Genomic DNA, 906,874 nt, shown 5'->3' on the forward strand with positions numbered 1-906,874 from the left:
AACCGGCCTCTGGCGCATCACGCACAGCGTTCGGTTCAACCTGCTGATCAGACTAGTGCGCTTGGGGAGACGAGGAACCCCCAGCGTTGGGGGGGGCAGCGCCTTTCTCGGGTGGCAGAGGATTGCGCTCGACTGTGCCACTGCTGCCACGATGTACCGGGCAGGCTTACGGCGAACGCGCATGCCTGAGCTACCCGGGTGGGCATCCGGCGGGAGAGGGCTGGTGTGCTGTCTTGCCATAAGCCATTGCTCAAGCCGCTGCGGGCAGGCCTAGGGCTGCGCCGGTGTCATCGGAGCGGTAATTTTGCGACAGCACCCCTAGCGATTCGGGGCGAGTACCTCAGTGGCGGCGGGTGGCATGCTGTGGGGATCCAGTTCGCTGAGCGCCTGAAACTGGCTGAGAAAGATGCGACCGGCGAAGCTTTCCACGAAATGCGAGCGCTTCAGGCGATCCATCACCGGGCCTTTGACTTCGGACAGGTGCAGCTGGATCGCACACGAGCGCAGGCGTTCGGCGATTGCATCCAGGCTCTCCAGCGCACTGGCGTCAATCAGGTTTACCCCGGAGCACATCAGCACCAGGTGTTCGATGTCCGGGTGCTGGTTGGTCAGTTCGGCGATGCGCTCTTCGAGGTAGCGGGCATTGGGGAAATACAGGCTCTCGTCGATGCGCAGCGACAGAACGCGCCGGCTTTGCCGCACGCTAAAGCGCTCGACGTTACGGAAGTGTTCACTGCCGGGTAGCTGGCCGACAACAGCCATGTGCGGGCGGCTGGTGCGCCAGAGGAAGAGCAGCAACGACAAGCCAACGCCGAGCAGGATACCGCTCTCGACACTGAACAGCAGCACGCCTGCGAGGGTGGCGAGCTGTGCCGCCCCGTCCGCTCGCGAATAGCGCCAGGTGCGCACCAGGGAGTTCAGGTCAACCAGGCGTAGCACCGCGACAATGATGGTCGCGGCCAGCACGGCCTGGGGCAGGTTATGCAGGAAGGGGGTCAGCAGCAAGACGCCTATGGCGATGCCGGCTGCTGCGAATACGCCGGCCATGGGCGTCCGGGAGCCGGCCTCGAAGTTGACCACTGAGCGGGCGAAGCCGCCCGTCACCGGGAATCCCCCGCTGAACGCAGCCGCCAGATTGGAAGCGCCTAGCCCGAGCAATTCGTTGTCGGGTTCGATGCGCTGCTTGCGTTTGGCCGCCAGCGTCTGGCCCACCGAGACCGACTCGACGAAGCCCACCAGGCTTATCAGCAGGGCTGCCGGCAGCAGCTTGAGGATCAATGGATAATTCAGCGGCGGTAAGCTCAGCGCCGGCAGGCCCTGGGGGATGTTGCCGATCACCTTGAGGCCACCTTGCTCCAGTTGCAGGAGGGCAACCAGCAGGATGGACAGGATGATCACCGGCACCGGTGCCGTACGGGCCAGATTGCTGGCCAGGGCTGGGCGCAGGCCGAGGCGCATCAGCCAGGGCTTGAGCCGGCTACCTGATAGCCAGAGCAGCACCAGGCTGGACACCCCGATCAGCACGGTCGGCCCGTGCATACCACCCAGGTTGCTTGCCAGTGGCGGCAGCAGCTCCAGCAGGTTGTCGCCACTGGCCTGGATACCGAGGATGTGCTTGAACTGGCCCACGGCAATCAGAATGCCCGAGGCGCTGATGAAGCCGGAAATCACCGGATGGCTGAGAAAGTTGGCGATGAAACCGAGCCGCAGCAGGGCCATGCCGGCCAGGATGAGTCCCGAGAGGAGGGCGAGCAGCATTGCCGCCCCGACATATTCGGTGCTGCCGAAGGGGAACAGCGGTCCGAGCGTCGCTGCGGTCATCAGCGATAGCACCGCTACCGGTCCGACGGCGAGAGTCCGGCTGGAGCCGAACAGGGCGTATGCGATCAGCGGCAAGATACTGGCATACAAACCCGTTACCGGTGGCATCCCGGCGAGCATGGCATAGGCGAGGCTTTGCGGAATCAGCATCAGCGTAACGATGATCGCTCCCAGGCCATCTTGCAGCGCCAACCCGGCCGTATAGCGTCGTCCCCAGTCGAGGATGGGCAGCCAGTAAATTCTTTTCATGCGGATCTTTCCCAGGGCGCGGTCGGGCGAGAGGTCTGGAGGGCCACTACGCGATCAGCCGACCGGCAGTCGCCGGATGACAGCCCGGTGGTCATACCCGGGGGCGACCAGTGCCCGCCAGCATCGGCAGAACGGAGGCTGGTACACGCTCACTGGTCATGCAGCAATTGCAGCGTCCCCCGATCTCGGGTCGACCGGTGCAGCCTGAAATAGAACAGCAGCGCCAGCAGGGTGATGAAATCCGCCCCGAGAAGGGCCGTGGTCAATGGCGTGGCCACGCCTTGCGCCTCGAATACGTCGGCGAAGAAGCCGATGGCGTAGGTGCCGGTGCCGATGATCAGCACGTTGGCGATGAACATGGTGAAGCCCGCCGCTGTCGATTGAATGCCTGTTGGTGCATGGTCCAGCACCAGCGAGAACATTGCGCCATAGGGGAAGGCCAACATAAATACGGATGCCGCCATGCCGGTATAGAACAGAGGTGTTCCTGGCGTGGAGAGGCGGAACAGTATCAGCAAGGGCGCGCTGATCAGCACGACGATGACGATGAACAGGGCGCGCGTGCTGGCAAAGCGGCGGCAGAACCAGTCGGCCGCCATGCCGCCGAGCAGGGACGAGGGAATGGCGCAGGCCAGGAAGATACCGCCATACAGCGACGAGGCAGCGGACTGCTCCAGGCCTTTATCGGCCACCAGCCACAGCTGCATGAACTGGGTGCTTGCATACAGCATATGCATGACTGACATGCCGATCACGGCCCAGCGGAAATTCGCATTGCCCCTGAATGCCGTAGCCAATTGACTCAACATGGCGCGCACGGAGAGCCCTGGCAACCTGTGTTGTGCATGCCCTTCGGGCAACTCTTTGCTGGTGAGCCGGAAGAACGGCACCAGCAACAGGCTGATCACTACGCCAAGGCCGCCCAGCAGGTAGAACATGTTGCGCCAGCCGATGTCAGCGCCCACGTTACCGGCCAACCAATACGCCAGCCCCAGGCCGATCTGGCTGCCCATGAAGAACAGCCCGAAGACGGTAGCTCGCTGGCTGGATGAGAACAGGCGGCCGAGTATGCCTGCGGCAGCAGGGTGCAAGGTGGCTTCGCCTATGCCGATGGCCATGCGTGGGATAAGCAGGTGCAGGAAGTTCTTGGCCAGCCCGGTGAAAAAGGTCATCGCACTCCATAGCAGGATGCCGCAGGCGATGACCTTGCTCGGGTTGTAGCGGTCGGCTAGCACGCCCATCAGTGGGCCGCTGAGTGCATACACGGTGACAAAGGCGAAGCCGGTCAGCGCGCCGAACTGCTGGCGGGAGAGCTCGAGGTCAGCAGAAATCTGGCTGGCGAACGCCGGCAGCATGTGCCGATCGACGTAGCTCAATATGTTGATCAGTATGAGCAGCAACAGTAGGTAGTAACGGGACACGTTCATGACCTCTTGGGGCGCGGTGCCTGCAGTTTAGGCGTCGCGGGGGGGGGGCTGGCAGGTTGGCCCTGACTGCCCATCTCAGCGGTGCTCGGGCTCGGGCATCCGGTTTCCAACGCATTGATACCCGACTCGGGACCGAGTTGAAAGCGCTGGGCATCCTTGTGATAGTGCCGGTTGGCGGCAAGGAAGCACAGTGCGGCCAACAGGCTTGCGAGCGGCATCACGGCCATGGCGGTGGACAAGTCGGTGAAGTCGGCGATCAGACCGGTTACGAAGGGGCCGGGTGCCATGCCCAGCAAACTGATGGCCAGGGCGATCACGGCCAGCACTGTGGCATGCACCCGTGGGTCGTTGACCTGGGTGGCTACTGCGCTCGAGGGGCCGCTGTGGGCGCCGGAAAGGAGCATGCCGGCACCGACCAATAGCAGTTGCAGCATGCCGGGTTCAAGGCTGAACGCGGCGATGAACAGCAGCATGGTGGCGCCGGCATAGAGCACGGTGAGGCCCAGTTTGCGCTCCGGCGCATGGCGCGCGAGACGGTCTACCAGAGCTCCGCCGAGAGTCATGCCGACGGCTGATACCAGCACGAACAGACCCGCCTTGAGGCCCGCCTCGCTGGGTTCCATGGCGTAGTAGCGATTGAGGTAACTGGGTATCCAGGCAATGGTCGCCCCCACGGTAAACATCTGCAGGCCGCAACCGAGGTAGACGTAGTTGGCTGTCGGAGCGGAGAACACTGCGCGAAGTGCCTGGCGCATGGGCAGCTTGGCCGCTCCGGTCTCTGCCTGACCCTGTGCCGCTGCAGGTTCACGGGCAACCAGACGAAACAGTGCGGCTGTCACCAGGGCAATCACGCCGAAGACCACGAAAACCGTGCGCCAGCCATAGCGCTCGGCGAGGATGCCACCGAGGACGATGCTGAACACCGAGCCGAACAGGGCTGACGCGAGAAAAGCCCCCATGACCGTGGAGTGCTGGCGCGCCGGGAACAGCCCCAGCAAAATGGCGCCGCCGGCACTACCGAAGGCCGCCTGGGCAACGCCGACCAGCATGCGGGCTACCAGCAGCAGCATGAAGTTTCCGGCCATGGCGCAGAGGATGGTGGCAGCGCCCCACATGAGCGCCATCAGGGTCACACCGAGCACTCGCCCGTAGCGATCGACCAGCAGCGAAATGGGAAGAGAGAGCAGGCCGACGGTCAATGCGACGACACTGACCAGCGAACCCAGCTGAGCGTCCGACAGACTCCAGTCGTTCTTCAGAAAGGGGAAGAGTACGGTCACCACCTGACGCGACAGGTAGTTGGACATCATCAGGGCGATCAACAGGGCGAACACCAGCCATAGGTACAGGCGTGACCTGGATGGTTGATGGGCGGCTGCAGAAACTAGTTCTTGTTGGGTAGACACAATGCTCATCCTGGTTTTTCCAGTTTGGGAGCATTGTGAACTCACGGGGGAGTCATGGCCCCCCCCCGTGGCGTGGGGGGTCAGTTGGCGCCGAGTGGGGTTCCGCGCACAGCGCCGAAAGCGCGGTTCTGCTCGGCGGGGTTGCCCTGGGCCTGACGCATCGGCGGCGGTACCGGCGGGCCCAGCCTGACCTCGTCGGCGCAGTCGCGCATGCATGCCTCGACCTGCACATCCGGGGTGCCGCCGTTGCCCATGCCGCCCTGGCTGGCCGGGGCACCGGGCCACAGACCGTGGTCGTTGGTCATGCCGTGGCGATTGGGCAGCAGCGCCTGCACGTCGGCCATGTTGGCCTGGGTTAGGACGAAGTCCGCCGGCACTATCTGCGCGAGGTGGAGCAGGTAGGCCAGCACCCCGTAGACCTCGTCCGGTTGCAAAGACTTGGGCACGGTCCAGGGCATGGCACGCTGGATGTAGTCGAACACCGAGGACAGTGTGGCGGTCTTCATGAACAGGCTGCGCACGCGGGTGGGGCCGGCGCTGAGCGCCTGGACCCGTCCGGCCTTGACGTCCTGCGCGCTGGTACCACCGATCAGCGGGGTGAACATGGCGTCGGATTCGCCGGCGGCGCCATGGCAGGCCGCACACTTGGCCGCGAAGATCTGCTTGCCCTCGGCCACGCTAGCGGAACCGACCGGCAGGCCGAGGAAGTCCGCGCGCACGTCGATGTCCAAGGCACGCACCTCATCCGGCGTGGCCGTGCGGCCGATGCCCTGGAAGCGGTCCTCGGCCGCTGCTGCCGAGCCTGCCAGCAGCGCACACAGCAGTAGCGCTTCAGAGTACCTGGACATTGTTCACCTCACCGCTGGTCAGTACTTCCCAGGACTGGATGGCATTGTTGTGGTAGATCGATTGGCTGCCGCGCACGGCGCGCAGCTGCCGGTAGTTCGGCTGCACATAGCCAGTCTCGTCGATGGCGCGCGATTGCAGAATCGCCGGCCGGCCGTCCCATACCCAGTCGATGTTGAAGCGGGTCAGGGCCTTGGCCAGCACCGCGCCATCCAGGCGTGCGGGTTTCCAGTTGCGCCCGCCGTCGAAGGACACATCGACCCGCTTGATCGTGCCGCGCCCCGACCAGGCCAGACCGGTGACGTTGTAGAAGCCCTGGGTGAGCAGGGTCTGCCCGCCCGACGGGCTGGTGATGATCGACTTGCACTCCTGGATCGAGGTGTACTGGCGATGCATGCCGTCGGGCATCAGGTCGACATAGTGGATGGCCTCTTCACGGCTGGCGTAGGGCTGGTCACCGACCTCGATGCGGCGCAGCCACTTGACCCAGGACACCCCCTGCACCCCCGGCACGACCAGGCGTAGCGGGTAGCCGTTTTCCGGGCGAAGCATCTCGCCGTTCTGCCCGTAGGCGACTAATACCTCGCCCGACTCGACCAGCTCCATCGGAATGGTGCGGGTCAGGGACGCGCCGTCGGCGCCCTCGGCCAGCAGGTAGCGCGCCTTCTTGAAGTCGACTCCGCAATGCTCCAGCAGCAGGCGCAGCGGTACCCCGGTGAACTCCGAGCCGGACAGCAGACCATGGGTATACTGCACCGTCGGCACCAGCGGATTGCTCCACTCGGTGCCGGTATTGCCGCCGCATTCGAGGAAGAGGAGGCGCGATACCGACGGCAGGCGCATCAGCTCATCCATGCTGAACACCATGGGGGTGCGGATGAGGGACGGATCGGACGCGGTGATCATCAGCCGGTGCCGGGCCGGATCGACGTCGTGCCAGCCCTGGTGATGGCGCTCGTAGTGCAGGCCGGAGGGCGTGATGATGCCGAACAGCCCCTGCAGCGGGGTGAAGGAGGCGGAGTTGCCGCTGACCTTCGACAGGCCGCGCATCTCGCGGCGCTGCAGGTTGCCCTCATGCTCTGAGGGCAGGCCGTAGGGACGGGCGGCGACCGGCTGGCCGGCGCTCTTCGACCAGTTGGGCAGCTCGAGGATCGCCGGATCGCCGGCGCCCGCCCTAGCGGCCAGGGGGGCGCTTAGGGCTGCGGTAGCGGCCAGCAGGCTGCTGCGCAGTAAGTCGCGGCGCCCGGCTTTGACCTCGCCGATCTGCGCCTCCGTGAGAAAGCTCTCTGGTGCGGGGCGCAGGCGCCCCGGCCGGCTGAGTTGCTACGACATCTATTGACTCCTCGTTGTCTTCAGGCGTTGCCGGTAGCAACCACGCCACCGCGCTGGCACCAGTCGCTCCAGCTGCCGGGATAGAGCCGCGCCCCGCTCAGCCCGGCCAGCTCCAGGGCCAGCAGGTTGACGCAGGCGGTGACCCCGGAGCCGCAATAAAGAATCGGCGCGGGTTTGTCGGCAAACAGCGGCTGCCAGCGGGCGAGCTGGGCTTCGGCGTCGCGTAGCAGGCCGGTTTCACCCAGTGATTCGCGCCAGGGCATGTTGATGGCGCCGGGAATATGCCCGGCATGCAGGTCGATCGGTTCGACTTCGCCGCTGTAGCGGGGTGGGTCGCGGCTGTCGATCAGTACCGGGCGATACTCGCCATAGCACACCGCCTGGAAATCGACGCAGAGGGCCGGGTCGATGTTCGCCGCAAAGGTGCCGTTGCCAGCCGCCACCGCTCCGGGCTCGACTTGCTGGTCTGCCGCGACCCAGGCAGCGATACCGCCATCGAGCACCGCCACCTTGTCATGGCCAAAGTAGCGAGCCATCCACCAGAGCCGCGATGCGGCAGCCAGGTCCCCGGCATCGTAGGTCACCAGCAAGGTGTCGGCATCGACGCCGAAGCGCTGCAGTAGGGCCGTGAACTCGCCCTCCGTTGGGATCGGGTGGCGACCGCCAGCGGACTTGTCCGCGGCTGACAGGTCCAGTTCCAGATGAGCATAGTGCGCGCCCGGAATATGCCCGGCCAGATGGGCTTGTCTCCCTGCATCGGAGGCCATGGGATCGAAGCGACAATCGACGATCGCAAGCTTGGTGCCGTTGGCGAGCAATGCCGACAGCTGCGCAACCTCTATTACCGGGTGGGTCATGTTCGGTTCTCTCTGGTAACAAACAATAATGGCAGTAACTCGTTGATCGAGCGTTACAGCTGATCCCACATCGGTACGCCAACGTCGTTCTTTTCCCAGAACTCGCGGGCGTTCTTCAGCAGGGCGCCCATGGCGGCCGGACGCTTGCCCTCCCATACGTCGGTCTCCAGCCAGAGGCGCCGCAGATGACGGCGGTTTTCCCACTCGGCGGCATCCTTGTATTCGCTACGCGCATGCATCATGAAATGGTTGTTGAAGAACAGCATGTCGCCGGGCACCTGGCGCAGGCGCACCACCAGCGATTCGTCCCACTTGGCCTGCTTGAACGCCTCGAACGCCTCCAGGTCCTGCTCCGTCAGGCGCGGCACCTCGTCGAAGCGCTGGGCACTGCGCACGTAGTCGGTCAGGCAGAAGCAGGCGATGCCGCCGTCGTCCAGGCGGTTCAGCAGGCGCGATTTGTAGTAGGGCTTCTCGCCTGGCTGCTCTTCGCCGCGCCAGTCGATGCAGTACTCGGTCTCCAGCAGATGCTGGGCCGCTGCGGGGTTGTCCTCGATCACCTTGTTGAAGACGGCCACCGCGCTGCACAACTGGTTCTCGCCGCCCTCGGGGGCCTGCTTCAGGCACAGCAAGCCGGCGATGTCGGCACCGTCGGTGTGCAGGTCCAGGTCGGAGGTGGTCTGGTAGCCGCGCGCGGTGGGGTCATTGACGCTGCGCCCCTCATCGATCACGTCGCCGAGCACATGGCCGCGGGCATTCTGCTGCCAAGGCTTGCCAATATAGGAACCGATACCCCAGTAGATCGCGCTGGCCTGGTCCTTGGTATAGCGCTCGGCGGGAAAGCCCCTGAGGTAGAAAATGCCCAGGCCTGAGACGAGGCTGTCCAGGTAGCGTTGCAACTTCTTGGCCAGCTTCGGCATAGGGAAATCCTGCTTGCCGAACTTCGGCACGACCAGCCCCTTGGCCTTGACCTGCTGCAGCGCGGCGTCCAGTTCGGCAATGTCCTCTTCGCTCAGTTGGTAGATCCACTGGTCACTCTGCGCCATCAGGCTTTGGGCAGTCCAGGCGGCCGGGTGGTTGATCTTGGTCAGTTGCATAGCGCTCATGATTCATCCTCATGTGATTCGGCGGTTGCCCTGGCGGTACCGGAAGCTTCGGTCGGCGGCGCGGGCTGGAAGAGAATATACCACGCGGCTGAGTTGTTTTGTACCCCCGGTCGGATTTTTCCCGGCGATGTCGTATGTTGGAAACAACTCGCGTGTGGTGTTTGTTGGGTTGGTCATCCGTTCCCTGACAAATCAGGAGTGCAGGCAGCTTGCAGACGGCAACCAGGAACACGACCGCGAGAAGGCGCCAAGCAGCCTAACCGCACGCTGGGCCGGTGATGAGCACTGCAGTCGTTCCGACTTCTTCGACCGCCTGGGCGAAGCGAGAAGCGCTTGCACGCCCGGGTGGCCGCGAGTCGCATCACTGTGTTCGAGGGCATTCTGGACAGTTTCGAGAGCCTAGTTGGCCTGCTGCACAGCGACAAACGCGGCAAGCGGATGGTGAAGATCAGATGAAAGAAAAACCGCGCAGGGCCTGCCGGCACTGCGCGGTTTCTGCGGGAGCCCATGGCCCGACCAGGCCTGGTGCGCGCCTACATGTGATCCCACATCTGCACGCTGGATTCGGGGTGCTTCTAGGTGTTCGAGACCCGCAGCAGACTCTCCATGGCCGCCGGCCGCTTGCCTTGCCATGCCGGGCTTTCCAGCCAGAGGCGGCGCAGATGGCGCTTCTCGCTGGGCTCCTGGCGCACGCGCACCACCAGCTCTTCGGCCCAGATGGCCTTTTTGAATGCCGCGAAGGCTTCAAGGTCTTGCTCAGTAAGGCGCGGGACCCGCGGCAGGCGTTGGGCGCTGTGGATATAGCCGATCAGGTTCAGGCAGGCCACGGCACCCACGACGGGGGTAAGTACCCTGGCCCGGTGGAAGGGCTCTTCACCCGCCGGCTGTTCGCCTCGCCAGTAGATGCAATATTCGGTTTCCAGCAAATGTCGGAGTGCCTGCGGGTCGCTCTCCAGCAACCTGTTGTAGGCCGACACGGCGCTGCTGAGCTGGTTTTCCCCGCCCTCCGGCGCCTGCTTCAGGCACAGCAGCGCGACGATGTCGGCGCCGTCGGTGTGCATGTCCAGATCTGCCGTGGTCTGATAGCCGCGCGCCATTGGGTCGTCAAGGCTGCGGCCTTCGTCACGAATGTCGCCGAGCAGGTGGCCACGATTGTTCTGCACCCAGGACCTGCCGATATGGCAACCTATCCCCCAGAAGATCGCACTGGCCTGATCCTTGGTGTAACGGCTGACCGAAAAGCCCTTGATGTAAAGAATGCCGAGGCCGAAATCCAGGCTCGCTGTATAGGGTGCCAACTTGGCCGCCAGCTTCGGCATCGGAAAATCGTCCTTGCAGAAATTCGGTACCTGCAGCCCCTCGGCCCTGATCTGCCGCAGAGCGGCATCCAGTTCGGCGATATCGTCTGCGTTCAGCTGTTAGATCCACTGGTCGGTCTGCGCCATCAGACTCTGCGCAGTCCAGGCGGCAGGATGGTCGATTGTGCCAAGTACTGGCTGCTCGGGCTTGGTTAACGGCATAACGGTCATGATCAATCCTCGCACTGGTCTTGTTTTCTGATTGGCCTTGAGGTGGATGCCCCGCGGGTTGCTACGCAGTTTGCAAGCCAGTCCGAACAGAACAATGTAGATGCGCTTTTTGTTGGCATGCATCAATTTCCGCGCCGCATGCCATAGCCTGAGCGCCCACCTGGAACGCTGCCGGCATGCCGATACGCGGCGCTTGCGCCCGACCGGTAGGTGGCGTGGTAAAGCCGCCGTCCCGTGGGAGCGGCAAGTTCCGCTGAGGGGCGCGGGTGTAGATCTGCTCCAAAATCACAAGTTTTTTGGCGTCCGAGCGCCTAATAATCAGGCGCAACAGTGGCCTGCCCCCAATCACCTCAGAAGCAGTGAGCCCAGCATGACTGAGTACGCCCAAACCCTGACCCTCTGGGGTACGCCCCACTCGCTGTACACCGGCAAGGTGCGTTCCTACCTGATCAAGAAAGGCTTGCCGTTTCGTGAGATGCTGCTGTCGCATCCGCGCTTCCGGACCCAGATAGTGTCCGCCGTGCGCCTGATAGTAGCGCCGGTACTGGAACTGCCGGACGGCGAGCTGATTCAGGACAGTACCGACATCCTCGCGGCGCTCGAGCGGCGTTTTCCCGACAATCCCATGTTCCCGGCAACGCCGGTGCAGGCTTGCGTGGCGCACCTGCTCGACGGCTTTGGCAGCGAAGGCTTGCTGGCTGCGGCCATGCACTATCGCTGGAGCTACCGCGCCGAGCAGGAGCAGTTCCTGCGCGCCGAATTTGGTCGGGCGGTGCGCAGCGGGCCCGACCGTGAAGGGCGGCTTGCCGCCGGCGCCGCCCTGATGGATTACTTCAATGGCTTCTTGCCGCTTCTCGGGGTCACGCCCGAGACCATCCCGGCGGTGGAGGCGGCCTATCTGGACTTGCTCGATGCGCTGGATGTGCATTTCCAGCACTACCCGTACCTGCTCGGCGGCCGGCCGAGCATCGCCGACTTTGGCTTCATGGCGCCGCTGTTTGCCCACCTTGGCCGCGACCCGGTGCCGGCGATGCTGATGACGCAACGCGCGCCCAACGTCTACCGCTGGACCGAACGCATGAACCTGGTCAATATCGCCGACGGCGAGTTCCCCGATTGTGCGGAAAGCAGCTACCTGGCCGGCTACGCCATCCAGGCCATCCAGGCCACCCTGGAGCCGGTGCTGGCCCTGCTGTTCCGAGACTGGGGCCACCAACTGCTGGCCGATGCCGAGCATCACAACGCCTGGGTCGACAGCCATGCCGACCTGCCCGCAGGCCAGCTGGTGGGCCTCGACGGCGAGCGCAAGGTGCACCCGAGCCTCGGCCTGGTAGTGTCGGACTGGCGTGGCGCCCGCTGCAGCCGGGCCAGCGCGCCGCACGCGCTGTGGTTGCTGGACAAGGCGTTGGCGTGCGCCGCTGCACTTTCGGCGCCGGTCCGCGAGCGATTCGCCTGGCCCGGCCGCTGCAGCGTCGGGATCATGTGCTGGTGCTGGCCTGATCGGCCCGTGAGGCGGGTGCGCTGAGTCCTGGCTGCCGGATGTGCCGGAGGGGGGCTCGAGCCGTGGCGCCGCCTGCTAGTCGATCAGCCGCTCGATCCCGCGTAGCAGTATTGCAGTCAGCGATTCCTGGTCACGCTCTTGGTGCACAGGCCTCGAGCGTCCTGCCGTGATCCAGCCGCCGAGTATCAGGGTGAGGATTTGATAGCTGGTCTCAATACAGCGCATCTCGCTCCACTCCGGATGAATCTTCTGCACCAGCCCCTGGTAGTAGCGGCTCGCCTCCTGATACCAGCGGTCACGTACTTCACTGTAGTTTGGGTGGCGCCGCCAGAAGGCCGTGGCCTCGAAGAAGAACACGTCGTCGGTGTCGCGGATGCGCGAGAAGTGCAGGGCCGCGATATCGAGTAGTTGGGTGCGGGGGTCGAGCTCGACCTCGGCGATCTTCGCCTTGAGTAGGTGGCGCAGACGCTCGATACCGGTCGCAAAAAACGCAACCAGCAGGTCTTCCTTGGTCGGGAAATAGTGGCGCACTGCGCTCTGGGTCACCCTGGCCCGCTCGGCGATGGCCTTCTGCGAGGCGGCGGTCGGCCCTTCCTCGATGATCAGGTCATAGGTGGCATCGAGAATTGCCTGCAGAGTCTTCTTACCTTTGGCATAGCGGGCCCTGCTGAGGAACTCACTCTCGAGGTTGATCGGTTGGTCCGGCATAGGAAGCACTCGTGTGTGGTTGGCCGGCCTTATCTTAGCGTGAAAGTCGCGCAGCGACGCCTTCCTCATGCCCGTTAACCCGTGAGTAACCGGGGCTGGCGAGAAGGGGCCGCGCAGCTGTGGAGGCCGGCTCGCATTGCGCGCTTGTGAGCGGGCTACCGTGGCCAGATATCGACCAGCGCCGTCGAGAGCGCCTGGGGCTGCCTGGGGCTGGCGATCATCGTCGAGCGCTCTGTAGACCCGATGAGCGCGAGTGCAGCAATGCCCAGTGAGACGATAAACAGTGGTTTGCTGAACATGTTCAGGTTTACCTCGGTTTCTGCTGGTGTTCTGTCGCTGGCACTCAGCGCTGGCCTGGTGCACGCGCTGCACCGCCTGGGCAGGGTGCTCGACAGTGTCTGGCGCGGCACCATCCAGATTACCCACGAAGGCAGGAGCTGCCGCCGCCCCCTTGTGTGGGGGGCACAGGTCGGTTCGCGGTGTCCGCGCTCTTGGGGGGCGCTCGATGACAAGGCATCGTCCGAGCGAAAGTCATCGAAGCTGGAATGCACGGGCGAGCGGTGCGATCCGTTTCGCTACGGCTGCCTGGTCGGGGGCTACCTGTTGCCGAGCGGTGCTGGCAAACCAGTCAAGTCTCGGGTCCCAGGATACCGAGCAGATAGGCGCGATCCACCACATGTTTGCGGGTGCCTGCCTGGAACTTGCCGAACAGGTTCTTGATGTGCCATTTGACGGTTTCCTCGCCCGCATTCAGCGCCAGCGCTATCTGCTTGTTGGTCAGGTTGCGCGCCAACAGTTGCAGCACTTCCTGTTCCTTGGGTGTCAACAACTGGCTCGGCGACACGTTGACCGGCTTGCTGGTGCGTGGCGGGTGAGCCATCGTCTCGGTCGCCGTTTCTGTCTTTGACCGGGGTAAGGCGCCGCCCTGCTTGGCCACCCACTCAGCCAGGTCGGGGTGGGTATCGCTCAGTACACGGCGCAGGCCCAGCTCCTCGGCCAGGTCCAGCGCCTCGTGCAGCAACTGGCTGCCGTCCTGGCCCAGCTTCTGCCGGACCATGGCCTGCAGCAGCTTGACCTGTACGGACTCCCGTCCACGGCGCAAGCGTTCGGCCAGTTGGCCGGACTGTTCCAGTAACGGCAACAACTCGGCCCAGTCGGATTGCTGGGCGAGGGCGACCTGGATGCGCGCCATTGCCACCGGCAGGGCCAGCTCGGCGCCGAGTACCCCCGTCTGCGTGCGCAGCACGTCGGGTGTCAGGGCGTCGAGACGCCGCCACAGGCTCAGGCAGGTCTGCGCATGCCCGCGTAGCGCGTGCTGATGAATCTGTTCGGTCAGCGAGAGGATGCAGAAACGCGGCAGGTGGCGACTCTCGCCCAAGGCGAAGAGTTCCTCGAGCAAGTCCATTGCCCGGTGTGAATGGTCATGCAGGAAGGCCAGGCGCGCCGAGGTCAGGTAACCAAGTGTTACCGCTTCCGGCGCCGCCAGGCGGGCGAGGATATCCAGTCGGTTGGCCAGCACGGTCTCGGCTTCCTGGGGCTTGTCTTGCTCCAGTAGGGCGGCCGCCAGCGCGGTGGCCAGGGTCACGGCCATCGCGCTGCGGCGGCCGATGTCCTGGTCGGCTCGGCCCAGGCTTTGGCGCAGTGCCTGTTCGGCGGCGCTCATGCGGCCTTCCCACCAGTAGCTTAGGCCGAGCACCCATTCACGGAAACCACCAATGGCATCTAGGCCAGGCGCCCACTGGTAATGCGGTGCGTGCAGACAGCAGTGACGTGCGCGCTCCAGTTGCCCCTGCCACAGGGCCACGCGGGCCTCAAGATTGTTGACGATGGAGCGCAGTTTTAGCGACTCGGGCGGGTTTTCCAGCCAGGGTTTGATGATGGCGATCGACTGTTCCGGGCGATCGGCGAAATAGGCCGCCGACGCGGCGATGATGGCGGCCTCGCAGCGCTCTTCGCTGCCGGCCTGCGGATCGCTGGTTATGCCCTCGACCAGACCGAGGGCTTCGTCCTGGCGATCGGTTAGCGCCAGCGACCAGGCGGCTGCCAGGCGCAAACGTGGGCGGCGCAGGACTTCGGCTTCGGGAATACGCTCCAGCCATTCCAGGACGCGACCAAACCGTCCCCGCAGCATGATTTCGTAGAGACTGCCTTCGGCTTGGGCGTAGGCCTGCTCGAACATCCCGGCCGAAAGGGCATGGCGCGCGGCTTCTTCATGCTGGCCTTGGGCCGACAGCCAGGCCGCCGCCCGGCGATGCATGAGCAGACGCTCGGCCTCGGGCAGTTCGGCGAAGCGGGCGCGCAGCAGCTCGTGGGCCAGCGGGTGGATGCGCACCCACTCGCTGTCGACGCCCTCGATCATCAGCGGGGTCGTGGCGCACAGCTCTTCGAGCCAGATCGCGGCGCGCTGATCTTCCAGCACGGCAGTGCACAGGGCCGGACTGACCATCTCGAAGGGGGCGATACGGTAGAGGAACTCGGCCTGCTCCGGCGCCAGTCGGCTGAGCAGGGCGTCGACGAAGTAACGCTGGATATCGCCGCCGCAGACAGCAAGTTCGGCAATGGCCTGCTGCAGATCGGCGTGGCGCTCGAGCGAGGCAATCGACAACTGCAGGCCCAGCGGCCAGCCCTCGGTGATCTCGTAAAGCCGTAGGCAGCTGTCGGGATCGAGACGTTGACCGAAGCGGCTGGCGAGCAGCTCCAGGGTTTCCTCCACGGTGAAGCGCAGATCCTCGCCGGTAATCATGGCGAACTGTCCTTGCGCCAGCAGGTCGGCCATGGGCAGCGCCAGACGGCTGCGGGAGGCCATGACTACGCGCAGGTTGGCGGGGGCGTTGCGCAGCAGGTAGGTCAGGCAGTGGCGCACCGAAGCATCCGGCAGGGTATGCACCTCGTCGAGGACCAGCAGGGTTTCCCGGGCCATGTCGGCGACTTCGGCCAGCCAGCCGGTCAGCCCCTCGAGTTCACCGGGCTCCTGTCCGATCATGCTGACACTGGGCGGCGTAGCGCTGCGGCCGCTGCCCATGGCCAGCGCCGTGTACAGGCCCTGGGCCAGGCGGTAGCCATCGTCGCGCTCGTCGAGGGTGAGCCAGGCGACGATGGCGCCGCGCGCGAGGCTTTCGCGCCGCCACTGCGCGAGTAGCTGGGTCTTGCCGAAGCCCGGTGAGGCCTGCACCGAAATGGCTGCACTGTCGGCTAGTCTGGGGCTGTCCAGGCTCAAGCGAGAGCGCTGCAGGGCAGACTTCTGCACTCGCGGAGGCGTGGTTTTCAGGACCAGTTCAGGGTCGGTATGCACTAGGATATTTGCGCCTCACTGCCGTCGGATGGGCGCGCTCGGCGAGCGTTTCTTCCCCGGCGCCGCTCACCCCCCACTCGTTGTTCTTATAGCCGACAAAGCGGCTGCAAGCCCTGCGCAGGACAGTCGCGCTACGATCAGCCTGCGCCCTGAAGTGAACTGGGGCGCTGGATTCCTGCGGGCTACTCCGGCAGGCGGAAGTCGCGGAACATCTCGCGTAGCTTGAGCTTCTGCAGCTTGCCGGTGGCAGTATGCGGCAGATGATCGACGAAGACCACATCGTCGGGCAGCCACCACTTGGCTACCTTGTCGATCATGAAGCCGAGCACCTCCTCCTTGCTGAGCTGTTTACCGGGCTTGGTCACCACGATCAGCAGCGGACGCTCCTGCCACTTGGGGTGGGCGATGCCGATCACCGCGGCTTCGGCCACGGCCGGATGGCCGACGGCAGCGTTCTCCAGGTCGATCGAGGAGATCCACTCGCCGCCGGACTTGATCACATCCTTGGAGCGGTCGGTGATCTGCATGTAGCCATCCGGATCGATGGTGGCGATATCGCCGGTGTCGAACCAGCCCTCTGCGTCGAGGATTGACGCCTCTTCGCCACGGAAGTAACTGCTGACGATCCAGGGACCCTTGACCAGCAGGTGGCCGAAGGCCTTGCCGTCGTGCGGCAGTTCGTTGCCCTCGTCGTCGCTGATTTTCATCGATACCCCGCAGAGCGGGCGGCCCTGTTTGGCCTGCAGATCCAGGCGCTGCTCCAGGGACGAGCCAGCATGCTTGGGCAACGGACGGCAGACGGTGCCCAGCGGCGACATTTCGGTCATGCCCCAGGCGTGCAGCACACGGGCATCGAAGCGGGTTTCGAAGCACTCGACCAGGGCGCGCGGCGCGGCGGAGCCGCCGATCACCACGCGATTCAGGCACAGCTCGCGGGTGACATCCCGCAGTTCATTAAAATATGCTGGTCACAACATCGGGGGCTGCGCTTTTCCTGCTTCCTGCGCCCAGAAGGATGTAGACACTGTTATTAGTTTCAAAGATATAGTTATTCTTGAGTTCGACCAAAAGCGTACTCCTGACCCAGTCGCCTGGTAAGAATCGACGAGCACTATCTGTGACTACAGTGTGGGCATAGAGAAGAATTGGCTGAAATCCTTGCTCTGTAACCAACGCTTTCTTGTCATCTGAAATATCGAGGTCGACGAGAATCCATTGCCTTACTGAACAGTATGGTTTTCCTGGGCACAGTTCCTGAGCCATGGCGACTCCAGCGACCTCATCCTCACAAGCACTAGCTACTGGCTCTCCTGCTCGCGTTAGAAAATCACTTACGTCCTCAATGCTTATATTTTTCATGTGCTGACGCTCCAGCGTATTGCGAAGCGTATCCGTCCGGCCAACACACCTTCCTGGCCCCGACGCCAAAGGCGATGGTGTCCACCTGATTTAAGTGGACACCATTTCTAGCCTTTTAAGCGGGTCTTTCATGCAGCCACAACGCCGTTCCTACTCCAAATCCTTCAAGGCCCAGATCATTCAAGAGTGCGCCCAGCCCGGGGCCTCGATTGCCAGCGTTGCGCTGAGCCACAGCCTCAACGCAAACCTCGTCCATAAATGGATCCGAGTGCACACGCAGAAAGCCATGGCGCTGCAACCTGCTTTCATTCCTCTGTCCTTGCAGGCTATCGGGACAAAGTCGGATTCCGCGTCATCGACTATCTGTCTGGAAATCCCACACCCGCGCGGCACCATCAAAGTGAACTGGCCGACCGAAAGCGCCGCTGCCTGCGCGACCTTTCTGCGAGATCTGCTGCGATGATCCGCATCGACTCCATTTGGCTCGCCACCGAGCCTATGGACATGCGTGCTGGCACCGACACCGCAATGGCGCGGGTGGTGGCGGTGTTCGGTGCGGCTCAGCCGCACTGTGCTTATCTGTTTGCCAATCGCCGCGGCAATCGGATGAAAGTGCTGGTGCACGACGGGTTGGGTATTTGGTTGGCGGCGCGCCGCCTGCATCAAGGCAAGTTCTTCTGGCCGGGTTCTCGACACGGCTCTCAGATGGAATTGGGTGCCGAACAACTACACGCCCTAGTGCTGGGTTTACCCTGGCAACGACTTGGGCCGGGTGGCGCAATTTCTATTCTGTGATGCCTGCCATCGCCTGCCTGACCGTGCAATTGTCCGATGGGCCTCTCGTCGGGTTTAGCCTGCTCGGGCAAAATCGGCGGCATGACTTCGCTGCCCAATCTCGACCAACTGCCCCCTGAACAACTGCGCGCTCTGGCGGCGCAGTTGATGCAACGTGTCGAGAGTCTCGATCAGAAAGTCGAGACAATGGGCAAGAAGATCCACCGCGACCAAACGCTTATCGAAAAGCTGACCCATGAGATTGCGCAGCTCAAGCGCTTCAAGTTTGCCAAGCGCAGCGAGCAATTGAGCCCGGATCAAGTCAGTCTGCTTGATGACCTGATCGACACCGACATTGCGGCCATCGAAGCAGAACTTGAAGCGCTGAAACCTGCTCCCGCTTCGACTGAGGTTCGGCAAAAACCTAAACGCACCGCCTTGCCGCCACAGTTTCCATGCACTCTGATCCACCATGAACCCGATAACAGCCACTGCCAGTGCGGTTGCGCGCTCAAGCGTATCGGTGAGGATGTCAGCGAGAAACTCGACTACACACCGGGCGTGTTCACCGTTGAGCGGCACATCCGTGGCAAATGGGTCTGCGATCAGTGCGAAACCCTGATCCAGGCCCCCGTGCCGGCCCAGGTGATCGACAAGGGCATCCCAACCGCCGGCCTTCTGGCTCACGTGATGGTGGCCAAATTCGCCGACCACTTGCCACTATATCGGCAAGAGAAAATCTTTGGCCGTGCCGGCCTGGCCATCGCTCGCTCGACACTGGCGCAGTGGGTCGGACAAACCGGCGTGCAGCTCCAGCCGCTAGTCGATGCCCTGCGCGAAGCCGTGCTGGCCCAACGCGTGATCCACGCTGACGAAACCCCGGTGCAAATGCTCACCCCAGGCGAGAAGAAAACCCATCGGGCTTACGTCTGGGCCTATAGCACCACACCCTTCGCCGATCTGAAGGCCGTGGTGTACGACTTCAGTCCCAGCCGTGCCGGCGAGCATGCGCGCAATTTTCTTGGTCAGTGGAATGGCAAGCTGGTCTGCGATGATTTTGGTGGCTACAAGGCCAGCTTTGAACTCGGTGTCACCGAGATCGGCTGCATGGCCCATGCCCGGCGCAAATTCTTCGAGCTACACGCCACCAATAAAAGCCAGCTTGCCGAGCTGGCCTTGAGGTACATCCAGCTGCTGTACGAAATCGAGCATGAAGTCCGCGACCTAGAACCGGATTTACGCCGCCGAATACGACAAGAAAAAGCCGTACCGGTGATGGACGCTTTGCATGCCTGGATGATCACCCAGCGCCTACTTGTGCACGATGGCTCGGCCATCAGCAAAGCATTGGATTACAGCCTCAAACGCTGGACGGCGCTGTCGCGCTATCTCGATGACGGCGCTGTACCCATTGACAATAATTGGGCAGAGAACCAGATCCGGCCATGGGCGTTGGGGCGCAAGAACTGGCTCTTTGCAGGTTCACTGCGCAGCGGTAAACGGGCAGCGGCGATCATGAGTTTGATCCAGTCAGCTCGACTCAACGGGCATGACCCGTACGCCTATTTGAAGGACGTCCTCACACGTCTGCCGACGCAGCGGGCAAGTGAGATTGCGGAGCTGCTGCCGCATAGGTGGCGACTGGTTTAGTTGCGCAAGACGGGATGCCCAGACGCATACTGCGAAGCGCTTATCTGCGCGTATGCATATAAGCTCTGCAACATTGAAAGCCCGGATACCCGCTTCGATTCAGAGTCTAGGGTGCGTAATAACATTCGTTGAGTACAAATGCTTGAGTAATGAAATTAACTCACTGTTAAACAGCCTAGTACATGTCAGAGCTACATCATCGCTGGAACGCGTAATGGACAAGCAGATTGACGTCTCGTACTGTCGTGGAGTCGATCATCCAGGTATCCAGATCGATCAGCCCTTCCTGATTCAGTCGAATGTGCAACCGCTTAAGCAGTTAGTCGAACGTGCCGTCGTCTCTCCAATCACGAAAGCGTTGATACACAGTCGACCATGGGCCGAAGCGCTCCGGCAGATCGGGCCAGGCAGCACCTGAGCACAAGATCCAGAAAATGCCATTGAGCATCAGTTGGTCATCACTGCGAGGTCGCCCCATTTTCTGTTCGGGGGAAACCAAATCGGCGATCAGCTCCCAAGCTGCATCTGGGAGTTCGTAGCGCTTTGCCATGCGGGCCTCCAGCCTGTCATGGCGCCGATTTTAACCGTTAGGACTTTTCGTACAGAACCTAAGAAAGCGAAGTAGGTCTGTAGCGTGGCGTCAGCGGTAAGTCGCAATTCCGCTGACGCAAGTAGATTACGGACTAACGATGACCTTGATGTCCGATTCCGAGATGCTCTTGATGTATGAGTAGCTCGTTCCCAATACAGCAAGCTGCCCCTTCGACACCTTCTTCGCTGATATCGCGGGTTGCACGACCACAAAACTGAAGATCAACTCGTGATCATTGCATTTGTTGCGCAGTATCTCCAGTTGCTGAGGCGTCCCTTTCAGGATTCTGTCGAAGTCCTTGAGCAGTGATTGCTGGGAGCTATTCACGACAGGCTACTTTCTGCCTGTCTAGCGATACAGTCTAATGGTCAAGCCTTATGCAATCGGTGGTCAGCGCAAATGCAACTGACTGGTCAGATGGGCGCAATTGCGCATGTATTGCTGGGGTCTGGTTTCACGAGAATTGAAGGGCACCAACCAGGCGCTTTTTCTTGCTTGTGGCGAGATAGGATTACCGCCTCAGGATGACGGAATAGCCCAAGAGGGGTTATAGATGAATCTCCGTACGACGGATACCGAGTTTGCGTAGCTCGTTGACCAAGCTTTCGAGGTCGGAAAAAGAGTCGATCTCATCCTGATCATCTATCAAAAAGAAACTGCGGCCTGCATCCTTCTTGAACATCACGATCCATTCGCGGGTATTTGCCGGGTTGGCCATGATTTGAGTATCAAAAAACACACCTTCGTCAATTCTGACTTTCACTTTTTCGCGCTTCATTACTTCTCCTGTACTGGCAAAACGGCCCGATCAATATGGTGTACTGCGGGCTTGCTGGCACACACGCTTCACCTAAAGCCCTTGTACTATTATATCGCTCATGACAATGCTCACAGGCTCCAATGCTTGCAGACGGATGCAGACCCGAACTTCAACGTCGAGTACGCTTGGTCCCCGAGCATCGTGCTGAAAGCGCTAAGCGAGCATTCGGGCTCTCGGGAAGCAGCGCACTTTGACGGGAAGCAAGCAACAACGGAGTGATTGAGCCTACTCCAGAAGATCCACTGGTGCCCAGAGGGAGAGAACGTCGCCGGGGAGTTGCTTCCCTTCGCAACACTCACCCTTACCCGCAGAGATGGACTACCCCTCATCCAGCTGCTCAGGCAGATAGTCCGCAAACTCATTTCCGAATAAGCTGATTTGCTGCTTTCTCCCAAACTGTCTTGTTGCTCATTGCTATCCCAAGTCTTCGATTCCACCAGCATATCTGGATGGGGCAGGCCGAATAGCGGAGCTAGATTGCGCTAGCGAGTCCGTTTCGTTGCTCCTGAGAAACTTGAGCTGGCAAGTGTAGAGGGAGGCCAGAAATGACCTCCCTCTACAAGCCCCGTCATCACTGTGTTTCCGGCAAAAGGATGAAACTTTATTTTCATATTTTAGGTCATGGCGGACGGCCTTGCCGCAAATTGGATGATACTTTAAGGGCATCTACTGATTTCCACCCCGGCACAAATCCGGCCTAGGTCTTCGGCAGATTTCTGGCTATCTAATTGATTTATAAATATTTTATTTCATTTTTTAAGCTTGATAATGAAGCTTTAAATTGGATGAAACTTTATTTTCATCCCACAGTTGTTGGCAAATGCCGATCAATTTGGTGTTGTGAAGGCGCTCACCAGCAAAGACTTGAGGTTGCTGACGGGGTTTGATGCTGAGAGTTTAAAACGCCGGCTCCAGCGTCTGGTCGGGGTGGGGTTGATACGCAGTTGTGTGCCAGGTGTGACGAGTTCAATTTTCCGTGCCAGGAGGGTCAACAGTACGTATTTCCTCAACCTAAATCATCCGGGCTTTGGTGTGACGGGTGACTGTGCCGTTATGGTACACGTGGTGAGTGAAAGCAAAGCTGAAACCGACGCTGTAGATGTACTGTGGCGGGATATTTTGGCGGCTCGCACCGTTTCACCGGTGAGCCCGTCAGAGACCCCCATTGAAGTTATTCACTTGCTAGCCAATGAGCGGCGTTCAGTCATCGATGTATTGCGGCTCATCATCTATCAATGCGCCTCCGAGTTGCTCTCGCGTCACTGGGTTGATCTTGCGCGTGAGGGGCCAGTCCATTACGAATGGTTGTCCGAGCGGATTGAGGCTGTCTTGCAGTGTTCGAGTGACCCCAATCTCGGAGATGTCAGTGCTGATCTGGAGTGGAGAGCTGTTATCAGCCATTTTTGTAATTTGGTTGTAAGAGTCGCGTCGGTATACAGGGCAAGGTTTGAAGTGGCGAACGGGGTTGGTTTCAGCTCTGCTGGGTTTAGTATCTTGCCGGTGTCGTATGATGAGAGAGAAAGATGTATTGCGATGCTTTTGCATCCGCGGCCTAAAGAACTGTCCGCATGCACGGTTCTTCGGGACGGTGGGCGCGATGGCGTTGCCCCTAAAAGCTGGGGGTCAGAAGCCGAGATGCCGTTGAGCTACCGATTCCAGTTTGGATTGGTGACGCCACCTGCGAAGCGCTTGTTGAGAGGTTAGGTAATTTTAAATCGCCCCTGCACATCCTCTGAGCCATACAGAGGAGCCTGCTCATGCGAATCATCCGCCTGAAAGAAGTCATCGATTCGACTGGTCTTGCCCGGTCGACTATCTACAAATACATCTCGGAAGGCACCTTCCCGAAACCGGTGTCCCTTGGCGACCGCTGCGTCGGCTGGGTCGATAGCGAGGTGCACGATTGGATCCTGGCCAGGATTGAAGAACGCGACCAGACCGAGGGAACAGCGGTGCGCGCCACCGGCCACCTAAGCATGGCCAGCTAGAGCTGATCAAAGCGCCATGACCAGCTAAGGTTGGTCATGGCGTTTATGCCGCTGCCGAGGGCGCAGCACTCTCAGCTAACTCTCCCAGGATGCAATGCTGAAAAATTCTCGCCAGGCCAGGCAATGTTGTTCCCGATTGTCCTGTCTCGCCGGGATGGTCGGCAATGGGCGGCGCTGCATCTATTGATATAGCTATTACCTATCTGTTCTAGCCATTCAATAGTAGTCAGCACTATCCATACCCAGCATTGACTACCAGCAGAGGAAAAGGAGAACGGTCAAAAAATACACATCACGTACTTGGTATGAGTTCAACCAACCAGGTACCCACCATGAGCAATCGTAAGACCTACACCCACCTTTCACAATCCGACATAGCCCTGCAGATTGAGTCACTCGTCCAAGCCATCGAGAAGTCCGAGACACCAGCATTCCGAATCACGCAAAGCCGCTCAGGCTACGAGCGTATCGAAACGACCAGGCTCTCGTGCTACTTCACGCACATCAAGCAGATGGTCGACCTGTTCGATGATCGAGTGCAGTACAGCTACAGCGAGCACCTGCAAGCGTTCAGGGAGGCCTGTCATGACATCGGCCTTGAGCGTCACCCTGGTGGTCCGCTCTGTCTGAACGAAGGGGGCACTGCCTACCTGGATCATCATCGCAGCATGAACGTCTTGGTCGCCCGGATCCGTCAACTGACTCGTGAACGGTGTTACCGACGTAGGGCTGGGGATCGTCGTGATCTGGCTGAGCTGCAGGAGATCCGTGTCTGCGAGTATGCTCAAGCCTTATGCGAGCTTTACTCGCGCATTACCATCGTCAGGGTCGACTTCCATTACCGTTCTGAGGCGCAGGCCAGGTTACGTGTCGAGCATGTGTTCGATGATCTGAAACGGTTGATTGCCGAGCATGAGGACAACCCAACCTTCGAGCATCTCATCGGCCACATCTATGCGGTCGAACAGGGTGATCGGAATGATGGCGGTGGCTACCACGCCCATGCCGCCTACTTCTTCAATGGCAACGAGGTGCGTGGAGATGTCTACAAGGCCATCCAGCTAGGTGAGTTGTGGGAGGACATTACGCATGGCCAGGGCTACATGCACAGCTGCAATCACGATAAGGAGCAATACGGTGGCGGGTGTGGTGTTGGCCGTATCCTGCGAAGCGATCGAGCGATTCGGCGTCATGTCCACAAGGTAGTGAAGTATCTCGTCAAAGATGCTCAGCATCTACGCTTGAGGCCGGAGGGAGCCCGGTGCCTGCGAAAGGGGCACCTGAAGCCTCTCCGTCGAGGGTGGCGGCGTCCAGGCGCTTCTTAGCGACGCCTCATCCAGCGCATAGGCGATGCGTACATAGCCGAAAGCTCTGCCCGGTACCACCGCCACATTGGCTTCATCCAGCAGGGCGTGGGCGACATTTTCATCGGGAGATACCTTGCCCAGTAAACAAGTGCACCATCGTCAGTAGTAAGTCGTTCTACCTGCACTGCTGCCCCCCTCACTCCCCGTGAATGGCTATTAAGCAAACCTAGCAGGCAATCAGACACCCCTCGTATTGGGGGGTAAAAGGACAGGTGCAAGCTCCTATGCTGCCTGTTCGACATAAGTGGCTCGTTTCATCTGGGCGCACGCCAACAAAATCTGAATGGAGCACAAAGCCATGCTGGGCTTAATGCAAGATCAACCACTGCTTATCTCGTCCGTCCTCGAGCATGCACTCACAGCGCACCCAAAGAGTGAGATTGCCTCGCGCACGGTCGAGGGACCGATGCATCACTGTACATACGCCGATATAGGCCAGCGCGCGAAACAGTTAGCGAATGCCCTGACCGAGCTGGGAGTACAACCTGGCGAGCGGATCGGTACCCTGGCCTGGAATGGCTACCGCCATATGGAGATGTATTTCGGTGTGTCGGGAATGGGGGCAGTACTGCATACCATCAACCCGCGCCTTTTCCCCGAGCAGATCGAGTTCATCGCCAACCACGCCGAAGACCAGTACCTGTTCTTCGATCTGTCGTTCGCCTCTTTAGTTGAGCAGCTCGCGCCGCAGATGAAGACCGTTAAGGCGTTTATCGCCCTTACGGATCGTAGCCACATGCCAGCAATTAAGGTGCCTAACCTGCTCTGCTATGAGGACTTCATCGGGGGACAAAGTAACGAATTTGAGTGGCCGATCCTTGATGAACGAGCGGCTTCGTCGATGTGCTACACCTCAGGCACCACAGGTAACCCAAAGGGTGTGCTGTATTCACACCGATCGACGATCCTGCACTCTCTAGCGATGTGCTCGCGTGATGGCGTTGGACTGTCGGTGGCGGATTCGGCTTTGTTAGTGGTGCCTATGTTTCACGTCAACGCCTGGGGTATGCCCTATGCGGGAGCGATGTGCGGGGCCAAGTTGGTGCTGCCAGGACCCGCGCTGGATGGCGAGAGTCTCTACGAGCTGATGCGTACCGAAGAGGTAACCCTGGCCCTGGGCGTGCCTACGGTATGGATGATGTTGCAGCAGCATGTCGAAACCAGGGGGCTAAACCCTGCAAACGATCTATGCCTGAATCGGGTGGTGATCGGCGGCGCCGCAGCGCCACGGGCTCAGGTCGAAACATTTGAAACCCGTTTTGGTGCAAGTGTTCTTCACGCCTGGGGCATGACGGAGATGTCCCCGCTTGGCACAGTCTGCAACCTGCTGCCTAAACACAGTGATGCCACTTTGGACGAAGTGCTCAACTTGCAGGCCAAGCAGGGACGTGCGCTGTTTGGCGTATCAATGAAAATCGTCGATGAGGAGGGGGCAGAGCAGGTCCGCGACGGCAAGGCCTCCGGCCACTTACTGGTCAAGGGGCCCTGGATTGCCAGCCAGTACTACCGAGGTGAAGGTGGGTGCATCCTCGATGACGCCGGTTGGTTCGATACCGGTGACATCGCTACCATCGACCCTGACGGTTACATGCAGATCACCGACCGGGCCAAGGATGTTATCAAGTCAGGTGGTGAGTGGATTTCCTCGATCGATCTGGAAAACGCCGCAGCAGGTCATCCCTCAGTTGCGGAGGCGGCTGTAATTGGCATTCCACATGCGAAGTGGCAGGAGCGGCCACTGTTGGTTGTGGTGCTGAAACCCGGCAAGGCTGCTAATAAAGAAGAGTTGTTGGACTTCCTTGAAACCCGCGTGGCGAAGTGGTGGCTGCCGGATGATGTGGCCTATGTCGAGGAGTTGCCGCATACGGCGACGGGCAAACTGCAAAAAATGAAGTTGCGCGAGCAATTTAGGGACTATCGTTTAGCCGAGGAAAGATGAGCTAGGCTCGGGGTGGCTGACGGGTCTGCGGCGCGCCACTCCGAGTAGTGCTACAAAATGCCTGACACTGCCAATGCATAACACTCACTCTGTACATATCTAAGAACAATAAATGAGAAGGAATTGATGCCTGTACATCGGTACTCTGTCTCTTCCACGCAGTGCACTGGACTGTAGAGAGGCATGACCAACGTGGATCGCATAGAGCCTGAGCTGGTCCTTAAGACCACTCCACCCCGAAGCCAGAAAACGGCTCAATCGCGGGAACGATTCAGTATTGAGGCCCCCGAGCTTGCGGACAAGGTGGCGATCGCTGTCCATGCTCCGGCGGGGTTCGGCAAGACCTTCTTATTGGCCCAATGGCGCCGGGAGTTCCTTTCACGCGGGGCGGTGGTTGCCTGGCTAATGCTTGATGGTCATGACGATGGCATCCGCTTTGCTCAAGGCCTGGCCGCGGCCATGGCGATAGGCAGTGGCAGGCAGTCTTTCGCCGGTGCGTTTGAACGTATGCCTGGCCATGGCCGCGACGAGCTGGAGGGGCTTACCGATTGGCTGGCCGAAGTGGCCGATCTCGGCAGTGAAACTGTGCTGATTCTCGATGAGGTCGATGCATTGCCCGAGGCGACCATTCGTCATTCCCTGACCTATCTATTGCACAACGCCCCTGCCAACTTACGCATCATTATGGCTTCGCGTGGTCGTTTGAACCTACATGTAGCTGACTTAGTTGCACGCGGTCTCTACGTCACAATAATGGCCGATGCATTACGTTTTCGCATTGAGGAGGCTGTGGAGATTCTCAGCAGCCGCTTTGGCGCACGTATCGACCCGGACCTTTGCGTACGACTGCACGAACTCACCGAGGGTTGGCCTCTAGGATTGCAGCTGGCGATTGCCGCTATTGAGAAGAGCGCTAACCTGGTTAAGGCTATCGAAGATCTATCGGCCTGTTCGGGTGATATCCAGCGCTATTTCGTTGACAGCTTGGTTGCCCGTTTACCTGTTGAACAGGTCGACTTCCTCACATGCATTGCCTTGCTGGACATGGTTCATCCCTCGCTTTGTGTTGCACTGACCTGTAACGAACGGGCACACGAACTACTGCATGGGCTTTGCGTCTCGACGCCGATCTTCGTCGAGGGTATCGACAGCGACTGGGTGCGTATCCACCCCTTGGCGAGGGAGTTTCTTCTCGGGCGCTTTTCCAACTTACCCCTCGCGCAGCGGCAGACATTCCATGAACGGGCCGCGAGCTGGCTCGAAGAACACTCGTTCTTCGAGGAGGCTGCACGTCAGTACCTGCTGGCGGGGCATACCGCGCAGGCCTACGAGATGATCGAGCAATGCTTGTACGAGATCATGCTGCGCGGGCAGTTTGGCCGAGTGTTGGGGTGGGTCGAAGAACTTCCCCCCGAGGAAGTGGAGCCCCGTCCGCGAATGTGCCTGGCTGCCGCTTGGGCGCTGGCTATGAGCGAGCGGAATGTGGAAGCGGCCAAGTTGCTCGTCAGCATCCAGAACGACCCGACAGCGGATGAGGTCATTCGCTGCGAAGCGGCGACGATAGCCGCTGCTGCGGCCTACTTTGCCGATCGTCCAGACGAGTCGCTGGCGATCATCGCCCCCTGGGCTGATGCGCCGCCTTCCGGCTCGATCAAGCTGCAAGCGATTCTCGCCAATGCGGTCGCCCGGCTGACGTTGTTTCAGGGGCAACCAGAAAAGGCCCGACGTATTTTTCAGCGCGCACCGCACTATGTCTGGAGCCCAGGGCTTGATGCAATCCGTGGATTCGGTGAGTGGGTCGTCGGAATGACCTATCTGAACGAGGGTCGTATGCTGCCAGCCGAGGCCACTCTGCGAGACAGCTTGCTGCGTGCCGAGCAGGACATTGGTCGGCGCAGTTCGGTGGCGGTGGGACTGGCCTGTGGGCTGGCCACTGCGCTTCTTGAGCGTGGTGAGATTCAGGAGGCTTCGACAGTCCTCGCCAACCGCCTGGATATCGTCGAGCGGTTGGCCGCGCCGGATGCGATCGTGATGGGGTTCCTAACGGCGGTACGTCTGGCTGTGCTGCAGGGGCAAACCCATCGTGGCTACGACTTATTGGAGGCACTGCTCGCTTTGGGCGAAGAGCGCGGCATTGCACGCTTTAGCATGGTGTCCCTGGGTGAGCAGATTCGTATGCATGCCTTGCATGGGCGGGTTGACACCTGCTTGGCATTGTGGCGACGGCTGGATGAGCTGATGCCGGATTTCGCGCGCGAACAACGCGGTTTGTTGGGGCCAGAACTATTTATGGTGGCTGGATTGGCAAGTGCTTATATCGCCCTTGTGCAGCGTGACTGGCAGGCCTTGTTGAACGTACTGATCACCGTTAATGAGACGGCAGAGCGCCTACGCCGGGGGCGAGAGATTGTTCAGGTAAAATTGCTTAAGGCACTGGCGCTGAAGGAGTTGGGGAGCGACGGATTATCTTGCCTGCTCGAAGCAACCAGCCTCGCTGATGAATACGGCCTACAGCGGATTGTGGAGGACACCCATCCCGATTTGCTCAAGTGGCTGCAGAAGGTCCGCCGTGAAAACGTAGAGCTGGTTGCACCAGCTCCGGTTCAGTCTGCACCGATTTTACGTCCGGAACCCCTGATGTCGAGCGTTTCGCCCAGTCGGTTGTTGACGCCAAAGGAGCGTGAGGTGCTGCAGTTGCTTGCACGTAATCTGTCGAACAAGCAGATAGCGCTGGCACTAAATGTCGGCGAAGAAACCGTGAAGTGGCATCTGAAGAATTTGTTCGGAAAATTTCAGGCCGGTACTCGCAAGCATGTAGTGGATCGCGCCTACATGTTGGGCATCCTTGAGCCTGCCGGCTAAACCTCCCGTTGCTTAGGTACCACTCGGTCGCCTCGCGATACCTTTCAAGCCGTGTGTAGTCAAAATGCTTGCTGCGTGCAAAACCCATTGGGCAGCGCCTTCATAGTAAGCGTGCCTTCTGCTCTTCACGCGGCAGAACCAGCGCCGCCCCCATCCCGTCTCCTCAAATTGCCCCCCCCCATACGCTGGGGGGGTGTGCCTGTCGGCGAAGCCATAGTCTGAGTCCAAGGTAAGTTTCTGTCCCTGATCGGATTACCCGGTTGGTAGCGATGCTCTATGGACTGATCGGCCGAGTGCTGATTATCGAGGAATAGGCTAATGCCTGAAAGAGTGCTGATTGCGGGGGTGGGTATGGCCCCGTTCGTCCCGCTTAGCGCCCGTGTTAGCACGGCCGAGCTTGCCGGGCAGGCTATTCGCTTGGCGCTTGAAGACGCGCGTATTGACTATGACCTTATCGACCAGGTGTTCACTTCCTGTGTACACGGTGCAGCCGGTAGCGGCGAGCAGGTGCTGGCTCAAGTAGGTGTTGCCGGAATTCCCATATTCAATATCAGCGACGGCTGCGCGTCAGCCAGCATCGCGTTACAGCTGGCCCGCACCAGCGTGCTTGCGGGTGAGGCCGAGTGTGTGCTGGTTCTCGGCTATGAGTGTATGCCGGCGGGCATTTCCAATCGTGCGTTTTTCGGCCTCGACGAATACCCGAGCGAGGAGTGGGACAGCCTGGCGCAGCGCCGTGATCCCTTGACGGTGCTGTCCCGCCGCCAGCATCCGGCGGCGCTGTTCGCCGCGCAGACCAGTTGGCTACTGAGCCGCTTGGGTATTTCCGAAAGCAGCTTTGAACGAGTGCTCAGCCAGGCCCACTCGCAGGCCAAATTCAACCCTAACGCAGTATTGAATCGCTCTTCCGAGCGTGATGGCTGGTTAGCGCCATACCTGTGCCCGCCGGCCTGTGGTGCTGCAGCAGTACTGCTCTGCTCGCGTGAGTTTGTGAATCGCTATGGGGCTCGTGGTGGTGTATCGATTCTCGCCAGTGTGCGCAGCAGCGATAGCCTCTCGGAGCTGGAGTCGAACAATGTGCTGGATGTACTCGGGCGTGCCACCACTTGCAGGGTTGCTCGACAGGCTTATGAGCAGGCGGGAGTTGGTGCGGACGAGATTGAGGTGGCTGAGCTGCACGACCAGAGCGTGGGAGATCTCATGGTCTACAGCGCCGCTTTGGGTTTTTGTCGTGAAGATGCGATCGATGCGTTCGTACGTCAGGAACGCAGCCTACTTGGGCGTCCCCTGGCGGTCTGCCCTTCAGGTGGTTTGCTGGGTCGCGGGCATGCTCCTGGCGCGACAGCTCTGGCACAGATCGCCGAATTAGTTTGGCAACTGCGTGGCGAGGCAGCTGCGCGGCAAGTACCCGGGGCGCGAACGGCGCTTCAGCACAGCGCGGCACTTGGCCGCTCAGTATCGGTAACCATTCTGCAGCGCATCTGATGATGGGAGACGCAGGCGTAGCGATGAGTGAAATAAACATCCTTTGGTGTAACTACAGAGAAGGTGAGTAAGCGCAATGAATAACAACAATAAGATATGTCATCTCAGCCTCCGACGAGGAGTGTTAGCAACTGCGATACTGGCCGGCATGGGACTGCCTCCCGCACATGCCTTTGAGTTCGATACAGGTCATGAAGACCTGTCAATCCGTTTCGACAATACCCTCAAGTTGAACTATGCACAGCGGGTGGAAAGTGCCAACTCTAAGTTGGCCGAGTCTTGGAACAACAACGACGGAAATCGCAATTTTTCCTCGGGTAGCGCGGTTTCGCAGCGTGTCGATGTGTTGTCCGAGCTGGACGTGGTGTTCAAGCAGCAGATGGGTTTTCGGGTCAGTGCCAACACTTGGTATGACCATGCCTATGACAATGTCGGCAGTCATAACCCGGCAACCAATCAGATCAACGACGGCCAAGCGGACTCTCGTCATATCAGCGGTTACGCGGATCGCTACTACAACGGTCCGTCCTCCGAGATCCTTGATGCCTTTGTTTTTGGCAGCATGGAGATCGGCGAGGAGTCGCTGCTCGGTGCCAAACTCGGCAGTCACACTCAGTACTGGGGTGAGAGCATTCTGGCCTTCGCCCACGGCAACAGTTATGGCCAGTCGGGCCTGGATATCTCCAAGGCTCTTGCCATTCCGGGGACAGAAGCAAAAGAGTTGTTTATCCCGCGTAACCAACTGTCCACCAGCCTGACCGTCAACTCGGAACTGACCCTGGGGGCGCAGTACTTCTTCGACTGGGATGCCTCGCGCTTGCCGGAATCGGGAACCTATCTGGGGTTCAACGATGGCATCCAGAGCGGTGGACATAATCTGTCGCTGATAGGAGGGCTCAATCCATTCTTTGGCGCCCCTGGGCCACACGGTGTTCACCAATACCTGCGTCTGTCCAATGGCAGACCTTTACGCCGGACGACAGCGGTGACTTCGGGTTGATGGCCAAGTGGAGCCCTGCCTGGCTGGACGGTACCCTGGGTTTCTATTACCGCAATACCTCCGACATTCTGCCGAATCTGGCCTTGTCGCCAACTGCTGTCGGCATGCCCCAACTGATCTCCGGCAACATCGGCAGCTACAACCAATTCTACGTTGACGACATCGATATCTACGGCATTAGTCTGTCTAAGAGCATCGCGGGTGTCAGCGTTGGGTTTGACCTGAATTACCGTGAAAACATGCCTCTGGCCAGCGTGCCTGCCACCGTCAGCCCAGCTGCTGCCGCGGCAGGGTTACCCGGCTTTGTCGGCAGTTTCGATGGTGACGACGGTGTGGCTCGTGGCAACACCGTGCACGCGGTACTCAACGGTCTAGTCACCTTTGGCGATACGCCGATCTGGGATGCCTCTTCGCTGCTAGTCGAGTTGGGCTACAGCCGCTGGCTGGACGTCACCGAGAACGAACAGTTGTTCAAGGGCGAGAGCTGGTATCGCGGCGTCGACAAGGTCAGCAAAGACAACTTTATCCTCGGCGTAAATTTCAACCCGACTTGGTACCAGGTATTTCCCGGCGTCGATATGTACATGCCGGTCAGCTACAACGTCGGGCTGAATGGCCATTCGGCTGTGCAGTTGGGTGGCAATGAGGATTCGGGCAGCTACTCGGTGGGTGTCGGTGTTGATGTGCGTAGCCAATATCGCTTCGACCTGAAGTATGTCGACAACTTCGGTCCGTTTGATACCTGCGAGAACGCAGGCACGGTGCCTGCCGGCGGTATTCAGGGTGATGGCGCCGCTCCCGGTGCCAACGGCATGTACCAATGCACGCCCGGTCAGACGACAGCCTTTGCGGGTACACCGTCTCAACTAAAAGATCGTGGCATGGTCACCCTGACCTTCAAGACATCGTTCTGATCGCCGAATTGCCTGATTGCAGGAGAGAGCACATGAAACTAGTTAAATCCTTACTGGCCACTACCCTGGCAGTAGTCATAGGTGGTGCCGCCCAGGCCGCCGTATCCCCGCAAGAAGCCGCTAAGCTCGGCACCAGCCTGACTCTGATTGGTGCAGAAAAAAGCGGCAACGCCGATGGCAGTATCCCTGAGTACACCGGTGGCTTGACCACGCCTCCGGACACCTACGAGAAGGGCAGTTCATTCCGTCCTGACCCTTTTGCAGGCGAGACGCCACGTTTGGTGATCAGTGGCAAAAATGCCACAGAACACCAAGACAAACTGACTGTGGCAACCCAAGAGCTGCTCAAGCGTTTCCCCAGTTACCGGATCGATGTGTATCCGACGCATCGCACGGTGGCCCTGCCGCAGCGCATTCTCGATAACACGGTGAAAAACGCCGTGAATGCGATGTCGGTCGAAGGTGGAGTGGCCATGGAGAATGCCCTGGCTGGCGTACCGTTTCCCATTCCGCAAACCGGCAATGAAGTGATGTGGAACCACCTGTTGCGCTACCAGGGCCACGCTCTCAACTCCAAGTACGATTCATGGAACGTCGACTCATCTGGGCACGCCTCGCTGGCCACCACCGGCAATGCGTTCCTTGAGTACCCTCTATATGACCCTGCTCGCACCGAGCCGGCCAAAGCGAACGATGTCTACTTCAAAACCAAGCTCTACTATCAGGGACCGGCGCGGCGCGCCGGTGAGGCAATTCTGCTCGTCGATGCAGTCAATCCGCTGAAACAACCACGCCGTGGCTGGCAGTACTTGCCCGGGCAGCGTCGGGTCAAGCTGGCACCGGATATCGCCTACGACACGCCGAACCCTGGCTCGGCGGGTGCGTCCACTTACGACGATGCGTGGGTATTCAACGGGGCCCTGGACCGTTTCGACTTCAAGCTGGTCGGCAAGAAGGAAATGTACGTCCCGTACAACACCTACAAGCTGAATTACCACAAAAAAGCGGCCGACATCACCACGCCTAACCACGTCAACCCTGATTTGGTGCGCTGGGAGTTACACCGTGTGTGGGTGGTGGAAGCCACGCTGAAGCCTGGCAAGCGCCATATCTACGCTAAGCGCACATTCTATGTCGACGAGGACAGCTGGATCGCCCTGGCGGCCGAGTCCTATGACGCCCGTGGCCAGCTGTTCCGTGGCTCCTTCGCGCATATGGCCTACAGCTATGACGTGCAGGCACCGAACTCGGATAACCATATGTTCTATGACTTCGTTTCGGGTTCTTACAACATCACCGGCATGTACGGACCATACGGCGGGATCAAGTACATCGAACCGCTCTCGAAAGCCAAGTGGTCGGCCGAGTCGCTGGCTGGTACAGGTATCCGCTGAATCGAACCCCTACAGGTTTTTGCCGTCTGGTGGCGTGCTCGCACGCTGCCCGGCGGTTTTTTACCCCGAGAAACAGCCATGCATATATTCAAATGGGTACTGTTCGCGGCGCTAGTAGCTGCGCTGGCAATGCCATTTACACGGGCCGTGGTTGCTGCGGATTTTGCCGAAGTACTGGACACCCCAGCGATGCAGAGCCCGCTGGCCGTCCAGGGCATCCTCACTGGTTTGGCTCAGGCAGGTGAGCGTCTGGTCACTGTCGGTCAGCGCGGGCACATCCTCTATTCAGATGATGCTGGCAAACAGTGGCGGCAGGCTCAGGTACCGGTCAGTTCGGACCTGGTCGCCGTGCATTTCCCGACACCGAAGCTGGGCTGGGCGGTCGGCCATGATGGTGTAGTGCTCCACAGTCGCGACGCCGGCGAAACCTGGAACCGCCAGCTCGATGGCCGCCATGTAGGGGCAGTCATGTTGCAGCACTACCAAAAGCTGCTGGCCATCCGGCCGGATGACTCGACATTTGCCGCGCTGGTGGAGGAATCGCAGCGCATGAGCGAGCAGGGTGCCGATAAGCCGTTTCTGGATGTCTGGTTTGAGAGTGAGCGGGTTGGCTACATCGTCGGTGCATTCAACCTGATCTTTCGCACTGATGACGGTGGCCGTAACTGGACGCCTTTGCTCGAGCAGTTGGATAACCCAGGCATGTTGCATCTGTATGCGATCCGCCCTATCGGTGCGGAGCTGTATATCGTCGGTGAACAAGGGCTGGTACTTAAGTTGGACCAAATCAGCCAGCGCTTTACTGCTGTCCCTACGCCCTACAACGGCACCTATTTTGGCATTACCGGAAAAGACGGAGTGGTGCTGGTCTTTGGCCTACGCGGCAACGTTTATCGCAGTACCGATGCGGGGCAGAACTGGAGCAAGGTCGAGATTGCTGTGCCGCTGAGCGTCACAGCGGGCACCGTGACCCGCGACGGCTGGATCGTCCTGCTCTCACAAGCCGGCCATGTACTTGTGAGCCGGGATGATGGCGCCACCTTCCACCTGAGTCAGCGGCCCCAACTGTCACCCGTTTCCGCTGTGGTTATGACTGGACAAGGACATGAGTCGCTGGTCCTGGCCGGTGTGCGCGGCGTACGCGTGCTACCGGTTGAATAAGCATTAAAAAGAGAGACAACACCTCATGGCGAACTACAAGCTCGATTCGATGCCCGTGATACGCGAGCTGAAGGACTTCGATCCGCGCTCCGGCAATCTGCTGGAACGGCTGATTTTCAATAATCGACGGCTGGTGATCTTGGCCTGCCTGCTCGCCACTGTCGTGTTGGGCTATGTTGCCTCAGCCCGGCTGGAGCTGAATGCCAGTTTCGAAAAGATGATCCCGCACGAGCAACCCTTCATCAAAAATTACTTGGAGAACCGCCATTCGTTGCGCGGGCTGGGTAACTCGGTGCGGGTGGTGGTGGAAAATACTGAAGGCGATATCTTCGATCCGGAATATCTGGAGCTGCTCAAGCAAGTCAATGATGAGCTGTTCCTCACCCCCGGAGTGGATCGCGCCTGGATGAAGTCGCTGTGGATGCCGGCGGTACGTTGGACTGAAGTAACCGAGGAGGGCTTTCGCGGCGGTCCGGTGATGCCGGATTCCTATGACGGTTCAAGCAAAGGCGCGGAGCAGTTGCGACAAAATATTGCCCGCTCTGGCATCGTCGGCAGCCTGGTTGGTAATAACTTCAAATCGTCGATGATCTTCGTGCCACTGCTCGACAAAGACCCGGTCAGCGGTCAATCCATCGATTACCACGCGTTCTCGCGTCTGCTCGAAGAGAAGCTGCGCAACCGCTTCGAGTATGCCGGCGACGCGCGTATGCATTCGGCGGATCAAGAAGGCTCGGGCAAGATCAAGATCCGAGTGATCGGTTTCGCTAAGCTCGTGGGCGACCTGATCGATGGCCTAGTGCAGGTAATGATGTATTTCGGCGTGGCTGCGCTGATCGCTACCGCCATCATCTACGCCTATACCCGGTGCCTGCGCAGCACCTCGTTGGTGGTGGCCTGTTCGGTGGTTGCGGTGGTCTGGCAGCTCGGCCTGGTAGCCCTATTCGGGTACGCCCTCGATCCGTTTTCCATTCTCGTGCCCTTCTTGGTATTCGCCATCGGGGTTTCCCATGGCGCGCAGAAGATGAATGGCATCATGCAGGACGTGGGGCGTGGTACCCATAAGCTGGTGGCCGCGCGATATACCTTCCGTCGCTTGTTTCTCGCCGGTCTTACCGCGTTGGTGGCCGATGCCGTGGGCTTTGCGGTGTTGATGCTGATCGACATTCCGGTGATCCAGGACTTGGCGATCACCGCCAGCATAGGCGTGGCTGTGTTGATCTTCACCAACTTGGTGTTGCTGCCGGTCCTGCTGTCTTACACCAGTGTCAGCCAAGCAGCGGCGCAGCGCAGTCTGAACGAGGGTAATCAGGGGGGAAAAGGCCTGGGAGCGCTCTGGGATCTGCTGGATCGTTTTACCGAGCGGCGCTGGGCGACCATTGCCGTGGTGGTGGCGGGACTGATGGCCGGTGGGGGCCTGATGGTCAGCACCCAGTTGAAAATCGGTGACCTCGACCCAGGTGCCCCGGAACTGCGCTCCGACTCACGCTATAACCGCGATAATGCCTACATCACTGCCAACTACGCGCTCTCCAGCGACCTATTTGCGGTGATGGTGAAAACTCCAGTGGAAGGTTGCCTGACGTACGAGACTCTGATTGAGGCGGATCGGCTGGGTTGGTTATTGCAACAGCAGCCTGGCGTACAGACCACGGTATCGCTGGTCGATGCCGTGCGGCAGATCACTGCCGGCTCCTATGAGGGTAATCCGAAATGGATGACTGTCGCCCGTAACCAGGAAGTGCTGAACTACGGCGCTCAACAAGCCTCGGTGAACAATCCGGAATTATTCAACAACGAGTGCTCGATGATGCCGGTGGTGGCCTACTTAACGGACCACAAAGCCGAAACGCTCGAACGTGTGGTCGAGGTCGCCGAGCAGTTTGCCCATGAGCACAGCAACGAGGAACGCCAGTTCCTGCTCGCGGCCGGCAGTTCCGGCATAGAGGCGGCGACCAACATCGTCGTGCGTGAGGCCAACCGGACCATGCTGCTCTACGTCTATGGCGCAGTGATCCTGCTGTGCTTTATCACTTTCCGCAGCTGGCGTGCGGTGGTGGTTGCCGTGGTGCCGTTGATGCTCACCTCAATCCTCTGCGAGGCCCTGATGGTCTGGCTGGGTATGGGCGTGAAGGTCGCCACCTTGCCGGTGATCGCGCTCGGCGTGGGTATCGGGGTGGACTATGCGCTTTACCTGCTCAGCGTGCAGCTGGCACAGCAGCGTGCTGGCGTGCCGTTGAAGGACGCGTATAAGAATGCGGTGGCTTTCACCGGCAAGGTGGTGGCTCTGGTCGGCGTGACTCTGGCTGCCGGAGTGATCACCTGGGCCTGGTCGCCGATCAAGTTTCAGGCCGACATGGGTATCCTGCTGACGTTTATGTTCATCTGGAACATGGTCGGTGCGCTGGTGCTGATTCCCGCTCTCTCGCACTTTCTGCTGCAGAAAGTCCGCTGATAAAAATCTGCTGGAGCCTGGCACCGCGGTGCCAGGCTAGGCTTCGTTTATCGGTCCAGGAAAGTCGTTCATTAGTGTGCCGCGCCTGCGCTGCCTGGCCGGGATTGCCAGCCTGAGGCACGACATGATCATTCCTGAGCAGGATGCTTTGCCGGACCAGCAGCGCGCCCTCGGCACCGTGCGGGTGTTGGCTTACGTCCGCAAGGCGCGTTAGCCAGTTGGTATGGACAAGGCTTTCATGGTTTGTATAAAGCGCTCCTCTACGGAGCGGGGCATCGCTATCCAGGATCACCTCTCTGTACTCGATGTGTAGGGCGATACCAGTGCCAAGACCATGCCGCAAATCATCAACATGCTGCTCGGCCGTGAGCGAATTGCCTTAGGTACCGAATATGCGCTTTTAGAGGCGCTGGAGAGCGGGGGCTTCGAGGCGCGTCTCGACGTGCTGCCTGCGCCTTTATTGCCAAGCACCGGAAGACCGATCTCGACAGCAGATTCTGGTGCTGCGAGGGATCAGCGCAAAGAGGCGAAACCCACTGCAGGTCTGAAGCACGCGTAATGGTTCGCCTGACATTCGTTGGCCGCTAGACGCTGCGATTCCACCCGGGCGTCGTTGAGCAGCTTGACGGCTGTAATCATCAATACGGCTAGAGACAGCATTATTATTGTTTTCATCTGGCTACCTACTTTCGAGCAATTGTCATCGGCGCAAACCTTGGCTGAACGCTTACCCGTCTCAGGCGAGGGTGAGTCAGTATCTTTGAAACGCTCCACTGACAGCTGTCGCCTCGAGCTGTACTGCAACGCCTGCAAGGCTTCGATGTTCCGTTGCTTATGGACTAGCCGACAGTTGCCTAGCGTCTTCTCGGTCAGCTTACGTACTTTGCACTTTCTCTATCCCCCCATTGTCTGGGGGGGTACGGGAGCGCTGTCGGTCGTAGAGTCGAAACCTGGCGTAACGAGCTAGACCAACAGCCATCCGGGAGACCCTATTGAGCGAACTCACCCCCCACATGCAGGGCCTACACCTGATGGCCAAGCCGGTCGGTCCGATCTGCAACCTCGATTGCAGTTACTGCTTCTATCTGGAGAAGGAACAGCTGTATCCGCCGCGCGAGCGCTTTCGCATGCCTGACGAGGTGTTGCGAGCTTACGTGCAGCGTTATATCGCCACGCAGCCGACGCCTGAGGTAGTTTGTTTGGCAGGGCGGTGAGCCGATGCTGGTGGGCCTCGAATTCTTTCGTGAGGCTACTGCCTATCAACGCGAGTTCGCTAACGGTAAGAAAATCCGCAATACCCTGCAGACCAATGGCACATTGATCGATGAAGCCTGGGCAGCGTTTCTGCACGATGAGGACTTTACGGTTGGCCTCAGCCTAGATGGGCCGCGGCACGTCCACGACCTCTACCGGCTCGACAAGCGCGGGCGTTCGAGCTTTGACGACACGCTGCGCGGCCTGCGTTTGTTGCTCGAACAAGGTGTGAAGGTCAATGTGCTGGTCACCGTGGCTCATGATGTCGCCAGTCACGCACTGGAGATCTACCATTTTCTTAAGAGCGAGGGTGTGCGCTTTATTCAGTTCAATCCGGTGGTCGAGCGACTGCCTGAAGGGGCGGATGTGGACACCGGCCTGCATTTTTCCACACCACCGGAACTGGCCAGGAATAGCCTGATCACCAGCGTTGGCGGACCAAGGCTCAGTGGACAGAGCGTCGGGCAGGAGGCCTACGGGCGCTTCCTGACCGCGATCTTCGACGAGTGGGTGCGCGAGGATGTCGGCAGCGTCCATGTGATGAATTTCGAGTGGGCGCTAGCCGCCTGGTGCCAGCTGCCGGCGAGCGTCTGTCTGTTCGCGCCGCGCTGCGGCAAAGCGTTGATCGTCGAGCACAGTGGCGAGGTGTTCTCCTGCGACCACTTCATGTACCCGCAGTACCGGCTGGGCAACATTCTCCAAGACGATCCGTTGGCCCTGGTCGAGTCACCGGCCCAACAGGCATTTGGCGCCGCCAAGGAAGTAACTCTGCCGGATTACTGCAAAGCCTGTCCCTACCTGTTCGCCTGTCACGGCGAATGCCCGAAGAACCGCTTTACCGCCACGCCCGATGGCGAGCCGGGACTGAACTACCTATGTCCCAGCTACAAACATTACTTCGGCCATATCACTCAGTACATGAACGCCATGGCGCAACTGGTCAGCCGTGGGTTGCCGGCATCGCACATCATGCAGGCGTTCAAGGGGCCGCTGATCATCCGTGGTGATTGAGGTTCAGAGTGTCTCTTTGGGCAACGCGCTGAGTTGGCGCGTCCGATCAGCTGCGTCGCCCCCGCAGCGCACGGTATCAGTCGCTCCGGTGCGAAAGTGCTTCGCCATCCGCTCAATCCACTGGCTATTGCGCAAGTTCTCGGCTGACGGCCATGCCCTGCTGGCCGCCGCCGAAACCTCCTGGATGCTATCGTCGAGCCTGGTACGGCTCAACAGAAGCGCTCGCTAAAGGGGCACCGACAGTCGTAGATAGCGCAAAGAGCGTTGGCCAAAGTGCTGTCAAACTCAGCTATCCAGCTGTTGCAGAAAACGTGCAACCCTAGCCAAGGCCAGATCGGCCACATCGAGCATGCCGGCATGGATCTGGAATACATGCCAGCACCCCGGATAACGCTCCAGTACGACCGGCACTCCAGCAGCTGTGGCTTGCTTGGCGAAGCGCAGGCTGTCGTTCAACAGCAACTCATCCTCGCCCACCTGAATCAGCAATGGTGGGAGCCCTGTCAAGTCGGCATAAAGCGGCGATAGCCCGGGGTCGCGTCGATCCATGCCTTTCGGGAGAAACAACTCACCGGCTTGATGCATCCAGGCGGGATGAATCACGGGGTCACCGGCTGGTGGATTGTGCAGCTGAGTGCCGGTCGCATCCGTCCAGGGTGAGAAGCACACCAGTGCGGCTGGCATTGGTAGCCCCTGCTGTTTTATTTGCAGTGCGGTGAGCAGTGTCAGGTTGCCACCCGCCGAGTCGCCGCCGATCACGATCTGTTTAGCCGCGTAGCCTTGCGCGAGCAACGCACGATAAGCCGCCATTGCATCCTCCAGCGCCTCCGGATAAGGGTGCTCGGGTGCCAGCCGGTAGGCCAGCGCACACACCGGCATGGCGCAGTGCTTAGCCAGATGGCTGGTGATGCTGCGATGGGTCACCGGTGCGCCGATGAGGTAGGCACCGCCATGCAGGTAGAGCAGCACACGGCCATTATCCTGAGGCGGGCGGTGCCACTCGCAGGCTCTGCCCGCCAAGGTGCTGCTGCACCGCTTGATGCCACGTGGCGTTGCAGCCGTGGCGGTGAGGCAGCGGATAATCCCGCGCTGCCCGACAATCGGCATTGGCGGGCGCACCAAGCCGCGGAACAGCAGGCGCATGCTGTTGCGCAAGATGCCCGCCAGCAGGCGCTGGCTCAGACTTGGACGGTCTGGCAGTTCAACGAGTACAGTCATAGTGTTTCAGCTCCAACGTGCGTGCGTTGCCGATAATGCGAAAGCCGCCCCAGTCAGCCTGGGGCGGTCGTTGTCGTCTCAGGGCATATAGGCAACGTGCACATCACTGATCTTGCCGTTGAACGCGAAAGGCGCGCGGTCGAAGTAGTCGAGGGACACCGGCGAGCCGAGGTCTTCGCCTACGTCGAAGGTTTCGCTAGCGGTGAAGGCCAGCGGCGGTGTGAAGGGCGTAGTGCCACTGGCGACTTCCTGACCATTCAGCCGAAGATTGAGGCTGGCCGGTGAGCCGGGTTTGGCCGTCATCGTGGTGAGTACCTCGATGCTGACATTGCCGGCTGGAACTCTCTCAGCCGAGCGCAGTTCTACTCGGGCAACGGCCAGCGCGTTGTACTCGTAGACCAGATAACCGTCATCTAAATACAGGCTCACGCCGCCACCAATCCCGCCCATGGCATACAACACGCCGCTGGCATTTTTCGGCAGCACCGCTTCCACCACAACCTTGTTGTTTTTGCTGCCCAGGCTGGGCGCGGCGAACTCCGGCAGGCGCTTGATCCGGTCGCTGAAATGCCATTCACGTTGGTTGGTGCCAACCCGAGCGCTCGGATCAAGAAACGGATACAGGCCCGCGCCGAGTGGGTAGACATGGTTGGCTTTGGCCTGGGTATCGAACTCGGCCTTTAGCTCGGCAAGCTTTTCTGGGTTGCTGGCGGCCACGTCAGTGGCTTGCGAGTAATCGCTGTCCAGGTTGTAGAGTGCCCACTGATCGGTTTCCGGGTTCCAACCCATAAACTGGGAGAAGCCCTGGACCCAGGGTTTGCGTGGGCCGAACACCGAGGCCATCCAGCCGTCCTTGTAGATCCCACGGCTGCCGAGAACTTCGAAGTACTGCGCGGGCTTCTTCGACGCCGCTTCGGCGTCGGCAAAGGTGTAGCGCATGCTGATGCCGTCGATCGGGTCTTGGGCGACGCCGTTGACCTGCTTCGGTGCGGTGATGGCAAGGATGTCGTAGACCGTCGGGGCGATATCGTTGACATGGTGGAACTGCCCGCGAACCTCGGCGTCAGCCTTGATCTGCTTTGGCCAGGAAACCGCCATGGGGGTACGAGTACCGCCGAAGTAGCCGGCCACCAACTTGGTGCCGACGAACGGCCCTGAGCCGGCCCAGGCCCAGGCGGCGTTGTACATGCTTTCTAGCTTTGGACCACCAAGGGCCGATAACCCACCGTACATGTCGTTGAGTACCTTCAGTTGCTGCTCCTTGGGTACCGGAATACCGTTCTGGGCCAGCAGTTCGCTGATCGTCCCCTCCATGCCTTCGGCAGAGGCACCATTGTCGCCTAGGACATAGAAGATCAGGGTGTTGTCGCGTTCTCCCAGGCGCTCCAGCTCGTCGAGGATCTTCCCTGCCTGGGTGTCGGTGTGTTCCAAAAAGCCGGCGTAGACCTCCATCAGGCGTGCCTGGTACTGCTTCTGTTCGGCACTGAGGCTGTCCCAGGCAGGCAGTTCGGCCGGACGTGGCGTGAGCTTGGCGTTCTGGGGAATAAAGCCGAGTGCCTTCTGACGAGTGAAGGTTTGCTCGCGGTAGAGGTCCCAGCCACTGTCGAACTTGCCCTTGTATTTGTCCGCCCACTCGGCGTTTACATGGTGCGGGCCGTGCACTGCACCCGGGGTCCAGTAAAGAAAGAAAGGCTTGTTCGGGGCGTAGGACTGCTGGTCCTGGAGCCAACTCACCGCTTGATTCGCCAGGTCTTCACTGAGGTGGTACTGCGGATCGTGTGGCGGTTCAATCGGTGTGGTATTGCGGTACAAGCGCGGCTCGTACTGCGAGGTTTCGCCGGCCATGAATCCGTAGAAGTGTTCGAAGCCATAGCCGGTCGGCCAGGCATCGAACGGACCGGCAGCCGTGGTTTCGAGTGTCGGGGTGTTGTGCCATTTGCCGAAGGCGGCGGTGCTGTAGCCGTACTGCTTGAGCACCTCGGGCATGGTCGCCGAGCTTTTCGGGATCTTCCCGGTGTAGCCGTCCCAGTCGGTGGCCAGCTCGGCGATCACGCCATTGCCGACCCGGTGATGGTTGCGGCCGGTGAGCAGGGCGGCACGAGTCGCCGAACTGATCGCCGTAGTATGGAAGGCGTTGTAACGCACGCCACTATCGGCGATGCGGGTGAGGGTCGGCGTATGAATGGTGCCGCCGACGGTGTCTGCCTGCGCGAAGCCGGCATCGTCGAGCATGATCACCAGAATATTCGGCGCATCGGTCGGCAGGTGCGGTTGTTGCTGACGCTTCTGGTGTTTAGACGCTTGCAAGGTCGGCTTGGCTTCGCTGGCCGAAGGCGTAGGCGGAAAGGGCAGCGTGTCCTGTGCTGACGCGATTGAGCTGGCAAGTAGCAAGCTCAGCTTAAGCGGGAAATACTGGGGAATAGAGCGCTTCTGGCTCATGGGATCTCCATCCATTGTTGTTCTTGTGGTGATGTGCCGCCGGGCGCTGTGGCCAGGCTGCGGCGAGAGGGCGGCTCAGACCGAGAAGCTGGTTATGTCCTTGGCTTCGATGCCATTGGTAGCGCAGAAGGCCCGATAGCGCTCCACGCTGGACTTCCAGTTTTCGATGGCGCAAATGTTGTCGTTCTCGTCGTAATACAGCAGATCGCCCTGGGTGATGTTCAGGGTGATGATCTCGTCGCCATACTCGGCAAGGGCGATAGGGGTGTGGCTGGTTCCTGCGGTTTCGAACACTACTCCGCCCTGTTTGGATACCCAGTCATGCTCGAGGTACTTCCAGCCACCTTTGATGGTGTAAACGATCACGGTGCCGGTGTGGTAATGCTTGGGCAGGGTAGTGCCCGCAGGGGCTTTGAGCAGGGTGATAGTCTCGCCGCGAACCGGATCGCACTTGATGTATTTGATGAAAACCTCATTGCTGTAGGGCGTGAATGGCACCCATGGCATATCTTCGTCATTGATGGCGGCAGTATCGATGCTTTCGTACAACATATTGTTATTCCTCGAGGTGGACGGCGGGCGGTATCGTTGAATCTCTACCCGGTGATCCTGAGGAGGTTTGGCTTACTTGCCACCCCCCGACTTTGGGGGGCGGAAAAGCTAGAGAAAGACCGTTCCATACCACTCATCAACGAGTGGGCGGGGAGGGGGTATGCGAGCCGGTATTCTTCTGATGTTTTGGATGTTGTGCTCTGCAGATACTTGGGCGGATGACCAGAGGCTGCAGTTTCTCCACGAAATTCGCACACGTAGCTACCTGCTTTGTTCCAGCGCGATGCTTTACTTCAACCCCGCGATCAAGTCGCCCGATCCTCGCGCGTTGGCCTCTAATTACGACAGCCTGATGCGCTTACACACGCGAACGGTGCAGCTCGGCCAGCCATCTCATATGGTCGAGATTCAGCGCAGCATGCAAGGGCTGATGAAAAGCCTGGAGCGCATGCCACGGCAGGATGCCGGCCTGTATCCAGAAAAACTCATGCACCTGCTGGAATTACAACGTCAGGCAGAGTCCTGGGCCGATGAGCAATATCGCCAGCAGAGTGGGGCAAGATTTGAGAGGGCTCGTGAGCTGCATCAGCAGAGCCTGGCGATGTCTCACATGTTGCTGAACTACCAGATTCGCTCCTACCCTCTGGCAGCTGGTAGCTCCGTTGGCATGAGTGATACGCAACTTGAAGCGCAGGACTCAGCCATCAATGAACGTTTCGTACAGTTGATCAAACGTCATGAGGAGTTCGCCAAAAGTTTCGAGGCGATTCACAAAAACTACCGCTTCGTACGCGGCCAGTTACTGAGCAAGAGCGTCCACCAACCCTCTGGTGGCATCGAGTTCTATCTAACGCGCAGCATCATCGATATGGATGAGCTGGCGATCCAGATTCTCGAGAGTCAGAAACTTGATGGGAGCCAAGTGCTCTAGCGGGGCGTAACGGCGGTTTGCCAGGATTTGTTCGTGGCGGTCATCCTCGCGGACTTTCTCCCGCCTTCGGTTGGAGCCATCGTTGCGTTTCGGCTGGCCGAAGCGGTGTAAGGGGCGGGGGAGAGGCATTCACCCTTCCAGCTTCGCCGTCGCTAATGCAAAAGGTAGTTTCGCCACGCTTACCACTGGTGTTCTGTCGCGAGTTGATCAGGATGAGAGTGAGCCGCGAGCCGGTCGCACCAACCGGGTGGCTAGGGCACCGACCAAGGCGGTGGTGAACCTTGCGGCATCTAGTAGGTACAGGCTTTCGCTGGCGGTCTTGGCTGAGGTGTCAGCTAGTTAGCCCTCACCGCAATGTAGGCAAATGCAAACAGATAAAAAGCGCGGGCCCAAGTGCGGGTCCCGCGTAACGCTCAATCGTTAGAACTGTGCAGCGTCGAGCAGGTACAGGCTTTCGCTACCGGCCTTGACCGACGCAGTCAGCGAGTGGATACGCGGCAGCAGGCGGGCGAAGAAGAAGCGCGCGGTGCCCAGTTTGCTCACGTAGAACTCGTCCTGATCCTGCTTGGCCAGCGCGGTGCGTGCCATCAAAGCCCACATATAGGCATAGGCGGTGTAACCGAACACCTGCAGGTACTCGACCGAGGCAGCGCCGACTTCGTTCGGGTTGGCCTTGGCGCGTTCCAGCAGGTCAGCGGTCATCAGCTCCAGGTTGGCGATGGCGCCTTTCAGCGGCTCTATAAACTCGGCCAGGCTGCTGTCGGCGGAATCGGTGAAGGCTTTGATCTCTTCGGCGAAGTGCTTGTAGAACGCACCGCCGCTGCCGACCACTTTACGGCCGACCAAGTCGAGGGCCTGGATACCGTTGGTGCCTTCGTAGATCTGGGTGATGCGGCAGTCACGGATCAGCTGCTCCTGGCCCCACTCACGGATATAACCATGGCCGCCGAATATCTGCTGGCCATGGGTGGTGGTTTCCAGCGCCATATCGGTGAGGAAGGCCTTAGCCACCGGGGTCAGCAAAGCAACCAGCTCTTCCGCGCGTTTACGGGTGGCGGCATCTTCGCTGTACTTGGCGGTGTCGAGTTGCATGGCCACGTAGCTGGAGAAGGCACGGCCGCCTTCGTTCAGCGCTTTCATGGTCAGCAGCATGCGGCGCACGTCCGGGTGCACGATGATCGGGTCAGCGGCTTTGTCCTTGGCTACCGGGCCGGTCGGCGCGCGGCTCTGGAAACGGTCGCGGGCGTATTCCACGGCGTTCTGGTAGCTGCGCTCGCCCAGGGACAGACCCTGGATACCGACGCCCAGACGCTCATAGTTCATCATGGTGAACATGGCGGCGAGGCCCTTGTTCGGCGCATCGACGATCCAGCCGGTGGCACCGTCGAAGTTCATCACGCAGGTGGCCGAGGCCTTGATGCCCATCTTGTGTTCGATGGAACCGCAGGACAGGCTGTTCTGCTCGCCCAGGGAACCGTCGGCGTTGACCATAAACTTCGGTACCAGGAACAGCGAGATGCCTTTCGGACCGGCCGGGGCGTCCGGCAGCTTGGCCAGTACCAGGTGGATGATGTTATCGGTCAGGTCGTGCTCACCCCCGGTGATAAAGATCTTGGTGCCGGACACCTTGAAGCTGCCGTCAGCCTGCGGCTCGGCCTTGGTGCGGATAATGCCCAGGTCGGTACCGGCATGCGGCTCGGTCAGGCACATGGAGCCCGCCCAGACGCCGGAATACATGTTCGGCAGGTATTTTTCTTTCAGCTCTTCGCTGGCGTGTGCGTTGATCGACAGGCAGGCACCGGCCGTCAGCATCGGGTAGAGGCCGAAGGACAGGTTGGCCGAGTTGACCATTTCCTCGACCTGGGCCGAGATTGCCTTGGGCATGCCCATGCCGCCAAATACCGGATCACCACCAACGCCAACCCAGCCGCCTTCGGCGTAGGTTTTGTAGGCATCCGGGAAGCCGGCTGGGGTTTTCACCGCGCCGTTGGCCCAGGAACAACCTTCTTCGTCGCCACTACGGTTCAGCGGGGCGATTACGCCGCCGGTGACCTTGCCGGCTTCTTCGAGAATGGCCGCTGCAGTGTCTTCATCGACCACTTCAGCCAGGGCCGGCAACTGGGCCCACAGCTTGGAAACTTCAAACACTTCATTGAGCACGAAGCGCATATCGCGCAGGGGAGCTTTGTAGTCAGCCATGTATCTACCTCGGTAATTCTACGAGTGGCCCAGCGGCCGGTTTTCGCCAGACACTACCGCTATATGAGGAGTGCCCTGTGTGGGTTACCAGAAGTCAGCCGTGGCAGTCGGTCAACTGCGTTAGGTGCACTTTCTGTTGGTTCTTTGCCCGTACACCGTGGTTGGCCTTGCAAATCGCCCCAATGGCCAGGGGCTTTAGTTGCTCTTTAGCTCACCCGTTCGATCTCATCTGTCGCCAGCTCTAGTCGGATAAGGCAATGGCCCCTTTTCCTTGAGCGACGCCCTAGGCAAGGTGATCGGTGTTGGTCTTGAAGGTCTGCATGATTATCTGGTGCCGCTCAGGTAGCGCCAGAACAGGGCGGCATAGATCAGGTCTACCAGTGTCAGCAACGGCAGCGGCAAATTGAGCATGCCGGTCCAGTAATTGAAAAAGGCGAGGGTGACGGTGCCAAGCTTACCGATGATGCCGATCATGATATATGGCCGATATTTGACGGGGGCCTGGCCTACCAGCCAGTACATCCAGCCAAATAGAACAATGGCAAAACCGGTCGCTTGCTCGAAGAAACCCTGACCCGGTAGCGGCTCCATACCGATAAGGCGACCAAATAGCGGGCCGGCGAACAGGATCGACAAGCCGGCCATGAGGTTGAATAGCGCACCGGAACCAAACAGGATGCGTACATGCTTGTCGACCATGATGATTTCTCTCGATAAGAAGTAGGGGGAATAGTCAGACGGCAGTCGACGTGCTCGGCAAGATGCTTATCTGCATCTTTCCCGACCCAGGTAGGGTTTCGATCAGGCGCCAGCCGCAAAGCTTGGCCGGTGTGTAATGGCCGCCTTGCGCAGGAGCGCTACCGAGTAGATGCTGGGTCAATGCCAGCGCCCCGGTGATCGTCAATGCATAACCGTTGTCGGTCTCGATACGCGCGCTGCATATATCGCCGTGTTCGTTCCTGGCTTGACCCCAGACAGCGGTACGCAGCGTTGCGCGTTGTTCTGCATCGGGCCCCTTTACCCATTGTTCGATGCAGCGCTTGAGAAAGCGCTGCACTGCCGGACGCTTGAGCAAACCACGCGTCCAGTTTGAGTAGCGCATGAGATAGGCGACCGTTTTCGGTATAGCAATATAAGTTTCTATGTTCGGAATGCCGGTGGTGCGATAAGCGGTCGAGATGTCGCCCCAGGGGATGGTGACTGCGCTCTTCAGACCAAAGCCGAAATCCACTGTGCGAATCTTATAACCAAGCGGTACCCCGATGATGCGACCATCCTGGCGCACCATACCGCCCAGCGGCAGGGCTTCGATCATACTTTTCAAGGTGCCGGGACTGAGGCCGCTGGCGGTATCGAAACCGAGCATCAGTTCGCAGGCGTCGGGCAATGTTTCTTTCAAGGCTGCAGCCATGCAATCGGTTGGGATCACATCGAAGCCGACACCTGGGCAAAGTACGATACCTTGCTCGCGCGCTTCATCGTGCTGGCTGTGCGCGTATTCGAATACAGCGATCTCGCCTGTGATATCGAGGTAGTGAGCTTTACGTGCAAGGCAGGCTTTGATCATCGCCTGCGCGGTCGCGGAAAACGGGCCGGCACAATTGAGCACGAGGTCGATGCCTTGTAGCGCCGCAAGGGTCGCTTTGCGGTCCGCGAGATCGAACACTCGTGCCGACAAGCCGAGTGAAGTGGCCAGTTCGTATACGGCGGTGCTGCGGCCAGCCAGTATTGGCTGCAGCCCCTGGCGTATCGCCTGTTGCGCTATCAGTTTTCCGGAGTAACCAGTTGCGCCATACAGCAGCCACAGTTTCGAGATAGGTGTGTTCATATTGGTTCCTGGCTAGACATCGCGCGCCGCAGACGTTTAGAGGCTTTTTTGGGACAGGCTATGGCAGGCCACCCACAGAAAGAACAAGCCAAAGACCAAGTCTCCCGCGCCATAGATCGAATAGAAAATTGCGGTCAGCGGCGATTCAGCAAAGAGCGCCGGCAGGGTGTTGGCATTTTTACTAAGCCACATCAGCCAGGTCAGGACGTAGAGCATCTTTTCCACGAAAAACAGCAGCACGAGATAAGGCACAGCTCGATAGGCTTTGGCCACAGACGTATAGGCCACGCCCCAAAGCATGATGGAAACCAGACCCAGCCAGGAAAAGACAGCTGGGTCGGTGGCCGAGAGCAGGCTATTAGTGAAGAACTGTGAGAACGTCAGAACACCCACAATGTTGTAGCCACCTGCGAGCCAAAAGACCTTGGTGATCAGCGAGTTTGCGTGTTGGTTATTCGGCATTTTTGTTTTTCTCTGAGTAATGCTTGGTGTCTTGTGCAGTCCTTCGGTTTTCGCCAGCAAGCCCAGTCCCTGCGAAAACCCGTTTCCTAGCACAGTGCATATTTTCACGAGCGGGCGGCGCTTAGCGCGCGATAAAGCGAATGATCGCTGGGTAACTGTTAGGCAGTAACCGGGCGAGCCAGTGCATTGTGCTCGACTTGTTTCCAGTGAGAATTCGTCGTTGGCCGCTGAGCACACCTTTGAGAATATCGGCGGCGCACTCTTCCGGTGAGGTGAGCAGCATCTTGTCGGCCAAGGCAGAGAAAATTGATTCTTCCTTGCCTGCATTCATCACCAGACGTCCGGCCTTGCCGATATTGGTTTTAATCCCGCCAGGATGGACGCAAACTGCCCGTACACCGGTACCTTCCAATTCGTGCCAAAGGCATTCGGTAAAGCCACGCACGCCGAATTTTGAGATGTTGTAGGCACCTTGCAGGGGAAAGCCAATCAGGCCGAAGATGCTAGAGATGTTAACGATGCAGCCATCACGTTGTTCCAACATCATCGGCATAAATGCCTTGGTGCCGTAGATTACCCCCCACAGATTTATGCCTATCTGCCACTCGAACTCTTCGATGCTGGTGTGGGCGATAGTGCCAATCAGAGCGGCACCGGCATTGTTGATCAGCACGTGTGCGGTACCGAAGTCACGACGAACATCTTCGGCATGGGTATATACGGCCTCGCGTGAGGAGACGTCGACACTGTAGCCGCGAGCTTCACTGGAGGCGGGTAGCAATGCCAGTGTTTCGTCCAGGCCGGTGCGGTTGACATCGGACAACGCCTCGGGCCCCGGCTGCAGCAAACTGCAGTGACAGTGCTCGTCCGATACCAGAGCCTGCGCCAGTGATGACGACGACCTTATTGTGAAAATCATTACGGTTCATCACGGTGCTCCTGGTGAAAAATTGATGGGGCTTAGTCGGCTTCGACTAAGCCAGTGACTGCGAAATACTGGTGCGTGAATACGCGGCTGTGTAAGACGTGCGGATAAGATCCGCTGCCTTCTCGCCGATCATCATCGACGGTGCGTTGGTATTGCCGCCGATCAGGGTTGGCATGACCGAGGCATCGACCACACGCAAGCCTTGCAGGCCGTGCACGCGTAGCTCGGCATCGACCACTGCCAACGGGCCTTGGCCCATCATGCAAGTGCCGACAGGGTGGTAAACCGTATCGCTACGTTCGCGCAGAATCTGACGGATTTGCTCGTCGCTGTGCACATTCTCGGTATGCAGTTCGGCAACACGTCGTTCGGCCAGGGCCGGAGCATTCATGATCTGACGGGTCAATTTGAAACCTTTGACCATAGTTTCGAGGTCTTCCGACTCGCCGAAAAAATTCGGGTCAATGAGCGGCGTATCATCCGGGTTGGCGCTGCGCAATTTCACGCTACCGCGGCTTTTTGGTCGCAACAGACAGACGTGGCAAGAGTAGCCGTGGCCCAAACGAATGGTGCGGGCATGGTTTTCCACCAGTGCGGTGGCAAAGTGCAGTTGCACGTCGGGTGCGGGCAGTGCTGAGTCAGTTTTGAGAAAGGCACCCCCTTCGGCGACGTTGCTCGTCAGCATGCCGCGGCGGCCAGTCAGGTAGCGCCAGAACTCTTTGAGCATACGCAGGCTGCCGAGTAATGACAGGCCGAATAGGCTGTGGCTTTTAGCCTTATAAATAAAGACAAAATCCGGGTGATCCTGCAGGTTCTGCCCGACACCTGGAAGATGGTGCAATGGCTCGATACCTACTTGGCGCAACTGTGCGCTGTCGCCGACGCCAGAAAGCATCAGCAGCTGTGGAGATTGGAAAGCTCCCGCACTGAGCAGCACTTCACAACGGGCGTGTACCTGGCGTATCTGACCGCCTTTGCTGTACTCGACACCTATCGCGCGTTTTTCGGCGAACAGCACGCGGCGTGCCGAAGCAGCTGTGATCACACTGAGGTTTGCGCGATGAATTTGCGGGTGCAGGTAGGCGCGCGCGGCGCTGCAACGTTCACCGTTTTTCTGCGTGGCCTGATAGATGCCGACCCCTTCCTGTTGCTCGCCATTGAAATCGCGAGTTAGGGCGAAACCGGCTTGCTTGGCGGCATCCAGATAGTGTTGCTGAAAGGGGTTGTCGGTGCGTAGTTCAGCAACGTTGAGCGGGCCGCCCTGACCATGAAAATGATCCCGCAGGGTTTCATTGTTTTCCGAGCGAATGAAATACGGCAGCACCTCATCATAGGACCAGCCAAGGTTGCCGAGTTCGGCCCAGTGGTCGTAGTCCCAGCGGTGCCCACGGATGTAAACCATGGCGTTGAGGCCGCTAGAGCCACCCAGCATTTTGCCGCGTGGCTGATAACCGACCCGACCGTTCAGACCAGGTTGAGCAACGGTCTGCAAGGACCAGTTGTTCAGCCTGGTCGGCATCATCGCTACCATGCCCATGGGAACGTTGACGATTTGACTATTACCCGTACCGCCAGCTTCGAGCAGGCAAACGCTGATTGCCGGGTCCTCGCTCAAGCGCGCGGCTAGCACGCAACCAGCTGAACCACCACCCACAATCACGTAATCGAACTCATGCATGAGCAAGTTTTCCTCGATAAATCTGCTGCAGCACACCCAGACGAACCAATAAGTGGGCTGTGGGTAAGAACAATGGGCGGACAAGAATTGCAGTCACACAATCAGCGCTTGCTTGGTGTAGGTAACACGTCGACTTTTGGCTGGTCATGGCAAACATCTAAAAGGTTGTTTTCAGGCAGCACTCGAAGCTTCGCTCAGCGCCTCGACCTGTTTCGGCTGACTGGCACATGTGACGAATACATAATCCTCATCGCGCACGCGTCGAGTTTTCAGCCAGAAGCGCCAGGTGGACCCTGGCCAGAGCAGGATGTTTTTACCGTCGGCTTGCTGGTACCAGCTAGAGCAGCCGGATGACCACACGGTGCCGGCGAACTTGGTCTGCAGTTTCTCGTTGAACTCACGCTGTACTTGCGGCTTCACATCCAGATAATCGGCACCCTTTTCCTGTAGGCGTTTGATGCACTGCAGGACGTAATGCACCTGGGCTTCAATCATGAAAATGATCGAGTTGTGTCCGAGGCCGGTGTTTGGACCGACCAGTTGGTAGAAGTTTGGAAAACCGGTCACGGTGGTGCCGTAATAGGCTTCGGCATTGCTTTTCCAGTCCTGCATCAGGTCGTGGCCGGGCAAGCCTTTGCAGGGAAAGTTCTTCATGTAGATCCGGGGGTCAGTAACGAAACCGGTCCCGAGGATGATGCAATCAGCCTGCAGCTCACGCCCGTCGCGTAGCAGAACCGAGTGTTCGCGCAGTTCTTGGATACCCACGCTGACTAGCTCGACATTGTCGCGATTGAACATCGGCAACCATTTGTTGGAAATCAGCAGACGCTTGCAGCCAAAGGTGTAGTCCGGCGTCAGTTGGCGGGCTAGTTGCGGATCGCGCACCTTGGTCGTGATAAACAGTTTGGCCAGCTTCTGTACAACCGCAGCAACCCGGGGGGCGAACAGCGGCCAGACGCGCGCTTCATTGCTCCAGTACAACCGTGCACGGTGTAGCGATCGGGTGAAAGGCAGGCTTGCAAACAAGCGTTTTTCCCAACCGGCATAAGCCCGCTCATCACGTGGGATCAGCCAGGCAGGGGTGCGTTGCAGGATGTGTAATTTGGCCACTTTAGGCGCAATTTCCGGAGCGTACTGGATAGCGCTGCCGCCCGTGCCAATCGACAGCACATGCTTGCCTGCCAGGTCGTAATCATGGTCCCACTGCGCTGAGTGGAAGATCCTACCCTTGAAGTTTTCTTGTCCTGGCAGCGCAGGGATTGACGGGACATGAAGGGGGCCGGAAGCCATTACCACATGGCGGGCGACAAACTGCTCACCTGCCACGGTGTCGACTGCCCACAGCCCCTGGGTCTGATCGAAGTGCATACCGCAGACTTCACGGTTGAAGCGTACGAATGAACGGATGCCGAACTTTTCTGTTGTATCCAGGATGTACTGCTGGATTTCCTGCCAGCCGGCATAACGTTTGCTCCAGTCGTGCTTCGGTGCAAAGGAGAACGAATACAAATGCGATTGCACATCGCAGGCTGCACCTGGATAGCTGTTTTCCCGCCAGGTGCCACCTACTTCGTCGGCCTTTTCCAGCACGACAAAGTTTTCATTGCCTGTCTCGCGCAACTTGATGGCCATGCCCAGGCCACCAAAGCCTGAGCCAATGATGACAACATCGATAATTTTGCTGGCACCGGTACCGGCTTGCGCTGAGCTGTTCATAGGCATTCCTGGACGGGAGGAGAACTTAACGCGGCCAGTCTAGGAACCTGTATTTGCGGAGGATATGCTAGGGTTGAGAATAAATTGATAATTTCGGCAAGCTAATAAAACCAATATGGCCAGTCATCCCATCCTCGGACTTATCTACATCATCAAGAGCCTGCATAAGCAGGGCTTGGATGTCTCGCCCTTGCTGCAGCGCTATGGTCTGAACCTGGAGCACCTAGCCCCCGATGCCCGTATTGATCGCAATCTGGAACTGCGCCTACTCTGCGAGTTGGCCGAAGAACTGGAAGAACCAAGCATAGGCCTGAGCATGGGCAATGGCGTTGGCTTTGCCGGCTACGGCTCTCTGGGCTTGCTTATGTTGAGCTGCGATACCGTCTTTGAGGTTATGCACTGCGGGTTGCGTTATCAGCAACTGACCTATCTGTTCAGTGAGCTCGGTTTTCATCCCGGTGAAAAAACCAGTGCTCTGACCCTGACACCGCTCAAGCTGGCAGAGCCGGCACGGCGACTGATGATCGACCTCCAGATGGCCGGCACCTACAAGTTCATACGCGACATTCAGACCAGTCTGCACAAAGACCTGTATGTCATTCAGGTCGACATTCCTTACCCCAAACCCGCGCAAGCCCAGCTCTATGAACAGTTCTATGGCTGCCCAGTGAACTTTGCCGCGACCAAAGGGCGTTTCTGGATGCACAACGAACACTTGCAGTGGCACCTACCCAGTGGCGATCCGACTGCCAAAGCCCTTTACCGTCAGCAATGCGATCAATTGTTGCAACAGCAAAAACAGGAGCAGGCCAGCAGTAACCTGGCTGAACAGGTGTGCGCGCACCTAGCTCTGTTCACTGAAGGCTTTCCTACAGCTGCAGAGGTGGCCGCGATTCTGGGATTTCCCGAACGGACTTTGCGCCATGAGCTGCGCAGCCTGGGGACGTCGTTTCGACGCATTCTGGACGAGTTGCGTTTCAATCGCGCACGGCAGCTACTCGAGAACAGCCAACTATCGGTAGAAACTATTGCGGGGAAATTGGGCTATGCCGAATCAGCCGCATTTATCCATGCCTTTCAACGCTGGTCCGGCTGTAGTCCGGCGGTCTATCGCAGACAGCAACATAAGGCACCGGAAAATTAACGGGCTCCATGGGAATGGCCAAGCACAGCCCATAGGCTGTGCTTGGCTGTGCGACGAAGCACTCTTATCGTCTGGCCTAATCTGTGATCCGGGCCGACGAAAAGCCAGCCGCCTTCATTGGTGCTGTTCACTACCAGTCGATTGAAGTCAGCGCCATGCAGGTTCTTGGCCGCGTCGGCATTACCATTCGAGATGATGGTTGCCCCTTGACCTATTAAGCAGAAGGATTGCACCTGCAACCAAACATCGCCTGATCGTTGAGCGGAGCTAACTAAAGGATGTGTTTCTCCAGTGTTGCGGCGAACATCCGGTCCAGCTCTTAAACGCACGGGAAAATGCGTTCGGATCTTGATACTGCAACGAGTAGGCAATAGATGAAACGGACAGGTCTGTGTTCGTAAGTAGCTGCAGGGCAAGGCTCTTTCGGGACTCGCTAACCAGTCGTTGCAGATGAGTGCCTTCGGCATCGAGTCGACGGTGCAGGGTGCGTATGTGCAGCCCCATTCGGCTGGCAATCAGCTCGGCTTTGGCCTCGCCCGCAAGCAACATGGAGTGAAGCTGGTACTTGATTAGCTCCGAAGTAGTCAGGCTGGCTGTGGTCGTCGTGATGGCCTCATGGAGCAGTTGATGTAGGCGGGGGGTTGCTGTTCTCAATTTCTGGCCCAGTTTTTGGGTGCTGACTACCAGGCCGGAAATATTCGCATTGAACTGCACCGGGCAACGGAATATTCGGCTATAGGCCGCGGAGTTGGTGGGCTTGTGGTAGGCCAGTTGCACTCGGACGGGCGTCCAGTTGGGGCCCAGTAACTCCCGGAAAGTCTGGAAACCAATCATGACCAATGCATCGATGAGTGACCTCGGGTCGGCCTGATCGTGCTGGTGCATCACATAACCAAGCAGGCGGAGTTGGCCAGTCAAGGGGAGCAGCAATGGCGCGCCGCCGCGGTCATGCTACTTTGAGTGCGTGACCAGATCGTGCAAGGCCTCTTCCACCGTGCCGGCGGAAAGCATAAGCCGGCCGATCGGCCCCAGGTCTTTTAGGCTGAAGTGTCGTCCCAGCAGAATTCCGAGGCTGGAGCATTGCGTATGTCGAATGGCGGTGTTGAGCAGGCGGATGGTTTCGTCGTAGCCGAGGCGCTGGTCGTAGTCATTGACGAATGTATCCAAGTCTATGCCGGCAGCCCTGAATACGCGTTGCGGGTTGCCGCCCAGTGCGGTGATGACTCGCGGGAGGCTTTTTACCGGGCCGGTAGGCATCTCACCAGGGTTGCTGAGTATCAAAGGGGAATGCAGGGGACTTTGATCCGGCGGCTCAAGCGAGACGGCTGCCGTGTTCGTGTCTCTGACAGAGGTGGCGATCTCACACTGCGCCACTGAATGGGTAGCACTTTTAGATCGCATTGGGCTGCCTTACCTTCCTTGGCCTATTCTTGGATTGCTTCCATACCATAGTTTTTTGCCAGGCTGTCCGAAATTGCAAGCTGTATTTCAGGAGGATGCCGTAGAGTCGGAGTAACTTGCCCGCCAGCAAGTCTGTCATCCCGACTCGTTTGGGGGGCGACAGCTCCATGGCTCTGAAGTCGGGAGAGCGGTGCTGGTGCTCGAAAGCACCCACTTTAGTTAAGGATAACGCGAGATGAACTCACGTCTTTATACGGCCTTGTCGGCGTCTCTCCTGGTGCTGCCTGGCCAAGTATTAGCGGGCGGGCTGATGCTCTACGAAATCGGCACCGACAATACTGGTCTGGCCAATGCCGGTTCAGCCGCCCGAGCGCAAGGTCCGTCGACTATCGCCAGCAACCCTGCGGGTATGAGCTATCTGGCCGGCACTCAAATTAGCGCCGGTGCCCAGATTCTTTTCGGCGACCTGACGTTCAACCGGGACTCGGCAACCACCACATCGGGTTCCGGCAGCGGCAATGTGCTCGATCCCATACCCGGTGGCAGTTTCTTTATCAGTCGCCAGTTGGATGAGCGGTGGTCCGTTGGTTTCGGTTCCTATGGTGATTTCGGCCTCGCGGAAAACTACGACGACGATTGGTCCGGGCGTTATTTCGTGCAAAGCGCGAGCATTGCAGGCTTGTCATTGGTGCCCAGCGTGGCGTACCGCTTCAACGAGCAGTGGTCCGTGGGTGTCGGGTTGAAGGCCATGTACGGCATGCTGGAGTCCGAAGCTGCGATCGATCAGTCGCCTTTGGGTCTGACGGATCGCGCCGATGGTCAATACAAGTTCAAGGATGGCACCTGGGGGTACGGGGCCAATGTGGGGGTGATTTATGCGCCACAGGCAGGCACCCGTATCGGTCTGGCTTATACCAGTCAGGTCAGTCTGGACTTCGAAGACCGTTTGGATGTGAAGGCCAACAGCCCCTTGGTAAGTCGGCTCGATGGTTTCAAAACCAAGCTTGATCTGAATGTGCCGCAAACAGCTACGCTCAGCGTGTACCAGCAACTGGATCTGCAATGGGCGTTGCTGGCCTCGGTCAATTGGCAGGACTGGTCGCAATTCGGCGATATCGGCCTGGAGGTGGATACGTCCGCGGCGGGTTCCCGGTCAACCAGCATCGATGCGCATTACGACGACACCTATCAGTTGGCGTTAGGGGCGCAATACCAAATGAACCCTGATTTGCTTTGGAACTTCGGTGTTGCCTACGACACCTCGGCCGTATCCGATGGCAATCGGACCCTGACTGTTCCGATGGGGACCGCCTGGCGCTTTGCGACCGGTTTCACCTATTCACTCGACCAAGCGACAGACCTGAACTTCAGCTGGGTCGCAGTCTGGATGGGCGACATGCCTGTCGATCAGCAAAAGCCCTTGTCAGGCGAACGTGTGTCAGGCGAGTTCAGCAATGCCTGGATTCAAGCTCTGACCGGCAACATGACCTGGCGCTTCTGAACACAAGTCACTTAGTAGCACTTCAATGCAAGGAGTATCGTTACATGAACCAGTCTCATAAATGGATGGTAGGTGTTGCACTGAGCGGTTTGCTATTGACCGGGTGCGTTTCGAAGATTACCGAGAAAGAACAGTACTCCGGCTTCCTGCCCAACTATGGGGGCTTGCAGGAAACCACCTCGCCAAGCGGGGTGAAGGTGCTACGTTGGGAGGCTCCAGGATTCAAAGCGTCGAACTATTCGACTGTGGTCTTCGAGCGCCTCGAGCTGTATCCGCGGCCAAAGCCGAATGAACGCGTCGACCTGAAGATATTGCAGGAGCTGCAGGCCTATACGAGCAATAGCGCCAAAGAGGCGTTGTCGCAGAATTATCGGGTCGTGACGAGTACCCAGGACGTTCGCGACGGCGAGCGTGCGCTGGTTCTGCGTGCGGCGATTACCGGTGTGAGCGCCTCCAACGAAGGCATGAAATGGTACGAAGTGGTGCCGGTTGCTGCCGTGCTTGGTGCGACTCAGGCGGCCACAGGTCATCGTGACCAAAATACCGAGCTGTACATTGAGGCCGATCTTATCGACACCGGTACCGGGATGCCGGTCGCCAAAGCCGTGCGCAAGGTCTTTGGCGAGCACCTCAAAAACTCCAGCCAGCCGATCACTGCCAATGACTTCAAAGCTGCCATCAAGGGCATGACCAGCGACATGCAGGCGGTACTCCAGTAGCCGTCAATCCAGCGGTCACCCGAGCTTCTCGCGCAGTATTCAATACAACTCAGAAATGGAATTACATCATGATGACATGGCCCACAAGACTCAAATCGAGCATGTCGGCGCTTGCATTGCTCTTAATTCTGTCGCCAATGCAGCTTCACGCCCAGACTGCCGGTACGCTTTCCGTACAGGAAGCAAAACAGATCGCCGAGGAGGGCTACATATACGGCCTGCCCATCGTGATGAACTACGCAGTCATGTACGACTATGCCGTGGACAAGAACTCCGGTCAGTTCAAGGCGCCGTTCAACCAGATTCACAGCCTGCACCATGTCGCTACCTATAAGGACACCGCCGTCGTTACGCCGAACAGCGACACGCCGTATTCCATGCTGTTCATGGATCTGCGCGCTGAGCCGATCGTGCTATCGGTACCGGCGGTTAACAAAGAACGTTACTACTCGGTGCAACTCATCGACGGCAACACCTACAACTTCGGTTACATCGGCAGCCGCGCCACCGGCAATGAAGCCGGCGATTACCTGGTGGCCGGTCCCGATTGGCAGGGCGCGACCCCTCCGGGAGTCAAGAAGGTGTTTCGTTCCGGCACGCAACTCCCCTTCGCGATCTATCGCACCCAGCTCTTCAAACCGGCGGATATGCCAAACGTCGAGAAGATCCAGTCCGGCTACAAGGCGCAGCCGCTGTCAGCGTACCTCAAGCAACCTGCGCCGCCTGCCGCACCGGTGATCGACTTCCCGAAGATCGACAAGGACCTTGTGAAGACCGGCTTCTTCCAATACCTCCACTTTGCCATGCAGTTCGACCCGGCCACGCCGGATGAAGTGGCGATCCGCGCCAAGCTGGCCCGTATCGGCATCGGTGCCGACAAGAGCTTCAACTTCCAGGCTCTGTCGGCCGAGCAAAGGGCCGCGGTGGTTCAGGGCATGCAGGCTGGGCATGCGAAGGTCGCGGAAGGGGTCCAGAATCTCGGCACCAAGTTCAACGGCTGGAACGTTGTCGGTGCTGGCGGCGACAGCGCCTTTTACAAGGGCGACTGGCTGAAGCGTGCTGCCGTCGCGCAAGCGGGTATCTACGCCAACGATGCCGATGAAGCCACGTATCCGCTGGCCAAGACCCTGGTCGATGGAGAGCCGCTCGACGCCAGCAAGCACAACTACACGCTCACCTTCCCAGCCGGTCAGCTTCCTCCGGTCAATGCCTTCTGGTCGGTGACCATGTACGACGGCAAGACCCAATTGCTGATCAAGAATCCGATCGATCGCTACCTCATCAACTCGCCGATGCTCCCTGGGATGCAGAAAAACAGCGATGGTTCGCTGACCCTCTACATCCAGAAGGACTCGCCCGGTGCGGACAAGGAAAGCAACTGGCTGCCCGCACCGGATGATCTGATCTACCTCGTGATGCGCCTGTATTGGCCGAAGACGGAAGCGCCTTCCATCCTGCCGCCTGGCAAAGGCACATGGAGTCCGCCGGCGATCGTCAAGGTCATATGATCCGCAAACAATCTGTTGCAGAGAACGGCGCTGGTGCGCCGCCGCTGAGCCGGAGCGTTATGTATCACGGCGCATTGGTAGATTGTGTATGCCCAGCCACATTACATTTGTGGATAGATAGCGCACCGGCTTCATGTTGTCGTAATTCTGAGTTCAAGTAATGAGATCAAGACTGCTATCAGGGGATGACCGGCTTATACAGTCAATGCCACGGCAGGTATGACCAAAAGAAAAATGTGAGTAGCAAAGAGGGAGGCTTAAGCCTCCCTCTTTTTGTATAGCTGCTGTGCCAATATGTTTTAACGGCGAATACCGACCGGTTTATAGTCCGCGTCATAGCAAATCGGATATTCGCATGTGCCGCCACTGGCTTCGACCTCGCTGGGGTCTAACGCTGGCAGATACTTGCCCAGTTCAGCCACGGGCACCTTTTGGCCATTGATAGAGCAGTCATCATCCATTCGCGGGTTGCACCAAGCTTCTTTGATGTCTCCCGAGATGGAGGCTTTCTGAGCAGAGCTGCTTGTGGATTGAGTGTCGCTCAGGAACTGTTTCATACCTCCCTGGTAGCGGAAGTCCATTTCATAAGCGATGTCGGCGTCACTCATGCCCGCATTCAGCCAGAACTGATGCATTAGCTGACCAGCTTCGGAATACGACACCTTCTTGCCATCGAAGCCCGGTCCGGTGTTCGTCAGGTATGCGACCGTACGTCCATCAGAGCTTTCACCGACGTAGTACCAAACAGAGATCTCTAGTACCTCAACTTCGCTGGGATAACTGCCTACCTGATCCCCACCTGCACGGCAAACACCGCGAGTACAGTTGCCGGTTAGTTTGTTCCACGAGCGGACTTGCTGTTGAGTGGTTTGGTCGAACCAGTAGAGATAGCGGGGCATGGACAGCCAACGGCATTCAATACCACGTTTCCCGTTGTAGCCATCATTGACGATACAAGGGATGGCTGCGGGGAGCCCTTCAGGCGAAAGCTCATTAGGAAACGCATAGCCGGGCCGATCGTAACGCGCGGCTTTGAATGCGTCATAGGCCATGGCGTTGGCCGATATGCCGAACAGCAGCGCGGTGAACGCGATGAGGGTTTTCATGGGCTGAACTCTTCCTTTTCGTTGATTGCGGCCCAATCCCTAGGCGGATTGAAGGCAAGCACTGTGCTATTTCTTGTAAATGACACGGAGCCGCTGATTCACGTAATCCTTGAGGATTTCGTAGTCAGGGTTGTAGGTGGCCAGTGTATGGCCCAGTCCTGCGGCTATACCGAGTGTTGCCACGGCCAGAGTCGCAGGTGCTGACATGACGCTGAATGCGGCACCCAGCGCTCCTCCTTGCGCCACCGCACTTTTCACGTCGCTCTTGACCCGGCACTTCATGCCCAAGGCTTCGATCTTTGTTTCTACCAGCTTGACCCCCGCCATGAAATTGCCTCTGAGGCCGACGACCTCGAAGGAGGCTCTGTTCTTCAGCAACCGTTCAATCTGCGTTTCGTTTAATCCGGTGACGACACTCATGGCTTTCTAGGCTCCCCGCGTGGGTAGTGTATTTGCGATATTAAGTTGGATGGCAACCTTTAGGGGTGAGTCTCGGCCCGTGAAGTCCTTCATGTCAACAGGGTGGTGTTCGACCATTTAGGTTGACTTGGAGGGCGGAATGCCAAAAATCGATTCGAAGCAGTTAGCGACACTCGTTGGCCAGGCGATTGCTCGACAGCGTGTTCGCTGTGACCTGAGCCAGGAGCAGGTTGCCGAGAAGCTTGAGGTTGGCAGTGAAGCGGTGTCGCGCATTGAGCGTGGGATCGTGATGCCCAACGTCGAGCGTTTAGTGGAGCTGGCAGCGATCTTTAACTGCGACGCAGCCGACTTGTTGACCGAGGGGAGTTCACGCCCTGAGGATCAGGCGCGCAGGCTCTACGAATTGCTGTCCACGTTGAACGCGGATGACCGCGCACTCGTAATCGATGTAGTGGAGCGTCTTGTCGGTCGGCTTGCGCGCGATTGAGTCGTCATTTCATGGCTGCCGAGGTGCTTGCTCGGTCGCTTCCTCAGCATCCTCATTAAACAGAGCCCCGCATCGCAGGCAGATGCAGTCGAACCCGGCGAAGTGATACTTGGCCACATCTTCAGCAACACGCAGCGCTGTTGGGTAGGTTGGGCTGATGGCTGCCAGTCCGTTCAGTAGCGCGCTGTATCCAAGACGGTCTTGCCCATCCTGCTGCGCATTTTGAGCTCCGTGTAGCGCGCCATTTGCTAGACCGACCAACAGGGCAATGCCCATGGCTGCCTCCTGCGTCAGGACGGCTCTGGACTCGCAGATCAAACACTGTCTGAGCATGGTTCATTCTCCAGATGAGTGAATGCGGCCACGCCCTGGCAGGCCGCTTATGAAGGTTTATGAGTCACCGCTGCGACGCGGAATCTGACGTGGGGGGATTTGAGCGGAGCGTGTGTAGCAGCTTGAGCAGGCGGCTCAAGCTCCAACAGGCCAGGACTACGGCGATCAGCAGCGGTGGAAAACGCAGCATCAGCAGAATGCTCAGCACTAGAACTCCAGCCGCAGCCAGTGCGCCGATGAAGATGAACAGACACAGCAGAAATCGAAGCAGGGCCATGACGGCTCTCCGAAAGAGCCCGACTGGCCGATAGGCTCAATCGGGGGTAGTGGTCAGTTGGCTGATGAGGCGAGCACTTCCAGCTTGCCCGCAAGTGACTTGGTAGCTGGTTGCAGCACTTCACCCTGGACCTTGGCAGTAGTGGCTTCCGCGCTCGAATAAAACTCTTCGATCACGGCACCGGCATCCTCCTCGCTGTCCTCGAATGCGCCGTTGCCAAAGCCACGTCGCGCCGCCTCATCCAGTGCAGCCTGATCGAAGCCCGTCCCTTGCCGTTGAATGTCCAGTTCATTAGCAGCCTGCAGCGACTCGGCCATGTCCATGCCGGTACGCACGGTGAGATCGACGTAGAAGATTGGCGTGCCATGGCTTTGCCGGGTGGATTTACCACGCAGACGCAATTCCAACGGCAGGCAAGCCAGCCGATTGCCAGAAATAGCCTGGAAGTAATGCAGGCGTGCGGCCAGGGTGCGGATGCTGTTGAAACCGGTGGTACGGAACACAAAGCTACCCAGCGGATCGTCATCACCGATCAGCACATTCAGCCGGCCGTAAGGCTTACAGGCACCGCCTTTGGCCAGCGGGCAGGCATCCGGCGACGGACACGGCAGTGATTGCATGCCGTCTTGAGTGACGCGCTTGCAGGTCTCGCCATTGCCCACGCATAGCGGTCGTCCGGATTGGCGATCGAACAGCGTGTAGTCGGCGCGGAAATTCAGCTCCGGTTCGTTGAACAGCAGACGCACCGGGATGCTGCGCAGCTTGTCTTCCTGACTTTTACGCAGCTCATCATTAAGCGGATGCAACAGCCAGCCGTCCTTACCTTGCACCTGTGAAGTGATGGTGAATTGATCATCCTTTTTCGGCAGGCGTTTGCCGTTCTTCTCGACGACCTTACCGATAGAAATCCGCCCGAGTACCGGCGGGGTGATAGCCAGACCTTTGAGCATGGGTGTTCTCCTGCAAACGAAAAAAGGCCAGCCACGCAGCGTTAACTGCATGGACTGGCCAAGGGAGGGAATGGTTGAGATTGGGGGCGTCAGCCGATCAGGAAACGTCGGCTGCCTACCTGCAGCTTGGTGTAGCGAACCTGCAGGTAGGGCTTATCCTTCAGCATGGTTTCAACATCGAGCACGTTGCTGCCCTTGGCTTTCTTCCAGCTGATAAAGCCGTGACTGAACTCCGCGCGGGTGGCATCACCCATGGCCTGCTGCAGCATCTGCTTGAGCTGGGCTTCTCGCGTTTCCTTCTCGCTGATGGATTGGCGCACCGCCTTGAGCTCAAGGTAGGCCGCTGCCAAACCCGCACGGCCACTGAAGTCGACGGTCTGGCCGTTGTCCTCCGGATAGAGTGCACGCAGAGCCATATCAGCCGAGGCTGATCCATCAGCAGGTGGGGGCGTGTCGGTCTCCACGTAGTGCCAGAACTTACGCTCCAGCTCGATCAGGCGAGCAATCATCTGCTCGTCGCGTTCGATACGGTGAATCTCCAGCGTCTGACCGCCCAACAACACCGCCACATCTGCCGCCTGCTTGCCGGTGACGGCGAGCTGATGCATTACTTGCAGTTCCACATACTCAGGCACGCCTTCTTTCCAAAGGCGTGCGCCGTTTATGCCTGCGGTCTTGCATTCAAGAATCTGCACATCGTCAGCCCCGATCACCTCGCGGTCGATGTTGGCCAGCATCCAGGGCAGTTCAGGATCGGGGTGCTGCAGCACGGCGTTAATGCGCCGCACCTTGTTCTTCGTCCGTTTGCTGTAATGCCAGGCCACGACCGGTTCCAGCACATTGCCCCAGTACATCGGACTTTCTTCATCGTGCGGATCTGCCTTGGGCAATGTAGTGTCACGCCCGGTTTTCTCCATCCATAGTTCGAGCTGCGATTTATAGGGATTTAGTCCAACGGCCGCGCCAGCATCAGAACTGCCAATGCCTTGCTTGCGCACCGCCAACCAATCTTCACGCGGTAGTTCCTTGGTACTGATCAAGCGCAGCGCCGGGCGCGGCTTGCTGGTGCTGCTCAACGGAGTAGCTGTCATAGCGTTCACCTTGCGGAAATAGGACCGCCCGATCAGCAACTAGGCTGATCGGGCGTTATGGGGTGGGTAAGTAAGCGGTCAGGCGACCAGCTGTAGAGCGGTGTCCAGGGCACGTTGCTTGATCTGCGCGCCCTGGCCGAACCAGGCCGAGTCCATGCGGTACTCGTTGCTGCGTGCCCGGCGTTCGTGATCGACAAACTCGGTCACGGAGTTGAGCAATCCCCAGGCGGTGCCGCGTGCTGAGTCGAGTTGACTGCCACGACCACGACCCTCGTACAGTTCCTGGACTTTGCGCAGTGCGCGCTCGTTGGGAAGCACCTCCGGCAGTGCACCGGTCGGATTGGTCTCGCACAGCACGTTCATAAAGAAGCCCAGCGCCTCATGCCACTGCACCTTGCGCTCGGCCAGCGCACGCATGCGGTACATAAAGTCGTCCCATTGCGAAACGGCTATGCCGAGTTGTTTCTTTACAGCGTTCGGATCAAAGCGCGTGTTGTGCGGCACCTTGATAGCGCGGCTGGTGCCATCCAGGGCTATGGTCAGGGTGTTGTTGCATACCACGCGTACGGTGGTCGGCGTTGCTGTGGTGGCCAGGGTGCCGTCGCAGGATGTAGCTAGTAGCAGGTAGCCGTTCACCTGGTCGTTACCCTTAATCGCAGCACCTTGACCTGTACGAGCCAGCGCCCAGAACTTGCGTCCGCCTTTAAGCACGCCAGCGGTTTCCAGCTCGTAGCCAGAGACCTCAGTCAGATCGCGGTAGAACTCCAGCACCTCGCGTGGCTGCACGGTGTGATAGCGGTTGGAGACCACCGACAACGGTGCCTTGGTGTCCGAGCGAAACAGCACTTTCTGCTCAGGGAACGAGTGAATAGCGCCCAGGTGGCCGATGGCATCCGATTTGAAATGCACGGGGCTTTCCTGGATCTGCCAGTCCATACCGGCTTCGCGTTGCCAGACTTCGATAGGTTGTTTTTGCGTGAGTTGATTGCCCAGGCCGTGCCACGGTGTAGCGCCAGCGTAGGCCATAGTTTCGACGAGATGAGCCATGGTTGAGATTCCTTTGGGTGCAGGCCGGCATAAAGCGCCGCGCCCAGCGCAGCACCGTCCGGACGATATGGATAGAAAAAGGTGTGGTGCGGCCAGATCAGGTCGGCAGGTTGAAGCGATGACCGCAGAGCAAGCAGAGGTTGTGGGCCAATACGTGACGGTCGAGCGTATCGCCCAGCTGTGCGCCAAGCGCGCAACCACCAACCCCGCCGGCTAGGCCACCGAGGATGGCACCTGATACATAGCCGAGTGTGATGCCGAAAGGCCCTGCGATGGTGCCAATCAGCGCACCTGCTTGGCCGCCAGCCAGTGCAGCGCTGACGCCACGCGCAACACCGCCTACGGTGCCGATGGCTGCGCCGACTTTCATGGCTTGATGGAATGACGCAACTTTGGGGGAGTGACAACGAGGGCACTGCAATGACATAGGACGAACCTCTTTGGTGGTGATGTCATTGCAGTTATGTGTGGTTGAGATTTTTTCGAGTCGAATGGCCGCTTTGCAGCTGCGTAACCAACGGCGCAACGGGCTGGAGTCGGCCCAGAGTGTGTAAAAACATTTACGTACCCTGGGTTCCTCAGCGCAGCGCTCCTGAGCGAAGCGTTTTCCCGAGCATTTGCCACGATCAGCTTCGATAACGCATCAGAGCGTTTATGAAACGCTTTGGCACCTCTTGGAGCAGTAAAAGCAGTGGCTTTTACGCCACCATCGCCTTCAACAAGCCTTCGGTACCGATGATTTTTATCACCCGTTTCAAGTTGTAGGCGAGCACATTCAAGCTCATCTCCGCACTCACCCCGTTCAGCTTTCGGGTCAGGAAGTGCGTTGCGCCCATCCATTGTTTGAGCGTCCCGAAGGGATGCTCAACAGTCCGTTTTCGAACCCGCATCATCTCTGGCGCTTGGTTCAACCGACGCTGCATTTCCTCCAGCACAGCTTCATGCTCCCAGCGCCTTACTCGACGATTTGTGCTTGGTGTGCACTGGGTTTTCAGCGCGCAACTCTGGCACTTAGAACTCCAGTAACAGTGCATATTCATGCCTTTCTCAACGCTGGAAAATCGCCAGGTCAGTGCCTCTCCCGCCGGGCAGGTGTATTCATTTTTCGTCGCGTCATACACGAAGGCATCTTTGTTGAATCGACCTTCTGCCTTAGCACTGGAGGTCATCGGCTTCGGCACGTAGGCGGTGATGTTTGCGTCGTGACAGGCCAGGATTTCCTCGCCTTTGAAATAGCCTCGGTCAGCCACTACGGACAGCGTTTCTGAGCCGATGGCTTCCCGAGCTTGCTTCGCCATTGAGCTGAGTTGGTCACGGTCTGAACCGCTGTTGGTGACCTCGTGAGCAACGATCAAATGGTGCTGCGTATCGACCGCCGTCTGTACGTTGTAGCCGACGATCCCGCTGCCGCGCGTCATCATCGAACGGGCATCCGGGTCGGTCAGCGAAACCTGTTTATCTGGCGATTCGTTGAGCTGAACTTCTATCCCCTGAAACTCTTTCATCTGCGCTTTGAGCTTGGCGATTTTCTCTTCCAGGCTTGCGGTGTCTGGCTCCGAGGCGCTAGGAATATGCCGATCAGCTGCATCGAGCGCGGCCAAATAACGGCTTATGCTTGCCTCAATTTCTTCCATTCGCCGCTTCAGTTTGGCGCTGGTGAAGTTGCGGTCGCGGTTGTTCACCGCCTTGAATTTGCTGCCATCGATGGCGACCAGGTTTTCGCTAAACAACCCCAGCTGCTGGCAGAGCAAAACGAACTGTCGGCAGACGCCACGAATAGCTTTGCTGTTGTCTTTTCGGAAGTTGGCGATGGTCTTGAAATCGGGCATCAAGCGCCCGGTTAACCACATCAGCTCGACATTGCGCTGGGTTTCTCGCTCAAGACGTCGGCTGGATTGGATGCGGTTTAGGTAGCCGTAGATATAGATTTTCAGCAGGATCGCAGGGTGGTAGGCAGGCCTGCCGGTTTCGGCTGGAATGACACCATCAAAACCTAGCTTGGCCAAGTCGAGTTCATCGACGAAAACATCGACCACACGCACCGGATTGGTATCGCTGACGTAATCGTCGAGGCTTTCGGGAAGTAAGGTACTTTGACCCCGGTGTTCACCCTGGATAAACCGTTTCATGGGTTTCCCTTGCGACGAGATTCTCAGAAATCATAGCAAGGGTTTGTCCGGGCGTTTTTACACACTCTGGGCCAAAAGCGGACGCCCACTTTTTACTCGGCATCGCCCTCGCCCGCACCAAGCTCGCTGGCGGCTTGGCCATAATCTCAAGTGCAAGAGGAGGGGATATCGAGTTACTCCAATCGATCTGCAGCCGCAAGGCGCAGACCGCCCTAGAGTGGCGTTTCGCTTGATGGCAAACTGCTGCAGCACTCATGTAGGCAGCACTGCTGTACAGCAAGAATTGATGACCTCACAGCTGACGGACGCGCAAGCGTATAAAGTTTTGCAGCTTTTTTATTTAGTACGCGAGCCTCTAGGAGGCATGAAGCCCGTGAGAGAATTTACCAGCCCCGCATTAAGTATCGCCACGCACCTAGGCCCAGAAAGACACTTCTTAGAGGCCCTGACTCGCTGGAACTATTTCCCAAACCAGAAAGACTCCTCCACTGAACTGCCGCCCTGCTTTTCAACTAGCCGATTTACTCCTGAAGTCGCTGAAGAGCTATCCCAAATAAGGTTGAGTGACGAGCGAAAAGCACTCCAGTTTGATCTAGTTGAGTACAAGGCAACTCGATTTAACAACGTCCCCAGAATGCTAAGCCTCATCCACCCCCTTGCGTACTCGAAAATATTAACCACTCTGAATGCCTACAGAGAGGAAATACTTGAGCTCATGGAAGACGATAATAGCGCCATCACTGCCGAACAGCATAATGATGGACGAATATTCATCATGAATTATGAGGATCATGAGACCAAAACAAAGAACACCTTAGACATCAGTTTCGGTGCAGCCTTTAGAGCCCATGCTGACGTCGCCAACTGCTTCGGCTCCATTTACACGCACTCATTGGAGTGGGCAATTCAGGGATACGACGAAGCTAAGAAGAAACTTCAAGACAAAGCTGCTCCGAGGCATTGGAGTTCCAAGCTAGACACCGTGCTTCGAAATGCAAAGCGCAAAGAGACTACAGGCCTTCCTGTTGGCCCCGGTACGTCTAGCATCGCCGTGGAGATCATCCTTGCTGCGGTCGATAAGGAACTGGCCGCTAACTTTCGTTTTGTGCGCTACATCGACGACTACACAGCCTATTGCGCGACGCACATCGAAGCCCAGGAATTCATCCGAGCCCTTAACATCGCGCTGTCTCAGTACCGCTTAACGCTCAATCTCAGCAAAACCAAGATTACCGAGCTGCCAGAACCATTAGTAGACTCTTGGGTTACGAAGCTAAATAACGCCATACCGTGGAAGATGGAGCCCAACGGGACTCTATCTCTGTACACACACGACGCGATAAATTTCTTGGACTTTGCCGTCCATTTGAACAGGGCGGAGCCTGACGGCAGTGTCTTGAAGCTTGCAGCAGGTCTTATTTGCGGTAGGGCCCAAGGCGACACAGCCGCTACGATATTTCAGTATGTCCTGAACCTAAGCTGGCATTACCCAATTCTTTTGCCACTACTTGAGAAGATCGATGCCACCTCCGATTACTACGAGAAAGAATCCGTAGTCCAAAAGCTAAACAGCATTCTGGAAGTCAACGCGACACATCGACGTTCTGATGGTATGTGCTGGGCCCTTTATTACCTTAGGCAACTAAGTGCTCAGCCCACGGCAGAGAATGTTGGGCGAGTGATAGAGACGCTGGACACTTCCGCTATCGCGTTACTTAGTAGTTTTGAAGCTGGCGAGGAAGCGGCTGTTGCCTATGCACAGAAGGTGATTGCGAACGGAGGCCTTTACGAGCTCGATCAGTGCTGGTTCCTTCTATATCAACTCTTCTTCCACGGGAAGATCGGAAATCCTTACCCTGACGAGCCCACGTTCGAGATTCTTAAGAAACACGATGTCCAGTTCCTCTGGCGGCCCGAAAAGAGCTCCAAGGCGGAAGACTACTGTTGGTACTACTCCAATCCCTTTAGGGATGGTCTGAAGTAGCCATGTATTTCCCCGGCATACCACCTAGCGCAACTTTTAAACTCGCCAAATGATCAAAAAACAATCAATTCGACGAGTATTTCTTACGTTTTCGCCACCCGGACCCCACTCCGGTGGCCATTTCCCGCATTACAGGCGCACCTCTCCTGCATTCGTCAGTAAATGTCGGCGCGCCATCCACAGGTTCGACAGAGCGAACAGTGTCACCAGTTGCGCCGTGTTTTTGGCCAAGCCGCGAAAGCGCACCTTGGTGTAACCGAACTGGCGCTTGATTACCCGGAACGGATGCTCGACCTTGGCGCGCACCTGAGCCTTGGCCTTTTCAATCTTGCGCTTGGCTTTGTACAGCACGCTGCGCTTATCGAGTTTTTTGTAGGTGCTGCGGCGTGCCGCCACCTGCCAGATAACTTCACGTCCTTCATGCTCGGGCCGCTTTTCGACACCGGTGTAGCCTGCATCGGCGCAGACCACGTTTTCGTCGCCATGCAGCAATTTGTCCACCTGGGTGACATCCGCCACATTGGCCGCCGTGCCCACTACGCTGTGCACCAGACCCGATTCGTCATCGGCGCCGATGTGGGCCTTCATGCCGAAATAATACTGGTTTCCCTTCTTGGTCTGGTGCATTTCCGGGTCGCGCTTGCCGTCCTTGTTCTTGGTCGAACTGGGCGCATTGATCAGCGTTGCATCGACGATGGTGCCCTGGCGCAGCGACAGGCCGCGGTCGCCCAGATAGCCATTGATGACAGCGAGGATGCCGGCCGCCAGCTCGTGTTTCTCCAGCAAGCGGCGGAAGTTGAGAATGGTGGTTTCGTCGGGGATGCGCTCCAGGTTCAGCCCGGCAAACTGGCGCAGGATCGTGGTTTCGTACAGCGCTTCCTCCATCGCTGGATCGCTGTAGCCGAACCAGTTCTGCAGCAGATGCACACGCAGCATCGCCATCAACGGGTAGGCCGGACGGCCACCTTCACCCTTCGGATAATGTGGCTCGATCAAAGCAATCAAGCCCTTCCACGGCACCACCCGATCCATCTCGATCAGGAACAACTCCTTGCGGGTTTGCTTGCGCTTGCCAGCGTACTCGGCGTCGGCGAAGGTCATCTGCTTCATCGGGAAACTCGGTGGGTGGGGTCGCGGTATTTTGCCAAATCAGAAAGTCTTTTTCAGAGTTTCCTTAGAAATGCGGGAGAGAAACCAGTGAGCCTCCAAGACTACGTGGAAGGAAAACGCTAACGGCCTCCCCTGCTCATAAGGCTCTAGTCGCGTAGGCCAGAACTTCGGCCTACATCGACGTTGCGGTGCTCCCTTTTTCCCTCCTCGTGACGAAAGGATTTCTATGTACCTGAAGACGTTGGCCATCGATGGTTTCAAGTGCTTTGAGCGTGATTTTTCCGTTGAGCTGCATGACGGGCTGAATGTGCTGGTAGGTGAAAACGGAGCTGGAAAAACGGGTATCGTCAGCGCCATTCGTCAGCTCTTCAACGACTCTGAATCCGGTAAGCGATTAATCCATGAGCGTGATTTCTATCGTGGGTTTGAGCCTGGCGCGGTGCCGGCGGAGTCGATACGGATCGAGGCCACCTTCAGTGACCTTCAAGGAGATGAGCAGACGGCGTTTATCGATTGGTGTGGCCGGGAGCCAGAGGCGAAGCTAACGTTTGCTGCGACCAATCGGGAGTCACGGGGGCGGTTTCGGCACGAGATGTGGGGAGGGCCAGAACGCACCAAGAATCTAGAAGTGGAGACCCTTGACCTTATCCACTGCGTTTATCTTCCCCCCCTGCGGGACGCCGAGGTGAAACTGCGTGATGGAAGGCAGTCGCGCCTTGCTCGTCTGCTGAAGGCTCTTTGCCGCAAAGAACTTGAGCAAAGCCGAAAGGCCGGTGAGATGCATCCCCTGGAAAAACGCGTGGGCGACTTCAACCAGCAACTGGCTGAGAGCGAAGATTCTGCCATCAAACTTGCCAACGAACGGATCGTGGAAAGCCTGAAAAAAGCCTTAGGGCAACAGCTTTCACAAAGTACTGTGATTCAGTTTTCGGAGGTGAATTTTTCAAAGATTGTGGAAGGTTTACGGCTGCTGTTCTTTCCGGACCTGACCCAAGCCGAAGCGGCGCAGTTTCGATCTCTGGAGGAAAACAGCCTTGGCTACAACAATCTGCTCTACATCGCGTCGATCCTGGCGGAACTGACTCTGGAAGCCGATGACGATCGAGGCGAGAAGACCTACCTGCGGCTGCTTTTGATCGAGGAGCCTGAGGCTCACCTACATCCCCAACTGCAAATTCGGCTGCTACGGCATCTCGAAAGCGTTGCAGAGGCAAGGGGAATGCAGGTGATCGTGACTACGCACTCAACAGTCATTTCATCCGCTGTATCGATCAACAATGTTATCCATGTGTCGCGGGCAGAGAAGCCATTAGGGAAACTCTGAAAAAGACTTTCTGATTTGGCAAAATACCGCGACCCCACCCACCGAGTTTCCCGATGAAGCAGATGACCTTCGCCGACGCCGAGTACGCTGGCAAGCGCAAGCAAACCCGCAAGGAGTTGTTCCTGATCGAGATGGATCGGGTGGTGCCGTGGAAGGGCTTGATTGCTTTGATCGAGCCACATTATCCGAAGGGTGAAGGTGGCCGTCCGGCCTACCCGTTGATGGCGATGCTGCGTGTGCATCTGCTGCAGAACTGGTTCGGCTACAGCGATCCAGCGATGGAGGAAGCGCTGTACGAAACCACGATCCTGCGCCAGTTTGCCGGGCTGAACCTGGAGCGCATCCCCGACGAAACCACCATTCTCAACTTCCGCCGCTTGCTGGAGAAACACGAGCTGGCGGCCGGCATCCTCGCTGTCATCAATGGCTATCTGGGCGACCGCGGCCTGTCGCTGCGCCAGGGCACCATCGTCGATGCAACGCTGATCAATGCGCCCAGTTCGACCAAGAACAAGGACGGCAAGCGCGACCCGGAAATGCACCAGACCAAGAAGGGAAACCAGTATTATTTCGGCATGAAGGCCCACATCGGCGCCGATGACGAATCGGGTCTGGTGCACAGCGTAGTGGGCACGGCGGCCAATGTGGCGGATGTCACCCAGGTGGACAAATTGCTGCATGGCGACGAAAACGTGGTCTGCGCCGATGCAGGCTACACCGGTGTCGAAAAGCGGCCCGAGCATGAAGGACGTGAAGTTATCTGGCAGGTGGCGGCACGCCGCAGCACCTACAAAAAACTCGATAAGCGCAGCGTGCTGTACAAAGCCAAGCGCAAGATTGAAAAGGCCAAGGCTCAGGTGCGCGCCAAGGTCGAGCATCCGTTCCGGGTAATCAAGCGCCAGTTCGGTTACACCAAGGTGCGCTTTCGCGGCTTGGCCAAAAACACGGCGCAACTGGTGACACTGTTCGCTCTGTCGAACCTGTGGATGGCGCGCCGACATTTACTGACGAATGCAGGAGAGGTGCGCCTGTAATGCGGGAAATGGCCACCGGAGTGGGGTCCGGGTGGCGAAAACGTAAGAAATACTCGTCGAATTGATTGTTTTTTGATCATTTGGCGAGTTTAAAAGTTGCGCTAGGTGGTATGCCGGGGAAATACATGGCTACTTCAGACCATCCTTAGCGGTGCCGCTTAGGCTGTGCGGCCTGTCTGAACCCAGTCGCAAATTTGTCGACCGATGGCTCGACGTGACCAAGTCGAACCTGTTGTTCGCGAAGGGCGTGGTGCTTGTGGAGGGTATCGCCGAGGCGATCGTTGTGCCCGAACTTGCCAGGGTCATTCTGCAGCGATTTGGGGAGGGGAAAGACTCCCTGGATGACTACGGCGTATCAGTCATCAATCTGAACGGCATCTACTTCAACTATTTTATGCAACTGTTTTGCGACGTAGACGGGCAGGACATAAGCCTGAACGTACCTGTGCGTTGTGCAGGTCTTACCGACAACGACCCGCCAAAGTCTATCGAGAAGGTCATTGACGAGAATGGCAAAGAAAGGAAAGTTCCGTATTGGCCTCATGCTGAGTCGTGTATCCCCGGCGAGAACCACGCTCTCGCGCTGATTCCTGAGATCGCAAAGTCTAGCCATGCCCGCCTCTTTGGCAGCCCCTTCAAAACGCTTGAATATGACCTTGCGCTGGAGGGTTCAAACTTGGGGCGGATGCTTTCCGTGATTGCAACATTGTGGCCCGAGAGCGATAGAGGGACGGTCAAACCTGCGTTGGAGGAGGCTGCAAAACTCAACTTCGCTCAGATGGGAAACGCAGATAAGGCAGCGCATGCAGGAGAATTGCTGTACCGGATCGAATGTACGGAAATAGGCAAGGGATTGTACGCCCAGGTGCTGGCAGATGAGCTTGCTCGGGATGCGACAGGGATCAGCGTACCTCAGTACATTCAGGACGCCATCCTCTGGGCTTGTGGGCTCGACGAGCAGAAAGCGGCTAGAGACGCGTTATGACCTTTCCGACCGAAGAGCAGCAGGCCTACATGAACACCTCCCTGGAGGAGAACGTGTACCTGAAGGCCTGCCCGGGCAGCGGGAAAACCGAGGTCATTGCCGCAATGGTGTCTCAAACGATCCGATGTTGGGCTCGGTTCCCTGCAGGGATGGCGGTTCTGACATTTTCGAACAGTGCTACTGACGAGCTGAGCAGGCGCCTGTCCAGACACCTCGGTGAGTCGGTGGCGTATCCTCACTGCGTATCTACGTTCGACAGCTTCCTGCTGTCCCAGATCGTGGCTGGCGTCGCGAGTGTAGTCACCGAGTTCCCAGGTAGAGAAGGCGACTTTCGGATTCGCGTAGTGGACAACACGTCGAACTTGTTCCTGACTTCACGCAAAGTTTCAGGTCAGCGAATCTCGGCGTGCCGGTACGATTACGACCTTAAAAGCAAGAGCTTTGTGTTCGATACGGGTGAGCTAACGCTCGACAAAAAGCTCAATAACGTGGAAAAGACACCGGCGCTTGTTGAAGACCTGGTTAAGACAAAAAAACGACTGTGGAAGGCGGGATTTGCCACGCACAATGACGTAGGAATGATCGCGATCAAAGCGCTCGGCAACAAGGCTCTGTCGGATTATTTTGAGCGTTTGGCACGTCGCTACCCGGTGATCTTTGTCGATGAGTGCCAGGATTTGTCCTTTGCTCAACTGAGGATCATCAAGAGTCTTCATCAGCTTGGGATGCGGTTTCACTTCGTGGGCGACCTGAACCAGTCAATCTATGGCTTCCGCCGTTCAGAGCCGGCTCTAGTGAAACAATTCATCGAAGAGCTCGCCTTCAAATCATGCGATCTGACCGCCAATTGGCGAAGCGGACAGGGAATCGTGGATCTGTGCAGCAATTTATTGAAGCTGGATCGACTTTCGGGCAATTCAGCGATAGAGATCATCCGGCCGAAATTGATCCAGTACGCCAAATGCCCCTCGGAGATCGTAACGACAGTCCTAGAGCTGACCAGGCCCTATCAGCACGTCGTTGTCGTTGCGCGCGGGCATAGCACGCTACAGCGATTCAGTGTGGGGAGTGCCCTCAAACCTCTGGAGGAGTTGGCTCTGGCCTGTATACAGTTTCATAGCGATGACTTGAGCGAGGTGCGCCAGGCGATGGAAACTTTTGCCGCCTGGCTGGCTGCCAAGTTAGGAGCGCAGGTCAGGATGTCCGCAATGAGTTGCCCCCATGATGTCGAGTCCAGTCTGACCTGGAGGTTGTTTGTGTCCGACTGCCTAACCTACCTCGCGAGCTGCGGTTCGGCGAAGGTAGATCTGACTTGGAAGAGCTGGGCCTCCTTGACCAAGAAAGCGATACGGTCGTTACCAGACCAACCCTTTGTACCTGATGAGCTTGCAGGGAAACTGGAGGGCCTGCGAGAAGCGCATCTCTCGGCTCCCGCCGGCTTGGGAAAAGCCACGTTGCAGAGCCGTCTGGTTGATCGACATCAGGACACTGGTACGCGCCTTCAATTTGCGACCATTCATCAGGTCAAAGGGGAAACGCATGAGGCAACGGTTGTGGTCTCTTCGCTGCAGCCAGGTCCTAACCAGTCGAACTGGAAAGACTGGCTGGCAGACTCGGCTTCTGAAGCCGCACGTTTTGCATATGTTGCGAGCTCAAGGCCCAGCCACTTGCTGATCTGGGCTGTGAAGAAGCTCAAGGATGATGAATCAAAAACGTTATCGGGCTTGGGGTTCGAAATTCTATAGTGTGAATCGGCTCTGGTTTCGTAGGCTCATCTGACTGACTGCTAATGGCCGGTTGCGGCCTGTCGTGACGGCGTCCCCTACGTGCTCTGGCGAGCAAATGAGTGCAAATGGCTGGTCAGATGAGTGCAATTGCATATTGGCAAAAGCAACAGACAGCCCCATCCGCACGAAAGCTGTTTGCCCCAATGACATAGTCTAACTGCGACACCCTAGGCCTATCGCAAGCTCGCGCTGCGATACGAATCTTGTGCCGCATGCGCTAGCCGCGATACCCCCCGCATGTCGCAGACTCGGTTTGCGACACTCTGGGAGTGTCGCAGGGCACCGGTGCGGCACACCTAGTCTGTCGCCAACACGCGCTGCGATACGCTGACCATGTCGCATGCTGCTAGCTGCGATACACCCCGCATGTCGCAGCTGCGGTTTGCGACACACTTACTGTGCCGCATGCGGCATTAGCAGTGCCTGGTCAGGCACCGAAAGCAGCCGGAAGTGGCACCATCACCGCCACCTCTGGCGCAAAGAGTGCCAAAACTGGCACTGCTTTTATTGGTTATATTTCGGATAAAAAGCAATATAAATCAATTACTTAAATAACAAATACGTAACCAGAACCTCGACCAATGGCAAGCATTTTTGAAATGCATCGATTCTTGAGGCATCGCCTCTGGCGGGCATCGTGCTGCCGAGCTCGTCCCTTCAGCGCCACAGGCGCTGGCTGCTTTTTGATTTTGATGACAAAACGCTTGCGCGCGCTTTTGCTCACGGCGCACGCTGAATGAAGATGAAGTGGGCGCGCGAGTAAAAACGCGCCCCCATACTCGCGGCGCGAGTATGGGGGCGGTGGAGCAGTTCAGGCGTAACGGGAAAACATGGAGCGAAGGCGGAATAGTTTCAGTGAAGACTGAGCTGCTTCACCGCCCTTCGCGAAGCGGCTTAGCTTTGTCATCAAAAACAACTAAAAGAGATGACGACCATGCAATCACTCACACTGAAGAAGTACCAGACCAGAGCCCGCAATTTCTATCGAAAGCACTGCGAATCAGAGGCCCCAGATTCAGCGCAAATCTGCGCGGCTTTGCTAAAGAGTGCCAGCGAGTACAGGCCCAACAGCTTCGGTACACTAAAGAGCGCCCTGGCACATGACCAAAAAGCACGCGGCAACCACCAAGCAGCCAAAGCCATCAAGCAGCTCGTCAACCCAGTGACAGCGCAAGGCTCAACACTTCCCAAGAAACCCAAACTCAAGCAAATTCGCTCGATCTCCGAAGAAGACTACAGAGAGCTTCAGGAGCATCTACTAGCGCGTGAGTTCATGGATGAAGCCTGGTCGCTAGTACTGGCCTATTACCTGGGGGTACGCCCCTGCGAGATGCGCTCGATCACGGTGAAGGACAATCACGTCCATATCATCGGCGGAAAAAAAAGCGCTCCGCAGGATAGGGGCGCTGACAGAACACTGGTCATTGACGACCCTGCGGTACTCCAGGCTGTGGAAGGCGCAGCGAAATGTATGCGTATCTGCCCTCGTACCAATACAGCTATTCGGGATCGCCTACGCAAAGAGTGCCGAGCGCTGTGGCCAAGGCGCAAACAGCACCCAACCCTGAAAAGCTTCCGCCACCAACTGGGCTCAACCCTAAAAGCCTCCGGCGAGAGCGATGAGGCCATCGCTTACATGATGGGGCACCAATCCATAGAATCCATCAGCGTCTATGGGAACCGTCGATCTGGGGCTGGTCAAAAATTGCATATCAGACCTGCTCAGGACGCTGACTTGTCAAAAGTTCGCCAACCGAAGCAGCCTGCAGTTTTTGGCCGTGGGCGGGTGGTGGGACGAATCGAGGTGCCATCGCACCTCGCGAGGCGAATAACCACACTGCCTTTCCAAAGCGACCCACGAGGGACATAGCAGCCTTTGTCTGCTCCTATTTTGGAACACGGATAAGTTACCTGAGCAGTGCGCTACCGCGCACTGCTTTAGCGACTTGGGCGCTAGCTAGATCCTTGCCGAACGGATCAACTGGAAAGTTAATCGCCAACACCCAAAGCTATAGGCAATATCCCAAAGCTAGATTGGCTCAGGCGCTAAGCAGGCGTTCAAGGCCATCCCATTGCGACTGCACAGGAGGTCGTTCACGCGGATCAGCCAAACCCAGCTCTTCCAGCCGGTAAGACATCTTGCCGAAATTGCAGGCCGCGCAACTCACCACCAGGTTATCCAGATCATTGGTGCCGCCGTAGGCATGGGGCAGCACGTGGTCATACTGCGCCCAGAGGGTTTGGAAACCCGCGTGCTGTGAAACATTGGCGGAGCCCCAGGTAACCTGCTCGGGGTACAGCAGGCACGCCTTCTTGCGAACCTCGGGGCGGATCACGGGTATACCGCAATAGCGGCAGTGATAGCCATCGCGCGCATGCAGCTCAGCCATCTGCGTTTTGCTCGGCATGCGCGACTGCACTCGCAGGGCAGGATCAAGCGGCTGATCAAGCAGAGGCGTCAGCTTCACATAAGCGCTCTTGGCACCCCAGATGGACTCCAGCCAGGCTCTGTTCGTGTCGCAATCAGCCAGTTTGAACAGAGCCGACGCCAGCTCCCGATGGCCCGTGAGATGCGCAGAAACGGCTGCATCCAGATAGCGTGAGGTATCTCGGATTTCCGGAATCGACTCACGAAAGCAGTTTCTCATCCCTAGCACTCCACCTCAGCAGAGGGATGCACCAGCAACTCTGGACCCAGGCCATTTTTGAATAGCGCCACGATTGACACTGGAGTCAGCACGGTCACCACATCGCTAGTCATAGGCTGAGGAAGCGGGCTGTAGCCGTCGAAACCCCAGCACCACTGACGTCCGCGCCAGAGCAATACCGGCTGACCTTCATGCTCAACCATCGTGCCCTCCGGAAGGCCTGCCAGACTCGCTTGCCAGGTACGCTGGCTGTTATCGGCGTTCATGCGAGCGGCCTGCAGAACCTTGTCGATCCCGGCGGCAGACCGATCCTGATCCGGAAAGGTTTTGGCCCAGGCGGCCTTGAAGGCTTTGTAGCGATCCTTGCGACAGTCACCACAGGGGCGGTGCCCAGCGGCATAGCTGGTAGGCTCATCAAGAAAGAATAGTTCGGTGTAGCTGTTGGACGCCATCAACTCACGCTTGATGCCCTGATACTCCAAAGCGCAGGTGATCCAGCGGTTCAGTTTCCAGGGGCGCACGATCTCGCGTGCCGCATTGTGCAACTGACCACGATTCCCCATCAGCAGGCCTCTGGCCTTTACGCCATGCAACTGCCCCATCGGGTTCATTCGGTTTTGCAGAGGCATCGTGCGGACTCCATCGCATGAATCAGTTAAGGGGCTGTATGGTTCGGCATTTGGGGAAGGCGCTGCAGCCCCAGAACTGCTGGCCGGCCTTGGGGCCGCTTTTCACTGTGCGCACTAGCAACGCACTACCGCATTTGGGGCACTGGCGTTCACCCAATCGCCCAGCCGAGCCAGGATCGCGGCGGTGAACTGGATGACAGACAGATTTACGATCATGTGAAGCAGGTCGGTCAGTGTGTCTTGGTGGCCGGCAAGCCAGCTCTTCCGGAATGGCTGCAGGCACTCCAAGATGGCGACCGGAATAATTCCGACTACGGCAATGAGGGCTGTGCCGGGCCAATATGGCAAGCCTTTGTAAAGCATCCAGATCATCCAACCCGCCGTACCACCAAAAATAACTGGATAGCTGAACCAGCGAATCATGAACCTGAGGCAATTGGTCATCGTGCGCCCCCCTTGATGACCATAACGTTAAGCTGCTTCTGCGCTGCTGGCTTGAACGAAAAAGCTGATCTCAGCTGCTAAGACTTACCTGGCTCAAGGCCGAAGACGGATCGAGGCCAAATAAGCTGCGGAAGGTTCGAGAAAAGTGCGCCGCATCCGAGAATCCTGCTGTATGAGCAGCCACGGTCAAACTTCGGCCTTCCGTAATGTGTTGCAGCGCAGCGACCAGACGAAGCCACTTACGATAACTGCGCAATGGCAACCCGGTCTGTTCAACAAACCAATGAGAAAAGCGAGTCGGCGAAAGGTGGATCAGATCGGCCAACTCTTGCCTGCCATTAGCGGGTTTGCTCAAGGCTTTAAGGACAAGCTGCAGCCGTGGATCGATTATCGGCAGATCGGTGAGATTAAGAAATTGGCGAACCGCTCCTCGCATTTGTTGTGCTGAGATATCGGGAGTTGCCAACAGTCTTTGCAGAGTCGAAATGTTTTGTGCATCGATAGGCAAGATGTTCGTAGCGGCATTGAACACCTGTGTTTCCTCAGACAAGGCGTCAAGGTAAATCGAAATAACCTCCACCGCTTCGATTCGGTGAGTTACGCCTGCCTGGATACAGATAGCTCGGGCCGTGACACTGCTGTCGGGGGTGGTCACGGTCAAGTCATTGGTTATTCCGATGGTGATCTGGTGAGCCATGTGGCAGTGCCAATCATGATGACCGGCCTGCCCCGAAAATACTCCAAACCCTGGAGAGACCCAGGCCTTGCCATGCCAGCGGACACCCTGCGTTGCAATCACCTGACACTCCCTCGGCTTTTTTCGCGCCATGCTCTTCTGCCTGTCGCTCTGTCATTGAAACCACGACTATGCTTCGTAGCGAACAGGACTGCCTGTCCACAGAGGAAGCCTTGCAGATCCTCTAATTTGATCGAGATCAACGAAGTGCTGCAGTGGTCGAAAGAAGCACTCCTGCTTCGGAGCAATTTGCTATCGTCGCACTATCGCCTTGTTCGGTGAATCATCGTGCGTCGAATTGGATTGGTTCTGGTACTGATTGTTAGCCTCGTGCTGCCGACCTTCGGCGGTGTGGCTTTCAGCATGCCGGCACAACCTTGCCCGATGCAGAGCGCCGATCATCAGGGCCATGCAATGGTCGATGCTCCGTGCTGCGAGCAAATGGACACGTCTGATGGGGTGGCCAATAAGTCCCCCTGCAAATCCGGCCAGGAATGCAAGACCGGAGGACTTCTCCAGACCACCGTGATCAAGAGCATATCCCCTCTCCCCTCACGCCCCGAGATATTGCTGACCCAGTCGGTGATTAAGCGAGAGCCCGCAGGACTCTGGCGCCCTCCTCGTTTCGTCTAATGCCGTGATCATCCCGCGCCTTACAGTCAGGCGCATCGTCGCGACCACGTTTCGTAGCTGCGACCTCGATCAATCGCATTGGAGGCGAAAGCATGTCCGCTTTCCTTTTTCCACGCCGTGGCTATCTCGGCGTGTTGGCTGCCGCATTCTGGGCAGCTCCCTGGCTTGCCGCGCAGGCACAGCCCCTAACCTTCGAACGAGCCCAAGCTCTGGCCGAACAGAGTGCCCCTGAGAACCTCGCGCGCCAGGCACAGGTGGCATCGGCACAGCAGGCTGTAGGGCCCGCAGACGCCTTGCCCGATCCCAAGCTGATTATAGGCTTCGACAACCTGCCGATCGAAGGCCCTGACCGTTACACACTTAATCGTGACTCCATGACCATGCGCCGCATTGGACTCATGCAGGAGGTACCAAACGGCGACAAGCGTCTGGCCCGTCGCCAACTGGCCGAAGCCTCCATGACGCGGGCCGAGGCCGAGCAGCGTGCCATGCAGTTGGAAATCAAGCGCCAGACGGCAGTGAGCTGGCTGGACGTGTACTACGCCGAACGCAGTGTTGGCCTCTTCGATCAACTGGACCGTCAGATCGAGATGCTCCGCTCGACCGTGCAATCGCTGATTGCCGGCGGTAGTGCTCAGCCTGGCGAGCTGTTGCAGGCCGACCAGGAAGCTTTGGCGTTACAAGATCGGCGAGATGAACTGAATCGCGATGTGGCAGTAGCTCGTGCCAAGCTGCGCCGCTGGATAGGCAACGAGGCTGACCAGCCTTTGCAAGGAGATGTTCCCAATCTGAACCTGGTGGCACCGCACCTGCAGCAACGCATTGCCTCACACCCTGAGTTGCGCGCTGCCTCCGCCCGAGTCGGCGAGGCTAGCGCCGAGCTGAACGAGGCCATCGCCGAGAAGACCCCCGACTGGGGTGTTGAGTTTGCCTACAACAATCGCGACAACCAGTTCGGCGATATGGTGATGGTGCAATTCACGTTCGACCTGCCGTTGTTCGTAGGCACACGTCAGGGGCCCAAGATCAACGCCAGACAACAAAGCGTGTCGCAGATGGAAGCCGAGCAGGAAGCATTACTGCGCGCCCATCAGGCTGAGCTGGAAGGCGGTATTGCCGAGCTTGAGCAACTGCGCAGGACCTTGTCACGCACCGAAAAAACCTTGATCCCGCTTGCAAGCAAACGTGCCGATCTCGAACTTGCCGCTTACCAGGCCGGCAACAGCCAGCTGACATCCGTCCTCACCGCCCAGCGCGACCTGATCGAGGCTCAGCTACGGCAGATTGAACAGCAGCGCAAGCTGAGCCAGCTCTCCGCAAGCCTGTACTACGCCTATGTGGAGGGACTGAAATGAAGATATCGGCATTTGGTTTTGCGGTCGCCTTGCTGGCCGTGGGCATTGGCGCGGCGGGCGGTGGCTACTGGCTGGCCCAGCGGCAAGCCAAACACGAGATCCTGCCTAGCTCCGCACCGACGGACGAGCGCAAGGTGCTCTATTGGTACGACCCGATGCAGCCTGAGCAGCGCTTCGATAAGCCGGGCAAGTCACCTTTCATGGATATGGAACTTGTCCCTAAATACGCAGGATCCGAGCAGGATCCGTCTGTCCTGAGCATCCCCGCTCAAGCCGTGCAGAACCTCGGAATGCGAACCTCGATGGTGATCCGAGGTGTACTGCCCTCGGATATCGAGGCGGTGGGTTCCCTGGCCTATAACCAGCGAGAAGTGGCGAACCTCCAGGCCCGCGCCGGCGGATTCGTCGAGCGGGTTTACGGTCGCGCCCCGGGCGATGTGCTGCCTGCCGGAGCCCCCCTGGTCGACCTGCTGATTCCCGAATGGTCCGCCGCGCAGTTGGAGTTCCTGGCGGTACTGCGTACCGCTGACACTCGCTTGATAAGTGCGGCCCAAGAGCGCCTGCGCCTGCTTGGCATGCCTCAAACGTTGATCGAGCAGGTCCGCCACAGCGGCAAACCACGGGCGGTGCAAACCCTCACCACACCTATCAGCGGCGAGCTCCAAGCCTTGCAGGTACGCGCCGGGATGACCGTCGAAGCCGGGCAGGATCTGGCGTTGATTAACGGGCTATCCAGTGTCTGGCTCGATGCGGCGATACCCGAGGCCATGGCCGGAAGTATCCAGGTCGGGGACGAGATCCGCGCCAACCTGACGGCCTTTCCTGATCGACCGCTGCTGGGCCGCGTCATAGCCTTGCTGCCGAGTGCCGATCCGCAAACGCGCACGCTCACGGTACGCAGCGAGCTACCCAACCCTGCCGGTAAGTTGCGCCCCGGCATGTTCGCCGCCGTACGCCTGAACAGTGCCGTCGAACAATCCACGCTTCTTGTGCCGAGTGAAGCCGTGATTCGCACCGGCAAGCGTGCATTGGTGATGCTGGCCGAAGGCGACGGACGCTACCGCCCCCAGGAAATCACCTTGGGCCGCGAGGCCGATGGGCGTCTGGAGGTGTTTTCCGGTCTTGAGGAAGGTCAGGCGGTCGTTACCTCCGGCCAGTTCCTCATCGATTCGGAAGCCAGCCTGCAGGGCATCCTGGCCGGCAATGCAGAACAGGACAGCACGGAGGGGCTGCATGTGTCTCACGGCGTTATTCGCGCACTGGACGGGAAACAAGTCACCCTGGAGCATGGCCCCTTCGAGAGCCTGAATATGCCCGGTATGACCATGGCTTTTCCTCTGGTCAGCTCCGAAGTAGCTGTGGGACTTAAGCCAGGAGATCACGTACGCATCGCCGCACGTCAGACAAACTCCGGCCTGCTGATCGAGCAGCTCCGCAAGGAAGGAGACCAGCCATGATCGCGCGCCTGATCCATTGGTCGATCGGCAACCGCTTCCTGGTACTGCTGGCCACCCTGTTCATCACCGCCCTGGGCCTCTGGTCGCTGCGCAACACGCCGTTGGATGCACTGCCGGACCTATCTGACACCCAGGTCATCATCAGAACCAGCTTTCCCGGACAGGCACCGCAGATCGTCGAGAACCAGGTGACCTACCCACTGGCCACAACCATGCTCTCGGTACCGGGGGCGAAGACGGTGCGCGGCTACTCGTTCTTCGGCGACTCCTTCGTCTACGTGCTGTTCGAGGACGACACCGACCTCTACTGGGCGCGCTCGCGGGTGCTGGAGTACCTCAACCAGGCGCAGGAACGCCTGCCCGAGGGTGTTACCACCACCCTTGGGCCGGATGCCACCGGCGTGGGCTGGATCTACCAGTACGCCTTGGTCGACCGCAGCGGCCAGCATGATCTTGCCCAGCTGCGGGCACTGCAGGACTGGTTCCTCAAGTACGAACTCAAGAGCCTGCCCAACGTAGCCGAAGTGGCCACCCTCGGCGGCATGGTCAAGCAATACCAAGTGCTGCTCGATCCGCAGAAGCTGGTGGCTTATGGGGTAACTCAGCAGGAGGTCGAAGCGGCGCTGAAGAGCGCCAATCAGGAAACCGGCGGCGCCATCCTGGAGCTGGCAGAGCGCGAGTACATGGTGCGGGCTTCAGGCTATCTAGAGAGCCTGGCGGATTTCCGCAATGTGCCGCTGCGGGCTTCGGCCAGCGGAGTTCCGGTGCTGCTGGGTCAGGTGGCCACCATTCAGCTGGGGCCAGAGATGCGTCGTGGCATTGCCGAGCTGGATGGCCAGGGTGAAGTGGTAGGCGGCGTGGTCATCTTGCGCTCCGGAAAGAATGCCCGCGATGCCATCGCCGCGGTGAAGACCAAGCTGGACAGCCTGAAGGGCAGCTTGCCGGCCGGCGTCGAGGTGGTCACCACCTATGACCGTTCGCAATTGATCGACCGCGCCATCGATAACCTCAGCTACAAGCTGCTGGAAGAGTTCGCGGTGGTGGCCCTGGTTTGCCTGATCTTCCTCTGGCACCTGCGCTCGTCGCTGGTCGCGATCATCACCCTGCCCCTGGGCATCCTGATGGCCTTCATCGTCATGCGCTACCAGGGCGTCAATGCCAACATCATGTCGCTGGGCGGGATCGCAATCGCCATCGGCGCCATGGTCGATGCCGCCGTGGTGATGATCGAGAACGCGCACAAGCACATCGAGGCCTGGAAGGCTCGACACCCCGGTGAACCGCTTCAGGGCGAGGCGCACTGGCGGGTGATCGGCGAAGCCGCGGCCGAGGTCGGGCCGGCGCTATTCTTCAGCCTGTTGATCATCACCCTGTCTTTCCTCCCGGTCTTCACCCTGGAGGCCCAGGAAGGCCGCCTGTTTGGCCCGCTGGCTTTCACCAAGACCTATGCCATGGCTGCCGCTGCTGGTCTCTCGATCACCTTGGTGCCGGTGCTGATGGGCTACTGGATTCGTGGGCATATCCCCAGCGAACAACAGAACCCCTTGAATCGTTGGCTGATCGGTGCATACCGGCCGGTGCTGGAGTGGGTGCTGGCTTGGCCTAAGGTGACCCTAGCGCTGGCCTTGCTAGTGTTTTTGTCCAGTCTCTGGCCCCTCAGCAGACTCGGAGGAGAGTTTCTACCGCCGATGGACGAGGGCGACCTGTTGTACATGCCATCAGCCCTGCCCGGCTTGCCGGCCAGCAAGGCCACCCAGTTGCTGCAGCAAACCAACCGGATGATCCTCACGGTGCCCGAAGTGGCACGGGTGTTCGGCAAGGCCGGGCGAGCAGAGACCGCCACCGATCCAGCACCGCTGGAAATGTTCGAAACCACGGTGCAGTTCAAACCACGCGATCAATGGCGCGCGGGGATGACACCCGAAAAGCTGATCGAGGAACTGGATCGCGCGGTAAAAGTTCCGGGGCTGTCCAATATCTGGGTGCCGCCCATCCGCAACCGCATCGACATGCTGGCGACGGGGATCAAGAGCCCCATTGGGGTGAAAGTGTCCGGAACCTCCTTGGTCGACATCGAGCGCATAACGCGCGATATCGAGGCTGTGGCCAAAGAGGTGCCTGGGGTGAGTTCGGCGCTGGCGGAACGCCTCACCGGCGGGCGCTACGTGGACATCCAGATCGACCGCCTGGCCGCGGCGCGCTATGGCCTGAGCATCGCCGATGTGCAGGCGGTGGTATCGGGCGCCATCGGCGGCAGCAATATTGGCGAGACGGTTGAAGGACTGGCCCGCTTCCCGATCAGCCTGCGCTACCCCAGGGAGTGGCGCGACAGCCCGGAGGCACTGCGGCGTATGCCGATCCTCACCCCAGCCGGCCAGCAGATCACCTTGGGCACCGTCGCCCAGGTTAGTCTGACCGAAGGGCCGCCAATGCTGCGCAGCGAGAACGGGCGTCTGTCCGGTTGGGTCTATGTCGATGTCCGTGGGCGCGACCTGGCATCGACCGTGCGAGAGTTGCAGCAACGCGTAGCTGAGCAGGTACAACTCGATGCTGGCATGACCGTCTCCTACTCCGGTCAGTTCGAGTTCCTGGAGCGTGCCAATGCGCGGCTGGCCTGGGTGGTGCCGGCGACTTTGTTGATTATCTTCGTGCTGCTCTACCTGACCTTCAGCCGCTTCAGCGAGGCCCTGCTGATCATGGCCACCCTGCCCTTCGCCCTATCGGGCGGTATCTGGCTGCTCTACTGGTTCGGCTTCAACCTGTCGATCGCCACCGGCGTGGGCTTCATTGCCCTGGCCGGCGTCTCTGCCGAATTCGGGGTGATCATGCTGCTGTATCTGAAGAACGCCTGGCATGCGCGCGTGGATGCTGGGCGTAGCGACGATCCGACTCTGCTTGAGGCAATCCGCGAAGGTGCTGTCCTGCGCGTCAGACCCAAGGTGATGACGGTTGCCGTGATCATAGCCGGTCTGCTGCCTATTCTGTGGGGCGGTGGAGCGGGTTCAGAGGTCATGAAGCGCATCGCCGCGCCCATGGTTGGCGGCATGATCACAGCCCCGCTGCTGTCCATGCTGGTGTTGCCTGCTGCCTATTGGTTGATGCGTCGACAGGGCGCGCGAAAGAGTCACCAACCACAGGAGCTATAGCTCTGAGTGTTCAGGCGAGCCCCTGCGCCATTTGACGAAGGGGCTTATCTACCTTAAATCACGCGTTTGACGCTCAGGTACTCGCCCTTGGTCTTCAGCGTGATGGTCACGTCCTGGTTGCTGCGGTTGCGCCAGAACCAGCCGTGGGTGCCGTCGAAAATTGCAGTTAGTTCGCCTTTGTCGCCTTTGACCTGCTTGGCCTTGCTGTAGCTGTGGTAGTAGTCCTTGGGGCCGTTGTAGGGCTCACCGTGGGTGTCGTGGTTGACCGGAATGCCATTGGTCGTCCACTCGTAGCTGACCGTGGCCTTGTCCAGCATTTCCAGCTTGATTTCACTGGCTTCGCCCGGCTTCAGGGTGACGGTCACCTCATCAGACTTCAGGGCTGGCTGCGGCTCAGCTACTGGTTCGGCCACAGATGCTGCTGCAACAGGCTCTTGAACTACTGGCTGAACAGGTACAGGAGCTTGAGCTACGGGAGCCGCCGCTGGCTGAACCGTTGCATCCGCTGCCGCTTCTTCGGCCAGGGTTATCTTCATTTCGCCCATCTGGGTCAGGCCGAGTACGCGACCAACGCCCGTCGGGTCGATGGCGTACTCCGAAGGCATCACCACGGTGACCAGTAAGGCAGCGGCAACACCCACGGCGATCACAGTGGAGCGCAGCAGTTGGCGGCTGGTCGGCAATTCGCTTTGGGTCGGGAGTTTGGTATTGAACATGCTGAGAATTCCTTACTGAGAGACGATCAGGCCGGTGAGCTGGTAACCCATCAAGAGGAAACCGGCGCTCATCATGGCGACGTTGGCGGTGTATGCATGACGCCAGAAGCTGGCGGTACGTCGCCAGTAGCCCATGACAATCAAAATGGCGCTCAGGGCCAGGAGCTGACCGATTTCGACGCCAACGTTGAAGGCGATCAGGTTGGCAATCAGGCCGTCTGCCGAAATCTCGTACTCCTGAATCTTGGTCGCCAGACCGAAGCCATGTAGCAGGCCGAAGATCAGCGTGGCTGCCTTGGTATCCGGCTGATAACCGAACCAGCGCTGGAACGCGCCCAAGTTATCCAGCGCCTTGTACACCACCGAGAAACCGATGATGGCGTCAATCACATAGGAGCTGATGTGGATTTCCACCAGTACGCCCAACAGCAGCGTCACGGTGTGGCCCACGGCGAACAGGGTGACGTAGAGACCCACGTCTTTCAGGCGATAGAGAAAGAAGATCACCCCGAAGAGGAACAGCAGGTGGTCGTAGCCGGTGATCATGTGCTTGGCGCCCATGTAGATAAACGGCAGCACCATCACCCCGGAGCTTTCCTGGATAAAGCCCTTGTCGCCCTCGGCAACGGCGTGGGCCAGTGCGTCAGACATACCGAGAAAAAGCAAGGCCGTGAACAGCAGCAACAGTAGTAACGAGCGATTTGGGCGCACGGCAGATGCGTCCATTGCGCCCATAGATAGCGAATGCATAGTTGAGTCCTAAATTGCAGTGGTCTTGGGCCGCACAGCGGCCTGTGTCAGAGCACGAATGCGGCGCGTGGTGGCCGCTCGATCAGGAAGATCGGACTGGGGGGAATGGAGTAGCGCGGAGCCTCTATCGGCTGCGTACGCTCTGGTTGCGTGCTGATGCTCAGCAGCGTGGTCAGGTGCGGCGTTTCATGCAGATGGTCGGCAGTCAGCGGTGGGTGACAGTGATCCCCATACTCAGCACAGGCCAGAGCCTCGTCACCATGGGTATGCGAATGAGCGCCGTCGTAGCCACTGCCGGCTGGCTGACTTGAGCCCATAAACAGCGCAGAGGTGTGCCCGGCCCAAGCCATCAGGATGGCGAGAGCAAGGGCAAAAATCACCTTGGCGCTGAGGGGCTTGCTGAGCATATCGTGGTTCTTTCAATGCCTAAGCGGTTGGCTTTCTGGAGGGATGGTCGGTTTGACCGCATCCCCCCAGGGGGGATAGAGTGCGAGCGTAATTCATCGACGCACGAGACTCAAGGCATGAGCGATCACGAACACGGCCACCAGCACCAAAGTCATGGTGACATCATCAAAAGGTTGAAGCGTGCGGAGGGCCACCTGCGCAGCATCGTCACCATGATCGAAGACAGCCGTGCCTGCGTCGACATCGCTCAGCAGTTGCATGCCGTAGAAAAAGCCGTCTGCCAGGCCAAGCGTGTGCTGATCCAAGACCATATCGACCACTGCCTGGAACACACGGTCGAAGCACTTGCGATAGGCGAGCGCGCATCACTCGAAGACTTCAAGCAAATCACCAAGTACCTCTAGGCCTCTTCCCATGTCGAGCTTCGCCGAACTGCTGCAACAGGGGGCCTCGCAGGCCTGGCTGTATTTCCCCAGTGCCATCTTGCTCGGTGCCTTGCATGGCCTGGAGCCAGGGCATTCAAAAACCATGATGGCGGCATTTATCGTGGCCATTCGTGGCTCGGTGAAGCAGGCCATTCTGCTGGGTCTTGCTGCAACGCTTTCGCACACAGCCGTGGTCTGGCTGGTGGCCATGGCTGGCATGTACCTAGGACAAGGCCTGGATGCCGAAACCACCGAGCCTTATTTCCAGCTCGCATCTGCCGCCATCATTATCTCCATTGCCCTGTGGATGCTTTGGCGCACCTGGAGAGGTGAACAGATGTGGCGTTTCGAGGAGGGTGATGAGCATCAGCACGACCATCACCACCATGATGAAACCCATCGCATTGACACTGGTCACGGGCGTATCGAGCTGTCGATCTTCGAGGAAAGCGTTCCACCGCGCTGGCAACTGAAGGCCTTGAGTGGCCATGCCTGGCCGGCTGGTGAAGTAAGCCTGCTGACGACTCGCCCCGATGGCCTGGCCCAACAGTTTCGCTTCGTCGACCGGGGGGACTACCTGGAGTCACTGGACGAAATTCCCGAGCCTCATGAGTTCACTGCGCGTCTTAGCCTGGGCCATGCCGGCCACTCCCACGACTATGACCTGGAGTTCCGCGAGCACAGCCACGGGCATGAACATACCGAGTTGGATGGGCTGGAGCTGTCGCTGGATGGCTATCAGGATGCCCATGAACGGGCGCACGCCAATGACATCCGCAAGCGCTTCAGCAACCGTAATGTGACCACAGGCCAAATCATCATGTTCGGCCTAACGGGCGGGTTGATTCCCTGCCCAGCCGCAATCACCGTGCTGCTGCTCTGCCTGCAAGTGAAGGAAGTCGCGCTTGGAGCGGTGCTGGTGTTGTGCTTCAGCATTGGTCTGGCTATCACCCTGGTCACTGTTGGTGCCGCCGCCGCTATCGGCGCTCGCCAGGCATCCAATCGCTGGCCCTGGCTTGGCGCTGTAGCGCGTCGCGCACCGTACTTCTCCAGCCTACTGATCATCGGTGTGGGGATTTATGTAGGCGTCCACGGCTGGATCGGCCTGAACGCCTAGCCGATGTGGGAGTTATCCGGTTATTTCGGCCTGTTCCTCGCTGCCTTCGGTGCTGCCACGTTGCTACCCATGCAGTCGGAGGCGGTGCTGGTCGGGTTGCTGCTGACTGACCGCTATGCGGTCTGGGCGCTGCTGGCGGTGGCCACCACAGGTAATGTACTGGGCTCGGTGCTGAACTGGCTGCTGGGTCGCTCTATCGAGCGCTACAGACACAAGCGCTGGTTTCCCGTCAGCGAGGGCAAACTGGAAAAGGCTCAGCAGGCTTATCACCGCTTCGGTCGCTGGTCACTGCTGCTCAGTTGGGTGCCGATCATTGGTGATCCACTCACAGTCGTCGCGGGTGTCATGCGAGAACCCTTCTGGAGCTTTCTGTTGATCGTATTTCGGATCAAGCTACGCCAGTTCGCCCTATCTACCTGATTGAGCGCCCTCCACGATCCAGACGCGTGATCTAGACAAAGCCGCATTGCGGCCAAAGACCACTGCAATCCAGGATCAACTTATGCAATCGCTTTCTCCTCGCGGGTTCGTGGCTCTGTCCGCGCACCTACGCCGCCCGGCGCTCTTATCGCTGTTCGCCATCTCGTTGATGGTTATGGGCATGGCAGATGCACGGGCTCAAGACGTCACCACAAGCGGTATCGCGCCAAAGCTAGTTTCCGCGCCATCCACCTCAGTCGAGGGCAGGTATCAACCATGAAGGAAGCAGAGACAAACACTCGCGCTATCAACCCCTGGGGCCTGCTACTTATGGCCTGGGGTATTGCGCTTGTTTCAACTTTAGCCGCGCTGTTCATCGGCGAGGTCATGGGGAAAACACCCTGCGTTCTCTGCTGGTTCCAGCGCGCATTCATGTTCCCACTGGTCGTGATTCTGGCCGCTGGTTGCTACATCTCAGATTTCGGCGTCTGGCGCTATGCGTTGCCAGTTACCGTCGTGGGTTGGCTCATCGCGCTTTACCACAGCCTGCTCTACCTCGGGATCATCCCGGAGAGCATCAAGCCCTGTGGTGCAGGACCATCATGCTCCAGCGCTGACATGATGATTTTCGGCAGCATACCGCTGCCACTGCTTTCGCTGGGTGCATTCACCCTTATCGCTGTTCTTCTTGTTCTCATCCGCCGGAGGTCTTCCCTATGAGCAGACGTGCAATCGTCCTCGTCATCAGCATTCTTACTGCGCTCGGCTTCGCTGCTGCGGCATTCGTTTATGATCGATATTCGGCAAGCGAAGAAACTCCGCCAGCGGCCCCGGCAACCAGCTCCTTGGTGCGCTTCCATTCGCCAGTTATCGGTGCCGCTAATGCGCCAGTAACCATTGTTGAGTTCTTCGATCCGTCCTGCGAAGCCTGCCGTGCCTTCTTTCCACTGGTTAAGCAGATCCTGGCTGAGAACCCGAAAGATGTGCGCTTGGTGCTGCGTTACGTCCTCTTCCATGAAGGCTCTGAAACAGCGGCAAGAATCCTTGAAACTGCGCGTAAGCAGGGGGTCTATGAGCCGGTTCTGGAGGCAATCATCGCGGCTCAACCGCAATGGCACAGTGACCCTCAGGTGCTCAAAGCCTGGGAGGCTGCTGAAGCTGCAGGCTTAGATGTGGAAAAGGCCCGCGCAGAGATGATGGCTACCGATATCACCGAAACGCTTAAAACAGACGCCCAGGATGCCCAAGCTGCTGCCGTGCGCCAGACGCCCACGTTCTTTGTGAATGGCAAGCCGCTCCTGAGCTTTGGTGCACAGCCACTGATTGATCTGGTTAAAGCTGAAATCGAACAAAGCAAATAAGCGCTTGCAGTTTGTAAACAAACGAACCCGCACCACCGCCTGCAATGTCTCGTGCCGAGTACTGCAGGTGGTGGCGCATTGTTTAGTGGCGATGGCTTTTCCCAACGTGGGTATGGCCATCATCTGGAAGTGCACTGACTCCGCCAGTGGTGTTCAGCCGCTGAAGAATTCCACACTCGTCTACACCCCGCTCAGAGGCGCAACGGTGGCGTAACTCAACCAGCTGTTGTTGCAGTGCCAGCAGGCTGGTCACTCGCGCTTGCACATGCTCGATGTGCTCATCCACTAAGCTATTCACACCCTCACAGTTCCCCTCTGGCCGATCCATCAGCGCCAACAAGCTTCTGATCTCGTCCAGGGTCATGTCCAGTGTTCGGCAATTACGAATAAACGTAAGCCTCTCAAGATGCTCACTGCTGTAAAGACGATAATTGCCCTCGCTGCGAGCCGGTGTCGGCAACAGCCCTTCACGCTCGTAATAGCGAACCGTTTCAACCTGGCAATCGGCAAGCTTGGCCAGCTCTCCAATTTTCATGAAATACCCCTTCTACAAACTCTTGACCCTGTAGTGGCTTCAGGGTGTTCACTCTACAGCACTGACCAATAAGGATACCCCCATGGCTGGTTGCTGCAGTGATGAACAAAAACCTGAAGCGGTTTCAAAGGATGTCTGCTGTGACCCCAGCGGCGCGTTTAAGTGCTCGGCCACGGCAACTACAACGGTAAATGCCATGGTTGGCTCCAGGCTCAGCAGTTTCCGTATTGAACAAATGGACTGCCCTACCGAACAGTCGCTGATTCAGGACAAGCTGAGCAAGCTCGCAGGCGTAGATAAGCTCGACTTCAACCTGATCAAACGGATTCTTGGGGTATGGCACAACTTGCCGTCGACCGCCCCCATCGAGGAGGCGATCTTGTCCCTGGGAATGCAGGCAGAACCGCTCTCTGCTGAAGGGCAAGCCCGCATCAAAATTGAACAGATGGACTGCCCAACGGAAGAAAAGCTGATCCGCGACAAGCTCTCCTCAGTGCCCGGCATCAGCGCGCTGGAGTTCAACCTGCTGCAACGCGTACTGACGTTTAGCCACACAGCAGAAGCATTGCCAGCAGCACTGGCCGCGATTCGCGACCTTGGTTTCACGCCAGTGGTTGAGGATTCAGCAACAGCAAATGAAGAAGCGCAAGGAACCCCGCGCAAGAAAGCCTGGTGGCCCTTGGCGCTCTCGGGCGTGGCCGCCGTATCGGCGGAAGTGATCCACTTTGCCGAGCTTGCGCCAGATTGGGCTGTGGCTGGCGTGGCGCTGCTCGCCATTCTGCTGTGCGGCCTAACGACCTATAAAAAGGGCTGGATCGCGCTGAAGAACCGCAACCTGAACATCAATGCGCTGATGAGTATCGCGGTGACCGGTGCGGTGCTGATTGGGCAATGGCCAGAAGCGGCCATGGTCATGTTCCTCTTTTCTGTAGCAGAACTGATCGAAGCGAAGTCATTGGATCGGGCTCGCAATGCCATCCGCGGCCTGATGGATCTGACGCCGGAGCGCGCCACGGTGCAGCAGATCGATGGCACATGGCTTGAAGTTGACGTTAAAACTATCGCCGTAGGCGCATTGGTCAGGGTAAGACCGGGCGAACGAATCGGTCTCGACGGCGAGGTTACGTCCGGCAACTCCACCATCAACCAAGCGCCCATCACGGGGGAAAGCCTGCCCGTAGAGAAAACCATTGGCGACCCGGTTTTTGCAGGAACCATCAACGAAGCCGGCTCCCTGGAATACCGCGTCCTAGCCGCCGCTGCCAACACCACGCTGGCACGTATCATTCACGCGGTCGAAGAGGCGCAGGGTTCACGTGCGCCGACCCAGCGCTTTGTCGATCAATTCGCCAAGGTATACACCCCTGTCGTATTCCTATTCGCCCTAGCTATCGCCATTGTGCCGCCACTCTTCATGGCCGAGCCCTGGTACGACTGGATCTACCGTGCTTTGGTGCTGCTGGTGGTCGCCTGCCCTTGCGCCTTGGTCATATCGACGCCCGTCACCATTGTCAGTGGCCTGGCAGCGGCGGCGCGTAAAGGCATTCTGGTCAAAGGCGGCGTCTATCTGGAAATCGGTGGCAAGCTTGGCTTCCTGGCACTCGACAAAACCGGAACCATTACTCATGGCAAGCCGGTACAGACCGATTACATGCCGTTGGTTGAACAGGATTCAGAACTCTACCGTACTCATGCTGCCAGCCTCGCCAGTCGCTCTGACCACCCGGTTTCGCAGGCAATAGCCAAGCATGCCACTGAGAATGGCCTGACGTTTGCTGCCGTTGAGGGATTCGAAGCCCTGCCGGGTCGAGGTGTTCGAGGCACCATCGAAGGCATAGATTTCCACCTGGGTAACCACCGCCTGGTGGAAGAGCTTGGCCTCTGCTCACCCGAGCTGGAAGCGACGCTGGAGCGTCTCGAACGCCAAGGTAAAACAGTGGTGGTGCTGTGCAATCCGCAGCGTGCCATTGCCCTGTTCGCCGTTGCCGATACCGTCAAGGACTCCAGCCGCCAGGCAATTGAGGAGCTTCACGCGCTTGGCGTGAAGACCACAATGCTGACCGGCGATAACCCGCACACCGCAGATGCGATTGCACAGCAGGTAGGCATCGACGAGGCACGCGGCAACCTTCTGCCAGTCGACAAATTGCAGGCCATTGAAGCATTGCAGGCGCGCGGCTACGTTGTAGGGATGGTCGGCGATGGCATCAACGATGCGCCGGCGCTGGCGAAGTCTGAAATCGGTTTCGCCATGGCCGCCGCCGGCACGGACACGGCCATCGAAACTGCGGATGTGGCCTTGATGGATGACGACCTGCGCAAGATCCCGGCCTTCATCCGCCTGTCTCAACAGACCGCCGTCATCCTCAAGCAGAACATCGTGCTGGCGTTAGGGATCAAGGCCCTGTTTCTCGCCATTACCCTAACGGGGCAGGCGACGATGTGGATGGCCGTCTTTGCCGACATGGGCGTCAGCCTGCTGGTGGTGTTCAACGGCCTGCGCCTGCTTAAAAAGTAGGATCGGAGGATTGAAGATGAAAGCAGCATTGCAACTCGCAATTGAACAAGCCTTTCAGCAGGCCCGGCAGGCCATGCAGGAACAGCGCAGCGCAGATGCCTTTCAATGGTTAGAGCGCGCGCACATCCTGACCCAACGCCAACCCGTGCTGCATGCTGGGTCACACTGGCTGATGCTTGTGCTCGGCTGGCAGACCGGCGATTACCGCGAGGTCGCGGGGCAACTACCACGTATTTTCGCGGCCCTGCTGTTCTCCAAAATCTGGGTGCCTATCGGCAATACAGGCCGCTCCAGGGTCAGTGCTTTCAAGCCCATGCCGGTTCCCGAAGAACCACAGACCTTGCTTGCCGATGACAAGTAAACTCAATCCGGTCGGTGATTGCGCCCATGCAAATTGATATCTCTACCCAGCTGCCATGCTCACTGGCAGAGGTGATCGCCCAGGTGCGCACGCCACGTCTGCTGCATCAGGTTGCATCACCGTTGCTGAGTTTCAGCCCGCTGACTCCCGTTGAGTTTCCTGGCACCTGGAGCGAGGGCACTTACTGGGTCAAGCTGAAGTTATTCGGCGTACTTCCCATTGGCCGTCAGGCGATTGTGATTACATACCCGCAGACGGAAAATGCTCAGATTTTCATGCTAAGAGACAACGGCTACAGCCCGCTGATCAGCAAGTGGGATCACCTCATTACGGCACAAGAGGTCAACGGCGGAACGCTTTACCGAGATAGCGTGACCATCAAGGCGGGCGTCCTCACTCCGTTCGTCTGGCTATTTGCGCGCCTGTTCTACGCCCACCGTCAGCGCCGCTGGGCAACCTTGGCGGCAAATGGCTTTAACTACGGAAACTCTCAGCCGCTGTAGTAATCGCACCTTGCTAGGTTCTTGGTCGCATCAACCAACTCTTCGTCTGGTAAGCGCTGAGCCCATGGCTATTCACACCCATGCGGTCACAGTTTCATGCACCATTACTGCCATGAGCTGGAATATACGCAGTGCGCCTGCCAGCTCCAGCTCGTCAGCGAAATGCTGGCTTACACGGCGGGAGTGAGCAGCATGCCCGAATCACGCAAGGTGATTCGGGTGGACGCTTACGAGCATCCAAACAAGATCAACCGGCGTCACCCCCAGCCGGCTTGTCACATCAGCCCGGCGCTATCGATCTATCTGAGTGCACCGTCCTATGAGCTGGCAGTCATGAACATTCGGCCTGATCAAGGCTGGAGCTCTCTCGACCTACCCGTCGGATTCTATTGAAAATCTGAATTCAAATGTCGCTTTAAGACAACTTTCATTGCCGCCTTGTGAAGATTACAGAATTGTAATTTTCCAATCATCTTCAAGTTATCTTCAGCTTGCAAGGATAGGGCTCAGCTCCCCAAAGGCGCAGAGCGCTTGAGGGTGCAATACCTATAAGAACGCCATGGCGAAAACTAGACTAATAACTGCCAATTATAAAGGAGCAATAAATGCTTAATAAAACCAAACTATCCCTTGCAGTATTTTCGGCGATTGTCAGTGCAGCTCCGCTCATGGCGGCCGCAGAAGAGCAAGCCGAAGGTTTTGTAGAAGGTAGCAGTTTCAATATTCTCAACCGTAACTTCTACATGAATCGTGACTTTCGTAAAGGTCAGTCGAGCAACACTGACAATGGTTATACTGAAGCTTGGGCACACGGGATCATTGGCCAGTTCGAGTCGGGCTTTACCCAAGGCACCGTAGGCTTTGGTATTGATGCCTTCGCCATGCTCGGCCTTAAACTGGATACCGGGGATGGTCGATATGGCCCAGGTGGTACTGTTAATCTGCTGCCGGTAAATAGTGATGGTGAAGCCGAAGATAACTACTCCAAAGTGGGTGGTGCAGTAAAAGCCCGGCTATTCGACACCGTTGTCAAAGTGGGTGATGTGTTCCCCATGACGCCGGTGGTTCACTACGGTGACTCCCGCCTGCTACCGGAAAGCTTTCGCGGCGTTACGGTTGAGAACACAAGCTTTGATGGTTTGACCCTTCAGGGTGGCCGCCTGCATGCCATGAGCCAGCCGCAGGTCAGCACCATGCGTGATGAGTTCGCAACCTTCTATGCGGGCTCTGTCGCGTCTCCATGGGTTGCCTATTTCGGCGGTGACTATTCGCTAAATGACAACCTGAGCTTTAGTCTCTATAGCAGCCAACTCAAGGATGCTTGGAAGCAGCACTATGCCGGTACGTCCTTCACCTACCCGCTGACCGACAGTGTTTCCTTGTTCGGTGGCTTGAACTACTACAAAGCTGTTGATGACGGCCAGCAGCTGTTGGGTGAGTTCGATAACGACATTTACAGCGGCAAAGTGGGTGTGCAGTTCGGTGCACACAGCGTTGCCCTGTCGCACCAGCGCAACAACGGCGACGATGATTTCGACTACCTGCGCCAGTCTGATTCCATCTTCCTCGACAACTCTATTCAGTACAGCGACTTCAACTCGCCGAAAGAGAAGTCCTGGATGCTGCGCTACGACCTAGATATGGCCAGCTATGGCGTTCCTGGACTGACCTTCATGACGCGCTATGCGCTGGGTACAGATGCGGACTATTCCGACGCCAACAGTGTGTATATGCGTCGTGATGCCGATGGCAACCCGCTGACTGACCAGAAGCGCTGGGAACGCAACATCGAAGCCAAGTACGTCGTCCAAACGGGCTCACTGAAAGAGATGTCCTTCCGTGTTCGCCAGATGACTACCCGCGCAACGGATTACGAGTCGGATCTGGACGAGGTTCGTCTGATCGTCGAGTACCCACTGAGCGTGCTCTAAAAATGGATGGGCGGGCGGGCTCTAAAAGCACTGCCCGCTCATGCATAACAAGATAGGCAGTTATTAGATTTCAAGAATGTAATGTTGGGCTCACGCTGCTGTTAGCTTCACCTCCGTAAAATTCACTCGAACTTGCAGAACTTGTCCATGAACCTCGACAAGCTAATAATTGAATTTTACGAGGCCTGCCTTATGAAGATGTTGAAAGCCCTAGTTATTGGATCAGTACTTCTTGTCGGCTCCACACAGTCTTATGCAGAAGATGGCTATGATCGCTCAATGAAAGCTCAGGCAAAATTTCGAGCAGATCAAAAACGAATTCACGGAACTGAGCCTGCTGCCAAACCGGCGGACGAACTAAAGGTTAAGACCAGCAACCAAGATCGGACCAATACCGATCTTAAAAAAGAAACCAACGCTGACTAACCGCTCACTTCCGAACGATGTTCACCTCTAGAAGCTCCCGAGCTCCTTTGGAAAGAGGTGTACCCTAAGCGCCCTTCGGGGCGCTTTTTTTATTTAATCTTTAATAATAAGAAAGATTCACTGGGAGTTTAAACCTCCAAGCTAGACAACTAACTCTACTCTTCCGCAAGTCATTCATGTCTGCAACAAGCCATCGCTGTCAGCGTGTAGCAAGAAGGGCAAAATGATACCGGTGCAGGCCTTTAGATTGATCTGCCTGATATCTGCAAAGGCACTGGCTATCACCCCGATGCTAGAACACGGTGTCATTTGAATACCGCGCCCTTGCACCGTCAGCAGATACCTACTCAATAGCTAGACGCCGTGCCCATCTCAATTTTTCATGATTCAGGCCATCCAAGAGGATCGCCGCGCTCTCCGCTACCTCATGTAAGCTGAAGTTTTTACTCCTTGAGGATGCTATGAGTAGGGATGCGCTTGAACAAAACCAGATACCGATCTATTTCGTTGCGGTCATTGCAGCGGCAATCGGTGGGTTAATAGCTCCTGCAGCTACGCAGAGCCTGAACGCATTAGTGACCCCGACTATCGCCGTGCTGATGTACGCGATGTTCCTGCAAATCCCCTTTCTTGATTTCCGCGAGAGTCTTAGCAACAAACGCTTCATGTCTGCCTTGCTGATCGCCAATTTTGTACTGATTCCACTGTTGGTGTGGGCACTAACCAGAGGGCTCGCAGAACACCCGGCAGTACTAATCGGCGCTCTTCTGGTTTTGCTCACTCCCTGTATCGACTACGTGGTGGTATTTACGCACATAGGCAGAGGCGACTCGCGTGCGATTCTTGCAGCAACCCCCATCCTCTTGCTGTTGCAACTTGTGCTGTTGCCTGTGTATTTGGCTTTTATGCTAGGGGAGCAATCCCAAGTCGTTATCTCGATAGCGCCTTTCGCTGAAGCCTTTCTCGCACTGATTGTCGTGCCTTTATTGCTCGCGGTGGCTACAGCAGCCTTGGCTAAGCGCTCGCGGATCGTAGGTCGCTGGAACACCGTATGGGCATGGATGCCAGTCCCTGCGATGGCGGCAGTTCTCATTGCGGTGGTTGGGTCGCAAATCTCGCCAGTGGTACGTGATATCGACCAGCTTTTACCGGTGATCCCGGTGTATATCGGTTTCATGCTTTTGGCCCCCGTAGTGGGCGCACTCGCTTCAAAAGCTTATAAACTGCCCGCCTCGACGGCGAGAGCGGTTACTTTCAGTACCGCCACACGTAACTCGTTGGTGGTTCTTCCGCTGGCCCTGGCATTACCTGAAGAAATACGAGGGCTTGCAGCCGCAGCGGTCATCACCCAGACACTGGTTGAGTTGGTGGGTGAACTTGTCTACATCCGGGCAGTGCCGATTCTCATCTGGCGTAAAAAAAGCCGCTGAGGACGCCACGGCACAGTCACCGCCCACATTGAGCGGTATTTACGGTAAGCAAAAAGCCCCGCTCAAGAGCGGGGCTTTTCAGTTGCAAACGAATAGCGCTGTGAACTTAGCGCAGACGATGGGCCAAGCGGTAGAGCAATGGCAAAACCAGCAGCGTCAGCGCTGTTGAGGACAGAATTCCGCCAATCACTACCGTCGCCAGAGGGCGCTGAACTTCCGCGCCCGTACCGATGGCAGTGGCCATTGGAATAAAGCCCAGAGACGCCACCAAAGCAGTCATCAGCACTGGCCGTAGGCGCGTCAATGCGCCTTCGCGGATGGCCTCGTCCAGCCCCATGCCGTTCTCACGCAAACTGCGAATGAAGGAAATCATTACCAGGCCGTTGAGCACCGCCACGCCCGACAAAGCAATGAAACCCACGCCCGCGGAGATCGAGAGCGGAATATCTCGCAGCCACAAGGCCATGATCCCGCCTGTCAGCGCGAAGGGCACGCCGGTGAACACCAGCAGGCCATCTTTGACATTGCCGAACATCATAAAGAGCAGTGTGAACACCAGCAGCAATGAGACCGGTACGACAATCTGCAGGCGCTTGGCCGCCGACTGAAGCTGCTCGAAGGTGCCGCCCCAGGTCGTCCAGTAGCCTGTAGGGACGCTAACCGCCTGGGCGATCTTGCTCTCGGCCTCGGCGACAAATGAGCCGATATCGCGACCGCGAACGTTAGCGGTGACCACCACGCGGCGCTTGCCACTTTCACGGCTGATCTGGTTCGGCCCCGGTGCGGACACCACACTCGCCACATCAGCCAAGCGCACAAACCCTGGGCCATCCAACCCATCGCCATTGGCCAGACGAATAGGTAGCTGCTGGATCTTGTCGACATCATTGCGCCACTCGTCCGCCAGGCGAACTTGGATATCGAAACGCCGGTCACCTTCAAACAGTGCACCCGCCTCGCGCCCGCCGATGGCGGTGGAAATGGCGTCCTGAATCTCCGAGACATTCAAACCGAATCGTGCGGCTTTCTCACGGTCGATTTGTACGCTGAGCATCGGCAGACCGGTGGTCTGTTCGACCTTCACATCAGCTGCTCCTGGAATACCCTCCAGCACCTCAGCGATTTGCTCGGCGGTCTCGTTCATCACATCCATGTCATCGCCAAACACTTTCACTGCGACGTCACTGCGTACGCCGGAGATCAGCTCGTTGAAGCGCATCTGAATGGGCTGAGTGAACTCATAGTTGTTGCCGGAAACCTGTTCAACCGCCTCCTGCATCGCCGCAACCAAATCGGCTTTGCTGCGATCAGGATCGGGCCACTGGTCGCGCGGCTTTAGCATGACAAAGTTGTCCGCCACGTTCGGCGGCATTGGATCGGTTGCGACTTCAGCAGTTCCAAGCTTGGCGAACACCGTATCAACCTCGGCAAAGGATTTGATTCGTTGTTCGAGTTGCACCTGCATTTCAATTGCTTGCGAAAGGCTAGTGCCAGGAATACGCAGGGCATGCAAAGCGATATCGCCCTCATCCAGGCTCGGCACGAACTCACTGCCCATCCGCGAAGCAGCTAAACCAGAAAGCACCATGATGACTGTCGCAATGGTCAGCACTAACGGCTTGCTGACCATGACCCAATCTAGCAACGGCGCGTAGCCTTGCTTGACCCAGGCCATTAGCCGATTTTCTTTTTCACTGACGTTGCCATTGAGGAACAGTGCAACAGCTGCCGGGACGAATGTCACCGAGAGGATCATGGCTCCGAACAGGGCTGTCACCACGGTGAACGCCATTGGGTGGAACATCTTGCCTTCCACGCCGGTGAGCGCAAATATCGGCAGGTACACCACCATAATGATCAGTTGGCCGAACAGCAGTGGACGACGCGCCTCCTTCGACGCCGCGAACACCTCATGGAAGCGCTCATTACGGGTCAACGTTCGGCCTGCTGCGGCCTGGGCGTGAGCCAAACGACGCACGCAGTTCTCTACGATCACCACGGCACCATCGATGATGATGCCGAAATCGAGTGCGCCAAGGCTCATCAGGTTCGCGCTGACCTTGTTGCTGACCATGCCCGTAAAGGTGAACAGCATCGACAGCGGAATCACCATTGCGGTGATGAGGGCCGCCCGAATGTTACCCAGGAACAGGAACAGGATAGCGATAACCAGCAGAGCGCCTTCGATCAGATTCTTCTTCACCGTATTGATGGCCTTATCGACCAATACAGTGCGGTCATAGACCGTCTTCGCTATGACTCCTTTCGGCAGGTTGCGATTGATCTCCTTTATGCGCTGGTCGACAGCCTGCGATACATAGCGGCTGTTCTCACCAATCAACATAAAGGCAGTGCCGAGCACCACCTCCTGGCCGTTCTCAGTAGCGGCCCCGGTGCGCAGCTCCTTACCCAGGCCAACCTCGGCCACATCACCGATGCGCACAGGAACACCATCGGTGTTCTTGATGATGATGTTGGCGATGTCAGCGATATTGCCGACTTGTCCCGGAGCGCGGATCAGGTACTGCTCGCCGCTGCGTTCGATGTAGCCCGCACCAACGTTGGCATTATTGCTCTCCAACGCAACCACAATGTCCTGCAGGCTGAGGCCATGTGCGACCAGGCGCTCCGGCTTGGGTGAAACCTGGAACTCCTTGGCATAACCGCCAATGGTGTTGATCTCGGTAACACCTTTGACGGTTCGCAGTTGCGGCTTGACGATCCAGTCCTGAATCTCACGCAAATCCATCGGAGTATAGGCGCTGCCATCCGGCTTCTTCGCACCGTCTTGCGCCTCGATGGTCCACATGTAGATCTCGCCCAGACCAGAAGCGATTGGCCCCATGCTCGGCGACAGATCACTGGGTAGATTGCTACGCGCTTCCTGTATCCGCTCATTCACCAACTGACGAGCGAAGTAGATGTCTGTGCCGTCTTCGAAAATGACGGTGACCTGCGACAACCCGTAGCGTGAGATTGAACGCGTTTCCTGTAAGTTGGGCAGCCCAGCCATTACCGATTCAATCGGAAAGGTCACGCGTTGCTCAGTTTCCAGTGGCGAGTAGCCCTTTGCCTCGGTATTGATCTGCACCTGCACGTTGGTGATGTCGGGAACCGCATCAATCGGCAACTTCTGGTAGCTGTAAACACCCAACGCCGCCATGCCGAGCACAGCCAGCAAGACTAGCCAGCGCTGGTCGATGGCGAAGCGAATTAATCGTTCGTACATGTCAATTTCCCCTAAAGCGCAGCATCACCGCGCTCTCCAGTACGGATGCGCAATGCGTCGGTCAAAGGGGCCACGGCGACGATTCCATCACCGGGAACACCTGTGTGGGCGGCCTTCTCGATGGCATGGACGATCTCATCGGCAACCTCATCGGAGCAGAACGCCAGCAGCACGAGATGCTGATGGGCGTCTGGATTCCATTCGTCTGCGATATATCCATGATCCTTGCCGTGACCACGCGGATGACCATGGGCTGGCAGGATGGTGAATCCTGGTAGATGCGGCAGTGCGTGCAGCGCTTGCTCGACGGCTTCAAGCCGGATCGGACGAAAAATAGCTGTAACTTGTTTCATAGCTCGACTCCGAATTAGTGGTCATGGCTCGCGCCGGCTTTGCCAAGCTCAGCTTTGATCAGGAAGCTGTTCTTCAGCGCGTATCGATCGCCCGCCTTCAGACCCGAGATAACCTCGACGAAGTGGCCGTCGGATTTGCCCAGCTCAAGAGGCCGAGCTTCTAGCTGGTTATCGAAGCGGCCGAACACTACCTGCCAATCGCGAACGGTCTGGATCGCTTCGACCGCTACTGCAACGGGAACGTCGTTCTCCTCGGCAATCACCTCGACCGTCACTGGCAAACCAGGCCGCCATATCCGATCTGGGTTGGCTAGCACGATGCGAGCAGTCGCCGAGCGGGTTTGCGCCCCAACCAGAGCGCTGACATAGGAAATGGAGCCCTTAGCCGTGGCGGCGAATGCGCTGGAGCTCACGACAACGTTTTGCCCTTCGGCGATTACGCCCAAGTCTTTCGCCGCGACGGTTGAGTCCACCCATACGGTCGACAAATCCGAGACGGTAAAGACTGCGGAGTCCTCTTTGAGTACTTCACCAACAGAGATGCTTTTGCTGGTTATCACGCCATCGATAGGGGCACGAATCTCGAATTCGGTGAGATTCTGGCCTTTGGCCGGGGCACCGCCCAGCGAAGCGATTTGTTGCTGGACGCGCTGCACTGCGATAGCAGCTTCCTGCATGGCAACTTGCGCCTGCAGGAAGTCCTGCTCGGCGGAAATCTTCTCTTCCCACAATTGCTTTTCACGTGCATAGGTCGTGCGGGCAAGCGCAGAGCGTTGCTGGGCGGCCATTAGCTCGCCACGCAGTTCGGCCAGCGCCTGGCTGGAGATTTTGGCCAATACCTGACCCTTGCTGACCGTATCGCCAGCACTAACCGCCACCGAGTCGACGCGCCCGGCAAGTTGCGGGGTCACCTGAACCGTGCGGTCACCGTTGTAACGAACCTCGCCGAGCACTTGCAGCGTGGAGGCGATTTTCGCTGGACCAGCAGTGGCGAGCGTGACGCCACCCTGCTCAAGCTGCGCATCCGTCATCGTCACGCGGCCCTCAACCTGCTCGTAACCGAACGAATAGCTCTTGCCACTGTGCTTGGCGCTGATGGAAACCTGGAATGAATGCGGCTCTACAACCGCGGCATCGCCACGTAGGTAGTCATTCTCTTTGCTGAAATTGATGATTTGCGCAGGTTGGCCAAGACGCAACAAGGTCACCTGTACCGTGCTTTCAGTAGGATTTAAAAGCTTACCGTCCAGGTAGGTATAGAGCCTGAACTGAGGCTCTACGCCCTCCTCAAAAATCGTCACTTCAAGTGCATAATCACCCTCGGTGAAAAGCTTGCCGCCATGCTCGCCCTTGGTGGGTTCTACAGTTTCATGGTGCTCTTTATCTGCATGCTCATCGGCCTCTTCATGCTCGTCGGCCGAAGCCTCCCCGTGGTGCTCGGGATCTGCGTGAGCCGATACATCCTCATGACTCTCATCATGGCCATGGCCTTCCTCCCCGGACTTACCAGGGCTACCACTTAGAATCAGACCCGCCACGGCTAAACCGATGACGACAACAGCCACAATCATCAGCCACTGCTTTCTGGGAGTTGTTGATGCCATTGGTAACTCCAAATTATCAAAAGTATTGAATTTGACTCATGCCCAGGCGGCGACTAAACGCGCTCAATAAACATGCAGCCGCCAGGAAAGCAGGCGAGGCTTCATGTCGCATGACGCGACCATCTAAGGCGTTATGTAGGTGTGAGAGATGCTTATTTTTTGAATTCGATGTTGAGTTGGGAGCCGTAAATCTTCTCCAAGCTCACCCAGGCCGAAATAGCTTCATCCAGGGTATTCAGGTATTGGGAGCGCATGCTTACGAGGGTGCGCTGAGCATCGAGTACATCGATAAAGGCAAACTTGCCCATCTCGAATCCACGTACTGCGCCCTCTACTGCTTGCTGCGCGGTCGGCAGCAGTGTGCCGCTGATCGAGTCGACTTCACTTCTAGCGCTTTCCCACTGCTCAAATGCCTGCTGGGCTTCCGCGCGCAGGCGGAGCTCTGCGGCATTGCGCAAATCCCGCGCTTGGTCAGCTCCTTGAGCAGCGGCCAGCACATTGCCTTGGTTGCGGTTGAACAACGGAATAGGCATCGACAAGCCGAGCAAATTGACGCGCTCGCCAAGCCCTTCGTCGTACTGGCTGCCAACGCTGACGGTGAGGTCTGGAATGCGCTGCGACTTTTCGAGTTCCAAGGAAGACTCGGCACGCTGGATTTGCGTGTTGGCCAGCCGTAGGTCCGCTGTATCTGTTATGCGTGCAAGCATCTCAGCCTGCGACGGCAGGTACGGCAGGCGCTCAAGATCACCCTCGACATGCGCGAAGTTCGGTGTCTTGGCACCCGTTATGAGCGCCAGTTGCTTGTAGGCATTGCTTTGATTGAGGCGTGCGCGATTCAGCTCCAGTTGAATTTCCGAAAGCTGCACCTGAGCACGCGAAATTTCGATTGGCGAAGCCTTGCCGGCCTTTACGCGCCCTTCGACCACCTGAAGTCCGCGACGGGCAAGGTCTAACGACTGTGTGGAAAGCTGCAGTCCTTCCTGGGCACGCAGAGCTGAGTAAAAGGCCTGGATGACCTCAGCGCGCAAGATGTTTTTCTTACGCTCCAGATCAATCGCCACCGCGTCCTGATCACGCTCAGACACATCAATACGCGCGCTACGCTTGCCGCCCAGCTCAATTGGCTGAGATACCTGAATGCTGGTAACGCGCGACTCACTGCGCGTGTCCTCAACGCTCCAGGACAACTCAGGATTCGGGATCAGCCCAGCTTGAGTACGAGCACCTTCGGCAATACCTGTATTCCATTGTGCTGCAGCGAACTCCTGGTTCTCAGTGAGCGCTTGCGCAAACGCCTCATCAATCGTTATTGACTGCCTTGTTGATTCGGCAGCAGTTGTTGGAACTGGAGCAATTAACAATGCAGCCAGTAGCCCTGAAAATACACAGAATTTACCTATTCCAACTCCATGTCCGGCCATTGTTTTTACATGCACTTAAAGTCCTCCACAGAACTAGCTCTGCTGGAATATAATGAAGGCCTTTATATTTATTAATCCCGAGGGATATCGAGGATTATCGCTTGGGAAAATAAGTAGAAAGCCAATTCCCGGCAGAATGTAGTGCCCCATGCCTATCAGCAAGGTGACTGGAAAATTACAAATACGTTATCCAGCACTTTTCCAAGTAGGCCTGTATTAGTATTGGCAGCGCTCAAGAGAGCAGGCAATTTAGCGCCCAGCAACAACTAGAAACAAACACAGTTAAATAGCGGTTGCCTCGCGGGTAGCGCCCCCGGGCAGCCCTGCCAGTCAAAAGTTGGGTGTTTTGGATAAGGACAAGTACTGCGACATGTTGTCGCTTAACCCCTTTGAGCCATGCGAAATAGGCATTACAGCTTGACCCTAAAGCCGCTTCAGGCTTTAGCCTTGGAGCAACCTGAAAAGCCGTAGGTCATATCCGTGACCGCCGATGAAAGAATTAAAACCACTCCGCAGCCATAACAAAAAAATATCTAAAAATACTGGCCGCATATTTTAAGGTGAATTTTTATGCGAATCCTTATTGTCGAGGACGAGCCCAAGACTGCCGAATACTTACACCAAGGTTTAAGCGAAAGTGGCTATGTAGTTGATAAGGCCGCCACTGGCGTGGACGGTCTCCACCTTGTTAGGCAGCACACTTACGACTTGGTAGTGCTTGATGTAAACCTGCCTGGAATTGATGGTTGGGGCGTGCTTGAGCATATACGCAGTAACAGCAGTACTCGCGTGATAATGCTGACTGCACGCGGGCGCTTAGTGGATAAAATTAAAGGCCTGGATTTGGGGGCGGATGATTATTTAGTCAAACCGTTCGAGTTCCCTGAGTTACTTGCGCGAATTCGTACGTTGCTACGGCGAAGCGAGCAAATTCCAGTACCGGAAGTGCTGCGGGTAGCCGACCTTGAGCTTGATCCGGCGAGGCACCGCGCGTTCCGTGGTGAGCAGCGCATCGACCTGACCACTAAAGAGTTTGCGTTGCTGCACCTACTGATGCGCCGCTCTGGGGAAGTGCTATCGCGCACCCAGATCATTTCGCTGGTCTGGGATATGAATTTTGACTGCGACACCAACGTCGTCGAAGTCTCCATCCGCAGACTACGCGCCAAAATTGATGACCCGTTCGATAACAAGCTGATTCACACCCTCAGGGGTGTCGGGTACGTGCTTGAGGAACGTGCATGAAGCCGACCAGTCTATCCATGCGCCTTGGCCTGTCGGTCAGCGTGATGGGGGCGGCACTGGTTGTTCTGCTAGCAGCACTCGCCTACTTCGCGCTTACCCATGAGCTGGACTCGTTGGCCAAGCAGAGTCTTGACGGCAAACTTGAGCAGATTCAGCACAATCTCGCCGAAGACATGAGCGCACATGCAATTGCCCAGCAACCTCACGAGCTGCTGGATCTGGTCATGGGGCATGACAATCTGCACCTGACGATCTACGGGAAAAAGTCAGGCACCAAATTACTCCTGAATCTGGGTGAGAAATCCAGGGAGCCCATTCTTGCCAACATACCAGCAGGCGATACCCCTATTTACCAAAGCTGGTCGGATGCTGAGGGAAACAACTTCCTGACCGCATCCAAGGTGATGCTGCTCAACGACGGCGACCACGTCAGGGTCTTACTCTCAATTGATCGATCTGCCGACGAAGCACTGCTCAGTGCCTACCTCAAGTCAACGTTGATCGCGCTCCCTCTTCTTCTGGCGCTAATTGGCATGGGCGCATGGTGGATTGTACAACGGGGCCTTTCTCCGCTCCGGCAATTTCGCCAGGTTGCATCGCTGATATCCACGCAGGATCTGACCCATCGGATTTCCGTCGACAAACTTCCACAAGAACTCAGCGCGCTGGCCCACGGCATCAACTTCATGCTGCATCGTCTTGATGGTGGCGTTCAGCAGCTATCGCAGTTCTCTGATGACCTGGCCCATGAGTTGCGCTCACCTATCACCAACCTGATGGGTAAAGCGCAGGTAACGCTCTCAAGAGAGCGTCCACCTGAGGAGTACAAAGCCGTACTGGAATGCTGCACAGAAGAGCTGGAGCGCGTCACCCGAATCGTGTCCGACATGCTGTTTCTCGCTCAAGTCAGCCACCCCGCATCCCTGGTTCCCTTCGAGAAGATTGCACTGGAGGACGAGGCAAGACGCGTTGTGGATCTGTTCAGCATCTCCGCTGAAGAGAAACAGATCAGCCTGAGCATTTCCGGGGCCGGCCGAACCTTCGGTGATCGGCTGATGGTACAGCGCGCCATTTCAAACCTCTTGTCCAATGCGATTCGGCACAGCCCCATTGGCGCAAACATCTCGCTGCTGATCGAGAAGCACAGCGAAACCGTGTCGTTCTCGGTGGGAAACCCGGGGATTGGCATCCCCGCACAGCACATCCCTCATTTGTTCGAACGCTTCTACCGCGTCGATACCAGCCGCTCTCGTGCCGAAGGTGGGACAGGGCTGGGCCTGGCAATTGTTCGCTCGATCATGAGCCTGCATCAGGGCACGGTCGAGGTCAGTAGCCTGCCAGGCAGCTTCACCGTATTCCGTTTGATCTTCCCCAAAGTCCGCAATGGTTCCTCGACCTAGACCTGCAGGCGTACAGGCATAACGACCAGCCGAAGATTGGCCGCAGAGGAACCCGCCCCTATTCGGAGAGCACGGCATACAGCGACGGCTCCCCGATATGCCACCCCCCTGAACATGGATAAACAACAATGAAGAAGACCCTCTTGGCAGTCGCGGTGAGTACTGGGGTACTCAGTCTTAGCCAGCCAGCCGCAGCTGAGTTTTTCGCAGACAGCAAAGCCGGGCTGGAAGCGCGTAACTTCTATTTCAATCGCGACTTCCGCCAAGACTCAGCCAGCCAATCAAAGCAGGAAGAATGGGCCCAGGGCTTCCTGCTGCGCTACGAATCCGGGTTCACCGAAGGGACAGTCGGCGTGGGCATCGACGCCATTGGCATGCTTGGCCTCAAGCTGGACTCTAGCGCCGACCGCTCAGGCTCGGGCCTGCTCAAGCGCGATAAAGAAGCACCTCGTGCCGCGCAGGATGAATATGGTGAGATGGGCTTAACCGCGAAGCTGCGCGCCTCAAACAGCGTGCTGAAACTGGGCACGCTGCAACCTAGACTGCCAACCGTCCAAGCAAACGATTCGCGCCTGCTGCCACAGACCTTTCAAGGCGGGCACCTGAATTCGCTGGAGATTGACGGGCTTACCTTCGATGCAGGCCAGCTCAAGCAAGTAAGTCAGCGCGACTCATCCGATAGCGAAGACCTCAGCATTGCCAGCGGCGCAGCCCGCGCTATCAGCGGCGGCGGAACCCAGACGAGCGATGAATTCAACTTCGCCGGGGCGACCTACAAATGGAACAGCAACCTGGCCACCGGCTACAACTACGGCAATCTGGACGAGTTCTACAAGCAGCATATTTTCACGGTCCTGCACACCTTGCCGCTAGGTGACAAACAATCGCTGAAAACTGATCTGCGCTACGCCCGCTCTACCGACGAAGGTAACAGCAACGTCGACAACAAGGCATTCGGAGCAATGTTTACCTACGCCTTTGGTGGCCACGCCCTCGGCGTTGGCTACCAGAGCATGAGCGGAGACACCGGTTACGCCTACATCAACGGCACCGATCCGTTCCTGGTCAACTATGTACAGATCGGCGACTTCGCTAACAAAGACGAAACCTCATGGCAGGCCCGCTATGACTTCAACTTTGCCAGCGTTGGCATCCCTGGCTTGACGTTCATGACCCGTTACCTGACTGGTGACAATATTGATCTAGGCGCAGGCAAAGCCGATGGTAAGGAGTGGGAGCGCAACACTGACATCGCCTATGTCTTCCAGGACGGTGCGCTGAAAAACCTGGGTGTGAAATGGCGCAACGCCACACTACGTTCAACCAATTTCGGCAACGATGTTGACGAGAACCGCCTGATCGTCAGCTACACACTTCCGCTGTTGTAATCATCAAACCTCAGCGCGGAACTAGTAGTCGAGTGCCGCGCTTAGAACCGCCCGCGCTGATAAAGTGATACTGCCGGAAGTTCAATTCCAAACATAAAGCTCCTCCCTCCATCAGATTACAAATAAGTAATCCTGCTGCGATCCTGGCGTTAGGTTCGTCTCGTTAAGCTCAAAGTACATGCATTTTGCTTGGCACGAGCTTTGATCGCCCCCCATGTTCGACCCTCTCACCATCGACCACCAACTAGCACAGATTTTCTTGACCAGCGCGCGCTGCGCCTGCTTTAGGCAGGCTGCACGCAGCCTAAACTTACATATCGTGCCGATGCGCAAAAAACTCAGGAAGCTGGAGGCAACTGTAGGTACCCCGCTATTCCTTTATAAAGGACGCGAGCTCAGCCTGAGCGCAACAGGACGTGAATTACAACAACTACTGATCCAGAAATTCGGTGACCTGCATCCAGAGGACGTCAGTGTCCAGCGAGCTCTGGTACGTCTTGCGGTGCCGACGGCACTGCTCACCGACCTGCTGGCCCGTGATTTGATCTCCTGGCTGCGTAATGACGCGGCCGTGAGACTAGAAATCATCCCACAGGAGGGCGAGCCCGAGAGGCTGGCAGAGGTCATGATTTGGATCACCGATCCCGGCACGCCAAGACCGACTCCAAGCTTTGCAATGACAACACCATTGATGCTTGCACGAATTCCCTATCGTGCCCATATGGCCAAACGTTATGCGGGTAAACGCCTACCGAGTTCTGTAGCCGACCTCAAGGATTTCATGCTGGTTCAGCTCGCGGGAAACACAACGGTTGACAGTTTCGAACCATGGAATCAGCTGATCCGTCAGCGCCAAAGCGCGGTCATTCAAGTGCATTCACAAGAGTGGGTCGTTGACTTGCTGCGTAACTCCTCCTGCATTGGCCTGCTACCTGGCTACATCTCCCATGTAGACCGTAACCTGCTGCCCCTTGACGAGTTATTCGAGACTGCCTTGGAACGGGTGGTCTGGATTTCAACGTCCCCGCTGGCAGCAGAGCAATCAGAAGTGCAGACACTGGTATCGCTCATCTACAAAGCCTTTGAAGATCGCCACAACTGGTTCACTCAGTAGCCCTGAGTAGTCCACAAGCAGCTAATTCACCAAATAGTCATCTCGCTGAAACAAACAAAAGTTTCCACTCCTGCATTGAAACCCTCGCCCTGTAAGGCTTTCATTCGCCCTCTCGATCATTGAAATAAAAATGTCATCGAAAGTATGTGCAAGTGTAATACGCCTACCCGAGCCTGCCCCACGTCTACCACACATGTTTTCGACGAGGATAATTACATGCTCATTGCTACCCCCAACTCTCAATGGCTTAACCGAGTCACGTGCGGGCTCCTGCTGAGCGCTGGAGGACTCGGTCTCAGTCAACCAGCGGCAGCTGATTTTTTGGCAGATAGCAAAGCTGGTCTGGAAGCGCGCAACTTCTATTTCAATCGTGATTTCCGCCAAGACTCAGCTAGCCAGTCAAAGCAGGAGGAATGGGCCCAGGGCTTCCTGCTGCGCTACGAATCCGGCTTCACTGAAGGGACAGTCGGCGTGGGTATCGACGCCATCGGCATGCTGGGTCTCAAGCTGGACTCCAGCGCTGATCGTTCAGGCACGGGCCTTCTAAAACGCAACAAAGAAGCACCTCGTGCAGCGCAGGATGAATATGGTGAGATGGGCTTAACCGCGAAGCTGCGCGCTTCAAACAGCGTGCTGAAACTGGGCACGCTGCAACCTCGACTGCCAACCGTCCAAGCAAACGATTCGCGCCTGCTGCCACAGACCTTTCAAGGCGGGCACCTGAATTCGCTGGAGATTGCCGGCCTGACCTTCGATGCCGGCCAGCTCAAACAAGTAAGCCAGCGCGACTCATCCGATAGCGAAGACCTCAGCATTACCAGCGGCGCAGCCCGCGCTATCAGCGGCGGCGGAACCCAGAATAGCGATGAATTCAACTTCGCCGGAGCAACCTACAAGTGGAACAGCAACCTAGCCACCGGCTACAACTACGGCAATCTAGACGGTTTCTACAAGCAGCATATTTTCACGGTCCTGCACACCTTGCCGCTAGGTGACAAGCAATCGCTGAAAACTGATCTGCGCTACGCTCGCTCCACCGACGAGGGCAACAGCAACGTCGACAACAAGGCATTCGGGGCGATGTTCACCTATGCATTTAGCGGTCACGCACTCGGTGTTGGTTACCAGAGCATGAGCGGAGACACCGGCTACGCCTACATCAACGGCACCGATCCGTTCCTGGTCAACTATGTGCAAATCGGTGACTTCGCCAACAAAGACGAAACCTCATGGCAGGCCCGCTATGACTTCAACTTTGCCAGCGTTGGCATCCCTGGCTTGACGTTCATGACCCGTTACCTGACCGGCGACAATATTGATCTAGGCGCAGGCGGTGCCGATGGTAAGGAGTGGGAGCGCAATACTGACATCGCCTATGTCTTTCAGGACGGTGCGCTGAAAAACCTGGGCGTTAAATGGCGCAACGCCACACTACGTTCAACCAACTTCGGCAACGACGTTGATGAGAACCGCCTGATCGTGAGCTACACCCTTCCACTGCTGTAATTAGCAATAATCCGTGCGTTGCACTGTTTGTGCAGCGCACGCATTTAGCGAAATGCACAGACGGCGACTATGGGGAGCCGCCAAGAGTGCATTACTACCGCTAACGATCGCCTCACCAAAGCTGACTTTCCAATGACCCACTCACTGATACCTGGGTAGAAATTGTTATCTTCGGTAGCCGACGCCTGTAATTGCTCTGACGAGTGCCAAACATAACTGACGTATCAAAACCTTTACTCTCAAAGAGTTTAGATCCATTACAGGAATGTAATTCTCGCTTCACGTTTGTGACAGGGTCTTGCGTTTATATTTTAATCACCACCTTGAAGGAGTGATTAAACATGAAAAGCCTCAAAGTTATTGCAGCCCTTGCCGCTATGGTTGTTTCCTCTGCCACTCTGGCAGAAGGCGGCGCTGATCGTGTTTATGGTCGGATGATTCAGGCCAATGAGCAGGCCATGCAAGAGTATGCTGCCGCTAACGGAAAGAATCCGCCTGAAGTTATTCATTACCGCTACGGCATGAAACTCGATATCGCCAGGGTCGTGGCCACTACCCCGACGGACTCTAGCTGCGGTGTGATGCCGGCCCAGATGACCTACGAGGACTCCAATGGCGATCTGAATATTCTTGAATACCGGGCAGCCGGGACAGGTTGCCGTAATCAAAACTAGATAAATGACATCGCGCTGACTGAAATGTAATTTCCAAGTCACCCTGACGTTATTTGGCATGTGGAAATATGACCAAGGCGTGCCTGGCTATGCCCGGCGCGCTTGGCACATATATGCGACCACACAATGACAACTGCCAATAACATCAGGAGCATTTATGAATAACAGAACCCTGTTAGGACTTTCTCTGCTCACTCTGAGCGTCAGTACCGGGCAAGCTGCAATGGCCGCCGGCGAGAAAGGCGAGGGATTTATCGAAGGCAGCAGCCTGACCATTCTCAATCGAAATCTCTACTTCAACCGCGATTTCCGTAAAGGCCAGTCCAGCAGCTCGGGTAATGGCTATTCGGAAGAGTGGGCGCATGGCGTGATAGGCAGATTCGAGTCTGGTTTCACCGAGGGCACCATAGGCTTTGGTGTCGATGCCTTTGCCATGCTAGGGCTCAAGCTTGACACCGGCGACGGCCGTTCTGGAGCAGGCGGCTCAGTCGACGTGATGCCTTACAACAGCCTCGGGCAGGCTGAGGACAACTACTCCAAACTGGGGGGCGCGGTGAAAACTCGGTTCATGGATACCGAGATCAAGGTAGGCGACGTCTTTCCCGTCAGCCCGGTCGTCTAATACGGTGATGCACGGCTTTTACCGGAGAGTTTCCGAGGTGTCACCGTGGTCAACAGCAGCGTGGAAGGACTGTCGCTTCAAGGCGGTCGCCTCCACTCGATGAGCCAACCCAATACCAGCAGCATGCGCGACGGCTTCGCTACCTTCTACGCGGGCGAAGTGGACTCGCCATGGATCGCCTATTTCGGTGGTGATTACACGCTTAATGACAACGTCGGCTTTAGTCTCTACACCAGCCGCCTCAAGGATGCCTGGAATCAATATTACGCGGGCACCACGCTGAGCTACCCGCTTGCGGACGATGTCGCCTTGATCGGCGGGCTGAACTACTACAAGGCGGTCGATGAAGGGAGGCAGCTCCTCGGGAGCTTCGATAACAACATCTGGAGCGGCAAGGTCGGCATCCAATTCGGCGCTCATACAGTGCTGGTGGGTCTCCAGCGCAACAATGGCGATGATGACTTCGACTACTTGCGCCAATCGGACTCCATCTACCTCGACAACTCCATCCAGTACAGCGACTTCAACTCGCCGAAGGAGAAGTCATGGCAAGTGCGCTATGGCCTGGATATGGAGCCTTTCGGTGTGCCTGGATTGAGCTTCATGACTCGATATGCCCAGGGCTGGGATGCCGACTACAGCAACGCCAACGAAGTCTATATGCGCCGTGATGACAACGGCGATCCGTTGACCAACCAGAAGCGCTGGGAGCGGGACATCGAGGCCAAGTACGTTGTGCAGTCTGGGTCGTTGAAGGACATGTCCTTTCGCATTCGACAAGCCACGACTCGCGCCACCGACTTCGAGTCGGATTTGGATGAGTTCCGCCTGATTGTCGAGTACCCGCTGGAAGTTCTCTAACCCTGGCAAGCGAGCGGGTTGATTGCCCGCTCGCTCCTTGGTCCTGCTGTCCCCTCGTAGTGCTCCTTTGGTTTGGAGACAGCCCTTGGCGCCCTAGGGCGCCTTTTTTACTTAGGTTAAAGGACGTATGAAAATGAGTCGGCCACTACACACAAGCGGCCGTGCTGGCAGGCAGTACTACTGAGCGGGATATTCTGCAACGACCTGATCAGACCCCGTCTTGGTCAAGCCAATGACCTGGTAGGCATGCTGTACGCCATCGACTTCCATGCCGGGGGAGCCCGCCGGCATCCCGGGAACAGCGATGCCCAGCAGATCATCGCGCTTGGTGAGCTCGATGACCTGAGCCGCCGGCACATGACCTTCGACGAACTTGCCGTCAATCACTGCGGTGTGGCAAGACGCCAACCGCGGCGCAACGCCCAGACTTTGCTTCACTGCCGTCATGTTGCTTTCGACATGGTCGACGACTTTGAAGCCATTCGCTTCGAGGTGTGAAATCCACTTCTTGCAACATCCGCAATTGGCATCACGATGGACATCAATCGTCAGGGCATCAGCTGCTTGAACCGCAGACGTGACGGAGAGAGCGGCCAGTAAGGCCAGATATTTAGCTTTCATGTACGTGCTCTTTGCCATCAGCGTGGGTGTGGGTCTTGGGCGAGGCGTTCGGAGCCTGCTCGGCGTGATGATCACCTCCGTTGGACGACGCCTCATCCCCAGCATGGTGGTCATCGCCACTCATATCCGAATGGTGACCTGCCTTAGGTGCGGAGCCACCCTCGCTATCCGTAGCCGCGGCATCGTGATGACCAGGCTCTCCAGCATCACCTGATCCATGATGGTCATCGCCACCGCCACTATTGTCATGATGGCCAGGCTTGTTGTCGCCGTGCTGACCTTCATGATTGTGCATTTGCGTTTCCCCACCACCATGCTGATGGCCGCCACTGGATGCGACGAGTGCTTGGTATTGCTTGGCATCCATCGTCGGCAATTGGTCAAGGAAGGCAACCATGCCCCAGATGTACTCATCGCCCATGCTCTTGCCCCACGCAGGCATACCCGTTGCCTTGATGCCATGCTTGATCACCCAGAACGCTGCTGACGGATTGCCATCGACACCGATCTTGGCGAGGTTGGGAGGCGCAGGGTAAAGCGATTGGCTTAGCTCGGTCTCCGCCACACCTGGCGCCAAATGACAGCCGATACACATGGAGTTGTAGTTGCCCGCACCGGCGCGAATAAGAGCTTGATCATCCAGGTTGGGAACCTCGATGTCCTGCGAACGGACTTCGATAGAGCGGTCGCGGGCCATCGTGAGAAACGCATGCACTGCAGGAAAATGGGGATCATCGGCCCCCACGTTGACCACGCCAAAGTAGGCGCCGGCCAGGACAGCTGTGCTACCGACCACGCCGGCCGCCACCAAAGTTTTAATTGTTCTTTTCATGTCAGGTTCTCAAAACCACATCCGGATACCGGCGACAAAACGCGCCTCGTCTACATCACCGCCCTCGTCGCGCACCATGTCTGCCGTGTTGCCATAGGAGCGGCTCCAGGAAACCCCGACATAGGGAGCAAACTGTCTGACAATCTCGTAACGCAGACGCAAGCCGAGCTCGGTATTTGCCAACCCAGACCCCACACCTCGCTCAGGATCGTTCTTGCCGTAGAAGTTCATTTCGGCAGTTGGCTGGAGAATCAGCCGGTTGGTCAGCAGAATGTCGTACTCGCCCTCCAGTCGGGCAGCAGTTTGGCCATTCTCGCCGACGAAGGCCGTGGCTTCGGCCTCAAAGGCGTAAAGCGCCATGCCCTGGATACCGAAGGCAGCCCAAGTCTGCGGCGACTCCGGTTTAAAGTCCTGGCGAACGCCCGCGACGACATCCCACCAAGGGCCGATCGAGCGGCCGTACAGCAGCTGTAATTCAGCGTCCTCGGTAACGCCGTTGGTACGCTCGCCTTCGGAGCGGAACCAGACCCGGTTGATATCACCGCCTACCCAACCCGACGCATCCCAGGCCAGGGTGCTGCCCTCATCTGCGTCCTGGTATTCGAGCTGATCGAGCAGGAAAAAACTGTTGATGGCGCTGTCGTGAACCTTGTGGCCAGGTAATGGCGGGAAAGCCGCTTGGCGATCAGCATCCGTCAGAACGGGAATCGGCGTACGACTGGTAGTTCTCGGGGCTTCAGCGGAGCCATGGTTCATCTTCGAATGATCCATGCCCTCCATCTGTCCCTGCATGGTGCCGTGTCCCATCTTGCTGTGGTCCATGGCTGAGGCCTTCTCTTGGCTCTGGCTGTGGCCCATCTGGCTATGGTCCATGCTGCCCGATTCGCTCTGCATGGCACCATGATCCATCTTGCTGTGATCCATGCCCTCCATCGGCGCTTTGGCGGAACCGTGGCCCATCTGGCTGTGGTCCATCGACACGGAGCCGTGCCCCATTGCCGAATGATCCATTTCTTCCGCAGCCTGGGTAACGCCGCCGCTGAGTGCACTCAGCGACACGGCCAGCGCTATGAGGGACGGGCGTGAAAACCTAGTGGTCATGGTTCGAACCTGCTTCGGCTTCGGTGCCGCCATGCTTATCCATCATCTTCTCGTGCCCCATATCGTCATGGTTCATACCCTCATGATCCATGGCGCCATGATCCATCTGATGGCCAGCGGCCTTGCCTTTCGATTGATCTGCAGGCTTGTCACTGGCGTCGGGCGCAGCCGACTCGGCAGCATGTTGTTCGTGCTCGCTGTGCCCCTCACCTGCCAATGACGTCGGCGCGTGCAGAACAGCCAAAAGACTGAACATCGCTGCGCTGCCAAACAGGGCATTACGCTTCATAAAAGTACTCATCAGAAATCTCCTTTACTCATCCACACGGACTTCACGGAACATGCCCGTTTCCATGTGGAGCAACAGGTGGCAGTGATAGGCCCAACGCCCCAACGCATCGGCGGTCACCCGATAGCTGCGCTTGGAACCTGGCGGCATGTCGATGGTGTGTTTACGCACCAGGAAATTGCCGTTCGCATCCTCCAGATCACTCCACATGCCATGAAGATGGATCGGGTGAGTCATCATGGTGTCGTTGACCAGCGTGATGCGAACACGCTCGCCGTACTTGAGGCGCAGAGGCTCGGCGTCAGAGAACTTGATGCCATCGAAGGACCAGGAGAATTTCTCCATGTGCCCGGTGAGGTGCAGCTCGATGGTGCGACTTGGCTCACGCCCGTCCGGATCAGGGAAGGTGCTGCGCAGGTCAGAGTAAGTCAGGACGCGCCGGCCGTTATCACGCAGGCCGATACCTGGGTCGTCCAGCTTGTGCGTCGGCGTCATGGTCTGCATGTCGACCAAAGGATTGTTGGTCTCTGAGGCCGGGTGTGCCTGCATGTTGCCAGCCATGCCAGCCATGCCAGCCATGTTTGAATGATCCATTCCGGCCATCTGGCTGTGATCCATACCAGCCATGCCACCCTGCATGCTGCCATGATCCATGCCCGCCATACTGCCGTGGTCCATTCCGGCCATGCTCCCATGATCCATGCCGCCCATGCTGCCGTGGTCCATGCCCATGTCACCCATGGCAATCAGTGGGCGCGGGTCAGGGCTTGGTACCGGTGCACTCAACCCTTCCTGTACCGCAAGGGTGCCGCGCGCATAGCCAGTGCGGTCCATGGATTGGGCAAACACGGTATAGGCCTGTTCGCTGTCTGGTTCGATGATCACGTCGTAGGTCTCGGCCACGGCGATACGGAACTCGTCGACGCTGACCGGTTTGACGTGCAGACCATCGGCCGCAACCACAGTCATCTTCAGGCCTGGGATGCGCACATCGAAGTACGTCATGGCCGAGGCATTGATGAAACGCAGACGAATCTTCTCGCCCGGTTTGAATATGCCGGTCCAGTTGCCATCAGGTGCCTGGCCGTTCATCAGGTAGGTGTAGGTGTAGCCACTGACGTCGGCGAGATCAGTCGGGCTCATCTTCATTTCGGCCCACATCTTACGGTCGGCTACGGCGGCGGACCAACCCATCTCGCTTACGTCATCGATGAAGTCACCAACGGTGCGTTTGTGCTGGTTGTAGTAGTCCGACTGTTTCTTGAGCTTGGCCAGTACCCGCGTTGGATTTTCATCCGTCCAGTCGCTCAGCAACACGACGTAATCACGGTCGTAACTGAAGGGCTCGGGCTCCTTGGCATCGATGACCAGCGCACCGTATACGCCGACCTGCTCCTGGAGCCCAGAATGGCTGTGATACCAGTAGGTGCCGTTCTGGTTGACCTTGAACTTGTACTCATACATGCCATCAGGGGCGATGCCATGGAAGCTCAGGCCAGGAACGCCATCCATGTTCGCCGGCAGGATGATGCCGTGCCAATGGATGGAGGTGTCCTCCTTGAGGCGGTTGCGCACGCGCAATGTGACGGTATCGCCTTCGCGCCAACGAAGAATCGGCCCAGGGAGCGAGCCGTTGATGGTCATGGCCGTGCGCGCTGCGCCGGTGATGTTCACCGGGGTTTCACCGATGAATAGGTCGAATTCGTTACCAGTCAGTACGTTGGGCTGGCCGGGGCTGTTCACCGCCCAGACCGGCGTGCGCCACAGCCCCAACCCGCCCAGGATACCGGTGGCGGCCAGGCCTTTGACGAAGGTTCGCCTAGTGGTTTTGCTGTGCATGCCGTTGTGTCCAGTCAAATAAGCCGGAACTATCAGGACCGGCGTTGATGATATTGGCGACTTCAGTTTCAGTGGGCGCTGCCCTCTGCGGACAGCGCACCAGTCACTGCTGCCGCGAGCAGTATGAAACTGCCACATCTCCCCCCTCAGGGTGATTACATTTCTGTCAGCTTGGCTCAGCAGTTGGCGTGCTTGAGCTGCTTGCTCTGCTCGCCGGTGACCGGGGCCTCGCCTTTTTGTTGCTGAGCGAGCTGATTGGCTTCCATGGATGTCTGCCGGGCCTGCTCCATGCGAGCAAATGTACGCTCGGCGCCGCCTTCGGCCATGGCAAGGCTGGAAACACTGAGAGCGGCTACTACGAACAGCGCCTTGATCGATTTCATTTTGGATTCCTCGTGGGTTCGGGTAAGCCTCTGGATAACCGAGGCCGAGCATCAGGCTCGATGTCACCTTAGCCAGAGCGCCCTGTCAGAAGCCTGAACCGCACATTACAGTTCTGTCAGGTAGGCATTTCTTTCTTGTCGAGCCTCCCGCCTGCTCGGTAGTGTCTAACCAGTGTCCTTCCTCTGCCTTGCAAGCTTTGTGGAAAGGCATACCCGACCTGATCCGACACCACCAAGAGAGATAACCACCATGTCGACAAAATCCAACGCCGCCACCGGCGCCGCACTGGCCCTGGTTGCCGCCAGCCTCTTCACCACCCTGCCGGCACAGGCGGCGCAAGATGCCAAGGCGGCAGAAGTACAGTGCTTCGGCGTCAACGCCTGCAAGGGACAGAACGACTGCATGACCGCCAAGAACTCCTGCAAAGGCCAAGGCGAGTGCAAAGGCCAGGGCTTCAAGCTGATGACCCAGGCCAAATGTGATGAAGCCGGTGGCAAGACCAGCGAGTGATACCGCCCCGGGGAGTGCCTGCCACTCCCCTTACTGGAGCCGTGAATGAGCATGCGCAATACGCTGGGGTTTGGTCTTGGCCTACGCAGCGAGTATTACCAGCAGATCCTGGAGCAGCGACCCGCGGTCGACTGGTTCGAGATCATTTCCGAGAACTACATGGTAGAGGGCGGCAAGGCCCTCTACTTTCTCGACGCGATCAAAGAGCACTACCCCCTGGTGATGCATGGAGTTTCCCTGTCGATCGGCGGCTCTCACACCCTGGACATCGACTACTTGCGGCAGCTCAGGAAGCTGGCGGATCGGATCCAGCCCCATTGGATTTCCGATCACCTGTGCTGGAGCCGTGGCAATGCCCATCAGCTGCATGACCTGCTGCCCCTGCCGTTCACCGAGGAAAGCCTGCAGCATGTCGCCGCCAGGGTGCGCACGGTGCAGGACATCCTGGAGCGCCCCCTGGTGCTGGAAAACGTCTCCGCCTACCTGCAGTGGAAAACCTCCTGCATGAGCGAGTCACAGTTCCTTGCAGAGCTGTGCCAGCTGACCGGCTGCGAGCTGCTGCTCGATGTAAACAACGTCTATGTCAGCTCGCGCAATCAGGGATTCGATCCCTGGCAATTCATCATGGAGCTGCCGCATGAGCGGATCCGCCAGATTCACCTGGCCGGACACAGCGACTACGGACAGTACCTCATCGACACCCATGACGCGCCCATCGCTGATACGGTCTGGGCACTCTACGGCAAGACACTGGGCCAGCTCGGCGCGACCGCAACCCTAATCGAGCGGGACGACCACTTCCCGTCCCTCGACGAGCTTTTGGCCGAACTGAAGCAGGCGCGCGCGCTTGCCGATGACGCGCTGAACAGGGCTGAATCATGCAGCTGAACGCACTGCAGGATGCCCTGCAAGCCTACCTTGCAGGCGAATCCGATAGCCCTCCGGCCGAGCTGTTGGCGCAGCTTCAAGGCAGTACCGCGCTAGGCGCAGCCGACGGCCTGAGGATCTACCACAACGCCTACCGCGCGCGCCTGCTGGCGGTATTGCGCGAGGACTTCCCGGCGCTGCAGCAATGGCTGGGAGCGGAGTCGTTCGAGCAACTTGCGTTGGCCTATCTGGCCACCTGGCCGCCGCAGCACTACAGCCTTCGCTGGCTGGGCGAGAAGCTTCCCGAGTTCATCGCCGGCTACGTCGCGGAACCGCAGCTATCGCCACTGCGCGAGCTCGCCACGCTGGAATGGGCCTTTACCCTGGCATTCGATGCCGAGGACGCCGACGCGCTCTCGGCAGAAGGCATGAACCGCTTCTCGGCCGAAGACTGGGTCGCCCTTACGGCAACGCTGGTACCCTCTGCCAACTGGCTGGAGCTGCGCTACAACACGCTGGCGCTGTGGAAAGCAGCCAAGGACGGGGAGCCGCTCCCGGAGATCACCCGCCTGGCTATCGATTGCAGCTGCCTGATCTGGCGTCATGATCTGCTATCTAGGTACCGCAGTCTGGAACCTGATGAAGCGATGGCGCTGAGGCTGTTCGCAGGCGGTGAGCCCTTTGCCGGACTCTGTGAGTCGCTGCTCGCACGCCATGCCGAACAGGCACCAATGCAGGCTGCAATCTGGTTGCGACAGTGGGTGAGTGATGGGCTGTTGGTTCGATTTAAAGCCGAGGCATGAGGGCCACTGCAAAGCAGTGGCCCACTCCATTAAGCCAATTATGGGTACCGACAGCGCCCTAGGCGCCAATCGCAGCCCCAAAGCCGAGCTTCTGCACCAGATCGCGAATGACTGCCGCGCTTTCACCGGTGTCGACCGAAACTATACCACTGGCTCGGTCAATTTCGACTCGTGCATGCTGATCCAGGGACTGGATAGCTCTCGTGATCTTGCCCACACAGCTGCCACAGCCCATTCCCGTCACCTTCAAAACGACCATAGATCACCTCATCTCAGGAACGGCACCCGTTGCCGTACCCTCAGCATCAACCTTGCCACCTTGGCAAGGTCAAGCACCTGTGAACGAAGCATGAAAATCAGCGCCGGACAGGTCAGTGAAACGAACCCCATAAGGTTTCCAGCCAATAACAGGTGTGGCTAATCTATCCGTGTCTGCCGGAGGCGCAGCGCATTGAAGACTACCGACGCAGAGCTAACGCTCATCGCCAGGGCGGCAATCAACGGTGACAGCAAGTGCCCCGTCAGCGGGTACAGCAGCCCAGCCGCCAAAGGGATTCCCATCGCGTTGTAGAGGAACGCAAACGCCAGGTTCTGCCGCATGTTCTTCACCGTGGCCACCGACAGGGTGCGTGCTCGCAGGATGCCCATCAGGTCGCCCTTGACGAGGGTCACCTGAGCGCTGTTCATGGCCACGTCGGTGCCCGTCCCCATGGCAATACCCACGTCTGACCGGGCCAGGGCCGGCGCATCGTTGATCCCGTCACCGGCCATGGCAACACGTCGACCATAGCCCTGCAGATCGGCGACCAGCTTCTCCTTGTCCTGCGGTTTGACCTCCCCATGTACTTCTTCGATCCCCAGCTGCCTGGCGACGGCTTTTGCCGTCGTCAGGCCATCGCCGGTGGCCATGATGACTTTCACATCCTCGCTTTGCAGTCTGGAAACCGCCTGTTGGGAGGTTGGCTTGATTGGATCGGAAACGGCTAGAAGACCTGCCAGGCTGCTATCAATTGCCAGATAGATAATGCTGATGCCCTCTAGGCGCAGCTGCTCGGCACGATTGTGCAACGGGGTAATGTCGACGCCAGCATCAGCCATCAAGGCCGTGTTGCCTAGCTGCAATTGATGACCATCGACCAGCCCTCTCACACCAATACCAGAGCCAGACTCGAAGGTTTCCGGCTTCGCCAAGGCGAGCCCTACGCTGCGGGCATGATCGACGATGGCGTGAGCCAGCGGGTGCTCGCTGCCCTGGTCGAGGCTAGCGGCCAGGCGCAGCACCTCGCGGGGGTCATAGGCACCGGTGCCTTCCGCACTATGGAATACCGGGCGTCCTTCGGTCAGCGTTCCGGTTTTGTCGACAATGAGCGTGTCGATCTTGCAGAGGTTCTCGATAGCGCTGGCATCACGGAACAGCACACCGCTGCTGGCCGCCTTGCCCGTCGCGACCATGACCGACATCGGCGTCGCCAGCCCCAGGGCGCAGGGGCAGGCGATGATCAACACCGCCACGGCATTGATCAGGCCGAATACCCAGCCTGACTCCGGCCCGAATAGCCCCCAGCCGAAGAAGGTCAGGATCGCGATCAGGATCACCCCAATCACGAAATATCCCGCCACGGCATCGGCCATGCGCTGCATGGGCGCCTTGGAGCGCTGGGCTTTGGCCACCATCTGCACGATCTGCGACAGCATGGTTTCGGCGCCGACCTTCTGCGCCTCCATCACCAGGCTGCCATGGGTATTCAGGGTGGCGCCTATAAGGGAGTCGCCTGCCCGCTTGGTCACGGGTAGCGGCTCGCCGGTGAGCATCGACTCGTCGACCGCGCTCTCGCCCTCCAGCACCGTGCCATCCACAGGGACTTTCTCACCCGGACGTACACGCAGGTGGTCGCCCTGATGGACGTGGGTGAGAGGAATATCCTCCTCCTGGCCGTCGGGCAGGATGCGCCGCGCTGTCTTCGGGGCCAGCCCCAGCAGCGATTTGATAGCAGCAGAAGTCTGCGAGCGAGCCTTGAGTTCGAGCATCTGCCCCAAAAGCGTGAGCGAGATAATCACCGCAGCAGCCTCGAAATAGACGCCGATGCGGCCATCCTGGACGAAGGCTGCCGGAAACCATTGCGGTACCAAGGTAGCGAACACACTGTAGAGATAGGCAGCTGCCGTTCCCAAACCAATCAGGGTCCACATGTTGGGGCTACGGTGACGAATGGAGTCGATGCCGCGGGTAAAGAATACCCAGCCGCCCCATAGCGTCACCGGCGTCGCCAGAACCAGCTCAACCCAGTTCTGGGTCGTACCATGGAACAACTGCAAGGAGTGGCCAGCCATCGCCAGTACCGTGACGATGACGGTCAACGGCAGGGTCCACCAGAATCGCCGCGAGAAGTCTTTCAGCTCCGGATTTTCTTCCTCTTCCAGCTCTGGGATGACAGGTTCCAACGTCATCCCGCAGATCGGACAATTCCCTGGAGTCGGCTGGCGGATCTGCGGGTGCATCGGACAGGTGTATTCGGCGCCCTGACTCGCTGGAGCCGCTGGCTGCGGAGCAGCGGCAGGCTGGTTATGCCCTGCATGCGCCTGGTGGCTCATGTATTGATGGGGACTGGCCTGGAATTTCTCCAGGCACTTGTCACTGCAGAAACGATAGTTCTGCCCCTCAAAACTCAACCGATAAGGGCTGTCGGGCTTGACCTCCATCCCACATACCGGATCGTGATGACTGTCCGAGTGCCCGTGCGAGTGATTGGCATGATCCTGATCGTGCTGGCTGGAGGGGCTGTGCATACGGGCTATGTCCTATTGTCGTCCTTGGAAGCGGCAGAGCTGCCGGAATGGGAGTGGCCACCGTGATTGTGGCCAAACAGATGCATCAGCGGGCACAACAGCAGGATCAGGTATGGCAAGGCCTGCGAAAGATAGCCGTAATGCTCTCGCGCCACGTAGAAGACGCCGATGACAGCCAACATGATCAGCACGATACCGAACCGGCTCCTCCAGAAGGGTGGTTCAGTGGTACCAGGGTGATGAGAGTGGTCCATGACAATAGCCTCGATTCGACGGTATTGGGATCAGCATAGGTGGCTCAAGCCAGGCAGAGTTGACGCTCATCAATAGAGTCCGGCGCACGGTCACATTGACTGAGATAAAGCGCGACACCGACACGGCGCCGCCAGGCCAAAGGAGCAATCACGAAAGGCCTGAAAGTGGGGATAGTGCCTTGGCCACGAAATACCGCACACGCTAATACCTCAGCGGTTTCCATGGGAGCAGTCTCCTTCAGAAGGCAGTGGCGGGCAGCGCCAGTTCGGGGCGGAGCACGCAAGCCAGTATCCATGCCTGCACCCTAGACAAGTGAGCCTGTCGGCGACCTGAAGCCAGGATTACATTTTCGTAAGCTTCTGGTTGGTCACCCTGTTTGCCTGCACACTCGGGTCATGTCACATCAGGATCCGCGCGCATGAAACTACTGGTAGCCGAAGACGAGCCCAAAACTGGGGCCTACCTGCAGCAAGGGCTTACCGAGGCTGGGTTCACCGTCGACCGGGTCATGACCGGCACAGATGCACTCCAGCACGCATTGAGCGAGGCTTATGACCTGCTGATCCTGGACGTGATGATGCCGGGCCTGGACGGCTGGCAAGTACTGCGCATGGTGCGAGCAGCAGGCAAGGATGTTCCGGTGTTATTCCTGACCGCACGTGACGGTGTGGAGGATCGCGTCAAAGGCCTGGAGCTTGGCGCGGACGACTACCTGATCAAGCCCTTTGCTTTCTCGGAGCTACTGGCCCGGGTCAGAACGCTGCTGCGCAGAGGCAATGGCTCGCCCACCCCGACCACCATGAAAATCGCCGACCTGGAAGTCGACCTGATGAGGCGCCGCGCTATCCGTGGCGGGAAGCGCATCGATCTGACCGCGAAGGAGTTCTCATTGTTGGAGCTGCTGCTGCGGCGGCGTGGCGAGATCTTGCCCAAGTCGATGATTGCCTCTCAGGTATGGGACATGAACTTCGACAGCGACACCAATGTCATCGAGGTTGCCGTACGCCGGCTGCGCGCCAAGATTGACGACGACTTCGAGCTCAAGCTGATCCATACCGCTCGCGGCATGGGCTACATGATGGATGCGCCGGAGTGAGGATCACCCATCTTTCGCTGACCGCGCGCATGAGCCTGATGTTCATGTCCGTGGTGATTGCAGTCCTGGCCGCAGCGGGACTGGGTTTCAACATGCTCAGCCAACACCACTTCAAGATGCTCGATCAGCAGACGCTGGGCGAGAAACTCGAATCAACCCGGTACATCCTCAGCAATGCCGGCAATGGAGCAAGCCTTGCCGCCGAGTTGCCGCAACTGCGGGCCTTACTGGGAGCCCATCAGGATCTGACGGCAACCATTCTCGCCAGCGATGGTGCCGTGCTTTTTTCCGCTCCCGCGGCAGTCGAGATTCCCGACAGGTTCAGACGAGCCGCAAATGCCAGAATGTGGAACTGGCAAGACGGCGAGCACAAATACCAAGGTGTGACCGCCGAGATCCCGGTTCACGGGCAACCCCAACCACTCACCGCGATACTCGCTCTCGACGTCACCAGTCACGCACACTTTCTCGACACGCTGCAACGCTGGTTCTGGATTGGCCTGACGCTCAGCGCCCTGGTCAGTGCCGCGCTGGGCTGGGCAGTCGCGCGAAGCGGCCTCAGCCCGCTGCGCCAAGTCACGCAGGTCGCCACCTCGATCTCCGCCCGATCGCTACAGGAGCGCATCCCCCTGGGACAGGTGCCACAGGAGCTTCAGCAACTGGTTCTGTCCTTCAACGCGATGCTGGACCGGCTGGAAGACTCCTTCGTCCGGCTCTCCAATTTCTCGGCTGACATTGCCCACGAGCTACGAACCCCTCTCAGTAACCTGATGACTCACACCGAGGTCGTGCTGAGTCAGAAGCGAAATAATGAGGCCTACGAGGAAAACCTGTACGCCAATCTGGATGACTTGAAGCGCATGTCCCGAATGATCGACGACATGCTGTTTCTGGCCAAGGCCGATAACGGCCTGATCGTCCCGGAACAGAGCGACATCGAGCTGGCGGACGTTGCCGCCAAGCTGACCGAGTACTACCGCCTGCTGGCCGAAGAGCGTGACATCCGACTTTCTGTAACGGGTACAGGCCGAGTGCGTGGTGATCGGCTGATGCTTGATCGTGCGATCTCCAACCTGCTGTCCAATGCCCTGCGCTATACGCCTGAGGGGAAGACGATTTCGCTGCGGATCCGCCAGACAGCGGACACAACCAGTCTAAGCATCGAAAACCCAGGCGGCACAATCGCTCCAGAGCACTTGGAGAAGCTCTTCGACCGCTTTTACCGGGTCGATCCCGCCCGGCGCGAGGGAGGCCCGAGCAATGCAGGCCTCGGCCTTGCCATCACCCGCTCCATCATCGAGGCCCACAAAGGCCGCATCTGGTGCACTTCGGTAGAGGGCCTCACAGGCTTTCACATCGAACTTCCTCGGCTCTCTCCCTCCTAGCGGATGGCTGTGCAGCCAAGCGCACATGACCCCTAATGAAGTTAGCTCTGCACCGGTGTGTTGTGGCTTACGCCTATGTCTGGGCAGGAATGGCGTTTTCCGTAAGCACTCGCCGCACCGAAGACGACTGTCTCTATGGGGCCAAGCTGGCAGTCGCCGATTTCTTTTTCAGCCGCCTATTGCCACAAACTTAGGACTGGAAGCCTGCATTCGAGCGAGTAGCTCATCCCTCTATGGACTTTCCGCTGAACAGTTCTGACGATTAAGCGTGAGCGCGGTCTCGATACTGGAGACCGCGCTTTTTCAACCGTGGCACTGCAGAGGCGATCATAGGACTGAAAATCCTATAGTCCGCAGTTCCAACACACTCAGAGGTCCTTCACCTTCTTCAACGCATGCAACCCATGCAGCGCTTCATCCCAAAGGTAACCACCCAGCTTCGAGATACTCGTAAACCACTCACTGCGTGCGCCATCAATCAGCAGAATAACTCGACGATTACTGACGAAATCGCCATCAAAACTCATGGAGTAGTCGTCAATCTGAAGCCTGCCTCCTGGCTCGATCACCGAAGAAGCGGCAATACCATCGGCAAAGGCATTGCCAGCGGTTTGATATTCATCAATACCTTCGTCCGTGCTGGCGTATGCATACAACTGCCTACGCAAGTAAGTGACAGACTGAGCGGTGCGATTCAGCAACCAAACCGGCTGCTTATCCGAGCACCGTGAAAAGAACGGAATAGCCAAGTAAAGCCCTTCAGGCGCTTCCTGCTCATAGGCATGTAAATTCGCCTGGGCGATAAGGTCCGCCACCTGCGAGCGGCGCCTGGCAAGCACATCAAAAACATCGTCATCCATTCTGGGGCGGCACCCGCTAAAAGACTCCAGGGCGGTGCAGGCCGACGTCAGCCGCGCATACCGAGCCAGCTCTTCTGCATGCTGCTGCGCCACTTGCGGATGGCATTGCTGCGCAAGGCGCGAGGCCAGGCCCATAACCTCATCGTGAATGGGTCTACGAAACACTTGATACTCCTTGATACCCAGCGCTCAAATCAGGCAACGTCTGAATAGGCATAAGCTAGATCTATGCAGAACGATACTGGTAGTCCCCAGCCTTTGTTACTGATTCTGGCTCAAGCGGTCGACACAATATCTATCAGACCAGCACTGCAGAAACGATCATAGGATCAAAAGTCCTATGGTCATTTCAGGTAAAAAAACGCCGGTCAATCGACCGGCCTCTTTACTATCTCGCTGCAGCGGCGCTGGCTATCCAGTCGTCGACTTCGTGCTTAAGCCAGCGGCTGGCTCGACCGATCTTCAACTGTTTCGGGAAGTCACCCTCTCGGATACGGCAGTAGATGGTCTTGCGGCTCAGGCCAACCTTGCGACTGACGGCATTGAAATCTAGGAGAACCATCTCAGACATAGGCCACCTCCAAAATCGAGGTACCAGTAGGAAGATGTAGGTGCAGCTGTGGTGATGCTTTCCTCATGTTGATCTACTCAGACGGATCGTGCCTTCGAGGCATTAGCTCTACTTTTCCATTTCCGCAGCGCATCAAGTAGACAACGACGCTGCGGCAAACAATGGGGCTCCGCACAACCCCAACGCCTGTATATTTTCACAGCGCCTTGGATTGATCAATAAAATACTTGACTTTACAGAAACTTATCCAATCTCGAACAAATCCAGCTGCTCAGCCTGATGCTCATCCTCATCAGAACCGTCGAGCAGACGACTCAGCGCCGCATCAAAAGCCTCCATGGTCGGGCGCATCTGAGGCAGTTTAGCTTCAGGGTTATTGCGATAGTGCGTAACGACAACACCCGTTTGCCCGTGTGACTGCAACGCGTCACTCTCGAAATCCTTGATGCCGTTACGCTGCATGAACTGCGTGCATGTGCGGCGAATATCACGTGGGCTAAATTTTGGGATGGGCTGGCCGTTCATTTTGGCGTGGTCAGTCGCAAACCACTCGCTCACCGCATGAGACAAACTGGACGCGTGAATCGGCTTTTGTCCACCAACACTCCAGGGGTATAAGGCCCCTGGAGACTGCAGGGCACGAACCTGTTCAAGTATCTGCAAGGCCCTGCGGCTTAAGGGAACGAAGTGAGCACGTTTTTTACTGCCACGTCCTTTGCTGTCGATGATCTTCAAGTACTTCTTTTGAAGGTTGTAGCTGGTCCAGGGCTCACGGATAAACTGGAGGGGACGCTGCCCTGCAGTAGCAAAAGCAAAGTGAAAGACGCGCGCCATAATCGCACCGACCGAATCGACCTTGGTGATGGTGTACCAAAATTGCTTAAGTTCCTTATCAGTCAGAGCGCGCTCGCCAGGTTTTGACGTGTTCGGGACAGTCACTGGATCCGCAGGATTCATCTGAAGTCCGTAGCTTTTAGTACTGCTTCGGTCGATATGATGCTCAGCTTTCAGACCGAAATTGAAAGCAGCCACGAGAAACGAACGAACCTTGCCCGCCTGACGCCTAGCGCCCCTGTCCCATATTGGTTTCAGCAGAAGATTCACATGCTCCGGCCTGACATCCTTGGCCTTCATATTCATGATGTTGAGCCGTTCCTCTCGGCCTTCCTCGCTCACGGCTACAACTTTCTCGCCTTCCAGATCCTTAGACAGCACACGCTCAAACTCCTTGATCTGCGCAGCTGAAACACCATCACGGCGACGGTCTTCGATGTAATCCCGGAACAATTCAGACAAAGTGCCTTTTGAAGCCTCTATTGCAGCAAGTCGCTGCTGCTCATGCAGCTGGCGCTGGCGCTCGGCCTGCCGGGTCTCTTCCTCGGCGGCGCACTTGGCCAGATAGGCTTTGATATCGCCGTGCTCTGCGGCAATCCTTGAGTAACCAGCTGCTTGCTCGCGCAGTTCAGCTAGAGAGAGCCCCGGGCTCTTCGGCGTCTTTTTATAGACCCCGAGCTTGATCAGCTGATCCAGCCAATTGTCTCGACGCCTGTAATAGGCTTCGACTGCGCCAGATGCTCGACACTTGAAAAGCAATGCGCCACTGCTTCTACCTGGCAGGGGATCAGTAGCTGTCTCCCCTGGCTTCAAGGCTTTAAGAGCGATATCCGTGAGATGCTTTCTCGCCGCTGTCTTGCTTGTGGTCCCCGCCATACGCCGCATCCTTGGTCACCACTTTGGTCACCGTTTCGAAGGTCATGCACGGCCATGACCAGAACCAAGGGGAAACACCTAACCCCTTGAATTTAGGATAACGCGCTAAATCGGCTTTTTTCGGGAGACGCTGGGAAACGACCAGAAACGTGCTTTTTACTCTCTCATAATCCTTTGGTCCACGGTTCGAGTCCGTGTGGGCCCACCATATAAAAAGCCGCGCACTGCGCGGCTTTTGCGTTTCTGGTCGGAGGGTTTGCCTGGTCGTCAGCTATTGCACTTGTCCACAAACTCGGTGAAGGCTTGCAGCGGTAGCGGCTTGCTGAATAGGTAGCCCTGGAACTGCATGCAGCCGTTGCTGAGCAGGAACTGCTGCTGGGCTTCGGTTTCCACGCCTTCGGCGATCACGGTCATGCCCATGCTTTGCCCGAGGGCGATCACGGTGCGCACGATGGTCTCGCTGCTGCTGTCGGTGAGTACATCGCAGATAAACGAGCGGTCGATCTTCAAGGTGTTAAGCGGCAGGCGTTTAAGGTGGCTGAGGGAGGAGAAGCCGGTACCGAAGTCGTCCAGGGAGAAACGCACGCCGCGCTCGACCAGCGCCGTCATCTTGCGCAGCAGGTCGTCGATGTCCTGCACGATCAGGGTTTCGGTGAGTTCCAGGTCGAGACGGCGGGCGTCGATGGCGTGTTCGTCGATCAAGCGCAGCATGTCTGGAACGAAGCTGGCTTGGCGAAACTGTTTCTGGCTGATGTTTACCGCCAGGCCGATGCCGGCGTAGCGTGGATCGTCACGCCAGATACGCAGTTGGCGGACGGCCTGCGCCAGCACCCATTGGCCGATGGGGATGATCATGCCGGTCTTTTCTGCATGGCCGATAAATTCGGCGGGGGCGACCAGGCCGCGCTGTGGGTGCTGCCAGCGGATCAGTACTTCAGCGCCCATGACCTTGCCGGCACGGTTGAGCTGGGGTTGGTAGTGCAGCACGAACTGCTGCTCGCGCAATGCCACTTCCAGGTCACGATCAAGCATGGAGCGTTCGGCAGTGTCGCTTTGCAGGATGTGCAGCAGGGCGAACAGCATCAGCATGGCCGCCACGCTCTGCACCCAGGAGCCACTCACCCGCACATCATCCGGTAGGTGGTAGGCGCTGGTCGGGCTCCAGGATGAAGACGCCAGCACAACGAAAAGGCCAAGGCACAACAATGCAACGCCGTAGCGCAGCCACAGCCGCTCATCACGAAAGGCCATCAGGGCAGCGACGGCAATCGGCAGCAGGTAGAGGTGCGTGGCCCGTGGGGCTGCTGCGGTGTGGGGGTCCATCAGCAAGGTGGTGGCGACGATCACCAGGATGATCACCCCGAATAACAGCAGGTTGGCCAGGCGCACCTGATTGCGCAGGGTCAGGATAAATACGCCGATGCCACAGAGGATCATCAGCAGGTCCACCAAGACGATGCCCCAGTTGCCGCGCAGGCTGAAGAAGATGCCCCATAAACTGCCGACCAGTAACAGCACCAGGCTGGCAAGCATGCGCATGCGGCGCTCGCGGCGCTGACCGACAAGGGCCAGGTCAGGAGAGAGCCAGAGCTTGATGACCTGTTTGGTGAAAAGGGAAAGGGCGGCCATGAAAAATCCCTGAGTGACCTGTTGCGCCTGGCGAGTGCTTGTCCGATCCAGACTGATGCAGCTGCCCGCAACTACCCCAGGCCCTGTGCGATTCAGTGTAGACGGCGCAAGCGCACCGGCGTGTTCATGATTCGGTGTGGGGTGGCGCGTGGTTCGTGCTGCTGACCAGGCGGTTTCGCCCCTGTTCTTTGCCGCGATACAGGCGCTGGTCGGCGCAGCGGTAGAGTTGCTCAGCGCTCTCCGCATCGCTGGGCCACTCGGCCAGGCCCAGGGTCACGGTGAGAAAGATCTGCTGGTCGCCATACAGCAGCGGTTTGCTGGCGATCTGTTCGCGCAGCATCTCCACCAACGGCTCGGCGGCAGTGCGCTCGGTGTTGCGCAGCAGCAGGCCGAACTCCTCACCACCCAGTCGCCCCAAGGTGTCGGTGTTGCGCAGACGCTGGCTGAGGCTGTTGCAGATATGCCGCAGGGCCTGGTCGCCCGCATCGTGACCGTACTGATCGTTGACCGCCTTGAAGTGGTCGACATCAAGGATCACCAGCACCAGCTTCTCCTGGCTACGTCGCGCCTCACGCACGCTCTGATCCAGGCTCTGCTGAAAGCTGCCACGGCTGGCCACGCCGGTCAGGGCATCGGTGCGCACCATTTGCTGCAGTTGCTGATGGGCTGAAGCACGACGGGTTTCGTACAGGTGCACAAAAACGATGATCATCACCCCGCAAAACACCGCATTGCCCAGGTCGATCAGCCCGGCGGCGTCCAGATGAATCGGGTAGGTGTACAGGTAGAGCAGGCAGGCCGCGAGCACAAAGGGCAGCGCCAGCACACTGCCACGCTTGCGCCCGAGCAGCAGGTAGGACAGCACAGGGATGCTGTAGACCCAGACGAAGGCGGTCTTGGAGGCATTGGGAACCACGATGATGTACAGCAGAAAGCTGAAGGTCGGCAGCAGGTAGAGGTACACCCAGGGCAGTACGTTGCGTACCCGCACGATGCGCCAGGCGCCCCACAGCAGCACTACGCCAATCAACAGCTCAAAGCTGGCCAGCAGGTAGTTGTGTGCCATGAACTGCAGCGCGCAGAACACCCAGAGGGTCAGCCCGGTGGCGGCGAAGATCATGCGGATCAGCGAACGCTGGCCGATGTCCTGCAAATCGGCAAAGCCGGCATGGTGATCATTGCCTGATGTGGCACGCGGTCGGAAAAACATGGTTCTGCACTGCAAGGATGGCGGAGTGATGGCTCACTGTGCCTGAAAGCCTAGCCCATTTGCCAGGCTGACAGCGCCGGCCTTGCATCCGCGCGAGCCACAGCAGAGTTGACTTGTTGGCGACAGCCCGTAAAGTGCCGCCCATGCACACGCACATCTGCCCAATCTCTGCGTTCTATTACGCCCTGCCCCCTCTCACCAGGCGGTAGATGCGTTGTTGCATGTCCGATCCGCCTGAGGCGGCCCGGATAGCACACCCTCCCTCCAGTCTCCTCAGGCCTTTGCCTTAACCAGGAGACACTTATGTCCAGCAACACCCTTGATCTACTCGACCAGTTGGCTGCCCGCGGTTTTATCCACCAGAGCACCGACCTCGACGGCCTGCGCCTGGCGCTCAACCAGGGCCCGATCACCTTCTACCTCGGTTTCGATGCCACGGCGGACAGCCTGCATGTCGGTCATTTGCAGGCATTGATGCTGATGCGCCACCTGCAACGCGCCGGGCATAAACCGATCCTGCTGATCGGCGGTGCCACCACGCGCATTGGCGACCCCAGCTTTCGCGACAGCAGCCGGCCGCTGCTGACGGAAGCGCAGATCCAGCACAACATCGCTGGGATTACCGGCTGCTTTGCCCGCTACATCCAACTGGGCGACGGCCCCAGCGACGGCCTGGTGGTGGACAACGCCGACTGGCTGGATGGCATCGGCTACCTGCAGTTTCTCGATCAGGTCGGCCGGCACTTCTCCATCAACCGTTTGCTGACCTTCGATGCGGTGCGCAACCGCCTGGAGCGTGGACACTCGCTGAGCTTTCAGGAGTTCGGCTACACCCTGCTGCAAGCCCATGATTTCACCGAACTGGCGCGTCGGCACAACTGCACCCTGCAACTGGGCGGTGCCGACCAGTGGGCCAACATCATCAATGGTGTGGAGCTGGGCCGTCGTCAGGGCTGCGCGCCTTTGTTCGGCCTGACCATGCCGCTGCTGACCACCCGTGACGGCCGCAAGATGGGTAAATCGGCCAGCGGCGCGGTGTGGCTGAATGGCAACAAGCTCTCGCCTTACGACTTCTGGCAGTTCTGGCGCAATTGCGATGACGCCGATGTCGGGCGCTTTCTCGCCCTGTTCAGCGAACTGCCGCTGGATGAAGTGGCGCGCTTGAGCACCCTTGAAGGCGCCGAGCTAAATCAGGCGAAAATCATCCTGGCCAACGCGACCACCGCCCTGGCCCATGGTGAACAGGCCGCCCGAGATGCCGAAGCCACCGCGTTGGCATTGTTCAGTGCGCAGGAAATCGATGCCGAGTTGCCGCAGCTAAGCGTTAGCGAGGAGGATCTGGCCGGTGGCCTGAGCCTGACTGACCTGCTGCTACGCCATGACTTGCAGCCCTCCCGCAGCGCAGTACGCCGCTTGGCGAGCGGCGGCGGTCTGCTGCTGGATGGTGAACGCCAGAGCAACCCGGACCAACCGCTGCAAGCCTGGCAATTGGGGCGCCGGCTCAGCCTGGGCAAGAAGCGCCATTACCTGTTGCAGGCGCCGTAACGCGCGGGTGATGGTTTTATCGTGGGCATGGCCCACTCCTACAAAATAGCCACGTTCGTGGGAGGGGCTGTAGCCGCGACAGAAGCAGCTAAAAGCTCGCCGCTAAAGCGCCTCCCACACATCACACACAGTAGGCTTAGTCGTAGGGTGGCCCCCGCTTTATCGGTCCACCATAGGCAGTCGTGCGGACAGCCCATGGTGGAAATAAACCGCGATTTCCACCCTACAGTTTTTCGCCCAACTTATGCCGCGCGGCATACAAACACACCAATTCCATCGCCACCGTGGCGCCGGCCAGGGCGGTGACTTCGGCGTGGTCATAGGGTGGCGAGACTTCCACCACGTCCATGCCGACCAGATTGATCCCACGCAGCGCACGCAGGATCTCCAGGGCCTGGTGAGTACTCAGGCCGCCGCATACCGGGGTGCCGGTGCCGGGGGCGAAGGCTGGGTCGAGGCAGTCGATATCAAAGGTCAGGTACACCGGGTTGTCGCCGACCAGCGCGCGGATTTGCGCGGCGATCTGCTCCGGAGTGCTGCGGTGCACCTGGCGTGCATCCAGCACCTGAAAGCCCATCACGTCATCATTGGTAGTGCGCAGGCCAATCTGCACCGAGCGCGATGGATCGACCAGGCCCTCGCGGGCGGCGTGGTAGAACATGGTGCCGTGGCTGACGCCCTGCTCGCTGTCGTCGAGATCTGGCCAGGTGTCGCTGTGCGCGTCGAAATGCACCAATGACAGCGCGCCGTGTTTACGCGCATGAGCCTTGAGCAACGGGTAGCTGATGAAGTGATCGCCGCCCAGGGTGAGCATGGCGCAACCGGCCTGGACGATATGCTCGGCGTGCGCCTCGATGGCCGCTGGAATCCTGTGCGGCAGGGCGTGATCGAAATTGCAGTCGCCGTAGTCGATCACCGCCAGGTGGTCGAAGGGGTCGAACTCCCAGGGGTAATGGCGCTCCCAGGCGCTGGTGATCGACGCCGCGCGAATCGCTCGCGGGCCGAAGCGGGTGCCGGGGCGGTTGGTGGTAGCGGTGTCGAAGGGCACGCCGCTGACCACCAGGTCCACGCCTTGCAAATCGCGGCTGTAACGCCGACGCATAAAGCTGGTGACGCCCGCATAGGTCGGCTCGGAGAAAGTGCCGTAGAGGCTGTCGCGGGTGAAGGCCAGGTCGTTGCCGTTGAATGCTTCCATTGCCTTCTCCTCAATACTGACTGCGGAATGTGGTCCAGATGCGCGTGCGCTCACGCTGTTGGCGCAGTGGCATCAGCTGCTCGGCAAACAGCCGCGCACGCACCGCTTCACCGGGGTAGATATCGGCATCGCCACTGATCGCCGGGTCAACCAGCGCCGTGGCGGCCTGGTTGGCGTTGGCGAAAAACACGTTATTGGTCAGCTCGGCGATAGCCTCAGGGCGCAGCATGTAGTCGATAAACGCATGGGCAGCCTCGGGGTGTGGTGCGTCGGCCGGAATGGTCATGGTGTCAAACCACAGCAGCGTGCCTTCACGCGGGATGCGGTACTGCACCTCGAACGGCTGCTTGGCCTCAGCGGCGTTGGCCGCCGCCATATAGACGTCGCCGTTGTAAGTCAGCGCCAGGCAGATTTCGCCCTTGGCCAGGTCATTGATATGCCGGCCGGCACCGACGTAACGCAGGTTGGGTTGCAGCTGGGCAAGCAGCTGCGCCACCGCATCGAGGTCAGCGCGGTCGCTGCTGTAAGGGTCTTTGCCCAGGTAGTTGAGGACGATACTGATCACTTCCTGCGGCGAATCGATCACCGCGATGCCGCAGTCCTTGAGCTTGCTGGCGTACTCGGGCTTGAACAGCAGATCCAGGCTGTTAAGCGGCACGCCGGGCAAGCGCTGTTCGAGCGCCTGAAGATTGAAACCCACGCCGACCGTGCCCCAGGTGTACGGCAGGCCGTACTGATTACCGGGGTCGGCACTGGCGAGCTTGCTCAACAAAGCCGGGTCGAGGTTCGCCAGATGCGGCAGTTGCGTGCGGTCCAGCGGTTGCACGGCTTTGGCTTGAATCGCCCGGGCCAGGCCGCTGGAGGCCGGAAAAACCACGTCATAACCGCTGCCACCAGTGAGCAGCTTGCTGTCCAGGGCTTCGGCGCTGTCGAAGATGTCGTATTTGACCTGGATCCCGGTTTCATCCTTGAAGCGTTGCAGGGCTTGCTCCGGCAGGTAGGCGGACCAGCTGTAGAGGTTCAGGGCTTTTTCTTCGGCCTTAGCGGCGAAGGCGCAACACAACAGCAGCGGAACAAGGGCCTGACGCATAAACATGACCTCGGTGCGGAATGAACTGAGCACATCCTGCCTGCCGGTTTGCTTAGCTTAAATATGAAGTGTTCTACTCTGGCATCGATATTTATCAATGTTAGGCACTGTCATGCTCAGCCAGTTACGCGACCTCGACCTGCAGTTGCTGCGCCTGTTTGTCACCGTGGTGGAGTGCGGCGGTTTCAGCGCCGCCCAGGGCGAACTGGGGATTGGCCAGTCGACCATCAGCACGCAGATGGCCAAACTGGAAACCCGCCTGGGTTTTCGCCTGTGCGAGCGCGGCAAGGCGGGCTTTCGCCTGACACCCAAGGGTGAGCAGGTGCTGAACGCCACACGCCGGCTGTTCAGCGCCATCGACACCTTCAAGGGCGAAGCCCAGGGCATGGCCGACCAATTGCTCGGCGAGCTGCGCATCGGCCTGTCCGAAGGGCTCGCCGCGCAGGTGCTGGAACAGGTCGCCGAGGCCATCCAGCGCTTTCGCGGACGCAACCAGGCGGTGCAGATCGAATTGCTTACCGCCATGCCCGCCGAACTGGAACGCCGCCTGCTGCAAGACCAGCTGCACCTGGCCATCGGCTACTTCTCCGGTAACCAGAGTGCGCTGGACTATCACCCCCTGTTTCGCGAGCGCCAGGTGCTCTACTGCGCCGCTGGCCATCCGCTGTTCCGCCGTCGACAGATCAGCCGGATCGACTTGCAGCAGGCTGACAGCGTGCGCCACCCCTACCGCTTTGTGCAGGCGCGCGAGCCGCTACAAAGCAGTACCAGCTCAGCACAGACCGAACAGGTCGACGGTGCCCTGGCTTTTATCCTGTCCGGCCGACACATCGGCTACCTGCCCGAGCACATCGCCGCCCCCTGGCAAGCCACGGGTCGCCTGCGCGCGCTCGAAGCCGACAGCCTGGGCTTTGACGTGCAGTTCCACCTGGCCAGCCACCGCGGCCAACACCCCGGTGATGCGCAGCGGGCGTTTGTCGAGGATCTGTTAGGGGCATTCGGCGCGGGCCAATCGACCCGCGCTTAATGCCGGGGAGCCGCTTCTGGCTGCGTAGACGTCTGCCGCAACTGCGCACTCAGGCGATCAATCGCGGCAATCGTCTGTCTGATGTCGTGGTGGATGCTCGGCACGCCCAGGCACAGCCAGGGTGCTGCGCCCGCCGATAGCACCTCGGCCTCCAGTTGCAGCCGTGGGTCGAAGAGATCGTGGGCCAGGGGAAGCAGGTGCATGACAGGCTCCTTGCCGGACAATCCGGCGTGACGATTAAGGTCAGGAGGCAGTAAACAAGTGGCCAGTCGGCCAAGGGGCAGGTCTTGTGGCTATGGCTCCAGCATCGGTGCCCGAGGTGACAGGTTGATGACCGCGGCGGAACCTGAATGTCAGGTTCCGCCGCGAAGCCACCGACGTCACCCCACCTGCGCTGCGCTGGTCGTATTCAGCAGCGGCGGTAGCGGACAATCCAGCAGGTCAGCCACCGCACGCAGCAACTCGGCTTCGGCCACCTCGATACGTCCGTCATGCTCGATGCAACGTGCCATGGCCTTGAGCAGCCGTGGCTTCTGCAAGGGCTGTAACTGGTTGAGCCGTTTGAGCGCCGCCTCCAGGGCTTTCAGATCACACTGCGCTGCCGGCAGCAGGTTTAACCCGGTGTAGGGCAACTCAACCGCCGCCTGCGCCAGAGCGGCCTGTGCCTGCTCTGGCAGGATGCTGCCAGCCCGCGCCAGAAACGACAGCAGCACTTGCACTTCGTCCGCCAGTTCCAGCAGGTGAAAGTGGCCGCTGAGCCGGCGGCTGGGCGCCAGGTTGCGCTCGACAATACGCAGCAACGTCCACTCCAGCAGCTCAACCTTGCCATCGGCACGGATCAGTCGCGCCATCACCGCACACAACGTGGCCGCCTGCTCGGTGCCCAGTTGCTTGAGCGCCGGCATGGCCAGGTCCAGCAGGGTCAGCCGCTGGTTGCCTGGCAACTGCCGCAGCGGTTGCTCCAGCGCCTGCAAGTGGCTCATCAGGTCAGCATTAAGCAGGGGTTGCAGCAACTGCATCTGCTGTTCACGCAAGCCCGCCACCGGTGCCAGCAACAGCCCGTAGAGCAGGGCCTGAGCGCCGCTACCATGGTGGGCCGCCTGACGCAGCGCCGGATGCAGCTCATCCAGCAGTTGGTGCGCCTGCTGCAGGTGCGCCGCACTTGGCTCACCAATGCTGGCGATGGCTGCCGTGGCCGAGGCAGGACTGAACCCGGCGGCCAGGGCCTGATCCCAGCCCTGAGCCACGGCGCGTTGATCCGCGCTGGCATCGGCAGGCACCAGGCTGAGGCTGGCGACGTGCGGGTAGCGTCCATCCCACTCCGGGGTGACGCGACGAATCCGCTCATCCAGTGGCGGATGAGTCGCCAGCATGCCGTCCAGCGCTCGGCTGATGCCGGCGGCGAAATACATATGACTGAACTCGGCCGCATGCCCGGCGCGCAGCTGCGAGCCATACAGGTTGCCGCCGATTTTCTGCAGCGCTCCGGCAATGCCCTGCGGATTGCGGGTGAACTGCACCGCCGAGGCATCGGCAAGAAACTCGCGTTGCCGGCTCACGGCGGCCTTGATCAGGCTGCCGAAGAAGGTTCCGGCATAGCCCAGCAGCCACAAGGTGCCGCCCACCGCGATGATTGCCGCCGCCGAATTGTTGCGGCTGGAGCGCGAGCTGGCACGTGAGCTGCCGCGCAGCAGGAAGCCACCGATCAGCCCCAGCAGCAGAATACCGTGCAGCACCGCGACCAGGCGCGTATTGAGGCGCATATCGCCGTGGAAGATATGGCTGAATTCGTGGGCAATCACCCCTTGCAGCTCTTCACGCGAGAGCAGGCTGATCGCCCCACGGGTAATCCCGATCACCGCATCCTGCGGTGTCAGGCCGGCGGCAAAGGCATTGATCCCGGCGTCATCCAGCACATACACCGGCGGCACCGGGGTGCCCGAGGCCAGGGCCATCTCTTCCACCACATTAAGCAGGCGCTGTTCTTCCAGGCTCTGCGGCGCGAGGTTGATCAGCCGCCCACCTAGCCGTTCGGCCACTGCCTGACCGCCACGACTCAGTTGCAGGCTCTTGTAGACACTGCCCAGCAGCACCACGGCGATCACCGCCAGCGACACCACGCCCACCAGTCGCCAACTGGGCAATAACCCGATCGCGCCATCACTGGCCAGCCAGAGCGAACTGTGGCTCTGCCCAAACAACTGCCAGACCACTCCCAGCGCCAGACTGGTCAGGGTGATCAGGCTGAGCACCGCCAGCACCATCAGAATCAGCAAACGCCCGCTGTTACGCCGAGCGCGATCCTGTTGCTCGAAGAAATTCATCCCTGGGAATCCTTAGAACGACAGCTTCGGCGCTTCCTGAATCGCCGCGCTGTCGGCGAACTCCAGCAGGCTGGCGTCCTGAGCGTGACCAAAGCTGGCGGCCAGCAATACCGGCGGGAACGCCTGCTTGTAGGTGTTGTAGGCCATGACCGCATCGTTGAACGCCTGGCGGGCAAAGGCCACCTTGTTCTCGGTGCTGCTCAGCTCTTCACTGAGCTGCTGCATATTCGCCGACGCCTTGAGGTCCGGGTAAGCCTCCAGCGTTACGTTCAACCGCCCCAGCGCACTGTTGAGCAACCCTTCCGCGCCGCCCAACTGCGCCATGCTCTGCGCATTACCCGGCTGCGCGGACGCGGCCTTGAGCCCGGTCACGGCGTTGTTGCGCGCGGCAATCACCGCTTCCAGGGTCTCGCGCTCATGCGCCATATAACCCTTGGCGGTTTCCACCAGGTTGGGGATCAAGTCATAGCGGCGCTTGAGCTGCACCTCGATCTGCGCAAACGCATTCTGGAAACGGTTACGCAGGGTCACCAACTGGTTGTAGATGCCAATCACGTAAAAGATCAGCGCCGCGACAACAGCCAGAAAAATCAGCGTGGAAATGGACATGGGGAAATCCTTATCAGCATGCGGGAGAAAGCAGATGGTAGCGGAAAAGTGCCGCAGCGAATGCTCAGCAGCGCAAAACTGCAGCCTCTGAATCACCCCATAACCAACATGACATGTGGCTTATGCCACGTTATCCAGATAACGCATGGCAGGAAAAACTTCTTGGCAAAATAGACCGACCGGTCTATATATTAAATCAATGAAAAAGACCTCGACCCGCGACAAACTGATCTACGCCATGGCCGACGCTTTGCAGCGCAAAGGCCTGCACGGCGTTGGCCTGAATGAACTACTGGAAGTTGCCGGCGCGCCCAAGGGTAGCCTTTACCACCACTTTCCCGGCGGTAAGAGCGCGCTGGCAGTGGCTGCCATTGAGCACATCAGCCAGCACATCGACAGTCTGTTCGAACGGCTCTTCGCCCAGCAGGCCGACCCACTGCAGGCCATGCACCACTGGCTGCAAGGTGCGCTGCAACAATTGGAAAACAGCCAGTTCGAGCGCGGTTGTCCGCTGGCCACCATTGCCCTGGAAAGCGGCCCGGACGATGTCGAGATTCGTGCCGCCCTGCAGCGCAGCTTCAACGCCGTGCGTCAGGCCCTCAGTCGTCAACTACAGGCCCACGGCCATAGCGACGAACAGGCGGACAACCTCGCCGCCCTGTTTGTCGCACTGTATGAAGGTGGGCTGCTGCAAGCCCGCGTAGCCGGCAGCAGCGAACCGCTCAAACGCGCCGCCGCCGCCCTGTTCAACCTGACCCGTACGCCGCTCGCGCAAGGAGCCCGTTCATGAGCCTCGATTCGCCTACCATCCTCAGTGAAAGCATCGCCCTGCCAGCCCTCGATGGCTATCCGCTGACGACCACGCTCTATCACGCTCCCGAACCACGGGCACAGTTGCTGATTGCCGGCGCCACCGGCGTGCCGCAGGGTTTCTACCGGCGCTTTTCCGAATACGCGGCGCAGCGCGGCTACAGCACCCTGACCCTCGATTACCGTGGCATCGGCCAGTCGAAACCGGCCAGCCTGCGCGGCTTCGAGATGGACTACCTGGATTGGGCACACCTCGATCTGGCAGCGGCCGTCGATCAGCACCGTCATCCGCAGCGGCCGCTGTATATGGTCGGCCACTCCTTTGGCGGGCATGCCTTTGGCCTGCTGCCCAATCATGATCAGGTTCAGGGCTTCTACACCTTCGGCACCGGTGCCGGCTGGCACGGCTGGATGCCCAAGGCCGAACAACTGCGCGTACTGACCATGTGGCGCCTGATCGGCCCGCTGATGACCCGTTACAAGGGCTACCTGGCCTGGAGCAAGCTGGGTATGGGCGAGGATTTACCGCTGGGCGTGTACAAGCAGTGGAAGCGCTGGTGCGGCTATCCACGCTACTTCTTCGAAGATCCGCAGATGCCAGGCCTGGCCGAGCGCTTTGCCGAGGTTCGCACACCGATCATTGCCGCCAATGCACTGGACGACCTGTGGGCCCCACCCGCCTCGCGCGATGCGTTTATGGCGGCCTACAGCAAGGCGCCCTACCAGGCGCGCACCATCGACGCGGCCGAGCAGATCGGCGCGATTGGCCATATGGGCTACTTTCGCCCGGCCGCACAGTCGCTGTGGGATGAAGCGCTGAACTGGTTTGCTGAGTTGCAGGCGCAACGCAAGGCAGCCTGAACAACTCCAGGCCAGAGAAGTATGACTGATGAGCATGATCCCCGCAGGCTTTACCCCGCTGTTTCGCAGCAGCGCCTTTCTTGATCTGCTCGGACCGATCTACAACCAGCGCATCGACGCGGGCCTGGTCATCGGTTTGCGCGCCGAGGCCAAACACTGCAATGCCCGCGGCCTGGTACATGGCGGCGTACTCAGCAGCCTGGCCGATGTGGCCCTGGGCTATAACAGCGCCTTCGCCGAAGAACCGCCAACCCCGCTGGTCACCAGCAGCCTGACCATCGACTACGCCGGTACTGCCAAACTCGGCGACTGGATCAGCATCACCACCGATGTGCAGAAAGTCGGCAAAAGCCTGGCGTTTGCCAATTGTTATTTTGTCGTCGAGTCGGTGCGTATTGCTCGGGCGAGCGCGGTGTTCAGCGTACTTTCACGCTGAGTCCGTACACCGCAGAGACAGTGCAGGTTGATGACGGTCAGAAATGGCCTAAAGGGTGAAGCACAGCGATGGCCCGAAGAGTCGCTGCCATGGATGGCAAGCCACAAAAACGTCGGGAGCGTTTTTGCGCGCAAGCCCCGAAGGGGTGAAGCGAATGGATGCGCTGAGCACAAAAAAGAAAACCCCGCTATTGCGGGGCCTTTGCAGACTTTTTGCTGACATCCTTGATCTGCTTGCCATCCTGGCAGCTGTTCCGCGTATCCCTGTTGCTAAAGTGCGCTTCCTGCGCGACGTCCATGAGCAGCAGATTAGCCATCGCCCGGCATTCGGCATAGTGGCGATCTGCAGTACGCGATGTAAGCCATGGCTTACACCGCGAGAAACCGAGCAAACGCTTGGCTTTATTTTGTGACGCAGGTCTTGTTAGACTCGATCCCGTCCTACAAAAACAACAGACCCCGTCAACGGTGGTCACTGGGGCCATACATGCGCTCATTGCTTCTTGCCATCGGCTGTCTGACAGCCAGCATCAGCCCACTTGCATCCGCCAATGGGCAAAACCAGCTTTCCGATCCCAAAGCCGCCGTGCAACTGTTCTGGAGCCAGGTTTATGGCCAGGGCGGTTCAACGCTGTATTGCGGCAAGGCGTTCAACGAAGAGAACGGTCAGCTCAAAGCCAGCCCGATCTACAGCAGCAAGCAGCTGAAAAGCGCGCTGCGCTGTGTGACCGACCGCCAGTGCGGGATCATGAACCCGCGCTTCGTGTACATCGCCTCCGACCTGCACAACCTCTACCCCGCGATGACTCGCGTCGAACTGGTGCGCCGCAACGCGCAGTTCGGCGAGCTGGATGACAGCGTGCCAAGCAAGTTTGCCGACATCGGCTGTGACCTGAAAACCAGCTTCCAGCTGGTCGAGCCCCGCGACGAAGCCAAAGGCAATATCGCTCGGGCGATCTTCTATATGCACGTCGAATACGGCCTGCCCATCGTCGGCCAGGTGCAGATGTACAAGAAGTGGCACCAGATGGACCCGCCGGATGCCGAGGAAAAGGCGCGCAACGACAAAATTGCCAGCCTGCAAGGTACCCGTAACCGCTTTATCGACAACCCCGAACTGGCCGAGCAGCAGATCAAGAACTGATCGATTTCATGCAGAGCCTGTTTAAGGTCTAGCGAGCTAGAGACATGCAAGACAAAAACAGGCGAGAAACGCAGCGCAGCGGAGTAACAGCCACAGGCTGGCCCGCAGGGTGAGCGCAGCGAATCACGCGGAGTGTACGAGTTGTACATGAGCATTACTCGCTTCACTCGCCCTTCGGGTCGCGCTGAAGCGCGTTAGCCGCAAGCGGCTTGCCGAGCCTGTTTTTAACGCCGCAGGGCCGACGCGGCAGCAGGCCTTAACAGGCTATGAGCGGCGTGGCTTGTGCGATGAACGCAGCTTATAGCGATCGCCCGGATGGATCAGCCGGGCGTAGCTGACCAGGTGTTCATCCGACCAGGTTCGACGAATCACACTCAGGCACGGCGCAGTTGGCTCAATGGCCAGCCAACCGGCCACCTGCGCATCGACCTGCACGGCCTCGACCACATGCTCGACATCGGAAATCGGGCAGCTCTCGACCAGCACCTCGTTGGGCGTCTGCCGGGCAAAATCACTGTCCAGGTAATGCGGCACCCAGCGCGGGTTGACGAAGCGGTCTTCCAGCTGGATAGGTACGCCATCCTCGCGGTGCACCAGAATGCTGTGAAACACCTCAGCGCCCAGCCGCAGACCCAGCCGCAACGCCACCTCATCATCCGCTGCCAGCGCCTCACAACGAATGATGTCGTTGCTGTAGACATGCCCACGGCCGCGTACTTCATTGGCGATATTCAGCACTTCATGCAGCGAGGATTCGGCCTTGCGGTCGGTGACGAAGGTACCCAGCCCGGCCTGGCGCAGCAGGTAGCCCTTCTGTACCAGATCGCGAATGGCCTTATTGGCCGTCATCCGGCTGACCCCGAAATCCCGCGCCAGCTGCTCTTCCGGCGGAATCTGGTGATTAACCGGATAAGCGCCGCTGTGGATGCGCTCCAGCAGAAACGCTTCAATCGCCTTGTAGCGCGGGGTTGTACTGCTCACAACGGCTCCTTGGGGTAGTCCCGGTGCGCGGATAATAACGCGTCAACAAGCCGCAACGTAGGGTGGGCAGGCTTCGCGTTATCCGCCCTACCAACGGTTCGGCTACGCCAGCGACGGCAATACCCCTCTCGGCAGCAGCGGAGTCAGCACGCGCCCAACCAGCAGGTCATTGGCAGCCTCGATATCCGGGGCGAAGAAGCGGTCTTCCACGTAATACGGCACCTGCGCGCGCAGTGCCTGACGCGCCTGCTCAAGTAGCGGCGAGCTTTTCAGTCCTTCGCGGAAATCCAGGCCCTGGCAGGCGCCCAGCCATTCGATGGCCAGCACGCCGCGGGTGTTGGCGGCCATTTCCCACAGGCGCTTGCCGGCAGCCGGGGCCATGGATACGTGATCTTCCTGGTTGGCCGAGGTCGGCAGACTGTCGACGCTGTGCGGATGAGCCAGCGCCTTGTTCTCACTGGCCAGGGCGGCAGCCGTGACCTGGGCGATCATAAAACCGGAATTGACCCCGCCATTGGCCACCAGAAATGGCGGCAGCTGCGACATGTGCTTATCCATCATCAGCGAGATGCGCCGTTCGCTTAACGCTGCGATTTCGGCGATGGCCAGGGCGATGTTGTCGGCGGCCATGGCCACCGGCTCGGCGTGGAAGTTGCCGCCGGAAATCACCTCGCCCTCGGCGGCGAACACCAGCGGGTTATCCGACACCGCATTGGCTTCCACCGCCAGCACCTCGGCGGCCTGACGCAGTTGGGTCAGGCACGCGCCCATGACCTGTGGCTGGCAACGCAACGAGTACGGGTCCTGCACCTTGTCGCAGGCCTGATGGGAGCGTCCTACTTCGCTGCTATCACCGAGCAGATAACGATAGACCGCCGCCGCATCGATCTGCCCACGCTGACCACGTGCTGCATGAATACGTGCATCAAAGGGCGCGCGCGAGCCCAGCGCAGCCTCCACGGTCAGGCCACCGCAGACGGTCGCTGCGGCGAACAGGTCTTCGGCCTCGAACAGCCCACGCAAGGCATAGGCGGTGGACACCTGAGTACCGTTGAGCAGGGCCAGGCCCTCCTTGGCGGCCAAGGTCATGGGTTCGAGGCCGGCGATGGCCAATGCCTCGGCCGCAGGCAGCCATTGCCCGCGATAACGCGCCTGGCTTTCACCCAGCAGCACCAGCGACATATGCGCCAGCGGTGCCAGGTCGCCGGACGCGCCGACTGAACCCTTGAGCGGGATATGCGGATAGACCTCGGCATTGATCAGCGCAATCAGCGCCTCGATCACCTGCCGACGGATGCCGGAGAAACCGCGTGCCAGGCTGTTGACCTTGAGCAACATGATCAACCGCACCATGGCGTCATCCAGTGGCGCGCCGATGCCGGCGGCATGCGACAACACCAGCGAGCGCTGCAACTTCTCCAGATCCGCGGTGGCGATACGGGTCGAGGCCAGCAGGCCGAAACCGGTGTTGATGCCATAGGCGGTACGGCCCTCGGCGATGATGCCGTTGACGCAGGCGACACTCGCGTCGATGGCCGGATAGGCCATCGACGCGAGGGTCACGCGCACGGGGGCCTGGTAGGCGGCGCGCAGTTGGGCCAGGGTCAACTGGCCGGGGTGCAGGGAGAACGGGCTCATGCATGGGCTCCTTGGGTAGCAGCAATCATCGGCAGATCGAGGTTCTGCTCGCGGGCGCAATCGACAGCGATCGGATAACCGGCGTCGGCGTGACGCATCACCCCCGTGCCCGGGTCATTACGCAGCACTCGGTCCAAACGAGCGCGGGCATCCGGCGTACCGTCGGCCACTATGACCACCCCGGCGTGCTGCGAATAGCCCATGCCGACGCCGCCGCCATGGTGCAGCGACACCCAGGTCGCGCCGCCGGCAGTATTCAGCAGGGCGTTGAGCAACGGCCAGTCGGATACGGCATCGGAGCCGTCCTGCATGGCCTCGGTTTCCCGGTTGGGACTGGCCACCGAGCCGCTATCCAGGTGGTCGCGGCCGATCACGATCGGCGCTTTCAGCTCGCCACTGGCGACCATGTCGTTGAACGCCTGAGCCAGGCGCGCACGGTCCTTCAGGCCGACCCAGCAGATCCGCGCCGGCAAGCCCTGGAAGCTGATGCGCTCGCGAGCCATATCCAGCCAGTTGTGCAGGTGGGCGTCGTCCGGGATCAGCTCTTTAACCTTGGCGTCAGTCTTGTAGATGTCTTCCGGGTCACCGGACAGCGCCACCCAGCGGAACGGGCCGATGCCCCGGCAGAACAGCGGCCGGATATAGGCCGGAACGAAGCCCGGGAAGTCGAAGGCATTCTCAACGCCTTCTTGCAGGGCCATCTGGCGGATATTGTTGCCGTAATCGAACGTCGGCACGCCCATCTGCTGGAAGGCCAGCATGGCGCGCACGTGCACGGCCATGGACTGCTTGGCGGCCTTGACCACCACGGTCTCCTCGGTTTTTCCGCGAGCGACGTACTCGTCCCAGCTCCAGCCAATCGGCAGGTAGCCGTGGCGCGGGTCGTGGGCGCTGGTCTGGTCGGTGACCATATCCGGACGCACGCCACGGCGCACCAGCTCCGGCAGGATTTCGGCGGCATTGCCGCAGAGGGCAATGGACACCGCCTTGCCTTCGCCGGTGTATTTGTCGATGCGCGCCAGAGCATCGTCCAGGTCAGTGGCCTGCTCGTCGACATAACGGGTCTTCAAACGGAAATCGATACGCGACTGCTGACACTCGATATTCAGCGAACAGGCCCCGGCCAGAGTCGCCGCCAGTGGCTGCGCGCCGCCCATGCCACCAAGGCCGGCGGTCAGTACCCAGCGGCCTTTGAGGTTGCCGCCGTAGTGCTGGCGACCGGCCTCGACGAAGGTTTCATAAGTGCCCTGGACGATGCCCTGACTACCGATGTAGATCCAGCTGCCGGCGGTCATCTGGCCGTACATGGCCAGGCCCTTGGCATCCAGTTCGTTGAAGTGCTCCCAGGTGGCCCAGTGCGGCACCAGGTTGGAGTTGGCCAGCAGCACGCGCGGCGCGTCCTTGTGGGTCTCGAACACGCCGACCGGCTTGCCGGACTGAATCAGCAGGGTCTGGTTGTCTTCCAGGCGGGTCAGCACTTCGACGATCTTGTCGTAGCACTCCCAGTTGCGTGCAGCACGGCCGATGCCACCGTAAACCACCAGCTCCTTGGGATTCTCGGCCACGTCCGGGTCAAGGTTGTTCATCAGCATGCGCAGCGGCGCTTCGGTCAGCCAGCTCTTGGCGGTCAGTTGCGTACCACGGGCGGCGCGAACTTCGCTGTCACGGAAAAGGCTCATGTCGGGCTCCTGTTCTTGGGCTCAGTGCGTAAACGTCAGCAGATGAATCAAACGCGCGGCAACCTTGGCGGTGCGCGCGTCGATGTCGTAGTCGGGGTTGAGTTCGGCGAGGTCGGCCAGGCGCAATTTGCCGCTGTCGCGCACCGTCTCCAGCAATGGTTCAAGCAGCGCCAGCGGCACGCCACGCGCAGCCGGGGCGCTGACGCCGGGCGCTTCGCAAGCCGGCAGCACGTCGATATCGATGGTCAGGTAGATCGCATCGCAGCTGGCGATAAAGGCCTGCAACTCAGCGCTGATGGCTGCCAGGCTGCCTTCGCGGATCTCACGGTCTTCACGCACCAGCACGTTCAGTTCGGCGGCGCGCTGGAACAGAGCGCGGGTATTGCTGGCGCGGCTGACCCCGAGGCAGGCATAGGCGAACGGCCAGCCGCGGGCGGCGCATTGCTCGGCGATTTGCGCGAAGGGCGTACCCGAGGAGCGGGCATGGGCTGGGTCGCGCAGGTCGAAGTGCGCGTCGAAATTGATAATGCCTATACGAGGTATGTCGCCAGCCAAGTGCTCGGCAATACCCTGCCAACTGCCGAAGGCCACTTCATGACCACCACCTAGAACGACCGGCAGATGCCCGGCATCCAGCAGCGCGCAGACGTTGCGCCCGAGACGCGCTTGCGCGCCTTCCAGATCGCCATCGGCGCACAGCACATCACCGGCGTCATAGGCCGGATCAGAGCGGTGCCAAGCCAGATTGGCCAGCGCCTTGCGGATAGCCAGCGGACCATTAACCGCGCCGACGCGCCCCTGGTTGCGCCGCACGCCTTCATCGCTGGCAAAGCCGAGCAAGACGACGCCGGGCTGGCTGTCCATGCTCAGCGTCTGAATGCATTGGTGCCAGCGCGGACTGTCCGGCTCGGGGTCGATACGACCCTGCCATAGATCCATGGAGTTGCGATCAGCGTGCATGGCTGTTGGCCTCTTTGCTGTAGCTAATAACGCCGTTGAAGATGCGCTGACGCAGCCGCCCCGGCTGCACGGCATAAGCCAGCTCGGCGGGTTGTTGTACGCCCCACAGGCACAGATCGGCGGGCGCGCCAACGGCGATACGGCCCAGCTCGGACAAGCCCAGAGCGCGGGCGGCATGGGCGGTCATACCGGCCAGGGCTTCGCGCGGGGTCAGACGAAACAAAGTGCAAGCCAGGTTAAGGGTCAGGGTGGGGAAGCAGATCGGCGAGGTGCCGGGATTGGCATCGCTGGCCAGGGCCATCGGCACGTTGTACTGACGCAGCAACGCGATGGGCGGTAACTGGGTTTCACGCAGGGTATAAAAGGCCCCCGGCAACAGGGTGGCCACGGTGCCGGCAGCAGCCATGGCCTGCACACCGGCCTCGTCGAGAAACTCGATATGGTCGGCCGACAGGCCCTGATAGCGCGCGGCCAGCGCGCTAGCACCCTGATTGGATAGCTGCTCGGCATGCGCCTTGATCGGCAGGCCGTGACGCTGCGCGGCCTGGAACACCAATTCGCACTGCGCCGGGCTAAAGGCGATGTGCTCACAGAACACATCCACCGCATCGGCCAGGCCTTCGGCAACGGCGGCCGGGATCATCTCGTTGCACACCAGGGCCATATAGCCGTCGCTGTCGCCGGCAAACTCCGGAGGCAGGGCGTGAGCGCCTAGCAAGGTGGTGGTGATACGCACCGGCAACAACTCACTCAGGCGACGGGCCACGCGCAGCATCTTCAGTTCATCGTCGACAGTCAGACCGTAGCCGGATTTGATTTCCAGGGTGGTCACGCCGTCGTCCAGCAGAGCCTGCACACGCGGCAGGCTCTGCGCCAGCAGCGCGTCTTCGCTGGCCACACGGGTGGCGCGCACGGTGCTGAGAATACCGCCGCCAGCCTTAGCGATCTCGGCATAGCTGACACCCTCAAGGCGCTGCTCGAACTCACCGGCACGGTTGCCGGCATAGACCAGATGCGTGTGGCAATCCACCAGACCTGGCGTCATCACGCCGCCCCGCCCAACCTCAACCGCGTTAGCCAAGGTCACCGCGTTGAACTCGGCCTCCGCGCACAGGCCAGCGATGCGTCCATCCTGCACCCACAAGGCCATAGGCTGCGGGTATGTCTGCTCGCCATCAAACAGCACAAGATCACGCCACAACTGAATGGAAGATGTACAAGGCATGGGTAGGTTTCCGCTTTATTTGTATATACAAATAAACCTAAAAACCTACATAATCAACTTTTAATCGATAAATGACTATACAAATACAGACCAAACTCCCAGCACTGCAAACCGCCTGAAGCACCTGCTCAACAGGCCAAAACGCAAAACCCCGGCACAAGGCCGGGGTTTTGTTGTCGCGAGACAGCGTTTAGAACTGCGCGGCGTCCAGCAGGTACAGCGACTCGCTACCGGCCTTGACCGACGCAGTCAGCGAGTGGATACGCGGCAGCAGGCGGGCGAAGAAGAAGCGCGCGGTGCCCAGCTTGCTCACGTAGAACTCATCCTGATCCTGCTTGGCCAGTGCGGTACGCGCCATCAGTGCCCACATGTAGGCGTAGGCGGTGTAACCGAACACCTGCAGGTACTCGACCGAGGCGGCACCGACTTCGTTCGGATTGGCCTTGGCGCGTTCCAGCAGGTCGCTGGTCATCAGTTCCAGGTTGGCGATGGCATCTTTCAGCGGGTTGACGAACTCGGCCAGCGAGGCGTCAGCGCTGTCGGTGAAGGCTTTGATCTCTTCGGCGAAGTGCTTGTAGAACGCACCGCCGCTGCCGACCACTTTACGGCCGACCAGGTCGAGCGCCTGGATGCCGTTGGTGCCTTCGTAGATCTGGGTGATGCGACAGTCGCGGATCAGCTGCTCCTGACCCCACTCACGGATAAAGCCGTGGCCACCAAAGATCTGCTGGCCGTGCACGGTGGTTTCCAGCGCCATGTCGGTGAGGAAGGCTTTGGCAACCGGGGTCAGCAGGGCAACCAGCTCTTCGGCGCGCTTGCGGGTGGTAGCGTCCTCGCTGTACTTGGCGGTGTCCAGCTGCATGGCCACGTAGCTGGAGAAGGCACGGCCGCCTTCGTTCAGCGCTTTCATGGTCAGCAGCATGCGGCGTACGTCCGGGTGCACGATGATCGGGTCGGCGGCTTTGTCTTTCGCCACCGGGCCGGTCGGCGCACGGCTCTGGATACGGTCGCGGGCGTATTCCACGGCGTTCTGGTAGCTGCGCTCGCCCAGGGACAGGCCCTGGATACCGACGCCCAGACGCTCGTAGTTCATCATGGTGAACATGGCGGCGAGGCCCTTGTTCGGCGCATCGACGATCCAGCCGGTGGCGCCGTCGAAGTTCATCACGCAGGTGGCCGAAGCCTTGATGCCCATCTTGTGCTCGATGGAGCCGCAGGACAGCGAGTTCTTCTCACCCAGCGAACCGTCGGCATTGACCATGACTTTCGGCACCAGGAACAGCGAGATGCCTTTCGGGCCAGCCGGTGCGTCCGGCAGCTTGGCCAGCACCAGGTGGATGATGTTCTCGGTCAGGTCGTGCTCACCGCCGGTGATAAAGATCTTGGTGCCGCTGATCTTGAAGCTGCCATCGGCTTGCGGCTCGGCCTTGGTGCGAATGATGCCCAGGTCGGTGCCGGCATGCGGCTCGGTCAGGCACATGGAGCCGGCCCAGACACCGGAGTACATGTTCGGCAGGTATTTTTCTTTCAGCTCTTCGCTGGCGTGGGCGTTGATCGACAGGCAGGCACCGGCAGTCAGCATCGGGTACAGACCGAACGACAGGTTGGCCGAGTTGACCATTTCCTCGACCTGAGCCGAGATCACCTTGGGCATGCCCATGCCGCCGAACACCGGGTCACCACCCACGCCAACCCAGCCGCCTTCGGCGTAGGTTTTGTAGGCATCGGGGAAGCCGGCCGGGGTTTTCACCGCGCCGTCGGTCCAGGAGCAGCCCTCTTCGTCGCCGCTACGATTGAGTGGCGCGATGGTGCCTGCGGTGACCTTGCCGGCTTCTTCGAGAATCGCAGCGGCGGTGTCTTCGTCCACCACGTCTGCCAGGCCCGGCAACTGGGCCCACAGCTTGGATACTTCGAACACTTCATTGAGCACGAAGCGCATATCGCGCAGGGGAGCTTTGTAGTCAGCCATGGGGCAAATCCTCGAACAAACCAACAGGTATACGGAAGTGCCTGAAGTCTAACCGAACAACATTTCAGACACATAGGGTCGCGTCGTGACCAGCAAGACACAAACCGTTTGGCCGGCCCCAGCAGGCAAAAACCCGCCAGAAGGCGGGCTTTTGCGCGGTTTGGCCGTCCGTCAGAGGGCGAAGTTTTCCGCCGGCAACTCCATCATGCAGGCACTGCCTGCTTGTGCAGCCGCCAGGTGTGCAGCAGTACGCGGCAACAGGCGCTTGAAGTAGAACTCACAGGTGGCCAGCTTGGTCTGGTGGAACGCCGCATCCCCCTCACCTTCCGCCAGTTTGGCCTGCGCCACCAGCGCCATGCGCAACCAGAAATAGGCCAGGGTGACGTAGCCGGAATACATCAGGTAATCCATCGATGCGGCGCCTACTTCGTCAGGGTTTTTCATCGCTGCCATACCGATACTCTGAGTCAACTCACCCCATTGCTGGTTGAGTGCAGCCAGTTGCGCGACATAGCCCTTGAGCTGCGGATGTTCGGCCTGGGCCACACAGAAGGTGTGAACGATCTTGGTGAAGCCGCGCAGCAGTTTGCCCTGGCTGCCCAGCACCTTGCGCCCGAGCAGGTCGAGGGCCTGGATACCGTTGGTGCCTTCGTAGATCAGGGCAATCCGGCAGTCACGCACCAACTGCTCCATGCCCCACTCGCGGATAAAACCGTGGCCGCCGAACACCTGCATGCCATGGTTGGTCACTTCCAGGCCCGTCTCGGTCATAAAGGCCTTGCAGATCGGGGTAAGGAAGGCCAGCAGGTTCTCGGCCGCCTCACGTTGCTCGCTGCTGTCGGCGCGGTGAGCCTGATCGAGCAACTGCGCGGTGAAGTAAGCCAACGCACGGTTACCTTCGTTGAAGGCCTTCATGGTCAGCAGCATGCGCCGCACGTCGGGGTGCACGATGATCGGGTCGGCGGCCTTTTCCGGCGCCTTCGGCCCACTGAGGGCACGCATCTGCAGGCGCTCGTTAGCGTACTTGAGTGCGCCCTGGTAGCTGGTTTCACCCAAGCACAGGCCCTGCATGCCGGTGCCAAGGCGAGCATGGTTCATCATGGTGAACATGCAGTTGAGACCTTTGTTGGCCTCGCCGATCAGGTAACCGGTGGCGCTGTCGAAGTTCATCACACAGGTGGCCGAAGCTTTGATGCCCATCTTGTGTTCAATCGAACCGCAGCTCACGCCATTGCGTGCGCCCGCTTCACCGGCCGCATCCGGCAGGAATTTGGGCACGATAAACAGCGAGATACCCTTGGTGCCGGCCGGCGCGTCAGGCAACTTGGCCAGCACCAAGTGGACGATGTTTTCACTCATATCGTGCTCACCGGCGGAGATAAAGATCTTGCTGCCGGTCACGGCATAGCTGCCATCGGCCTGCGGCACGGCGCGGGTCTTGATCAGGCCGAGGTCGGTTCCGCAGTGGGCTTCGGTCAGGCACATGGTGCCGGTCCAGCGGCCTTCGGTGAGTTTGCTCAGGTAGGTCTGCTTCTGCGCCTCACTGCCGTGAGCGTGAATCGCCGACATGGCGCCGTGGGTCAGACCGGGGTACATGCCCCAGGAGGTGTTGCTGGCGCCGACCATCTCGCTGACCATCAGCCCCAGCGAGTGCGGCAGGCCCTGACCACCATAGGCCGGGTCAGCCGCCAGGCCATTCCAACCGCCTTCGACATACTGGGCGAAGGCTTCCTTGAAGCCTTTGGGCGTGGTCACGTGGCCATTGTTGAATTGGCACTCTTCTTCGTCACCGCTACGGTTCAGCGGCGCCAGCACCTGCTCACAGAACTTCGCGCCCTCTTCGAGAATCGCGCTGACCATGTCCGGGCTGGCATCAGTGGCCCCCAGGGCGGCGTAACTGCCATGGAAGTCGAAGACATCATCAATCAGAAAACGCATGTCGCGCAGCGGGGCTTTGTAGTCAGGCATGGTGAGGCTCCAGCAGATTCATGGGGTCGCTTCAGCCCACCACGCTACGGCGTAGCAGGCCGCGCCAACAACGACCGTCGAACTGCTGAATACAGCGCCATAAGCGCGCCGCCTCACTGACCGATGCTCGGCTCCAGCTTGACCGCACCGCGCCGCTGACCGTGGCTGCGAATGCAATTGCGCCCGGCACTTTTCGCGCTGTACAGCGCCTGATCAGCGGCCTTGATCACCTCATCCGGGCTGGCCTGCTCCACGCCACGCTCGGCCACATCCATGCTGATGGTCACCGCCACCTGCGACGCTGCCTTGCCCGCCCGCCGTTGACGCCCCTGCTTGTCGTTCTGAGGACGCTGCTGCTGATCACGCAACTGCAGGCGGTAGTGCTCGATGGCCTGGCGCACCTGCTCGAGATGCGGCAGGCACTCTTCCACCGTCTTGCCGGGAAACACCAGGGTGAACTCCTCGCCACCATAGCGGTAGGCCTTGCCGCCCCCGCCGATCTTGCGCAGTTGGCTGGCGACCAGACGCAGCACCTGATCGCCGACATCGTGACCGTGGGTGTCGTTGAATTTCTTGAAATGATCAACGTCGGCCATGGCGATCACATAACTGCGGCCCAGGCGCTGCAACCGCTCATTCAGCGCACGCCGGCCCGGCAGGCCGGTCAACTCATCGCGAAAGGCCATCTGATAGGCCTCATGCGCCAGAGCCGCCACCAGCATCAGCATGATCTGGCTGCTGATCACATTCAGCGCATTGGGCAGGATGAAGGTGTTGGGCAGCATCCACAGCAGCCCGCCCAGACCGAGTAACTGCGCCGCATGCAGCGGACGTGGCGCACGCAGGTACTGCACCAGCAGCACAATCAGCCCGAGGATAAACACCGGATAAGCCAGCTGTATCAGCGCCAACCCGTCGAACTGCAACGCCGGCCAACGCACCTGCGACAACCAGTGCAACAACGCCTCGGGAAAGCGCTGCGCCAGCCCCACGCTCACCGCCCCCACAACCAGCAGCACCGCCGCACGGGCGACTATGTCCTGCAACAGGTGGGTACGCTCCCGCCAGGCCGCATACAGGCTGTAAAGCAGAGGCAGCAGCAGGCTGCACAGGTGAAAGATCAGCGCCGTATCACTGCGTACCTGGCCAGTGGCACGGAAGTGATCGACCTGGGTATCGAGCAGAAAGTAGCCGAGGTACAGCGTCAATAGCAGAAACACCTCACGCTGACGGCCATAGACCAGACAGAACGCCCCGCCGAGTAACAGCAAAAGCGTCGGCAATACGTTGAACAGCGAGGTGAAAAACCCGTTCAGTACCGCCAGCCGCGCCAGCAACACCCCGCCAAGCAGAAGCAGCAGCGAAGGCAGAAAATGACTGAAGCGCTCAGCAGCAAAACGCGACAAGGCGAGCCCCACACGACGGCAAAAAGTGGACAACGCCGCGCAGTTTGCCTGTAACAGCAGAAATTCGCACGGAACCTGACCGGCAAATCGACACACTGCGGGCCTGTGCTGCGCGCTGCCTAGGTGACAGGCATAAAAAAACCGCCGCCCCAAGGGGCGGCGGTTTCTTTGACCTGAAGAGGACGGCGGCTTAGTAGCCCAGCGCGAAGTCTTCTTCGGCCATGTCCATCAGGTTGTTGGCGCCAGACAGCATGGCTTCAACGTGCGCACGGGTACGCGGCAGGATACGTGCGAAGTAGAAGTTGGCGGTCTGCAGCTTGGCCTTGTAGAAGGCTGCGTCGTCAGTACCAGCAGCGATCTTCTCGGCAGCCAGGCGCGCCATGTCAGCCCAGAAGTAGGCCAGGCAGACGTAACCGGAGTACATCAGGTAATCCACCGAGGCGGCACCGACTTCTTCGCGGTCCTTCATCGCGGCCATGCCCACTTTCATGGTCAGGTCGCCCCACTCTTTGTTCAGTTTGGCCAGCGGTGCAACCAGCGCTTTGACAGCGTCGTTGCCTTCGTTGGCCTGGCAGAACTTGTGCACGATCTTGGTGAAGCCTTTCAGCGCTTCGCCTTGAGTCTGCAGCACTTTACGGCCCAGCAGGTCGAGTGCCTGGATGCCGGTGGTGCCTTCGTACAGCATGGAGATACGGCTGTCGCGAACGTTCTGCTCCATGCCCCACTCGGCGATAAAGCCGTGGCCGCCATAGATCTGTACGCCGTGGTTGGCTGCTTCGAAGCCCACTTCGGTCATGAACGCTTTGGCAATCGGCGTCAGGAAGGCCAGCAGGGAGTCTGCGGCTTTCTTCTCGGCTTCATCCTGGCTGTACTTGACGATGTCGACCTGCTTGGCAGTGAAGTACACCATCGCACGGTTACCCTCGGCGAAAGCCTTCTGGGTCAGCAGCATGCGGCGCACGTCCGGGTGAACGATGATTGGGTCAGCGGCTTTTTCCGGTGCTTTCGGGCCAGTCAGGGAACGCATCTGCAGACGCTCACGAGCGTACTTCAGGCCGCCCTGGAAACCGGCTTCGGCGTGGGCCAGACCCTGCAGAGCAGTGCCCAGACGCGCCGTGTTCATGAAGGTGAACATGCAGTTCAGACCTTTGTTGGCTGGGCCGATCAGATAACCGGTTGCGCCGTCAAAGTTCATCACGCAGGTAGCGTTGCCGTGGATGCCCATCTTGTGCTCGATCGAGCCACAGGAAACGGCGTTGCGCGCGCCCACAGTGCCGTCAGCATTGACGTTGAATTTCGGCACGATGAACAGCGAGATACCTTTGGTGCCTTGCGGCGCGTCAGGCAGGCGAGCCAGCACGATGTGGACGATGTTATCGACCATGTCGTGTTCGCCAGCGGAGATGAAGATCTTGGTGCCGGACACTTTGTAAGAACCGTCAGCCTGCGGCTCGGCCTTGGTGCGCAGCATGCCCAGGTCGGTACCACAATGCGGCTCGGTCAGGCACATGGTGCCAGTCCACTCGCCGGATACCAGCTTGGTCAGGTAGGTGTGCTTCTGCTCGTCGGTGCCGTGCTCGGAGATGGTGTTCATCGCGCCGTGCGACAAGCCTGGGTACATGCCCCACGACCAGTTCGAGGTGCCAACCATTTCGCTGATCGCCAGACCCAGAGACTCCGGCAGGCCTTGGCCACCGTGATCAACGTCATGGGCCAGGCTCGGCCAGCCGCCTTCAACGAACTGCTTGTAGGCTTCTTTGAAGCCGGTAGGGGTTTTCACGCCTTCCGGGGACCAGGTACAGCCTTCGAGGTCACCTACACGGTTCAGTGGCGACAGCACTTGCTCACAGAACTTGGCACCTTCTTCAAGAATGGCGCTGACCATGTCCGGAGTAGCGTCCTGGCAGCCAGGCAGGCTCTGATAATGCGCTTCGTAGCCGAGCAGTTCGTCGCGTACGAAACGGATATCACGCAAGGGGGCCTTGTAATCAGGCATAGCGGTTAACCTCTGCGGTGGATTCTTAGTGTGTAGGTGACCGGATATTCGGTCGTTTTCGGGAGCAATCCCGGCGCTCGACAACCCCTTGGCAGGCGAGCTAATCAAACAAGCGTTTGAAACATACGTTTATGCCTATTTAATGTCAAGCACCCCAAGCGCCGTTCACGCCACCAGGTCGACAACCGGAGCGGGCTCCTGCAAACCACTGAGCTGCTTGTACAGATCAAGACTAGGTGGTGGCGGCCGATCCTGCTGCACTGGCGCGGCGGATTTGTCTTCTTCGGCAGTCGCCTCCTCATCTGCCTGGCGTTGTTCGCTGCGTGCCTCACTGGCCGCCTGCGCTTCGCTGCGTTGCTGTTGCGCCAGCTCGATACGGGCCTCGGCCATCTGCAATTGTGCTTGTGCGGCGACCTGCCGATCCTGAGCAGAGGGCTCAGCAGGCGCAAGTGCGGCACGGATGACAACTTCCATCTTGCGCAGGGTGGCTTCCGGGTCATTCGGAATCGGACTGGTGTCGATGCCCACCTCACCGCCCACGGCATAGCGCTTGCCGTCTGGGCCGCGTTCGTAGGTGTAACTCGGTGCACCGGCATAGCGGCCACCGACCGCGGCATGCGCCTGCTCGTGGGTGCGCACTTCCTGATCACGGCTGACAAGCTGGGCGATTTCCAGCTGCTCAAGGCGCTGCTGTTGCGGACTGGGTTCGCCTTCGCGGCTTTTCGCATTTTCAGAAGTGGTCGAGGCGTCGGAAGGTTTATCCGCTTCTTCACGCGCCGAAGCTGATTGCTCATCAGCCAGAGGTTGGGCGGCGGTTACCGGCGACTGAGCCGCGCGGGTAATGTCCGGGGATACATCAGGGGAAATATTGGACGCAAGAGTGCGAGCCGGCAGTAACGTGGCTGCAGGCGCAGGATAAGACGTTGCGCCGCCAATCTGCATGCAATGACTCCTCGCCCCTGGATGGCCGCCTCATGGCCAGGCATGAGTACGCTCGGGGCGGGCGACTCAGGCCGTTGTATCGATCAGGGTACCGAGCACTTCATCGGCGGTTTTCACCACCTTGGCACCTGCTTCCGCTTCATTCTGCCCCTGGCGCAGGGCAACCAGGCTTTCCGCCAGATCCGGGCGGCTCTGCTCGGCCGCGCTCACGGCGGGGTTGACCTGGTTGGCCGGCGGCGTGGAAGTCGGCTGTTGCGGCGGGGCCACCGCATTGCTGGCGATGTCCGCTGCGGCCTGATCGACCCGACGCTGGCCGGACTGGATGGTGCTGATGCCCGAGTTGAAGGCGCTTCCTGAAATTTCCATGCCCAAGCTCCCACTATGGCAAACCACTAACAACTTCAATTGAAGCAGAAGTTGCTCGAAAAACGTACAAGCAAAAGGCTATGGCACTTGGCCTGCTTATAGCGCGCGGTGTAATAGATCGCGATTGAGATAGCCGGAAACCGCAGACGGTGTGGCTTCGGCCAGGCGCGGGACATAGCCCAGACAGGGCGCAGGCAGCCGTTCTGCCAGGGTCGCCAGGTTGTCTTCAAGGCGCGAAGTGTGCGGGTCAACCAGATTAGCCACCCAGCCCGCCAGCGTCAGGCCATCACGCTGGATCGCCTCAGCGGTGAGCAGCGCCTGATTGATGCAGCCTAGACGCACGCCGACCACCAGAATCACCGGCAACTGCAAGGCAATCGCCAGGTCCGACAGGGCCTCCTGACCAGCCAGCGGCACCCGCCAACCGCCCGCCCCTTCGACCAGGGTAAAGTCCGCCTGCCTGTCCAGAATCGCCTGTACCGACCCCTGCAACGCGGCAACATCCAGCAACACACCCGCCTCGCGCGCCGCCAGATGCGGGGCAATTGCCGGTTCGAAGGCCAGCGGATTGACCTCGTCATAGCGCAGCGCCAGGGTGCATTCGCCGAGCAATGCCAGGGCATCATCATTGCGCAGGCCATCCGCTGTGCGCACACAACCGGATGCCACCGGTTTAGCCGCAGCAGTCGACAGCCCGGCCATTCGTGCGGCGTGCAGCAGCCCCGCTGCGATGGTGGTTTTGCCGATTTCGGTGTCGGTGCCGGTCACGAAAAATGCTTGGCTCATAACGATCTCTGGTGAGGAGTATTGACGACGCTCTACGGTCACTCAGGGCAGGCCGCGCTTATCTCAACCCTTGCGCAATACGCCGTAGACCACCTGATAAGTCGCGGGCAGGCCTTGCGGCTGACGGAACTGCTCATAGGCATTGAGCAGCGCCAGCATGCGCGCCCGTCCAGTCAAACCGCCGGGCCGGCCAGGATTGAGGTTGTGCGCGCCGAGGGCTTTCAGCTCATGGGTCAGGCTGCGTACATCGGGGTAATAAAGTGTCTCAGGGGTGGTTTGCAGGCTGAGCAGCGCCAGCCCGCTGCCAGCGCACAGGCGCTGGTAATCTTCGAAACGGCGGAAACGGTTGACGTGAATAAAGCCATCCACCGCCTGCCAGCTGTCGCGCAGCTCCTGCAGGGTGCCGACACACAAGCTGCTAAACGCCAGCACACCACCAGGGCGCAGCACCCGTGCGGCCTCACTGAGCACTGCGGAAAAATCCGCGCACCATTGCAGCGCCAGGCTGGAAAACAGCAGGTCGCAAGCCGCATCACGCAACGGCAGGCGCTCGGCATCGCCGGCAATAAACTGCTGCGCGCCACCCAGCGGCCGAGCGTGCTGCAGCATGCCTTCGGCGATATCCACAGCCACGCCCTGGCTGGTGGGAAAACGCTCGCCCAGCGCACGACTGAAATAGCCGGTGCCACAGCCCAGATCAAGCCAACGCGCCGGGCGAATCGCTGCCGGCAACTGCGCCAGCAACTGCTGACCCACGTTGCGCTGCAAAGCCGCCACGCTGTCGTAGCTCTGCGCCGCGCGGGAGAACGACGCCGCCACCTGACGTTTATCCGGCAGGCCGCCAAATGGGTCATGGGCCAGATCAGTCATCACCGGCCTCATGCAGAAAGGCCTGAATCGCCGCCGCGATTTCATGCGGGCGCTCCAGGGCAAAGGCGTGGCTGGCGTTATCAATCAGGCCGATCTCGACATCTGGCAACAACGCCAGCAAGGCCTGCGCAGCGCTCGCCGGAACCAGGGCATCCTGACCGGCGAACAGGTGCAACTGCGGCCCGACAAACGCCTGTAACGCCGCACGCGTATCGAGGTTCGCCAGCACATCCAGCCCCGCTAATAGCGCTGCAGGTTGTGTCGACGGCGCTGCACCAAGCAACTGCCGTGACAAGCCCCGAACATCCGACGCGCCCTGGGCACAGAGCAAGGAGAAACGCTTCAGGGTGGCAGCCGTATCGGTGACGCAGCCCTGACGGAAAGCTCTAAAGGTTTCAGGCGACATAGCAGCAGACCAGTCTGGCTGCGCCACAAAACGCAAGTTACTGGCCAGGGTCAGCAGACCACTGCAGCGCTCGCCCCGACGCGCCGCCAGCTCAGCAGCGAGCATACCGCCGAGCGACCAGCCGCCAAGCCAGGCATCCGGTGGCAAGTTCGCGTCGAGTTCATCCAGCCACTCGGCCGGGTCACTGGATTCCAGCAACGGCAGTGGCTCGATCTCGACATGCAGACGCGGATCAAGGCCGCGCAAGGCCTCGGCCAGCGGCTGCAACGGCGCAGTGCCCAGCCCCCAGCCGGGCAGCAGAATCAGTCGATCACGCATGCACGGCCGCCTCGCCCGTTAGCAGCGGCCAGCATTCAGCCAGCGCCTCCAGCAGCAGCTCCAACTGCTCCAGGCTGTGCGCGGCGGACAAGGTGACGCGCAAGCGCGCGCTCCCCGCCGGCACGGTCGGCGGACGAATCGCCGTCACCAGCAGACCGCGCTCACGCAGCAGCTGCGACAACTGCACGGCGCGCGCACTGTCGCCAACCAGGATCGGCTGAATCGGCGTGGCGCTGTCCATCAGCTCCAGGCCGATGGCCTGCGCGCCGTCGCGAAAGCGCTTGATCAGGGCATTCAGGTGCTCGCGCCGCCAGTGCTCGCTGCGCAGCAGCTCCAGGCTTTGCAGGGTGGCACAGGCCAGCGCCGGCGGCTGGCTGGTGGTGTAGATATAGGGCCGGGCGAACTGCACCAGGGCTTCAATCAGATCGTCACTGCCGGCGACAAACGCACCGGCCGTGCCGAAGGCCTTACCCAGGGTACCGACCAGCACCTGCACATCGTCCAGGCCCAGGCCGAAGTGCTCAACAATGCCACCGCCGGTGGCGCCCAGCGGGCCAAAACCATGGGCATCATCGACCATCACCCAGGCATTGGTGCGGCGCGCTTCGGCACACAGCGACGGCAGATCGGCCAGGTCGCCGTCCATGCTGAACACGCCGTCGGTGACGATCAGGGTATTGCCGCTCACCTTGCGCAGGCGATTGGCCAGGCTGACGCCATCGTTGTGCAGGTAGCGGGAAAAACGCGCACCACTGAGCAAACCCGCATCCAGCAGGGAGGCATGGTTAAGGCGATCTTCCAGCACGCTATCGCCCTGCCCGACCAGCGCAGCAACCGCACCGAGGTTGGCCATATAGCCGGTGGAAAACAGCAGCGCACGGGGACGACCGGTGAACTCGGCCAACGCTTCTTCGAGCTGGTGGTGTGGCGTGCTGTGGCCGATCACCAGATGCGAGGCGCCGCCGCCCACGCCCCATTTCGCTGCCCCAGCGCGCCAGGCTTCGATCACTTTGGGGTGGTTGGCCAGGCCGAGGTAGTCATTGGAGCAGAAGGCCAGCAACTGCCGACCATCGACCTGCACCAAGGGCCCTTGCGGCGATTCGAGCAAGGGTCGTTGACGGTAGAGGTTGGCGGCGCGACGCTCGGCGAGACGAGCGGAGAGATCAAAAGGCATACGCAATACCTTGTAGGAGCCGGCTTGCAGGCGATCAGTCGGTTCGACCAAGCGCCAGCAAACTGGCTCCTACATCTAAAGAGCGACTCAGGCCGAAGCGGCGTTATAGAACAGCTTGGAATCGCGCTGTTCGACCAGGGCCTGCTCGATCGCTGCCTGGTGCACTTCATCGGCGTGCTCTTCACGCTCCTCAGGCTTGATGCCGAGGCGAGCGAACAGCTGCATATCCTTGTCGGCCTGCGGGTTCTTGGTGGTCAGCAGCTTCTCACCGTAGAAAATCGAGTTGGCGCCGGCAAAGAACGCCAGGGCCTGCATCTGCTCGTTCATCGCCTCACGACCGGCGGACAGGCGCACATGCGACTGCGGCATCATGATCCGCGCCACGGCCAGCATGCGGATAAAGTCGAACGGGTCGACGTCCTTCTCGCCTGCCAACGGCGTGCCTTCGACCTTGACCAGCATGTTGATCGGCACCGACTCCGGGTGCTCCGGCAGGTTGGCCAGCTGAATCAACAGGCCGGCGCGGTCGTCCAGCGACTCGCCCATGCCGAGGATACCGCCCGAGCAGATTTTCATGCCTGACTCACGCACATAAGCCAGGGTTTCCAGGCGCTCGCCGTAAGTGCGGGTGGTGATGATATTGCCGTAGAACTCCGGCGAGGTGTCGAGGTTGTGGTTGTAGTAGTCGAGGCCCGCTGCGGCCAGAGCCTGGGTCTGCTCTTTATCCAGTTTGCCCAGGGTCATGCAGGTTTCCAGGCCCAGGGCTTTGACACCTTCAACCATCTTCAGCACATACGGCATGTCCTTGGCCGACGGGTGCTTCCACGCCGCACCCATGCAGAAGCGGGTGGAGCCGATAGCCTTGGCCTCAGCGGCGGCCTCCAGCACCTTTTGCACTTCCATCAGTTTCTGCTTGTCCAGGCCGGTGTTGTAGTGGCCGGACTGTGGGCAGTACTTGCAGTCTTCCGGGCAGGCACCGGTCTTGATCGACAGCAGGGTCGAGACCTGCACACGGTTCTGGTCGAAATGCGCGCGGTGCACGGTCTGCGCCTGGAACAGCAGGTCATTGAACGGTTGCTCGAAGAGCGCCTTGACCTCGGCGAGGGTCCAGTCGTGACGCAGGTTGGCGGCGGTGGTAGCGCTCATCGGATATTCCTTGTTATTGGCAGTGGCTTGCTAAAGTCAGCAAGCACGACACGGATGTTCGGCATAGTTATGGAAGGCGTATGCGCTGTCAACCCAACTCAAAACAGCAGGTTTACAACTGGTTAAAAAGCAAACAAACCTGTTTGCTGTGCGATGAACACACAGACAACGGCCAGACGATCTGCAGCTGCTGCGAGGCCGAACTACCCTGGCTCGGCGGGCATTGCCAGGTTTGCGCCCTGCCGTTGCCTGGCCACGGCCTGGTGTGCGGAGCCTGTCTGCAAAAACCACCCAGCTTTACCCGGGTCGAAGCGCCCTGGCGCTACGCCTTCCCCATCGACAGCCTGATTACCCGTTTCAAGCATCAGGCCAAGTGGCCATTGGGACGTCTGCTCGGTGAGCTTTTGTCACAGCATCTGCAACATGCCTTCGATGAAGGGCTGCCGCGCCCTGATCTGCTGCTGCCTGTGCCACTGGCCGACAAACGTCAACGCCAGCGCGGCTTCAACCAGGCCGGCCTGCTCACTGAATGGCTGAGCGCCAACCTGCAACTGCCGGTGCAGGCTCACTGGCTAGAGCGGGTGATCGACACCCCCGCACAGCAGCAACTGGATGCCGCCACGCGCAAGCGCAACCTGCGCAAGGCCTTTGCTCTGGCGCCAGACAGCGCAGTCAGTAGCCGGCATGTGGCGCTGGTTGATGATGTGCTGACCACCGGCGCTACCGCCGAAAGCCTGGCGCGGCTATTGAAAAAAGCCGGTGCCGCGCGGGTCGATGTGTACTGCCTGGCGCGCACGCCGAAGCCGGGTGATTGAGCGGCCAACGACCGTTAAGGAGTACACTTTGCAGCCAATTGCTCCGGAGCCGACCATGTCCCATCCATTTGCCGCACTCACGCCCGATCTGGTGCTGGATGCCGTGGAGAGCCTCGGTTACCTCAGCGACGCACGCGTATTGGCGCTGAACAGCTATGAAAACCGTGTCTACCAGGTAGGCATCGAGGACGAGACACCGCTGATCGCCAAGTTCTACCGCCCGGATCGCTGGACCGATGCGGCCATCCGCGAAGAGCACAGCTTCAGCTTCGAGCTGGCCGAATGTGAAGTGCCGGTGGTCGCCCCCCTGGCTCGCGATGGCGAAACCCTGTTCAGCTATGCCGGCTTTCGCTTCGCCCTGTTTCCACGCCGTGGCGGCCGCGCACCGGAGCCCGGCAACCTCGACCAACTGTATCGCCTCGGTCAACTGCTTGGCCGCCTGCACGCAGTCGGCTCACTCAAGCCGTTTGCCCACCGTGAAGCCTTGCACGTGAGCAACTTCGGCCATGCCTCACTGGCCACCCTGCTGGACGGCAATTTTATTCCGCGCAGCCTGCTGCCGGCCTATGAATCAGTGGCGCGTGACCTGCTAGGGCGCTTGGATGCGCTGTTCGCCGCCCACCCGGTGCAGGCCATCCGCCTGCATGGCGATTGCCACCCCGGCAACCTGCTGTGCCGCGACGACACCTTCCATATGGTCGACCTTGACGACTGTCGCATGGGCCCGGCCGTTCAGGATTTGTGGATGATGCTCGCCGGCGAACGTCATGAGCGCCTTGGCCAGTTGTCGGAGTTGATGGACGGTTATCAGGAGTTTCACGACTTCAACCCGCGCGAACTGCCGCTGATTGAGGGTCTGCGCGCCCTGCGCCTGATGCATTACAGCGCCTGGCTGGCGCGGCGCTGGGATGACCCGGCCTTCCCCATGAGCTTTCCCTGGTTTGGCAGCGAACGCTACTGGGGCGAGCAGATCCTGATCCTGCGCGAGCAACTGTCCGCGCTGGATGAAGAGCCGCTAAAGCTGTTCTAACGCTGCCCCCACTACGGAGCCCGAACGTAATCGGGCTAGCGGGCTGACCACTACAGTTCGCTCAACGCCCGTAACGTCTTTGTTACAGGCAAGTGGGGTTTTGGCTTGAAGAAAAACCTGCCTATCCGGACAACCTCAGGTCGTGCCGTCTAGAATCACCGCTCATTAGCCAGCCGCCCAAACAAGGACCCTGCATGGCCACCGCCAACCCGCGCCGCGGGTATATTCTCGGCCTGACCGCCTACATCATCTGGGGCCTGTTCCCGCTCTACTTCAAAGCCATCCAGAGCGTGCCGGCGCTGGAAATCATCGTCCACCGCGCACTCTGGTCGGCGCTGTTCGGCGCACTGTTGCTGCTGGTGTGGAAGCATCCCGGCTGGCTGCGCGAGCTGCTGAATAACCCCAAACGCTTCGCCGTGCTGGCCCTGAGTGGCGTACTGATCGCCAGTAACTGGCTGGTGTATGTGTGGGCGGTAAATAACGAGCGCATGCTCGAAGCCAGCCTGGGCTACTACATCAACCCGCTGGTCAACGTGCTGCTGGGCATGTTGATTCTCGGCGAGCGCCTGCGCCGCCTGCAGTGGCTGGCCGTAGCCCTGGCCGCACTGGGCGTGCTGCAACAGCTGTGGCAGGTCGGCAGCATTCCCTGGGTATCGCTGGTATTGGCACTGACCTTTGGCTTCTACGGAATTATCCGCAAACAGGCGCCGGTGGCCGCACTGCCTGGCCTGGTGGTGGAAACCTGGCTGCTGCTACCGCTGGCCTTGGGCTGGTTGCTGCTGCACCCTGCGGCGATGAGCACCCAGGCTGATTTCTGGAGTACGCCGGAAGCGCTCTGGCTGATCGCCGCCGGCCCGATCACCCTGGTACCGCTGGTGTGCTTCAACGCCGCCGCCCGCCACTTGCCCTATACCACCCTGGGTTTTCTGCAGTACCTGGCACCCACGCTGGTGCTGCTGCAGGCCGTCTTCCTGTTCGGTGAGCATTTCGATCCGAGCAAACTGCTGGCCTTTATCTGCATCTGGGCGGGGCTAGCGATCTACAGCGTTGATGCCTGGCTTAGCCTGCGCAAACGCCAACCTGATTAAAAAGCAACCAACAGCCTGGAGCACCCAAGGCCACCGGCGTGCAGCCAGTTGCCCCCGGCTTATCCACAGAAGCACCCCCGGCCTTTGTGCACAACCAGCGGTTAAGTGCTTAAAAAATAAGCACTTAACAAAAAGCCCCGGGACACTAGGCAGTGCTCCAGGGCTCCTCATGCTACGCACAGAGTTATCCACATAGACCGTGGATAAACGGCGGCGCTAGTCCTCCACGTGTAGCTTCAGCTCCACCATCAGGTCATCGGCCAGGGTTTCCAGCTGCGTCTGCAACTGCTCCAGCGTCAGGCTCTGCGGCACGCCCAACAGGGCCTGCGCCTGGAACAGCAGCTCGCCACTCATGGGCGCTGGCACCACTTCGGTATTAAGGCTCTCGACGTTGACCCCGTGGCTGCTGAGCAGACGGGTGATGTCACGCACGATGCCCGCGCGATCATTGCCCACCAGTTCCAGGCGAATCGCCCGCCAGCTGCCAGCGAGCTGATTGCCGCCAGCGGCGATCTGCACACGAATGCCCTGCGCCTGCAGGCCCTCCAGCGCCGTGACCAGCCCAGCGTGTGCAGCCAGCGGTACATCGACCCGCAGAATCCCGGCGAACTGCCCGGCCATGCGCGACATGCGGCTCTCCAGCCAATTACCGCCGTGCTCGCTGATGCACTGGGCAATGCGCTCGACCAGCCCCGGCTGATCCTCGGCAATAACCGTCAATACCAGATGATCCATGTGCAACTCCTTATCCGCGGCTCACTTCAGCGCCAGCCAGTAGGTATAAAACACCTCATCACGCACATAACCCAGGCGTTCGTAGAGGGCTTGGCCTGGCAGATTGCTCTTTGCCGTCTCCAACTGCAAACCACAGGCACCGCTGGCCTCGGCATGCGCACGCGCAGCGTTCATCAGCGCCTCGCCAACGCCCTGGCGGCGTGCCTGTGGGCTGACGTAGAGGTCACTGAGTAGCCAAGCCGGCTGCAGCGCCAGTGAGGAGGAAAAGGCATAGAGCTGGACAAAACCCAGCGCAACACCCTGGGCATCACGAGCCAGCAGAATGACCGAGTCACCCTGTTGCAGGCGTGCAGCGAGAAACGCTTCTACCTGCGCCTGCGGTTTGGCCACTTCATAAAACGCCAGGTAAGCGCCAAACAACTCGCTCAGCGGCGGCAGGTCGGCAGCCGTAGCTGTCTGTATATGCATGGGTCTCACGCTCCATAACGACGTCGCAGCAGTATAGGCAGGCGCTCGGTGGCTCAGCTAACGGGAAATCGGGGCAATAAACTGTGTACTGTTTTTCTGTTTATATGAAACAATATTCAAAAAATATCGCGACAAAAAGCCGCATATAGTGACTGCAAAGCACTTCTTGGTCGCAGAGCGACGCGCACCCACTGATTTTCCCGGGATCTTGATGTAGTATGCCGCGCCTCGGACTACATGACTGATTTTCCATGTACGACGCGGCTATTGAGTAGAGCTGAGCAGAGTGAGGCAAGTGATGACTGAACGCGTTCAAGTAGGCAGCCTGCAGGTTGCCAAAGTGCTGTTCGACTTCGTGAATAACGAAGCCATCCCCGGTACCGGCATTGCTGCCGACAAGTTCTGGGCAGGTGCCGAAGCGGTCATCAATGACCTGGCCCCGAAAAACCGTGCGCTGCTCGCCAAACGCGATGCGATTCAGGCGCAGATCGACGGCTGGCACCAGGCCCGTGCAGGCCAGGCCCATGACGCGGCAGCCTACAAAGCCTTCCTCGAAGAAATCGGTTACCTGCTGCCGGAGCCGGCAGATTTCCAGGCCACCACGCAGAACGTCGACGAAGAAATCGCCCGCCTGGCCGGCCCGCAGCTGGTAGTACCGGTGATGAACGCGCGTTTCGCCCTGAACGCCTCCAACGCTCGCTGGGGTTCGCTGTACGACGCGCTATACGGCACTGACGTGATCAGCGAAGCAGACGGCGCCGAGAAAGGCCGTGGCTACAACAAGGTCCGTGGTGACAAGGTGATCGCCTTCGCCCGCGCCTTCCTCGATGAAGCCGCCCCGCTGGAAGGTGCCTCCCACGTTGACTCCACTGGTTATACAGTCGTCGCTGGCCAACTGGTTGTAGCCCTGCAGAACGGCAGCAGCACCGGCCTGAAAAACGCCGCTCAGTTCATCGCCTTCCAAGGTGACGCCAGCGCGCCGCACGCCGTACTGCTCAAGCACAACGGCCTGCACTTCGAAATCCAGATCGACGCCTCCAGCCCGATCGGCAGCACCGACGCCGCAGGCGTCAAAGACGTGCTGATGGAAGCGGCCCTGACCACCATCATGGACTGCGAAGACTCGGTTGCCGCCGTCGATGCCGACGATAAAGTGGTGATCTACAAGAACTGGCTCGGCCTGATGAAGGGCGACCTGGCGGAAGAAGTCGCCAAAGGCGGCCAGACCTTCACCCGCACCATGAACCCGGATCGCGTCTACACCAAGGCTGACGGCTCCGAGCTGACCCTGCACGGCCGCAGCCTGCTGTTCGTGCGTAACGTCGGTCACCTGATGACCAACCCGGCTATCCTCGACGCCGCTGGCAACGAGATTCCGGAAGGCATTCAGGACGCCCTGTTCACCAGCCTGATCGCGGTGCACAACCTGAATGGCAACACCAGCCGCAAGAACACCCGCACCGGTTCGGTCTATATCGTTAAACCGAAAATGCACGGCCCGGAAGAAGTCGCCTTCACCACCGAAATCTTCGGCCGCGTTGAAGACGTCCTCGGTCTGGCGCGCAACACCCTGAAAGTCGGCATCATGGACGAAGAGCGCCGCACCACCGTCAACCTGAAAGCCTGCATCAAGGCCGCCAGCGAGCGCGTGGTGTTTATCAACACCGGCTTCCTCGACCGTACCGGTGACGAAATCCACACCTCCATGGAAGCCGGCGCCGTCGTGCGTAAGGCTGCCATGAAAGCCGAGAAGTGGATCAGCGCCTACGAAAACTGGAACGTCGATATCGGCCTGAACACTGGCCTGCAAGGTCGTGCGCAGATCGGCAAAGGCATGTGGGCCATGCCCGACCTGATGGCTGCGATGGTCGAGCAGAAAGTCATGCACCCGCTGGCCGGTGCCAACACCGCCTGGGTACCGTCGCCGACCGCCGCCACCCTGCACGCGCTGCACTACCACAAGGTCGACGTGTTCGCCCGTCAGGCCGAACTGGCCAAGCGCGAGCGCGCCTCGCTGGACGACATCCTGAGCATCCCGCTGGCCAAGGACACCAACTGGTCGGCCGAGGAGATCCAGAACGAACTGGACAACAACGCCCAGGGCATCCTCGGTTACGTGGTGCGCTGGATCGACCAGGGCGTCGGCTGCTCCAAGGTGCCGGACATCAACGACGTCGGCCTGATGGAAGACCGCGCCACCCTGCGCATCTCCAGCCAGCTGCTGGCTAACTGGCTGCGTCATGGCATCGCCACTGAGGAGCAGATCGTTGCCAGCCTCAAGCGCATGGCGCCGGTAGTTGACCGTCAGAACGCCGCTGACCCACTGTACCGTCCGCTGGCACCGAACTTCGACAGCAACATCGCCTTCCAGGCTGCCCTGGAACTGGTGGTCGAAGGTGCCAAGCAGCCGAACGGCTACACCGAGCCAGTCCTGCACCGCCGCCGCCGCGAGTTCAAAGCCGCCAACGGCCTGTAACCCGCAGCAGTTGCCGTGTTGAAAAACCGCCCCTCGGGGCGGTTTTTTATTGGCCCGCGCTAGCAACGCGCAGAGATCATGACCTGCATCAGGCAAGCGCCTTACAGTTTGTCCAACAATTTAAAGCGCAAGCCCGCTTTATTGGCTATAGGAATAGGCAGGTCCGCCGAAAACATAACAGGCCATAACACTAAATATGACCGAAAAATGACCGAATAGCGGCATTACGCCACTATGTGAACTCGGTATACTCCGCGCCCCTCTTTGGGTACCTCTGCCATGTTGAAAAATCTCTCGCTGACGCTGAAATTCTTGCTGTTGCCTGCCATCGCGCTGCTGGGTCTGCTGCTGTATGTGGGCTACACCTCGCTGCAACTGGCGAACAACGATGTGCGCCTGGTCACGCTGGAAACCAACAGCTTCCCGACCCTGGAAAAAGCCGATGCGGTGATCTTCCAGTACTCGCGCCTGCCCGGCCTGCTCAATAGCGCCGTGGCCGCTGGTGAGCTGGAAACCCTCGACGAAGCACGCAAGGTGCTGGCCGACATTGCCAGCATGCAGCAGAACCTGCAGAACCTGGTGACCCAGACCAGCCGCCGCCAGGAACTGGATGCCTGGCGCAACGCAATCCAGCGCTATGCCGACAATGCCCTGCCCGCCTCGGAACAGCTGATCAAAGGCAGCGCCAGCTTTGAAGACCTGGCACCCAATCTGGGGCGTATGGCCAGCGACCTGGGTGAAGCGCAGAAACTCGGTGATGCGTTCCGCACCCATGCCTATCAGGACTTCCAGGAAACTCTAGCGCAAACCCGCACGGACAATGCCACCACCACCCGCGTCGGCTTTGCTCTGTCGGCCATTCTGGTACTGCTGATCAGCATTGCCTCGGTGCTGGTAATCCGCGGCACCATGGCCAACGTGCGCGGAGTGATCACCTCATTACAAGCCATCGCGCGCGGAGATGGCGACCTGACCCGCCGGGTAAATGTCGACTCGAATGATGAAATCGGCGAAATGATTCAGCTGTTCAACAGCTTTATCGACAAGTTGCAGGGCACCATCAGGCAGATCATCGATGCAGCCAGCCCGCTGGCCGGCATGTCGCAGGAACTCTACCGACTGACCCAGGGTGCCGAAGAAAACGCCCGCTCCCAGCAAGGCCATACCGATTCGATCAGCCGTGACATCCTGACCATGACCAACAGCATTCAGGAGGTCGCACACCGCTCGCAACAAGCTTCCGAAGAAGCCGGCGCGGCTTCGCAGCAGGCCGATCAGGCACGCAAGAACATTGGCAGCTTGTCAGCCAGCATCAGCGACCTGGGCAGCAGCGTAATGGGCGCCGTCAGTGCCATGGAGCAGTTGGAAGAGGAAACCCAACAGGTCGGCTCGGTGCTCACGGTGATCCGCAGCATCGCCGAGCAGACCAACCTGCTGGCACTCAACGCCGCCATTGAAGCGGCCCGAGCCGGCGAGCAGGGCCGTGGCTTTGCAGTGGTGGCCGATGAGGTGCGCAACCTGGCTTCGAAAACCGCAGCCTCCACCGCAGAAATCCAGAACATCATCCTGCGCCTGCAAAACAGCGCCAACGGCGTGCTCAGCGTCATGACTGCCAACGGCGAGAAAGCCCAGGCGAGCATTGAGCGCTCGGTGCAAGCCACGCAGATTCTCGAAGCCATTGCCGGGGCTGTCGGCCATATCAACCAGTTGAATGCCGGCATCGCCCAGTTCACCCAGGAGCAAATCGGCCTCTCCAGTTCCATCCAGCAAGACACACAAGTGTTGCAGCAGGACGCACAAGCAACCGCTCAAGGTGCAGAAGCCACCGCTCGTCTCGGCGAACAGTTGGTCAGCACAGGGGATCATCTGCGCGCGGCGACCGCCCAATTCCGCGTTTAACCTGAACACAGGAGCATCACTGCATGTTTAAAGTCCGTCTGCTTCCCTTGGCCATCTGCCTGGCCACTGCCCCAGCCTTCGCGCTGGAGCAAGGCGAACACCGCTTCAACACGTTCGGCACGGTCGGCATCACCCACCTTGGGGGTGAAGACGATGGCCGCAGCTACGGCATTACCGGTCAAACCACCGACTCCTGGCGCGGCGATCAACTGTCCAAGTTTGGCGCACAGATCCAGTACGGCCTGACCGACACCCTGGGTATCACCGCACAAGTCACTGCCAAGCCGGCGCAGGATGACTGGCAGGCCAATATCGAGTGGCTGTACCTGTCCTGGCAGACCACCGACAACCTGATGCTGCGCGTCGGCCGTCTGCGCACCCCGGTGTACATGTATTCGGAAAGCATCGACGTAGGCTTCAGCTACCCGTGGCTGCGCCTGCCTGACGAGGTCTACAGCCAGGTTCAGCTGTCCAACTACGAAGGCGTGGATGCGGTGTATACCGTACCGCTGTCCTATGGCTCGGTGACCTTCCAGGTGGCCGGTGGCCAGGCCAAGAATCGCGACATCTTCGCCTTCGATGACATGCACGACATCGACTACAGGAAAATCTTCGGGGCCAACGTCAGCCTGGCCAGCAACGACTTCGGCACCCTGCGCGTGGGCTACGTCGAAGCCGATATCAGCGCCAAGATCGAAGATGTTGTTCGCCTTCCAGCGGCTCTGGGCGGCACACTTATAAATCAGAGCTTCCGGGCGTACGACAGGCAGAAGGGCAAGTTCATCTCCATCGGCTACCAGTACGACAACGGCACCTGGCTCACCAGCAACGAGTGGACCTCGCGCAGCATCGAAGCGGACAACAGCGGCACCATCGATGCCTTCTACCTGATGGGCGGGCGGCGCTTCGGCGAATTCCTCGCCCATGTCACCTACGCGCAACTGGATGACGATGACGGCCGGCAGAACTCCTGGACCCTGGGGCTGAACTACAACCTGCTGCCCAACGTGGTGCTGAAAAGCGAATACAAGCGCGTCGACACCTCCGGCGGCTATGACGGCGTATTCATCCGTAGCGCCCAGGAAGCCTTCGACAACGCCCTGTCTGACAGCTCCAACGGTGCCCTCGGCAGCCCAGCCCGCAACTTTGACGGTGACATCATCAGCGTCGGCGTCGACTTCGTATTCTGAGGAGAGCATTGATGAAGCATTCCATTCAAACGCTCTGCGCCGCCATGTGCCTCAGCGTGAGCGCGCTGGCCCAGGCTGAAGTCGCGGTGATCGTCAATCTAGGTGCGGCCAAGGCCCCGAGCCAGGCCGAAGTCGGCAACATCTTTCTGGGCAAGGACAAATCCATGAAGGGTGTTGACCACAAGGACTGGTCCGCCACCAAGGACAAGTTCTACAGTGCCGTGACCAACAAGAACGAGTCACAGCTGAAGTCCTATTGGTCTGGCCTAGTGTTTACTGGCAAGGGCCAACCCCTGCCAAGCGTGCCCGGTGACGCCGAAGTAGTCGCCAAGGTCGCTGCCGAAGCAGACGCCATCGGCTACGTCGATGCGGCTGCGGTGAATGACTCGGTCAAGGTGTTGTTCACTCTGCCTTGAGGTCTGCTCAGGTATAAAAAACCGCCCACCTGGGCGGTTTTTTATTTTATGGGTCGCGTTCCCTGTAAGCCTCAGTAAAGACTGAGTTCATAACGCTGGTACAGGGCCTGCACCCAACCTTCGACATACATCTTCTGCAACTCTATTTGCAGGCGCTGCAGCAGCACCGGGTCAAGTTGTGGGTGGCAGGCGATATCTTCCATCAGTGTCAGAAACGGCAGCACCTCGCGCAGCGGTGGATCGACTGCACGCGCCCGCGCCACCGCCGCGCTGGTGGCCCACAGGCGCGCACGCTGGCGTTGCAGCATGCTCAGGTTGAGGGCTTCGTTATTCGAATAGATCACCTGCAAGCCGGCCCCTTGCAGGTACTCACCGGCTCCAGAGCCCTGGTGGCTGAGGATGTTCAGCCCTCGGGCCTGCTGCAGGCTGAACAACTGCAACTCATCCGCCGCCTGGGCATACAGGCCTAGCCGGGAGATCAGCATCGGCCCGACCCACACATAACTCGGCTCACGCTCCTGTTGCCGCTCCACCAGCAGCGCACAGCTATTGGGCTGCATTTGCACCTGGCGCAACGCCCGCTGCAGGGGCATGAAACGCAATTGATAGCTGCTCTCGGCACGGCGAAACAGCTCCGTCGCCAACTCCGGTACCAAGCCCGCGCCTTGCCCATCTGCCCCTTGAGTGACCAGAGGCGGCCGCTCCCAGGCAAATAGCTGCACCTGCGCATACAACGGCAGGCTGAGAAACCACAGGGCGATGATCAACGTTCTAATCCCAGGCACGCAGCGCCTCCTGATAAGGCAACGTACGGCCCGCTGGGCGCTCGTCGGCCAGCGCCGGCCAGGGTGCGCCGGGTTTGCTCAACCACTCGGCCGGATCACCTTGAGGGTTCATCTGTGGGGCGCAGGCATGCTGTTGACGCTGGCCGAGTTGTTGTAAGTGCCGATCCAGGGCTGCCGCCAAGTTGCCCATGGCCTGACTGGCGCTGAGCTGACCACTGACCGCCGGATACAGCTGACGCCACCAGTGATTGGCCATGCCGCTATAATCCGGCACATTGGCTCCGGTCGGGGCCCAGCGCTGTGCGGCCGGGCTGCGATAAAACTCCACCAGGCCGCCGAGCTTCGGCGCCGCATCGAGCAACGCGGGCGACTCAAGATCGGAGCGGCGGATGGGCGTCAACCCAACCAGGGTCTTGCGCAGGGAAACCGACTTGGACACCACGAACTGCGCATACAGCCAGGCAGCCTGCCGCTGTTTCAGCGGCGTGGCCTTGAGCAGGGTCCAGGCACCGACATCCTGATAGCCGGACTTCATGCCTGCCCGCCAATAGGCCCCGCGCGGCGAAGGCGCGACCCGCCATTTTGGCTTGCCGTCGGCATCCACCATGGCACTGCCCGGCCGGGTGTAGTCGGCGGTGAAGGCGGTGTACCAGAAGATCTGCTGGGCAATCTGGCCCTCCGCCGCGACATTGCCGGCCTGGTTGAAGGTCATCTGCTGCGCCTCGGGCGGCGCATAGCGTTTCAGCCAATGGATGTATTGCCGCAAGGCATAGACCGCCGCCGGACTGTCCAACGCACCACCACGGCTCATGCTGGCCCCAGCAGGGCGACAGCCTTCAACGCGGATGCCCCAGTCGTCCACCGGCAAGCCATTGGGCAAGCCCAGATCGGCAGCCCCGGCCATCCCCAGCCAGGCATCGGACAGACGCCAGCCCAGGGACGGATCTAACGCCCCGTAATCCATATGACCATACACCTGCTGGCCATCGATTTCGCGCACCTGCTCGCTGAAGAACGCCGCAATGTCCTCATAGGCCGACCAGTTCTGCGGCACGTCCAGCTCATAGCCATAACGCTCACGGAAAGCCTGACGCAGCTCGGGCCGGGCGAACCAGTCCTGGCGATACCAATAGAGATTGGCGAACTGCTGGTCAGGCAGCTGGTAGAGCTTGCCGTCCGGCGCAGTGACAAAAGGCAGGCCGATAAAATCAGCCAGATCCAGGCTGGGCAGGGTTATCGCCGCGCCTTCGCCCTGCATGAATGCGGAGAGTTCCAGCACCTGGCCATCGCGAAAATGCTGGCCGAGCAGGTCGCTGTCACTGATGTAGGCGTCATACAACGACAAACCGGTCTGCTGCTGGGCACGCAGCTTGTTGACCACGTCGTCCTCACCACTGACCTCATGGATCACCTGGATACCGGTGAGCTGACTGAACAGCGGAGCCAATACATTGGCTTCATACCAGTGTGTGTCGATGCGCTCGGCGATCACCCGAATCTGCATGCCCTGAAACGGGCGGGCGGCATCGATAAACCATTGCAACTCGGCTTGCTGTGCATCACGACTGAGTGAACTGGGCTGTAATTCCGCCATCGCGGTAGCCAGTGGTTCGGCAGCCAACGCGATGCCACTCAGGTACAACGCCATGCCGATTGCAATGCGCATGCACAACTCCACTGCTTATGTGCATTTCACTCTAGCCCAGCCTATGACTTTAGTCGTAGTGAGTGAACGCCTCGTGCAGCTAGTTGCGCAGCAATTCGCCAACAGCTACAGCCGCGCTGGACTCGGCATCCTGCAAAGCCTGCTCGGCGGCATGCGCAGGCAGACGCAAGGCGGTTCCGAGAAACTCAATGGCCGCCAGCGCGCCATGCTCATGGTTGTGCAAGATCAGCACCTGCTGGTTCTGCAGGCAGTCGAGAATCGCCAGCGACACCTGGAAATTCGCCGACAGGCCCACCTCACACACATCCGGCATGCGCTCGCGGCGCTCGTAGCCGCTGGCGCGCTGTTCGTTGTACTTGGCCCAGACCAAGAGCACGGCGCCGATCAGCAGCGCCACCAGCAAATAGATCAGCAGGGTGTCCAGGGTCAGCAGAAATTCCGTGCCCAGCGACAGCCTTGGGCCCTGCTGATCGTCGGCGATCACCGCAGCCACCCCCTGCACCACCAGATAGCCCAGGCCCAGCCAGGCGACCAGGGTCAGCAAGGCATCAATGCTGCGTGGCAGCCAATGTTGTTGCGTACGAATCAGCAGGCTCATGGGGTACTCCGTTTGATGCCGCGATCCGGGCTGACCCAGCGCGCGCGTTGCTGGCGGCGTTTGAGCATGACTTTGGGAAAGCTGACCAGGGTGGTAAACAGGGTGAGCATCCAGAACGCCAGCGGGTACCAGATGATCCAGAACAGCGCCCGCGCCAGACCTTGCTCATAACGCCGCTCGACCAGCAGGCTGAGGCTGAACTGCGCCAGGCACACGCAAGCCAGCACCAAGCCGGTAAAGGCCGGCGGCATCATGCTGGTGACTTGCAGGTTGGCGGGTAGCTCGACGACCTGGCCGGCCAGCCACAGCAGAATCGACAGGGCGAAGGTAAAGGCCCAGATGGCCGACAGGCAGAACTCGATCAGCAGCGGCCACATGTAGCGAAAGCGCCAGACCCAGATGCTGCCGACGTTTTTCAGCAGCACTTCGGCGCCGCCCTGGGCCCAGCGCAGGCGTTGCTTCCACAACCCGCGCAGGGTTTCCGGCATCAGAATCCAGCACAGCGCACGTGGTTCGTAAAAGATCGACCAGTGATCGAGTTGCAGCTTCCAGCTGACGTCGATGTCTTCGGTGATCATGTCGGCGCTCCAGTAGCCGATGCGATCCAGCGCACTGCGGCGAAACGCAGCGATGACCCCGGACACGGTAAACACCCGGCCGTAGACCCGCTGGGTGCGCTTGATCAGGCCGATGATCGAAGAGAACTCACCCACCTGGATGCGCCCGACCAGGGTCGAGCGCGTGCGAATACGCGGGTTGCCAGTCACCGCGCCCACCCGTGGGTTATCGATCAGCGGTGCCACCAGATAGGCCGCAGCATCCTGATCCAGCAGGGCATCGCCGTCGATGCACACCAGGTACTCGCTGCGCGCCGCCAGTGCGCCCATGCGCAGGGCCACCGCCTTGCCCTGGTTCTGCGCCAGGTGCAGCACACGCAGGCGCGGCTCACGGGCGGCCAGTTGGTCGAGCACCGCACCGGTGTTATCGCGCGAGCCGTCGTTGATGGCGATCACTTCAATCGCCGGATAGCGCTGCGCCAGGGCCGCGCCAATGGTTTCCAGCGCGTGCTCGCCCTCATTGAAGCAGGGCACCAGAATCGAGATCAGCGGCGTCCCGGCCAGCTCCGGCGGCAATACATCACCGTGATTGGACCAGGGCCAGTGGCGCTCCCAGTGCAGCCAGAAATAGCAGCCACCGGTGATCCACAGCGCCGACATAAACAGCGGGTAGAAAAATACGAAGTCCAGCAATACATCCCCGGTCAGGCTCAGCGCCACGCCCACCGGCGCGCCGAGCACCAGCAGGAGAATCAGCAGGGCATAGATACGGTCAATCATGGCAACGGATACCAGGCATTGGAGAACGCCGGACGAATGCTCTGCACGCGCGGCTGGTCATTGATGAAGTCGTCGGGGTAGTAGCCGTAATTGCGCACGCCATTCCATTGCAGGCGGCGCATCCACTGAGCGAGCAGTTGGCTGTCGATCGGCCCACTGCTGTCGGCCCGCCAGTCCCGCGCCTGCAACTCGAACACCGTGCGCTGCAACGCGCCGGGGCGCTGGGCAATCTGCTGCACCAGGTTGTCAAGCCAGGCATCGGCCTGCGCCTGCTCGACGCCCTCCATAAAGGGCATGGCCATCGGCGCGGTCCAGTCGTAACTGGCGAGGAAGTCGTCGAGGTTCTGCGCGAACCAGGTTTCGCTGTAGGGGTTGATGATCGGCTGGGCGTACATGTTGCGCGCCGTTTTCACCTGCGGCCCACGAATGGCGCGGACCTTGGCCGTCAGCTCGTTGGTAAAGTCGATCAGGTAACGGCTCTTGAAGCGCGTCCAACGTTGCAGGGTGTCCTCATCGCCACGCAATGCCGCGATATCACCGGGCAGACCGGCAGCTCGATAGGCTGCCAGGGCAGCAGGGCCGGCATCTTCGAAGTCCGACAGCAGCGCATCATCGTGGTAGAGCACGCCGAAGAAGTTGGCGTGCCGCGCCAGGTCTTCGTAGATCTCGCCAATCTGCTGGCGCACTGTGGGATCGAACGGCGACAGGCGGCGATACTGCCCGGCATCCACTGCGGGCGCGCCATCCGCCGACCAGCGCTGCACCCGTGGCAGGCTGGCAGCCAGGTCAAAGCTGAGCACCGGCATCCAGGCGAACACCTCGACCTTGGCGCGGGTGCGCAGTTGCCAGGCCACGCGATTGAACAGGTCGGCACGCACCGGCAGGTGACGGTTGGGGAAGTACAGCGACTTGACCAGGCCATCGCCCTCGGGGTCGGCATAGGCCTGCAAAAACACCGTGGTAATGCGCAGGTCGGCAATCCGCTGCACCAGCTTGCCGAGGTTGGCATCCATCTGCTGCGGGTCGGCGTCGTAGACATAATCCAGGTCAACATGCGCTACGCGCATCAGCTCTGCTTCTTCCACCGAGCTGATAGCGGCGGCAAAGCGGCTGGTGTCCGGGTCGCCATTGAGCAGAAAACGCGGCCCCTCTTGCAGGCTGGCGAAGGCGCTCAGGCCATCTTCCAGGGTCAGCGCCAGCTCGTAGCCGTTGTCACCGACGATCTTCAACGCCGTGCCGCTGGCCGCACCATAAGGTCAGACCCAGACGCGCGGCGCGCGGCCGCTGGCAGCCTCGATCTTGGCGCTGATGCGCGCCACATCCTGGCCGATGCGCGCGCTGTACTCGGCGTCGCTCTCATAGCGCTTCTGCTGCGGGTCGTACAAACGGGTCACTGCGGCCGGCTGCACATTGCCCTGGGGGTTGGCCAAGGCGCCGTAGTGCAAAGCATCCGTGTGCGCAGCAATCTCCACCAACCCGCTGGCGGCGATTTCATGGATTTGCGCCCAGGTTACAAAACGCTCACGGGCCACTGGCAGGCCGCCGAAATCCACCGGGCGATCGGCCGGCGTGTCCATCCAGACGCCCACCGGCGCCAGTACGGCAGGCCACTGATAGGCTTTGAGGATCGGCAGAACGCGGGTGTAAAAGCTGCTGTAACCGTCATCGAAACTCAACAGCACGGCCTTATCCGGCAGCGCCGGGCCACCCTGACGGGCCGCCAGCAGTTGATCCACCGACACCGCCTGGTAACCGTTGGCCTTGAGCCAAGCCAGCTGTTCAATCAGGTTGGCGGTGCGCACCGACATATAGGCCTGGCTGGCATCGGCATCTTCAATGTCGTGATAGGCCAGCGCCAGCACCTTGCCCTGCGGCCACGGGCTTTCACCTACCGCCTGCATACGCTGCTGCGGCGGAGTGAAGGGCGGAGCGGAAACGGCGCAAGCACCGAGCAACAAAGCGACCAGCCCGAGCAGGCCGCAGCGGGAAAAAAAGCCCATGGGGGAAATCCTTAAAAGCGGTAATTGACGTCGAACAGCACGCGCACTTCCTGCTCGCGCTCACCGTCGTAGGCGCGGCTCAGGGCGGAGATGGCCAGGCCGCCGTCGAAGCGGTCGGCGAAACGCAGGCGCTGGCCGTAACTGATCAGACCGACGGCATCGGTGCCGTAGCCGCGCTGGCTGTTACTGCCCGCGCCCAGTTCGGCCTGCTGACTCCAGACCGTCTGGTAACGCCGATACAGGGTGTGCGACAGCTTTATGCTGGGCAGCACGCTGAACTCGGCCTCGGGATTGAAGTACGGCACTTCATCCGAGCCGCTGTTGCCGCTTACGCCCAGCTCCAGGCCCAGATCGGCCTGCCAGGTGGGAGCGGTATAGAAGCGCTGAGCACCATCAAGCAGCAGGCCATAGCGGTTGTTGCCATCACTGAAATGCGCGGTATTGACCGACGCACGCCACTCGCGTCGCTCATCACCACGCCAGCGCAGGTAGCCACTCAGGCTGTCGGCCGTGATATCGGCATTCAACGCACGCAACGGCGTATCGCTGGACAGATGCTGCGCCGACCAGCCGTACTGCCAGTGGTCGTCGATATCGTGGCTGCCGCTCAGGCGCAAACCCAGCGGGCTGCCATGGCCGAAGTCATGACGCGACAGCTCGGCTTCGACGGTGTGGTTGCGCACCCGCCATTCGGCACCGGTGCGCAGCCAGCGGTGCTGGCCGCGCCCTTCCTCGAAATCACCGGTGGCATAACCGCCGCCGACAAACAGTCGCCAGTCATCCTGCAAGGGCGCGCTGTACAGGGTGGTGTCGATACCCAGGTCATTACCGCCGGAGACACTGCTGCCCGAGCCCAGGCCGCGATAGCCGGAAACTTGCAGCTCAGCCATATGATGCACCTGGCGCAAACGCTGCAAACGCTGCGCCTGCAAGCTTTCCGGGTAGCGCTGGATCACGTCATCGGCGAGCAGATCCAGCTGTCGCCATTCCTGCAACTCCAGCGCGGCCAGGCCTTGTTCGACCTCCAGGGCAAGGTTGCGCGGGGCGGTGCTTTCCACCACTTTCAACTCATCTTCGGCGCGCCGCGGCCAGCCGCGCGCCAGATACAGGCCGGCGCGCGCTGTGCGCAGGGCACTGTTGTTCGGCGCATTGTCGGCCAGTTGCGCATAGGCCTGCTCAGCGGCGGGTGTGTCATTCACCTGCAGGTAGGCAGTGGCCTGCAACGCCTGAGCTTCCAGCCAGCGTGCATTGGGTTCCGGCTCTGGGTTGCCGAGCAGGTACAGGCGTGGCGGCTGCTGCGCAGCCAATTGCTCGGCCTGTACCTGCGCGGCGTCCAGCTGTTCGCTTTCCACCAGGGCGTAAAACAGACTGCGCTGATCTTCCAGCCACTCCGGGTGCTTGTCGTCTTCACCGGCCAGGACCTGACGGTAGAGTTCGGCGGCCTGCTCGGGCTGACGCAGATAGAGCATGGCGGAGGCCACCCAACGCAGCGCATAGCTCGGCAGGCTGACCTGCTCGGCCTGCAACTGCTGGTACTGCGCCAGCACCTCGCTCATCCGCACCCGTGCATGCAAAGCGCCCAGGCGGTCGATGCGCACGCGCCGGCTGTCCGCCTCGGCTTCAGGCTGCCCGGCCCAACGCTGCAATAACTGTTCAGCCTCGGTCAGGGCGCGATCGGTGATCTGAAAACGCTCACCTTCGCTGCGTGTGGCCATGTCCGCCAGACGCACCTGCTCGGCGAGCACATCGCCCTGCAACTGACGCACCTGAGCCGCGTTCAGCAGGCATGAACAGCGCTGGTTCAGGTCCAGGGCCTGCTGTGGCAAACCGGCACGTTGCAGGCTCAGCAGGTACTCGCGCGCCACATCGGCGCGGCCCGGAGCCAGGTCATGGGCGCGGTCGATTTCATGCAGCGCGGCATAGCGCTGACCCGCGCTCAGGTAGGCATAGCCGAGCACCAGGCGGCGTTCGGCATCCTGCGCGGCCTGATTCACCAGCGCCTGGCCCTGAGCAATCGCCGCAGCGTGCTGCCCGGCATCGGCCAGGGTCATAACCTGGCCGAGCAACAGCCCCTGGTGCTCGGCAAAGCGCCCCAATCCCTGCCGATAAACCGCCAGGGCGGCCGGCCACTGGCGCAGGTTGCGGTAAGCACGCGCGACAACGGCCAGGGCATCGGCCGACAGCATCTGTGCGGTTGCCTGCTGCTCATACAGCGCGACCACTTCTGCGTCCTCACCGGCCCAACCGGCAATCAGCAGGTGATCATTCAGGTAACGCGGCGATTGCCAGTTGGCCTGCTGCGCGCGCAGAAAGCTCAAGGCCGGCGGGTAGTCACCGTTGCGCGCACGCTCAAGCAAGGCGTCATAGGCCGGCTGGCCCTGCACCCAGGCGCTGAACAACAAGGCGGAACACAACAGGCTGGTTTTTTCACAGATCAAGCGGCGAGTCGCGCTTACCACTACGCGGCTGGTCTTTACATCTAAGGTCACGGACTACGTACCTGTATTGGCTTGGTTACAACAAGGCACAGGCTCAAGGCTGCGCAAAGACATTTTTTTGACATCTGCGCACATTATGCCACAGGAAAACCATTTTTCTGACGCTTTACTGACGAAACGCCATCTGCCATTGCGGTAACCTCCTAAGCGGTTGATCCAAAAAGGAAAGTTTTTTTGACGGATCGCACACACGGCGCTTCTAGACTTACGTCCAATGGCGTATGCGGCAGCGCCCACCGACCATGGATACTCAGAAAACTGTGAGACCGCCCATGAGCACAGCGGACGCATTCGCCCAGGCAGGCAAAACGGCCGTGCTGCAGAACATCCATGGCACCATGGAATTTCTGCAGAAATTCCCGCCGTTCAATCAGATGGACACCGCCCACCTGGCTTATCTGGTGGAGAACTGCCAGCTGCGGTTTTATGGCGAAGGTGAAACCATCATCAAGCCGACCGACGGTCCGGTTGAGCACTTCTTTATCGTCAAGCAGGGCCGCGTGCATGGCGAACGCCCGCATTCGGCGCGACGCGGCACGGAGACCACCTTCGAAATCACCAGCGGCGAGTGCTTCCCGCTGGCTGCGCTGATCGGCGAGCGCGCCACCCGTACCGAGCACCTGGCGGCCGAGGACACCTTCTGCCTGCTGCTGCACAAAAGCGCGTTTATCAAGCTGTTCTCGCTGTCCAACCCGCTGCGCGACTTCGCCCTGCGCGGGGTCAGCAGCCTGCTCGATCAGGTCAACCAGCAGGTGCAGATGCGCGCGGTGGAAACCCTCGGCGCGCAGTATTCGCTGGACACCCGCCTTGGCCAGTTGGCCATGCGCAGCCCGATCAGTTGCGCACCGGACATGCCACTGCGCGATGCGGTCAAGCTGATGCATGAGCAGCAGGTCGGCAGCATCGTCATCATTGACCCCACCCTGAAACCGCTGGGCATCTTTACCCTGCGCGACCTGCGCCGCGTGGTGGCCGATGGCGTCGATCTGGCGCAGCCCATCGACCGTCTGATGACCCAGGCGCCCTTCCATCTGCCGCCGGATGCCAGCGCCTTCGATGCGGCGATTGCCATGACCGAGCGGCATATCGCCCACATCTGCCTGGTTGAACATGAGCGGCTTTGCGGGGTGATTTCCGAGCGCGACCTGTTCAGCCTGCAACGTGTCGACCTGGTGCACCTGGCGCGTACCATCCGCCATGCCGGCCGTGTGGAAACCCTGGCGGCGCTGCGCAGCGATGTGCGGCAACTGGTCGACAGCATGCTGGCCCACGGCGCCAGCTCGACGCAGATCACCCAGCTGATCACCCTGCTCAACGACCACACCGTGTGCCGGGTGATCGAACTGACCCTGGAAGACCTCGGCGACCCGGGTGTGCCCTTCACCTGGCTGGTGTTCGGCAGCGAAGGACGCAGCGAGCAGACCCTGCACACCGACCAGGACAACGGCATCCTCTTCGATGCGCGCGATGCCAGTGAAGCCGCGGCCATCCGCGCGCGCCTGCTGCCGCTGGCCCAGGAGATCAACCTGCGCCTGGCGCAATGCGATTTCAGCCTGTGCAAGGGCAATATCATGGCCGGTAACCCCGAGCTGTGCCTGTCGCGCCAGGAGTGGGCACGACGGTTCAGCAGCTTCGTTCAGGACGCCACGCCGGAAAACCTGCTGGCTTCCAGTATCTATTTCGACCTGCGCGCAGTGTGGGGCGACCCACAGGGTTGCGAGCAACTGCGTCAGGGGCTGTTGTTGCAGGTGGCCGGTAATAGCCTGTTCCAGCGCATGATGGCCGAGAACGCCCTGCGCCAACGCCCGCCGGTGGGCGTGTTCCGCGATTTCGTGGTGGCCCGCAAGGGTGCCGAAAAGGACACCCTGGACCTCAAGGTGCAGGGCCTGACACCTTTCGTCGACGGCGCGCGCCTGCTGGCCCTGGCCCACGGCGTCGCCGCCGTGGGCACCCTGGAACGGCTACGCGCACTGATCAAGCAGGAGGTGATTGATGCCCAGGATGGTGCGGCCTACGAAGAGGCCTACCATTACATTCAACAAGCGCGCATGCAGCAGCATCAGTTGCAGGCACGCAGTGGCCAGCCCTACTCCAACCGGGTCGACCCTGATCACCTCAACCACCTTGACCGGCGCATCCTGCGCGAATCCTTCCGCCAGGCGCAGCGGTTACAAAGCAGCCTGGCGCTCAGGTATCAGTTATGAGCAAGTTCACCTGGTTTACCGGCCGTGGCCCGGCCCTGACTCACCAGCAGCTGGAACGCCGCCGCCAGCTGCTGCCTGCCGCCGCCCTCAATGCACAGCCACTGCGCGAGCAACGCCTGGTGGTGCTGGACCTGGAAACCAGCGGCCTGGATATGAAACGCGACCAGGTGCTGTCGATTGGCGCCGTGGTGATCGAACACGGCGGCATCAACCTCAGCCAGCAGTTCGAATGCACCCTGCAACGCCCGGATCATCAGGTCAGCGCCAGCACGCTGATCCACGGCATCGCCCCCAGTGCGATTGCCAACGGCATCGAGCCGGCCGAGGGCTTACTGGCTTTTATGGAGTTTCTCGGTGACAGCCCGCTGCTGGCCTTTCATGCCGGGTTCGACCAACGCATGCTGGCCCGTGCACTGAAGCAGACCCTTGGCTATCGCCTGCAACACCGTTTCTTCGACGTCGCCGAACTGGCACCGATGCTCTGCCCGCAGGCCGACATCCGCCACGGCGGCCTGGATGACTGGACCCGCTATTTCGGCCTGCACGTGCAGCAACGTCACCACGCCAGCGCCGACGCCCTGGTCACCGCCGAGCTGGCGCTGATCCTGTTCAGCAAGGCGCGCAGCCAGCAGCTCGACAGCCTGCAGGCACTGGAGCAGCAGCTCAATGGTTACCGCCGGCGGCAGCACGCGCATTCGCTGTAGCCCACGGCTGAGTGCATCCATAACTTAGGTGCGCACGGCGCACCCTACATCTTGATCTGGAACTCCGGGTAGGGTGTGCTGCGCGCACCGCCCACCCTACCAACGCAGCTACAGATCGCGCATCAGCAAGGCGTATTCCAGCGACACATCAGCCGGCACCGGCAGATAGACAATATGCCCATCCCCCGGCGCAACGCTTGTCGCCTGGCCCGGGCGGTTTTCCAGTTGCGCCAGGGTAAAGCGCAGGTTGCCCTGGGGCGTCATAAGCTCCAGGCCATCGCCGACGGCAAAGCGGTTTTTCACCCGCACTTCGGCCAACTCGCCACGCCGCTCACCGGTCAACTCACCGACAAACTGCTGCTGCTCGGAGATCGAGCTGCCGCGTTCATAGTTCTGGTATTCGTCATGCACATGACGGCGTAGAAAGCCCTCGGTGTAACCGCGATGGGCCAGAGACTCCAGGGTGCCCATCAGGCTTTTATCGAAGGGTCTGCCGGCGACGGCATCATCGATGGCCTTGCGGTACACCTGGGCGGTGCGCGCCACGTAGTAGTGGGACTTGGTGCGCCCTTCGATCTTCAGCGAGTGCACACCCATCTGCACCAGGCGCTCCACGTGCTGCACCGCACGCAGGTCCTTGGAGTTCATGATGTAGGTGCCGTGCTCGTCCTCGAAGGCGGCCATCTGCTCGCCGGGGCGGCTGGCGTCTTCCAGCAGGAACAGCTGCTCGGTCGGTGCGCCCAGCCCCAGGGTCGGTTCGACGAGTTGCACCACCTCACCCAGCTCGTTCTCGCCAGCAGGCTGGGCCTGGTACTGCCAGCGACAGGCATTGGTACAGCTGCCCTGGTTGGGGTCGCGCTTGTTGATATAGCCCGACAGCAGGCAGCGCCCGGAATAGGCCATGCACAACGCGCCATGGACGAAGACTTCCAGCTCCATACCCGGCACTTCATGGCGGATTTCGCCGATTTCCTCCAGCGACAGCTCGCGCGACAGGATGACCCGGCTCAGCCCCTGCTGCTTCCAGAACTGCACGCTGGCCCAATTCACTGCATTGGCCTGTACCGAGAGATGAATCGGCAGCTGCGGGAAATGTTCGCGTACCAGCATGATCAACCCCGGGTCGGACATGATCAGCGCATCCGGGCCCATCAGCACCACTGGCAGCAGATCACGCAGAAAGGTCTTCAGCTTGGCGTTATGCGGCGCGATGTTGACCACCACATAGAACTGCTTGCCCTGGGCATGCGCCTCGCGGATGCCCGCCTCAAGATTGGCGTGATCGAACTCGTTATTGCGCACCCGCAGGCTGTAGCGCGGCTGCCCGGCGTACACCGCGTCCGCGCCATAGGCGAAGGCGTAACGCATGTTCTTCAAGGTGCCGGCCGGCGAGAGCAGCTCGGGATAACGCGGTGTGGGGGCCATGATCAGGTCGCTCAGCCAACAGGGTCGGGCACTCTAGCGCGGCAGCGGCCGGCGGCTATTGATCTGCATCTATGCCAGGCCAGGTGGCGACCACCCATCGCGGCAGCACAACGGTGGATTGCGGGAGGCAGGGCTGCCCTGCCATCATATGCGAATAGTTCTCGATTTGTTTCTTATCTACTCTCTCGAGGTTCGCGTGGCGGCTGGCGACTCTACCCACCTGCAGTTGGTCAGCCTGCTCTATCGCGATCACCGTGACTGGCTGCTCGGCTGGCTGCGCAAAAGCCTGTACAGCCCGGAGCGCGCCGAAGACCTCAGCCAGGACACCTTTGTCCGCCTGCTCGGCCGCAGCGACCTGGATCAGGCGCGCGAGCCCCGTGCGCTGCTGACCACCATCGCCCGGGGCCTACTGATCGATCACTTCCGCCGCAGCGCGCTGGAACGCGCCTACCTGGACGAACTCGGCCAACTGCCGCAGGCCATACAACCCAGCGCCGAAGAACAGGCGCTGGCCCTGGATGCGCTGCGCGAGATCGACCGCCTGCTCGGCCAGCTCTCGAGCAACGCCCGCGCGGCCTTTCTGCATAACCGTCTGGACGGCATGGGCCACGCGGAAATCGCCGAACGCCTCGGTGTTTCCGTGTCCCGCGTACGTCAATATCTGGCTCAGGGCCTGCGTCAGTGCTACATCGCCCTGTACGGAGCACCGCAATGAGTGCGGTATCGGCACGGGTGCTGGACGCGGCCATCGAATGGCAACTGCGCCTGGACTCCGGCAGCGTCAGCGCTGAACAACAGCATGCGTTCGCCGCATGGTTGGCGGCGCATCCCGAGCATGCGCGGGTCTGGCAGCAGCTCAATGGCCTGGATATCCGCCTGGCTTCGGCGGCCGCAGCACCGGCGCGCCAGGCTTTGTTGCACAGTGCGCGCAGCACCCGCCGCCGGCGTCTCGCTGGCAGCGCGCTCGGCCTGTTGCTGAGCAGTGCCTTGTTGCTGGGCCTGCTCGGCCAGCAGCGCCCACTCGACGATTACCTGGCCGATGTCCGCACCGGCCGGGGTGAGCAGCGCGAATTGCAGTTGCACGATCACAGCCGGATTCGCCTGAACAGCCGCAGCGCCATGGATATCGAATTCAGCGACACGCAGCGCGCCGTGCGCCTGCACAGCGGTGAAATCCTGGTGGAAACCGCCCATGGCGACCCACGGCCATTTGTCGTGCTCACCGAGCAAGGCAGCCTGCGCGCCCTGGGCACACGTTTCCTGGTGCGTCGCGAGGGCGACAGCACGCGCCTGACCGTGTTGCAGTCGGCAGTGGCCGCGCACCCGCTCGACGGCGCCAGCGAACGCATCATCCAGGCCGGCGAGCAGGTGCTGATGCAGCGCCAGCAACTCGACCGCGTCCATGCCGCACCGCTCAGCGCAGCGGCCTGGAGCCACGGCATGCTGGTGGCCGAGAACCTGCGCCTGGAAGACCTGCTCGACGCCCTGGGCGAATACCGCAGCGGCTACCTGGGCCTCGACCCGCGCCTGGCCGACTTGCGCATCAGCGGCAGCTTCCCCCTGTACGACAGTGACAAAGCCCTGGCTGCGCTACCGCCGAGCCTGCCAGTGCGTATCGAACGAGTCGGCAACTGGTGGGCGCGCGTGGTGCCTGCGGTTCAGTAAGCGGCCGCCTAAAAACAGACGGACAGGGGCTGATGTAGGAGGGGCTTTAGCCGCGACATTGCAGTGTCGCGGCTAAAGCCCCTCCCACAAAGAACCGGCGCCCGGTTAGGAATCGACAGCAGCACCGTTAAATCTCGCTAGAAAATAATTTCAAACAGCCCTGTCACTTTTCAATTCTGCTTCGGCATCAGGTCATTGAGATTTATTCCCGCTTAGGAGAGTTTCGTAATGACCCGTACCCTGCCCCTGTTCCGCCCCGGTCTGCTGGCCGCTGCCATCAGCCTTGCCAGCGTCTGCACACCCGCTCTGGCGGACACCTACCAGCTGCCCGCCGCGCCCTTGGCCAGCACCCTGACTCAGATCGCCAGCCAGGCCGGCATCGTCCTGAGCATCGACCCGGCGCTGACCGTAGGCAAGCAATCGGCCCCGGTGCACGGTGACTACGACGCCCTCGAAGCCCTGCACCAGGCGCTGCGCGGCAGCGGCCTGCAACTGCAGCACGGCAGCGCTGGCGTCTACAGCCTGATCCCCGCACCCCAGGCGACTGTAGCCCTGCCGGATATCACCGTTACCGCCTCGCAGCAGACGGAAAGCGCCTGGGGCCCTGCGTCCGGCTACCTGGCCTCACGCACCGCCGCTGGCAGCAAAACTGACACAGCCCTGGCCGAGGCCCCGCGCTCGATCTCGGTGGCCACCCGCGAACAGATGCAGGACCGTGGCGTGCACAGCCTCGATGACGCGGTGAAATACATGCCGGGCATCGTCTCCAGCAGCTTCGGCAGCGACACCCGCTACGACTGGATGCGCGTACGCGGCTTCGAGCCGACCCACTTCCTCGACGGCCTGCCGCTGCCCCGTGGCGTGTACGCCAACCCGAAACCGGAAACCTGGAACCTCGACCGCCTGGCCCTGCTGCGCGGCCCGGCGTCGTCGGTCTATGGCCAGACTCCGCCCGGCGGCCTGCTGGATATGGTCAGCCGTCGCCCGAACGACACGACCGCCCATGAACTCGAAGTGCAGTACGGCAGCGACAACCATCGCCAGATCAACTTCGCCAGCACCGGCACGCTCGACGAGCAGGGCCAGTTCCTCTATGGCCTGAGCGGCGTGGTACGCGACAGCGGCACCCAGATCGATAAGGTCGACAACAAGCGCTACAACATCGCACCCAGCCTGACCTGGAATATCGACCCCGATACCCGCCTGACCCTGCTGTCGCAATTCACCCGCGACGATACCGGCACCACCAGCCAGTTCCTGCCAATCCAGGGCACCAAGATCGACATGCCGTTTGGCAAGATCTCCCACCACAAGAACCTGGGCGATCCTGACTACGACTACTACGACCGCACTTACTACGCGCTGGGCTACGCCTTCGAGCATCGGTTCAACGACGTCTGGCAGTTCCGCCAGAACCTGCGCTACACCAAGTCCGACCTGTCGTTCCAGACCGTCACCGTTGGCTCCTACCCCTGGACCCTGATGGACAACGACGGCAACATCGGCCGCGGCACCACCAACACTGAGGAAGACATCAGCCAGTTCGCGGTGGACAACAACTTCCAGGCCGACTTCGCCACTGGCGAAATCAACCACACCCTGCTGCTCGGCCTCGACCACCAGCGCATCGACACCAACTACATGTCAGTCTTCGGTACCGCGCCGGCCATCAACGTCAACAACCCGGTCTACGGCCAGCCGATCACCCGCCCGTCGCGCGCCCTGGCGTTCTACGACTACAACCAGAAGTCCCACCAGACTGGCCTCTACGTCCAGGATCAGATGGCCCTCGACCAGTGGCGCCTGACCCTCGGCGGGCGCGAGGACTGGGTGCACACCGGCACCACCTTCCTCAACAAGAACGACGCCACCAACACCGAGCGCGACAAGGCCTTCAGTGGCAACGCGGCCCTCAGCTACGTATTCGAGTCGGGCTTCACCCCCTACCTGTCGTACGCCGAGTCGTTCCAGCCGACCAGCAACGCCACTGCCTCGCCGACCGACTCGTACAAACCGACCGAAGGCAAACAGTGGGAACTGGGCGTGAAATACCAGCCAACCGGCAGCGACATCCTGCTGAGCGCGGCCGTCTACGACCTGACCCAACAGAACGTGTCGGTCACCAACCGCATCGGGGGCGTAGCCGTCACCAGCCAGACCGGCGAAGTGAAGGTCAAGGGCCTGGAACTGGAAGCCGTGGGCAACGTCACCGACAACCTGAAGGTGGTCGCCTCCTACACGCAGGCGAAGTCTGAAGTGCAAGACGGTGAGTTCAAGGGCAAGCGCCTGCAGCTGATGCCCAATCGCCAGGCCTCGCTGTGGGCCGACTACACCTGGCACAACGGCGTACTCGACGGTTTCGGCATCGCCGCTGGCGCTCGCTACACCGGCAATACCTTCGGTGACCAAGCCAACTCCGAGCTTGGCTTCGCCAAGTCCTACACCGTGTTCGATGCCGCCGTGCACTACGACCTCGGCCGCCTGGACAACAGCCTCAGCGGCGCATCGCTGGCGCTCAACGCAAGCAACCTGTTGAACAAGGACTACCTCTCCACCTGCGACAGCTACTACTGCTATTACGGCGACCAACGCAGCGTAGTCGCCAGCGCCACTTACACGTGGTAACCCACTGAGTCGTAACCCGCGCGCCATCGAGGCCGCCCCATGGGCGGCCTTCGGCTTTTGGAAAAGCCTATGAAAAGCACCACCATCCGCCGCTGGTCTGCCATGCACACCTGGACCAGCCTGATCTGCACTTTATTTCTGCTGATGCTGGCCTTCACCGGGCTGCCGCTGATCTTCCACCACGAACTGGAACACCTGCTCGGTGAGGCCCCGGAATTACGCGAGCTGCCAGCCGATACAGCGCACCTGAGCCTGCAGCAACTGGTCGAGGCCGCCGAGCGGCACCGGCCGGGCGAAGTAGTGCAGTACTTCGGTTTCGAGGACGATGAGCCCAACGGCGTGGTGGCGATCACCGCCGCCACGGCTGGCACCGAACCGAACTCTTCGCACACCTTTATGCTCGATGCCCGCAGCGGCGAAGCCGTCGAGATGCCAGCAGCCAACGGCGGCCTGCTGATGGTCATTCTGCGTTTGCACGTGGACATGTTCGCCGGCCTGCCCGGCAAGCTGTTGCTGGCGTTTATGGGTCTGCTGTTCGTGGTGGCGATCATCTCCGGCGTGGTGCTCTACGCGCCATTTATGCGCCGGCTGAAATTCGCTGAAGTGCGCCATACGAAAGCCACCCGCACACGCTGGCTCGACCTGCACAACCTGATCGGTATCGTCACCCTGACCTGGGCCCTGGTGGTCGGCGTCACCGGGGTGATCAGCGCCTGCGCCGACCTGCTGATCAGCGCCTGGCGCACCGAAGCCCTGGCGGCGATGGTCGCGCCCTACCGCGATGCCCCGCCGCTGACCGAGCGCGCGCCGGTCAATCAGGTGCTGACGATTGCCGCGCAGGCCACACCGGAGATGCGGCCGGACTTTATCGCCTTTCCCGGCACGCGTTTTTCCAGCGAGCACCATTACAGCGTCTTCATGAAGGGCAACACTCACCTGACCGCGCACCTGTGGACGCCGGTGCTGATCGATGCGCGCACCCTGCACGTCACCGCCATCGGCCAACGGCCCTGGTATATGGATGCGCTGTCGATGTCGCAGCCGCTGCACTTTGGCGACTACGGCGGCATGCCGATGAAGGTGCTCTGGGCGGTGCTGGATGTGCTGACCATCATTGTTCTGGGCAGCGGCCTGTACCTCTGGTGGGCGCGTCGGCGCTCTCCACCGACACAGCGTGAGCGCGCGGAGGCCACCGCATGAACTGGCGTCAATCGACCTTCGCCCTGCCCCTGCTGATCGGCCTGCTCAGCGCCATCGGCCTGCTCAGTGCGTTACTGGGTGATGGTGGCTGGGACGCCGTGGCCTGGCTCGGCCTGGGCTTGCCCGCCGCACTCGGCGGCTGGCCGTTGCTGCGGCTCGCAGCACGTTCGCGGTGCGTCCAGAACCCGTAATCAAAGGGCTACGACCTTGGTCTAGAACCCCGCTGGTTACGACTAAGGTCGTCTGTCACTCCGCTTGGGTGAGCCTACTCTAGGCTCACACCCCAACGTCGGAGGACAACAACAATGCACGACGAAACCTACGCGCGGATTCAGGCGAATCCGCACTTCCAGGACCTGGTGTCCAAGCGAGATCGTTTCGCTTGGACACTGTCCGCCATCATGCTGAGCCTGTACGTGGCCTTCATCCTGCTGATCGCCTTCGAGCCGCAGGTACTCGGCGCACGCATCAGTCCCGAATCACCGATCACCTGGGGTATCCCTATGGGCGTCGGGCTGATTCTCTCCGCCTTCGTGCTGACCGGGATCTACGTGTTCCGTGCCAACGGTGAGTTCGACACCCTCAACCAGGCCGTACTCGATGAGGTGCAGAAATGATCGCCCGTCTCCTGACTTTCGCAGTTCTGCTGCTCACCAGCTCGGCCCTCTGGGCGGCTGGCGCCCTTGAAGGCGAGGTGCAGCGTCAGCCGATGAACACCTCGGCCATCATGATGTTCCTGGCCTTCGTGGGCGGCACCCTGTACATCACCTACTGGGCGTCCAAGCGCAACACCTCCACCTCCGACTTCTACACCGCGGGCGGCAGCATCACCGGTTTCCAGAACGGTCTGGCGATTGCCGGTGACTACATGTCGGCGGCGTCCTTCCTGGGTATTTCCGCCCTGGTGTTCACCAGCGGCTACGACGGCCTGATCTACTCGATCGGCTTCCTGGTCGGCTGGCCGGTGATCCTGTTCCTGATCGCCGAGCGCCTGCGCAACCTGGGTAAATACACCTTCGCCGACGTGGCTTCCTATCGCCTCAAGCAGATGGAAATCCGCACCCTGTCCGCCAGCGGCTCGCTGGTGGTGGTGGCCTTCTACCTGATCGCGCAGATGGTCGGTGCCGGCAAGCTGATCCAGCTGCTGTTCGGCCTGGACTACCACGTTGCGGTGATCCTGGTCGGCGTACTGATGGTGCTGTACGTGCTGTTCGGCGGCATGCTGGCGACCACTTGGGTACAGATCATCAAGGCGGTGATTCTGCTGTCCGGTGCCTCGTTCATGGCGCTGATGGTGATGAAGCACGTCAACTTCGACTTCTCCATGCTGTTCTCCGAAGCCATCAAGGTGCACGAGAAGGGTGAGGCGATCATGAGCCCCGGCGGCCTGGTGAAAGACCCGATTTCGGCGATCTCCCTCGGCCTGGCGCTGATGTTCGGTACCGCGGGCCTGCCGCACATCCTCATGCGCTTCTTCACCGTGAGCAACGCCAAGGAAGCCCGCAAGTCGGTGTTCTACGCGACTGGCTTTATCGGTTACTTCTACATCCTGACCTTCATCATCGGCTTCGGCGCGATCCTGCTGGTCGGCACCAACCCGGACTTCCGCGATGCAGCGGGTGGCCTGATCGGTGGCAACAACATGGCGGCGGTGCACCTGGCCAATGCCGTGGGCGGTAGCATCTTCCTCGGCTTTATCTCGGCCGTGGCCTTCGCCACCATCCTCGCGGTGGTTGCTGGTCTGACCCTGGCAGGCGCTTCTGCCGTGTCGCACGACCTGTACGCCAGTGTGTACAAGAAGGGCAAAGCCAACGAGAAGGATGAGCTGCGCGTTTCGAAGATCACCACCCTGTGCCTGGGCGTGCTGGCCATCGTGCTGGGCATTGCCTTCGAGAAGCAGAACATCGCGTTCATGGTTGGCCTGGCCTTCTCCATCGCGGCGAGCTGCAACTTCCCGGTGCTGTTCCTCTCCATGTACTGGAAGAACCTGACCACCCGTGGCGCCATGATCGGCGGCTGGCTGGGTCTGATCACCGCGGTGACCCTGATGATCCTCGGCCCAACCGTCTGGGTTTCGGTACTGGGTAACGCGCAGGCGATCTTCCCGTACGAGTACCCGGCGCTGTTCTCCATCACCGTGGCCTTCGTCGGTATCTGGTTCTTCTCGATCACCGACAAATCGACGGCCGCCGACGAAGAACGTGCACGCTTCCTGCCGCAGTTCGTCCGTTCGCAAACCGGTCTGGGTGCCAGTGGTGCAGCGGCTCACTGATACCTGATACAGCAAGCACAAGGGCAGCCCTCGGGCTGCCCTTTTTTATTCACGCTGCACAGCGCTCAGCTCATTGCTGGGTCGGTCTCAGCCATTGAACGCATAGATAACCACCTGCTCGGCCGGACACACTATAAGTACGCCGATGCGGCCGTATGCGTAGTAACTCCCCGGACGATTTAGGATGGCGTCCACCTGCTTCACCACTTCAGGCTCGATATCGATACAAAAGCCATACGCGCAGACGTAATCGTAAATATCCAACCTTCCCGTCGCCGGTTTGGGCTGCCAATGCTCACTTGATCGGATCGGCGTCTCCTGCCAATCGCTGTAATACCCACGCCAGCGCCGCTCATCCTGCTGCTGATTGGGCGGCATGGTGTTGAGGAAACTGACACCGCCTGCAGCGATCTGCTCAGCAACCTTGGCCGTCAGCGGATAAAGCCGGATCCCCGCTTCATTACCGCCTGGGCCAAAGCCCCAGGACTCTTCCAGCTGATAGGCAACCGAACTGACCTGCAGCGCATCAGGCACAAAGCTGAGGAAGAAGGCGTCTTCATACGTCTTGATCCACCCCAGCAGCAGTTCACCGAGCAACACCAGGCCAGCCATCCCGGCACAGCACCCGATTAGCCACTTTTTCATCGGTGCCCTCGCACGCCCGAGCTCTGGCACGCAGTGGCCGTTGGCCCGCCGGCATGGGCGCACTGTGGTTGCTCGGCGCGACTCGGCCACTGTGCAGCCACGAATGCTGGCACAGGGAACAGCTGGGCAATCTGCTGCGCCAGCAGGTGCCCAACGCGGGCGTCTTCGCGCAAACCGACATGCCCGCTCATCGCGCATACCACAAGCGGAAGAAGCCCACGGCCAGTAGCAGGCCGATCTGCCCGAGCGCCGTGCACAGGCTGAGGAACGACTGCACGGCCTGATTTTGTGTGGCATTGGCTTGCCCCGTCAGACCGTCCCAGAACACATCCGGCAGCAACACCAGGCTCATGTGCGCCAGGGGCTGACCTGTCAGTTGCAGGCCCTTGATCAGGTCGAACTGGCCACAGAACATCAACCCCAGCAGCACCATAAACGCCACCACCAGGCCCAGGGCGAAACAGGCCGAGAACTGCATCAGTAAACGCATCATGTTCAACTCCTACACAGGTATTCAGGGCGCAGGACTGACCTGCGCCCTGGCGGGTCAAAGACCGCTGGCTGGGTTGTTCAGTGGCAGACGGCCAACGCCGTACCAATCGAGTTTGCGGGTCAGCACCATCACCCCGGCGAGCACGCCGAACACCAGTACCGAGCCCATCAGCAAGGCGTAATCCTCGGCCCCGAGCAGGCCGAACAACATGCCGTAGAGCAGTGCCAGCAAGGCACCGAAACCCGCACCGCGCAGCGCACTGTGCAGCACGTAACTGACGTAGAAGCCGATCAGCAGCACACAGGCGGTCGCCGCAATGCCATAGGCCAGGGCAAAACTCAGGTGCTCGGACAGCGACAGCAGCAACAGGTAGAACAGCGCCAGCGACATGCCCACCAGGGCGTACTGCACCGGGTGCACGGCCATGCGTTTGAGCACTTCAAAGAGGAAGAACGCAGCGAAGGTCAGGCCGATAAACAGCAGCGCATATTTGATCGCCCGCTCGGTCTTCAGGTACTGGTCCACCGGGTCGACAAAGCTCACGCCAAAGTTGCGCGCCGTCAGCGCATTGCAGCTGTCGCCGCGTACGCAGTCATCCAGCGCCTCTTCCAGGTTGGTGGCGAAGAAGCTGGTCTGCCAGTGCGCCTTGAAGCCCTTGTCTGACACTTCACGGCTGCTCGGCAAGTACTCGCCGACAAAGCTCGGGTGCGGCCAGCCGGAGGTCAGCTCAACCCGGCTGTCACGGCCTACCGGAGTGATACTGAGCTGCTCGGTGCCCTGCAGTTTCAGGTCGAAGGCAAACTCCAGGGTTTGCCCGCCCTGGGTATCCAGCAGCGGCAGCGGCGCATGCACACCGGCACCGAAACGCTCCTCGGCGCTACCGGGGGCAAAGCTCAGGTTCATACCGTTGAAGCGCAGCTGCAGGTCATTGCTGATGCCGCGGATATCGCTGATACCCACCGAGAGAAACGGCCGGTCGAACTGATACAGGCCCAGTTCATCACCCAACCCCAGGCGCGCCGGCAACTTGAAGGCACCGCTGATCTGATTGTCGCTGCGGTACAACAGCGCCTTGTAGATGCCGCGCGCACGCTCCTCTGTGCTGACCGCGCCATTGAGCACAAAGCGCTCCGGCAGGAAGTACAGGCGGCCACGGCTCTTCTGCTCTTCCAGGTAACGCTCGCCGGTCTTGGCGTGCGTTTTCCACTGGTTCCACACCTTGGTGTAAGGCATCACCAGAATCGGCCCGGTGAGCTGCTGGCGGTAGCTGGAACTGCGCGCGATGTCCTGCAGCACCTCGGCACGCTGATACTGCCGCTCGCTCACCAGCCCGCCGATCATCGACAGTGGAATCAGTAATAACAAAATCAGCAGGGCAATCGCGCCCAGCTTGAAACCCAGGATACGGCTCATGGTGCAACTCTCCGCTACGGTTTAGGTAGGCAGAGTCTGGGCAGCCCAGGTGGTGGCTTTATGGAGCCGAAGTGAAGACTCTGTGGAGACTCTGTGCAGGCGGCCCACCGGCCCATGGACAGCCACAGGGGAAATGCGTAGCGTGCCGTTGATCGCCACTTTATGGATGAACGGCCATGCCAGAAACCAACCCCTATGCCACCCCGCAAGCCAGCGTCAGCGACCCACAGGCGCTGGTGTCCGATGCACAGATCGCCGCCCTGCCCATCTCCGACAAATGGAAGGAGCGCTTCAGCGCCATTCACCATGCCGGCGGCGTGAAAATGCCGCGGTTCAAGGAGCTGCCCGCCGCCGAGCGACGCAAGGCCTTCAGCTTCAACTTTCTGGCGTTCTTCTTCGGGCCGATCTACTACGCCATCAAAGGCATGTGGAAAAAGGGCCTGGCACTGTTTGTCGTCTGTGCTGCCGTGGTCATCCTGCTGGGCATCGGCCTCGACTATCTCGGCTACAGCCGCATAGCCAATGCACTGGGCTATGGCATCAGCGCGGTATTCGCCACCCGCGCCAATATCGATTACTACAAGAAGATGCTGCTCAACGATAACGGCTGGTGGTAGAGGCCCGCGCATGATCCCCAGGGTATACGGCAGTCCCGAGGGGCGCCCGCTGTTCTATTTCCATGGTGTGCCGGGCGCTGCGGTTGAGGCCGCCATGCTGCATCAGGCGGCCTTGGCGCAGGGCATCAAGCTGCTGGTGGTGGCGCGCAACCTACCGGGCGAACTCGACAGCGAGGACTACCTGCAACAGCTGGCGCAACAGGTCACGCAGCACGCAGCAGGGCAGCCGATTCACCTGCTCGGGTTCTCCATCGGTGCCTGTCTGACCTTACGCGTTGCCGCACGCCTGGGCGAACAGGTGGCCGCCGTTCACCTGCTCTCAGCCGCGGCCCCCTGGGAGGTGGCCAGCAACCGCGTCGGAATGGGCGCAGGGCGTTATACCTTTGCCTGGGCGCAGCATTCTCCAACGCTCTTTCGCGCCTTTGCCGGCTATCAGGCGCTGCTGGCAAAGGTCAGTCCGCGCCTGTTGCTCAACCTGCTGTTCGCGGGCGCGGGCGGTAATGACCGCGAGCTGCTGCGCCAGAGCGGCACACTAGACTGGCTGAAAGCGATCCAGCGCGACTGTTTCCAGCACGGCATCGGCAACTATGCACGGGATATCCGCCTGTATGTCGAGCCTTGGGCTGCCGAGCTGCGTGACGTCACGGCTGCGGTCAACCTGTGGCATGGCGAGGCCGACAACTGGGCGCCGATTGCCATGTCTGCTTACCTACAGCAGCAGTTACCTGTGGTCACCGCCTTTACCCGCTGCGCCGGCCAAGCTCATTACACCTGCCTGCTGGAAAACGCCGCAGCCGCCATGGCCTGCGTGCCGGGCAGACGAGACAGCAATCCACCTCGATAGACCGAGCACCAAGGATGACGCATGAACAAGCTCGCACTTCCCCTGATCACCCTGCTGGCCTTTAGCGCCTACACCCTCTATGTGATGCTGCATGCCGAACAATCGCTGCTGCAATTCGGCCTGCAACTGATGTCCAGTGCTGACACCGCTCAGGTGGTGATCGATCTATATATCCTCGCGGCGCTGGCCTGTGTGTGGATGTACCGCGACGGCAAAGCGCGGGGCAAATCGCTGACCTACCTACTGCAGTTCTTCGCCCTGACGGCGATTTTCGTGTCGGTCGGGCCACTGCTCTATCTGGTGCTAAGGGCGCTGGGCAAGAACAGCACAGCGCCCACAGTCTAGCTACTCACCGCGAATGTACTGTTCCAGTTGCTGGATCAGGCTGGCCTGCTCGGCGATGGTGTGTTTGACCAGGTCACCGATCGACAGCAGGCCGATCAGTTCGCCTTCGGCGATTACCGGCAGGTGGCGCAGGTGGCGGTCAGTCATCAGTTGCATGCAGTGCTGCGAGGTGTCGCGTGGCCCGACGGTCAGGACATCTGCGGTCATAATTTCGCTGATCTGGGTACTGAATGCCGAGCGTTGCAGCAGCTCGATCTTGCGCGCGTAGTCACGCTCGCTGACGATGCCGACCAGGCGGCCCTTTTCCAGTACCACCAGCGCACCGATGCCTTTCTCAGCCAGCAATTTGACTGCGTCGAGCACCGTGGTGTCCGGGCTGACGCTGTAGATCGCGGCATGTGGCTTGGCCCTGAGTATCTCGGCTACGGTTTTCATGCAGTGACTCCATTCTGGTCTTGTTGGCAGTAAAGGTCGCACGCTGGCTGTTGCTATGAGGATAGCCAACCCGACAACAGGGATCAGAGCATCTGCCTGGCGGTTGCGCAACCTTGCTTACGCACAGGGCTCAGCAAGGAGCAGGCCAAGATGTGCCACTAATCACAGGTTGCCACCGGCAGACGCAGGCGCACCTCTACGCCGCCGCTGACATTGCCGATGTGCAGTGCGCCGCCATGCAGCTGCACCACCTCCTCGACAAAATTCAGCCCCAAACCGGTGCTCTTGCGTCCACTGCCGGGGCGCGGCAGAGAGTAGAAGCGCTCACTCAAACGCGCCAGGGCGTAATCCGGTATCGGCTCACCCTGGTTGAACAGGCGCAGCTCAATCTGCTCGTCGACGCGCTCGGCCGTGAAGCGCAGCAAGCCCTGAGCCGGGGTGAAGTCCAGGGCATTGTCGAGCAGGTTGGCCAGCGCCTGACGCAACAGAAAACGCTCACCACGGAGCGCAAGGCTGGCTTCAATCCTATTCTCGACCTGCACAGCAGCGGCTTCTATTCGCGCCATCTGCGCCTGTAAAAGCGACGTGATCAGTGCTTGCAGCGGCACCGCGACCTGTTCCTCCAGGCCCTGGCGCTGTTCAACCTGAGCCAGGTGCAGCAGGCGCTCGATCAGTTGCTGCATGCGCGCGCTTTCCTGCTCGATATTGGCCACGAAGCGCTGCCGCTGTGCTGCCGGCATCTCGCTGTCGAGCAGTTCCGCCGCGCCGCGAATTGCTGCTAGGGGGCTTTTCAGTTCGTGGGTCAGGGTGTGTACATAGCGCTCGACATAGGCCTTGCCTTCCAGCTCGGTGCGCATGCGTTCAACGGCCTCGGCCAACTGCGCCAGTTCGCCTCCGCGCACGCTGGGCAATTCGGCGCGCTGCCCGGCGCTGACGGCCTGGGCGTAGCGGGTCAGCTTGCGTAAGGCCGCGCTGAGCCACCAGGACAGCAGCGCACCGATCAACAGACCGAGCACGATCAGACCGCCACCAAGCCAGGCCAGGCGTTGCTCAGACCGTTCGATATAGGGCTGCAAAGTACGGTTGGGCTTGGCCACCGAGACCACACCGATGATCTGCGCGCCGTCCATGATCGGCGCGGCCACGTACATCACCGAGGAATCCGGATCATTCGGGTCTTCCTTGGTCGAGCGCGCCCCGTACTCGCCGCGCAGAGTGCGCAGCACATCGTTCCAGCGTGAATAGTCCTGGCCCACCGCCGCGCCGCTGGAATCGAGCAACACAATGCCTTTGGCGTCGGTGACATAAATGCGGTGGTTGACCTGGGTTTTCTCCACGCCCCAGATCTGCGCCTGCGGCTGGCGCTGGCCATAGGCTTGCAGCACCTGCGACCAGCGGCTCTGTTGCAGGCGGCCGGCCTTGACCTCATCACGCAGAATTTCTGCCAGCAGGTTGGCGGTATCGACCAGGGTTTCTTCAGTGCTCTGGCGCACGCCGGGGCGGATTTCGTCCATCACCGTGCTCAGCACAAACCAGCCGGCCAGGCCAACGAACAGGAAGTACACCAGAAAGATGCGAATCCCCAGTGGCATCAGGCGTGCCTCGGCGAATAGCTGTAACCGAGGCCGCGATGGGTCTGGATAGGCTCAGCCTCGGCGGCTACCTGACGCAGCTTGGCGCGCAGGCTTTTGATATGGCTGTCGATGGTGCGCTCATAGCCGACATCCGCCGCCACGCCGAGGCCATCGAGTAACTGTTCGCGGGAGAACACCCGCTCCGGCTGTGCCAGCAGGCTGTGCAGCAAACGGAACTCGTGACGGGTCAGGCTGAGCAATTGGCCGTGGTAGTGAATCTGCACCCGCTCGCTGTCTACCTGAAAAGGCCCCTGAGCCGCCGTCACAGCAGCAATTTCACGCGGAGCCATGCGTTTGAGAATCGCCTTGACCCGCGCGGCCACTTCACGCGGGCTGAAGGGTTTGACGACGTAATCATCGGCACCGATTTCCAGACCCACCACACGATCAATCTCCTCACTGCGTGCGGTCAGGAAGATCACCGGCACCTCGGAAAAGCGCCGCAGCCGCTTGCAGGCTTCGAAGCCGCTGATATCCGGCAGGCCGACATCAAGAATCAGCAAGTCGGCCGGATTGCTCTGCTGTTCGGCCAGAGCCTGCTCGGCCAGGCTTAGCCAGGTGGTGGTAAAGCCTTCGCTTTGCAGGGCAAAGATCAGCGTGTCGGCAATCGCGGCTTCGTCTTCGACAATCAGAATATGCGGCATGGGCGTCCTGCTCGTGGCAACTCGGCGAGGAGCCTGCGGCAGGCCGCTCGCAGCGTCAAGGGCGAGAGGGCGGCGGGGCCACGCCCGCGAGCGACGCCTGGACGGATCAATGCATCGCGGACATGGTCCGCTCCTACAGGTATCAGACGTAGCCCGAATGAAATCCAGCGCGGCTTTGTCAAAACTGCACACGCCAGGATTACACCCGGCTACAGGGAATATTCAATCCAGCTTGAAACGTGCGGTGTTCTGCTCCAGCACCTGACTGCCCTGACGCAGCTGTTCGGCGGCATTGCTCACCGCTTGCGCGCCCTCAAGCAAAGCGCTGGCGGCCTGATCGACCTGTTGGATATTGCCGCTGACTTCATCGGCCGTGGCGGCCTGTTGCTCGGCGGCAGTGGCGATCTGTGCCAGGCGATCAGTCACCAACTGCACCGATTCGACAATGGCGTTGAGGTCTTCACCCATGGCCAGCACACTGCCAACATCACCCTCGGCCTGGCGTACGGCGTCTTCCATCTGCGTCACCGACTGGCCGACCACGCGGTGCAGGTTGGCCACGGTCTCGGCAATTTCCGCCGTGGAGTTCTGCGTGCGTTGCGACAACGAACGCACCTCATCGGCAACCACGGCAAAACCGCGGCCCTGATCACCGGCACGTGCTGCTTCGATGGCGGCGTTCAGTGCGAGCAGGTTGGTCTGCTCGGCGATGCCCTTGATCACGTCCACCACCCGGGTGATCTGTTCGGTCTGGCTGCGCAGTTGCTGCAAGGTGGTGGCGCTGTCGCCCAGGCGGCTGCTGAGCTGGCGCATGCTCTGGCTGGTGCGCGCGCTGCGCTGGTTGCTCTGGTTGGCAATCTCGCGGGTCTGGCTGGCCTCCATGGCGGCCTGCTCACAGCTCTGTGCCACGCTCTGCGCGGTAGCGGCCATTTCGGTGGCGGCCGCAGCAATCTGGCTCATCTGCGCCTGCTGCTGCTCCACCGACTCCAGAGCATTGCGGGCCTCGCCATTAAGCAGTTGCACCGTACCGCCCAATTGCTGGCTCTGCTGGTTGACCCCCTGCATGGAGTCACGCAATTGCCCGACGGCGGTATTCAGGGCCTGGGCGATATTGGCCAGATCGTCCGCCCCATGCACCTGCATGCGCACGCGCAGGTCTCCATCGCGCAGGCCTTCGGCGGCCTGAATAATGCCGGCAGTACTACGGCGGATCGAGGCGTTGAGGCAGAACAGCACATACAGCGCCAGCAGGGTCAGCAGACTGAACACGCCAATCGACTGGATCATCGCCTGCAGCGCATGCTGCCGGTACTCACCCAGACTGGCGGCGAATTGCTGATACAGCGCGCTCTGCAAGCCAAGCAGTTGCCCTTCCAGCTGCGCCACGCGTTGCACGAACTGCTCCGGGGTCAGGCTCATCGGGCTGGCCTCGAACATGTCGCGATCAATGCCCGCCAGAAAGGCTTCGTAGCCTTGCAGTGCCTCATCATAGGGCCCTTGCAACTGGCGCATGGCGCGCGGGGCTTCAAGCCCCAGGGTCGATTGCGCCTTGAGCAGCTGGCTGCGCGACTCATCCAGGCTGCGCCGTAGATCGCGAATCGCCACCCGGCTCTGCAAGGTGAAATGCTGCGACACCACCGCGCCATAACCCTGACTGGCAAAGCTGCCCAACTGTTCGAGCAGGCGCGGCAGGGTGTAGGTCAACTGCTCCATCATCAGGTAGGTGTCGAGCTGCGGATCGAGGATCAGGCCGCTGTCGGTGGCCACCTGCTCACGCAGGGCGAGCAGGCTCAGCAGGTTCTTCTGGTAACGTTCGAGGGCATCCGGCAGGGCAAGTTTACCCAGCACCTCACCACTCAGTTGCTCCTTGCCGGCCAGCAGGTTCTGCAGATGCTGACGCGCCTGGGTGCCAAACAACGACGATTTGAGCGGTGAGTCAAGCGCCTGCAAGGCGTTGCCCAGCTCATCCCCGCGCTCACGCAGCAGGCCTTCGGCCGCTTTCTCGGTGCCCTTCCAGCGCGACAGCAAGGTGCGCTGTTCAATCAACGCCTGCTGCACCCCGGCCATGCCTTGCAGGGTGCTGAGACCTTCCAGCTCATGGTCGATGGACGTGAGTCGATCCAGATAATTGCTGCTGATTACCCACAAGGAAAACCCTAGCGGCAGGGCGAACAGAATAAATACCAGCTGAAACTTGCGCGCGAAGCTGAATCGTTCAAGCAGCCGCACACCCGGTTTGAGTACTCCAGTCATACACACCTCAACCTGTGGGGCACACCCGCTGCGGGGCGTACCAAAGCAAAACTTGAAGCAAGAAGCACGCCCAAGCAGCGCGCTTGCCAACGGTACTGGCTATGAGCATAGATGAGGCTGCGGGCAACAGCCGCTAGCAGGACCCGAGGAGCGGCAGTACGCCTGAACGGCGGCTGCCCATACAGAGCAGGATCAACGCGAAGTCAAAGCCCGGTCCAGAGCTCGTCGAGATTGCGAAAGCCCCACTCTTCAGCGGATTCACGGCTGACAATCTTGTCACGACCGAGCAGCTTGCTGAGGTCGAGAACTTCCTGCGGGATCGGGGTCTTGGACTTGGCCGAGAAGAACACCTTGACCCTGGGGGCCAGTAGGGACTTGGCCTGCTGCTCGATGACCACGCCAATCCGCCCGCTTTCCAGGCGCACCAGTGAACCGACCGGGTAGATGCCCACGGTTTTGACAAAGGCCTGGAACACCACAGGGTCGAAATGGCCCTTCCACTCGGCCATCTTGCGGATCGACTCGGCCGGGTCCCAACCCTGTTTGTAGGGCCGGTTGGAGGTAATCGCGTCATACACGTCGCATACCGCGCCCATGCGCGCATACAAGCTGATCTGCTCACCTTCCAGACGATGCGGATAGCCGCTGCCGTCCATCTTTTCGTGGTGATGCAGGCACACATCCAGCACCAGCGCACTGACCTGCTTGCTTTCAATCAACATGCGCGAGCCGGCTTCGGGGTGATCACGCACCGTGGCGAACTCACTGTCGGTGAGCTTGCCCGGTTTGTTCAGAACGGCATTGGGGATGGCCATCTTGCCGATGTCATGCAGCAACCCGGCCAGCCCGGCCTCACGCACCTGACCTTCGTTGAGGCCCAACTGGCGTGCCAGGGCAATCATCAGGGCGCAAACGGCCACCGAATGCATATAGGTGTACTCGTCGGCATTTTTCAGCCGCGCCAGGCTGATCAGGGCGTTGGGGTGGCGCAGCACCGAATCGGAAATTTCCTCGACCAGCTCGCCGGCCTGCTCGAACTGCAACGCCTGCCCCATGCGCGCATCGGTGAACATGCTGATGACGGCTTCCTTGGAGCGGGCGCAGAGTTTGGCGGCGCGCGTCACTTCCTCTTCCATCGACACCGCCAGGCTGACCGGTGGGCTCTGCACCGCCGCCAGCAGGTTGGCCTCGGCCTCGGCCGCCGCCTCTTCGGGGCTTATGCTGACAGCGCCGACCTCAACATCCAGGCCCTTGCTGACATCGATCCATAACTCGCCGATGCTGCTGGCCTGAATCCGCTGCAGGTCTTTTTCATTCTTGAGGAGAAACTTGGATTTCCAGAAGGGGTGGTCCATCCATGCGCCACAGAACTCGTGGATAAACATACCGACACGCACGTCGGCCACAGCAATGCACTTCAACATGGATTGCACTCAAAAGAGGACAAAAAACGCAGAGCTGTCATCAGCATAGATGACCTTACAGCTTGTATTGTCTGCCTGCCGCCAAGCTAATGGCAATAGGACATCGCAGCCGGCCAAACGGCTTGGAAGCCTTGTCACGACTGCTTATCATTGCCGCATTCGCGCACCACAAGGAGCTGCCATGCGCCGTCTTTTAACCGGTCTCAGCGTCATCGTTCTGCTGTTGCTCAACACGCTGATTCTGATCGGCCCGTTGCTGCTGATCGCCCTCGGCAAGTTCGTCCTGCCAGGCAAGGCCCTGAAAACCGCCAGCTCGCGCGGAGTGATGTGGGTGGCGGAAAGCTGGGCGGAGATCAACAAGCTGATTTTCGCCAGCCTGCTGCCGGTGCGCTGGGACATTCGCGGCAACGCCGACCTGCACCCGAGCACCTCCTATCTGGTGATCAGCAATCACCAGTCGTGGGTCGACATTCCGGCGCTGGTACAGGCCTTCAACCGCAAGACACCGTACTTCAAATTCTTCCTCAAACAGGAACTGATCTGGGTGCCCTTCCTCGGCCTGGCCTTCTGGGCGCTGGATTACCCCTTTATGAAGCGCTACTCCAAGGCGTTTCTGGCCAAGCACCCGCAGCTCAAAGGCCAGGATCTGGCCATCACCAAACAGGCCTGCGAGAAGTTCAAGGACCTGCCGGTGACCGTGGTCAACTACCTCGAAGGCACCCGCTTTACCCCGGCCAAGCAGGCGCAACAGGGCTCGCCCTTCCGGTACCTGCTCAAACCCAAGGCCGGCGGCGTGGCCTTTGTGCTGGCGGCGCTGGGTGAACAGCTGGATAAAGTGCTGGACGTGACCCTGGTGTACCCCGGCGCGCGCATTCCCGGTTTCTGGGCACTGATCAGCGGACAGGTGGACAAGGTGATCGTCGATATCCAGACCCGCGAGCTGGACCCGGCACTGTGGCAGGGTGATTACGAGAACGACCCGGTGTTCCGCCAGTTTGTGCAGCACTGGGTGACCACACTCTGGGAAGACAAGGATGCACGGATTGCGCAGATTCGTACCGAGCTTGAGGGCTAGGGCGGACATCGCGGACAAGCCTTCGCCATGTCCGCCCTACCAGGTTGCGATTAGCCTCCGGCTTACGCGGCGCTGAACAGCTTGTGCGGATCGATAACGAATTTCTTCGGTACACCGGCATCGAACTCGCCGTAACCACGCGGCGCGTCGTCCAGGCTGATCACCTGCACGCCAACCACTTCGGCGATATTGATGCGGTCCCACATGATCGCCTGCATCAGCGCCCGGTTGTACTTCATCACCGGGGTCTGGCCAGTGTGGAAGCTGTGCGACTTGGCCCAGCCGAGGCCGAAGCGGATGCTCAGAGAGCCGATCTTCGCCGCCGCATCCACCGCACCCGGATCTTCGGTGACATACAGGCCGGGAATACCGATCTTGCCGGCCACCCGCACCACACCCATCAGCGAGTTGAGCACGGTGGCCGGTGCTTCATGTTGCGCGCCGGAGTGGCCATGACCACGGGCTTCGAAGCCCACCGCATCGACTGCACAATCGACTTCCGGCTCGCCCAGCAACGCGGCGATCTGCTCGTGCAGTGGGGTGTCCTGGGACAGGTCGGCAATCTCGAAGCCCTGGGCTTTGGCATGCGCCAAACGCACCGGGTTGACGTCACCCACGATCACCACCGCAGCGCCTAGCAAACGCGCAGACGCAGCAGCTGCCAGGCCTACAGGGCCAGCCCCGGCGATATACACGCTGCTGCCGGGACCGACGCCGGCCGTTACCGCGCCGTGATAGCCGGTCGGCAGGATGTCGGACAGGCAGGTCAGGTCGCGGATCTTCTCCATGGCCTTGTCGCGGTCCGGCAGTTTCAGCAGGTTGAAGTCGGCGTACGGTACCAGCACGTACTCGGCCTGGCCGCCGGTCCAGTCGCCCATGTCGACATAGCCGTAGGCACCGCCGGCACGCGCCGGGTTGACCGTCAGGCAGACGCCGGTGTGTTGCTCTTTGCAGCTGCGGCAGCGGCCACAGGCGACGTTGAACGGCACCGAAACCAGATCACCGATTTTCAGGTGTTCCACGTCACTGCCCTTCTCGATCACCTCACCGGTGATCTCGTGCCCCAGCACCAGGCCCACTTGCGCTGTCGTGCGGCCGCGCACCATATGCTGGTCGGAGCCACAGATATTGGTGGAGACCACTCGCAGGATGACCCCGTGCTCGATCTTGCGACCGCGCGGGTCCTGCATTTTCGGATAGTCGATTTTCTGCACTTCGACCTTGCCAGCGCCGAGATAGACGACGCCACGATTACCAGACATACGTATTTCTCCTTTCTTGTTGTGAATACAAAGGCGCAGCCAACGGTCGCGCGGCCTTGTACTGGAGCTTGTGTCTGTTGTGGGTACCGCCGATAAACGCTGGCAGGGCGGTAACCAAAAGCATTCCGGACTGCATCCGGGCTACGTGTAGGGTGCGCCGTGCGCACCGATACCTGGATTGCGGGTGCGCGCGGCGCACCCTACGAGGTGGCTCGCACGCCACTTATCAGGCGTGCAGCACCACGGTGCGACCGTCATTGAGGAAGACGCGACGCTCCAGGTGATAGCCGATGGCCTTGGCCAGGGTCTGGCATTCGATATCGCGGCCCTTGGCGATCAGGTCTTCGGGGTAGTGGGCGTGGTCTACCGGCTCTACGCCCTGGGTAATGATCGGCCCTTCATCGAGGTCGTTGTTGATGTAGTGGGCAGTGGCGCCGACCAGCTTGACGCCCTTCTCGTAGGCCTGGTGATAGGGCTTGGCGCCCTTGAATCCGGGCAGCAGCGAGTGGTGGATATTGATCGCCCAGCCGTCCAGCTGGCGGCACAGCTCGGGCGACAGCACCTGCATATAACGGGCAAGCACCACCAGTTCAGCGCCCGTGTCCTCGATCACCTGCAGCACCTTGCGCTCCTGCGCCGGCTTGTCTTTCGGATCGAGGGGGAAGTGGTAGTAGGGGATGTCGTGCCAGCGTGCCAGCGGTTCCAGATCAGGGTGGTTGGACACCACCGCCACCACATCCATGGCCAGATGGCCAATACGCTGGCGATAGAGCAGGTCATTCAGGCAGTGGTCGGCCTTGCTGACCATCAGCACCACCTTGGCCCGGTAGCCCGGCGGGGTCAGTTCGACCTGCATGCCGAAGGCGCTCAGGCGATCGTTCAGACCGGCGCGAAAGGCCTGCTCGTCGAAGTCATCCGGCTGACGGAACTCCACACGGATAAAGAACCGCGCCGACAGACGATCATCGAAGGAATGGTGCTCGGTGACGTAGCAGCGCTGCTCGAACAGAAAGCGCGTCACCGCATCCACCGTGCCGAGCACGCTCGGGCAGTGGGCGGTAAGAATCCAGGTATCGGGGGTGCGGCTCATAACAAACTCCAGAACAAACTCCGCTGCTTTGCACCCCTCTCTCATTTATGGGAGAGGGGCCGGGGGAGAGGGCCGCCGGTTCAACGCGTTCAGCCCTTCCCCTCTCCCCAACCCTCTCCCCAGCGGGGAGAGGGAGCCGTTCGTGTCAGCCTCAGGCCTTGATCGCCAGGCCGTATTCGGCGCTGGCGTCTTGCAGCCACAGCCAAAAGTAATCGGAGAAGCTGCGGCGGATCAGCAGTTCCCAAGTGTCTTCGGCGGTGTGGCGGATCACCAGTTGCGACTTGGCGAAGTGGGTGCCCACCGCCTTGCCCACCGGGAAGTTGCTCGGGTGCACGTCATAGCTGGTGGACTTCATCAGCACTTCACGCACCTTCGGCCCGCTCAGTTCCAGCAGGGTTTGCCCGCCGCTGACGTTGACGATCGAAATGTGCTGGCCGTCCAACGCTTCACGCAGCGTCTGCTCGACCGCGAACTCGCTGCCGCCCGGCACAATCAGCAGCCATTCATCCGGCGCCAGCCATTGCAGCGAGGTGTCGCCAGCCGCTACCAGGGTCAGTGCCACCGGCAGCTCCAGGCCCAGGGCCTTGTGCACACCACCGGCAAACGCCGGATCCTTGGCGTCGCCGCGCAGGGTCAGGTGGCCGAGCAGCTTCTTCTCGCGCATGGTCACGCCGGCGCTGCCCGCCCCTTTACCCGCCAGCTGTTCAAGGCCGGCGTGAAACAAGGGCGACTCGGCATGGGCCGCAGCCGGGCGTTGCTGATAAACGTTGATCGAATTAGACATTCTGGCGATCCCCTTTCGGGTCATAGAACACGGAACTGACGATTTCGGCTTCGATCAGGCTGCCATCGGCCAGCGGTGCGAACACCCGCTCGCCGAGGCGCTTGAGGCCACCCTTGACCACGCCCATGGCGAAGGAATAACCCAACGCCGCGCTCATGTAGCTGGAGGTGACGTGGCCGACCATCTGCATCGGGATGGTCTGTTTCGGGTCGAACACCAGTTGCGCACCTTCCGGCAGCACTTTGTTGGGGTCGACGGGTTTCAGCCCGACCAACTGCTTGCGGTCTTCGCGCAGGCTGTCTTCGCGGTTCATGCCGCGCCAGCCGATCCACGAGAAGGGTTTGGTACGGCCAACACACCAGCCCATGTTGAGGTCGTCCGGGGTCACCGAGCCGTCGGTGTCCTGACCGACGATGATGAAACCCTTCTCGGCGCGCAGCACGTGCATGGTCTCGGTGCCGTAAGGCGTCAGGCCATGTTTCTTGCCGGCTGCGATGATTTTTTCCCACACACCCAGGGCGTAGTCGGCCTGCACGTTGACTTCGTAGCTCAGCTCACCGGTGAAGGAGATGCGGAACACCCGCGCCGGCACACCGCCCACCAGGCCTTCCTTCCAGGTCATAAAGGGGAAGCCGTCCTTGTCCAGGTCGATGTCGGTGACCTCGGCCAGCAGCTTGCGGCTGTTGGGGCCGGACAGGGTCATGGTCGCCCAGTGGTCGGTAACCGAGGTGAAGTACACCTTCAGCTCCGGCCACTCGGTCTGGTGGTAAATCTCCAGCCATTCCATCACCCGCGCGGCACCGCCGGTGGTGGTGGTCATCAGGAAGTGGTTGTCGGCCAGGCAGGCGGTCACGCCGTCGTCGAAGACCATGCCGTCTTCCTTGCACATCAGGCCGTAGCGCGCCTTGCCCACATCCAGCTTGGTCCAGGCGTTGCTGTACACGCGGTTGAGAAACTCGCGGGCATCCGGGCCTTGGATGTCGATCTTGCCGAGGGTCGAGGCATCCAGAATACCCACCGCATTGCGCACGGCCAGGCACTCGCGGGCCACGGCGGCGTGCAGGTCTTCACCGGCTTTGGGGAAGTACCACGGGCGTTTCCACTGGCCCACATCCTCGAACTCGGCACCGTTCTGCAGGTGCCAGCTTTGCATGGCGGTGTAACGTTTGGGCTCGAACAGTGCGCCACAGTGACGGCCGGCCACCGCGCCGAAGGTCACCGGCGTGTAGTTCGGGCGGAACATGGTGGTGCCCATCTGCGGGATGCTGATGCCCAGCGAACGGGCAGCAATGGCCAGGCCGTTGATATTGCCCAGCTTGCCCTGATCGGTACCAAAGCCCAGCGCGGTGTAGCGCTTGACGTGCTCGACCGATTCGAAGCCTTCACGGGTGGCCAGTTCGATACCGGCGGCGGTGACGTCGTTCTGCAGGTCAACAAACTGCTTGGGCGCACGCGCCGTCGGTTTGTCGTGCGGCACCTGGAACAACGCCAGAGCCGCTTCTTCCAGTCGTGGCGCGACCTGCGGCAGGCTGGCGGACACCGCCTTGAAGCCGGCTTCGGCAGCGGCCGACACACCGGCCTCGAAACCATCGGCCAGGGCATCGCCCAAACCGAACACGCCATTCAGCGCACCCGCGCACAGGCGCTTCTGGAAGCCGCCCTCACCCGGCACAAAGGCCAGAATATCTTCCCGCCAGGTCGGCTTGCCGCCCAGGTGCGAGGCCAGGTGCACCACCGGGCTGTAACCGCCGGAGCTGACGATCAGGTCGCAATCCAGCACCTCGCCGGGACTGTTGACTTTGTGGCTGTGTACATCGATGGCACAGACACGCGCCGCAGTGACGCGCTTGCTGCCAGCCGCTTCCACCACGGCGCTGCCGGTGAGGATGCGCACGCCACGCTTGCGCGCTTCTTCCACCCAGCTGCCGCGCGGGTTGCTGCGGGCATCGGCCACCGCCACCACTTGCAGGCCGGCATCCAGCCAGTCGAGTACCACGCGGTAGGCGTAGTCGTTGTTGGTCGACAGCACCAGTTTTTTGCCCGGTGCCACGCCATAACGGCGCACATAGGTGGACACCGCATCGGCGAGCATATTGCCCGGCACGTCGTTGTTGGCGTACACCAGCGGCCGCTCGTGAGCACCCGTGGCCAGCACCACACGCGTGGCCCGCACGCGGTGCATGCGCTGGCGCACCATACCGAGTGGTGCGACTTCACCGAGGTGATCGGTCAGGCGCTGGTGAATGGTGAGGAAGTTGTGGTCGTGGTAGCCGTTGACCGTGGAACGCGGCAACAGGGTGACTTCAGGCATGCCGGACAATTCGGCAATCACCTGCGCGGCCCAGTCGGCGGCCGGTTTGCCGTCGAGGGTTTCGCGGGTGCTGAGCAGGCTGCCGCCAAACTCTTCCTGCTCATCGGCGAGAATCACCCGGGCACCGCTGCGTGCAGCGGCCAGGGCAGCCGCCAGGCCAGCCGGGCCGGCACCGACTACCAGCACGTCGCAGTGCTGGTTCATGTAGTCGTAGCTGTCCGGGTCCACGGCGGTCGGCGCGCGGCCAAGACCTGCGGCCTTGCGGATGTATTTCTCGTAGGTCAGCCAGAGGTTCTGCGGGTACATAAAGGTTTTGTAGTAGAACCCCGGTGGCATCATCTTGCCGCCAACCTTGCCGAGAATGCCCATCAGGTCGGTGTTTACGCTCGGCCAGCCGTTGGTGCTGCTGGCCACCAGGCCGGCATATAGCGCCTGCTGGGTGGCGCGCACGTTGGGGATCTGTGCCGCTTCGGTGCTGCCGATTTGCAGCACGGCGTTCGGCTCTTCGGCACCCGCCGCAACGATGCCGCGCGGCCGCGAATACTTGAAGCTGCGGCCGACAATATCCACGCCATTGGCCAGCAAGGCGGCCGCCAGGGTGTCGCCGGCAAAGCCCTGGTAGCTCTGCCCGTTGAAGCTGAATGTCAGCGGCTGGCTGCGATCAACGCGGCCGCCTGTAGCAAGACGATTGACCTGGCTCATGCCGTTACTCCTTGGTCGATGGCCTTTTTCTCGGCAGTGCCGGCAGCGGTGACGCTGGGCTTCTCGCCGATCTTGTAGGTTTCGAGAATTTCGTAAGTCACCGTGTGACGGGTGGCGTTGAAGTACTTGCGGCAACCGGCCGAATGCACCCACAACTCATGGTGGATGCCGCGCGGGTTATCGCGGAAGAACAGGTACTCGCCCCACTCGGCATCGGTGCAGGCAGCCGGGTCCAGCGGGCGCGGAATATGCGCCTGGCCCTTGGCGTGGAATTCCTCTTCGGAGCGCAGTTCGCCGCAGTGAGGGCAGAAGATATGCAACATGGGAAAGCCCTCTTAGTGAGCCACGGCAGCAGCGCCGTGCTCGTCGATCAATGCGCCGGTATGGAAACGGTCCATCGCAAACGGTTTGGCCAGCGGATGCATTTCGCCTTTGGCCAGGCTCGCCGCGAATACGTGGCCCGAACCCGGCGTGGCCTTGAAGCCGCCGGTGCCCCAGCCGCAGTTGAAGAACAGGTTCGGCACCGGGGTCTTGGAAATGATCGGGCAGGCGTCCGGCGAGGTGTCGACAATGCCGCCCCACTGACGGTTCATGCGTACCCGCGAGAGCACCGGGAACATCTCGACGATGGCTTGCAGGGTGTGTTCGATAGTGCCGTAGGAGCCGCGCTGGCCGTAGCCGTTGTAGCCGTCGATGCCGGCACCGATGACCAGGTCGCCTTTGTCCGACTGGCTGATATAGCCATGCACGGCGTTGGACATGATCACGCTGTCGATGATCGGCTTGATCGGCTCGGACACCAGCGCCTGCAGTGGATGGGACTCCAGCGGCAGACGGAAGCCGGCCAGGCCCGCCATATGCCCGGAGTTACCGGCGGTGACCACGCCCACGCGCTTGCCGCCGATAAAGCCCTTGTTGGTTTCCACGCCGATGCACACGCCGTTTTCCTTGCGAAAGCCGGTGACTTCGGTCTGCTGAATCAGGTCCACGCCCAGGGCGTCGGCGGCGCGGGCATAGCCCCAGGCCACGGCATCGTGACGGGCCACGCCACCGCGACGCTGCACGGTAGAGCCCATCACCGGGTAACGGGTGTTCTTGCTGCAATCCAGATAGGGAATCTCTTCGGCCACCTGCTTGGCATCCAGCAGTTCGCCGTCCACCCCATTGAGACGGTTGGCGCTGACGCGGCGCTCGGAGTCGCGCATGTCCTGCAGGGTGTGGCACAGGTTGTAGACGCCGCGCTGGCTGAACATGACGTTGTAGTTGAGGTCCTGGGACAGGCCTTCCCACAGCTTCATCGCATGCTCGTAGAGGTGCGCCGACTCATCCCACAGGTAGTTGGAGCGCACGATGGTGGTGTTGCGCGCGGTGTTGCCGCCGCCCAGCCAGCCCTTCTCGATCACCGCGACGTTCTTCACGCCGAACTCTTTGGCCAGGTAATAGGCCGTGGCCAGACCGTGACCGCCACCGCCGACGATGATCACGTCGTACACCGGCTTGGGTGTCGGGTTGCGCCACATACGCTGCCAGTTTTCGTGGTGGCTGAACGCGTGCTTGAACAGGCCGAAGCCGGAATAACGTTGCATCAGTGGGTACTCCTGATACGAAAAAGCCTAACCGTAGGAGCGGGCCATGCCCGCGAACCCCGTGGAATCGCGGGCATGGCCCGCTCCTACAGGGTCATTGCGTTCAGCGATATACGGGGTAATCGGCGCATAGCCCTGCCGCCAAGGTCGCCACCTGCGCTTCCACATCGGCATCGCCGAGGTGGTCGAGGATGTTGCAGATCCAACCGGCCAGCTCGATGCTCTGCGCTTCCTTGAAACCGCGCGTGGTGATCGCCGGGGTGCCGATACGCAGGCCCGAGGTGACAAACGGCGACTGCGGGTCATTCGGCACGGCGTTCTTGTTCACCGTGATGCCGGCACGGCCCAGGGCGGCATCGGCGTCTTTACCGGTCAGGCCCTGACGGATCAGGCTGACCAGGAACAGGTGGTTGTCGGTACCGCCGGAGACCACGTCGTAGCCGCGCTCGATAAACACCTTGGCCATGGCCTGGGCGTTCTTGATCACCTGCGCTTGGTAGTCCTTGAAGCCCGGCTCCATGGCTTCCTTGAAGCACACCGCCTTGGCCGCAACCACATGCATCAACGGGCCGCCCTGGGCACCAGGGAAGACTGCCGCGTTGAGCTTCTTCTCGATATCAGGATTGGCCTTGGCCAGGATCAAGCCACCACGCGGGCCGCGCAGGGTCTTGTGGGTGGTGGTGGTAACCACATCGGCAAAGGGAATCGGGTTGGGGTACAGACCTGCGGCGACCAGGCCGGCGACGTGGGCCATGTCGACAAACAGCAGCGCCCCGACCTTGTCGGCGATGGCGCGGAAACGCGGAAAATCCAGCGTCTTCGAGTAGGCGGAAAAACCGGCGACGATCATCTTCGGCTTGTGCTCGACGGCCAGGCGCTCGACTTCGTCGTAATCGATCAGCCCGGTGGCAGTGTCGATGCCGTACTGCACGGCGTTGTACAGCTTGCCCGAAGACGACACCTTGGCGCCGTGGGTCAGGTGGCCGCCGTGGGCCAGGCTCATGCCGAGGATGGTGTCGCCGGCATTGATCAGCGCCAGGTACACCGCGCTGTTGGCGGACGAACCGGAATGCGGCTGCACGTTGGCGTAATCGGCGCCGAACAGTTTCTTGGCACGGTCGATGGCCAGCTGCTCGACCACGTCTACATGCTCGCAACCGCCGTAGTAACGCTTGCCCGGATAGCCTTCGGCGTACTTGTTGGTCAGGCCGCTGCCCTGCGCTTCCATAACCCGCTGGCTGGTGTAGTTTTCCGAGGCGATCAGCTCGATATGGTGCTCCTGACGGCGCTCCTCGGCGTTGATGGCGCTGAGCAATTCGTCGTCGTAGCCTTGAATCTGGTCGTTCTTGCTGAACATCACTGATCTCCTGCGGCACCGGGGTGTGACGCATCTGTGTCGGAAGCGGGCTGAGCCCTTGTAAGCCGATGGTATGACTGGCCCTGATCGGTCAGATGCCTATGCACGCCACGGGGGATTGCGTTTGCGACATGCACGCGTCGCAATTGCGCAGGCCTTATAGGCGACAGCGCGCTGCGGCTTCGCCTGTATGGCAGAGGATGTCGCCCCCGTATCTGCACGCAGGCGTGACCGCGGATACAGTAGAAGCATCCCAAACGGCTTAGCGTTAGCGCCCACAAGGAAGCTCCCATGCCTGATCTCTCGCAACAATTCGCCAGCGACAACTACTCCGGTATCTGCCCGGAAGCCTGGGCAGCCATGGCCGAAGCCAATCAGGGCCACCAGCGCGCCTATGGCGATGACGAATGGACCGCGCGCGCCGCCGACCATTTCCGCCGCCTGTTTGAAACCGACTGCGAAGTGTTTTTCGCCTTCAACGGCACGGCGGCCAACTCCCTGGCCCTGGCGTCGCTGTGCCAGAGCTACCACAGCGTGATCTGCTCGGAGACCGCCCACGTCGAAACCGACGAGTGCGGCGCGCCGGAGTTCTTCTCCAACGGCTCCAAGCTGCTGCTGGCCAAGACCGAGAACGGCAAGCTGACGCCCGAAGCGATCCGCGACATCGCCCTCAAGCGCCAGGACATCCACTACCCCAAGCCGCGCGTGGTCACCCTGACCCAGGCCACGGAAGTCGGCACCGTTTACAGTCCCGATGAAGTGCGGGCGATCAGCGCGGTGTGCGGCGAACTGGGCCTGCACCTGCACATGGACGGCGCGCGCTTCTCCAACGCCTGCGCTTCTCTCGGCTGCAGCCCGGCCGACCTGACCTGGAAAGCCGGTGTGGACGTGCTGTGTTTTGGTGGCACCAAAAACGGCATGGCGGTGGGTGAGGCGATCCTGTTTTTCAACAAGGACCTGGCCGAAGATTTCGACTACCGCTGCAAGCAGGCCGGCCAACTGGCCTCGAAGATGCGCTACCTGTCCGCGCCCTGGGTCGGCATCCTGCAGAACGATGCCTGGCTGAAATACGCCCGTCACGCCAACCGCTGCGCACAGCTGCTCGCCGAGTTGGTCAGTGATATTCCGGGGGTCAGCCTGATGTTCCCGGTGCAGGCCAACGGCGTGTTCTTGCAGATGTCGGAACCGGCGCTGGAAATCCTGCGCGGCCAGGGCTGGCGCTTCTACACCTTTATCGGAGCCGGCGGCGCACGCTTTATGTGCTCCTGGGACACCGACGAAGCGCGGGTGCGCCAGCTGGCAGGGGATATTCGTGCGGCAATGGCGGCGGGCTAAAGCAATACCGGAGCAGGTAAACCGTTTCCCATGTAGGAGCCTGCCGAAAGCATCGCCAGCAAGCTGGCTCCTACGTGACCGAGAGACTCACGAAGGACGGGGCACCAACGCCGGCAGCAAGGTGCGCGAGATGGCCTCGCGCACATTCGGCAGCAGCGTCGCGCTGCCACCCAATAATTCCTCCACCAGTCGCCGCAGGGCCAGCGCGCGCTCCGGACTCAGGCCGCTGACGGCATGCTCGCAGGCCTGCTCGGCGGTAACGCCGGGTGGAATCGACAGCCCCAGCGCCACCAGGCGTTCGCGTAGATCCTCCTGATCGATCAGATCGGCGTGCATCATGGTCAATTCCTCCAATGGTAGAACGTTAGAGCCTGCTCACGATTTCGCGAGCTAGAGTCATGCAAGGCGCTACGTTAGTAACAGCCTTCGGCTGGTCAAAGCGGCGAGGAAGCGGAATGTACTTTTGTACATGAGCATTACTCGCTTCGCCTGCCCTGCGGGCCGCGCTAAAGCGCGTTAGCCGCCAGCGGCTTGCCGAGCCTGTTTTTAACGCAGCAGATCGTGAACAGGCTCTTAGCGCAGCACGCCTTCTTCCAACAGCAACTTGAAGATAGCCTCGGCACCGGCCTGTGGCGATACATCCTTGAGCACCTGCCCACCGCCGCCGGATGCCTTGGCCGTAGCCGCCTTCATCCGTTCCGCGCCGGTCTTGGCTTTGATCACCTTGAGGCGTTTGGGCCGGGGCTTGGCCGGTTGCAGCTGGGCGCTGGCAAACAGCGGGTCGGCGACCAGTTCCACCTCTTCAGCCGTCAGCAGGCCACGGCGAGCCGGGCCGAAGGCGCTTTGGCGGGCGACGGGCGCAGCGTTATCCACGCTGGCAACAAACGGCAGTCGCACCTGCAAGCGCCGGCGCTGGCCGCGCGGCAAGGCTTGCAGCACCTGGGCCACACCATTGCTGACCTGCTCCACCGCCGCCAGCCCGACCACCAGCGGCCAGCCGAGTTGCTCCGCCAGCAGGTAAGGCAACATGCCGGAGCCTTCGCCGGTTTCCGCCTGACTGCCGGTCAACACCAGCTGCGCGCTGGAATCGCTCAGGTAGCCGGCCAGCACCGGCAGCGCATCGCTGTGCACCGGTTGTTCGAGAACTTTGACCTGATTAAGGCCCATACCCAGGTAAGCGCGCAGCGCCTCCTGCTGCGGATCGCCGGCATGCAACACCTGCAACCGCTCACCAGCCAGGCGCAGGCCCAGCTCGACGGCGCGGGCATCCTGCTCGGCGCGGCGTGGGCGGCCAGACGTAGGATGCGCCCCGACTGAAACCAGCGCGACGATATTCAACTCAGTCATGCATCCCCCGTAGCCCGGATGCAATCCGGGAAAGATGGTGGTGACCCCGGATTTCATCCGGGCTACGCCGCTGGACTGGATATACCCGTGGGAGGGACTTTAGCCGCGAAAGCCGTTCGCGGCTAAAGCCCCTCCCACAGGATTTTGCGAACCCCGTTTTAGGCAGCATCGCGGGCGCCTCCCTGGCGGTGGGCAGCAACGCGCTCGATCAACGCCTGCAAAATCGCGGCGGATTCGCCGATCACCGAGAGGTCAGCGCGTTTGATCATGTCGCAGGTCGGGTCGAGGTTGATCGCCACCACCTTGTCACAGGCACCGATGCCTTGCAGGTGCTGGATCGCCCCGGAAATCCCCACGGCCACATACACCCGCGCCGTGACCCAGATGCCCGATGCGCCGACCTGGCGCTCGCGGCCCATAAAGCCATCGTCCACTGCCACCCGCGACGCACCTTCGGTCGCGCCCAGCGCCGCAGCGGCCTGATGGAACAGCGCCCAATCCTTCACGCCGTTGCCGCCGGAGAGAATAAATTCGGCCTCGGCCATGGGGATCTGCGCCGGATCAACCGCTACCGCGCCCAAATCCTGAATCCGTGGCAAGTGGCTGACCAGCGCCTCACTGAGCGCCAGCGGCCGTACTTCATGACGGGTTTCGCTGACCGGTTCGGCGCACTCCACCGCTGCCAGAATCAGGCGTGGCGCGGCTTGCACCAGGTCTTCTCGTCCAGCACCGGCACGCCCGCTGGCCAAGCCATCGGCCACCTGCCAGACCCGCGTGGCCGGGCGCTCGCCGAGTTTGGCGGCCAGGCGGCGGCCCAATTCACCGCCACCGCTGCGGCTATCCGGCAGCAACCAGTGGCGCGGCGACAGTTGCCGTTCCAGCGCACCGAGAGCCAACACCCGCGCTTCCGGGGCGTAGCCGTCGAAATCGTCACTGGCGAACTGCAGCAGGCGGTCCACGCCGTTGCGGTCGAAAGCGCTTTCCTTGTGCTCGCCAAAGATCACCGCCACCACCGCGCCGTCGCTGCCGGCGAGCTTGTGCGCCAGGCCGAGCAGATCCTTGTCATGCGCGCTCAGACGGCCGCCGAGCATATCCGGCACCACGGCGATATAGAACGCCGGTTGCTCGATTACATGCAGCGGCAATTGCACCACGGCACTGGCCGTCGAGCGCTTGGCCGCGCCGCCTTGCTGTGCGCCGGAGCGGTCGATGCGTTTAAGGCCATTAGGGCCGATAAAGCCCACCGCATGCGGGTTCTTGCGCAGCACACCGGCAGGGCTGAGCCAACTGGCCACAGCCGTCTGCAATGCAGCATGCAAGGGGTGCAGGCGATTGCGGGCGATCCACTCAGCCCGTGGGTCACGGCGGATCAGGTCGCTCATAGACGCAACTCCTGAGCTGACACAATCAGTCCCCTCGCCCCTTCGGGGGAGAGGGCTAGGGGGAAGCAGGCGACACCGGCGTGGTGAGTGCAACCCTCTCCCCCTGCCCCTCTCCCGCACGCGGGAGAGGGGAGGCAAGCACTGATGCCATACATTACGCGACCTCCACGACTGTTTTAGGCGCTGCCGTTACCGGGGCGGATTGCTCGATCAATACATCGGCCACCAGCTCGGCAATATCCTTGACCTCCGGGCGCGGGCCGACCACGCCTTCGAGCATCGCGGTGCACTGCGGGCAACCCACGGCGACCAGCTCGGCGGCGGTTTCCTTGATATCAACCATGCGCATATCGGGGATGCGCTGCTTGCCGGGGATATCGGTGATCGGCGCACCGCCGCCACCGCCGCAGCAACGGGAGCGGAAGCCGGAGCGCTGCATCTCTTTCACTTCAATGCCGATGGCGTTCAGCACAGCGCGTGGGGCCTCATATTCACCGTTGTAGCGGCCCAGGTAGCACGGGTCGTGATAGGTGACCGAGCCACCTTTGTGTTGGCCCAGGTTGAGTTTTTTCCCACTGATCAGCTCATCCATATAGGTGCTGTGGTGCAGCACCTGGTAGCGGCCGCCCAACTCGCCGTATTCGTTTTTCAGCACATGGAAGCTGTGCGGGTCGCAGGTGACGATGCGTTTGAACTGATACTTGGCCAGGGTCGCGATATTGCGTTTGGCCAGCAGCTGGAAGGTTGCTTCATCACCCAGACGCCGCGCCACGTCGCCGCTGTCGCGCTCTTCCAGACCGAGCACGGCGAAGTCGACGTTGGCGGCCTTGAGCACTTTGACAAAGGCACGCAGGGTGCGCTGGTTGCGCATATCAAAAGCGCCGTCACCGACCCAGAACAGCACATCCACATTTTGCTTGTCGCTCATCAGCGACAGGTTCAAATCGGCTGCCCAGTTCAACCGGCCACCAGGGTTGAAACCGCCGGGGTTATCGGTGGCGATCAGGTTGTCCAGCACCTCGGCACCCTTGTTCGGCGTCGCGCCTTTTTCCAGGGTCAGATGGCGGCGCATATCGACGATGGCGTCGACGTGCTCGATCATCATCGGGCACTCCTCGACGCAGGCGCGGCAGGTGGTACACGACCATAGGGTCTCGGCATCAACCAGCGCCTTGCCGTTCAGGTTGACGATCGGCAGGTGCGGGCCGCCGCTGTGTTCGCCCACCGGTTTACCCGGATACGGACTACCAGCGAACTTGGCATCGCTGCCACCGGCCAGGCCAACCACCATATCCTGAATCAGTTTTTTCGGGTTCAGTGGCTGGCCCGCGGCGAAGGACGGGCAGGCTGCCTCGCACTTGCCGCACTGCACGCAGGCGTCGAAACCGAGCAATTGGTTCCAGGTGAAATCCGTGGGTTTTTCCACGCCCAGCGGGGCTTTCGGATCATCCAGATTCAGCGCTTTGAGGCCGGTCGAGCGACCGCCACCGAAGCGCTCACTGCGGCGATGCCAGGCCAGGTGCAGAGCACCGGCAAAGGCGTGCTTCATCGGCCCGCCCCAGGTCATGCCGAAGAACAACTCGGACACACCCCACGCCACACCGACAGTCAGCAGCAGCGCCAGCACCCAGCCACCAAAGCCTTCCGGCAGGATGCCGGCCACCGGCAAAGTGGCGATAAAGAAGCTGCTGGCAAACATCAGCAGGCTCTTCGGCAAACGCATCCACGGACCTTTCGATAGCCGTGACGGTGGATCAAGGCGGCGCTTGGCAACAAACAGCGCGCCGACAAACATCAGCGCGGTCGCCGCCAGCAAGGCGAAGCCGAGGATACGACTCTGCAGGCCAAAGCCGTGTACCAGAATTGCCAGCACGGCCGCCAGAACAAAGCCGCCCGCAGTAGCGACGTGGGTGTTGGCGATGTATTTATCGCGCGCCACCACATGGTGCAGATCGACCATATAACGGCGTGGCATGGCCAGCAGTCCGCCCAGCCAGTCGACCTGAGCCGGACGGCCACGGCGCCACATCAGAAAGCGCTTCACCGCGCCGATAACCGCAAGGGCCAGGGCAGCGAAGAGCAGGATGGGGAGTAGGGTGTTTAACATCGAGGACATCCTCAATCCCAAAGGTGGGGCTGGTGGGAGGGGCTTTAGCCGCGATGCTTTTAGCCTTGTCGCGGCTAAAGCCCCTCCCACACCGGTTCAGCGTTTAGATCAGAAGTCCTTGCACAGCCGCAGCGCGTCGTAGATCGCCGCGTGGGTGTTGCGCTGAGCCACGCAGTCGCCGATGCGGAACAGCAGATAACCGTCGCCCGTCTCGGATAAACACGGCTGCGGCTTGATCGCAAACAGCGCCTCCACGTCGATCTGGCCCTTGTTGCGCGAGCCTTCCTTGAGGGCGTAGTACAGGCGCTCGTCAGGGCGCACGCCGTTTTCCACCACCACCTGATCGACCACGCGCTCTTCTTTCGCGCCGGTGTATTCGTTCTCCAGCACCGCCACCAGCTTGTCGCCTTCGCGGTAGACCTTCTCCAGCATCATGTCGCCGGTCATGATCACTTCTTTCGGGTACAGGCTGCGGTAGTACGTCGGGAACGTGGTGCCGCCCATGGCCACACCCGGCTTGATGTCGTCGGTGACGATCTCCACCTTGGCGCCCTTCTCGGCGATAAAGTCGGCCACCGACATACCGCTGAATTCGCAAATGGTGTCGTACACCAGCACGTTATTGCCCGGCGCCACTTTGCCGTCGAGGATGTCCCAACTGCTGACCACCAGGCCTTCGGCCGCGCCCCAGTGCTCGTTCTGCTCAATAAACGGATGGCCGCCGTTGGCCAGCACCACGATATCCGGGCGCAGGTCCATGATGCTGGCCTCGTCCGCACCGGTGCCCAGGCGCAGGTCGATGTTCAGGCGTGCCAGTTCCAGCTGGAACCAGCGGGTGATGCCGGCCATCTGGTCGCGCTGCGGTGCCTTGGCGGCCAAGGTGATTTGCCCGCCGAGGCTGTCTTTCTTCTCGAACAGGGTCACATCGTGGCCGCGCTCGGCAGCCACACGCGCCGCTTCCATCCCCGCCGGGCCACCGCCAACAATCACCACCTTGCGCTTCGGCCCGCTGGTTTTTTCGATGATATGCGGCAGGCCCATATATTCGCGGCTGGTCGCAGCGTTCTGGATGCACAGCACATCCAGGCCCTGGTACTGGCGGTCGATGCAGTAGTTGGCACCGACGCACTGTTTGATCTGGTCGACCTGGCCCATCTTGATCTTGGCGATCAGATGCGGGTCGGCGATATGCGCGCGGGTCATGCCGACCATATCGACATAGCCGCCTTCGAGAATGCGCGTGGCCTGGTTCGGGTCCTTGATGTTCTGCGCGTGCAACACCGGCACCTTGACCACTTCCTTGATCCCGGCTGCCAGGTGCAGGAACGGCTCCGGCGGGTAGCTCATGTTCGGAATGACGTTGGCCAGGGTGTTGTGGGTGTCGGCACCAGAACCGACCACGCCGATAAAGTCGATCAGGCCGGTGGCATCGTAATACGCGGCGATCTGCTTCATGTCCTCGTGAGAGAGGCCGTCCGGGTGGAACTCATCACCGGAGATACGCAGGCCCACGCAGAAATCGGGCCCCACCTCGACGCGCACCGCCTTGATCACTTCCAGGCCGAACTTCATCCGACCTTCAAAGGTGCCGCCCCATTCGTCAGTGCGCTTGTTCACCCGAGGCGACCAGAACTGGTCGATCATGTGCTGGTGCACGGCCGACAGCTCTACGCCGTCCAGGCCGCCGGCTTTGGCCCGAGCCGCTGCCTTGGCGAAGTCTCCGATGACGCGCCACATTTCCTCCGGCTCGATGGTCTTGCAGGTAGCACGGTGTACCGGTTCGCGGATACCGGACGGCGACATCAGGGTCGGCCAGTCGAAGCCATCCCAGCGTGAGCGGCGGCCCATGTGGGTAATCTGGATCATGATCTTGGCGCCATGCTTGTGCATGGCGTCGGCCAAGTTCTGAAAGTGCGGGATGATGCGGTCGGTGGACAGGTTCACCGAGCTCCACCAGCTGTGCGGGCTGTCGATGGAGACCACCGACGAGCCGCCGCAGATGGCCAGACCGACGCCGCCCTTGGCCTTCTCTTCGTAGTACTTGACGTAACGCTCCGTGGTCATGCCGCCGTCGGTGGCCATGACCTCGGCGTGCGCGGTGGACACGATGCGGTTGCGGATGGTCAGCTTGCCGATCTGGATCGGCTGGAACATTGCTTCAAAAGCCATTACGGCACCCTCACTGGCGTTTCACTGTGGGAGGGGCTTTAGCCGCGACAGCCTCGCCGCTGAAGCGCCTCCCACGCACGGTATTTTTCTAGCGTGGCTTCACCACAAACAGGCCATCGTCGTGGCCCTCTTCGGAGCCGCCATAGACCTGCTCGGCCACGGTGCGCAATGGGCTGCCCTGGGCCTGGAGAATCTGATCCATGGCGCCGGCAAACCAGCCGGTGAACATGTAGTCGACCTTGCGCCCGCACTTGCCGTAGACGTAGACAAAGGCCGAGTGTTTGAGCTTCACCGAGGCGGTGCCGGCGGCCAGGTCGATGGCGTCGATCTCGAACAGCCCCCAGCCGCGTTGCGACAGGCGCTTCATGTAGTGCTCGAACACCGCCACGCCCGACAGACCGTGGCATTCGGCCTCTTTCTCGCACCAGTGCCAGGCGGACTTGTAGCCGGCCTTGTAGAGAATCTCGGCATAGGCTTCAGCGCCCAGTACCTCTTCGATACCGATATGGTTGTTGACGAAGAAATGCCGCGGCACATAGAGCATCGGCAGCGCGTCGGTGGTCCAGACGCCGGTTTCGTCGTCGACCTGGATAGGCATTTCGGGTGCGTGGGTGGCCATGTGTTCAGTGCTCCAGAATCTTGTTTGATTGGTGGGAGGGGCTTTAGCCGCGACCTGCCCCGCAGGGGCAGCATCATTAAGGGCGTCGCGGCTAAAGCCCCTCCCACAGAGGATCGTGTGGGCGTAAAGCGTTATTCGCCCCAGACGTCTTTCAGAACCCGTACCCAGTTCTCGCCCATGATCTTGCGCACCACGCGTTCGGAATGGCCGCGTTTGAGCAGGGTCTCGGTGAGGTTGGGGAATTCGCCGACGGTGCGGATGCCCAGCGGGTTGATGATCTTGCCGAAGCTGGTCAGGCGGCGGGCGTAGCCCTTGTCGTGGGTCAGGTATTCGAAGAAGTCCTGGCCATGGCCCTGGGTGAAGTCGGTACCGATGCCGATGGCGTCTTCGCCAACGATATTCATCACGTACTCGATGGCTTCGGCGTAGTCGTCGATGGTCGAGTCGATGCCCTTGGCCAGGAACGGCGCGAACATGGTCACGCCGACAAAGCCGCCGTGATCGGCGATAAATTTCAGCTCGGCATCGGACTTATTGCGCGGGTGCTCTTTCAGCCCCGACGGCAGGCAATGGGAATAGGTGACCGGTTTTTTCGATTCGAGGATGACCTCTTCCGAGGTCTTCGAGCCCACATGGGAGAGGTCGCACATGATGCCGACGCGGTTCATCTCGGCAACTATCTCACGACCGAAGCCGGACAGCCCGCCGTCGCGCTCGTAGCAGCCGGTGCCGACCAGGTTCTGGGTGTTGTAGCACATCTGCACGATGCCCACGCCGAGCTGCTTGAACACCTCGACATAGCCAAGCTGGTCCTCGAAGGCATGAGCGTTCTGGAAGCCGAAGAGGATGCCGGTCTTGCCCTGCTCCTTGGCCTTACGGATATCGGCGGTGGTTCGCACCGGCATTACCAGGTCGCTGTTGTCGCGGATCAGCTTCTGGCTGGCGGCGATATTGTTCACCGTGGCCTGAAAGCCTTCCCACACCGACACGGTGCAGTTGGCCGCCGTCAGGCCGCCCTTGCGCATGTCTTCGAACAGTTCACGGTTCCACTTGGCGATGATCAGCCCGTCAATAACGATGCTGTCGGCGTGCAATTCGGCTGGGCTCATCAGGCGTCCCCTTTTTAGCTGTGTCGCCAAACCCGTTGTTGGCGCTTTGGACTGAGCATATCCCTGGGGGGCCGAGCGACCCGGTGCAAAAACGACCGGGGTATTGCCGAAAGCGTCAAAGCCGGGTCGCAGGCGGATATGTCTCAGACAAAGCCTGTGGCAGCCCACAAACCGCTAGGTACCGCAATAAAAAAAGCCCCTGCCCGGAGGTATCCGGCAGAGGCCAAGGTGACCCTTGAGGAGGGTCTCAGTGTGTTACGGCGGTGATTGGCCTGCGACGGGCGGCCAGCAGACCGTAAGCGGTCAGGCCGAGCAGCAACCCCAGGCCAAGAGACATAAGCGTTACTCCGCGCCGACCTGGCGCAAGTAAGGGGCTGGTGCCGCGCCGAGGTTGCTCAGCACGCGCTCGCTGTACCAGTCGATAAAGTTGACCACGCCAAACTCGTAGGTTTTCGAGTACGGGCCGGGCTGGTAGGCGGTGGAGTTGATGCCGCGCTGGTTCTCTTCGGCCAGGCGCCGATCCTGGTCGTTGGTGGCGTCCCATACCTGACGCAGGCGGGCCACGTCGTAATCCACGCCTTCCACCGCATCCTTGTGCACCAGCCACTTGGTGGTGACCATGGTTTCCTGGGCACTGATCGGCCACACGGTGAAGACGATCAGGTGATCGCCCATGCAGTGGTTCCACGAATGCGGCAGATGCAGGATGCGCATCGAGCCCAGATCCGGGTCGGTGATGCGGCCCATCAGCTTGTTGCAGCCTGGCTTGCCGTCCATGGTCATCGACACCGTGCCCTTGAGCAGCGGCATGCGCACGATGCGGTTACGCAGGCCGAAGCTGGCGTGGGCGTAAGGAATCTTGTCGCGGTCCCAGCGGGTGGTGCATTCGCTGACCTGGTCCTTGAACGCCTGGGTGGCGCGCGGGTCGGTGACGTCGTCCCACTCCAGCAGGGTATTCAGCAGTTCCGGGTGCGAACCGTTGCAGTGGTAGCACTCGCGGTTGTTCTCGATCACCAGCTTCCAGTTGGCTTTCTCCATCAAGGTGGTTTGCACCGCCACCTTGGTGTTTTCCATTTCGTAGGGCTCCATGTAATGGGCCAGGGTGCTGAGGAAGTCGTCGATGGCCGGCGGGTTCTCGGCCAGGGAGATAAAGATATAGCCGCCCGCCACCTTGCAGTTGACCGGCTTCAGGCTGTAGTCCTTGAGGTCGAAATCCGCGCCCATTTCGGTACCGGCAAACAGCAGCCGACCGTCCAGTTCGTAGGTCCACTGGTGATAGGGGCACACAAGCTTGGCCACCTTGCCCTTGTCACTGGTGCACAGGCGCGAGCCGCGATGGCGGCAGACGTTATGAAAGGCATGCACCACGCCATCGGCACCACGGATCACCATGATCGGGTTGTCGCCGATCTGCAGGGTGAGGAAGTTGCCCTTGGCCGGGATCTCGCAGGTCATGCCAGCGATCAGCCATTCCTTGTGGAAGATCTCCTGCATGTCGATCTTGAACAGGCGCTCATCGCTGTAGAACGGCTGCGGCAGCGAAAAGGTGCGCTCGCGCTTCTGCAGCATCTCGGCGGTGGCCTTGCGCGCGGGCTCCAGCGGATCGCCCAGGCCCAGGGTGCTCAGTGGTGTATGGGTGCAGTCCATCGGTAAGTCCTCATGGCGGGTCGCAGCAGCGGCCTGCGGAAAAGTGGCTAGTCGGTATCACGCAAGGTGGCGTCATTGCCCCGCTCTGCGCCTGCCGATGGCGTCTGTATAAACGGAGAATTCGCTCGTGACCTTTTGCTTCGGCTGGCTGCGAGTGTGGCGCTGCGCGGGGGCGAAACCTTGTCTATGGGCGACATGGCCACATCCGTTTCCGACGCGGCAAACCAAGGCCTGCGCGGCAGGTCGCGATAAGCATGTAAATGTCGCTGGCAGATAAATGAGCGCCGCGGGCGATGCGCACAATCACTGCCAACAGGCCGCGAATAGGCCGCCGTGCGCGAGAGAACGACCATGTCGAACCCCTTCCTCAATCCCGTGACCACTCAGACCTGGAGCAACGGCCGCCACCTGGTGCGCTGCGTCAAAGCCATCCAGGAAACCTGGGATGTGCGCACCTTCTGTTTTATGGCCGACCAACCGATGGTGTTCTTCTTCAAGCCGGGGCAGTTCGTCACCCTGGAGCTGGAGATCGACGGCCAGCCGATCATGCGCTCCTACACCATTTCCAGCTCGCCCTCGGTGCCCTACAGCTTCTCGCTGACCATCAAGCGGGTGCCCGGCGGCAAGGTCTCCAACTGGCTGCACGACAACCTGAAAGAGGGCGACGTGCTGCCGGTGCACGGCCCCGTAGGGCTGTTCAACGCCATCGACTTTCCGGCGGACAAGGTGCTGTTCCTCAGCGGCGGTGTCGGCATCACCCCGGTGATGTCCATGTCGCGCTGGTTCTTCGACACCAACGGCAATGTCGATATGGTCTTCGTGCACAGCGCGCGCACGCCCAAGGACATCATCTATCACCGCGAGCTGCGCCATATGGCCTCGCGCATCGACAACTTCAAGCTGCACCTGATCTGCGAGAAGTACGAGATCGGCGAGACCTGGGCCGGCTACCGCGGCTACCTGAACCAGAAGATGCTCGAGCTGATCGCGCCGGATTTCATGGAGCGGGAGATCTTCTGCTGCGGCCCGACGCCCTATATGAGCGCTGTCAAACGCCTGCTGGAAGCCAACGGCTTCGACATGCAGCGCTACCACGAGGAATCCTTCGGTGCCACGCCGCCGGAAGCCCGCGCCGATGCCCTGGAACATGCCGAACAGGCCGCCGAGGCCGGCGCGGTGGATGCCGCCGACCTGCACCAGGTGGCCTTTACCAACACCGGCAAGAGCATCCGCGTGGCCCCCGGCGAAACCGTGCATGCCGCCGCCGCCAAGCTCGGCCTGCATATCCCCAAGGCCTGCGGCATGGGCATCTGCGGCACCTGCAAGGTGATGAAGACAGCAGGCGAAGTGAGCATGGAACACAACGGCGGCATCACCGACGAAGACGTGGCCGAGGGTTATATCCTGTCGTGCTGCAGCGTGCCCCAGGGTGATGTGACGATCGAGTACTGAGGCCACCCCAGACAACACGACACACAGCAAAACGCCGCACTCACCTACCATAGCGAGTGCGGCGTTTTAGCCTGCGTTACAAACGAACGCTGGCGAAGGTCGACTCGCCCTGCGCGCGGGTCAGCGCCGCCATGGCCGAGGATGGCGATGGGCGCATCAGGTCTTCCGGCATTGGCAGCAGCGCCACCACATTGCCGTTCTGCTGGCCCGCGCGTTCGTCCCGCGGCGGGATGCCGAAGTATTCGCGGTAGCACTTGGAGAAGTGCGGCGTGGAGACAAAACCGCAGACCGAGGCCACTTCGATAATCGACATGCTGGTCTGCTTGAGCAGCTGGCGCGCGCGAATAAGCCGCAGCTTGAGGTAGTAGCGCGACGGCGAGCAGTGCAGGTACTTCTGAAACAGGCGCTCCAGCTGACGCCGCGAAACGTCCACGTACAACGCCAGCTGGTCGAGATCGATCGGCTCTTCCAGGTTGGCCTCCATCAGCGCGACGATTTCCTGCAGTTTCGGCTGGTTGGTGCCGAGCATATGCTTGAGCGGCACGCGCTGATGATCCTGCTCGTTGCGGATGCGCTCGTAGATAAACATTTCGGAAATCGCCGCCGCCAGTTCGCGGCCATGCTCGCGGCCGATCACGTGCAGCATCATATCCATCGGCGCGGTGCCACCGGAGCTGGTGTGACGGTTGCGATCAATCGAGAACAGGCGAGTGCTGACGCCCGCGCGGGGGAAGGCTTCCTGCATCGAGGCCAGGCATTCCCAGTGCACGCTGCAATCGAAACCATCGAGCAACCCAGCCTTGGCCAGCGCCCAGCTGCCGGTGCACACCGCGCCCAGTTGCGCGCCATGGCGCGCCTGGCTTTGCAGCCACTGCACATGCTCGCGGGTGACGCTGTGCTGAATGTCCACACCGCCGCAGACCACCACCGCATCCAGGCGCGGCGCAGTCACCAGGCTGGCGTCCGGGGTGATCTGCAGGCCATCGCTGGCGCATACCGGCAGGCCGCTCTGGGTGAGGGTGTGCCAGCGGTACAACTCCTTGCCGGACAGCTGGTTGGCCATGCGCAGCGGTTCGACCGCCGAGGCCAGGGAAATCAGGGTGAAGTTGTCGAGCAGGAGAAAGCCGATGGATTGCGGAGCACGGCTCTGGGGTTGTGCCCCTTGAGTGAACTGTGACATCAGGTGAACCCTCACGCGAAGCAAAGCACGGTAGTGAGCCCCTCTATACGGTGGCTCTTCTTATGGTTCTGGGACTGCACGGCACCAGACTGACAGGCCAACTAACGCAAAGGCCGTGCCTAAATTGATTGAGCGTTCAATTAAAAATATTGGCTATTTCCCAGGGCTAGTGCCACTAGGCGTTGGCAGGAGCGACAGAAGCATTCTGATTACGACCGCAAGCGCCCGACTCACGGGCGTTTGAGCATTTCGGTAGCACTGCCGGGCAGGGGCTTTGTCACCCCGCTACGCAGGGTAAAAACAGCGCGGTAACGGACCAACGGTCAGCCCGTATTTTGCGGCCTTGCACCGCCTTGTCCGAGCCAGCAAATCTCCCGCACCACAATCGGGCACACCGCTCGGCACGCCCGGTATTTGTTCCCTAAAACCGACCAACCGTAGGGTGCGCCGTGCGCACCGATGATAGTTGTCAGCGGCGGCGCGCGCGGCGCACCCTACAGAAAGACCTCAGCACTCAACGGCGCTGACGGCCAGTCCGCCGCGCGAGGTTTCCTTGTACTTGTCATGCATGTCCGCGCCGGTATCACGCATGGTGCGGATCACCCGATCCAGCGAAATAAAGTGTTCGCCGTCGCCACGCAAAGCCATCTGCGCGGCATTGATCGCCTTCACCGCGGCAATCGCATTGCGCTCGATGCAGGGCACCTGCACCAGGCCACCGACCGGATCACAGGTCAGGCCGAGGTTGTGTTCCAGGCCGATCTCGGCGGCGTTTTCCACCTGCCCCGGCGTCGCCCCGAGAATCTCCGCCAGCCCGGCCGCCGCCATGGCGCAGGCAGAACCGACCTCACCCTGACAACCGACCTCGGCGCCGGAGATGGATGCGTTCTTCTTGCACAGAATGCCGATGGCGGCGGCGGCCAGCAGGTAATCCACCACATTGGCTTCACTGACCGCCGGGCTGAAGCGCACGTAATAATGCAGCACCGCCGGGATGATCCCCGCTGCGCCATTGGTCGGCGCGGTGACCATGCGTCCGCCGGCGGCGTTTTCCTCATTCACCGCCAGGGCGAACAGGTTGACCCACTCCATGCCGCTGAGGGTGGAGCCGATCACGTTGGGTTTGCTCATTTCCTGCAGGCTGCGGTGCAGCTTGGCAGCGCGGCGTTTCACATTCAGCCCGCCGGGCAGAATGCCTTCGTGGCGCAGACCGTGCTCGACACATTCACGCATCGCCTGCCACAGGCGCATCAGCCCGCTGCGAATCTCCGCCTCACTGCGCCAGGCCTTCTCGTTGGCCATCATCAGTTCGGAGACGCGCAGGCCATTGCGCTGGCACAGCTGCAACAACTGCTCGGCGCTGTCGAAGTCATAGGGCAGCACGGTGTGGTCCTGATCCAGCTGACCGCTGGCGGCCTGCTCGGCATCCACGACAAAGCCACCACCCACCGAGTAATAGGTGTTTTCGTGCAGCAGGCTGCCATCGGCGGCAAAGGCACTGAGGGTCATGGCGTTGGGGTGATACGGCAGGTTCTCTTCGAGCAACAGCATGTCGCGCGCCCAGTCGAAGGCGATGCTGACACGCCCGCCAAGCTGCAACTGACCGCTGGCCAACAGCTCAGCGATGCGTGGCTCAATGCTGCTCGGGTCGACCTGATCCGGCCATTCGCCCATCAGCCCCATGATCACCGCGCGGTCGCTGCCGTGGCCAACACCGGTGGCCGACAGCGAACCGTACAGGCGTACCTGCAAACGTGCCGTGCGTTCCAGCAAGTGCCGCTCGGCCAATGCGCCGCTAAACAGCGCCGCCGCGCGCATCGGCCCGACGGTATGCGAACTGGACGGCCCGATGCCGATCTTGAACAAGTCAAACACGCTGATAGCCACGACACTCTCCTGCACTGATGCTACGTGCAGGCCATGATCAGGATTTCGCTGGCGCGCAGTCGCCCCACACCGACTTGCCCATGCCTAAATCCGTCAGCGGCTTGCCCACATAGCGGATCGCCTGTGCGTGGCGTCCTGTAGGCCGGATGCAATCCGGGGCAATCTATGACCATGCCTCGATACCTGTTCCATGCAGCAATCCCCTGTAGGAGCGGGCCATGCCCGCGATTCGCACGCGGCCAGAAAACATCGCGGTCATGGACAGCTCCTACAGATGGCGCGGTTTCGCCCCCCGGATTGCATCCGGGCTACGGCTTCACACGCTCACCGTCGCCACAGCCATTCACGACAGCAGCATTCCAGTTGCGACGCGACGCATAGGCAGCACCGGAAATCTGTCGGCATGATCGCCGCGCCCATGGATCGGCCAGCCGTATTCGCCTGCCAGCCGTGGCCCGACTGCGTGCCTGACCAAGCGCGCCCTGTCACTGCAACCGGGAGAGGCTTGATGACACGCAAAAAACGCTGGCTGCTCGCCGCCACCTTCTGCACCACCCCACTGCTGGCCCAGGCCGTGGAGCCGGCGCAATGCGACGTGATTCGCTTCGCCGATGTCGGCTGGACCGACATCACCGTGACCACCGCCGTCACCCGCCAGGTACTCAGCGACCTCGGCTACCGCACCCAGGTCAAACGCCTGTCCGTGCCGGACACCTACAAGGCCATGCAGGACGGCAAGGTCGATGTATTTCTCGGCAACTGGATGCCGAGCATGGAAAACGACATCAAGCCCTACACCGCCAACGGCTCGGTAAAGACCCTCGGCGCCAACCTCATCGGAGCCAAATACACCCTGGCGGTGAACCAGGCCGCTTACGACGGCGGCGTAAAGAACTTCGCCGATCTTGCGCGCTTCAGCAAGGAACTTGGCGGAAAGGTGTACGGCATCGAACCCGGCAATGACGGCAACAAACTGATCCAGCAGATGATCGACAAGAACGCGTTCGGCCTGGCCGGTTTCAGCCTGGTGGAGTCCAGCGAGAACGGCATGCTGGCACAGGTCAAACGCGCCGAGCACCTCAAGCAGTGGGTGGTGTTTCTCGGCTGGGCACCGCACCCGATGAACAACCAGTTGCAGCTGCGTTACCTGGATGGCGGTGATGAATTCTTTGGCCCCAACTATGGCGGCGCCACGGTGTACACCAATGTGCGTGCCGGTCTTGGCGAGCAGTGCCCGAACGTGACCCGGCTGCTGCAAAACCTGCGTTTCAGCCTGGAGATGGAGAGCTACCTGATGGGCGCGATCCTCAACAAAAACACCAACCCACGACGCGAGGCCAAAGCCTGGTTGAAGGCCAATCCGCAGGCTCTGAGCAGTTGGCTGCAAGGCGTAAAACAGCGCAACGGGCAACCGCTCAAAGCACCCGTGAGCCTGTCGGCGAATGACTAATTTCGAGTTTTTTTCGATATCACCGCAGCCCGCTGGTCATCGTGCCTGTGGCCGACTCAAGGACTGTAAACCACGCCCGGCGTGGCTTGCAGCCTTGGCCAAGGGGCAAAAAAGTCTGTTATGGTTTTTAAAGAGTCTGTCGCCGCGCAACACGTCAGGGTCGCAAACCGACAATTGCGACAGGCCGAAGACTATATCGTTGAGTCAGCCGATTTCGTCGCTGTCGCCTTAGCAGGGTCGACAGACCGGGAGCCCACAGCCCCGGACCGAAGAATTTATAAGCGCTGGCTTGTCCCAAATGGGCACCAGCCCAACAAGAAATTTCGGATGTACGCGCACCTCGGATCGAGGTGTGTAAAACCCAAGGATGGGGCTTCGTAACACTGCCAGAGGGTTTGGAACGCGGTTTGCAGTACGGCACAGCAAGGTTGATTCGACAGTACACCCCCGTAGCGTCCATTGCCCGCAAGGCAACTGGAGCGTTGCAGCGGTTGTGCCTGAGCACCCTGAATGCGTTGCGCGGCAAGACACGTCCCCGACCCCGGAACCCAGTAAACCCACACAGGCAAGAACAGTCGGCATCACCGTACGTACGCCAGCTGGCGTAGGCCCGGTTCCGCAGCACTGATCTGGATGTCTACTGAAGGGGAATCATCCCATGCAGTCTGGAAAAATCGTCGTCGAAAACCTCTACAAGGTGTTCGGCGCAGAGCCACAGGAAGCCATCGACCTCCTCAAAGAGGGATGGAGCAAGGAACGAATCCTTGCGGAGAAAGGCGCGGTTATTGGCGTCAGCGACGTGTCCTTCAGCGTCGAGGAAGGTGAAATTTTCGTGCTGATGGGCCTCTCCGGCTCCGGCAAATCCACCCTGATCCGCCTGATCAACCGCCTGGTTGAACCCAGTGCCGGCAACGTCTACATCGACGGGCAGAACGTCGCCAAGCTGCCCAAGGCGCAACTGATTGATCTGCGCCGCCGCGACATGAGCATGGTCTTCCAGTCCTTCGCCCTGATGCCCTCGCGCAGCGTGCTGGACAACGCCGCCTTCGGCCTCGAAGTAGCCGGCAAGAGCAAGAAGGAGCGCGAAGCGCGCGCCATGCAGGTACTCAAGCAGGTCGGCCTGGACACCTTTGCGCACAAGATGCCGCATGAGCTGTCCGGCGGCATGCAACAGCGCGTCGGCCTGGCCCGCGCCCTGGCGGTCGACCCGTCAATGATCATCATGGACGAGGCGTTTTCTGCCCTCGACCCGCTCAAGCGCCGCGAGATGCAGGACGTGCTGCTGGAGCTGCAAAAGACCGACCGCCGCACCATCATCTTCGTCTCCCACGACATCGAAGAAGCCATGCGCATCGGCACCCGCATCGGCATCATGGAAGGCGGCAAACTGGTTCAGGTCGGCACTCCGCAAGAGCTGATCGACAACCCCGCCAACGATTACGTGCGCAACTTCTTCAACACCGTCGACACCAACCGCTACCTCACCGCCGGCCAGCTGATGGCCGACAGCGTGCCGCTCTACGTGCACAACGGCAAAGCGCCGGACGCGCAGAAGGTCTGCCAGGAATTGCAGGCACTGGACAAGCACTACGCCTTTATCGTCGACGAACAAAACACCTTCCAGGGCTCCATCAGCCTAGAGAAGATCGCCCTGCTGGTCGAAGGCGGCACCACCTGCGGCCTCGACAGCAGCGTCCTGAAATCGATCAAACCGGTTCCCGAGGATCTACCGCTGGACCAGGTGATTGAACGCCTGGTGGACAACGAAGGGCCGATCCCGGTGGTCGACAGCAATGGCCGTTACAGCGGCGCCATCAGTAAAGGCCGGCTGCTGACCCGCCTGCAGGGAGAGTTCCATGAGTGAGAAAAAACTCGACCTGGGCAGCTGGGTCAACGACGTGGTGCAACACCTGCTGGACAACTACAGCGATGGCTTCGACAGCATCGGCGCGGTGGTCAACGGCTTCTCCGAAGGCATCGAATGGCTGCTGATGCTGCCGCCGGCCTGGCTGCTGATCGCCATCTTCGTCGGCCTCGGCCTGTGGCGCATCAGCTACAAGTTCGCCATCTTCACCGCCGTGGCCTTTATCCTGATCGTCATGACCGGCTTCTGGGAGCAGACCGTGGTCACCCTCGGCCTGACCTTCTCCGCCACCCTGATCAGCCTCTTGCTCGGCGTACCGCTGGGCATCTGGGCCGCGCGCAGCGAACGGGTGGCGACCATCATCCGGCCGATTCTCGACTTTATGCAGACCATGCCGGCGTTCGTTTATCTGATTCCCGCCGCCATGCTCTTCGGCCTCGGCCGTGTGCCGGGGATCATCGCCACGGTGATCTTCGCCATGCCACCGGCAGTGCGCCTGACCAACCTGGGCATCCGCCAGGTGAATAAAGAGATCATCGAAGCCGGCCAATCCTTCGGCTGCACCCCGCGTCAGCTACTGTTCAAAGTCCAGCTGCCCAACGCCATGCCGTCGATCATGGCCGGGGTCAACCAGACCATCATGATGGCCCTGTCGATGGTGATCATCGCCTCGATGGTCGGCGCAGGCGGCCTGGGCAACGACGTACTGGCGAGTATCCAGCGCCTGGACATCGGCCTGGGCTTTGAAAGCGGCATGGCCGTGGTGCTGCTGGCGATCATTCTCGACCGCATCACGGAAAGTTTCGGGACCCCGCAAACCGCCAAGCGCCGCAGCGTGTTCGGCTGGTTCAGCGGCAAACTTCAACGTCAGTAAGCCTTAGCTTTTGCCATCACAGGGAGTCGCAGATGAAAACGATTAAACAGCTCGCAGGTGTCGGCCTGCTCTCCGTGGCCATGTTGCAAAGCGCCTGGGCGCAAGAGCCGGAGAGTTGCAAGATGGTGCGCTTCGCCGAAATCGGCTGGGCCGACATCGCCGCCACCACCGGCGTGGCCATGACCCTCAGCGAAGGCCTGGGCTACCAGACCCGCAAAATCATGGCCTCCGTGCCTATCGCCTTTACCGGCGTACAAAAAGGCCAGATCGACGTCTTCCTCGGCTACTGGGCCCCCTCGATGGACCCGGTGATTGAGCCCTTCACCAAGGATGGCGGCGTCAAAGTGCTGCCCAAGGCCAACCTTGAAGGCGCCAAATACACCCTCGCCGTCCCGACCTACGCCGCAGAAGCCGGGCTGAAAAGCTTTGCCGACATCGCCAAGTTCAAGGACCAGCTGGGTGGCAAGATCTTCGGCATCGAGCCCGGCAACGACGGCAACCTGCTGATCGACGGCATGATCAAGAGCAACCAGTTCGGCCTCGGCGACTTCAAAATGGTCGAGTCCAGCGAAGCCGGCATGCTGGTACAGCTGCAACGTGCCGTGAAGAAGAACGAACCCGCCGTGTTCCTCGGCTGGGCACCGCACCCGATGAACACCCAATTCGACATCACCTACCTGGAAGGCGGCGATGACGTGTTCGGCCCCGACTTCGGCGCCGCCAAGGTCTACACCGTCGTGCCACCAGATTACGAAGCGCGCTGCGCCAACGTCGGCAAACTGCTGAACAACCTGCAGTTCACCGTGGAAATCGAAAGCCAGCTGATGGAAAAGGTCCTGGATAAACAGAACCCGACCGAAGTCGCCAAAGAGTGGATCAAAGCCAACCCGGCAATCCTCGACAAGTGGCTGGCCGGCGTCACCACCTACGACGGCCAGGACGGCGTTGCAGCGGTGAAAAAACACCTCGGCCTCTAAGCCAAGCCCCGCGCCGCCGCAGTTACCTGCGGGCGGCGCGGTTAGCTGATTCATCTATTTAGCAACTCAGCCCGCGATGCCACACGGCCATCGCCTGGTTAGTTGCAGCCGCGATTTAACAGGCAACACCGCACGACCCAGCTAGGCCCGCAAGAAGAACGCGCCAGTAACTCACTGAACTGCCACTCTCACTGACGGAGCACACCCTATGCGAAACCTGAAGAACCTCTGCCTGCAAAGCCTCGGCGTCGCCGCCCTGGCCCTCGGCATGAGCAGCGCCATGGCGGCGGAAAAACCCACCCTGAACATCGGCTACGTCAACGGCTGGGACGACAGCGTCGCCGCCACCCATGTCGCCGGGGAAATCCTGCAAAGCAAACTTGGCTACAACGTGGCACTCAAGCCCGTAGAGCCCGCCATCATGTGGCAAGGCGTAGCGCGCGGCGACCTCGACGCCACCCTCTCCGCCTGGCTGCCCGCCACCCACGGCGAATACTTTGAAAAACTCAAAGACAAGGTAGAAGTGCTCGGCACCAACTATGCCGGCGCGAAAATCGGCCTGATCGTGCCGGACTACGTGCAAGCCAAAACCATCGCCGACCTGCAAACCTACGCCAAGGACTTCGACGGCAAAATCACCGGCATCGACGCTGGCGCCGGCGTGATGCGCCGCGCCGAAGACGCGATCAAGGAATACGCCCTCACCGACATCAAACTGATGCCAAGCTCCGGCCCAGCCATGGCCACCGCCCTGACCCGCGCCGAAAAAGCCCAGAAGCCGATTGTCGTCACCGGCTGGATCCCGCACTGGATGTTCGCAAAATGGAAACTGCGCTTCCTCGAAGACCCGAAAAAAGTCTTCGGCGATGACGAACACGTCGACACCGTGGCCAACCCCAGCCTCGCCAGCAAAGCCCCAGAAGCGGCGGCCTTCCTGAAGAAATTCTCCTGGAGCGGCGAAGAAGTCGGCTCCGTTATGCTCGCCATCCGCGAAGGCGCCAAACCGGAAGACGCCGCCAAAGCCTGGATCAGCAAAAACCCAGAGCGCGTCGCCGAGTGGCTTAAATAAGCCAAGGCTGCACTCTCTATATAAAGCGGGCTACGGCCCGCTTTTTTGTGGGCGCTAAATGGTGAAAGGAGAATGTTCTAGACAGGGGGAGATGGGGGTGGATAGGGTTGGGTTTAGCCAAACTGTCGCCTCCCCCCGCAGCTTTCTGTACCTTCGCGACATTGAGCGTGGGACATAAACAGGATGCAGCAGATAGGGTGGCGTTATACGACAGGAAAGCGCGACATTTGTGTGTCGCATAATTGATAGTTAGCCCTACACCGGAGTACAGCAGACCGTGTCTATATTGGACTTCAAAGAAATACCTGAAGCGCATATTGCGAGCGGACTACAAGATACTTTTGAGCTATTCGCAAGAGATTTTCTGAAATTCGTCGGATATAAAATTATTACTGATCCAGATCGAGGGGCCGATGGCGGCGTTGATCTAGTTGTCGAAGAAAGCAGAACTGGTGTTGGCGGAGAAACAATAATCCGCTGGCTGGTTAGTTGCAAACATAAAGCATTCAGCGGTAATTCTGTAAACCCAGGTGATGATGCAAACATCAGAGATCGCGTAGAAGCCAATGAATGCCAAGGCTTTATAGGTTTTTATTCAACAATCGCAAGCGCTGGTCTGGCCGGGAATCTGGAAGGGTTAAAAGGCAAGATTGAATATCAAATATTTGATCGTGAAAAAATAGAAGGTCATCTTTTACATTCAGCAAGGGGCCTTGAGATAGCGGAAAGATTTTTCCCCAAATCCTTATCCGTCTGGAAGACGGAGAACCCTCAGCCAGCAAAAATCTTTGCAGAAAAACCAAGCCTCCAATGTAAGGTCTGTCACAAAGAACTCTTTGAGCAAGATGATCATGGAATCATAACCATCTGGCAGAAAATGAGTCATCACAGAGTCAATGGTGCCAAGCACTTCGAGCATGTTTTCTGGGTTTGCCGTGGGCGGTGCGATGATGTGCTTACCCAATACATGAGGCAAAAAGACAAGACATTGATTGATGGCTGGGAAGACATTTCCGACGTTTTAATGCCGACGATTTTCATCAAGTGGATCATGACCATTATGAATGAATTGCGTTCTGGCGATACATACTCAGATGAAGCCTATGAATCAATGAAAGAATTTCTTCTGCAGGTATTCCCATATATCTGCAGGCATCTGACAGGGAAGGAAAAAGAGCGGATCAAATCGCTTACAGAAATTCCTGCCTACCTGGGTGGCCTCGGGTATTAAGGCTAACAAATGGTTCAAACCGTTCGCGCCGCTCACTGGTACAGGCTAAATCCGGCCCCTTAACCAAACGTTAGGCTCAATCAAATGTGGAACACAGTTGGAGATAATATTCTTACCAGTTTTTTTGAACTTGAAAATATCTGGCAAAAAAACTGGATCGGAACCGAACAAGTAGCAATTATCCGCGATTACTGGCCGGAGGGTGATAATCGCGACCTGGTTCTCCGGATATGGGAAGTCGATATCCATGGGAAAATTAAGCCATTTGCTGCAGGTGAAGCAGGCGGCATGGGGCGTTGGGTTTTCGCTCTACGTGATAACGATGTTGAATTTTTGAGTCGTTCAAAAAACGGAACTTAAACTTAAGCCGTGTATTACTCCGAATAAATATTAGGGGACAGACCACGATTTCAGCCGAAAGATAACAACTCAAACGAGTCCATTCTCCCTAGTGCATAACCGGGCTAAACAATGAACCGCCGCAAGAAAATCAAACAGCTACTCGAAGCGCACGCCAAAAAGGCCAACGCCAAATTAGCGCCCAAGAAAAAATCCACCTATATCAGCAAAGCCGACCGGTTAAAGCTGGCTGCCGAAACCAACCCGGAAGCCACCATTACCCCTGAGAGCTGAGTGCACTTTCCTACCTCTGCCGTTAACAAATGCGAGAACAGACCATGATCACCTGCCACATCCGCTACGTACTCGACCCGCGCAAACTCAAGGAATTCGAGCATTACGGCAAGCTGTGGATTGCCCTGGTGGCGAAGTTTGGCGGCACGCACCACGGTTATTTTCTGCCGTCCGAGGGTGCCAACAATATCGGCCTGGCGATGTTCAGCTTCCCCAGCCTGGCGGAGTACGAGCAGTACCGGCTGAAATCCTTTGCCGATGCCGAGTGCCTGGCGGCGTTCAAATATGCAGAAGAGACTCAGTGCATCATCAGCTACGAGCGCACCTTCTTCCGCCCGGTTTTTGATGCCTGACTGAACCTTGATTGCCGAGTTAAACGCCATGTCCCAGCTTGCCCACTTTCAGTTAATAGCCCGCTATAACGCGTGGATAAATGACAAGCTCTACGCGGCCGCCGATCAGCTGTCGCCGCAGGCGCTGAGAGAGGATCGCGGGGCGTTTTTCCCGTCCACCCTCGCCACGCTCAACCATATTGCGGTGGCCGATATCATCTGGCTCAAGCGCTTTGCCGAGCACCCGGCCTGCACAGAGCTGCGCGCGGCGATCAGCGATTTACAGCGGCCGACGGCGCTGGATCAGCTGTTGTTCGACACCTTCGCGCAGTTGCAGACGTTGCGCAGCAGACTGGATGGGCATATCAGTAACTGGGTCGCAGCGCTGACCGAAGCGGACCTGGAATATGTGCTGGCCTACGGCAATATGAAGGGCGTACCGGCGCAGCGCCCCTATGCCAGCCTGATGCTGCACTTCTTCAATCACCAGACTCACCATCGCGGCCAGGCCAGCACATTGTTGTTCCAGGCCGGTCAGGATATCGGCGTGACCGATTTGCTCGCGCTGATCGCCGATGTTGACCCACGCTAACGCCTATAACCGGACAGGACTTCACAGCATGGCTTTTAACCCAACCGAACGCCTTAGCCTGCTCGCCATCAAGGGTGTTGGCCCCACGGTGATCAAGCGCTTCGAGGAACTGGGCATCGACTCTCTGGCGCAATTGGCCACATACCGGGCCGAGGATATCGCCGAGATGGTCGCCGCCATGCTCGGTAGCACCTGCTGGAAGAACAGCCCGCAGGCCAAGGCCGCGCTAAATGCGGCCATCGCCAGAGCCAAAGAAAGCCAATGAAGCCCCTCGCCCTGCTGCGGGTTTATCTGCCGTCGATGGCCTTTCGCCAGGCCGCGCGGGCGCAGCTGGGTGGGTGTTTGCCAGCGGCTACAGCGGCGGCGGTGTGGGTCAGAACCCTGGACATACAGCGTGAATTGCAACGCACGCGAGTGCGCCATTCGCCGGGGGTGAATCTGCTGCTGCGTTATATGCAGTGGGATTACGCGCTGTACCGCGCCTTGCAGGAGCACGGCATAGGCCAGCAACAAGCCGGTGAGTGGATCGAGCAGATCAACTGGCAGATCTTCGCCCCGGCCAGCGCCCTGGCGTTCAAGCTGTCGCGCCTGCGCAGCCGCCGTCTGCAAACACGCATCCAGTGGCTGCTCGATGCGCTGTTCAACCTGGTGTTTACCCGCCCGTTTCGCCGCACCACCCTGCCCGCCGTCGCGGGCGTGGCCTTTGATGTGCAGGTGTGCCCGTTGGCCAGTTACCTGCGCGAGCAGGGTGCGCCGGAGCTGACCCACTTTGCCGCGTGCAGCCTGGATTACCGCATGGCCAGCGATTGGGGCGTGACGCTGCAACGCAGGCAAACCCTCGCCGGCGGCGCGGCGTATTGTGATTTTCGCTTTAGCGTGCCGCCCACCGAGCTGATTGCCCGCTCCGGCGCAACGGCCGAGCACAGCACCGCGCATCAGGCGAAAAAGCAGCCATAAAGCGCCCGGCAGCGGGGCATATCCCTGACCGACAGGTCATCCCTGAAACGCCATGTTTGATTGATCGCTCAACAATAACCGGCCTAGACTGCGCGCATTCCGGGGACGCCCCCTATCGACGGAGAAGCCGATGCCCAAGGTTGGAATGCAACCGATCCGCCGCTCGCAATTGATCGCGGCGACCCTCGAAGCGGTGGATCAGGTCGGCATGAGCGATGCCAGCATCGCCTATATCGCGCGGATCGCCGGGGTATCCAACGGCATCATCAGCCACTATTTCCGCGACAAGAACGGCCTGCTCGACGCCACCATGCGCCATCTGATGCAGGCGCTCAGCGATGCCGTGCGCGAACGCCGCGCCAGCCTGCCGCCGGATCAGCCGCGCGAGCACCTGCGGGCGATGATTGAAGGCAACTTCGATGACAGCCAGGTCAACGGCCCGGCGATGAAAACCTGGCTGGCGTTCTGGGCCACCAGCATGCACCAGCCGGCGCTGCGGCGTTTGCAGCGGGTCAACGATCACCGTCTGTATTCCAACCTGTGCGGGCAATTCCGCCGGGTGTTGCCGCAGGATCAGGCGCGCAGTGCGGCCCGTGGCCTGGCGGCGTTGATCGATGGCCTATGGCTGCGCGGCGCGCTGTCCGGCGAAGGCTTCGACACCCGCCAGGCGATTGAGATCGCTTACGAATACCTTGATCTGCAATTGGGCAAGGCGCAGTAAACCTCGCACACCTTCCGCCGAGGCGCTAGCCGAGTGGACTGCCGTAGGAATGCTCAGCTTTTGTAGGAGCGGGCTTGCCCGCGATTCGCGGTAACTCGAATAACATCGCGGCCAATGACTAGGTGTCCCCACTGCTCCTACATACCCCACAGACCCGGCCAACACGGCTGGCGAGCACTTGATTGGCGCACAGCCTCAAACAACCCCAATACCGCCGCCTACACGCCCTGCGTGTCGTGTTTGGTTGCGCACTGTCGTTTTTGTTGATTGATCGTTCAATTAAGATAATTTAGCCTTGCGTCTATATTGCCTACACCGACGACTTGCGCCAGGCGGCTCGCGTCGCCCACCGCCCACGAGGAACGCGCCATGCCCCGCTTCGACGAACAGCAGCTTTATATCGGTGGCCGTTATGTAGCGGCCAGCAGTGGCCAGACGTTTGAGAGCATCAACCCGGCCAACGGTGAAGTGCTGGCCAAGGTGCAACGCGCCAGTCAGGCGGACGTGGAATTGGCCGTGGCCAGCGCCAGCGAAGGGCAGAAGGTGTGGGCAGCGATGACCGCCATGCAGCGCTCGCGCATCCTGCGCAAGGCGGTGGATATTCTGCGCGAGCGCAACGATGAGCTGGCCGAGCTGGAAAGCCTCGACACCGGCAAGCCGCTGAGCGAAACCCGCTATGTCGATATCGTTACCGGCGCGGACGTGCTGGAGTACTACGCCGGGTTGATTCCAGCCATCGAGGGCGAGCAGATCCCGCTGCGCGAGACCAGTTTCGTCTACACCCGCCGCGAGCCGCTGGGCGTGGTCGCCGGCATCGGCGCGTGGAACTACCCGATCCAGATTGCCCTGTGGAAATCCGCTCCGGCCCTGGCCGCCGGTAACGCGATGATCTTCAAGCCCAGCGAAGTCACCTCGCTGACCGCGCTGAAACTCGCCGAGATTTACACCGCCGCCGGCCTGCCCGATGGCGTGTTCAACGTGCTGACCGGCAGCGGCCGTGAAGTGGGCCAGTGGCTGACCGAGCACCCAGGCATCGAGAAAATTTCCTTTACCGGCGGCACCGTGACCGGCAAGAAGGTCATGGCCAGCGCCTCCAGCTCGTCGCTCAAGGAAGTGACCATGGAGCTGGGCGGCAAGTCGCCGCTGATCATCTTCGAAGACGCCGACCTCGACCGCGCTGCCGACATCGCAGTCATGGCCAACTTCTACAGCTCCGGCCAGGTCTGCACCAACGGCACCCGCGTGTTCGTGCCGCGCATGCTGCAGGCACGCTTCGAGGCCAAGGTGCTGGAGCGGGTCAAGCGCATTCGCCTCGGCGATCCACTTGCCGAGGCAACCAACTTCGGCCCGCTGGTCAGCGCGGCGCATATGGACAGCGTGCTCGGCTATATCGACAAAGGCCGCAGCGAAGGCGCGCGCCTGCTGATCGGCGGCAACCGCGTGACCGAGGGCGACTACGCCAAAGGCGCCTATGTCGCGCCGACGGTGTTCACCGACTGCAAGGACGACATGACCATCGTCCGTGAAGAAATCTTCGGCCCGGTGATGAGCATTCTGATCTACGACAGCGAAGAGGAAGTGATCCGCCGTGCCAACGCCACCGAATACGGCCTGGCTGCCGGCGTGGTCACCCGCGACCTGAACCGCGCGCACCGGGTGATCCACAAGCTGGAAGCCGGCATCTGCTGGATCAACACCTGGGGCGAGTCGCCGGCGGAAATGCCGGTGGGCGGCTACAAGCAATCCGGCGTCGGTCGCGAAAACGGCCTGACCACCCTGGCGCACTACACCCGGATCAAGTCGGTACAGGTCGAGCTGGGCGGCTACACCTCGGTGTTCTGAGCCTTTACCTGTAGAGCGGGCCATGCCCGCGATAGCGCTTCGCGGGCATGGCCCGCTCCTACAAACTTGCGCAGCCCCGTAGCCCGGATGCAATCCGGGAACAGTCACCGCGTTTTCCCGGATTGCATCCGGGCTAAAGGAGCTTTTATGCCCCAGGAATTCGACTACATCATCATCGGTGCCGGCTCGGCCGGTAACGTGCTGGCCACCCGTCTGACCGAGGACGCTGACGTCAGCGTGCTGCTGCTGGAAGCCGGCGGCCCGGATTACCGCCTGGATTTCCGCACCCAGATGCCCGCTGCCCTGGCCTTTCCGCTGCAAGGCCGGCGCTACAACTGGGCCTACCTGACCGACCCCGAACCGCATATGAACAACCGCCGTATGGAATGCGGGCGCGGCAAAGGCCTGGGCGGCTCATCCCTGATCAACGGCATGTGCTACATCCGCGGCAACGCCATGGACTACGACGGCTGGGCCGAAGCAAAGGGCCTGGAGGACTGGAGCTACCTGGATTGCCTGCCGTATTTCCGCAAGGCGGAAACCCGCGATATCGGCGCCAATGCCTATCACGGCAGCGACGGCCCGGTGAGCGTGACTACGCCGAAAAACGGCAATAACCCGCTGTTCCACGCCATGATCGAAGCCGGCGTGCAGGCCGGTTACCCGCGTACCGACGACCTCAACGGCTACCAGCAGGAAGGCTTCGGCCCGATGGACCGTACCGTCACGCCCAAGGGCCGGCGCTCCAGCACCGCACGCGGCTACCTCGATCAAGCCCGCCAGCGGCCGAACCTGACCATCGTTACTCACGCCCTCACTGACCGCATCCTGTTCAGCGGCAAGCGCGCCATTGGTGTGGCCTATCTGCTGGGCGACAACGACACGCCAATCACCGTCAATGCGCGCCGCGAAGTGCTGCTGTGCAGCGGCGCGATTGCCTCGCCGCAGGTGCTGCAACGCTCCGGCGTCGGCCCGGCGGCGCTGCTGCGTGAACTGGATATCCCGCTGGTGCATGACCTGCCCGGCGTCGGCCAGAACCTGCAGGACCACCTGGAGGTGTACCTGCAATACGCCTGCAAGCAGCCGGTGTCGCTGTACCCGGCGCTGCAATGGTGGAACCAGCCGATGATCGGCGCCAACTGGCTGTTCCTCGGCAAAGGCATCGGTGCCAGCAACCAGTTCGAGGCCGGCGGTTTTATTCGATCCAGCGCTGAGTTCGAATGGCCGAATATCCAGTATCACTTCCTGCCGGTGGCAATTAACTACAACGGCAGCAACGCGGTGAAGGAGCACGGTTTCCAGGCGCACATGGGCTCCATGCGCTCGCCGAGCCGTGGCCGCATTCAGATCAAATCCAAAGACCCACGCCAGCACCCGAGCATCCTGTTCAACTACATGGCGCACGAGCAGGATTGGCGCGAGTTCCGCGACGGCATCCGCATCACCCGAGAAATCATGGCGCAGGCGGCGTTGGACCCGTATCGCGGCCGCGAAATCAGTCCGGGGGCAGAGCTACAGAGCTACGCCGAACTGGACGCCTTTATCCGCGAACATGCGGAAACCGCCTACCACCCGTCGTGTTCCTGCAAGATGGGTGAAGACGATATGGCAGTGGTCGATGGCCAGGGCCGGGTGCACGGCGTACAGGGGCTGCGCGTGGTGGATGCCTCGATCATGCCGATGATCGTCACCGGCAACCTGAATGCGCCGACCATCATGATGGCCGAGAAGATCGCCGACAAAATCCGCGGCCGCGCCCCACTGCCACGCAGCAGCGCGCCGTATTTCGTCGCCGGTAATGCGGCCGTACGCGGCACCGCGCAACGCTCAGCCTAAAGCGGCACGCGTACCTCAACGCCGCAGGGCTTGCGCCGCTGCGGCGTTGTCACATACAGGCACGGCACGACGTGATCGACCACCCATTGCGCCGGCCTTTAGCCCGGCAAAACCACAGGCGGCTTGATGCTGCAGGCGAAGCACGTCGATAATGCGCAGTTTTCAACCAGCGCCATTGTGCGCCGCCGCCATCGGCCGACCGAGCAGACCATGAAAGACAGCATTCGCCACCTGATCCAGCAAGCCCTGACCCGCCTCACTGCCGACGGCGTGCTGCCGGAGGGCCTGACTCCGGCCATTCAGGTGGAGAACACCAAGGACAAGGCCAACGGCGATTTCGCCAGCAACATCGCCATGATGCTGGCCAAGCCGGCCGGCATGAAGCCGCGTGACCTGGCGGAAAAGCTGATCGCCGCGCTGCCGGCCGACGCCGGTATCAGCAAGGTCGAGATCGCCGGCCCGGGCTTTCTCAACTTCTTCCAGAACACCCAGGCCCTGGCCGCGCGCCTGGATGCGCTGCTGGCCGATGCCAAGCTGGGCGTACGCAAGGCCGGCCCGGCGCAGCGCGTGGTGGTCGACCTGTCTGCCCCCAACCTGGCCAAAGAGATGCACGTCGGCCACCTGCGCTCGACCATCATCGGTGACGGCGTGGCGCGGGTGCTGGAATTCCTCGGCGACGACGTGATCCGGCAGAACCACGTGGGCGACTGGGGCACCCAGTTCGGCATGCTGCTGGCCTATATGCAGGAAAACCCGGCCGCTGCCGAAAGCGAGCTGGCCGACCTGGAAGGCTTCTACCGCGCGGCAAAAAAACGCTTCGATGATTCCCCGGAATTCGCCGAGCGCGCCCGTGAACTGGTGGTGCAACTGCAAGCCGGCGAAGCCGAGTGCCTGCGCCTGTGGCACCGTTTCAACGATATCTCCCTGAGCCACTGCCAGGCGCTGTATGACCGCCTCGGGGTGAAACTGAGCATGGCCGACGTCAAGGGCGAGAGCGCCTACAACGACGACCTGGCCAATGTGGTCGCCGACCTCAAGGCCAAGGGCCTGCTCACCGAAGACAATGGCGCGCAATGCGTGTTCATGGACGAGTTCAAGAATGCCGAAGGCAACCCGCTGCCGCTGATCGTACAAAAGGCCGGTGGCGGCTACCTGTATGCCACCACCGACCTGGCCGCTACCCGCTACCGGGCCAACGTATTGAAAGCCGACCGCGTGCTGTACTTCGTCGACCAGCGCCAGGCCCTGCACTTCCAGATGGTCTTCGCCGCTGCGCGCCTGGCCGGTTTCGTCCCGGCCAGCCTGCAGATGGAACACATGGGCTTCGGCACCATGAACGGCGCCGACGGCCGCCCGTTCAAGACCCGCGACGGCGGCACCGTCAAGCTGGTCGACCTGCTCGATGAAGCCGAAGAGCGTGCCTACACCCTGGTCAAAGGCAAAAACCCCGAGCTGGATGAAGCCGAGCTGCGCCAGATCGCCCGCGCCGTGGGCATCAGCGCGGTGAAATACGCCGACCTGTCCAAGCATCGCACCAGCGATTACCGCTTCAACTTCGAGCTGATGCTGAGCTTCGAAGGTAACACCGCACCGTACCTGCTGTACGCCTACACCCGCGTCGCCAGCGTGCTGCGCAAAGTGGGCAAGGGCTTCGACCAACTGGATGGCCAGCTGGACCTGCAGGCCGCTCAGGAAATCGACCTGGCCGGCAAACTCGCACAGTTCGCCGAAGTGCTCGGCGGCGTGGCCGACAAGGGCGAGCCGCACCTGCTCTGCGCCTACCTGTATGACCTGGCCGGGCTGTTCTCCAGCTTCTACGAAAACTGCCCGATCCTCGCCGCCGAAGACGAAGGCGTGCGCAACAGCCGCCTGCGCCTGGCGGCCCTCACCGGCCGTACTCTCAAGCAGGGCCTGCAGCTGCTCGGCCTGGAAACCCTGGAGCGCATGTAAGTGGCTGCCAAGAAGAAGCCCGCCGCCAAGCGCGGCGCCAGCCGCTACCAGGCTCCGGCGAAAAAGCCGGTGCCGGGCTGGTTCTGGCTGGTCTGCGGGCTGGTGATCGGCGGCTTTATGGTGTTTCTGTTCAGCCTGGAGCCCGGCCGCGACGAGATCAAACGCAGCAAGGTCGAACAGGCGCGCGCCAACCAGGCCGCCAAATCGCCGGCCAACAAGCCCGCCAGCAACGAGCCGGCCAAACCCAAGTACGACTTCTACACCCTGCTGCCGGAGTCGGAAGTGATCCTGCCGCCGCAGGCCATCGAACAACCGCCGGCCGTGCCTGAGCAGAAGCCGGTCAGCCCGGAAGAAGCCGCGAAGATCGACGCCGCCCGCGCCGAAGCCGCACTCAACGGCCAGGTGCCGCCACCGCCGCCGGTGGTCGCCAAAGGCCCGGTTAGCTCGCAGTTCTTCCTCCAGGCGGGCTCGTTCCGCCGCAAGGACGATGCCGACGCCCTGCGCGCGCAGATCATCCTGCTCGGGCAGAACGTGCAGGTGGAATCCGGCACGGTGCGCGAGGAAACCTGGCACCGCGTACTGGTCGGCCCGTTCGCCACCCGCGAACAGCTCGGCCAGGCGCAGAAGTCCCTGGCCGGCAGCGGCTTCAGCAATCTGTTGTTACAGCAGCGCCAGGTGCAATAAAACCCAGGCCTGGCGGGCCCTGCGGCAGCCTCTGCCGACTATTTGTCGGACACTGGCTACCGTAGGGCTTGAAGCCGGCGCGCACAGCCCCCACTTCATTCGGCATTGGGCACTTTCGCCCCGCTGCGTGGAGACTCTCCCCTTGACCACCATCGTTTCAGTGCGCCGCAACGGCAAAGTCGTCATGGGCGGCGACGGCCAGGTGTCCCTCGGCAATACCGTGATGAAAGGCAATGCGAAAAAAGTCCGTCGCCTGTACCACGGCCAGGTGCTGGCTGGTTTTGCCGGTGCCACTGCCGACGCCTTTACCCTGTTCGAACGCTTCGAAGGCCAACTGGAAAAACACCAGGGTCATCTGATCCGCGCCGCCGTCGAGCTGGCCAAGGATTGGCGCACCGATCGTTCGCTGAGCCGCCTGGAAGCCATGCTGGCAGTCGCCAACAAGGACGCCTCGCTGATCATTACCGGCAACGGTGACGTGGTTGAGCCCGAACACGGCCTGATCGCCATGGGCTCCGGCGGCGGCTTCGCCCAGGCCGCCGCCATGGCCCTGCTGCAGAAAACCGACTTGAGCGCCCGCGAAATCACCGAAACCGCGCTGAACATTGCCGGCTCTATCTGCGTATTCACCAACCAGAATTTAACTATCGAGGAAGAAGACTGCGCTGAATAAGCGCGCTCTCCTCTGGAGTACCCCCGCATGTCCATGACGCCCCGCGAGATCGTTTCCGAACTCAACCGCCACATCATCGGCCAGGACGACGCCAAGCGCGCCGTGGCCATTGCCCTGCGCAACCGCTGGCGGCGCATGCAGCTGCCCGCCGAGCTGCGCCAGGAAGTGACGCCGAAGAACATCCTGATGATCGGCCCCACCGGGGTCGGTAAAACCGAAATCGCCCGTCGCCTGGCCAAGCTGGCCAATGCCCCGTTTATCAAGGTGGAAGCAACCAAGTTCACCGAAGTCGGCTATGTCGGCCGCGATGTCGAGTCGATCATCCGCGATCTGGCCGATGCCGCGATCAAGATGCTGCGCGAGCAGGAGATGATCAAGGTTCGCCACCGTGCCGAGGACGCTGCCGAAGAGCGCATCCTCGATGCCCTGCTGCCGCCAGCCCGCACCGGTTTCAATGAAGAGGCCGCCCCGGCCAGCGACTCCAACACCCGCCAGCTGTTCCGCAAACGCCTGCGTGAGGGGCAGCTGGACGACAAGGACATCGAGATCGAAGTGGCCGATGCGCCGGCCGGCATCGAAATCATGACCCCGCCGGGCATGGAAGAGATGACCAACCAGCTGCAAAGCCTGTTTTCCAACATCGGCAAGGGCAAGAAGAAGAGCCGCAAGCTCAAGGTCAAGGAAGCCCTGAAGATGGTGCGCGATGAAGAAGCCGCGCGCCTGGTCAACGAGGAAGAACTCAAGGCCCAGGCACTGGAAGCCGTGGAGCAGAATGGCATCGTGTTTATCGACGAGATCGACAAGGTGGCCAAGCGCGGCAATGTCGGCGGTGCCGATGTGTCCCGTGAAGGCGTGCAGCGCGACCTGCTGCCGCTGATCGAAGGCTGCACGGTCAACACCAAGCTGGGCATGGTGAAAACCGACCACATCCTGTTTATCGCTTCCGGTGCCTTCCACCTCAGCAAGCCGAGCGACCTGGTGCCCGAGCTGCAAGGCCGCCTGCCGATTCGCGTTGAGCTGAAAGCCCTGACCCCGCAGGACTTCGAGCGCATCCTCAGCGAACCGCACGCCTCGCTCACCGAGCAATACGCCGCGCTGCTGCACACCGAAGGCCTGGGCATCCAGTTCGCCCAGGACGGCATCAAGCGCATCGCCGAGATTGCCTGGCAGGTCAACGAGAAGACCGAGAACATTGGCGCACGCCGCCTGCACACCCTGCTCGAACGCCTGCTGGAAGAAGTCTCCTTCAGCGCCGGTGACCTGGCTGGCCAGCAGAACGGCACGCCCATCGTGATCGACGCTGCCTACGTCAACAGCCACCTCGGCGAGCTGGCGCAGGACGAAGATCTGTCACGTTATATCCTCTAAAAACCTGCCTACGATCAGCTGCGCGTCGGCCCTGCTGCGTTAAAAACAGGCTCGGAAAGCCGCTTGCGGCTAACGCACCTTAGTGCGGTCCCGAAGGGGCGAGTGAAACGAGTAATGCTCATGTACAACTCGTACACTCCGCTTCCTCGCCGTTTTGACCAGCCGAAGGCTGTTACTAACGTAGCGCCTTGCATGGCTCTAGCTCGCAAGATCGTAAACAGTTTTTAACAGCAGCCTGCAGGAGCCGGTTTGCTAGCGATTTGGCATGATCGTGAGCAAGCTCGCTCCTACATTCCCTGCGGAACCCGTCCATGCGCATCCCAACCGCGATAAAACTGCACAAAGCCTCGAAAACCCTGGAGCTGCATTACGGGGCGGACGAGCGCTACACCCTGCCCGCCGAGTTCCTGCGTGTGCATTCGCCCTCGGCCGAGGTGCAGGGCCATGGCAAGCCCATTCTGCAAACCGGCAAGCTCGGCATTGGCCTGAGCAAAATCGAACCCGCTGGCAATTACGCGCTCAAGCTGACCTTCGACGACGGCCACGACAGCGGCCTGTTCAGCTGGGACTACCTGGAACAGCTGGCCATCCGGCAAAACGAGCTGTGGAACGATTACCTGGCCGCTCTGGCCGCCGCCGGCAAATCCCGCGACCCCAGCGAGAGCGTGGTGCGCCTGCTGCTCTGACACTCCACGTGCGGCCTGTCAGGTACAGCCCCATGCAGCCTCGGCTTTTTCCCCAGGACAAACCTGCCGGGCGACAATCTGCCGCAGTGCAGCAACCCCTCTAGGCCGTTGTTCCTGGCCGGTTAGAGCGCATTTTCTAATCCTTCTCTGCATACTTGTCGCGCATTCGGCCAAGATCGCGGCCAGCTTGCACAAATTCACAAACTCGGGTAACCAAGTAGTTGGAAATTTTCCTGTTTCTGGCCAGGCCAGTTGCAGGGAAGATTGCGGAGCGATCCGCCCTTGGTAATCCGGGCAATACCTGGTTCATGGAACCTGCTCAAAGTCTCGCGAGCTAGAGTCATGCAAGGCAAAAACAGGCGAGGAAGCGGAGTGTACGTTTGTACATGAGCATTCCGAGTCTGGTTTTAACGCAGCAAGACCGACGCGCAGCAGACTTGGAGCAGGTTTTAGCCCTGTGTCGCCGTGCACAGCCGTATACCGGTATTTCGTCTCAGGACAATGGAGCGTTGTAGATGACAGATAAGAATAATGATGACCTGAAAAACCAGGCCTCCGAGAACACCCTGGGGCTTAACCCGGTAATCGGCATCCGTGGTAAAGACCTGCTCAGCTCCGCGCGCATCGTGCTCAAGCAAGCCCTCAAACAGCCGCTGCACAGCGCCAAACACCTTGCCCACTTCAGCCTGGAGCTGAAGAACGTGATGCTCGGCCAATCCGACCTCACCCCCGCCGAAGGCGACCGGCGCTTTGCCGACCCGGCCTGGAGCCAAAATCCGCTGTACCGCCGTTACCTGCAGACCTACCTGGCCTGGCGCAAGGAGCTGCATGACTGGGTCGAGCACAGCAACCTGTCCGAGCAGGACGCCAGCCGTGGTCACTTCGTGATCAACCTGATGACCGAAGCCATGGCCCCGACCAACAGCATGGCCAACCCGGCGGCCGTAAAACGCTTCTTCGAAACCGGTGGCAAGAGCCTGCTCGACGGCATGTCGCACCTGGCCAAGGACATCGTCCACAACGGCGGCATGCCCAGCCAGGTCAACATGAATGCCTTCGAGGTCGGCAAGAACCTCGCCACCAGCGACGGTGCGGTGATCTTCCGCAACGACCTGCTGGAACTGATCCAGTACAAGCCGATCACCGAGCAGGTGCACGAGCGCCCGCTGCTGGTAGTACCGCCACAGATCAACAAGTTCTACGTCTTCGACCTGTCGCCGGAAAAGAGCGTGGCGCGTTTCCTGCTGCGCAACGGCGTGCAGACCTTCGTGGTGAGCTGGCGCAACCCGACCAAGGCGCACCGCGAGTGGGGCCTGTCGACCTATATCGAAGCGCTGAAAGAAGCCATCGATGTGGTCACCGCCGTCACCGGCAGCAAAGACATCAACATGCTCGGCGCCTGCTCCGGCGGCCTGACCACCACCTCGCTGCTGGGCCACTACGCCGCGCTGGGTGAGAAGAAGGTGCATGCCCTGACCCTGCTGGTCAGCGTGCTGGATAACCGCCTGGAAACCGACGTGGCGCTGTTCGCCGACGAGAAGAGCCTGGAGCTGGCCAAACGCCGTTCCTACCAGGCCGGTGTGCTGGAAGGCAGCGACATGGCGAAAGTCTTCGCCTGGATGCGCCCCAACGACCTGATCTGGAACTACTGGGTCAACAACTACCTGCTCGGCAACGAGCCGCCGGTGTTCGACATTCTCTACTGGAACAACGACACCACCCGCCTGCCGGCTGCGCTGCATGGCGAGTTTATCGAGATGTTCAAGTCCAACCCGCTGATCCGCGCCAATGCCCTGGAAGTCTGCGGCACGCCGATCGACCTCAAGCAGGTTACCAGCGACCTCTACTGCGTGGCCGGCACCACCGACCACATCACCCCGTGGGAGTCGTGCTACAAGTCGGCCAAGCTGTTTGGCGGCAACGTCGAGTTCGTGCTGTCCAACAGCGGGCATATCCAGAGCATTCTCAACCCGCCGGGCAACCCGAAAGCACGCTACATGACCAACACCGAGCTGCACGCTGACCCGAAAACCTGGCAAGCCAGCTCCACCAAGCACGCCGACTCCTGGTGGCTGCATTGGCAAATCTGGCTGGCCGAACGTTCCGGCGCCAACAAAAAGGCTCCGACCCAGCTCGGCAACAAGAAATACCCGGCCGGCGAAGCAGCGCCTGGCACCTACGTTCACGAACGTTGAGCCCTGCGCACTGCGCATCACTGCCCGCGACACTGGAGGTGTCGCTCGCCCGCCAGGTCATGTGACCCGGCGCGGCGAACCAGGCTCCGCCCTGGCGTTTCTGGAAAAGACCCGGAGGGTTTGATCCAGCGTTTTAACTGATAGGGCTTCTGCGCATGTCGCTACCTTTCACATTCCGCACCATCGAACTGGACGGCCAGACCATCCGTACTGCCGTTCGCCCCGGCAACGGCAAGATGACCCCGCTGCTGATCTTCAACGGCATCGGTGCCAACCTGGAACTGGTCATGCCGTTCGTGCGCGCACTCGATCCGGGCCTGGAAGTCATCGCCTTCGACGTCCCTGGTGTCGGCGGCTCGTCTACACCCAGCACACCGTATCGCTTCCCGGGTCTGGCCAAGCTGGCGGCACGCATGCTCGACTACCTCGACTACGGTCAGGTCAATGCCATTGGCGTGTCCTGGGGCGGGGCGCTGGCCCAGCAGTTCGCCCACGATTATCCGGAGCGCTGCAAGAAACTGATCCTCGCCGCCACCTCGGCTGGCGCGGTGATGATTCCCGGCAAACCCAAGGTGCTCTGGTGCATGGCCAGTCCACGGCGCTATGTGCAGCCATCCTATGGCGTACAGATCGCCCCGGAAATCTACGGCGGCGCCTTCCGCCGCGACCCGAAACTGGCCCTGGCGCATGCCAGTAAAGTCCGTTCGGGCGGCAAGATGGGCTACTACTGGCAGCTGTTTGCCGGCTTGGGTTGGACCAGCATCCACTGGCTGCACAAGATTCGCCAACCGACGCTGGTCATGGCCGGCGACGACGACCCGCTGATCCCGCTGGTCAACATGCGTCTGCTGGCCTGGCGGATCCCCAACTCGGAATTACACGTGATCGATGATGGCCACCTGTTTCTGGTGACCCGCGCCGAGGCCGTGGCGCCGATCATCATGAAATTCCTCGAAGAGGAACGGCAACGCGCCGTGATGCATCCGCAACCCACGGCGGCACGCAGCAACGGCTAAACGCACCGCCTCTGGGCAGGACATTTGATCGCACGCACTGAGGCTGTGCCGGCAGCACAGTGCTTGACCCGTTTCCGGGCACGTTGTATTACCTGAGACTTAGCGCGCGGCAGTCTGGAACGCACCTTGCGCGCGCGTTGGTATAAGCCTTGCTGCTTATCCATCAACCTTGAAGTCTCACGGTTTGACGACGGAGTGTTGCCCCATGCGAGACCAATCCGCCAAACGCGCCCTGCCCGTACGCAGCAGCGTGATGAATGCCCAGAACGCAGTGGTTGGTCTACGCGGCCGCGATCTGTTCTCCACTCTGCGCAGTCTGGCCCTGCAAGGGGTCAAGCAACCCATCCACAGCGCCCGTCATGCGCTGGCCCTGGGCGGCCAACTGGGGCGTGTGCTACTCGGCGACAAGCCGTTCAAGGTCAACCCGCAGGACCCGCGCTTCGCCGATCCCACCTGGCGTGGCAACCCGCTCTACAGCCGTGGCCTGCAAGCCTACCTGGCCTGCCAGAAACAGCTGAACAGCTGGATCGACGAAAGCAACCTGGATGCTGATGACCGTGCCCGCGCACGCTTTGTCGCCACCTTGCTCGGCGATGCCCTGGCGCCCAGCAACACCCTGCTCAACCCGCAGGTGATCAAGGAACTGTTCAACAGTGGCGGCAGCAGTCTGCTCAAGGGCGCCAGTCACCTGCTCGACGATCTGCTGAATAACGACGGCATGCCCAGCCAAGTCAGCAAGCACGCTTTCGAAGTCGGCCGTAACCTGGCCACCACCAGCGGCGCAGTGGTGTTTCGCAACGAGCTGCTGGAGCTGATCCAGTACAAGCCGATGAGTGAAAAGCAGTACGCCAAGCCGCTGCTGATCGTGCCGCCGCAAATCAACAAGTTCTATATCTTCGACCTCTCCAGCGAGAAGAGCTTCGTCCAGTACGCGCTGAAAAACGGTCTGCAAACCTTCGTCATCAGCTGGCGCAACCCCGATCCTCGGCACCGTGAATGGGGCCTGTCGAGCTATGTCGAAGCGCTGGAATCGGCCATCGACGCCTGCCGCGATATAACCGGCAGCAAAGACGCCAACCTGCTCGGCGCCTGTGCCGGTGGCCTGACCATCGCCGCCCTGCAAGGCCATCTGCAAGCCAAACGCCAACTGCGCAAGGTGGCCAGCGCCACCTACATGGTCAGCCTGCTGGACAGCCAGATCGACAGCCCGGCCATGCTGTTTGCCGACGAACTGACCCTCGAGGCCGCCAAACGTCGCTCCTACCAGCAAGGCGTGCTGGATGGCCGCGACATGGCGCGGGTGTTCGCCTGGATGCGCCCCAACGACCTGATCTGGAATTACTGGATCAACAACTACCTGCTCGGCAAACAACCGCCGGCCTTCGACATCCTTTACTGGAATAACGACAACACTCGCCTGCCGGCCGCCCTGCATGGCGACCTGATCGACTTCTTCAAGCACAACCCGCTGACCCACCCGCGCGGCCTGGAAGTCTGTGGCACGCCGGTGGATCTGCAGAAGGTCACGGTCGACAGCTTCAGCGTCGCCGGGATCAACGACCACATCACGCCTTGGGACGCGGTGTATCGCTCGACCCTGCTGCTGGGCGGTGAGCGGCGCTTTATTCTGTCCAACAGTGGGCACATTCAGAGCATCCTCAACCCACCAGGTAATCCGAAATCCAATTACCTGGAGAACCCCAAGCTCAGCGGCGATCCGCGCGCCTGGTACCACGATGCCGAGCACGTGCAAGGCAGCTGGTGGCCGGTATGGCTGAAATGGATGCAGGAGCGCTCAGGCGAGCAGAAAGACACCCTGCTGGCCTTGGGCAACCAGAACCATCCCGCGATGGAAGCCGCACCCGGCACCTACGTGCACGTACGCTGAAGTACTCGCATGATCAAACTGGCCGCAACCTGTTGCGGCCAGGTATCTTCACCACTCCCGCGGCCAGAATAAGAAGACCGGATGAAAACCCGCGACAGAATCCTCGAATGCGCCCGCCTGCTGTTCAATCAGAAGGGCGAACCCAATGTTTCCACCCTGGAAATAGCCAACGAACTGGGCATCAGTCCGGGCAATCTGTACTACCACTTCCACGGCAAGGAGCCGCTGATCCTCGGCCTGTTCGAGCGCTTTCAGGCGGAACTCGCGCCGCTGCTCTCGCCCCCAGAGGATGCGCAGCTGGATGTGGAAGATTACTGGCTGTTCCTGCACCTGATCGTCGAACGTCTGGCGCATTACCGCTTCCTGTTCCAGGATCTGTCCAACCTGACCAGTCGTCTGCCGAAGCTGGAGCGCGGTATGCGCCACTGGCTGAACAACCTCAAACGCGCGCTGGCCGAGCTACTCGCACAACTGCAGATCGATGGCCAGTTACGCAGCGATACGCAGTCACTGGGCCAACTGGTCGAGCAGATCACCCTGACCCTGCTGTTTTCACTGGACTATCAACGCATCATCGGCCGCGAAGGTGAAAGCCGCCTGGTGGTGTACCAGGTGATGATGCTGGTAGCCCCGCACCTGGCCGAAGAGTCGCGCTACGCGGCTGAACACCTGGCCCAGCGCTACCTGGAAGACTGACCCAGACAAACGCAAACGCCCGGCACTAGGCCGGGCGTTTGCGTTGACTGCTGCGCGTCTTACGACTGGGTAGCAGGTATCACGGGTGCAGCAGGTGCAGCGGCCGGAGCAGGTGCAGCAGCGGCTACCGGAGCAGCAGCCGGTTTGGCAGCTGCTGGCTTGGCCGGAGCCTTGGCGGCCGGCTTAGCTGCTGGCTTGGCAGCCGGTTTCGCGGCTGGTTTAGCAGCAGGCTTAGCGGCAGCTTTGGCAGCGGGTTTAGCCGCTGGTTTGGCTGCAGCCTTGGCGGCCGGTTTAGCTGCTGGTTTGGCAGCCGGTTTTGCAGCTGGCTTGGCGGCAGCTTTGGCGGCCGGCTTGGCAGCGGGTTTAGCAGCAGGTTTGGCGGCTACTTTCTTGACCGCAGGCTTGACCGATTTGACCGAGACACCGGTCAGTTGCTCGATCTGCTTGGTCAGGCTTTCCACTTTAGCGTTGAGCGCTTTCACTTCATTGCGGCTCGGTACACCGAGACGCGAAATGGCATTGTTCAAACGCTTGTCGAAGGCTTCTTCCAGCTCGCCCCACTTGCCAATTGCTTTGTCTTTGACTTCATCGACTTTCGATTTGGCAGTGTCCACTTTCGAACCCACAGTGGACTTCACAGCGCCAACTTGCTTGTCGACTTCGCTCTTGGCTTGCTTCTCAGCTTTTTCGCCATCCTTGACCAGCGTATCGAACAGCTTGTTGCCGTCCTTGCTGACCTTGGAGTAGGCACCCAAACCAGCCAGCCAGATTTGACGCGAATATTTTTCTACTTCGCCGATCCAGGAAGTGGTTTGCTTTTCGGTTTTCTTTTTGACAGCCATCCTGCTCTCCTTACTTGGTACGCGCGACGTGCTCGAGCAACGCGCTCAGCTCATCCAGCTTAGCAGAGAGCGCTTCAACATCCTGCTTGGACGGAATGCCAATGCGGTTCAGGGCGCTGGCAACACGGTTGTCGAAGGCTTTTTCGATCTTGTCGAGTTGCACTTCAACCTTGTTTTTCACGCTGCTGACATTGCTGGTGACAGTGGTTTTGACGCTGTCGATCTGGCTGTTAGCCGCCTCAACTTGTTCGTTGACCAGTTTTTTGCCTTGTTTTTCAACGCCTTCGCCGCTCTTCACGAGTTCTTTGAAGTACTCGGAACCTTCTTGACCGGCTTTGGCGTAAGCACCCAGACCCGCCAACCAGATTTTACGGGCGTAGACTTTGGCGTCGCTCAGCACGCTGCTGGTTTCTTCAACGACGGCTTTCTTTTTAACGGCAACTTTCGACATGGTGCACCTCACTCTAAGTGTTTCGAGGAAACGCCCACGGAATGTAGGCTTAGGTGCACGGTATCGATGAAAATTAGAAACCGCATACTAAGCGTAGAAAAAATTGCCGGGAGCAATTTTTAACCTCGCGCAGCGACGGCCCGCAGGGTGGCCGCCAGCCGATAGGGAAAGCCCACGGTAGGGTGCGCCATGCGCACCAAGACGCAGATGCAGGAGCATCAGGTATACGCCGCGCGCCCTACGCATCGCTATGCTGGCAGCTTGCTGCACACGGACGAAACATCAGCCCTGCAGATTCTTGTCCAGCACCTCTTCGATTTCGCGCTTGATGCTGCTGCTCATCGCTGACAGCAGCAGGCCCAGGCTGAGCTGCACGCGTACGCTGTCGTCATGCACATCAATACGGCCATCAGCGCCGCTGCGCTTGAACTCCAGGCTGTCGCCGTTCCAGCGGTAACGCACGTCGTATTCACGCGCCAGGCGCTCGGCCAATTGCTCGGCTTTCTCGCGGGCGACTTCGCGGCCCAGGGAATGGGGACGTTCAATGGTGATCTTGGCCATGGCATTTCTCCTCGCCCGTTAACTGCGACCTTAAGTCGCTGCGACTATAGCAAGGCTGCAGGCCGCAAGCTGCAAGCAGCTCGCGCAGACAACTTTGCTGTTTGCCGCGCAGCGCCCAAACCCAGCGGGGCTTTTTGGGTTTAGAATGACCGCCACTTTGGATGCAGCCTCTCTGTTTTAGGAAAGGGCAAGATGAACGACCCGCGCAATAGCAGCGACAGCGAACCCACCACGCATTTTGGTTTCCAGAGCGTGCCGGAAAGCCAGAAGGCGGAAAAAGTCGCCGAGGTGTTTCACTCGGTCGCCGCCAAATACGACCTGATGAACGACGTGCTGTCCGGCGGCATGCACCGCCTGTGGAAGCGCTTCACCATCGAGCTATCCGGCGTACGCACGGGCAATCGGGTGCTGGATATCGCTGGCGGCACGGGTGATCTGACCCGCAAGTTTTCCAGCCTGGTCGGCCCGACTGGCGAGGTGGTGCTGGCCGATATCAACGAATCGATGCTCAAGGTCGGTCGCGACCGACTGCTCGACAAGGGCGTGGCTGGCAACGTCAGCTTCGTTCAGGCCGATGCGGAAAAACTGCCATTCCCGGACAACCACTTCGACGTGGTGACCATCGCCTTCGGCCTGCGCAACGTGACCCACAAGGAAGACGCCATCCGTTCGATGCTGCGCGTCCTCAAACCCGGCGGACGCCTGCTGATCCTGGAGTTCTCCAAGCCCTCCAGCCCGCTGCTGTCGAAGTTCTACGACGCCTACTCGTTCAAGTTCATGCCGCTGGCCGGCAAGCTGATCACCAATGACGCCGAGAGCTACCGCTACCTGGCCGAGTCGATCCGCATGCACCCGGATCAGGACACCCTCAAAGCGATGATGGTCGAGGCCGGCTTCGAGCGCGTAACCTTCCACAACATGACCGGCGGCATTGTCGCCCTGCATCGCGGCATCAAGCCCTGATGCTTCTCACCGGGCTGCTGGCCGGAGTCGAGCTCGGCCTCAATCGCGTACTGGCGATGGACAGCACCGCGCTGCCACGCCTGGCTCACCTCAGCGGCAAAGTGATTGCCGTGGAATGTGCCGCGCCGAACCTGCAGCTGTTTATCCTGCCCAGCGCCAGCGGCCTGCAATTGGCCGCGCAGTGGGCTGGCGAAGCGGACTGTCAGCTGCGCGCTCCAGCCGCCAGCCTGCTGCGCCTGGCGACCAGCAAGGACAAAACCAGCATTCTGCACAGTCCGGAAGTCAGCCTGGATGGCGACAGCGCTGCCCTGCTGGAACTGGCCGGGATTCTTCAGGACCTCGAACTGGACTGGGAGTACGAGCTGTCACGCTGGCTTGGTCCGGTCGGCAGCCAACTGCTCGGTGGCCATCTGCGCAGCCGGGTGAGCTGGACCACTCAGGCCCTCGACAGCCTGCGCCTGAACCTGGCCGACTACCTCAGCGAAGAATCCCGCAGCCTGGTTGGCCAGCGCGAAGCCGATGCGCGCTTCGCCGAACTGGATCAGCTGAAGCTGTCTCTCGACCGACTCGACGCGCGCATCGAGCGCATCGCCCAACGCCATAAGCCCATCGCATGAAGCTGCTTGCCATTCGCCGTCTGCTGCGCATCCAGCGCGTGGTTATCCGCTATAAACTGGACGACCTGCTGTTCAACCTGCCGCTGCCCTTCTGGGCGCGCATGCTGCGCTATGCGCTGCCCTGGCGCTGGCTGCCGCGTCGTGCGCTGCAACTGTCGCGTGGCGCTCGCCTGCGCCTGGCACTGGAAGAGCTGGGGCCGATTTTTATCAAGTTCGGCCAACTGCTCTCCACCCGCCGCGATCTGCTGCCGCCGGACATCGCGGATGAACTGGCCAAGTTGCAGGATCAGGTACCGCCCTTCGACCCCGCCCAGGCACTGGCGCGCATCGAGTCGCAGCTGGGCGCCAAGGTCGCTGACGTCTTTGCCCGCTTTGACACCCAGCCACTGGCCTCGGCTTCCGTCGCCCAGGTGCATGCCGCGCAGCTGAAAAGCGGTGAAGAGGTGGTGGTCAAGGTAATCCGTCCCGGCCTGAAACCGGTGATCGAACAGGACATCGCCTGGCTGTTTCTACTGGCCAAGCTGGCCGAACGCGCCTCCGCCGATGCCCGCCGTCTGCGCCCGGTGGAAGTGGTCAGCGACTACCAGAAAACCATCGTCGATGAACTCGACCTGCTGCGCGAAGCCGCCAACGCCAGCCAGCTGCGGCGCAACTTCGAAGGCTCGCCCCTGCTCTACGTACCGCAGGTGTATTGGGATTATTGCCGGCCGAAAGTGCTGGTGATGGAGCGCATCTACGGCATTCAGGTCACCGATCTGGAAACCCTGGCCGATCAGCGCACTGACATGAAACTGCTGGCCGAGCGCGGCGTGGAGATCTTCTTTACCCAGGTATTCCGCGACAGTTTCTTCCACGCCGACATGCACCCCGGCAATATCTTCGTCAGCACGCGCACGCCGTGGAACCCGCAGTACATCGCCATCGACTGCGGCATCATCGGCAGCCTCACCGCCGAAGACCAGGACTACCTGGCGCGCAACCTGATCGCCTTCTTCAAGCGCGACTACCGCCGCGTGGCGCAGTTGCACATCGACTCCGGCTGGGTGCCGGCCGAAACCCAGGTCAATGATTTCGAGGCGGCGATCCGCACGGTTTGTGAGCCCATCTTCGAGAAGCCGCTGAAGGACATATCCTTCGGCCAGGTGCTGCTGCGCCTGTTCCAGACCGCCCGGCGCTTCAATATGGAAGTACAGCCACAACTGGTGCTGCTGCAGAAAACCCTGCTGAATATCGAAGGGCTGGGCCGCCAGCTGTACCCGGACCTGGACCTGTGGAGCACCGCACAGCCGTTCCTCGAGCGCTGGATGCGTGAGCGCATCAGCCCGCTACAGCTGCTGCGCAACCTGCAACTGCAGGCCGAGCAGGTGCCGCACCTGTCGCAGATCGCCCGCGAAACCCTGGAGCGCCTCAACCAGCAACCGACCAGCCGCCATGAACAGCCTGCCCCAAGCCGCCAATGGCCGGCCCGTCTGCTCGGTGCCGCGCTGATCGGCGGTGCCGCCACTCAGGGCCTGGTGCTGAGCCTGATCGCCTGGCCGAGCTGGCTGATGCTCGCCGGCGGCATCTATCTGGTGCTGCGCCGATAGCCACACCGGGTGCGCGCTGGCACACTAGCTTTCTGAATCAAGCAGCCCGAGATGGGCGGATAGGGCAATGACTGACTGGCTCGACGAAATCAACTGGAACAGCGACGGCCTGGTGCCGGCCATCGCCCAGGACCACAAAACCGGCCGCGTGCTGATGATGGCCTGGATGAACCGTGAAGCCCTGGCCCTGACCGCCACCGAGCAGCGCGCCATCTACTGGTCACGCTCGCGTGGCAAGCTGTGGCGCAAAGGCGAGGAATCCGGCCATGTGCAGAAACTGCACGAGCTGCGCCTGGATTGCGACGCCGACGTGATCATCCTGATGGTCGAGCAACTGGGCGGCATCGCCTGCCACACCGGCCGCGAAAGCTGCTTCTACCGGGTGTACGACAACGCCGAGTGGAAGACCGTCGACGCGGTGCTCAAAGACCCGCACGCCATCTATGCCGCAGGACACAACCATGAGTGACACGGGCATGACTGATACCCTGAGCCGCCTGGCCGAAGTGCTGGAGTCGCGCAAAGGCGCGGCCGCCGACAGCTCCTATGTTGCCAGCCTGTACCACAAGGGCCTGAACAAGATTCTGGAAAAGGTCGGTGAGGAATCGGTGGAAACCATTCTCGCCGCCAAGGATGCTGCCGTCAGTGGCGACTGCAGCGATGTGATCTACGAAACCGCCGACCTGTGGTTCCACAGCCTGGTCATGCTCGCCGCCCTCGGCCAGCATCCACAGGCGGTACTGGACGAACTGGACCGCCGCTTTGGCCTGTCCGGGCATGCGGAAAAAGCCGCACGCACACAAAACTGATCAACCACTTAGTTACGGAGTACGCGTTATGGGATTCGGTGGCATTAGCATCTGGCAACTCCTGATCATCCTGCTGATTGTGGTCATGCTGTTCGGCACCAAGCGCCTCAAGGGCCTGGGCTCGGATCTGGGCGACGCCATCAAGGGCTTCCGCAAGTCGATGGACAACGCCGACGCCGAAAAGCCCAACGCTGCCGTGGAAGAACCCAAGGGCCAGACCATTGACGCTCAGGCGCGCAAGGTCGAAGAACCGGCGAAAAAAGACTAAGCCATGTTCGATATCGGCTTTAGCGAACTGCTGCTGGTCGGCATCGTGGCCCTCGTGGTGCTCGGCCCGGATCGCCTGCCAGGTGCTGTGCGCACGGCTGGCCTGTGGATCGGCCGGATCAAGCGCAGCTTCAGCGCGATCAAGGCCGAGGTCGAGCGCGAGATCGGCGCGGATGAAATCCGCCGTCAGCTGCATAACGAGCAGATCCTTGAGCTTGAGCGGGAAATGAAGGCGATGAAGGAAAGCCTTAACGCATCCATCAGCACCAGCACCGAAACGCCAACGCCAACGCCAACGCCAACGCCAGCCGAGCCGACCCACGCCACTGACACCAGCACCAGCACCAGCACCAGCACCAGCCAGGATAAAAGCCCGCAGCCATGAGCCAACGACCGGACAGCGATCAGGAAATGCCCCTGATTTCCCATCTGACTGAACTGCGCACGCGCCTGCTGCGGATCGTCGGCGCCGTGCTGCTGCTGTTCGCCGGGTTGTTCTATTTCTCCCAGGACATCTACTCGCTGGTGGCCGCCCCGCTGCGCGCTTACCTGCCGGAAGGTGCCACGATGATCGCCACAGGCGTGGCCTCACCGTTCCTCACCCCGTTCAAGCTGACCATGATGGTCGCCCTGTTCCTCTCGATGCCGATCGTTCTGCATCAGATCTGGGGCTTTATCGCACCTGGCTTGTACAAGCACGAGAAGCGCATTGCCGTGCCGCTGCTGGTTTCCAGCATCCTGCTGTTCTACGCCGGCATGGCCTTCGCCTATTTCGTGGTGTTCCCGATCATGTTCGGCTTCTTCGCCAGCGTGACCCCGGAAGGCGTGGCGATGATGACCGACATCGGTCAATACCTGGACTTTGTCCTTACCCTGTTCTTCGCCTTTGGCGTGGCCTTTGAAATCCCGATTGCCACCTTTCTGCTGATCTGGGTCGGCATCGTCGATGTCGACACCCTGCGCAAAAGCCGCCCCTATGTGATCGTCGGCTGTTTTGTGGTCGGCATGCTCCTGACCCCACCGGATGTGTTCTCGCAAACCCTGCTGGCCGTACCCATGTGGATGTTGTTCGAAGTCGGCCTGCTGTGCGGCAGCCTGGTGCAGCGCAACGCCGAACGCGAAGAGCAAGCCGCCGAGGACAACAGCAGCGCCAGCAACGACCAGCCGCCCGCGCCACAACCGTGAACCTGCTGCTGCTGGAGGACGGCGACTTTATCGCCGAGGATCGCGTACGGCTGAGCGGCCGTCGCCTCAAGCACCTGCTTGAGGTACACCGCGCCGAAGCTGGCGACAGCCTGCGCGTCGGCCGTCTGAATGGCCTGATGGGCAGCGGCCAACTGCTGCACCTGGATGAACAGTACGCCGAACTGAGCGTATTGCTTGATCAGCCTGCCCCGGAAAAACTGCCAATTACTCTGTTGCTGGCCCTGCCCCGCCCGAAGATGCTGCGGCGCGTGTTGCAAACGGTCAGCAGCATGGGGGTGGCCCGCCTGGTGCTGCTCAACAGCTACCGCGTGGAAAAAAGCTTCTGGCAAACGCCGTTTCTCGAACCTGCAGCCATTCGCGAGCAGTTGATCCTCGGCCTGGAGCAGGCCCGCGATACCGTGCTGCCCGAGGTGATCATCGAGAAACGCTTCAAGCCTTTTGTCGAAGACCAGCTACCTGCGATTGCTGCCGGCACCCTCGGCCTGATCGGCCATCCCGGCGACTACCCGGCCTGCCCAAGGGCGGTCACACAGGCTGTGACGCTGGCCATCGGCCCAGAGGGTGGCTGGATTCCTTATGAGGTGGAAAAGCTCGCCGAAGCCGGCCTGCAACCGGTGCAGCTGGGCGTGCGGATTTTGCGAGTGGAAACAGCGCTCACCGCCTTGCTGGCGCGGCTGTTTTAACCCGGCAATCTGCGTCGTAGGAGCGGGCCATGCCCGCGAAAAGCGCTAGCTCGAAACTGCTCGCACGCATGGCATGCTCCTACAGACCCGCAGGGTGGATAGCGCTGTTCCCATCCCCCCCTACAAAGCCTGCTTTTCGTGCCAATGCGCCGGCAGCAGTTGGCCCTTGAACTCAGGCGCTTCCTGCAACTGAACAGCCCTTGGTTCTAACGGCTCGCCGCAATCCGAGCACACCAGCACGCCGTGCATCGGCTGGCCACAGCTGCGGTGGATATGCCGGATCGGCGCGCCCTCGGCACCGCTCATATGGCAATCCCCCCAGTGCACCAGAGCCATGATGGCCGGGTACAGATCACGGCCCTTGGCGCTCAGGCAATATTCCTCGCGCAATGGCCGCTGCTGATAGGCCACCTTGTCCAACACACCCGCTTCAACCAGTTTCTTCAGACGCTCGGCCAGCACATGGCGGGTGATGCCCAGGCGTTTCTCGAACTCGTCGAAACGGCGGATGCCGAGAAAACTCTCGCGCAGCACCAGCAGGGTCCAGCGATCCCCCACCACCGACAACGTGCGGGCAAGAGAACAGGGCTGCTGTTCAAGTTCTTCCCAGCGCATAAGGCACTCTCCAGAGACAATGCCTCACGATAGCTTGACAGGTTCCAAAATGGAACCGACTATCAACGTAAGTTCCAAAATAGAACTAACGGAGACTGCAATGACCGAACGCAAAGCAATTCTGGTAGTCGGTGCGGGGGATGCCACCGGCGGCGCCATCGCCAAACGCTTCGCCCGCGAGGGTTATGTGGCTTGTGTGGCACGGCGCAACGCCGACAAGCTCGCCCCGCTGGTCGCCGATATCGAAGCTTCCGGCGGTACCGCCCGCGCCTTTGGCTGTGATGCACGGGTCGAAGAACAGGTCGTCGAGCTGTTCGCCACCATCGAGCGCGAGGTCGGCCCGCTGCATGCGGTGGTGTTCAACATTGGCGCCAACGTGCAGTTTTCCATTACCGAGACCACCGAGCGGGTTTACCGCAAGGTCTGGGAGATGGCAGCACTGGCCGGTTTTCTCACCGGACGCGAAGCCGCCAAAGTGATGCTGCCACGCGGTAAGGGCACCATCATCTTTACTGGCGCCACCGCTTCCTTGCGTGGCCGAGCCAACTTCGCCGCCTTCGCCAGCGCCAAGTTTGCCCTGCGCGCCCTGGCCCAGAGCATGGCTCGCGAACTCGGCCCCAAGGGCATCCATGTGGCCCACCCGATCATCGACGGGGCCATCGATACTGCGTTTATCCGCGACACCTTTCCGCAGCTGTACCAGCTCAAGGATCATGACGGCATTCTCAACCCTGAACACATCGCCGACACCTACTGGCAGATCCATTGCCAGCCGCGCGATTGCTGGGTGCATGAGCTGGACCTGCGCCCCTGGAGCGAAACGTTTTAAGGATCGCTCGCCAACTCGTAGGGTGGATGGCACTTCATCCATCCACCATAACCTGACCACAGGACACAGTATGAACAAGACCGTTGAGTTCTTTTTCGACTTCGGCAGCCCAGCCAGTTATCTGGCCTGGACCCAGTTACCGCGCATCGCCGAGCAAGCCGGCGCGCAGATCGCCTGGCGGCCGATGCTGCTCGGCGGCGTATTCAAGGCCACCGGCAACCAGTCACCGGTGATGATCCCGAGCAAGGGCGCCTGGATGCTCAAGGACCTGGCGCGCTTCGCCAAACGCTATGGCGTGGCCATGACGTTTAACCCGAACTTCCCGATCAACACCCTGACCCTGATGCGCGGCGCGGCTGGCTATCTCGACAGCGAGCGTTTCGCACGCTACGTGCACACCATTTTCGAGGCGCTGTGGGTCCAGCAGAAGAATCTCGGCAAACCCGACGTGGTCGCCGAAGTGCTCAGTGCCGCCGGTTTCGACCCGGCCGAGTTCGAACGTCTGGTCAACGATGAGGCAGTCAAGGAGCGGCTCAAGGCCAACACCGAGGAAGCAGTCAAACGTGGAGTATTTGGCGCACCGGCCTTCTTCGTCGACAGCGAAATGCACTTCGGCCAGGACCGGCTGGATTTTGTCGCCGAAGCACTGGCCCGCTAGCTCTCTAGAAGAAAGGTCACCGGCCCGTCGTTAACCAGATGCACCTGCATATCGGCGCCGAATTGCCCGGTGGCGACCTGTGGATGCCTGGCGCGGGCCTGGGTCACCAGCAGGTCGAACAGCTCCGCGCCCAGCGCCGGCGGTGCGGCACTGGAAAAACTGGGGCGCAGGCCGCCCTTGGTATCGGCGGCCAGGGTGAATTGCGACACCAGCAACAACCCACCGCCGACATCGCTGAGCGACAGATTCATCTTGCCGGCGGCATCGCTGAATACCCGGTAATTGAGAAGCTTGTGGAGGATTTTCTCGACACTGGCCGGCGTGTCCTGCGGCTCGACACCAACCAGCACCAGCAGGCCCTGATCAATCGCCCCCACCACCTCACCAGCCACCTCTACGCGAGCGCAACGCACCCGCTGAATCAGTGCCTTCATGCTTCGTCCGGGGCCAGGTTGAGCAAGCGCCGCGCCAGTTCATCGGCCGCCCGCACCAGGGCATCGGTAATGCCGCTCTCGGCCGCCGAGTGACCGGCATCACGGATGATCTGCAGCTCGCTGTTCGGCCAGGCCTGATGCAGCGCCCAGGCGTTATCCAGCGGGCAGATCACGTCATAGCGGCCATGCACGATCACGCCCGGCAGATGAGCGATCTTCGGCATATCGCGCAGCAGCTGATCGGTTTCGAGGAAGGCATTGTTGACGAAGTAATGGCACTCGATGCGGGCAATCGACAGCGCGCGGTGCGCATCACTGAAACGGTCGACCACCTGCGGATTGGGACGCAGGGTGGCGGTACGGCCTTCCCAGGTCGACCAGGCTTTGGCGGCATGCATCTGGGCAATCTGATCCGGGCCGGTCAGGCGCTTGTAGAAGGCCTGCACCAGGTCACCCCGCTCATCCGCCGGAATCGGCGCGAGGTAGTCTTCCCAGTAATCGGGGAACAGGCGGCTGGCACCTTCCTGGTAAAACCACTGAATTTCCTGCGGGCGGCAGAGGAAGATGCCGCGCAGAATCAGCCCATGCACCCGCTGCGGATGGGCCTGGGCGTAAGCCAGGGCCAGGGTCGAACCCCAGGAGCCGCCGAACAGTACCCATTTGTCGATACCGAGGTGCTCGCGAATCTGCTCCATGTCGGCGATCAGCGCCTGGGTGGTGTTGTGCTCCAGGCTGGCGTGGGGCGTGGAACGACCGCAACCGCGCTGGTCGAAGGTGACGATGCGATAGAGGTTGGGATCAAAATAGCGCCGACTGGCGGCGTCGCAGCCAGCACCCGGGCCACCATGGATAAACACCACGGGCAAACCATCCGGCGAACCGCTTTCGTCGACATACAGCACGTGCGGTGCCTGCACCGCCAGCTCATGACGGGCGTAGGGTTTAATCTCCGGATACAAGGTCTGCATGGCATGCTCCTGAATAGATGCGTAGCGTTGACGGCCTTCCACTCCCGGCCAACACTCTGCCGGGCATCATAACCATGAAACAGGAGTTGAGCATGCCAACCCGGATATTTGCCTTGGCTTTCCTGATGTTTTGTACCCTGCTCACCGGTTGCGGCGCCAAAGATGACCCACAGGCGGCCCTGGAAACGGCAGTGCAACAGTTGCAGGACAACCTGGAAGCAAAAAGCACCAGCGCGGTACTCGACCAGCTGCATCCACAGTTCTCTGCACAGGGTGAGTTCGATCGCGAGTGGGCGCAGCGCACCATGTTGCTGCTGTTTATGCGCCATAAGAACATCAAGGTGCTGGCCATGAGCAAAAGCAGCTACCTCGATACCACCTACCGCGAGAAAGGCCATACCGACGCCCAGGTCGGCCTTACCGGCGCCGAAGGCCTGATCCCCGACAGCGCGCGCCACTACGGGGTAAAACTGGAATGGTGGCTGGAAGGTGATGAGTGGAAGCTGGCACGACTGAGCTGGGAATAAACGATCAGACCCAGCTGATCAACTCGCAGCAACGCGGCGTCTACCTACGCTGACTCTGCTTTTCACGCCGTATCGCAAACGCGCAGTAGCAAGGACTCAAAATATCCAGGGAATAAACATCTTGCTGCGCTGCATATAGTCCCGATATGCCTCACCAAACTGCGCCAGGCACTCGGTTTCATCGCATTTGGCAGTCAACCACAACGCCAGACTGGCCAGCAGCGCCAGGTTCCAGCTCAGGCCATTGGGTTGTTTGCAGGCCACGCCCCAGGCCAGCAGCAGCAGCGAGGCGTACAGCGGGTGGCGGATATGGCTGTAGATGCCACTGGTGACCAGCTGCGAGGTGCGTTCAAAGGCAAACAGCTCGGCATCCTGACGCTGTTCATTCGGGCGGCCCATGCAGCGCAATTGATAAAGCCCGGGAAACAGCACCAGCAGCGAGGCAAACAGCAGCGCCCAGGACGCCAGTTGGTGGGCGGCAAAGCGGTCGACAAACCACAGTGGGCCATTGAGCACCAACAACCCGAGAATCGCCTCCCAGGCAAAGAACCGATAAAAGCCATGGGACTTCGGCCGTCGCAACGCCTGCCAGGACAGCGCCAGCAGAATCAGCGTCCCCAGCCCAAAAGCCACTGCCTGCACCCACGCCATAGCACCTCCCCACTCTGTCTGCTATCCGTCAAAGCCAGGCGCTGCGCGACTTGCAGGCCCTCTGTTACACTGCGGCGTCTTTCACTCGGCCGCCCGCAATGGATCGCACGCAACTGCACAGCCTGCTGCCTCACCAAGGCCCAGCTCTCTGGCTGGACGGCCTGTTGGCGCACGACCCACTGAGCATCCAGGGCCTGAGCGCCTGGCGTTACCTGGAGATGTTTGGCCCCGACGCCTCGCCTTGCCTGCTGTTTGAAGCCGCCGCGCAATTGTGCGCCGCGCATGGTGCCTTATACGGCGACAGCAATGCCATTGAAATGGCCCTGGTCGGCAAGCTCTCACAGCTGCACGTACACCACGAGCCCGCTCAGCGCAGTGGCACATTGCAGGTCAGCGCCCAGCAGGAAGCACTTAGCCCGGCCGGGGCGCTGTATGCCTTCAGCATCCACAGCGAAGAGCACCTGCTGCTCGACGGCAAACTGCTGCTGGTGCTAATTCATGCTTGAACTCGTCAACCTCAGCCATCGCTACCCAGGCAGCAGCCGCGCGGCGCTGCAAGGCATCGACCTGCACGTACAAGCCGGCGAATGCCTGGGCCTGCTGGGCAGCAACGGTGCCGGCAAGACCACCCTGCTGTCGCTGCTCAGTGGCGTGTTGCCGTTACAGCAGGGCACGCTGCGCTGGAGCGGCAAGCCGCGCCTGGGTCTGGTGCCGCAACAACTGGCGTTCTATGCCGGGCTCAAGGTGCGCGAAAACCTCGAACTGTTTGCCGACCTGTATCGCCTGCGCGGTGCCGAACGCCGCCAGCGTCTGCAGCAGTGCATCACCATCTGCGCCCTGGACGACAAGCTGACGCGGCGCAGTGAGCAACTCTCCGGAGGCGAACAGCGCCGCCTGAATGTCGCCATCGGCCTGCTGCAACCGGCCGACATCTATCTGTTCGACGAGGCCACCGTGGGCGTCGATGCCGCCAATCGACAGCACTTGCTGGCTGCCGTGGAACAGCTGACCGCCGAGGGCAAGGCGGTGATCTACACCAGCCATTATCTGGAAGAAATCGAGCGGGTCGCCCAGCGCATTCTGCTGCTGCACGAAGGCCAGGTACGCCTGGACCTGGATAAACGTCAGCTGCTCGGCGACGACCACGGCCTGCTGCTGGAATGGCCGGACGCCGCACCGACCGGACTTAGCGAGCTACTGGCCGAGCTGCACTTGAGCGCTGAAAGCCTGCCCAAGGGGTTACGAATTGCCGCCCTGAATGGCCAGCAACTGCTGGCCATCACCGAATTTGTCGCCGCTCAGGATGGGCTGCCCAACCTGCTGCGCTTTGGTCGTCCATCACTGGAACAGCTCTACCTGCGCTTGAACGGAGGCCGGCTATGAGGCTCTGGGCACTGGTGCGCAAGGAAGTGCTGTTGCTGCTGCGCGACCCGCACGCGCTGGCGGTGCTGTTTATCATGCCAACCCTGTTTCTGCTGTTGATGGCCGGGGCCATGTCCAGCTATATGCAGGACAAGCCGCCGGCACTGCGCCTGATGATCGAAGCGCCGCAGGACGACGCCAGCCAGTTTTTCCACGATGCCTTGCAGGCGCAACTGGCGGACAGCACGCTGCTCACCAATAGCGACGAGCACCTGGCCCAGGTGCGCCTGCCGGCGGACTTCGCGGCCACCCTGCTGGACAGCCCGCACCAAGGGCCAAGCCTGAGCTTTCCGGCGCAGTTCGACAAACTCTCGCGCCAGCGCCTGCACAGCGCGGTGAGCATCGCCCTGGCGCAGACCCGCCTGCTGGCCTACCTGGAAGACAGCGGCGTGATCGACGCCGAACTCAGCCGCGCCGAACGCCTGAAACTGGTGCAGCAGCGCACCCAGAGCCAGATCGACGAGCAGGAACAACTGGCCAGCGGCGACCTCAGCGGCCGCGCCAATGCCACCCAGCTGAGCGTGCCGGCCTGGCTGATCTTCGGCATGTTCTTCGTCGTGCTGCCCATGGCCGGGGGTTTTCAGCGTGAGCAACAGAGCGGCACCCTGCTGCGCCTGCGCTGCCTGGGGCTAAACCTCGGCACCTTGGTGTTGAGCAAGCTGCTGCCGTACTTCGCCATCAACCTGTTGCAGTTCGTCCTGCTACTCGGCATTGGCATCTACGGGCTGCCGCTGCTCGGCCTGCCAGCCCTCAGCCTGCCGGGCAGTGCCGCCGCCTATCCACTGCTAGCCATCAGCGTGGCCCTGTCCACCAGCAGCCTGGGCCTGTTGCTTGCCGCATTGGCGCGCAGCAGCGAACAGGCGCTGCTGCTCGGTGGCGGTATCAACATCCTGCTGGCCGCGATTGGCGGCATCATGGTACCGAAAAGCGTCATGCCGACCGCGATGGCCCAGCTGGCCGAAGTTTCCCCGATGAGCTGGGCACTGGATGCCTTTCTCACCCTGCTGGTGGGCCACGGCTCACTGGCCGACATCGCCCCCTACTGCGCACGCCTGCTGCTGTTTGCAGCGCTGTGCGGCATGGCTGGGCTGCTTCTGTTCACCCGACGAGTACAGCGCACGCAATGGACCACTCACTACTAGAACAACAACTCAAACAACTGCTGATCCGCGAGTGCGACAAGGAAGACGACATCGACTGGCAGAGCATCAGCGATGACGAACCGCTGTTCGGCGCCAAGAGCCGCATCGCCATGGACAGCCTCGACGCCCTGCAAGTGTCCCTGGCGCTGCAACAGCACTACGGTGTGCGAATCGAAGGCGCGAAAGACGGCCGGCGCATCCTCGGCACTATCGCCAGCATCGCCGCCTATATCAGGCAGCAGCAGTGACGCCGGTTTACCTGCAACGCGCCGCCCTGCAATGCGCCCTCGGCGATGACCTGCCGAGTGCCGCCCAGGCCCTGCAAAACGCCCAGCCGCCACAGGGCGAGCCCTTTGTGCTGCATGAAGTGGCTGAGCCGCGCAGTTACCTGTACGCCGGCAAAACCGGCGAAAACCTCAGTGAGCGCCTGGATCGCCTGTTAAGTGAAACCCTTGGCGCAAAGGTGCCGGACGACTGCCTGCTGATCGTCGCCAGCACCAGCCTGGATATTCTCGAGCTGGAAAAGCTGACCCGACAACAGCAGGGTTTCCGTCCGGAAGACTCGACCCCGCTGGATCTGCTCGCCAGCCAGCTGCGCCAGCGCTGGGGCTTTGCCGCCGCGTTCACCCTGAACACCGCCTGCACCAGCGCTGCCAACGGCCTGCTCTACGCCGCGCGCCTGCTCAATGCCGGCGAATACGCCCACGCCCTGGTGCTTAGTTTCGAAACACCCAGTGCCATCGCCATGCAGGGGTTCGGCGCGCTGATGCTGACCAGCCCCAGCGGCCAGTACCGCCCGTTTCACCCCGCGCGCGACGGCCTGGTGCTGGGCGAAGCCTATGCCGCCGTACTGCTCAGCCGCGAGCCGGGTAATGCACCACTGGCGCGCCTGCTCGGTGGTTTCAGCGCCTGCGACACCAGCAGCCTGACCACCACCCGTGAAGATGGCAGCCATATCCATTGGGTCATGCAACAGGCCCTGCGCAGCGCCGATTGCGACGCCGAACAGATTGACCTGGTGAAACTGCACGGCACCGCCACCAGCGCCAACGATGAGGCCGAACGCAACGGCATGCACCTGCTGTACGGCGAACGCATGCCTGCCCTGAGCCTGCTCAAGCCCTGGCTCGGGCATACCCTGGGCGCCTGCGGCCTGAGTGAAAGCCTGCTGCTGCTCAAGGCCCTGCAAAGCGGCCCGCTACCCGGCGTGAGCTACGCCAGCCAGGCCATGCTGCCATTCAGCGCAGAACCCCAGACCCTGGCGGCCGACAGCCTGCTGCTGACCAACTTTTTCGGCTTTGGCGGCAATAACGCCAGCCTGGTTCTGCAAGGCTGCATGGCGGGAGAAACAGCATGCCAGTGATCGCCGCCAGTGAAATTCACGGCCTTGCAGCCACCTGCGACAAGCAGCTGAAGGCCGCGCTGAGCCAGTGGCTGGACAGCCCACCGCGGCGCATCGACCGCCTGATCCTGCAATGCCTGCTCGCCGCCGCACCGCTGAAAAACCAGGTGCGCAGTAACTGTGGCCTGTACCTGGCCTCGGCGCACCCGGCACGGGCCACCATGGGCGCGCTGCTGGAGGCGGTGTGCGTGCAGCACAAGCAACCCAAGCCCTTCGAGTTTGTGAACAGCGTAAGCAACGCTGCTGGCTTTCATATCGCCCAGCAACTGGGCATCGATGGGCCGAACCTGTTTATCGGTGCCGGGGAACAGGTCTGGGCGCAGTTACAGGCCTTGGCCAACCTGGACCTGCGCGATGGCCTGATCGAGCAGGCGCTGTTGCTGGTATGCGACGAGCGTGGCGATTTCTGTGTGCAGGCGCTGCTGCTGGAAGGTGCGATAACCGCTGCCTACGCCAACAGCTTTAGCGAACTGAGCGCAGGCACCGTGGTACAGCGAATCAAGCTGTAGGGTGCGCCGCGCGCACGGCTGTGCGCACAGCGCACCCTACGGCTAGGGATCAGCCCTTGCGCTTGCTCCAGGCCGCCAGTTCTTTCATCAAGCCGCGCTCTTGCAAGGCGATGCTGCGCAGGCTGTCGGCGATGGGAGCGAAGTTTGGCGTATCGCCCTTGTTGCGGCTGGCGCGCACGCAGGCCGAGGCAAACTGCCGCCAGTGGTCGCCGATAGCGGTCAGTTGCGCCGAGGCTTCTTGCAGGTTGTTGTCACCCAGTTTCTCGCCAGCCTCCTGCAAAAAGCTCGCATACATAAAGCGGAAGCCCGCACCACCGGTGCCGATCTCTTCCTGCATACGCACGATATGGGTCAGGTACAGGCGGTTGTATTTGCTCTGCGTCGGGTCGAGCTTGTCGATCTGCCCCGCCAGATGCTGAATGCCGCGAATGCCGATCCACGGCAGCGGCATGCCATCGAGAATCCGCGTGGTGGACAGTACGCTCTGGCGGATCAGCGTGTTCCAGTCCTGCTCCAGCGGCACATCATCGAGCCAGTACATCAGCCCCTTGGCGGCCAGCGCGCCCTTGGCAAAACGCGCTTTCTGCAAGTCTTCGGCGGCGCAGCGCACCGGCTCTTCAAACACCGGGTCGCTGATCAGGTACTCATTGCCCTCGCGGCCATACGCCAGCAGGTTGTGTGCGTTGAAGTGAAAACGCATCTCTGGCGGAAAATACGGCAACCAGAACACCGAACTTTGCAACCCGGCCAGGCGCCCGCTGTCCAGCGCGGCGTCCAGTTCCCGGCGGCCCCTCTCGGGGTCACTGAAGGTGCGTGTGTGCAGCTTCGCCCCCAGACGCTTGCTCAGGGTCTTGATCAGGTGCTTGGGCGGCATGCGGTAGGCAATCAACGGCATGCCGCTGAGCTTGACGATCGGCAGGTAGGCAAATGCCAGGCCCGACGCCAGGCCGAAGGCCATCGGCTCGCTCATCGGCAGCCCGGCATGGGTCAACAGACTGGCCATCACCCCGCTTTCGCAGTGGGCACTCTGTTGATGCTGAAAACGGCTCATGCCAAGTCCTTCTGGTAAGTGATCAATTGCGCGACAGGCAGGCCGAAGGCCTCGGCATAGCGAGCCAGAATGGCCGTCGACAGCTTCTTGTAAATCGCCGGACGGAAATGCCGACGAATGCGCCACTGCCACAGCCCGGTAATCTGCGCCAGCGCCGGCTCATCCAGGCGGTAGCGGTACATCAGGCACTTCAGCGGCGACAGTTCACCGCGCTGCCAGCCCGCCTCAGCCTCGGCTTCCTGCTCCTGCAACTCGGCCACGGCCAGTTGGGTGGCGAAAGCTTCCGGCTCCCAGCCATCACTCTGCGCGCCCTGATAATGACCACTGGCATCCACCGCGTAGACCAGCTTGCTATGCCCACCGTAGGTGGAGCTGTGATCCTGGGGAACCTCATCGAGCTTCATGCGCTATCACCGTCCTGGCCAACCACTGTCAGATGCATAAAGGCGCTGGAGAAACGCCCGCTTTCCGGCACATAGCAGAGCAGACGCTGACCGCTGCGCAGGCTGCCGGACTTGAACAACTCATCAAGCATGATAAAGATCGAAGCCGCCCCGGTGTTGCCCTTGCTGGTCAGGTTGGTGAACCAGCGCTCCTGCGGGATCGGCAAGCCTGCATTGGCCAGACCAACGGCCAGACGCTCGCGGAAGAACTCCGAGGAATAGTGCGGAAGGAAATAGTCGACCGCATCGGCGTGCAACTCACGGCGCACCATGATCCGCGCCAGGGTCTCTTCGACGGTGTATTTGACGATGTTGTCGTTGAGCAGTTTGACGTCCTGCTTGATCGCCATCAGCGAGCGGCGGTTGCGCTCGCCGCCGTCATAGCGGCTCCAGCCCTGCAGCTGGCCATCGACCATTTCCGCGCCGGCGTACATGCACGCCGGCATCTGATCGGCAAAGGAGAAAATGTCGATCCAGTCGATACGCAGGCTCAGCCCCGTACGGTTCGGCTGCCCCTGTAGCAGCACGGCACCGGCACCGTCGGAGAGCATCCAGCGCAGAAAGTCTTTCTCGAAGGCGATCTCCGGGTGGGTTTCCAGCTCGTCGAGGCGGCTTTCGTATTCGGCGTTGAAATTGCTCGCGTGCATCAGCGTCGAGGCGACTTCCGAACCACAGGCCACCGCGTTACGGCTCTCACCACTGGCCACGCTCAGCCAGGCGTATTTCAACGCCGTCATGCCGCACAGGCAGATACCGGCAGTAGTCACCACCTCGCACGGCGGGTTACCCAGCTCGCCCTGCACCATCACCGCATGACCGGGCATGGTCTGATCAGGCGATGCACTGCTGGCCACCAGGCAATCCAGCTCGCGCAACTCCAGGCCGTTGCCAAACAGGCCGCGAATTGCCGCTGCGCTGATCTGCGCATTGTTCAGCGCCGGCTCACCCGTCTGCGGGTCGATCACATAGTGCCGCTGCTGAATGCCGTTGCTACGCAGAATCAGCTTGCGCGCCCGCGACGGCTTGCCGCCGACCAGACCCAGACGCGCTTCCATCTGCTCGTTGTCGACCGCCTCAAAGGGCAGGAAGGCGCTGACACGGTTGATAAATACAGGTTGTACCACGGGGCTTCCTCGGGTCACTTCACTCGCCAGACGGGCCGGCAAAGTAGGCCTTTTCACGCTGCGTTCGCTCCTTGAACAGAGGGGCCAGCAGTTTTTTAAGCACAGCACTGAGCGGCACCACGGTGACGATCAGGCACAACAGAAAAACAATGTACACCACCAATCCGGCCGCACGCCGCCGACTCTGCTGCGGCCCCAGTGCAGCCAGCAAACGGCTCCACAACTGGAAGCTGCGATTGCCGACCTTCTCGCTGGCGATCAACTTCTCATCGATGCGCACTGCGCCCAGCCCAGTCAGCATCGGCTGCTCGATCGGCAGGTTATCTGCCGTCAAGCGCTGCGCCATGGCCACACCAAAACGGCTGGCGGCAGTGATCTGCGCCTCATCAATACCCGCGCGCGGCACCCAGCTGTAGGGCTTCTGCCGCCCAGTAAACAGCCACAAGGGTGTCGCCAGAAAACTCGCCGCCGTGCCGCAGGCATCGGTCAGGGCGATATTGTCCACCAACCGCGCGCCCAATTCAGTGAGCCGTTTCTTGACCTTCTCCTGGGCCATCAGCCACATGTTGCGGCAACCGATCAGGGTCACCACGGGCGTGCCGTTGAGCAACTGCGCCGCCTCGGGGGAGGCAAGGAAAGCAGTCATAGGCTGTGACGGCGAAAGGAACCACACCTGATACGCCAGGATCACCAGGTCATAACGCTTGCTTGCATCCACCGCCAGGGGCAACAACGGCTGCGGGCGCATCAGTACGATTTCCGGAAAAATCCGGAAAAAATCGAGAAACGGCCAGGGAAACGGGTAAGGTTGCGCAGGTTGCAGCGGCAGAAAATCCAGCTGAATATCCGCCTGCTGCTGCAGCGGTGCACAAACGGACTGCGCCAACCTGTCTAGCTGGCCGGTTTGCGAAAAATGAACGATCAAGACCTGACGCATCGCCAGCCACTTCCTGCGAAATGCCCGGATTATGCCACAGAGAATTCTTCAAACCGTAAAGAAGGCCGGCTACCAGACCGGCCTTTTGCTGCTACTGGTCGGTTCGCCGGCCCAGGCCGGCGACATCCTGGTCACAGTAGAGGGCATACAAGCCACGGGAACCCTACATGCGGCGCTGGTGAGCGGCGAGCAGAAACGCTGGCCCGAACAGCCACTGCGCCAACAGCACAGTGACGACGCCCAGCTGCGCCTGGCCGACCCACCGCCCGGACGCTACGCCATCCAGCTGTACCAGGACAGCAATGGCAACGGCCAGCTCGACCAGGGACGGCGCGGCATCCCGCTGGAGCCGGTAGGTTTCTCAGCCAATCCGCCGCTGGTCAACGGCAAACCCTCACCGCGCGACAGCCAGTTCGAGCACGGCACGGCGGATACCCACGTGCATATCCGCCTGCAGAGCCCAAAAGCCAAGAAATAGGCGCTTAACGCTGCAAAGCCATCTCGGCATCAGTACGCCGCCAGATCAGCTTACTGGTGTCGTATCCGCGCTTACGCGCCTCTTCCAGCAGGGTGTCGCGGCGTTGCGGGCTGATCTCCTGATCGCGCGCCAACAGCCAGAGGTATTTGCGGTTGGGATGCCCAACCAGCACGGTCTGGTAGCCCTCATCCAGGTAGAGCACCCAGTAGTCGCCCTTGGTCAACCCCGGCAGCAGGGCGCTGGCCCAATTGTCGAAACTCACCCAGAGCTTGCTGGTTTGTCCTGGTACCTGCGGCACGGCCTGCCCCTTGACCTCCTGCACCTCGCCATCGAAGGTCCGGCAGCGGTTGGTCACCCCCACCGCGCCGTCATCCTGCAGCGCGTAGTGCGCCTCGGATTGAGCGCAGTTGCGCTGGAAAAACATCGGTAAACGGGCCACTTCGTACCACGTGCCCTGATAGCGCTGCAGGTCGACCTTTTCCACGGTCTGCGGCGGCACCACACCGGTACCGGAATTGGCGCAGCCGGCCAAAGCCAGCACAGCGCCCAACACGATAAACAGGCGCATCATTTCAGCCCCTTGCCGGAAAACATCAGTACTTTGTCGCCCGCGTACTGCACGCTGATAAAGCGCTGTTCATCACCCCAGGTACAGCTGCTCATACCCAGCGCACCGGCACATTCGCTCGGACCGCCGAGCAGGCGCTCGACTTCATCCTTGCTCATGCCGGGCTTGAGCTGGGCGTAGTTGTCCTGATTGACCTTGTTGCAGGCAGCCAACAGCAGGCAACCGGCGAGTAGTGCGGCGACACGCAGAGACATGGGAATACTCCTGAGAAAATGACCAAGACCAGCTTGGCATAGCGATACCGAGCATGCCTGCTTGGACGCTAGAAACGCGAGCCAGGTTCCAGCAGAAAACGCATTTCCTCGGCGCTGGAGGTGCGCGCAAGGATCTGATTGCGATGGGGAAACCGACCAAAGCGGGCAATTACCTGCTGATGGCGCTCGGCATAGTCCAGATAGCCGGCAAACAGCTCGCGCTCGGCCTCTGCGGCCTGCGCATGCAACACTTGAAAGCGCTGCACAGCCTGATCCTACAGCTGCAGGTCTTCGGCATGCTCCAGCACCAGATAGGCAAACACCCGCTGGATCGGCGGCAATGCCTGATCCCAGCCTTGCGCCAGACCATGCAAAGCCAGCGGGCGCGCCAGCAGGTCGCCGGCAAAGGCGCGCGGCGTATCACGAAAAATCATGCGCGGCAGCTGATCGAGCAACAGCAGGTTGGCTAGCCAGCCTACGGGGTCAGCCTGCCAGGCACTCAATTGGCCAGCCAGGGCCTGCTCGACCTGCTCACCAAACCGCTCGCGGGCCTGGCTATCCTGACTGTCCTGCTTGCCGAACCACAGGGCGCTGCGGCTGGCCGCCACCTCGGCGGCCGTCGCATCGGCGGCACCGAACCACCAGTCAAGCAGCGGCTGCCAGGGCTGCATCGGTTACTCGCGGTGGTAAGCGCTGATACGCAGCACTTCTTCTTTCGAGCCGAGGAACACCGGCACGCGCTGGTGCAGGCTTTCCGGCTGGATGTCGAGAATGCGCTGGGTGCCGTTGGTGGCCACGCCGCCGGCCTGCTCGATGATCATCGACATCGGGTTGGCCTCGTACATCAGGCGCAGCTTGCCGGCCTTGCCTGGCTCGCGGCTGTCGCGTGGGTACATGAATACGCCACCACGGGTGAGGATGCGATGCACGTCGGCGACCATCGAGGCAATCCAGCGCATGTTGTAGTTCTTGCCCAACGGGCCTTCCTCGCCAGCCAGCAGCTCGGACACATAACGCTGCACTGGTGCTTCCCAGTGGCGCTGGTTGGACATGTTGATGGCGAATTCCTTGGTCGCTTCCGGCACCTTGATGTCGTCGTGGGTGAGCACGAAACTGCCCAGTTCGCGGTCCAGGGTGAAACCTTTGACGCCTTCGCCAAGGGTCAGCATCAGCATGGTCTGCGGGCCGTAGATGGCGTAACCGGCCGCCACCTGCTGGGTGCCCGGCTGAAGGAAGGCTTCCTCACCCAGGTCGCCTTCGGCACCGTTACGATCCGGGCAGCGCAGCACCGAGAAGATGGTGCCAACCGAAACGTTGACATCGATGTTGCTGGAGCCGTCCAGCGGGTCGAATACCAGCAGGTAGGCACCCTTCGGGTACTTGCCAGGGATCTGGTAGGCGTTGTCCATTTCCTCGGACGCCATACCGGCCAGGTGACCACCCCACTCGTTGGCCTCCAGCAGGATCTCGTTGGAGATCACGTCGAGCTTCTTCTGCACTTCGCCCTGCACATTCTCGGTGCCCATGCTACCCAGCACGCCGCCCAGTGCGCCCTTGGACACCTGATGGCTGATTTCCTTGCAGGCGCGTGCGACCACTTCGATAAGGAAACGCAGATCGGCCGGGGTGTTGTGGCTGCGGGTCTGCTCGATCAGATAGCGGCTGAGGGTAACGCGGGACATGGATGGCTCCGGGAAGGAAGAAAAATCGCGCGCAGTTTACCCCTTTGGCAGAAAAAGCGCCTTAGCACTGGATGGAAGGATACTGCCCAGTCACCAAGCATCGGTTGCTAACGCAGCAGGCCCGACACGCAGCGACCTGTACGTGGCCTCAGGCCAGACTGCAAACCCGATTACGCCCTTCATGCTTGGCCCGGTAGAGCGCGGCATCGGCGGCCTGCAACAACTCATCCAGCACCAGCCCCTGCTCGGGCCACAGCGCCAGGCCAGCCGACAGGGTGACGTAGCGCGCCCCGCCACGGGTGGGCAGCGGGTGTGCCGCCAGGTCGCGGCAAATATTCTCCAGACGGCTACGCGCCTCAGGGGCATCGGCGCGCGGCAGAATCAGCAGAAACTCTTCGCCGCCAATACGGAACACCGCATCCGAGCTGCGCAGGTTCTCCAGCAGGTGCTGAGCCACACCCTTGAGTACATCGTCGCCTTCCAGATGGCCGTGCTCGTCGTTGAGCTGCTTGAAGTGATCCAGGTCGATCAGCGCCAGCGCGATGGGCGTGCGTTCACGCTGCGCCACGGCCAGCTCACGGGCGAAGAACTCATCGAGATAACGGCGGTTGTACAACCCGGTGAGCGGGTCACACAGCGCCTGCTCCTGCAACTGCTCATGCAGGCTGGTGATGGTACGCAGGCGCTCCTCACTGAGGGCCAGGGCCTCGGCCAACTTCAGCTCACTGAGGTGGCGCTGGGTGACATCACGCAAATACAGCATCTGCCCGAGCACCAGGGTGCCGCGATGGGTCACCCGCTCGATGGCGCGGATGCGCACTTCAAAGTAGCGTGCCGAGTTGGCCAGGGTCAGCAGGCACTCCTGCTCACTGGCACCCTGCTCGCTGAGCAGTTGCTGCAGGTCGGGACCGAGAATCGGCCAGTCCGCCAGCGGTCGCCCTTGCCAGCCACTGCGCAGGCTGGCGAGCTTCAAGGCCGCCGGGTTGGCTTCAATCACGCGCAATTGTGCATCGACCACCAGCACCGGATCGATCAGCGCATCCAGCAGCAGATGGCGGGCCACCGGCAGCAGGTCGAACAGGCGCACGCCGACGATCAGCCAGGCAAACGCCACCAGGGTAAAGGCGAAACTGAACGGCGTTGGGTCGAAGCCGAACAGCATCCAGCCGAACACCACGTAACTGATATTGGCGACCCAAGGCACCGCCGTGACGAAGACAAAAGCCAGGTAATGCCGCCGATGCACGCCATAGCTGACGATAGCAGCACGCAGCACCACGCCCATGCAGAACATCATAAACAGATAGATATAAGCCGCTGCGGCATAGAACAGCGGGCCATGTTCATAGCGAATCGGCGCGCCCGGCGCATCGCTCAGCGGCGCCGTACCTTCGCCATAGAACAGGCCGTGCCAGGGGTTGCTCAGCGCCATCAGCCAGATCAGCAGCGGTATCACGCTCAAGCCCAGGGTGCTACGCAGCGGCAGCGGCTGACGCACGCTGTTGACGTATTGCCAGAGGAACACCGCCCAGAAGGTCGGCACCACCAGAATCCCCGGCCAGGCCATGGTCGCCCAGAACACCTTGCACTGCGCCCCCTGCGCGGCCATTTCCAGGCTCGCTGCCGCCATCCACCAGAGGCTGGCCAGGTGCAGCACGATAAAGCTCTCGCGCCCGGGAAAATAGCGCTGCCGGGTCACCCAACGGGCCAGCAGCAGCACACCGAGACAGACCACACACGTCAGGGTCACGGGGCCGCTCAACGCCCAGGCAGAATTACCGCAGGCATTCATCGGACGGGTACTGCCACAGAAAATGACTGCACGCACCGAGCACAGTGGCCGGGTAAACGCACAGAAACCGCCCCAACAGGGGTCGTAATAGGGATACGCAAGGGCCTTCCTGACCTCAAACGTTAAGCAGTTGAAGGTGCCAACCATACTGCAAAAATCGTTAGGCAGCTGGCCTTTATTTCGCCTGAGCGCTGCTATTCAGCGCCCGGCCGGCGCAGCAGACTGACCGCCATCAGTGCCAGCAAGCCAACGCCCACCAGCAAAACCAGCCACAAGCCCCAGCGTTTCCAATTGCTGTCGCTGGCGGCGGCCTGCTCCTGTTGCTTGATGCTGTCAGCCGGCAACTTCGCCTCGGCAGTACCCAACTGTTGCAGACGCTGCGGCTGATAACCGGGGATCAGCGTCGTCAACGGCAGCGCGGTCGACTCAGCGCCCGCACGCCCCAAGGCCAAGCGATAGGGTGGGCTACCACGTTGAAGAAATACCAGCTGGGTAGCGCGCACCGCCACCGTAAGCTGCGGCGGCTCACTGCCCAGACCACCGCCCCGCTCATCCACTTGCAGACGCAATTGCTGCACCGCCCAACCGGGCAATGACAGCTCGTCCTGACGGATTTCCGCGCTATTTTCCGGTAACCGATAGAGCAGCCCCTGTGCCAGCGACTGCCAGTTACCCTTGCTGTCAGCACGGCCACTGACGCGGATCGGTGCCAGGCTGTTGGCCTGCGTCAGCTCAACCTTGAGCCGCTCCAGCGGCAAGGCCAGGGGCAGTTGCCACTGGTATTCGCCATCCGGGCTGCGCGTCGCCGCCAGCGGCTGCGACCACACCAGCGGTGCAGGCACGCGGTCGCTGCGCTGACTGCGCAGACTTGCGGCCGTCAGCTGCGGTGCCTGTTGCGGACTTTGCCAGAGCAGCCGCAGGTAGCGCGCCTTGCGCCCCGGCAGCTCGACCTGACGCTGCTCGACACGCTCATTGCCAAATGACAAGCGCGCCAGCTGACCGCTGCCCCAGGGTTGCCAGTCTTGCAGGTCATCACTGGCCTCGATGCTGAAACGCTGAAAACCCTCCTGGCCACCTTCCCAGTCAAGCTGCAAGCGCACCAACGGCTCATCCGATGCGCTGGCATCCAGCAGCCAGCCGCGCAGCAAGGCCGGTTGAGCAGCGCTATCACTCTCATCGCGCAGCTCGATCAGTGTGCCACTGGTACTGCGCTGTACCCGCAGGCTTGGCGTGGCGCTGCTGTCGCCCTGTTCGGCGTACAGCGGAAACCACTTCACTGCCTGTTCCTGCTGGCTGTCGCGTGACTCACCCTGCCCCGCCACCAGGGCATAAGCCAGGGCCTGGCCTTCGCCGTTAAACACACGCAGGTCGCGCAAATCGCCATAACGCGCAGCGAAATGCAGCGCCATCGGTACATCCAGGCGATACCAGGGGCCTTCCCCGCTCAGGCTCAGCGGTAATTGCACGGCATAGTCGCCCGGCTGCTCCTGCGCCAGGACTGACGCGCTGCACAGCAGGCCGAGAAACGCAGCGCAGCATGCGCCAGGGATAAAACGACTGATCATGCTTGCTCCTGCGGCTGATCCGCATCCGCCTTGCGTGCCGGCAGCGGGGCGAAATAGCCCACCACCAACAGCAATACACCCACGCCAATAAACGACACGATGCGCTCCAGGCCACCGCGATTACCCAGTTCAACAAAGAACAGTTTGGCCACCACCAGCGCGATCAATGCCGCACCGATCAGCCACAACTCACGCTGCCCACGGCGGTTACCAAATACCATCAACGGCAGGGCAATCAGCGTCCAGGCAATCGACAGCCCAGCCTGCACCAGCATCGAATCGAGCAACGCATCCAGCTGATAGGGCACGCCACCCCAATGATGGGCGGTGCGCATGACCATGGCAGTCAGCAGGGCGAACAGCGAAGCGCCCGCCACGGCCTGGGTCAGCCACTGGCTGCGCACGCTCTCGACGCCCAACTCGGCCAGGCCCATGCGCGCCCAGGCGAACACCGCCCCCAGAGCAAACAGCAGGCCCAGCTCCAACGGGTTGAGCAGCGGCAGGTAGGCCAGCGGCTCGGCATCCCCAGCGCTGGCGACGTTGGCCAGCCAGAACCAGCCGAGCATCAACAGCGCCAGCGGGGCCGCCGCCAGCAAGCGGTATTCCCGCGGATAGGCCGCCACCGGCCAAGGCCAGCGACGCGGCAATGCCATCAGCCACAGATAGGCACTCGGCAGCAGCGCCCAACCCAGCCAGCGCCAGGCGTTGTAATGCTCTGAAAGGGCCAGCAGCAGATAGCGCAGCTCCAGTGCAAGCACGCCCAGCAACAACCAACAGCCCAGTACATGAGCCGCGCTCAGCGCGCCTGCCGGCAACTGGGGTGCCAGACGCCGCAGCGCCCAGAAGTGCACGGCAAACAGCAGCGTCCAGGCCAGCCAGCCGAACTGCGCAGCCGGGTGATAGTGCAGGTGCCAGGCGTGCAGCAGCACCACGCCGGCCAGCGGCGTCAGCAGGCAGCACAGCAGCGCCAGTTCGGCCCAGCGTGTACGCGGGGCGAGAAATGCCGCCAGGGCGATGCTGGCCGCCAACACCGCGAGCAAGGCACTTGCCTGCCATTCAGGCGCAACAAAGCGCAGCACTTCGCTGCTCAGCGCCACTGCCCACCAGGCCGCACCCCACACCAGCAGCAACTGCGCCAGGCCAAGCAAACTGACATTACCCAGGACGTTCGGCGCCTCGCGTCGCGCCAGGTGCTGCAAACGCCAGGCACCGACCAGCGCGGCGACCCCCAGCACCAGCGGCGTCCAGAAATCCACGTGAGCCAGTGGCCGAATACCCTCGACCGACAGCTGGCCGAACAGCAGCGGGCTGACTGCAAGGAACACCAGCCCTGCCAGCACCTGCAACAGCAGACCGAATACAAAGCTGGCGCGCTGCTGCAAGTGCAGGCTGAGCCAGATGATCAGCAGGCCGCTGCCGCCCCACACCGCACTGGCCGTGGCCCAGGGCAGGACGAACAGCACCGCCAGGTTAAGGAACACCAGCCCGACCAGCAGCACCACGGACAGACCGCGCAGCAGGCGACGGTCGTTACCCACCTGCGGGTCGCGCGCCGCCAGCAGCATGCCGGCGATCAGGCCAAAACCGATCAAGGATGAGGTCAACAAGCCTTGCCAGCCGGCAGAGAAGCCACCCATGCCAATGGCTGCATTGCCGGCCATGTCCAGCATAAACACCACACCGCCGAGTAATTGCACGGCAAAGGCGCTGAACAGAAAGCTGCGCGCCTGAATACGCAAACCCAGCCACAGGGTCAGCAAGCCGGCCAACGCCCAGCTGATCGCCGTGCCCTGGGCGGCAAACAGCAGTGGCGCAATCAGATAGAGGAAGGCCAACCCGACGCAGGCCAACACCGGCAGCCCGCGCACCTCCCAACGGCTGGCCAGCTCGGTGTTCTGGCGTAGCTGCCAGTAACTGAACAGCAAGGCCACGCCGAGCATCAACGCACCCAGCGGCGCGCCGTCCAGCAGGGTCAGTTCACCGCCACGCAAGCCGATGACGAACGCCAGCGCCGCCCCCACTTGCAGCAGCAGGGCGAATGCCCGTGCCAGACTGCGTTGCTGGCGCAGGCCGAGCCAGAAGATGCCCGCGCCTTCCACCGCCCAGGCGGCCGAAGTCCAGCGCGCATCCAGGCCCAAGGGAATCGCCAGACTGCCGAACACCACACCCAGCGCCAGGCAGGTTTCCACCAGCAACGCCGCGCGATCACCCGTGCGACCGACCAACAGCCGCGCCAGCACCAGGTAGAACAAGCCCAGCGCCAGCGCACTGAACGCTGCGGCAAACTCGATGTGCTGCACCAGCGCAAACTGCAAACCAAAGCCCACCAGCGGCGGGCCGAACAGCACGGTGGCGTCGATGTAGTCGCCTTTGCGTGCCGCCCAGCGCAGCAATTCATCAGGGTTCTCGGGCGCATCCAGGGCCTCACGCAGCTTGCGCCGGGCAAACAGCAGACCGATGGCCACATACATCAGGAAGAACAGAATCAGGAACGGCTCGGTGCTCCACAGCAACTCCGGCTTATAGGAGCGGATGCCCCAGGCAAAGCCGATGCCGAAGGTGCCGACAAAACCGATCAGGTTGAGCAGCCGCCAGGCCTTGAACCAGGCGATGGCAAAAACCCCGGCATTGAGCAGGGCGAAATAGCTGAACAGCGCTACATGGTTACCGCTGCCGGTGCTGGTCAGGATCGGCGCGGCGAAACCGCCCAACGCCGCTGCAGCCGCCAGGCCCAGGGCATTCTGCTTGACCGCCAGAATCGCCGAGAACACCGTCACCAGCACCAACAGACCCAGCGCCATACCGGGGTCGAGCAGCGGATGCAGGCGCATCGCGGCGAACACTGTCAGGTAGAGCACGGCGATCCCGGTGCCTTGCAGCATCAAGGCATAGTTCGGGTTACGCAGCCGTAGCCACCAACCCAGGCCCAGCAACGCCACGGCACTGGCTGCCACCCCGGCATAGCGCAACTCAACCGGCACCACCACGCCTTCGGTGGCGTAGCGCAGCAGGAAGGCCAGGCCGAGAAACAACAGCACCACACCGACGCGCAACACCGTATTGCCGCCCAGCAGCCATGCTTTGGCAGCCTTAAAGCCCAACTCGAAGACACTGGGCTGACGCGGCTCTGGCGGTTTTTTCGGCGTTGTCGGGCGCGGCGTTATCGGCTCAGCAGCCGGCGGCTCAGTAGCCTGCATGGCCGCAGCAGGTGCCGACTCGGACTCGGGCAGAACAAAATCCAGGGTCCAGTCCAGTTCGGGTTCGGCCGCCTGGGCAGCGGCAATCGGCTCAGGTTCGGGTTCGGCAACAGTGCTGAGCGGTTCCGCCTCAGGCGGCGCCTCGGGGGCTGATGTGGCGCCCTGTTCCAGCTTGAGCAGGCGTTCATACAGCGCCGTGGTGCCTTGTTCGAAACGCAGCGAAAAGGCCTTGAGCTGGGCCGTCAGCGCCGCGTTCTCGCGCTCCAACCCCTGCAATTTGAGCGCCTGGCCCACACCCAGACCTATCAGCGCACCGAGCAGTGAGGCCGTCAGCGTCTCATCCGCCAAGGCCCCAAGCAGCAAACCGACCAGCATGAAAATCCATTGCATGCATGCATCCCTAAGCTGAAAACCGCGAACATCCCCATGCCCGACACGGGCGCAAACTGGCAGCAGTATAGGAGCCCGCCCGTCGCATACCCAGAGAGACGAATGCCGCACGCATCACAGCACAGAAAGAAACTGCCGGGCGTGATCAGCAGCCTGGCGCAGCGGCGTAAACAGCCGGCCGCTCTGACCTAGCCACCCTTAAACCGCCCCTTATCAGTGGCACACGGCACGACCAGCCGGCAGATTATCGTTCACAAATGCGCCAGGGCCGCTATCATCGCGCGCCGCACAACTGATTCCTGCCAGCGCCGATGAAAATCAACCTGATTGCCGCCGCCGAACTTGATCGCCTGGAAACCTGGGCCAAATACACCGCTGACATGTGCCACAGCTGCATGTCCAGCTGCTGCACGTTGCCGGTCGAGGCGCGGCTGAATGACCTGATTCGCATCGGCGTGGTCGATGAATTCGAACGCAGCGAGCCGCTGAAGAACATCGCCAAGCGCTTGCAGAAGGAGGGCATCGTCGAACGCTTCCATCAAAAGTCGGGCATCTTCACCCTGACCCGCATGAGCAACAACGACTGCTACTACCTCGACCGCAAAACCCGCCTGTGCACCATCTACGAGAAGCGCCCGGACACCTGCCGCAATCACCCGAAGATCGGCCCACGTCCAGGCTACTGCGCCTACAAGCCGAAGAGCTGAAGAGCTGAAGAGCTGAAGAGCTGAATCCCAGGATTGAGCTGCCGCCACGCCTCGGGCAAGCTGGCGCCATGCACAGCCCTGACTTCCCCGATGATGCGCAGCAGACCGAACGCACCCGCGCCACGGTGATGCGCTATCACTACAGCTGGAAAGACCGCGACCTCGACGCGGTAATGGCGCTGTATCACCCGGACATCCAGTACCACGACTTCTTCCAGCAGCGCTGCATGGGCTTTGCCGAACTGCGCGAGTACGTGCGCCACAACCTGCCGCGCCAGCCCGGCGAAGCGCTGGAACATACTGATCGCATCCGCATCGACGGCCACACCGCATTTATTCAGTACCGCATCAGCCTGCAGGGCAGTAATGGCCTGCTGGCGTTTCGCACGGGCGAGGCGATCACCGTGCGTGACGGGCTGATCTGGCGCATCCATGAATACGCCACGTTGATGCGTGAAGAGCACGAGCTATCCGCCGCCAGTGACTCCCGCCCCGCCCTCAGTCGCCTCGGTCTTAGTGCCCGCCAACTGGGACTGTTGGCGCAGGACCTGGAAGACTATATGCAACGCGCCCAGGCCTACCTCGACCCGCAACTGAGCCTGCCGCAGGTGGCAACCGCCACCGGCTACAGCCGCAACCAGATCTCACATCTACTCAACCAGGTACTCGGCCAGTGAATCGCCCCGGATTTCCTAGACACTTTCCAGGCTCAGTAAATGTCGCTTCTCAAACTCTACCGGTGACAGCTGGTTGTTGAAACCATGTCGGCGTTTTGGGTTGTAAAACATCTCGATGTAGTCGAACACATCAGCGCGAGCATCCTGCCTAGTGCTATAGATCTTTCGCCTGACCCGCTCCCGTTTCAGCAGCTGGAAAAAGCTTTCCGCTACCGCATTGTCATGGCAGTTGCCACGTCGGCTCATGCTGCCAAGCAAGTTGTTGGCTTTCAGGAAACTCTGCCAGTCGCCGCTGCTGAACTGGCTACCCTGATCTGAGTGAATCATTACTTCCAGCTTGGGCTTACGCCGCCAAACCGCCATCAGCAATGCATCAATAGCCAGGTCGCTGGTCATCTGCGGCTTCATTGACCAGCCAATTACCTGCCGCGAAAACAGGTCGAGCACCACCGCCAAATACAACCAGCCCTCATAGGTGCGGATGTAGGTTATGTCCGTAACCCAGACCTTGTTGGGTTCGGTGACATTGAATCGACGCTCAAGATGATTCGGAGAGGCCACTGGAGGCTTACCACCATAACGGCCCGGTCGACGCCGATACCCTGTCTGCGAGCGCAGTCCTTCCTGGCGCATTAATCGAGCAACGCGATGCCTGCCGCACTGTTCTCCCAGCTCACGCAGGTCGTCATGGATTTTGCGGTAACCATAGACGCCACCGCTTTCTAACCAGGAGTGCTTGATCAAACCCAGCAGACGCTGATCATCCTTAGCTCGTGCCGACTTCGGCTCAGACAGCCAGGCGTAGTAACCGCTGGCATGTACTTTCAGGGTCAGGCACAGACGGCGAACCGAATAGTCTGCGGATAGCTGACTGATGAAGGCGTACTTCAGCCGCACTCCTTGGCAAAGTACGCGGCGGCCTTTTTTAGGATGTCTCGCTCTTCGGTCACGCGCTTGAGTTCAGCACGCAGGCGACGTAACTCAGCGTGTTGATCGTCTTCTTGTGCCCGCTGCTTTTGGGGCTTGCTGTAGCGCTTCACCCAGGCATACAGACTGTGTGTCGACATGCCCAAGCGAGCAGCTACCTCAGCCACCGGCAGACCCCGTTCGGTCACCTGCTTGACTGCTTCGATTTTGAATTCTTCGGGATAACGCGGGTTACTCATGGCACCTCCTAATGGGCCGCATTATGAGGCCTGGAGGTGTCTACGAAACTAGGGGCGATTCACAGAGCTTCTACCGCTACATCAACCACAAGCGCTTGCAGCACCTGCTTGCGCACTTGGAGGCCGGCAACGACTTGCAGCGCATCGATGAACTGGCCTTCGCCGCTGGCTTCAATTCGCTCTCGGCGTTCTACAGCTGCTTCCGCCGGCATACCGGATTGTCACCCAAGGCTTACCTCAAACAAATTTCCTTGCGGGCCCGCACACAAGACAAGCCCTGATCGACCTCCTAGTCTCTGCGCATCGCCTAATGATTGACTGCCGGAGATCGACGATGAGCCCATGGCGCTCCCTCAGCCTGTGGATGGATCAGCTGACCGAACCGCTGACCGCCCGCCCCGCGCTGACCGAAGACCTGCACGCCGATGTGGCCATCATCGGCGCGGGCTACACCGGCCTGTGGACCGCCTACTACCTCAAACGTCAGGCCCCGCAGCTGCGCATCGTCATCCTCGAAGGCGAGATTGCCGGCTTCGGCGCGTCCGGACGCAACGGCGGCTGGCTGATGGGCAATCTGCTCGGCCAGGAGCGCCTGCTCGCCAACCTGCCCAATGCACAGCGGCACAGCGCCCAGGCCCTGCTGCACGGCATTCCCGATGAAGTGGCCAGCGTGCTGCAGCGTGAACAGATCGCCTGCGACTACCGCAAAGGCGGTGTGCTGTATTGCGCCGCGCGCTATCCCGAGCAATTGCACAGCCTGCAAAACCAGTTGGCCGAACTGCGTGCCCTGGGCCTGGACGTAACCGACTACCGCTGGCTGACACCCTTCGACCTGGGCAAACAGTTGCAACTGGCCAACGCCTTCGGTGCCATCTACACCCCGCACTGCGCGACCATCCAGCCAGCAAAGCTGGTGCGCGGCCTGGCGCGCTGCGTGGCCGCCATGGGCGTCGAGCTGTATGAACAGAGCCGGGTGACCGACTGGCAAACCGGCCTGGTGCGCACCGCCACTGGCAGCGTGCGCGCGGACTGGATCGTCCCCGCCGTGGAAGGCTATGCCGCTAGCCTGCCGCCGCTGGGCAAGCATCAACTGCCGGTACAGAGTCTGCTGGTGGCCACCGAGCCGCTGCCCAAGGAAGTCTGGGCCGACATCGGCCTGGAGCGCGGCCAGGCCTTCAGCGAGAACAGCCGCCAGGTGACCTACGGCCAGCGCAGCGCCGACGACCGCCTGGTATTCGGTGCCCGAGGTGGTTACCGCTTTGGCGGCCGCCTGCGCACCGATTTCAACCTCAGCGAGAACGAGCGCGACCTGCGCCGCTACCTGTTCGGCGAACTCTTCCCGCAGCTCAAACAGGTGCGCATCACCCACGCCTGGGGCGGCAACCTGGGCATGGCACGGCGCTTTCGCCCGCACATGCTGGTGGACCGCAGCAACGGCATCGCCCTGTCCGGCGGGTACGGCGGTGAGGGCGTGGGCGCCAGCAACCTCGGCGGGCGCACCCTGGCCGACCTGATTCTCAACCAGCACAGCGAACTGACCCGCCAGCCCTGGGTGCTCGGCGACCAGCCGCTCAAGCGCCTGCCGCGCTGGGAGCCGGAACCCCTGCGCTGGCTTGGCTACAACGCGATCATCCAGAGCTTTGTGCACGAAGACCGCGTGCTGGCCAACCCAGACAGCGCGCCCTGGCGGCGCAAGCTAGCCATCAGCCTGGCCGGCACCATGGAAAAATTCATGCGTTAACGGAGCATTTCATGAGCATCGAACACTTCAAGAACACCGCCCACCTGCCCCTGAGCGATGCCACGCCAGTGGCCGTACCGCTCGGCGAGCCGGTGGCGATCACCAGCAGCCATGGCATCGAGCATGCCGACGGCGTCGCTGCCGGCATCTGGGAATGCACGCCCGGGCGTTGGCGCCGGCAGATCGCCCAGCAGGAGTTCTGCCACTTTATCGCCGGGCGCTGCACCTTCACGCCCGATGGCGGCGAGCCCATGCAGATCCAGGCCGGCGACGCCCTGCTACTGCCGGCCAACACCTTCGGCGTGTGGGACATCACCGAGACCGTGCGCAAGAGCTTCGTCCTGCTCAAATAGCCCGGCCCAGCGCAGGCCAACGCCATTCACTTGCTACTGCCACTTCGACAACACCGATAAAAACGATGAGGTACTCCCATGCTGAAGAAATTGCTTCCTCTGCTGCTGCTCAGCAGCGTCAGCCAGGCCGCAGAAACCGTGCGCATCTATAACTGGACCGACTACATCGCCCCGGACACCCTCAAGCAGTTCGAGCAAAGCAGCGGCATCAGCAGCCACTACGACGTCTACGACAGCAATGAAACCCTCGATGCCAAACTGATGGCCGGACGCTCGGGCTATGACGTGGTGTTCCCGTCCAACCACTACATGGCCCGGCAGATCCAGGGCGGCGCGCTGAAGAAACTCGACAAGAGCCGCCTGCCCGGCTGGAACAATCTCAACCCGATTCTGATGAAAGCCCTGGAAACCAACGACCCCGGCAACCAGTATGGCTTCCCCTACCTGTGGGGCAGCACCGGCATCGGCTACAACGTGGCCAAGGTGCGTGAAGTGCTCGGCGACGACGTGCCGCTCGACTCCTGGGACCTGATCTTCAAGCCCGAATACCTGGCTAAGCTCAGCCAGTGCGGCGTGGCGATTCTCGACAACGGCCCGGAGCTGCTGCCGATTGCCTTGCACTACCTGGGGCTGCCGCACCACAGCCAGAACCTTGAGGACTACAAAAAGGCCGAAGCGCTGCTGCTGGAGATGCGCCAGAACGTGCGCTATTTCCACTCATCCAAATACGTCGGCGACCTGGCCAATGGCGACATCTGCATGGCCGTGGGCTTCTCCGGCGACATCATGCAGGCCGGCAACCGCGCCACCGAGGCGAACAACGGCATTCGCATCAACTACGTGATCCCCAAGGAAGGCACACCGATCTGGTTTGACATGGTCACCATGCCCGCCGACAGCAACAACGATAAGGCCGCCTACGCCTTTATGAACTACCTGCTGCAACCCGAAGTGATCGCGCAGATCACCAACCATGTGCAGTACGCCAACGGCAACAGCGCCGCCGATACCCTGGTTGACCCCGCACTGAAAGCCGATGCCACCGTCTACCCGCCGCAAGAAGCGATGGGCAACCTTTACGCCCTGGAAGCCATGCCGCTGAAGATCGACCGCGTGCGCACGCGCATCTGGAGCAAGGTCAAGAGTGGCATCTAAGCCCTGCAAGTATTGCAGCCAATAAAAAGCCCCTGTCAGTCCGCCTGACGGGGGCTTTTGCCATCCACCTTACAACTCGGTGGCCGCCTGTTGCTTCTCACGCTGTGCCAGCTCACCCGCACTGGCTTTGGGTTTGATCAGGCTGAAATCGATCAGGCTCTTCGGTTTTTCCGGGTTACCAATCAATAACGGCAGCGGCCGGAACTCATTGCTCACCAGGCTTTTATGCGCCTCGTACCTATCAAAACTCAGGCCCGCCAGATCCGCCCAGGTGTGGATGAAGTGCGAGGTGCTGTAAGGCCGTGACAGCGTGCCGCTGAAGTCTCGCGCCTGCTGCGCCTGCCACTTGGGCGAGTTCCACAGGATAAACGGCACGGTGTACATCGGGCTGGTTGGCGCAGCCTCGTTGCGCCCCAGGATATCGCCCTTGGGCGCATCGAACACCGCCTCGCCATGATCCGCCAGGTACAGCAAAAAGCCATTCGGCTCCTGCCCAGCCAGGCGCTTGATCAGGCTGGCCACCACATGGTCGTTGTACAGCACGGCATTGTCGTAGCTGTTGTAGGTCGGCAGCTGGTCATCGGTGACATGCGCCGGCACCCCGGTACGGTCATTGAAGCGCTCGTACTCCGGCGGATAGCGGTACTGGTAGCTCATGTGCGTACCGAGCAGGTGCACCACCACAAACTTGCGCGGCGCCGGGTCGGCCAGCACCTTGGCAAAGGGCTCCAGCACATCGCCGTCGTACTGGCGGGCATTCTGCTCACGGTTGTTGTTCAGGTAGAACTGCTCATCGGCCTGCTTGGAAAAGGTCGTGAGCATGGTGTTGCGCTTGGTCATGGTCTGCTGGTTGGTGATCCAGTAGGTCTTGTACCCGGCCTGCTCCATCAGGTTGACCAGTGACGGAGTGGTCAGAAATAGCTCGGGGTTTTCCTGATCGGCAAAAGTCAGTACTTGCTGCAGGGCCTCGATGGTGTATGGCCGCGGCGTCACCACCGAATCGAACACCTGCAACTGATCACGCAGCTGATCCAGCTCCGGCGTGGTTTGCCGTGGGTAGCCGTACAGGCTCATGCGCTGCCGGTTGGTCGACTCACCAATCACCAGCACCAGCGTGGCCGGCTGGCCGGCATGGGCATCCTGCAGGTTGCTCAGCGGCGGAATGCTGGCGTTTTCAGCCAGCAACGCCTGCATGTTGGCCAACTGCTCGCGGTAGTTCTTGTAGCCCACCACCAGCTGCCAGGGCGTGGCAGCCTCGATGCGCTCGGCGAAGTTATCCAGCCCGCCTTGCCAGCTCTCATGCTTGCTGAACTGGCGAATCGCCGGATAACCCAACGACACAAACAGCGCCAGAGCAGCCGCCAGCCAAGCGCCTGGCCGCGACAGGTAGACCGGCCGCACCTTGCGCCACAACAGCCAGCCGCCCAGGCCGTAGGCCAGAAACGCCGGCAGCATCCACCAGGCAAAGTACTGCACCAGGTACTCGCGGCTTTCCGCCACGTTCGATTCGAACATGATGAAAATGACGCTCTGGGAGAACTCCTGCCCATAAATCAGGAAATAACCAAAACTCCCCAGCGAGCACAGCCACAGCACCGCGCCGATTACCGCCGCCAACTGCCGCGCACGCGCTGGCCAGAGCAGCAGAGGAATCAGCCAGAACGCACTGACCAGCAACGCCTGACGAAAACCGGCAAAGCCCGCCGTCCCCGTCAGCTGGATCAACAACTGCGTCACGCCGGAGAAGTACCAGAAAAACCCAAACGCCCAACCCAGGCCAGCCCAATCGACCCGCTGACGCCCCGCCCCGGTCAACACTGCAGACATAGCAACCTCATGGCACCCAAGATAATTGCGCCTGTTATGCCAGACAGCCTGTGAAAAACTCGTCAAACCCTGCGCGCAAATTCACCACGCGTCCAGTAGAGCATCCGCCAACAAAAAGCCCCGCCAGATCGCTCTGGCGGGGCTTTTTATTTAAAGCGCTAGGCTAGACGCTATGCATCAAGCCTTGTTGGCTTTTTTGGCAGCGCGGGTGCGCTCGCCTTCGTCGAGGATCTTCTTACGCAGACGGATCGACTTCGGCGTCACTTCACACAGTTCGTCGTCCTGGATGAACTCCAGGGCCTGCTCCAGGGTGAAGCGCACTGGCGGCACCAGGGCGATGGTTTCGTCCTTACCGGAAGCACGCATGTTGTCGAGCTTCTTGCCCTTGGTCGGGTTCACGCCCAGGTCGTTGTCGCGGCTGTTCAGGCCGATGATCTGACCGTTGTAGATTTCCTGACCGTGCTCGACGAACAGCTTGCCGCGCGCCTGCAGGGTTTCCAGGGAGTAGGTCAGTGCCTTGCCGGTATCGATCGACACCAGTACGCCGTTCTGGCGACCGGACATGTGGCCCGACTTCATCGCGTCGTAACGGTCGAAGATCGAGGTCAGGATGCCTGCACCGTTGGTCAGGGTCAGGAAGGCGTTACGGAAGCCGATCAGACCACGGGCCGGGATGTTGTATTCCAGGCGTACGCGACCTTTGCCGTCCGGCACCATGTTGCTCAGGTCGCCTTTACGCAGCCCCATTTCTTCCATGACCTTGCCCTGGGATTCTTCCGGGATGTCGATGGTGACGTTCTCGTACGGTTCCTGCTTGACGCCATTGACCTCACGGATGATCACTTCCGGACGGCCGACGCCCATTTCGAAGCCTTCGCGACGCATGGTTTCGATCAGTACCGAGAGGTGCAGCTCACCACGGCCGGAGACCTTGAACTTGTCGGCGCTGTCGCCTTCTTCAACGCGCAGGGCCACGTTGTACAGCAGCTCTTTGTCCAGACGCTCTTTGATGTTGCGGCTGGTGACGAACTTGCCTTCCTTGCCGCAGAACGGCGAGTCGTTGACCTGGAAGGTCATGGAAACGGTCGGCTCGTCAACGGTCAGCGGCTTCATCGCTTCGACGTGGTTCTGGTCACACAGGGTGTCGGAGATGAACAGTTCATCCATACCGCTGACGCAGACGATGTCACCGGCGGTGGCTTCTTCAACGTCCACACGACGCAGACCGTGGTGGCCCATCAGCTTGAGGATACGGCCGTTACGCTTCTTGCCATCGACATCGATGGCAGTAACCGGCGTGTTCGGCTTGACCTTGCCGCGAGCAATACGACCCACGCCGATAATGCCGAGGAAGCTGTTGTAGTCCAGTGCCGAGATTTGCATCTGGAACGGGCCGTCAACGTCAACCGCTGGAGCCGGTACGTGGTCAACGATGGCCTGGTACAGCGGGGTCATATCTTCGGCCATGTCCGTGTGGTCCAAACCGGCAATACCGTTCAGGGCCGAGGCGTAGACGACTTGGAAGTCCAGCTGCTCTTCGGTGGCGCCGAGGTTGTCGAACAGGTCGAAGATCTGATCCATCACCCAGTCCGGACGCGCGCCCGGACGGTCGATCTTGTTGATTACCACGATCGGACGCAGACCGGCTTCGAACGCTTTCTTGGTTACGAAGCGGGTTTGTGGCATCGGGCCATCCTGGGCATCAACCACCAGCAGCACCGAGTCAACCATCGACATTACACGCTCAACCTCGCCGCCGAAGTCGGCGTGACCGGGGGTGTCGACGATGTTGATGTTGTAACCGCTCCATTTGATGGCGGTGTTTTTCGCCAGAATGGTAATGCCGCGCTCTTTTTCCTGGTCGTTGCTGTCCATCACGCGCTCGTCGTTGAGCTCGCTGCGGTCCAAGGTACCGGACTGACGAAGAAGGGCGTCTACCAGGGTGGTCTTACCATGGTCAACGTGGGCAATGATGGCGATGTTGCGTAGATTTTCGATCACGTGTGTATCTCGATCAGAGGATTCGGTTTGCCGCTTAGTCTAGGCGGCGAGTATTAAGAAACGCGGTGTCAGCTGGCCCGTTGGTCGGGAGGGCGATGGCGAATACTGCCGCCATTCAACCCGGGCGTTTTATGTCGGACGATAAACGCGCACATTGGCATGCCCCTCGCTGAGCAGGTGGTGGGCATGCAAACGGCTCATGATGCCTTTGTCGCAATACAGCAGGTATTGGCGCGCGGCATCCAGCTCCTTGAAGCGGCTGTTCAGGGCATAGAACGGCAACGCTTGTACTTCGATACCGGGCAGCTCCAGCGGCTGCTCTTCGGCGTTATCCGGGTGGCGGATGTCGATGATCACGTGCCCGGCCAGGGCTTCGCTGACTTCCTCAACCTTGACGTCCTTGCCCAGCTCGTCGATCACCTTGTCGATCGGCAGCAGGGTGGCGCGTTGCAGTGCGCGCTCGAGGATGGCCATGTCGAACTGCCGCTCTTCATGTTCGATGCGGTCTTTCTTGGCGCGCGTGGTCGGGTTCACCGAAATCACGCCGCAGTATTCGGGCATGTGTTTGGCGAACTCGGCGGTGCCGATCTGCGTAGCGGTGTCGATGATGTCCTGCTTGTGGCTGGCGATCAGCGGGCGTAGCACCAGCATGTCGGTGGCCGAGTCGATCACCGAGAGGTTGGGCAGGGTCTGGCTGGACACCTGGGAAATCGCCTCACCCGTCACCAGGGCATTGAGCTGCAGTTGCTCGGCCATGCGGGTGGCGGCGCGCAGCATCATGCGCTTGAGGATCACGCCCATCTGGCTGTTGTCGACCTTGCCGAGAATCTCGCCGAGCACTTCCTCGAACGGCACGCTGATAAACAGCACGCGCTGCGAACTGCCGAACTTCTCCCACAAATAGTGCGCCACTTCCATCACGCCCAGCTCGTGGGCACGACCGCCAAGGTTGAAGAAGCAGAAGTGGGTCACCAGACCGCGGCGCATCATCTGATAGGCCGCCACGGTGGAATCGAAGCCACCGCTCATCAGCACCAGGGTCTGTTCCAGCGAACCCAGCGGGTAACCGCCCAGGCCTTCGTGCTGGTGATGAATGACAAACAGACGCTGGTCGCGGATTTCCATGCGCACCACCACGTCCGGGTCTTTCAGTGAGATGCCGGCCGCACCGCACTGCTGACGCAGTTGACTGCCGACATAGCGTTCGACATCCATGGAGCTGAAGGCGTGTTTGCCAGCGCGCTTGCAGCGTACGGCGAAGATCTTGCCCGGCAGCTGATCGGCGAAGTGCAGCTTGCACTTTTCCAGCACATCGTCGAAATCACCCAGCGGGTATTCATCGACCTGCAAAAAATGGGTGATGCCTGGCGTGCAGCTCAGACGCTCGACCATCGCCTGCAGGGTTTTCGGTTCACTGATCTGGGTTTCGACTTCCAGGTTGTCCCACACACCGCTGACCTGCAGCTGCGGATCGAACTCACGCAAAACCGAACGAATATTCTTCGCCAGCTGCCGGATAAAGTGCTTACGCACCGGCCGACTTTTAATGGTGATTTCCGGGAAGACTTTAACGATCAGTTTCATGAAAAAGCTGCGTGCCGAGGCCGCCAAAAAACAGGGGCGCGGATTATAGCGGAAATTGCTCAAGCTTTGATCAAAAATCCTCACAACACAAAAACACGCACCATTAAAGAGCGAACCACAAATTGCGCGCCCTATAACGGTGCAAATATTTCCTGAGCAGCGCTGCGCAGCCCCCGCCAGCCCTGAGTTTCAGGGCTTACACCCATTCCTGTGCACTGGCATGCAATTTGCTCCCTTGTGAGGCAGGATGCCCTGGCGGAGTATGCCGGCGGCCGTACCGTACTATTGAGGGCTCACGATTCGAGCCTTATCCACCTGGAGGACAGCATGTCGAAGTCGATTCAACTGATTAAAGAACACGACGTGAAGTGGGTTGACCTGCGCTTCACCGACACCAAGGGCAAACAGCACCACGTGACCATGCCGGCACGCGATGCGCTGGACGACGAATTCTTCGAAGTCGGCAAAATGTTCGACGGCTCCTCCATCCATGGCTGGAAAGGCATCGAAGCCTCCGACATGATCCTGCTGCCGGTTGACGAAACCGCCGTACTGGATCCGTTCACCGAAGAGCCGACCCTGATCATCGTCTGTGACATCATCGAGCCGAGCACCATGCAAGGCTACGATCGTGACCCACGCTCGATCGCCAAGCGCGCTGAAGAGTTCCTGAAAACCACCGGCATCGGCGACACCGTATTCGTTGGCCCGGAGCCTGAGTTCTTCATCTTCGACCAGGTGAAGTTCAAGTCCGACATCTCCGGCTCGATGTTCAAAATCTATTCCGAGCAAGGCTCCTGGATGACTGACCAGGACGTCGAAGGCGGCAACAAGGGCCACCGCCCAGCCGTCAAAGGCGGTTACTTCCCGGTTCCGCCGTGCGACCACGACCACGAAATCCGTACTGCCATGTGTAATGCCATGGAAGAAATGGGCCTGGTCATCGAAGTTCACCACCACGAAGTGGCGACTGCCGGTCAGAACGAAATCGGCGTGAAGTTCAACACCCTGGTTGCCAAGGCTGACGAAGTTCAGACCCTGAAGTACTGCGTACACAACGTGGCCGATGCCTACGGCAAAACCGCCACCTTCATGCCGAAGCCGCTGTACGGCGACAACGGTTCGGGTATGCACGTACACATGTCCATCTCCAAAGATGGCAAGAACACCTTCTCCGGCGAAGGCTATGCCGGCCTGTCCGATACCGCCCTGTACTTCATCGGCGGCATCATCAAGCATGGTAAGGCCCTGAACGGCTTCACCAACCCGTCGACCAACTCCTACAAGCGTCTGGTTCCAGGTTTCGAAGCTCCAGTAATGCTGGCTTACTCGGCGCGTAACCGTTCGGCTTCGATCCGTATCCCATACGTTTCCAGCCCGAAAGCCCGCCGTATCGAAGCACGCTTCCCGGATCCGGCTGCTAACCCGTACCTGGCCTTCGCTGCACTGCTGATGGCCGGTATCGACGGTATCCAGAACAAGATTCACCCTGGCGATGCTGCCGACAAGAACCTGTACGACCTGCCGCCAGAAGAAGGCAAGCTGATCCCGCAAGTGTGCGGCAGCCTGAAAGAAGCCCTGGAAGAGCTGGACAAAGGCCGTGCGTTCCTGACCAAAGGCGGCGTGTTCTCCGACGACTTCATCGATGCCTACATCGAGCTGAAATCCGAAGAAGAAATCAAAGTACGCACCTTCGTACACCCGCTGGAATACGACCTGTACTACAGCGTCTAAGCCAGACTCGCGCCGCCCTGCGGCGCGTTCGAAAGCCCTGCCCGGCCCTGCCTGGCGGGGCTTTTTTATAGCTGCGCACTATCGGCCTGCACCCGCAGGTTGTGCTGCGCGCCCCCTACGGAACAATCACGCTTTCACCTCCCGTATCACAATGTCGCTGCTTGGCGCTTGCCAGCGCACGCCACCAGTGCAAGGCTTAGGGCACATTATTAAGGAGAGTCAGGCATGCGCCCTCTACTTATCTGCCTGCTGCTGAGTCTGGCCTTGCCGGCCAGCGCGCAGATCTACAAATACACCGACGCCAACGGTAATACGGTATTCACCGACCAACCGCCGGAGGGCCAGGCGACGCAGAACGTCGAGCTGCCCAAAACCAATAGCGTGACCATGGCCGTACCCGCCACCCCAGCGCCCAGCACACCGGCCGACAGCGGCACGGCGGCAGCCCCCTACAGCAACCTGCAACTCACCGGTTTGCCCAGCGAGGAAGCACTGCGCGCCAATAACGGCACCTTCACTGTCGATGTGGCGATTGAACCGCGCCTGGCCAGCAACCACCTGCTGCGTTTACTGCTGGACGGCAAACCCCATGGCCAACTCAGCAATGCGCCACGCCTGCAGGTGAGCAACGCCGACCGCGGCGAACACAGCCTGGCAGTGGAAGTGCTGAGTGCAGGCAAGCCCATCCAGCAGAGCCCCACGGTGACCTTCACCGTGCAGCGGGTGAATACCAGCAGCCCGGCACTGCGACCGCCACCACCGCCACCTAAGCCCAAACCAAAGCCAGCCACCTGACCTATGCGAACTCTGCTGTTCTGCGGCCTCCTGCTGCTCGCTCTGCCCACCCTGGCGCAGGTCTATACCTACATTGATGCCGACGGTAACCGGGTGTTTACCGACAAGCCCAAGTCCGGCAATGCCGAACGCGTTGAGCTGGCACCGAGCAACGCCATGTCGCCTCAGCCGGTATCGGCGGCACCGGTCATGGTTGCACCACCAGAGCCGGGGCTGCGCTACAGCTTGCTGCGTATCCTGGTGCCGCAACCGGATGCCACCATCCGCGACAGCGCCGGCAACCTGATCGTCAGCGTCAACAGCGAGCCCAACCTCTACCCACAGCACAGCTACCGCCTGCTGCTGGACGGCGCACAGGTCGGCGAAGTGGGTAGCAGCCCGGTGTTCCCGCTGGAAAATATCGACCGCGGCACCCATCAGCTGGCGGTGGAAATCATCGACCAACAAGGCCGCATCATCGAACGCACGCCCAGCCAGCCATTCCACATGCTGCGCATTTCCCTGGCGCAGAAACGCATGGTCACCCCTTGCAAGAAGGCCGACTACGGCGTACGCCCGGAGTGTCCACTCAAGGACAAGCCACCGGAAAAGAAAGACATTCCCTTCGTGCCTTTTCTCTAGGCCTGCCCAATAGCGTGCAGCATCTGTTGCTCTCAACACCGAGCGTGAGGTTCCCAGGCTCGTAGGGTGCGTCGTGTTGCCCGCCTGCCGGAACACACCCCGCCCATTCCGTGTATCGCGGTGCGCACAGCGCACCCTACACATTGGGATGTAGCCTTTCTCTAGCGCCTATCGCTGCCTCAGTCCATGCATCCGGACGGAGGCAAAACCATCAATGCACCAATAAGGTGCGATAGGTGCCACGCATTTCTATACTCTCCCTGTTTTGGGTCGCAGCAAGGCGCTCTACTGCGCTGAAAAGCAGCCTACTCGCAGCATTCCACGGCTAGACACGCTTCTTTTCGGGGCTTTGGTTTGCTTCTTGCATTTTCCAGCGGCATTGCCGGAACCCAAGGGCCTGCGACATTCCATATGATCATCAATGACGCGCTGCACCGCCTGCTGCTGGACAACCTGACCACTGCCACGCTGCTGCTCAACGACGACCTGCGTCTTGAGTACATGAACCCGGCAGCGGAGATGCTCCTGGCCGTCAGTGGTCAACGCAGTCACGGGCAATTCATCAGCGAGCTGTTTACCGAATCCAGCGAAGCGCTCAGCGCGCTGCGCCAAGCCGTCGAACACGCTCATCCGTTCAACAAGCGTGAAGCCGTACTGACCTCAATCAGCGGCCAGACCCTGACTGTCGACTACGCCGTCACCCCGGTGCTTAACCGTGGCGAGACCCTGCTGCTGCTGGAAGTGCACCCGCGCGACCGTCTGCTGCGCATCACCAAGGAAGAGGCGCAACTGTCCAAGCAGGAAACCACCAAGATGCTGGTGCGCGGCCTGGCTCACGAGATCAAGAATCCATTGGGTGGCATCCGTGGCGCGGCGCAACTGCTGGCTCGCGAGCTGCCCGAAGAAAGCCTCAAGGATTACACCAACGTGATCATCGAGGAGGCCGACCGCCTGCGTAACTTGGTCGACCGTATGCTCGGCTCGAACAAGCTGCCCTCCCTGGCGCTGACCAACGTGCACGAAGTGCTGGAGCGAGTCGGCAGCCTGGTGGAAGCGGAAAGCCAGGGCAGCATCATTTTGGTGCGCGATTACGACCCGAGCATTCCGGACGTGCTGATCGACCGTGAACAGATGATCCAGGCCGTGCTGAATATCGTGCGCAACGCCATGCAGGCGCTGGCTGCGCAGAGCGATCTGCGCCTGGGCCGCATCACCCTGCGCACCCGCACCCTGCGCCAGTTCACCATTGGCCATTGCCGCCATCGCCTAGTGACCAAGATCGAGATCATCGACAACGGCCCCGGCATTCCGCCCGAGCTGCAGGAAACCATCTTCTATCCCATGGTCAGCGGGCGTGCCGACGGCACCGGCCTGGGCCTGGCCATTACCCAGAACATCATCAGTCAGCATCAAGGCCTGATCGAGTGCGAGAGCCACCCTGGCCACACCGTGTTCTCGATCTTCCTGCCGCTGGAACAAGGAGTAACGCCGTCATGAGCCGCAGTGAAACCGTCTGGATTGTCGATGACGACCGCTCCATCCGCTGGGTACTGGAAAAGGCCCTGCAACAGGAAGGCATGACCACCCAGAGCTTCGACAGTGCCGACGGTGTACTCGCCCGTCTGAGCCGCCAGCAACCCGATGTCATCATCTCCGACATTCGCATGCCCGGCGCCAGTGGCCTCGATCTGCTGGCACGTATCCGCGAGCTGTACCCGCGCCTGCCAGTGATCATCATGACCGCGCATTCCGATCTGGACAGCGCCGTGGCCTCCTACCAGGGCGGCGCCTTCGAATACCTGCCCAAACCGTTCGACGTTGATGAAGCCGTGTCCCTGGTCAAGCGCGCCAACCAGCACGCCCAGGAGCAGCAAAGCCTGGCCGCCCCCGTCGAGCAGCCGCGCACCCCGGAAATCATCGGCGAAGCACCGGCGATGCAAGAAGTGTTTCGCGCCATCGGCCGTCTGTCGCACTCCAACATCACCGTGCTGATCAACGGCGAATCCGGTACCGGTAAAGAACTGGTCGCCCATGCCCTGCACCGCCACAGCCCGCGTGCGGCCTCGCCGTTTATCGCGCTGAACATGGCGGCGATTCCGAAAGATCTCATGGAGTCCGAGCTGTTCGGCCATGAAAAAGGCGCCTTTACTGGCGCGGCCAACCAGCGCCGTGGTCGTTTCGAACAGGCCGACGGCGGCACCCTGTTCCTCGACGAGATCGGCGATATGCCGGCCGACACCCAGACCCGCTTGCTGCGCGTACTGGCGGATGGCGAGTTCTACCGGGTCGGCGGGCATACCCCGGTAAAGGTCGATGTGCGGATCATCGCCGCCACCCACCAGAACCTGGAAAGCCTGGTGCAAGCCGGTAAGTTCCGTGAAGACCTGTTCCACCGCCTCAACGTGATCCGCATCCACATCCCGCGCCTGTCGGATCGCCGTGAAGACATCCCCACCCTGGCCCGGCACTTCCTCAGCCGCGCCGCGCTGGAACTGGCGGTCGAGCCCAAGCTGCTGAAAAGCGAAACCGAAGACTACCTGCAACAACTGCCTTGGCCGGGCAACGTGCGCCAGCTGGAGAACACCTGCCGCTGGATCACCGTGATGGCGTCTGGCCGTGAAGTGCATGTTGACGACCTCCCGCCGGAGCTGCTCAGCCAGCCGCAGGAAAGTGCACCGGTGAGCAACTGGGAACAGGCGCTGCGCCAATGGGCCGACCAGGCCCTGGGGCGTGGCCAGTCCAGCCTGCTGGACTCTGCCGTGCCGGCCTTCGAGCGGATCATGATCGAAACCGCGCTCAAGCACACTGCTGGCCGCCGCCGCGATGCCGCCGTGCTGCTGGGCTGGGGTCGCAACACCCTGACGCGCAAGATCAAGGAACTGGGGATGAACGTCGACAGCGCCGATGACGAGGATGGCGACGACTGAACCACTCTGCCTGAATAGAACGAGACGGCTCCAACAGGCGTATCTCGCTCAGCCAAGGAAGACGCCGCTTTGTCGTGAAGATAAAGCGGCGTTTTTGTATCCCTATACAGCAGAACCTCTGGGTAGGGTGCGCTATGCGCACCGCAGGTGCTGGCGATAAACCTCATCAGGTGCGCGCAGCGCACCCTACGGTGGACACCCCACCCATAAAATGCGCCAGAGCAATGCACCACAACCGTCCCGGTGCACAGCTGCGGTTCACCCGCCGCGCTATCGACACCCCAAACGCCACCGCTATATGCCTGAAAGCCAGTATTTACGTGGCCTACAGCCAACGTAATAAAACTGGCACACAGCCTGCATAGACTCAAGCAATCCCAGTTTTGGGGACCTTGGTACAGGCAGGCCGGGGATTCCCCTCTTTTACACCGCAGACAAAAAGGCCACCTAAGCAGGTGGCCTTTTTGTTTTCCGTCCCGGCTAGCGATACACCTCGCGACGGAAGATCAGCGGCGCAGCACCTTTATAGATACCGAAGGTGGCGAGGCCAACAGCCGCCTGCCGGGCACTACCATCCCAGGGGTAGTGCAGCCAGGCCGGCGCGTTCGGGAAGCCAACCTGCACGGAGCCATCATTGCCAACTCCAGGGGCACTCAGTTGTACAACCCCAACACCAGCAGCAGGCCCGGTCATTGTCGCGCCAGTTTCTCCGTCAGCCAAGTTACCGCTGAATCCGCTAAGCCCCACACTCCCAAGTACCGTGCAATTATCCAACCCCTCGGTCTGAAAACTACCACCAGCTACGTTCTGCCAACTCTCCAGACTGACAGGCAAGCTCAAAGCCTGTAGTTCCGGACCATGAGCATTGCCTATACGCAGACGCCCCAGACGAATATCACTACCGCCAAAGTCGAAACTATAGGATGCGCAGGACGATCCCCCGGCGAGATAACACGCACCATCCAGATCGGTCAGCGCTGCAGCCGAAAATCCCTGTCGAACGTTTGCAGCCACCGGCAGATCGTCACTACCTGGCAGCAACCCAGGGTTGTAAACCAGTTGCTCACCGATCCAGCGATAAGCTCTGGAACCATCACCGACAATAGCGTCGAGCGCCGTTGGGGTAGCGCTGCTTTCCGGTTTCAGGCCCAAGCGACTGTTAAGGGTCGGCCGATCAGCAATCACTGAGATATATCCATCGCGTGCCGGCGCGCCCAACCGCCGCCAGAAGGCCCCACGATCATAGTTGCGTGTCACTGCACCTTGGCGGTTATAGCCGGTGACCGTCAGCAGGGGTTCCTGGCCACTGGCAAAATTGATTGGCTGCCCCTGATAGCTGAACGCACTACCACAGCTGGGGGTCAGGCTGGCGCTGCCGCCTGTCCCCAGGTAAGCAGGAATAAAACGCCCGACCAACGCGCTGGTTCCGCCGCTGACTGTTTCCCCATCCAGATAGCCGCCTGCCGGAGGGGTGGCCGTGATGGTAAAGACACCGACCTCGGAAACCGAGCGGTTTGCAATAGTCGAATTGCCCAACGCATGGCTGTACGTGGCTGGTGCTACCACACCATTTTCGCCCCCAGTCGGAGCCACCACCGTACTCCCCAGAGCGATGCCATTGAGGCGGAAGTTGGGGGTGGTGATATTCCCACTGCACAGCTGCGCTGCTGTCAGCGCCTCGCCGTCGGCCTCCCAGCCCACTGCGCGGATGGTCAGCGGGAAATTGTCGCCAGCGCGAATACCACCGGGGAACAAAGCACAACTGGCGTCATTGCAGTTGGTGTTGGCGGCCAGGGTGCTGGCAGTCTGCAAACAAAGGCCATAGGGCTTGCTGACAAACAAATCCGTCCCATTCATCTGCAAGCCACTGTCACCTGTGCCCGCGCTACCTGAATAACTGGCACTCAGGCTTCTCTGCCCCGCGTCGTTGTAGCGTACGGTCAACGGTGCCCGACCATTGCCGTCGAAACTCAGCGACAGGTTGGTTACTGCCGCCGAGATGTTGCTGCCATTGACCACCACCGGCTGAGTGCCGCTATTGGGCTCGACATAGGCCGCTGTAAAGCCAATGGTGCGTGTGACATTGGCAAAAGCCGGTACACACAACGCGGCATTATCAGCCTTGCGTACCGCTGTAATGCTGGCATCAGTGGGCTTGGCCGCCAGCATATTGGGTACATCCAACAGAAAACCGCTGTCTGCATAACTGATTGTGCAGTTGGCCGTCGAACACACCGGAACACTCAGTGGCTTAGTAGCCGGTGATGAATTACTGACACCAATACTGAGGTTACCCACTGTCGTGCGCTGCAGCCGAGCCGCCGCAGTACCACCACTGAAGTTGAGCACATTGCCACCGCTCAAGGTGGCAGGAAATACCGCACTCCAGCCCGTTGCAGGTGACAAGGTTACGCTCACCGGGTCGGTATACAGGCTGCTGCAACTGGCATTCAGGCAAGCCCTTACCGTCACGGCCTGGGGATTACAGGTCAGTGCCTGGCCGGCATAGCTAAATTCGAAGTGGTCAATCTGCTGGCCAATCGGATTGATCCGCGTTGCGCAGACCTGAAAGTCATCCAGCTCGTGGATATTGTTCGAACCGCCAGTGGAGCCGGTCAATGACACGAAGAAGTCGCTGGGCAAAGCCGTCTGGTTAACGTTCGCCATGGCATTGAAGGGTGCGATCAGGGTGCTGAAACCGGAGCCAGTATTGCGCTCGACCGACACCAGTGTGCTGCCCGTCGTGCGGCTGTCCAGCGTGATCCGGTAGATATGCCCTGGCCCGGGTGTGGCGCCAGAGACATCAACACCCGGATTGAGATTGGCTGCCGTGCCCGCCAGGGACCGGTAGTTCGAGGTGCCGCTGCCGGAGCCACGAATGGACACCGAGTCCTGGCGTAAACCGGGGCCGCCAATACGTGTTTCCGTCGGATTGGAGAAGTTGCCGTATTCATCCAGGGCAATCCCCAGCCAGCCACCGGCAAAGCCACTGGTGCCGTTCAACTGCGCATAGCCGAGTGAACCGCCATAACCGCCCGGCTGCGGCGTGATCGAGGCATCGGAAAAAATCACCGCCACACCATCGGCACCGTTGCCGTTATAGGCGTAGTACTTGAACTGCACCTGAACAAAGTTTCCAGTGGCCGGCAACAGACGCTGCAGAGTGGCCCCCGTGGCCACATTGCCGGTGTTATCCGTCAGGCGCATGCGGTTACCCACTGTTCTGGGCACACCAAAACTGCCGTTACGGCTGGTCACCGCCCAGTTGTCGGTGCCCAGGCTGGCGCGGTCGAAGCTGTCGGTAAAACAGCTAGAGATCGGGCTGCTATCACACAGACTGGCCGGCGAGGTGACAGCGGGCGAGCAACTGCCGTAAACCTTGCTGTTCGGACCAGTAATGGTGTGCCAACTCGCCGCTGTGACACTGCCATAAATGGTGCTATTGCTGAAGTTGACCCTGTGGTTGCTGTTGTTGATGGTGCCCGTGACCGTGCTGTTGTTGATCTCTATTTCATTGTTGACGTTGCTGATATTGCCAACGACCGTTGCTCCGCTGATGGTGATCTTGCAACAGGTACCGTTGATATTGCCGTTGATGGTGCCACCGGTAAAAGACAGGGTGCCATTGGTGGCGGTAACCGAGCCGTTGAGATTGGCGTTGCTGGTAGTCACACCATTGGTCGCACTCACTGCCCCCTGTACCGTTGTATTGCTCAGGGAAGCGGTGCCATTGCTCTGCACTGTTCCGGACAGGGTTCCGCCGTTTACCGTGATGCCATTATCAAAGCGTACGTTGCCGCCTACATTGGTGCTCGTCAGGTTACCTGTACCCGTACCGGTGATCGCACCGGACACACTGGACGAAGTCAGCGTGACAGTGCCGCTCTGGGTCTGGATCGAGCCATTGATGGTGATATTGCTTAGCGTGATCGCACCGCTGCTGTTGATCACCGAGCCATGCAGGGTGCTGGCAGAAGAGCCGACAGTTGCGATAGCACCGTGAGACGCCTGCAAGGTGATCGGATTGGCGCTAGAACCGATAACGTTGCCGCTCAACGAAAAACCAGCATTAGCCACCAGGGTAATGGCACTGCTGCTGGTCAGGGTATCGCCGCTAGCAAAGCTGATCTGGCCACTACAGGTGTTACTGCCAGCCGTCCAGGTGCCCTGGCAAGGCGCAAATGTGGCACCTGGCAGGGTGTAGTTGACCGCCAGCGCATTGCCACTCAACAGCAGCAGCCCGGCGACTAGGCAACGCAGGGACATATTCATGGGCGCTCCACCACCGAGGTTATCTCCCGATAGGCATAGTCCGGGTTACCCGGCTGGCCATGCTCGGCCTGGGCCGTGATTTCGAAGAAGCGCACACTTGATCTACCTTCTTCCTCAATGGGCGTCACAGTCTCAGTGCATGTCATCTCAACTGTGAAAGTGTCAAGTTCGAAGTCTTCATCACAAGTGTTCGGATTAGCCCCCAACACCCGGACAATGCCGTACTCAATCCCCGCGCGCGCCGCCTGGTAGGCCCGCGCCTGCTGGATGGCCAGGCTGGTGGTTGCATTCTGGGTCACCGCCAGGCGCGCCATCGCGGCGATCACCAACGCCACGATGATGATCAGAAACATTGCCGCTACCAGGCCAAAGCCGGCCTCATTTCGTTCAGGGCGCATTGTCGACATGAACCTGCTGCAAGAGGCTGATGGTTTCGCCATTGGCACTCAGCGTCAGCCGAATCGTCACCAGGCCGCTGCGAATATTGGTGCCCGGCGTGTAGGTAAAACTGCTGTTGGCGCAATCCACCTGATCGACCACGATCGCCGCAGCGCTGTAGTCATAGTTGGCAGCCAGCGTATTGAATTCGCCACGCCATAACCGACCATTGGCGCAGCGATAGCCCACCACCTGATCGGCAAGGAAGAAACGATGCTGCGGTGAGGCATAACGGAAGCGAAAGCCATTAATAGCGGCCCCCGTCAGGCGCAGCTCAGAGCCCTGCACGCTGATGCTGAGCCGTGGGCTGATCACCGAGGGTGCGCCGGCTGCCGGTGTCCAGACGTTGTTGCCAGCCCCGGCACTGCCAACGTTGTAGATCACCATCCACAAGTCAGCCGGTAATACCAATTCATTGGGCGGCAGCAATAGCGGCCCGGCAAAGGGAATGGCGCAGGGCGAAGCAACGCACACCGGCGGATCCTGGAGCACACCGCCCGCCAGATTGGCGCGATAACGCCCACCCGACGGTGCCCGCAACAACTCCAGCGCTCCGCCGTTGATGCGCACCGAGTTGGGCACTGCCAGACGCACGTCGCGGGCCATGCGATTGACCGCCGTGGCGGCCAGATCGACCAGTTCGGCGCGGCGACTCTGGTCGACAAAGCCCTGCATCGGCCGCGACATCACCGTGCTAATCATTACGGCCACCAACCCCGAGAGGGCGATCACCATCACCAGCTCGACCAGGGTAAAGCCATGGCCGGTATAAGCAACCGGCACAGGCGCGCGGGCCGCTGACAGAGTGCAGGCTGGCCGGCGCATCAGTTGTAGTTGGTCCTGAAGCCGTCGAGGCTTAGGGTTTGCCCGCTCGGATCACTGACCGTAACGCGTATGCGGGTTGCCGGTGTTCCATTCAGCGTCACCGTGGTATCGACGCCGACAGCCACCTGATAACCCGGCAAAATCGCATTGCCATTGATGTCCTGTGCCGCTTGCGCGGCCTGTGCAGCAGCCGGTAAGTCGGCATAAGCACGAGCACTGATGGCTTCCAGATAGGCCTCGGCCAAGGCCAGACTCTGCTGACGCAGCATCGGATCGGCCGAGCGCCCGGTAATACTGGCCATGGCTGAAAACATGGCGGCGGCGGCAATGCCGATCACCACAATTGTGATCACCAGCTCGACCAGCGTCATCCCGCGCTGCCGAGACCAGCGGCCACCCTGCATGAACTCTCGCCCGCTCACGGTGTGGTCCCGATAAAGCCGGTAACCGGGTTGACGTTCAGAACAAAGGCACCGTTGCCCAGATTGGCAGTGTTAGCCGCACCGACAGCGCCGCCCAGGGAATTGAAAGTGATATCCAGAGCAGTCGTCATCGCCACGCTCTCCGGCTTGCTGGCGGCATAGTTACCACCCGACGGGTTGGCCACTGCACTACCAGCGGCCAACGGGCCACAGGCCTGCGCATAGGTCAGCGCATAGCCCGCGTTATTGATCTGAGTGCGAATTGGGCAGCCGCTGGCCACTGCCAGCTTCTGCCCGTAACGCACCGCAGCCAGACTCTCTTCGAAAAACAGGCGCTCATCGAACACCTGCCGATCAAAGAAACGCGGCCCTACCACGGCAGCGAGAATGCCGATGATCACAATGACCATCAGCAACTCGACCAGAGTAAAGCCGCGCTGCATAACGATTAGCAGCCGGTCGTAACGACCGTTCCATTTACACCGCCAATTACCGGCGAGTTATTAGCTGCTGTAGGCGCGGCATAGGTGAATGAGCAGTTAGCCGGGGTTGGGGCACTGCCAACCTGAACAGTGATTGAGTCACCGGCAGCGGCACCGCCGCCGGTATTTGTGAACTCAGAGCTAAGCTGTGCAGCCGCAATGATCCCTGTTGCGTTAGCTTGGGGATATTGATGAATCATATCGATTGTTACGCCTTCCAGCGTGACGGCTCCGGCGCGAGCCAACGCTTGTGAGTGAGTAATCGCACTGGCCGATCGTACTGCACCAAACGCACCATTGAGAGTGGCGATACGGGCATCCTGACCCAGGTTGGCAAACCGCGGCAATGCAAACGCCGCCAGAATGCCCAGAATTACAATCACCATGATCAGCTCGATCAGGGTAAAACCGCTTTGTTGCTTTTTCATCAGTACGTCCTCATTACACAGCTAGGGGTTAAGGGGTGGTGCGATCAAAGTTGGTGGTCACGGTACCGTTGCTGGAGTCATAGACGATGCTGTCGTTGAGATCATCCAGTTGGTAGGTGTAGGTACAGACTGCGCCAGCCGACGAGGCGATATAGTCCGCCGGGTTAGCCGGGGTCGAGGTGGTGCCGACGCGCGGTGCCGAGCCTTGCAGGATGGCATTCCACAGCTGCACGCAGTTGAGTACGTCAGCCGTGCCAATGGGCCAGCCCTGGGCATTCACGTCCACCGTGCCATCTCCGAAACCGACAACGTCAGTATTGGGCGTGGTGTCGTTGCCATTGCTGCGGTTGACCTCCCACTGCGCGCGCACCAGCAGCACGGCCGAGGCCAGCGCGCCACCGGCACCGCGCACGGCGGCTTCGTGGGCATCCTTGGTGACGTTGATAAAGCGCGGCAAGGCCACCGCAGCGAGCACGCCGAGGATGACGATGACCACCACCAGTTCGATCAGGGTGAAACCCCGGTTGTGTTGCATGGCGCTCTCCTACTCAATCAACCCCTGCGCGACGATCTGCGCCTGGGGTACTGCCTGAAGTTCAAGGGCCAGACCTCTGCCCTGCCAGTGTGCACCTGTCGCTGTAGCCTGAAAAACCGCCTGCACCCGGTAGGCCTGCAGCTCGGTCGAGTCTTTTGCCCATCCGTCACTGAAGCGCCAGCGGTACAGCACCCAACCGGGCTCAGCCAACCAGTACCAGCAGCCACGGGTGGGCGTGTCACCACGCACCAGCTCGCCGCAGTAGTTGTCCTGTTGCCAGCGCAACAACAGGAACGGATTACCGACCAGCATGCCGCGCGTCAGCAAACGGTCCTGCGCCAGTTGCTCGGCCGTGAGGCTCGCCAGACTGCTGGCCAGATGCTCACGGGTGGCCTGCTGCGCACGGCGTTCACTGACCTGGACGATCTGCCAGGCCAGGGCCAACAGCACCGCCAGCAGCATCAGGCCGGTCAGCATCCAGCCGAGCCGCCGCGCCAGGCGCACGCGCCCTTGCAGCTGGTATTCACCGCTCAACGGCCACCCTTGGCCGCCGAAGCCAGCTCCCACATCGGCAGGAATACACCCAGGGCGAGAATCAGCACCAATACGCCCATGGCCACAATCAGAATAGGCTCGATGGCATCGGCCAGCTGCTTGAGGTCGTAATCCACTTCCTGCTCGTAGAAATCCGCTACCTCGACAAACAGGTCGTCCAGTGCGCCGGTTTCTTCACCCACGGCCATCATTTGCAACACCAACGGGGTAAACAGGCCGCTGGCAGAGGCAGTACGGGTCAACGCCTCGCCGCGCTCAATGCCTTCACGCATGGCCAGGATCGCCTGGCCGATATGCCGGTTGCCGACGCTGGCGCTGTTGATCGACAGGGTCTGCAGCAGTGGTACACCAGCGCGGTACATCATTGCGAAAGTACGGGTAAACCGTGCTAAAGCGATGCGTTCGAAGATGCCGCCGACAATCGGCAAACGCAGCTTGATGCGGTCCCACTTGAGGGCACCGGCATCGGTTTCGATCCATCTGAAAAAGCCATACAGGCCACCGCCAAACAGCAAAGCCAGCAGCCACCAGAAATCCTGAAAGAACTGCGAGGTGCCGATCAGTAACTGCGTGGCCCAGGGCAAGTCGGCCTTGAACTGGGCAAATACCTTGGCAAAGGCCGGAATCACGAACAGGTTGATCACCACCAACGCCACCGCCATGGCGGACAACACGAACAGCGGGTAACGGGTGGCCTGTTTGATGCGTTTGCGGGTTTCGCGCTCCAGCTCCAGATACACCGACAACTGGCGGAAGGCCTGATCAAGCTGGCCGGTGTTTTCCCCGACGCTGATCATGCTGACAAACAGGGTGTTGAATACTTTGGGGTGGGCGTTGAGCGCCACGGCCATGCCCTGCCCGCCTTCCAGATCACTGCGCACCGCCTGCAGCACTTCACGCAGGTAGAGGTTGCGGCTGGATTCGGCCAGGCCGCCAATCGCACGGATGATCGGCACACCGGCTTTGCTCAGGCTGTACATCTGCCGGCAGAAGATAATCAGCTCTTCCAGGTCGACATGTTTGCGCCGCAGGCTTTCCTTGAGCTGGGCGAATACGTCGTTGTCGCTGACCTGGGCTTGCTCCTCGATGGTCAGCGGGGTAATGCGTTCAGCCAGCAGTTCGCTGGCCAGGCTGTCCGCCGAGCCGGCTTCGCGGCTGCCGCTGACCTTGCTGCCCTGGGCATCGCGGCCTGTGAAGTGAAACTGACTCACCGCACAGCCTCCCGGTACCAGGCGCTAGCCCTAGGCATCAGACGACCCCTTCATCGGTGAGGGTGGCACAGACTTTCAGCACCTCTTCCACGCTGGTCACTCCAGCCAGGGCGTAATCCAGCGCGCAAGCGGCCAGTGGCCGGTAATTGGCGCTGGCCTGCGCGGCCTCGGCAAAGCCCTGGGGATCGTTACGGCGCAGCGCAGCGATCATGCCGTCGTCCATTTCCAGCAGTTCGTAAACGCCCACCCGGCCGGCATAGCCGGTGTTATGGCATTGGTGACAACCCGCCCCGCGCTTGAAGCTGCGCCCGAGCAACGGAGCCTTGTAGAGGCTTTCCAGCCAAACCAGCTGACGGGCATCCGGGGTGTGCTCCTGCATGCAGTTCTCGCACACCCGCCGAACCAGACGCTGAGCCAGCACGGCATTCAGCGAGGTGGCGACGAGAAACGGCTCGGCGCCCATGTCGATCAGGCGCATGGCCGAGGTCAGGGCGTCGTTGGTGTGCAGGGTCGACAGCACCAAGTGACCAGTGAGTGCAGCGCGCAGACCGATTTCGGCGGTTTCCTGGTCACGCATCTCACCGATCAGCACGATGTCCGGGTCCTGACGCAACGCGGCGCGCAACACGCGGGCAAAGCTCAGGTCGATCTTGGCGTTGACCTGCACCTGGTTGATGCGTGGCAGGCGGTATTCCACCGGGTCTTCCACGGTGATGATCTTCTTCTCCGGGCTGTTCAGCTCGGCCAGACCGGCATACAGCGTGGTGGTCTTACCGGAGCCGGTAGGCCCGGTGACCAGCACCAGGCCGAACGGACGTTGCAGCAGGCGGCGAAAGCGCACCAGCATGTCCGGCGGCATGCCGCTGGCTTCCAGAGTGGAAACGCCGCCAGTCTGGTCGAGCAGACGCATGACCACCGACTCGCCGTACTGCACCGGCATGGTCGAGACCCGCACATCGATGTTGTGGCCCTTGACCCGAATATTGAAGCGACCGTCCTGGGGCAGGCGCTTCTCGGAAATATCCAGCCCGGACATGATTTTCAGACGCATCACCAGAGCCGAAGCCACCCGCGCCTCTTTCATCACCTGCTCGCTGAGCACGCCGTCGATACGCTGACGAATGCGCACCACGCCTTCGTCGGGTTCGATGTGAATGTCCGAGGCTTTCATCTGCACAGCGTCTTCAAACAAGGTTTGCAGCAGGCGCACCACAGGGGCTTCGGTGTTGCTATCGGCACCGAGTTTGGACAGGTCGAAGTCGCTGTCCTTGAGCTCACCTTCCAGCTCGCCGGCAATCGAGGCGATCTCACTGGTGCGGCGGTACACCGTATCCAGCGTCGCCAGCAGCTCCGCCTCGCGCACCACCGCCGGGCGCACGCGGACTTTGAGGATGCGGTCCATCTCGTCCAGAGCAAACAGATCGAGCGGGTCGGACATGCCCACCAGCAGGCCATCGCCTTCGCGTGACAGCACCAGCGCGCGGAACCTGCGGGCCATGGCCTCCGGCAGGCGCTGCACCAGTTCCTGATCGAACTTGAAATGCTTGAGGTCGATAAACGGAATCTTCATCTGCTCGGACAAGGCGGTGAGCAGACGCACCTCATCGACGAAGCCCATGTCGACCACCGTGCGCCCCAGCTTGGAGCCAGTGCGTTTCTGGTCCTGCAGGGCCAGTTGCAGCTGTGCATCGCTGAGCAGACCGGCCTGGATCAGCAGGTCACCCAAGCGCACCTTGCGCTGACGAATATCACTTTCAGGCATCAACGGCCTCCCAGCGTCTTGGCGCGTTCACTGGCAAAGCGCCGGGCGCTGTCGTCCAGGCCCAGCCCCTGTAGGGCCAGACGGTAATGGCGGCCTGCTTCGGCCGATTGGTCAAGCTGCTCCAGAGCAATCGCCAGGCCCAGTTGCCAGGTTGACTGGCTGGGGCGCAGGGCAACCATGCGGCGGTACAACTCGACGCTGTTCTGCCATTGCCCGGTCTGCTGGTAGCTGGCCGCCAGCAGGGCAAAATACGTGGGTTCCTGCTCCAGGCGTGGCGGGTTCTGTTCCAGGGTCGCCACCGCGCCCTCGTTATCACCCGCCTGTAGCTGCGCGCGTGCCAGCAGCAGACGCAGTTCGCTGTCATCGGGCAGTTGCGCCAGCTGCGCCGGCAGCCAGGTGAGCAGGCGCTGCTGATCGCCAGCAGCCAGATAGGCACGGGCCAGCCAGCGCAACACTTCCGGATCCCGCCCACGGGTCTTTTGCAGGTTTTCCAGCAGGCTGATCGCCCGGGCGTTGTCACCGTCCTGCATGGCCTGCCGCGCCAGCGCCAAAGAGTCGGGCTGATGCGTGGCAATCTTCACTTGCGGGGCGCTGGCCGCTGGCGCCGGCTGAGCGGCCGCAGGTGGTGCGGCGGCAGGCAACGGTGCGTTGACCCAGGCCGGCATAGGTGCCTCGACCTGTGCTGGCGCAGCCTCGGCAGGCGGCAGGTTATCCAGCACCAGCGGCTCATCGTCTACCGCGACCGCCGTATTCATTGGCACTTCCACCCAGAGCATCCAGCGATCACCGGCCGCCTCCAGGCGGTCGCGGACATCCAGGCTGTCACCCAGACCGACCAGCAGAATCTGCACATCCGCACCTTTGTTCTCTACGCGCCAGGACAGGCTGCGCCCCTCACGCTGCACACGGCTCTGTTGCGGCTCACCGACCAGCTGGCTGTCCTTCAGGCGCAGGCTGACGGCACCGCTTTCCTCGCTGCGCTGGTAGGTCACGCTGCGATCCAGCAGCAGCTGCAACACCAGCCCACGGGCATCATGTTGCGGCAGAACATCAAGCACCTGTACCGGCAGTTGCACAACCGGCGCAGGTGCCACAGGGCGGGTGACGGTTGCCAGATCCGGCACACCCTTGACCACACGGCCGATCATCAGGCCGACCAGCACACCGATCAGGATCACCGCCATCAGCCAGATGGAGCCACGGCGAATGCGCTCATAGCGGTCGCGCCGTGCGGCGGCGGCTTCATCCACGGCGTACAGGCCATCCAGCTGCAAGCGCTCATTGGGCGCAGCGCGGCGGGTTTCCAGATCGCGCAGCATGTCGTTGACCAGGCTCATGGCAGCCACTCCCGCCAGTGCTCCAGCCAGGGCCAGGCACCCAGCACCAGGACAATCGACAGGGCCCCGGCCGCCACACACCAACCCAGCCAGGGTGAACGACGGCGCAGAAACGGTTGCGCCCCTTCGGTATCCAGTTGTGCACGTTTGACATGGCTGACCCGCACCTGACGCATACCTTCACCAAAGGCAACCATCAGCGCCTTGTGCGCGAGGATGTTCAACAGCCGTGGGATCCCCCCGCTACCCTGCACCAGACGGCGCACGGCAGCTGTATCAAACAGCGGCTCGCCGCGATAACCGGCGACAGCCAGGCGTTCATTCAGGTAACGGCTGGTGTCTTTCTCGTCCAGCGCGCGCAGCTGGTAGGAAAAGGTGATGCGCTGGCGCAGCTGACGAAACTCCGGGCGGGCCAGGGTTGCATCCAGCTCAGGCTGGCCAAATAGCACCACTTGCAGCAGCTTGGCCTGCTCGGTTTCCAGGTTGGTCAGCAGGCGCAGGGCCTCGAGGGTGGCGGTCGGCAGCGCCTGGGCTTCGTCGATCAGCAGCACCGTGCTCTTGCCGGCCGCGGCCAGCTCGATCAGGCGTCGGTGCAGGGCATCGAGTACGGCCTGGGTATCCAGATCTTCGATCCCTGCAATGCCCAGCTCACGCGCCAGGGCCTGGCGCAAACCCACCGGGCTCATGCCTGGGTTGGGCAGGTAAGCCAGCTGATACCGAGCATCATCCAGTTCATTGAGCAGCGTACGGCAGAGCAAGGTTTTACCGGTGCCCACTTCGCCGGTGACTTTGATAAAGCCTTCGCCCTCACCGAGTGCCACGCGCAGCAGGTTGAGGCATGCCTGATAGGGCGCCAGCTGCACCAGGAAACCGGTGTTCGGGGTCAGCGCGAAGGGTTTTTCGTGCAGACCAAAGAAGGCTTCATACATCGGCCTATCTCAGCTCCTTGAAGGTTTGTGCACTTTTGCGCAGCTCGTTCAGCCAGACCTCATCACTGACCACCTGTGGCCGCATGAGAATCACCAGCTCGCTCTGCTGCAGCGCCTTGCGCTGTTGCTTGAACAGGTTGCCGACAATCGGCAGGGTGCTGGCCCAGGGAATGCTCGCATCGGTGTTTTCGTTGTTGTTCTGCAGCAGGCCGCCGATCACCACCACCTGGCCACTGCGGGCACGCACGATGGAGTCGGACTGACGCGTGGTGGAGAGGGCGAGCGGCAGGTTGAACACATTGTCCTGGCCCAGGGCGATGGTCTTGTTCTGATCACGCACGCGGCTGACGGTCGGCCGCACATGCAGGGTCACGGTGTCGTTCTGGTCGATCTGCGGGGTTACATCCAGGGAAATACCGGAGAAGAATGGCGTCAGGGTGATGTCCTGGGTCGGTTCAGTAACCCCACCCACGGTGGCAGTGGAGCCGGTGGACGACACATTGGTGACGAAGAACTCGTCCGTACCAACCTTGATCACCGCTTTCTGGTTATTCAGCGTGGAAATCCGCGGGCTGGACAGCACGCGTACTTCGCCCTGGGTTTCCAGCAGTTCGATCAAGCCGGTGAAATCTCCCAGGGTCAGGGCCACACCAAATACCCCGTCAACCCCAGTTGGGCCACTCAACGCTGCACCGGCCAGGGAACTGCTGACATCGCCGCCAAGCTGATCCCAGCTGATGCCGGCCTGGAAGCCATCGGACAGCTGCACTTCAAGAATCTTGGTTTCCAGAATCACCTGGCGTTGCAGGTTGAGCTGGGCCTGCTCAAGGAACCGCGCGACGTTTTCCTGGGCGGCGCTGTGTGCGCGCACCACCAGCAGACTGGCCTGCGGGTTGATCATCACGCTGCTGTTGCTGTCGCCAGCCACGATCATCTCGACCACCTGGCGCACTTCATTCCAGAAATCGACATTGCTGGAGGTGCTGACCTGGCTGGCGTTCAGCGTGGTCACGGTGTTGCTGTTGCCGCCCCCCGTGTTATTGGCGCTGCTGTTGCCGGAATTATTGTTGCTGGTGCTTTCCACCTGTCCGGAGCTGACCCGCGTATCGGTCTGACCGATGCGCTGCAGGTTGAGGTAGTTGATGTCGTAGCTGCGGGTAATCACCTGGTTGGGCAGGATCTGATAGCCATAGCTGGTACGGCGGAAGTCATAGCCATAACTGTCACGCACGGCCGCCAGCACTTCATCGAGGGTGACCCGGCGTAGGCTGAAAGTGATGGTACCGGTGACGTCCGGATGCACCACCAGGTTCTGCCCGGCACCGTCCATCAGGCTGAGGAAGAAGTCACGCGCCGGCATGTCCTTGGCCGCTACGTCAAACCGCGGGCCGCTGCTGAAGCCACTGCCCAGCGGCGGGATCAGCGCCGCCTGCACGGCCAGTGGCGGCATCACCTTGGGCGTTGCCTGGGCCTGCTTGAGGCTGTCGTCCAGCAACTTGCTGCTTTGCTCATAGAGTTGCGCGTCGCCATCCTTGAAGGTTTGGCAGGCCACAAGCAGGCAGCTCAGGCTCAACAGGCAGACACTGGGCAAAAATCTGATCATGGGCATCATCGGCTCGGTTGCATAACGGGTTCAGCCAGGCGCAGCAGCTGTTGCTGGCCCTGGCGTTCGATCAATACGGATTGCGCATGGATGGCCAGCACCCGGGCATCGGCATAGCGCTCGCCGACCCGCAGGCTTTGCCCGGCAATGATTGCGCGGCTGCCCTGAGCACCGCGCACAATGGCCTGCAGCACCAGCGGGCGGTCGCCGCTGGCGGCAACGGCGGGCTGTAGTTCGCGGGGTGGCTGGGTCGGGTCGATGCCCGGATTGCCGGCCAGCGCCGCGCCACTGAGCAACAGGCTGAGAAACAGGACTCTAGACACCGACCCACCCCGCATGCCGACTCAAGGTATAGAGTTTCAGGCGGATGCTGGCCTTACCCGGCCCCGCCTCACCAACCTGATAATCCAGGCTGTCCCAGTTCAGCTGCCAGCCACTGGCTTTCACCGCCTGCAAGTAGCTCAGCAGGTCGAAGTAGCCGCCCTCCAGCTGCAACTCCAGGCCATGACGGTAGAGGGTCACGGCGGCTGGGCTGGGTTTCTCAGCGCTCGCTGCGGCACCCGCAACAGGTTCGGCGCTGGCCAGCTGCACCGGCTCGCTGAAGCTGCTCATCCCCAGCACCCGAAGTTGCGGCTGTTTACGCAACAGTTCCTGCAACACCGTCTGCATTTTTTGTGGGGTCACCAGCTCATCGGTGTGCTGATCAATCTGCAGGATCAGCGCGTCGCGACTGGTCGCGGCAGCCAGCAACGCGTCGCGGTATTGCCGATTAGGATCAGCATCGGCGCGCCGCTTGAGTTCCTCCCGCGCGCTCGCCGCTTCCAGCCGCTGCGCCTCAGCCAGTTGCCAGCTGCTCTGCTGCTTGGCCAGACGCACGCTGAGGGGGTCACCGATCAGCAGCACATAAAGCACGAAGAGCAGGCCCAGGCCCACGCCATAGGCCAGCCAGCGCTCCCGCGGGGCCATGCCTTGCCAGCGCTGCAACCACTTATTCATTGCCGGCCTCCTTATCCTTCAGCTGGGACGAGAGGTCGAAGTGCAGCAGCTGATCATCGCCACGCTGCACATCGAAACGGGCGAATTCACGGCCACTGAAGACCGCACTCTGTCCCAGGCGCTGCAAGTACTGCGGCAACAGCTCCTGATCCTGGCTGCGCCCTTGCAGGCGTATCTGCCGACCGCCTTCACGCAGGCTGATGCCGCTCAGCCACAGGCCGCTTTGCGGGTGCTGCTCGGTCAGAGCCGTCAGCGGGGCGACAAAGCCCGCACTGCGCTGACTGCCAAGCAGTTGCAGGTAGGCAATCAGCCGCTGCAATTCACGGTTATCCCGTTCGCGAGCCGTCAGCTCTTCGGGCAAACGCTCATCCAGCGTCGGCTCGACAAAACTGCCCCGCGCCGTCGCCAGATCGGCCTCTTCCTGCTGCGCCTGCGCCTGCACCTGAGCCAGACGCTGCGCGCCCTGATGCAGCTGCCACGCCAGCCAACTGGCATGCCCCAGACACAGCAACAGCAAGAGGCCAAGACCGAGCAGCATCTGTGCCCGTTGCGGCCCGCTCTGCTGTGTGCGTTCGACCTGGAACAGGTTGAGGTTCTGCATCAGCCGGCCTCCTGCCGCAGGGCTGCACCGACGGCGCCCATGCAATAGGCCTGTTCCTGCTCGGACAGCTCGGCGCTGGCCTGACCCGGAAACAGTTCACGCAAATCCAACGTCTGCAACTTGACCGCCAGGCCGCTGGAGAGCGCCTGCAGGGCCGCCGCACCATTGCGTTTCATCGGCAACAGCAGCAGCCGGTTGATATAACCCTTGCCCAGCTGGCTTTCGTAGTAATCGAGGGAGCGCTGGATCTCCAGGGTCATCGCCGAGAATTCCTGATCCGCCTGGTCCAGCCCCTGTTCGATACGCCGCGCCATATACAGGTCAGCGCCATGCTGCACGGCAATCAGCCCTTCGCTGGAACGCAGGCGCAGCAGCGCCAGGCTCATGCCTTCGCTGCCGGCCAACAGGCCAAGGTTACGGAATGCCATTTCGGTGACATCAATGCTGCCCAGGCGCAGGCCAGCCTCGTCGCACATCGCGCTCCAGGCCAGCATTCGCGCCTTGTTCAGGACCGCGCAGTAGGCCATGCGCGAACGCCCACGGTAGGCATCGTCAGGCAGGTTGAAAGCATCGACGACAACGCTGTCGATCGGCTCACTGATCAGTTCCTTGACCCGCCAGCGCATGGCGTCGCGCAATTCAGTGGCCGGCACATCGGGGCTGTCGAGCAGGAGCATCTGATAAGTGGCGGGGTGTAACAGCAGGTTGACCGGCATGCCGGCAAGGCCCAGTTGATTGACCAGGCGTTTGAGCAACGCCGGCTGTTCGGCACTGGCGGCCTCATGGAACTGGCACTCCAGCAGGCGCGGAGGCTGACCCGGCTCGCGCAGCACACGCGCCAGAGCAATACCTTCAGGACTGGTTTCGATACCCAGCAAACCATTGGCGGCTTTTATTTTTCTTTTCGCAAACCACGCCAACTGCGCATTCCCCCACCCATTGCAGCGCAGGCAACACCTACCTGCGACACACTGTAGAATAGCTTCCGAGCCCTAGCCCTGAGCCTGATCAATGTTCCATGTCGTGTTGTTTCAGCCGGAAATCCCCCCGAATACCGGCAACATCATTCGCTTGTGCGCTAACACCGGCTGCCATCTGCACCTGATCGAACCCCTGGGTTTCGACCTAGACGACAAGCGCTTACGCCGCGCCGGGCTGGACTATCACGAGTACGCGACATTAAAACGCCATCAATCGTTGGCGGACTGTATAACACAAACCGGCTGCGACAGAATCCTGGCATTCACCACTAAAGCTAGTCACAACTACGCACAAATGCAGTTTCGCCGGGGCGACATGTTGCTCTTCGGCCCGGAAAGCCGCGGTTTGCCTCAGGAAATCCTAGACCAGATCGCCGATGCTCAACGCCTGCGCATGCCCATGCGTCCGGGCAATCGCAGCCTGAACCTGTCCAATGCCGTCGCCGTAGTGGTGTACGAAGCCTGGCGCCAGCTCGACTTCGCCATGGATTGAGCGCCACGCTCACACAAAAGGTAATAAAAAAGCGCCCGTAGGCGCTTTTTTAGTCTTCAGTGACGTGCAACTCAGTGCGCCACTTCCGCCTGCGCGGCTTGCTGCATGCGCTGCAGCTCCTGCGCGTAGAGGGCATCGAAGTTCACCGGAGCCAGCATCAGGGCCGGGAACGAGCCACGAACCACCAGGCTGTCCAGGGTCTCACGGGCATACGGGAAGAGGATGTTCGGGCAGAACGCACCCAGAGTGTGGCTCATGGAGGCGGCATCCAGGCCCTTGATCAGGAAGATACCGGCCTGCTGCACTTCAGCGATAAAGGCGGTTTCTTCGCCGGTTTTCACGGTAACCGAGAGGGTCAGCACCACTTCATGGAAATCACCGTCCAAGGCTTTCTGACGGGTGTTGAGGTCCATCGCGACGCTCGGCGCCCACTCCTGACGGAAGATTTCCGGGCTCTTCGGCGCTTCGAAGGACAGGTCACGTACATAGATACGTTGCAGGGAGAATTGCGGGTTCTGTTCGCCCTGAGCGGCGCCGTTGCTAGCTTGTTCTGTCATGGCAAAGCCTTCTTATCGTTAGGTACTGAATAAACAGGGGATTAAGCCTTGAGCAACGCGTCGAGTTTACCGGCGCGCTCCAGGGCGTAGAGGTCATCGCAACCGCCGACATGGCGATCACCGATCCAGATCTGCGGCACCGAGGTGCGCCCCGCCTTGCGGGTCATTTCCGCGCGGGCATCCGGCTGGCCATCAACCTTAATCTCATTGAAGGTCACACCTTTGTGAGTCAGCAGTTGCTTGGCACGGATGCAGTAAGGGCACCAGTCACTGGAGTAAATGACGACCGGTTGCATCTCACTTCACCAGCGGCAGGTTGTCGCCACGCCAGCTGGCAATCCCGCCGGACAGTTTGGCGGCGGTGAAGCCAGCCTTTTTCAGGTCACGGCAGATACCGCCGCTGTGCTGGCCCATGGCATCGACCACGATGATGGTCTTGGCCTTGTGCTTCTCCAGCTCGACCAGGCGTGCGGCGAATTTTTCGAACGGGATATTCAGGGCACCGACGATATGCCCAGCGGAAAAGTCCTTCTGCCCGCGAATGTCCAGCACCACGCCCTGCTCACTGTTGACCAGTGCCGTCAGCTCGCGGCTGCTCAGGCTCTGCCCACCTTTGCGCACTTCGGTGAAGATCAGCAGCGCCAGCAGAGTCACGAACAATCCGCTCAGCACATAGTGGGTAGTGGCAAATTCAATCAAGTTGGCAAGCATTATGCGGTTCCGGGACGGTAAAATGCCGGCCAGTATACACAGCCACACAGGTCGGCCAAACCCCGCCTGGCGGTGACGTTTGCCACACTTGGCCGTAAAATGCCCGGCCTTGTTTCCCGCCCATCGACCCAGAGCGAGCCAGCTTTATGAGCGCCACGCCCAAACCCCTGGTACTGATCATCCTCGATGGCTTCGGCCACAGTGACAGCCCCGAATCCAACGCCATCATGGCCGCCAACACGCCGGTCTACGACCACCTGCGCGCCACCCAGCCGCATGGCTTGATTTCGGGGTCGGGCATGGATGTCGGCCTGCCGGACGGCCAGATGGGCAACTCCGAGGTCGGCCATATGAACCTCGGTGCCGGCCGCGTGGTGTACCAGGACTTCACCCGGGTGACCAAAGCCATTCGCGATGGCGAGTTCTTCAGCAACCCGACCATCACCTCGGCAGTAGACAAGGCAGTGGGCGCCGGCAAGGCCGTGCATATCCTCGGCCTGCTCTCCGACGGCGGCGTACACAGCCACCAGGACCATCTGGTGGCCATGGCCGAACTGGCCGCACAACGGGGCGCCGAGAAAATCTACCTGCATGCCTTCCTCGATGGCCGCGACACCCCGCCAAAAAGTGCGCAGCCGTCCATCGAGCTGCTCAACGCCACCTTCACCCGCCTCGGCAAAGGCCGCATCGCCAGTATTACCGGGCGCTACTTTGCGATGGATCGCGACAACCGCTGGGATCGCGTGCAGCAAGCCTATGAGCTGATCGTCAACGGCAATGGCCAGTTCAACGCCGCCAGCGCCGTTGCCGGCCTGGAAGCCGCTTATGCCCGTGGCGAGAGCGACGAGTTCGTCAAAGCCACCACCATTGGCGAGCCAGTGCAGATGGACGATGGCGACGCCGTGATTTTCATGAACTTCCGCGCCGATCGCGCCCGCGAACTGACCCGCGCTTTTGTCGAGCCGGGTTTCAAGGAGTTCGAGCGCTCACGCGTGCCGCAACTGGCCGGTTTCGTCATGCTCACCCAGTACGCCGCGAGCATCCCCACGCCCAGCGCCTACACGCCGGAAGCCCTGACCAACGTGCTTGGCGAGTACCTGGCCAACAACGGCAAGACCCAGCTGCGCATCGCCGAAACCGAGAAGTACGCCCACGTCACCTTTTTCTTCTCCGGCGGCCGTGAAGAGCCTTTTGCGGGCGAAGAACGCATCCTGATTCCGTCACCGAATGTCGCCACCTACGACCTGCAGCCGCAGATGAGCGCCCCAGAAGTCACCGACAGAATCGTCGACGCCATCGAAAACCAGCGTTACGACGTGATCATCGTCAATTACGCCAACGGCGACATGGTCGGCCATACCGGCGTGTTTTCCGCGGCCGTGGCGGCGGTGGAATGCCTGGACGCCTGCGTCGGCCGTATCGTTGCCGCACTGGAAAAAGTCGGCGGCGAAGCGCTGATCACCGCCGATCACGGCAACGTCGAGCAGATGGAAGATGAAAGCACCGGCCAGGCGCACACCGCGCACACCTGCGAGCCGGTGCCGTTCATCTATGTTGGCAAGCGCCCGGCGACCATCCGTGCCGGCGGTGTGCTGGCTGACGTGGCCCCGACCCTGCTGACCCTGATGGGCCTGCCGGTGCCCGCGGAAATGACCGGCACCAGTATCGTCGAGCTGACCTGAGCAACTGTCCGCAGCCAGGCGCAAGGCCTGGCCTGCGGGCCGTCATTAGGTGACGTTAAAAATGGCTCCCGGCCATTTTTTATAGCCACGCCATCCATGGCGGCCACCCTACGGGCCGTCGCTGTGCGACGTTAAAAATGGCTCCCGGCCATTTTTTAGGCATACTAGGCAGGTTCTTAATTCAGGTGCTGCCAGCCCCATGTTTCGTGCCCTCACCCTTGTTTTCCTGACCCTCCTGCTGACGCCCGCCATCGCCGACGAAAAGACCGATGCGCAGAAGCAGCTGGATGCCGCGCGCGCTGACGTCGCCGAGCTGAAACAACTGCTGGAAAAGCTGCAGCAGGAGAAATCCGGCGTGCAACAGGCACTGAAAAAGACCGAAAGCGAAATGGGCCAGCTGGAAAAGCAGGTCAAAGGCCTGCAGCAGGACCTGAAAAAGAGCGAAGACGAGATTCAGCGACTCGATGGCGAGAAAAAAAAACTCGAGGGCGCGCGCCTTGAACAACAACGCCTGATCGGTATCCAGGCCCGTGCCGCCTACCAGAGCGGCCGCCAGGAGTACGTCAAGCTGCTGCTCAACCAACAGAACCCGGAAAAATTCTCGCGCACCCTGACCTACTACGACTACCTCAGCGAAGCGCGCATGGAGCAGTTGGCCACGTTCAACGAGACCCTGCGCCAGCTGGCCAATGTCGAAATGGACATCGCCAATCAGCAGAACCAGCTACTGGAGCAGAAAAGCGCCCTGGATGGCCGTCGCGAGCAGCTCGCCAGTGTGCGCAAAGAGCGCCAGTTGGCCCTGGCCAAACTGAACAAGGAATTTTCCGCTCGCGACCAGAAGCTCAAGGCCCGCGAGCAGGAACAGGCCAACCTGGCCCGTGTCCTGAAAACCATCGAAGAAACCCTCGCCCGCCAGGCCCGCGAAGCGGAAGCGGCACGCCAGCAAGCACTGCTGGCCGAGCGCGAACAGCCGCGCAGTGGCACCAAAGCGAACAACAGCGGTCCATTGGTCAGCGCCGGGGCCAGCTTTGGCGGCCCGTTCGCCAAGGCACGCGGGCAATTGCCCTGGCCGGTCAACGGTCGCCTGGTAGCGCGCTATGGAACCCCGCGTGGCGGGGATGCTCGGACCAAATGGGACGGTGTGCTGATAGGCGCCGCTGCCGGCAGCCAGGTGCACGCTGTGCATGGCGGTCGCGTGGTATTCGCCGACTGGTTGCGCGGTGCCGGGCTTCTGGTCATTCTCGACCATGGCAACGGCTACCTGAGCCTCTATGGGCACAACCAGAGCCTGCTCAAGGATGCCGGTGACGTGGTCAAGGCTGGCGAAGCCATTGCCACCGTTGGCACCAGTGGCGGCCAGGACACCCCCGCGCTGTATTTTGCAATTCGCCAGCAGGGCCGCCCGACCGACCCCGCCCAATGGTGCCGCGCGCAGGGATAAGCCCGCGCTTCACAGGAGTTCGACATGCCGCATCTGTTCCGCCTTACCGCCCTCGCGCTGGCCGTCACCCTGCTGGGCAGCACTGCCGCCCTGGCCGCGCCGGCTGCTGCCCCTGCCACGGCCAGCGACAGCGCGCCCCTGCCGCTGGATGACCTGCGTACCTTTGCCGAGGTGATGGATCGCATCAAATCCGCCTATGTCGAGCCGGTCAGCGACAAGACTCTGCTGGAAAACGCGATCAAGGGCATGCTCAGCAACCTTGATCCGCACTCGGCCTACCTGGAACCGGAAGCCTTCCGCGACCTGCAGGAAAGCACCAGCGGCGAATTCGGCGGCCTGGGCATTGAACTGGGCACTGAAGACGGTTTCCTCAAGGTGGTCTCACCCATTGATGACACCCCGGCCTCCGCTGCGGGCATCCAACCAGGCGACCTGATCGTCAAGATCGACGGCCAACCAACCAAGGGCCTGTCGCTGATGGAAGCCGTGGAAAAGATGCGCGGCAAAGCCGGCAGCGACATCGAGCTGACCCTGGTACGCGAAGGCGGTAAGCCCTTCGATGTTGAACTGACCCGCGCGGTGATCAAGGTCAAGAGCGTGAAGAGCCAGCTGCTGGATGATGGCTACGGCTACATCCGCATCACCCAGTTCCAGGTCAACAGCGGCGAAGAAGTCGGCAAGGCCCTGGCCAAGCTGCGCAAGGACAACGGCAAGAAGCTGCGCGGTATTGTCCTCGACCTGCGTAACAACCCCGGCGGCGTGCTCCAGGCCGCCGTGGAAGTGACCGACCATTTCCTCAAGAAAGGCCTGATCGTTTACACCGAGGGGCGTATCGCCAACTCCGAGCTGCGTTTCAATGCCGACCCGGCCGACGCCAGCGAAGGCGTACCACTGGTGGTGCTGATCAATGGCGGCAGCGCCTCGGCGTCGGAAATTGTCGCAGGCGCCCTGCAAGACCATAAACGTGGTGTGCTGATGGGCACCGACAGCTTCGGCAAAGGCTCCGTGCAGACCGTGCTGCCGCTGAACAACGACCGTGCGCTGAAACTCACCACTGCGCTGTACTTCACCCCCAACGGCCGCTCGATCCAGGCGCAGGGCATCGTGCCGGACATCGAAGTGGCGCGCGCCAAACTGACCCGCGAGAAGGATGAAAGCGGCATCAAGGAGGCCGACCTGCAAGGTCACCTGGGCAATGGCAACGGCGGTGCCGACAAACCGAGCAAGAACAAAACCAGCGCCCCGGCCCGCCCACAAGATGATGACTACCAACTGAGCCAGGCACTCAACCTGCTCAAAGGCCTGAGCGTCACCCGCGGCGACTGATCCTCACGCCCTGTAGAAGCGGGCCATGCCCGCGAAGCTGCGGCCAAGAAAAAGCCCGACCTTGATCGCTCAAGGCCGGGCTTTTTAATAACGCCTGCAACTACAGGTAGTTATTGGTCATCTCATCGATAAAGCCTTCGGCGCGCAGTTCATCCAGCGCCTTCTGCAGACGCTGCACCACCTCATCCGGGGTGTCCTTGTTCAGCGCCAGATAAAGCTCGGCCTCATTGAAACGCAGCGCGGTATTCAGGCCACTGACACCTTCCTGCTTGGCCAGGTAGCGCCCTACCGGATCGGTGGTGGCCCACAGGTCGATCTTGCCGCTGAGCAGTTTCTTGATGTTTTCCTGATCACGCAGGGCATTGGTTGGAGTTAGGCCCTGGCTTTCCAGATGCTGACTGACGGCATCGTTCTTGTAGGCACCGATCTGATACTGCGCGGCATCCTTGAGGCTGGCGACGCTCAGGTTATTACCCGGCGCAGCCAAGAGCACCCAACCGGTTTTCGCCAGAGGCCCCACCCACTTGAACAGCGGCTGGCGCTCGGGCGTGAAAGTGGTGGAAAACAGGCCGTAATTGGGCTTGTCCAGGGTAAGGCGATACAGGCGGTCCCAGGGGAAACGCAAAGTCAGGGTGTAGTTGATGCCGGCACGCTTGAACATCGCCCGCACGATCTCGGCGCTGATGCCGTCGATACCGTCGTCACGGGCAAAGTTCTTGTCATCCACCGCCATGTTGAATGGCGGGAAGTTCTCGGTCAGCAACACCACTTTGTAATCGGCTGGAAGCTCTGCACGGGCTGCACAGGCACTCAGAACAAGCCCGAACAACAGGCCGGCTTTCAGGGTTTTCAACATAGGTCATTCCGCTCGCATGAATTGTGATTATGGCTAGCGGCATCCTTGCTCGGGCGGGTGCCCGGCGACGTATGGTACGCGGCGTCAACCATCCATGGCCGCGAGCCAGCTTGTGGCCAGCTCGCTGGTATTGCGTGTTACAACTGCCTGCTGTTACAGGTAGTTATTGAGGATGTCGTCGACAAAGCCTTCGCTGCGCATCTTGTCCAGCTCAGCTTGCAGCTTCTGTACAACCTCATCCGGCACATCCTTGTTCAGTGCCAGGTACAACTCGGCACTGTCAAAACGCAGGATGGTCTTCAACCCGGAGATGCCTTCCTGCTTGGCCAGGTAACGCCCGGCAGGGTCGCCGGTGGCCCACAGGTCGATCTGCCCGGCCATCAGCTTCTTGGCGTTCTCCGTGTCGCGCAGGGCAGTGATCGGCTCCAGGCCTTTTTCCACCAAGTGCTCGGCAATCGCATCGCCTTTGTAGGCACCGACCTTGTACTGCTTGGCTTCGTCCAGGTTGTTCAGGGTAATGCTGCTGTCGGCCTTGCCGAGCAGCACCCAGTCATCCGGGCCAATCGGGCCAACCCATTTGAACAGCGCCTCGCGCTCTGGCAGGCGCGCAGTGACGAACACCCCGTAGCCTGGTTTTTCCAGCGCCAGCTTGTAGATGCGGTCCCAGGGGAAGCGCAGGGTCATGCTGTATTGAATGCCGGCACGCTTGAACATCTCACGCACGATGTCCACGGCGATGCCGTCGATGTTGTCTTCCTGGGCGAAGTTCTTGCCGTTGATCGCCATGTTGTATGGCGGGAAGTTCTCGGTCAGCAGCACCACGCGGTAATTCGGGTCGACTTCGGCCCGGGCACTGCCCGCAAGCACCATAACAGTGCCGGCAAGGGCGATTAGCAGTTGTTTGAGCATGATGTCTCACATCGATAGTTGGGCTGAGCATACAAGCATACTCAGCACTACAGGCTTAGCCCAGCCTGTGCTTACCACCAGGAATGGGCCGTACTGCGCTTACAGGTAACCGTTCTTGATCGTGCCCAACTCACCTTGAGCGCGCATCTCATCAAGGGCTTTTTGCAACTTCTGCACCAGTTCGTCCGGGGTTTCCTTGTTCAGCGCCAGATACAGGTCGGCACTGTTGAAACGGTGCACCACCTTCAACGCCCCCAGGCTCGACTGCTTGGCCATATAGCGCCCGCCCACATCATCAGTGGCCCACAGGTCGATCACACCCTTCTCCAGCTTGTTGAGGTTCTCCTTGTCCTGCAGGCTGGTCTGTACCGTCACACCACGGTCAATCAGGAACTGCGAAATTGCGTCATTGCGGTAGCCACCGATGCGATAAGTCCCGACTTGCTCCAGGCTGTCGAGGGTAATCGTGCTATCAGCCTTGGCCAGCAACACCCAGTCGCTGACTGCAATCGGCCCAACCCACTTGAACAGCGCTTCGCGCTCCGGTGTGCGGATGGTGGAGAACAGGCCATAGCCTTTGCTGTCGAGCGCCTGTTTATACAGCCGGTCCCAAGGGAACCGCAGGATCAGCTGACACTCCTGCTGCGCCTTGCTGCACAGCGCACGCACCGTATCACTGCTGATGCCCTGCACATCAGCATCCTTGGCAAAATTGCCACCACTGGCCGCCATGCTGAACGGCGGCAGGTTTTCAGTAAGCAGAACCAGAGGCTCCGCACGCACCAGGCTGACGGCCGACAACAGCCATAGCGCAATGAATAGCCGGATAGCGGACATAAGAACTCCGTGTATGGGCAAGACCACTAAAGGAATGAGAAACGGCCGAAAGGCATGCCGACAGCATCGACCCCAGGCGCGGACAAGCTGATTTTAGCGGGCGGATCGACATTTTGCTGTCGACTCGCCCGCAGCAGTGGCCAGCAGGGCTGCCGGCCAGCGAGGTTTAGCGAACGACGATACCGCGAGCGGCCATGTAGGCCTTGGCTTCCGGCACGGTGTATTCGCCGAAGTGGAAGATGCTCGCCGCCAGTACGGCAGCAGCCTTGCCTTCGATGATGCCGTCGGCCAGGTGTTGCAGGTTGCCGACGCCGCCGGAGGCGATCACCGGGATGCCGACCATTTCACTGATGGCGCGGGTCACGCCGAGGTCGTAGCCGCTCTTCACGCCGTCCTGATCCATGCTGGTCAGGAGGATTTCACCGGCACCGAGGTCTTCCATCTTCTTGGCCCAGAGCACCGCATCCAGACCCGTCGGCTTGCGCCCGCCGTGGGTGAAGATTTCCCAACGCGGGGCTTCACCCGGCTTGGAGACTTTCTTCGCATCAATGGCGACGACGATGCACTGCGAACCGAAGCGCGACGCGGCCTCGCCGACAAACTCCGGGGTGAACACTGCGGCGGTGTTGATCGACACCTTATCCGCACCGGCATTCAGCAAGTTGCGGATGTCCTGCACGGTGCGTACGCCGCCACCGACGGTCAGCGGGATAAACACCTGGCTGGCCATGCGCTCGACGGTGTGCAGCGTGGTGTCGCGGCCGTCGACGCTGGCGGTGATATCGAGAAAGGTAATCTCGTCAGCGCCCTGCTCGTCATAGCGGCGGGCAATCTCCACCGGGTCGCCGGCATCGCGGATGTTCTCGAACTGCACGCCCTTGACCACACGGCCGTTGTCCACGTCGAGGCAGGGGATAATGCGTTTAGCCAGTGCCATATCGGCTTCTCTCGTAGGGTGCGCCGTGCGCACCGGTAACCCTTCACAGGTGCGCGCGGCGCACCCTACCTCGACTTTCAGCCCTTGAAGTTGTCGCAGAAGCTCTGTGCTTCGGCCACATCCAGGGTTCCTTCGTAGATGGCGCGACCGGTGATGGCACCGATGATGCCGGGCGAACGCGCCAGCAGCAGCTTCTCGATATCACCCAGGTTGTGGATGCCGCCGGAGGCGATCACCGGAATGCGGCTGGCAGCGGCCAGGGCAGCGGTGGCCTCGACGTTGCAGCCCTGCATCATGCCGTCTTTGGCGATGTCGGTATAAACGATGGCCGACACGCCATCAGCCTCGAAACGCTTGGCCAGGTCGGTGGCCTGCACGGTGCTGACTTCAGCCCAGCCGTCGGTGGCGACGAAGCCATCTTTGGCGTCCAGACCGACGATCACCTTGCCGGGGAAGGCTTTGCAGGCATCGGTGACGAACTGCGGATCTTTTACCGCCTTGGTACCGATGATCACGTAGCTGACGCCAGCGCGCAAGTAGTGCTCGATGGTTTCCAGGGTACGGATGCCGCCGCCAATCTGGATCGGCAGGGTCGGGTAGCGCTTGGCGATGGCGGTGACCACTTCACCGTTCACCGGCTGGCCCTCGAAGGCGCCGTTGAGGTCAACCAGGTGCAGACGGCGGCAACCGCCCTCGACCCACTTGGCGGCCATGCTCACCGGATCATCGGAAAACACCGTGGAGTCTTCCATGCGGCCCTGGCGCAGACGCACGCAGGCGCCGTCTTTCAGATCGATAGCGGGGATAATCAGCATCGGTTGAACCTGCTCAAGTCGTGTGAATTCGGTGGATCAGCTCTTTTCGAGTGCCCAGAGGTCGCTTTCGATGCTCTCGAACCGTTCTTTCAGGTGAGTCTGCACATCGAAAATCGCCCGATTGTAGTAGTGCGGCGCAATCTCGCGGGCAAACAGTTCGAGCACCTCAGCGGCCTCGAAACTGCCCAGTTCCAGCTCGAAGCGTTCGGCCATAAAGCGCTTGAGTGCCAGACAGGCTTCACGCTCCTGCTCGACATTCAAGGTCATGATCGGTGGTTTTGGCTTGGCTCGGCTCATTTACCAGCGGCCATCCCAGGCGGCGAAGTTCTGCAGCAACTGCAGGCCATGGGTATGGCTCTTTTCCGGGTGGAACTGCACGGCAAAGCGCGAACCTTCGGCCAAGGCGGCAGCGAAATCCTTGCCGTAATGACCGCGACCGACCACCTGCTTGGGGTTGCCGGCCTCAATGTAATAGCTATGCACGAAGTAGAAGCGCGCCAGATCCGGGATGTTGTGCCACAGCGGGTGTTTGACCGACTGCGCGACTTCATTCCAGCCCATGTGCGGCACCTTCAGTGGCTCGCCGTCTTCGACCATGTCCTTGCCGAAAAAACGCACCTGGCCAGGGAACAGACCGATGCAGTCGACGCCATCGTTCTCTTCGCTGTGCTCCAGCAGCGCCTGCATGCCCACGCAAATGCCGAGAAACGGCCGATCCGCGCTGACTTCACGCACCAGGCTGTCGAAGCCCAGGCGTTTGATCTCGGCCATGCAGTCGCGGATCGCGCCGACGCCGGGGAATACCACCCGGTCGGCTTCGCGGATCACCTGAGCATCGCTGGTCACCAGCACCTTGCCAGCGCCCACGTGCTCGAGGGCCTTGGCCACCGAGTGCAGGTTGCCCATGCCGTAGTCGATTACTGCAACTGTCTGCATTTACAGGCAGCCCTTGGTCGACGGCATCTGCCCGGCCATGCGCGGGTCCAGCTCGACAGCCATGCGCAGGGCGCGGCCGAAGGCCTTGAACACCGTCTCGATCTGGTGGTGGGTGTTGGTCCCACGCAGGTTGTCGATGTGCAGGCTGACCAGGGCGTGGTTGACGAAGCCCTGGAAGAATTCCTGGAACAGATCCACGTCGAAGCCGCCAACCACCGCGCGGGTGAACGGCACGTGCATCTGCAGGCCAGGACGACCGGAGAAGTCGATCACCACGCGCGACAGCGCTTCGTCGAGCGGCACATAGGAGTGGCCGTAACGAGTCATGCCCTTCTTGTCGCCGATGGCCTTGGTGAAGGCCTGGCCGAGGGTGATACCGACGTCTTCCACGGTGTGGTGGTCGTCGATATGCAGGTCGCCCTTGCACTGGATGTCCAGGTCGATCAGGCCGTGACGGGCGATCTGATCGAGCATGTGCTCAAGGAACGGCACGCCAATATCGAACTTGGCCTTGCCGGTGCCATCCAGGTTGATCGAGACCTTGATCTGGGTCTCCAGGGTATTGCGCTCGACGGATGCCGTACGTTCGGCCATCACCAGCTCCAGAAATTGCCCACGGAAAAAGGCAAGCATTATAGGCGGGCATCCGCCTGGGCGGCTACCGGCGGCGATCAGAGGCACGCACTATCGGTTAGCGGCCAACCGATACAAGCGCTTGCAGCGCCCGGGGAAACTCACCTGCCGCAGGGAACCGGCCGCCGACTTGCCGATCCAAACGCCCAGACCAAACCGTCCGGCGCCGCCGCCATAACCGCCCCAGCAGGCGCCATGTAGCGCCCAATGCCTGCAAAAGCCGCTTGCAAAATCACCCGGTAAACGGGACTGTCTGCGGCCCAGGTAAAAGCGCTGGCGCTATACTCGCCGGCTTGAATTGTAGCTCTTCACCATCCAGTTTCGAGACAAGGATTCGCACATGAAAGCGCTCGGCAAAATCCTCGGCCTGTTTTTTCTCGGCCTCTTGCTGATCATCGTGGCGCTGGGCTTTGCCCTCACCCACCTGTTCGATCCCAACGATTACAAAGACGAAATCCGCCAGCTGGCCCGTGACAAGGCCAACCTGGAGCTGACCCTCAAGGGCGATATCGGCTGGAGCCTGTTCCCTTGGCTCGGCCTGGAGCTGACCGACGCCACCCTCGCGAGCGTCAGCACGCCGGACAAACCCTTCGCCGACCTGCGTCTGCTCGGCCTGTCGGTGCGCGTACTGCCGCTGCTGCGTAAAGAAGTGCAAATGAGCGACATCCGCATCGACGGCCTCAACCTCAACCTGCAACGCGATGAAAAGGGCCACAGCAACTGGGAGGATGTCGGCAAACCGGCCAATGCCAGCACCGCGCCCAGCGCAACGCCACCTGCCGCTAACGACAGCGAACCGAGCCAAAACAGCAACGATGCAACCGCCAGCAGCAGCCAGCCGCTGAAACTGGATATCGACAGCCTGATCGTCAACAGCGCACGCATCGACTACCACGACGCGCAGAAAGGCCAGCAATTCAGCGCCGAAAGCATCCAGCTGACCACCGGCGCGATCCGCGAAGGCGCCGGCATTCCGATCAAGCTCAGCGCCTTCTTCGGCCTCAACAAACCGGTCATGCGCGCCCGCAGCGAACTGCTGGGCGAGCTGCGTTTCGACCGCGCCTTGAAACGCTACCAACTGGAAGACGCCAAGTTCTCCGGTGAAGTCTCCGGCGAACCCTTCGACGGCCAAACCCTGACCTACTCCGCCCAGGGCCAGCTGCTGGTTGACCTGGCCGCCCAGGTCGCCGAGTGGAACGGCCTGAAGTTCTCCGGCAACCAGTTGCGCGCCTTGGGCGAACTGAAAGTCCGCGACCTCAACACGCAGCCCAAACTCAGCGGCGGCCTGTCCATCGCACCGCTGAACCTGCGCGAATTCCTCGCCACCATCGGCCAGAAGCTGCCGCCGATGGCCGATGACAAGACTCTCAGTCAGTTTGAGCTGGTCACCCGCCTCAGCGGCAGCAACAACAGCCTGACCTTCGAAGACCTCAAACTGACCCTGGATGACAGCCACTTCAGCGGCCAGCTGGCGATTGCCGATTTCGCCAAGCAAGCCCTGCGCGTGCAACTCAAAGGCGACCAACTGAACCTCGACCGTTACCTACCGGCACCGTCCAAGGACGCCAAGGACGCGGGCGCCTCCCGCAAAGCCGAGGTCAAAGCCAGCGTCGCCAGCGCCGGGCAGAGTGGCAGCACACCACTACCCGACGCACCGACCCAGCAAGCCTGGAGCAGCAGCGAAGTGCTGCCCATAGAGACATTGCGTAAGCTCGACATGCAACTCAACCTCGGCCTGGATCAGCTCACTGCTCAGCAGCAGGTGATCAATAACTTCAGCGCCAAGGCGCAGAGCAAAGGCGGCTTGCTGACCCTGCAGGATGTGCGCGGCACGATCGGCACCGGCAGCTTCGACGCCCAGGCCAGCATCGATGTGCGCCCAGCCATCCCACTGCTCAGCGTGCAAAAGAACCTCAGCAGCATCCCAGTCGAACCGTTCCTGAAAAAGCCTGACCAGCCTTCACCGGTCAAAGGCCTGCTGGATCTCAAGGCCAACCTGACCACCAGCGGCAACAGCCAGCGCGCCTGGGTCGATGGGCTGACGGGCGATGCTAGCTTCCTGCTTAACGACGGCGTGCTGGTCGACGCCAACCTGGAACAACAGCTGTGCCGCGGCATCGCCACCCTCAACCGCAAATCCCTGAGCAGCGACCCACGCGGTAAGGACACCCCCTTCGAGACCCTGCAAGGCAGCCTGACCCTGCGCAACGGTGTGGCCCACAACCCCGACCTCAAGGCGCGCATTCCTGGGCTGGCCGTCAGCGGCAATGGCGATCTGGACCTGCGCATCCTCGGCCTCGACTACCGCGTCGGCATCACCATCACCGGTGATCAGCGCGAAATGCCCGACCCGGCCTGCCAGGTCAACGAGCGCTATGTCGGCATCGAATGGCCGGTGCGCTGCCGTGGCCCGCTGGAAATGGGCGGCAAGGCCTGCCGCCTGGATCAGGACGGCCTGGGCAAGGTCGCCGCCAAACTGGCCGGCAACAAGCTCAACGAGAAGATCGAAGAAAAACTCGGCGATAAAGTCAGCCCCGAGCTGAAAGACGCGCTCAAGGGCCTGTTCAACCGATGAGCCCCGAGCAGTTTTCCGCCGCAGTACTGAGCTGGTACGACAACCACGGACGCAAGGACCTGCCCTGGCAACAGGGCATCACGCCTTACCGCGTGTGGGTCTCGGAGATCATGCTGCAGCAGACCCAGGTCAGCACCGTGCTCGGCTATTTCGATCGATTTATGGCGGCCTTGCCGACGGTCAATGACCTGGCCGCCGCACCGGAGGATGAAGTACTGCACCTGTGGACGGGCCTCGGTTACTACACCCGCGCACGCAACCTGCAGAAAACCGCGCAGATTGTTGTCCGCGAATATGCCGGCGAATTCCCCCGCGATGTCGAACAGCTCACCGAACTCCCAGGCATCGGCCGCTCTACGGCCGGGGCCATTGCCAGCCTGAGCATGGGCCTGCGAGCGCCAATCCTCGACGGCAACGTCAAACGCGTACTGGCGCGCTACGTGGCGCAGGAAGGCTATCCGGGCGAGCCAAAAGTGGCCAAGCAGCTGTGGGATGTAGCCGAGCGCTATACCCCGAACGCCCGGGTCAACCATTACACCCAGGCGATGATGGATCTGGGCGCCACCCTGTGCACCCGCAGCAAACCGAGCTGCCTGCTCTGCCCGCTGAAAAGCGGCTGCCAGGCGCACTTGCTCGGCCTGGAAATCCGCTACCCGATCCCCAAACCGCGCAAGGCGCTGCCGCAAAAGCGCACGCTGATGCCGATCTTCACCAACCGCAATGGCGAGGTGCTGCTCTACCGCCGCCCATCCAGTGGTCTATGGGGCGGCTTGTGGAGCCTGCCAGAGCTGGATGAGTCAACGGCCATCGCCGCACTGGCCAGCCAGCATGACCTGCAGCTCGGCGAACAACGCGAGCTGAGCGGTCTGACTCACACCTTCAGCCACTTCCAACTGGCCATCGAGCCCTGGCTGGTGCACGTCGATGCTGCGCCAGCCGCCGTGGCCGAGGCCGACTGGCTCTGGTATAACCTCGCCACCCCGCCGCGCCTGGGCCTTGCCGCCCCCGTGAAAAAACTGCTGAAGCGCGCGGCCGATGCACTCGCAGCAAATACTGGAGAAACACCATGACCCGCACCGTACAGTGCCGCAAACACAAACAGGAACTCCCCGGTCTGGAGCGCCCACCGTACCCAGGCGCCAAAGGTGAAGACATCTTCAACAACGTCTCCAAGCAAGCCTGGGACGAATGGCAGAAGCACCAGACCCTGCTGATCAACGAACGCCGCCTGAACATGATGAATGCCGAAGACCGCAAATTCCTCCAAGCCGAGATGGACAAATTCCTCTCCGGCGAGGAATACGCACAGGCTGAAGGTTACGTGCCACCAAGCGCGTAACAGGTGCGTCGCACCTGTAGGAGCGGGCCATGCCCGCGATAACGTTGCTGAGCATGGCCCATTCGCGAGCATGGGACTAAGCAGCCCCACCACCCCTACGAACCCCTCCCCGGATTGCATCCGGGCCACCCAAGGCCGCCGGCCTTTTCCCGGCACTCGAACCTAAGCGCCCGAAATATTTAAATATTTTTCAAACCCACGCTTGACACCCACCCTTCAAATCCGTCTAATAGCGCCCCGTTGGCCCAGGTAGCTCAGTCGGTAGAGCAGGGGATTGAAAATCCCCGTGTCGGCGGTTCGATTCCGTCCCTGGGCACCATGAATATCGAGAAACCCCAAGCGAAGTTAAATTCCTTGGGGTTTTTTAATGCCTGAAATTCTGCGCACAGCAACTTAATAAGCCCGGTAAACGCCGCAGAAATTGTGCACGCGCGACAGCCAACTGCAGCCAGGCGACACCTGTACCCCCAGCAACCAGGCACGCCAGGTAAACGGCTTGGCGGTCAGCGAAACGCTATGCTAGCTTGACGCCTCGCCAGGAAGGCCACGCAACGCCTGAGCGCACCCGAAGAATAAGAGGACACTCCATGGCCGAGGCCACGCCCGCGCTGGAAATACGCGACCTGCATAAACGCTACGGCGACCTTGAAGTGCTCAAGGGCATCTCTCTTACTGCTCGCGACGGCGATGTGATCTCCATCCTCGGTTCATCCGGCTCTGGTAAATCGACCTTCCTGCGCTGCATCAATCTGCTGGAAAACCCGCACAAGGGGCAGATCATTGTCGCCGGCGAGGAGCTCAAGCTCAAAGCCGCGAAGAATGGCGACCTTGTCGCCGCCGACAATCGCCAGATCAATCGCCTGCGCAGCGAGATCGGCTTTGTATTCCAGAATTTCAATCTGTGGCCGCACATGAGCGTGCTCGACAACATCATCGAGGCGCCCCGCCGTGTGCTCGGCAAGAGCAAGGCCGAAGCCATCGAGATGGCCGAAGCGCTGCTGGCCAAGGTCGGCATTGCCGACAAGCGCCACGTTTATCCCAATCAGCTTTCCGGCGGCCAGCAGCAGCGCGCGGCGATTGCCCGCACCCTGGCCATGCAGCCGAAAGTCATCCTGTTCGATGAGCCAACTTCGGCTCTCGACCCGGAGATGGTACAAGAAGTGCTTAATGTGATCCGCGCACTCGCCGAAGAGGGTCGCACCATGTTGCTGGTTACCCATGAGATGGGCTTTGCCCGTCAGGTCTCCAGTGAGGTGGTGTTCCTGCATCAGGGCCTGGTTGAAGAGCAGGGCTCCCCGGAGCAGGTGTTCGACAACCCGAACTCGGCGCGCTGCAAACAATTCATGTCCAGCAATCACTGAAAACACGGAGCAACTACGCATGCAGAACTATAAGAAGATCCTGCTGGCCGCGGCCGCCACTCTGGCCTTCGGCACCAGCGCCGTCGCTGCTGACAAACTGAAACTGGGCACCGAGGGTGCTTACCCACCCTTCAACCTGATCGACGCCAGCGGCCAGGTCGGCGGCTTTGACGTGGAGATTGGCCAAGCCTTGTGCGCCAAAATGAAAGTCGAGTGCGAAGTGGTCACCTCTGACTGGGACGGCATCATCCCCGCGCTGAACGCGAAGAAATTCGATTTCCTGATCGCCTCCATGTCGATCACCGAAGAGCGCCAGGCAGCCGTTGACTTCACCAATCCCTACTACACCAACAAACTGCAGTTCATCGCGCCAAAAGGCGGTGACTTCAAAACTGACAAAGCCAGCCTGAAAGGCAAAGTGATCGGCGCGCAACGTGCGACCATCGCCGGCACCTGGCTGGAAGACAACCTCAATGGCGTGGTCGATATCAAGCTCTACGACACCCAGGAAAACGCCTACCTTGACCTGTCGTCGGGCCGCCTGGACGGTGTACTGGCTGACACCTTCGTCAACTGGGAATGGCTGAAGAGCGATGCCGGCAAAGGCTTCGAATTCAAGGGCGACCCGGTCTTCGACAACGACAAGATCGGCATTGCCGTGCGCAAGGGCGACGCCCTGCGTGACAAGCTGAACGCGGCCCTGGCCGAGATCGTGGCCGACGGCACCTACAAGAAGATCAACGACAAGTACTTCCCGTTCAGCATCTACTAAGCTGCCGGCACTGCGTCGCCCGCCCGGGCGACGCAGGCTTCTGAGCCCCTATGAATTTCGATCTCTACGGATTCGGCCCGGCCCTGGCTGCTGGCACCCTGATGACCATCAAGCTGGCGCTCAGTGCGCTGTGCCTGGGTCTGGTGCTCGGTTTGCTCGGCGCCCTCGCCAAGACTTCGCCGTACAAGCCACTGCAATGGCTTGGCGGCACCTATTCGACCATCGTGCGCGGCATCCCCGAACTGCTCTGGGTGTTGCTGATCTATTTCGGCACCGTGCAACTGATGCGCAACCTGGCCGACCTGCTGGGCGTAGAAAGCCTTGAATTGAACGCCTTTGCCGCCGGCACCATTGCCCTCGGCATCTGCTTCGGTGCCTACGCCACCGAGGTGTTTCGTGGCGCGATTCTGGCCATCCCTAAAGGCCACCGTGAGGCCGGCCAAGCCTTGGGCATGTCTAAGCCGCGAATCTTCTGGCGGCTGATCCTGCCGCAAATGTGGCGCATCGCCCTGCCTGGCTTGGGTAACCTGTTCATGATTCTGATGAAGGACACCGCGCTGGTCTCAGTAATTGGCCTGGAAGAGATCATGCGCCGCTCGCAAATCGCCGTGACCGCCAGCAAGGAACCCTTCACCTTCTATCTGGTGGCGGCCTTTATTTACCTGGGCCTGACCATCCTCGCGATGATTGGCATGCACTTCCTCGAAAAACGCGCCAGCCGTGGCTTTATCAGGAGCACCTCATGAACTGGGAAGTGATCCTCAAGTGGCTGCCACGCCTGTCAGAGGGCGCCTTGCTGACCCTCGAGCTGGTGGCCATCGCGGTTATCGCCGGGCTGATCTTGGCCCTGCCAATGGGCATCGCCCGCGCGTCCAAGCATTGGTATGTACGCGCGCTGCCTTACGGCTACATCTTCTTCTTTCGTGGCACGCCGCTGTTGGTGCAGCTGTTTCTGGTCTATTACGGCCTGGCGCAGTTCGATGCGGTACGCCAAGGCCCACTCTGGCCCTACCTGCGTGACCCTTACTGGTGCGCCGTTCTGACCATGACCCTGCACACGGCGGCCTATATTGCCGAGATTCTGCGTGGTGCGATCCAGGCCGTGCCACCGGGCGAGATCGAAGCAGCCCGAGCGCTGGGCATGTCGCGCGCCCAGGCGATGCTCTACATCATTCTGCCGCGCGCCGCGCGCATCGGCCTGCCCGCCTACAGCAACGAAGTGATCCTGATGCTCAAGGCCAGCGCCCTGGCCAGCACCGTGACCCTGCTGGAGCTGACGGGGATGGCCCGCACGATCATTGCGCGGACCTACCTGCCGGTGGAAATCTTCTTTGCCGCCGGGATGTTCTACCTGCTGATTGCGTTCCTGCTGGTACGCGCTTTCAAGCTGCTGGAGCGCTGGCTGCGCGTCGACGCCTGCCAGGGCCGCTGATGACCCGAGGGCCTAGGCCCTTGGGTGGTATTGCTCATGCCAGCCTCATCAACCCCCGCAATCCTGCAAGACGCTGACCTGCAGCAGCGCTTCAACGCACTCGACCGTTTTCTTGTCGAGCACCAGGCGCTCTGGCGACCACGGCCGTTCGTGCATCACACCGGCCTGCCGTGGGAGGCTGAATACCCGGAGCTGGCCACCTGGCTAAGGGCACAAAGCCTGGAACATGCGGAAGCGGCGCATAACCAGCCGCATCGGTTAGCGGCACCTGCGCCATTCCCGCAACTGGCCGATCAAGCCCACAACCTGAGCCAGATCGGCGAATTGCCGCAGCAACCTGGCACCGCTCTACCCGCACGCTTTAGCCACGATGTGCCAGGGCGCAAGTGGCAGCAGATCGATGCCTTCGCCCGCAGCCTGCGCTTTGAGCATGCACCGCAGCACTGGCTGGATTGGTGCGCCGGCAAGGGCCACCTCGGGCGCCGACTGGCCCACGACGGAAGCAGCCTGACTTGCCTGGAGTACAACCCACAGCTGGTCAGCAGCGGCCAGCGGCTCAGCCAGAAACTCAGCATCCATGCCGTACATATCGAACAGGATGTATTGGCTGACGATGCCAGCACCTGCTTGCAGCCCGAGCACAGCCCCGTCGCCCTGCATGCCTGCGGCGAGCTGCATATGCGCCTGCTGCAACTGGCCAGCCAGGTCGGCTGCCAGCAACTGGCTGTCGCCCCCTGCTGCTACAACCGCATCAGCGGCACGCACTACCAAGCCATGTCGGTCCGCGCCCAGGCTTCTGCATTACATCTATCCATCAACGACCTGGGTCTACCCCTGAGCGAAACCGTCACCGCCGGTGCCCGGGTACGCCGCCAACGTGATCAATCCATGGCCCGCCGCCTGGCCTTCGACCTGATGCAACGGCAGCTACGCAGTGTCGACGAATACCTACCCACACCTTCTCTGCCAGTCGCCTGGCTGGAAAAACCTTTTGTTGATTACTGCCGCGACCTCGCCGCTCTGAAACAGCTACCTGAGCCCACCCGAGATGACTGGCCGCGCCTGGAGCAACAAGGCTGGCAACGCCTGGCCGAAGTACGCAACCTGGAACTGTTGCGCGGATTGTTCCGCCGCCCACTGGAGCTCTGGCTGCTGCTGGATCGCGCCTTGTTTCTTCAGGAGCAGGGCTACATCGCGCGTCTGGGCACCTTCTGCTCAACCGAACAGAGCCCGCGCAACCTGCTGTTACTGGCCGAACGCCAGCACAAGTTGCCCACAGCATCTGTGGATAACTCTGTTGACAGATTCTGAGCAAAGCGCGCAAACGCCCGCCAATACACGCCACAAAGCCACTGAACATTTTTTAACCTAAAAATATTTCCTTTAAAAACATACCCTTAGTAAATACAGCGAACCAGCGCACAAAGTTTGCGCACGCCCGTACCAAATGCACTGCGTATGTGCATAAGCATAGTGCTGCTGATAACAAGGTCCGCACAGAACTGCGCGCAGATGGCTTTACTCAGCCAAACGAATGGATATAATGGCGACCCTCAAAGGCCGGTATAGCTCAGCTGGTAGAGCAACTGACTTGTAATCAGTAGGTCCCGGGTTCGATTCCTGGTGCCGGCACCATATAAAGAAAGCCCCGCAGCGATGCGGGGCTTTTTTTTGCCGCGAAAAACTGCGGCTTGCTCCTCCTGACGCGGCTTGTAACACTGCCCGCACTGTTCAACGACCACCTGAGCAACGGAAGGTATAGGCCTGTGCGTATCCTTATCACCGGCGGCGCCGGCTTTATCGGTTCGGCGCTGATTCGCCACCTGCTGAATCACACCGAGCATCAGGTGCTCAACCTCGACAAGCTGACCTATGCCGGCAATCTCGAGTCGCTGGCCAGCGTTGCCGATAACCCGCGCTATCGCTTTGTACAGGCGGATATTGCCGACAGCACGGCCGTCAGCCAGGCACTGGTTGAATTTCAGCCGGATGCGATCATGCACCTGGCGGCCGAGTCGCATGTCGACCGCTCCATCGACGGCCCGGCGGCATTTATCCAGACCAATATCGTCGGCACCTACGCACTGCTTGAGGCCACTCGCAGCTACTGGTCGCAGCTGGACCCGGCACGCAAGGCTGCATTTCGCTTTCACCATATCTCCACTGACGAGGTGTATGGCGACCTGCATGGCGCGGATGAGCTGTTCACCGAGCGCACGCCCTACGCCCCCAGCTCGCCCTATTCGGCGAGCAAGGCCGCGTCCGATCATCTGGTGCGCGCCTGGCAGCGCACCTATGGCTTGCCGGTATTGCTGACCAACTGCTCGAACAATTACGGCCCTTACCACTTCCCGGAAAAGCTCATCCCACTGGTGATTCTCAACGCCCTGGATGGCAAACCACTCCCGGTTTACGGCAATGGTCAGCAGGTACGCGACTGGCTGTATGTGGAAGACCATGCCCGCGCACTATTAAAGGTGGTGAGCGAAGGCAAGGTCGGCGAAACCTACAATATCGGTGGGCACAACGAGCAGAAGAACCTGCATGTGGTGGAAAGTATCTGCGCGCTATTGGACGAACTGGCCCCCCGCCAGAGTGGCTCATACAAGGAGCAGATCAGTTTCGTCAGCGACCGCCCTGGCCATGACCTGCGCTACGCCATTGATGCCAGCAAGATCGAGCGTGAGCTGGGCTGGAAACCCGAGGAAACCTTCGCCAGCGGCCTGCGCAAGACCGTGCACTGGTACCTAGACAACCTCGACTGGTGCCGCCGCGTGCAGGATGGCAGCTACCAACGCGAACGCCTCGGCACACTTCAAGGAGCAGCACAATGAAAGGCATCATTCTCGCCGGCGGCTCCGGCAGCCGCCTGCACCCGATTACCCTGGGCGTGTCCAAGCAACTGCTGCCGATTTACGACAAACCGATGATCTACTACCCGATCTCGGTGCTTATGCTCGCCGGCATTCGCGAAATCCTGATCATTTCCACCCCGCAGGACCTGCCGAATTTTCGCAAGATGCTTGGCGATGGCAGCCAGTTCGGCGTGCACTTCGAATACTGCGAGCAGCCCTCGCCAGATGGTCTGGCCCAGGCCTTTATTCTCGGTGAAGACTTTATCGGTGTGGACTCGGTGTGCCTGATCCTTGGCGACAATATCTTCCACGGCCAGCACTTCACCGAGAAACTCCTGCGCGCCGCCGCCGAGCCTTCCGGGGCGACGGTGTTTGGCTACTGGGTCAGTGATCCACAGCGCTTCGGCGTGATCGAGTTCGACGCTCAGGGCAAGGCCATTTCCATCGAGGAAAAACCGGCCATGCCGAAATCCAGCTACGCGGTGACCGGCCTGTATTTCTATGACAACGACGTGATCAGGATCGCCAAGGCGGTCAAACCATCGGCACGCGGCGAGCTGGAAATCACCGACGTCAACAATGCCTACCTGCAACGTGGCGATCTGCGTGTCGAACGCTTCGGTCGTGGCTTTGCCTGGCTCGACACCGGCACCCACGACAGCCTGCTGGATGCCTCGCAATATGTGCAGACCATCGAGCAGCGCCAGGGTCTGAAAGTCGCCTGTCTGGAAGAAATCGCCTATCAGCAGGGCTGGATAGATCGTCAAAGACTGCTGGCACAGGCCAAGGCCTTCGGTAAAACCGGCTACGGCCACTACCTGTTCAAACTGACCGAGGAATAAACATGCAGGCGATCAGCACCAAGCTGCCCGGCGTGCTCATTCTCGAACCCAAGGTGTTCGGCGATGAACGCGGTTTTTTCTTCGAAAGCTTCAATGCCCGCGCATTTGCCGAGGCCACCGGCCTGCAGTGTGAATTCGTTCAGGACAACCATTCGCGCTCGCAGCGCGGCGTATTACGCGGGCTGCATTACCAGGTGCAACAGGCGCAGGGCAAGCTGGTACGGGTTAGCGCCGGTGAAGTCTTTGACGTGGCCGTGGACCTGCGCCGCAGCTCACCAACTTTCGGTAAATGGGTAGGCACCTTATTGTCCGCCGAGAACAAGCGCCAGCTGTGGGTGCCGGCAGGCTTTGCTCATGGTTTTGTGGTACTTAGCGAGTTCGCCGAATTTCTCTACAAGACCACCGATTACTATGCGCCGGAGCACGAGCGCTGCATCCGCTGGAATGATCCGACCCTGGCCATCGACTGGCCGCTGGATGGCGCGCCGCAGTTATCCGCCAAGGATCAGGCCGGGCTCAGCTTTGCCGATGCGCAGGTCTTCCCATGAGAATGCTTCTGCTCGGCCAGCACGGCCAGGTCAGCCAGGAACTGCAGCGCGCCCTGCAAGGCGCAGGCGAGTTGACGGTACTCGGCCGCGAACAGCTGGATCTGGCTCAGCCCGAACTGATCCGCCAGCACGTACAAAATCTGCGCCCCGAGTTGATCATCAATGCCGCCGCGCACACCGCCGTGGATCAGGCCGAAAGTGAGCCGGATTTGGCCTTCGCAATCAACGCCACCTCACCCGGCATCCTCGCTGAAGCCGCCGCTGAGCTGGGCGCTCCGCTGATCCACTACTCCACCGACTATGTGTTCGATGGCAACCACATCGCGCCCTACCGCGAAAGCGACGCCACCCATCCGCTCAGTGTTTATGGCCGCAGCAAACTGGCAGGCGAGCAGGCGATTCAGGCCGTGGGCGGCATGCACCTGATTCTGCGCACCAGCTGGGTCTATTCGCAGCACGGCAAAAACTTTCTGCTGACCATGCAACGCCTGCTGCAGGAACGCGAAAGCCTTTCCGTGGTGGACGACCAGGTCGGCGCGCCAACCTGGGCGGGCACTATTGCGCAAACCACCGCGCAATTGATCGAGCAATGGCGCAGCGGTCAGGCCGGCCCGTGGGGCGTGTATCACCTGAGCGCACAAGGCGAAACCAGCTGGTTCGGTTTTGCCAGCGCGATTGCCGCGCACCTGCGCAGCCAGGGTAAATCTGTCGCGACGCTACAGCCGATTACCAGCAGCGCCTACCCAACCCCGGCGCAGCGCCCGCTCAACTCACGCCTGGCCTGCGACCGCCTACAGCAGGACTGGCAGATCCAGCTGCCGAATTGGCAAACCGCTCTGGAGCAGTGCCTGGCTCGCAGCTAAGCCCTGAATCTGCTGCTGCAAGCCGGCCAAGCTGGGCCAGATCGCGCGGGTCAGCACACGCTGTTCGGTACCGTTACTCCAGATTGATGCCAGACTTCTCACAGTATTGGCCGTATCGACGAGCTTGCCCGCTTATTGCATAAGCGCCATTCAGGACTTCTAGCGAGTACACGCATGCCCACCGATCACCCGCATCCCCGCCGCCCACGCTGGCGCAGCCTGGCCGTTCTGGCGCTGCTGCTGACGCCCCTGCTGTGGCCCTTGCAGCAACTGGCTGAGCGTTACTACAGCGGCGTGCTGATCGAGCAGAACCGCCAGACCCTCGACCTGTATGTAGCCAACCTGCTCGGCATCCTGCGCCGCTATGAAGTGCTGCCGCCAATTCTCGGCGACCTGCCAGCCCTGCGCTTGGCGTTGCAACAACCCGACGAACCCGGTGCGCTGGATAACGCCAACCGCCTGCTCGACCGGGTGCGCGAGCAGACCGGGGCCGACGTGATCTACCTGATGGACACCAACGGCAAGACCCTGGCCGCCTCCAACTGGGAACAGAGCGACTCCTTTGTCGAGCGCAATTTCGCCTTCCGCCCCTATTTTCGCGAAGCCATTGCCGGGCGTGCCGGGCGTTTCTTTGGCCTCGGCACCACCTCAGGCAAGCGCGGCTACTACTTCGCCGCCGCCGTGCGTGACGGTGAGCGCAACCTCGGGGCACTGGTGGTCAAGGTCGATTTCGATCACACCGAAACCCTGTGGGGCAACACTCCCGAACAGTTGCTGGTCACCGACAGCAACGGCGTGGTGATCCTCACGTCCAACAGCCAGTGGCGGTTTACCGCCAGTCGCCCGCTGGACACCGCCGAACGCGCCGCGATTGCCGCCAACCTGCCCTACCCGACCCAGGCGCCGCCGCCGATCAAGCTGGATGCACAGAACTGGATTCGCCAGGACCGCGAACTCAAGGAAACCGGCTGGACCGTGAGCATTCTCGCGCCACGCAGCCTGCTCGACCGCCCGGTACGCACCGCCCTGGTCGCAGGCGGTGGCATCCTGCTGCTGCTGATGCTGCTGCTCGGCCTGCTCATGCAGCGTCGCCGTCACTACCTGGAACGCATCGCCCTCGACACCCGGGCGCGCCAGCAGCTGGAGCAGCGCGTACTGGAACGCACCCTCGACCTGGAGCGCCTCAACAGCCGACTGAAGCAGGAAGTGCTGGAGCGCGAACAGGCCCAGCAGGAACTGGTGCAAGCCCAGGATGAACTGGTGCAGGCCAGCAAACTCTCGGCCCTCGGCACCATGAGTGCCAGCATCAGCCACGAACTCAACCAGCCCCTGGCCGCCATCCGCAGCTATGCCGACAACGCCGGCATACTGCTCGACCATCAGCGCAACGAAGACGCCCGCGGCAACCTCAAGCTGATCAGCCAGCTCACCGAGCGCATGGCCTCAATCATCGCCCACCTGCGCGCCTTTGCCCGCCGCGACCGCCACGCCCCGGAAAGCGTGGCCCTGCAACCGGCCATCGATGACGCCCTGGCGCTGCTGGCCAAGCGCCGCCAGGCCATGCAGGTCGAGCTGATCCGCGACCTGCCGGACGCCACCCTGTGGGTTCAGGCCGGGGAAACCCGTCTGCGCCAGGTACTCGGCAACCTGCTGGCCAATGCCCTCGACGCCCTGAGTGAAGTACCACAGCCGCGCCGCCTGTGGCTGAGCGCGGAAGTCACCGCCAGCGGGGTTGACCTGCACCTGCGCGATAACGGCCCCGGCTTCAGCCAGGAGGCGCTGCAACGCGCCCGCGAACCCTTCTTCACCACCAAGACCAGCGCGCAGGGCCTCGGCCTTGGCCTGGCCATCTGCGATACCCTGATGCGCGCCCTGGGCGGTGAACTGCTGTTCGCCAACCACCCCGACGGCGGCGCGCAGCTGACCCTGCGCCTGCGCGCGGCGGATCAGGGCATCAAACCCCAGTCGCCAGAGGATTTTGTCGTATGAGCATGATCGATTCCCGCACCCAGGTGCTGTTGATCGATGACGACCCGCACCTGCGTCAGGCGCTGAGCCAGACGCTCGACCTGGCCGGCTTGAAAGTCAGCACCCTGGCCGATGCCCACGGTGTGGCCGCGCGCATCGAGCGCGACTGGCCCGGCGTGGTGGTCAGCGACATCCGCATGCCCGGTATCGACGGCCTGCAACTGCTTGAACAGCTGCAAGCACAGGACCCGGAATTGCCGGTGCTGTTGATCACCGGCCACGGCGATGTGCCCCTGGCCGTACAGGCCATGCGCGCTGGGGCTTACGACTTTCTGGAAAAACCCTTCGCCAGCGACGACCTGCAAAGCAGCGTACGTCGGGCCCTGGAAGTGCGCCGCCTGGTCCTGGATAACCGCAGCCTGCGCCTGGCCCTGGCCGACCGACACACCTTGTCGGCGCGTTTAGTCGGGCAGTCCAACGCCATGCAGCGCCTGCGTGAACAGATCGGGGCGCTGGCCGGGATCAACAGCGACGTGCTGATCCTTGGCGAAACCGGTGCTGGCAAGGAAGTGGTGGCGCGCGCCCTGCACGACCTGTCCAGCCGGCGCAACGGCCCATTCGTGGCCATCAACGCCGGCGCCCTGGCGGAATCGGTGGTGGAAAGCGAGCTGTTCGGTCACGAGCAGGGCGCCTTTACCGGCGCGCAGAAACGCCGCATCGGCAAGTTCGAATTCGCCAACGGCGGCACCCTGTTTCTCGATGAAATCGAAAGCATGACCCTCGACGTCCAGGTCAAGCTGCTGCGCCTGTTGCAGGAGCGGGTGGTCGAGCGCCTTGGCGCTAACCAGTTGATCCCGCTGGATATCCGGGTGATCGCCGCGACCAAGGAAGACCTCCGTCAGGCCGCCGACCAGGGCCGCTTCCGCGCCGATCTGTATTACCGCCTCAACGTCGCACCGCTGCGCATCCCCGCGCTGCGCGAGCGCGGCGAAGATGCCCTGCTGCTGTTCCAGCACTTTGCCGAAGCCGCCAGCCGCCGCCATGGCCTGGCCGAACGCAGCCTGCAACCAGGCCAGCGTGCAGCCCTGCTGCGCCACCCCTGGCCGGGCAATGTGCGGGAGTTGCAGAACGCCGCCGAGCGCTTTGCCCTGGGCCTGGAACTGGATCTCGACCTGCAAGCCCAGAGCGCAGCGCCGATCCCCGATGAAGATGGCAACAGCGGAGGTCTGAACGCCCAGGTGGAGGCCTTCGAACGCAGCCTGATCAGTGCCGAACTGAGCCGTTCGCACAGCTCACTGCGCAGCCTGGCCGAAGCCCTCGGGGTGCCGCGCAAGACCCTGCACGACAAATTACGCAAGCACGGCCTGAGTTTCGCCGACGCTGGCGGAAGCTCGCCAGACAGCCCTGACTGACCGGCGGAATTCCGCCCAAAGCCTGTATCCGCCAACGCGTGAAAAAGCCTTGGCAATCCGCTCCAGCCCCCACCAGCCCTACCTCTCAACCGTCATGCCGGGCCCTGGCATGACGGTTGCTCTAGCCGCTACAGGCGATTCAATCCCTCATGCATCCAACGGGGCCCGTCACTGAGCGACAGGCCGCTATCTGGATCTTGCATGTTCGCCGCACTGGCAGCGCATAGCGCATGCGCATTACAAAAATAAGAGGAAGACACCATGTTCAAACTGACCGCCAAGGCACTGGTCTGTGCCCTGTCTTTGACTGCCGCCGGCTGGGCTAACGCCGCAGAGCCTATCAACATCAAGTTCGCTCACGTCGTCGCGGAGCACACCCCCAAAGGCCAAGGTGCCCTGCTGTTCAAAAAGCTCGTCGATGAGCGCCTGGCCGGCAAGGTAAACGTACAGGTCTACCCGAACTCCTCGCTGTTCGGTGATGGCAAGGAAATGGAAGCCCTGCTGCTGGGTGACGTACAACTCATCGCGCCGTCCCTGGCTAAATTTGAGCATTACACCAAGCAGATCCAGATCTTCGACCTGCCCTTCCTGTTCAACGACATCCATGCCGTCGACCGCTTCCAGCAGAGCCCGGAAGGTCAGGCGCTGCTCAAATCCATGGAAGACAAGGGCATCACCGGCCTGGGTTACTGGCATAACGGCATGAAGCAGCTGTCGGCCAACAAGAAACTGGTCGAGCCGAAAGACGCGCGCGGCCTGAAATTCCGCGTACAGGCTTCCGCCGTACTGGACGAGCAGTTCAAGGCCCTGCGCGCGGCGCCGCGCAAGATGAGCTTCGCCGAGGTTTACCAAGGCCTGCAGACGGGTGTGGTCAACGGTGCGGAAAACCCGTACTCGAACATTTACAGCCAGAAGATGCACGAAGTGCAGAAGTTCATCACCGAGTCCGACCACGGCGTACTGGACTACATGGTGATCACCAACACCACGTTCTGGAGCGGCCTGCCGGCTGACATCCGCAGCGAGCTGGAAGCCATCCTCGCCGAGGTTTCCGTCGAAGTGAACAAGCAGGCCGAGAGCCTGAACCAGAACGACAAGAAGCGCATTCTGGAAGCCGGCACCACCGAAATCGTCAACCTGACCCCGGAGCAGCGTAACGAGTGGCGCGATGCCATGCGTCCTGTCTGGAAGAAGTTCGAGGGTGAGATCGGTGCCGACCTGATCAAGGCCGCCGAGCGCGCCAACGAAACCAACTGATAGCTGCGCCCCCGCGCGGGACGCCGCCAGAGCGTCCCGCGCCCTATTCTTGTCCCATTCGTCGCCCGCCCGACTGACGGAGAACTTCCTATGCACGCCGTCGAACGTGTCTGGAACCAGCTAGAGGAAATTCTGGTGGCATTCCTGCTCGCAGGCATGACCCTGGTGACCTTCATCTATGTGTTGGTCAACAACCTCTACGCTGCTTTCTATTCGCTCGCAGATTCACTCCCCTTTGCTGAAGGCGCCCTGTTCGCCATCGGTGACGGCATTCTTTTCATCTCCCAGGAAATGACCTGGAGCATTGCCCTGACCAAAGCCATGTTTGGCTGGCTGATCTTCATCGGCCTGGCCTGGGGCGTGCGTATTGGCGCCCACATCGGCGTCGATATGCTGGTACGCAATTTCTCCAAACCGCTGCAGAAGATGGTCGCCCTGATCGCCGTCGGCATCTGCCTGGCGTACTGCGTGCTGATGGCCTACTCCAGCGAGCAGTGGGTTGCCGTGCTCTACAGCATCGGTACCGGCGCGGAAGACCTCGACCGCTTCGGTGTCAGCCAGTGGCAGATCGTGATGATCGTGCCCATCGGTTTCAGCCTCATGTTCCTGCGCTTCCTTCAGGTTTTCGTGCGCATCCTGCGTAACGAACAACTGGGCCTGGGCGGCCACGGCGAAGCCGAAGACGCCGTCAAGCTCGCGGAAGAAACCAAGGCCGAGGAGATCAAACGATGACCATTGCGTTCCTGTTCATCGCCCTGTTCGTGCTGATGTTCATCGGCATTCCGGTGGCGATTTCCCTGGGTCTGTCCGGGGCCATGACCATCCTGATGTTCAGTAACGACTCCGTGCGTTCGCTGGCCATCAAACTGTTCGAAACCAGCGAACACTACACCCTGATGGCGATCCCGTTCTTCCTGCTGGCGGGCGCTTTCATGACCACCGGAGGCGTGGCCCACCGCCTGATCGATTTCGCCAACGCCTGCGTCGGCCACATCAAGGGCGGCCTGGCCATTTCCGCGATCATGGCGTGCATGCTGTTCGCGGCGCTGAGCGGTTCCTCGCCGGCTACTGTGGCAGCCGTCGGCTCCATCGTGATCGCCGGTATGGTGCGCTCCGGCTACAAGCAGGATTTCGCCGCCGGTATCGTCTGTAACGCCGGTACCCTGGGCATCCTGATCCCGCCGTCCATCGTCATGGTGGTCTACGCCACCGCGACCGAAACTTCGGTGGGCAAGCTGTTTATGGCCGGTGTGGTTCCAGGCCTGCTGCTGGGTGTGTTCCTGATGGTGACCATCTACATCATCGCCCACATCAAGGACATGCCGTCGATGCCGCGCGCCTCGTTCGCCGAAGTGCTGCGCACTGGTCGCCGTGCGATCTGGGGCCTGCTGCTGATCGTGATCATCCTCGGCGGCATCTACTCCGGCATGTTCACCCCGACCGAAGCCGCGGCCATGGCGTCCGTGTATGCCGCCTTCGTGGCGATCTTCGTGCACAAGGACATGACCTTCCGCCAGTGCCCGAAGGTGATCGTCGAGGCCGGTAAGCTGAGCGTGGTGCTGATGTTCATCATCGCCAACGCCATGCTGTTCGCCCACGTGCTGACCACCGAGCAGATCCCGCAATCGATCACCGCCTGGGTCGTCGATCAGGGCTTCAGCCCCATCGAGTTCCTGATCGTGGTGAACATCGTCCTGCTGGTCGCCGGCACCTTTATGGAGCCGTCGGCGATCATCCTGATCCTGGCGCCGATCCTGTTCCCGATCGCCATGCAACTGGGCATCGACCCGATCCACCTGGGCATCATCATGGTGGTGAACATGGAAATCGGTCTGATCACGCCGCCAACAGGGCTCAACCTGTTCGTCACCTCGGCGGTTACGGGAATGCCACTGACACGGGTCGTACGCGCCGTATCGCCGTGGCTGCTGGTGATGCTGGCGTTCCTGATACTGGTCACGTACGTGCCGTTCATCTCGCTGGGCCTGCCGGAGTTCCTCGGCATGTAACGCAGCCCCGAGTATTGCAACGCAAACACCTTAGCCCGGCCTTAGCGCCGGGCTTTTTTTAGCGCAGGACAGTGCGCCAGCGCACCGGCAAAAACAGCTCGACTCAGACCCGCGCCAAGTCAGGCAAGTCGCCCGCCAGACCCAGCGCCTGACGCACAAACAGCGCCTTGGCCTCAGCCTGCCCGTCGACAAAATCGAGACCGACGTTGCGCAACCAGCGCACGGGCAACGGATCGGCCTGGAACAGCCGCTCGAAACCTTCCATCGCTGCCATCATCGCCAGGTTGTGCGGCATGCGCCGACGCTCGTAACGGCTGAGCACCTTCACATCACTCAGCTGTTCGCCGCGCTGCGCGGCATGCAACAGCACCTCGGCCAGTACGGCGACATCGAGAAAGCCCAGATTGACGCCCTGCCCGGCCAGCGGATGGATGCTGTGCGCAGCATCACCGATCAGCGCCAGGCCGTCTTCGACATAGCGCTTGGCGTGGCGTTGGCGCAGCGGAATGCAGACGCGCGGATCGGCCTGCAAAACCTCACCCAGGCGATGCTCGAAGGCAAAGCCCAGCGCACGCTGGAAACCGGCATCATCCAGGGCCATCAGTCGCTCGGCCTCGGTGGGCGTCACCGACCAGACAATCGAACACCAGTGCTCACCTTCAGGGCCAGTCAGCGGCAGGAAAGCCAGCGGACCGTCATCGGTAAAGCGCTGCCAGGCAGTGGCCTGGTGCGGCTTGCTGCAACGCACGCTGGTAACGATGGCGTGATGCAGGTAATCCCATTCGCGGGTGGCGCAACCGGCCAGACGGCGTACCGCTGAGTTGGCGCCGTCGGCGGCAATAATCAGCGGCGCACGCAGCTCGCGGCCATCGCTCAGGCTGAGCAACCAGCCATCACCGGAGCGGCGCAGCTGCTCAAGACGCGCCCCAGGCAACAGGCCAATCGGGCTGTCGTGCAGGCGCTCAAGCAGGGCATCCTGCACCACGCGGTTCTCGACGATATGGCCGAGCGCTTCGGCGTGCACACTGGCGGCGCTGAAATGGATCTGCCCGGTGCCCGAGCCATCCCATACCTGCATCTCGGCATAAGGGCAGGCGCGCCGTGCGGCGATGCCGTCCCACACACCCAGACGCTCAAGAATGCGCTGGCTGGCCACCGATAACGCACTGACGCGCGGCTCAAACGCCGAACCGGCGTCGAAGGGTTTGACACTCAGCGGGCTGCCATCCAGCAGGATGATGTCCAGCCCCTGATCCTGCAAGGCCAGCGCCAGGGCGCTGCCCACCATGCCAGCACCTACGATGATCAGATCCGCTTGCATCACATATTCCTTGTTCAAGCTGCCTGCCGAGCGCGCGGTTTCAGCCGCACATAAAGAGTCTTGTGCACCCGTGCCACTAGCGTGCCGCTGCCATCACGCACTTCCACATGCAGCTCAGGGTGGTACTTATCGCCATTTGCCGTGTGCTGACGGATGTCGTCGAGCAGGTGTTCATCAATGCTGAAATCGGCGTACACCGGGCCTTTACCGGGGGCGATAAAGTCGATGCGCGCGGCCTTGTCCCAGACAATAAAATCGCTCCCGAGGTTTTCCATGATCATCAGCATGAAAAACGGGTCAGTCATCGAATACAGGCTTCCGCCAAACTGGGTGCCGACATAGTTGCGGTTATACCAGCCCAGGCCCATTTTCACCTGCACCTGACGGAAGTCCGCGCTGATCTGCCGCACCCGCACGCCGGCGCCCAGGTAGGGCGGATACAGGTTCATCGCCCAGCGCAGCAGCCGCGCCTTGCGCGCCAGTTTGTTTGCCGACATGAGTCAATGCTCCGAACGGGTGCCAAGGCCCATGGCTTGGCGGGCGAACCAGCGTTTCGCCGGGGGTAATAGATCGAGGCCGAGCAGGCCGAGGTTGCGGCCGGCCGCCAGCAACGGCTGACCAGTACTGAACAGGCGGGTGACCTGGTCGGAAAAACCCACCGTCAACTGTTGATCCATCTGCTGACTGCTCAAGTAGCGCTGCAGGGTGGTCAGATCGCCCAAGGGCGCGTTGCTGGCCAGCAGGGTTTCGGCCAGCACCAGGGTGTCGCGCAGCGACAGGTTGTAGCCCTGCCCGGCAATCGGATGCAGGCTGTGCGCGGCGTTGCCGAGCACCACCAGATGCTGACGCACCTGCTCCTTGGCAGCCGTCAGCGCCAGCGGATACAGGTGCCGCGTACCGACCTGCCGCAAACTGCCCAGGCGATAACCGAAGGCCTGCTGCAACTCGGCGAGAAACGCCGCATCGTCCAGCGTCGACAGGCGTTCGGCTTCCTGCGTGGCACGGGTCCAGACCAGCGCGCAGCGGTTATCCGCCAGCGGCAGCAGGGCCATCGGCCCTTCTTCGGTAAAGCGCTCAAAGGCCAAGCCGTTATGCGCCTCTTGCGGGCTGACGTTGGCGATCAGCGCGCTCTGGCCATAAGGCGTGTGGCTGACGGCGATGCCCAGTTGCTCGCGCAGCCCGGAGCGGCCGCCTTCGGCGAGAATCGCCAGGCTGCATTCCAGCTCACTGCCGTCATCCAGGGTCAGGCGGTAGCCATCGGCCAGGGCCTGCATGCGCGTGACCTGGGCCGGGCTGCGCCAGCTCACCACCTGTTGATCCAGCGCCTGCCATAGGCACTCACCGAGCCAGGCGTTTTCCACCACGTAACCCAGCGCCGGCACGCCTTCTTCCTCGGCGCTCAGGCGTGCGGCAGCAAAGCGACCACGGTCGGAGACATGAATCTGTTTGATCGGCTCGGCGCGCTGGCTGATCTGCGGCCACAGGCCGAGGCGCTGGTAAATCTGCTGGGAACCGAACGACAGGGCGGTGGAGCGCGCGTCGTAGCTGGGCTGATAACCGCTACCCGGAGTGAAGGGTTCAATCAGGCAAATGCGCCAGCCGCGCTGCTTGGCCTCCGCCTGCAAGGCCACGGCCAGGCTCGCGCCGACCAGGCCACCGCCGATAATCGCAATGTCGACGCGTGACATGCGCTAGGCCGCCACGCTGCGGGCGGCAGCCATCAGCGCTTCAATCTCGGCGACGGTTTTCGGTACGCCGCCAGTGAGAATCTCGCAGCCGCTCTTGGTCACCACCACGTCGTCTTCGATGCGCACGCCAATACCGCGCCACTTCTTCGCCACGTCCTGATTGTCCACGGCGATATAGATGCCCGGCTCGACGGTCATGGCCATGCCGACTTCCAGCTCGCGCCATTCGCCGCCAACCTTGTACTCGCCGACATCATGCACATCCATGCCCAGCCAGTGGCCGGCGCGGTGCATATAGAAGGGTTTGTAGGCCTCAGTCGCGATCAGCTCGTCAACATCGCCACTGAGCAGGCCCAGTTCCACCAACCCGGCAGTGATGACCTGCACAGTGGCCTCGTGGGCTTGGTTCCAGTGTTTACCGGGGGCAATTTCCTTGAAAGCCGCCTCCTGCGCCGCCAGCACCAGCTCGTAGATCGCTTTCTGTTCTGGCGAAAACTTGCCGCTAACCGGGAAAGTGCGGGTGATGTCGCTGGCGTAGCAGTCGATCTCACAACCGGCGTCGATCAGCACCAGATCGCCGTCTTTCAGCGGCGCGTCATTCTCGCGGTAATGCAGGATGCAGGCGTTCTTGCCCGCCGCGACGATAGAACCGTAGGCCGGCATCTTCGCCCCACCCTTGCGGAACTCGTAATCCAGCTCAGCTTCCAGGTGGTACTCGAACAGGCCGGCACGGCTGGCCTGCATGGCCCGCACATGAGCGCGCGCACTGATCTCGGCGGCCTCTTTCATCACCTTGACCTCAGCTGCCGACTTGTACAGACGCAGATCATGCAGCAGGTGTTCGAGGGTGATGAATTCGTTCGGTGGCGTCGCGCCCTGGCGCGCCTTGGAGCGGATCACGTTGATCCACTCCATCAACTGGCGGTCGAACTCGTGATTGGTGCCCATGGAGGAATAAACCCGGTCACGCCCCTCGATCAGCCCCGGCAGGATGTCGTCGATATCGCCAATCGGGAACGCATCATCCGCACCATACTGGCTGATCGCGCCATCCTGGCCGGCGCGCAGGCCGTCCCACAATTCGCGCAGCGGATCGCGCTCACGGCAGAACAGCACGTACTCGCCATGCTCGCGCCCGGGAATCAGCGCAATCACCGCCTCCGGTTCGGGAAAGCCGGAGAGGTACTGGAAGTCGCTGTCCTGGCGGTAGATGTGCTCGACATCGCGGTTGCGGATATACACCGGCGCCGCCGGCAGAATCGCGATGCTGTTGGGTTCCATCTGCGCCATCAGCGCCTTGCGCCGACGGGCGTATTCCGACTTGGGGATGCTGATCATGGGCAGATTAAGTCCGGTTGCGGTTACAGGAAGATCAATGCAGCGACGGTTTTGCCGCGGCAGCCACTGGCTTGGCGCACTCGCTGAACAGCAGCAATGGCGCCACACGCAGGTATTCCATCACTTCCATGTAGTCATTCTCGCCATCATCGGACTCGTCCAGGGCGTTCTGCACCTGGGAAATCGCCGAGAGGTCCTGCAGCACTTCCATGGCTTCGGCGCTCAAAGCGCTGTCACCCGCCGTCAGGCCGAAGCCGCCGAGGAAGCCCTGACACCATTGTCCCAGCGCCACGGCCCGCTCGCTAAGCGGCGCATCGTCGCTGGGCAGCAACAGCACCACGGTCACATCATTGCTGGACAGCTCGCTCTTGACCATTTCCTGCAGGCCGATCAGCGCCTGGCGCACGGTGTCTTCGGGGGCAGCGCCGAGCAGCTCGGCGGCATCCACCAGCCAGGGGTCGATGTCAAAGCCGGCGCCAGCGCAGCTGCGACCGAGCAACAGGCCATGCAACTCGGCCGGGGAAACGGTGTGGCCGCTGCTGGCAAGCAGGGCGGCAAAAGCAGAATACGGGGAGTTCGAGGTAGGCATAGATAACTAGGCGCAACGCTGCGCAATCACTAGAATGGAGGCCCTGTATCCTAGCACCGGCAAGCGCGCCAAGACTATTCAAGGTGCTCGACGGAGCGCGCATGAGTTGAACGGTGGGTGAAGCGCATCAACCTCTGGCAGCGCAATCTGCCCCACACTGGCCACGCTACCGAACAACAGCGTCGTGCACTGCCCGGCACTGTCGAAGACGACTGAAAAACGCTATTTTCCGCTTGTCCGTCCCGCTCATATACCCGCGAGTAGAGAACCCATGGAAGACGCCGATCTGCATGCCCTCACGACCAAGCTGGACCTGCTTATCCAGCGCGTCGAGCAGCTCAAAGCGCAAAACCGACAGCTTCTGACGAGCGAAAAGGCCTGGCGCGAAGAACGCGCGCACTTAATTGAAAAGAACGAAATGGCCCGGCACAAGGTCGAATCCATGATTTCGCGCCTCAAAGCCCTGGAGCAGGATTAATGACCCAGTCGAATACCTTGACCGTCCAGATTCTGGACAAAGAATATTGCATCGCCTGCCCGAGCGATGAACGCAGCAATCTAGAAAGCGCCGCACGTTACCTGGACGGCAAGATGCGCGAGATTCGCTCAAGCGGAAAAGTCATCGGTGCCGACCGCGTTGCCGTGATGGCTGCCCTGAACATCACCCACGACCTGCTACACAAACAGCAACACCTTGATCAGCAGGCCGGCGCCAACCGCGAACAGGTACGCAGCCTGCTCAACCGGGTCGACAGCGCTCTGGCACGGGATGCCGATGAGCAAGGCAGCTGATTACGCGCAGACGCTTTCGGGTATACTGGCCACAGCTCCCTGGAGTGTGCGCCAGTTGGTGATGTCCCTGAGCCGATACGCACAAACCCGGGGGTTGCATGTTGAGGCCGGTGTGCATGTCCGCCTGACGGAAAGCCTTAACGCCTCCTGCAACCTCCACCTTGAACTTTCGGGTTCAAGGGCTAAACCGACAGCGGCACGTCGGGGAGTCATCCTTTCCAGCCTGTTGCCCAGCCGTGGCAACAGCGCCTGCTCAAACCCATGACCGATACCTCTGCACTGAGTCGCGCGCAACTGCGCAGGCACCTGCGTGCAAAGCGCCGCGCACTCGGCCGGCAGGCTCAACGCTGTGCTGCACGCGGGCTGTACCGGCAACTCGCCCAGCACCCGCTGTTTCGCCGCGCGACGCAGATTGCCCTGTACCTGCCCAATGATGGCGAGATCGATCCGCGTCCACTGCTGCGTGCGGCGCAGCAGCGCGGCAAGGCGACCTACCTGCCGGTGCTCAGCCCCTGGCCACGCAGCAAGATGGTGTTTCAGCGTATTCGCCCTGGCGAACGCTTGCAGAAAAACCGCTTCGGCATTGACGAGCCACGACGCAACCGCAAGCAGCAGCGCAAGGTCTGGACACTGGATCTGGTTTTATTGCCCCTGGTCGGTTTTGACCGCCACGGCGCGCGCCTGGGCATGGGCGGAGGGTTTTATGACCGCAGCCTGGCCTACCGCGCACTGCGCAAAAATTGGCACAAACCGACGTTATTGGGCCTGGCGCATGAGTGTCAGCAGGTCGAACGACTGAGCATGGCCAGTTGGGACGTGCCCTTGCAAGGCACTGTGACGGACAAGGCGTGGTATTGACGGAGTGAAGCGGTACCGCGCTCCCTGCGGTACATAACCGGTTTAGCCTGCCGCTTTGAGCTGCACCACCGGCGCAGGCTGGCGTTCCCACAGGCTCTGGGTGTAACCCGTGGTTACCACGCCCAGGCTGAATAGAATCACCAATACCCACAACACATCTGGTTTACGTTTCATTCAATGCCTCCCCCTTCAAGGCATAGCGCGCGGTGTTCCCGCAGCCATTATTGTTATAGATCCAGCAACGGCGGCCATCCGCACCGTCAAACAGGTAAAACCCAGCGTGACGGAGAGTTTGCGGCAAGCCCATGCCCGTTAACGGACTGACCCACAGGAGCAAAGTTCATGCCTTATTGGCTAATGAAGTCAGAACCCGACGAATTATCCATCCACGACCTGCAACGGCTGGAGCAAGCACGCTGGGATGGGGTGCGCAATTACCAGGCGCGTAACTTCGTGCGCAGCATGCAGCCGGGCGATCTGTTCTTTTTCTACCATTCCAGCTGCCCGGAACCGGGCATTGCCGGGATCGCCCGCATCGTCTCGGCGCACTACCCCGACCCAACGGCCCTGGAGCCTGACAGCCATTACTTCGACGCCAAGGCCAGCGCCGCCAAGAATCCCTGGAGCGCTATCGATGTGGCTTTTGTCGAGGCCTTCAAACGAGTTATCCCGCTGGCCCAGTTGAAAGCCCAGAGCGCCCTGCTGGAACTGCCGCTGGTGCAGAAAGGCAGTCGCCTGTCGGTAATGCCGGTTGGGGCTGAGGAATGGGCTGCCGTTCTCGCGTTGCGCTGAAACAGCGCAACGCAGACTCACTGAATAATCAGATTGTTGAACAGTAAATCTTCCACCAGCGGCTTGCCTTCTTCCTGGGTGAGGATTTCCTGCACCTGTTTAAGGGCCTCGGCGCGTAGCGTTTCACGGGCACCGGGCGCGGCCATGGCCTGCTCGGTTTGCTGCGAGAACAGCATGACCAGCTGATTACGGATCAGCGGCTCATGGTGTTTGACCTTGGCTTCTACGTCCGCGCCGGTGACCCGCAGGGACAGGTCCGCCTTATAGAACTTGAGCTTGGGGCCCTCACCGAAGTTACCCACCAGTGCCGGCACCAGCGTGACATAGGACACCACGGGGGCCGCCCCCTCCTTGGCTTCCTTGTCTTCCGAAGCCTGCGCCGTCAGGGGCAGGGACAGGGCCAACAGCAATGCGATCCAGGCTTTCACAGGCGTGTATTCCTCAAGAGTTCAGTCTCTAGCATAGCCACACTCAGGCAGCGGCCCAAGCCCCAGGCTTATGCATGGCTATCAGGCACAGCCATGCTCGTTGACCGTGGCGCCCTCACACCTACACTGCATGGCCATCAACCGCAGAGGAAAAGCCCGATGAAAGCCGTGCTGTGCAAAGCCTTCGGCCCCGCCGAAACCCTGGTACTGGAAGAAATCGCCAGCCCCGAAGCGAAGAAGAACGAAGTGCTGCTCGAAGTCCATTCGGCCGGGGTCAACTTCCCCGACACCCTGATTATCGAAGGCAAGTATCAGTTCAAACCGCCCTTCCCGTTCTCGCCGGGTGGCGAAGCAGCCGGCGTGGTCACCGCCGTCGGTGAAAAAGTCAGCCACCTGAAGGTCGGCGACCGGGTGATGGCCCTGACCGGCTGGGGCAGCTTTGCCGAAGAAGTGGCAGTGCCCGGCTACAACGTTATGCCAATCCCGGCGAGCATGGATTTTGCCAGCGCCGCCGCCTTCGGCATGACCTACGGCACCTCGATGCATGCCCTCAAACAGCGCGCCAACCTGCAACCGGGGGAAACCCTGCTGGTGCTCGGCGCATCCGGTGGTGTCGGCCTGGCGGCTGTGGAAATCGGCAAAGCCATGGGCGCCAAGGTGATCGCCGCAGCCAGCAGCGCGGAGAAACTCGAAGTGGCCAAGGCCGCAGGCGCTGACGAACTGATCAACTACAGCGAAAGCAGCCTGAAGGACGAAGTGAAGCGCCTGACCAGTGGCCAGGGCGCCGACGTGATCTATGACCCGGTGGGCGGCGACCTGTTCGACGCGGCCATCCGCTCCATCGCCTGGAATGGCCGTCTGCTGGTGGTGGGCTTTGCCAGCGGACGCATCCCCGAACTGCCGGTCAACCTGACCCTGCTCAAGGGCGCGGCCGTAGTCGGCGTATTCTGGGGCGCGTTCGCCCAGCGTCAGCCGCAGGACAACGCCGCCAACTTCCAGCAGCTGTTTGCCTGGCACGCCGAAGGCAAGCTCAAGCCGCTGGTGTCGCAAACCTTCCCGCTGGCCCAGGCGGGCGAGGCGATCAACACCCTCGGCCAGCGCAAGGCAGTGGGCAAAGTCGTCGTCAGCGTGCGCTAAACCCAACACGCAGCAAAAGGCCGCCCATCAGGCGGCCTTTTTTATGCGAGGGACTCAGCCACGCGGCGCGTAGGCGAATACATCCGCACGCATCTGATGAGCATCCATCCCGGCCTCCACCAGCGCATCGAGCGTGGCGTAAACCATGGCCGGTGAACCACTGGCGTAGACGTGCAGCGATTTGAGGTCGGCGAAGTCTTCGCGCACCGCCTCATGCAACAGACCACAACGCCCCTGCCAACCGCACTGATCACTGACCACCTGATGCAGGAACAGGTTGGGCACCTGTTGCCACTGTGCCCAGTGCTCCAGCTCGTAGAAGTCGTCCGGACGACGTGCGCCCCAGTACAGGTGCACCGGATGGGCAAAGCCGGCGGCGCGGCAGTGTTCGATCAGGCTGTGCATCTGCGCCATGCCGGTACCGGCAGCGATCAGCACCAGCGGGCCATTCGGCAGCTCGGCCAAGTGAGTATCGCCAAACGGCAGCTTTACCCGCACCAAGCCGCTGCGGCGCAGCTGGGCAATCAGCGCCACCGTGGCCTCATCGCGGGCCAGTACATGCAACTCCAGCTCACGCCCACGATGCGGGGCAGAGGCCAGGGAGAAGGCCGCGTAATCGTCGCCATCACGTTGTAGCAGCAGGTATTGCCCGGCGTGGTAACGCGGCGCTTTGCCAGCCGGCGCTTGCAGGCGCAAACGGAACACATCGCCACCCTGCTCGTCACAGCTGACGACCTGGCAGGCCAGTTCACGCACCGGCAGCTCGCCCGGTGCAAGCACGCCGTCCCAGTGCAGCACACAGTCCTGCAGCGGCTCAGCCAAGCAGGTGAACAGCTCGCCCTGACTCAGCTCGACCCCGCCCTGCTGCACACGGCCTTCAACCAGCAGCGCCGCACAGATATGGCAGTTGCCATTGCGACAACTCTGCGGGCAGTCGTAGCCCAACCGCCGCGCCGCATCGAGAATGCGCTCGCGCGGCTGCACGTCCAGCACAGCACCCGAAGGGTTCAGGGTGACTTTCATCAATCGATTCCCAGCTCAGACCACAGCGCATCGACGCGCTGCTTGACCGCGTCATCCTGAACGATAGTCCGGCCCCACTCGCGGGTGGTCTCACCCGGCCATTTGTGGGTGGCGTCCAGCCCCATCTTCGAGCCCAGACCGGAAATCGGCGAAGCGAAGTCGAGGTAGTCGATCGGCGTGTTGTCGATCATCACCGTGTCGCGCTTGGGGTCCATGCGCGTGGTAATCGCCCAGATCACGTCATTCCAGTCCCGTGCGTTGATATCGTCGTCGGTGACGATAACGAACTTGGTGTACATGAACTGTCGCAGGAACGACCACACACCGAGCATTACGCGCTTGGCGTGGCCGGGGTACTGTTTCTTCATGGTCACCACCGCCATGCGGTAGGAACAGCCTTCCGGCGGCAGATAGAAGTCGGTGATCTCCGGGAACTGCTTCTGCAGGATCGGCACGAACACCTCGTTCAGCGCCACGCCGAGGATCGCTGGCTCATCCGGCGGCCGTCCGGTGTAGGTGCTGTGGTAGATCGGATCACGCCGACGGGTGATGCGCTCGACGGTGAACACCGGGAAGGTGTCGACCTCGTTGTAGTAGCCGGTGTGGTCGCCGTAGGGGCCTTCCGGCGCGGTTTCGCCCGGATGGATCACGCCCTCGAGGACGATTTCAGCGCTGGCCGGCACCTGCAGGTCACTGCCACGGGCTTTGATCAGCTCGGTGCGATGACCACGCAGCAAACCGGCGAAGGCGTATTCGGACAGGGTATCGGGCACTGGTGTTACGGCGCCGAGAATGGTCGCCGGATCGGCACCCAGCGCGACGCAAACCGGGTAGGGCTTGTCCGGGTGCTTCTGGCACCACTCACGGTAGTCCAGCGCACCGCCACGGTGGCTGAGCCAGCGCATGATCACCTTGTTGCGACCAATCACCTGCTGGCGGTAGATACCGAGGTTCTGGCGTTCTTTGTTCGGGCCTTTGGTAATGGTCAGGCCCCAAGTGATCAGCGGTGCCACATCGCCCGGCCAGCAGGTCTGCACCGGCAGCTTGCTCAGGTCGACGTCCTCGCCTTCCTCGATCACTTCCTGGCAGGGCGCGTCCTTGACCACCTTGGGCGCCATGGCAATGACCTTCTTGAAGATCGGCAGCTTGCTCCAGGCATCCTTGAGACCCTTGGGTGGCTCAGGCTCCTTGAGAAAGGCCAGTAACTTACCGATCTCGCGCAACTCGGACACCTCTTCGGCGCCCATGCCCAGCGCCACGCGCTTGGGCGTGCCAAACAGGTTGCCGAGCACCGGCACATCGAAGCCAGTGGGCTTTTCGAACAGCAGCGCCGGGCCGCCCTTGCGCAGGGTGCGGTCGCAGATTTCGGTCATGTCCAGAACCGGCGATACCGGGGTCTGGATGCGCTTGAGTTCGCCACGCTTTTCCAGTTCACGGATAAAGTCGCGCAGGTCGCGATACTGCATGCTGAAGCCTCGTGTCGGACAGGCAAGAGTCGGCCGCAAAGTTTAGCGCCGAAGTCAGGCTTTCAGAAGGGAAAGCCAATACCCAGGAACACAAAAGCCGGGCTTACCCGGCTTTTGTAGGTGCGTATGTTTAGGATCGTAGCGAGCGAAGGTCAGGCAAGGCAAAAACAGGCGAAGAAGCGGAGTGTACTTTTGTACATGAGCATTCTGAGTCTGTTTTTAACGCAGCATCACCGATGCGCAGTAGATCCTCTTACTTACGCTTCATCGACTGGAAGAACTCGTCGTTGGTCTTGGTCGCTTTCAGCTTGTCGGTGAGGAATTCGATGGCGGCAATCTCATCCATCGGGTGCAGCAGCTTGCGCAGAATCCACATGCGCTGCAGTTCGTCATCGGCAGTCAGCAACTCTTCGCGACGAGTACCGGCGCGGTTGATGTTGATCGCGGGGAACACACGCTTCTCGGCAATACGACGGTCCAGCGGCAGCTCCATGTTGCCGGTGCCTTTGAACTCTTCGTAGATCACTTCATCCATCTTCGAGCCGGTTTCCACCAGCGCGGTGGCGATGATGGTCAGCGAGCCGCCTTCTTCAATGTTACGCGCAGCGCCGAAGAAGCGTTTCGGCTTCTCCAGGGCGTGGGCGTCAACACCACCGGTGAGCACCTTGCCGGAGCTTGGGATCACGGTGTTGTAGGCGCGCGCCAGACGGGTGATGGAGTCGAGCAGAATGACCACATCCTTCTTGTGCTCGACCAGGCGCTTGGCCTTCTCGATGACCATTTCAGCAACCTGCACGTGACGGGTCGGCGGCTCGTCGAAGGTCGAGGCGACCACTTCGCCGCGCACGGTGCGCTGCATTTCGGTCACTTCTTCCGGGCGCTCGTCGATCAGCAGGACGATCAGGTGGCACTCGGGGTTGTTACGCGCGATGTTCGCCGCGATGTTCTGCAACATGATGGTCTTACCGGCTTTTGGCGGTGCGACGATCAGGCCGCGCTGGCCCTTGCCAATCGGTGCGCAGAGGTCGATCACCCGGCCGGTGATGTCCTCGGTGGAGCCGTTACCGGCTTCCATGACCAGGCGCTTGTTGGGGAACAGCGGCGTCAGGTTTTCGAACAGAATCTTGTTCTTGGCGTTTTCCGGACGGTCGTAGTTGATCGTGTCGACCTTGAGCAGGGCGAAGTAACGCTCGCCTTCTTTCGGCGGGCGGATCTTGCCAACGATGGTGTCGCCGGTACGCAGGTTGAAGCGGCGGATCTGGCTCGGCGAGACGTAGATGTCATCGGGGCCAGCGAGGTACGAGGCATCCGCAGAGCGGAGAAAGCCGAAACCGTCCTGGAGAATCTCCAGCACGCCATCACCGGAGATTTCCTCACCGCTTTTTGCGTGTTTTTTCAACAGCGAGAAAATGACGTCCTGCTTGCGCGAACGGGCCATGTTTTCCAGGCCCAGCTGTTCGGCGAGTTCCAGCAGTTCGGTGATCGGCTTTTGCTTGAGTTCGGTCAGATTCATAGGAATGACGTAATCATGAAGGAGGGGAAATAAGCTGTTCAGCTTGGGAGGCCGTGCCGCTGGGAAGGCGACTTGATCGCCTGCTTGTATATCGAAAGATTCGAATAGGAATGCGTCGGCGACGGCTTGCAGGGGGCTGCATAGGAAATGCAGCGAGGCCGAATGTAACACCGGCTTTATTCATACGTCTAGCGCCCGGACAGAAAAAAGCCCCGCGATTGGCGGGGCTTTTAGCGCACGATACGACTTAGATATTGCTGTCGAGGAAGGCCGCCAGCTGCGACTTGGACAGCGCGCCAACCTTGGTGGCTTCAACGTTGCCGTTCTTGAACAGCATCAGGGTCGGGATGCCACGCACACCGAATTTCGGCGGGGTATCCTGGTTTTCGTCGATGTTCAGCTTGCAGACTTTCAGTTTGCCCTGATAGGTCTGGGCGATCTCATCGAGCACCGGCGCGATCATTTTGCACGGGCCGCACCACTCAGCCCAGTAGTCGACCAGCACCGGCCCTTCGGCCTGCAGAACATCCTGGTCGAAGCTGGCATCGCTGACGTTGGTGATGAATTCGCTCATGGAAAGTCTCCGTGTTCGGAAGCAAAAGATGGCCGACATCATAGCCCGGCTTTCCCTACACAGGAAGGCAGCAGCAATTGAGCTTATCTATGGCATGCCTGCAAAACGGTCGCGCCTGCGCCGCTGTCACAATTTATTCAGACAGCCGGCAAGCTCTGCGCCGCTGCTGTATGCGCCCGGCAATAGCGACCAGGTAACAGGCCTGCGACATCAGTATGCGTTGGCGGGGCTAGGCTATCGTGGCACGATGACGCGGTTACGCATTGAGATGGTTCTGTCATGCCGCATACCCCTGCCGAGTCTTTTCCCTTGATTGCAGCTATCGACCTGGGCTCCAACAGCTTCCATATGGTGCTGGCCAAAGCCGACCATGGCGAGATCCGCATCCTCGAGCGCCTCGGCGATAAGGTGCAGCTGGCAGCCGGCATCGATGAACAGCGATTGCTCAGTGAAGAGGCCATGCAGCGTGGCCTTGACTGCCTGCGCCGCTTCGCCCAGCTGACCGCCAGCCTGCCGGAAGGCGCCGTGCGCGTGGTGGGCACCAACGCCCTGCGTGAAGCACGTAACCGCAGCGAATTTATTCGCCGTGCCGAGGAAATTCTCGGCCATCCTGTGGAAGTCATATCCGGCCGTGAAGAAGCGCGACTGATCTACCTCGGCGTGTCGCACAGCATTTCCGATACCCCCGGCAAACGCCTGGTCACCGACATCGGTGGCGGCAGCACCGAATTCATCATCGGCCAGCGTTTCGAACCGCTGCTGCGCGAAAGCCTGCAGATGGGCTGCGTGAGCTTCACTCAACGGTTCTTCAAGGACGGCAAGATCACCCCAGCGCGCTATGCCCAGGCCTACACCGCCGCACGCCTGGAAATCATGGGCATCGAGCACGCCCTGCGACGCCTGGGCTGGGAAGATGCCGTTGGCGCGTCCGGCACCATCAAGGCCATTGGTTTAGCCATTCAGGCTGCCGGGCTGGGCTCGGGCGAGGTCAACACCCAGGGCCTGGCCTGGCTCAAGCGCAAGATGTTCAAGATCGGCGAGGCGGAAAAGCTCGACCTCGACGGCATCAAGCCTGATCGCCGGGGCATTTTCCCTGCCGGGCTGGCGATTCTTGAAGCCATCTTCGATGCCTGTGATATCCAGCGCATGAGCCATTCCGAGGGTGCACTGCGCGAAGGCGTGCTGTATGACCTGCTGGGCCGCCATCAGCATGAAGACGTGCGTGAACGCACCCTGACTTCGCTGATGGAGCGCTATCACGTCGACCTGGAGCAGGCCGCGCGTGTCGAAAGCAAGGCGCTCTCGGCGCTGGAGAAGGTGGCCAAAGATTGGCAACTGGAAGATGACTGGCACCGCGAGCTGCTCAGCTGGGCGGCCAAGGTGCATGAAGTAGGCCTGGACATCGCCCACTACCAGTACCACAAGCATGGCGCTTACCTGGTCGAGCACTCGGATCTGTCCGGCTTCTCGCGCCAGGATCAGCAGATGCTCGCGCTTTTGGTGCGCGGCCACCGACGCAATATCCCCAAGGACAAATTTGCCGAGTTCGGCGCCGAAGGCATCAAGCTGATCCGCCTGTGCGTACTGCTGCGTTTTGCCATCCTGTTCCACCACATCCGTGGCACTCAGGAAATGCCCAACGTGCAGCTCAAGGCGGCTGAACAGCGTCTGGAGATTCAGTTTCCCGCAGGCTGGCTGGAGAACAACCCACTGACCCAGGCCGACTTCACCCAGGAAGCCGAGTGGCTCAAGCGCATCGCGATCGAACTGGTCGTAAGCTAACCCTTCCCACCCGACGCACCCTCCCCCGTACGCGGGAGAGGGTTATCCGCAGCCTTGCTTAGCGGGCGGTGATCAACGGCGCAGTCAGCTTCTCCAGCAGACCGGCCTGCGCACTGCGCGGGTTCTGGTTACCGCTCGGGCTGGTACGCAGGTAGCGGCCGTCCGGCTGCAACACCCAAGCCTGAGTGTTGTCGGTCAGATAGCTTTCCAGCTCCTTTTTCACGCGCATGATGAGTTTCTTGCCTTCCACCGGGAAGCAGGTCTCCACGCGTTTATCGAGATTGCGCTCCATCCAGTCCGCGCTGGACAGGTAGATCAGCTCGTCGCCGCCATTGAGGAAGTAGTAGACCCGGGTGTGCTCAAGGAAGCGGCCGATGATCGAACGCACCTGGATATTATGCGAAACCCCGGCAATACCCGGGCGCAGGCAGCACATGCCGCGCACCACCAGATCGATCTTCACCCCGGTCTGGCTGGCCTTGTACAACGCGCGGATGATCTTCGGATCCGTCAGCGAGTTGAACTTGGCGATAATCTGCGCCGGCTTGCCTTCGGCCGCGGCAGCGGTTTCCTTGGCAATCAGGTCGAGCAGAGTCTTCTTCAGGGTGAACGGCGCGTGCAGCAACTTCTTCATGCGCAGGGTCTTGCCCATGCCGATCAGTTGGCTGAACAGCTTGGATACGTCTTCACCGAGCGCGACGTCGGCAGTCAGCAGACTGTAGTCGGTGTACAGACGCGCGTTGCCGGCGTGGTAGTTACCGGTACCCAGGTGCGCGTAGCGGCGGATTTCGCCATTCTCGCGACGCAGGATCAGCATCATCTTCGAGTGGGTCTTGAAGCCGACCACACCGTAGATCACCACGGCACCGGCCGCTTGCAAGCGGCTGGCCAGTTGCAGGTTGGACTCTTCATCGAAGCGCGCGCGCAGCTCGATCACCGCAGTGACTTCCTTGCCGTTACGTGCGGCTTCGACCAGTGCATCGACGATCTCCGAGTTGGCCCCGGAGCGGTAAAGCGTCTGCTTGATCGCCAACACGTGCGGATCTTTCGCGGCCTGGCGCAGCAGGTCGACCACCGGGGTGAAGGACTCGAACGGGTGCAGCAGGAGGATGTCCTGCTTGCTGACCACGCTGAAAATGTTCTCGGCGTTCTGCAGCAGCTTGGGGATCACCGGAGTGAACGGCGTGTACTGCAGCTCCGGATGGCTTTCCAGGCCGGTGATGCTGAACAGGCGCGTCAGGTTGACCGGCCCATTGACCCGGTACAGCTCGCTTTCGCTCAGGCTGAACTGCTTGAGCAGGTAATCCAGCAACGGCCGCGGGCAGGTATCAACCACTTCCAGGCGCACCGCGTCGCCATAACGGCGGCTGAACAACTCGCCGCGCAGAGCGCGGGCCAGGTCTTCAACGTCTTCGGTGTCCACCGACAGGTCGGCGTTACGGGTCAGACGGAACTGGTAGCAGCCCTTGACCTTCATACCCTGGAACAGGTCATCGGCGTGCGCGTGGATCATCGACGAGAGGAACACATAGTTGTCGCCAGGCCCGCCGACTTCTTCCGGCACCTTGATGATCCGCGGCAGCAGACGCGGCGCTGGGATGATGGCCAGACCAGAATCGCGACCGAAAGCATCGACGCCTTCCAGCTCGACGATAAAGTTCAGGCTCTTGTTCACCAGCAGCGGGAACGGGTGCGTCGGGTCGAGGCCGATGGGGGTGATGATCGGCGCGATTTCGTCGCGGAAATAGCGGCGTACCCAGGCCTTGAGCTTGGTGGTCCAGTAACGGCGGCGGATGAAATTGACGTTGTGCTTGGCCAGTGCCGGGAACAGCGTGTCATTGAGGATCGCGTACTGCCGTTCAACCTGCTCGTGCACCAGCTCGCTAATCCGCGCCAGCGCCTGGTGCGGTTGCAGGCCGTCGGCGCCGGCCTGCTCACGGGCGAAGTTGATCTGTTTCTTCAGGCCGGCGACGCGGATCTCAAAGAACTCGTCGAGGTTGCTGGAGAAGATCAGCAGGAACTTCAGGCGCTCGAGCAGCGGATAGGACTCATCCAGCGCCTGTTCCAGCACGCGGATATTGAATTGCAGCTGCGACAGCTCGCGGTGGATATACAGGCTGCTGTCATCCAGGTTGTGGATCACCACAGGGGCCGGGGCAACCGGAGCGGGGGCTTCGGCAGGCGGCGCCTCGACCACGGCGGCGTCCTCGACGACCGGTTGGGCGTCGTGCAATTCGCTGTTACTGAGTCCTTCGGTGTTCATCTGGAGTTCCTGTGGGGCCTTACTGCCCCTGCTTCAGCAGTTCTGCCGCACGCACGGCGAAATAAGTCAGGATGCCATCGGCACCCGCACGTTTGAAAGCCGTCAGCGATTCAAGAATCACAGCTTCGCCCAACCAGCCATTCTGGATCGCCGCCATGTGCATGGCGTACTCACCACTGACCTGATAGACAAAGGTCGGCACCTTGAATTCCGTTTTGACCCGCCAGAGGATGTCCAGGTAAGGCATGCCCGGCTTGACCATGACCATATCGGCGCCTTCGGCCAGATCGGCGGCCACTTCATGCAGCGCTTCGTCGCCATTGGCCGGGTCCATCTGGTAGCTGGCCTTGTTGGCCTTGCCCAGGTTGGCCGCTGAACCCACTGCGTCGCGGAACGGGCCGTAGTACGCGCTGGCGTACTTGGCCGAGTAGGCCATGATCCGCACATTGCTGTGATCGGCCAGCTCCAGCGCCTCACGAATCGCCTGTACGCGGCCGTCCATCATGTCCGACGGTGCGACCACCTGAGCACCGGCTTCGGCGTGCGACAGCGCCTGCTTGACCAGGGCATCGACGGTGATGTCGTTCTGCACGTAGCCGCTTTCATCGAGGATGCCATCCTGGCCGTGAGTGGTGAACGGGTCCAGCGCCACGTCACTGATCACCCCCAGCTCAGGGAATTTCGCACGCAGGGCACGGATGGCGCGCTGGGCAATGCCGTCCGGGTTCCAGGCTTCTTCAGCCAGCAGGGATTTCTTCTCCAGCGGCGTCACCGGAAACAGCGCCAGCGCCGGAATGCCCAGCGCCACCCAGTGCTCGGCTTCCTTGAGCAGCAGGTCGATGGACAGGCGCTCGACGCCTGGCATCGAGGCAATCGCTTCGCGGCGGTTTTCGCCGTCGAGGACGAACACCGGCAGGATCAGGTCATCGACACTCAGGCGGTTTTCCCGCACCAGGCGCCGGGAAAAATCATCGCGGCGGTTGCGACGCAGGCGAGTGGCGGGAAACAGGCGATTGGCGGGGGTAAAGCTCACGGCAGGCTCCGAAGCCCGTAGCAACGGGCGAGTGTGACAGTTATAAGCGGTCATTATGACCAAAGTATGACAACACACGACAGCGCTGCGACCGCTTGCCGCAAGCCCAGCAAGCATAGCGCCGCTGCCCGCCTGCGGATATGCCATAACACGGCCATACCGAGGTTTTGAGCCGGCTGAAACGCACAACGATGGACAGGCCTGCGCCTGTCCATCGTTGTTGGTACAGCACGGCATAGCACCTAGGCGGGCACGGCATCCTGCCCGCGCGGGGTCCAGAACCGTGCGCCCAGGCTCAGCAGGCTGTAACCCAGCAGCAACGCCCAAAGCAGTGGCTGAGCGGTCAGCAGGCCAAGCTGCAGGGCCAGCCAGGCCGCCGGCAGGTTGAGCAGCAGACGCAGTATCTCCAGACGCTTGGCCGTCGGCCGGTTTTCCAGCCAGCTGCCGATGATCGTCAGCCCCACGGCCATCCAGACGATGCCCAACAGCGCCTGCGCCAGACTCAAAGTGTCGCCCATGCCCAGCAGCACGGTGCCGGCCACCACATAGAGGCTGAACTGCACACCGGCATAGAGCTTCTGCGCCAGGCTCAGCGGCACGTCGAATTTGACGAACTGGCTGAGATCCGGCTTGCTCTGCGGGTACTTGGCCGCAACATCGACAGGACGCCAGCCGGTGCGCATAAACCAGATGCGCAGCTTGTCCCACCAGGACTCGGCCCGCACCGCATCACGCCACAGCGCCACATAAAACTGCGCGTTGGCCCACAGCGGGTTCCAGCTGGCCAGCGGCGTGGTCACGCCAAAGATCACCGGCTCTTCGTCCAGTTCCTCCTGAAAGGTGCCGAACAACCGATCCCAGAGAATGAACACACCACCGTAATTGCGATCCATATACACAGCATTCTGCGCATGGTGCACCCGGTGGTTGGACGGGGTGATAAAGAACCACTCGAACCAGCCCAGTTTGGGAATGTGCCGGGTGTGCACCCAGAACTGGTACAGCAGGTTCAACGCGGCCACGGTCAGAAACACCAGTGGCGGCACACCGATCAGCGCCATCGGTAGATAGAAGATCCAGCCGAAGATAAAGCCGGTGCTGGTCTGCCGCAGCGCTGTGGAGAGGTTGTAGTCCTCACTCTGGTGGTGCACCGAGTGCGCCGCCCACAGCACATTGCGTTCATGGCCCAGACGGTGATTCCAGTAATAACAGAAGTCGTAGAAGACAAAGGCGAACAGCCAGACCCACAGGCTGCTGGCAGATAACTCGAACGCACCAAAGTGCTGCCAGGCCAGGGTGTAGGTGAGCAGCCCGACAGCCTTGGTCAGCAGGCCCACGGTGGTCGACAGCACGCCGGCACTGAGGCTGTTGAGCGCATCGGAGAAACGGTAGGTGCTGACCCCGCGCCAGCGGTCGAGCAATAGCTCAAGGGCGATCAGGGCAAAGAAGAACGGCACGGCGTAGAGGATGTAATTCATGGTTTCACCTGTGGCATAGGCCATATCGCAGCACGCGGCTAACGGCTAGGATTGCTGAATGAATCCTAGCCCAGCGCTGCAAGCGCCTCGCGGCGCGTCATGCCAACCTGGGTGGCATATGGCGACAGCTAGAACTGTTACGACCTGCTGCGCGTCGGCCCTGCGGCGTTAAAAACAGGCTCGGCAAGCCGCTTGCGGCTAACGCGCTTTAGTGTGGCCCGAAGGGCGAGTGAAACGAGTACTGCTCATGTACAAAAGTACACTCCGCTTCCTCGCCGTTTTGAACAGCCGTAGGCTGTTACTAACGTTGCGCCTTGCAGTGCTCTAGCTCGCAAGGTCGTGGCTTACGCTCATAAAACACGACTCAATCCGGTACAGCTGGCAATTCAGGAGAACTTGATGAACAAGAAAGTCGCGGTGATTCTTTCCGGCTGTGGCGTCTACGACGGCGCGGAAATCCATGAGAGTGTGCTGACCCTGCTGCGCCTCGATCAGCGTGGCGCTCAGGTGCAGTGCTTTGCCCCCAACGTGCCGCAGCTGCACGTGGTCGATCATTACAGTGGCGACGAAATGGACGACACACGTAACGTACTGGTCGAGTCCGCACGGATTGCCCGCGGCCAGATCAAGGACGTCAAGGAACTGCACGTTGGCGACTTCGATGCAGTGATCCTGCCGGGCGGTTTCGGTGTGGCGAAGAACCTTTCCGACTTCGCCATCAGCGGCGCCAACTGCACGGTGCAGGCGGATGTACTGAGTGCCACCCAAGCCTTCGTCAGTGCTGGCAAACCGGTGGGGCTGATGTGCATCGCCCCGGCGCTGGCCGCGAAGATCTTCGGCAGCGGCGTGATCTGCACCATCGGCAAGGACCACGAAACCGCTGCGGCCGTGGTGCAGATGGGTGCCGAACACCACGAGTGCGAAGTCAGCGAGATTGTCGAAGACGCCGAGCGCAAGCTGGTAACCACCCCGGCTTATATGCTCGCCCAATCGATCAGCGAGGCAGCCGCCGGGATCAACAAGCTGGTGGATCGGGTGCTAGAGCTCAGCCACCCGGCCTGAGTCTGTAACTTGATCAGCCACCGATCAGGTTGATAGCAAGCCAATCACGCCAATGCGCGCGGCACTCCAGCCGCGCCACTGGCCAGATCAGCCAGAGTGCGGCAGCTTGAACATCCCTTCGCCTAGGCACGATCTCCATGAGCAACCCACCGTTTGAGCTCACCGCTGAACTGCAACAGGCGGTCAGCAACTTCTTTCAGCGCATTCCTTTCAATCAGATGCTCGGTATCGAGCTGGATGAACTGAGCACCCAGCGCGTGACCATGCACCTGCCGATGAAGCCCGAGCTGATTGGCAACTTCGTCCACGGCATTCTGCATGGCGGGGTGATTTCTTCGCTGCTGGACGTCTGTGGCGGGGCCATGGCGCTGATCGGCGCGTTCGACAAGCACCAGCACCTGTCCAGCGCCGAGCGCATGGCGCGGCTGTCCAAACTCGGCACCATCGACCTGCGTATCGACTACCTGCGCCCCGGCCGTGGCCAGCGCTTTACTGCCAGCGCCGTGCTGCTGCGCACCGGCAACAAGGTGGCGGTGGTGCGCAGCGAACTGCACAGCGACGACGGCACCTTGGTGGCTGTAGGCACTGGCACTTACCTGTGTGGCTAGAATCTAACTGCGCTGCAAGCGGGTGAGGATACGGTCAAGTGAATTGGCGAACGCCTGTTTATCGCGCTCACCATACGGCGGTTGACCGCCACCAACCTGGCCCAGCTCGCGCAGCTCGGTAAACAGGTTACGTACTGCCAGCTTGTCGCCCATGTTGCGTTCGTCGAACTCGCGACCACGCGGATCAAGGGCGGCCACGCCCTTCTTTATCAGGCGGTCAGCCAGCGGCACGTCACTGCAAATCACCAGTTCACCTGGCATCGCATACTCCACCAGGTAGTCATCCGCCGCATCCGGGCCACTGGGCACCACGATCAGCCGTACGCAGCTGTAAGCCGGTTTGATCTGTGCCTGACCGGCCACCAGCAGCACCTCGAAACGCCGCTTCAGGGCGAACTTCACCACCTGATCCTTGGCTGCCTTGGGGCAGGCATCGGCATCAATCCAGACTCGCATCACCCGGTACTCTCCAGACACAACAAAGCCGGCATGGTAAGCCATGCCGGCAACAGCGGTGCATCAAGCCTGAGCCAGACGGCGCCGCTCGCCCAGCCAGCTGCGCCCATACAGCAGGGCGATGGCCGCCAGCGCCGTGGCCTGCGCCGCCAGGCTGTAGGCGTCATCATGAATGCCCAGCCAGTCGAACTCGAAGAAGGCCACCGGTTGTGTACCGAGCACCCCGGCTTCCTGCAACGCCGCTACACCGTGGCCGGCAAACACCACCGAAAGCACACAGAGCAGCACGGCATTGGCACCGAAGAAGGTTGCCAGCGGCAGTTTGCGTGAGCCGCGCAGGATCACCCAGGCCAACCCAAGCAGCAGCACCAGCGCCGCCGCTGCACCGGCCAGCACCATGCCGTGGCCTTGCGGGCCGGCCTGCAGCCAGAGGGTTTCATAGAACAGGATGACCTCGAACAGCTCGCGGTACACCGAGAAGAACGCCAGCACAGCAAAGCCGAAACGCCCACCGCCACCGACCAAACTGCTCTTGATGTAATCCTGCCAGGCCGCCGCATGCCGGCGGTCATGCATCCATACCCCGAGCCAGAGCACCATCACGCTGGCAAACAACGCCGTCACACCTTCCAGCAACTCACGCTGCGCACCGCTGACATCGATCAGGTACGCCGCCAGTGCCCAGGTGGCCACCCCAGCCAGCAGCGCCAGGCCCCAACCGATGTGCACGCTGCGCACCGCCTGCTGCTGACCGGTGTTGCGTAGAAAAGCCAGAATCGCCGCCAACACCAGAATCGCTTCTAACCCTTCGCGCAACAGAATCAGCAGGCTGGAGAAGAAGCTCAGCGAACTCGACAGACCATCGCCATCGAGCAAGGCGGCAGACGTCGCCAGCTCGGCCTTGGCCTGCTCCAGTCGCTGCGCCGCCTGCGGCACCGACAAACTATCCTGCAGCGCCTGGCGGTAAGCCATCAGGGCACGCTCGGTGGTCTTGCGCTGCACCGAATCGAGGTTATCCAGGGCACTTTCGACCAGCTCGAAGCCCTCCAGATAAGCGCCGACGGACAGGTCATAGGCCTGCTCGTGCTCACCGGCACGGTAAGCCGCCAGGCTCTGCTCCAGGGTCATGCGGGTGTGTTCGATCAATTGCAACGGGCCGCGCTGCTGCACCGGCGGCTGAGCACGCTGGGCGCGAAAGCGCACAGCCGCCGCCTCGCCCTGCGCGGCCGTCACTTCATCCGGGGTCGTGCCGGCCAGCGCGGCCAGGCTGAACGGCTCACCTGCCGCAACCGGTTCGGCACTGAAACCAGCGATATAACTGGCCAGATCCCAGCGCTGGCGCTCATCCAGCTGGTCGGCAAAGGCCGCCATATCCGTGCCGTCGATGCCCAGGCCAATGGTGTTGAACAGGTCATACAGGCTCAGGCGATTGAGTCGCGTCAGATCGCGCAGGTTGGCCGGCGGCGGCTCCAGGCCGATGCCCGCCGGCCCGTCACCCGCACCGCTGGCGCCATGACAGACGCTGCAATGCTGGGCGAACAGCGGCGCGCCACGGCTAGGGTCAGGGGTGATGGCCGGGGTCTGGCTAACGCCGTAGGCCGTGGCCAGGGTCGCGGCCAACTGCCGCGCCTGCTGCGCGACCTGGCTGCCCTCGACACGCTGCTCGATGCGCTGGCGCAGGCTGGCCACGCCCTGCTCCAGCTCGGCTTGCTCATTACGCGCTGGCAGCGCAACGATCAGCCCTTGCAGTACAGTCAGAAACTCAAGCTGCTCACGGTACTCGCCGGAGTCGATCACCTGACCATTGGCCACAGTGGCAGGGTAGTCAGCGCCCAGGTAACCGAGCAGATGCAGAGCTTGCGCCGCGCCCTCAAGGGGCTCGGCCATGACAGTCAGGCTGCACAGGGCCAGCACGGGCACCAGCAACCAACTGAAGTAACGCAATACGGAAGTCATATAGGAGTAAATCCCAAATACGAATGGATGACATTCGATTGTTACCCTCCTAATGATTTTCCTCAACCACTGATCGACCATGGCCCGCGACGGATTGTCGCAAGCCGACAGGAGTGACCCGATGAGTTTCTGGCAACGCCTGGAAGAACCGGCCCATGCAGTGGTCTGCGGCGCCAGCCGCGGGATCGGCCTGGCCATGACAACGCAGCTGCTGGCGCGCGCGGAGGTGGCTGAGGTATGGGCTATCGCCCGCCACGCCAGCCAGGCGCATGGCCTGCTGGAGCTGCAAGCACACTACGGCCAACGCCTGCGCTGCCTTGATGTGAATGTGTGCGATGAACAGGCACTGGCAACGTTGGCCACTCAACTGCGCGCGAGCATTCCGCACCTGCATCTGCTGCTGTGTACGGTGGGCGTGCTGCAAGATGGTGACGCGAAAGCCGAGAAAGGCCTGAACCAGATCAGCCTTGAGGGGTTGTTGGCGACCTTTCAGCGCAACAGCTTTGCGCCGATCCTGCTGCTCAAGCACCTGCTGCCGCTGCTGCGTGGCCGGCACCCCTGCACGGTGGCGGCGCTGTCGGCGCGGGTCGGCTCGATTGGCGACAACCGCCTCGGCGGCTGGTACAGCTACCGCGCCAGCAAGGCTGCGCTAAACCAACTGCTGCATACCGCGAGCATCGAACTGAGCCGGCTCAACCCCAACAGCTGCGTGCTCAGCCTGCACCCTGGCACCACCGACACTGCCCTGTCGAAACCCTTTCAGGCCAATGTGCCCGCCGACAAGCTGTTTACTCCTCACTATTCAGCGGAATGCCTGCTGGCGCAGATTGAGCAGCACGGCCCGGCACAGACCGGCACCTTCTGGGGCTGGGATGGCCAGCCGATTCCCTGGTAGCGATACCGGCCAAGATCAGACCGGCGCGCGGCGCACGCTGGCCAGCAACGCCGCCGCGCCGATAAACAGTGCGCCAAAGGTGCGGTTCATCAGCTTCTGCTGACGCGGCGAACGCAGCGCGCCCAGCACCCGAGCAGCCAAACCGGTGTAACCGGCCATGACGATCAGGTCGACGCAGATCATGGTCACGCCCATCACCAGGTACTGCATCAGCAGTGGCGCCTGTGGATTGATGAACTGCGGCAGCACCGCGAGCATGAACACAATCGCCTTGGGGTTGCTGAAGTTGACCAGAAAACCGCGCAGCACCAGAGTCAGCGGGCGACCGATGGGCCGCTCGGTCTGCGCGCTCATCTCGCTGGGCAACGCCTGCCACTGGCGATAGCCGAGGTACACCAGATAGACCACGCCAAACCACTTGATCAGGCTGAAGGCCAATTCCGAAGCCGCCAGAATCGCCCCGACACCCGCCGCCACGATGGCGATCTGCAAGGCCAGACCCAGTTGCAGGCCCAGGGCATTCCAGTAACCACGCAGGAAGCCGTATTGCAGCCCGGCCGACATCGAGGCAATCGCCCCGGCACCCGGCGACAGGCTGATGACCCAACAGGCCACAAAGAACGCAAGCCAGGTTTCCAGTGCCATGGCACTTCTCCATTACAGTCAGCGGAATAAAAAAGGGGTAGGCCACTAGCCTACCCCTTGTCAGTTACCGCGCCCAGCCTGTCGATCAGTTCGGCAGATCTTTACGCAGCTGCACCGCATCCGGCTCTTCTTCCTTGCGGGCCCGAGCACGGGCTGTGCGCATGCGGATGTTGACGGCTTCCACCGCCAGCGAGAAGGCCATGGCAAAGTACACATAACCCTTCGGCACATGCACCTCGAAAGCTTCGGCGATCAGTACAGTACCCACCACGATGAGGAACGACAGGGCGAGGATTTTCAGGCTCGGGTGCTTGTCGATGAAGTCGCTGATGGTGCCAGCCGACAGCATCATCACAAATACCGAGATCACGATGGCCGCGACCATCACCGGCACGTTGTCGACCAAGCCGACAGCGGTGATCACCGAATCCAGGGAGAACACGATGTCGATGATCGCGATCTGCACGATGATGCCCATAAAGCCATAGGTCTTACCGCCGACGGCTTGGGTTTCTTCTTCGCCTTCCAGGCTGTGGAAGATCTCCGCGGTGCTCTTCCACAACAGGAACAGTCCACCGAAGAACAGGATCAGGTCACGTCCGGAAACACCTTGCTCGAACACATGGAACAGGTCGGCCGTCAGGCGCATTACCCAGCTGATCGACAGCAGCAGCAGAATCCGCGTGCCCATGGCCAGAGCCAGGCCGAAGAAGCGCGCTTTCGGTTGCTGATGCTTGGGCAGACGGCTGACCAGGATCGAGATAAAGATGATGTTGTCGATGCCGAGGACAATTTCCAAGGCGGTCAATGTCAGAAAAGCGACCCAGAGTTCCGGGCTGGCCAACCATTCCATAAATGCTTAAACCTCTTTGTTTCGCGGTGTGGGGAGTTCGCCATTGCGCCAACGGCGCACGGCTTTTTGGAAAAACAGGCTATTGGGAATCTGCACCCAGGCACCGGGCGCATCACCACTGAGATCTTCCAGGGTGGTATAGAACAGGTTGATCGCCACCACCCGGCCACGCACCCCCGGCTTGTCGGCGCTTTCCAGCACTTCGATGCAGTCGCCGATACGAAACGGGCCCATGGCGAAGATCAGCAGCGCGCAGAACATGTTCGACAACACGCTCCAGATGGCGAAGAAGGCAATCGCCGCAACGGCCACAAAGCCAGTCAGCGCGCCCCACAGCACCTGCGCGGAAACGCCCAGGCGCTCGAGCACCAGCATGAAGGCGCTGCCCAGCACCAGCCAGCGCAGCAGGCCCCGCAGCGGCATCAACAGCTCAGCCGGCAACTGCGGGTAACGGTTGCCCAGGCGGGTAATGCCGCGCGTGAGGATGCGCTGCAGCAGCCAGGCCAGCAGCAGAATCAGAATCACCTGGCCGGTGCGCAGCAGCGGCTCGCTCCAGGTCATCAACCACTCAAGAGTTGGCAGGGTCATGTTCAACTGGCGGCCTCCAGTTCTGCCTGCAGGGCTTCCAGGGTTTCCAGTGCCAGCAACCAGCGCTCCTCCAGATCGGCTTCGCGGCTTTTCAAGCCGGCTTGGTCGGCCAGAGCAATGCGCAGGTCATCCTTGCGCGCTGCTTCATAGATGCCGCTGTCGCCCAGACGCAGTTCCACGGCAGCGAGTTTCTCCTGCACCTGGCCCAGTTCCTTTTCCAGCTTGTCGGCCTCACGCTTGTGCGGGGCCAGTTGCTGGCGCAGTGCTGCAGCCGCCTGGCGCTGCACACGCTTGTCGGTTTTGTCCGGGTTGCTGTCGCTGCTGCTGGCCGGTGCCTGCCGCGCGCGGTAATCCACCAGCCAGCGCGCATAATCTTCCAGGTCACCGTCAAACGGCTGCACCTGGCCATCGGCGACCAGGAGAAATTCGTCGGTGGTGCTCTTGAGCAGGTGGCGGTCGTGAGACACCACCACCACTGCGCCGGAAAATTCCTGCAACGCCATGGTCAGGGCCAGGCGCATTTCCAGATCAAGGTGGTTGGTCGGTTCATCGAGCAGCAGCAGGTTGGGTTTGCCCCAGGCGATCAGCGCCAGGGCCAGACGGGCTTTCTCGCCACCGGAGAAGTTCTGCACCGGCTCGTCGCAACGCGGCCCACGGAAGTCAAAACCGCCGAGGAAGTCGCGCAGAGTCTGCTCGCGCTCCGTGGGTGCTAGACGCTGGAAGTGCAGCAGCGGGCTGGCGTGGTCATCCAGGGCATCGAGCTGATGCTGGGCAAAGTAGCCGACCACCAGATTCTCGCCACGTTGCAGATGACCGCTGATGGGTTGCAGCTCGTTCGACAGATTCTTGATCAGCGTCGATTTGCCTGCGCCGTTCGGCCCGAGCAGGCCCAGACGCGCGCCGGGGGCGAGGCTCAGTTTGACCTTCTCCAGCACCACCTTGTCGCCGTAACCCAGGCGGCCTTCGCTCAGACTGAGCAGCGGGCTGGAGATCTTGTCGGCCTCGCGGAAGCTGAAGTCGAAGGGCGAATCGACATGCGCCGCCGACAGCTCCTCCATGCGCTCCAGGGCCTTGATCCGGCTCTGCGCCTGGCGTGCTTTGGTGGCCTGGGCCTTGAAGCGGGCGATGTACTTTTCCATGTGCGCGCGCTGCGCCTGCTGCTTCTCGTACGCCTGCTGCTGCTGCGCCAGACGCTCGGCACGGGTGCGCTCGAAGGCCGAATAGCCGCCGCGATAGAGGGTCAGTTTCTGCTGATCGAGGTGGGCAACGTGGTCCACTACGGCATCCAGGAAGTCGCGGTCATGAGAGATAAGCAACAACGTACCGGGGTAACCTTTCAGCCAGCTTTCCAACCAGAGGATGGCGTCCAGATCGAGGTGGTTGGTCGGTTCATCGAGCAACAGCAGGTCGGACGGGCACATCAGCGCCTGGGCCAGGTTCAGGCGCATGCGCCAGCCACCGGAGAAATCGCCAACGCGGCGGTCCATCTGTGCGCTGTCAAAGCCCAGGCCGGCCAGCAGCTTGCGCGCGCGGGCATCAGCCGAGTAGCCATCGAGGGTATCCAGCTCGGTGTGCAGACGGGCCACGGCAGCACCGTCATGCGCGGCTTCGGCTACCGCCAATTCGGCCTGCACACGGCGCAGACGCACGTCGCCATCGAGCACATAATCGACCGCCTGACGCTCGACCGCCTCGATCTCCTGGCGCATGTGCGCAACGCGCCAATCGCCAGGGATCAGGCAGTCGCCCGCGTCGGCACTCAGCTCGCCACGCAACAGGGCAAACAGGCTGGATTTGCCGGCGCCATTGGCGCCGATCAGACCGGCTTTGTGGCCGGGGTGCAGGGTCATCTCGGCGTCTTCTAGCAGACGCTGAGGGCCACGCTGTAAAGTCAGGTTTTGGAGTCGGATCATAATGGCGGCGGAGTCTACCAGAGTCCTTTTTGATAAGCCCGGAAAGCACCATGCCTACTGACCTGTGGCGGTTTGCCCAAGCCCTGTACCAACAACCCGGCGTCGAAGCCAGCTGCCTGCATGTACAGGCGCAGGGGGCCGACGTTTGCCTGCTGCTTTGTGCGGCCTGGCTGGAAAGCCGGCAAATCGGCTGTAGCCGCGAGCGCGCCGAGGCGCTGCGCAATCTGGCACAACCCTGGCAGCAACAGGTGGTGGTGCCATTGCGCCAACTGCGACAAACCTGGCGCGAAGCTGCACAAAGCGATAACGCCCTGGCGCAGTTACGCGAACAGGTTAAACAGCTGGAGCTGACGGCAGAACGCGAACAACTCGAACGCCTGGCGGCGTGCAGTCAGCACTGGTCGCTCGCAGAGACGAACGCCTCACTGAGCTGGCTGGAAAGTCTGGCTCCCGAACGGGCCGACCGCGATGCACTGCACAGGCTGCGCATCGCGGCGGAACAACTCAGCGCTTAAACGGCGCTGGCTGGGGTGCCGGCAGCCGGCGCAGCAACAACCTCAGCTACTGCTGGCTTGGCCACGGCAGGTTTGGCTGCTGCCGGTTTGGCGGCGGGCTTGGCTGCTGGTTTTTTCGCTGCTGGCTTCGCTGCAGGCTTCGCTGCAGGCTTCGCAACAGGTTTGGCCGCTGGCTTAGCTACCGGCTTGCTGGCCGGTTTGGCTGCTGGAGCCTTTTTCGCCACGGGCTTGCTTACGGCCTTGGCCGCTGGCTGAGCAGCCGGTTTGCTGGCAACAGGTTTGCTGCTGGCTGCTGCGGGTTTCTTCGCTGCCGGCTTGGCCGGTGCTTTGGCTGGAGCCTTGGCAGCTGGCGCAGGGCTTTTGGCGGCAGCTTTGGGGGCTGGCTTGCGGGCAGCGGGTTTGGCCGGAGCCTTGGCTACAGCAGGTTTGCTGACCGGTTTGACCTGGGTTGCCTTGGCCGCACGGCTGTCCAGGGCCTTGCTCACGGCTTCCTTGACCTTGCCCACGCCCTGGGCCAGTTTCAGGCTCTCTTGTGCATCACGCTTGAGCCCGGCGATATAGCTGCGGGTCTCGCTCTGCCGATCCTTCAGGGTGTCGAGCAGTTGCTCCAACTCAGCCACGGCGTCCTTGGCTTTGGCCTGCGCCTTGGCTTTGCCGGCGACGGCCGCGTCCTGCATCTTGCTGCGTGCCTTGTGCAGTTTTTCCTGAGCTTTGCCGCGCTGCTTCTCCAGCTTGGCGAGCAGTTGTTCGGCATCGACCAGGGCGCGCGTGCAGGCGTCCTCCAGGTGCTCAAGCAGGCTGCTGGAAAGTTGCTGCAACAGGTGCAGCGGTGTACTCACTGACTTCTTCTTTGCATTCTTTGTAGCCGACATGACGCGCCTCCTGGCGGATGAAGTTGGCGCTCATACTAGACCTCCTTTTGCTCGCCTTGCCACCTCAAGCCTTGAGCTTGAGCACTTGGCTGGCATAATCGGGCCACCCTCGGCCGGAGAACACCCATGCCCCGTTTGACCCTGCTTCTAATCTGCCTGCTCGCCCCATTGGCTCAGGCCGATGACCACTCGCACGACCTGGCCTACAGCCTGGGTGTAAAACTGGGTGAGCGGCTGCGCGACGAGGTGCCTGATCTGCAATTGCAGGCACTGCTCGATGGGCTGCGTCAGGCCTACCGTAACGAGCCCCTGGCATTGGATGAAAAACGTATCGAACGCCTGCTGGCCGAACATGAAGCGCACCTGGCTGCCGCACCGGAACGCATCGAAAAAGCCAAGGCAGCGGAAAAACGCTTTCTCGCTGGCGAGAAAGCCAAGGCTGGTATTCGCGTGTTGAAGAATGGTGTGCTGGTCCAGGAACTGCGCGCTGGTAGTGGCCGCAAACCTGGCCCGAAAGACCGCATTCAGGTGCGCTATATCGGTTACCTGGCTGATGGCAGCCAGTTTGATGAAAGCCAGACCGCGCAGTGGTTTCGTCTCGACAGCGTGATTGCCGGTTGGCGCAGTGCCGTGCAGGACATGCCGGTAGGGGCGCAATGGCGTCTGGTGATTCCGTCAGCCCAGGCCTATGGCGAGGAAGGTGCAGGGGATCTGATTCCGCCTTACTCACCCCTGGTGTTCGAGCTGGAACTGCTCGACACCAAGGAGTAATCAGTCAGCACATCAGAGGGCGGGGGCTGCCTGCTCCTGATGGGCGTTGTGCAGGACTTCGATCAGGCAGTCCTCCAGCTCGAAACGCTCGTGCAGCAACTGGCCCAGACGTTTCAGTTCATCGAGCAGGGACACGGAGTCGTGGCAGTCGCCGTTGTCGCAACGGTCATTGAACGCCAGCGCCACTTCAGTGATCACCTCGATGCGCGGGTAGATCTGCTTGGCCAGTTCCAGACCACGCTGGTCACCAAATGCCTTGGCTTCGCTGGTCAGTTGCTCATAGACCTCGAAGTGCCCGGCGGACACATAGTCGACGAGAATTTCGCAGAAGTGTTGAAGGGCTTCGGCATTGGCACTCGGCGCCTGCGCCGGGCCATTGATGGCGGCGTAGGCCTGCACCAGCTCCTTGCGCTCTTGCAGCCAGCGGTCAATCAGCAGGTGAACCCCACCCCAGCGTTCTTGGGCGTTCTGACAACTCTCGAGCATGATGACCTCTACTTCCCTATTGCTATTAGTGTTCTTCGCCTGCCGAGACATTTTTTTGTCAGTCGCAGCAAGGTCTGGGAAGACAACCGTGAAACGGCAACTTTCCGGCGGTACTCGCGAGCCAGATTATTCCCGCAGGCTTTAGCCTTCAAGGCAACCCGGGAGAAAATTTCATACAAGCGTTTAACCGGTGATCAGTCCGCCTTGTCTGCCGCTGCGGGCTTGTAAAAACTCAGGGTAACCTGGCCAAGATCAATGCCCCACTTGGACATGCGCGCCCGATTGAGCATGACCTGGCCGTCCATCAGGAACATCCAGTCATCAAAATCAACCACATAGGTCGAGTCATCGACCTTCAGCCGCAGCTGATAACGCCAGTTCAGGGCATTGCCGGCCACCTGGCCGATCGCCTCGCCAACCACATCATCTGCGGTGCCACGCCAGCTGCCGTCGGCCTGTTTGCGCAATGTCCAGACGCGTCGCTCGGTGCTGCCGTCGCTGTAGGTGAAGCGCTCATCGAGCACGCCCACATCACCGTCCCAGGTGCCCGTCATGGCCACATGGAAGCGCTTGACCACCTCCCCGGAACGGTTCTGAAACATCCCCCAAGCCTCAAGCTCGCCGTTGAAGTAGTCACTCAACTCGAGATTCGGCTGCTCACGGGCATAATCACTTACCTGTGGGCCGGCACACCCGGCCAATACGCTCAGCAGACACAACAGCAACAGCCTTCGCATAGACACCTCATTGGTTGACTGCATTTACCGCCGGCAGGGCCACCGGACACAGGCGCGCATCCAGCAAACGCAAGCCCTCCTGATACAGGCTGTTGCTGCGCTCCAGCTCGCCCAGCTGCGCCAGCAGGCGAGCCAACTCGCTGCAGGTTTCCGGGTGGCGCTGGAAGGTCAGGCTGCTTTCCAGGTAATCCCTGGCCTTGCCCCACAGCTGGCTGTGCAGGCACAGGCGGCCCAGGGTCAGTAGCAACCCGGCATCCTGCGGATGCTGCTTCAACCAGCCCTCAGCCGTTTGCAGTTGCTTGTTCAGGTCACGCCCGTGCAACAAGCCATAGAGGCGCACCAGCGCAACGTCGTAGTGCTGCTTGAGGTACTGGCGCAGCAGTTCTTCCGCTTCGCCTTCAGCCCCCAGCTGACGCAATTGCTCGGCATACACCGCCAGCAACTCCGGCTGCTGATGCTGCGCCGCCGACATGGCTTGCCAGGTTTGTTGCAACGCCGCCAGAGCTGCCTGCGAATCCCCGGCCGCATGCCCCGCCTGGAGCAAGCGACCGCGCCAGGCCTGGCGCTCCAGCTCGCTCAATTCGGCATTGCCCAGGGCTTTTTCCTTACGCAGATCCGGCAGCAGGCCGAGCAGGGCCGACCAGTCCGCCGACTGCAGGTAGAGCTGCTGCAACTGGCGCAGCACCAGATGATGATGGGGGTGCCGTGCACGCATGGCCTGCAGGGTATCCAGCGCGGCCTCGGCCTGCCCGCGCGCCAGTTGCAATTCGGCGTGCTGCAGAGCAATCGCCAGCTCTGCCTGCGGTTGACGGTTGAGGGCCTGTTCGAGCAGCCCGTCGCTGTCCTCGTAATGCCCCAGCTGGTTGGCTGCCCGCGCCGCACCCAGGTAATAGCTGAGTGGCTGCGGTGAGCTGCTGGCGGCCTGCTTCAGATGACGCAGCGCACGTGCCCAGCGACCCTCTGCCAGGTCGAGAAAGCCCTGCTCGGAGGCCAGACGCACGCGCCGGCGACTGTGCAGGCTTGACCAGGGGTTGAGCAAGCTGCCTGACGTTACCAAGGCTCTCAGGCTCCAGCGCAGCAGATACACCAGCAACCAAAGCACCAGAACCAGCGCGACAAACGCCCACAGGCTGGACTCATAACGGAAGCCCTCGAAGGCAATCAGCACATAACCCTTGTGCTCGGGCAGTGGCAGGCCGAACAGCATCAGGCTGGCGACGCCGGCAACCAGCGCCAGGATCAGCAGCAACCAATACAGGCGCTTCATTGCAGGGCCTCCTGCAATTGCGCCTCGACATCATCATTGGCCGCTGCCGCAGGTGGCGCTTCGCCACTCTGCTGCAAACGCGCGGCCTGCTTGGCTTGCAGGTAAGCCTGTACGGCATTTAACGCCGGACTCAGATCCGGTGGCGTCACGGCAATCGGTTGCTGCGCCAGCTCGTCAATCCGCGCGCGCAAAGCGCGGCTATTGGGGTTGTCGACATCAAAGTGCGCATCCAGCACCTCGCGGGCCTGTTGCAGGGCCTGCTGATACACCGCCACCTGACCGTGCAAAGCCCCCCACTGCGCCTGCTCCAGCGCCAGACTGAGGGCCAGGCGTACCTGAGTCAGACTCTGCCCCGTTAACAAGGGACGGATATTGCGGTCGGCGTTGAAGTCGATACGGAAGTACTCCGACAAGGTCTGCAAACCCCGCTGCCACCACTGCTGCTCGACCACCCCAGCATCGGCCAGCTCGCTGAGCACGCCACCCTCGCCACTGAAGCTCGGTGCCAGGGCATTGAGTTGGGCCACCTGCTCGCGCAAGGCACCGAGTTGCAGGAACAGCCCGGTACGATCAGGGTTGAGGGTCGAACGCAACGCTTCCAGGCTCTTGGCCAGTTGCTCACGGGCGGCAAATGCCGCGGGATCATCTTGTTCGTGAAGGATTTCATCGGCGGCTTGCACCAGCGCAGTGGCGCTGTTGATGTCCTGCAACGCGGACAGGCGCAAACTGGCCAGGCGCAGCAGGTGCTCAGCCTCGGCCAGGCGCCAATCCTGACGACTGGCACCGAGCACGGTTTCCAGGCGCTGATTGAGCACTTGCTGATCGCCCTGTAATTGGGCGAGCAGACGACGCCGGCTTTCCAATTCTTCGACAGTGGGCAGTTGATCAAGACGCTGTTGCAGCGTTTCAGCCGTCTGCGCCAAGTTCTGCGCCTGGTCGCGAGCACCCTGCAACTGGCTTTGCTGCTGGCTCTGCTGCTGTTGCTCGCGGGCCTCCAGCATCTGCAACTGCCACACGCCCCAGCCACCGGCCCCAGCACCGGCAGCGGCCACCAACAAGGCCAGCAGCGCCAGACCGTTACCGCGCCCAGCCGGCTTGCTCGGCGCAGGTGGCGGCGTGCTCGGCAGCTCTGCCGCGCTTTGCTTCAGCGTCTGCGCGTGCTCTTGTGGGTCTTGGTCTTTCGGAGTAGTTGCTTCGCTCACGTATCCATCCTTCGCGTCAGAGATCGGCGACAGGTTGCGCCTGCAACGCTGCCAGCAACGCCGCGGCACTCGCACCGCGACAATCCACAACAGAGTGGGCACCCGCCGCACGGGCCATCTCGGCAACACGCGGGCTGGGTACAAACAAGGGTAGCCGGGCCAATTCGGGCCAGTCGTTGCCCGCCAGCTCGTGCAGATGCACAAAGCCCTGCCCACTGCTGACCACCAGGGCGTTCAGGCGTTCAGCCCGAACCCGCTCAATCAGGCTAGCCGGCGGGTAATCCGGCAGCACCCGGCGATACAGTGGCAGATAGTCCACCTGCACGCCTTGGCCGCGCAAGCGCTCGGCCAGTAACTCTCGGCCACCCTCGCCGCGCAGGATCAACACCCGCGGCATCTCAACGGCCAGTGCCCGCTGAAACTGTGGCAGAGCCAACAGGGCTTCACTGTCATCGCCCAGCTCGGGGTAATGCACGCACGGGTGCCGCTCACGCAGAACCTGCGCCGTGGCGGCACCGACGCTGAACCAGGGCTGTGTCTCGGGTATGGCGATCTGCGCAGCGCTCAGGCGAGCCAGCGCCAAACGCGCTGCCGGCTTGCTGACCACGATCACTGCGCTGTACTGCGGCAAGCGAGCCAGCGTACTGCGTTGTTCGGCTGTCTCGGGCAACGCCTCAATGGCCAACAGCGGCAGGCTACTGCTGAAGATGCCCTGCTGGGCCAGGGTGGCGGCCAACGCGCTCGACTCTTCAGCCGGACGGGTCAGCAGCAGCCGCCAACCATTCACTCGCCAGCAGCCTCGCCATAGACCGCTTGTAGAATGGCCGCCGCACCTTGCGCCAGCAGCGCTTCGGCGACCTGTACGCCCAGCTGCTCGGCAGCCGCCACGGGCGCACGCTGTTCGGCGCGCAGCAATTGCGAACCGTCGGGTTGACCAACCAGGCCGCGCAGCCAAAGTTGTTCGCCTTCCAGCACGGCATAGCAGGCGATTGGCACCTGGCAGCCGCCGTTCAGGTGTTTGTTCAGCGCACGCTCGGCGGTTACCCGCAGCGCGGTATCGCGGTGATGCAGCGGCGCCAGCAGGGCGTGAATTTCACTGTCAGCCGTGCGGCATTCGATACCCACCGCGCCCTGACCACCGGCCGGCAGGCTGTCTTCAGCACTGATCGAAGAACGAATACGCTCTGCAAAGCCCAGGCGAATCAGCCCGGCAGCGGCGAGGATGATGGCGTCGTACTCGCCGGCATCCAGCTTGGCCAAACGGGTATTGACGTTGCCACGCAGGAACTGGATTTTCAGATCCGGGCGGCGCGCCAACAGCTGGGCCTGACGGCGCAGGCTGGAGGTGCCGACCACACTGCCGGCCGGCAACGCGTCGAGGCTGGCGTAGGTATTGGAAACGAAAGCATCGCGCGGGTCTTCGCGCTCGCAGATGCAGTACAGGCCCAGGCCTTCGGGGAAGTCCATCGGTACATCCTTCATCGAATGCACGGCGATGTCGGCCTGATTCTCCAGCAGCGCAGTTTCCAGCTCCTTGACGAACAGGCCCTTGCCGCCAATCTTCGCCAGCGGTGCGTCCAGTAGCTTGTCGCCACGACTGACCATTGGCACCAGGCTGACCTTGAGGCCAGGGTGCGCCTGTTCCAGACGGGCTTTGACGTGTTCGGCCTGCCACAGGGCCAGGGCACTTTTACGGGTGGCAATGCGGATTTCGCGAGACATGGGCAATTCCAGAAAACGAACTGCCGGGGATAATAACAGGCTGGCCCGGATCAGGCCTGCAACCCTAGCTGCTAAAGCTCCTTAGCAACCAGTATCGGATCTTGCGAGCTAGAGTGAGACAAGGCGGAAACAGGCGAGGAAGCGGAGTTTACTGTTGTAAATGAGCATTCCGAGCCTGTTTCCAACGCAGGATCGCCGACGCGCAGCAGATCCAGCCAGAACGCTAGAGGTTGTGCATCAGCTTACGCACCCCGGCCACATGCCGACGGCTGACTATCAGCGCTTCCTCGTTCATGCCCTTGAGAAACAGCTGAAAATGCCCGAGCGGCGTACGTTGCAGGCGTTCGATACGCTCGCGAGCGACCAGTGCATTGCGGTGAATGCGCACAAAGCGATCACCAAACTCGTCTTCCAAAGCTTTCAACGGCTCATCCAGCAGCACTTCGCCGCCGGCATGGCGCAAGGTCACGTACTTGTGGTCAGCAATAAAGTAGATCACCTGATCCAGCGGAATCAGCTCGATGCCTTTGCGGGTGCGTGCACTGATATGGCTGCGCGGGCCACCGCCGCTGTCTGCCGCAGGGCGAGTCAACGCCGCCAGTTGCACACGATTGGGCCGCTCGGCTTTTTTTAGCGCTTCGCTGAGGCTTTCCGCCCGCACCGGTTTGACCAGATAGCCCACGGCGCTGACCTGGAAGGCTTCCAGGGCAAATTCGTCATGCGCAGTACAGAAGATCACAGCCGGAGGCGCTTCACGCTCACACAGCTTGGCGGCTACTTGCAGGCCGTCCAGGCCCGGCATGCGGATATCCAGCAACACCACGTCCGGCTTCAAGCTGTCGATCAGGCTCAGGGCCTCCTCGCCGTTGCTGGCTGCGGGTTCAAGCACGCGATAGCCATCAAGATCGCCCACCATACGGCTCAGGCGCTCACGGGCCAAGGGTTCATCATCGACAATCAGGACATTCATAATGCACGGGCTTCCTGCTTGGGTCTCGCACAAGGATAGCGTAGACAAGTGAAGTGGCGTCCGTCACGGCGCTCTACGCTGAGACTGGCCCGCGGCCCGAAAAGTGCCACCAGCCGCGCGTCGATATTGCTCAGCGCTTGATGCGTGCCGCGCGACGGCGGCTCCTCGCCTAGTTGTTCGTATGGGTTGCTCACGCACAGCTGGAATACCCCCTCGTGATAACTCGCCTCGACCCGCACCAGGCCGCCCTCGATGCGTGGCGCAATGCCGTAGATCAGGGCGTTTTCCAGTAAGGGTTGCAGCGTCAGTTGTGGAATCGGCAGATCGTCCGGCACATCGACAATCTCCCACTGCAACTGTAGACGCTCGCCGAGCCGATAGCGCTCAATCGATAAATATCGTTGCGCCAGCTCCAGCTCCTCGCGCCAGGGCACCAGATTGCCGGGCTTGGCCAGGCTGGCGCGGAACAGGTCGGACAAATCCAGCACCGCCTGCTCGGCCTTGTACGGGTCAACCACCACCAGGCTGGCGATACTGTTCAAGCTGTTGAACAGAAAGTGCGGGCGGATACGCGCCTGCAATGACTCAAGACGGGCACGCAATTCAGCCTGCTCCTGTTTGCGCCACTGACTCTGCAGGTAGAAATAACGCAGCAGCAACGCCGACATGATCAGGCTGATCAAGGCATGGCGCAGGTACAGATTGACTTCGCCAGCCCGTGGTAACGGCCCGCCCAGCTCGTAGTAATCCGCCACGGCGGTGCACAGCAGGCTGAGGGTGACCACAATCGCGCAGCACAAGGTGCCGGCCGTGGCCGCCGGCATGCGTGCCATCAGCGGGCGCAGGCGGCACAGCACCGCGGCCGAGAGCAGTACGATCCATTGCACGAACAGCGAAGTCAGCGCCAGGCGCACCCAGTCAAAACCCGGCAGCATGGGCTCGGACAACACCAGCACCAGCACCAGCAACTCGGCCAGCAGCACCATGCTCAGCAAGGCTTCTGGCTGGCAAAGCTCGGGCACGAAAAAGTCATCGACCAGTGGCGGTTGTTTTTCTGATAACAGGCTTTTTATTTTCATCAACGCAGTTTCCGCGTGAGCCGCGCCAGCAGCAAGATAGACAGCTGCGACCGGGCAAAATAAAGCACCGAAATGCGCCCACCGCGAGAAAACTGTGAACGGCGCAACATTGTCCTCCTGCAGCCGAGCTGGCGCCACCGACAAACCGACGCGGCGAATTTGCCTGTCAGCCTGTTATTATCGGCGCACTTTTCCGTCTTGCCGGCCGCCCCAGCGCGGCCAGCCCGTTTTAGCGCACCAGCCGAGCGAAGCCCATGAGCACTGAAAAAACCAACCAATCCTGGGGCGGCCGCTTCAGCGAACCCGTCGATGCCTTTGTTGCCCGCTTTACCGCCTCCGTCGAATTCGACAAGCGCCTGTACCGCCACGACATCATGGGCTCCATCGCCCACGCCAGCATGCTGGCCAAGGTTGGCGTGCTGACTGACGCCGAGCGCGACAGCATCATTGCCGGACTGACGCAGATTCAGGGCGAGATCGAAGCCGGCCAGTTCGACTGGCGCGTCGACCTGGAAGACGTGCACATGAACATCGAAGCGCGCCTGACCGACCGCATTGGCATCACCGGCAAGAAACTGCACACCGGCCGCTCGCGTAACGATCAGGTGGCCACCGATATCCGCCTGTGGCTGCGTGACGAGATAGACCTGATCCTGGCCGAGATCACTCGCCTGCAGCAGGGTCTGCTGGAGCAGGCTGAGCGTGAAGCGGCGACCATCATGCCCGGCTTTACCCACCTGCAAACCGCGCAACCGGTGACCTTTGGCCATCATTTGCTGGCTTGGTTCGAAATGCTCAGCCGCGACTACGAGCGCCTGGTCGATTGCCGCAAGCGCACCAACCGCATGCCGCTGGGCAGCGCGGCGCTGGCCGGTACGACTTACCCGATTCAGCGCGAAATAACCGCACAACTGCTGGGTTTCGACGCCGTTGGCGGCAACTCACTGGATGGTGTGTCCGATCGCGACTTCGCTATCGAATTCTGCGCCGCTGCATCCTTGGCGATGATGCACTTGTCACGCTTTTCCGAAGAGCTGGTGCTGTGGACTTCAGCGCAGTTCCAGTTCATCGATCTGCCGGATCGTTTCTGCACCGGCTCCTCGATCATGCCGCAGAAGAAAAACCCCGACGTACCGGAGCTGGTACGCGGCAAGAGCGGTCGTGTGTTCGGCGCACTGATGGGCCTGCTGACCCTGATGAAAGGCCAACCGCTGGCCTACAACAAGGACAATCAGGAAGACAAAGAACCGCTGTTCGACGCCGCCGACACCCTGCGCGACTCGCTGCGCGCCTTTGCCGACATGATCCCGGCGATCAAACCCAAGCACGCCATCATGCGTGAGGCGGCGCTGCGCGGTTTCTCCACCGCCACCGACCTGGCCGACTACCTGGTACGCAAAGGCCTGCCATTCCGTGATTGCCACGAAATCGTCGGCCATGCGGTGAAGTACGGCGTCGAGTCCGGCAAGGACCTGGCCGAAATGAGCCTGGACGAACTGCGCCAGTTCAGCGACCAGATCGAGCAGGACGTGTTCGCCGTGCTGACCCTTGAAGGCTCAGTCAACGCCCGTGACCATATTGGCGGCACCGCACCCAATCAGGTGCGCGCTGCTGTCGTGCGCGGCCGCGAGCTGCTTGCCGCACGCTGATATGTCGGTCCATTCGCCAGGACGGCGTATTTCAGTGGTCGGATGCTCCGGTGCGGGCAAGACCACCCTTGCCCGCCGCTTGGCACAGCAATTGGGCTATCGCCATGTTGAGCTGGACGCGCTGTATCACCAGCCCAACTGGCAACAGTTGCCGACCGAGCAGTTCAAACAGGTCGTAAGCGAAGCCCTGCAAGGTGACGACTGGGTCGTGGAAGGTAGCTATTCGGCCGTGCGCCCACATGTACTGGAGCGCTCGGATATGGTGATCTGGCTAGACCTGCCCAGAGCCGCAGTAATGCGCCAACTGATCCCACGCACCTTAAAACGCCTGGTGCTGCGCCAAGCGCTGTGGAATGGCAACCGCGAGCGTTGGGGCAACCTGTTCAAACTCACCCCGGAAAAATCCATTTTGGTCTGGGCCTGGCAACGCCATGCGCTCTATCGGCAACGCTATGGCGACGAAATGCGCACAACCCCTGCATCCCGGCGCTATATACGACTTGACTCGCGCCAGGCCGTCGAGCACTTCCTGACCACCTTCCCGGCATGCTAGGAACCCGTTTTATGCCTCTGACTATCCGCCCCGCCACCGCCGCAGATGCCGCTCTGATTCTGCGTTTTATCACCGATCTGGCGATCTACGAGAAAGCCGAGCATGAGGTGAAAACCGACGCCGCCGGGATCGAAGCGAGCCTGTTCGGGCCTGACAGCAGTACCCAAGCGCTGATCTGCGAGTATGGCGGCCAGCCGATTGGCTACGCCGTGTACTTCTTCAATTACTCGACCTGGCTGGGCAAACACGGGCTGTACTTGGAAGACCTCTATATCAGCCCGGAGACACGCGGCGTCGGCGCGGGCAAAGCCCTGCTGCGTCACCTGGCGCAACTGGCAGTAGCCAAGGGCTGTGGCCGCTTCGAGTGGGCCGTGCTGGACTGGAACACGCCTGCCATCGAATTCTATGAAGCCTTCGGTGCCAAACCGCAAGACGAATGGACGACCTACCGTCTGACCGGCCAGGCCCTGCTGGACTTTGCTCAGGGCTAGCCCTTTTGGAGAAACATATGAGCGAGCAAGACGACGAAGATTTCGCCCAGGACACCCTGACCCAGGCCATCGAAAACCAGCTGGAAGCCGGCGAACCCGCCTTTGTCCAGGCAGTGCTGAACAAGCTGACGCTGGTCGGTTACGAGCGCGAGGAGATCATCGAGCTGATGGCCCTGGTGCTGGCGGATGAAATCGACGCCATGCTACGCGATGACCGCCCCTTTGACCTGGCCCGCTACGAACAAGGCCTGCGCGCCCTGCCAGAGCTGCCGGAAGAAAACTGAGCCGTACTTGACCCAGGGCACTGTTCATCCTGGCAAGCAGATTGCTACTGTCTGACAATCTGACCCACAAGGCGCAGCACCGATGACGCGTTCGTTCGAGCCAGTCGGCCTTCTGCTCACCCTGCTCTGCGCTCTGGCTGGCGCCGGGTTGGCGCGTGCTGACACCCCGCGCATCGGCGCCGAGGATGACTGGTACCCCTACACCGCCTGGCGTGATGAACAGATCGTAGGCATGTCGGCAGATATCGTGCGCGCGGCCTTCGCCAGCAGCGAAACCCCGATCGAACTCGCCGCCTACCCCTATTCACGCTGCATGGAGCTGGCCCGCTCCGGCGCGCTGGCGGCCTGTTTCAACACCACCCCCGACTCACGCATCGAAGAACAATTTCTGCTGCCCGAGGAAATGCTGTTCAGCGACGACATCCTGCTCTGGGCCCGTAACGGCGCAGCACCCCTGACAGACCTCAATGCCCTGGCCGGCAAGCGCGTGGCGGTGACCATCGGCTACACCTACGGTGAACCCTTCGACCACCGCCAGGACATCCTGCGCGTGCCGGTGCGGCGCGATCTCAATGGTTTTCTTATGCTGCAGCGCGACCGCGTCGATTATGTGGTGGCCTTTCGCGGCACCACCCAAGCATTGATCGAACAGAACCCGGAATTGGCCGAGCAATTCGTCGCTCTGGCCACCGTGCACCAGCCGCAGCTGTACCTGACGTTCTCGCGCCATCATCCGCAGGCTACGGCACTGCTACAACGCTTCGATCAGGGCATGCGGCAGATCAGAGGCGACGGCACCTATCAGAAAATTATCCAGCGCTGGCAGCTACCGGCTCGGCAAGCGGCGGCACACACCACTACACTGCTGAACAGGCCATAACAACAAGACGGAGTCACTATGAAAGCCTTTACTTCCGACCTGATCGACGAACTGGAAATCCTCGCCCTGTACAACCTGAGCAACCATCAGGAAGGGCTCAAGGTGCACAACAACGCCTCGTTCAAGGCTCAGGGGGCGATTACCCGGCTGCATGAGAAAGGCCTGATCAGTCAGTCCGACGGTGGTTACCTGACCAGCCTGGGGATTGATGCCGCCGAACACGCCCAAGGCCTGTTGACCATCCTCGCGCCCAAGAGCGCTTTGCTGACTTAAACCCTGCCCTTCAGTCAGGCCCATGCCGGGCGATATAGCAGCAGATACCGCACAGAACTGTCCGCCGTTTTCCATAGCCACAGCGCCCTGGCGGCAGCATTCAACCCCGCGTCATGCCCATGACGCCCACCTGAATGCTGCCGGCCCTGGCATGTATCCAAGGGGCTGCGCGCGCTGATCAACAGGTTCCAAGAACCGGGGCAACTGGTAGGCTTGCCTCACCTTCCCAGCGAGCATGAGCATGACGCGCACTCAGGAAATTCGCCCGGACATTGAAGACGGTATCGATCGCAAGGTACTGACCCAGCTGCGCGCGCGCTTCCTCAAACTCAATCAGAGCCGTCTGCAACGTGCCATGCAGGCGCTGTCAACACGCCAGCAGCTGGTGCTCAAGCTGTTACCGCTGCTGTTCCATGTCAATCATCCGCTGCTGCCGGGCTATGTCTCCGGGCTGACCCCGGCCGGCCTCAGCGGCTTCGAGCCGGATGACGAGCTGCTTGCCGAAGTGCAGCGGCTGACCCGCTCGTTCGCCTACAAGCCCTATCGCGGCAAACAGGCGCTGCCGATTCACGGGCTGTTTCTGATGGGCAGCCTGGGCACCGTGGCCCAGGCCGAGCAGAGCGACATGGACCTGTGGGTGTGTCATGCCAGCGATCTCAGCCAACAGCAGCTGCACGAGCTGAGCAAGAAGTGCGAACTGCTGGAAAACTGGGCGGCGACCCTGGGCGCAGAAGCGCATTTCTTTCTGATCGACCCCGCACGCTTCACCCTCGGCGAGCGCGAGGCCCAGCTGACCTCGGATGACTGCGGCACCACCCAGCATTACCTGCTGCTCGATGAGTTCTACCGCACCGCGATCTGGCTTGGCGGGCGCACGCCGCTGTGGTGGCTGGTGCCGGTGTATGAGGAAAAACGCTACCAGCACTACACCAACGAGCTGCTCTCCAAACGCTTTATCCGCGCCGAGGACGTGCTCGACCTCGGCCACCTGGCGCGCATCCCGCCGGAGGAATTTATCGGCGCCGGCATGTGGCAGTTGTTCAAGGGCATCGAGTCGCCCTACAAATCGGTGCTCAAGCTGCTGCTGACCGAGGTCTACGCCAGCGAACACCCCAAGGTCGAATGCCTGTCGTTGCGCTTCAAGCAGGCGGTATTCGCCAACCGCCTGGATGTCGATGAACTCGACCCCTATATCGTGGTGTACCGCCGCCTGGAGGAATACCTAGTCGGTCGTGGCGAGCACGAGCGCCTGGAGCTGATCCGCCGCTGCCTGTACCTCAAGGTCGACAAGAAGCTCAGCCGCCCGCCGCGCAATAACCGTAAAAGCTGGCAGCGCCTGCTGCTCGAGCGCCTGACCCGCGACTGGAACTGGGACAGCCGCCAGCTGGCGATGCTCGACAGCCGCAGCCAGTGGAAAGTGCGCCAGGTCAGTGCCGAGCGGCGCATGCTGGTCAACGAACTGACCTACAGCTATCGCTTTCTCTCCGAGTTCGCCCGCAGCGAACACGCCGGCAGCTCGCTCAACAGCCGTGACCTGGGCATTCTCGGCCGCCGCCTGTATGCCGCCTTCGAGCGCAAGGCCGGCAAGATCGAATTCATCAACCCAGGCATCGCCCCGGATCTGGCTGAAGACACCCTGACCCTGGCCCAGAGTCCCAACCCGGACGAACCCAATGAAAACCTCTGGGCGCTTTATAACGGCAGTGTCAGCGCCCAGGATTTGGAAGATTTTTCGCCGCTCAAACGCTCGCGCGAACTGGTCGAACTGCTCGCCTGGTGCCAGCGCAATGGCGTGATCGACAACAGCACGCGGTTGTCGCTGCACCCAGGCAGCAGCGACCTCACCGAATTCGAGCTGTCCAACCTGCTCAGCAGCCTGCAGCAGGTGGTGCCGCTGCCCTTGCCTGCGGTCGATGAAGCCGCCCTGCTCAGCGCCAGCGTGCCCAGCGAGGTGCTGCTGCTGGTCAACGTCGGTGTCGACCCGCTCAAGCAATTCAGTCAGATGAACATGCACATGACCACCGAGCGCACCGATGCATTGGGCTATTCCGGGGTGCGCGAGAACCTGATTCTGACCATCGACCAGGTCACCCTGAACAGCTGGAACGAGCTGCTGGTGACCCGCTATGACGGCCCGCATGCACTGCTCGACTGCCTGCGCGACTTCCTCAACGCCCTACCGGCCACAGGTCGCAAACCCAACCTGCGGGTGCGTTGTTTCTGCCGCAACCGTGCCACGGCGATTGCCGAGCGGGTCGAGGAGCTGTTCCGCGAAACCCTCGGCAGCTTCAGCAGTGAACAGGCCAACCGCTACCTGTTGCAGATCAAGCAGCACTATCACCTGCTCGAGCTGAAACCCGGCAATGTCAGCCATACCAGCCTGAAAGACCTGCCCACGCTGATCGATCACCTGGGTGAGGAACTGCCCGGTTACAGTGAGCTGCATCTGGATCGCAGCGCCCTGGAAGGTGAAGACCTGGCGCTGATCCTGCCACTCGGCCGGCCGCAGTGTATTCAGGTGTTCTACCGGCTGAACGAGGCCAGCGCTCTGGCCGAGCTGAGCGTGCTCGATGAGCACAATGCGCTGTGGCGTCAGCAGATGCCCTATCGCGATGAACAGAGCCTGCTGACCCCGTTGCAACGCTTTCTGCAATCCGTGCTGTACCGGCGTAACGCCCTGCTGCCGCTGGATAACCTGCCAGCGCACCAGCCGCTGGACGTGCTGTATTACCAGGTGCTGCCGGATGCGCCGCTGCGCGCCCAGCGCCTGGAACGGCGGCCACCGCCACTGTCACCGATCAGCCATCCGTTCTATGACGTGCAGGCCATCGTCGAGCCGGCGGATGGCCACCGCATGGCCCCCGGCGAGCGCCTTGACCTCGGCCAGCGGCGACCCGCCGGTACACCCGGGCACAAGCGCTCGCATGTCACCCTGTACTGCAACCACCGCGAGTTTTCCGAACTGGAATACGCCGGCGACCTGTTCGCCGCCGTGGCCCAGCACATCCTCGCGCAACGCCGCGATGGCGCGCGCTACCCCTGCTACATCACCGACCTCGACCTGTCGGCGGTGCTCGGCGAAGGGCATATGCAGAGCGTGCATTACCTGCGCTACAAGAGCCGCCTGGAAGCGGCACTGAATCAGGCCCTGCAGAAGGCCTGACGCTCAGCATCAGGCGCGGCTGTACTCGCCCGCCGCCTCTGGTTGATATTCCACCGCCAGCAGGGTCAGTTTGAGCACTTTGCCATTCGGCCCGGTCCAGTCGATATGCTGGCCCACAGACAAGCCCAGCAGGGCGGTGCCAACCGGCGCCAGTACGGACACGCAGCCTTCACCGCCGGCATCCTGTGGGTACACCAGGGTCAGGTGGTAGTCCTTGCCGCTGCTCTCCTCACGGCAATGCACCCGCGAGTTCATGGTCACTACGCCGGCGGGCACTTCGTCATGGCCAACCACTTCGGCGCGATCGAGTTCAGCCTGCAAGGCCGCAGCGCCGGGGCCGAATTCATCCAGGCTGTCGAGCAGGTGCTCCAGACGCTGCAGATCAAGACGGGTGATGGTGAGCGAAGGTGTGCTGGTCATGGTGCGGGTATATCCCCTTTACGGATGCTGAAAAAAGCAAAACCCCATCACGAAGATGGGGTTTGGCAAGTCGTGAGCTGACCGTACCACAGCCACTCAAATAAACAAGACCGCCCGGTCAAGGCATGCCTTTACGCTGCTGCAGGCGTGCCTCGGCCGCCGCGCAGATCGCGCGCTGGCGCGGCGCGTCGGCTTTGCTCCAGTCGAGAATTTCCTGCAGCGTGCGGCCACAGCCCAGGCAGGTATCCTGATCATCCAGACAACACTGACGACGGCAGGGCGAGACAACCTGCACGCCGGCCGGCTCAGAGCTCTTCGAACTCAAGGTCGGCACCGGATTGTTCCAGGGTGATACGCGCCAGCATTTCGCCCAACTGCTCGTCGCTACTGTCGCAGATCCAGCGTTCGCTGGCCTGGTCGTAATCAAAGTGGAAACCACCGGAGCGCGCGGCCAGCCAGAGTTGGCGCAACGGTTCCTGGCGACTGAAGATCAGCTGGCTGCCGTTCTCAAAACGCACGGTCAGCACTCCGCCGGAATTTTCCAGATCCAGGTCCAGGTCGCTGTCATCGAAAATATCTTCCACCGCCTGCTGGGTGGCATCGACCAGATCGTGAAAGCGGGCTTCGGTCAAACTCATTACGGATTACCTCAAAAAATTCAGCGACTGCTAACAAAGTCCTTGGATATCTGGCGCTATGAAAGCGTGACGAGCGAAGGTTAGGCAAGGCGCAAGTAGGCAAGGAAGTGGAGTGTACTTCTGTACATGAGCATAACTCGCTTCACTCGCCCTTCGGGCCGCGCTAAAGCGCGTTAGCCACAAGTGGCTTTCCGAGCCTGCTTGCAACACGGCATAACCGAGCGCAGTAGCTTTCATAGCGCCAGATGGCGGCGATATTCGCCGGGGCTTTGCCCCGTCCAACGGCGAAACGCGCGGGCCAGCGAACCGGGCTCACTGAAACCGACCAGAAAGGCGATTTCCGCCAGTTCCAGCGCCGGGTCGCGCAGGTAATTCAGCACCAGTTGCTGGCGGGTTTCATCCACCAACTGGTTGAAGGATAACCCGGCCTCGCGCAAACGCCGCTGCAGGGTACGCGGACTGAGCGCCAAACGCGCGGCGATTTGCTGCAAATCAGCGCCCGCTTCCGGCAACTGTCGGGACAACTCCAGTCGCGCACGATCAAGCACGCTGCTGCCCTGCTGGATTTCCCCAAGCAGGCGATCAGCATAGGCATCGAGCATCACCCGCACCTGGGCATCGGCCTGACCGAGCGGCGTGGCGAGCAGACGTTTGGGAAATACCAGGGCGTTATCGGCCTGACCGAACAATACCGGGCAACGGAAGATGCGCTGATATTCCGAGGTATCAGCAGGTCCCGCATGCTGAAAGCGCACTTCGGTCGGCGGAATATCCAGGCCGGTGATCCAGTGGCCGAAGGTTACCCAGCCGGCCAGGGTTTCTTCACAGAGCTGTCGCTTGTGCAACGGTAAAAATGGCAGGCAGCTGTGCGCCACCTGCGGCTCCTGCCCTTCGCGCGGCGGCTCGTCAGCCAGATCAATCGACCCCAGGTTCCCCACCAGTGCCGCATAGCGCGCCTGGCGATGCAGCGCATCCGCGAGGGTCGCGCAGCTCATGATCAGGTAGCCCAGCACCCCGTAGTAACCCGGCCGTACGGCTTCACCCAGGTGCAGCCCCAACTGCTCATCGCCCGTCAGCTGCACGCCATGGCCGAGCAGCTCCAGGTAAGTACTGGCGGCCACACGCTGGTCGCGCTGAGCCAGAATCTGCGGGCTGAGCTGCACGCGCTCAAGCAGCGCATGGGTATCGAGGCCCCGACGAGCGAGGTAGTCGAGCAACCCTTGCAGGTAAGCGACTGAAACCGAACTGTTGACCACTACAGGGGTGTCCATCCAGGCTCCTGAACGCGGGTGGTAGGTGCAAAGATCTCGCCAAAGATACAGGCAAAGCCCCGCCAGACGGGAACCCTGGCGCATAGGCAAGGCGTCGGGGGGTCGGTATACTCCGGCGCAATCATGCTTTATTACAAGGATTTCACCATGAAGCGGTTGTTTACTGCCTTTATCGCGATGCTTGCTGTCAGCACCCTGCTCGCGGGCTGCGGCCAGAAAGGCCCGCTGTACCTGCCGGAAGAAAGTCAGCCAGCGCCTGCGCAAACCGAATAAGGGCCAGCTATGAACGCCTTCAACTACCGCGACGGTCAGCTGTTCGCGGAAGGCGTGGCCTTGTCCGCCATCGCCCAACGCTTCGGTACGCCGACCTACGTTTACTCGCGTGCGCACATCGAGGCGCAGTACCGCGCCTATGCCGATGCCCTGCAGGGCATGCCGCATCTAGTGTGCTTTGCCGTCAAGGCCAATTCCAACATCGGCGTTCTGAATGTCCTGGCGCGCCTCGGCGCCGGCTTCGATATCGTTTCCCGCGGTGAGCTGGAGCGTGTTCTGGCAGCGGGTGGCGAAGCAAGCAAGATTGTCTTCTCCGGCGTCGGCAAAAGCCGCGATGACATGCGCCGCGCTCTGGAAGTCGGCGTGCACTGCTTCAACGTCGAATCCACCGAAGAGCTGGAACGCCTGCAAGTGGTGGCTGCCGAGCTGGGCAAGACGGCGGCGATTTCGCTACGAGTGAACCCGGACGTCGATGCCGGCACCCACCCGTACATTTCCACCGGTCTGAAAGAAAACAAGTTTGGTATCGACATCGAGCAGGCTGAAGCGGTGTATGCCCGCGCCGCCGAGTTGCCGAACCTGCAGATCGTTGGGGTCGATTGCCATATCGGCTCGCAGCTGACGGCCCTGGCGCCGTTTCTCGATGCCCTGGATCGCCTGCTGGTACTGGTTGACCGTTTGGCCACACGCGGCATCCGCATCAAGCACCTGGATCTGGGGGGCGGTCTCGGCGTGCAGTACCGCGATGAACAGCCGCCACTGGCCGGCGAGTACATCGCCGCCGTGCGTGAACGCCTGGCCGGGCGTGACCTGGCCCTGGTATTTGAACCGGGTCGCTACATCGTCGCCAACGCCGGCGTGCTGCTGACTCAGGTGGAATACCTCAAGCACACCGAGCACAAGGATTTCGCCATCGTCGATGCGGCGATGAACGACCTGATCCGCCCGGCCCTGTACCAGGCCTGGATGGACGTGGTGGCCGTGCAGCCGCGCGATGGCGCGACGCGCAACTACGACATCGTCGGGCCGATCTGCGAGACCGGCGACTTCCTCGCCAAGGACCGCGACCTGGCGCTGGCCGAAGGTGACTTGCTGGCCGTGCGCTCGGCCGGTGCCTACGGTTTTGTCATGAGCTCCAACTACAACACCCGCGGCCGCGCCGCCGAGGTGATGGTGGATGGCGAACAGACCTTCGAAGTGCGTCGCCGCGAGACGCTCAGCGAACTCTTTGAGGGCGAAAGCCGCCTGCCGGAGTAAGTCTGATGCTATTGCGCTTTACCAAGATGCACGGCCTCGGCAATGACTTTATGGTCCTCGACCTGGTCAGCCAGCACGCGCATATCCAGCCGAAAAACGCCAAAGCCTGGGGCGACCGCCACACCGGCGTGGGCTTCGATCAGTTGCTGATTGTCGAGCCGCCGAGCAACCCGGACGTGGACTTCCGCTACCGCATCTTCAATGCCGACGGCTCGGAAGTGGAGCAGTGCGGCAATGGCGCACGCTGCTTCGCCCGTTTCGTGCTGGACAAGCGCCTGACGGTGAAGAAACAGATCCGCGTGGAAACCAAGGGCGGCATCATCGAGCTGGACGTGCGCAACGACGGGCAGATCAGCGTCAACATGGGCGCGCCGCGCCTGAGCCCGGCGCAGATCCCCTTCCAGGCCGAACAGCAGGCACTCAGCTACCCAGTCGAGGTCGATGGCCAGACCGTTGAGCTGGCTGCCGTGTCCATGGGCAACCCGCATGCCGTGCTGCGCGTCGACAGCGTCGATAACGCTCCGGTGCACAGCCTCGGGCCGAAGCTCGAACACCACCCGCGCTTCCCGCAACGGGTGAATGTCGGCTTCCTCCAGGTGCTCGACCGCAAACACGCCAAACTGCGCGTCTGGGAGCGCGGCGCCGGGGAAACCCAGGCCTGCGGTACCGGTGCCTGCGCAGCGGCCGTGGCGGCGATCAGCCAGGGCTGGATGGACTCCCCGCTGCAGATCGAACTACCAGGTGGCAAACTGAGCATCGAGTGGGCAGGCCCGGGGCAGCCCGTTATGATGACCGGACCCGCCGTACGGGTGTACGAAGGACAGGTTCGTTTATGACTGAGCAGCGCGTATGACAGACCAGCAGGATTCACCCAAGCCACTGGATTCGGAAACGGTTGCCGCTTACCTGCGCCTGCATCCGGAATTCTTTATCGACCACGACGAGTTGATCCCCGAGCTGCGCATTCCGCACCAGCGCGGCGATACCGTGTCGCTGGTCGAGCGCCAGGTGAAACTGCTGCGTGAACGCAATATCGAGATGCGCCACCGCCTCTCACAACTGATGGACGTGGCCCGCGACAACGACCGCCTGTTCGACAAGACCCGCCGCCTGGTGCTCGACCTGCTCGATGCCAATAGCCTGGAAGAAGTGGTCAGCTGCGTCGAAGACAGCCTGCGCCGCGAGTTTCAGGTGCCCTTCGTCAGCCTGATCCTGTTTTGCGACGTTCCACTGCCGGTTGGCCGCTCGGTCAGCAGTGCCGAAGCGCATCAGGCCATTGGCGGTCTGTTGGCCGGCGGCAAAACCATCTGCGGCGTGCTGCGCGAACATGAGCTGAACTTCCTGTTTGGCAACGAAGACGGCGCTCAGGTGGGCTCGGCCGCGGTGGTCAGCATCAGCCACCAAGGCCTGCATGGCGTGCTAGCGATTGGCAGCGCCGACCCGCAGCATTACAAAAGCTCACTGGGCACGCTGTTCCTCGGTTATATCGCCGAAGTGCTGGCGCGCGTCGTACCGGGCTTTGCCACACCACTGCGCTCGGTGCGCTAGCAATCGATATTGCACCGCGCTCCGCTGGGAGCTTCCATGCAAGACCTCCTGGACGCCTACCTCGAACACCTGCGCAGTGAGCGCCAGCTCTCTTCCCACACCTTGATCGGTTACAGCCATGACCTGGCCAAGCTGCTGGCCTTCTGCGCCCAGGAGCAGATCGACCGCTGGGCGGCACTCGACACCCCACGCCTGCGCCGACTGATCGGCCGCCTGCATATGCAGGGCCAGTCCAGCCGCAGCCTGGCCCGCCTGCTCTCGGCCACCCGCGGCCTCTATCGTTACCTGATTCGTGAAGGCCACTGCGAGAGTGATCCGGCCAGCGGCCTGATGCCGCCCAAGGGCGAACGGCGGCTGCCAAAAACCCTCGACGCCGACCGCACCGCACAATTGCTCGACGGTGCCCTGGAAGACGACTTTATCGCCCGCCGCGACCAGGCCATGCTGGAGCTGTTCTATTCCTCCGGGCTGCGCCTGTCCGAACTGGTCAGCCTTAATCTGGACGGCCTCGACCTGCCCGCCGGGCTGGTACGGGTGACCGGTAAAGGCAACAAGACCCGTGAACTGCCCATCGGCCGCATGGCACGTGAAGCAATGGAGCAGTGGCTGCCGTTGCGTGCGCTGGCCAACCCAGCCGATGGCGCCGTCTTTATCAGCCAGCAAGGCCGTCGCATTGGCCCGCGTGCGGTGCAATTGCGGGTGCGCCAGGCCGGTGTGCGCGAACTGGGCCAGCACCTGCACCCGCACATGCTGCGCCACAGCTTCGCCAGCCATATGCTGGAGTCGTCCCAGGACCTGCGCGCAGTGCAGGAGTTGCTCGGCCACGCCGACATCGCCACCACCCAGGTCTATACCCACCTGGATTTCCAGCACCTGGCCAACGTTTATGATCAGGCTCACCCAAGGGCCAAACGCAAAGGCAGCGCAGAATGAGTATTCAGCTGATCACCTTCGACCTCGACGACACCCTGTGGGATGTCACGCCGGTGATGCAGGACGCCGAAGCGGCGCTGCGTAACTGGCTGGCCCTGCACGCACCACGGCTCGGCGGCGTGCCGGTGGAGCACCTGTGGTCGATTCGCGCCACCTTGCTGGCCGCCGAGCCGATGCTCAAGCATCGCCTCAGCGAGCTGCGCCGGCGCATCCTTTTTCATGCCCTGGAAAACGCCGGCTACCCGCACGGCGAAGCGCAGGTGCTGGCCGAGGCTGGTTTTCAGGTGTTTCTCGCCGCACGCCATCAGGTCGAACTGTTCGCCGAAGTGCATCCCACCCTTGAAGCACTGGCCAATCGCTTTCAGCTTGGGGTGATTACCAACGGCAATGCCGATGTGCGTCGCCTGGGCCTGGCCGACTACTTCCAGTTCGCCCTCTGCGCCGAAGATCTGGGCGTCGGCAAGCCTGACCCAAAGCCGTTCAGCGAAGCGCTAAAGCGCGCCGGTATCGCCGCAGAACATGCCGTACATATCGGTGATCACCCCTCCGATGACATTGCCGGGGCGCAAGCGGCCGGCCTGCGCGCGATCTGGTTCAACCCACAAGGCAAGGCCTGGATCGCCGACAACCGCCCGGATGCGGAAATCCGCAGCCTGGCCGAGCTGCCGGTACTGCTGCACAGCTGGGCGTAATAGCCCCAAAACTCGCGACATAAAAAAGCCCGCAGGTCATCAACCTGCGGGCTTTGTGTTTACGTCAGCGACTCAGATGGGGCGGCTGCCGTATTTGCTGTCCGGCTTCTTGGGGGGGTCGGCGACCACATTGGCCTCAACCTCCTGCACCTTGCCGCCACGGGAGAGGAACTCTTCCATGGCGCGGGCCAGCGCATCACGCTCTTTCTGCTTGGCTTCGATGCTCGGCAGTTCTTCGACGTCGACAGCAGCTTTGGCTTTTTTGCCTTTGCTGGCCGGTACGGCTTCGTCGTCACCGTCGCCATCATCGCTGCTGTCGCCATCGTCAGCGGCAGCCAGTTCTTCGCCTTCGTCTTCGTCAGCGCCTTCTAATTCGTCGTGTTCCAGATCTTCGTCGCTCATGTTCCAACCTCATGACTTGCGAAAAGCAGAGTAGTTATAGCCCAGCTGCGTCAGCTTTCTAACGTCGCTGATAAAAATTCCAGGGGTCTGGCTGTGGCCAAGCGCTGCGCATCGGCGATCTGCGCTCAACGGCGCGCATTCTAGGGGCTGTTGCCAGTGCATCACAACCGCACCAAAGCCTGTTTTGCACGATAGCTGCAAAGGGTGTATGGATTGTTGCCCACCATAAAAAACAAAGGGCGCCCGCAGGCACCCTTGTATGAAGCCAGGAAAATCAGCGCTTGGTGAATTCCGGGTAGGCTTCCATACCGCACTCGGCGATATCCACACCTTCGTACTCTGCTTCTTCGCTGACACGCAGGCCGATCACCAGCTTGATGACGGACCAGACCGCTAAACTCGCGACAAAAACCCAGCCGAAGATGCATACGATGCCCATCAACTGAGCGCCCAGGCTCGCGTCACTGTTGGTCAGGCAAACGGCCAGAAGCCCCCAGATACCCGAAACACCGTGCACCGAAATTGCACCTACCGGGTCATCCAGCCCGAGCTTTTCCAGCCACAAAATCGCAAACACCACCAGCACCCCCCCGACACCACCAATCAACAGCGCCTGCATGGCGGTTGGTGCAAGCGGCTCAGCCGTGATGGCAACCAGACCCGCAAGCGCCCCGTTGAGAATCATGGTCAGATCCGCCTTGCCGAACAGGATACGGGCCACGATCAACGCCGCGAGAAGGCCACCGGCAGCTGCCAGGTTGGTATTGACGAATACCTGAGCAACAGCGCTGGCATCCTCAATACTGCTGACCTTCAATTGCGAACCCCCATTGAAGCCAAACCACCCAAACCAGAGGATCAGCGTGCCCAGTGTCGCCAGCGGCAGATTTGCCCCCGGAAAGGCATTGATCTGTCCCTTGGGGCCGTACTTGCCTTTACGTGCGCCGAGCAGGATGACCCCTGTCAGCGCGGCCGTGGCGCCGGCCAAATGCACAATGCCGGATCCGGCGAAGTCCTTGAAGCCGGCCTCTTTGAGAAAGCCGCCACCCCAGGTCCAATACCCTTCTACCGGGTAAATCACCCCGCACATGACCACGGCAAACGCCAGAAAGGCCCAGAGCCGCATACGCTCAGCTACCGCCCCGGAAACAATTGACATGCATGTAGCTGCAAACACCAGCTGGAAAAAGAAGTCCGCCCGCTTGGCGTAATAAGGGGCCCCCTCACCACCCGCTGTCACGAGCTCCACAGCATGCTCATCGCCAATCAGAAAACCGAAACTGGGCAACACACCACCCGCATTGCCGCTGTACATCAGGTGGTAACCCACCAACAAGTACATCACCCCGGCCAAGGCATACAACACGATGTTCTTGGTGAGAATCTCCGTCGTATTCTTGGCCCGCACCAAGCCCGACTCGAGCATGGCAAACCCCGCGGCCATCCACATGACCAAGGCGCCACAGACCAGCAGAAAGAAGGTATCCAGCGCATACTGCAAGGGAATTAATGCTGTACTTTCCATCACGTACTCCGTTGTACCGTTACACCGTACGCCGTCATTGGCGCGGACAGAAAAACGCCCGGAGAACCGGGCGTTTTCTACATCAACAGCGCTTACAGATTGTAGCCACGCTCGTTGTGCTCGGAGAGGTCAAGGCCAACAGCCTCGGACTCTTCGGTAACACGCAGGCCCATGACCACATCCAACACCTTGAGAATGACGAAGGTCAGGATGCCGGTGTAGACGATGGTGAACAGTACGCTCTCAGTCTGAACCCACAGCTGACCAGCGATGCTCTCGATCTCGGCGAAGCCGCCCAGGGCCGGAGCACCGAAGGCACCCACCAGGATCGCGCCGACGATGCCGCCGACACAGTGCACGCCGAACACGTCGAGGGAGTCGTCGTAGCCCAGCTTGCGCTTCAGGCTGGTGGCGCAGAAGAAGCAGATCACACCAGCAGCCAAACCGATGACCAGTGCACCCACCGGACCTACAGCACCCGCCGCAGGCGTAATGGCGACCAGGCCGGCAACCACACCCGACGCGATACCCAGCGCACTTGGCTTACCGTGCGTGATCCACTCGGCAAACATCCAGCCCAGTGCAGCAGCAGCAGTGGCGATCTGAGTAACCAGCATGGCCATACCAGCAGTTTCGTTGGCGGCTGCAGCAGAGCCAGCGTTGAAGCCGAACCAGCCGACCCACAGCATGGCAGCACCAATCAGGGTGTAGCCCAGGTTGTGTGGGGCCATTGGGGTGGTTGGGTAGCCTTTACGCTTGCCCAGTACCAGACACGCCACCAGACCCGCGATACCGGCGTTGATATGCACCACGGTGCCGCCCGCGAAGTCGATCACGCCTTCATCCCACAGGAACGCACCGTCACCGGCCCAGACCATATGGCACATCGGGGCATAGACCACAGTGAACCAGATAGCCATGAAGATCAGCATGGCGGAGAACTTCATACGCTCGGCAAAGGCACCCACGATCAGCGCCGGAGTGATAATCGCGAAGGTCATCTGGAAGGTGATAAACACGCTTTCAGGGAAAGCACCGATCATGCTCTCTTTGGTCAGGTTGCCCAGAAACACATTGTTCAGGCTACCGACGAAAGAGTTGAAGTTAGTGACACCCTTCTCCATACCGGTCGTGTCGAAAGCCAGGCTATAGCCGTAGACAAACCAGAGGATGCTCATGAGTCCAGTGATGGCAAAGCACTGCATCATCACCGAGAGAATATTCTTGGAACGGACCATGCCGCCATAGAACAGCGCCAGGCCTGGGATGGTCATGAACAGCACCAGCGCAGTGGCCGTGAGCATCCAGGCGGTGTCGCCAGAGTTGAGGACAACCTCGTCAGCCATGGCCAGGCCAGGGGTAACGAGGGACAAAAGGGCTCCTAGCCCTGCGATTTTGCGCAGAGTCATATTGTTTTCTCCTGGGGCGTGTTGGGTTCTGAGGCTTAAACTGCGTCGGTGCCGGTTTCGCCGGTACGGATGCGAATGGCCTGTTCCAGGTTTACAACGAAAATCTTGCCGTCACCGATCTTGCCGGTATTGGCAGCCTTGGTAATGGCCTCGATCACACGATCGAGTTGATCGTCTGCGATAGCCACATCGATTTTCACTTTTGGCAAAAAATCGACCACGTATTCAGCACCGCGATACAGCTCGGTATGACCTTTCTGACGACCGAAGCCTTTGACTTCAGTAACAGTGATGCCCTGCACGCCGATCTCCGACAGTGACTCACGGACGTCGTCTAGCTTGAACGGCTTGATGATGGCAGTGACTAACTTCATGTAACTCTCTCCCGTGTAAGGTGGACTTGCCCCAGGAATTACGAACCCGGATCAAGTCTAAGCGCAGTGCCTGGCTTTTGTAATGCATCGCAGCCCTGACCCAGCAGCACCGATGCTCACCAATCGCTCCCGACGAAGCACTCCCCCGCTTCATCTAACGCGCCGGAACTGCATCGGTGCATGCGTCACGAGAGACAAAGCAGAAAGCTTGCCAGATTGACGAAAACCGATTTATTTCATGCAGTTACTCGGAAAATGCGGGTATCAGGCAGAAATCTGCTGACACACCACGCACAACAACAGTGCACACACTCGGCGCAGGGCGCGCGAAAACCGTGCAGTCACGGCCACAACCTGCGTCAGTTGCACCCGCCAGGCCCACAAACGGCGCGTGCTACACTGCCGCCACCTGTAAACGGAACCTCACCATGCTGCCACCCAAAGCTCTACTAGATGCCCTGACCAGCCACGCCTCGCGCCTGTTCAACGGTGATGCGCCGCTGCCACGCAGCGAATTCGAAGCGCAATTCAAGGTGCTGCTGCAAAGCGCCTTCAGCAAACTCGACCTGGTCAGCCGCGACGAGTTCGACAGCCAGATGGTCGTATTGGCGCGCACCCGCGCACGCCTGGAAGCGCTGGAAGCCAAGGTTGCGGAAATGGAAGCACGTCACGCAGACGCCAGCACAACCAGCGAGTAAGCCCAAGAGCGGATGCATCCACCGATCAAGGAGTGATCGATGTCCCTGGCTATAGTCCACAGCCGTGCCCAGGTGGGGGTTGAAGCGCCCGCCGTCACCGTCGAAGCCCACCTGGCCAACGGCCTGCCCTCGCTGGCACTGGTCGGCCTGCCAGAAACCGCAGTCAAGGAAAGCAAGGATCGCGTGCGCAGCGCCATCCTCAATTGCGCGTTCGAATTCCCCCCCAGACGCATTACCTTGAACCTGGCCCCGGCCGATCTGCCTAAAGATGGTGGGCGTTTTGACCTGGCGATTGCACTGGGCATTCTCGCCGCCAGCGGGCAGGTGCCGGCCAGTGCGCTGGAACAACTGGAGTGCCTGGGCGAACTGGCGCTGTCCGGCGCCGTGCGCCCGGTTCAAGGTGTACTGCCCGCCGCACTGGCCGCACGTGCAGCTGGACGCACCTTGCTGGTGCCCAAGGCCAATGCCGAGGAAGCCAGCCTGGCCTCGGGGTTGACGGTAATTGCCGTCGAACACCTGCTGGAAGTGGCGGCGCACCTGAACGGCCAGACGCCGCTTGCGCCCTACCAGGCCCAGGGCCTGCTGCGCCAAGTTCAGCCCTACCCAGACCTCGCCGAAGTGCAGGGACAGATCGCCGCCAAGCGTGCCCTGCTGGTGGCAGCCGCCGGTTCGCACAATCTGTTGTTTACCGGCCCGCCCGGCACCGGCAAAACCCTGCTGGCCAGCCGCCTGCCCGGCCTGCTGCCACCGCTAAATGAACAGGAGGCACTGGAGGTCGCAGCGATCCACTCGGTGGCCAGCCACGCCCCGCTAAGTGCTTGGCCGCAAAGACCTTTTCGCACGCCACACCATAGCGCTTCCGGGCCCGCATTGGTTGGCGGTGGCAGCCGCCCACAACCTGGCGAAATCACCCTGGCGCACCAGGGCGTCTTGTTTCTGGATGAGCTGCCCGAGTTCGACCGAAAAGTGCTGGAGGTACTGCGTGAGCCGTTGGAAAGCGGGCAGATCGTAATTGCCCGCGCCCGGGACAAGGTGCGCTTCCCTGCGCGCTTTCAGCTCGTGGCGGCGATGAATCCGTGCCCTTGTGGGCACCTGGGCGATCCCTCCGGGCGCTGTCGCTGTAGTAGCGAGCAGATCCAGCGCTACCGTGGCAAACTTTCCGGCCCGCTGCTCGACCGCATCGACTTGCACCTCAGCGTGCCACGGGAAACCACCCGACTGAGCACCGACGCCAAACCTGGGCCAAGCAGCGCCGAACTGGCCGAGCAGGTGATGCAAGCACGCCAGCAGCAACTGGCTCGCCAGGGCTGCGCCAATGCCCACCTCGATCTCAATGGCGTGCAACAGCATTGCAGCCTGCAAGGCGAAGACCGCCCGTGGCTGGAGAATGCCTGCGAGCGCTTGGGCCTGAGCCTGCGGGCAGCGCACCGGGTGCTGAAAGTGGCGCGCACCCTGGCGGATCTGGACAGGGCGGCGCAGATCAACCGCAGCCACCTGGCGGAAGCCTTGCAGTACCGCCCCAGCAGCACCTGAGTAACGCCCATAAAAAAGCCCCGCATGCGGGGCTTTTTTATATGCAGCTGGAACGCTTACTGCTCGCGACGGGCGAGCTGCTCACGACACGCATCGCCGAACGCCTTGAAGATCTTCACCGAATGCGGGTTCTGCGCCGCCTGCCACTCCGGGTGCCACTGCACTGCCAGGGTGAATTGCTCGGCGGCTGGCAGATGAATCGCCTCAACCAGGCCATCTTCGGCATGGGCCAGCGCCTCGATGCCTTCGCCCAGCTGATCCAGTGCCTGGCCGTGCAACGAGTTGACCGGGAACTCGGCCTCGCCCATCAGCTCGGCAAACCAGCTGCCAGGCACCGGACGCACGCTGTGGCTGTCGGCGTACTGCACGTCCACCGGCGCGCTGGTGTCTTCGCGGTGATCATTCATGCCGGGCACTTCATAGACTTTCTGGTGAATATTGCCGCCCAGCGCCACGTTGATTTCCTGCATGCCACGGCAGATGGCGAACAGCGGCAAGCCACGGGCCAGCGCCGCGCGAATCAGCGGGATATCGAACAGATCGCGATCTTTATCCTGACCCTTGCTCGGAGTCAGGTTTTTCTGCCCGTAGAGCGCCGGGTCGATGTTGCTGCCGGCCCCGGTCAGGTACACGCCATCGACCATCGACAGGTACTGGTCGATGTCGTCGGCACCGCAGCAGCTAGGTGCCAGTAGCGGCACACAGCCCGACAGTTCGACCAGAGGGGTTATGTATTTGTGCGTCATGACTTGATAGGCATGCCCTTTGCGCTCTTGAGCGCCCATGGACATCAGGACAACCGGTTTACGCGCGCCGGGGCGCTGTTTCGTATTGTTGTTGGACATACATCACCTTGGGGCAGGCGTGACCTGCCGTTGCTGTGCAGGAAGGTTGACGGCCGTCATACGCTTCCTGTTTTACCGCTGGTTCGCCCACCACACCGCCTGCACAGGCACATACAGCCGTGCTCACAGCACCTGCGTGGCGCTCGAAACCCTGGGGCCAGTCTGCCAAAGCCGTAAAATATGTCAAACAATTCAGCGCAAATTGTTAAAGAATCAGACCGCCCGCAGGGCTTTCCAGGGCTGACGTATCGATATAAAACATTGCTATTAAATGATTTTTATCAAATACGCAGCGAAAGGCAGTCCAATATTTTTTACGCGCACTGTCTGTGATACCTAACGGCTGTAGCCCAGCGCCCGCTCAACCTGTGGCAACTGCATCGCGGCCACGTCCGCCACCAGATAATCACGCAACCGCCGAAAACGCTCCTGACCTCGGCGGGCCCTGGGCCATACCAGGTAGTAGCTGCAACCACTGGGCACCGCACAAGGCCAAGGCAGGCCAAGCCGACCCTGGGCGACATCCTCGGCAACCATCACCAGATCGCCGATCGATACGCCGTAGCCACGCGCCGCCGCCACCATGCCCAACTCCAGAGTATCGAACACCTGGCCGCCCTTGAGCGGCACCTGATCCGCCAGGCCCATGGCCTGCAACCACTGCCGCCAGTCACGGCGATCCGGGGTCGGGTGCAGCAGTTCGGCGGCCTGCAGACGCGACAGATCCCAGGGCTCTTCGCTCAAGGCTTCAGGCGCGCAGACCGGAATCAGCCACTCGGCAAACAGCTCGGTGCTTTCCCATTCCTCTGGGAAATCGCCCTGACTCAGCAATACCGCGCAGTCAAATGGCTCGTGCAGGAAGTCCACCTTGTCCACATCCATCCAGGCACTGGTCAGCTGCACCTCGCTGGCGCTGCTCAGGCGATAACGCGACAGGCGCGCAAGCAACCAGCGCATGGTCAGGGTTGAGGGCGCCTTCAGGCGCAGCACCGTGTCGTCAACACGCAGGGTGTTGCAGGCGCGCTCCAGCGCCTCGAAACCATCACGCAAGCCCGGCAGTAGCAGGCGCGCGGTTTCACTGAGCTGCAGGCTGCGACCGCGGCGCTCGAACAGGCGACAGGCGAAGTGCTCTTCCAGGGTGCGCACATGCCGGCTGACCGCGCTCTGGGTAATCGCCAGCTCTTCAGCGGCGCGGGTAAAAGAGCTGTGCCGCGCCGCCGCTTCGAAGGCGCGCAGGGCATAGAGCGGCGGCAAACGCGAACTCATGCCCGCAACCCATGAGTAATAGTCATGCCTGTCATCGCTATTATCCTTTTGTGCTGCCACGGCTGGCTTATGAGAATAGGCACATTCTCTGCCTGCGCGGATCACCCGAGCAAGCCTTCTGACTGAGTAGAACTCATCATGCAGCATCCGCTTCGCGGCGAACTGAGCGCCATCCTGAAACTCGCTGGACCATTGATTGCCGCACAGCTGGCACATGTACTGATGGTGTTTACCGACACCGTGATGATGGGCCTGCTCGGCCCCGCGACCTTGGCTGCCGGCGGGCTGGGCGCGGCCAGCTATTCGTTTGTGTCGATCTTCTGTGTTGGGGTGATTGCCTCGGTCGGCAACTTGGTGGCGATCCGTCATGGTGCACAGGATGCGGCCGGCGTCACCCGGCTGACGCAGAACGGCCTCTGGCTCGGCTGGGGCCTGGCATTGCTGGCCGGCCTGGCGTTATGGAACCTTGGCCCGCTGCTGCTGCATTTCGGCCAGAAGCCGGAAAACGTCAGCGGTGGTATGCAGTTTCTCTCCACCCTGGTGTTTGCCCTGCCCGGCTATATGAGTTTTATGGCGCTGCGCGGCTTTACCAGCGCCATCGGCCGCCCCGGTCCGGTGATGGCCATCAGCATTGGCGGTGCACTGGCCAACTTCATCCTCAACTATGCACTGATCAAGGGCTGGTTCGGTCTGCCGCCGCTGGGCCTAGCCGGAATCGGTCTGGTTACTGCCGTGGTGATGAATGTCATGGCACTGCTGCTGGCCTGGCATGTGTTGCACCACAGCGCCTACAGCCCTTATCCACTGTGGCGCGGTCTGTGGCGACCCGTCTGGGCCGAGCTGAAAGAGTTGCTGCGCCTGGGCCTGCCGATTGGCGGCACCTACGCGGTGGAGTCCGGGCTGTTTGCCTTTGCCGCGCTGTGCATGGGCGCTCTGGGCAGCACCCAGCTGGCGGCGCACCAGATCGCGATCATGTCGGTGTATGTGGCTTTTATGGTGCCAGTGGGGATTTCCTACGCGGTGACCTTTCGCATCGGCCAGCACTTCGGTGCCGGCCGCCTGCTGCAGGCGCGCCAGGCCGGGCGCCTGGGCCTGGGCCTGGGGGCGCTGTGCATGCTCGGCTTCGCCTGTTTGTTCTGGCTGGCACCGCACTGGGTGGTCGGGCTGTTCCTCGACCACAGCGACAGCGCCTATGCCGAGGTGGTGAGCCTGGCGGTGGCGTTACTGGCGATTGCCGCCTGGTTCGAGTTCTTCGATGGCATCCAGACCATCGCCATGGGCGCAATTCGCGGCCTCAAGGACGCCAAGACCACCTTCTGGGTCGGCCTCGGCTGCTACTGGGCCGTTGGCGCGCCGCTGGCCTGGATCCTGGCCTTCCCGCTGGGCTGGGGCGCAGAAGGCGTATGGTGGGGGCTGGCTGGCGGTCTGGCCTGCGCCGCCATCGGCCTGACCCTGGGCTTCGAATGGAAAACTGCGCGCCTGCTGCGGCCTTCGACAATCAGTCGGCAGCCTCTGTCTCAGATTTCCTGAAGCGGTAAAACAGGTTCGGCTCACTGACCAGATACAGCGTGCCCTGATCATCCATGGCGATGCCTTCGCCCTGCGGCACGCTGCGCTTGAGGCCGTTGCGCCCACCAAGCAGCGACAGGCTGCTGATCGGCTGACCGTCGACATTCAGCTCCAGCACCAGGCGTGACTCATCGGACAGCGCCAGCAGGTGGCCGGTGCGCTCATCGAATTGCAGGCTAGACAAGTCGCGCACGAACAGCCCGGCGTCACGTTGATGATCATCCACCACGTGCACGGCAAACGGCTGCTGCGGGTCGCGCTGGGGGAAGCCATGAATCTCGTAAATGCGCAGCGGGTCGCGCTCCTTGGCGACAAACAGGCGCTGACCCGCCGAGTCATAGGCCAGCCCTTCAAAGCCCTTGTTGCCATTCAGACCAATGCTCAGGGACAACTGCTGAGCCTGATCGGCATGCAGGGCGGTGGTCGTATCATCCACCCGTACCTTGATCAGCCGCTGACGCCGCTCATCGGTGATCACATAGAGGCCGGGGCTGATGTACTCGACCGCTTCGGCATCGCCAAAGCCTTTCAGCTCGATGCGCCGGAGAATCTCACCCTCCAGCGACAGTTCAATCAGCTGTGGCTTGTCGTTGGTGACGGTAAACAGGCTGTTGCGATCCGGATCGAAGGTCAGTGCCGAGACATCATCATCCAAGCCAGCAATCGGCTTGGCCTCGATTTCAACCTGATAGTCAGAGAGCCAGATGGAGCCCTCCTGCCATTTGGCCGCATGTTGCCACTGTTGCACGTTGAACCAGGCACGCCCAAACAGGCGGTACTCCTGAGCCAGCAGCCCCAGCAACAACAGCACAAGCAACAGGATGGACAACAGCAGGTGCTTCAAGGTCAGGTGAATACGCATATCGACTAACTCTCGGCGACTACAGGACAACACGAAAACGCCAGCCCGCAGACTCGCTGCGGACTGGCGCAATAAACCAGTCAGGACAATCAGTTGACCAGTTCGAGGTACTCGACATCGATCTCGCGGCTCATCAGGTCGCGATCAACTTCGCCAGTGATCTTCACCGTGGCGGTTTCGGAAATGGCCTGGGCTGGCCAATGCTCATCGTCGATCTCGACGTTGATGGTGCCGCTGGCGTCCTTGAACTCATAGAGCTCATCCTGCAGACGCTTGACGATCTGCCCCTGCAGCACCACCGGCGTGTCATCGGCCGCATCCAGCGCCGCCGCCACGGTGGTGACCTGAACAGTTGCGCCTGGGCCGGTGTAACCGGCGGCCAGAACAGCGGTGGAAAACAGCGGAGTCAGCAGCAGAGCCAAAGTCAGACGTTTCATCGGGTAACCCTCTATCAGTAAGTTGATGGGGTTAGCCTAATGGGCGTAGCTGAAGCCAGGCTTAATCGGCGCTTAAGCCAAACTTAATCCACAGGCGTCGGTGATGGGGTCACCGGCTCCTTGCGCAACACGTAGAACAGGTTGGGCTCACTGACGATATAGATATTGCCGACCGCGTCCATGGTCACGCCTTCGGCCTGGCCGATGCCCTGATGCAGGCCGTTCATACCGCGCGCCAGGCTGATAAAACTGACCGGCTCACCCTGCTCGTCAATCTCCAGCAGCAGCCGCGACTCATCTGACAGCACCAGGGCATGGCCGGTGCGGGCGTCGTAGGTCAGCGAGGAGATATCACGCAGAAATAGATGCCCGGAACTCAGCGGTTCAAGGGTTCCGGCGGCGCCATCCTCACCAGGAAACGGCAGGCTGAAGAGGCCCAGCGGGCCACGCTCCTTACCCAACAGCACGCGCTCATTGCGCGAATCCCAGGCAATACCCTCGAAGCCCTTGTTACCCGCATCGGCAAAACCCAAATCGAAGGATGCCAGCTCGTCAAACTCCAGGCTGCGGGTCAACGCGCCCAATTTGAAGGTGGTCAAGGTGCGGCGGCGCTCATCGATGATCGCCAGACGACCGTCGGAAAGCATTTCCACCCCTTCCGGGTTGGCAAAGCCATGCAGATCGATACGCCGCAGCACCTGGCCATCCAGGGTCAGCTCGATCAGCTGCGGGTATTTCCCGGTTACGGTAAACAGGGTGTCGCTCTCGGCGCTGTAGGTCAGCCCGGACACCTCGTCCTCTTCCAGGCCTTGTAGCGGCTTGCCTTGCAATACGGCGCGATAACCCGGCAGCCAAATGCTCTGCTGCTGCTCGGCAGCACTCACCTGACGTTGCTCCGCCCAGAAGGACAGACGGTCATCCCAATGGCGATAGTTCACCATCAGGACGCCAATCAGCGACAGGCACAGCAGCACAATCAGCCAGCGCAGGCGCACCAGCCGGGCAATCCAGATCGACATCGCACACAACCCATAAGAACGATGGCTATCAGACTAGAGAGCAACGCTTAAGTTTCTGTTAAACCGCCAGGCCAGAGGCACCTCCAGATGCCTCTCTTACAGGCTGCGGATTAAAGGGCGCGGCTGGCGAAGCGGCTATGCCCGACCAGTTCCAGCACCAGCTCATCGCCCTTGTGCAGCGGGCCAACGCCGGCGGGCGTACCGGTGAGGATCACATCGCCCGGCTGCAGGCTGAAATGTCCGGCGATGTGCTGGATCATCGGCAGGATCGGGTTGAGCATGTCACGGCTGTTGCCATCCTGACGCAGCTCGCCGTTGATGCTCAGACGAATGCCGATATCGCCCAGGTTTTCCACCGCATCACCCGGTACGAACGGCGCCAGCACGCAGGCACCGTCGAAGGATTTGGCGGTTTCCCAGGGGTAACCCTTGGCCTTGAGCGTGGCCTGCAGGTCGCGCAAGGTCAGGTCCAACGCCGGGGCGAAGCCGGAAATGGCATCGCGCACTTCTTCGGCATTCGGCGTACGCGACAGCGGCTTGCCGATCAGCACGGCGATTTCCGCCTCGTAATGCACATCTCCACGCCCTTCAACCAGGCTAAAACCCTCATCCAGCGGCACCACGCAGCTGCCCGGCTTGATAAACAGCAGTGGCTCGCTCGGCACCGGGTTGTTCAGTTCCTTGGCGTGCTCGGCGTAGTTACGACCAATGCACACCACCTTGCCCATGGGGAAGTGGATATGGGTGCCATCGATATACTGATGCTGGTAGCTCATGGGCAACTCCTTATGGGAATGCGTTGCGCTGCTCTTTATGGGAGCGTGCCGTGTAGGGCGGGTGCAACCCGCCACCTGATAATGGCGGGTTACACCCGCCCTACGATCATGCCCGCTTTAGGGCCGGCCGTCGTTGCGACCAAAGCACGATCTCGTAGCCAAGGCTTATCCAGAGCTACAGATGATCAAGGTCAATCAAAGCGGAAAGATCTTACCTGGGTTCATGATGCCATTCGGGTCGAACACCGCCTTAATCGCTTTCATATAGCCAATCTCGGCTTCCGAGCGGCTGTAGGTCAGGTAATCGCGCTTGGTCATGCCAACGCCGTGTTCGGCGCTGATCGAGCCGTTGTACTTCTGCACGGTCTCGAACACCCACTTGTTGACGGTGGCGCACTTGGCGAAGAACTCGTCCTTGGACAGATTCTCGGGTTTGAGGATATTCAGGTGCAGGTTGCCGTCGCCGATATGGCCGAACCAGACGATCTCGAAGTCCGGGTAGTGTTCGCCGACGATGCGGTCGATGTCGTGGAGGAAGGCCGGCACCTTGGAGACGGTAACCGAGATATCGTTCTTGTACGGCGTCCAGTGGCTGATGGTTTCCGAGATGTACTCGCGCAGCTTCCACAGGTTCTGCAACTGCTGCTCGCTCTGGCTCATCACGCCATCCAGCACCCAGCCCTGCTCGACGCAATGCTCGAAGGTGGCCAGGGCCGCTTCGGCGACTTCCTCGGTGGTAGCTTCGAATTCCAGCAGGGCATAGAACGGGCAGTCGGTTTCAAACGCCGGAGGCACATCACCACGGGCCATGATCTTGGCCAGGGCCTTGTCGGAGAAAAACTCGAAGGCCGTCAGATCCAGCTTGTTCTGGAAGGCATGCAGCACCGGCATGATCGAGTCGAAGTCCGGGGTGCCGAGCACCATCGCGGTGAGGTTCTTCGGCGCGCGGTCCAGGCGCATGGTGGCCTCGACGACAAAGCCCAGGGTGCCTTCGGCGCCGATAAACAGCTGGCGCATGTCGTAGCCGGTGGCGTTCTTGATCAGGTCCTTGTTCAGCTCCAGCAGCTCGCCGGTGCCGGTGACGACCTTGAGCCCGGCCACCCAGTTGCGGGTCATGCCGTAGCGAATCACCTTGATACCGCCGGCATTGGTGCCGATATTGCCGCCGATCTGGCTGGAACCGGCCGAAGCGAAGTCCACCGGGTAGTACAGGCCCTTGTCCTCAGCGAACATCTGCAGCTGCTTGGTCACCACACCCGACTGACACACGGCGGTGCGGTCGAATTCGTTGAAGTCGAGAATCTGGTTCATGTAGTCGAAGGCCACAACTACTTCACCATTTGCTGCCACGGCGCCGGCGGACAGCCCGGTACGGCCACCGGAGGGCACCAGCGCGACCTTGTGCTGATTGGCCCAACGAACGATGGCCTGGACCTGCTCGATGCTCTTGGGGAAGGCAATCGCCAGCGGCGCTGGGGCGAAGTGCTTGGTCCAGTCCTTGCCGTAGGCGTTGAGGGAATCGGCATCGGTGAGCACTTTGCCGGGCTCAACCAGGGTCTTCAGCTCTTCGATCAGCGCAGGGTTGGTCATCTACGGAACTCTCAAACGATTCATGGTCACCCTGAGCACGCTTCATCTGCCAGGGTAGGTGTTTCGCGGGGCTCGTATGCTAGCATACGCACCCCGTGAATCGTGCCCCCGCGCCGATCTGCGGGCTGCGGCCGGCGGCGCTCGGCCTCTTCCCTGACACTATTTGTGGGACAACAGGTACTCCGATGAGCAAGACCTCTCTCGACAAGAGCAAGATCAAGTTCCTTCTTCTTGAAGGCGTCCACCAGAATGCAGTGGACACCCTGAAGGCCGCTGGTTACACCAACATCGAGTACCTCAAGGGCGCACTCTCCGACGACGAACTGAAAGAAAAGATCGCCGACGCGCACTTTATCGGTATCCGTTCGCGCACCCAGCTGACCGCCGAAGTCTTTGACTGCGCCAAACGCCTGGTGGCCGTGGGCTGCTTCTGCATCGGCACCAACCAAGTTGACCTCGACGCCGCCCGCGAGCGCGGTATCGCCGTATTCAATGCCCCCTATTCCAACACCCGCTCGGTAGCCGAACTGGTACTGGCTCAAGCCATCCTGCTGCTGCGCGGCATCCCCGAGAAGAACGCTTCCTGCCACCGTGGTGGCTGGATCAAATCGGCGGCCAACTCCTTCGAAATCCGCGGCAAGAAGCTGGGTATCGTCGGTTATGGCTCGATCGGCACCCAGCTCTCGGTCCTGGCTGAGGCCATGGGCATGCAGGTGTTCTTCTACGACACCGTGACCAAGCTGCCGCTGGGCAATGCCACGCAGATCGCCAAGCTGCATGACCTGCTGGGTCTGTGCGACATCGTGTCGCTGCACGTGCCTGAGCTGCCATCCACCCAGTGGATGATCGGCGAGAAGGAAATCCGCGCGATGAAGAAGGGCGGCATCCTGATCAACGCCGCACGCGGTACTGTGGTCGAGCTGGAGCACCTGGCTGCCGCGATCAAAGACGAGCACCTGATCGGCGCTGCCATTGACGTGTTCCCCGTCGAGCCGAAGTCCAACGACGAAGAGTTCGAAAGCCCGCTGCGTGGCCTGGATCGCGTGATCCTGACCCCGCACATCGGTGGTTCCACCGCCGAAGCCCAGGCCAACATCGGTCTGGAAGTGGCCGAGAAGCTGGTCAAGTACAGCGACAACGGTACTTCGGTGTCCTCGGTCAACTTCCCCGAAGTGGCCCTGCCGGCGCACCCAGGCAAGCACCGCCTGCTGCACATCCACGCCAACATCCCAGGCGTGATGAGCGAGATCAACAACGTGTTCGCCGAAAACGGCATCAACATCTCCGGCCAGTTCCTGCAGACCAACGACAAGGTTGGCTACGTGGTCATCGACGTCGATGCCGAGTACTCCGACCTGGCGCTGGAGAAACTGCAACACGTTAAAGGCACCATCCGTAGCCGCGTCTTGTTCTAAGCGCTGCCGCGTACGAAAAAGGGAGGCTACGGCCTCCCTTTTTTATGGCCATGCAGCCCCTGTGGGAGGCGCTTTAGCGGCGACTTTTAAAACAGCTATCGCAGCTACGACTGTATGGATGCAGGAGGTAGTGCGAAGCAAGATGCCAGAGCCGAAAGCCCTCCCACAGGCGGATCAGGCTTCTAATTCGCGTAGCGCGGCCTCGGCGGCCGTTAGCTCTTCTTCGCTAAACACCTGCACCCCGGCACGCCGCAAGGCCGCAGCCGTCACCCCTTCGCCAGCGACGCGGGTGCCACTGAAGCTGCCGTCATAGGTCTCCCGATTGCCGCACGAGGGGCTGCGCGCCTTGAGTAAAGCGATACGGATGCCATGCTGCGCCACCAGGGCCAGAGCCTGCTGAGCACCATCAACAAAAGCCGTGGTGACATCCTCACCTTCCACCGTCAGTACCGGCAGCCGTCCATCGAGCACCTGAGCACCCTGGCCACCGGCAATTTCCGCCGGCGCACGCGGCGTCGACAGGCCGCCAGCCACTTCCGGGCACAGCGGCACAATGCGGCCTTCCTGCTGCCAACGCTCCAGCAGGCTGAACGGGCCGTGGGCACCGCCGTCATAACGTACGCGTTGGCCCAATAGGCAGCGGCTCACCAGAATCTTCTGCATCACTCACACTCACTGGTCACTTGCCGTAACACCGCCAGGTTACCGCCTGGCCTGGCCGCCGATCAAAGGGACGGGCCACCCAGCAAATTGCCTAGCACATCACGCAGGACAGCCACTTCACGCGCGGTGCCGGCCTATCCTTCGGCGGGAAGCAACGCGCCCCGATGGCGCGCGCGTCAGGCCCGGCACAGACTCTCGGCACTCTAGTCGAGGACACACACATGCACCGCCCACTTCGCACCCTTGCCCTGTCACTCGCCGCCAGCCTTGTGGCCTGTAGCCTGCCGAGCCAGGCGGCCCTGCTGCCGATGGACAACCAGAGCCTGAGCGAGATCAGCGGTCAGGCCGGCATCAGCATCCGTGCCGACGTGCTGGCGACGATCAACCGGATCAGCTGGAATGACGATGGCGGCAGTGCGTCACTGCGCAACGTGAAAATCGACAATGGCTGCATCACCCCCGCTAGTTGCCCGAACGGCTCTGGCGGCAGCTTCGCCTTCGGTGCCGCGCAACTGGGCCTGACCCTGCCGATCTTCGGCGTCAACCTGCCCACGCTGAAGATCGATGTGGTAATCAATGGCAGCGGCCAGCAGCAACTGCAACTGACCCTGCCCGACCTCACCACCATCAACGAACAGTTGGTGGCTAGCGGCATCCCGGCGCAGCGCATTCGCGTACGCCTCGCCGCCGATATGTACGTCGGTGAAAGCCGCTTAGGCAGCATCGAGATGCGCGACATCACTGATCTGCGCGGGACATTCAAAGTCTGGGGCCACTAAGAACCTCCTCACAATCTGCTGCGCGTCAGCCCTGCGGCGTTAAAAACAGGCTCGGAATGCTCATTTACACCAGTAAACTCCGCTTGATTCGCTGCGCTCACCCTGCGAGCCAGCCTACGGCTGTTACTCCGCTACGCTACGTATCTCGCCTGTTTTTGCCTTGCATGGCTCTAGCTCGCGAGATCGTGAGCCAATCTTGACTAGAACGGCCCATTGCCCCGGCGGCGAAACCAGCCGGTCAGCGACAGTCGATCACGGCTGGCCGGCAAGACCTCATGGGGCATGTCGGCGGATAGAAACACCAGCAGACTGCCCGCCTGCGGCAATACATCACGGGTCTCACCATTCGGCAGATACAGACGCAGCGCGCCGCCCTGTTCAGCCTGCCAATCCTCATTGAGATAAAACACCGCAGACACCGCGCGACGATCATCGTCGCGAAAACAGTCCACGTGCTTCTGATAGAACGCCCCCGGCGGATACAGGGCGAAGTGTCCCTCGAAATCCTCCAGCCCCAGGTACAAGCCCTGGTTCAGCGCCAGCCGCAGCTGATCAAATACCTGCAGGTACTGATCACAGGCCTCGGCCTGCCCCGCTTCCAGCCACTGAATATGGTCACCGCGCACCCCTTCACGTACCTGTTGCTGCGCGCCGCGGCCGACGCCGGCGGGCGCCAATGCACCTTGTGCGGCACGTTTACGGCACTCTTCGGCCAGTTCGAGGGTCAGAGAAGGGGCAATAAACTGCGGCTGTAGCGACCACCCCTGTTCGGCCAGGTCGTCAACGATGCGAGTCAGAAGGGCAGTGTGGGTATCGGTCGTCATGCCGGCGATTCTACCAGCGCCCTGCCGAGCCTCGACAAGCGCCAGCATGCCGCAGAAAATAGCTGCCCCTGAATGGAGTCCCTATGCGCGCCCTTTCCGTTGTACTGACCCTGCTGCTCAGCCTGCCCGCCCTGGCTGACGATTACCTGCAGCTGTATCAGGCGGCCGGCTGGCCGCAGCAGCGCATGCACTTCAGCGACGCCCTGCAAGCTGCTCAGGAACGCTACCGCAGCAGCCTGCCGCCAGCGGTGCATCAGGCGCTGGTCAACAACAGCAACCAGCGCTTTGCCGCTGCAGCAGTGGATCAACGTGCGCAACAAGGCCTGCGCGATAACCTCGGCAACCCAGCCAGCGCGCTGCAGTTCTTCCAGTCACCACTGGGGCGCAAGATTGTCGATGCCGAGCTGCTCGCTACCCGCAGCGATCAACTGGCGCGCTATGCCAACGGCTTGCCACGCAGTGAAGCCAGCGCCACCCGCCGCCTGCTGATTCGCCATCTGGCCCAGGCGCTGCCGGCGCGGGAAGCCGGTGCCGAGGTCAGCCTGGCGCTGGCCGGTGTCGCCGCCGACAGCCTCAGCCAGATGCTCCCCGGCCTGCTGGGCGGTGATAGCGCCCAGGCCATGCTCAATGGCCAGCGCCAGCGGTTGATGGAGCAGATCGGCGCGGATCTGGATAACACCCTGCTGCACGTCTACCGCGAGCTGAGCGATCCGGAGCTGGAAGAGTTCGTCAGTTTCGCCCAGTCAGATGCTGGCAAGGCTTACTACCAGGCCGCCCTGGCGGCGATTCGCAGCGGTCTGGCGGTTGGCCAGAGCAGCGCCGCACTGACCCCGGCACCGCGCGGGATCTGATTAGCTCAAGCGCTGGCTGAGAAACTCGAAATAGCGCTGGCGCAAGGAGGCCGGCGCTTCGTTGGCCAGGTGGTGTCGTGCCTCGGGCAGACGCAGAATCTGCGGCGCGGCGAACTTGTTCTGCAGCACCCGCAGGTTGTAGCGCCAGGCCACCGTCATGTCGGCTTCCCCCTGAATGATCAACGGGCTGCGCTTACTACGCGGCGCGGCTTCGATATGCGGCACCCACTGGCTGAGCGCACCCACCCAGGCGGTTGGCAGGTTGCGTGGCTGTAACGGGTCCTGGTGATGAACGAAGTCGATAAACTCGGCATCGCTGGAATTGACGCTGAAACGCCGGGGAATCTCGCTGACAAAACGCTTCATGATCCGGTAACTGAACTGCGACCAACCCCACGCCCGGGGCCGCACCAGCGGCGCCAGCAGGATGGTTTCGCCAATTGCTGCGCCTGGATTACCCGTCAGCAGGTAATCGATCAGGATCGCCCCTCCGGTACTTTGCCCGCACAGGTGCCAGGGCTGCGGCAATTCCAGAGCTGCAGCCTCGGCCAGAACTGCACGCAATACCTCTTGATACTCGCTGAATGAACCGATGCTGGCGCGTGCACCGCTGGACAGGCCGTGCCCTGGCAGGTCGAAAGCCAGCACCGCAAAGCCCATGCCCAGCGCCCACTCAATCACATGGCGATACAGGCCCACGTGATCGTAATAACCATGCAACAGCACCAGCGTGGCGCGCGGCTGCTCGGGCCACCAGGCTTGTACGGCGATCTGATAGCCGGCCGCCTGCAGCGTGCCCATACGGCTGCGCGCCGCCCAGGTGTCATCGAAACCGTAAAACTGCCGGTAGGCCTGTTCGCCCACAGACAGTTCAACGGCTGCGGCCAAGGGTCGCAGACTGGCAAGCAGGTTTTCCGGCTGGAACGGCTCTAGCATTGGCTTTCCATCATTTATACAGCGGTTGGCCGAGCATCCGGGCCGGCGTCATCAGGCTGCGGATATTCTGCTGTCGCGCCAGTCATGGCAAGCTGCGCGCCTGTTCAGCGAAAACTCATCATGACTCGACCCACGCGCAAGACCCTGTTCGCCAGCCTGCTGATTCTGCTCTGGGCAGCCGCGATGCTGGCCGCCTACTGGTGGTATGAAGCGCGCTACCTGCGCAGCTTCAGCGAGCAGACCGCGCTGTTCTATGGCGAGCAACTGCGCCTGCCGGATGAACTGGCCGGGCCGGGGCCGATCCGCCTGGTGCACTTCTGGGATCCGGCCTGCCCGTGCAATGTCGGCAACCAGCAGCACCTGGCAGAACTGATCGAACGTTTCAGCGCCCAAGGTGTGCGCTTTTATGCCGTGCAAAAACCTGGCAGCAGCGGCCAGTTACCCAGCACATTGAACGCCCTGCAAGCACTGCCATCGCTGCCCGGCAGCGCGCAGATCCCGGCCAGCCCGGCGGTGGCGATCTGGGACCGCACGGGCCAGCTGGCCTACTTCGGCCCCTACAGCGAAGGCGCTACCTGTACCTCCAGCAACAGTTTTATCGAGCCGATTCTCGACGCCTTGGTCGCCAATCGCCCGGTCAACGCCAGCAACACCCTGGCGGTGGGCTGTTTCTGCGACTGGCAGCGCCACTGATTACCTCAACCCATCCGGGGTAAACCGCTGAAAGATCTGCTGCGCCTCACCACTGGCCTGCAACTGCCTGAGCTGCTGATCAAACTGCGTGATCAGTTGATCGCCACGCGGCGAGCCCTTGCTGACCAACAGGAAGAACGCCTTGCTGGCCGTCAGCGGCAGATGACGCAACTGCTCATGCCCCTGGTAGATGCCCAGCGCCAGGCCGCCATATAGCGGCTCAATCTCACTGGGGAAAAAGTCGCAGCGCTGGCGCTGCAGCATCTCCAGGTTCTGCTGGATGCCGGGGAAACGCTTGATCGCCTCACCCACGCCATAGGGCTGGTAGTTGTAGCCAATCACCCCGCACACCCGGAAGGCCTGCAGGTTTTGCAACAGCGCCGGTAACGGCACGTCGGCAAAACGCTCGGCGGAGTAAAACAGCCCCAGGCGCGTTTCATACAGCGGCGCACTGTAATGCGCATAGGCCGCGCGCTCGGCGTTGTAGCTGGCATCCCAGGTCAGCTCGCAGCGGCCCTTCTCGGCAAAATCAGCCAACTCCTGCTGCACCCGCGCCCAGGGCATATAGTGCACCTCATACTGCAAACCCAGGTGCTCCAGCTCCGTCAGCACCAGGGTGCTAGCCGAGCCAGTCAGGCGGTTGCGATCCACCTCGCCATCGACTCGCTGCCAATAGGTGTAGGGTGGCCACTCGTTGCTATCGCCCAGGCAGATCTGCACCGGCGGCGCCGCCAGGCAGGGCAGGCCCAGCAGTGCCAGCCCCCCACCGATTATCGCTCGCCTCATAACCACGCCTCCCATCTTGCTACAAGGCTAGATCAGTCTAGGGCCGGCACGGTGCCAGCTGACTACCGGCGGATGATGCTGAGCGCTGCAACTTTGTCGAATAAAATTGTACAAATAGCATATCATGTACAACTTATCGCCACATAAAAGCTCTGCGTATCCATGGACGGCTGCCATACTTCATCAGCATAGCCACACCACTTTGCGGGTCTTTCGCCATGTCTAGCCGCCTTTCCCCTCTTGAACTGCATTACCGCAAAGCGGATCGCATCATGCTGGCAGTACTCTGGCTGATGTTCCTTTACTCGCTCGGCCTGGCAGCCTGGCATGGCACCTGGGGTCAGGCCCTGCTGGTCGGGGGCGGGACGGCTGTTGTGATGAGCGTGCTGCAGCAGCTGATTGCTGGCCGACGCCTGCTGCGTTGTGCGATTGGCGCGGCGTTTATGGTGATGTCGGCCCTGCACATCAACCAGGCGGGCGGCATGCTGGAAATGCACTTCGGTATTTTCGTGTTGCTGGCGTTTCTGGTGTATTACCGCGACTGGCTGCCGATCGTGGTAGCGGCTGCAGTGATTGCAGTTCACCACCTGGGCTTCTATGCCCTGCAAACCCAAGGGTTCAGCGTCACGGTGGTGGCGCAAGGCAGCTGGCCGATCATCTTCCTGCATGCGTTCTACGTGATACTGGAAAGCGCGATCCTGATTTATCTGGCCCTGCAAACCCATGCCGAAGCCGTCGAAGGCGCTGCGCTGATGCAGACCGCCGAGCAGCTCACCGAAAACGACGACGCCATTGACCTGAGCTACCGCAGCAATGCTGAGGGCAAGGTCAGCAAGCGCTTTAACCGTTTCCTCGACACCCTGGATGAGCTGGTGGGCGAAGTGATCAAAGACACCCAGGGCCTGCAAACGATGGGCGACAACCTGGCGCAGGCCACCGGTCATCTGCGCAGTGGCGCCGATCGCCAGCAGGGTGAAATCGTCTACATGAGCTCAGCCATGCAGCAGATGAGCAGCGCCATTGATGAAGTGGCCGGGCATGCCGATGGGGCTGCCAGTGCCGCGCAAACGGCCAACCAGCAAGCCGCGGAAGGCAGCCGTTCGGTCAATCACGTACGCAGCGAGATCGGCAAGCTGGCCGCTCAGATCGACGTCACCGAAGGTGAAGTACAGGCGTTGGCCAACCAATCTGAACAGATCGGTAAGGTGCTGGAAGTGATCCGTTCGATTGCCGAACAGACCAACCTGCTGGCCCTCAACGCCGCCATCGAAGCTGCCCGCGCCGGTGATCAGGGCCGTGGCTTTGCTGTGGTCGCCGACGAGGTGCGTAACCTGGCGCAGAAGACCGCCCTGTCCACCGCTGAAATTCAGCAGATCATCAGCCGCTTGCAACAAGGCAGCCGCCAGGCAGCCGAAGCCATGCAGCAGAGCCGCGACAGCGTGCGCAGTTGCGTGCAGGACAGTCAGGCAACTGCCGACCTGCTCGGCGCCGTGGCGCAAGACATCAGTTCGATCACGCAGATGAACGAGCTGATTGCCGCTGCCACCCACCAGCAGGCGGCCGTCAGCGCGGAGGTCAGCCAGCACCTGACCAGCGTGCAACAGGTGGCTGAAGAAAACCTCAGTGATGCCCAGGCGCTCAGTCATGATGGTCAGCAACTCAGTCAATTGGCCGAGCGACTGAGCGACCTGAGCCGGCGCTTCCGCGTCAGCCGTTAGTGCGGTAAGTCTGCGGCGTCGCACCCTGCCAGCGGCGGAACGCCCGGTAAAACGGCGACAGCTCGGCAAAGCCGCAGGCGCGGGCCACTTCACGGATGGCCAGGCCGCTGTCGAGCAGAGTCTGCGCACGCAGGCGGCGCACTTCATCATGCAGCTGGCGAAAGCTCTGTTGCTGTTCGGCCAGCGCCCGCTGTAAGCCGCTGACGCTGTAACCCAGCGAGGTGGCGCAACTGGGCAGGTCGCACAACTGCACGCCGAGGTTGACCTCCAGCCAGTAGCGCACGCGGTTGAGCAGCTGGTTTTCCTCCAGCTCCGCCAGCTCCACTTCCGCCTGCGCCCAAAGCACCGCGAAAAGCCGCGGGTTGGCACTGCGCGACGGCCGGCTGAGCCAGGCCCGCGGGAAGATCAGCGCGTCATGCGCCTGGGCAAAACGCGGCAGCAGGCCGAACAACCGCCGATGCTCGCTCAGGCGGCGCGGCGTGGGGTGGCGAAAATCCAGCCCGGACAGACGAAAACTGCCGTCGTTATTGATGCTGGCGAGCATCTTCTGCACCAGCAGCGCCAGGCACTCCATCTGCTGGCGCAACGAGCCGACGCCACGGTAATTAAGGTCGAAGATCAGGCGCGCCTGCTCGCCCTCCAGCTCCAGCCGCGCGGCAAAACCACCGGAGAGGATGTGCTGAAAGCGCACAAAACTCTCCAGCGCCTGGCCCAGGTCGCGACTGGCCAGCAGCAGGTAACCCACCACATCCATCGGCCGTGGTTGCATGGTTTCACCCAGGTGCAGACCGATGTCAGGATCACCGCTGATGCCCGCCAGCGCCTGCCAGAAGCGCGGCGCATTGTCGTGGTCCTCGCGGGCATTGAGCAGCGGCGGCGCCAGCACTACGCCCTGATAGGCCTGGCGATAGGTGTCGGTGGGGTCCAGCCCTAACCCCGCCAAGGCTTCGTAGAGTAGGCGGCGCAAAGTTGAAGAATGGGTCAACGCGCTGGCAATGCTGTTGTGCGGATCGTGTGGCATAGCGGCCTCTTGGATTGACCAAAGACTTTCACTCTTGCTGTATTAGGTCAATGCCTGCACAGCCGGCAGTGCGCACAATGGCCGGGCTGATAAAACCTATAACAAGGAAAACCCCATGAAACGCACCCTGACTGCCCTGGCCCTGATCGTCGCGGCCTCTGCCGCCGGCGCTTACTGGTACATCGATAGCAAGCAGCCGCAGCGCGACGGCGAGCTGCAACTGAGTCACCTGCAGGCCGCAGTCACGGTGGATTACGACGAGCGCGGCGTGCCGCATATCCAGGCGCAGAACGAGGCCGACATGTACCGCGCGCTGGGCTATGTGCATGCTCAGGATCGCCTATTCCAGATGGAAATCCTGCGCCGCCTGGCCCGTGGCGAGCTGGCCGAAGTGCTCGGCAGCAAGCTGGTAGACACCGACCGCCTGTTCCGCACCCTGGGCATCCGCGAACACGCCGACCGCTACGCCGCGAAGATGGACATGAATGCACCGGCCAGCAAAGCGCTGCAGGCTTATCTGGATGGCGTGAACCAATATCAGGCCAGCCACCCGGCACCGATCGAGTTCGATGTGCTGGGCATCGAAAAACGTCCTTTCAGCGTCGCCGATACCCTCAGCGTCGCCGGCTATATGGCCTACAGCTTTGCTGCCGCCTTCCGCACCGAGCCGGTGCTGACGCATATCCGCGATCAGCTGGGCGCCGATTACCTCAAGGCCTTTGACCTCGACTGGCACCCGCAGGGCGTGGTCGGCCCGCACCTCGCCGCTGGCGACTGGCAGGACCTCAACGCCATCGCCGAGCTGAGCCATGCCGCGCTGCTGGATGCCGGCCTGCCGCAGTTCGAGGGCAGCAACGCCTGGGCGATCTCCGGCAGCCGCACCGCCAGTGGCAAGCCGCTGCTGGCAGGCGACCCGCATATCCGCTTCGCCGTGCCGTCGGTGTGGTACGAGGCCAACCTGAGTTACCCCGGCTTCAGCCTGTACGGCCATCACCAGGCGCTCAACCCGGTGGCGTCGCTGGGGCATAACCGCGAATTCGCCTGGAGCATCACCATGTTCCAGAACGACGATCTGGACCTGATCGCCGAGAAAACCAACCCGGACAACCCCAATCAGGTCTGGTATCGCGGTCAGTGGGTCGAGCTGCAAAGCCGCGAAGAGCTGATCAGCGTCAAGGATGCCGAGCCGGTACGCCTGACCATCCGCCGCTCACCGCACGGTCCGATCATTAACAGCGCCCTGGGTGAAACCGTCGGCAGCACGCCGATTGCCATGTGGTGGGCCTTCCTGGAAACCGACAATCCGATCCTCGATGGCTTCTATCAGCTCAACCGCGCCGCCACGCTGGAGCAAGCCCGCGTCGCCGCCGAGCACATCGAAGCGCCGGGGCTGAACGTGGTGTGGGCCAATGCCACGGGCGATATCGGCTGGTGGGCGGCGGCGAAACTGCCGCGCCGCCCGGCCGGGGTCAACCCGAGCTTTATCCTCGACGGCAGCAACGGCGAGGCGGACAAAGACGGTTACTACCCGTTCAGCGCCAACCCGCAGGAAGAGAACCCCGCGCGCGGCTATATCCTCTCCGCCAACTACCAGCCCGTGTCGCCGACTGGCATGGAAGTGCCGGGCTACTACAATCTGGCCGATCGCGGCCAGCGCCTGGACGAACGCCTGCGCGACGACAGCGTGAAGTGGGACGTGCACAACAGCCAGGCGCTGCAACTGGAGCCCGGTACCGGCTACCCGCAACGCCTGCTCGCGCCGCTGGCAGCTGATCTGCGGGCTGCCGCCACTGGCAGCGAAGAGCAGGCGCTGGTCGAGCAGCTGCTGAGCTGGGATGGCCAGCATCAGGTCGATAGCACCGCGGCTCCGTTGTTCAACCAGCTGGTTTACCAACTGGCACGTGAAGCCATGGCCGACGAGCTGAGCGACGCCTTCTTCGCCAACCTGCTGCAAACCCGCGTGCTCGACAGCGCTCTGCCGCGTCTGGCCGCCGATGCCAGCTCGCCCTGGTGGGACAAGCGCGGCAGCGATGCCGTGGAAAGCCGCGCCGACACCGTCAAGGCCGCCTGGCAGGCCAGCCTCGCCCATCTGCGCAGCACCCTCGGTGACGACAGCGCGAAATGGGCCTGGGGCAGCGCCCACACCCTCACCCACAGCCACCCGCTGGGCCAGCAGAAGCCGCTGGATAAACTGTTCAATGTCGGTGCGTTTGCCGCACCGGGCGGCCATGAAACGCCGAACAACCTCTCGCAACCGGTCGGCCCGGCGCCCTGGTCGGTGGTGTACGGCCCCTCGACCCGCCGCCTGATCGACCTGGCCGATGCCGGCAGCGCCCTGGGCATCAACCCGGTGGGCCAGAGCGGCGTGCTGTTTGATCAGCACTACAAGGACCAGGCCGAACGCTATATTCGAGGTGAGTACGTGCCGATGCACCTGGATGCCGAGGCGATCAAAGCCAACAGCCGCAGCCAGCTGATCCTGCACCCATAAGCCAAGGAGAACGGCGATGAAACGTCTGTTACTGCTTTTACTGATCATCCTGCTCGGCCTGGTGGCCGTGGTGGTCGGCCGCACCCTGCTGCTGCCGGCGGCCGCCTTCAACAGCGAGCCGGTTAGCCTGCCTGAAGGGCTGGATGGCCAGCGCGCTGCCGAGAGCCTGGCGGCAGCCATTCGCCTGCCGACCCTGTCGCATCAGGTCGGCGCACCGGCCAGCCAACTGGCGGCCAGCAACGCCGCCTTCGCTGGCCTGCGTGAGTGGCTGGCGCAGCGCTACCCACAGATCACTGCCAACACCGAACCGCTCGCCACCGGCAGCCCAAGCATCCTGCTGCGCTGGCCGGGCAAGGACAGCCAATTGCCTGCGGTTCTGCTGATGGCGCACCAGGACGTGGTGCCCGTCGCACCCGGCACCGAAGAACTGTGGACTCACCCGCCGTTCTCCGGGGCGATTGCCGATGGCTTTGTCTGGGGCCGTGGCGCCATCGACAGCAAGGGCTCGATGGTGGCGATTCTTGAAGCGGTGGAAACCCTGATCGCCCAGGGCTTCCAGCCACAACGCGATGTGCTGCTGGCCTTCGGGCACGATGAAGAAATCGGCGGGCACCAGGGCAACCGGCGCATCGCCGCGCAGTTGCAGGAACAGGGCAAACGCCTGGCCTGGGTCAGCGATGAAGGCGGCTTTGTGGTGCGCGGACAGATCCCCGGCGTCAGCCAGGATGTCGCCGTGGTCGGTATCGCAGAAAAGGGCTACGTCAGCCTGACCCTCACCGCCAGCGCCCAGGGTGGCCACTCCTCGCAGCCGCCCGCCTTTGCTGAAACCGCCATCGGCCGCTTGAGCCAGGCCCTGCAACGGGTCGGCGACGCACCCTTCCAGCGTGGTTTCGACGGCCCCACTGGCGACCTGCTGGCCAGCTTTACCCCGGCGCAATCTTTCGGCTACCGACTGATCTTCGCCAACCTCTGGCTGTTTGGCCCGCTGGTGGAACAACAACTGGCCGCCTCGCCAGCCGGTGCCGCGCAGCTGCAAACCTCGCTGTCGCCCACCCTGTTGCGCGCCGGAATCAAGGAAAACGTCCTGCCGCCCAGCGCCCGCGCCACCCTCAACCTGCGCATCCATCCGCGCGACAGCATCGACAGCGTAGCCGCCCACGTGCGCAATGCCGTAGCCGATGAGCAGATTCAGGTCAAAGTCATGCCCGGCGGGCGCGAGCCCTCGGCGGTATCCGATGTCAGGGGCGAGGCCTACCAGCAGTTCGCCGAAGTTATCCGCCAGAGCTTCAGCAACACCCTGGTCAGCCCCAACCTCACCGTCGGCGGCACCGACTCGCGTTACTACGAGCCGCTCACCGACAACGTCTTCCGCTTCAGCCCACTGCTGATGGAGCGCGAAGACCTGCCGCGCATGCACGGCACCAACGAGCGCGTGGCGATCGATACCTTGGCCAATGCCAGTGGCTTCTACTACCGGCTGTTGCAGAGTCTGAACACCTCAGCCGACTAAGCCAAAACCACGCGAGGGGCGCAATGCCCCTCGCCAGCGCTGTAGGGTGGACAACGCGAAGCGTATCCGTCCTCGCTCACTTGAGCCCCCCAACGGATACAGGCAGACTGCCAGCAGGACACTGCCACCCATGGGGCACGATATGGACGTTGTAAAAAGCCTCAAACCAGGTAAAAACGGCACCAAACGCTTTGTCGAACGCTACGGCGACGACCTGATTGCCGTACGCTACCGTCACGACGCCGAACAACAGATCAGCTACACCACCGTCGAACTGATCGTCGAACGCAAACACAAACCACTGAAAACACGTGCCCAAACGCCCAAACAAGCAACGGCGTTAGTATTCGTGCGCGTCGGTTTTCACGAAAAGGACATGCAACTGGCGGTAAAGCAGGCGGGCGGTAAGTGGCAGCCTGAAGAAAAGGCATGGTTGCTGAGCTACAAAGCAGCAGTAGAGCTTGGGCTGCAAGAACGGATCATCAATAGCTGATGGTCAGATATGGATACGAGATAGCCAGATTTGGATATTAACCTGGCAAATAAATAGGGCATATCGGATAATCTGTCTCCATGAAAACAGATGCCCGCAAACTCAGCCCCCAAGAACAGCGTGAAAAGCGCGCCACGGCCCTGCGCATGCGTGAGCAGGGTTACACCTACAAGGCTATTGGCGAAGCGGTTGGTGTTCACCCCCGCACCATCGCTCACTGGGCGCAGGTCGCAGAACACAAAGGCGAAAAGGCTGCCATTGCCGGCGGCCAGCGCGGTGTGCGCCAGGGTGATCGCCGCAGTTTGAGCCCCAGCCAGGAAGTGCTGGTGCGCACCTTGATGACCGATAAGATGCCCGACCAACTCAAGCTCGGCTTTGCACTCTGGACGCGTGATGCCGTGCGAGAACTGATCCGCCAGCGCTGTGGTTTTCTCATGCCGGTTCGAACGGTTGGTGAATACCTCAAGCGTTGGGGCTACACCCCGCAGCGACCACTGCATCGGGCTTATCAGCAGAAACCTGAAGTGGTTCAGCGCTGGCTGGATAATGAATATCCACGCATCGCACAGCGGGCCAAGGCCGAGAATGGTGAGATTCAGTGGGGCGACGAAACCGGTATGCGCAGTGACAGCCAGGCTGGCCGCAGCTACGCCCCTATTGGCGAAACGCCAGTGCGCCAGGTCAGCGGCAGTCGCTTTTCCACCAACATGATTTCCACTGTGACCAATCGGGGCAAACTGCGCTTCATGCTGTATCGGGAAACGCTGACAGCCCCAGTGCTGATTCGCTTCCTGGGTCGCCTGATTCGCGATGCGCAGGGCCGCAAAGTGTTCTTGATTCTCGACAACCTGCGCGTACACCACAGCAAAAAGGTGAGCGCCTGGGTCGCCGACCGCAAAGAGCAAATCGAACTGTTCTTCTTGCCGGCATACGCCCCGGAGTTGAATCCTGACGAGTATTTGAATTGTGATTTGAAACATCAGGTCCGTACGGGCTTGCCAGCGCGTAATCAGGACGAACTGGAAGGGCGTGTTCGCTCGGTCATGAGACGATTGCAATTACACCCCCAAAGAATCCGTTCTTATTTCCGGCATCCACGTATCGCCTACGCGGCATGATTTGGTGTATTTGATTGCCGGGTTAATACTTATTGCCAGCGATGGCAATAGTGTGCAGATATGGATATGTCGTCTAATTATAGTTAGAGAATTTTCCCAACAAGGAAGTCAGCCATGGAAAAAGCACAATCTACACACCGCCCAGAGGCAACCTTAAGTTTCGCAGCAAAATTTGTTCTAAAGCTTTTTGGGCTTACTATTTTATTCAGCATAATCCCATTGCTTTTTGTAAACCTACCACTCGGTATGTTTCTTATGAATTTCGGAAAGATATCAATATTGCTAATTATCCTGGCAAATTTTTTTGCTATTTTCCTCTCTGGTGCCTTGGCTGCAAAATTAATTTTTGCATGGGGTGTAAGTGGCTTTGAATTTAACATCACAAAAGCAAGCGCAGAGTAATCCTCTAACAATGCGCTCAAATCGCTCACTTCGTTCGCTGGGACCGGCTAAAGCCGGCCCCTTAGCTTAATCGTTAGCGGTAGAAAATGAAATTTATAGTATCTGAACAACACAAAAGCCAAGAAAAGCGAAAAATTATATTCTTCTCAGCCCTTATAGCCATATTTATAGCAGGCTTTATATTAATGTTCATTAGTAGCAGTGAATTATCAAACAAGGTTATCGCTGCAGTAGGAACATTTTTTCTTGCTAAGTATTTATTGCACGCATATCAAAATATCAAAAACAATGACAATTCTTATCCAGTCGTAGAAATTCTTGAAGCACAAGAGAAAATCGATATATCGCACAAGGGCGCGGTTGTGAGCATGCCGCTATCGGATATAGAAAGCCTTAGAATTCAGAGCATTAAAGGTAATGTTAAATCTTTGCTACTAACGACAAAGTCTTTTAGCAACCTACGCTTTGAGGGATATGAAAATTTAGCAGAAATGGCTGAGCTTCTTAAAAAATATACGCCGGCAGGAAAAATCAAAAATGCCACGTGGTATCACCGCTAACAAATGGTTCAAACCGTTCGCTGCGCTCACTGGGACGGGCTAAAGCCCGCCCCTTAACCAAACGTTAGCTCTTTATCCGAATTCGAGATTAATTTATGACATTTGAAGGTATCTCCAAAGAAACATGGAAGCGTATTGACGCTGAAAAGCTCTCTGAATTACTCCGAGACAGAATGCACGAACGAGAGCTCTCAATAAGTGAAGTATGTGAAGAGCTGGAAATGTCGAGAAGTATGCTTGCATCTATATTGCACGGCAAGCGTCGCCCATCACCACAGAGAATGGCACAATTACTAGACTTTTTGCAGGTTTCTAATGACGAAATTCCCATGTCGCAAGATGATTCTCCAAAAAGTAAAGGGAACAAAATTTTCATAAGTTATAGCCATAGAGATAAGTCGTATCTTGATAGGCTTATGGTTCATCTTCGCCCACTTCAAAAGCAAGGCCTTATCGATGCTTGGGCTGATACCAGATTACAGGCTGGGGATAAATGGAAAAAAGAAATCGAAAGTGCACTCAAAGAATCTCGGGTTGCTATTTTAATGATCAGTGCGGACTTTCTTGCGTCTGATTTCATTATTGATAATGAACTTCCTCCCTTGCTTCATGCTGCGGAAAGCAAAGGTACACGGATCATCCCCGTGATACTGAAACCTTGTAGATTTCTTCGTGAAAAAAATCTTTGCGAGTTTCAGGCCGTAAATCTACCGGATGAGCCAATGAGTGTCATGGATGAAAATGGCAAAGAGCTTATTTATGACACTATATCTCAAAGAATAGAAGATCTCTTCGATGACTCCCAGAGCTAACAAACCGCTCAAACTCGTTCCGGCCGCAAAAAGCGCGGCCTCCACCGGACTCGCTATCGCTCGCCGTTTAGCGGGGCGTTAGGTTCACATCATGAATTGGGTTGTTTTCATACTCGTATCCATATTCACAGCCTTCGTGAACCTTGCATTACTGAGTGACAATACCGAAGCAAGTCAAAAGCCATTAATAATTTTCAACTGCATAATGCTCGCAGGCTATGTACTCATGTACATTTTTTACGGAAGCAAACGCCAAAATACACTAAAAATCTGGCTTCCTATAAAGTCAAAAATTAAAGCAATTCTTTTACGCATACTTGTAATTGGGCTTTGCTTGGCAGCTCTACCAGTAGCATATAAATTATCGCAAGCATCTGAATGCTCGGATTTTTTAGTGCATAGTAAAGGGGCAACCCTAAGCTGGGCGCTGTCCTTAATGTGCAAGCTTACAGGGCCCGTAATCCCTGCGATTATTGTTCTGCTTCTAATGGCTTGGGCGCTTCCTAGCCTAGTAAAAATTGTCTGGCAAAGAACCTAACAAATGGTTCAAGTCGTTCGCTGCGCTCACTCGGGACCGGCTAAAGCCGGCCCCTTAACCAAACGTTAGGGAAAATCAATGGAGATCATGCGTTGCGCCAGATAGAAAAAGCAGGATGGGTAAGCATGATACTTTTCACGCTTATCGGCTCAGTGTTTTTGATGTTCGCCTTATCTTATTTACTATCTGGCGAAAGTGAAATACGAAGTATGTCCACATGGATATTTGGCACAATTCCCGGTATAGCGTCTGCAATTGCTGCTTTCTATACATACCAAGCCACTAAGCGCGCCGCAGTTGCAACCGAAAATGCTAGCAAGGCAGCCAATGCATCTGTAGTGGCCGCATCATTTGAGATCAGGCAGGAAGTTTTAAAAGCATTAGTTGAAATCTGGGCGTACTTGAATAGAAAAACATGTACCTGGTCTTACAACCCCTCTTTACCAGAACAATTCCTAGTCACCCAAGAAGAATTACTCCTTCTCGAGTCTCATAGAAAAACTATATTCTTTAAATCTAGAATATTCGGCCCCAAAAAATCTGAAGAAATAATCGAATTTTACACGTACCTAGTATCAGAACTAGAAGGCCAATCCACAGCCTGCGACTATGACGCAGCAGAAGGACTTGGAGTAAATGAGAGTACGTCGAAGGAATGGCATGAATACAGAACCAAACAAAGAGAAAATGCGTTTCAAATATTAGAAGCCGTTAAGCATTTGTGCTATCTCCCCTAACAACTGGTTCAAACCGCTCGCTTCGCTCACTGGGACGGGCTAAAGCCCGCCCCTTAACCAAACGTTAGCCACCATGAATTATGATCTGAGTCTACTCGAAGCAGCAAATAACGTTAGCCTGTGTAGTGCTTACTACGAGCTATGCAACAACTACCCACATATTCCTGGCTCTGGCAGTAAGAAAACTCCTTTTAAGGAAATTCTCGCGGCAGCGGAAGGAATAATCATTCTGTCTAAACTTCGCGGGCCGGGCACAGTTTTCAAAGTCGGCGGCCTACCAGAATGGGTTTCATTAAATATAATTATTCAATCAGGCGGCTCAGTTGAAACAGACATTATTATTCAGCATCCGCAACAGGAATACAGAGCTACTTTTGCAATACTTTCCAACGAAACATTAAAGAACTCAGGACTATCAGAAAAAAATCCTGGTTATCCGCGCCCCATCTGTGCATCTGCTAACGACATGGTCATAGTAATTGCGCGACTTCGAGAGCTAACTATCTCACTAGCAAAGGCCGTCCTAAATGTCGGCTAACAACTGGTTCAAATCGTTCGCTTCGCTCACTGGGACGGGCTAAAGCCCGCCCCTTAACCAAACGTTATATTCCTCATTGCAACAATCATCACCGCAAAAACTACAGGCCCTATCAATAATTCTGAATTTTTCATTTTTGAATCTGCGCTTTTTCCTGAAGCGGCACTGCTTGTTAAAGAACATAAACTATTAATCACCACTGACAGCATTCAGTACCATGCTGACTGGCGCTATTTTTCTTGGTTTACAAAATTCGTGTTCAAATTATTAGGCTTCAAAATAGGTATGAATATTGGTGGCCCTTGGTTGAAACGCGTGACACCGAAGGGCAAAACACTGCAATCGGATTTTGAAGCTCTTGCAGCACTCGATTTCGATGCCCTTATTGCTGCACACGGTGCTCCCATTACAACCGGTGCTAAGCAACTGTTACATGCCGAAATGAGCCATGTGTTCAAGTGAGCGAACCACCTGCTCAGCCAAATGCAGCCGCTACATGATCGGTTTAATCCCTCCCCATGGCGAAGCATAAGGGGCTGCATGCCTGACCGGTCAGCAGCACAGGCCGCAGCCACCACCACTTCCCACTGAAAACCCGGATAATGGCCGCCATTCGTTTAGCCCGTATTCTGGTAATCCCGCATGGAAATCAAGGTCAAGTTTCTCGACAACCTCCGACTTGAAGCCAAGTTCGATGACTTCACGGTGGTGGCTGACCAGCCCATCCGTTACAAGGGCGATGGCTCGGCGCCGGGGCCGTTTGATTACTTCCTGGCCTCTTCGGCGCTGTGTGCGGCGTACTTTGTGAAGCTGTATTGCGACACGCGCAATATCCCTACCGACAACATCCGCCTGTCGCAGAACAACATCGTTGACCCGGAGAACCGCTACGCGCAGATCTTCAAGATCCAGGTCGAATTGCCGGCGGATATCTCCGAGAAGGATCGCCTGGGCATTCTGCGCTCCATCGACCGCTGCACCGTGAAGAAGGTGGTGCAGCAAGGCCCCGAGTTCATCATCGAAGAAGTCGACAACCTGGATGCCGACGCCCAGGCCTTGCTGATGCCTGTGGCGGGAACTAGCACCTACATTCCCGGCAAGGACCTGCCGCTGGAAGAAACCATCGCCAATATGTCGGGCATCATGGCCAAGCTCGGCATGAAGATTGAGATCGCCTCGTGGCGCAATATCGTGCCCAACGTCTGGTCGCTGCATATCCGCGATGCGCAGTCGCCGATGTGTTTTACCAACGGCAAGGGCGCAACCAAGGAGAGCGCGCTGGCCTCGGCGCTGGGCGAGTTTATCGAGCGGCTGAACTGCAACTTCTTCTACAACGATCAGTTCTGGGGCGAGGAGATCGCCAATGCGGCGTTCGTGCATTACCCGGACGAGCGCTGGTTCAAACCGGGACCCAAGGATGCGCTGCCGGCAGAGATTCTCGACGACTATTGCCTGGCGATTTACAACCCGGACGACGAACTGCGCGGCTCGCACCTCTATGACACCAACTCCGGCAACACCCTGCGCGGCATCTGCTCGCTGCCGTTTGTACGTCAGTCCGATGGCGAGGTGGTGTACTTCCCGTCCAACCTGATCGAAAACCTCTACCTCAGTAATGGCATGAGTGCCGGCAATACCCTGGCCGAGGCGCAGGTGCAGTGCCTGTCGGAAATCTTCGAGCGGGCAGTCAAACGCGAAATCCTCGAAGGCGAGCTGTGCCTGCCGGACGTGCCAGCCGAGGTGCTGGCCAAGTACCCGGGCATCGTTGCCGGCATCCAGGGCCTGGAAGCCCAGGGCTTTCCGGTGCTGGTGAAGGACGCCTCGCTGGGCGGCGAATTCCCGGTGATGTGCGTGACCCTGATGAACCCGCGCACTGGCGGCGTTTTCGCCTCGTTCGGCGCGCACCCAAGCTTTGAAGTGGCGCTGGAACGCAGCTTGACCGAGTTGCTGCAAGGCCGCAGTTTCGAGGGTTTGAATGATTTGCCACCGCCAACCTTTGAAAGCCAGGCGCTGATGGAGCCGAATAACTTCGTAGAGCATTTCATCGACTCCAGCGGTGTGGTGTCGTGGCGCTTCTTCAGTGCTAAAGCCGATTACGAATTCGTTGAATGGGACTTCTCCGGTCAGGGCGAAGATTCGAACGAGCAGGAAGCCGCAACGCTGTTCGGCATCCTCGAAGCGCTGGGCAAAGAAGCCTATATGGCGGTGTACGAGCACCTGGGCGCCACTGCCTGCCGCATCCTGGTACCGGGCTATTCGGAGATTTATCCGGTTGAGGACCTGATCTGGGATAACACCAACAAGGCGCTGCTGTTCCGCGCGGACATCCTCAACCTGCACAGCCTGAATGATCGCGGCCTGAAATCTCTGCTGCGCAACCTGGAAAACAGCGATGTCGACGATTACACCGACATCACCACGCTGATCGGCGTCGAGTTCGACGACAACACGGTGTGGGGCCAGCTGACCATTCTGGAGCTGAAGCTGCTGATCCACCTCGCCCTGAAGAAGTACGACGACGCCAAAGAACTTGTGGAAATGTTCCTGCAGTACAACGACAACACCGTCGAGCGCGGCCTGTTCTATCAGGCGTTGAACGCGGCGTTGGAAGTGCAGTTGGACGATGAGTTGGAGATGAGCGACTTCGAGCCGAACTTCCGCCGTATGTTTGGCAATGAGCGCATGGACGCAGTGCTCGGCTCGCTGGATGGCAGCGTGCGCTTCTACGGTCTGACGCCAACCAATATGCAGCTGGAAGGGCTGGATCGCCATCTGCGCCTGATTGAGAGCTACAAGAAGCTGCACGCGGCGCGGGCCAACGCGAGCGCCGTATCGGCTTGATCAGATAAAGTGTCGACTCAACCTTGCAGGCTCGAACTGAGCCTGCACGCAGGCTGCAACATGGTGCGGTTACCTGGTTTAAACAACGGCCCGCGGGCTGACAGCACGACCTAGGCTGAGCAACACCACTACACAACCACAACGCACGAGGGAACGTATGAACGTTGTATTAAGGCACTTCAAATGGCTGATGCTGGTATCCGGCGTGCTCACCGCCAGCATGTTTTACGGCCTGTTCGCACCGCAGGCCGCGCTTGAATCGATGTTTGGCGCCACCTTTGCCGGACCGCTGGAATCTCTGGTGATTCGTAGCTGGTCGGCACTGGTTGGCCTGATGGGCGTCATGCTGATTTATGGCGCGCTGAGCGAAAAACACCGCGCCTTCTGCGCCGCCCTCGCAGCCTCGAGCAAGGCGATTTTCGTTACCCTGGTGCTGGTGTACGGCCAGGCATTTCTCAATAAAGCTGCGGCGGCGATCATCATGGACATTGTGGTGATCAGTGCAACGCTGCTCTTCCTGCTGGCGTTGCGGATCAAGCGCTAGGCGGCCAATAGCGGCCACCAGCCATTATCGTTATCGCTCTTCATGGATGAATGCATGAACAAAAAAATGCTTCTGGCCATCAGCCTGCTGCTGTTGGCAGGTTGCCAGAATGACAAGCTGCGCCAAACCGAGCCCACTACTCAGTCCGTCGAAACGCTTGGAACAGCGACGGTCGTGGTGATCGCCAAGAACAAGGCCAAGCTGGGCGAAGGTGGTTTCGACTTCAGCGATAACGATAAAGTGCTGCTCTCACAGATGAAGATAAGCCGCACGGTTACCTTTGAAGTACCTTCGGGTCACCATACCTTCGCAGTGTCATCCTGGGGCAGCCCCGCCTATACCCTGCAGGCGCACCTTCCGCCAGCCAGTGAAACCTGTATCCAGGTCACCAGCAACTCCGCGAACTACTTTGGCAAGTTCATCTTCCCACTGATGCGCAATGCCACTCCCACACATGTTGCGCAGTTCGTGCCCTGCGCGTAGTACTAGGGCGCAGTAGCCAGTACAGCCTGGTTACGGCCCTGGTGTTTGGCCTTGTAGAGCAGGCGGTCGACCGTTTCGATAAAGGCCTGGGGCTGGTCAAGCGGGCCGGGGACAAGGGTGCCGACGCCCAGGCTTAAGGTCAGCAATGGGCCGACCTGGGAATGGGCGTGCTGGATGTTCTGCTCGCAGATCAGCTGGCGGCAGCGCTCGGCGACCTGCGCGGCGGCCTGGGCATCGGTTTCCGGCAGCAGCAGCACAAATTCCTCACCGCCATAGCGGGCCATCAGGTCACGCGGGCGCACGGCTGCGCCACTCAGGGCCTGGCCGACGCTTTTCAGGCAATCATCGCCCTGGATATGGCCGTAGTGGTCGTTGTATTCCTTGAAGTAATCAATATCCAGCAGGATCAGTGACAGCGGCTGGCCCGTGCGCTGGGCGTTACTCCACTCCACCTGCAGGCGGTTGTCGAACATGCGCCGGTTGGCCACGCCGGTGAGGCCGTCGAGGTAGGACAACTCTTCCAGTTGTTGCTGCAATTGCAGCAGCTGCTGCTCGGTCTGCTTGCGCTCGCTGATGTCGAACATAAAGCCGATCAGCGACTCGACTTCACCCGCCTCATTGCGCAGCACGTGCACCACATCGCGGATCCACACGTAGCGGCCGTCGCGGGTCAGAGCACGGTAATCGGCCTCATGGTCGGTACCGGCCTGGGACTGCGAGACACAGAAGCCCACGACCGTGTCGCGGTCCTCGGGGTGCATGCGCTCGGCCCAGTCGTTGGCGCTGATCCAGCTGGCTTGCGGCCAGCCAAGCAGCGTCTCGATCTGCGGGCCAATATAGGCGAAAGTCATGCTGGCCCAGTCGATCTTCCAGGGGATGGCCTTGGTCGACTCCAACAGGGTCTTGTACACCGCGCTATCGGTAATCATCGGGTCAGGCATGGCAGGCAATCCGGGCGAGGTATAGCACAGGTTTTAACCAAGATCGGCAGCCGGCGCAACCGCAGGGCGGATGACCGGCCAGTATTGCCTTAGACAGCACAAGGGCCACGAATGTGGCCCTTGTGTATTGTCCGGGAGAACCACTCAGGCCTGCGCCTGGGCGACTCCCGTGGTTTCGTCCATGGCCTGTTGCAGGGCCTTCTTGCGCTTCTCTTCGGCACGGTGGGCGAAGAACCACACCAGGAAGGTGGCGAAGGACACCGCCAGCAGGATCAGGCTGGCCACGGCGTTGATTTCCGGCTTCACGCCCAGACGCACGGCAGAGAAGACTTCCATCGGCAGGGTGGTCGAACCTGGCCCGGATACGAAGCTGGCGAGTACCAGGTCGTCCAGCGACAGGGCGAAGGACATCATGCCGCCGGCTGCCAGCGAAGGCGCGATCATCGGGATGGTGATCAGGAAGAACACCTTCCACGGCTTGGCACCCAGGTCCATGGCCGCTTCCTCGATGGACATATCCAGCTCACGCAGACGCGACGACACCACCACCGCCACATAGGCGGAACAGAAGGTGGTGTGGGCGATCCAGATGGTCAGGATGCCACGCTCGGCAGGCCAGCCGATCAGTTGCGCCATGGCCACGAACAGCAGCAGCAGCGACAGACCGGTGATCACCTCGGGCATTACCAGCGGTGCGGTAACCAGGCCACCGAACAGCGTGCGGCCCTTGAAGCGGGTCACGCGGGTCAGCACAAAGGCGGCCATGGTGCCCAGCGCCACGGCGGCAATCGCGGTGTAGCAGGCGATTTCCAGCGAGCGCATCACTGAGTTCATCAGCTGGGTATTGTCGAGCAGGCCGACGTACCACTTCACCGACCAGCCGCCCCACACCGTCACCAGCCGCGAGGCGTTGAACGAGTAGATGACCAGAATCAGCATCGGCAGGTAGATAAACGCCAGACCGGCCCAGAGCATAAAGGTGGAGAAACTGAAACGCTTCATGCCCGGCCCTCCATCTCTTTAGCCTGGTTACGGTTAAACAGAATGATCGGGATGATCAGGATCGCCAGCATCACCACCGCCAGGGCGGACGCCACCGGCCAGTCGCGGTTGTTGAAGAACTCCTGCCACAGCACCTTGCCGATCATCAGGGTCTCCGGACCGCCGAGCAGTTCAGGGATCACGAACTCACCCACCACCGGGATAAACACCAGCATGCAACCGGCGATGATGCCGTTCTTGGCCAGCGGCACGGTGATCTTCCAGAAGCTGTTCAAGGTGCTCGAACCCAGGTCCGCGGCTGCTTCCAGCAGGCTCTGGTCATGCTTGACCAGGTTGGCGAACAGCGGCAGCACCATGAACGGCAGGTACGAGTAAACGATACCGATATACACCGCCAGGTTGGTGTTGAGGATCTGCAGCGGTTCGCTGATCACCCCCAGCCACATCAGGAAAGCATTGAGCAGGCCGTTGTTGCTGAGGATGCCCATCCAGGCATATACGCGGATCAGGATCGCCGTCCAGGTCGGCATCATGATCAGCAGCAACAGCACCATCTGCTTGTCCTTATCGGCGCGAGCAATGGCGTAGGCCATGGGGAAGCCGATCAGCAGGCAGAGCAAGGTACTGACCGCAGCGATCTTCAACGAGCCCAGGTAGGCCGCCAGGTACAGCGCATCCTCACTGAGGAAGATGTAGTTACCCAGGTTGATGATCAGCGTGAGCTTGTTTTCCGCCCAGCTGTACACGTCGGTGTACGGCGGGATGGCCACATCGGCTTCGGCAAAGCTGATCTTCAGGACGATGAAGAACGGCAACATGAAGAACAGAAACAACCACAGGAACGGCACCCCGATTACCAGGTGCCGGCCCTTGGGCAGACGACGGCTGATACTCCGGACGATGTTCATGATTGCAGTACCACGCCGCTGTCGTCTTCCCAGTAGACCACCACCGGATCATCCCAAGTTGGGCGCTTGCCGCGCCGCTCGGCGTTGGCGATGAAGCACTGGACGATCTGCCCGGAGGTGAGTTTGACGTGGTACACCGAGTGACCGCCGAGGTAGGCGATGTCGTGCACGTGGCCATTGCTCCAGTTGTATTCCGGATGCTCATGGTCGCTCGGCAGCGCGGTGGCCATCAGCAGCTTTTCCGGACGCAGGGCGTAGCTGACTTTTTTCTCTTCGGCACGGGTACTGACGCCGTGACCGATATAGATCGGCTTGTCCAGCTGCGGGCAACTGATCACCGCGTGGTCCGCTTCGTCGCTGGTGATCTTGCCGTCGAACAGGTTGACGTTGCCGATGAACTCGCAGACCAGACGGCTGGTCGGCGTTTCGTAGATGTCCACCGGGCTGCCGATCTGGGCGATCCAGCCCAGGTGCATGATGGCGATGCGCTGGGCCATGGTCATGGCCTCTTCCTGGTCGTGGGTCACCATGACGCAGGTTACGCCGACCCGCTCGATGATCTCGACAAGCTCAAGCTGCATCTGCGAACGCAGCTTCTTGTCCAGAGCACCCATCGGCTCGTCGAGCAGCAGCAGCTTGGGACGCTTGGCCAACGAACGGGCCAGAGCCACACGCTGACGCTGGCCACCGGACAGCTGGTGCGGCTTGCGCTTGGCGTACTGGGTCATGTGCACCAGTTTGAGCATCTCTTCGACGCGGGCGTCGATTTCCGCCTTGGGCATCTTGTCCTGCTTGAGGCCGAAGGCGATGTTCTCGGCCACGCTCATGTGCGGGAACAGGGCGTAGGACTGGAACATCATGTTGATCGGCCGCTCGTAGGGCGGCAGGTCGGTGATATCCTGACCGTCGAGGAAAATGCGGCCCTCGGTCGGTCGCTCGAAACCGGCGAGCATACGCAGCAGGGTCGATTTACCCGAGCCGGAACCACCGAGCAGGGCAAAGATCTCGCCTTTGTTGATGGTCAGAGAGACATCTTCGACGGCCACAGTCTCGTCGAACTTCTTGGTGACGCGCTCGATCTTGACCAGCACCTCTTTCGGTTGCTGATCGCCTTCGAGAACCTTTTTGTAGGCACTGGAAGCAACTGCCATTACCAAAACTCCCGCAAAAGTAGCGCCCGACCCCGCTGGCCGGGCGCTTTGAATTTATTTACCCGACTTGACCTTGGTCCAGCTGCGGGTCATCAAACGTTGCACCTTGACCGGCAACTCCGCCGAGATGAACAACTTGTCCAGCACCGCTTGTGGCGGGTACACCGACTCGTCGTTGCGTACTTCCTGATCCATCAACTCGCCCGCCTTGATATTCGGGTTGGCATAGCCGACGTAATCGCTGACCCCGGCGATGGCCGCCGGATCAAGCAGATAGTTGATAAAGGCATGGGCCTCTTTCGGGTTGCTGGCATCCGCCGGGATGGCGAGCATGTCGAACCACAGGTTGGCGCCTTCTTTGGGGATGCTGTAGGCGATCTCGATGCCTTTGCCCGCGTCTTCGGCACGGTCGGCGGCCTGCAGGATGTCGCCGGAGAAACCAACGGCCACACAGATATCGCCGTTGGCCAGATCACCGATGTACTTGGAACTGTGGAAGTAGGTCACGTAAGGACGCACCGCCAGCAGCTTGGCTTCGGCCTTGGCGTAATCCGCCGCACTCTGGGTGTTGGGGTCGAGGCCCAGGTAATTGAGCACGGCCGGAATCATTTCATCAGCCGAGTCGAGGAAGCTCACGCCACAGCTGGCGAGCTTCTGCATGTTTTCCGGCTCGAAGACCACAGCCCAGGAGTCGATTTGCTCAACGCCGAGCACTTCCTTGATCTTGGCCACGTTGTAGCCAATACCGTTGGTGCCCCACAGGTACGGCACCGAATACTGGTTACCCGGGTCGTTGACTTCCAGCTGCTTGAGCAGCTGCGGGTCAAGGTTGTCCCAGTTCGACAGCTGACTGCGATCGAGCTTCTGGAACGCGCCCGCCTTGATCTGCTTGCCGAGGAAATGGTTGGACGGCACCACGATGTCGTAGCCGGAACGGCCCGCCAGCAGTTTGCCTTCCAGGGTTTCATTGGAGTCGAACACGTCGTACAGGGCTTTGATCCCGGTCGCCTTCTGGAAGTCGGCCAGGGTGGTTTCGCCAACATAGTCAGACCAGTTGTAGACCTTGACCACAGGCTCGGCGGCTTGCACGGCGCTGATGCTGACGGCGGCGGCCAACAGGCCCGCCAGAAGAGGGGTACGACGCATAGGAGCTTCCTTATTGTTGTTGAGCGATGGGGCAGGCGAACCCGCCCCATCCAGTACGGCTAAGGCATTAGCGACCCGATTTGATCTTGGTCCAGCTGCGGGTCATCGCGCGTTGCGCGTTGGCCGGCAGGTCCGGGAAGGTGTAGATCTTGGCCATGGTCGCGGCGTCCGGGTAGATGCCCGGGTCGTTACGCAGTGCTTCGTCAACCAGCGGGGTGGCCGCGGCGTTGCCGTTGGGGAACTGCGTGTAGTTGCTGATGTTGGCGATGACTTCCGGCTTCAGCAGGTAGTTGAGGAACACGTGAGCGGCCTCGACGTTTTTCGCATCGGCTGGAATGGCCAGCATGTCGAAGAAGCTGCCAGCACCTTCTTTCGGGATGCTGTAGGAAACATTCACGCCATTCTTGGCTTCTTCAGCACGGGACTTGGACTGGTACAGGTCGCCCGAGTAGCCAACCGCCAGGCAGATGTTGCCGTTGGCCAGGTCGCCGATGTACTTGGAGCTGTGGAAGTAGGAGACCGACTTGCGGATCGACAGGAACAGCTCTTCAGCCTTCTTCAGCTCGCCAGCATCGGTGCTGTCTGGTTTGAAGCCCAGGTAGTTGAGCGCCGCTGGCAGGATTTCGGTTGGCGAATCGAGGAAGGTCACGCCGCAGTCTTTCAGCTTGGCGATGTTTTCCGGCTTGAAGACGATGTCCCAGCTGTTGACCGGTACGTCGCCCAGCGCAGCCTTGACCTTGTCGACGTTATAGCCGAGACCGATGGTGCCCCACATGTAAGGGATCGAGTACTGGCTACCCGGATCGCTCGGGTCCAGGGCTTTCAGCAAGCCTTTGTCGAGGTTTTCCCAGTTCGGCAGCTTGGACTTGTCCAGTTTCTGGAATACGCCAGCCTTGATCTGCTTGGCCAGGAACGGGTTGGACGGCACCACGATGTCGTAACCGGAGCTGCCGGCCAGCAGTTTGGCTTCCAGGGTTTCGTTGCTGTCAAAGACGTCGTAGACGACCTTGATGCCGGTTTCCTTCTGGAAGTTGTCGAGGGTGTCTTCTGCGATGTAGTCGGACCAGTTGTAAACGTGCAGGACCTTGTCATCCGCGTGCGCGGCACTCACCACAGCCCCAGCAAGGGACAACGCGAGAAGGGTTTTGCCGAATTTTTTCATGCGTACAGCTCCTGTTGTTGTAGTCGTTTCCGGAAGATGCGCGTCATCTGCAGCACCTTCCGGTGAGCCTGACTTACGCATTGGCGCAGTCTGGCAAGGTCACCACCCGTTGACAACTTTCAGACGTAAGCATCTGAAACCAAAGGCTATTGAACCTTAAACCAGCACCTCTGCGGCAGTCAGGTCGAGGCATTTACGGGCCTTTTCCAGCAGTTCGTCGATCTGCGCATGGCTGATCACCAGCGGCGGCGAAATGATCATGGTGTCGCCCACGGCCCGCATGATCAGACCATTATTAAAGCAGTGGCCGCGGCAAATCATGCCGACGCCGATATCCCCGGCGAAACGCTTGCGGCTGGCCTTGTCCTGAACCAGTTCAATGGCGCCCAACATGCCAACGCCGCGCACCTCACCGACCAGCGGATGATCAGCCAGCTCACGCAAACGCTTTTGCAAGTACGGTGCCGTTTCTGCCTTGACCCGCTCAACAATTTTTTCTTCACGCAGAATGCGCAGGTTTTCCAGGGCCACAGCCGCCGCGACCGGGTGCCCGGAATAGGTGAAGCCGTGGTTGAAGTCACCGCCCTGGTTGAGCACCTCGACGATATCGTCGCGCACAATCAGCCCGCCCATGGGGATGTAGCCGCTGGTCAAACCCTTGGCGATGGTCATCATGTGCGGCGTATTACCGAAGTAATCGCTGCCGAACCATTCACCAGTGCGGCCGAACCCGCAGATCACTTCATCGGCGACAAACAGAATGTCGTACTTGGCGAGGATTTCGCGGATGCGCGGCCAGTAGCTGTCCGGCGGGATGATCACCCCGCCTGCGCCCTGAATCGGCTCGGCAATAAAGGCGGCGACGTTCTCCTCGCCGACTTCGAGAATCTTCGCTTCCAGCTGATCGGCGGCCCAGATACCGAACTCGTCCGGGCTCATGTCGCCACCCTCACCGAACCAGTAAGGCTGCGGGATGTGCACGATGCCCGGAATCGGCAGATCGCCCTGCTCATGCATATAGGTCATGCCACCCAGGCTGGCACCGGCCACGGTGGAGCCGTGGTAGCCGTTGAGGCGGCTGATGATCACCTTCTTGTTCGGCTGGCCTTTGACTGCCCAGTAATGGCGCACCATGCGCAGCATGGTGTCATTGCCTTCAGAGCCGGAACCGGTGAAGAACACATGGTTCATGCCGGCTGGGGTCAGCTCGGAAATCGCCTTGGCCAGTTCCAGCGCCGGCGGCGTGGCCGTCTGGAAGAACATGTTGTAGTAGGGCAGTTCCTGCATCTGTTTTGCCGCGGCGTCGGCCAGCTCCTTGCGACCATACCCGACGGCAACACACCAGAGCCCGGCCATGGCATCGAGGATCTTGTGGCCTTCGCTGTCCCACAGGTACACCCCGTCGGCCTTGGTGATAATGCGCGGCCCGTTTTCCGCCAGCTGCTTGAAGTCGCTGAACGGCGCGAGGTGGTGTTCGCGGCTCATGGCCTGCCACTCGCGGGTTTTCGGGTTGGTCACTTGACTGTTCATAACAACACCTTGGATTACCCGGGCTGCGCACTGCAGCCCGCTAAAATTCTTGGAGCCTGCGAGCAGGCTCATCGCGGCCGCTGGCGCAGGGATCACCCGCGCCAGCGGCCTGGCTGTTACACCGACAGCAGCAGGAACTCACGCTCCCAGGAGCTGATCACCCGCTTGTAGTTCTCGTGCTCGGCGCGTTTTACCGCCACGTAGCCACGGATGAACTTCTCACCGAGGTACTTCTCGGCGTCCTTGCAGGCTTCCATACGCTCCAGTGCGCTCTCGATGGTCACTGGCAGGCGCAGGTTGCGACGCTCATAGCCACGGCCCTTGACCGGCGCGCTCGGTTTGACGTCGCCGACCATGCCCATGTAGCCGCACAGCAGGGTCGCCGCCAGCACCAGGTACGGGTTGGCATCGGCACCAGCCAGGCGGTTTTCCACGCGGCGATTCTGCGGCGTGGCTTCCGGCACACGCAGGCCCACGGTGCGGTTCTCTTCGCCCCACTCGACGTTCACCGGTGCCGAGGTATCCGGCAGGAAGCGGCGGAACGAGTTGACGTTGGGGGCGAACAGCGGCAGCAGCTCGGGGATGTACTTCTGCAGGCCACCAATGTGCTGCATGAACAGTTCGCTCATGCTGCCGTCGGCATTGGAGAACAGGTTCTTGCCGGTCTTGATGTCCACCACGCTCTGGTGAATGTGCATCGCGCTGCCCGGCTGATCGGTGATCGGCTTGGCCATAAAGGTGGCGGCCACGTCGTGCTTGAGCGCGGCTTCACGCATGGTGCGTTTGAACACCAGAATCTGGTCGGCCAGGTGCAGGGCATCGCCGTGACGGAAGTTGATTTCCATCTGCGCCGGGCCTTCTTCGTGAATCAGCGTGTCGAGGTCCAAGCCTTGCAGCTCGCACCAGTCGTACATGTCCTCGAACAGCGGATCGAATTCGTTGGCCGCGTCGATGGAGAACGACTGGCGACCGGTTTCCGGACGCCCGGAACGGCCAATCGGCGCCACCAGCGGGAAGTCCGGGTCGCTGTTGCGTTTGGTCAGGTAGAACTCCATTTCCGGCGCGACGATTGGCTTCCAGCCCTTGTCCGCATAGAGCTTGAGCACATTCTTAAGGATGTTGCGCGGCGACAGCTCGATCGGGTTGCCCTGCTTGTCGAAGGTGTCGTGAATCACCATCGCAGTCGGCTCGATAGCCCAAGGCACGAGGAACACAGCGTTCTCGTCCGGGCGGCAGAACATATCGATGTCCGCCTCGTCGAGCAGGTCGTAATAGATGTCGTCCTCGACGTAGTCGCCGGTTACGGTCTGCAGCAGCACACTCTCGGGGAGGCGCATGCCCTTCTCGTCAAGGAACTTGTTGGTCGGCGAGATCTTGCCACGGGCAATGCCGGTAAGATCGCTGATCAGGCATTCAACTTCGGTGATTTTGCGTTCTTTCAGCCAGCTCGAAAGCTGGTCTAGTTTGGTACTCATAGAGACCTCAGGGTTGGTGAGAGCCGACCTATATATAGTCGGCTCAGCGTTGCCCCGCCTTCTTCCTGCAAGCCTCACCAAAGGCCTGGAAGATGGCGAGATAATTCGGGTTGGATCGTACCTGCCATTCGGGGTGCCATTGCACCCCCAAGGCAAAGCTTTTGGCACCTTCAACGGAGAAAGCTTCGATCAACCCGTCAGGCGCCAGTGCTTCTACGCGAAGGCCCGGCGCCAGACGCTGAACGCCCTGGCCATGAATGGAATTGACCTGAATCTCGTCCGGCAAGCCGATGCCGGCGAGCAGCCCACCTGGCTGCACATGCAGCGCGTGACGCAGGCCATATTGTTGTTCTACGGGGGTGTCTTCGGGCTCACGGTGATCCATGTAGCCGTCGACTTCGTGCACCTTCTGGTGCAGGGCACCGCCAAAGGCCACGTTCATCTCCTGAAAGCCGCGGCAAATACCGAGCACCGGAATGCCCAGGGCAATTGCTGCTTTAATCAGAGGAAGGGTTGTGCTGTCGCGGGCCGCATCATGCAGGGTGCCGGTATCGCTGGCGGGGCCGCTGTAATGATGAGGTTCGACGTTTGACGGCGAACCTGGAAACACCAGGCCGTCGATGTGCTGCAGCAGGTATTGCTGGTCGATCTGCTCGCCCAACGCTGGAATGATCACCGGCATGCCGCCGACAACGCTAACGATGGCCTGCAGGTATTTATCACCTGCGGTGTGATAGATGTTGTGCCCGAGCTGCTTGGTGCAGGCACTAACGCCGATAATCGGCTGGCGCGACATGAGACACCCGTTTTATTGCTGTTATGGGTTTCGACCGAGCTTAGCCTTGTTCATTTTTTTTCACAATAGTCATGTAAAAAATTGAACACACCCGACTGAGCACCCCGGCAGACAAGGGTTTCAGCAGGGCCGCAATGCCCTGCAATGCCCTAAAATTGGCCACCAAGCCCCCTTTTGGGGCAAAATGCGCCTCTCTTGACAGCACATGGTGTTTAAGATTGACTCACACCTGTGCAATTGCATGATTGATATTTTTAACAAAAAAGGTGTTGCATCATGTCGGTACCCCCGCGTGCCGTTCAGCTTAACGAAGCGAACGCGTTCCTTAAGAAACATCCTGAGGTCCTGTTCGTCGACCTTCTGATCGCAGATATGAATGGTGTGGTGCGCGGCAAGCGTATCGAGCGTGCGAGCCTGCATAAGGTTTACGAACGCGGCATTAATCTCCCGGCTTCTCTATTCGCTCTGGACATCAACGGCTCGACGGTGGAAAGCACCGGCCTGGGTCTGGATATCGGCGACGCTGACCGGGTCTGCTTTCCCATCCCCAACACCCTGAGCAATGAGCCCTGGCAAAAGCGCCCTACCGCGCAACTGCTGATGACCATGCATGAAATGGAAGGCGAGCCGTTCTTCGCTGACCCACGGGAAGTGTTGCGCCAGGTGGTTGCGAAGTTCGACGAACTGGGCCTTACCATCTGTGCCGCCTTTGAAATCGAGTTCTACCTGATCGACCAGGCCAACGTGAACGGCCGTCCACAACCACCGCTGTCGCCGCTGTCGGGCAAGCGCCCACAGTCGACCCAGGTGTACCTGATTGATGACCTCGACGAATACGCCGAGTGCCTGCAGGACATTCTTGAAGGGGCTAAGGAGCAGGGCATCCCGGCTGACGCCATCGTTAAGGAAAGCGCCCCGGCGCAATTCGAAGTCAACCTGCACCACGTCGCCGACCCGATCAAGGCCTGCGACCACGCGCTGCTGCTCAAGCGCCTGATCAAGAACATTGCCTACGACCATGAGATGGACACCACCTTCATGGCCAAGCCGTACCCCAACCAGGCGGGTAACGGACTGCACGTGCACATCTCGATCCTCGACAAGCAGGGCAACAACATCTTCGCCTGCGATGACCCGGAGCAGAATGATGCGCTGCGCCATGCCATCGGCGGCGTACTGGAAACCATGCCTGCGTCGATGGCCTTCCTCTGCCCGAACGTCAACTCCTACCGCCGCTTCGGTGCGCAGTACTACGTACCGAACTCGCCGTGCTGGGGCATCGACAACCGCACCGTCGCGCTGCGCGTGCCGAATGACACCGCCGATGCCGTACGCATCGAGCACCGTGTAGCCGGCGCTGACGCCAACCCTTACCTGCTGATGTCGGCCGTACTGGCCGGCGTGCACCATGGCCTGACCAACAAGATCGAGCCAAGCGCACCGGTGGAAGGCAACTCCTACGAGCAGAACGAGCAAAGCCTGCCGAACAACCTGCGTGACGCCCTGCGCGAGCTGGACGACAACGAAGTGCTGGCGCGGTATATCGACCCGAAATACATCGATATCTTCGTCGCCTGTAAGGAGAGCGAGCTGGCCGAGTTCGAAAACTCGATTTCCGACCTCGAGTACAACTGGTACCTGCACACGGTTTGATGCGACACCCAACGCCGGCCTTTGAGCCGGCGTTTTTTTATGGCCCCTGGCCCCGTACCCGCGCATTGCGCACACCCTGCCCGGCAATCGCCTGAACCGCGACCACGGGTAGCGTTCGACCCGATTTTTTGCTGGCACGCCATTCACCTACCGTGGAGAACCCCATGCCTCGCCTGCTTGCCTCACTGCTGCTTGCCCTGACACCGCTGCTGGCCAGCGCCGAGGAGGTGATCCGGGTCTACAACTGGAACGACTACATCGCCCCACAGGTGCTGAAGGACTTCGAAGCACAAACCGGTATTCGCGTGGAGTACCACACCTACAGCACAGCCGAAGAGCTGCAGACGCTACTGGCCAGCGGTGAAGCCATCGATGTGGCCGTACCGTCACACGACACCCTGCCCACCATGATCAAGAGCGGCAGCATCCAGCCACTGGACTTCGCCCTGCTGCCCAATCGCAAGCACCTGGATAAACAACTGCTCAGCACCCTGGTTGCCCTTGATCCGGCCAACCAGCATGCCGTGCCTTATCTGTGGGGCGCGGTGGGCCTGGCCATCAACACGCCACAGGCCGAAGCGGCCTTTGGCGGCCCACTGCCCAATAGCTGGAGTCTGCTGTTCGACGCCACCCAGAGTGCACGCCTGGCCAACTGTGGCATGAGTGTGCTGGACGCCCCCGATGAAACCCTGACCCTGCTGCTCAACTACCAGGGCCGCAGCCTGGCGCGCAGTGCGCCGAGCCGCATCGAGCGCTCCAGCCGGGTGCTGGATGGCCTGCGGCCGAACCTGCGTTACGTCGACAGTGAGCGTTATATCGAAGACCTCAACCAGGGCAAGCTGTGCGTGGCCATGGCCTGGGTCGGCGATGCCCTGGCCGCCGCCGATGCTGGCCAGCCGGTGCGCTTCGTGGTGCCGGACGAAGGTTCGATTCTGTTTATCGACAACCTGGTGATTCCCAGCAGCGCCAAGCGTGTGGACCTGGCCCACCGCTTTATCGACTACCTGATGCAGCCCAAGGTCGCCGCCCTGATCACCGCCGAAACCCTGCGCAACCAGCCAGGCCTCTACCCGGACCGCGACACCAAACGCCGCCTGCACCCGCTGGAAACCCTGCCAGAAAAGCACAGCGCAACCCGCGATGCCGTGTGGACACGTTTTCGGGATGGCAGTTGAGTGATGGGCGAGGAGCCCGGATTCAATCCGGGCTCCTGCATCAAGCCTACAGCGCAGCGGCCGTTACTTGACCAGCTGACGCCAGGCTTTCAGCGAACCGATAGCCAGCAGCTGCGCCTTGCGCGCAGCCAGCACTTCAGCATCGAGGGCCTGCTGGGCCAGCCCAGCCAGCTTGTTCAGCTCACCGTACAGACGGTCAACCTCCTCCACCTCCAGCACCTCACGGGCCAGACGCAGCCAGACCAACAAACGCTCGATACGCGGGAGCTGTTCGGCGAGGTCTTCCGGCTGCTGCTGATAACGCCGCAGCTGCAACGCCGCGCCTTCCTCGGCAATCAGCGTCGGCAGCCAGTTGCCCAGCGGTGCGGCGCCCTGCCGGTTGCCACGGTTGTTGCGTTCTACCGTCCAGCTGCGCGCCAGCAACCAGCGTGACAGCATCAGCGAGAACAGCCCCCAACGATTGCCCTGCAGCTCGGCCGCGAACAGTGCCGGCGCATTCTTGCGCAGACTGTCGTTGCCCTGGCCCGCCAGCACGCGCGGGCGCCATTCCAGTAGCACGGCATCCAGCAGTTCACGCAAGGCATGGCTGCTGGCACGTGGCGCGGCCTGACCGAGGCTGCCAAGCAGCGCACGTAAACCGACCAACTGCTCCAGCCACTCAACCAGCAAACGCCAGTGGCCATTGAAACGGTACTGCTCGGCCAGCCGCTGGCTGCTGCCCAGCAGGTGCCAGGCCAGGGCCGCCACGCTGTCATCCAGGCTGATCTGTCGGGTCAGTTGCGGCGCAGGCAGACTCAGGCTGTAACTGGCCGAGTCGAACAACCGATAGCCGCGCTCGGCCTTGCTGATATCGCAAGGCATCAGCGCCAGATCAGCCGCCAGCTCGGCAGCCAGCTCCAGCAACGCATCCGGGTCACCCTGACGCAGCTCCAGCTCCAGCTCGCAGATTTCCTCTTCGCCTTCACCGGCAAGCACTTTGCCCAGATCCAGCGCCGCCTCGATCACCACCTTGGCCTTACCACGACCCCAGGCGATTTCTGCCTTCTCACGGACAAAATCGGTGGTGAAGATCGGCACCAGCTGCTTCTTGTCCAACTCAGCCAGGGCCGCCGGCCAGCAGCTGTCGTCGAGTTTCTTCAGGTCCAGCTTGGTCTTGCTCAGGTACCAGTCCCACTCGTTGCGCTCGGACAGACCGGCGACGCTTTGCCCACGGGTTTTCAGGGTCTGGATAACCTGCTCGCCATCACGGCGCAGACGCAGGGCCACTTTGGCCGCTGCCAGATCGCGCGAAGGTGTATCAAAATATTGATTGAACAGTTCGCGCTGCTCCCAACCACTCTTGTTGCGTTTCTTCAGCAACGGGTGATCGCGCAGAGCCGCCAGGGTTTCCCGGCTGACCCGCAGTTTGATTTCGGTTTCTTTGTTCATGATGGTGGGATTCAACGCCTACTATGAAATTGTGACAGCCCAATTACCTGCGCTGGCGAGCCCGGGGAGTGATCCGTATACTTGCCGCCTTCTTAACCCAGGGTTCACCCTATGCCAGCTAACCCATTTGCCAGCCTGTTCGGCCGCTCACCCATTGGGCCGATGCAGAAGCATTTCGCCAAAGCTCACGAGTGCGCAGCGAATCTGGTGCCCTTCTTCGAAGCCGTGATGGTGGAAGACTGGGCCAAGGTGGAACAGATACAACAGGAAATGGCGAGCCTGGAGCACGAGGCCGACAAGCTCAAGAAAAGCGTGCGCCTGCACCTGCCCAAGAGCCTGTTTCTGCCTGTGCCGCGCTCGGATCTGCTAGAGCTGCTGAGTGTACAGGACAAAGTTGCCAACCGCGCCAAGGACATCGCCGGGCTTATGCTCGGCCGTGAAATGGCCATTCCGCAGGCACTGCAGCCACTGATTCGCACCTTTGTACAACGCACCGTGGATGCCAGCGCACAAGCGCTGAAAGCCATGAACGAACTCGACGAACTGCTGGAAACCGGTTTTGGTGGCCGCGAGGCAGTACTGGTTGAATCCATGGTCATGGAGCTCGAACAGATCGAGCGCGACACCGACAAAATACAAATCGAAGTGCGTCGTGCACTGTTCAAACTGGAGAAGGACCTTCCTCCTGTCGATGTGATGTTCCTCTACAAGATCATCGAATGGATCGGCGACGTAGCCGACCGCGCCGAACGTGTCGGCAACCGACTGGAACAACTGCTGGCGCGCTAAGCGCCAGTGTCCTTTCTGGAATCTACGGATTAATTATTTATGTCTCTGATCGCGGACTACGGCCTCGTATTGCTGCTGCTTGCCTGTCTCTTTGGCTTTTTCATGGCCTGGGGCGTGGGTGCCAACGATGTCGCCAACGCCATGGGCACCTCGGTGGGCTCCAAGGCCCTGACCATCAAACAGGCGATCCTGATCGCCATGGTCTTCGAATTCTGCGGGGCCTACCTGGCCGGCGGCGAAGTCACCGAAACCATCAAGAGCGGTATCGTCGATGCCAACTTGATCAGCCCCGAGCTGATGGTGCTGGGCATGATGTCGGCGCTGCTGGCAGCCGGCACCTGGCTGATGATTGCCTCCACCCGCGGCTGGCCGGTGTCCACCACGCACTCCATCGTCGGCGCCGTGATCGGCTTTGCCGCCGTCGGGGTTTCGGTTGATGCCGTGCACTGGAGCGGCGTTGGCCCAATCGTCGCGAGCTGGGTGGTCACTCCAATGCTGGCCGGGATCATCTCTTTCTGTCTGTTCACCAGCGTGCAGAAACTGATCATCGACACCGACAATCCATTCAAGAACGCCAAGCGTTTTGTGCCGATGTACATGTTCATCACCGGTTTCATGATCTCCCTGATGACCATGACCAAGGGCCTCAAGCATGTCGGGCTGAACCTCAGCCAAGGCGAAGGTTTCCTGCTTTCGGTGGGTATCGGCGTGGCCGTCATGCTGCTCGGTATCGCCCTGCTTAGCCGCGTGCATGTCGACGAGGAAGCCGACAAGGCCTTCCACTTCTCCAGCGTGGAGAAGGTGTTTGCCATCCTGATGATCTTCACCGCCTGTGCCATGGCCTTCGCCCATGGTTCCAACGATGTGGCCAACGCTGTCGGCCCGCTGGCCGCGATTGTTGAGGTTATCCAGTCAGGCGGTGACATCGCTGTGGGCGCCAAGGCCACCGTGCCGGGCTGGATTTTGCTGCTGGGTGCCATCGGCATCGTCGTCGGCCTGGCCACCTACGGTTACAAGGTGATCGCCACCATCGGCAAGGAAATCACCGAACTGACCCCGAGCCGTGGCTTTGCCGCCGAACTGGCTGCCGCCACCACCGTGGTCAGCGCCTCCGGCCTGGGCCTGCCGGTGTCCACCACGCACACCCTGGTCGGCGCGATTCTCGGCGTCGGCCTGGCACGCGGCATCGGCGCGCTGAACCTGGGCATGATCGGCAAGATCTTCCTGTCCTGGATCGTCACCCTGCCTGTGGGCGCGGTGCTGTCGATCATCTTCTTCTTGACCCTGCGCGGCATCTTCACCTGATCCCCGGTGCAGGCGTGCCGACCTGACGGCGGCACGCCTGGCGGTTCCCTGATCCGCTGCGATGCCTCTATGATGGGCCATCGCCTGCGGAGACCGCCGATGCCACTGCCTTCTTTCAAAGACCAATTCGCGGCACTGATCGCAGCTCCTTCCGTGAGCTGCACCCAGCCGCACTGGGACCAGTCCAACCGCGCAGTCATCGAGCTGCTGTCGAGCTGGCTCGGCGACCTCGGTTTCGCCTGCGAAACGCAGGAAGTTTCCCCCGGCAAATTCAACCTGCTCGCCAGCTACGGCAACGGCCCCGGCGGCCTGGTGCTGGCAGGGCACAGTGACACCGTGCCGTTCGACGCCGCGCTGTGGCAGACCGATCCGCTGAAACTCACCGAAGTCGATGGCCGCTGGGTCGGCCTCGGCAGCTGCGACATGAAGGGTTTCTTTGCCCTGATCATCGAAGCCGTACAGCCGCTGCTGGAGCAGCGCTTCCAGCAACCGCTGCTGATCCTCGCCACCTGCGATGAAGAAAGCTCGATGTCCGGCGCCCGCGCCCTGGCCGATGCCGGACGGCCACTGGGCCGGGCTGCAGTGATCGGCGAGCCGACCGGTCTCAAGCCGATCCGCCTGCACAAGGGCGTGATGATGGAGCGCATCGACATTCTCGGGCAGAGCGGCCACTCCTCCGATCCGCGCCTGGGCCACAGTGCCCTGGAAGCCATGCAAGACGCGATGTTGGAGCTGCGCGGCCTGCGCGCGCAGTGGCAGCGCGAATTCAACAACCCGCAGTTCAGCGTGCCGCAACCGACCCTGAATTTCGGCTGTATCCACGGCGGCGACAACCCCAACCGCATCTGTGGTCAGTGCTCGCTGGAATTCGACCTGCGCCCGCTGCCCGGCATGCAACCAGAAGCACTGCGCGCAGCCATTCGGCAGAAACTGCAACCGCTGGCCGAGCAGCATCAGGTAAAAATCGACTTCGCCCCACTGTTCCCCAGCGTGCCACCATTCGAGCAGGCCGCCGACGCCGAACTGGTGCGCCTGGCCGAACGCCTTACCGGGCATACAGCCGCCGCAGTGGCATTTGGCACCGAAGCGCCTTATCTTCAGCAGCTCGGCTGCGAAACCCTGGTGCTCGGCCCCGGTGATATCGACTGCGCCCACCAGCCCGGCGAATACCTGGATATGTCACGTTTGCAGCCTACAGTGCGTCTGCTGCAACAGCTGATTGAGCATTACTGCCTGAAAACCTGAGAACCTGTTTACGATCTGCTGCGCGTCGGCCCTGCTGCGTTAAAAACAGGCTCGGAATGCTCATGTACAACTCGTACACTCCGCTTCCTCGCCTTTTTTTGCCTTGCATGGCTCTAGCTCGCAATATCGTAAATAGGTTCCGATGCAAGATTGATGATCCGGAGGAGAGAACGCGTGAAGCTGCCCCAACTGCGACGATAAAACCGCTCCCGGCTGCCTCGTCTGGCGCGCCCGCGCCACTCCATGCGTTCCGTATTCGACACAGGTTTTTCAAGCAATGCACGACCACGTCAATTGGCTCCGCCACGCTTCGCCCTATATCAATGCCCACCGTGACTGTACCTTTGTGGTGATGCTGCCGGGCGAGGGTGTTGCCCACCCGAATTTCGGCAATATCGTTCACGACCTGGTGCTGCTGCACAGCCTCGGCGTGCGCCTGGTGCTGGTGCATGGCTCGCGCCCGCAGATCGAAGCGCGCCTGGCCAACAACGGCCTGACGCCGCGCTTTCACCGTGACCTGCGGATCACCGACAGCCCGACCCTGGAATGTGTGATTGACGCCGTTGGCCAGCTGCGCATCGCCATCGAAGCGCGCCTGTCGATGGACATGGCGCGCTCGCCGATGCAGGGCTCGCGTCTGCGCATCACCAGCGGCAACTTCGTCACCGCGCGGCCAATTGGCGTGCTCGATGGCGTTGACTACCACCATACCGGCGAAGTGCGGCGCATCGACCGCAAGGGTATCAACCGCCAGCTGGATGAGCGCAGCATCGTGCTGCTGTCGCCGTTGGGCTATTCGCCCACCGGGGAGATCTTCAACCTGGCCTGCGAGGACGTCGCCACCCGCGCCGCCATTGACCTCGACGCCGACAAGCTGCTGCTGTTCGGCGCTGAATGCGGCCTGCTCGACGAGGCTGGCAAGCTGGTGCGCGAGCTGCGCCCACAGCAAGTGCCGGCGCACCTGCAACGCCTGGGCAGCAGCTACCAGGCGGAGCTGCTGGATGCCGCCGCCGAGGCCTGCAAGGCCGGAGTACGGCGCAGCCATATCGTCAGTTATGCAGAAGATGGCGCACTGCTCAGCGAGCTGTTCACCCGCACCGGCAACGGCACCCTGGTGGCCCAGGAGCAGTTCGAATCGCTGCGCGAAGCGACCATCGAGGATGTCGGCGGGCTAATCGAACTGATCACCCCGCTGGAAGACCAGGGCATTCTGGTGCGCCGCTCACGCGAGGTGCTGGAGCGCGAAATCGAACAGTTCAGCATCGTAGAGCGCGAAGGGCTGATCATCGCCTGCGCCGCGCTGTACCAGATTGCCGACTCGGATTTCGGCGAACTGGCCTGCCTCGCGGTCAACCCGGCCTACCGCCATGGCGGCCGTGGCGACGAGCTGCTCGAACGCATCGAGGAACGCGCCCGCGCCCAGGGCCTGAAAACCCTGTTCGTGCTCACCACGCGCACCGCCCACTGGTTCCGCGAACGCGGCTTCGAGCCCAGCAGCGTCGACCGCCTGCCGGCTGCGCGCGCCTCGCTGTACAACTACCAGCGCAACTCGCAGGTGTTTGAAAAGGCGCTCTGAGTGATGCGGCCGTAGGAGCGGGCCATGCCCGCGATGCTTTTGGCAGGCATGGCCAATAGCGACCATGGGCCGCTCCTACAGGCTGCGCTTCGGCAGATACGGCGGCAGGTACAAACCCAGATAGGCATCAAACACGCGCATGCCTTCCTCGGCCATGCGCGGGGTGATTTCGCCGTGCAGTTGCACCGAACGGGCATACACGCGGTCGCCCAGTTCCATGGCCAGGGCGAACACATCGACATCCTCTGGCAGCTGCGGCAAGGGGAAGTGGCGGTCGAACAGCTGCTGCATCAATTGACCCAGCTCGATGTCGTGCTGCCGATCCGCCTGGGTCACCTCGGCAAGGCCGTGCTGCGCCAGAATCAGCTGACGCGCGGCGGCATCAGCGGCGTAGATCGCCAGCATGCGCTGCTCGACTAAACGCGACAGGTCACGCCAGTCGCGCAGCTGGGCATGTTCAATCGGCTCCTGCAAACAGGCGCGAAACGCACTGTGGATATCCGCCGTCAACCCTTCCAGCAAGGCCGGCACGCTGGCGAAGAAGTGGTACACCGAGGACGGCGGAATCTGCGCGCGCTCAGCCACGCTGTAGATCGACAGGCCCGCCACTCCCTGCTCGGCCAGCAGCTCACGAGCAGCGGCGAGAATACCGGCGATACGGCTCTGGCTACTGGCGCGGGGTTTGCGGGCAACAGGTGGACGTGACATGGCGAGACTCGGAGCAAGGAAGCATGGGTGGATGACGTTTCGCCGCCCACCCTACACCGAACCGGTGGCCCGGATAAAATCCGGGAAGGGTTTTACTGACAATAAATGCGCCCAGACTGTATCCGGGCTACCACTGACTTCCGTCAAGGAAGAGATAACCTGTAGGAGCCAGCTTGCTGGCGATCCGCGGATCAAAAGCATCGCCAGCAAGCTGGCTCCTACGCAATCAAGGTAAATCGCTTGCCTTGGAGCAGCGCGCCTCAACGCGCGCTGCGTACGCCTTCAGCCAGGGCGGCGCACAGGCTGAGCACGCCATCCACCGCCTGTTCGCTGCTGGCGGCGTTGGCGATCTGGTCGATCAATGCAGAGCCAACTACCACGCCCTCCGCCAGACGGGCGATGGTCGCCGCATGCTCCGGGGTGCGGATGCCGAAGCCGATGCACAGCGGCAGATCGGTGTGGCGGCGCAGACGGGTGACAGCCTGCTCGACGTGATTCAGGGTGGCCGAGCCGGCACCGGTCACACCGGCGACCGAGACGTAGTAGACGAAACCGGAGCTGCCGTTGAGCACCTTGGGCAAACGCTTGTCGTCGGTGGTCGGGGTGGTCAGGCGGATAAAGTCCAGGCCCTCCGCCTGGGCGGGATCACACAGGTCAGCGTTATGCTCGGGCGGCAGATCGACGACAATCAGGCCATCGACGCCGGCCTCTTTGGCCTCGGCAATAAAGCGCGCCACGCCGTACTTGTGGATCGGGTTGAAGTAGCCCATCAGCACCAGCGGCGTAACCTGCTCGCCTTCGCGGAATGCGCGGACCATCTGCAGGGTTTTCGCCAGGTCCTGACCGCCTTCCAGCGCGCGGATATTCGCCAGCTGGATCGCCGGGCCATCGGCCATCGGGTCGGTAAAAGGCATGCCCAACTCGATCACATCAGCGCCTGCTGCCGGCAGGCCCTTGAGGATCGCCAGGGAGGCGTCGTAGTTCGGGTCGCCGGCAGTGACGAAGGTCACCAGGGCGGCGCGGTTCTGCTGTTTCAGCTCGGCAAAGCGGGTTTGCAGGCGGCTCATCAGTGGTTCTCCTGCACAGTGTTTTCCATGTGGTGCATAACGGTCTGCATGTCCTTGTCGCCACGCCCGGACAGGTTGATCACCATCAGGTGCTCCTTGGGCAGAGTGGGCGCGCGTTTGAAGGCTTCGGCCAGGGCATGGGCACTTTCCAGGGCCGGAATGATGCCCTCCTGACGGCAGCAGGTGTGGAACGCAGCCAGGGCTTCGTCGTCGGTCACCGAGGTGTATTCAACCCGGCCAACGTCGTGCAACCAGGCGTGTTCAGGGCCGATGCCGGGGTAATCCAGGCCCGCGGAAATCGAGTGGGCGTCGATGATCTGGCCATCGTCGTTCTGCAGCAGGAAGGTGCGGTTACCGTGCAGCACACCCGGTACGCCGCCATTCAAGCTGGCCGCGTGCTTGCCGGTTTCGATGCCGTAACCGGCCGCTTCAACGCCAACGATCTGTACGTCTTTATCGTCGAGGAAGGGGTGGAACAGGCCGATGGCGTTGGAGCCGCCACCGATGCAGGCCACCAGGCTGTCGGGCAGACGGCCTTCCTGGGCGAGGATCTGCTCGCGGGTTTCCTTGCCAATCACCGCCTGGAAGTCGCGCACCATCGCCGGGTACGGGTGCGGGCCAGCCACGGTGCCGATCATGTAGAAGGTGTTGTGCACGTTGGTCACCCAGTCGCGCAGCGCTTCGTTCATCGCATCCTTGAGCGTGCCGGTACCAGCGACGACCGGAATCACGGTGGCGCCTAGCAGCTTCATGCGGAACACGTTGGCCTGCTGGCGATCGATGTCGGTGGTGCCCATAAAGATCACACATTCCATGCCGAAGCGCGCCGCCACGGTGGCGGTGGCCACGCCGTGCATGCCGGCGCCGGTCTCGGCGATGATGCGTTTCTTGCCCATGCGCTTGGCCAGCAAGGCCTGACCGATGCAGTTGTTGATCTTGTGCGCGCCGGTGTGATTGAGCTCTTCACGCTTGAAGTAGATCTTCGCGCCGCCGCACATCTCGGTCAGGCGCTCGGCGAAATACAGCGGGCTCGGACGGCCGACGAAATCACGCTGGAAGTAGGCCAGTTCCTTCTGGAACTCGGGATCGAGCTTGGCTTTCTCGTACTCATCGGCCAGGTCGTGGATCAGCGGCATCAGGGTTTCGGCAACATATTGGCCACCGAACGAGCCGAACAGGCCGTTGGCGTCAGGGCCAGCGCGGAAGGAAGTCATGGCGTTCTCCTCAGAAAATTCGGGCGCGTTTGGCGGGCAGCGATGCCCGCCTCTACAGCAATGAACACAGGATAAAGCTGTGGCGCGCGCGGCAAAAGCGATAAGATCGCCGCAACCTGTCAGGAAAACTCACAGATGAGCCACGACCTTCCACCGCTTAACGCCTTGCGCACCTTTGAAGCAGCCGCCCGTTTGAACAGCGTCAGCCAGGCGGCCAGCGAACTGCACGTTACTCATGGCGCGGTCAGCCGCCAGGTGCGCAGCTTGGAAGAACACCTTGGCGTAGCCTTGTTCAGCAAGGAAGGCCGTGGCCTTAAACTCACAGATGCTGGCATTCGTCTGCGCGATGTCAGCGCCGAACTGTTCAACCGCCTGCGCAGCACCTGCGCCGAGCTGCAACAGGGTCAGGCCGATGCGCCGTTTGTCCTGGCCTGCCCGGGCAGCCTGCTGGCGCGCTGGTTTATCCCGCGCCTGGATCGCCTCAACCGCGAGCTGCCGGAGCTGCGCCTGCAGCTGTCCGCCAGCGAAGGCGAGCTGGACCCACGGCGCAGCGGCGTGGACGCCACCCTGTGGTTCGCCGAACCGCCATGGCCGGCGGATATGCAGGTGTTCGAACTGGCTGCCGAGCGCATCGGCCCGGTGCTCAGCCCGCGTTACACACACTTCGCCGCGTTGCATCAGGCCACCGCCGCCGCCCTGCTCGGCGAACCTTTGCTGCACACCAGCTCGCGCCCGCAGGCCTGGCCCAGCTGGGCCGCCAGCAATGGGCTGGATGCCAGCGTGCTGAAGCTCGGCCAGGGTTTCGAGCATCTGTATTACCTGCTGGAAGCCGCGGCAGCCGGCCTGGGCGTCGCCATCGCGCCGCAACAACTGGTGGCCGACGACCTGGCCGGCGGTCGCTTGGTCGCGCCTTGGGGTTTTGTCGAAACCTCGGCACGCCTGGCTCTGTGGGTGCCGGCGCGGCGCCTGGATAAACGCGCACAGCTGTTGGCAGCCTGGCTACGTCAAGAGTTGCAAGGCTGAATCGGCAGGCAGAACCGTGGCAACTCAACTAGCGTTGAATCATCAACCTGCGGAGAACGCCCATGTCCGATCATCACACCTACAAGAAAATCGAAATCGTCGGCTCCTCGAAAGTCAGCATCGAGGATGCCATCGAAAATGCCCTGGCCGAATGCGCCAAGTCGGTACGCAATATGGACTGGTTCGAGGTGGTGGAAACCCGCGGGCATATCGTGAATGGCAAGGTCGGCCACTATCAGGTCACCCTGAAAATCGGCTTCCACCTGAGCAATAGCTGAGTCCATATGCATGCGGTCATGCCTCACATGGCCGCAGCACTTTCCACACCACGCACCGCCCCCCTTGGAATCCGCAGAACAAGCCCCACTATCTAACTCAGGTATTGGCGCTTTGTGGCGCCCCAACACACGGATAACCCACAGGCGGCCCGATGAGCGCACTTGCACAGAGCAAATTCTCCACCCTGGACCTCGCCCCGATTCGCGATGACGGCAACGCCGCCCAGGCCCTGCACAACTCCCTGGCGCTGGCGCAGCATGTCGAGCGTCTGGGCTTCGAACGTTTCTGGGTGGCCGAACACCACAACATGGACGGCATCGCCAGCTCGGCCACTGCCGTGCTACTGGGGTATCTGGCCGCCGGTACGTCGAAGATTCGCCTGGGCTCTGGCGGGGTGATGCTGCCCAATCACGCACCGCTGGTAATTGCCGAGCAGTTCGGCACCCTGGCCACGCTCTATCCTGGGCGCATTGAATTGGGCCTGGGCCGCGCACCGGGAGCGGATCACTTCACCGCCCAGGCGCTGCGCCGCGACCGAATTGGCAGCGCCGATGACTTCCCGGCAGATGTTGAGGAGTTACAACGCTACCTCGGCCCGCGCACAGCGGATCAGCGGGTAATCGCCATGCCCGGCAGCGACACCAATGTGCCGATCTGGCTACTCGGCTCCAGCCTGTTCAGCGCTCAGCTGGCCGGCGAGAAGGGCCTGCCCTATGCCTTCGCCTCGCATTTCGCGCCGCGCTATATGCATGAAGCGATTCGCGTCTACCGCAACCACTTCAAACCCTCGGCGGTGCTCGACAAGCCCTATGTGATGCTCGGCGTGCCATTGATCGCTGCCGACACGGATGAACAGGCCGAATACCTGGCCACCTCGGCCTACCAGCGCATTCTCGCGCTGATTCGTGGCCAGAGCCTGGTGCAGAAACCGCCGGTGGCGAGCATGCAGGGCCTGTGGTTACCGCATGAGAAAGAGGCCGTGAGCAGCTTCCTCGGCATGGCGATGATCGGCGGCCCGGACAAGGTGCGCACGCGCTTGGAGCTGTTGCTGGAACAGACTGGCGCCGATGAACTGATCTTCACCTGCGACCTGTACGACTTCGCCGACCGTCTGCACGCCTTCGAGCTGCTGGCACAATTACGCGACTAACCAGGCCGATCAGAACGTACCGCAGCGCAACACCTGGCCGCGCGCCAGCACATTGCGCTGCTCGTCATACAGCCAGGCCTGTGCCTTCATCTGCAACGGGCGTGCTTCCAAACGGTAGCGCTGCCCGGCAGCAAAATCGGCATAGCGCACACGGATATCGCAGGTCATCTGCCGGGGCTCGCTGATGCCATCCTGACCACCGCCACTGTTCACTTCAAACTGCAAACGCGCCTGCAATTCATGGGCACCCACCGGCACTTGGAAGTAACGACCATCGTTCAGCCGCTGACCGTCGAGGCGATCCGCCATCAACAGAGTGCCAGCATTGCTGCGCAGCTCAACCCAGGCCTGACTCGGATCCGCCGGCGGCACGGGCGAAGCACAGGCAGCGAGCGCCAGCACTGCACTGTATAAAGCCAGGTAACGCATGGGACACCTCCACAAATCGCAATAACCGTTAGCCTACGCCGATCCTGTGCTGGAGACAGCAGCGCCGATGCGCTAGCGTGGCTAGCCTGAATCGTCACAGGTACCGACCCCATGTTCGACGCCCTGCCGTGGCGCTGGGTTCCGCTGGCCGCCGCCCTGCTGCTGAGCGGTTGCAGCACTTTGGATTACTACAGCCACCTGGCCGGCGGCCAACTGCAATTGCTGCAGGCACGCGAGCCGATTGCCGAGTTGCTGGAGAGCCCGACGGCCGACCCCGAGCTCAAACAACGCCTGGCACTCGCTCAACAGGCGCGGGATTTCGCCAGCGCTCAGTTGGCACTGCCCGACAACGGCAGCTATCGCCTGTATGCCGATATTCAGCGGCCGTTCGTGGTGTGGAATGTGTTTGCCACCCCGGAGTTTTCCCTGTCGCCGGAGCTACACTGCTTCCCCATCGCCGGCTGTGTGGCCTATCGCGGCTTCTACAGCCAGGGGCGGGCACGGGGCGCGGCAGCATTGCTGAAACAACAGGGTCTGGATACCTACCTGGGCGGGGTCGAGGCCTATTCCACCTTGGGCTGGTTCGATGACCCGATTCTCAACACCATGCTGCGCTGGAGCGATGAGCGCCTGGTGGCGGTGATTTTCCACGAGCTGGCGCACCAGCAGCTGTATGTGGCCGACGACACCGCGTTCAACGAATCCTTCGCCAGCTTTGTCGAGCGCGAGGGCCTGCGCCAATGGCGCGCCAAACAGGGTCTACCACCCAGCGACTCGCAAGGCGAACAACAACGCGAGCAGTTTGCCGCTCTGGTGCTGGCCAGCAGGGCGCGCCTGCAGAAGCTTTACGACAGCGATCTACAACCTGCGCAGATGCGCAGCGGCAAGCAGGCCGAGTTCGCCCGGTTGCGTGCCGAATACCGCGCGTTGCGCGAACGCGAGTGGGGCGGCCTTGGCCGTTACGATGACTGGATCAACGCGCCGATGAATAACGCCAAGCTGCTGCCGTTTGGCCTCTATGATCAATGGGTGCCGGCCTTCGCCGCACTGTTCGAACAGGCTGGTCGCGACTGGCCACGCTTCTACCAGCAGGTCGAGGCGTTGGGCAGACTGCCTGCCGCCGAACGGCAGCAGGCGCTGATCGGACTATCTGCAGGCACTTAGAACTTACGTACCCGAAGCCCAGTCCAACTTTCGTTATTTCTGTTCACGCAAAAGGAGCGATGCAATGAACAAACTCACCCTGGCCGTGCTGCTCGGCCTACTCAGCACCAGCGTTTTGGCTGCCCCCAAGCCCTGCGCAGAGCTGCGCGCGGAGATTGAAGTGAAAATCCAGGCCGCCGGTGTTGCCAGCTACACCCTGGAAATCGTGCCCAACGCAGACGCCCAAGACCCCAACATGGTGGTCGGCAGCTGCGACGGCGGCACCAAAAAGATCATCTACCAGAAAAACGGCTGATCCCTGCCAGCGTGCTGCCTGGTCCAGGCAGCCCGACACCTAGCGCACAAACGCCTGGTGCAGCTCGGCCAGGCTATGGAAGTGATAGGTCGGCGCCTCGGCCTGTAATTCAGCCAGGCTGCCAAAGCCATAGCCCACCGCGGCTGCATCAAGGCCATTGCGCCGCGCGCCGATCAGATCGTGCTTGCGATCGCCAATCATCAGCGTGCTCTGCACCGGTAATTGCTCCTGCGCCAGCAGATGGGCAATCAGCTCAACCTTGTCGGTACGCGTGCCGTCCAGTTCGCTGCCGTAGATCACCTTGAAGTGCTTCGCGAAACCAAAGTGCTTAGCAATCTGCTCGGCAAACACTGTCGGCTTGCTGGTGGCGATGTATAGCGTGCGCTGCTGGTTCTGCAGCAACTGCAACAGCTCGTTCACACCGTCGAACAGCTGGTTTTCATACAACCCGACCTCGCGGAAGCGCTCGCGGTAATGGTTCACCGCCTGCCAGGCTGTAGCCTCGTCGAACTGATAGGTCTGCATAAAACACTGCAGCAGCGGCGGGCCGATAAAGTGCTCAAGTGCCTGCAAGTCAGGCTCATCGATGCCCAGCCTGGCCAGCGCATGCTGCACCGAACGGGTAATGCCTTCGCGCGGATCGGTCAGGGTGCCATCGAGGTCAAACAGGATGTTCTGGTAATGCATAACAGGTTCGCTCATCAGCCGGCATAGCCTTCCAGCAGGTGTTGGTCTTTCAACCGCACGTAGTTGGCAGCGCTGTAGGTGAAGAAATTACGCTCTTTATCAGTCAGGGCACGGCTCTGTTTCACTGGGCTGCCGACGTACAGGTAACCGCTTTCCAGCACCTTGCCCGGAGGTACCAGCGAGCCCGCGCCGATCACCACCTCGTCCTGCACCACCGCGCCGTCCATCACAATGCTACCCATGCCGACCAGAATGCGGTTGCCCAGGGTGCAACCGTGCAAGGTCACCTTGTGGCCGATTGTCACGTCGTCGCCAATGATCAGCGGAAAACCATCCGGATTGAACGGCCCGGCGTGGGTGATATGCAGCACACTACCGTCCTGCACGCTGCTGCGCGCGCCAATGCGGATACGGTGCATGTCGCCACGGATCAGGGCGAATGGCCATACCGAGCTGTCTTCGCCCAGTTGCACATCACCGATGACCACGGAGCTGCTGTCGATAAACACCCGTGCGCCCAAGCTGGGCGTGATGCCTTGGTATGTACGAATCGCCACGATAGAAACCTCTTAGGCTGCGGTTTGCCCCGATTGTAATTAACATGCAGGGCATTGCGGTTGTGAAACGTCGCCTGCGACCCCATAACCTGCTTATGACTTCGCGTATCAGAAAGGTGCCTGCCGTGTCCGCCAGCAACCCGCTTCTTCAAGACTTCGATCTGCCATCCTACAGCCTGATCAAACCCGAGCATGTCGAGCCGGCCATCGAGCAGATTCTGGCCGACAACCGCGCCGCCATGAGCCGCCTGCTGGAACAACAGGCCGCTGACCCAAGCTGGGACGGCCTGGTGCTGGCCCTGGACGAGCTGGGCGCGCGCCTCGGTCAGGCCTGGAGCCCGGTCAGCCACCTGAACGCCGTATGCAACAGCGCCGAACTGCGCGCCGCCTACGAAGCCTGCCTGCCCAAGCTGTCTGAGTACTGGACCGAAATCGGCCAGAACCAGCCACTGTTTCAGGCCTATCAGAAGCTGGCTGAAAGCCCGGCAGCAGCCGGTTTCGATGTGGCGCAAAAGACCATCCTCGAACACGCCCTGCGCGACTTCCGTCTATCCGGTATCGACCTGCCGGTCGAGCAGCAGAAGCGCTATGGCGAGATCCAGATGAAGCTCTCCGAGCTGGCCAGCAAGTTCTCCAACCAGCTGCTGGATGCCACCCAGGCCTGGACCAAGCACGTCAGCGACGAAGCGGCGCTGGACGGCCTGACCGATTCGGCCAAGGCGCAGATGAAACAAGCCGCCGAGGCCAAGGGCCTGGATGGCTGGTTGATCAGCCTGGAGTTCCCCAGCTACTTCGCGGTGATGACCTACGCCAACGACCGCGCGCTGCGCGAGGAGGTGTATGCCGCCTACTGCACCCGCGCCTCCGATCAGGGGCCGAATGCCGGCAAGAACGACAACGGCCCGGTGATGAGCGAAATCCTCGCCCTGCGTCAGGAGCTGGCCAAGCTGCTGGGCTTCGGCAACTACGCCGAGCTGAGCCTGGCGAGCAAGATGGCCGAGAGCACCGAGCAGGTGCTGAGTTTCCTGCGCGATCTGGGCGTGCGCGGCAAGCCCTTTGCCGAGCAGGACCTGCGCGAGCTGCAAGCCTTCGCCAGTGAGCAGGGCTGCAACGAGCTGCAAAGCTGGGACGTCGGCTACTACAGCGAGAAACTGCGCGAACAGCGCTACAGCACTTCCCAGGAAACCCTGCGCGCCTACTTCCCCACCGACAAGGTGCTGACCGGCCTGTTCGCCATCGTCGAAAAGCTCTACGGCATCCAGATCAAGGAATTGACTGGCTTCGACACCTGGCACCCGGATGTGCGCCTGTTTGAAATCACCGAGAACGGCCAGCACGTCGGGCGCTTCTTCTTCGACCTCTACGCCCGCGCCAACAAGCGCGGCGGCGCCTGGATGGACGGTGCGCGCGACAAACGCCGTACGGCTGATGGCACGTTGATCAGCCCGGTGGCCAATCTGGTGTGCAACTTCACCCCAGCCGTCGGCGGCAAGCCGGCGCTGCTGACCCACGATGAAGTCACCACCCTGTTCCACGAATTCGGCCACGGCCTGCATCACCTGCTGACCCGCGTCGAACACGCCGGCGCATCCGGGATCAACGGTGTGGCCTGGGACGCCGTGGAGCTGCCGAGCCAGTTTATGGAGAACTGGTGCTGGGAGCCGGAAGGCCTGGCGCTGATTTCCGGCCACTACGAGACCGGCGAGCCGCTGCCACAGGACCTGCTGGACAAGATGCTGGCGGCGAAGAACTTCCAGTCCGGCTTGATGATGGTGCGGCAGATCGAGTTCAGCCTGTTCGACTTCGAACTGCACGCCACCCACGGCGATGGCCGCAGCGTGCTGGACGTGCTCGAAGGCATCCGTCAGGAAGTCTCGGTGTTGCGTCCGCCGGCCTACAACCGCTTCCCCAACAGCTTCGCGCACATCTTCGCCGGTGGTTACGCGGCCGGTTACTACAGCTACAAGTGGGCCGAAGTACTGAGCGCCGATGCCTTCTCCAAGTTCGAGGAAGAAGGCGTGTTCAACAGCACCACCGGGCAAGCCTTCCGCGAGGCAATCCTGGCGCGCGGCGGCTCCCAGGCACCGATGGTGCTGTTCGTCGATTTCCGTGGCCGCGAGCCGTCGATCGACGCCCTGCTGCGCCACCTCGGCCTGAGCCAGGAGGCCGCATGACAGAGACCACCGCCAAACGCTTTATCGCCGGCGCGGTCTGCCCGGCGTGCAGCGAAATGGACAAGATCCAGATGTGGAATGTCGACGGCGTGCCGCACCGCGAGTGCGTTGGCTGCGGCTACGCCGATACCCTGGATGAACGCGGCAACTCGGTACCGCGCGAACTGCCGACACGGGTCAATATCAGCGCCCTGAAACCCAAGGCAGCTGATCCCAAGGTGCAAGCGGTGCAGTTCTTCCCCAACCCCAAGTTAAAAAAACCAACCGAATAAACAAGCCGCCAAGGAGGGTATATGTGGCATCTGGTCTGCGGTGATGCCGCTGTCGAAGGCGTGCGTTTCGTTCTGGGTGAAGACACCGCGAGCTGCACCTTGCGGGTGATGCGTGACGACCTCGCCGTAGGCCCGTTGCAGGATATCGATAACCCGCCGTGCGCCGTCCGCAGCGCTTACTGGCAGGGCGTCTGGCCACAATCGATGCAACCCGTGCCGGATTTCGACGCGCAGCTGCAAGCCGATGCCCGCTGGCTAAGCACCCTGAGCAGCGGCCAGCGCAGCGTGACGGTCTGGCACGGCGACAGTTGTTCCGAGCAGTTGCTGCTGGCCCGCGTGGCCCAGGCTCTGGCCGGCTCAACCATTGAATTATGGGAAGTCGCCTGCGGCAACCCGCAGCTGCCGCCACGCCGCGCCGTCTCGCTGTGCCAGCCGCAGCAACTGCAAGGACTGTATGCGCAACGACAACTGCTCGGCGCATCACGGCGTAGCGAACTGGCGGCGCACTGGCAACAGGCGCAACAGCACAACGCCGCCATCCGCGTCTGGCACGCCGGGCGTTTCAAACACCATGAACATGCGCTGGTCGATGATCCCTTGTTGCAGTACTGCACCGAGCAATGGCAGCCGTTGGCGCGAGTCATGGCCGAGGTGATGGCTCAAAGCAAAGGCTTCTTCCCCACCGACGCCTTCCTGCATTGGCGCACCCGTGAACTGGCATTGGCCGGGCAGTTGCAACTGGCCCAGCCGCTGACTACTGCCTACAGCGAACAGCAGGTGCGCCGGCTCAGGGCGTAGTCTGTTCAACCTGTTGCAGGGAGCGCTCCAGCAGGCGCTGGTAGTCACCGTTGGCGCGCAGTAGCGCCAGACCCTGATTGAACTGCGCGATGATCACCGCCGCCTGCGGGTGGCGACGCGGCACGATCAAATGCAGGGTACTGCGGCTGATCGCACTCTCAGAACGGCGAAACTGCTCGACCGGCACGCCCGTCAGGCGCAACGCGGTTTCCCCCAGGCGACGATCGGAGATAAAGAAGTCATCACGCCCCATCTGCAATAAAAGTGCGCACTCATTCAGCCCCGCCGGGGAATGCCGAGCCAGTTGACCGGCATCGAGCAACTGCTGAATCACCGGCGGCGGCTGCCAGCCCAGCGGGTAGCACAAACGCCGCCCCTGCATGCTGGGCACATCGGTCAGTTCAATCACCTCACCCGCACGGCTGAAAATATGCTGCTCTGCCGTAAACAGCGGCTCCGAATAGAGGAAAAGCTCTTCACGCTGCGGGGTGCGCACATAGGGAAAGGTGGCGTCGTAATCACCGCGCAGGGTCTTCAGATAGCCACGGTTCCAGGGCTGCCAATCCAGACTGCTGGGGAGCTGAGCGTGCTGAAAGGCCCCACGCACCACCTGAGTCAACATACCGCCAGCCGGCAGCGCCTTGCCGGTAAAGGGGGCGTAGTCATCACCAGTGACCAGCCGCACAGGCTCAGCCAGCACGCTGGTGCAGAGCAGCAGGCCCAGGAAGAGAGAAGTGAGTGTACGTGCAGGCATCAACCTGACCTTAGCGCGGCAGCGCAATACAAAGCAGCCATGATCCTGACTCCCAGTGTAGGCGGCAGGATGCGCATAACTAGTCAAATAAACCTAACTGACCATTGGTCGTATGGGGAGCATCGGCATGTACAGCCGCAGACGCAGCGGCCAACCGCTCAGCCAACCCCGCCGCGCGCTCGGCGCGGGTGGCGACCGCTTCGCCCAGGCGCGCGGGCAATGCCCAGATTTCCACCTTGTGTTTGGCGCGGGTGATGCCGGTGTAGAACAGGCTGCGGCTGAGCAAGGGGCTGGGCAGTTCGGGCAGCACCAGCAGTACCTCACTGAACTCCGAGCCCTGGCTTTTATGCACGGTCATGGCGAAAGCGCTGTCGTGGCTGGGCAGGCGGGCCGGGGCGAAGGGGCGGTAGCCGTCCTCGCCTTCGAAAAACACCCGCAGGCCGTATTCAGTGTGCAGACAAATGCCGATATCGCCGTTGAACAGGCCGAGGGCGTAGTCGTTCTGCCGCACCATGATCGGCCGCCCGACATACCAGCGCTCGCGTGCAGACACTTGGCTGCGGCGCTTGATCCGCGCTTCCAGAGCTTCGTTGATGCCGGCCACGCCCCAGGTGCCTTCGCGCTGGGCGCAGAGTGCGCGGAAGCTGTTGAAGGCAGCGAAGGCTGCGGCGGGGTCGGCGCTGTTGGCGGCGCGGATATAGGGCGCATAGCCCTGATCCAGACGCTCCAGCAGATCATTGGGTGTTGGCGCGGCATTCCAGGCCAGGTCGGAGCGGTCCTCCTTGAGCAGATTGAGCGTGCCGCTGGCATCGCCGCCGTTAATGCGCCGCGCCAGTTCACCGATGCCGCTGTCGCCGGCAAAACGGTGGCTGTGGGTCAGCAGCACCACGGCGTCGCCGAGTTGCGAGCTGGGTTGGCTGACCGGCACCTGCTGGCCGGTGATGCGTTGCAGCTCGTTCGCCGCCTCAGCATCAAAGCCACGGCCCTCGCAGAGTTCGGCAAACACTGCGCCGGCTTCTACGGCGCAGAGCTGATCCTTGTCGCCGAGCAGGATCAGCCGCGCAGTGGGCGGCAGGGCATCGAGCAGTTTGGCCATCAGCGCCAGGTCGACCATCGAGGCTTCGTCCACCACCAGCACGTCCAGCGCCAGCGGGTTGGCCGCGTGATGCCGCACCTGCGGGCTGTCGCCCCGGCTGCCGAGCAGGCGGTGCAGGGTGCGCGCCTCATCCGGCAGTGCGGCTTTGATCGCCTCGCTGACCGGCAGCTGGGCTTTGGCATTGCGTATCGCCTCGGCCATGCGTGCCGCCGCTTTACCGGTGGGCGCGGCCAGGCCAATGGCCAGATTTTCACAGCCTGGTTGCTCTAATAACGCGGCGAGCAGACGCACCACAGTGGTGGTTTTGCCGGTGCCGGGGCCGCCGGAGATCACCGCCAGTTTGCGCCGCACCGCTTGTGCGGCAGCCAGGCGCTGCCAGTCGGGTTGCTGTTGGTTAAAGGCAAATAGCCGGGTCAGGCTTTCACTGAGCTGGGCTTCATCCACCTCGGGCAAATCGGCGGCGCGTTGCAACAGCTGCTCGGCCAACTGCCGCTCATAGGCCTGATAACGCGCGAGATAGAGGCGGCCGTGTTCGAGAGTCAGCGGGGTGAAATCACCGTCGCCGCCAACCAGTGGTGAGGCTTCAAGCTGCGCCTGCCAGTCGCTGAGCGCCGGCAAGCGCAGTTCATGCTCTGGCCAGGGCCGCTGTCCGGCGAAGCGCGCCAACGGCAAACACACATCACCCTTGTCCAAGGCCATGCACAGCAATGCCGCCGAGGCCAACACCACCGGTGACGCCTGCGGATCAAGGCGCTGCAGGCTATCGACCAGCGCGCGCTCCAGCGGGCCAAGGGGTAGATCGGAGAAGGTCATGCGATACCCCCGTAGGGTGCGCTGTGCGCACCGAGAATAAGGGGCATGGCGCGCGCGGCGCACCCTACGGGCATAAATCCCGTAGCCCGAATGCCATCCGGGAGATTGGCCATACGGCGCGAAGCCCGTCCCTGGATTGCATTCAGGCTAAAAAGCAGCATCAGCGCCCCTCCGCAAATAAGGTATCCAGCGCATCCAACAGCTCATCACTGGGTCGTGAGAAATACACCCCGGCGCTCGGCATGCCGCGTAGAAACAAGTAATACGCGCCGCCCAGTTGCTCATTCTGAAAGTCATCCAGGCGCTGACGCAGAAAGCGCCGCAGCGCCACCAGGTAGATCAGGTACTGCAGGTAGTAATGTTCGGCCGCCAGGGCTTGCAGCAGGCGCTCACCGCCGTAGTAACTGGCGTCCGGGCCGAGCCAGTTGGACTTGTAGTCGGCGATATACCAGCGCCCGTCGTGCTCAAAGGTCAGGTCGATAAAGCCCTTGAGAAAGCCCTTGAGGCTGTCGAATTCGAGCCGCGCCGCCGCCTCGCGCATGGGTTCGGCCAGACCATGGGCCGGGTCGCAAAGAATGGCGCGCAGGCGCTGCACATCCAGACCGGCCAGAGGGAAGGTAAAGCCCAGCTCGGGCAAACGGCGGGTTGGATTCAAGCCGGCGAGGGTCAGACCATTGCCATCCAGATCGGTATCGACAACCTGTTGCAGGTGAGCCAGCGCCACCGCCTGCCAGTCATTGCTGATGCCGTGGCCGCTCAGCCCCGGTTCGACCAGCTCAGCCAGCGCGCCTTTGCCGCGCGCCCAGTCTTCGAGGATGGCGTGCAGACAGGTACCGGCCCGCGCGCCACGGGGGAAGGCGAAAAAGCCCGTGCCCGGCTCGCTGGCGTCCGGTAGCACCAGGCCGTCGCGGTCCGGCGCTTCCATATGCATGCCTGCCGCCAACCCCGAAAAGCTGCCAATGCGCCAGGCGCTGTGCAGGCTGCGTTGCAGGCTGGCGAGTTGCTGCGGAGCTGGAGCGCGTTGCTCGCCGGCGGCGCTGGCCTCGCTGTCACGCAGCGGCTGGAGGGTCATCTGGCCCTGACTGCTGGCGATCAGCTGTTCGAGTTCGCCCCGCAGCCCTTGCGGGCTAAGGCTTTGCAGATGGCCCGCCAGCTCGCTCAGGGCATCCTCACCCGGCAGCTCGCGGCCATGTAGCAGCCAGGCCAGGGCGCTGCTGTGCAGGCCGCTGTCGCCGAGGGTGCCGTCCTTTTTCGGTTTGCAGTCCACCGGCCCCCAGTGCAGCCACAAGCGATCGCGCGCGCGGGTCAGGGCAACGTAAGTCAGGCGCAGTTTTTCGGCGAAGCGTTCGTGACGCGCGCGCGCACGATGGGTGTCGAGCTGTTCGCTGCCCAGGTCCAGCAGCGGCGTGCCGTCGTCAGCGTGGCAGCTGATGTCCTCATGCTGGCGCAGCAGCGCGCCGTCCCACAGGTAGGGGCAGAACACCAGCGGGTATTCCAGACCCTTGGAGGTGTGGATGGTGACAATCTGCACCCGCTCGGCATCGCTTTCCAGGCGCAGCAAGGCATCTTCGCCGTGGGCCTCGGCGCTGCGCTGGGCGTTGAACCAGGCGAGTAATTGCTCCAGACCGGGGCGTTGCATGCTTTCGGTTTGCAACAGTTCGGCCAGGTGCAGCAGGTTGGTCAGACGGCGCTCGCCATCAACCAGGGCCAGCAGGCGCTGGGCCACCTGTTGCTCATCCAGCCAGGCGCGGAAAGCGCGCATAAAACCCTGTTGCTGCCAGAGTTGGTGGTAGCGCTCGGCGGCTTCGCGCTCGCGGTCCCAGGCTTGGGCATCCTCGCTGCAGGCAGCAAGATCAGCGGCGCTACGGCCCAGCAGACGACTGGCCAGGGCATAACGCAACGCGCCCTCGCGGCCCGGCTCGGCATAGGCGGCGAGCACGGCGGACAGTTCATCGGCCTCCTCGCTGTGCCAGACGTTCTCCTTGCCGCGCCGCACACTGGGCACGCCACGGGCGGCCAGCTCGGCAGCCACTTCGCCAGCCTGACGGTGACTGGCGACCAGCACGGCAATATCCCCGCCCTTGAACGGTGTGCGCGTGCCGTCTTGCTCAAAATACGCCTCGCCACGGCTACTGGCGCTAAGCACCGCCGCAATGCGCCGGGCCGTATCCCGCGCCACCAAAGTGCCCGCTTCACCCTTGCCCAGGTAATCGTTATCCAGCCAGACCAACGCCAGCGGTGCGTCGGTTTCATCCTCAACATGCGGCAACACCAGTTGTGCCCGCGCTTTGTTGCTGGCCCCGACCTGCTGGTAATCCAGGCCTTTCTCGGCAAAGGGCATGGGCCGGTCGAACAGCTGATTCAACGCGGCGATCAGCTCGGGCGTGGAACGGTGGTTGGTGGCCAGGCTGTATTGCCGCGCGGCTTCGCTGCGGGCCTTGAGGTAGGTCGCCAGATCCGCGCCCCGGAAGGCGTAGATGGCCTGTTTCGGGTCGCCGACAAAACACAGGTCGCCGGCATCCTGATAAATGCGGTGAAACACCCGGTACTGCACCGGGTCGGTGTCCTGAAACTCGTCGATCAGCGCCACCGGGTATTGCGTGCGCAGGGTGCTGGCCAGGTGCTCGCCGCCTTCGCTCTGCAAGGCCTGCTGCAGTTTGTTAAGCAGGTCATCGAAGGCCAGCAGGCGTTGCGCCGCCTTGCGCGCGGGCAGTTGCTCGTTGAGCTGATGGATCAGGCGCACCTGCAGGTCGATCAGCCGCTGCTCGGCCTCGGGTTGTGCGGCATCGAGCGCATCACAGAGCTCCTGCAACGCAGCGGCCAGCGGATTGGCCGGCGCTTCGCAGCCCTTCTTGCTGGCCTTGCTCAGCCCTTCGCGGGCCAGCCGGCGGTGCGCTTCGGTCTTGCTGAACAGCGCGGCGGCATCGCTGAAATAACCGTCCAGTTCGGCCTGCCAAACGCTTAGCTTGGCCGCGTTGCACATATTGCTCTTAAAGCCGTCAAAGGCCTTAAGTTGCGCCAGCCAGCCGACACTTTCACTCAGCCAGAGGCGCTGCGCCTGCTGCCAGGCGGCGCGCAGGGCGCTCATCTCACTGCGCGTACCCGGTTGTGGCTCGATGCGCAGATAGGGCTTGCCCAGGTGATTACGCAAACGCTGACGCAGCACCTGCGGGGTGATTTTCTGCTGCACCAGAAACGCCGCCCATTCCGGCTCGGCGCTGGCCAGCTCATGGCGCCAGAGATCGGCGAGCAGGGCGTCGATAATTTCGCGGTCGTCATGGGTCAGTTCGTTGTCAAAATCACCACCCGCTTCAAACGCAGCGTCCTGCAAGGCGCGCTGGCAGAAGCCGTGGATGGTGAAGATCGCCGCCTCGTCGAAACCATGCACCGCCAGCAGCAAACGCCGGTGGCTGGCTGCATCCGGGTACTGGGCATGCAGGCGATTGAGCAGGTCGTCGCTGCCCGGCCCTTGTTCATACACCGCCAGCAACTCGGCCAGACGCTTGCGGATGCGCTCGCGCAACTCGGCGGTGGCGGCAGTGGTAAAGGTCACCACCAGAATCTGGCTGACGCTGAGCTGCTTCTCCAGCAACAGGCGCGCGTACAGCGCGGTCAGGGTCCAGGTTTTACCGGTGCCAGCGCTGGCCTCAATCAACGAGCGACCGCTGAAACTGTCCTGCAACAGGTCAAGGCTGGCGCTGCTCATGCTTCGTCCTCGTCACTGCCTTGCAGGGCGTCCAGCGCCGGGCCGTAGAGTTGTTCGGCGAGCGTTTCAAAGCGCTCGCCCAGCGGCTCGCGGTCGCGGAAGGCCAGGGCATTCCAGGAGTCCTGGCCTTCGCCGGTCATATAGTCGTTGCCTTGCCACATCACCCGCGCTTCGCTGCGCGCGGCGTCAAGCGGTTCCTTCTTGCCGGGGCTACGCCATTTGCGGGCAAAGCCATGGCTGCATTTGGCGAACAGCGGCAACGGCTCGCACAGCGCGCGTTGGTAGGCCTCCAGCCAGGGCAGCAGCAGTTCGCGGGCATTGGCCAGCGGGCCCAGACGCCATTCGCTTTTCGGCGAGAGCAGGCGGCTGTCGCGGCTGATGCCAGGGGTGGCGGCGCAGTTGAGCAGCAGATGGCGCAACCAGAACGGCGCCAGCTCCCAGGCGCCGAGATCGCGTAGGTGATAGTCGAACAGGCCGGCGCTGGTAACGCCATCGAGCCAGCCGTGGATGCGTACGCCGGCCAGTTCGATATCCACCAGCAGCGGTTGCGGGGCGTCCTCCGGGCGTTCGTCGAACAGGGTCGGAGCAAAGGCACGGATCGGCCCGCGAATCTGCCCCCAATGCGCCTGGCCCAGCTCGCCCACTGGCAGCCAGCCGGAAGCAGCGGCCACGGCGCGCTCCTGGCGTTCGCTCCAGCCGTTCTCGATGGCCTGCAAGGCCAACTGGCGCAGGCCATGCTGACTGGTCCACTCGACCCTGAACGGCTCGTCGCCGGCCAGGGTTTCCTCGCTCTGCGCCAGGCGCAGGCCGAGGCGTTGTTCCAGCAGGTAGCGCGCCGGGTGCTTAAAGCAGTGAATCAGCTGGCTCGGTTCGATGTTCAGCCAATCTTGATCCGGCGTCTCCAATAAACTGGCAAAGGGCGCAGGGGTTTGCACCGCCTGACTCAAGCGCTGCGCAGCGTGGAACCAGGGCGCGGCAAAGCCGGCATGACGGTTGCCGGCGAAGTTGCCAGGGGCGAAGGGCTGCAAGGGGTGCTGATGGGTGATATGGACGCTGGCTCTTTCCTGGGCGGTCTGCTCGTCGCGGCTAAAGCCCCTCCCACAAACAGCAGTGAGATCGACCACATCGAGCAGCTCGCTGACCAACACCGAAGGCGGCAGCTCGGCGTTGCTGCGCGGGTCGCGGCCGACATAGCTCAGGTACAAGCCGCCACGGGCCGAAAGCAGGGTTTCCAGCAGCAGGTAACGGTCATCCAGACGGCGTGCGCGGTCGCCACGGCGGGGTTTCTGACTGATCAGGTCAAAGCCCGCTGCCGGGGTGCGGCGCGGCAAGGCACCGTCATCCAGGCCGAGCAGGCAGACCAGGCGAAACGGCAGGCTGCGCATCGGCACCATGGTGCAGAAGGTCACCGCGCCGGTGAGAAAGCCGGAGGCGGCGCTGCCTTGCTCCAGGGCGGCGGTCAGTTGCTGACGGATCAGCGCCAGCTCAATTGGCCGCTCAACCCCTGAGGCGTCGCCCTGCTCCTTGAGCGCGGCGCAGGCCTTGGACAGCAGCAACAGGGTCTCGCCGGCTTCGCGCTCATCGAATAGCTGGTCAATCAGCCCTTGCAGGGATTCGGCCCATTCGCCCAGGGCACGTGGCCGTTGCAGGCTCTGCGCGAGAGCGGCCAGACGCTCGACAAAACCGGCCAAGCGCCCGAGCAGTTGTGCGCGGCCGCCTTCCAGCGCATCCAGCGGCCAACTGTCGCCCAACAGCGGCGCGGCCAGGCCGGCCAACTGCGGCGGCGCAGCAAAGCCCAGCAGCAGACGATCCAGACCTTGCCGCCAGGTAAACGCGGCATCGGCCGGCAGACCCAGTTGCTCGCGGTGCGTTTCATCGCGGCCCCAGCGCACGCCGGCGTCGCGCAGCCAGTCGCGCAGCAGCGGCAGATCTTCCGCCTCGATGCCAACGCGGCGGGCGATGGCCGGCTGCTCCAGCCAGGCGAGGATTTCCTCGGCGGCAAAGCGGCTGTCCGGCAGTGCCAGCAGGTTGAGGAAGGCTTCGATCAGCGGAATTTCCGCACGCAGGCTACGGTCGGCCAGGCTGAAGGGAATCCGCGGCACGCCTTCGCGCGGGGCAAACACCGCTTCGATATAAGGCGCGTAACGCTCGATATCCGGGGTTAGCACCACGACTTGATCGGGCGTCAGTGCGGGTTCGGCGGCAAAGCGAGCGAGCAGTTGGTCATGCAGGATTTCCACTTCGCGCAGCGGCGAGTGGGCGACGTGCAACTCCAGCGAGCGGTCGTCTTCGCGCAGCAGCAGGCGCTCATCGGCCGTGCGGGTGCGCAGGCGCAGGATGTCGTTCTGCAGCGCCTGCAACAGGCTGGCGTCGTGCAGATCCGCGTCTTCGGAATACAGGCCGATTTCCTGACTGCCCTCGCTGGATGCCAGGCTGAACAGGCTGTCGAAAAAGTCGCGGCCCTGCTTGCCCAGGCTCGCCAATAACGGGTGGCCGACATCCAGATACCAATCGTCCGGACTGAGTTCAGGCTGCCTGGCCAACTCACGAATATCACGAATCTCGCCCCAGGCTTCGCGGCACGGGTTGAGGGCGAAAACAATTACCTGGGTATGCCGCGCCAGGCCTTCCAATACACGCATATGGTGCGGCGGCAGCGAGCTGATGCCAAACACCAGCACGCGCTCGGGCAGCCCGGCGATGGGCGCGGCGTCATACAGGCGGGTGAGCAGTTCTTCCAGCAAACGCGCGCGGTGTGGATGGCCGTCTTTGGTCAGCTCGCGCCAGAGCAACGCTTGCCAGGCTTCGTCCGGGCCGAGATCGAGCAGTTCGTTGCGTTCCCAGGCGGCCAGCCAGTCGTCGCGATACAGCAGGTATTGGTCGAATACGTCAGCGATCTTCACTGCCAATGACAGCCTTCGACGCTCATCGCCACCATCCAGGTAATGCGCCAGACGCGGCGCTTCAGCCAGATGGGCGGGTTCGCACAGCCAGTCATACAGACGCCAGCTCAGGCTGCTGGGGCTGAACGCCGATTGCTCGGGCAGTTGCCCCAGACACAGGCGCGAGAGGTCCCAGACGAACTTGGCTGGCAACTGCACCTCCAGCTGCATGGCAATGCCCTGCTTGCGCGCCAGTTCCAGGGTCAGCCAACGGCCCATGCCCTGACTCGGCACCACCACCAGTGCCGGCGCAAAGGGATCGCGCATCGGCGTGGCGAGCAGGGTGGTGGCCAGCTCGCCAAGGGTTTCCAGGTCTGGTGCGTGGTAGAGCGTGAGCATCGGCAGAATCGCATCCGTTCAGTAGCGGCCAAGGTTATCAGGTCAATCAAGCTGGCGGGATTGCGCGCAGCGCTAACCACAGCTAAAGCTAAAGCTAAAGCTAAAGCTAAAGCTAAAGCTAAAGCTAAAGACAGGGTCGTTGTGCGATCCCCTATAACAAGTAAAACCACGCGTCACGCTGCAACCAGGCGGGCGCGCCAGGGAGCAGCACCATGCTCACCCTGCTGAATCTTCTGTCTGCCGTCGCCTTGCTGATCTGGGGCACCCATATCGTCCGTACCGGCATCCTGCGGGTGTATGGCTCGCATCTGCGCAAGGTGCTTAGCCATAACGTCAGCAAGCGCCCACTGGCCTTTGCTGCCGGCATCGGCGTGACCGCGCTGGTGCAGAGCAGCAACGCCACCGCGCTGCTGGTCACCTCGTTCGTTGCCCAGGGGCTGATGGCGCTGACTCCGGCGCTGGCAATCATGTTGGGGGCGGACGTCGGCACGGCGCTGATGGCCCGCGTGCTGACCCTCGACCTGAGCTGGCTGAGCCCGCTGCTGATCTTTCTCGGGGTGGTGTTCTTTCTCTCGCGCAAACAAACCCGCGCCGGCCAGCTTGGTCGCGTGGCCATCGGCCTGGGCCTGATGCTGCTGGCCCTCGAATTGATTGTTGCCGCCGCTACGCCTATCACCCAGGAGCAGGGCATCCGCGTGCTGTTCGCCTCACTGACCGGCGACCTGCTGCTGGATGCCTTGGTCGGCGCGCTGTTCGCGCTGATTTCCTATTCCAGCCTGGCCGCCGTGCTGCTCACCGCCACCCTGACCGGTGCCGGCCTGATCAGCCTGCCCGTGGCCATCGGCCTTGTAATTGGCGCCAATATCGGCAGCGGCGTGCTGGCCTTTCTCACCAGCAGCCTGCAAACCCCAGCCGGGCGACGCGTGGCCCTGGGCAGCCTGCTGTACAAGCTGATCGGCCTGCTACTGGTGATGCCGCTGCTCGATCCGCTGGCCAACTGGCTGGACAGCCTGAATTGGCGCCCCGAGGAGCTGGTGATCGGCTTTCACCTGCTCTACAACGGCCTGCGCTGCGTGCTGATGCTGCCCACAGTCGGGCTGATGGCGCGCTTCTGCAACTGGCTGCTGCCGGATCGTCCGGATGAAAACGGCGTCGCCCGCCCGCGCCATCTCGACCCCACCGCGCTGGCCACACCGAGCCTGGCGCTGGCCAATGCGGTGCGCGAAACCCTGCGCATCGGTGACCTGATCGAAACCATGCTCAGCCACCTGCTGGAAGTTTTGCGCGGCGGGCAAACCGCCCTGGGCAAAGAGCTGCGCCGCCTGGATGACGATGTCGATGCGCTTTACAGCGCGGTCAAACTCTACCTGGCTCAGGTGCCGCGCGAAGTGTTGAGCGAACAAGACAGCCGGCGCTGGGCGGAGATCATCGAGCTGGCGGTCAACCTGGAGCAGGCCGGCGACATCATCGAACGCATGCTCGGTAAGGTGCAGGATCAGAAAACCGCGCAGCGCCATTCGTTTTCAGACAGCGGCCTGGAGGAACTCACTGCCCTGCACGGCCAATTGCTGGCCAACCTGCGTTTGGGCCTGTCGGTATTCCTCTCCGCCGGCAAGGAAAGCGCGCGCCAGCTGCTACGCGAGAAACGCCGCTTCCGCGCCCAGGAACGCCGCCTGGCCCACGCCCATGTCAGCCGCCTGCACCATCAGGTGGTGCAGAGCATCGAAACCAGCGCCCTGCATATGGAGCTGATTGCCGATATGAAGCGCCTCAACTCACTGTTCTGCGCCAGCGCCTATGTGGTGCTGGAAAGCAGCGAGACAGGCGCCCTGCACCATGAAGACAACGGCGCGGAGTAACACTGCAGACGAATTGGTCTATACCACCCAACCTTGGTTGGGTTGAGACAACACGGCGCATCCGCTTTAAGTTGGCATGCGGCATTGCAACAGTTCTGCCATCAATGACCGCTAATACTGCTCAACTCCAACAACAAAAGAGCGCCTTCCCTATGAAAAACCTCACCTCCCTGGTCGTTGGTCTAGGCCTGGCCTTCAGCGCCAGCCACGCCAGCGCCTGGTCGCAACCCACGCACAAGAATATCGTCAAGGACGCCCTGGCCTTCCTCAACTCGGCCCATGCCACGCCCGAGATGAAACGTGCCTATCAGTTCTACGTCGGCGCAGCCGGCAGCGAAGCCCGCGCGGGGGAAATCCTCGGCCAGGCAGCCTACGACGTTGATGATTTCCAGGACACCCGCCTGGGTGGCTGGTGGGTCGGCTACGAGCATGCGCCGGTGTATGGCGCCGCCGCTTCGCTGGTCAACTACACCTCGTACTGGCACTTCATCAACATGGCCCGCCAGGGCGACGCCCACGGCAACGACCACGGCGGTTACGACTACCGCTACCGCAAGGTAGATGGCAGCTGGAGCGGCGACGTTGACTGGTACGCCATGGTGTACCTGTACAACCGCGAGCTGAAGAAGAGCGACTTCGACACCACCGAAGCGCACTATCGCCAGGGCACTTATTCCAACTGGCAAACACACTACGGCGACTTCCAGACGGCGGCCTTCCAGCCCATCGATAACCTGGCCAAGTACTGGTTCGATCAGTACAAGAACGCCCCTTCGCTGCAAACCATAGGTTACGCACTGCACACCACCGGTGATGTGGCGCAGCCGCACCACGCCTGGGTCACCTCGGGCAACGGTCACTCCGGCTGGGAAGGCTGGGTGGACGATCACTACTTCAAGGAAGGCCTGAACAATATCGCCGCCGTGGCCAACCGGGTGGGCAGTTACGACCCGCAGAAGCCGATCCGTGACCTGCTGACTCAGACCGCGCAGGTCGCCTATCAACGCCCTGAACCGCTGTATGACACCAGCTACGCCACCCGCTTGCGAGTGGCCAAGGAGCTGATTCCGGAGTCCATCGCCCTCACCGTCAGTGTGCTGACCAAGGGTGCCAACACCTTCTACGGCCAGGGTGGCCGCTAAGGTGCGCGGGCTTATCCAGCGCAGTTTGCTGGTACTGGGGCTGACCGGCATCTGCCTGTCAGCTCTGGGCAGCCAGGACATGCGCATCAATGGCGAACGCCTGCCCGGCAAGAGCATAGGCCTGCTGGAGCAGGCCATGACCCGGGTCAAATTCAATACCGACCTGCGCCTGCTGCGCACAGGCCTGGCGGAAAATCACCTGCTGGCGCGCGAGGTGGAAGCCGAACTGAGCAGCAAGTACAGCAGCGATCTGGAGGCGCTGGTCGAGCGCGAAGCCGCCAACCTGATCGAACAGGTCTACGGCCGCCAGTTCGATCACGACGTACGACCCTTTCTGCGCCAGCCACAGGCACTGAGCAGTGCACGCCTGCGCCAGGTGCTGACCGCGCCAACTCAGGGCGTGGTGCTCGATAGCCTGCAACTGAGCCCCCAACAGCAGGCCGACGCCGCGCAGGTGCAACTGATCAGTTGGCAGTTCCCTGAGCAGACCGAACAACGTCTGAACCTGCTGGAGCTGTATCAAGGCGACAACGTACAAGGTCGAGTGGAGCTACAGCAGGGCAACCTGGTGTACCTGGCCGAACAGGTGCGTCAGCAGGCGCTGCGCGACTACCTCTGGTATCAGCTTGGAGAGAAAGGCTTCAGCACGGACGAACAAGCCGGCATCCGCCAACTGGTGCGCGACAAGCTCATTCGTCACAAGTACCTGCACCAACTCGGTCTGCACAACGACTTCCACCATGAAACCGCCAGCCTGCGCGAGCGCGCCCGCCAGGTCAGCGATGCGGATGCCGAGGCCTATTACCAGCGCAACCTGCAGCTCTATCTGAACGTTGCTCAGGTACAGGCCAGCCATATCCGCCTGGCCGATCAAGCCAGTGCCGACCGGGCGTATGCCGAACTGCAAAAGGGCTTGAGCTTCGATGAAGCCGTGCGCCGTTACTCACTGGCCGAAAACAAAAATCAAACACCGCCCGGCGACCTCGGCCTGATTCGCCCGCAGGATGCGCAGCTGGATTTTCTGCACAAGACCGCCCTGCTGCAGAAGGCCGGCAGCATCTCCCAACCGATGCTGATCGACGGCGCCTTTGAGATCGTCCAGGTGCGCAGCCGAAAGGATCGGCAGCTGCCACTGAGCGATCCCAGCGTGCGTTATGAGGTCAACCAGGCCGTCGCCAAGGAACAGCTGACTAAAGCCTTCCAGGCCCGCGTCGACGCCCTGCTGGCCAACGCCAAGGTAGAAGGACTATGAAGGCATGGCTCGGCATAGGCCTGCTTGGGGTGATCACGGCGGTGACCATCGTCGTCGTGCGCACGCCCCAGGCCGACATCGCGCCAGCCGTTGCGCCCCAGACGGCAACGCCACCTAGCGCCGCCATTCGCTTACCTGAGCTGCCCGCCGCGCTGCCGACACAGCAGCCCGCTGCAACCCCAGCGCCAGCAGAACAACTGGTGGAAGAACCACCCAACGAACCGCAACTGAATGCCCAAGAAGCGCAAATGCTGATCCAGCTAATGGCCGATCAAGGCGACCCGCGCAGCCCGGCTCTGGGCCAACTCAAACCGCGCCAGCCTGCCTCCACCGACCAATTGGCTGACCCGGCGCAGTACAGCGCCTTCGAAGACCAACAAACCCGCGACCAGATCATGGCATACGCCAGTGGCGTGCAGCAGATCCCCGCCATCCGCGAGCGCATCGAACAAGCCGCGCAATCCGGCGAACGCAGCCAAAGCGAACTCGATGAAGCCCGCGCCGCGCTGGAACAGTTGGAAATGTTGCAGAGCAAATTGCAGAGGGAGAAGCCGGAGTTGTTGCCGACTTCAGCGGCATCAGGCCCTTGAAATGTCAGCCCTATAACCACCCACGCTCGCGGTAGTAACGTAAGGCCCCTTCGTGCAACGGGGCGCTGAGGCCGGCCTGGATCATCTCGGTTTCGTTCAATTCGGAAAAGGCGGGATGCAGGCGTTTGAAGCGTTCGAGGTTATCGAAAACCGCCTTGACCAGTTGATAGACCACGTCTGCACTGGTCGCGGCCGAGGTCGACAGTACCGCTTTGCCGCCGATCGAGGCAGTGGCGGCGGGATTGCCACGGTAGATGCCGCCGGGGATTTCGGCACGGTTGTAGTACGGCTTTGCAGCCAGCAAACGCTTGATTTGCGGTTCGGCTATCGGCACCAGTACAGCATCAAGGGTGGTGGTGGCCTCCTGAATGGCGCCGTTGGGATGGCCAACAAAATAGGTCATGGCGTCGATATTGCCCTCTCCCAGTGCAGCGGCCTGGTCGGCGGCCTTGAGTTCGGCAGTCAGGGCGAAGATTGAGCGCGACCAACCTTTGGCCTGCATGATTTCTTCCAGGGTGTCGCGCTGGCCAGAACCGGGGTTGCCGATGTTCACGCGCTTGCCCTTGAGGTCGTCGAACTCGGCAATCGCAGCATCGCGCCGTGCCAGCACGGTAAACACCTCGCTTTGCAACGAGAGCACGGCCCGCAAGTCGGCCATGGCACCATCCTGGGCGAACGGGGCCAGTCCATGCAGGGCTTTGTATTGGTGATCCGCTTGCATGATGGCGAAATTGAACTCGCCGCTGCGCATCCCTTTGACGTTGGCCACACCGCCACCGCTGGCCGGGGCCGCACAGGTAATACCATGCTCGACCGCCCCGCGATTGAGGAAGCGGCAGATCGATTGCCCCGCTACGTAGTACACGCCGGTCTGCCCGCCGGTGGCAATGCGCGCGAAACGATCCTCAGCCTGTGCGCTGGCAGCCGAAAACAGGCTCCAGGCAATAGCCCACAACGCCCACGCCAGTGTCTTGCGGCTCATCGGATTACTCCTCCTCGGGTTGAACGCGCCAGCACCATCGACAGCCGCAGAGCCCCTAGACGTCTTAACGCTACCGCCGGGGCACGGCTTTGGGCAGAATCAGGCCATGGCTAAACACACACTTGATTCACAACACACCTCGGTCAGCGCCAGCATCACCCTCGCCGTGCTGCATGCTGCGAGCCGTCTGGGTATTGATCGCACTCAACTGATGAGCACCTGCGGGCTGAGCGACAGCCAGCTCAGCGACCCCGACGCGCGCGTGCCCTTCGCCACGCAAGAACAACTGTGGCAACACCTCAGCCGCATCGAGCATAGCGAGCCTGGCCTGGCCCTGGGCTGCAACCTTGCTCCCGGCCCGTTCAGCGTGCTCGGTTACCTGTTGCAGAGTAGCCCGACCCTGGGCGATGCGCTGGCCGCAGGGCTGCGCTATCAACGTCTGGTGGGTGAAGGCGGCGAGGTGCAACTGCGTGAGCAGGGCGACGAGTTGCAGCTGCTGTATCACCCCCTGCACCCCGAGTTACCCGCCACCCGTACCCGCGTGCTGGCGCTGATGGCCTGCTGGGTGCAGATGCTCCATCCGCTGCTGGACAACTGGCGGCTGCTGCGTGCGCAGTTCGTCCATGAGCAGCCCGCACTACTCGACAGCTACATCCACACCTTCGCCTGCCCCCTGCAGTTTTCCGCCAGCGATTACGGCATCGTACTGCCCAGCTCGATGGCCAGTGCGCCGCTGATCCAGGCCAATCCACCGTTACAGAACCTGCTGCGCCAGCATGCCGAAGCCCTGCTCGCACGCCTGCCCAGCGAAGGCCTGAGTGCGCGGGTGGTGGCCCTGCTGGGCGAGCAATTGGCGCGCGGCGAGCCGGATCGCGGCGAACTGGCGCGGCGTCTGCACCTCAGTGAGCGCACCCTGCAACGGCGCCTGGCCGAGGAAGGCTGCAACTACCAGCAGCTGCTCAGTGACACGCGCCAGCAACTGGCCGAACAACACCTGAAAAATGGCGACCTGCCCGCTGCCGAAATCGCTCTGCTGCTCGGTTACTCGGAACCCAGCGTGTTCTTCCGCGCGTTTCGCCAGTGGACCGGGTTAACGCCGGGTGAATACCGCGCACAGCAGAAGGCGCAGTGATAGCAGGCTAAATCCCCTGCGCCCGCAAAAACGCCAGAAACGCCTCGCGTGAGCTGTAGCGTGGGCTAAAGCCGAAGTCCTGCTTGAGCCGGCGGTTGCTCAGCACCGGGCGATAGCGCAGAAAATCTACCTGTTCGGGGCCATAGGGGCTGAGGCCCAGGGGTTTGAGTACGCGCAACGCGGCGCGGATCAGCCAGGCCGGCAGCGCGCGGTAGGGTTTGCCCAGCAATTCGGCGATTTCCTTGAGTGACAGCGCGCCATCACCGGCCAGGTTGAAGATGCCGGCGCTTTGCTGGCGCAGGCCGCGGCAGATGATATCCACCACATCCTGATCCCAGATAAATACGAAGCGGCTGTCGCTGCCGCGAATACCCAGCACCGCACGTTTCTTGAACAGCTCGGTGATCTGGTTGTTCACCTGTTTGCCGAGGATGGTGCCGGGGCGCAGCACCAACTGCTTGAGGTGCGGATACTGCACCCGTGCTTCGGCCAGCAGCAGCTCCACTTCACGCTTGTGTTTGGCGTAGGCGAACTGCGCATGGCCGCGCAGCGGCTGGTCTTCATCCAGCCAGTCGGCATTCTGCGGGTCATAGCCATAGGCAGCGCCGGAGCTGGTAACGATCAACTGTTCGACGCCATGGGCCGCAGCCGCCTGGATCAACGATTGGGTGCCGCCGACATCGATGGCATGCAGCTGTTCTTCGCTCATGCCTGGCGGCGGTGTGACGACAGAGGCCAGGTGAATAATCGCACTGGGCTGCCAGGTGACAACGCAATCTTCCACGGCAGCCGGCTGGCTGATATCGAGCAGCACCGGTTCGATATTCAGCTTCATCCCCGCGCGGTTCTGCGGGCGAATATCGGCGGCAATCAACTGCCACTGCGGGTGTTGAATGGCCAGTTGGTTAAGCAGCTGCTGGCCGATATAACCGGCTGCACCTGTGATCAAGACGCGCATGTAGCTCTCCATAACGCAGCGCGGCCACATGGCACGGGCGCTGCGTTTTCAGCGAATGTGTTTACCCATTGCAGGCTATCCGGTGGGCTATGGGGCGACAGTGGCAAGGCTGGCCAAACAGCATGGCCAAAGGCGACAACAGATGCGTGTGCCCTGGCCGGCTGGGCGCGTTATGCTCTGCGCCCCGCCATTGCCCAGGTATGCCGCCATGAGCCAAGCCGAACAGAACCTGCGTATCGACTACATCGAGTTCGCCGCCGTCGACCTGCCGCTGCTCAAGCAGTTCTATGAACAGGTTTTCGGCTGGCGCTTTACCGACTATGGCCCGCACTACAGCAGCTTTACCGATGGGCGCATGACGGGCGGCTTTACCACTGACAGCGCAGCGGGTAGCGGGCCGCTGGTGGTGATCTACGCCTCGGATCTGGAGGCCGTGTGCACCCAGGTGACCGCTGCCGGCGGGCAGATCACCCAGGCGATCTTCAGTTTTCCCGGCGGGCGACGCTTCGAGTTTCGCGATCCAAGCGGCAATCGTCTGGCCGTGTGGTCGGAGTAAGCGAGCGTCCCATGCAAGCTGTGAAACAACAGGTGTTCAAACTGATCGCCCTGATTCAACGCAATCCGGGAATGGTGGCGATCTTCGGTTTTGCCTCGGGCCTGGCGAGCTTTCTGCTGGTCGAGCGTCAGGCCGAGCTGGCGCGGGTGTTGGCGCTGGTGATGCTGGTCAGCTGGTTGTGGCTGATTCTGGAAAACATCCTGCGCGAACGCATCGCCCAGTGGTTCGGCTTCGAGCTGCCACCGCCGCTGCTGCGCTATGCCACGCAAATGATCCACCAGGAGAGCCTGTTCTTTGTTCTGCCGTTCTTCTTTATCACCACCACCTGGAACAGTGGCCAACTGCTGTTTAGCGGTCTGCTGGCTTGCGCGGCGCTGATTTCGATCATTGACCCGCTGTACTACAAGTGGCTGGCACCCAAGCGCTGGCTGTTTCTCGCCTATCACACCCTGGCGCTGTTCGCGGTGCTGCTCACGGCGCTGCCGATCATCTTCAAGCTGACCACGCCGCAGAGTTACCAGCTGGCTCTGGCGGCAGCGGTGCTGCTGTCGTTTCCCTCGCTGTTCGCGATCATCACCGTGCAGCGCTGGTGGCGCGGCCTGTTGCTGGTCGGTATGACTTTAGCGATAGGTGCCGGCGGCTGGCTGGCGCGCACCTGGGTGCCACCGGCGACGTTGTGGTTGACCGAGGTGGCGGTGACCAGTGAATTCGATAACCAGAAGCGCGCGCCGGGCGAGAGCATCAAGGAATTGAGCGTGGCGCAACTGCGCAGCCAGGGCCTGTTCGCCTACACCGCGATCAACGCACCGCGCGGGCTGAACGAGCGGATTTATCACGTCTGGCGCCGCGATGGCGGCGAAGTCGAACGCATCGCCCTGGATATCCACGGCGGGCGCAAGGAAGGCTATCGCGCCTGGACCCACAAGCAGAACTTCCCCGCCGACGCCGTCGGCCGCTGGCAGGTGCAGGTACTGACTGAAGCAGGGCAGATGATCGGGGTGCTGCGCTTTAAGGTGGTGGAGTAACGGCATTCACGCCGAGTGCTTTTTATTGCCTCTCCCGTTTACGGGAGAGGGGTAGGGAGAGGGCTTGGGTTGACTCACCCTCTCCCCCAGCCCCTCTCCCACACGTGGGAGAGGGGAGCTAAACGCGTCATTACCGGTACAGGGCCGACGCACAGCAGATCGTTGCCGAACGCCTACCCGAAGAACCAGTAGCAGACGAAGATCGCCGCCACCACCCCAGCCAATTCGGCCAGCAGCGCGCAGCCCACGGCATGCCGCACACGCTGGATACCGACTGCGCCGAAGTACACCGCCAGCACATAGAAGGTGGTTTCCGTACTGCCCTGGATGGTTGCCGCCGCCAACGCCGGGAAGCTGTCGACGCCATGGGTCTGCATGGTTTCGATCAGCATGGCGCGCGCGGCGCTGCCGGAGAACGGCTTGACCAATGCGGTGGGCAGCGCCTCGACAAAACGCGTATCCCAGCCGAGCACCTCGACCAACCAGCGAATGCCATCCAGGCCGAACTCCAGCGCACCGGAGGCGCGCAGCACGCCAATCGCGCAAAGCATCGCCACCAGATAGGGCAGCAGGCTTTTGGCCACGTCGAAGCCTTCTTTCGCGCCTTCGACGAACTCTTCGTACACCGCCACCTTTTTCAGCGCGCCGAGCAGCAGAAACAGCAGGACGATACCGAACAACGTGAGGTTGCCGGTCAGCGATGACAGCGCCGCCAGCGCCGTAGCGGACATGGTCGCCAACAGGGCCATAAAGCTGCCGAGCAGCAGCGCGCCGGGGATCAGGTAAGCCAGCACTACTGGGTCCCACAGACGCAGGCGCTGCATCAGCGCCACCGACAGCAAACCGACCAGGGTCGAGGCGCTGGTGGCCAGCAGGATCGGCAGGAACACCAGGGTCGGGTCCGGCGCACCCTGCTGGGCGCGGTACATAAAGATGCTCACCGGCAGCAGGGTCAACGAGGAGGCGTTAAGCACCAGAAACAGGATCTGCGCGTTACTCGCCGTGGTGCTGCTGGGGTTGAGGGTTTGCAGCGCGCGCATGGCTTTGAGGCCAATCGGCGTGGCGGCGTTGTCCAGACCCAGGCCGTTGGCGGCGAAGTTCATGGTGATCAGGCCGAGGGCCGGGTGGCCGCGCGGTACTTCCGGCATCAGCCGCGCAAACAGCGGGCCGAGCATCCGCGCCAGTGCATCGACCAGGCCGGCTTTCTCGGCGATGCGCAGTAAGCCGAGCCAGAGGGTCAGCGTGCCGAACAGCAGTACCATGACCTCGACCGACAATTTGGCCATGGCAAACAGGCTTTCAACCATGGCGGCGAACACCGCCGGGTCGTCACCGATCAGCCAACGCGACAGACCGGCAACTGCCGCCACCACGAAAAACCCCAGCCACAGCCAATTGAGCATGCCGTCTCTCCCCCGGATCAATGGGCGGGATGATAGCGCGGCTTATCCAAAGGTGGTGGAGAGAGTCTGTTCGTCGTTGCCACGCAGAGCGTGGGAGCAGTTGGTGATAGGTCCGAGCATTGCCAGTTGGTGTAGGAGGGGCTTTAGCCGCGATTGAGCTTGGCGGCGCCAAGCGTCGCGGCTAAAGCCCCTCCCACAACAGAGCATTCCGTGCCCGGCACTAATACCAGTTGGGGTCGCTTTTCAGCTGCTCTTCGAGCAGTTGCCGGGTGGCTTCGTCCGGTTCGCCAAGCCAGCGCAGGGTGGCGTGCTGGCTGGGTGCCCTGTCCGTCGGCAGGCCGTCGGGCAGTTGCACATAGAGGGCGTAGGCGTCGTCCTTGTCCCAGCTGAAGGCCACGTAGAGGCGCTGATTGAAGCAGTTGTGCGCTTCACACAGCTGGCCGACCAGGTACTTGTCGCCGTCGTCGTCCAGTGCCTGCATGGGCGGGGCGACACCATTGAGGTTGATCACCCACTCCGGCAAACGGCTTTCCTCTTGCACCAGTTGCTGCCAGCTTTGTTGATAGGCCGGGTCACTGGTGAGCAGTTCGTTGAGGCGGAATTGGCCGTCGGTGTTCGCGGCCAAAGCCGCCGCACTGCCGCCCAGTAACAGGGCTGCAAGCAGCGTCTTGATGGTCATGGCAGCTCCTCTATCCACGTGGGCGACGGCCCATGATGAACGAGACGACAAACATCACCAGGAACACCACGAAGAGAATTTTCGCGATACCCGTGGCGGTGCCGGCGATACCACCGAAGCCCAGAACAGCAGCGATGATGGCGATAATCAGAAAGGTAATGGCCCAACTCAGCATGGCGATACTCCTTATTTACTCAGGTGTGCGCGGCGGCGCGGTAAGACCCGGTGTGGCGCAAACCACACCGGACCGGGCTTACTGCATGGACTGTTTCAGGGTCCGCATGCGGTCATGGTTGGCGCGTACTTTCGGCATTTCTGCGGTCAGTAGAGCCTGTACATCGGGCTCGGCGCTTTCCAGGGCATCCTCGAAGGCATGCAGGATGCGGTCTTCGGCCTCTTCCAGCTGCGCCACGTAGGTGGCTTCGGTGTCACTGACCAGAGTCGCCTTGGTGTCGGCGTAAACCTGACGCAACTTGCCGACGAAGGTGCCGCCGCTGGCGGGTTTGTCCTGGTTGGCGGCCACTTTCACCGACAAGGCGCGAATCAGCTCGCTTTTGCTCTGTGACATGTCGCGGAACAGCACCTGCAGGCGCACATCCTTCACTTCATCGTGGGCGTGCTGGTAGAAGCGCTGGCCGTCACGGGTGATTTCGATCAGTTCGTTGAGTTGCTCAGTGGTGTTCGTCATGATGGATCTCCTGTGAGTTGTAGTGGCGGCCCAGGTGATAGGGCTGCCTCAGACAACAGGCCACAACCATTAGGGTCACGGCCCGGATGGCTCTAGCTGGCGACGCGCAGGGCATCGGCATCAACGCCGCGCACGCCACGGATATTGCGGGCGGTTTCAATCGCCAACTGCTTCTCGGCGTTGCTCAGCACGCTGCCGCTGAGGCTGACCATGCCGTTGCGGGTATCGACCGAGATATTCAGACCGTCGAGGTTGCGGCTGTAGATAAAGCTGGATTTCACCTTGCTGGTGATCCACGCATCGCTGATCGCCGCAGCGGTGTCATCGGCGGCGTTCTGTACCTTGGCCGCGGTGCTGTTGGTGGAGCTGACGCTGAGCAGGTTGTTAACCTCACGCACGCCGTCGGTGTTGGCAGCCAGACGCCCAGCCAGTTCCTTGGCCTCGGCGCTCTGCGCGCTACCGGTCAGGCTGACCGTGCCATTGGCGGCGCTAACCTTGATATCCAGGCCTTCGGTGTTGCTGTTCCACAGCAGCTTGGATTTCACCGTGGCGGCCAAGGTGGCATCGTCAAAGCGCTGCGACAGGCTTGGCTCACTGCTGGCCTTGGCTTCGAAGGCCGGGTCGAGGGTCAGCTGGTTGTCGACCTTCTTCACCCCTTCGATACCCAGTGCAATCTGCTCGGCCAGGTCGCGCTCAACATCGGTTTCCACCTTGCCGGTGAGCTTGGCGCTGCCGTTCTCCACATCCACATCGATAGTGAAGGGGTTGAGATGGCGGTTAAGGGCAAAGGCGGTCCAGATCGAGCCTTCCTGGCGTGCCTCGATCAGCTCACGGCTGGTATCACTTTGCGCTGCATAGGCCGCGAAAGGGGCCAGGCCGATCAGGCCGGCGGTCGCAGTGGCCAGGGCCAGAGTTTTCAATTGATGCATGGCAGTTCCTCCAATGGATAACGATCAGGCAGCCGTTTGTCGCCGCCGTTACTGATAGATCGCAAGTGCCATGCCAGCTTTTTAAATCATATTAAATTCATATATATCAATAACTTAACAAATAAACAGAAACGCCTTGAACATGCAGCTTGCATGATCCGCCTTGAACCGCCGTGCAACTTGCACGACGCATCGTGGACTAACCCTCAGCACGGCTACCGCTGAATGGCTCAAGGAGAAGAACATGCACACACGCACCGAGGAACACAGCCTGGGACGCATCCTGCTGATCGATGACGAGCCGGCGATCCTGCGCACCTTTCGCTACTGCCTGGAAGACCAGGGTTATCAGGTCAGTACGGCCAACAGCGCGGCCCAGGCTGATGCACTGTTGCTGCGTCAGGTGTTCGATCTGTGCTTTCTCGACCTGCGCCTGGGTGCGGATGACGGCCTGGAAGTACTGGCGCAAATGCGCCTGCAGGCGCCCTGGATGCGCGTGGTGATCGTCACCGCGCACTCGGCAGTCGACACTGCCGTGGATGCCATCCAGGCCGGTGCGGCGGACTATCTGGTCAAGCCGTGCAGCCCCGAGCAGCTGCGCCTGGCCGCCGCCAAACAGCTGGAAGCGCGCCAGCTGGCCGAACGCCTGGAGCGCCTGGAAGGCTATGTTCGCAAGCCCGGCGATGGTCTCGACTCACAGAGCCCGGCTCTGATGGCGGTGCTGCAAACAGCCAAGCAGGTGGCCGACACCGACGCCAACATTCTGATTCTCGGCGAGTCCGGCACCGGCAAGGGTGAGCTGGCGCAAGCCATTCACCGCTGGAGCAAACGCGCGAAGAAATCCTGCATCACCATCAACTGCCCCTCGCTGAGCGCCGAGTTGATGGAAAGCGAGCTGTTCGGGCATAACCGCGGCGCCTTTACCGGCGCCAGCGAAAGCACCCTGGGGCGGGTCAATCAGGCCGATGGCGGCAGCCTGTTCCTCGACGAAATCGGCGACTTCCCGCTGGCCCTGCAGCCCAAGCTGTTGCGCTTTATTCAGGACAAACAATACGAACGCATCGGCGACCCCGTGACCCGTCAGGCCGATGTGCGGATTCTTGCAGCGACCAACCTCAACCTCGATGACATGGTCCGACAGGGGCGCTTTCGCGAAGACCTGCTGTATCGCCTGAACGTCATCACCCTGACCCTGCCACCGCTGCGCGAGCGCCGCGAGGATATCCTCGACCTGGCCGAGCGCTTTCTCGCGCGCTTTGTCGTCGAGTACGCACGCCCCGCCCGTAACTTCAGCGAGGAAGCGCGCGAGGCCCTGCTGACCTACGCCTGGCCGGGCAATATCCGCGAGCTGCGCAACGTGATTGAGCGCGCCAGCATCATCTGCAGCGAGGAACTGGTGCAGGTCAGCCACCTCGGCCTGAGCCCGCAAGCCAGCCCCAGTGCGCCGCAGATCGGCGATCAGCTGAGCCTGGAGGCCCTGGAAAAAGCCCATATCAGCGCGGTCATGGCCAACAGTGAAAGCCTTGATCAGGCAGCAAAAACCCTCGGCATCGACGCCTCAACCCTGTACCGCAAACGCAAGCAGCTCAGCCTGTGAACCTGCGCAGCCGGCTGTTTATCAGCAGCAGCGCACTGCTCACTGTGGCCCTGGTTGGGCTGTTGCTGGGCATATTCAGTGTGCTGCAGCTGACCCAGGTGCAGAGCCAGGCGATGACCCGCAACCTGGAGATCATCGATGCCAGCCTCGGCCTGCGCCAGGAGCTGGGCAAACAAGTGATTCTGCTGCTGGCCGAAGACCTCGACCGCGAGGCCCTGAAGGCTTCTGATCGGCAGTTCAAAGACTGGCTGCAACGCGCAGCACAAAGCGCCACCGATGACAGTGATCGCCAGGCGATTGCCGAAGTCGAGCGTGCCTATGGCAACTTCGATGACCTGCTGGCCAAGCCCTTGACCGTGCGCCGCGAGCTGCTCAGCAACGACAGTTTCGGCCGCGCCATTGAGGCCTTGCGCGACCGGATCAACGCCGTGCAGATGCGTTACGTCAGCGCCGTGGAGCAGGAAGAAGCACGCGCACGTGAACGCGCTTGGCTGATCGCCGGGCTGCTTGGGCTGATCGGCCTGGCCGTGTTGGTGATCGGCTTTGTCACCGCGCATAGCATCGCCCAGCGCTTCGGCCGTCCGATCGAGGCATTGGCCCGGGCCGCCGACCAGATCGGCCAGGGCGATTTTCAGGTCACCCTGCCGCTGACCCCGGTGGCGGAAATGTCTGCCCTGAGCCAGCGCTTCGGCCTGATGGCCGAGGCCCTGCGCGAGTTCAAGAGCAGCGATGTGGCCGCCCTGCAGGCCGAGCAACAGCGCCTGCAAGCGGTGCTCGACAGCATTGACGACGGCCTGCTGATCTTCGACTGCGCCGGCCGGGTCGAGCATTTCAACCCGGTGGCACAGCGCCAGCTGGGCTGGAGCGATGCACAGTTGGGCCAGACACTGGATGTGGCGCTGCAACGCGCCGACCTGGCCGAGCAGCTGCATAAGGTGCTGCAGGGCGAAAGCCCGGATGAGCTGCTGGAGGATGTGCAGGTGCAGGTCGACGGTGAGAAACGCCTGCTTGCCTACAGCCTGTCGGGCGTCAGCCACAGTGAAGGCCGGCTGATGTGCGCAGTGATGGTGCTGCGCGACGTGACCGAGCAGCGCGCCTTCGAACGCGTACGCAGCGAGTTCGTGCTACGCGCCTCGCATGAGCTGCGCACGCCGGTGACGGGCATGCTGATGGCGTTCTCGCTGTTGCAGGAGCGCGTGCAGTTCCCCGCCGAATCCCGCGAGGCCGACCTGCTCAGCACCGTGGATGAGGAAATGCACCGCCTGCTGCGGCTGATCAACGACCTGCTGAACTTCTCCCGCTACCAGAACGGCCTGCAAACCCTGGAACTGTCCAACTGTGCCCTCGAACCGCTGCTGCTGCAAACCCAGCAGCGCTTCAGTGCCCAGGCGGCCGAATTACAGATCAGCCTGGCCTGCGAGGTGCACGGCGAGCTGCCGGACGTGCAGATCGATCCGTTGCAGATCGAACGGGTGCTCGACAACCTGATCGGCAACGCCCTGCGCCACAGCCACCCTGGCGGGCAGATCCGCCTGCAGGCACGGCAGCAAGACGATCGGGTGGTACTCAGTGTGGAAGACAACGGCGAGGGCATTGCCTATCGCCAGCAAACCCGCATCTTCGAGCCCTTCGTCCAGGTCAGCCGCAAGAAGGGCGGTGCCGGCCTTGGCCTCGCCCTGTGCAAGGAAATCGTGCAATTGCATGGCGGGCAGATCGGCGTGCACTCACGGGCCGGTCAGGGCGCGCAGTTTTATGTGGCATTGCCGGTGTAAGGCATTCCGGGGCATCAGCCAGGCTTATGGCGATTGCCTGCTGGCCCCTGCATGCCGACACTGAACGCTCCACTCACAAGGAGCGCCGCCATGCCCAGCATCAACCCCAGCCCTGCCCAACTGGCTGCATTCACCGCCCAAGTGGCGGATGACACACCGCTGCTGATGCTCAACCTGCTGCGTTTTCAAGCCCAGGCCAGCTATGCCAGCGGCAGCAGCCACGCACCGTGCAGCGGCCGTGAAGCCTATGCGCGCTACAGCCAAACAGCGCTGCGCAAGGTCCGTGGCGTGGGCGGCGAGGTGCAGGTCATGGCCCGCGCACAAGCGGTGTTGATCGCGCCCGCTGACGAGCAATGGGATGAACTGCTGCTGGTGCGTTACCCGTCCAAGGCCGCCTTTCTCAGCATGCTCGCCGACCCGGAGTACCGTGCGGCGACCGAACACCGCACAGCCGCCCTGGCGGACTCACGGCTGATCGCCAACACCGAGCACCCAGCGTCTGCTCAGCCGGGCTAGTGCCCGGCTGCGTCCTTGATCAAGGGCACTTCCTTGCCCTCTGCGTCGAACAGCTTGCCGCCCTTGAAGTAGTCACCATCATTCAATGCGGCAATATCCTGGTAGCGCAGGGTGCGCTCGTGGCCCGCCACGAAGACCGATTGCTGATCCGAGTTGCCGGCCTTGAAGTGGTTGAAGGCCAGGTTGAGCACAATCGCCATGATCGCCGCCGAGCTGATGCCCGAATGGAAAATGGTTTCGAACCAGGCCGGGAAGTGGTGATAGAAGGTTGGCGCAGCAATCGGGATCATGCCGAAACCAATCGAAGTGGCGACGATGATCAGGTTCATGTTGTTGCGGTAATCGACCTTGGACAGGGTACGGATACCGCTGGCCGCCACGGTGCCGAACAGCACCACACCGGCACCGCCGAGCACCGCCGTGGGCACGGCAGCGACCAGACGGCCCATCACCGGCAGCAGGCCGAGGGTCACCAGAATCAGCCCGGCCGAAGCCACCACATAACGGCTCTTCACCCCGGTCACGGCCACCAGGCCGACGTTCTGGGCAAAGGCACTCTGGGTGAAGGAGCCGAAGATCGGCGCAAACACGCTGGAGATCATGTCCGCACGCAGGCCGTTGCCCAGGCGCTTGGAGTCGACCTTGGTTTCGATGATGTCACCCACCGCCAGGATGTCCGCCGAGGTTTCCACCAGGGTGACGATGATCACGATCAGCATCGAGATGATGGCCGCAACATGGAAGGTCGGCATGCCGAAGTGGAACGGGCTGGGCAGCGCCACCATCGGCCCTTCAGTCACCTTGGAGAAATCCGCCATACCCAAAGCCACGGCCACCAGGGTACCAATGACCATGGCCAGCAGGATCGACAGGCGCGAAATGCTCGAACTGCCCAATTTGCTCAACAGCAGCACGGTGACCAGTGTCAGCGCGGCCAGGCCGATATTGGCCATGCTGCCGAAATCCGCCGCGGCACTGTTGCCGCCCATGGCCCAGCGCGCCGCCACCGGCATCAGGGTCAGACCGATGATGGTGATGACGATGCCATTGACCAGCGGCGGGAAGAATTTGGTGATGCGTGAGAACACCGGGGTGATCAGCAAACCGATCAGCGACGCCGCGATTACCGCGCCGAACACCGCCGGTAGACCGCCAGCACCATCGCTGCCGATGATCGCAATCATGGTCGCCACACCGGCAAAGGACACACCCTGAACCAGCGGCAGCTGCGAGCCGAAGAACGGCAGGCCGAGGGTTTGCAGCAAGGTCGCCAGGCCGCCGGCAAACAGCGAAGCGGCGATCAGCAGGCCGATATCCGCTGGCGACAAGCCCGCCGCCTGGCCAACGATCAGGGGCACCGCGACGATACCGCCATACATGGTCAGCACATGCTGCAGGCCATAGGCGAGGTTGGCACCGATACCGAGGTTTTCGTCTTCCGGGCGCTGCGCGGACGACGGCGTAACAGGTGAAATCGTCATGCTGAGTTACTCGCTGTTGTTCTTGTCCGGCTAATGTAGACAAACCAAAAACCTCTTGGCTACAACTTTGTATACATTTTCAGACAAAAGAGCATCGACAGAACGATTCACGAATGCACAGTCTAGAAACGAACATGCACACATAAAAAACCGCCGAAACATAGCTGTTTCGGCGGTCGTTTATCACCAACGCTGCGAGCCCCGGTTTAGCGCGTTGCGGCCAGTACCACCAGCAGCGCCGCCGTCTGGGCATCCGGTTCGCCGTCATAACGTGCCGGGCGGTATTTCATCTGAAAGGCCGCGATGACATTGCGCGTGGCCTGATCCAGCTCGCCATGCAGCGGCACCGCGTAGCCCTGTCGCATCAATTGCTCTTGAAACCACTGCACACTGGGCAGGCTGGCACTGAACAGCGCCTGCTGGCGCGCCACGGCGGCGGCATCCGGCCAAGGTACGAGCCCCGCTTCGGCCAGTTGCTGCCAGGGGAACAACGGGCCGGGATCAACCTTGCGCTGCGGCGCAATATCGCTGTGTGCCAGGATGCTGCCGGGCGACAGCTGATGGCGTTGCATGATGTCCTTGAGCAGCACGATCAGCGCTTCGATCTGTGCCGGCGCAAACGGCTGCCAATGACGCCCGTCCGGGCCATCCGTAAAGCCCTGGTTAACCAGTTCGATACCAATCGTGGTGCCATTGAGCCAGGTGCGACCCTGCCACTGGCTGTCGCCGGCATGCCAGGCACGGCGGTTTTCATCGACCAGGCGGTAGATGGTCGGCGGTGCCTCGCCAATCAGGTAGTGGCTGCTCACTTCCGTCTCGGTCAGCAGTTGCAGCGAGCGCGCCAGGTCGGCGGAGGTATAGTGCAGCACGATGTACTGCACGCGGCTGTTCTGCCCGCTGGCGGTATGGCTGTCATCAATGCGCAAACCATGACCGCAGCCGGCCAGCAGCAGCAACAGAGCACTCAGTAAGATCGTTCTCATGGGGCGATATGCAACACGCTTTGCAGGTTATCCAGCAGCATGTCGACGCTGAGCATGATCAACAGCATGCCCATCAATCGCTCCACTGCGGTCAACCCGCGAGGCCCGAGGAAGCGCTGTAGAAACGAGGCCTGCAACAGAATAAAGGCGGTCGCCGCCCAGGCCAGCAACACGGCGGCGTAGAGCTCCCACAGCGGTCCTTCGTGGGTATTGCGCAGAGTCATCAGCACTGCCAGGGCGGACGGCCCGGCCACCGCCGGAGTGGCCAGCGGCACCAGCATCGGTTCGCCATCCGGCACATCCCCCAATACGCCTTGCGGGCTGGGGAAGATCAGACGCATGGCGATCACGAACAGGATGATCCCACCGGCAATCGCGGTGGCCTCACGCGACAGGCCCAGGGCGCTGAGCACTTTGTCACCGAAGGTGAGGAACAGCAGCAACAGGGCCAGGGCGAACAACAGCTCGCGCCCAGCCACCCACAGGCGGCGGTTGGCCGGCACATTTTTCAGCGCGGCGATAAAGATGGCGATATTGCCGAACGGGTCGGTGACCAGAAAGATCAACGCGGCGATGCCGAAGATTTCCATGAAGCACTCCTCTACAGATCGGCAGAGTTTAGTGCTTATGCCAGCAGAAAACGCCTTTGATCAGGCAGAAGGGCCACGCTGGTCTATTGCCTGGGCAAGCCATGATGGACGCTGCTAGACTAAAATCTGTACAAATACGGATATTCTGTACAGCTTTTGTATTGATTAGGAGATCAGCATCATGCGCGCATTATTGTGGTTCAAACAGGATCTACGCCTTGATGACCACCCCGCGCTGCAAGCCGGCCTGAGTGCCGAGTGCCTGCTGCCGGTGTATGTGCTGGACCCTGAGCAGCTGCAACTCAACGAGTTTGGCATGCGCCGCATGGGCGTACACCGTGCGCGCTTTTTGCTGGAAAGCCTGCTGGCGCTGGAAGGCGAACTGCGCCAACGCGGTTCACACCTGCTGCTGGTGATTGGCAGCGCAGAACAGGTCATCCCCCAGCTGGTTGCCCAGTTCAACCTGGATCAGGTGCTGACCCTGGAGGAAATCGCCCCGGATGAACGGGCCCAGGTGGCCCGTGTCGCAAAGCGCCTCGGTCAGGTGCCTCTGCAACAGGCGCCAGCCAATAACCTGTTGCACCGCGAAGAGCTGCCCTTCGCCCTTGAGCAACTGCCTCACGTATTCAGCCGCTTCCGCAGCCTGATCGAAGAACGTCTGCAAGTGTTCCAGCCACGCCACGCGCCGGATCGCCTACCGCTTCTCCCTGATGGCGCGCTGGCGCTGATGCAGCCGCTGCCCACGCTGTCGCAACTGGGCCTGGGTGAGCCGCTGAGTGTTGCCGCCAGCGCCTTTCCCTTCTCCGGTGGCGAGCCGGCAGCCCTCGGCCGCCTGCGTGATTACCTGTGGAAAACCCAGGGCGTGCGGCAGTACAAGGACACCCGCAACGGCATGATCGGCAGCGAGTACTCCTCGAAATTTTCGCCCTGGCTGGCCAATGGCAGCCTTTCGGCACGCCGGGTTATCGCCGAACTGCGCCGCCATGAGGCGCAGTACAAGCGCAACGACTCGACCCACTGGCTGTGGGTCGAGATGCTCTGGCGCGACTTCTTCCGCTGGACCCTGGCGCGGCATGGCAGCGCGCTGTTCAAGGCTGGCGGGCTGAAAGCCACCGAACGCGCGCCGCAACAGCTGGACCAGCGTTTTCAGGACTGGTCGCGCGGGCGTACCGGCATGCCGCTGATCGACGCAAATATGCGCGAACTGGCTGCCACCGGTTTTATGTCCAACCGCGGCCGCCAGGTGGTAGCCAGCTACCTGATCAACGACCTGCGACAAGACTGGCGCCATGGCGCGGCCTGGTTCGAGGAACACCTGATCGACTATGACCCGGCCAGCAACTGGGGCAACTGGGCCTACCTTGCCGGAGTGGGCAACGACCCACGGCATAACCGCGTGTTCAATGCCCTGCGCCAGGCCCGTGAATACGACCCCGATGCGCACTATGTGAGCCTTTGGCTACCGGAGCTGCGTGATGTACCGCAAGCGCTTCGGCACACGCCCTTCCTGCTCGCCGGCGGCCACCTGCGCAGCCTCGGCTACCCACAGCTGGGCACTATTCCGGAGAGCTGGAAGCCCTATCTGCACGCGGTCGCCTGACCCCGCCCGCCCGCGCCGTGCAATGCCGCGCGCGGGGCCAGATCAGCCCAGCTCGACGCGGTTGCGTCCGCCGCTCTTGGCGCGGTACAGCGCCTGGTCGGCGCGCTCGAAAACCTTCTCGCTGCTTTCACCACTGACAAAGCTCGTCAGCCCGGCCGACAGGGTGATGGTCACCCGCTCGCCCCGGAAGTGAAAAGGACACTGCTCAACCCCATCGAGCAGGGTCTGCAACAGTTGCCGCCCGCCCTCCAGCGGGGTCGAGGGGATCAGCAACACAAACTCTTCACCACCAAAGCGGGCAATGAAGTCGGTCTTGCGCAGGCGCTTGGCCAGCTCGCCGGCAATGATCTTCAGCACCTTGTCGCCGGCCAGGTGACCATAGCCGTCGTTGATCCGCTTGAAGTGGTCGATGTCCAGCACGGCCAGCGCCAGCTCGCCGCCGTAACGCTTCCAGCGCGCCATCTCCAGCTCCAGGCGCTCACCCCAACCGGCACGGTTGGGCAAGCCGGTCAGCGGGTCGATCAGCGCCTTCTGCCGCTGCTCTTCCAGATGATCACGGAAACTCTGCGCCTCTTGCTCCATGTCAGCGACTTTCTGAGTCAGGCTCTGCAGGCGCTGCGCCACCTCTTCTTCGCGGCCATCGCGGTGCTTCTGATGCTCACTGACGGTGTTGAGCAAACCATCCAGGCGCGCTTCCAGTGACTGCTTGAGGCTGTGCAGATCCACCGCCTCCTGCACGCTGGCTTGCAGGCCGCTAACCTGCTCACGCAACTCCTGATTGAAGGTACGCGCACTCTCCACCGATTCGCTGTAGCCCTCATGGGCTTCGGTGAGGGTGCTCAGAAACGAGGCTAGGCGCTCGTTGAGCTGTTTCAGGTAGCTGGCAAACTCGCGCTGGCCACTGTCGGTCACGGCCAGAATCAGCACCGCCAGATCATCCAGCACGGCCACCAGCTCATACCAGTTCAAGCCGCCCATCACCCGTTGGCGCAGGGCCTCACCCTGCGGCTTGTGGCGCACCGGCAGTTCCAGTTCGTCGAGTAGGCTGGTCAGACTCTCACCAATATGCGGCGCCACCGCGCTGTAGCCGGGTTCGGGAATCTCCGGCAGGGCATACGCCGGGTCACCTTCGGCAAGCGGTGCAGCGGGCATTTCGGCAACGGTGGGCGAGGTGGCAGGAGCCGCTGGCGATGGCGATGCATGCTCTGCGGCAGGTGCCTCCACAGCCCGCACCTCAGCAGTCTCCACAGGTGCCGGTACAGCAGGCACGGCTGCCACACTGGCCACCGTTTCAGCTGCAAGCGCCTGCACAGGCTCGGCGGCTGCGGCCATTGGCACCGGAGCGGGAGCATCCGTCGGTTGCTCGGCCACGGTCGCGGCGGCGTCAGTTCCCTTGCCACCAAACAGACGCTGCAACAGACCGGGGCGGGCCGTTGCTGCATCACCATCAAAGGCGGCCAGCGCCTGCTGTTGCAAGCTGCTCAGTTCGCTGAGCAATGCCGGCAGCTCACGCGGCTGGCTGGCACGCTCTTCGATGCGCTTGGCGAACTGCTTGAGCGCCTTGCGCACTTCACGCGGCGGCTCCAGGGCCAACAGTTGGCTGGTCAGGTTGGTGACGCCGGAAATATTCTGCTCGATGCGGTCCTGGCGGCGTTTTTCCGAATCCAGCACGGCCTTTTCCAGGCGTGGGATCAGTGCGGCAAGGCCGCTGTCGATGTCATCGCGGCGCAGGGTATCGCGCAGCTCCTGCATGCATTGATCGACCGACTTGTCGCTGCCTTCCGCCGCCAGCGAGCTGCGCACCAGGCCGCGACGCAGCAAGTCCAGGCGTGCCTCCCAGCGGCGCTCAAGTTTTTCCTGCTGTTCCAGGCTTTCCAGGTACTTGCTTTTCCAGCGCTGGGCATCGTCGGTCATCATCGCCATCCAGTGTTCGAGGTCTGTTGCCGGGTCATCACACTGCAGGCGGGCGATAACCTGCCCATCACCTACAGCTCAACCAGCATAGGTGGTGCAGGCCCACAGAGTGAAGTGGGCAAACGAATTTGCACCGCAACTGGCAGATGATCGGAGATCGGCAATGGCAAGACCTCACAGCGCTCCAGGGACAGTTCTGCGCTGAGCAGGATGTGATCCAGGCAGCGCTGCGGCTGCCAGCTGGGAAAGGTGGCCTCAACCTGCGGCGCCCACAAGCCCAGGTCGCGCAGGGGCGAATGCTCCAGCAGGTCGTTGGCATGGGTGTTCATATCGCCCATCAGCACCCGATGCCGGTAATCGCTGAGCAGCTCGCGGATATAGGCCAACTGCCGGGTGCGGGTGCGTGCACCCAGGGCCAGGTGCATCATCACCACGGCAATCGCGTCCGGCCCATCACCGAGGCGCAGCAACATTGCCCCCCGCCCCGGCGGGCCGGGCAACGGATGATCTTCCAGCAGGCTGGGGCGCAGGCGGCTGAGTACGCCATTGCTGTGCTGGGCCAAACGGCCGAGGTTACGGTTGAGTTGCTGATACCAGTAGGGAAAGGCCCCGAGATGGGCCAGGTGCTCGACCTGATTGACGTAGCCGGAACGCAGGCTGCCGCCATCGACTTCCTGCAAAGCCACCAGATCGAAATCACCGAGCAGCTCGCCAATCCGTTGCAGATTGCCGCTGCGCCCGGCATGCGGCAACAGATGCTGCCAGCTGCGCGTCAGGTAATGGTGATAACGCTGGGTACTGATACCCACCTGGATATTGAAACTGAGCAGGCGCAGGCTGCCACTGATGGGCCAGTCTGCGGCCGGCGCACAGCGGGAATTGACCTGTGGATCACACAGATCGATCGCCCGCCTGGCCGGCCAGCGCCTGAGCATGACGCGTTATCCGCGCACGCCGATTACTGCGCGGCGCGTTCTTTGGCGATCAGGTGATCGGCCACTTGCAGGGTTTGCTGCGGGCCGCCCGAGCTGCTGATGTCGAAACGGTATTTGCCGTTGACGATCATCACCGGCACACCGGTGATCTGGTAGGCCATGGCCAGTTTCTTGGCCTTCTCCAGCTGGCTCTTCACGCCGAAGGAGTTGTAGGTCTTGAGGAAAGCGTCCTTGTCGATGCCTTCGCCAGCGAGGAAGTCGGCCATTTCTTCCGGGGTGGCCAGCTTCTTGCCCTGCACATGGATGGCATCGAAGATCGCCGCATGCACCTTGTGCTCGGCTTTCATCGCTTCAAGGGTGATGAACATCTGGCCATGCAAGTTCCACATGCCACCAAACATGGCCGGGATGCGCACGAAGTTGACATCTTCCGGCAGGGTGTCGATCCACGGGTTGATGGTGGCTTCGAACTTGTAGCAGTGGCCACAGCCGTACCAGAACAGCTCGACCACTTCGATCTTGCCCGGCTTGGACACGGCCACTGGGTTGTTCAGTTCTACATACTGCTTGCCCGCTTCAATCGGCTCGGCATGGGCACTCAGGCCAAACAGGCTGGTGGCGACGAGAGTGGCACTGAGGATCAGGTTACGCATGCGTTACTCCTTGGCTATGGACGGTGCGTGATGACGAACCGAGGTTCGACCCGCGAGGCAATCTGGGGTTCCGCACATTGTAGGGGCTGTTGCCCCAAGGTAGCGATGCACAGAACGAAAAAGGGCGGCCTGAGCCACCCTTTTTCATTACTGCATATCGCTGGCGTGGATCAGTGCAGACCCTGGATAAAGCTGGAAACAGCTTCGATATCCTTGTTGCTCAGCTTGGCCGCGATGGAGCGCATGATCATGCTGTCGCCATCGTTGGTACGGTTGCCTTCGCGGAAATCGGTCAGCTGCTTGGCAATGTAGGTCGCGTGCTGTCCGCCCAGTTGCGGGTAACCGGCAGCGTCCAGGCCAGCGCCATTCGGCGAATGGCAGCCGGTGCAGGCCGGCATGCCTTCAGCCAGTTTGCCGCCACGGAACAGCTCGCCACCACGCACAACCAGTTTCGGGTCGGCGGCGCCAACACTCATCTGCTGGCTGGAAAAGTAAGCGGCGATGTCCTGCAGATCCTGGTCGCTGAGGTTATCCAGCAAACCGGTCATTTCCACGATTGGACGGGCACCGGATTTTATGTCTTTCAGCTGCTTGAGCAAGTAGCGCTCGCCTTGCCCAGCCAGTTTCGGGAAGTTCGGTGCAGCACTGTTGCCATCGGCACCATGGCACGCACCACACACAACCACCTTACCCTGGCCAGCTTCAGCATTGCCTGCAGCATGTGCGAAGCCAGTGAGGCCCAGGGTCAACAGCAGACTCACGAGTACTTTGTTCATCAGCTAATCCAATTTACGGCTAAGAGAAAGAGTTTATGCGCCGGGCTTACTCGGTCATCAACTTGATGACGGCTTGGTAATCCTCGGCGGTGCAGTCCATGCACAACCCGCGGGGCGGCATGGCATTCAGACCATTGGTGACACTCTGTACCAGGGCATCGGTGCCCTTGGCCAGACGCGGTTCCCAGGCAGCCTTGTCACCACGCTTGGGAGCGATGGGAATCTGCCCGTTATGGCACACACCACACGCGCGAGCGTAGACGGCTTCCGGGTCCTGTGCAGCCTGAGCACTCAACGACAGCATCAATGCACTGGCTGCAATCAGCAATTTTTTCATCAGATCAACCTCATCAGGGAGGGGAACGTACTGCTTTCTATGGGCAGATGATCTAAATCGTTCCCGTGAACACTTATCCAACAGCAGGGAGAAAGCGCACACAAAATCTGCGCCATTATATACTGGCGTCATTGAAACGGAAACGACGCAGCTTGCCGCGCTACACGCCGACAGGCAGGCTGCGCGCAAATGTCGCAAGGGCATCGCGCCTGTAATGTCACCCTACGCTCGCCCTCACGGATACCCAGATGCAAGCCAAGAACCCCATTATCGGCCTGTGCCAACAGGCTACGTTCCTTATCAGCGCGGCCAAGGTTGACCAGTGCCCGGAGGATTTCGGCCATGAAGTGGCCTTTGCCGGCCGCTCCAACGCGGGTAAATCCAGTGCCCTGAATACCCTGACCCACGCCAGCCTGGCGCGCACCTCGAAGACTCCAGGGCGCACCCAGTTGCTCAACTTCTTCAAGCTGGACGAAGAGCGCCGCCTGGTCGACCTGCCGGGTTATGGCTACGCCAAGGTGCCAATTCCGCTGAAACTGCACTGGCAGAAGCACCTGGAAGCCTACCTCGGCAGCCGTGAATGCCTGCGCGGGTTGATGCTGATGATGGACATCCGCAAGCCGCTGACTGAGTTCGATATCCTCATGCTCGACTGGTCAGTGGCCAGCGAAATGCCCATGCACATCCTGCTGACCAAGGCCGACAAGCTGGCTTTTGGCGCAGCGAAGAATGCCCTGCTCAAGGTGCAGCAGGACATTCGCAAGCGCTGGGGTGATCGCGTCAGTATCCAGCTGTTCTCCGCGCCCAAACGCATTGGCATCGAAGAGGCTCAGGAAGTGCTGGCCGAATGGATGCAACTCGGTGAGTTCGCCCTGGAAGACGAACCGGACAACGAAGCCTGAGTCAGGCGATGGCGGGTTGGTGAGGCGGGCGGCAGCTACCTCACGGCGCGGTGAACAATCGCAGCATAAAAAAAACCCCGAAACTTCTTATGGGGGAGGGAAGTTCGGGGTTTAACGTCTGAACCGCTAGGGCGGGGTCCAGAATCTGCCAACACTTAACACAACAAGGAGCATCGAAGGGCTTTGCGGGCCATTCGTAAACTCTGACTGGCCAGGCAAGAATAAAGTTCAGCCGAGTTTTTGAATCGATTAGCTATAAAAACGACAAGATCGATACCCAAAAACCTGAAACGCCCGCTACAGCAGGCGCTCAGCCGCACCACACCAGCGTCAGTGCGCCTCATCCCAGTTATCGCCCACGCCAACTTCCACCAACAGCGGCACATCCAGCGCGGCGGCATCGCCCATCAGCAGCTTGATCTGCTCACTGACCTGCGCGACCAGATCCTCACGCACTTCCAGCACCAGTTCGTCGTGTACCTGCAGGATGACCTTCGCATCCAGGCCGGATTCGCTTAGCCAGTTGTCGACCCGGACCATCGCCCGCTTGATGATGTCCGCCGCCGTGCCCTGCATCGGCGCGTTGATCGCGGTGCGCTCGGCGCCTTTGCGCAGCGCCTGGTTCTTCGCGTGGATATCCGGCAGGTACAGGCGACGGCCGAACAGTGTCTCGACAAAGCCTTGTTCGGACGCCTGCTCGCGGGTGCGCTCCATATAGGCCAGCACACCGGGGTAACGGGCGAAATACACATCGATATACGCCTGCGCTTGCTTGCGGTCGCAACCAATCTGTTTGGCCAGGCCGAAGGCGCTCATGCCATAGATCAGGCCGAAGTTGATCGCCTTGGCGCTGCGCCGCTGATCAGCCGTGACCTCATCCAGCGGCACTCCAAAGACTTCGGCCGCCGTGGCCTTGTGCACATCACGACCATTACGGAAGGCCTCCAGCAGGCTTTCATCCTTGGCCAGGTGGGCCATGATGCGCAGCTCGATCTGCGAATAGTCCGCCGCCAGCAGCTTGTAGCCCTTGGGTGCGACAAAGGCCTGGCGAATACGTCGACCTTCGGCGGTGCGGATCGGGATGTTCTGCAGGTTCGGGTCGGTGGACGACAAACGCCCGGTCGCGGCTACAGCCTGATGATAGCTGGTGTGGATGCGCCCGGTACGCGGGTTGATCTGCTCCGGCAGGCGGTCGGTGTAGGTGCTTTTCAGCTTGCTTAAGCTGCGGTACTGCATCAGCACCTTGGGCAACTCGAAATCCTGCTCGGCCAGTTCGGCCAATACCGCTTCAGCCGTCGAGGCCTGGCCCTTGGCGGTCTTGCTGAGCACCGGCAGGCCGAGTTTTTCGTAGAGAATCACGCCCAGCTGCTTGGGCGAGGCCAGATTGAACTCCTCACCGGCAATTTCGAAAGCCTGGCGCTCCAGTGCCACCAGCTTTTCGCCCAGTTCGTTGCTTTGCAGACCCAACAAGTTGGCGTCGACCAGCGCGCCCTGACGCTCGATACGCGCCAGCACCGGCACCAGCGGCATTTCAATCTCGTGCAGCACCTTGGCCAGGCTCGGCTCGGCTTCGAGCTTGGCCCACAGATGCTGGTGCAGACGCAGGGTCACGTCAGCATCTTCAGCGGCATAAGGCGCAGCCTGGGCCAGGTCGATCTGATCGAAGGTCAGCTGCTTGGCGCCTTTACCGGCGATGTCCTCGAAGCGGATGTTGCTGTGATCCAGGTACTTGAGCGCCAGGCTGTCCATGTCGTGACGGGTGGCGGTGGAGTCCAGCACGTAGGATTCGAGCATGGTGTCGAACGCCACGCCCTGCACCGCAATCGGCGTCGAGGCATTGGCGAGGATATTCATATCGTATTTGGCGTGCTGACCGACCTTGGCCTTATTCGGGTCTTCCAGAATCGGTTTCAGCGCCTTGAGCACCGCATCGCGGTCAAGCTGGGTCGGCACGCCCATGTAGCTATGAGCCACCGGGATATAGGCCGCTTCTCCGGCCTTGACCGCAAACGACAGGCCAACCAACTGCGCCTGTTGCGCATCCAGACCCGTGGTCTCGGTGTCGAAGGCAATCAGCTCGGCGTTGCGCAGCTTCTCCAGCCATTGCTCGAACTGCGCTTGCTCCAGAATGCACACGTAATCGCCCAAGGCGGCCGGTGCGGGCAGCTCGGCAGCGGGCGCTTCGATTGCCGCCGCGTCAGCGGCTGGTGCCACGACAGGTGCCGCACTGGCGCTAGGCGCCAGTGAAAACAGGTCATCGGCAGGCGCTGCGGCCGCAACTTTGACCGCAGGCGCCGGGTTGCTGCGCAGCAACTCATCGCGCCAGGTCTTGAATTCCAGCTCGGCGTACAGCTCCATCAGGGCCGGCACATCCATCTCGCCCGGGTGCAGCGAGTCGATGGCGATATTCAGCGGCACATCCAGTTTGATGGTCGCCAGGGCGTAGGACAGGTAAGCCATGTCCTTGTGCTCGGCGAGTTTGGCCGGCAGGGTCTTGGCGCCACGAATCGGCAGTTCCGGGACTTTATCGAGGTTGGCGTAGAGCACATCGAGGCCGCCGCCGACGCCGACCAGCAGGCCCAGCGCGGTCTTCTCACCCACGCCCGGCACGCCGGGAATGTTGTCGACCTTGTCACCCATCAGCGCCAGGTAGTCGATGATCAGCTCAGGACCGACACCGAATTTCGCTTTCACGCCATCGATGTCGTAAACGCTACCGGTCATGGTGTTGACCAGCGTAACGTGCGGGCAAACCAACTGGGCCATGTCCTTGTCGCCGGTGGAAATCACCACATCGCGCCCCTCGGCGGCGCATTGGCGGGCCAGGGTGCCGATCACATCATCGGCCTCGACGCCCTCGACGCACAGCAGCGGGTAGCCCATGGCCCTGACGCTGGCGTGTAGCGGCTCGACCTGAACGCGCAACTCATCGGGCATGGACGGGCGATTGGCCTTGTACTCGGCGAACATTTCATCGCGGAAGGTACCGCCCTTGGCGTCGAACACCACGGCAAACGGGCTTTTCGGGTACTGCTTGCGCAGGCTCTTGAGCATGTTCAGCACGCCCTTCACCGCACCGGTGGGCAAGCCCTTGGAGGTGGTCAGCGGCGGCAGGGCGTGGAAGGCACGGTAAAGGTAAGACGAACCGTCAACCAGAACGAGAGGGGCTTGGCTCATGAGCAGGATCAACCTTTTCGGCGGGGGCAGCGGTAGAATGGCCGCACCGTAGACGATAAAAGGACAAGGTTACCATGCGCACACTCAATCGCCTGTTGCTGGCCAGTCTGCTGGCATTCACCACCCTGGTCGCCCACGCCGAAGATCCGGTTTCGGCCGACCCGGATGTCACCATCCGCCAGGACGGTGACCGCACCATCACCGAGTATCGGCAGAATGGCTTCCTCTATGCGATCAAGATCACCCCGAAAAAGGGTAAGCCCTACTTCCTGGTACGTGCCGATGGTAGCGAAGGCAACTTTATCCGCTCCGATCAGCCAGACATGCTGATCCCGCAGTGGGAAATCTTTAAGTGGTAAGGCGTTTCTAACCTATGTCGGTATTCACCCCGCTTGAGCGCCATGAGCTCGAGGTGTTTCTCGCCCCCTATGGCCTGGGTCGCTTGCGCGACTTCCAGGGCATCGCTGCGGGCAGCGAGAACAGTAATTTCTTCGTCAGCCTGGAACAGGGCGAATTCGTTCTGACCCTGATCGAGCGTGGCCCAAGCGCCGATTTACCCTTCTTTATCGAACTGCTCGACGTGCTGCATGACGCTGGCCTGCCGGTGCCTTATGCCCTGCGCACCGCCAGCGGCGAAGCGCTGCGCAGCCTGGCGGAAAAGCCGGCATTGTTGCAGCCGCGCCTGGCCGGCAAGCATGTGCATGAAGCCAATGCGCATCACTGTCAGGAAGTCGGCGCGCTGCTGGCGCGCATTCACCTGGCCACGCGCAATCAGCCGCTGCCGCGCAAGAGTGATCGGGGCCTGGACTGGATGCTCGCCGAAGGGCCAAGCCTGGCCCTGAAGTTGCCTGATGAACACTTGCCACTGCTGCGCGATGCACTGGCGGAGATCCACACGCTCAAGCCGCGCATCCTCGCCTTGCCACAGGCCAATCTGCATGCCGATCTGTTCCGCGACAACGTGCTGTTCGACGGTAACCACTTGGCCGGGGTGATCGACTTCTACAACGCCTGTTCGGGGCCGATGCTCTATGACTTGGCGATTGCCCTGAACGACTGGTGCTCACGGGATGACGGCAGCCTGGACAGCAAGCGCGCGCAGGCGCTGCTTGGTGCCTACGCCGGTTTACGGGCATTTACTGCGGCAGAAGCCGAACTGTGGCCGGCCATGCTGCGTATTGCTTGCGTACGCTTCTGGCTGTCGCGCCTGATCGCCGCCGAATCCTTCGCCGGCCAGGAAGTGCTGATTCACGACCCGGCAGAATTCCAGCGCCGCCTGGCCCAGCGCCAGCAGGTAGAGTTGGCGCTGCCGTTCGCCTTCTAGATACGGGAGCTGATTACAGCGCCTCGAGACACCCGGCCAATTCGCCCGCCATATTCTCCAACAGAGCTTCGTAACCCTTTGCATCCACCGGCAAGGTACCGCCCATGGCGTCCAACTCGGCCAGGGTGACTGGCAGGCCGGCAGTCAGAGTTTGCGCCAGCCGCGGGCGTAATGGCGGCTCGCTGAATACGCAGCTCGGCCCTGCCTGCTGCAAGCGCTCACGCATGGCCGCCACATGTTGGGCGCCTGGCTGAACTTCACCGAGCACACTGAATACCCCGGCGTGCTTGAGGCCATAGGCGGCCTCGAAGTAGTCGTAGGCTTCGTGGAAGACGAAGTAGGGCTTGCCAGTCAGGCCGTTCAGGCGACTTTTCAGGCGCTGATCCAAAGCATCCAGACGCTCGCCAAAAGCCTTGGCATTGGCCTGATAACGCGCGGCATTGGCCGGGTCGGCTTGCGCCAGGTCGGTGGCAATCTTGCTGGCAATCAACCGGGCATTGGCCGGCAGCAACCAAAGATGTGCATCCAGGCTGCCAGGGCGGTGGGCGTGGTCATGCTGGTCAGCTGCATGCGCGTGATCGGCGTGACCATCCTGATGCTCGGCGTGTTGCGCATCGCTGTCGCCAAAATGACGCAGGGACATACCCGAAACATCCTGCACCGCCACACTCGGTTTATCGCGGCCGGCCAGCACGCGGGGCAGAAAGCTTTCCAGGTCCGCACCAACCCAATACAACAGGTCGGCATCGCGCACCCGGCGCACATCGGAAGGGCGCAGCGCATAGTGATGCGGCGATGCGCCTGGCGGCAGCAGCACCTCCGGCTGACCAACACCGTCCTGCACGGCAGCGGCAATCAGCTGCAGCGGCTTGATGCTGGTCAGCACGCGCACATCGGCCTGGACTGCAAAACTCAGGGGAAAAGTGATCAAGAGAAGGCACAAAGCCGGAAAAAGACGCAACACGGGGAGCACTCAAACGGGAAGGAACGGGTAATATAATAACGTCTCTCACCTTATTCGTCGTTGCCCATGACTCAAGCTCCGCTGGCCTCACGCCCCCACGACCACTCCCACTGCGTCAGCCATGCCCTGGCCGAGGCCGAAGCCATATGCGCGCGCCAAGGTTTGCGCCTGACCGCCTTGCGCAAACGCGTGCTGGAACTGGTCTGGGCCAGCCACAAGCCGCTGGGGGCTTATGACATTCTTGGCGTGCTGAGCGATGAAGACGGCCGCCGTGCCGCGCCACCCACGGTCTACCGTGCCCTGGATTTCCTCCTGGAAAACGGCCTGGTTCACCGTATCGCCTCGCTCAACGCCTTTGTCGGCTGCAGCCACCCGGAACACGCCCACCAGGGCCAGTTCTTGATCTGCCGAAGCTGCAATGCCGCCATCGAGCTGGAGCAGGCAACGATTAGCGACGCGATTATCAGCAGCGCGGCCGGGGTCGGTTTTGCCGTGGAAAGCCAAACGGTGGAAGTGGTCGGCCTGTGCGCAGGCTGCCAGGAGCCCACATGAGCGATGCCCTGATCAGTCTCGCCGGGGTGGGTGTGACCTTCGCCGGGCAGCATGTGCTGCAAGATGTGCAGCTCAGCGTAAAACCGGGGGAAATCGTCACCCTGATCGGCCCCAACGGCGCCGGTAAAACCACCCTGGTGCGCGCCGTACTCGGCCTGCTTAAACCGGACAGCGGCAGCGTCTGGCGCAAGCCCAAACTGCGCGTCGGCTACATGCCGCAAAAGCTACATGTGGATGCCACGCTACCGCTCTCGGTGCTGCGTTTTTTGCGCCTGGTGCCGGGCGTAACCCGCGCGGATGTGCAGGCAGCACTGGCCGAAGTGGGCGCGGAACAGGTGATCGATAGCCCGCTGCAAAGCATCTCCGGCGGCGAGTTGCAACGTGTACTGCTGGCCCGCGCCCTGCTGCGCAAGCCGGAACTGCTGGTGCTGGATGAGCCGGTGCAGGGCGTCGACGTGGCCGGCCAGGCCGAGTTGTACCGCCTGATCACCCAGCTGCGCGACCGCCATGGCTGCGGCGTGCTGATGGTCTCGCATGACCTGCACCTGGTGATGAGCACCACCGATCAGGTGGTCTGCCTCAATCGCCATGTCTGTTGCTCTGGCCATCCTGAGCAGGTCAGTTTCGATCCGGCCTTTGTCGAGCTGTTCGGCGAAGACGCCAAGAGCCTGGCCGTCTACACCCACCACCATGACCATGAGCACGACCTGCACGGTGCGGTGGTCACTGAAACGCCTGCCGGCCTGAGTATCAAAGGCCCGGTAAAACCGCATATTCACGGAGATAACTGCAAGCATGGCTGATTTTCTGCTCAACGCCCTGCTCGCCGGCCTGGCCCTGGCGTTGGTCGCCGGCCCCCTGGGTTCCTTTGTGGTGTGGCGGCGCATGGCCTATTTCGGCGACACCCTGTCGCATGCTGCGTTGCTCGGCGTGGCCCTCGGCCTGATGCTCGACGTCAGCCCGACCCTGGCGGTAACCGTGGGCTGCGTACTCCTGGCGGTATTGCTGGTCACCCTGCAAAGCCGCCAGCCGCTGGCCTCCGACACCCTGCTCGGGATCCTCGCCCACAGCACCTTGTCGCTGGGCCTGGTAGTACTGAGCTTTATGCAGGATGTGCGCATCGACCTGATGGGCTATCTGTTCGGCGATCTGCTGGCGGTCGGCCCCACTGATCTCGCCTGGATCATCGGCGGCAGCGCCCTGGTGCTGGTGCTGCTGGCCCTGCTGTGGCGGCCGTTGCTGGCGATTACCGTGCATGAAGAGCTGGCCAAGGTCGAAGGCCTGCCCGTAGCGGCGATTCGCTTGAGCCTGATGCTGTTGATCGCGGTGGTGATCGCCGTGGCAATGAAGATCGTCGGCGTGCTGCTGATCACCTCCCTGCTGATCATTCCGGCCGCCGCCGCCCAGCGCCATGCGCGCACCCCGGAGCAAATGGCCTTCGGCGCCAGCCTGCTGGGCATCGTCGCGGTGTGCGGCGGGCTCAGCCTCTCATGGTTTCAGGACACGCCAGCCGGACCGTCCATCGTGGTCAGCGCTGCCGCGTTGTTTCTGCTGAGCTTTGCCCTGCCACGGCGCACCGCCTGAAAGATTGGTGATGCCTTCGGTCACAGTGTAAACTTGCGCGTTTTTTGCACAATTCGAGACGCGCAGTCATGAAATCGTTCGTTTTCCGTGGATTTGCCCTCAGCCTGGTTCTGCTGCTGGCCGCCTGCCAGAGCGCGCCGCAACCGGCCAACCTGCCGGTGGATGATCTGGTCAGCGCCTTCCGCCAGCTCGATCAGAGCCTGGCCAGTGGTGACCTGAGCAGCGCCGAAAGCCAGCTGGGCAGTTTGCAGCAGCGCGCCGCCGGCGACACCCGCCTGGAGCAATACCAGCGCCAACTCGCCGAAGCGCACCTGCAACAGGGCCAGAAAGCCCTGCAAAGCGGGGATCTGGATAACGCCACCAAGGCTCTGAGCCGTGCCCGCAGCCTGATGCCGCAGGCACCGGCACTGACCACCGGCCTGGATGGCGCCATCGCCCAGGCCCGTGAAGCCGAACTGGCCGCCGCCGCACAGCAGCGCCGTGCCGCCGAGCAGGCCGCCGCCCAGGCTGAAGCCGCACGCCTGGAGCAGGCGCGGCAACTGCGTCTGGCGGCGGAGCGTCAGGCCGCTGCCATCCAGGCCACTCAGTTGCCCAATACCCCCGCCGTGGAAGTACCGGCGGCTCCCGCGCCAGCCAAACCGCAGGCGCGCATGATCGACCCAGCCGCTGCCAGCAGCGTGATTGGCATGCCGATGCTCGACAATCAGGACAACGAACGCCTGCGCAGCCTGCTGGACGGTGTTGCAGCAGATATCGTGACCTTCCGCTGTGCGGTGCGCATCGAAGTCCGCGAGGCCAAGGATTTCCCCTGGGTCGCCTCCCTACTCAATGCACGGATCAAACGCCTGGACCCGAGCTTCAGCCCGCGCATCAGCCAGGTGATCAAACCGGCCCAGGTGCCGCAGTTGGTGCTCACGCCCAAGCGCTGATAGCACTTGGGTTTTACAACGACCGGGCTTGCCCGGTCGTTTGCATTGGCGCTGACTACACTGCCCAAGGCAGTTCAGCATTTAATGCAATTTAGCTATAACCATAGGCCTACAAAGATTTTTGCGGCCTAAACAGTGACGGGTAGACTAGGCGGCCGTTTCTGCCTACCCGGCAACTTTGAAACCCAAAAGGTTTAACGCGTGATCAACTTCCATCAGGTCCACAAGGCGTACCGCGTCAGTGGCCAGAATATCCCCGCCTTGCAGCCGACCGACCTGCACATCGCCCGCGGCGAAGTGTTTGGCATCATCGGTCATTCCGGTGCCGGCAAAAGCACCCTGCTGCGCCTGATCAACCGTCTGGAAGAGCCTTCCGGTGGGCACATCGAGATCGACGGTGAAGACGTCACGGCGCTCGACGCCACAGGTCTGCGGCGCTTCCGCCAGCAGGTCGGGATGATCTTCCAGCACTTCAACCTGCTGTCCTCCAAGACCGTCGCCGATAACGTTGCCCTACCGCTGAAGCTGGCCGGTGAGCTGCCGCGCAGCGCGATCAATGCCCGCGTTGCCGAGTTGCTGGCACGGGTCGGCCTGCAGGACCACGCCAACAAGTACCCGGCGCAGCTCTCCGGCGGACAGAAACAGCGCGTTGGCATTGCCCGCGCCCTGGCCACCGAACCGAAAATTCTGCTGTGCGACGAGGCCACCAGCGCCCTCGACCCGCAGACCACGGCCTCGGTGTTGCAGCTGCTAGCCGAGATCAACCGCGAGCTGAACCTGACCATCGTACTGATCACCCATGAGATGGATGTAATCCGCCGCGTGTGTGACCGCGTGGCCGTCATGGATGCTGGCGTGATCGTCGAATCCGGCCCGGTGGCCGAGGTGTTTCTGCACCCGCAACACGCCACCACCAAGCGCTTCGTGCAGGAAGCCGAGCAGGTCGACGAGCACGAACAGCGTGACGATTTTGCCCATGTACAGGGCCGCATCCTGCGCCTGACCTTCCAGGGCGAAGCCACCTATGCGCCGCTGCTGGGCACCGTGGCACGTGAGACCGGGGTGGATTACAGCATCCTCGCCGGGCGTATCGACCGCATCAAGGACACCCCCTACGGCCAGTTGACCCTGGCCCTGACTGGCGGCGATCTGGACGCCGCGCTGGCGCGCTTCAAAGCCGCCGACGTGCATCTGGAGGTGCTGCGCTAATGGAAGCCCTACTGACTCGTCTACTGCCCAACGTTGATTGGGCGGAAATCGGTTACGCCAGCCTGGACACCCTGAGCATGCTCGGCGGCTCCATGCTGTTTACCGTGCTGCTCGGCCTGCCGCTGGGCGTGCTGCTGTTTCTCACCAGCCCCCGACAGATGTTCGAACAAAAGGCCTTCTACGGCTTCCTGTCGCTGCTGGTGAATATCCTGCGCTCGGTGCCGTTCGTGATCTTGCTGATCGTGATGATCCCCTTCACGGTGATCGTCACCGGCACCTCACTGGGCGTCGCCGGGGCCATCCCGCCGCTGGTGGTGGGAGCCACACCGTTCTTCGCGCGCCTGGTGGAAACCGCACTGCGTGAAGTCGACCGCGGCATTATCGAAGCGACCCAGGCCATGGGTGCCACCACCCGGCAGATCGTGGTCAACGCGCTGCTGCCCGAGGCGCTGCCCGGCATCATCGCGGCGATCACCGTAACCGCGATTACCCTGGTGTCCTACACCGCCATGAGCGGCCTGATCGGCGGCGGCGGCCTCGGCGACCTCGCCGTGCGTTATGGCTATCAGCGTTATCAGCCGGACGTGATGGCCGTGACGGTGATCCTGCTGCTGGTGCTGGTACAGATTCTACAAACCGTCGGCGACAAGCTGGTGGTGCATTTTTCCCGCAAATAAACCGCCGGCGACTACCCGTCGCCAACCCCGATCCCACAAGGAGTTAGTCATGAAAAAACTGATCGCCGCAGTCGCTGCCCTGGCCGCGTTCTCCGTACAGGCCGACAGCCTGAGCGTCGCCGCCACCGCCGTACCGCACGCAGAAATCCTCGAGTTCGTTAAGCCGGCCCTGGCCAAAGAAGGCGTTGAACTGAACATCAAAGTGTTCACCGACTACGTGCAACCCAACGTGCAGGTCGCCGAAAAGCGCCTGGACGCCAACTTCTTCCAACACCAGCCGTATCTGGATGAGTTCAACAAGAGCCGTGGCACCGAGCTGGTCAGCGTCGCCGGTGTGCACGTCGAGCCCTTCGGTGCCTACTCCAGCAAACACAAAAGCCTGAATGAGCTGCCACAAGGCGCCAACGTGGTGATCCCTAACGACGCCACCAACGGCGGGCGTGCCCTGTTGCTGCTGCAAAAGGCCGGGCTTATCACCCTGAAGCCGGAAGCCGGCATCCTCGCCACGCCAAAAGACATCGTCGAAAACCCGAAAACCATCAAGGTGCGTGAGCTGGAAGCGGCTACTCTGCCGCGCGTGCTGACCCAGGTCAACCTGGCGCTGATCAACACCAACTACGCCCTGGAAGCCAAGCTCAACCCGACCAAGGATGCGCTGATCATCGAAGGTAACGACTCGCCGTACGTCAACATCCTGGTCGCGCGTGCCGACAACAAGGACAACGCGGCCCTGCAGAAACTGGCCAAGGCGCTGAACAGCGCCGAAGTGAAAGCCTTTATCGCTGAGAAGTATCAGGGCGCTGTAGTTCCGGCGTTCTAAGACGCCGCGTTATCTGCCCCCTCTGCCAAACCCCGCCCTGTGCGGGGTTTGTCGTTTAGGGCGGCTTCGCGCAGGCACTCCAGCAGGCAGTCAAGAGCGGGCTGGCGTTGAGCACGGCGCAATATCGCCACCAGCTCACGGTGGAAGGTCAGCTCGCCCAGCTCAATCACCCGCAACTGCGTCGGTCGTTGCAGCCACAGACCGGCGCGCGGAATCAGCGACACACCAAGCCCGCACTCGACCATCCGCACGATGGCCTCCAGCTCATCCAGCTCCAACGCTTCCTGCACCGTCAGGCGCTGCTCGCGGAGGAACTGGTTGACCCGTCGCCCGCCAAACGAGCGCCGGTCGTAACGCACGAACGGCTGCTCGGCGAGGATCTGCAACGGATCATCCGCCGTCACGCCGAGCGGGGTGATCAGCACAAAGGGTTCGCGTGCCAGGCTGATCTGCAGCAGCTCCTTGGGCAGTTCAAATGGCGGCTTGATCAGCAGCGCCAGATCCAGCTCGCCAGCATCGATCTGACTCAGCAGGTTCAGCGACACGCCGGGCACCAGCTTCAGCTCCACCCGTGGGGCCGCCGCGCGAAAACGCGGCAGCGCTTCGGGCAGCAAACCCGTCTGCAAGGTGGCAATCGCGCCGACCTTGAGCTCGCCCTGCCACTCGGCCGCACTGGTCGGCAGGGCCATCTGCGCATACAGCCCGAGCATCTGCTCCGCCAATGGCAAGGCATGCCGACCGGCAGCATTCAGCACCGCCGAGCGTCCACTGCGCTCGAACAGGCGGACGCCCAGCCCCTGCTCCAGCACACGCATCTGCGCGCTGACTGCCGACTGAGTCAGGCCGACCTGCTGACCCGCCGCCGCGAAGGTGCCATGCCGCGCCACCGCCACAAAGGTTTTCAATTCGCGCAGCATCGACGCCTCGACTGATCAATTTTGTTTGTGCTTGCAAGCAAGGATATTCGCTTTTAATCAGAATCGCTGTTGCTGAGAATCTGGCAGACCACCCGTTCAAGGAATTTCAGCATGGCTCTCGCACCCTTTCACCTGGCTATTCCCGTCTACGACCTGGCTGCCGCACGGCATTTCTATGGTGAGGTGTTCGGCTGCGCGGAGGGCCGCAGCAGCGACCACTGGGTGGATTTCGATTTCTTCGGTCACCAGTTGGTGATTCACCAGGCGCCGAAGATGGCTTACCAGGAAGCCGCGCACAGCAACCCGGTGGACGGCCACGACGTACCAGTGCCGCATTTCGGTGTGGTATTGGGCTGGGAGGATTGGCAAACACTGGCGGCGCGGCTACAGGCCAAGGGCACGCAATTCGTGATCGAGCCCTATGTGCGCTTCGCCGGCCAGGTGGGCGAACAGGCCACGCTGTTCCTGCTCGACCCGTGCGGCAACGCCTTGGAGTTCAAGGCGTTCAAGGACATCAGCCAGCTATTTGCCAAATAGCGCGTTATGGGCGATCGAGTAGGCCGGGCAGCTGCGCGGCCAGCTTGGTGTTGTTGATCGGCGCGCGGATAAAACCGCGCTGCTTGCCGTCAGGGCCGATCAACACCAGGTTGCCGCTGTGATCGACGGTGTAGTTTTCCTTGCTGGTATCGGCTGGGATAAACGGAATGCTGACACCGTTGGCCAGCTTCTGGATGGTCGCCTCTTCGCCAGTCAGACCGATAAAACCGGCATCGAAATAATCCAGGTACTTCTTCAACTGCTCCGGCGTATCACGGTGCGGATCCACCGTAACCAGCACGATCCGCAGCTTGGCCAGCGTTTCTGGCGGTAGCTGGCCTTGCAGCTGGCGCAACTGGGCGAGGGTGGCCGGGCAGATATCCGGGCAGAAGGTGTAACCGAAGAACAGCAGGCTCCACTGGTCCTTGAGCTGATCAACCGCCACGGTCTGACCATCCTGGTTGGTCAGGCTCAACTCCGGCAGGCTGCGGCTCTGTGGCAGCAGCACAATGCCGGCATCCAGCAGCACGGTGGGATCACCCTGGCCCTTGCTGGTCAGCACCTTGTTGACGGTCAGGCCCAGCACCAGGGCAACGATGGCAACGAGAACAAAAACGGTGATCTGGGTTCGGGTCATGGCACCAACGATTACAGGTTTAACAGCAGATAGTGGTCGACCAGCAGGGCGATAAACAGCGCGAAAAGATACCAGATGCTGTACTTGAAGGTGTTGATCGCCGCATGCGGTTTGCTGTCACGGTACAACACCACCGCCCAGTACAGAAAACGCCCGCCCAGAACCACAGCGCAGGCAAGATAGAGCAGCCCGCTCATATGAATGGCGTAAGGCAACAGGGTCACGGCAAACATCACCAGGGTGTAGAGCAGGATATGCACCTTGGTGTAGTGCTCGCCATGGGTCACCGGCAGCATAGGGATATCGGCCTTGGCGTATTCCTCCTTGCGGTGGATGGCCAGGGCCCAGAAATGCGGCGGCGTCCAGGCGAAGATGATCAGCACCAGCAGCAGCGGTTCGGCGCTGATATGCCCGGTGACTGCGACCCAGCCAAGCAGCGGTGGTGCTGCGCCGGCCAGGCCGCCGATAACAATATTCTGTGGCGTGGCGCGCTTGAGAAAGCCGGTGTAGAGCACCGCGTAGCCGAGCAAGGAGGCCAGGGTCAGCCAGGCGGCCAGCTCGTTGGTAAAGGTCAGCAGCAAGGCCATGCCGGCCACCGCCAGTAACAGAGCAAAGCCCAGCGCCGCCACCGGCGACAGGCGCCCGGCGGTGACCGGACGCTTGTGGGTGCGCGCCATGATCGAGTCGATGCGCCGATCCACCACATGGTTGACCGCCGCCGCCGCGCCGGCACACAGGCCGATACCCAGGTTGCCGAAGATCAGCACTTCCCAGGCCACACCCGCACGGGTGGCGAGAAACATGCCGACCAGGGAGGTGATCAGCATCAGCACCACCACCCGCGGCTTGGTCAGTTCCAGATAATCGCGCCAACTGGCGTGGGCTTGCTGTTCGCGCACTAGAGTAGCCATAAGGTCTCTCCTCGATTGTTCTGGTTATTTGCCGGGCAACGCGGCGAAGCCGGCGGGCGCGTCTGTTGCGGGGGATGTCAGCCATGCAGGGCTGCGCAGTCGGTAATTGATCAGTACCAGGGTCAGCAGCAGAGCCGCGCCGCCGAGGTTATGCGCCACCGCCACCAGCAACGGCAGATGAAACACCACGTTGCTGATACCCAGACTGATTTGCACCGCCAGGGCCAGCACCAGCAAACCGGCCAGACGCGCCAGACCATTGCGTTGCAGTTGCCAGGCCAGGAGCAGCAGCACCAGGGTCACCAGCAGCGCACCGATACGGTGAGTCATATGGATGGCGGTGCGCGCATCGCTGTCGAGTTGGCCACCGAGATAATTAGGGCCGATATGTTGGGTCAGGTGAAAGCCGTTGGCGAAGTCCATCGCCGGCCACCATTCGCCATGACAGGTGGGCAGGTCAACACAGGCAACGGCGGCATAGTTGCTGCTGACCCAGCCGCCAAGGGCGATCTGCCCGATCACCAGCAGCAGGCCGAGCGCGGCCAGGCTACGCAGTCGTGCGGGTAAATTGGCCAAGGCGGCCACCTTACCGGATAGGCGCAGGGTTAAAAGAAACAGCAGGCTGAGGGTGGCAAAGCCGCCCAGCAGATGGGCCGTCACCACCTGCGGCCAAAGCTTAAGGGTGACCGTCCACATGCCGAAAGCCGCCTGCAGGATCACCAGACCGAGTAACAACAGGGGCAGTTTCAGGGGCTGAGCCGACTCGTTGCGCCGACGCAACGCCTGCACAGCCAAACCGAGAATCACCAGGCCAAGGCTGCCGGCGAAGTAGCGGTGAATCATCTCGTACCAGCCCTTGGCCACTTCCACTGGTGCTTCGGGAAAACGCGCTTCGGCCAGGGTCTGCTTGTGCTCGCTCATCGGTACGCCAATAAAACCGTAGCAACCAGGCCAGTCCGGGCAACCGAGGCCCGCGTGGGTCAGGCGGGTGTAGGCACCGAGCAGCACCACCACGACCGCCAGCAGCGTGGCGAACAGGGCAAAACGGTAACCGGGCTTGCTCATCATCAGTCCTTAGCCGTTTTTGGCATTAGCCGATCTGGGAGATTTTCAGCAGATGTCGCAGGTCATTGAGAATCGCCTTGCCCTTGCTGGTGGCGTCATAACGCAACACCAGATTGCCGTGCGGGTCGACGATCCACAGCTGCGCGCCTTCGGCCTTGCCGGCGGTCTTGCCATAGGCATCCAGTTGCAGCTGGTAGCGCGCCAGTTGCGGGTATTCACGGTGCAGCTGGGCGTCGTAGTCATCGCTCAGTGGCTGAGCAGTCGCCAGACCATGCGCGGCGCGGCCGACATCGCGGTTGAGGCCGATATGCACCTGACGGGCGAGAAACACCAGTTCCTTGCAGGCGCTATCGCAGGCATCCGGCACAGTGACTAGCAGTTGCCAACGCTGCTCGTCGGCACCGAGCACGCCGAGGTCAGCACGGGTCTGCCCGGTGCCGATCAGTTCACCGTGATAGCTGCGGGTTTCCGGCACCCAGAAACGCCACTGATACATGGCGCTGGCCAGAAGCATCGGGCCAATCACCACGGCCAGAATCAGGATCAGTTGCAGCCGCCCACGGCGACGCTGGCTGGGCGACACTTCAGGCAGGGCGATGGCTGGGTTCATGGCGAGTCTCCCGCGCATTAGATAGACCGAGATAGATAAACAGGCCGAGCAACGCCGCCGCCAGGGCGAACCATTGCACGGCATAGCCCAGGTGTTTGTCCGGGCTCATGGCCACCACTGGCCAGTCGCCCTGGAATGACGCCGGGCCAGGTAGCAGACGTACTTCGTAACTCAGCCCGCCACGCCCCAATTGCTGCCACAGGGCTTCGGGCTTGACCTCGCTGACCACACGCGGCCAATCTCCAGCTGGCGGCGTATTCTGTAGCTGAAAGGCCTCCCCTGGCGGCACATACACAGTGGCCTGCAGGCGCAACGGCGTATCTGGAGTGGCGAAAGTGGGGGTAATACGCCGATCCGGCCAGGGCAGCCAGCCGCGATTGAGCAGCAGCCAGAGGCCGCTGGCCTGATCGTAGAAGGGTTGCAGCACTTCCACCCCGACTTTGCCGTCGCGGGTGCGGTTGTCCAGCAGCAGGGTATGCCGTGCATCAAAATAGCCCTGCAACTGCACACGCTGGTAAGCCGGATCGGGATACCGCTCCAGCTCATCAATGCTGATCGGTGCAGCCAACTGTTGGGCTTGATGGGCGGCCAGTAGCTCACGCTTTTCTTCGGCCCGAGCCAGCTGCCAGAAACCCAGGACGATCAGGCAGGGAAACAGCAGCAGCACCAGTACGCTGGGCAGCCAGCCAGGACGGAAGGCGCTCATAGCAACCTCCCCGGAGCCCTGAATAAGCTGGCTATACTGCAGCTGAAGCGCATTTCCCTTCCCCCGAAGTTCCGCTTGGGAGTCACGCATGCTCAAAGCCGCGATCATCCTGTTATTGCTGGCGACTCTGGTCAGCCTGTTCAGTGGTCTGTTCTTTCTGGTCAAGGACGAAGGCCGCACCTCACGGGTGGTCAACGCCCTGACCCTGCGCGTTACGCTGACGGCCCTGACCATTGCGCTGGTGACCTGGGGCTTCTACAGCGGCCAGCTGGTTTCCCACGTCACCTGGTAAACACCTCACAGCACGTAAACGAAGACAAACAGGCCAATCCACACCACATCGACAAAGTGCCAGTACCAGGCCGCCGCTTCGAAACCGAAATGTTGCTCGGGGCTGAAATGGCCACGGATCACCCGAATCAGCATGATGCTCAGCATCAGGGCCCCCAAAGTCACGTGGGCACCGTGAAAGCCGGTGAGCATAAAGAAGGTGGCGCCGTAGATACCTGAGCCGAGGGTCAAGCCCAGTTCGGTGTAGGCATGGATATATTCCTCGACCTGCAGCACCAGAAAGGCGATACCAAGCAGCACGGTCAGCGCCAGCCACAGAGTTAGCGGTTTACGGTGATTCTTGCGCAGCGCATGGTGGGCAAACGTCAGGGTGAAGCTGGAGGTCACCAGCAAAATGGTATTGATCAGCGGCAGCCCCCAGGCACCAATCACCCCACTGGGCGCCGGATAGAGTTTTGGATCAGGGGTGTTGAGCATCGGCCAGCTGTACTCGAAACCCGGCCAGAGCATGTTGGCGATACCCTTGTCGCCCTCGCCACCAAGCCAGGGCCCGGCCCAGGTGCGCACGTAGAACAACACACCAAAGAACGCCGCAAAGAACATCACCTCGGAGAAGATGAACCAGCTCATGCCCCAGCGGAACGAGCGATCCATCTGCGGGCTGTAGAGGCCACCGCGACTTTCCTTGATCACGTTGCCGAACCAGCCGAACAGCATGTAGGCGAGAAACAGACCGCCGATAAAGAAGATCAGCGGGCCATTGGAGTCGGCGCGATCCGCCTTCAGATCGTTGAACCAGGTACCCACGCCGTACACCGAAAACAGCATGCCCAACGTGGCGATGATCGGCCATTTGCTCTGGGCCGGGACGTAATAGTTTTCGTGGCTTTCATGACTCGACATTTATTGTTCTCCTTATGGAGCCGCCCGGGTGAGGGTCGCCTGTGCCACCGGCGGGATGCGCGCGGTAACGTCAAACAAGGTGTAGGCCAGGGTCAGGTGGCGAACATCTGCCGGTAAGTCTCGATCGACGATAAATTGCACCGGCATCTCGATGCGCTCGCCGGGTTGCAGAACCTGCTGGGTAAAGCAAAAGCATTCGGTCTTATGGAAATAAGCCGCAGCCTTGGACGGTGCCACGCTAGGAATCGCCTGGGCAGTCATCGGCTTGTCAGTGGGGTTGTGAGCAATAAACAGCATTTGCGTGCTGTCGCCCGGATGCACCACCACTTCATCCGCCTGAGGGCCGAACTCCCAGACCATCTCGGCAGCATTGGTGGCGAGAAACTGCACCCGCACCTGACGATCTTCATCCACCGTCTGGCTGCCCGCCTGATAGGCACCGGCGGTTTTGCCGTTGATGCCGAAGGCCTGGCACATCACGTCATAGATCGGCACTAGGGCGAAGCCGAAGCCGAACATGGCCACCACCACCAGACACAGGCGGATAACCAGACGGCGGGTCGACAGGGCTTCGCTCATGGCCGCGCTCCTTATTTCACGTCCGGCGGTGTGCTAAAGGTGTGGTAAGGCGCGGGGGACGGCACCGACCACTCCAGCCCTTCGGCACCATCCCAGGGTTTTGCCGGTGCTGGTTTACCGCCACGAATGCACTTGATGACGATAAACAGGAACAGCAACTGGGTTGCGCCGAACATGAAGGCGCCGATGCTCGACACCATGTTGAAGTTGGCGAACATCATGTTGTAGTCAGGGATACGCCGCGGCATGCCGGCCAGGCCGACAAAGTGCATCGGGAAGAACGCCAGGTTCATGCCGACGAAACTCATCCAGAAATGCAGCTTGCCGAGGGTTTCGTCGTACATGTGCCCGGTCCACTTCGGCAGCCAGTAGTAAGCCGAGGCGAAGATGCCGAAGATCGCGCCGGGCACCAGCACATAGTGGAAATGCGCCACCACGAAGTAGGTGTCGTGGTACTGGAAGTCCGCCGGGGCGATGGCCAACATCAACCCGGAGAAACCGCCGATGGTGAACAGGATGACGAAGGCCACCGAAAACAGCATGGGCGTTTCGAAGGTCATCGAGCCGCGCCACATGGTGCTGGCCCAATTGAATACCTTCACCCCAGTGGGCACGGCAATCAGCATGGTGGCGTACATGAAGAACAGTTCACCGGTCAGCGGAATGCCGACGGTGAACATGTGGTGCGCCCAGACGATAAACGACAGGAACGCGATGCTCGCCGTCGCATAGACCATCGAGGTGTAGCCGAACAGCGGTTTGCGCGCGAAGGCCGGGATGATTGCACTGACCGCGCCGAAGGCCGGCAGGATCATGATGTACACCTCGGGATGGCCGAAGAACCAGAACACGTGCTGGAACAGCACCGGGTCACCGCCACCGGCTGCGCTAAAGAAGCTGGTGCCGAAGTGGATGTCCATCAGCATCATGGTCACGCAACCGGCCAGAACCGGCATCACCGCGATCAGCAGGAAGGCGGTGATCAGCCAGGTCCAGACGAACAGCGGCATCTTCATCAGGGTCATGCCAGGGGCACGCAGGTTGAGGATGGTGGCGACCACGTTGATCGCCCCCATGATCGAGCTGATACCCATCAGGTGCACGGCGAAGATGAAGAAGGTCACCGACTCCGGCGCGTAGGTGGTCGACAGCGGCGCATAGAAGGTCCAGCCGAAGTTCGGCCCGCCGCCCTCCATGAACAACGTGCTGACCAACATGCCAAAGGCCGCCGGCAGCAACCAGAAGCTGAAGTTGTTCATCCGCGGCAGGGCCATGTCCGGCGCGCCGATCATCAGCGGAATCATCCAGTTGGCCAGGCCGACGAAGGCTGGCATTACCGCGCCGAAGACCATGATCAGGCCATGCATGGTGGTCATCTGGTTGAAGAATTCCGGCTGCACGATCTGCAGGCCCGGCTGGAACAGCTCGGCACGAATCACCATGGCCATGCTGCCGCCCAGCAGGAACATGGCGAAGCTGAACCACAGGTACATCGTGCCGATGTCTTTATGGTTGGTGGTCAACACCCAGCGCATCAGGCCTTTGGCCGGGCCGTGGTGATGGTCATGTCCGGCATGACCGTGGCCAGCGTGGCCCGGATCGATCACTGCACTCATGTCCTTACTCCTGAGCCTGTTTGAACGCGAGGATGTCTTTCGGCGTGACCATGTCGCCTACCGCATTGCCCCAGGCATTGCGTTCGTAGGTGATGATGGCGGCGATATCGACTTCCGACAGTTGCTTGCCGAAGGCGGCCATGGAGGTGCCCGGCTTGCCGTTGACCACGATGCCGATATGCCCGGCAGCCGGCCCGGTGGCGATGGCCGAACCCTTGAGCGCCGGGAACATCGGCGGCAGGCCTTCGCCAGTCGGCTGGTGACAGGAGGCGCAGTTGGTCTGATAGGACTTCTCACCGCGGGCCATCAGCTCTTCAAGCGTCCATTCCTTGCTGGTCAGCTCCTTCTCCGCGGCGGCCTTCTGCTTGCGCTCGGCGAGCCAGGCGGCGTAGTCCTCTTTTGATTTGGCTTCGACCACCACCGGCATAAAGCCGTGATCCTTGCCGCACAGTTCGGTGCACTGGCCACGGTAGATGCCGGGCTCGTCGATGCGCGTCCAGGATTCGTTGACGAAACCGGGGATGGCATCCTTCTTCACCGCCAGTGCCGGCACCCACCAGGAGTGGATGACATCGGCGGCAGTGATCAGAAAGCGCACCTTGGTGCCGACCGGCACCACCAATGGCTCGTCGACCTCCAGCAGGTAGTGCTCGCCTTTGCTGGCCTTGTTATTGATCTGATCTTTGGGGGTCGCCAGGTTGCTGAAGAACTCGACGTCTTCACCCAGGTATTTGTAGTGCCACTTCCACTGGTAGCCGGTGACCTGAATATCCAGCTCCGACTCGCTGGAGTCGTAGATTTCGATCAGGGTCTTGGTGGCTGGTATGGCCATCAGCACCAGGATGATCAACGGAACGACTGTCCAGAGAATCTCGACCGTGGTGCTTTCGTGGAAGTGTGCCGGCTCTTGGCCTGTCGAGCGGCGGTGGACGAGCATCGACCAGAACATCGCGCCGAAGACGAGCACGCCGATCACGACGCAGATCCAGAAGATGGTCATGTGCAAGTCAAATACGGAGCGGCTGACCTCGGTGGCACCTGGCGTCATGTTGACGCCCCAGCTGGCGTGCGCCGAGCTGAATACCAACCACAACAGGAGGCCCATCCAGACTCGTGGATGTCGCATCATTGCGGGTTCCCCTTAATTGTTCTTGTTATCCCGCCGAATCGGTCAGTGGCTAAGCCATCACACATCTTCACGGTGAAAATGCTTGTGAAAACTGTCCGTGCCGCAGCTGATTCGGAGTTATCAGGTACTGCCTTTCGAATTCGAGTATAGACACGGACTTGCACCTGGCAACGCGAAAGCCGAAATGAGGTGAAGGCCACAAAGCCCATGCTGAAAGCCGCGGCAGCCGTGGGATCGACGGAAATCTGCGATGGCTTATATAGCCGACTCGTATAACTGTTTAATAATTATGACAATCGGGTCTTAGCAGATGCGCTGAGCCAGCTAAGGTTCTCGCCCATGTCCTTAATTCAGGAGCCGTCATGAACATCGCCGCATTGCAGCAACTGATCCAGCGCGCGCAACAACACGAAGCCAGCACAGGTCAGTTGGCCGAACAGATGCGCAACCATCTGGATCAGTTACACCCGTCCATTCGCCTGCCCAACAGTGACACTGACGGCGTGCTGCAGCGCTTTGTCAGCGCTTATATCGAACAGGTGCCGGAGCTGCTGCAGGCAGCCCAGCAGGTGGCCCGCGAAGCCGGGATCGAGGCGCAAATCAAACCGGTGCTCAAGGTGGCCGAGCAGTTCTTTTTGCAGCCACCGGCACTGATGGCCGGGCATGAAGGGTTGGAAGGGTTGCTGGATGAGGCTTACCTGGCTCACCGCCTGGTTGAAGAGGTGAATGACCGCTACATCACCCACTTGGGCGCGCCACTGATTCCACTGGATACCACGGTGGCCAATCTGATCGCCCACCAGTTGATCGGCGAACCCTTTGCCAATCAGCTGGATGAAGCAGTGCATCACGCCGTTGATGGCATGCTCGACGATGCCAGCTTTGCCCAGGATTCGGTGCAGGCCTATCGCGAGCGCCTGCACAGCCCACAGACCGAGGCGGCCTGGCAACGCTGGCCATGCCTGTCGCGGCAGCTCGGGGTTGAGCTGCAACTGGGTGAAACCCGCGCGGTGGGTTAGCACGCCTTAACCCCTCGCGCGGTTGCTGACTAGCTGCTCGGCAGATAGCGCGCGCGGGGAGTGGCCATCGGCAGTGGGCCCTCACCGATCAGGCGGAACTCGCCCTTCTCCGCGTCGTAGGCCTTGATCTCGCTGGTTTCGATGTCATACACCCAGCCGTGGATAAACAGCTGGCCGCTGGCCACGCGTGCCGCAACCGACGGGTGAGTACACAGGTGATTGAGCTGGGCCACCACGTTCTCCTCAGTGAGAATGCCCAGCCTGTCATGACCTTCACAGCCGCAGTTTGCCTCGACCACCTTGAGCGCCACTTCGCTGTGACGCAGCCAGGCCTTCACCGTCGGCATGCTCTCCAGGGTCTCAGGGGCCAGCACGGCCTTCATCGCACCACAGTCAGAGTGGCCACAGACGATGATGTGTTGCACGCCCAGCGCCAGCACCGCGTACTCGATGGCGGTGGACACGCCGCCCATCATCTGTCCGTAGGCCGGCACCACGTTGCCGACGTTACGGTTGACGAACAGGTCGCCTGGCGAGCTCTGGGTAATCAGCTCCGGCACCACCCGCGAGTCGGCGCAGGTGATAAACATCGCGCGCGGGTTCTGTGCAGTGGCGAGCTTCTTGAACAGCTCTTCCTGTTGCGGAAACACCTCACTGCGAAAGCGTTTGAAACCGTCGACGATGCTCTGCAGTGCTTCTTCAGCACTCTCACTGCCGGTGCGCCCCTGCAACGGGATCAACTGATGCTTGTATGGCATGTTTGCGACCTCTGGACCTGAAAAAATCTGCTAAAGCGACAGCCAAGCCCGCTGGCGAGTCACATGGTAAATGTTACCGCCACTGACACGGGCAGCAACCACCACACTTTGCCGATTGTTCAGAGCAGTGCCAGCTGGCCACCCGGCGGGCAGAACCGTGAGCAGTCGAGGTTAAAGCCCTCGCGCCGATGCAGGCCCAGGCGCTTACTGGCCAGGGCGAAGCGTTGCGCCAGCAACTCGGCAAAGGCACCCTCACCGCGAAAGCGCTCACCGAAGCGGCTGTCATACAACGCGCCGCCACGGCTCTGGCGGATCAGACTGAGCACATGCTCGGCGCGCTGCGGGTAGTGCGCCTGCAACCACTCCTCGAACAGTGGCGCCACTTCGCGCGGCAGGCGCAGCAGCATGTAGTTGGCACTCTGTGCGCCGGCCTCCTTGGCTGCGGCCAACAGATGCTCCAGCTCCATGTCATTGATCATCGGGATCATCGGCGAGCACAGCACACCGACCGGAATGCGGTTATCACGCAGCACGCGGATCGCCCGCAGACGTGCCGCCGGCGCAGCGGCGCGCGGTTCCATGATGCGTTTGAGCTCGTCGTCCAGAGTGGTCAGGCTGATCATGACCGCCACCAGACGCTGCTGCGCCAGCTCGGCGAGCAAGTCGAGGTCACGCAGGATCAGCGAACCCTTGGTGACGATAGTGACCGGGTGGCGGTAGTCGAGCAGCACCTTGAGGCTGTTGCGGGTCAGCAGGTGCTGGCGCTCGATCGGTTGATAGGGATCGGTGTTGGAACCCAGGTTGATCGGCGCACAGACATAGCCGGGCTTGCTCAGCTGTTGCTCAAGCAAGGCCACAGCGTTGGTCTTGGCGATCAACTTGGTTTCGAAGTCCAGCCCCGGCGACAAATCCCAATACGCGTGGCTGGGCCTGGCGTAGCAATAAATGCAGCCATGTTCACAGCCGCGGTAGGGATTGAGTGAACGGTCGAAGGGCAGGTCGGGCGACTGATTGCGGGTGATGATGCTTTTCGCGGTTTCGCAACGCACCTCGGTCGCCCGGCTGGGCGGCACCTCCTGCAACCAGCCATCGTCAGTGGCGATAATGCGCTGTGGCGCAAAGCGGTTATGCGGATTACTGGCGGTACCGCGACCGCGCGGTGGCAGAGAAATGGACATAAGCTGACTCCACAAATTACTGTATATAAATACAGTAATTTGTGTGCATCACCAAGCGCCGACCGTCCGCCCAGGCTTAACCAGGGAGAGGAATCAACCCGCCACCAACAGTAGCAACAGCGGCAAACTGGCCGCCGCCAGCAGGGTTTGCAGGGTAATGATACCGGCCATCAACTGGCTATCGCCGCCCAGCTGGCGGGTCAAGACATAGGCCGTTGGCGCAGTTGGCAGGGCAAAGAACAGCACCAGCACAGTGCTCTCCATCGCCGGCAGGTGCAGACCATAGGCCACCGCCCAAGCCAGCATCGGCATGCCCAACAGACGCAGCAGGCTGTTCCACCCCAGGGCCGGAATCTCGCCGCCCAACTGCTCAGGTTTCAGCGCGGCCCCAACACAGAGCAGACCCAACGGCAGGCTGGCGGCGGCTAGCAGGCTGAGCAAACGGTCACTGCCGCCCGGCAGACCAAGGCCACTGAGGTTGACCAGCGCGCCGCCCAGGCAGGCAAGGATCAATGGATTCTTCAGGATCGGCAGCAACAGGCTGCGCGCGCTGACGCCACGCTCGGCGGTCAGCGACCAGACGGACAGCACATTCACCGTCGGCACCATCAGGGCGAGCATGATGGCCGCCAGGGTCAGGCCTTCCTGGCCGAACAGGCTGCCCACCGCCGCCAGCCCGAGGTAAGTGTTGAAGCGCAGAATGCCCTGGCTGAAGGCACCAAAACGCCCCGCTGGCCAACCGCGCACCCGGCGCACCAGCAACAGCGCCAGCCAGGCAATGCCCAGCGCCAGCAGCACGGCCAGCCCCAGGCGCGGCAACGCCGGGTTATCCAGCGGCGCATTCGCCAGGCTGCTGAACAGCAGCGCCGGGAACAGCACAAAATAATTAAGCCGCTCGGCCCCTGGCCAGAACGCTTCATTGGGGAACGCCCAGCGGCGCAGGTAATAGCCCGCAACGATCAGGGCAAACAATGGCCACAAGGCCAGCAGCAGTTCGATCACGACAACCCCTAATAACAGCAAGCGCCCATCTTGGTCAGCCGCGTAGGGTGACGCAAGTTCGATACTGGTATTAGGCTGTTTTACCTGACCATCTCGTCGAGAAAAGCTAATGAGCGAAAACCATCAAGGCGGCTGCCTGTGCGGAGGCTTGCGCTATGAATTCACCGCACCGTTGCAGGACATCGCCCACTGCCATTGCTCGACTTGTCGGCGCAGCAGCGGTGGCATCGTCACCACCTGGATCACCGTACCGCTGGCGAGCTTTCGCTGGCTGGCCGGCACACCCCGCGAATATGCCTCGTCAGCCACGTGCACACGCAGCTTCTGCCCAACCTGCGGGGCGCAGCTGACGCTGTTCACCCGCCTCAGCCCGCACAGCCTGGATATCACCATCGCCACCCTCGACCAGCCCGAATTGGCCCCGGCGGATCGACATATCTGGGTGCAGAGTCGCCTGCCCTGGCTGCACCTGGACGAACATTTGCCGCACGAACAGCAGGAACATATCCCGTAGGAAGTGCAGGCTTCATGCTCTGGTTAGCCCGAATGCAATCCAGGCTACGGCAACATCAAGCCACCACCCGCCTTATGCAGCGCGCGCAGGTGTTCGCCGAGTTGCGTCAGGTTGGCTTCAATGGCCTGCAATTCGGCCAGGCGCGCCGGCTCCAGCAGGCGACGTACTTCCTGATCGAGGTCGTCACTGAGCTGGCGCAGTTGCTGTTGCCGCGCCTGGCTTTCGCGCTCCAGACGCTGCCATTCGGCACGCTGGGGCAAGCCATAGCCGCCTTCCAGCAATTCCGCCGGGCGGCTGAGAAAGCCGCTGCTGGCGAGGATGTGCTGCAACGCGCCACCGGCCTTGTTTACCGTGGGATCAACGTCCTCACGCCCCATCAGGTAGCGGCGTTTTAGCTCATCCTGGGCCAATAGCAGTTGCCGACGCAGTGCCGCCTGCTCGAGCAGCAGCAGAGCCGCACTGGTGCGCAGATCGGCGCGAGCAAACCAGGGCTGACGCTGCTCCGCCGATACGCCCAGCCAGTCCTCGACTTGCGTCTGTTCAATCGGCAGCTGCGCCTGCAGCACGCTAAACATGGCCTGGTAACGCTCACGGAACGAGTCGAAGCGATAGCCCAGGCGCAACGCTTCGGCGTCATCCGCCAGTACGCTGCGGTCGGCCAGACCACGGGCCACCAGGGTATCGAGCAGGCCGTTGGGCATGATGCTGTCGAGGGCCTGCAAGCGCGGGTGCTGGCTGCCGCTACGCAACAATTTGAGGGTTTCCACCGCGCAGTTGTTGGAAAGGAACCAGTAATCGCCGTCATAGCTCCAGTGCTGCTCAGCGGCGCGGGTCACCAGTTGCTCCAGCTGCGCGCGCTCCAGCTTGAGCGGCACCGAGGCCAGGCTACGCAGCTCCACCTTGGTGTATTCCTCGATCACCTGCTCCAGTGGCAACACGAACAACCGCGAAGGGTAGGCACCGGTCAGACCATCCCAGCTGGACAGCTGCACGTCGCCAACAAAAGCCCGGTAAGAGAGCACCAGGTGCTCTTGCAGATCCAGCCGGCAATCAGGCCCCAATGGCCGGTCGGGCGCACAGATCACCAGACGCAGCATGCTGTGCCCCCAGCGGCTGGCCAGCTCGTTGTTGGCCTCGGCCAGCAGGTAATCCACCTGATAGACCCGCTGCGGATCAATGCGGCCCAGTGGCTGGCGGGCAAAATCGCGCCCGGCATTCAGGTAGGCCAGCCCCTCTGCACAAGGCTCCTGGTTGCTGGGCGTCCAGGCGAAATGCGCACTCAGATAACGCGCCAACAACGGCCGTCGACAGGCGTAGCTGGGGTCGAGAAGGAAGTACTCCATATTCACCGCGAGAAACTCGCGCGGATTACTCAGCTCGTAGCTGTCAGGACTGCGCGCGACCTGATGATTGTCGTGCTCGCGCGCACCACGCCGGCCGACCTGCTGTGGCCAGCCGGCCAGGTCGAGCAGTTGCGGATCATCGCTCAGGGTGAAGCGCCGCGCCGTCTGGCCGCGGCAATGCTCGGGCAAACCAACCGCGCCCAAACTCTGCTCGCGCTGACGGCACTGGCGTTGCAGCTGCCGCTCGGCCTGCGGCCAGAGTTGGGCGCGGTCATACAGGTGAGTGAGCTCGTGCAGCACCGTCGCCAGCAGTTCGCGGCGTTCGCTGCCATGGGGCCAGGACGTCTGGCGGGTGGCGCTGCTGCCATCGCTGAGGGCGGGCAACAACGCGGTATTTAATTCGATCCCGCTGTAACGTCCGGCACGCCCATACACCTCGGCCGGCAGGTCGCCCCAGCGCACACTGACGCGCCGATCAAGCTGTTGCCTGAACTGCGGTGGCAGGGCCTGTAGCGCTTCCTGCAGCAGCTGCTGACTGGCCTGTTGCTCGCCAGGGCTAAGCCCTTCGTCGTGCAACTGCAGGCGCAATTCTGCCTGGCTGCAGCTGCTGGCCAATAACGCCAGCATCAGCAGCCAGGCCCGTGGCCGACTCACAGGGCGAGAATGGCTTCAGCCAATACCAGGTCGGAAGCGCCTTGCGCCTCAGGCACTTGACTGCGGAGGGTGCCGATAGCGGCTTCCAGCTGCGCACCACGGATCTTGCCAGCGCTGGCGACAAAGCTGGCAGCGTCATCGCGGGCAGCACGCACCACTTTCATGTCGCGGATGGACGTGGTGGTATCCGAGGTGAAATCGAGGGTGCGATCCAACGCACGCACGATGATATTGCTGGTCGCAACCAGGGTTTGTGCCTGGGCCGTCGCACTGAGCAGGGCAACGGCGGCTACGGCACTGAGCAAGACAGGGTGCATAGGAATCTCCAGAATCAGCCATCAACCCATGACGGGTTGCCTTGGACGGGCATTCTAACGCGCAGTTCCATGCCGCCGTTCAGGCACACACCGCATCGGTCACAGGCTGAGTATGGCGCTCGCCAGTTGCATGTCATCGCCCGGCAACCCTGGGGTCTGCTGACGCATATGCTGCAACGCAGCTTCCAGCTGCACGCCACGGATGCTGCCCTGGCTGGCAACAAAGGCGGCGGCATCATCACGGGCAGCCAGCACCACCTTGTCATCACCAAAAGTCGAGGAGACCCTCGACGTCGCTTCCGAAGTAGCGCCGAGCGAGCCGACGACGGCATCGGTGGTCACCACAAAGCTGGTGGCGCTGGCGGTGCCGGCCAACGCCAGCAGTGTGGCCAGACTGAGTGTACGGATCGTGTTCATGTGCAACCTCCTGAAAAACCCAGCAGACAGGCTGGGTTGAGTGTAGACCTCAGCCAGGGCGGATGGTTGCCTGCACTCAACGCCAGAAGGGTTTGTCCAATTCAATCTGGCGCTGGGCTTCGCTGATCCCGGCATCGGCCAGCTGGCGGCTGTCCAGGCAGGCCAGTTGCTTGCGCGTGCGCTGGTTACGCTGCCAACTGCACAGCGCAGCATAGGCGCGTAACCAGAATGGGCGAGTCACCTGCACGGTCGAAGGCGGTTGGCGTTTAAGCGTACGTTCCATGGCGCATTTCCTTGTCAGAGACGGGAGAGGGCAGCCTATGGTGCGCGTCGCCAGATAAAGCGGGCAGAGACAGCATCGCGGCATTGTTATGGTGCAGTTCAGGTTCTGACCAAACTGTACTGGCCTCAAGCTCGGCAGACTGTTCAGGCCACGGCCTGCGCCGGAATTAAACGCCGGCAGATAAAAAGAAAGCCCCAACACGCAGGGCGCTGGAGCTTTCAAAAATCCCATTAAGGGAGGAGCAGAAGTCGGTGCCTGGTGGCGCTTAACGCCAGAAGGGCTTGCTCAGTTCGGCATGACGCTGGGCTTCGCTGATGCCAGCATCGGCAAGCAGGCGGGCGTCAAGGCGAGCCAGTTGGCGGCGGCTGATGATGCGGCGCTGCCATTGCAGAGCAGTGGTGAAGATACGCAGCGGCAAAGCGCTGGAGCCGGTGGCTTGGCTGTGGTCGAAAAACAGGTCGGAACTGAGGGTACGTTCCATGGTGATCATCCTTCCGCTTGTGGCGGGTCAGTGGTGTGTTGCGATGGGAGAATTATTGCCGTTGCCCCCACTGCGCAGTAGCCACAGCTGGACGAAATTGCAGCACAAATAGATAGTTTGCTTTGTAACTGTCTTGTTGGTTTTGCACTCAACTGTACTGGCCATAAGTGCTTTAGCACTGCATAAGTGCATATTGCAGTTTAAAGTTCTGCTTAAACCTTTCAGCGCAGTGAATTTATATAGGTACAGTTTCAAATTGCACTTCTATTACAGTTGACCTGTTTTTCAGATTTTTAACCGAAAAACCGGCTTTTCTGATCACCTAGACAGAAAGTGTATGGCCGCCAGGCCGGCCCAATATCCGCATCGTCACAACACCCTGCGCAAGTACCACAGGCACAAAAAAGCCCGGCACAAGGCCGGGCTTTTCGACAGCGCAGCAGTGAGTTTTAGTCGACTGCTTTAACCATGTCTTCGATGACTTTCTTGGCGTCGCCGAAGACCATCATGGTCTTGTCCAGGTAGAACAGTTCGTTGTCCAGGCCGGCGTAGCCGCTGGCCATCGAGCGCTTGTTGACGATCACGGTCTTGGCTTTGTAGGCCTCGAGGATCGGCATGCCGGCGATCGGCGACTTCGGATCGTTCTTCGCGGCCGGGTTGACCACGTCGTTGGCGCCCAGCACCAGCACCACGTCGGCCTGGCCGAACTCGGAGTTGATGTCTTCCATCTCGAACACCTGCTCGTAAGGCACTTCAGCCTCGGCCAGCAGGACGTTCATGTGCCCAGGCATACGACCGGCAACCGGGTGGATCGCGTACTTCACGGTCACGCCGCGATGGGTCAGCTTCTCGGCCAGCTCCATCAGTGCGTGCTGGGCACGGGCAACCGCCAGGCCGTAGCCCGGAACGATGATCACGGTGTCGGCGTTGGTCAGCAGGAAGGCCGCGTCGTCGCTCGAACCGGATTTCACCGGGCGAGCTTCCTTGGCACCCGCAGGGCCGGCTTCTTCAGCCGCACCACCGAAACCACCGAGGATCACGTTGAAGAACGAACGGTTCATCGCCTTGCACATGATGTACGAGAGGATCGCGCCGCTCGAACCCACCAGGGAACCGGCGATGATCAGCATCGAGTTGTTCAGCGAGAAACCGATACCGGCCGCCGCCCAACCCGAGTAGCTGTTGAGCATCGACACCACCACCGGCATGTCCGCGCCACCGATCGGGATGATGATCAGCACGCCGATGATGAACGCCAGCACGGTCAGCGCCGCGAAGGCACGTACGTCGCCCGTCACGCTGTAGTAAATGCCCAGGCCGATGATGGCCAGACCAAATACCAGGTTCAGCATGTGCTGCCCCTTGAACTGCACAGGCGCGCCCTGGAACAGGCGGAACTTGTACTTGCCCGACAGCTTGCCGAAGGCGATGACCGAACCGGAGAAGGTGATTGCGCCGATGGCCGAGCCGAGGAACAGCTCAACACGGTTGGCCACCGGAATGGCGTCGCCCAGTGCAGCCACAATGCCCAGCGATTGCGGCTCAACCACAGCGGCAATGGCAATGAATACCGCAGCCAGGCCGATCATGCTGTGCATGAAGGCGACCAGTTCCGGCATCTTGGTCATTTCGACGCGCTTGGCCATGATCGAGCCGGCAGTGCCGCCGACCAGCAGGCCGACGATGACATAGCCGATGCCTTGGGTAGCGAGTTCAGCGCCCAGCTTGTAGATCAGGCCAACGGTGGTGAGCACCGCAATGCCCATACCGATCATGCCGAATAGGTTGCCGCGACGCGACGTGGTCGGGTGCGACAGGCCCTTGAGCGCCTGGATAAAGCAGATCGAGGCGACGAGGTAGAGAACAGTGATCAGATTCATGCTCATCAATGTTTCTCCACTGCAGCGGCTTTAGGCGCTTTCTTCTTGAACATTTCCAGCATGCGTCGGGTGACCAGGAAGCCACCGAACACGTTGACCGCAGCCAGAGCCACAGCCAGGGTGCCCATGGCCTTGCCCAGCGGGGTCACGGTCAGGGCGGCAGCCAGCATGGCGCCGACGATGACGATCGCGGAAATCGCGTTGGTCACGGCCATCAGCGGGGTGTGCAGAGCCGGGGTCACGTTCCATACCACGTGGTAACCCACGTAGATGGCCAGCGCGAAGATGATCAGGTTGTAGATGCCGTCGGAAATCATATCCATGAGTGGTGCTCCCCTTAGCCGTTAGTGCGCACGACGTTGCCATCGCGGCACATCAGGCACGCGGCGACGATGTCGTCTTCAAGGTTGAGGTGGAACTTGCCTTCGCCGTCGATGACCAGCTTGAGGAAGTCCAGCAGGTTGCGTGCGTACAGTGCCGAAGCATCCGCCGGCACCATGGCCGCCAGGTTGCTGTGGCCGACGATGGTCACGCCATGCTTGACCACGACCTGCTCGGCTTCAGTCAGCGGGCAGTTGCCGCCTTGCGCCGCCGCCAGGTCGATGATCACCGAGCCCGGCTTCATTTCGGCGACTGTCGCCTCATGCAGCAGAGTCGGCGCCTTGCGACCCGGAATCAGTGCGGTGGTGATGACGATGTCAGCCTGCTTGGCGCGTTCATGCACCGCCTTGGCCTGACGCTCCATCCACGAAGCCGGCATCGGACGGGCATAACCACCCACGCCCTGGGCGCACTCACGCTCTTCATCGGTCTCGAACGGCACGTCGACGAACTTGGCGCCGAGCGACTCGATCTGCTCCTTCACGGCCGGACGCACGTCCGAAGCCTCGATCACCGCACCCAGGCGCTTGGCCGTGGCGATGGCTTGCAGACCGGCGACACCGGCACCGAGAATCAGAATACGCGCGGCCTTCACGGTACCGGCAGCAGTCATCAGCATCGGCATAAAGCGCGGATAGTGGTGCGCGGCCAGCAGCACGGCTTTATAGCCGGCGATGTTGGCTTGCGAACTCAGCACGTCCAGGCTCTGCGCGCGGGAAGTACGCGGTGCAGCTTCCAGGGCAAAGGCGGTAACGCCACGGGCGTTGATGCGCGCGATGGTCTCGTTGCTGAACGGGTTGAGCATGCCAACCAGCACGGCACCGGCTTTCATGTGAGCCAGCTCGGCATCAGTCGGGGCGACCACTTTCAGCACCAGATCGGCACCGAAGGCTGCTGAATCGTTGCCAATGGCGGCACCGACAGCTTCATAGGCGCTGTCCGGAATGCTCGCGCTCACGCCAGCACCGGTCTGTACAGTCACCTGATGGCCCTGGCCGATCAGCTTCTTGATGGTTTCGGGAGTTGCGGCAACGCGCGTCTCACCAGCATGGGTTTCGAGAGGAACACCGATGTGCACTTCAATTCTCCTGCGTGATCTTTTTAGTGAACCGGCGCACTGCGGGTGGCACGCGGGCAATGGGGAGGATCAGCACAATCCCAACCTGCAGACAACACAGACACAAGCGGGGCGCGGCATTTTGCAGGCGAAGGGCATAGCCTTCAAGGCGTTATGAAGTAAAACCTTGCGATAACTACAAGTCACTGCATGACCTTGCAACCGGCAAAAACCCGCAAAGCCTTGTGGAACAAGGCTTATAGCCAATCGGCCGATACAAAGTGGGGTTAATACATTCTTGGCGCAAATACAGCGCCATCAGATCAACGGCGATGTGCCCGATAAATCGGTAGAGCCACTGTTTCAGAGGGCTACAGACGTTTTTGTGTGCAAAAAATGCAACACCTTGGACGTACTGTGGAGTGTACAAGTGTAGCCACTGAGATAGCTGACTACGGGGTCAACATTGATCTGGCGCGCACTCTAGGCGGCCTGTATGGCGAGGTAAAGCAATTTCCGACGGATTGCCGCCGAAGCGTTGACGGCCTTTTTCGCCAACAACCTGACAGGCTGTTGTCTATTTCAAGCCATGGGCCAGGGCATAGGCATGGGCCTCACGCACCAGCCAGTCGCGCAACAGCAACAGCGCTGCCGATTCCAGTTTGCGTTCGGGGATCATCAGGTAATACGCCTTGTCGCTCGATAGGCTCAGCGGCGCGGCAATCACCAGCCGCCCCTCATCCAGTTCGCGGCGGATCAGAAACGGCGGAATCAGCGCCACACCCATCTCATGCATGGCCGCCTGGGCCAGCATGGAGAACAGCTCATAGCGCGGCCCGCTCATATCCCGCGGGCTGTTCAGGCCCTGGGCGTTGAACCACTGGCGCCAGGCATAGGGCCGTGTGGTCTGCTGCAACAGCGGCAGGCTGGCGATCTGCTCGGCGCTCAATTGCGTCTGCCCACCAAGCAGCGCCGGGCTGCACACCGGCATCGGGTTTTCGCGCATCAGCAGGTGCGCTTGGGTACCGGACCAGTCGCCATCGCCGAAGTACACCGCTGCGTCGAACTCAGTGTCGGCAAACAGAAAGGGCCGGGTGCGGTTGGTCAGGTTGACCGTGATCTGCGGGTGCAAACGCTGAAAGTCCTTCAATCTGGGCAGCAACCACTGTGTGCCGAAGGTCGGCACCACCGCCAACTCGATGCTCATCGCGCCTTGCTGGCCCATCACCGCCAGGGTGTCGCGCTCTACTGCATCGAGCTGGCCGGCCACCCGCCGCGCATAGGACTGACCGGCCTCGGTCAGCTTTACCCCACGCCTTGAGCGGCGAAACAGCTCAATATTAAGGAAGGCCTCCAGCCCGGCGATCTGCCGGCAGACCGCACCCTGGGTCAGCGCCAGCTCCTCGGCGGCCTTGGTAAAACTCTGGTGACGCGCCGCCGACTCGAAAGCGATCAGCGCGGCGGTGCTGGGAATCTTGCGGCGCAATTGTGCATCACCCTCACTTTATTGAGCAAAAACTGCCAAATAAGCCTATCTCGAAGTGAGCAATACGCACAATTGCGTGCACATTACTCGTTTGCCTGCCTGCCAGAAGCCGCCTAGGATCAATCCCACGCTTCGCGGGTGATTATCCCCGCACCTTTATTGTCCTGATTCGAGGTTTCCCACATGGCCAAGGCAAGCTTTAACTGGATCGACCCGCTGCTGCTCGACCAGCAACTGACCGAAGAAGAACGCATGGTGCGCGACAGCGCCCAGCAGTTCGCCGCCGACAAGCTGGCCCCGCGCGTACTGGAAGCCTTCCGCCATGAGCAGACGGACCCGAAAATCTTCCGTGAGATGGGCGACACTGGCCTGCTCGGCGCCACCATCCCCGCCGAATACGGCGGCAGCGGCCTGAACTACGTGTGCTACGGCCTGATTGCCCGTGAAGTGGAGCGCATCGACTCCGGCTACCGCTCGATGATGAGCGTGCAGTCCTCCCTGGTCATGGTGCCGATCTTCGAATTCGGCAACGAAGCGACCAAGCAGAAGTACCTGCCCAAGCTGGCCAGCGGCGAATATATCGGCTGCTTCGGCCTGACGGAGCCGGACCATGGCTCCGACCCAGGCTCGATGATCACCCGCGCGAAGAAGGTCGACGGCGGTTACCGCCTGACCGGCGCGAAGATGTGGATCACCAACTCGCCAATCGCTGACGTGTTTGTGGTCTGGGCCAAGGATGACGCCGGCGAAATCCGCGGCTTTGTCCTGGAAAAAGGCTGGCAGGGCCTGAGCACCCCGGCGATTCACGGCAAGGTCGGCCTGCGTGCGTCGATCACCGGTGAAATCGTCATGGACAACGTATTCTGCCCGGAAGAAAACGCCTTCCCTGACGTGCGCGGTCTGAAAGGCCCGTTCACCTGCCTCAACTCCGCCCGCTACGGCATCAGCTGGGGCGCGCTGGGTGCGGCCGAGTTCTGCTGGCACACCGCGCGGCAGTACACCCTGGATCGCAAACAGTTTGGTCGCCCATTGGCGCAGACCCAACTGATCCAGAAAAAGCTCGCCGACATGCAGACCGAGATCACCATGGCCCTGCAAGGCTGCCTGCGCCTGGGCCGGATGAAGGACGAAGGCACCGCTGCGGTGGAAATCACCTCGATGATGAAGCGCAACAGCTGCGGCAAGTCTCTGGACATCGCCCGTATGGCCCGCGACATGCTCGGCGGCAACGGCATCAGTGACGAGTACGGTGTGGCCCGCCACCTGGTCAACCTGGAAGTGGTCAACACCTATGAAGGCACCCACGACGTCCACGCGCTGATCTTGGGTCGTGCGCAGACCGGCCTTCAAGCGTTCTTCTGACACGCTTCGTAGGATGGGTTAGCCGCGCAGCGGCGTAACCCATCACTCGACTCGATGGGTATCGCTACGCTCAACCCATCCTACGTTTCTCTTCCGTGAGGTTTCCCATGCCCGGCGCACTGTCGCATATCCGCGTTCTCGATCTGTCCCGCGTACTGGCCGGGCCCTGGGCCGGGCAGATTCTCGGTGACCTGGGTGCCGAGGTGATCAAGGTCGAGCGCCCCGGCACAGGCGACGATACCCGTCACTGGGGCCCGCCCTACGTGAAGGACGCCGAGGGCAACGACTCGCGCGAGGCAGCCTATTTCCAGAGCGCCAACCGCAACAAGCAATCAGTGACCCTGGATTTCACCCAGCCCGAAGGTCAGCGGCTGGTTCGTGAGTTGGTCGCGCAGTGCGACGTGCTGCTGGAAAACTTCAAGGTCGGCGGCCTGAGCGCCTACGGCCTCGACTACGCATCACTGAAAGCCATCAATCCACGGCTGATCTATTGCTCGATCACCGGCTTCGGTCAGGATGGCCCCTACGCCAAACGCGCCGGCTACGACTTTATGATCCAGGGCCTCGGCGGGCTGATGAGCCTGACCGGCAAGCCCGACGGCGAGGAGGGTGCTGGCCCGGTGAAAGTTGGCGTCGCCCTCACCGACATTCTCACCGGTCTGTACGCCACAGTCGGCGTGTTGGCCGCGCTCAACCAGCGTGAACAGTCCGGTCTCGGCCAGCATATCGATGTAGCGCTGCTCGACGTGCAGGTGGCCTGCCTGGCCAACCAGGCGATGAACTACCTGAACACCGGTATCTCGCCCAAACGCCTGGGCAACGCCCACCCGAATATCGTGCCCTACCAGGATTTCCCCTCGGCCGATGGCAACTTCATTATCGCCGTGGGCAACGACGGCCAGTTCCGCAAACTGTGCGAGGTCGCAGGCTGCGTGGCACTAGCCGACGACCCGCGTTTTGCCAGCAACAAGGCCCGCGTCGCGCATCGCGCCGAGCTGATCCCCCTGCTGCGCCAGGCCACGGTGTTCAAGACCACCGCCGAATGGGTGACGCTGCTGGAAGCCGCCGGCGTACCCTGCGGGCCGATCAACGACCTGGCCCAGGTATTCGCCGACCCACAGGTACAGGCGCGTGGCCTACGTATCGACCTGCCCAACAGCCTGGGCAGCACCACCCCGCAAGTGGCCAGCCCGCTGCGCCTATCGGAAACCCCGGTGGAGTACCGCAACGCGCCACCGCTGCTCGGCGAACATACCGAGCAAGTGCTGAGCCGCCATCTGGGGTTGAGTGCTGAACAGATCAGCGCGCTGCGCGAGGCGGGCGTACTCTGAGCCCGATGCAAAAGCACCGCACTGCCGGTCGAATCAGCTATGCGTGGGAGGGGCTTTAGCCGCGATGCGTTCAGCGCCTTCAGCCCTTCGCGGTTAAAGCCCCTGCCACCGGCAAAACGTTAGCCCGGCTGCCCATCCACCCGCGCTGTGCAGAACATCACCGCATAGTGGCGCACGAACAGGGCAAAGGCCGCGATCCACAACAGGCTGGACAAACCCAGTCCGCTGGCCGGGGCAAACGGCACCAGCAGCACCCGCGCCACAACGGCCAGTTGCAGGCAGGCAAACGCCCAGCCCATCACCGCAGGTGGCTGCAACGGCCGCCCGGTATGGCCCAGGCTGACCCGCGCGAGCATCGCCAGAATCGCCCCGCCGACCGTACCCAGCGCCAGCGCGTGATAGGCCAGGCTGGCATTGCTCAACCAGCCCGCATGCCAGGCCGCCAGAGCCAGCAGCGCCAGCGGCAGCCAGGCGTAGGCCAGGTGCAATGACCAGAGCAGCGGCACGCGCCAGATCCCGACGTTGTACCAGTGCCACAGACGCAAACCGTGCAGCGCAGCCAGGGCCAGCAACAGCGGCAACATCCATATCGATGGCTGCAAGGCCAGGCCACTGGCAAACAGCAGCGCCAGACTCAGAGACAGCACGAGCACCAGCACATCCAGCCGCGGTCTTGGGCTAGCAGGCGCAAGCTGGTTGAGGCCGCGCTGGGTGAAAAACGGAATCACCCGCCCGCCGATAATGCTCACCAGCGCGGCGATCAGCCACAAGCCGGCCAGCGCCCCGCGCCGTTGCAATTCATCATCGCCACGCCACAGGCCATACAGCAGCAACCACTCACAGGCCGCCATCAGCAGCACCACAACCACCAGCGGGTAATTGCGCCATTGCCGCACGACCCACAACTGTCGCCCAAGCACCAGTGCCAGCAGCGGCAACAACGGCAATTGCAAGACCAGCAGCACAGGCAGTGGCACCCCAACCAGCCAGGCCAGCCGCGCCAGCAGCCAGAGCGCGAACAACCCCGCCAGCGGCCAACCACTCAGCCCCGGCCGGCCCGTCCAGTTCTGCACGGCGGTCAGCAGAAAGCCGGCAATGATCGCCCCGGCAAAACCGAACGGCAGCTCATGCCGGTGCCAGGCCAGACTGCCGCCCGACGGCTGCCAACCTGGCAGATAGCCCAACAGCACCGCCGCCCACAGGCCAATTGCCAACAGGGCAAACAACGCCCCGCCGAGAAAAAACGGACGAAACCCCAGCCGCCACAGCGGCGCAATGCTCAGCTCACGCTGCCTATCACGCAGTAACACAGCAAGGCTCCTGTTGTTTACGCAGATGCTGCTGCGCGGCCAGGCGCAGCACATAACCAAGCTTGAGCAGACCGGGGCCGATGATGGTCAACGAATGCGCCGTGACCAGGCTGCCCATGCTCAACTGCGCCTCCAGGCCGTAAGCCCCAAGCAGACCGCCGAGCAACAGCAGCACGCCAACCAGCAACATGCGATTGGCCAGTTGCAGCGCCCGCAAGGGGCAGGACAGATACGCCAACATAATCACCTCCCAGGCTGCTAAGCCCCTGTTTAACTATCCAGCGCGCTGGCCGGACCAAAGAACTCGTAATGACTCTGCGCCGCCGGCACCCCGAGGCTGTGCAGATGCCGTTTGACCTGCGCCATAAACGGCTTGGGGCCCAGGAAGTAGGCATCCAGATCACGCTGCTCAGGCAACCATTGATCCAGCTGCTCCAGGCTGAGAAAGCCCTCGCCATCCGCCTCATCGCCCGCACGCGGTTCGCTGTAGCACACGTAATGGCGTAGTTGCGGACGCTCGCTGCGCTGCGCCTCAACCCAGTCGCGGAAGGCATGCACCCCAGCATGTCGCGCGCAGTGGATAAAGTGGATCTCGCGGCCACTGTCACGTGCGGCTTCAAGCATGCTCAGGGCCGGGGTGATGCCAACGCCTGCGCTGATCAGCACCAGCGGCTTGTTTGAGTCACGCAGGACAAAATCCCCGGCCGGAGCGAACAGCTCCAGGCTATCGCCAACCTGCAACTGGTCATGCAGGTAATTGGACACCTTGCCGCCCACCTCACGCTTGACGCTGATGCGGTACTCGCGGCCATTGCCCAGGGCCGACAGCGAGTAGTTGCGGCGCTGCTCGCCGCCGTCCAGCAGCAGGCGCATGCCGATATATTGGCCAGGCTGGAAGGCCACCAGCGCACCGCCATCGGCCGGTACCAGGTACAGCGAAACAATCTCTTCGCTCTCCTGCACCTTGCGGCTCAAACGGAAACTGCGCGCCCCGCGCCAACCACCCTCGGCAGTGGCGTTGGCGCTGTAGGCCGCCTCTTCAGCACCGATCAGGATGTCCGCCAACTGCCCGTAAGCCAAGGCCCAGGCCTCGATCACCGCATCGGTGGCGATCTCTTCACCCAGCACTTCACGAATCGCCCGCAGCAGGCAGCTGCCAACAATCGGGTAATGCTCGGGCAGGATCTGCAGCGACACATGCTTGTTGACGATCTGCCCGACCAGAGGCCCCAGCGCATCAAGCCGGTCGATATGCCGGGCATACATCAGCACCGCATTGGCCAGCGCACGTTGCTGGCCACCACTGGCCTGATGCGCCTGGTTGAACAACGCGCGCACCTCGGGGTACTCGCTGAGCATCATCTGATAGAAGTGCCGAGTCAGGGCTTCACCACCACTTTCCAGCAGCGGTACGGTGGCTTTGATCAGGGCAGTTTGTGCGGGGGTCAACATCCAGGCTTCCTCGTCAGGCGACACGCTGCACTTGCGCAGCGGTTCGGTTCATATCACCCTGACTACTACAGGAAGCGTGCCAATTTATTTATTCATATAAATCACATACTTAGAAATATACGTGTCTTTATGACAGCGTTGAATTTGAGTCTTTATGACAACCACCGTGTCCTTATGACAGCAAACCCACTGCTTACCGCACTAATTCCCCTGGTCGCCGACCTGTCCCGCGAACTGCCGGAGGCCGAACGCTATCGCCGCCTGTTGCAGGCACTGCGGCAACTGCTGCCATGCGACGCCGTGGCGCTGCTTAAACTCGACGGCGACGTGCTGATCCCACTGGCGGTCGAAGGGCTGAGCGCCGACACCCTTGGCCGACGCTTCAAACTCAGCGAACAGCCGCGCCTACAGGCACTGCTGGCACAACGCGGGCCGACACGCTTCGCCACCGACTGCGAAATGCCCGACCCTTATGACGGCCTGGTCGAAGGCCATCGCGGCCACCTGCCGGTACATGACTGCCTGGGCTGCCCGCTGTATGTGCAGGACCAGCCCTGGGGCCTGCTGACCCTCGACTCGCTCGATCCGGCGAGCTTCGGCCGGGTTGATCTGGACAACCTGCACGCCTTTGCCAGCCTGGCCGCCGCCACCGTGATGGCCAGTGAACGGATCAATGCGCTGTTGCAACACGCCGAAGATCAGCACCAGTTGGCCGAGGCTTACAAACAGGCCGCCGGCCAGCAACGCCCGCGTGAACTGATCGGCCAGAGCGCCGTGCACAAGCGCCTGGCAGCTGAGATTGCGCTGGTCGGCAACAGCGAGCTGAGCGTGCTGATCAGCGGTGAAACCGGGGTTGGCAAGGAGCTGGTCGCCGAAGCCCTGCACGCCGCCTCGCCACGCGCGGCCAAACCACTGATCAGCCTCAACTGCGCAGCACTGCCCGACAGCCTGGTGGAAAGCGAATTGTTCGGCCATGTACGCGGGGCCTTTACTGGCGCGCACAACGAGCGCCGTGGCAAGTTCGAACTGGCCGACGGCGGCAGCCTGTTTCTCGATGAAATCGGCGAACTACCGCTGCCCGCGCAAGCCAAGCTGCTGCGCGTGCTGCAAAGCGGCCAGCTGCAACGGGTGGGCGCCGACCAGGAACAGCGGGTCAACGTACGCGTGCTGGCCGCCAGCAACCGCGACCTGGCCGAGGAGGTGCGCGCCGGGCGCTTTCGCGCCGACCTCTACCATCGCCTCAGCGTTTATCCCCTGAAAGTCCCGGCCCTGCGCGAGCGCGGCCGCGATATATTGCTGCTGGCCGGCTACTTTCTCGAAGAAAACCGCGCCCGCCTGGGGCTGCGCAGCCTGCGCCTGACCAGCGACGCCCAGACCAGCCTGCTGGCGTACAGCTGGCCGGGCAACGTGCGCGAACTCGAACACCTGATCGGTCGCGCTGCGCTCAAGGCACTGGCCAGCTGCAGCGAACGCCCGCGCATCCTCAGCATCGACAGCCCCCACTTCGACCTTCCGCAGCAGCAAGCCGCCGAGCCGCAGCCTCCGGCAAGCAACCCGGTCATACAGGCCAACGCCCTGCCCCTGCGCGAAGCCGTCGACGCCTACCAGAAACAGCTGATCAGTCAGACCCTCGACCGCCACCAACACAAATGGGCCGCCGCCGCCCGCGAGCTGGGCATCGACCGCGCCAACCTGATCCGCCTGGCCAAGCGCTTGGGTTTGGAAAAACCGTCCGAGTTAATAAGTCTTGGCTCTGACCATGGTGCTCGCGATACAACGGCGACTTGATCAACTCCCAGCCCTTACAGCCAGTGCAGAAAGAGCATTGAGTGCGACAGCAAAAACTAGAAATCGCTTACTGCTGACTTATTCACTTTCCGTTGTTCTGTAGGCCTGCATCTGATGCGTGGGCGTTGTGGGGAAGGCCAGTTGCAAACGGCCGGTTTGAACCAACTGCTTTAAGTGCTGTTTGCGCAGGGAGTCAGCATTGCGGCTCAACAACTCGGCCAGACAGGTTCCAGTTATGTAATGACCATGACAGACATCAACGATCGCGCGCTGCATTTCATCGGCATCCAGCTTGCGATAAGCCCGAGCCAACAAGGCACTCTCGACAAGGGCTCTACGAAAGTCCTCATTCAACAGCGCAAGATCATCGATCAGAGGCGCATCCAATTTTTCTGTAAGCCTGCGGCCCTGGCTATCGCGCTGACAGCTTTTGTCACCGCTCTCTGGCAAATGTCCGGAGCTGACCAGCAAATGTCCGGAGCTTCCGGCCAAATGTCCGGAGCTAACTAGCAAATGTCCGGAGCTGTCGGTCAAATATTCGGAGCTCTCCGACAGATATTCGGAGCCACCGCCAAACACATCTTCCGGCGTTGGTAAACCTGCACCAGGCAAACAATAAACGGCACCACGACCGGGATTGTGGCTTTCCAGAAACCCCGTTCGCACCAACCCTTGCAGCAATCGGGACGCCTCAAGCGACTGTATGCCTGTCATTTCCATTATTCGTGCATGGCTGACGGTCCGCTCGGAAGCAGCGGCTGCCAGTGTCAGACGCTCATCGTGGGACAGCTGATCGAAGGCCATACCGAACTGCAATCGAAGAGCGGCGAGCACTTCTGCCGGCAACAGATCGACCATACGCAGCTCGAGCAATGTCTGGTTGTAAGGCTCAGCACGCTCGAACAGTGCAGGAGTGCGCCAGTGCCGGTCTTTCCAGCCCGCATAAATTTTCGGAATCCCCGAACCTGCCTGCTCACCCACACCAACGAAGCGGAACATCTTGTGCAGTGTGCGATTGCGGCAGTCATGCTCACCACCGCGAATAGCCACCTCAGGTGGCACGCGCATTAACCCTGGATTACGAAACCCGAACATGTCCGGACGTTTGACAACCAGCACCGAGGCGCGATCAGAATAGTCCGCATGCACCAGCACATTGGCCAGCGCCTCGCGCAGTGCTACATGTACCGGCGTCTCGTCCTGACGCTCGCCTTTCTCAAGCTTGAATGGCACCTTCAGATCAGCCGTGAGCTTGAGGTAGACCTTGCGGTAGAAGTCGAACAGATTGCCCGACCATTTGCCGTCCAAGGTGACGCGATCCACCCAACGCAATTCGGTACGTGCTTCCGGTCGCTCCTGATAGTCGAGCATGTAGTTGGGCAACGCCTCCTGGATAGTGCTCATCCAACCGAACATCAGCAACCCCGCCAGAGTAAGGCCTGCAGTATCGTTCTCACGATCACGACGCCAGCCGCCAATCTGACGCAAGAACTCCTGATCCTCCAGCGTGTTCCACGGATGCACAGGATCACGGTTGGCAAATACCTGACGGTAGGCACGCAGGGTCTCGCCACACAGGTCGTCAAGATGGTAACCCTTGAGAATACGGTCATCACGACTGTCTTCCACCTGTTCGGCAAGCATCCGCTTTACATCTTCATCGGATACATGGCGGTCACCGTCATTCAGTCGGCGATAGATATGGCCGAAGGGATTGGTCGTCAGATACACCGGGCGCTGTTTACGATTGGCGCGAGGCACATCCACCAACAGCAGAGTGCGGCCGCCCAGTTCGACCTCGCGCACGTTGCCATCGCTCAGCAGGTTGGCACTAACCTGCTTGCGGTTATTGAGATTGTCGAACAGCTCCTTTCGCACTTTGGCTGGGTTGACGATGCCTTCTACCTGGAACTGACCTTTCTTCTCCCGCACCCCGAGTAACACCACGCCGCCCTGGGTATTGGCAAAAGCGCTATAGGTCAGCCAGAAATCCTCCGGCAATGCACCCTGACCGTCACGCCCCGCCGCGAGCTTGCATTCGAGATCGATGGATTCACGCAAGAGTTCAAGGTCGGAGGGGGAGTGGAGGTCGATCATTGCTGAAGTATTCCTGCTTAAAAGGACTGCGGCTAACAGAGCATAAACTCTTCAACCTGGCCGAATGTATTTCGCGCAGGTTGCCCCTGCAGCCTCAGCTGTAATTTTCATCGAGACGAAAGATTGGCGTTGATGCTTTATCTCGAGAGGCGCCACACTTTTTCAAAGTTCCGTTGGCATACAAACGGGCATACTTGAATAGAAGTAGACAGACAAAACAAGAAAGCCCGCACTAGGCGGGCTTTCAGGGTGTTTCCAGTGCATATGGAAACCAGTATGTGGCCCAGGCGTGCCTCTAACCAGAAATACAAGCAATTGATTTATATGGAAATAAATTATTCGAATTGTCATAGGCATACAGTCTGGCATACACAATGCGAGCTGCTGAATGATCCTTATGGCCATCAGATAGGCCAGCTTCGCTGAGGTACCGGAGCCCGGGCAAAGCTGAGGCATGTTACGAGTATTATGAAATTGATAATTTCGTGACATACGCCTGATCGGTCTTCAACGAGTTATTCACAGACTAAGGAAAGAAGCCCTGAGATGAAGATGATCAACAAAATGATGGCGGTTCTGGGCCTGGCTCTGACTTTGGTGGGTTGCGATCACCCGGACATGCTCTCCTCCAGCCAGATCAATCAAGTGGGAGCCGGTTGCTACCGACTACTTGAACAAGCACCTGGTTAAGCCGAAAGGCGCTCAGTCGGAGTGGAAGCTGGAAGTGAAGAATGACCAGGGCATACAGATAGTCAGCGTGTTCATCGATGGCGAGAAAGCAGCCTGGACGGGTTGCAACCCCACCAATGGTGTCAGCGACAAGAGTGCCTGGCCGGTATGTGCTGTCTTGGATAGCACCCCAGTCATAGCCATACACTGGAGCGAGTCCAACGGTTACCGTGTTGGTTCCTCTGCTGGCCCGCGCTTCGGTGGTGATTATGATGTCGAGGGCGATCTGGCAGTAGCACTCATAGACGGTATGCGTCCGATGTTCAAAGTCAAAGGTGTTGATCTGTAAGCAGGAAAATCCGGATCAGACATTCGACGTCTTTCATCTCCCGGCCGCCAGTCTCGCGCGCAGCAGCGCCTCGATGCGATCATCCAGTCCATCATAAAAGACGCATTCAATCAGCCGATCCCTGTGCTGGTTGAACTGCCAGCCCTGGTCGTCCAGGGCGAGCCAGGGTTCGTCGATCCGGCCTGCAGCCTCTAACCATTCAAGGATCTCACCCTCGCGGCGGGCGGGTAGCCAGCCGTCAATTCGTTCGGCGATCGGCGTCACGCCGATAATCCACTCGCGCAGATCGACCGGGAATAGGTCGCGCAGCTCGTCGAACGAGAGCGTTTCGCGCCATAGCGAGCTGATCACCACCTCGGCCTGGGGGAAGTCGCGCAGGATCTCGACCAGCCGCGGCAGCTAGCGCAGGCGCTGATCGGTTTGGGGAGGGTCTGGGTGCAGCACCCCGTCGATATCGAGGAAGAGGATCACGGCCTGCAGCCCGGATCGGCGTTCGACGTATTTTTCTGGTCACGCCACGCGCGGAAGGCCTCCAGCAGATCGCCGTCGGGCCAGTGGCCTTTCTCGACCTGGAGGCGGACAAACTCGGTCAGATCCTTGTCGTCGACACCTAGCTCGGCTCGCTTGGCCTTGCCGCGGGCCAGGGCTTGGCGAAAGCCGTCTCTGACTGCGCACTCCAAGTCGAGGATCGGAGCAAATAGGAAGGCGGCGGCCTGCAGGCGCGTCATGCGCTCCAGGGCGGCGCGGTCGGTGCTGAAAAGGGCCAGTCTCAGGCCGGAAAGCTCGGAGCTGGCCAGGGCGTCGCGGGCGGCTTTGAGGGCGTAGGTCAGTTCGGCATTTTCGAGACGCTCGGCGTGATCGATCAGGATGTAGATCTGCTCACCGGTCAGGCGGCTAGCAGCTTCCAGGGTCGCGGCGATGGTGTGTCCTGGTGGAACGGCCAGTTGGTCGGCCAGCTGCTCGATAGCAAGCTTGTTGTCTTCAGTTTCGATCAGGACGGCGAGAGGCTTTCCCGCCTCCCCCAGCACCTCGGCCAGGCGCTGGCAGATGCCCTCCGGGGCGTGGATGAACAGGCCAGAATCCGCCTGGTCGAGGTGCTGGAGGAGACCAGGGGTCATCTGCTCATACCTTGGTCTTGTTGAGTCTGCTCGAGCTCAGGCTCGGGCAGGTTTTCCACCATCTGGAAAAAGACCTCCGCGAAAGCCTGGGCGACTTCCTCCAGCACGCCGATGATCCGCGAATGCTCGCGGGCGTCGTCTGGTGCCAGGGCGTCGGCGATTTTTCGCGGCTCGGACAGGACGCGCTGCAGCACTTCCTGCTCGCCGTAGCTGAGGTCGATGACGGGTAGTAGGCGTTGGGTCATGGGAGGTAACCTCATCAGCGGCTCATGCCGCGGTCTTGGTGGTGGTCATGGATTTGCTCGGGCTCAGTAGGGGCTGGCTGATCATCCGAGTTTCGGATGAGGCTAAATCTCCATGCGCCGCCAACGCCACGCCGAGGAATTATCGAAGTTTAGTTTTTACAAAAGGCGGCTGATCGGCAAAAAGTACCTTCGGGTCTCGCACCTCGCCGCGCAGAGCTCTATCCGCCTCGACTGCCAACAAAATGGTTCTCCCCGCGCGACCATTTCGTGCAGAACCGTACCGACTTTTGCTTGCACGACTGACATGGCCTAACGCTAGAGAAATTGCGTCAGGGTCAAATTTTTGCGCTTTTAGGTCCGCTGCAAATGCATGTCTCAGGCTGTATGCACTAACGCTCTGAAATCCCAGTCTCTGCGCCGCTGCAGCAATGGCTTTTTGCAGGCCAAGTCCCTGTTTGGGCGCCACTGAAATTTGCCCGCCTTTACTCACAACCGCTTGACGAAGTTTCTCGGCAAGCCCTCCTCGCAGGGTTAAACATCGCCATGCTTGGCCTGCATCAGTGTTATGGCTGACCTTGGCACCCTGAATTAATATCTCCAGGCTACTGTCCGGCAGAGCTCGTAGCTCAATCGGCTTTCCTAACTCATCAGGCCTGGCGCCGGTAAGCACCATTATTGCGCAATGCAGTTGATGTTTAGATGGAATGGCCTCTAATAACTGGTTGCGCCAATTGCTGGGCAACCCGGCTAGAGAACGCCGTTTAGCCTTTGAGTTTTCCCGTTTCTTTTTGGGGAGAGCGTATCGCTCCTCAGCCATGAGTTGAGCGGCATAGTTCCTCGCCAGTGCTCGTGCGGCTGTGCGAGTTTCGGCTGTGGGGGCGTGCTCTGATTCGCGTAATGTCTCGGCCAACCAATGCGCCATAGATACACGCCATGCAGCCCTCAAAGCACCCGTATTGCGTAGCTGTTTGGCGGTCGCGTAATCGTGCCAGTGGGCACCATCGAGGCGCAGCATAATGCGTCGATACTCAGCCCGGGTGGAGTCAGCAAGCCCGCTATAGCGATCTAGGATCGGCTTGGCGATTGCTCGGAGTGCTCCCCGGTCTGACGGCGCTACGGGAATCACAGCGTTATTTGTTGAGCTGTCTGAGTTCTTATCTGGCCGCCTCATAAATTCTCCTGCTTACCCAGATTGCGCCTCTATCTACGCTGCGCTCCGACAGGCGCAATTACCGCAGAAATAGTGATTGCCCCCCCATTTTTGGCCGCCATTCTGGCCACCAAAAATGGGGTGAACGAGCTGTTTTACTCACCTGATTTCCCCTCGCCGGGCGGCACCTCCCCGGGCCACTGGAGTGGCCCGGGGAGGTGTGACAGGGTGTCTATTCAGTACGCGCGTCAACGCCAAGCGGCTGCGCCGACCTTGCGCTCCGTTCGCTCGGGTCGTGCCGACACGACGAGCCGGTGCACGGCGCGTTGACTCACAAATTGAGATCATGCCAACCACTACTTGGCGGCGTACTAAATATGCAGTTTGATGGGCTTGCCAATTCGTGAGTTCTCCCTACCCGCCAGGCTGAAAATATTCATTGATGAGTATTTAAATCGCAACCGAGCATCTATTAATTTGAATGCATCCACCATGAGAGTTGCGAAGAAACAGTCGCAGCGCATTGGTGGTCGCTCGTTATTTGGCTGGGAAAATTGTTATGCCTTTATATATACAAAAGCATATGTTTTTGCCGCAGATATTTATGCAGTAACGGGTCATTAGAATCACCGCGAAGCATGCTAGCCTGCCAAATCGCATCACAGTTAACAGTGCATCAAATCAGCACAATATGGATAATTGTTTTTCCCTATAAGGAAAACCCCTAAAACAGTAAAAAATACAAATAAAATATTGCGCCACAATTCTGATAGTAAAACAAAAGATAGGAAAATCTCATTTGCTTCCCCGTGCCGCCAAGCGTTGAATCGGTCTGCGTACAGCAGTCCATATCAAGTTATTTTAACGCCGGGTAAATTATATGAATACAGATCTGCGCATTATCCGCATCCGTGAGGTTGAAGTACTCACGACACTAAAGCGCTCAACAATTTATAAAAAACTGAGCACTGATAAAACCTTCCCCCGCCCCGTTCCACTGAGCGACAGCAACTCACGCGGAGCGCCTGTGGGATTCGTGCTGAGCGAGGTACTAGCTTGGATTGAGAGCCGAATCGAAAAGCGCGAGGGTCGATAGATGCCTCTCCCTAGCGCCGTCATAAGTGTTTTTCATAGCGCAAAAGCTAGGCGCGGTAAGCATGGCTCGGAGTAGGTTGAAGTCCAAGGGGCGAACAGACCGTGGCGGGTTCATTGCGATTCCCAATGCATTGCACGACTACCCCGCATTTGCCGAGTTGAGTGGTACTGCATTAAAAGTTCTACTGGGATTAGCGCGCCAGTACCGTGGGGCCAATAATGGCGATCTATCTGCATCCCACACGCAAGCTGTGAGGTGGGGTGTGGGTAGCAAAACATCACTAGCTAAAGCGCTGGTCGAACTCCAGAGGCACGGTCTGATAATACGCACCCGAGAGGGGGTATTCATCAATCCAGGCGGACGTTGTGCACTCTATGCGCTGGCTTGGAGGCCAGTTGATGACTGCCCTGGAAAGAACCTGGAAATTGCGTCTACGCCCACGCCATTGCTCAAATTGAGTATGGAAAACAACAAAAAACCCGGTACAGCTTGTGTACTACGATGAGTACATTATCTGTACGCGCCACAGCAAAAGAAGGGTCAAGGATTGCCGTTATGAGTACAGTTTGTGTACCGATTGGGTTAAGTTCCCGGTCCAGTTTATGGCCCCCTTTCTATATATACCAACGGATGTTGGTTGTGAGATCCAACAGTATCCGAACTGCATCGGGCCGAGTCATTTCCAGCAGCTTCGTTGGCTCCTTCGGTTTCGCATGGAAAATCATAAATGCCAAAGGCGTGCGGATAGAGCTCTGCCTGTGCAGGAATGAACCAGCCCTCGGGATGAATCGGCTCTCATTTTGCAGTCAACGAAGGACCACTTTTGGCCGGGAGTAGTCAGTCGCGACTGGCTGGAGTCGGCCAATAGCGGTCATCGAGTGACTTCAAGAAAAGTGGCGATTAACTTGCAGGGCTATACGTATAGCTTTCGCCCAATACGAGAGTGCTTACTACCTCTGCACTATTCTCTGTAGCAATTTGTCTGGTAACGTGCTGGCACATTGCCCGTGGGAAATCGGGCGAATATCTGGAATACAACATTCATTGCCCGCATGGGCAGGTAGGGAGCTCTGCATGACATCTGAAATGGTCGTTAAACAGTCCTTGCAACTAGTGGAGCGCCTTTCTGATGGTTCGATGCGGCACATTCCTCTTGCCGAGGTGTCGTCTGTACCTGCCCGTTCGGGTGCGCAGTATGCGTTGATAGATACCTCAACTGGCAAGTCGCCAGAGGGGCTGCAGGTCAAGCGAAAAGGCAGCTCGCTGGTCGTAGAGTCAGACGATGACGGCGTATTGGTCGAAATCACCGAGTTTTACGATGAGCCAGAAACTGCGTTTATCCCACAAGCCGAGTTAGACGGCGCCACGCTGGCCGGCACCTCTGTTACGGGTGAAACGCCAGCAATCGACACTGCCGCCAATGGTGAAGAAATCATTTGGCGTGGCGGTTCTGATAGTGATCTCTTCACGCCGATGAACCTTGTGCTAGGCGGCCTAGGCCTGGTTGGCCTGGGGCTGGCCGCAGGTGGCGGAGGAGGCGGTGGTGGCGGTGGCGGTGGCGGTGACGCGCCCCCTGCAAATGTACTCAACACAGTTAACGGAACCATCGTGGGCGGCCCCGTGGTGGCGGGTAACGATCTTCGCGTGGAGGTCTACCAAGCTGACGGCGTGACCCTGTTAGGAGAGGCTCAGGTCAATGCGGACGGAACCTTTTCTATTCCCGTTGGAAGCTATCTTGGTGTGGTCATTGCGCGTGTTGTAAACGATGGATCGAGCGCGGACTACCTGGATGAAGCTACTGAGGTTGGTAAAGACCTCAATGCTGAACTGTTTGCGATGGAGGTGGTGTCGCAACCCAACTCCACGGTAACCGTCAATCTCAACGTCCTCAGCACCTTGGCTTATCACAAGGTGCAGGATGCAGCTGCCGGTGGTGTTCCTACTGCGTCGATGGTCGATAGCATCAACGAAGCCATAGCTGATCTTTTTGGTTTGCCTAGCTTGCACGGCACCGCCGTTGTGCCAACCAACGGTGGCAGTTTTGACAGCGATGACGGCCTGAGTTCGGGCGAAATATACGGCGCTGTACTGGCAGCGTTATCTGGAGCCGATGCCCAGAATGGTGGCGATAGCCAGCAGACCATCAACGACCTGCTAGCAGGATTGGATGTCAGCAATGGCACCGCAACGTTGACAGAAAGTGCTCAAGGCATCGTGGTACAAGGTGGGGAGTTTACGTCGGCGCAAACAGGCCAAGACCTGACGGGAGCCGTTGCGGGGGTGGTTGATACTTACGCGCCTGACTTCACTTCTGGCACCACAGCCACAGCCATTGACGAAAACAGCGGCGTCGGACAAGCCGTTTATACGGCAGTGGCAAGCGATTCAGCCAGCAGCGTGACCTACAGCCTGAAAGCTATTGGCGATCATGCGTTGCTGAGCATCAACACCAGCACCGGCGAAGTCACCCTGACGGGTAACCCGAATTACGAAAGTAAAACCGGCTATGCCTTCACCGTGATCGCCACCGATGCTGCCGGCAATACCAGCGAGCAGGCTGTCACGTTGGATATCAACAACTTAGATGACACGGCGCCGACTATTACCTCGACCGCTACTGCCACTGCCATCAACGAAAACAGTGGCGCCGGGCAGGTGGTGTACACGGTCACTAGCACCGATACCGCCGATGTGGTCAGCGGCGTCACCAGCTATAGCTTGAAACCCGGTGGCGATTCGGCACTGTTCAGCATCAATGCCGCTACCGGCGAGGTCACCCTGACCGACAGCCCGGACTACGAAACCAAATCCAGTTACAGCTTCACCGTGGTGGCCACTGATGCGGCCAATAACGCCAGTGAGAAAGTGGTCACTCTGGCAATCAACGACATTGCCGATGAGATCGCACCGACTGTCAGCAGCATTGCAATCAGCGCGGCAAGCAGCGCCCAGAACGACAGCCTGAATGCCGACGACGTGGTCAGCGTTACGGTGAATATGGATGAAGCCACCCTGGTCGACACCACGGGCGGAACGCCGCGTGTGGCCCTAAATATCGGCGGCAGCACTGTGTACGCCGACTACGTGTCGGGCAGCGGCAGCACTGCGCTGGTGTTCCAATACACCATCCAAGCTGGTCAGACTGACGCCAACGGCATCAGCCTTGATGCCAATGCCCTGCAGGCCAATGGTGGCACCCTGCGTGATGCAGCAGGCAATGCGGCCGATCTTGACCATGTAGCAGTGACCGACAACGCCAGCTACCTGGTGGATACAGCTGCACCTAGCTTTAGCTCGGGGGCTACGGCCGCGGCTATCGATGAAAATATCGGGGCTGGGCAGCCCGTCTACATGGCAGCGGCGACTGATGTAGGCGGCGTCACTTACAGCCTCAAAGCCGTTGATGATCACGCGCTGTTGAGCATCAACACCAGCACCGGCGAAGTCACCCTGACGGGTAACCCGAATTACGAAAGTAAAACCGGCTATGCCTTTACCGTGATCGCCACCGATGCTGCCGGCAATACCAGCGAGCAGGCTGTCACGTTGGATATCAACAACCTAGATGACACGGCGCCGACTATTACCTCGACCGCTACTGCCACTGCCATCAACGAAAACAGTGGCGCCGGGCAGGTGGTGTACACGGTCACTAGCACCGATACCGCCGATGTGGTCAGCGGCGTCACCAGCTATAGCTTGAAACCCGGTGGCGATTCGGCACTGTTCAGCATCAATGCCGCTACCGGCGAGGTCACCCTGACCGACAGCCCGGACTACGAAACCAAATCCAGTTACAGCTTCACCGTGGTGGCCACTGATGCGGCCAATAACGCCAGTGAGAAAGCGGTTACTCTGGCAATCAACGACATTGCTGATGAAGTCGCACCGACTGTCAGCAGCATTGCAATCAGCGCGGCAAGCAGCGCCCAGAACGACAGCCTGAATGCCGACGACGTGGTCAGCGTTACGGTGAATATGGATGAAGCCACCCTGGTCGACACCACGGGCGGAACGCCGCGTGTGGCCCTAAATATCGGCGGCAGCACTGTGTACGCCGACTACGTGTCGGGCAGCGGCAGCACTGCGCTGGTGTTCCAATACACCATCCAAGCTGGTCAGACTGACGCCAACGGCATCAGCCTTGATGCCAATGCCCTGCAGGCCAATGGTGGCACCCTGCGTGATGCAGCAGGCAATGCGGCCGATCTTGACCATGTAGCAGTGACCGACAACGCCAGCTACCTGGTGGATACAGCTGCACCTAGCTTTAGCTCGGGGGCTACGGCCGCGGCTATCGATGAAAATATCGGGGCTGGGCAGCCCGTCTACATGGCAGCGGCGACTGATGTAGGCGGCGTCACTTACAGCCTCAAAGCCGTTGATGATCACGCGCTGTTGAGCATCAACACCAGCACCGGCGAAGTCACCCTGACGGGTAACCCGAATTACGAAAGTAAAACCGGCTATGCCTTTACCGTGATCGCCACCGATGCTGCCGGCAATACCAGCGAGCAGGCTGTCACGTTGGATATCAACAACCTAGATGACACGGCGCCGACTATTACCTCGACCGCTACTGCCACTGCCATCAACGAAAACAGTGGCGCCGGGCAGGTGGTGTACACGGTCACTAGCACCGATACCGCCGATGTGGTCAGCGGCGTCACCAGCTATAGCTTGAAACCCGGTGGCGATTCGGCACTGTTCAGCATCAATGCCGCTACCGGCGAGGTCACCCTGACCGACAGCCCGGACTACGAAACCAAATCCAGTTACAGCTTCACCGTGGTGGCCACTGATGCGGCCAATAACGCCAGTGAGAAAGCGGTTACTCTGGCAATCAACGACATTGCTGATGAAGTCGCACCGACTGTCAGCAGCATTGCAATCAGCGCGGCAAGCAGCGCCCAGAACGACAGCCTGAATGCCGACGACGTGGTCAGCGTTACGGTGAATATGGATGAAGCCACCCTGGTCGACACCACGGGCGGAACGCCGCGTGTGGCCCTAAATATCGGCGGCAGCACTGTGTACGCCGACTACGTGTCGGGCAGCGGCAGCACTGCGCTGGTGTTCCAATACACCATCCAAGCTGGTCAGACTGACGCCAACGGCATCAGCCTTGATGCCAATGCCCTGCAGGCCAATGGTGGCACCCTGCGTGATGCAGCAGGCAATGCGGCCGATCTTGACCATGTAGCAGTGACCGACAACGCCAGCTACCTGGTGGATACAGCTGCACCTAGCTTTAGCTCGGGGGCTACGGCCGCGGCTATCGATGAAAATATCGGGGCTGGGCAGCCCGTCTACATGGCAGCGGCGACTGATGTAGGCGGCGTCACTTACAGCCTCAAAGCCGTTGATGATCACGCGCTGTTGAGCATCAACACCAGCACCGGCGAAGTCACCCTGACGGGTAACCCGAATTACGAAAGTAAAACCGGCTATGCCTTTACCGTGATCGCCACCGATGCTGCCGGCAATACCAGCGAGCAGGCTGTCACGTTGGATATCAACAACCTAGATGACACGGCGCCGACTATTACCTCGACCGCTACTGCCACTGCCATCAACGAAAACAGTGGCGCCGGGCAGGTGGTGTACACGGTCACTAGCACCGATACCGCCGATGTGGTCAGCGGCGTCACCAGCTATAGCTTGAAACCCGGTGGCGATTCGGCACTGTTCAGCATCAATGCCGCTACCGGCGAGGTCACCCTGACCGACAGCCCGGACTACGAAACCAAATCCAGTTACAGCTTCACCGTGGTGGCCACTGATGCGGCCAATAACGCCAGTGAGAAAGCGGTTACTCTGGCAATCAACGACATTGCTGATGAAGTCGCACCGACTGTCAGCAGCATTGCAATCAGCGCGGCAAGCAGCGCCCAGAACGACAGCCTGAATGCCGACGACGTGGTCAGCGTTACGGTGAATATGGATGAAGCCACCCTGGTCGACACCACGGGCGGAACGCCGCGTGTGGCCCTAAATATCGGCGGCAGCACTGTGTACGCCGACTACGTGTCGGGCAGCGGCAGCACTGCGCTGGTGTTCCAATACACCATCCAAGCTGGTCAGACTGACGCCAACGGCATCAGCCTTGATGCCAATGCCCTGCAGGCCAATGGTGGCACCCTGCGTGATGCAGCAGGCAATGCGGCCGATCTTGACCATGTAGCAGTGACCGACAACGCCAGCTACCTGGTGGATACAGCTGCACCTAGCTTTAGCTCGGGGGCTACGGCCGCGGCTATCGATGAAAATATCGGGGCTGGGCAGCCCGTCTACATGGCAGCGGCGACTGATGTAGGCGGCGTCACTTACAGCCTCAAAGCCGTTGATGATCACGCGCTGTTGAGCATCAACACCAGCACCGGCGAAGTCACCCTGACGGGTAACCCGAATTACGAAAGTAAAACCGGCTATGCCTTTACCGTGATCGCCACCGATGCTGCCGGCAATACCAGCGAGCAGGCTGTCACGTTGGATATCAACAACCTAGATGACACGGCGCCGACTATTACCTCGACCGCTACTGCCACTGCCATCAACGAAAACAGTGGCGCCGGGCAGGTGGTGTACACGGTCACTAGCACCGATACCGCCGATGTGGTCAGCGGCGTCACCAGCTATAGCTTGAAACCCGGTGGCGATTCGGCACTGTTCAGCATCAATGCCGCTACCGGCGAGGTCACCCTGACCGACAGCCCGGACTACGAAACCAAATCCAGTTACAGCTTCACCGTGGTGGCCACTGATGCGGCCAATAACGCCAGTGAGAAAGTGGTCACTCTGGCGATCAACGACATTGCCGATGAGATCGCCCCGGCAGTCAGCAGCATTGCCATCAGTGCGGCAAGTGGTGCTCAGAACAACAGCCTGAATGCCGGTGACGTGGTCAGCGTCACTGTGTCCATGGATGAGGCCACCCTGGTCGACGCCACCGGCGGTGCGCCGCGTGTGGCCTTGAATATCGGTGGCAGCACGGTGTACGCCGACTACGTGTCGGGCAGCGGCAGCACTGCGCTGGTGTTCCAGTACACAATCCAGGCGGGTCAGACCGACACCACAGGCATCAGCCTTGATGCCAACGCGCTGCAAGCCAATGGCGGCAGCCTGCAGGATGCCGCGGGCAATGCGGCCAATCTAGAGCATGTTGCAGTGGCGGATAACGCCAGCTATCTGGTGGACACGACTGCGCCTACTGCGCGTGTGGTTACGACGCGATCACCCACGCTGTTCGAGCCGGATGGTGTAACCAACGGCAATGACGATGCGCCCCAGATCACGGCTATAGGTAGCGATGGTGCCTTTGTTGTCACCTGGTTCGGCCGAGATGCGGATGATGACGACAGTATTTTTGTACAGCGCTTCGACGCAGCTGGAAGTGCACAGGGCAGCCCTATCCTGCTTGAACCGGATGGCATAACAAACGGCTTTGATGGCAATCCTCAGATCACTGCTCTAGGTAATCAGGGTGCCTTTGTGGTTGTTTGGGCAGGCTCTGATGCTAGTGCCAGCAGCATCTTCGTGCAGCGTTTCGATACCGTTGGGGCTGCCCAGGGCAACCCCATTCTGCTTCAACCTGCTGGCGTGACCAGCGGTGGTGATTACGCGGCCCAAGTCACCGCACTGGGCAACAATGGAGCCTTTGCCGTTGTCTGGGCTGGCCAGGACGCTGGCGGGGATTACAGTATTTTTGTGCAACCTTTTGATCTCAATGGCGTGGCACAGGGCAGTCCCATCCCTATCGAGGCGCAGGGGGTTACCAACGGCTACGATGATTTGCCCCAAATCGCCGCACTTGGAAATGATGGCGCCTTTGCGGTTACATGGCATGCTCAAGACGTTGATGGTGACGCCAGTGTCTACGTGCAGCGTTTTGATAGTAATGGTGTTGCACAGAATGGCCCCGTCAAGCTTGAGCCTATTGGTAAAACCAATGGCCAGGACTACCAAGCGCAAATCACTGCATTGGGCGACCAAGGTGCCTTGGCCGTTGTCTGGTGTGGTGATGATACGGATAACGACTCCAGCATCTTTGTCCAGCGCTTTGACGAGAACGGCGTTGCTCAGGGTGGCCCGGTATTGCTTGAACCCGCAGGTGTCACCAACGGCTATGACGCCGCTCCGCAGATCACGTCAGTTGGCTCTGACGGGGCCTTTGTGGTTACGTGGGCAGGGGCTGACATCAATGGTGGCTTCAGCGTTTTCGTGCAGCGCTTCGACAATACTGGATCTCTTCAGGGCAGCCCTTTCATGCTTGAAGCTGATGGCGTGTCCAATAACAACAGCTTTGATCCCCAGGTCACCTCGTTGGGCAATGAGGGCGCCTTCGTTGTAATTTGGGGGGCTCAAGAGGTCGGCGGTAACGGTAACATACGCATCCTGGTACAGCGCTTCGACAGCAGTGGAAGTGCCATGGGTAGCCCTGTCATGCTCAACGCCGATAGCATGATCATCGGCGACGACTACGCTGCCCAGGTCAGTGCAGTTGGTAGTGACGGCGCTTTTGCCGTTACCTGGCGTGGTTACGATACCGATCGCTCTATCGGTGGCTTTCCCGGTGGCTTTCCCGGTGGTGACACCAGCATTTTCGTGCAGCGCTTCGAGGCTGACGGCTCAATCAGCATGCCCACCACCATCCAGCCAGGCCAGGCTGTTACGGCGCAAAGCACCGAAACGGGCACCGCTTATCTGGTCAACAATTCAGTTCTTGTGACCGACGTGGCCAGTATCACGGGTGCGGACAATACGCTGTGGACTTCGGTCGTTGTCAGCGCAGCCAGCAGCAATACCTCGATGGACACCACCGATCTGGTCGATGGCACCTACTCGCTGTACAGCGTCGATGCGGCCGGCAACCTGTCCGCAGCGGCCGCCACCACAGTCACCATCGACGGCACTCCACCAGCGTTCAGCTCCGGCGACAGCGCCACGGCTATTGACGAAAACAGCGGTGCTGGTCAGATGGTGTATATCGCCACATCAAGCGATACCACAGCGGTGAACTACAGCTTGAAGGCCGGGGCGGATGCTGCACTGTTTAATATCAATGCCGGCAGTGGTGAGGTCATGTTGCTCGCTAACCCGGACTTTGAAAGTAAAGCCAGCTACAGCTTTACCGTGGTGGCTACCGATGCAGCGGGAAATGCCACTGAGCAGGCCGTTTCACTGAGCATCAGTGATGTGGATGAAACCGGGCCTGCGGTCAGCAGCGTCGCCATCACCAGCGCCACGGGTGTGCAGAGCAACACCTTGAATGCCGGGGATGTAGTCAGCGTAACCGTGGGGATGAATGAGGCGACGCTAGTAAATACCGCCGGAGGTACGCCACGCCTGGCGCTGACAATTGGCAGCAGTACGGTCTACGCGGATTACGTCTCTGGCACGGGCACTACGTCGCTGGTATTTCAGTACACCATTTTGGCCAGTCAGACTGATGCCAACGGTATCTCGATAGCAGCCAACGCTCTGGAGACCAACAGCGGTACGCTGCGCGACGCAACTGGGAACGACGCGGTGCTGACTCACGCCCTGGTGGCCGACAACGGCAGCTATCTGGTCGACACCACCGCGCCCATTGTCAGCGGTGTCAGCAGTACCACCGCAGCCGGCACCTATGCCGTGGACGATGTAATCAGCATCCAGGTCGCCTTCAGCGAGGCGGTGACGGTCACTGGCACGCCGCAGCTGACGCTGGAAACCGGCACCACCGACCGCGTGGTCAACTACAGCACCGGCACCGGCACCAACACCCTGACCTTCACCTACACGGTGCAGGCGGATGACACCAGCGCCGACCTCGACTACCTGAGCACCACTGCACTCAGCCTGAATGGCGGCACGATTCGCGACGCTGCCGGCAATAACGCCACTCTGACCCTACCCTCGCCCGGTACGGCGGGCTCCTTGGGAGCGAACGAGGCCATTGTTATCGATACATCGGGACCGGTGGCCGATAGCAGCATTGTGGTCTTTGACCTGGTGCAGGGGGTGAGCTCCAGCCACAGTAACCGCACTTTCGATGCGGATACTAGCTACACCATCTTTATCCGTGTGGAGAGCAGGGAAGCCGAAATGAGCACTGCTGGTGATGGTCCAGGCACTTGGAACATGTGGTCTGGAGCTGGCAACTTGGGTGCTGATGACAAGGTCGTTTTTGTAGGAACCGGAGAGGGGGTCATGGCGAAGAGTGGAGGCGTGTGGCGGACTGTTGGACGAGTGGATGGCGGTCGCAATGGTCAGAACACACAGGAATACTTCGGGGTTTATACAATGTCGTCGTTCTTAGGTATGACTATCTACGGCAAGGGCACTGTCTATCGGGGCATCGCCTGGTCCATCAATGAAGTACCGGGGGCTATTTATGGCGGAGGGAATTTGTGGAATGGAACCTGGACCAACGTTAATGCGGGCAAAGCCTTTGGTGATGTGCATCTGCTTGAAATGCCTAACGGTATTCTGACCTCTCAGGGACTGGCCTAATCCAGTTTTTTTCTCCGTGTCACCGCCCTTCTACTTCTAATAGGGGCGGAAAACTTCTGGATCACGCTGTTCCGATGAACTCTCTGTCCTTACTGCGCCGCCTGGCCTTGCAACAGCAATCCGAGCTGCTGCAGGAGGCCTGCTTCGCCCCACAAAATTCCTCTGAACAAGTATTGCTGGCGCTGGCTTATGCCCAGCTGGGCGATTTAGATGCGGCCCGTCGCTGTGTGGGCGCGCTCGACCACACGGGGCTGTATGTCGATGCCCGTGTCGATCTGGCCGCCGTGCAATTGCTGCTGGGCGACTTTGATGCGGCTCAGATGCTGCTCGAGACCGCCTTATACGAGGCCCCTGATCACGCACTGCTGCTGGCACGTTTGGCTACCTGCCATCTCCGCAGCCAACAGATAGAAACGGCAAGGCAGTTGTATGAACGTAGTCTGGTACTGCAACCCAATGTTCTTGTGTATCAGCAACTACTGCGTCTCTATTTACGGGAAGGTGCCACGCAACAGTGCGAGCGATTGCTGGAGCAGGCGGAAGATTTCTGGGGCTGTGAGCAGGAAGAATGGCCAGAGCAGCAGGCGGCGCGGCAAAGCCAGCAACTGCGTGGCCTGCGTTTGGAGCTATGGCTGGCCAGTGAGCAGCATGCTGCCGCCGAAGCCTGGTTGGACAAACAGCTAGACTCTCTGGATGAGGAAGATTACTGCGGTCTGTTGTCCGGTTACGCTCAACGACTAGCCGAGCGCAGCCATCATGCTCTGGCCGAGGACACCCTGCGTCGTGGCTTGCGCCAGTACCCCGAACAGATGGGTCTCTATCAGCAACTGGCCGAGCTGGCAAGCCTGCAAGGGCGTAGTTCCCAGGCAATCGCTTTGCTACAGCGCGCCATCCTTCTGGCTGGCCAGCGCGGGCAGTCAACTCTGGCACTGCGTCTGAAATTGGTGGATGTCGCGACTCAGGCACATATGTCGCTGGCGCGTGAAGTGGTCATGCAGGTCGTGGAAGAGGCCCAGGCGCTGGTGGAGGGTAAGGGGGGGGATGCTGCACAGATCGCCCTTTGGCAGGCTCAGGCACAGGTGGCATTGGCCGGTGTTGAGGCTCAAGAGCAGCAGTATGCCGAGGCTGAAGCGCGCTACCGCGACGTATTGCTCGCCTATCCAAAGTCTCTAGTCGCCTTGCAGGGGGTGGGCCAGTTATGTATGCAACTGGGGCGTATCGATGAGGCCGTGGTACTGTTCGAGCAGGTCAAAGTGTTGGATCCGGCGCGCGGTCATATCGCGTTGATCAATGCGCGGCGTTTCCCGGACGACGCCACCTTGCAAAGCTTGGAGGCACTAGCCCGCCTACCCGGCTTGGAAGGCCCAGTTAAACCGGGGCTGCTGTTGCAACTGGCCGCCGCCTGGGAAAAGCGTAAGGACTACACCAAAGCTTTTGCGTTGGCTGACGAGGCCAATGCCGCCAGCTGCACGTTGCTGCACTATGACGCCCGCGCACACCGCCAGCGTTGTGCGCGTATTCGCCATGCGTTCAGCTGTGATTTGTACGAGCACCGCCCAGGTGTGGGCAACAGCTCGACGCTACCCGTGTTCGTGCTGGGCATGCCGCGCTCCGGCACCACGCTAATCGAGCAGATCTTGGCGGGCCACAGCCAGATTCACGGTGCTGGCGAGCTGGGCGTGATCCCCAGTGTGATCGCCGGGCTGGAGCGCTGGGAGCGCCACGTAGGCTCGGGCCGGCATTACCCTGATTGTGTGGACGACCTCAGTGCCAAGGTGGTGGCGGGTATTACCGACAATGTGCTCAAGGAGCTGCAGGAATACGCCCCCGAGGCGCTGCATGTGGTGGACAAGCTGCCGCATAACTTCGAGAACATCGGCCTGATCAAGCTGCTGTTTCCCAACGCACGAATCATCTCGGTGCGCCGTGACCCGCGTGATATCGCCATTTCCAACTACTTCACCGACTACGCGGCCAAGCACGGCGGCATGGGCTTTGCCTACGACCTGGGCTGGATTGGCGAGCAACTGGCCGACCATAACCTGCTGATGCACCACTGGAACCAGGTGTTCCCTGGGGAGATTCTGGAGGTACGCTACGAGGATGTACTGGCCGACCCAGAGCGCGAGGCGCGGCGCATGCTGGAGTATGTCGGTGTGGCGTGGGAGCCGCAGGTGCTCAATTTTAGTGAGCTGCAACGGCCGGTGAAAACCGCCAGCGTGTGGCAGGTGCGCCAGCCGCTGTACAAAACCTCCATGGCCAAATGGGCGCGTTATGAGGCCTACCTTGCGCCCCTGATACGCGGCACCAATGCGCGCATCGAATGGCAGCCGATCACCGATATGGCTACGTTGCCGGTGCCTGGCCTGCTGGAAACCGGCGTGGCGTTTTACCGTGAAGAAAAGCTGGATGACGCCGAATATCACTTCAAACAGCTGTTGCATTATCTGCCGGAGCATGCGGCCGCCACTTTTATGCTGGGCCTGGTTTACCTGCGCAAAGGCCATGTGAGTGAGGGCATCGCCTTGATGCTCAAAGCCCATGAGCAGTGCCCGTGGAATGCTCAATGGCGTGACGACCTGGCGCGGGCGTATGAATTATCCGGTGAGCCGGAAAAAGCCGCTGCCTTGAAACCTAAAAAACCGCACGCGAGCGTGCCGGATCCCGAACAAGAAATGGATGGAGAGTTTGCATGGTGATTTCCTTGCCCCGCCTTGGACGGCGTAGCGCATTGGCCCTGTGTTTAGGTGTGCTGGCGTTGCCCGTCAATGCACAGCAGGCCGATGGTTTGCAGACCGCCTTGCAGGCCGCACTGACCCTGCACCCGGCAATTAGCGGCAAGCAGTCGCAGATCAAAGCTCGTGAATACTCGGCCGATGCTGCGCGTGCCCAGCGATACCCCAGCCTGACGGCGCAGGCTCAGCAGTATTCGGGGGACAACCGAGACGCCACCACCGGTGACGATCTGTCCACTCCCATGACCCTGCGGGCGCGTCAGCCGGTGTGGGCATTTGGGCGGATCGATAACAGCATTGCGTTTGCTGATGCCGACACCGACGTCGAGCGCGTCGACCTGCTGCGGGTACAGCGCCAACTGCTGGAGCAGACGGCCGTTGCCTACGCCAGCGTGTTAGGCAGTCGTCAGCGTTTACAGGTGGTCGAGGCCAGCCTGGCTGCCCATCAGTCACTGTTTGATCAAATCAGCCGACGCGAGCAAGGCCAACTGGCGTCGACGGCGGATGTGCGCCTAGCGGCCACGCGCCTGTCGCAATCCAAGGCCCGGGTTGAGCGTTACGCAGGTGAACTGGAGATTGCCGAGAGTGATTTGCTAGCCCTGACCCAAGTGCCCGTGGCGGCCAAGCAGCCAGTGGCTTCCGGTTTATTGCAGGTCAGCGAGGGCGAGACATTACGCCAAGCGGCCCTACAGGGCAGTGCTGAAGTGCGCTTCAAGAAGCAGGAGATCGAGCGAGCCAAAGCCGGTGTGGACCAAGCCAAAACCGCCTCTATGCCAACGGTTTATCTGCAAGCTGAACAGGATCATGACCAGCCTTCTTACCGTGATGACACCCGTGTCAGTGTGGTGTTTGAAGGTACGCTGGAGGGTATGGGTTTTGCGACCCGTGGCCGAACAGGCGCTGCGGTTGCGCAACAGAGTGCAGCAGAGGACGACCTGACCTATGCCGTTAACGAGCTTGAGCGCAGTGTGCGTCGGTTGCAGCGCAATCGTGAGTTGCAGGCTGAGTTGATTCAGGTGCAGGGCGATTCTTTGACCGAACTGGAGGCTGTCCTTGGGTCTTACCAGCGTCAATATGCGGCTGGGACCAAGAGCTGGCTGGATGTGCTGAATATCCAGCGAGAACTCAGCGAGCAGCAATTGCAGCTGGTGCAAGCGCAAAGCGATTGGGTGATCTATTCGCTGCAATTGGCGGCGCTGACAGGCGGGCTGGATGCTCTAGTCGCCTTAAATACCGAGGAGCTGTAAGCACATGGATGGTCAAAACGGCGCACCGGAGCAGCCGGGTATTGCGCTTGCGTTGGTTAAACAGTTGTTGGCGTCTTTGCAGGTTCCCTTTGATGGCGCTGCGTTACAGCAGGCCTGTACGCAGGTGGGTCATGGGGCTGTTGCGCTCAAACCCGCCGACTGGCTGAGGCAGGTGCTGGTGCAGGCAGGCCTGAAAAACCTTGCGCCGGTGCAGTTGGCTTGGCGCCGTCTAGATCTGCGCCGCTTACCTGCCCTTGTATGCACGGATGGAAGCTGGTTTTTAGCGGTACGTGAAGCGCCCGATGCTTTGACGTTGATCAACGCGGCAGGCGAGCGGCGTGAAGTCCATGAAGCCGAGCTGCAGGATGCGCTGGTGGTCTGGCTGCGTGCCCCGACAAGCAGAAGCGCCGATGCCGGCCGAGCGTTCTCGGGCAACCTGGCGACGCGTTTGGTTTGGCGTGAGCTGTTTCGTGAGCGCGGTTGGCTGTGGAAGGTCATGGTTGCCACGGTGCTGGTGAATCTACTGGCGGTTGGCACGTCAATTTTTGCCATGCAGGTGTACGACCGCGTGGTGCCCACACTGGCATACGCGACCCTCACCACATTGGTCACGGGGATGGCGATGATCATCCTGCTCGACTGGCTGCTGAAAACCACCCGTGCGCGAATTTTGGACAGCCTGTCCTGTGCGGTGGACAAGCGGGTTTCGCAGCAGGTTTTCGAGCATTTGCTGCATGTGCGTCTGGATCAGCAGCCGCGCAGCTTAGGTACCTTGGCCGCGCAGGTGGGTGGGTTGGATACCGTGCGGCAGTTCTTCAGCTCGGGCGTGGTATTCGCGTTGGTGGATTTGCCCTTCGCGCTGCTGTTTCTGGCGTTCATCGCCATCATTGGTGGCGCGGTCGGTTGGGTGTATGCGTTGTTACTGCCGGTGGCCTTGTTATTGGGCTATGTCACGCAATGGCGTTTGCGCGCATTGCTTAAGCAGCAAATGCTACGCAGCAATGAGCGGCAGGGTTTGTTGGTCGACACCATCCGTGGTGCCGAGTCCATTCGCGCCAATAACGCCGGCTGGCGCTTTGCTCAGGAGTGGCAAAGCGTGACCGCCAGCATCGATGGCTACAGCATCCAGCAACGTGCGATCAGCAGTTTTTCAAGTGTGAGCACCAGCAGCCTGTCGACCTTGGCCTATGTTGCTGCAGTGGTCGTGGGGGTGTGGCAGATCGAGGCGGGCTTGCTGACGATGGGCGGGCTAATCGCGTGCAGCATTCTGGGTGGTCGAGTGATTGCGCCCATTGCGCAAAGTGTTCAGTACCTCGCCCAGTGGCAGCACGTTCGGCAGGCGCTGCAGATGGTGCATCAGGTAATGTCTCTGGAGCGTGATCGCCGGTCGGACCAGCACCTGCTGTTACCCGATGAGTTGCCCAGCGAGGTGGCGCTTGATCGCGTGCGATTTGTTTATCCAGATTCACCAGTTTGCCAGGTCGATATCGAAGGCCTGCAGTTTAAGTCCGGTGAGCGTGTGTTGCTGGTGGGGCCGGTAGGGTGTGGCAAGTCGACTCTACTAAAAATCCTGGCGGGTCTATATCGACCTGCTGAGGGGCGAGTGCGCTTGGGGGATGCCGACCTGTGGGAAATCGACCCTCAGTTGGTGGCCAGTCAGGTGGGCTATCTGCCGCAGGTCGTGCAGCTGTTCAAAGGCAGCTTGCGCAGTAACTTGGCATTGACCGGCGCGAGCAGCGACTCACGTTTGTTACAAATCACCCGTGAGCTGGGCATCGATGCCATTGCGGCATCCAGCCCTCAGGGCATGGACTTGTCGATCAGCGAAGGAGGCGAGGGCTTGTCGGGTGGTCAGAGGCAGCTTGTGGCGCTGGCCCGGGTTTTGATCAACCAGCCCCGTATATGGCTGCTGGATGAGCCGACTGCGGCGCTTGACGGTGAATCCGAACAGCGTGTGTGGGCGGCTCTGCAAGAGGCCGTCCGGCCTGAAGATATTTTGATTGTTGCGACCCATCGCCCGATGGCCGCAATGCGTCTGGCAACGCGGGTGATCGTTATGCAGCAGGGGCAGGTGACAAAAGACGGCACGCCAGACAAGGTGCTGGCGCAGATGCTCGCCCGTCCCGTTGCCTCGTCGCGTATGGGTAAAGGAGGGACGCTCGATGTGGTCTGATCGTTTCTCTCAGGACGATGACGCGCGCAACCAAGCGCGTGTCAGCAAACTACAGAATTCTCATCGTGGTCGTCAGGGCTGGTTATTGATGGCCGTACTGATCGCTGTTGCCACCTTCGCTATCTGGGCGTCGCTGTTTCGTATTGATGAGGTGGCGCGTGCTACGGGTGAGGTGATTGCCAGCAGCCGGGTGCAAATTATCCAGTCGGTTGATGGCGGCGTACTGGAGCAACTGCTGGTCAAGGAAGGCGACAGAGTGGCTCCGGGCCAGCTACTCGCTAGGCTGGAGCAAACCCGTCTTGGGGCGTCGGTCGGTGAAGTAGAAGCCCGGTTGTTTGGTTTGCAGGCTAGGGCCACCCGGCTGAGGGCTGAGGTTATTGGTGAGCGACGGCTCACCTTTCAGGCAGATCTTCTTGAGCGTTCCCCGGAAACAGCACGTGTCGAAGAGGCATTATTCAAACAGCGCCAACTGGGCCTTGAGGAAGAACTGCGCACCATGCGCGTGGCGGTTTCCCTGGCGCAGAAAGAGTTACGACTGGTTGAGCAGCTTTACGCGAACGGTGACGCCAGTGGCTCTGAGCTGTTGCGTGTGCAGCGTGGGCTCAATGAAGCAGAGGCGCGCTTGGTTAACCGGCGTAACAAGTTTCTTGAGGATGCCCGCCTGGAGCTAGCCAAGGCCGAAGATGATATATCCCAGAGCGCTCAAACTCTGACCCTGCGCAAACAGGAACAACAGGATAGCGTGTTTACCGCCATGGTGCCGGGCATCGTCAAGAATATCCGTGTCACCACCGTTGGCGGTGTGCTCAGGGCGGGTGAGGAGTTGATGCAGATCATCCCGGTCGACGATGACTTGATGATTGAGGCCAAGGTGAGCACCGCCGACATTGCTCGCGTCGTACCGGGTCTGGAGGCAACTGTTCGTTTCGACACCTTTGACTACACCATTTTTGGTGGAGTTAAAGGCGAGGTAGCGTTTGTCAGTGCCGATAGCCTGAAGGAAGAAACCAGCCGCGGCATGGATATCTATTACCGTGTGCGGATCAAGCCAGCTACCTATCCTGTGACCTCAACCACGGGCCGGGTGTTGGATGTACTGCCAGGCATGACAGCACAGGTCGATATCCGCACCGGCGAGCGTACGGTGATGGATTATTTACTCAAGCCCTTACGCAAAACCTTGAGTGAGTCGTTCGGTGAGCGGTAGTGCTAAACCCGACAACCGCCAGAAAGGGCTGGTCAGTCGTGAGCAACGCGAGTCGCTAAACGCCCAGCGCGGCCAGGTGCTCTGGCTGACCGGCCTTTCGGGCGCGGGTAAGTCCACCCTGGCTTACGCCCTGGAGGCACGGCTGTATCAGTTGGGGCGACGTTGCGTCGTACTCGATGGCGACAATCTGCGAAGCGGGTTGTGCGCTGACTTGGGCTTTACGCCGGCCGCACGCCATGAAAATCTGCGCCGTGCAGCCGAGGTGGCCAAGTTGTTTGCCGAGACCGGGATGATTTGCATCGCGGCGTTTATTTCCCCTACCTATCTGGATCGCGCCATGGTTCGAGAGGTCGTTGGCCCGGACGACTTTTCTGAGGTCTATCTCGACTGCTCGCTGCAGGTGTGTGAAGCGCGAGATGTAAAAGGGCTCTACCAACGCGCCAGGGCAGGGGAAATTGCAGATTTTACAGGTATTACCTCCCCGTATGAGCCGCCGCTGCAACCAGCCTTGACCTTGATGACTTCAAGCCTGTCGATTGAGGATTGTGTACAGCAGTTAATTGAATGCCTTGGCTGATGCACTACCGCTGAATATGTTCGTGCGGACTTACAGCTTTGGGGCTGCCTCACTGTGGTAAACCAGCGCCGCTTCTAAATTATCAATGGTGAAGGTCTGCTTTTGGCCGATTTCTGCCTGTTGTGGTGGGCCGCAGTCGGCCAACTCCAGCCCTTCGCGACTGCCCAATCCCGACCGATGCTTTTGAATACGTCGGTCTTGCTGAGCGATGCCGCTCCGGAGCTAAAGCAAACGATTTGGACACTGCCCTGTAATAGCCAGGTAGCTCATTTTAGAAACACTTCAAAACCGCATTGCTGCTTAGCGATTTTGGCCTTGCTTGAACTCCACCACGTTGTCCCGTTCCAGCTCGTCTAGATGATCGGCATACCATTGCATCATGGTTCGGCGTTGCTCCAGGTAGATGGCCTTGTTGTAAACACCAGACACCCCATCTTCGACGTGGGAGAGCTGAGCCTCTACATGATCCTTAGCGAAACCGTTCTCGCGCAGAGTAGTGGACGCGATATGACGGAAGCCGTGGCCGGTCTGGCGGCCGGCATAACCCATGCGTCGTAGAGCCATATTGAACGCCATATTGCTACGCGGCTTGGTGCGGTCATTGCGGCCTGGGAATAGCAGAGGATAAGCCCCGGTCATTTTTTGTAGCTGCTCCAGGGCATCGAGTACCTGGCGAGAGAGAGGCACGGTATGCGGGCGGCGCTTCTTCATCCGCTCGGCAGGTATCAGCCACAATCCTGCCTTGCGGTCGAACTCATCCCATCGAGCTTCGCGTAGTTCACTGGGGCGCACGCCGGTCAACATCAGCAGCCGCAGGCCTAGGCGCAGATCGTGGGCGTGGGGGTAAGCACTGATAGCCCGCAACAGGGTGGGCAGCTCCTTGGCGGTGACATGGGCGTAGTTCTCTGCCGGCTTGGACTGCAGAAAGCGGTTAAGCCCTTCAAGGGGGTTATGCACGGCGCGCCCGGTAACGCGGGCAAGGTCATAAATCTCTTTGCAGGATCGGCGCACCCGGCTCATCTGCTCGATGATGCCCTGTTGTTCCATGCCCCGTAGAAACTCCATCCACTCAATCGGGAGGATGCTGGCATACAAGCGCTTGCCGAACACCGGGAGCACATGCAGCTCCAGGGCGCCGATGGTGCGTGTCGCCGTACTAGATGCCCAGCCGGAGCGGCGTATCTCAATCCACTCTCGCGCTAGTGCCTCGAAGGTGCTGTTGGCGGCCTCCAGCTCGGAAGCCTTACGGGCATGCTTGGCGGTCAGTGGGTTGATGCCGTCGGCGGCATCGGCGCGCAGCTCGGCGGCCTTCTGCCTGGCACCTGCACCGCTCACCTCTGGGTAACTGCCGAGGCCGAGCCATGACCACTTGCCATCCGGCTTCTTATAACGCAGCTCCCAGGACTTGCCGCCGTTGGGCTTCACCCGGAAGTACAGGCCCTGGCCATCCTGCTCCCTGTAGGCCGCGATTTCTGGCTCCAGGCCAGCCAGGGTGGTATCCGCCAGTGGGCGGCGTTTAATCTCGCTGCGCTTCATGCCTGTATGCCCTCGGTTCGAATTTTTCACCAGCATACAAGCTGGCATACACGAAGGGAAGGCATAGGGGTAGACAGCTGGATACAGCCAGATACAAGAAAGCCCGCACAGGGCGGGCTTCTTGGGGTATTTTGTAGACAGCCATGGACAGCTGTAAACAGGTAGATGGCGCACCAGGCGGGATTCGAACCCACGACCCCTGCCTTCGGAGGGCAGTACTCTATCCAGCTGAGCTACTGGTGCAGCGCGGGCGCAATCATACGCATGTCGCTGGCAGGCGTCCATGCTGCTGCCTTGTTCGCGATTCTGCACGCAGCCCTCGCTGCAGCGGTCTATGCCTATAAGGCCCTTGAATAAACGCATTATTGCGTTAATTTTTTCGAACAGGCTCTTGCCCTTTACCCCTCTTGACCCTAGGATTCGTTTGAGATTTCAAACGCTCTTGCTGAAAATCCTATGCGGCTCGCACTTCCCCCGCCGATTGACAGCCTGAGCCAACGGATAAAGCCCAGGTGTACCGCCATGCGGTGCATTCGATGACAAGTACCGATGCCAGGGTGTCGGAATTTAGGAGACTGCCATGCAACTGAAAGACACCCAGCTGTTCCGTCAGCAGGCTTATATCGACGGTACCTGGCTGGACGCCGACAGCGGCCAGACCATCAAGGTCAACAACCCGGCCACCGGCGAAATCATTGGCAGCGTGCCGAAGATGGGCGCTGCGGAAACCCGTCGCGCCATCGAGGCCGCCGACCGTGCCCTGCCGGCCTGGCGTGCCCTGACCGCCAAGGAACGCGCGGGCAAGCTGCGCCGCTGGTTCGAACTGCTGATGGAGAACCAGGACGACCTCGGCCGCCTGATGACCCTGGAACAAGGCAAGCCGCTGGCCGAAGCCAAAGGCGAGATCGCCTATGCAGCGTCCTTTATCGAGTGGTTCGCCGAAGAAGCCAAGCGCGTGTATGGCGATGTGATTCCAGGCCACCAGCCGGACAAGCGTCTGATCGTGATCAAGCAGCCGATTGGCGTGACTGCCGCCATTACCCCGTGGAACTTCCCGGCGGCGATGATCACCCGTAAAGCCGGCCCGGCTCTGGCCGCCGGTTGCACCATGGTAATCAAACCGGCCTCGCAGACGCCGTTCTCCGCCCTGGCCCTGGTTGAACTGGCGCACCGCGCCGGCATCCCGAAAGGCGTATTGAGCGTGGTCACCGGCAGTGCCGGCGAAGTCGGCGGCGAGCTGACCAGCAACCCGATCGTGCGCAAGCTGAGTTTTACCGGCTCGACCGAAATCGGTCGCCAGCTGATGGCCGAATGCGCCAAGGACATCAAGAAGGTCTCGCTGGAACTGGGCGGCAACGCGCCGTTTATCGTGTTCGACGACGCCGACCTGGATAAAGCCGTCGAAGGCGCGCTGATTTCCAAATATCGCAACAACGGTCAGACCTGCGTCTGCGCCAACCGCCTATACATTCAGGACGGCGTGTACGACGCCTTCGCCGAGAAGCTGGCCGCCGCCGTGGCCAAGCTGCAGATCGGCAACGGTCTGGATGAAGGCACCACCACTGGCCCGCTGATCGACGAAAAGGCCATGGCCAAGGTTCAGGAACACATCGAGGACGCCGTGAGCAAAGGTGCGCGCCTGCTCGCCGGCGGCAAGCCGCACGCCCTGGGTGGCAGCTTCTTCGAGCCGACCATTCTGGTCGACGTGCCGAAGAACGCTGCGGTGGCCAAGGAAGAAACCTTCGGCCCGCTGGCGCCGCTGTTCCGCTTCAAGGACGAGGCCGAAGTGATCGCCATGTCCAACGACACCGAGTTCGGCCTGGCCTCGTATTTCTATGCCCGTGACCTGGGTCGCGTGTTCCGTGTGGCGGAAGCCCTGGAATACGGTATGGTCGGCGTCAACACCGGGTTGATCTCCAATGAAGTCGCGCCGTTCGGCGGCGTGAAAGCCTCGGGCCTCGGCCGTGAAGGCTCGAAGTACGGCATTGAGGATTACCTGGAAATCAAATACCTCTGCCTGGGCATCTAACCCGGCGAAGTAACCCCGCAGAGGCGCACGAGAGCGCTGCGCCTTCTGCGTTTATATGGACATAGCTGTGCCCGGGCGTACTGTGGCAGTCGATCATCGAATACTGCCAAGCCGCACCGGTGACACATCCTTGAACCACGCCGAGATTGACCGGCGAATGAGGACATCATGAGCAAGACCAACGAATCCCTGATGCAACGCCGCACCGCTGCCGTTCCGCGCGGCGTGGGCCAGATCCACCCGATTTTTGCCGAGCGCGCGGAAAACGCCAGCGTGTGGGACGTCGAAGGCCGCGAGTACATCGACTTCGCCGGCGGCATCGCCGTGCTGAACACCGGCCACCTGCACCCGAAAGTGGTCGCGGCGGTGCAAGAGCAACTGACCAAGCTGTCGCACACCTGCTTCCAGGTGCTGGCCTATGAGCCCTACGTCGAGCTGTGCGAAGAAATCGCCAAGCGCGTACCGGGCAACTTTGCCAAAAAGACCCTGCTGGTCACCTCCGGCTCCGAAGCCGTTGAAAACGCCGTGAAGATTGCCCGCGCAGCCACTGGCCGTGCCGGCGTGATCGCCTTCACCGGGGCCTATCACGGCCGCACCATGATGACCCTGAGCCTGACCGGCAAGGTTGTACCGTACTCCGCTGGCATGGGCCTGATGCCGGCCGGCGTGTACCGCGCCCAGTCGCCGTGCGAACTGCATGGCGTGAGCGAGGACGAGTCCATCGCCAGCATCGAGCGCATTTTCAAGAACGATGCGCAGCCGCAGGACATCGCCGCGATCATCATCGAGCCGGTACAGGGTGAAGGCGGTTTCTACACCAACTCCCCGGCCTTTATGCAGCGTCTGCGCGCCCTGTGCGACGAGCACGGCATCCTGCTGATCGCTGACGAAGTGCAAACCGGCGCAGGCCGTACCGGCACCTTCTTCGCCACCGAGCAACTGGGTGTGGTGCCAGACCTGACCACTTTCGCCAAATCCGTTGGCGGCGGCTTCCCGATCTCCGGCGTGTGCGGCAAAGCCGAGATCATGGACGTGATCGCACCTGGCGGCCTGGGCGGCACCTATGCCGGTAGCCCGATTGCCTGCGCGGCAGCCCTGGCCGTACTCAAGGTATTCGACGAAGAGAAACTGCTGGAGCGCTCGCAAGCCCTGGGCGAGAAGGTCAAGGCCGGTTTGCGTGCGATCCAGACCAAACACAAGGTGATTGGCGACGTACGCGGCCTGGGCTCGATGATTGCCATCGAACTGTTCGAGACGGACGAGAAGCGCACGCCGGCAGCTGCCCTGGTCGGCAAGATCGTTGCTCGCGCTCGCGAAAAAGGCCTGATCCTGCTGTCGTGCGGCACCTACTACAACGTGATCCGCTTCCTGATGCCCGTCACCATTCCTGACGCGCAACTGGAAAAGGGCCTCGCCATCGTCGCCGAATGCTTTGACGAACTGGCCTGATAGACCGGTGCAATAAAAAACCCGCTTCGGCGGGTTTTTTATTGCACGCTATCTTGCCAAAACCCCTTGCAAAGGCCCTTTGTAGGACAAACAAGCCGCTCTAGTACGGCCTATTCGGCTATGATGCAAAACCTGACGAAATGCTCAACAGTTCGTCGGGCTGCGCTGGTTATTAACGAGTTGCTGCGTAGACTGCGCGCCGTCATCACGATGACGCCATTATTTTGCCATTACGCTTTTCCTGAGGTTTCCATGACTGCCCCGGCCAAGGCTCCGGAGATTCTGATCGCCGAAGCAGAACCCTGGACTGCTGACCTGCTCGTGCAACTGGTACGCGATGTGCGGCCGGATGCACGCATCCTGCAGGTTACCGATGGCGAAGCCGCATTGGCCAAGTGCAAGCGCCGCCTGCCTAGCCTGGTGATCGCCGATGGTGACCTGCCCGGCATTGATGGCCTGGAACTGCTGCGTCAGCTGCGCCGCCACCCGCGCACGCCGGCCCTGCCGTTTATCCTGATCAGCGGTCGCCTGGACGCCAACAGCGTGCGCGCCGCACGGCCGCTGGCACCCACCGCCTACCTGGCCAAACCCTTCAATGCCGAACAACTGCGTCAGCGTCTGCTCGGCATCCTCGGCAATCCGTCGGCTTCGGCCCCAGACGCCAGCGCACCGCTGCTGGTCAATAGCCTGGATGATTACCTCAATGCCGTGCGTGAAGAGGGCCAGGGCGCGCCGCTGCTGGAGTCAGTCAGGGATTCCGTCAGCCAGTGCCTGAACGGTGACGACACCGACCTGCGCGAACTGGAAGACGTATTTGCCCGTGACCCGCAGATTACCGCCCGCCTGATCGCTGCAGCCAACAGCGCCGCACAGCACCAGGGCATGCCCTGCCAGACGCTCAACCAGGCCCTGCCGCGCCTGGGCCTCGCGCGCACGCTGAATCTGGTATTGGGCATGGCCGTGCAGCGCAATGCACGACTCAGCGACCCACGCCTGGCCGAGCTGGCCAGCAGTGCCTGGGACAACGCCCAACGCAGCGCCGAGCTGGCGCACTGGCTGGCCAGTGAGCTGCAACTGGACGCTGAGCTGTGCTTCACCGCTGGCCTGCTGCACAACATTGGTGAACTGGCCTTGCTGCGCAGCCTGCAGGATTGGCAGGACGCTGGCGGCACCCTGCGCGATGAGGATATTCAGCAGCGTTTCCAGCAACGCGCCGCCAGCTTCGGTTCGGCACTGCGCATTCGCTGGCGCCTGCCATTTGGCCTGCGCGAGCTGATCGCGGCGTTCTACAACCTGGGCAGCGGCGTGTTTAGCCGCGAAGCACTGGTGCTCAATCTGGTGTGCATGATCCTGCGCCTGCGCAGTAACCAGTCGCCGAAAGAGCTGCGTGATGAGCGCTGTGTGCGCATGCTGCGCCTGGACCTAAATCTGCTGGAGCGCATGCCACTGGCTCCCCCAGCCTGAGCGCTGCCGCCGCGAGTACTACTCAGGCCAGGATCTCGGCCAGCAGGTCAAAGACGATACGAATGCGCCGAGCCGTGCGTAGCTCGCGGTGGGTGACCAGCCAGATCGGCAGTTGAAAGGGCTCAACGTCCTCCAGCACGCGCACCATGCCTGGGGTTTCCCGCGCGATTTCTTCCATGATGGCGCCAATGCCCAGGCCCTGGCGGACCATTTCCCAGTAGGTCACGGAGTTATCTGCGTAGCTGCGAAAATTCGTATCGCTCAGCAGCAGGCCCGCGGCGCGCAAGTGCTGCAGGTAATGGCCGGCGCGGTCCAGACCGATAAAGTCATGGTGCAGCGCCTCCTCGGCGGTACGCGGCAGGCCATGCTCGCGCACCCAGCGTTCTGAGGCATAAAAACCGGCGGAGCTGTGCCGCACCAAACGACCGATCAGCTCCGGTTGCTCGGGCCGCAAATGGCGGATGGCAATGTCGGCCTCGCGGCGCAGCAGGTCGCTGACACCGTCCGAAGCGACCACCTCGACCTGAATGCCGGGGGCTGCCTGGCGGATCTGCAGGAGAATCTTCGGCATCAGGTACGCCGCCACGGCATCGCTGGTGGCCACTGACACCACACCCGTCACCGCTTCCGAGCGCCCGGTCGCGGCCAGGCCCAGCTCATGTGCCGCCGCGCCCATGACCCGGGCATGCGCCAGCAACTCCTGCCCTGTGCTGGTCAGCGCCATGGTTTTGCCAACCCGCTCAAACAGGGTCACGCCCAGCGCCAGCTCCAGGGCGGCGACCTGGCGACTGAGGGTGGGTTGCGACTGGCCGAGTTTGCGCGCGGCCGCCGACAGCGAGCCGGTTTCTGCCGTCTCGAGAAAGGCGCGCAACTGGTTCCAGTCGACCTTATCCATACGTAAATGCATATGTTGTCTGCAATTTATCGCAATACCCCGTGATGATGCGCAAGGATAGCATCCGCACTGTGTTGGCTTTCGCCTTACCTCCATGCACAGGACGCGCCCCATGCACTCACCGATCACCGCTGCCAGCAACCACCGCGCTGACGCTGCAACACCGGCAGCCATCGCCGACAAAGCGCGCTTCTGGAACCGCATTGCCGGTCAATACGCCAAGGATCCGATTGCCGATCTGGCCGGTTACGAGCGGACGCTGCAGCGCGTGCAAGCCTTGCTGTCTACGGAGCATGACGTGCTGGAAATCGGCTGTGGCACGGGCACTACCGCCCTGCGCCTGGCGCCCGCTACACGGCGGCTGGTGGCCACCGATGTCGCCGAACAGATGATTGCCATCGCCGGCGAGAAGCTCGCCCGCCAGCCCATACCTCAGCTGCAATTCCAGCTGGCCGACGCCGAGGCTCCCGTAGCCGAGCAGGGCACCTACGATGCCGTGCTGGCATTCAACCTGCTGCACCTCGTGACGGACCTGCCGCAGGCGCTAAGTGCAGCCATCAGTGCCTTGAAACCAGGCGGCTTGCTGATCTCGAAAACACCGTGCCTGAATGAGATGAACCCGCTGATCCCCAAGCTGGCCCTGCCGCTGCTGCGCGCCATCGGCAAAGCGCCGCCTGTGCTGTGTTTCGATGCTCGCCAGTTGCAGGCGGCCATGACCGCGCAGGGCCTGCAAATCCTGGCCGTCGAGCGCCATGGCAGCAAAGGCAAAGACTGGCGGGTGTTTATCGTGGCGCGCAAGCCCAATGCCCCACCGTTAGCGGCCTGATCAACGCCGCCTAGCTTGCCCTGACTGACAACTTTCACCGCCCGGACCTGCTGGTCCGCCCCTCTGTTGCACCCACAAAAAACCTGGAGCTTGCCATGTACCTTCGCTCAATCACCGCCCTGACCGCTGCACTGCTGCTATCCGGCTGCGCCGCCACCATCAACCAGAGTGGTCTGGAACAACGCACCTCCCAGGCCATCGGCCACCCCGTCGGGCAATTCAGCATCACCGAGCGCACCGAGGAAACCGGTGGACGCATCAACTACAACGTCAACACCCGAGACGGCGGCACCTACCGCTGCTACATGTACTCGGCCACCGGCTTCCAGAAGGCCATGAGCTTTGGCATGACGCCACATTCGGACGCTATCTGCACACCAATGGCCGGCACGCCAGCCGCTAACGGACAACGCAGCAGTAATTCAGGCAGCACCTGCAATGCCCTGCTGCAAGCCGCCGGACGCTGCTGATTGCGCGAGAGTTCCCGGCCAGCCTCGGCCGGGAATGGCGCGGTCGCCCATAGACAGGTTGATGCCATGAAACAAAGGCTGCCATTGCAAGCGCACGCCATCCTGTTCGCACTCGCCCTGCCGCTCACGACGGTGGCCTGCCCGATTGGTATGCAGTACGACGGCAACGGTTGCAGCCCGCCGTATCAATACAGCATGGACGACTGGATTCGCGAGAAGAACGAATACCTGGATTCACTGGGGCCTAAGAACCGCGCGCCGGTGATTCCCATGAGCCGCGAAGAAGTGGCCGAGATGCACAGACTCCAGGCCGAAAAAGATCAGCGCGATGCGGCCATGGCGCAGGAACTCGCTCGAGGCGTCTGGTACTCCACGTCCAGCGATACACCGGAGGGCACGCTTTGCGTGGCGACTTTTGCCAAACTCAGCCAAGCGGACAATGGCAAGAGCGGAGGAGTTGTCAGCATTCTCGGCTTTCAACAGCCCAAGCCAGATGCCTGGCTGATCTTTTACGGCACCGGCCTGCCGACACCGAAAAACGTCAAGAAAATCAGGCTCACCCTGCAACAGGACGATGAACCGGCGCAGACCGTACAGGTATTCAACTACCGCCATGAAAGAACGATCGGCGCGATTGCGTTTGCCGTACCTGGCCTGAGCGCAGCGCTGGACGGCATGCGGGACCAGCAGCGCTTCACCTTATCCCTCGACGGTAAACCGGTCATGACCCTGGCGTGGACCGATGCCGCACCTGTTATTCAGCAACTTCAGCAATGCGCGAAATAGCTCAGCGCTGGGAAAAGGGTTTATCCACCCTGCTTACCCGACGCGGATCACTTGAAGCCGTTATTGCGCATGACTTCATTCATCAACAAAACAGGACATAAACATGACACGACAAAGCCTTGCTGTTGCACTGGCAACCTTCGCCCTTGCCGGCTGCGCCAGCAGCCAGAATGTCCACCTGTACACACCGGCTGAACAGGCGGGGATGACCGCAGACGGCGCTATTGCCACGATGCTGACGCCATCCGAGTTGCCGGAATACTTTAGCCAGGCGGGTAAAACGGCCAAACCCACAGGCCATGTCTCCTATTGCAACGCCGGCGCCCTGAGTGGCTCCGCCAGAAGCGACGCCCTGCAAACCGTTGCCGGGATTTGTGGTGCAGGCCAATACACCATTGTCCGCGCGGTACCGATGCTCGATGCCGTAAGCACCGCCGTGGGCACCAGCTGCACGCGCTCGGAGATGATCATTTTCAGGTGCGACGGTCAGCAACCTGCTCGCCAGTAGCATTGGTGTGGCCGGCATCGCTGCAAGGTGAATGCTGTCAGCGACGCTCGAGCACCAACTGCATCTGCACGTCGCCCTGAGCGCTGTCGCTGAGCTGGGTCAGCGGTTGTGGATGGCCGATGCAGTAGCCCTGGGCATAGTCGAGGCCCAGCTTGCGTACGCACTCAAGCGTCTGCGGGCTTTCGACAAACTCGGCCACGGTGCTCAGGCCCAGCTGGCTGGCGATCTGCTGCATCGAGCCGACCATGGCCTGGTTGATCGGGTCACTCTCGATACCGCGAATAAAACTGCCGTCGATCTTGACGATATCCAGCGGCAGATGGCGCAGGTAGGCGTAGGAGGCAAAGCCGCTGCCGAAGTCATCTAGCGCCACTTTCAGGCCCAGGCTGCGCAACTGCTTGATCCACTGCGCAGACACTCCCAGCTCGCCCAGTGCGACCATCTCGGTCACTTCGATGCACAGCTTGTGCGCTGGCAGGTTGTGCCGCAGCAGTTCGCCGTGGAGCATTTCATGGAAGTGCGCATTGAGCAGCGAACTGGCGGTGAGGTTGAAGTTGACCTGAGCCAGTTGCTGCACATGCCGTGGGTTGTCCGCCAGCCATTGCAGCAGGCGCATCACCACCCAGCGGTCGATGGCGCCGAGAAAACCATAGCGCTCCGCCGCCCCGAGGAACTGCCCGGGGCTGATCCACTCGCCACTGTGCGGGTCGTGGTAACGCAGCAACACCTCATAACGCAGGCCATCATCGTTACCCTGCAAGGCCATGACCGGCTGATAGAACAGCTCGAAATGACCAAGGTCGATGGCCTCGCGCAGGCGGGTGATCCATTGCAGCTGACGCTGATGCTCCAGCAGCACACCGTCGTCCGGATTGAACTGCTGCACGCGGTTGCGCCCCAGGTGCTTGGCCAGCTGACTGGCGCTGTCGGCCCAGTTCAGCGCGGTTTCCCAGTCGCTGACGCCGCTGCCGAGTTCCAGCAGGCCGATACTGACCTGCACACGAAACGGCCGGCCCTGCCAGCTGAAGACGAATTGCTCGACACAATGGCGCAGGGTTTCCGCATGCTCCATGGCCACGTCGGTGTTGATCTCACGCAGCAGCACGGCGAACTCATCACCGCCGATACGTGCCAGCTCGGCATGCCGGGGCAGGTGATGGCGCAGGTGGCTGGACAGCTGGCGCAGCAGTTGGTCGCCCGCCGAATGACCGCAGAGGTCGTTGACCTGCTTGAACTGATCCAGGTCCAGGCTCAGCAAGTGACTGAAACGCCGCGTACCTTCGCCCTTGAGGCTTTCACGCAGCAGGCGCTCCAGCTCGCGGCGATTGAGCAAACCGGTCAGCGAGTCATGCGCGGCCAGGTATTGCAGGCGTTCTTCCAGGGCACGGCGCTCGCTGAGGTCGACCACAATGCCTTCAATGCAGTCCTGGGTCGGACGCAGGTGCAGTGACAGGTAAACCCAGTGGCTCTGCCCATCGAGGCCCTGCATCTGGCATTCCTGGCTGATCGCCGGTTGCTCATTGTGCAGTTGCGCCACCTGCGCCGCCCATTGCTCGGCACCGAGCAGCTGCTGCATGGACAGTTCCGGAGCGGCCTGGCCGAGGCCGAGCAGGGCAGCAAAACTCGGGTTGGCTTCGATCAGCGTGCCACTGCGGGTGCACCGGAAAATCCCCTCGCCACTGCTGCTGAACAGCGCCTGGTACTGTTCCAGGTTACCCAGCGCCTGGGCCTTACTCTGCAGCAAGGCGCGGCGGATCTGCTCCAGTTGTTTGTCGAGGATGCCGCCAAACAGCAGCATGCTCAGCACCGGCAGGTAGGCGTGCATGTAATTGAAACCCGGCGGCAGTGGAATCACCCCGCTGCGCCCCAGCGGCACCAGCAACATCAGCAGCAACGCCGAGCTCCAGCACAGCAGGTAACCGATGGCATAAGGCCGGCGCTGCCACACGCCGAGGATCAGCAGCAGCAGCTGGAACGCCCCGGTGAGCAGGATCAGCACGTTCAGCGTCTGATAGGAGCGGTAGTGGCCGTAGCTGACGATGGTCCAGCCACACACCAGCAGGGTCGCGACAAACAGCGCATTGCGCAGGTAACGCACGCGGCCCAGGCGCAGCTGCAAAGCACTGGCCAGAAACAGACTGCTGAAAATCAGCATGCCGGGGTTGGCCAGGTTGGCCAGTTGGGCCGACAGCCAGTTCCACTGCAGGCCCAGCAGGCTGGTGATGCCGTGCAGGCTGGCGTTGTACAGCGCCACGCTGGCCACGGTCAGGCAGAACCACACCAGCTGCGACTCACGCAGGGTGCTGAACTTGACCAGGAAGAACAGCGTCAGGCTGAGCAGCGCACCCAACAGCAGTCCGCTGCGCATCCAGTGTTCGGCCAGTAGCAGCGGGCTCTGCTCGGCACCCACCAGCTGCATCGGCACGCTGATCGCCGAGCCACTCTGCACCCGCAGTAATAACGTGTGCGGGCCCTGGCCCAGGCGCGGCAGGCTGAGCATGAAATGCGGCGTCGGTTCGCCGCGTTGCAGGAAGGGTCGGTGATCGCCGCTGTAGAAGGGCGCTATGAGGTTTTCCCGGTCATACAGCCAGACCTCGATGTCGTCGAGAAAAGGCCGGTCGATAATCAGATCCAGGCGTTCGGCTACCGGCGCATCGAGGCGGAAGGCCACCCACCAGGCGCTGGCCGAATAGCCTATGCGCGGCACCCCACGCACCAGTTGGCCCTGCTGCTCGATCAGCTGCTGCACTTCGCCGGCCGTCAGGTTGCCGCTGGGGTCTTCCAGTACCAGGCTGGCAGGCACTTCGACCGGCTGGACCAGTTGCTCGGCCTTCAGCGTCATCATCGGCAGCGCCGCATGCACGGCGCCACTGCCCAAACCTAGGCTGAGCAGCATGAGCAAGAAGGGAAGGTTGAACCGACGAAGCATCCTGGCGCCTCAATAAACTACGAGGTGCGCCAAGGCTCAGGGTGAACACAGCTCGCCGGCTTGGCGAGTTGACGCTGAGGAATTCTAGCTGAGAACTGGCGATTTGATTGCGCTGACGGTCTCACTCAGCTCCAGCAGCAGGCCATTGATTTGCTCGGCGCTCATGCTGAAGGGATCAAAACGGTCGCTGGCCGAATATTTCAGGAACAACTCACGATTGGCCTGTTTGGCGCCGGCCCAGCCCATGCTCCAGTTGCTGTAACGCCGCGCGCCGATCTCCGCGTAGTCGAGGATGGTCAGGTCCTTGTGCCGGCTGTCATCCGCCAGGCGGTTGTACAACGCATTCACTTCGGCACGTGGACCTTCCAACGCCTGCAAAAAAATATCCGCGTTACAACAAAGGATGCCGGTGAGGCCCTTGCCAGGGTTGTTACGCTGCGAGCTGTCGAGAATCTCGCGGATCAGCTCGGCAGACACGCTGTGGCTGGCACGGCTGGCATAGGTAAGGCGCACAAGCATGGTCAGCTCCTATGAACGGATTAATAATTGGTCGATTCTGCATTATCTGTATAAGATTTGTATAACTAATTGCAGCAGATTCTTCCACCCGCTCGCGTAACAAAAACCCCTGACCACTCTCTATAGTGGCTACACCGAGGCTGATAACCCTCAGCCCGTCGCGCCCACAGACGCGCCCGTATAAGGAGTTCACCGTGCACGCCATGCTGCCCCTGCTCGACCAACTGGCGTTTCCGGCCATCCGCCGGGGCCAGTTGGAAGCGCTGCAGATCAACCTGACCTACCGCTGCAACCAGCGCTGCCTGCATTGCCATGTGAATGCCGGACCGACCCGCACCGAGGCCATGACCGACGAAAGCCTGGCCCTGCTGCATCAGGTGATCGACGCCCACCCCGTGCACACCCTTGACCTAACCGGCGGTGCGCCGGAAATGCACCCACGTTTTCGCGAGATTGTTATGCACGCCCGCCGCGAAGGCTTGCGGGTGATCGACCGCTGCAACCTGACCATCCTCAGCGAGCCGGGCTTTGAGGACCTCGCACAGTTTCTCGCCGACCAAGGTGTGGAAATCAGTGCATCCTTGCCTTGTTACTCACGCGATAACGTCGACAAGCAACGCGGCGATGGCGTGTTCGACGCCAGCATCAAAGGCCTGCAACAGCTCAATGCGCTGGGCTATGGCCAGCCGGGCAGCGGTCTGATCCTCAACCTGGTGTACAACCCGCAGGGCCCAAGCCTGCCGCCACCGCAAGCGGCGCTTGAGACCGATTACAAGCGCCATCTGGCCGAGGATTTCGGCATCGTCTTCAATCACCTGCTGACCATCACCAACCAGCCCATTGCGCGCTTTGGCAGCACGCTGGTCAGCAAGGGTCAGTTCAACGGCTATATGCAGTTGCTGCGTGACAGCTACCGCCCGGAAAACCTCGAACCCTTGATGTGCCGCAGCCTGGTCAGCGTCGACTGGCAGGGCTACCTGTACGATTGCGATTTCAACCAGATGCTCAATCTGCCGTTGCAGCTGCCTGAAGTAATAGGCCGTGATCGGCCGCACCTGCGTGACCTGCTCGGTGCGACGCTGGCCGGCAATCCCATCGTCACCCGCGATCATTGCTACGCCTGCACCGCCGGCCAGGGCTCCAGCTGCGGCGGGGCGCTAAATGACTAACCCCGTAGGGTGCGCTGTGCGCACCAACGCAGGTGATAAACCCTTGGTGCGCACGGCGCACCCTACGCAATTGCATAACCACACACTAAGGATAGGTCCATGCAACCCACCAGTCTGACCGGGCTGCTGTTCTGGGGTTTTCTGTTGGTCTACGGCGCGCTGATGCTGGCCTTGTCGCCACGCGCGGTAACCCTCGGCAGCTTCTTCAATGGCGAAGACAGCCAGGGCCGTAGCACGCCGCCCTGGCTGCTCACTGCGAGCATTTTTATCAGCTGGATCTTCGCCAAATCGGTGACCAATGCGGCCAACCTGGGGGCCAGCTACGGGCTGGTCGGCGGCTTGGCGTATGCCACCTACTGGCTGGCGATTCCACTCACCGGCTTTGTCATCTACCGCCTGCGCCGGCGCTATGCGGCTACCGGCCTGGTCAGCTTCTTGAGCAGCCATTACGGCCGTGGCGCGGCGCTGGCGTTCTCAGCGGCGATCCTGATTCGCCTGTTCAACGAGGTGTGGAGCAACACCGCCGTGGTCGGCGGCTATTACGGCGAGGCCGGCAGCACCGAGTTTATTGCCGCGGCCCTGCTGTTTACCGCTGTAACCCTGGGCTACAGCTTGCGCGGTGGGTTACGCAGCTCGATCCTTACCGACACCGCGCAGACTGCGATCTTCGTTATCGCCATGGTCTGGATGCTGACCCTGGTGCTGCCGCAGCATTCACCAACCGAACTGGCCAGCACCAGCCACTGGGCGCTGAACGCCGGGGTCGACCTGTTGCTGGTCGCCGGTCTACAGGCCTTCAGCTATGGCTTCCATGACCCGGTGCTGACCGATCGTGGCTTTATCAGCGATGAAAAAACCATGCGCCGCTCGTTTATCGTCGCCGGGGTGCTGGGCTTTATCGCCATCTTCGCGTTCAGCCTGATCGGCGTGCATGCACAGCTGGTGGGTATCGCCGCGTCTGACAACGTGCCGGCTGCACTGGCCAAGAGCCTGAGCATTGGTGCGCTGCTGCTGATGACGCTGGTGATGGTTTCGGCCGCCGGCTCGACCCTCGACTCGGCCTTTTCCAGCATGGCCAAACTGTGCGGACGCGAGCTGCCGATGCTGGCCGGCCGCGATTTCGGGCAGAAGGCCATTGGCGTGGGCATGACGGTGATGGTGGTATTCGCCATCCTCGGTAACCTGCCGATGATCGCCGGCACCGACATCCTCAAGGCCACCACCATCAGCGGCACCATGGTCATCGGCCTGGCGCCGATTTTCGTTCTGCACGGCCTGACCACGCCGACGCGGCTGGGCTTTCACCTGAGCTTCTGGACCGGCCTGGGCCTCGGCGTGGCCCTGACCCTGAACTGGATTCCGCAGAGCTGGGCCATCGGCGACGGCAAATACGCGCTGCTGCTAGGCACCAACCTTTATGGCCTCGGGTTGTGCGTGCTCGGCTACCTGCTCCCCGGCTGGCTACGGAGGACTGCCTGATGCGCCTTGGCCTCGTAGGGTGCGCTGTGCGCACCAATAATCTGCCTGCGCAATTGGTGCGCACGGCGCACCCTATTGCTGTTGGGGCTGAGGCCTGATGCGCGCCGGCCGCGACTGCCCACTGGACTATCGCCTGACGCAGGACGCCTTTCGCGGTGAGCCGCTGTTCGACTGCAACGTGCTCTATGTAGTCGGCGGCCTGTACGGCAATCGCCAGGCTCTGGCGGCCGTCCAACGGCGCGTGGCCGCCGAGCCCACGGCGCGCGTGGTATTTAACGGCGATGCCCACTGGTTCGACCGTGACCCCGAGCTGTTCCAGCAGATCGAGCAGGGCCTCAGCGTCCACCTGGCGCTGCGCGGCAATGTCGAAACCGAGCTGGGCCGCGCGGATGACAGCGGCGCCGGCTGTGGCTGCGCGTATCCGATGGAAGTGGATGACGCGGTGGTCGAGCGTTCCAATGCCCTTCAGCAGGCATTGAGCCGAACCGTACAGGGCTTGCCGGGCATGGCCGCCAACCTGGCCGCACGGCCGAGCACGGCGCTGGTCAGTGTAGCTGGCCAGCGCGTGGCGATCAGCCATGGCGACGAGCAGTCCCTGGCCGGCTGGAGCTGCTCGCGAGAATCGCTCAGCGCGCCGGCGCGTCAGCAGCAACTGGATAGCTGGTTCGTCGCGAACAACGTTCAGGTGTTGACCACCAGCCATACCTGCTCGGCGGTGGCGTTAGACCTTGAGCACGGCACGCTGATCAACAATGGCGCAGCCGGGCTGCCGAACTTTGCCGGCGGTCGCTATGGCCTGCTCAGCCGCATCGCCAGCACACCGCACCCGGCCGCGTTGTACCGCTGCCAGCGCGATGGCCTGTATATCGAAGCGCTGCCATTGAATTACGACCACTCTGCTTTTCTCGCCGACTTCGACCGCCAGTGGCCTGCCTCTAGCCCGGCGGCGCTGTCCTACCGTGCACGGGTGCTCGGCCAACTAAATGATCGCCCTGAACACGCCCTGCTGGCCGGTTTCAGCCTGTGCCAAAGCCTGTGCGCCCTGGAGGCGCTGACTGATGAATAGCCGCAAACTGGCCCTGATGGGCCTGATCCTCGCGCTGCTGGGCAGCTTCTTGGTCTTCGACATTGGCCAGTACCTCAACCTGGAGGCGCTCAAGGCCCAGCAGGCGGCGCTAAATGCTCAGGTAGCCGCGCAGCCCTGGCTGGCGGCGGGGCTGTTCTTTCTCGCCTATGTCGCAGTCACGGCGCTGTCGCTGCCCGGCGCGGCTTTGATGACCTTGCTGGCCGGCGCGCTGTTCGGTTTGCTCGAAGGCTTTGTGCTGGTGTCCTTCGCCTCAACGCTGGGCGCGACCCTGGCCATGCTCAGCAGCCGTTTTCTGCTGCGCGACTGGGTGCAGAGCCGCTTTGGCCAGCGCCTGGCTGGCATCGACAAGGGCGTGGAGCGGGAAGGGGCGTTCTACCTGTTCGCCCTGCGCCTGGTGCCGCTGTTTCCGTTCTTTCTGATCAACCTGGCCATGGGCCTGACCCGCCTGCCGGTGCGCACCTACTGGTGGGTCAGCCAGCTCGGCATGCTGCCCGGCACCCTGGTGTATGTGAATGCCGGACGTGAACTCGGCCAGCTGGACTCCCTGGCGGACATCCTCTCGCCGGGGCTGCTCGGTGCCTTTGTGCTGCTCGGGGTGTTCCCGCTGATCGCGCGCAAGCTGCTCGGCCTGATTCAGGCGCGGCGGGTGTATGCCGGTTGGCACAAACCGAAAACCTTCGACCGCAACTTGCTAGTAATCGGCGCGGGGGCTGGCGGCCTGGTCAGCGCCTATATCGCAGCGGCGGTGAAGGCCAAGGTCAGCCTGATCGAAAAACACCAGATGGGCGGCGACTGTTTGAACACCGGCTGCGTGCCGTCCAAGGCGCTGCTGCGTTCGGCCAAGTTGGCCAATGAGCTGAAAAAAGGCCCGGCGCTAGGCTTTACCGGCGTGCAGGGCACGGTGGATTTCCCGGCCGTGATGCAGCGCATCCAGCGGGTGATTGCCGATATCGAACCGCATGATTCGGTGGAGCGCTACACCGGTCTGGGCGTCGAGGTGATCCAGGGCGAGGCGAAAATCCTCTCGCCCTGGGCGGTGGAGGTGAACGGTCAGACCCTGACCAGCCGCAACCTGATCATCGCCGCCGGTGCGCGGCCGCTGGTGCCGAACATCCCCGGCCTGGAGCAGGTGCAGGCCTATACCTCGGATACGATCTGGAACCTACGCGAACAACCACGCTGGCTGCTGGTGCTCGGCGGCGGGCCGATTGGCTGCGAGCTGGCCCAGGCCTTCCAGCGCCTCGGCAGCCAGGTGATTCAGGTGGAGCTGGCCGAACGCCTGCTGCCGCGCGAGGATGCCGACGCCAGCGAGTTGGTGCTCAATAGCCTGCGTGCCGACGGCGTGGATGTGCGCCTGCAACACCGCGCCGAACGCTTCGAGCTGGTGGATGGCGAACAGCGGATGGTTGCCCGCCGTCTGGATACGGGCGAGGAAGTAACCATCGCCTTCGATTGTGTGCTGCTGGCCCTCGGCCGGGTGGCCAATGTCACGGGTTATGGCGTCGAGGAGCTGGGCCTCACCGTACGACCCAACGGCACCCTGGAAACCGACGAGTACCTGGCCACACGCTTCCCCAATATCTACGCGGTGGGCGATGTCACCGGGCCGTACCAGTTCACCCATGTCGCGGCGCACCAGGCTTGGTATGCCGCGGTCAATGCGCTCTTCTCAGGTTTCAAGCGCTTTAAAGTGGATTACCGGGTGATTCCCGCCTGCACCTTTACCGACCCCGAAGTCGCCCGCGTCGGCCTCTCCGAAGGCGAAGCCAAGGCGCAGAACATCGCCTACGAGGTGACCCGTTACGGTATCGACGACCTCGACCGAGCCATCGCCGATGAAGCCGCCCACGGCTTTGTCAAAGTGCTCACCGTGCCGGACAAGGACCAGATTCTCGGTGTAACCATCGTCGGTGAACACGCCGGGGAACTGCTCGCCGAATACGTGCTGGCGATGAAGCATGGCCTGGGTCTGAACAAGATTCTCGGCACCATTCATACCTACCCGACCATGGCCGAGGCCAACAAATACGCGGCCGGTGAATGGAAACGCGCCCATGCCCCGCAAGGCCTGCTGCGGTTAGTCGAGCGCGTCCATACCTGGCGCCGCAGCTGATGCGCGGGTTACTGCTGGCCCTGCTGGTGCTGATGCCGCTGGCCCAGGCCGAAAACCAACTGACGCCCTGGACGGCGGGTCCGCCCAGCGGCGAATGGTCCGCACACTGGCGCCTGGCGGATATTCCCAAACTCAAACCGTCTGCGCGCACGCTGGTCGAGCAGGACGGGAGGCCGGTGTTACGCATTCAGGCCGATGCCGCAGCCGGTGGCCTGCTGCATCCGCTGGACCTGCCCGGCGATCAGCCCTGGCAACTGAGCTGGCAATGGCGCACCGAGCAGACGCTGAAGCAGGCGCGCTTCGCCACCCGCGAAGGCGACGACTACGCCGCGCGGGTTTATGTGCTGCTGGATTACCCGCTGGATTCGCTGAGCTTTGTCACCCGACAAAAGCTGCGCCTGGCGCGCACCTTCTTTGACCCCAACCTGCCAGCGGCGACCCTCAGCTATGTTTGGGACAATCGCGCCGCACCCGGCACCCACGCGCGCAGCGCCTACACCGAGACAGTGGAAATGCAGGTGCTGCGTGGTCCCGAAGCACCATTGGGGCAATGGCTCAGCGAGTCCCGCGACCTGAACGCCGATGCCATCGCCGCCTTTGGCAGCGCACCGCGCAGAATTCTCGGCGTGGTGTTTGCCGCCGACAGCGACAACACCGGCGAATCCGCCGACAGCTATTTCGCTACCCCGCTGCTACAGCATCCCCTGACAGACGACAGCACAAGCCCGTAGCATAACGGCACATCGTTTTGAGCCATGGGTGCCTGCGTTTGAACCATCACTACGACCTCCTGCTGCTCGGCGCCGGCCATGCCCACCTTGGTGTGCTGCGGCGCTGGGCGTTGATCGAACGACCACCGGGGCGTATCGCATTACTCAGCGCCGGGCCGGTGGCCTGGTACTCGGGCATGCTGCCGGGGCTGCTGGCTGGGCGACACAGCGCGGCGGATTGCCAGATCGAACTGCAGGCGCTGTGCCGCGCGGCCAAGGTCGAGCTGATCATCAGCCCGGTGGAAAGCCTGTCCGCCGCCCAGCAACAGGTGCAACTGGCCAATGGCCAAACCCTGAATGCCAGCTGGCTGTCGCTGAATATCGGCGCGCAGGTTGGCGCACCGCCCCAGCAAGGCGACGCCATGCAGACGCTGGCGGTCAAACCCTTTGCCGAGTTTCTTGCCCGTTGGCAACGCTGGCAGGCCGCACCACAGCCCCTGGCGATTCTCGGCGGCGGCGCGGCGGGGGTTGAGCTGGCGCTGGCCTTGGCCGGGCAGGTGCCGCAGCTGGCGCTGTTCTGCGCCGGCCACCTGCTCGATGGTTTGTCGGCTGGCGTGCGCTTGCGCGCCCTCGGCCATCTGCGCCAACGCGGCGTGTGGGTGCGTGAGGATTGCCCGATCAGCCGTATCGAAGGCGACTGCCTGCTCAGCGGTGACGAACCGGTCTGGCGCGGTCAACGCTTGTTGCTGGCCAGTGGGGCAAAGGCCTTTGCCTGGCCTGCACACAGCGGTCTGGGCTGCGATGAGCAGGGCTTTGTCTTGATCGCGCCGACGCTGCAGAGCTACACCCACCCGACGATATTTGCCGCCGGCGACTGCGCCAGCTTGCCCGGCGCGCGCAAGAGCGGTGTCTATGCCGTGCGCCAGGGCCCGGTGCTGGCGGCCAACCTCAACGCCGCGTTGCGTGGCCTGCCGCTCAAACGCTACCACCCGCAACGACAAAGCCTGGCGCTGCTGGCCACCGGCGATGGCGGCGCGCTGCTGGACTGGCATGGGCACAGTGCCGGTGGCCAGTTCTATGGCCGCTGGAAGGATTTTCTCGACCGCGGTTTTATCCAGCGCCATCGCCTTTGACGGCGCGTTAGGGTCTACTGCACAGCATTAAGGCAGTGCGCGAAACAGGCCCTTAGGGATTAACCCACCTGCGACCAAAGTGCCATGGCCGCGAACCGCCATGGGTGCTCGAATCAACCTCCCACCAAAGGTTGGCCGCAGGGAGCGACACCCGCTATGGTCTATAGATTCGCCGACAGCGGCCGATTGCCTGAGCAGGTATATCCGGCTGCACGCACGCAGGTTCCAGCAGGCATGGCCCGCCCATACAGCAGCGGCGCGCCACTGGCAGTTTCTGGTGTTGGCTCGACCAGAATAAAAATAATGAGGTTTGTCATGCGCTCTGCGTTTATTTCCTACCCCAAGGCCTGCCTGCTGCATGCCATCGGGCTGGCCGGGTTGATGGCGGCCTATCAGCAAATACAAGTGCCCTGGTTTATCAGCATTCCGTCCTTTCTGCTGCTGGCCCTGTGGCCCTGGCTGGGCCCCTGGCAGCGCCAGCATGAAGAACTGCCGGCGCAGAGCGACGCCGCCAACGACGCCTTCAGCAACCTCAGCCAGAGCCTGTCCCAACAGACCTGCCACAACGCCCTGGCCGCAGCCGAAGTGGCCCACGCCGCGCAGCAACTGGCCGGCAAACTGCACTCGCAGCTAAGTGCCACCGAGCAGATCAACCAGGCCGCCGAGGCCATCACCCACACCGAACAGGACAACGCCCAGCGCGCCGAACAGACCCTGCAGGCCGCGCAGACCGTGCGGCAGAACAGCAGCAGCGGGCAGCAGGAACTGCGTCAGGCGATCGATGCCATGCAGCACCTGAGCGCGCAGACCGCCACCAGCCGCGAGCTGATCGACGGCCTCAGCAGCCGCACCGAACAGATCGAGAAAGTCACCCAGGTGATCCAGTCGATTGCCAGCCAGACCAACCTGCTGGCGCTCAATGCGGCTATCGAAGCGGCCCGCGCCGGTGACCTGGGGCGCGGTTTTGCGGTGGTCGCCGATGAGGTGCGCAACCTCGCCGGGCGCACCAGCAGCGCCACCGAGGAAGTCGGGCAGATCGTCAGCGATATCCGCCAGCAGAGCGCGGCGGTGGTCAGCCATATGCAACAGCAGGCCGAGCAACTGACCCAGGCCGCGCAGCAGGTCGAGCACACCGGCGAGCAGTTGCAGGGCATTGCCGCACTGGCGGTGGACGTGGAGAACCAGGTCAGCCAGATCGACAGCGGCACCCGCCATAACCACGAGCGCCTGGCCGAGCTGTCGGTGGCGGTCAGCCAGTTGCGCGGCGATGTCGGCGACAGTGAAGGGCAGACCCGTCAGCTCAGCAGCGCGGCCGAGCGTTTGGTCGCTCAGGCCGAAAGCGTCAGCGAACAGCTCGCCGAAGTGGGCCTGGATGACTATCACCAGCGCATCTATGACCTCGCCCGCAACGCCGCCGCGCAGATTGCCGCGCAATTCGAAGCGGACCTGCACAGCGGCCGGATCAGCACCAGCGACCTGTTCGACCGCCACTACCAGCCGATTTCCGGCAGTTTCCCGGCCAAGTACAAGACCCGCTTCGACAGCTATGCCGATCAGGTGCTGCCGGCCATTCAGGAGCCGCTGCTGAGCCAGCACGAAGGCCTGGTATTCGCCATCGCCTGCACCGCCGAAGGCTATGTGCCGACCCACAACGCTGCGTTCAACCACCCGCCCTGCGGTGACCGCGCCATCGACAGCGTGAAGAGCCGCAGCAAGCGCCTGTTCAACGACCGCACCGGCATCCGCTGCGGTAGCCACCAGAAGCCGCTGCTGCTACAGACCTACATGCGTGACACCGGCGAGCTGATGCACGACCTGTCGGTGCCAATCACCGTGCAGGGCCGCCACTGGGGCGGCCTGCGCCTGGGCTACAAACCCGAACCCTGAGCCGCCATTAGACGTTTGTACTGACGGGTGCGGCGGGCGCTTTTCAGCTGCTCCAGCAGCAGCGCGCGCAAAGGCGATACCTGTGGGTTGGGGCGGCGACCCCGGCTGAGCTGGCGCATCTGGAATTTCACCACCGCCATATAGGCCAGGGAGGCAAACGCCTTGTTCTTCCAACGGATCGCTGGCAGCTCGGCGCTGCTCGGCTGCCCGGCCTGCCACTGCTTGGGCAAGGCCGGTTCAATCGCCAGGGCCGTGGCAATCCCGGCCATGGCCACACCGCTGGCCAGTACCTGCTCGACCACCGGTAAACGGCGAATGCCGCCAGTGACCATGACTGGCATCGTCGCCACAGCGGCGATCTCACCAGCAAATTCCAGGAAGTAGGCTTCACGCGCCAAGGTGCGACCGTCGCGGGCATCGCCCTGCATGGCGGGTGCTTCATAGCTGCCACCGGACAGTTCGACCAGATCCACCGCCTGCCCATTGAGCAGCTGCACCACGCGCTTGGCATCGGCCGCATCGAAACCGCCACGCTGGAAGTCAGCCGAGTTGAGTTTGACCGCCACGCAGAAGCTCGGCGCGACCACAGCACGCACCGCCTTGACCACCTCGAGCAGCAGCCGTGCGCGGTTTTCCAGCGTGCCGCCCCAGCGGTCGGTGCGCTTGTTGCTGATCGGCGAGAGAAACTGGCTAAGCAGATAACCGTGCGCGGCGTGGATCTGCACCCCGGTAAAACCGGCCTGTTCGGCCAGCTGCGCGGTGCGCGCGAAACGCTGAACAAGGTCCTGGATGTCGGCTTCCTCCAGCGCTCTGGGCACGGGGAACATCTTCGACAGGCCACCCAACTCCAGCGCCACAGCCGACGGGGCGACCGTTTGCTGACCAAGGTTGGCCTGCATCTGCCGGCCAGGGTGATTGATCTGCATCCACAACTGCGCACCGCGAGCACGACCAATCCGCGCCCACTCGCGAAACTTGTCCAATTGGCGTTCATCTTCCAGCACCACGCCGCCGGGACCGGTCATGGCGCGACGGTCGACCATCACGTTGCCGGTCAACAGCAAACCGGCACCGCCTTCGGCCCAGGCCTGGTACAGGCGCAGCAATTCGGCGGACGGACCCTGGCTGGCGTCGGCCAGGTTTTCCTCCATCGACGCTTTGGCGATGCGGTTGAACAGGGTGGTGCCGTTGGGCAGTTGCAGCGGTTGGAAGGCAGTCATGACTTGCTCCGGGGGTGGCAGATGGAGCAAGACTAAGGTTAAAGTCAACTTTAAGGTCAATAGCCCGGAGCACAGATGATGAAAATCGGTGAACTGGCCAGCCGTACGGGGCTGGCGGCGTCGCGCATCCGTTTTTATGAGGCCAGCGGGCTGATCAGCGCCCAGCGCCAGGCCAATGGCTACCGCCACTACCCGGAACAAGCGGTGCAGACCTTGGGCATTATCAGCTGTGCGCAGCAGGCCGGCTTCAGCCTCGACGAAATCCGCCGCCTGCTGCCGCAAGGCGACTCACAGGGCCTGCCGCACACTGAATTGCTGGCAAGCCTGAAGCGCAAGGTCGGCGAGATCGAGGCCATGCAGCAACGCCTGGCGCAGAACAAGGCGCAGCTGCTGACCATCATCGCCAGCATCGAAAGCAAGCCCGAGGGCATGCCCTGCACCGAAAACGCCGAGCGGGTGATGGCACAGTTGCGCGGTGCATAAGTCACCCGCGTAATGTTTAGCCCAGTGTTAACCAAGCATGTAAAAAACAGCATTTAACCAACGCATGGCCCCGTGTGAATCTGGCGGTCATGCACCTTTCTCTTGTGTTCTCTCTCGCCCTTTTGCACGCAGCCGCTCCGCGTGACCGGGTCACGCTGCCACAAACCCTGGCGTTCTGGGCGTTGTGGCATTGCCGCCACGCGCGCCCGCCGGATGACTGGACCGCTCAGCCCTGACCCTCTGTCCATTCCCGTCATCTACCAGGAAGCTGCTTATGAATGCCGCCCTCAAACCCGTAACGCCCGCCGCCGTACGTTGCCCGTCCTACTACAGCGCCACCCTTAATGAAGAAACCGATTACCCGACCCTGCAAGGCGAGGTCAGCGTCGATGTGGTGATCATCGGCGGCGGTTTTACCGGCGTGGCGTCTGCCGTGGAGCTGGCCGAGCGCGGCCTCAAGGTGGCCATAGTCGAAGCCAACAAGATTGGCTGGGGCGCCACCGGGCGCAATGGCGGGCAGGTCACTGGCAGCCTGTCGGGCGATGCGGCAATGACCAAGCAGATGCGCAACACCCTCGGCGAGGAAGTCGAAGACTTTATCTGGCACCTGCGCTGGCGCGGACACGAGATCATCAAGAATCGCGTAGAGAAGTACGGCATTCAGTGCGACCTCAAGCACGGTCACCTGCACGCGGCGATGAAGCCCACACACATGCAGGAGCTGGAAGCCACCTACGCCGAAGCACAGCGTCGCGGCATGGGCGCTGACGTGACCCTGCTCGACCGCGCCGGCGTGCGCAGCCACCTGGCCAGCGACCTGTACAGCGGCGCACTGAAGAACACCCGCAACATGCACCTGCACCCGCTGAACCTGTGCATCGGTGAAGCCAAGGCCGCCGCCAGCCTCGGCGCGCTGATATTCGAGCACTCCAAAGTGCTGGAGATTGTGCATGGCGCCAAGCCGGCAGTGGTCACCGCCCAAGGCCGGATCAACGCCAAGCAGGTGCTGCTGGCCGGCGACGTGTACCACAAGCTGGAGCCGAAAAAGCTCAAGGGCATGATCTTCCCGGCCATGGGCGGCATCGTCACCACCGCGCCGCTGGGTGAGCTGGCCAAGCAGATCAACCCGCAGGACCTGGCCGTGTATGACTGCCGCTTCGTCCTCGATTACTACCGCCTGACCGCCGATGGCCGCCTGCTGTTCGGCGGTGGCTGCAACTACTCCGGGCGCGACTCGCGGGATATCGCCGGCGAGCTACGCCCCGGTATCGAACAGACCTTCCCGCAGCTCAAGGGCGTCGATATCGACTTCCAGTGGAGCTGCGCCATGGGCATCGTGATCAACCGCATCCCGCAACTGGGCAAGCTCTCGGACAACGTCTGGTACTGCCAGGGCTACTCCGGTCACGGCATCGCCACCACCCACATCATGGGCGAGATCATGGCCAACGCCCTAACCGGCACCATGGGCCACTACGACACCTTCGCCGCCTGCAAGCACATCAAGGTGCCGCTGGGCGACGTGTTCGGCAACCCGATGCTGGCTGCCGGCATGTGGTACTACCAGATGCTGGAAAAGCTGCGCTAAGACGCAGCTTCTGAGCGGTTGCGCGCCGTCTGGGTGGCCAGCGCCTCGTCACGATCATCGACAAACGCCACTGCGGGCGAGCCATCGGCATTCAGCTGGTAGATCGCGCTCGGCTGGCCTTGCTCGTTGAAGAAAACCTGACCGAGCCCCGCGCCATTCCACAGGCGTTCGCCGGCCTTGCTGCGCGAGGGGATGCGCGGTTTGACCTGCATGCGCCGGCGCGTGGTCAGCCAGTTGAGCGGTGACCAGGGCGCGTAGAGCCAGCGGTTGAGGCGGTCGAACCAGTCGAGCAGGCGCGGCGGGAATTCGTTTTTCAGGCCGCTGCTGGTGATCTGCCAAAGCTTCGGCCCGCGCTTGCGCTGGCGAATCAACACCTCGTAGACAAACGAGTAATGCACATCGCCGGAGAGAATCACGTAGTTACCCGGCGTGCGCGAGTGGCGGAAGATGTTCAGCATCACCTGCGCGGCGCCCCGGTGGGCCATCCAGTTTTCCGCGTCGACCATCAGCGGATGGCCGGCCCAGCTGAAGACCTTCTGGATGGTCTCGATCAGCTTGACGCCGAACATCGGCGCCGGCGAAACGATGATCGCCGACGGCTGATCCAGCAGCGCCTGCTGAAACTCGCACAGCGCTTCCCAATCCAGCAGACCGGACGGCCGCTTGAGGTTGCGCTCGCTGCGCCAGCGTCGGGTGCGGGTGTCGAGCACCACCAGCGCCGGGCTGCTCGGCAGGACGAATTGCCACTGATGAAAGCTCAGCAGGCTGTCGATCAGCGCATCCTGCGGCTGGCTGTCCATATGGTTGGCAGCATCGCGGCCCTCGGTCATCGCGCGGATCATCTGCAGCGGCTCAGCAAACACATCCGGGTTATTGCCCCAGCCCTGGCACAGCAGGTAGGCGATCAACGCATTGCCGATGATGCGTTTGGAAAACGGGTGGCCGTAGGCGGTCTCTTCCCACTGAGCGGAGAGGTTCCAGTCATCGGTGATGTCGTGATCATCGAAGATCATCAGCGTCGGCAAATGGGCGAGGGCGCGGGCGACCTGGCCCAGCCCACCGCGAAAGACTTCGATGCGCTCACGCTCGGCCTGATAACGCGGCACTTCCTCGGCGCTCAGCGCCGGCATCTCGGCATCCAGCAAGGTCCATGGCGTCGGCGACCAGACCAGCAGGTACATGGCCAACACTTCGGCACAGGTCACCAGGTGGTTATCGGCGCTGTTGGTGGTGAACACCGGTTTTTCCACACCACCGAAAAACCGCTCGCGCAGGGTTTCGTTGCTCTTCAGCGCTGGCAGCAGCTCGGCGCGCTGGTAGTAGCTGGCGGGATGCTGGTACAGCGCCGTGCTGTCAGCGACCACCGCACCTTCAAGGTGCTCGCCAAACAAACCCAGGCGTTCGATCACCTGATGAATCGCCCGCAGCAGCGGCCCGCTGACATCATCGGCGTAGATCTGATCGCCACTCATCAGCAGCAAGGCCGGGCGCTGCTCGGCGGCAGGCGCTTCGGCCAGCAGACGATCTGCGCAGAGTAGGCCATCGGCCGCCGGATGATGCGGCTTGCGGCAAGAGCCGTGCAGCAGATGATCCAGCCGCGCGCGCAGGACGAAATTGGCCTGGGTCGCGCCGTCGTACAGCAAGTGCGGCGCCCAGTCGGCGATGCCCATTTCAGACTGATCCGGCTGTTCAATCAGCAGGTCGTAGTCGATCTGCACATCGCAGGGCAGCGGCGCGTCAAGTTTCAGATCAATCAGGTGGATAAACGCCTGCTCGCCCATCTGGATAACCTGGCAGCTGTCGCCAGCCAGCGGCAGCCGTTGTGGCTCGGGCATGTCGCCATGGCTCAACTGCAGGGTCAGCGATAAGGGGCGGCTGCCAACCAGCCAGAGCACCAGGCACTGCGCTTCCATGCGGCGCAGCAGCGGGCCGGCCAGCACCAGGGGCAGGTCAGCGTGGGCAACAGCGGTGGCGGTCGGCATCAGGGCGGCGGGCTCTACGCAAATAGGGTCGGTTATAGAGCGCCATTGTGCGGCAGAGGTTCAGTCTTTGCAGCCGCCTACTGCGCCGCCTGACGCAGGCGCGGCAGATCAAGGAGTTCGATCTCGCCATAGGTCAGCCGCAGGATGCCCTGAGCCTCCAGCTCCTTGAGGATCTGGTTGGTGGTCTGCCGGGAGATCGCCAGCATCAGCGCCAGCTGCTCCTGCGGCAGGTGCAGCACCCGGCGCGGCTCGCCCTCGCCATAGTTTTCCGCGATCAGCAGCAACCGCCGGGCCAGCCGTGGGGCAGCGGGCAGCAGGCTCATTTCTTCCAGGGCGATAAACGCCAGGCGCAGTTTGTGGCTCATCAACAGGGCGAAATCACGCCAGTACTGCGGTTGCTGTTCGAGCAGCGCCAGCAGCCGCGCCTGCGGCACCAGCAGCAAAGTCGCAGGGCCTTCGGCAAAGGCATCGTGGGTGCGTGGTTGGCCATCGAACAGGGAGATTTCGCCAAACCAGTAGGGCGGCTCGACCAGGGTCAGCAGCGCTTCCTTGCCGGTGGCACTGACCGCACCAATGCGCATGCCACCCTCGACCACTGCATACAGGCCACAGGGTTTGTCGCCTCGACGAAACAGCACCTGACCGGGCGCCAGTTGCTGCACCTGGGCGGCGGCCAGCAGCGCCTCCTGTAATGCAGCGGGCAGGGCGCTGAACCAGTGTCCCTGACGCAGACGTGCCTGATAGTGGTGGCCGCTGTTCATCGACAGCTCCAGGCGGTTTGTCGGCTAGCTGACAGAGCGCTGCGTGGGCGTGGGTTCATGCTGGCCACCTGTCTTGCATGAGGAAAATAATAATGAAAACCCTGGTTGATCATCTGGCTCAATACGCGGCCTATCACCGCGACCAACGCAATATTCTCAGCCACTTTATCGGTATTCCACTGATCGTTGTGGCGGTGGCGGTGCTGCTGTCACGCCCGGGCTTCGAGCTGCTCGGCCTGTGGCTGTCCCCCGCACTGCTGGTGGCCGTGGCGGCGGGCGTGTTCTACCTGCGCCTGGACCTACGTTTCGGCCTGCTGATGGCGCTGCTGCTGGTGCTCAGCCTGTGGGCTGCGGCGGGCCTGGCCGTGCAATCGACGGCGGTGTGGCTGAGCGGCGGCATCGGCCTGTTTGTGATCGGCTGGATTATTCAGTTTGTCGGCCATTACTACGAAGGACGCAAGCCGGCGTTTGTCGATGACGTGATGGGCCTAGTCATCGGCCCGCTGTTCGTCGCTGCCGAAGCGGCCTTCCTGCTGGGCCTGCGCAAAGAGGTAGAGCAGGCCATCGTCGAACGCGCCGGCCCGACCTGTATTCGTGAGAAAAAAGCCACTGCTTGAAACTACTAGGCCGCCATCAGCGGCCTCCTAGAACCGATCCGGGTCTCGCGAGCTAGAGCGAGACAAGGCGCTACGTTAGTAACAGCCTTCGGCAGGTCAAAATGGCCGAGGGCGCGGAGTTTACGACTCCAAATGAGCAGCCCGAGGCCATTTTTAACGCAGTATCGCCGACGCGCAGCAGACCCATGACAGACCTCAGTACATCGCCATCCATTGCGTGGTCAGTGAGCGGGTATGGCGATACACGGTGATCGGCGCAAAGGGTCGACCCGAAGCGCTTTGCAGGGCGCTGCTCTGGCTATTGAGGTCGACCAGCGCGGCCTTGAGGTAATCCCAGCGGGTTTTCAACTTGCCCACCTGTGGGTCGGCCTTGCCATCCAGCGCGGCCAGTTGCTCATCCACCGACGGCACAATCTTGCGTTCATCCTGACCGAGGTAGGTGTCGGGCTGCTCGCGGGCGGTTTCGAAATTGCCGAAGTAGGCACGGCTGAGGTACTGCACCGAGAGGTATTCGAGCTTGGCGGACAGTTCGCTGTCAGCCGGCCCGGCCAGCTTGCGGGTTTCCTCGAGCACGCCGAGCAGGGCTTTGCTGAGGTCCTCGGGGTAGCGCCAGGGCATGTCATCTTCACTCGGGCCAAAGGCCACGCCACGGCGAATCTGCACCACCAGTTCCTGATGGGCACTGCGCAGGGCATCGCTGCTTTGCGGCAGGCTCTGCACGGCGGCGGCCAGGGCCTGCAGGTCAGTTTCCAGGGCGTCCTGGTGTTTCTTTTGGAAACCCTCACCGCGTAACAGCATCAGGCTGCTGGTAACCCGGCTGGCCTGCACCTGAACCTGTTCCTGGGGGGTAACGGCCTGGGCAAAGGTCAGCGGCGAGAGGCCGGCGAACAACCCGATAACCGCGAGCAATAGCGAGCGAGACAGCGTTATAGAACGCATACGTGGTGTGCTCCTTATTATTTTTGTGAGCAGTGCTGAACGAGGTCAGCTTATACAAACGCGCGCAACAGGGTACTGCACTGAATAGGGGATAAAAGCAGCCTAAAGAGTGATTTCGTCGGAAAGATGCGTCGATTCGGCCAAGTCACGCAGGTACTGCGCGCTGAAGGCATCGGCCGGAAAGAAGGTTTCCAGCGCCAGTTCCGCCAGGGTGATGTCGTTGGCGGTGCCAAACACCGTGGTGGTACCGATCAGGCTGACCACGCCCTGCTCGCTGGCAAACTGCAACGGCATCAGCACCGTGTCGCTGTCGAAATGCGCGGGCGCCGCCGGTCCTGGATAGGCGTTCAGCTCATCGCACAGCGCGTGCAACTGAGCATCGCCGCTGGCCTGAAAATCGCGCTGCAACCGCGCCAACAGGTAGGCGCGCCAGGCGCCCAGGTTGACGATACGCGGTGCCAGCCCTTGCGGGTGCAGGCTCAGGCGCATGACATTGATCGGCGGCATCAGCAGTTCAGGCGCAATGCCCTGCAGAAAGGGCGCGAGGGCACTGTTGGCCGCCAGCAGGTTCCAGTGACGGTCGATGGTCAGTGCCGGGTAGGGCTCGTGGGCCTTGAGCAGCAGGTCGATGGCGCTGCGCGCGGCCGCCATGGCTGGCTCGGACAGCGCATGCTGAGTGAACAGCGGCGCATAGCCGGCAGCGCTGAGCAGGCGATTGCGTTCGCGCAGCGGAATGTCCAGCTGCTCGGCGAGCAACAGCAGCATCTCGCGGCTGGGCTGGGCGCGCCCGGTTTCAACAAAGCTCAGGTGGCGCGTGGAAATTTCAGCCTCGCAAGCGAGGTCGAGCTGGCTAAGACGACGATGCTGGCGCCACTGGCGCAGCAGAGCCCCGACGGGCTGGATTTGACTGTTCATGGGCATCGACGATAGACCAGCCACGTCATGGCGGCCATTACCTGCGAGGTAATCGACGTAACGCACAGATCGGCGAAATCTAAGTGCAAGCCGCTATTTCGACGGTTCTTTACGGAGACTTCGCCATGACCACCTTGCAACCTTCGCTGTTACTGCGCCGTGCCCTGCTCGCCGATGGCCTGGTCGGCGTGATCACCACGGCGCAACTCCTGCTGCTGGCTGACTGGCTCAGCAGTCTGTTGGCCCTGCCGGGTGAATTCCTCTTCGGCGTTGGCGTGGTGCTGATTTCGCTGGTGGCCTTTCTGCTCTGGCTATCGCGCCGTGAAAGCATGGCGCGGGCAGCGGTCTACACGGTGATCGGCCTGAATGCGCTATGGGTGGTGCTCAGCCTGCTGGTGCTGCTCAGCGGCTGGTTCACACCGAACGCGCTGGGCTACGCCTTCGTGCTCGTCCAGGCTGTTGTGGTGCTGGTGTTTATCGAGCTGGAGTGGCTGGGGCTGAAGCGCTCGCAGCTTGTCGGCGGAGAGTTTGCCCCGGCATCAGTGAGTGCTCAGTAACGACACCGACTTGACCTGTGCCCAGAGAGACTGCTCGCGCTGGATCTGCAGGCGGTCGAAGGAGTAACGGGTGATGCGGGCGATCAGTTGCTCGCCGCCCACCTGCACACGTACCAGCACGTGAGCCTGCTCGGCAACGTTGATCCAGTCCACTACTCGCGCTGGCAAGAGGTTAAGCACGCTGCTGTCCTCGGCCTGTTGCAGGCTCAGGCTGACATCGCGTGCCTTGACCTTGATCCGCACCGACTGGCCTAGCGGCAGCGGCCCGTGGGGCAAGCGCAGGTTGATCTGGCTATCCGGCAATTGCAGGTAGAGCAGCCCGTAGGCATGGTCATGGGCGGTAACTACGCCATCAACCACCGCCTCCGCATCGTCCTCGAAGACAAACGGCAGGTCGGCGCGCAGCAGGGTTTCCTTTAATGGGCCACTGGCGCTGACCTTGCCGTCCTCCAGCAACACCAGATGATCGGCCAGGCGCGCCACCTCATCCGGCGAGTGGCTGACGTAGACAATTGGAATCTCCAGCTCCTGATGCAGGCGCTCCAGATAGGGCAGCACCTCCTGCTTGCGCTTGAGATCGAGGGATGCCAGCGGCTCATCCAGCAACAGCAGGCGCGGGCTGGTCAGCAGGGCGCGGGCAATGCCTACGCGCTGCTGTTCGCCGCCGGACAACTTGCCTGGCAAGCGCTCCAGCAGATGCTCAATGCCGAGCAATTCAACCGCCTGCTCCAGGGCAATCCGCCGCTGCGCGGTGGGGATGCGCTTCAGCCCGTACTGCAGATTGCGCCGCACGGTGAGGTGGGCAAACAGATTGGCATCCTGAAACACGTAACCTACGGCGCGTTGATGCGCTGGGACGAAGATGCCCTGGGCGCTGTCCTGCCACAGCTCACCGTTGACTTGCAGGTAGCCTGCGCTCGGCTGATCCAGCCCGGCAAAACAGCGCAGGCAGCTGGTCTTGCCCGAGCCAGAATGGCCGAACAGCGCGCTGACGCCGCGACCGGGCAGGTTCAGCTCAACATCCAGGGTGAAACCGGCATGCTCCACCTTGAAACGCGCCTGGATTTCACCCGCCCCGGCGACTGTACGAATCGCCGGATTGCGCCGCGCCAATGGCCAGATCATTGCCACACCCGCGTGCTGCTGCGCCCGCTGCTTCGACCAGAGTAGAGCGCCAGCAGCACGATAAAGGAAAACAGCACCATACCGCCCGCAAGCCAGTGAGCCTGGGCGTACTCCATGGTTTCCACATGGTTGTAGATCTGCACTGACGCCACTTGGGTCTTGCCGGGGATATTGCCGCCAATCATCAGCACCACGCCGAACTCGCCCACGGTATGGGCAAAACCGAGAATCGAAGCCGTGATAAAGCCCGGCTTGGCCAGCGGCAGCACCACCGTGAAGAACGCATCCCAAGGCCCGGCGCGCAGCGTCGCCGCCGCCTCCAGCGGGGTACGGCCAATCGCCTCGAAAGCGTTCTGCAGCGGCTGCACGACAAAGGGCAGGGAATAGAACACTGAGCCGATCACCAGCCCGGTAAAGGTAAACGTCAGGGTGCCGAGGCCGAGGCTCTGGGTCAGTTGGCCGATAAAACCATGCGGGCCCATGCTCACCAGCAAGTAGAAACCAATCACCGTCGGCGGCAGCACCAGCGGCAGCGCGACGATCGCACCAATCGGCTGCTTCCAGCGCGAACCCGTGCGCGCCAGCCACCAGGCAATCGGTGTACCGATCAACAGCAGCAACAAGGTGGTCAGCGATGCCAGCTCAAGCGTCAGCAGGACCGCAGCGAAATCAGCTTTGCTCAGTGGCATTGCACAAACCTTTCAATGACAGATGCAGCCCGGATGCACTCCGGGCTACGACAGCTTAGAGCTGATAACCGTAGGACTTGATGATCTTGGCCGCCTTTTCACCTTTCAGGTACTCGGTCAGGGCTACAGCGGCCGGGTTATGTTCGCCCCTCTTGAGGATCAGCGCATCCTGCTTGATCGGCGTGTGCATCTGCGCCGGTACCATCCAGGCCGAGCCACTGCTGAGTTGGCCGTCCTTGTACACCTGCGACAGCGCGACAAAGCCCAGCTCGGCGTTGCCGGTGGCAATAAACTGATGCGCCTGGGTGATGTTCTGCCCTTCGACCAGTTTGTCCTTGACCGCCGCACTCAGGCCCAGCTTGTCCAGCACTTCGGTGGCCGCCAGGCCGTAGGGCGCAGCTTTCGGGTTGGCGATCGCCAGGTGTTTGTACTGATTGGCCTTGAGCACCGCATCACTGCCATCCAGGTAACCCGGCTTGGCTGACCACAGCACCAGGCTGCCAATTGCATAGGTAAAACGCGAGTCGCTGACACCCAAGCCGTCGTTGTCGAGCTTGGCCGGGGTGCTTTCATCGGCACTTAAAAACACCTCGAACGGCGCACCGTTCTGAATCTGCGCATACAGTTGGCCAGTGGCCCCGAAGGAGGCAACCACGCTGTGCCCGGTATCCTTCTCAAACTCGCTGGCAATCGCCTGCAACGGCGCAGTGAAGTTGGCGGCCACCGCCACCTGAACCTGCTCAGCCAGGGCGTGGCTGCTGAATGCAACGGCGGCGAACAGGCTGACTAAGTGTCGGGAAAAAACTGTCTTCATCCAGAACTCCTTTGCAGTCCATTGTCAGCTTATGAACCCATATCGCTATATACAAAAAGATACAGCGAATAAATCGTTCATACGAGCTAGGCAAATGCACTGCGATCATCCAATGGGGGAGATGGGCATCCTTGAAGAATCAGACTCGCAAGTCAAGTTTTTAACTGCGGCTACGCCAGACGCTGGCCAGCCAGGGCTGCTGGTCACGCGGTAAGCCGGCTGGACGATAGTAGTGCTGCAGCTCGCTGAAGCCGGCCGCATTGAGCAACACGCGCCAGTTGGCCAGGTCGTGATAGGCGCCGTAGCGCTCACCATTCCAACCTTCCTGGTTATCGCCACGGGGGTTGGAGCTGAACAGCACGCCGCCCGGCTTGAGAGTGGCATGCAGTTGCTTGAGTACCCGCGGCAGTTCCTGGCGGGGGATATGAAACAGTGAAGCATTGGCGAACACGCCATCGAAGCGTTCAGGCGGCAGGTCGAGGGCAAGAAAATTCTGCTGCCAGGCCTCGCAGCCACTGTCGGCGCGGGCCATTTCGATAAAGCGCACGCAGCCGTCCAAACCAACAGCACTGTGGCCCATGGCGCTGAACGTGCGCAGATCGCGCCCCGGGCCGCAGCCAAAATCGAGAATCTGGTAGGGCGCAGTGGCCTGAATATGCGTGAGCAGGGCGGCAATATTCTGGCTGACATCGTGGTCGCGAGTGCCTTCACGAAAGTCTTCGGCGCAGTCCTGATAGTGGCGCAGGGTCAGCGCGCTGATCTGCGCCAGGTCATCCGCGCTCAACCCCACGGTTTCAACCCTCAGCCAGCAGGCGGCGCAGTTCGGCCAATACCGGCGCGCTGGCCGGGCGCACGCCGCGCCAGAGGAAGAAAGCTTCGGCGGCCTGCTCGACCAGCATGCCCAGGCCATCCAGGGTACGTGCCGCACCGTGCTCGGCAGCCCAGCGGTTAAAGGCGGTCAATTCCTTGCCGTACATCATGTCGTAGCACAGGGTATGCCCCGGCTGGATCAGACTGGGGGCAATCGGCGGCAACTCACCAGCCAGGCTGGCCGAAGTGCCGTTGATGATCAGATCCACCGGCGCGTCGATCCAGTCATAACCGCTGGCCACCACGGGGCCCAGGTCGGCAAATTCGCGGGCCAGTTGCTCGGCCTTCTCCACCGTACGGTTGGCAATCACCAGCGCCGCCGGTTGCTCGGCCAGCAACGGCTCCAGCACCCCACGCACCGCGCCACCCGCGCCAAGCAGCAGGATGCGTTTGCCCTTGAGGCTTACACCGGCATTCACCGTCAGATCACGTACCAGGCCGGCGCCGTCGGTGTTGTCACCGAGCAGGCTGCCATCGGCAAGTTTCTTCACGGTATTCACCGCGCCGGCCCGGCGCGCGCGCTCGGTAAGTTCGTCGCAAAGGCGAAAGGCCTCTTCCTTGAACGGCACAGTGACGTTGCCGCCCAGGCCTTCGGCGAAGAAGGCGCGTGCATTCGCGGGGAAGTCGTCCAGCGGTGCCAGGCGTGCCTGATAGTCGAGCACCTGGCCGGTCTGCTCGGCGAACAAGCGATGAATCAGCGGCGATTTGCTGTGACCAATGGGGTTACCGAAGACGCAGTAGCGATCCATGAATGATCCTTGAAAACAGTTGCCGGCTTTGTACGTGTAGGGTGCGCCGTGCGCACCGGATTGAATTGCAGAGTGGTGCGCATGGCGCACCCTACGCTTACGCCAACCAGTCACGATCCGTGAGGAAGTACTCGGTCAGGCGCGCCTCTTCGCTGCCCGGCTGCGGCTTCCAGTCGTAGCCCCAGCGCACGTGTGGCGGCAGCGACATCAGGATCGATTCGGTACGCCCGCCCGATTGCAGGCCGAACAGCGTGCCACGGTCGAACACCAGGTTGAACTCGACATAACGGCCTCGACGGAAGGCCTGGAACTCACGCTCGCGCTCGCCGTATGGGGTCAGCTTGCGACGCTGCACGATGGGCAGATAGGCCTGGATATAGGCGTCACCGATGGCGCGCATAAAGGCGAAGCTGGTGTCGAAATCCCACTGGTTCAGGTCATCGAAGAACAGCCCGCCAATACCGCGCGGCTCGCCCCGGTGCTTGAGGTGGAAGTAGCGATCACACCACGCCTTGAACTTCGGGTAGACCTCGGCACCGAACGGTGCACAGGCGTCATGGGCGACCTGATGCCAGTGCCGGCAGTCTTCTTCATTGCCGTAGTAGGGCGTCAGGTCGAAGCCACCGCCAAACCACCACACCGGCTCCTCGCCTTCCTTCTCCGCGCTGAAGAACCGCACGTTGGCGTGGGAGGTCGGCACGTAAGGGTTTTCCGGGTGGATCACCAGCGACACGCCGAGGGCCTCAAAACCACGCCCGGCCAGTTCCGGCCGATGCGCACTGGCTGAAGGCGGCAGGCTGTCGCCGAATACGTGGGAGAAATTCACGCCGCCCTTTTCGATCAGCGCGCCGTTCTCCATCACCCGCGTGCGGCCGCCACCGCCGGCCGGACGCTGCCAGGCATCCTCAAAGAACTCAGCGCCGCCATCTTCGGTTTGCAGGGCAGAGCAGATACGGTCTTGCAGATCCAGCAGGTAGGCTTTGACGGCCTCAGTACGGTCACTCACGGCGGCACCTTGAAAACGGGTAAGGCCAGGCGGCACGTGGCCGCGGGGAAAAATGGGTGGCCAGCATACCATCTGCCACCCCAAGGCCGCAGTTGACGGCGGTCAATGCAGACGATTGGATAACGGCACCTTTGTGCCCGTGCGGGCATCATCCGAGCATTTAATCGCGGAAGACTTTGAAAATGGCCAAGCGTATCCAGTTCAGTCGTCACGGCGGCCCGGACGTCCTTGAATACACCGACTACAACCCCGCCGCCCCAGGCCCGAATGAAGTACGGGTGCAGAACCAGGCCATCGGCCTGAACTTTATCGACACCTATTTCCGCAGCGGTCTGTATACGCCGCCAACCCTGCCGTCTAGCCTGGGCACCGAGGGTGCGGGGATCGTCGAGGCAATGGGCTCGGCAGTCAGCGGCTTTCAGGTCGGCGACCGCGTTGCCTATGCCACCGGACCGCTGGGTGCATACAGCCAACTGCATGTGCTGCCGGCCGAGAAGCTGGTCAAGCTGCCAGATGCGATCAGCTTCGAGCAGGCGGCCGCTGTGATGCTCAAGGGGCTGACTGTGCAGTACCTGTTGCGCCAGACCTTTCCGCTGCAAGGCGGCGAAACCATCCTGTTCCATGCCGCTGCCGGGGGTGTTGGCTCTTTCGCCTGCCAGTGGTCGAGGGCACTTGGGGTCAAACTGATCGGTACGGTCAGCTCAGCGGAAAAAGCCGCGCAGGCCAAAGCGCAGGGCGCCTGGGCGACCATTGATTACAGCCATGAAAATGTCGTCCAGCGCGTGCTGGAGCTGACCGATGGCAAGAAGTGCCCGGTGGTCTACGACGGCGTCGGCCAGGACACCTGGGAAACCTCGCTGGACTGCGTGGCACCGCGCGGCCTGCTGGTCAGCTTCGGCAATGCGTCGGGCACGGTCACCGGCGTCAACCTGGGCATCCTCGCGCAAAAGGGCTCGCTATTCGTCACCCGTCCGACCCTGGCCAGCTACGCCGACACGCCTTCCCGGCTGCAAAGCATGGCGGACGAACTGTTCGCCATGATTGCCAGCGGCCAGTTGCAAGTGGAGATCAGCAACCGCTATGCGCTCAAAGACGCCGCCCTGGCGCAAACCGCCCTGAGTGCACGGCAAACCACCGGCTCGACCATTCTGCTGCCGTAGACCGTCTGCTAAACCGTCGCGGCTGAAGCCCCTCCCACAGCTGGGGGGTATCTGCGGGAGGGGCTTTAGCCGCGAGCTTGTACTGCTTCAGGACGGACGAATCACATCCCCACTGATCAGGTCGCGAATCAGGCTCGGGTTCTTGCGGCCGCCCAACGCCCCACCCAGCACCATATCCAGCTGACCCGGAAAATATTGCTCGACCCGCAGACGCGACCGCGCAGACGGACGGCCTGCCGGGTTGGCCGACGTCGATACCAACGGCCCGGTCAGACGGCACAACGCACGCACTTGCGGGTGATCACTGACGCGCAGAGCCACACTGCTGTGCTGGCCGCTGATCCACTCGGGCAGACGATTCTGGTGGGGCACCAGCCAGGTATTGGGACCGGGCCAGCTTCCCGCCAGGCGCGCCAGCCAGATTTCCGGCAGATCGTCGAGGAGGAAGTCGAACTGTTCGATATCGGCGGCCACCAGAATCAATCCCTTGTGCACGGGACGCTCCTTCAACGCCAGCAGGCGCTCAACCGCCTCGTCATTCCAGGGGTCACAGCCCACCCCCCATACTGCCTCGGTCGGATAAGCGATCACGCCGCCGTGACGCACCACCCGTGCGGCCTGTTGTATCTGCCAGTTGCTGACCATGTACTGCTCTCCACTGAACGCCTGGCGGGCAGTGTATCCAAGCTAAAGCGCGCGGCCCACCCAACGACCCGCTTCACAGGCTACCTGGCCCTCCAACTCCAGCTCGGTCAGCGCGGCCAATACCTCGGCCAGCGACCAGCCACTGGCCGCCACCAGCGCTTCACTGCTATGCGGTGCGGCATGTAGCAGCACCAGCAATGGGTGATCGGCCGGTGTCGGCCCGGCCACAACAGCTACCGGCGGCTGCGCTTGCCAGCCACGCAGGGCCTGTAGAATATCTTCGATGCTTTCCACCAGAGTGGCGCCTTCGCGAATCAGCTGATGGCACCCACGCGCACCAGGATGGTGGATCGAACCCGGAATCGCATACACCTCACGGCCCTGTTCGGCAGCCAACCGTGCAGTGATCAGTGAACCACTGGATGGGCTGGCCTCCACCACCAGCACGCCCACGGAAAGACCGCTGATAATCCTGTTGCGCCGGGGAAAGTTACTCGCCTGCGGCGGACAGTCCAGCGGCAACTCGGACACCAGCGCGCCACCCCGGGCGACGATATCGGCTGCGAGTTGCTTATGCCGCGCCGGATACAGGCACTGCAAACCGGTGCCAAGCACCGCCACCGTCTTACCATTGGCATCCAGTGCGCCCTGGTGGGCAGCACCATCAATGCCCAGGGCCAGACCGCTGGTAATCACAAAACCACCGCCGGCCAAGCTGCGGGCAAAGCTGTGTGCGGTATCGAGCCCCGGCCGCGAAGCACGTCGGCTCCCCACCATGGCCAGCTGCGGTTGCTCAAGCAACGTCGGCTCACCGGCAATGAACAACAGCGGTGGGGCATCCACCAGCTCGGCAAGCAAACCGGGATACGTTGCCTCATCCCACATCAGCAGGTGGTGTGTGTCGTTATCCAGCCAGGCCAGGCTCTGCGCCGCGCGTTCACGTACCTCGGCGCAGCGGCGTGCGTCGCTGCACACCTGTGGTAAGCCCAGTGAGCGCCAGGCACTGGCCGGCGCACTGAGTGCGGCAGATGCACTGTCGAAGGCACGGAGGAGTTTACGGAAGCGCCGTGGACCAAGCTCCGGCAGGCAGTGCAGACGCAGGCGGGCTTCCAGTTCAGCGGGGGAGACGGCAGAGTGCGACATACAGATCATCCTTGATCGGTCGCGCCGCACAGGCGGCAGGAAAGTAAGACAGCAATAAAAAATTGCTGGGAGCAATTTTTAACGTCGCGACGCGACGGCCCGCAGGGCGGCGGCCAGGCATGACACGCCATAAAAAACCCCGCATCTGCGGGGCTTCTCGGTGTTACGGGTTACGCACTTTGTCCAGGATCGCCAACGAGCGCGAGGCCCCCAGCACCAGGCCATAGCTGAGCTTGTCGTAGGTGCGGAAGACCATCAGCAGGCCTGCACGCTCATCCGGAATCTTCACCGACTCGCCGGTTACGCGGTCACGCACGGTTTCGCCGGTTTTGTAGATGGCCAGTACGTTGCCTTCCTTCAAGCCATCACGGGCACCCCTGTTGATGGTCACCACGTCGAACTGACCGATCTGGGTCACGCCGCGCGGCACATCGAGGATCACACCATTGACCTCACCAGCTGGCTCGCTCGGCATAAAGGTCGAGTTGATCGGACGCTCTTCAGTGGCGAACAGGCGGTCGCCAAGGCGCACTTCCTGAGTCGAACGGGTCAGCACCATGGTGCCGACATCACCTTCTTCGGCAACGATCTCACCGGAGCCGATATCATCGGCGTTGATCCCGAGGAACTCCTGGGTATCCGGATCGATATAGGTTTTGCCCTGGCGGAAGATGCCATAGGCCGGCGCGGCCTGGTCGAATTTGCCACGGGCATACACGCGATCACCCGCACCGCTGACCACCCGCTCGGCATTGCCGGCCACGATATAAGGCGCGCCCTGGAACTGCTCGGGGGTATCGACAATGCGGTTGACCAGCAGGAAGCTGTTGATCGCCTCCAGCGGAATTGCCGGAATGGCTTCAGCCATCGGCGTGCTGCGAATCTGCGGCGACAGCTTGATGGTGCCGCGCGACTCACCACGGTTGAGCATCAGGCGCGGCTGGCCGTCGATGTACACCAGGCTCAGTTGGTCGCCCGGATAGATCAGATGAGGGTTTTCCACCTGCGGGTTGGCGTGCCAGATTTCTGGCCACTTCCACGGCTGACTGAGAAATTTTCCGGAGATATCCCAGAGGGTGTCGCCTTTGACCACGGTGTAACGGTCTGGGTGACCGTCCTTGAGTTGCACTTCGGCCTGGGCCAAGCCGCTTGCGGCAAGCAGCAGCAGGGCGAGTAGTGATTTCCTCATGCGGTGAATCCCTTTATTATGTGTCTTCACGTGGAGCGCCCTAGCGCCGCGACGAAACCCAGTCGTGCTGCGGCGTGAAGCCGTTTTTCAATGCTGCTCATCATCTTAGCAGCGGATTTTGACTTTATTCCACAAGTGCATCACAAACGCATATGGCGATCCTGAATATCCTCGAATTTCCCGATCCGCGCCTGCGCACCATCGCCAAGCCGGTGGACGTAGTCGACGACGCCTTGCGTCAACTGATCGATGACATGTTTGAAACCATGTACGACGCACCGGGCATTGGCCTGGCTGCGACGCAGGTCAACGTGCACAAGCGCGTGGTGGTGATGGACCTGTCCGAGGACAAGTCCGAGCCACGGGTGTTTATCAACCCCGAGTTCGAGCCGCTGACCGAGGAAATGGATCAGTACCAGGAAGGCTGTCTGTCGGTACCGGGCTTCTACGAAAACGTCGACCGCCCGCAGAGGGTCAAGATCAAGGCCCTAGATCGTGATGGCCAGCCCTATGAGCTGATCGCCGAAGGCCTGCTTGCCGTATGCATACAGCACGAATGCGATCATCTCAACGGCAAGCTGTTCGTCGATTACCTGTCTACGCTCAAACGCGACCGGATCAAGAAGAAGCTGGAAAAGCAGCACCGCCAGCAGGCTTGAGCCACATCATTACAAAGGCTTGCTGCGGCAAGCCTTTTTCTTTAGCGAGCCCCCATGACTGAAGCACTGCGTATCGTGTTTGCCGGCACCCCGGAATTCGCCGCCGAGCACCTCAAAGCGCTGCTCGACAGCCCACACCAGATCATCGCCGTATACAGCCAGCCGGACCGCCCGGCCGGGCGTGGGCAGAAACTTACGCCCAGCCCGGTCAAGCAGCTCGCTCTGCAGCATGACATCCCGGTTTACCAGCCGCAGACCCTGCGCGACCCTGCCGCACAAGCCGAGCTGGCGGCGCTCAAGCCCGACCTGATGGTGGTGGTGGCTTACGGCCTGATCCTGCCGCAGGTGGTGCTGGATATTCCGCGCCTGGGCTGTATCAACAGTCACGCCTCGCTGCTGCCACGCTGGCGTGGTGCTGCGCCGATCCAGCGCGCGGTCGAAGCCGGCGATGCTGATTCCGGCGTTACCGTGATGCAGATGGAAGCCGGCCTGGACACCGGGCCGATGCTGCTCAAGGTCAACACACCCATCTCAACCGGAGACACCGGCGGCAGCCTGCACGACCGCCTCGCCAGCCTTGGCCCTCAGGCCGTGATTCAGGCCATTGCCGGCCTGGCCGACGGCACGCTCAAGGGCGAGGTGCAGGACGACAGCCTGGCCACCTACGCGCATAAGCTGAACAAAGATGAAGCGCGCCTGGACTGGAGCCGACCGGCCGTCGAACTGGAGCGCCTGGTACGCGCCTTTAACCCCTGGCCGATCTGCCATAGCACCCTCGCTGGTGACGCCCTGAAAGTACATGCCGCCGAGTTGGGTGAGGGCAGTGGCACTCCAGGCAGCATTTTGGCTGCCGATAAGTCCGGCCTGACCGTGGCCTGCGGCGAAGGCGCGCTGCGCCTGACCCGCCTGCAATTGCCCGGCGGCAAGGCGCTGGCCTTCAGCGACCTGTACAACAGTCGCCGCGAGCAGTTCGCCACCGGCCTGGTGCTGGGCGCATGAACCCACGTCTGGCCGCCGCACGCGCCCTGGCCAGCGTGCTGGCTGGCAAGGCTTCGCTGGGCAGCAGCCTGCCGCCCCTGCTGGACAAGGTCGAGCCGCGTGACCGTGGCCTGGCCCAGGACCTGGCCTTTGGCACTGCACGCTGGCAACCACGCCTGGCGCTGATCGCCGAGAAGCTCCTGCAAAAACCCTTTAAAGCGGCCGACCGGGATGTCGAGGCGCTGCTGCTGATCGGCCTGTACCAGCTGTTCTACAGCCGCATTCCCGCCCACGCTGCCATCGGTGAAACGGTGGCCTGTGTCGACAAGCTGAAGAAACCTTCGCTCAAAGGCCTGCTCAATGCCGTGCTGCGCAATGCCCAGCGCGACGGCGAAAGCATTGTCGCCAGCCTCGACCGTGATCCGGTGCTGCATACCGCCCACCCGCGCTGGCTGCAGAAGGCCCTGAAAGCCCAGTGGCCGGAACACTGGGAAAGCATCTGTGCCGCCAACAATGCTCATCCACCGCTGATTTTGCGGGTCAACCGCCGTCTCGGCAGCCGCGATGACTACTTGGCCGAGCTGCGCCGGGTCGGCTTTGACGCCGAGCCTTGCACCTTCAGCCGTGATGGCATTCGCCTGCTGCAAGCCTGCGACGTGACCACCCTGCCGGGCTTTGCCGAAGGGCGTGTTAGCGTGCAGGACGAAGCCGCGCAACTGGCCGCCGCACTACTCGATCTGGCGCCCGGCCAGCGCGTGCTGGACGCCTGCGCCGCGCCCGGCGGCAAGACCTGCCACCTGCTCGAAGCCGAACCAGGGTTGAGCGGCGCAGTGGCGGTGGATCTGGAAGAAAAACGCCTGGTGCGCGTACGCGAAAACCTCCGGCGCCTTGGCTTGCATGCCGAACTGTTCGCCGCCGATGGCCGCGACTTGGCTGCCTGGTGGGACGGCAAACCGTTCCAGCGCATTCTGCTCGACGCGCCGTGCTCAGCCACCGGGGTGATCCGCCGTCACCCGGATATCAAACTGACCCGCCAGGCCGATGACATTCCCGCCCTCGCGCAGCTGCAAGGCGAACTGCTGGACAGTCTGTGGCAGACCCTGGAGGTCGGCGGCATCCTGCTCTACGCCACGTGCTCGGTGATGCCCGCAGAGAACAGTGACAACATCGCCGCGTTCCTCGCCCGCACCCCCGGTGCTCGCGAGCTGGATATCGGCGGCCCGTTCGGTGTGCAAACGCACCACGGTCGCCAGCTCTTCCCGCAAGTAGACGGCCACGACGGCTTTTACTATGCCAAGCTGATCAAAGTCGCCGCGACTCCCCGCGGCTAACGGAGCGATCCTGTGAAGATCATCATTCTCGGTGCCGGCCAGGTCGGTGGCACCCTGGCGGAACACCTGGCCAGCGAAGCCAACGACATCACCGTGGTCGACACCGACGGTGACCGCCTGCGTGACCTCGGCGACCGCCTGGATATCCGCACCGTGCAAGGCCGTGGCTCGTTCCCCACGGTGCTGCGCCAGGCCGGCGCGGACGACGCCGACATGCTGGTGGCGGTGACCAACAGCGATGAAATCAACATGATCGCCTGCCAGGTGGCCTACAGCCTGTTCCATACGCCAACCAAGATCGCCCGGGTGCGTGAGGCGGCCTACCTGACCCGCAGCGGCCTGTTCAGCAACGAGTCGATTCCGGTCGACGTGCTGATCAGCCCCGAGCAGGTGGTGACCAACTACATCAAACGCCTGATCGAATATCCCGGTGCCTTGCAGGTCATCGACTTCGCCGAAGGCAAGGCGCAGTTGGTAGCGGTGCGCGCTTACTACGGCGGCCCGCTGGTCGGGCAGCAGCTGCGTCAGCTGCGCGAACATATGCCGAATGTCGACACCCGTGTCGCAGCGATCTTCCGTCGCAACCGGGCGATCATGCCGCAGGGCGACACGGTGATCGAAGCCGATGACGAAGTGTTCTTTATCGCGGCCAAGGCGCACATCCGTGCGGTGATGAGCGAAATGCGCCGCATGGAAGACAGCTACAAGAAGGTGGTGATCGCCGGTGGCGGGCATATCGGCGAACGCCTGGCCGAAGCCATTGAAAGCCGCTATCAGGTGAAGATCATCGAGATGAACCCGGCGCGCTGCCGCTACCTCTCGGAAACCCTCGACAGCACCATCGTGTTGCAAGGCAGTGCCTCGGACCGCGACCTGCTGGTGGAAGAGAACATCAGCGACGCCGACATCTTCCTCTCGCTGACCAACGACGACGAGGCCAACATCATGTCCTCGTTGCTGGCCAAGCGCCTCGGCGCGCGCAAGGTGATGACCCTGATCAACAACCCGGCCTACGTCGACCTGGTGCAGGGCGGCGAGATCGACATCGCCATCAGCCCGCAGTTGGCCACCATCGGCACCCTGCTGACCCACGTGCGCCGTGGCGATATCGAAAGCGTGCACTCCCTGCGCCGTGGCGCAGCCGAAGCCATCGAGGCCATCGCCCACGGTGATGCCCGATCGAGCAAGGTGGTCGGTCGCGCCATCAAGGACATCGCCCTGCCGCCGGGCACCACCATCGGCGCGATCATCCGCGACGAAGAGGTGCTGATCGCCCACGACGTCACGGTGATCGAATCCGGCGACCATGTGATCCTGTTTCTGGTCGACAAGAAATACATCCGTGACGCCGAGCGGCTATTCCAGGTCGGCCTGACCTTCTTCTAAGAACCAGTCTCGGATCTGCTGCGCGTCGGCGATACTGCGTTAGAAATGGCCTCGGGCTGCTCATTTACAGCCAGTAAACTCCGCGCCCTCGGCCATTTCTGCCTTGTCTCGCTCTAGCTCGCGAGCTCCGAAACAGGTTCTAAACGGTAAAGGGAATATTCGATGAGCACTGAAGCCCTGGAGAAGATGCTGGCCAAGGGGATGGACAACGCCCTGCTGCGCTTCGGCCTGGGCAAGGGCTATCTGGATGCCGGTGAGCTGGAGCGCGCGACTGAGCACTTGCAGCACTGCGTGCAGTTCGATCCGCAGTATTCCGCTGCCTGGAAGCTACTGGGCCAGGCGCTGAACAAGCAGGGCTTGCAGGATCAGGCGCGAACAGCCTGGATGCAGGGCTTGCAGGCGGCAGAACAGAAGGGCGACAAGCAGGCCGGCAAAGAGATTGCGGTGTTTCTCAAACGGCTGGACAAACTCGCCCAGAAGCCCGCCGACTAGTCGTTCTGGATAAAGCGCAGGCCAACGCCCAACGGCTCAACGCGCACCACTTCCAGGGTGAGGATCGGTGCCTCCATCGGCAAACCCTGTACCTGGCCCTGTACCTGCTCGCCCATGGCCAGCGTGTTTTGTGCCTGATCCATCAGCACATACACACCGCATTCGGAAATATCCCGGGTGGTGACCATCAGCTCGCCGTGCACCGGGTGGTCGATGCGCAGGCGTACCTTGAGGGGGGTGCGGACATTCTTTCGACTATTGCTCATGCGTCGTCCGTTCGAGTTGTTCTTGGCAGACTAGTCGAGAGCCGACCCCACCTGCAACTTGAGTCCGCTCTACGACCGTCTCAATACCACTTGGCTTCGCCATCCGGACGCTTCTTGAAGCGCTTCATGTTCCACATATATTGGCTGGGCGCCTGCCGCACCTGCTTTTCGATGCCCTGATTGAGCGCAGCTACCGCCGCCTCGATATCTTCGCCGTAGAGCGCGTCTGGCGCCGCTTCGATAACCACACGGTAACCACTGTCATCGTCCAGCCTCAGGGCGTGCATAAATACCGCTTCAGCCTTGCGATCCTTGACCAGCGACGGCACAAATTTGCTGGTCAGCGCCGGTACCCCGAAGAAGGGCACGAATACACCGCTGGAGAGGCTTGGCTCCGGGTCGGCGGCAATCCCCGCGACACCGCCTTTGCGCACCTGTTTGATCAGGCTGAGAATGCCTTCCTTGGTCGAAGGCGCCAGGCTGTTGCCCAATTGCACACGCTGTTTGACCAGCAGCTCATCGACGGCCTTGAGCTTGATCGGCCGGTAGAGAATGATCGGTTGGCACAGCGAGCAGACGTACTGCAGCAGCACTTCCCAGTTCCCCAGGTGGCTGCTGATCAACACCACGCCCTTGCCGCTGTTCAGGGCATCTTGCAGCACGTGCATGCCCTCAACCTGCTTGATCAGACCGAGGGTCTTGTTGGCGGGCCAAATCCAGGCGCAGGCGCTTTCGGTCAGGGTCTTGCCGATATCCCGCAGGCTTTCGCCCACCAGACGTTCACGCTGATCCGCCGGCAGGTGGGCAAAACAACCGGCCAGGTTGATCCGGGTCACTTCACGGGAACGGTTCGGCAGCTTCCACATCAGCCAGCCAATCGCCGCGCCCACCGCCTGCACCGCTCGCCATGGCAGCAGGGCAAACAGGCGCAGAAACCCCACCACCAGGGCACCTTTGAACTTTTCCACAGGCAACTCCAGCCGATCAAAAGGCGCCCATTGTAACCGCCTGCGCTAGCGGGCGTTGAGTTGCGCGTAGCGGTCACAGTCGGTGGTGTGATCCATGACCATGCCGCTGGCCTGCATATAGGCGTAACAGATGGTCGGGCCGACAAAGGTGAAACCGGCCTTCTTCAGCGCCTTGCTCATTGCTTCGGCTTCCGCTGTCACCGCCGGCACCTGGCCGCGTTCGCTGAAATGGTTGATCTTCGGCGCGCCGCCAACAAACGACCAGAGCAACGCCACCGGGTCCTCCAGCTTGAGCCAGGCCTGAGCGTTCTTGCGCACAGCCTGGAGCTTGAGGCGGTTGCGGATGATGCCGGGATCCTGCATCAGGGTGTCTTCGATGTACTCGTCGCTGAGTACCGCCAAACGCTGCACATCGAAACCGAACAGCACCTTGCGGTAGTGTTCGCGCTTCTTCAGCACGGTGATCCATGACAGGCCCGCCTGAAAGCCCTCGAGCAGGAGCAATTCAAACAGCACCTTCGGGTCACGTTGCGGTACCCCCCATTCTTCATCGTGGTACGCCTGATACAGCGGATCGTCAGAACACCAAAAGCAGCGTGGCATGCGGGTTTTCCTGAGCTTCGGTATACTCGCGGACTTTCTGAAGCCGCCAAAGTACGGGTGAAATTTGTGAGCCAGACTACGCCTGCCGTGCGCACCTTCCAAGACTTGATCCTCGCCCTGCAACAGTACTGGGCCGAGCAGGGCTGTGTGGTGTTGCAGCCCTACGATATGGAAGTTGGCGCGGGCACCTTCCACACCGCCACGTTTCTCCGTGCCATCGGCCCCGAGACCTGGAACGCCGCCTACGTGCAGCCTTCCCGTCGTCCGGCCGACGGCCGTTATGGCGAAAACCCCAACCGCCTGCAGCACTATTACCAGTTCCAGGTGGTGCTGAAACCGAACCCGGAGAACTTCCAGGAGCTGTACCTCGGCTCGCTGAAAGCCATCGGCATTGACCCGCTGGTGCACGACATCCGCTTCGTTGAAGACAACTGGGAATCGCCGACCCTCGGCGCCTGGGGCCTGGGTTGGGAAATCTGGCTCAACGGCATGGAAGTCACCCAGTTCACCTACTTCCAGCAGGTCGGTGGTATCGAGTGCTACCCGGTGACCGGCGAGATCACCTACGGCCTTGAGCGCCTGGCCATGTACCTGCAGGGCGTCGATTCGGTGTATGACCTGGTGTGGACCGACGGCCAGTTCGGCAAGGTCACCTATGGCGATGTGTTCCACCAGAACGAAGTGGAGCAGTCGACCTACAACTTCGAGCACGCCAACGTCGACAAGCTGTTCGAGCTGTTCGACTTCTACGAGTCGGAAGCCAACCGCCTGATCGAGTTGGAGCTGCCGCTGCCGACCTACGAGATGGTGCTCAAGGCTTCGCACACCTTCAACCTGCTGGATGCGCGCCGAGCCATCTCGGTGACTGCACGTCAGCAATACATCCTGCGCGTGCGTGCGCTGGCCCGTTCGGTGGCGCAGAGCTACCTGCAAGCGCGGCGCAAACTCGGCTTCCCGCTCGCCACCCCCGACCTGCGTGATGAAGTATTGGCCAAGCTGGAGGCTGCAGAATGAGTGCGCACGATTTCCTGGTAGAACTGGGCACCGAAGAGCTGCCACCCAAAGCCCTGAAAACCCTCGGTGAAGCCTTCCTGGCCGGCATCGAGAAAGGCCTCAAGGCTGCAGGCCTTGGCTACAGCAACGTGCGCTACTACGCGGCACCGCGTCGTCTGGCCGTGCTGGTGGAGCAACTCGCAACCCAGCAACCGGACCGCACCGTCAATCTCGACGGCCCGCCCGTACAGGCTGCGTTCGACAAGGACGGCAACCCGACTCAGGCCGCGCTGGGCTTTGCCAAGAAGTGCGGCGTCGAGCTGGGTCAGATCGACCAGAGCGGGCCAAAGCTCAAGTTCAGCCAGAGCATTCCGGGCCAGGCCGCTGCCGGTCTGCTGCCGGCCATCGTCGAAACTTCGTTGAACGAGTTGCCGATTCCCAAGCGTATGCGCTGGGGCGCGCGCAAAACCGAATTCGTCCGCCCAAGCCAGTGGCTGGTGATGCTGTTCGGTGACGAGGTGATCGACTGCGAAATCCTCGCCCAGCAAGCCGGCCGGGTTTCCCGTGGTCACCGCTTCCACGCCAACCATGACGTGCGTATCAGCGCACCAGCCAACTACGCCGAAGACCTGCGCAGCGCCTATGTGATTGCCGACTTCGCCGAGCGCCGCACACAGATCGCCGCACGCGTTGACCAGCTCGCCGCCGAACAGCAGGGCACGGCCATCGTGCCACCTGCGCTGCTGGATGAAGTCAGCGCCCTGGTCGAATGGCCGGTGCCGCTGGTCTGCTCCTTCGAAGAACGCTTCCTCGAAGTGCCGCAGGAAGCGCTGATCACCACCATGCAGGACAACCAGAAGTACTTCTGCCTGCTCGATGGCAACGGCAAGTTGCTGCCGCGCTTTATCACCGTGGCCAACGTCGAGAGCAAAGACCCGGCGCAGATCATTTCTGGCAACGAGAAGGTCGTGCGCCCACGCCTGACCGATGCCGAGTTCTTCTTCAAGCAGGACAAGAAGCAGAAGCTGGAAAGCTTCAACCAGCGCCTGGCCAACGTGGTGTTCCAGGCCCAGCTCGGTTCGGTCTACGACAAGGCCCAGCGCGTCTCGGCCCTGGCCGGCTTTATCGCCCAGCGCATCGGCGGCGACGCCACCCGCGCGGCGCGTGCCGGCATCCTCTGCAAGTGCGACCTGGCCAGTGAAATGGTCGGCGAATTCCCGGAAATGCAGGGCATCGCCGGTTACTACTACGCCAAGCACGACGGCGAAGCCGAAGACGTCGCCCTGGCGCTGAACGAGCAGTACATGCCGCGCGGTGCCGGCGCCGAGCTGCCGAGCACCCTCACCGGTGCCGCCGTGGCCCTGGCCGACAAGCTGGACACCCTGGTCGGCATCTTCGGCATCGGCATGCTACCCACCGGCAGCAAGGACCCGTATGCCCTGCGTCGTGCCGCGCTGGGCGTGCTGCGCATCCTGATCGAGAAGCAGCTGGATCTGGACCTGGCCGAGGCTATCGCCTTTGCCATCGCCCAGTTCGCTGACAAGGTCAAAGCCGACGGCCTAGCCCCACAGGTGCAGGACTTTATCTTCGACCGCCTGCGTGCGCGTTATGAAGACGAAGGCGTCGACGTGGCCGTGTACCAGGCCGTGCGTTCGGTCAGCCCGACCTCGCCACTGGACTTCGATCAGCGCGTGCAAGCTGTGCAGGCGTTCCGCAAGCTGCCCGAAGCCGAAGCCCTGGCGGCTGCCAACAAGCGCGTATCCAACCTGCTGAGCAAGGCCGAAGGCCAGATCGCCGCCAGTGTCGAAGCCCATCACTTCGACAACCCCAGCGAGTTTGCCCTCAACGCCGCCATTCAGCAGGCCGAGCACGCGGTACAACCGCTGGCTGCCGCACGCCAGTACAACCTGGCGCTGAGCCAGCTGGCTAACCTGCGCGAGCCGGTGGACGCCTTCTTCGTGGCCGTACTGGTCAACGCCGAAGACCCTGCCGTACGGGCCAACCGCTACGCGCTGCTGGCCAAGCTGCGCGGCCTGTTCCTCGGCGTCGCGGATATCTCGGTATTGGGTTAAGTCGATCGTAGGATGGGTGGAGCATGGCGATACCCATCACCTGAATACGATGGGTTACGCCGCCTTGCGGCTAACCCATCCTACTGAGCCTCAAGTCACCTCCATGAAACTGCTGATTCTCGACCGCGACGGCGTGATCAATTACGACTCCGACGCCTATATCAAAAGCCTCGACGAATGGCTGCCGCTGCCTGGCGCAGTGGAGGCCATCGCGCGCCTGTCGCAAGCCGGCTGGACCGTTGCCGTGGCCACCAACCAGTCGGGCATCGCCCGTGGCTATTATGACCTCGCCACCCTGGACGCCATGCATGCCCGCTTGCGTGAGCTGGTAGCGGAGCAGGGCGGTGAGCTGGGCCTGGTGGTCTACTGCCCGCATGGCCCGGATGAAGGCTGCAACTGCCGCAAGCCGAAACCCGGCATGCTCGAACAGATCGCGGCGTACTATGGCGTAGCACTCAAAGGCGTGTGGTTTGTTGGCGACAGCAGCGGTGACCTGAGCGCAGCGCAGGCCGTCGACTGTCAGCCTGTTTTGGTAAAGACCGGCAAGGGTGAACGCACGCTGACCAAGCCATTGCCAGCAGGCACCCTGGTATTCGATGATCTGGCGGCAGTCGCCGCTCAGCTACTCCACATATAAAGCAGGCTCTGCCTGCGACGGTAAAGGCTCCCATGTCGACAGTGCAGACCATCAGAACTTTCTTCTTCTACCTGCTGCTCTCTTCCAGTTCGTTCTTCTGGTGCATTCTCAGCGTCTTCGTTGCACCCTTCCTGCCCTTCCGCGCCCGCTATCGTTTCGTCATTCAGAACTGGTGCCGCTGCGCCGTTTGGCTGGCCAAGGTGGTGGTCGGCATCCGTTACGAGATCAGGGGCCTGGAGAACATCCCGGAGCAGCCCTGCGTGATCCTGGCCAAGCACCAGAGCACCTGGGAAACCTTCTTCCTTTCCGGCTTCTTCGAGCCGCTGAGCCAAGTGGTCAAACGTGAGCTGCTCTACGTACCGTTCTTTGGCTGGGCCATGGCCATGCTCAAACCCATCGCCATTGACCGCAGCAACCCCAAAGCGGCGCTCAAGCAACTGGCCAAGCAGGGTGCCGAACGCATCGAGCAGGGCGCCTGGGTGCTGATCTTTCCGGAAGGTACGCGTATTCCGCCAGGGCAGATGGGCAAATTCTCCCGCGGCGGCACGGCGCTGGCCGTCAACTCCGGCCTGCCGGTACTGCCGATCGCCCATAACGCCGGCGAGTTCTGGCCCAAGCAGGGCTGGCGCAAAACCCCCGGCACCATCCAGGTGGTGATCGGCCCGCTAATGCACGCCGAAGGCAGCGGCCCCCGCGCGATCGCCGAGCTCAACGAGCGCGCCTTTGCCTGGGTGCAGCAGACTCAGCAACAGATTTCCGGCGTGCCCATGCAAAGCGCGCTAGCAGAAACCTCCGAAGCTATCTGATCGTCACGACGGCTGCGGCTGCGGGGGAAATTCCTCCGGGCCGCCTTCTCCCAGAGCAACTTATTCAACTCATTGGCTTTTAGTTGAACGCCGGGCTTGGCTGTGCGTCCTGATCGCGCGGTGGAAGGCCTGCTCAACCGGCCTGCTTCGCCGCAGCGCTCTTTTCCTACTTCGTGCGTTACTGGGCGGCCTGCACCACTGATACGCCATAGCGTCTGGCGATCTGCTCCAGCACACCCTGAGCGGCCAGTTCGCCGAGGGCCCGGTCAAACGCCTGAAACTGCTCGAAGCTGACCTTCTTGCGCGAAAAGCCGACGCCATAGGCAACACTTTCCAGCTGGCCGAGCTGACGCACATTGCGCAGCTGATCCCAAGTGATCAGGTGGCGCGCCACGTCGCGGTTGAGCACCACAACCCCATCCCGGCCAAAACGCCCGACCTCCAGCATCAGCAACAGACGCTGATTGTTGGCCACCGTCTCGATCTGCACATCCGCTACGCCGCGCAATGCCCGCTGCAAAACCAGCAGCGTTCCCGAAGGCCCGTAGACACCGACCCGGCGGCCACCGAGATCCGCCGCCTGCAGATTGCGTTGGGTACTGTTGAGCGGCCCGTAGATGTCGTAGCGCGACTCCACCAGCATGCGGCTGATATAGAAGGCCTGCTCGCGCTCGGGCGCCCGGATCACCGTGAAAATGCCGTCTACCAGGCCTTCCTCACCCATCCGCAGGGCCCGTCCCCAGGGCATGACATCAATGCGGCACTGCTCGCGCAGATGCGCGCAGGCCGCCTGCACCATCTCCGTCACGGCCCCGGCAGGGGGCTTGCCTCCGCGCGAAAAGGTAAACGGCGGGAATTCTTCCGTGGCGAATTGCCATTGCTGAGCAATGGCCGGCGCGCCCCACAACAGACAACCGAGTAACAGGCAGACCCTCAGTTGCATCACGCTTCTCCATTGCGTTGTTGATCTAAGCGGCGTGCCCGGCCGGCAGTCCGGGGATTAGCCATGGCAGGTGAACGCAGCACAACTGCCACCACTGGCCAATCATCTTCTGCCGCCAATCGCCATGAATCCGTCACATCCGCTATATGTGCCGTGAATATGACATGAGGCATAATGACCCGGCCGGGCCGCTCAAACTAAACTATAGATGCGCCCCATTAAACCAAGAAGACCAAGGATGATCGCGCATACTCAAACGCTGTTCGGTTCCGTCGCACTGGTTGCAGTCATCATGAGCGGTTGCCTGATCCTCGTCGGACAGTTCAACCGCCGCGACGGCATGCTCACCGCCGGCCTGGGCATGCTCTGCTATGCCCTGGCCTATGTCGCCTACACGCTATTTGGCCATGCCCCGCTGTGGCTGACTTACGGGCTGGCCAACACGCTGCTGTCGCTGGCCCTAGCGTTCTACACCCTGAGCATTCCGCTGATTCATGGCCAACAACCGCCTTGGCGCCTGATCTTCGCCCTCCCGGCCTGCATGGCCGTGCTCCTGGCCCTGCTGATCGATACCCAGGAACCCCGCCAGCTGGCGGCCTGCCTGGTGCTTATCAGCCAATGCATGCTGATCGTACACTTCGCCCAGCGCTTTGCCCTGCCGAAGGGCAGGGCGCACCTGCTGCTAATGATTGGTGCCAGCATCAGCCTGATCGGCATCGGCATCCGCATAGTGGTGATAGTCGGCGGCGGTGCCACGGAAATGCACTACGACGTCAGCAGTCTCAAGCAGAGCATATCGGTCGGCATCGGCACGGCCACGGTAATCATGTTGTCCCTGGGGCTGGTACTGCTCTCGCGTGAGCGCATCGAGGCGGATCTGCAGAAAACCGCCCTGTATGACACCCTGACTGGCATCGCCAATCGTCTGGCCATCCTGCACAAACTCGCCGACGAACTGGACCGCGCATACCGCCAGCGCACATCGCTGTCCATCGCCATGCTGGATATCGACCATTTCAAACAGGTCAATGACAAGTACGGACACCTGATCGGCGACGCGGCGCTGCGCCACTGCGTGCAGCATGTGCAACAGCGTCTGCGGCGCAACGACAGCATTGGTCGCTACGGCGGTGAAGAGTTTCTCCTGCTGTTGCCCGGCACCGATGCTGCCGGAGCCGCCCTGCTAATCGACCAGCTGCGCCAGTCGCTCGCGGAAAACCCGGTGCGCATTGATGAGCACGAGATCCCCTTGAGCTTCAGCGCCGGTGTCTACGGCTTTATCCCGGACAGCCAACTTGACCTGACCCATCCGCTGACACGCGCCGACGAAGCGCTCTATGACGCCAAGAAAGCCGGACGCAACCAGGTTCGAACAGCCCTGGCATAAACAGGCAACAGGGTAAAAAGGCGAGAAGGCGAGAAGGCGAGACCATTGCAGACTCACCAGGCGCCTGCCTGCCGATAGATCCGCGAGGTTTTGCTTGACCTGCCGCCGGCCGGCCCCTGGCATGCGACTTCTTCAGTGACTGGGCATCGAGTTCAAGGCTACAACTCATCCAGCGCTACCTTCACCCGCTGGGGAGCGGCCAAACGTTCACGAATCGCAGCGCTTAGCGCGCTCTCATCCTTGGCCAGCGACGCTGGAGCAAATGGCAGCTCACCGTGCTCGGCCACATAATTCAAGACTTGGTGCATCAGTTCGGAAGGGCTGACGCCGAGCTTTTCCAACTCACGGTAAGCGCGGGCTTTGAGTTGGTCATCGACACGAATATTGATGAAAGCCATATCCACACCCCCGCAGCTGTAATGACATCCGTTAGCAGGCTTGCAGCATCGGCCACGTCTGGCAACCCGCAGCGACCCTCCGATGAGCGGACGGTGGCTGACGGGCACCCTCGAAAACGAGATTTTCCGGGTTTCCCTGTAGCTTCACTACATAAGCCGCTTACTGGTCATTACGAGGATTTACCTAAACCACTGATCCATAAAGAAAAACCCCGGCGCTAGGCCGGGGTAGTGACAGAAATTGTCATGACAATAACTCGCACAATCATGACAATTAACCTGCCCGTCGACAAAAAATGTCGACGGGCGACAAACCTGGCATTCGCAAGCTTTTGATAATCTAATTAAATCAATAACTTACGAAAAACAATGGGCACCATTATTGGCATGATCGAGCCACATAAAGTGGCATTTTCCGTCAAAATGACCGCATTAAATGGCATTTTCCGTAAGCCCCCCCACAGGAGAGCACTACAAACCAAGGTAACCGCCACCTGGCGCGGGTCGGTATGGATTGACACCTTGTCAATGAAGCTCAGCTTAGAGAGGACGGTAAATTGATGGAAGTCCCGTCCGTCGCGGGTTTCAGGGCTATCTTTCCCTTGAACCTACACCTCAAAGTTGGGGCAGCCGCACGCTGCGAAAGCTTGAAGCATGCCCAGGCTGCTGACTATGGGTGGCTGATACGGCTAAAAAGCTCTTGAGCTGTATCCCTGGCTCTCGAATCATCTAAAGCGCTCAACGATTCAAGCTGAACACCCTCGTCCCCTGCGACGTAAAGTGGCCCACCTTGGTCATCGTCGTACTCCTGGCCTGCATACAGACCACTATCGTGGTATGCCCGCAGCGTACTCTTGCGCAGGTCAGTTCCCAGAAGCTCGGCAAGGTAAACCCAGACCCAGCTCTGGAATAGCTTGCCCCGGTCATCTTCATCGATCAGATCACGCATCGCATCGACGTCACCATGCAGAGCGGCCTGATGATTCCAATAACTTGCTGAATCAGCATCGCCGGTTCCCTCAGCCAACCAAGCCAAAGAGCGCATCGCCTCCACATGGCCTAAACCTGCGGCCTCCTTGTACCAATGCTCAGCTTGCCCGTGGTCGCCTCGATGCTCAGCACGTTGTGCCTTCTCAAGAGCAATATCTAACCTGGCATCAGCCCATCCCAAACGTGCAGCCTCATTTAGATGAAGTGCTTCTCGCTCGGCATTAAGCAGTTGAGTCTTATAGGCAGTCGCCCATTCGAGCTGTACCCCATCAAGATCATGGCCTTGCTCCATCAGCGAGTACCAATAGGACGAGCCCTCCTCCTCGCTGAGGTCGTCACCTCTATAAATAAGCGCCAAAGCGTAGTGAGCTGCCGCGCTACCTCTCGACGCGACGCCGTTCAGGCCATCAACCAAGAGTGCGATTTTTTCGGGGTTGAGTGATGGTGACGGATTGCCTGCTGACTCAGAGTCCAAGGCCTCATCCTCGTCCTCATCAACCTCATACCACTCTTCTGGATATGCCCAATGATCCTGTTGCAGGGCATCTATAACGGACTCAACAGAGGTAACCCCCAGACGCTGATCAGCAATCATGCTTAGCAAGGCCGCACCAACCGAGTCAGCAACCGCTTCATAACCCAACTCGGCTAATCGACGGTGAAGCGTTGCTAAGGAGGAAGCTACAAGCTCTTGCGGGCGCTCCATTACGGCCATGATATGCGCCGCATCCAACGAAGCGCGGGTATTGAACCCGAAGCTCGCTGCAAATAGCTCATAGACATGCGAGTGGCGAATTGATCGCTGAGTAGCAGACTCAAGCTGTTGCTTGGTGTCGTAGACGAGTTCTTTGATAGCCATGAAACCAATCCTCATCGCCTGACGTACGGAGCAAACGGCACACGTTTAAGCCCCGAACATCCAGGCTTGGAAGGGTTTCTCAGCTAGAGAGATAATGAATCGAAGGAATGCGAAGCCTTTTTTAACTCGTGTGCAAGTTGGGCGGGCGCCTACGACAGATTCTAGCTAGCAATCTGTCGAAAAGTCGAGCGCCAAAGTCATATGGCTTACTGGACAGTGCAGAGCCTTAAGCATACAAGAATCATTGACGGCAGCAGACCATCGCGCCGGCATGTAAATATGCTAGATAAAAGTATAGTGTAACCGAGAATTTCAAAACGTTATCCTGCCCTACTGCACATCAGAGTCGGGCAGAACATTATTAAAGTTTTTTATTGACCGGCTGGCTGAGCCTATAAAAACGCAAGTGAAGCTACACAAATAGCACCGGCGCAAGGCCGGTGTCAGGTTAATACTTTATCTAGACTGCACTACCACAGCTTTTGAATTTCAGCTACAGCCCTTCCCATCCACACTCCCCACAAAAAATGCCGCTCGGAATTTCCGTGGCAGAAAAATCAAAAGATGAAAAATTAAATTCTAGCCTTTTATTTATAATACTAATTTTTTCTAACGGCACGCCCAATAAAATTTTCAAACATTCTAGAGCTGTCACAGAGGCTGATAGTGAACAGGCCGGGCCAAAACTTCCTATTTTTCTTGAGTCCCTATGGAGTTTTTTTACACCAAACAGCTCTCGGTAATTCTCTCTATTAAAATAAATCTCAAAGCATTTAAAGCAAGCAGACCTTCCGGGCAAAACAGCCTGACCAATCAGTGTCAGATGCAAATTATACCCACCACCTATTACATGAGGTATTCCCTTCGGAATACAATATCTTGATATCAGCTCCGATGTAACATCAACGCTTGGCCAGTCGGCGCAATTAACAATCAAACTCGGATCAAAACCCAAACCGGCCAGTGACTCTATATCAATCATTTTCTGTGGAATAACAGTACAACTGACGCCATACCGCTCAAGAACACTATTCGCAACCACACTTGCTTTCAACCTACCCACATCAGCAGGCCTGAAGAAGTCTTGCCTATGGATATTTGACAACTCTACTAAATCATCATCCAATATTGTAATATTCTTAACACCGACTGAAGCCAGCGATTGAATAATCCAACTACCAACACCCCCAACACCAACCACGACTACATGAGAGCAATCTAATTTAAATAGCGCCTCTTTTACTTCAGATGTTGCTTTGAAATATCCTTCCAACTGATTATAGAGTCTGGGCCGAACTTCGTAATCGCCCTCATCATACTTAGAGTCCACCTCAATAAGTATGAATTTCTGATTAAGAAACTCGATAAGGTAATCAAGATCCCCCGATTCATTACCCGGATATAAAGAAGCAAACTCACTTACGCTTCGTACCCCATCAAATTCCTGAAGCAGAGGTATAATTAACGGGTAAGATATTTCTATTCTCAGGGAAATTCGTTCATTAGAGTCAAATAACTCCAACACACCGGCGTTAAATACCAAAGCCACAGCACTTCTTAACCTATAGACCTTTTTACGCACAGGCATCACATCCCTCCCGCCCCTGAATATCAACCCAAGTTATCTTCGCGCCACCCTGTGAAAACTCACCTCTCTTATTGATTATATTTCTATATGCTGCCCCACCAGCCAAATAGTTCAATATCAACATGGAGGCATAACTAGCGCTAAATGAAGACATGGGCTGGACACCCCCAGCCCCGCCAATAACTCGACTCTTCTGCACTTGAGACTCGTGGACTTTGTAACTTGGCTTCCAATTTTTAAGCGCAGAAGTAAAGTGTCCACTACAACAATCAACACAAACACTTTCGCCCGGGACAAAAAAATCTCCAGTGCTCATTAAGTGCGCATCGAAACCTCCTGCCACATACATAGGAATTCCCTTTTCCCAAAGGTATCGACCAAGCTTTATTGATATATGTCCGATATAGGGCTCATCCGCTGTATTTATAACAAATCCTGCGGCTTCAGGAATAAGCCCCTTCAAGTCAGTACTCGGCAAAACTCTTTGATTGATAGCTGTAATCTCACACGCTTCATTTATTGAGCTTAAGTAGCGCTTAAGTGCATCGACTTTATACTCACCAACCATATCTTTTGAGAAAAAAGAGTGCCTCTCCCTAGAACTCTCACTAACCTTCTTGTAATCTACTAAAACCAATCTCCCAACACCCGCCCTAACTAAATGTATAGCAATATTTGCTCCAACCGCACCAACACCAAAAACAACACATTCAGCGTCAAATATTTTCTGCTGCGCAAGCTGCCCATCCAAAGACTCTATCCAGTCATCAAAGAAATTTATCTGCCGGGAGTAACGCTCACCACCATCTTCCACACTATCCCCAACTTCATTCTTTATAACCTTCGAATCCAGCAGATACTGAATTATCTCCCCAGCTTCGTCATTATAAATAAGCTTGTTCTCGCACAATATTTCTGACAGACAACGACGACCATCCATCGCAGCCAAAACACCGCAGAAGCGAGAGTCTATCTCAATACTTATTTTTCGCCTTGTGTTGATAAAATAGAATTGCACACACACGAGCTCGTTATCTTTATCGGCAACATAGATATCTATGCTATCTCTTACTTTTAGGAAAGCATTCGAGTAGTCAATCATCATTATTTATCCTGCCAAATGTCGCTTATCGCCTTATAACTTCCAGCATACATAATCTCACCACCTTGCTCCCCTGCCTTTGGGCCAAAGCAAATACAATAATCGCAAGAACTAAGTACAATTTCCTTATGGTCAATAAGCAATATCGACTTAAATATTCCAGAAAACGACTTGATAAAATTTAACACTTTTAGCGCTGTAGCCTCATCCAATCCAGCCCCGGGCTCGTCAACAATTAGGATCGTATCCTTTTTGGGAGCGGAGAAATACTTAGCCATCTTCAGTCTCTTCGACTCACCGCCGGATAGCGAGGCTATTTTTCTTCCTAAAGAAAGGTGCCCAAGGCCTAAAGATATCAACATATGAATCTTTCTTTTTAGTTTTAGAGGTATTATTTTTTCAATTTCTATAAGCGACGCCCTATAAAATTCACTAATATTCAAACCTTCCATCCTAAATTCATCCATCAAATTAGAGAACCTATTTCCATCACAGTCGGGGCACTCTATTTTTACAACACCTTCAAATCCGCGCGCGTACTCAATCGTTGATGATCCATCACAAGTCTTACACACGTTAGCTTTGCCAGATTGCGCTAAAAAATAATCTCTACTTTGCCCTGATATTTCCGAATATATATCAGCAACGTAATCTGAAAGATCCATATATGTCGAAACGGTAGAGCGTGTGTTACCCCTGAGCGTATCTTGAGTTACATGAATTACCTTTTTATCACTTGCGGCAAACCCCTTTGCAAAAGATGACTTACCAGATCCGGAGACACCATAAATACCGGTTAACCTATTCAATGGAATTTCGACAGAAACGCCTTTGACGTTATTTTTCCAAATCCGAGGGGTAACAAAATAGGAGCATCCATCAAGGCTCATTAATGGTAAAGGGGCATATTTCGGCGCAACATAATCAATCAGTTGCCCGCCATATTTACCAGCACCAGGGCCAATATTTATTACAGCGTCAGCTTTCTCTATAAAATAACGGCAATGCTCGACTAATATTATGGTATTACCTCGGGAGCACACCTCTCGCATTGCATTGAATATATTTACATGGTCAACCATGCTTACTTGAGAAGATATTTCATCTATTACAAAAATAACATTACTTATTTGCGAGCCCAAAACCTTGCCGAATTTAAGCTTTTGCAATTCTCCACCAGACAATGATGGTATTGGTCTGGATAGGCTCAGATAGCCTATTCCCAGCAAAGAGGAAGCCTCTAGCACTCTCCGCAAGGCAAGAAGCGGCGCTCCATAGCTAGTCCAATCCAGACCAACTAAAATGCTATTAATTGGTTTTGTAAGAAAATCAAAAAAACTCACCCCTAAAAAAGCGGCACCCTCATATAACAACCTATTTAATCCACTTCCCTGACAATGACTACATTCCGTAAGAGAGCAGTATTTCTCTGCATGCGAATACTCTGAAATCTTATTGGACGATAACAGATATTTAAGCTCACGAAGTGCCCCTATATACTTCTCGCTCCTACTCCTTCTCTTCCCATTTATCAGGTATGAGACCAAGAACTTATTGTCACTCTCACCATTAAGTAGAATATCTTGCTCAGCTTTACTTAGCTGACAGAATTTCTTCTCTGTGTCTATGCCATTAGATTCACACATTTTAATTATCAAAGCAGTATATTTATTTTTTCCAGATCCCTGCCAACAGTTAAATGGGTTATCTGCGAGACGCTTCTCTTCTTCCACCACCTTCACTTGATCTAGTTTTGCCGACATCCTAGACCCCAAACACTCTGGGCATTCATTCCCAGGCTTATTCAATTTAAGTAAATTACTCGGCAGTGCTGTATCTTTTGCTGCCACCAGATACTCATAGAGAGATAAAAACGAATAAATGGTTGACTTAGGATTTGAGTTTAGATTTTTCTGTTGTATGGCAACAGCGGGCATTAGATTCTCAGATTTATCGATTATGTAAGATGCCTCTTCATACCCTCCCTCATCTATTAGTAAAAACTCATTTCTACATTTCTTATAAATCGTTTCGTACGCAAGAGAAGACTTACCGCCACCGCTTACACCAGTAATTGCAGTTATTTTATTCGCCGAAATACTGACGTTTATATTCTTTAAGTTATTGGTCTTAACCCCAAGAAAATTTACCTTCATGTATTAACTTCCTCCTGAACTTGACATGTATTCGGCCAGATATTATTATTCTTAAGATTTTTATTCTTCATTTTTTACAAGGAATTAAAATGAACGCAAAACAGAGCCTGAAATTCAAAGTAGTTGAAGATAGCTTCGACGCAACTCAGTATACTAATACTTGCTCGGGAAGCCGCAGTGATTGCTGCACTCGTGTTTGCACTCGATTGGATATAGAGTCTGATGATGGCAGCCTTCAGAGCTGGGATGACTATTTAGAAGCACACGCCGGAGTGCTTCAATACTGATTTTGTGGGTTCCGATACCTCGAATTCATCATTTGAAACCTGGGGCTCCCCGGGTTTCTCAACATTTTTACTATTTTAGCTAATTCGATAACCTAGATTCGAGATCACACAGTAACGAATCTCCACCGATTCAGCCGACAAATCTAAACTAGGTTTAAGGTCATCGAAGCAATTTTTAAATATATTCCCCAACCATATGAATCACCTCTGTACTAAGAGGTGATCGATCCAGATGGAAATCAGGCCAGACAGACTCCGGAAGGAGTGCATCCCGTGCTGGGGCTAACAGGCCCATTGATGAGCCTGTTAGCCCTATTCAGTTATTTCGACTTCGCTGGTGGGTAGTTACCGCGACCACCTCCCGATTTGTTACCCGTGGTACTGGGCAAATTGGGGACGACGGGGCGAGGAGCTGGTTTGGGTGTTTGGCCGGAAGGGCTTTTAGGCTGCTTACTCATATCCACCTCCAGAATTAATAGGCCGCTACATCGTCTTTGCATGCACCCTCAACACGGCATGCACACTTGGACTCCACGTGGCACGCGTGATCCTTGCAGCGCATGGCTTGAGTCTCACTGCCGCCGCCCGGATACGCACCAAAGTGCTTCTCATACAGCGCCACGGTTTGGGCAAAGGCGCTCTTCAACTCCTGATAGTCGTCCTTGCCGTAGATGCCAAAGTAGGGGTAGTGATCAATGAAGCGACCAAAGACCTGCTGGCAATCCTCACGATAGGCGCGGGTATCCAGAATGTGGGCGTGCCAAATGGCATCCACCATTTTGCTGGGCACCAAGGCTACCGAGGGATAGAAGCACTTCAGAGTCAGAAAGCGGCGGTACTCCTGCTCAGCAAAGTCCCACTCCGCCGCCGACATTTCAGCCTCCGAAGACTCGGTGTACTTATGCTTCAGGCGCTTGAAATCCAGACGACTGACGTTCACGTCTAGGCCATTAGCCGTAAGCAAAGGCTGATTCAGCAATGCGATGGCATTCATGCTTGTTTCTCCTGTGATTGAAGGTTGCAGGCCTTGATGACCCGCCTTCGCTTCAACTCACGTTCAAAACACTGGCGACTGACCAGCGCACAGGGCACATAACCGTTAGCCACCACTTGGTAAATCAGGCGCCAGTCACTGCCGAGCTTGAAGCGGAGCAATCCCTCACGACAACGCACGCGCTTGCCGCCCAAGGCAGTGAAGGGAATACCGGCATGCAGGGCTTGATCGATATCGAGTGCTTTCGCCTGATGACAAGCACTGACCTGATGCGGACAACTGGAGAGAATGGCTTGAATGGTGTGCATGATTGGCTCCGTGTGTGATGACGGAGCCAGTCTCAGTGTGTGGATTCCACAACCAAGCGCTCAGCGAAGAAAATCCAGCAAATCATCAAACTCCTTCGCGTCCTGGTATTCGCTGATGATCAGATCGCGATACTTCAACAGCAGCGGACTGTCTGTCACAACCTCATTGGCCGCGAGATAGGCGCGCTCCAATTCGCCATTGAGGTAATGCGTCATCATACTGTCCCCTACAGACAACACGGCTGTTTGAATCGCCCCGGATTTCCTAGACACTTTCCAGGCTCAGTAAATGTCGCTTCTCAAACTCTACCGGTGACAGCTGGTTGTTGAAACCATGTCGGCGTTTTGGGTTGTAAAACATCTCGATGTAGTCGAACACATCAGCGCGAGCATCCTGCCTAGTGCTATAGATCTTTCGCCTGACCCGCTCCCGTTTCAGCAGCTGGAAAAAGCTTTCCGCTACCGCATTGTCATGGCAGTTGCCACGTCGGCTCATGCTGCCAAGCAAGTTGTTGGCTTTCAGGAAACTCTGCCAGTCGCCGCTGCTGAACTGGCTACCCTGATCTGAGTGAATCATTACTTCCAGCTTGGGCTTACGCCGCCAAACCGCCATCAGCAATGCATCAATAGCCAGGTCGCTGGTCATCTGCGGCTTCATTGACCAGCCAATTACCTGCCGCGAAAACAGGTCGAGCACCACCGCCAAATACAACCAGCCCTCATAGGTGCGGATGTAGGTTATGTCCGTAACCCAGACCTTGTTGGGTTCGGTGACATTGAATCGACGCTCAAGATGATTCGGAGAGGCCACTGGAGGCTTACCACCATAACGGCCCGGTCGACGCCGATACCCTGTCTGCGAGCGCAGTCCTTCCTGGCGCATTAATCGAGCAACGCGATGCCTGCCGCACTGTTCTCCCAGCTCACGCAGGTCGTCATGGATTTTGCGGTAACCATAGACGCCACCGCTTTCTAACCAGGAGTGCTTGATCAAACCCAGCAGACGCTGATCATCCTTAGCTCGTGCCGACTTCGGCTCAGACAGCCAGGCGTAGTAACCGCTGGCATGTACTTTCAGGGTCAGGCACAGACGGCGAACCGAATAGTCTGCGGATAGCTGACTGATGAAGGCGTACTTCAGCCGCACTCCTTGGCAAAGTACGCGGCGGCCTTTTTTAGGATGTCTCGCTCTTCGGTCACGCGCTTGAGTTCAGCACGCAGGCGACGTAACTCAGCGTGTTGATCGTCTTCTTGTGCCCGCTGCTTTTGGGGCTTGCTGTAGCGCTTCACCCAGGCATACAGACTGTGTGTCGACATGCCCAAGCGAGCAGCTACCTCAGCCACCGGCAGACCCCGTTCGGTCACCTGCTTGACTGCTTCGATTTTGAATTCTTCGGGATAACGCGGGTTACTCATGGCACCTCCTAATGGGCCGTATTATGAGGCCTGGAGGTGTCTACGAAACTAGGGGCGATTCAGTGGTTTCGGAACTTGGTGCTGGGATGTAGTGAAGGGCGAACCTGCGGGCGTTGATGACGTGATCATCCACCACAATAAATCTGCGGCTCACTCGGAACCGATTGGTGAAGGACTGCTAGATCAGTTACTAAGTGTCTAACTCACAACCAGTGAGAGGGAAGCTCTAGAGAGTAGTTCTTGGCCACTGCATTGAGAGTGGCCAGGATCTCCTGATGGCGCTTGGCGTCTTCAGCCTGCCAAGAGGCTTTTCGATCCAGCAGCCCCTTCAACTCGACCAAGTTGTACATCCCCAGCCGGTGAAAATTTCCCCAGCTGGGAATTCCAAACAGGTTGTAGATCACCACGGTGGCATCTCGCTCGCTGGCCAAGCGCTTCTCGCCAACCAGCTTTTCAGCGGCTTCTTTGGCATCGTCATGATCGTCGTAGGTACTCAGCAGTTTCACGGTGTCTCTCTCATAAAATTCACTCGCCATTTTACCGGATGGTTTTGGTAGTAAGGACAAGGAGTAAGTCATGGCAAAGCACGTCCCTTTCGCCAAAGCAGTCAACGCCGCAGAAGAATGGGCATTTTCACTGCTGAAAAACGCCCTCCCAGATCACTATTGGCTGCTAACCAATATCGAGCTGCTGACAGAAACCGGTCAGGCAATGGAAATCGATGCAGTAGTCGTCGGTGACTGGGGCGTGTATTTGATCGACGTGAAGGGCTACAGCGGGACGCTAGAGGCGGGGAAGGACGTTTGGCTACTGGATGGTCGCCCTGTTGATAACGCTTTGCGCAAGGCCAACCAGAACTCCCGTGTGCTTGCAGGCCGTATCCGTAACCGCGCTGGAATCGGTTTGTACGCGCCGTGGTGTCAGGGAGTGGTGCTTGTGACCGGCGACAAAGGTCATAGCATCTCGCTCATTAAAGATGAGCCCTCCCTACAAGTGTGGACGCCAGTCGGGATCACCAAGGCGTTGACCAGCGCTGAGGGTCTGACAGCCACCAAAGCGTACGAGCTGATCGATGCGCAGCGTGAACTTGTACTCGCCACTCTCGGGCAATTGCGTCAGCAGATAGCCGAAAACAATAGATTCCAGCAATACCAAAAAACACAGTGCCTGCTTGATCAGAATGGCCTTGAGCTATGGATGGCCGAGTATCGCCTGGAGAACTGGAACTCCAAGTGGATGCTGAAAATCGTGAACCGCCCCAATTGCGAGAGCCAGGAGCGGCGCGAACAGCTGCAAGCGCAACTGCGTGACGAGTTTCGGTTACTACAAGAGTTGGCTGGCTTAACCGGCGTGACCTACAGCGCGCCGCTGATTGATGACGGCGAGCTGATGGTGCTCCCTATCAGCATGCCCAAGGGCAAACCTCTCTCGCTGGTTGATCTCTCGAAGTATTCCGATGAGTCAGCCAGGTCGACGCTTATTTCTGCCTTAACAGCAATCCAAGGCATCCATCGCCGTGGAGCCACCCTGGGCAGGGTTTCCGTTAATTCAATTTATCTCACTGATGCGGGTGAGGTTTGCTTTATCGATGTCCTGAACAACCATAGCGCTGGCGACGATATCGACCTCATCACCTCGCTGTTTAAACCCTTGGTCGACACGCTTCATTGGGAAATCTCCGGAATCAACGATGCAGAAGGGCAGGAGACCTCAGAGCGCCTATCACAGTTGATAGCGAACCTTATGAGCGAGCGAGCTTCAACGGTACTTGCGTCATCAGGCGCTCCTTTTGAGGCTGAGCCAGGAGCAGTTCTCGACAATCGTTATGAATTGGTCGAGCAGGTTGATGAGGATGCTTTCTCAAGCATCTGGAGGTCTCGCCACGTCGCTGGTCGCTTCGATTGCGCGGTTCAAATCTATGACGATGCAGATGAAGTTTGGGAGCTGGTGGCTGATCAATATCATCGGCTCGCTCAGATTTATCATCCCGCACTGGAGCGGGTATTCGATCTTGCTCGAATTCCTAACAGCGATGCTTACTTCATCAGTCGAGCATGGGCGAGTGGTGAGACGCTGTTTGACCAAGCGTCTATCAGCGCCGACGAGTTCCGGCACTGGCTGGAGCAATTACTCGCGGGGCTTGGCTATCTACACAGACTGGGGTTCACCCATCGGAACATAACCCCGCTCAACATCCTAGTGGATGGCGCTCGGGCTACCTTGGTCGGCATGAGTTCCCTTCCACCCGAAGATCGTCGAGTGGGTGATCTTCGATACAAATTTCCAGGCGTTATCGAGCAGGGCTGGTCTGCTTTTGCAGACTTGTACGCGCTTTGGGCTTCATTGCTGGATGGCCTACAGCCCGGCCTATTGAAGCAGGCAGGGGGCGATCTTGAGAATGCGATACAGCAAGTCACTCACCCTGCACTGAATGATGGCCTGAAAGCCAAAGTAGCGAAGCTGCTGCACGAAGGCACTGCGTTCCATGCTGATGACTACGTTGCATGGTTTGGGCTGGACATCACTACCCAGCAGACCAAAGATCTACCCGATGCGTTTGCCAAAAAATGGGGCATCAGCAAGGGCTACATGACGTTCTTGGTTGTGGACATGTTGAACGATCAACGACCCCGCATTCGCAGCCAATGGGTTATCGATGCATTGAGAACCAGGCGTATACCAGGCAACAAAGCTAACAAAGCCTCGATGAACTCAACCTTCAGCAAGATGAAATCTGCCGGGATCGTTGAGGAGCACAAAACCAAGCACCGCCTGACTGAAGCCTTCTTGGCCGACTGGAACGCCAGCCCGTAGCTGCTCCAACCTTAACAAAAAGCCCCTGCGGACTCGCGTCAGCAGGGGCTTCTACTTTCAAACTACTGGCAGATTACTTTGGCCGAACCGCTTAACTTTGTAAGCGTCCGGCGAACTCACCTTCCGAACTCCAGCTTTAAGGGCGATGGTGTCCGCGTATTTTTAGGCGGACGCGATAGCCCTTATCGCCGGGATTCCCATGCACCAACGAAGCTCTTACCCTAAACCGTTCAAAGCCCAGGTTGTTCAGGAATGCCTGCAACCCGGTGCAACCGTCTCCAGCGTTGCCATTCGCCACGGCATCAACGCCAACGTCATTCGCAAGTGGTTACCGCTTTACCGAGATCAACTGCCCGCTGCGTTGCCGGGGTTCGTTCCGGTGAGGGTGACGCCCAAACGACCGACTGAAGCAGCGGTGATTATCGAGCTACCGCTTGGCAAGGAATCGGTCACGGTGAAATGGCCAGCTTCCGATCCTGAGGGATGCGCCCGCTTTGTCCGTGGGCTTGCCCAGTGATCCGCATCGATACCATCTGGCTCGCCACCGAGCCGATGGACATGCGTGCTGGCACTGAAACCGCGCTGGCCCGCGTGATCGCGGTGTTCGGTGCGGCGAAGCCGCACTGCGCTTATCTCTTCGCCAACCGCCGCGCCAACCGAATGAAGGTACTGGTGCATGACGGCGTGGGTATCTGGCTGGCAGCGCGGCGATTGAATCAGGGCAAGTTTCACTGGCCAGGCATCCGGCACGGCTCGGAAGTCGAACTCGACACCGAGCAACTTCAGGCTTTGGTACTGGGGTTGCCCTGGCAGCGGGTCGGCGCAGCCGGCGCGATCACAGTGCTGTAGCACCTGCCATTAGCCCATCGGTTTATCTCCGCTGACCGGCTGTTCTGGCACAATCAGCGGCATGACTTCCTCGCCCAATCTCGACCAACTGACACCTGACCAGCTGCGCGCACTGGCCGCGCAGTTGCTCACACAAGTCGATGCGATGGGCAAAAAGATCCACCGCGATCAAACAGTCATCGAGCAGCTCACCCACGAAATCGCCTGGTTCAAACGGCACAAGTTCGCCAAGCGCAGCGAGCAGCTAAGCCCTGATCAGGGCAGCCTGCTTGATGACCTGCTCGACACCGACATCGCCGCTATTGAGGCGGAGTTGAAAGCTGTTAATCCTCCGCCTGTTCCAGCCGAGCCCCGCCAACAGCCCAAGCGCACAGCGCTGCCAGCGCAATTTCCGCGCACCGTGATCCGTCATGAGCCGGAGAACACCCAGTGTACCTGCGGCTGCCAGCTGCAACGTATTGGCGAAGACATCAGCGAAAAGCTGGATTACACGCCGGGCGTGTTCACCGTCGAACAGCACGTGCGTGGCAAATGGGCCTGTCGTCAGTGCGAAACACTTATCCAGGCCCCCGTGCCGGCCCAGGTGATCGACAAGGGCATCCCCACCGCCGGCCTCCTGGCTCACGTGATGGTGGCCAAATTCGCCGACCACTTGCCACTGTACCGGCAAGAGAAAATCTTTGGCCGTGCCGGCCTGGCCATCGCGCGTTCGACACTGGCGCAGTGGGTCGGACAAACCGGCGTGCAGCTCCAGCCGCTGGTCGATGCCCTGCGCGAAGCCGTGTTGGCCCAACGCGTGATCCACGCAGATGAAACGCCAGTGCAAATGCTCGCCCCGGGCGAGAAGAAAACCCATCGGGCTTATGTCTGGGCCTACAGCACCACGCCCTTTGCCGATCTAAAAGCGGTGGTGTACGACTTCAGCCCCAGTCGTGCCGGCGAACATGCGCGCAACTTTCTGGGCCAGTGGAATGGCAAGCTAGTCTGCGACGACTTCGCAGGCTACAAGGCCAGTTTCGAGCAGGGCATCACCGAAATTGGCTGCATGGCCCACGCCCGTCGCAAGTTCTTCGATCTTCATGCGGCGAACAAAAGCCAACTGGCTGAACAGGCATTGCACGCGATTGGCGGCTTGTACGAAATCGAACGGCAAGCACGGGACATGAGCGATGAAGAACGCTGGCGAATACGGCAGGAAAAGGCATCACCGATACTCGGCGCGCTGCATGACTGGATGCTGGCCCAGCGTGATCTTGTGCCCAATGGATCAGCAACGGCGAAAGCCTTGGATTACAGCCTCAAACGCTGGGTAGCGCTGACGCGCTACCTGGAAGATGGAGCCGTACCCATCGATAACAACCAGGTCGAGAACCAGATCCGGCCATGGGCACTGGGGCGCTCGAACTGGTTGTTTGCCGGATCGCTACGTAGCGGCAAAAGAGCAGCGGCGATCATGAGCCTGATCCAGTCGGCGCGTATGAATGGACATGATCCGTATGCCTATCTCAAAGATGTGCTGACACGGTTGCCGACACAGCGAGCCAGTGAGATCGGGCAATTGCTACCGAATCAATGGATGCCGTCCTGCTGAATAATGAATCGCCCCGAAGCAGAAGCTTAGGAGCGATTCACTACTACAGCGCTAGCCGGGCAGGCTCAGGTGCAGCAAGGGGAAGGGGCGGCCCTCGCCATCCAGCGGAGAACGACCTGTTTGAACAAACCCGTAATGTAAATAGAACCCTACCGCTTCGGGGTTCTGTTCGTTCACATCAACACTCATCTGACTGCGCGAACTGCGGGCATGATCCAGCAGTGCGCGGCCAATCCCTTTCCCTCGCAGATCTGGTTCGATGAAGAGCATCTCTACGTGGTTTTCATTGAGCCCGATGAACCCTAGCGGGCAGTCCTCGGCATCTACCGCAACCCATAATTCAACAGCGGGTAGGTAAATATCGCGGAGCTGAGGGAGCAATGCCTCAATATCGGATTCTTGCAGGAAGTGATGTGTGGCGCGAACGGAGCGCAGCCAAATGTTGAGCAGTTGCGGATGGTCGGCGTTAGTAGCCTGACGAATGATCATAGAATCATCCTTAACACTTGATATCGGAAATGAGGCGCGCTACTAGATAGCGACCGTATAAGTGGCGGCAACTTGTATGACCGCTTCGCGAGTTAACGCCTGGGCGGTTCACGGCAGAGGTAGCCTGACAGGAGGGAGGAAGGACGGTACTGAGAGGCTTTTGGGGTGTCAATAAAAAATTACGGAAGGGAATGGTGGAAGCCTACCTGACAGATGGTGGCCGGGCCGGTAGGGATCTCACGCGGGACGCTAGAACCGGATGATGTCAGGAGCTTACGGTGACTTACCCGGACGCTTACTTAACTTTGGCCGAAGTGGCAAATAACTTTGCCCACCTACAGCAGGGTGGCAGGGTGGCAGGGTGGCAGGGTGGCAGGGTGGCAGGGTGGCAGGGTGGCAGGGTGGCAGGTACATCAGCATGCGGTTCGTTTTAATGAAGCCGCAAGCGTGTCGTATCGCACTGCCCGTCAGAATGACTGCTGATGGGCGATGCTATTTTGATTGGCATGAATTGAGGCGACCCATCCACCCCGCCGAATCTCCCAGAATTCGTCCACGCCAAAACGAGATTTTTCGCCTCTTCCTTGTAGCTTCACTACACAGCACACCTATGCGGGATTGTGTGGCTATGTCCAAAACCCTGATCTACAAAGAAAAACCCCGGCGCTAGGCCGGGGTAGTTTCTGATTTGGGCATGCCAATAACTCGCAAAACCATGCCAATTAATCTGCCCATCGACAAAAAATCAGAAATCCAGGTTGGATACAGCCAGGGCGTTGGTCTCGATAAAGTCGCGACGTGGCTCTACGGCATCGCCCATCAGGGTGTTGAAGATCTGATCGGCGGCGATCGCGTCCTCGATCCGCACCTTGAGCATACGGCGTACTTCCGGGTCCATGGTGGTTTCCCAGAGCTGGTCGGGGTTCATCTCGCCCAGGCCTTTATAGCGCTGGATGCTGTGTCGCTTGGTACTTTCGGCCATGAGCCAGGCCAGGGCATCCTTGAAGGTGCTGACCGGTTTCTTGCGCTCGCCACGCTGCACATAGGCACCTTCTTCCAGCAGGCTGTTGAGCTGATCGCCCAGGCTGGTAACGGTTTTGTAGTCGTTACTGGCGAAGAAGTCGCGGTTGAAGATGATGTAGCTGGAGACGCCATGGGACACCAGTTCGACCTGCGGCAACCAGAGATGACGCTCCTGGTCTTCGTGCAGGCTGGTCTTGTACACCAGGCCGGATTTCTCCATGCCCTTGAGGCGGCCGTCGAGCAGGGCGAGCCATTGCTGCATGGCCTCTTTGTTCGCCAGTTGCTCGGTTTCCACCCGCGGGATGTAGACGAAGTGCTCGGTCAGTTCGATCGGGTACAGACGCGACAGACGCTTGAGGGTTTTCATCACCAGGCGGTAGTCATTGACCAAGCGCTCCAGCGACTCACCGGACAGGCCCGGCGCCCCTTCATTGACGTGCAAGCTGGCCTCTTCCAGGGCCGACTGCGTCATGTATTCATCCATGGCCTCGTCGTCCTTGATGTACTGCTCCTGCTTGCCCTTCTTGACCTTGTACAGCGGCGGCTGGGCGATATAGATGTAACCGCGCTCAACCAGCTCCGGCAGCTGACGGAAAAAGAAGGTCAGCAGCAGGGTACGGATGTGCGAACCGTCGACGTCGGCGTCAGTCATGATGATGATGTTGTGGTAGCGCAGCTTGTCGATGTTGTACTCATCGCGGCCGATACCACAGCCCAGGGCAGTGATCAGGGTGCCGACTTCCTGGGAGGAAATCATCTTGTCGAAACGCGCTTTCTCGACGTTGAGGATCTTGCCCTTGAGCGGCAGGATCGCCTGGGTCTTGCGGTTACGGCCCTGCTTGGCAGAGCCGCCCGCGGAGTCCCCTTCCACGATATAGAGTTCAGAAAGGGCAGGGTCTTTCTCTTGGCAGTCGGCCAGTTTGCCGGGTAGGCCGGCGATATCCAGTGCACCTTTACGGCGAGTCATTTCACGCGCCTTGCGCGCCGCTTCACGGGCACGGGCAGCGTCGATCATCTTGCCGACTACCGCCTTGGCTTCGTTGGGGTTTTCCAGCAGGAAGTCGGAGAAGTACTTGCCCATCTCCTGCTCGACTGCGGTTTTCACTTCGCTGGAAACCAGCTTGTCCTTGGTCTGCGAGCTGAACTTCGGATCCGGTACTTTTACCGAGATGATCGCCGTCAGGCCTTCACGGGCATCGTCACCCGTGGTGGCGATCTTGTGCTTTTTGGCCAGACCTTCCTGCTCGATATAGGCATTCAGGTTACGCGTCAGCGCCGAACGGAAGCCGGCCAGGTGAGTACCGCCATCGCGCTGGGGAATGTTGTTGGTGAAGCACAACAGGTTCTCGTTGAAGCTGTCGTTCCACTGCAAGGCAACCTCGACACCTACACCGTCATCACGCTGCACGGTGAAGTGGAACACCTGGTTAACCGCTGTCTTGTTCTGGTTGAGGTACTCAACGAAGGCACGCAGCCCGCCTTCATACTTGAACAGTTCTTCCTTGCCGCTGCGTTCATCCTTTAGCAAGATGCCGACGCCGGAGTTGAGGAACGACAGTTCGCGCAGACGCTTGGCCAGAATATCCCAGCTGAAATGGATATTGGCGAAGGTCTCTTCGGAGGGTTTGAAGTGGATCTGCGTACCGGTGGTGTCACTGTCGCCTACTGTGGCAATGGGTGCTGTGGGCACGCCATGCACATAGGTTTGTTCCCAGATTTTGCCACTGCGGCGGATGGTCAGAACCAGTTCCTTGGACAGCGCGTTAACCACGGAAACACCCACACCGTGCAGACCGCCGGAAACCTTATAGCTGTTGTCGTCGAACTTACCGCCTGCGTGTAGGACGGTCATGATCACTTCAGCGGCGGAAACGCCTTCTTCCTTGTGAATATCCACCGGAATACCGCGGCCATTGTCGCGCACGCTGATCGATTCATCCGGGTGGATGGTGATGGTGATTTCACTGCAATGACCGGCCAGAGCTTCGTCAATCGAGTTATCGACCACCTCGAACACCATGTGGTGCAGACCGCTGCCATCGTCGGTATCGCCGATGTACATACCAGGCCGCTTGCGTACGGCATCCAGGCCCTTGAGGACCTTAATGTTATTGGAGTCGTACGTTTGGTTTTCGCTCATGCCTTCACTCCCGGTGGTCGTGGGTCTGGGTAATGCCACCATGTTCCACGTGGAACATGGCAACTGGCGTATCCGTGCGCCAGCCTTCCCTCAACAATTCATGGTCTACACAGGTGATAAACACCTGGCAGTGCAAGTCTTCCAACAATCGGCACAGCGCACGACGATGCTGTTCATCCAGTTCTGACGGCAGGTCATCCACCAGATAGATACATTGGCCGTGCTTGGCCTGATTCACTAAATGTCCCTGGGCAATGCGCAGGGCACATACAACCAACTTCTGCTGCCCGCGCGAAAGTATCTCGGCGGCATTGTGCGCCCCCAGGCGCAACCTTAAATCCGCGCGCTGCGGGCCAGCCTGGGTATGGCCCAGTTGCTGATCGCGGGGAAGAGTAGAAGCCAGCACTGCATTCAGCTCGCGCTCCTTATCCCACCCGCGGAAGTAACTGAGGGTCAGACCCTCCAGCTCAACCAGCTCATTCAGGGTGCGCTCGAAAACCGGTTTCAAGGCCTGAATATAGGTGCGTCGATAACCGTCAATTTCGTCACTGGCCAGGCATAACTCTCGGTCCCAGGCCGCCTGCGAAGCGGCGTCAAGTGTACCATGCCGCAGCCATGAGTTCCGCTGACGCAGGGCCTTCTGCAAGCGCTGCCAGGCTGGGAGAAAGCGAGGTTCCACGTGGAACACTCCCCAGTCGAGAAACTGCCTGCGGATCTTCGGTGCGCCTTCGAGCAAACGGAAGCTGTCTGGATTGATCAACTGCAACGGCAGTGTCTCGGCAAGCTGCGCTGCGCTGCGCGCATTTTGCCCGTCGATGCGAATCTGAAATTCGCCCTGACGATCCCGTGAAATCCCCAAGTTACTTTGCCGGCCATCCGCTAACTGCACCTGACCAAAAATAGTGCAGGCCGCCTGCTCATACTGAATAACCGGAAGCAAACGTGTGCTGCGAAACGAACGGGCTAATCCCAACAGGTGAATGGCTTCGAGCAGGCTGGTTTTACCGCTGCCGTTGGCACCGGAGAGGATATTGATACGCGGGGAAGGGGAGAGGGTCACCGGGTGCAAGTTACGCACCGCGGTGACGGTAAAGCGAGTAAGGGACATTCAGTGGTTACAGGCGCATCGGCATAACAACATAGGATGAATCATCGTTGCCTGCTTCCTGTACCAGGGCACTGCTGTTGGCATCGGAGAGAAGCAGACGCACCTGGTCGGTGGTCATTACGCTAAGTACGTCGAGCAGGTAGCTGACGTTGAAACCAATTTCCAAGGCGCTGCCGTTGTAATCCACAGCAATTTCTTCTTCAGCCTCTTCCTGCTCCGGGTTGTTAGCTTGAATTTTCAGCAAGCCGGATTCCAGTTGCAGGCGAATACCACGGTATTTCTCGTTGGACAGAATCGCGGTGCGGCTGAATGCTTCACGCAGGCCCTGACGGTCGGCGATTACCAGCTTGTCGCCACCACGTGGCAGTACACGTTCGTAATCCGGGAACTTACCGTCGACCAGTTTCGAGGTGAAGGTGAACTCACCAGTGGTGGCACGGATATGGTGCTGACCGAGAACGATGCTGACGCTGCCGTCCTGCTCAGTGAGCAGACGGGCCAGTTCGAGAATGCCTTTGCGCGGTACGATGACCTGATGGCGTTCGACCTGTTCGATCGCCGCTTCCATCGAGCACATGGCCAGACGGTGACCGTCGGTAGCCACCGCGCGGAGGATGCCAGTCTGCACTTCCAGCAGCATGCCGTTGAGGTAGTAACGGACATCTTGCTGCGCCATGGCAAAGCTGGTGCGCTCGATCAAGCGACGCAGCCTGCTCTGAACCAGGCTGAAGGTCAGCGAGCCAGGACCTTCTTCAACCGTAGGGAAATCATTGGCGGGCAGGGTCGACAGGCTGAAGCGGCTACGGCCGGCTTTAACCAGCAACTTCTGCTCATCGATACGGATATCGATCAGGGCGTCAGTCGGCAGGCTTTTACAGATATCCATCAGCTTGCGCGCCGGTACGGTGATCTCACCCGGTTGCGCAGGCTCTTCCAAAGTGACGCGACCGACCAGTTCGACTTCCAGGTCGGTACCGGTTAGCGACAGCTGCTGGCCTTCGACCACCAGCAGCACGTTAGAAAGAACCGGCAAGGTCTGACGGCGTTCCACGACGCCGGCGACCAGTTGCAGAGGTTTCAACAAGGCTTCGCGTTGAATGGTGAAATGCATGGTCTAGTCCCTTGCCTAGTGGAGTTGCGTAGTTAGGTAGTCAGCGTACGCAGCAAATTCTTGTAGTCCTCGCGGATGTCCGCGTCGGATTCCTTTAGTTCAGCAATCTTACGACACGCGTGCAATACCGTCGTGTGATCGCGCCCGCCAAAGGCATCACCAATTTCCGGCAGGCTGTGGTTGGTCAGCTCTTTCGACAAGGCCATGGCCACCTGACGCGGGCGCGCCACCGAACGTGAGCGGCGCTTGGACAGCAGATCAGAAATCTTGATCTTGTAATACTCGGCCACCGTGCGCTGGATATTGTCGATACTGACCAACTTGTCCTGCAGGGCCAGCAGGTCCTTGAGCGATTCGCGGATCAGCTCGATGGTAATGTCGCGGCCCATGAAGTGCGAGTGGGCGATTACACGCTTCAACGCGCCTTCCAGCTCACGCACGTTGGAGCGAATGCGCTGGGCAATAAAGAACGCCGCGTCATGCGGAAGATCGACTTTGGCCTGGTCGGCTTTCTTCATCAGAATCGCCACGCGGGTTTCCAGTTCAGGCGGCTCGACGGCTACCGTCAGGCCCCAACCGAAACGTGACTTGAGACGCTCTTCCAGGCCTTCGATTTCTTTCGGGTAGCGGTCGCTGGTGAGAATCACCTGCTGGCCACCTTCAAGCAAGGCGTTGAAGGTGTGGAAAAACTCTTCCTGCGAGCGCTCTTTCTTGGCGAAGAATTGAATGTCATCGATCAGCAGTGCATCCACCGAGCGGTAGAAGCGCTTGAATTCGTTGATCGCGTTCAGCTGCAATGCCTTGACCATGTCCGCCACAAACCGCTCGGAATGCAGGTACACCACTTTGGCGTTCGGGTTCTTCGCCAGCAGATGGTTACCCACCGCGTGCATCAAGTGGGTTTTACCCAGGCCAACGCCTCCATATAGGAACAGCGGGTTGTAACCATGCTTGGGGTTATCGGCCACCTGCCAGGCTGCTGCGCGGGCCAGCTGGTTGGATTTACCTTCAACAAAGTTATCGAAGGTAAAGGTGCGGTTCAGGTAGCTGGTGTGTTTCAGACCGCCTTCAACCTGTACCGAGCGCTCGGTCCGTGCAGGCGCCTGCTGGCTGGCTGCACCGGCCATGGGATCAAAACTCGCCCGCGAAGGCTCACTGCCAGCACCATTCGCCGCCGCACTGGCAGGCTGAGTCGGCGTATCCGCCGAAGCTACTGCCGGAGCAGGCACAGGCCCCGCTACACGCGGAGCACTGCTGCGTTTACTGCCTATTAATAAGGAGAGGTCTGGAACCAGGCCATTGGTGCGCTCTGTAAGCAACTCGAGCAGGCGACTGAGGTATTTCTCATTGACCCAATCAAGAACAAAACGATTCGGCGCGTACACGCGAAGCTGATCGCCTTCGGCTTCGACCTGCAGTGGGCGGATCCAGGTGTTGAATTGCTGAGCAGGCAGCTCATCGCGCAGAAGCTCGACGCACTGTTGCCAAAGTTCCACAGACACGGACATCCCCTAAAATCGAAAGGCGCAAGGCAAAAAACAGCCGTCATTGTAGCTGCCGAGGCCTGAGTTATCCACATGTAAGCATACTTATGAGCAAGGAAAATCAAGGTGTTATTCGTGCTTAGCGGTTATCCGACAAACTCACCGAAGGCTGTGGATAACCGCCCCTAAGCTCATGGGATAAACCCTAGGAAAAACCGGTGGACAAGCCTGCTGTGGGTAAAATCGCATTCCATCCTCAGCTTGTGCGCCGCTTCCACACAGTTGCAGCACCTCTTTTTGACAGACTTACCCTTGGCCGAAAACCTTTACAGCCGAGGCCTTCAGGTACTTATGCACAACCACTGCCGCAGCTAATAGCTACTAACGCTACTAAACATCTTTAAATATTCTCTTCTTTATATTTCTTTATTCAGGAAAAGCCTGGTTGGAAATTGACCTGACCCTCCGGTTTCTCTAGAATTGCCGGTCTCTTAAAACGGGGGCCATTCCGGCCCGTAGTCGACCACCCAGGTACCGCACCATGAAACGTACTTTCCAACCCAGCACTATCAAACGCGCTCGCACCCACGGTTTCCGTGCTCGTATGGCCACCAAGAACGGCCGTGCTGTCCTGTCGCGTCGCCGCGCCAAGGGCCGTAAGCGTCTCGCCGTCTAAATTTCGGTCTTGTGGTGAGTCGAGACTTCAGCCGGGAAAAGCGACTGCTAACTCCCCGGCAATTCAAGGCAGTCTTCGACTCCCCTAGCGGCAAAGCTCCGGGCAAAAATGTCCTGCTGCTGGCGCGCAACAATGAGCTTGATCACCCCCGTCTGGGCCTGGTGATCGGCAAGAAGAGCGTCAAGCTCTCGGTTGAGCGCAATCGCCTGAAACGCCAGATCCGCGAATCGTTCCGCCTAAACCAGGACAATCTGGTCGGATGGGACATCGTGGTGGTTGCGCGTAAAGGTCTTGGTGATCTGGAAAACCTCGAACTGGCCCGCCAGTTTGGCAAACTCTGGAAACGCCTCGAACGCAGCAAGCCAAGCACGGCAGCCGTCGCAACACCCGGGGTGAACGACAGTCCCCATGCGTAAACTGGCTTTGCTTCCCATCCAGTTCTACCGCTACGCCATCAGCCCCTTGATGGCCAGCCACTGTCGTTTCTACCCAAGCTGTTCTTGCTACGCGCTTGAAGCCATTGAACATCATGGCGTCATGCGCGGTGGCTGGCTGACTCTGCGTCGGCTTGGCCGCTGTCACCCGTGGAATCCCGGTGGCTACGACCCGGTTCCCTGCGCGAAAACCTCCCGTTCCTCTTCGATGGCCGAATAATCATGGATATTCAACGCTCGATCCTGATCGTCGCCCTGGCAATCGTGTCCTATATGATGGTTCTCCAGTGGAACCAGGACTACGGTCAAGCTGCCCTGCCGACAGAAATTGCCGCGACCAGCAGCACCGTGCCTGGTTTGCCGGATACTCCTGCCGCGACTTCAACCTCAGCTGGTAGCGACGATATTCCGAGCTCTGTTGCTGCGGTTGAGCCCAGCGCCATCAGTACTGCTCCAGCAGCACTCAGCGATGAACTGATCCGGGTGAAAACCGATGTGCTGGATCTGGTCATCGATCCGCGCGGTGGTGATGTGGTGCAACTGCGTCTGCCGCAATACCCGCGTCGTCAGGATCGCCCAGATGTGCCGTTCCAGTTGTTCGACAACGGTGGCGAACGCACCTACCTGGCACAGAGTGGGCTGATCGGCAGCAATGCGCCGGACAAATCCAGTGGCCGCGCGCTGTGGAGCAGTGAGCAGAAAAACTACAGCCTCGCCGAAGGTCAGGATCAGCTGCAGGTTGACCTCAAGCTCAGCGAAGACGGCGTCAACTACATCAAGCGCTTCACCTTCAAGCGCGGTCTGAACCCGGAATGTTCGACCAAGGAACAGCAGCAGAAGAAACCTGGCTGCGTTGATCCTTCTTCCTATCAGGTGACCGTCAGCTACCTGATCGATAACCAGAGCGGTCAAGCCTGGAGCGGCAACATGTTTGCCCAGCTCAAGCGTGATGGCAGCGACGATCCGTCCTCCACCACCGCAACAGGCACCGCGACCTACCTCGGTGGCGCACTCTGGACTACCGAAGAGCCGTACAAAAAAGTGTCGATGAAAGACATCGACAAGCAAGCCTTCAAAGAAACCGTTCAAGGAGGCTGGGTTGCCTGGCTACAGCATTACTTCGTCACTGCCTGGATTCCAAGCAAAGACAGCACTAACCAAGTACAAACCCGCAAAGACAGCCAAGGCAATTACATCGTCGGCTTTACCGGCCCGGCCATTCAGGTTGCTGCCGGCGCTCAGGGTGAAACCAGTGCAGTTCTGTATGCCGGCCCGAAGCTACAAGGCCATCTGAAGACGCTGTCTCCAGGTCTTGAGCTGACTGTCGACTACGGCATTCTGTGGTTCCTGGCCCAGCCGATCTTCTGGCTGCTGGAAGTTATCCACAATCTGCTCGGCAACTGGGGCTGGTCGATCATCGTCCTGACGCTGATCATCAAACTGATTTTCTTCCCGCTGTCCGCTGCCAGCTACAAGTCGATGGCGCGCATGCGTGCCGTTGCCCCGAAGCTCGCTCAGTTGAAAGAGCAGTTCGGTGACGATCGCCAGAAGATGTCCCAGGCGATGATGGAGCTGTACAAGAAAGAGAAGATCAACCCGCTGGGCGGCTGCCTGCCGATTCTGGTGCAGATGCCGGTATTCCTCGCCCTGTACTGGGTGTTGCTGGAATCGGTAGAAATGCGTCAGGCGCCATGGCTGCTGTGGATTACCGACCTGTCGATCAAGGATCCGTTCTTCATCCTGCCGATCATCATGGGCGCGACCATGTTTATCCAGCAGCAGCTCAACCCGACACCGCCGGACCCGATGCAAGCCAAGGTGCTGAAAATGATGCCAATCATCTTCACCTTCTTCTTCCTCTGGTTCCCTGCCGGTCTGGTGCTGTACTGGGTGGTCAACAACGTCTTGTCGATCGCTCAGCAGTGGTACATTACGCGCAAGATCGAAGCTGCAACCAAGGCTGCCAACGCCTGAGTTGTACAGGCTTCTAAGCTGTAACAAACGCCCCTTTTCAGGGGCGTTTTGCTATGCCCTATCCAGGAGTGCCGCATGCAAACCGTCGCCGAAACCATTGCTGCCGTTGCCACCGCCCAGGGCCGTGGAGGCGTTGGCATCGTGCGGGTGTCCGGGCCATTGGCCAGTCAGTTGGCGCAGGCGATCTGTCAGCGCGAACTGCAACCGCGCTATGCCCACTACGGGCCGTTCTTCGCCGATGCCAAGCACGTAATCGACGAAGGCCTGGCGCTGTACTTTCCCGGGCCTAACTCCTTCACCGGCGAAGATGTGCTGGAACTGCAGGGCCATGGCGGCCCAGTGGTACTCGATCTGCTCCTGCGCCGCTGTGTACAACTCGGCGCACGTCTGGCAAGACCCGGCGAGTTCAGTGAGCGTGCGTTTCTCAATGACAAACTCGACCTGGCTCAGGCCGAGGCGATTGCCGACCTGATCGAAGCCAGTTCCGAGCAAGCCGCGCGCAATGCCTTGCGTTCCCTGCAGGGCGAGTTCTCCCGTCGCGTGCATGGTTTGACCGAGCGGCTGATAAGCCTGCGTATTTATGTGGAAGCCGCTATCGACTTCCCCGAAGAGGAAATCGACTTTCTCGCCGATGGCCATGTGCTTGGTCTGCTCGATGGTGTGCGTGCCGACCTCGCCGGTGTGCTGCGTGAAGCTGGCCAGGGCGCACTGCTGCGCGATGGCATGACCGTGGTGATCGCCGGCCGACCCAATGCCGGCAAGTCCAGCCTGCTCAATGCCCTGGCCGGGCGCGAGGCGGCCATCGTTACCGAGATCGCCGGCACCACCCGCGACGTGCTGCGTGAACATATCCACATCGACGGCATGCCGCTGCATGTGGTGGACACCGCCGGCCTGCGTGACACCGACGATCAGGTGGAAAAGATTGGCGTGGAGCGCGCGCTGAAAGCCATTAGCGAAGCTGACCGCATTCTTTTGGTTGTTGATGCTACGGCACCGGAAGCCGACGACCCCTTTGCCCTGTGGCCGGAGTTTCTCGATCTGCGGCCGGACCCGAGCAAGGTCACGCTGATTCGCAACAAGGCCGACCTGTCCGGCGAGTCGGTGGTGCTGGAAGTGTGTAATGACGGCCATGTCACCATCAGCCTCTCGGCAAAATCCAGCGAGGGCCTGGACCTGCTCAGGGAACACCTGAAGGCCTGCATGGGTTATGAGCAAACCTCGGAAAGCAGCTTTAGCGCACGCCGCCGCCATCTTGAGGCCCTGCGTCAGGCCGCTACCCACCTCGACCACGGCCATGCTCAGCTCACCCTGGCAGGCGCTGGCGAGCTGCTCGCCGAAGACCTGCGCATGGCTCAGCAGGCTTTGGGAGAAATCACCGGGGCGTTCAGCTCCGATGACCTGCTGGGGCGGATCTTCTCCAGCTTCTGCATCGGCAAGTAGGATGGGTTGAGCGTAGCGATCCCCATCATTCGGCCCACCTATTCATGGTGGGCTACGACGCATCCCTCTTCTGTGCCTTCACTATTGCCTCTCTGCAGCTAACCCGCCCTGTTTCCTGAAAGCCCTTTTCATGCCCATCAGGTAGGCACCCGCGTGGCCGAAAGGTATTCACCGATACCCTGATTGACTCGGCTAAGCCCTGTGGAAAACCCGACCTGAGCCCTGCCGATAACCCGGTGATAAAGCGGAGGATAAACCCCTCTGTGGATAACTACCTGTTTCATCCACAGCTTGCGTACGGCAACTGAACAGGCAACAGGCAGGATCAGCACAGCCTTTTAAAACTCTGTAAGTACTGAATCTATTGATCTCTAGCCATCTATCCACAGAAATGCCGTTGCTAAGTAATAAACATATAAACAAAGCTTTATAAAAATTCTCTCTTTTATTCTTTATTAACCGGGCGAATTGCACAGGGCACGACACAGCTGGCTATTTTTTGTGCAAAAGGCTTCTTTCACACCGGCTAAATCCCTATACTTGCCGCCTTTCCCGCTTTTCATCCCAAAAGCCCCCCAATTCTCAACAGGCACGAGGTGCGTGGTGGATTTCCCTTCCCGTTTTCAGGTGATCGTCATCGGCGGTGGTCATGCCGGTACCGAAGCCGCACTGGCGGCAGCGCGTATGGGGGTAAAAACCCTGCTGCTGACCCATAACGTGGAAACCCTCGGGCAGATGAGCTGCAACCCAGCCATCGGTGGCATTGGCAAAAGCCATCTGGTCAAGGAAATCGATGCCCTCGGCGGTGCCATGGCTGAAGCCACCGACAAAGGTGGTATCCAGTTCCGTGTACTGAACAGCCGCAAGGGCCCAGCGGTGCGCGCCACCCGCGCCCAGGCTGATCGCGTGCTGTACAAGGCAGCAATTCGGGAAACTCTGGAAAACCAGGCCAACCTGTGGATATTTCAACAAGCCGCTGATGACCTGATCGTCGAAAACGACGAAGTCAAAGGTGTCGTCACCCAGATGGGCCTGCGTTTCCTCGCAGATTCCGTGGTGTTGACCACCGGTACCTTCCTCGGTGGACTTATCCACATAGGCTTGCAGAACTACTCCGGCGGTCGCGCCGGTGATCCGCCTTCGATTGCCCTGGCTCACCGACTGCGTGAATTGCCGCTGCGTGTTGGTCGTCTGAAAACCGGCACGCCGCCGCGCATCGATGGTCGTTCGGTCGATTTCTCGGTAATGACCGAACAGCCGGGCGATACGCCAACGCCGCTGATGTCCTTCCTCGGTCGTGCCGAGCAGCAGCCACGCCAGATCAGTTGCTGGATCACCCACACCAACGCGCGCACCCACGAAATCATCGCGGCCAACCTGGATCGTTCGCCGATGTACTCCGGGGTGATCGAAGGCGTCGGCCCGCGCTACTGCCCGTCGATCGAAGACAAGATCCACCGCTTCGCCGACAAGGACAGCCATCAGGTGTTTATCGAGCCCGAAGGCCTGAATACCCACGAGCTGTACCCAAACGGCATTTCCACCTCGCTGCCATTCGATGTGCAACTGCAGATCGTGCGCAGCATCCGCGGCATGGAGAACGCGCATATCGTCCGCCCGGGCTATGCCATCGAGTACGACTACTTTGACCCGCGCGACTTGAAATACAGCCTGGAAACCAAGGTGATTGCCGGGTTGTTCTTCGCCGGGCAGATCAACGGCACCACCGGCTACGAAGAAGCCGGTGCCCAGGGTTTGCTCGCCGGTTGCAACGCCGCGCTGCGTGCGCAGGGCAAGGACAGCTGGTGTCCGCGCCGTGATGAGGCCTATATCGGCGTATTGGTCGACGACCTGATTACCCTCGGCACCCAGGAGCCGTACCGCATGTTCACTTCGCGCGCCGAATACCGGCTGATCCTGCGTGAAGACAACGCCGACCTGCGCCTGACCGAGAAAGGCCGCGAGCTGGGCCTGGTCGATGATGTGCGCTGGGCCGCCTTCGAAGCCAAGCGCGAAGGCATCATTCAGGAAGAACAACGCCTGAAAAGCACCTGGGTGCGCCCGGGTACACCCCAGGGCGATGCGATTGCCGAGCAATTCGGCACACCGCTGACCCACGAATACAACCTGCTCAACCTGCTCTCGCGCCCGGAAATCGATTACGCCGGGCTGGTCGCCATCACTGGCGGCGGTGCGCAGGATCCGCAAGTGGCCGAGCAGGTCGAGATCAAGACCAAGTACGCCGGTTATATCGACCGCCAGCAGGATGAAATTGCCCGCCTGCGTGCCAGTGAAAACACCAAACTGCCGGCCGATATCGATTACGCGGCGATTTCCGGGCTGTCCAAGGAAATCCAGCACAAGCTCGGCAACAGCCGCCCGGAAACCCTCGGCCAGGCCTCGCGGATTCCCGGCGTCACCCCGGCGGCGATTTCCCTGCTGCTGATCCACCTGAAAAAGCGCACTGCCGGTCAGCAGTTGGAGCACAGCGCCTGATGTCTCTGGTTACTGCCCGTCACGCCGAAGAACTGAGCCAGGGCGCTCGCGAACTGGGTGTCGAACTCAGCGCCGAGCAGCATGAGCAGTTGCTCGCCTACCTGGCCCTGCTGATCAAGTGGAACAAGGCCTACAACCTCACTGCGGTGCGTGACCCGGATGAAATGGTTTCGCGTCACCTGCTCGACAGCCTGTCGGTGGTGCCTTTTGTCGCCGAGCGCGGTGACAGCTGGCTGGACGTCGGCAGTGGCGGCGGCATGCCGGGCATTCCCCTGGCCATTCTGTTCCCGGAGCGACAGTTCACTCTGCTGGATTCCAACGGCAAGAAGACCCGCTTCCTCACTCAGGTGAAGCTGGAGCTGAAACTGGCCAACCTGCAAGTTATCCACAGCCGGGTCGAAGAGTTCCGACCCGACGTGCCATTTGCCGGCATCTGCTCCCGGGCGTTTAGCTCCCTGGAAGACTTTTCCAACTGGACTCGCCACCTAGGCGACGGCGCTACCGAGTGGCTGGCGATGAAAGGTGTGCACCCGGATGACGAGCTGCAGGCCCTGCCGGCGGACTTCCGTCTCAGCAGCACCCATATCCTCAAGGTTCCCGGTTGCCAAGGTCAGCGCCATCTGTTGATACTGCGTCGCTCGGTCTAGGGGGAACGCAGCATGGCTAAGGTATTCGCAATCGCTAACCAGAAAGGCGGTGTGGGCAAAACCACCACCTGCATCAATCTGGCTGCCTCGCTGGTGGCGACCAAGCGCCGCGTGCTGCTGATTGACCTCGATCCCCAGGGCAACGCGACCATGGGCAGTGGTGTGGATAAGCATGCGCTGGAGCACTCGATCTACGACGTGCTGATCGGCGAATGCAACCTGGTCGATGCCATGCAGTTTTCCGAGCATGGCGGCTACCAGCTACTGCCGGCCAACCGCGACCTGACCGCCGCGGAAGTCTCGCTGCTGGAAATGAAGATGAAGGAAAGCCGCCTGCGTTATGCCCTGGCGCCGATCCGCGAGAATTACGATTACATCCTCATCGACTGCCCGCCGGCGCTGTCGATGCTCACGGTCAACGCCCTGGTGGCCGCCGACGGGGTGATCATCCCCATGCAGTGCGAGTACTACGCACTGGAAGGCTTGAGTGATCTGGTCAACAGCATTCAGCGCATCGCCGAACTGCTCAACCCTAACCTGAAGATCGAAGGCCTGCTGCGCACCATGTATGACCCGCGCATCAGCCTGACCAACGATGTCAGCGCCCAGCTCAAGCAGCATTTTGGCGACAAGCTGTACGACGCCGTAATCCCGCGTAACGTGCGCCTGGCCGAAGCACCCAGCTTCGGCATGCCGGCGTTGGTGTATGACAAGCAATCCCGTGGTGCTCTTGCCTACCTGGCCCTGGCCGGCGAAGTGGTGCGCCGACAGCGTGCTAGCGCCCACACTGCAACCGCATAAGGAAATACCCATGGCTGTGAAAAAAAGAGGACTGGGACGCGGTCTGGATGCCCTGCTGGGTGGCAGCAGCGTCAGCGCGTTGCAGGAAGAAGCCGCGCAGGTCGACAGCCGTGAACTGCAGCACGTGCCTCTGGATCTGATCCAGCGCGGCAAATATCAGCCGCGCCGTGACATGGATGCCACAGCCCTGGAAGAGCTGGCCGCCTCGATCAGGGTGCATGGCGTGATGCAGCCTATCGTGATCCGTCCGATTGGCGGCGAGCGTTTTGAGATTGTTGCCGGTGAACGCCGCTGGCGTGCCAGTCAGCAGGCCGGCCTGGACAGGATTCCGGCCATGGTTCGCGAACTGCCGGATGAAGCCGCCATCGCCATGGCGTTGATCGAGAACATCCAGCGCGAAGACCTAAATCCCATCGAAGAAGCGGTGGCCTTGCAGCGCCTGCAGCAGGAGTTCGAGCTGACCCAGCAGCAGGTCGCCGATGCTGTGGGTAAGTCGCGGGTCACCATCAGCAACCTGCTGCGCCTGATCGCCCTGCCGGAAGAGATCAAGACTCTGCTGTCCCATGGGGATCTGGAAATGGGCCATGCCCGCGCCCTGCTCGGATTACCTGCCGAACAGCAGACTGAAGGTGCGCGACACGTTGTCGCACGAGGCCTCACGGTACGTCAGACCGAAGCCCTGGTTAGGCAGTGGCTGAACAGCAAAGACAAGCCTGCGGCAGTGGCTAAAACCGACCCGGACATCACCCGTCTGGAACAGCGCCTGGCCGAGCGCCTGGGCTCGCCGGTGCAGATCAAGCATGGTCAGAAGGGCAAAGGTCAGTTGGTCATCAGCTACAGTTCGCTGGATGAGTTGCAGGGTGTACTGGCCCACATTCGCTGAAACAATTGCGCATGTAGCGACTAGTCGGAAATCACTACCCGGCAGTTGAATGGGGGGGGAAGCCCCCCTATACTCTGCGCGCATTTCGTCGGCACAAAGTATGCCAAGTTATTGATTTCAAGGTGCCGACGCCCGAGTTCAGCTTTCAGGAAAACAAGATGGACGTTCGCACGCCGAATCGCCTGCCCTTCCATCGTCTTGCTGTTTTCCCGGTACTGCTGGTGCAACTTCTGGTTCTGTTGTTACTGGCCCTGGTGTTATGGCAGTGGCAAGGCGCAGTAGCCGGTTACTCGGGATTGTGTGGTGGCCTGATTGCCTGGCTGCCGAATTTGTACTTTGCCCACAAGGCGTTCCGTTTCAGTGGAGCGCGGGCTGCTCAAGCCATCGTCCGGTCTTTTTATGCCGGTGAGGCGGGCAAACTGGTTTTAACGGCAGTGCTGTTTGCACTGACCTTTGCAGGTGTGAAACCTCTGGAACCGCTGGCGGTATTTGGTGTGTTCTTTCTGACCCAGTTGGTCAATTGGTTTTCGCCCCTGCTGATGAAAACAAGACTTTTAAGACCTTAGCGCTCGAGGGATATATGGCAGCAGCAGAAACCGCTTCGGGTTATATCCAGCACCACTTGACCAACCTGACCTATGGTCAGCATCCGGTCAACGGCTGGAGTTTCGCCCACAACGCTAAAGAAGCTCAGGAAATGGGCTTCTGGGCATTTCACGTAGACACCCTGGCGGTGTCCGTCGTGCTGGGCCTGTTCTTCATCCTGCTGTTCCGTGCCGCCGCCAAGCGCGCCACGTCCGGGCAACCGGGCAAACTGCAGAACTTCGTCGAAGTATTGGTCGAGTTCGTTGACGGCAGCGTCAAGGATACCTTCCACGGCCGCAACGCCCTGATCGCCCCGTTGGCCCTGACCATTTTCGTCTGGGTCTTCCTGATGAACTTCATGGATCTGGTGCCGGTGGACTGGCTGCCGATGCTGGCTGCCAAACTGGCTGGCGATCCGCACCTGTACTTCCGTGTCGTGCCGACCACTGACCCGAACGCCACCCTGGGTCTGGCCCTGTCAGTATTCGCCCTGATTCTGTACTACAGCATCAAGGTCAAAGGCATTGGCGGTTTCATCGGTGAGCTGACCCTGCACCCGTTCGGCAGCAAGAACATTGTGGTTCAGGCGCTGCTGATTCCGGTCAACTTCCTGCTTGAGTTCGTAACCCTGATCGCCAAGCCGATCTCTCTGGCGCTGCGACTGTTCGGCAACCTGTATGCCGGCGAGCTGATCTTCATCCTCATCGCGATCATGTTCGGCGGCGGTCTGCTGCTCGGCGCGCTGGGTGTTGCCCTGCAGTGGGCGTGGGCGGTGTTCCACATCCTGATCATCGTGCTGCAGGCGTTCATCTTCATGATGCTGACCATCGTCTACCTGTCGATGGCGCACGAAGACAACCACTAAGAGCGCCTTGGCGCTCGCAGTGGACGCCCGCAAGGGCAACCAGAAGTACCGATTTGCTTTACTGCTTTACCTTAGAAAACCTTAACCAATACGACATAAAAAGTCGGGAGGAAAGATGGAAACTGTAGTTGGTCTGACCGCTATCGCTGTTGCACTGCTGATTGGCCTGGGTGCCCTGGGTACCGCCATTGGTTTCGGCCTGCTGGGCGGCAAGTTCCTGGAAGGCGCTGCGCGTCAGCCGGAAATGGTTCCGATGCTGCAAGTGAAAATGTTCATCGTCGCTGGTCTGCTCGACGCCGTGACCATGATCGGTGTTGGTATCGCACTGTTCTTCACCTTCGCGAACCCCTTCGTTGGTCAAATCGCAGGCTAATCCACTCGTTTTCGAGTGAATTGGTTTGATGGACAACGAACGAGCGAGGTGTTGGCGTGAACATTAATGCAACCCTGATTGGCCAGTCCGTTGCCTTCTTCATCTTCGTGCTGTTCTGCATGAAGTACGTGTGGCCTCCGGTCATTACGGCTTTGCAAGAACGTCAGAAGAAGATCGCAGATGGCCTGGATGCTGCTAGCCGTGCGGCTCGTGACCTGGAGTTGGCCCAAGAGAAAGTGGGTCAGCAACTGCGCGAAGCCAAAAGCCAGGCAGCCGAGATCATTGAGCAAGCCAAGAAACGCGGTACCCAGATCGTCGACGAAGCCCGTGAACAGGCCCGCGTCGAAGCTGACCGTGTGAAGGCTCAGGCTCAGGCCGAGATCGAGCAGGAAATCAACGGTGTCAAAGACGCGCTGCGTGCCCAACTGGGTAGCCTGGCCGTTAGCGGTGCCGAGAAGATCCTGGGCGCATCTATCGACCAAAACGCGCATGCGGAGCTGGTTTCCAAACTGGCAGCCGAAATTTAAGCGAGGGGCGCGATCATGGCAGAACTGACCACGCTGGCCCGACCTTACGCTAAGGCTGCTTTCGAGTACGCCCAGGCCCACCAGCAACTGGCCAATTGGTCAGCCATGCTCGGCCTGGCTGCAGCGGTGTCGCAAGACGACACCATGCAGCGCGTGCTCAAGGCTCCGCGTTTGACGTGTACAGACAAGGCCACCACCTTTGTCGAGGTGTGTGGTGACAAGTTCGACGCCCAGGTACGCAATTTCATCCACATCGTTGCTGAAAACGATCGTCTGGCCCTGTTGCCACAGATCGTTGAACTGTTCGACCTGTACAAGGCCGAGCAGGAGAAGTCGATCGACGTGGACGTTACCAGTGCCTTCGCATTGAGCGATGAACAGCAAGACAAACTCGCCAAGGTTCTCAGTGCACGGCTCGGCCGAGAAGTGCGTCTGCACGCCGCGGAAGATGCCACCCTCATCGGTGGTGTTGTGATCCGCGCCGGCGACCTGGTTATCGATGGCTCAGTTCGCGGCAAAATCGCGAAGCTGGCCGAAGCATTGAAATCTTGAGTTTGAAGGGGCAGCAGAGCTATGCAGCAACTCAATCCTTCCGAAATTAGTGAAATCATCAAGGGGCGTATCGAGAAACTCGATGTCGCCTCTCAAGCCCGTAACGAAGGCACCATCGTGTCCGTCTCCGACGGTATCGTGCGCATTCACGGTCTCGCCGATGTGATGTACGGCGAAATGATCGAGTTCCCGGGCAGTGTCTACGGTATGGCACTGAACCTGGAGCAAGACTCCGTGGGTGCCGTAGTGCTGGGTGCTTATACCACCCTCGCCGAAGGCATGAGCGCCAAGTGCACCGGCCGCATCCTCGAAGTTCCGGTTGGTCCGGAACTGCTGGGTCGCGTGGTTGATGCCCTGGGTAACCCAATTGACGGCAAAGGCCCGCTGAACAACGTCGCTACTGACGCTGTTGAAAAGGTTGCGCCGGGCGTGATCTGGCGTAAGTCGGTCGACCAGCCGGTACAGACCGGTTACAAGTCGGTTGACGCCATGATCCCGGTTGGCCGTGGCCAGCGTGAGCTGATCATCGGTGACCGTCAGATCGGTAAAACCGCCCTGGCCATCGACGCCATCATCAACCAGAAAAACAGCGGCATTAAGTGCGTCTACGTAGCTGTTGGTCAGAAGCAATCGACCATCGCCAACGTGGTACGCAAGCTGGAAGAAAACGGCGCGCTGGCTAACACCATCGTGGTCGCGGCTTCCGCTTCCGAATCCGCTGCACTGCAGTTCATTGCACCGTACGCCGGTTGCACCATGGGCGAATACTTCCGCGACCGCGGTGAAGACGCGCTGATCGTGTATGACGATTTGTCCAAGCAAGCAGTGGCCTACCGCCAGATTTCCCTGCTGCTGCGCCGTCCGCCAGGCCGTGAAGCCTACCCAGGTGACGTGTTCTATCTCCACAGCCGTCTGCTGGAGCGCGCTTCCCGTGTTTCCGAAGAGTACGTTGAGAAGTTCACCAATGGCGCTGTGACTGGCAAAACCGGTTCCCTGACCGCTCTGCCGATCATCGAAACCCAGGCGGGCGACGTTTCCGCGTTCGTTCCGACCAACGTGATTTCGATCACCGACGGTCAGATCTTCCTGGAATCGGCCATGTTCAACTCGGGTATCCGTCCTGCGGTCAACGCCGGTATTTCGGTATCCCGCGTGGGTGGTGCTGCACAGACCAAGATCATCAAGAAGCTCTCCGGTGGTATCCGTACCGCTCTGGCTCAGTACCGTGAACTGGCGGCATTCGCCCAGTTCGCTTCTGACCTGGACGAAGCCACCCGCAAGCAGCTTGAGCACGGTCAGCGCGTTACCGAGCTGATGAAGCAGAAGCAATATGCGCCGATGTCGATTGCTGACATGTCGCTGTCGCTGTATGCCGCCGAGCGTGGTTTCCTGGTCGATATCGAAGTCGCCAAGATTGGTGCATTCGAGCAGGCCCTGATTGCTTACTTCAACCGGGATCACGCCGCACTGCTGGCGAAGATCAACGAGAAGGGTGACTTTAACGACGAAATCGACGCTGGCCTGAAAGCCGGTATCGAGAAGTTCAAGGCCACCCAAACCTGGTAAGCCGCAGCGGGGGCCGCGAGGTCCCCGCTTGCTAACCCGATAGGTGTCAAATGGCAGGCGCAAAAGAGATTCGCAGCAAGATTGCGAGCATCAAAAGCACGCAGAAGATCACCAGCGCCATGGAAAAGGTGGCGGTCAGCAAAATGCGCAAGGCACAAATGCGCATGGCTGCTAGCCGTCCCTATGCGGAGCGTATCCGCCAGGTTATTGGTCATCTGGCCAACGCCAACCCGGAATACCGTCACCCGTTCATGATCGAGCGCGAAGTCAAACGCGTTGGTTATGTCGTGGTGAGCTCGGACCGTGGTCTGTGTGGTGGTCTGAACACCAACCTGTTCAAGGCTCTGGTCAAGGACATGGCGAGCAATCGCGAGCAAGGCGTGGAGATCGATCTCTGCGTGGTTGGCAGCAAGGGTGCGGCATTCTTCCGCAACTTTGGTGGCAACATCGTTGCTGCGATCAGCCACCTGGGCGAAGAACCATCGATCAATGATCTGATTGGTAGCGTCAAGGTAATGCTCGATGCCTACCTCGATGGTCGCATCGATCGTTTGTCCGTGGTCTCGAACAAGTTCATCAATACCATGACGCAAAAGCCGACAGTGGAGCAGTTGATTCCGCTGGTGGCTGATCCGGATCAGGATCTCAAGCATCACTGGGATTACCTGTACGAACCCGACGCCAAACAGCTGCTCGACGGCTTGATGGTGCGTTACGTGGAGTCGCAGGTGTATCAGGCGGTGGTTGAGAACAATGCGGCTGAACAAGCGGCCCGGATGATCGCGATGAAGAACGCCACCGACAACGCTGGCGATCTGATCAAAGACCTGCAGTTGGTTTACAACAAGGCACGTCAGGCAGCGATCACCCAGGAAATTTCGGAAATCGTCGGCGGCGCTGCCGCGGTTTAAGCACGGTTCAAATATTCAGAGGAACCAAAGATGAGTAGCGGACGTATCGTTCAAATCATCGGCGCCGTTATCGACGTGGAATTCCCGCGTGATCAAGTGCCGAGTGTTTATGAAGCGCTGAAAGTAGACGGCGCCGAAACCACCCTGGAAGTTCAGCAGCAGCTGGGCGACGGTGTGGTACGTACCATTGCGATGGGTTCGACCGAAGGCCTGAAACGTGGCCTGAACGTCGGTAGCACTGGCGCAGGTATCCAGGTACCGGTTGGGGTGAAAACCCTGGGCCGTATCATGGACGTGCTGGGCAACCCGATCGACGAAGCTGGCCCGATTGGCGAAGAAGAGCGTTGGGGCATTCACCGTGCCGCTCCGTCCTACGCCGAGCAAGCTGGCTCCAACGAGCTGCTGGAAACCGGCATCAAGGTTATCGACCTGGTTTGCCCGTTCGCCAAGGGCGGTAAAGTCGGTCTGTTCGGTGGTGCCGGTGTAGGCAAAACCGTAAACATGATGGAACTGATCCGTAACATCGCCATCGAGCACAGCGGTTATTCCGTATTCGCCGGTGTGGGTGAGCGTACTCGTGAGGGTAACGACTTCTACCACGAGATGAAGGATTCCAACGTTCTCGACAAGGTAGCCCTGGTTTACGGTCAGATGAACGAGCCACCAGGCAACCGTCTGCGCGTAGCACTGACCGGCCTGACCATGGCCGAGAAGTTCCGTGACGAAGGCCGTGATGTTCTGTTCTTCGTGGACAACATCTACCGTTACACCCTGGCCGGTACCGAAGTATCCGCACTGCTGGGCCGTATGCCTTCCGCGGTGGGTTACCAGCCGACCCTGGCCGAAGAAATGGGCGTTCTGCAAGAGCGTATTACTTCGACCAAGACCGGTTCGATCACCTCGATCCAGGCCGTATATGTACCTGCGGACGACTTGACCGACCCAAGCCCGGCGACCACCTTCGCCCACTTGGACGCCACCGTTGTACTGTCCCGTGACATCGCTTCCCTGGGTATCTACCCAGCGGTCGATCCACTCGACTCGACGTCGCGCCAGCTGGACCCGATGGTTATCGGCCAGGAGCACTACGACACCGCTCGCGGCGTGCAGTACGTACTGCAGCGCTACAAAGAGCTGAAGGACATCATCGCGATTCTGGGTATGGACGAACTGTCCGAAGCAGACAAGCAACTGGTATCCCGTGCTCGTAAGATCCAGCGCTTCCTGTCCCAGCCGTTCTTCGTGGCCGAAGTCTTCACCGGTTCGCCAGGCAAGTACGTTTCCCTGAAGGACACCATTGCCGGTTTCAGCGGCATTCTGAAAGGTGACTACGATCACCTGCCAGAGCAGGCGTTCTACATGGTTGGCAGCATCGAAGAAGCTGTCGAGAAAGCGAAGAAACTGTAATCACCCGTGCGCCCGGCAACGGGCGCTTACGGTCTGCCGATACGCGTAGTAGTGTGTAGGCAGATCGATACGTGAGGTTAGACATGGCTATGACAGTCCATTGCGACATCGTCAGCGCAGAAGGCGAGATCTTCTCCGGTCTGGTCGAGATGGTGATTGCGCACGGCAACCTGGGTGATCTCGGTATCGCTCCAGGCCACGCGCCGCTGATCACCGACCTCAAACCGGGTCCGATTCGTCTGGTCAAGCTGGGTGGCGAAGCCGAGGTGTTCTACATCTCCGGCGGCTTCCTCGAAGTTCAGCCGAGTGTGGTGAAAGTTCTCGCCGATACCGTGCAGCGTGCTGCCGATATCGATGAAGCTGCTGCTCAGGAAGCCCTTCGGGCTGCCGAGAAAGCCTTGAATGAGAAAGGCGCGGAGTTCGACTACGGTTCCGCTGCTGCTCATCTGGCTGAGGTCGCGGCTCAGCTGCGTACCGTTCAGCAGTTGCGCAAGAAGTTCGGCGGTTAATTCCGACGCTTCATCGCAAACGAGTAAAAGGGTAGCCTTGGCTACCCTTTTTCTTTGCCTGCTGTTTTTACCTTTTCAGTGGGTCGGGCTAGGGATTTAGCCCGCCTTCGTCTGCCTGGAATCCGTTCTTATGTCCCTCGATATCGTTATCCTCGCCGCCGGCCAAGGCACCCGTATGCGTTCGGCCCTGCCGAAAGTCCTGCATCCGGTTGCCGGCAAACCCATGCTTGGGCATGTGATCGACACTGCTCGTCAGCTCAAACCACAGGGCATCCATGTGGTGATCGGCCATGGCGCGGAGCGGGTACGTGAGCGCTTGGCAGCGGATGACCTGAATTTTGTGATCCAGGCCGAACAGCTAGGCACCGGTCATGCCGTGGCTCAGGCGCTGCCGGCGTTGAGTGCCGAGCGTGTGCTGATTCTCTATGGCGACGTGCCGCTAATCGAAGTGGAAACCCTGCAGCGTTTGTTGCAACAGGTGAATGACCAGCAACTCGGGCTGTTGACGGTCAACCTGAATGACCCAACCGGCTATGGCCGTATCGTTCGCGATGAGCAGGGCGTGGTGAAGGCCATCGTCGAGCACAAGGACGCCAACGAAACGCAGCGGCAGATCCGCGAAGGCAATACCGGCATCCTCGCCGTACCGGGCAAATGCCTGGGTGATTGGCTGGGTCGTTTGTCCAACAGCAACGCCCAGGGCGAGTATTACCTGACAGACGTGATTGCCATGGCGGTGGCTGACGGTCTGGTGGTGGCCACCGAGCAGGCGGCTGACGAGATGGAAGTGTTGGGTGCCAACGACCGCATCCAGCTGTCGCAGCTGGAGGGCCATTACCAGCAGCGCTTCGCCAAGCGCTTGATGGCCCAGGGGGTCACCCTGCTTGATCCTTATCGTTTCGATGTACGTGGTGAGGTCAGTGTTGGCCGCGATATCACCATCGATATCAACGTGATCCTTGAAGGTCGCGTGGTGATCGAAGATGACGTGCAGATCGGTCCCAACTGCGTGATCAAGGACTCAATCCTGCGTAAAGGCGCGATCATCAAAGCCAACAGCCATCTGGAAGGGGCCGAAGTGGGCGAGGGTGCCGATTGCGGCCCGTTCGCTCGTCTGCGTCCGGGCTCGGTGCTGGGGGCTAAGGCCCATGTGGGTAACTTTGTCGAATTGAAGAACGCCAAAATGGGTGAGGGTGCAAAGGCTGGCCATCTGTCTTACCTGGGCGACGCCGAAATCGGCGCGCGCACCAATATTGGCGCCGGCACCATTACCTGTAATTACGACGGTGCCAACAAGTTCAAGACCGTGCTCGGTGAGGACGTGTTTATCGGCTCCAACAGCGCCCTGGTCGCCCCGGTGACCTTGGGCGAGCGTGCCACCACCGGTGCCGGTTCGGTGATTACCGGTGATGTGCCGGCCAACACCCTGGCGGTCGGCCGTGCCAAGCAGCGCAATATCGAAGGCTGGAAGCGCCCGGTAAAAATCAACAAGTAAGCACTGCGTAACGTGCGCTGAGCACAAGGATAAAAGGTGGCCCCGGCCGCCTTTTGTCGTTTTCAGGGTTGACGGAAAAGCTTCATTAGGTTTTGATTCGCGCCATTATCTTTCGAATCGAAACTTAGCATGTCGAAACGCAACACTCCGCAACGCCGTCACACCATTCTTGCCCTGCTCGCCGAGCAAGGTGAGGTGAGTGTGGATGAGTTGTCGAAAGCGTTCGCCACCTCCGAAGTGACCATTCGCAAAGACCTCGCCGCCCTGGAGAAGAACGGCCTGCTGCTGCGTCGCTACGGCGGTGCGGTGCCCATGCCGCAGGAGCTGATCAGCGACCTCCAGCCGATTTCCCAGTACAAGCAGGCCATCGCCCGCGCGGGTGTGGCGCGTATCCGCGAACATGCGCGGATCATTATCGACAGCGGCACCACCACGGCGGCGATGATCCCGCAGCTCGGCCATAAACCCGGCCTGGTGGTGATGACCAATTCGATGAACGTGGCGCGGGCTATCAGCGAGCTGGAGCATGAACCGGTGTTGCTGATGACTGGCGGCACCTGGGACCCGCACTCCGAGTCGTTCCAGGGCCAGGTCGCCGAGCAGGTGCTGCGCTCCTACGACTTCGATCAACTGTTTATCGGTGCCGATGGCATCGACCTGAACCGTGGCACCACCACTTTCAATGAACTGCTCGGCCTGAGCCGGGTGATGGCCGAGGTGGCCCGCGAAGTGGTGGTGATGGTCGAGAGCGACAAGATCGGCCGCAAGATTCCCAACCTGGAGCTGCCCTGGAGCAGCATCCATACCCTGATAACTGACGAGCGCCTCAGCCCCGAGGCCCGTGAACAATTAACCGAGCGCGGCATCAAGCTGATCTGCGCGGCTGTTGAAGCTTAAGGAGAAGATTATGTGTGGCATCGTAGGCGCAGTCGCCGAACGCAATATCACCGCCGTGCTGGTTGAAGGCCTCAAGCGCCTGGAATACCGCGGCTATGACAGCGCTGGTGTGGCGTTGCTGACGGATAAAGGCGACCTCGACCGTCGCCGCCGCGTGGGCAAGGTCAGCGAGCTGGAAAGCGCGCTAAGTGCCGAGCCGTTGGCCGGTCGTCTGGGTATCGCGCACACCCGTTGGGCCACCCACGGTGCGCCAAGCGAGCGCAATGCCCACCCACACTTCTCTGGCCATGATCTGGCAGTGGTGCATAACGGCATTATCGAGAACCACGAAGAACTGCGTGCCCAGCTCAAGGGGCTGGGTTACGTGTTCAGCTCCGATACCGACACCGAAGTGATTGTGCACCTGCTCGACCACAAGTTGAAAACTCAGCCGGACCTGACCGCAGCACTGAAAGAGGCGGTCAAGGAATTGCACGGTGCCTACGGCCTGGCGGTGATCAGCGCCAAGCAACCAGATCGCCTCCTCGCTGCTCGCAGCGGCAGCCCGCTGGTGATCGGCCTGGGCCTGGGTGAGAACTTCCTCGCCTCCGACCAGCTGGCTCTGCGTCAGGTCACCGACCGCTTTATGTACTTGGAAGAAGGCGATATCGCCGAAATCCAGCGCAACAGCGTGCAGATCTGGGATGTATCCGGCCAGCCGGTGGTACGCGAGAGCGTGCAATACCACGAAGGTGCGGAAGCCGCCGACAAAGGCGAGTACCGCCACTTTATGCTCAAGGAAATCCACGAGCAGCCCAAGGTCGTGCAACGCACCCTGGAAGGCCGTCTGGGCAGCGACCACGTTCTGGTGCAGGCCTTCGGCCCACAGGCCGCCGAGCTGTTCGCCAAGGTGCGCAACGTACAGATCGTTGCCTGCGGCACCAGTTACCACGCCGGCATGGTCGCCCGTTACTGGCTCGAAGGTCTGGCTGGCATCCCTTGCCAGATCGAAGTGGCCAGCGAGTTCCGCTACCGCAAGGTGGTGGTGCAACCGGACACCCTGTTCGTCAGCATCTCCCAGTCCGGCGAAACCGCCGACACCCTGGCTGCGCTGCGCAATGCCAAGGAGCATGCACCTGGCCAAGGTGGTTACCTGGCCAGTCTGGCGATCTGCAACGTTGGCATCAGCTCACTGGTGCGTGAATCCGACCTGACCCTGCTGACCCAGGCCGGCCCGGAAATCGGCGTGGCCTCGACCAAGGCCTTTACCACCCAACTGGTCGCGCTGATGCTGCTGACCCTGTCCCTCGGCCAGGTGCGTGGCACCCTCGACAAAGCCCTGCAAGCCGAACTGGTGGATGAACTGCGCCGCCTGCCGACCCGCCTCGGTGAAGCCCTGGCCATGGACAGCGTGGTGGAGAAGGTTTCCGAGCTGTTCGCCGAGAAACACCACAGCCTGTTCCTCGGCCGTGGCGCACAGTACCCGGTGGCGATGGAAGGTGCGCTCAAACTCAAGGAAATCTCCTATATCCACGCCGAAGCCTACCCGGCCGGCGAGCTCAAGCACGGCCCGTTGGCGCTGGTGGACAGTGATATGCCGGTGGTCACCGTGGCACCCAACAACGAGCTGCTGGAAAAGCTCAAATCCAACCTGCAGGAAGTACGCGCCCGTGGCGGCGAGCTGCTGGTGTTTGCCGACGAGCAGGCCGGCATGAGCAACGGCGAAGGCACCCATGTGGTGAACATGCCGCATATCCACGACGCCTTGGCGCCGATCCTCTACACCATCCCGTTGCAGCTGCTGTCCTACTACGTCGCCGTGCTCAAGGGCACCGACGTCGACCAGCCGCGCAACCTGGCCAAAAGCGTCACGGTGGAGTAAGCCAGGTCTGCTCTGGGCGGGCGTTGCCCGCCTGAGCGTTGGCACACAGCAGGAGAACAGGGCATGAAGCGGCAAGATGTACGTGATAAATACGCTGCCGGCGTGTCATTCGATACCCACGTGATCGCCAATCCGGCTAATCCCCGGGAGTGGATCGTGCTGTTCAAGAAGGGCGTGGGCACCAGTTACTTTCTCGTGGATGAACAGGAGCAGGTGGAGTCCTTCGCCGACCTCAACCGCCTGATCGAGGAGCTGCGTCAGCTTGGCATCAAGCGCAGCGAGGTGCACCTGTAACGGTTCCTCGGCGCATTTTGTCTTACCATGCCGGCTCTACCCCATTGCGAGTCGTGCATGCCTGCCTTGTTGCTGCGTTACCGCGTTGCGCTGATCGTCCTGCTGATTCTGTTCGGCCTGCTGGCGAGCATCTGGCTGGCCGGGCGCTATGCCGAGCAGCGTGCCTGGCAGGAGCGCAGCCTGGAGGCGCGCGGGCAGTTGCAGCTGTATGCGCAATCGATCCACACCCTGGTCGAGCGCTTCCGTTCGGTGCCCGAGGTGCTGGCGCTGGACAGCGATATCAAGTCGCTGCTGCGTGCACCGGATGACAGCCTGTTGCGCAGCAAACTCAACGAGCGCCTGGAGCAGCTCAACAGCGCTGCTGGCTCCAACGTGCTGTACCTGCTCAACGACCGTGGCGAAACCCTGGTGGCGAGTAACTGGCGCGACTGGAGCAGTTTCGTCGGCAATAACTACGCCTTCCGCCCGTATTTTCAGGATGCCGTGCGCCAGTCCTCCGGGCGTTATTTTGCGGTGGGCGTGACCACCGGCATTCCTGGTTATTTCCTCTCCCATGCGGTGCGCGATGACCACGGCGTGGTGCTTGGCGTGCTGGTGGTCAAGCTGGAGCTGGAAGAGTTGCAGCGTGAATGGGCCGGCCAGCCTGGCGTGCTGCTGGTGGCCGACAGTTACTCGGTGGTGATTCTCAGCAACCGTCCGGCCTGGCGGTTTCTGACTCTTGAGCGTTTGGATGAGCAGGCCCGCGCCGAGCTGGTGGAGGTGCGCAAATACGCCGAACAGGCGCTGCAACCGTTGCCCAGTACGCTACGTCGGCAGATCGACAGCGACAGCCAGTGGCGTCGGGTCGAGGGGCCGGACGGCCCGCGTGACTATCTCTGGCAGCGTCAGGCTCTAGGTGACGAAGGCTGGACCCTGCACCTGTTGCATGAGCCGATAACCCTGGTCGACAGCGTGCGCAGCTACCGCCTGGCCGCTGCCGGGGTATGGATGACCCTGGCCTTTTTGCTGCTCTACCTGGCCCAGCGGCGCAAGACGCAACGCTTGCAGGCGAGCATTCGCGAACGTCTGGAGCGTGAAGTGGCGCTGCGTACCGCCGAGCTGCGTGAGGCTCAGGAAGGCCTGGTGCATGCGGCGAAGATGGCGGCACTGGGTCAGATGTCGGCGGCCATGGCGCATGAAATCAACCAGCCGCTGACTGCCATGCAGATGCAATTGGGCAGCCTGCGGCTGTTGCTCGACAGTGGTCGGCAGGACGATGTGCGTGAGGGTTTGCAGCGTATCGATGGCTTGCTGCAACGCATCGCCGGGCTCACCGGCCACCTGAAAACCTTTGCCCGCAAAAGTCCGGCGGGCCTCAGTGAGCGCCTGCGTCTGAGTGATGTGCTGGAGCAGGCGCTGCAATTACTGGCACCGCGCCTGCGCAGCGAACAGGTGCAACTGCACAGCGAGATCGACACCGAGGCACGGGTGTTGGGGGATGCCATCCGCCTGGAACAGGTGCTGCTCAACCTGCTCAACAACGCCCTGGATGCGATGGTCGGCAGTGAGCGGCGGGTCCTCGACGTGCGCATCGTGAGGCTGGGCGATGAGTGTCGTCTGATGGTCGAGGACAGCGGGGGCGGGATTGCCGAAGAGACCTTGGGGCACGTGTTCGAGCCCTTCTTCACCACCAAGCCGGTGGGTCAGGGCTTGGGCCTGGGTCTGGCGGTGTCCTATGGCATCGTGCGGGAACTGGGTGGCACGCTGAGCGCAACCAATAGCGAATACGGCGCGGTATTTACCCTGAGCCTGCCCGCCGCACCGTAGGGTGTGCCGTGCGCACCACAACCATCGATGCGCCATGGGTTACCGGTGCGCGCAGGGCACCCTAGGGTCTGTTGCCGTTGACGCTTGTCACACCCAGGGTTGCTCCCCAGGAATTCATCCGGGCTACACTGCCGCGGTTTATAACGGGGAGGTGCCATGAGCGATCAGGTGATAGTGGTCGATGACGAAGCCGCCATCCGCGAAGCGGTGCAGCAGTGGCTGGAGCTGTCCGGTTTCAGCGTGCACAGTTGCGCCACGGCGCAGGCTGCGCTGGCGCTGGTTGACCGCGATTACCCCGGCATCATCATCAGCGATGTACGCATGCCGGGCACCGATGGCCTGCAACTGCTCGACAGCGTGCTGGAGAGCGACCGCGACCTGCCGGTGATTCTGATCACCGGGCATGGTGATGTACCGATGGCGGTGCAGGCGCTGCGCCAGGGTGCCTATGACTTTATCGAAAAACCCTTTACCCCCGAACGCCTGCTCGACAGCGTGCGCCGCGCCCTGGACAAGCGCCGGCTGGTCTGTGAGAACCGCCAGCTGCGCCAGCAGTTCGCCCGCAAGGACGATATCGAAGCGCAGCTGCTGGGTGTGTCCAAGCCGATGGAAACCCTGCGTCGGCAGATTCTCGAACTGGCCGGCACCTCGGTGAACATTCTCCTGCGCGGCGACACCGGCAGCGGCAAGGAGCGCGTTGCCCGTTGCCTGCATGACTTCAGTAACCGTGCCGGCAAGCCGTTTGTCGCGCTGAACTGCGCGGCGATTCCCGAGCAGCTGTTCGAGAGTGAGCTGTTCGGCCATGAAAGCGGCGCGTTCACTGGCGCTCAAGGCAAGCGCATCGGCCGTATCGAGCATGCCGACGGCGGCACGCTGTTTCTCGATGAGGTGGAAAGCCTGCCGCTGGCTCAGCAGGTGAAATTGTTGCGCGTGTTGCAGGAGAAAAGCCTGGAGCGGCTTGGCTCCAATCGCAGCGTCCAGGTTGACCTGCGGGTGATCAGCGCGGCCAAGCCGGACCTGCTCGATGAGGTCAAGGCCGGGCGTTTTCGCGAGGACCTGTATTACCGCCTGAATGTCGCCAGCCTGCATATTGCGCCCCTGCGCGAGCGGCGTGAGGACATTGCGCTGTTATTCGAACACTTCGCCCAGCAGGCCGCACAACGCCATGGCCGCGAGACGCCAAGCCTGACCCCCAGTGAACTGGCGCAGCTGCTTCAGCATGACTGGCCGGGCAACGTGCGTGAGTTGATCAACGCCGCCGAACGCCATGCCCTGGGCTTGAATGGCGGGGTGGAGAGTGGCAATGGCCTGCCCGCACAATCGCTAAGCGAGCAGATGGAAGCCTTCGAGGCGCAATGCCTGCACCGCGCCCTGCAACACTGCCAGGGCAATATCGCCGAGGTGATGACCCTGTTGCAGCTGCCGCGCCGCACCCTCAACGAGAAGATGCAGCGCCACGGCCTGCTACGCAGCCGCTATCGTCCTGCCGGCAGTCGTGACGACGACTAGCTTGCGTAGGCTGGCTCGGTCGGGTGCGCTGTGCGCACCATCGCGGCGGCGGTGATGCCTCCGGTGCGTACGGCGCACCCTACACGCCGCCGGGATAAATTCTTCAGCGTCCGCAGCCGGGATGAAATCCGGGGGAACGCTCTTATGGCCGCCATCAATACCTTGGATTGCCTCCGGCTAGTGCGGCGCAATAGGCGGAATTTCGCTTATAGGAAAATTTTCAGCAGCGGATTTCCGCTGATAAATTACGAAAATATTCTGATCTGACCAGCAAGAAGGCTCTAGAACGGGGCTTTCGTTCGCTGGCACGGCATCTGCTATAGCCCTTGTCAGCCAGGCATTTGATTGCCCGGTATCCAATAAGAAAGACAAGAGGTGACCCATGCACTGCTCAGCCGCGCCCTCGTCGCGCTCGCGATCTACATCCCACCTGTTGTGCGCCTGGCTCAGGCCGCGCGTGAGCCTCGGTTCCTTTCCGCCAGCCAGTTAGTTCTCGACGTGGCCTCGCCATGCGGGTGAGGCACGTCACGCTGAAACCTCTGCATAAAGCCATAACAACGACGGAGACACTTCCATGCGACTGACCCAAAAATTCAGCCTGTTTGCCGCCGCCGCGGCGTTGACTGCCAGTACCGCGGTACTCGCCGCCCCGACCTTTATCAACGTGCTCACCGGTGGCACCAGCGGGGTGTATTACCCGATTGGCGTGGCCATGTCGCAGCTCTACAGCAACGGCATCGACGGCGCGAAGACCTCGGTACAGGCGACCAAGGCCTCGGTGGAAAACCTCAACCTGCTGCAGTCCGGCCGTGGCGAAATCGCCTTTGCCTTGGGCGACTCTGTGGAAGATGCCTGGAAGGGCGTGGAAGACGCCGGCTTCAAGGCGCCGCTGACCCGCCTGCGCGCCATCGCCGCCACCTACCCGAACTACATCCAGATCGTTGCCAGCCAGGAATCCGGGATCAAGACCCTGGAGGACCTCAAGGGCAAGCGCATCTCCGTGGGTGCGCCGAAGTCCGGCACCGAGCTGAACGCTCGCGCGATCTTCAAGGCCGCGGGCCTGAGCTATGCAGACATGGGGCGTGTCGAGTACATGCCGTATGCCGAGTCGGTCGAGCTGATCAAGAACCGTCAGTTGGACGCCACACTGCAATCGTCCGGCCTGGGCATGGCGGCGATTCGTGACCTGGCCGCCATGGTGCCGATTACCTTTGTCGCCATCCCTGCAGAGGTCGTGGCCAAGATCGACAGCCAGGCCTACCAGGCCAAGGTCATCCCGGCCGGCACCTACGACGGCCAGGATGAGGATGTGCCGACGGCGGCCATCGTCAACTTGCTGGTCAGCCACGAGCAGGTCTCCGACGACGTTGCCTACCAGATGACCAAGCTGATGTTCGACAACTTAGTCCGTCTGCGCACCGCTCACTCCGCATCTAACGACATCAGCCTGGAGACGGCTACCGAGGCGCTGCCGATTCCGCTGCACCCGGGCGCCGAGCGCTTCTACAAGGAAGCCGGCGTTCTCCACTAACCCGGCTGGAAGCAGGGGGGCGGACACAGCGTCCGCTCCCCGATTGTGAGTCCAATTGCATCGAGAATTTACCCATGAGTGATCATCCAGGTCTGACTGGTAACCCCAGCCAGTGGCCCAAGGCCGTGTTCTACGTCGCGATCCTGTTTTCGGTCTATCAGATCATCGGGGCCGCGTTCCATCCGTTCTCCAGCCAGGTGCTGCGTGCCGGGCACGTCGGCTTTGTGCTGCTGATGGTGTACCTGTGCTTCCCCATGCGTGGCCAGGGCCGGCCATGGACGCCACTGGCCTGGGGCTTGGGCCTGGCGGGGTTGAGTACGGCGATTTACCAGTGGTACTTCGAGGCGGATCTGATCCAGCGCTCGGGCGATCTCAACACCTTCGACATGCTGGTCGGCATCACCTTGCTGGTGCTGGTGTTCGAGGCGGCGCGGCGGGTCATGGGCCTGGCGTTGCCGATCATCTGCGGTTGCTTCCTGGCATACGGCCTGTTCGGCCAACACCTGCCGGGCGACCTGGCGCACCGCGGTTATGACTTCGACCAGATCATCAACCAGCTTTCCTTCGGCACCGAAGGCTTCTACGGCACACCGACCTATGTGTCGGGCACCTATATCTTCCTGTTCATTCTGTTTGGCGCCTTCCTTGAGCAGGCCGGGATGATCAAGCTGTTCACCGACTTCGCCATGGGCCTGTTCGGTCACAAGACCGGCGGCCCGGCCAAGGTATCGGTGGTGACCTCGGCGCTGATGGGCACTATCACCGGTTCCGGTGTGGCCAACGTGGTCACCACCGGCCAGTTCACCATCCCGCTGATGAAGCGTTTCGGCTACAAGGGCACCTTCGCTGCGGCGGTAGAAGCCTCTGCCAGCATGGGCAGCCAGATCATGCCGCCGATCATGGGCGCCGTGGCGTTCATCATGGCCGAGACCATCAACGTGCCGTATGTGGAAATCGCCAAGGCAGCGCTGATCCCGGCCTTGTTGTGGTTCGGCTCGATCTTCTGGACGGTGCACCTCGAGGCCCAACGCCTCAAGCTGACCGGACTGCCGAAAGCGGAATGCCCCGACCCGTTCGCGGCGATCAAGGAGCGCTGGTACCTGCTGATTCCGCTGGTTGTGCTGGTGTACCTGTTGTTCGCCGGTTTCACCCCGATGTTCTCCGGCACCGTAGGCCTGGCCCTGACCGCCATCGTCATCCTCGGCACGGCCATCGTCATGCGCGCCAGCAACCTGTGGCTGAAGATTGCCTTCTGGATCGCCCTGGGTCTGGTCAGCTCCGGCTTCCTCAAGTACGGCATTGGCGTGGTGTTCGGTGTGATCGGCGTGCTGGTTGCTGGCTGCTTCTACGTCAAGGGCGGCCGTGAAACCCTGCGCGCCTGTGTCTGGGCTCTGGCCGATGGCGCGCGCCATGCGGTACCGGTGGCGGTGGCGTGCATCCTGGTGGGGGTGATCATCGGCGTGGTTTCGCTGACTGGCATCGCCACCACCTTTGCCGGCTACATCATGGCCATCGGTGAGAACAACCTGTTCCTCTCGCTGCTGCTGACCATGTTCACCTGCCTGGTGCTGGGTATGGGTATCCCGACCATCCCCAACTACATCATCACCAGTGCCATCGCCGCGCCGGCGTTGCTGGAGCTGGGTGTGCCGCTGATCGTGTCGCACATGTTTGTCTTCTACTTCGGCCTGATGGCCGATCTGACGCCGCCGGTGGCGCTGGCCTGCTTCGCCGCCGGTTCGATCGCCAAGGAGAACGGCCTGAAGATCAGCCTATGGTCGGTGCGAATCGCCGCGTGTGGCTTCGTCGTGCCGTTTATGGCGGTGTACGATCCGGCGCTGTTGATGCAGGGTGACGACTGGGGCGCGATCCTCTACATGCTGATCAAGTCAGTGTTTGCCGTAGGGTTGTGGGGCATGGCCGTGGTGGGCTATTTCTCGGCCCCGCTGCAGGCATGGGAGCGTCTGCTGATTTTCGCCGCTGGTGCGTCGCTGGTGATTCCGGCTTCGGTGTTCAGCTATGACCTGCTGGGCCTGTATAACGTGACCACCGATGAAGTCGGCTTTCTGGTGGCGGTTGCAGTGATTGCGCAGCATATGCTGCGTGCGCGCCGCCAGTTGCTGATGGCGGCGGCATGATCGGGCTGTGTCTGGGCCTGGCCGGCGCGGTATGGGCACAAGTGCCCACGCCCAGCTTTACCTTGGCCTGGACACATACGATTGAGAACGTGCGTTGGGAAGAGGATTACCGTGTCAGTGCCGAGGGTTTGTTGCTCGGCGAGGCGCGGGTCAAGGGTTCCGGGGCCGGTATGGAGATTCCAGACGGCGCCGAACTGCGCGAGGGCAGCTGGCATTACCAGCGTCAGCTCCCGCCCTTGCAACCCCTGCGAGTCGGGCGTACGCCCGAAGCCGGGGATTACCAACTGTGTTTCAACCAGCGTTGCCACTCAATGAGAGAATGGCTCGGCCCGCCACAAGCGACCCAGCCGGCGTTGGAACTCTGGAGCTGCGAGCAACGCTCCCCGGCATCTGCGGATGCCGGCCAGGACGAGGGTTAACGCCACGTCCGCTCCCAAGGCCACAAGCCCTGGCGTTAAAAGAGGAGAACCCCCATTTGGCCAAGCCGGTGGGGGTTTTGTTCGTTTGCCGTAACGGTTAATTTCACCGGATTGACTGACAAGCAGGATGTTATGAGCACCATCACCTATTACCTGGATATGCAGCACCCTGAGCAGATTCTTGGCAAAGCCCTGCCGGTCGAGTTGAACGTGGTGGAGTGCCAGCACAAGCAGTTTCAGCTCAACCGCTTTCTCTACCAGTTGGTTGGCGAGCCGTGGCAGTGGACTGACAAGCTCAGCTGGACCGACGCGCAGTGGCGCGAACTGATCGAGCAGCCCAACCACCGCACCTGGGTGGCCTATCACCAGGGCGCGATTGCCGGCTACTACGAGCTGCTGCGTGATGCCGACGGCGCCGTGGAGATTCTCTATTTTGGTCTGGCCGAGGCGTTTTTCGGTCAGGGCTTTGGCGGCCCGTTGCTGAGCCATGCATTGCAGTCGGCCTGGGCCTGGCCGGGCACCACAAGGGTCTGGGTACACACCTGCAGCCTCGACCACCCCAGCGCGCTGGCCAACTACCAGGCTCGCGGTCTGCGTATCTATCAAGAGGACGTCACCCCGTAGGATGGGTGAGCCGCACGGCAGCTGCAGACGGTCTGCCGCCTGCTCTGGCGCGGCATAACCCATCAGGCGCACGGACGGATGCAGCAGTCTACGCTTGCAGGGGATTCACCCTTCAGGAGCCGCTTATGCGCCGTAGTCGTCATCCTCTGCTATTGAGTTTTTGCCTGCTGCCCACGCTGGCGTGTGCAGTGGAACTTCAACCCGGTCTCTGGGAAATCAGCTCGAACAGCATGCAGCTCGGCGGCCAGGCGTTGCCGGGCATGCAAACGATGCTGGAACAGCTGAAAAATCTGCCTCCCGAACAGCGCCAGATGATGGAACAGATGATGGCGCAGCAAGGCGTGCAGCTGGGCGACAAGGGCGTGCGTGTGTGCATGAGCGAGGCACAGATCAAGGCCCAACAGATCCCCCTGCAAGACCCCAACTCCGGCTGCCGCAATGAAGTGACCGAGCGCAGTGCCAGCCTGTGGAAGTTTCGCTTCAGTTGCCCCGAAGGTCAGGGCGAAGGGCAAACCCACTTTGTCAGCGAGCGGGAATTCACCACCCAGGTCAATGGCACCTTCGATGGCCAGAGCGGCAGCATGCAAAGCCAGGCGCGTTGGGTGGCGGCGGATTGTGGTGGGTTAAAGCCCTAGTCCTGCCAGCTGCTGTCAGCGCTCGTTGAGCGGGTTGGCGATGCCGTGGCGTTCCTTGAGGGTCTGTACCAGATCGGCCTGGCTGTTGAGGAAGGCGCTGAACTGTTCGATCACCTGCGGGTGATGGATGCTCGAGAGGAAGTAGTGATCATCCTGATAGGGCAGGCTGGGGTCGAACACCAGCGCATCACCTGCGGCATGGTTGTACAGCTGGTGCCGCACCACCTGTGGATTGAGGTAGACGCCATCGACCCGGTCGCTCATGGCCATGGCCAGCAGTGACTCGATCTGGTTGGCCTGGATCAGGATCATGCGCCCGGCCTTGATATCGTCCAGGTAGGGCCAGGGAGTGAAGCCGCGCTGGGTGCCGAGCCGGCGCAAGCGCTGTTTGCCCTGGCCCAGCAGCTGCGGTTTGACCAGCACGCCATCCACCGCAGCCGCCGCGGCCTGGCTGTAATACAGGTGGTGGCCCTGCTTGATATCGGCGTTCCAGCGCGGGTTGTCCGGGTACTTGAACGCCACCCGATCATTGAGAAAGTCACTCAGCAGACGCCGCACAGGCAGTGGCTGGTAGATGAACTGATGGCCCTGGTATGCAGCAAAGGCGTCCAGCAGGTCGCGACCATAGCCCAGGTACTGGCCGTCCTGTACGTCGGAATAAGGCATATAGGGTTGCAGCTCGACCCCGACCGTAAAGGTCTCGGCCGATGCGGGCGCGGCAAGGCTGAAGGACAGGCAGGTCAGCAGAGTCAGCAGTGCTCTCATCAACGACATCTCGAACAACGACCTCGAGCAGGCCATAGGCAAACCATAGCTAATTGCCTCGTCCAGCGGGAGACAACCTGTCGATAAAGCCTGACCAGACGGATGAAAAAATCCCTCGCTGGCGGGCAGCAATAGGTGCCAAGACGAGCGTTGCACCTACACAGCCTGTTATAAGGCCAGTGCCGGGATGCGCCCTTGTTGCTACTGGGGTGGAGCAGGTGAGGGCGGCACCGGCTATGGTGTGAAGTGGTGGCGGATAGCGCAGGCGTTCAGCCGATTTTCTCAAGGAGTGGCTATGCAAGGGGCGGGATTCTGGGTGGTGCCGGCGCTGCTGGTGGCGCTCGCGGGGTTGGCGATTTATTACTACAACCGCCTGGTGTTCAACCGCGCACGGGTGGCCGAGGCGTGGAGCGGTATCGATGTGCAGCTCAAGCGCCGCGCCAGTCTGATTCCGGCGCTGGTCGAGTGCGTGCGGCAGTACATGAAGTACGAGCAAGGCACGCTTGAGGCGCTGGTGCAGGAACGTATGCGCGCCGTTCAGCTGGCCGATTCGCCGCTGGGCGAGCGGGCGCCGGTGGAGGCACACCTGGGCACGCAGTTGCGCCAGCTGTTTGCCTTGATCGAGGACTATCCGACGCTCAAGGCCGATGGTCAGTTTCTCGATCTGCAGCGCAACCTCACCGAGGTCGAGAACCATATCCAGATGGCCCGGCGTTATTACAACGGCGCGGTGCGCGAGCTGAATGTGCTGGTCGAGTCGGTGCCGAGCAACCTGGTGGCGCGGCCCTTTGCTTTTAACCGGGCAGAGTACTTCAGCCTGGATGACCCGCGTGACGCTCAGTCGCCAAAAATGGAGTTCTGATATGCATGGATGGCTACGCAGCCTGTTGTTGAGCCTGTGTCTGTTGCCGCTGTGGGCCAGCGCCGAAGAGGTGATCGAGGACTTTGACGTAACGTTGCAGGTGCAGCCGGACGGCAACCTACTGGTGACCGAGCGGATTACCGTGCAGGCCGAGGGGGAGCAGATCAAGCGCGGTATCTATCGCGATCTGCCGGTTACCTACAGCCTGCCCATGGGCCTGCTGCAGAGCAGCCCGATCACCTTGCTTGGGGCGAGCCGCGATGGCCAGGCGGAGCGTGTGCGGGTTGAGCAGAACGGCAGCTGGGTGCGCTATTACCTGGGCTCGGCGGACCAACTGCTGCAACCGGGGCGCTATCAGTACGAGTTGCGTTACCGGGTTGAACGGCAGTTGTTGCACCACGCGGATTCGGATGAGTTGTACTGGAACGTCACCGGCAATCAGTGGGTGTTCCCGATTCTGCGGGCCTCGGCGGAGGTCAAACTGCCTGCCGGTGCACGGATGGGTGATCTGGCCGCCTATACCGGGGCCGATGGTGAGCAGGGCGAGGCCTATAAGGTGCTTGAGCAGCGCGCCGATTATCTGCGCCTAGCCACCACCCAAGCCTTGCCGGCCTACCACGGCCTGACGGTCGCCGTGGACTGGCAGGCCGGGCTGGTGGCGCGGCCTAGCCTGGTCGAGCGCGGCGGCGCGTTGCTGCGTGACAACCTCGGCCTGTGCCTGGGCGCGCTGCTACTGGTTGGCCTGGTGATGTTTTACCTGCGTGCTTGGGATCGGGTCGGCCGTGATCCGCAGAAAGGCCTGATCATTGCGCTGTTCGAGGCACCACAAGGCATGAGCCCGGTGCAGGCCGGCTACCTCTGGCATCGCGGTTTCAAAGGGCATTTTCAGGACGCCCGTGCGTTCAGTGTATGGCTCACCGATATGGCCATCCGCAAGTACCTGCATCTGGAAGAAACCCGTAGCGGGGCTTTCAGCCTGGCGCGCGGGAAAGGTACTGGCGATCTCAGCGAAGAGGATCGCGAGGTGCGCAAGCGTCTGTTTCCGGCCAACAAGGAAGGTATCGCGCTGAAACTGGGCAGCGACTATGAGCCGCGCTTGGCCGATGCCCTGGCCGGCATGAAAAGCCAGCTGCAGCAGCAGGGCAAAGCCTGGTTCAGCAATAACCGCGGCATCTGGACCTGGGGGTTGATCTGGGCGCTGGTCGGCTGCCTGGTGACGCTGCTGATCGATGCACGCAGTGAAGACGACGTGGCCACCAGCCTGGCCGGTATGGTGTTCTCTGTTGGGTTTGGTGTGCCGGCGTTTTTCGTGCTGTACCTGGCCAAGCATCAACCCAGCTGGGGCAAGAGCATTCTCCTGGGGTTTTTCGGCCTGTTGTTCGCGTTGCCGGTGCCGATTGGCCTGCTGATGCTTGCCGAGGCCAGCGCCTGGCCGGCGTTGGTGCTGCTGTGTGCGTATGTGCTGCTGGTGCTGCTGTTTTTCTACCTGCTGCCGGCCCCCACATTGCTGGGGCGGCAATTGCTCGACGGGTTGGAAGGCTACCGCGACTACCTGCAACTGGCGGAAAGCGATGCGTTGGCACTGGCTGGCAATGCGCCGGCGATGAGCATCGCGCTGTATGAAAAACACCTGCCTTACGCCATGGCCCTGGGCGTGGAGGACAAGTGGAGTGCGCGCTTCAGCACGGCCCTGGCCAACGGCCTGATCGACTCGGAGCAGCGTGACTATCACCCCGATTGGTACCACAGCCGCAGCAGCTTCAGTACCCCGCTGGCGATGAGCACCGCTCTGGCGGCCGGGCTCAGCAGCGCCACGGCACTGGCGTCATCGCCACCGTCGAGCAGTTCATCAGGCGGTGGCGGCTCATCCGGGGGTGGCTCGTCCGGCGGCGGTGGTGGTGGTGGGGGAGGCGGTGGCTGGTAGCGCGCTTTGTGGGAGAGGCTTTAGCCGCGACGAACTTTGATCGTAGCTACGACTGCATGGATGCAGGAGGTAGAGCGAAGCAGGATGCTCAAGCCGAAAGCCCCTCTCACACATCATGGCCTCAGCAGCACTAGGGCTTACGGGTTTCCTGCAGCTTGGCCAGCAAGGCTTCGCTTCTTTCCAGCTGCTCGGCTTCGCTGAGCTGCGGGTTTTCCAGCACGCTGTCGAGCTGTGCGATCAGCTCGCTCTGCCGGTTGATTCGCTCATCGAGCTTTTCCAGCTTGCGCTGGTTGTACCAGCTCCACAGCGCCAGGGCGCAGGCCGACAGAACCACGGCGGCCAGCACGATCGTCGTCAGGGTGTTCATTGCGGCTCCAGGGTTTTGTGCATCAGCATGCGCGGCAACATAACAGCGCCGCGCGTCACCGTCTGTGCCTGCTGCACAGAAAATCCCTGGGCGGCAAAAAATGCCTGGGCCACCAGACTGGCTTCGGTAAACAGCTCACGTACGCCGGCCGCGCGCAGGCGTTGTTCGGCGGCCGTATACAAGGTGCTGGCGACACCCTGGCGGGCATAAGCGGGCGCGCAGTACAGCAGGTCGATATGGCCATCCAGGCTAAAGCCGATAAAGCCGGCGATAACATGGCTATCTTCGGCGATAAGTAATTCAAGTGACGATAAACGTGTTTGCCATGCGGGTGTGTCTGCAACGGCTGGTGCCCAGGCCTGGCGCTGCGCGGCGTTGTAGTGCGCGCTGCTCAGTTGACTGACCGAAGCCTGAAACAGCGCAACCAGCGTTGCCAGGTCATCAGCCTGGTAAGTGCGCAGGTTGAACGTCGGCGGTGGTGGCGTTGCGCGCATGCGGTGATCCCTGTTGCCCCGGTAAGCCGGCAGAGTAGCGCTGCCTTGGCGCGGGGTAAATCAGCGCCAGTTGCAACGGCTCTCCGCTACTGCATCGTGGGCGTGCAGGCTTTCCGCGTGCACCACGCGCAGCTGAAAGGCGCTGAAACCCGGTTGTTCGCGCAAGGCACTGTGCAGACGGCGTGCGGCGTCTTCGCAGAACATCAGGTTTTGCCCGTTGGCCAGGGCAAAGGCTTGCTCGTCGGCGCGCTTTACCGCCGTCTGCACAGCGGTGCTGAGGGCCTGTTCGGCGCTGTCGATCAGCGCAACCAGCGGCAATTCCGCGCTGTCGCTGTGCAGGCGCACTTGCAGGGTGGCGATGCTGCGCTGGCTGTGCGGCGTAGCGATGATGCCCTGGGGCGAGCCGAGCCAGGCCAGCAGTTGTGCGTGGTCCAGCGGTTGGTTGGCGAAGTCCTCGATAAAGCGCTGCTGAATCAGTTGGCGCGCCAGCGCAGCGGAGCACGGGCAGGTTGAGGAATAGGCCACTTCAACCTGTAGTTCCACGTGAAACCCCCATGAATCCTGGCGTGCACGCACTTCGAAGGGATAAGCCTTCCAACCGGCGAGCGGGCTGACCAGTGCAGGACGGCTGAGCAACACCTCGCCGCGCAGGGCAATGGACGCCTGTTGTGACAGGCCCTGGTGGCTGTCGAGAAACTCATTCAGAAGCTGCCGCAGCGTCGCCGGGCTCAGTTCGCAGTGTTCCAGCGCATGCAGCGCCAGGTACAGGCGCGACATGTGAATGCCGCGTGCCTTGCCGTCGTCCAGGCTGACGCCGACATCCGCGCGGGCATGGATGCGTTGCCCCGCCAGGTTGATCGGCAGTGCAATGCCTTGCATACCAACCCAGTTCAGGGTGTGTTCATGGGCAGTGGGTTGCGCGGCTATGTCCGGCAAGGTCAGTGCGTTCATCAGAAATCTGCCGCTCGGTTGTGCATTTAAATGTTATGTTATAACAAATAAATCGCAAAGCCAGTGAATCCTGACGATGACCTCAAGCCCGCTTACCCACGCCGAACTGCTCGCCCAGCCGGCGGATGACTACATGAATGCTGCGCAGCAGCAGTTTTTCCGCAGCCTGCTGCTAAGTCAGCGCGGCGAACTGCAAACGCGCATTGCCGACGAGTTCGAAGGTTTGCGCGAGCGCGAAACCAGCAGCGACCCCGCCGACATTGGCAGCGCCGAAGAGCAGCGCCAGTGGCAACTGCGCCTGCTGGAGCGGGAAAAGAAGTTGCTCGACAAGATCGATGAAGCCCTCGACCGCCTGGCCCGTGGTGAGTACGGCTGGTGCGTGGAGACCGGCGAGCCGATTGGCCTCAAACGCCTGTTGCTACGGCCTACCGCCAGCCTGTGCATCGAAGCCAAAGAGCGTCAGGAACAACGCGAAAAACACCTGCGCCAGACCAATGCCTGATGGAGCTTGCAATCATGACCAATCGCCTTCCCGTAACCGTGCTGTCCGGCTTTCTCGGTGCCGGTAAAAGCACCCTGCTCAACGCCATTCTGAAAAACCGTCAGGGTTTGAAAGTGGCGGTGATCGTCAACGATATGAGCGAGATCAATATCGATGGCAGCGAAGTTCAGCGTGATGTCAGCCTGAACCGCGCCGAAGAAAAACTCGTGGAAATGAGCAACGGCTGCATCTGCTGCACCCTGCGCGAAGACCTGCTGGAAGAAGTCGGCCGCCTGGCCCGTGACGGCCGTTTCGACTATTTGCTGATCGAATCCACCGGGATCAGCGAGCCGCTGCCAGTGGCGGAAACCTTCACCTTCCGTGGCGAAGACGGCCAGAGCCTGGCCGATGTCGCGCGCCTGGACACCATGGTCACGGTGGTCGATGGGGTGAACTTTCTGCGCGATTTCCACGAGGCCGAAAGCCTGGCCAGTCGAGGCGAAACCCTCGGTGAAGAGGATGAGCGCTCGATCACTGACCTGCTGATCGAGCAGGTGGAATTCGCCGATGTGCTGCTGATCAGCAAGATCGACCTGATCAGCAGCCACGAGCGCGAGGAGTTGATGGCCATCCTCAAGGGCCTCAATACCCACGCCGACATCATGCCGATGGCCATGGGCGTGGTGCCGCTGAACACGATCCTCAACACCGGCCGTTTCGACTTCGAGCGCGCCGCCCAGGCGCCGGGCTGGCTCAAGGAGCTGCGCGGTGAACACGTCCCGGAAACCGAGGAATACGGCATTGCCTCCACCGCTTACCGGGCGCGCAAGCCGCTGCATCCCGAGCGTTTCTTCAATTTCATCAACCGCGAATGGAGTAACGGCCGCCTGCTGCGCAGCAAGGGCTTCTTCTGGCTGGCCAGCAAGTACCAGGACGCCGGCAGCTGGTCCCAGGCTGGCGGGCTGATGCGCCACGGTTTTGCCGGGCGTTGGTGGCGCTTTGTGCCCAAGGCGCAGTGGCCGCAGGATGACGAAGGCCTGCAGGCGATCATGAAAAACTGGCAGGCGCAGGCCGGTGACTGCCGCCAGGAGCTGGTGTTTATCGGCCAGAACATCGACTTCGCCGTGCTGAGCGCCGAACTGGATGCCTGCCTGCTCACCGAGGCGGAAATGGCCCTCGGTGTCGAGGCCTGGCGCGCGCTGCCCGATCCATTCGGCCCCTGGCATGAGGAGGCGGCCTGATGCTTGCGCAGGTGTTGCGCCAGCCATTGCAGCAGATCGCCAGTGAGCAGATTGATGTATTCGGCGAGGTGCTGCGTGATGAGGTCAATCTGGCGCTCTGGCAGCGTCAGCTACCGCCGCAGATCAGCGATTTTGCCAACGCTCTATTAGCCCAGGGCGAGCCACTGAGCCAATCGATGGTGCTGGAGTTGGTCAGCCCGGAAAGCGAGCCGAGCCTAGGCGGTCTGGTGGATGGTTACAGCGACCTGCCGGGCCAGGCGGCCTTTTTGCAGGACGTCAGCTGGCTGGTCAGCGCTTTCGCCTGCCTGTTCGATGCCAAGCGCATCGGTCTGCGCCTGCGCATTCTCGACAAGGCCATGTGCCCGCGCTTCCACGTTGATCATGTGCCGGTGCGCTTGATCACCAGCTATGCCGGAGTCGGCAGCGAGTGGCTGGCAGAAGGCGTGATGGCGCGCCGCCGCTTGGGTGACCCAGCCGCCGATCCCAGCGATTCGAGTCTGATCCAGCGCGCCGAGGCCGGGCATGTGCTGCTCGCCAAGGGTGAAAAATGGACGGGCAACGAGGGTGGCGGGTTGATTCACCGCTCGCCGCAACCGCCGGCCGGTGAGCGGCGCTTATTGCTGACGCTGGACTGGCTGGCTTGAATTTCAGGCAAAAAATAGGCTGCGTAGAAAGCAGCCTTAAGCACTAGAAAGCATGCCGGCGCGTGACCCGGCATGCAGGGGTGAGGTACCCAAAGCCACTAGAACATAAACAGGGTTACGTTTTGATGACGACTAACGCGCCATCCACACACCCTTGCTCTGCTTTTCGCAGAAGGGCTTGAGGTAGGTGGCATCCGTGGCCACCCCGTAATAGTGCACATCCTGCTGATAAGGCGTGCCGCCGACGGTAGCGTTGCGGCATACGCCAAAGGCACCCATCGGGCACTGCTCGACAAATTCCACCTCGACCTTCTGGCCCTGCAACTGCGGCTGACAGAAGCCAGTGCGAAACAGGTTGGGTGGGATGCTGCGGTTCTGCTGACAGACCTTCACATCCAGGCGTTCGGCCTGGCTATGCACCACACAGGCCTCGCCCCAGGCCAGGCCGGACAGTGTGAACAGGCTCAGCAACAGAAAAACACGCATCGACCGATCCCCCAAAAAATATGCCGGCGACTCTAGCATGCTGCTTTTATTCAGTCTGCGCCCCGTACCGGGGTTCTCCCCAGGCCGGCAAACCCGCACCATAGGCCCATGCTGAAAAATATCCCTACCCACCTGATCGCCGGCCCCCTGGGTGCCGGCAAGACCAGCCTGATTCGCCACCTGCTGGCGCAGCGCCCTGCGCATGAACGCTGGGCGGTGCTGATCAATGAATTCGGCCTGATCGGTTTGGACGCCGCGCTGCTGACCACGGACGACGACGGCGTGGCCCTCGGTGAAGTGGCGGGTGGTTGCCTGTGTTGCGTCAACGGCGTGCCGTTTCAGGTCGGCCTGAGTCGGCTGTTGCGCAAGGCCAAACCGCATCGCCTGCTGATCGAGCCGTCCGGCCTCGGTCATCCCCTGCAACTGCTGGAGCAGCTGGGCGCTGCGCCCTGGGCTGGCGTGCTGGCCGTGCAGGAGCCGCTGCTGGTGCTGGATGCTCAGGCCCTGGCGGCGGGTGAGGCGCTGCCGGATAGCCAGCAGGCGACGCTTGGCCACGCCGGGCTGCTGCTGTTGAACAAGGCCGAGGGGCTGGATGAAGCGACCCAGGCGCGCATTCAGATGCAACTGCCCGCGCGACCGATTTACTGGACCCGCCAGGGCGCCTTGCCGCTCACAGACTTGCCCGGTTTTAGCGCCCAGGCCGATAGCGCGGGCGCGCTGGATAACCTGCCTACCGGCAGCGCGTCGTTGCCGTTACTGTGGCGCAGCCCAAGCGAGCCGATCTGCCAGGTGCAACAGCAGGCCGAAGGCTGGAGCATTGGTTGGCGCTGGCACCCCAGCCAGCAGTTCAATCTGCTGCGGGTGCAGCAGTGGCTGAGCGGCCTGCCCTGGCGTCGCGCCAAGCTGGTGCTGCACAGCAACGCCGGCTGGCTGTCCGCCAACGCCCTGAATGGCCAGGCCCTGCATTGGCAAAACAGCGAATGGCGCAAGGACTCGCGGCTGGAGCTGATCTTCACCGAGGCGCAGGAGGTGTCTGCCTTGCAGGTCGGGTTTGCGGCCTGTGTATTAGCGCCAGATCATTTCGGCCAGGCTGCCGAATAGCAGAATCAGCACAGCCAGTGCGCTGATACGCAAAGCGAGGGGTGAGGCGAGCCACTGCATCACCTGCTGTCTGGGGGCTTCGCGCAGTGCATGCCACTCTTGATGGAACGCCGGGTCGATGCGCAAGGCAAATAGCCTGTCGCGGTACAACAGGTGACGTGCGTGGCGCATCTGACTGTAAAGCGGCAGGCGAATGGCAAAGTGCAGCTCGCCGTCTGCGGCGCGTCCCATGGCCAGTACATGGCAGTTGATGCCGGCGCTGCTGAGCTGTTCTTGCAGGTGCTCGATAAAGCCGGCGTGGCTGGATTCCAGTAAAACAAACACCCTGACGTCCTCCCTGATAGGTTTGCGGTCAGCATGCCGGAGTCAGATAGAACTGACGAGTCCTCTGGTTACGCTGATAATTCCGCTTAATGAATTCACGCAAGGCATGCTCATGCACCTTCTTCCCTGGTCACACAACAGCAGCGCCGGTTTTACCCTGCGTGGCTGGTATACGCCGCCTACGGGCAAACCTGTGTTGCACTTTCTGCATGGCAATGGCTATTGCGGGCGGGTGTATACGCCGCTGCTGGCGCTGTTGGCCGAGGATTTCGACTTGTGGTTGTGCGATGTGCAGGGCCATGGCGAGAGCGATCACGGTGGACGGTTCCATGGCTGGAACCGCAGTGCCGAGCTGGCGGTAGAAGCGTTTAGCGCTGGTCGTGAGCGTTTTGCCGATGCCCCGGCTTATGCGCTGGGCCACAGTTTTGGCGGGGTGCTGACTAGCCTGATCCTGGCGCGTCACCCGGCGTTGTTCCAGCGTGCGGTGCTGCTTGATCCGGTGCTGTTCAGCCCGGCGATGATCGGGGTGATGGCGTTGTCCGATGTGGTCGGATTGAGCCGGCGCACCACCCTGGCCAGCAAGGCACTCAAGCGGCGCAGCAGTTGGCCGGACCGCGCCGCTGCGCATGCCGCGCTGCATGGCCGCGGGATGTTTCGCGGCTGGACTGAAGAGGCCTTTGCCGCCTATATCCAGCATGCGCTGAAGGACAGCGACAAGGGCGTCGAGCTGTGCTGCCGGCCGAGTCGCGAAGCCGACATTTTCAGCTCTTTTCCCAAGCGTCTGTGGCCGTCGCTGGGCAAAGTCACCACCCCGACCCAGGTGCTTTATGGTGAGCGCAGTTACCCCTTTGTGGCCAAGTCGGTGGCCCGTTGGTGCGCCAGCAATGGGCATGTCAGTGGCCATGTAGTGCCCGGCGGGCACTGTTTTATGCAGGAACAACCGGCCGAGAGTGCTGCCCGTGTGGCGCGCTTTCTGTTGCAGCGCAACTGAGTGCTGAGCCATGGCCTGCCGCGAGGATGTCTGGCTGGCGCTGTCCGAGCTGTGGCTGGACACTGAACTGGATCAGTCAGCGCTGCGTCAGATCGCTGTAAGGCTGCGCGCCAGTGGCCTGAGCCGCCGTGAGCTGCAGCATATCTACCACTATGAAGTGGCTCCGCAGGTCTGGCTCAACCATTGGGTCGTGGCGGGTGTGTGGGATGCATTCGAGCCGAACTGGTTGCTGGCGGGCTGCCGGCTTCATCAGCAGGGTGGCCGCTGGCATCGGTTGAAGTGCCGTGTGCTGCGCAGGCCAATGACCCATGGCTGCCGGGTCGAGTGGCAACAGGTACTGGCGTTCTTGGCCGAGGCGGGTGTCAGGCTCTAGTGACGGGTGTTGTTGTCCGGTTCCTGATGCAGTGCGCGCCACTGCTGCATTTCGATCACCTGAGCGCTGGGTGGCGGTTCACGCAATGGATGGGCAGCCAATTCGATGCGTCCCAGGTGCTTGCCGAACAGGGTGATGCTGCCTTCATGCCGCTGTTCGCCGGTTACCGTAAATTCGAAACCATACACCCGGGCCAGGCGTTTGCGGCCGCGTGCATCAGGCAACAGGGCGAGCCGGCGCAGGGCGACATTGTCATCGAGTAATTCGATATCGGTCTTGGCGCAGTGCTGCTTCACCAGCTCCAGCGCCCGTTCGCGCAAGCCATGGGCATGCCACAGCCAGGCGCAGGCAGTGGCGAATAGCATCAGCAGAAACATATCAAAGAGCTCGAACATAATGGCTCCGGCAGCAGGAAGCAGAGCTTAACAGAGCACAACCGCTGAGCCTGTACTCATTCGGCATCCTGGCAGATGCGGTTACGGCCCTGGGTTTTGGCCTGGTACAGCTGGGTGTCGGCGCGCTGTAGCAGCTGCTCCAGGGTTTCATGCGGACGGCTGCTGGCCAGACCGATGCTGACGCTGATGTTCAGCGGGCCCTGAACCGTGTCGATGGGGTGCGTGTGCAGGTCGCTGCGCAGGCGCTCCAGGCGCTGGTGCGCGGCGTTGAGGTCACTGTCGGGCAGCAGGATGACGAATTCTTCGCCGCCAAAACGGGCGAACAGGTCGGTGCTGCGCGCCTGCTGGCGGCACAGTGTGCTGAACGCCACCAGTACCTGATCGCCGACGGCGTGGCCGTGCTGGTCGTTGACCCGTTTGAAATGATCCAGGTCGAGTATCGCCAGGCACAGCGCTGTGCCCTGACGCTGGCTGCGGCTCAGCTCATGCTCGGCGCGTTGCTGGAAGGCGCGGCGATTGAGGGCGCTGGTCAGCGGGTCGGTGGTGGCGAGTTGGCGCAGCTGTTCTTCCAGGGCCTTGCGCTGGCTGACATCGCGGATCTCGGCGACCTGCTGCTGCGCTTCGGCCAGGCGCGCGATGCTCAGTTCGGCGGCGAATGGCTGGCCGTCAGCGCGTTGGGCGAGCAGGTCGTGGGGACGGCCATCAGCCTGTTGCAGCAGTTCGCTGAGTGGCTGTTGGCTGCTGCTGTCGAAAAGCCGCGATAGCGGTTGGCCGAGCAGTTGGTCACGGGTTTGCGCAAACAGCTGTTCCAGCTTGGGGTTGCTGTCGATGATGCGTTCGCCGTCGAGCACCATCACACCGGCGTTGCTCACGCTCATCAGGCGTTCGAAACGCTCGGCGTTGGCAGCGGCCTGCTGGGCGTTACGCTGGCTGTCGGACAGGATGCGGCGCATGGTCAGCAGCACCAGGCCGACCAGGGCCACAAGCCACAGCGGAATGCCGAAGTTGTAGGGCAGCAGGTAGCTAACGGAGCGCGTGACATCGTCGTGCACGATGCCTTGCAGGCCATCGTGCAGGCCAATCACGCCGCGCAACAGGGTGACCATGGCATAACCGAGCAAGGCGATGGCGACAAACCGGCAGACGCCGTGCAGTTCCACCTCGCTGGGCGCACGCCACAGCGCCCAGCAGGCTTGCAGGGGCAGAAGGCCGCCAATTGCGGCGTACAGCGCGACGAGGTATTCCGAGTTGATGGGGCTGAGCCACCAGTGCCAGCTCAGGGCCAGGCTCATCAATCCGGCGCTGGCGGGGACAGTCCACCAGGGCAGCGGCAGGCCGAGAAAGCGAAACACGCCGAGCAGGATGATCGCTTCGCCGGCCAGTTGCAGGGCATTGCCAAGAATATTCAGCAGTTTGCTGCCACTGGCCATAAAACCCATGAACAGCAGGATGCCGATGATCAGGGTCCAGCTGCCCAGCATCCACAAACCGGGGCCACGGTAGGGGCGGGAGAAATACCAGAGCCCGCTGCAGGCAATGGCACTCGCCAGCATCAGGTTCAGGCCCAGCAGCATGGGGGAGAAATACAGGCTTTCCATGGCCCTACTCGGTGTTATGCACGGGGCACAATTGTGCCGCTGGTGGGGGTTGTTGTCTGCGGGTTCAGCTTTTTTCTTCGTTCAGCGCCTGGTAGCGCTGTTGCAGCTCGTTGCGGATCTGCCGACGTTGCAGGGCCTGACGCTGGCGCCGCAGGGCGTCTGCGGTGGTCGGCTCAAGGGCCGGAATCGCCGCCGGCTTGCCGTGTTCATCCACCGCGACCATGGTGAAGAAGCAGCTGTTGGTGTGGCGCACCGAGCGCTCGCGGATGTTCTCGGTGATCACCTTGATGCCGACCTCCATCGAAGTACGCCCGGAATAATTGACCGAGGCGAGGAAGGTCACCAGTTCGCCGACATGAATGGGTTCGCGGAAGATCACCTGGTCCACCGACAGGGTCACCACGTAACAACCGGCATAACGGCTGGCGCAGGCGTAGGCGACTTCATCGAGGTATTTGAGCAGGGTACCGCCGTGCACATTGCCGGAGAAGTTGGCCATGTCCGGGGTCATCAGTACGGTCATCGACAGCTGGGCGTTTCCGGGTTCCATAGCGGGCTCTGTGCGGGGGTGTGAGGCAACCATAGCAGGTGCCAGGGCCGGCCGGCGTGGCTGATCAGGGCAAGCCGAACTGCTGGTGTAGCTGGCTGAGCATGGGGGCCTGCTCGCTCAGGAACTGGTCGAAGCGTTTGATCAGCTGCGGGTATCGGTAACTGCTCAGGTGAAAGCGGGTGGTGATCTGCGGTAATTGCGGGTCACGTTGCAGTTGCTGCGGGTCGATACCCAGCAGTTGCATATGGTGCTGCACCACCTGCGGGTTGGCGTAGATGGCATCCAGGCGGCCCCGTTCAAGCATGCGCAGCAGGCTCTGGATGTCCTGCACTTCCACCAGTTCGATGGTGTGTTGTTCCAGCAGCGGTTGCCAGGCCTCGGCGGTGAAGCCGCGCACGATGCCCACCCGTTTGATTGCGCCCAGCCCCTGATTGAGCTGCTCGCGGCGCACCAGGGTGGCGTCGACGATTTCCACCACGGCCTGGCTGTAATACAGCGGCTGGCCGTCACGGGCTTCGCGGGCCCAGGCCGGGTTGTCGGGGAACAGCAGGTCGAGGCTCTGTTCGCCCAGCATATTGCGATACAGACGGTTGACCGGTTGCGGACGCAGTTCCAGCTCAAGGCCTTCGTGTTTGGCGAAGGCCTGCAACAGGGCGATGCAGTAGCCGTTGTAGGGCTGCCCCTCCACGGCCTTGTAGTAGGGGTAGTAGTCGTGATTTTCCAGGCCGACCCGCAGTGGCTCGGCCAGGGCAAATGCGCTGCACAACCAGCAGACCAGGATAATGCAGAGGCGCATGGGCCACTCCAGGGTGCTCAGATCCAATACAGCGTAGCTTGTGCCGGCGTTGTCGTCAGGCGTGGGTCAGGTACCAGCGCCAGTCCTGCTCACCGACTTCGCCCATAAACTGACGGAACTCGTTCCATTTGATCGCGAGGAACACCTTGAGGAAGTCCTCACCCAGTGCCTGCTTGGCCCAACTGGAGCTTTCCAGCGTACGCAGGGCGGTCAGCCAGTCGGTGGGCAGGGTTTCGCGGGCCTGCTCGTAGCCGTTGCCGATGATTTCCTCGCCCGGATCGATCTGGTTTTTGATGCCGTGATGGATGCCGGAAAGAATCGCCGCTGCTGCCAGGTAGGGGTTGGCATCGGCCCCGCAGATGCGGTGTTCCACATGCCGACTCTTGGCCGGGCCACCCGGTACGCGGAACGACACGGTGCGGTTGTTCACGCCCCAGCTCTTGGCCAGCGGCGCGTAGCTGTTGGCCTGGAAGCGGCGGAACGAGTTGGCGTTGGGGCAGAAGATCGCCAGGGCATCGTTGAGCGTGGCCATCATACCGCCGATGGCGTGCTTGAGCAGCGGCGTGCCATGCGGATCTTCCGAGGCCATCAGGTTATTGCCATCGGCGTCGGCCAGCGACACGTGCATATGCATCCCGCTGCCGGCCAGATCGCCAAATGGCTTGGCCATAAAGCAGGCCTGCAACCCATGCTTGTTGGCCACGCCCTTGACCAGGCGCTTGTAGCGCACGCCTTCATCCACCGCTTGCAGCGCATCGAAGCGGTGCTCCAGGGTCAGCTCGACCTGGCCCGGGGCGTATTCGGAAATCGCCGTGCGCACTGGCAGGCCCTGCACCTCGCAGGCGGCGTAGAGGTCGTCGAGGAACGGCTGCAGCTGCTCCAGCTCGTACACCCCGTACACCTGCGGGGCCTGCGGGCGCACGCCGTTCATCTGCAGCGCCGGCTGTGGGCGGCCGTTGGCGTCGCGGGTCTTGTCCAGCAGGTAGAACTCCAGCTCCACCGCCATTACCGGGTGGTAGCCGTCGGCCTTCAGGCGGTCGATGGCGCGTACCAGTACATGCCGTGGGTCGGCCGGGGCGGCCGGCAGGCCCTGGCTTGGGTGCATGCTCACCTGCAGCTGACCGGTGGGCGTGGCGCGCCAGGGTTGCAGGGTCAGGCTGCCGGGTAGCGGGTAGGTCCAGCAGTCGGCGTCGGCGACTTCCCAGACCAGGCCGCTTTCTTCCACGTCCTCGCCCTGGATGGTCAGCGCCAGGATCGAGCTGGGCAGCGGCCGGCCGTTCTCGTAGATGGCCAGCAGCTCGTCGCGGTGCAGCAGCTTGCCGCGCGGGATGCCGTTGGAGTCGATCAGCATCAGCTCGATGCTGCGCACTTCGGGATGGGCGGCGAGAAAGTCGCGGGCTTCCTGAGGGTTGGCGAATTGCATGGTGATTCTCACAGTGAGTCGTCATTTCGTGGGAGGCGCTTTAGCGGCGATTGTCGCGGCTGAAGCCCCTCCCACAGGCTGATCGATGAGTTATTTGCGGGCGCCGGGGATGGCCAGCAGCTCGGTCAGGGCCTGGTCGAGCATGCTGATCAGCTTGTCCACATCGTCTGCCGTGGTGCTCGGGCAGCACAGGGTCATGTTGTGGAATGGGGTGATCAGGATGCCGCGGTTGATCAGGTACAGGTGCAGGGCCATCTGCAGCTCGTCATGGAAGGCGGCCTCGGCCTCGGCGCCGGTCTTCGGCGACACCGGGCAGAACTGGAATTCGCTGCGCGCGCCCAGCTCGGTCACCGACCACTTCAGGTCATGCTTGCCGATCAGCGTGCGGAAGCCATCGGCCAGGCGCTTGGCCAGCGGCAGCATGTGCGCGTAGGCGGCCGGGGTCATCACCTGTTCCAGGTTGGCGCGCATGCAGTGCATGGCCAGGGCGTTGGCCGACAGGGTGGTGCCCATGCCGCTGTGACCGTGGCCGTGGCTGCCCTCGCTGGCACGTTTGCGCGATTCGGTCATGGCGCCTGCCATCTCTGCGCTGCAACCGAAGATGCCGCAGGGTACGCCACCGGCAATCGGTTTGCCGACCACGAAGAAGTCCGGGTCGAGGTTCCACAGTTGGGTGCAGCCACCCATATCGGTGGAGATGGTGTGGGTCTCGTCGATGATCAGCAGCGCGCCGTATTTACGGGTCAGCTCGCGACATTTTTGCATAAATCCCGGCTCGGGCAGGACCATGCCGATATTGGTCATCGCCGGTTCGCAGAGCAGGGCACAGACGTCGCCTTTAGCCAGCGCCGCTTCCAGCGCAGCCACGTCGTTGAACGGGATCGAGCGGCTGTACTGGGTCAGGTCATAGGCCTGGCCGACCAGGCCGGAGCGCGGCACGGTTTCGCCGTCGATGCAGCGCACCATCACGTCATCGACCGTGCCGTGGTAGCAGCCGTCGAACACCAGTAATGTCTTGCGCTGGGTGATCGCGCGGGCCCAGCGCAGCACGTAGCGGTTCGAATCCGTGGCCGTGGCGGTGACCTGCCAGAACGGCAGGCCGAAACGCGCGGCCAGCAACTCGCCGCAGACCACCGCATCTTCGCCCGGCAGCATGGTGGTCAGACCGTTGTTGCCCTGCTCGGCAATGGCCTTGGCGATCGGGTCCGGCGAGTGGCCGAACATGGTGCCGGTGTCGCCCAGGCAGAAGTCGATGTACTCATGGCCATCGACGTCATAGAAGCGCGCGCCCTTGGCCCGTTCGACGAACAGCGGCACCGGGGTCGACCAGTCGGCCATCCAGTGCATTGGCACGCCGCCGTACAGCGAGTTGCGCGCGCGTTCGGCCAGGGCCACGGATTTCGGGTTGCGGGCGATAAAATGTTCACGCTCGCGCTGGGCGAAGGCTTCTACGGCGGATGGGCTGATACCACTGGCAGTCATGTTGAACACCTCGTTCGAATATCTGCACATGCTATTTTGTGATCACAGAAAACTCAAGCATTGGTTTAATACTGCTTTATTGCTAGATTATCGCCACATTTGTGATCACAGGATGCCGTGCAATGGACTTTCAGCAACAGGTCGCGCTGATCAGTGGGGCGGGCAGTGAATCGGGTATTGGCCTGGCGATTGCCCGCCGCCTCGGGCGTGCCGGTGCGCGGGTGCTGCTGACGGCCAGCAGCGCGCGAGTCGAGCAACGGGTCGCCGAGTTGTGTGCTGAAGGTATTCAAGCACGTGGCCGCGCCGCCGACCTCACTGATGAACAGCAGGTCGCTGAATTAGTCACCTGGGCGCAGGCGCAGTGGGGGCAGATCGACGTTCTGGTGAACAACGCCGGCATGGCCATGCAAGGCAGCCCGGAACCCTTCGCCGAACTGGCGGACATGGACCTGGCCACCTGGAACCTGTCCATCGCGCGCAACCTCGGCACGGCGTTTCTGCTTACCCGCGCGGTGCTGCCGAGCATGCGGGCGCGCGGCTACGGGCGCATCGTCAATATCAGCTCGACCACCGGCACCCGTGGCAGCAACCCGGGTGAGGCGGCTTACAGTGCGGCCAAGGCCGGCATGCTCGGCCTGTCCATGGGCCTGGCGCTGGAAGTGGCCAAACAGGGCATCACCGTTAACAGCGTTGCGCCGGGCTGGATTGCTACCGGTTCCAGTACCGAAGAAGAGCAGCATGCGGCGCAGTACACTCCGCTAGGCCGTGCCGGTCGCCCGGAAGAAGTGGCGGCGGCGGTGGCCTTCCTGGCCTCCCGAGAGGCCAGCTACATCACCGGCGAGGTACTCGTCGTGGATGGCGGCAACTGCCTGATCGAGAACAAGGCTCTGTAGGGTGCGCCGCGCGCCCCTGCCAGCCCGAGTTGAGTCCTAGTGCGCGCGGCGCACCCTACGTCCAGCCCCAACAAGGATATCCCCATGCGTAACTGTTCGCTGACCCTTGCCCAACTGCCCGCGCCACCGGCACAAGGACACTGCTGAGCCATGGCCGACAATCTGCAAGAGCAGCTTTATCAACGTATTCGTGAAGGCCTCCTGGCCGGGCGCTTCCAGCCTGGCGAGCGCTTGAAAATCCGTGACCTGGCGGCCGAGTGGGGCACCAGTCCGATGCCGGTACGCGCCGCTTTGCAGCGTCTGGTGGCCGAAGGCGCGCTGGAAGGTGAGCCACAGCGCTCGGTGCGCGTGCCGCCGATGACCCGCGAGCGCTACGAGCATATCTTCCAGGTGCGCCTGGGCCTTGAAGGCCTGGCTGTGGAGCTGGCCACCCCGCGCCTGACGCCCGCCGATCTGACCGCACTGCGTGACTGCGTGGCGCGCATGGATCAGGCCATCGAACAGCGGCAGATCCAGGCGTACCTGAATGCCAACAGCCAGTTTCACCTGCACCTCTACAGCGCCTGCGGCAACCCGGTGTTGCTGCGCTCAATCGAATCGCTGTGGCTGCAGGTCGGGCCCTTCTTCAACCGCCTGTTCACCGGCGCCGACCTGTCGCTGCGGCTGAATGACTTTCATGAAGACGCCTTCACCGCTATCGAGGCGGGCGATGCCAAAGGTGCGCGTCAGGCCATGGAGCAGGACCTGCTCTACTTCGCACGCTTTCTGCTCAACCTGCTGGATCTGGAACAGGGCCAACAGCGTTAGGCTTCTGACAGCGCGATGGTCGACAACTACACTGAGGCGACTCCGATACTGCGGGACAAGGACTTCTTCCCATGCTGGATTACGGCAGCAAGCGTTTTTTGATCGTCGATGACTTTTCCGATTTCCGCAGCTCGCTGAAAGCCATGCTGCGGGACATGGGCGCGCGTGATGTGGACACCGCCGACCGTGGCGAAGAGGCCATCAGCCTGTGCCGCAACAAGCGCTATGACATCATCCTGCACGACTACAACCTGGGTGGCGGCAAGAACGGCCAGCAGGTGCTGGAAGAGCTGATTGCCGGCAAGCTGATCAGCCACCAGTGCATCTTCGTCATGGTCACTGCCGAAAGCAGCCAGGCCATGGTGCTCAGTGCGCTTGAGCATGAGCCGGATGCCTACCTGACCAAACCCTTCAACCGCGCCAGCCTCGATCAGCGGCTGGACAAGCTGGTAGAACGCAAAACTGCGCTCAAGGGCATTCTCCAGGGCCTCGACAAGCAGGACCCGACCGCCGTGCTGGCTGCCTGCAAGACCCTCAGCCAGCAGGACAAACGCTACCTGCCGCTGTGCCAGCGCTACCAGGCCACGGCGCTGCGCGAATTGGGTCGGCTGGATGAGCTGGAGCAACTGCTCAATGGCGTATTAGCCGAGCGCCCGTTGCCCTGGGCACAGGTGGCGTTGGCCAGCCTGCTGCACAAGCGCGGCGACCTGAGCCGCGCGCAGAGCCTCTACGAAAAGGGTTTGCAGCTGTTTCCGATGATGCCGGCGCTGTATGACGGCCTGGCCGCCGTGTTGCTGGCCCAGGGCGATAGCCAGCGTGCTCAGCAGGCCCTGGAAGATGCCGTTAAGCTCGCGCCGCTGGCGATTCGCCGGCAGATGCAACTGGGCAAGCTGGCCCTGGATAACCAGGACTATGACAGCGCTGGCAAGGCCTACCGGCAAGCCATGGAACAGGGCCGCACCTCGAAATTCAAAAGCCCGGAAAACTACCTCGGCCTGGCCCAGGCGATCACCGCCCAGGCCGGTGATGGTGCGCTCGACAAGCGCTTGCAGATCGAGATCAACCAGGCCCTCGGCGAGCTGGACAAGACCTACAGCAATGACCCCAACGTGCAGCTGCGTTCGCGTCTGGCCATGGCCAGCAGCCTGATGAAATCCGGAGAACCGAAAAAGGCCGCACAACTCGCCGCCGAGGCGGCCGCCGCGCTGGCCAGCCTGCCGCAGCTATTTGCCGCCGATGCCGCGCTCGGCGTGGCCAGTCAGCTGCGTGCCCTGGGCCAGAGCGAGGCCAGCGACAATCTGCTGAAAACCTGCGTCGAGGCCTATGGCGACGATCCGCAAGTGATGCAGGGTGTGGCCCGGCAGACCGACAACAGCGACATTCTTTCCGGCGGCAAGGAAGCCGTCGAGCTCAACCGCCAGGGCGTGCGCTGCTACCAGCAAAAGCAATTCGATGAGGCGCTCAAGCTGTTCCGCCAGGCCTTTGCCCTACAGCCGAAGAACATCAGCATTGCCCTCAACACTGCGCAATCGCTGCTGCAGTCGGCGGGTGGTGAAATAGCCCCGGCCTTGCTGGAGGAGTGTCGGCGCTGCCTGGAGGTGGCCAGTCACATGCCGGCCACCGATGCCCGGCATGCGCGCTATCTGCAGCTGCAACGGCGGGCGTCCGGCCAATGAGTGAGATTTCCGGTGGGCTGGACTTCTCCACGGTGATCGCTTCCACCGTGCACGACATGAAAAACTCCCTGGCCATGCTCACCCGCGCCCACGCCCAGTGGCAGGCGCAGCTGCCAGCCGAGCAACAAGCGGTGGCCGAACTGGGCGTGATCGACTACGAATTTGCTCGGCTCAACGGCATGCTGGTGCAGTTGCTCGGCCTGTATAAGCTCGGCGTCAACCAACTGCCCATGCGTCCCGGTTATCACGAGGTCGAGGATTTTCTTCAGGCCCAGCTGGCCCGCCACCATGAAGTGCTGCAGAGCCGGCAGATCAGCGCCCGCTGCGAGGTGGAAAGCTTCGACCTGATGGGCTTCTTCGACCAGGAACTGCTTGGCTCGGTGGTCGCCAACATCATCACCAACTCCATCCGCTACGCCCACAGTGCTCTGCTGATCAAAGCCTGGGAGGAAAACGGGCAACTGGTGCTGGCGATCTGCGACGACGGCCAGGGCTACCCCGAGGAAATGCTCGATCAGCAATCCAACTACGTCCTCGGCCTCAAACACAGTACCGGCAGCACCGGCCTGGGCCTGTACTTCGCCGGACGCATCGCCGAACTGCATGAACGCCAAGGCCTGCGTGGGCATATCGAACTGGCCAACGGCGCGCCGCTGGGTGGCGGGGTGTTTCGGATTTATCTGCCTTGAGTCGAGCCGTCAGTCGCTGGCCGGCACCTGCTCAGGCCAGGCTGTTTTCGGTAGACCTAGATGCGGTAGCCAGTCGGCGGGATGCTGGGGTACTGTCTGATCCGGCCAGTTGTCTGGTCCGCAGCGTTTGGCAAAGGTGCGGGCTTGCTTTGACCAGCTGCGATAGGCGTCCTCGCCGGCCAGCCCGGGCGCATTTTCCAAACGCACCGAGTCGGTTGCGGCGTTGTACAGCTTCTCGGCGCTGTGCAGGCAGTGGGTGTAGGTGCGGTTATCCATGGCCCTGTATGCGGAGGGTTGTTCGCGTAGCCACTCGGTCACGTGCCAGCTTGCGCCTATCAACAGTACCGTGATCGTACAGATGGCCAGCATCATGCCGAACAGCGCGAAGGGAATCAGCGCGACCAATTGCCTGCGTAGTGATTGCGGCAGTTGCCGCCAAATGCCTTGCCAGTTGTTGGCCACCTCTAGTCAGCCACTCAGCTTTCCAGCCAGACGTCACGCACCCAGTGCCAGACCGATTCCCAGCTTTCGTCTTCATTGATTTCGCCGGTTTCTGCCTCCCAGAGCAGTACGGTGCCGTCTTCTTCCACCACGTAGTAGTTGCCGCGGTCTTCGCACAGCGGCACGAATTCGCGCGGTACACCAATGTCCCAGGCGTATGAGGCCACTTCCGGTAGATAGGTGTGGGACTGCGGATCGCTGGCGGTGACGGGTTCCAGTCGGCCGTAAACCACGTCGCTGACCGTCAGGAGGAACTCACGCAAGCCGAAGGGCAGGTGGATAAGGATCTGCTCCTGAATCTCCACTAGGGTTTCTTCATCTGGCAGCTCCAGTGGGACGGGCACCGTCTCGTTGAGTTCGCGCAACTGTTCGATGACTTCTTCCACGGGGTGTGCCTCTTTTGCGGGTAATACGGGAGCGTCTTATACCCTAGAAGGGTCTAAGCAAAAAGCTGGCAAAGTGCTATCGTCCAGTTTAACGGTGTGTCAATTTTAAAACGCCAAAAAATGGTCTTTTTATGAAAAGCCAAGCGCAAGAATCCGAAGACGGTGTGCTCAGTGAGGAGGAGCGCCTGCAGTTGCTGACCCGCGCCGGCCAGCGCAATCGCCTGTTCCTCCTGGCGCTGGGCGGGGTGTTGGGCAGTCTGATGCTGCTGTCGGTGGGATTGAATCTCTACGGCCTGTTCAGTGCCGGCGATGAGCCGCGTATTCAGGCGCTGGAGCAGCAGGTGCAACGGCTTGAGCAGCAGTTGCAGGTGCAGCAGAGCACGCTGAGTAACCAGGAAGAGTTGTTGGCCAGTCAGCAGGCGTCGCAACTGACCGGGCTGTTCGAGCGGGCGGAAAACCCGGACAGCATCGCGCAGGTGAGCAAGGTGCTGCAGGCTCAGGAGCGTGATTATCAGCAGGTGATGCAGGGGTTGAAGACCGGCATGCGTGATCTGGCCGATATGCTGCCGGGTTCACGCAGCTGGCTGGCCGATTACAACGAAATGATCGACCGCGCCCAGCTCAATAGTCGCAAGCGCAGCGAGGAAATTCAGGCCTGGAGTGACAAGGCTCGGCAGCCGCCCGGTGCGGCTGTCGACCCAGGTTGAGGCGTCAGCCCATGTGGTAGAACGCCAGCTTGTTGCCATCCAGATCGCGGAAGTAGGCGCCATAGAACCCCGGAATGCGTTCGCCCGGTGCGCCTTCGCAGTGGCCGCCCAGTTCGATGGCCTTGGCGTAGAGCTTGTCCACGCCTTCGCGTGAGCCGCCTGGCAGGGCGATCATCTGGCCATTGCCTGGGGTGGGTGCTTGTTTGTCATAGGGCAGGCAGACGGCAAACATCGGTTGCCCCTTGGCGATGCCATAAAAGGCAATGCGGCCCAGGTCCATGACTACCCTGGCACCCAGTTCAGCCAGCAAGGGGGTGTAGAAGGACTTGGCTTTTTCCATGTCAGTGGTGCCAACCGTGGTGTATCCGATCATTGCTCAGGCCTCATGGTGGTTATCCTGAGCAGCAGAGTGCACCTTGGGCGAGGCGCGCGCCAGCCCATGCGTTTGCTGAATGATGGACAAAGAAAACCCGGGACATGCCCGGGTTTTCTTTATTGCAGCAGGTATCAGCCGTTCTGGCGGATACCGGCCACCAGCCACGGCTGGTTATCGCCGACGGCCCGCTCCAGACGCCAGCTTTCGCTGAACACTTCGCCTTGGTCGAAGCGCGAGGTCTTGGCCACGCCGGTGAAGGTCAGGGTGGCGACGGTCTTGTCGCTGAGGTCATCGACGCCATCCAGCTGCACGTCGAGGTTGTCGACGTAGGTGGACTGGAAGCCATCACCCAGGTCGGCGCGTTCGCGGCGCAGGAAATCCAGCAGCTGCGGGGTGACGAACTCGGCGATCTTGTCCATCTCGTTGGCATCCCAGTGCTGTTGCAGGCTGAGGAAGTGCTCGCGACCGGCGCTGACAAAGCTCTGCTCGTTGAACCAGGCCGGAGCGTTGATCACCGGTTTGATTGCGGCGGCGCTGTTGTTGCCACCGAAGATCGACGCCGGGGCTGCCGGCATTTCACGCTGCATTGGCGCGCCGTTGGCTGTCGCCGGGCTGGCTTGCTGGCGACGGGCGGCGAGGAAGCGGAACAGCAGGAAAGCGATCAGGCCAAAGATCAGCATGTCCATGATCTGCAGGCCTTCGAAGCCGTCACCCATAAACATCGAGGCCAGCAAGCCACCGGCGGCCAGACCGGCCAATGGGCCCAACCACTTCGAGGCACCGCTGGCTGCTGCAGGCTGACGGCCGGCCGCTGCAGGTGCTGCGCTTTGCTGGGCTGGCGCTTGGCGCGCCTGATGGCTTGGCGCGGAGCCGAAGGATTTGCCGCCGCCCATACGCTTGGCTTCGGCGTCAAAACTCATGGTGGTCAGTCCCAGGCTGAGGAACATGGCCAGGGCGATGCTAAGGAAACGCTGCATGGTTAGCTGTCTCTTGGTGATTGGATCTACGCGCGGCATCTTGCCCGGCGTGAGCGGCGCTGGCTAGCCATAGAATGTTTCCAGCTTTTGCCCGTGCGCCTGAGTCAGCGGCGCAGTAGAACCAGCAGCGGGCCACAGCGTAACTGCCTGCGTAGCAGGGCGCGGAAGTCGGCGGTGTCTTCCTCGGGTTGGCGCAGCCAGTGGATAAAGCAGCGCAGGTAGACGCCGGTGAGCAGGCTTTCCTCGGCGATGCGGCACAGGTGCAGGGTTTCCCGCTGCGCGGCTTCGCGCCACCACTGCACGGTGCGGCTGATGCGGAGCAGGCCACCCAGCTGCAGGTGAAGATGCCCCGGTTCGAGTTTGTACAGCAGCATCTGCCCGCTGACTGCGCGGTGCGCGGCCAGGCTGTCGAGCCAGGCAATCAGCAGTTCTTCCAGGCGTTTGGCAGGCTCTAAGGTCAGCAGGTCTGCGCCAGTGCCACGCGCCAGCAGGGCCTGGTCGGCGCGGTCGAACCAGGCTTCGACCAGCTGATCCTTGTCGCGGTAATGCGTGGCGATGGCATCCAGGCCTACGCCCAGATCAGCGGCTACATCAAACAGGTGCAGGCGTTCCCAGCCGCAAACATCGGCCAGTCGCAGGGCGCTATCGAGTATCTGTGCGGCGGAGACAGTTGCACGTTTCATTGGCTCACCTCGCCAAGCAGTATGGGCGGCGAGCGCAGTCGGGCCTGCCTGAAACGACAAACGGAACCCGAAGGTTCCGTCTGTGGTGAACGCCGCCGGGGATCAGCGCCAGTTATACAGTTCTTGCTCCGACACCTTGTGCATCTGGCTGACCTGGGCCTGGAAGGCCTGCATCGAAGCCCAGATGCGCCCGTTCAGCTCGCTTTGCGCGGCCAGTTCACCAAGCACCACGGCGGACTCGCGCTGCATGGCGGCCAGCACGTCGTCGGGGAAGCGCTTGAGCAGGGTGCCTTGTTTCTTCAGCTCATCCAGGGCCATGGCGTTGTGGTAGACGTAATCGTCGAGCATGTCCTGGCTGGCGGCGCGCGCGGCTTCCGTGAGGATTGCTTGCAGATCGGCCGGCAGGCTGTCGAGGGCCTTCTGGTTGACCAGCAGCTCCAGCACCGCCTGCGGTTCCTGCCAGCCTGGGTAGTAGTAGAACTTGGCCGCTTTGTGCAGACCGAAAGCCAGGTCGTTGTAAGGGCTGACCCAGTCGGTGGCGTCGATGGCGTTGCTCTGCAGCGAGGTGAACACTTCGCCGCCGGGCAGATTGACGGTGGTGGCGCCGAGTTTGCTCAGCACTTCGCCACCCAGGCCCGGCATGCGGATCTTCAGGCCCTTGAGGTCATCCAGCGAGTTGATTTCCTTGTTGTACCAGCCGCCCATCTGCATGCCGGTGTTTCCCACCACCATGGGTTTTACACCATAGGGGGCATAGGCTTCGTCCCACAGCGCCTGACCGCCGCCCTTGCTCAGCCAGGCGTTCATTTCGCTGGTGGACAGGCCGAACGGCACGGCAGTGAAGAACTGCGCCGCTGGCACCTTGCCCTTCCAGTAATAGGCGGCGCCGTGGCCCAGCTCGGCGGTGCCGCGCGATACTGCATCGAACACCTCCAGCGGTGGCACCAGCTCGCCACCGGCATACACCTTGATGGTCAGGCGACCGTTGCTCATGGCCTTGACCCGTTCGGCCAGGCGCTCAGCGGCGGTGCCCAGGCCGGGGTAGTTCTTCGGCCAGGCGGTCACCATCTTCCAGTGGAAGCTTTCTGCGACAGGCATCCCTGCGGCTTGCGGTGCAGCAGGCTCTTCCTTGCAACCGCTCAGGCCGATGGCGGCGAGCAGGGCGCTGGCAAGCAGCAGAGGGCGGCGGATCATGGGGGCTCCTTATTATTTGAATTGGTTGTCGATTACAGCGCCTGCAGCTTGGCATAGCTGAGCATCAGCCACTTGCTGCCCTCGTTCTCGAAATTCACCTGCACCCGCGCTTGGGCGCCGGCGCCTTCGAAGTTGAGGATGGTGCCTTCACCGAACAGTGAGTGCTGCACGCGCTGGCCGAGGCTGAAGCCGGTGTCCGGTACGGCGCTGCCGGCGAACAAGCTGTCGCCGCTCATGCTGTTGCCGCCCATATTGCGGCTGACCGCGCCGAACGGCCGGCTGACGCTATTGGACAGGCGCACTTCTTGAATCAGTTGCGGCGGAATCTCGCGGACGAAGCGCGACACCTTGTTGTAAGTCTCGTTGCCATACAAGCGACGGGTTTCGGCGTAGGTGATCACCAGTTTGCTCATGGCGCGGGTGATGCCGACATAGGCCAGGCGGCGTTCCTCTTCCAGGCGGCCGGGTTCTTCCAGGCTCATCTTGTGTGGGAACAGGCCTTCTTCCATGCCCACCAGAAACACCTGCGGGAACTCCAGGCCCTTGGCGCTGTGCAGGGTCATCAGCTGCACGCTGTCCTCGTTTTCGGCGGCCTGGGTATCGCCGGCTTCCAGCGAGGCGTGTGTGAGGAAGGCTTGCAGCGGGGTCAGCTCGTCGTCTTCGTTGTTCTCGAAGGTGCGCGCGGCGCTGACCAGTTCTTCCAAGTTCTCAATCCGCGCCTGGGCTTTTTCGCCTTTCTCGGCCTGGTGATAGGCAATCAGCCCGCTCTGCTCGATGACGGTCTGGGTCATCAAGTGCAGCGGCATGCTCAGCACTTTGGCCGCGAGGTTTTCGATCAGTTCGATAAACCCGGCCAAGGCGCTAGACGCCCGCCCCGGCAGGGCCTTGGCGGCAACCATCAGGCGAATGGCTTCCCACATCGACACATCGTGGGCGCGGGCATACTCGCGGATGGTTTCGACGCTCTTCTCGCCGATGCCGCGCGCCGGCACATTGATGATGCGCTCCAGTGCCGCGTCGTTGCCACGGCCGTCGAGCAGGCGCAGGTAGGCCATGGCGTTCTTGATTTCCGCGCGTTCGAAGAAGCGCTGGCCACCGTAGATGCGGTAGGGAATTTTCTCGCGCAGCAGCGCTTCTTCCAGCACCCGTGACTGGGCGTTGGAGCGATAGAGAATGGCGATTTCGCTGCGTTTGAGGCCGTCCTTGCGCAGGGCGTCCTCGATCGACTCGACCACATAGCGCGCTTCGTCGTGCTCGTTGAACGCCGAGTACAGGTTGATCGGCTCGCCGTCGCCGTCTTCGGTCCACAACTCCTTGCCCAGACGCCCCTGGTTGTTGGCGATCAGCGCGTTGGCGGCCTTGAGGATGCCGGCAGTGGAGCGGTAGTTCTGCTCCAGGCGGATCACTTCGGCATCACTGAAATCGTCGGAGAACTGCTGGATGTTCTCGATCTTCGCGCCGCGCCAGCCGTAGATCGACTGGTCGTCATCGCCGACCACCATCAGGCTGTCGCCGCCCTTGGCCAGCAGGCGTAGCCAGGCGTACTGCACGGCGTTGGTGTCCTGGAATTCGTCGACCAGGATATGCCGGAAGCGCCGCTGGTAATGCTCCAGCAAGCCCGGTTTGTCCCGCCACAAATCGAGGGCGCGCAGCAGCAGCTCGGAGAAGTCGATGACTCCGGCGCGGGCGCAGGCGGCTTCGTAGGCTTCGTAGATCTTCAGCATGGTGGCAAGGAACAGGTCGCCGCCGGGCTGGATGTTCTTCGGCCGCAGGCCTTCATCCTTCTGCCCGTTGATAAACCACTGCGCCTGTTTCGGCGGCCAGCGCTGCTCATCCAGGCCGAGGTCGCGGATCACCCGTTTGACGATGCGCTGCTGATCGTCGGAATCAAGAATCTGGAAGTTTTCCGCCAGGCCGGCTTCCTGCCAATGTGCGCGCAGCAGGCGATGAGCCAGGCCGTGGAACGTGCCCACCCACATACCGGCCGGGTTGTGGCCGAGCATCTGTTCGATGCGATGGCGCATTTCGGCGGCGGCCTTGTTGGTGAAGGTCACCGACAGAATGCTGTGCGGCGAGGCGTTCTCGATCTGGATCAACCAGGCGATGCGGTGTACCAGCACGCGGGTTTTTCCGGAGCCGGCGCCGGCCAGTACCAGTTGGCGGCCCACGCGCGCGGCGACGGCCTGGCGCTGGGCATCGTTAAGAGAGGCAATCAGGAGTTCGGGGTCATTTTGCATCGCGGCATTCTAGGGGGCTGCGCCAGGCAGGGCAAACCGGCTCGGCACTGGGTTTTACTGGACGACTGGCCAGTCACGCGAGCAGCCCCGGCCAGTGCTGGGCGCACTGATCGAAAGTAAGGCAGACGAAGTGAGAATTGCAGCACATCCAGCTTGGGCGATGCGTCTAGCTCGCGTATGCTGCGCCGACGTTTAGGCAACCACTTATAAGAAAATCGCCTATGACTTCGACTGCATCTGCTCAGGCAAATGGCCTCAAGCCGACTTCCGGGCGGGAAGTGGCTCAGCTGTTTGCTACCGATATCGCCGCCGAGCGTACCCGCATGCTCTATCAGGGCTCGCAGGTGCCGACCCTGTTCATGCTGCTCAGCGGTGTGGTCTGCGCTTTCCTGCTATGGGGGGCATTGCCATCGGAGCTGCTGGTCAGCTGGTCGATCTGGCTGGTGATCCTTGCCGTGTTGCGCCTGGTGCAGGTGCGCGCGTTTGAAAAAGCCTTGCCCAGTCGCCAGGCCGAAGCGCATTGGCAGCACCTGTTCCTGCTGGGTGCCGGGGCGTCCGGATTGACCCTGGCGTTTGCCGCCATCGCCCTGGTGCCGGCCCAAGTCTTCTACCTGCAGGCAGTGGTGTATGGTCTGATCGCGGCAGCGATCCTCTCGGCCAGCGTGGCCTACGCGATCAGCTTTACTGCGTTCCTGACCTTCGCCTTGCCCTGCCTGCTGCCCTCGGTGGGCTACCTGCTGCTCAGCGATAACCCGCTGCAACAAGGCTGGGGCCTGCTCGGCAGTATCCTGTTGCTGACCTTGCTGGTGGTGGCCTGGCAGGTCAATCGGCTGGTGCAGCGCAGCCTGCTGCAGCGCTTTCAGAATCAGGCGCTGATCAGCAATCTGGAGTACGCCAAGCAGCAGGCCGAAGGCCTCAACAGCGAACTGGCCCACGAAGTGGAGCAGCGCCGTCGCGCCGAGCGCGAGCTGCGCCAGGCCCATGGCGAGCTGGAAATGCGCGTGGCCGAGCGCACCCTGGAGCTGGATGAAACCACCTACGCCTTGAGCAAGAGCCGCGCTCGCCTGACCCTGGCTATCGAGGCCAGCGAGCTGGGCCTGTGGGACTGGGACTTGCAGAGCGACGAGGTGCACCACTCGCGGCTCAAGGAAATCTTCGGCCTGGAGCCGCACGAAGTGCAGGTGATGCTGCGTGACCTCAAACCGCGCCTGCACCCGGATGACCTGCCGGTGTTGCGCCGGGCGCTGGTCGAGCATATGAAAGGCCGCAGCGATGACTACCAGGTGGAGTACCGCATCAAGCACGCCTTGGGTCATTGGGTGTGGATCGAGGACCGTGGCCGCGCGGTGGAGCGCGCCGCCGATGGCCGGGTGCTGCGCATGCTCGGCACGCGCCGCGACATCAGCGCTCGCAAGCTGCTGGAACAGCAACAGCAACTGGCGGCCACGGTGTTTGAGGCGGCCAGTGAAGGCATCGTGATTCTCGACCCGGACTATCGCCTGCTGTCGGTCAACCAGGCTTTCAGCGATGTCACCGGTTATCGCCAGGACGAAGTGGTCGGCAAGAGCGTGATCAGCCTGATCAGCAGTGGCGACAGCCGCCGGCAGTACCAGTTGATTCGTCTGGAGCTGGAAAAGACCGGCTCCTGGCGTGGTGAGTTGATTGAAACGCGCAAGAACGGCGAACTCTACCCGCAGTGGCTGCAACTGAATGTGGTGCGCGATTCGCGGGGCAACGTCAGCCATATCGTGGGCTTCTTTGCCGATCTGTCGTCGCGCCGCGAAGCCGAGGAGCGCCTGCGCTACCTCTCGCACTATGACGAGCTGACCGGTCTGGCCAACCGCAGCCTGTTCAAGGAGCGCCTGCACGAAGCCAGCCAGCGCTCCCGGCAGAGCAGCCGCAGCATCGCTTTGCTGCATATCGACCTGGACCGCTTCAAGCTGCTCAACGACAGCCTCGGCCATGAAGTGGCCGATCAGTTGTTGCGTCAGGTCAGCCGCCGTCTGACCCAGGCGGTGCCGGAGGCGGATACTCTGGCGCGGCTGTCCGGCGACGAATTTGCCATCCTTATCGACTCCTACGGCAGCCTCTCCAGCCTGGCGCGGCTGGCCAGCCGCCTGCTCAGCAAGCTGCGCGTGCCGATGACCGTGGGGGGCCATGAGCTGGTGGTCAGCGCCTCCCTGGGTATCAGCCTGCTGCCGGACAACGCGCGGGAGATTTCCGCCCTGGTCAGCCAGGCCAACATGGCCATGCAACATGCCAAGCACCTGGGCGGCAACACCTTCCAGTTCTTCACCGACAACCTGCAGGCCTGCACCCTGGAGCGTCTGCAACTGGAGAACCAGTTGCGCAAGGGCATCAACGAAGGCCAGCTGGAAGTGTTCTACCAACCCAAGCTGTGCCTGGCCAGCGACAGCCTGAATGCCGCCGAGGCGCTGGTGCGCTGGCGGCATCCGGAACTGGGCCTGGTGCCACCGAGCGACTTTATCGGCCTGGCCGAAGAAACCGGGCTGATCGGCGCCATCGGCGAGTTCGTCCTGCGTCAGGCTTGCTTGCAGGCACGCGCCTGGCAGCTGCAAGGGCTCGCGCAGATTCGCGTGTCGGTCAACCTCTCGGTGCATCAGCTGCGTCAGGGCAACCTGCTCAGCCTGGTGCGCCAGGTGCTCGATGAAACCGGTCTGGCGCCGCAGCTGCTCGAACTGGAACTGACCGAAAGCCAGCTGCTGGATAACGTCGAAAGCGTGATCAGCACCTTCCAGCAGCTGCGCGAGCTGGGGGTCAAGCTGGCGATCGACGACTTCGGCACCGGTTACTCCTCGCTCAGCTACCTCAAGCGCTTCCCGGTGGATTACGTGAAGATCGACCAGACCTTTATCCGTGACCTCACCCCAGGCAGCGAAGACGCTGCCATCACCCGGGCGATCATCGCCATGGCCCACAGCCTGGAGCTCAAGGTGGTCGCCGAGGGCGTAGAAACCCAGGCGCAGATGGACTTCCTCAAGAGCCAGCGCTGCGATGAAATCCAGGGTTACCTGATCAGCAAACCGGTGCCCGCCGAACAGTTCGTTTTGCTGTTGCACGAGCAGGTCTGAACGCCTGTTCTGCCCGCCCTAAGTTGGCTGACGGCGGGAGCTGCTCAACGTTAGCCTGGGCGTTATTGCCGAGGATTGAACGATGCTGCGCAGCCTGACCCTGCTAACCCTGTTGTGGCTTGCCGGCTGCGTGCAGAACCCTGCCGGCCTGCCGCTCTGGCACGGCGGCGCCATGCCGCCGCCGAGTCTGCAATACCTGGGCGTGGGCGGTTACCTGTTGCGCTGGCAAGGCGAAGCACTGCTGTTCGCGCCGTCCTTCAGCAACCCCGCCAGCCTCGGCCAGCCGCCGCTGCTGGTGGCCGCCGACACCCAGAAAATCGATCAACTGATGCCGCCGGCCGCCGATGTCAGCATGCTGCTGGTTGGCCATGCGCACTACGATCACCTGCTCGATGTGCCACATATTCTGCAAAAACACAGCCCCAAGGCTCAGGTCTATGGTTCCAGGACCATGGGCCATATCCTCGCCGCCGCCATTGCCCGGTCACGCATTGTCGATGCCGAAAGCCAGATGGCGGTGGGCGCGACACCCGGCCAGTGGTTTTATTCACCCGAGCGCAACATCCGCGCCATGGCGATCAAGAGCGAGCATGCGCCGCACCTGTTTGGCATCAAGCTGTTGACCGGTGACTATCAGGAAGACCTGAGTGAGTTGCCACGCAGCACCTTCGGCTGGAAGGAGGGGCAGACGCTGGCCTGGCTGGTGGATCTGCTGGATCAGCAGGGTCGGCCGGTGTACCGCATCCATTACCAGGATGCCGCCAGCACCCCGCCTCTGGGCCTGCCGCCGCAGCTGCCGGACAGCAAGCGGGTGGACGTGGCGGTGCTCTGTGTCGGTGCCTGGAACCAGGCGGCGGCGTATCCTCAGGTGCTGTTGCAACGCGTGCAGCCACGCCTGGCGGTGCTCGGCCACTGGGAGGATTTCTTCGGCGGCGACCCGCGTCAGCCCCAGGGCCTGCGTTTGCAGGATATTCGCGGCATGGTGGCGCAGACCCGCGCCAATCTCCCCGCCGATGGCCAGCTGAAACTGCCGGTGCCTTTCGCCTTTTTGCCGCTGCCTGCGCCCGCGCCTTAACGCGCGGCCCAGCCCGCCTCTGCGCGAGGGCTGGCCGTTGTCGCACTTGTCCAAGTGCCTGCTCAGCCGCTACTGTCGCCGCCTGTTCGCTGTGAGAACTCGCGATGTCGCCTTCCGCCCAACGTCCAGGCAATACCACGCTGATCCTGCTGGCCTCGCTGTACTGTGCCCAGGGTCTGCCCTCCGGGTTGCTGGCCCATTCGCTGCCGGTATTGTTGCGCCAGCATGGTGTCGATCTGGCACTGATTGGCCTGTTCAAGTTGCTGGCATTGCCCTGGCTGCTCAAGGTGCTTTGGGCTCCCTGGGTGGATCGCCTGGCATCACCGCGTCTAGGCCATCACCGGGGCTGGATTCTGCCGTTGCAGATGGGCGTTACCGGGGTGATCGCGGCCCTGGCGCTGATGAATCCTGAGCGCCTGTTCGACAGTCATTTCCTGTTGCTGATCGGTCTGTTGTTGCTGGTCAATCTGGCTGCCTCGACCCAGGACATTGCCACCGATGGTTTGGCTGTACGCCTGCTGCCCGAGCGCTGGCGCGGCCTGGGCAACAGCCTGCAGGTGGGGGGTTACAAGGTCGGTATGCTGGTCAGCGGCAGTGGTCTGCTGCTGGCGATGGACAGCCTGGGTTGGCACCTCAGTCTGGCGCTGGTGGCGGGGCTGCTGGTGCTGATGACGCTGCCGATCTGGCGCTTCAATGAACGGCGTGAGCTGCCGTTCCAGCCGGCCCAGGCCGAACCCGCAGGGCCAGGCTTGCTGCTGCGGCATTACCGTGGATTGCTGATGCAACCCGGCATGCTGCTCTGGCTGGCGGTGCTGCTGAGTTTCAAGCTGGGTGATGCATTGGGTTCGCCGATGATCAAGCCGATGCTGGTGGATCAGGGCTGGAGCAATGCCGCGTTGGGTCAGCTGACTCTGATCAGCAGTCTGGCCGGAATCGGCGGGGCGTTGCTGGGCGGCCTGCTGTATGCGCGCATTGGTGCGCTGCGTGCACTGCTGCTGTTCGGCACCTTGCAGGCCGTCGGGATTGCCGCGATGGCTTGGCTGGTCAATGCCGGCGGGCAGACCGCGCTGGTGTATCTGGTGGCATTGTTCGAGCAGATCGCTGACGGCATGTCCACGGTGGCGCTGTTCGCGGTGATGATGCGCCAATGCCGTCCCGAGCATGAGGGCGCGGACTTTACCCTGCAGGCCAGCGTGCAGCTGCTGTTGGCGGGGCTGGTGGGGGCGACCAGCGGACTGTTGGCCACGTGGCTGGGCTATCAGGCGCTGTTCGTCGGGGCTGGCAGCCTGGGTGTGCTGGCGCTGCTGGTGGTGCTGCTGTACTTTCGGCGCTACGGGCAGTTGAAGTAACGGCCTGCTAGAGTTGAACAGGCTTGCTTGTTCTGCCTGGGGTTGCTGCCATGTCTGTTGCGCGCGTGTTGGGCCTGCTTCTGCTGATGGCATTGCCGACGAGTCAGGCGGCCCTGGCCGATGCCTTTATGGTCTTTGGTGCGCACGATGGTTTCCCCAAGTATTACGAGGAAAATGGCGAGGCCAAAGGCATCGTGGTGGATATCAGCCGCCAATGCCTGGATGAAATGCAGGTGCCCTACCGCATTCGCCTGATGCCCTGGATGCGGGCCTACACCATGGCCCAGCGCGGCGAGGGCGGGGTGATCGGGCTGTCGATGAGTGACGAGCGCCTGGCCCTGTTCGATTTTTCCGAGCCGATCTTTACCGAACGCATCGTGCTGGTGGTCAAGCAGGGTCGCGAGTTTCCCTTCCAGCAGGTGACAGACCTGCGCGACAAGTTGATTGGCGCAAGCATTGGCACCAGCTATGGCAATGTTTTTGATGCGGCGGTGGCCGATGGCACGCTGACCATTGTTGGCTTCAACGACACCCGCAACGGCCTGGCCATGCTGATGCGCGAGCGCATTGATGCGATTCTGCTGGGCTCCAGCGTCGATATGCAGCGCCTTGTCCGCGACAACCCGGACTTGCAGGGCGCGACGTTCGCCACCTTGCCGGTAGCGTTCAAAACAGACAGCAAGTACCTGGGCATTGCCGTCAGCCTGAAAATGCGCTGGTTCGTGCAGCAGTTCAATCAGTGTCTGGAGCGAGGCTACAAATCAGGCGCGTTCGACTCGATCATCTACCAGTACAGCAACTGACTTTTGATAGTTTGGGCGGCCGGATCGGGCCGTTGGCGTTTCCTCTGTTCCCAACCGCCGGGCAGCACTGGCTGTATGTGCCGGTGCTGAGCGTCTAACCCAATCAAAGATGGCTGCCTTTGCCCACGCGGCGCGCAATCCTGACGATCTGCATGGATTGAATGGAGGTTGCGTATGCCCAAACCCGCGAGCCTGAGTGTCGGCCTGCGCCTGCTGCTGGCGTCCCAGGCCATGGCACCGTTAAGCGTCAAGCTGGGCCTGGTCCAGCAACTGGGGGCCGAGAAGGCCGCGTTGCTGGCGCCGCATATGCCGCCCGGGCAGTTGCGCGAGCTGATTATGGCCATGCCCATCGAGTTTGCCGCAGCGGTGACGGTGCACCTCGACCCCCGGCTGATTCTCGATACTTACCTGAGCCTGCCGGACAGCCTGCACCTGGAGGTGGCGCGCCAGCTCTGCGCCGACGGTGCCTTTGCCACGGCGGCGCGCTATGCCGAGTGCCTGTCGGCCAAGCAGATCAAGGTGCTGATCTACGGCATCAACGACGTTGACCATGTGCTGCAGATTGCCCGGCATATCGTCGACATGCCGCTGATCAGCGAGAGCCTGCGCAGTTTCTCCACCGGTTATCTGTGCAAGCTCACCGAGGCGGCGGTGGCCGACCGCAACCTGCCGGTGGCGGCCCAGGTGCTGGGTGGCCTGTCATTGGCGCGGCAGGCGGACGTCTGTGCGGGCTTGCAGCCGAGCACGTTGCGGCAACTGCTGCCGCTGCTGCTGTTGATCAGCGGCGAGGGCCTGCGCAAGCAGTTGCCGGAGGCGGTGCTGGAGTTGTTTGAAAAACAGCTGGCCTAACCGTTGGGCTACTCCATCCACTGCCGTTCGTGGCGCTCCAGCAGGTTGCCGGCCTGCTCCGGGCCATCGCTGCCGGCCGGGTAGGGGCGTGGGCTCTGGTAGTGCTGGTGCCAGCCCTTGATGATCGGGTCGACCCAGTTCCAGGCCGCTTCCACCTCGTCACGGCGCATAAACAGCGTTGAGTCGCCCTCAATCACATCCAGCAACAGGCGTTCGTAGGCATCCCAGCGGCGCTGCTTGTGGAAGGCGTCGGCCAGGTTGAGGTCGAGTTCCACCGGTTGCAGGTGCATGCCCTTGCCGGGGCTCTTGCTCATTAGTTGCAAGCTGATGCGCTCTTCCGGTTGCAGGCGGATCAGCAGGCGGTTGGCTTCGCCGCCGCCGAACAGCTGGTGCGGCACCGGTTTGAACTGGATCAGGATTTCCGAGGTCTTGCGCGCCAGGCGCTTGCCGGTGCGCAGGTAGAACGGCACGCCGGCCCAGCGCCAGTTGTCGATCTCGGCCTGCACGGCGACAAAGGTTTCCGTGTCGCTGTCGTTGTCCACGTTCTTTTCGAAGTAGTAGGCCGGCACTTCCTGGCCGCCGATCTTGCCGGCGGCGTATTGGCCGCGCACGGTCTTGTCTTGCACATCGAGGCCGCTGATGGGTTTCAGGGCTTCGAGAATCTTCACCTTTTCGTTGCGCACCGCCTCGGCATCGAAGCGCACCGGCGCTTCCATCGCCACCAGGCAGAGCAGCTGCAACAGGTGGTTCTGGATCATGTCGCGCATGGCCCCGGCTTTTTCGTAATAGGCACCACGGTTTTCCACGCCGAGGGTTTCGCACACGCTGATCTGTACGTGGTCGATATGCCCGGCGCGCCACACTGGTTCGAACAGGGCGTTGGCGAAGCGCAGTGCCATCAGGTTCTGCACCGTCTCCTTGCCCAGGTAGTGGTCGATGCGGAACACCCGCGACTCATCGAACACCGCGCCGATGGCGGCGTTGATCGCCTGTGCCGACTCCAGCGAGTGGCCGATCGGCTTTTCCAGCACGATGCGCGCCTTGGGGCCGGCCAGGCTGGCGATCTTCAGGTGCGAGGCGATGTCTTCGAACAGATCCGGCGCAGTGGCCAGGTAATAGATGCGCACGCGTTCGGGGTCGTCGCCCAGGCGTTTGCCCAGCCGGCCGAAGTCGGCGCTCTGGCTGGCGTCCATGGCGAAGTAATCGAGGCGCGCGGCGAAGCTGGCCCAGGTGTCGTTGGCAAAGTCGCTGCGCGCTACCTGGGCGCGGCAGTGGCGTTCGGCCAGGGCTTGAAAGGCACTGCGGGCCAGGTTGCTGCGGGCCAGGGCGAGGATGCGCGTGTCGTCATGCAGACGACCGGCGCGATGCAGGTGGTAGAGCGCTGGCAGCAGTTTATGCAGGGCCAGGTCACCGGTGCCGCCAAACACCAGCATGTCGCAGGGAATGCTCAAGGTGGGAACTCCGACTCTGTTTATAAGGCCGCTTAAAAACGTAGGCGAGGCAGCTGAGGCAAGGCGAAAACGATCGAAAAAGCGCAGTTTACTGGCGTAAATGAGCATTTTGAGATCGTTTTTAACGCGGCATCAGCAACGCAGGTAGTTTTTAAGCGGTCTGTTAGCCGTGCGGGGGCGGCGGCCATGTAGTATAACTACAAGGTCACTACAACCCGTCGTGCGCCGATCATAACCGAGTCATGCCTGTGAATGCGGCGTGCTTGATGGATTCGTTAGCCAAATGTCGAGCCTAAACCTGTGAACCTGTTGCAGCACATTGCCCAGTCGCGCCCCCTGTTACGCAAGTCCGAACTGAAGGTGGCGGATCACGTTCTGCTCGACCCAGCCTCGGTGATGCACAGCTCCATGGCCGAGCTGGCCCACAGCGTCGGCATCAGTGAGCCGACTATCGTGCGTTTCTGCCGGGCGATTGGCTGCAGCGGTTTTCAGGACCTCAAGCTCAAGCTGGCGCAAAGCCTGGCGGCCGGTGCCAGCTTTGGCCAGTTCGCTATTCATGAAGACGACTCGGTGGCGGACTTCAGCCTGAAGATCTTCGACACCACCCTGCATACCCTGATCGAGGTGCGCGAGAAGCTCGACACCCAGGCCCTGCAACAGGCCATCGCCGCCATCGCCAACGCCCAGCGTGTGGAGTTCTATGGTTTCGGTGCGTCCGGTGCGGTGGCGGCGGATGCCCAGCACAAGTTTTTCCGTTTGCTGCTGACGGCGGCGGCCTATTCCGACCCGCACATGCAGGCGATGAGCGCGGTGACCCTGAAGCCCACCGATGTGGCCATCTGCATCTCGCAGTCCGGGCGCTCCAAGGATCTACTGATCACCGCCAACCTGGTGCGTGAAGCCGGCGCAACGCTGATCACCCTGTGCCCGAGCCAGACCCCGCTGGCCGACCTGGCCACGGTCAACCTGGCCATCGACGTGCAGGAAGACACCGAGATCTACACCCCACTGACCTCGCGCATCGCCCATCTGGTGGTGATCGACGTGCTCGCCATGGGCGTGGCCATGGCCCGTGGCCCGGGGCTGGTCAACCACCTCAAGAGCGTCAAGCGCAGTCTGCGCAGCCTGCGCCTGTCGCCCAAGGCGCACAAAAACAGCGACGACTGATTTCATCGTCGCGTTATCGTCCGGCCATCAAAGCGTCATCTAGGCAGCCGAAGCTGGTACTCCCTTATTCAGCCTGGGAGTTGCCCCTATGTCTGGCTATCTGGATCACGCGCAGTCGCATGAAAGCACCGACAGCAAAACCCGGCGCAAGCTGCTCGATCAACGCCGTATGGAATACCGCCGCGCCATCGAGAGCTACGCCGAGCAGCGCCAGTTACAGCAACAGTTAGCGGATTACCCGGAGTTGGTGGCAGCTAACTACCTGGCGGGCAAGCAGGCGCTGGCGCCGCAAAGCGCTCAGCGAGGGCGTTGATCAGGCTGCGTTGATCGCGCACGAAGGCAAAGAACGCCTGGGCCACCGGCGACAGGTATTTGCCCCGTGGGTGAACCAGGCACCAGCTGCGCAGCAGCGGTAGTTCAGCCACCGGCAGTTCGCGCAACACGCCGATGTCCAGCTCGCGGCGCACAGCGTGGCGTGGCAGCAGCGCCACGCCGAGGCCGGCGAGTACCCCTTCACGCTGACTTTCCAGCGAGCCGACTTCCAGGCTGTGGGCAAAGTGTGCCCGTTTGAGGTGGAAATATTCCTCGCAGGCCTGGCGTGTGCCGGAGCCGGGTTCGCGGGTCAGCAGCGGGAAGGCCGTGAGGTCTTGCAGGCTCAGCTGAGCGTGCTGATACAGCGGGTGGTCGGGTGGGGCGACGGCGATGATCGGGTTATTAAGGAAAGGCAGAAACTCCAGGTTCATGTCGGTGGGCACCCGCGACATGATCAGCAAGTCATCGCGATTGGTGCTCAGGCGCTTGACCGCCTGGTTGTGGTTGGTCACCACCAGCTGCAAGTTGACTTCCGGGTATTCGCGACGAAAGGCGGCGAACAGGTGAGGTATGAAGTACTTCACGCTGGACTCCACGGCCAGCGAAAGTTGCCCTTGCAATGAGCCTTGCAGGTCGGCCAGCTGCATGTCGAGGCTCTCCAGTCGACCGAAAATATCCGCGCTGGCCAGCTGCAAGGCTTCGGCGGCTTCGGTCAGGTAAAGCTTCTTGCCGACGTAATCGAACAGCGGTTGGCCGAGCAGCTCCTCGAGTTGGCGAATCTGCAGGCTGACGGCGGGCTGGGTCAGCGCCATTTCCTCGGCCGCGCGGCTGTAGGAGAGATTGGTGCACACCGAGCGGAACACCTGAAGCTGACGAAGTGTCATGCGCATCAATGACTTACGCACGTTTATGACCTCTATGGCTGGGCTTCTGAGGTTTAACTATAAGTCTTAGCTAATACTAAACCCAATAAATATTGATTTTGGTTAATCGCTAAGCCGGCGTAGCTTAAATGCATGACCGCTCGTGCTGCTGCGGTCACACGTCGACCGTTTTTTCCGGTTGCCTGTTCACGTGATCGAGGATGCTGGCTCGTGATCAAGAAAATCCTGATAGCCAACCGCGGTGAGATTGCCGTACGCATTGTGCGGGCCTGTGCCGAAATGGGCATCCGCTCGGTGGCGGTGTATTCCGATGCCGACCGGCAGGCACTGCACGTCAAGCGTGCGGATGAAGCTCACAGCATCGGTGAAGAGCCGCTGGCCGGTTATCTGAACCCGCGCAAGCTGGTCAACCTGGCGGTGGAAACCGGTTGCGATGCACTGCACCCCGGTTATGGCTTCCTTTCGGAAAACGCTGAGCTGGCGGAAATCTGCGCCGAACGCGGGGTCAAATTTATCGGCCCGAGCGCTGAGGTCATCCGCCGCATGGGCGACAAGACCGAAGCCCGGCGCAGCATGATCAAGGCCGGTGTACCGGTTACCCCTGGCACTGAAGGCAACGTTGCCGACCTGGCTGAAGCGCTGCGCGAGGGCGACCGCATCGGTTACCCGGTGATGCTCAAGGCCACCAGCGGTGGCGGCGGTCGTGGTATCCGTCGCTGCAACTCGCGCGCCGAGCTGGAAGCAGCCTACCCGCGGGTAATCTCCGAGGCGACCAAGGCCTTTGGCAGCGCGGAAGTGTTCTTGGAAAAATGCATCGTCAACCCCAAGCACATCGAAGCACAGATTCTCGCCGACAGCTTCGGCAACACCGTGCACCTGTATGAGCGCGACTGCTCGATCCAGCGGCGTAACCAGAAACTTATCGAAATTGCCCCCAGCCCGCAGCTGACCCCCGAACAGCGCGCCTATATCGGCGACCTGGCCGTGCGTGCGGCCAAAGCCGTGGGTTATGAGAACGCCGGCACCGTGGAGTTCCTGCTCGCCGAGGGCGAGGTGTACTTCATGGAAATGAACACCCGGGTGCAGGTGGAGCACACCATCACCGAAGAAATCACCGGCATCGACATCGTCCGCGAGCAGATTCGCATCGCCTCGGGCCTGGAGCTGTCGATCAAGCAGGACGACATCATCCACCGCGGCTTTGCCCTGCAGTTCCGCATCAACGCCGAAGACCCGAAGAACAACTTCCTGCCTTCGTTCGGCAAGATCACCCGCTACTACGCCCCCGGTGGCCCCGGCGTGCGCACCGACACGGCGATCTACACCGGTTACACCATTCCGCCGTATTACGACTCCATGTGCCTGAAGCTGATCGTCTGGGCGCTGACCTGGGAAGAAGCCCTGGCCCGTGGCCTGCGGGCCCTGGATGACATGCGCGTGCAGGGGGTGAAGACCACCGCTGCCTACTACCAGGAAATCCTGCGCAACCCGGAGTTTCGCAGCGGCCAGTTCAACACCAGTTTCGTCGAGGCGCACCCGGAGCTGACCGAGTACTCGATCAAGCGCAACCCGTCGCACCTGGCCATCGCCATCGCCACCGCCATTGCTGCCCACGCCGGCCTGTAGGGGAAGGAATCAGATCATGAGTAAAAAAATTACCGTCACCGATACCATCCTGCGCGATGCCCACCAGTCGATTATCGCCACGCGCATGCGCCTGGACGACATGTTGCCGATCTGCGCCAAGCTCGATCAGGTCGGTTACTGGTCGCTGGAAGTCTGGGGCGGCGCGACCTTCGACGCCTGCGTACGCTTCCTCAAGGAAGACCCGTGGGAGCGCCTGCGCAAACTCAAGGCCGGCTTGCCCAACACCCGCCTGCAGATGCTCCTGCGCGGACAGAACCTGCTCGGCTACCGCCACTACAGCGACGACGTGGTGCGTGCCTTTGTGGCCAAGGCGGCAGTGAATGGCATCGACGTGTTCCGCATCTTCGATGCGATGAATGACGTGCGTAACCTGCGCGTGTCCATCGAGGCGGTGAAAGCCGCCGGCAAGCATGCTCAGGGCACCCTCAGCTACACCACCAGCCCGGTGCACACCGTCGAGGCGTTCGTGAAGCAGGCCAAGGCCATGCAGGCCATGGGCATCGACTCCATCGCGATCAAGGACATGGCTGGCCTGCTGACGCCGTACGCCACGGCTGAACTGGTCAAGGCACTGAAAGCGGAAGTCGACCTGCCGGTGTTTATCCACAGCCACGACACCGCGGGCATGGGCTCGATGTGCCAGCTCAAGGCCATCGAGGCCGGTGCCGACCATATCGACACCGCCATCTCCAGTTTCGCCTGGGGTACCAGCCATCCGGGCACCGAGTCGATGGTCGCGGCGCTCAAGGGCAGCCCCTACGACACCGGCCTGGATCTGGCGCTGATTCAGGAGATCGGCCTGTACTTCCATGCCGTGCGCAAGAAGTACCACCAGTTCGAAAGTGAGTTCACTGCCGTGGACACCCGCGTGCAGGTCAATCAGGTGCCAGGCGGGATGATGTCCAACCTGGCCAACCAGCTCAAAGAGCAGGGCGCTTTGCACCGCATCAATGAGGTGTTTGCAGAAATCCCACGGGTGCGCGAAGACCTCGGTTTCCCGCCGCTGGTGACCCCGACCTCGCAGATTGTCGGCACCCAGGCGGTGTTCAACGTACTCGCCGGCGAGCGCTACAAGACCATCACCAACGAAGTGAAGCTTTACCTGCAGGGCCGTTACGGCACCGCGCCGGGCAAGGTCAACGAGCAGCTGCGCAAGCAGGCGATTGGCAGCGAAGAAGTCATCGAAGTGCGTCCGGCCGATCTGCTCAAGCCGGAAATGGCCAAGCTGCGTGAGGAAATTGGCGCCCTGGCCAAGTCCGAAGAGGACGTACTGACCTACGCCATGTTCCCGGATATCGGCCGCAAGTTCCTTGAGGAACGCGCTGCCGGCACCTTGACCCCGGAAGTGCTGCTGCCCATTCCCGAAGCCGGCGGCGTGGCCCCGGCCGGTGGTGAAGGCGTGCCGACCGAGTTTGTGGTGGACGTGCATGGCGAAAGCTACCGCGTCGACATCACCGGCGTGGGCGTGAAGAGCGACGGCAAGCGCCACTTCTACCTGTCCATCGACGGCATGCCGGAAGAGGTGGTGTTCGAGCCGCTGAATGATTTCGTCGCGGGTAGCTCAGGCAAGCGCAAGCAGGCCAGCGCGCCAGGTGATGTCAGCACCAGCATGCCGGGCAACATCGTCGATGTGCTGGTCAAGGTCGGCGACACCGTTAAAGCCGGCCAGGCCGTGCTGATCAGTGAAGCGATGAAGATGGAAACCGAAGTGCAGGCGCCGATTGCCGGCACCGTGACGGCGGTGCATGTGGCCAAGGGCGACCGGGTCAATCCGGGTGACGTACTGGTGGAAATTGAAGGTTAACCTCGGAAGCCCCGGCTGTTTGAACAGGCATTTGAATGGCTTTTTTGGGGCTTCTTTTTACACCGCCGGGGTGGCCCATTTGTCGCGCCGGCAAGGGTTTTGGGCCAAGTGCTTAAGTACTTGTTGCCCGAGTCCCCCAGGAGCCTCACGGCTCCTTTTTTTCGGTTATGCCCCGCTGCGCAGGGGCCTGCTGTTTTCAGCAGGAGACTGGGCAAAACTGCGGGTATCAGCACGCGCGCGGTAGGGGCATGACCTTTTATTCGAGCAGGTGGTGACGCGACAGGCGTCTTAACAGCGGTTCAATACGGGAGCAATGCGCGGTGAGTCTGGATCCGGTGGTGCTGTTCTTTGTCTTCGGCCTGTTGGCCGGGTTGCTGAAAAGCGAGTTGAAGCTGCCGCCCGCGCTGTATGAAACGCTGTCGATCATGCTGCTGCTGGCGATTGGTCTGCACGGCGGCGTGGAGCTGGCCGAACAAGCCAGCTGGCAGTTGCTCGGCCAGGCGGCCTGGGTGCTGGGCCTGGGTGTGACGTTGCCGTTGCTGGCCTTCGGCGTGCTGCGTGGTCTGGGCTTCGACCGGGTCAACGCCGCCGCAGTGGCCGCGCACTACGGTTCGGTCAGCGCCGGGACCTTCGCCGTGGTGGTGGCTTACATGCTGGCCAAGGGCATCGAGTTCGAGAGCTACATGCCACTGTTTGTTGCCATCCTGGAAATCCCGGCGATTCTGGTCGGCATCCTGCTGGCCAAGGGCATTGCCCGTGACACCGACTGGGGCGAGCTGGGCCGGGAAATCTTTCTCGGCAAGAGCATCATGCTGCTGCTCGGCGGCCTGATCATCGGTGCGATTGCCGGCAAGGAGGCGATCAAACCGCTGGAGCCGTTCTACACCAGCATGTTCAAACCGGTGCTGGCGCTGTTCCTGCTGGAAATGGGCCTGATCGCCTCCGGCCAGCTGGGCTCGCTCAGGCAGTTCGGTTTGCGCCTGCTCGGCTTTGCCCTGCTGATGCCGTTGTGCGGGGCGTTGATCGGCGCGCTGCTGGGCCGCTTCCTGGGCCTGAGCCTGGGCGGCACTGCCGTGCTGGCTACACTGGCGGCGTCGGCGTCCTACATAGCTGTGCCGGCGGCTTTACGTCTGGCGTTGCCCGAGGCCAATCCGTCGCTGTCGCTGACGGCGTCGCTGGGCATCACCTTTCCCTTCAATATCATCGTCGGCATCCCGTTGTACCTGATGCTGGTCGAACAGCTGATCGCCTGGGGGCTCTAGATGGACGCGCATATCCGCACCCTGCTTACCGTGATTTGCGAAGCGGCGCTGGAGAAAAAGTTGGTGGCTGACCTGGAACAGCTCGGCGCGCCGGGCTGGACCATCTCCGATGCCCGTGGCCGGGGTGGCCGCGGTGTACGCAGCGCCGGCTGGGACACCGAAGGCAATATCCGCGTGGAAATCATCTGCACCCGCGATGTCGCCGAACGCATCGCCGGCCACCTGCAGGCGCGCTACTACGCCAACTACGCCATGGTCTGCTACCTGGCCCAGGTGGAAGTGCTGCGCGCGGAAAAGTTCTAGCGGCGCAGGCGATGGGCCTGGCGCAGTTCTACCAAGTCCTGATAAGTGCAGGTTTGCGGCGCTTCACCGGTCAGGTCGAAGCAGCGCTGACCGAAGCCCATCGGCCAGTAGGCGATGCCGACTGGGGGCCAGAAGATCGAGGCGACGCGGAAACGGCTCTTCAGTTTGCCCGAACGAATGGTGTTGGCCTGGCTGTCTTCGATCCGGTAGGGAATACCGCCGGTCAAACCCCAGGAGAATGGGCGGCTGCGCACAAGTCCCTGATTGTTCTTCGCCGGTCGTTCGTTGATCACCAGGGTGCTGTTTTCCGGCAGTTTGAACCAGGCGCCGGTGGAGCAGCCTGCGCAGGCTAGGGCGATGAGTAACAGGGTGCTGAGGCGGAGTGCGGACATGCGTGTCGATCCTTATGGTCATCCGTGAACATTCACGAGCAGGCGTCAATCTGGCCATTGGCCAGCTGCGCGGCGCGCAATATACCCAGTTTTGATCGGGTTTGCCTGTGCCACGGGCGTTCCTGACAAGTTTTCCGGGCCTGGCTGTGATCAGCGCCCTGCTGCAAGCGTCTAGCCACAGAGCCCGGGCGTCTGGGCGCCGCTGTGGGCCTGAACATGCAAGCGCTGTTGAATGAAATTCTGGAGCAAGTCCGCCCGCTGATCGGCCAGGGCAAGGTGGCCGATTACATCCCGGCGCTGGCCGATGTGCCGGCCAACCAGTTGGGCATTGCGGTGTACAGCAATGACGGCGAACTGTCCTGCGCCGGTGATGCGCATACGCCGTTCTCGGTGCAGAGCATTTCCAAGGTGTTCAGTCTGGTGCAGGCCATCGAGCATTCCGGCGAGGCGATCTGGCAGCGTCTCGGCCATGAGCCGTCCGGCCAGCCGTTCAACTCGCTGGTGCAGCTGGAGTTCGAGCGCGGCAAGCCGCGCAATCCGTTTATCAATGCCGGTGCCCTGGTGATCTGCGACATCAATCAGTCGCGCTTTGCCGCGCCGGTGCTGTCGATGCGCGACTTCGTGCGGCGCCTGGCCGGCAACCCCGAGGTGCTGGTGGATCGACGCGTGGCTGAGTCGGAATACCAGCACCGCGCGCGCAATGCGGCGGCGGCTTATCTGATGCAGTCCTTCGGCAATTTTCATAACGATGTGGAAGCGGTGTTGCGCAGCTACTTCAGCTATTGCGCACTGCGCATGAGCTGCGTCGACCTGGCGCGGGCCTTCTGCTTTCTGGCCAACGATGGCTTCTGCAAACACAGCGGTCAGCAGATTCTCAGCGCTCGGCAGAGCAAGCAGGTCAACGCGATCATGGCCACCAGCGGCTTGTATGACGAGGCGGGCAACTTCGCCTATCGCGTTGGCTTGCCGGGCAAGAGCGGGGTTGGCGGCGGCATCGTCGCCGTGGTGCCGGGGCGTTTCAGCGTGTGCGTGTGGTCGCCGGAGTTGAACGCCGCCGGCAACTCCCTGGCCGGGATCAAGGCGCTGGAGCTGCTGAGCGAGCGGATCGGCTGGTCGGTGTTCTAGCGCGCGACGATCTGCTGCGCGTCGGTGATACTGCGTTAAAAACAGCCTCGGAAGCCGCTTGCGGCTAACGCGCTTTAGCGCGACCCGAAGGGCGAGTGAACTCTAGCTCGCGAGATCGTAAACCCGCCCCGGGTGTCGTGGATTAGCCGACTACGCGTTTTACCCGGCAATCAGCGCCTTCGCCGCCTGGCGGTGGTCGGCGATCAGCTGGGCCACATCCAGGCCTTCGATCTGTCCGTCGATTACCCGCCACTGGCCACCGATCATCATCCGGTCGGCCTTGTCAGCGCCGCACAGCAACAGCGCGGAAACGGGGTCGTGGCTGCCGGAGAAGCGCAGCTCATCGAGTTTGAAGAAGGCCAGGTCGGCCTGTTTGCCCACCGCCAGTTCGCCGATATCTGTGCGCCCCAGCAGCTTGGCTGAGCCTTTGCTGGCCCAGCCGAGGGCCAGTTCCGGGGTGATCTTCTCGGCACCGTAGCGCAGGCGCTGGATATACAGTGCCTGACGCGCTTCGAGGATCATGTTCGAGCCGTCGTTGGAGGCCGAGCCGTCTACACCGATGCCGATTGGCGCGCCCGCGGCTTCCAGGTCGAGCGTCGGGCAGATGCCCGAAGCCAGGCGCATGTTCGAGCTTGGGCAATGGCAGATGCCGGTGCCGGCTGCGCCCAGGCGGGCGATTTCATCCGGGTTGAAGTGGATGCCGTGGGCCAGCCAGGTGCGCGGGCCAAGCCAGCCGACGCTGTCCAGGTAATCCACGGTGCGCAGGCCGAAGCGTTGCAGGCAGAAATCTTCTTCGTCGAGGGTTTCCGCCAGGTGGGTGTGCAGGCGTACGTCCAGCTCTTCAGCCAGCTCGGCGCTCTGGCGCATGATCTCCTGGGTCACCGAGAACGGCGAACAGGGCGCGAGGGCAATCTGGATCTGCGCGCCGTCGCCGCGCTGGTGGTAGTCGTGGATCAGGCGTTGGCTGTCGGCCAGGATCACTTCACCCTCCTGCACCGTCTGCTGCGGCGGCAGGCCGCCATCGGCTTCGCCCAGGCTCATCGAGCCGCGGGTGAGCATGGCGCGCATGCCCAGTTCGCGCACGGCCTCGACCTGCACGTCGATGGCGTTTTCCAGGCCGTCGGGGAACAGGTAATGGTGATCCGCCGCCGTGCTGCAGCCGGACAGCAGCAGTTCGGCCAGGGCCACCTTGCTGGCCAGGGCAAGCTTCTCTGGGGTCAGGCGCGCCCATACCGGGTAGAGGGTTTTCAGCCAGGGAAACAACGGTTGGTTGACCACCGGGCCCCAGGCGCGGGTGAGGGTCTGATAGAAGTGGTGGTGGGTGTTGATCAGCCCCGGCAGCACCACATGCTCGCGGGCATCGAAGCTCTGCGTGCAGGGTTGGCTCGGCTGTTGGCCGGCGGCCAGCAATTCGATGATCACGCCGTCTTCAATCACCAGGCCGCCGGCGGCGTCGAGGTTATTGGCAGTGAATATGGCGAGGGGGTTCTTGATCCAGATACGTGTAGCAGCCATTGAGTTGGCTCCTCTGAAGTGGGGTTCAGGTTAGCCAGCTCAGTGTTTACCCTGTCTGCTGATCCAGGTGCGCGGCCGGCGCAGATGGCCGGGCGTGGCGCAGAAGATAGCGCCGTAAGCTGCTTGCGGCAAGCCCGTCGGGCGGAATTTCTGACCGTAAGGTCAGTTGGCGAAGATCCTGTTTAGGATCTTGCGAGCTAGCGTCATGCAAGGCAAAAGCAGGCGAGGAAGCGGAGTGTACGAGTTGTACATAAGCATTACTCGCTTCACTCGCCCTTCGGGTCGCGCTAAAGCGCGTTAGCCGCAAGCGGCTTGCGGAGCCGGCTTTTAACGCAGCAGGGCCGACGCGCAGCAGATCATAAACAGGCTCTCAGAACAGCTTGCGGTACTGGATAAAGCCCGAGCGCTCGGCGATACGCTCATACAGCAACATGGCCTTGCTGTTGCTCTCGTGGGTCAGCCAGTAGGTGCGCGAACAGCCATGAGCCTGGGCTGCACGGTAGACGTGCTCGATCAGCTGACGGCCGGCACCACTGCTGCGGATGTCCTTGGCGATAAACAGGTCCTGCAGGTAGCAGTAGTCGCCCGTGGTCCAGGTCGAGCGGTGGTAGATCCAGTGCACCAGGCCGATGGCCTGGCCGTTATGCCAGGCCAGCGCGGCGTGCATCGGCTCGGCGGGGTCGAGAAAGCGCTGCCAGGTGGTGTCGCTGGTATCGCTGGCGATCTCGGTCATATAGAAGCGCTGATAGCCCTGCCACAGCGGCAGCCAGACCGCATGATCGGCGGTAGTCACAGGGCGGATCTCGACAGGGATGCGAACGGGCATGGCGACACTCTCCTTAGCTGGGTAAAGCCCTTACAGCCTAGTCGTAAGGGCCCAGGCTTCAATCGGCGCGTTCACCACAGACATCCAGAGCAAACCAGTGTTCCACCTCAGCCTGGCTCAGGCCCGCGCCGAGCAGGGCGAACAGCTTGCCCAGCGCCGCTTCGCGGGTCATGCCGCCGGCGGAGACCAGCCCGGTGCAGGCCAGTTGGCTGCCGGCCGCATAGACGCCAAATTCGACATGCCCGCTCGGGCACTGGCTGATGGCGGCCAGTACCACGCCGCGCTCATGGGCCGCCTTGAGCACGCTGAGCAGCTCGGCGTCGTCCGCCGGGCCGGTGCCGCTGCCGTAGCATTCCAGCAGCAGGCCTTGCACACCGCTGCCCAGCAGGGCGTGCAGATGGCTGGCCTGAATGCCGGGGTAAAACGGCAATACGGCGAGATTGATCGGCTGGCGCGGCTGGCGGTAGTCGATGCTCGCCGGGATGCTCTCGGCACGTGGGCTGTGGCGTTGGCGCGGCAGCACCTGGAAGGCATCGAAGGCATCGCTGCGCAGTTTGCTGACCCGCGCGCCGTGCATCAGTGCGCCATTGAAATACAGGTGCACGCCCGGCGTGACGCCGCTTTGCAGTGCACGCATGGCACCGAACAGGTTGCCCCAGGCATCGCTGCCCTCGGCTCCGGCCGGCAGCATCGAACCGCTGAGGATTACCGGTACCGGCAAACCCAGCAGCAGAAAGCTCAGGGCGGCGGCGCTGTAGGCCAGGGTGTCGGTGCCATGCAGCAGCAACACGCCATCGCAGCCGTCTTGTTCAACGCCTGCGCGAATCGCCGCGCCCATCGCCAGCCAGTTGTGCTGGTTCATATTGGCGCTGTCGATTGGCGGCAGCAGTTCGCGGAAAGTCCATTGCGGTAGTGGTTGGGCTTCCAACGCCTGCTGGGCACGCAGGCGTGCCTCGAAGCCGGATGCCGGGGCCAGGCCCGCCGCGCTCATCTGCATGCCGATGGTGCCGCCGGTATAGAGCACTAGGAGTTTTTGGCAACCCATGTGCGTTCTCCATTGTTCTGATAAAAAAACAGGGGGCCGAGCCCCCTGTTTGTCACAACTGTTGCAGGCGCTTAGCGCTGATGCACCGTATTGCCAATTTCCGCATGGTTAGCCGGCGCGTTGCGCGAAGCGTTCGGCCAGGCAGCTGGGTCGAGGTCCAGGTCGGCAAAGTTCTTCGCGTCGAACACTGGCGACTCTACGCCAGCCTTGCGCTGGTTGTCATAGTCGCGCATCAGGCGCAGGCCGGTCTTGAACAGCAGGAACACGGCGGTCAGGTTGACCAGCGCCAGCAGGCCCATGGTCACGTCGGCGAAGCCGAAGACGGTGGACAGGTCCTGCATCGAGCCCCACAGCACCAGGGCAATCACCATGACGCGGTAAACCTGCAGTAACCAGCGTTTGCTGCTGAAGAAGCTCAGCGCGTTCTCGCCCAGGTAGTAGTTGTACACCAAGGTGGTGAAGACGAAGAGCAGCAGCGCCATGCTGACAAACACCCGGCCCCATTCGCCGACTTCGGCCGCCAGAGCGGTCTGGGTCAGCACTACGCCGGCCATTTCGCTACCTGGCTGATACACGCCGGACAGCAGGATGATCAGCGCGGTGCTGGTGCACACCAGGATGGTGTCGATAAACACGCTGAGCGACTGCACGATGCCTTGAGCGGCCGGGTGCTTGACCTCGGCGACGGCGGCGACGTTCGGCGCACTGCCCAGACCGGCTTCGTTGGAGAACAGGCCGCGCTTCACACCCATCAGGATGGCCGCACCGATACCGCCGGCGAATGCTGGCTCCAGGCCGAACGCGCTGCGCACGATCAGCGCCAGGGTTTCCGGCACTTCGGAGATGTTCATGCCCAGTACCACCAGCGCCATGCCGATGTAGGAGAAGGCCATGATCGGCACCAGCACGTCAGCCATGCTGGCGATGCGCTTGATGCCGCCGAAGATGATCAGGCCGATCACTGCTACCAGCACCAGACCGCTGACGTAGGTCGGCAGGCCGAAGGTGTCATGCATCGAGGTGGCCACGGTGTAGGACTGCACGGCGTTGAAGCCGAAGCCGAAGGTTACCAGCAGCAGGATCGAGAAGATGATCGCCAGCCAGCGCTGACCCAGGCCATGCAGGATGTAGAAGGCCGGGCCGCCACGGTAGGTGCCGTCGGCCTCGCGACGCTTGTACAGCTGCGCCAGGGAGCATTCGAAATAGCTGGTGGCCATGCCGAGCAGCGCGACCAGCCACATCCAGAACACTGCGCCCGGGCCGCCGAGCATGATGGCGACCGCGACACCGGCGATGTTACCTGCGCCGACGCGCCCGGCGACGGAGAGCATCAGTGCCTGGAATGAGCTGAGCTGGCCGGGCTGGCGCTCAAAGGCTTCGGCGAAGATACGGAACATGTCGCCGAAGTAACGAAATTGGACGAAACGCGAGCGAATCGAGAAGTACAGACCGAGCCCGACCAGGGCGACGATGAGGACCTTGCTCCAGAGCAGGTCGTTGAGCAGATCGAGCATGATGAGGTTGCCTCTCTTGTTGTTTTAGATGAGTTGACACCGCGCCACCGTGCGGCCCTGGAATGGTTGTGCAAGGGCGGTTGCCGTGCAATTTCGCGGGTGGCGGCGAGCTGATGCGAGTTGATGCTAGAATCGCGCCGCTCGCATCACCAGGAAATTCGCCATGTCCGACTATCTAGGGCTCAATCTCAAGCTGTTGTGCAGCCATTACCGGTCGATCGCCGAGGTTTGCCGCAAGCTGGCGATCAATCGCGCGCAGTTCAATAAATACCTCAGCGGGCAGAGCCGACCGACGGCCTACAACCTCAAGCGTATCTGCGATTTCTTCGGCGTCGAGGCCTATGAGCTGAGCCTGCCGGCCGAACAGTTCGCCGACCTGATCGGCGCGCGCACGCCCGGCCAGGTGGCGGGCGCGCGCAGCGATGCGCTGGTGGAGCTGCTCAAGCCGCTGCGCGCGCATGCCGGCAACCTGTCGCGCTACTGCGGTTACTACTTCGAATATTCCAACTGCATGTCGGTGCCGGGCACCGTGCTGCTGTCGCTGGTGCATCTGTGGGAGGAGGACGGCGACTTCCTGTTCGAGCGCCAGGAGCGTCAGGAGCGCTCTGCCAGCAGCGATGTGCAGGGTGAGGACTGGGTGCGTTGCCGCTACCTGGGCGCGGCCTTCCAGTTGCAGGATCGCTTGTTTCTGATGGACTACGAGTCGCTGACCCTCAACGAGATGAGCCAGACCATCCTCATCCCCAGCTACAAGAGCCGCATCACCCGCCTCAATGGCCTGAAAACCGGCGTTTCCAGTGGAGACCGGCGCAGCCCTGCCTGCACCCGCGTGGTCTGGGAATACCTGGGCACGGAGATCAACCGCATCAGTGCCTACCGCCAGGTGCGCCTGTACCGCCCGGATGACCCGCGCATCGACGACGACGTGCGCCAGCGCCTGGCCGATGCCCCGCTAAAGAACGGCCTGTTCGAGATCGAATAAGCGTCAGCGCTGTTACCGCAGGTCCTCTAGGCGCTGTTTCTGCTGGCCGTCGGCACTGAAGTTGTCTGCCGCCAGCCAGCGCTCGTAGCCGGCGGCAAGGGCCGGCCATTCGCTGTCGATAATCGAGTACCAGGCGGTGTCGCGGTTACGCCCCTTGATCACCATATGCTGACGGAACAGCCCCTCGTAGCTGAAGCCGAAGCGCTCGGCAGCGCGCTTGGAGCGGACGTTGTCGTTGTTGCACTTCCATTCCAGGCGGCGGTAGCCGTTGGCGAAGGCGTGCCTGGCCAAGAGGTAGATCACCTCGCTGGCCTGCACGCTGCGCTGCATCACGCGGCCGTAGCAGATATGGCCGATCTCGATACTGCCGTGTTGCGTGGCGATATTCAGGTAGCTGAGCAGGCCTTGCGCGCGGCCACTGCCTGGCTCGACCACGGCAAAGAACAGTGGGTCCTGGCTGGCGGCGTGGCGGCTTAGCCAGGCGTCGAAGTCCGCGCGCTGGCCAAAGGGGCCATAAGGCAGGTAATCCCACAGCAGCGGGTCACTGTCCGGGCCTTGCAGGGCCTGCCACAGATCGTCGCCATGGCGCGCCGGGTCGAGTGGTTCGAGGCGCACATACTGGCCGTTCAAGGCTTCGCGGGCCGGCGTGGGCGCGGGCTGCCAGTCGCGTAAAGGTTGCTGGGGCATGCTGCGGCTCCTGCTCAGAACTGTTTGCGGTATTGGATAAAGCCCGAACGCTCGGCGATGCGGTCGTAGAGCTGACGGCCAGGGTAGTTGGTTTCCTGGGTCAGCCAGTGCACCTTTGCGGCACCGGCCGTTTGGGCCTGGGCATAGACGTGTTCAATCAGCAGCCGGCCGATACCGCCGCCGCGTTGATCGCTGTCGACAAACAGATCCTGCAGGTAGCAGCTGTGCTCCACCGACCAATTGCTGCGGTGGAAGATCCACTGCACCAACCCCACAGCCTGGCCGTCGCGCCAGGCCAGGGCGGCATGGGTGGGCTCGCTGGGGTCGAGAAAGCGCTGCCAGGTCATGGCGCTGACCGCGGCGGGCAACTCGCTCTGGTAGAAGTGCAGATAGCCCTGCCACAGCGGCAACCAGGCGGCGTGATCGGCAGTGCTGACGGGGCGGATTTCGATGCTCATGGCGGTCTTCCTTGGGTTAGTGATCAGTACTGATGCGCGCGGCCAGCTCGCGGTCGCGCGGGTCATGGCTGGCCGCCAGGCCCTCGCGTACACCGGTCTGGTCGGCCTGGCTGCGGTTCTGCCCGAGCTTCCATTTGCCGTCCAGGCGCTCGATCGGCAAGGCGAAACCGACGATGGCGCGCAGCATGCTGTCGATGTACTCGCGCGGTGCATCGCTGACCGCCCAGGGCTGCGGGCGCTCGGCCTCGTGCAGCGCGCTGAGGCGGCTGACCAGCTGCAGCAGGCGCTCGGCGTCATCGAACACCTCGGCGCGGCCGTGGGCCTGCACGCTGATGTAGTTCCAGGTCGGCACCACCTTGCCGTGTTCGGCCTTGGCGGCGTACCAGGACGGGCTGATATAGGCCTCCGCGCCCTGGAAGATCACCAGCGCCGGGCTGCCGTCCGCCAGGTCGCGCCACTGCGGGTTGGCCCGGGCGAAGTGGCCGTACAGCGTGCCGTATTGGCCCTCACCAGGTTCCAGCAGCAACGGTAAGTGGCTGGCGAGCAAGCCGTTTGCGCCATGGCTGACCAGCGTCGGCAGGCGCGTGGCACGCATCTGCTGGTGCAGGGTGGCGAGGTCGTCCTGGCGAAAGGCGGTTGGCGTGTACATGGCGGCTTCTCCGAAACGGGGCCTGAGCTGATGAGCCATGCTAGGCGGCATATTGGTCTGTTGTAAGATCCATTTCTTGCAACTTTGATAGAGCCAATCTGCATGAGCATTCCGTCTGCTCCGCCGTTGCCGGTCGATCTCTCCGGCATTCACCTCGACCCACAGCGTGGTCTGGCGCGCCAGCTGTATCAGGCGTTGCGCGAACGCATCCTCGACGGTCGTCTGCAACGCCGCACGCGCCTGCCGGCCAGCCGCGACCTGGCGAACCTGCTGGGTATCTCGCGCAATACCGTGACCCGCGCCTTCGATCAGTTGTATGCCGAGGGCTATATCGAAGGGCGCATCGGCGCGGGCACCTACGTGGCCGAGTTGAGCGCGGCGACACGGCCGGCTCCCGCGCAGCCACTTGCCAGCGCGCAGAACCCGGCGCTGGAGCTGTTGCAAGAGCATCACCTGAACCCTCCCGTCAGCGGGCCGCCACGGGCATTCCGGGTCGGCGTGCCGGCCTTTGACCTGTTTCCGTTCGAGACTTGGGCGCGCCTGTCCGCACGTTTCTGGCGCAAGCCATCGCCGGCGCGCCTGGGCTATGGCGACCCGGCCGGCGACTGGCAGCTGCGCGAGTTGATCGCCGCCTACCTGCGCAACAGCCGTGGCCTGCACTGCGACCCGGCGCAGATCGTGGTGACCAGCGGTGCGCAGCAGGCCATCAGCCTGTGCGCGCAGCTGCTGGTCACGCCCGGCGCACGAGTGGCCGTGGAGAACCCCGGCTACCGCGCCGCCGGCCATGCACTGGCGATTGCCGGGGCGCAGCTGTGCGGCGTGGCGGTGGATGCTGAGGGCTTGGATGTTTCGGCGCTGGCGCAGCTCGACAATTGCCGTCTGGTTTACCTGACGCCCTCGCACCAGTACCCAACCGGGGTCACCCTGTCGCTGGCGCGGCGGTTGCAATTACTGGAGTGGGCCGAGCGCACTAACGGCCTGATCATCGAGGACGATTACGACGGCGAGTACCGCTACAGCGGCACGCCATTGGCCCCGCTGGCGGCGCTGGATCGTCAGGGTCGGGTGCTGTATGTCGGCACCTTCTGCAAGATCGCCTTCCCGGCGCTACGCCTGGGCTATCTGGTATTGCCGCCGGCGCTGGCCGAAGCCTTTGCCCAGCGCCGCGCGCTGGATATGCGCCATTCGGAAATCGGCACCCAGGCAGTGATGGCCGACTTTATCGCTGCTGGGCACTTTCAGCGGCATATCCGCCGCATGCGCACGGCCGCCCGTAGTCGTCGCGATGCGCTGCTGGCCGGCTGGCCTGAACATGTGCCTGGCTGCGCGCCGCTGCCGGCGGTGGACGCGGGGTTGCACCTGTGTGTGCGGGTCGAGAGCCTGCAACGTGAGCGCGAGCTGATCGCGGCCGCCGAGCAGGTTGGCGTGGAAATCACCGGTTTAAGCAGTTACTGGCTGCCGGACAGCACAACCCTGCAGGATGAGCGCGCCGGCCTGGTGCTGGGGTTTGCCGCAGTGCCCGAGGCACAGATTGCTCAGGCGCTGGCGGCGCTGCGGCGCGCCTGGCAGCTGTAGGCCGGCTAAACATCGGCACAAAAAAAGGATGGCCGAAGCCATCCTTGAAGGATCAGAGGCAGGGGGGCCTCTTGGTCGATGTTTTAGCGGGACTGGGCAGCGCCCTGGGTTGCAGCCTGTTCTGTCGGGGCGACCCGCAGCGGCGTGTTCTTCGGCAGCTCGTAACGTGGCAGCGGATAACCCGGGTACATCCGGCGTGGCGGGGTTACGGCCAGGAAGGTCGGAGTCAATGTTGGTACAGCGCTATTGCGTGACATGCGAATTCTCCTGGCTTAGGCCTGTAATGGAACAAGGCGTGGGGCAATCATGTTTTCCGGGCGCAGGATGTCGGCCAGGGTGGCGTCGTCCAGCAGCTTCTCCTCGCGCACCAGCTCCAGCACCCCGCGCCCGCTTTCCAGGGCTACCTTGGCGATGCGCGTGGCGTTCTCGTAGCCGATGTAGGGGTTGAGCGCGGTGATCAGGCCGATGGAGTTTTCCATCAGCTGGCGGCAATGGGCTTCGTTGGCGGTAATGCCGTCGATGCACCGCTCGCGCAGCATGTCCATGGCACGGGTCAGCAGGCGGATCGAGTCGAGGATCTTGTAGGCGATCAGCGGCTCCATCACGTTCAGCTGCAGCTGGCCCCCTTCGGCGGCGATGGTCAGGGCCAGGTCGTTGCCGATCACTTCGAAGGCCACCTGGTTGACCGCTTCCGGAATCACCGGATTGACCTTGCCCGGCATGATCGAGCTGCCCGGCTGGCGGGCCGGCAGGTTGATCTCGTTGATGCCAGTGCGCGGGCCGCTGGAGAGCAGGCGCAGGTCGTTGCAGATCTTCGACAGTTTGACCGCGGTACGTTTGAGCATGCCGGAGAACAGCACGAACGCGCCCATGTCCGAAGTCGCCTCGATCAGGTCGGCGGCCGGCACAACGGGATGCCCGCTGATGATCGCCAGGCGTCTCACGGCAAGGTGCTGATAGGCTGGGTCGGCATTGATCCCGGTGCCAATCGCGGTGCCGCCCAGGTTGACCTCGGTAAGCAGGGTCGGGGCGAGCAGCTTGAGGTGTTGCAGGTCTTCGCCGAGGGTCACGGCAAAGGCGCGGAACTCCTGGCCGAGGGTCATCGGCACGGCGTCCTGCAGTTGGGTGCGGCCCATCTTCAGTACGTGGCCGAATTCCAGGCCCTTGGCAGCGAAGGACTGGATCAGTTTGTCCAGCGAGGTGAGCAGAAAGTCATGGCCCAGCAACAAGCCAACGCGGATGGCGCTCGGGTAGGCATCGTTGGTCGATTGCGCCATGTTCACATCGTTGTTCGGGTGCAGGTACTGGTACTCGCCTTTCTCATGGCCCATGGCTTCCAGGGCGATGTTGGCGATGACTTCGTTGGCATTCATGTTGGTTGAAGTGCCGGCACCGCCCTGGATCATGTCGACCACGAACTGGTCGTGGAACTCGCCCTGAATGATGCGCGCGCAAGCGGTGCTGATGGCCGTGTGCTTGGCTGCGGACAGGTGACCCAACTCGCGGTTGGCGTCGGCGGCGGCCTGTTTGACCATGGCCAGGGCGATCACCAGTTTCGGGTAGTGCGACAGCGTTACGCCCGACAGCCGGAAGTTCTGCACGGCACGCAGGGTCTGGATGCCGTAATAGGCGTCAGCGGGTACTTCGAGGGTGCCGAGCAGGTCTTTTTCGGTGCGGTATGATGCAGCAGGGGACATGATGTTCACTTTCTCGTGACAATGCGGATTTACCCGCGATGTCCCGTAGATTAGGGGCTGTAGCCTGATCATGGCCAATGCTGTTAAACGCTGGGTCATGCACAATCGGCATAATGTTAATGTGACCCCGGTACGCGGATCTGTCTTTCAGGGTGCCGATCAGTAAAGCGCTCGATAAGTTGTCGATTGGCCGGAGAAACCCCTGATTCTTATCTTGAAAACACGATTAAGTCTGGAGGCAAGCGTCGGTGAATCTTGAGAGCAAATGGCTGGAAGATTTCGTTGCATTGGCCACTACGCGCAGTTTTTCCCAGGCGGCGCAAAAACGCTTCGTCACGCAGCCGGCATTCAGTCGGCGTATTCGCAGCCTGGAGAACATGCTCGGGCTGACCTTGGTCAACCGAGCCTGCACGCCCATCGAGCTGACTGAATCCGGCCAGCTGTTTCTGGTCACCGCACGGAGCATGGTCGAGCAGCTGGGTGAGGTGGTGCGCCATCTTCACAACCTCGAAGGCCAGCAGGGCGAGGTGTTGCAGATCGCCGCCGCGCATTCGCTGACCCTGGGTTTCTTCCCCGAATGGATTGCCCGCCTGCGCCGTGAAGGTCTGCCGCTGAACACGCGGCTGGTGGCGACCAACGTCGGCGAAGCGGTGCACGCCCTGCGCGAAGGTGCCTGTGACCTGATCCTCGCCTACTACGACCCGGATGCGGCGTTGCAGATGGACCCGGAGATCTTCCCTTCGCTGCACCTGGGCCGCACCGAGATGCTCCCGGTGTGTGCGGTGGGTGACAGCGGTGCGCCGTTGTTTGACCTGACCAGTGGCCAGAGCGTGCCGCTGCTGGCCTACAGCGCCGGGGCCTTTCTCGGGCGCTCGGTCAACCTGCTGCTGCGCCAGCGTGCCCTGCGCTCGACCACGGTGTACGAAACGGCGATGGCCGACAGCCTCAAGACCATGGCCCTGCAGGGCCTCGGCGTGGCCTGGGTGCCGCGCCTGTCGGTGACCGCCGAGCTGGCCCGCGGCGAGCTGGCGGTGTGCGGTGGCGAACAATGGCAGGTGCCGCTGGAGATCCGTCTGTACCGCTGCGTGCTGTCGCGCAAGGCGACGGTGCGCCTGCTGTGGCGCAAGCTGGAAGCCGGGATGGGCAACGCGGCGAGCCGCTAGCGGGTCAGAACTGCAGCGCGCTTTCCAGCTCATCACCCGACAGGTAGGCGGACAACAGCCTGCGCAAGGTGCCATCGTCGCGCATGCCCTGTATGAGCGCAGCCATGCGCTGGTAGTCCTGATAGGAGAAGTGCGCCTTGCTCAGGGCCAGGTGATGGGGAATGGGAGCGGTCTGGGGCGACCAGTCCATGATCCTCACGCGATCCTCCAGTCCCAGCTCGGCCAGCTCCTTGCGGTAGAACAGCGGTAGGGAAAACACGGCGTCGACGCGGTTGCCCGCGCCCAGCATGAGAAACAGGTTGTGGATGCTCGGCACCTCGATGACCCGGCCCTGCGCGTCCAGCTGCGCGATCAGCTCGTCGTAGACCGGCCCGTGGCGAAAACTGCGCACCACGGCGATGCGCGCGCGCGGGTCGGCCAGCAGATCCGCCGGGCCTCGCAGGTCGGTGCGTGTGGTCAACGCCATGTTCTTCTGCGAGTGATACGGGATGAAATAAGCGAAGGCGTCGCGCTCCGCGACGCGTATGGCGGACACCGTCATGGACAGGGTGCCCTCCTGCAGCTCTTTCCAGATCCGCGCCCTCGGCTGCTCGAAGGTGTCGAAGCGGTAGCCGCCGCGCTTCATCAGCTCATCGATCACATCGCGGTCGAGGCCCTTGCCTTGCGAATACAGCAGGCCAGCCTGGTAGAAGGCCACGCTGTAGACCTTGGCAGGTGGTGCATCCGTAGCGGCCGGCAACTCCGCCGAGAGCGCTGTGCTGAAGATCAGGCAGAGAACTCGGCGTAATAGCCATGGGGTCATGGGGGTGCTCGGCGTAGGGTCAGCTTGCAGTGTGGCATGCCATGGCACGCGTGCCAGCGCTTACCGCCGATTCACAGACCGTATTTCCTGACCTTGTCGAACAGGCTGGTCTTGGCCATGCCGAGGGCCTGGGGCTGGCCAGGGTAGTGCCTCGGACATCTGACAGCCGATGCTCCTGCATCGGCCGGGGTTAGGCGAAGACGCTGACGGTCTGGCGGCTGACCAGGGCCATGCGCCCGTGCTTGTCCCACAGGTTGGCGTCGATATGGCTGTAGCCGTTGGCCGCCTGGCGGATCTCCGCCTGATACTGCCACCAGTCCGCGCCGCTGCAGTCCTCCGCGCCGTCGATGAAGCCGATGGTCCAGCTCAGCGAGCTGCCGGCCGCCGGTGTCTTGAGCAGGCTGAACACCGCCGGTGGCCAGGCGTCCAGCAGGCACAGCAACTCGGCCACGCCGGCGCTCTCCGGGCCGGCCTCGCGCAGGCAGATCCAGCCGCCCATGCGCGAGTCATGGCCGCCCATGAAGGGCATCTTGCCGAGGGTGTAGCGGTAGTCGAAATGCTGGGTGAAGTCCGGCGTCAGCCCGGCGATGAAGGGGAAGGGCGACACCGTCTCGGCGGCCGGAAAGTCCGGCGCGGGCGCCGCCGCCACGTTCACCGCCGAGGTGCGGGCGCCGCCGAAGCTTGCCAGCATCGTCACGCAGGCCTGGCCGTCCTGGTAGGCGGTGGCCTGTACCTGGGTGGCCGCCTTGCCCTCGCGCAGCACGGCGATCTGCAGGTCGAGCGGGCCCGGTGCCACCGGGGCGACGAAGGACAGCATCAGCGAGCGCACCGGCCGCCCGGCCTCTACCCATGGGCGCACCCGGGTGAACAGGCAGGCGGCCAGCAGCCCGCCGAAGGTAGCCCTACCTTGGCCCCAACGTTGCGGAATCTGTATCTGGGTGGGCGATGTATCACAAGCTGCGCGCAGCATTTCGTCGAAGGTCATGCTCGATTCTCTGGTCATGGGTTATGCAAGGGCTCAGGCGTGGCTGGCCAGATGGGTGTCGAGGAAGGCGGTTACCCGCTGCGCATAGGCCTGCGGCTGAGCCGTGTAGGCCAGGGTGTGCGTGGCCCCCGGCACCCGCCAGAACTCGGTATGGGTGGTGCCGCTGAGGGCCAGGTGCAGCTGCAGGCCATGCTCCACCGGGGTGTAGTCGTCGTCCTCGCCATAGATCATCAGCAGCGGCGGCTTGCCGACCAGGCGTTCGGCGGCATGTAACGGGCGCAGGCGCCGTTCGCCGGCCGGGTAGAGCAGCATCGACAGGCGGATGCCGAGGCTGGGGATGGGGTAGCGGCGCCAGAAGTGCAGCAGGGTGGGGAAGGCCGATTCGAGCACCGCTGCCTTGAACGGGTGCCCTGGCTGGGCCAGGGCGCACAGACTCATGGCTGCGCCCATGGAGGCGCCGAGCACCGCCAGTGGCAGTTGCGGGTAGTGCTGCTGCAGGGCTCGGCCGGCGGCCAGCACGTCCAGTGGGTAGTCCATGGTGGTCGAACCGCTCTCGCCGAAGCCATTGAGGTCGAACAGCATCACGTGGTAGCCGGCCGCGCGCAGCAGCTCGGCGTGGCCCTGCTTGAGCCAGAAGCCCTTGGCCGCCGTGCCCATGGGGTGGGCCAGCAGGATCGCCCCCTTGGCCTCGGCTGCATGACTCTCGGCCAGCAGGGCCGACAGGCGCGCCCCGGAGCCGCTGTCGATGGTCAGGCGCTGCCAGGGCTGCGGATCGATCTGCTCGGGCCAGCGCCAGGGGCGCATGAAACGGCCGAAGAAGGGTTTTTTGAATAGCCGATAGGCTGTATTTTTCATCGCCGCGTTTCCTTTGCTCGCCTTGGGGCATCATCCCCATGCGGCGCATGCTAGGTGGCGTGGCGCGGGGCCGACATGGGCGAAATTGACGGAAAGCGTGCGAGATTCGCGCGCGGGATGAAGGGGCGTGAGATGAGAGTGACGGTTCTGATGGCCGAGCGCTGTTCGGCCACCAGTGTTTCCGCGGCCCTGGAGTTCCTCGAGTGCGCCAATGTGCTGCAGCGGCTTGCCTCCGGCGGCGAGCCCTTCGAAGTGCAGAGCGCGTCCATCGACGGCGGGCCCGTCAGCTGCACGGGAGGCCTGCGCCTGACCCCGCAGAAGGCCCTGGCCGAGATCGAGGAGACCGACCTGATCATCGTGCCGGGCTTCATGTTCAACATTCTCGCGGTACTGCCAGAGCTGGAGCCGGTATACGCCTGGTTGCGTCACCACCACGGGCGCAACAGCTACATCGCCAGCATGTGCACCGGCACCTTCGTCACCGCCCAGGCCGGCCTGCTGGAGGGCAAGCGCGCCACCACCCACTGGATCTTCAGCGAGCAGTTCACCCGGCGTTTCCCCGGGGTGCGACTACAGGCCGAGCGCAGTGTGACCGACGACGGCCTGCTGCTCTGCTCGGCGGGCTCGACCACAGGCAGCGACCTGCTGCTGCACATCATCCGCCGCTTCGCCTCGCCCCAGCTGGCGGCCGAGTGCTCGAAGAAGCTCTTGGTCGACAGTGCCGAGCGCCTGCAGACCCCATACATGAGCGACCACTTCAACAAGAACCACCAAGATCGCGACATCCTCAAGGTGCAGGTCTGGCTGGAGAAGCACCTGGCCCAGCCCATCGACCTGGAGCAGGTGGCCGAGCGCTTCGCCCTCAGCCAGCGCAACCTGATCCGCCGTTTCAAGGAGGCCACCGGCCTGACGCCAGGGCAGTACCTGCAGAACCTGCGCATCGACCGGGCCAAGCACCTGCTGGAGGGGGGGCAGGAGAACTTCGACCGCATCACCCAGCAGGTGGGCTACGAGGACGGCAGCTCCTTCCGCCGCCTGTTCAAGCAGCGCGTGGGTATCTCGCCGGGGGCCTACAGAAGCCGCTTCAACAGCCAGCGCCTGGCAGGCGAGGATTTCTCGGCGCCTTAGAGGCAAGCCGCGTAGGTTGGACGGGCGGCGGCCGCTCCCGCAGACGGTACACCGAGGGTGCCGCGGTGGGCTGTTCGCTGCGCTCCTGAGCCCACCCTACGGGGGTGCATCCAGACCGTAGGGTGGATGTCGCCTTGTACATCCACCATCACGGCGCTCGATGGATCGATGCAGCGCCATCCACCCTACAACCCGTACTTTTTTACCTTGTCGAACAGCGTGGTCTTGGCCATCCCCAGGTCCACGGCGGCCTGGCTGAGGTTGCCGGCATGGCGTTCCAGGGCGGCGCCGAGCAGGTTGCGTTCGAAGGCCTCCACCGCCTCGGCGAAGTTGGCGGCGCTGCCGTCCGGGGTGGCACCGCTCTTCTTGAATACCGGCAGGCCGAGGGCGAAGCGCTCGGACACGTTGCGCAGTTCGCGCACGTTGCCTGGCCAGTCGTGGGCCTGCAGGGCGGCGGCGGTGGTGCGGTCGAGTTCCGGCATGGCGCGGTCGAAGCGCAGGGCGGCAAGCTGCAGGAAGTGCTCGAACAGCAGCAGAATGTCTTCGCGGCGGTCGCGCAGCGGCGGCAGCTCCAGGGTCACCACGTTGAGCCGGTAGTACAGGTCGCTGCGGAACTCGCCGCGCTGGCCCAGCTCGGCCAGGTCTGCCTTGGTCGCGGCGATCACGCGGCAGTCCACGCTGATCGGCTGGTTCGAGCCGAGGCGCTCCAGGCTGTGTTCCTGCAGCACGCGCAGCAGCTTGATCTGCAGGGCCAGCGGCATGCTCTCGATCTCGTCGAGGAACAGCGAGCCGCCGTCGGCGTGCTCGATCTTGCCGATGCGGCGCTTGCCGGCGCCGGTGAAGGCGTTGGCCTCGTGGCCGAAGATTTCGCTCTCGAACAGACTCTCCGGCAGGCCGCCGCAGTTCAGCGCGACGAACTCTTTGCCCTGGCGCCGGCTGAAGTCGTGCAGGCAGCGGGCGACCAGTTCCTTGCCGGTGCCGGTCTCGCCCTCGATCAATACGTTGGCGCCGGTGTCGGCGACGTTGGCGATCAGCTCGCGCAGCTGCTGCATGGCCGGCGAGCGGCCGATGATGCGCTGCTCCAGTGCCTGGCGCCCGGCCAGCTGGCGGCGTAGGGCCGTCACTTCGCGGGCCAGGCTGCGTTGTTCCAGGGCGCGGCGCGCCACGTCCACCAGGCGCTCGGGAGAGAAGGGTTTCTCCATAAAGTCGTAAGCGCCGTCGCGCATCGCGCCCACCGCCATGCCGATATCACCGTGGCCGGTGATCAACACCACCGGCAGGCTGGCGTCACGCTGTTTGAGGCGGCTGAGCAATTGCAGGCCGTCGATACCGGGCAGGCGTATATCGCTTATAACGATGCCGGCGAAGTCTGCATCGATGCGTTGCAGGGCTTCTTCGGCGCTGCCCACGCCGACGCTGGGAATGTCTTCCAGGGCCAGCGCCTGCTGGCAACCGAGTAGCACGTGGGGGTCGTCTTCGACGATCAGGACGCTTAGCGGCTCACTCATGGTGTGGGTTCTCCTGGGGTGACTTTGGCCAGGTTCAGCTCGAAGGCTGTACCGCCGCTGTCCGGGTGTTGCACGGTCAGGCTGCCGGCCGCGGCGGCGGCCAGGCTGGCGGAAAGGGTCAGGCCAAGGCCGAGGCCCTTTTCGCCGGGTTTGGTGGTGAAGAACGGCTCGAACAGGTGCACACGCACATCGGCGGCGATCCCCGGGCCGTTGTCGCGTACGGTCAGGCGGTAGCGTTCGCCATCATCCTGGCCGCTCAGCCAGAGCTGGCGCTCGGTTTGTTCGCTCATGGCGTCGAGGGCGTTGGCGATCAGGTTGACCAGAATCTGCTCCAGGCGCGTCTGTTCGATGGCCAGGCGCACGTCGGCCGGGCCGTGGGCATAGTCGCGGTGCAGTTGCACGGCGGTATAGCCGGGATGGTTCTGCAACAGCAGCAGGGCCGCGTCCACCGCCTGCTCCAGGCTGGCTTCGCCCTGGTCGCCACTGCGCCGGGCAAAGGCGCGCAGGCTGGCGGTGATCTTGCCCATACGGTCGACCAGCTCGCCGATGGTTTGCAGGTTGCTGCTGGCCACATCCAGCGCGCCGCGCTGGAGGAAGCGCACGGTGTTGCCGGACAGGGTACGCAGTGCGGCCAGTGGTTGATTCAGCTCATGGGCGATGCTGGTGGACATCTGCCCGATCACCGCCAGTTTGCCGGCCTGCACCAGCTCATCCTGGGCCTGGCGCAGGGTGGTTTCCGCCTGCTGGCGTTCGCGCACTTCGGCTTGCAGGCGCTGGTTGCTGGCTTGCAGGTCGGCGGTGCGCTCGGCGATCTTGCGCTCCAGCTCGTTGTTGGCCTGCTCCAGCGCTTCGCGCGCGGCCAGGCGGGTGGCGATCACCTTGCGCCGCTGGTTAAGCGCCAGGCCGAGGAAAATCAGCAGGGCGCAGGCCACGGCGGCCAGCATGGCGTGGCTGAGGGCGGCACTGCGCTGATCCTGCAACGGAGTGAGCAGGGTCAGGTGCCAGGGCGTATCGTCCAGCGGACGGGTCTGCGCCAGGTAGGTGATCGGCCCGGCGTCTGGCTCGTCGGCCTGATCGGCGGCGAAGCTGACTTGCTCCAGGCCGTCGCCGAGGGTGCGACGGGCCAGCGGTTGCAGTTCTTCCAGGGCCCACCAGTGGTATTGCAGGCTGCGCGCCAGGCGCTCGCGGGTGTTCGGCCCCAGTGGATGCACGGCCTTGAGCCGGCGACTGGGGTTGCTGGAGAGGATGATGATGCCGTTCTCGTCGCTGACATAGGCTTGCAGGCGGGCGCGCTGCCAGCGCTGTTCCAGGCTGTCCAGGCGCACCTTGACCACCGCCACGCCGATGATCCGCTCGCCGCTTTTCAGGCCGTGGGCCAGGTAGTAGCCGGGCTCGCCGGTGGTGCTGCCAATGCCGTAGAACCGCCCCGGTTTGCCCTCGATGGCATCCTGAAAATAGGCACGGAAGGACAGGTCTTCGCCGAGGTAGCTGCTTGGCTCGCGCCAGTTGCTGGTGGCCAGCACGCGGCCGCTGCGATCCAGTACATAGATGGCCAGGCTGCCGCTGCGCTGATTGAGGCCTTCGAGGTAATCGTTGACCAGCTGCCGGCGGTAGGTGGTGGGTGTTTGCAGCAGGCGGCCGACGTTGTACTCCAGCTCCAGCAGGCTGGGCAGGTAGGTGTATTTGGTGATTTCACTTTCGACCGCACGGGCGTTGAGTTCCAGCTGGCGTTCGCCGCCCTCGGCGAGGTCACGGATGCCGCTGCGTTCACTGAGGTAATAGCCGGCATAACCGCAGCCGAATACCAGCAGGAGCAGCAACAGGATCAGCAGCAGAACACGGGCAAGGCGCGGTTTCACGGTCAGGGCTGGCGGCACGCGGTGAGCAAAGGCGGTGGAGCATTGCATCACAGTCCTCCCTGGCTAGGTAGTTGCGCGGGCCTCAATGCGTAGGGTGCACCGTGCGCACCGGCTGTGGTGCGCTGGTATTGGTGCGCATGGCGCACCCTAAGAGTCAGTGCTGGAGAATCTTCGCGAGGAACTGCTGGGCGCGCTCGGAGCGTTGGCTGACGTCACCGAAGAATTCTTCCTTGGCGCAGTCTTCGACGATCTGCCCGGCGTCCATAAAGATCACCCGGTCGGCGACCTTGCGTGCAAAGCCCATCTCGTGGGTCACGCACATCATGGTCATGCCTTCGTGGGCGAGCTGCACCATCACGTCGAGCACCTCGTTGACCATTTCCGGGTCGAGGGCCGAGGTCGGTTCGTCGAACAGCATCACCACTGGGTCCATCGCCAATGCACGGGCAATCGCCACGCGCTGCTGCTGGCCGCCAGAGAGCTGGCCAGGATGCTTGTGCGCATGCGCCGACAGGCCGACACGCTCGAGCAGTTTGAGGCCCTTCTCGGTGGCTTCGGCCTTGCTGCGGCCGAGCACCTTGATCTGCGCGATGGTCAGGTTTTCGGTGATGGTCAGGTGCGGGAACAGCTCGAAGTGCTGGAACACCATGCCGACCCGTGAACGCAGCTGGGGCAGGTTGGTTTTCGGGTCTGCAATCGAGGTGCCATCGACCACGATGTCGCCCTTCTGAAACGGCTCCAGGGCGTTGACGCACTTGATCAGGGTCGACTTGCCGGAGCCGGACGGCCCGCACACCACCACCACTTCACCCTTCTTCACCTCGGTGCTGCACTCGGTCAGCACCTGGAAGTTTCCGTACCACTTGTTGACGTTTTTGATGGAAATCATACGGCTAACCTTTTTTGCAGATGCTTGACCAGCAACGAGGCGGAGAAGCTGATGAGGAAGTACACCAGACCGGCGAAGATCAGGAATTCATGGGGCTGGCCGATGATGTCGCCGCGCGAGCGGGCGGCGTTGAGGAAGTCCATTAGGCCGACGGTGTAGACCAGTGAGGTGTCCTGAAACAGGATGATGCTTTGCTGCAACAGCAGCGGGGTCATCTTGCGGAACGCCTGCGGCAGGATGATCAGGCGCATGGTCTGCCCGTAGTTCATCCCCAGCGCCTGCGCAGCGCCCATCTGGCCACGGGGGATGGCCTGGATGCCTGCGCGGACGATCTCGCAGAAGTACGCGGCTTCGAACATCACGAACGCCACCAGGCACGAGGTGAAGGCGCCCACCGGGGTGTCTTCGCCGGTGATCCAGCGCAGGATGAACGGCACCGCGAAGTAGAACCAGGTGATCACCAGCAGCAACGGGATCGAGCGGAAGTAGTTGACGTAGGTGGCGGCGATCTTCGCCAGCAGCACGTTGTGCGACAGACGCATAAGCGCCAGCACGGTGCCCAGTACCACGCCGCCAATAACGCCCATGACCATCAGCTGCAGGGTCATGGCCATGCCATCCCACAGGCCTGGCAGGGCCGGAACGATTGCACTGAAATCCATTACTTACCTCCCACGGCGATCAGGCCGGGCACGGCGACTTTCTTCTCGACCAGGCGCATCAGCAGCATCAGGCTCATGTTCAGGGTGAAGTAGATCAACGTGGCCAGGGTGAAGGCCTCGAACAGGTTGGCGCTGAACTCGGCGGTCTGTTTGGTCTGCGCCAGCAGCTCCATCAGGCCGATCAAGGAGGCCACCGAGGAGTTCTTGAAGATGTTCAGGAATTCGCTGGTGAGCGGCGGAATGATGATCCGGTAGGCCTGCGGCAGCAGCACGTTGCTGTAGATCTGTGGCAGGCGCAAACCCATGGCGTAGGCCGCGGCGGTCTGGCCCTTGGGCAGCGCCTGGATGCCGGTGCGTACCTGCTCGCAGACCCGCGCGGCGGTGAACAGGCCGAGGCACACCACCACGCTGAGATAGGCCGAGGTGGCGGGGTTGAGGTCCTGCTTGAACCAGATTTCCAGCGGCTCGGGCAGCAGGTCCGGCACCAGGAAGTACCAGAGAAACAGCTGCACCAGCAGCGGCACGTTGCGGAAGATTTCCACGTAGGCGGTGGCGATGCCGGAGATCCAGCGGTTCGGCACGGTACGCATCACGCCGAGCAGCGAGCCCAGCGCCAGGGCGATGATCCAGCCAACGATGGCGATGGCGATAGTCCAGCCCAGGCCGGTGACGAACCAGTCCAGGTATATCTCGCTGCCGATGCCGGTGGACTTGAAGAAGATGCCCCAGTCCCAGTTGTAGTTCATGCGGGTTGCCCCTCGGGTGTCGCGAAATAGGCCGTGGGTCGGAGGAGGCCGGGCAGGTGCGTGCCTGCCCCGTTCGCGGGTGGCGAACGTGCCTCGATCCAGTCAGGTGGAAGGTGGAAGACGGGTGCTTCCGGTTCCCCGTCTACCGCCGCTCTTGTGAAGCGGCGGCAGGTTTACCGTCAGATCTGCTCGGCAGACTTGTCAGTCGGGTTGGCAATGAGCTTTTTCAGTTCATCGCTCATGGGGAAATTCAGGTTCAGGCCCTTCGGTGGCACCGGTTGCATAAACCACTTGTCATAGATGGCGTTGACTTCACCGGAGGCGAAGGTGGCGCTGATGGCCTTGTCGACCACCTGCTTAAAGCCTTCGTCGCCTTTGCGCATCATGCAGCCGTAGATTTCGAAGGACTGCGGCTCGCCGACCACCACCCAGTCAGCCGGCTGTTTGGCCTTGGCCATTTCGCCGTAGAGCAGGGCGTCGTCCATCATGAAGGCCAGAGCGCGGCCGGATTCGAGCATCAGGAAGGACTCGCCATGGTCCTTGGCCGAGATGATGTTCATGCCCATCTTTTTCTCGGCATTCATGATCTTCAGCAGGCGCTCGGAGGTGGTGCCGGCGGTGGTCACCACGTTCTTGCCCTTGAGATCAGGGAAGTCGTTGACCCCCGAGGTTTTCTTGGTCAGCAGACGGGTGCCGACTTCGAAGATGCCGACGGAGAAGTCCACCTGGCGCTGACGTTCGATGTTGTTGGTGGTGGAGCCGCACTCCAGGTCGACGGTGCCGTTCTGCACCAGTGGGATACGGGTCTGCGAGGTGACCAGGTTGTAGCGCACCTTGAGTTCCGGCAGGCCCAGCTCCTGCTTGATCGCTTCAACCACTTTCAGCTGCAGGTCATGGGAATAGCCCACCGGCTGCTGCGGGTTGTCGCCGAAGTAGGAGAAGGGGATGGAGGCGTCGCGGTGGCCCAGGGTGATGGTGCCGGAGTCTTTGATCTTCTTCAGGGTGCCGGTCAGTTCGCTGGCGAAGGCCGGGCTGGCGATCAGGGCGGCGGCGATGGCCGCGCTCAGTACGCGGGGGACAATACGCATGGATCTGTTCCTCGATGTTGTTCTTATGGGCGGCTGGCTGTTGGGCTAGACCGCTGGCTTGGAAGAGCTATCGCATTCCTGCCAGTACAGGGAGCAGGATGTATGCCAGGCCATCGAGGGTTTTTATGATTGTGTAAGTTATTGAAATTAATCAATAAATTTTAAAATTTGGAGAATGAAAAACGCCCAGCCGTTCGGCTGGGCGATTATTCAGTGGCGTGGCATTCGGAAAACCGAACGCCCCCCAGGGGCTGTCGGGCGATCAGGTGCCCGACTTGATGGTGTTCCACACCCGGGTACGCACGCGCTCGATCTTCTGCGGCAGCGGTTGCAGCACGTAGAGGGTCTTCTGCGCTTCGGCGGTCGGGGTCAGGCCTGGGTTGTCGCGGATTTCCGGGCCCACCAGCGGCATGCCGTCCTTGTTCGGGTTGGGGTAGCCGAGGAAGTCGCTGACCGGTGCAATCACTTTGGGTTCGAGCAGGTTGTTGAGGAACTCATGGGCCTCGGCAACGTTCAGGGCGCTTTTCGGGATGGCGAAGGAGTCGTACCACAGCGGCGCGCCTTCCTTCGGCAGACGCCAGTCGACCACTACGCCGTTGCCGGCTTCTTTGGCGCGGTTGGCGAACTGGTAGAAGCTGCCCGAGTAGCCGATGGCCACGCAGATGTCGCCGTTGGCGATATCGGTCATGTACTTGGCCGAGTGGAAGTAGGCCACGTGAGGGCGAATCTTCAGCATCAGCGCGCTGGCCTTCTCGTAGTCCTCAGGCTTGGTGCTGTTGGGGTCCAGGCCCAGGTAGTGCAGAGCAATCGGCAGGATATCGCCGGGCGAATCGAGCATGGCCACGCCGCACTGCTTGAGCTTGCTGATGTTCTCTTCCTTGAAGATCAGGTCCCAGCTGTCCACCGGTGCATCGGCACCCAGCACGGCCTTGACCTTGTCCGGGTTGAAGCCGATCAGTACGGTGCCGTACATGTAGGGCACGGCGTACTGGTTGCCGGGGTCGTTGGCGGTCATCAGCTGCAGCAGGCCGGGGTCGAGGTGCTGCCAGTTGGGCAGTTTGCTCTTGTCGAGTTTCTGGAACACGCCAGCCTTGATCTGGGTGTCGAGGAAGGTGTTGGTCGGCACCACCAGGTCGTAACCGGAGTTGCCGGTGAGCAGCTTGGCTTCCAGCGACTCGTTGGTGTCGAACACGTCCCAGGTCAGCTTGATACCGCTCTTGGCCTGAAAGTCCTTGGGCACCGACGGCAGCATATAGTCGGCCCAGTTGTACACGCGCAGTTCACGCGGTTTCTCGGGTGTTTGCGCCTGGGCCGTCGTGGCCAGCAGGGTGGCGCCGCAGATGGCGACGGCGAGCAGGTGTTTGATCGTGTTCATCGTGTCTCACCCCTGAATCATTATTGATGTTGTGTTGGCTAGGCCTGTACGTGAGCTGCTTCGAAACCTTCCAGTACGTTGACGGCGTTGACGCCGATGGCTTCCACCGCATAACCGCCTTCCATGACGAACAGCGTCGGCTTGCCGAGGGCAGCGATGCGTTGGCCCATGGCCAGGTAATCCGGGCTGTCGAGCTTGAACTGAGAAATCGGGTCGTCCTTGAAGGTGTCCACGCCCAGCGACACCACAATCACTTCAGCACCGTATTCGGCAATCCGCTGGCAGGCGTCGTCCAGCGCGGCGCTCCACACGTCCCACGGGCTGCCCATCGGCAACGGGTAGTTGAAGTTGCAGCCTTCGCCGGCCCCCTCGCCGCGTTCATCGGCATAGCCGAGGAAGAACGGAAACTCTTCGGCCGGGTCGCCGTGGATCGAGGCGAACAGCACATCATTGCGGCTGTAGAAGATGTCCTGAGTGCCGTTGCCGTGGTGGTAGTCGACGTCGAGGATGGCGACTTTCTTGTGGCCCTGATCGAGGAAGGCCTGGGCGGCGATGGCGGCGTTGTTCAGGTAGCAGTAGCCACCCATCAGCTCGCCAGCGGCATGGTGACCTGGCGGCCGGCACAGGGCGAAGGCGCTATGGGCGCCGTTGGCGATTTCCGCCTGGGCACTTAGCGCCACCTGCGCGGCGCTGTAAGCCGCCTGCCAGGTGCCGGCGGTAATCGGTGCGCCGCCGTCGAAGCTGTAATAGCCGAGCTGGCCATGCAAATCATTCGGGATGACCTGACGCAGGGTGCGTGCCGGCCAGGTGAAGGGCAGCAGGTCACCGTTGCCGTTCTGCGCCTGCCAGCGTGCCCAGGCACCCTTGAAGAAGTCCAGATAAGCGGCGCTGTGAATACGCTCAATCGGCGCCAGGCCGAAATCCTGCGGCGGGCGTACTTCACCGAGCTGGCGATGCTGGACGCGCGCCAGGATATGGTCGGCGCGTTGCGGTTTCTCGAAACAGGGCATCAGCTGGCCGTCGATCAGCTCGCAGCTGCCGTGGTGCAGGTGATGGTCGTCGCTGTAAAAGGTGAGCATGTGAAACGGCTCCAGGCTTGTTGTTGTGTCTGCATTGTTCGCCTGCACGCCCGGATGGAGAACGCTGGCAACGGCCAAAAGGGGATCGAAATGGCCAAATTTGGCGGCCGCCGAGCGCTGATGGCGCCGCGCAAACTGTAACAAGCCATGAGTCTTAAGCTTTTCTTAAGCCTGCAAATCGCATGGTGCGCCCCGCCGGGGCTCTGCCCCTTCATTGCCGACAAGGGGGCAGAGCATGCTCAATCAGACTCGCAAGTTGCCACGCCAGGTGTTGCCGCTGCTGTGCGCGTGGCTGGCCACGCCCGTGCTGGCGGATGTGGAATGCCCAAGCGCTGACCGCGCCAGCTGGATGAACGAATCACACTTTCGCCAGCAGATGAAAAGTCAGGGGCTGCAAATCACCAAGTTCCGCATCACCCCGGGTAATTGCTACGAGGTCTACGGCCTCGACGGCAACGGCAAGAAAGTTGAAATCTATTACAACCCGGTCGACGCCACGCCCGTGGCTGAAGTCGCCACCGCGCATGTGGCCAAGCCATGACCAGGCAGTTTGTCCTGCCGGTATCGCTCATGGCCGTGTTGGTGCTGTTTGCCCTGGCCTGGTACCGCGTACCGGCGCAGCCGCCGGCCGCCTTTGCCAGCACCGCAGCGGCGCCGGTCAGCGCGCCGGCATTCAGGGCGCGCTTCGCCTCATCGGACATGGACGACTTCGTTCACTCTGCATCGATCACCGGCCTGCCGGGTGGCGACCTGATGGCTGTCTGGTTTGCCGGTAGCCGCGAGGGCGCGGCCGACGTACAGATTCGCGCCGCGCGTTTCGACGCCGGCAGCAACCAGTGGGGTGCCGAGCGCGTACTCGCGAGTCGCGAGTCGACCCAGCGCGCCGTCGGCAAGCACATCCGCAAACTCGGCAACCCGGTGATCAGCCTGGCACCGGACAACCGCCTGTGGCTGTTCTACGTCTCGGTGTCGATTGGCGGCTGGGCCGGCAGTGCGGTCAACGCCATGGTGTCCGATGATTTCGGGGCCACCTGGTCGGCGCCCCGGCAACTGGTCACCAGCCCATTCCTCAACATCAGCACCCTGGTACGCGCCACCCCCGTGTTCCATGCCGACGGCAGCATCGGTTTGCCGGTGTATCACGAGTTCCTCGGCAAGTTTCCCGAGTACCTGCACCTGAGCGCGGATGGCAAGGTGTTGGGCAAGTACCGCATCGGCAAGGGCCGCTACTCGTTGCAGCCAACGGTGGTGGCGCTGGATGAACAGCGTGCGGTGGCGCTGCTGCGCTATGCCGGTGAGCAGTACCATCGCGTGCTGGCCAGCCACACGACGGACAGCGGCCGCACCTGGAGTACGCCGCAACCGCTGGAACCGAGCAACCCCAACTCATCGCTGGCCGCCGTCGGTCGTCCCGATGGCAGCCTGTTGGTGGCGATGAATGATCTGGAGGATGGTCGCTTCCGCCTGACCCTCTACGCCACCGACAGCCAGCTGGCGAACTGGCGCACCCTCGGTGAGCTGGATGAAAGCCCCAACCCTTGGGGGGAACCCATTGCGCCGGCGGACTTCCCGACGGTGATCCGCGAGAAGTTCCGCGCCAGCGGCGGCCGCCCCGAGCAGGAGGCGCGCTTTCTTGAGCAGGTCAGTGCCCGGATGTGCAGCCCGACGGGGTGCGACTTCGATTACGAATACCCCTATTTCACCCGTGACACCGATGGCACGTATCACTTGGTCTATTCGTGGAACGACATGTTTATCAAGCACCTGGCCTTCAATGAAGCCTGGCTGACGGAGCGCCGCCCACATGACTGACTTCTGGTTGCCGCACCTGGCCTTCACTCTGCTGGTTTTCCTGATCTTCGTTCGACTGGCGCGCAATGCGGCGCAGCGCGGCATCCTGCTGGCGGGCAGTCTGCTGCTGAGCCTGCTGCCGGTGCAGGGCATCAGCCTGGCGCTGCAGTTGCGCACCTATATCGGTGACCTGTCGATCAGCAGCCTGGTGCTGCTGAGCTGGGCGATGCTGTGTCGTTTTGGCTTGCCGGGTGCCGCCCCCCGTGATCGCCTGGCCAGCCTGGCGCTGTTCGCCGGCCTGGGTGTGCTGCTTTACCCAGCGGCCTTGGGGTTGAGCTACAGCGACCCATATCAGCTGGGCTTCGAGCCGCGGCCGATGTTGCTGGTGCTGGGCTTGCTGAGCCTGGTGCTGGTCATCCAACGCAGCTGGCTTGGCGCGTTGGCGTTGGTGCTGGCGACCCTGGCCTTCACCCTGCGCCTGAACGCCTCGGAAAACTACTGGGATTATCTGATTGACCCCTACCTGGCCCTCTACAGCCTGGGCGTGTTGCTCAGCGCCGCTGTGCGCGGGTTGCTGACCCGAGCGACAAGGAGCCTCGCATGAGCTGGCTGAAATCCCGACGCCTGCATTACCTGGCAGGTCTGACGGCGCTGCTGTTCGTGCTCTTCGCCGCCCTGCGCGGGCTGTTTCTGCTGGGGTTTTCCGCCGTCGATAGCATCAGCGAGCCGGATGTGCTGCCCACCCTCGGCATCGGCCTGCGCTTCGACCTGCGCCTGGCCCTGCTGCTGATGCTGCCGGTCGGCATCTTGCTGGCGCTGCCGAAGCTGCGTCTGGCGCGTTTCCGCGCGGTGCGCTGGCTGCTGCGCGGCTATCTGCTGTTGGCCGTGGCCGCGCTGGGCCTGCTGTACATCATCGATTTTGGCCACTACGCCTACCTGGGCGTGCGCCTCAACGCCACGGTGTTGCGCTTTGCCGGCGATGCGCAGATCTCCGCCGGCATGCTCTGGCAGACCTATCCGGTGCTGTGGATCACCCTGGCCTGGCTGGCGGGCGTAACGCTGTGGACCTGGGCGCTGCTGCGCCTGGAGCGCGTCACCCTGGATCGACCGCAAGCGCAACGCGTCGGCGTGTTGCCGGCAATCGGCGGTGCGGCGGTGGTGGGCGTGCTGGTGTTCTTCGGTCTGCTCGGTCGCGCCAGTGCACTGAACCTGGAAAACCCGGTGCCGCTGCGCTGGAGCGACGCCTTCTACAGCGGCAACAGCCAGATCGGCGCACTCGGGATCAATCCGGCGCTGTTTCTCTTCGACACCCTCACGCTGGAGCCCGCCGCCTTCGACGAAGCCGTCACGCGCGAGCATTACGAGGTGGTGGCCGATTACCTGGGCGTCAGCGAGCGTGATGCACAGGGCCTGAATTTTTTCCGCCACCAGCCCGTGCAGGCGCACCGCATCCAGGCTGAGCGCCCGCCGAATGTGGTTTTCGTCATGCTCGAATCCCTCGGCACCAGCGCCGTGGGTGCCTACGGTAACCCGCTGAACCCGACGCCGAATCTGGATCGTCTGGTCAGGGAAAGCTGGTTCTTCCGCCACTTCTACGTGCCGGTGACCGGCACCGCCAAGACGGTGTGGGCGAGCATCACCGGCATTCCCGATGTATCGCGCCAGGAGACCGCCACGCGCAACCCGCTGATCGCCCGGCAGCGCACGCTGATCAACGCGCTCGACGGCTATGAGAAGTTCTACATGATCGGTGGCAACGCCGGCTGGGCCAACATCAATGCGCTGATCCGCCAGAGCATCGACGGTGTACAGCTCTACGAGGAACGCCACTGGCAGTCGCCGCAGGTGGACGTGTGGGGCATTTCCGACCTGGATTTCTTCAAGGAGAGTTCGCAGATTCTCGGCGCTCTGCCGAAGGACAAATCCTTCTTCGCCTACCTGCAGACCTCCGGCAACCACCGGCCCTTCACCATCCCCAAGGACAATGACGGCTTCGAGGCGCTCGACCTGCCCCTGGAACAGGTACAGCAGGCCGGCTCGCGCAGCGTCGAGCAGTACAACGCCGTGCGTCTGCTGGACTTCAATATCGGCCGCCTGATGCAGTTGGCCAAGGAACAGGGCTTCTACGACGACACCATTTTCGTCTTCTTCGGCGACCACAACACCCGCATCAGTCAGATCCCGCACATGGCGCCAGCCTTCGAGCAGCTGGGGCTGGAGAGCAACAACGTGCCGCTGCTGATCCACGCGCCGAAATGGCTGGCGCCGCGCGAGTTCGACGCGGCCGTGGGCCTGGCCGACCTATTGCCGACCGTGGCCGGGCTGGTCGGTGTACCCTTCGACAACGGCGGCCTCGGTCGCGACTTGCAACTGCCTACGCCGGAAGGTGAGCGCGTGGTGCCGCTGGTGTTGCAGGAAGGCACCTTCCCGGTGATTGGCGCGGTGACCCGTGATTTCCTCGTGCAAATGCAGCACGACGGCAGCTCACCGACCCTGCACGACCTGCGCTCGCTGACGCCGCGCGATAACGTCGCCGAGCAGCACCCGCAAGAGTTTCAGCGCCTGCTGGCGCTGAGTCGTGGCTTGCATGAAACCGCGCGCTTGCAGATGTACCGCAACGTGCAGGTGGAGGACTGAGGATTCGGTGCGCACGGCGCACCCTACAAAGGCACGCGCCGGCTCGTAGGGTGCGCCATGCGCACCGCCCACAAACGCTGCTCGATAACGATGCAAACGGCTGTACGAACCGTTAGGTCTCAGGCGCGAAAACGGCTCGGCGGCACGCCGCTCCAGCGCTGAAAGGCGTGGCGGAAACTGGCTGTTTCGCTGAAGCCGAGGTATTCGGCAATCCGGCAAATCGGCCAGTCTTCCTGGCCGAGCAGGGTTTTCGCCCGTTCGAAACGCAGCTCGTCGAGCAGTTCCTGATAGTGCGTGCCCAGCTCCTGCAGGTGCCGGCGCAGGGTGCGCGGTGAGCAATGCATCTGCTGCGCCAGCTGTTCCAGGCCAGGCGGCGCGGTCAGCTGTTCAGTCAGCAACTGGCGAATGCGCCCGAGCCAGGCCTGACGGGTGGTGAATTCGGCGTTCTGTTTGCGGCAGCGGTCGAGCATTTCCCGGTGGGTGACCGCATCGGCCAGGGGTAAGGGTTGCTGCAACCAGCTGGCGGGGAAGGCGAAGGCATTGCGCGGCGCTTCGAATTGCAGCGGGCAGGCAAAGCTGTGCTGGTAGCGGGCACTGTAGTCGGGTTCGCCATAGCGAAACTGCGCTGCGCTGAGGGGCAGGGGCTGGCCGAGCAGGTCATCACTGATCAGCTTGAGCGAGGCCAGGCACATTTCCAGGTTGAACACCTCCAGCGCCGGCGCGTGCTGGTAGTCGCTGGCGCTGACCCAGGCCAAGTCGCCTTCGAGCTGCATATCCAGTTTGAAGTAGGTGCCGAGCAGGGCCGGGTAGTGCAGCATCAGCCGCCAGGCGTCACCAAAGGTGGCACTCGACAGGGCGGCGTAACCGACCATGCCATAGGCCGACACATGCATACGCCGGCCCAGCTCCAGGCCCAGGTCACTGCGCAGCAGCAGGGCATTGGCGCAGACCTGCAATTCCTGAGTGCGGGTGATGCGGGTGTCGGCGCAGGCCAGATCAGCCGCCGCAATGCCGCTGCCGGCCAGCAGTGGCTCGGTCAGTTCAGGTTGGTGGGCAAAGATTTCAAGGATTTGCGAAACCACATGCAGGGTGGTCAGGTGGGCATGCAACATCGGGGTGACCGCAACTGTTCAGAATGCCGGTAATGAGGCAAGAACTATGCCGCGGTCTGGCAGCGACCCTGCACGGTGCGGGTCGCTGCGGGCAGGCGCAATTCAGCGATTGCGCAGGAACGCGTTGATAAAATCGCCCTGATTGGGTGCTTCTTCGTGGGTGGTGAAGGTCAGGGTTGCCTCGTTTTCGCGCAGCTTGAGCTTCGCGGCGAAGCTGCATTCCACGGTTTTCAGGCTTTTGGCCTCTGCCTTGTAGTCGGCATCGTTCTGACACAGATTGGCCAGTTGGTTGACCACTTCACCGCAGAAGCTCGGCACGCTCAGGCGCTTGAGCTTGTCATCGTCAATGGCTTGCCAGTCAACCTGGGTATGCAGCGGCGTATCACAGGCTTTCGAGGCATCCTGGTCGATCTTTTGCAGCTGGGCGCTGAAGTCGGCCAGGCGCTGCTCACGGTCAAAGCGGCTGAGTTTGTCCTGAACGCCTTTTTTCATCTGCTGTTCGTACAGGGCCAGCAGATTGGCCGGCTTGGCTTCCTTGCTCTTGCTCTCGTCGAAGCCCAGCTCGAAACCATCGGTGCTCGGCAGGTACAGCTGGTACTGTTCGCCGCCCCAGCCCTGGCGCTTGAGCAGCAGGTTGTAGGCGCTGCCATTGAGGGTGGTGGTGTAGTCGAGCTCATCGTTGCCGCGTTCGTTCACCTCGCTCAGCAGCACCACTTCATCCAGCGGGTGGTTGATCCCGCTGACCTGGATCAGCGCCTGCTTGCCATCGCTGCTCGGCGCAACGGTGACGCTGATGCCTTTGCCGGCATTGAATACCTGCGGGTATTTGGCCAGTTCCAGGGCGCTGGCATTGAAGGTGAGCAGTGAAGCGGCGAGTAGCAGTGACAGCCTTGTCATGGTGGCGTCCTTAATGATGAAAGGGCCTCCAGTATAGCCAGAGTGTTACAACAGATTTGTGCGCGAAGTCCGCTCGTGACGTCTACCGCGCGCTGCACTGGTGGGGAGAGGTGAGCCTTGGCCTGTGCCTCGACAAACGGTTGGCGCGGGTGCCCGCCTGGCGAGGCTTTACGGTATACTGCGCGGCCTTTGGCCGGTCGCACCGGCTGGAAATCGCATACAAGCCACGCCGGTCCTCCCGCGTGGCTTGTTGGTTTTTGCCGCGCCTGCGGGCGCCAATTTGAGAAGAGGCACGACGATGAGCGCACTGGTTGGCGTGATCATGGGCTCCAAGTCCGATTGGTCCACCCTTACCCACACCGCCGAGATGCTGGACAAGCTGGGCATTCCGTACGAAGTGAAGGTGGTGTCTGCCCACCGCACCCCGGACCTGCTGTTCCAGTACGCCGAACAGGCTGAAGAACGCGGCATTCAGGTGATCATCGCCGGTGCTGGCGGCGCCGCGCACCTGCCGGGCATGTGTGCAGCCAAGACCCACCTGCCGGTACTTGGCGTGCCGGTGCAATCGGCCGTGCTGTCGGGCGTCGATTCGCTGCTGTCGATCGTGCAGATGCCGGCTGGCATTCCGGTCGCCACCCTGGCCATCGGCAAGGCCGGTGCCGTCAACGCCGCGCTGCTCGCCGCGAGCATCCTTGGTCACCAGCACCCGCAGTTCCACGAGCGGCTGAAGGCGTTCCGCACCGAGCAAACCGAATCTGTACTGGAAAATCCGGATCCGAGGAACGCGTAATGAAGATCGGCGTAATCGGTGGCGGCCAGCTGGGCCGCATGTTGGCCCTGGCAGGTACGCCGCTGGGGATGAACTTCGCCTTCCTCGACCCTGCGCCGGATGCCTGCGCCGCCGCGCTGGGCGAGCATATCCGCGCCGATTATGGCGATCAGGATCACCTGCGCCAGCTGGCCGATGAAGTCGATCTGGTGACCTTCGAGTTTGAAAGCGTGCCGGCTGAGACGGTGGCCTTCCTCTCGCAGTTCGTGCCGGTCTATCCCTCGGCCAACGCCCTGCGTATCGCCCGTGATCGCTGGTTCGAGAAGTCGATGTTCAAGGACCTCGGCATTCCGACCCCGGATTTCGCCGATATCCAGTCGCAAGCCGATCTCGACGCCGCTGTGGCCAGCATTGGCCTGCCGGCGGTGATGAAGACCCGCACCCTGGGCTACGACGGCAAGGGCCAGAAGGTTCTGCGCAAACCAGAAGATGTCGTAGGCGCCTTTGCCGAACTGGGCAGTGTGCCGTGCATCCTCGAAGGCTTCGTGCCGTTTACCGGCGAAGTCTCGCTGGTGGCGGTGCGCGCCCGTGATGGCGAAACCCGTTTCTACCCGCTGGTGCATAACCGCCACGACAGCGGCGTGCTGGCGCTGTCTATTGCCAGTACCGATCACCCGTTGCAGGCGCTGGCCGAGGATTATGTCGGTCGTGTGCTCAAGCAGCTCGACTATGTTGGCGTGCTGGCCTTCGAGTTCTTCGAAGTCGACGGTGGCCTGAAAGCCAACGAAATCGCCCCGCGCGTGCACAACTCCGGGCACTGGACCATCGAAGGCGCCGAGTGCAGCCAGTTCGAAAACCACCTGCGTGCTGTTGCCGGCCTGCCGCTGGGTTCGACTGCCAAGGTCGGCGAGAGCGCGATGCTCAACTTTATTGGCAGCGTGCCGCCGGTGGAGCAGGTGATTGCCATCGCCGACTGCCGCTTGCACCACTACGGCAAGGCCTTCAAGGCCGGGCGCAAGGTTGGCCATGCCACCCTGCGCTGTGCCGATCGCGCGACTCTGGATCAACAGATCGCGGCTGTCGAAGCGCTGATCGCCAAGGGCTGAAAAACCGCTGCGGCCGCCTCACCGGCCGCCGCAGCGGGAACCTTGGCGGCGGCTTTCCGTCTGATTGCTTAACGCCAGTATTGGCCCCTGCAACACACGCGGAGTGACGCACCATGAGCATTATCGGCATCATTTTTATCGGTCTGATCGTTGGCCTGATCGCGCGCTTTATCAAACCCGGCAACGACAGCATGGGCTGGATCATGACCATCCTGCTGGGCATTGGCGGCTCCATTGCCGCTACCTACGGCGGCCAGGGATTGGGTATCTACCAGGTCGGTGAAACCGCCGGCTTTATCGGCGCGGTGATCGGCGCGGTGGTGCTGCTGATCATCTACGGCGCTGTCAAAAAGGGCTGATGCTCGTTCATCCTGCTGCCTTGCGAGCCTATTGATGCGCTATCTGTTGTTACCTCTGTTGCTGCTCAGCACCCTGGCCTGCGCCGAGTTGCCGGAAACCGATTGGCTGGAGCTGATGCCACCGGAAGACCGCCAGGCCCTGGAAGACATGCCGGAGATCAGTCACCAGGGCCTCGAGCAGGACAGCGGCTTCTACAACCCCGGTGGCCTCAAGCAGCAGGATCAGAACCTGCCGGCGGTCATGTACTCGACAAAAACCGTCGCGGCCTTCGACGGTAAGGCGGTGCGCCTGGGCGGCTATCCGGTGCCACTGGAAACCGACAGCAAGGGCCATAGCACGCTGTTCTTCCTGGTTCCCTACCCCGGCGCCTGCATCCACGTGCCGCCGCCGCCACCCAATCAACTGGTGCTGGTGCGCTACCCAAAAGGCATTGAGCTTGAAGACATCTACGCGCCGCTCTGGGTCAGCGGTACGCTGAAGATCGAACAGGTCAACAATGAATTGGCAGACGCCGCATATGCCATGCAGGCAGATGTGGTTAGAGTGGTGACCGATGATGACTTATAAGACCGGAGTGCCCACCATGAAAGCCGCCATCGCTCTGCTGCTATGCCTGTTCTCCGCCACCAGCATGGCCCTGGAAACCGGTGACCGTCTGGCGCCCTGGACCCTGCTCGATCAGCACGATCAGGCCTACACCCTGGACGATCAACTGCAAGTACTGCTGGTAGCCCGTAGCATGGACGCCGCCAAACTGGTCGACGTCGCCCTGCAGGGCAAGCCCAAGGGCTATCTGGAGCAGCGCCATACCGTATTTCTTGCCGACATCAGCCGCATGCCTACGGTGATCGCCAGCCTGTTCGCCCTCCCCAAGATGCGTGACTACAACTACCGCATCCTCCTCGACCGCGACGCCCGTATCGTCCCCCGCTACCCGGCGGACACTGCCAGCGTGCTCTGGCTCGACCTGCGCCAGGGCCAGCTACAGGGGCAGCGTAGTTTTACCGATGCTACCGAGTTGGCGAAGGCATTGGAGGCGGTGGGGCAGTGAGCGCATTGCCGGTGCCGTTACTCGCCAGTTAGACCTCTCTTATACCCGCTCAGCCCACAGGCTCAGGTCGAGCTGGTGCTGCTGCCCGGCGTTCAGCACGCGAATGTCGTCCATGACGTTGGCGTGTTCGATACACAACATGCCCTGCCAGGCATCACTGGCGAACTGTGACAGGCGCTGGGCTTTTTCGATCCAGGGGTTCCACAGTACTGCCGAATTCGAGCCGCTGCTGTGCAGTTGGATGCGCCGCTGCCAGGCGTGGTCGTGGATGCTCAGGTGTGCGGGCGTATCGAGGTAGATGCGGTCGGTTTCGCTGTTAAATGTCAGCAGACCGTCCTGCTGGCGTTGATGCCAGTCTTCCAGGGTTTCGATATAACGGCAGCCGTGCAGGCCTTCGACCGCGATGTTGCGGATATCGCTGACGGCAAAGTAGCTGTGCAGCGCCTGACTGATGGCCAGCGGTGTGTCGCCCAGGTTGCGGCTGTTCAGCTGGATGTGCAGGTGCTTATCCAGGCGAACCCTCAGGCGCAGTTCAGCCGCGTGGGGCCAGTCGGTCAGCGGTTGGGTGGTGCTGTTGTAGACGAATTCCAGCTGGACGCCATCATCATGCTGATCGATGCCTTGTAGCTGCCAGTCGAGGCTGCGCACCAGGCCGTGGGCGGGCGCAGCGTCTGGTTGCCGATGCATGGCCTGCACCGTTTGCGGGTTGCGTTGCAGGTTGCCGAACCAGGGCCAGCACACCGGTACACCGCCGCGTACGCCTTGCCCACGCTTGTAGGCAGCCTGCTCGCTGAGCCAGATCAGCGGCGGCTGGTCATCCTGCTGATAGCTGAGAATCTGCGCGCCCTGCTGGCTGATCAGCAGCTCATTGGCACCATGGCGCACGCGCCAGCAGGTCAGTTCGTCCAGTTCAAGGCGTTCAACAGCGGATCTGACCATGGTGCGGCTCACAGGCGATTAAAGTGGCTATTGGAGCGCAGCTTGACTGCAGAAAGCAAAACGCCCGTCAGTAACGGGCGTTGTGCTGTAACAGCGGCGGTTTACTTGCCGTACACCTGCTCCGGTAGCCAGGTGATCAGCCCAGGGAACTGGTAAGCAATCACTAGCAGCAAGAGCTGAAGCAGGATAAACGGCACCACGCCTTTGTAGATGGTGCTGGTGGGCACCGAGGCCGGGGTGACGCCGCGCAGGTAAAACAGCGCGAAGCCGAACGGCGGGGTCAGGAATGAAGTCTGCAGGTTGAGCGCGATCATCACCCCGAGCCAGATCGGGTCCAGGCCCATGGCCAGCAATACCGGGCCGACAATCGGTACCACCACGAAGGTGATCTCGATAAAGTCGAGGATAAAGCCGAGCAGGAAGATCACCAGCATCACCAGGAAGAACGCACCCAGTACGCCGCCAGGCAGCTGGGCAAAGACGTCCTCGATCAGGGCTTCGCCGCCGAAACCACGGAATACCAGAGAGAACAGCGAGGCACCAATCAGGATGAGGAACACCATGGCGCTGATTTCGGTGGTTCCGTAGGCCACTTCGCGCAGCTGGCCGAAGTTCAGCTTGCCTTTATAGAAGGCCAGCAGCATGGCACCCAACGCACCCAGTGCGGCGGCTTCAGTCGGGGTGGCGTAACCGGCGAGGATCGAGCCGAGTACCGCACCGATCAGCAGCAACGGTGGTACCAGCGCCTTGATCAGCCTGCCCCATTCAATCGGGCCCAGCTCTTTCTGCGGCAGTGCGGGCAGTTTCTTCGGCTGGAAGATCGCCACGCCAATGATGTAGACGATATACAGCCCCACCAACAGCAGGCCGGGTAGCAGCGCACCGACAAACAGATCGCCGACCGATACGGTTTTGGGCGAGAAGATGCCCATCTTCAGCTGCGCCTGTTGGTAGGCGCTGGACATCACGTCACCGAGTAATACCAGCACGATGGACGGCGGAATGATTTGCCCCAGGGTGCCTGTCGCGGCCAGGGTACCGGTGGAAATGGCGGGATCGTAACCACGGCGCAGCATGGTGGGCAGAGCCAGCAAGCCCATGGTCACCACGGTGGCGCCAACGATGCCGGTACTGGCGGCGAGCAGCGCACCGACCACGCAGACTGAAATTGCCAGACCGCCGCGCAGCGTGCCGAACAGTCGCGACATGGACTCCAGCAAATCTTCGGCGACTCTGGATTTCTCCAGCATCACCCCCATAAACACAAACAACGGCACTGCCAGCATGGTCTGGTTGTTCATGATGCCAAACAGACGGTTGGGCAGGGCACTCAGGTAACCACCATCGAAGGTGCCGGTGAGCACGCCGATGCCGGCGAAGGCCAGCGACACACCTGCCAGGGTGAAGGCCACCGGATAGCCGGCCATCAAAGCCGCGCAGATGCTGATAAACAGCAGGATTGCCATTAACTCAGCCATGTTGCACCTCCGCAGCCTGCAGCCGTCCGGTGAGGATGTTGGCGGATTTGATCAAATCGGAGATTCCTTGCAGAACCAGGCTGACGACCAGCACCAGGATGATGCTCTTCTGCAAGTAGACGAACTTCAGGCCGCCCGATTCGCTGGAGCCTTCCAGAGTCGACCAGGAGTTACTGACGTAGTCCCAGCTGCTCCAGCCAAGGAACAGGCAGACCGGCAACAGGAAGAACAGGGTGCCGAGGCTGTCGACCAGGGCTTTCCGGCGTGGGCTGAATTTCTGGTAGAAGATGTCGACACGCACGTGGCCATTGCGTTGCAAAACCCAGGCGGCAGCGCCCATAAATACCAGTGCATGGCCGTACAGCACGGCTTCCTGCAAGGCAGTGGCACCAATGCCGAAACCGTAACGCAGCACCACCACGATAGCGGTGCCCAGAACCAAAAACAGCGTCAGCCAGGAACAGGCTTTGCCGAAGCGGGCATTGAACGAGTCGATCAGATGAGCAAGGCCGAGCAGGCGTGGGGGCTTATCGGACATTGTGAGTCCTTCTTATGGTTATGGGGCTTTGTTGGCAGGCCGGCGATTCTAGGCAGGCCTTCTGGCGTGCGGCAATGGCACTACAACTTTAGTTGTATCCGCTAGGCTTGAGAGTCACTTACCCCTATGGTAGTCAGGCTCGGTCTGCCTGCGGCGATCCTGTGGTCAGACCATTACAACAATAAAGGAGCTTTGCATGAAACGTCGTCAAATTCTCGCAGCAGCCGGTGTCGGCCTTGCAGCCACGGCTTTGGCCGGTTGCAAGCAAGAGGCGGATACCGCTGGCAAGCCTCAAGAGGGCGCGAGCGCTCAGACCTTCAACTGGAAAATGGTCACGTCCTGGCCAAAGAACTTCCCCGGTGTGGGCGTGGGCGCCGAACGCTTCGCCAAACTGGTTGAAGAAATGAGCAACGGTCGCCTGAAGATCAAGGTCTATGCGGCGGGCGAACTGGTGCCGGCGCTGGAAGTGTTTGACGCGGTATCCCGTGGCACCGCAGAGATGGGCCATGGCGCGCCCTACTACTGGAAAGGCAAAGTGCCTGCGGCGCAGTTTTTCTGCGCGCTGCCGTTTGGCCCCAATGCCCAGGAAATGAATGCCTGGCTGCACCGTGGTGGCGGCATGCAGCTGTGGGAAGAAACCTACAAGCCGTTCGGCGTGCTGCCGATGGCCTGCGGCGCGACCGGTGTGCAGACTGCCGGTTGGTTCAACAAGGAAATCAACGGCGTGGCCGATTTCCAGGGCCTGAAGATGCGCACCCCAGGTCTGGGCGGCGAAGTGCTGACCAAGATGGGCGGTACCGTGGTCAACATGCCGGCCGGTGAGATCTTCACTGCGCTGCAAACCGGTGCCATCGACGCCACCGAGTGGATCGGCCCATACAACGACCAGGCCCTGGGCCTGCACAAAGCCGCCAAGTACTACTACACCCCGGGCTGGCAAGAGCCGAACGTGACCTTTGAGCTGGACGTCAACATCAAGGCCTGGGAAACCCTCCCGGCGGACCTGCAGGCCATCGTTCGTGCTGCTGCCCGCGATGTGAACGGTGACATGCTCGACGACTACAACGCGCGCAATATGGAAGCCATGGAACAGCTCAAGGGCGAGGGCGTAGAAGTGCGGCGTCTACCGGATGAGGTGCTGGCCAAGCTTAAGGAAGTGGCCGCCGAAGTGGTCGATGCCAGTGCCGCTGCTGACCCGGTGGCAAGCAAGGTGTGGGCCCAGCAGAAGGCCTATCTCAAGCGGCTGTATGACTATGCCGAGATGAACGAGAAAGACATCTACAACATCCGTAGCTGATTCTTAGTGCACAGCAAAACGCCGGCCTATAGCCGGCGTTTTCGTTTCACCATCGGCAATCAGCGCCGTGCCGGCACCGGGCGAGTACGCCCGCTGCCGTCGATGGCGACGAATACGAATACGGCTTCGGTGACCTTGCGCCATTCGCTGGACAGTGGATCGTCGCTCCACACCTCGACCAGCATCTGAATCGAGCTGCGGCCCACTTCGACCGTCTGCGTGTAGAACGACAGCTGTGCGCCGACTGCCACAGGCACCAGAAAGGCCATGCGGTCGATGGCCACGGTGGCTACCCGGCCGCCGGCGACCTTGCTGGCCATGGCGGTGCCGGCCAGGTCCATCTGCGACACCAGCCAGCCGCCGAAAATATCGCCAAATCCGTTGGTTTCACGCGGCAGCGCGGTGATCTGCAAAGCCAGGTCGCCTTGCGGGATGGGGTCTTCCTGTTCGAAATCGTGCATCGGATAGGCTCGCGGCGCGGTTGTTTTTATTGGCGCGGTGCAGGGCTTGGCGCTGGCGGCGAGTCTGGCTCTGCGGCGATCGCGGGTTGGCCCGGCAGGCCCGCGGGAGTGCGGGCGGTGCGAGTATAACGACTCGGCAGTCGCAGGGCGACCATGGCGCTTTGCTGGCGATCATTGCCGGGCGGTGCATGACGGCGAGAAAACCTGCTGGCGTTCATCTAACTGTCATATTGATTACATACAGTCGTCATACGGCCTGCAGATACTGGCCCCGTTCAATCCAACACTAGTTTTCCAGGAGTAAGGCATGAAACTTAAGCGTTTGATGGCGGCCATGACATTTGTCGCCGCTGGCGTTGCCACCGCCACTGCGGTTGCTGCTGTTGACCCGGCTCTGCCGAGCTACACCAAGACCTCCGGCGTATCGGGCAACCTGTCCAGCGTCGGCTCCGACTCCCTGGCCAACCTGATGACCCTGTGGGCTGAAGAGTTCAAAAAGGAATACCCGAACGTCAACATCCAGATCCAGGCCGCCGGCTCGAGCACCGCGCCACCCGCGCTGACCGAAGGCACTGCCAGCATGGGCCCGATGAGCCGTGCGATGAAGGATGCCGAAATCCAGGCGTTCGAAGAGAAGTACGGCTACAAGCCGACTGCCGTGCCGGTGGCCATCGATGCCCTGGCGGTGTTCGTGCACAAAGACAACCCGATCAAGAGCCTGGATATCGCCCAGGTTGATGCGATCTTCTCCAGCACCCGTCTGTGCGGTGGCGCCACCGATATCAAAACCTGGGGCGATGTGGGCCTGACTGGTGAGTGGGCGGCCAAGCCGATCCAGCTGTTCGGTCGCAACTCGGTGTCCGGCACCTACGGCTACTTCAAGGAAGAAGCCCTGTGTAAAGGTGACTTCAAGGCCAACGTCAACGAGCAGCCGGGTTCGGCTTCCGTGGTGCAGTCGATCTCCAGCACCCTCAATGCCATCGGTTACTCGGGCATTGGCTACAAGACCTCCAGCGTGAAGACCGTGCCGTTGTCGAAGAAAGGCGGCGAAGCCTTTGACGCCAACGAAGCCAACGCCCTGGCTGGCAAGTTCCCGCTGGCGCGCTTCTTCTACGTCTACGTCAACAAGGCGCCGAACAAGCCGCTGAACCCGCTGGATGCCGAGTTCATCAAGCTGGTGCTGTCCAAGCAAGGCCAGGAAGTCGTAGTCAAAGACGGCTACATCCCGCTGCCGAAGAAAGTGGTCGATAAAACCATCCAGGAACTGGGTCTGTAAGGATCGCCTGACTGGCAAGGACGCTAGGTAACTCGCATGCCCGCCTTCGTTTACGACAGGTGGGCATTGCTTTGTCAAAGCGCTGTAACTTTTCTGTCATACAAGAAGGCTAGATTAGGCACCTCGTATAGCGACAGAACTCACTATGGCGCGCTCATGGCTGCGCAGAGACGCTCTTACCTATGAATGACTTGGCTAGTGAAACCATGACCGCCACCTCCAAATCCCTCGGGCTGGACTTCAACACCCCAGCCCTGCAGCGCAAACGCCGTATCCGTGCGCTGAAAGATCGCTTCGCCCGCTGGGCCGTATCCGTAGGCGGCCTGGCCGTCCTCGGGGCGATCACCCTGATCTTCTTCTACCTGGCCTACGTGGTGTTGCCGATGTTCCAGGGCGCCAGCCTGGAAAGCCGCAAGGCGGTCAGCGCGCCCTGGCTGAGTGAGACCGGCGCACCGCTGCTGCTGACGTTGGAAGAGCAGAATCAGGTCGCCATGCGCCTGGATCAGAACGGTAAGGTGCAATTCTTCGACGCCAAGAGCATGCAGGCGCTGAATGCGCAGCAGCTGCCGATTCCCGCGGGTACCCAGATCGTCGCGCTGGGCAAGGACCAGCCGGGTAGCAACCGCGTGGCCCTGGGCCTGTCCAACGGCCAGGTGCTGGTGTTCCAGCATGTCTACAAGATCACCTACCCGAACGACGTGAAGACCATCAATCCGAGCATCGAATACCCCTTCGGTGAGGCACCGATCAGCCTCGATCCGCAGGGCCGCGCGCTGGATCATGTTGGCCTCAGCCTGAACAGCGGTACGCTGATGCTGGCGGGCTCCACCGGCACCGAACTGCATGTGCTGAGCCTGGGCCGCGAAGAAAACCTGATGACTGGCGAAGTGACGCTCAGCGAAGAGCGCCTGGCCCTGCCGCAGATCGCCGAGCCGATCAAGGCACTGATCATCGACCCGCGTCAGATGTGGCTGTATGTGGTCAACGGCCGCAGCACGGCGGATGTCTTCGACCTACGCGGCAAGAGCCTCAACGGCCGCTACAAACTGCTGGAAGATGGCAAGCTGGAAGTCACCAACGCCACCGCACTGCTTGGCGGTATCTCGCTGATGATTGGTGACAGCAGTGGTGCGATCCAGCAATGGTTCATGGTGCGTGATGCCGACGGCAAAGCCGTGCTCAAGCCGATTCGCAGCTTCCAGATGGCCGGTAACCCGATTGTGCAGATCCTCCCGGAAGAACGTCGCAAGGGCTTTATTGCGATGGATGCCAAGGGCAACCTGGGTATTTTCCACAGCACCGCACACCGTACCCTGCTGGTCGAGCCAGTAGCCGAGGGCCAGGCCATGGCCGCCCTGTCGCCGCGCGCCAACCGCGTGCTGGTGGAAGCGGACGGCAAACTGCAACGCTTCGTGGTCGACAATCCGCACCCGGAAATTTCCTGGAGCTCGCTGTGGGGCAAGGTGTGGTACGAAAACTACGACGCACCAGGCTATGTCTGGCAGTCCACGTCGGCCAACACCGACGCCGAGCCCAAACTGAGCCTCGCACCGCTGACCTTTGGTACGCTGAAGGCCGCCTTCTACGCCATGCTCCTGGCTGCACCGCTGGCGATTGCCGCGGCCGTCTACACCGCCTACTTCATGGCGCCGGCCATGCGCCGTAAGGTCAAGCCGGTGATTGAGCTGATGGAAGCGCTGCCGACGGTGATCCTCGGCTTCTTCGCCGGTCTGTTCCTCGCGCCTTATGTGGAGGGGCATCTGCCGGGCATCTTCAGCCTGCTGATTTTCACCCCTATCGGCATCCTGTTGGCCGGTTACCTGTGGAGTCGCCTGCCTGAGTCGATTCGCCTGAGCGTGCCGGACGGTTGGGAATCGGCCCTGCTGATCCCGGTGATCCTGCTGGTGGGCTATGTCTCATTGAGCATGAGCGGGCACCTGGAGAACTGGCTGTTCGACGGCAACATGCGCATGTGGCTGAGCAATGACCTGGGCATCCCCTTCGATCAGCGCAACGCCCTGGTCGTGGGCCTGGCCATGGGTTTTGCAGTGATCCCGAACATCTATTCGATTGCTGAAGACGCCGTGTTCAGTGTGCCGAAAAGCCTGACCTTTGGCTCTCTGGCCCTGGGTGCCACGCCTTGGCAGACCCTGACCCGCGTGGTGATCCTTACCGCCAGTCCGGGCATCTTCTCGGCGATCATGATCGGCATGGGCCGCGCCGTGGGCGAAACCATGATCGTGCTGATGGCCACCGGCAACACCGCGATCATGGACATGAACATCTTCGAAGGCCTGCGCACCCTGGCCGCCAACGTGGCGGTGGAAATGCCCGAATCCGAGGTGGGTGGTACGCACTACCGCGTGCTGTTCCTGTCGGCGCTGGTGCTGCTGACCTTCACCTTTGTCATGAACACCCTGGCAGAACTGGTGCGCCAGCGTCTGCGCGTCAAGTACGCCTCGCTCTAAGGCTTGGGAAGGTATATGTCCGTGAAACAGAACAACCTGAAAACCTGGTTCAAGAGCGGTACGCCCTGGATCTGGATGAACGCCGGCGCGGTGTCGATTGCGGTGATCATGACCCTGGGCCTGCTGATGGTGATTGCCGTGCGCGGCCTCGGCCACTTCTGGCCGGCGGATATCGTTGAGGCCGATTACCGGATTCCGGGTCAGGAAGCCAAGGTAATGGCCGGCGAGATTACCCAGATCGAAGAGGTACCGCGCGCGCGCCTGGCCGCTTCCGGCCTGCCGGTGGATAGTGAAGGCGGCGAGTTCATGACCCGCGAACTGTTCAAGGTGGGTAACCGTGACCTGTATGGTGCGGACTTCACCTGGGTGGTGGGCGAGTGGCTGAGCAACCCGCGTACCCCGGAAAACCTCACGGCCTTCGAGCGCCGTGAGTGGGGCAACTTCTACGGCTACCTGGTCAACGTCAAGGAAAACGGCGAACTGGTCGCTGAGGGTGATGCCAGCTGGGCGGCCCTGCAGGAGCGCCTGACGCGTGTCGACCAGCTGCACGCGCAGCTGGTACGCCTGGAGAAGAAGGACATTGGTCGAATCAACGCCGGCCTTGAACGCATTCGCCTGCAGACCCGCAAACTGGAGCTGCAGGGCAAGCTGGATGCAGTGGCCCAGGCTGAGCTGGACGCCGAGCGTGCCCAGTGGGATGCCGAATACAAGGTCCTGGAAACTGAGTTGATCGCCCTCAACAAGGCGTTCAACCGCGACAGTGTGACCGTGCGCAGCGTCGATGGCCGCGAGATCAGCCTGAGCCTGGGTAAGGTGGTCCGCGCCTTCCAGCCCAACGCCATGGGCGTAGCCGATAAGCTCGGTTTCTATTTCGCCAAACTGTGGGAATTCGTCAGCGATGATCCCCGTGAGGCCAACACCGAAGGTGGCATATTCCCGGCGATCTTCGGCACCGTGATGATGACCCTGATCATGGCCGTGATTGTCACCCCGTTCGGTGTGGTAGCGGCCATCTACCTGCGTGAGTATGCCAAGCAGGGGCCGCTGACCCGGGTGATTCGCATCGCGGTAAACAACCTGGCCGGTGTACCGGCGATCGTCTACGGCGTGTTCGGCCTTGGCTTCTTCGTCTATGTGCTGGGTGGCTCGATTGACAGTCTGTTTTTCCCGGAAGCGGCACCAGCCCCGACCTTTGGTACGCCGGGCCTGCTGTGGGCCTCGCTGACGCTGGCGATTCTTGCCGTTCCAGTGGTGATCGTTGCCACTGAAGAAGGCCTGGCGCGGATTCCTCGTGCGGTGCGTGAAGGTTCCCTGGCCCTGGGGGCGACCAAGGTTGAAACCCTTTGGCGCGTGGTACTGCCGATGGCCAGCCCGGCCATGATGACCGGCCTGATCCTCGCGGTGGCGCGTGCCGCCGGTGAAGTGGCGCCACTGATGCTGGTCGGTGTGGTCAAGCTGGCCCCGAGTCTGCCGGTGGATGGCAACTACCCGTACCTGCACTTGGACCAGAAAATCATGCACCTGGGCTTCCATATCTATGACGTCGGCTTCCAGAGCCCCAACGTCGAAGCCGCTCGTCCGCTGGTATATGCCACCGCGTTGCTGCTGGTGCTGGTCATCGCGTTGCTCAACTTGAGTGCGGTATACCTGCGTAACCACCTGCGCGAGAAGTACAAAGCGCTGGATCACTAATTTTTACACCGCCCAGCCCATGGCTAGGCGGCATAGACGAATTGTTAGCGTAGGGAGCATCCCATGCAGCACGAAACACATACACACGGTATCGACATGGCGGCCCTGGGCCGTGATCGCCAGGGTCTGGACATGAGCAAGGAGCGCGTGGCCATCGACGTACCGGGCCTGAACCTGTACTACGGCGACAAGCAGGCGCTGTTTGACGTCAAGATGACCATCCCCAAGCAGCGCGTCACGGCCTTTATCGGCCCGTCCGGTTGCGGCAAGTCGACCCTGCTGCGCACCTTCAACCGGATGAACGATCTGGTTGATGGCTGCCGCGTCGAAGGCGAGATCAACCTCGATGGCAACAACATCTACCGCAAGGGCGAAGACGTGGCCGAACTGCGTCGCCGCGTCGGTATGGTGTTCCAGAAGCCCAACCCGTTCCCCAAGAGCATCTACGAGAACGTGGTGTATGGCCTGCGCATCCAGGGCATCAACCAGAAGCGCGTGCTCGATGAAGCCGTAGAATGGGCGCTGAAAAGCGCGGCGCTGTGGGACGAGGTCAAGGACCGGCTGCACGAGTCGGCACTGGGCCTGTCCGGCGGTCAGCAACAGCGTCTGGTGATTGCCCGTACCGTCGCCGTGCAGCCAGAAGTGCTGCTGCTCGACGAACCCTGCTCGGCACTCGACCCGATCTCCACGTTGAAGGTCGAAGAGCTGATCTACGAACTGAAATCCAAGTACACCATCGTCATCGTCACCCACAACATGCAGCAGGCGGCGCGGGTGTCGGATTACACGGCGTTTATGTACATGGGCAAACTGATCGAGTTCGGTGATACCGACACGCTGTTCACCAACCCGGCGAAGAAGCAGACGGAAGACTACATCACCGGCCGCTACGGCTAAGGCCATGGCAAATACTCCCTGGCTTTGTCGGGCGCGCTTGCCGTACTACTCGTACTGTCAGCGCCCGCCCTTCGCGCCAGAGAGCATTTTCCAAGGGCCTTAGTGCTGAAACTCAACGTGTAGGGTGCGCTGTGCGCACCATGGCCACCCAAGCCGGCAGCATTCGCGGAGCGAACCATGATCAACAAAGAAAACCTCACCCAGCATATCTCCCAGCAATTCAACGTCGAGCTGGAAGAGGTGCGCAGCCACCTGCTGGCCATGGGCGGCCTGGTCGAGAAACAGGTCAACGACGCAGTGACCGCGCTGATCGACGCCGACTCCGGTCTGGCCCAGCAGGTGCGTGAGATCGACGACCAGATCAACCAGATGGAACGCAATATCGACGAGGAGTGCGTGCGCATTCTTGCCCGCCGTCAGCCGGCGGCGTCCGATTTGCGTTTGATCATCAGCATCTCCAAGTCGGTAATCGACCTCGAGCGTATTGGCGACGAAGCCACCAAGATCGCCAAGCGCGCGATCCTGCTGTGCGAGGAAGGTGAAGCGCCGCGCGGCTACGTGGAAGTGCGACATATCGGCGATCAGGTGCGCAAGATGGTGCAGGAAGCCCTGGACGCTTTCGCCCGCTTCGACGCCGATCTGGCGCTGTCGGTGGCGCAGTACGACAAGACCGTCGACCGCGAATACAAGACCGCTCTGCGTGAGCTGGTGACCTTCATGATGGAAGACCCACGCTCGATCTCGCGGGTGCTTAACATCATCTGGGCCCTGCGCTCGCTGGAGCGCATCGGTGACCATGCGCGCAATATCGCCGAGCTGGTGATCTACCTGGTGCGCGGCACTGACGTGAAGCACATCGGTCTGACCCGCATGCAGGAAGAAGTACAGGGCACCGGCAAGGGTAATTAAGGCATGTGCCAGCGGGTGATAGGCTGTCGCCCGCCTGGCAAAAAATGCAGGTAATCGCCACATCTGTGCATTTCGGTTGGCCTTTGGCCAGTAGCCGTGACTATGCTTAAGGCCATTACAAAGGGAGTGGCCGATGAGCAAAGTCAGTGTGCTGGTAGTGGATGACGCAACCTTTATCCGAGATCTGGTGAAAAAAGGGTTGCGCGACCACTTCCCCGGCATCCAGATCGAAGAAGCGGTGAATGGGCGCAAGGCCCAGCAACTGCTTGGTCGGCAGAGCATCGACCTGATTCTCTGCGACTGGGAAATGCCGGAGATGTCCGGCCTGGAACTGCTTACCTGGTGCCGCGAGCAGGACAGCCACAAGATCACCCCCTTCATCATGGTCACCAGCCGTGGCGACAAGGAAAACGTCGTGCAGGCGATTCAGGCCGGCGTTTCCGACTTTATCGGCAAGCCGTTTTCCAATGAGCAACTGGTCACCAAGGTAAAAAAGGCCCTGAGCCGCGCTGGCAAGTTGCAGGCGCTGATGTCCAGCGCGCCGCCGAAGATGCTCAGCACCGGGGCCTTTGCCAATGATTCGCTGTCCGCCCTGACTGGCGGCAAGGCGGATGTGCTCAAACCTGCCGCAGCGCCACAGGCCAAACCCGCCGCAGCTGGCAAGCCGGCGGCCAGTAAAGCGGCTGCCAGTGCGGCGCCAACCGGACGCGGGCAAGGCCAGTTGCGTCTGGCCTCGGGCAGCAACATGGCCTGCGTGATCAAGGCATTGAGCCTCAAGGAAGCGCTGGTGGTGGTTAAACGCAGCGAGAACCTGCCGCAGGTTCTGGACAGTGCCGTGCTCGATCTGGAGCAGGGCGAAGCGGCGGAAACTGCACGGCTTAACGGTTACCTGCATGCGGTGGCGGCTTTCGAGCCGAAACCGGACAGCGAATGGTTGCAGTTGACGTTCAAGTTCGTTGACCAGGATCCGCAGAAGCTGGACTACATCTCCCGGCTGATCGCCCGCGGCACTGCGCAGAAGCACTTCAGTCCGGGTGCCTGAGTGCCGCGCCCGCAGCGGCCTGCGAGGTGGCTCACAACCCTGGTGCGCCGGGTCGCATGGCTGCCAAACGGCTGCTAATCTGAACGGCCCGGACAGACCAATCACAAGATCCGAGTCGTTATGCTAGGGCGTCTGATACTTCTCTGCAGTTTGTTGACCCTTGCCGGCCAGGCAATGGCGTTGACCATTTACAAGTACACCGATGCCAACGGCGTGGTCACCTATACCGACAAGGCCACTGCCGGTGCTCAGGTGTTTGTATTCCGCGACCGCATGGTTGAACGCCTGGACAACCAGGTGAAACTGGAAACCAAGAAGCACGAGGCCGGTGAAACTCTGTTGGTACGCAATGACCTGCACGCCCCGGTGCAGATCGAGTTACGTCTGGATGCGCTGGACAACGTCAGCGGCGTTCCCGACAAACCCATCAACTGGGTGCTGCCGCCGCGCAGCAATATCCGCCTGGCCACCCTGGCCCCGCGTGATGCCAGCAAACCCATGCGCTACACCCCCAAGCTGCGCTATGCCATGGGTGACCCGCGCCTGTTGCCGACTCAGCAACACTACCCGCTGCCCTGGCGTGGAGGGCCGTTCCGCCTGACCCAGGGGGCGAACGGCAAGTACAGTCACTTCACTCCCAAGGGCCGTTACGCCATGGACATTGCCATGCCGGAAGGCACGCCGATTGTCGCCGCACGCAGCGGTGTGGTGGTGAAAACCGAGAACCAGCAGAGCGGCCGTGGCAATAACCCGTCTGGCAACTATGTGCGCATCCTGCATGACGACGGCACCATGGGCGTTTACCTGCACCTGATGCAAGGCTCGGTGGCGGTCAGCGAGGGTAGCCATGTCGCCGCTGGTGCCTTTCTGGCGCGTTCCGGCAATACCGGCAACAGCACCGGCCCGCACCTGCACTTCGTGGTGCAGCGCAATGTCGGCCTGGCGCTGGAATCGATCCCCTTCGACTTCTCGCAGCCGGTCAACAGCCTGCCTAACTTTGCCGTCGGCGGCGAATAAGGTGGTTTGAAGTAGGGTGCGCGGTGCGCACCTACTCAATATCTAGAATGGAGCAGCAATCCCCAGCTGCTCAATCCAGCTTGAGTACCTTGGCCAGCACGATCTTCGGCCCTTTCATCTTTTTCACGATGATCCGTAGGCCGTCGACTTCCAGCACTTCCTCTTCTTCCGGCATGCGCTTGAGCGTGTCGTAGATCAGTCCGGCCAGGGTTTCCGCTTCGACGTGATCGAGGTCGACACCGAGCAGGCGTTCGACCTTGGCCAGTGGCGTGTCGCCGCGTACCAGCAGTTTTCCCGGCTGGTAGGCGAGGATGCCGCGTTCGGCCTTGCGGTGTTCATCCTGAATATCGCCGACCAGGGCTTCCAGCACGTCTTCCATGGTCAGGTAGCCGATCACCTTGCCGTCGGCCTCCTCAACCAGGGCGAAGTGCGAACCGCCTTGGCGGAACTGCTCGAGCAGGTTGGACAGCGGCATATGCCGGCCGACCCGTTCGATCGGGTGCATCAACTCGGCCAGTTTCAGCGCCGAGGGCAGCATTTCCAGCAGTGACAGGTGCAGCAGCAGGTCCTTGATATGCAGTACGCCAACGTATTCGCCGCTGGTGTCGTCATAGATCGGGTAACGGCTGTACTTGTGCCTGCGGAATACGCTGAACACCTCATCCAGTGCAGCGGTCAGCGGCAGCGACACCAGGTCCTCGCGTGAGTTGGCCCAGTCCACCACTTCCAGCTCGCCCAGTTCCACGGCCGAAGCCAGTACGCGCATGTCCTGATCACTGGGGTCGCTGGCGCGGCTGGAGTGCAGGATCAGCTTGAGTTCGTCGCGGCTGTAATGATGCTCATGGTGCGGCCCTGGTTCGCCCTGGCCAGCGATGCGCAGGATGGCATTGGCACTGGCATTGAGCAGGAAGATCGCCGGGTACATGGCCCAGTAGAACAGGTACAGCGGCGCGGCCGTCCACAGCGACAGCAGCTCGGGTTTGCGGATCGCCCAAGACTTGGGTGCCAGCTCGCCGATCACGATGTGCAGGTAGGAAATGATGAAAAACGCGGTGAAGAAGGCGATGCCATGCACCAGCTTTGGCGATTCGATGCCGATGGCCCCAAGCAGCGGTTCCAGCAGGTGGGCGAAGGCCGGCTCACCGACCCAGCCGAGGCCCAGCGAGGCCAGGGTGATGCCCAGCTGACAGGCTGACAGGTAAGCATCCAGCTGGTTGTGCACGGTGCGCAGAATATGCCCGCGCCAGCCATTTTTGGCGGCCAGGGCATCCACCTTGGTGGCGCGCAGCTTGACGATGGCGAACTCGGCGGCGACGAAAAAGCCGTTGAGCAGCACCAGAAACAGGGCGAAGAGGACAAGGCCGAAATCGGCGAAATAGCTGTTGGCGACGTAACTCGTGGAGGGGTCCATAGGGGGTTCGGGTAGTGAATGACTGCTAAAGGGTGGAGGTTGCCAGCCGGCTTTGCAAGTAGGACGCGGCTACTGGCCGCGCCTGACAACCTGTTGGGTCGGGAAGTGGCAGGTAAAGGTGCTGCCTTTACCCAGGCTGCTGACGATTTCCAGGCGGGCACGGTGGCGCAGCAGCACATGCTTGACGATGGCCAGGCCCAGGCCAGTGCCACCGGTGTTGCTGGCGCGGCTGGAGTCGACCCGGTAGAAGCGCTCGGTCAGGCGCGGCAGGTGCTTGGCCTCAATGCCCAGGCCGCTGTCCTGCACGCTGAGGTGCGCGCCCTGTTCATCGCCCCACCAGCGAATCTGGATATTGCCTTCGTCCGGGGTGTATTTCACCGCGTTGAACACCAGGTTGGAGAAGGCGCTGCGTACCTCTGCCTCGCTGCCTTTGAGCTTGAGGTGCGGGTCTGCCTCCAGGCTGATGCGGTGATGACGCTCGCCGGACAGCGCCTGGGCATCGTTCTTGATGCTCAGCAGGAGTAGGTCGACGGCCACCGGCTGATTATCCGAGGGGTAGTCGGTGGCTTCCAGCTTGGCCAGCAAGAGCAGATCGTTGAGCAGGTTCTGCATGCGCCCGCCTTGCTGCTGCATCTGTTGCAGGGCGCGCAGCCAGCGTGGGTTAACGTCTTCAACATTATCCAGCAGGGTTTCCAGGTAGCCGCTGATCACCGTCAACGGGGTGCGCAACTCGTGGGAGACGTTGGCAACGAAGTCTTTGCGCATCTGTTCCAGCTGATACAGGCGGGTGATGTCGCGCACCAGCATCAGGTGCTCACGGTTGCCGTACTGGGTGATATGAAATTGCAGGCGCAGGCGGTCGCTGACCGGCGAGGGCAACTCCAGCGGCTCGTTGTAATTGTGGTTCTCGAAGTACTCGATAAAGCGCGGGTCGCGCACCAGGTTGCTGATCTGCTGGCCGCTGTCCTGCGGGGTTTTCAGGCCCAGCAGTTTTTCTGCGGCGATGTTCCACCACTCCAGGTTGCCGTCGCGGTCGAGCATGATCACTGCATCTTTCAGCGCAGCCGTGGATTCCTGCACGCGGTCGATCACCGCTTGTAAGCGGCCACGGACTTTCTGGTCGCGGCGTTGCAGGTGGTAGATGTTGTCGAACACTTCGCCCCACAGGCCGTAGCCATCGGGCGGTGCTTCGTCACCCTGGCGGGTACGCAGCCATTTGTGCAGGCGCAGCAGTTGTTGCAGGTGCCAGCCGAGGTAACCGGCCAGGCCGAGCACCAGCGCCCAGGCGTATTCGTCGGTGATCAGCCCGAGTAGCAGGCAGACGCCGACCAGCAGCAACAAGCGACGTATCAGGGGGCCGCGCCAGTCTTGATTCAATTCACACTCATCCGCCAATCAATCCATGGTTGCCAGGTGCAGCAGGGGTCAGTTCTTGGTGGAGAAACGGTAACCCGTGCCGCGTACAGTCTGCACCAGATTCTCGTAGACCTCGCCGAGGGCTTTGCGCAGGCGACGGATATGCACGTCGACGGTGCGTTCCTCGACATACACGTTGCCGCCCCAGACCTGATCGAGCAGCTGGCCACGGGTGTATGCGCGTTCCTGGTGGGTCATAAAGAATTGCAGCAGGCGGTATTCGGTAGGGCCCATCTCGGCCGGTTTGCCGTCGATGGTCACGCGGTGGCTGACCGGGTCGAGCAGCAGGCCGCCGACTTCGATCGGCCCTTCACTGTCGGTCGGTCCTGCGCGGCGCAGCACGGCTTTCAGGCGGGCGACCAGTTCGCGCGGGGAGAACGGTTTGGTGATGTAGTCGTCGGCGCCGACTTCCAGGCCCTGGATCTTGTTGTCCTCTTCGCCCTTGGCGGTGAGCATGATGATCGGGATATCGCCGGTCAGCTCATCGCGCTTGAGGCGGCGCGCCAGTTCGATGCCGCTGGTGCCGGGGAGCATCCAGTCGAGCAGAATCAAATCAGGTTTACGGTCGACGATGATGGCATGTGCCTGCTGGGTATTTTCCGCTTCCAGGCACTCGTAGCCGGCCATTTCCAGGGCCACGGCGATCATTTCACGGATCGGTGCTTCGTCATCGACGATCAGGATGTTCTTGCCAACCATGGGTGGGGCCTCGGGTCATCTCGCTGTAATGGGCTGCATTAGATAACGGAATTATTGCAGCGATATGACAGGTGCGCGGCAAAGCTTTTTTCTAGCCGCGCAGAGCGTAGTCCACTACCAGGCCGATAAAGATCGCCAGACCAGCCCAATGGTTATGCAGAAAGGCATTGAAGCAGGCCATTGGCTTGCGGTTGCGGGTCTTGTGAAACTCCCAGGCAAAGCAGCCAGCGGCGACCAGCAAGCCGAGGTGGAAGTACAGGCCCAGCTCGAAGCGCGCCGCCGCCAGCAGCAGGCAGAGCAGCGCCAGGCCTTGGAGGATGACGATGATCAGGCGGTCGGCGTCGCCGAACAGGATGGCGGTGGATTTCACCCCGATCTTCAGGTCGTCCTCGCGGTCGGCCATGGCGTAGTAGGTGTCGTAGGCCACCGTCCACAACAGGTTGGCGATATACAGCAGCCAGGCTTCCGGCGGCAGGCTGCCGGTTTCGGCGGTAAAGGCCATCGGCATACCCCAGGAAAATGCCGCGCCGAGCACCACCTGCGGGTAGAAGGTGTAGCGCTTCATAAAGGGGTAGCAGGCAGCCAGGGCCAGGCCGCCGAACGACAGCCAGATGGTGGTGGCGTTGGTAAACAGCACGAGGATAAAGCTGGCTGCCACCAATACGGCGAACAGGATCAAGGCTTCACGCGGCTTGACCTTGCCGCTGGCCAGCGGGCGCGCCTGGGTACGGTTGACGTGGCCGTCGAAGTTGCGGTCGGCGTAATCGTTGATCACGCAGCCGGCGGCGCGCATCAGGATCACCCCGAAGACGAAGATCAGCAGGTTTTTCACGCTCGGCACGCCTTTGGCCGCCACCCACAGTGCCCACAGCGTCGGCCACAGCAGCAGGTAGATGCCGATGGGTTTTTCCAGGCGCATCAACTGGACGAAGTCCCAGGCGCGCGGGTGCAAGCGGTTGAGGGATTTCAGCAGGCGGGTATACATGGTGCGTCTCCGTGCAGGTTGCGCGGATTATAAGGGCGCTGGACGGCTAGGGTGGATCGCGCTTTAGCGATCCACCCTACGGATCGATACCGGCGTGTTGCCAGAAAGTTGGCAGAAACACTTCCGCCACCAGCACGCCCAGAGGGCCACGGCTAAAGCACGAGCGACGTGCCCACAGGCGTTCGCTGCGGGCATCGGCCGGCAGCCAGAGCGCCGGATAACGGCACACCTGCAGTTCACCCCGATCGAAGGCGCGGTCGCTGAACAGCAGTTCCCCCAGCGAGCGGCTGCCGAGTTGCTCCAGGGCCAGGCCGGAGCCTTCCAGCACGCTGCGCGCCGCCACGCTGCGGGCGAATACCCAGGGCTGGCCGTGGCCGCGCAGGTATACCTCGCGCACCCAGCCTTGGCTGCCGCTGGCCACGCCCAGTGCGCTGCATTCATCGTTGCGCAGGCGCTGCCAGCCTTCCTGCAGCGGGGTCACGCTAAAGCCATTGGCCGACAGCGCTGTCAGACGGCGTGTCAGCGAGTCTTCATTGAACAGCCAGTCACGCACCGCTGCCGTGGGCGCGGGGTGCAGTTGGCTGGCAGTCAGCCAGCGCGGCGGATGGGCAAGGGCGGCGTGGGGCACGAACAGGTTTCACTTGAACTGAGGCGCGCGAGTCTAGCATGCCGCCTGGGCCCGAGCTGGTGCAGCGCAGCAATCCCCAGTGGTGCACAACCCGACTTTGGTTGGCGCTGCTGGCGCGCTATTCATCGCCCGGCGGCTTGGCGCACCTGCGCAGATACGGTAGTTTGCCCGGCGCAATAGCCGTGTGATCCGCCAGAGGTAGTTATGAAGAAGTGGCAATGTGTAGTCTGTGGACTGATTTACGACGAAAGCCAGGGCTGGCCTGATGAGGGCATCGCCGCCGGTACGGCGTGGCAGGATGTTCCGGAAGACTGGCTGTGCCCTGACTGTGGCGTGGGTAAGCTTGATTTTGAAATGATCGAAATCGGTTAATAGCCCTCTCCGATCTGCTGCGCGTCGGCGCTGCTGCGTTAAAAACAGGCTCGAAATGCTCATTTACAGCCGTAAACTCCGCTTTCTCGCCTGTTTTTGCCTTGCATCGCTCTAGCTCGCTAGATCTGAAACTGGTTCTAAGTAGATGCTGCTCTAGGCGGCGACCCAAGGGTCGCCGTTTTGTTTGGCGAGTGCCCATACTCAATTCCCCGAACGAGCTGAATCAAGCAGCGAGGTGGTTATGCGTAAGTGGCAGTGTGTGGTGTGCGGTTTTATCTATGACGAAGCCCTCGGCCTGCCCGAGGAAGGCATCGACCCTGGTACGGCCTGGGAAGATATTCCCGCCGACTGGCTGTGCCCTGATTGTGGCGTCGGCAAGCTGGATTTCGAGATGATCGAGATCGCCTGAGCCCTCTATCCCCAAAGAATTGACCCCGGCCGCGCCCGCGTGCCCTGAGTGAGGAATGCAGTAATGAGTGCACCTGTCGTCATCGTCGGCACCGGCCTGGCCGGCTACAACCTGGCCCGTGAATTTCGCAAGCTGGACAGCGAAACCCCACTGCTGCTGATCACCGCCGACGATGGTCGCTCGTACTCCAAGCCCATGCTGTCCACCGGCTTTGCCAAGAACAAGGACGCCGATGGCCTGAGCATGGCCGAGCCGGGTGCCATGGCCGATCAGCTCAAGGCAGAAATTCGCACCCATACCCGCATCAGCGGCATTGACCCTGGCCACAAGCAGTTGTGGATCGGCGAAGAAGCGGTGCCGTACCGTGATCTGGTGCTGGCCTGGGGTGCCGAGGTGATTCGCGTACCGGTGCAGGGCGATGCCGATGATGCGATCTTCTCGATCAATGATCTGGAAGACTATGCACGCTTCCGTGCGGCAGCCGCCGGCAAGCAGCGCGTTTTGCTGCTGGGTGCCGGGCTGATCGGTTGTGAGTTTGCCAATGACCTGAGCCTGGGCGGTTATCAGGTCGAACTGGTTGCACCCTGCGAGCAGGTGATGCCCGGCTTGCTGCATCCGGCTGCCGCCGCAGCTGTTCAAGCGGGTCTGGAAGGGTTGGGGGCGCGTTTCCACCTCGGCCCGGTGCTGGCCAGCCTGAACCACAAAGGTGATGCGCTGGAAGCGCACCTGTCCGACGGCACGCTGATCGAGTGCGATCTGGTGCTGTCCGCCGTCGGCCTGCGCCCGCGTATCGAACTGGCTGCTGCCGCTGGATTGGCGGTCAATCGCGGGGTGGTGGTCGACCGTCAGCTGCGTACCTCTCACGCCAATATCTACGCCCTGGGTGATTGCGCCGAGGTCGATGGCATCAACCTGCTTTACGTCATGCCGCTGATGACCGGCGCCCGTGCGCTGGCGCAAACCCTGGCCGGTACCTCGACGGCGGTGAGCTACGGGCCGATGCCGGTGACAGTGAAAACCCCGGTTTGCCCGCTGGTGGTATCGCCACCGCCGCGTGGCCTGCAAGGCGAGTGGCGTGTGGAAGGTAGTGGCGGCGACATCAAGGCGCTCTGCCTGGCCGCCGATGGCAGCCTGATCGGCTATGCCCTCACCGGTACGGCCGTGCAGGAAAAATTGGCCCTGAATAAGCTGTTACCCGCGCTTTTGGCCTGAATAGCGGTTGTTCTGTCGGATATGCCACAAAATTGCCCGTTCTAACTGTCGGGCAAGACTGGCGCAGGGCCCCATGGCATGCCATCCTCCCTCAGTCTGCCGCAGCCTAGAGCTGTTGCGGCGCCTTGGTATCTGCTCACGCAGAGCAGCCCGGACACAACAACAAAAAACCGTAAAGAGGCATTTATGCGTAAACCGGAACTCGCCGCCGCCATCGCCGATAAGGCGGATCTGACCAAAGATCAGGCCAACCGTGTACTAAACGCGGTACTCGAAGAAATCACCAACGCACTGAACCGCAAGGACAGCGTTACGTTGGTGGGCTTCGGTACTTTCGTGCAACGTCACCGCGGTGCTCGCACCGGCAAAAACCCGCAGACCGGCGAGCCGGTGAAGATCAAGGCCAGCAACACCGTTGCCTTCAAGCCGGGCAAGTCCCTGAAAGACGCGGTCAACTGAGCCTCAAGGCCCGGAGCCTAAGGCTCCGGGCTGCTCTGTCAGTACCTGTTCGGCCCTTCTTTCAGCCGGATGTAGTCCCCGCCACAAACCGCTACAATGCGCCGCCTTTTCCTTTCCTTTGCGAGGCCTCGCGCATGAAATTCCGTTTTCTTCTGTGGATGCTGGGCCGCCTGATGGCCAAGGCCAGCCGTGAAAACCCGGCGTTCCAACAACAACTGGTCGACCGCGATATGGTCTTTCAGCTGCACACCCTGGACGGCAAGGTTGCCCGTCACTTCATCGTCAAGAACCAGCGCATCACCAGCAAGCGCGGCCCGGCCAGCGAGCCGGCCTTTGCCCTGGGCTTCAAGGATGCGGCCTACGGCTTCGCCACCATGAGCGCGAAAAACAAGCAATTGGCGTTTATGCAAGGTATTCAGAATAAGGACATCCAGATCCAGGGCAACCCGGCACTGGTGATCTGGTTCCAGGGCCTGACCAAATACCTGATGCCGAAGAAGAAAGACGCCGCAAAAAAAGCCGCCTGATTGGCACACCGTGCGCGCCAGGGCTGGCCGGCGCGCACCGCATTCGCTAGGCTGGGCAAAGCCATAGTGAGAGAGTGCCCATGCGTCTGCTGCTGATTGCCCTGCTGTTTTCCGCCTCCCTTGTCCACGCCGCGCCCCCCAAAGCCGAAGCCTTTGCGCCGTTATTCGAGCTGGCCGGTATTCGTTTGCTCTGTGAACAGAGCGCACCGCTGGTGCAGCGTGGCCTGACTGATAAACAACAAGCGCAGCTGGCCAAGGTGTTTGCTGCCGATGGCTTGTGCCTGGATCTGGCCAAGCGCCTGAGCAGCAAGCTCGACCAGGCTCAGCTGGAACAGGCCAAACGCCTGCTGGAAAGCCCGCTGGCGCAGGGTTTTACTGCTGCCGAACGGTCGGTGGGTGAGGGTGGCGCCGAGGGCCTGGCAGCTTACCGAAAGCAGCTGGGCGAGCGCCCACCACGTGAAGAGCGCCTGGCCCTGGTAAGGCGTCTGGATGCCGCTGCCCACACCACCACCCTGGCCACCCTGCTGCGTTATGAAGTGGGCAAGACCCAGGCGTTTCTGGCCTTGCAAGGGCGCGGCGAAAGCATCGACGAGAAAGCGCTGAGCAGCCAGACCAAGGCCCAGGAAGACGCGCTGCGCACGTCCAGCGCCGAGGCGGTGGAGTCCTTTATGCTCTACGCCTACCGGCAGATGCCCAGCGAAAAACTGGCCGAATATGCGGCCGTGTACGAGCAGCCGGCGGTTGCCCAGTTGCTCGACAATAGCGTGCAGATTCTGCCCGAGTTGTTCGCCGCGCGGCGTGCCCAGTTGAAGCCGAAGAAGTAAGGCTTGGTTTGGAATGACAAAGGGGCCCGCAGGCCCCTTTTTCGTTGCAGCAGACTCAGTGTGCCGGGTGGAATTGCGCCGCCAGTTCGCGCAGGGCGACCTCGGCCGCTAGCACCTTGCTTACAGCTTCTTCGGCCTTTTCCCGGCTGATGCCAAGGTTGTCGAACAGGCTCTGTGGAATGTCGCTTTGCGGCCCGGCACCAATGCCACGGTTGCGCAGCAGACTGACCGACAGGCACACCAGGTTCGGGTAGACCGCGTGCGCAGCGGTGTATTCCGGGTCGTGCTGGAAGCGCAGCGCGCTGGCCAGTTCTTCCGGCATGTCCCAGTAGCGCATCAGCCAGGCGCCGATCTGTTCGCGGGTGATGCCCAGCAGGTGCTGTTCGATATAGCTGTGCGAGAGGTGCGGATTGACCTCCAGGTGGCGGCAGATCAGCGAGAAGTGCGGCGGGAATACGTGCGCCAGGACCAGGTAGCCGAAGTTGTGCAGCAGTCCGGCGAGGTAGGTCAGGCCGGTTTCCGGGCGTTGCGCACGGGGGATGGCGCGGGTCAGGCCTTCGATCACGGCCGCAGTATAAATCGCCTGCTGCCAGTAGGGTGTGGCCTGCTGCGGCTGATCCTTGGGCAGGCTCAGGGTTTTGCCGAGGGCCAGGCCGAGGGCCAGGTTGATCACCAGGTCGAAGCCGAGTACGCGGACGATAGCGTCTTCCACGGAGCGGATCTTGCCGGGCGCGGCGTAGTAGGGCGATGCCGCCCAACTGACCACCTGCGCGGCCAGCGCCGGGTCGGTTTCCACCACGCCGGTGATGTCGTCCACTGTGGCTTCCGGGTCAACGCGCAGCTTGATGATCTTCTGTGCGGTTTCCGGCAGCGGTGGGATTTCGATGGTTTCTTCCAGACGCTGCTGGATGCGTCGGGCGGTAAAGGCCTGCACTGCCTGGGTGATTTCAGCGCGGTCATCGTCCGGGCGGTCGAGGTTCAGGCGGATATTGCTCAGCGGTTCGCCAAAGCGCGCCGCGCTGGCCTTGCTCAGCAGGTTCTTGAACGCTTCGGTGTGCAGTTCCAGCAGTACGCCAGGTTGGCCCGATTCGATATACAGGCTGGGTACTTGCAGCAGGCGTTCGTCATACAGGCACGGCGAGCTGGTCAGGGGCGGCAGGCCCGGCAGCACTTTCAGGTTGTGCTTGCCCAGCATCCGTTCCAGGCGCTCCGGTTTGACGGCGGTGAGCTGACGACCCGTCAATTCGGTGAGGCGGTTGAGGTCGAGCAACTGATTCTGCGGATAGAGCACCAGCAATGCCCCTACTGCGTCATCGAGCAGCACCGCTTGCAGGCGTTGCGCGCTCGGCAGGCTGGGCTGGTCACGGCGGATTTGGTAGGCCAGACCCAGTTTTTCCAGCAATTGCAGAATCACCGCAGGCGGTTGCGCGGCAGTGTCGGGAGCAAGGGCGAGTTCAGTCATGGCGGTATCCGGCTGAGGCAGCAATTTCACGAGTATAAACAGCGGGCTGAGTAAAATGCGGCGCAGGCGACGGGTGCACTGTGCGTTGGCTCACACTTGCCCGTATTGTTGGCCATGCCGCAACCAGCGTTCAAGCAGCGGGCTGACGTGCTGCGGCCAATGTTCCAGCAGGGCCTGGGCGGCGTCGCGCACAGCGGGCAGCAGGTCGGCGTCGCGCATCAGGTCGGCAACTTTGAATTGCAGCAAGCCGGTCTGACGGGTGCCGAGCATCTCGCCGGGGCCGCGTAGTTCCAGGTCTTTTTCGGCGATGACGAAGCCGTCGCAGGTCTCGCGCATGATCGCCAGGCGTTGGCGGCCGAGTTGTGACAGCGGTGCATGGTAGAGCAGCACACAATGGCTGGCTGCGCTGCCACGTCCGACGCGGCCACGCAGCTGGTGCAGCTGGGCCAGGCCCAGGCGTTCGGGGTTCTCGATGATCATCAGGCTGGCGTTGGGCACGTCGACGCCGACCTCAATCACCGTGGTGGCCACCAGCAGTTGCAGTTGGCCCTGTTTGAACTGATCCATCACTGCGGCTTTTTCGGCTGGTTTCATGCGTCCGTGGATCAGGCCGACATTGAGTCCGCCAAGCGCTGCCGACAAATCCTCGAAGGTGGTTTCGGCGGCTTGGCAGGTCAGTTCTTCGGATTCCTCAATCAGGGTGCATACCCAGTAGGCCTGACGCCCTTCGTTGCACGCCAGGCGTACCCGTTCGACCACTTCCAGGCGGCGGCTGTCGGCGATCACCAGGGTGTTTACCGGGGTGCGTCCGGGCGGTAACTCGTCGAGAATCGAGGTGTCGAGATCGGCGTAGGCACTCATGGCCAGGGTTCTGGGGATCGGCGTGGCGGTCATGATCAGCTGATGCGGGCACATGCGTCCGCCCACCCCTTTCTGGCGCAAGGCCAGGCGTTGCTGCACGCCGAAGCGGTGCTGTTCATCAATGATCACCAGGGCGAGTTTCTGGAACTGCACTTCCTCCTGAAACAGCGCATGGGTGCCGACCACCATGGGTACGCCGCTGGCGATCTGCTCCAGCGCGCTGGCGCGGGCTTTGCCTTTGAGCTTGCCAGCCAGCCAGGCGACGTCCATGCCGAGCGGCGCGAGCCATTTGCTGAAATTGAGAAAATGCTGCTCGGCGAGAATTTCGGTAGGCGCCATCAGCGCCACTTGATAACCGGCTTCCAGTGCCTGCAGTGCGGCAAAGGCCGCTACCACAGTCTTGCCGGCACCGACGTCGCCTTGCACCAGACGCAGCATCGGCTCGCTCTGGCTGAGGTCATAGGCGATTTCCGCGCCGACGCGCTGCTGTGCGCCGGTCGGGGTGAAGCCGAGGTTGGCCAGGTATTGCTGCGGCAGGCTGCGTGCAATGGGCAGGGCGGGTGCCTGCTGCGCGCGGACGCTTTCACGCAGGCGCTGCAAGGACAGCTGGTGGGTCAGCAGCTCTTCGAACGCCAGACGATGCTGCGCCCAATGACGGCCTTCGGCGAGTTCTTCCAGGTCGGCATCCGGTGGCGGCCGATGCAAATAGCGAATGGCTTGATCAAGCGGGCTGAGCTGATAGTCGTCGGCCAGTTCACGTGGCAGCCAGTCGGGCAGGCTGTGCGGGCCGAGGCGCGCCAGTGCCTGCTCGCTGAGCTGGCGCAGGCGCTGTTGGGTCAGGCCTTCGGTGGTCGGGTAGATCGGTGTCAGGGTCTGTTCGACCGCGATTGGCTCGTTGCCGGACAGCGCACGGTATTCCGGGTGATAGATTTCCAGGCCCGACGAGCCTGGGCGCACTTCACCGTAGCAGCGGATCTGTGTGCCGCGCTTGAGGCCTTCTTTCTGTGCCTGGCTGAAGTGGTAAAAGCGCAGGCTGAGGGTGCCGCTGCCATCCTGCAGGCGTACCAGCAGGCTGCGGCGACGGCCCATGACCACATCAGCGCCGGCGACAATCCCTTCCACCACGGCGTCCTGGCCAGGGCGCAATGCGCCGATTGGCACGATGCGGGTGCGGTCCTGGTAGCGCAACGGCAGGTGAAACAGCACGTCCTGCAATGTTTCCAGGCCGACCTTGGCGAGCTTTTCGGCCAATGCGGCGCCCACGCCTTTCAGCGCGGTGACAGAAACCGCGGCCAGCTCGGTCATGGCCTGTCTTAGCTGCTCTTGGGCAGTGGTTTGGCCACTGAACACAGGCGGATGGAGTCCGTCAGCACCTCAATCGCATTTGGCCGCGGGAAGCTGGCGCGCCAGGCAATGGCGACCGTACGGAAAGGGGCCGGTGGGCTGAGCGGGCGCACTTCGATCACGCCGGGAGCGTAGTGGTGGCTGTCGACCGCAGAGAACGGCAGGATCGACACGCCTAGACCGGATGCCACCATGTGGCGGATGGTTTCCAGCGAGCTGGATTCCACGGTGGTGTGCTTGGCACTGTCTTCGCCGCCTTTGCGCAGGGTCGGGCAGGCTTCCAGCACCTGGTCGCGGAAGCAGTGGCCTTCACCGAGCAGCAACAGGCTCTTGTCGTTGAGCAGTTTGGTGTCGATGGTTTCCATCGCGGCCCAGGGGTGGCCGGCCGGCAGCAGCGCGTAGAACGGCTCGTCGTACAAGGGCTTGGTCAGGACGTCGGCTTCATGGAAGGGCAGGGCGATGATGATCGCATCCAGCTCGCCGTTGCGCAGTTTGTCGCGCAGAACGTGGGTGAAGTTTTCTTCGATATACAGCGGCATCTGCGGCGCTACGCGGTGCAGCTGCGGAATCAGATGAGGGAACAGGTAGGGGCCAACGGTGTAGATAGCGCCGATTTTCAGCGGCGCCGCCATCTGGTTCTTGCCGGCCTGGGCCAGCTCGCGGATGCCCTGAGCCTGTTCCAGAACCTTCTGCGCCTGGGTGACGATGCCTTCGCCGACCGGAGTCAGGCGCACTGCGCTCTTGCTGCGCTCGAAGATCAGTACGCCGAGTTCATCTTCAAGCTTCTTTACCCCCACAGATAACGTCGGCTGGCTGACATGGCAGCGTTCAGCGGCACGGCCGAAGTGCTGTTCCTGAGCGAGGGTGACTATGTAGCGCAGTTCGGTGAGGGTCATAGTCTTTATCCATTGAGATGCAGCCAAGCATAGCGGCTGTATTCATAGGAACCAACTATTGATGCCGACCAGCCGCGTTGGCACGGGCTTACAAGCGGCTTTGACGATTGGCTACGCGTTAATGTCGCTTTGTGAACAGAAAATAATTGGTTACTGGTGCTCTGTAAGAATAGAATTGCGGCCATACTTGGCGGGTGCCCCTATCCGGGGTTTGCCTGCGACAACAAAATTATAGAAGCCGTTCCTTTATCGAGGAGTACCGGCATGCCTGATGCGGTAACGACCATGTCCCATAACTGGGCTTTTGCTGTTTTCCTGCTCGGGGTCTTCGGCCTCATTGCGTTCATGCTCGGCCTGTCCAGTCTGTTGGGTAGCAAAGCCTGGGGACGCAGCAAGAACGAACCTTTCGAATCCGGCATGTTGCCCGTCGGCAGCGCGCGTCTGCGCCTGTCAGCCAAATTCTATCTGGTCGCGATGCTCTTCGTGATCTTCGATGTTGAAGCCCTCTTTCTCTTCGCTTGGGCAGTTTCGGTGCGCGAAAGCGGCTGGGCTGGCCTGATCGAGGCTACAGTCTTTATAGCAATTCTGTTGGCAGGTCTTGTCTACCTTTGGCGGATCGGGGCGCTCGATTGGGCACCTCAGGGACGTCGCGAGCGGCAGGCGAAGCTAAAACAATGAGGCTTTGGCAATGCATTACAAACTTACTCGGATCGATCCGGATGCGCCGAATGAGCACTATCCGGTCGGCGAGCGGGAGACTGTTTCCGACCCGCTGCTAGAGGATCAAGTCCACAAGAACATCTACATGGGCAAACTTGCCGATGTACTTAATGGTGCAGTGAACTGGGGGCGCAAGAACTCCCTGTGGCCGTACAACTTCGGCCTGTCCTGCTGCTATGTGGAAATGACCACCGCCTTTACTGCGCCACATGACGTGGCCCGCTTTGGTGCGGAAGTGATTCGAGCCTCCCCACGCCAGGCGGACTTCATGGTCATCGCCGGCACCTGCTTTATCAAGATGGCTCCGGTCATCCAGCGCCTGTACGAGCAGATGCTGGAACCCAAGTGGGTGATCTCGATGGGCTCCTGCGCCAACTCTGGCGGCATGTACGACATCTACTCTGTGGTCCAGGGTGTCGACAAGTTCCTCCCGGTCGACGTCTATATTCCCGGTTGCCCGCCGCGCCCCGAGGCATTTCTGCAAGGCTTGATGCTGCTGCAGGAGTCCATTGGTCAGGAGCGCCGCCCGCTGTCTTGGGTGGTCGGTGATCAGGGGGTTTACCGTGCCGACATGCCTTCGCAGAAAGAACAGCGCCGCGAACAGCGTATCGCCGTGACCAATCTGCGCAGCCCCGACGAAGTGTGAGCCTGGGCTCGGTTGAGCCCGCCTACTGACGCCGTTGACCGATAGCGATCGAGATCATGACTGCAGACAGCATTCTGTCCATACCGCCGCACAAGGCTGACGACCACGATGTGGTCGTCGAACTGAATTCCCGTTTTGGCGCCGAGGCCTTTACTGTACAGAGCACCCGTACCGGTATGCCGGTGCTGTGGGTGGCTCGTGATCGCCTGATCAATGTGCTGACCTTCCTGCGCAACCTGCCGCGCCCCTACGTCATGCTGTATGACCTGCATGGTGTCGACGAGCGCCTGCGCACCCAGCGGCGCGGTTTGCCCGGCGCGGACTTCACGGTGTTCTATCACCTGATGTCGCTGGAGCGAAACAGCGACATCATGATCAAAGTCGCGCTGAAAGAAAGCGACCTCAATGTCCCTACCGTCACCGGTATCTGGCCCAATGCCAACTGGTACGAGCGTGAAGTATGGGACCTCTACGGCATCACCTTTAATGGCCACCCGCATCTGAGCCGCATCATGATGCCGCCGACCTGGGAAGGTCACCCGCTGCGCAAGGATTACCCGGCGCGCGCCACGGAGTTTGATCCGTTCAGCCTGACCCTGGCCAAACAGCAGCACGAAGAAGAAGCGGCGCGTTTCAAGCCGGAAGACTGGGGCATGAAACGCGGCAGCGAGCACGAGGACTACATGTTCCTTAACCTCGGCCCCAACCACCCTTCGGCGCACGGTGCCTTTCGCATCATCCTGCAACTGGACGGCGAAGAGATCGTCGATTGCGTACCGGAAATCGGCTACCACCACCGTGGTGCCGAGAAGATGGCTGAGCGCCAGAGCTGGCATAGCTTTATCCCCTACACCGACCGCATCGACTACCTCGGTGGGGTGATGAACAACCTGCCGTACGTGTTGGCCGTGGAAAAACTCGCGGGCATCACCGTACCGCAACGGGTCGACGTGATTCGCATCATGATGGCCGAGTTCTTCCGTATCACCAGTCACCTGCTGTTCCTCGGTACCTACATTCAGGACGTCGGCGCGATGACCCCGGTGTTCTTCACCTTCACCGACCGCCAGCGGGCCTACAAGGTGATCGAAGCCATCACTGGTTTCCGCCTGCACCCGGCCTGGTACCGCATTGGCGGTGTGGCCCACGACCTGCCGCGCGGCTGGGACAAGCTGGTCAAGGAGTTCGTTGACTGGCTGCCCAAGCGCCTCGACGAGTACGAAAAAGCCGCGCTGAAGAACAGCATCCTCAAGGCGCGAACCATTGGTGTGGCGCAATACAACACCAAGGAAGCGCTGGAGTGGGGCACCACGGGCGCTGGTCTGCGCGCTACCGGTTGCGACTTCGACCTGCGCAAGGCGCGGCCGTATTCCGGTTATGAGAACTTCGAATTTGAAGTGCCGCTGGCCGCCAATGGCGATGCCTACGACCGCTGCATGGTGCGTGTGGAAGAGATGCGTCAGAGCATCAAGATCATCGATCAGTGCCTGCGCAATATGCCGGAAGGCCCGTACAAGGCCGATCATCCGCTGACCACGCCGCCGCCAAAAGAGCGCACGCTGCAGCACATCGAAACCCTGATCACCCACTTCCTGCAAGTTTCCTGGGGCCCGGTCATGCCGGCCAACGAGAGCTTGCAGATGATCGAGGCGACCAAGGGCATCAACAGCTACTACCTGACCAGCGACGGCAGCACCATGAGCTACCGCACGCGCATCCGCACGCCGAGCTTCCCGCACCTGCAGCAGATCCCTTCGGTGATCCGCGGCAGCATGGTGGCCGACTTGATCGCGTACCTGGGCAGTATCGACTTTGTTATGGCTGACGTGGACCGCTGATGATGAGCACGCTAATCCAGACTGATCGTTTCACCCTCAGCGCAAGCGAACGCTCGGCCATCGAGCATGAGATGCACCACTACGAAGACCCGCGTGCGGCATCTATCGAAGCGCTGAAGATCGTGCAAAAGGCCCGTGGCTGGGTGCCTGACGGTGCCGCCGATGCGATTGGCGAAATCCTTGGCATTCCGGCCAGTGACGTCGAAGGCGTAGCCACCTTCTATAGTCAGATTTTCCGTCAACCGGTGGGGCGTCACATCATCCGCGTGTGCGACAGCATGACCTGTTACGTCGGCGGCCATGAAGGCGTGCTGGCTGGCATCAAGGAGCAACTCGGCATTGTCCCTGGGCAGACCACTGCCGACGGCCGTTTTACCCTGCTGCCGGTGTGCTGCCTGGGCAACTGCGACAAGGCGCCGGCGGTGATGATCGATGACGACACCTTCGGCAACCTGAATGCCGATGGCGTGGCCCAACTGCTGGAGGCCTACGTATGAGCATCAAAACGCTGACCTCCATCGGTCCGGCTAACCGCATTGCCCGCAGCGAAGAGACTCATCCGCTGACCTGGCGTCTGCGTGACGACGCCCAGCCGGTGTGGCTGGAGGAATACCAGCAGAAGAACGGTTACGCCGCCGCGCGCAAAGCCCTGGCCGAAATGGCCCAGGCCGACATCGTGCAGACGGTGAAAGATTCCGGCCTCAAAGGTCGTGGTGGTGCTGGCTTCCCCACCGGGGTGAAGTGGGGCCTGATGCCCGCCGACGAATCCATGAACATTCGCTACCTGCTGTGCAACGCGGATGAAATGGAGCCCAACACCTGGAAAGACCGCATGCTGATGGAGCAGCTGCCGCACCTGTTGGTCGAAGGCATGCTGATCAGTGCGCGTGCGCTGAAAGCCTATCGTGGCTACATCTTTCTGCGTGGCGAGTATGTCGATGCTGCCGCCAACCTCAACCGTGCCATCGAGGAAGCCAAGGCCGCCGGCCTGCTGGGCAAGAATATCCTCGGCAGCGGCTTCGATTTTGAGCTGTTCGTGCACACCGGTGCCGGGCGCTACATCTGCGGTGAAGAAACTGCGCTGATCAACTCCCTGGAAGGCCGCCGCGCCAACCCGCGCGCCAAGCCGCCGTTCCCGGCCGCTGTCGGCGTGTGGGGCAAGCCGACCTGCGTGAACAACGTCGAAACCCTGTGCAACGTGCCGGCCATCGTTGGCAACGGCGTGGACTGGTACAAGAGCCTGGCCCGCGAAGGCAGTGAAGACCACGGCACCAAGCTGATGGGCTTCTCCGGCAAGGTGAAGAACCCTGGTCTGTGGGAACTGCCGTTCGGCATTCCGGCCCGCGAGCTGTTCGAGGACTACGCCGGCGGCATGCGTGACGGCTACAAGCTGAAATGCTGGCAGCCTGGCGGTGCCGGCACCGGCTTCCTGCTGCCCGAGCACCTCGATGCGCTGATGTATGCCGGCGGTATCGGCAAGGTCGGTACGCGTATGGGCACTGGTCTGGCGCTGGCAGTGGACGACAGCATCAATATGGTTTCGCTGCTGCGCAATATGGAAGAGTTCTTCGCCCGCGAGTCCTGTGGCTGGTGCACACCCTGCCGCGATGGCCTGCCGTGGAGCGTGAAGATCCTCCGCGCGCTGGAGCGCAAGCAGGGCACGGCCGAAGACATCCAGACCCTGCTGGGGCTGGTCAACTTCCTCGGTCCCGGCAAAACCTTCTGCGCCCATGCACCGGGTGCCGTTGAGCCGCTGGGCAGTGCGATCAAGTATTTCCGTTCGGAGTTCGAGGCTGGCGTTTCCAGTTCGGCGGCTCCGGCATCGACGGGGCAATTCGTCCCCGCGTGAAGTTAGCGTTGCGGCGGCCACTGACCTGGCCCCGCAGCACACCGTGATTCCATTAGCCAAGCCTGCTTCGGTGGGCAAAGAAGAAACCTGAACCATGGCCACTATCCACGTAGACGGCAAAGATTTCGAAGTCGATGGGGCGGACAACCTGCTGCAGGCCTGCCTGTCCCTGGGTCTCGATATCCCTTACTTCTGCTGGCACCCGGCGCTCGGCAGCGTCGGTGCCTGCCGCCAGTGCGCGGTGAAGCAGTACAACGATGAAAACGACACCCGCGGGCGCATCGTCATGTCGTGCATGACGCCGGCCGCTGACAACACCTGGATCAGCATCGACGATGAAGAATCCAAGGCGTTCCGCGCCAGCGTTGTCGAGTGGCTGATGACCAACCACCCGCACGACTGCCCGGTGTGCGAGGAAGGCGGTCACTGCCACCTGCAAGACATGACGGTGATGACCGGCCACAACCAGCGCCGTTATCGCTTCACCAAGCGCACTCACCAGAACCAGCAGCTCGGCCCGTTCATTTCCCATGAGATGAACCGCTGCATCGCCTGCTACCGCTGTGTGCGTTACTACAAGGACTACGCCGGCGGCACCGACCTCGGCGTGTATGGCGCGCACGACAACGTGTACTTCGGCCGTGTCGAAGACGGTGTGCTGGAAAGCGAGTTCTCCGGCAACCTGGTCGAGGTCTGCCCGACCGGTGTGTTCACCGACAAGACCCACTCCGAGCGTTACAACCGCAAGTGGGACATGCAGTTTGCCCCGAGCATCTGCCACGGCTGCGCCAGCGGCTGCAACACCAGTCCGGGCGAGCGTTATGGCGAACTGCGGCGCATCGAAAACCGCTTCAACGGTGATGTGAACCAGTATTTCCTCTGCGACCGTGGCCGCTTCGGCTACGGCTACGTCAACCGCAGTGACCGTCCGCGTCAGCCGCTGCTGCTGAATAGTAACGGTGGCGAGAAACTCGGCATCGACGCCGCACTGGACAAGGCCGCCGAGCTGCTCAAGGGCAAACGCGTCATCGGTATTGGCTCGCCGCGCGCCAGCCTGGAAAGCAACTTCGCCCTGCGCGAGCTGGTCGGTGAAGCCAATTTCTACTCCGGTATCGCTGCTGGCGAGCTGGAGAATATCCGCCTGATCCGCGACATCCTGCAAAACGGCCCGCTGCCGGTGCCGACCCTGCGCGAGGTGGAAAACCATGATGCGGTGTTCGTCCTCGGTGAAGACCTGACCCAGACCGCCGCGCGCCTGGCCCTGGCCCTGCGCCAGGCGGTCAAGGGGAAAGCCACGGAAATCGCCGCAGCGGCGAAGATTCAGGACTGGCACATGGCGGCGGTGCAAAACGTCGCGCAGGACGCCCTCAACCCGCTGTTTATTGCCAGCGTGACCGCCACCCGCCTGGATGATGTCGCCGAAGCCTGCGTGCATGCCGCCCCGGCCGATCTGGCGCGTATCGGCTTTGCCGTGGCCCATGCCATCGACCCGAGTGCCCCGGCCGTAAACGGTTTGGATGCCGATGCCGCCGAGCTGGTGCAATTGATTGCCGAAGCGCTGCTTGAAGCCAAGCGTCCGCTGATCGTCTCCGGTGCCTCATTGGGCGAGAAGAGCCTGATCGAAGCTGCCGCCAACATCGCCAGCGCGCTGAAAAATCGTGAAAAGAACGCTTCCATCAGCCTGGTGGTGCCGGAAGCCAACAGCATGGGCCTGGCCCTGATGGGTGGCGAGTCCGTTGATGCGGCACTGCAGGCGCTGACATCCGCCCAAGCTGATGCCGTCATCGTGCTGGAAAACGATCTGTACCGCCGCGCCGATGCGGCCCAGGTTGATGCCGCATTGGCGGTCGCCCAGTTGGTGATTGTCGCTGACCATCAGCATACCGCCACCAGCGAAAAAGCCCACCTGCTGCTGCCAGTGGCCAGCTTCGCCGAAGGCGATGGCACTCTGGTCAGCTTCGAAGGTCGCGCTCAGCGCTTCTTCCAGGTGTTCGAACCAAGCTACTACGACGCCTCGATCCTGATTCGTGAAGGCTGGCGCTGGCTGCATGCCCTGCACAGCACCATTCAAGGCAAACCGCTCGACTGGACCCAGCTGGATACGGTGACCGCCGCCGTAGCCGCCAGCAACCCGCTGCTGGCTCGTATCGGTGAGGCGGCGCCGAACGCGTCCTTCCGTATCAAGGGCCTGAAACTGGCGCGCGAGCCGCACCGTTACAGCGGGCGTACCGCCATGCGTGCCAATATCAGCGTGCATGAGCCGCGACAGCCGCAGGACAAAGACTCAGCCTTTGCCTTCTCCATGGAAGGCTATGCCGGCAGCAAGGAAGACCGTCAGCAGATTCCGTTCGCCTGGTCGCCAGGCTGGAACTCGCCGCAAGCCTGGAACAAATTCCAGGACGAGGTCGGCGGTCACCTGCGTGCTGGTGATCCGGGCGTTCGCCTGCTGGAAGCTAAAGGCAGCGTGCTGCCTTGGTTCAGCGCACCGGCGGCCTTCAACCCGGCGCCAGGCACCATGCAGGCTGTGGCCTTGCATCACCTGTTCGGCAGTGAGGAAACCTCCGCCGGTGCCGCGCCGCTGCAAGAGCGTATCCCCGCGACTTATGCACTGCTGGCCAAGGTCGAAGCGGATCGTCTGGGTGTGAATGACGGTGCGCTGCTCAGCCTGACGGTCGCCGGACAGACCCTGCGTCTGCCGTTGCAGATCACCGAAGAGCTGGCCATCGGTGTCGTCGGTTTGCCTGTCGGTCTGGCAGGTATCCCGGCGCAGGTCGCCGGTGCCGTGGTCACCCGCATTGAGGAGGCCGCGCAATGAGTTGGCTGACGCCTGATGTGCTGGATGTGCTGATCGCGGTGCTCAAGGCCATCGTGATTCTGCTGGTGGTGGTGATCTGCGGTGCGCTGCTGAGCTTTGTCGAGCGCCGTCTGCTGGGCTGGTGGCAGGACCGCTACGGCCCCAACCGGGTCGGGCCGTTCGGCATGTTTCAGATCGCGGCTGACATGATCAAGATGTTCTTCAAGGAGGACTGGACGCCGCCGTTCGCCGACAAGTTCATCTTTATCCTGGCGCCGATGATTGCGTTCTCGGCCATGCTGGTCGCCTTTGCGATCATCCCGATCACCCCGACCTGGGGCGTGGCGGACCTGAACATCGGTATCCTGTTCTTCTTCGCCATGGCCGGTTTGTCGGTCTATGCCGTGCTGTTTGCTGGCTGGGCCAGTAACAACAAGTTCGCCCTGCTGGGTGCGCTGCGCGCCTCGGCGCAGACGGTGTCCTACGAGGTGTTCCTGGCGTTGGCGCTGATGGGCGTGGTGGCGCAGGTTGGCTCGTTCAACATGCGCGATATCGTCGATTACCAGGCCGAGAATCTGTGGTTCATCATTCCGCAGTTCTTCGGCTTCTGTACCTTCTTTATCGCTGCCGTGGCCGTGACCCACCGTCACCCGTTCGACCAGCCGGAAGCGGAGCAGGAGCTGGCTGACGGTTACCACATCGAATATGCCGGGATGAAATGGGGCATGTTCTTCGTCGGCGAATACGTCGCCATCGTCACCGTGTCGGCGTTACTGGTGACGCTGTTCTTTGGTGGCTGGCACGGCCCGTTCGGCCTTCTGCCGCAGATTCCGTTCTTCTGGTTCGCCCTGAAGACCTGCTTCTTCATCATGATCTTCATCCTGTTGCGCGCCTCGATTCCGCGCCCACGGTATGACCAGGTCATGGCGTTCAGCTGGAAGTTCTGTCTGCCGCTGACCCTGATCAACCTGCTGGTGACCGGCGCATTCGTGCTGGCCGCGGCCCAGTAAGGAGAACCACAGAATGTTCAAATACATATGGGATGTGCTGGTCGGTACCGGCACTCAACTGCGCAGCCTGGCGATGGTATTCAGCCATGGCTTCCGCAAGCGCGACACTCTGCAGTACCCGGAAGAAGCCGTGTACCTGCCGCCGCGCTACCGTGGCCGCATCGTCCTGACCCGCGACCCTGACGGCGAAGAGCGCTGCGTGGCCTGCAACCTGTGTGCAGTGGCCTGCCCGGTGGGCTGCATCTCGCTGCAGAAGGCGGAAACCCCGGACGGCCGCTGGTATCCGGATTTCTTCCGCATCAACTTCTCGCGCTGCATCTTCTGCGGCCTATGCGAGGAAGCCTGCCCGACCACGGCGATCCAGCTCACCCCGGATTTCGAGATGGGCGAGTTCAAGCGCCAAGACCTGGTGTACGAGAAGGAAGACCTGCTGATCAGCGGTCCGGGCAAGAACCCGGATTACAACTTCTACCGCGTTGCCGGCATGGCCATTGCCGGCAAACCGAAAGGCGCGGCGCAGAATGAAGCTGAACCGATCAACGTCAAAGGCCTGCTGCCCTAAGGAGGGGATATGGAATTCGCGTTCTACCTCGCCGCCGGCGTTGCCGTGGCGTCTACGTTCAGGGTCATCACCGCGAGCAATCCGGTGCATGCCCTGCTGTACCTGATCCTCTCGCTGCTGGCGGTGGCGATGACCTTCTTCGCCCTCGGTGCGCCCTTTGCCGGCGCCCTGGAGATCATCGTCTATGCCGGCGCGATCATGGTGTTGTTCGTCTTCGTGGTTATGATGCTCAACCTCGGCCCGGCTGCGGTCGAGCAGGAGCGTAAGTGGCTGACGCCCGGTATCTGGTTCGGGCCGTCGCTGCTTGCGGCGCTGCTGCTGGGTCAGTTGCTGTATGTGTTGTTCGAGTCGCCCAGTGGCGCGGCGTTGGGTTTGCAGACTGTTGATGCCAAGGCCGTCGGCGTCGCGCTGTACGGCCCTTACCTGCTGGTGGTGGAGCTGGCCTCGATGCTGCTGCTCGGCGCATTGGTCGCGGCCTATCACCTCGGTCGTCACGATGCCAAGGAGCCAACCGCATGAATGCGATTCCCATGGAGCACGGCCTGGCACTGGCCGGCGTGCTGTTCAGCCTGGGCCTGATTGGCCTGATGGTGCGGCGCAACATCCTCTTTGTGCTGATGAGCCTGGAAGTGATGATGAACGCCACCGCCCTGGCCTTTATCGTGGCCGGTAGCCGTTGGGCCCAGCCTGACGGCCAGGTGATGTTCATTCTGGTCATCACCCTGGCGGCCGCTGAAGCCAGTATTGGCCTGGCGATCCTGTTGCAGCTGTATCGCCGCTTCAACACCCTCGATATCGACGCTGCCAGCGAGATGCGCGGATGAACCTTCTATTCCTGACCTGTGTATTTCCGCTGCTGGGCTGGTTCCTGCTGGCCTTCTCGCGCGGACGTTTCTCGGAAAACCTCTCGGCGCTGATCGGCGTGGGCTCGGTGGGCCTGTCTGCCCTGACTGCGGCCTGGGTGATCGTGCAGTTCAACCTCAATCCGCCGGAAAACGGCGTGTTCACTCAGGTGCTGTGGCAGTGGATGAGCGTGGCCGGTTTCGCGCCGAGCTTCACCCTCTATCTGGATGGCCTGTCCGTGACCATGCTCGGCGTGGTGACGGGTGTGGGCTTTCTGATCCACCTGTTTGCCAGCTGGTACATGCGCGGTGAAGAGGGCTACTCGCGCTTCTTCGCCTACACCAACCTGTTTATCTTCAGCATGTTGCTGCTGGTGCTGGGCGATAACCTGCTGCTGCTGTATTTCGGTTGGGAAGGCGTGGGGCTGTGCTCCTACCTGCTGATCGGCTTCTACTTCAAGCACACGCCGAACGGCAATGCAGCGCTGAAGGCCTTTATCGTCACCCGTATCGGTGACGTATTCATGGCCATCGGCCTGTTCATCCTGTTCCTGCACCTGGGCACCCTGAATATTCAGGAGCTGATGGCACTGGCACCGCAGAAGTACGCGGAAGGCGATAGTTGGCTGTGGGTCGCCACGCTGATGCTGCTCGGCGGTGCGGTCGGCAAGTCCGCACAATTGCCGTTGCAAACCTGGCTGGCGGATGCGATGGCCGGCCCGACCCCAGTCTCCGCACTGATCCACGCGGCGACCATGGTGACGGCGGGCGTTTACCTGATCGCCCGGACCCACGGCCTGTTCCTGCTGACGCCGGACATCCTCGAGCTGGTGGGTATTGTCGGTGGCGTGACGCTGGTGCTGGCCGGTTTCGCCGCGCTGGTGCAGACCGACATCAAGCGTATTCTGGCCTATTCGACCATGAGCCAGATTGGCTACATGTTCCTCGCCCTCGGCGTGGGTGCCTGGGACGCGGCGATCTTCCACCTGATGACCCACGCCTTCTTCAAGGCCCTGCTGTTCCTCGCATCCGGTGCAGTGATCAACGCCTGTCACCACGAGCAGAACATCTTCAAGATGGGCGGCCTGTGGAAGAAACTGCCACTTGCCTACGCCAGCTTTATCGTCGGCGGTGCGGCCCTGGCAGCGTTGCCGCTGATCACCGCCGGCTTCTACTCCAAGGATGAAATCCTCTGGGAAGCTTTTGCCAGCGGCCATCAGTGGCTGCTCTATGCCGGTCTGGCAGGTGCCTTCCTGACGTCGATCTACACCTTCCGCCTGATCTTTATCGCCTTCCATGGCGAGCAGAAGACCGAAGCCCATGCCGGCCATGGCGTGGCTCACTGGTTGCCGCTGGTAACGTTGATCGTGCTGTCGACCTTCGTCGGTGCGCTGATCAGCCCGCCGCTGGCCGGTGTGCTGCCGCAAAGCGTTGGCCATGCTGGCGGTGAGGCCAAGCACAGCCTGGAAATCGTCTCCGGGGCCATCGCCATCATCGGCATCGTTCTGGCCGCGCTGCTGTTCCTCGGCAAGCGCAGTTTCGCCACTGCGGTGGCGCAGAGTGCACCGGGGCGCTTCCTGTCGGCCTGGTGGTTCGCGGCCTGGGGCTTCGACTGGCTCTACGACAAGCTGTTTGTGCAGCCGTACCTGCTGCTTTGCCGGCTGCTCGGGCGTGACCCGATTGACCGCAGCATTGGCCTGATTCCGCGTCTGGTACGGGGCGGCAATGCCCTGCTGGCCAGCAGCGAGACTGGCCAGGTGCGCTGGTATGCCACTTCGATTGCCGGGGGTGCCGTGCTGGTGCTCGCCGTCCTCCTGTTTCTGAATTAAGGAAAACAGCCTGATGATTTTGCCCTGGCTAATCCTGATCCCCTTTATCGGCGGCCTGCTGTGCTGGCAGTGCGAGCGCTTTGGCAACACCCTGCCACGCTGGATTGCCCTGCTGACCATGGGCCTGCTGTTCGGTCTGGGCCTGTGGCTGTGGGCCACCGGCGACTTCAGCCTGGCCCCGGCACCGGGTGCTGCGCCGCAGTGGGCGGCCGAATTCCAGCTGCCATGGATTGAGCGGTTTGGCATCAGCATTCACCTGGCGCTGGATGGCCTGTCGGTGTTGATGATCAGCCTCACCGGTCTGCTCGGCGTGCTGTCGGTGCTGTGCTCGTGGAACGAGATCCAGAACCGCGTCGGCTTTTTCCACCTCAACCTGATGTGGATTCTCGGCGGCGTGGTCGGCGTGTTCCTCGCGGTCGACCTGTTCCTGTTCTTCTTCTTCTGGGAAATGATGCTGGTGCCGATGTATTTCCTCATCGCGCTCTGGGGTCATAGCGGCAGTGATGGCAAGACCCGCATCAGCGCCGCCACCAAGTTCTTCATCTTCACCCAGGCCAGTGGCCTGATCATGCTGCTGGCGATCCTCGGTCTGGTATTCGTGCATTTCGACCAGACCGGTGTGCTGACCTTCAGCTATGCCGACCTGCTGAAAACCGAACTGGCACCAGGCACCGAGTACATCCTCATGCTGGGCTTCTTTATCGCCTTCGCGGTGAAGTTTCCGGTGGTGCCATTCCACTCCTGGCTGCCAGATGCCCACGCTCAGGCACCGACCGCCGGCTCCGTGGACCTGGCCGGTATCCTGCTGAAAACCGCCGCTTATGGCCTGATGCGTTTTGCCCTGCCGTTGTTCCCCAATGCCTCGGCAGAGTTCGCGCCGATTGCCCAGTGGCTTGGCGTGTTCGCCATCATCTACGGCGCGCTGCTGTCGTTCGCGCAGACCGATATCAAGCGCCTGGTGGCTTACTCCAGTGTGTCGCACATGGGCTTTGTGCTGATTGCGATCTACTCGGCCAGCGAGATCGCCCTGCAGGGCGCGGTGGTGCAGATGATGGCCCACGGCCTGTCTGCTGCTGCGCTGTTTATCCTTTGCGGCCAGTTGTATGAGCGCTTGCACACCCGCGACATGCGCGAAATGGGCGGTATCTGGGCGCGTATGCCCTGGCTGCCGGCCATCAGCCTGTTCTTCGCTGCTGCGGCCCTGGGCTTGCCGGGAACTGGCAACTTCGTTGGCGAGTTCCTGATTCTGATCGGCAGCTTCCAGAGCGCGCCGTGGGTCACCGTGCTGGCTGCCACTGGCCTGGTGTTTGGCTCGGTCTACTCGCTGATCATGATTCACCGTGCCTATTTCGGCCCGGCCAAGGCAGAGACTGCCTTGCCAGGTCTGAAGCTGCGCGAGCTGAGCATGGTGCTGGGCCTGGCTGTGCTGCTGATTCTGCTCGGCGTCTACCCGCAGCCGGTGCTCGACACCTCTGCCGCCAGCATGCAAGGCGTGCAGCAATGGCTGGGCGGTGCCTTCAATCAACTTGCCTCGGCCCGGTAGCCTTATGGAACATCACGCTGTGGAATTTACGACTCAACACTTTATCGCGCTGCTGCCGTTGCTGATCACCAGCGCCACCATCGTGCTGGTGATGCTGGCGATTGCCTGGAAGCGCAATCACGCCATGACCTTCGGCCTCTCGGTGCTGGGCCTCAACCTGGCCCTGCTGTCGCTGTTGCCTGCCCTGGACGTGACGCCGATCGAGGTCACGCCGCTGCTGCTGGTGGATAAGTTCGCCTGCTACTACATGGCCCTGGTGCTGGCGGCGACCCTGGCCTGTGTGACGCTGATTCACGCCTACCTCGGCGGTGAGTCCGGCAAGGGCTATCCAGGCAACCGTGAAGAGCTGTACCTGCTGATGCTGCTGTCCGCCGCTGGCGGTCTGGTGCTGGTCAGTGCGCAGCACCTGGCGGGCCTGTTTATCGGTCTGGAGCTGCTGTCGGTGCCGACCTACGGCATGATCGCCTATGCCTTTTTCAACAAGCGTTCGCTGGAAGCTGGCATCAAGTACATGGTGCTGTCCGCCGCAGGCTCGGCATTTCTGCTGTTCGGCATGGCGCTGCTGTATGCCGAGTCGGGCAACCTGAGCTTCGCCGGTATCGGTGCCAAGCTGGCCGCTGACGGCTTGCCGAGCATGCTGGCGCAGATTGGCGTGGGCATGATGCTGATCGGTCTGGCGTTCAAACTGTCGCTGGTGCCGTTCCACCTGTGGACCCCGGACGTCTATGAAGGCGCTCCGGCGCCGGTGGCCGCCTTCCTCGCTACGGCCAGCAAAGTGGCGGTGTTTGCCGTGCTGCTGCGCCTGTATCAGGTATCGCCAGCGGCTGCCGGCGGCTGGCTGAATGACCTGCTGACGCTGATTGCAATTGCCTCGATCCTCTTTGGTAACCTGCTGGCGCTGCTGCAGAACAACCTCAAGCGTCTGCTCGGTTATTCCTCCATCGCCCACTTCGGCTACCTGCTGGTGGCGCTGATCGCCAGCAAGGGCTTGGCGGTGGAAGCGGTGGGCGTGTACCTGGCCACCTATGTGCTGACCAGTCTTGGCGCGTTCGGTGTGATTACCCTGATGTCGACGCCTTACAGCGGCCGTGATGCCGACGCGCTGTACGAATACCGTGGGCTGTTCTGGCGCCGTCCGTACCTGACTGCCGTGCTCACTGTGATGATGCTGTCGCTGGCCGGCATCCCGCTGACGGCCGGGTTTATCGGCAAGTTCTACGTGGTCGCTGCCGGTGTGCAATCGCAGCAATGGTGGCTGCTCGGTGCTCTGGTGCTCGGCAGCGCCATCGGAGTGTTCTATTACCTGCGGGTAATGGTCACCCTGTTTATGGTCGAGCCGAATCTGCGTCGCCACGATGCGCCGCTGCATTGGGGGCAACAGGCCGGTGGTCTGATGCTGCTGTTTGTCGCGTTGCTGGCCTTCGTGCTCGGCGTTTACCCGCAGCCTCTGCTGGAATTGGTGCAGCACGCCGGCCTGACGGGCCTGTGATGAGCCGTCTGCTGATTGCTGGCTGTGGTGATGTTGGCAGTCGTCTGGGTCAGCAGTTGAATGCGCTCGGCTGGACGGTGTATGGCTTGCGCCGCTCGGTGGCGCAGCTGCCTGCGGGTATTCACCCAGTAGCCGGTGATCTGCACAGTGATGCGTGCCCGGCCGCCTGGCCGAGCGCAGCGCTGGATTACCTGGTGTATTGCGCCGCTGCGACCACGCACGATGAAGCCGGCTATCGGGTTGCCTATGTCGACGGTCTGCGCCGTGTGCTGGCCTGGCTGGCGCAACAGGGCCAGCGGCCGAAGCGCCTGCTGTTTGTCTCCAGCAGCGGTGTGTATGGTCAGCAGCACGGCGAGTGGGTGGACGAGACCTCAGCGGCGCACGCCGAGGGCTATTCCGGGCGCGTTATGCGTGAAGCGGAGCAGGTGGCCCTGGCCAGTGGCCTGCCGGCCACGGTGGTGCGTTTAACCGGCATCTACGGCCCGGGACGCGAATGGCTGCTGGGCCAGGTGCGCCAGGGTTATCGGGTGGCCAGTGAACCGCCGTTGTATGGCAACCGTATCCATGCCGATGACGCAGCCGGTCTGCTGGCGTACCTGCTGCAGGCCGATGCCCGCGGCGTGGCGTTGCAAGACTGTTATATCGGCGTCGATGATCAGCCGGCACCGCTGCATGAGGTGGTGGCCTGGCTGCGTGAGCAACTGGGCGTCAGCCACTGGTCGGCCGAGTCGACCGTGCGCCGTGCCGGCAGCAAACGCTGCAGCAACGCCCGCGCCCGCGCCCTGGGCTGGCAGCCGCAGTACCCCAGCTACCGTGAAGGCTACAGCGCCATCTTGCGCGGTGCGTAAGCGTCCTCAGCGCTGTTGCAGCAGCCAGCGCTGTTGGCCCTTGTAGAAGTTTGGCATTTCATCGATCTGCGAACGATTCAGTGCTTCAAAGACCCGCAGTTGCTTGCCTTCACGCTCAAACAGCCAGTTCTGGCCTTGCTCGCCAAGTTGCAGCCAGAGGCTGTCGAACTCGCCGCTCATGGCGGCGCAATCGCCGGCCAGGCACAGGGCATAGCGTTCTGCGCCGGGCAGGCCCTGCACGCTGCCATCGGCCTGGAACAGCACCAGGCCACCTTTACCCAAGCCTTCCTTGATCACCCAGGTGCCGCCCAGGTAGGCACTGTAGAGCGCCTGCTCAAAGCTGCTGCCCGCCGGCGCAAGCGGGCCGGGCGCCGCAGGGGCGCGGACAAAGCGCTGTTCCGGCCAGGTGTCGCTCTGGGCCTGAACCAGTTCATCACCGCTGAGGCTCATCGACTCCTGAAAGTCACCGTAGAAATGTACGCGCAACTGACCGTTCGTATCGCGTTCGAAGGTGCCTTCGCCACGTTCGAAGCCATTGCTGAAGCTGGCCAGCCGGCGTTGGCTGTCGATTTGCCATTCCAGGTTGGGGCCATAAGCGAGCAGGGCTTCGCGCAGGTTGCCGCTGTCCACGGCGGCGTCGATGGCGGCCTGGTTGATCCAGGTGCCGTTGGGGTCGCGGGGTGGGCTGACACAGCCGCTGAGCAAGGCGCAGGTGAGCAAAACAACAAACAGGCAACGCATGACGGCGTCCTCAAGGGCGAGGCGGTGATGGTGCCGCCCCGATGATGGATTCGCTCAGCAGAATAGCGTCATTTGCGCCCGGCGTTACAGCGCCAGTCCGTGCAGGTCGCACGGGTTGGCGGGTTTAGCGGGTGAGTTCGAACTTGACTGGAAAATCCAGGCTGATGCTGCCGCTGCTCAATACTTCCTGTGGCGGCCGTGGCACCGGGCTGGCCTTGCGCAACTGGATCAGCACGTCACGATCAAAGGATGGACGAGCGGTGGAGGCCTTGATCTTGCCCAGCAGAATATCGCCGCGCACATTGACGTCGAAGGTCAGGGTCACTGCCTGAATATGACCAGCCCGGTTGAAGCGCCGCTCGCGATCCGGGTAGTGCAGGCGGCTGCTCAGGTGGGCATGCACCTTACTCAGCCAGAGGGCGCGCGCCGGATTGTCCTCACTGGGCGCACTCTGACGTGGCGCAGCCTGCTGCTGCGCCGCTGGAGGAGCGTCGTTGCTGGCCTGGGCCGTTTCCGGGGTAGGTGTTTCCACAGGTTTTGGCTGTGGTTTGGGCGCAGGCGGGCGCGGTTTGGGTTTCGGCTTGGGTTGGGCGATCACCAACTTTGGCTTGGGCGCTTCGATCAGCTTGGGTAGCGGCTCGGGTTCCGGATCCGGCTGCTGGATGACCGGCGGCGTTGGCTTGGGCGCCGCGACCAGCGGTTGCAGTTCGACCAGCATCGCCGCCGGCGGTGGCTCCACGGCAATGGCCTGTGGCTGCCAGTACAGCGCCCAGATAAACAAGGCAGCATGCAGCGCGATCACCAGCAGCAGGCTGGCGGCCCAGGAAAGGCTACGGCGAGAGCGGGTCATGGTGTGCCGACCGTCTCCAGGCCAACCAGGCCGATTTTCAGGTAACCGGCACCGCGCAGGTTGTCCATCACGGTCATCAGGTCGGCATAGTCGACGCCCTTGTCACCGCGCACGAAAATGGTCTTTTCCTTGTCGGCCTGGGTCAGCTTGTCCAATGCCGCACCCAGCAGCGCCGGTTCGACCTGATCGTTGTCGAGGAACAGGCGGCTGTCTTCCTTGATGCTCAGGTAGATCGGCTTGTCTGGGCGCGGTGTCGGTTTGGCGCTGGAGGCGGGCAGGTCGATTTTCACGTCTACGGTGGCCAGGGGGGCGGCGACCATGAAAATGATCAGCAACACCAGCATCACGTCGATAAAGGGCGTGACGTTGATCTCGTGGTTTTCCTGGAGGTCATCGCCACTGTCGTTGAGGTGCAGGCCCATGTTTCAGACCGCCCTGACCATCTGCGGCGCAGCGTTGCGCTCGGTGCTGGTGGGCATGTCCAGATCACGGCTGACCAGCAGCAGCACCTGAGCCGAGGCATCGGCAACCTGCGCCTTGTAGCTGGCAATCGAACGGGCAAAGACGTTGTAGATGATCACCGCCGGGATGGCTGCAACCAGGCCCAGGGCAGTGGCCAGCAAGGCTTCGGCGATACCCGGAGCGACCACTGCGAGGTTGGTGGTTTGCGATTTGGCGATGCCAATAAAGCTGTTCATGATGCCCCAGACCGTACCGAACAGGCCGACGAAGGGCGCGGTAGAGCCGATGGTGGCCAGCACCCCGGTGCCTTTGCTCATGTCACGGCCGCAGGCGGCGACCAGGCGCTCCAGGCGGAAGCTGACGCGCTCCTTGATGCCTTCCTTGAGCTTGCTGTTGGCAGAAAGCTGCAGTTCGTCCTGGGCTTCTTCGATCAGGATGGTGCTGAAACTGTGCTGAGCCCGTGCCTGCTCGGCGGCCTGCTGCAGGTTGCGGGCGCGCTTCAGCTCAGGCAGTTCGCGGCGCAGACGACGGCGGGCGCTGATCAGCTCGATGCTTTTCGCAACCCACACGGTCCAGGTCAGGATCGAGGCGAGGACCAGGCCGATCATCACGCTTTTCACCACGACATCGGCGTTCTGGTACATGCCCCAGGGGGACAGGTCGTGCAGCAGGGCCTCATCGGCCGCCACTTCAGGCTGCACCTCGCCTTCTTGCAGGGCTGCCAGCAACTGCTGGGCCTGCTCGGGGGCAATACCGTTATCGGTGATGAACTGCTGCTGTGCGGCACTGATCTGCTCGGCATTGGCCTGTTCGCCCAAGGCCGCAAATTTTTCTCGCAGCGCTGTCAGCTGAGGGGGCTCGACGGCTTCTGGCGCAGCCTCGGGCGTGGCCAGTGGTGCGCTGAGTGCCGAGCTGTTCGGCGCTGCGGCAGCTGGCTGTTCAGCGAAGCTGGTGATGGGCAGCAGGGCCAGCAGCGACAGGCAGAGCAGTGGCAACCAGCGTGGCTGACGAGGTGTGGCGGTGTGAGCGATTGGGCTGGAGAAGAGCATGCTGGCCGGACCTGAGAAGAGGAAAGGTTGCAGGCGCGCTGCAGATAAAGCTGCGCATGGTTAAGTGCGAGTATTATTGCAAACAATTCTCGTTAATAAAAGTTTGATTCGTCGCTACTTCAATGCAGGTCGGGGCAGACGTGCCGCGTTGGCTGATGGCGACAAGACGAATACCCGCGCTGAAGGCGGGGCTGATGCCCCGCCTGGCGTGTTATTCGAGGACCAGAATAGCGTCCATTTCGACTTGTGAGCCACGCGGCAGGGCAGCCACACCGATGGCGGCGCGAGCCGGATATGGCTGCTCGAAGTAACGGCCCATGACTTCATTGACCTTGGCGAAGTGCGACAGGTCAGTGAGGAAGATATTCAGTTTGACGATGTCCTTGAACGAGCCGCCGGCGGCTTCAGCCACGGCCTTGAGGTTCTCGAACACCTGTACGGTCTGTGCCTCAAAGCCTTCAACCAGCTCCATGGTTTTCGGGTCCAGCGGAATCTGCCCGGACATGTACACGGTGTTACCGGCCTTGATCGCCTGGGAATAGGTGCCGATGGCGGCGGGTGCTTTATCGCTGCTGATAACGCTCTTGCTCATGGAAAACTCCAATAAAGGCTGGGAATGACGAGCGCGACGGGCGCGCTCAGCGGGAAAGGCTTCAGGCGCGGGCGCGGGTGATGCGAATCACCCCGGTGAGTGCGCGCAGTTTCTTGATCACCCGGGCCAGGTGTACGCGATCATGCACGCTGACGACCAGCTGCACGACGCTGATGCGGCCATCACGCTCGTCCATGCTGATCTTCTCAATATTGCCGTCGGCGGCATTCACGCTGCCGGCGAGCAGGGCAATCAGGCCGCGTTGATGCTCCAGCTCGACGCGCAGTTCGACATTGAATTCGCCGGTAACGTCTTTGGCCCACGACAGCTGGATGCATTTTTCCGGGTTGTGGCGAATTTCGCCGATGTTCTTGCAGCTTTCCAGGTGCACCACCATGCCCTTGCCGGCGGACAAGTGGCCGACGATCGGGTCGCCCGGAATCGGCGTACAGCACTTGGCGTAGCTCAGCACCAGGCCTTCGGTGCCGCGGATGGCCAGTGGGCCTTCGCTGCTTGGCAGGGCCTCGTTGCTGTCGCTGAGCAGGCGACGCGCGACCACATAGGCCATGCGGTTGCCCAGGCCGATGTCTTCCAGCAGGTCTTCGAGCACATCCTGGTGGTATTCGGCGAGCACCGCTTGCACCCGCTCGGGCGAAAGCTTGTCGACGCGGCTGTCGAAGCCGGCCAGCACCTTGTTGAGCAGGCGTTCGCCGAGGCTGATCGACTCCGAACGACGTTGCAGTTTCAGCGCATGGCGGATATGCGTACGGGCCTTGCCGGTGACCACGAAACTCAGCCAGGCCGGGTTTGGTCGTGCACCAGGCGCGGTGACGATTTCCACCGTCGAGCCGCTTTCCAGGGCTTGCGACAAAGGTGCCAGGCGGCGGTTGATGCGGCAGGCGATGCAGGTGTTGCCAACGTCGGTGTGCACCGCGTAGGCAAAATCGACCGCCGTGGAGCCTTTGGGCAGCTCCATGATGCGGCCCTTGGGCGTGAATACGTAGACCTCGTCAGGGAACAGATCGATCTTCACGCTCTCGATGAATTCCAGCGAGTTGCCGGCGCGTTGCTGCATCTCCAGCACGCCCTTGACCCACTGCCGCGCGCGGGCGTGGCTACCCTTGGGCTGGTCTTCCTCGTTGGATTTGTACAGCCAGTGCGCGGCGATGCCGTTGTTGGCCAGCTCTTCCATCTCGCGGGTACGGATCTGAATCTCGATCGGTACGCCGTGCATGCCGAACAGCGTGGTGTGCAGCGACTGGTAGCCGTTGGCTTTGGGGATTGCGATGTAATCCTTGAAGCGCCCCGGCAGGGGTTTGTACAGGTTATGCACGGCCCCCAGTACGCGGTAGCAGGTGTCGACCTTGTCGACGACGATGCGGAAGGCGTAGACGTCCATGATTTCGTTGAACGCCCGGCGCTTGCCGCGCATCTTCTGGTAAATGCCGTAGAGGTGCTTCTCGCGGCCCATCACCTCGCCTTCCATGCCTTCGCGGGCCAGGCAATGGATGATCGACTCTTCGATCTTGTTAACGATTTCCTTGCGGTTGCCCCGAGCGCGCTTGACTGCTGTGCGGATGCGCTCGGAGCGCATCGGGTGCATGGCCTTGAAGCCCAGGTCCTCGAACTCGATGCGCATGCTGTGCATGCCCAGGCGGTTGGCAATCGGTGCGTAGATTTCCAGAGTTTCCTTGGCGATGCGCCGGCGTTTCTCGCCGGACAGCACTTCCAGGGTGCGCATGTTGTGCAGGCGGTCGGCCAGCTTGACCAGGATCACGCGGATGTCGCGAGCCATGGCCATGGCCATTTTCTGGAAGTTCTCGGCCTGGGCCTCGGCCTTGGTCTCGAAGTTCATCTGGGTCAGTTTGCTGACCCCGTCGACCAGTTCCGCCACGGATTCGCCGAACTGCGCGTCCAGGGCTTCCTTGGCAATGCCAGTGTCTTCGATCACGTCATGCAGCATCGCGGCCATCAGGCTCTGATGGTCCATGTGCATGTCAGCCAGGATGCTCGCCACTGCCAGGGGGTGGGTGACGTAGGCTTCGCCGCTGCGGCGGCGTTGGCCGTCGTGGGCTTGTTCGGCGTAGAAATAAGCGCGGCGTACCAGGTTGACCTGGTCGCCGTCGAGGTAGGTCGAAAGTCTGTCGGCGAGGGCGTCTATGCTCGGCATGGGCGTTCCCCTTGCCGACTCAGATGACCCTGCGCCTGACGACGTCGACCCGGCATAGGCTTACAGAGGCTCGTTCGCCTCTTCCTCGAATGCGGCAAACAGCGGTTCTTCTTCGACGATGTCGTCTTGCGCGATCACGTCATAGTTGACCAGGCCAGCAGCGATTTCGCGCAGTGCCACCACAGTCGGCTTGTCGTTTTCCCAGGCCACTTTCGGCTCTTTGCCGCCGGTAGCCAGCTGGCGCGAACGCTTGGTGGCGAGCATGACCAGCTCAAAGCGGTTATCGACGTTGTCCAGGCAATCTTCAACGGTAACGCGAGCCATGGTATTCCTCGTTGCGACAAAATTAAGAGCGAAAAAACGTCGCCCAAATGGGCGAGCGGACTGAATAGTCTAAAAAATCACCAGCATTTAGGGAAGCACTGATTTGTTCAGTGCTTCCCGCGTCAGACCAGCAGCTCGCTAAGCAGACCACTGTGGCGCTGCTGTTGCGGGGCTTGCAACAGTTGATTGGCGCGGAAGATGGCCTTCAGGTCGCTCAAGGCATGGGCGAAGTCATCGTTGATCAGCAGGTAGTCGTACTCGACGTAATGGCTCATCTCACTGACCGCTTCACGCATGCGCCGCTCGATGATTTCGCCGCTGTCCTGGCCACGGTTGGTCAGGCGGTGGCGCAGGGCTTCCTGGGTTGGTGGCAGGATGAAGATGGATTTGGCTTCCGGCATCAGTCGACGGACCTGCTGCGCGCCCTGCCAGTCGATCTCCAGAATCAGGTCGAAACCGTCGATTAGGGTCTGTTTGACCCAGTCCTGCGAGGTACCGTAGAGGTTGCCGAAGACTTCGGCATGCTCAAGAAACGCGGTTTTGTCGAGCATCGCGTGGAACTGTTCGCGGCTGACGAAGTGGTAGTTCACCCCGTCCACCTCGCCCGGGCGCATGGCGCGGGTGGTGTGCGAGACCGACACACGAATCTGCGCCTCGCTGTCGATCAGCGCCTTGACCAGGCTGGTCTTGCCCGCGCCGGAGGGGGCGGAAATGATGTACAGGGTGCCGGTGGTTGTGCTCATGGATCAATCCTGAAACGCGTTGTTCGAAGAGTAGCAGTAGCGGTCTGGCTTATTCGATGTTCTGCACTTGTTCGCGCATCTGCTCGATCAACACCTTGAGGTTGACCGCAGCATTGGTGCTGCGGGTGTCGAAGGCCTTGGAGCCGAGGGTATTGGCTTCGCGGTTGAGTTCCTGCATCAGGAAATCCAGGCGGCGACCAGCCTGGCCACCGGTTTTCAACACACGGCGTACTTCGTTGACGTGGGTGCTGAGGCGATCCAGTTCTTCGGCGACATCACTTTTCTGCGCCAGTAGAACAAGCTCCTGCTCCAGGCGTTGCGGGTCGAGCTCGGCCTGCATCTCGACGCAGCGGTCGAGAATTTTCTGCCGTTGTCCGGCGAGCATCTGCGGTACCAGTTCGCGCAGGGCGACAACCTGTTCGAGGATGCTGTCGAGCCGTTCATTAAGCAGTTTGGCCAGCTCACTGCCTTCGCGTTCACGGCCGTTTTTCAGCTCGTTCAGGGCTTGGGTAAACAGGCTCAGGGCGCTCTGATTCAACGCTTGCGGGTCGGCCGCGTCGGCCACCAGCACGCCAGGCCAGCCAAGTACTTCCAGCGGGTTGAGTGCAGCCGGCTGCTTGATCAAGCCGGCCACGCTTTCGGCGGCGGCGATCAGTTGTGCGGCGCGCTCCAGGTCAACCTGCAGGGCCTTGCCGGCATTGTCGTCACTAAAACGCAGGGTGCATTCGACTTTGCCGCGCGACAGGCCATTGCGCAGCGCTTCGCGCACCGCGCCTTCGAGGTCGCGGAAGGCTTCCGGCAGGCGCAGATGAGGCTCCAGGTAGCGATGGTTGACCGAGCGCAGTTCCCAGCTCAAGGTGCCGTTGGCACCCACCTGCTCGGCACGGGCGAAGGCAGTCATGCTGTGGATCATGGGGCGAACCTCGCGAAAAGTCGGAACGAATGGGTATGCCAGCAATGGCATGCAGTAAAAAATCGGTGCGACTGCCCATCACTCTTATCCGGTGCTGCGCGCCACCCTCTCGGGGACGAAGGAAACAAGGAGGCGTCGTTACGCGATTTTCATGGATAAAGGCGCACGATTGTAGCGTAGTGCGGCGGCCGCTCCCAATTCGGCATGCCGCCGCAGGCTTAGCGCCCTATAATGGCGGGCAGATTTTTTATTCAGAGCAGGAATTCCTAGATGAAACGTCCCAGTGGCCGCGCCGCCGATCAGTTGCGCTCGATTCGCATCACCCGCAACTACACCAAGCATGCCGAGGGTTCGGTGCTGGTGGAGTTTGGCGATACCAAAGTGATTTGCACGGTCAGTGTCGAGTCGGGCGTTCCGCGTTTCCTCAAAGGCCAGGGGCAGGGCTGGCTGACCGCCGAATACGGCATGCTGCCGCGTGCCACCGGCGACCGTAACCAGCGTGAAGCCAGCCGTGGCAAGCAAGGCGGTCGCACCCTGGAAATCCAGCGCCTGATTGGCCGTTCGCTGCGCGCTGCACTGGATATGAGCAAGCTGGGTGAGAACACCCTGTACGTCGATTGCGACGTGATCCAGGCTGACGGCGGCACCCGTACCGCGTCGATCACCGGTGCCATGGTGGCGGTGATTGATGCGCTGAAAGTGATCAAGAAACGTGGCGGCCTGAAGGGTGGTGATCCGCTGAAGCAGATGATTGCCGCCGTGTCGGTGGGCATGTATCAGGGCGAGCCGGTGCTGGATCTGGATTACCTGGAAGATTCCGCCGCCGAGACCGATCTCAACGTGGTGATGACCAGTGCCGGTGGTTTTATCGAAGTCCAGGGCACCGCTGAAGGCGCACCATTCCAGCCGGCCGAGCTGAACGCTATGCTGGCGTTGGCGCAGAAAGGCATGGCTGAGCTGTTCGAGCTGCAACAAGCGGCTCTGGCTGACTGATTGAGCTGTATTAAAAGCCCATCACGCAAGGAGAAGCACCATGAGCGACGAGTCCCAAGCGCCACAGCCGGTTCCCGGTCCTGAAGCCCGTCAGTGGGCGATGTTCTGCCACTTCGCCGCGTTTCTCGGCTTGGTGATTCCCTTCGGCAACCTGCTTGGGCCGTTGATCGTCTGGCAGATCAAGAAGGACCTCGACCCGTTCGTCGATGCCCAGGGCAAGGAGGCGCTGAACTTCCAGATCAGCGTCGCGCTGGCCGCGCTGCTGTGCTTCCTGTTGATGGTTGTGGTGGTGGGCTTCCCGCTGCTGGTGCTGGTCAGCATCGCGGCGCTGGTGTTGACCATTATTGGCGGGATCAAGGCCAATGAAGGCCAGGCGTATCGTTATCCCTTTGCCTGGCGCTTGGTGAAATAAGCGCTGTGCAGACAATAAAAAGCCGGCTAAATGCCGGCTTTTTATTGTCTGCAGATCAGGCTATACGCTGAGCGTCCAGTCGTAGTCAACGATCAGCGGCGCGTGCTGCGAGAAGCGTGGCTGACGCGGCAGGCGGGCGCTGCGGATGCTGCGGCGCATGCCGGGCGTGAGCAGCTGATAGTCAAAGCGGTAACCGAGGTTGAGCAGCTCGGCCTGCTCGCTGTCCGGCCACCAACTGAACTGATCGCCTTCGCGGCTGACTTCGCGCAGCGCATCGACATAGCCCATGGTGCCAATCACTTCATCCAGCCAGGCGCGTTCCGGGGCAAGAAAGCCCGGTGATTGCTGGCAGTCGCGCCAGTTCTTCACGTCGAGCTTCTGATGCGCCACGTAAAACGAGCCGCAATAGATGTACTCGCGGCGCTTGCGGCGCTGCTTGTCCAAATAATGGGTGAAGTCGTCCATAAACTTGAATTTCTGATTCAAGCTCTCGTCACCGTTCTGGCCCGAAGGCATCAGCATGGTGGCAATACTTACTTTGTCGAAATCGGCCTGCAGGTAGCGCCCATAGCGATCGGCCATTTCAAAGCCGAGGCCGCTGATTACCGCCTTGGGTTGCAACCGCGAATACAGCGCCACGCCACCTTGGTTGGGCACTTCTGCATCGCAGGCATAGAGGAAATAGCCATCCAGTTGGAGGGCTTGGTCGTCCAGTTCAAAGGCGGAGGCGCGGGTGTCCTGCAGGCAGATGACGTCGGCATTCTGTGCTTGCAGCCAACTGAGCAAACCGCGCTCGACTGCCGCATGAATACCATTCACGTTCACACTGATGATCCGCATAAATGGCCCCCAAAATCACGTGCGTGTATGATACCCGAGCTCACCTCTATTAGCTAAATTACCTAGCAAATCCGTGCTGTCCGGGGCTTTTTCATGCAAGCGTATCAACGCGATTTCATCCGTTTTGCCATCGAGCGTGGGGTTCTGCGCTTTGGTCAGTTCACCCTGAAATCCGGGCGTATCAGCCCTTATTTCTTTAATGCCGGATTGTTCGACAGCGGCTTGGCCCTGGCCCAACTTGGGCGTTTCTATGCGGCGGCCGTGGTCGACAGCGGTATCGACTTCGACGTGCTGTTTGGCCCCGCTTATAAAGGTATCCCGCTGGCAGCGACCACCGCCGTGGCCCTGGCCGAGCACCACCAGCGTGATGTGCCCTGGTGCTTCAACCGCAAGGAAGCCAAGGATCATGGCGAAGGCGGCACCCTGGTAGGCGCGCCGCTGGCTGGCCGCGTGCTGATCATCGATGACGTGATTACCGCCGGCACGGCGATTCGCGAAGTAATGCAGATCATCCAGGCACAGGGTGCTCAGGCCGCGGGTGTGCTGATTGCACTGAACCGCCAGGAACGCGGCAAAGGCGAGTTGTCGGCGATTCAGGAAGTCGAGCGTGACTACGGTATGCCGGTGGTGAGCATTGTGTCACTCGAACAGGTACTGGAATATCTGGCAGAGGATGCTGAACTCAAGCAGTATCTGCCGACGGTACAAGCGTACCGCGCCGAATACGGAATCTAACCTGCCGATAAGGTGCTGCATCGATGCATAGACCTGCCCTGACCTGCTGTTCGCTGTTGCTAGGCCTACTGCTGCCGGTTGTGGCGGGTGCGGCCGAGCTGTATCGCTATGTCGATGACAAGGGCACCACGGTGCTCAGCCGTCAGGGGGTACCGCCGGAGCACATCAGCAAGGGTTACGAAGTGCTGAATGACCAGGGCCGGGTGATCCAGGTGATTCCGCCAGCCCCCAGCGCCGAGGAGATGAAGCGTATCCTCGCTGATAAGGCCCGTGCCAGTTCCGATGCACAATTGCTGCGTCTGTACAGCACGCCGGACGACGTTGAGCGCGCGCGTCAGCGCAAGCTGGCCGAGCTTGATGGCCTGATTGGTGTGGCGCGCAGCAACCTGCAATCGGTGCGTACCCAGCAGGCCAACCTGCAAAGCCAGGCGGCTGACCATGAGCGTGCGGGGCGTGCGGTGCCCGCGCATTTGCTGGCGCAGATCGACAACCAGAAGGCCGAGCAAGAGCGCCTCAAGGGCGACATCGTGCGCTATCAGGCCGCGCGCAAGGAGGCTGATACCAGCTTCAATGCCGACGGCGAGCGTCTCAAGGAGCTACTGGGCCGCCGCCAGTAGGTTGCGACAGCTATTGCTGCGGTGCGCAGCGTTCAAAAGCCAGAATCTTTTCTCTCAGCCATGCTGGTAGCGGACTGCTAGTGCGGCTGGCGCTGTCTGCGTGCACGTAAATCACTTCGCCACTGGTTAGCGCTTGCTCGTCGCGCCAGATACCCATGGCAAAGCTCAGGCTGGAGCGTCCCAGGCGGGCGACGCGAATGCCGATCTGCAACGGGTCATCGAAACGTGCCGGGGCCAGGTACTCCAGCACGGTCTTGATGGCGAAGAAATCGCCGCCATCGCTGCTTAGATCCTCTGGATAACGGATGCCCAGGGCACGGAAATACTCGGTGATGGCGACATCGGCGTAGGTCAGGTAATGGCCGTTGAACACGATGCTTTGTGGATCGACTTCGGCCCAGCGCACGCGCAGGGTGTGGAAGAAGCTGAAGGCGTCGCGGGAAAGGGCTGTGGTCATGCAGTACACCTCGGCGTGCAGGGCTGAGCCCCTGAGCTTCGGTGTTGCGGCAGCCTGCTGCAAGGGTTGCAGCAGGCTATCAGGCGGCTGAATCAGCCAGGATTACCCGGCTGATTCGTATTGCAGGTGGGCTCAGTGACGCTTGCGGTTGCAGATCAGCGTGCCCACGCCGCTGTCGGTAAAGATTTCCAGCAGCACGGCATTCGGTACGCGGCCGTCGATGATGTGCGCGCTGGTCACACCGCCTTGCACCGCTTCCAGGGCGCAACGGATCTTCGGCAGCATGCCGCCGTAAATGGTGCCGTCAGCGATCAGGCCATCGACCTGTTCGGTGGTCAGGCCGGTAAGCACCTGGCCTTGCTTGTCCATCAGACCGGCGATGTTGGTCAGCAGCATCAGCTTCTCGGCTTTCAGCGCTTCGGCGACCTTGCCGGCGACCAGGTCGGCGTTGATGTTGTAGGACTCGCCGTCCGGGCCGACGCCAATCGGCGCGATCACCGGGATGAAATCGCCCTGCACCAGCATGTTCAGCAAGTCGGTGTTAACCCCGGTGACTTCGCCGACATGGCCGATATCGATGATTTCCGGCTGGGTCATTTCTGGTGTCTGGCGGCTGACCTTGAGCTTTTTCGCACGGATCAGCTCGGCATCCTTGCCGGTCAGGCCGATGGCGCTGCCGCCGTGTTGGTTGATCAGGTTGACGATGCTTTTGTTGACCTGGCCGCCAAGGACCATTTCCACCACGTCCATGGTCGCGGTGTCGGTGACGCGCATGCCGTCGATAAAGTGGCTTTCAATGCTCAAACGCTTGAGCAGGTCGCCGATTTGCGGGCCGCCACCGTGTACCACCACCGGGTTGATGCCCACGGCCTTCATCAGCACGATATCGCGGGCGAAGCCCTGCTTGAGTTCTTCGCTCTCCATGGCGTTGCCGCCGTATTTGATCACCAGGGTTTTGCCAACGAAGCGGCGGATATACGGCAGCGCTTCGGAGAGTACTTTGGCGACGTTGGTGGCGGCATCACGGTCGAGGGTCATGCAGGGCTCCAGTAGAGGGTTGGCTAATCAGTCAGAACGGCAGGTCGAGGTCCGGGACCGTGCTGTACAGCTGTGCACGGAAGACTTCCTTGATGCGTTCGAGTTCCTGTTCGGTTTCGGCCTCGAAGCGCAGCACCAGTACCGGTGTGGTGTTGGAGGCGCGTACCAGGCCCCAGCCTTTGGGGTAGTCGACGCGCACGCCATCGAGGTTGGTGATATTGCCTTCGCCCCATACGCCATCGCGCTGCAGGCGTTCGATGATGCTGAACTTGCTCTGCTCGGTGACCGGGATGTTGATCTCCGGGGTGGCGATGTCATTGGGGAAGGCACTGAACACGTGTTCGGCGTCGCGGCGGTCCTGGCTGAGGATCTCCAGCAGGCGGGCGGCGGCGTAGATGCCGTCATCGAAGCCGAACCAGCGTTCCTGGAAGAAAATATGCCCGCTCATTTCGCCGGCCAGCAGCGCGCCGGTTTCCTTCATCTTCTTCTTGATCAGCGAGTGGCCGGTTTTCCACATCACCGGACGTCCGCCATAGCCGCTGATCAGCGGGGTCAGGCGGCGGGTGCATTTGACGTCAAAGATGATGTCGGCGCCGGGGTTGCGCGATACCACGTCCTTGGCGAACAGCATCAGCAGGCGATCTGGGTAGACGATGGTGCCGGCGTTGGTCACCACGCCAACACGGTCGCCGTCGCCGTCGAAAGCCAGGCCGAGGTCGGCTTTTTCTGCTTTGACCTTGGCGATCAGGTCCGCGAGGTTTTCCGGTTTGCCGGGGTCGGGATGGTGGTTGGGGAAATTGCCGTCAACGTCGCAGTACAGCGGAATGACCGAGCAACCCAGTGATTCGATCAGTTTCGGCGCAATCACGCCGGCCACGCCATTGCCGCAGTCGACCACCACACGCATCGGCTTGGCCATGGCGATGTCATCACGGATCTGCTTGAAGTAGCGCTCGAGCACGTCGACCTGTTCGACCGTGCCGACGCCGCTGAGCAGGTCGTTGTTGTCGATGCGGGTTTTCAAGGCCTGGATCTGCTGGTTGGCCAGGGTATCGCCGGCAATGACGACCTTGAAACCGTTGTAGTCCGCCGGATTGTGGCTGCCGGTGAGCATCACCGCTGATTTGCCGGCCAGCACATGGGCGGCGTAATACACCACCGGGGTGGGCACCATGCCGACATCGCTGACCTGGCAGCCGCAATCGAGCAGGCCCTGGATCAGTTGTTGGGTCAGTTGCGGGCCGGACAGGCGGCCATCACGGCCGACGGCGATGTTTGGCTCACCCTGGGCGATGCTCTGCGAACCGATGGCGCGGCCGATCCAGTAAGCGCTTTCAGCGTTCAGGGTGCGGCCGACCACGCCACGAATGTCATAGGCGCGGAAGATGTCGGCTGGCAGCTTGGGCGCTTTCGCCTGTACAGGGGCTGGTGTGGGTTCGTCGAGGCCGAGCAGGTCCTGATCTTCGTCGAGGATGTCGATATCGAGGATGTCGGTGTCCTGAAACAGCGGATCAACCATGGGCGCGGCCGGCGCAGGCATGGCGCTGGGCCGTTCCGGGCTGGTGGCCGCCGTATTGCCAGGCGCGGGCTCGCTGGCGCGGCGCGGCATGCGCGCCAGGTTCTGCGCGAGGATATCCAGGGCGGGCAGTCTCAGGCTGAAGGCTTTGACGGCCTTGCCGGCGGACAGCTCCTTGAGCATCTGGCCCAGTTGCAGCACGTCGGCATGCAGGTGGCGCTGCAGGCTGCTCTGTACCAGGTACAGGCCGATCAATGCACCGACCAGCGCCAGCAGCCCGGCAATGCCGAGCAGCAGTGGTGACAGCACGGAGCCGGTGAGTGACGGGCCGGGGGTGAAGCTGATGCTCCAGTTGGGGTTGCCAGTGCTGAATGACTGCGCGTTGCCCACGGCCTGGCCGCGTTGTACGAGCACCTGGGCGGCGGTGTTGTTGAACTGCTGGATCAACTGGATTTGCCCGACTTCGGCCGGCATGACCGGCAGGCTGGCGAGCAGGCGCTCCAGATCGACGGCCAGCAGCAGGGTGCCGTGCAGGGGTTCGCCTTCACTCAGGCGCAGCGGCGCGGCGCTGTAAACCAGCCAGCGCTGGCCCACCTTGTAGGCTTCCGGTGCCGGTGTCTGGCCGTTTTCTGCGCGGCGCAGCATGTCCAGGGCGGCAAAATTCATCGGGGCGCTGCGGCTCATGTCCTGCACGGCCTGGCCGCGACCATTGAGGTGCGCATCGACTACGCCGTGCCAGTAGGTGAGGTTGCGCTCGGCGGCGCGCACCTGGGCAATGTCCTGACTTTGCAGGGCTTGCAGCAGCTGTGGATTGCGCGCGGCGGCTTGAGTGTCGGCGCTGAGCTGCTGCAGGGCTTTCTGCATGACGGCCGCCTGGCCGCCGCCCCAGGCTTGACTGAGCTGCTGCAATTGCTGCTGGTTGGCGCTGTTGAGCGGGCCCAGCCAGAGCAGCGCGCCGCCCAGGGCAATGCCGATCACGGCCGCAGCCAGTCCTGGCAGCAAGCTGTTGAGGCTGGATTTGGCCGCTTTCGGTTCGACTGTGCCGCTGGCCAGTTGGGCGCTGGCGGTGACGGCGTCAGCGTCCTTGGCAGTGCGCTTGAAGAGTTTCATGCAGCGTCTCCTCGGCAATTCATCCTGAAATCAGATTAGGGCAATCAGTGGCTGCCGGAGTGGCCGAAACCGCCCGCACCGCGTTGGGTTTCGTCGAACTGCTCGACCAGTTCGAAATGCGCCTGCACCACTGGTACCAGCATCAGTTGCGCGATACGTTCGCCAATGGCGATGGTGAAAGGCGTTTGGCCACGGTTCCAGCAGGACACCATCAGCTCGCCCTGGTAATCCGAGTCGATCAGGCCAACCAGATTGCCGAGCACGATGCCGTGTTTATGGCCCAGCCCCGAGCGCGGCAGGATCAGTGCTGCCAGGCCCGGATCGCCAATGTAGATCGACAAGCCTGTAGGGATCAGCACGGTTTGCCCGGGTTCGAGCACTAGCTCCTCTTTGAGCATGGCGCGCAGGTCGAGACCGGCAGAGCCAGGAGTGGCGTACTGCGGCAGGGGGAATTCGTTGCCCAGGCGCGGGTCGAGGATCTTGGCTTGTAAGGCGTGCATATCAGGCTCTGTGGTCGGTGAATTGGGTGTTAATTGCGAGCCAGGCGTTCGGCGATAAAGCTCACCAACTGGCGAGCAATCTTGCTTTTGCTGGTCTGGGCGAAGCTGCTTTGCTGAAGCTCACGGTCGATGATGGTGATGGCATTTTCTTCGCTGTTGAAACCGATGCTGGGGTTGGCCACATCGTTGGCGACGATCAGGTCGAGGTTCTTGTCGCGTAGCTTGCGCGAGGCGTACTCCAGCAGGTTCTCGGTTTCGGCGGCAAAGCCGACGCTGAACGGCCGGTCGCTACGCCCCGCCAGGGTGGCGAGAATATCCGGGTTACGCACCATTTGCAGGAGCAGGCCGTCGCCACTGGTAGGGTCTTTTTTCAATTTGTGCTGGGCGACCACTTCCGGGCGGTAATCGGCCACGGCAGCGGCCGCGATCAGCAGATCACAAGGCATCGCGGCTTCGCAGGCGGCGAGCATATCGCGGGCGCTGGTGACGTTGATGCGGGTGACGCGCTCGGGCGTTGGCAGGTGCACTGGGCCGCTGATCAGGGTGACTTTGGCGCCGGCTTCGGCGGCCGCTTCGGCCAGAGCAAAGCCCATCTTGCCGGAGCTGTGGTTGGTGATATAGCGCACCGGGTCGATGTTTTCCTGGGTCGGCCCGGCGGTGATCAGTACGTGCTTGCCGGTCAGCGCCTGATGCTGGAAGCAGTCGGCGGCGCATTGCACCAGCTGCTCGGCTTCGAGCATGCGGCCCAGGCCGACATCGCCGCAGGCCTGGCTGCCGGCAGCCGGTCCGAACAGGTGCAGGCCACGCTGGCTCAGTAGCGCGGCGTTGGCCTGGGTCGCCGGGTCGCGCCACATGGCCTGGTTCATCGCCGGTGCCAATGCAACAGGCGCGTCGGTGGCCAGTACCAGGGTGGTCAGCAGGTCATCGGCCACGCCCTGGGCCAAACGTGCCATCAGGTCGGCGGTGGCCGGGGCAATCAGCACCAGGTCAGCCCAGCGCGCCAGTTCGATATGGCCCATGGCGGCTTCGGCTTCGGGGTCAAGCAGGTCGAGGTGCACCGGATGCCCGGAGAGGGCCTGGAGGGTCAGCGGGGTGATGAATTCACGACCGCCCTTGGTCATGACCACGCGCACGTCGGCGTCCTGGTCCTTGAGTCGGCGAATCAGCTCGGCACTTTTATACGCGGCAATACCGCCGCCTACGCCAACAATGATGCGTTTCCGATACAGCCGCTGCATAGGCCTGCCTTTTATAGAGATGGATATACACCGCGACGCCGACACCTCCCCAGGCCGGTCGCCGCGCAAAAGTTGGGCTACGATAGCACAAGGGTTGTATGCGAGTAGCGCTGCCAAGTGCTTGCCTGGCTTGGCTTTGCGCGCGCTGGCGTGGCGCGTTGTCGCGCCTTTTAGCACACATGGAGGTGTGATGAGTATTCGTGATTGGCCGGCGGCCGAGCGCCCGCGGGAAAAACTTCTGGCTCAGGGTGCCGTCACCCTGACCGATGCCGAACTGTTAGCGATTTTCCTGCGCACCGGGGTGGCTGGGCAGAGTGCGGTCGACCTGGCGCGGCATCTTCTGCGGGATTTCGGTAGCTTGCGCGCTCTGTTGCAGGCTGATCTGCCGTCGTTCAGTCAGCGCCTGGGGCTGGGGCCAGCTAAATTCGCTCAATTGCAGGCGGTGCTGGAGATGGCACGTCGGCATCTGGCTGAGCAGCTGCGCCGCGATTCGGCGCTGGAAAGCCCGCAAGCCGTGCGTGATTACCTGAAGGCACTGCTACGGCATGAGCCGCATGAGGTGTTCGGCTGCCTGTTTCTCGATGCCAAGCACCGCGTGCTGGCGTTCGAAGCGCTGTTTCATGGTTCCATCGACAGTGCCAGCGTTTATCCCCGGCAGGTGGTTAAGCGAGCCCTTGCGCATAACGCGGCGGCGTTGATCCTGACGCATAACCATCCGTCCGGTGTCGCCGAACCCAGCCAGGCGGATCGGGTGCTGACCCGCCGCCTGAAAGAAGCGCTGGAGTTGGTCGATGTGCGCGTACTCGACCACTTTATCGTTGGCGATGGCGAGCCGTTGTCGATGGCCGAGTACGGTTGGCTGTAGCGCTAGACGTGGGTGTCGTCAGCGGGTCAGGCGCACCTTGGAGAAGTCCTGGCGGCCGAACGGACTGACCTGGTAACCCTCGACCTGTTTACGCATCAGGGCGTAGGCCGTCGGGTGGGCCAGCGGTAGCCACAGCGCCTGCTGCTGAATGATCCGCTGCGCCTCTTTATACAACTGGCTGCGCTGTGTCTGGTCGCTGGTGCTTTTGCCGTCGGCGATCAGCTTGTCCAGCTGCGGGTCACAATAACGCGCGAAGTTCAGCCCGGATTCAAGTGAGGCGCAGGCAAATTGCGGGGTGAGGAAGTTGTCCGGGTCACCGTTGTCGCCGGCCCAGCCCATAAACAGCAGGTCATGCTCGCCAGCCTTGGCGCGGCGAATCAGCTCGCCCCATTCAATGACGCGGATTTCCGCTTTGATGCCGACCTTGGCGAGGTCGGCCTGCAGCAGTTGTGCGCCCAAGCTCGGGTTGGGGTTGAGTACGCTGCCGCTGGGGCGGGTCCAGATGGTGGTGCTGAAGCCATCGGCCAGGCCGGCAGATTTCAGCAGTTCGCGTGCTTTCTCCGGGTTGTACGGGTAGCCAGGCAGGTCGCTGGCGTAGCTCCAGGTATTCGGCGGGTAGGGGCCGTTGGCCGCTTCGGCGCTGTTCTCGAATACGGCCTTGAGGTAGCTGGCTTTATCGAACGCCAGGTTGATCGCTTGGCGTACAGCCGGCTGGTCGAGTGGTGGGTGCTGGCTGTTGATGCCGACGAACGCGGTCATAAAGGCAGCGGTGTGAGCACTCTGCAACGAACTGTCGCCGCTGATGGCCTGCACATCCTGCGGTTTCGGTGACAGGGCGATATGGCATTCGCCACGGCGCAGCTTCTGCAAGCGCACGTTGGCATCCGGGGTAATCGCGAAGATCAGGTTGTCCACCGCAGGCTTGCCAGCGAAGTAGCTCGGGTTGGCGCTGTAGCGCACGCTGGCGTCCTTCTGGAAGCGCTTGAAGACGAACGGGCCGGTGCCGATCGGCTGGCTGTTGAGTTGCTGCGGCGTGCCGGCGGCCAACAGTTGGGCGGCATATTCAGCGGAGTAGATCGACGCGAAGCCCATGCTCAGCGTGGCGAGGAAGGTGGCGTCAGGGCGATTGAGGGTAAAGCGCAGGCTGTGCTCGCCGGTCTTGTCGATGGATTTGATCAGGCTTGGCAGTTGCATCGACTGTGCGTGGGGATAACCGCTGGCGGCGACCTTGTGCCAGGGGTGAGTCGGGTCGAGCATGCGTTGAAAGCTGAACAGCACGTCGTCAGCCGTCAGGGGGCGGCTGGGGCTGAAGTAGTCGGTTTGATGAAACTGCACGTCCGGACGCAATGTGAAGCTGTAGCTCAGGCCGTCCGCGCTGACCTCCCAGGCCTGCGCCAGGCTTGGCTGCAATGTGCCGCTGGTGGCATCGAAATCCACCAGGCGGTTCATCAATACGTCAGCCGAGGCGTTGGTAGTGGTCAATGAGTTGTACTGCACCACATCGAAACCATCCGGGCTGGCTTCGCTGCATACGCTAAGCGTGCTGGCCGAGGCCAAGGCGGGAGCCAGTAACGGGGCAAGCAGCAGCGGTAGAGCGGCAAGGCGCATGGCAAACTCCTGAAATTGATGTGGCGCACGGGCGAAGGCCTTACCCTAGGCCATTACTTGACGGAAGGGCAATCAATCTTGGCGACGAGCGGTCGATCGGTGTCGGCCCTGCTGGTGCCTGGCCTGGTCGCGGAAAAGCTGGTCGACTGTTTACCCGCTAAAGTGCGTTTAACCTTGTTGCACTGGGGGGTTTCTGGTATAAAGCAGCGCTCTTTTGTAGGGGCCCGGTTCTTGCGCTTTCAGGTACGGCCGGTAAGACCCTCGAGATACGCGGCGCTGAGCGCCAATGACATTGAGTTTAAGCGGCCAACCCATGCCGGGTTGGGCATGTGGTTTTAGAGGGCTGAGGCATGTCGAGAGTCTGTCAAGTTACCGGTAAGGGTCCGGTAACCGGGAATAACATTTCCCACGCAAACAACAAAACCCGTCGTCGTTTCCTGCCGAACCTGCAGCATCACCGCTTCTGGGTCGAGTCTGAGAACCGTTTCGTTCGTCTGCGCGTTTCTGCCAAAGGCATGCGTGTAATCGACAAGCGTGGTATTGACGTGGTTCTGTCCGAGCTGCGCGCTCGCGGCGAAAAGGTTTAAGGGGAAAGTCATGCGTGAATTGATCCGTTTGATCTCGAGTGCCGGTACTGGTCACTTCTACACTACCGACAAAAACAAGCGCACCACTCCGGACAAAATCGAAATCAAAAAATTCGATCCGGTTGTGCGTAAGCACGTGATCTACAAGGAAGGCAAGATCAAGTAATTGATCTGGCTCCTTGCCGAAAAAGCCCGCCTACATGGCGGGCTTTTTCTTGCCCGGCATTTGGCCTCAGCAGCTCGTTGGTAGAGATGGATGGGGCTTTTTGAGCGTTGCATGACGATGGTCTGCGCCTGGCCGCTGGGAAACCCAGGCAATAAAAAGCCCGCGCAAGGCGGGCGAAGGATGACGCATGAATAGCGATCAGTTGCTGGCTTGCTCGAAGATCACATAGACCTTGCGGCAGGGTTCCAGCACTTCCCAGGTGCCGGAGAAACCGGCCGGGATCACGAAGCGGTCGCCAGCGCGCAGGGTTTTGGCTTTGCCATCCTTGTCGCGCAGTACCGAGACGCCTTGCAGAATCTCGCAGTACTCGTGTTCGGTGTAGTTGATGGTCCAGTGGCCGATGTCACCTTCCCAGATGCCCGCATTGAACTGCCCGCATGGGCTGCCGTAGTGGTTGCGCACACTTTGCTCGGGGTCACCCTTGAGGACTTTCTCCGCCGCTGGGCGATAGTGCTCCGGGGCGGTGGTGGCGGTGGCGAAGTCGACGATCTGTTCGATGTTCATAAGCGGGTCCGGTTGGGGATGTGCGCCTGTTCTGGCCAGGCTGTTGTCGGTCGGGGTGGAAGTTTTCGCAGTCTATGTTTAATAAAGCACACATAACAAGGCGGCTTTGCGGGTTTTTGTAAAAAATATTGGAAGTGTGCAGGCCTCTGGTTTAGTGTTGCCGGCAGGATTGGGTAAGCAGGCAGGTTCTTGCGGCCCATGCAAAATAATTGACAGCGCGTGCGGCCGACCTGCGGCGCTTTACTAGCGATAGAGGATGTAGCAATGACTAGCCTGACTCGTGCCGACTGGGAGCAGCGCGCCAAGAACCTGAAGATCGAAGGCCGCGCCTTTGTTCATGGCGAGTACCGTGCCGCCGTCTCCGGGGCTACTTTCGAGTGCATCAGCCCGGTCGACGGGCGTCTGCTCGGCCTGGTGGCCAGCTGTGATCTGGCCGATGCCGAGCTGGCTGTCGCGGATGCCCGCGCTACCTTCGAGTCCGGCGTCTGGTCGCGCATGGCGCCGGCGCAGCGCAAGCGCATCATGATCCGTTTTGCCGACCTGATGGATCAGCACGCTGAAGAGCTGGCCCTGCTGGAAACCCTCGACATGGGCAAGCCGATCAGCGACGCCCTGGGTGTCGACGTACCGGGTGCCTCCCGCGCCATTCGCTGGAGTGGCGAAGCAGTCGACAAGATCTATGACGAAGTGGCGGCGACGCCGCATGACGAGCTGGGTCTGGTGACCCGTGAGCCGGTCGGCGTGGTGGCGGCCATCGTGCCGTGGAACTTCCCGATGATCATGACTGCATGGAAGCTCGGCCCGGCGCTGGCTACCGGCAACTCGGTGATCGTCAAACCGTCCGAGAAATCCCCGCTCACCGCCCTGCGTATGGCCCAGCTGGCGCTGGATGCCGGTATCCCGGCGGGTGTGCTTAACGTACTGCCAGGCTACGGTCATACCGTCGGCAAGGCGCTGGCCCTGCATATGGACGTCGACACCCTGGTGTTCACCGGATCGACCAAGATCGCCAAGCAGCTGATGATCTATGCCGGCGAATCGAACATGAAGCGCGTCTGGCTGGAGGCCGGCGGCAAGAGCGCCAACATCGTCTTCGCCGACGCGCCGGACCTCAAGGCTGCGGCCGAAGCGGCCGCAGCAGCGATCTGCTTCAACCAGGGCGAGATGTGCACCGCCGGCTCGCGCTTGCTGGTGGAGCGCTCGATCAAGGACACCTTCATGCCGATGGTGCTGGAAGCCATGCAGGGCTGGAAAGCCGGTCACGCACTGGACCCGGACACCAAGGTCGGCGCACTGGTCGACGCTGGCCACCTGAATGCCGTGCTTGGCTATATCGACGCCGGCCACAAGGACCAGGCCAAACTGCTTTGCGGCGGCAAGCGCACCCTGGAAGAAACCGGTGGCCAGTATGTTGAGCCGACCATCTTCGATGACGCACACAACGCCATGCGCATCGCGCAGGAAGAGATCTTCGGCCCGGTACTGACGGTTATTCCGTTCGACAGCACTGAAGAAGCTATCGCGATTGCCAACGACAGCATCTATGGTCTGGCGGCCGCCATCTGGACCAGCAACCTGTCCAAGGCGCACCTGGCGGCCAAGGCGCTGCGCGTTGGCAGCATGTGGGTCAATCAGTACGACGGCGGCGATATGACCGCACCGTTCGGTGGCTTCAAGCAGTCCGGTAACGGTCGCGACAAGTCGCTGCATGCCTTTGACAAGTACACCGAGATTAAGGCGACCTGGATCAAGCTGTAACGCTCCCGCCGACCTTCGGGCCGTCGACCATGCTGCGTTGCGTCCTCGCTTTTAATGCTCACGTACTGCAGTACGCTCCGCTTAAAAGCTCCGGGGCGCCTTGCCTGGTCTTAGTCCCGTAGCTCTTGATTGATTGGGTTGGCGCCACTAAACCCATTTTCGGCCGGGTTCCCATGGAGCCCGGCCGTTTTGCATCTGTGCAGCGGGTGCCGAGCGAGCCAGGGAATGGAGTGAGAAAAATGAATTGGATGACCTATTTCGCCGTCAGTGCGGCGGTGGTGATCGTCGGGTTGGCGCTGGGCGTGACGCTGCCGCTGGTGTCGTTTCGCCTTGAGTCCTGGGGTTATGGCCCCTTTGCCATTGGCGTGATGGCCGGTATGCCGGCCGTTGGCGTGCTGGTAGGGGCGCGTCTTACGGGCCACCTGGCCGGCTGGTTCGGCACGCCGCAGACCCTGCGCCTGTGCTTGCTGGCCAGTGCCGCCTCGGTGGCGTTGCTGAGCGTGATGCCGAGCTATCCGCTGTGGCTGTTGCTGCGCCTGCTGATTGGCATCTCCTTGACCGTGGTATTTGTGCTCGGCGAAAGCTGGATCAATCAGCTGGTCGAGGATCGCTTGCGTGGCCGTCTGGTGGCGTTGTACGGCACCGGATTCGCGCTTAGTCAGCTGTGTGGGCCGCTGCTGTTGACTCTGCTGGGCACCGACAGTGACCGCGGCTTCTGGTGCTCCGCCGCGCTGTTGGTGGGCGGTAGCTTGCTGCTGTTGGGCCGCGATGGCGCGCCCAAGGTCGATGCGCAGAGTGCGTCTGGGCGCGGCATTCTGGCGTTTTGTCGATCCTCACCGGCGATTGCCTGGGCGGTTGTGCTGTTTGCCGGGTTCGAAGCCATGGTGCTGACCCTGTTGCCGGTGTACCTGGTGCGCGAAGGCTTTGCCCAGCAGTTGGCGTTGATCATGGTCAGTGCGGTGGTGGTGGGCGATGCGGCGCTGCAGTTGCCGATTGGCTGGATGGCCGACCGTGTGCCACGGCAGACGCTATTCCGCTGCTGTGGGGTGGTATTGCTGCTGTCGAGCCTGAGCATTCCGTCCTTGCTGCACACGCCGCTGATCTGGGTGGTGCTGGTGCTGTTTGGCGCCAGCGCGGGCGGCCTGTACACCCTGTCGCTGATTCTGGTCGGCCAGCGCTACCGTGACGATGCGCTGGTGCGGGCCAACTCGCATATCGCTCTGCTCTGGGGCGCGGGTTGCCTGCTTGGGCCGCTGTCGACGGGCGCGGCGAGCCAGTGGGTCAGCGGTCATGCGCTGCCGATCCTGATGGCGATTGGCGCGGCGCTGTTTGTCTGGTTGGCGTTTCAGCGCGGTGCATTCAGTGAGGCGGCGACCATCAAGGCGTGACCGCAGCCTCTGCGCTGTGGTGCACGAGCTGTTGCTCGGCGAGCAGCGCGGCCACGCATTCGCCGACCTGGCGAATCGCCTGTTCAAGTGCTGGGGTGGGTTGGCCGGCGTAGTTGATGCGCAGGCAATTGCGGTATTTGCCGGCGGCGGAAAAGATGCTGCCGGGGGCGATCTGGATTTTATGTGGCAGCAGTGCGCGGTTCAGGCGCTGGCTGTCAAAGCCCTGCGGCAGCTCCAGCCACAGCATAAAGCCGCCCTGGGGCCGGCTGACCCGCGTGCCGGTGGGGAAGTAGCGGCTGACCCAGTCGATCATGCAGTCGCGATTGCGCGCGTACTGGCTGCGCATGCGGCGTAGGTGTGGTTCGTAATGACCGCTGGCGATGTACTCGGCCAGGGCCAGTTGTGGCAGCTGTGCGGCCATGCCGGTGCTCATGTATTTGAGGTGCAGCACCTGTTGCAGGTAGCGGCCCGGGGCGATCCAGCCGGCCCGCAGGCCGGGAGCCAGGGTCTTGGAAAATGAGCTGCAGAACAGCACGCGACCGTCCTCGTCGAATGATTTGATACTGCGCGGGCGTGGGTAGCTGTAGGCCAGCTCGCCGTAGACGTCATCCTCGATAATGGCCACGTCATAGCGCTGCGCCAGGGCCAGCAGGGCGCGCTTGTTGGCCTCCGGCATGATGTAGCCGAGCGGGTTGTTGCAGTTGGGGGTGAGCTGGATGGCCTTGATCGGCCATTGCTCCAGTGCAAGTTCCAAGGCTTCCAGGCTGATGCCGGTGAGCGGGTCGGTGGGCAGTTCCAGGGCCTTCATGCCGTAGCCCTTGAGTGCCTGCATCACGCCATGAAAGCTCGGAGAATCGACGGCCACGATGTCGCCTGGCTCGCACACCGCGCGAATCGCCACGGACAGGGCTTCGTGGCAGCCGGTGGTGGTGACGATCTCTTCAATGGCGATCTGGCAGCCGGAATCGAGCATCAGCCGTGACAGTTGTGCGCGCAGGCCAGGGTCACCATACAGGCTGCCATAGCTCAGCTCCTTGACCTCCTGGCGGCGGCTCATGCGTGACAGGGTGCGCAGCAGCGGTTTCAAGGTTGGGCTGCTGATATCCGGCATGCCGCGCCCCAGTTGCAGCACGTCACCGCCTGGCGGCCGGCTGATCAGTTCGAGCACCTGGTCCCACTGCGAAATATCCACCGGGCGCTGGGCGGCGCGGCTGACCATCGGCAGCGCCGGCTGCTGGCGCGCCTGGGGCACAAAGTAGCCAGACTTGGGCTTGGGCGTTGCCAGGCCCTGATCCTCCAGGTGGCGGTAAGCCTGCTGCACGGTACTCAGGCTGACGCCGTGTTCCAGGCTGAGGGCGCGCACGGAGGGCAAGCGATCACCGGGGCGATACAGGCCCTGCTCGATACGGGCGCCGAGCAATTCGGCCAGATTGACGTAAAGCGTCATAACAGTTGCCTCGCAATATCTCTGTATGCCGCACCAAGCCAGTACAGATAGGTGATAAATCCACCATTCAGAGTCTGGTTTCGGAAATCTGTATGGATTTAAAAGTATATTTTTGAATCTGTCATGCTTTTCCCGTGTCACTCATCATGCTCTCCCATCAGGCTTACGAGCAGGAGCAGGCGATGAACGGGTTGAGTGATGTCAGGCTGACAATGAAATCAGGCGAGCTGCAGCAGGAGGCCACGGGCAGGCATCTGTATGCTCAAGCGGGTGCGACAAAGCCAGCTGTACGCCGCTGGAGCGCATTCTGGGTGCGGCTGACGACTCGTCGGGCGCTGCTGAGGCTGAACGATGAACAGCTCAAGGACATCGGTCTGAGCCGCGAGCAGGCCCTGCGCGAGGCGCTGCTGCCGTTCTGGAAGCTGTGAGGGGAGTGCGCAGCAGGCCGTTGTGGCCTGCTGCGTAGTACGTCAGACCAGCTCTTTCATCCGGTGCCAGAGCATACCCAGGGCCAGCAGTGGCGAGCGCAGGTGTTTGCCGCCAGGGAAGGTCATGTGCGGCACTTTGGCGAACAGGTCGAAGCCGCTGCTGGCCTGACCAGCGATGGCCTCGCCGAGTAGCTTGCCGGCCAGGTGCGTGGCGTTGACGCCATGGCCCGAGTAGGCCTGAGCGTAATAGACGTTGGGCTGTTCCTTGAGGCGGCCGATCTGCGGCAGGCGGTTGGCACCAATGCCGATCATGCCGCCCCACTGATAGTCGATCTTCACGTCTTTCAGGTGCGGGAAGACTTCCAGCATTTTCGGTCGCATATAACCGGCGATGTCCGCAGGATCGCGACCGGAATAGTGGCAGGCGCCGCCAAACAGCAGGCGGCGGTCGGCGGACAGGCGGTAGTAATCCAGGGCCACGCGCTGGTCACACAGCGCCATATTCTGCGGAATAATCGCCCGCGCTTCGGCTTCGGACAGCGGTTCGGTGGCAATCACGTAGCTGCCGGCGGGTAGCACCTTGCCGCCCAGGTTGCTGTTCAGGCCATTCAGGTAAGCGTTGCAGCCGAGCACCAGGGTGGCGGCGCGCACCACGCCCTGAGCGGTGTGCACCTTGACCTCGCTGCCGTAGTCGATGCGCGTCACTGACGAGTTCTCGAACAGTTGCACGCCCAGGCTCTGCGCTGCGGCGGCTTCGCCGAGGGCCAGGTTGAGCGGGTGCAGGTGGCCGGAACCCATGTCGATCATGCCGCCGACATAGCGATTAGAGCCGACCACTTCATGCATCTGCTCCGGTTGCAGCAGGCGCATTTCATGGCGATAGCCCAGCTGCTTGAGTTCGGCCATGTCCTCGGCGAAGTCGTCGAGATGGCTGGGTTTGTTGGCCAGGTCGCAGTAGCCCCAGGTCAGGTCGCAATTGATGTTGAACTGCTCGATACGCTGGCGGACGATTTCCACCGCTTCCAGGCCCATCAGTTTCAGTTCGCGCACGCCTTGTGCGCCAATCACCGATTCAAATTGCTCCACACCATGGCCGACGCCGCGAATCAGCTGGCCGCCGTTGCGCCCGCTGGCGCCCCAGCCAATCTTGTGCGCTTCCAGCAGCACTACCGAGAGGCCTTTTTGCGCCAGCTCAATGGCCGTATTAAGGCCGGAAAAACCACCACCGACGATGCACACATCGGCGCGTAACTCACCGCCCAGAGCGGGATAGTCGAGTTGGCGATTGGCGCTGGCGGCGTAATAGGAGTTGGCGTGCTGGCTGCTGTGAACCGGCTGGTGAACGCGGGCGTTCATGTGTGGAATCCTGATTATTGTGTTTGGAAAATTTTACGAAGCATAAGCGTGGGATTTGCCAAACGCCAAGAGGCAATCGCGAAATAAGCGGATTTTCGTCGGTTAGCCCCGGTCCTTGCCGCGCTTCAACTCTGGCGCGGTTACTATGCCGGCCTGTGTTTCAGGATCACGCCCATGAGTTGCACCAGCCGCAAGATCGACCAGCTGCGTTTGCAGATTCCCAGTTTCGCCTGCGTGCCGGGTTGTCACGATTGCTGTGGCCCGGTCACCGCGTCATCCGAGGAAATGGCGCGGCTGCCGGTGAAGAGCGATGCCGAGCACGACGCTGCGCTGGCTGAGTACAACTGCGTACACCTCGGCCCGCAAGGGTGCACGGTGTATGACCAACGCCCGCTGATCTGCCGCCTGTTCGGCACCACGTCCAGTCTGCCGTGCCCGCGCGGCCAAGGGCCGGAGCAACTGACCGAGCCGGCAGTGGAAAGGCAGGTGCATCGGCTGATCGCTACCACCCGCCAAGTATTGGTTTAGGGTGCGCTGTGCGCACCGCGGGGCAATCACTGTGGTGCGCACGGTGCACCCTACGGTCTACTCCGCGATTGGCAGGCTGAGGCTCTCTTTCACTTCTTCCATGACGATGTACGACTTCGACTCGCGCACGTGCGGCAGCTTGAGCAGGATGTCGCCGAGCAGCTTGCGGTAGCTGGCCATCTCATTGATCCGCGCCTTCACCAGGTAATCGAAGTCACCGGACACCAGGTGGCACTCCAGCACGTGCGGCAGCTTCAGCACAGCGCGGCGGAATTCCTCGAAAGTGTCGCCGGACTTGTAGTCCAGACTGATCTCGACAAACACCAACAGGCTGGCCTTGAGTTGCTGCGGATTGAGCCGGGCGTTGTAGCCCATGATGATGCCTTCGCGCTCCAGACGGCGGACGCGTTCGGTGCAGGGGGTGGTCGACAGACCGACTCGCTCGCCCAGCTCGGTAAAGCTGATGCGCCCATCTTCCTGCAGGATACGCAGGATATTGCGGTCGATCTTGTCCAGTTCGCGACGGCTTTGATGCTGGGTGCGCATGGTGGATACACCTCTATATAAGGCGATATTGCCAAGATTTGTCGCCAAATATAGCTATTTATATAGTGAAAAGCACTGGTGATCTCTTCCTATACTGCGCCTCATAGTGGTCTCAAGAATTATCCGTCGCGCTGGGCGCGGCGAGGAGAGCGTCATGCGGGTTCTGGTTCTCGGCAGCGGTGTGATTGGTACAGCCAGTGCGTATTACCTGGCGCGTCAGGGCTTTGAAGTGGTGGTGGTCGACCGGCAGAACGCCCCGGCCATGGAAACCAGCTTCGCCAATGCCGGCCAGGTATCCCCTGGCTACGCCTCGCCCTGGGCCGCGCCGGGCGTGCCGCTGAAAGCCATCAAGTGGCTGCTGCAAAAGCACGCGCCGCTGGCGATCAAGGCCACCGCCGATATCGACCAGTACCTGTGGATGGCACAGATGCTGCGCAACTGCACTGCCAGCCGTTACGCGGTGAACAAGGAGCGCATGGTGCGGCTGTCCGAGTACAGCCGCGACTGCCTCGACGAGCTGCGTGCAGAAACCGGCATTGCCTACGAGGGCCGCAGCCTGGGCACCACCCAGCTGTTCCGCACCCAGGCGCAATTGGATAACGCGGCGAAAGACATTGCCGTACTCAAGCAATCCGGTGTGCCATATGAGCTGCTCGATCGCGCCGGCATCGCCCGCATCGAACCGGCCCTGGCTGCGGTCACCGACAAACTGGCCGGCGCGCTGCGTCTGCCGAATGACCAGACCGGCGATTGCCAGCTGTTCACCCGCAAACTGGCCGAGATGGCCAAGGCGCTGGGCGTGGAATTCCGCTTCGGCCAGAACATCCAGCGTATCGACGCCGTGGGCGATCGGGTCAATGGCGTGTGGATCGACGGCAAGCTGGAAACCGCTGATCGCTACGTGCTGGCGCTTGGCAGCTTCAGCCCGCAATTGCTCAAGCCGTTGGGCATCAAGGCACCGGTGTACCCACTCAAGGGTTATTCGCTGACCGTGCCGATCACCAATGCGGCGATGGCACCGACTTCGACCATTCTCGATGAAACCTACAAGGTAGCGATCACCCGGTTTGACAACCGCATCCGCGTCGGTGGCATGGCGGAAATCGCCGGCTTCGACCTGAGCCTCAACCCGCGTCGCCGCGAAACCCTGGAAATGATCACCGCCGATCTTTACCCGCAAGGCGGCGATCTGCGCCAGGCCGAATTCTGGACCGGCCTGCGTCCGGCCACCCCGGACGGTACGCCGATTGTCGGTGCCACCGGCTTGCGTAATTTGTTCCTCAACACCGGTCACGGCACACTGGGCTGGACCATGGCCTGCGGCTCCGGTCGCCTGCTTGCCGATCTGATGGCGAAAAAGCGTCCGCAGATCAGCGCCGAAGGCCTGGATATTTCCCGTTACAGCCGTTCCCAGGAGAGTCACAAGCATGTCAGTACAGCGCCTGCACACTGAAAGCCGCTACAGCGAAATCGTCATCCATAACGGCACGGTCTACCTGGCCGGCCAGCTGGCGGACGACTACAGCGGCGACATCGTGCAGCAAACCCGCGAAACCCTGGCCAACACCGACCGCCTGCTGGCCGAGGCTGGTAGCGACAAGTCGAAGATTCTCTCCGTGACCATCTACTTGAAGGACATGGAGCGCGACTACGCCGGCCTCAATCAGGTCTGGGATGCTTGGGTCGCGCCTGGTGCTGCGCCCGCGCGGGCCTGCGTCGAGGCGAAGATGTACAAGCCAGAAGTGCTGGTGGAAATGATGATCGTGGCCGCTCTGTAAGTCGGCCCATCCCGTTTGCGATAAGTGTTTGCCCGGCCATCACACCGGGCTTTTTTAACTGTGAAAACTGCTGATAGCCGAGAACGTCATGCGTCCTGCCCGCGCCCTGATCGACCTGCAAGCCTTGCGTCACAACTACCAACTGGCCCGCGAGGTCAGCGGCGCGCGCGCCCTGGCGGTGATCAAGGCGGATGCTTACGGCCATGGCGCGGTGCGTTGTGCCCAGGCGTTGCAGGAGCAGGCCGATGGTTTTGCCGTGGCCTGTATCGAGGAAGCGCTGCAACTGCGCGAGGCCGGTATTCGTGGGCCGATCCTGTTGTTGGAAGGGTTCTTCGAGGCTGACGAATTGCCGCTGATCGAGCAGCACGAACTGTGGTGCGTGGTGCATTCGCTGTGGCAGCTGGAGGCGATTGAGCGCAGCGCGGTACGTGGCCCGCTGACCGTCTGGCTGAAGCTGGACAGCGGCATGCATCGCGTCGGCCTACACCCGGCCGATTACCAGGCGGCCTATCAGCGCCTGCTGGCCAGCGGCAAGGTGGCGAAGGTTGTGCTGATGAGCCATTTCGCCCGTGCCGACGAGCTGGACTGCCCGCGCAGTGCTGAGCAGTTGGCGGTGTTTGAGCAGGCGCGCCAGGGCATTGTTGCTGAGGTCAGCCTGCGTAATTCGCCAGCCGTATTGGGCTGGCCGAGCGTACCGAGCGACTGGGTGCGCCCTGGCATCATGCTCTACGGCGCCACCCCGTTCGAGCAGGCGCAGGCCGTGGCGGCGCGCTTGCAGCCGGTGATGACCCTGGAATCGAAGATCATCAGCGTGCGCGAACTGCCGGTTGGCGAGCCCGTGGGCTATGGCGCGCGGTTTGTCAGCGAGCGGCCGACCCGTGTCGGCGTGGTTGCCATGGGTTACGCCGACGGCTACCCGCGCCATGCGCCAACCGGCACGCCCGTGGCCGTGGACAGCCAACTGACCCGCCTGATCGGCCGGGTGTCGATGGACATGCTCACCGTTGATCTCACCGATTTGCCGCAAGCCGGGCTGGGCAGTCGGGTCGAACTCTGGGGCAAACAGGTGCTGGCCAGCGACGTAGCCACCCAGGCGGGCAGCATTCCCTATCAGCTTTTCTGTAACTTGCGGAGAGCGCCGCTGCTCTATCTCGGGAACTAGCGGCCCAGCTGTAGACGAGTTTGAACGCGAGTGTTGTAAATTCCGAACGCTATGCCATGATACGGCGACATTTCCGTATCTATCCCAAGGGGGACTCCAGCATTGGACGTCGGTGCTCGACTGCAATCCATTCGCAAACTCAAAGGCCTTTCCCAGCGTGAACTCGCCAAGCGGGCGGGCGTCACCAACAGCACCATTTCGATGATCGAGAAGAACAGCGTAAGCCCTTCGATCAGTTCGTTGAAAAAGGTGCTGGCGGGTATTCCCATGTCATTGGTGGAGTTTTTCTCCCTGGACGTGGAGCAGGATAGCCAGGCCCAGGTGGTCTATCGGGCCGCCGAACTCACCGATATCTGCAGCGGCGCCATCACCATGAAACTGGTGGGCAAGGCGCATCCCAGCCGGGCTATTTCCTTCCTTGATGAAACCTATCCGGCGGGCACCGACACCGGTGACGAAATGTACGCCCACGAAGGCGAAGAGGCCGGCATGCTGGTCGAAGGCAAGCTGGAGCTGACCGTTGGCGACGAGGTGTTTATCCTCGAACCGGGCGACAGCTACTACTTCGAGAGCAGCAAGCCGCATCGTTTCCGTAATCCGTTCGAGCAGCCGGCCCGCTTGATCAGTGCCACTACGCCGGCCAATTTCTAAATAACCCTGCGACAATCTGGGTTGTTTCGGCCGGCACGGCTTGCCGTTATACTGTCGCCCGCTCGCGAAACCGTGGCCGCGAGCGTGACTAGCCACGAAGAGGGTGTACCGTGAACCTGATTAAAAAGATCCTGGTAGCACCGGCTACCGTATTGGCCCTGTGGGCAGTGACTGCTCAGGCCACGACCGACGACGCCATTGCCGAGCGCCTCAAGCCGGTCGGCCAAGTCTGTGTAATGGGTGAGGAATGCAAGGGCGTGGGTGCTGTAGCAGCCACTGCTGGTGGCGCGGCGCGTACGGCCGACGACATCATTGCCAAGCACTGCGGTGCCTGCCACACCCCGGGTATTCTGGGCGCGCCGAAAATTGGCGACACAGCTGCCTGGAAAGAGCGTGCTGACCACCAGGGCGGCCTCGACGGCATCCTGGCCAAGGCGATTTCCGGTATCAACGCCATGCCGCCGAAAGGCACCTGCGCCGACTGCTCGGATGACGAGCTGCGTGCTGCAATTCAGAAGATGTCTGGCCTGTAAGACGCCCGACGCTGCAGTAAAAAAGCCGCCTATTCAGGCGGCTTTTTTGTGCGCAAGAGAAATTGCGGAGGGCAATTTCTCGTGGTCAGTGGTGATTAATCAATAAAACTGACCTGGCCATCCTTGAGTGACTCGATACGCGCCAGCGACTCGACTCGGTAGCCCTGCGCATCCAGTTCGGCGCGGCCGCGCTGGAAGGACTTCTCGATAACCACGCCGATGCCGGCGATGCTGGCGCCGGCCTGGCCGATCAGGTCGATCAGGGCGCGGGCAGCATGGCCGTTGGCCAGGAAGTCGTCGATTAGCAGCACATGGTCGTGGGCGCCCAGGTGTTTGGCTGAGATGGCCAGGGTGCTTTCGGTCTGCTTGGTGAAGGAAAACACCTTGGAGATGTACAGGTTGTCTTTCAGCGTCAGCGACTGGTACTTGCGCGCGAAGATCACCGGTACACCCAGCTCCAGGCCGGCCATTACCGCCGGGGCGATACCCGAGGCTTCGATGGTGACGATCTTGGTGATGCCCTGGCCGGCAAAGCGCTGGGCGAATTCGTGGCCGATCTGCTGCATCAGCGCCGGGTCGATCTGGTGATTGAGAAAGGCATCGACCTTGAGCACCTGCTCCGAGAGCACGGTGCCTTCCTCGCGAATCTTCTGTTTCAGCGCTTCCACGCGGTTACCCTCGTCGTTCTTTCTGATGCCCGGTCTGCGCCGGGATGTAATGGTGCAGCGTAGCGCGGATGCAGGCGGTGACGGAATACGCCTGGCCTACGCCCACGCGGGGTTGTGGGTCATTTTTTTAACAGGGCGCGCATATTGGCCAGGGCTGAGTTGCCGGTGGCGGCCTTGACCTCCGGTGCGGCGTCTTCCAGGCCTTCCCATACCAGATCTTCAGGCGGCAGTTCATCGAGAAAACGGCTCGGCGAGCAGTCGATGATCTCGCCGTACTGTTTGCGCTTGGCGGCGAAGGTCATGGTCAGGTTGCGTTTGGCGCGGGTGATGCCGACGTAGGCCAGGCGCCGCTCTTCCTCGACCGTATCGGCCTCGATGCTGGAGCGGTGGGGAAGAATTTCCTCCTCCACGCCGAGGATGTACACCGAGGGGTACTCCAGGCCTTTGGAGGCGTGCAGGGTCATCATCTGCACGCCCTCGGCACCTTCTTCCTCTTCCTGCTGGCGTTCGAGCATGTCACGCAGCACCAGTTTGCCGATGGCGTCCTCGATGGTCATCTCGCCGTCTTCGTCGCGCTCCAGGGTATTTTTCAGTGCCTCGACGAGGAACCAGACGTTGCCCATGCGCGCGTCGGCGACCTTGTCGCTGGAGGCGTTCTGCCGCAGCCAGTTCTCGTAGTCGATGTCCATCACCATGCTGCGGATGGCGGCAATCGGGTCGTTCTGCGCGCACTCCTGGCGCACCCGATCCATCCATTTGGTAAAGCGTGCCAGGCGTTCGGTGTAGCGCGCATCCAGCTGCTCACCTAGGCCGATTTCGCCGGCGGCGGCGTACATGCTGATCTTGCGATTGGTGGCGTAGTTGCCGAGCTTTTCCAGGGTGGTCGAGCCGATCTCGCGGCGCGGCACGTTGATCACCCGCAGGAAGGCGTTGTCATCGTCCGGATTAACCAGCAGGCGGAAGTAGCTCATCAGGTCCTTCACCTCCTGGCGGGCGAAGAAGCTGGTGCCGCCCGAGAGGCGATAGGGAATCTGATGGTGCTGCAGTTTCAGCTCCATCAGCTTGGCCTGGTAGTTGCCGCGGTAAAGGATGGCGTAATCGCTGTAAGGGCGCTGGGTGCGCAAGTGTTCGGTGAGGATTTCCAGGGCCACCCGTTCGCACTCGGCGTCTTCGTTGCGGCAGCGGATCACGCGGATCTCGTCGCCCATGCCCATCTCGCTCCACAGCTGTTTCTCGAAGGCATGCGGGTTGTTGGCAATGAGGATGTTGGCGCATTTCAAGATGCGGCTGGTGGAGCGGTAGTTCTGCTCCAGCATCACCACCTTGAGCGAGGGGTAGTCCTCTTTCAGCAGCATCAGGTTTTCCGGGCGCGCGCCACGCCAGGCGTAGATCGACTGGTCGTCATCGCCGACCACGGTGAACTGGTTGCGCATGCCCACCAGCATCTTCACCAGCAGGTATTGGCTGGCGTTGGTGTCCTGATATTCGTCGACCAGCAGGTAGCGGATGCGGTTCTGCCATTTTTCCAGGATGTCGGCGTGCTCCTGAAACAGCATCACCGGCAGCAGGATCAGGTCGTTGAAGTCCACCGCGTTGTAGGCCTTGAGCGTGCGCTGGTAGTGCAGGTAGACAATGGCGGCGGTCTGCTCCTTGGGGTTGCGCGCGTTAGCCAGCGCCTGTTCAGGCAGGATCAGGTCGTTCTTCCAGCTGTCGATGTAGTTCTTGATCTCGTCCGCACCGTCATCACCGGCATATTCCTTCTGCATGATGTCGGTGAGCAGCGCCTTGATATCGCCGTCATCGAAGATCGAGAACCCCGGCTTGTAGCCCAGGCGTGCGTACTCCTTGCGGATGATGTTCATGCCCAGGTTGTGGAAGGTCGACACCGTCAGGCCGCGCGCCTCGGGGCCTTTAAGCAGGCTGCCGACGCGTTCTTTCATCTCGCGTGCGGCCTTGTTGGTAAAGGTCATGGCGACAATGTGGCGAGCCTGGATGCCACAGTTCTGCACCAGGTGGGCGATTTTGCGGGTAATCACGCTGGTCTTGCCGGAGCCTGCACCGGCGAGCACCAAAAGTGGGCCGCCGACATAGTTCACGGCTTCCTGCTGCCGGGGGTTCAGTCGGGACATTCGATCAATCGTCAGGGGGAATGGGCGCGCATTTTAACAGGCCTGAGGCTTTCTGCCGTGACCATCTGGAAGTGTGTCGCAGCGCACATAATGGCGCGGTGCCAGGCTTGGCTAATTTGTGTATTCCAGTACTCTGGTGCCACTTTCGGGTCCTTGCCATGCCGCAGGGCGCGCGCCACTGACACAAGGATGTGCGTGATTAGACGTCGATTACGACGCATCCTAGCGGGTTCAAAGCTCTTTATTTGTGCAGTGGGGGAAGTTGTTTGTCCGCGTTCGTCGAACCATTACGGTTGCTTTTGCTGGCGGAAACGCCGGGTTGGGCGCAGTTGTTGCGCGAGCGCCTGAGTGCGCTTGGCAGTGGCTATGCACTGATCACTGCACCGTCCTGGGAGGCGGCCAGCGCGCTGTTCGATAAGCCCAGTAACGCCCTGCTGCTGACTACCCCGCGTTATCTGCCCGCTTCCGGGCGCTGTTCCCTACCCATTGTCCTGCTGCTGGATGCCGAGCCTGAAACCGAGCCTGAGGGCGTGTGCGACTGGCTGGTGCGCGACCAGCTCAGCGCCGAAGTGTTGCGCCGCTGTCTGCGCTATGCGCGCGAACGCGGCAACCTCAACGACACCCTGCATCGCCTGGCCGAACAGGACGCGCTGACCGGCATCGCCAACCGCCAGGGCTTCCAGACCCTGCTGGCCGCACGCCTGGCTGAATACAAAGGCCGCGGCCTGACCCTGGGTCACCTCGATCTGGACAATTTCCGGCATGCCAACGATGCCCTGGGCTATCAGGGGGGCGACAGCCTGATTCTGCAGGTGGTGGCGCGGATCAAGGCGCAGTTGCAGGCCGGCGACCAGGTGGCGCGCCTGGGCAGCGATGAATTTGCCCTGCTGCTCGACAGCCGCCGCGATCCGCAGCGCGCCGAGCGTCTGGCGGCGCAGATTGTCGAAGCCATAGGCGAGCCTTACTGGATTGATGGTGAAAGCCTGCTGATCGGTTGCAGCCTGGGTCTTGCGCATTCGCGCGCCGAGAGCAGCGCCGACCCGCTGATGTGGCATGCGCATATCGCCATGCAGCAGGCCAAGAGCCAGCAGGGCTGCACCTTTCATATCTACGACGAGCGGATCAACCGCAGTGCGCGCAACCAGGCCGATCTGGAAAGCGAGTTGCGCCGCGCCCTGCGTCGCGACGAGCTGGAGCTGCACTACCAGCCACGCCTGTGCCTGCAAACCGGGCGCATTCTCGGCCTGGAGGCGCTGGTGCGCTGGCGCCACAGCGAACACGGCCTGCTGGCGCCCAACGAGTTTGTGCCGCTGGCCGAAGAGAGCGGGTTGATCGTGCCGCTCGGCTACTGGGTGATCAGCCGCGCGCTGCGCGATATGCAGTGGCTGCGCGGGCGCGGCCTGCCGGCGCTGCATATGGCGGTCAACCTGTCGTTTCGTCAGTTCCAGGACAGCCAGCTGTTGCCCACTCTCAGCCGCCTGATCGAAGAACGCGGCGTCGATGCGCAGTGGCTGGAGTTCGAGCTGACCGAAACCGCGGTGATGCGCCGCAGCGATCAGGTGCAGCAGACCATGCTGGCCCTTGGCCGCCTGGGCGTACGCTTCTCGCTGGACGATTTTGGCACCGGCTTTTCCTCCTTCGTGCACCTGAACAACCTGCCGATCACTCTGCTGAAGATCGACAAGAGCTTTGTCGGTGGTATGTGTGAGCGTTCGGAGAATCGGCAACTGGTGCGGGCGATGATCAACCTGGCGCACAACCTCAACCTGCAGGTGGTGGGCGAGGGCTTGGAGAATGCCGAACAACTGGCGCTGCTGCGCCAGTACGGCTGTGACCAGGTGCAGGGGTATCTGATCAGCAAGGCTCTGCCGCTCAACGAACTGGCGCGCTTTCTGGTGTTTGGCATGCGCCAGCCGCTGTTTGGTTTGAATAACGGCTGAACTGCTTGCTCCCCTCTCCCCCGAAGAGATGAAAGGACTGGTCGCGTCTGACTCAATCTAACTGAACCGTGCCCATCCCTCGGTCTGATACAACAAGGCCCGCTTTGTCTGCGAGCCTTGTCATTTGCGGGGTTACTGCGCGGCCTGGGCCTGGCGCTGTGCCAGTTTCTGCTGGCGGTAACTGATGGCGGCCGGAGCTACGGGGGTGACCTTGCCGGTTTCCAGCCAGCGCTTGAGGCGCGTGGCGTCGGCCATATGGGTGTATTTGCCAAAGGCATCCAGCACCACAAAGGCGACTGGGCGCTGGTTCATCACGGTGTTCATCACCAGGCAGCGACCGGCCTCGTTGGTGTAGCCGGTTTTGCTCAGCTGCACGCTCCAGTCGGCTTTGCGCACCAGGTTATTGGTGTTGCGAAAACCCAGGGTGTAGTTGGGTTTGCGGAATGCCTGGGTCTTCTCAGACGTGGTGGTGAACTGGCGGATCAGCGGGTACTGCTGTGCGGCCTTGAGCATCAGCACCAGGTCGCGGGCGCTGGAGACGTTATGTTCTGACAGCCCGGTGGGTTCGACAAAACGCGAGCTCTTCATGCCCAGGGCGCGGGCCTTGGCATTCATCGCCGCGACAAAGGCCGCATGACCGCCCGGGTAATGGTGCGCCAGGCTGGCGGCGGCGCGGTTTTCCGAGGCCATCAGGGCCAGCAGCAACATGTCGTGGCGGCTCAATTCGCTGCCCACGCGCACGCGGGAGAACACGCCGCGCATTTCCTGGGTATCGCGGATCATGATTGGCAGCTGCTGATCCAGCGGCAGTTTGGCGTCGAGGGTGACCATGGCGGTCATCAGCTTGGTTACCGAGGCAATCGGCACCACGCTGTCGGCATTGCGCTCGTAGAGCACCTGATTGGTCTGCAGGTCGACCAGCAGGGCGCTACCGGCGGCAAGGTCCTGTTGTTTGGCGGGGGCGGCCAGGGTATTCGATGCAACTACAACGCAGCTGCAGATCAGCAGCAGGCTTACTATCGATTGGCGGATTATCACGGGGCGCTTCACGGGCAGGTTGAGGGGTATGCAGCGGCGCTCAGTATACGGAAATCTGCGTCCGGGCTTGAGCGTTGCGCGCTTAAATCGTCATACACTCGCGCTATAGTGCGACCGCGTTTATTGCCGTGAGTTGCTCGCATGCCTGAATCGTCCGTACCGTCTGCGCCACCCGCCGTTAGCCTGCGTGAAGCCTTCTGGTTCTGGCTGAAACTGGGCCTGATCAGCTTCGGTGGGCCGGCTGGGCAGATCGCGATCATGCATCAGGAATTGGTGGAGAAACGCCGCTGGCTGTCCGAGCGGCGTTTTCTGCATGCGCTGAACTACTGCATGTTGCTGCCGGGGCCGGAAGCGCAGCAACTGGCCACCTATATCGGCTGGCTGCTGCACCGCACCTGGGGCGGGGTGATTGCCGGGGTGCTGTTCGTGCTGCCGTCGCTGTTTATCCTGATTGGCCTGTCCTGGCTGTATATCGTCTATGGCGATGTGCCGCTGGTGGCGGGAATCTTCTACGGGATCAAGCCGGCGGTGACCGCCATTGTCATGCAGGCGGCCTGGCGCATCGGCTCGCGGGCGCTGAAAAACAACTGGCTGTGGGGCATTGCCGGCGCGTCCTTTGTCGCCATCTTTGCCCTTAACCTGCCGTTTCCCCTGATCGTGATCGGCGCCGCGTTGCTCGGTTATCTCGGTGGCCGCCTGTTACCCCAGCAGTTCAGCCTGGGCGGCGGGCATGCAGCGGCGGATGTGAGCTACGGCCCGGCGTTGATCGACGATGACAGCCCGCCGGCGCCGCACACGCGCTTTCGCGCCTCGCGCCTGGCGCTGCTGCTGGCGGTGGGGGCGCTGCTCTGGTTACTGCCGATGGGCCTGCTGGCCTGGCTGTACGGCTGGGATGGCACGCTGACGCAGATGGCCTGGTTCTTTACCAAGGCAGCGCTGCTGACCTTCGGCGGCGCTTATGCGGTGCTGCCGTACGTCTACCAGGGTGCCATCGGCCATTACGGCTGGGTGACGCCGACGCAGATGATCGACGGCCTGGCCCTGGGCGAAACCACGCCGGGGCCGCTGATCATGGTGGTGGCGTTCGTGGCCTTTGTCGGTGCTTATCTGCAGCCGGTGTTCGGCGGCGATTCGGGCTTTGTCAGCGGGGCAGTGGCGGCGGCGCTGGTCACCTGGTTTACCTTTCTGCCGTCCTTTCTGTTTATCCTCGCCGGCGGGCCGCTGGTGGAGTCGACCCACGGCGAGCTGAAGTTCACCGCACCGCTGACTGCGATTACTGCGGCAGTGGTCGGGGTGATTCTGAATCTGGCGCTGTTCTTTGCCTATCACGTGCTCTGGCCGCAGGGCTTCGAAGGGGCCTTCGACTGGCCGTCGGCACTGCTTGCCGTGGCGGCTGCGCTGGCGCTGCTGCGCTTCAAACGTGGGGTGATGGAAGTGCTGCTGGTGTCGGCGCTAGCCGGGTTGGCGGTGTATCTGCTGCGTTGAAGTCGCGCGCCCGCTGTCGAGGCAACGGGCGCGTTAGGTGCTATAGAAACCAGCGGTATTCCCGCGCACTGACTTCCTGCATAAAGGCCAGATGATCCTGGCGCTTGTTCTCGCAGTAAACCATGACGAACTCACTGCCCAGGCCCTGGTTGACCACCGGGTGGTCGCGCATGGCGCTGACGGCGCTGAGCATGTCCTGGGGGAAGTCGATGCCGCTCTGACGGTTTTCGTTGAGTGGGGCAATCGGCTCCTTACCGGCATCCAGGCCGTGTTCCATGCCGGTGAGGATCGCCGCCAGCACCAGATAGGGATTGGCATCAGCGCCAGCCAGGCGGTGTTCGATGCGCAGGTTCTTGCCGTCCGATTCGGGGATGCGGATGCATGCATCGCGGTCCTCGAAGCCCCAGCTGGCGCGGCTGGCGGCATTGACCATGGCGCCGTAGCGGCGGAAGGCGTTGTGGTTGGCGGCGAAGATCGGCATGCAGTGCGGCAGCAACTCCAGGCAGCCGGCCACCGCATGGCGCAGCGGGCGTTGTTCGTCGGCGGCCAGCAGGTTGTTGCCTGCGGCGTCATACAGGCTGACGTGCACATGCATGCCGCTGCCCGGCGCGTGCAGGTAGGGTTTGCTCATAAAGCTGGCACGCTGGCCGTGCTTGAGCGCCACACCACGGGTGCTGCGGCAGAATAGGGCGGCCCAGTCAGCAGCACGCAGGCCGTCGTCGCAGTGGCCGAAGTTGATCTCGAACTGGCCGGGGCCGAGCTCGGCGGTGATCACGTTGGCATCGATGCCCTGCTCATTGGCGGCGTCGACGATCTCATGCAGCACATCGGCAAAGCGTGACAGGCGCTCAATGTGCATGTTCGGCTGGTCGTCTTCATCGCCGCACAGCGGGTCGCGTGGGAACTGCGGCAGGCCGTCCTTGAGCGCGCGGTCGAACAGGTAGAACTCCAGCTCGAACGCCACCACCGGGCGAATGCCGCGCGCGGCCAGGCGCTTGAGCACGCGGGCGAGCACTTCACGCGGTTCGAACTCGATTGGTGCTTCAGTGCCATCGGAGCTGATCAGCATCTGCCCCAGCGGCTGGCTTTCCCAGCGTACCGGCTTGAGCGTGCCGGGAATCAGCCGGCGTGGCGCGTCCGGGTCGCCGTCGTTGAAGCAGTAATCGCCAATCGGATGCAGGCCGCCCTGCACGCCGAGCAGCACGCAGTTCTGCGGGATTTTCAGCGGGCTGCCGGCGGCGACCTTCTCGAGCATATCGATGGGGTAGCGCTTGCCGTAGAAATGCCCGGGTATATCCAGGCTGATCAGGTCGACATAGCGCACCGCGGGGTGGGCGCTGCGAAAGGCGCGGACTTCGCTGAGCAGGTCGGGGAATGCTGTTGTTATTGTCATGGTGGTATCTGCGCGGATCAGGTGAAGATCCAGAGCACTCGTGTGGGTAAGTCGGTGAGGTTGGCGTAGCGAAACTGTGCGTGCGGCGGCAGCTGGAAGCTGTCATTCGGGCCGAGTGTGACTGGCTCGGCGGCGTCGCCGTACCAGATCGTCAGCTCGCCTTCGAGGACAAAACCGCCTTGCTCGGAGCTGTCGTTCAAGTGCCCGTCGCCGCTGGTAGCGCCCGGGTCCAAACGGCTTTCGAGCATGGAGAAGCCGCCGGCCATGGTCGGCGAGGCCAGTACATCGGTGATGCCGCCCGCGTAATAGAGCGTGCGACGCTCGCCGGGGCGGGTGACCCAGGGCACGGCGCGCGGCTTGCTCAGGCTGTAGAAATAGGTGGTGGGTACGCCGAGGCTTTCGCTGATCGCGGTGAGGTCGGCCACGGTCGGGCGTGACAGGCCGCGCTCGACCTGCGAGAGAAAACCCACCGAACGGTCGATGCGTGCAGCCAGTTCACCGAGGGTGAGGTTCTTGTGCTTGCGCAGGTCGCGGATCAGGATCGCCAGACCTTCGACTTCTTCCTGCATATCCATTGAGTTTCCTTTGGCTACGGGGTGACAACCTGTAGGAGCCAGCTTGCTGGCGATCCGCGGCTTTAAAGCATCGCCAGCAAGCTGGCTCCTACGCGGATCGGGGCTGTCATCAAATGACGTCTCGCAGGCGATACCAGGCCTTGCCGACCGCCTCAATCGGCGCAGCGAGCAGATCGCCGCCGGGAAAGCGCGGGTTACTCAGGCCCTGGTACAGCTCAAGCAGGTCGGTATCGCCGAGGATCGCGTCGCTGACCGCACGGGCAGCGGCCAGGGTCGGCAGGATGCCGTGGCCGGAGAAGCCCTGCAGCCAGTACTTCTGCCCGCTACGGCCGACATCCGGGATGCGGTGCATGGTGCAGTCGATATGCCCGCCCCAGCCGTAGTCGATCTGCACGCCGCGCAGTTGCGGGAACACCCGCTCCAGATAGGGCCGGGTGGCCGCCGGCACGTCCTTGGGGATGCCGCCCAGGTAGGTACAGCCGCCGCCGAACAGCAGGCGGTTGTCCGGGGTAACGCGGAAATAGTCGGGCACGAACTGGTTATCGATGGCGCAGGTGCCGCGCGGGAACAGCGAGCGCGCCAGCTCTGGGTCCAGCGGCGCGGTGGCGACCTGGTAGGAGCCGACCGGCAGCAGGCGTTTCGACAGTTGCGCATCGAGCTTGTCGATATAGGCGTTGCAGGCCAGTACCAGCAGATCGCTGCGAATCTCACCCTGTTCGGTGTGGGCCAGATAGCCGTCTGCCGTTTCTTGATAGCTCAGCGCCTTGCTCTGCTCGAAGATTTTGCCGCCGGCTTTCTCGATGGCATCGGCCAGGCCCTGAGCCAGTTTCAGTGGGTTGAGGTGGGCGGCGCCGCTGTCGTGCAGGGCGGCCAGGTAGCGCGGGCTGGCAATCCACTGTGGCAGTTCGTCCTTGGCGATAAAACTCAGCTGCGTGTAGCCGTATTTCTGCTCGGCTTCTTCCAGGCTGTCCTGCAACTGGCGCACGCGGCGCGGCAGCACGGCGGTGTAGATCGCGCCCGTGCGGTAGTCGATATCGAAGCTGTGCCGCTCTGGCAGCTCGCGCATCTCCTCGGCGGCCCAGACCATGCTGTCCCACAGGCGGCGGGCGCGCTCCAGGCCCAGGGCTTTTTCGAACGGCGGCATGTCGCAGGACCAGCCCGGCAGCGCCTGACCACCATTGCGCCCGGAGGCTGCCCAGGCCAGGCGGCTGGCTTCCAGCAGCACCACCTTCTTGCCCGCCAGGGCCAGGCGCAGCGCTGTGTGCAGGCCGCTGAATCCCCCGCCGATAATCAGCACTTCACACTGCAACGCTTCCTGCAAACGCGGACGCAGCGGGATCGGCTCCGGGTAGGTGCCGGCGTAGTAGGTGCCGATATGCTGGGCGGAGTGTTTGAACATGGCGCGCCTCATGAAAATTTATTTAAATAATTTCATGAAAATCTACGCTATAAATTTCATAAAGCCAAGCGCAGTGACTCACCTGCCATACGCTGAACGCAGGCCAGGCCCTCTCTGCGCGGCTTAGTGCACCCGGTTACGCCCGCCGTGTTTGGCGCCATAGAGTGCGCGGTCAGCCTTATCCAGCAGGTCGTCGGCACTTGCAGGTGCATCGTCGGTGGAGGCGATGCCGGCGCTCAGGGTGACCGAAAATTGCTGGCCGCTTGCAATAAAGTGCAATTCGGCAAAGCGCTGGCGGATTTCATCGAGAATGCGCCTGGCCTGTTCGGCCGGGCAGTCCGGCAGCACCACCAGGAACTCTTCACCGCCATAGCGGCCCAGGCTGTCGATGCGCCGCAGGCGCTGGCGCAGCAGGTTGGCCAGGGCGCGGATGACGTTGTCGCCGGCGGCGTGGCCGTAGCTGTCGTTGACCTTCTTGAAGAAATCGATATCCAGCATGGCCACGCTGGCTGGCTGGCTTGCCGCTGCGCTGAGCGCGCTCCAGCTCGATAGCGGCCTGCTCCTTGATGTCGGCGTGCTTGAGCAGCCCGGTCAGGCTGTCGCGCGACAGCGCGTTGCTCAGCAGGCGCGCGCGCTGGGCGCGGGAGAATACCGCGGCGACCAGGGCGTTGTCGGAAATCGGTTTGGTAACGAAGTCGTCGCCGGCCTTGATCAGCGCGTTCATCTGCCGGGTGATGTCGGTTTCGGCCGACAGGTAGACGATGGGCACGCGCAGCCAGTCGTCGTTGAGGCGGATGATCTGCGCCAGCTCCGGGCCGGTACAGCCGGGCATGCTCACGTCCAGCAGCACCACTTCGGGATTGAAGCTGCGCATGCGGGTGAAGATTTCCGCCGGCTCATGAAGCATTTCCACCAGCATGTTGGCACCGCGCAGGATCAGGCTGAAACGGCTGGCCAATTCGCGGTCGTCATCGATGATCAGCACCCGGTAAGGCTCGCCGTGTTGCTGGGCGAAGCAGCGTTCCAGGCGGTTTTCCAGTTGCGGAATATCCACCGGTTTGGTGAAGAAGCCCAGGGCACCGACGCGCACGGCCTGCAGGTGGGTGGCGAAGTCGTCCTGGGTGGTGATCACCAGCAGCGGCAGCGGTTCGTCCAGGCGCTGTTGCAGGTTGGCGGCATATTCCAGGCCGGTGAGGGCCTCGTCAGGCAGGTTGACGTCAACGATCAGCGCGTCCGGCAGTTGCTGCTGCAGGGCGGCCTCGAGTTCGTCGATGCGGGTGAAGTGTTCGGCCTGGTAGCCAAAGTTGTTCAGCGTCAGGCGCATGTTTTCGCCAATCGAGCGCTGGTCTTCGAGGATGTAGATGCGCCGTGCCGAGCTGTTTGGCCGTGGGCTGTTGCGGCTGCTGCGCGTGGCGGGTTCCTGGCTGTGCTCGGCCTGGAACTGCTGGCGCGCCAGTTGCTGCAGGCTGCGGCTGAAATCCTGCAGGTTCTGTTGTTCCTGCTGCAGGGTTTCCAGCCACTGGTCGGCTGCCTGTTCCAGTTCACGGGCGCGCTGGCCGAGGCTGCTGAAGCCAAAGGTGCCGGCTGCGCCAGCCAGCTTGTGCAGCTGGTCGCGCAAGGTTTGCAGGTGCTGTTGTTGCTCCTGCGGATCGGCCGCGTGCTGCAAGCGTTCGGCATTGCGCCCAAGAGCCGGCAGTTCGTCTTGCAGGCGCTGGGCGAAGGCGCCGCTGAGTTGCTGCAGACGTTGCTGCAGCTCATCGGTGGGTGAGTGGCCTTTACTCATAAGCCTGACTCCAGATTTTGCGCACCTGGGCGGCCAGCTGCATGGGGTCGAAAGGTTTGATGATCACGTCACGCGCCCCCAGGCTGCGGTAATGGGCGATTTCTGCCGGCTGCACCTTGGCGGTCATAAAGGCCACCGGCACCTGGCTGATGTCGATCAGCCGGGCGATTCGCGCCAGGGTTTGCGGGCCGTCCATGTCCGGCATCATCACATCCAACAGGATAAAGTCCGGGGCGAAGCCCTGTAATTGATCCAGCGCATCCTGGCCGTTGGCGCAGCTGAGCACCTGAAAGCCGCCGACGGCTTCCAGGGCCAGCTTGGCCACGGCCTGGATCGAGGGGTCGTCTTCCACATGCAGAATACGTTGCAGCTCAGGCATGCCGAGGTTCCTCAGGGTTGGCCGGTAGCGCCAGATTAGTCAGTTCAAACCAGAAAGTCGCGCCGTGGCCGGGCTGTGAGTCGAAGCCGATGCGCCCGTCCATGCGCTCGATGATTTCCTTGCTGATGGCCAGACCCAGGCCGGTGCCGCCTTTCTGCCGGGTGTCGGTGGCGTCGGCCTGGGAGAATTTGCTGAAAATGCGCGGCTGGAAATTTTCCGGCACGCCGGGGCCATGGTCGCTGACGCTGACTCGCACGTATGCACCGTTTTGCGTCACGCGCACCTCCACAGCCTGGCCCTGGGGTGAGAACTTCGCCGCGTTCGACAGCAGGTTGGCCAGCACCTGAGCCAGGCGCAGACGGTCGACCTGAACCACGGCCGTGGTGGGTGGACCTTGCAGCGTGAGGCGCACATGCAGGTGGTTGGCGTACGGCTGGTTTTCTTCGATGGCTTGTTCCAGTAAGAGTTGCAGGGGCTCAGCCTGCAACTCGAAGAGCATCTTGCCGGCCACCAGTTTTTCCATGTCGAGCAGGTCGTTGATCAGCAGGTTAAGGCGCTGGCTGTTGTCCTGGGCGATTTGCAGCATCTGCTGCATGCTGGCCGGGACGCTGCCGAGTGCACCGCCGTTGACCAGGCCCAGCGAGCCGGCAATCGCGGTCAGCGGGGTGCGCAGTTCGTGGCTGACGGTGGAGACGAATTCGTTTTTCATCCGCTCGATGCGTTTGCGCTCCTCGATATCGCGGATCACCGCGATAAAGCGTCGTTCGCCCTGGTGGCTGATCTGCGAGATGGCCAGCTCGATGGTGAAGGTTTCACCGTTGTGGCGCATGGCGGTCAGTTCGATGTCCTTGCCGAGCATCTGCTGGATGCCGGTTTTCAGGAAGTGGCTGAGGTAGCGGGCGCGCATTGAACGCTGCGGTTCGGGCAGCAGCAGGGTGGCGCGGTGCCCGGAAACTTCCAGGTGGCTGTAGCCGAAGATGCGTTCGGCGGCGTGGTTGAAGGTTTCGATATAGCCCTGCTGGTCGATGGTGATGATCGCGTCGAGCACGTTATCGAGCAGAGTACGCAGGTAATCCTCGCGCTCGCGGATGGCCATTTCGGCGGCGATACGTTCGTTGAAGTCCTGAATCTGCACCACAAAGTGCACCGGCTTATCGTCGCTGTCACGCACCAGGGAGACGCTTAGCAGCACCCAGATGATCCGCCCCTGGCTGTCCAGGTAGCGTTTCTCCATCTGGTAGGAGCTGATCTCGCCGGCCAGCAACTCTTCGACGTTCTGCAGGTCGGTCTCCAGATCGTCGGGGTGGGTGATCTGCTGGAAGTCGCGGCAAAGTAGTTGCTCGCGGCTGTAGCCGAGCATCTCGCAGAGCACTTCGTTGACCTCCAACCACTGCCCTTGCAGCGACACCAGGGCCATGCCCTGGGGCGCGGTGCTGAAGGCGCTGCTGAAGCGTTGCTGGCTCAGGCGCAACTGGTCTTCCACGGCCTTGCGGTCGCTGATATCCCAGATAAACCCGGAAATCCATTGCAGCTTGCCGTCGCTGTCGTACTCGCCGCGACCTTTCTCGCGTACCCAGACGCTGTGGCCATCGGCGTGTTGCAGGCGGTAGGTCAGCTCGAAGGACTCCTGGCGCTCGACGGCGGCGACCGCGCGCAAGGTGATCAGGCGGTCATCTGGATGGATCACGCTGGCGAAGCTGCGCACGCGGTTGTTGATGAAGTCGTAGGCTGGGTAGCCGCTGAGCGCCTGGATTTCGTCACTGAGGTAGCTCATCGACCAGTCGGCATCGTTGCGGCAGCGGTACACCGCTCCCGGCAGGTTGGCGACCAGGCCACGGAAGCGGCTCTCGCTTTTTTGCAGGGCGCGGGTGGTCTGGTGCAGGTCGTTGATGTCGCTGGCGATGCCCAGGTAACCATTGATGGTGCCATTGAGGTCACGCATGGCGCTGACGGTGAGGTTGACGATGCGCGGTTCACCGTTCTTGCGCACATAGGTCCACTGACGGGTTTCCGGCTCGCCCTTGCTCGGGATGCAGGTGAACACGGCAAAACCGCTGATCTCGCGACCCTCCAGGCGACTGAGTTGCTGGCTGCGCGTCTGAATCTCTTCGTCGAGGTGAAACTGTGCCGGGCTGCACTGGCCGATCACTTGCGCGCTGCGGTAGCCGAGCAGGCGTTCGGCACCGGAGTTGAACAGGGTGATCAGGCCGTCGCGGTCGGTGGTGATGATGCTGACGCCCGTGGCGGAGTCGAGCACGGCCTGGAGAAAGCGCCGCGCCTCGCGGGTTTGCTCTTCATGTTGCAGGCGCTCCAGAGTGGCCCCGACCCAGCGGGCAAACAGGCGCAGGAACTCGCGGTCGGCTTCATCGAAGGGTTGGCTGCGGGCGCTGCTGGCGGCAAAGCACAGGGTGCCAAAGCACTGCCCGGCCACCCAGATACTCGAACCGATGTAGCTTTCCAGGGCAAACAGCGGGTAGCAGGGGTGGGCGGCATGCTCACTTTGACCCATGGCGCTGATGGCCAGCACATCGGGGCTGCGCAGGGTAATGCTGCAGTAGGTGTTGCCGAGCGCAAAGCATTGTTCGTCCTGCAGGCTGCCGGGTGGCGAAACCTGGACCTTGACCCGGTAGGTGTCGCCGTCAACCTGGCTGATGATACCGATTGGCATGCCATAGAACTCGGCCCCCAGTTGCAGGGCCTGACGCAGCTGGGCGTGGGTGCTCAGCTTGGGCAGCGCGGCAATTTCGTTGAGGGCATGCAGGGCGGCCTGCTGGCGCTGGATGTGCTGCTGGGTCTGTTCGCGCTGGCGGTCGCGACGTAACGCCTCAAGCAACTGGCCGAAGGTGGCCAGCAGGGGCTGCAGTTGGGTGGCGAAGTCGGCGCTGTAGCCGCCCTGGCGATTGGCCAGGCCGAGCATGCCGCAGAGTTCTCCGCTGGTGTGAATCGGCAGGCCGGCAAAGGCGTGCAATGGCGGATGGCCCGGGGGCAGGCCGGCACTGCCAGGGTGCTGCGCCGGTGCGTTGCTGATCAGCACCTGGCCGCTGCGGATGACCTGGCCAAACAGGCTGTCGAGGTTGCGAAACTCCAGGCCTTGCGTCGCATGGGCGTCGTAAAAGTCCTGACTGCTGGCATCCCAGGCGATATTGCTGATGGCAAAGGTACGCAGGTAGGGCGTGCCCTGTTCATCCGTGAGAATTTCACCAATAAAGCCGAATTGGCTGCCGGTGAGGTCGAGGATCCGTTTGAGCAGGGCGTCGAAGGCTTCACGCTGATTATCGGCATTGATGTAGGCGGCCTGTGCTTCGCTGATCAGGGCGAGCAAGTTGCGTGAGGCTTCGCTCTGCTGGTGTTTATCCTGCAACTCGGTGTGGTGCCGCTGCATCAGTGCCTGGCTGCTGTGGCGGGTGGCTTGCAGCAACAGCAACAAAAGCCCTTCGGCCGCCAGCCAGGCGAACAACCACTTGCTCAGCAGCCAGCGCTTCTCTTCCTGGTAGTGGTCATGCAGATCGCTGACATCGCGCCAGGTCAGGGCGATCGCGGTTGCCGCTGGCGTGCCGGCGCTGGGCTGGTAGCCGGGCAACAGCAACTGGTTGATCAGGTAGGTGTGGCCCTGGTCCTGCAGCAGTTTGTGGCTGTCGCCGGCAGCGGGGTCGGGAAGCAGGTGTTGGCTTTGCCAGTGCTGTACCTCAGGGCGCGAGAAGCCTTTGAGCTGCCAGCTGGACGCGCTGGGCGTGAGCAGGGCCACCCCGGCACCCAGCTCGCGGTCCAGCTGTTGCAGGCCATGGGCCAGGTTCAGGCTGACTTCCAGGGCGCCGACACTGACCGCGCCCTGTGGACCATCGACTTGCAGCGGCGTAATGGCGCGGATTACCAAGTTATCGTCGGCCAGCCCCAGGCCGGTGCGGCTGTTGGCATCCTGCAAGGCATCAAGGAGCATGCTGCGCTGTGCCTGCGGGCGGTCGCCGAAGTGCTCGGGTTGCTGTAGGCGCAGCAACACTTCGCTGTTGCTCAGATACAGGTTGAGGTCGAACGGGTAGTGCGGTTGCAGGGTGCGCCAGCGCGGGGCGAGGCGGGTGAACAATTGTGCGCGAATGGCTTGTAGTGCCTGTGCTGAGGGCGTGGCGGCGCGCTCCAGGGGTGCCGCCTGGCGCAGCAGGTCGACCAGCCAGGCGTCGGCAGCGAGGGCCTGGGTCAGCAGCTGCGCCTGGTTCTCCAGATTCAGTTGCGCACTGCGCAGGGCCAGGCGTTGCAGCTCGTGCTGTTTGCTCAGTTGCAGGTGCCAGAGGGTTTCCCGCTCATTCAGGGCGACGCCGCCGAGCAGGGCAAAGAAGATCGCCAGGCCGAGGCTGCCGAGGCCGACGATCCAGCGGATCGTCGAGGGCTTTACGTCTGTGTGCATCGGCAGATCCCTGGGGGCGTCACGCGGGCGCTCTACTCATACACCGGGCGGGTGTGCTGCGCCAAGGTCTGTTGTAACTGCGCGGCCGGTTGCGGGCGGCCGAAGTAGTAGCCTTGGCCATGGTCGCAGCCCAGTTGGCACAGCAGGTCGAGCTGATCGGCCTGTTCGATGCCTTCGGCCAGTACCTTGAGCCCCATGCTGTGGCCCAGGGCGATCACGGCGCGGGTGATGGCGATGTCATCCTGATCATTTGGCAGGCCTCTGACAAAGCTCTGGTCGAGCTTGAGCTTGTGTACCGGCAGGCGCTTGAGGCGGGCCAGCGAGCTGTAACCGGTGCCGAAGTCATCGATGGCCAGGCGTACGCCGAGGTCGCGCAGGCGTTGCAGCAGGGCCAGGGCGGCATCGGGGTCGTCCATCACGGCGCTTTCGGTCACTTCCAGTTCCAGGCAGGCGGGGTCGAGCCCGGTGTCACGCAGCACTTCGGCAACCCGCAGGTCCAGTTCGCCGCGGCTGAACAGGCGGCTGGAGGCATTCACCGCGACAAATTGCAAATCCAGCCCGGCCTTGCGCCAGGCGACCATCTGCCGGCAGCTCTGCTGCAATACCCAGGCGTCGATGGTGCCGATCAGGCCGGTTTCCTCGGCAATCGGGATAAATTCGCCAGGCGGCACCAGGCCACGTTCCGGGTGTTGCCAGCGCACCAGGGCTTCGACGCCGATCAGTGCGCGGCTTTTCAAGTCGTACAACGGTTGGTAGTGCACGCGCAGTTCCTGGCGATCCAGTGCATGGCGCAGGGCGCTGGCCATTTCGACCCGCTGGTGGGCATGGGTAGTCAGCTCCTGGCTGTAGAACGCATAGTTCTCGCGGCCGCTGCTCTTGGCCTTGAACAGCGCGGAATCGGCGTTGCGCAGCACCTGAGCAACATCGTTGGCATCTTCGGGGTACAGGCAGATGCCAATGCTGGCGGTGATGAACAGCTCCTTGTCCGCCACTTGAAAAGGCTGGGTCAGGCAGTTTTGCAGGCGCTGGGCCATGACCGCTGCCTGTTCGACGTCGCGGCACTGTTCATCGAGCAGGCCAAACTCGTCGCCGCCCAGGCGTGCCAGGGTCATGCGTTTGCCGAGTTGAGTGCTGAGGCGTTCACCCACGGCCTTGAGCAGCAGGTCACCGATGTTGTGGCTGAGGCTTTCGTTGATGTGCTTGAAGTGGTCGAGGTCGATCAGCAGCACCGCACCGCTGTGCTGGTCGCTGCGAGCACGCTCCAGGGCATGCTCGACGCGCTCGGTGAACAGCAGGCGGTTGGGCAGGTTGCTCAGCGGGTCGTGGTGCGCCAGGTAGTCCAGCTCGCGCTGGGAACGCTTGAGTGCAGTGATGTCGGAGAACACCGCCACGTAGTGGCTGATCTCGCCCTGCTCGTCGTGGATCACCCGGATGCATTGCCACTGTGGGTAGATTTCACCGTTCTTGCGCCGGTTCCACACTTCACCACTCCAGGCGCCACGGTTTTGCAAGGCGTTCCACAGGCTTTCATAGAAGCTGCGGTCGTGCCGCCCGGATTTCAGCAGGCTGGGTGACTGGCCAAGGATTTCTGTCTGGCTGTAGCCGGTAATGCGGGTGAAGGCCGGGTTGCAGTGCACGATATGTTGCTCGGCATCGGTGACCAGCACTCCTTCCTGAGTGGCGTCGAACACGGCGGCGGCCTGGCGCAGGCTGTCTTCGTCGCGGCGGCGCTGGGTGATGTCGCTGGCTGTGCCGATCAGGCGTTCGGCCCGGCCCTGTTCATCGAGCAACAAGCGGCCACGAAACTGAATCCAGCGGTAGCTGCCGTCGGCATGCCGCAAGCGGTAGTTGACCTCATAAGGTGCCGGGTCGGCGGCGCTCATGCGCTGTTGCAGGTTGCGCTGGAAGGCTTCGCGATCATTGGGGTGCAGGCGTTGCATCCACTGCTGCTGGTCGGTTTCCAGCGCTTGTTCCGGGATGCCGAGCAGAGCGGCGTAACTGGGGGAAAAATACAGCTGACCGCTCTGCATGTGCCAATCCCACATGCCGTTCTGGGCCGCTTCCAAGGCTTGCTGCAGGCGTCTTTCGCTGTGTTGCAGGGCTTGCTGGTTGCGGCGGTACTGGCGTTGGTGGGTGTGCAGAATCAGGTGCAGCAGGCCGCCGCTGAGCAGGACGAAAGCCAGCCCCTTGAACGTTTGCGCACGCTCCAGCTGTTCAAGTGACAGGCCCAGGGCAATCAGTTGACTGTCGCTGAACAGCACCCAAAGGCCGGCAACCAGAAGGTAACTCAGGGTCAAGCGCCAGGCGCTGTAGGGGGCAGTCATGAGCAGCGGATCAGTCCTTGAAGTGGGGAAGGCAGTATAGATGTTAATGAGGGGGCGGCATTCTTATGCAAAAGACCAACTGGTTTTCTGATCCGGGTCAGGGATAATGTGTACAGGTGTGCGCTAAAAATCAGCGCCACCCTTTCTTTGCACGAGGCACATGACCCATGTGGTACAACGGTTTTCTTGACCTGTCGATCTGGCAACTGATCGCAGTCACCCTGCTGATGACGCACGTGACCATCGTCAGCGTCACGGTTTATCTGCATCGTTACTCGGCGCATCGCGCGCTGGAGCTGCATCCGGCGCTGAAACACTTCTTCCGCTTCTGGCTGTGGCTGACCACCGCACAGAACACCCGCGAGTGGACCGCCATTCACCGCAAACACCACGCCAAGTGTGAAACCGTCGATGACCCGCACAGCCCGGTAATCAAGGGCCTGAGCACGGTGCTGCGCAAAGGGGCCGAGCTGTACCGCGAAGAAGCGCAGAACGCGGAAACCCTGCGTATCTACGGCAAGAACTGCCCGGAAGACTGGGTCGAACGTAACCTCTATTCGCGCTTCCCAATTGCCGGTGTGGCGCTGATGGCCTCCATCGACCTGGCCCTGTTCGGTGTTGCAGGCATCACCATCTGGGCGGTGCAGATGATGTGGATTCCGGTGTGGGCGGCTGGGGTGATCAATGGCCTCGGTCATGCCGTGGGTTACCGCAACTTCGAGTGCCGCGATGCCGCCACCAACCTGGTGCCCTGGGGCATCCTGATCGGTGGCGAAGAGCTGCATAACAATCACCACACCTACCCGAACTCGGCCAAGCTCTCCGTGCGCAAGTGGGAGTTCGACATGGGTTGGTTCTGGATCAAGCTGTTCAGCCTGTTCGGTCTGGCTCAGGTGCAGCGTGTTGCGCCGATTGCCCACCGGGTGGAAGGCAAGCGCAGCCTGGACATGGACACCGCCATGGCCATCCTCAACAACCGTTTTCAGATCATGGCGCAGTACCGCAAGCTGGTGATCGCGCCGCTGGTGCAGCAGGAGCTGGCCAAGGCCGACGCCTCGGTTCGCCATCATTTTCACCGTGCCAAACGCCTGCTGTCGCGCGAGCCAAGTCTGCTTGATGAAGGCCACCATGCGCGTATCCAGCGCATGCTGGAGCAGAGCCAGGCACTCAAGGTGATCTACGAGAAACGCCTGGCCCTGCAACAAATCTGGGTGAAAACCAGCGCCAATGGCCACGACATGCTCGAAGCCATCAAGCAGTGGGTCCATGAAGCTGAGGCCAGCGGTATCCAGTCACTGCGCGAATTTGCCGAACAGCTGAAGACCTATTCGCTGCGTCCAGCAACTGCCTGACGCTTTGTTGTGCCCCTGAAGCCCGCCTATTGGCGGGCTTTTTAACTTCTGGCGTATGCTGCTGTCATATCCCCGTTATCTGAGCGCAGCGGCGGTGTTTATGGATGAAGTCAACAGGCAGCAGCTGGAACAGGAAGAGCTGACCCTGGCGTTGTTGCACACCCGTGCCGAAGTGGCGCGGCTTCAGGAGCGCGAGCAGCTGTTCAGCACCCTGCTCGGCAGTGTCAATGCGGTGCTCTGGGCGTTTGACTGGAATGCCCAGCGGGTGATCTACGTCAGCCCTGCCTATGAACGCATTTTCGGGCGCTCCACCGAGTTGCTGCTGGCCGGCTACGAAGAATGGCGCAACAACATCTACCCCGATGATCTGGAGTACGCTGCCGAAAGTTTTGCCCAGGTGCTGCAAACCGGAGCGGTTGAAGCGCGTGAGTACCGCATCATTCGTGGTGACGGTCAGGTCCGCTGGCTCAGTGACAAGTGCTTTGTCAGCCGTGAGAGCGCGCCGGGGCAGCCGCATATCATCGTCGGCATTGCCGAAGACATCACCGAGAAGAAGCAGCTGGAAGGCGAACTGCACCGCCTGGCCACCACCGATGTGCTGACCCAGAGCAGCAACCGCCGGCATTTCTTCGAGTGCGCCCAGCGCGAGTTTGAGCAGGCCCGTGAATATGGCAGCCCGCTGGCCTTTCTGCTGCTCGACCTGGATGACTTCAAGCAGATCAATGACCGCTACGGCCACCAGATGGGCGATCAGGTGCTACAGCGGCTGGCCTACAGCGGTGCGACCACCCTGCGCCGTGGTGATCTGTTCGGGCGCATCGGTGGTGAGGAGTTTGCCGCGTTGTTCCCGCGCTGTGATGCGGCGTTGGCCGAGCAGATTGCCGAGCGCTTGCAGCGTGATACGCGGCGGCTGAGTTTCAGCCATGACGGTACAACCTTCGGCATTACCTTGAGTCAGGGACTGACCTGTTTACGTCCTGAAGACACCAGCCTGGATGCCCTGTATGCCCGTGCGGATGCTGCAATGTACCGGGCCAAACGCCAGGGCAAGAACCAGATCGTGATCGACTGAATTGGCTGGCGGCAACCCGCCTGGTAAGTCTTGTTGATCGGCAAGAATCCGCTTATGAGTCGCGTAGCCTGCTTACCCAGGCCTGCTGGCTTAGAGCGCAAAAACCCGTCATAGACAGCTTGCTGCCGCTTCGTCAGCAGCTGGCACAGTATCTGCGTAGGGCTTCGTTCATAACGGCCAGGTAGTCGGCCGGCCAATAAGAACGAAGAGTGCCTCACTATGCCCCGCACCTGCCTGCCGACCATCCCCGATATTCTCGTCTGCGCTGATTGCCTCCCAGCGCCCACCTGATCCTGCCTGTGCTCGGCCAGCCTCTGGCTGCGGCGGCGTTCGCCTGCACGCCCACTGGCCCCGACCCCAGGCCCCGAATTCGGCGCGCGCCTGCCGTTTCACTCGCTGAAGCCTGTACCGCGCCGATGTGCAACCCACACACAACTGGAGAAATCATAATGAGAAAGACCTCCCTGGCCTTGGCCGTCGCGGCCAGCACCCTGGGCATGTCCCTGAGCCAAGCGGCGTTTGCCGATTTTATTGGCGATAGCAAAGCCACCCTCGAAGCGCGGAATTTCTACTACAACCGTGACTTTCGTGAAGCAGCGGGCCAGAACAAGTCTGAAGAGTGGGCGCAAGGTTTTATCCTGCGTGCTGAGTCGGGCTTTACTGACGGCACCGTTGGCTTTGGTGCTGATGCCATTGGCATGTTCGGTTTCAAATTGGATTCGGGAGATGGCACTGCAGGTAGTGGTCTGCTGGTTCCGGATCGTTCGTCCAATGGTTCGCAGGACAACTATTCCGGCCTGGCTGTAGCGGCTAAGGCCAAGGTCTCCAAAAGCACCCTGCGTGTCGGCCAGATGCAGTTCAAGAACCAGGCGATCGCCTCCAGCGATAGCCGCTTGCTGCCGCAAGTTTTCCGCGGCGGTAACCTGGTATCCCAGGAAATTGATGGTCTGACCCTGGATGCGGGTTACCTCGACGAGGTCAACAACCGCAACTCGCAAGACTATGAAGACATGACCCTGAACACCTACTCCTTGAGCGGTATCAGCATCAAGGGTGGGGCCGTTAATCAGTCCAACGAGTTCGTCTTTGCGGGCGGCAACTACAAGCTCACCAATGACCTGACGGCCGGTTATTACTATTCCAATCTGGAAGATCTGTACAAACAGCATTCCTTCAATCTGGTGCATGTCCTGCCGTTGGGCGACAAGCAAAGCCTGAAGACTGACGTGCGTTATGCCCGTTCCACCGATGACGGCATGAGCAACGTCGACAACAAGGCCTTTGGTGCAATGGTTACCTACAGCCTGAGTGCCCATAAATTTGGCCTGGGCTACCAGAAAATGAGTGGTGACACCGGTTTCGCCTATGTCGGTGGCACCGATCCGTTCCTGGTCAACTATGTGCAAATCGGCAACTTCGCCGCCAAGGACGAAAAATCCTGGCAGGCCCGTTATGACTTCGATTTCGCGTCTGTTGGCATTCCCGGTCTGACCTTTATGACCCGCTATCTGACTGGCGATAGCATTGATCGCGGCGCCGCCTCCGAAGGCAAAGAATGGGAGCGCAACACGGACATCGCTTATGTGGTTCAGGAGGGTACTTTCAAGAACCTCGGTATCAAGTGGCGCAATGCGACCATGCGTAACAACTTCAGCCGTGATATCGACGAAAACCGCCTGATCGTCAGCTACACCCTGCCACTGCTCTGACTGTGGCGGTTTCAGGCTGAGCTGTTGCATGCAGCCCAGCCTGAGCAGTACAGCAAACCTGGACTCTGTTCCGGGTTTTTTATGACCGGTGATTGACCTCTGTACGGTGTCGCGGTGGGCTTGCTAATCAATATATAAAAGAATAGATTGTTTTTATCTTAATTGAGCAGCTTGCCATGACGTCTGAACACCCTCCACTCGATATCCAGCAACTGCGCGCCAATGCCGATGCGGCGGGGCAGCTGCTCAAGGCCCTGGGCAACCCGGATCGCCTGTTGCTGCTGTGTCAGCTGTCCCAGGGCGAACGCAATGTCAGCGAGCTGGAAACGCTGCTGGGTATTCAACAGCCGACGCTCTCGCAGCAACTGGCGGTATTGCGCCGCGAAGGGCTGGTAGAAACCCGCCGTGAGGGCAAGCAGATCTATTACTGCATCAGCAGTCCGGCTGCATTAGCGGTGATCAACACCCTCTATCAACTGTTCTGCGCAGGTGCCGAGCAATGAGTATCGATTGGTACAACTTCACGCCCTGGAGTGCCCTGGCGGGCGGCGCGTTGATTGGTCTGGCCGCCAGCCTGTTTGCCGTGATGAATGGCCGGGTGGCCGGCATCAGCGGCCTGCTTGGCAGCCTGCTGGAGCGTGGTGAAGGCTGGGGCGAGAAGGGCCTGTTTCTGCTTGGCGTGTTGTTCGCGCCACTGCTCTGGCAGCTGTTTACTCGCCTGCCCGAGATTCATATCGACAGCGGCTGGCTGGCGCTGACGGTTGCCGGTCTGTTGGTGGGTGTTGGCACCCGCTATGGCGCTGGCTGCACCAGTGGGCATGGCGTGTGTGGCCTGTCGCGGCTGTCGCCACGCTCACTGGCGGCCACGCTGGCGTTTATGGCAGCGGGCTTTGTCACGGTGTTTATCCTGCGTCATCTGCTGGGAGCCTGAACATGCGCAAACTGATGGCGTTTCTTGCCGGGCTGATTTTTGGCATCGGCCTGCTGACTGCGGGCATGGCCAACCCGGCCAAGGTGCTGGCATTTCTCGACCTGGGCGGCGCCTGGGATCCATCCCTGGCGCTGGTGATGGCGGCGGCGATTGGCGTGGCGTTTTTGCCGTTCAGTTGGGCGCGCACGCAGCGCGTCAGCGTACTCGGTGCGCCGATGCAGTTGCCGGGCAAGCGTGAGCTGGATCGCCGGCTGATCGGCGGCAGCCTGTTGTTCGGTATCGGTTGGGGCATCGCCGGGATCTGCCCGGGACCGGCCGTGGCCCTGTTGCTGACCGGGCGCTGGCAAGCCCTGCTTTTCACCCTGGCCATGCTCGCGGGCATGCTGATATTTGCTGCGCTGGAACGTCGGCGCGGATAACTGCGGGTCGGGCAAACAGTATGGCTGCGCTGCTTGGCAGCGCTCGACCGCTGCGTGCGGCTGGATTAATCACCTGCGATTGCAGGCTGGAGTTGTCATGTCACCGCGTATTCAGGCGTTTTTCGATCCCGCCACCTCGACCTACAGCTATGTGGTCAGTGATCCGGCCACTGCACAGTGCGCGATCATTGACTCGGTGCTGGATTACGATGCGGCCGCCGGCCGTATCCGTTACGAGAGTGCCGACCGCCTGATCGGCTACGTGCGTGAGCAGGGCCTGCGCGTGCAGTGGTTGCTGGAAACCCATGTGCATGCCGATCACCTGTCGGCCGCGCCGTATCTCAAAGCGGCCTTGGGTGGCCGATTGGCGATTGGCGAGCAGATCCGCGTGGTACAGAGCACCTTCGGCAAGCTGTTCAATGCCGGTACCGAGTTTGCGGTGGACGGTCGCCAGTTCGATCAGCTGTTCCAGGATGATCAGCGGTTTCAACTGGGCAGCCTCAGCGCCCGCGCCCTGCATACGCCAGGGCATACCCCGGCCTGCATGACCTACCTGATCGGCGATGCCGCCTTTGTCGGCGACACCCTGTTTATGCCGGATTACGGCACCGCGCGTTGCGACTTTCCCGGTGGTGATGCGCGCACCCTGTACCGTTCGATTGCCCGGCTGTTTGCCCTGCCAGAGCACACGCGGTTATTCCTGTGCCACGATTACCTGGCACCGGGACGCGAACAGCACCGCTACCAGACCACGGTGGCGGAGCAGCGGGCGGATAACGTGCACGTGCACCAGGGCATCGATGAAGAAGCCTTTGTGGCCATGCGCCAGGCGCGTGACGCCAGCCTGGGCATGCCGGCGCTGATGCTGCCGTCGGTGCAGGTCAATATGCGCGCCGGCCATCTGCCGCCAGCCGAAGACAATGGCGTGCGCTACCTCAAGGTGCCGTTGAATGTTCTCTAGGTGGCCACTGCTGCAAACGTTGCGCGGTTATGACCGCGATCAGGCCGGGCGCGACGTGCTGGCGGCCTGCCTGGTCTGCCTGCTGCTGGTGCCACAGGCGCTGGCCTATGCCCAGCTGGCCGGTCTGCCGGCCGTGGCCGGGTTGTATGCGAGCATCCTGCCGCTGCTGGTGTATGCGTTGATCGGTGCCAGCCCAGGGGTGGCGCTGTCGTTCGGCCCGGTGGCGGTGTTGTCATTGATGACGGCGGCAGCCCTGGCGCCGCTGGCGGCGGTGGGGAGCGCTGCTTATCTGGTGGCGGCCACCACCCTGACCTTGTTGGTCGGCGTGTTGTTGCTGCTGATGGGTGTGCTGCGGCTGGGCTTTATTGCCAACTTCCTCAGCCACCCGGTGATCTCCGGGTTCGTCAGTGGTTCGGCGCTGCTGATCGCCGTCAGCCAGCTCAAGCACCTGCTGGGCATTTCGGCCGATGGCCTGACCTTGTTGCAGGTATTGCCGGCTCTGGTTGCGCAGTTGCCGGCGGTGCACCTGCCAACGCTGGTGTTGGGCGTGGGCAGCCTGATGCTGCTGGTGCTGCTGCGTAACCTGGGCCTGTTCGGTGTGTCTGAAACGCTGGCGCTGCGTTTCAAGCAGTTGAGTGCCTTGTTGCTGATGTTGCTGGCGATGGCCCTGGGCGCGCTGCTGCACCTGGAAAACCACGGGATCAAGGTGGTCGGCAGCGTGGCCGCAGGCCTGCCACCCCTGGCGATACCGAGCCTGGACCTGGGGCTGTTGCGTGAGCTGCTGCCGGCGGCCGTGCTGATTGCCCTGGTGGGCTTTGTCGAGTCGGTGTCGATTGCCCAGAGCCTGGCAATGCGCAAGCGTCAGTCAATCAACCCGGATCAGGAATTACTCGGCCAGGGCGCGGCCAACATTGCCGCTGCCTGCACGGGCGGCATGCCGGTGGCGGCGAGCTTTTCGCGCTCGGCGCTGGCCCTGCAAAGCAATGTGGCCACCCCGCTGGTTGGCGTGTTTACCGCTGGCCTGATGTTGGCAGCGGTATTGGGCCTGGCGCCGCTGTTGCAGCACCTGCCGCAGGCGGTGCTGGCGGCGAGCATCATGGTGGCGGTGCTGGGGTTGATCGACCTGCGCAGCATTCGCCGCACCTGGCGCTACTCGCGGCAGGAAGGTGCGGCGCAGTTGGCGACGTTGCTGGGCGTGCTGCTGCATGGGGTCGAGGCGGGGATTCTGCTTGGCGTCGGCCTGTCACTGCTGCTGTTTCTCTGGCGTACCAGCCGCCCGCATATGGCGGTGGTGGGTCAGGTGCCGGGCAGCGAGCACTTTCGCAATGTCGAGCGCTACCAGGTGGTGGAAAGCAGCAGCGTACTGTCGTTGCGGGTCGATGAAAGCCTGTATTTTCCCAACGCGCGCTACCTGGAAGAGCGTGTCGCAGCGCTGATCGCCGCGCGGCCGGGGGTGCGCCATCTGGTGCTGATGTGTTCCGGGGTCAACCTGATCGACGCCAGCGCCCTGGACACCCTGGAGGCGCTCAGCGAGCGCCTGCACAGCGCTGGCGTGCAGCTGCACCTGGCGGAGGTGAAAGGACCGGTGATGGACCGCCTGAACCGCTCGGACTTTTTCCAGCGGTTTACCGGCCAGGTGTTCGTCAGCCAGTACCAGGCGCTGCGTACTCTGGATGTGGCGAGTACCGAGCGCGCCAAGCGAGCGCAAGAAAACTGAGCTACAGCTTAATGGCGGCGTGTCGATACGCTGTTTGGATCAGGGATGAAAGCCGTACCGTGTGCCCTGATCAAGTGTGCCCTTGTTGAGGCTATTGTCATGTTCGGATCACAACTGCGTCACGCGTTAGAGCAATGCCAGCAGGACCTGGCGGCGAGCCTGCAGAATATCGCGGCCATTCGCCACACCTTTGCCGTGATCGAGTTCAGCCCTCAGGGCGAGATTCTCGACGCCAACGAACCCTTTCTGGCCGTCATGGGCTATCGCCTGGATGAGCTGCGCGGTAAGCACCACCGCCTGTTCTGTACCCAGGAGCAGGCCGCCAGCACGGCGTATGCCCAGTTCTGGCGGCGTCTGGCCGATGGTGAAAGCTTCAGTGACCGCTATATGCGGATTGCCAAGGGTGGCCGCGAGATCTGGCTGGAGGCCAGCTACCTGCCGGTGCGTAATGCTCAGGGGCTCGTCGTCAAAGTGATCAAGCTGGCTGCCGACATCACTGCGCGCATGCATGCTGAGCATCAGCATGAGAGTTACCTGAATGCGATCAATCGCTCGACGGCGGTTATCGAATTCAACCTGGCTGGTGAGGTGCAGTACGCCAATGACAATTTTCTCAGTGTCATGGGCTACCGCCTGGAGGATATTCGCGGCAAGCACCACCGTCAGTTCTGCAGCCATGAAGATGCCAGCAGCGATGCATACCGGCAGTTCTGGCAGCGCCTGAACCGCGGTGAATACATTGCCGACCGCTTCAAACGGATCACCAAGAGTGGTCAGGTGATCTGGCTGCGGGCCACCTACAACCCACTCTACGACGCCAGTGGTCGTTTGTACGGCGTGGTCAAGTTTGCCAACGACATTACCCATCAGGTGCATCACCGCGAGGCCGAATCCGCTGCCGCGCGGCTGGCCTTTGATATCGCCCGGGAAACCGATGAAAGCGCGATCAAGGGCACGGCCACCGTCGATGAGACCGTGCAGGTGGTGCGCGGGATTGCCGATGAGCTGGGCAGGGTGTCGAGCAATATCGGTGCGTTGAGTGCGCAGTCCGAGCGCATCAGCAGCATTGTCCAGGTGATTCGCGGGATTGCCGAGCAGACCAACCTGCTGGCCCTCAACGCCGCCATCGAAGCGGCGCGTGCCGGCGAGCAGGGGCGTGGCTTTGCCGTGGTGGCGGATGAAGTACGCAACCTGGCGGCGCGTACCAGTCAGGCCACCGTGGAGATCAATGACGTGGTGCGCCTCAACCATGACCTGGCCTTGCAGGCGGTCAATGGCATGGACGGTAGCAAGCAGCGCGCCGAGCAGGGCGTGCTGCTGGCCAACAAGGCCGGTGAGGTGATGTTGGAGATCCGCGATGAGGCGCAGCGGGTGGTGGACGCTATTGGCCAGTTCACCGAGGCCATGCAGGACTGAGCCGCGCCCGACCGCTGGCGGTCGGGCATGTCGCTCTCAGCGGTCTAGCGGAGCGGCTCGCGCGACACAATCAGTGCTCTTCCAGAGCTTCGGCGAACTGGCGTACGGCATCCACCACTTGCCGTGCGCCGCTCTGGATTTCTTCGATGACATCACCGGCCTGGTTGACCAGATTCACCCCTTGGTCAACCTTGTGGCGGCTTGCCTGCATGCTGTCGACTGAAACCTGCGCCAGGTCATGGTTGCGTTTAACGACCTCGACAATCTCCACGGTGGCCTGACTGGTACGCGCCGCCAGGTTGCGTACTTCATCCGCCACCACAGCAAAGCCACGCCCCTGCTCGCCGGCACGCGCCGCTTCGATGGCCGCATTGAGCGCCAAGAGGTTGGTTTGTTCGGCAATCCCACGGATCACCTGAACGATGCTGCTGATCATCTCCGATTGCTGGCTGACAGCGGTGATGCCTTCGGCGGCGCGTGACAGCTCATCGGCGATGCCGCGCACGACATCAACGGTTTCACGAATCACCTTGGCACCATGGCGGGCGCTTTCATCGGTTTGCTGGGAGATGTCGTAGGCCAGTTTGGCGGCTTCTGACTCGGCTTGTTGCTGACGCACCATACCGGTGACATCACGGGCAAACTTGACGACTTTGTAGAGCCTGCCGCTGGCATCAAACACCGGGTTGTAGGTGGCGCTCAGCCAAATGGTGTCACCATGCCGATTGATGCGCTGAAAGCGCCCGGAGAAGAACTCCCCTTTATTCAAGCGCTCCCAGAAGTGGCGGTATTCGGCGGAGTCCGCCTCTTCTCGGGTACAGAACATGCGGTGGTGTTTACCGCGAATCTCATTCTGCCGATAACCCATGGTCTGTTCGAAGTTCTCATTGGCTTCGAGTACCTCACCTTTTGGGGTAAAGGCAATCACGGCCATGGAGCGGTCGATGGCCCCGATCATGCTGTTCTGTTCCTGCTCACGGGCCACCTGATCCGTGATATCGGTAGCCAGTTTGAGCACGCCTTCAATGCGGCCATCGGCGCCCCGGATCGGGTTGTAACTGGCCTCTAGCCAGACATCCTGGCCTTGCTTGTTACGCCTGAGAAAGCGCTCGCGAATAAACTCGCCTGCGGCCAGGCGCTGCCAGAACTTGCGGTATTCGGCGCTGGCCTGGTAGTCGGGAAAACAGAAGAGACGGTGGTGCTGACCAACAATTTCCTCAAGCCGGTAACCCATGGTGGTCAGGAGGTTCTCGTTGGCGCTGACGATGGTGCCGTCAGGTTTGAACTCGATCATGGCCGTCGAGCGGTCGACAGCCAGTCTGCGGGCTTCTAGGGCCTGAAGTTTAACTTGAGCCTTGGCCAAGGCCATTTTAGTTGTTGTGTTAAACATCGTTATCCCCTGACAGTCAGAAGTAATCACACCAGGACTGTATCGGACTGGCAGGGCTTAACTTTACATTCTCTGAACGTTTAATCGGTTTTTCTTGGTGCAGGTTGTTGCTGCGTGATGCAGTGGATATTGCCGCCGCCCAGCAGAATCTCCCGACCCGGCACCATCACCACGCGGTGTTCAGGGAACAGGCGTTGCAGAATGGCTTCAGCCTCGTTGTCTTTCGGGTCGTCGAACTTGGGCGCGATGATGCCGCCGTTGACGATCAGGAAGTTGACGTAGGAGCCGGCCAGGCGGATCGACGGGTCGCGCTCCTGGGTGCCGGCCACTAGGTCGACGCCCGCACATTCTTCATCGGTGGCATGCAGCGGGCCGGGAATCGGCATCTTGTGCACGATCAGCTGGCGGCCCTTGGCATCGCGCACGCTTTCCAGCACACGCATGGCGGCCTGGCAGCGTGGGTAGTTGGGGTCGGTGGCATCGTCGGTCCAGGCCAGCAGCACTTCACCGGGGCGCACGTAGCAGCAGAAGTTGTCGACGTGGCCGTCGGTCTCGTCATTGAACAGGCCGTCCGGCAGCCAGATCACCTTGTCGATGGCCAGGTGATCGACCAGGTACTGCTCGATCTGCTCGCGGTTCAGGTGCGGGTTGCGGTTGGGGTTGAGCAGGCATTCCTCGGTGGTGATCAGGGTGCCTTCGCCGTCGACGTGGATCGAGCCGCCCTCGAGGATCAGCTCATCGGTGCGATAACGCGCGCAGCCTTCGATCTGCAGGATCTTGCGCGCCACCTGGTCGTCGCGCACCCAGTTGGCGTACAGCCCACCATTGAGGCCGCCCCAGGCGTTGAAGGCCCAGTCCACACCGCGCACTTCGCCGCTGCTGTTGGTGACGAAGGTCGGCCCGGTGTCGCGCACCCAGGCGTCATCGGTGGTGATTTCCACCACGCGGATATTGGCGTGGGCCAGACGCTCACTGGCGTTTTCATACTGGCCGGCGGACACGCACACAGTCACCGGTTCGAACTCGGCAATCGCCCTGGCCACGGCGGTAAACGCCGCCTGTGCCGGTTTGCCGCCCAGACGCCAGTTGTCCGGGCGCTCCGGCCAGACCATCCAGGTCTGGCTGTGGCTTTCCCACTCGGCAGGCATGCGGAAACCATCGGCGCGTGGGGTGCTGTTCAGGGCTGTCATAGGTTCACCAAGGTACTGAGCGATTAAGTGGGCGGACGATGCAGGCATGGGCTGCTACTGGTGCTTGCGGGCCGAGCTACGGTCATCTGACACGAGCAGGGCGCTGTCGCGATAGCATCGCATGCGGATTCGCCGCAGTGGATAGGCTATTTATATCCGATAAAAATCGGCTTTTAAAGCGTGTTAATCTTTCTTTAAGGCTTTTTTATCGATTAATATCGAATAAAAATCCGCTAGAACTCATGCTTGTGTGCATGGGCTGGCAAATGCGAACGCGCGTTTTTCCCGGATTCACCGTTCAGCCTTTGCCGCGTCATGCTGTAAAACGAGGAACGATATGCAAGCCGTCTTGGTGGTCAGCTCTAACTTCAAGCTGCAGTGCGCGCACTGCCTAATCCCGTGCCAGTCAGTGGTGACAATATGATCGAGGTAACCGAGGTTTCCATTGCCGAGTTGCGTGCTGCACTCGAAGCCGGCCAGACCACGGCGGTTGAGCTGGTGCAGGCGTATTACGCACGCATCGACGCTTATGACGCTGCCGGCACGTCGACTCACCTCAACGCCGTGGTGGTGCGCAATCCCGATGCGCTCAAGGAAGCCCAAGCCGCCGATGCCCGTCGCGCCCGTGGCGAGACACTCAGTCCGCTGGACGGCATCCCCTACACCGCCAAGGACAGTTACCTGGTCAAGGGCCTCACCGCCGCGTCCGGTAGCCCGGCGTTCAAGGATCTGATCGCCTATCGCGATGCCTTCACCATCGAGCGTCTGCGCGCGGCGGGGGCCATCTGCCTGGGTAAAACCAATATGCCGCCCATGGCCAACGGCGGCATGCAGCGCGGCGTCTATGGCCGTGCGGAAAGCCCCTACAACGCCGACTACCTCACGGCACCGTTCGCTTCCGGCTCATCCAACGGTGCCGGCACCGCCACGGCGGCCAGTTTTGCGGCGTTTGGTCTGGCCGAGGAAACCTGGTCGAGCGGCCGCGGCCCGGCTTCGAACAATGGTCTGTGTGCCTATACGCCGTCGCGCGGGGTGATCTCGGTACGCGGCAACTGGCCGCTGACACCAACGATGGACGTGGTGGTGCCCTATGCGCGGACCATGGCTGACCTGCTCGAAGTGCTGGATGTGGTGGTGGCTGAAGACCCCGACAGCCGTGGCGACCTCTGGCGTCTGCAACCCTGGGTGCCGATTCCGAAACCTTCTGAGGTACGCCCGGCCGCCTATGCCGACCTGGCCGCCAAGGCCGATGCCCTGGCCGGTAAACGCTTTGGCGTGCCGCGCATGTTTATCAACAAGGATGACGCCGCTGGCACCAGCGAAAATCCTGGCATCGGTGGCCCGACCGGCCAGCGTATCCACACCCGGCCGTCCGTGATTGCGCTCTGGGAGCAGGCGCGCAGTGCGCTGGAAGCTGCGGGCGCCGAAGTGATCGAAGTCGACTTCCCGTTGGTGTCCAACTGTGAAGGCGACCGTCCAGGCGCGCCGACCGTGTACAACCGTGGCATCGTCACTCCGGCGTTCCTGCATGACGAGCTGTGGGAGCTGAGCGGCTGGGCCTTTGATGATTTCCTGCGGGCCAACGGCGATCCCAAGCTGAACAGGCTGGCCGACGTCGACGGGCCGCAGATATTTCCGCACGACCCCGGCACGCTGCCAAACCGCGAAGGCGACCTGGTCGCCGGCATGGACGAATACGTCAACATGGCCAAGCGTGGGCTGAAAAACTGGGAGGAGATCGAGACCCTGGCCGATGGCCTGCGCGGTTTGGAGCACACCCGCAAGATTGATCTGGAAGACTGGATGGACAGCCTCGGCCTCGACGCCGTGCTGTTCCCTACCGTCGCTGATGTCGGCCCGGCGGATGCCGATATCAATCCGGTTTCGGCCGACATCGCCTGGAGCAACGGGGTGTGGGTGGCCAACGGTAACCTGGCCATTCGGCACCTCGGCGTACCCACGGTCACTGTGCCGATGGGTGTGATGGCGGATATCGGTATGCCGGTGGGGCTGACCTTTGCCGGTCGCGCCTACGATGATTCGGCATTGCTGCGCTTTGCTGCGGCGTTCGAGTCCACTGGCTCGAAACGCCTGGTGCCGCCGCGTACGCCGCCATTGTTTCGCGGCTAAAACAGCAACGGGATTGGCGCGTACCGCGTCAATCCCGTCTGTTTGCTTTGCGATCGATGCTAATAAGGCTCAGGCGCTGTGGCGCTTGTGCAGTTCGAACTGCTCGTGGCCGTCGTCCCAGCCCGCTTCCCAGGCGGCGATCAGCACGTCGGCGGCCAGGGTGCGGGGAGTGTTGATTTGTCCAGTCAGGCCGGCCATGTAGCCCTGTTGGTAAGCCTTGTTGAGGCTTTCCAGGCTCCAGTGCTGGTCATCTTCCTTGGTGAAGTCGGCGCAGGCCATAGCGGCAGCTCGCAGTGGATTTACCCCTGCAATGCTAGCTGTATGCCCTGGGCGGGGCGTTGCCGCTGATCCTGCTTTTGCCACCACTGGCGGTTTATGTGACGCAGTTGGCGAAATACCGACCTGCCCGTAGGGGGCGCTGCGCGTGCCAGTATTCGCCCATCTAAGGCTAAGGCGCTGGTGCGCACGGCGCACCCTACCAATCCAGGCCGCTGCTATACCGCCAGGGCGAGAATGCTGGCCTGATAGGCTGCGGCAAAGCTGTCGAAGTCGCCTTCCTCGTGTGCTTCCAGCTCGGCCTGCTCGTGCAGCGACTGCGCGGCGCTGGCCTCGAAAGCGGCTTGCTGTTCAGCGCTCAACGCTTGGCTGCGGAAATAGTCGGCGTGCTGCTTGCTCTGGCGCAGGGCGAACTCGGTAAAGCTCACGCCCTGTTGCAGCTGTGCCAGCACCTGCGCCGAAGGTGTCAGGCTAGGGTCGGCGACCTTGGCCTGTTGCGCCTGCAAGGCCTGACGGTGGGCGTCGCCACCCTGGCTTTGGTCGAGCAACTCGGCCAGCGGCAGGATCTGCTCCAGCAGCTCGCTGGCCCAGGCTTGCAGCACCACCGGTTGGCCATTGCGTTGCAGTTGCAGGCCCGGCCGGCGGCCTTCCTTGACCACGGCCAGGAAGTTGTCGGTGCAGGCATGGCATTCGCCGCTTTGCAGCAGCGGACTGTCGGCCAGTGCGCAGAACAGCAGGAAGGCGTCGAGGAAGCGCGATTCGCTCAGGTCGATACCCAGCGGCAGGAACGGGTTGATGTCCAGGCAGCGCACTTCAACGTACTGCACGCCACGGGCCATCAGCGCCTGGATCGGCCGCTCGCCGCTGTAGGTCACGCGTTTCGGGCGGATGTTCGAGTAGTACTCGTTCTCGATCTGCAGGATGTTGGTGTTCAGTTGCAGCCACTCACCATCCTTTTTCGCGCCGATTTCCACATAGGGTGGATAGGGCGTGCCGACCGCCTGGCGCAGGCTGTCGGTGTAGCTGGTCAGGTCGTTGTAGCAGGGCGTCAGGCCGGACTGGGCGCTGCTCTGGTAGCCCAGATCGCTCATGCGCAAGCTGGTGGCGTAGGGCAGGTAGAGGGTTTCTGCGTCCAGTTCCTGCAGTTGATGAGGATGCTCGCGCATAAAGCCCTTGTGCAGCGCCGGCGAGGCCCCGAACAGGTACATCAGCAGCCAGCTGTAGCGGCGGAAGTTGCGGATCAGTGCGATGTAGCGCGCCGACTGGTAATCGCGCGCGCTGCGCGTATCGCCTTCGGCCTGTTGCTGTAGCTGCCACAGCGCTTCTGGCAGGGAGAAGTTGTAGTGGATGCCGGCGATGCACTGCATGGTTTTGCCGTAACGCAGGGCCAGGCCCTTGCGGTAGACGTACTTGAGTTCACCGATGTGCGAGCTGCCGTAGCGGGCGATCGGGATCGTCTCCTCGTCCGGCAGCGCGCAGGGCATCGACGGGCTCCACAGGTATTCACCGTCCAGCTTGCTGTAGGCGAAGCGGTGGATCTGTTCCAGCTCAGCCAGGGTGGCGGCCGGATCAGGCAAGGCCGGGGTGATAAATTCCAGCAGCGATTCGGAATAGTCGGTGGTGATCTGCGCGTGGGTCAGTGCCGAACCGAGGGCTTCCGGGTGCGGGGTCAGGGCCAGCTGGCCGTTGCCGTCCACACGCAGGCATTCACGCTCGATACCGTGCAGGCACTGGGAAAGCAGGGAGAGGTTGGCGCGCTCGCCAAGCTGGGCCAGGCGGCGGGTTAACAGGTCGCTCAAGATTGCATTCCTTCACGCATCGGTCGCCCCAATATGGGGACGACACGCATGCTCTACAAGGGGGCGAGAAAACCGGCTTCAATCGGGCTCGGTCGATAGCGCTTTATAACCCGGCGCGGGTGAAGAAGGTTATAGCTGGGCGCAGTGCTTTTGCGTCAGGGCGACGCAACGTTGCAGTGTCGGGCTCGTAGGGTGCGCCGTGCGCACCAGCAGTGCGCGTTGAGCGGTGCGCACGGCGCACCCTACGGATTGGCGATGGGCTTATTTCTTCAGCTGTTTGGCATTGGCAAACAGCGCCGCCATGCCGCCGCTGGCCGGTGCCGGTTTGTCCTGGCTGGAATGGCGTTCGCTGCGCGGTGCATTACCGGCGGGTTTGCCACCTCTGGATTGACCGCCACGCGGGCCTTCGATTTTCTCGCCCGGGGTATCGCTCATGCGCATCGACAGGGCAATGCGGTTGCGTGGGATGTCGACTTCCATCACCTTGACCTTGACCACGTCGCCGGCTTTGACCGCTTCGTGTGGGTCCTTGATGAACTTCTCCGACAGCGCCGAGATATGCACCAGGCCGTCCTGGTGCACGCCGATATCGACGAAGGCGCCGAAGTTGGTCACGTTGGTCACCACGCCTTCGAGCATCATCCCCAGTTTGAGGTCGCTGAGGGTTTCCACGCCTTCCTGGAACTCGGCCGTCTTGAATTCCGGGCGCGGGTCGCGGCCGGGTTTTTCCAGCTCGCTCAGGATATCGCCAATGGTCACCAGACCGAATTTCTCGTCGGTGAACTGCTTCGGGTCGAGGCGCTTGAGGAAGGCCGAGTCACCGATCAGCGAACGGATATCGCGGCCGGTGTCGGCAGCAATACGCTGCACCAGCGGGTAGGTTTCCGGGTGTACGGCGGAGGCGTCCAGCGGGTTGTCGCCGTTCATTACGCGCAGGAAGCCGGCGGCCTGCTCGAAGGTCTTGTCGCCCAGGCGCGGCACCTTCTTCAGGTCGCTGCGGCTCTTGAACGCGCCGTTGGCGTCGCGGAAGGCGACGATATTCTGCGCCAGGGTCGCGTTCAGCCCGGAGATACGCGCCAGCAGCGCGGCGGAGGCGGTATTCACATCGACGCCGACGGCGTTTACGCAGTCCTCGACTACCGCATCCAGCGAGCGCGCGAGCTTGAGCTGCGACACGTCGTGCTGATACTGGCCGACGCCGATGGATTTCGGGTCGATCTTCACCAGCTCGGCCAGCGGGTCCTGCAGGCGACGGGCGATGGACACCGCGCCACGCAGCGACACATCCATATCCGGGAATTCCTTGGCCGCCAGCTCGGAGGCGGAATACACCGAGGCGCCGGCTTCACTGACCATCACTTTGGTCAGGTTCAGGCCTGGCAGCTTCTTGATCAGCTCCAGGGCCAGCTTGTCGGTCTCGCGGCTGGCGGTGCCGTTGCCGATGGAGATCAGGTCGACACTGTGCTTGGCGCAGAGCTTGGCAAGGATCGCCAGGGTGCCGTCCCAGTCGTTGCGCGGCGCGTGTGGGTAGACAGTGGCGGTTTCCAGTACCTTGCCGGTGGCATCGACCACGGCCACCTTGCAGCCGGTGCGCAGGCCCGGATCGAGTGCCAGGGTGGCGCGCGGGCCGGCCGGTGCGGCCAGCAGCAGGTCATGCAGGTTGCGGGCGAAGACGTTGATTGCTTCGTCTTCTGCTGTTTCGCGCAGTTCGCCGAACAGGTCGGTTTCCAGGTGGGTGTAGAGTTTGACCTTCCAGGTCCAGCGCACCACTTCACCCAGCCATTTATCGGCGGCGCGGCCACGGGCGCTAATGCCGAAGCGCTCGCCGATCATGCTTTCGCACGGGTGCATCGTGCCCGGCAGCTCGTCGCCAACTTTCAGGCTGGCGCTGAGGATGCCCTCGTTACGTCCGCGGAAAATCGCCAGGGCGCGATGCGACGGGGCGCCCTTGAGCTTCTCGTCGTGCTCGAAGTAATCGCGGAACTTGGCCCCTTCGTTCTCTTTGCCGGCGACTACGCGGGCGCTGAGGGTGGCGTTGTCCTTGAGGAAGCTGCGCAGGCTGGCCAGCAGGTTGGCGTCCTCGGCGAAGCGCTCCATGAGGATGTATTTGGCGCCTTCGAGCACGGCCTTGACGTCGGCAAAGCCTTTGTCGGCATCGATAAAACGCTCGGCTTCGCTTTCCGGCGTCAGTGTCGGGTCGTTAAACAGCGCGTCGGCCAGCTCGCCGAGGCCGGCTTCCAGGGCAATCTGGCCCTTGGTGCGGCGCTTTTGTTTGAACGGCAGGTAGAGGTCTTCCAGGCGCGTCTTGGTGTCGGCCAGGTTGATTTCGCGGCTCAGCTCGGGGGTCAGTTTGCCCTGTTCCTCGATGCTGGCGAGGATGCTGGCGCGGCGCTCGTCCAGTTCGCGCAGGTAGCGCAGGCGCTCTTCCAGGGTGCGCAGCTGGGTGTCGTCGAGGCTGCCGGTGACCTCTTTGCGGTAGCGCGCGATAAACGGCACGGTAGAGCCTTCGTCGAGCAGCGCCACGGCGGCGGCGACCTGTTGCGGGCGTACGCCCAGTTCTTCGGCGATGCGGTTGTTGATGCTGAGCATAGGAAAAGCTACCCACACGGAAACGAAAAACCGGCCACGCAGAGCACGGGCCAGGCACGAAAGCCGCGCATTATAAACACTGCCCGGCAACGCACCGGGAACCCGTCCGGGAAAAATCTGCTAACAATGGCTTACCCGTCGGCCATGGCTCCTGAGCCATAATGCCGGCTATTGCACACTGCCAGCGCGTCCGCGCCCGGCGGATGCCTGGACAAGGAGCCCTGAATGAGCAGCACTGCACTTCCCGTTGAAGGCGAGAAAATCCTTATCGTCGATGACGACGCGCGCCTGCGTCGCCTGCTCGAACGCTTTTTCGACGAGCAGGGCTACCGCGTGCGTGCGGTGGAAAACGTCGAGCAGATGGATCGCCTGTTGGCTCGCGAGCTGTTCAACCTGGTGGTGCTCGACCTGATGCTGCCGGGTGAGGACGGCCTGTCCGCCTGCCGCCGCCTGCGCGAGGCGAACAACCAGGTGCCGATCATCATGCTCACCGCCAAGGGCGATGAAGCCAGCCGGATCCAGGGCCTGGAGCTGGGCGCTGACGATTACCTGGCCAAACCATTCAACCCACGCGAGCTGCTGGCACGGATCAAGGCCGTGCTGCGCCGTCAGGCGCCGGTCGTGCCGGGCGCGCCGGGTAGCGAAGATGAAAGCGTGAGTTTCGGCGACTATGAATTGTCTCTGGCGACCCGCGAGCTGAAGAAAGGTGAGGAAGTGCACATGCTCACCACAGGCGAGTTCGCCGTGCTCAAGGCGCTGGTGCAGCACGCCCGTGAGCCGCTGACCCGCGACAAGCTGATGAACCTGGCCCGTGGCCGCGAGTGGGACGCCCTGGAGCGCTCCATCGACGTGCAGATTTCCCGCCTGCGTCGGCTGATTGAGCCGGATCCGTCGAAACCGCGCTATATCCAGACGGTCTGGGGCGTGGGGTATGTGTTTGTGCCGGACGGCAATAAGTAAGCACATCATTTTATCCGGCGTAGGAGCGGGCCATGCCCGCGATCCGCAGTCCATTCGCGGGCTTGGCCCGCTCCTACATACTCCAGTAAAGACCTATGAAAACCCCTCTCTGGTTCCCGCAAAGCTTCTTCGCTCGCACGCTGTGGCTGGTGCTGATCGTGGTGCTGTTCTCCAAGGCGCTGACCCTGGTTTATCTGATGATGAACGAGGACGTGCTGGTGGATCGGCAATACAGCCACGGCGCGGCGCTGACCCTGCGTGCTTACTGGGCGGCGGACCCGGAAGACCGCGCCACCATCGCCGAGGCCGCCGGGCTGACCCGTGTGCCACATGAGCAGGTACCGGCCACCGAGCAGCACTGGCCTTACAGCGAGATTTTCGAGCGGCAGATGCGCACCGAGCTAGGCCCGGACACTGAGGTGCGGGTGCGCGCCAAGAGCCCGCCGGCGCTCTGGGTGCATGCGCCGAGCCTGGGCAGCGACTGGCTCAGGGTGCCGCTGTACCCGCACCCGCTGCGTGGTCAGCGGATCTGGAGCGTGCTCGGCTGGTTCCTTGCCATCGGCCTGTTGTCGACGGCGGCGGCGTGGATTTTCGTGCGTCAGCTCAATGCGCCGCTGAAACGCCTGGTGTTCGCTGCGCGGCAACTCGGTAAAGGCCGCAGCGTGCGCCTGCCGGTCGGCGATACGCCGAGCGAAATGACTGAGGTATACCGTGCGTTCAACCAGATGGCCGAGGATGTTGAGCAGGCCGCCCGTGAGCGTGAACTGATGCTGGCCGGGGTGTCGCATGACCTGCGTACACCGCTGACCCGTCTGCGCCTGTCCATGGAGTTCCTCAACACCGATTCGGAACTGACCGAGGATATGGTGCGCGATATCGAGGACATGGACGCCATTCTCGACCAGTTCCTCGCCTTTATCCGCGATGGCCGTGATGAGCCGCTGGAGCAGCTCGACCTGCTGGAGCTGATCCGCGAGGTGGTGGCGCCCTACAACCAGAAGCAGGAAATGGTGCGCCTGTGCCTGGAGCCCGTGCCGGCCTTCCCCCTGCGTCGGGTGTCGCTCAAGCGCCTGCTGGTCAACTTGATCGAAAACGCCCTGCGCTACGGCTGCAATGCCGTCGAGGTGGCGGTTTCCCTGTCGAGCGATCACAGCGCACCCTACGTGGTGCTCAGCGTGCTGGATCGCGGTACGGGGATTGACCCGGCCGAGCTGGGCAGCATCTTCAATCCCTTTATTCGCGGCGACCGTGCCCGCGGTGGACAGGGCGCGGGCCTGGGCCTGGCCATCGTCAAGCGCATTGCGGCGCTGCACGGTGGCAGTGTCGAGTTGCGCAACCGCTCCGGCGGTGGCCTGGAAGCCCGGGTATGCCTGCCGCTGGGCCTGCTGTTGCCGCGCGACGCCGTCTAGGGCCGCTGGCATACTGTCATCGTTGCGCTGAACTATGCTCTATCAGCGCCATGACATGAGGTCAGCATGCCTGTCGTTCCAGCCCGCCTTTCTGCATGGACTTGGTTGCTGCCGCTGCCACTGCTCCATATTGCCACCTGGTTTTCCCTGGCGACCCAATTCACTGACGGGGCGGCGCTCTGGTACCTGCCATTTGCTCTGGCCCTGGTGTTGGTGCTCTGGTGGGGGCCGCGGGTGTTGCTGGCGGTGTACCTCAATGCGCTGCTTTGTATGCCGCTTTGGGGCCTGGACTGGCGCTTGGCGCCGCTCTATGCCATCCCGGAAACCCTCGGGGTAACCCTGGCCTGGCTGCTGTTACGGTTGCGTCCATTCGACCCGGCGCTGCCTGATCTTGGCCACCTGCTGCGCCTGATGCTGCTGGGCGTGTTGCTCCCGGCCATCCCCATGGCGATTGGAGTGCAGGGCAATCTCTGGCTGACCGGGCATATTCCGCTGTCGATGCTGCCGTCCGGCAGCATGACGCTATGGCTGGTCGACAGCCTGACTGCGCTGGCGCTGGCCATTCCGCTGCTGGTATACCTCACGCCCTGGCTACGGCGGCATGGCTGGCTACGCGGCCGCGCGCTTGCCGGTAGTGAACAGGTGCCCCAGGTGCTGCGGCAGTTACCGCCCTGGCCGTTGTTGCTGCTCTTGCTGCTGGGCTTGCCCTGGCTGCTCGGCGTATTGCCGTTGATCCTGAACTTGCCGCTGCTGGGCGTGATGATGCTGGGCCTGGCTCTGGTCTGGGGCTTTGCCGGCGGCGTATGTGGGGCCATATTGAGCGTGCTGATGGTGTTGATCCTGCCGCTGTTGCGCGGCCTGGGCGATACCGAGGCATGGCTCGACCCGCAGCGCCTGGAGCTGCACTTCAGCGTGTTGCTGTTCATGATCGCCGCCCTGCTGGTGGGGCGCAGCCTCAGTGACTTGCGCCAGGCCCTGGCGCGCAGTGCGCAGATGCAGCAACAGCTGGCCCTGGCCAATCTGGCACTGGAAGCCAGCCCGCTGGGGGTGATCATCGCCGATGCGCGTCAGCCCTCCTTGCCGCTGATCTACTGCAACCCGGCCTTCGAGCAGATCACCGGCTACAGCCGTGCGGAAACCCTGGGCAACAACTGGAACTTTCTGCTGCGTGATGACCATCAGCAGCAGGGGGTCAGCCGTTTGCAACAGGCGGTGCGTGATGGCGTGGCCTGCGATGTGGTGTTACGCAGTTACCGCAAGGATGGCCAGCAGTTCTGGAACGAACTGACCCTGGCGCCGATGCGCGACGAGCAGGGCATCAGCCATTATGTTGCGTTGCAGAGTGATGTGACGGCTCGCGAGCAACTGGCCAGCCAGGTGCGCCTGCAGAGTGACGAACTGCTCAAGCAGAGTTACCTGTTCAGTCAGACCGAGCACATCGCCAACCTCGGCGGCTGGGTGCTGAACATGCCGCAGCAGACCATGGACTGGAGCGCTGGCTGCTTCCGGATCTACGAGCTGGACCCGAAAAACGGTACGCCCGACCTCAACGAAGCACTGAGTTACCTGGATGCCGGCGGCCGTGTGCTGGCCGAGCAGACCCTGCAGCAACTGGTGTCGGGTCAGGAGCAGTTCGATTTCGAGGTGCGCCTGCTTACCGCCAAGGGCAAGACGCGCTGGTTGCGCATCCGGGGCATCAGCGAGCGCGATGGCAGTGAACTGGTGCGGGTGTATGGCGCGCTGCAGGATGTCAGTGCGCGCAAGTATGCCGAGCAGCAGCTACGCGAGCGCGACGAGCGGCTGCGGCTGTTCTTTGAGGCACCACTGATTGGCATGGCCCTGACCAGTCCGACTTTTGCCTGGGAAGAGGTCAACCACAAACTGTGCAGCATCCTCGATTGCAGTCGCGAGCAACTGCTGGCCAGCAGTTGGGAGAGCCTGTCGCTGGACGAAGATCTGCTGGTCGAACAGCCGCTACTGGATCAGGTGCTCAGCGGTGAGCGTGAAGGCTTTGAACTGGAGAAACGTTTTCGCCGCGCCGACGGCAGCCTGGTGCATACCCGCGTTAGCCTGCGCGCCGTGCGCCACAGCACCGGGCGGGTGCGCATGTTCCTGTTGCTGGTGGAAGACATCAGCGAGCGCCTGCAGGCCGAAGCGCGCTACCGCACCATCGTCGAGAACGCGCCGGAAGCGATCATGCTGTTTGACCTGCACGGCACGCTGGTCGAGTGCAACGAGAATGCCTTGCGCCTGCTGCGCTATAGCCGTGAAGAAATTGCCAGCAAGCGCGTGTTTGACCTGAGCCCAGGCAAGCAGGCCGATGGCCAACTGACGGCCGAACTGGGTCGGGTTTATTTGCAACGTGCGATGGCCGGTGAGGCGCCGGTCTTTGAATGGCTGCACCGTGACAGCGCTGGTCGGCAGATTCCCTGTGAGGTTCGTCTGGTGCGCATGCCGGGCGAGCCGGTGCTGATTCGCGGCAGCGTCACCGATATTTCCGAGCGGCAGCGTTATCAGCGTGAGATCGAGCGGCTGGCCTTCAGTGATGAACTTACCGGGCTGCCCAACCGGCGCCTGCTGCTCGACCGCCTGCAACATGCCATGGACCGCGAGCTGCGCGAGAACACCCTGGGCGCCTTGCTGTTTATCGACCTGGATCACTTCAAGACGGTCAACGACAGCCTGGGTCACCTGGTCGGCGACGGTCTTTTGCGCGAAGTCACGGCACGGCTGGCCAGCGGCCTGCGCGCGGAAGACACCCTGGCGCGGATGGGCGGCGACGAATTTGTGGTGCTGCTCGAAGGGCTCGACAGCAACCCGCAGCTGGCCGCCGAGTCCGCCGCGATCACGGCCGAGAAACTGCTGAAAAGCCTGGTCGGCACCTGCTGGATCGACGGCCATGAGCTGTCCATCAGTGCCAGTATCGGCATCGCCCTGCATCCGTTTGGCAGCCAGCGGGCCTCGGATGTGCTGAAGCAGGCAGACACTGCGATGTACCGGGCCAAACAGGGCGGACGCAATGCGCTGCATTTCTTCGCCCCGGAGATGCAGGCGGCTATCGACCAGCGCCTGCAACTGCAAAGCGAGTTGCGCCAGGCCGTACAGCGCAACCAGTTGTACCTGGTGTTCCAGCCGCAGTTGGCCCTGAGTACCGAGCGAGTGGCCGGCGCCGAGGTGTTGCTGCGTTGGGTGCACCCGGAGCGTGGCGAGATCATGCCGGCGGACTTTATCCCGTTGGCCGAAGAAACCGGGCTGATCGAGGAACTGGGTGGCTGGGTGCTGGAGCAGGCCTGTGCAACGCTTGCGCGCTGGCTACCGCAGTGGCCGCAGCTGGTTCTGGCGGTCAATCTCAGCCCACGCGAATTGCGCCAGCGCAGCTGCGTGACGCGGGTCCGCGAGTGCCTGCAGCGTCATCAGGTTCCGGCCACGGCGCTGGAGTTGGAGATTACCGAGGGCGTGCTGCTGGAAGATGTTGAGCAGTGCATCAGCAATATGCAGGCGCTCAAGGCGCTCGGCGTGCGTTTCGCCATCGACGACTTCGGCACTGGCTATTCCTCACTGACCTACCTCAAGCGTCTGCCGCTGGACCGCTTGAAGATCGACCGCAGCTTTACCTGGGACATGGACGGTGAAGATGGCAGCGGCCTGATGCTGGTGCAGACTATTCTGGTGATCGCCCGCAACCTGGGCCTGGAATGCGTGGCCGAAGGTATCGAAAGCCAGTGGCAGCTCGACTGCCTGCGCCAGCATGGCTGCTCGCTGGGGCAGGGTTACCATTTCAGTCGGCCGCTACGCGAAGAGCAATTTTTGGCTTGGCTGGCGGCACATCACGAATGGCACTAGGGTTGACCAGTGGTCGTTGTGTATCGCGAAAACCTCGACGGAGAGTGGTGAGTCGGTATACTGGCGCCAAATTGCAGATGAGGTATGCCAATGCCTCAGTTGTTTTGCAGCAGTTTCAGTAAAAAATGATATGGAATTCAAGAGGATAGTGGCGTCGCACAAGATGCCCGCAGTGATGGATCGATACAGATCAACTTTATAGTTTTCTAGCCCCGGCGGTTTTCTCGCTCGGGTCGTCAAGTCGCGCCTGCGCGTTCGCAGCGTGCCTAAACCGAAAAGATTTATAACAGTCGCTTGCAGCTGCTCGTTTGCTTAAAGGTTTACCGGTAAGCCTCGCGATGTTAAAAAGCCACACAGGCTTTTTGTCTTGCAGTGCAGGGAAGCAGCTAGTGCACTGCAATGTGCGGCTATGTGGCTTGAAGGCTTCGGGTGATCTGGCTATACCGCCAGCCGGATATCCGTGCGTTTGGCTCGGCTTTAATTTGAGACAGGTTGTCCGGTCTAGGTTGGGCAACGCCGCACGTTACCAATACGACTGCCCGTGCAGAAAGGGGCAGCAAAACTAGCAATATCCAATGAGGACGTTCGATATGCGTAAAACCCTTTCCAGCATCACCTTGGCAGTAGCACTGGCTTCCGGCCACGCTTTCGCCGACCAAGTCACCCTTGCCGCACTGCAGAATGCCGGCCTCGCCATGACCGAGGCTCAGGTGGCAGCTGTGCTTGCAGCCGAAGGCGAAGCCGCGATTGCCGCGGTAGTCGGTCAACTGGTAGCCGCCAATCCGGACGCCGCCGGCTCCATCGTTGCCGCCGCCGTCAAGGCTAATCCTGGCATGGCCGTCGCCATCGCCACTGCTGCCGCCACCGCCGCCCCGACTCAGGCCACCGCCATCTCCGCCGCCGCCTCCGCCAATGCTGCGCCGGGTCAGGCTGAGGCCATCAGCGCTGCGGTCAGCAATGCCGTGAGCCAATCGGGCGTAGTCGCCACCAATAGTGGTGTCAGCAACAACACGTCCAGCGTACCGAACGTTAGTGGCGGCGGTGGCAGCAGCAGCGGCAGCACCAGCGGCAGCCCTAACTAATCGGTTGCTTCGCAGCTTAATCAGCACAGATGCTGGCACTCCCGAGTGCCGGCATTGTTTTGTCAGAGGCCCTGACAAAACTACAGTTATGGAAACCACCGAGGTCTCTTATGAGTATGAAATTCAAGGCAAGTTCGCTGGCTGCTGCTGTTTCGGCTGCGCTGTGCGCCAATGCTTGGGCGCTTGAGCCGCAAAGCATCAAACTGTCCGATGGTTTGACGTTCACGCCCACCCTGCAGGTAAGCGAGCGCTACGACGACAACTTCCGTGCAGTGGAAAACAACGAAGAATCGTCGTGGATTACCGGCATTACGCCGACCTTCAAACTTGCCGCTGAAGGCCGTAAAAGTGCGTATGCACTCACTTACTCGGCCAATACCGATATTTTTCATTCGAGTCACGCTGACGACAACACTGACCACCATCTGACAGCGGATGCGGGCTTTGAGTTCGATTCGCGTAACCGTCTAAAGCTGGCTGCCGGTTATCACAAGATCGAAGAAACCGCCTCTCAGGATCAGAACGTTGAAAACGACAAGTACACCACTGCCAATGTGGGCGGCGTGTACACCTTCGGTGCGCGTACTGCTCGCACGCAAGTCGACGTCGGCGCCAACTACCAAGAACTGCGCTACCAGAACGGCGACAACCTGAATGCCGACAAAGAGCGTGATACCACTGCGCTCAACAGCATTTTCTACTACCGCGTTGCACCGAAGACCAAGGCCCTGGTCGAAGCACGTCACACCGACTACGACTATGTCAGCAACACCCGTTTAAACAGCAACAACGTTGCTTTGTTGGCGGGTCTGACCTGGGAAGCCACAGCCAAGACCACCGGTACCGTGAAGTTCGGTGGCGAAAAGAAGCGTTTTGATGACTCCAGCATCGACGACAAGAGCGGCAGCATGTGGGAAGTCGGTGTCGAGTGGGCGCCGCGCACCTACTCTACCTTTGGCTTGAATACCCGTCGCGGTCTCGACGAGGGTGACAATGGTGCAAGCTCCATTGAGTCTCAGAGCACCACGCTGAGCTGGAACCACGAGTGGCTTGACCGCCTTAGCTCCAACGTCAGCTACACCTACACCGACAACGAGTACCAGGACATTCGTCGTACCGACAAGATCGATACATTCGGTCTGGGTCTGACTTATGAGATGCGTCGCTGGCTGGATATCGGCGTGGGTTACAAGTACTCCGAGAACGACTCGTCTGTTGCTGGCGAAAGCTATGAGCGCAATATCTTCTCGATCAGCGCTACAGCCAGTCTGTAACAGCAATCAACAAAGTGGTCGGGGGGGCTTCGGCCCCTACCTTTGTCGCCCACGATTTTCAAGAGCAATTTAGCCATATGGTCATCCGCATTTTTATCAGCCTGATCCTTGGCATGCTGCTAATCAACAGCAGCGCTGTATACGCAGAAGGCAACTCCACCTACAAATTGGCTTCTGGGGATGTCATTCGCATCAACGTTTTTGGTGAAGCAGATCTCAGCTTCGAAGAGCTTCGGCTGACCGACGCGGGAACTTTTTCCTACCCATTTATCGGCGAGGTGCAGGCCCGGGGTAAAACCGCCGCCGAAATTGAGCAGATGATCGTCGCTAAGCTTAAAGGCGATTACCTAGTCGACCCGCGGGTATCTGTCAGCGTCCTGCAATACCGCGAGTTCTATATCAGTGGTGAAGTGAAAACACCGGGCGGCTACCCGTTCCAGCCGGGGTTGACCCTGCGTCGTGCGGTTGCCCTGGCGGGTGGTTTGACCGAGCGTGCGTCGGCCAACCGCATCACCATTATTCGCGACAGCAATGCCAGCCGCACTCCAGAGAATGCGACTCTGGATACCCTGGTAATGCCGGGCGATACCATCACCATCGACCAAGGCTTTTTCTAAGCGTGCAGCTTAATTGGCGACGTGGCGACATGGCCTGCGTCTGAGCTCGGCTGCCCGCGTTGCACCCTGTATGCCTTTAACTTTTTAGAGTTTCCCCAATCATGGAAAGTAATACTCAGATCATCGAGCGCAACCAGAGCGCTTTGCGCCAGGATGAGAGTGACGACGAGATTGATCTGCTCAAACTGTGGCAGACCATCTGGCGTCGCAAGTGGAGCATCATGACCCTCGTGCTGGTCGTCAGCATGGTGGCCATTCTCGTCGTATTTTCCATTACGCCGATTTACCGGGCTGCAGCCACACTGCTGATTGAGCAGAAGAGCGCCAAAGTCGTTTCCATCGAACAGGTTTATGGTCTGGACGGCGCAGGTAATGAATACCTGCAAACCCAGTTTGAACTGCTCAAGTCGCGTGCACTGGCCGAACGTGTAGTCCGTCAGCTGAACCTGACCACCCACCCTGAGTTCGACCCGCGCCAGCAGCCTGAGCCGTTGATCGATTTCAAGGCGCTGTTCGCTAATTTCGATTTCAACCAGGCCGTGCCAGTTACCCTGCCCGAGGATCTGGAAGCAGGTCTGGACGCCACCGAAGCGGAAATCTTCGACGAAGTCACTAAAGAGTTTATGGAACGCATCAGCATCGAACCGCAAGGCAAAAGCCAGCTGGTGAAGGTGCAGGTCGATATGGCTGATGCGCGCATGTCCGCTCGTGCTGCAAACGCACTGGCCAACGGCTTTATCGAAAGCCAGCTGGAAGCGACCATGGACATGTCGCTGACCGCTACCAACTGGATGAACAGCCGTCTGGGTGAGCTGCGCGAGAAGCTGAAAGTGGCTGAAGACCGTCTGCAAGCCTACCGTGAAGCAGAGAACCTGGTGGACGTGCAGGGCGTTAGCACCATCAGCGCTGCCGAACTGAGCCTGACAGGCGAGCGCATGATTGATGCACGGCGTCAGCGTGCCGAGGCCGAAAGCCAGTACCGTCAAGTGCAAGCCATGCGTGGCGGTGGCTGGGAGCGTTTGGCGAGTATTCCGGCTGTGCTGGGGCATCCGCTGATCCAGCAGTTCAAGGCTGAAGAAGCCAAGGCCAAAGCCAAATACGAAGAAATGTCGCGTCGCTATGGTGCCCGCCACCCGGCGATGGAAGCTGCTCGATCTGACCTCAGTGCTGCTTCCGCCAGCCTGCGTGGCCAGGTTGAACAAGTGGTTGCCGGTATCGAGCGTACCTACCAGCTGGCCGCCGCTAACGAGAACTCCCTGCAGGCTTCGTTCAACAAGAACAAGACGCAGATTCAGGACATCTCACGCAAAGAATTCAAATTGCGTGAACTGCAGCGCGAGGTTGAATCCAACCGCGCTCTGTACGACACCTTTATGACCCGCCTGAAAGAAACTGCCGCCACCTCCGACCTGGAGTCCGCCAACGCTCGCGTGGTCGATCAGGCTGTGGTGCCGAGCAAGCCAGTGAAGCCGAGAAAAGGCTTGATCGTACTGATTGCCGCACTGCTGGCGGGTTTTGTCGGTGTAGGTCTGACTCTGCTGCTGGAAGCCCTGAACAACACCTTCAAGAGCACCGAAGAGGTGGAAGGCCGCCTCAATATCCCGGTGCTGGGCATTCTGCCGATGATGAAGAAGGGTGAGCGCAGCGACTTGGCGCGTATGTTCAGCCGCGATACCGACAAGAGTTTCTCCGAGTCGATTCGTACCATCCGTACCGGTGTTGTGCTCTCGGGTATTGATCACCCGCACAAGGTCATGGTCATCACCTCGTCGATTCCTGGTGAAGGCAAGAGTACCGTTTCCGTCAACCTGGCATTCGCCCTTGGGCAGATGGAAAAAGTCCTGCTGATCGATGCCGACTTGCGCCGCCCGACCCTGGGTAAGAGCTTCGACTTCCCGGTGGGTACGCCTGGCCTGGCCAACCTGATTGCCGGCACCGCCAAGCTTGATGAGTGCGTTAAGCACGTAGATGGCATCGACATGATCGGCGCCGGTACCGTGCCGCCGAACCCGCTGGAACTGCTCTCGTCGCCACGCTTCGCCAAGGCACTGGAAGTACTGAAGAGCAAGTACGAGCGCATCATCATCGACTCCCCGCCCACCCAGGCGGTCAGCGATGCCATCGTACTGTCCACTTTCGCCAATTCGCTGATTTACGTCATCAAGTCCGACGCTACCCATATCCCACTGGTGGAAAAGGGTGTTGGCCAGTTGCTGCAGAACAACGCGCCGGTCAGCGGCATCGTGTTGAACCAGGTGGACATCAAGAAAGCCAAGAAATACGGCTACAGCTATGGTGGTTATTACGACTACTACGGTTACAGCAATACCAAGCAAGCCTGACCTGCTGTTAAACACAATGCCTAGGGAGCGCCTGGCGCTCCCTCTGTCAGGCAGTCCTGCGTAAGCGCGCCAGGCAAGCAAAGGATCAAAAGACCGCAATGATCGACCTGCACAGCCACCTGCTCCCCGGCATCGATGACGGGGCACCTGACCTCGAAACCGCGCTGGCACTGGCGCGCGTGGCCGCACAGGACGGCATCACGCACTTGGTCTGCACGCCGCATATCCATCCCGGCCGTTACGACAACACGCCAGCCAGTATCATGGCCGCGCGTGACAGCTTGGTCGCTGGGCTAAAAGCCGAAAATATTACGCTGCAGATCGCAGCTGCCGCCGAAGTGCGTTTCGGCATGGAGCTGATGCTCGGTATCGGCCAAGGGCAGATTCCCTTTCTCGGGGAGTGGCAAGGCAAGAAGGTTTTGCTGCTGGAGTTTCCCCATGGCGAGATACCCTTCGGCGCGGAACGCCTCACCGCCTGGCTGTTGCAGCGCAATATAGTGCCGATGATCGCTCACCCTGAGCGCAACAAAGGCATCATGCGCAGCCCCAGCAAGCTCAAACCCTTTATCCAACAGGGATGCCTATTGCAGGTGACAGCATCTTCAGTTGCTGGGCGTTTTGGTCCCGCAGCGCAAGAAATTGCCCATGCTTTGCTAGAGGAAGGGGTAGTCACCATCCTGGCCAGCGACGCGCACAACCTCGACTATCGGCCGCCGATACTCAGCGAAGGCTTTGAGCATGCTGCCGAGTTGATCGGCGAGAGTCAGGCCGAACTGCTGGTTCGTCAAAGACCCTGGCAGATTGCCCAGAGCCACTTCCAATGAATGCCAACGCTCAGCTGGAAGGCAGCAGCCGGCGCAGGAAGGCCGCGCCAGCCATGACCAAGGCAGCGCGTGCTCGCCATATCGGCTTAGCCCTACTGGCCTTGCTGCTGGCCCTGCTGCTGTTCATCAGCGGCGCGCGTCTGCTGCTTGCCGGTATTGCCGACTACCAGGCTGAAGCCTTTCTCGGTGCCTGGAGCAAAGCGCGGGTTGAGCCCGATGCGCGCGCCTGGGCTGTTGCCGAGGCCGCAGCGCAGCGCGCGATCTCGCTATCGCCGGTAGCAGATGGTGAACGGCTCGACCGTTTGGGGCGAGTCTACAGCTGGCAACACTTCCGTCAGCCCTTTGCTGCTGCACATGCCGCCGAGTCCCGACGTTCAGCCTTGGCTGCCTACCGCGCATCGCTAGAAGTACGCCCGACTTGGCCCTATACCTGGGCCAAGGTGGCTCAAAGCAAACTGTTTTTGCAGGAGTTCGATGCTGAATTTGCCCACGCCCTGACACAGGCTTTTGCCATGGGGCCGACGCGTATCTTGATCAACCGCGAACTGGCAGATATCGGCTTCAGAGCATGGCCGCACCTGAGTGCTGCACAGCGCCAGGCCACATTGGAATCCGTGCGCCGTAGCGTGGCGTACAGCACCCCCGAGGCGCAGAACCTACTCAACACCGCCAAGTACACCAACAGGGTGGGAGAGTTTTGTGGCGCCTTGGAGGCGTCAATGATCAGCAGTCGCAAGCTCGACGCTTGCCAGGAGTGAGCCCGTGCCATTGGTTTACGGGTTGCCCGGCATGTCATGCATGCAGAGAAGCATTAAAGGTAGAGAATTGTGTCAAGGAATCAGACAGCCAAGTCATCGGCGCTCATGGCAAGCCCATACAGCCCCCCAATCAAACTGGCGAGCGTTGCTAAGCCTGCCAGCCAACCCGCCCGCAATTCCGTGCGCAGTAGCAGCATGATCGGCAAGCGCGCCAGCTTGGCCGAAGGCCGTGGCCTGACCTTCTGGGTGCACTGGTTGGCCGCATTTAGCCTGCTGACCCTGTTGCTGTGCACCCTGACCCTGGTGAAAACTGGTGACATAGAAACGCATTACCGGGTACTGGTGCTGTTCAGCTTGTTCGTCTCTGTACCGATCTATTCCTTAATGCGCGTGTACTACAAGCAACAGGGCTACCTGGCCGGCCTCGGCCGCTTGCTCGCTGGTTGGCTAATTCTGCTATCGGCATTGCTGGTGGGGGCCTTCGTCACCAAAACCAGTGAGCTGTTCTCGCGCGAGGTCATCCTGGTTTGGGGGGTAAGTGGTTATGTACTGCAAGCGTGCCTCTATGTGCCCCTGCAGCACCTGTTCAAGCTCTACCACAACAAGCTGCAAGCCGAGAGCAACACGCTGATTATCGGCACTGGCGAACTGGCTCAGGAGCTTGCGGAAAAACTCATAGAAAGAAGCAGCGAGCCCCTGATCGGCCTGGTAGCGGCGAGCGACAAGCCCGCAACCGAAAGCAGCCGCTTCCCCATCATCGGCAATATTGCTCACCTGCGCGACCTGATCGCCAGCCACCAGATACGCCGACTGTATATCGCCCTGCCGCTCACAGAAGCCGAGCAGATTGAGGGCCTGTATGTTGACCTGCTCGACGCCAGCGTAGACGTGGTCTGGCTACCAGACCTGCGCAGCATGATGCTGCTCAACCACTCGGTACGCGAAATCGAAGGCATGCCCGCGATCTACCTGAATGAGAGCCCGCTAACCGCCTACCCAACGGCAGCCATGACCAAAGCCGTGCTTGACCGCAGCCTGGCCCTCCTTGCGATTCTCGCCCTGAGCCCGCTACTGCTGGGCACCGCCATCGCAGTCAAGCTCAGCTCCCCTGGGCCGGTGCTGTTCAAGCAGCAGCGCCATGGCTGGAACGGCATGCTCATCAAGGTGTGGAAGTTCCGCTCCATGCGCCTGCACGATGATGGCGACGTGAAACAAGCCACCCGTGAAGACCCGCGCATCACCGCCGTTGGGCGTTTTATCCGCCGTACCTCCATCGACGAACTGCCGCAGCTGTTCAACGTTCTGCAGGGGCGCATGTCACTGGTTGGCCCACGCCCGCACGCCGTGGCGCACAACGACTACTACACCGGCAAGATCGACGCCTACATGGCCCGCCACCGCATCAAGCCCGGTATTACTGGCCTGGCCCAGGTCAGCGGCTACCGTGGTGAAACCGAAACCCTGGACAAAATGGCAAAGCGCGTGGAGCTGGACCTCACCTATATCAACAACTGGTCGCTGTGGCTGGATATCAAGATATTGGTGAAAACGCCGTTTACCCTGCTCGGCAAAGATATTTACTAGCCATGAGGCCGCTGGCTGCAGCTCCTAGATAGGCGCTTCAACATATACGCATATATGGCGTGTGCATGGCGCACCAAGCCATGCCCTCTGCTACAGCTGCCGACAGAAGCCCGCAGCGATACCCAATTTGAGACATAACCCCATGAAGACCCTCTGTATTTTCGGCACCCGCCCTGAGGCCATCAAAATGGCCCCCCTGGCCTTGGCATTGGCCGCCGATACACGCTTTGAGGCCAAGGTCTGTGTAACCGGTCAGCACCGGGAAATGCTCGATCAAGTGTTGGCTCTGTTCGACCTCACGCCCGACTTCGACCTCAATATCATGCGCGCCGGGCAAGACCTTACGGATGTGACCACCGCTATCCTGCAGGGGCTTAAGGCTGTCTTCGCCGAGTTCAAACCGGATATGGTGCTGGTACACGGCGACACCGCCACCACCTTTGCTGCCAGCCTTGCCGCCTATTACCAGCAAATCCCGGTAGCGCATGTGGAGGCGGGCCTGCGCACCGGCAACCTGTATTCGCCCTGGCCGGAAGAGGCCAACCGCAAACTCACCGGCGTACTGGCCAAGCTGCACTTCGCCCCCACCGAAACCTCCAAGGCCAACCTGCTGGCTGAAGGCGTAAATCCTGCCAGCATCTTGGTAACCGGCAATACCGTAATTGATGCACTGCTCGCTGTCGTTCAGCGCCTGGATCGCGATCCGGCGCTGCAAGCCCAGGCCGCCGAGCCTACGGCGTTTCTCGACGATGCGCGCAAACTGATATTGGTTACCGGGCATCGGCGTGAAAGTTTTGGCGGCGGTTTCGAGCGTATCTGCCTGGCCCTGCGTACCGTCGCCGAGCAGCACCCGGATGTGGATATCGTCTATCCCGTGCACCTCAACCCCAATGTGCGCGAGCCTGTCAACCGGCTACTCAGCGGCGTGAACAATATTCACCTGATCGCCCCACTGGACTACCTGCCCTTTGTCCACCTGATGAGCCGCTCCCATATCATCCTCACCGACTCCGGCGGTATTCAGGAGGAGGCACCCTCGCTAGGCAAACCGGTACTGGTGATGCGCGATACCACCGAACGACCCGAAGCCGTGGCGGCAGGGACGGTGAAACTGGTTGGCACCGACACCGACACCATCGTCACCGAGCTTAACCGCCTGCTGACGGATGCGGAGGCCTACCGCGCCATGAGCTATGCCCATAACCCCTACGGGGATGGCCAGGCTTGCCTGCGCATCATCGAGGCATTACACGCTGATAGTTGATACCCCAGCCCTGCACTGGCTTTTGTAGGAGCGAGCTTGCTCGCGATCCATCAGCCTCAGTTGCCAATATTGATCAGATTTTTTAAGGACGTTATATGGCCTTTTCTACAGTTTCCGTTATCGGCCTCGGCTATATCGGCCTACCCACGGCAGCCGTGTTTGCCTCTCGCAAAAAACACGTGATTGGTGTGGATGTAAACCAGAAGGCCGTGGATACCATCAACCAGGGACAGATTCATATCGTAGAGCCGGACCTGGACATGCTGGTGCATGCGGCCGTTACTGAGGGCTACCTGCGCGCCACCACCACCCCGGAACCCGCCGATGCCTTTCTGATTGCCGTGCCCACGCCTTTTCTATCCGACAAGGAAAAAAGCCAGCACGAGCCAGACCTGAGCTTTATCGAAGCCGCGTCTGATGCCATTGCCCCCGTGCTGCAAAAGGGCAACCTGATTATTCTGGAATCCACCTCGCCAGTCGGCGCCACCGAGCAGATGGCCGAGTGGTTGGCGCGAGCCAGGCCAGACCTGACCTTTCCGCAGAACCATGGCGAGGCTTCCGATATTCGCATTGCCTACTGCCCGGAACGCGTGCTGCCCGGCCAGGTACTGCGCGAACTGGTGCAGAATGACCGCGTGATCGGCGGCATGACACCCAAATGCTCGGCAGCCGCCTGCAGCCTGTACAAACTCTTCGTACAAGGCGAATGCGTCATCACCAACGCCCGCACCGCTGAAATGTGCAAGCTCACCGAAAACAGCTTCCGCGACGTCAACATCGCTTTTGCCAACGAGCTGTCGATCATCTGCGACAAACTGGACATCAACGTCTGGGAGCTGATCCGCCTGGCCAACCGTCACCCGCGCGTCAATATCCTGCAACCCGGTCCGGGCGTAGGTGGTCACTGCATTGCCGTGGACCCCTGGTTTATCGTCAGCAAGACGCCGGAAGAAGCACGGCTGATCCGCACCGCACGGGAAGTAAATGACAGCAAACCGGAATGGGTGATCAACAAGGTCAAACAGGCGGTTGCGGAATACCTGATGGAAAACCCGGATAAAACCGCGAAGGACGTGACCATTGCCTGCTTTGGGCTGGCATTTAAGCCGGATATTGATGATTTGCGGGAAAGTCCGGCGCTGGCGATTACTCAGCAGATCGCAGCAGATCACCCCGGTGTTGTATTAGCCGTTGAGCCCAACATCAAAGCACTGCCGCAGAAACTGGAAGGCAACTTGCAACTGGTCTGCTCAGAAACAGCCAATGAACAAGCCAACATCAAACTGATTCTGGTCGATCACCGCGAGTTCAAACACATGGCAGCCCAGGCACGGGTCGGCCAGCAGGTGCTGGATACCCGCGGCGTACTCGAGGCACGCTGAAAAGTGCTAGCCTCCAACCACAAACGCATCCTGCGAAACACCGGCATGCTCTATATACGCATGCTGCTGGTAATGGCCGTCACGCTGTATACCTCCAGGGTAGTTCTGGCCGTGCTGGGCGTGGAAGACTTCGGTATTTACCATGTAGTTGCCGGCTTTGTCGCTTTGCTCGGTTTTATGCAAGGGGCAATGACCGCCGCCACACAGCGTTACTTTGCCTTTGACCTAGGGGAGTCTGGCGGAAAAGATCTTAACCGCATATTCAATACCAGCATTATAATACACATCCTGCTGGCACTTTTAATTGCAATCACAGCAGAAACTGCAGGCTACTGGTTTGTCGTAACACAGTTGACTATTCCATCGGGTCGAATGGATTCTGCGCTCTGGGCATATCATCTGGCGATTGCCAGTTTTGCCATCAGCGTAATCACTGTACCCTTTACCGCCCTATTGATGGCCCACGAGCGGATGGGAATTTTTTCCATCATAGGCATGCTCGATGTACTGCTGAAATTGGTTGCCGTCATCGCACTACAGCACTTAAGCAGTGATAAACTCGTTACCTATGCTGGCTTACTACTACTGGTCAGCCTGATTACCCTGGCAATGTACACAATATCAAATAAACGGCTATTCCCCCATATTAAATCGCACTGGGAATGGCACTCAAAGCAATTCCGTACAATGCTCGGATATAGTGCATGGAATACCTGGGGTAACTTGGCTTCCGCGCTATCAACCCAAGGCTCCAATGTACTGCTCAACATCTTCTTCGGCCCCGCAGTTAATGCCGGGAGAAGCATATCACTTCAGGCAAATGGCGCACTGAATAACTTTATTGTCAACGTGCAAGCTGCTATCAACCCTCAAATAATCAAGCTTTACGCTAGCGGTGAAAAAGCTGCAATGCACAGGCTTTTATTCCAAGCCTCCAAATATAATTTTTTCATCCTATTTACGCTTGCACTTCCAGTCTTACTGAACACACAAACCCTGCTTGATACTTGGCTGGTCAACGTACCGCCCTACACAGCGATTTTTCTTCAATTGACAATAATCGCCTCGCTGATCGAAGCCTTTTCTGGCCCGCTGATGACATCTGCGCAGGCAACAGGCCATATTCGTGCCTATCAAACAATCATTGGCGGCATGCTGCTCTTAACACTACCCATCACCTATATTCTTTTAATTAAATGGTCAAAACCAGAAATGGCCATTTACGCTATTATAGGCATAGGCTTAGCTGCATTCATTGCAAGATTAATAATCCTTAAATTCCTAATTAGCCTAGATATCAAAGCCTATGCATCTAGCGTTCTCGCGCGCTCATTAATTACAGCTGCAGCAGTCACCGCCATCAACCTGGCACTGAATATGCCAGTCGCAGACAGCTTTCTCCAGTTATGCATCAACACAGTGACAAGCTGCAGCCTAGCCGTGTTAGGTATATTCACGCTCGGACTTAACAATGAAGAGCGGAGAGCAGCGTCACTACTAGCAATAAAACTGAAAAATAAAATCTTCACAGGGCAGCGTTAAAATGTACTGGGTTTTGCAAAAAATCAAAGGAGCAATATTTAACAGGACGGCTACAGGCGAAACATTATCAATGATGCACAGCCTTTACCTGCATCTAAGGTACTCCTTTAGCGACAGAGCGCCGGGACAAGATAAAGAAAAACTAAGGTACTATCTGGTAAAGCATTGCCACATCATAGAAAAAGGACTCGCCCTGCCTACACCACGCCCTGGCTTCGGGCAACCAAAGATCATAGACCTTATAGAAAAAGCCAGAAAGTATGAGCATCTGCACGGCCAGGACAACGCCACGGTCATGCTACGTGACATGCTACGCTCATACATTAGCTTTCATGAACATAATGCGCACACATTGCCAGATGGATTTGCAGCTTTAATCGTAGGATTTACCTCAGAAGCAACTCCCGCCCAGAGCGGAGGTCTAAAACGCTTACAAAAAAATCATTGGAAGAATTACTCATTAGAGAAATTCAATGATTTTGTCATGCACAGACACAGCATTAGAGATTTTTGTAGCACGCCGGTAGACGACAGCCAAATACACAAGGTAATCAACACAAGCCTACACACGCCCTCTGTCTGCAACAGACAAGGGTGGCAAGTTCACTACTACAATGAAAAATCAAAAATCAAACAGCTTCTAAGCTATCAAAACGGCAATGCTGGATTCACAGAAAGCATCGACAAGCTACTTATAGTTACAGGCAACACCAAGGCCTTTACCCGATACGAACACAACCAGCTATTTGTAGATGGCGGTTTATTTTCAATGAATATCATGTTCGCACTTCATGCCGAAGGCCTCGGCTCGTGCCCATTAAATACCTGCATGCCTTTTCACAAGGAAATAAAGCTAAAAAAAGCTGCAGAAATACCAAACCATGAAAAGTTAATCATGATGATCGCAGTTGGAAATCTAAAAGAGAATTTCTCAGTAGCTCAATCAAAAAAATATCAACGTGATCAAATCTTGAGAACTCATTAAGATTATGAAAATCGCCATCATGACCCAGCCGTTGGGTAAAAATTACGGCGGCATCATGCAGGCTTGGGCACTGCAACAAGTGCTGAAGCGTATGGGGCACGAAGTGGTCACCATCGACCGCCAGCGTGACCAACCCAGCATGCCCTACAAATCAGCACGCTTAATCTTCCGTACTGGCATGAACATAATTGGGAAACGTAAGGCCCCAATCAACTTTGAAAAGCACCTGCCAACCTTACTGCAGCACACTACAAGTTTTATCGATCAATACATCACTATGTCCGAGCCGCTGTACAGCACCCAGCAGCTTAGAGAACATTTTGACCGAGAAAACTACGACGCAGTGATAGTCGGCAGCGATCAGACTTGGCGGCCGAAATACTCACCGAATATCTACAACTTCTTTTTGGATTTTCTGGAAGACAAAGAGATTTTGCGTATCGCCTACGCCTCGTCTTTTGGCGTGGATGAGTGGGAATATACGGAAGAGCAAACTCAGCGCTGTGCTGAACTCGCAAAAAAATTCAATGCAATCAGTGTACGTGAAGACTCTGGAGTACATCTGTGTAAGAAATATTTAGGGGTAGATGCGTCTCATGTACTGGACCCTACTCTACTATTGGATAAAGAAACGTATGAAAAACTGCTGGATCAAACTCAGTCAAACACAGAGCCAGCTGGCCTATATCGCTACTTGTTAGATCCTAGCCCGGAAAGTGAATACATATTAAATACTTACTCGCAACATTTATCTGCGCAGGCATTTAGCACCCAAGCCGAGCAGGACTTTTACCGTTGGTCAACCAATGACCTATCAAAATACGTCATGCCCTCCCCCAAAAGTTGGATTGAAGGTTTCCAGAGAGCGACGGCCGTGGCCACCGACTCATTTCATGGAAGCGCGTTCTCCATAATCTTTAAAAAACCTTTCATTACTATCGTTAACAAAGAGCGAGGAGCTAGTAGATTTAGCTCGCTTTTAGGCGCGCTCAATCTCACAGATAGACTTTTATCCCCTTACGACGAAATAAAGGATCTAAATACCATAGACTGGCCGGCAACTGAAAAAAGAATCGATACTCAAACTGCATATTCAATAGATTTCCTTAGAAACTCTATCGAGCACAACAACCATAACAGCATCAAAGTAAGCATAATAGTACCGGTTTATAATACGGAACAGTATATTGAAAAATGCCTTACAAGCATCACACAACAAACGCATAAAAATATTGAAATAATTATAGTTAACGACGGATCAACCGACAACTCAGAAAAGATCATACATGCTTGTATAAAAAATGATGCAAGAGCCATTTACATATCGCAACCAAATCAAGGAGTATCAGCTGCCAGAAATACTGGATTAGCAGAAGCCACAGGCGAGTACATACTATTTTGCGACTCAGACGACTACTACCCCCGCAATGCGGTTGAAAAACTTGTAAGGAAGGCAGTGTCTGAGGCCGCAGGCATAGTCATCGGAAACTTCTTTAAGAAAACCAAGCTCGGAAGAAAGCTAATAAAGGTAGTAGCACAAGAAAGCCCTCAGTCTTTTATAGAAAGCATAGTTACAGGCATAAACCATGGCGGCCCTTGTACCAAAATGTTCACCAAAGAAATTTTGGAAGGCATTACTTTTAAGCACGGTATAAAATTCAGGGAGGACGTATTATTCTTAATTGACGTCCTGCTAAAAAAGCCGCACCTCGCTTATGTAGAAGATGCAATATATATATATGTAAAACGCAAAGGCTCTGCAGCCAACACTATAGATGTGCAAGCCCTAGAAAGCTCTGATCTAGTAAGTCATCTCTTGAAGAAAACCTTAGAAGACATAATATCAGATAGGGCCATGAAGAGAATGCTAGCCATTGATGCATATTCAATAATAGTGAATTCATCCGGCACTTTGTCAAAGCAGCAACTTAGCACATATGTCCGCGCAACAAAAAAAACAAATTGGCCTATTTTCAAAAAAATAGCTTTATTACTTGCCAACAGCAAAGCATATAGGCTAATACAAATTTACAAGAACATTAAACGCAGACTCGACAACTTGATCTCATACTAATCTTAGTTTAAATGGCCAAACCTAGTTGCGTAATCTAAGGATCACCTGAAATGTTTTTGGCAATAAATAAAAGAAAGCTAGCCTCATCACTTAGAATCTTACTAATCACCTTAGTGATTTTTGAGTCATCTCAACTATTAAGCCTTTACGCAGGCTTTAGTAAAGAACTGGCGGGCTTTTCATTTTCCGCCTTTTTTTCTGCGACATTCGCCGGTAGCATCTATCTGATATTAACAAACAAAAGACATAATGAAAATTTGGCTTTCTATTATCCGGCTCTTATATTTTTTGTGGTTTTCATTGTCTCAATGATTTCTGCGGCATTCCTCTTTCCGAAGCCTGTCACTGACTGGCTACCATCTCTCTATGCCTTTTTGCCAATTTTCTCCTTCTACTTTTTATATTTAATAAAAGCAACTGCAGAAGATTTAGCAAAAGCCCTTATAACCACTACCATACTAGTAACTCTATTATTGTGTTTAGATAGCCTTTCACGCATAGAGCTACTTGATCAATATGCAAGGCTGTCAATTTTTGACAAATACAACAGAAGGATTGTACTTCTGAAAAACGAGGTTATTCTAGGTATCGTCATTCTGGCATCAGTAGTGATTTCAAAAAACCTCCGCCCCTCTAAAACTATTTTATGCCTTGCCACTCTGCTCTTCTGTCTCTTCGTACAAGTCAAAACCATGGAATCTCGCTTAGGACTTGTAGCATTCATTATTTCCTTCATCACAATTTTCTTCTTTAATAGAACCAACAAAAAAGCAGCTGCACTTCTTTTCTTGGCTGGTGCCATGTTGTTACTCTTGCTACCTAGCTGGCTTCTGCAAAACAGCGAGATAATTAAAAGTGCAGTCAATTTACAAGATGGCGGCAACATAAAAATACGCATTGAAACAGTTTTATTCTTGAAAGAGATATTTTACGAAAGCTACGGCCTCGGAGTGGGCATGATGTCGCCTACAGGCAATACAAACAACATCTTACACTCTAACCAATATATTAATTTTTACGATGGCGGCGTATTTGCCACGATTGCACAATTTGGAGCTCTTGGCATATACATATGGTATAGAGTTAACTTCCACGGCATCAAAACGCTAAACAACGCTGCAAAAATTACAAACGCAGAAAACAGGTATATACCAATTGCTATAATTGCATTCATTTTGGGTCTTACTATCAGCCCTCTCCCATTAAACCTGTACTTACAGCCATGGTCTGCTTTTGTAGGCGGCATCGTCATCTATTTCATATGGCGCCTAGCGAAAGAATCCAATATCAAAAATTATTTAAACTAAATTAAGCACAAAATGAAAATATTGCTACTCTCCAATATGTATCCATCTGACTCGCATGTTTTTTATGGCATTTTCGTTAAAAACTTTTTTAACGCAATGACTGAGGAAGGCGCAGACATCACCAAGACAGTGATCGCAGGCAGAGGCATTGGACTATTCAACAAGTGTTATAAATACACTAGGTACTTCCTCGAGTCATTTCGCGCAATACTAAAAAACGATTACGATATTATATATGTTCACAGCTCAGGCTTAGCATTGCTACCCGCGACAATCCTTAGGAAGCTTATTAAAAAGCCACTCGTGGTAAATATTCATGGCGGGGATATAATGGACCGCTCACCACTGAACGATATAGTATTTAAATTAAACTCGAGCACTATAGTAAAATCTAGCCTAGTCGTAATACCATCTCATAACTTCCGGAATACCGTTTTAGCAAAAATTAAATTAAGTAAAACAAGAATTTTTATATCACCCTCGGGCGGTATAGATAGGAGCATATTCAAGCCCATAGAAAACAAAAAAAGATACGATCGAACGCTTCATATTGGCTACATTTCGCGTATAGATCCTGATAAAGGCTGGGATACATTTATTTCCGCCCTCAACCTGCTTCGCAACA

General features: G+C 60.9%; 827 protein-coding genes, 3 tRNA genes, 1 other RNA gene and 17 pseudogenes (1 of these 848 cut by a window edge). 432 read left to right on the forward strand and 416 right to left on the reverse strand.

Annotation, left to right across the window (positions count from 1 at the left end):
- Positions 1 to 318: 318 nt before the first annotated feature.
- The 9 genes from ACSQ17_RS07860 to ACSQ17_RS07900 form a co-directional block, all read right to left on the reverse strand.
- A complete protein-coding gene (locus ACSQ17_RS07860; RefSeq protein WP_436070444.1) occupies positions 319 to 2,076 on the reverse strand; it encodes a SulP family inorganic anion transporter in 1,758 nt (585 codons plus the stop codon).
- A 143-nt stretch (positions 2,077 to 2,219) separates the two neighbouring features.
- Complete coding sequence (locus ACSQ17_RS07865; protein WP_436068191.1) at positions 2,220 to 3,491, reverse strand: MFS transporter; 1,272 nt, start codon at positions 3,489 to 3,491, stop codon at positions 2,220 to 2,222.
- A gap of 2 nt (positions 3,492 to 3,493) precedes the next feature.
- Positions 3,494 to 4,903 carry an MFS transporter gene (locus ACSQ17_RS07870; protein ID WP_436068192.1) on the reverse strand — a complete coding sequence of 470 codons (1,410 nt, stop codon included), beginning with the start codon at positions 4,901 to 4,903 and terminating at the stop codon, positions 3,494 to 3,496.
- 80 nt (positions 4,904 to 4,983) lie between these two features.
- Entirely contained in the window at positions 4,984 to 5,751 is a 768-nt protein-coding gene (locus tag ACSQ17_RS07875; protein WP_436068193.1) for a c-type cytochrome, read from the reverse strand.
- On the reverse strand, positions 5,735 to 7,051 hold the full coding sequence (gene soxC, locus ACSQ17_RS07880; protein WP_436070445.1) for a sulfite dehydrogenase: 1,317 nt from the start codon (positions 7,049 to 7,051) through the stop codon (positions 5,735 to 5,737). Before soxC ends, ACSQ17_RS07875 begins: the two co-directional genes overlap by 17 nt.
- Positions 7,052 to 7,101: 50 nt before the next feature.
- Positions 7,102 to 7,938, reverse strand: coding sequence for a sulfurtransferase (locus ACSQ17_RS07885; RefSeq protein ID WP_296277340.1), 837 nt, complete (start codon positions 7,936 to 7,938; stop codon positions 7,102 to 7,104).
- A 53-nt stretch (positions 7,939 to 7,991) separates the two neighbouring features.
- Positions 7,992 to 9,041, reverse strand: a complete 1,050-nt coding sequence (locus ACSQ17_RS07890; RefSeq protein WP_436068194.1) for a TauD/TfdA family dioxygenase — start codon at positions 9,039 to 9,041, stop codon at positions 7,992 to 7,994.
- Between the two features lie 575 nt (positions 9,042 to 9,616).
- The gene (locus ACSQ17_RS07895) at positions 9,617 to 10,360 is read right to left on the reverse strand and encodes a TauD/TfdA family dioxygenase (RefSeq protein WP_203477184.1); all 744 of its coding nucleotides are present in this window, start codon (positions 10,358 to 10,360) and stop codon (positions 9,617 to 9,619) included.
- 99 nt (positions 10,361 to 10,459) lie between these two features.
- Positions 10,460 to 10,693 (reverse strand): hypothetical protein, encoded by a 234-nt coding sequence (locus ACSQ17_RS07900; RefSeq protein WP_296277342.1) that lies wholly within the window; start codon positions 10,691 to 10,693, stop codon positions 10,460 to 10,462.
- A gap of 247 nt (positions 10,694 to 10,940) precedes the next feature.
- On the opposite strand from ACSQ17_RS07900, the gene ACSQ17_RS07905 reads away from it, so the two are divergent.
- Positions 10,941 to 12,095 (forward strand): glutathione S-transferase family protein, encoded by a 1,155-nt coding sequence (locus tag ACSQ17_RS07905; protein WP_203477186.1) that lies wholly within the window; start codon positions 10,941 to 10,943, stop codon positions 12,093 to 12,095.
- Between the two features lie 51 nt (positions 12,096 to 12,146).
- Here the strand turns inward: ACSQ17_RS07905 and ACSQ17_RS07910 are convergent, their stop codons facing one another.
- From ACSQ17_RS07910 to ACSQ17_RS07925, 4 genes are all read right to left on the reverse strand, one after another.
- Positions 12,147 to 12,779, reverse strand: a complete 633-nt coding sequence (locus tag ACSQ17_RS07910) for a TetR/AcrR family transcriptional regulator (protein ID WP_436068195.1) — start codon at positions 12,777 to 12,779, stop codon at positions 12,147 to 12,149.
- Positions 12,780 to 13,407: 628 nt separating this feature from the next.
- Entirely contained in the window at positions 13,408 to 16,026 is a 2,619-nt protein-coding gene (locus ACSQ17_RS07915) for a LuxR C-terminal-related transcriptional regulator (protein ID WP_296277345.1), read from the reverse strand.
- A gap of 227 nt (positions 16,027 to 16,253) precedes the next feature.
- Entirely contained in the window at positions 16,254 to 16,982 is a 729-nt protein-coding gene (locus ACSQ17_RS07920) for an AMP-binding enzyme (protein WP_296277346.1), read from the reverse strand.
- A 43-nt stretch (positions 16,983 to 17,025) separates the two neighbouring features.
- Positions 17,026 to 17,430, reverse strand: coding sequence for a DUF6957 family protein (locus tag ACSQ17_RS07925; RefSeq protein ID WP_203477192.1), 405 nt, complete (start codon positions 17,428 to 17,430; stop codon positions 17,026 to 17,028).
- 130 nt (positions 17,431 to 17,560) lie between these two features.
- Here ACSQ17_RS07925 and tnpA (ACSQ17_RS07930) point away from each other — a divergent pair, with 130 nt between their 5' ends.
- From tnpA (ACSQ17_RS07930) to tnpC (ACSQ17_RS07940), 3 genes are all read left to right on the forward strand, one after another.
- Positions 17,561 to 17,893, forward strand: coding sequence for an IS66-like element accessory protein TnpA (gene tnpA / locus ACSQ17_RS07930; RefSeq protein ID WP_003462815.1), 333 nt, complete (start codon positions 17,561 to 17,563; stop codon positions 17,891 to 17,893).
- A complete protein-coding gene (gene tnpB, locus ACSQ17_RS07935; protein ID WP_296277348.1) occupies positions 17,890 to 18,225 on the forward strand; it encodes an IS66 family insertion sequence element accessory protein TnpB in 336 nt (111 codons plus the stop codon). Before tnpA (ACSQ17_RS07930) ends, tnpB (ACSQ17_RS07935) begins: the two co-directional genes overlap by 4 nt.
- Before the next feature lie 81 nt (positions 18,226 to 18,306).
- Complete coding sequence (gene tnpC / locus ACSQ17_RS07940) at positions 18,307 to 19,854, forward strand: IS66 family transposase (protein WP_436068196.1); 1,548 nt, start codon at positions 18,307 to 18,309, stop codon at positions 19,852 to 19,854.
- Between the two features lie 235 nt (positions 19,855 to 20,089).
- Here the strand turns inward: tnpC (ACSQ17_RS07940) and ACSQ17_RS07945 are convergent.
- From ACSQ17_RS07945 to ACSQ17_RS07955, 3 genes and pseudogenes are all read right to left on the reverse strand, one after another.
- A pseudogene (locus ACSQ17_RS07945) lies at positions 20,090 to 20,404 on the reverse strand (IS5 family transposase); the annotation flags it as partial.
- 126 nt (positions 20,405 to 20,530) lie between these two features.
- Positions 20,531 to 20,761, reverse strand: a pseudogene (locus ACSQ17_RS07950) (hypothetical protein); the annotation flags it as partial.
- A gap of 232 nt (positions 20,762 to 20,993) precedes the next feature.
- Entirely contained in the window at positions 20,994 to 21,224 is a 231-nt protein-coding gene (locus ACSQ17_RS07955; protein WP_203477194.1) for a hypothetical protein, read from the reverse strand.
- A gap of 852 nt (positions 21,225 to 22,076) precedes the next feature.
- Between ACSQ17_RS07955 and ACSQ17_RS07960 the strand changes: the two genes are divergently transcribed.
- The 3 genes from ACSQ17_RS07960 (at position 22,077) to ACSQ17_RS07970 (ending at position 24,579) form a co-directional block, all read left to right on the forward strand.
- Positions 22,077 to 22,970 carry a hypothetical protein gene (locus ACSQ17_RS07960; RefSeq protein ID WP_436068197.1) on the forward strand — a complete coding sequence of 298 codons (894 nt, stop codon included), beginning with the start codon at positions 22,077 to 22,079 and terminating at the stop codon, positions 22,968 to 22,970.
- Between the two features lie 53 nt (positions 22,971 to 23,023).
- Entirely contained in the window at positions 23,024 to 23,254 is a 231-nt protein-coding gene (locus ACSQ17_RS07965; protein ID WP_296277310.1) for a helix-turn-helix transcriptional regulator, read from the forward strand.
- 332 nt (positions 23,255 to 23,586) lie between these two features.
- Entirely contained in the window at positions 23,587 to 24,579 is a 993-nt protein-coding gene (locus ACSQ17_RS07970) for an inovirus-type Gp2 protein (protein WP_296277309.1), read from the forward strand.
- On the opposite strand, the pseudogene ACSQ17_RS07975 reads toward ACSQ17_RS07970, so the two are convergent.
- Positions 24,490 to 24,684: pseudogene (locus ACSQ17_RS07975) on the reverse strand (hypothetical protein); the annotation flags it as partial. The gene ACSQ17_RS07970 and the pseudogene ACSQ17_RS07975 overlap by 90 nt on opposite strands.
- 235 nt (positions 24,685 to 24,919) lie before the next feature.
- On the opposite strand from ACSQ17_RS07975, the gene ACSQ17_RS07980 reads away from it, so the two are divergent.
- The 10 genes and pseudogenes from ACSQ17_RS07980 to ACSQ17_RS08025 all read left to right on the forward strand — a co-directional run bounded on the left by ACSQ17_RS07980 (position 24,920) and on the right by ACSQ17_RS08025 (position 40,093).
- Entirely contained in the window at positions 24,920 to 26,560 is a 1,641-nt protein-coding gene (locus ACSQ17_RS07980; RefSeq protein WP_296277308.1) for a 3-(methylthio)propionyl-CoA ligase, read from the forward strand.
- A gap of 183 nt (positions 26,561 to 26,743) precedes the next feature.
- A complete protein-coding gene (locus ACSQ17_RS07985) occupies positions 26,744 to 29,422 on the forward strand; it encodes a helix-turn-helix transcriptional regulator (RefSeq protein WP_296277307.1) in 2,679 nt (892 codons plus the stop codon).
- Between the two features lie 318 nt (positions 29,423 to 29,740).
- Entirely contained in the window at positions 29,741 to 30,904 is a 1,164-nt protein-coding gene (locus ACSQ17_RS07990) for a thiolase C-terminal domain-containing protein (RefSeq protein ID WP_296277306.1), read from the forward strand.
- A 76-nt stretch (positions 30,905 to 30,980) separates the two neighbouring features.
- Positions 30,981 to 32,818, forward strand: a pseudogene (locus ACSQ17_RS07995) (DUF1302 domain-containing protein).
- 32 nt (positions 32,819 to 32,850) lie between these two features.
- On the forward strand, positions 32,851 to 34,212 hold the full coding sequence (locus ACSQ17_RS08000; RefSeq protein ID WP_296277305.1) for a DUF1329 domain-containing protein: 1,362 nt from the start codon (positions 32,851 to 32,853) through the stop codon (positions 34,210 to 34,212).
- A gap of 78 nt (positions 34,213 to 34,290) precedes the next feature.
- Entirely contained in the window at positions 34,291 to 35,373 is a 1,083-nt protein-coding gene (locus tag ACSQ17_RS08005) for a WD40/YVTN/BNR-like repeat-containing protein (protein ID WP_296277304.1), read from the forward strand.
- Between the two features lie 25 nt (positions 35,374 to 35,398).
- On the forward strand, positions 35,399 to 37,828 hold the full coding sequence (locus tag ACSQ17_RS08010; RefSeq protein WP_296277303.1) for an efflux RND transporter permease subunit: 2,430 nt from the start codon (positions 35,399 to 35,401) through the stop codon (positions 37,826 to 37,828).
- A 334-nt stretch (positions 37,829 to 38,162) separates the two neighbouring features.
- On the forward strand, positions 38,163 to 38,387 hold the full coding sequence (locus tag ACSQ17_RS08015) for a hypothetical protein (RefSeq protein ID WP_296277302.1): 225 nt from the start codon (positions 38,163 to 38,165) through the stop codon (positions 38,385 to 38,387).
- A gap of 433 nt (positions 38,388 to 38,820) precedes the next feature.
- The gene (locus ACSQ17_RS08020) at positions 38,821 to 39,042 is read left to right on the forward strand and encodes a hypothetical protein (protein WP_436068198.1); all 222 of its coding nucleotides are present in this window, start codon (positions 38,821 to 38,823) and stop codon (positions 39,040 to 39,042) included.
- A gap of 4 nt (positions 39,043 to 39,046) precedes the next feature.
- On the forward strand, positions 39,047 to 40,093 hold the full coding sequence (locus tag ACSQ17_RS08025; RefSeq protein WP_436068199.1) for an anaerobic sulfatase maturase: 1,047 nt from the start codon (positions 39,047 to 39,049) through the stop codon (positions 40,091 to 40,093).
- Positions 40,094 to 40,378: 285 nt separating this feature from the next.
- Here the strand turns inward: ACSQ17_RS08025 and ACSQ17_RS08030 are convergent, their stop codons facing one another.
- From ACSQ17_RS08030 to ACSQ17_RS08040, 3 genes are all read right to left on the reverse strand, one after another.
- Positions 40,379 to 41,311 (reverse strand): alpha/beta hydrolase, encoded by a 933-nt coding sequence (locus ACSQ17_RS08030; protein ID WP_296277300.1) that lies wholly within the window; start codon positions 41,309 to 41,311, stop codon positions 40,379 to 40,381.
- Positions 41,312 to 41,389: 78 nt separating this feature from the next.
- Positions 41,390 to 43,750 carry an arylsulfatase gene (locus ACSQ17_RS08035; RefSeq protein WP_296277299.1) on the reverse strand — a complete coding sequence of 787 codons (2,361 nt, stop codon included), beginning with the start codon at positions 43,748 to 43,750 and terminating at the stop codon, positions 41,390 to 41,392.
- Between the two features lie 75 nt (positions 43,751 to 43,825).
- A complete protein-coding gene (locus ACSQ17_RS08040; protein WP_296277298.1) occupies positions 43,826 to 44,302 on the reverse strand; it encodes a 2,4'-dihydroxyacetophenone dioxygenase family protein in 477 nt (158 codons plus the stop codon).
- 160 nt (positions 44,303 to 44,462) lie between these two features.
- On the opposite strand from ACSQ17_RS08040, the gene ACSQ17_RS08045 reads away from it, so the two are divergent.
- On the forward strand, positions 44,463 to 45,233 hold the full coding sequence (locus ACSQ17_RS08045) for a hypothetical protein (protein ID WP_296277297.1): 771 nt from the start codon (positions 44,463 to 44,465) through the stop codon (positions 45,231 to 45,233).
- A 420-nt stretch (positions 45,234 to 45,653) separates the two neighbouring features.
- Here ACSQ17_RS08045 and ACSQ17_RS08050 read toward each other — a convergent pair whose 3' ends face one another.
- The 7 genes and pseudogenes from ACSQ17_RS08050 to ACSQ17_RS08080 form a co-directional block, all read right to left on the reverse strand.
- Positions 45,654 to 47,432, reverse strand: coding sequence for an acyl-CoA dehydrogenase C-terminal domain-containing protein (locus ACSQ17_RS08050; RefSeq protein ID WP_436068200.1), 1,779 nt, complete (start codon positions 47,430 to 47,432; stop codon positions 45,654 to 45,656).
- 324 nt (positions 47,433 to 47,756) lie between these two features.
- Complete coding sequence (locus tag ACSQ17_RS08055; protein ID WP_296277295.1) at positions 47,757 to 48,131, reverse strand: hypothetical protein; 375 nt, start codon at positions 48,129 to 48,131, stop codon at positions 47,757 to 47,759.
- 34 nt (positions 48,132 to 48,165) lie between these two features.
- A complete protein-coding gene (locus tag ACSQ17_RS08060) occupies positions 48,166 to 49,248 on the reverse strand; it encodes a saccharopine dehydrogenase family protein (RefSeq protein ID WP_436070446.1) in 1,083 nt (360 codons plus the stop codon).
- Between the two features lie 48 nt (positions 49,249 to 49,296).
- Complete coding sequence (locus ACSQ17_RS08065) at positions 49,297 to 49,782, reverse strand: hypothetical protein (protein ID WP_296277294.1); 486 nt, start codon at positions 49,780 to 49,782, stop codon at positions 49,297 to 49,299.
- A 61-nt stretch (positions 49,783 to 49,843) separates the two neighbouring features.
- Positions 49,844 to 50,651, reverse strand: a pseudogene (locus ACSQ17_RS08070) (SDR family NAD(P)-dependent oxidoreductase).
- Positions 50,652 to 50,696: 45 nt separating this feature from the next.
- Positions 50,697 to 52,328 carry a GMC family oxidoreductase gene (locus ACSQ17_RS08075; RefSeq protein WP_296277290.1) on the reverse strand — a complete coding sequence of 544 codons (1,632 nt, stop codon included), beginning with the start codon at positions 52,326 to 52,328 and terminating at the stop codon, positions 50,697 to 50,699.
- 171 nt (positions 52,329 to 52,499) lie between these two features.
- Entirely contained in the window at positions 52,500 to 54,044 is a 1,545-nt protein-coding gene (locus ACSQ17_RS08080; RefSeq protein ID WP_296277289.1) for a flavin-containing monooxygenase, read from the reverse strand.
- A gap of 115 nt (positions 54,045 to 54,159) precedes the next feature.
- On the opposite strand from ACSQ17_RS08080, the gene ACSQ17_RS08085 reads away from it, so the two are divergent.
- A complete protein-coding gene (locus ACSQ17_RS08085) occupies positions 54,160 to 55,188 on the forward strand; it encodes an AraC family transcriptional regulator (RefSeq protein WP_296277288.1) in 1,029 nt (342 codons plus the stop codon).
- A gap of 267 nt (positions 55,189 to 55,455) precedes the next feature.
- On the opposite strand, the gene ACSQ17_RS08090 is transcribed toward ACSQ17_RS08085, so the two are convergent.
- Positions 55,456 to 55,737 carry a helix-turn-helix transcriptional regulator gene (locus tag ACSQ17_RS08090; RefSeq protein ID WP_436070447.1) on the reverse strand — a complete coding sequence of 94 codons (282 nt, stop codon included), beginning with the start codon at positions 55,735 to 55,737 and terminating at the stop codon, positions 55,456 to 55,458.
- Positions 55,738 to 55,854: 117 nt separating this feature from the next.
- Positions 55,855 to 56,589 (reverse strand): annotated as a pseudogene (locus ACSQ17_RS08095) (AraC family transcriptional regulator); the annotation flags it as partial.
- Between the two features lie 235 nt (positions 56,590 to 56,824).
- On the opposite strand from ACSQ17_RS08095, the gene ACSQ17_RS08100 reads away from it, so the two are divergent.
- The 3 genes from ACSQ17_RS08100 to ACSQ17_RS08110 all read left to right on the forward strand — a co-directional run bounded on the left by ACSQ17_RS08100 (position 56,825) and on the right by ACSQ17_RS08110 (position 60,317).
- Positions 56,825 to 58,090, forward strand: coding sequence for an OmpP1/FadL family transporter (locus ACSQ17_RS08100; RefSeq protein WP_436068201.1), 1,266 nt, complete (start codon positions 56,825 to 56,827; stop codon positions 58,088 to 58,090).
- 44 nt (positions 58,091 to 58,134) lie between these two features.
- A complete protein-coding gene (locus ACSQ17_RS08105) occupies positions 58,135 to 58,809 on the forward strand; it encodes a DUF3313 domain-containing protein (RefSeq protein WP_436068202.1) in 675 nt (224 codons plus the stop codon).
- A 137-nt stretch (positions 58,810 to 58,946) separates the two neighbouring features.
- A complete protein-coding gene (locus ACSQ17_RS08110) occupies positions 58,947 to 60,317 on the forward strand; it encodes a DUF1254 domain-containing protein (protein WP_436070448.1) in 1,371 nt (456 codons plus the stop codon).
- Between the two features lie 299 nt (positions 60,318 to 60,616).
- Here the strand turns inward: ACSQ17_RS08110 and ACSQ17_RS08115 are convergent, their stop codons facing one another.
- Both ACSQ17_RS08115 and ACSQ17_RS08120 read right to left on the reverse strand, forming a co-directional pair.
- Entirely contained in the window at positions 60,617 to 61,423 is an 807-nt protein-coding gene (locus ACSQ17_RS08115) for a hypothetical protein (protein WP_436068203.1), read from the reverse strand.
- 66 nt (positions 61,424 to 61,489) lie between these two features.
- Entirely contained in the window at positions 61,490 to 61,843 is a 354-nt protein-coding gene (locus ACSQ17_RS08120; protein WP_436068204.1) for a hypothetical protein, read from the reverse strand.
- Between the two features lie 139 nt (positions 61,844 to 61,982).
- On the opposite strand from ACSQ17_RS08120, the gene ACSQ17_RS08125 reads away from it, so the two are divergent.
- Positions 61,983 to 62,330 (forward strand): helix-turn-helix domain-containing protein, encoded by a 348-nt coding sequence (locus tag ACSQ17_RS08125; protein ID WP_436068205.1) that lies wholly within the window; start codon positions 61,983 to 61,985, stop codon positions 62,328 to 62,330.
- Between the two features lie 9 nt (positions 62,331 to 62,339).
- Here ACSQ17_RS08125 and ACSQ17_RS08130 read toward each other — a convergent pair whose 3' ends face one another.
- From ACSQ17_RS08130 to ACSQ17_RS08160, 7 genes are all read right to left on the reverse strand, one after another.
- A complete protein-coding gene (locus ACSQ17_RS08130; protein WP_436068206.1) occupies positions 62,340 to 62,606 on the reverse strand; it encodes a hypothetical protein in 267 nt (88 codons plus the stop codon).
- Between the two features lie 121 nt (positions 62,607 to 62,727).
- Entirely contained in the window at positions 62,728 to 62,940 is a 213-nt protein-coding gene (locus tag ACSQ17_RS08135; RefSeq protein ID WP_436068207.1) for a hypothetical protein, read from the reverse strand.
- A gap of 53 nt (positions 62,941 to 62,993) precedes the next feature.
- A complete protein-coding gene (locus ACSQ17_RS08140) occupies positions 62,994 to 63,890 on the reverse strand; it encodes a recombination directionality factor (protein ID WP_436068208.1) in 897 nt (298 codons plus the stop codon).
- A gap of 89 nt (positions 63,891 to 63,979) precedes the next feature.
- Positions 63,980 to 64,981 (reverse strand): YqaJ viral recombinase family protein, encoded by a 1,002-nt coding sequence (locus ACSQ17_RS08145; protein WP_436068209.1) that lies wholly within the window; start codon positions 64,979 to 64,981, stop codon positions 63,980 to 63,982.
- A gap of 78 nt (positions 64,982 to 65,059) precedes the next feature.
- Positions 65,060 to 66,028, reverse strand: a complete 969-nt coding sequence (locus ACSQ17_RS08150; RefSeq protein WP_436068210.1) for a DUF932 domain-containing protein — start codon at positions 66,026 to 66,028, stop codon at positions 65,060 to 65,062.
- A 97-nt stretch (positions 66,029 to 66,125) separates the two neighbouring features.
- The gene (locus tag ACSQ17_RS08155; protein ID WP_436068211.1) at positions 66,126 to 66,398 is read right to left on the reverse strand and encodes a hypothetical protein; all 273 of its coding nucleotides are present in this window, start codon (positions 66,396 to 66,398) and stop codon (positions 66,126 to 66,128) included.
- Between the two features lie 328 nt (positions 66,399 to 66,726).
- Positions 66,727 to 68,157 carry an IS1182 family transposase gene (locus ACSQ17_RS08160; protein WP_436068212.1) on the reverse strand — a complete coding sequence of 477 codons (1,431 nt, stop codon included), beginning with the start codon at positions 68,155 to 68,157 and terminating at the stop codon, positions 66,727 to 66,729.
- A 373-nt stretch (positions 68,158 to 68,530) separates the two neighbouring features.
- On the opposite strand from ACSQ17_RS08160, the gene drt4 reads away from it, so the two are divergent.
- Complete coding sequence (gene drt4, locus ACSQ17_RS08165; RefSeq protein WP_436068213.1) at positions 68,531 to 70,141, forward strand: antiviral reverse transcriptase Drt4; 1,611 nt, start codon at positions 68,531 to 68,533, stop codon at positions 70,139 to 70,141.
- A 129-nt stretch (positions 70,142 to 70,270) separates the two neighbouring features.
- On the opposite strand, the gene ACSQ17_RS08170 is transcribed toward drt4, so the two are convergent.
- A complete protein-coding gene (locus ACSQ17_RS08170; RefSeq protein ID WP_010466230.1) occupies positions 70,271 to 71,251 on the reverse strand; it encodes an IS5-like element IS1384 family transposase in 981 nt (326 codons plus the stop codon).
- Between the two features lie 226 nt (positions 71,252 to 71,477).
- Here ACSQ17_RS08170 and ACSQ17_RS08175 point away from each other — a divergent pair.
- The 5 genes and pseudogenes from ACSQ17_RS08175 to ACSQ17_RS08195 form a co-directional block, all read left to right on the forward strand.
- Positions 71,478 to 72,560 (forward strand): annotated as a pseudogene (locus tag ACSQ17_RS08175) (ATP-dependent nuclease); the annotation flags it as partial.
- A gap of 68 nt (positions 72,561 to 72,628) precedes the next feature.
- Positions 72,629 to 73,609 (forward strand): IS5-like element IS1384 family transposase, encoded by a 981-nt coding sequence (locus ACSQ17_RS08180; RefSeq protein ID WP_010466230.1) that lies wholly within the window; start codon positions 72,629 to 72,631, stop codon positions 73,607 to 73,609.
- 214 nt (positions 73,610 to 73,823) lie between these two features.
- Complete coding sequence (locus ACSQ17_RS08185) at positions 73,824 to 74,594, forward strand: ATP-dependent endonuclease (RefSeq protein ID WP_436068214.1); 771 nt, start codon at positions 73,824 to 73,826, stop codon at positions 74,592 to 74,594.
- Positions 74,591 to 76,339: a UvrD-helicase domain-containing protein gene (locus tag ACSQ17_RS08190; protein WP_436068215.1), complete on the forward strand. Its 1,749-nt coding sequence runs from the start codon at positions 74,591 to 74,593 to the stop codon at positions 76,337 to 76,339. The genes ACSQ17_RS08185 and ACSQ17_RS08190 overlap by 4 nt, the downstream gene beginning before the upstream one ends.
- Before the next feature lie 976 nt (positions 76,340 to 77,315).
- Positions 77,316 to 78,251, forward strand: coding sequence for a site-specific integrase (locus tag ACSQ17_RS08195; protein ID WP_075750114.1), 936 nt, complete (start codon positions 77,316 to 77,318; stop codon positions 78,249 to 78,251).
- 169 nt (positions 78,252 to 78,420) lie between these two features.
- On the opposite strand, the gene ACSQ17_RS08200 is transcribed toward ACSQ17_RS08195, so the two are convergent.
- The 4 genes and pseudogenes from ACSQ17_RS08200 to ACSQ17_RS08215 form a co-directional block, all read right to left on the reverse strand.
- A complete protein-coding gene (locus ACSQ17_RS08200) occupies positions 78,421 to 79,029 on the reverse strand; it encodes an HNH endonuclease (protein WP_075750117.1) in 609 nt (202 codons plus the stop codon).
- Between the two features lie 2 nt (positions 79,030 to 79,031).
- Positions 79,032 to 79,658, reverse strand: a complete 627-nt coding sequence (locus tag ACSQ17_RS08205; protein ID WP_075750119.1) for a hypothetical protein — start codon at positions 79,656 to 79,658, stop codon at positions 79,032 to 79,034.
- A 22-nt stretch (positions 79,659 to 79,680) separates the two neighbouring features.
- A pseudogene (locus tag ACSQ17_RS08210) lies at positions 79,681 to 79,896 on the reverse strand (topoisomerase DNA-binding C4 zinc finger domain-containing protein); the annotation flags it as partial.
- A gap of 276 nt (positions 79,897 to 80,172) precedes the next feature.
- Complete coding sequence (locus tag ACSQ17_RS08215) at positions 80,173 to 80,901, reverse strand: AraC family transcriptional regulator (RefSeq protein WP_075751201.1); 729 nt, start codon at positions 80,899 to 80,901, stop codon at positions 80,173 to 80,175.
- Positions 80,902 to 81,563: 662 nt separating this feature from the next.
- On the opposite strand from ACSQ17_RS08215, the gene ACSQ17_RS08220 reads away from it, so the two are divergent.
- Genes ACSQ17_RS08220 through ACSQ17_RS08230 form a run of 3 tightly spaced genes read left to right on the forward strand, consistent with a single transcriptional unit; the run spans position 81,564 to position 87,429 of the window.
- A complete protein-coding gene (locus tag ACSQ17_RS08220; RefSeq protein WP_373389475.1) occupies positions 81,564 to 82,826 on the forward strand; it encodes a TolC family protein in 1,263 nt (420 codons plus the stop codon).
- On the forward strand, positions 82,823 to 84,283 hold the full coding sequence (locus ACSQ17_RS08225) for an efflux RND transporter periplasmic adaptor subunit (protein WP_373389476.1): 1,461 nt from the start codon (positions 82,823 to 82,825) through the stop codon (positions 84,281 to 84,283). Before ACSQ17_RS08220 ends, ACSQ17_RS08225 begins: the two co-directional genes overlap by 4 nt.
- Entirely contained in the window at positions 84,280 to 87,429 is a 3,150-nt protein-coding gene (locus tag ACSQ17_RS08230) for an efflux RND transporter permease subunit (RefSeq protein ID WP_310287198.1), read from the forward strand. The genes ACSQ17_RS08225 and ACSQ17_RS08230 overlap by 4 nt, the downstream gene beginning before the upstream one ends.
- Positions 87,430 to 87,482: 53 nt before the next feature.
- On the opposite strand, the gene ACSQ17_RS08235 is transcribed toward ACSQ17_RS08230, so the two are convergent.
- Genes ACSQ17_RS08235 through ACSQ17_RS08245 form a run of 3 tightly spaced genes read right to left on the reverse strand, consistent with a single transcriptional unit; the run spans position 87,483 to position 89,302 of the window.
- Positions 87,483 to 88,145: a hypothetical protein gene (locus ACSQ17_RS08235; RefSeq protein WP_045733411.1), complete on the reverse strand. Its 663-nt coding sequence runs from the start codon at positions 88,143 to 88,145 to the stop codon at positions 87,483 to 87,485.
- Positions 88,146 to 88,157: 12 nt separating this feature from the next.
- On the reverse strand, positions 88,158 to 88,895 hold the full coding sequence (locus ACSQ17_RS08240) for a HupE/UreJ family protein (protein ID WP_045733412.1): 738 nt from the start codon (positions 88,893 to 88,895) through the stop codon (positions 88,158 to 88,160).
- Positions 88,896 to 88,942: 47 nt separating this feature from the next.
- A complete protein-coding gene (locus ACSQ17_RS08245) occupies positions 88,943 to 89,302 on the reverse strand; it encodes a hypothetical protein (protein WP_045733413.1) in 360 nt (119 codons plus the stop codon).
- A gap of 117 nt (positions 89,303 to 89,419) precedes the next feature.
- Between ACSQ17_RS08245 and mreA the strand changes: the two genes are divergently transcribed.
- From mreA to ACSQ17_RS08270, 5 genes are all read left to right on the forward strand, one after another.
- Positions 89,420 to 89,707: a metal-sensing transcriptional repressor MreA gene (mreA, locus tag ACSQ17_RS08250; protein WP_045733414.1), complete on the forward strand. Its 288-nt coding sequence runs from the start codon at positions 89,420 to 89,422 to the stop codon at positions 89,705 to 89,707.
- 10 nt (positions 89,708 to 89,717) lie between these two features.
- Positions 89,718 to 90,845 carry a nickel/cobalt efflux transporter gene (locus tag ACSQ17_RS08255; RefSeq protein WP_045733415.1) on the forward strand — a complete coding sequence of 376 codons (1,128 nt, stop codon included), beginning with the start codon at positions 89,718 to 89,720 and terminating at the stop codon, positions 90,843 to 90,845.
- A 3-nt stretch (positions 90,846 to 90,848) separates the two neighbouring features.
- Complete coding sequence (locus ACSQ17_RS08260; protein WP_310287206.1) at positions 90,849 to 91,265, forward strand: YqaA family protein; 417 nt, start codon at positions 90,849 to 90,851, stop codon at positions 91,263 to 91,265.
- 276 nt (positions 91,266 to 91,541) lie between these two features.
- On the forward strand, positions 91,542 to 91,985 hold the full coding sequence (locus tag ACSQ17_RS08265) for a disulfide bond formation protein B (RefSeq protein ID WP_137821415.1): 444 nt from the start codon (positions 91,542 to 91,544) through the stop codon (positions 91,983 to 91,985).
- Entirely contained in the window at positions 91,982 to 92,626 is a 645-nt protein-coding gene (locus tag ACSQ17_RS08270) for a DsbA family protein (protein ID WP_137821416.1), read from the forward strand. The genes ACSQ17_RS08265 and ACSQ17_RS08270 overlap by 4 nt, the downstream gene beginning before the upstream one ends.
- A gap of 82 nt (positions 92,627 to 92,708) precedes the next feature.
- Here ACSQ17_RS08270 and cadR read toward each other — a convergent pair whose 3' ends face one another.
- A complete protein-coding gene (gene cadR, locus ACSQ17_RS08275) occupies positions 92,709 to 93,161 on the reverse strand; it encodes a Cd(II)/Pb(II)-responsive transcriptional regulator (protein ID WP_017675702.1) in 453 nt (150 codons plus the stop codon).
- A 235-nt stretch (positions 93,162 to 93,396) separates the two neighbouring features.
- On the opposite strand from cadR, the gene ACSQ17_RS08280 reads away from it, so the two are divergent.
- From ACSQ17_RS08280 to ACSQ17_RS08305, 6 genes are all read left to right on the forward strand, one after another.
- A complete protein-coding gene (locus ACSQ17_RS08280; RefSeq protein WP_167144326.1) occupies positions 93,397 to 95,679 on the forward strand; it encodes a heavy metal translocating P-type ATPase in 2,283 nt (760 codons plus the stop codon).
- Between the two features lie 16 nt (positions 95,680 to 95,695).
- On the forward strand, positions 95,696 to 96,040 hold the full coding sequence (locus tag ACSQ17_RS08285) for a DUF3703 domain-containing protein (protein WP_017675704.1): 345 nt from the start codon (positions 95,696 to 95,698) through the stop codon (positions 96,038 to 96,040).
- 26 nt (positions 96,041 to 96,066) lie between these two features.
- A complete protein-coding gene (locus ACSQ17_RS08290; protein WP_017675705.1) occupies positions 96,067 to 96,543 on the forward strand; it encodes a hypothetical protein in 477 nt (158 codons plus the stop codon).
- Positions 96,544 to 97,148: 605 nt separating this feature from the next.
- Positions 97,149 to 98,474, forward strand: a complete 1,326-nt coding sequence (locus ACSQ17_RS08295; protein ID WP_026088463.1) for an OprD family porin — start codon at positions 97,149 to 97,151, stop codon at positions 98,472 to 98,474.
- Between the two features lie 147 nt (positions 98,475 to 98,621).
- Positions 98,622 to 98,900: a hypothetical protein gene (locus ACSQ17_RS08300; RefSeq protein WP_224490798.1), complete on the forward strand. Its 279-nt coding sequence runs from the start codon at positions 98,622 to 98,624 to the stop codon at positions 98,898 to 98,900.
- A 461-nt stretch (positions 98,901 to 99,361) separates the two neighbouring features.
- Positions 99,362 to 100,330 carry an arsenic resistance protein gene (locus ACSQ17_RS08305; RefSeq protein WP_167143944.1) on the forward strand — a complete coding sequence of 323 codons (969 nt, stop codon included), beginning with the start codon at positions 99,362 to 99,364 and terminating at the stop codon, positions 100,328 to 100,330.
- 106 nt (positions 100,331 to 100,436) lie between these two features.
- Here the strand turns inward: ACSQ17_RS08305 and ACSQ17_RS08310 are convergent, their stop codons facing one another.
- From ACSQ17_RS08310 to ACSQ17_RS08325, 4 genes are all read right to left on the reverse strand, one after another.
- On the reverse strand, positions 100,437 to 103,559 hold the full coding sequence (locus ACSQ17_RS08310; protein ID WP_090256270.1) for an efflux RND transporter permease subunit: 3,123 nt from the start codon (positions 103,557 to 103,559) through the stop codon (positions 100,437 to 100,439).
- Positions 103,560 to 103,570: 11 nt separating this feature from the next.
- A complete protein-coding gene (locus ACSQ17_RS08315) occupies positions 103,571 to 103,912 on the reverse strand; it encodes a P-II family nitrogen regulator (RefSeq protein ID WP_090256271.1) in 342 nt (113 codons plus the stop codon).
- 14 nt (positions 103,913 to 103,926) lie between these two features.
- Positions 103,927 to 105,516 carry an efflux RND transporter periplasmic adaptor subunit gene (locus ACSQ17_RS08320; protein ID WP_167143941.1) on the reverse strand — a complete coding sequence of 530 codons (1,590 nt, stop codon included), beginning with the start codon at positions 105,514 to 105,516 and terminating at the stop codon, positions 103,927 to 103,929.
- Between the two features lie 152 nt (positions 105,517 to 105,668).
- Entirely contained in the window at positions 105,669 to 106,937 is a 1,269-nt protein-coding gene (locus ACSQ17_RS08325; RefSeq protein WP_090256272.1) for a TolC family protein, read from the reverse strand.
- Between the two features lie 570 nt (positions 106,938 to 107,507).
- Here ACSQ17_RS08325 and ACSQ17_RS08330 point away from each other — a divergent pair.
- The 7 genes and pseudogenes from ACSQ17_RS08330 (at position 107,508) to ACSQ17_RS08360 (ending at position 115,747) form a co-directional block, all read left to right on the forward strand.
- A complete protein-coding gene (locus tag ACSQ17_RS08330) occupies positions 107,508 to 108,182 on the forward strand; it encodes a heavy metal response regulator transcription factor (RefSeq protein WP_090256273.1) in 675 nt (224 codons plus the stop codon).
- A complete protein-coding gene (locus tag ACSQ17_RS08335) occupies positions 108,179 to 109,582 on the forward strand; it encodes a heavy metal sensor histidine kinase (protein WP_167143938.1) in 1,404 nt (467 codons plus the stop codon). The genes ACSQ17_RS08330 and ACSQ17_RS08335 overlap by 4 nt, the downstream gene beginning before the upstream one ends.
- Before the next feature lie 128 nt (positions 109,583 to 109,710).
- Positions 109,711 to 110,970, forward strand: a complete 1,260-nt coding sequence (locus ACSQ17_RS08340; protein WP_436068216.1) for an OprD family porin — start codon at positions 109,711 to 109,713, stop codon at positions 110,968 to 110,970.
- Positions 110,971 to 111,184: 214 nt separating this feature from the next.
- Positions 111,185 to 112,084, forward strand: a complete 900-nt coding sequence (locus ACSQ17_RS08345) for a LysR family transcriptional regulator (RefSeq protein WP_017679356.1) — start codon at positions 111,185 to 111,187, stop codon at positions 112,082 to 112,084.
- Positions 112,085 to 112,300: 216 nt separating this feature from the next.
- Positions 112,301 to 113,590, forward strand: a complete 1,290-nt coding sequence (locus tag ACSQ17_RS08350) for an OprD family porin (RefSeq protein ID WP_170050793.1) — start codon at positions 112,301 to 112,303, stop codon at positions 113,588 to 113,590.
- A 341-nt stretch (positions 113,591 to 113,931) separates the two neighbouring features.
- The gene (locus ACSQ17_RS08355; protein ID WP_004574339.1) at positions 113,932 to 114,264 is read left to right on the forward strand and encodes a DUF2790 domain-containing protein; all 333 of its coding nucleotides are present in this window, start codon (positions 113,932 to 113,934) and stop codon (positions 114,262 to 114,264) included.
- Between the two features lie 157 nt (positions 114,265 to 114,421).
- Positions 114,422 to 115,747: pseudogene (locus ACSQ17_RS08360) on the forward strand (OprD family porin).
- A gap of 177 nt (positions 115,748 to 115,924) precedes the next feature.
- Here the strand turns inward: ACSQ17_RS08360 and ACSQ17_RS08365 are convergent.
- The 6 genes from ACSQ17_RS08365 to ACSQ17_RS08390 form a co-directional block, all read right to left on the reverse strand.
- On the reverse strand, positions 115,925 to 116,368 hold the full coding sequence (locus ACSQ17_RS08365; RefSeq protein WP_024616829.1) for a DUF411 domain-containing protein: 444 nt from the start codon (positions 116,366 to 116,368) through the stop codon (positions 115,925 to 115,927).
- Positions 116,358 to 117,200 (reverse strand): c-type cytochrome, encoded by an 843-nt coding sequence (locus ACSQ17_RS08370; RefSeq protein WP_170050792.1) that lies wholly within the window; start codon positions 117,198 to 117,200, stop codon positions 116,358 to 116,360. Before ACSQ17_RS08370 ends, ACSQ17_RS08365 begins: the two co-directional genes overlap by 11 nt.
- A gap of 9 nt (positions 117,201 to 117,209) precedes the next feature.
- On the reverse strand, positions 117,210 to 118,301 hold the full coding sequence (locus ACSQ17_RS08375) for a copper resistance protein B (RefSeq protein ID WP_436068217.1): 1,092 nt from the start codon (positions 118,299 to 118,301) through the stop codon (positions 117,210 to 117,212).
- Positions 118,291 to 118,602: a hypothetical protein gene (locus ACSQ17_RS08380; protein ID WP_003246749.1), complete on the reverse strand. Its 312-nt coding sequence runs from the start codon at positions 118,600 to 118,602 to the stop codon at positions 118,291 to 118,293. Before ACSQ17_RS08380 ends, ACSQ17_RS08375 begins: the two co-directional genes overlap by 11 nt.
- A 12-nt stretch (positions 118,603 to 118,614) precedes the next feature.
- Positions 118,615 to 120,429, reverse strand: coding sequence for a copper resistance system multicopper oxidase (locus ACSQ17_RS08385; RefSeq protein ID WP_436068218.1), 1,815 nt, complete (start codon positions 120,427 to 120,429; stop codon positions 118,615 to 118,617).
- 176 nt (positions 120,430 to 120,605) lie between these two features.
- Complete coding sequence (locus tag ACSQ17_RS08390) at positions 120,606 to 120,812, reverse strand: co-regulatory protein PtrA N-terminal domain-containing protein (RefSeq protein ID WP_233685280.1); 207 nt, start codon at positions 120,810 to 120,812, stop codon at positions 120,606 to 120,608.
- 250 nt (positions 120,813 to 121,062) lie between these two features.
- Between ACSQ17_RS08390 and bufA2 the strand changes: the two genes are divergently transcribed.
- Genes bufA2 through ACSQ17_RS08405 form a run of 3 tightly spaced genes read left to right on the forward strand, consistent with a single transcriptional unit; the run spans position 121,063 to position 122,993 of the window.
- Positions 121,063 to 121,323 (forward strand): BufA2 family periplasmic bufferin-type metallophore, encoded by a 261-nt coding sequence (gene bufA2, locus ACSQ17_RS08395; protein ID WP_233685281.1) that lies wholly within the window; start codon positions 121,063 to 121,065, stop codon positions 121,321 to 121,323.
- A gap of 45 nt (positions 121,324 to 121,368) precedes the next feature.
- Positions 121,369 to 122,211, forward strand: a complete 843-nt coding sequence (gene bufB / locus ACSQ17_RS08400; protein WP_233685282.1) for an MNIO family bufferin maturase — start codon at positions 121,369 to 121,371, stop codon at positions 122,209 to 122,211.
- Positions 122,202 to 122,993, forward strand: a complete 792-nt coding sequence (locus tag ACSQ17_RS08405) for an HvfC/BufC N-terminal domain-containing protein (RefSeq protein ID WP_233685283.1) — start codon at positions 122,202 to 122,204, stop codon at positions 122,991 to 122,993. The genes bufB and ACSQ17_RS08405 overlap by 10 nt, the downstream gene beginning before the upstream one ends.
- 58 nt (positions 122,994 to 123,051) lie before the next feature.
- On the opposite strand, the gene ACSQ17_RS08410 is transcribed toward ACSQ17_RS08405, so the two are convergent.
- The 3 genes from ACSQ17_RS08410 to ACSQ17_RS08420 all read right to left on the reverse strand — a co-directional run bounded on the left by ACSQ17_RS08410 (position 123,052) and on the right by ACSQ17_RS08420 (position 126,034).
- Entirely contained in the window at positions 123,052 to 123,252 is a 201-nt protein-coding gene (locus tag ACSQ17_RS08410) for a heavy-metal-associated domain-containing protein (protein ID WP_233685284.1), read from the reverse strand.
- 158 nt (positions 123,253 to 123,410) lie between these two features.
- Complete coding sequence (locus tag ACSQ17_RS08415) at positions 123,411 to 125,780, reverse strand: heavy metal translocating P-type ATPase (RefSeq protein ID WP_233685285.1); 2,370 nt, start codon at positions 125,778 to 125,780, stop codon at positions 123,411 to 123,413.
- A gap of 5 nt (positions 125,781 to 125,785) precedes the next feature.
- Positions 125,786 to 126,034 (reverse strand): DUF2933 domain-containing protein, encoded by a 249-nt coding sequence (locus tag ACSQ17_RS08420; RefSeq protein ID WP_233685286.1) that lies wholly within the window; start codon positions 126,032 to 126,034, stop codon positions 125,786 to 125,788.
- Between the two features lie 419 nt (positions 126,035 to 126,453).
- Between ACSQ17_RS08420 and ACSQ17_RS08425 the strand changes: the two genes are divergently transcribed.
- Together ACSQ17_RS08425 and ACSQ17_RS08430 are read left to right on the forward strand one after the other, a co-directional pair.
- A complete protein-coding gene (locus ACSQ17_RS08425) occupies positions 126,454 to 127,131 on the forward strand; it encodes a heavy metal response regulator transcription factor (protein WP_233685287.1) in 678 nt (225 codons plus the stop codon).
- A 2-nt stretch (positions 127,132 to 127,133) separates the two neighbouring features.
- The gene (locus tag ACSQ17_RS08430; RefSeq protein ID WP_233685791.1) at positions 127,134 to 128,516 is read left to right on the forward strand and encodes a heavy metal sensor histidine kinase; all 1,383 of its coding nucleotides are present in this window, start codon (positions 127,134 to 127,136) and stop codon (positions 128,514 to 128,516) included.
- A gap of 368 nt (positions 128,517 to 128,884) precedes the next feature.
- On the opposite strand, the gene ACSQ17_RS08435 is transcribed toward ACSQ17_RS08430, so the two are convergent.
- From ACSQ17_RS08435 to ACSQ17_RS08455, 5 genes are all read right to left on the reverse strand, one after another.
- Positions 128,885 to 129,511: a hypothetical protein gene (locus tag ACSQ17_RS08435; protein WP_436068219.1), complete on the reverse strand. Its 627-nt coding sequence runs from the start codon at positions 129,509 to 129,511 to the stop codon at positions 128,885 to 128,887.
- A 253-nt stretch (positions 129,512 to 129,764) separates the two neighbouring features.
- Positions 129,765 to 129,947, reverse strand: coding sequence for a helix-turn-helix transcriptional regulator (locus tag ACSQ17_RS08440; protein WP_033981666.1), 183 nt, complete (start codon positions 129,945 to 129,947; stop codon positions 129,765 to 129,767).
- Positions 129,948 to 130,190: 243 nt separating this feature from the next.
- Positions 130,191 to 131,657 (reverse strand): tyrosine-type recombinase/integrase, encoded by a 1,467-nt coding sequence (locus tag ACSQ17_RS08445; protein WP_436068220.1) that lies wholly within the window; start codon positions 131,655 to 131,657, stop codon positions 130,191 to 130,193.
- A 267-nt stretch (positions 131,658 to 131,924) separates the two neighbouring features.
- A complete protein-coding gene (locus tag ACSQ17_RS08450) occupies positions 131,925 to 133,286 on the reverse strand; it encodes a putative bifunctional diguanylate cyclase/phosphodiesterase (RefSeq protein WP_436068221.1) in 1,362 nt (453 codons plus the stop codon).
- Between the two features lie 124 nt (positions 133,287 to 133,410).
- The gene (locus ACSQ17_RS08455; protein WP_436068222.1) at positions 133,411 to 134,496 is read right to left on the reverse strand and encodes a GGDEF domain-containing protein; all 1,086 of its coding nucleotides are present in this window, start codon (positions 134,494 to 134,496) and stop codon (positions 133,411 to 133,413) included.
- A gap of 303 nt (positions 134,497 to 134,799) precedes the next feature.
- On the opposite strand from ACSQ17_RS08455, the gene tyrS reads away from it, so the two are divergent.
- Positions 134,800 to 136,041 carry a tyrosine--tRNA ligase gene (gene tyrS / locus ACSQ17_RS08460; protein WP_436068223.1) on the forward strand — a complete coding sequence of 414 codons (1,242 nt, stop codon included), beginning with the start codon at positions 134,800 to 134,802 and terminating at the stop codon, positions 136,039 to 136,041.
- 223 nt (positions 136,042 to 136,264) lie between these two features.
- Here tyrS and speB read toward each other — a convergent pair whose 3' ends face one another.
- On the reverse strand, positions 136,265 to 137,236 hold the full coding sequence (gene speB, locus ACSQ17_RS08465; RefSeq protein ID WP_436068224.1) for an agmatinase: 972 nt from the start codon (positions 137,234 to 137,236) through the stop codon (positions 136,265 to 136,267).
- A 10-nt stretch (positions 137,237 to 137,246) separates the two neighbouring features.
- Positions 137,247 to 138,326, reverse strand: coding sequence for a polyamine ABC transporter substrate-binding protein (locus tag ACSQ17_RS08470; RefSeq protein WP_436068225.1), 1,080 nt, complete (start codon positions 138,324 to 138,326; stop codon positions 137,247 to 137,249).
- A 112-nt stretch (positions 138,327 to 138,438) separates the two neighbouring features.
- On the opposite strand from ACSQ17_RS08470, the gene ACSQ17_RS08475 reads away from it, so the two are divergent.
- Positions 138,439 to 139,353: a LysR family transcriptional regulator gene (locus ACSQ17_RS08475; protein WP_436068226.1), complete on the forward strand. Its 915-nt coding sequence runs from the start codon at positions 138,439 to 138,441 to the stop codon at positions 139,351 to 139,353.
- On the opposite strand, the gene ACSQ17_RS08480 is transcribed toward ACSQ17_RS08475, so the two are convergent.
- From ACSQ17_RS08480 to ACSQ17_RS08490, 3 genes are all read right to left on the reverse strand, one after another.
- Positions 139,350 to 139,556: a hypothetical protein gene (locus ACSQ17_RS08480; RefSeq protein WP_436068227.1), complete on the reverse strand. Its 207-nt coding sequence runs from the start codon at positions 139,554 to 139,556 to the stop codon at positions 139,350 to 139,352. The two genes, ACSQ17_RS08475 and ACSQ17_RS08480, sit on opposite strands and share 4 nt — an antisense overlap.
- Before the next feature lie 177 nt (positions 139,557 to 139,733).
- Entirely contained in the window at positions 139,734 to 141,677 is a 1,944-nt protein-coding gene (locus ACSQ17_RS08485; protein ID WP_436068228.1) for a M48 family metallopeptidase, read from the reverse strand.
- Positions 141,678 to 141,689: 12 nt separating this feature from the next.
- On the reverse strand, positions 141,690 to 142,286 hold the full coding sequence (locus tag ACSQ17_RS08490) for a LemA family protein (protein ID WP_436068229.1): 597 nt from the start codon (positions 142,284 to 142,286) through the stop codon (positions 141,690 to 141,692).
- Positions 142,287 to 142,485: 199 nt separating this feature from the next.
- Between ACSQ17_RS08490 and ACSQ17_RS08495 the strand changes: the two genes are divergently transcribed.
- The 5 genes from ACSQ17_RS08495 to ACSQ17_RS08515 all read left to right on the forward strand — a co-directional run bounded on the left by ACSQ17_RS08495 (position 142,486) and on the right by ACSQ17_RS08515 (position 145,536).
- Positions 142,486 to 143,076 (forward strand): TetR/AcrR family transcriptional regulator, encoded by a 591-nt coding sequence (locus ACSQ17_RS08495; RefSeq protein WP_436068230.1) that lies wholly within the window; start codon positions 142,486 to 142,488, stop codon positions 143,074 to 143,076.
- On the forward strand, positions 143,073 to 143,957 hold the full coding sequence (locus tag ACSQ17_RS08500) for an alpha/beta hydrolase family protein (protein ID WP_436068231.1): 885 nt from the start codon (positions 143,073 to 143,075) through the stop codon (positions 143,955 to 143,957). Before ACSQ17_RS08495 ends, ACSQ17_RS08500 begins: the two co-directional genes overlap by 4 nt.
- A gap of 28 nt (positions 143,958 to 143,985) precedes the next feature.
- Positions 143,986 to 144,393: a PaaI family thioesterase gene (locus tag ACSQ17_RS08505; protein WP_436068232.1), complete on the forward strand. Its 408-nt coding sequence runs from the start codon at positions 143,986 to 143,988 to the stop codon at positions 144,391 to 144,393.
- Between the two features lie 154 nt (positions 144,394 to 144,547).
- Positions 144,548 to 144,805 (forward strand): hypothetical protein, encoded by a 258-nt coding sequence (locus ACSQ17_RS08510; protein WP_436068233.1) that lies wholly within the window; start codon positions 144,548 to 144,550, stop codon positions 144,803 to 144,805.
- 74 nt (positions 144,806 to 144,879) lie between these two features.
- Positions 144,880 to 145,536 (forward strand): endonuclease I family protein, encoded by a 657-nt coding sequence (locus ACSQ17_RS08515; protein WP_436068234.1) that lies wholly within the window; start codon positions 144,880 to 144,882, stop codon positions 145,534 to 145,536.
- Between the two features lie 264 nt (positions 145,537 to 145,800).
- On the opposite strand, the gene hutC is transcribed toward ACSQ17_RS08515, so the two are convergent.
- From hutC to bioB, 16 genes are all read right to left on the reverse strand, one after another.
- Entirely contained in the window at positions 145,801 to 146,517 is a 717-nt protein-coding gene (gene hutC / locus ACSQ17_RS08520; RefSeq protein WP_436068235.1) for a histidine utilization repressor, read from the reverse strand.
- A 102-nt stretch (positions 146,518 to 146,619) separates the two neighbouring features.
- Complete coding sequence (gene hutH / locus ACSQ17_RS08525; protein ID WP_436068236.1) at positions 146,620 to 148,155, reverse strand: histidine ammonia-lyase; 1,536 nt, start codon at positions 148,153 to 148,155, stop codon at positions 146,620 to 146,622.
- On the reverse strand, positions 148,152 to 149,834 hold the full coding sequence (hutU, locus tag ACSQ17_RS08530) for a urocanate hydratase (protein WP_436068237.1): 1,683 nt from the start codon (positions 149,832 to 149,834) through the stop codon (positions 148,152 to 148,154). The genes hutH and hutU overlap by 4 nt, the downstream gene beginning before the upstream one ends.
- A gap of 21 nt (positions 149,835 to 149,855) precedes the next feature.
- On the reverse strand, positions 149,856 to 150,794 hold the full coding sequence (gene hutG, locus ACSQ17_RS08535) for a formimidoylglutamase (RefSeq protein WP_436068238.1): 939 nt from the start codon (positions 150,792 to 150,794) through the stop codon (positions 149,856 to 149,858).
- On the reverse strand, positions 150,784 to 152,019 hold the full coding sequence (hutI, locus tag ACSQ17_RS08540) for an imidazolonepropionase (RefSeq protein ID WP_436068239.1): 1,236 nt from the start codon (positions 152,017 to 152,019) through the stop codon (positions 150,784 to 150,786). Before hutI ends, hutG begins: the two co-directional genes overlap by 11 nt.
- 190 nt (positions 152,020 to 152,209) lie before the next feature.
- A complete protein-coding gene (locus ACSQ17_RS08545; protein WP_436068240.1) occupies positions 152,210 to 153,988 on the reverse strand; it encodes an acyl-CoA dehydrogenase C-terminal domain-containing protein in 1,779 nt (592 codons plus the stop codon).
- Between the two features lie 171 nt (positions 153,989 to 154,159).
- Complete coding sequence (locus ACSQ17_RS08550) at positions 154,160 to 155,956, reverse strand: acyl-CoA dehydrogenase C-terminal domain-containing protein (protein WP_436068241.1); 1,797 nt, start codon at positions 155,954 to 155,956, stop codon at positions 154,160 to 154,162.
- 113 nt (positions 155,957 to 156,069) lie between these two features.
- On the reverse strand, positions 156,070 to 157,362 hold the full coding sequence (locus ACSQ17_RS08555) for a GGDEF domain-containing protein (protein WP_436068242.1): 1,293 nt from the start codon (positions 157,360 to 157,362) through the stop codon (positions 156,070 to 156,072).
- Between the two features lie 190 nt (positions 157,363 to 157,552).
- A complete protein-coding gene (locus ACSQ17_RS08560) occupies positions 157,553 to 159,358 on the reverse strand; it encodes a phenylacyl-CoA dehydrogenase (RefSeq protein WP_436068243.1) in 1,806 nt (601 codons plus the stop codon).
- A gap of 165 nt (positions 159,359 to 159,523) precedes the next feature.
- Complete coding sequence (locus ACSQ17_RS08565; protein WP_436068244.1) at positions 159,524 to 160,300, reverse strand: putative metalloprotease CJM1_0395 family protein; 777 nt, start codon at positions 160,298 to 160,300, stop codon at positions 159,524 to 159,526.
- Between the two features lie 66 nt (positions 160,301 to 160,366).
- Positions 160,367 to 160,666 carry a hypothetical protein gene (locus ACSQ17_RS08570; protein ID WP_436068245.1) on the reverse strand — a complete coding sequence of 100 codons (300 nt, stop codon included), beginning with the start codon at positions 160,664 to 160,666 and terminating at the stop codon, positions 160,367 to 160,369.
- A gap of 96 nt (positions 160,667 to 160,762) precedes the next feature.
- Complete coding sequence (gene bioD / locus ACSQ17_RS08575) at positions 160,763 to 161,452, reverse strand: dethiobiotin synthase (protein ID WP_436068246.1); 690 nt, start codon at positions 161,450 to 161,452, stop codon at positions 160,763 to 160,765.
- A gap of 63 nt (positions 161,453 to 161,515) precedes the next feature.
- Complete coding sequence (gene bioC / locus ACSQ17_RS08580; RefSeq protein ID WP_436068247.1) at positions 161,516 to 162,322, reverse strand: malonyl-ACP O-methyltransferase BioC; 807 nt, start codon at positions 162,320 to 162,322, stop codon at positions 161,516 to 161,518.
- A complete protein-coding gene (locus ACSQ17_RS08585) occupies positions 162,315 to 163,046 on the reverse strand; it encodes an alpha/beta fold hydrolase (protein ID WP_436068248.1) in 732 nt (243 codons plus the stop codon). The genes bioC and ACSQ17_RS08585 overlap by 8 nt, the downstream gene beginning before the upstream one ends.
- Entirely contained in the window at positions 163,039 to 164,220 is a 1,182-nt protein-coding gene (gene bioF, locus ACSQ17_RS08590; protein ID WP_436068249.1) for an 8-amino-7-oxononanoate synthase, read from the reverse strand. The genes ACSQ17_RS08585 and bioF overlap by 8 nt, the downstream gene beginning before the upstream one ends.
- Before the next feature lie 87 nt (positions 164,221 to 164,307).
- Positions 164,308 to 165,366: a biotin synthase BioB gene (bioB, locus tag ACSQ17_RS08595; protein WP_436068250.1), complete on the reverse strand. Its 1,059-nt coding sequence runs from the start codon at positions 165,364 to 165,366 to the stop codon at positions 164,308 to 164,310.
- A gap of 80 nt (positions 165,367 to 165,446) precedes the next feature.
- Here bioB and ACSQ17_RS08600 point away from each other — a divergent pair, with 80 nt between their 5' ends.
- From ACSQ17_RS08600 to rarD, 3 genes are all read left to right on the forward strand, one after another.
- A complete protein-coding gene (locus ACSQ17_RS08600; RefSeq protein WP_436068251.1) occupies positions 165,447 to 166,181 on the forward strand; it encodes a ComF family protein in 735 nt (244 codons plus the stop codon).
- Between the two features lie 55 nt (positions 166,182 to 166,236).
- A complete protein-coding gene (locus ACSQ17_RS08605) occupies positions 166,237 to 167,211 on the forward strand; it encodes a serine/threonine protein kinase (protein WP_436068252.1) in 975 nt (324 codons plus the stop codon).
- Between the two features lie 194 nt (positions 167,212 to 167,405).
- Positions 167,406 to 168,299, forward strand: coding sequence for an EamA family transporter RarD (gene rarD, locus ACSQ17_RS08610; RefSeq protein WP_436068253.1), 894 nt, complete (start codon positions 167,406 to 167,408; stop codon positions 168,297 to 168,299).
- A 216-nt stretch (positions 168,300 to 168,515) separates the two neighbouring features.
- Here the strand turns inward: rarD and ACSQ17_RS08615 are convergent, their stop codons facing one another.
- Both ACSQ17_RS08615 and ACSQ17_RS08620 read right to left on the reverse strand, forming a co-directional pair.
- The gene (locus ACSQ17_RS08615) at positions 168,516 to 169,034 is read right to left on the reverse strand and encodes a glycine cleavage system protein R (RefSeq protein WP_436068254.1); all 519 of its coding nucleotides are present in this window, start codon (positions 169,032 to 169,034) and stop codon (positions 168,516 to 168,518) included.
- Positions 169,035 to 169,055: 21 nt separating this feature from the next.
- Complete coding sequence (locus ACSQ17_RS08620) at positions 169,056 to 169,502, reverse strand: N-acetyltransferase family protein (protein ID WP_436068255.1); 447 nt, start codon at positions 169,500 to 169,502, stop codon at positions 169,056 to 169,058.
- Between the two features lie 298 nt (positions 169,503 to 169,800).
- Between ACSQ17_RS08620 and ACSQ17_RS08625 the strand changes: the two genes are divergently transcribed.
- The 4 genes from ACSQ17_RS08625 to ACSQ17_RS08640 all read left to right on the forward strand — a co-directional run bounded on the left by ACSQ17_RS08625 (position 169,801) and on the right by ACSQ17_RS08640 (position 175,483).
- Positions 169,801 to 171,978: a malate synthase G gene (locus tag ACSQ17_RS08625; protein ID WP_436068256.1), complete on the forward strand. Its 2,178-nt coding sequence runs from the start codon at positions 169,801 to 169,803 to the stop codon at positions 171,976 to 171,978.
- 279 nt (positions 171,979 to 172,257) lie between these two features.
- Complete coding sequence (locus ACSQ17_RS08630) at positions 172,258 to 173,877, forward strand: methyl-accepting chemotaxis protein (protein WP_436068257.1); 1,620 nt, start codon at positions 172,258 to 172,260, stop codon at positions 173,875 to 173,877.
- A 23-nt stretch (positions 173,878 to 173,900) separates the two neighbouring features.
- Positions 173,901 to 175,067, forward strand: a complete 1,167-nt coding sequence (locus tag ACSQ17_RS08635) for a porin (RefSeq protein ID WP_436068258.1) — start codon at positions 173,901 to 173,903, stop codon at positions 175,065 to 175,067.
- A gap of 11 nt (positions 175,068 to 175,078) precedes the next feature.
- On the forward strand, positions 175,079 to 175,483 hold the full coding sequence (locus tag ACSQ17_RS08640) for a phosphate ABC transporter substrate-binding protein (protein ID WP_436068259.1): 405 nt from the start codon (positions 175,079 to 175,081) through the stop codon (positions 175,481 to 175,483).
- A gap of 71 nt (positions 175,484 to 175,554) precedes the next feature.
- Here ACSQ17_RS08640 and ACSQ17_RS08645 read toward each other — a convergent pair whose 3' ends face one another.
- From ACSQ17_RS08645 to pgaA, 6 genes and pseudogenes are all read right to left on the reverse strand, one after another.
- Positions 175,555 to 176,268, reverse strand: a complete 714-nt coding sequence (locus tag ACSQ17_RS08645; protein WP_436068260.1) for a substrate-binding periplasmic protein — start codon at positions 176,266 to 176,268, stop codon at positions 175,555 to 175,557.
- Positions 176,255 to 177,916 (reverse strand): ABC transporter substrate-binding protein, encoded by a 1,662-nt coding sequence (locus tag ACSQ17_RS08650; RefSeq protein WP_436070449.1) that lies wholly within the window; start codon positions 177,914 to 177,916, stop codon positions 176,255 to 176,257. The genes ACSQ17_RS08645 and ACSQ17_RS08650 overlap by 14 nt, the downstream gene beginning before the upstream one ends.
- 97 nt (positions 177,917 to 178,013) lie before the next feature.
- Positions 178,014 to 178,532, reverse strand: coding sequence for a poly-beta-1,6-N-acetyl-D-glucosamine biosynthesis protein PgaD (gene pgaD / locus ACSQ17_RS08655; RefSeq protein WP_436068261.1), 519 nt, complete (start codon positions 178,530 to 178,532; stop codon positions 178,014 to 178,016).
- A complete protein-coding gene (gene pgaC / locus ACSQ17_RS08660) occupies positions 178,529 to 179,869 on the reverse strand; it encodes a poly-beta-1,6-N-acetyl-D-glucosamine synthase (RefSeq protein ID WP_436068262.1) in 1,341 nt (446 codons plus the stop codon). The genes pgaD and pgaC overlap by 4 nt, the downstream gene beginning before the upstream one ends.
- Positions 179,866 to 181,869: pseudogene (gene pgaB / locus ACSQ17_RS08665) on the reverse strand (poly-beta-1,6-N-acetyl-D-glucosamine N-deacetylase PgaB). Before pgaB ends, pgaC begins: the two are co-directional and overlap by 4 nt.
- 11 nt (positions 181,870 to 181,880) lie before the next feature.
- Positions 181,881 to 184,328 carry a poly-beta-1,6 N-acetyl-D-glucosamine export porin PgaA gene (pgaA, locus tag ACSQ17_RS08670; RefSeq protein ID WP_436070450.1) on the reverse strand — a complete coding sequence of 816 codons (2,448 nt, stop codon included), beginning with the start codon at positions 184,326 to 184,328 and terminating at the stop codon, positions 181,881 to 181,883.
- Positions 184,329 to 184,639: 311 nt separating this feature from the next.
- On the opposite strand from pgaA, the gene ACSQ17_RS08675 reads away from it, so the two are divergent.
- Positions 184,640 to 186,571, forward strand: coding sequence for a putative nucleotidyltransferase substrate binding domain-containing protein (locus ACSQ17_RS08675; RefSeq protein ID WP_436068263.1), 1,932 nt, complete (start codon positions 184,640 to 184,642; stop codon positions 186,569 to 186,571).
- On the forward strand, positions 186,568 to 187,275 hold the full coding sequence (locus tag ACSQ17_RS08680; RefSeq protein ID WP_436068264.1) for a 3'-5' exonuclease: 708 nt from the start codon (positions 186,568 to 186,570) through the stop codon (positions 187,273 to 187,275). The genes ACSQ17_RS08675 and ACSQ17_RS08680 overlap by 4 nt, the downstream gene beginning before the upstream one ends.
- Before the next feature lie 108 nt (positions 187,276 to 187,383).
- On the opposite strand, the gene trhP is transcribed toward ACSQ17_RS08680, so the two are convergent.
- Positions 187,384 to 188,700 (reverse strand): prephenate-dependent tRNA uridine(34) hydroxylase TrhP, encoded by a 1,317-nt coding sequence (gene trhP / locus ACSQ17_RS08685; protein ID WP_436068265.1) that lies wholly within the window; start codon positions 188,698 to 188,700, stop codon positions 187,384 to 187,386.
- 196 nt (positions 188,701 to 188,896) lie between these two features.
- Here trhP and ACSQ17_RS08690 point away from each other — a divergent pair, with 196 nt between their 5' ends.
- The 7 genes from ACSQ17_RS08690 to ACSQ17_RS08720 all read left to right on the forward strand — a co-directional run bounded on the left by ACSQ17_RS08690 (position 188,897) and on the right by ACSQ17_RS08720 (position 196,462).
- Positions 188,897 to 189,415 carry an RNA polymerase sigma factor gene (locus tag ACSQ17_RS08690; RefSeq protein WP_436068266.1) on the forward strand — a complete coding sequence of 173 codons (519 nt, stop codon included), beginning with the start codon at positions 188,897 to 188,899 and terminating at the stop codon, positions 189,413 to 189,415.
- Positions 189,412 to 190,365 (forward strand): FecR family protein, encoded by a 954-nt coding sequence (locus ACSQ17_RS08695; RefSeq protein ID WP_436068267.1) that lies wholly within the window; start codon positions 189,412 to 189,414, stop codon positions 190,363 to 190,365. Before ACSQ17_RS08690 ends, ACSQ17_RS08695 begins: the two co-directional genes overlap by 4 nt.
- Before the next feature lie 228 nt (positions 190,366 to 190,593).
- A complete protein-coding gene (locus tag ACSQ17_RS08700; RefSeq protein ID WP_436068268.1) occupies positions 190,594 to 192,990 on the forward strand; it encodes a TonB-dependent siderophore receptor in 2,397 nt (798 codons plus the stop codon).
- A gap of 69 nt (positions 192,991 to 193,059) precedes the next feature.
- Positions 193,060 to 194,190, forward strand: coding sequence for a PepSY-associated TM helix domain-containing protein (locus ACSQ17_RS08705; RefSeq protein WP_436068269.1), 1,131 nt, complete (start codon positions 193,060 to 193,062; stop codon positions 194,188 to 194,190).
- The gene (locus ACSQ17_RS08710; protein ID WP_436068270.1) at positions 194,187 to 194,381 is read left to right on the forward strand and encodes a hypothetical protein; all 195 of its coding nucleotides are present in this window, start codon (positions 194,187 to 194,189) and stop codon (positions 194,379 to 194,381) included. Before ACSQ17_RS08705 ends, ACSQ17_RS08710 begins: the two co-directional genes overlap by 4 nt.
- A gap of 114 nt (positions 194,382 to 194,495) precedes the next feature.
- Entirely contained in the window at positions 194,496 to 194,807 is a 312-nt protein-coding gene (locus tag ACSQ17_RS08715) for a DUF485 domain-containing protein (protein WP_436068271.1), read from the forward strand.
- Positions 194,804 to 196,462, forward strand: a complete 1,659-nt coding sequence (locus ACSQ17_RS08720; RefSeq protein WP_436068272.1) for a cation acetate symporter — start codon at positions 194,804 to 194,806, stop codon at positions 196,460 to 196,462. Before ACSQ17_RS08715 ends, ACSQ17_RS08720 begins: the two co-directional genes overlap by 4 nt.
- A gap of 87 nt (positions 196,463 to 196,549) precedes the next feature.
- On the opposite strand, the gene ACSQ17_RS08725 is transcribed toward ACSQ17_RS08720, so the two are convergent.
- From ACSQ17_RS08725 to creD, 3 genes are all read right to left on the reverse strand, one after another.
- A complete protein-coding gene (locus ACSQ17_RS08725) occupies positions 196,550 to 197,074 on the reverse strand; it encodes a hypothetical protein (RefSeq protein ID WP_436068273.1) in 525 nt (174 codons plus the stop codon).
- A gap of 220 nt (positions 197,075 to 197,294) precedes the next feature.
- Complete coding sequence (locus tag ACSQ17_RS08730) at positions 197,295 to 197,597, reverse strand: hypothetical protein (protein ID WP_436070451.1); 303 nt, start codon at positions 197,595 to 197,597, stop codon at positions 197,295 to 197,297.
- A 57-nt stretch (positions 197,598 to 197,654) separates the two neighbouring features.
- Positions 197,655 to 199,013 carry a cell envelope integrity protein CreD gene (gene creD / locus ACSQ17_RS08735; protein WP_436068274.1) on the reverse strand — a complete coding sequence of 453 codons (1,359 nt, stop codon included), beginning with the start codon at positions 199,011 to 199,013 and terminating at the stop codon, positions 197,655 to 197,657.
- A 176-nt stretch (positions 199,014 to 199,189) separates the two neighbouring features.
- Between creD and ACSQ17_RS08740 the strand changes: the two genes are divergently transcribed.
- From ACSQ17_RS08740 to ACSQ17_RS08750, 3 genes are read left to right on the forward strand one after another with little or no spacing between them, the layout of a single operon-like run.
- Complete coding sequence (locus ACSQ17_RS08740; protein ID WP_436068275.1) at positions 199,190 to 199,630, forward strand: DUF2628 domain-containing protein; 441 nt, start codon at positions 199,190 to 199,192, stop codon at positions 199,628 to 199,630.
- Between the two features lie 10 nt (positions 199,631 to 199,640).
- Positions 199,641 to 200,474, forward strand: coding sequence for an alpha/beta fold hydrolase (locus ACSQ17_RS08745; RefSeq protein WP_436068276.1), 834 nt, complete (start codon positions 199,641 to 199,643; stop codon positions 200,472 to 200,474).
- Positions 200,475 to 200,495: 21 nt separating this feature from the next.
- A complete protein-coding gene (locus tag ACSQ17_RS08750; RefSeq protein WP_436068277.1) occupies positions 200,496 to 200,819 on the forward strand; it encodes a DUF2834 domain-containing protein in 324 nt (107 codons plus the stop codon).
- Here the strand turns inward: ACSQ17_RS08750 and ACSQ17_RS08755 are convergent, their stop codons facing one another.
- From ACSQ17_RS08755 to ACSQ17_RS08775, 5 genes are all read right to left on the reverse strand, one after another.
- Positions 200,820 to 201,254 carry a CBS domain-containing protein gene (locus ACSQ17_RS08755; protein WP_436068278.1) on the reverse strand — a complete coding sequence of 145 codons (435 nt, stop codon included), beginning with the start codon at positions 201,252 to 201,254 and terminating at the stop codon, positions 200,820 to 200,822. It abuts the gene before it with no gap.
- Positions 201,255 to 201,412: 158 nt separating this feature from the next.
- Positions 201,413 to 202,846, reverse strand: a complete 1,434-nt coding sequence (creC, locus tag ACSQ17_RS08760) for a two-component system sensor histidine kinase CreC (protein WP_436068279.1) — start codon at positions 202,844 to 202,846, stop codon at positions 201,413 to 201,415.
- Complete coding sequence (gene creB / locus ACSQ17_RS08765) at positions 202,846 to 203,532, reverse strand: two-component system response regulator CreB (protein ID WP_436068280.1); 687 nt, start codon at positions 203,530 to 203,532, stop codon at positions 202,846 to 202,848. The genes creC and creB overlap by 1 nt, the downstream gene beginning before the upstream one ends.
- Before the next feature lie 222 nt (positions 203,533 to 203,754).
- The gene (locus ACSQ17_RS08770; protein WP_436068281.1) at positions 203,755 to 205,785 is read right to left on the reverse strand and encodes a methyl-accepting chemotaxis protein; all 2,031 of its coding nucleotides are present in this window, start codon (positions 205,783 to 205,785) and stop codon (positions 203,755 to 203,757) included.
- Between the two features lie 203 nt (positions 205,786 to 205,988).
- Positions 205,989 to 207,209: an HD-GYP domain-containing protein gene (locus ACSQ17_RS08775; RefSeq protein WP_436068282.1), complete on the reverse strand. Its 1,221-nt coding sequence runs from the start codon at positions 207,207 to 207,209 to the stop codon at positions 205,989 to 205,991.
- Positions 207,210 to 207,390: 181 nt separating this feature from the next.
- On the opposite strand from ACSQ17_RS08775, the gene ACSQ17_RS08780 reads away from it, so the two are divergent.
- Complete coding sequence (locus ACSQ17_RS08780; protein ID WP_436068283.1) at positions 207,391 to 208,284, forward strand: acyltransferase; 894 nt, start codon at positions 207,391 to 207,393, stop codon at positions 208,282 to 208,284.
- Positions 208,285 to 208,346: 62 nt separating this feature from the next.
- Here ACSQ17_RS08780 and fdhA read toward each other — a convergent pair whose 3' ends face one another.
- The 7 genes from fdhA to glyA all read right to left on the reverse strand — a co-directional run bounded on the left by fdhA (position 208,347) and on the right by glyA (position 217,376).
- Positions 208,347 to 209,546, reverse strand: coding sequence for a formaldehyde dehydrogenase, glutathione-independent (fdhA, locus tag ACSQ17_RS08785; protein ID WP_436068284.1), 1,200 nt, complete (start codon positions 209,544 to 209,546; stop codon positions 208,347 to 208,349).
- Between the two features lie 226 nt (positions 209,547 to 209,772).
- Positions 209,773 to 210,636: a formyltetrahydrofolate deformylase gene (gene purU / locus ACSQ17_RS08790; protein WP_436068285.1), complete on the reverse strand. Its 864-nt coding sequence runs from the start codon at positions 210,634 to 210,636 to the stop codon at positions 209,773 to 209,775.
- Positions 210,637 to 210,787: 151 nt separating this feature from the next.
- Positions 210,788 to 211,420: a sarcosine oxidase subunit gamma gene (locus tag ACSQ17_RS08795; RefSeq protein ID WP_436068286.1), complete on the reverse strand. Its 633-nt coding sequence runs from the start codon at positions 211,418 to 211,420 to the stop codon at positions 210,788 to 210,790.
- A complete protein-coding gene (locus tag ACSQ17_RS08800; protein ID WP_436068287.1) occupies positions 211,413 to 214,433 on the reverse strand; it encodes a sarcosine oxidase subunit alpha in 3,021 nt (1,006 codons plus the stop codon). Before ACSQ17_RS08800 ends, ACSQ17_RS08795 begins: the two co-directional genes overlap by 8 nt.
- Positions 214,430 to 214,756 carry a sarcosine oxidase subunit delta gene (locus ACSQ17_RS08805; protein ID WP_090379269.1) on the reverse strand — a complete coding sequence of 109 codons (327 nt, stop codon included), beginning with the start codon at positions 214,754 to 214,756 and terminating at the stop codon, positions 214,430 to 214,432. The genes ACSQ17_RS08800 and ACSQ17_RS08805 overlap by 4 nt, the downstream gene beginning before the upstream one ends.
- A gap of 12 nt (positions 214,757 to 214,768) precedes the next feature.
- Entirely contained in the window at positions 214,769 to 216,019 is a 1,251-nt protein-coding gene (locus ACSQ17_RS08810; RefSeq protein ID WP_436068288.1) for a sarcosine oxidase subunit beta, read from the reverse strand.
- 103 nt (positions 216,020 to 216,122) lie between these two features.
- Complete coding sequence (gene glyA / locus ACSQ17_RS08815) at positions 216,123 to 217,376, reverse strand: serine hydroxymethyltransferase (RefSeq protein ID WP_436068289.1); 1,254 nt, start codon at positions 217,374 to 217,376, stop codon at positions 216,123 to 216,125.
- Between the two features lie 291 nt (positions 217,377 to 217,667).
- Between glyA and ACSQ17_RS08820 the strand changes: the two genes are divergently transcribed.
- Positions 217,668 to 218,711 carry a low specificity L-threonine aldolase gene (locus tag ACSQ17_RS08820; protein ID WP_436068290.1) on the forward strand — a complete coding sequence of 348 codons (1,044 nt, stop codon included), beginning with the start codon at positions 217,668 to 217,670 and terminating at the stop codon, positions 218,709 to 218,711.
- Between the two features lie 87 nt (positions 218,712 to 218,798).
- Here the strand turns inward: ACSQ17_RS08820 and ACSQ17_RS08825 are convergent, their stop codons facing one another.
- The 8 genes from ACSQ17_RS08825 to gbcA all read right to left on the reverse strand — a co-directional run bounded on the left by ACSQ17_RS08825 (position 218,799) and on the right by gbcA (position 229,091).
- Positions 218,799 to 219,050, reverse strand: a complete 252-nt coding sequence (locus ACSQ17_RS08825; protein WP_090254976.1) for a hypothetical protein — start codon at positions 219,048 to 219,050, stop codon at positions 218,799 to 218,801.
- 234 nt (positions 219,051 to 219,284) lie between these two features.
- Positions 219,285 to 220,058, reverse strand: coding sequence for an electron transfer flavoprotein subunit beta (gene etfB / locus ACSQ17_RS08830; RefSeq protein WP_436068291.1), 774 nt, complete (start codon positions 220,056 to 220,058; stop codon positions 219,285 to 219,287).
- A 158-nt stretch (positions 220,059 to 220,216) separates the two neighbouring features.
- Positions 220,217 to 221,440 (reverse strand): electron transfer flavoprotein subunit alpha, encoded by a 1,224-nt coding sequence (gene etfA, locus ACSQ17_RS08835; RefSeq protein ID WP_436068292.1) that lies wholly within the window; start codon positions 221,438 to 221,440, stop codon positions 220,217 to 220,219.
- A gap of 154 nt (positions 221,441 to 221,594) precedes the next feature.
- Entirely contained in the window at positions 221,595 to 223,547 is a 1,953-nt protein-coding gene (dgcB, locus tag ACSQ17_RS08840; RefSeq protein WP_436068293.1) for a dimethylglycine demethylation protein DgcB, read from the reverse strand.
- A 108-nt stretch (positions 223,548 to 223,655) separates the two neighbouring features.
- Entirely contained in the window at positions 223,656 to 225,716 is a 2,061-nt protein-coding gene (gene dgcA / locus ACSQ17_RS08845) for a dimethylglycine demethylation protein DgcA (protein ID WP_436068294.1), read from the reverse strand.
- Positions 225,717 to 225,804: 88 nt separating this feature from the next.
- Positions 225,805 to 226,335, reverse strand: a complete 531-nt coding sequence (locus ACSQ17_RS08850; protein ID WP_233685365.1) for a DUF5943 domain-containing protein — start codon at positions 226,333 to 226,335, stop codon at positions 225,805 to 225,807.
- A gap of 131 nt (positions 226,336 to 226,466) precedes the next feature.
- Entirely contained in the window at positions 226,467 to 227,444 is a 978-nt protein-coding gene (locus tag ACSQ17_RS08855) for a dipeptidase (protein ID WP_436068295.1), read from the reverse strand.
- A 342-nt stretch (positions 227,445 to 227,786) separates the two neighbouring features.
- Positions 227,787 to 229,091: a glycine-betaine demethylase subunit GbcA gene (gene gbcA, locus ACSQ17_RS08860; RefSeq protein WP_436068296.1), complete on the reverse strand. Its 1,305-nt coding sequence runs from the start codon at positions 229,089 to 229,091 to the stop codon at positions 227,787 to 227,789.
- A gap of 351 nt (positions 229,092 to 229,442) precedes the next feature.
- On the opposite strand from gbcA, the gene gbcB reads away from it, so the two are divergent.
- Positions 229,443 to 230,543, forward strand: a complete 1,101-nt coding sequence (gene gbcB, locus ACSQ17_RS08865) for a glycine-betaine demethylase subunit GbcB (RefSeq protein ID WP_436068297.1) — start codon at positions 229,443 to 229,445, stop codon at positions 230,541 to 230,543.
- Positions 230,544 to 230,619: 76 nt separating this feature from the next.
- Here the strand turns inward: gbcB and ACSQ17_RS08870 are convergent, their stop codons facing one another.
- Together ACSQ17_RS08870 and ACSQ17_RS08875 are read right to left on the reverse strand one after the other, a co-directional pair.
- Positions 230,620 to 231,723 carry a GlxA family transcriptional regulator gene (locus ACSQ17_RS08870; protein ID WP_436068298.1) on the reverse strand — a complete coding sequence of 368 codons (1,104 nt, stop codon included), beginning with the start codon at positions 231,721 to 231,723 and terminating at the stop codon, positions 230,620 to 230,622.
- A 507-nt stretch (positions 231,724 to 232,230) separates the two neighbouring features.
- Complete coding sequence (locus ACSQ17_RS08875; protein ID WP_436068299.1) at positions 232,231 to 233,610, reverse strand: L-serine ammonia-lyase; 1,380 nt, start codon at positions 233,608 to 233,610, stop codon at positions 232,231 to 232,233.
- Positions 233,611 to 234,118: 508 nt separating this feature from the next.
- Here ACSQ17_RS08875 and ACSQ17_RS08880 point away from each other — a divergent pair.
- The 24 genes from ACSQ17_RS08880 to ACSQ17_RS08995 all read left to right on the forward strand — a co-directional run bounded on the left by ACSQ17_RS08880 (position 234,119) and on the right by ACSQ17_RS08995 (position 259,144).
- Complete coding sequence (locus ACSQ17_RS08880) at positions 234,119 to 235,060, forward strand: choline ABC transporter substrate-binding protein (protein ID WP_436068300.1); 942 nt, start codon at positions 234,119 to 234,121, stop codon at positions 235,058 to 235,060.
- A gap of 658 nt (positions 235,061 to 235,718) precedes the next feature.
- Entirely contained in the window at positions 235,719 to 236,924 is a 1,206-nt protein-coding gene (locus ACSQ17_RS08885; protein ID WP_436068301.1) for a quaternary amine ABC transporter ATP-binding protein, read from the forward strand.
- Positions 236,917 to 237,798 (forward strand): choline ABC transporter permease subunit, encoded by an 882-nt coding sequence (gene choW, locus ACSQ17_RS08890; protein WP_233685373.1) that lies wholly within the window; start codon positions 236,917 to 236,919, stop codon positions 237,796 to 237,798. The genes ACSQ17_RS08885 and choW overlap by 8 nt, the downstream gene beginning before the upstream one ends.
- Before the next feature lie 32 nt (positions 237,799 to 237,830).
- A complete protein-coding gene (locus ACSQ17_RS08895; RefSeq protein ID WP_233685374.1) occupies positions 237,831 to 238,775 on the forward strand; it encodes a choline ABC transporter substrate-binding protein in 945 nt (314 codons plus the stop codon).
- 208 nt (positions 238,776 to 238,983) lie between these two features.
- Positions 238,984 to 239,844, forward strand: a complete 861-nt coding sequence (locus tag ACSQ17_RS08900; RefSeq protein ID WP_436068302.1) for a glycine betaine ABC transporter substrate-binding protein — start codon at positions 238,984 to 238,986, stop codon at positions 239,842 to 239,844.
- Positions 239,845 to 240,121: 277 nt separating this feature from the next.
- Positions 240,122 to 241,075, forward strand: coding sequence for a restriction endonuclease (locus ACSQ17_RS08905; RefSeq protein ID WP_436068303.1), 954 nt, complete (start codon positions 240,122 to 240,124; stop codon positions 241,073 to 241,075).
- A gap of 84 nt (positions 241,076 to 241,159) precedes the next feature.
- The gene (locus ACSQ17_RS08910; RefSeq protein ID WP_436068304.1) at positions 241,160 to 241,435 is read left to right on the forward strand and encodes a hypothetical protein; all 276 of its coding nucleotides are present in this window, start codon (positions 241,160 to 241,162) and stop codon (positions 241,433 to 241,435) included.
- A gap of 111 nt (positions 241,436 to 241,546) precedes the next feature.
- The gene (locus ACSQ17_RS08915) at positions 241,547 to 241,708 is read left to right on the forward strand and encodes a DUF2986 domain-containing protein (RefSeq protein WP_436068305.1); all 162 of its coding nucleotides are present in this window, start codon (positions 241,547 to 241,549) and stop codon (positions 241,706 to 241,708) included.
- A 44-nt stretch (positions 241,709 to 241,752) separates the two neighbouring features.
- Positions 241,753 to 242,061 (forward strand): NIPSNAP family protein, encoded by a 309-nt coding sequence (locus tag ACSQ17_RS08920; RefSeq protein WP_282874240.1) that lies wholly within the window; start codon positions 241,753 to 241,755, stop codon positions 242,059 to 242,061.
- 28 nt (positions 242,062 to 242,089) lie between these two features.
- Positions 242,090 to 242,632 (forward strand): DinB family protein, encoded by a 543-nt coding sequence (locus ACSQ17_RS08925; protein ID WP_436068306.1) that lies wholly within the window; start codon positions 242,090 to 242,092, stop codon positions 242,630 to 242,632.
- Positions 242,633 to 242,660: 28 nt separating this feature from the next.
- A complete protein-coding gene (locus ACSQ17_RS08930) occupies positions 242,661 to 242,897 on the forward strand; it encodes a helix-hairpin-helix domain-containing protein (RefSeq protein WP_422910507.1) in 237 nt (78 codons plus the stop codon).
- Positions 242,894 to 243,589, forward strand: coding sequence for an L-2-amino-thiazoline-4-carboxylic acid hydrolase (locus ACSQ17_RS08935; RefSeq protein WP_436068307.1), 696 nt, complete (start codon positions 242,894 to 242,896; stop codon positions 243,587 to 243,589). The genes ACSQ17_RS08930 and ACSQ17_RS08935 overlap by 4 nt, the downstream gene beginning before the upstream one ends.
- Before the next feature lie 130 nt (positions 243,590 to 243,719).
- Entirely contained in the window at positions 243,720 to 244,310 is a 591-nt protein-coding gene (gene betI, locus ACSQ17_RS08940) for a transcriptional regulator BetI (RefSeq protein WP_436068308.1), read from the forward strand.
- 369 nt (positions 244,311 to 244,679) lie between these two features.
- Positions 244,680 to 246,152: a betaine-aldehyde dehydrogenase gene (gene betB, locus ACSQ17_RS08945; RefSeq protein WP_436068309.1), complete on the forward strand. Its 1,473-nt coding sequence runs from the start codon at positions 244,680 to 244,682 to the stop codon at positions 246,150 to 246,152.
- Between the two features lie 147 nt (positions 246,153 to 246,299).
- On the forward strand, positions 246,300 to 247,988 hold the full coding sequence (gene betA / locus ACSQ17_RS08950; RefSeq protein WP_436068310.1) for a choline dehydrogenase: 1,689 nt from the start codon (positions 246,300 to 246,302) through the stop codon (positions 247,986 to 247,988).
- A gap of 210 nt (positions 247,989 to 248,198) precedes the next feature.
- The gene (argS, locus tag ACSQ17_RS08955; protein ID WP_436070452.1) at positions 248,199 to 249,938 is read left to right on the forward strand and encodes an arginine--tRNA ligase; all 1,740 of its coding nucleotides are present in this window, start codon (positions 248,199 to 248,201) and stop codon (positions 249,936 to 249,938) included.
- Positions 249,939 to 250,622: an SPOR domain-containing protein gene (locus ACSQ17_RS08960; protein ID WP_436068311.1), complete on the forward strand. Its 684-nt coding sequence runs from the start codon at positions 249,939 to 249,941 to the stop codon at positions 250,620 to 250,622.
- A gap of 142 nt (positions 250,623 to 250,764) precedes the next feature.
- On the forward strand, positions 250,765 to 251,295 hold the full coding sequence (hslV, locus tag ACSQ17_RS08965; protein WP_233685389.1) for an ATP-dependent protease subunit HslV: 531 nt from the start codon (positions 250,765 to 250,767) through the stop codon (positions 251,293 to 251,295).
- 27 nt (positions 251,296 to 251,322) lie between these two features.
- Positions 251,323 to 252,663 (forward strand): HslU--HslV peptidase ATPase subunit, encoded by a 1,341-nt coding sequence (gene hslU, locus ACSQ17_RS08970; RefSeq protein ID WP_436068312.1) that lies wholly within the window; start codon positions 251,323 to 251,325, stop codon positions 252,661 to 252,663.
- A 311-nt stretch (positions 252,664 to 252,974) separates the two neighbouring features.
- Positions 252,975 to 253,349: a gamma-butyrobetaine hydroxylase-like domain-containing protein gene (locus tag ACSQ17_RS08975; RefSeq protein WP_436068313.1), complete on the forward strand. Its 375-nt coding sequence runs from the start codon at positions 252,975 to 252,977 to the stop codon at positions 253,347 to 253,349.
- Between the two features lie 515 nt (positions 253,350 to 253,864).
- The gene (phaC, locus tag ACSQ17_RS08980; RefSeq protein ID WP_436068314.1) at positions 253,865 to 255,544 is read left to right on the forward strand and encodes a class II poly(R)-hydroxyalkanoic acid synthase; all 1,680 of its coding nucleotides are present in this window, start codon (positions 253,865 to 253,867) and stop codon (positions 255,542 to 255,544) included.
- Positions 255,545 to 255,699: 155 nt separating this feature from the next.
- Positions 255,700 to 256,560: a poly(3-hydroxyalkanoate) depolymerase gene (phaZ, locus tag ACSQ17_RS08985; protein ID WP_257779108.1), complete on the forward strand. Its 861-nt coding sequence runs from the start codon at positions 255,700 to 255,702 to the stop codon at positions 256,558 to 256,560.
- A gap of 205 nt (positions 256,561 to 256,765) precedes the next feature.
- Positions 256,766 to 258,448 (forward strand): class II poly(R)-hydroxyalkanoic acid synthase, encoded by a 1,683-nt coding sequence (gene phaC, locus ACSQ17_RS08990; protein WP_436068315.1) that lies wholly within the window; start codon positions 256,766 to 256,768, stop codon positions 258,446 to 258,448.
- A gap of 81 nt (positions 258,449 to 258,529) precedes the next feature.
- Positions 258,530 to 259,144: a TetR/AcrR family transcriptional regulator gene (locus ACSQ17_RS08995; protein ID WP_436068316.1), complete on the forward strand. Its 615-nt coding sequence runs from the start codon at positions 258,530 to 258,532 to the stop codon at positions 259,142 to 259,144.
- Between the two features lie 59 nt (positions 259,145 to 259,203).
- Here the strand turns inward: ACSQ17_RS08995 and ACSQ17_RS09000 are convergent, their stop codons facing one another.
- From ACSQ17_RS09000 to ACSQ17_RS09010, 3 genes are all read right to left on the reverse strand, one after another.
- On the reverse strand, positions 259,204 to 259,986 hold the full coding sequence (locus ACSQ17_RS09000) for a phasin family protein (protein WP_436068317.1): 783 nt from the start codon (positions 259,984 to 259,986) through the stop codon (positions 259,204 to 259,206).
- A gap of 10 nt (positions 259,987 to 259,996) precedes the next feature.
- On the reverse strand, positions 259,997 to 260,437 hold the full coding sequence (locus tag ACSQ17_RS09005) for a phasin family protein (RefSeq protein WP_233685397.1): 441 nt from the start codon (positions 260,435 to 260,437) through the stop codon (positions 259,997 to 259,999).
- Positions 260,438 to 260,719: 282 nt separating this feature from the next.
- Positions 260,720 to 260,998, reverse strand: coding sequence for a polyhydroxyalkanoic acid system family protein (locus ACSQ17_RS09010; RefSeq protein WP_436068318.1), 279 nt, complete (start codon positions 260,996 to 260,998; stop codon positions 260,720 to 260,722).
- 192 nt (positions 260,999 to 261,190) lie between these two features.
- Between ACSQ17_RS09010 and ubiE the strand changes: the two genes are divergently transcribed.
- From ubiE to ACSQ17_RS09055, 9 genes are all read left to right on the forward strand, one after another.
- Entirely contained in the window at positions 261,191 to 261,961 is a 771-nt protein-coding gene (ubiE, locus tag ACSQ17_RS09015; protein WP_436068319.1) for a bifunctional demethylmenaquinone methyltransferase/2-methoxy-6-polyprenyl-1,4-benzoquinol methylase UbiE, read from the forward strand.
- Positions 261,961 to 262,578 carry a ubiquinone biosynthesis accessory factor UbiJ gene (locus ACSQ17_RS09020; RefSeq protein WP_436068320.1) on the forward strand — a complete coding sequence of 206 codons (618 nt, stop codon included), beginning with the start codon at positions 261,961 to 261,963 and terminating at the stop codon, positions 262,576 to 262,578. Before ubiE ends, ACSQ17_RS09020 begins: the two co-directional genes overlap by 1 nt.
- Positions 262,575 to 264,164 (forward strand): ubiquinone biosynthesis regulatory protein kinase UbiB, encoded by a 1,590-nt coding sequence (ubiB, locus tag ACSQ17_RS09025; protein ID WP_436068321.1) that lies wholly within the window; start codon positions 262,575 to 262,577, stop codon positions 264,162 to 264,164. Before ACSQ17_RS09020 ends, ubiB begins: the two co-directional genes overlap by 4 nt.
- A 67-nt stretch (positions 264,165 to 264,231) precedes the next feature.
- Positions 264,232 to 264,633, forward strand: a complete 402-nt coding sequence (gene hisI / locus ACSQ17_RS09030; protein WP_436068322.1) for a phosphoribosyl-AMP cyclohydrolase — start codon at positions 264,232 to 264,234, stop codon at positions 264,631 to 264,633.
- Positions 264,634 to 264,640: 7 nt separating this feature from the next.
- Positions 264,641 to 264,973, forward strand: coding sequence for a phosphoribosyl-ATP diphosphatase (locus tag ACSQ17_RS09035; protein ID WP_233685795.1), 333 nt, complete (start codon positions 264,641 to 264,643; stop codon positions 264,971 to 264,973).
- Between the two features lie 28 nt (positions 264,974 to 265,001).
- Complete coding sequence (tatA, locus tag ACSQ17_RS09040) at positions 265,002 to 265,241, forward strand: twin-arginine translocase TatA/TatE family subunit (protein WP_233685403.1); 240 nt, start codon at positions 265,002 to 265,004, stop codon at positions 265,239 to 265,241.
- Between the two features lie 3 nt (positions 265,242 to 265,244).
- Entirely contained in the window at positions 265,245 to 265,625 is a 381-nt protein-coding gene (tatB, locus tag ACSQ17_RS09045) for a Sec-independent protein translocase protein TatB (RefSeq protein ID WP_436068323.1), read from the forward strand.
- The gene (gene tatC / locus ACSQ17_RS09050) at positions 265,622 to 266,425 is read left to right on the forward strand and encodes a twin-arginine translocase subunit TatC (RefSeq protein WP_436068324.1); all 804 of its coding nucleotides are present in this window, start codon (positions 265,622 to 265,624) and stop codon (positions 266,423 to 266,425) included. Before tatB ends, tatC begins: the two co-directional genes overlap by 4 nt.
- Positions 266,422 to 267,129 (forward strand): 16S rRNA (uracil(1498)-N(3))-methyltransferase, encoded by a 708-nt coding sequence (locus ACSQ17_RS09055; protein WP_436068325.1) that lies wholly within the window; start codon positions 266,422 to 266,424, stop codon positions 267,127 to 267,129. Before tatC ends, ACSQ17_RS09055 begins: the two co-directional genes overlap by 4 nt.
- 120 nt (positions 267,130 to 267,249) lie before the next feature.
- On the opposite strand, the gene ACSQ17_RS09060 is transcribed toward ACSQ17_RS09055, so the two are convergent.
- A complete protein-coding gene (locus ACSQ17_RS09060) occupies positions 267,250 to 267,744 on the reverse strand; it encodes a winged helix-turn-helix transcriptional regulator (RefSeq protein ID WP_436068326.1) in 495 nt (164 codons plus the stop codon).
- A gap of 100 nt (positions 267,745 to 267,844) precedes the next feature.
- Here ACSQ17_RS09060 and ACSQ17_RS09065 point away from each other — a divergent pair, with 100 nt between their 5' ends.
- Entirely contained in the window at positions 267,845 to 268,573 is a 729-nt protein-coding gene (locus ACSQ17_RS09065; protein ID WP_436068327.1) for an SDR family oxidoreductase, read from the forward strand.
- Positions 268,574 to 268,643: 70 nt separating this feature from the next.
- Entirely contained in the window at positions 268,644 to 269,231 is a 588-nt protein-coding gene (locus ACSQ17_RS09070; protein WP_436068328.1) for a 2-hydroxychromene-2-carboxylate isomerase, read from the forward strand.
- Here the strand turns inward: ACSQ17_RS09070 and dtd are convergent.
- Together dtd and pip are read right to left on the reverse strand one after the other, a co-directional pair.
- Positions 269,228 to 269,665, reverse strand: coding sequence for a D-aminoacyl-tRNA deacylase (gene dtd, locus ACSQ17_RS09075; protein ID WP_436068329.1), 438 nt, complete (start codon positions 269,663 to 269,665; stop codon positions 269,228 to 269,230). The genes ACSQ17_RS09070 and dtd overlap by 4 nt on opposite strands.
- Positions 269,662 to 270,633: a prolyl aminopeptidase gene (pip, locus tag ACSQ17_RS09080; protein WP_436068330.1), complete on the reverse strand. Its 972-nt coding sequence runs from the start codon at positions 270,631 to 270,633 to the stop codon at positions 269,662 to 269,664. The genes dtd and pip overlap by 4 nt, the downstream gene beginning before the upstream one ends.
- Before the next feature lie 92 nt (positions 270,634 to 270,725).
- Here pip and ACSQ17_RS09085 point away from each other — a divergent pair, with 92 nt between their 5' ends.
- Positions 270,726 to 271,160: a hypothetical protein gene (locus ACSQ17_RS09085; RefSeq protein ID WP_436068331.1), complete on the forward strand. Its 435-nt coding sequence runs from the start codon at positions 270,726 to 270,728 to the stop codon at positions 271,158 to 271,160.
- Between the two features lie 96 nt (positions 271,161 to 271,256).
- Here the strand turns inward: ACSQ17_RS09085 and ACSQ17_RS09090 are convergent, their stop codons facing one another.
- A complete protein-coding gene (locus ACSQ17_RS09090; RefSeq protein ID WP_436068332.1) occupies positions 271,257 to 271,811 on the reverse strand; it encodes a methyltransferase in 555 nt (184 codons plus the stop codon).
- Positions 271,812 to 271,909: 98 nt separating this feature from the next.
- Between ACSQ17_RS09090 and ACSQ17_RS09095 the strand changes: the two genes are divergently transcribed.
- Genes ACSQ17_RS09095 through ACSQ17_RS09120 form a run of 6 tightly spaced genes read left to right on the forward strand, consistent with a single transcriptional unit; the run spans position 271,910 to position 276,286 of the window.
- Positions 271,910 to 272,317 (forward strand): beta-hydroxyacyl-ACP dehydratase, encoded by a 408-nt coding sequence (locus tag ACSQ17_RS09095; protein WP_436068333.1) that lies wholly within the window; start codon positions 271,910 to 271,912, stop codon positions 272,315 to 272,317.
- Positions 272,310 to 273,194 (forward strand): ABC transporter ATP-binding protein, encoded by an 885-nt coding sequence (locus ACSQ17_RS09100; RefSeq protein ID WP_436068334.1) that lies wholly within the window; start codon positions 272,310 to 272,312, stop codon positions 273,192 to 273,194. The genes ACSQ17_RS09095 and ACSQ17_RS09100 overlap by 8 nt, the downstream gene beginning before the upstream one ends.
- Positions 273,191 to 274,375 (forward strand): ABC transporter permease, encoded by a 1,185-nt coding sequence (locus ACSQ17_RS09105; protein WP_436068335.1) that lies wholly within the window; start codon positions 273,191 to 273,193, stop codon positions 274,373 to 274,375. The genes ACSQ17_RS09100 and ACSQ17_RS09105 overlap by 4 nt, the downstream gene beginning before the upstream one ends.
- Positions 274,357 to 274,623: an acyl carrier protein gene (locus tag ACSQ17_RS09110; protein WP_275962216.1), complete on the forward strand. Its 267-nt coding sequence runs from the start codon at positions 274,357 to 274,359 to the stop codon at positions 274,621 to 274,623. The genes ACSQ17_RS09105 and ACSQ17_RS09110 overlap by 19 nt, the downstream gene beginning before the upstream one ends.
- Complete coding sequence (locus tag ACSQ17_RS09115) at positions 274,620 to 275,738, forward strand: beta-ketoacyl synthase N-terminal-like domain-containing protein (protein WP_436068336.1); 1,119 nt, start codon at positions 274,620 to 274,622, stop codon at positions 275,736 to 275,738. The genes ACSQ17_RS09110 and ACSQ17_RS09115 overlap by 4 nt, the downstream gene beginning before the upstream one ends.
- Positions 275,729 to 276,286 (forward strand): hypothetical protein, encoded by a 558-nt coding sequence (locus tag ACSQ17_RS09120; RefSeq protein ID WP_436068337.1) that lies wholly within the window; start codon positions 275,729 to 275,731, stop codon positions 276,284 to 276,286. Before ACSQ17_RS09115 ends, ACSQ17_RS09120 begins: the two co-directional genes overlap by 10 nt.
- Before the next feature lie 49 nt (positions 276,287 to 276,335).
- Here the strand turns inward: ACSQ17_RS09120 and ACSQ17_RS09125 are convergent, their stop codons facing one another.
- The 4 genes from ACSQ17_RS09125 to ACSQ17_RS09140 are packed head-to-tail and all read right to left on the reverse strand — an operon-like array spanning position 276,336 to position 279,841.
- Positions 276,336 to 277,337: a BtrH N-terminal domain-containing protein gene (locus ACSQ17_RS09125; protein ID WP_436068338.1), complete on the reverse strand. Its 1,002-nt coding sequence runs from the start codon at positions 277,335 to 277,337 to the stop codon at positions 276,336 to 276,338.
- Positions 277,334 to 277,741 carry a hypothetical protein gene (locus ACSQ17_RS09130; protein WP_257779083.1) on the reverse strand — a complete coding sequence of 136 codons (408 nt, stop codon included), beginning with the start codon at positions 277,739 to 277,741 and terminating at the stop codon, positions 277,334 to 277,336. The genes ACSQ17_RS09125 and ACSQ17_RS09130 overlap by 4 nt, the downstream gene beginning before the upstream one ends.
- Positions 277,738 to 278,904 carry a beta-ketoacyl-ACP synthase III gene (locus ACSQ17_RS09135; RefSeq protein WP_436070453.1) on the reverse strand — a complete coding sequence of 389 codons (1,167 nt, stop codon included), beginning with the start codon at positions 278,902 to 278,904 and terminating at the stop codon, positions 277,738 to 277,740. Before ACSQ17_RS09135 ends, ACSQ17_RS09130 begins: the two co-directional genes overlap by 4 nt.
- 19 nt (positions 278,905 to 278,923) lie before the next feature.
- Positions 278,924 to 279,841, reverse strand: a complete 918-nt coding sequence (locus tag ACSQ17_RS09140; RefSeq protein WP_436068339.1) for a dialkylrecorsinol condensing enzyme — start codon at positions 279,839 to 279,841, stop codon at positions 278,924 to 278,926.
- A 31-nt stretch (positions 279,842 to 279,872) separates the two neighbouring features.
- Here ACSQ17_RS09140 and ACSQ17_RS09145 point away from each other — a divergent pair, with 31 nt between their 5' ends.
- Positions 279,873 to 280,319 carry a DUF2141 domain-containing protein gene (locus ACSQ17_RS09145; RefSeq protein ID WP_436068340.1) on the forward strand — a complete coding sequence of 149 codons (447 nt, stop codon included), beginning with the start codon at positions 279,873 to 279,875 and terminating at the stop codon, positions 280,317 to 280,319.
- Positions 280,320 to 280,323: 4 nt separating this feature from the next.
- On the opposite strand, the gene ACSQ17_RS09150 is transcribed toward ACSQ17_RS09145, so the two are convergent.
- The 7 genes and pseudogenes from ACSQ17_RS09150 to ACSQ17_RS09180 all read right to left on the reverse strand — a co-directional run bounded on the left by ACSQ17_RS09150 (position 280,324) and on the right by ACSQ17_RS09180 (position 289,767).
- Positions 280,324 to 280,890 carry a lipocalin family protein gene (locus tag ACSQ17_RS09150; RefSeq protein WP_436068341.1) on the reverse strand — a complete coding sequence of 189 codons (567 nt, stop codon included), beginning with the start codon at positions 280,888 to 280,890 and terminating at the stop codon, positions 280,324 to 280,326.
- Positions 280,887 to 281,141, reverse strand: coding sequence for an outer membrane protein assembly factor BamE domain-containing protein (gene bamE / locus ACSQ17_RS09155; RefSeq protein WP_436068342.1), 255 nt, complete (start codon positions 281,139 to 281,141; stop codon positions 280,887 to 280,889). Before bamE ends, ACSQ17_RS09150 begins: the two co-directional genes overlap by 4 nt.
- A 68-nt stretch (positions 281,142 to 281,209) precedes the next feature.
- Positions 281,210 to 281,812, reverse strand: a pseudogene (locus ACSQ17_RS09160) (DUF924 family protein).
- Positions 281,813 to 281,815: 3 nt separating this feature from the next.
- Positions 281,816 to 282,823: a class 1 fructose-bisphosphatase gene (locus ACSQ17_RS09165; protein ID WP_257779076.1), complete on the reverse strand. Its 1,008-nt coding sequence runs from the start codon at positions 282,821 to 282,823 to the stop codon at positions 281,816 to 281,818.
- Between the two features lie 148 nt (positions 282,824 to 282,971).
- Positions 282,972 to 284,615, reverse strand: a complete 1,644-nt coding sequence (locus ACSQ17_RS09170; RefSeq protein ID WP_436070454.1) for a histidine kinase N-terminal 7TM domain-containing diguanylate cyclase — start codon at positions 284,613 to 284,615, stop codon at positions 282,972 to 282,974.
- 194 nt (positions 284,616 to 284,809) lie between these two features.
- The gene (locus ACSQ17_RS09175) at positions 284,810 to 286,180 is read right to left on the reverse strand and encodes a DUF3999 domain-containing protein (RefSeq protein WP_436068343.1); all 1,371 of its coding nucleotides are present in this window, start codon (positions 286,178 to 286,180) and stop codon (positions 284,810 to 284,812) included.
- Positions 286,177 to 289,767, reverse strand: coding sequence for a DUF2339 domain-containing protein (locus tag ACSQ17_RS09180; RefSeq protein WP_436068344.1), 3,591 nt, complete (start codon positions 289,765 to 289,767; stop codon positions 286,177 to 286,179). Before ACSQ17_RS09180 ends, ACSQ17_RS09175 begins: the two co-directional genes overlap by 4 nt.
- Positions 289,768 to 290,078: 311 nt before the next feature.
- On the opposite strand from ACSQ17_RS09180, the gene ACSQ17_RS09185 reads away from it, so the two are divergent.
- Both ACSQ17_RS09185 and ACSQ17_RS09190 read left to right on the forward strand, forming a co-directional pair.
- Positions 290,079 to 290,474: a YkgJ family cysteine cluster protein gene (locus tag ACSQ17_RS09185; RefSeq protein ID WP_436068345.1), complete on the forward strand. Its 396-nt coding sequence runs from the start codon at positions 290,079 to 290,081 to the stop codon at positions 290,472 to 290,474.
- Positions 290,475 to 290,542: 68 nt separating this feature from the next.
- Positions 290,543 to 291,148: pseudogene (locus ACSQ17_RS09190) on the forward strand (nuclear transport factor 2 family protein); the annotation flags it as partial.
- An 18-nt stretch (positions 291,149 to 291,166) separates the two neighbouring features.
- Here the strand turns inward: ACSQ17_RS09190 and ACSQ17_RS09195 are convergent.
- Positions 291,167 to 292,317 (reverse strand): IS3 family transposase gene (locus tag ACSQ17_RS09195; protein WP_436067717.1). Its coding sequence is split into 2 segments (ribosomal slippage): positions 291,167 to 292,074 and positions 292,074 to 292,317, totalling 1,152 coding nucleotides; the frame shifts between segments, so codons are not numbered across the junction.
- 62 nt (positions 292,318 to 292,379) lie between these two features.
- On the opposite strand from ACSQ17_RS09195, the pseudogene ACSQ17_RS09200 reads away from it, so the two are divergent.
- From ACSQ17_RS09200 to ACSQ17_RS09215, 4 genes and pseudogenes are all read left to right on the forward strand, one after another.
- A pseudogene (locus ACSQ17_RS09200) lies at positions 292,380 to 292,598 on the forward strand (helix-turn-helix domain-containing protein); the annotation flags it as partial.
- 53 nt (positions 292,599 to 292,651) lie between these two features.
- A complete protein-coding gene (locus tag ACSQ17_RS09205) occupies positions 292,652 to 294,058 on the forward strand; it encodes an NAD(P)/FAD-dependent oxidoreductase (RefSeq protein WP_436068346.1) in 1,407 nt (468 codons plus the stop codon).
- Positions 294,059 to 294,069: 11 nt separating this feature from the next.
- On the forward strand, positions 294,070 to 294,411 hold the full coding sequence (locus tag ACSQ17_RS09210; RefSeq protein WP_436068347.1) for a cupin domain-containing protein: 342 nt from the start codon (positions 294,070 to 294,072) through the stop codon (positions 294,409 to 294,411).
- A 78-nt stretch (positions 294,412 to 294,489) separates the two neighbouring features.
- The gene (locus ACSQ17_RS09215) at positions 294,490 to 295,566 is read left to right on the forward strand and encodes a polyamine ABC transporter substrate-binding protein (RefSeq protein ID WP_436068348.1); all 1,077 of its coding nucleotides are present in this window, start codon (positions 294,490 to 294,492) and stop codon (positions 295,564 to 295,566) included.
- A gap of 69 nt (positions 295,567 to 295,635) precedes the next feature.
- Here ACSQ17_RS09215 and cptA read toward each other — a convergent pair whose 3' ends face one another.
- From cptA to thiI, 3 genes are all read right to left on the reverse strand, one after another.
- Entirely contained in the window at positions 295,636 to 297,393 is a 1,758-nt protein-coding gene (gene cptA, locus ACSQ17_RS09220) for a phosphoethanolamine transferase CptA (RefSeq protein ID WP_436068349.1), read from the reverse strand.
- A 177-nt stretch (positions 297,394 to 297,570) separates the two neighbouring features.
- Complete coding sequence (gene typA, locus ACSQ17_RS09225; protein ID WP_436068350.1) at positions 297,571 to 299,394, reverse strand: translational GTPase TypA; 1,824 nt, start codon at positions 299,392 to 299,394, stop codon at positions 297,571 to 297,573.
- A 129-nt stretch (positions 299,395 to 299,523) separates the two neighbouring features.
- Positions 299,524 to 300,978, reverse strand: a complete 1,455-nt coding sequence (thiI, locus tag ACSQ17_RS09230) for a tRNA uracil 4-sulfurtransferase ThiI (RefSeq protein ID WP_436068351.1) — start codon at positions 300,976 to 300,978, stop codon at positions 299,524 to 299,526.
- A 327-nt stretch (positions 300,979 to 301,305) separates the two neighbouring features.
- On the opposite strand from thiI, the gene glnA reads away from it, so the two are divergent.
- From glnA to ntrC, 5 genes are all read left to right on the forward strand, one after another.
- Positions 301,306 to 302,712: a glutamate--ammonia ligase gene (gene glnA, locus ACSQ17_RS09235; RefSeq protein WP_436068352.1), complete on the forward strand. Its 1,407-nt coding sequence runs from the start codon at positions 301,306 to 301,308 to the stop codon at positions 302,710 to 302,712.
- Between the two features lie 225 nt (positions 302,713 to 302,937).
- Positions 302,938 to 303,507 carry a DUF4124 domain-containing protein gene (locus ACSQ17_RS09240; protein WP_436068353.1) on the forward strand — a complete coding sequence of 190 codons (570 nt, stop codon included), beginning with the start codon at positions 302,938 to 302,940 and terminating at the stop codon, positions 303,505 to 303,507.
- Positions 303,508 to 303,510: 3 nt separating this feature from the next.
- Complete coding sequence (locus ACSQ17_RS09245; protein ID WP_436068354.1) at positions 303,511 to 304,128, forward strand: DUF4124 domain-containing protein; 618 nt, start codon at positions 303,511 to 303,513, stop codon at positions 304,126 to 304,128.
- A gap of 411 nt (positions 304,129 to 304,539) precedes the next feature.
- A complete protein-coding gene (gene glnL, locus ACSQ17_RS09250; RefSeq protein WP_267925814.1) occupies positions 304,540 to 305,625 on the forward strand; it encodes a nitrogen regulation protein NR(II) in 1,086 nt (361 codons plus the stop codon).
- Positions 305,622 to 307,055, forward strand: coding sequence for a nitrogen regulation protein NR(I) (ntrC, locus tag ACSQ17_RS09255; RefSeq protein WP_436068355.1), 1,434 nt, complete (start codon positions 305,622 to 305,624; stop codon positions 307,053 to 307,055). The genes glnL and ntrC overlap by 4 nt, the downstream gene beginning before the upstream one ends.
- A gap of 480 nt (positions 307,056 to 307,535) precedes the next feature.
- Here ntrC and ACSQ17_RS09260 read toward each other — a convergent pair whose 3' ends face one another.
- From ACSQ17_RS09260 to ACSQ17_RS09340, 17 genes are read right to left on the reverse strand one after another with little or no spacing between them, the layout of a single operon-like run.
- Positions 307,536 to 311,327 carry a DUF6701 domain-containing protein gene (locus ACSQ17_RS09260; RefSeq protein WP_436068356.1) on the reverse strand — a complete coding sequence of 1,264 codons (3,792 nt, stop codon included), beginning with the start codon at positions 311,325 to 311,327 and terminating at the stop codon, positions 307,536 to 307,538.
- The gene (locus tag ACSQ17_RS09265; RefSeq protein ID WP_436068357.1) at positions 311,324 to 311,680 is read right to left on the reverse strand and encodes a pilus assembly protein MshP; all 357 of its coding nucleotides are present in this window, start codon (positions 311,678 to 311,680) and stop codon (positions 311,324 to 311,326) included. Before ACSQ17_RS09265 ends, ACSQ17_RS09260 begins: the two co-directional genes overlap by 4 nt.
- A gap of 34 nt (positions 311,681 to 311,714) precedes the next feature.
- Positions 311,715 to 312,590, reverse strand: a complete 876-nt coding sequence (locus ACSQ17_RS09270) for a PulJ/GspJ family protein (RefSeq protein WP_436068358.1) — start codon at positions 312,588 to 312,590, stop codon at positions 311,715 to 311,717.
- Positions 312,590 to 312,961, reverse strand: a complete 372-nt coding sequence (locus ACSQ17_RS09275) for a type IV pilus modification PilV family protein (protein WP_436068359.1) — start codon at positions 312,959 to 312,961, stop codon at positions 312,590 to 312,592. The genes ACSQ17_RS09270 and ACSQ17_RS09275 overlap by 1 nt, the downstream gene beginning before the upstream one ends.
- Before the next feature lie 47 nt (positions 312,962 to 313,008).
- On the reverse strand, positions 313,009 to 313,455 hold the full coding sequence (locus tag ACSQ17_RS09280; protein ID WP_436068360.1) for a type II secretion system protein: 447 nt from the start codon (positions 313,453 to 313,455) through the stop codon (positions 313,009 to 313,011).
- Positions 313,456 to 313,460: 5 nt separating this feature from the next.
- Positions 313,461 to 313,922, reverse strand: coding sequence for a type II secretion system protein (locus ACSQ17_RS09285; RefSeq protein ID WP_436068361.1), 462 nt, complete (start codon positions 313,920 to 313,922; stop codon positions 313,461 to 313,463).
- Between the two features lie 28 nt (positions 313,923 to 313,950).
- The gene (locus tag ACSQ17_RS09290) at positions 313,951 to 314,457 is read right to left on the reverse strand and encodes a prepilin-type N-terminal cleavage/methylation domain-containing protein (protein WP_436068362.1); all 507 of its coding nucleotides are present in this window, start codon (positions 314,455 to 314,457) and stop codon (positions 313,951 to 313,953) included.
- Positions 314,458 to 314,466: 9 nt separating this feature from the next.
- Positions 314,467 to 314,991: a hypothetical protein gene (locus ACSQ17_RS09295; RefSeq protein WP_436068363.1), complete on the reverse strand. Its 525-nt coding sequence runs from the start codon at positions 314,989 to 314,991 to the stop codon at positions 314,467 to 314,469.
- Positions 314,988 to 316,223, reverse strand: coding sequence for a type II secretion system F family protein (locus ACSQ17_RS09300; protein WP_436068364.1), 1,236 nt, complete (start codon positions 316,221 to 316,223; stop codon positions 314,988 to 314,990). Before ACSQ17_RS09300 ends, ACSQ17_RS09295 begins: the two co-directional genes overlap by 4 nt.
- A 37-nt stretch (positions 316,224 to 316,260) precedes the next feature.
- Entirely contained in the window at positions 316,261 to 317,985 is a 1,725-nt protein-coding gene (locus tag ACSQ17_RS09305) for a GspE/PulE family protein (RefSeq protein ID WP_233685451.1), read from the reverse strand.
- Complete coding sequence (locus ACSQ17_RS09310) at positions 317,985 to 319,322, reverse strand: tetratricopeptide repeat protein (RefSeq protein WP_233685452.1); 1,338 nt, start codon at positions 319,320 to 319,322, stop codon at positions 317,985 to 317,987. Before ACSQ17_RS09310 ends, ACSQ17_RS09305 begins: the two co-directional genes overlap by 1 nt.
- Positions 319,319 to 320,251 carry an ExeA family protein gene (locus ACSQ17_RS09315; protein WP_436068365.1) on the reverse strand — a complete coding sequence of 311 codons (933 nt, stop codon included), beginning with the start codon at positions 320,249 to 320,251 and terminating at the stop codon, positions 319,319 to 319,321. The genes ACSQ17_RS09310 and ACSQ17_RS09315 overlap by 4 nt, the downstream gene beginning before the upstream one ends.
- Positions 320,252 to 320,255: 4 nt before the next feature.
- A complete protein-coding gene (locus ACSQ17_RS09320; protein WP_436068366.1) occupies positions 320,256 to 321,854 on the reverse strand; it encodes a secretin N-terminal domain-containing protein in 1,599 nt (532 codons plus the stop codon).
- A 5-nt stretch (positions 321,855 to 321,859) separates the two neighbouring features.
- A complete protein-coding gene (locus ACSQ17_RS09325) occupies positions 321,860 to 322,177 on the reverse strand; it encodes a Type II secretory pathway component (protein WP_233685455.1) in 318 nt (105 codons plus the stop codon).
- A complete protein-coding gene (gspM, locus tag ACSQ17_RS09330; protein WP_436068367.1) occupies positions 322,170 to 322,850 on the reverse strand; it encodes a type II secretion system protein GspM in 681 nt (226 codons plus the stop codon). Before gspM ends, ACSQ17_RS09325 begins: the two co-directional genes overlap by 8 nt.
- A complete protein-coding gene (locus ACSQ17_RS09335; RefSeq protein WP_436068368.1) occupies positions 322,843 to 323,451 on the reverse strand; it encodes a PilN domain-containing protein in 609 nt (202 codons plus the stop codon). The genes gspM and ACSQ17_RS09335 overlap by 8 nt, the downstream gene beginning before the upstream one ends.
- Entirely contained in the window at positions 323,451 to 324,371 is a 921-nt protein-coding gene (locus tag ACSQ17_RS09340; RefSeq protein ID WP_436068369.1) for an MSHA biogenesis protein MshI, read from the reverse strand. The genes ACSQ17_RS09335 and ACSQ17_RS09340 overlap by 1 nt, the downstream gene beginning before the upstream one ends.
- Before the next feature lie 91 nt (positions 324,372 to 324,462).
- Between ACSQ17_RS09340 and trmL the strand changes: the two genes are divergently transcribed.
- Positions 324,463 to 324,924 carry a tRNA (uridine(34)/cytosine(34)/5-carboxymethylaminomethyluridine(34)-2'-O)-methyltransferase TrmL gene (gene trmL / locus ACSQ17_RS09345; protein ID WP_233685459.1) on the forward strand — a complete coding sequence of 154 codons (462 nt, stop codon included), beginning with the start codon at positions 324,463 to 324,465 and terminating at the stop codon, positions 324,922 to 324,924.
- A 71-nt stretch (positions 324,925 to 324,995) separates the two neighbouring features.
- Here trmL and secB read toward each other — a convergent pair whose 3' ends face one another.
- From secB to ACSQ17_RS09360, 3 genes are read right to left on the reverse strand one after another with little or no spacing between them, the layout of a single operon-like run.
- Entirely contained in the window at positions 324,996 to 325,481 is a 486-nt protein-coding gene (gene secB / locus ACSQ17_RS09350) for a protein-export chaperone SecB (protein ID WP_233685460.1), read from the reverse strand.
- Between the two features lie 41 nt (positions 325,482 to 325,522).
- A complete protein-coding gene (gene grxC / locus ACSQ17_RS09355; protein WP_233685461.1) occupies positions 325,523 to 325,777 on the reverse strand; it encodes a glutaredoxin 3 in 255 nt (84 codons plus the stop codon).
- 1 nt (position 325,778) lies between these two features.
- Positions 325,779 to 326,192 carry a rhodanese-like domain-containing protein gene (locus ACSQ17_RS09360; RefSeq protein WP_436068370.1) on the reverse strand — a complete coding sequence of 138 codons (414 nt, stop codon included), beginning with the start codon at positions 326,190 to 326,192 and terminating at the stop codon, positions 325,779 to 325,781.
- 146 nt (positions 326,193 to 326,338) lie between these two features.
- Between ACSQ17_RS09360 and gpmI the strand changes: the two genes are divergently transcribed.
- The 3 genes from gpmI (at position 326,339) to ACSQ17_RS09375 (ending at position 330,641) form a co-directional block, all read left to right on the forward strand.
- A complete protein-coding gene (gene gpmI / locus ACSQ17_RS09365) occupies positions 326,339 to 327,874 on the forward strand; it encodes a 2,3-bisphosphoglycerate-independent phosphoglycerate mutase (protein WP_436068371.1) in 1,536 nt (511 codons plus the stop codon).
- A 199-nt stretch (positions 327,875 to 328,073) separates the two neighbouring features.
- Positions 328,074 to 329,315: a murein hydrolase activator EnvC family protein gene (locus ACSQ17_RS09370; protein WP_436068372.1), complete on the forward strand. Its 1,242-nt coding sequence runs from the start codon at positions 328,074 to 328,076 to the stop codon at positions 329,313 to 329,315.
- A 24-nt stretch (positions 329,316 to 329,339) separates the two neighbouring features.
- Positions 329,340 to 330,641 carry a S41 family peptidase gene (locus ACSQ17_RS09375; protein ID WP_436068373.1) on the forward strand — a complete coding sequence of 434 codons (1,302 nt, stop codon included), beginning with the start codon at positions 329,340 to 329,342 and terminating at the stop codon, positions 330,639 to 330,641.
- A 100-nt stretch (positions 330,642 to 330,741) separates the two neighbouring features.
- On the opposite strand, the gene ACSQ17_RS09380 is transcribed toward ACSQ17_RS09375, so the two are convergent.
- From ACSQ17_RS09380 to hisB, 8 genes are all read right to left on the reverse strand, one after another.
- Entirely contained in the window at positions 330,742 to 331,497 is a 756-nt protein-coding gene (locus ACSQ17_RS09380) for a substrate-binding periplasmic protein (RefSeq protein ID WP_436068374.1), read from the reverse strand.
- A 153-nt stretch (positions 331,498 to 331,650) separates the two neighbouring features.
- On the reverse strand, positions 331,651 to 332,406 hold the full coding sequence (locus ACSQ17_RS09385) for a substrate-binding periplasmic protein (RefSeq protein ID WP_436068375.1): 756 nt from the start codon (positions 332,404 to 332,406) through the stop codon (positions 331,651 to 331,653).
- Positions 332,407 to 332,505: 99 nt separating this feature from the next.
- On the reverse strand, positions 332,506 to 333,243 hold the full coding sequence (locus tag ACSQ17_RS09390; protein WP_436068376.1) for a substrate-binding periplasmic protein: 738 nt from the start codon (positions 333,241 to 333,243) through the stop codon (positions 332,506 to 332,508).
- Between the two features lie 166 nt (positions 333,244 to 333,409).
- A complete protein-coding gene (hisF, locus tag ACSQ17_RS09395) occupies positions 333,410 to 334,180 on the reverse strand; it encodes an imidazole glycerol phosphate synthase subunit HisF (RefSeq protein ID WP_090254748.1) in 771 nt (256 codons plus the stop codon).
- A 77-nt stretch (positions 334,181 to 334,257) separates the two neighbouring features.
- Positions 334,258 to 334,995: a 1-(5-phosphoribosyl)-5-[(5-phosphoribosylamino)methylideneamino]imidazole-4-carboxamide isomerase gene (gene hisA / locus ACSQ17_RS09400; RefSeq protein ID WP_436068377.1), complete on the reverse strand. Its 738-nt coding sequence runs from the start codon at positions 334,993 to 334,995 to the stop codon at positions 334,258 to 334,260.
- Positions 334,996 to 335,031: 36 nt separating this feature from the next.
- Positions 335,032 to 335,292 (reverse strand): DUF2164 domain-containing protein, encoded by a 261-nt coding sequence (locus ACSQ17_RS09405; RefSeq protein WP_436068378.1) that lies wholly within the window; start codon positions 335,290 to 335,292, stop codon positions 335,032 to 335,034.
- Positions 335,293 to 335,931: an imidazole glycerol phosphate synthase subunit HisH gene (hisH, locus tag ACSQ17_RS09410; protein WP_436068379.1), complete on the reverse strand. Its 639-nt coding sequence runs from the start codon at positions 335,929 to 335,931 to the stop codon at positions 335,293 to 335,295. It abuts the gene before it with no gap.
- Positions 335,932 to 336,525 carry an imidazoleglycerol-phosphate dehydratase HisB gene (gene hisB, locus ACSQ17_RS09415; RefSeq protein ID WP_173211426.1) on the reverse strand — a complete coding sequence of 198 codons (594 nt, stop codon included), beginning with the start codon at positions 336,523 to 336,525 and terminating at the stop codon, positions 335,932 to 335,934.
- A 379-nt stretch (positions 336,526 to 336,904) separates the two neighbouring features.
- On the opposite strand from hisB, the gene ACSQ17_RS09420 reads away from it, so the two are divergent.
- The 19 genes from ACSQ17_RS09420 to ACSQ17_RS09510 all read left to right on the forward strand — a co-directional run bounded on the left by ACSQ17_RS09420 (position 336,905) and on the right by ACSQ17_RS09510 (position 355,797).
- Positions 336,905 to 339,139 carry an AsmA family protein gene (locus ACSQ17_RS09420; protein WP_436068380.1) on the forward strand — a complete coding sequence of 745 codons (2,235 nt, stop codon included), beginning with the start codon at positions 336,905 to 336,907 and terminating at the stop codon, positions 339,137 to 339,139.
- The gene (mutY, locus tag ACSQ17_RS09425) at positions 339,136 to 340,209 is read left to right on the forward strand and encodes an A/G-specific adenine glycosylase (protein ID WP_436068381.1); all 1,074 of its coding nucleotides are present in this window, start codon (positions 339,136 to 339,138) and stop codon (positions 340,207 to 340,209) included. Before ACSQ17_RS09420 ends, mutY begins: the two co-directional genes overlap by 4 nt.
- Positions 340,206 to 340,478 carry an oxidative damage protection protein gene (locus ACSQ17_RS09430; RefSeq protein ID WP_436068382.1) on the forward strand — a complete coding sequence of 91 codons (273 nt, stop codon included), beginning with the start codon at positions 340,206 to 340,208 and terminating at the stop codon, positions 340,476 to 340,478. The genes mutY and ACSQ17_RS09430 overlap by 4 nt, the downstream gene beginning before the upstream one ends.
- 243 nt (positions 340,479 to 340,721) lie before the next feature.
- Positions 340,722 to 340,797, forward strand: a tRNA-Phe gene (locus ACSQ17_RS09435).
- A 268-nt stretch (positions 340,798 to 341,065) separates the two neighbouring features.
- On the forward strand, positions 341,066 to 341,839 hold the full coding sequence (locus ACSQ17_RS09440) for an ABC transporter ATP-binding protein (RefSeq protein ID WP_436068383.1): 774 nt from the start codon (positions 341,066 to 341,068) through the stop codon (positions 341,837 to 341,839).
- Between the two features lie 19 nt (positions 341,840 to 341,858).
- Positions 341,859 to 342,611: an ABC transporter substrate-binding protein gene (locus tag ACSQ17_RS09445; RefSeq protein WP_233685475.1), complete on the forward strand. Its 753-nt coding sequence runs from the start codon at positions 341,859 to 341,861 to the stop codon at positions 342,609 to 342,611.
- 50 nt (positions 342,612 to 342,661) lie between these two features.
- A complete protein-coding gene (locus ACSQ17_RS09450) occupies positions 342,662 to 343,357 on the forward strand; it encodes an ABC transporter permease (RefSeq protein WP_436068384.1) in 696 nt (231 codons plus the stop codon).
- Positions 343,354 to 344,043 carry an ABC transporter permease gene (locus ACSQ17_RS09455; RefSeq protein ID WP_436068385.1) on the forward strand — a complete coding sequence of 230 codons (690 nt, stop codon included), beginning with the start codon at positions 343,354 to 343,356 and terminating at the stop codon, positions 344,041 to 344,043. Before ACSQ17_RS09450 ends, ACSQ17_RS09455 begins: the two co-directional genes overlap by 4 nt.
- Before the next feature lie 36 nt (positions 344,044 to 344,079).
- On the forward strand, positions 344,080 to 345,354 hold the full coding sequence (locus tag ACSQ17_RS09460; RefSeq protein WP_436068386.1) for a methyltransferase: 1,275 nt from the start codon (positions 344,080 to 344,082) through the stop codon (positions 345,352 to 345,354).
- Positions 345,355 to 345,602: 248 nt separating this feature from the next.
- Positions 345,603 to 345,678, forward strand: a tRNA-Thr gene (locus ACSQ17_RS09465).
- 131 nt (positions 345,679 to 345,809) lie between these two features.
- Positions 345,810 to 346,877 carry a dTDP-glucose 4,6-dehydratase gene (gene rfbB / locus ACSQ17_RS09470; RefSeq protein WP_436068387.1) on the forward strand — a complete coding sequence of 356 codons (1,068 nt, stop codon included), beginning with the start codon at positions 345,810 to 345,812 and terminating at the stop codon, positions 346,875 to 346,877.
- Positions 346,874 to 347,740, forward strand: a complete 867-nt coding sequence (gene rfbA, locus ACSQ17_RS09475; protein ID WP_436068388.1) for a glucose-1-phosphate thymidylyltransferase RfbA — start codon at positions 346,874 to 346,876, stop codon at positions 347,738 to 347,740. Before rfbB ends, rfbA begins: the two co-directional genes overlap by 4 nt.
- A 2-nt stretch (positions 347,741 to 347,742) precedes the next feature.
- Positions 347,743 to 348,288 carry a dTDP-4-dehydrorhamnose 3,5-epimerase gene (gene rfbC, locus ACSQ17_RS09480; RefSeq protein WP_436068389.1) on the forward strand — a complete coding sequence of 182 codons (546 nt, stop codon included), beginning with the start codon at positions 347,743 to 347,745 and terminating at the stop codon, positions 348,286 to 348,288.
- Complete coding sequence (gene rfbD / locus ACSQ17_RS09485) at positions 348,285 to 349,151, forward strand: dTDP-4-dehydrorhamnose reductase (protein WP_436068390.1); 867 nt, start codon at positions 348,285 to 348,287, stop codon at positions 349,149 to 349,151. Before rfbC ends, rfbD begins: the two co-directional genes overlap by 4 nt.
- Before the next feature lie 174 nt (positions 349,152 to 349,325).
- A complete protein-coding gene (locus tag ACSQ17_RS09490; RefSeq protein WP_436068391.1) occupies positions 349,326 to 351,140 on the forward strand; it encodes a sensor histidine kinase in 1,815 nt (604 codons plus the stop codon).
- Positions 351,137 to 352,531: a sigma-54-dependent transcriptional regulator gene (locus ACSQ17_RS09495; protein ID WP_436068392.1), complete on the forward strand. Its 1,395-nt coding sequence runs from the start codon at positions 351,137 to 351,139 to the stop codon at positions 352,529 to 352,531. The genes ACSQ17_RS09490 and ACSQ17_RS09495 overlap by 4 nt, the downstream gene beginning before the upstream one ends.
- Positions 352,532 to 352,792: 261 nt before the next feature.
- The gene (gene dctP / locus ACSQ17_RS09500; protein WP_436068393.1) at positions 352,793 to 353,788 is read left to right on the forward strand and encodes a C4-dicarboxylate TRAP substrate-binding protein DctP; all 996 of its coding nucleotides are present in this window, start codon (positions 352,793 to 352,795) and stop codon (positions 353,786 to 353,788) included.
- Positions 353,789 to 353,878: 90 nt separating this feature from the next.
- A complete protein-coding gene (locus ACSQ17_RS09505) occupies positions 353,879 to 354,520 on the forward strand; it encodes a TRAP transporter small permease (RefSeq protein WP_436068394.1) in 642 nt (213 codons plus the stop codon).
- Positions 354,517 to 355,797, forward strand: coding sequence for a TRAP transporter large permease (locus ACSQ17_RS09510; RefSeq protein ID WP_436068395.1), 1,281 nt, complete (start codon positions 354,517 to 354,519; stop codon positions 355,795 to 355,797). The genes ACSQ17_RS09505 and ACSQ17_RS09510 overlap by 4 nt, the downstream gene beginning before the upstream one ends.
- Positions 355,798 to 355,900: 103 nt before the next feature.
- Here ACSQ17_RS09510 and ACSQ17_RS09515 read toward each other — a convergent pair whose 3' ends face one another.
- From ACSQ17_RS09515 to ACSQ17_RS09535, 5 genes are read right to left on the reverse strand one after another with little or no spacing between them, the layout of a single operon-like run.
- Positions 355,901 to 357,118: a 2-octaprenyl-3-methyl-6-methoxy-1,4-benzoquinol hydroxylase gene (locus ACSQ17_RS09515; protein WP_436068396.1), complete on the reverse strand. Its 1,218-nt coding sequence runs from the start codon at positions 357,116 to 357,118 to the stop codon at positions 355,901 to 355,903.
- 14 nt (positions 357,119 to 357,132) lie between these two features.
- On the reverse strand, positions 357,133 to 357,615 hold the full coding sequence (locus tag ACSQ17_RS09520; RefSeq protein ID WP_233685501.1) for a DUF4442 domain-containing protein: 483 nt from the start codon (positions 357,613 to 357,615) through the stop codon (positions 357,133 to 357,135).
- Positions 357,616 to 357,618: 3 nt separating this feature from the next.
- On the reverse strand, positions 357,619 to 358,806 hold the full coding sequence (gene ubiH, locus ACSQ17_RS09525; RefSeq protein WP_436068397.1) for a 2-octaprenyl-6-methoxyphenyl hydroxylase: 1,188 nt from the start codon (positions 358,804 to 358,806) through the stop codon (positions 357,619 to 357,621).
- A gap of 3 nt (positions 358,807 to 358,809) precedes the next feature.
- A complete protein-coding gene (gene pepP, locus ACSQ17_RS09530; RefSeq protein ID WP_436068398.1) occupies positions 358,810 to 360,144 on the reverse strand; it encodes a Xaa-Pro aminopeptidase in 1,335 nt (444 codons plus the stop codon).
- Positions 360,145 to 360,178: 34 nt separating this feature from the next.
- Positions 360,179 to 360,733, reverse strand: coding sequence for a YecA family protein (locus tag ACSQ17_RS09535; RefSeq protein WP_436068399.1), 555 nt, complete (start codon positions 360,731 to 360,733; stop codon positions 360,179 to 360,181).
- Between the two features lie 271 nt (positions 360,734 to 361,004).
- Here ACSQ17_RS09535 and ACSQ17_RS09540 point away from each other — a divergent pair, with 271 nt between their 5' ends.
- From ACSQ17_RS09540 to ACSQ17_RS09555, 4 genes are all read left to right on the forward strand, one after another.
- Positions 361,005 to 361,211 (forward strand): TIGR02449 family protein, encoded by a 207-nt coding sequence (locus ACSQ17_RS09540; RefSeq protein ID WP_233685505.1) that lies wholly within the window; start codon positions 361,005 to 361,007, stop codon positions 361,209 to 361,211.
- Entirely contained in the window at positions 361,211 to 361,525 is a 315-nt protein-coding gene (locus ACSQ17_RS09545; protein WP_233685506.1) for a cell division protein ZapA, read from the forward strand. Before ACSQ17_RS09540 ends, ACSQ17_RS09545 begins: the two co-directional genes overlap by 1 nt.
- A 33-nt stretch (positions 361,526 to 361,558) precedes the next feature.
- Positions 361,559 to 361,737, forward strand: a non-coding RNA gene (gene ssrS, locus ACSQ17_RS09550) — 6S RNA.
- A gap of 49 nt (positions 361,738 to 361,786) precedes the next feature.
- Positions 361,787 to 362,383: a 5-formyltetrahydrofolate cyclo-ligase gene (locus ACSQ17_RS09555; protein WP_436068400.1), complete on the forward strand. Its 597-nt coding sequence runs from the start codon at positions 361,787 to 361,789 to the stop codon at positions 362,381 to 362,383.
- A gap of 42 nt (positions 362,384 to 362,425) precedes the next feature.
- Here ACSQ17_RS09555 and ACSQ17_RS09560 read toward each other — a convergent pair whose 3' ends face one another.
- Positions 362,426 to 362,557, reverse strand: a complete 132-nt coding sequence (locus tag ACSQ17_RS09560) for a hypothetical protein (protein WP_257778974.1) — start codon at positions 362,555 to 362,557, stop codon at positions 362,426 to 362,428.
- A 168-nt stretch (positions 362,558 to 362,725) separates the two neighbouring features.
- Between ACSQ17_RS09560 and ACSQ17_RS09565 the strand changes: the two genes are divergently transcribed.
- Positions 362,726 to 363,175, forward strand: coding sequence for an EVE domain-containing protein (locus tag ACSQ17_RS09565; protein WP_233685508.1), 450 nt, complete (start codon positions 362,726 to 362,728; stop codon positions 363,173 to 363,175).
- Positions 363,176 to 363,192: 17 nt separating this feature from the next.
- Here the strand turns inward: ACSQ17_RS09565 and ACSQ17_RS09570 are convergent, their stop codons facing one another.
- On the reverse strand, positions 363,193 to 363,603 hold the full coding sequence (locus ACSQ17_RS09570) for a flagellar basal body-associated protein FliL (protein ID WP_233685509.1): 411 nt from the start codon (positions 363,601 to 363,603) through the stop codon (positions 363,193 to 363,195).
- Positions 363,604 to 363,762: 159 nt separating this feature from the next.
- On the opposite strand from ACSQ17_RS09570, the gene ACSQ17_RS09575 reads away from it, so the two are divergent.
- Entirely contained in the window at positions 363,763 to 364,740 is a 978-nt protein-coding gene (locus ACSQ17_RS09575; RefSeq protein ID WP_436068401.1) for an NADPH:quinone oxidoreductase family protein, read from the forward strand.
- 54 nt (positions 364,741 to 364,794) lie between these two features.
- On the opposite strand, the gene ACSQ17_RS09580 is transcribed toward ACSQ17_RS09575, so the two are convergent.
- The 4 genes from ACSQ17_RS09580 to trxA form a co-directional block, all read right to left on the reverse strand.
- Positions 364,795 to 365,763, reverse strand: a complete 969-nt coding sequence (locus ACSQ17_RS09580; protein WP_436068402.1) for a CDP-6-deoxy-delta-3,4-glucoseen reductase — start codon at positions 365,761 to 365,763, stop codon at positions 364,795 to 364,797.
- Positions 365,763 to 367,229 carry a 4-hydroxy-3-polyprenylbenzoate decarboxylase gene (gene ubiD / locus ACSQ17_RS09585; RefSeq protein WP_436068403.1) on the reverse strand — a complete coding sequence of 489 codons (1,467 nt, stop codon included), beginning with the start codon at positions 367,227 to 367,229 and terminating at the stop codon, positions 365,763 to 365,765. Before ubiD ends, ACSQ17_RS09580 begins: the two co-directional genes overlap by 1 nt.
- Positions 367,230 to 367,482: 253 nt before the next feature.
- A complete protein-coding gene (gene rho / locus ACSQ17_RS09590; protein WP_436068404.1) occupies positions 367,483 to 368,742 on the reverse strand; it encodes a transcription termination factor Rho in 1,260 nt (419 codons plus the stop codon).
- A gap of 247 nt (positions 368,743 to 368,989) precedes the next feature.
- The gene (trxA, locus tag ACSQ17_RS09595) at positions 368,990 to 369,316 is read right to left on the reverse strand and encodes a thioredoxin TrxA (RefSeq protein WP_090241426.1); all 327 of its coding nucleotides are present in this window, start codon (positions 369,314 to 369,316) and stop codon (positions 368,990 to 368,992) included.
- 279 nt (positions 369,317 to 369,595) lie between these two features.
- Here trxA and ppx point away from each other — a divergent pair, with 279 nt between their 5' ends.
- Positions 369,596 to 371,098 (forward strand): exopolyphosphatase, encoded by a 1,503-nt coding sequence (ppx, locus tag ACSQ17_RS09600; RefSeq protein ID WP_436068405.1) that lies wholly within the window; start codon positions 369,596 to 369,598, stop codon positions 371,096 to 371,098.
- 58 nt (positions 371,099 to 371,156) lie between these two features.
- Here ppx and ppk1 read toward each other — a convergent pair whose 3' ends face one another.
- From ppk1 to ACSQ17_RS09615, 3 genes are all read right to left on the reverse strand, one after another.
- On the reverse strand, positions 371,157 to 373,361 hold the full coding sequence (ppk1, locus tag ACSQ17_RS09605) for a polyphosphate kinase 1 (protein WP_436068406.1): 2,205 nt from the start codon (positions 373,359 to 373,361) through the stop codon (positions 371,157 to 371,159).
- Positions 373,362 to 373,380: 19 nt separating this feature from the next.
- Positions 373,381 to 374,394 carry a porphobilinogen synthase gene (hemB, locus tag ACSQ17_RS09610; RefSeq protein WP_436068407.1) on the reverse strand — a complete coding sequence of 338 codons (1,014 nt, stop codon included), beginning with the start codon at positions 374,392 to 374,394 and terminating at the stop codon, positions 373,381 to 373,383.
- Between the two features lie 242 nt (positions 374,395 to 374,636).
- The gene (locus ACSQ17_RS09615; protein WP_436068408.1) at positions 374,637 to 375,872 is read right to left on the reverse strand and encodes a sterol desaturase family protein; all 1,236 of its coding nucleotides are present in this window, start codon (positions 375,870 to 375,872) and stop codon (positions 374,637 to 374,639) included.
- 399 nt (positions 375,873 to 376,271) lie between these two features.
- On the opposite strand from ACSQ17_RS09615, the gene elbB reads away from it, so the two are divergent.
- Together elbB and ACSQ17_RS09625 are read left to right on the forward strand one after the other, a co-directional pair.
- The gene (gene elbB, locus ACSQ17_RS09620; RefSeq protein WP_436068409.1) at positions 376,272 to 376,934 is read left to right on the forward strand and encodes an isoprenoid biosynthesis glyoxalase ElbB; all 663 of its coding nucleotides are present in this window, start codon (positions 376,272 to 376,274) and stop codon (positions 376,932 to 376,934) included.
- 137 nt (positions 376,935 to 377,071) lie between these two features.
- Entirely contained in the window at positions 377,072 to 377,542 is a 471-nt protein-coding gene (locus tag ACSQ17_RS09625; protein ID WP_233685519.1) for a thioesterase family protein, read from the forward strand.
- Positions 377,543 to 377,545: 3 nt separating this feature from the next.
- Here ACSQ17_RS09625 and ACSQ17_RS09630 read toward each other — a convergent pair whose 3' ends face one another.
- Together ACSQ17_RS09630 and ACSQ17_RS09635 are read right to left on the reverse strand one after the other, a co-directional pair.
- Complete coding sequence (locus ACSQ17_RS09630; RefSeq protein WP_436070455.1) at positions 377,546 to 377,998, reverse strand: YaiI/YqxD family protein; 453 nt, start codon at positions 377,996 to 377,998, stop codon at positions 377,546 to 377,548.
- Positions 377,999 to 378,061: 63 nt separating this feature from the next.
- The gene (locus tag ACSQ17_RS09635) at positions 378,062 to 379,954 is read right to left on the reverse strand and encodes an FTR1 family protein (protein ID WP_436068410.1); all 1,893 of its coding nucleotides are present in this window, start codon (positions 379,952 to 379,954) and stop codon (positions 378,062 to 378,064) included.
- 121 nt (positions 379,955 to 380,075) lie between these two features.
- Here ACSQ17_RS09635 and ACSQ17_RS09640 point away from each other — a divergent pair, with 121 nt between their 5' ends.
- Positions 380,076 to 380,849 (forward strand): SDR family NAD(P)-dependent oxidoreductase, encoded by a 774-nt coding sequence (locus ACSQ17_RS09640; protein WP_436068411.1) that lies wholly within the window; start codon positions 380,076 to 380,078, stop codon positions 380,847 to 380,849.
- Positions 380,850 to 380,864: 15 nt separating this feature from the next.
- On the opposite strand, the gene rhtB is transcribed toward ACSQ17_RS09640, so the two are convergent.
- From rhtB to ACSQ17_RS09660, 4 genes are all read right to left on the reverse strand, one after another.
- Entirely contained in the window at positions 380,865 to 381,494 is a 630-nt protein-coding gene (rhtB, locus tag ACSQ17_RS09645) for a homoserine/homoserine lactone efflux protein (RefSeq protein WP_233685523.1), read from the reverse strand.
- An 85-nt stretch (positions 381,495 to 381,579) separates the two neighbouring features.
- The gene (locus ACSQ17_RS09650; RefSeq protein WP_436068412.1) at positions 381,580 to 382,347 is read right to left on the reverse strand and encodes a TerC family protein; all 768 of its coding nucleotides are present in this window, start codon (positions 382,345 to 382,347) and stop codon (positions 381,580 to 381,582) included.
- A gap of 6 nt (positions 382,348 to 382,353) precedes the next feature.
- The gene (locus tag ACSQ17_RS09655; RefSeq protein WP_436070456.1) at positions 382,354 to 382,935 is read right to left on the reverse strand and encodes a mechanosensitive ion channel domain-containing protein; all 582 of its coding nucleotides are present in this window, start codon (positions 382,933 to 382,935) and stop codon (positions 382,354 to 382,356) included.
- 2 nt (positions 382,936 to 382,937) lie between these two features.
- On the reverse strand, positions 382,938 to 384,848 hold the full coding sequence (locus ACSQ17_RS09660; protein ID WP_436068413.1) for an ATP-binding cassette domain-containing protein: 1,911 nt from the start codon (positions 384,846 to 384,848) through the stop codon (positions 382,938 to 382,940).
- Positions 384,849 to 384,898: 50 nt separating this feature from the next.
- On the opposite strand from ACSQ17_RS09660, the gene ACSQ17_RS09665 reads away from it, so the two are divergent.
- Entirely contained in the window at positions 384,899 to 385,363 is a 465-nt protein-coding gene (locus ACSQ17_RS09665; RefSeq protein WP_436068414.1) for a TIGR02444 family protein, read from the forward strand.
- On the opposite strand, the gene ACSQ17_RS09670 is transcribed toward ACSQ17_RS09665, so the two are convergent.
- The gene (locus ACSQ17_RS09670) at positions 385,360 to 386,235 is read right to left on the reverse strand and encodes an AlgP family protein (RefSeq protein WP_436068415.1); all 876 of its coding nucleotides are present in this window, start codon (positions 386,233 to 386,235) and stop codon (positions 385,360 to 385,362) included. The two genes, ACSQ17_RS09665 and ACSQ17_RS09670, sit on opposite strands and share 4 nt — an antisense overlap.
- Before the next feature lie 126 nt (positions 386,236 to 386,361).
- On the opposite strand from ACSQ17_RS09670, the gene ACSQ17_RS09675 reads away from it, so the two are divergent.
- Positions 386,362 to 387,006 (forward strand): FKBP-type peptidyl-prolyl cis-trans isomerase, encoded by a 645-nt coding sequence (locus ACSQ17_RS09675; protein WP_436068416.1) that lies wholly within the window; start codon positions 386,362 to 386,364, stop codon positions 387,004 to 387,006.
- A gap of 12 nt (positions 387,007 to 387,018) precedes the next feature.
- Here the strand turns inward: ACSQ17_RS09675 and rsd are convergent, their stop codons facing one another.
- The 8 genes from rsd to ACSQ17_RS09715 form a co-directional block, all read right to left on the reverse strand.
- Positions 387,019 to 387,492, reverse strand: coding sequence for a sigma D regulator (gene rsd / locus ACSQ17_RS09680; protein WP_233685528.1), 474 nt, complete (start codon positions 387,490 to 387,492; stop codon positions 387,019 to 387,021).
- Between the two features lie 194 nt (positions 387,493 to 387,686).
- Positions 387,687 to 388,229 (reverse strand): DUF3833 domain-containing protein, encoded by a 543-nt coding sequence (locus ACSQ17_RS09685; protein WP_436068417.1) that lies wholly within the window; start codon positions 388,227 to 388,229, stop codon positions 387,687 to 387,689.
- A gap of 7 nt (positions 388,230 to 388,236) precedes the next feature.
- The gene (locus ACSQ17_RS09690) at positions 388,237 to 389,496 is read right to left on the reverse strand and encodes a heme biosynthesis HemY N-terminal domain-containing protein (protein WP_436068418.1); all 1,260 of its coding nucleotides are present in this window, start codon (positions 389,494 to 389,496) and stop codon (positions 388,237 to 388,239) included.
- Positions 389,493 to 390,698, reverse strand: coding sequence for a uroporphyrinogen-III C-methyltransferase (locus tag ACSQ17_RS09695; RefSeq protein WP_436068419.1), 1,206 nt, complete (start codon positions 390,696 to 390,698; stop codon positions 389,493 to 389,495). Before ACSQ17_RS09695 ends, ACSQ17_RS09690 begins: the two co-directional genes overlap by 4 nt.
- Positions 390,699 to 390,714: 16 nt before the next feature.
- A complete protein-coding gene (locus ACSQ17_RS09700) occupies positions 390,715 to 391,485 on the reverse strand; it encodes a uroporphyrinogen-III synthase (RefSeq protein ID WP_436068420.1) in 771 nt (256 codons plus the stop codon).
- The gene (gene hemC, locus ACSQ17_RS09705; protein WP_436068421.1) at positions 391,482 to 392,420 is read right to left on the reverse strand and encodes a hydroxymethylbilane synthase; all 939 of its coding nucleotides are present in this window, start codon (positions 392,418 to 392,420) and stop codon (positions 391,482 to 391,484) included. The genes ACSQ17_RS09700 and hemC overlap by 4 nt, the downstream gene beginning before the upstream one ends.
- 223 nt (positions 392,421 to 392,643) lie before the next feature.
- Positions 392,644 to 393,390, reverse strand: a complete 747-nt coding sequence (locus tag ACSQ17_RS09710) for a LytR/AlgR family response regulator transcription factor (RefSeq protein ID WP_233685534.1) — start codon at positions 393,388 to 393,390, stop codon at positions 392,644 to 392,646.
- Positions 393,387 to 394,469 (reverse strand): sensor histidine kinase, encoded by a 1,083-nt coding sequence (locus tag ACSQ17_RS09715; protein WP_233685535.1) that lies wholly within the window; start codon positions 394,467 to 394,469, stop codon positions 393,387 to 393,389. The genes ACSQ17_RS09710 and ACSQ17_RS09715 overlap by 4 nt, the downstream gene beginning before the upstream one ends.
- Positions 394,470 to 394,723: 254 nt before the next feature.
- Between ACSQ17_RS09715 and argH the strand changes: the two genes are divergently transcribed.
- The 7 genes from argH to ACSQ17_RS09750 all read left to right on the forward strand — a co-directional run bounded on the left by argH (position 394,724) and on the right by ACSQ17_RS09750 (position 401,762).
- On the forward strand, positions 394,724 to 396,118 hold the full coding sequence (argH, locus tag ACSQ17_RS09720) for an argininosuccinate lyase (RefSeq protein ID WP_436068422.1): 1,395 nt from the start codon (positions 394,724 to 394,726) through the stop codon (positions 396,116 to 396,118).
- A 34-nt stretch (positions 396,119 to 396,152) separates the two neighbouring features.
- Positions 396,153 to 396,671 carry a shikimate kinase gene (locus ACSQ17_RS09725; protein WP_436068423.1) on the forward strand — a complete coding sequence of 173 codons (519 nt, stop codon included), beginning with the start codon at positions 396,153 to 396,155 and terminating at the stop codon, positions 396,669 to 396,671.
- A gap of 11 nt (positions 396,672 to 396,682) precedes the next feature.
- Positions 396,683 to 397,162, forward strand: coding sequence for an N-acetyltransferase family protein (locus tag ACSQ17_RS09730; RefSeq protein WP_436068424.1), 480 nt, complete (start codon positions 396,683 to 396,685; stop codon positions 397,160 to 397,162).
- Positions 397,163 to 397,179: 17 nt separating this feature from the next.
- Positions 397,180 to 397,446, forward strand: coding sequence for a hypothetical protein (locus tag ACSQ17_RS09735; protein ID WP_233685539.1), 267 nt, complete (start codon positions 397,180 to 397,182; stop codon positions 397,444 to 397,446).
- 82 nt (positions 397,447 to 397,528) lie between these two features.
- Entirely contained in the window at positions 397,529 to 398,326 is a 798-nt protein-coding gene (locus ACSQ17_RS09740) for a substrate-binding periplasmic protein (RefSeq protein WP_436068425.1), read from the forward strand.
- A gap of 18 nt (positions 398,327 to 398,344) precedes the next feature.
- On the forward strand, positions 398,345 to 398,599 hold the full coding sequence (locus ACSQ17_RS09745) for a TIGR02647 family protein (RefSeq protein ID WP_233685541.1): 255 nt from the start codon (positions 398,345 to 398,347) through the stop codon (positions 398,597 to 398,599).
- Positions 398,600 to 398,840: 241 nt separating this feature from the next.
- A complete protein-coding gene (locus ACSQ17_RS09750) occupies positions 398,841 to 401,762 on the forward strand; it encodes a class I adenylate cyclase (RefSeq protein WP_436068426.1) in 2,922 nt (973 codons plus the stop codon).
- Between the two features lie 9 nt (positions 401,763 to 401,771).
- Here ACSQ17_RS09750 and rnk read toward each other — a convergent pair whose 3' ends face one another.
- The 4 genes from rnk to ACSQ17_RS09770 all read right to left on the reverse strand — a co-directional run bounded on the left by rnk (position 401,772) and on the right by ACSQ17_RS09770 (position 404,091).
- A complete protein-coding gene (gene rnk / locus ACSQ17_RS09755) occupies positions 401,772 to 402,182 on the reverse strand; it encodes a nucleoside diphosphate kinase regulator (RefSeq protein ID WP_436068427.1) in 411 nt (136 codons plus the stop codon).
- A gap of 118 nt (positions 402,183 to 402,300) precedes the next feature.
- The gene (locus ACSQ17_RS09760) at positions 402,301 to 402,507 is read right to left on the reverse strand and encodes a DUF1289 domain-containing protein (RefSeq protein ID WP_436068428.1); all 207 of its coding nucleotides are present in this window, start codon (positions 402,505 to 402,507) and stop codon (positions 402,301 to 402,303) included.
- Positions 402,488 to 402,820 carry an iron donor protein CyaY gene (gene cyaY / locus ACSQ17_RS09765; RefSeq protein ID WP_108486763.1) on the reverse strand — a complete coding sequence of 111 codons (333 nt, stop codon included), beginning with the start codon at positions 402,818 to 402,820 and terminating at the stop codon, positions 402,488 to 402,490. Before cyaY ends, ACSQ17_RS09760 begins: the two co-directional genes overlap by 20 nt.
- 233 nt (positions 402,821 to 403,053) lie before the next feature.
- Positions 403,054 to 404,091: an AraC family transcriptional regulator gene (locus ACSQ17_RS09770; protein WP_436068429.1), complete on the reverse strand. Its 1,038-nt coding sequence runs from the start codon at positions 404,089 to 404,091 to the stop codon at positions 403,054 to 403,056.
- Between the two features lie 147 nt (positions 404,092 to 404,238).
- Between ACSQ17_RS09770 and lptM the strand changes: the two genes are divergently transcribed.
- From lptM to ACSQ17_RS09800, 6 genes are read left to right on the forward strand one after another with little or no spacing between them, the layout of a single operon-like run.
- A complete protein-coding gene (lptM, locus tag ACSQ17_RS09775) occupies positions 404,239 to 404,364 on the forward strand; it encodes an LPS translocon maturation chaperone LptM (protein ID WP_233685546.1) in 126 nt (41 codons plus the stop codon).
- A gap of 9 nt (positions 404,365 to 404,373) precedes the next feature.
- Positions 404,374 to 405,621, forward strand: a complete 1,248-nt coding sequence (lysA, locus tag ACSQ17_RS09780) for a diaminopimelate decarboxylase (protein WP_436068430.1) — start codon at positions 404,374 to 404,376, stop codon at positions 405,619 to 405,621.
- Between the two features lie 5 nt (positions 405,622 to 405,626).
- The gene (dapF, locus tag ACSQ17_RS09785; RefSeq protein WP_436068431.1) at positions 405,627 to 406,457 is read left to right on the forward strand and encodes a diaminopimelate epimerase; all 831 of its coding nucleotides are present in this window, start codon (positions 405,627 to 405,629) and stop codon (positions 406,455 to 406,457) included.
- A gap of 13 nt (positions 406,458 to 406,470) precedes the next feature.
- Positions 406,471 to 407,169: a DUF484 family protein gene (locus ACSQ17_RS09790; protein ID WP_436068432.1), complete on the forward strand. Its 699-nt coding sequence runs from the start codon at positions 406,471 to 406,473 to the stop codon at positions 407,167 to 407,169.
- A gap of 36 nt (positions 407,170 to 407,205) precedes the next feature.
- Positions 407,206 to 408,102, forward strand: coding sequence for a tyrosine recombinase XerC (gene xerC, locus ACSQ17_RS09795; RefSeq protein WP_436068433.1), 897 nt, complete (start codon positions 407,206 to 407,208; stop codon positions 408,100 to 408,102).
- On the forward strand, positions 408,099 to 408,794 hold the full coding sequence (locus ACSQ17_RS09800) for an HAD family hydrolase (protein WP_436068434.1): 696 nt from the start codon (positions 408,099 to 408,101) through the stop codon (positions 408,792 to 408,794). Before xerC ends, ACSQ17_RS09800 begins: the two co-directional genes overlap by 4 nt.
- A gap of 72 nt (positions 408,795 to 408,866) precedes the next feature.
- Here ACSQ17_RS09800 and sutA read toward each other — a convergent pair whose 3' ends face one another.
- The 4 genes from sutA to glnK all read right to left on the reverse strand — a co-directional run bounded on the left by sutA (position 408,867) and on the right by glnK (position 412,504).
- Entirely contained in the window at positions 408,867 to 409,196 is a 330-nt protein-coding gene (sutA, locus tag ACSQ17_RS09805; RefSeq protein ID WP_436068435.1) for a transcriptional regulator SutA, read from the reverse strand.
- Between the two features lie 274 nt (positions 409,197 to 409,470).
- Entirely contained in the window at positions 409,471 to 410,721 is a 1,251-nt protein-coding gene (locus tag ACSQ17_RS09810) for an ammonium transporter (protein WP_436068436.1), read from the reverse strand.
- Between the two features lie 92 nt (positions 410,722 to 410,813).
- Positions 410,814 to 412,130, reverse strand: a complete 1,317-nt coding sequence (locus tag ACSQ17_RS09815; RefSeq protein WP_436068437.1) for an ammonium transporter — start codon at positions 412,128 to 412,130, stop codon at positions 410,814 to 410,816.
- 35 nt (positions 412,131 to 412,165) lie between these two features.
- Positions 412,166 to 412,504 carry a P-II family nitrogen regulator gene (gene glnK, locus ACSQ17_RS09820; protein WP_021700071.1) on the reverse strand — a complete coding sequence of 113 codons (339 nt, stop codon included), beginning with the start codon at positions 412,502 to 412,504 and terminating at the stop codon, positions 412,166 to 412,168.
- A 428-nt stretch (positions 412,505 to 412,932) separates the two neighbouring features.
- On the opposite strand from glnK, the gene ACSQ17_RS09825 reads away from it, so the two are divergent.
- Complete coding sequence (locus ACSQ17_RS09825; RefSeq protein WP_436068438.1) at positions 412,933 to 413,202, forward strand: accessory factor UbiK family protein; 270 nt, start codon at positions 412,933 to 412,935, stop codon at positions 413,200 to 413,202.
- Positions 413,203 to 413,241: 39 nt separating this feature from the next.
- The gene (locus ACSQ17_RS09830; RefSeq protein WP_436068439.1) at positions 413,242 to 414,735 is read left to right on the forward strand and encodes a YifB family Mg chelatase-like AAA ATPase; all 1,494 of its coding nucleotides are present in this window, start codon (positions 413,242 to 413,244) and stop codon (positions 414,733 to 414,735) included.
- Between the two features lie 56 nt (positions 414,736 to 414,791).
- Here the strand turns inward: ACSQ17_RS09830 and ACSQ17_RS09835 are convergent, their stop codons facing one another.
- Both ACSQ17_RS09835 and ACSQ17_RS09840 read right to left on the reverse strand, forming a co-directional pair.
- Positions 414,792 to 415,580: a gamma-glutamyl-gamma-aminobutyrate hydrolase family protein gene (locus tag ACSQ17_RS09835; protein WP_436068440.1), complete on the reverse strand. Its 789-nt coding sequence runs from the start codon at positions 415,578 to 415,580 to the stop codon at positions 414,792 to 414,794.
- A 336-nt stretch (positions 415,581 to 415,916) separates the two neighbouring features.
- Entirely contained in the window at positions 415,917 to 416,846 is a 930-nt protein-coding gene (locus ACSQ17_RS09840; protein ID WP_436068441.1) for a LysR substrate-binding domain-containing protein, read from the reverse strand.
- Positions 416,847 to 416,984: 138 nt separating this feature from the next.
- On the opposite strand from ACSQ17_RS09840, the gene ACSQ17_RS09845 reads away from it, so the two are divergent.
- A complete protein-coding gene (locus ACSQ17_RS09845) occupies positions 416,985 to 418,376 on the forward strand; it encodes a NorM family multidrug efflux MATE transporter (RefSeq protein WP_436068442.1) in 1,392 nt (463 codons plus the stop codon).
- On the opposite strand, the gene ACSQ17_RS09850 is transcribed toward ACSQ17_RS09845, so the two are convergent.
- The 5 genes from ACSQ17_RS09850 to ACSQ17_RS09870 form a co-directional block, all read right to left on the reverse strand.
- On the reverse strand, positions 418,345 to 419,277 hold the full coding sequence (locus ACSQ17_RS09850; protein ID WP_436068443.1) for an SdiA-regulated domain-containing protein: 933 nt from the start codon (positions 419,275 to 419,277) through the stop codon (positions 418,345 to 418,347). The genes ACSQ17_RS09845 and ACSQ17_RS09850 overlap by 32 nt on opposite strands.
- A gap of 89 nt (positions 419,278 to 419,366) precedes the next feature.
- Positions 419,367 to 419,714 (reverse strand): NirD/YgiW/YdeI family stress tolerance protein, encoded by a 348-nt coding sequence (locus ACSQ17_RS09855; protein WP_436068444.1) that lies wholly within the window; start codon positions 419,712 to 419,714, stop codon positions 419,367 to 419,369.
- Between the two features lie 83 nt (positions 419,715 to 419,797).
- On the reverse strand, positions 419,798 to 420,733 hold the full coding sequence (locus ACSQ17_RS09860) for an SdiA-regulated domain-containing protein (protein ID WP_436068445.1): 936 nt from the start codon (positions 420,731 to 420,733) through the stop codon (positions 419,798 to 419,800).
- Between the two features lie 110 nt (positions 420,734 to 420,843).
- The gene (locus tag ACSQ17_RS09865) at positions 420,844 to 421,509 is read right to left on the reverse strand and encodes a fumarylacetoacetate hydrolase family protein (protein ID WP_436068446.1); all 666 of its coding nucleotides are present in this window, start codon (positions 421,507 to 421,509) and stop codon (positions 420,844 to 420,846) included.
- 195 nt (positions 421,510 to 421,704) lie between these two features.
- The gene (locus ACSQ17_RS09870) at positions 421,705 to 423,099 is read right to left on the reverse strand and encodes an FAD-binding oxidoreductase (RefSeq protein ID WP_436068447.1); all 1,395 of its coding nucleotides are present in this window, start codon (positions 423,097 to 423,099) and stop codon (positions 421,705 to 421,707) included.
- Positions 423,100 to 423,284: 185 nt separating this feature from the next.
- Here ACSQ17_RS09870 and serA point away from each other — a divergent pair, with 185 nt between their 5' ends.
- The gene (gene serA / locus ACSQ17_RS09875) at positions 423,285 to 424,514 is read left to right on the forward strand and encodes a phosphoglycerate dehydrogenase (protein ID WP_436068448.1); all 1,230 of its coding nucleotides are present in this window, start codon (positions 423,285 to 423,287) and stop codon (positions 424,512 to 424,514) included.
- Between the two features lie 174 nt (positions 424,515 to 424,688).
- On the opposite strand, the gene ACSQ17_RS09880 is transcribed toward serA, so the two are convergent.
- Complete coding sequence (locus ACSQ17_RS09880; protein WP_436068449.1) at positions 424,689 to 425,177, reverse strand: DUF523 domain-containing protein; 489 nt, start codon at positions 425,175 to 425,177, stop codon at positions 424,689 to 424,691.
- 221 nt (positions 425,178 to 425,398) lie between these two features.
- Here ACSQ17_RS09880 and ACSQ17_RS09885 point away from each other — a divergent pair, with 221 nt between their 5' ends.
- Positions 425,399 to 425,956: a DUF6160 family protein gene (locus ACSQ17_RS09885; protein WP_436068450.1), complete on the forward strand. Its 558-nt coding sequence runs from the start codon at positions 425,399 to 425,401 to the stop codon at positions 425,954 to 425,956.
- 200 nt (positions 425,957 to 426,156) lie between these two features.
- Here ACSQ17_RS09885 and ACSQ17_RS09890 read toward each other — a convergent pair whose 3' ends face one another.
- On the reverse strand, positions 426,157 to 426,780 hold the full coding sequence (locus tag ACSQ17_RS09890) for a 2OG-Fe(II) oxygenase (protein WP_436068451.1): 624 nt from the start codon (positions 426,778 to 426,780) through the stop codon (positions 426,157 to 426,159).
- Between the two features lie 83 nt (positions 426,781 to 426,863).
- On the opposite strand from ACSQ17_RS09890, the gene ACSQ17_RS09895 reads away from it, so the two are divergent.
- Entirely contained in the window at positions 426,864 to 427,631 is a 768-nt protein-coding gene (locus ACSQ17_RS09895; protein WP_436068452.1) for a hypothetical protein, read from the forward strand.
- On the opposite strand, the gene ACSQ17_RS09900 is transcribed toward ACSQ17_RS09895, so the two are convergent.
- The gene (locus ACSQ17_RS09900) at positions 427,632 to 428,567 is read right to left on the reverse strand and encodes an alpha/beta hydrolase (protein ID WP_436068453.1); all 936 of its coding nucleotides are present in this window, start codon (positions 428,565 to 428,567) and stop codon (positions 427,632 to 427,634) included.
- An 84-nt stretch (positions 428,568 to 428,651) separates the two neighbouring features.
- Between ACSQ17_RS09900 and ACSQ17_RS09905 the strand changes: the two genes are divergently transcribed.
- Positions 428,652 to 429,260, forward strand: a complete 609-nt coding sequence (locus ACSQ17_RS09905; RefSeq protein WP_436068454.1) for a DUF6436 domain-containing protein — start codon at positions 428,652 to 428,654, stop codon at positions 429,258 to 429,260.
- Here the strand turns inward: ACSQ17_RS09905 and ACSQ17_RS09910 are convergent, their stop codons facing one another.
- Complete coding sequence (locus tag ACSQ17_RS09910; protein ID WP_436068455.1) at positions 429,261 to 430,046, reverse strand: substrate-binding periplasmic protein; 786 nt, start codon at positions 430,044 to 430,046, stop codon at positions 429,261 to 429,263.
- 218 nt (positions 430,047 to 430,264) lie between these two features.
- Here ACSQ17_RS09910 and ACSQ17_RS09915 point away from each other — a divergent pair, with 218 nt between their 5' ends.
- Positions 430,265 to 431,764: a methyl-accepting chemotaxis protein gene (locus tag ACSQ17_RS09915; RefSeq protein ID WP_436068456.1), complete on the forward strand. Its 1,500-nt coding sequence runs from the start codon at positions 430,265 to 430,267 to the stop codon at positions 431,762 to 431,764.
- Here ACSQ17_RS09915 and ACSQ17_RS09920 read toward each other — a convergent pair.
- On the reverse strand, positions 431,754 to 432,785 hold the full coding sequence (locus tag ACSQ17_RS09920) for an AraC family transcriptional regulator (RefSeq protein WP_436068457.1): 1,032 nt from the start codon (positions 432,783 to 432,785) through the stop codon (positions 431,754 to 431,756). The two genes, ACSQ17_RS09915 and ACSQ17_RS09920, sit on opposite strands and share 11 nt — an antisense overlap.
- 115 nt (positions 432,786 to 432,900) lie before the next feature.
- Between ACSQ17_RS09920 and ACSQ17_RS09925 the strand changes: the two genes are divergently transcribed.
- The 13 genes from ACSQ17_RS09925 (at position 432,901) to ACSQ17_RS09985 (ending at position 445,852) form a co-directional block, all read left to right on the forward strand.
- Positions 432,901 to 435,276: a penicillin acylase family protein gene (locus tag ACSQ17_RS09925; protein ID WP_436068458.1), complete on the forward strand. Its 2,376-nt coding sequence runs from the start codon at positions 432,901 to 432,903 to the stop codon at positions 435,274 to 435,276.
- Between the two features lie 16 nt (positions 435,277 to 435,292).
- Positions 435,293 to 436,786, forward strand: coding sequence for a M20 family peptidase (locus ACSQ17_RS09930; RefSeq protein ID WP_436068459.1), 1,494 nt, complete (start codon positions 435,293 to 435,295; stop codon positions 436,784 to 436,786).
- A 142-nt stretch (positions 436,787 to 436,928) separates the two neighbouring features.
- Complete coding sequence (locus tag ACSQ17_RS09935) at positions 436,929 to 437,279, forward strand: hypothetical protein (RefSeq protein ID WP_436068460.1); 351 nt, start codon at positions 436,929 to 436,931, stop codon at positions 437,277 to 437,279.
- A gap of 80 nt (positions 437,280 to 437,359) precedes the next feature.
- Positions 437,360 to 438,397: an IS630 family transposase gene (locus ACSQ17_RS09940; protein WP_126624845.1), complete on the forward strand. Its 1,038-nt coding sequence runs from the start codon at positions 437,360 to 437,362 to the stop codon at positions 438,395 to 438,397.
- 114 nt (positions 438,398 to 438,511) lie between these two features.
- Positions 438,512 to 438,799, forward strand: coding sequence for a hypothetical protein (locus ACSQ17_RS09945; RefSeq protein WP_436068461.1), 288 nt, complete (start codon positions 438,512 to 438,514; stop codon positions 438,797 to 438,799).
- An 86-nt stretch (positions 438,800 to 438,885) separates the two neighbouring features.
- Complete coding sequence (locus ACSQ17_RS09950; RefSeq protein ID WP_436068462.1) at positions 438,886 to 439,359, forward strand: hypothetical protein; 474 nt, start codon at positions 438,886 to 438,888, stop codon at positions 439,357 to 439,359.
- Positions 439,360 to 439,454: 95 nt separating this feature from the next.
- On the forward strand, positions 439,455 to 440,171 hold the full coding sequence (locus ACSQ17_RS09955) for a TIR domain-containing protein (RefSeq protein ID WP_436068463.1): 717 nt from the start codon (positions 439,455 to 439,457) through the stop codon (positions 440,169 to 440,171).
- Between the two features lie 630 nt (positions 440,172 to 440,801).
- Positions 440,802 to 441,446 (forward strand): hypothetical protein, encoded by a 645-nt coding sequence (locus ACSQ17_RS09960; protein WP_436068464.1) that lies wholly within the window; start codon positions 440,802 to 440,804, stop codon positions 441,444 to 441,446.
- 73 nt (positions 441,447 to 441,519) lie between these two features.
- Complete coding sequence (locus ACSQ17_RS09965) at positions 441,520 to 441,984, forward strand: hypothetical protein (RefSeq protein ID WP_436068465.1); 465 nt, start codon at positions 441,520 to 441,522, stop codon at positions 441,982 to 441,984.
- A 255-nt stretch (positions 441,985 to 442,239) separates the two neighbouring features.
- Positions 442,240 to 442,446, forward strand: a complete 207-nt coding sequence (locus ACSQ17_RS09970) for a hypothetical protein (protein ID WP_436068466.1) — start codon at positions 442,240 to 442,242, stop codon at positions 442,444 to 442,446.
- A 180-nt stretch (positions 442,447 to 442,626) separates the two neighbouring features.
- Positions 442,627 to 444,825: an OsmC domain/YcaO domain-containing protein gene (locus ACSQ17_RS09975; protein ID WP_436068467.1), complete on the forward strand. Its 2,199-nt coding sequence runs from the start codon at positions 442,627 to 442,629 to the stop codon at positions 444,823 to 444,825.
- A gap of 157 nt (positions 444,826 to 444,982) precedes the next feature.
- Positions 444,983 to 445,369 carry a hypothetical protein gene (locus ACSQ17_RS09980; protein ID WP_436068468.1) on the forward strand — a complete coding sequence of 129 codons (387 nt, stop codon included), beginning with the start codon at positions 444,983 to 444,985 and terminating at the stop codon, positions 445,367 to 445,369.
- Between the two features lie 54 nt (positions 445,370 to 445,423).
- Positions 445,424 to 445,852 (forward strand): hypothetical protein, encoded by a 429-nt coding sequence (locus ACSQ17_RS09985; protein ID WP_436068469.1) that lies wholly within the window; start codon positions 445,424 to 445,426, stop codon positions 445,850 to 445,852.
- Positions 445,853 to 445,854: 2 nt separating this feature from the next.
- On the opposite strand, the gene ACSQ17_RS09990 is transcribed toward ACSQ17_RS09985, so the two are convergent.
- The 9 genes from ACSQ17_RS09990 to ACSQ17_RS10030 all read right to left on the reverse strand — a co-directional run bounded on the left by ACSQ17_RS09990 (position 445,855) and on the right by ACSQ17_RS10030 (position 455,963).
- Positions 445,855 to 446,793 carry a sensor domain-containing diguanylate cyclase gene (locus tag ACSQ17_RS09990; RefSeq protein WP_436068470.1) on the reverse strand — a complete coding sequence of 313 codons (939 nt, stop codon included), beginning with the start codon at positions 446,791 to 446,793 and terminating at the stop codon, positions 445,855 to 445,857.
- Positions 446,794 to 446,937: 144 nt separating this feature from the next.
- Positions 446,938 to 447,795 (reverse strand): ABC transporter permease subunit, encoded by an 858-nt coding sequence (locus ACSQ17_RS09995; RefSeq protein ID WP_257779742.1) that lies wholly within the window; start codon positions 447,793 to 447,795, stop codon positions 446,938 to 446,940.
- Positions 447,792 to 448,673, reverse strand: coding sequence for an ABC transporter permease subunit (locus tag ACSQ17_RS10000; protein ID WP_436070457.1), 882 nt, complete (start codon positions 448,671 to 448,673; stop codon positions 447,792 to 447,794). Before ACSQ17_RS10000 ends, ACSQ17_RS09995 begins: the two co-directional genes overlap by 4 nt.
- Positions 448,674 to 448,699: 26 nt before the next feature.
- Positions 448,700 to 449,854 carry a polyamine ABC transporter ATP-binding protein gene (potA, locus tag ACSQ17_RS10005; RefSeq protein ID WP_392539011.1) on the reverse strand — a complete coding sequence of 385 codons (1,155 nt, stop codon included), beginning with the start codon at positions 449,852 to 449,854 and terminating at the stop codon, positions 448,700 to 448,702.
- Between the two features lie 54 nt (positions 449,855 to 449,908).
- Positions 449,909 to 451,000: a polyamine ABC transporter substrate-binding protein gene (locus ACSQ17_RS10010; protein ID WP_436068471.1), complete on the reverse strand. Its 1,092-nt coding sequence runs from the start codon at positions 450,998 to 451,000 to the stop codon at positions 449,909 to 449,911.
- Positions 451,001 to 451,067: 67 nt separating this feature from the next.
- Entirely contained in the window at positions 451,068 to 452,162 is a 1,095-nt protein-coding gene (locus ACSQ17_RS10015) for a polyamine ABC transporter substrate-binding protein (RefSeq protein ID WP_436068472.1), read from the reverse strand.
- Positions 452,163 to 452,318: 156 nt separating this feature from the next.
- Positions 452,319 to 453,692, reverse strand: coding sequence for an aspartate aminotransferase family protein (locus tag ACSQ17_RS10020; RefSeq protein ID WP_436068473.1), 1,374 nt, complete (start codon positions 453,690 to 453,692; stop codon positions 452,319 to 452,321).
- A gap of 116 nt (positions 453,693 to 453,808) precedes the next feature.
- Positions 453,809 to 455,167 (reverse strand): glutamine synthetase family protein, encoded by a 1,359-nt coding sequence (locus ACSQ17_RS10025; protein ID WP_233685600.1) that lies wholly within the window; start codon positions 455,165 to 455,167, stop codon positions 453,809 to 453,811.
- A 43-nt stretch (positions 455,168 to 455,210) separates the two neighbouring features.
- On the reverse strand, positions 455,211 to 455,963 hold the full coding sequence (locus tag ACSQ17_RS10030) for a gamma-glutamyl-gamma-aminobutyrate hydrolase family protein (RefSeq protein WP_436068474.1): 753 nt from the start codon (positions 455,961 to 455,963) through the stop codon (positions 455,211 to 455,213).
- 276 nt (positions 455,964 to 456,239) lie between these two features.
- Here ACSQ17_RS10030 and ACSQ17_RS10035 point away from each other — a divergent pair, with 276 nt between their 5' ends.
- Together ACSQ17_RS10035 and ACSQ17_RS10040 are read left to right on the forward strand one after the other, a co-directional pair.
- Positions 456,240 to 457,616: a glutamine synthetase family protein gene (locus tag ACSQ17_RS10035; protein WP_233685602.1), complete on the forward strand. Its 1,377-nt coding sequence runs from the start codon at positions 456,240 to 456,242 to the stop codon at positions 457,614 to 457,616.
- Positions 457,617 to 457,780: 164 nt separating this feature from the next.
- Positions 457,781 to 458,791 (forward strand): extracellular solute-binding protein, encoded by a 1,011-nt coding sequence (locus tag ACSQ17_RS10040; protein ID WP_436068475.1) that lies wholly within the window; start codon positions 457,781 to 457,783, stop codon positions 458,789 to 458,791.
- 63 nt (positions 458,792 to 458,854) lie between these two features.
- Here ACSQ17_RS10040 and ACSQ17_RS10045 read toward each other — a convergent pair whose 3' ends face one another.
- Positions 458,855 to 460,219, reverse strand: a complete 1,365-nt coding sequence (locus ACSQ17_RS10045; protein ID WP_436068476.1) for an inorganic triphosphatase — start codon at positions 460,217 to 460,219, stop codon at positions 458,855 to 458,857.
- A 111-nt stretch (positions 460,220 to 460,330) separates the two neighbouring features.
- Here ACSQ17_RS10045 and ACSQ17_RS10050 point away from each other — a divergent pair, with 111 nt between their 5' ends.
- From ACSQ17_RS10050 to argA, 4 genes are all read left to right on the forward strand, one after another.
- Positions 460,331 to 461,008, forward strand: a complete 678-nt coding sequence (locus ACSQ17_RS10050; RefSeq protein WP_233685605.1) for a TIGR00153 family protein — start codon at positions 460,331 to 460,333, stop codon at positions 461,006 to 461,008.
- A 39-nt stretch (positions 461,009 to 461,047) separates the two neighbouring features.
- The gene (locus ACSQ17_RS10055; RefSeq protein WP_233685606.1) at positions 461,048 to 462,313 is read left to right on the forward strand and encodes an inorganic phosphate transporter; all 1,266 of its coding nucleotides are present in this window, start codon (positions 461,048 to 461,050) and stop codon (positions 462,311 to 462,313) included.
- A 99-nt stretch (positions 462,314 to 462,412) separates the two neighbouring features.
- A complete protein-coding gene (gene argE / locus ACSQ17_RS10060; protein ID WP_436068477.1) occupies positions 462,413 to 463,558 on the forward strand; it encodes an acetylornithine deacetylase in 1,146 nt (381 codons plus the stop codon).
- A gap of 277 nt (positions 463,559 to 463,835) precedes the next feature.
- Positions 463,836 to 465,134, forward strand: a complete 1,299-nt coding sequence (gene argA / locus ACSQ17_RS10065) for an amino-acid N-acetyltransferase (protein WP_436068478.1) — start codon at positions 463,836 to 463,838, stop codon at positions 465,132 to 465,134.
- Positions 465,135 to 465,209: 75 nt separating this feature from the next.
- Here the strand turns inward: argA and ACSQ17_RS10070 are convergent, their stop codons facing one another.
- The 3 genes from ACSQ17_RS10070 to trpB form a co-directional block, all read right to left on the reverse strand.
- Positions 465,210 to 465,842: a TetR/AcrR family transcriptional regulator gene (locus ACSQ17_RS10070; RefSeq protein WP_436068479.1), complete on the reverse strand. Its 633-nt coding sequence runs from the start codon at positions 465,840 to 465,842 to the stop codon at positions 465,210 to 465,212.
- A 260-nt stretch (positions 465,843 to 466,102) separates the two neighbouring features.
- On the reverse strand, positions 466,103 to 466,909 hold the full coding sequence (gene trpA / locus ACSQ17_RS10075) for a tryptophan synthase subunit alpha (protein WP_436068480.1): 807 nt from the start codon (positions 466,907 to 466,909) through the stop codon (positions 466,103 to 466,105).
- Positions 466,909 to 468,123: a tryptophan synthase subunit beta gene (gene trpB / locus ACSQ17_RS10080; RefSeq protein WP_436068481.1), complete on the reverse strand. Its 1,215-nt coding sequence runs from the start codon at positions 468,121 to 468,123 to the stop codon at positions 466,909 to 466,911. Before trpB ends, trpA begins: the two co-directional genes overlap by 1 nt.
- Positions 468,124 to 468,258: 135 nt before the next feature.
- Between trpB and ACSQ17_RS10085 the strand changes: the two genes are divergently transcribed.
- From ACSQ17_RS10085 to ACSQ17_RS10095, 3 genes are all read left to right on the forward strand, one after another.
- Positions 468,259 to 469,146 carry a LysR family transcriptional regulator gene (locus ACSQ17_RS10085; protein WP_436068482.1) on the forward strand — a complete coding sequence of 296 codons (888 nt, stop codon included), beginning with the start codon at positions 468,259 to 468,261 and terminating at the stop codon, positions 469,144 to 469,146.
- A gap of 62 nt (positions 469,147 to 469,208) precedes the next feature.
- Complete coding sequence (locus ACSQ17_RS10090; RefSeq protein ID WP_436068483.1) at positions 469,209 to 469,424, forward strand: dodecin; 216 nt, start codon at positions 469,209 to 469,211, stop codon at positions 469,422 to 469,424.
- Positions 469,425 to 469,576: 152 nt separating this feature from the next.
- Complete coding sequence (locus ACSQ17_RS10095) at positions 469,577 to 470,575, forward strand: LLM class flavin-dependent oxidoreductase (protein WP_436068484.1); 999 nt, start codon at positions 469,577 to 469,579, stop codon at positions 470,573 to 470,575.
- A gap of 9 nt (positions 470,576 to 470,584) precedes the next feature.
- Here ACSQ17_RS10095 and ACSQ17_RS10100 read toward each other — a convergent pair whose 3' ends face one another.
- Entirely contained in the window at positions 470,585 to 471,004 is a 420-nt protein-coding gene (locus ACSQ17_RS10100) for a hypothetical protein (protein WP_436068485.1), read from the reverse strand.
- Positions 471,005 to 471,115: 111 nt separating this feature from the next.
- Between ACSQ17_RS10100 and ACSQ17_RS10105 the strand changes: the two genes are divergently transcribed.
- Together ACSQ17_RS10105 and ACSQ17_RS10110 are read left to right on the forward strand one after the other, a co-directional pair.
- Positions 471,116 to 472,168, forward strand: coding sequence for an aminopeptidase (locus ACSQ17_RS10105; RefSeq protein WP_436068486.1), 1,053 nt, complete (start codon positions 471,116 to 471,118; stop codon positions 472,166 to 472,168).
- Between the two features lie 64 nt (positions 472,169 to 472,232).
- The gene (locus ACSQ17_RS10110) at positions 472,233 to 472,463 is read left to right on the forward strand and encodes a DUF1161 domain-containing protein (protein ID WP_436068487.1); all 231 of its coding nucleotides are present in this window, start codon (positions 472,233 to 472,235) and stop codon (positions 472,461 to 472,463) included.
- Between the two features lie 39 nt (positions 472,464 to 472,502).
- Here the strand turns inward: ACSQ17_RS10110 and ACSQ17_RS10115 are convergent, their stop codons facing one another.
- Positions 472,503 to 473,150 (reverse strand): HAD family hydrolase, encoded by a 648-nt coding sequence (locus ACSQ17_RS10115; protein ID WP_233685803.1) that lies wholly within the window; start codon positions 473,148 to 473,150, stop codon positions 472,503 to 472,505.
- Between the two features lie 14 nt (positions 473,151 to 473,164).
- Positions 473,165 to 473,707: a gamma carbonic anhydrase family protein gene (locus ACSQ17_RS10120; RefSeq protein WP_233685618.1), complete on the reverse strand. Its 543-nt coding sequence runs from the start codon at positions 473,705 to 473,707 to the stop codon at positions 473,165 to 473,167.
- 95 nt (positions 473,708 to 473,802) lie between these two features.
- Here ACSQ17_RS10120 and prlC point away from each other — a divergent pair, with 95 nt between their 5' ends.
- From prlC to ACSQ17_RS10135, 3 genes are read left to right on the forward strand one after another with little or no spacing between them, the layout of a single operon-like run.
- A complete protein-coding gene (prlC, locus tag ACSQ17_RS10125; protein ID WP_436068488.1) occupies positions 473,803 to 475,881 on the forward strand; it encodes an oligopeptidase A in 2,079 nt (692 codons plus the stop codon).
- Positions 475,878 to 476,153 (forward strand): YheV family putative zinc ribbon protein, encoded by a 276-nt coding sequence (locus ACSQ17_RS10130; RefSeq protein ID WP_436068489.1) that lies wholly within the window; start codon positions 475,878 to 475,880, stop codon positions 476,151 to 476,153. The genes prlC and ACSQ17_RS10130 overlap by 4 nt, the downstream gene beginning before the upstream one ends.
- A 21-nt stretch (positions 476,154 to 476,174) precedes the next feature.
- Positions 476,175 to 476,951 (forward strand): DUF3658 domain-containing protein, encoded by a 777-nt coding sequence (locus tag ACSQ17_RS10135; protein ID WP_436068490.1) that lies wholly within the window; start codon positions 476,175 to 476,177, stop codon positions 476,949 to 476,951.
- Here ACSQ17_RS10135 and ACSQ17_RS10140 read toward each other — a convergent pair.
- From ACSQ17_RS10140 to recC, 4 genes are all read right to left on the reverse strand, one after another.
- Positions 476,941 to 477,705 carry a substrate-binding periplasmic protein gene (locus tag ACSQ17_RS10140; RefSeq protein ID WP_436068491.1) on the reverse strand — a complete coding sequence of 255 codons (765 nt, stop codon included), beginning with the start codon at positions 477,703 to 477,705 and terminating at the stop codon, positions 476,941 to 476,943. The two genes, ACSQ17_RS10135 and ACSQ17_RS10140, sit on opposite strands and share 11 nt — an antisense overlap.
- Positions 477,706 to 477,784: 79 nt before the next feature.
- Positions 477,785 to 479,614 carry an exodeoxyribonuclease V subunit alpha gene (gene recD / locus ACSQ17_RS10145; protein WP_436068492.1) on the reverse strand — a complete coding sequence of 610 codons (1,830 nt, stop codon included), beginning with the start codon at positions 479,612 to 479,614 and terminating at the stop codon, positions 477,785 to 477,787.
- Between the two features lie 160 nt (positions 479,615 to 479,774).
- Positions 479,775 to 483,320 carry an exodeoxyribonuclease V subunit beta gene (gene recB, locus ACSQ17_RS10150; RefSeq protein WP_436068493.1) on the reverse strand — a complete coding sequence of 1,182 codons (3,546 nt, stop codon included), beginning with the start codon at positions 483,318 to 483,320 and terminating at the stop codon, positions 479,775 to 479,777.
- Positions 483,317 to 486,601, reverse strand: coding sequence for an exodeoxyribonuclease V subunit gamma (recC, locus tag ACSQ17_RS10155; protein WP_436068494.1), 3,285 nt, complete (start codon positions 486,599 to 486,601; stop codon positions 483,317 to 483,319). The genes recB and recC overlap by 4 nt, the downstream gene beginning before the upstream one ends.
- 212 nt (positions 486,602 to 486,813) lie before the next feature.
- Here recC and ACSQ17_RS10160 point away from each other — a divergent pair, with 212 nt between their 5' ends.
- The 4 genes from ACSQ17_RS10160 (at position 486,814) to ACSQ17_RS10175 (ending at position 491,444) form a co-directional block, all read left to right on the forward strand.
- Positions 486,814 to 488,460 (forward strand): Na/Pi cotransporter family protein, encoded by a 1,647-nt coding sequence (locus ACSQ17_RS10160; RefSeq protein ID WP_436068495.1) that lies wholly within the window; start codon positions 486,814 to 486,816, stop codon positions 488,458 to 488,460.
- 152 nt (positions 488,461 to 488,612) lie between these two features.
- Positions 488,613 to 489,602: a hypothetical protein gene (locus tag ACSQ17_RS10165; RefSeq protein ID WP_233685627.1), complete on the forward strand. Its 990-nt coding sequence runs from the start codon at positions 488,613 to 488,615 to the stop codon at positions 489,600 to 489,602.
- A gap of 1 nt (position 489,603) precedes the next feature.
- Positions 489,604 to 490,854: a peptidyl-prolyl cis-trans isomerase gene (locus ACSQ17_RS10170; protein ID WP_436068496.1), complete on the forward strand. Its 1,251-nt coding sequence runs from the start codon at positions 489,604 to 489,606 to the stop codon at positions 490,852 to 490,854.
- Entirely contained in the window at positions 490,851 to 491,444 is a 594-nt protein-coding gene (locus ACSQ17_RS10175) for a hypothetical protein (RefSeq protein WP_436068497.1), read from the forward strand. The genes ACSQ17_RS10170 and ACSQ17_RS10175 overlap by 4 nt, the downstream gene beginning before the upstream one ends.
- A gap of 10 nt (positions 491,445 to 491,454) precedes the next feature.
- Here ACSQ17_RS10175 and ACSQ17_RS10180 read toward each other — a convergent pair whose 3' ends face one another.
- Complete coding sequence (locus ACSQ17_RS10180; RefSeq protein WP_436068498.1) at positions 491,455 to 492,426, reverse strand: TAXI family TRAP transporter solute-binding subunit; 972 nt, start codon at positions 492,424 to 492,426, stop codon at positions 491,455 to 491,457.
- A gap of 106 nt (positions 492,427 to 492,532) precedes the next feature.
- On the opposite strand from ACSQ17_RS10180, the gene ACSQ17_RS10185 reads away from it, so the two are divergent.
- Positions 492,533 to 493,558 carry an AraC family transcriptional regulator ligand-binding domain-containing protein gene (locus tag ACSQ17_RS10185; protein WP_436068499.1) on the forward strand — a complete coding sequence of 342 codons (1,026 nt, stop codon included), beginning with the start codon at positions 492,533 to 492,535 and terminating at the stop codon, positions 493,556 to 493,558.
- Positions 493,559 to 493,565: 7 nt separating this feature from the next.
- Here the strand turns inward: ACSQ17_RS10185 and ACSQ17_RS10190 are convergent, their stop codons facing one another.
- A complete protein-coding gene (locus ACSQ17_RS10190; protein ID WP_436068500.1) occupies positions 493,566 to 494,516 on the reverse strand; it encodes an SDR family oxidoreductase in 951 nt (316 codons plus the stop codon).
- 208 nt (positions 494,517 to 494,724) lie between these two features.
- Here ACSQ17_RS10190 and ACSQ17_RS10195 point away from each other — a divergent pair, with 208 nt between their 5' ends.
- On the forward strand, positions 494,725 to 495,072 hold the full coding sequence (locus ACSQ17_RS10195) for a VOC family protein (RefSeq protein ID WP_436068501.1): 348 nt from the start codon (positions 494,725 to 494,727) through the stop codon (positions 495,070 to 495,072).
- 11 nt (positions 495,073 to 495,083) lie between these two features.
- The gene (locus ACSQ17_RS10200) at positions 495,084 to 496,097 is read left to right on the forward strand and encodes a DUF5924 family protein (protein WP_436068502.1); all 1,014 of its coding nucleotides are present in this window, start codon (positions 495,084 to 495,086) and stop codon (positions 496,095 to 496,097) included.
- Between the two features lie 173 nt (positions 496,098 to 496,270).
- Here ACSQ17_RS10200 and ACSQ17_RS10205 read toward each other — a convergent pair whose 3' ends face one another.
- The 5 genes from ACSQ17_RS10205 to ACSQ17_RS10225 all read right to left on the reverse strand — a co-directional run bounded on the left by ACSQ17_RS10205 (position 496,271) and on the right by ACSQ17_RS10225 (position 499,796).
- On the reverse strand, positions 496,271 to 497,500 hold the full coding sequence (locus tag ACSQ17_RS10205; protein ID WP_436068503.1) for a nucleoside recognition domain-containing protein: 1,230 nt from the start codon (positions 497,498 to 497,500) through the stop codon (positions 496,271 to 496,273).
- Between the two features lie 220 nt (positions 497,501 to 497,720).
- The gene (locus ACSQ17_RS10210) at positions 497,721 to 498,179 is read right to left on the reverse strand and encodes an inhibitor of vertebrate lysozyme family protein (RefSeq protein ID WP_436068504.1); all 459 of its coding nucleotides are present in this window, start codon (positions 498,177 to 498,179) and stop codon (positions 497,721 to 497,723) included.
- 10 nt (positions 498,180 to 498,189) lie between these two features.
- Positions 498,190 to 498,354 (reverse strand): DUF1328 domain-containing protein, encoded by a 165-nt coding sequence (locus ACSQ17_RS10215; RefSeq protein ID WP_069521449.1) that lies wholly within the window; start codon positions 498,352 to 498,354, stop codon positions 498,190 to 498,192.
- Between the two features lie 78 nt (positions 498,355 to 498,432).
- A complete protein-coding gene (locus ACSQ17_RS10220) occupies positions 498,433 to 498,867 on the reverse strand; it encodes a ferritin-like domain-containing protein (RefSeq protein WP_436068505.1) in 435 nt (144 codons plus the stop codon).
- A 92-nt stretch (positions 498,868 to 498,959) separates the two neighbouring features.
- A complete protein-coding gene (locus tag ACSQ17_RS10225; RefSeq protein ID WP_436068506.1) occupies positions 498,960 to 499,796 on the reverse strand; it encodes a BON domain-containing protein in 837 nt (278 codons plus the stop codon).
- 244 nt (positions 499,797 to 500,040) lie between these two features.
- Between ACSQ17_RS10225 and algB the strand changes: the two genes are divergently transcribed.
- From algB to ACSQ17_RS10240, 3 genes are all read left to right on the forward strand, one after another.
- The gene (gene algB / locus ACSQ17_RS10230; protein ID WP_436068507.1) at positions 500,041 to 501,393 is read left to right on the forward strand and encodes a sigma-54-dependent response regulator transcription factor AlgB; all 1,353 of its coding nucleotides are present in this window, start codon (positions 500,041 to 500,043) and stop codon (positions 501,391 to 501,393) included.
- Entirely contained in the window at positions 501,390 to 503,165 is a 1,776-nt protein-coding gene (locus ACSQ17_RS10235; protein WP_436068508.1) for a KinB sensor domain-containing domain, read from the forward strand. Before algB ends, ACSQ17_RS10235 begins: the two co-directional genes overlap by 4 nt.
- Before the next feature lie 90 nt (positions 503,166 to 503,255).
- A complete protein-coding gene (locus ACSQ17_RS10240; RefSeq protein ID WP_436068509.1) occupies positions 503,256 to 503,681 on the forward strand; it encodes a DUF1330 domain-containing protein in 426 nt (141 codons plus the stop codon).
- On the opposite strand, the gene ACSQ17_RS10245 is transcribed toward ACSQ17_RS10240, so the two are convergent.
- The 3 genes from ACSQ17_RS10245 to ACSQ17_RS10255 form a co-directional block, all read right to left on the reverse strand.
- Entirely contained in the window at positions 503,678 to 505,162 is a 1,485-nt protein-coding gene (locus ACSQ17_RS10245; RefSeq protein WP_436068510.1) for a nucleobase:cation symporter-2 family protein, read from the reverse strand. The genes ACSQ17_RS10240 and ACSQ17_RS10245 overlap by 4 nt on opposite strands.
- 206 nt (positions 505,163 to 505,368) lie before the next feature.
- Positions 505,369 to 506,145, reverse strand: coding sequence for an N-acetylmuramoyl-L-alanine amidase (locus tag ACSQ17_RS10250; protein WP_436068511.1), 777 nt, complete (start codon positions 506,143 to 506,145; stop codon positions 505,369 to 505,371).
- On the reverse strand, positions 506,142 to 506,735 hold the full coding sequence (locus tag ACSQ17_RS10255) for a MarC family protein (protein ID WP_233685645.1): 594 nt from the start codon (positions 506,733 to 506,735) through the stop codon (positions 506,142 to 506,144). Before ACSQ17_RS10255 ends, ACSQ17_RS10250 begins: the two co-directional genes overlap by 4 nt.
- 181 nt (positions 506,736 to 506,916) lie before the next feature.
- Between ACSQ17_RS10255 and ACSQ17_RS10260 the strand changes: the two genes are divergently transcribed.
- Positions 506,917 to 508,335, forward strand: a complete 1,419-nt coding sequence (locus ACSQ17_RS10260) for a DASH family cryptochrome (protein WP_436068512.1) — start codon at positions 506,917 to 506,919, stop codon at positions 508,333 to 508,335.
- Positions 508,336 to 508,377: 42 nt separating this feature from the next.
- Here ACSQ17_RS10260 and ACSQ17_RS10265 read toward each other — a convergent pair whose 3' ends face one another.
- The 5 genes from ACSQ17_RS10265 to ACSQ17_RS10285 form a co-directional block, all read right to left on the reverse strand.
- Positions 508,378 to 510,249 (reverse strand): diguanylate cyclase, encoded by a 1,872-nt coding sequence (locus tag ACSQ17_RS10265; protein ID WP_436068513.1) that lies wholly within the window; start codon positions 510,247 to 510,249, stop codon positions 508,378 to 508,380.
- Positions 510,250 to 510,320: 71 nt separating this feature from the next.
- Positions 510,321 to 511,184: an endonuclease/exonuclease/phosphatase family protein gene (locus ACSQ17_RS10270; protein ID WP_436068514.1), complete on the reverse strand. Its 864-nt coding sequence runs from the start codon at positions 511,182 to 511,184 to the stop codon at positions 510,321 to 510,323.
- Positions 511,185 to 511,207: 23 nt separating this feature from the next.
- Complete coding sequence (locus ACSQ17_RS10275; protein WP_436068515.1) at positions 511,208 to 511,837, reverse strand: thiol:disulfide interchange protein DsbA/DsbL; 630 nt, start codon at positions 511,835 to 511,837, stop codon at positions 511,208 to 511,210.
- Positions 511,838 to 512,007: 170 nt separating this feature from the next.
- Positions 512,008 to 512,613, reverse strand: a complete 606-nt coding sequence (locus ACSQ17_RS10280; RefSeq protein WP_436068516.1) for a c-type cytochrome — start codon at positions 512,611 to 512,613, stop codon at positions 512,008 to 512,010.
- Positions 512,614 to 512,659: 46 nt separating this feature from the next.
- Positions 512,660 to 512,950 (reverse strand): c-type cytochrome, encoded by a 291-nt coding sequence (locus tag ACSQ17_RS10285; RefSeq protein ID WP_436068517.1) that lies wholly within the window; start codon positions 512,948 to 512,950, stop codon positions 512,660 to 512,662.
- A 248-nt stretch (positions 512,951 to 513,198) separates the two neighbouring features.
- Here ACSQ17_RS10285 and yihA point away from each other — a divergent pair, with 248 nt between their 5' ends.
- Positions 513,199 to 513,852: a ribosome biogenesis GTP-binding protein YihA/YsxC gene (gene yihA / locus ACSQ17_RS10290; RefSeq protein ID WP_436068518.1), complete on the forward strand. Its 654-nt coding sequence runs from the start codon at positions 513,199 to 513,201 to the stop codon at positions 513,850 to 513,852.
- A 330-nt stretch (positions 513,853 to 514,182) separates the two neighbouring features.
- Here yihA and polA read toward each other — a convergent pair whose 3' ends face one another.
- Positions 514,183 to 517,029 (reverse strand): DNA polymerase I, encoded by a 2,847-nt coding sequence (gene polA / locus ACSQ17_RS10295; RefSeq protein WP_436068519.1) that lies wholly within the window; start codon positions 517,027 to 517,029, stop codon positions 514,183 to 514,185.
- Between the two features lie 74 nt (positions 517,030 to 517,103).
- On the opposite strand from polA, the gene ACSQ17_RS10300 reads away from it, so the two are divergent.
- Positions 517,104 to 517,388 (forward strand): DUF2782 domain-containing protein, encoded by a 285-nt coding sequence (locus tag ACSQ17_RS10300; RefSeq protein ID WP_436068520.1) that lies wholly within the window; start codon positions 517,104 to 517,106, stop codon positions 517,386 to 517,388.
- 14 nt (positions 517,389 to 517,402) lie between these two features.
- Positions 517,403 to 518,353, forward strand: a complete 951-nt coding sequence (locus ACSQ17_RS10305; RefSeq protein WP_233685654.1) for a homoserine kinase — start codon at positions 517,403 to 517,405, stop codon at positions 518,351 to 518,353.
- 13 nt (positions 518,354 to 518,366) lie between these two features.
- Here ACSQ17_RS10305 and znuA read toward each other — a convergent pair whose 3' ends face one another.
- Positions 518,367 to 519,317, reverse strand: coding sequence for a zinc ABC transporter substrate-binding protein ZnuA (znuA, locus tag ACSQ17_RS10310; RefSeq protein ID WP_436068521.1), 951 nt, complete (start codon positions 519,315 to 519,317; stop codon positions 518,367 to 518,369).
- A gap of 66 nt (positions 519,318 to 519,383) precedes the next feature.
- Here znuA and ACSQ17_RS10315 point away from each other — a divergent pair, with 66 nt between their 5' ends.
- The 7 genes from ACSQ17_RS10315 to ACSQ17_RS10345 all read left to right on the forward strand — a co-directional run bounded on the left by ACSQ17_RS10315 (position 519,384) and on the right by ACSQ17_RS10345 (position 525,088).
- Positions 519,384 to 519,869 (forward strand): Fur family transcriptional regulator, encoded by a 486-nt coding sequence (locus ACSQ17_RS10315; protein WP_090378979.1) that lies wholly within the window; start codon positions 519,384 to 519,386, stop codon positions 519,867 to 519,869.
- Complete coding sequence (gene znuC, locus ACSQ17_RS10320) at positions 519,866 to 520,672, forward strand: zinc ABC transporter ATP-binding protein ZnuC (protein ID WP_436068522.1); 807 nt, start codon at positions 519,866 to 519,868, stop codon at positions 520,670 to 520,672. The genes ACSQ17_RS10315 and znuC overlap by 4 nt, the downstream gene beginning before the upstream one ends.
- Complete coding sequence (gene znuB, locus ACSQ17_RS10325) at positions 520,665 to 521,453, forward strand: zinc ABC transporter permease subunit ZnuB (protein WP_090378972.1); 789 nt, start codon at positions 520,665 to 520,667, stop codon at positions 521,451 to 521,453. Before znuC ends, znuB begins: the two co-directional genes overlap by 8 nt.
- A 68-nt stretch (positions 521,454 to 521,521) precedes the next feature.
- Positions 521,522 to 522,382: a PA5502 family lipoprotein gene (locus ACSQ17_RS10330; RefSeq protein WP_436068523.1), complete on the forward strand. Its 861-nt coding sequence runs from the start codon at positions 521,522 to 521,524 to the stop codon at positions 522,380 to 522,382.
- Between the two features lie 201 nt (positions 522,383 to 522,583).
- Positions 522,584 to 523,591, forward strand: coding sequence for a methionine ABC transporter ATP-binding protein (locus ACSQ17_RS10335; RefSeq protein WP_436068524.1), 1,008 nt, complete (start codon positions 522,584 to 522,586; stop codon positions 523,589 to 523,591).
- The gene (locus tag ACSQ17_RS10340) at positions 523,591 to 524,268 is read left to right on the forward strand and encodes a methionine ABC transporter permease (RefSeq protein ID WP_090254404.1); all 678 of its coding nucleotides are present in this window, start codon (positions 523,591 to 523,593) and stop codon (positions 524,266 to 524,268) included. The genes ACSQ17_RS10335 and ACSQ17_RS10340 overlap by 1 nt, the downstream gene beginning before the upstream one ends.
- Positions 524,269 to 524,317: 49 nt before the next feature.
- Positions 524,318 to 525,088, forward strand: coding sequence for a MetQ/NlpA family ABC transporter substrate-binding protein (locus ACSQ17_RS10345; protein ID WP_436068525.1), 771 nt, complete (start codon positions 524,318 to 524,320; stop codon positions 525,086 to 525,088).
- On the opposite strand, the gene ACSQ17_RS10350 is transcribed toward ACSQ17_RS10345, so the two are convergent.
- Positions 525,085 to 526,005, reverse strand: coding sequence for a LysR substrate-binding domain-containing protein (locus ACSQ17_RS10350; RefSeq protein WP_436068526.1), 921 nt, complete (start codon positions 526,003 to 526,005; stop codon positions 525,085 to 525,087). The two genes, ACSQ17_RS10345 and ACSQ17_RS10350, sit on opposite strands and share 4 nt — an antisense overlap.
- 111 nt (positions 526,006 to 526,116) lie before the next feature.
- On the opposite strand from ACSQ17_RS10350, the gene ACSQ17_RS10355 reads away from it, so the two are divergent.
- Positions 526,117 to 526,542, forward strand: a complete 426-nt coding sequence (locus ACSQ17_RS10355; protein WP_339525068.1) for a VOC family protein — start codon at positions 526,117 to 526,119, stop codon at positions 526,540 to 526,542.
- A gap of 4 nt (positions 526,543 to 526,546) precedes the next feature.
- Here ACSQ17_RS10355 and ACSQ17_RS10360 read toward each other — a convergent pair whose 3' ends face one another.
- Genes ACSQ17_RS10360 through ACSQ17_RS10380 form a run of 5 tightly spaced genes read right to left on the reverse strand, consistent with a single transcriptional unit; the run spans position 526,547 to position 530,471 of the window.
- Complete coding sequence (locus ACSQ17_RS10360) at positions 526,547 to 527,179, reverse strand: SCO family protein (RefSeq protein ID WP_436068527.1); 633 nt, start codon at positions 527,177 to 527,179, stop codon at positions 526,547 to 526,549.
- Positions 527,180 to 527,190: 11 nt separating this feature from the next.
- Positions 527,191 to 528,090, reverse strand: a complete 900-nt coding sequence (cyoE, locus tag ACSQ17_RS10365; protein WP_436068528.1) for a heme o synthase — start codon at positions 528,088 to 528,090, stop codon at positions 527,191 to 527,193.
- A 24-nt stretch (positions 528,091 to 528,114) separates the two neighbouring features.
- Positions 528,115 to 529,155 carry a COX15/CtaA family protein gene (locus ACSQ17_RS10370; protein ID WP_436068529.1) on the reverse strand — a complete coding sequence of 347 codons (1,041 nt, stop codon included), beginning with the start codon at positions 529,153 to 529,155 and terminating at the stop codon, positions 528,115 to 528,117.
- Positions 529,156 to 529,180: 25 nt separating this feature from the next.
- The gene (locus tag ACSQ17_RS10375) at positions 529,181 to 529,765 is read right to left on the reverse strand and encodes a hypothetical protein (protein WP_436068530.1); all 585 of its coding nucleotides are present in this window, start codon (positions 529,763 to 529,765) and stop codon (positions 529,181 to 529,183) included.
- Positions 529,740 to 530,471: an SURF1 family protein gene (locus ACSQ17_RS10380; protein WP_436068531.1), complete on the reverse strand. Its 732-nt coding sequence runs from the start codon at positions 530,469 to 530,471 to the stop codon at positions 529,740 to 529,742. Before ACSQ17_RS10380 ends, ACSQ17_RS10375 begins: the two co-directional genes overlap by 26 nt.
- An 88-nt stretch (positions 530,472 to 530,559) precedes the next feature.
- Here ACSQ17_RS10380 and ACSQ17_RS10385 point away from each other — a divergent pair, with 88 nt between their 5' ends.
- Positions 530,560 to 530,763, forward strand: a complete 204-nt coding sequence (locus ACSQ17_RS10385; RefSeq protein WP_233685669.1) for a twin transmembrane helix small protein — start codon at positions 530,560 to 530,562, stop codon at positions 530,761 to 530,763.
- 5 nt (positions 530,764 to 530,768) lie between these two features.
- On the opposite strand, the gene ACSQ17_RS10390 is transcribed toward ACSQ17_RS10385, so the two are convergent.
- From ACSQ17_RS10390 to coxB, 4 genes are read right to left on the reverse strand one after another with little or no spacing between them, the layout of a single operon-like run.
- A complete protein-coding gene (locus ACSQ17_RS10390; RefSeq protein WP_233685670.1) occupies positions 530,769 to 531,665 on the reverse strand; it encodes a cytochrome c oxidase subunit 3 in 897 nt (298 codons plus the stop codon).
- A gap of 12 nt (positions 531,666 to 531,677) precedes the next feature.
- On the reverse strand, positions 531,678 to 532,244 hold the full coding sequence (locus tag ACSQ17_RS10395) for a cytochrome c oxidase assembly protein (protein WP_436068532.1): 567 nt from the start codon (positions 532,242 to 532,244) through the stop codon (positions 531,678 to 531,680).
- Positions 532,245 to 532,255: 11 nt separating this feature from the next.
- Positions 532,256 to 533,860, reverse strand: a complete 1,605-nt coding sequence (gene ctaD / locus ACSQ17_RS10400; protein WP_436068533.1) for a cytochrome c oxidase subunit I — start codon at positions 533,858 to 533,860, stop codon at positions 532,256 to 532,258.
- Between the two features lie 4 nt (positions 533,861 to 533,864).
- Complete coding sequence (coxB, locus tag ACSQ17_RS10405; RefSeq protein WP_436068534.1) at positions 533,865 to 534,989, reverse strand: cytochrome c oxidase subunit II; 1,125 nt, start codon at positions 534,987 to 534,989, stop codon at positions 533,865 to 533,867.
- Positions 534,990 to 535,351: 362 nt separating this feature from the next.
- Here coxB and ACSQ17_RS10410 point away from each other — a divergent pair, with 362 nt between their 5' ends.
- On the forward strand, positions 535,352 to 536,008 hold the full coding sequence (locus ACSQ17_RS10410; protein ID WP_436068535.1) for a hypothetical protein: 657 nt from the start codon (positions 535,352 to 535,354) through the stop codon (positions 536,006 to 536,008).
- Between the two features lie 29 nt (positions 536,009 to 536,037).
- On the opposite strand, the gene ACSQ17_RS10415 is transcribed toward ACSQ17_RS10410, so the two are convergent.
- The 3 genes from ACSQ17_RS10415 to ACSQ17_RS10425 all read right to left on the reverse strand — a co-directional run bounded on the left by ACSQ17_RS10415 (position 536,038) and on the right by ACSQ17_RS10425 (position 538,967).
- Entirely contained in the window at positions 536,038 to 536,766 is a 729-nt protein-coding gene (locus ACSQ17_RS10415; protein ID WP_233685675.1) for a carbonic anhydrase, read from the reverse strand.
- A gap of 119 nt (positions 536,767 to 536,885) precedes the next feature.
- Positions 536,886 to 537,944, reverse strand: coding sequence for a PA0069 family radical SAM protein (locus ACSQ17_RS10420; RefSeq protein ID WP_436068536.1), 1,059 nt, complete (start codon positions 537,942 to 537,944; stop codon positions 536,886 to 536,888).
- 93 nt (positions 537,945 to 538,037) lie between these two features.
- Positions 538,038 to 538,967: an AEC family transporter gene (locus ACSQ17_RS10425; protein ID WP_233685677.1), complete on the reverse strand. Its 930-nt coding sequence runs from the start codon at positions 538,965 to 538,967 to the stop codon at positions 538,038 to 538,040.
- Between the two features lie 88 nt (positions 538,968 to 539,055).
- Between ACSQ17_RS10425 and ACSQ17_RS10430 the strand changes: the two genes are divergently transcribed.
- A complete protein-coding gene (locus tag ACSQ17_RS10430; protein WP_436068537.1) occupies positions 539,056 to 539,460 on the forward strand; it encodes a GFA family protein in 405 nt (134 codons plus the stop codon).
- A gap of 44 nt (positions 539,461 to 539,504) precedes the next feature.
- Here the strand turns inward: ACSQ17_RS10430 and ACSQ17_RS10435 are convergent, their stop codons facing one another.
- The 9 genes from ACSQ17_RS10435 to ACSQ17_RS10475 form a co-directional block, all read right to left on the reverse strand.
- Positions 539,505 to 541,430 carry a DUF7844 domain-containing protein gene (locus tag ACSQ17_RS10435; RefSeq protein ID WP_436068538.1) on the reverse strand — a complete coding sequence of 642 codons (1,926 nt, stop codon included), beginning with the start codon at positions 541,428 to 541,430 and terminating at the stop codon, positions 539,505 to 539,507.
- Positions 541,431 to 541,453: 23 nt separating this feature from the next.
- Complete coding sequence (locus ACSQ17_RS10440) at positions 541,454 to 541,774, reverse strand: DUF2388 domain-containing protein (RefSeq protein ID WP_436068539.1); 321 nt, start codon at positions 541,772 to 541,774, stop codon at positions 541,454 to 541,456.
- Between the two features lie 99 nt (positions 541,775 to 541,873).
- Positions 541,874 to 542,191, reverse strand: coding sequence for a DUF2388 domain-containing protein (locus ACSQ17_RS10445; protein ID WP_436068540.1), 318 nt, complete (start codon positions 542,189 to 542,191; stop codon positions 541,874 to 541,876).
- Positions 542,192 to 542,267: 76 nt separating this feature from the next.
- Entirely contained in the window at positions 542,268 to 542,474 is a 207-nt protein-coding gene (locus ACSQ17_RS10450; protein WP_436068541.1) for a DUF1127 domain-containing protein, read from the reverse strand.
- 265 nt (positions 542,475 to 542,739) lie between these two features.
- On the reverse strand, positions 542,740 to 542,955 hold the full coding sequence (locus ACSQ17_RS10455) for a DUF1127 domain-containing protein (protein WP_436068542.1): 216 nt from the start codon (positions 542,953 to 542,955) through the stop codon (positions 542,740 to 542,742).
- A gap of 449 nt (positions 542,956 to 543,404) precedes the next feature.
- Positions 543,405 to 544,841, reverse strand: a complete 1,437-nt coding sequence (locus ACSQ17_RS10460) for an NAD(P)(+) transhydrogenase (Re/Si-specific) subunit beta (RefSeq protein WP_436068543.1) — start codon at positions 544,839 to 544,841, stop codon at positions 543,405 to 543,407.
- Positions 544,841 to 545,158: an NAD(P) transhydrogenase subunit alpha gene (locus ACSQ17_RS10465; protein ID WP_436068544.1), complete on the reverse strand. Its 318-nt coding sequence runs from the start codon at positions 545,156 to 545,158 to the stop codon at positions 544,841 to 544,843. Before ACSQ17_RS10465 ends, ACSQ17_RS10460 begins: the two co-directional genes overlap by 1 nt.
- A gap of 14 nt (positions 545,159 to 545,172) precedes the next feature.
- Positions 545,173 to 546,294, reverse strand: a complete 1,122-nt coding sequence (locus ACSQ17_RS10470; RefSeq protein WP_436068545.1) for a Re/Si-specific NAD(P)(+) transhydrogenase subunit alpha — start codon at positions 546,292 to 546,294, stop codon at positions 545,173 to 545,175.
- A 556-nt stretch (positions 546,295 to 546,850) separates the two neighbouring features.
- Complete coding sequence (locus tag ACSQ17_RS10475; RefSeq protein WP_436068546.1) at positions 546,851 to 547,759, reverse strand: LysR family transcriptional regulator; 909 nt, start codon at positions 547,757 to 547,759, stop codon at positions 546,851 to 546,853.
- A 183-nt stretch (positions 547,760 to 547,942) separates the two neighbouring features.
- Here ACSQ17_RS10475 and ACSQ17_RS10480 point away from each other — a divergent pair, with 183 nt between their 5' ends.
- Positions 547,943 to 549,121, forward strand: coding sequence for an acyl-CoA dehydrogenase (locus tag ACSQ17_RS10480; RefSeq protein ID WP_160014009.1), 1,179 nt, complete (start codon positions 547,943 to 547,945; stop codon positions 549,119 to 549,121).
- A 107-nt stretch (positions 549,122 to 549,228) separates the two neighbouring features.
- Positions 549,229 to 550,452: a CaiB/BaiF CoA transferase family protein gene (locus ACSQ17_RS10485; protein WP_436068547.1), complete on the forward strand. Its 1,224-nt coding sequence runs from the start codon at positions 549,229 to 549,231 to the stop codon at positions 550,450 to 550,452.
- A 119-nt stretch (positions 550,453 to 550,571) separates the two neighbouring features.
- Here ACSQ17_RS10485 and ACSQ17_RS10490 read toward each other — a convergent pair whose 3' ends face one another.
- Genes ACSQ17_RS10490 through hmpA form a run of 3 tightly spaced genes read right to left on the reverse strand, consistent with a single transcriptional unit; the run spans position 550,572 to position 553,214 of the window.
- The gene (locus ACSQ17_RS10490; protein WP_436068548.1) at positions 550,572 to 551,762 is read right to left on the reverse strand and encodes an NnrS family protein; all 1,191 of its coding nucleotides are present in this window, start codon (positions 551,760 to 551,762) and stop codon (positions 550,572 to 550,574) included.
- Positions 551,749 to 552,003, reverse strand: a complete 255-nt coding sequence (locus tag ACSQ17_RS10495) for a transmembrane sensor/regulator PpyR (protein WP_436068549.1) — start codon at positions 552,001 to 552,003, stop codon at positions 551,749 to 551,751. Before ACSQ17_RS10495 ends, ACSQ17_RS10490 begins: the two co-directional genes overlap by 14 nt.
- Before the next feature lie 29 nt (positions 552,004 to 552,032).
- On the reverse strand, positions 552,033 to 553,214 hold the full coding sequence (gene hmpA / locus ACSQ17_RS10500) for an NO-inducible flavohemoprotein (protein ID WP_436068550.1): 1,182 nt from the start codon (positions 553,212 to 553,214) through the stop codon (positions 552,033 to 552,035).
- Between the two features lie 174 nt (positions 553,215 to 553,388).
- Between hmpA and norR the strand changes: the two genes are divergently transcribed.
- Positions 553,389 to 555,002, forward strand: a complete 1,614-nt coding sequence (gene norR, locus ACSQ17_RS10505; protein ID WP_436068551.1) for a nitric oxide reductase transcriptional regulator NorR — start codon at positions 553,389 to 553,391, stop codon at positions 555,000 to 555,002.
- 78 nt (positions 555,003 to 555,080) lie between these two features.
- Here the strand turns inward: norR and ACSQ17_RS10510 are convergent, their stop codons facing one another.
- On the reverse strand, positions 555,081 to 557,099 hold the full coding sequence (locus ACSQ17_RS10510) for an RNA-binding domain-containing protein (RefSeq protein WP_436068552.1): 2,019 nt from the start codon (positions 557,097 to 557,099) through the stop codon (positions 555,081 to 555,083).
- Between the two features lie 546 nt (positions 557,100 to 557,645).
- Between ACSQ17_RS10510 and ACSQ17_RS10515 the strand changes: the two genes are divergently transcribed.
- Both ACSQ17_RS10515 and ACSQ17_RS10520 read left to right on the forward strand, forming a co-directional pair.
- Positions 557,646 to 557,789, forward strand: a complete 144-nt coding sequence (locus ACSQ17_RS10515; RefSeq protein ID WP_436068553.1) for a hypothetical protein — start codon at positions 557,646 to 557,648, stop codon at positions 557,787 to 557,789.
- A 34-nt stretch (positions 557,790 to 557,823) separates the two neighbouring features.
- On the forward strand, positions 557,824 to 558,117 hold the full coding sequence (locus ACSQ17_RS10520) for a hypothetical protein (RefSeq protein WP_436068554.1): 294 nt from the start codon (positions 557,824 to 557,826) through the stop codon (positions 558,115 to 558,117).
- 33 nt (positions 558,118 to 558,150) lie between these two features.
- Here ACSQ17_RS10520 and ACSQ17_RS10525 read toward each other — a convergent pair whose 3' ends face one another.
- The 4 genes from ACSQ17_RS10525 to ACSQ17_RS10540 form a co-directional block, all read right to left on the reverse strand.
- Complete coding sequence (locus tag ACSQ17_RS10525) at positions 558,151 to 558,516, reverse strand: HAD domain-containing protein (protein WP_436070458.1); 366 nt, start codon at positions 558,514 to 558,516, stop codon at positions 558,151 to 558,153.
- A gap of 68 nt (positions 558,517 to 558,584) precedes the next feature.
- Positions 558,585 to 559,235 (reverse strand): hypothetical protein, encoded by a 651-nt coding sequence (locus tag ACSQ17_RS10530; RefSeq protein WP_436068555.1) that lies wholly within the window; start codon positions 559,233 to 559,235, stop codon positions 558,585 to 558,587.
- Positions 559,232 to 559,480: a hypothetical protein gene (locus ACSQ17_RS10535; RefSeq protein WP_436068556.1), complete on the reverse strand. Its 249-nt coding sequence runs from the start codon at positions 559,478 to 559,480 to the stop codon at positions 559,232 to 559,234. The genes ACSQ17_RS10530 and ACSQ17_RS10535 overlap by 4 nt, the downstream gene beginning before the upstream one ends.
- Positions 559,481 to 559,619: 139 nt before the next feature.
- Complete coding sequence (locus ACSQ17_RS10540) at positions 559,620 to 560,495, reverse strand: hypothetical protein (RefSeq protein WP_436068557.1); 876 nt, start codon at positions 560,493 to 560,495, stop codon at positions 559,620 to 559,622.
- 1,015 nt (positions 560,496 to 561,510) lie between these two features.
- On the opposite strand from ACSQ17_RS10540, the gene ACSQ17_RS10545 reads away from it, so the two are divergent.
- The 7 genes from ACSQ17_RS10545 (at position 561,511) to cysC (ending at position 580,159) form a co-directional block, all read left to right on the forward strand.
- Positions 561,511 to 561,726 carry a helix-turn-helix transcriptional regulator gene (locus tag ACSQ17_RS10545; RefSeq protein ID WP_436068558.1) on the forward strand — a complete coding sequence of 72 codons (216 nt, stop codon included), beginning with the start codon at positions 561,511 to 561,513 and terminating at the stop codon, positions 561,724 to 561,726.
- Positions 561,727 to 562,800: 1,074 nt separating this feature from the next.
- Complete coding sequence (locus tag ACSQ17_RS10550; protein ID WP_436068559.1) at positions 562,801 to 572,220, forward strand: beta strand repeat-containing protein; 9,420 nt, start codon at positions 562,801 to 562,803, stop codon at positions 572,218 to 572,220.
- A 74-nt stretch (positions 572,221 to 572,294) separates the two neighbouring features.
- Positions 572,295 to 574,919, forward strand: a complete 2,625-nt coding sequence (locus ACSQ17_RS10555) for a sulfotransferase (protein WP_436068560.1) — start codon at positions 572,295 to 572,297, stop codon at positions 574,917 to 574,919.
- Positions 574,913 to 576,202 (forward strand): TolC family protein, encoded by a 1,290-nt coding sequence (locus ACSQ17_RS10560; RefSeq protein WP_436068561.1) that lies wholly within the window; start codon positions 574,913 to 574,915, stop codon positions 576,200 to 576,202. The genes ACSQ17_RS10555 and ACSQ17_RS10560 overlap by 7 nt, the downstream gene beginning before the upstream one ends.
- A gap of 4 nt (positions 576,203 to 576,206) precedes the next feature.
- The gene (locus ACSQ17_RS10565) at positions 576,207 to 578,375 is read left to right on the forward strand and encodes an ATP-binding cassette domain-containing protein (RefSeq protein WP_436068562.1); all 2,169 of its coding nucleotides are present in this window, start codon (positions 576,207 to 576,209) and stop codon (positions 578,373 to 578,375) included.
- A complete protein-coding gene (locus tag ACSQ17_RS10570; RefSeq protein WP_436068563.1) occupies positions 578,365 to 579,582 on the forward strand; it encodes an HlyD family efflux transporter periplasmic adaptor subunit in 1,218 nt (405 codons plus the stop codon). The genes ACSQ17_RS10565 and ACSQ17_RS10570 overlap by 11 nt, the downstream gene beginning before the upstream one ends.
- Positions 579,572 to 580,159 (forward strand): adenylyl-sulfate kinase, encoded by a 588-nt coding sequence (gene cysC, locus ACSQ17_RS10575; RefSeq protein ID WP_436068564.1) that lies wholly within the window; start codon positions 579,572 to 579,574, stop codon positions 580,157 to 580,159. Before ACSQ17_RS10570 ends, cysC begins: the two co-directional genes overlap by 11 nt.
- 300 nt (positions 580,160 to 580,459) lie before the next feature.
- Here the strand turns inward: cysC and ACSQ17_RS10580 are convergent, their stop codons facing one another.
- Both ACSQ17_RS10580 and ACSQ17_RS10585 read right to left on the reverse strand, forming a co-directional pair.
- Positions 580,460 to 581,695 carry a tyrosine-type recombinase/integrase gene (locus ACSQ17_RS10580; protein ID WP_436068565.1) on the reverse strand — a complete coding sequence of 412 codons (1,236 nt, stop codon included), beginning with the start codon at positions 581,693 to 581,695 and terminating at the stop codon, positions 580,460 to 580,462.
- Between the two features lie 166 nt (positions 581,696 to 581,861).
- Positions 581,862 to 581,938: transfer RNA gene (locus ACSQ17_RS10585), tRNA-Arg, on the reverse strand.
- A 337-nt stretch (positions 581,939 to 582,275) separates the two neighbouring features.
- On the opposite strand from ACSQ17_RS10585, the gene gabD reads away from it, so the two are divergent.
- The 3 genes from gabD to ACSQ17_RS10600 all read left to right on the forward strand — a co-directional run bounded on the left by gabD (position 582,276) and on the right by ACSQ17_RS10600 (position 586,637).
- Positions 582,276 to 583,724, forward strand: a complete 1,449-nt coding sequence (gene gabD, locus ACSQ17_RS10590; RefSeq protein WP_436068566.1) for an NADP-dependent succinate-semialdehyde dehydrogenase — start codon at positions 582,276 to 582,278, stop codon at positions 583,722 to 583,724.
- 168 nt (positions 583,725 to 583,892) lie between these two features.
- Positions 583,893 to 585,173, forward strand: coding sequence for a 4-aminobutyrate--2-oxoglutarate transaminase (gabT, locus tag ACSQ17_RS10595; RefSeq protein WP_436068567.1), 1,281 nt, complete (start codon positions 583,893 to 583,895; stop codon positions 585,171 to 585,173).
- 252 nt (positions 585,174 to 585,425) lie between these two features.
- Positions 585,426 to 586,637, forward strand: a complete 1,212-nt coding sequence (locus tag ACSQ17_RS10600) for an HDOD domain-containing protein (RefSeq protein WP_436068568.1) — start codon at positions 585,426 to 585,428, stop codon at positions 586,635 to 586,637.
- A 22-nt stretch (positions 586,638 to 586,659) separates the two neighbouring features.
- Here ACSQ17_RS10600 and ACSQ17_RS10605 read toward each other — a convergent pair whose 3' ends face one another.
- Positions 586,660 to 587,532 carry a LysR family transcriptional regulator gene (locus ACSQ17_RS10605; RefSeq protein ID WP_436068569.1) on the reverse strand — a complete coding sequence of 291 codons (873 nt, stop codon included), beginning with the start codon at positions 587,530 to 587,532 and terminating at the stop codon, positions 586,660 to 586,662.
- Positions 587,533 to 587,644: 112 nt separating this feature from the next.
- On the opposite strand from ACSQ17_RS10605, the gene ACSQ17_RS10610 reads away from it, so the two are divergent.
- The 4 genes from ACSQ17_RS10610 to ACSQ17_RS10625 all read left to right on the forward strand — a co-directional run bounded on the left by ACSQ17_RS10610 (position 587,645) and on the right by ACSQ17_RS10625 (position 590,122).
- Positions 587,645 to 588,358 (forward strand): class I SAM-dependent methyltransferase, encoded by a 714-nt coding sequence (locus ACSQ17_RS10610; protein ID WP_436068570.1) that lies wholly within the window; start codon positions 587,645 to 587,647, stop codon positions 588,356 to 588,358.
- A gap of 95 nt (positions 588,359 to 588,453) precedes the next feature.
- Complete coding sequence (locus ACSQ17_RS10615) at positions 588,454 to 588,828, forward strand: hypothetical protein (RefSeq protein ID WP_436068571.1); 375 nt, start codon at positions 588,454 to 588,456, stop codon at positions 588,826 to 588,828.
- On the forward strand, positions 588,829 to 589,614 hold the full coding sequence (locus ACSQ17_RS10620; protein WP_436068572.1) for a hypothetical protein: 786 nt from the start codon (positions 588,829 to 588,831) through the stop codon (positions 589,612 to 589,614).
- A 103-nt stretch (positions 589,615 to 589,717) separates the two neighbouring features.
- Complete coding sequence (locus ACSQ17_RS10625) at positions 589,718 to 590,122, forward strand: hypothetical protein (RefSeq protein WP_436068573.1); 405 nt, start codon at positions 589,718 to 589,720, stop codon at positions 590,120 to 590,122.
- A 37-nt stretch (positions 590,123 to 590,159) separates the two neighbouring features.
- Here ACSQ17_RS10625 and ACSQ17_RS10630 read toward each other — a convergent pair whose 3' ends face one another.
- Together ACSQ17_RS10630 and ACSQ17_RS10635 are read right to left on the reverse strand one after the other, a co-directional pair.
- On the reverse strand, positions 590,160 to 593,051 hold the full coding sequence (locus ACSQ17_RS10630; protein WP_436068574.1) for an EAL domain-containing protein: 2,892 nt from the start codon (positions 593,049 to 593,051) through the stop codon (positions 590,160 to 590,162).
- 84 nt (positions 593,052 to 593,135) lie between these two features.
- The gene (locus tag ACSQ17_RS10635) at positions 593,136 to 593,570 is read right to left on the reverse strand and encodes a BLUF domain-containing protein (RefSeq protein ID WP_436068575.1); all 435 of its coding nucleotides are present in this window, start codon (positions 593,568 to 593,570) and stop codon (positions 593,136 to 593,138) included.
- A 203-nt stretch (positions 593,571 to 593,773) separates the two neighbouring features.
- Here ACSQ17_RS10635 and arsS point away from each other — a divergent pair, with 203 nt between their 5' ends.
- The 7 genes from arsS to ACSQ17_RS10670 all read left to right on the forward strand — a co-directional run bounded on the left by arsS (position 593,774) and on the right by ACSQ17_RS10670 (position 603,148).
- A complete protein-coding gene (gene arsS / locus ACSQ17_RS10640) occupies positions 593,774 to 594,739 on the forward strand; it encodes an arsenosugar biosynthesis radical SAM (seleno)protein ArsS (protein WP_436070459.1) in 966 nt (321 codons plus the stop codon).
- 99 nt (positions 594,740 to 594,838) lie between these two features.
- Positions 594,839 to 596,218 (forward strand): sodium:solute symporter family transporter, encoded by a 1,380-nt coding sequence (locus ACSQ17_RS10645; RefSeq protein WP_436068576.1) that lies wholly within the window; start codon positions 594,839 to 594,841, stop codon positions 596,216 to 596,218.
- A 97-nt stretch (positions 596,219 to 596,315) separates the two neighbouring features.
- Positions 596,316 to 597,284: a hypothetical protein gene (locus ACSQ17_RS10650; RefSeq protein ID WP_436068577.1), complete on the forward strand. Its 969-nt coding sequence runs from the start codon at positions 596,316 to 596,318 to the stop codon at positions 597,282 to 597,284.
- Entirely contained in the window at positions 597,277 to 599,418 is a 2,142-nt protein-coding gene (locus ACSQ17_RS10655) for an FAD-dependent oxidoreductase (RefSeq protein ID WP_436068578.1), read from the forward strand. Before ACSQ17_RS10650 ends, ACSQ17_RS10655 begins: the two co-directional genes overlap by 8 nt.
- Complete coding sequence (locus tag ACSQ17_RS10660) at positions 599,418 to 600,149, forward strand: DUF3047 domain-containing protein (RefSeq protein WP_436068579.1); 732 nt, start codon at positions 599,418 to 599,420, stop codon at positions 600,147 to 600,149. Before ACSQ17_RS10655 ends, ACSQ17_RS10660 begins: the two co-directional genes overlap by 1 nt.
- Before the next feature lie 38 nt (positions 600,150 to 600,187).
- A complete protein-coding gene (locus ACSQ17_RS10665) occupies positions 600,188 to 601,261 on the forward strand; it encodes an FAD-dependent oxidoreductase (RefSeq protein WP_436068580.1) in 1,074 nt (357 codons plus the stop codon).
- A 381-nt stretch (positions 601,262 to 601,642) separates the two neighbouring features.
- A complete protein-coding gene (locus tag ACSQ17_RS10670) occupies positions 601,643 to 603,148 on the forward strand; it encodes a methyl-accepting chemotaxis protein (RefSeq protein ID WP_436070460.1) in 1,506 nt (501 codons plus the stop codon).
- Here the strand turns inward: ACSQ17_RS10670 and ACSQ17_RS10675 are convergent.
- Positions 603,130 to 604,368, reverse strand: a complete 1,239-nt coding sequence (locus tag ACSQ17_RS10675) for an NADH:flavin oxidoreductase/NADH oxidase family protein (RefSeq protein WP_436068581.1) — start codon at positions 604,366 to 604,368, stop codon at positions 603,130 to 603,132. The genes ACSQ17_RS10670 and ACSQ17_RS10675 overlap by 19 nt on opposite strands.
- A 78-nt stretch (positions 604,369 to 604,446) precedes the next feature.
- Between ACSQ17_RS10675 and ACSQ17_RS10680 the strand changes: the two genes are divergently transcribed.
- Together ACSQ17_RS10680 and ACSQ17_RS10685 are read left to right on the forward strand one after the other, a co-directional pair.
- Entirely contained in the window at positions 604,447 to 604,851 is a 405-nt protein-coding gene (locus ACSQ17_RS10680) for a MerR family transcriptional regulator (RefSeq protein WP_436068582.1), read from the forward strand.
- 274 nt (positions 604,852 to 605,125) lie between these two features.
- Complete coding sequence (locus ACSQ17_RS10685) at positions 605,126 to 606,439, forward strand: NAD(P)/FAD-dependent oxidoreductase (protein ID WP_436068583.1); 1,314 nt, start codon at positions 605,126 to 605,128, stop codon at positions 606,437 to 606,439.
- Here the strand turns inward: ACSQ17_RS10685 and ACSQ17_RS10690 are convergent.
- On the reverse strand, positions 606,436 to 608,421 hold the full coding sequence (locus ACSQ17_RS10690) for an alkaline phosphatase D family protein (protein ID WP_436068584.1): 1,986 nt from the start codon (positions 608,419 to 608,421) through the stop codon (positions 606,436 to 606,438). The two genes, ACSQ17_RS10685 and ACSQ17_RS10690, sit on opposite strands and share 4 nt — an antisense overlap.
- 77 nt (positions 608,422 to 608,498) lie before the next feature.
- The gene (locus ACSQ17_RS10695) at positions 608,499 to 609,182 is read right to left on the reverse strand and encodes a Crp/Fnr family transcriptional regulator (protein WP_170050273.1); all 684 of its coding nucleotides are present in this window, start codon (positions 609,180 to 609,182) and stop codon (positions 608,499 to 608,501) included.
- A gap of 92 nt (positions 609,183 to 609,274) precedes the next feature.
- On the opposite strand from ACSQ17_RS10695, the gene ACSQ17_RS10700 reads away from it, so the two are divergent.
- Positions 609,275 to 609,799, forward strand: coding sequence for a DUF962 domain-containing protein (locus ACSQ17_RS10700; protein WP_233685719.1), 525 nt, complete (start codon positions 609,275 to 609,277; stop codon positions 609,797 to 609,799).
- Between the two features lie 195 nt (positions 609,800 to 609,994).
- Here the strand turns inward: ACSQ17_RS10700 and ACSQ17_RS10705 are convergent, their stop codons facing one another.
- Positions 609,995 to 610,738 carry a hypothetical protein gene (locus ACSQ17_RS10705; RefSeq protein WP_436068585.1) on the reverse strand — a complete coding sequence of 248 codons (744 nt, stop codon included), beginning with the start codon at positions 610,736 to 610,738 and terminating at the stop codon, positions 609,995 to 609,997.
- Positions 610,739 to 610,840: 102 nt separating this feature from the next.
- Positions 610,841 to 611,653: a helix-turn-helix domain-containing protein gene (locus ACSQ17_RS10710; protein ID WP_436068586.1), complete on the reverse strand. Its 813-nt coding sequence runs from the start codon at positions 611,651 to 611,653 to the stop codon at positions 610,841 to 610,843.
- A gap of 125 nt (positions 611,654 to 611,778) precedes the next feature.
- Here ACSQ17_RS10710 and ACSQ17_RS10715 point away from each other — a divergent pair, with 125 nt between their 5' ends.
- Positions 611,779 to 612,210: a hypothetical protein gene (locus tag ACSQ17_RS10715; protein ID WP_436068587.1), complete on the forward strand. Its 432-nt coding sequence runs from the start codon at positions 611,779 to 611,781 to the stop codon at positions 612,208 to 612,210.
- On the opposite strand, the gene modC is transcribed toward ACSQ17_RS10715, so the two are convergent.
- From modC to hemF, 6 genes are all read right to left on the reverse strand, one after another.
- Positions 612,193 to 613,335: a molybdenum ABC transporter ATP-binding protein gene (gene modC / locus ACSQ17_RS10720; RefSeq protein ID WP_436068588.1), complete on the reverse strand. Its 1,143-nt coding sequence runs from the start codon at positions 613,333 to 613,335 to the stop codon at positions 612,193 to 612,195. The two genes, ACSQ17_RS10715 and modC, sit on opposite strands and share 18 nt — an antisense overlap.
- Positions 613,332 to 614,024, reverse strand: coding sequence for a molybdate ABC transporter permease subunit (modB, locus tag ACSQ17_RS10725; protein ID WP_436068589.1), 693 nt, complete (start codon positions 614,022 to 614,024; stop codon positions 613,332 to 613,334). Before modB ends, modC begins: the two co-directional genes overlap by 4 nt.
- 55 nt (positions 614,025 to 614,079) lie before the next feature.
- A complete protein-coding gene (modA, locus tag ACSQ17_RS10730) occupies positions 614,080 to 614,838 on the reverse strand; it encodes a molybdate ABC transporter substrate-binding protein (RefSeq protein ID WP_436068590.1) in 759 nt (252 codons plus the stop codon).
- Positions 614,839 to 614,998: 160 nt separating this feature from the next.
- Positions 614,999 to 615,628: a class I SAM-dependent methyltransferase gene (locus ACSQ17_RS10735; protein WP_233685726.1), complete on the reverse strand. Its 630-nt coding sequence runs from the start codon at positions 615,626 to 615,628 to the stop codon at positions 614,999 to 615,001.
- Between the two features lie 4 nt (positions 615,629 to 615,632).
- Entirely contained in the window at positions 615,633 to 616,457 is an 825-nt protein-coding gene (gene aroE, locus ACSQ17_RS10740; RefSeq protein ID WP_233685727.1) for a shikimate dehydrogenase, read from the reverse strand.
- Positions 616,458 to 616,554: 97 nt separating this feature from the next.
- Positions 616,555 to 617,463, reverse strand: a complete 909-nt coding sequence (gene hemF / locus ACSQ17_RS10745) for an oxygen-dependent coproporphyrinogen oxidase (protein ID WP_436068591.1) — start codon at positions 617,461 to 617,463, stop codon at positions 616,555 to 616,557.
- 182 nt (positions 617,464 to 617,645) lie between these two features.
- On the opposite strand from hemF, the gene ACSQ17_RS10750 reads away from it, so the two are divergent.
- Positions 617,646 to 618,623: an NADPH:quinone reductase gene (locus ACSQ17_RS10750; protein WP_436068592.1), complete on the forward strand. Its 978-nt coding sequence runs from the start codon at positions 617,646 to 617,648 to the stop codon at positions 618,621 to 618,623.
- Between the two features lie 87 nt (positions 618,624 to 618,710).
- On the opposite strand, the gene ACSQ17_RS10755 is transcribed toward ACSQ17_RS10750, so the two are convergent.
- The 3 genes from ACSQ17_RS10755 to ACSQ17_RS10765 form a co-directional block, all read right to left on the reverse strand.
- The gene (locus ACSQ17_RS10755; protein WP_436068593.1) at positions 618,711 to 619,268 is read right to left on the reverse strand and encodes an L-threonylcarbamoyladenylate synthase; all 558 of its coding nucleotides are present in this window, start codon (positions 619,266 to 619,268) and stop codon (positions 618,711 to 618,713) included.
- A gap of 42 nt (positions 619,269 to 619,310) precedes the next feature.
- Positions 619,311 to 620,411, reverse strand: a complete 1,101-nt coding sequence (gene dprA, locus ACSQ17_RS10760; protein WP_436068594.1) for a DNA-processing protein DprA — start codon at positions 620,409 to 620,411, stop codon at positions 619,311 to 619,313.
- Between the two features lie 163 nt (positions 620,412 to 620,574).
- Complete coding sequence (locus ACSQ17_RS10765; RefSeq protein ID WP_436068595.1) at positions 620,575 to 621,600, reverse strand: LysM peptidoglycan-binding domain-containing protein; 1,026 nt, start codon at positions 621,598 to 621,600, stop codon at positions 620,575 to 620,577.
- A 152-nt stretch (positions 621,601 to 621,752) separates the two neighbouring features.
- On the opposite strand from ACSQ17_RS10765, the gene def reads away from it, so the two are divergent.
- From def to ACSQ17_RS10790, 5 genes are all read left to right on the forward strand, one after another.
- Complete coding sequence (def, locus tag ACSQ17_RS10770; RefSeq protein WP_436068596.1) at positions 621,753 to 622,259, forward strand: peptide deformylase; 507 nt, start codon at positions 621,753 to 621,755, stop codon at positions 622,257 to 622,259.
- Between the two features lie 54 nt (positions 622,260 to 622,313).
- Positions 622,314 to 623,258 (forward strand): methionyl-tRNA formyltransferase, encoded by a 945-nt coding sequence (fmt, locus tag ACSQ17_RS10775; RefSeq protein ID WP_436068597.1) that lies wholly within the window; start codon positions 622,314 to 622,316, stop codon positions 623,256 to 623,258.
- On the forward strand, positions 623,255 to 624,568 hold the full coding sequence (rsmB, locus tag ACSQ17_RS10780; RefSeq protein ID WP_436068598.1) for a 16S rRNA (cytosine(967)-C(5))-methyltransferase RsmB: 1,314 nt from the start codon (positions 623,255 to 623,257) through the stop codon (positions 624,566 to 624,568). Before fmt ends, rsmB begins: the two co-directional genes overlap by 4 nt.
- Positions 624,569 to 624,580: 12 nt before the next feature.
- Entirely contained in the window at positions 624,581 to 625,954 is a 1,374-nt protein-coding gene (trkA, locus tag ACSQ17_RS10785) for a Trk system potassium transporter TrkA (RefSeq protein WP_233685736.1), read from the forward strand.
- A gap of 162 nt (positions 625,955 to 626,116) precedes the next feature.
- The gene (locus ACSQ17_RS10790) at positions 626,117 to 626,446 is read left to right on the forward strand and encodes a hypothetical protein (RefSeq protein ID WP_436068599.1); all 330 of its coding nucleotides are present in this window, start codon (positions 626,117 to 626,119) and stop codon (positions 626,444 to 626,446) included.
- On the opposite strand, the gene ACSQ17_RS10795 is transcribed toward ACSQ17_RS10790, so the two are convergent.
- From ACSQ17_RS10795 to ACSQ17_RS10805, 3 genes are all read right to left on the reverse strand, one after another.
- Positions 626,443 to 626,712 (reverse strand): PilZ domain-containing protein, encoded by a 270-nt coding sequence (locus ACSQ17_RS10795; protein WP_436068600.1) that lies wholly within the window; start codon positions 626,710 to 626,712, stop codon positions 626,443 to 626,445. The genes ACSQ17_RS10790 and ACSQ17_RS10795 overlap by 4 nt on opposite strands.
- 80 nt (positions 626,713 to 626,792) lie before the next feature.
- Complete coding sequence (locus ACSQ17_RS10800) at positions 626,793 to 627,680, reverse strand: lysophospholipid acyltransferase (protein WP_436068601.1); 888 nt, start codon at positions 627,678 to 627,680, stop codon at positions 626,793 to 626,795.
- A gap of 45 nt (positions 627,681 to 627,725) precedes the next feature.
- Positions 627,726 to 628,283 carry a DNA-3-methyladenine glycosylase I gene (locus ACSQ17_RS10805; protein ID WP_436068602.1) on the reverse strand — a complete coding sequence of 186 codons (558 nt, stop codon included), beginning with the start codon at positions 628,281 to 628,283 and terminating at the stop codon, positions 627,726 to 627,728.
- 66 nt (positions 628,284 to 628,349) lie between these two features.
- Here ACSQ17_RS10805 and glyQ point away from each other — a divergent pair, with 66 nt between their 5' ends.
- The 4 genes from glyQ to ACSQ17_RS10825 all read left to right on the forward strand — a co-directional run bounded on the left by glyQ (position 628,350) and on the right by ACSQ17_RS10825 (position 632,791).
- On the forward strand, positions 628,350 to 629,297 hold the full coding sequence (gene glyQ / locus ACSQ17_RS10810; protein WP_233685741.1) for a glycine--tRNA ligase subunit alpha: 948 nt from the start codon (positions 628,350 to 628,352) through the stop codon (positions 629,295 to 629,297).
- Positions 629,294 to 631,348: a glycine--tRNA ligase subunit beta gene (gene glyS / locus ACSQ17_RS10815; RefSeq protein ID WP_436068603.1), complete on the forward strand. Its 2,055-nt coding sequence runs from the start codon at positions 629,294 to 629,296 to the stop codon at positions 631,346 to 631,348. Before glyQ ends, glyS begins: the two co-directional genes overlap by 4 nt.
- 103 nt (positions 631,349 to 631,451) lie before the next feature.
- Complete coding sequence (gmhB, locus tag ACSQ17_RS10820) at positions 631,452 to 631,985, forward strand: D-glycero-beta-D-manno-heptose 1,7-bisphosphate 7-phosphatase (RefSeq protein WP_436068604.1); 534 nt, start codon at positions 631,452 to 631,454, stop codon at positions 631,983 to 631,985.
- 32 nt (positions 631,986 to 632,017) lie between these two features.
- Positions 632,018 to 632,791 (forward strand): lysophospholipid acyltransferase family protein, encoded by a 774-nt coding sequence (locus tag ACSQ17_RS10825; protein WP_436068605.1) that lies wholly within the window; start codon positions 632,018 to 632,020, stop codon positions 632,789 to 632,791.
- A gap of 178 nt (positions 632,792 to 632,969) precedes the next feature.
- Here ACSQ17_RS10825 and ACSQ17_RS10830 read toward each other — a convergent pair whose 3' ends face one another.
- Complete coding sequence (locus tag ACSQ17_RS10830) at positions 632,970 to 633,734, reverse strand: substrate-binding periplasmic protein (RefSeq protein ID WP_436068606.1); 765 nt, start codon at positions 633,732 to 633,734, stop codon at positions 632,970 to 632,972.
- 238 nt (positions 633,735 to 633,972) lie between these two features.
- Here ACSQ17_RS10830 and ACSQ17_RS10835 point away from each other — a divergent pair, with 238 nt between their 5' ends.
- Positions 633,973 to 635,121 (forward strand): GGDEF domain-containing protein, encoded by a 1,149-nt coding sequence (locus ACSQ17_RS10835; protein ID WP_436068607.1) that lies wholly within the window; start codon positions 633,973 to 633,975, stop codon positions 635,119 to 635,121.
- Between the two features lie 158 nt (positions 635,122 to 635,279).
- Here ACSQ17_RS10835 and ACSQ17_RS10840 read toward each other — a convergent pair whose 3' ends face one another.
- From ACSQ17_RS10840 to ACSQ17_RS10885, 10 genes are all read right to left on the reverse strand, one after another.
- Entirely contained in the window at positions 635,280 to 635,519 is a 240-nt protein-coding gene (locus tag ACSQ17_RS10840) for a type II toxin-antitoxin system RelB/DinJ family antitoxin (RefSeq protein WP_436068608.1), read from the reverse strand.
- 670 nt (positions 635,520 to 636,189) lie between these two features.
- A complete protein-coding gene (locus ACSQ17_RS10845) occupies positions 636,190 to 637,368 on the reverse strand; it encodes a hypothetical protein (protein WP_436068609.1) in 1,179 nt (392 codons plus the stop codon).
- Between the two features lie 493 nt (positions 637,369 to 637,861).
- Positions 637,862 to 638,956, reverse strand: a complete 1,095-nt coding sequence (locus tag ACSQ17_RS10850; RefSeq protein ID WP_436068610.1) for a ThiF family adenylyltransferase — start codon at positions 638,954 to 638,956, stop codon at positions 637,862 to 637,864.
- Entirely contained in the window at positions 638,943 to 640,061 is a 1,119-nt protein-coding gene (locus tag ACSQ17_RS10855) for a ThiF family adenylyltransferase (RefSeq protein WP_436068611.1), read from the reverse strand. Before ACSQ17_RS10855 ends, ACSQ17_RS10850 begins: the two co-directional genes overlap by 14 nt.
- Positions 640,061 to 642,214 (reverse strand): ATP-binding cassette domain-containing protein, encoded by a 2,154-nt coding sequence (locus ACSQ17_RS10860; RefSeq protein WP_436068612.1) that lies wholly within the window; start codon positions 642,212 to 642,214, stop codon positions 640,061 to 640,063. Before ACSQ17_RS10860 ends, ACSQ17_RS10855 begins: the two co-directional genes overlap by 1 nt.
- Before the next feature lie 759 nt (positions 642,215 to 642,973).
- Positions 642,974 to 643,495: a glycine-rich domain-containing protein gene (locus tag ACSQ17_RS10865; RefSeq protein WP_436068613.1), complete on the reverse strand. Its 522-nt coding sequence runs from the start codon at positions 643,493 to 643,495 to the stop codon at positions 642,974 to 642,976.
- Positions 643,492 to 643,803: a ParE family toxin-like protein gene (locus tag ACSQ17_RS10870; protein WP_436068614.1), complete on the reverse strand. Its 312-nt coding sequence runs from the start codon at positions 643,801 to 643,803 to the stop codon at positions 643,492 to 643,494. Before ACSQ17_RS10870 ends, ACSQ17_RS10865 begins: the two co-directional genes overlap by 4 nt.
- 60 nt (positions 643,804 to 643,863) lie before the next feature.
- Positions 643,864 to 644,019 carry a hypothetical protein gene (locus tag ACSQ17_RS10875; RefSeq protein WP_436068615.1) on the reverse strand — a complete coding sequence of 52 codons (156 nt, stop codon included), beginning with the start codon at positions 644,017 to 644,019 and terminating at the stop codon, positions 643,864 to 643,866.
- Between the two features lie 49 nt (positions 644,020 to 644,068).
- Positions 644,069 to 645,219 (reverse strand): IS3 family transposase gene (locus ACSQ17_RS10880; RefSeq protein WP_436067717.1). Its coding sequence is split into 2 segments (ribosomal slippage): positions 644,069 to 644,976 and positions 644,976 to 645,219, totalling 1,152 coding nucleotides; the frame shifts between segments, so codons are not numbered across the junction.
- Between the two features lie 203 nt (positions 645,220 to 645,422).
- Complete coding sequence (locus tag ACSQ17_RS10885) at positions 645,423 to 645,725, reverse strand: hypothetical protein (protein ID WP_436070461.1); 303 nt, start codon at positions 645,723 to 645,725, stop codon at positions 645,423 to 645,425.
- A gap of 70 nt (positions 645,726 to 645,795) precedes the next feature.
- On the opposite strand from ACSQ17_RS10885, the gene ACSQ17_RS10890 reads away from it, so the two are divergent.
- The 4 genes from ACSQ17_RS10890 to tnpC (ACSQ17_RS10905) all read left to right on the forward strand — a co-directional run bounded on the left by ACSQ17_RS10890 (position 645,796) and on the right by tnpC (ACSQ17_RS10905) (position 650,473).
- Complete coding sequence (locus ACSQ17_RS10890) at positions 645,796 to 648,033, forward strand: NERD domain-containing protein (RefSeq protein WP_436068616.1); 2,238 nt, start codon at positions 645,796 to 645,798, stop codon at positions 648,031 to 648,033.
- A 199-nt stretch (positions 648,034 to 648,232) separates the two neighbouring features.
- Positions 648,233 to 648,550, forward strand: coding sequence for an IS66-like element accessory protein TnpA (tnpA, locus tag ACSQ17_RS10895; RefSeq protein ID WP_436067886.1), 318 nt, complete (start codon positions 648,233 to 648,235; stop codon positions 648,548 to 648,550).
- Positions 648,547 to 648,882, forward strand: coding sequence for an IS66 family insertion sequence element accessory protein TnpB (gene tnpB, locus ACSQ17_RS10900; RefSeq protein ID WP_436067885.1), 336 nt, complete (start codon positions 648,547 to 648,549; stop codon positions 648,880 to 648,882). The genes tnpA (ACSQ17_RS10895) and tnpB (ACSQ17_RS10900) overlap by 4 nt, the downstream gene beginning before the upstream one ends.
- A 61-nt stretch (positions 648,883 to 648,943) precedes the next feature.
- Positions 648,944 to 650,473, forward strand: a complete 1,530-nt coding sequence (tnpC, locus tag ACSQ17_RS10905) for an IS66 family transposase (protein ID WP_436067884.1) — start codon at positions 648,944 to 648,946, stop codon at positions 650,471 to 650,473.
- Positions 650,474 to 650,524: 51 nt separating this feature from the next.
- Here the strand turns inward: tnpC (ACSQ17_RS10905) and ACSQ17_RS10910 are convergent, their stop codons facing one another.
- From ACSQ17_RS10910 to dnaA, 5 genes are all read right to left on the reverse strand, one after another.
- On the reverse strand, positions 650,525 to 650,962 hold the full coding sequence (locus ACSQ17_RS10910) for an acetyltransferase (protein ID WP_014717580.1): 438 nt from the start codon (positions 650,960 to 650,962) through the stop codon (positions 650,525 to 650,527).
- 745 nt (positions 650,963 to 651,707) lie between these two features.
- On the reverse strand, positions 651,708 to 654,125 hold the full coding sequence (gyrB, locus tag ACSQ17_RS10915; protein ID WP_436068617.1) for a DNA topoisomerase (ATP-hydrolyzing) subunit B: 2,418 nt from the start codon (positions 654,123 to 654,125) through the stop codon (positions 651,708 to 651,710).
- A gap of 4 nt (positions 654,126 to 654,129) precedes the next feature.
- Complete coding sequence (recF, locus tag ACSQ17_RS10920) at positions 654,130 to 655,233, reverse strand: DNA replication/repair protein RecF (protein ID WP_436068618.1); 1,104 nt, start codon at positions 655,231 to 655,233, stop codon at positions 654,130 to 654,132.
- Positions 655,234 to 655,240: 7 nt separating this feature from the next.
- Complete coding sequence (gene dnaN / locus ACSQ17_RS10925; RefSeq protein ID WP_436068619.1) at positions 655,241 to 656,344, reverse strand: DNA polymerase III subunit beta; 1,104 nt, start codon at positions 656,342 to 656,344, stop codon at positions 655,241 to 655,243.
- A 32-nt stretch (positions 656,345 to 656,376) separates the two neighbouring features.
- Positions 656,377 to 657,846, reverse strand: coding sequence for a chromosomal replication initiator protein DnaA (dnaA, locus tag ACSQ17_RS10930; RefSeq protein ID WP_436068620.1), 1,470 nt, complete (start codon positions 657,844 to 657,846; stop codon positions 656,377 to 656,379).
- Positions 657,847 to 658,369: 523 nt separating this feature from the next.
- On the opposite strand from dnaA, the gene rpmH reads away from it, so the two are divergent.
- The 29 genes from rpmH (at position 658,370) to ACSQ17_RS11075 (ending at position 687,686) form a co-directional block, all read left to right on the forward strand.
- Positions 658,370 to 658,504 carry a 50S ribosomal protein L34 gene (gene rpmH, locus ACSQ17_RS10935; protein ID WP_002551315.1) on the forward strand — a complete coding sequence of 45 codons (135 nt, stop codon included), beginning with the start codon at positions 658,370 to 658,372 and terminating at the stop codon, positions 658,502 to 658,504.
- 11 nt (positions 658,505 to 658,515) lie between these two features.
- Positions 658,516 to 658,920 (forward strand): ribonuclease P protein component, encoded by a 405-nt coding sequence (gene rnpA / locus ACSQ17_RS10940; protein WP_436068621.1) that lies wholly within the window; start codon positions 658,516 to 658,518, stop codon positions 658,918 to 658,920.
- Positions 658,913 to 659,158, forward strand: coding sequence for a membrane protein insertion efficiency factor YidD (gene yidD / locus ACSQ17_RS10945; RefSeq protein ID WP_422582311.1), 246 nt, complete (start codon positions 658,913 to 658,915; stop codon positions 659,156 to 659,158). The genes rnpA and yidD overlap by 8 nt, the downstream gene beginning before the upstream one ends.
- 2 nt (positions 659,159 to 659,160) lie before the next feature.
- Complete coding sequence (gene yidC, locus ACSQ17_RS10950) at positions 659,161 to 660,912, forward strand: membrane protein insertase YidC (protein WP_436068622.1); 1,752 nt, start codon at positions 659,161 to 659,163, stop codon at positions 660,910 to 660,912.
- 75 nt (positions 660,913 to 660,987) lie between these two features.
- Complete coding sequence (mnmE, locus tag ACSQ17_RS10955; RefSeq protein ID WP_436068623.1) at positions 660,988 to 662,355, forward strand: tRNA uridine-5-carboxymethylaminomethyl(34) synthesis GTPase MnmE; 1,368 nt, start codon at positions 660,988 to 660,990, stop codon at positions 662,353 to 662,355.
- Between the two features lie 603 nt (positions 662,356 to 662,958).
- The gene (mnmG, locus tag ACSQ17_RS10960; RefSeq protein WP_436068624.1) at positions 662,959 to 664,851 is read left to right on the forward strand and encodes a tRNA uridine-5-carboxymethylaminomethyl(34) synthesis enzyme MnmG; all 1,893 of its coding nucleotides are present in this window, start codon (positions 662,959 to 662,961) and stop codon (positions 664,849 to 664,851) included.
- Positions 664,851 to 665,498, forward strand: a complete 648-nt coding sequence (gene rsmG, locus ACSQ17_RS10965) for a 16S rRNA (guanine(527)-N(7))-methyltransferase RsmG (RefSeq protein ID WP_436068625.1) — start codon at positions 664,851 to 664,853, stop codon at positions 665,496 to 665,498. The genes mnmG and rsmG overlap by 1 nt, the downstream gene beginning before the upstream one ends.
- A gap of 12 nt (positions 665,499 to 665,510) precedes the next feature.
- Positions 665,511 to 666,299 carry a ParA family protein gene (locus ACSQ17_RS10970; protein ID WP_233683087.1) on the forward strand — a complete coding sequence of 263 codons (789 nt, stop codon included), beginning with the start codon at positions 665,511 to 665,513 and terminating at the stop codon, positions 666,297 to 666,299.
- 10 nt (positions 666,300 to 666,309) lie between these two features.
- Complete coding sequence (locus ACSQ17_RS10975) at positions 666,310 to 667,182, forward strand: ParB/RepB/Spo0J family partition protein (protein WP_233683088.1); 873 nt, start codon at positions 666,310 to 666,312, stop codon at positions 667,180 to 667,182.
- A 158-nt stretch (positions 667,183 to 667,340) separates the two neighbouring features.
- Entirely contained in the window at positions 667,341 to 667,748 is a 408-nt protein-coding gene (locus ACSQ17_RS10980) for a F0F1 ATP synthase subunit I (RefSeq protein WP_233683089.1), read from the forward strand.
- 14 nt (positions 667,749 to 667,762) lie between these two features.
- Entirely contained in the window at positions 667,763 to 668,632 is an 870-nt protein-coding gene (gene atpB, locus ACSQ17_RS10985; RefSeq protein WP_436068626.1) for a F0F1 ATP synthase subunit A, read from the forward strand.
- Between the two features lie 115 nt (positions 668,633 to 668,747).
- Positions 668,748 to 669,005: a F0F1 ATP synthase subunit C gene (atpE, locus tag ACSQ17_RS10990; protein WP_003097235.1), complete on the forward strand. Its 258-nt coding sequence runs from the start codon at positions 668,748 to 668,750 to the stop codon at positions 669,003 to 669,005.
- Positions 669,006 to 669,061: 56 nt separating this feature from the next.
- Positions 669,062 to 669,532: a F0F1 ATP synthase subunit B gene (locus tag ACSQ17_RS10995; RefSeq protein ID WP_108486385.1), complete on the forward strand. Its 471-nt coding sequence runs from the start codon at positions 669,062 to 669,064 to the stop codon at positions 669,530 to 669,532.
- Positions 669,533 to 669,547: 15 nt separating this feature from the next.
- Positions 669,548 to 670,084: a F0F1 ATP synthase subunit delta gene (locus tag ACSQ17_RS11000; protein ID WP_160013936.1), complete on the forward strand. Its 537-nt coding sequence runs from the start codon at positions 669,548 to 669,550 to the stop codon at positions 670,082 to 670,084.
- 21 nt (positions 670,085 to 670,105) lie between these two features.
- Entirely contained in the window at positions 670,106 to 671,650 is a 1,545-nt protein-coding gene (gene atpA, locus ACSQ17_RS11005; RefSeq protein ID WP_233683093.1) for a F0F1 ATP synthase subunit alpha, read from the forward strand.
- A 50-nt stretch (positions 671,651 to 671,700) separates the two neighbouring features.
- Positions 671,701 to 672,561 (forward strand): F0F1 ATP synthase subunit gamma, encoded by an 861-nt coding sequence (atpG, locus tag ACSQ17_RS11010; protein ID WP_160013934.1) that lies wholly within the window; start codon positions 671,701 to 671,703, stop codon positions 672,559 to 672,561.
- 30 nt (positions 672,562 to 672,591) lie between these two features.
- Positions 672,592 to 673,968 (forward strand): F0F1 ATP synthase subunit beta, encoded by a 1,377-nt coding sequence (gene atpD, locus ACSQ17_RS11015; RefSeq protein ID WP_233683094.1) that lies wholly within the window; start codon positions 672,592 to 672,594, stop codon positions 673,966 to 673,968.
- 83 nt (positions 673,969 to 674,051) lie between these two features.
- On the forward strand, positions 674,052 to 674,477 hold the full coding sequence (locus ACSQ17_RS11020) for a F0F1 ATP synthase subunit epsilon (RefSeq protein ID WP_160013932.1): 426 nt from the start codon (positions 674,052 to 674,054) through the stop codon (positions 674,475 to 674,477).
- Between the two features lie 130 nt (positions 674,478 to 674,607).
- Positions 674,608 to 675,972 carry a bifunctional UDP-N-acetylglucosamine diphosphorylase/glucosamine-1-phosphate N-acetyltransferase GlmU gene (glmU, locus tag ACSQ17_RS11025; protein ID WP_436068627.1) on the forward strand — a complete coding sequence of 455 codons (1,365 nt, stop codon included), beginning with the start codon at positions 674,608 to 674,610 and terminating at the stop codon, positions 675,970 to 675,972.
- 129 nt (positions 675,973 to 676,101) lie between these two features.
- Entirely contained in the window at positions 676,102 to 676,869 is a 768-nt protein-coding gene (locus ACSQ17_RS11030; protein WP_436068628.1) for a DeoR/GlpR family DNA-binding transcription regulator, read from the forward strand.
- Between the two features lie 10 nt (positions 676,870 to 676,879).
- Positions 676,880 to 678,730, forward strand: a complete 1,851-nt coding sequence (glmS, locus tag ACSQ17_RS11035; RefSeq protein ID WP_436068629.1) for a glutamine--fructose-6-phosphate transaminase (isomerizing) — start codon at positions 676,880 to 676,882, stop codon at positions 678,728 to 678,730.
- Between the two features lie 63 nt (positions 678,731 to 678,793).
- Positions 678,794 to 679,024 (forward strand): hypothetical protein, encoded by a 231-nt coding sequence (locus tag ACSQ17_RS11040; protein WP_436068630.1) that lies wholly within the window; start codon positions 678,794 to 678,796, stop codon positions 679,022 to 679,024.
- A 57-nt stretch (positions 679,025 to 679,081) separates the two neighbouring features.
- A complete protein-coding gene (locus ACSQ17_RS11045) occupies positions 679,082 to 680,830 on the forward strand; it encodes an ATP-binding protein (protein ID WP_436068631.1) in 1,749 nt (582 codons plus the stop codon).
- 156 nt (positions 680,831 to 680,986) lie between these two features.
- Entirely contained in the window at positions 680,987 to 682,339 is a 1,353-nt protein-coding gene (locus tag ACSQ17_RS11050) for a sigma-54-dependent transcriptional regulator (protein ID WP_436068632.1), read from the forward strand.
- 574 nt (positions 682,340 to 682,913) lie between these two features.
- Positions 682,914 to 683,870: a TAXI family TRAP transporter solute-binding subunit gene (locus ACSQ17_RS11055; RefSeq protein WP_436068633.1), complete on the forward strand. Its 957-nt coding sequence runs from the start codon at positions 682,914 to 682,916 to the stop codon at positions 683,868 to 683,870.
- Between the two features lie 74 nt (positions 683,871 to 683,944).
- Positions 683,945 to 686,008: a TRAP transporter permease gene (locus ACSQ17_RS11060; protein WP_436068634.1), complete on the forward strand. Its 2,064-nt coding sequence runs from the start codon at positions 683,945 to 683,947 to the stop codon at positions 686,006 to 686,008.
- Positions 686,005 to 686,427 carry a DUF1850 domain-containing protein gene (locus tag ACSQ17_RS11065; RefSeq protein ID WP_436068635.1) on the forward strand — a complete coding sequence of 141 codons (423 nt, stop codon included), beginning with the start codon at positions 686,005 to 686,007 and terminating at the stop codon, positions 686,425 to 686,427. Before ACSQ17_RS11060 ends, ACSQ17_RS11065 begins: the two co-directional genes overlap by 4 nt.
- 132 nt (positions 686,428 to 686,559) lie before the next feature.
- Complete coding sequence (locus ACSQ17_RS11070; protein ID WP_436068636.1) at positions 686,560 to 687,051, forward strand: GNAT family N-acetyltransferase; 492 nt, start codon at positions 686,560 to 686,562, stop codon at positions 687,049 to 687,051.
- 125 nt (positions 687,052 to 687,176) lie between these two features.
- The gene (locus ACSQ17_RS11075) at positions 687,177 to 687,686 is read left to right on the forward strand and encodes a DUF3617 domain-containing protein (protein WP_436068637.1); all 510 of its coding nucleotides are present in this window, start codon (positions 687,177 to 687,179) and stop codon (positions 687,684 to 687,686) included.
- A 15-nt stretch (positions 687,687 to 687,701) separates the two neighbouring features.
- Here ACSQ17_RS11075 and ACSQ17_RS11080 read toward each other — a convergent pair whose 3' ends face one another.
- On the reverse strand, positions 687,702 to 688,451 hold the full coding sequence (locus ACSQ17_RS11080) for a substrate-binding periplasmic protein (protein ID WP_436068638.1): 750 nt from the start codon (positions 688,449 to 688,451) through the stop codon (positions 687,702 to 687,704).
- A gap of 295 nt (positions 688,452 to 688,746) precedes the next feature.
- Between ACSQ17_RS11080 and ACSQ17_RS11085 the strand changes: the two genes are divergently transcribed.
- Together ACSQ17_RS11085 and ACSQ17_RS11090 are read left to right on the forward strand one after the other, a co-directional pair.
- The gene (locus tag ACSQ17_RS11085; protein WP_436068639.1) at positions 688,747 to 689,313 is read left to right on the forward strand and encodes a LemA family protein; all 567 of its coding nucleotides are present in this window, start codon (positions 688,747 to 688,749) and stop codon (positions 689,311 to 689,313) included.
- A gap of 1 nt (position 689,314) precedes the next feature.
- Complete coding sequence (locus tag ACSQ17_RS11090) at positions 689,315 to 691,237, forward strand: DUF2207 domain-containing protein (protein ID WP_436068640.1); 1,923 nt, start codon at positions 689,315 to 689,317, stop codon at positions 691,235 to 691,237.
- Between the two features lie 130 nt (positions 691,238 to 691,367).
- On the opposite strand, the gene ACSQ17_RS11095 is transcribed toward ACSQ17_RS11090, so the two are convergent.
- Genes ACSQ17_RS11095 through folE2 form a run of 3 tightly spaced genes read right to left on the reverse strand, consistent with a single transcriptional unit; the run spans position 691,368 to position 693,049 of the window.
- Positions 691,368 to 691,604: a hypothetical protein gene (locus tag ACSQ17_RS11095; RefSeq protein WP_436068641.1), complete on the reverse strand. Its 237-nt coding sequence runs from the start codon at positions 691,602 to 691,604 to the stop codon at positions 691,368 to 691,370.
- Entirely contained in the window at positions 691,601 to 692,098 is a 498-nt protein-coding gene (locus tag ACSQ17_RS11100; protein WP_436068642.1) for a GNAT family N-acetyltransferase, read from the reverse strand. The genes ACSQ17_RS11095 and ACSQ17_RS11100 overlap by 4 nt, the downstream gene beginning before the upstream one ends.
- A gap of 60 nt (positions 692,099 to 692,158) precedes the next feature.
- Positions 692,159 to 693,049: a GTP cyclohydrolase FolE2 gene (gene folE2 / locus ACSQ17_RS11105; RefSeq protein ID WP_436068643.1), complete on the reverse strand. Its 891-nt coding sequence runs from the start codon at positions 693,047 to 693,049 to the stop codon at positions 692,159 to 692,161.
- 76 nt (positions 693,050 to 693,125) lie between these two features.
- Here folE2 and dksA point away from each other — a divergent pair, with 76 nt between their 5' ends.
- Genes dksA through ACSQ17_RS11120 form a run of 3 tightly spaced genes read left to right on the forward strand, consistent with a single transcriptional unit; the run spans position 693,126 to position 695,415 of the window.
- On the forward strand, positions 693,126 to 693,551 hold the full coding sequence (gene dksA / locus ACSQ17_RS11110) for an RNA polymerase-binding protein DksA (protein WP_436068644.1): 426 nt from the start codon (positions 693,126 to 693,128) through the stop codon (positions 693,549 to 693,551).
- 14 nt (positions 693,552 to 693,565) lie between these two features.
- A complete protein-coding gene (zigA, locus tag ACSQ17_RS11115; RefSeq protein ID WP_436068645.1) occupies positions 693,566 to 694,771 on the forward strand; it encodes a zinc metallochaperone GTPase ZigA in 1,206 nt (401 codons plus the stop codon).
- Entirely contained in the window at positions 694,771 to 695,415 is a 645-nt protein-coding gene (locus ACSQ17_RS11120; RefSeq protein WP_436068646.1) for a DUF1826 domain-containing protein, read from the forward strand. Before zigA ends, ACSQ17_RS11120 begins: the two co-directional genes overlap by 1 nt.
- A 132-nt stretch (positions 695,416 to 695,547) precedes the next feature.
- On the opposite strand, the gene ACSQ17_RS11125 is transcribed toward ACSQ17_RS11120, so the two are convergent.
- Positions 695,548 to 695,901, reverse strand: a complete 354-nt coding sequence (locus ACSQ17_RS11125; protein WP_233683121.1) for an NADH:ubiquinone oxidoreductase — start codon at positions 695,899 to 695,901, stop codon at positions 695,548 to 695,550.
- Positions 695,902 to 696,009: 108 nt separating this feature from the next.
- On the opposite strand from ACSQ17_RS11125, the gene ACSQ17_RS11130 reads away from it, so the two are divergent.
- A complete protein-coding gene (locus ACSQ17_RS11130) occupies positions 696,010 to 697,002 on the forward strand; it encodes a CobW family GTP-binding protein (RefSeq protein ID WP_436068647.1) in 993 nt (330 codons plus the stop codon).
- Here ACSQ17_RS11130 and ACSQ17_RS11135 read toward each other — a convergent pair.
- Positions 696,967 to 697,326, reverse strand: a complete 360-nt coding sequence (locus ACSQ17_RS11135) for a hypothetical protein (protein ID WP_436068648.1) — start codon at positions 697,324 to 697,326, stop codon at positions 696,967 to 696,969. The genes ACSQ17_RS11130 and ACSQ17_RS11135 overlap by 36 nt on opposite strands.
- A 112-nt stretch (positions 697,327 to 697,438) precedes the next feature.
- On the opposite strand from ACSQ17_RS11135, the gene ACSQ17_RS11140 reads away from it, so the two are divergent.
- Both ACSQ17_RS11140 and ACSQ17_RS11145 read left to right on the forward strand, forming a co-directional pair.
- Positions 697,439 to 698,317, forward strand: coding sequence for an alpha/beta fold hydrolase (locus ACSQ17_RS11140; RefSeq protein WP_436068649.1), 879 nt, complete (start codon positions 697,439 to 697,441; stop codon positions 698,315 to 698,317).
- 10 nt (positions 698,318 to 698,327) lie between these two features.
- Positions 698,328 to 698,690: a DUF7079 family protein gene (locus ACSQ17_RS11145; RefSeq protein WP_436068650.1), complete on the forward strand. Its 363-nt coding sequence runs from the start codon at positions 698,328 to 698,330 to the stop codon at positions 698,688 to 698,690.
- Here ACSQ17_RS11145 and ACSQ17_RS11150 read toward each other — a convergent pair.
- The 6 genes from ACSQ17_RS11150 to ACSQ17_RS11175 all read right to left on the reverse strand — a co-directional run bounded on the left by ACSQ17_RS11150 (position 698,687) and on the right by ACSQ17_RS11175 (position 704,934).
- Entirely contained in the window at positions 698,687 to 699,085 is a 399-nt protein-coding gene (locus ACSQ17_RS11150) for a DUF3301 domain-containing protein (protein ID WP_233683126.1), read from the reverse strand. The genes ACSQ17_RS11145 and ACSQ17_RS11150 overlap by 4 nt on opposite strands.
- A gap of 56 nt (positions 699,086 to 699,141) precedes the next feature.
- On the reverse strand, positions 699,142 to 700,683 hold the full coding sequence (locus ACSQ17_RS11155; RefSeq protein ID WP_436068651.1) for a diguanylate cyclase: 1,542 nt from the start codon (positions 700,681 to 700,683) through the stop codon (positions 699,142 to 699,144).
- A gap of 64 nt (positions 700,684 to 700,747) precedes the next feature.
- On the reverse strand, positions 700,748 to 701,233 hold the full coding sequence (locus tag ACSQ17_RS11160) for an acyl-CoA thioesterase (RefSeq protein WP_233683128.1): 486 nt from the start codon (positions 701,231 to 701,233) through the stop codon (positions 700,748 to 700,750).
- Between the two features lie 64 nt (positions 701,234 to 701,297).
- Positions 701,298 to 702,029: a substrate-binding periplasmic protein gene (locus ACSQ17_RS11165; protein WP_436068652.1), complete on the reverse strand. Its 732-nt coding sequence runs from the start codon at positions 702,027 to 702,029 to the stop codon at positions 701,298 to 701,300.
- Positions 702,030 to 702,084: 55 nt separating this feature from the next.
- Positions 702,085 to 703,452 carry a glutamine synthetase family protein gene (locus tag ACSQ17_RS11170; protein ID WP_436068653.1) on the reverse strand — a complete coding sequence of 456 codons (1,368 nt, stop codon included), beginning with the start codon at positions 703,450 to 703,452 and terminating at the stop codon, positions 702,085 to 702,087.
- A 90-nt stretch (positions 703,453 to 703,542) separates the two neighbouring features.
- The gene (locus ACSQ17_RS11175; protein WP_436068654.1) at positions 703,543 to 704,934 is read right to left on the reverse strand and encodes an aspartate aminotransferase family protein; all 1,392 of its coding nucleotides are present in this window, start codon (positions 704,932 to 704,934) and stop codon (positions 703,543 to 703,545) included.
- A gap of 122 nt (positions 704,935 to 705,056) precedes the next feature.
- Between ACSQ17_RS11175 and ACSQ17_RS11180 the strand changes: the two genes are divergently transcribed.
- The 4 genes from ACSQ17_RS11180 to ACSQ17_RS11195 all read left to right on the forward strand — a co-directional run bounded on the left by ACSQ17_RS11180 (position 705,057) and on the right by ACSQ17_RS11195 (position 708,999).
- Entirely contained in the window at positions 705,057 to 705,827 is a 771-nt protein-coding gene (locus tag ACSQ17_RS11180) for an SDR family NAD(P)-dependent oxidoreductase (RefSeq protein ID WP_436068655.1), read from the forward strand.
- 150 nt (positions 705,828 to 705,977) lie between these two features.
- A complete protein-coding gene (locus ACSQ17_RS11185) occupies positions 705,978 to 706,634 on the forward strand; it encodes a GntR family transcriptional regulator (protein WP_436068656.1) in 657 nt (218 codons plus the stop codon).
- A 71-nt stretch (positions 706,635 to 706,705) separates the two neighbouring features.
- A complete protein-coding gene (locus tag ACSQ17_RS11190) occupies positions 706,706 to 708,310 on the forward strand; it encodes a response regulator (RefSeq protein WP_436068657.1) in 1,605 nt (534 codons plus the stop codon).
- Positions 708,307 to 708,999 carry a sensor histidine kinase gene (locus tag ACSQ17_RS11195; protein WP_436068658.1) on the forward strand — a complete coding sequence of 231 codons (693 nt, stop codon included), beginning with the start codon at positions 708,307 to 708,309 and terminating at the stop codon, positions 708,997 to 708,999. The genes ACSQ17_RS11190 and ACSQ17_RS11195 overlap by 4 nt, the downstream gene beginning before the upstream one ends.
- Positions 709,000 to 709,008: 9 nt before the next feature.
- Here the strand turns inward: ACSQ17_RS11195 and ACSQ17_RS11200 are convergent, their stop codons facing one another.
- The gene (locus tag ACSQ17_RS11200) at positions 709,009 to 709,461 is read right to left on the reverse strand and encodes a hypothetical protein (RefSeq protein ID WP_436068659.1); all 453 of its coding nucleotides are present in this window, start codon (positions 709,459 to 709,461) and stop codon (positions 709,009 to 709,011) included.
- Positions 709,462 to 709,475: 14 nt separating this feature from the next.
- The gene (locus tag ACSQ17_RS11205; RefSeq protein WP_436068660.1) at positions 709,476 to 709,886 is read right to left on the reverse strand and encodes an SMI1/KNR4 family protein; all 411 of its coding nucleotides are present in this window, start codon (positions 709,884 to 709,886) and stop codon (positions 709,476 to 709,478) included.
- A 131-nt stretch (positions 709,887 to 710,017) separates the two neighbouring features.
- Here ACSQ17_RS11205 and ACSQ17_RS11210 point away from each other — a divergent pair, with 131 nt between their 5' ends.
- Positions 710,018 to 710,593 (forward strand): hypothetical protein, encoded by a 576-nt coding sequence (locus ACSQ17_RS11210; protein WP_436068661.1) that lies wholly within the window; start codon positions 710,018 to 710,020, stop codon positions 710,591 to 710,593.
- Between the two features lie 4 nt (positions 710,594 to 710,597).
- On the opposite strand, the gene ACSQ17_RS11215 is transcribed toward ACSQ17_RS11210, so the two are convergent.
- The 5 genes from ACSQ17_RS11215 to uvrD form a co-directional block, all read right to left on the reverse strand.
- Positions 710,598 to 710,966, reverse strand: coding sequence for a VOC family protein (locus tag ACSQ17_RS11215; protein ID WP_257776473.1), 369 nt, complete (start codon positions 710,964 to 710,966; stop codon positions 710,598 to 710,600).
- 134 nt (positions 710,967 to 711,100) lie between these two features.
- Positions 711,101 to 711,946 (reverse strand): Tim44 domain-containing protein, encoded by an 846-nt coding sequence (locus tag ACSQ17_RS11220; protein ID WP_233683140.1) that lies wholly within the window; start codon positions 711,944 to 711,946, stop codon positions 711,101 to 711,103.
- A gap of 104 nt (positions 711,947 to 712,050) precedes the next feature.
- The gene (locus ACSQ17_RS11225) at positions 712,051 to 712,629 is read right to left on the reverse strand and encodes a TetR/AcrR family transcriptional regulator (protein ID WP_436068662.1); all 579 of its coding nucleotides are present in this window, start codon (positions 712,627 to 712,629) and stop codon (positions 712,051 to 712,053) included.
- Positions 712,630 to 712,731: 102 nt separating this feature from the next.
- Complete coding sequence (locus ACSQ17_RS11230) at positions 712,732 to 713,823, reverse strand: TRAP transporter substrate-binding protein (protein WP_436068663.1); 1,092 nt, start codon at positions 713,821 to 713,823, stop codon at positions 712,732 to 712,734.
- Between the two features lie 32 nt (positions 713,824 to 713,855).
- Positions 713,856 to 716,060, reverse strand: coding sequence for a DNA helicase II (gene uvrD / locus ACSQ17_RS11235; RefSeq protein WP_436068664.1), 2,205 nt, complete (start codon positions 716,058 to 716,060; stop codon positions 713,856 to 713,858).
- 221 nt (positions 716,061 to 716,281) lie between these two features.
- Here uvrD and ACSQ17_RS11240 point away from each other — a divergent pair, with 221 nt between their 5' ends.
- The 5 genes from ACSQ17_RS11240 (at position 716,282) to ACSQ17_RS11260 (ending at position 723,228) form a co-directional block, all read left to right on the forward strand.
- On the forward strand, positions 716,282 to 719,152 hold the full coding sequence (locus ACSQ17_RS11240) for a putative bifunctional diguanylate cyclase/phosphodiesterase (protein ID WP_436068665.1): 2,871 nt from the start codon (positions 716,282 to 716,284) through the stop codon (positions 719,150 to 719,152).
- A gap of 82 nt (positions 719,153 to 719,234) precedes the next feature.
- Complete coding sequence (locus ACSQ17_RS11245) at positions 719,235 to 720,227, forward strand: MBL fold metallo-hydrolase (protein ID WP_436068666.1); 993 nt, start codon at positions 719,235 to 719,237, stop codon at positions 720,225 to 720,227.
- A gap of 104 nt (positions 720,228 to 720,331) precedes the next feature.
- Complete coding sequence (locus ACSQ17_RS11250; protein WP_436068667.1) at positions 720,332 to 721,576, forward strand: MFS transporter; 1,245 nt, start codon at positions 720,332 to 720,334, stop codon at positions 721,574 to 721,576.
- A gap of 50 nt (positions 721,577 to 721,626) precedes the next feature.
- Entirely contained in the window at positions 721,627 to 722,379 is a 753-nt protein-coding gene (locus tag ACSQ17_RS11255) for a substrate-binding periplasmic protein (RefSeq protein ID WP_436068668.1), read from the forward strand.
- 174 nt (positions 722,380 to 722,553) lie between these two features.
- Positions 722,554 to 723,228, forward strand: a complete 675-nt coding sequence (locus tag ACSQ17_RS11260; RefSeq protein WP_233683148.1) for a hypothetical protein — start codon at positions 722,554 to 722,556, stop codon at positions 723,226 to 723,228.
- Between the two features lie 8 nt (positions 723,229 to 723,236).
- Here the strand turns inward: ACSQ17_RS11260 and zwf are convergent, their stop codons facing one another.
- Positions 723,237 to 724,661 (reverse strand): glucose-6-phosphate dehydrogenase, encoded by a 1,425-nt coding sequence (zwf, locus tag ACSQ17_RS11265; RefSeq protein WP_436070462.1) that lies wholly within the window; start codon positions 724,659 to 724,661, stop codon positions 723,237 to 723,239.
- 318 nt (positions 724,662 to 724,979) lie between these two features.
- On the opposite strand from zwf, the gene hexR reads away from it, so the two are divergent.
- Together hexR and ACSQ17_RS11275 are read left to right on the forward strand one after the other, a co-directional pair.
- A complete protein-coding gene (gene hexR, locus ACSQ17_RS11270) occupies positions 724,980 to 725,846 on the forward strand; it encodes a transcriptional regulator HexR (protein ID WP_233683150.1) in 867 nt (288 codons plus the stop codon).
- 88 nt (positions 725,847 to 725,934) lie between these two features.
- Positions 725,935 to 726,159, forward strand: a complete 225-nt coding sequence (locus ACSQ17_RS11275) for a PA3496 family putative envelope integrity protein (protein WP_436068669.1) — start codon at positions 725,935 to 725,937, stop codon at positions 726,157 to 726,159.
- On the opposite strand, the gene ACSQ17_RS11280 is transcribed toward ACSQ17_RS11275, so the two are convergent.
- On the reverse strand, positions 726,101 to 727,063 hold the full coding sequence (locus tag ACSQ17_RS11280; RefSeq protein WP_436068670.1) for a LysR family transcriptional regulator: 963 nt from the start codon (positions 727,061 to 727,063) through the stop codon (positions 726,101 to 726,103). The two genes, ACSQ17_RS11275 and ACSQ17_RS11280, sit on opposite strands and share 59 nt — an antisense overlap.
- Before the next feature lie 189 nt (positions 727,064 to 727,252).
- Here ACSQ17_RS11280 and ACSQ17_RS11285 point away from each other — a divergent pair, with 189 nt between their 5' ends.
- From ACSQ17_RS11285 to ACSQ17_RS11300, 4 genes are all read left to right on the forward strand, one after another.
- A complete protein-coding gene (locus tag ACSQ17_RS11285; RefSeq protein ID WP_436068671.1) occupies positions 727,253 to 728,668 on the forward strand; it encodes an acetyl-CoA carboxylase biotin carboxylase subunit in 1,416 nt (471 codons plus the stop codon).
- A 16-nt stretch (positions 728,669 to 728,684) separates the two neighbouring features.
- Positions 728,685 to 730,493 (forward strand): sodium-extruding oxaloacetate decarboxylase subunit alpha, encoded by a 1,809-nt coding sequence (oadA, locus tag ACSQ17_RS11290; RefSeq protein ID WP_436068672.1) that lies wholly within the window; start codon positions 728,685 to 728,687, stop codon positions 730,491 to 730,493.
- Between the two features lie 320 nt (positions 730,494 to 730,813).
- Entirely contained in the window at positions 730,814 to 731,755 is a 942-nt protein-coding gene (locus ACSQ17_RS11295; protein ID WP_436068673.1) for a sodium-dependent bicarbonate transport family permease, read from the forward strand.
- Positions 731,756 to 732,058 (forward strand): DUF3240 family protein, encoded by a 303-nt coding sequence (locus tag ACSQ17_RS11300; RefSeq protein WP_233683155.1) that lies wholly within the window; start codon positions 731,756 to 731,758, stop codon positions 732,056 to 732,058.
- Here ACSQ17_RS11300 and ACSQ17_RS11305 read toward each other — a convergent pair.
- Positions 732,055 to 732,450, reverse strand: a complete 396-nt coding sequence (locus ACSQ17_RS11305; RefSeq protein ID WP_436068674.1) for a hypothetical protein — start codon at positions 732,448 to 732,450, stop codon at positions 732,055 to 732,057. The two genes, ACSQ17_RS11300 and ACSQ17_RS11305, sit on opposite strands and share 4 nt — an antisense overlap.
- 216 nt (positions 732,451 to 732,666) lie before the next feature.
- Here ACSQ17_RS11305 and glsB point away from each other — a divergent pair, with 216 nt between their 5' ends.
- On the forward strand, positions 732,667 to 733,575 hold the full coding sequence (gene glsB / locus ACSQ17_RS11310) for a glutaminase B (protein ID WP_233683156.1): 909 nt from the start codon (positions 732,667 to 732,669) through the stop codon (positions 733,573 to 733,575).
- Positions 733,576 to 733,734: 159 nt separating this feature from the next.
- On the opposite strand, the gene ACSQ17_RS11315 is transcribed toward glsB, so the two are convergent.
- The 4 genes from ACSQ17_RS11315 to ACSQ17_RS11330 all read right to left on the reverse strand — a co-directional run bounded on the left by ACSQ17_RS11315 (position 733,735) and on the right by ACSQ17_RS11330 (position 738,475).
- Entirely contained in the window at positions 733,735 to 735,090 is a 1,356-nt protein-coding gene (locus ACSQ17_RS11315; protein ID WP_436068675.1) for an 8-oxoguanine deaminase, read from the reverse strand.
- Between the two features lie 370 nt (positions 735,091 to 735,460).
- Positions 735,461 to 735,916 carry an N-acetyltransferase family protein gene (locus tag ACSQ17_RS11320; protein ID WP_436068676.1) on the reverse strand — a complete coding sequence of 152 codons (456 nt, stop codon included), beginning with the start codon at positions 735,914 to 735,916 and terminating at the stop codon, positions 735,461 to 735,463.
- Between the two features lie 58 nt (positions 735,917 to 735,974).
- Complete coding sequence (locus tag ACSQ17_RS11325; protein WP_436068677.1) at positions 735,975 to 736,961, reverse strand: asparaginase; 987 nt, start codon at positions 736,959 to 736,961, stop codon at positions 735,975 to 735,977.
- 71 nt (positions 736,962 to 737,032) lie between these two features.
- Positions 737,033 to 738,475, reverse strand: a complete 1,443-nt coding sequence (locus tag ACSQ17_RS11330) for an alanine/glycine:cation symporter family protein (protein WP_436068678.1) — start codon at positions 738,473 to 738,475, stop codon at positions 737,033 to 737,035.
- Positions 738,476 to 738,638: 163 nt separating this feature from the next.
- Between ACSQ17_RS11330 and ACSQ17_RS11335 the strand changes: the two genes are divergently transcribed.
- Positions 738,639 to 739,457, forward strand: coding sequence for a helix-turn-helix domain-containing protein (locus tag ACSQ17_RS11335; RefSeq protein ID WP_436068679.1), 819 nt, complete (start codon positions 738,639 to 738,641; stop codon positions 739,455 to 739,457).
- Between the two features lie 12 nt (positions 739,458 to 739,469).
- Here the strand turns inward: ACSQ17_RS11335 and ACSQ17_RS11340 are convergent, their stop codons facing one another.
- Genes ACSQ17_RS11340 through ACSQ17_RS11350 form a run of 3 tightly spaced genes read right to left on the reverse strand, consistent with a single transcriptional unit; the run spans position 739,470 to position 741,251 of the window.
- On the reverse strand, positions 739,470 to 740,144 hold the full coding sequence (locus tag ACSQ17_RS11340) for a GNAT family N-acetyltransferase (protein ID WP_436068680.1): 675 nt from the start codon (positions 740,142 to 740,144) through the stop codon (positions 739,470 to 739,472).
- A gap of 14 nt (positions 740,145 to 740,158) precedes the next feature.
- A complete protein-coding gene (locus ACSQ17_RS11345; RefSeq protein ID WP_436068681.1) occupies positions 740,159 to 740,602 on the reverse strand; it encodes an N-acetyltransferase family protein in 444 nt (147 codons plus the stop codon).
- Positions 740,603 to 740,618: 16 nt separating this feature from the next.
- Positions 740,619 to 741,251, reverse strand: a complete 633-nt coding sequence (locus tag ACSQ17_RS11350) for an FMN-binding negative transcriptional regulator (RefSeq protein ID WP_436068682.1) — start codon at positions 741,249 to 741,251, stop codon at positions 740,619 to 740,621.
- Positions 741,252 to 741,353: 102 nt separating this feature from the next.
- Here ACSQ17_RS11350 and ACSQ17_RS11355 point away from each other — a divergent pair, with 102 nt between their 5' ends.
- Complete coding sequence (locus ACSQ17_RS11355; protein ID WP_436068683.1) at positions 741,354 to 742,826, forward strand: PLP-dependent aminotransferase family protein; 1,473 nt, start codon at positions 741,354 to 741,356, stop codon at positions 742,824 to 742,826.
- Positions 742,827 to 742,909: 83 nt separating this feature from the next.
- Here ACSQ17_RS11355 and ACSQ17_RS11360 read toward each other — a convergent pair whose 3' ends face one another.
- Both ACSQ17_RS11360 and aspA read right to left on the reverse strand, forming a co-directional pair.
- Positions 742,910 to 743,083 carry a hypothetical protein gene (locus ACSQ17_RS11360; RefSeq protein WP_436068684.1) on the reverse strand — a complete coding sequence of 58 codons (174 nt, stop codon included), beginning with the start codon at positions 743,081 to 743,083 and terminating at the stop codon, positions 742,910 to 742,912.
- A gap of 15 nt (positions 743,084 to 743,098) precedes the next feature.
- Positions 743,099 to 744,523 (reverse strand): aspartate ammonia-lyase, encoded by a 1,425-nt coding sequence (aspA, locus tag ACSQ17_RS11365; protein ID WP_436068685.1) that lies wholly within the window; start codon positions 744,521 to 744,523, stop codon positions 743,099 to 743,101.
- A gap of 248 nt (positions 744,524 to 744,771) precedes the next feature.
- On the opposite strand from aspA, the gene ACSQ17_RS11370 reads away from it, so the two are divergent.
- On the forward strand, positions 744,772 to 745,686 hold the full coding sequence (locus ACSQ17_RS11370; RefSeq protein WP_436068686.1) for a LysR substrate-binding domain-containing protein: 915 nt from the start codon (positions 744,772 to 744,774) through the stop codon (positions 745,684 to 745,686).
- Positions 745,687 to 745,690: 4 nt separating this feature from the next.
- Here ACSQ17_RS11370 and ACSQ17_RS11375 read toward each other — a convergent pair whose 3' ends face one another.
- The 3 genes from ACSQ17_RS11375 to ACSQ17_RS11385 form a co-directional block, all read right to left on the reverse strand.
- Positions 745,691 to 746,488, reverse strand: coding sequence for a substrate-binding periplasmic protein (locus ACSQ17_RS11375; RefSeq protein ID WP_436068687.1), 798 nt, complete (start codon positions 746,486 to 746,488; stop codon positions 745,691 to 745,693).
- Positions 746,489 to 746,678: 190 nt separating this feature from the next.
- Positions 746,679 to 747,473: an acyl-CoA thioesterase gene (locus tag ACSQ17_RS11380; RefSeq protein WP_436068688.1), complete on the reverse strand. Its 795-nt coding sequence runs from the start codon at positions 747,471 to 747,473 to the stop codon at positions 746,679 to 746,681.
- A gap of 33 nt (positions 747,474 to 747,506) precedes the next feature.
- Positions 747,507 to 748,328, reverse strand: coding sequence for an alpha/beta hydrolase family protein (locus ACSQ17_RS11385; RefSeq protein ID WP_436068689.1), 822 nt, complete (start codon positions 748,326 to 748,328; stop codon positions 747,507 to 747,509).
- 132 nt (positions 748,329 to 748,460) lie between these two features.
- Here ACSQ17_RS11385 and ACSQ17_RS11390 point away from each other — a divergent pair, with 132 nt between their 5' ends.
- Positions 748,461 to 749,456 carry a GlxA family transcriptional regulator gene (locus ACSQ17_RS11390; protein ID WP_436068690.1) on the forward strand — a complete coding sequence of 332 codons (996 nt, stop codon included), beginning with the start codon at positions 748,461 to 748,463 and terminating at the stop codon, positions 749,454 to 749,456.
- Between the two features lie 185 nt (positions 749,457 to 749,641).
- Here the strand turns inward: ACSQ17_RS11390 and ACSQ17_RS11395 are convergent, their stop codons facing one another.
- The 8 genes from ACSQ17_RS11395 to ACSQ17_RS11430 form a co-directional block, all read right to left on the reverse strand.
- Complete coding sequence (locus ACSQ17_RS11395; RefSeq protein ID WP_436068691.1) at positions 749,642 to 750,964, reverse strand: sigma-54-dependent transcriptional regulator; 1,323 nt, start codon at positions 750,962 to 750,964, stop codon at positions 749,642 to 749,644.
- Complete coding sequence (locus tag ACSQ17_RS11400) at positions 750,961 to 752,871, reverse strand: sensor histidine kinase (protein ID WP_436068692.1); 1,911 nt, start codon at positions 752,869 to 752,871, stop codon at positions 750,961 to 750,963. Before ACSQ17_RS11400 ends, ACSQ17_RS11395 begins: the two co-directional genes overlap by 4 nt.
- Before the next feature lie 106 nt (positions 752,872 to 752,977).
- Positions 752,978 to 753,712, reverse strand: a complete 735-nt coding sequence (locus ACSQ17_RS11405; RefSeq protein ID WP_436068693.1) for an amino acid ABC transporter ATP-binding protein — start codon at positions 753,710 to 753,712, stop codon at positions 752,978 to 752,980.
- Positions 753,709 to 754,374: an amino acid ABC transporter permease gene (locus ACSQ17_RS11410; protein WP_436068694.1), complete on the reverse strand. Its 666-nt coding sequence runs from the start codon at positions 754,372 to 754,374 to the stop codon at positions 753,709 to 753,711. The genes ACSQ17_RS11405 and ACSQ17_RS11410 overlap by 4 nt, the downstream gene beginning before the upstream one ends.
- Entirely contained in the window at positions 754,374 to 755,120 is a 747-nt protein-coding gene (locus ACSQ17_RS11415) for an amino acid ABC transporter permease (protein ID WP_436068695.1), read from the reverse strand. The genes ACSQ17_RS11410 and ACSQ17_RS11415 overlap by 1 nt, the downstream gene beginning before the upstream one ends.
- A gap of 179 nt (positions 755,121 to 755,299) precedes the next feature.
- Positions 755,300 to 756,208: a glutamate/aspartate ABC transporter substrate-binding protein gene (locus ACSQ17_RS11420; protein ID WP_436068696.1), complete on the reverse strand. Its 909-nt coding sequence runs from the start codon at positions 756,206 to 756,208 to the stop codon at positions 755,300 to 755,302.
- Positions 756,209 to 756,470: 262 nt separating this feature from the next.
- Positions 756,471 to 757,583, reverse strand: a complete 1,113-nt coding sequence (locus ACSQ17_RS11425) for a polyamine ABC transporter substrate-binding protein (RefSeq protein WP_436068697.1) — start codon at positions 757,581 to 757,583, stop codon at positions 756,471 to 756,473.
- Between the two features lie 38 nt (positions 757,584 to 757,621).
- On the reverse strand, positions 757,622 to 758,662 hold the full coding sequence (locus ACSQ17_RS11430) for a histone deacetylase family protein (protein WP_436068698.1): 1,041 nt from the start codon (positions 758,660 to 758,662) through the stop codon (positions 757,622 to 757,624).
- Between the two features lie 235 nt (positions 758,663 to 758,897).
- Between ACSQ17_RS11430 and ACSQ17_RS11435 the strand changes: the two genes are divergently transcribed.
- Genes ACSQ17_RS11435 through ACSQ17_RS11450 form a run of 4 tightly spaced genes read left to right on the forward strand, consistent with a single transcriptional unit; the run spans position 758,898 to position 763,090 of the window.
- Complete coding sequence (locus ACSQ17_RS11435) at positions 758,898 to 759,203, forward strand: PepSY domain-containing protein (RefSeq protein ID WP_436068699.1); 306 nt, start codon at positions 758,898 to 758,900, stop codon at positions 759,201 to 759,203.
- Positions 759,200 to 760,474 (forward strand): sialidase family protein, encoded by a 1,275-nt coding sequence (locus ACSQ17_RS11440; protein ID WP_436068700.1) that lies wholly within the window; start codon positions 759,200 to 759,202, stop codon positions 760,472 to 760,474. Before ACSQ17_RS11435 ends, ACSQ17_RS11440 begins: the two co-directional genes overlap by 4 nt.
- Complete coding sequence (locus tag ACSQ17_RS11445) at positions 760,467 to 761,057, forward strand: hypothetical protein (protein ID WP_436068701.1); 591 nt, start codon at positions 760,467 to 760,469, stop codon at positions 761,055 to 761,057. The genes ACSQ17_RS11440 and ACSQ17_RS11445 overlap by 8 nt, the downstream gene beginning before the upstream one ends.
- Positions 761,054 to 763,090 carry an LTA synthase family protein gene (locus tag ACSQ17_RS11450; RefSeq protein ID WP_436068702.1) on the forward strand — a complete coding sequence of 679 codons (2,037 nt, stop codon included), beginning with the start codon at positions 761,054 to 761,056 and terminating at the stop codon, positions 763,088 to 763,090. Before ACSQ17_RS11445 ends, ACSQ17_RS11450 begins: the two co-directional genes overlap by 4 nt.
- Before the next feature lie 119 nt (positions 763,091 to 763,209).
- Here the strand turns inward: ACSQ17_RS11450 and ACSQ17_RS11455 are convergent, their stop codons facing one another.
- Together ACSQ17_RS11455 and ACSQ17_RS11460 are read right to left on the reverse strand one after the other, a co-directional pair.
- Positions 763,210 to 764,202 carry an AraC family transcriptional regulator gene (locus ACSQ17_RS11455; RefSeq protein WP_436068703.1) on the reverse strand — a complete coding sequence of 331 codons (993 nt, stop codon included), beginning with the start codon at positions 764,200 to 764,202 and terminating at the stop codon, positions 763,210 to 763,212.
- 102 nt (positions 764,203 to 764,304) lie between these two features.
- Positions 764,305 to 765,099: a hypothetical protein gene (locus ACSQ17_RS11460; protein ID WP_436068704.1), complete on the reverse strand. Its 795-nt coding sequence runs from the start codon at positions 765,097 to 765,099 to the stop codon at positions 764,305 to 764,307.
- A gap of 298 nt (positions 765,100 to 765,397) precedes the next feature.
- Between ACSQ17_RS11460 and purE the strand changes: the two genes are divergently transcribed.
- The 5 genes from purE (at position 765,398) to ACSQ17_RS11485 (ending at position 768,385) form a co-directional block, all read left to right on the forward strand.
- Positions 765,398 to 765,889, forward strand: coding sequence for a 5-(carboxyamino)imidazole ribonucleotide mutase (gene purE, locus ACSQ17_RS11465; protein ID WP_436068705.1), 492 nt, complete (start codon positions 765,398 to 765,400; stop codon positions 765,887 to 765,889).
- Positions 765,889 to 766,974 (forward strand): 5-(carboxyamino)imidazole ribonucleotide synthase, encoded by a 1,086-nt coding sequence (locus ACSQ17_RS11470; protein WP_436068706.1) that lies wholly within the window; start codon positions 765,889 to 765,891, stop codon positions 766,972 to 766,974. The genes purE and ACSQ17_RS11470 overlap by 1 nt, the downstream gene beginning before the upstream one ends.
- A 113-nt stretch (positions 766,975 to 767,087) precedes the next feature.
- Entirely contained in the window at positions 767,088 to 767,333 is a 246-nt protein-coding gene (locus ACSQ17_RS11475) for a GlsB/YeaQ/YmgE family stress response membrane protein (protein ID WP_436068707.1), read from the forward strand.
- Positions 767,334 to 767,364: 31 nt separating this feature from the next.
- Positions 767,365 to 767,901 carry a DUF3299 domain-containing protein gene (locus ACSQ17_RS11480; RefSeq protein ID WP_436068708.1) on the forward strand — a complete coding sequence of 179 codons (537 nt, stop codon included), beginning with the start codon at positions 767,365 to 767,367 and terminating at the stop codon, positions 767,899 to 767,901.
- Between the two features lie 16 nt (positions 767,902 to 767,917).
- Positions 767,918 to 768,385, forward strand: coding sequence for an FAD/FMN-containing dehydrogenase (locus ACSQ17_RS11485; RefSeq protein ID WP_436068709.1), 468 nt, complete (start codon positions 767,918 to 767,920; stop codon positions 768,383 to 768,385).
- A 39-nt stretch (positions 768,386 to 768,424) separates the two neighbouring features.
- On the opposite strand, the gene ACSQ17_RS11490 is transcribed toward ACSQ17_RS11485, so the two are convergent.
- The 3 genes from ACSQ17_RS11490 to ACSQ17_RS11500 form a co-directional block, all read right to left on the reverse strand.
- Positions 768,425 to 769,324, reverse strand: coding sequence for a D-hexose-6-phosphate mutarotase (locus ACSQ17_RS11490; protein WP_436068710.1), 900 nt, complete (start codon positions 769,322 to 769,324; stop codon positions 768,425 to 768,427).
- A gap of 101 nt (positions 769,325 to 769,425) precedes the next feature.
- Entirely contained in the window at positions 769,426 to 770,802 is a 1,377-nt protein-coding gene (locus tag ACSQ17_RS11495) for a TRAP transporter large permease (protein ID WP_436068711.1), read from the reverse strand.
- Positions 770,795 to 771,340 (reverse strand): TRAP transporter small permease subunit, encoded by a 546-nt coding sequence (locus tag ACSQ17_RS11500; RefSeq protein ID WP_436068712.1) that lies wholly within the window; start codon positions 771,338 to 771,340, stop codon positions 770,795 to 770,797. The genes ACSQ17_RS11495 and ACSQ17_RS11500 overlap by 8 nt, the downstream gene beginning before the upstream one ends.
- A gap of 196 nt (positions 771,341 to 771,536) precedes the next feature.
- On the opposite strand from ACSQ17_RS11500, the gene ACSQ17_RS11505 reads away from it, so the two are divergent.
- Positions 771,537 to 772,637 carry a TRAP transporter substrate-binding protein gene (locus ACSQ17_RS11505; RefSeq protein ID WP_436068713.1) on the forward strand — a complete coding sequence of 367 codons (1,101 nt, stop codon included), beginning with the start codon at positions 771,537 to 771,539 and terminating at the stop codon, positions 772,635 to 772,637.
- Between the two features lie 59 nt (positions 772,638 to 772,696).
- On the opposite strand, the gene ACSQ17_RS11510 is transcribed toward ACSQ17_RS11505, so the two are convergent.
- Positions 772,697 to 773,098 carry an acyl-CoA thioesterase gene (locus ACSQ17_RS11510; protein WP_233683195.1) on the reverse strand — a complete coding sequence of 134 codons (402 nt, stop codon included), beginning with the start codon at positions 773,096 to 773,098 and terminating at the stop codon, positions 772,697 to 772,699.
- Positions 773,099 to 773,405: 307 nt separating this feature from the next.
- On the opposite strand from ACSQ17_RS11510, the gene ACSQ17_RS11515 reads away from it, so the two are divergent.
- From ACSQ17_RS11515 to ACSQ17_RS11545, 7 genes are all read left to right on the forward strand, one after another.
- Positions 773,406 to 774,374, forward strand: a complete 969-nt coding sequence (locus tag ACSQ17_RS11515) for a PstS family phosphate ABC transporter substrate-binding protein (RefSeq protein WP_436068714.1) — start codon at positions 773,406 to 773,408, stop codon at positions 774,372 to 774,374.
- Positions 774,375 to 774,556: 182 nt separating this feature from the next.
- A complete protein-coding gene (locus ACSQ17_RS11520) occupies positions 774,557 to 776,842 on the forward strand; it encodes an ABC transporter permease subunit (RefSeq protein WP_436068715.1) in 2,286 nt (761 codons plus the stop codon).
- Between the two features lie 15 nt (positions 776,843 to 776,857).
- Positions 776,858 to 778,534, forward strand: a complete 1,677-nt coding sequence (pstA, locus tag ACSQ17_RS11525; RefSeq protein WP_436068716.1) for a phosphate ABC transporter permease PstA — start codon at positions 776,858 to 776,860, stop codon at positions 778,532 to 778,534.
- Positions 778,535 to 778,597: 63 nt separating this feature from the next.
- Positions 778,598 to 779,431 (forward strand): phosphate ABC transporter ATP-binding protein PstB, encoded by an 834-nt coding sequence (gene pstB / locus ACSQ17_RS11530; protein ID WP_436068717.1) that lies wholly within the window; start codon positions 778,598 to 778,600, stop codon positions 779,429 to 779,431.
- Positions 779,432 to 779,608: 177 nt separating this feature from the next.
- On the forward strand, positions 779,609 to 780,340 hold the full coding sequence (gene phoU, locus ACSQ17_RS11535) for a phosphate signaling complex protein PhoU (protein ID WP_233683200.1): 732 nt from the start codon (positions 779,609 to 779,611) through the stop codon (positions 780,338 to 780,340).
- A 133-nt stretch (positions 780,341 to 780,473) separates the two neighbouring features.
- The gene (locus tag ACSQ17_RS11540; protein WP_436068718.1) at positions 780,474 to 781,382 is read left to right on the forward strand and encodes a response regulator; all 909 of its coding nucleotides are present in this window, start codon (positions 780,474 to 780,476) and stop codon (positions 781,380 to 781,382) included.
- Positions 781,383 to 781,502: 120 nt separating this feature from the next.
- Positions 781,503 to 782,399 carry a peptidoglycan DD-metalloendopeptidase family protein gene (locus tag ACSQ17_RS11545; RefSeq protein ID WP_233683202.1) on the forward strand — a complete coding sequence of 299 codons (897 nt, stop codon included), beginning with the start codon at positions 781,503 to 781,505 and terminating at the stop codon, positions 782,397 to 782,399.
- A gap of 70 nt (positions 782,400 to 782,469) precedes the next feature.
- Here ACSQ17_RS11545 and ACSQ17_RS11550 read toward each other — a convergent pair whose 3' ends face one another.
- From ACSQ17_RS11550 to ACSQ17_RS11570, 5 genes are all read right to left on the reverse strand, one after another.
- Positions 782,470 to 783,810, reverse strand: coding sequence for a hemolysin family protein (locus tag ACSQ17_RS11550; RefSeq protein ID WP_436068719.1), 1,341 nt, complete (start codon positions 783,808 to 783,810; stop codon positions 782,470 to 782,472).
- A 69-nt stretch (positions 783,811 to 783,879) separates the two neighbouring features.
- Complete coding sequence (gene phoR, locus ACSQ17_RS11555; RefSeq protein ID WP_436068720.1) at positions 783,880 to 785,187, reverse strand: phosphate regulon sensor histidine kinase PhoR; 1,308 nt, start codon at positions 785,185 to 785,187, stop codon at positions 783,880 to 783,882.
- Positions 785,188 to 785,235: 48 nt separating this feature from the next.
- Positions 785,236 to 785,925 (reverse strand): phosphate regulon transcriptional regulator PhoB, encoded by a 690-nt coding sequence (gene phoB / locus ACSQ17_RS11560; protein ID WP_436068721.1) that lies wholly within the window; start codon positions 785,923 to 785,925, stop codon positions 785,236 to 785,238.
- Between the two features lie 91 nt (positions 785,926 to 786,016).
- A complete protein-coding gene (gene ubiA, locus ACSQ17_RS11565; RefSeq protein WP_436068722.1) occupies positions 786,017 to 786,910 on the reverse strand; it encodes a 4-hydroxybenzoate octaprenyltransferase in 894 nt (297 codons plus the stop codon).
- A 76-nt stretch (positions 786,911 to 786,986) separates the two neighbouring features.
- A complete protein-coding gene (locus tag ACSQ17_RS11570; RefSeq protein ID WP_436068723.1) occupies positions 786,987 to 787,538 on the reverse strand; it encodes a chorismate--pyruvate lyase family protein in 552 nt (183 codons plus the stop codon).
- Positions 787,539 to 787,742: 204 nt separating this feature from the next.
- Between ACSQ17_RS11570 and ACSQ17_RS11575 the strand changes: the two genes are divergently transcribed.
- From ACSQ17_RS11575 to ACSQ17_RS11600, 6 genes are all read left to right on the forward strand, one after another.
- A complete protein-coding gene (locus ACSQ17_RS11575; RefSeq protein WP_108489156.1) occupies positions 787,743 to 787,910 on the forward strand; it encodes a rubredoxin in 168 nt (55 codons plus the stop codon).
- A 241-nt stretch (positions 787,911 to 788,151) separates the two neighbouring features.
- Positions 788,152 to 788,319, forward strand: a complete 168-nt coding sequence (locus ACSQ17_RS11580) for a rubredoxin (protein WP_436068724.1) — start codon at positions 788,152 to 788,154, stop codon at positions 788,317 to 788,319.
- Between the two features lie 63 nt (positions 788,320 to 788,382).
- Positions 788,383 to 789,531, forward strand: coding sequence for an NAD(P)/FAD-dependent oxidoreductase (locus ACSQ17_RS11585; RefSeq protein ID WP_436068725.1), 1,149 nt, complete (start codon positions 788,383 to 788,385; stop codon positions 789,529 to 789,531).
- A gap of 186 nt (positions 789,532 to 789,717) precedes the next feature.
- Positions 789,718 to 789,990 (forward strand): HU family DNA-binding protein, encoded by a 273-nt coding sequence (locus ACSQ17_RS11590; RefSeq protein WP_090250753.1) that lies wholly within the window; start codon positions 789,718 to 789,720, stop codon positions 789,988 to 789,990.
- 134 nt (positions 789,991 to 790,124) lie between these two features.
- Entirely contained in the window at positions 790,125 to 790,517 is a 393-nt protein-coding gene (locus ACSQ17_RS11595) for a helicase (protein ID WP_436068726.1), read from the forward strand.
- 80 nt (positions 790,518 to 790,597) lie between these two features.
- Positions 790,598 to 791,341 (forward strand): hypothetical protein, encoded by a 744-nt coding sequence (locus ACSQ17_RS11600; RefSeq protein ID WP_436068727.1) that lies wholly within the window; start codon positions 790,598 to 790,600, stop codon positions 791,339 to 791,341.
- Between the two features lie 55 nt (positions 791,342 to 791,396).
- Here ACSQ17_RS11600 and ACSQ17_RS11605 read toward each other — a convergent pair whose 3' ends face one another.
- The 3 genes from ACSQ17_RS11605 to ACSQ17_RS11615 all read right to left on the reverse strand — a co-directional run bounded on the left by ACSQ17_RS11605 (position 791,397) and on the right by ACSQ17_RS11615 (position 795,904).
- The gene (locus ACSQ17_RS11605; RefSeq protein WP_436068728.1) at positions 791,397 to 792,803 is read right to left on the reverse strand and encodes an aminoacyl-tRNA deacylase and HDOD domain-containing protein; all 1,407 of its coding nucleotides are present in this window, start codon (positions 792,801 to 792,803) and stop codon (positions 791,397 to 791,399) included.
- A 90-nt stretch (positions 792,804 to 792,893) separates the two neighbouring features.
- Positions 792,894 to 794,969: an ATP-dependent DNA helicase RecG gene (gene recG / locus ACSQ17_RS11610; protein WP_436068729.1), complete on the reverse strand. Its 2,076-nt coding sequence runs from the start codon at positions 794,967 to 794,969 to the stop codon at positions 792,894 to 792,896.
- Positions 794,970 to 794,977: 8 nt separating this feature from the next.
- Complete coding sequence (locus tag ACSQ17_RS11615; RefSeq protein ID WP_233683214.1) at positions 794,978 to 795,904, reverse strand: hydrogen peroxide-inducible genes activator; 927 nt, start codon at positions 795,902 to 795,904, stop codon at positions 794,978 to 794,980.
- 264 nt (positions 795,905 to 796,168) lie between these two features.
- On the opposite strand from ACSQ17_RS11615, the gene ACSQ17_RS11620 reads away from it, so the two are divergent.
- The 14 genes from ACSQ17_RS11620 to ACSQ17_RS11685 all read left to right on the forward strand — a co-directional run bounded on the left by ACSQ17_RS11620 (position 796,169) and on the right by ACSQ17_RS11685 (position 811,874).
- Positions 796,169 to 796,582: an NADH-quinone oxidoreductase subunit A gene (locus ACSQ17_RS11620; protein ID WP_090379694.1), complete on the forward strand. Its 414-nt coding sequence runs from the start codon at positions 796,169 to 796,171 to the stop codon at positions 796,580 to 796,582.
- A 10-nt stretch (positions 796,583 to 796,592) separates the two neighbouring features.
- Positions 796,593 to 797,270, forward strand: coding sequence for a NuoB/complex I 20 kDa subunit family protein (locus ACSQ17_RS11625; RefSeq protein ID WP_436068730.1), 678 nt, complete (start codon positions 796,593 to 796,595; stop codon positions 797,268 to 797,270).
- Between the two features lie 56 nt (positions 797,271 to 797,326).
- The gene (nuoC, locus tag ACSQ17_RS11630; RefSeq protein ID WP_436068731.1) at positions 797,327 to 799,108 is read left to right on the forward strand and encodes an NADH-quinone oxidoreductase subunit C/D; all 1,782 of its coding nucleotides are present in this window, start codon (positions 797,327 to 797,329) and stop codon (positions 799,106 to 799,108) included.
- Positions 799,105 to 799,605, forward strand: a complete 501-nt coding sequence (nuoE, locus tag ACSQ17_RS11635; protein ID WP_436070463.1) for an NADH-quinone oxidoreductase subunit NuoE — start codon at positions 799,105 to 799,107, stop codon at positions 799,603 to 799,605. Before nuoC ends, nuoE begins: the two co-directional genes overlap by 4 nt.
- Complete coding sequence (gene nuoF, locus ACSQ17_RS11640; protein ID WP_436068732.1) at positions 799,602 to 800,957, forward strand: NADH-quinone oxidoreductase subunit NuoF; 1,356 nt, start codon at positions 799,602 to 799,604, stop codon at positions 800,955 to 800,957. The genes nuoE and nuoF overlap by 4 nt, the downstream gene beginning before the upstream one ends.
- A 94-nt stretch (positions 800,958 to 801,051) precedes the next feature.
- On the forward strand, positions 801,052 to 803,772 hold the full coding sequence (gene nuoG / locus ACSQ17_RS11645; RefSeq protein ID WP_436068733.1) for an NADH-quinone oxidoreductase subunit NuoG: 2,721 nt from the start codon (positions 801,052 to 801,054) through the stop codon (positions 803,770 to 803,772).
- The gene (nuoH, locus tag ACSQ17_RS11650) at positions 803,769 to 804,761 is read left to right on the forward strand and encodes an NADH-quinone oxidoreductase subunit NuoH (protein WP_436068734.1); all 993 of its coding nucleotides are present in this window, start codon (positions 803,769 to 803,771) and stop codon (positions 804,759 to 804,761) included. Before nuoG ends, nuoH begins: the two co-directional genes overlap by 4 nt.
- A gap of 13 nt (positions 804,762 to 804,774) precedes the next feature.
- A complete protein-coding gene (gene nuoI / locus ACSQ17_RS11655) occupies positions 804,775 to 805,323 on the forward strand; it encodes an NADH-quinone oxidoreductase subunit NuoI (RefSeq protein WP_090379713.1) in 549 nt (182 codons plus the stop codon).
- Between the two features lie 9 nt (positions 805,324 to 805,332).
- Positions 805,333 to 805,842 carry an NADH-quinone oxidoreductase subunit J gene (gene nuoJ / locus ACSQ17_RS11660; protein WP_233683220.1) on the forward strand — a complete coding sequence of 170 codons (510 nt, stop codon included), beginning with the start codon at positions 805,333 to 805,335 and terminating at the stop codon, positions 805,840 to 805,842.
- Complete coding sequence (gene nuoK / locus ACSQ17_RS11665) at positions 805,839 to 806,147, forward strand: NADH-quinone oxidoreductase subunit NuoK (protein ID WP_436068735.1); 309 nt, start codon at positions 805,839 to 805,841, stop codon at positions 806,145 to 806,147. Before nuoJ ends, nuoK begins: the two co-directional genes overlap by 4 nt.
- Entirely contained in the window at positions 806,144 to 807,994 is a 1,851-nt protein-coding gene (gene nuoL, locus ACSQ17_RS11670) for an NADH-quinone oxidoreductase subunit L (protein WP_436068736.1), read from the forward strand. Before nuoK ends, nuoL begins: the two co-directional genes overlap by 4 nt.
- Before the next feature lie 13 nt (positions 807,995 to 808,007).
- On the forward strand, positions 808,008 to 809,537 hold the full coding sequence (nuoM, locus tag ACSQ17_RS11675; RefSeq protein ID WP_436068737.1) for an NADH-quinone oxidoreductase subunit M: 1,530 nt from the start codon (positions 808,008 to 808,010) through the stop codon (positions 809,535 to 809,537).
- Positions 809,538 to 809,556: 19 nt separating this feature from the next.
- Positions 809,557 to 811,026: an NADH-quinone oxidoreductase subunit NuoN gene (gene nuoN, locus ACSQ17_RS11680; protein ID WP_436068738.1), complete on the forward strand. Its 1,470-nt coding sequence runs from the start codon at positions 809,557 to 809,559 to the stop codon at positions 811,024 to 811,026.
- Positions 811,026 to 811,874 (forward strand): SDR family oxidoreductase, encoded by an 849-nt coding sequence (locus ACSQ17_RS11685; RefSeq protein WP_436068739.1) that lies wholly within the window; start codon positions 811,026 to 811,028, stop codon positions 811,872 to 811,874. The genes nuoN and ACSQ17_RS11685 overlap by 1 nt, the downstream gene beginning before the upstream one ends.
- A gap of 6 nt (positions 811,875 to 811,880) precedes the next feature.
- Here ACSQ17_RS11685 and ACSQ17_RS11690 read toward each other — a convergent pair whose 3' ends face one another.
- The 9 genes from ACSQ17_RS11690 to ACSQ17_RS11730 form a co-directional block, all read right to left on the reverse strand.
- On the reverse strand, positions 811,881 to 812,615 hold the full coding sequence (locus ACSQ17_RS11690) for a hypothetical protein (protein WP_436068740.1): 735 nt from the start codon (positions 812,613 to 812,615) through the stop codon (positions 811,881 to 811,883).
- 124 nt (positions 812,616 to 812,739) lie between these two features.
- The gene (locus ACSQ17_RS11695) at positions 812,740 to 813,465 is read right to left on the reverse strand and encodes a TonB family protein (protein ID WP_436068741.1); all 726 of its coding nucleotides are present in this window, start codon (positions 813,463 to 813,465) and stop codon (positions 812,740 to 812,742) included.
- Positions 813,462 to 813,887, reverse strand: a complete 426-nt coding sequence (exbD, locus tag ACSQ17_RS11700; protein WP_436068742.1) for a TonB system transport protein ExbD — start codon at positions 813,885 to 813,887, stop codon at positions 813,462 to 813,464. Before exbD ends, ACSQ17_RS11695 begins: the two co-directional genes overlap by 4 nt.
- A 3-nt stretch (positions 813,888 to 813,890) precedes the next feature.
- Positions 813,891 to 814,976 (reverse strand): tonB-system energizer ExbB, encoded by a 1,086-nt coding sequence (gene exbB, locus ACSQ17_RS11705; protein WP_436068743.1) that lies wholly within the window; start codon positions 814,974 to 814,976, stop codon positions 813,891 to 813,893.
- Positions 814,977 to 815,187: 211 nt separating this feature from the next.
- Positions 815,188 to 815,568, reverse strand: coding sequence for a RidA family protein (locus ACSQ17_RS11710; protein ID WP_233683228.1), 381 nt, complete (start codon positions 815,566 to 815,568; stop codon positions 815,188 to 815,190).
- Positions 815,569 to 815,629: 61 nt separating this feature from the next.
- A complete protein-coding gene (spoT, locus tag ACSQ17_RS11715; RefSeq protein ID WP_233683229.1) occupies positions 815,630 to 817,738 on the reverse strand; it encodes a bifunctional GTP diphosphokinase/guanosine-3',5'-bis pyrophosphate 3'-pyrophosphohydrolase in 2,109 nt (702 codons plus the stop codon).
- Positions 817,739 to 817,798: 60 nt separating this feature from the next.
- Positions 817,799 to 818,062 carry a DNA-directed RNA polymerase subunit omega gene (gene rpoZ, locus ACSQ17_RS11720; RefSeq protein WP_108488510.1) on the reverse strand — a complete coding sequence of 88 codons (264 nt, stop codon included), beginning with the start codon at positions 818,060 to 818,062 and terminating at the stop codon, positions 817,799 to 817,801.
- Positions 818,063 to 818,184: 122 nt separating this feature from the next.
- Positions 818,185 to 818,805 carry a guanylate kinase gene (gmk, locus tag ACSQ17_RS11725; RefSeq protein WP_436068744.1) on the reverse strand — a complete coding sequence of 207 codons (621 nt, stop codon included), beginning with the start codon at positions 818,803 to 818,805 and terminating at the stop codon, positions 818,185 to 818,187.
- 49 nt (positions 818,806 to 818,854) lie between these two features.
- On the reverse strand, positions 818,855 to 819,718 hold the full coding sequence (locus tag ACSQ17_RS11730) for a YicC/YloC family endoribonuclease (RefSeq protein ID WP_436068745.1): 864 nt from the start codon (positions 819,716 to 819,718) through the stop codon (positions 818,855 to 818,857).
- 270 nt (positions 819,719 to 819,988) lie between these two features.
- Here ACSQ17_RS11730 and rph point away from each other — a divergent pair, with 270 nt between their 5' ends.
- Both rph and ACSQ17_RS11740 read left to right on the forward strand, forming a co-directional pair.
- Complete coding sequence (gene rph / locus ACSQ17_RS11735; protein ID WP_436068746.1) at positions 819,989 to 820,711, forward strand: ribonuclease PH; 723 nt, start codon at positions 819,989 to 819,991, stop codon at positions 820,709 to 820,711.
- A 40-nt stretch (positions 820,712 to 820,751) separates the two neighbouring features.
- The gene (locus ACSQ17_RS11740; RefSeq protein WP_424484109.1) at positions 820,752 to 821,123 is read left to right on the forward strand and encodes a DUF4870 domain-containing protein; all 372 of its coding nucleotides are present in this window, start codon (positions 820,752 to 820,754) and stop codon (positions 821,121 to 821,123) included.
- 60 nt (positions 821,124 to 821,183) lie between these two features.
- Here the strand turns inward: ACSQ17_RS11740 and ACSQ17_RS11745 are convergent, their stop codons facing one another.
- Positions 821,184 to 821,963, reverse strand: a complete 780-nt coding sequence (locus tag ACSQ17_RS11745; RefSeq protein WP_436068747.1) for an exodeoxyribonuclease III — start codon at positions 821,961 to 821,963, stop codon at positions 821,184 to 821,186.
- A 93-nt stretch (positions 821,964 to 822,056) separates the two neighbouring features.
- Here ACSQ17_RS11745 and pyrE point away from each other — a divergent pair, with 93 nt between their 5' ends.
- Complete coding sequence (gene pyrE, locus ACSQ17_RS11750; protein ID WP_436068748.1) at positions 822,057 to 822,698, forward strand: orotate phosphoribosyltransferase; 642 nt, start codon at positions 822,057 to 822,059, stop codon at positions 822,696 to 822,698.
- A gap of 23 nt (positions 822,699 to 822,721) precedes the next feature.
- A complete protein-coding gene (locus tag ACSQ17_RS11755; RefSeq protein ID WP_436068749.1) occupies positions 822,722 to 823,315 on the forward strand; it encodes a DUF4124 domain-containing protein in 594 nt (197 codons plus the stop codon).
- A 10-nt stretch (positions 823,316 to 823,325) separates the two neighbouring features.
- On the opposite strand, the gene ACSQ17_RS11760 is transcribed toward ACSQ17_RS11755, so the two are convergent.
- From ACSQ17_RS11760 to coaBC, 5 genes are all read right to left on the reverse strand, one after another.
- Positions 823,326 to 823,772 carry an acyl-CoA thioesterase gene (locus ACSQ17_RS11760; protein WP_436068750.1) on the reverse strand — a complete coding sequence of 149 codons (447 nt, stop codon included), beginning with the start codon at positions 823,770 to 823,772 and terminating at the stop codon, positions 823,326 to 823,328.
- Positions 823,773 to 823,904: 132 nt separating this feature from the next.
- Positions 823,905 to 824,810, reverse strand: a complete 906-nt coding sequence (gene argB / locus ACSQ17_RS11765; protein ID WP_436068751.1) for an acetylglutamate kinase — start codon at positions 824,808 to 824,810, stop codon at positions 823,905 to 823,907.
- 31 nt (positions 824,811 to 824,841) lie between these two features.
- The gene (gene algC / locus ACSQ17_RS11770) at positions 824,842 to 826,263 is read right to left on the reverse strand and encodes a phosphomannomutase/phosphoglucomutase (protein WP_436070464.1); all 1,422 of its coding nucleotides are present in this window, start codon (positions 826,261 to 826,263) and stop codon (positions 824,842 to 824,844) included.
- A 1,217-nt stretch (positions 826,264 to 827,480) separates the two neighbouring features.
- The gene (gene dut / locus ACSQ17_RS11775) at positions 827,481 to 827,936 is read right to left on the reverse strand and encodes a dUTP diphosphatase (protein ID WP_436068752.1); all 456 of its coding nucleotides are present in this window, start codon (positions 827,934 to 827,936) and stop codon (positions 827,481 to 827,483) included.
- Between the two features lie 29 nt (positions 827,937 to 827,965).
- Positions 827,966 to 829,174, reverse strand: a complete 1,209-nt coding sequence (gene coaBC, locus ACSQ17_RS11780; protein WP_436068753.1) for a bifunctional phosphopantothenoylcysteine decarboxylase/phosphopantothenate--cysteine ligase CoaBC — start codon at positions 829,172 to 829,174, stop codon at positions 827,966 to 827,968.
- A 190-nt stretch (positions 829,175 to 829,364) separates the two neighbouring features.
- On the opposite strand from coaBC, the gene radC reads away from it, so the two are divergent.
- The gene (gene radC / locus ACSQ17_RS11785) at positions 829,365 to 830,039 is read left to right on the forward strand and encodes a RadC family protein (protein WP_436068754.1); all 675 of its coding nucleotides are present in this window, start codon (positions 829,365 to 829,367) and stop codon (positions 830,037 to 830,039) included.
- A gap of 18 nt (positions 830,040 to 830,057) precedes the next feature.
- Here radC and ACSQ17_RS11790 read toward each other — a convergent pair whose 3' ends face one another.
- Positions 830,058 to 831,647 carry an ABC transporter substrate-binding protein gene (locus tag ACSQ17_RS11790; protein ID WP_436068755.1) on the reverse strand — a complete coding sequence of 530 codons (1,590 nt, stop codon included), beginning with the start codon at positions 831,645 to 831,647 and terminating at the stop codon, positions 830,058 to 830,060.
- A gap of 350 nt (positions 831,648 to 831,997) precedes the next feature.
- On the opposite strand from ACSQ17_RS11790, the gene rpmB reads away from it, so the two are divergent.
- A complete protein-coding gene (gene rpmB / locus ACSQ17_RS11795) occupies positions 831,998 to 832,234 on the forward strand; it encodes a 50S ribosomal protein L28 (RefSeq protein WP_233683241.1) in 237 nt (78 codons plus the stop codon).
- Positions 832,235 to 832,244: 10 nt separating this feature from the next.
- A complete protein-coding gene (gene rpmG, locus ACSQ17_RS11800) occupies positions 832,245 to 832,400 on the forward strand; it encodes a 50S ribosomal protein L33 (RefSeq protein ID WP_007894709.1) in 156 nt (51 codons plus the stop codon).
- Positions 832,401 to 832,598: 198 nt separating this feature from the next.
- Here the strand turns inward: rpmG and ACSQ17_RS11805 are convergent, their stop codons facing one another.
- Positions 832,599 to 832,964: a cupin domain-containing protein gene (locus ACSQ17_RS11805; protein ID WP_436068756.1), complete on the reverse strand. Its 366-nt coding sequence runs from the start codon at positions 832,962 to 832,964 to the stop codon at positions 832,599 to 832,601.
- Positions 832,965 to 833,228: 264 nt separating this feature from the next.
- On the opposite strand from ACSQ17_RS11805, the gene ACSQ17_RS11810 reads away from it, so the two are divergent.
- Together ACSQ17_RS11810 and ACSQ17_RS11815 are read left to right on the forward strand one after the other, a co-directional pair.
- Positions 833,229 to 834,722: an aldehyde dehydrogenase gene (locus tag ACSQ17_RS11810; protein ID WP_436068757.1), complete on the forward strand. Its 1,494-nt coding sequence runs from the start codon at positions 833,229 to 833,231 to the stop codon at positions 834,720 to 834,722.
- A 239-nt stretch (positions 834,723 to 834,961) separates the two neighbouring features.
- Complete coding sequence (locus ACSQ17_RS11815; RefSeq protein ID WP_436068758.1) at positions 834,962 to 836,110, forward strand: MFS transporter; 1,149 nt, start codon at positions 834,962 to 834,964, stop codon at positions 836,108 to 836,110.
- On the opposite strand, the gene ACSQ17_RS11820 is transcribed toward ACSQ17_RS11815, so the two are convergent.
- The gene (locus ACSQ17_RS11820; RefSeq protein WP_436068759.1) at positions 836,100 to 837,557 is read right to left on the reverse strand and encodes a PLP-dependent aminotransferase family protein; all 1,458 of its coding nucleotides are present in this window, start codon (positions 837,555 to 837,557) and stop codon (positions 836,100 to 836,102) included. The genes ACSQ17_RS11815 and ACSQ17_RS11820 overlap by 11 nt on opposite strands.
- Positions 837,558 to 837,739: 182 nt before the next feature.
- Between ACSQ17_RS11820 and ACSQ17_RS11825 the strand changes: the two genes are divergently transcribed.
- Entirely contained in the window at positions 837,740 to 837,985 is a 246-nt protein-coding gene (locus tag ACSQ17_RS11825; RefSeq protein ID WP_436070465.1) for a DUF1127 domain-containing protein, read from the forward strand.
- Positions 837,986 to 838,027: 42 nt separating this feature from the next.
- Here the strand turns inward: ACSQ17_RS11825 and ACSQ17_RS11830 are convergent, their stop codons facing one another.
- Positions 838,028 to 839,341 carry an NAD(P)/FAD-dependent oxidoreductase gene (locus ACSQ17_RS11830; RefSeq protein ID WP_436068760.1) on the reverse strand — a complete coding sequence of 438 codons (1,314 nt, stop codon included), beginning with the start codon at positions 839,339 to 839,341 and terminating at the stop codon, positions 838,028 to 838,030.
- A gap of 174 nt (positions 839,342 to 839,515) precedes the next feature.
- Between ACSQ17_RS11830 and ACSQ17_RS11835 the strand changes: the two genes are divergently transcribed.
- Positions 839,516 to 839,869 (forward strand): YkgJ family cysteine cluster protein, encoded by a 354-nt coding sequence (locus tag ACSQ17_RS11835; RefSeq protein WP_233683248.1) that lies wholly within the window; start codon positions 839,516 to 839,518, stop codon positions 839,867 to 839,869.
- 57 nt (positions 839,870 to 839,926) lie between these two features.
- On the opposite strand, the gene ACSQ17_RS11840 is transcribed toward ACSQ17_RS11835, so the two are convergent.
- Positions 839,927 to 840,415: an Lrp/AsnC ligand binding domain-containing protein gene (locus ACSQ17_RS11840; protein WP_233683249.1), complete on the reverse strand. Its 489-nt coding sequence runs from the start codon at positions 840,413 to 840,415 to the stop codon at positions 839,927 to 839,929.
- A gap of 154 nt (positions 840,416 to 840,569) precedes the next feature.
- Between ACSQ17_RS11840 and dadA the strand changes: the two genes are divergently transcribed.
- The 5 genes from dadA to ACSQ17_RS11865 all read left to right on the forward strand — a co-directional run bounded on the left by dadA (position 840,570) and on the right by ACSQ17_RS11865 (position 844,539).
- Entirely contained in the window at positions 840,570 to 841,868 is a 1,299-nt protein-coding gene (gene dadA / locus ACSQ17_RS11845) for a D-amino acid dehydrogenase (RefSeq protein ID WP_233683250.1), read from the forward strand.
- A complete protein-coding gene (locus tag ACSQ17_RS11850) occupies positions 841,843 to 842,193 on the forward strand; it encodes a RidA family protein (RefSeq protein WP_233683251.1) in 351 nt (116 codons plus the stop codon). Before dadA ends, ACSQ17_RS11850 begins: the two co-directional genes overlap by 26 nt.
- Positions 842,194 to 842,281: 88 nt before the next feature.
- A complete protein-coding gene (alr, locus tag ACSQ17_RS11855; RefSeq protein ID WP_436068761.1) occupies positions 842,282 to 843,355 on the forward strand; it encodes an alanine racemase in 1,074 nt (357 codons plus the stop codon).
- A 102-nt stretch (positions 843,356 to 843,457) separates the two neighbouring features.
- Positions 843,458 to 844,006 carry a cupin domain-containing protein gene (locus ACSQ17_RS11860; RefSeq protein ID WP_436068762.1) on the forward strand — a complete coding sequence of 183 codons (549 nt, stop codon included), beginning with the start codon at positions 843,458 to 843,460 and terminating at the stop codon, positions 844,004 to 844,006.
- Positions 844,007 to 844,116: 110 nt separating this feature from the next.
- Positions 844,117 to 844,539: a c-type cytochrome gene (locus tag ACSQ17_RS11865; protein ID WP_436068763.1), complete on the forward strand. Its 423-nt coding sequence runs from the start codon at positions 844,117 to 844,119 to the stop codon at positions 844,537 to 844,539.
- A 95-nt stretch (positions 844,540 to 844,634) separates the two neighbouring features.
- Here the strand turns inward: ACSQ17_RS11865 and ACSQ17_RS11870 are convergent, their stop codons facing one another.
- Both ACSQ17_RS11870 and rep read right to left on the reverse strand, forming a co-directional pair.
- Positions 844,635 to 845,207: a xanthine phosphoribosyltransferase gene (locus ACSQ17_RS11870; RefSeq protein ID WP_436068764.1), complete on the reverse strand. Its 573-nt coding sequence runs from the start codon at positions 845,205 to 845,207 to the stop codon at positions 844,635 to 844,637.
- A 119-nt stretch (positions 845,208 to 845,326) separates the two neighbouring features.
- Positions 845,327 to 847,336 (reverse strand): DNA helicase Rep, encoded by a 2,010-nt coding sequence (gene rep, locus ACSQ17_RS11875; protein ID WP_436068765.1) that lies wholly within the window; start codon positions 847,334 to 847,336, stop codon positions 845,327 to 845,329.
- Positions 847,337 to 847,602: 266 nt separating this feature from the next.
- Here rep and ACSQ17_RS11880 point away from each other — a divergent pair, with 266 nt between their 5' ends.
- Positions 847,603 to 849,276, forward strand: coding sequence for a putative bifunctional diguanylate cyclase/phosphodiesterase (locus ACSQ17_RS11880; protein WP_436068766.1), 1,674 nt, complete (start codon positions 847,603 to 847,605; stop codon positions 849,274 to 849,276).
- A gap of 132 nt (positions 849,277 to 849,408) precedes the next feature.
- Here the strand turns inward: ACSQ17_RS11880 and pbpG are convergent, their stop codons facing one another.
- Positions 849,409 to 850,314, reverse strand: coding sequence for a D-alanyl-D-alanine endopeptidase (gene pbpG / locus ACSQ17_RS11885; RefSeq protein ID WP_436068767.1), 906 nt, complete (start codon positions 850,312 to 850,314; stop codon positions 849,409 to 849,411).
- Between the two features lie 141 nt (positions 850,315 to 850,455).
- On the opposite strand from pbpG, the gene chrA reads away from it, so the two are divergent.
- Positions 850,456 to 851,799 carry a chromate efflux transporter gene (gene chrA, locus ACSQ17_RS11890; protein WP_233683260.1) on the forward strand — a complete coding sequence of 448 codons (1,344 nt, stop codon included), beginning with the start codon at positions 850,456 to 850,458 and terminating at the stop codon, positions 851,797 to 851,799.
- 40 nt (positions 851,800 to 851,839) lie between these two features.
- On the opposite strand, the gene ACSQ17_RS11895 is transcribed toward chrA, so the two are convergent.
- The 7 genes and pseudogenes from ACSQ17_RS11895 to dibA form a co-directional block, all read right to left on the reverse strand.
- Positions 851,840 to 853,186: a glutamine synthetase family protein gene (locus ACSQ17_RS11895; protein WP_233684488.1), complete on the reverse strand. Its 1,347-nt coding sequence runs from the start codon at positions 853,184 to 853,186 to the stop codon at positions 851,840 to 851,842.
- Positions 853,187 to 853,209: 23 nt separating this feature from the next.
- Positions 853,210 to 853,767 carry a helix-turn-helix domain-containing protein gene (locus ACSQ17_RS11900; protein WP_233683261.1) on the reverse strand — a complete coding sequence of 186 codons (558 nt, stop codon included), beginning with the start codon at positions 853,765 to 853,767 and terminating at the stop codon, positions 853,210 to 853,212.
- 109 nt (positions 853,768 to 853,876) lie between these two features.
- On the reverse strand, positions 853,877 to 855,166 hold the full coding sequence (locus ACSQ17_RS11905; protein WP_436068768.1) for an NAD(P)/FAD-dependent oxidoreductase: 1,290 nt from the start codon (positions 855,164 to 855,166) through the stop codon (positions 853,877 to 853,879).
- Between the two features lie 123 nt (positions 855,167 to 855,289).
- Positions 855,290 to 856,949 (reverse strand): annotated as a pseudogene (locus ACSQ17_RS11910) (diguanylate cyclase).
- On the reverse strand, positions 856,942 to 857,328 hold the full coding sequence (locus ACSQ17_RS11915) for a response regulator (RefSeq protein ID WP_436068769.1): 387 nt from the start codon (positions 857,326 to 857,328) through the stop codon (positions 856,942 to 856,944). The pseudogene ACSQ17_RS11910 and the gene ACSQ17_RS11915 overlap by 8 nt, the downstream one beginning before the upstream one ends.
- Complete coding sequence (locus ACSQ17_RS11920; RefSeq protein ID WP_436068770.1) at positions 857,321 to 861,727, reverse strand: PAS domain S-box protein; 4,407 nt, start codon at positions 861,725 to 861,727, stop codon at positions 857,321 to 857,323. Before ACSQ17_RS11920 ends, ACSQ17_RS11915 begins: the two co-directional genes overlap by 8 nt.
- A gap of 32 nt (positions 861,728 to 861,759) precedes the next feature.
- The gene (gene dibA / locus ACSQ17_RS11925) at positions 861,760 to 864,051 is read right to left on the reverse strand and encodes a phosphodiesterase DibA (protein ID WP_436068771.1); all 2,292 of its coding nucleotides are present in this window, start codon (positions 864,049 to 864,051) and stop codon (positions 861,760 to 861,762) included.
- A gap of 167 nt (positions 864,052 to 864,218) precedes the next feature.
- Here dibA and desA point away from each other — a divergent pair, with 167 nt between their 5' ends.
- From desA to ACSQ17_RS11975, 10 genes and pseudogenes are all read left to right on the forward strand, one after another.
- On the forward strand, positions 864,219 to 865,403 hold the full coding sequence (gene desA / locus ACSQ17_RS11930) for a delta-9 fatty acid desaturase DesA (RefSeq protein ID WP_436068772.1): 1,185 nt from the start codon (positions 864,219 to 864,221) through the stop codon (positions 865,401 to 865,403).
- A 100-nt stretch (positions 865,404 to 865,503) separates the two neighbouring features.
- The gene (locus ACSQ17_RS11935; protein ID WP_436068773.1) at positions 865,504 to 866,475 is read left to right on the forward strand and encodes a GGDEF domain-containing protein; all 972 of its coding nucleotides are present in this window, start codon (positions 865,504 to 865,506) and stop codon (positions 866,473 to 866,475) included.
- Between the two features lie 449 nt (positions 866,476 to 866,924).
- Positions 866,925 to 868,184: an OprD family porin gene (locus tag ACSQ17_RS11940; RefSeq protein WP_436068774.1), complete on the forward strand. Its 1,260-nt coding sequence runs from the start codon at positions 866,925 to 866,927 to the stop codon at positions 868,182 to 868,184.
- 176 nt (positions 868,185 to 868,360) lie between these two features.
- On the forward strand, positions 868,361 to 868,687 hold the full coding sequence (locus ACSQ17_RS11945) for an ArsR/SmtB family transcription factor (protein ID WP_233683271.1): 327 nt from the start codon (positions 868,361 to 868,363) through the stop codon (positions 868,685 to 868,687).
- Entirely contained in the window at positions 868,684 to 869,115 is a 432-nt protein-coding gene (locus ACSQ17_RS11950) for a YeeE/YedE family protein (RefSeq protein ID WP_436068775.1), read from the forward strand. The genes ACSQ17_RS11945 and ACSQ17_RS11950 overlap by 4 nt, the downstream gene beginning before the upstream one ends.
- 2 nt (positions 869,116 to 869,117) lie before the next feature.
- The gene (locus ACSQ17_RS11955; protein WP_436068776.1) at positions 869,118 to 869,534 is read left to right on the forward strand and encodes a DUF6691 family protein; all 417 of its coding nucleotides are present in this window, start codon (positions 869,118 to 869,120) and stop codon (positions 869,532 to 869,534) included.
- A gap of 97 nt (positions 869,535 to 869,631) precedes the next feature.
- Positions 869,632 to 870,495, forward strand: coding sequence for an MBL fold metallo-hydrolase (locus tag ACSQ17_RS11960; protein ID WP_436068777.1), 864 nt, complete (start codon positions 869,632 to 869,634; stop codon positions 870,493 to 870,495).
- A complete protein-coding gene (locus tag ACSQ17_RS11965) occupies positions 870,485 to 872,212 on the forward strand; it encodes a SulP family inorganic anion transporter (RefSeq protein ID WP_436068779.1) in 1,728 nt (575 codons plus the stop codon). The genes ACSQ17_RS11960 and ACSQ17_RS11965 overlap by 11 nt, the downstream gene beginning before the upstream one ends.
- A gap of 99 nt (positions 872,213 to 872,311) precedes the next feature.
- Positions 872,312 to 873,085: pseudogene (locus ACSQ17_RS11970) on the forward strand (PAS domain-containing protein); the annotation flags it as partial.
- Positions 873,086 to 873,187: 102 nt separating this feature from the next.
- Positions 873,188 to 873,628, forward strand: a pseudogene (locus tag ACSQ17_RS11975) (methyl-accepting chemotaxis protein); the annotation flags it as partial.
- Between the two features lie 70 nt (positions 873,629 to 873,698).
- On the opposite strand, the gene ACSQ17_RS11980 reads toward ACSQ17_RS11975, so the two are convergent.
- The 3 genes and pseudogenes from ACSQ17_RS11980 to aguA all read right to left on the reverse strand — a co-directional run bounded on the left by ACSQ17_RS11980 (position 873,699) and on the right by aguA (position 876,208).
- Positions 873,699 to 874,250 carry a methyl-accepting chemotaxis protein gene (locus tag ACSQ17_RS11980; protein ID WP_436070466.1) on the reverse strand — a complete coding sequence of 184 codons (552 nt, stop codon included), beginning with the start codon at positions 874,248 to 874,250 and terminating at the stop codon, positions 873,699 to 873,701.
- Positions 874,242 to 875,018: pseudogene (locus tag ACSQ17_RS11985) on the reverse strand (PAS domain-containing protein); the annotation flags it as partial. The gene ACSQ17_RS11980 and the pseudogene ACSQ17_RS11985, both read right to left, overlap by 9 nt.
- Positions 875,019 to 875,098: 80 nt before the next feature.
- Entirely contained in the window at positions 875,099 to 876,208 is a 1,110-nt protein-coding gene (gene aguA, locus ACSQ17_RS11990) for an agmatine deiminase (RefSeq protein ID WP_436068781.1), read from the reverse strand.
- Between the two features lie 420 nt (positions 876,209 to 876,628).
- Here aguA and ACSQ17_RS11995 point away from each other — a divergent pair, with 420 nt between their 5' ends.
- Entirely contained in the window at positions 876,629 to 878,338 is a 1,710-nt protein-coding gene (locus tag ACSQ17_RS11995; protein WP_436068783.1) for an amidase, read from the forward strand.
- 69 nt (positions 878,339 to 878,407) lie between these two features.
- Here ACSQ17_RS11995 and rmf read toward each other — a convergent pair whose 3' ends face one another.
- The 3 genes from rmf to ACSQ17_RS12010 form a co-directional block, all read right to left on the reverse strand.
- Positions 878,408 to 878,617 carry a ribosome modulation factor gene (gene rmf, locus ACSQ17_RS12000; protein ID WP_436068784.1) on the reverse strand — a complete coding sequence of 70 codons (210 nt, stop codon included), beginning with the start codon at positions 878,615 to 878,617 and terminating at the stop codon, positions 878,408 to 878,410.
- A gap of 215 nt (positions 878,618 to 878,832) precedes the next feature.
- Positions 878,833 to 880,413, reverse strand: a complete 1,581-nt coding sequence (gshA, locus tag ACSQ17_RS12005) for a glutamate--cysteine ligase (protein ID WP_436068786.1) — start codon at positions 880,411 to 880,413, stop codon at positions 878,833 to 878,835.
- Between the two features lie 261 nt (positions 880,414 to 880,674).
- Entirely contained in the window at positions 880,675 to 883,002 is a 2,328-nt protein-coding gene (locus ACSQ17_RS12010; protein WP_436068788.1) for a Tex family protein, read from the reverse strand.
- 225 nt (positions 883,003 to 883,227) lie between these two features.
- Here ACSQ17_RS12010 and ompR point away from each other — a divergent pair, with 225 nt between their 5' ends.
- The 17 genes from ompR to ACSQ17_RS12095 all read left to right on the forward strand — a co-directional run.
- Positions 883,228 to 883,962 (forward strand): osmolarity response regulator transcription factor OmpR, encoded by a 735-nt coding sequence (gene ompR / locus ACSQ17_RS12015; protein WP_233683281.1) that lies wholly within the window; start codon positions 883,228 to 883,230, stop codon positions 883,960 to 883,962.
- Positions 883,963 to 884,057: 95 nt separating this feature from the next.
- Positions 884,058 to 885,371 (forward strand): ATP-binding protein, encoded by a 1,314-nt coding sequence (locus tag ACSQ17_RS12020; RefSeq protein ID WP_436068791.1) that lies wholly within the window; start codon positions 884,058 to 884,060, stop codon positions 885,369 to 885,371.
- A gap of 66 nt (positions 885,372 to 885,437) precedes the next feature.
- Positions 885,438 to 889,214 (forward strand): EAL domain-containing protein, encoded by a 3,777-nt coding sequence (locus tag ACSQ17_RS12025; protein ID WP_436068793.1) that lies wholly within the window; start codon positions 885,438 to 885,440, stop codon positions 889,212 to 889,214.
- 590 nt (positions 889,215 to 889,804) lie between these two features.
- Positions 889,805 to 890,296: a hypothetical protein gene (locus ACSQ17_RS12030; protein WP_436068795.1), complete on the forward strand. Its 492-nt coding sequence runs from the start codon at positions 889,805 to 889,807 to the stop codon at positions 890,294 to 890,296.
- 110 nt (positions 890,297 to 890,406) lie between these two features.
- Complete coding sequence (locus ACSQ17_RS12035) at positions 890,407 to 891,570, forward strand: outer membrane beta-barrel protein (protein WP_436068797.1); 1,164 nt, start codon at positions 890,407 to 890,409, stop codon at positions 891,568 to 891,570.
- A 77-nt stretch (positions 891,571 to 891,647) separates the two neighbouring features.
- Positions 891,648 to 892,187, forward strand: a complete 540-nt coding sequence (locus ACSQ17_RS12040; protein ID WP_436068799.1) for a polysaccharide biosynthesis/export family protein — start codon at positions 891,648 to 891,650, stop codon at positions 892,185 to 892,187.
- Between the two features lie 101 nt (positions 892,188 to 892,288).
- The gene (locus tag ACSQ17_RS12045) at positions 892,289 to 894,529 is read left to right on the forward strand and encodes a GumC family protein (protein WP_436068801.1); all 2,241 of its coding nucleotides are present in this window, start codon (positions 892,289 to 892,291) and stop codon (positions 894,527 to 894,529) included.
- Positions 894,530 to 894,627: 98 nt separating this feature from the next.
- On the forward strand, positions 894,628 to 895,353 hold the full coding sequence (locus ACSQ17_RS12050; protein ID WP_436068803.1) for a tyrosine-protein phosphatase: 726 nt from the start codon (positions 894,628 to 894,630) through the stop codon (positions 895,351 to 895,353).
- A complete protein-coding gene (locus ACSQ17_RS12055; RefSeq protein ID WP_436068805.1) occupies positions 895,350 to 896,111 on the forward strand; it encodes a hypothetical protein in 762 nt (253 codons plus the stop codon). Before ACSQ17_RS12050 ends, ACSQ17_RS12055 begins: the two co-directional genes overlap by 4 nt.
- Positions 896,112 to 896,306: 195 nt before the next feature.
- Positions 896,307 to 897,695 (forward strand): undecaprenyl-phosphate glucose phosphotransferase, encoded by a 1,389-nt coding sequence (locus tag ACSQ17_RS12060; protein WP_436068807.1) that lies wholly within the window; start codon positions 896,307 to 896,309, stop codon positions 897,693 to 897,695.
- A 142-nt stretch (positions 897,696 to 897,837) separates the two neighbouring features.
- The gene (wecB, locus tag ACSQ17_RS12065) at positions 897,838 to 898,959 is read left to right on the forward strand and encodes a non-hydrolyzing UDP-N-acetylglucosamine 2-epimerase (protein WP_436068809.1); all 1,122 of its coding nucleotides are present in this window, start codon (positions 897,838 to 897,840) and stop codon (positions 898,957 to 898,959) included.
- Positions 898,960 to 899,054: 95 nt separating this feature from the next.
- Positions 899,055 to 900,341 carry a UDP-N-acetyl-D-mannosamine dehydrogenase gene (gene wecC, locus ACSQ17_RS12070; RefSeq protein WP_436068811.1) on the forward strand — a complete coding sequence of 429 codons (1,287 nt, stop codon included), beginning with the start codon at positions 899,055 to 899,057 and terminating at the stop codon, positions 900,339 to 900,341.
- A gap of 3 nt (positions 900,342 to 900,344) precedes the next feature.
- Positions 900,345 to 901,883, forward strand: coding sequence for a lipopolysaccharide biosynthesis protein (locus ACSQ17_RS12075; RefSeq protein WP_436068813.1), 1,539 nt, complete (start codon positions 900,345 to 900,347; stop codon positions 901,881 to 901,883).
- 1 nt (position 901,884) lies between these two features.
- Complete coding sequence (locus tag ACSQ17_RS12080; protein ID WP_436068815.1) at positions 901,885 to 902,868, forward strand: nitroreductase family protein; 984 nt, start codon at positions 901,885 to 901,887, stop codon at positions 902,866 to 902,868.
- Between the two features lie 4 nt (positions 902,869 to 902,872).
- Complete coding sequence (locus ACSQ17_RS12085; RefSeq protein ID WP_436068817.1) at positions 902,873 to 904,942, forward strand: glycosyltransferase; 2,070 nt, start codon at positions 902,873 to 902,875, stop codon at positions 904,940 to 904,942.
- Between the two features lie 50 nt (positions 904,943 to 904,992).
- Entirely contained in the window at positions 904,993 to 906,249 is a 1,257-nt protein-coding gene (locus tag ACSQ17_RS12090) for a hypothetical protein (RefSeq protein WP_436068819.1), read from the forward strand.
- A gap of 12 nt (positions 906,250 to 906,261) precedes the next feature.
- Positions 906,262 to 906,874: the 5' portion of a glycosyltransferase gene (locus ACSQ17_RS12095; protein ID WP_436068821.1), read on the forward strand. 488 nt of this gene lie beyond the right edge of the window; the window shows 613 of its 1,101 coding nt (coding positions 1–613); it begins with the start codon at positions 906,262 to 906,264; the stop codon falls past the right edge of the window.

The sequence above is a fragment of the Pseudomonas sp. LjRoot71 genome, from assembly GCF_964253255.1.
Taxonomy (GTDB): Bacteria; Pseudomonadota; Gammaproteobacteria; order Pseudomonadales; family Pseudomonadaceae; genus Aquipseudomonas.

Bases quoted from the DNA above. Each gene is read 5' to 3' on its own strand.
- ACSQ17_RS07875 (WP_436068193.1), bottom strand. From the start codon at position 5,751: ATGTCCAGGTACTCTGAAGCGCTACTGCTGTGTGCGCTGCTGGCAGGC.
- ACSQ17_RS07885 (WP_296277340.1), bottom strand. From the start codon at position 7,938: ATGACCCACCCGGTAATAGAGGTTGCGCAGCTGTCGGCATTGCTCGCC.
- ACSQ17_RS07890 (WP_436068194.1), bottom strand. From the start codon at position 9,041: ATGAGCGCTATGCAACTGACCAAGATCAACCACCCGGCCGCCTGGACT.
- ACSQ17_RS07895 (WP_203477184.1), bottom strand. From the start codon at position 10,360: ATGCCGAAGCTGGCGGCCAAGTTGGCACCCTATACAGCGAGCCTGGAT.
- ACSQ17_RS07900 (WP_296277342.1), bottom strand. From the start codon at position 10,693: ATGCATGCCAACAAAAAGCGCATCTACATTGTTCTGTTCGGACTGGCT.
- ACSQ17_RS07905 (WP_203477186.1), top strand. From the start codon at position 10,941: ATGACTGAGTACGCCCAAACCCTGACCCTCTGGGGTACGCCCCACTCG.
- ACSQ17_RS07910 (WP_436068195.1), bottom strand. From the start codon at position 12,779: ATGCCGGACCAACCGATCAACCTCGAGAGTGAGTTCCTCAGCAGGGCC.
- ACSQ17_RS07925 (WP_203477192.1), bottom strand. From the start codon at position 17,430: ATGAAAAATATAAGCATTGAGGACGTAAGTGATTTTCTAACGCGAGCA.
- tnpA (WP_003462815.1), top strand. From the start codon at position 17,561: ATGCAGCCACAACGCCGTTCCTACTCCAAATCCTTCAAGGCCCAGATC.
- tnpB (WP_296277348.1), top strand. From the start codon at position 17,890: ATGATCCGCATCGACTCCATTTGGCTCGCCACCGAGCCTATGGACATG.
- tnpC (WP_436068196.1), top strand. From the start codon at position 18,307: ATGACTTCGCTGCCCAATCTCGACCAACTGCCCCCTGAACAACTGCGC.
- ACSQ17_RS07955 (WP_203477194.1), bottom strand. From the start codon at position 21,224: ATGAAGCGCGAAAAAGTGAAAGTCAGAATTGACGAAGGTGTGTTTTTT.
- ACSQ17_RS07965 (WP_296277310.1), top strand. From the start codon at position 23,024: ATGCGAATCATCCGCCTGAAAGAAGTCATCGATTCGACTGGTCTTGCC.
- ACSQ17_RS07970 (WP_296277309.1), top strand. From the start codon at position 23,587: ATGAGCAATCGTAAGACCTACACCCACCTTTCACAATCCGACATAGCC.
- ACSQ17_RS07980 (WP_296277308.1), top strand. From the start codon at position 24,920: ATGCTGGGCTTAATGCAAGATCAACCACTGCTTATCTCGTCCGTCCTC.
- ACSQ17_RS07985 (WP_296277307.1), top strand. From the start codon at position 26,744: ATGACCAACGTGGATCGCATAGAGCCTGAGCTGGTCCTTAAGACCACT.
- ACSQ17_RS07990 (WP_296277306.1), top strand. From the start codon at position 29,741: ATGCCTGAAAGAGTGCTGATTGCGGGGGTGGGTATGGCCCCGTTCGTC.
- ACSQ17_RS08000 (WP_296277305.1), top strand. From the start codon at position 32,851: ATGAAACTAGTTAAATCCTTACTGGCCACTACCCTGGCAGTAGTCATA.
- ACSQ17_RS08005 (WP_296277304.1), top strand. From the start codon at position 34,291: ATGCATATATTCAAATGGGTACTGTTCGCGGCGCTAGTAGCTGCGCTG.
- ACSQ17_RS08010 (WP_296277303.1), top strand. From the start codon at position 35,399: ATGGCGAACTACAAGCTCGATTCGATGCCCGTGATACGCGAGCTGAAG.
- ACSQ17_RS08015 (WP_296277302.1), top strand. From the start codon at position 38,163: ATGCCGCAAATCATCAACATGCTGCTCGGCCGTGAGCGAATTGCCTTA.
- ACSQ17_RS08025 (WP_436068199.1), top strand. From the start codon at position 39,047: ATGCTGGTGGGCCTCGAATTCTTTCGTGAGGCTACTGCCTATCAACGC.
- ACSQ17_RS08030 (WP_296277300.1), bottom strand. From the start codon at position 41,311: ATGACTGTACTCGTTGAACTGCCAGACCGTCCAAGTCTGAGCCAGCGC.
- ACSQ17_RS08035 (WP_296277299.1), bottom strand. From the start codon at position 43,750: ATGAGCCAGAAGCGCTCTATTCCCCAGTATTTCCCGCTTAAGCTGAGC.
- ACSQ17_RS08040 (WP_296277298.1), bottom strand. From the start codon at position 44,302: ATGTTGTACGAAAGCATCGATACTGCCGCCATCAATGACGAAGATATG.
- ACSQ17_RS08045 (WP_296277297.1), top strand. From the start codon at position 44,463: ATGCGAGCCGGTATTCTTCTGATGTTTTGGATGTTGTGCTCTGCAGAT.
- ACSQ17_RS08050 (WP_436068200.1), bottom strand. From the start codon at position 47,432: ATGGCTGACTACAAAGCTCCCCTGCGCGATATGCGCTTCGTGCTCAAT.
- ACSQ17_RS08055 (WP_296277295.1), bottom strand. From the start codon at position 48,131: ATGGTCGACAAGCATGTACGCATCCTGTTTGGTTCCGGTGCGCTATTC.
- ACSQ17_RS08075 (WP_296277290.1), bottom strand. From the start codon at position 52,328: ATGCATGAGTTCGATTACGTGATTGTGGGTGGTGGTTCAGCTGGTTGC.
- ACSQ17_RS08080 (WP_296277289.1), bottom strand. From the start codon at position 54,044: ATGAACAGCTCAGCGCAAGCCGGTACCGGTGCCAGCAAAATTATCGAT.
- ACSQ17_RS08085 (WP_296277288.1), top strand. From the start codon at position 54,160: ATGGCCAGTCATCCCATCCTCGGACTTATCTACATCATCAAGAGCCTG.
- ACSQ17_RS08090 (WP_436070447.1), bottom strand. From the start codon at position 55,737: ATGTTGCTTGCGGGCGAGGCCAAAGCCGAGCTGATTGCCAGCCGAATG.
- ACSQ17_RS08100 (WP_436068201.1), top strand. From the start codon at position 56,825: ATGAACTCACGTCTTTATACGGCCTTGTCGGCGTCTCTCCTGGTGCTG.
- ACSQ17_RS08105 (WP_436068202.1), top strand. From the start codon at position 58,135: ATGAACCAGTCTCATAAATGGATGGTAGGTGTTGCACTGAGCGGTTTG.
- ACSQ17_RS08110 (WP_436070448.1), top strand. From the start codon at position 58,947: ATGCAGCTTCACGCCCAGACTGCCGGTACGCTTTCCGTACAGGAAGCA.
- ACSQ17_RS08115 (WP_436068203.1), bottom strand. From the start codon at position 61,423: ATGAAAACCCTCATCGCGTTCACCGCGCTGCTGTTCGGCATATCGGCC.
- ACSQ17_RS08120 (WP_436068204.1), bottom strand. From the start codon at position 61,843: ATGAGTGTCGTCACCGGATTAAACGAAACGCAGATTGAACGGTTGCTG.
- ACSQ17_RS08125 (WP_436068205.1), top strand. From the start codon at position 61,983: ATGCCAAAAATCGATTCGAAGCAGTTAGCGACACTCGTTGGCCAGGCG.
- ACSQ17_RS08130 (WP_436068206.1), bottom strand. From the start codon at position 62,606: ATGGGCATTGCCCTGTTGGTCGGTCTAGCAAATGGCGCGCTACACGGA.
- ACSQ17_RS08135 (WP_436068207.1), bottom strand. From the start codon at position 62,940: ATGGCCCTGCTTCGATTTCTGCTGTGTCTGTTCATCTTCATCGGCGCA.
- ACSQ17_RS08140 (WP_436068208.1), bottom strand. From the start codon at position 63,890: ATGCTCAAAGGTCTGGCTATCACCCCGCCGGTACTCGGGCGGATTTCT.
- ACSQ17_RS08145 (WP_436068209.1), bottom strand. From the start codon at position 64,981: ATGACAGCTACTCCGTTGAGCAGCACCAGCAAGCCGCGCCCGGCGCTG.
- ACSQ17_RS08150 (WP_436068210.1), bottom strand. From the start codon at position 66,028: ATGGCTCATCTCGTCGAAACTATGGCCTACGCTGGCGCTACACCGTGG.
- ACSQ17_RS08155 (WP_436068211.1), bottom strand. From the start codon at position 66,398: ATGAAAGTCGGCGCAGCCATCGGCACCGTAGGCGGTGTTGCGCGTGGC.
- ACSQ17_RS08160 (WP_436068212.1), bottom strand. From the start codon at position 68,157: ATGAAACGGTTTATCCAGGGTGAACACCGGGGTCAAAGTACCTTACTT.
- ACSQ17_RS08170 (WP_010466230.1), bottom strand. From the start codon at position 71,251: ATGAAGCAGATGACCTTCGCCGACGCCGAGTACGCTGGCAAGCGCAAG.
- ACSQ17_RS08180 (WP_010466230.1), top strand. From the start codon at position 72,629: ATGAAGCAGATGACCTTCGCCGACGCCGAGTACGCTGGCAAGCGCAAG.
- ACSQ17_RS08190 (WP_436068215.1), top strand. From the start codon at position 74,591: ATGACCTTTCCGACCGAAGAGCAGCAGGCCTACATGAACACCTCCCTG.
- ACSQ17_RS08195 (WP_075750114.1), top strand. From the start codon at position 77,316: ATGCAATCACTCACACTGAAGAAGTACCAGACCAGAGCCCGCAATTTC.
- ACSQ17_RS08200 (WP_075750117.1), bottom strand. From the start codon at position 79,029: ATGAGAAACTGCTTTCGTGAGTCGATTCCGGAAATCCGAGATACCTCA.
- ACSQ17_RS08205 (WP_075750119.1), bottom strand. From the start codon at position 79,658: ATGCCTCTGCAAAACCGAATGAACCCGATGGGGCAGTTGCATGGCGTA.
- ACSQ17_RS08220 (WP_373389475.1), top strand. From the start codon at position 81,564: ATGTCCGCTTTCCTTTTTCCACGCCGTGGCTATCTCGGCGTGTTGGCT.
- ACSQ17_RS08225 (WP_373389476.1), top strand. From the start codon at position 82,823: ATGAAGATATCGGCATTTGGTTTTGCGGTCGCCTTGCTGGCCGTGGGC.
- ACSQ17_RS08230 (WP_310287198.1), top strand. From the start codon at position 84,280: ATGATCGCGCGCCTGATCCATTGGTCGATCGGCAACCGCTTCCTGGTA.
- ACSQ17_RS08235 (WP_045733411.1), bottom strand. From the start codon at position 88,145: ATGTTCAATACCAAACTCCCGACCCAAAGCGAATTGCCGACCAGCCGC.
- ACSQ17_RS08240 (WP_045733412.1), bottom strand. From the start codon at position 88,895: ATGCATTCGCTATCTATGGGCGCAATGGACGCATCTGCCGTGCGCCCA.
- ACSQ17_RS08245 (WP_045733413.1), bottom strand. From the start codon at position 89,302: ATGCTCAGCAAGCCCCTCAGCGCCAAGGTGATTTTTGCCCTTGCTCTC.
- mreA (WP_045733414.1), top strand. From the start codon at position 89,420: ATGAGCGATCACGAACACGGCCACCAGCACCAAAGTCATGGTGACATC.
- ACSQ17_RS08255 (WP_045733415.1), top strand. From the start codon at position 89,718: ATGTCGAGCTTCGCCGAACTGCTGCAACAGGGGGCCTCGCAGGCCTGG.
- ACSQ17_RS08260 (WP_310287206.1), top strand. From the start codon at position 90,849: ATGTGGGAGTTATCCGGTTATTTCGGCCTGTTCCTCGCTGCCTTCGGT.
- ACSQ17_RS08265 (WP_137821415.1), top strand. From the start codon at position 91,542: ATGAAGGAAGCAGAGACAAACACTCGCGCTATCAACCCCTGGGGCCTG.
- ACSQ17_RS08270 (WP_137821416.1), top strand. From the start codon at position 91,982: ATGAGCAGACGTGCAATCGTCCTCGTCATCAGCATTCTTACTGCGCTC.
- cadR (WP_017675702.1), bottom strand. From the start codon at position 93,161: ATGAAAATTGGAGAGCTGGCCAAGCTTGCCGATTGCCAGGTTGAAACG.
- ACSQ17_RS08280 (WP_167144326.1), top strand. From the start codon at position 93,397: ATGGACTGCCCTACCGAACAGTCGCTGATTCAGGACAAGCTGAGCAAG.
- ACSQ17_RS08285 (WP_017675704.1), top strand. From the start codon at position 95,696: ATGAAAGCAGCATTGCAACTCGCAATTGAACAAGCCTTTCAGCAGGCC.
- ACSQ17_RS08290 (WP_017675705.1), top strand. From the start codon at position 96,067: ATGCAAATTGATATCTCTACCCAGCTGCCATGCTCACTGGCAGAGGTG.
- ACSQ17_RS08295 (WP_026088463.1), top strand. From the start codon at position 97,149: ATGCTTAATAAAACCAAACTATCCCTTGCAGTATTTTCGGCGATTGTC.
- ACSQ17_RS08300 (WP_224490798.1), top strand. From the start codon at position 98,622: ATGAACCTCGACAAGCTAATAATTGAATTTTACGAGGCCTGCCTTATG.
- ACSQ17_RS08305 (WP_167143944.1), top strand. From the start codon at position 99,362: ATGAGTAGGGATGCGCTTGAACAAAACCAGATACCGATCTATTTCGTT.
- ACSQ17_RS08310 (WP_090256270.1), bottom strand. From the start codon at position 103,559: ATGTACGAACGATTAATTCGCTTCGCCATCGACCAGCGCTGGCTAGTC.
- ACSQ17_RS08315 (WP_090256271.1), bottom strand. From the start codon at position 103,912: ATGAAACAAGTTACAGCTATTTTTCGTCCGATCCGGCTTGAAGCCGTC.
- ACSQ17_RS08320 (WP_167143941.1), bottom strand. From the start codon at position 105,516: ATGGCATCAACAACTCCCAGAAAGCAGTGGCTGATGATTGTGGCTGTT.
- ACSQ17_RS08325 (WP_090256272.1), bottom strand. From the start codon at position 106,937: ATGGCCGGACATGGAGTTGGAATAGGTAAATTCTGTGTATTTTCAGGG.
- ACSQ17_RS08330 (WP_090256273.1), top strand. From the start codon at position 107,508: ATGCGAATCCTTATTGTCGAGGACGAGCCCAAGACTGCCGAATACTTA.
- ACSQ17_RS08335 (WP_167143938.1), top strand. From the start codon at position 108,179: ATGAAGCCGACCAGTCTATCCATGCGCCTTGGCCTGTCGGTCAGCGTG.
- ACSQ17_RS08340 (WP_436068216.1), top strand. From the start codon at position 109,711: ATGAAGAAGACCCTCTTGGCAGTCGCGGTGAGTACTGGGGTACTCAGT.
- ACSQ17_RS08345 (WP_017679356.1), top strand. From the start codon at position 111,185: ATGTTCGACCCTCTCACCATCGACCACCAACTAGCACAGATTTTCTTG.
- ACSQ17_RS08350 (WP_170050793.1), top strand. From the start codon at position 112,301: ATGCTCATTGCTACCCCCAACTCTCAATGGCTTAACCGAGTCACGTGC.
- ACSQ17_RS08355 (WP_004574339.1), top strand. From the start codon at position 113,932: ATGAAAAGCCTCAAAGTTATTGCAGCCCTTGCCGCTATGGTTGTTTCC.
- ACSQ17_RS08365 (WP_024616829.1), bottom strand. From the start codon at position 116,368: ATGAAAGCTAAATATCTGGCCTTACTGGCCGCTCTCTCCGTCACGTCT.
- ACSQ17_RS08370 (WP_170050792.1), bottom strand. From the start codon at position 117,200: ATGAAAAGAACAATTAAAACTTTGGTGGCGGCCGGCGTGGTCGGTAGC.
- ACSQ17_RS08375 (WP_436068217.1), bottom strand. From the start codon at position 118,301: ATGACCACTAGGTTTTCACGCCCGTCCCTCATAGCGCTGGCCGTGTCG.
- ACSQ17_RS08380 (WP_003246749.1), bottom strand. From the start codon at position 118,602: ATGAGTACTTTTATGAAGCGTAATGCCCTGTTTGGCAGCGCAGCGATG.
- ACSQ17_RS08385 (WP_436068218.1), bottom strand. From the start codon at position 120,429: ATGCACAGCAAAACCACTAGGCGAACCTTCGTCAAAGGCCTGGCCGCC.
- ACSQ17_RS08390 (WP_233685280.1), bottom strand. From the start codon at position 120,812: ATGAAATCGATCAAGGCGCTGTTCGTAGTAGCCGCTCTCAGTGTTTCC.
- bufA2 (WP_233685281.1), top strand. From the start codon at position 121,063: ATGTCGACAAAATCCAACGCCGCCACCGGCGCCGCACTGGCCCTGGTT.
- bufB (WP_233685282.1), top strand. From the start codon at position 121,369: ATGAGCATGCGCAATACGCTGGGGTTTGGTCTTGGCCTACGCAGCGAG.
- ACSQ17_RS08405 (WP_233685283.1), top strand. From the start codon at position 122,202: ATGCAGCTGAACGCACTGCAGGATGCCCTGCAAGCCTACCTTGCAGGC.
- ACSQ17_RS08410 (WP_233685284.1), bottom strand. From the start codon at position 123,252: ATGGTCGTTTTGAAGGTGACGGGAATGGGCTGTGGCAGCTGTGTGGGC.
- ACSQ17_RS08415 (WP_233685285.1), bottom strand. From the start codon at position 125,780: ATGCACAGCCCCTCCAGCCAGCACGATCAGGATCATGCCAATCACTCG.
- ACSQ17_RS08420 (WP_233685286.1), bottom strand. From the start codon at position 126,034: ATGGACCACTCTCATCACCCTGGTACCACTGAACCACCCTTCTGGAGG.
- ACSQ17_RS08425 (WP_233685287.1), top strand. From the start codon at position 126,454: ATGAAACTACTGGTAGCCGAAGACGAGCCCAAAACTGGGGCCTACCTG.
- ACSQ17_RS08435 (WP_436068219.1), bottom strand. From the start codon at position 129,511: ATGGGCCTGGCCTCGCGCCTTGCGCAGCAATGCCATCCGCAAGTGGCG.
- ACSQ17_RS08440 (WP_033981666.1), bottom strand. From the start codon at position 129,947: ATGTCTGAGATGGTTCTCCTAGATTTCAATGCCGTCAGTCGCAAGGTT.
- ACSQ17_RS08445 (WP_436068220.1), bottom strand. From the start codon at position 131,657: ATGGCGGGGACCACAAGCAAGACAGCGGCGAGAAAGCATCTCACGGAT.
- ACSQ17_RS08450 (WP_436068221.1), bottom strand. From the start codon at position 133,286: ATGGCCGCCCTTTCCCTTTTCACCAAACAGGTCATCAAGCTCTGGCTC.
- ACSQ17_RS08455 (WP_436068222.1), bottom strand. From the start codon at position 134,496: ATGTTTTTCCGACCGCGTGCCACATCAGGCAATGATCACCATGCCGGC.
- tyrS (WP_436068223.1), top strand. From the start codon at position 134,800: ATGTCCAGCAACACCCTTGATCTACTCGACCAGTTGGCTGCCCGCGGT.
- speB (WP_436068224.1), bottom strand. From the start codon at position 137,236: ATGGAAGCATTCAACGGCAACGACCTGGCCTTCACCCGCGACAGCCTC.
- ACSQ17_RS08470 (WP_436068225.1), bottom strand. From the start codon at position 138,326: ATGCGTCAGGCCCTTGTTCCGCTGCTGTTGTGTTGCGCCTTCGCCGCT.
- ACSQ17_RS08475 (WP_436068226.1), top strand. From the start codon at position 138,439: ATGCTCAGCCAGTTACGCGACCTCGACCTGCAGTTGCTGCGCCTGTTT.
- ACSQ17_RS08480 (WP_436068227.1), bottom strand. From the start codon at position 139,556: ATGCACCTGCTTCCCCTGGCCCACGATCTCTTCGACCCACGGCTGCAA.
- ACSQ17_RS08485 (WP_436068228.1), bottom strand. From the start codon at position 141,677: ATGAATTTCTTCGAGCAACAGGATCGCGCTCGGCGTAACAGCGGGCGT.
- ACSQ17_RS08490 (WP_436068229.1), bottom strand. From the start codon at position 142,286: ATGTCCATTTCCACGCTGATTTTTCTGGCTGTTGTCGCGGCGCTGATC.
- ACSQ17_RS08495 (WP_436068230.1), top strand. From the start codon at position 142,486: ATGAAAAAGACCTCGACCCGCGACAAACTGATCTACGCCATGGCCGAC.
- ACSQ17_RS08500 (WP_436068231.1), top strand. From the start codon at position 143,073: ATGAGCCTCGATTCGCCTACCATCCTCAGTGAAAGCATCGCCCTGCCA.
- ACSQ17_RS08505 (WP_436068232.1), top strand. From the start codon at position 143,986: ATGAGCATGATCCCCGCAGGCTTTACCCCGCTGTTTCGCAGCAGCGCC.
- ACSQ17_RS08510 (WP_436068233.1), top strand. From the start codon at position 144,548: ATGGATGCGCTGAGCACAAAAAAGAAAACCCCGCTATTGCGGGGCCTT.
- ACSQ17_RS08515 (WP_436068234.1), top strand. From the start codon at position 144,880: ATGCGCTCATTGCTTCTTGCCATCGGCTGTCTGACAGCCAGCATCAGC.
- hutH (WP_436068236.1), bottom strand. From the start codon at position 148,155: ATGAGCCCGTTCTCCCTGCACCCCGGCCAGTTGACCCTGGCCCAACTG.
- hutU (WP_436068237.1), bottom strand. From the start codon at position 149,834: ATGAGCCTTTTCCGTGACAGCGAAGTTCGCGCCGCCCGTGGTACGCAA.
- hutG (WP_436068238.1), bottom strand. From the start codon at position 150,794: ATGCACGCTGATCGCAACTCCATGGATCTATGGCAGGGTCGTATCGAC.
- hutI (WP_436068239.1), bottom strand. From the start codon at position 152,019: ATGCCTTGTACATCTTCCATTCAGTTGTGGCGTGATCTTGTGCTGTTT.
- ACSQ17_RS08545 (WP_436068240.1), bottom strand. From the start codon at position 153,988: ATGGCTGACTACAAAGCTCCCCTGCGCGATATGCGCTTCGTGCTCAAT.
- ACSQ17_RS08550 (WP_436068241.1), bottom strand. From the start codon at position 155,956: ATGCCTGACTACAAAGCCCCGCTGCGCGACATGCGTTTTCTGATTGAT.
- ACSQ17_RS08560 (WP_436068243.1), bottom strand. From the start codon at position 159,358: ATGCCTGATTACAAGGCCCCCTTGCGTGATATCCGTTTCGTACGCGAC.
- ACSQ17_RS08565 (WP_436068244.1), bottom strand. From the start codon at position 160,300: ATGCAGATTGGCGGCGCAACGTCTTATCCTGCGCCTGCAGCCACGTTA.
- ACSQ17_RS08570 (WP_436068245.1), bottom strand. From the start codon at position 160,666: ATGGAAATTTCAGGAAGCGCCTTCAACTCGGGCATCAGCACCATCCAG.
- bioD (WP_436068246.1), bottom strand. From the start codon at position 161,452: ATGAGCCAAGCATTTTTCGTGACCGGCACCGACACCGAAATCGGCAAA.
- bioC (WP_436068247.1), bottom strand. From the start codon at position 162,322: ATGACTGATCTGGCCCATGACCCATTTGGCGGCCTGCCGGATAAACGT.
- ACSQ17_RS08585 (WP_436068248.1), bottom strand. From the start codon at position 163,046: ATGCGTGATCGACTGATTCTGCTGCCCGGCTGGGGGCTGGGCACTGCG.
- bioF (WP_436068249.1), bottom strand. From the start codon at position 164,220: ATGCCTTTTGATCTCTCCGCTCGTCTCGCCGAGCGTCGCGCCGCCAAC.
- bioB (WP_436068250.1), bottom strand. From the start codon at position 165,366: ATGAGCGCTACCACCGCCGCCAACCTGCGTCACGACTGGACCCTCGCC.
- ACSQ17_RS08600 (WP_436068251.1), top strand. From the start codon at position 165,447: ATGCGCTGTCAACCCAACTCAAAACAGCAGGTTTACAACTGGTTAAAA.
- ACSQ17_RS08605 (WP_436068252.1), top strand. From the start codon at position 166,237: ATGTCCCATCCATTTGCCGCACTCACGCCCGATCTGGTGCTGGATGCC.
- rarD (WP_436068253.1), top strand. From the start codon at position 167,406: ATGGCCACCGCCAACCCGCGCCGCGGGTATATTCTCGGCCTGACCGCC.
- ACSQ17_RS08615 (WP_436068254.1), bottom strand. From the start codon at position 169,034: ATGGATCATCTGGTATTGACGGTTATTGCCGAGGATCAGCCGGGGCTG.
- ACSQ17_RS08620 (WP_436068255.1), bottom strand. From the start codon at position 169,502: ATGCATATACAGACAGCTACGGCTGCCGACCTGCCGCCGCTGAGCGAG.
- ACSQ17_RS08625 (WP_436068256.1), top strand. From the start codon at position 169,801: ATGACTGAACGCGTTCAAGTAGGCAGCCTGCAGGTTGCCAAAGTGCTG.
- ACSQ17_RS08630 (WP_436068257.1), top strand. From the start codon at position 172,258: ATGTTGAAAAATCTCTCGCTGACGCTGAAATTCTTGCTGTTGCCTGCC.
- ACSQ17_RS08635 (WP_436068258.1), top strand. From the start codon at position 173,901: ATGTTTAAAGTCCGTCTGCTTCCCTTGGCCATCTGCCTGGCCACTGCC.
- ACSQ17_RS08640 (WP_436068259.1), top strand. From the start codon at position 175,079: ATGAAGCATTCCATTCAAACGCTCTGCGCCGCCATGTGCCTCAGCGTG.
- ACSQ17_RS08650 (WP_436070449.1), bottom strand. From the start codon at position 177,916: ATGGCGTTGTACCTGAGTGGCATCGCGTTGGCTGCCGAACCACTGGCT.
- pgaD (WP_436068261.1), bottom strand. From the start codon at position 178,532: ATGAGCCTGCTGATTCGTACGCAACAACATTGGCTGCCACGCAGCATT.
- pgaC (WP_436068262.1), bottom strand. From the start codon at position 179,869: ATGATTGACCGTATCTATGCCCTGCTGATTCTCCTGCTGGTGCTCGGC.
- ACSQ17_RS08675 (WP_436068263.1), top strand. From the start codon at position 184,640: ATGAGCACAGCGGACGCATTCGCCCAGGCAGGCAAAACGGCCGTGCTG.
- ACSQ17_RS08680 (WP_436068264.1), top strand. From the start codon at position 186,568: ATGAGCAAGTTCACCTGGTTTACCGGCCGTGGCCCGGCCCTGACTCAC.
- trhP (WP_436068265.1), bottom strand. From the start codon at position 188,700: ATGGCCCCCACACCGCGTTATCCCGAGCTGCTCTCGCCGGCCGGCACC.
- ACSQ17_RS08695 (WP_436068267.1), top strand. From the start codon at position 189,412: ATGAGTGCGGTATCGGCACGGGTGCTGGACGCGGCCATCGAATGGCAA.
- ACSQ17_RS08700 (WP_436068268.1), top strand. From the start codon at position 190,594: ATGACCCGTACCCTGCCCCTGTTCCGCCCCGGTCTGCTGGCCGCTGCC.
- ACSQ17_RS08705 (WP_436068269.1), top strand. From the start codon at position 193,060: ATGAAAAGCACCACCATCCGCCGCTGGTCTGCCATGCACACCTGGACC.
- ACSQ17_RS08710 (WP_436068270.1), top strand. From the start codon at position 194,187: ATGAACTGGCGTCAATCGACCTTCGCCCTGCCCCTGCTGATCGGCCTG.
- ACSQ17_RS08715 (WP_436068271.1), top strand. From the start codon at position 194,496: ATGCACGACGAAACCTACGCGCGGATTCAGGCGAATCCGCACTTCCAG.
- ACSQ17_RS08720 (WP_436068272.1), top strand. From the start codon at position 194,804: ATGATCGCCCGTCTCCTGACTTTCGCAGTTCTGCTGCTCACCAGCTCG.
- ACSQ17_RS08725 (WP_436068273.1), bottom strand. From the start codon at position 197,074: ATGGCTGGCCTGGTGTTGCTCGGTGAACTGCTGCTGGGGTGGATCAAG.
- ACSQ17_RS08730 (WP_436070451.1), bottom strand. From the start codon at position 197,597: ATGCGTTTACTGATGCAGTTCTCGGCCTGTTTCGCCCTGGGCCTGGTG.
- creD (WP_436068274.1), bottom strand. From the start codon at position 199,013: ATGAGCCGTATCCTGGGTTTCAAGCTGGGCGCGATTGCCCTGCTGATT.
- ACSQ17_RS08740 (WP_436068275.1), top strand. From the start codon at position 199,190: ATGCCAGAAACCAACCCCTATGCCACCCCGCAAGCCAGCGTCAGCGAC.
- ACSQ17_RS08745 (WP_436068276.1), top strand. From the start codon at position 199,641: ATGATCCCCAGGGTATACGGCAGTCCCGAGGGGCGCCCGCTGTTCTAT.
- ACSQ17_RS08750 (WP_436068277.1), top strand. From the start codon at position 200,496: ATGAACAAGCTCGCACTTCCCCTGATCACCCTGCTGGCCTTTAGCGCC.
- ACSQ17_RS08755 (WP_436068278.1), bottom strand. From the start codon at position 201,254: ATGAAAACCGTAGCCGAGATACTCAGGGCCAAGCCACATGCCGCGATC.
- creC (WP_436068279.1), bottom strand. From the start codon at position 202,846: ATGCCACTGGGGATTCGCATCTTTCTGGTGTACTTCCTGTTCGTTGGC.
- creB (WP_436068280.1), bottom strand. From the start codon at position 203,532: ATGCCGCATATTCTGATTGTCGAAGACGAAGCCGCGATTGCCGACACG.
- ACSQ17_RS08770 (WP_436068281.1), bottom strand. From the start codon at position 205,785: ATGACTGGAGTACTCAAACCGGGTGTGCGGCTGCTTGAACGATTCAGC.
- ACSQ17_RS08775 (WP_436068282.1), bottom strand. From the start codon at position 207,209: ATGTTGAAGTGCATTGCTGTGGCCGACGTGCGTGTCGGTATGTTTATC.
- ACSQ17_RS08780 (WP_436068283.1), top strand. From the start codon at position 207,391: ATGCGCCGTCTTTTAACCGGTCTCAGCGTCATCGTTCTGCTGTTGCTC.
- fdhA (WP_436068284.1), bottom strand. From the start codon at position 209,546: ATGTCTGGTAATCGTGGCGTCGTCTATCTCGGCGCTGGCAAGGTCGAA.
- purU (WP_436068285.1), bottom strand. From the start codon at position 210,636: ATGAGCCGCACCCCCGATACCTGGATTCTTACCGCCCACTGCCCGAGC.
- ACSQ17_RS08795 (WP_436068286.1), bottom strand. From the start codon at position 211,420: ATGTCTAATTCGATCAACGTTTATCAGCAACGCCCGGCTGCGGCCCAT.
- ACSQ17_RS08800 (WP_436068287.1), bottom strand. From the start codon at position 214,433: ATGAGCCAGGTCAATCGTCTTGCTACAGGCGGCCGCGTTGATCGCAGC.
- ACSQ17_RS08805 (WP_090379269.1), bottom strand. From the start codon at position 214,756: ATGTTGCATATCTTCTGCCCTCACTGCGGCGAACTGCGCTCCGAAGAG.
- ACSQ17_RS08810 (WP_436068288.1), bottom strand. From the start codon at position 216,019: ATGCAACGTTATTCCGGCTTCGGCCTGTTCAAGCACGCGTTCAGCCAC.
- glyA (WP_436068289.1), bottom strand. From the start codon at position 217,376: ATGTTCAGCAAGAACGACCAGATTCAAGGCTACGACGACGAATTGCTC.
- ACSQ17_RS08820 (WP_436068290.1), top strand. From the start codon at position 217,668: ATGCCTGATCTCTCGCAACAATTCGCCAGCGACAACTACTCCGGTATC.
- ACSQ17_RS08825 (WP_090254976.1), bottom strand. From the start codon at position 219,050: ATGATGCACGCCGATCTGATCGATCAGGAGGATCTACGCGAACGCCTG.
- etfB (WP_436068291.1), bottom strand. From the start codon at position 220,058: ATGACTGAGTTGAATATCGTCGCGCTGGTTTCAGTCGGGGCGCATCCT.
- etfA (WP_436068292.1), bottom strand. From the start codon at position 221,440: ATGAGCGACCTGATCCGCCGTGACCCACGGGCTGAGTGGATCGCCCGC.
- dgcB (WP_436068293.1), bottom strand. From the start codon at position 223,547: ATGTTAAACACCCTACTCCCCATCCTGCTCTTCGCTGCCCTGGCCCTT.
- dgcA (WP_436068294.1), bottom strand. From the start codon at position 225,716: ATGGCTTTTGAAGCAATGTTCCAGCCGATCCAGATCGGCAAGCTGACC.
- ACSQ17_RS08850 (WP_233685365.1), bottom strand. From the start codon at position 226,335: ATGGCCACCCACGCACCCGAAATGCCTATCCAGGTCGACGACGAAACC.
- ACSQ17_RS08855 (WP_436068295.1), bottom strand. From the start codon at position 227,444: ATGAGCCCAGCCGAATTGCACGCCGACAGCATCGTTATTGACGGGCTG.
- gbcA (WP_436068296.1), bottom strand. From the start codon at position 229,091: ATGGACTGCACCCATACACCACTGAGCACCCTGGGCCTGGGCGATCCG.
- gbcB (WP_436068297.1), top strand. From the start codon at position 229,443: ATGTCGAACCCCTTCCTCAATCCCGTGACCACTCAGACCTGGAGCAAC.
- ACSQ17_RS08870 (WP_436068298.1), bottom strand. From the start codon at position 231,723: ATGTCACAGTTCACTCAAGGGGCACAACCCCAGAGCCGTGCTCCGCAA.
- ACSQ17_RS08880 (WP_436068300.1), top strand. From the start codon at position 234,119: ATGACACGCAAAAAACGCTGGCTGCTCGCCGCCACCTTCTGCACCACC.
- ACSQ17_RS08885 (WP_436068301.1), top strand. From the start codon at position 235,719: ATGCAGTCTGGAAAAATCGTCGTCGAAAACCTCTACAAGGTGTTCGGC.
- choW (WP_233685373.1), top strand. From the start codon at position 236,917: ATGAGTGAGAAAAAACTCGACCTGGGCAGCTGGGTCAACGACGTGGTG.
- ACSQ17_RS08895 (WP_233685374.1), top strand. From the start codon at position 237,831: ATGAAAACGATTAAACAGCTCGCAGGTGTCGGCCTGCTCTCCGTGGCC.
- ACSQ17_RS08900 (WP_436068302.1), top strand. From the start codon at position 238,984: ATGCGAAACCTGAAGAACCTCTGCCTGCAAAGCCTCGGCGTCGCCGCC.
- ACSQ17_RS08910 (WP_436068304.1), top strand. From the start codon at position 241,160: ATGTGGAACACAGTTGGAGATAATATTCTTACCAGTTTTTTTGAACTT.
- ACSQ17_RS08915 (WP_436068305.1), top strand. From the start codon at position 241,547: ATGAACCGCCGCAAGAAAATCAAACAGCTACTCGAAGCGCACGCCAAA.
- ACSQ17_RS08920 (WP_282874240.1), top strand. From the start codon at position 241,753: ATGATCACCTGCCACATCCGCTACGTACTCGACCCGCGCAAACTCAAG.
- ACSQ17_RS08925 (WP_436068306.1), top strand. From the start codon at position 242,090: ATGTCCCAGCTTGCCCACTTTCAGTTAATAGCCCGCTATAACGCGTGG.
- ACSQ17_RS08930 (WP_422910507.1), top strand. From the start codon at position 242,661: ATGGCTTTTAACCCAACCGAACGCCTTAGCCTGCTCGCCATCAAGGGT.
- ACSQ17_RS08935 (WP_436068307.1), top strand. From the start codon at position 242,894: ATGAAGCCCCTCGCCCTGCTGCGGGTTTATCTGCCGTCGATGGCCTTT.
- betI (WP_436068308.1), top strand. From the start codon at position 243,720: ATGCCCAAGGTTGGAATGCAACCGATCCGCCGCTCGCAATTGATCGCG.
- betB (WP_436068309.1), top strand. From the start codon at position 244,680: ATGCCCCGCTTCGACGAACAGCAGCTTTATATCGGTGGCCGTTATGTA.
- betA (WP_436068310.1), top strand. From the start codon at position 246,300: ATGCCCCAGGAATTCGACTACATCATCATCGGTGCCGGCTCGGCCGGT.
- argS (WP_436070452.1), top strand. From the start codon at position 248,199: ATGAAAGACAGCATTCGCCACCTGATCCAGCAAGCCCTGACCCGCCTC.
- hslU (WP_436068312.1), top strand. From the start codon at position 251,323: ATGTCCATGACGCCCCGCGAGATCGTTTCCGAACTCAACCGCCACATC.
- ACSQ17_RS08975 (WP_436068313.1), top strand. From the start codon at position 252,975: ATGCGCATCCCAACCGCGATAAAACTGCACAAAGCCTCGAAAACCCTG.
- phaC (WP_436068314.1), top strand. From the start codon at position 253,865: ATGACAGATAAGAATAATGATGACCTGAAAAACCAGGCCTCCGAGAAC.
- phaZ (WP_257779108.1), top strand. From the start codon at position 255,700: ATGTCGCTACCTTTCACATTCCGCACCATCGAACTGGACGGCCAGACC.
- phaC (WP_436068315.1), top strand. From the start codon at position 256,766: ATGCGAGACCAATCCGCCAAACGCGCCCTGCCCGTACGCAGCAGCGTG.
- ACSQ17_RS08995 (WP_436068316.1), top strand. From the start codon at position 258,530: ATGAAAACCCGCGACAGAATCCTCGAATGCGCCCGCCTGCTGTTCAAT.
- ACSQ17_RS09000 (WP_436068317.1), bottom strand. From the start codon at position 259,986: ATGGCTGTCAAAAAGAAAACCGAAAAGCAAACCACTTCCTGGATCGGC.
- ACSQ17_RS09005 (WP_233685397.1), bottom strand. From the start codon at position 260,437: ATGTCGAAAGTTGCCGTTAAAAAGAAAGCCGTCGTTGAAGAAACCAGC.
- ACSQ17_RS09010 (WP_436068318.1), bottom strand. From the start codon at position 260,998: ATGGCCAAGATCACCATTGAACGTCCCCATTCCCTGGGCCGCGAAGTC.
- ubiE (WP_436068319.1), top strand. From the start codon at position 261,191: ATGAACGACCCGCGCAATAGCAGCGACAGCGAACCCACCACGCATTTT.
- ACSQ17_RS09020 (WP_436068320.1), top strand. From the start codon at position 261,961: ATGCTTCTCACCGGGCTGCTGGCCGGAGTCGAGCTCGGCCTCAATCGC.
- ubiB (WP_436068321.1), top strand. From the start codon at position 262,575: ATGAAGCTGCTTGCCATTCGCCGTCTGCTGCGCATCCAGCGCGTGGTT.
- hisI (WP_436068322.1), top strand. From the start codon at position 264,232: ATGACTGACTGGCTCGACGAAATCAACTGGAACAGCGACGGCCTGGTG.
- ACSQ17_RS09035 (WP_233685795.1), top strand. From the start codon at position 264,641: ATGACTGATACCCTGAGCCGCCTGGCCGAAGTGCTGGAGTCGCGCAAA.
- tatA (WP_233685403.1), top strand. From the start codon at position 265,002: ATGGGATTCGGTGGCATTAGCATCTGGCAACTCCTGATCATCCTGCTG.
- tatB (WP_436068323.1), top strand. From the start codon at position 265,245: ATGTTCGATATCGGCTTTAGCGAACTGCTGCTGGTCGGCATCGTGGCC.
- tatC (WP_436068324.1), top strand. From the start codon at position 265,622: ATGAGCCAACGACCGGACAGCGATCAGGAAATGCCCCTGATTTCCCAT.
- ACSQ17_RS09060 (WP_436068326.1), bottom strand. From the start codon at position 267,744: ATGCGCTGGGAAGAACTTGAACAGCAGCCCTGTTCTCTTGCCCGCACG.
- ACSQ17_RS09065 (WP_436068327.1), top strand. From the start codon at position 267,845: ATGACCGAACGCAAAGCAATTCTGGTAGTCGGTGCGGGGGATGCCACC.
- ACSQ17_RS09070 (WP_436068328.1), top strand. From the start codon at position 268,644: ATGAACAAGACCGTTGAGTTCTTTTTCGACTTCGGCAGCCCAGCCAGT.
- dtd (WP_436068329.1), bottom strand. From the start codon at position 269,665: ATGAAGGCACTGATTCAGCGGGTGCGTTGCGCTCGCGTAGAGGTGGCT.
- pip (WP_436068330.1), bottom strand. From the start codon at position 270,633: ATGCAGACCTTGTATCCGGAGATTAAACCCTACGCCCGTCATGAGCTG.
- ACSQ17_RS09085 (WP_436068331.1), top strand. From the start codon at position 270,726: ATGCCAACCCGGATATTTGCCTTGGCTTTCCTGATGTTTTGTACCCTG.
- ACSQ17_RS09090 (WP_436068332.1), bottom strand. From the start codon at position 271,811: ATGGCGTGGGTGCAGGCAGTGGCTTTTGGGCTGGGGACGCTGATTCTG.
- ACSQ17_RS09095 (WP_436068333.1), top strand. From the start codon at position 271,910: ATGGATCGCACGCAACTGCACAGCCTGCTGCCTCACCAAGGCCCAGCT.
- ACSQ17_RS09100 (WP_436068334.1), top strand. From the start codon at position 272,310: ATGCTTGAACTCGTCAACCTCAGCCATCGCTACCCAGGCAGCAGCCGC.
- ACSQ17_RS09105 (WP_436068335.1), top strand. From the start codon at position 273,191: ATGAGGCTCTGGGCACTGGTGCGCAAGGAAGTGCTGTTGCTGCTGCGC.
- ACSQ17_RS09110 (WP_275962216.1), top strand. From the start codon at position 274,357: ATGGACCACTCACTACTAGAACAACAACTCAAACAACTGCTGATCCGC.
- ACSQ17_RS09120 (WP_436068337.1), top strand. From the start codon at position 275,729: ATGCCAGTGATCGCCGCCAGTGAAATTCACGGCCTTGCAGCCACCTGC.
- ACSQ17_RS09125 (WP_436068338.1), bottom strand. From the start codon at position 277,337: ATGAGCCGTTTTCAGCATCAACAGAGTGCCCACTGCGAAAGCGGGGTG.
- ACSQ17_RS09130 (WP_257779083.1), bottom strand. From the start codon at position 277,741: ATGAAGCTCGATGAGGTTCCCCAGGATCACAGCTCCACCTACGGTGGG.
- ACSQ17_RS09140 (WP_436068339.1), bottom strand. From the start codon at position 279,841: ATGCGTCAGGTCTTGATCGTTCATTTTTCGCAAACCGGCCAGCTAGAC.
- ACSQ17_RS09145 (WP_436068340.1), top strand. From the start codon at position 279,873: ATGCCACAGAGAATTCTTCAAACCGTAAAGAAGGCCGGCTACCAGACC.
- ACSQ17_RS09150 (WP_436068341.1), bottom strand. From the start codon at position 280,890: ATGATGCGCCTGTTTATCGTGTTGGGCGCTGTGCTGGCTTTGGCCGGC.
- bamE (WP_436068342.1), bottom strand. From the start codon at position 281,141: ATGTCTCTGCGTGTCGCCGCACTACTCGCCGGTTGCCTGCTGTTGGCT.
- ACSQ17_RS09165 (WP_257779076.1), bottom strand. From the start codon at position 282,823: ATGTCCCGCGTTACCCTCAGCCGCTATCTGATCGAGCAGACCCGCAGC.
- ACSQ17_RS09170 (WP_436070454.1), bottom strand. From the start codon at position 284,615: ATGAATGCCTGCGGTAATTCTGCCTGGGCGTTGAGCGGCCCCGTGACC.
- ACSQ17_RS09175 (WP_436068343.1), bottom strand. From the start codon at position 286,180: ATGATCAGTCGTTTTATCCCTGGCGCATGCTGCGCTGCGTTTCTCGGC.
- ACSQ17_RS09180 (WP_436068344.1), bottom strand. From the start codon at position 289,767: ATGCAATGGATTTTCATGCTGGTCGGTTTGCTGCTTGGGGCCTTGGCG.
- ACSQ17_RS09185 (WP_436068345.1), top strand. From the start codon at position 290,079: ATGAAAATCAACCTGATTGCCGCCGCCGAACTTGATCGCCTGGAAACC.
- ACSQ17_RS09205 (WP_436068346.1), top strand. From the start codon at position 292,652: ATGAGCCCATGGCGCTCCCTCAGCCTGTGGATGGATCAGCTGACCGAA.
- ACSQ17_RS09210 (WP_436068347.1), top strand. From the start codon at position 294,070: ATGAGCATCGAACACTTCAAGAACACCGCCCACCTGCCCCTGAGCGAT.
- ACSQ17_RS09215 (WP_436068348.1), top strand. From the start codon at position 294,490: ATGCTGAAGAAATTGCTTCCTCTGCTGCTGCTCAGCAGCGTCAGCCAG.
- cptA (WP_436068349.1), bottom strand. From the start codon at position 297,393: ATGTCTGCAGTGTTGACCGGGGCGGGGCGTCAGCGGGTCGATTGGGCT.
- thiI (WP_436068351.1), bottom strand. From the start codon at position 300,978: ATGAAACTGATCGTTAAAGTCTTCCCGGAAATCACCATTAAAAGTCGG.
- glnA (WP_436068352.1), top strand. From the start codon at position 301,306: ATGTCGAAGTCGATTCAACTGATTAAAGAACACGACGTGAAGTGGGTT.
- ACSQ17_RS09240 (WP_436068353.1), top strand. From the start codon at position 302,938: ATGCGCCCTCTACTTATCTGCCTGCTGCTGAGTCTGGCCTTGCCGGCC.
- ACSQ17_RS09245 (WP_436068354.1), top strand. From the start codon at position 303,511: ATGCGAACTCTGCTGTTCTGCGGCCTCCTGCTGCTCGCTCTGCCCACC.
- glnL (WP_267925814.1), top strand. From the start codon at position 304,540: ATGATCATCAATGACGCGCTGCACCGCCTGCTGCTGGACAACCTGACC.
- ntrC (WP_436068355.1), top strand. From the start codon at position 305,622: ATGAGCCGCAGTGAAACCGTCTGGATTGTCGATGACGACCGCTCCATC.
- ACSQ17_RS09260 (WP_436068356.1), bottom strand. From the start codon at position 311,327: ATGAATATGTCCCTGCGTTGCCTAGTCGCCGGGCTGCTGCTGTTGAGT.
- ACSQ17_RS09265 (WP_436068357.1), bottom strand. From the start codon at position 311,680: ATGTTTCTGATCATCATCGTGGCGTTGGTGATCGCCGCGATGGCGCGC.
- ACSQ17_RS09270 (WP_436068358.1), bottom strand. From the start codon at position 312,590: ATGCGCCGGCCAGCCTGCACTCTGTCAGCGGCCCGCGCGCCTGTGCCG.
- ACSQ17_RS09275 (WP_436068359.1), bottom strand. From the start codon at position 312,961: ATGACGCTGGTCGAGCTGGTGATCACAATTGTGGTGATCGGCATTGCC.
- ACSQ17_RS09280 (WP_436068360.1), bottom strand. From the start codon at position 313,455: ATGCAGCGCGGCTTTACTCTGGTCGAGTTGCTGATGGTCATTGTGATC.
- ACSQ17_RS09285 (WP_436068361.1), bottom strand. From the start codon at position 313,922: ATGAAAAAGCAACAAAGCGGTTTTACCCTGATCGAGCTGATCATGGTG.
- ACSQ17_RS09290 (WP_436068362.1), bottom strand. From the start codon at position 314,457: ATGCAACACAACCGGGGTTTCACCCTGATCGAACTGGTGGTGGTCATC.
- ACSQ17_RS09305 (WP_233685451.1), bottom strand. From the start codon at position 317,985: ATGCCTGAAAGTGATATTCGTCAGCGCAAGGTGCGCTTGGGTGACCTG.
- ACSQ17_RS09310 (WP_233685452.1), bottom strand. From the start codon at position 319,322: ATGAGCCTGGTCAACGACATGCTGCGCGATCTGGAAACCCGCCGCGCT.
- ACSQ17_RS09315 (WP_436068365.1), bottom strand. From the start codon at position 320,251: ATGTATGAAGCCTTCTTTGGTCTGCACGAAAAACCCTTCGCGCTGACC.
- ACSQ17_RS09320 (WP_436068366.1), bottom strand. From the start codon at position 321,854: ATGATCAGATTTTTGCCCAGTGTCTGCCTGTTGAGCCTGAGCTGCCTG.
- gspM (WP_436068367.1), bottom strand. From the start codon at position 322,850: ATGAATAAGTGGTTGCAGCGCTGGCAAGGCATGGCCCCGCGGGAGCGC.
- ACSQ17_RS09335 (WP_436068368.1), bottom strand. From the start codon at position 323,451: ATGCAGAACCTCAACCTGTTCCAGGTCGAACGCACACAGCAGAGCGGG.
- trmL (WP_233685459.1), top strand. From the start codon at position 324,463: ATGTTCCATGTCGTGTTGTTTCAGCCGGAAATCCCCCCGAATACCGGC.
- secB (WP_233685460.1), bottom strand. From the start codon at position 325,481: ATGACAGAACAAGCTAGCAACGGCGCCGCTCAGGGCGAACAGAACCCG.
- grxC (WP_233685461.1), bottom strand. From the start codon at position 325,777: ATGCAACCGGTCGTCATTTACTCCAGTGACTGGTGCCCTTACTGCATC.
- ACSQ17_RS09360 (WP_436068370.1), bottom strand. From the start codon at position 326,192: ATGCTTGCCAACTTGATTGAATTTGCCACTACCCACTATGTGCTGAGC.
- gpmI (WP_436068371.1), top strand. From the start codon at position 326,339: ATGAGCGCCACGCCCAAACCCCTGGTACTGATCATCCTCGATGGCTTC.
- ACSQ17_RS09370 (WP_436068372.1), top strand. From the start codon at position 328,074: ATGTTTCGTGCCCTCACCCTTGTTTTCCTGACCCTCCTGCTGACGCCC.
- ACSQ17_RS09375 (WP_436068373.1), top strand. From the start codon at position 329,340: ATGCCGCATCTGTTCCGCCTTACCGCCCTCGCGCTGGCCGTCACCCTG.
- ACSQ17_RS09380 (WP_436068374.1), bottom strand. From the start codon at position 331,497: ATGTTGAAAACCCTGAAAGCCGGCCTGTTGTTCGGGCTTGTTCTGAGT.
- ACSQ17_RS09385 (WP_436068375.1), bottom strand. From the start codon at position 332,406: ATGCTCAAACAACTGCTAATCGCCCTTGCCGGCACTGTTATGGTGCTT.
- ACSQ17_RS09390 (WP_436068376.1), bottom strand. From the start codon at position 333,243: ATGTCCGCTATCCGGCTATTCATTGCGCTATGGCTGTTGTCGGCCGTC.
- hisF (WP_090254748.1), bottom strand. From the start codon at position 334,180: ATGGCACTGGCTAAACGCATTATCCCCTGCCTCGACGTGGACAACGGC.
- hisA (WP_436068377.1), bottom strand. From the start codon at position 334,995: ATGCTGATTATCCCCGCTATCGATCTGAAAGACGGCGCCTGCGTGCGT.
- ACSQ17_RS09405 (WP_436068378.1), bottom strand. From the start codon at position 335,292: ATGAGCCGAGCCAAGCCAAAACCACCGATCATGACCTTGAATGTCGAG.
- hisH (WP_436068379.1), bottom strand. From the start codon at position 335,931: ATGCAGACAGTTGCAGTAATCGACTACGGCATGGGCAACCTGCACTCG.
- hisB (WP_173211426.1), bottom strand. From the start codon at position 336,525: ATGGCCGAACGTACGGCATCCGTCGAGCGCAATACCCTGGAGACCCAG.
- ACSQ17_RS09420 (WP_436068380.1), top strand. From the start codon at position 336,905: ATGAAAGCGCTCGGCAAAATCCTCGGCCTGTTTTTTCTCGGCCTCTTG.
- mutY (WP_436068381.1), top strand. From the start codon at position 339,136: ATGAGCCCCGAGCAGTTTTCCGCCGCAGTACTGAGCTGGTACGACAAC.
- ACSQ17_RS09430 (WP_436068382.1), top strand. From the start codon at position 340,206: ATGACCCGCACCGTACAGTGCCGCAAACACAAACAGGAACTCCCCGGT.
- ACSQ17_RS09440 (WP_436068383.1), top strand. From the start codon at position 341,066: ATGGCCGAGGCCACGCCCGCGCTGGAAATACGCGACCTGCATAAACGC.
- ACSQ17_RS09445 (WP_233685475.1), top strand. From the start codon at position 341,859: ATGCAGAACTATAAGAAGATCCTGCTGGCCGCGGCCGCCACTCTGGCC.
- ACSQ17_RS09450 (WP_436068384.1), top strand. From the start codon at position 342,662: ATGAATTTCGATCTCTACGGATTCGGCCCGGCCCTGGCTGCTGGCACC.
- ACSQ17_RS09455 (WP_436068385.1), top strand. From the start codon at position 343,354: ATGAACTGGGAAGTGATCCTCAAGTGGCTGCCACGCCTGTCAGAGGGC.
- ACSQ17_RS09460 (WP_436068386.1), top strand. From the start codon at position 344,080: ATGCCAGCCTCATCAACCCCCGCAATCCTGCAAGACGCTGACCTGCAG.
- rfbA (WP_436068388.1), top strand. From the start codon at position 346,874: ATGAAAGGCATCATTCTCGCCGGCGGCTCCGGCAGCCGCCTGCACCCG.
- rfbC (WP_436068389.1), top strand. From the start codon at position 347,743: ATGCAGGCGATCAGCACCAAGCTGCCCGGCGTGCTCATTCTCGAACCC.
- rfbD (WP_436068390.1), top strand. From the start codon at position 348,285: ATGAGAATGCTTCTGCTCGGCCAGCACGGCCAGGTCAGCCAGGAACTG.
- ACSQ17_RS09490 (WP_436068391.1), top strand. From the start codon at position 349,326: ATGCCCACCGATCACCCGCATCCCCGCCGCCCACGCTGGCGCAGCCTG.
- ACSQ17_RS09495 (WP_436068392.1), top strand. From the start codon at position 351,137: ATGAGCATGATCGATTCCCGCACCCAGGTGCTGTTGATCGATGACGAC.
- dctP (WP_436068393.1), top strand. From the start codon at position 352,793: ATGTTCAAACTGACCGCCAAGGCACTGGTCTGTGCCCTGTCTTTGACT.
- ACSQ17_RS09505 (WP_436068394.1), top strand. From the start codon at position 353,879: ATGCACGCCGTCGAACGTGTCTGGAACCAGCTAGAGGAAATTCTGGTG.
- ACSQ17_RS09510 (WP_436068395.1), top strand. From the start codon at position 354,517: ATGACCATTGCGTTCCTGTTCATCGCCCTGTTCGTGCTGATGTTCATC.
- ACSQ17_RS09515 (WP_436068396.1), bottom strand. From the start codon at position 357,118: ATGCAAGCGGATCTGATCATCGTAGGTGCTGGCATGGTGGGCAGCGCC.
- ACSQ17_RS09520 (WP_233685501.1), bottom strand. From the start codon at position 357,615: ATGTCGGCAAACAAACTGGCGCGCAAGGCGCGGCTGCTGCGCTGGGCG.
- ubiH (WP_436068397.1), bottom strand. From the start codon at position 358,806: ATGTCACGCGTCGACATTGCGATTATCGGCGGTGGCCTGGTCGGCGCG.
- pepP (WP_436068398.1), bottom strand. From the start codon at position 360,144: ATGATCAGCATCCCCAAGTCGGAATACGCCCGTCGGCGCAAGGCGCTG.
- ACSQ17_RS09535 (WP_436068399.1), bottom strand. From the start codon at position 360,733: ATGCCTACCTCGAACTCCCCGTATTCTGCTTTTGCCGCCCTGCTTGCC.
- ACSQ17_RS09540 (WP_233685505.1), top strand. From the start codon at position 361,005: ATGGAAGACGCCGATCTGCATGCCCTCACGACCAAGCTGGACCTGCTT.
- ACSQ17_RS09545 (WP_233685506.1), top strand. From the start codon at position 361,211: ATGACCCAGTCGAATACCTTGACCGTCCAGATTCTGGACAAAGAATAT.
- ACSQ17_RS09555 (WP_436068400.1), top strand. From the start codon at position 361,787: ATGACCGATACCTCTGCACTGAGTCGCGCGCAACTGCGCAGGCACCTG.
- ACSQ17_RS09560 (WP_257778974.1), bottom strand. From the start codon at position 362,557: ATGAAACGTAAACCAGATGTGTTGTGGGTATTGGTGATTCTATTCAGC.
- ACSQ17_RS09565 (WP_233685508.1), top strand. From the start codon at position 362,726: ATGCCTTATTGGCTAATGAAGTCAGAACCCGACGAATTATCCATCCAC.
- ACSQ17_RS09575 (WP_436068401.1), top strand. From the start codon at position 363,763: ATGAAAGCCGTGCTGTGCAAAGCCTTCGGCCCCGCCGAAACCCTGGTA.
- ACSQ17_RS09580 (WP_436068402.1), bottom strand. From the start codon at position 365,763: ATGAAAGTCACCCTGAACCCTTCGGGTGCTGTGCTGGACGTGCAGCCG.
- ubiD (WP_436068403.1), bottom strand. From the start codon at position 367,229: ATGCAGTATCGCGACCTGCGCGACTTTATCCGTGAACTGGAAAAGCGT.
- rho (WP_436068404.1), bottom strand. From the start codon at position 368,742: ATGAATCTGACCGAACTCAAGCAAAAGCCGATCACCGAACTGCTGGAA.
- trxA (WP_090241426.1), bottom strand. From the start codon at position 369,316: ATGAGCGAATTCATCACCAACGTCAGCGATGCCAGCTTCGACCAGGAT.
- ppx (WP_436068405.1), top strand. From the start codon at position 369,596: ATGCCGCATACCCCTGCCGAGTCTTTTCCCTTGATTGCAGCTATCGAC.
- ppk1 (WP_436068406.1), bottom strand. From the start codon at position 373,361: ATGAACACCGAAGGACTCAGTAACAGCGAATTGCACGACGCCCAACCG.
- ACSQ17_RS09615 (WP_436068408.1), bottom strand. From the start codon at position 375,872: ATGAATTACATCCTCTACGCCGTGCCGTTCTTCTTTGCCCTGATCGCC.
- elbB (WP_436068409.1), top strand. From the start codon at position 376,272: ATGAACAAGAAAGTCGCGGTGATTCTTTCCGGCTGTGGCGTCTACGAC.
- ACSQ17_RS09625 (WP_233685519.1), top strand. From the start codon at position 377,072: ATGAGCAACCCACCGTTTGAGCTCACCGCTGAACTGCAACAGGCGGTC.
- ACSQ17_RS09630 (WP_436070455.1), bottom strand. From the start codon at position 377,998: ATGCGAGTCTGGATTGATGCCGATGCCTGCCCCAAGGCAGCCAAGGAT.
- ACSQ17_RS09635 (WP_436068410.1), bottom strand. From the start codon at position 379,954: ATGACTTCCGTATTGCGTTACTTCAGTTGGTTGCTGGTGCCCGTGCTG.
- ACSQ17_RS09640 (WP_436068411.1), top strand. From the start codon at position 380,076: ATGAGTTTCTGGCAACGCCTGGAAGAACCGGCCCATGCAGTGGTCTGC.
- rhtB (WP_233685523.1), bottom strand. From the start codon at position 381,494: ATGGCACTGGAAACCTGGCTTGCGTTCTTTGTGGCCTGTTGGGTCATC.
- ACSQ17_RS09650 (WP_436068412.1), bottom strand. From the start codon at position 382,347: ATGGAATGGTTGGCCAGCCCGGAACTCTGGGTCGCTTTTCTGACATTG.
- ACSQ17_RS09655 (WP_436070456.1), bottom strand. From the start codon at position 382,935: ATGACCCTGCCAACTCTTGAGTGGTTGATGACCTGGAGCGAGCCGCTG.
- ACSQ17_RS09660 (WP_436068413.1), bottom strand. From the start codon at position 384,848: ATGATCCGACTCCAAAACCTGACTTTACAGCGTGGCCCTCAGCGTCTG.
- ACSQ17_RS09665 (WP_436068414.1), top strand. From the start codon at position 384,899: ATGCCTACTGACCTGTGGCGGTTTGCCCAAGCCCTGTACCAACAACCC.
- ACSQ17_RS09670 (WP_436068415.1), bottom strand. From the start codon at position 386,235: ATGTCGGCTACAAAGAATGCAAAGAAGAAGTCAGTGAGTACACCGCTG.
- ACSQ17_RS09675 (WP_436068416.1), top strand. From the start codon at position 386,362: ATGCCCCGTTTGACCCTGCTTCTAATCTGCCTGCTCGCCCCATTGGCT.
- rsd (WP_233685528.1), bottom strand. From the start codon at position 387,492: ATGCTCGAGAGTTGTCAGAACGCCCAAGAACGCTGGGGTGGGGTTCAC.
- ACSQ17_RS09685 (WP_436068417.1), bottom strand. From the start codon at position 388,229: ATGCGAAGGCTGTTGCTGTTGTGTCTGCTGAGCGTATTGGCCGGGTGT.
- ACSQ17_RS09690 (WP_436068418.1), bottom strand. From the start codon at position 389,496: ATGAAGCGCCTGTATTGGTTGCTGCTGATCCTGGCGCTGGTTGCCGGC.
- hemC (WP_436068421.1), bottom strand. From the start codon at position 392,420: ATGTCTCGCGAAATCCGCATTGCCACCCGTAAAAGTGCCCTGGCCCTG.
- ACSQ17_RS09710 (WP_233685534.1), bottom strand. From the start codon at position 393,390: ATGAATGTCCTGATTGTCGATGATGAACCCTTGGCCCGTGAGCGCCTG.
- ACSQ17_RS09715 (WP_233685535.1), bottom strand. From the start codon at position 394,469: ATGAAAATAAAAAGCCTGTTATCAGAAAAACAACCGCCACTGGTCGAT.
- argH (WP_436068422.1), top strand. From the start codon at position 394,724: ATGAGCACTGAAAAAACCAACCAATCCTGGGGCGGCCGCTTCAGCGAA.
- ACSQ17_RS09730 (WP_436068424.1), top strand. From the start codon at position 396,683: ATGCCTCTGACTATCCGCCCCGCCACCGCCGCAGATGCCGCTCTGATT.
- ACSQ17_RS09735 (WP_233685539.1), top strand. From the start codon at position 397,180: ATGAGCGAGCAAGACGACGAAGATTTCGCCCAGGACACCCTGACCCAG.
- ACSQ17_RS09740 (WP_436068425.1), top strand. From the start codon at position 397,529: ATGACGCGTTCGTTCGAGCCAGTCGGCCTTCTGCTCACCCTGCTCTGC.
- ACSQ17_RS09745 (WP_233685541.1), top strand. From the start codon at position 398,345: ATGAAAGCCTTTACTTCCGACCTGATCGACGAACTGGAAATCCTCGCC.
- ACSQ17_RS09750 (WP_436068426.1), top strand. From the start codon at position 398,841: ATGACGCGCACTCAGGAAATTCGCCCGGACATTGAAGACGGTATCGAT.
- rnk (WP_436068427.1), bottom strand. From the start codon at position 402,182: ATGACCAGCACACCTTCGCTCACCATCACCCGTCTTGATCTGCAGCGT.
- cyaY (WP_108486763.1), bottom strand. From the start codon at position 402,820: ATGAGTTTGACCGAAGCCCGCTTTCACGATCTGGTCGATGCCACCCAG.
- ACSQ17_RS09770 (WP_436068429.1), bottom strand. From the start codon at position 404,091: ATGGACACCCCTGTAGTGGTCAACAGTTCGGTTTCAGTCGCTTACCTG.
- lptM (WP_233685546.1), top strand. From the start codon at position 404,239: ATGAAGCGGTTGTTTACTGCCTTTATCGCGATGCTTGCTGTCAGCACC.
- lysA (WP_436068430.1), top strand. From the start codon at position 404,374: ATGAACGCCTTCAACTACCGCGACGGTCAGCTGTTCGCGGAAGGCGTG.
- dapF (WP_436068431.1), top strand. From the start codon at position 405,627: ATGCTATTGCGCTTTACCAAGATGCACGGCCTCGGCAATGACTTTATG.
- ACSQ17_RS09790 (WP_436068432.1), top strand. From the start codon at position 406,471: ATGACAGACCAGCAGGATTCACCCAAGCCACTGGATTCGGAAACGGTT.
- xerC (WP_436068433.1), top strand. From the start codon at position 407,206: ATGCAAGACCTCCTGGACGCCTACCTCGAACACCTGCGCAGTGAGCGC.
- ACSQ17_RS09800 (WP_436068434.1), top strand. From the start codon at position 408,099: ATGAGTATTCAGCTGATCACCTTCGACCTCGACGACACCCTGTGGGAT.
- sutA (WP_436068435.1), bottom strand. From the start codon at position 409,196: ATGAGCGACGAAGATCTGGAACACGACGAATTAGAAGGCGCTGACGAA.
- ACSQ17_RS09810 (WP_436068436.1), bottom strand. From the start codon at position 410,721: ATGGAAAGTACAGCATTAATTCCCTTGCAGTATGCGCTGGATACCTTC.
- ACSQ17_RS09815 (WP_436068437.1), bottom strand. From the start codon at position 412,130: ATGACTCTGCGCAAAATCGCAGGGCTAGGAGCCCTTTTGTCCCTCGTT.
- glnK (WP_021700071.1), bottom strand. From the start codon at position 412,504: ATGAAGTTAGTCACTGCCATCATCAAGCCGTTCAAGCTAGACGACGTC.
- ACSQ17_RS09825 (WP_436068438.1), top strand. From the start codon at position 412,933: ATGCTGCCACCCAAAGCTCTACTAGATGCCCTGACCAGCCACGCCTCG.
- ACSQ17_RS09830 (WP_436068439.1), top strand. From the start codon at position 413,242: ATGTCCCTGGCTATAGTCCACAGCCGTGCCCAGGTGGGGGTTGAAGCG.
- ACSQ17_RS09835 (WP_436068440.1), bottom strand. From the start codon at position 415,580: ATGTCCAACAACAATACGAAACAGCGCCCCGGCGCGCGTAAACCGGTT.
- ACSQ17_RS09840 (WP_436068441.1), bottom strand. From the start codon at position 416,846: ATGAGTTCGCGTTTGCCGCCGCTCTATGCCCTGCGCGCCTTCGAAGCG.
- ACSQ17_RS09845 (WP_436068442.1), top strand. From the start codon at position 416,985: ATGCAGCATCCGCTTCGCGGCGAACTGAGCGCCATCCTGAAACTCGCT.
- ACSQ17_RS09850 (WP_436068443.1), bottom strand. From the start codon at position 419,277: ATGCGTATTCACCTGACCTTGAAGCACCTGCTGTTGTCCATCCTGTTG.
- ACSQ17_RS09855 (WP_436068444.1), bottom strand. From the start codon at position 419,714: ATGAAACGTCTGACTTTGGCTCTGCTGCTGACTCCGCTGTTTTCCACC.
- ACSQ17_RS09860 (WP_436068445.1), bottom strand. From the start codon at position 420,733: ATGTCGATCTGGATTGCCCGGCTGGTGCGCCTGCGCTGGCTGATTGTG.
- ACSQ17_RS09865 (WP_436068446.1), bottom strand. From the start codon at position 421,509: ATGAGCTACCAGCATCAGTATATCGATGGCACCCATATCCACTTCCCC.
- ACSQ17_RS09870 (WP_436068447.1), bottom strand. From the start codon at position 423,099: ATGACCAACCCTGCGCTGATCGAAGAGCTGAAGACCCTGGTTGAGCCC.
- serA (WP_436068448.1), top strand. From the start codon at position 423,285: ATGAGCAAGACCTCTCTCGACAAGAGCAAGATCAAGTTCCTTCTTCTT.
- ACSQ17_RS09880 (WP_436068449.1), bottom strand. From the start codon at position 425,177: ATGCAGAAGATTCTGGTGAGCCGCTGCCTATTGGGCCAACGCGTACGT.
- ACSQ17_RS09885 (WP_436068450.1), top strand. From the start codon at position 425,399: ATGCACCGCCCACTTCGCACCCTTGCCCTGTCACTCGCCGCCAGCCTT.
- ACSQ17_RS09890 (WP_436068451.1), bottom strand. From the start codon at position 426,780: ATGACGACCGATACCCACACTGCCCTTCTGACTCGCATCGTTGACGAC.
- ACSQ17_RS09895 (WP_436068452.1), top strand. From the start codon at position 426,864: ATGCGCGCCCTTTCCGTTGTACTGACCCTGCTGCTCAGCCTGCCCGCC.
- ACSQ17_RS09900 (WP_436068453.1), bottom strand. From the start codon at position 428,567: ATGCTAGAGCCGTTCCAGCCGGAAAACCTGCTTGCCAGTCTGCGACCC.
- ACSQ17_RS09905 (WP_436068454.1), top strand. From the start codon at position 428,652: ATGGCAAGCTGCGCGCCTGTTCAGCGAAAACTCATCATGACTCGACCC.
- ACSQ17_RS09910 (WP_436068455.1), bottom strand. From the start codon at position 430,046: ATGAGGCGAGCGATAATCGGTGGGGGGCTGGCACTGCTGGGCCTGCCC.
- ACSQ17_RS09915 (WP_436068456.1), top strand. From the start codon at position 430,265: ATGTCTAGCCGCCTTTCCCCTCTTGAACTGCATTACCGCAAAGCGGAT.
- ACSQ17_RS09920 (WP_436068457.1), bottom strand. From the start codon at position 432,785: ATGCCACACGATCCGCACAACAGCATTGCCAGCGCGTTGACCCATTCT.
- ACSQ17_RS09925 (WP_436068458.1), top strand. From the start codon at position 432,901: ATGAAACGCACCCTGACTGCCCTGGCCCTGATCGTCGCGGCCTCTGCC.
- ACSQ17_RS09930 (WP_436068459.1), top strand. From the start codon at position 435,293: ATGAAACGTCTGTTACTGCTTTTACTGATCATCCTGCTCGGCCTGGTG.
- ACSQ17_RS09935 (WP_436068460.1), top strand. From the start codon at position 436,929: ATGGACGTTGTAAAAAGCCTCAAACCAGGTAAAAACGGCACCAAACGC.
- ACSQ17_RS09940 (WP_126624845.1), top strand. From the start codon at position 437,360: ATGAAAACAGATGCCCGCAAACTCAGCCCCCAAGAACAGCGTGAAAAG.
- ACSQ17_RS09945 (WP_436068461.1), top strand. From the start codon at position 438,512: ATGGAAAAAGCACAATCTACACACCGCCCAGAGGCAACCTTAAGTTTC.
- ACSQ17_RS09950 (WP_436068462.1), top strand. From the start codon at position 438,886: ATGAAATTTATAGTATCTGAACAACACAAAAGCCAAGAAAAGCGAAAA.
- ACSQ17_RS09955 (WP_436068463.1), top strand. From the start codon at position 439,455: ATGACATTTGAAGGTATCTCCAAAGAAACATGGAAGCGTATTGACGCT.
- ACSQ17_RS09965 (WP_436068465.1), top strand. From the start codon at position 441,520: ATGAATTATGATCTGAGTCTACTCGAAGCAGCAAATAACGTTAGCCTG.
- ACSQ17_RS09975 (WP_436068467.1), top strand. From the start codon at position 442,627: ATGGAAATCAAGGTCAAGTTTCTCGACAACCTCCGACTTGAAGCCAAG.
- ACSQ17_RS09980 (WP_436068468.1), top strand. From the start codon at position 444,983: ATGAACGTTGTATTAAGGCACTTCAAATGGCTGATGCTGGTATCCGGC.
- ACSQ17_RS09985 (WP_436068469.1), top strand. From the start codon at position 445,424: ATGAACAAAAAAATGCTTCTGGCCATCAGCCTGCTGCTGTTGGCAGGT.
- ACSQ17_RS09990 (WP_436068470.1), bottom strand. From the start codon at position 446,793: ATGCCTGACCCGATGATTACCGATAGCGCGGTGTACAAGACCCTGTTG.
- ACSQ17_RS09995 (WP_257779742.1), bottom strand. From the start codon at position 447,795: ATGAAGCGTTTCAGTTTCTCCACCTTTATGCTCTGGGCCGGTCTGGCG.
- potA (WP_392539011.1), bottom strand. From the start codon at position 449,854: ATGGCAGTTGCTTCCAGTGCCTACAAAAAGGTTCTCGAAGGCGATCAG.
- ACSQ17_RS10010 (WP_436068471.1), bottom strand. From the start codon at position 451,000: ATGCGTCGTACCCCTCTTCTGGCGGGCCTGTTGGCCGCCGCCGTCAGC.
- ACSQ17_RS10015 (WP_436068472.1), bottom strand. From the start codon at position 452,162: ATGAAAAAATTCGGCAAAACCCTTCTCGCGTTGTCCCTTGCTGGGGCT.
- ACSQ17_RS10020 (WP_436068473.1), bottom strand. From the start codon at position 453,692: ATGAACAGTCAAGTGACCAACCCGAAAACCCGCGAGTGGCAGGCCATG.
- ACSQ17_RS10025 (WP_233685600.1), bottom strand. From the start codon at position 455,167: ATGAGTACCAAACTAGACCAGCTTTCGAGCTGGCTGAAAGAACGCAAA.
- ACSQ17_RS10030 (WP_436068474.1), bottom strand. From the start codon at position 455,963: ATGTCGCGCCAGCCGATTATCGGCGTTAGTGCCTGCACCAAGCAGCTC.
- ACSQ17_RS10035 (WP_233685602.1), top strand. From the start codon at position 456,240: ATGTCGGTACCCCCGCGTGCCGTTCAGCTTAACGAAGCGAACGCGTTC.
- ACSQ17_RS10040 (WP_436068475.1), top strand. From the start codon at position 457,781: ATGCCTCGCCTGCTTGCCTCACTGCTGCTTGCCCTGACACCGCTGCTG.
- ACSQ17_RS10045 (WP_436068476.1), bottom strand. From the start codon at position 460,219: ATGAACAAAGAAACCGAAATCAAACTGCGGGTCAGCCGGGAAACCCTG.
- ACSQ17_RS10050 (WP_233685605.1), top strand. From the start codon at position 460,331: ATGCCAGCTAACCCATTTGCCAGCCTGTTCGGCCGCTCACCCATTGGG.
- ACSQ17_RS10055 (WP_233685606.1), top strand. From the start codon at position 461,048: ATGTCTCTGATCGCGGACTACGGCCTCGTATTGCTGCTGCTTGCCTGT.
- argE (WP_436068477.1), top strand. From the start codon at position 462,413: ATGCCACTGCCTTCTTTCAAAGACCAATTCGCGGCACTGATCGCAGCT.
- argA (WP_436068478.1), top strand. From the start codon at position 463,836: ATGCACGACCACGTCAATTGGCTCCGCCACGCTTCGCCCTATATCAAT.
- ACSQ17_RS10070 (WP_436068479.1), bottom strand. From the start codon at position 465,842: ATGTCACGTCCACCTGTTGCCCGCAAACCCCGCGCCAGTAGCCAGAGC.
- trpA (WP_436068480.1), bottom strand. From the start codon at position 466,909: ATGAGCCGCCTGCAAACCCGCTTTGCCGAGCTGAAACAGCAGAACCGC.
- trpB (WP_436068481.1), bottom strand. From the start codon at position 468,123: ATGACTTCCTTCCGCGCTGGCCCTGACGCCAACGGCCTGTTCGGCTCG.
- ACSQ17_RS10085 (WP_436068482.1), top strand. From the start codon at position 468,259: ATGAGCCACGACCTTCCACCGCTTAACGCCTTGCGCACCTTTGAAGCA.
- ACSQ17_RS10090 (WP_436068483.1), top strand. From the start codon at position 469,209: ATGTCCGATCATCACACCTACAAGAAAATCGAAATCGTCGGCTCCTCG.
- ACSQ17_RS10095 (WP_436068484.1), top strand. From the start codon at position 469,577: ATGAGCGCACTTGCACAGAGCAAATTCTCCACCCTGGACCTCGCCCCG.
- ACSQ17_RS10100 (WP_436068485.1), bottom strand. From the start codon at position 471,004: ATGCGTTACCTGGCTTTATACAGTGCAGTGCTGGCGCTCGCTGCCTGT.
- ACSQ17_RS10105 (WP_436068486.1), top strand. From the start codon at position 471,116: ATGTTCGACGCCCTGCCGTGGCGCTGGGTTCCGCTGGCCGCCGCCCTG.
- ACSQ17_RS10110 (WP_436068487.1), top strand. From the start codon at position 472,233: ATGAACAAACTCACCCTGGCCGTGCTGCTCGGCCTACTCAGCACCAGC.
- ACSQ17_RS10115 (WP_233685803.1), bottom strand. From the start codon at position 473,150: ATGCATTACCAGAACATCCTGTTTGACCTCGATGGCACCCTGACCGAT.
- prlC (WP_436068488.1), top strand. From the start codon at position 473,803: ATGACTTCGCGTATCAGAAAGGTGCCTGCCGTGTCCGCCAGCAACCCG.
- ACSQ17_RS10130 (WP_436068489.1), top strand. From the start codon at position 475,878: ATGACAGAGACCACCGCCAAACGCTTTATCGCCGGCGCGGTCTGCCCG.
- ACSQ17_RS10135 (WP_436068490.1), top strand. From the start codon at position 476,175: ATGTGGCATCTGGTCTGCGGTGATGCCGCTGTCGAAGGCGTGCGTTTC.
- ACSQ17_RS10140 (WP_436068491.1), bottom strand. From the start codon at position 477,705: ATGCCTGCACGTACACTCACTTCTCTCTTCCTGGGCCTGCTGCTCTGC.
- recD (WP_436068492.1), bottom strand. From the start codon at position 479,614: ATGACCTTCTCCGATCTACCCCTTGGCCCGCTGGAGCGCGCGCTGGTC.
- recB (WP_436068493.1), bottom strand. From the start codon at position 483,320: ATGAGCAGCGCCAGCCTTGACCTGTTGCAGGACAGTTTCAGCGGTCGC.
- recC (WP_436068494.1), bottom strand. From the start codon at position 486,601: ATGCTCACGCTCTACCACGCACCAGACCTGGAAACCCTTGGCGAGCTG.
- ACSQ17_RS10160 (WP_436068495.1), top strand. From the start codon at position 486,814: ATGCTCACCCTGCTGAATCTTCTGTCTGCCGTCGCCTTGCTGATCTGG.
- ACSQ17_RS10165 (WP_233685627.1), top strand. From the start codon at position 488,613: ATGAAAAACCTCACCTCCCTGGTCGTTGGTCTAGGCCTGGCCTTCAGC.
- ACSQ17_RS10175 (WP_436068497.1), top strand. From the start codon at position 490,851: ATGAAGGCATGGCTCGGCATAGGCCTGCTTGGGGTGATCACGGCGGTG.
- ACSQ17_RS10180 (WP_436068498.1), bottom strand. From the start codon at position 492,426: ATGAGCCGCAAGACACTGGCGTGGGCGTTGTGGGCTATTGCCTGGAGC.
- ACSQ17_RS10185 (WP_436068499.1), top strand. From the start codon at position 492,533: ATGGCTAAACACACACTTGATTCACAACACACCTCGGTCAGCGCCAGC.
- ACSQ17_RS10190 (WP_436068500.1), bottom strand. From the start codon at position 494,516: ATGCGCGTCTTGATCACAGGTGCAGCCGGTTATATCGGCCAGCAGCTG.
- ACSQ17_RS10195 (WP_436068501.1), top strand. From the start codon at position 494,725: ATGAGCCAAGCCGAACAGAACCTGCGTATCGACTACATCGAGTTCGCC.
- ACSQ17_RS10200 (WP_436068502.1), top strand. From the start codon at position 495,084: ATGCAAGCTGTGAAACAACAGGTGTTCAAACTGATCGCCCTGATTCAA.
- ACSQ17_RS10205 (WP_436068503.1), bottom strand. From the start codon at position 497,500: ATGCTCAATTGGCTGTGGCTGGGGTTTTTCGTGGTGGCGGCAGTTGCC.
- ACSQ17_RS10210 (WP_436068504.1), bottom strand. From the start codon at position 498,179: ATGACCATCAAGACGCTGCTTGCAGCCCTGTTACTGGGCGGCAGTGCG.
- ACSQ17_RS10215 (WP_069521449.1), bottom strand. From the start codon at position 498,354: ATGCTGAGTTGGGCCATTACCTTTCTGATTATCGCCATCATCGCTGCT.
- ACSQ17_RS10220 (WP_436068505.1), bottom strand. From the start codon at position 498,867: ATGACGAACACCACTGAGCAACTCAACGAACTGATCGAAATCACCCGT.
- ACSQ17_RS10225 (WP_436068506.1), bottom strand. From the start codon at position 499,796: ATGCATCAATTGAAAACTCTGGCCCTGGCCACTGCGACCGCCGGCCTG.
- algB (WP_436068507.1), top strand. From the start codon at position 500,041: ATGCACACACGCACCGAGGAACACAGCCTGGGACGCATCCTGCTGATC.
- ACSQ17_RS10240 (WP_436068509.1), top strand. From the start codon at position 503,256: ATGCCCAGCATCAACCCCAGCCCTGCCCAACTGGCTGCATTCACCGCC.
- ACSQ17_RS10245 (WP_436068510.1), bottom strand. From the start codon at position 505,162: ATGACGATTTCACCTGTTACGCCGTCGTCCGCGCAGCGCCCGGAAGAC.
- ACSQ17_RS10250 (WP_436068511.1), bottom strand. From the start codon at position 506,145: ATGAGAACGATCTTACTGAGTGCTCTGTTGCTGCTGCTGGCCGGCTGC.
- ACSQ17_RS10255 (WP_233685645.1), bottom strand. From the start codon at position 506,735: ATGGAAATCTTCGGCATCGCCGCGTTGATCTTTCTGGTCACCGACCCG.
- ACSQ17_RS10260 (WP_436068512.1), top strand. From the start codon at position 506,917: ATGCGCGCATTATTGTGGTTCAAACAGGATCTACGCCTTGATGACCAC.
- ACSQ17_RS10265 (WP_436068513.1), bottom strand. From the start codon at position 510,249: ATGACCGACGATGCCCAGCGCTGGAAAAGCAAGTACCTGGAAAGCCTG.
- ACSQ17_RS10270 (WP_436068514.1), bottom strand. From the start codon at position 511,184: ATGCTCAGGCGCTGGCCGGCCAGGCGGGCGATCGATCTGTGTGATCCA.
- ACSQ17_RS10275 (WP_436068515.1), bottom strand. From the start codon at position 511,837: ATGCGTAACCTGATCCTCAGTGCCACTCTCGTCGCCACCAGCCTGTTT.
- ACSQ17_RS10280 (WP_436068516.1), bottom strand. From the start codon at position 512,613: ATGAACAAAGTACTCGTGAGTCTGCTGTTGACCCTGGGCCTCACTGGC.
- ACSQ17_RS10285 (WP_436068517.1), bottom strand. From the start codon at position 512,950: ATGAAAAAATTGCTGATTGCAGCCAGTGCATTGATGCTGTCGTTGAGT.
- yihA (WP_436068518.1), top strand. From the start codon at position 513,199: ATGCAAGCCAAGAACCCCATTATCGGCCTGTGCCAACAGGCTACGTTC.
- polA (WP_436068519.1), bottom strand. From the start codon at position 517,029: ATGAGCCAAGCCCCTCTCGTTCTGGTTGACGGTTCGTCTTACCTTTAC.
- ACSQ17_RS10300 (WP_436068520.1), top strand. From the start codon at position 517,104: ATGCGCACACTCAATCGCCTGTTGCTGGCCAGTCTGCTGGCATTCACC.
- ACSQ17_RS10305 (WP_233685654.1), top strand. From the start codon at position 517,403: ATGTCGGTATTCACCCCGCTTGAGCGCCATGAGCTCGAGGTGTTTCTC.
- ACSQ17_RS10315 (WP_090378979.1), top strand. From the start codon at position 519,384: ATGACTCAAGCTCCGCTGGCCTCACGCCCCCACGACCACTCCCACTGC.
- znuC (WP_436068522.1), top strand. From the start codon at position 519,866: ATGAGCGATGCCCTGATCAGTCTCGCCGGGGTGGGTGTGACCTTCGCC.
- znuB (WP_090378972.1), top strand. From the start codon at position 520,665: ATGGCTGATTTTCTGCTCAACGCCCTGCTCGCCGGCCTGGCCCTGGCG.
- ACSQ17_RS10330 (WP_436068523.1), top strand. From the start codon at position 521,522: ATGAAATCGTTCGTTTTCCGTGGATTTGCCCTCAGCCTGGTTCTGCTG.
- ACSQ17_RS10340 (WP_090254404.1), top strand. From the start codon at position 523,591: ATGGAAGCCCTACTGACTCGTCTACTGCCCAACGTTGATTGGGCGGAA.
- ACSQ17_RS10345 (WP_436068525.1), top strand. From the start codon at position 524,318: ATGAAAAAACTGATCGCCGCAGTCGCTGCCCTGGCCGCGTTCTCCGTA.
- ACSQ17_RS10350 (WP_436068526.1), bottom strand. From the start codon at position 526,005: ATGCTGCGCGAATTGAAAACCTTTGTGGCGGTGGCGCGGCATGGCACC.
- ACSQ17_RS10355 (WP_339525068.1), top strand. From the start codon at position 526,117: ATGGCTCTCGCACCCTTTCACCTGGCTATTCCCGTCTACGACCTGGCT.
- ACSQ17_RS10360 (WP_436068527.1), bottom strand. From the start codon at position 527,179: ATGACCCGAACCCAGATCACCGTTTTTGTTCTCGTTGCCATCGTTGCC.
- cyoE (WP_436068528.1), bottom strand. From the start codon at position 528,090: ATGGCTACTCTAGTGCGCGAACAGCAAGCCCACGCCAGTTGGCGCGAT.
- ACSQ17_RS10370 (WP_436068529.1), bottom strand. From the start codon at position 529,155: ATGAGCAAGCCCGGTTACCGTTTTGCCCTGTTCGCCACGCTGCTGGCG.
- ACSQ17_RS10375 (WP_436068530.1), bottom strand. From the start codon at position 529,765: ATGAACCCAGCCATCGCCCTGCCTGAAGTGTCGCCCAGCCAGCGTCGC.
- ACSQ17_RS10380 (WP_436068531.1), bottom strand. From the start codon at position 530,471: ATGAGCGCCTTCCGTCCTGGCTGGCTGCCCAGCGTACTGGTGCTGCTG.
- ACSQ17_RS10385 (WP_233685669.1), top strand. From the start codon at position 530,560: ATGCTCAAAGCCGCGATCATCCTGTTATTGCTGGCGACTCTGGTCAGC.
- ACSQ17_RS10390 (WP_233685670.1), bottom strand. From the start codon at position 531,665: ATGTCGAGTCATGAAAGCCACGAAAACTATTACGTCCCGGCCCAGAGC.
- ACSQ17_RS10395 (WP_436068532.1), bottom strand. From the start codon at position 532,244: ATGAGCGAAGCCCTGTCGACCCGCCGTCTGGTTATCCGCCTGTGTCTG.
- ctaD (WP_436068533.1), bottom strand. From the start codon at position 533,860: ATGAGTGCAGTGATCGATCCGGGCCACGCTGGCCACGGTCATGCCGGA.
- coxB (WP_436068534.1), bottom strand. From the start codon at position 534,989: ATGATGCGACATCCACGAGTCTGGATGGGCCTCCTGTTGTGGTTGGTA.
- ACSQ17_RS10410 (WP_436068535.1), top strand. From the start codon at position 535,352: ATGAACATCGCCGCATTGCAGCAACTGATCCAGCGCGCGCAACAACAC.
- ACSQ17_RS10415 (WP_233685675.1), bottom strand. From the start codon at position 536,766: ATGCCATACAAGCATCAGTTGATCCCGTTGCAGGGGCGCACCGGCAGT.
- ACSQ17_RS10420 (WP_436068536.1), bottom strand. From the start codon at position 537,944: ATGTCCATTTCTCTGCCACCGCGCGGTCGCGGTACCGCCAGTAATCCG.
- ACSQ17_RS10430 (WP_436068537.1), top strand. From the start codon at position 539,056: ATGAGCGAAAACCATCAAGGCGGCTGCCTGTGCGGAGGCTTGCGCTAT.
- ACSQ17_RS10435 (WP_436068538.1), bottom strand. From the start codon at position 541,430: ATGCTGGCGTTATTGGCCAGCAGCTGCAGCCAGGCAGAATTGCGCCTG.
- ACSQ17_RS10440 (WP_436068539.1), bottom strand. From the start codon at position 541,774: ATGCACCCTGTCTTGCTCAGTGCCGTAGCCGCCGTTGCCCTGCTCAGT.
- ACSQ17_RS10445 (WP_436068540.1), bottom strand. From the start codon at position 542,191: ATGAACACGATCCGTACACTCAGTCTGGCCACACTGCTGGCGTTGGCC.
- ACSQ17_RS10450 (WP_436068541.1), bottom strand. From the start codon at position 542,474: ATGGAACGTACGCTTAAACGCCAACCGCCTTCGACCGTGCAGGTGACT.
- ACSQ17_RS10455 (WP_436068542.1), bottom strand. From the start codon at position 542,955: ATGGAACGTACCCTCAGTTCCGACCTGTTTTTCGACCACAGCCAAGCC.
- ACSQ17_RS10460 (WP_436068543.1), bottom strand. From the start codon at position 544,841: ATGAGCATGAATCTGATCACTGTTCTCTACCTCGTCGCCTCGATCTGC.
- ACSQ17_RS10465 (WP_436068544.1), bottom strand. From the start codon at position 545,158: ATGGATATGATTTCCGACGGCATCTACAACCTGATCATCTTCGCGCTG.
- ACSQ17_RS10480 (WP_160014009.1), top strand. From the start codon at position 547,943: ATGGCCAAGGCAAGCTTTAACTGGATCGACCCGCTGCTGCTCGACCAG.
- ACSQ17_RS10485 (WP_436068547.1), top strand. From the start codon at position 549,229: ATGCCCGGCGCACTGTCGCATATCCGCGTTCTCGATCTGTCCCGCGTA.
- ACSQ17_RS10495 (WP_436068549.1), bottom strand. From the start codon at position 552,003: ATGTTGGCGTATCTGTCCTGCCCCTTGCGGGCGCTGCAACTGGCCAAT.
- hmpA (WP_436068550.1), bottom strand. From the start codon at position 553,214: ATGTTGACCCCCGCACAAACTGCCCTGATCAAAGCCACCGTACCGCTG.
- norR (WP_436068551.1), top strand. From the start codon at position 553,389: ATGACAGCAAACCCACTGCTTACCGCACTAATTCCCCTGGTCGCCGAC.
- ACSQ17_RS10510 (WP_436068552.1), bottom strand. From the start codon at position 557,099: ATGATCGACCTCCACTCCCCCTCCGACCTTGAACTCTTGCGTGAATCC.
- ACSQ17_RS10515 (WP_436068553.1), top strand. From the start codon at position 557,646: ATGAAGATGATCAACAAAATGATGGCGGTTCTGGGCCTGGCTCTGACT.
- ACSQ17_RS10530 (WP_436068555.1), bottom strand. From the start codon at position 559,235: ATGACCCCTGGTCTCCTCCAGCACCTCGACCAGGCGGATTCTGGCCTG.
- ACSQ17_RS10535 (WP_436068556.1), bottom strand. From the start codon at position 559,480: ATGACCCAACGCCTACTACCCGTCATCGACCTCAGCTACGGCGAGCAG.
- ACSQ17_RS10540 (WP_436068557.1), bottom strand. From the start codon at position 560,495: ATGCTGCGCCTCGATGGTGCCCACTGGCACGATTACGCGACCGCCAAA.
- ACSQ17_RS10545 (WP_436068558.1), top strand. From the start codon at position 561,511: ATGAATACAGATCTGCGCATTATCCGCATCCGTGAGGTTGAAGTACTC.
- ACSQ17_RS10550 (WP_436068559.1), top strand. From the start codon at position 562,801: ATGACATCTGAAATGGTCGTTAAACAGTCCTTGCAACTAGTGGAGCGC.
- ACSQ17_RS10555 (WP_436068560.1), top strand. From the start codon at position 572,295: ATGAACTCTCTGTCCTTACTGCGCCGCCTGGCCTTGCAACAGCAATCC.
- ACSQ17_RS10560 (WP_436068561.1), top strand. From the start codon at position 574,913: ATGGTGATTTCCTTGCCCCGCCTTGGACGGCGTAGCGCATTGGCCCTG.
- ACSQ17_RS10565 (WP_436068562.1), top strand. From the start codon at position 576,207: ATGGATGGTCAAAACGGCGCACCGGAGCAGCCGGGTATTGCGCTTGCG.
- ACSQ17_RS10570 (WP_436068563.1), top strand. From the start codon at position 578,365: ATGTGGTCTGATCGTTTCTCTCAGGACGATGACGCGCGCAACCAAGCG.
- ACSQ17_RS10580 (WP_436068565.1), bottom strand. From the start codon at position 581,695: ATGAAGCGCAGCGAGATTAAACGCCGCCCACTGGCGGATACCACCCTG.
- gabD (WP_436068566.1), top strand. From the start codon at position 582,276: ATGCAACTGAAAGACACCCAGCTGTTCCGTCAGCAGGCTTATATCGAC.
- gabT (WP_436068567.1), top strand. From the start codon at position 583,893: ATGAGCAAGACCAACGAATCCCTGATGCAACGCCGCACCGCTGCCGTT.
- ACSQ17_RS10600 (WP_436068568.1), top strand. From the start codon at position 585,426: ATGACTGCCCCGGCCAAGGCTCCGGAGATTCTGATCGCCGAAGCAGAA.
- ACSQ17_RS10605 (WP_436068569.1), bottom strand. From the start codon at position 587,532: ATGGATAAGGTCGACTGGAACCAGTTGCGCGCCTTTCTCGAGACGGCA.
- ACSQ17_RS10610 (WP_436068570.1), top strand. From the start codon at position 587,645: ATGCACTCACCGATCACCGCTGCCAGCAACCACCGCGCTGACGCTGCA.
- ACSQ17_RS10615 (WP_436068571.1), top strand. From the start codon at position 588,454: ATGTACCTTCGCTCAATCACCGCCCTGACCGCTGCACTGCTGCTATCC.
- ACSQ17_RS10625 (WP_436068573.1), top strand. From the start codon at position 589,718: ATGACACGACAAAGCCTTGCTGTTGCACTGGCAACCTTCGCCCTTGCC.
- ACSQ17_RS10630 (WP_436068574.1), bottom strand. From the start codon at position 593,051: ATGCTTCGTCGGTTCAACCTTCCCTTCTTGCTCATGCTGCTCAGCCTA.
- ACSQ17_RS10635 (WP_436068575.1), bottom strand. From the start codon at position 593,570: ATGCTTGTGCGCCTTACCTATGCCAGCCGTGCCAGCCACAGCGTGTCT.
- arsS (WP_436070459.1), top strand. From the start codon at position 593,774: ATGCTGCCCCTGCTCGACCAACTGGCGTTTCCGGCCATCCGCCGGGGC.
- ACSQ17_RS10645 (WP_436068576.1), top strand. From the start codon at position 594,839: ATGCAACCCACCAGTCTGACCGGGCTGCTGTTCTGGGGTTTTCTGTTG.
- ACSQ17_RS10650 (WP_436068577.1), top strand. From the start codon at position 596,316: ATGCGCGCCGGCCGCGACTGCCCACTGGACTATCGCCTGACGCAGGAC.
- ACSQ17_RS10655 (WP_436068578.1), top strand. From the start codon at position 597,277: ATGAATAGCCGCAAACTGGCCCTGATGGGCCTGATCCTCGCGCTGCTG.
- ACSQ17_RS10660 (WP_436068579.1), top strand. From the start codon at position 599,418: ATGCGCGGGTTACTGCTGGCCCTGCTGGTGCTGATGCCGCTGGCCCAG.
- ACSQ17_RS10670 (WP_436070460.1), top strand. From the start codon at position 601,643: ATGGCGGCCTATCAGCAAATACAAGTGCCCTGGTTTATCAGCATTCCG.
- ACSQ17_RS10675 (WP_436068581.1), bottom strand. From the start codon at position 604,368: ATGACTGCCTTCCAACCGCTGCAACTGCCCAACGGCACCACCCTGTTC.
- ACSQ17_RS10680 (WP_436068582.1), top strand. From the start codon at position 604,447: ATGAAAATCGGTGAACTGGCCAGCCGTACGGGGCTGGCGGCGTCGCGC.
- ACSQ17_RS10685 (WP_436068583.1), top strand. From the start codon at position 605,126: ATGAATGCCGCCCTCAAACCCGTAACGCCCGCCGCCGTACGTTGCCCG.
- ACSQ17_RS10690 (WP_436068584.1), bottom strand. From the start codon at position 608,421: ATGCCGACCGCCACCGCTGTTGCCCACGCTGACCTGCCCCTGGTGCTG.
- ACSQ17_RS10695 (WP_170050273.1), bottom strand. From the start codon at position 609,182: ATGAACAGCGGCCACCACTATCAGGCACGTCTGCGTCAGGGACACTGG.
- ACSQ17_RS10700 (WP_233685719.1), top strand. From the start codon at position 609,275: ATGAAAACCCTGGTTGATCATCTGGCTCAATACGCGGCCTATCACCGC.
- ACSQ17_RS10705 (WP_436068585.1), bottom strand. From the start codon at position 610,738: ATGCGTTCTATAACGCTGTCTCGCTCGCTATTGCTCGCGGTTATCGGG.
- ACSQ17_RS10710 (WP_436068586.1), bottom strand. From the start codon at position 611,653: ATGAACAGTCAAATCCAGCCCGTCGGGGCTCTGCTGCGCCAGTGGCGC.
- ACSQ17_RS10715 (WP_436068587.1), top strand. From the start codon at position 611,779: ATGACCACCTTGCAACCTTCGCTGTTACTGCGCCGTGCCCTGCTCGCC.
- modC (WP_436068588.1), bottom strand. From the start codon at position 613,335: ATGATCTGGCCATTGGCGCGGCGCAATCCGGCGATTCGTACAGTCGCC.
- modB (WP_436068589.1), bottom strand. From the start codon at position 614,024: ATGCCACTGAGCAAAGCTGATTTCGCTGCGGTCCTGCTGACGCTTGAG.
- modA (WP_436068590.1), bottom strand. From the start codon at position 614,838: ATGAAGACAGTTTTTTCCCGACACTTAGTCAGCCTGTTCGCCGCCGTT.
- aroE (WP_233685727.1), bottom strand. From the start codon at position 616,457: ATGGATCGCTACTGCGTCTTCGGTAACCCCATTGGTCACAGCAAATCG.
- ACSQ17_RS10750 (WP_436068592.1), top strand. From the start codon at position 617,646: ATGGCCAAGCGTATCCAGTTCAGTCGTCACGGCGGCCCGGACGTCCTT.
- ACSQ17_RS10755 (WP_436068593.1), bottom strand. From the start codon at position 619,268: ATGGTCAGCAACTGGCAGATACAACAGGCCGCACGGGTGGTGCGTCAC.
- dprA (WP_436068594.1), bottom strand. From the start codon at position 620,411: ATGTCGCACTCTGCCGTCTCCCCCGCTGAACTGGAAGCCCGCCTGCGT.
- ACSQ17_RS10765 (WP_436068595.1), bottom strand. From the start codon at position 621,600: ATGAGGAAATCACTACTCGCCCTGCTGCTGCTTGCCGCAAGCGGCTTG.
- def (WP_436068596.1), top strand. From the start codon at position 621,753: ATGGCGATCCTGAATATCCTCGAATTTCCCGATCCGCGCCTGCGCACC.
- fmt (WP_436068597.1), top strand. From the start codon at position 622,314: ATGACTGAAGCACTGCGTATCGTGTTTGCCGGCACCCCGGAATTCGCC.
- rsmB (WP_436068598.1), top strand. From the start codon at position 623,255: ATGAACCCACGTCTGGCCGCCGCACGCGCCCTGGCCAGCGTGCTGGCT.
- ACSQ17_RS10790 (WP_436068599.1), top strand. From the start codon at position 626,117: ATGAGCACTGAAGCCCTGGAGAAGATGCTGGCCAAGGGGATGGACAAC.
- ACSQ17_RS10795 (WP_436068600.1), bottom strand. From the start codon at position 626,712: ATGAGCAATAGTCGAAAGAATGTCCGCACCCCCCTCAAGGTACGCCTG.
- ACSQ17_RS10805 (WP_436068602.1), bottom strand. From the start codon at position 628,283: ATGCCACGCTGCTTTTGGTGTTCTGACGATCCGCTGTATCAGGCGTAC.
- glyS (WP_436068603.1), top strand. From the start codon at position 629,294: ATGAGTGCGCACGATTTCCTGGTAGAACTGGGCACCGAAGAGCTGCCA.
- gmhB (WP_436068604.1), top strand. From the start codon at position 631,452: ATGAAACTGCTGATTCTCGACCGCGACGGCGTGATCAATTACGACTCC.
- ACSQ17_RS10825 (WP_436068605.1), top strand. From the start codon at position 632,018: ATGTCGACAGTGCAGACCATCAGAACTTTCTTCTTCTACCTGCTGCTC.
- ACSQ17_RS10830 (WP_436068606.1), bottom strand. From the start codon at position 633,734: ATGCAACTGAGGGTCTGCCTGTTACTCGGTTGTCTGTTGTGGGGCGCG.
- ACSQ17_RS10835 (WP_436068607.1), top strand. From the start codon at position 633,973: ATGATCGCGCATACTCAAACGCTGTTCGGTTCCGTCGCACTGGTTGCA.
- ACSQ17_RS10840 (WP_436068608.1), bottom strand. From the start codon at position 635,519: ATGGCTTTCATCAATATTCGTGTCGATGACCAACTCAAAGCCCGCGCT.
- ACSQ17_RS10845 (WP_436068609.1), bottom strand. From the start codon at position 637,368: ATGGCTATCAAAGAACTCGTCTACGACACCAAGCAACAGCTTGAGTCT.
- ACSQ17_RS10850 (WP_436068610.1), bottom strand. From the start codon at position 638,956: ATGCCTGTGCGTAAAAAGGTCTATAGGTTAAGAAGTGCTGTGGCTTTG.
- ACSQ17_RS10855 (WP_436068611.1), bottom strand. From the start codon at position 640,061: ATGATGATTGACTACTCGAATGCTTTCCTAAAAGTAAGAGATAGCATA.
- ACSQ17_RS10860 (WP_436068612.1), bottom strand. From the start codon at position 642,214: ATGAAGGTAAATTTTCTTGGGGTTAAGACCAATAACTTAAAGAATATA.
- ACSQ17_RS10865 (WP_436068613.1), bottom strand. From the start codon at position 643,495: ATGAATGCCATCGCATTGCTGAATCAGCCTTTGCTTACGGCTAATGGC.
- ACSQ17_RS10870 (WP_436068614.1), bottom strand. From the start codon at position 643,803: ATGCACACCATTCAAGCCATTCTCTCCAGTTGTCCGCATCAGGTCAGT.
- ACSQ17_RS10875 (WP_436068615.1), bottom strand. From the start codon at position 644,019: ATGACGCATTACCTCAATGGCGAATTGGAGCGCGCCTATCTCGCGGCC.
- ACSQ17_RS10890 (WP_436068616.1), top strand. From the start codon at position 645,796: ATGGCAAAGCACGTCCCTTTCGCCAAAGCAGTCAACGCCGCAGAAGAA.
- tnpA (WP_436067886.1), top strand. From the start codon at position 648,233: ATGCACCAACGAAGCTCTTACCCTAAACCGTTCAAAGCCCAGGTTGTT.
- tnpC (WP_436067884.1), top strand. From the start codon at position 648,944: ATGACTTCCTCGCCCAATCTCGACCAACTGACACCTGACCAGCTGCGC.
- ACSQ17_RS10910 (WP_014717580.1), bottom strand. From the start codon at position 650,962: ATGATCATTCGTCAGGCTACTAACGCCGACCATCCGCAACTGCTCAAC.
- gyrB (WP_436068617.1), bottom strand. From the start codon at position 654,125: ATGAGCGAAAACCAAACGTACGACTCCAATAACATTAAGGTCCTCAAG.
- recF (WP_436068618.1), bottom strand. From the start codon at position 655,233: ATGTCCCTTACTCGCTTTACCGTCACCGCGGTGCGTAACTTGCACCCG.
- dnaN (WP_436068619.1), bottom strand. From the start codon at position 656,344: ATGCATTTCACCATTCAACGCGAAGCCTTGTTGAAACCTCTGCAACTG.
- rpmH (WP_002551315.1), top strand. From the start codon at position 658,370: ATGAAACGTACTTTCCAACCCAGCACTATCAAACGCGCTCGCACCCAC.
- yidD (WP_422582311.1), top strand. From the start codon at position 658,913: ATGCGTAAACTGGCTTTGCTTCCCATCCAGTTCTACCGCTACGCCATC.
- yidC (WP_436068622.1), top strand. From the start codon at position 659,161: ATGGATATTCAACGCTCGATCCTGATCGTCGCCCTGGCAATCGTGTCC.
- mnmE (WP_436068623.1), top strand. From the start codon at position 660,988: ATGCAAACCGTCGCCGAAACCATTGCTGCCGTTGCCACCGCCCAGGGC.
- rsmG (WP_436068625.1), top strand. From the start codon at position 664,851: ATGTCTCTGGTTACTGCCCGTCACGCCGAAGAACTGAGCCAGGGCGCT.
- ACSQ17_RS10970 (WP_233683087.1), top strand. From the start codon at position 665,511: ATGGCTAAGGTATTCGCAATCGCTAACCAGAAAGGCGGTGTGGGCAAA.
- ACSQ17_RS10975 (WP_233683088.1), top strand. From the start codon at position 666,310: ATGGCTGTGAAAAAAAGAGGACTGGGACGCGGTCTGGATGCCCTGCTG.
- ACSQ17_RS10980 (WP_233683089.1), top strand. From the start codon at position 667,341: ATGGACGTTCGCACGCCGAATCGCCTGCCCTTCCATCGTCTTGCTGTT.
- atpB (WP_436068626.1), top strand. From the start codon at position 667,763: ATGGCAGCAGCAGAAACCGCTTCGGGTTATATCCAGCACCACTTGACC.
- atpE (WP_003097235.1), top strand. From the start codon at position 668,748: ATGGAAACTGTAGTTGGTCTGACCGCTATCGCTGTTGCACTGCTGATT.
- ACSQ17_RS11000 (WP_160013936.1), top strand. From the start codon at position 669,548: ATGGCAGAACTGACCACGCTGGCCCGACCTTACGCTAAGGCTGCTTTC.
- atpA (WP_233683093.1), top strand. From the start codon at position 670,106: ATGCAGCAACTCAATCCTTCCGAAATTAGTGAAATCATCAAGGGGCGT.
- atpG (WP_160013934.1), top strand. From the start codon at position 671,701: ATGGCAGGCGCAAAAGAGATTCGCAGCAAGATTGCGAGCATCAAAAGC.
- atpD (WP_233683094.1), top strand. From the start codon at position 672,592: ATGAGTAGCGGACGTATCGTTCAAATCATCGGCGCCGTTATCGACGTG.
- ACSQ17_RS11020 (WP_160013932.1), top strand. From the start codon at position 674,052: ATGGCTATGACAGTCCATTGCGACATCGTCAGCGCAGAAGGCGAGATC.
- glmU (WP_436068627.1), top strand. From the start codon at position 674,608: ATGTCCCTCGATATCGTTATCCTCGCCGCCGGCCAAGGCACCCGTATG.
- ACSQ17_RS11030 (WP_436068628.1), top strand. From the start codon at position 676,102: ATGTCGAAACGCAACACTCCGCAACGCCGTCACACCATTCTTGCCCTG.
- glmS (WP_436068629.1), top strand. From the start codon at position 676,880: ATGTGTGGCATCGTAGGCGCAGTCGCCGAACGCAATATCACCGCCGTG.
- ACSQ17_RS11040 (WP_436068630.1), top strand. From the start codon at position 678,794: ATGAAGCGGCAAGATGTACGTGATAAATACGCTGCCGGCGTGTCATTC.
- ACSQ17_RS11045 (WP_436068631.1), top strand. From the start codon at position 679,082: ATGCCTGCCTTGTTGCTGCGTTACCGCGTTGCGCTGATCGTCCTGCTG.
- ACSQ17_RS11050 (WP_436068632.1), top strand. From the start codon at position 680,987: ATGAGCGATCAGGTGATAGTGGTCGATGACGAAGCCGCCATCCGCGAA.
- ACSQ17_RS11055 (WP_436068633.1), top strand. From the start codon at position 682,914: ATGCGACTGACCCAAAAATTCAGCCTGTTTGCCGCCGCCGCGGCGTTG.
- ACSQ17_RS11060 (WP_436068634.1), top strand. From the start codon at position 683,945: ATGAGTGATCATCCAGGTCTGACTGGTAACCCCAGCCAGTGGCCCAAG.
- ACSQ17_RS11065 (WP_436068635.1), top strand. From the start codon at position 686,005: ATGATCGGGCTGTGTCTGGGCCTGGCCGGCGCGGTATGGGCACAAGTG.
- ACSQ17_RS11070 (WP_436068636.1), top strand. From the start codon at position 686,560: ATGAGCACCATCACCTATTACCTGGATATGCAGCACCCTGAGCAGATT.
- ACSQ17_RS11075 (WP_436068637.1), top strand. From the start codon at position 687,177: ATGCGCCGTAGTCGTCATCCTCTGCTATTGAGTTTTTGCCTGCTGCCC.
- ACSQ17_RS11080 (WP_436068638.1), bottom strand. From the start codon at position 688,451: ATGAGAGCACTGCTGACTCTGCTGACCTGCCTGTCCTTCAGCCTTGCC.
- ACSQ17_RS11085 (WP_436068639.1), top strand. From the start codon at position 688,747: ATGCAAGGGGCGGGATTCTGGGTGGTGCCGGCGCTGCTGGTGGCGCTC.
- ACSQ17_RS11090 (WP_436068640.1), top strand. From the start codon at position 689,315: ATGCATGGATGGCTACGCAGCCTGTTGTTGAGCCTGTGTCTGTTGCCG.
- ACSQ17_RS11095 (WP_436068641.1), bottom strand. From the start codon at position 691,604: ATGAACACCCTGACGACGATCGTGCTGGCCGCCGTGGTTCTGTCGGCC.
- ACSQ17_RS11100 (WP_436068642.1), bottom strand. From the start codon at position 692,098: ATGCGCGCAACGCCACCACCGCCGACGTTCAACCTGCGCACTTACCAG.
- folE2 (WP_436068643.1), bottom strand. From the start codon at position 693,049: ATGAACGCACTGACCTTGCCGGACATAGCCGCGCAACCCACTGCCCAT.
- dksA (WP_436068644.1), top strand. From the start codon at position 693,126: ATGACCTCAAGCCCGCTTACCCACGCCGAACTGCTCGCCCAGCCGGCG.
- zigA (WP_436068645.1), top strand. From the start codon at position 693,566: ATGACCAATCGCCTTCCCGTAACCGTGCTGTCCGGCTTTCTCGGTGCC.
- ACSQ17_RS11120 (WP_436068646.1), top strand. From the start codon at position 694,771: ATGCTTGCGCAGGTGTTGCGCCAGCCATTGCAGCAGATCGCCAGTGAG.
- ACSQ17_RS11125 (WP_233683121.1), bottom strand. From the start codon at position 695,901: ATGCGTGTTTTTCTGTTGCTGAGCCTGTTCACACTGTCCGGCCTGGCC.
- ACSQ17_RS11130 (WP_436068647.1), top strand. From the start codon at position 696,010: ATGCTGAAAAATATCCCTACCCACCTGATCGCCGGCCCCCTGGGTGCC.
- ACSQ17_RS11140 (WP_436068649.1), top strand. From the start codon at position 697,439: ATGCACCTTCTTCCCTGGTCACACAACAGCAGCGCCGGTTTTACCCTG.
- ACSQ17_RS11145 (WP_436068650.1), top strand. From the start codon at position 698,328: ATGGCCTGCCGCGAGGATGTCTGGCTGGCGCTGTCCGAGCTGTGGCTG.
- ACSQ17_RS11150 (WP_233683126.1), bottom strand. From the start codon at position 699,085: ATGTTCGAGCTCTTTGATATGTTTCTGCTGATGCTATTCGCCACTGCC.
- ACSQ17_RS11155 (WP_436068651.1), bottom strand. From the start codon at position 700,683: ATGGAAAGCCTGTATTTCTCCCCCATGCTGCTGGGCCTGAACCTGATG.
- ACSQ17_RS11160 (WP_233683128.1), bottom strand. From the start codon at position 701,233: ATGGAACCCGGAAACGCCCAGCTGTCGATGACCGTACTGATGACCCCG.
- ACSQ17_RS11165 (WP_436068652.1), bottom strand. From the start codon at position 702,029: ATGCGCCTCTGCATTATCCTGGTCTGCTGGTTGTGCAGCGCATTTGCC.
- ACSQ17_RS11170 (WP_436068653.1), bottom strand. From the start codon at position 703,452: ATGCAATTCGCCAACCCTCAGGAAGCCCGCGACTTTCTCGCCGCCCAT.
- ACSQ17_RS11175 (WP_436068654.1), bottom strand. From the start codon at position 704,934: ATGACTGCCAGTGGTATCAGCCCATCCGCCGTAGAAGCCTTCGCCCAG.
- ACSQ17_RS11180 (WP_436068655.1), top strand. From the start codon at position 705,057: ATGGACTTTCAGCAACAGGTCGCGCTGATCAGTGGGGCGGGCAGTGAA.
- ACSQ17_RS11185 (WP_436068656.1), top strand. From the start codon at position 705,978: ATGGCCGACAATCTGCAAGAGCAGCTTTATCAACGTATTCGTGAAGGC.
- ACSQ17_RS11190 (WP_436068657.1), top strand. From the start codon at position 706,706: ATGCTGGATTACGGCAGCAAGCGTTTTTTGATCGTCGATGACTTTTCC.
- ACSQ17_RS11195 (WP_436068658.1), top strand. From the start codon at position 708,307: ATGAGTGAGATTTCCGGTGGGCTGGACTTCTCCACGGTGATCGCTTCC.
- ACSQ17_RS11210 (WP_436068661.1), top strand. From the start codon at position 710,018: ATGAAAAGCCAAGCGCAAGAATCCGAAGACGGTGTGCTCAGTGAGGAG.
- ACSQ17_RS11215 (WP_257776473.1), bottom strand. From the start codon at position 710,966: ATGATCGGATACACCACGGTTGGCACCACTGACATGGAAAAAGCCAAG.
- ACSQ17_RS11220 (WP_233683140.1), bottom strand. From the start codon at position 711,946: ATGCAGCGTTTCCTTAGCATCGCCCTGGCCATGTTCCTCAGCCTGGGA.
- ACSQ17_RS11225 (WP_436068662.1), bottom strand. From the start codon at position 712,629: ATGAAACGTGCAACTGTCTCCGCCGCACAGATACTCGATAGCGCCCTG.
- ACSQ17_RS11230 (WP_436068663.1), bottom strand. From the start codon at position 713,823: ATGATCCGCCGCCCTCTGCTGCTTGCCAGCGCCCTGCTCGCCGCCATC.
- uvrD (WP_436068664.1), bottom strand. From the start codon at position 716,060: ATGCAAAATGACCCCGAACTCCTGATTGCCTCTCTTAACGATGCCCAG.
- ACSQ17_RS11240 (WP_436068665.1), top strand. From the start codon at position 716,282: ATGACTTCGACTGCATCTGCTCAGGCAAATGGCCTCAAGCCGACTTCC.
- ACSQ17_RS11245 (WP_436068666.1), top strand. From the start codon at position 719,235: ATGCTGCGCAGCCTGACCCTGCTAACCCTGTTGTGGCTTGCCGGCTGC.
- ACSQ17_RS11250 (WP_436068667.1), top strand. From the start codon at position 720,332: ATGTCGCCTTCCGCCCAACGTCCAGGCAATACCACGCTGATCCTGCTG.
- ACSQ17_RS11255 (WP_436068668.1), top strand. From the start codon at position 721,627: ATGTCTGTTGCGCGCGTGTTGGGCCTGCTTCTGCTGATGGCATTGCCG.
- ACSQ17_RS11260 (WP_233683148.1), top strand. From the start codon at position 722,554: ATGCCCAAACCCGCGAGCCTGAGTGTCGGCCTGCGCCTGCTGCTGGCG.
- zwf (WP_436070462.1), bottom strand. From the start codon at position 724,661: ATGCTGGTGTTTGGCGGCACCGGTGACCTGGCCCTGCATAAACTGCTG.
- ACSQ17_RS11275 (WP_436068669.1), top strand. From the start codon at position 725,935: ATGTCTGGCTATCTGGATCACGCGCAGTCGCATGAAAGCACCGACAGC.
- oadA (WP_436068672.1), top strand. From the start codon at position 728,685: ATGAGTAAAAAAATTACCGTCACCGATACCATCCTGCGCGATGCCCAC.
- ACSQ17_RS11300 (WP_233683155.1), top strand. From the start codon at position 731,756: ATGGACGCGCATATCCGCACCCTGCTTACCGTGATTTGCGAAGCGGCG.
- ACSQ17_RS11305 (WP_436068674.1), bottom strand. From the start codon at position 732,450: ATGTCCGCACTCCGCCTCAGCACCCTGTTACTCATCGCCCTAGCCTGC.
- glsB (WP_233683156.1), top strand. From the start codon at position 732,667: ATGCAAGCGCTGTTGAATGAAATTCTGGAGCAAGTCCGCCCGCTGATC.
- ACSQ17_RS11315 (WP_436068675.1), bottom strand. From the start codon at position 735,090: ATGGCTGCTACACGTATCTGGATCAAGAACCCCCTCGCCATATTCACT.
- ACSQ17_RS11320 (WP_436068676.1), bottom strand. From the start codon at position 735,916: ATGCCCGTTCGCATCCCTGTCGAGATCCGCCCTGTGACTACCGCCGAT.
- ACSQ17_RS11325 (WP_436068677.1), bottom strand. From the start codon at position 736,961: ATGGGTTGCCAAAAACTCCTAGTGCTCTATACCGGCGGCACCATCGGC.
- ACSQ17_RS11330 (WP_436068678.1), bottom strand. From the start codon at position 738,475: ATGCTCGATCTGCTCAACGACCTGCTCTGGAGCAAGGTCCTCATCGTC.
- ACSQ17_RS11335 (WP_436068679.1), top strand. From the start codon at position 738,639: ATGTCCGACTATCTAGGGCTCAATCTCAAGCTGTTGTGCAGCCATTAC.
- ACSQ17_RS11340 (WP_436068680.1), bottom strand. From the start codon at position 740,144: ATGCCCCAGCAACCTTTACGCGACTGGCAGCCCGCGCCCACGCCGGCC.
- ACSQ17_RS11345 (WP_436068681.1), bottom strand. From the start codon at position 740,602: ATGAGCATCGAAATCCGCCCCGTCAGCACTGCCGATCACGCCGCCTGG.
- ACSQ17_RS11350 (WP_436068682.1), bottom strand. From the start codon at position 741,251: ATGTACACGCCAACCGCCTTTCGCCAGGACGACCTCGCCACCCTGCAC.
- ACSQ17_RS11355 (WP_436068683.1), top strand. From the start codon at position 741,354: ATGAGCATTCCGTCTGCTCCGCCGTTGCCGGTCGATCTCTCCGGCATT.
- ACSQ17_RS11360 (WP_436068684.1), bottom strand. From the start codon at position 743,083: ATGTCACGCAATAGCGCTGTACCAACATTGACTCCGACCTTCCTGGCC.
- aspA (WP_436068685.1), bottom strand. From the start codon at position 744,523: ATGTCCCCTGCTGCATCATACCGCACCGAAAAAGACCTGCTCGGCACC.
- ACSQ17_RS11375 (WP_436068687.1), bottom strand. From the start codon at position 746,488: ATGACCCCATGGCTATTACGCCGAGTTCTCTGCCTGATCTTCAGCACA.
- ACSQ17_RS11380 (WP_436068688.1), bottom strand. From the start codon at position 747,473: ATGACCTTCGACGAAATGCTGCGCGCAGCTTGTGATACATCGCCCACC.
- ACSQ17_RS11385 (WP_436068689.1), bottom strand. From the start codon at position 748,328: ATGAAAAATACAGCCTATCGGCTATTCAAAAAACCCTTCTTCGGCCGT.
- ACSQ17_RS11390 (WP_436068690.1), top strand. From the start codon at position 748,461: ATGAGAGTGACGGTTCTGATGGCCGAGCGCTGTTCGGCCACCAGTGTT.
- ACSQ17_RS11395 (WP_436068691.1), bottom strand. From the start codon at position 750,964: ATGAGTGAGCCGCTAAGCGTCCTGATCGTCGAAGACGACCCCCACGTG.
- ACSQ17_RS11400 (WP_436068692.1), bottom strand. From the start codon at position 752,871: ATGCAATGCTCCACCGCCTTTGCTCACCGCGTGCCGCCAGCCCTGACC.
- ACSQ17_RS11405 (WP_436068693.1), bottom strand. From the start codon at position 753,712: ATGATTTCCATCAAAAACGTCAACAAGTGGTACGGAAACTTCCAGGTG.
- ACSQ17_RS11410 (WP_436068694.1), bottom strand. From the start codon at position 754,374: ATGGATTTCAGTGCAATCGTTCCGGCCCTGCCAGGCCTGTGGGATGGC.
- ACSQ17_RS11415 (WP_436068695.1), bottom strand. From the start codon at position 755,120: ATGAACTACAACTGGGACTGGGGCATCTTCTTCAAGTCCACCGGCATC.
- ACSQ17_RS11420 (WP_436068696.1), bottom strand. From the start codon at position 756,208: ATGCGTATTGTCCCCCGCGTACTGAGCGCGGCCATCGCCGCCGCCCTG.
- ACSQ17_RS11425 (WP_436068697.1), bottom strand. From the start codon at position 757,583: ATGAACACGATCAAACACCTGCTCGCCGTCGCCATCTGCGGCGCCACC.
- ACSQ17_RS11430 (WP_436068698.1), bottom strand. From the start codon at position 758,662: ATGCTCACCTTTTACAGCGACGACCATCACCTGCACCACGGCAGCTGC.
- ACSQ17_RS11435 (WP_436068699.1), top strand. From the start codon at position 758,898: ATGCTCAATCAGACTCGCAAGTTGCCACGCCAGGTGTTGCCGCTGCTG.
- ACSQ17_RS11440 (WP_436068700.1), top strand. From the start codon at position 759,200: ATGACCAGGCAGTTTGTCCTGCCGGTATCGCTCATGGCCGTGTTGGTG.
- ACSQ17_RS11445 (WP_436068701.1), top strand. From the start codon at position 760,467: ATGACTGACTTCTGGTTGCCGCACCTGGCCTTCACTCTGCTGGTTTTC.
- ACSQ17_RS11450 (WP_436068702.1), top strand. From the start codon at position 761,054: ATGAGCTGGCTGAAATCCCGACGCCTGCATTACCTGGCAGGTCTGACG.
- ACSQ17_RS11455 (WP_436068703.1), bottom strand. From the start codon at position 764,202: ATGTTGCATGCCCACCTGACCACCCTGCATGTGGTTTCGCAAATCCTT.
- ACSQ17_RS11460 (WP_436068704.1), bottom strand. From the start codon at position 765,099: ATGACAAGGCTGTCACTGCTACTCGCCGCTTCACTGCTCACCTTCAAT.
- purE (WP_436068705.1), top strand. From the start codon at position 765,398: ATGAGCGCACTGGTTGGCGTGATCATGGGCTCCAAGTCCGATTGGTCC.
- ACSQ17_RS11470 (WP_436068706.1), top strand. From the start codon at position 765,889: ATGAAGATCGGCGTAATCGGTGGCGGCCAGCTGGGCCGCATGTTGGCC.
- ACSQ17_RS11475 (WP_436068707.1), top strand. From the start codon at position 767,088: ATGAGCATTATCGGCATCATTTTTATCGGTCTGATCGTTGGCCTGATC.
- ACSQ17_RS11485 (WP_436068709.1), top strand. From the start codon at position 767,918: ATGAAAGCCGCCATCGCTCTGCTGCTATGCCTGTTCTCCGCCACCAGC.
- ACSQ17_RS11490 (WP_436068710.1), bottom strand. From the start codon at position 769,324: ATGGTCAGATCCGCTGTTGAACGCCTTGAACTGGACGAACTGACCTGC.
- ACSQ17_RS11495 (WP_436068711.1), bottom strand. From the start codon at position 770,802: ATGGCTGAGTTAATGGCAATCCTGCTGTTTATCAGCATCTGCGCGGCT.
- ACSQ17_RS11500 (WP_436068712.1), bottom strand. From the start codon at position 771,340: ATGTCCGATAAGCCCCCACGCCTGCTCGGCCTTGCTCATCTGATCGAC.
- ACSQ17_RS11505 (WP_436068713.1), top strand. From the start codon at position 771,537: ATGAAACGTCGTCAAATTCTCGCAGCAGCCGGTGTCGGCCTTGCAGCC.
- ACSQ17_RS11510 (WP_233683195.1), bottom strand. From the start codon at position 773,098: ATGCACGATTTCGAACAGGAAGACCCCATCCCGCAAGGCGACCTGGCT.
- ACSQ17_RS11515 (WP_436068714.1), top strand. From the start codon at position 773,406: ATGAAACTTAAGCGTTTGATGGCGGCCATGACATTTGTCGCCGCTGGC.
- ACSQ17_RS11520 (WP_436068715.1), top strand. From the start codon at position 774,557: ATGAATGACTTGGCTAGTGAAACCATGACCGCCACCTCCAAATCCCTC.
- pstA (WP_436068716.1), top strand. From the start codon at position 776,858: ATGTCCGTGAAACAGAACAACCTGAAAACCTGGTTCAAGAGCGGTACG.
- pstB (WP_436068717.1), top strand. From the start codon at position 778,598: ATGCAGCACGAAACACATACACACGGTATCGACATGGCGGCCCTGGGC.
- phoU (WP_233683200.1), top strand. From the start codon at position 779,609: ATGATCAACAAAGAAAACCTCACCCAGCATATCTCCCAGCAATTCAAC.
- ACSQ17_RS11540 (WP_436068718.1), top strand. From the start codon at position 780,474: ATGAGCAAAGTCAGTGTGCTGGTAGTGGATGACGCAACCTTTATCCGA.
- ACSQ17_RS11545 (WP_233683202.1), top strand. From the start codon at position 781,503: ATGCTAGGGCGTCTGATACTTCTCTGCAGTTTGTTGACCCTTGCCGGC.
- ACSQ17_RS11550 (WP_436068719.1), bottom strand. From the start codon at position 783,810: ATGGACCCCTCCACGAGTTACGTCGCCAACAGCTATTTCGCCGATTTC.
- phoB (WP_436068721.1), bottom strand. From the start codon at position 785,925: ATGGTTGGCAAGAACATCCTGATCGTCGATGACGAAGCACCGATCCGT.
- ubiA (WP_436068722.1), bottom strand. From the start codon at position 786,910: ATGTATACCCGCCTGCTGAAATCCCTCAACCGCTTGCACCCGCGCGCC.
- ACSQ17_RS11575 (WP_108489156.1), top strand. From the start codon at position 787,743: ATGAAGAAGTGGCAATGTGTAGTCTGTGGACTGATTTACGACGAAAGC.
- ACSQ17_RS11580 (WP_436068724.1), top strand. From the start codon at position 788,152: ATGCGTAAGTGGCAGTGTGTGGTGTGCGGTTTTATCTATGACGAAGCC.
- ACSQ17_RS11585 (WP_436068725.1), top strand. From the start codon at position 788,383: ATGAGTGCACCTGTCGTCATCGTCGGCACCGGCCTGGCCGGCTACAAC.
- ACSQ17_RS11590 (WP_090250753.1), top strand. From the start codon at position 789,718: ATGCGTAAACCGGAACTCGCCGCCGCCATCGCCGATAAGGCGGATCTG.
- ACSQ17_RS11595 (WP_436068726.1), top strand. From the start codon at position 790,125: ATGAAATTCCGTTTTCTTCTGTGGATGCTGGGCCGCCTGATGGCCAAG.
- ACSQ17_RS11600 (WP_436068727.1), top strand. From the start codon at position 790,598: ATGCGTCTGCTGCTGATTGCCCTGCTGTTTTCCGCCTCCCTTGTCCAC.
- ACSQ17_RS11605 (WP_436068728.1), bottom strand. From the start codon at position 792,803: ATGACTGAACTCGCCCTTGCTCCCGACACTGCCGCGCAACCGCCTGCG.
- recG (WP_436068729.1), bottom strand. From the start codon at position 794,969: ATGACCGAGCTGGCCGCGGTTTCTGTCACCGCGCTGAAAGGCGTGGGC.
- ACSQ17_RS11615 (WP_233683214.1), bottom strand. From the start codon at position 795,904: ATGACCCTCACCGAACTGCGCTACATAGTCACCCTCGCTCAGGAACAG.
- ACSQ17_RS11620 (WP_090379694.1), top strand. From the start codon at position 796,169: ATGCCTGATGCGGTAACGACCATGTCCCATAACTGGGCTTTTGCTGTT.
- ACSQ17_RS11625 (WP_436068730.1), top strand. From the start codon at position 796,593: ATGCATTACAAACTTACTCGGATCGATCCGGATGCGCCGAATGAGCAC.
- nuoC (WP_436068731.1), top strand. From the start codon at position 797,327: ATGACTGCAGACAGCATTCTGTCCATACCGCCGCACAAGGCTGACGAC.
- nuoF (WP_436068732.1), top strand. From the start codon at position 799,602: ATGAGCATCAAAACGCTGACCTCCATCGGTCCGGCTAACCGCATTGCC.
- nuoG (WP_436068733.1), top strand. From the start codon at position 801,052: ATGGCCACTATCCACGTAGACGGCAAAGATTTCGAAGTCGATGGGGCG.
- nuoH (WP_436068734.1), top strand. From the start codon at position 803,769: ATGAGTTGGCTGACGCCTGATGTGCTGGATGTGCTGATCGCGGTGCTC.
- nuoI (WP_090379713.1), top strand. From the start codon at position 804,775: ATGTTCAAATACATATGGGATGTGCTGGTCGGTACCGGCACTCAACTG.
- nuoJ (WP_233683220.1), top strand. From the start codon at position 805,333: ATGGAATTCGCGTTCTACCTCGCCGCCGGCGTTGCCGTGGCGTCTACG.
- nuoK (WP_436068735.1), top strand. From the start codon at position 805,839: ATGAATGCGATTCCCATGGAGCACGGCCTGGCACTGGCCGGCGTGCTG.
- nuoL (WP_436068736.1), top strand. From the start codon at position 806,144: ATGAACCTTCTATTCCTGACCTGTGTATTTCCGCTGCTGGGCTGGTTC.
- nuoM (WP_436068737.1), top strand. From the start codon at position 808,008: ATGATTTTGCCCTGGCTAATCCTGATCCCCTTTATCGGCGGCCTGCTG.
- ACSQ17_RS11685 (WP_436068739.1), top strand. From the start codon at position 811,026: ATGAGCCGTCTGCTGATTGCTGGCTGTGGTGATGTTGGCAGTCGTCTG.
- ACSQ17_RS11690 (WP_436068740.1), bottom strand. From the start codon at position 812,615: ATGCGTTGCCTGTTTGTTGTTTTGCTCACCTGCGCCTTGCTCAGCGGC.
- ACSQ17_RS11695 (WP_436068741.1), bottom strand. From the start codon at position 813,465: ATGACCCGCTCTCGCCGTAGCCTTTCCTGGGCCGCCAGCCTGCTGCTG.
- exbD (WP_436068742.1), bottom strand. From the start codon at position 813,887: ATGGGCCTGCACCTCAACGACAGTGGCGATGACCTCCAGGAAAACCAC.
- exbB (WP_436068743.1), bottom strand. From the start codon at position 814,976: ATGCTCTTCTCCAGCCCAATCGCTCACACCGCCACACCTCGTCAGCCA.
- ACSQ17_RS11710 (WP_233683228.1), bottom strand. From the start codon at position 815,568: ATGAGCAAGAGCGTTATCAGCAGCGATAAAGCACCCGCCGCCATCGGC.
- spoT (WP_233683229.1), bottom strand. From the start codon at position 817,738: ATGCCGAGCATAGACGCCCTCGCCGACAGACTTTCGACCTACCTCGAC.
- rpoZ (WP_108488510.1), bottom strand. From the start codon at position 818,062: ATGGCTCGCGTTACCGTTGAAGATTGCCTGGACAACGTCGATAACCGC.
- gmk (WP_436068744.1), bottom strand. From the start codon at position 818,805: ATGAGCACAACCACCGGCACCCTGTACATCATTTCCGCCCCCTCCGGC.
- ACSQ17_RS11730 (WP_436068745.1), bottom strand. From the start codon at position 819,718: ATGATCCACAGCATGACTGCCTTCGCCCGTGCCGAGCAGGTGGGTGCC.
- rph (WP_436068746.1), top strand. From the start codon at position 819,989: ATGAAACGTCCCAGTGGCCGCGCCGCCGATCAGTTGCGCTCGATTCGC.
- ACSQ17_RS11740 (WP_424484109.1), top strand. From the start codon at position 820,752: ATGAGCGACGAGTCCCAAGCGCCACAGCCGGTTCCCGGTCCTGAAGCC.
- ACSQ17_RS11745 (WP_436068747.1), bottom strand. From the start codon at position 821,963: ATGCGGATCATCAGTGTGAACGTGAATGGTATTCATGCGGCAGTCGAG.
- pyrE (WP_436068748.1), top strand. From the start codon at position 822,057: ATGCAAGCGTATCAACGCGATTTCATCCGTTTTGCCATCGAGCGTGGG.
- ACSQ17_RS11755 (WP_436068749.1), top strand. From the start codon at position 822,722: ATGCATAGACCTGCCCTGACCTGCTGTTCGCTGTTGCTAGGCCTACTG.
- ACSQ17_RS11760 (WP_436068750.1), bottom strand. From the start codon at position 823,772: ATGACCACAGCCCTTTCCCGCGACGCCTTCAGCTTCTTCCACACCCTG.
- argB (WP_436068751.1), bottom strand. From the start codon at position 824,810: ATGACCCTCGACCGTGATGCCGCCACCAACGTCGCCAAAGTACTCTCC.
- dut (WP_436068752.1), bottom strand. From the start codon at position 827,936: ATGCACGCCTTACAAGCCAAGATCCTCGACCCGCGCCTGGGCAACGAA.
- coaBC (WP_436068753.1), bottom strand. From the start codon at position 829,174: ATGCAGCGGCTGTATCGGAAACGCATCATTGTTGGCGTAGGCGGCGGT.
- radC (WP_436068754.1), top strand. From the start codon at position 829,365: ATGAGTATTCGTGATTGGCCGGCGGCCGAGCGCCCGCGGGAAAAACTT.
- ACSQ17_RS11790 (WP_436068755.1), bottom strand. From the start codon at position 831,647: ATGCGCCTTGCCGCTCTACCGCTGCTGCTTGCCCCGTTACTGGCTCCC.
- rpmB (WP_233683241.1), top strand. From the start codon at position 831,998: ATGTCGAGAGTCTGTCAAGTTACCGGTAAGGGTCCGGTAACCGGGAAT.
- rpmG (WP_007894709.1), top strand. From the start codon at position 832,245: ATGCGTGAATTGATCCGTTTGATCTCGAGTGCCGGTACTGGTCACTTC.
- ACSQ17_RS11805 (WP_436068756.1), bottom strand. From the start codon at position 832,964: ATGAACATCGAACAGATCGTCGACTTCGCCACCGCCACCACCGCCCCG.
- ACSQ17_RS11810 (WP_436068757.1), top strand. From the start codon at position 833,229: ATGACTAGCCTGACTCGTGCCGACTGGGAGCAGCGCGCCAAGAACCTG.
- ACSQ17_RS11815 (WP_436068758.1), top strand. From the start codon at position 834,962: ATGAATTGGATGACCTATTTCGCCGTCAGTGCGGCGGTGGTGATCGTC.
- ACSQ17_RS11820 (WP_436068759.1), bottom strand. From the start codon at position 837,557: ATGACGCTTTACGTCAATCTGGCCGAATTGCTCGGCGCCCGTATCGAG.
- ACSQ17_RS11825 (WP_436070465.1), top strand. From the start codon at position 837,740: ATGAACGGGTTGAGTGATGTCAGGCTGACAATGAAATCAGGCGAGCTG.
- ACSQ17_RS11830 (WP_436068760.1), bottom strand. From the start codon at position 839,341: ATGAACGCCCGCGTTCACCAGCCGGTTCACAGCAGCCAGCACGCCAAC.
- ACSQ17_RS11835 (WP_233683248.1), top strand. From the start codon at position 839,516: ATGAGTTGCACCAGCCGCAAGATCGACCAGCTGCGTTTGCAGATTCCC.
- ACSQ17_RS11840 (WP_233683249.1), bottom strand. From the start codon at position 840,415: ATGCGCACCCAGCATCAAAGCCGTCGCGAACTGGACAAGATCGACCGC.
- dadA (WP_233683250.1), top strand. From the start codon at position 840,570: ATGCGGGTTCTGGTTCTCGGCAGCGGTGTGATTGGTACAGCCAGTGCG.
- ACSQ17_RS11850 (WP_233683251.1), top strand. From the start codon at position 841,843: ATGTCAGTACAGCGCCTGCACACTGAAAGCCGCTACAGCGAAATCGTC.
- alr (WP_436068761.1), top strand. From the start codon at position 842,282: ATGCGTCCTGCCCGCGCCCTGATCGACCTGCAAGCCTTGCGTCACAAC.
- rep (WP_436068765.1), bottom strand. From the start codon at position 847,336: ATGTCCCGACTGAACCCCCGGCAGCAGGAAGCCGTGAACTATGTCGGC.
- chrA (WP_233683260.1), top strand. From the start codon at position 850,456: ATGCCTGAATCGTCCGTACCGTCTGCGCCACCCGCCGTTAGCCTGCGT.
- ACSQ17_RS11900 (WP_233683261.1), bottom strand. From the start codon at position 853,767: ATGGATATGCAGGAAGAAGTCGAAGGTCTGGCGATCCTGATCCGCGAC.
- ACSQ17_RS11905 (WP_436068768.1), bottom strand. From the start codon at position 855,166: ATGTTCAAACACTCCGCCCAGCATATCGGCACCTACTACGCCGGCACC.
- ACSQ17_RS11915 (WP_436068769.1), bottom strand. From the start codon at position 857,328: ATGCCTGAGCTGCAACGTATTCTGCATGTGGAAGACGACCCCTCGATC.
- ACSQ17_RS11920 (WP_436068770.1), bottom strand. From the start codon at position 861,727: ATGCACACAGACGTAAAGCCCTCGACGATCCGCTGGATCGTCGGCCTC.
- dibA (WP_436068771.1), bottom strand. From the start codon at position 864,051: ATGACTGCCCCCTACAGCGCCTGGCGCTTGACCCTGAGTTACCTTCTG.
- desA (WP_436068772.1), top strand. From the start codon at position 864,219: ATGTGGTACAACGGTTTTCTTGACCTGTCGATCTGGCAACTGATCGCA.
- ACSQ17_RS11935 (WP_436068773.1), top strand. From the start codon at position 865,504: ATGGATGAAGTCAACAGGCAGCAGCTGGAACAGGAAGAGCTGACCCTG.
- ACSQ17_RS11940 (WP_436068774.1), top strand. From the start codon at position 866,925: ATGAGAAAGACCTCCCTGGCCTTGGCCGTCGCGGCCAGCACCCTGGGC.
- ACSQ17_RS11945 (WP_233683271.1), top strand. From the start codon at position 868,361: ATGACGTCTGAACACCCTCCACTCGATATCCAGCAACTGCGCGCCAAT.
- ACSQ17_RS11950 (WP_436068775.1), top strand. From the start codon at position 868,684: ATGAGTATCGATTGGTACAACTTCACGCCCTGGAGTGCCCTGGCGGGC.
- ACSQ17_RS11955 (WP_436068776.1), top strand. From the start codon at position 869,118: ATGCGCAAACTGATGGCGTTTCTTGCCGGGCTGATTTTTGGCATCGGC.
- ACSQ17_RS11960 (WP_436068777.1), top strand. From the start codon at position 869,632: ATGTCACCGCGTATTCAGGCGTTTTTCGATCCCGCCACCTCGACCTAC.
- ACSQ17_RS11965 (WP_436068779.1), top strand. From the start codon at position 870,485: ATGTTCTCTAGGTGGCCACTGCTGCAAACGTTGCGCGGTTATGACCGC.
- ACSQ17_RS11980 (WP_436070466.1), bottom strand. From the start codon at position 874,250: ATGGTGCGTCAGCAACAAGCCGAGTCAGAAGCCGCCAAACTGGCCTAC.
- aguA (WP_436068781.1), bottom strand. From the start codon at position 876,208: ATGACAGCCCTGAACAGCACCCCACGCGCCGATGGTTTCCGCATGCCT.
- ACSQ17_RS11995 (WP_436068783.1), top strand. From the start codon at position 876,629: ATGATCGAGGTAACCGAGGTTTCCATTGCCGAGTTGCGTGCTGCACTC.
- rmf (WP_436068784.1), bottom strand. From the start codon at position 878,617: ATGGCCTGCGCCGACTTCACCAAGGAAGATGACCAGCACTGGAGCCTG.
- ACSQ17_RS12010 (WP_436068788.1), bottom strand. From the start codon at position 883,002: ATGCTCAGCATCAACAACCGCATCGCCGAAGAACTGGGCGTACGCCCG.
- ompR (WP_233683281.1), top strand. From the start codon at position 883,228: ATGAGCAGCACTGCACTTCCCGTTGAAGGCGAGAAAATCCTTATCGTC.
- ACSQ17_RS12020 (WP_436068791.1), top strand. From the start codon at position 884,058: ATGAAAACCCCTCTCTGGTTCCCGCAAAGCTTCTTCGCTCGCACGCTG.
- ACSQ17_RS12025 (WP_436068793.1), top strand. From the start codon at position 885,438: ATGCCTGTCGTTCCAGCCCGCCTTTCTGCATGGACTTGGTTGCTGCCG.
- ACSQ17_RS12030 (WP_436068795.1), top strand. From the start codon at position 889,805: ATGCGTAAAACCCTTTCCAGCATCACCTTGGCAGTAGCACTGGCTTCC.
- ACSQ17_RS12035 (WP_436068797.1), top strand. From the start codon at position 890,407: ATGAGTATGAAATTCAAGGCAAGTTCGCTGGCTGCTGCTGTTTCGGCT.
- ACSQ17_RS12040 (WP_436068799.1), top strand. From the start codon at position 891,648: ATGGTCATCCGCATTTTTATCAGCCTGATCCTTGGCATGCTGCTAATC.
- ACSQ17_RS12045 (WP_436068801.1), top strand. From the start codon at position 892,289: ATGGAAAGTAATACTCAGATCATCGAGCGCAACCAGAGCGCTTTGCGC.
- ACSQ17_RS12050 (WP_436068803.1), top strand. From the start codon at position 894,628: ATGATCGACCTGCACAGCCACCTGCTCCCCGGCATCGATGACGGGGCA.
- ACSQ17_RS12055 (WP_436068805.1), top strand. From the start codon at position 895,350: ATGAATGCCAACGCTCAGCTGGAAGGCAGCAGCCGGCGCAGGAAGGCC.
- ACSQ17_RS12060 (WP_436068807.1), top strand. From the start codon at position 896,307: ATGATCGGCAAGCGCGCCAGCTTGGCCGAAGGCCGTGGCCTGACCTTC.
- wecB (WP_436068809.1), top strand. From the start codon at position 897,838: ATGAAGACCCTCTGTATTTTCGGCACCCGCCCTGAGGCCATCAAAATG.
- wecC (WP_436068811.1), top strand. From the start codon at position 899,055: ATGGCCTTTTCTACAGTTTCCGTTATCGGCCTCGGCTATATCGGCCTA.
- ACSQ17_RS12080 (WP_436068815.1), top strand. From the start codon at position 901,885: ATGTACTGGGTTTTGCAAAAAATCAAAGGAGCAATATTTAACAGGACG.
- ACSQ17_RS12085 (WP_436068817.1), top strand. From the start codon at position 902,873: ATGAAAATCGCCATCATGACCCAGCCGTTGGGTAAAAATTACGGCGGC.
- ACSQ17_RS12090 (WP_436068819.1), top strand. From the start codon at position 904,993: ATGTTTTTGGCAATAAATAAAAGAAAGCTAGCCTCATCACTTAGAATC.